Annotated in this window: 754 protein-coding genes, 5 tRNA genes and 32 pseudogenes (2 of these 791 only partly in view); 349 read left to right on the plus strand and 442 right to left on the minus strand. The window is 71.2% G+C overall.

Annotated features, from left to right (window positions below; all coding sequences use genetic code 11):
- Window positions 1-636, minus strand: partial view of a MurR/RpiR family transcriptional regulator gene (locus tag ACQEVC_RS41065; RefSeq protein WP_412102842.1) — the 5' portion only. Its footprint begins 288 nt before the window's first position; the window shows 636 of its 924 coding nt (coding positions 1-636); the start codon lies at window positions 634-636; the stop codon falls past the left edge of the window.
- A 100-nt stretch (window positions 637-736) separates the two neighbouring features.
- Here ACQEVC_RS41065 and ACQEVC_RS41070 point away from each other — a divergent pair, with 100 nt between their 5' ends.
- Entirely contained in the window at window positions 737-1,750 is a 1,014-nt protein-coding gene (locus ACQEVC_RS41070) for an N-acetylglucosamine kinase (RefSeq protein WP_432889202.1), read from the plus strand.
- Window positions 1,751-1,850: 100 nt separating this feature from the next.
- Here ACQEVC_RS41070 and ACQEVC_RS41075 read toward each other — a convergent pair whose 3' ends face one another.
- The 3 genes from ACQEVC_RS41075 to ACQEVC_RS41085 all read right to left on the minus strand — a co-directional run bounded on the left by ACQEVC_RS41075 (window position 1,851) and on the right by ACQEVC_RS41085 (window position 8,218).
- Window positions 1,851-5,180: a ThuA domain-containing protein gene (locus ACQEVC_RS41075; protein ID WP_432889204.1), complete on the minus strand. Its 3,330-nt coding sequence runs from the start codon at window positions 5,178-5,180 to the stop codon at window positions 1,851-1,853.
- A 73-nt stretch (window positions 5,181-5,253) separates the two neighbouring features.
- Complete coding sequence (locus ACQEVC_RS41080) at window positions 5,254-6,360, minus strand: sugar phosphate isomerase/epimerase family protein (RefSeq protein WP_432889206.1); 1,107 nt, start codon at window positions 6,358-6,360, stop codon at window positions 5,254-5,256.
- A gap of 616 nt (window positions 6,361-6,976) precedes the next feature.
- Window positions 6,977-8,218: an alanine racemase gene (locus tag ACQEVC_RS41085; RefSeq protein ID WP_432889208.1), complete on the minus strand. Its 1,242-nt coding sequence runs from the start codon at window positions 8,216-8,218 to the stop codon at window positions 6,977-6,979.
- Between the two features lie 155 nt (window positions 8,219-8,373).
- Here ACQEVC_RS41085 and ACQEVC_RS41090 point away from each other — a divergent pair, with 155 nt between their 5' ends.
- The 9 genes from ACQEVC_RS41090 (at window position 8,374) to ACQEVC_RS41130 (ending at window position 17,665) form a co-directional block, all read left to right on the plus strand.
- A complete protein-coding gene (locus ACQEVC_RS41090; protein WP_432889210.1) occupies window positions 8,374-9,702 on the plus strand; it encodes a MarR family transcriptional regulator in 1,329 nt (442 codons plus the stop codon).
- A complete protein-coding gene (locus tag ACQEVC_RS41095) occupies window positions 9,699-10,988 on the plus strand; it encodes an amidohydrolase/deacetylase family metallohydrolase (protein WP_432889212.1) in 1,290 nt (429 codons plus the stop codon). The genes ACQEVC_RS41090 and ACQEVC_RS41095 overlap by 4 nt, the downstream gene beginning before the upstream one ends.
- Before the next feature lie 258 nt (window positions 10,989-11,246).
- The gene (locus tag ACQEVC_RS41100; RefSeq protein ID WP_432889214.1) at window positions 11,247-12,533 is read left to right on the plus strand and encodes an extracellular solute-binding protein; all 1,287 of its coding nucleotides are present in this window, start codon (window positions 11,247-11,249) and stop codon (window positions 12,531-12,533) included.
- 5 nt (window positions 12,534-12,538) lie between these two features.
- Window positions 12,539-13,438 (plus strand): carbohydrate ABC transporter permease, encoded by a 900-nt coding sequence (locus ACQEVC_RS41105; RefSeq protein ID WP_432889216.1) that lies wholly within the window; start codon window positions 12,539-12,541, stop codon window positions 13,436-13,438.
- Entirely contained in the window at window positions 13,438-14,271 is an 834-nt protein-coding gene (locus tag ACQEVC_RS41110) for a carbohydrate ABC transporter permease (protein ID WP_432889218.1), read from the plus strand. The genes ACQEVC_RS41105 and ACQEVC_RS41110 overlap by 1 nt, the downstream gene beginning before the upstream one ends.
- A complete protein-coding gene (locus ACQEVC_RS41115; RefSeq protein ID WP_432889221.1) occupies window positions 14,271-15,998 on the plus strand; it encodes a beta-N-acetylhexosaminidase in 1,728 nt (575 codons plus the stop codon). The genes ACQEVC_RS41110 and ACQEVC_RS41115 overlap by 1 nt, the downstream gene beginning before the upstream one ends.
- 86 nt (window positions 15,999-16,084) lie before the next feature.
- Window positions 16,085-16,306, plus strand: coding sequence for a hypothetical protein (locus ACQEVC_RS41120; RefSeq protein ID WP_318397857.1), 222 nt, complete (start codon window positions 16,085-16,087; stop codon window positions 16,304-16,306).
- Window positions 16,307-16,513: 207 nt separating this feature from the next.
- Window positions 16,514-17,053 carry a permease-like cell division protein FtsX gene (locus ACQEVC_RS41125; protein WP_432889225.1) on the plus strand — a complete coding sequence of 180 codons (540 nt, stop codon included), beginning with the start codon at window positions 16,514-16,516 and terminating at the stop codon, window positions 17,051-17,053.
- Between the two features lie 78 nt (window positions 17,054-17,131).
- Window positions 17,132-17,665, plus strand: a complete 534-nt coding sequence (locus ACQEVC_RS41130) for a permease-like cell division protein FtsX (protein ID WP_432889227.1) — start codon at window positions 17,132-17,134, stop codon at window positions 17,663-17,665.
- 20 nt (window positions 17,666-17,685) lie between these two features.
- Here ACQEVC_RS41130 and ACQEVC_RS41135 read toward each other — a convergent pair whose 3' ends face one another.
- The 3 genes from ACQEVC_RS41135 to aceA are packed head-to-tail and all read right to left on the minus strand — an operon-like array spanning window position 17,686 to window position 21,837.
- Window positions 17,686-18,915, minus strand: a complete 1,230-nt coding sequence (locus ACQEVC_RS41135; protein WP_432889230.1) for a hypothetical protein — start codon at window positions 18,913-18,915, stop codon at window positions 17,686-17,688.
- A gap of 37 nt (window positions 18,916-18,952) precedes the next feature.
- A complete protein-coding gene (gene aceB / locus ACQEVC_RS41140) occupies window positions 18,953-20,554 on the minus strand; it encodes a malate synthase A (RefSeq protein WP_432889233.1) in 1,602 nt (533 codons plus the stop codon).
- Complete coding sequence (gene aceA / locus ACQEVC_RS41145) at window positions 20,554-21,837, minus strand: isocitrate lyase (protein WP_432889235.1); 1,284 nt, start codon at window positions 21,835-21,837, stop codon at window positions 20,554-20,556. The genes aceB and aceA overlap by 1 nt, the downstream gene beginning before the upstream one ends.
- 194 nt (window positions 21,838-22,031) lie before the next feature.
- Here aceA and ACQEVC_RS41150 point away from each other — a divergent pair, with 194 nt between their 5' ends.
- The 14 genes from ACQEVC_RS41150 to ACQEVC_RS41215 all read left to right on the plus strand — a co-directional run bounded on the left by ACQEVC_RS41150 (window position 22,032) and on the right by ACQEVC_RS41215 (window position 43,267).
- A complete protein-coding gene (locus tag ACQEVC_RS41150; RefSeq protein ID WP_432889238.1) occupies window positions 22,032-23,429 on the plus strand; it encodes a short-chain fatty acyl-CoA regulator family protein in 1,398 nt (465 codons plus the stop codon).
- Between the two features lie 328 nt (window positions 23,430-23,757).
- The gene (locus ACQEVC_RS41155) at window positions 23,758-25,455 is read left to right on the plus strand and encodes a peroxidase family protein (RefSeq protein ID WP_432889240.1); all 1,698 of its coding nucleotides are present in this window, start codon (window positions 23,758-23,760) and stop codon (window positions 25,453-25,455) included.
- A 135-nt stretch (window positions 25,456-25,590) separates the two neighbouring features.
- Window positions 25,591-25,839: an MMPL family transporter gene (locus ACQEVC_RS41160; RefSeq protein ID WP_432889242.1), complete on the plus strand. Its 249-nt coding sequence runs from the start codon at window positions 25,591-25,593 to the stop codon at window positions 25,837-25,839.
- A gap of 367 nt (window positions 25,840-26,206) precedes the next feature.
- A complete protein-coding gene (locus ACQEVC_RS41165; RefSeq protein ID WP_432889243.1) occupies window positions 26,207-26,860 on the plus strand; it encodes a LuxR C-terminal-related transcriptional regulator in 654 nt (217 codons plus the stop codon).
- A gap of 282 nt (window positions 26,861-27,142) precedes the next feature.
- Window positions 27,143-28,906 (plus strand): BTAD domain-containing putative transcriptional regulator, encoded by a 1,764-nt coding sequence (locus ACQEVC_RS41170; protein ID WP_432889245.1) that lies wholly within the window; start codon window positions 27,143-27,145, stop codon window positions 28,904-28,906.
- Complete coding sequence (locus tag ACQEVC_RS41175) at window positions 28,906-31,008, plus strand: TOMM precursor leader peptide-binding protein (protein ID WP_432889248.1); 2,103 nt, start codon at window positions 28,906-28,908, stop codon at window positions 31,006-31,008. The genes ACQEVC_RS41170 and ACQEVC_RS41175 overlap by 1 nt, the downstream gene beginning before the upstream one ends.
- A 122-nt stretch (window positions 31,009-31,130) precedes the next feature.
- The gene (locus ACQEVC_RS41180) at window positions 31,131-33,026 is read left to right on the plus strand and encodes a TOMM precursor leader peptide-binding protein (RefSeq protein ID WP_432892007.1); all 1,896 of its coding nucleotides are present in this window, start codon (window positions 31,131-31,133) and stop codon (window positions 33,024-33,026) included.
- Window positions 33,027-33,035: 9 nt separating this feature from the next.
- On the plus strand, window positions 33,036-34,676 hold the full coding sequence (locus ACQEVC_RS41185; protein WP_432889250.1) for a nitroreductase family protein: 1,641 nt from the start codon (window positions 33,036-33,038) through the stop codon (window positions 34,674-34,676).
- A gap of 8 nt (window positions 34,677-34,684) precedes the next feature.
- Entirely contained in the window at window positions 34,685-37,402 is a 2,718-nt protein-coding gene (locus ACQEVC_RS41190) for a lantibiotic dehydratase (protein ID WP_432892010.1), read from the plus strand.
- A complete protein-coding gene (locus ACQEVC_RS41195) occupies window positions 37,395-38,462 on the plus strand; it encodes a lantibiotic dehydratase C-terminal domain-containing protein (RefSeq protein ID WP_432889253.1) in 1,068 nt (355 codons plus the stop codon). The genes ACQEVC_RS41190 and ACQEVC_RS41195 overlap by 8 nt, the downstream gene beginning before the upstream one ends.
- The gene (locus ACQEVC_RS41200; protein ID WP_432889256.1) at window positions 38,459-39,676 is read left to right on the plus strand and encodes a peptidase M50; all 1,218 of its coding nucleotides are present in this window, start codon (window positions 38,459-38,461) and stop codon (window positions 39,674-39,676) included. Before ACQEVC_RS41195 ends, ACQEVC_RS41200 begins: the two co-directional genes overlap by 4 nt.
- Window positions 39,673-40,596, plus strand: coding sequence for an ABC transporter ATP-binding protein (locus tag ACQEVC_RS41205; RefSeq protein ID WP_432889258.1), 924 nt, complete (start codon window positions 39,673-39,675; stop codon window positions 40,594-40,596). Before ACQEVC_RS41200 ends, ACQEVC_RS41205 begins: the two co-directional genes overlap by 4 nt.
- Window positions 40,593-41,348: an ABC transporter permease gene (locus ACQEVC_RS41210; protein ID WP_432889261.1), complete on the plus strand. Its 756-nt coding sequence runs from the start codon at window positions 40,593-40,595 to the stop codon at window positions 41,346-41,348. Before ACQEVC_RS41205 ends, ACQEVC_RS41210 begins: the two co-directional genes overlap by 4 nt.
- Window positions 41,345-43,267, plus strand: coding sequence for a TOMM precursor leader peptide-binding protein (locus ACQEVC_RS41215; protein ID WP_432889264.1), 1,923 nt, complete (start codon window positions 41,345-41,347; stop codon window positions 43,265-43,267). Before ACQEVC_RS41210 ends, ACQEVC_RS41215 begins: the two co-directional genes overlap by 4 nt.
- 77 nt (window positions 43,268-43,344) lie before the next feature.
- Here ACQEVC_RS41215 and ACQEVC_RS41220 read toward each other — a convergent pair whose 3' ends face one another.
- From ACQEVC_RS41220 to ACQEVC_RS41235, 4 genes are all read right to left on the minus strand, one after another.
- On the minus strand, window positions 43,345-43,524 hold the full coding sequence (locus ACQEVC_RS41220) for a thiazolylpeptide-type bacteriocin (protein ID WP_432889266.1): 180 nt from the start codon (window positions 43,522-43,524) through the stop codon (window positions 43,345-43,347).
- Between the two features lie 83 nt (window positions 43,525-43,607).
- Window positions 43,608-43,802 carry a thiazolylpeptide-type bacteriocin gene (locus ACQEVC_RS41225; protein ID WP_432889269.1) on the minus strand — a complete coding sequence of 65 codons (195 nt, stop codon included), beginning with the start codon at window positions 43,800-43,802 and terminating at the stop codon, window positions 43,608-43,610.
- A gap of 45 nt (window positions 43,803-43,847) precedes the next feature.
- Window positions 43,848-44,024 (minus strand): thiazolylpeptide-type bacteriocin, encoded by a 177-nt coding sequence (locus ACQEVC_RS41230; protein WP_432889272.1) that lies wholly within the window; start codon window positions 44,022-44,024, stop codon window positions 43,848-43,850.
- Window positions 44,025-44,046: 22 nt separating this feature from the next.
- Window positions 44,047-44,241, minus strand: coding sequence for a thiazolylpeptide-type bacteriocin (locus tag ACQEVC_RS41235; protein ID WP_432889275.1), 195 nt, complete (start codon window positions 44,239-44,241; stop codon window positions 44,047-44,049).
- A gap of 161 nt (window positions 44,242-44,402) precedes the next feature.
- Here ACQEVC_RS41235 and ACQEVC_RS41240 point away from each other — a divergent pair, with 161 nt between their 5' ends.
- Window positions 44,403-45,695, plus strand: coding sequence for an amidohydrolase (locus ACQEVC_RS41240; RefSeq protein ID WP_432889277.1), 1,293 nt, complete (start codon window positions 44,403-44,405; stop codon window positions 45,693-45,695).
- A gap of 78 nt (window positions 45,696-45,773) precedes the next feature.
- On the opposite strand, the gene ACQEVC_RS41245 is transcribed toward ACQEVC_RS41240, so the two are convergent.
- From ACQEVC_RS41245 to ACQEVC_RS41350, 22 genes are all read right to left on the minus strand, one after another.
- Window positions 45,774-47,357, minus strand: coding sequence for a phospholipase D family protein (locus ACQEVC_RS41245; protein WP_432889280.1), 1,584 nt, complete (start codon window positions 47,355-47,357; stop codon window positions 45,774-45,776).
- 71 nt (window positions 47,358-47,428) lie between these two features.
- The gene (locus ACQEVC_RS41250; RefSeq protein WP_432889282.1) at window positions 47,429-47,959 is read right to left on the minus strand and encodes a DUF6879 family protein; all 531 of its coding nucleotides are present in this window, start codon (window positions 47,957-47,959) and stop codon (window positions 47,429-47,431) included.
- A gap of 65 nt (window positions 47,960-48,024) precedes the next feature.
- Window positions 48,025-48,486 carry an NUDIX hydrolase gene (locus ACQEVC_RS41255; protein WP_432889284.1) on the minus strand — a complete coding sequence of 154 codons (462 nt, stop codon included), beginning with the start codon at window positions 48,484-48,486 and terminating at the stop codon, window positions 48,025-48,027.
- A 366-nt stretch (window positions 48,487-48,852) separates the two neighbouring features.
- Complete coding sequence (locus ACQEVC_RS41260; protein ID WP_432889287.1) at window positions 48,853-48,987, minus strand: hypothetical protein; 135 nt, start codon at window positions 48,985-48,987, stop codon at window positions 48,853-48,855.
- Entirely contained in the window at window positions 48,984-49,367 is a 384-nt protein-coding gene (locus ACQEVC_RS41265; RefSeq protein WP_432889290.1) for a hypothetical protein, read from the minus strand. The genes ACQEVC_RS41260 and ACQEVC_RS41265 overlap by 4 nt, the downstream gene beginning before the upstream one ends.
- Before the next feature lie 295 nt (window positions 49,368-49,662).
- Window positions 49,663-50,874: a helix-turn-helix transcriptional regulator gene (locus ACQEVC_RS41270; RefSeq protein WP_432889292.1), complete on the minus strand. Its 1,212-nt coding sequence runs from the start codon at window positions 50,872-50,874 to the stop codon at window positions 49,663-49,665.
- 173 nt (window positions 50,875-51,047) lie between these two features.
- The gene (locus ACQEVC_RS41275) at window positions 51,048-52,748 is read right to left on the minus strand and encodes a CocE/NonD family hydrolase (protein ID WP_432889295.1); all 1,701 of its coding nucleotides are present in this window, start codon (window positions 52,746-52,748) and stop codon (window positions 51,048-51,050) included.
- Between the two features lie 197 nt (window positions 52,749-52,945).
- Window positions 52,946-53,686 carry an anti-sigma factor gene (locus ACQEVC_RS41280; protein ID WP_432889298.1) on the minus strand — a complete coding sequence of 247 codons (741 nt, stop codon included), beginning with the start codon at window positions 53,684-53,686 and terminating at the stop codon, window positions 52,946-52,948.
- Window positions 53,683-54,324: an ECF RNA polymerase sigma factor SigK gene (gene sigK / locus ACQEVC_RS41285; RefSeq protein ID WP_432889300.1), complete on the minus strand. Its 642-nt coding sequence runs from the start codon at window positions 54,322-54,324 to the stop codon at window positions 53,683-53,685. Before sigK ends, ACQEVC_RS41280 begins: the two co-directional genes overlap by 4 nt.
- A gap of 104 nt (window positions 54,325-54,428) precedes the next feature.
- The gene (locus ACQEVC_RS41290) at window positions 54,429-56,177 is read right to left on the minus strand and encodes a hypothetical protein (RefSeq protein WP_432889303.1); all 1,749 of its coding nucleotides are present in this window, start codon (window positions 56,175-56,177) and stop codon (window positions 54,429-54,431) included.
- Window positions 56,174-57,487: a tetratricopeptide repeat protein gene (locus ACQEVC_RS41295; protein WP_432889305.1), complete on the minus strand. Its 1,314-nt coding sequence runs from the start codon at window positions 57,485-57,487 to the stop codon at window positions 56,174-56,176. The genes ACQEVC_RS41290 and ACQEVC_RS41295 overlap by 4 nt, the downstream gene beginning before the upstream one ends.
- An 89-nt stretch (window positions 57,488-57,576) precedes the next feature.
- On the minus strand, window positions 57,577-59,307 hold the full coding sequence (locus ACQEVC_RS41300) for a DUF4331 domain-containing protein (protein WP_432889308.1): 1,731 nt from the start codon (window positions 59,305-59,307) through the stop codon (window positions 57,577-57,579).
- 176 nt (window positions 59,308-59,483) lie between these two features.
- Window positions 59,484-60,368: an FAD-dependent monooxygenase gene (locus ACQEVC_RS41305; RefSeq protein WP_432889311.1), complete on the minus strand. Its 885-nt coding sequence runs from the start codon at window positions 60,366-60,368 to the stop codon at window positions 59,484-59,486.
- A 133-nt stretch (window positions 60,369-60,501) separates the two neighbouring features.
- Window positions 60,502-62,904: a WD40/YVTN/BNR-like repeat-containing protein gene (locus tag ACQEVC_RS41310; protein ID WP_432889314.1), complete on the minus strand. Its 2,403-nt coding sequence runs from the start codon at window positions 62,902-62,904 to the stop codon at window positions 60,502-60,504.
- 132 nt (window positions 62,905-63,036) lie between these two features.
- Complete coding sequence (locus tag ACQEVC_RS41315; protein ID WP_432889317.1) at window positions 63,037-63,519, minus strand: hypothetical protein; 483 nt, start codon at window positions 63,517-63,519, stop codon at window positions 63,037-63,039.
- 18 nt (window positions 63,520-63,537) lie between these two features.
- The gene (locus ACQEVC_RS41320; RefSeq protein ID WP_432889320.1) at window positions 63,538-64,416 is read right to left on the minus strand and encodes a carbohydrate ABC transporter permease; all 879 of its coding nucleotides are present in this window, start codon (window positions 64,414-64,416) and stop codon (window positions 63,538-63,540) included.
- The gene (locus ACQEVC_RS41325) at window positions 64,413-65,516 is read right to left on the minus strand and encodes an ABC transporter ATP-binding protein (RefSeq protein ID WP_432889323.1); all 1,104 of its coding nucleotides are present in this window, start codon (window positions 65,514-65,516) and stop codon (window positions 64,413-64,415) included. The genes ACQEVC_RS41320 and ACQEVC_RS41325 overlap by 4 nt, the downstream gene beginning before the upstream one ends.
- Window positions 65,513-66,790, minus strand: coding sequence for an ABC transporter substrate-binding protein (locus ACQEVC_RS41330; protein ID WP_432889325.1), 1,278 nt, complete (start codon window positions 66,788-66,790; stop codon window positions 65,513-65,515). Before ACQEVC_RS41330 ends, ACQEVC_RS41325 begins: the two co-directional genes overlap by 4 nt.
- The gene (locus tag ACQEVC_RS41335) at window positions 66,787-67,677 is read right to left on the minus strand and encodes a carbohydrate ABC transporter permease (RefSeq protein ID WP_432889328.1); all 891 of its coding nucleotides are present in this window, start codon (window positions 67,675-67,677) and stop codon (window positions 66,787-66,789) included. The genes ACQEVC_RS41330 and ACQEVC_RS41335 overlap by 4 nt, the downstream gene beginning before the upstream one ends.
- A gap of 91 nt (window positions 67,678-67,768) precedes the next feature.
- Window positions 67,769-68,809, minus strand: a complete 1,041-nt coding sequence (locus ACQEVC_RS41340; RefSeq protein ID WP_432889331.1) for a PASTA domain-containing protein — start codon at window positions 68,807-68,809, stop codon at window positions 67,769-67,771.
- A complete protein-coding gene (locus tag ACQEVC_RS41345) occupies window positions 68,806-70,137 on the minus strand; it encodes a hypothetical protein (RefSeq protein ID WP_432889333.1) in 1,332 nt (443 codons plus the stop codon). Before ACQEVC_RS41345 ends, ACQEVC_RS41340 begins: the two co-directional genes overlap by 4 nt.
- Window positions 70,138-70,315: 178 nt before the next feature.
- Window positions 70,316-70,879 (minus strand): MarR family winged helix-turn-helix transcriptional regulator, encoded by a 564-nt coding sequence (locus ACQEVC_RS41350; RefSeq protein ID WP_432889335.1) that lies wholly within the window; start codon window positions 70,877-70,879, stop codon window positions 70,316-70,318.
- A 155-nt stretch (window positions 70,880-71,034) separates the two neighbouring features.
- On the opposite strand from ACQEVC_RS41350, the gene ACQEVC_RS41355 reads away from it, so the two are divergent.
- Both ACQEVC_RS41355 and yaaA read left to right on the plus strand, forming a co-directional pair.
- Window positions 71,035-71,694, plus strand: coding sequence for an FMN-dependent NADH-azoreductase (locus ACQEVC_RS41355; RefSeq protein WP_432889337.1), 660 nt, complete (start codon window positions 71,035-71,037; stop codon window positions 71,692-71,694).
- Window positions 71,695-71,781: 87 nt separating this feature from the next.
- The gene (gene yaaA, locus ACQEVC_RS41360; RefSeq protein WP_432889340.1) at window positions 71,782-72,579 is read left to right on the plus strand and encodes a peroxide stress protein YaaA; all 798 of its coding nucleotides are present in this window, start codon (window positions 71,782-71,784) and stop codon (window positions 72,577-72,579) included.
- Here yaaA and ACQEVC_RS41365 read toward each other — a convergent pair.
- The 4 genes from ACQEVC_RS41365 to ACQEVC_RS41380 form a co-directional block, all read right to left on the minus strand.
- Window positions 72,566-73,879 carry an adenylosuccinate synthetase gene (locus ACQEVC_RS41365; RefSeq protein WP_432889342.1) on the minus strand — a complete coding sequence of 438 codons (1,314 nt, stop codon included), beginning with the start codon at window positions 73,877-73,879 and terminating at the stop codon, window positions 72,566-72,568. The two genes, yaaA and ACQEVC_RS41365, sit on opposite strands and share 14 nt — an antisense overlap.
- A complete protein-coding gene (locus ACQEVC_RS41370; protein WP_432889344.1) occupies window positions 73,876-74,838 on the minus strand; it encodes a hypothetical protein in 963 nt (320 codons plus the stop codon). Before ACQEVC_RS41370 ends, ACQEVC_RS41365 begins: the two co-directional genes overlap by 4 nt.
- Before the next feature lie 29 nt (window positions 74,839-74,867).
- Window positions 74,868-75,845: a molecular chaperone DnaJ gene (locus ACQEVC_RS41375; protein ID WP_432889346.1), complete on the minus strand. Its 978-nt coding sequence runs from the start codon at window positions 75,843-75,845 to the stop codon at window positions 74,868-74,870.
- Window positions 75,846-75,976: 131 nt separating this feature from the next.
- On the minus strand, window positions 75,977-76,729 hold the full coding sequence (locus ACQEVC_RS41380) for an NUDIX hydrolase (protein ID WP_432889348.1): 753 nt from the start codon (window positions 76,727-76,729) through the stop codon (window positions 75,977-75,979).
- Window positions 76,730-76,983: 254 nt separating this feature from the next.
- Here ACQEVC_RS41380 and ACQEVC_RS41385 point away from each other — a divergent pair, with 254 nt between their 5' ends.
- From ACQEVC_RS41385 to ACQEVC_RS41395, 3 genes are all read left to right on the plus strand, one after another.
- The gene (locus ACQEVC_RS41385) at window positions 76,984-77,781 is read left to right on the plus strand and encodes an SAM-dependent methyltransferase (protein ID WP_432889350.1); all 798 of its coding nucleotides are present in this window, start codon (window positions 76,984-76,986) and stop codon (window positions 77,779-77,781) included.
- Between the two features lie 211 nt (window positions 77,782-77,992).
- Window positions 77,993-79,153 carry a histidine kinase gene (locus tag ACQEVC_RS41390; protein WP_432889352.1) on the plus strand — a complete coding sequence of 387 codons (1,161 nt, stop codon included), beginning with the start codon at window positions 77,993-77,995 and terminating at the stop codon, window positions 79,151-79,153.
- Window positions 79,150-79,806, plus strand: coding sequence for a response regulator (locus ACQEVC_RS41395; RefSeq protein WP_432889354.1), 657 nt, complete (start codon window positions 79,150-79,152; stop codon window positions 79,804-79,806). The genes ACQEVC_RS41390 and ACQEVC_RS41395 overlap by 4 nt, the downstream gene beginning before the upstream one ends.
- On the opposite strand, the gene ACQEVC_RS41400 is transcribed toward ACQEVC_RS41395, so the two are convergent.
- Window positions 79,803-80,414, minus strand: a complete 612-nt coding sequence (locus ACQEVC_RS41400) for a hypothetical protein (RefSeq protein ID WP_432889357.1) — start codon at window positions 80,412-80,414, stop codon at window positions 79,803-79,805. The genes ACQEVC_RS41395 and ACQEVC_RS41400 overlap by 4 nt on opposite strands.
- 100 nt (window positions 80,415-80,514) lie before the next feature.
- Between ACQEVC_RS41400 and ACQEVC_RS41405 the strand changes: the two genes are divergently transcribed.
- Complete coding sequence (locus tag ACQEVC_RS41405) at window positions 80,515-81,174, plus strand: MBL fold metallo-hydrolase (protein WP_432889359.1); 660 nt, start codon at window positions 80,515-80,517, stop codon at window positions 81,172-81,174.
- 21 nt (window positions 81,175-81,195) lie between these two features.
- Here ACQEVC_RS41405 and ACQEVC_RS41410 read toward each other — a convergent pair whose 3' ends face one another.
- Window positions 81,196-81,471: a hypothetical protein gene (locus ACQEVC_RS41410; RefSeq protein ID WP_432889361.1), complete on the minus strand. Its 276-nt coding sequence runs from the start codon at window positions 81,469-81,471 to the stop codon at window positions 81,196-81,198.
- A gap of 412 nt (window positions 81,472-81,883) precedes the next feature.
- Here ACQEVC_RS41410 and ACQEVC_RS41415 point away from each other — a divergent pair, with 412 nt between their 5' ends.
- Both ACQEVC_RS41415 and ACQEVC_RS41420 read left to right on the plus strand, forming a co-directional pair.
- Window positions 81,884-84,091 carry a choice-of-anchor P family protein gene (locus tag ACQEVC_RS41415; RefSeq protein ID WP_432889363.1) on the plus strand — a complete coding sequence of 736 codons (2,208 nt, stop codon included), beginning with the start codon at window positions 81,884-81,886 and terminating at the stop codon, window positions 84,089-84,091.
- 238 nt (window positions 84,092-84,329) lie between these two features.
- Entirely contained in the window at window positions 84,330-87,119 is a 2,790-nt protein-coding gene (locus ACQEVC_RS41420; protein ID WP_432889365.1) for a BTAD domain-containing putative transcriptional regulator, read from the plus strand.
- 211 nt (window positions 87,120-87,330) lie between these two features.
- On the opposite strand, the gene ACQEVC_RS41425 is transcribed toward ACQEVC_RS41420, so the two are convergent.
- The 7 genes from ACQEVC_RS41425 to ACQEVC_RS41455 form a co-directional block, all read right to left on the minus strand.
- Window positions 87,331-87,867, minus strand: a complete 537-nt coding sequence (locus tag ACQEVC_RS41425; protein ID WP_432889367.1) for an amphi-Trp domain-containing protein — start codon at window positions 87,865-87,867, stop codon at window positions 87,331-87,333.
- Between the two features lie 59 nt (window positions 87,868-87,926).
- Complete coding sequence (locus ACQEVC_RS41430) at window positions 87,927-89,825, minus strand: GH39 family glycosyl hydrolase (protein WP_432889369.1); 1,899 nt, start codon at window positions 89,823-89,825, stop codon at window positions 87,927-87,929.
- A gap of 103 nt (window positions 89,826-89,928) precedes the next feature.
- Window positions 89,929-91,518 carry a glucoamylase family protein gene (locus ACQEVC_RS41435; RefSeq protein ID WP_432889371.1) on the minus strand — a complete coding sequence of 530 codons (1,590 nt, stop codon included), beginning with the start codon at window positions 91,516-91,518 and terminating at the stop codon, window positions 89,929-89,931.
- Between the two features lie 22 nt (window positions 91,519-91,540).
- The gene (locus ACQEVC_RS41440) at window positions 91,541-92,446 is read right to left on the minus strand and encodes a carbohydrate ABC transporter permease (protein WP_432889373.1); all 906 of its coding nucleotides are present in this window, start codon (window positions 92,444-92,446) and stop codon (window positions 91,541-91,543) included.
- Window positions 92,443-93,378, minus strand: coding sequence for a carbohydrate ABC transporter permease (locus tag ACQEVC_RS41445; protein ID WP_432889375.1), 936 nt, complete (start codon window positions 93,376-93,378; stop codon window positions 92,443-92,445). Before ACQEVC_RS41445 ends, ACQEVC_RS41440 begins: the two co-directional genes overlap by 4 nt.
- 1 nt (window position 93,379) lies before the next feature.
- Window positions 93,380-94,642 carry a sugar ABC transporter substrate-binding protein gene (locus tag ACQEVC_RS41450; RefSeq protein WP_432889377.1) on the minus strand — a complete coding sequence of 421 codons (1,263 nt, stop codon included), beginning with the start codon at window positions 94,640-94,642 and terminating at the stop codon, window positions 93,380-93,382.
- 1 nt (window position 94,643) lies between these two features.
- Window positions 94,644-95,663, minus strand: coding sequence for a LacI family DNA-binding transcriptional regulator (locus ACQEVC_RS41455; protein WP_432889378.1), 1,020 nt, complete (start codon window positions 95,661-95,663; stop codon window positions 94,644-94,646).
- Between the two features lie 256 nt (window positions 95,664-95,919).
- On the opposite strand from ACQEVC_RS41455, the gene ACQEVC_RS41460 reads away from it, so the two are divergent.
- Window positions 95,920-96,936, plus strand: a complete 1,017-nt coding sequence (locus ACQEVC_RS41460; RefSeq protein WP_432889380.1) for an NAD(+)/NADH kinase — start codon at window positions 95,920-95,922, stop codon at window positions 96,934-96,936.
- 150 nt (window positions 96,937-97,086) lie between these two features.
- On the opposite strand, the gene ACQEVC_RS41465 is transcribed toward ACQEVC_RS41460, so the two are convergent.
- The 3 genes from ACQEVC_RS41465 to ACQEVC_RS41475 form a co-directional block, all read right to left on the minus strand.
- Window positions 97,087-97,845: a hypothetical protein gene (locus ACQEVC_RS41465; protein ID WP_432889382.1), complete on the minus strand. Its 759-nt coding sequence runs from the start codon at window positions 97,843-97,845 to the stop codon at window positions 97,087-97,089.
- A 161-nt stretch (window positions 97,846-98,006) separates the two neighbouring features.
- Window positions 98,007-99,446: a hypothetical protein gene (locus tag ACQEVC_RS41470; RefSeq protein ID WP_432889384.1), complete on the minus strand. Its 1,440-nt coding sequence runs from the start codon at window positions 99,444-99,446 to the stop codon at window positions 98,007-98,009.
- 213 nt (window positions 99,447-99,659) lie between these two features.
- Window positions 99,660-101,552, minus strand: a complete 1,893-nt coding sequence (locus tag ACQEVC_RS41475; protein ID WP_432889386.1) for a CocE/NonD family hydrolase — start codon at window positions 101,550-101,552, stop codon at window positions 99,660-99,662.
- Window positions 101,553-101,811: 259 nt separating this feature from the next.
- On the opposite strand from ACQEVC_RS41475, the gene ACQEVC_RS41480 reads away from it, so the two are divergent.
- The gene (locus tag ACQEVC_RS41480) at window positions 101,812-102,615 is read left to right on the plus strand and encodes an N-formylglutamate amidohydrolase (protein WP_432889388.1); all 804 of its coding nucleotides are present in this window, start codon (window positions 101,812-101,814) and stop codon (window positions 102,613-102,615) included.
- A gap of 231 nt (window positions 102,616-102,846) precedes the next feature.
- A complete protein-coding gene (locus ACQEVC_RS41485) occupies window positions 102,847-103,962 on the plus strand; it encodes an NAD(P)-dependent alcohol dehydrogenase (RefSeq protein WP_432889390.1) in 1,116 nt (371 codons plus the stop codon).
- 168 nt (window positions 103,963-104,130) lie between these two features.
- Here the strand turns inward: ACQEVC_RS41485 and ACQEVC_RS41490 are convergent, their stop codons facing one another.
- Window positions 104,131-105,657 (minus strand): MFS transporter, encoded by a 1,527-nt coding sequence (locus ACQEVC_RS41490; RefSeq protein ID WP_432889392.1) that lies wholly within the window; start codon window positions 105,655-105,657, stop codon window positions 104,131-104,133.
- A 103-nt stretch (window positions 105,658-105,760) separates the two neighbouring features.
- Between ACQEVC_RS41490 and ACQEVC_RS41495 the strand changes: the two genes are divergently transcribed.
- The 3 genes from ACQEVC_RS41495 (at window position 105,761) to ACQEVC_RS41505 (ending at window position 108,672) form a co-directional block, all read left to right on the plus strand.
- Entirely contained in the window at window positions 105,761-106,501 is a 741-nt protein-coding gene (locus tag ACQEVC_RS41495; protein WP_432889394.1) for a TetR/AcrR family transcriptional regulator, read from the plus strand.
- 186 nt (window positions 106,502-106,687) lie between these two features.
- Window positions 106,688-107,731 (plus strand): sodium:calcium antiporter, encoded by a 1,044-nt coding sequence (locus ACQEVC_RS41500; RefSeq protein ID WP_432889396.1) that lies wholly within the window; start codon window positions 106,688-106,690, stop codon window positions 107,729-107,731.
- A 131-nt stretch (window positions 107,732-107,862) separates the two neighbouring features.
- Window positions 107,863-108,672: an SAM-dependent methyltransferase gene (locus ACQEVC_RS41505; RefSeq protein WP_432889398.1), complete on the plus strand. Its 810-nt coding sequence runs from the start codon at window positions 107,863-107,865 to the stop codon at window positions 108,670-108,672.
- 73 nt (window positions 108,673-108,745) lie between these two features.
- Here the strand turns inward: ACQEVC_RS41505 and ACQEVC_RS41510 are convergent, their stop codons facing one another.
- Entirely contained in the window at window positions 108,746-110,707 is a 1,962-nt protein-coding gene (locus ACQEVC_RS41510) for a sulfatase-like hydrolase/transferase (RefSeq protein ID WP_432889400.1), read from the minus strand.
- 235 nt (window positions 110,708-110,942) lie between these two features.
- On the opposite strand from ACQEVC_RS41510, the gene ACQEVC_RS41515 reads away from it, so the two are divergent.
- From ACQEVC_RS41515 to ACQEVC_RS41540, 6 genes are all read left to right on the plus strand, one after another.
- Window positions 110,943-111,980: a helix-turn-helix transcriptional regulator gene (locus ACQEVC_RS41515; protein ID WP_432889402.1), complete on the plus strand. Its 1,038-nt coding sequence runs from the start codon at window positions 110,943-110,945 to the stop codon at window positions 111,978-111,980.
- Window positions 111,981-112,069: 89 nt separating this feature from the next.
- A complete protein-coding gene (locus ACQEVC_RS41520; protein WP_432889404.1) occupies window positions 112,070-112,588 on the plus strand; it encodes a hypothetical protein in 519 nt (172 codons plus the stop codon).
- A gap of 146 nt (window positions 112,589-112,734) precedes the next feature.
- Complete coding sequence (locus ACQEVC_RS41525; RefSeq protein ID WP_432889406.1) at window positions 112,735-113,844, plus strand: phosphatase PAP2 family protein; 1,110 nt, start codon at window positions 112,735-112,737, stop codon at window positions 113,842-113,844.
- Between the two features lie 40 nt (window positions 113,845-113,884).
- Window positions 113,885-114,577, plus strand: coding sequence for a response regulator (locus ACQEVC_RS41530; RefSeq protein WP_432889408.1), 693 nt, complete (start codon window positions 113,885-113,887; stop codon window positions 114,575-114,577).
- Between the two features lie 103 nt (window positions 114,578-114,680).
- Window positions 114,681-116,174, plus strand: a complete 1,494-nt coding sequence (locus tag ACQEVC_RS41535) for an ATP-binding protein (protein WP_432889410.1) — start codon at window positions 114,681-114,683, stop codon at window positions 116,172-116,174.
- The gene (locus ACQEVC_RS41540; RefSeq protein ID WP_432889412.1) at window positions 116,171-116,797 is read left to right on the plus strand and encodes a hypothetical protein; all 627 of its coding nucleotides are present in this window, start codon (window positions 116,171-116,173) and stop codon (window positions 116,795-116,797) included. Before ACQEVC_RS41535 ends, ACQEVC_RS41540 begins: the two co-directional genes overlap by 4 nt.
- Window positions 116,798-117,149: 352 nt before the next feature.
- On the opposite strand, the gene ACQEVC_RS41545 is transcribed toward ACQEVC_RS41540, so the two are convergent.
- From ACQEVC_RS41545 to ACQEVC_RS41570, 6 genes are all read right to left on the minus strand, one after another.
- Window positions 117,150-118,400, minus strand: coding sequence for an acyltransferase family protein (locus ACQEVC_RS41545; protein ID WP_432889414.1), 1,251 nt, complete (start codon window positions 118,398-118,400; stop codon window positions 117,150-117,152).
- Between the two features lie 186 nt (window positions 118,401-118,586).
- A complete protein-coding gene (locus ACQEVC_RS41550; protein WP_432889417.1) occupies window positions 118,587-119,408 on the minus strand; it encodes an SAM-dependent methyltransferase in 822 nt (273 codons plus the stop codon).
- Between the two features lie 55 nt (window positions 119,409-119,463).
- A complete protein-coding gene (locus ACQEVC_RS41555) occupies window positions 119,464-120,318 on the minus strand; it encodes a helix-turn-helix domain-containing protein (protein WP_432892013.1) in 855 nt (284 codons plus the stop codon).
- A 288-nt stretch (window positions 120,319-120,606) separates the two neighbouring features.
- Window positions 120,607-121,572, minus strand: a complete 966-nt coding sequence (locus ACQEVC_RS41560; RefSeq protein WP_432889420.1) for an NAD(P)-dependent alcohol dehydrogenase — start codon at window positions 121,570-121,572, stop codon at window positions 120,607-120,609.
- A 116-nt stretch (window positions 121,573-121,688) separates the two neighbouring features.
- A complete protein-coding gene (locus ACQEVC_RS41565) occupies window positions 121,689-122,654 on the minus strand; it encodes a permease prefix domain 1-containing protein (protein WP_432889423.1) in 966 nt (321 codons plus the stop codon).
- Window positions 122,651-122,986 carry a PadR family transcriptional regulator gene (locus ACQEVC_RS41570; RefSeq protein ID WP_432889426.1) on the minus strand — a complete coding sequence of 112 codons (336 nt, stop codon included), beginning with the start codon at window positions 122,984-122,986 and terminating at the stop codon, window positions 122,651-122,653. Before ACQEVC_RS41570 ends, ACQEVC_RS41565 begins: the two co-directional genes overlap by 4 nt.
- 104 nt (window positions 122,987-123,090) lie before the next feature.
- On the opposite strand from ACQEVC_RS41570, the gene ACQEVC_RS41575 reads away from it, so the two are divergent.
- From ACQEVC_RS41575 to ACQEVC_RS41600, 6 genes are all read left to right on the plus strand, one after another.
- Window positions 123,091-123,462: an MmcQ/YjbR family DNA-binding protein gene (locus ACQEVC_RS41575; RefSeq protein ID WP_432889428.1), complete on the plus strand. Its 372-nt coding sequence runs from the start codon at window positions 123,091-123,093 to the stop codon at window positions 123,460-123,462.
- 193 nt (window positions 123,463-123,655) lie between these two features.
- Window positions 123,656-125,236 carry an alkaline phosphatase D family protein gene (locus ACQEVC_RS41580; RefSeq protein WP_432889431.1) on the plus strand — a complete coding sequence of 527 codons (1,581 nt, stop codon included), beginning with the start codon at window positions 123,656-123,658 and terminating at the stop codon, window positions 125,234-125,236.
- A gap of 242 nt (window positions 125,237-125,478) precedes the next feature.
- Complete coding sequence (locus ACQEVC_RS41585) at window positions 125,479-126,693, plus strand: helix-turn-helix domain-containing protein (RefSeq protein WP_432889434.1); 1,215 nt, start codon at window positions 125,479-125,481, stop codon at window positions 126,691-126,693.
- A gap of 244 nt (window positions 126,694-126,937) precedes the next feature.
- Window positions 126,938-127,126 carry a hypothetical protein gene (locus tag ACQEVC_RS41590; RefSeq protein WP_432889436.1) on the plus strand — a complete coding sequence of 63 codons (189 nt, stop codon included), beginning with the start codon at window positions 126,938-126,940 and terminating at the stop codon, window positions 127,124-127,126.
- Window positions 127,120-127,374: a hypothetical protein gene (locus ACQEVC_RS41595; RefSeq protein WP_432889439.1), complete on the plus strand. Its 255-nt coding sequence runs from the start codon at window positions 127,120-127,122 to the stop codon at window positions 127,372-127,374. The genes ACQEVC_RS41590 and ACQEVC_RS41595 overlap by 7 nt, the downstream gene beginning before the upstream one ends.
- Window positions 127,371-127,772 carry a hypothetical protein gene (locus ACQEVC_RS41600; protein WP_432889441.1) on the plus strand — a complete coding sequence of 134 codons (402 nt, stop codon included), beginning with the start codon at window positions 127,371-127,373 and terminating at the stop codon, window positions 127,770-127,772. The genes ACQEVC_RS41595 and ACQEVC_RS41600 overlap by 4 nt, the downstream gene beginning before the upstream one ends.
- 124 nt (window positions 127,773-127,896) lie before the next feature.
- On the opposite strand, the gene prfH is transcribed toward ACQEVC_RS41600, so the two are convergent.
- Both prfH and ACQEVC_RS41610 read right to left on the minus strand, forming a co-directional pair.
- Entirely contained in the window at window positions 127,897-128,541 is a 645-nt protein-coding gene (gene prfH / locus ACQEVC_RS41605) for a peptide chain release factor H (RefSeq protein ID WP_432889443.1), read from the minus strand.
- Window positions 128,538-129,737 carry an RNA ligase RtcB family protein gene (locus tag ACQEVC_RS41610; protein ID WP_432889445.1) on the minus strand — a complete coding sequence of 400 codons (1,200 nt, stop codon included), beginning with the start codon at window positions 129,735-129,737 and terminating at the stop codon, window positions 128,538-128,540. The genes prfH and ACQEVC_RS41610 overlap by 4 nt, the downstream gene beginning before the upstream one ends.
- 145 nt (window positions 129,738-129,882) lie before the next feature.
- Between ACQEVC_RS41610 and ACQEVC_RS41615 the strand changes: the two genes are divergently transcribed.
- Window positions 129,883-130,038 carry a hypothetical protein gene (locus tag ACQEVC_RS41615; RefSeq protein WP_432889447.1) on the plus strand — a complete coding sequence of 52 codons (156 nt, stop codon included), beginning with the start codon at window positions 129,883-129,885 and terminating at the stop codon, window positions 130,036-130,038.
- Window positions 130,039-130,373: 335 nt separating this feature from the next.
- Window positions 130,374-130,772, plus strand: coding sequence for a hypothetical protein (locus ACQEVC_RS41620; RefSeq protein ID WP_432889449.1), 399 nt, complete (start codon window positions 130,374-130,376; stop codon window positions 130,770-130,772).
- Window positions 130,773-130,849: 77 nt separating this feature from the next.
- Here ACQEVC_RS41620 and ACQEVC_RS41625 read toward each other — a convergent pair whose 3' ends face one another.
- Both ACQEVC_RS41625 and ACQEVC_RS41630 read right to left on the minus strand, forming a co-directional pair.
- Window positions 130,850-131,968 carry a Gfo/Idh/MocA family protein gene (locus tag ACQEVC_RS41625; RefSeq protein ID WP_432889451.1) on the minus strand — a complete coding sequence of 373 codons (1,119 nt, stop codon included), beginning with the start codon at window positions 131,966-131,968 and terminating at the stop codon, window positions 130,850-130,852.
- Entirely contained in the window at window positions 131,941-132,648 is a 708-nt protein-coding gene (locus tag ACQEVC_RS41630) for a ThuA domain-containing protein (protein ID WP_432889453.1), read from the minus strand. Before ACQEVC_RS41630 ends, ACQEVC_RS41625 begins: the two co-directional genes overlap by 28 nt.
- Before the next feature lie 849 nt (window positions 132,649-133,497).
- Here ACQEVC_RS41630 and ACQEVC_RS41635 point away from each other — a divergent pair.
- The 6 genes from ACQEVC_RS41635 to ACQEVC_RS41660 all read left to right on the plus strand — a co-directional run bounded on the left by ACQEVC_RS41635 (window position 133,498) and on the right by ACQEVC_RS41660 (window position 139,259).
- Window positions 133,498-134,481 (plus strand): cellulose binding domain-containing protein, encoded by a 984-nt coding sequence (locus ACQEVC_RS41635; RefSeq protein WP_432889455.1) that lies wholly within the window; start codon window positions 133,498-133,500, stop codon window positions 134,479-134,481.
- Between the two features lie 109 nt (window positions 134,482-134,590).
- Window positions 134,591-135,367, plus strand: coding sequence for an ArsR family transcriptional regulator (locus ACQEVC_RS41640; protein WP_432889457.1), 777 nt, complete (start codon window positions 134,591-134,593; stop codon window positions 135,365-135,367).
- Complete coding sequence (locus tag ACQEVC_RS41645) at window positions 135,364-135,744, plus strand: VOC family protein (RefSeq protein ID WP_432889459.1); 381 nt, start codon at window positions 135,364-135,366, stop codon at window positions 135,742-135,744. Before ACQEVC_RS41640 ends, ACQEVC_RS41645 begins: the two co-directional genes overlap by 4 nt.
- 174 nt (window positions 135,745-135,918) lie before the next feature.
- Complete coding sequence (locus ACQEVC_RS41650; RefSeq protein WP_432889461.1) at window positions 135,919-136,338, plus strand: sensor histidine kinase; 420 nt, start codon at window positions 135,919-135,921, stop codon at window positions 136,336-136,338.
- Entirely contained in the window at window positions 136,326-136,967 is a 642-nt protein-coding gene (locus ACQEVC_RS41655; protein ID WP_432889463.1) for a response regulator, read from the plus strand. Before ACQEVC_RS41650 ends, ACQEVC_RS41655 begins: the two co-directional genes overlap by 13 nt.
- 93 nt (window positions 136,968-137,060) lie before the next feature.
- Complete coding sequence (locus ACQEVC_RS41660) at window positions 137,061-139,259, plus strand: cellulase family glycosylhydrolase (protein ID WP_432889465.1); 2,199 nt, start codon at window positions 137,061-137,063, stop codon at window positions 139,257-139,259.
- A gap of 81 nt (window positions 139,260-139,340) precedes the next feature.
- Here ACQEVC_RS41660 and ACQEVC_RS41665 read toward each other — a convergent pair whose 3' ends face one another.
- The 11 genes from ACQEVC_RS41665 to araA form a co-directional block, all read right to left on the minus strand.
- Window positions 139,341-139,898, minus strand: a complete 558-nt coding sequence (locus ACQEVC_RS41665; RefSeq protein WP_432889467.1) for a hypothetical protein — start codon at window positions 139,896-139,898, stop codon at window positions 139,341-139,343.
- Window positions 139,899-140,006: 108 nt separating this feature from the next.
- Window positions 140,007-141,230 (minus strand): hypothetical protein, encoded by a 1,224-nt coding sequence (locus tag ACQEVC_RS41670; protein WP_432889469.1) that lies wholly within the window; start codon window positions 141,228-141,230, stop codon window positions 140,007-140,009.
- Window positions 141,231-141,557: 327 nt separating this feature from the next.
- Window positions 141,558-142,631 carry a hypothetical protein gene (locus tag ACQEVC_RS41675; RefSeq protein ID WP_432889471.1) on the minus strand — a complete coding sequence of 358 codons (1,074 nt, stop codon included), beginning with the start codon at window positions 142,629-142,631 and terminating at the stop codon, window positions 141,558-141,560.
- A 62-nt stretch (window positions 142,632-142,693) separates the two neighbouring features.
- The gene (locus ACQEVC_RS41680; RefSeq protein WP_432889473.1) at window positions 142,694-143,326 is read right to left on the minus strand and encodes a hypothetical protein; all 633 of its coding nucleotides are present in this window, start codon (window positions 143,324-143,326) and stop codon (window positions 142,694-142,696) included.
- A gap of 43 nt (window positions 143,327-143,369) precedes the next feature.
- Window positions 143,370-146,537, minus strand: coding sequence for a family 43 glycosylhydrolase (locus tag ACQEVC_RS41685; protein ID WP_432889475.1), 3,168 nt, complete (start codon window positions 146,535-146,537; stop codon window positions 143,370-143,372).
- Window positions 146,538-146,623: 86 nt separating this feature from the next.
- Window positions 146,624-151,363, minus strand: a complete 4,740-nt coding sequence (locus ACQEVC_RS41690; protein WP_432889477.1) for a discoidin domain-containing protein — start codon at window positions 151,361-151,363, stop codon at window positions 146,624-146,626.
- 30 nt (window positions 151,364-151,393) lie between these two features.
- A complete protein-coding gene (locus tag ACQEVC_RS41695; protein ID WP_432889479.1) occupies window positions 151,394-153,316 on the minus strand; it encodes a glycoside hydrolase family 127 protein in 1,923 nt (640 codons plus the stop codon).
- Between the two features lie 2 nt (window positions 153,317-153,318).
- Window positions 153,319-154,233, minus strand: a complete 915-nt coding sequence (locus tag ACQEVC_RS41700; RefSeq protein WP_432889481.1) for a carbohydrate ABC transporter permease — start codon at window positions 154,231-154,233, stop codon at window positions 153,319-153,321.
- 4 nt (window positions 154,234-154,237) lie between these two features.
- Window positions 154,238-155,155, minus strand: coding sequence for a carbohydrate ABC transporter permease (locus ACQEVC_RS41705; RefSeq protein ID WP_432889483.1), 918 nt, complete (start codon window positions 155,153-155,155; stop codon window positions 154,238-154,240).
- A 120-nt stretch (window positions 155,156-155,275) separates the two neighbouring features.
- Complete coding sequence (locus ACQEVC_RS41710; protein ID WP_432889485.1) at window positions 155,276-156,577, minus strand: ABC transporter substrate-binding protein; 1,302 nt, start codon at window positions 156,575-156,577, stop codon at window positions 155,276-155,278.
- 62 nt (window positions 156,578-156,639) lie between these two features.
- Window positions 156,640-158,142 carry an L-arabinose isomerase gene (gene araA, locus ACQEVC_RS41715; protein WP_432889487.1) on the minus strand — a complete coding sequence of 501 codons (1,503 nt, stop codon included), beginning with the start codon at window positions 158,140-158,142 and terminating at the stop codon, window positions 156,640-156,642.
- Window positions 158,143-158,890: 748 nt separating this feature from the next.
- On the opposite strand from araA, the gene ACQEVC_RS41720 reads away from it, so the two are divergent.
- The 3 genes from ACQEVC_RS41720 (at window position 158,891) to ACQEVC_RS41730 (ending at window position 162,914) form a co-directional block, all read left to right on the plus strand.
- On the plus strand, window positions 158,891-160,135 hold the full coding sequence (locus ACQEVC_RS41720; RefSeq protein ID WP_432881414.1) for an IS256 family transposase: 1,245 nt from the start codon (window positions 158,891-158,893) through the stop codon (window positions 160,133-160,135).
- A gap of 331 nt (window positions 160,136-160,466) precedes the next feature.
- On the plus strand, window positions 160,467-161,771 hold the full coding sequence (locus ACQEVC_RS41725) for a M20 metallopeptidase family protein (RefSeq protein WP_432889489.1): 1,305 nt from the start codon (window positions 160,467-160,469) through the stop codon (window positions 161,769-161,771).
- 198 nt (window positions 161,772-161,969) lie between these two features.
- Window positions 161,970-162,914: an acyltransferase domain-containing protein gene (locus tag ACQEVC_RS41730; RefSeq protein WP_432889490.1), complete on the plus strand. Its 945-nt coding sequence runs from the start codon at window positions 161,970-161,972 to the stop codon at window positions 162,912-162,914.
- Window positions 162,915-163,116: 202 nt separating this feature from the next.
- Here ACQEVC_RS41730 and ACQEVC_RS41735 read toward each other — a convergent pair whose 3' ends face one another.
- Together ACQEVC_RS41735 and ACQEVC_RS41740 are read right to left on the minus strand one after the other, a co-directional pair.
- On the minus strand, window positions 163,117-164,112 hold the full coding sequence (locus ACQEVC_RS41735) for an alpha/beta hydrolase (RefSeq protein WP_432889493.1): 996 nt from the start codon (window positions 164,110-164,112) through the stop codon (window positions 163,117-163,119).
- Window positions 164,113-164,231: 119 nt separating this feature from the next.
- Window positions 164,232-164,537, minus strand: coding sequence for a putative quinol monooxygenase (locus ACQEVC_RS41740; protein WP_432889497.1), 306 nt, complete (start codon window positions 164,535-164,537; stop codon window positions 164,232-164,234).
- 159 nt (window positions 164,538-164,696) lie between these two features.
- Between ACQEVC_RS41740 and ACQEVC_RS41745 the strand changes: the two genes are divergently transcribed.
- From ACQEVC_RS41745 to ACQEVC_RS41770, 6 genes are all read left to right on the plus strand, one after another.
- Entirely contained in the window at window positions 164,697-165,605 is a 909-nt protein-coding gene (locus tag ACQEVC_RS41745) for an AraC family transcriptional regulator (RefSeq protein ID WP_432889499.1), read from the plus strand.
- A 501-nt stretch (window positions 165,606-166,106) separates the two neighbouring features.
- On the plus strand, window positions 166,107-166,298 hold the full coding sequence (locus ACQEVC_RS41750) for a hypothetical protein (RefSeq protein WP_432889501.1): 192 nt from the start codon (window positions 166,107-166,109) through the stop codon (window positions 166,296-166,298).
- A complete protein-coding gene (locus ACQEVC_RS41755) occupies window positions 166,295-168,529 on the plus strand; it encodes a penicillin acylase family protein (protein ID WP_432889503.1) in 2,235 nt (744 codons plus the stop codon). The genes ACQEVC_RS41750 and ACQEVC_RS41755 overlap by 4 nt, the downstream gene beginning before the upstream one ends.
- The gene (locus ACQEVC_RS41760) at window positions 168,498-168,782 is read left to right on the plus strand and encodes a hypothetical protein (protein WP_432889505.1); all 285 of its coding nucleotides are present in this window, start codon (window positions 168,498-168,500) and stop codon (window positions 168,780-168,782) included. The genes ACQEVC_RS41755 and ACQEVC_RS41760 overlap by 32 nt, the downstream gene beginning before the upstream one ends.
- 345 nt (window positions 168,783-169,127) lie before the next feature.
- Window positions 169,128-170,699: a pectate lyase family protein gene (locus tag ACQEVC_RS41765; RefSeq protein ID WP_432889507.1), complete on the plus strand. Its 1,572-nt coding sequence runs from the start codon at window positions 169,128-169,130 to the stop codon at window positions 170,697-170,699.
- 430 nt (window positions 170,700-171,129) lie between these two features.
- Window positions 171,130-173,577 carry a M14 family zinc carboxypeptidase gene (locus tag ACQEVC_RS41770; protein WP_432889509.1) on the plus strand — a complete coding sequence of 816 codons (2,448 nt, stop codon included), beginning with the start codon at window positions 171,130-171,132 and terminating at the stop codon, window positions 173,575-173,577.
- A 129-nt stretch (window positions 173,578-173,706) separates the two neighbouring features.
- On the opposite strand, the gene ACQEVC_RS41775 is transcribed toward ACQEVC_RS41770, so the two are convergent.
- The gene (locus tag ACQEVC_RS41775; protein ID WP_432889511.1) at window positions 173,707-174,669 is read right to left on the minus strand and encodes a helix-turn-helix transcriptional regulator; all 963 of its coding nucleotides are present in this window, start codon (window positions 174,667-174,669) and stop codon (window positions 173,707-173,709) included.
- Window positions 174,670-174,882: 213 nt separating this feature from the next.
- Between ACQEVC_RS41775 and ACQEVC_RS41780 the strand changes: the two genes are divergently transcribed.
- The 7 genes from ACQEVC_RS41780 to ACQEVC_RS41810 all read left to right on the plus strand — a co-directional run bounded on the left by ACQEVC_RS41780 (window position 174,883) and on the right by ACQEVC_RS41810 (window position 189,351).
- Window positions 174,883-175,569 carry an alpha/beta fold hydrolase gene (locus tag ACQEVC_RS41780; RefSeq protein WP_432889513.1) on the plus strand — a complete coding sequence of 229 codons (687 nt, stop codon included), beginning with the start codon at window positions 174,883-174,885 and terminating at the stop codon, window positions 175,567-175,569.
- 927 nt (window positions 175,570-176,496) lie between these two features.
- Window positions 176,497-179,631, plus strand: coding sequence for an OmpL47-type beta-barrel domain-containing protein (locus tag ACQEVC_RS41785; protein ID WP_432889515.1), 3,135 nt, complete (start codon window positions 176,497-176,499; stop codon window positions 179,629-179,631).
- A gap of 49 nt (window positions 179,632-179,680) precedes the next feature.
- A complete protein-coding gene (locus ACQEVC_RS41790; RefSeq protein WP_432889517.1) occupies window positions 179,681-180,910 on the plus strand; it encodes a multicopper oxidase domain-containing protein in 1,230 nt (409 codons plus the stop codon).
- 220 nt (window positions 180,911-181,130) lie between these two features.
- On the plus strand, window positions 181,131-185,066 hold the full coding sequence (locus ACQEVC_RS41795) for a ThuA domain-containing protein (RefSeq protein WP_432889519.1): 3,936 nt from the start codon (window positions 181,131-181,133) through the stop codon (window positions 185,064-185,066).
- Window positions 185,067-185,291: 225 nt separating this feature from the next.
- The gene (locus tag ACQEVC_RS41800) at window positions 185,292-187,151 is read left to right on the plus strand and encodes a LamG-like jellyroll fold domain-containing protein (protein WP_432889521.1); all 1,860 of its coding nucleotides are present in this window, start codon (window positions 185,292-185,294) and stop codon (window positions 187,149-187,151) included.
- A 189-nt stretch (window positions 187,152-187,340) separates the two neighbouring features.
- Window positions 187,341-187,988: a PadR family transcriptional regulator gene (locus ACQEVC_RS41805; protein WP_432889523.1), complete on the plus strand. Its 648-nt coding sequence runs from the start codon at window positions 187,341-187,343 to the stop codon at window positions 187,986-187,988.
- A gap of 157 nt (window positions 187,989-188,145) precedes the next feature.
- Entirely contained in the window at window positions 188,146-189,351 is a 1,206-nt protein-coding gene (locus ACQEVC_RS41810) for an FAD-dependent oxidoreductase (protein ID WP_432889525.1), read from the plus strand.
- 190 nt (window positions 189,352-189,541) lie between these two features.
- On the opposite strand, the gene ACQEVC_RS41815 is transcribed toward ACQEVC_RS41810, so the two are convergent.
- Genes ACQEVC_RS41815 through ACQEVC_RS41825 form a run of 3 tightly spaced genes read right to left on the minus strand, consistent with a single transcriptional unit; the run spans window position 189,542 to window position 192,319 of the window.
- Window positions 189,542-190,393 (minus strand): hypothetical protein, encoded by an 852-nt coding sequence (locus ACQEVC_RS41815; protein WP_432889527.1) that lies wholly within the window; start codon window positions 190,391-190,393, stop codon window positions 189,542-189,544.
- Window positions 190,393-190,965 (minus strand): hypothetical protein, encoded by a 573-nt coding sequence (locus ACQEVC_RS41820; RefSeq protein ID WP_432889529.1) that lies wholly within the window; start codon window positions 190,963-190,965, stop codon window positions 190,393-190,395. The genes ACQEVC_RS41815 and ACQEVC_RS41820 overlap by 1 nt, the downstream gene beginning before the upstream one ends.
- A 1-nt stretch (window position 190,966) precedes the next feature.
- Entirely contained in the window at window positions 190,967-192,319 is a 1,353-nt protein-coding gene (locus ACQEVC_RS41825) for a hypothetical protein (protein ID WP_432889531.1), read from the minus strand.
- 383 nt (window positions 192,320-192,702) lie between these two features.
- On the opposite strand from ACQEVC_RS41825, the gene ACQEVC_RS41830 reads away from it, so the two are divergent.
- Window positions 192,703-195,591, plus strand: coding sequence for a BTAD domain-containing putative transcriptional regulator (locus ACQEVC_RS41830; protein WP_432889533.1), 2,889 nt, complete (start codon window positions 192,703-192,705; stop codon window positions 195,589-195,591).
- Here ACQEVC_RS41830 and ACQEVC_RS41835 read toward each other — a convergent pair.
- Entirely contained in the window at window positions 195,524-196,423 is a 900-nt protein-coding gene (locus ACQEVC_RS41835; protein ID WP_432889535.1) for an LLM class flavin-dependent oxidoreductase, read from the minus strand. The genes ACQEVC_RS41830 and ACQEVC_RS41835 overlap by 68 nt on opposite strands.
- Window positions 196,420-198,315, minus strand: a complete 1,896-nt coding sequence (locus tag ACQEVC_RS41840) for an FAD-binding protein (protein WP_432889537.1) — start codon at window positions 198,313-198,315, stop codon at window positions 196,420-196,422. The genes ACQEVC_RS41835 and ACQEVC_RS41840 overlap by 4 nt, the downstream gene beginning before the upstream one ends.
- A gap of 543 nt (window positions 198,316-198,858) precedes the next feature.
- Here ACQEVC_RS41840 and ACQEVC_RS41845 point away from each other — a divergent pair.
- Together ACQEVC_RS41845 and ACQEVC_RS41850 are read left to right on the plus strand one after the other, a co-directional pair.
- A complete protein-coding gene (locus ACQEVC_RS41845) occupies window positions 198,859-199,383 on the plus strand; it encodes a SigE family RNA polymerase sigma factor (protein ID WP_432889539.1) in 525 nt (174 codons plus the stop codon).
- Entirely contained in the window at window positions 199,380-200,258 is an 879-nt protein-coding gene (locus tag ACQEVC_RS41850) for a hypothetical protein (RefSeq protein WP_432889541.1), read from the plus strand. The genes ACQEVC_RS41845 and ACQEVC_RS41850 overlap by 4 nt, the downstream gene beginning before the upstream one ends.
- Window positions 200,259-200,561: 303 nt before the next feature.
- On the opposite strand, the gene ACQEVC_RS41855 is transcribed toward ACQEVC_RS41850, so the two are convergent.
- Window positions 200,562-201,464, minus strand: coding sequence for a LysR family transcriptional regulator (locus tag ACQEVC_RS41855; RefSeq protein ID WP_432889543.1), 903 nt, complete (start codon window positions 201,462-201,464; stop codon window positions 200,562-200,564).
- 129 nt (window positions 201,465-201,593) lie between these two features.
- Between ACQEVC_RS41855 and ACQEVC_RS41860 the strand changes: the two genes are divergently transcribed.
- Window positions 201,594-202,904, plus strand: a complete 1,311-nt coding sequence (locus ACQEVC_RS41860) for an aspartate aminotransferase family protein (RefSeq protein WP_432889545.1) — start codon at window positions 201,594-201,596, stop codon at window positions 202,902-202,904.
- Window positions 202,905-203,152: 248 nt separating this feature from the next.
- Here the strand turns inward: ACQEVC_RS41860 and ACQEVC_RS41865 are convergent, their stop codons facing one another.
- Genes ACQEVC_RS41865 through ACQEVC_RS41875 form a run of 3 tightly spaced genes read right to left on the minus strand, consistent with a single transcriptional unit; the run spans window position 203,153 to window position 205,581 of the window.
- Window positions 203,153-203,869, minus strand: coding sequence for a PIG-L deacetylase family protein (locus ACQEVC_RS41865; RefSeq protein WP_432889547.1), 717 nt, complete (start codon window positions 203,867-203,869; stop codon window positions 203,153-203,155).
- Window positions 203,866-204,801, minus strand: coding sequence for a DUF6282 family protein (locus ACQEVC_RS41870; protein WP_432889549.1), 936 nt, complete (start codon window positions 204,799-204,801; stop codon window positions 203,866-203,868). Before ACQEVC_RS41870 ends, ACQEVC_RS41865 begins: the two co-directional genes overlap by 4 nt.
- A 36-nt stretch (window positions 204,802-204,837) precedes the next feature.
- Entirely contained in the window at window positions 204,838-205,581 is a 744-nt protein-coding gene (locus ACQEVC_RS41875; RefSeq protein WP_432889551.1) for a GntR family transcriptional regulator, read from the minus strand.
- Between the two features lie 456 nt (window positions 205,582-206,037).
- On the opposite strand from ACQEVC_RS41875, the gene ACQEVC_RS41880 reads away from it, so the two are divergent.
- From ACQEVC_RS41880 to ACQEVC_RS41910, 7 genes are all read left to right on the plus strand, one after another.
- Window positions 206,038-207,048, plus strand: a complete 1,011-nt coding sequence (locus tag ACQEVC_RS41880; RefSeq protein WP_432889553.1) for an ABC transporter substrate-binding protein — start codon at window positions 206,038-206,040, stop codon at window positions 207,046-207,048.
- Between the two features lie 195 nt (window positions 207,049-207,243).
- On the plus strand, window positions 207,244-208,032 hold the full coding sequence (locus tag ACQEVC_RS41885) for an ABC transporter permease (protein ID WP_432889555.1): 789 nt from the start codon (window positions 207,244-207,246) through the stop codon (window positions 208,030-208,032).
- Window positions 208,033-208,060: 28 nt separating this feature from the next.
- Window positions 208,061-208,840, plus strand: a complete 780-nt coding sequence (locus tag ACQEVC_RS41890) for an ABC transporter ATP-binding protein (RefSeq protein WP_432889557.1) — start codon at window positions 208,061-208,063, stop codon at window positions 208,838-208,840.
- 399 nt (window positions 208,841-209,239) lie between these two features.
- Window positions 209,240-209,758, plus strand: a complete 519-nt coding sequence (locus ACQEVC_RS41895; protein WP_432889559.1) for a sigma-70 family RNA polymerase sigma factor — start codon at window positions 209,240-209,242, stop codon at window positions 209,756-209,758.
- Window positions 209,742-210,830 (plus strand): hypothetical protein, encoded by a 1,089-nt coding sequence (locus ACQEVC_RS41900; protein WP_432889561.1) that lies wholly within the window; start codon window positions 209,742-209,744, stop codon window positions 210,828-210,830. Before ACQEVC_RS41895 ends, ACQEVC_RS41900 begins: the two co-directional genes overlap by 17 nt.
- Window positions 210,827-211,825, plus strand: a complete 999-nt coding sequence (locus ACQEVC_RS41905; protein ID WP_432889563.1) for an ABC transporter ATP-binding protein — start codon at window positions 210,827-210,829, stop codon at window positions 211,823-211,825. Before ACQEVC_RS41900 ends, ACQEVC_RS41905 begins: the two co-directional genes overlap by 4 nt.
- A complete protein-coding gene (locus ACQEVC_RS41910; protein ID WP_432889565.1) occupies window positions 211,822-212,670 on the plus strand; it encodes an ABC transporter permease subunit in 849 nt (282 codons plus the stop codon). Before ACQEVC_RS41905 ends, ACQEVC_RS41910 begins: the two co-directional genes overlap by 4 nt.
- 19 nt (window positions 212,671-212,689) lie before the next feature.
- On the opposite strand, the gene ACQEVC_RS41915 is transcribed toward ACQEVC_RS41910, so the two are convergent.
- Window positions 212,690-213,697: a GlxA family transcriptional regulator gene (locus ACQEVC_RS41915; RefSeq protein ID WP_432889567.1), complete on the minus strand. Its 1,008-nt coding sequence runs from the start codon at window positions 213,695-213,697 to the stop codon at window positions 212,690-212,692.
- Window positions 213,698-213,780: 83 nt separating this feature from the next.
- On the opposite strand from ACQEVC_RS41915, the gene ACQEVC_RS41920 reads away from it, so the two are divergent.
- The gene (locus ACQEVC_RS41920; protein ID WP_432889569.1) at window positions 213,781-214,224 is read left to right on the plus strand and encodes a DUF6010 family protein; all 444 of its coding nucleotides are present in this window, start codon (window positions 213,781-213,783) and stop codon (window positions 214,222-214,224) included.
- Here the strand turns inward: ACQEVC_RS41920 and ACQEVC_RS41925 are convergent.
- The 12 genes and pseudogenes from ACQEVC_RS41925 to ACQEVC_RS41980 all read right to left on the minus strand — a co-directional run bounded on the left by ACQEVC_RS41925 (window position 214,221) and on the right by ACQEVC_RS41980 (window position 227,779).
- Window positions 214,221-214,364, minus strand: a complete 144-nt coding sequence (locus ACQEVC_RS41925; protein ID WP_432889571.1) for a hypothetical protein — start codon at window positions 214,362-214,364, stop codon at window positions 214,221-214,223. The two genes, ACQEVC_RS41920 and ACQEVC_RS41925, sit on opposite strands and share 4 nt — an antisense overlap.
- A gap of 63 nt (window positions 214,365-214,427) precedes the next feature.
- Window positions 214,428-215,344: pseudogene (locus ACQEVC_RS41930) on the minus strand (SDR family oxidoreductase).
- A gap of 130 nt (window positions 215,345-215,474) precedes the next feature.
- Window positions 215,475-216,134 (minus strand): response regulator, encoded by a 660-nt coding sequence (locus tag ACQEVC_RS41935; RefSeq protein ID WP_432889573.1) that lies wholly within the window; start codon window positions 216,132-216,134, stop codon window positions 215,475-215,477.
- On the minus strand, window positions 216,131-217,285 hold the full coding sequence (locus ACQEVC_RS41940; protein ID WP_432889575.1) for a histidine kinase: 1,155 nt from the start codon (window positions 217,283-217,285) through the stop codon (window positions 216,131-216,133). The genes ACQEVC_RS41935 and ACQEVC_RS41940 overlap by 4 nt, the downstream gene beginning before the upstream one ends.
- Entirely contained in the window at window positions 217,282-218,118 is an 837-nt protein-coding gene (locus ACQEVC_RS41945; RefSeq protein ID WP_432889577.1) for a lysostaphin resistance A-like protein, read from the minus strand. Before ACQEVC_RS41945 ends, ACQEVC_RS41940 begins: the two co-directional genes overlap by 4 nt.
- A gap of 161 nt (window positions 218,119-218,279) precedes the next feature.
- Window positions 218,280-218,963 carry a hypothetical protein gene (locus ACQEVC_RS41950; RefSeq protein ID WP_432889579.1) on the minus strand — a complete coding sequence of 228 codons (684 nt, stop codon included), beginning with the start codon at window positions 218,961-218,963 and terminating at the stop codon, window positions 218,280-218,282.
- A gap of 210 nt (window positions 218,964-219,173) precedes the next feature.
- Window positions 219,174-221,198, minus strand: coding sequence for a GTP-binding protein (locus ACQEVC_RS41955; RefSeq protein ID WP_432889581.1), 2,025 nt, complete (start codon window positions 221,196-221,198; stop codon window positions 219,174-219,176).
- 254 nt (window positions 221,199-221,452) lie between these two features.
- The gene (locus ACQEVC_RS41960) at window positions 221,453-222,766 is read right to left on the minus strand and encodes a toxic anion resistance protein (protein WP_432889583.1); all 1,314 of its coding nucleotides are present in this window, start codon (window positions 222,764-222,766) and stop codon (window positions 221,453-221,455) included.
- 17 nt (window positions 222,767-222,783) lie between these two features.
- Entirely contained in the window at window positions 222,784-223,923 is a 1,140-nt protein-coding gene (locus ACQEVC_RS41965) for a hypothetical protein (RefSeq protein WP_432889585.1), read from the minus strand.
- Window positions 223,924-223,933: 10 nt separating this feature from the next.
- Window positions 223,934-224,530 (minus strand): hypothetical protein, encoded by a 597-nt coding sequence (locus ACQEVC_RS41970; protein WP_432889587.1) that lies wholly within the window; start codon window positions 224,528-224,530, stop codon window positions 223,934-223,936.
- A 55-nt stretch (window positions 224,531-224,585) separates the two neighbouring features.
- On the minus strand, window positions 224,586-226,208 hold the full coding sequence (locus tag ACQEVC_RS41975; RefSeq protein ID WP_432889589.1) for a vWA domain-containing protein: 1,623 nt from the start codon (window positions 226,206-226,208) through the stop codon (window positions 224,586-224,588).
- 269 nt (window positions 226,209-226,477) lie between these two features.
- Window positions 226,478-227,779 (minus strand): TolB family protein, encoded by a 1,302-nt coding sequence (locus tag ACQEVC_RS41980; RefSeq protein ID WP_432889591.1) that lies wholly within the window; start codon window positions 227,777-227,779, stop codon window positions 226,478-226,480.
- 509 nt (window positions 227,780-228,288) lie between these two features.
- Between ACQEVC_RS41980 and ACQEVC_RS41985 the strand changes: the two genes are divergently transcribed.
- The 3 genes from ACQEVC_RS41985 to ACQEVC_RS41995 all read left to right on the plus strand — a co-directional run bounded on the left by ACQEVC_RS41985 (window position 228,289) and on the right by ACQEVC_RS41995 (window position 231,117).
- Window positions 228,289-228,870: a dihydrofolate reductase family protein gene (locus ACQEVC_RS41985; protein WP_432889593.1), complete on the plus strand. Its 582-nt coding sequence runs from the start codon at window positions 228,289-228,291 to the stop codon at window positions 228,868-228,870.
- Window positions 228,871-229,060: 190 nt separating this feature from the next.
- On the plus strand, window positions 229,061-230,887 hold the full coding sequence (locus ACQEVC_RS41990; RefSeq protein WP_432889595.1) for an alpha-galactosidase: 1,827 nt from the start codon (window positions 229,061-229,063) through the stop codon (window positions 230,885-230,887).
- A gap of 50 nt (window positions 230,888-230,937) precedes the next feature.
- A complete protein-coding gene (locus ACQEVC_RS41995) occupies window positions 230,938-231,117 on the plus strand; it encodes a hypothetical protein (RefSeq protein ID WP_432889597.1) in 180 nt (59 codons plus the stop codon).
- 18 nt (window positions 231,118-231,135) lie between these two features.
- On the opposite strand, the gene ACQEVC_RS42000 is transcribed toward ACQEVC_RS41995, so the two are convergent.
- Window positions 231,136-231,816, minus strand: coding sequence for an SDR family oxidoreductase (locus ACQEVC_RS42000; protein ID WP_432889599.1), 681 nt, complete (start codon window positions 231,814-231,816; stop codon window positions 231,136-231,138).
- Between the two features lie 59 nt (window positions 231,817-231,875).
- On the opposite strand from ACQEVC_RS42000, the gene ACQEVC_RS42005 reads away from it, so the two are divergent.
- Window positions 231,876-232,256 carry a MerR family transcriptional regulator gene (locus ACQEVC_RS42005; protein WP_432892016.1) on the plus strand — a complete coding sequence of 127 codons (381 nt, stop codon included), beginning with the start codon at window positions 231,876-231,878 and terminating at the stop codon, window positions 232,254-232,256.
- A 221-nt stretch (window positions 232,257-232,477) separates the two neighbouring features.
- On the opposite strand, the gene ACQEVC_RS42010 is transcribed toward ACQEVC_RS42005, so the two are convergent.
- The gene (locus ACQEVC_RS42010) at window positions 232,478-233,233 is read right to left on the minus strand and encodes an SDR family oxidoreductase (RefSeq protein ID WP_432889601.1); all 756 of its coding nucleotides are present in this window, start codon (window positions 233,231-233,233) and stop codon (window positions 232,478-232,480) included.
- A 106-nt stretch (window positions 233,234-233,339) separates the two neighbouring features.
- Here ACQEVC_RS42010 and ACQEVC_RS42015 point away from each other — a divergent pair, with 106 nt between their 5' ends.
- From ACQEVC_RS42015 to ACQEVC_RS42030, 4 genes are all read left to right on the plus strand, one after another.
- Entirely contained in the window at window positions 233,340-234,170 is an 831-nt protein-coding gene (locus ACQEVC_RS42015) for a helix-turn-helix transcriptional regulator (RefSeq protein WP_432889603.1), read from the plus strand.
- A 121-nt stretch (window positions 234,171-234,291) separates the two neighbouring features.
- Window positions 234,292-235,278: a zinc-dependent alcohol dehydrogenase gene (locus ACQEVC_RS42020; RefSeq protein ID WP_432889605.1), complete on the plus strand. Its 987-nt coding sequence runs from the start codon at window positions 234,292-234,294 to the stop codon at window positions 235,276-235,278.
- 79 nt (window positions 235,279-235,357) lie between these two features.
- Entirely contained in the window at window positions 235,358-236,212 is an 855-nt protein-coding gene (locus tag ACQEVC_RS42025; RefSeq protein WP_432889607.1) for an alpha/beta fold hydrolase, read from the plus strand.
- A gap of 276 nt (window positions 236,213-236,488) precedes the next feature.
- Window positions 236,489-237,283 carry a sulfite exporter TauE/SafE family protein gene (locus ACQEVC_RS42030; protein ID WP_432889609.1) on the plus strand — a complete coding sequence of 265 codons (795 nt, stop codon included), beginning with the start codon at window positions 236,489-236,491 and terminating at the stop codon, window positions 237,281-237,283.
- 88 nt (window positions 237,284-237,371) lie between these two features.
- Here the strand turns inward: ACQEVC_RS42030 and ACQEVC_RS42035 are convergent, their stop codons facing one another.
- From ACQEVC_RS42035 to ACQEVC_RS42060, 6 genes are all read right to left on the minus strand, one after another.
- Window positions 237,372-238,835, minus strand: a complete 1,464-nt coding sequence (locus tag ACQEVC_RS42035; protein WP_432889611.1) for a sensor histidine kinase — start codon at window positions 238,833-238,835, stop codon at window positions 237,372-237,374.
- Window positions 238,832-239,563, minus strand: a complete 732-nt coding sequence (locus ACQEVC_RS42040) for a response regulator transcription factor (protein WP_432889613.1) — start codon at window positions 239,561-239,563, stop codon at window positions 238,832-238,834. Before ACQEVC_RS42040 ends, ACQEVC_RS42035 begins: the two co-directional genes overlap by 4 nt.
- Before the next feature lie 142 nt (window positions 239,564-239,705).
- The gene (locus ACQEVC_RS42045; RefSeq protein WP_432889615.1) at window positions 239,706-240,506 is read right to left on the minus strand and encodes an ABC transporter permease; all 801 of its coding nucleotides are present in this window, start codon (window positions 240,504-240,506) and stop codon (window positions 239,706-239,708) included.
- Window positions 240,503-241,411 (minus strand): ABC transporter ATP-binding protein, encoded by a 909-nt coding sequence (locus ACQEVC_RS42050; RefSeq protein ID WP_432889617.1) that lies wholly within the window; start codon window positions 241,409-241,411, stop codon window positions 240,503-240,505. Before ACQEVC_RS42050 ends, ACQEVC_RS42045 begins: the two co-directional genes overlap by 4 nt.
- Before the next feature lie 255 nt (window positions 241,412-241,666).
- On the minus strand, window positions 241,667-242,377 hold the full coding sequence (locus ACQEVC_RS42055; RefSeq protein ID WP_432889619.1) for a DNA alkylation repair protein: 711 nt from the start codon (window positions 242,375-242,377) through the stop codon (window positions 241,667-241,669).
- Window positions 242,378-242,440: 63 nt separating this feature from the next.
- On the minus strand, window positions 242,441-243,094 hold the full coding sequence (locus tag ACQEVC_RS42060; RefSeq protein ID WP_432889621.1) for a hypothetical protein: 654 nt from the start codon (window positions 243,092-243,094) through the stop codon (window positions 242,441-242,443).
- Between the two features lie 313 nt (window positions 243,095-243,407).
- Here ACQEVC_RS42060 and ACQEVC_RS42065 point away from each other — a divergent pair, with 313 nt between their 5' ends.
- Window positions 243,408-244,682, plus strand: coding sequence for an APC family permease (locus tag ACQEVC_RS42065; protein WP_432889623.1), 1,275 nt, complete (start codon window positions 243,408-243,410; stop codon window positions 244,680-244,682).
- Window positions 244,683-244,699: 17 nt separating this feature from the next.
- On the opposite strand, the gene ACQEVC_RS42070 is transcribed toward ACQEVC_RS42065, so the two are convergent.
- Window positions 244,700-245,059, minus strand: a complete 360-nt coding sequence (locus ACQEVC_RS42070; protein ID WP_432889625.1) for a PadR family transcriptional regulator — start codon at window positions 245,057-245,059, stop codon at window positions 244,700-244,702.
- Between the two features lie 304 nt (window positions 245,060-245,363).
- On the opposite strand from ACQEVC_RS42070, the gene ACQEVC_RS42075 reads away from it, so the two are divergent.
- The 3 genes from ACQEVC_RS42075 (at window position 245,364) to ACQEVC_RS42085 (ending at window position 248,020) form a co-directional block, all read left to right on the plus strand.
- Window positions 245,364-246,176: an SAM-dependent methyltransferase gene (locus tag ACQEVC_RS42075; protein ID WP_432889627.1), complete on the plus strand. Its 813-nt coding sequence runs from the start codon at window positions 245,364-245,366 to the stop codon at window positions 246,174-246,176.
- A gap of 26 nt (window positions 246,177-246,202) precedes the next feature.
- Window positions 246,203-246,349 carry a hypothetical protein gene (locus ACQEVC_RS42080; protein WP_432889629.1) on the plus strand — a complete coding sequence of 49 codons (147 nt, stop codon included), beginning with the start codon at window positions 246,203-246,205 and terminating at the stop codon, window positions 246,347-246,349.
- 351 nt (window positions 246,350-246,700) lie between these two features.
- Entirely contained in the window at window positions 246,701-248,020 is a 1,320-nt protein-coding gene (locus ACQEVC_RS42085; RefSeq protein WP_432889631.1) for a cytochrome P450, read from the plus strand.
- A gap of 24 nt (window positions 248,021-248,044) precedes the next feature.
- On the opposite strand, the gene ACQEVC_RS42090 is transcribed toward ACQEVC_RS42085, so the two are convergent.
- The 10 genes from ACQEVC_RS42090 to ACQEVC_RS42135 all read right to left on the minus strand — a co-directional run bounded on the left by ACQEVC_RS42090 (window position 248,045) and on the right by ACQEVC_RS42135 (window position 259,448).
- Complete coding sequence (locus tag ACQEVC_RS42090; RefSeq protein WP_432889633.1) at window positions 248,045-249,268, minus strand: iron-containing alcohol dehydrogenase family protein; 1,224 nt, start codon at window positions 249,266-249,268, stop codon at window positions 248,045-248,047.
- Complete coding sequence (locus tag ACQEVC_RS42095; RefSeq protein WP_432889635.1) at window positions 249,268-250,107, minus strand: ABC transporter ATP-binding protein; 840 nt, start codon at window positions 250,105-250,107, stop codon at window positions 249,268-249,270. Before ACQEVC_RS42095 ends, ACQEVC_RS42090 begins: the two co-directional genes overlap by 1 nt.
- Window positions 250,107-250,886, minus strand: a complete 780-nt coding sequence (locus ACQEVC_RS42100; RefSeq protein ID WP_432889637.1) for an ABC transporter ATP-binding protein — start codon at window positions 250,884-250,886, stop codon at window positions 250,107-250,109. The genes ACQEVC_RS42095 and ACQEVC_RS42100 overlap by 1 nt, the downstream gene beginning before the upstream one ends.
- Window positions 250,883-251,857, minus strand: coding sequence for a branched-chain amino acid ABC transporter permease (locus ACQEVC_RS42105; protein WP_432889639.1), 975 nt, complete (start codon window positions 251,855-251,857; stop codon window positions 250,883-250,885). The genes ACQEVC_RS42100 and ACQEVC_RS42105 overlap by 4 nt, the downstream gene beginning before the upstream one ends.
- Complete coding sequence (locus ACQEVC_RS42110) at window positions 251,857-252,741, minus strand: branched-chain amino acid ABC transporter permease (RefSeq protein WP_432889641.1); 885 nt, start codon at window positions 252,739-252,741, stop codon at window positions 251,857-251,859. The genes ACQEVC_RS42105 and ACQEVC_RS42110 overlap by 1 nt, the downstream gene beginning before the upstream one ends.
- A 12-nt stretch (window positions 252,742-252,753) precedes the next feature.
- Window positions 252,754-253,923 (minus strand): ABC transporter substrate-binding protein, encoded by a 1,170-nt coding sequence (locus ACQEVC_RS42115; RefSeq protein WP_432889643.1) that lies wholly within the window; start codon window positions 253,921-253,923, stop codon window positions 252,754-252,756.
- A gap of 129 nt (window positions 253,924-254,052) precedes the next feature.
- Window positions 254,053-255,534, minus strand: coding sequence for an NAD-dependent succinate-semialdehyde dehydrogenase (locus ACQEVC_RS42120; RefSeq protein WP_432889645.1), 1,482 nt, complete (start codon window positions 255,532-255,534; stop codon window positions 254,053-254,055).
- A gap of 5 nt (window positions 255,535-255,539) precedes the next feature.
- Window positions 255,540-256,508 (minus strand): FAS1-like dehydratase domain-containing protein, encoded by a 969-nt coding sequence (locus tag ACQEVC_RS42125; protein WP_432889647.1) that lies wholly within the window; start codon window positions 256,506-256,508, stop codon window positions 255,540-255,542.
- Window positions 256,501-257,331, minus strand: coding sequence for a citryl-CoA lyase (locus ACQEVC_RS42130; protein ID WP_432889648.1), 831 nt, complete (start codon window positions 257,329-257,331; stop codon window positions 256,501-256,503). The genes ACQEVC_RS42125 and ACQEVC_RS42130 overlap by 8 nt, the downstream gene beginning before the upstream one ends.
- A complete protein-coding gene (locus ACQEVC_RS42135) occupies window positions 257,328-259,448 on the minus strand; it encodes an acetate--CoA ligase family protein (RefSeq protein ID WP_432889650.1) in 2,121 nt (706 codons plus the stop codon). The genes ACQEVC_RS42130 and ACQEVC_RS42135 overlap by 4 nt, the downstream gene beginning before the upstream one ends.
- A 151-nt stretch (window positions 259,449-259,599) precedes the next feature.
- Between ACQEVC_RS42135 and ACQEVC_RS42140 the strand changes: the two genes are divergently transcribed.
- Together ACQEVC_RS42140 and ACQEVC_RS42145 are read left to right on the plus strand one after the other, a co-directional pair.
- Window positions 259,600-260,256, plus strand: coding sequence for a MarR family winged helix-turn-helix transcriptional regulator (locus ACQEVC_RS42140; RefSeq protein ID WP_432889652.1), 657 nt, complete (start codon window positions 259,600-259,602; stop codon window positions 260,254-260,256).
- Between the two features lie 618 nt (window positions 260,257-260,874).
- Complete coding sequence (locus ACQEVC_RS42145; RefSeq protein WP_432889654.1) at window positions 260,875-261,768, plus strand: esterase/lipase family protein; 894 nt, start codon at window positions 260,875-260,877, stop codon at window positions 261,766-261,768.
- 137 nt (window positions 261,769-261,905) lie between these two features.
- Here ACQEVC_RS42145 and sodN read toward each other — a convergent pair whose 3' ends face one another.
- The 6 genes from sodN to ACQEVC_RS42175 all read right to left on the minus strand — a co-directional run bounded on the left by sodN (window position 261,906) and on the right by ACQEVC_RS42175 (window position 271,750).
- Window positions 261,906-262,310 (minus strand): superoxide dismutase, Ni, encoded by a 405-nt coding sequence (gene sodN, locus ACQEVC_RS42150; protein ID WP_432889656.1) that lies wholly within the window; start codon window positions 262,308-262,310, stop codon window positions 261,906-261,908.
- A gap of 479 nt (window positions 262,311-262,789) precedes the next feature.
- Entirely contained in the window at window positions 262,790-264,031 is a 1,242-nt protein-coding gene (locus ACQEVC_RS42155) for a serine hydrolase domain-containing protein (RefSeq protein WP_432889658.1), read from the minus strand.
- Window positions 264,032-264,170: 139 nt separating this feature from the next.
- Window positions 264,171-264,653 carry a hypothetical protein gene (locus tag ACQEVC_RS42160; RefSeq protein ID WP_432889660.1) on the minus strand — a complete coding sequence of 161 codons (483 nt, stop codon included), beginning with the start codon at window positions 264,651-264,653 and terminating at the stop codon, window positions 264,171-264,173.
- Between the two features lie 170 nt (window positions 264,654-264,823).
- Window positions 264,824-267,106, minus strand: coding sequence for an ATP-binding protein (locus ACQEVC_RS42165; RefSeq protein WP_432889662.1), 2,283 nt, complete (start codon window positions 267,104-267,106; stop codon window positions 264,824-264,826).
- Window positions 267,107-268,107: 1,001 nt separating this feature from the next.
- Complete coding sequence (locus ACQEVC_RS42170) at window positions 268,108-268,635, minus strand: macro domain-containing protein (protein WP_432889664.1); 528 nt, start codon at window positions 268,633-268,635, stop codon at window positions 268,108-268,110.
- A gap of 175 nt (window positions 268,636-268,810) precedes the next feature.
- Entirely contained in the window at window positions 268,811-271,750 is a 2,940-nt protein-coding gene (locus tag ACQEVC_RS42175) for a hypothetical protein (protein ID WP_432889666.1), read from the minus strand.
- 757 nt (window positions 271,751-272,507) lie between these two features.
- Here ACQEVC_RS42175 and ACQEVC_RS42180 point away from each other — a divergent pair.
- On the plus strand, window positions 272,508-273,353 hold the full coding sequence (locus ACQEVC_RS42180) for an SAM-dependent methyltransferase (protein ID WP_432889668.1): 846 nt from the start codon (window positions 272,508-272,510) through the stop codon (window positions 273,351-273,353).
- 209 nt (window positions 273,354-273,562) lie between these two features.
- On the opposite strand, the gene ACQEVC_RS42185 is transcribed toward ACQEVC_RS42180, so the two are convergent.
- Window positions 273,563-274,438, minus strand: a complete 876-nt coding sequence (locus ACQEVC_RS42185) for a helix-turn-helix transcriptional regulator (protein WP_432889670.1) — start codon at window positions 274,436-274,438, stop codon at window positions 273,563-273,565.
- Window positions 274,439-274,723: 285 nt separating this feature from the next.
- Between ACQEVC_RS42185 and ACQEVC_RS42190 the strand changes: the two genes are divergently transcribed.
- Entirely contained in the window at window positions 274,724-275,746 is a 1,023-nt protein-coding gene (locus ACQEVC_RS42190; RefSeq protein WP_432889672.1) for a zinc-dependent alcohol dehydrogenase family protein, read from the plus strand.
- An 83-nt stretch (window positions 275,747-275,829) separates the two neighbouring features.
- Window positions 275,830-276,147: a hypothetical protein gene (locus ACQEVC_RS42195; protein WP_432889674.1), complete on the plus strand. Its 318-nt coding sequence runs from the start codon at window positions 275,830-275,832 to the stop codon at window positions 276,145-276,147.
- Between the two features lie 81 nt (window positions 276,148-276,228).
- On the opposite strand, the gene ACQEVC_RS42200 is transcribed toward ACQEVC_RS42195, so the two are convergent.
- Both ACQEVC_RS42200 and ACQEVC_RS42205 read right to left on the minus strand, forming a co-directional pair.
- Window positions 276,229-278,388, minus strand: a complete 2,160-nt coding sequence (locus ACQEVC_RS42200) for a hypothetical protein (protein ID WP_432889676.1) — start codon at window positions 278,386-278,388, stop codon at window positions 276,229-276,231.
- 102 nt (window positions 278,389-278,490) lie between these two features.
- Window positions 278,491-278,618 (minus strand) — tRNA-OTHER (locus tag ACQEVC_RS42205).
- A gap of 247 nt (window positions 278,619-278,865) precedes the next feature.
- On the opposite strand from ACQEVC_RS42205, the gene ACQEVC_RS42210 reads away from it, so the two are divergent.
- On the plus strand, window positions 278,866-279,627 hold the full coding sequence (locus ACQEVC_RS42210) for a class I SAM-dependent methyltransferase (protein ID WP_432889678.1): 762 nt from the start codon (window positions 278,866-278,868) through the stop codon (window positions 279,625-279,627).
- A gap of 574 nt (window positions 279,628-280,201) precedes the next feature.
- Here the strand turns inward: ACQEVC_RS42210 and ACQEVC_RS42215 are convergent.
- The 7 genes from ACQEVC_RS42215 to ACQEVC_RS42245 form a co-directional block, all read right to left on the minus strand.
- On the minus strand, window positions 280,202-281,014 hold the full coding sequence (locus ACQEVC_RS42215; protein ID WP_318399600.1) for a hypothetical protein: 813 nt from the start codon (window positions 281,012-281,014) through the stop codon (window positions 280,202-280,204).
- Window positions 281,015-281,289: 275 nt separating this feature from the next.
- Window positions 281,290-281,919 (minus strand): hypothetical protein, encoded by a 630-nt coding sequence (locus ACQEVC_RS42220; RefSeq protein WP_432889680.1) that lies wholly within the window; start codon window positions 281,917-281,919, stop codon window positions 281,290-281,292.
- Between the two features lie 322 nt (window positions 281,920-282,241).
- Window positions 282,242-283,729 (minus strand): hypothetical protein, encoded by a 1,488-nt coding sequence (locus tag ACQEVC_RS42225; protein ID WP_432889682.1) that lies wholly within the window; start codon window positions 283,727-283,729, stop codon window positions 282,242-282,244.
- A gap of 325 nt (window positions 283,730-284,054) precedes the next feature.
- Window positions 284,055-284,654 carry a hypothetical protein gene (locus tag ACQEVC_RS42230; RefSeq protein WP_432889684.1) on the minus strand — a complete coding sequence of 200 codons (600 nt, stop codon included), beginning with the start codon at window positions 284,652-284,654 and terminating at the stop codon, window positions 284,055-284,057.
- A gap of 241 nt (window positions 284,655-284,895) precedes the next feature.
- Window positions 284,896-285,516, minus strand: coding sequence for a hypothetical protein (locus ACQEVC_RS42235; RefSeq protein ID WP_432889686.1), 621 nt, complete (start codon window positions 285,514-285,516; stop codon window positions 284,896-284,898).
- A 285-nt stretch (window positions 285,517-285,801) separates the two neighbouring features.
- The gene (locus tag ACQEVC_RS42240; protein WP_432889688.1) at window positions 285,802-288,801 is read right to left on the minus strand and encodes a BTAD domain-containing putative transcriptional regulator; all 3,000 of its coding nucleotides are present in this window, start codon (window positions 288,799-288,801) and stop codon (window positions 285,802-285,804) included.
- Window positions 288,802-288,976: 175 nt separating this feature from the next.
- On the minus strand, window positions 288,977-289,180 hold the full coding sequence (locus ACQEVC_RS42245) for a hypothetical protein (RefSeq protein WP_432889690.1): 204 nt from the start codon (window positions 289,178-289,180) through the stop codon (window positions 288,977-288,979).
- A gap of 139 nt (window positions 289,181-289,319) precedes the next feature.
- On the opposite strand from ACQEVC_RS42245, the gene ACQEVC_RS42250 reads away from it, so the two are divergent.
- From ACQEVC_RS42250 to ACQEVC_RS42270, 5 genes and pseudogenes are all read left to right on the plus strand, one after another.
- Complete coding sequence (locus ACQEVC_RS42250; RefSeq protein ID WP_432889692.1) at window positions 289,320-289,559, plus strand: hypothetical protein; 240 nt, start codon at window positions 289,320-289,322, stop codon at window positions 289,557-289,559.
- Between the two features lie 43 nt (window positions 289,560-289,602).
- A pseudogene (locus ACQEVC_RS42255) lies at window positions 289,603-289,740 on the plus strand (SDR family NAD(P)-dependent oxidoreductase); the annotation flags it as partial.
- A 13-nt stretch (window positions 289,741-289,753) separates the two neighbouring features.
- Window positions 289,754-290,176, plus strand: a complete 423-nt coding sequence (locus tag ACQEVC_RS42260) for a DUF1097 domain-containing protein (protein ID WP_432892019.1) — start codon at window positions 289,754-289,756, stop codon at window positions 290,174-290,176.
- A 126-nt stretch (window positions 290,177-290,302) separates the two neighbouring features.
- Window positions 290,303-291,442 carry a PQQ-dependent sugar dehydrogenase gene (locus ACQEVC_RS42265; protein WP_432889694.1) on the plus strand — a complete coding sequence of 380 codons (1,140 nt, stop codon included), beginning with the start codon at window positions 290,303-290,305 and terminating at the stop codon, window positions 291,440-291,442.
- Window positions 291,443-291,579: 137 nt separating this feature from the next.
- Window positions 291,580-292,269, plus strand: a complete 690-nt coding sequence (locus ACQEVC_RS42270) for a TetR/AcrR family transcriptional regulator (protein WP_432889696.1) — start codon at window positions 291,580-291,582, stop codon at window positions 292,267-292,269.
- 406 nt (window positions 292,270-292,675) lie between these two features.
- Here ACQEVC_RS42270 and ACQEVC_RS42275 read toward each other — a convergent pair whose 3' ends face one another.
- Genes ACQEVC_RS42275 through ACQEVC_RS42285 form a run of 3 tightly spaced genes read right to left on the minus strand, consistent with a single transcriptional unit; the run spans window position 292,676 to window position 295,691 of the window.
- Complete coding sequence (locus tag ACQEVC_RS42275; RefSeq protein WP_432889698.1) at window positions 292,676-293,500, minus strand: carbohydrate ABC transporter permease; 825 nt, start codon at window positions 293,498-293,500, stop codon at window positions 292,676-292,678.
- Window positions 293,497-294,468 carry a carbohydrate ABC transporter permease gene (locus ACQEVC_RS42280; RefSeq protein ID WP_432889700.1) on the minus strand — a complete coding sequence of 324 codons (972 nt, stop codon included), beginning with the start codon at window positions 294,466-294,468 and terminating at the stop codon, window positions 293,497-293,499. Before ACQEVC_RS42280 ends, ACQEVC_RS42275 begins: the two co-directional genes overlap by 4 nt.
- Complete coding sequence (locus tag ACQEVC_RS42285) at window positions 294,465-295,691, minus strand: ABC transporter substrate-binding protein (protein WP_432889702.1); 1,227 nt, start codon at window positions 295,689-295,691, stop codon at window positions 294,465-294,467. Before ACQEVC_RS42285 ends, ACQEVC_RS42280 begins: the two co-directional genes overlap by 4 nt.
- A 547-nt stretch (window positions 295,692-296,238) precedes the next feature.
- Here ACQEVC_RS42285 and ACQEVC_RS42290 point away from each other — a divergent pair.
- Together ACQEVC_RS42290 and ACQEVC_RS42295 are read left to right on the plus strand one after the other, a co-directional pair.
- Window positions 296,239-297,231: a LacI family DNA-binding transcriptional regulator gene (locus ACQEVC_RS42290; protein ID WP_432889704.1), complete on the plus strand. Its 993-nt coding sequence runs from the start codon at window positions 296,239-296,241 to the stop codon at window positions 297,229-297,231.
- Window positions 297,232-297,277: 46 nt separating this feature from the next.
- Window positions 297,278-298,237, plus strand: coding sequence for a family 43 glycosylhydrolase (locus tag ACQEVC_RS42295; protein WP_432889706.1), 960 nt, complete (start codon window positions 297,278-297,280; stop codon window positions 298,235-298,237).
- Here the strand turns inward: ACQEVC_RS42295 and ACQEVC_RS42300 are convergent.
- The 8 genes from ACQEVC_RS42300 to ACQEVC_RS42335 all read right to left on the minus strand — a co-directional run bounded on the left by ACQEVC_RS42300 (window position 298,228) and on the right by ACQEVC_RS42335 (window position 303,826).
- Window positions 298,228-299,556, minus strand: coding sequence for a hypothetical protein (locus tag ACQEVC_RS42300; RefSeq protein WP_432889708.1), 1,329 nt, complete (start codon window positions 299,554-299,556; stop codon window positions 298,228-298,230). The two genes, ACQEVC_RS42295 and ACQEVC_RS42300, sit on opposite strands and share 10 nt — an antisense overlap.
- Window positions 299,557-300,079: 523 nt before the next feature.
- Complete coding sequence (locus tag ACQEVC_RS42305; RefSeq protein ID WP_432889710.1) at window positions 300,080-300,424, minus strand: thioredoxin family protein; 345 nt, start codon at window positions 300,422-300,424, stop codon at window positions 300,080-300,082.
- Complete coding sequence (locus ACQEVC_RS42310) at window positions 300,421-300,741, minus strand: hypothetical protein (protein WP_432889712.1); 321 nt, start codon at window positions 300,739-300,741, stop codon at window positions 300,421-300,423. Before ACQEVC_RS42310 ends, ACQEVC_RS42305 begins: the two co-directional genes overlap by 4 nt.
- Window positions 300,731-301,489, minus strand: coding sequence for a hypothetical protein (locus tag ACQEVC_RS42315; RefSeq protein ID WP_432889714.1), 759 nt, complete (start codon window positions 301,487-301,489; stop codon window positions 300,731-300,733). Before ACQEVC_RS42315 ends, ACQEVC_RS42310 begins: the two co-directional genes overlap by 11 nt.
- Window positions 301,490-301,537: 48 nt before the next feature.
- The gene (locus tag ACQEVC_RS42320) at window positions 301,538-302,044 is read right to left on the minus strand and encodes a hypothetical protein (protein WP_432889716.1); all 507 of its coding nucleotides are present in this window, start codon (window positions 302,042-302,044) and stop codon (window positions 301,538-301,540) included.
- A gap of 305 nt (window positions 302,045-302,349) precedes the next feature.
- On the minus strand, window positions 302,350-303,054 hold the full coding sequence (locus ACQEVC_RS42325) for a WXG100 family type VII secretion target (protein ID WP_432889718.1): 705 nt from the start codon (window positions 303,052-303,054) through the stop codon (window positions 302,350-302,352).
- Between the two features lie 10 nt (window positions 303,055-303,064).
- Window positions 303,065-303,379: a type VII secretion target gene (locus ACQEVC_RS42330; RefSeq protein ID WP_432889720.1), complete on the minus strand. Its 315-nt coding sequence runs from the start codon at window positions 303,377-303,379 to the stop codon at window positions 303,065-303,067.
- Window positions 303,380-303,382: 3 nt separating this feature from the next.
- A complete protein-coding gene (locus tag ACQEVC_RS42335) occupies window positions 303,383-303,826 on the minus strand; it encodes a YbaB/EbfC family nucleoid-associated protein (protein WP_432889722.1) in 444 nt (147 codons plus the stop codon).
- Between the two features lie 451 nt (window positions 303,827-304,277).
- Here ACQEVC_RS42335 and ACQEVC_RS42340 point away from each other — a divergent pair, with 451 nt between their 5' ends.
- Genes ACQEVC_RS42340 through ACQEVC_RS42355 form a run of 4 tightly spaced genes read left to right on the plus strand, consistent with a single transcriptional unit; the run spans window position 304,278 to window position 306,880 of the window.
- On the plus strand, window positions 304,278-304,691 hold the full coding sequence (locus ACQEVC_RS42340) for a DUF6069 family protein (RefSeq protein WP_432889724.1): 414 nt from the start codon (window positions 304,278-304,280) through the stop codon (window positions 304,689-304,691).
- Between the two features lie 39 nt (window positions 304,692-304,730).
- Entirely contained in the window at window positions 304,731-305,084 is a 354-nt protein-coding gene (locus ACQEVC_RS42345) for a YciI family protein (protein ID WP_432889726.1), read from the plus strand.
- Between the two features lie 21 nt (window positions 305,085-305,105).
- Window positions 305,106-306,305 (plus strand): RNA polymerase sigma factor, encoded by a 1,200-nt coding sequence (locus ACQEVC_RS42350; RefSeq protein WP_432889728.1) that lies wholly within the window; start codon window positions 305,106-305,108, stop codon window positions 306,303-306,305.
- On the plus strand, window positions 306,302-306,880 hold the full coding sequence (locus ACQEVC_RS42355; protein WP_432889730.1) for a dihydrofolate reductase family protein: 579 nt from the start codon (window positions 306,302-306,304) through the stop codon (window positions 306,878-306,880). Before ACQEVC_RS42350 ends, ACQEVC_RS42355 begins: the two co-directional genes overlap by 4 nt.
- A 619-nt stretch (window positions 306,881-307,499) precedes the next feature.
- Here ACQEVC_RS42355 and ACQEVC_RS42360 read toward each other — a convergent pair.
- Entirely contained in the window at window positions 307,500-308,741 is a 1,242-nt protein-coding gene (locus ACQEVC_RS42360; RefSeq protein ID WP_432889732.1) for a sugar efflux transporter, read from the minus strand.
- Window positions 308,742-309,182: 441 nt separating this feature from the next.
- Between ACQEVC_RS42360 and ACQEVC_RS42365 the strand changes: the two genes are divergently transcribed.
- The 7 genes from ACQEVC_RS42365 to ACQEVC_RS42395 all read left to right on the plus strand — a co-directional run bounded on the left by ACQEVC_RS42365 (window position 309,183) and on the right by ACQEVC_RS42395 (window position 318,395).
- Window positions 309,183-310,052: a hypothetical protein gene (locus ACQEVC_RS42365; RefSeq protein WP_432889734.1), complete on the plus strand. Its 870-nt coding sequence runs from the start codon at window positions 309,183-309,185 to the stop codon at window positions 310,050-310,052.
- A gap of 48 nt (window positions 310,053-310,100) precedes the next feature.
- Window positions 310,101-311,258 carry a non-hydrolyzing UDP-N-acetylglucosamine 2-epimerase gene (wecB, locus tag ACQEVC_RS42370; RefSeq protein WP_432889736.1) on the plus strand — a complete coding sequence of 386 codons (1,158 nt, stop codon included), beginning with the start codon at window positions 310,101-310,103 and terminating at the stop codon, window positions 311,256-311,258.
- A 54-nt stretch (window positions 311,259-311,312) separates the two neighbouring features.
- Window positions 311,313-312,434, plus strand: a complete 1,122-nt coding sequence (locus tag ACQEVC_RS42375) for a hypothetical protein (RefSeq protein ID WP_432889738.1) — start codon at window positions 311,313-311,315, stop codon at window positions 312,432-312,434.
- Complete coding sequence (locus tag ACQEVC_RS42380) at window positions 312,424-313,800, plus strand: hypothetical protein (RefSeq protein ID WP_432889740.1); 1,377 nt, start codon at window positions 312,424-312,426, stop codon at window positions 313,798-313,800. The genes ACQEVC_RS42375 and ACQEVC_RS42380 overlap by 11 nt, the downstream gene beginning before the upstream one ends.
- A gap of 26 nt (window positions 313,801-313,826) precedes the next feature.
- Window positions 313,827-315,524 (plus strand): hypothetical protein, encoded by a 1,698-nt coding sequence (locus ACQEVC_RS42385; RefSeq protein WP_432889742.1) that lies wholly within the window; start codon window positions 313,827-313,829, stop codon window positions 315,522-315,524.
- 32 nt (window positions 315,525-315,556) lie between these two features.
- Entirely contained in the window at window positions 315,557-317,092 is a 1,536-nt protein-coding gene (locus ACQEVC_RS42390) for a glycosyltransferase (RefSeq protein WP_432889744.1), read from the plus strand.
- Between the two features lie 112 nt (window positions 317,093-317,204).
- The gene (locus ACQEVC_RS42395) at window positions 317,205-318,395 is read left to right on the plus strand and encodes a hypothetical protein (RefSeq protein WP_432889746.1); all 1,191 of its coding nucleotides are present in this window, start codon (window positions 317,205-317,207) and stop codon (window positions 318,393-318,395) included.
- A gap of 769 nt (window positions 318,396-319,164) precedes the next feature.
- Here ACQEVC_RS42395 and ACQEVC_RS42400 read toward each other — a convergent pair.
- The 4 genes from ACQEVC_RS42400 to ACQEVC_RS42415 form a co-directional block, all read right to left on the minus strand.
- A complete protein-coding gene (locus ACQEVC_RS42400) occupies window positions 319,165-320,253 on the minus strand; it encodes an FG-GAP repeat domain-containing protein (protein WP_432889748.1) in 1,089 nt (362 codons plus the stop codon).
- 1,325 nt (window positions 320,254-321,578) lie between these two features.
- The gene (locus tag ACQEVC_RS42405; protein ID WP_432889750.1) at window positions 321,579-321,782 is read right to left on the minus strand and encodes a cold-shock protein; all 204 of its coding nucleotides are present in this window, start codon (window positions 321,780-321,782) and stop codon (window positions 321,579-321,581) included.
- A gap of 218 nt (window positions 321,783-322,000) precedes the next feature.
- Window positions 322,001-322,225, minus strand: a complete 225-nt coding sequence (locus ACQEVC_RS42410) for a hypothetical protein (protein WP_318399550.1) — start codon at window positions 322,223-322,225, stop codon at window positions 322,001-322,003.
- Between the two features lie 773 nt (window positions 322,226-322,998).
- A complete protein-coding gene (locus ACQEVC_RS42415) occupies window positions 322,999-323,538 on the minus strand; it encodes a hypothetical protein (RefSeq protein ID WP_432889752.1) in 540 nt (179 codons plus the stop codon).
- 54 nt (window positions 323,539-323,592) lie between these two features.
- On the opposite strand from ACQEVC_RS42415, the gene ACQEVC_RS42420 reads away from it, so the two are divergent.
- Window positions 323,593-324,099 carry a hypothetical protein gene (locus tag ACQEVC_RS42420; protein ID WP_432889754.1) on the plus strand — a complete coding sequence of 169 codons (507 nt, stop codon included), beginning with the start codon at window positions 323,593-323,595 and terminating at the stop codon, window positions 324,097-324,099.
- Window positions 324,100-324,670: 571 nt separating this feature from the next.
- On the opposite strand, the gene ltrA (ACQEVC_RS42425) is transcribed toward ACQEVC_RS42420, so the two are convergent.
- Complete coding sequence (gene ltrA, locus ACQEVC_RS42425; protein ID WP_432889756.1) at window positions 324,671-326,137, minus strand: group II intron reverse transcriptase/maturase; 1,467 nt, start codon at window positions 326,135-326,137, stop codon at window positions 324,671-324,673.
- Window positions 326,138-327,016: 879 nt separating this feature from the next.
- On the opposite strand from ltrA (ACQEVC_RS42425), the gene ACQEVC_RS42430 reads away from it, so the two are divergent.
- Window positions 327,017-328,501 carry a DUF2079 domain-containing protein gene (locus ACQEVC_RS42430; protein ID WP_432889758.1) on the plus strand — a complete coding sequence of 495 codons (1,485 nt, stop codon included), beginning with the start codon at window positions 327,017-327,019 and terminating at the stop codon, window positions 328,499-328,501.
- A 313-nt stretch (window positions 328,502-328,814) separates the two neighbouring features.
- Here ACQEVC_RS42430 and ACQEVC_RS42435 read toward each other — a convergent pair whose 3' ends face one another.
- From ACQEVC_RS42435 to pyrE, 3 genes are all read right to left on the minus strand, one after another.
- Window positions 328,815-329,006 carry a hypothetical protein gene (locus tag ACQEVC_RS42435; protein WP_432889760.1) on the minus strand — a complete coding sequence of 64 codons (192 nt, stop codon included), beginning with the start codon at window positions 329,004-329,006 and terminating at the stop codon, window positions 328,815-328,817.
- Between the two features lie 302 nt (window positions 329,007-329,308).
- Window positions 329,309-331,348, minus strand: coding sequence for a hypothetical protein (locus ACQEVC_RS42440; RefSeq protein WP_432889762.1), 2,040 nt, complete (start codon window positions 331,346-331,348; stop codon window positions 329,309-329,311).
- Window positions 331,349-331,502: 154 nt separating this feature from the next.
- Entirely contained in the window at window positions 331,503-332,027 is a 525-nt protein-coding gene (pyrE, locus tag ACQEVC_RS42445) for an orotate phosphoribosyltransferase (RefSeq protein ID WP_432889764.1), read from the minus strand.
- A gap of 742 nt (window positions 332,028-332,769) precedes the next feature.
- Between pyrE and ACQEVC_RS42450 the strand changes: the two genes are divergently transcribed.
- A complete protein-coding gene (locus ACQEVC_RS42450) occupies window positions 332,770-333,273 on the plus strand; it encodes an AAA family ATPase (protein ID WP_432889766.1) in 504 nt (167 codons plus the stop codon).
- Between the two features lie 42 nt (window positions 333,274-333,315).
- Here the strand turns inward: ACQEVC_RS42450 and ACQEVC_RS42455 are convergent, their stop codons facing one another.
- The 4 genes from ACQEVC_RS42455 to ACQEVC_RS42470 form a co-directional block, all read right to left on the minus strand.
- On the minus strand, window positions 333,316-333,594 hold the full coding sequence (locus ACQEVC_RS42455) for a hypothetical protein (protein WP_432889768.1): 279 nt from the start codon (window positions 333,592-333,594) through the stop codon (window positions 333,316-333,318).
- A gap of 338 nt (window positions 333,595-333,932) precedes the next feature.
- Complete coding sequence (locus ACQEVC_RS42460; protein WP_432889770.1) at window positions 333,933-336,380, minus strand: FtsX-like permease family protein; 2,448 nt, start codon at window positions 336,378-336,380, stop codon at window positions 333,933-333,935.
- Window positions 336,377-337,057, minus strand: a complete 681-nt coding sequence (locus ACQEVC_RS42465) for an ABC transporter ATP-binding protein (protein ID WP_432889772.1) — start codon at window positions 337,055-337,057, stop codon at window positions 336,377-336,379. Before ACQEVC_RS42465 ends, ACQEVC_RS42460 begins: the two co-directional genes overlap by 4 nt.
- Window positions 337,054-337,575, minus strand: a complete 522-nt coding sequence (locus tag ACQEVC_RS42470; RefSeq protein WP_432889774.1) for a PadR family transcriptional regulator — start codon at window positions 337,573-337,575, stop codon at window positions 337,054-337,056. The genes ACQEVC_RS42465 and ACQEVC_RS42470 overlap by 4 nt, the downstream gene beginning before the upstream one ends.
- Window positions 337,576-338,149: 574 nt before the next feature.
- Here ACQEVC_RS42470 and ACQEVC_RS42475 point away from each other — a divergent pair.
- The 4 genes from ACQEVC_RS42475 (at window position 338,150) to ACQEVC_RS42490 (ending at window position 342,816) form a co-directional block, all read left to right on the plus strand.
- On the plus strand, window positions 338,150-339,046 hold the full coding sequence (locus tag ACQEVC_RS42475) for a hypothetical protein (RefSeq protein WP_432889776.1): 897 nt from the start codon (window positions 338,150-338,152) through the stop codon (window positions 339,044-339,046).
- Window positions 339,043-341,592, plus strand: a complete 2,550-nt coding sequence (locus ACQEVC_RS42480; RefSeq protein WP_432889778.1) for a DUF6493 family protein — start codon at window positions 339,043-339,045, stop codon at window positions 341,590-341,592. Before ACQEVC_RS42475 ends, ACQEVC_RS42480 begins: the two co-directional genes overlap by 4 nt.
- 235 nt (window positions 341,593-341,827) lie before the next feature.
- The gene (locus tag ACQEVC_RS42485) at window positions 341,828-342,547 is read left to right on the plus strand and encodes an HD domain-containing protein (protein WP_432889780.1); all 720 of its coding nucleotides are present in this window, start codon (window positions 341,828-341,830) and stop codon (window positions 342,545-342,547) included.
- 65 nt (window positions 342,548-342,612) lie between these two features.
- A complete protein-coding gene (locus tag ACQEVC_RS42490) occupies window positions 342,613-342,816 on the plus strand; it encodes a hypothetical protein (RefSeq protein ID WP_432889782.1) in 204 nt (67 codons plus the stop codon).
- Between the two features lie 85 nt (window positions 342,817-342,901).
- On the opposite strand, the gene ACQEVC_RS42495 is transcribed toward ACQEVC_RS42490, so the two are convergent.
- The gene (locus ACQEVC_RS42495; RefSeq protein ID WP_432889784.1) at window positions 342,902-343,366 is read right to left on the minus strand and encodes a transposase; all 465 of its coding nucleotides are present in this window, start codon (window positions 343,364-343,366) and stop codon (window positions 342,902-342,904) included.
- A gap of 100 nt (window positions 343,367-343,466) precedes the next feature.
- Here ACQEVC_RS42495 and ACQEVC_RS42500 point away from each other — a divergent pair, with 100 nt between their 5' ends.
- The gene (locus ACQEVC_RS42500; RefSeq protein ID WP_432889786.1) at window positions 343,467-344,039 is read left to right on the plus strand and encodes a hypothetical protein; all 573 of its coding nucleotides are present in this window, start codon (window positions 343,467-343,469) and stop codon (window positions 344,037-344,039) included.
- A gap of 209 nt (window positions 344,040-344,248) precedes the next feature.
- Window positions 344,249-344,809: a hypothetical protein gene (locus ACQEVC_RS42505; protein ID WP_432889788.1), complete on the plus strand. Its 561-nt coding sequence runs from the start codon at window positions 344,249-344,251 to the stop codon at window positions 344,807-344,809.
- Window positions 344,810-344,930: 121 nt separating this feature from the next.
- On the opposite strand, the pseudogene ACQEVC_RS42510 reads toward ACQEVC_RS42505, so the two are convergent.
- From ACQEVC_RS42510 to ACQEVC_RS42545, 8 genes and pseudogenes are all read right to left on the minus strand, one after another.
- Window positions 344,931-345,501: pseudogene (locus ACQEVC_RS42510) on the minus strand (transposase); the annotation flags it as partial.
- Between the two features lie 166 nt (window positions 345,502-345,667).
- On the minus strand, window positions 345,668-346,102 hold the full coding sequence (locus ACQEVC_RS42515) for a DUF1877 family protein (RefSeq protein WP_432889790.1): 435 nt from the start codon (window positions 346,100-346,102) through the stop codon (window positions 345,668-345,670).
- Window positions 346,103-346,222: 120 nt separating this feature from the next.
- The gene (locus ACQEVC_RS42520) at window positions 346,223-346,447 is read right to left on the minus strand and encodes a hypothetical protein (RefSeq protein ID WP_432889792.1); all 225 of its coding nucleotides are present in this window, start codon (window positions 346,445-346,447) and stop codon (window positions 346,223-346,225) included.
- On the minus strand, window positions 346,435-346,722 hold the full coding sequence (locus ACQEVC_RS42525) for a hypothetical protein (protein WP_432889794.1): 288 nt from the start codon (window positions 346,720-346,722) through the stop codon (window positions 346,435-346,437). Before ACQEVC_RS42525 ends, ACQEVC_RS42520 begins: the two co-directional genes overlap by 13 nt.
- A gap of 224 nt (window positions 346,723-346,946) precedes the next feature.
- On the minus strand, window positions 346,947-347,855 hold the full coding sequence (locus ACQEVC_RS42530) for a helix-turn-helix domain-containing protein (RefSeq protein ID WP_432889796.1): 909 nt from the start codon (window positions 347,853-347,855) through the stop codon (window positions 346,947-346,949).
- 878 nt (window positions 347,856-348,733) lie between these two features.
- Complete coding sequence (locus tag ACQEVC_RS42535; protein WP_432889798.1) at window positions 348,734-349,483, minus strand: hypothetical protein; 750 nt, start codon at window positions 349,481-349,483, stop codon at window positions 348,734-348,736.
- 52 nt (window positions 349,484-349,535) lie between these two features.
- On the minus strand, window positions 349,536-350,456 hold the full coding sequence (locus tag ACQEVC_RS42540) for a copper transporter (RefSeq protein ID WP_432889800.1): 921 nt from the start codon (window positions 350,454-350,456) through the stop codon (window positions 349,536-349,538).
- 364 nt (window positions 350,457-350,820) lie between these two features.
- The gene (locus tag ACQEVC_RS42545; protein WP_432889801.1) at window positions 350,821-351,699 is read right to left on the minus strand and encodes a DUF1963 domain-containing protein; all 879 of its coding nucleotides are present in this window, start codon (window positions 351,697-351,699) and stop codon (window positions 350,821-350,823) included.
- Window positions 351,700-352,552: 853 nt separating this feature from the next.
- Between ACQEVC_RS42545 and ACQEVC_RS42550 the strand changes: the two genes are divergently transcribed.
- On the plus strand, window positions 352,553-353,455 hold the full coding sequence (locus tag ACQEVC_RS42550) for a hypothetical protein (RefSeq protein ID WP_432889803.1): 903 nt from the start codon (window positions 352,553-352,555) through the stop codon (window positions 353,453-353,455).
- 257 nt (window positions 353,456-353,712) lie between these two features.
- Here ACQEVC_RS42550 and ACQEVC_RS42555 read toward each other — a convergent pair whose 3' ends face one another.
- The 4 genes from ACQEVC_RS42555 to ACQEVC_RS42570 form a co-directional block, all read right to left on the minus strand.
- Window positions 353,713-354,126 (minus strand): hypothetical protein, encoded by a 414-nt coding sequence (locus ACQEVC_RS42555; RefSeq protein WP_432889805.1) that lies wholly within the window; start codon window positions 354,124-354,126, stop codon window positions 353,713-353,715.
- 431 nt (window positions 354,127-354,557) lie between these two features.
- Complete coding sequence (locus ACQEVC_RS42560; protein WP_432889807.1) at window positions 354,558-356,078, minus strand: serine hydrolase domain-containing protein; 1,521 nt, start codon at window positions 356,076-356,078, stop codon at window positions 354,558-354,560.
- A 351-nt stretch (window positions 356,079-356,429) separates the two neighbouring features.
- Entirely contained in the window at window positions 356,430-357,206 is a 777-nt protein-coding gene (locus tag ACQEVC_RS42565; RefSeq protein WP_432889809.1) for a hypothetical protein, read from the minus strand.
- Between the two features lie 1,080 nt (window positions 357,207-358,286).
- Window positions 358,287-358,871: a hypothetical protein gene (locus ACQEVC_RS42570; RefSeq protein WP_432889811.1), complete on the minus strand. Its 585-nt coding sequence runs from the start codon at window positions 358,869-358,871 to the stop codon at window positions 358,287-358,289.
- A gap of 222 nt (window positions 358,872-359,093) precedes the next feature.
- Here ACQEVC_RS42570 and ACQEVC_RS42575 point away from each other — a divergent pair, with 222 nt between their 5' ends.
- Entirely contained in the window at window positions 359,094-360,023 is a 930-nt protein-coding gene (locus ACQEVC_RS42575; protein WP_432889813.1) for a hypothetical protein, read from the plus strand.
- A gap of 167 nt (window positions 360,024-360,190) precedes the next feature.
- Here the strand turns inward: ACQEVC_RS42575 and ACQEVC_RS42580 are convergent, their stop codons facing one another.
- Together ACQEVC_RS42580 and ACQEVC_RS42585 are read right to left on the minus strand one after the other, a co-directional pair.
- Window positions 360,191-361,240, minus strand: a complete 1,050-nt coding sequence (locus ACQEVC_RS42580) for a hypothetical protein (RefSeq protein WP_432889815.1) — start codon at window positions 361,238-361,240, stop codon at window positions 360,191-360,193.
- 112 nt (window positions 361,241-361,352) lie between these two features.
- A complete protein-coding gene (locus ACQEVC_RS42585; RefSeq protein ID WP_432889817.1) occupies window positions 361,353-362,024 on the minus strand; it encodes an NADPH-dependent F420 reductase in 672 nt (223 codons plus the stop codon).
- Between the two features lie 152 nt (window positions 362,025-362,176).
- Here ACQEVC_RS42585 and ACQEVC_RS42590 point away from each other — a divergent pair, with 152 nt between their 5' ends.
- Window positions 362,177-362,776 carry a TetR/AcrR family transcriptional regulator gene (locus ACQEVC_RS42590; protein WP_432889819.1) on the plus strand — a complete coding sequence of 200 codons (600 nt, stop codon included), beginning with the start codon at window positions 362,177-362,179 and terminating at the stop codon, window positions 362,774-362,776.
- Between the two features lie 194 nt (window positions 362,777-362,970).
- Here the strand turns inward: ACQEVC_RS42590 and ACQEVC_RS42595 are convergent, their stop codons facing one another.
- Window positions 362,971-363,645: an SMI1/KNR4 family protein gene (locus ACQEVC_RS42595; RefSeq protein WP_432889821.1), complete on the minus strand. Its 675-nt coding sequence runs from the start codon at window positions 363,643-363,645 to the stop codon at window positions 362,971-362,973.
- Window positions 363,646-363,790: 145 nt separating this feature from the next.
- Window positions 363,791-363,960 (minus strand): annotated as a pseudogene (locus ACQEVC_RS42600) (transposase); the annotation flags it as partial.
- Window positions 363,961-364,121: 161 nt separating this feature from the next.
- Between ACQEVC_RS42600 and ACQEVC_RS42605 the strand changes: the two are divergent.
- Window positions 364,122-365,051 (plus strand): AraC family transcriptional regulator, encoded by a 930-nt coding sequence (locus ACQEVC_RS42605; protein ID WP_432889823.1) that lies wholly within the window; start codon window positions 364,122-364,124, stop codon window positions 365,049-365,051.
- A gap of 272 nt (window positions 365,052-365,323) precedes the next feature.
- On the opposite strand, the gene ACQEVC_RS42610 is transcribed toward ACQEVC_RS42605, so the two are convergent.
- From ACQEVC_RS42610 to ACQEVC_RS42650, 9 genes are all read right to left on the minus strand, one after another.
- Window positions 365,324-366,085, minus strand: a complete 762-nt coding sequence (locus ACQEVC_RS42610) for a carbohydrate ABC transporter permease (RefSeq protein ID WP_432889825.1) — start codon at window positions 366,083-366,085, stop codon at window positions 365,324-365,326.
- A gap of 106 nt (window positions 366,086-366,191) precedes the next feature.
- Window positions 366,192-367,034 carry a carbohydrate ABC transporter permease gene (locus ACQEVC_RS42615; RefSeq protein WP_432889827.1) on the minus strand — a complete coding sequence of 281 codons (843 nt, stop codon included), beginning with the start codon at window positions 367,032-367,034 and terminating at the stop codon, window positions 366,192-366,194.
- Window positions 367,035-367,120: 86 nt separating this feature from the next.
- Window positions 367,121-368,230 carry an ABC transporter substrate-binding protein gene (locus tag ACQEVC_RS42620; protein ID WP_432889829.1) on the minus strand — a complete coding sequence of 370 codons (1,110 nt, stop codon included), beginning with the start codon at window positions 368,228-368,230 and terminating at the stop codon, window positions 367,121-367,123.
- A gap of 165 nt (window positions 368,231-368,395) precedes the next feature.
- Window positions 368,396-370,879, minus strand: coding sequence for a glycoside hydrolase family 97 catalytic domain-containing protein (locus ACQEVC_RS42625; protein WP_432889831.1), 2,484 nt, complete (start codon window positions 370,877-370,879; stop codon window positions 368,396-368,398).
- A gap of 511 nt (window positions 370,880-371,390) precedes the next feature.
- The gene (locus ACQEVC_RS42630) at window positions 371,391-372,251 is read right to left on the minus strand and encodes an SDR family NAD(P)-dependent oxidoreductase (RefSeq protein WP_432889833.1); all 861 of its coding nucleotides are present in this window, start codon (window positions 372,249-372,251) and stop codon (window positions 371,391-371,393) included.
- Between the two features lie 297 nt (window positions 372,252-372,548).
- Entirely contained in the window at window positions 372,549-372,932 is a 384-nt protein-coding gene (locus ACQEVC_RS42635) for a DoxX family protein (RefSeq protein ID WP_432889835.1), read from the minus strand.
- A 136-nt stretch (window positions 372,933-373,068) separates the two neighbouring features.
- Complete coding sequence (locus tag ACQEVC_RS42640) at window positions 373,069-373,551, minus strand: carboxymuconolactone decarboxylase family protein (RefSeq protein WP_432889837.1); 483 nt, start codon at window positions 373,549-373,551, stop codon at window positions 373,069-373,071.
- 336 nt (window positions 373,552-373,887) lie between these two features.
- A complete protein-coding gene (locus ACQEVC_RS42645; RefSeq protein ID WP_432889839.1) occupies window positions 373,888-375,093 on the minus strand; it encodes an RNA polymerase sigma factor in 1,206 nt (401 codons plus the stop codon).
- A complete protein-coding gene (locus tag ACQEVC_RS42650) occupies window positions 375,081-375,452 on the minus strand; it encodes a YciI family protein (RefSeq protein WP_432889841.1) in 372 nt (123 codons plus the stop codon). The genes ACQEVC_RS42645 and ACQEVC_RS42650 overlap by 13 nt, the downstream gene beginning before the upstream one ends.
- A gap of 88 nt (window positions 375,453-375,540) precedes the next feature.
- Here ACQEVC_RS42650 and ACQEVC_RS42655 point away from each other — a divergent pair, with 88 nt between their 5' ends.
- Window positions 375,541-375,969, plus strand: coding sequence for a YybH family protein (locus tag ACQEVC_RS42655; protein ID WP_432889843.1), 429 nt, complete (start codon window positions 375,541-375,543; stop codon window positions 375,967-375,969).
- Between the two features lie 177 nt (window positions 375,970-376,146).
- Here the strand turns inward: ACQEVC_RS42655 and ACQEVC_RS42660 are convergent.
- Window positions 376,147-376,437, minus strand: a pseudogene (locus tag ACQEVC_RS42660) (helix-turn-helix domain-containing protein); the annotation flags it as partial.
- A gap of 382 nt (window positions 376,438-376,819) precedes the next feature.
- On the opposite strand from ACQEVC_RS42660, the gene ACQEVC_RS42665 reads away from it, so the two are divergent.
- The gene (locus tag ACQEVC_RS42665; RefSeq protein WP_432889845.1) at window positions 376,820-377,716 is read left to right on the plus strand and encodes an RNA polymerase sigma-70 factor; all 897 of its coding nucleotides are present in this window, start codon (window positions 376,820-376,822) and stop codon (window positions 377,714-377,716) included.
- A gap of 191 nt (window positions 377,717-377,907) precedes the next feature.
- Here the strand turns inward: ACQEVC_RS42665 and ACQEVC_RS42670 are convergent.
- Window positions 377,908-378,366, minus strand: a pseudogene (locus tag ACQEVC_RS42670) (transposase); the annotation flags it as partial.
- A gap of 139 nt (window positions 378,367-378,505) precedes the next feature.
- Complete coding sequence (locus tag ACQEVC_RS42675; RefSeq protein WP_432889847.1) at window positions 378,506-379,468, minus strand: zinc-dependent alcohol dehydrogenase family protein; 963 nt, start codon at window positions 379,466-379,468, stop codon at window positions 378,506-378,508.
- 102 nt (window positions 379,469-379,570) lie between these two features.
- On the opposite strand from ACQEVC_RS42675, the gene ACQEVC_RS42680 reads away from it, so the two are divergent.
- Window positions 379,571-380,140: a TetR/AcrR family transcriptional regulator gene (locus tag ACQEVC_RS42680; protein WP_432889849.1), complete on the plus strand. Its 570-nt coding sequence runs from the start codon at window positions 379,571-379,573 to the stop codon at window positions 380,138-380,140.
- 138 nt (window positions 380,141-380,278) lie between these two features.
- Here ACQEVC_RS42680 and ACQEVC_RS42685 read toward each other — a convergent pair whose 3' ends face one another.
- Complete coding sequence (locus ACQEVC_RS42685; RefSeq protein ID WP_432889851.1) at window positions 380,279-380,719, minus strand: Imm32 family immunity protein; 441 nt, start codon at window positions 380,717-380,719, stop codon at window positions 380,279-380,281.
- 206 nt (window positions 380,720-380,925) lie between these two features.
- Between ACQEVC_RS42685 and ACQEVC_RS42690 the strand changes: the two genes are divergently transcribed.
- On the plus strand, window positions 380,926-384,201 hold the full coding sequence (locus ACQEVC_RS42690; RefSeq protein WP_432889853.1) for a hypothetical protein: 3,276 nt from the start codon (window positions 380,926-380,928) through the stop codon (window positions 384,199-384,201).
- Between the two features lie 79 nt (window positions 384,202-384,280).
- On the opposite strand, the gene ACQEVC_RS42695 is transcribed toward ACQEVC_RS42690, so the two are convergent.
- Together ACQEVC_RS42695 and ACQEVC_RS42700 are read right to left on the minus strand one after the other, a co-directional pair.
- Window positions 384,281-384,451 carry a transposase gene (locus tag ACQEVC_RS42695; RefSeq protein WP_432889855.1) on the minus strand — a complete coding sequence of 57 codons (171 nt, stop codon included), beginning with the start codon at window positions 384,449-384,451 and terminating at the stop codon, window positions 384,281-384,283.
- A 142-nt stretch (window positions 384,452-384,593) separates the two neighbouring features.
- Window positions 384,594-385,724: an FAD-dependent oxidoreductase gene (locus ACQEVC_RS42700; protein WP_432889857.1), complete on the minus strand. Its 1,131-nt coding sequence runs from the start codon at window positions 385,722-385,724 to the stop codon at window positions 384,594-384,596.
- A 24-nt stretch (window positions 385,725-385,748) separates the two neighbouring features.
- Between ACQEVC_RS42700 and ACQEVC_RS42705 the strand changes: the two genes are divergently transcribed.
- Together ACQEVC_RS42705 and ACQEVC_RS42710 are read left to right on the plus strand one after the other, a co-directional pair.
- Window positions 385,749-386,474 carry a TetR/AcrR family transcriptional regulator gene (locus tag ACQEVC_RS42705; protein ID WP_432889859.1) on the plus strand — a complete coding sequence of 242 codons (726 nt, stop codon included), beginning with the start codon at window positions 385,749-385,751 and terminating at the stop codon, window positions 386,472-386,474.
- Between the two features lie 234 nt (window positions 386,475-386,708).
- The gene (locus tag ACQEVC_RS42710; protein WP_432889861.1) at window positions 386,709-386,897 is read left to right on the plus strand and encodes a hypothetical protein; all 189 of its coding nucleotides are present in this window, start codon (window positions 386,709-386,711) and stop codon (window positions 386,895-386,897) included.
- A gap of 644 nt (window positions 386,898-387,541) precedes the next feature.
- Here the strand turns inward: ACQEVC_RS42710 and ACQEVC_RS42715 are convergent.
- The 4 genes from ACQEVC_RS42715 to ACQEVC_RS42730 all read right to left on the minus strand — a co-directional run bounded on the left by ACQEVC_RS42715 (window position 387,542) and on the right by ACQEVC_RS42730 (window position 390,365).
- The gene (locus ACQEVC_RS42715; RefSeq protein ID WP_432889863.1) at window positions 387,542-388,465 is read right to left on the minus strand and encodes an aldehyde dehydrogenase family protein; all 924 of its coding nucleotides are present in this window, start codon (window positions 388,463-388,465) and stop codon (window positions 387,542-387,544) included.
- 253 nt (window positions 388,466-388,718) lie between these two features.
- The gene (locus tag ACQEVC_RS42720) at window positions 388,719-389,168 is read right to left on the minus strand and encodes a nitroreductase family deazaflavin-dependent oxidoreductase (protein ID WP_432889865.1); all 450 of its coding nucleotides are present in this window, start codon (window positions 389,166-389,168) and stop codon (window positions 388,719-388,721) included.
- 8 nt (window positions 389,169-389,176) lie between these two features.
- Window positions 389,177-389,329, minus strand: coding sequence for a hypothetical protein (locus ACQEVC_RS42725; RefSeq protein ID WP_432889867.1), 153 nt, complete (start codon window positions 389,327-389,329; stop codon window positions 389,177-389,179).
- A 130-nt stretch (window positions 389,330-389,459) separates the two neighbouring features.
- Complete coding sequence (locus ACQEVC_RS42730; RefSeq protein ID WP_432889869.1) at window positions 389,460-390,365, minus strand: AraC family transcriptional regulator N-terminal domain-containing protein; 906 nt, start codon at window positions 390,363-390,365, stop codon at window positions 389,460-389,462.
- A 492-nt stretch (window positions 390,366-390,857) separates the two neighbouring features.
- Between ACQEVC_RS42730 and ACQEVC_RS42735 the strand changes: the two genes are divergently transcribed.
- Window positions 390,858-391,496, plus strand: a complete 639-nt coding sequence (locus ACQEVC_RS42735) for an SAM-dependent methyltransferase (protein WP_432889871.1) — start codon at window positions 390,858-390,860, stop codon at window positions 391,494-391,496.
- Window positions 391,497-391,616: 120 nt separating this feature from the next.
- Here ACQEVC_RS42735 and ACQEVC_RS42740 read toward each other — a convergent pair.
- From ACQEVC_RS42740 to ACQEVC_RS42755, 4 genes and pseudogenes are all read right to left on the minus strand, one after another.
- Window positions 391,617-391,813, minus strand: a pseudogene (locus ACQEVC_RS42740) (transposase); the annotation flags it as partial.
- Between the two features lie 59 nt (window positions 391,814-391,872).
- Entirely contained in the window at window positions 391,873-392,649 is a 777-nt protein-coding gene (locus ACQEVC_RS42745) for an SAM-dependent methyltransferase (RefSeq protein WP_432889873.1), read from the minus strand.
- A 293-nt stretch (window positions 392,650-392,942) separates the two neighbouring features.
- Complete coding sequence (locus tag ACQEVC_RS42750) at window positions 392,943-393,779, minus strand: ISAs1 family transposase (RefSeq protein ID WP_432889875.1); 837 nt, start codon at window positions 393,777-393,779, stop codon at window positions 392,943-392,945.
- A 215-nt stretch (window positions 393,780-393,994) separates the two neighbouring features.
- A complete protein-coding gene (locus ACQEVC_RS42755; RefSeq protein ID WP_432889877.1) occupies window positions 393,995-394,591 on the minus strand; it encodes a tetratricopeptide repeat protein in 597 nt (198 codons plus the stop codon).
- 261 nt (window positions 394,592-394,852) lie between these two features.
- Between ACQEVC_RS42755 and ACQEVC_RS42760 the strand changes: the two genes are divergently transcribed.
- From ACQEVC_RS42760 to ACQEVC_RS42780, 5 genes are all read left to right on the plus strand, one after another.
- Complete coding sequence (locus ACQEVC_RS42760; RefSeq protein ID WP_432892022.1) at window positions 394,853-395,350, plus strand: YfbM family protein; 498 nt, start codon at window positions 394,853-394,855, stop codon at window positions 395,348-395,350.
- Window positions 395,351-395,763: 413 nt separating this feature from the next.
- Entirely contained in the window at window positions 395,764-396,657 is an 894-nt protein-coding gene (locus ACQEVC_RS42765) for an alpha/beta fold hydrolase (protein WP_432889879.1), read from the plus strand.
- A gap of 23 nt (window positions 396,658-396,680) precedes the next feature.
- Window positions 396,681-397,514: a MerR family transcriptional regulator gene (locus tag ACQEVC_RS42770; protein ID WP_432889881.1), complete on the plus strand. Its 834-nt coding sequence runs from the start codon at window positions 396,681-396,683 to the stop codon at window positions 397,512-397,514.
- Between the two features lie 283 nt (window positions 397,515-397,797).
- A complete protein-coding gene (locus tag ACQEVC_RS42775) occupies window positions 397,798-398,346 on the plus strand; it encodes a hypothetical protein (RefSeq protein ID WP_432889883.1) in 549 nt (182 codons plus the stop codon).
- 201 nt (window positions 398,347-398,547) lie between these two features.
- Window positions 398,548-399,150 (plus strand): hypothetical protein, encoded by a 603-nt coding sequence (locus ACQEVC_RS42780; RefSeq protein ID WP_432889885.1) that lies wholly within the window; start codon window positions 398,548-398,550, stop codon window positions 399,148-399,150.
- A gap of 132 nt (window positions 399,151-399,282) precedes the next feature.
- Here the strand turns inward: ACQEVC_RS42780 and ACQEVC_RS42785 are convergent, their stop codons facing one another.
- A complete protein-coding gene (locus ACQEVC_RS42785; protein ID WP_432889887.1) occupies window positions 399,283-399,912 on the minus strand; it encodes a TetR/AcrR family transcriptional regulator in 630 nt (209 codons plus the stop codon).
- A 522-nt stretch (window positions 399,913-400,434) separates the two neighbouring features.
- On the opposite strand from ACQEVC_RS42785, the gene ACQEVC_RS42790 reads away from it, so the two are divergent.
- The 5 genes from ACQEVC_RS42790 (at window position 400,435) to ACQEVC_RS42810 (ending at window position 404,704) form a co-directional block, all read left to right on the plus strand.
- The gene (locus tag ACQEVC_RS42790) at window positions 400,435-400,896 is read left to right on the plus strand and encodes a nuclear transport factor 2 family protein (RefSeq protein WP_432889889.1); all 462 of its coding nucleotides are present in this window, start codon (window positions 400,435-400,437) and stop codon (window positions 400,894-400,896) included.
- Window positions 400,897-401,704: 808 nt separating this feature from the next.
- A complete protein-coding gene (locus ACQEVC_RS42795) occupies window positions 401,705-402,463 on the plus strand; it encodes an SDR family NAD(P)-dependent oxidoreductase (protein WP_432892024.1) in 759 nt (252 codons plus the stop codon).
- Between the two features lie 69 nt (window positions 402,464-402,532).
- Complete coding sequence (locus tag ACQEVC_RS42800; RefSeq protein ID WP_432889891.1) at window positions 402,533-402,781, plus strand: MFS transporter; 249 nt, start codon at window positions 402,533-402,535, stop codon at window positions 402,779-402,781.
- Window positions 402,782-402,839: 58 nt separating this feature from the next.
- Window positions 402,840-403,733, plus strand: a complete 894-nt coding sequence (locus ACQEVC_RS42805) for an MFS transporter (RefSeq protein ID WP_432889893.1) — start codon at window positions 402,840-402,842, stop codon at window positions 403,731-403,733.
- Between the two features lie 176 nt (window positions 403,734-403,909).
- The gene (locus tag ACQEVC_RS42810; RefSeq protein ID WP_432889895.1) at window positions 403,910-404,704 is read left to right on the plus strand and encodes an SDR family oxidoreductase; all 795 of its coding nucleotides are present in this window, start codon (window positions 403,910-403,912) and stop codon (window positions 404,702-404,704) included.
- Here the strand turns inward: ACQEVC_RS42810 and ACQEVC_RS42815 are convergent.
- The 3 genes and pseudogenes from ACQEVC_RS42815 to ACQEVC_RS42825 all read right to left on the minus strand — a co-directional run.
- Window positions 404,592-405,950: a hypothetical protein gene (locus ACQEVC_RS42815; protein WP_432889897.1), complete on the minus strand. Its 1,359-nt coding sequence runs from the start codon at window positions 405,948-405,950 to the stop codon at window positions 404,592-404,594. The genes ACQEVC_RS42810 and ACQEVC_RS42815 overlap by 113 nt on opposite strands.
- Window positions 405,951-406,245: 295 nt before the next feature.
- Window positions 406,246-406,402: pseudogene (locus ACQEVC_RS42820) on the minus strand (transposase); the annotation flags it as partial.
- A 38-nt stretch (window positions 406,403-406,440) separates the two neighbouring features.
- A pseudogene (locus ACQEVC_RS42825) lies at window positions 406,441-406,893 on the minus strand (IS6 family transposase); the annotation flags it as partial.
- 196 nt (window positions 406,894-407,089) lie between these two features.
- On the opposite strand from ACQEVC_RS42825, the gene ACQEVC_RS42830 reads away from it, so the two are divergent.
- A complete protein-coding gene (locus tag ACQEVC_RS42830; RefSeq protein ID WP_432889899.1) occupies window positions 407,090-410,800 on the plus strand; it encodes a helix-turn-helix domain-containing protein in 3,711 nt (1,236 codons plus the stop codon).
- Between the two features lie 549 nt (window positions 410,801-411,349).
- Here ACQEVC_RS42830 and ACQEVC_RS42835 read toward each other — a convergent pair.
- Window positions 411,350-411,898, minus strand: coding sequence for a hypothetical protein (locus ACQEVC_RS42835; RefSeq protein WP_432889901.1), 549 nt, complete (start codon window positions 411,896-411,898; stop codon window positions 411,350-411,352).
- Between the two features lie 379 nt (window positions 411,899-412,277).
- On the opposite strand from ACQEVC_RS42835, the gene ACQEVC_RS42840 reads away from it, so the two are divergent.
- On the plus strand, window positions 412,278-412,445 hold the full coding sequence (locus tag ACQEVC_RS42840) for a hypothetical protein (RefSeq protein WP_432889903.1): 168 nt from the start codon (window positions 412,278-412,280) through the stop codon (window positions 412,443-412,445).
- A 65-nt stretch (window positions 412,446-412,510) separates the two neighbouring features.
- Window positions 412,511-413,005 (plus strand): alpha/beta fold hydrolase, encoded by a 495-nt coding sequence (locus ACQEVC_RS42845; protein ID WP_432889905.1) that lies wholly within the window; start codon window positions 412,511-412,513, stop codon window positions 413,003-413,005.
- Window positions 413,006-413,126: 121 nt separating this feature from the next.
- On the opposite strand, the pseudogene ACQEVC_RS42850 reads toward ACQEVC_RS42845, so the two are convergent.
- A pseudogene (locus ACQEVC_RS42850) lies at window positions 413,127-413,971 on the minus strand (transposase); the annotation flags it as partial.
- 37 nt (window positions 413,972-414,008) lie between these two features.
- Window positions 414,009-415,013, minus strand: coding sequence for a LacI family DNA-binding transcriptional regulator (locus ACQEVC_RS42855; RefSeq protein ID WP_432889907.1), 1,005 nt, complete (start codon window positions 415,011-415,013; stop codon window positions 414,009-414,011).
- An 81-nt stretch (window positions 415,014-415,094) separates the two neighbouring features.
- Here ACQEVC_RS42855 and ACQEVC_RS42860 point away from each other — a divergent pair, with 81 nt between their 5' ends.
- The 6 genes from ACQEVC_RS42860 to ACQEVC_RS42885 all read left to right on the plus strand — a co-directional run bounded on the left by ACQEVC_RS42860 (window position 415,095) and on the right by ACQEVC_RS42885 (window position 424,848).
- Window positions 415,095-416,384 carry a polysaccharide pyruvyl transferase family protein gene (locus tag ACQEVC_RS42860; protein WP_432889909.1) on the plus strand — a complete coding sequence of 430 codons (1,290 nt, stop codon included), beginning with the start codon at window positions 415,095-415,097 and terminating at the stop codon, window positions 416,382-416,384.
- Window positions 416,377-417,288: an ABC transporter permease gene (locus ACQEVC_RS42865; protein WP_432889911.1), complete on the plus strand. Its 912-nt coding sequence runs from the start codon at window positions 416,377-416,379 to the stop codon at window positions 417,286-417,288. Before ACQEVC_RS42860 ends, ACQEVC_RS42865 begins: the two co-directional genes overlap by 8 nt.
- A gap of 11 nt (window positions 417,289-417,299) precedes the next feature.
- The gene (locus ACQEVC_RS42870) at window positions 417,300-418,256 is read left to right on the plus strand and encodes a carbohydrate ABC transporter permease (protein ID WP_432889913.1); all 957 of its coding nucleotides are present in this window, start codon (window positions 417,300-417,302) and stop codon (window positions 418,254-418,256) included.
- 32 nt (window positions 418,257-418,288) lie between these two features.
- Window positions 418,289-419,911, plus strand: coding sequence for an extracellular solute-binding protein (locus tag ACQEVC_RS42875; RefSeq protein WP_432889915.1), 1,623 nt, complete (start codon window positions 418,289-418,291; stop codon window positions 419,909-419,911).
- Window positions 419,912-420,072: 161 nt separating this feature from the next.
- Window positions 420,073-423,585 (plus strand): alginate lyase family protein, encoded by a 3,513-nt coding sequence (locus ACQEVC_RS42880; RefSeq protein ID WP_432889917.1) that lies wholly within the window; start codon window positions 420,073-420,075, stop codon window positions 423,583-423,585.
- A gap of 249 nt (window positions 423,586-423,834) precedes the next feature.
- Window positions 423,835-424,848, plus strand: a complete 1,014-nt coding sequence (locus ACQEVC_RS42885) for a hydroxyacid dehydrogenase (protein ID WP_432889919.1) — start codon at window positions 423,835-423,837, stop codon at window positions 424,846-424,848.
- Here the strand turns inward: ACQEVC_RS42885 and ACQEVC_RS42890 are convergent.
- The gene (locus ACQEVC_RS42890; RefSeq protein ID WP_432892027.1) at window positions 424,812-425,765 is read right to left on the minus strand and encodes an SGNH/GDSL hydrolase family protein; all 954 of its coding nucleotides are present in this window, start codon (window positions 425,763-425,765) and stop codon (window positions 424,812-424,814) included. The two genes, ACQEVC_RS42885 and ACQEVC_RS42890, sit on opposite strands and share 37 nt — an antisense overlap.
- Window positions 425,732-427,522, minus strand: a complete 1,791-nt coding sequence (locus ACQEVC_RS42895; protein WP_432889921.1) for a glycosyl hydrolase family 28-related protein — start codon at window positions 427,520-427,522, stop codon at window positions 425,732-425,734. Before ACQEVC_RS42895 ends, ACQEVC_RS42890 begins: the two co-directional genes overlap by 34 nt.
- Window positions 427,523-427,756: 234 nt before the next feature.
- Here ACQEVC_RS42895 and ACQEVC_RS42900 point away from each other — a divergent pair, with 234 nt between their 5' ends.
- Window positions 427,757-428,740 (plus strand): sialidase family protein, encoded by a 984-nt coding sequence (locus tag ACQEVC_RS42900; RefSeq protein WP_432889923.1) that lies wholly within the window; start codon window positions 427,757-427,759, stop codon window positions 428,738-428,740.
- Between the two features lie 477 nt (window positions 428,741-429,217).
- Here the strand turns inward: ACQEVC_RS42900 and ACQEVC_RS42905 are convergent.
- Both ACQEVC_RS42905 and ACQEVC_RS42910 read right to left on the minus strand, forming a co-directional pair.
- Window positions 429,218-429,334, minus strand: a pseudogene (locus tag ACQEVC_RS42905) (hypothetical protein); the annotation flags it as partial.
- Window positions 429,335-430,504: 1,170 nt separating this feature from the next.
- Window positions 430,505-430,909: a hypothetical protein gene (locus tag ACQEVC_RS42910; RefSeq protein WP_432889925.1), complete on the minus strand. Its 405-nt coding sequence runs from the start codon at window positions 430,907-430,909 to the stop codon at window positions 430,505-430,507.
- A gap of 316 nt (window positions 430,910-431,225) precedes the next feature.
- On the opposite strand from ACQEVC_RS42910, the gene ACQEVC_RS42915 reads away from it, so the two are divergent.
- On the plus strand, window positions 431,226-431,510 hold the full coding sequence (locus tag ACQEVC_RS42915; protein ID WP_432889927.1) for a hypothetical protein: 285 nt from the start codon (window positions 431,226-431,228) through the stop codon (window positions 431,508-431,510).
- 184 nt (window positions 431,511-431,694) lie between these two features.
- On the opposite strand, the gene ACQEVC_RS42920 is transcribed toward ACQEVC_RS42915, so the two are convergent.
- Genes ACQEVC_RS42920 through ACQEVC_RS42930 form a run of 3 tightly spaced genes read right to left on the minus strand, consistent with a single transcriptional unit; the run spans window position 431,695 to window position 434,375 of the window.
- Complete coding sequence (locus ACQEVC_RS42920) at window positions 431,695-432,714, minus strand: SDR family oxidoreductase (protein ID WP_432889929.1); 1,020 nt, start codon at window positions 432,712-432,714, stop codon at window positions 431,695-431,697.
- A 52-nt stretch (window positions 432,715-432,766) separates the two neighbouring features.
- Window positions 432,767-433,924: a trypsin-like peptidase domain-containing protein gene (locus tag ACQEVC_RS42925; RefSeq protein ID WP_432889931.1), complete on the minus strand. Its 1,158-nt coding sequence runs from the start codon at window positions 433,922-433,924 to the stop codon at window positions 432,767-432,769.
- A 4-nt stretch (window positions 433,925-433,928) separates the two neighbouring features.
- Window positions 433,929-434,375, minus strand: coding sequence for a DoxX family protein (locus ACQEVC_RS42930; protein WP_432889933.1), 447 nt, complete (start codon window positions 434,373-434,375; stop codon window positions 433,929-433,931).
- Window positions 434,376-434,503: 128 nt separating this feature from the next.
- Here ACQEVC_RS42930 and ACQEVC_RS42935 point away from each other — a divergent pair, with 128 nt between their 5' ends.
- Together ACQEVC_RS42935 and ACQEVC_RS42940 are read left to right on the plus strand one after the other, a co-directional pair.
- Window positions 434,504-435,442, plus strand: coding sequence for a LysR family transcriptional regulator (locus tag ACQEVC_RS42935; RefSeq protein WP_432889935.1), 939 nt, complete (start codon window positions 434,504-434,506; stop codon window positions 435,440-435,442).
- 263 nt (window positions 435,443-435,705) lie between these two features.
- A pseudogene (locus tag ACQEVC_RS42940) lies at window positions 435,706-435,884 on the plus strand (IS701 family transposase); the annotation flags it as partial.
- Here ACQEVC_RS42940 and ACQEVC_RS42945 read toward each other — a convergent pair.
- Window positions 435,861-435,989: pseudogene (locus ACQEVC_RS42945) on the minus strand (IS5/IS1182 family transposase); the annotation flags it as partial. The pseudogenes ACQEVC_RS42940 and ACQEVC_RS42945 sit on opposite strands and share 24 nt — an antisense overlap.
- Window positions 435,990-436,472: 483 nt before the next feature.
- On the opposite strand from ACQEVC_RS42945, the gene ACQEVC_RS42950 reads away from it, so the two are divergent.
- Window positions 436,473-436,973 (plus strand): winged helix-turn-helix domain-containing protein, encoded by a 501-nt coding sequence (locus ACQEVC_RS42950; protein ID WP_432889937.1) that lies wholly within the window; start codon window positions 436,473-436,475, stop codon window positions 436,971-436,973.
- A gap of 20 nt (window positions 436,974-436,993) precedes the next feature.
- Here ACQEVC_RS42950 and ACQEVC_RS42955 read toward each other — a convergent pair whose 3' ends face one another.
- Together ACQEVC_RS42955 and ACQEVC_RS42960 are read right to left on the minus strand one after the other, a co-directional pair.
- On the minus strand, window positions 436,994-437,617 hold the full coding sequence (locus ACQEVC_RS42955; RefSeq protein WP_432874580.1) for a transposase: 624 nt from the start codon (window positions 437,615-437,617) through the stop codon (window positions 436,994-436,996).
- Window positions 437,581-438,072 carry a winged helix-turn-helix domain-containing protein gene (locus ACQEVC_RS42960; RefSeq protein WP_432874577.1) on the minus strand — a complete coding sequence of 164 codons (492 nt, stop codon included), beginning with the start codon at window positions 438,070-438,072 and terminating at the stop codon, window positions 437,581-437,583. Before ACQEVC_RS42960 ends, ACQEVC_RS42955 begins: the two co-directional genes overlap by 37 nt.
- Window positions 438,073-438,113: 41 nt before the next feature.
- Here ACQEVC_RS42960 and ACQEVC_RS42965 point away from each other — a divergent pair, with 41 nt between their 5' ends.
- On the plus strand, window positions 438,114-439,370 hold the full coding sequence (locus ACQEVC_RS42965) for an IS110 family transposase (RefSeq protein ID WP_432889939.1): 1,257 nt from the start codon (window positions 438,114-438,116) through the stop codon (window positions 439,368-439,370).
- 1 nt (window position 439,371) lies between these two features.
- On the opposite strand, the pseudogene ACQEVC_RS42970 reads toward ACQEVC_RS42965, so the two are convergent.
- The 10 genes and pseudogenes from ACQEVC_RS42970 to ACQEVC_RS43015 all read right to left on the minus strand — a co-directional run.
- Window positions 439,372-439,936 (minus strand): annotated as a pseudogene (locus ACQEVC_RS42970) (IS256 family transposase); the annotation flags it as partial.
- A 75-nt stretch (window positions 439,937-440,011) separates the two neighbouring features.
- The gene (gene ltrA, locus ACQEVC_RS42975) at window positions 440,012-441,454 is read right to left on the minus strand and encodes a group II intron reverse transcriptase/maturase (protein WP_432889941.1); all 1,443 of its coding nucleotides are present in this window, start codon (window positions 441,452-441,454) and stop codon (window positions 440,012-440,014) included.
- 602 nt (window positions 441,455-442,056) lie between these two features.
- Window positions 442,057-442,554, minus strand: a pseudogene (locus ACQEVC_RS42980) (transposase); the annotation flags it as partial.
- 245 nt (window positions 442,555-442,799) lie between these two features.
- Window positions 442,800-443,312: a helix-turn-helix domain-containing protein gene (locus tag ACQEVC_RS42985; protein WP_432889943.1), complete on the minus strand. Its 513-nt coding sequence runs from the start codon at window positions 443,310-443,312 to the stop codon at window positions 442,800-442,802.
- Window positions 443,313-443,319: 7 nt separating this feature from the next.
- Complete coding sequence (locus ACQEVC_RS42990) at window positions 443,320-443,637, minus strand: helix-turn-helix domain-containing protein (protein ID WP_432892030.1); 318 nt, start codon at window positions 443,635-443,637, stop codon at window positions 443,320-443,322.
- Window positions 443,638-443,895, minus strand: a complete 258-nt coding sequence (locus ACQEVC_RS42995) for a hypothetical protein (protein ID WP_432889945.1) — start codon at window positions 443,893-443,895, stop codon at window positions 443,638-443,640. It abuts the gene before it with no gap.
- 329 nt (window positions 443,896-444,224) lie between these two features.
- Window positions 444,225-444,851 (minus strand): hypothetical protein, encoded by a 627-nt coding sequence (locus ACQEVC_RS43000; RefSeq protein WP_432889947.1) that lies wholly within the window; start codon window positions 444,849-444,851, stop codon window positions 444,225-444,227.
- Window positions 444,852-444,857: 6 nt separating this feature from the next.
- Window positions 444,858-445,271 carry an RNase A-like domain-containing protein gene (locus tag ACQEVC_RS43005; RefSeq protein ID WP_432889949.1) on the minus strand — a complete coding sequence of 138 codons (414 nt, stop codon included), beginning with the start codon at window positions 445,269-445,271 and terminating at the stop codon, window positions 444,858-444,860.
- An 850-nt stretch (window positions 445,272-446,121) separates the two neighbouring features.
- Window positions 446,122-446,388 carry a DUF6959 family protein gene (locus ACQEVC_RS43010; protein WP_318398057.1) on the minus strand — a complete coding sequence of 89 codons (267 nt, stop codon included), beginning with the start codon at window positions 446,386-446,388 and terminating at the stop codon, window positions 446,122-446,124.
- 531 nt (window positions 446,389-446,919) lie between these two features.
- Complete coding sequence (locus tag ACQEVC_RS43015) at window positions 446,920-448,113, minus strand: helix-turn-helix domain-containing protein (protein ID WP_432892033.1); 1,194 nt, start codon at window positions 448,111-448,113, stop codon at window positions 446,920-446,922.
- Between the two features lie 174 nt (window positions 448,114-448,287).
- On the opposite strand from ACQEVC_RS43015, the gene ACQEVC_RS43020 reads away from it, so the two are divergent.
- Entirely contained in the window at window positions 448,288-448,554 is a 267-nt protein-coding gene (locus ACQEVC_RS43020) for a flavin reductase (RefSeq protein ID WP_432889951.1), read from the plus strand.
- Window positions 448,555-448,580: 26 nt separating this feature from the next.
- Here ACQEVC_RS43020 and ACQEVC_RS43025 read toward each other — a convergent pair whose 3' ends face one another.
- The 5 genes and pseudogenes from ACQEVC_RS43025 to ACQEVC_RS43045 all read right to left on the minus strand — a co-directional run bounded on the left by ACQEVC_RS43025 (window position 448,581) and on the right by ACQEVC_RS43045 (window position 453,130).
- Window positions 448,581-449,858, minus strand: a complete 1,278-nt coding sequence (locus tag ACQEVC_RS43025; RefSeq protein ID WP_432889953.1) for a tyrosine-type recombinase/integrase — start codon at window positions 449,856-449,858, stop codon at window positions 448,581-448,583.
- Window positions 449,848-450,039, minus strand: a complete 192-nt coding sequence (locus ACQEVC_RS43030) for a helix-turn-helix domain-containing protein (RefSeq protein WP_432889955.1) — start codon at window positions 450,037-450,039, stop codon at window positions 449,848-449,850. Before ACQEVC_RS43030 ends, ACQEVC_RS43025 begins: the two co-directional genes overlap by 11 nt.
- A pseudogene (locus ACQEVC_RS43035) lies at window positions 450,036-451,347 on the minus strand (replication initiator). The gene ACQEVC_RS43030 and the pseudogene ACQEVC_RS43035 overlap by 4 nt, the downstream one beginning before the upstream one ends.
- Window positions 451,344-452,810 (minus strand): FtsK/SpoIIIE domain-containing protein, encoded by a 1,467-nt coding sequence (locus ACQEVC_RS43040; protein WP_432889957.1) that lies wholly within the window; start codon window positions 452,808-452,810, stop codon window positions 451,344-451,346. Before ACQEVC_RS43040 ends, ACQEVC_RS43035 begins: the two are co-directional and overlap by 4 nt.
- Window positions 452,807-453,130, minus strand: a complete 324-nt coding sequence (locus tag ACQEVC_RS43045) for a hypothetical protein (RefSeq protein ID WP_432889959.1) — start codon at window positions 453,128-453,130, stop codon at window positions 452,807-452,809. Before ACQEVC_RS43045 ends, ACQEVC_RS43040 begins: the two co-directional genes overlap by 4 nt.
- 155 nt (window positions 453,131-453,285) lie before the next feature.
- On the opposite strand from ACQEVC_RS43045, the gene ACQEVC_RS43050 reads away from it, so the two are divergent.
- Window positions 453,286-453,855 (plus strand): GntR family transcriptional regulator, encoded by a 570-nt coding sequence (locus ACQEVC_RS43050; RefSeq protein ID WP_432889961.1) that lies wholly within the window; start codon window positions 453,286-453,288, stop codon window positions 453,853-453,855.
- A gap of 427 nt (window positions 453,856-454,282) precedes the next feature.
- On the opposite strand, the gene ACQEVC_RS43055 is transcribed toward ACQEVC_RS43050, so the two are convergent.
- From ACQEVC_RS43055 to ACQEVC_RS43080, 6 genes are all read right to left on the minus strand, one after another.
- The gene (locus ACQEVC_RS43055) at window positions 454,283-454,720 is read right to left on the minus strand and encodes a hypothetical protein (RefSeq protein WP_432889963.1); all 438 of its coding nucleotides are present in this window, start codon (window positions 454,718-454,720) and stop codon (window positions 454,283-454,285) included.
- A 72-nt stretch (window positions 454,721-454,792) separates the two neighbouring features.
- Window positions 454,793-461,593, minus strand: a complete 6,801-nt coding sequence (locus ACQEVC_RS43060; RefSeq protein WP_432889965.1) for a polymorphic toxin-type HINT domain-containing protein — start codon at window positions 461,591-461,593, stop codon at window positions 454,793-454,795.
- A 417-nt stretch (window positions 461,594-462,010) separates the two neighbouring features.
- Window positions 462,011-466,429 carry a LamG-like jellyroll fold domain-containing protein gene (locus ACQEVC_RS43065; protein ID WP_432889967.1) on the minus strand — a complete coding sequence of 1,473 codons (4,419 nt, stop codon included), beginning with the start codon at window positions 466,427-466,429 and terminating at the stop codon, window positions 462,011-462,013.
- A 1,190-nt stretch (window positions 466,430-467,619) separates the two neighbouring features.
- Window positions 467,620-468,207: a radical SAM protein gene (locus tag ACQEVC_RS43070; RefSeq protein ID WP_432889969.1), complete on the minus strand. Its 588-nt coding sequence runs from the start codon at window positions 468,205-468,207 to the stop codon at window positions 467,620-467,622.
- A gap of 87 nt (window positions 468,208-468,294) precedes the next feature.
- Entirely contained in the window at window positions 468,295-468,474 is a 180-nt protein-coding gene (locus ACQEVC_RS43075) for a hypothetical protein (protein WP_432889971.1), read from the minus strand.
- A gap of 316 nt (window positions 468,475-468,790) precedes the next feature.
- Complete coding sequence (locus ACQEVC_RS43080) at window positions 468,791-470,590, minus strand: CocE/NonD family hydrolase (RefSeq protein WP_432889973.1); 1,800 nt, start codon at window positions 470,588-470,590, stop codon at window positions 468,791-468,793.
- A gap of 285 nt (window positions 470,591-470,875) precedes the next feature.
- On the opposite strand from ACQEVC_RS43080, the gene ACQEVC_RS43085 reads away from it, so the two are divergent.
- Complete coding sequence (locus ACQEVC_RS43085; protein WP_432889975.1) at window positions 470,876-471,439, plus strand: RICIN domain-containing protein; 564 nt, start codon at window positions 470,876-470,878, stop codon at window positions 471,437-471,439.
- Between the two features lie 528 nt (window positions 471,440-471,967).
- Window positions 471,968-472,285, plus strand: a pseudogene (locus tag ACQEVC_RS43090) (transposase); the annotation flags it as partial.
- Window positions 472,286-472,466: 181 nt separating this feature from the next.
- Here ACQEVC_RS43090 and ACQEVC_RS43095 read toward each other — a convergent pair.
- The 3 genes and pseudogenes from ACQEVC_RS43095 to ACQEVC_RS43105 all read right to left on the minus strand — a co-directional run.
- Window positions 472,467-472,808 (minus strand): annotated as a pseudogene (locus tag ACQEVC_RS43095) (transposase family protein); the annotation flags it as partial.
- Between the two features lie 366 nt (window positions 472,809-473,174).
- Window positions 473,175-473,528 (minus strand): hypothetical protein, encoded by a 354-nt coding sequence (locus ACQEVC_RS43100; protein WP_432889977.1) that lies wholly within the window; start codon window positions 473,526-473,528, stop codon window positions 473,175-473,177.
- Between the two features lie 34 nt (window positions 473,529-473,562).
- Window positions 473,563-473,961, minus strand: coding sequence for a hypothetical protein (locus ACQEVC_RS43105; RefSeq protein WP_432889979.1), 399 nt, complete (start codon window positions 473,959-473,961; stop codon window positions 473,563-473,565).
- Window positions 473,962-474,119: 158 nt separating this feature from the next.
- On the opposite strand from ACQEVC_RS43105, the gene ACQEVC_RS43110 reads away from it, so the two are divergent.
- The 9 genes from ACQEVC_RS43110 to ACQEVC_RS43150 all read left to right on the plus strand — a co-directional run bounded on the left by ACQEVC_RS43110 (window position 474,120) and on the right by ACQEVC_RS43150 (window position 491,206).
- Entirely contained in the window at window positions 474,120-474,860 is a 741-nt protein-coding gene (locus tag ACQEVC_RS43110) for an ISAs1 family transposase (protein WP_432889981.1), read from the plus strand.
- Between the two features lie 83 nt (window positions 474,861-474,943).
- Window positions 474,944-475,423 carry a hypothetical protein gene (locus ACQEVC_RS43115; RefSeq protein ID WP_432889983.1) on the plus strand — a complete coding sequence of 160 codons (480 nt, stop codon included), beginning with the start codon at window positions 474,944-474,946 and terminating at the stop codon, window positions 475,421-475,423.
- 461 nt (window positions 475,424-475,884) lie between these two features.
- Window positions 475,885-476,325 (plus strand): hypothetical protein, encoded by a 441-nt coding sequence (locus ACQEVC_RS43120; protein WP_432889985.1) that lies wholly within the window; start codon window positions 475,885-475,887, stop codon window positions 476,323-476,325.
- Complete coding sequence (locus ACQEVC_RS43125; RefSeq protein ID WP_432889987.1) at window positions 476,250-476,966, plus strand: integrase core domain-containing protein; 717 nt, start codon at window positions 476,250-476,252, stop codon at window positions 476,964-476,966. The genes ACQEVC_RS43120 and ACQEVC_RS43125 overlap by 76 nt, the downstream gene beginning before the upstream one ends.
- Window positions 476,959-477,387: a hypothetical protein gene (locus tag ACQEVC_RS43130; RefSeq protein ID WP_432889989.1), complete on the plus strand. Its 429-nt coding sequence runs from the start codon at window positions 476,959-476,961 to the stop codon at window positions 477,385-477,387. The genes ACQEVC_RS43125 and ACQEVC_RS43130 overlap by 8 nt, the downstream gene beginning before the upstream one ends.
- A gap of 425 nt (window positions 477,388-477,812) precedes the next feature.
- Complete coding sequence (locus ACQEVC_RS43135; protein ID WP_432889991.1) at window positions 477,813-479,210, plus strand: helix-turn-helix domain-containing protein; 1,398 nt, start codon at window positions 477,813-477,815, stop codon at window positions 479,208-479,210.
- Window positions 479,211-479,296: 86 nt separating this feature from the next.
- Window positions 479,297-480,334, plus strand: a complete 1,038-nt coding sequence (locus ACQEVC_RS43140) for a helix-turn-helix domain-containing protein (RefSeq protein ID WP_432889993.1) — start codon at window positions 479,297-479,299, stop codon at window positions 480,332-480,334.
- A gap of 308 nt (window positions 480,335-480,642) precedes the next feature.
- Window positions 480,643-484,158, plus strand: a complete 3,516-nt coding sequence (locus tag ACQEVC_RS43145) for a LamG domain-containing protein (RefSeq protein WP_432889995.1) — start codon at window positions 480,643-480,645, stop codon at window positions 484,156-484,158.
- A 196-nt stretch (window positions 484,159-484,354) separates the two neighbouring features.
- Window positions 484,355-491,206, plus strand: coding sequence for a polymorphic toxin-type HINT domain-containing protein (locus ACQEVC_RS43150; RefSeq protein WP_432892036.1), 6,852 nt, complete (start codon window positions 484,355-484,357; stop codon window positions 491,204-491,206).
- Between the two features lie 124 nt (window positions 491,207-491,330).
- Here the strand turns inward: ACQEVC_RS43150 and ACQEVC_RS43155 are convergent, their stop codons facing one another.
- Window positions 491,331-491,705, minus strand: a complete 375-nt coding sequence (locus ACQEVC_RS43155; protein ID WP_432889997.1) for a helix-turn-helix domain-containing protein — start codon at window positions 491,703-491,705, stop codon at window positions 491,331-491,333.
- Window positions 491,706-492,121: 416 nt separating this feature from the next.
- On the opposite strand from ACQEVC_RS43155, the gene ACQEVC_RS43160 reads away from it, so the two are divergent.
- From ACQEVC_RS43160 to ACQEVC_RS43170, 3 genes are all read left to right on the plus strand, one after another.
- Window positions 492,122-493,066, plus strand: a complete 945-nt coding sequence (locus ACQEVC_RS43160) for a hypothetical protein (protein WP_432889999.1) — start codon at window positions 492,122-492,124, stop codon at window positions 493,064-493,066.
- Window positions 493,067-493,129: 63 nt separating this feature from the next.
- The gene (locus tag ACQEVC_RS43165) at window positions 493,130-493,690 is read left to right on the plus strand and encodes a hypothetical protein (protein WP_432890001.1); all 561 of its coding nucleotides are present in this window, start codon (window positions 493,130-493,132) and stop codon (window positions 493,688-493,690) included.
- A gap of 999 nt (window positions 493,691-494,689) precedes the next feature.
- Window positions 494,690-495,766, plus strand: coding sequence for an integrase core domain-containing protein (locus tag ACQEVC_RS43170; RefSeq protein WP_432890003.1), 1,077 nt, complete (start codon window positions 494,690-494,692; stop codon window positions 495,764-495,766).
- Window positions 495,767-495,957: 191 nt separating this feature from the next.
- Here ACQEVC_RS43170 and ACQEVC_RS43175 read toward each other — a convergent pair.
- The 5 genes from ACQEVC_RS43175 to ACQEVC_RS43195 form a co-directional block, all read right to left on the minus strand.
- Window positions 495,958-496,032 (minus strand) — tRNA-Val (locus ACQEVC_RS43175).
- A gap of 13 nt (window positions 496,033-496,045) precedes the next feature.
- Window positions 496,046-496,116, minus strand: a tRNA-Cys gene (locus ACQEVC_RS43180).
- Window positions 496,117-496,148: 32 nt separating this feature from the next.
- Window positions 496,149-496,221: transfer RNA gene (locus ACQEVC_RS43185), tRNA-Gly, on the minus strand.
- A 236-nt stretch (window positions 496,222-496,457) separates the two neighbouring features.
- The gene (locus ACQEVC_RS43190; protein WP_432890005.1) at window positions 496,458-497,477 is read right to left on the minus strand and encodes a TAXI family TRAP transporter solute-binding subunit; all 1,020 of its coding nucleotides are present in this window, start codon (window positions 497,475-497,477) and stop codon (window positions 496,458-496,460) included.
- On the minus strand, window positions 497,474-499,900 hold the full coding sequence (locus ACQEVC_RS43195) for a TRAP transporter permease (protein WP_432890008.1): 2,427 nt from the start codon (window positions 499,898-499,900) through the stop codon (window positions 497,474-497,476). The genes ACQEVC_RS43190 and ACQEVC_RS43195 overlap by 4 nt, the downstream gene beginning before the upstream one ends.
- Before the next feature lie 261 nt (window positions 499,901-500,161).
- Between ACQEVC_RS43195 and ACQEVC_RS43200 the strand changes: the two genes are divergently transcribed.
- The 3 genes from ACQEVC_RS43200 (at window position 500,162) to ACQEVC_RS43210 (ending at window position 503,044) form a co-directional block, all read left to right on the plus strand.
- Window positions 500,162-500,764, plus strand: coding sequence for a TetR/AcrR family transcriptional regulator (locus tag ACQEVC_RS43200; protein WP_432890010.1), 603 nt, complete (start codon window positions 500,162-500,164; stop codon window positions 500,762-500,764).
- 421 nt (window positions 500,765-501,185) lie between these two features.
- Window positions 501,186-502,151: a carbohydrate ABC transporter permease gene (locus ACQEVC_RS43205; RefSeq protein WP_432890012.1), complete on the plus strand. Its 966-nt coding sequence runs from the start codon at window positions 501,186-501,188 to the stop codon at window positions 502,149-502,151.
- Window positions 502,148-503,044 carry a carbohydrate ABC transporter permease gene (locus ACQEVC_RS43210; RefSeq protein WP_432890014.1) on the plus strand — a complete coding sequence of 299 codons (897 nt, stop codon included), beginning with the start codon at window positions 502,148-502,150 and terminating at the stop codon, window positions 503,042-503,044. The genes ACQEVC_RS43205 and ACQEVC_RS43210 overlap by 4 nt, the downstream gene beginning before the upstream one ends.
- Window positions 503,045-503,079: 35 nt before the next feature.
- Here the strand turns inward: ACQEVC_RS43210 and ACQEVC_RS43215 are convergent, their stop codons facing one another.
- Entirely contained in the window at window positions 503,080-504,048 is a 969-nt protein-coding gene (locus ACQEVC_RS43215; RefSeq protein ID WP_432890016.1) for a PmoA family protein, read from the minus strand.
- A 360-nt stretch (window positions 504,049-504,408) separates the two neighbouring features.
- Between ACQEVC_RS43215 and ACQEVC_RS43220 the strand changes: the two genes are divergently transcribed.
- From ACQEVC_RS43220 to ACQEVC_RS43245, 6 genes are all read left to right on the plus strand, one after another.
- Window positions 504,409-505,443 (plus strand): LacI family DNA-binding transcriptional regulator, encoded by a 1,035-nt coding sequence (locus ACQEVC_RS43220; RefSeq protein WP_432890018.1) that lies wholly within the window; start codon window positions 504,409-504,411, stop codon window positions 505,441-505,443.
- Between the two features lie 96 nt (window positions 505,444-505,539).
- The gene (locus ACQEVC_RS43225; RefSeq protein WP_432890020.1) at window positions 505,540-505,938 is read left to right on the plus strand and encodes an L-rhamnose mutarotase; all 399 of its coding nucleotides are present in this window, start codon (window positions 505,540-505,542) and stop codon (window positions 505,936-505,938) included.
- 1 nt (window position 505,939) lies between these two features.
- Window positions 505,940-507,103 (plus strand): L-rhamnose isomerase, encoded by a 1,164-nt coding sequence (gene rhaI, locus ACQEVC_RS43230; RefSeq protein ID WP_432890022.1) that lies wholly within the window; start codon window positions 505,940-505,942, stop codon window positions 507,101-507,103.
- 2 nt (window positions 507,104-507,105) lie between these two features.
- Window positions 507,106-509,169: a bifunctional aldolase/short-chain dehydrogenase gene (locus ACQEVC_RS43235; protein WP_432890024.1), complete on the plus strand. Its 2,064-nt coding sequence runs from the start codon at window positions 507,106-507,108 to the stop codon at window positions 509,167-509,169.
- The gene (locus ACQEVC_RS43240) at window positions 509,166-510,647 is read left to right on the plus strand and encodes a rhamnulokinase (protein ID WP_432890026.1); all 1,482 of its coding nucleotides are present in this window, start codon (window positions 509,166-509,168) and stop codon (window positions 510,645-510,647) included. Before ACQEVC_RS43235 ends, ACQEVC_RS43240 begins: the two co-directional genes overlap by 4 nt.
- 234 nt (window positions 510,648-510,881) lie before the next feature.
- The gene (locus tag ACQEVC_RS43245) at window positions 510,882-513,074 is read left to right on the plus strand and encodes an acyltransferase family protein (RefSeq protein ID WP_432890028.1); all 2,193 of its coding nucleotides are present in this window, start codon (window positions 510,882-510,884) and stop codon (window positions 513,072-513,074) included.
- Between the two features lie 20 nt (window positions 513,075-513,094).
- On the opposite strand, the gene ACQEVC_RS43250 is transcribed toward ACQEVC_RS43245, so the two are convergent.
- A complete protein-coding gene (locus ACQEVC_RS43250) occupies window positions 513,095-513,529 on the minus strand; it encodes a VOC family protein (protein ID WP_432890030.1) in 435 nt (144 codons plus the stop codon).
- Between the two features lie 5 nt (window positions 513,530-513,534).
- Window positions 513,535-514,092, minus strand: a complete 558-nt coding sequence (locus ACQEVC_RS43255) for a DinB family protein (RefSeq protein WP_432890032.1) — start codon at window positions 514,090-514,092, stop codon at window positions 513,535-513,537.
- 62 nt (window positions 514,093-514,154) lie between these two features.
- Here ACQEVC_RS43255 and ACQEVC_RS43260 point away from each other — a divergent pair, with 62 nt between their 5' ends.
- The 4 genes from ACQEVC_RS43260 to ACQEVC_RS43275 all read left to right on the plus strand — a co-directional run bounded on the left by ACQEVC_RS43260 (window position 514,155) and on the right by ACQEVC_RS43275 (window position 520,218).
- Window positions 514,155-515,126 (plus strand): helix-turn-helix transcriptional regulator, encoded by a 972-nt coding sequence (locus ACQEVC_RS43260; protein ID WP_432890034.1) that lies wholly within the window; start codon window positions 514,155-514,157, stop codon window positions 515,124-515,126.
- Between the two features lie 304 nt (window positions 515,127-515,430).
- The gene (locus tag ACQEVC_RS43265) at window positions 515,431-516,651 is read left to right on the plus strand and encodes an IniB N-terminal domain-containing protein (RefSeq protein ID WP_432890036.1); all 1,221 of its coding nucleotides are present in this window, start codon (window positions 515,431-515,433) and stop codon (window positions 516,649-516,651) included.
- Window positions 516,652-516,938: 287 nt separating this feature from the next.
- Window positions 516,939-518,861, plus strand: a complete 1,923-nt coding sequence (locus ACQEVC_RS43270; protein WP_432890038.1) for a polysaccharide lyase family protein — start codon at window positions 516,939-516,941, stop codon at window positions 518,859-518,861.
- Between the two features lies 1 nt (window position 518,862).
- A complete protein-coding gene (locus ACQEVC_RS43275; RefSeq protein ID WP_432890040.1) occupies window positions 518,863-520,218 on the plus strand; it encodes an alpha-L-fucosidase in 1,356 nt (451 codons plus the stop codon).
- A 237-nt stretch (window positions 520,219-520,455) separates the two neighbouring features.
- Here ACQEVC_RS43275 and ACQEVC_RS43280 read toward each other — a convergent pair whose 3' ends face one another.
- A complete protein-coding gene (locus ACQEVC_RS43280; RefSeq protein ID WP_432890042.1) occupies window positions 520,456-521,754 on the minus strand; it encodes an ABC transporter substrate-binding protein in 1,299 nt (432 codons plus the stop codon).
- Window positions 521,755-522,215: 461 nt separating this feature from the next.
- Here ACQEVC_RS43280 and ACQEVC_RS43285 point away from each other — a divergent pair, with 461 nt between their 5' ends.
- Entirely contained in the window at window positions 522,216-525,179 is a 2,964-nt protein-coding gene (locus ACQEVC_RS43285; RefSeq protein WP_432890044.1) for a M36 family metallopeptidase, read from the plus strand.
- A gap of 67 nt (window positions 525,180-525,246) precedes the next feature.
- Here ACQEVC_RS43285 and ACQEVC_RS43290 read toward each other — a convergent pair whose 3' ends face one another.
- Window positions 525,247-526,191 carry a hypothetical protein gene (locus ACQEVC_RS43290; RefSeq protein ID WP_432890046.1) on the minus strand — a complete coding sequence of 315 codons (945 nt, stop codon included), beginning with the start codon at window positions 526,189-526,191 and terminating at the stop codon, window positions 525,247-525,249.
- 227 nt (window positions 526,192-526,418) lie between these two features.
- Between ACQEVC_RS43290 and ACQEVC_RS43295 the strand changes: the two genes are divergently transcribed.
- From ACQEVC_RS43295 to ACQEVC_RS43310, 4 genes are all read left to right on the plus strand, one after another.
- Window positions 526,419-527,111 (plus strand): class I SAM-dependent methyltransferase, encoded by a 693-nt coding sequence (locus ACQEVC_RS43295; RefSeq protein ID WP_432890048.1) that lies wholly within the window; start codon window positions 526,419-526,421, stop codon window positions 527,109-527,111.
- 9 nt (window positions 527,112-527,120) lie between these two features.
- Window positions 527,121-528,284 carry a cytochrome P450 gene (locus ACQEVC_RS43300; RefSeq protein ID WP_432890050.1) on the plus strand — a complete coding sequence of 388 codons (1,164 nt, stop codon included), beginning with the start codon at window positions 527,121-527,123 and terminating at the stop codon, window positions 528,282-528,284.
- 144 nt (window positions 528,285-528,428) lie between these two features.
- The gene (locus tag ACQEVC_RS43305; RefSeq protein ID WP_432890052.1) at window positions 528,429-529,190 is read left to right on the plus strand and encodes a DeoR/GlpR family DNA-binding transcription regulator; all 762 of its coding nucleotides are present in this window, start codon (window positions 528,429-528,431) and stop codon (window positions 529,188-529,190) included.
- Complete coding sequence (locus ACQEVC_RS43310) at window positions 529,187-530,419, plus strand: MFS transporter (RefSeq protein WP_432890054.1); 1,233 nt, start codon at window positions 529,187-529,189, stop codon at window positions 530,417-530,419. The genes ACQEVC_RS43305 and ACQEVC_RS43310 overlap by 4 nt, the downstream gene beginning before the upstream one ends.
- Here ACQEVC_RS43310 and ACQEVC_RS43315 read toward each other — a convergent pair.
- Window positions 530,372-530,911 (minus strand): signal peptidase II, encoded by a 540-nt coding sequence (locus ACQEVC_RS43315; RefSeq protein WP_432890056.1) that lies wholly within the window; start codon window positions 530,909-530,911, stop codon window positions 530,372-530,374. The two genes, ACQEVC_RS43310 and ACQEVC_RS43315, sit on opposite strands and share 48 nt — an antisense overlap.
- A 233-nt stretch (window positions 530,912-531,144) precedes the next feature.
- Here ACQEVC_RS43315 and ACQEVC_RS43320 point away from each other — a divergent pair, with 233 nt between their 5' ends.
- Both ACQEVC_RS43320 and ACQEVC_RS43325 read left to right on the plus strand, forming a co-directional pair.
- Window positions 531,145-532,164 (plus strand): ABC transporter ATP-binding protein, encoded by a 1,020-nt coding sequence (locus tag ACQEVC_RS43320; protein WP_432890058.1) that lies wholly within the window; start codon window positions 531,145-531,147, stop codon window positions 532,162-532,164.
- Window positions 532,161-533,012, plus strand: a complete 852-nt coding sequence (locus tag ACQEVC_RS43325; RefSeq protein WP_432890060.1) for an ABC transporter permease — start codon at window positions 532,161-532,163, stop codon at window positions 533,010-533,012. The genes ACQEVC_RS43320 and ACQEVC_RS43325 overlap by 4 nt, the downstream gene beginning before the upstream one ends.
- A 50-nt stretch (window positions 533,013-533,062) precedes the next feature.
- Here ACQEVC_RS43325 and ACQEVC_RS43330 read toward each other — a convergent pair whose 3' ends face one another.
- From ACQEVC_RS43330 to ACQEVC_RS43345, 4 genes are all read right to left on the minus strand, one after another.
- Window positions 533,063-533,677 carry a response regulator gene (locus tag ACQEVC_RS43330; RefSeq protein ID WP_432892038.1) on the minus strand — a complete coding sequence of 205 codons (615 nt, stop codon included), beginning with the start codon at window positions 533,675-533,677 and terminating at the stop codon, window positions 533,063-533,065.
- Between the two features lie 104 nt (window positions 533,678-533,781).
- Complete coding sequence (locus tag ACQEVC_RS43335; protein WP_432890062.1) at window positions 533,782-535,410, minus strand: sensor histidine kinase; 1,629 nt, start codon at window positions 535,408-535,410, stop codon at window positions 533,782-533,784.
- 86 nt (window positions 535,411-535,496) lie between these two features.
- The gene (bioD, locus tag ACQEVC_RS43340; RefSeq protein WP_432890064.1) at window positions 535,497-536,231 is read right to left on the minus strand and encodes a dethiobiotin synthase; all 735 of its coding nucleotides are present in this window, start codon (window positions 536,229-536,231) and stop codon (window positions 535,497-535,499) included.
- 16 nt (window positions 536,232-536,247) lie between these two features.
- On the minus strand, window positions 536,248-537,384 hold the full coding sequence (locus ACQEVC_RS43345) for an 8-amino-7-oxononanoate synthase (RefSeq protein WP_432892041.1): 1,137 nt from the start codon (window positions 537,382-537,384) through the stop codon (window positions 536,248-536,250).
- 289 nt (window positions 537,385-537,673) lie between these two features.
- On the opposite strand from ACQEVC_RS43345, the gene bioB reads away from it, so the two are divergent.
- The 3 genes from bioB to ACQEVC_RS43360 all read left to right on the plus strand — a co-directional run bounded on the left by bioB (window position 537,674) and on the right by ACQEVC_RS43360 (window position 540,996).
- A complete protein-coding gene (gene bioB / locus ACQEVC_RS43350) occupies window positions 537,674-538,669 on the plus strand; it encodes a biotin synthase BioB (protein ID WP_432890066.1) in 996 nt (331 codons plus the stop codon).
- 2 nt (window positions 538,670-538,671) lie between these two features.
- Complete coding sequence (locus tag ACQEVC_RS43355) at window positions 538,672-538,872, plus strand: hypothetical protein (protein ID WP_432890068.1); 201 nt, start codon at window positions 538,672-538,674, stop codon at window positions 538,870-538,872.
- A 207-nt stretch (window positions 538,873-539,079) separates the two neighbouring features.
- The gene (locus ACQEVC_RS43360; RefSeq protein WP_432890070.1) at window positions 539,080-540,996 is read left to right on the plus strand and encodes a lectin; all 1,917 of its coding nucleotides are present in this window, start codon (window positions 539,080-539,082) and stop codon (window positions 540,994-540,996) included.
- Window positions 540,997-541,162: 166 nt separating this feature from the next.
- Here the strand turns inward: ACQEVC_RS43360 and ACQEVC_RS43365 are convergent, their stop codons facing one another.
- On the minus strand, window positions 541,163-542,062 hold the full coding sequence (locus ACQEVC_RS43365) for a LysR family transcriptional regulator (RefSeq protein WP_432890072.1): 900 nt from the start codon (window positions 542,060-542,062) through the stop codon (window positions 541,163-541,165).
- Between the two features lie 106 nt (window positions 542,063-542,168).
- Between ACQEVC_RS43365 and ACQEVC_RS43370 the strand changes: the two genes are divergently transcribed.
- Window positions 542,169-542,708, plus strand: a complete 540-nt coding sequence (locus ACQEVC_RS43370; protein WP_432890074.1) for a hypothetical protein — start codon at window positions 542,169-542,171, stop codon at window positions 542,706-542,708.
- Window positions 542,709-542,809: 101 nt separating this feature from the next.
- Complete coding sequence (locus ACQEVC_RS43375) at window positions 542,810-543,247, plus strand: VOC family protein (RefSeq protein ID WP_432890076.1); 438 nt, start codon at window positions 542,810-542,812, stop codon at window positions 543,245-543,247.
- Window positions 543,248-543,364: 117 nt separating this feature from the next.
- On the opposite strand, the gene ACQEVC_RS43380 is transcribed toward ACQEVC_RS43375, so the two are convergent.
- The 4 genes from ACQEVC_RS43380 to ACQEVC_RS43395 all read right to left on the minus strand — a co-directional run bounded on the left by ACQEVC_RS43380 (window position 543,365) and on the right by ACQEVC_RS43395 (window position 547,204).
- On the minus strand, window positions 543,365-543,508 hold the full coding sequence (locus ACQEVC_RS43380; protein WP_432890078.1) for a hypothetical protein: 144 nt from the start codon (window positions 543,506-543,508) through the stop codon (window positions 543,365-543,367).
- A 64-nt stretch (window positions 543,509-543,572) separates the two neighbouring features.
- Window positions 543,573-543,971, minus strand: coding sequence for an integrase (locus ACQEVC_RS43385; protein WP_432890080.1), 399 nt, complete (start codon window positions 543,969-543,971; stop codon window positions 543,573-543,575).
- A 265-nt stretch (window positions 543,972-544,236) separates the two neighbouring features.
- Window positions 544,237-546,693 (minus strand): M14 family zinc carboxypeptidase, encoded by a 2,457-nt coding sequence (locus tag ACQEVC_RS43390; protein ID WP_432890082.1) that lies wholly within the window; start codon window positions 546,691-546,693, stop codon window positions 544,237-544,239.
- Window positions 546,694-546,814: 121 nt separating this feature from the next.
- Window positions 546,815-547,204 carry a putative leader peptide gene (locus ACQEVC_RS43395; protein ID WP_432890084.1) on the minus strand — a complete coding sequence of 130 codons (390 nt, stop codon included), beginning with the start codon at window positions 547,202-547,204 and terminating at the stop codon, window positions 546,815-546,817.
- Here ACQEVC_RS43395 and ACQEVC_RS43400 point away from each other — a divergent pair.
- The 4 genes from ACQEVC_RS43400 to ACQEVC_RS43415 all read left to right on the plus strand — a co-directional run bounded on the left by ACQEVC_RS43400 (window position 547,203) and on the right by ACQEVC_RS43415 (window position 551,184).
- Entirely contained in the window at window positions 547,203-549,227 is a 2,025-nt protein-coding gene (locus ACQEVC_RS43400) for a glycoside hydrolase family 3 protein (protein WP_432890086.1), read from the plus strand. The two genes, ACQEVC_RS43395 and ACQEVC_RS43400, sit on opposite strands and share 2 nt — an antisense overlap.
- 134 nt (window positions 549,228-549,361) lie before the next feature.
- On the plus strand, window positions 549,362-550,105 hold the full coding sequence (locus tag ACQEVC_RS43405) for a tetratricopeptide repeat protein (protein ID WP_432890088.1): 744 nt from the start codon (window positions 549,362-549,364) through the stop codon (window positions 550,103-550,105).
- Between the two features lie 10 nt (window positions 550,106-550,115).
- Window positions 550,116-550,421 carry a ribosomal protein L7/L12 gene (locus ACQEVC_RS43410; RefSeq protein WP_432890090.1) on the plus strand — a complete coding sequence of 102 codons (306 nt, stop codon included), beginning with the start codon at window positions 550,116-550,118 and terminating at the stop codon, window positions 550,419-550,421.
- A gap of 85 nt (window positions 550,422-550,506) precedes the next feature.
- Window positions 550,507-551,184 (plus strand): SMI1/KNR4 family protein, encoded by a 678-nt coding sequence (locus ACQEVC_RS43415; protein WP_432890092.1) that lies wholly within the window; start codon window positions 550,507-550,509, stop codon window positions 551,182-551,184.
- A gap of 81 nt (window positions 551,185-551,265) precedes the next feature.
- Here the strand turns inward: ACQEVC_RS43415 and ACQEVC_RS43420 are convergent, their stop codons facing one another.
- The gene (locus tag ACQEVC_RS43420) at window positions 551,266-553,809 is read right to left on the minus strand and encodes a glycoside hydrolase family 9 protein (RefSeq protein WP_432892044.1); all 2,544 of its coding nucleotides are present in this window, start codon (window positions 553,807-553,809) and stop codon (window positions 551,266-551,268) included.
- A gap of 771 nt (window positions 553,810-554,580) precedes the next feature.
- Between ACQEVC_RS43420 and ACQEVC_RS43425 the strand changes: the two genes are divergently transcribed.
- Window positions 554,581-556,158, plus strand: coding sequence for an aldehyde dehydrogenase family protein (locus tag ACQEVC_RS43425; RefSeq protein ID WP_432890094.1), 1,578 nt, complete (start codon window positions 554,581-554,583; stop codon window positions 556,156-556,158).
- 188 nt (window positions 556,159-556,346) lie between these two features.
- Here the strand turns inward: ACQEVC_RS43425 and ACQEVC_RS43430 are convergent, their stop codons facing one another.
- Together ACQEVC_RS43430 and ACQEVC_RS43435 are read right to left on the minus strand one after the other, a co-directional pair.
- Window positions 556,347-557,429: a GNAT family N-acetyltransferase gene (locus tag ACQEVC_RS43430; protein WP_432890096.1), complete on the minus strand. Its 1,083-nt coding sequence runs from the start codon at window positions 557,427-557,429 to the stop codon at window positions 556,347-556,349.
- A 319-nt stretch (window positions 557,430-557,748) separates the two neighbouring features.
- A pseudogene (locus ACQEVC_RS43435) lies at window positions 557,749-558,465 on the minus strand (amino acid-binding protein); the annotation flags it as partial.
- 340 nt (window positions 558,466-558,805) lie between these two features.
- On the opposite strand from ACQEVC_RS43435, the gene ACQEVC_RS43440 reads away from it, so the two are divergent.
- Window positions 558,806-559,915 (plus strand): phosphotransferase family protein, encoded by a 1,110-nt coding sequence (locus ACQEVC_RS43440; RefSeq protein WP_432890098.1) that lies wholly within the window; start codon window positions 558,806-558,808, stop codon window positions 559,913-559,915.
- A 137-nt stretch (window positions 559,916-560,052) separates the two neighbouring features.
- Window positions 560,053-561,288, plus strand: coding sequence for an acyl-CoA dehydrogenase family protein (locus tag ACQEVC_RS43445; protein ID WP_432890100.1), 1,236 nt, complete (start codon window positions 560,053-560,055; stop codon window positions 561,286-561,288).
- 85 nt (window positions 561,289-561,373) lie between these two features.
- Here the strand turns inward: ACQEVC_RS43445 and ACQEVC_RS43450 are convergent, their stop codons facing one another.
- From ACQEVC_RS43450 to ACQEVC_RS43475, 6 genes are all read right to left on the minus strand, one after another.
- A complete protein-coding gene (locus tag ACQEVC_RS43450) occupies window positions 561,374-562,417 on the minus strand; it encodes a LacI family DNA-binding transcriptional regulator (RefSeq protein WP_318398105.1) in 1,044 nt (347 codons plus the stop codon).
- 172 nt (window positions 562,418-562,589) lie between these two features.
- Entirely contained in the window at window positions 562,590-564,023 is a 1,434-nt protein-coding gene (locus ACQEVC_RS43455) for a GH1 family beta-glucosidase (protein WP_432890103.1), read from the minus strand.
- Complete coding sequence (locus ACQEVC_RS43460) at window positions 564,020-564,898, minus strand: carbohydrate ABC transporter permease (protein WP_346259621.1); 879 nt, start codon at window positions 564,896-564,898, stop codon at window positions 564,020-564,022. The genes ACQEVC_RS43455 and ACQEVC_RS43460 overlap by 4 nt, the downstream gene beginning before the upstream one ends.
- A gap of 26 nt (window positions 564,899-564,924) precedes the next feature.
- Window positions 564,925-565,908 (minus strand): carbohydrate ABC transporter permease, encoded by a 984-nt coding sequence (locus ACQEVC_RS43465; protein ID WP_346259547.1) that lies wholly within the window; start codon window positions 565,906-565,908, stop codon window positions 564,925-564,927.
- A gap of 130 nt (window positions 565,909-566,038) precedes the next feature.
- Complete coding sequence (locus tag ACQEVC_RS43470; protein WP_432890105.1) at window positions 566,039-567,349, minus strand: extracellular solute-binding protein; 1,311 nt, start codon at window positions 567,347-567,349, stop codon at window positions 566,039-566,041.
- A gap of 578 nt (window positions 567,350-567,927) precedes the next feature.
- On the minus strand, window positions 567,928-568,473 hold the full coding sequence (locus tag ACQEVC_RS43475) for a plasmid pRiA4b ORF-3 family protein (RefSeq protein WP_432890107.1): 546 nt from the start codon (window positions 568,471-568,473) through the stop codon (window positions 567,928-567,930).
- A gap of 148 nt (window positions 568,474-568,621) precedes the next feature.
- On the opposite strand from ACQEVC_RS43475, the gene ACQEVC_RS43480 reads away from it, so the two are divergent.
- Complete coding sequence (locus tag ACQEVC_RS43480) at window positions 568,622-569,365, plus strand: pyrimidine reductase family protein (protein ID WP_432890109.1); 744 nt, start codon at window positions 568,622-568,624, stop codon at window positions 569,363-569,365.
- A gap of 46 nt (window positions 569,366-569,411) precedes the next feature.
- Here the strand turns inward: ACQEVC_RS43480 and ACQEVC_RS43485 are convergent, their stop codons facing one another.
- On the minus strand, window positions 569,412-570,893 hold the full coding sequence (locus ACQEVC_RS43485; RefSeq protein ID WP_432890111.1) for a glycerophosphodiester phosphodiesterase: 1,482 nt from the start codon (window positions 570,891-570,893) through the stop codon (window positions 569,412-569,414).
- A 233-nt stretch (window positions 570,894-571,126) separates the two neighbouring features.
- Between ACQEVC_RS43485 and ACQEVC_RS43490 the strand changes: the two genes are divergently transcribed.
- The 9 genes from ACQEVC_RS43490 (at window position 571,127) to ACQEVC_RS43530 (ending at window position 582,801) form a co-directional block, all read left to right on the plus strand.
- Window positions 571,127-572,884 carry an ATP-binding protein gene (locus tag ACQEVC_RS43490; RefSeq protein ID WP_432890114.1) on the plus strand — a complete coding sequence of 586 codons (1,758 nt, stop codon included), beginning with the start codon at window positions 571,127-571,129 and terminating at the stop codon, window positions 572,882-572,884.
- A gap of 197 nt (window positions 572,885-573,081) precedes the next feature.
- Window positions 573,082-574,227, plus strand: a complete 1,146-nt coding sequence (locus tag ACQEVC_RS43495) for an exonuclease SbcCD subunit D (RefSeq protein ID WP_432890117.1) — start codon at window positions 573,082-573,084, stop codon at window positions 574,225-574,227.
- Window positions 574,227-576,710 carry an AAA family ATPase gene (locus ACQEVC_RS43500; RefSeq protein ID WP_432890121.1) on the plus strand — a complete coding sequence of 828 codons (2,484 nt, stop codon included), beginning with the start codon at window positions 574,227-574,229 and terminating at the stop codon, window positions 576,708-576,710. The genes ACQEVC_RS43495 and ACQEVC_RS43500 overlap by 1 nt, the downstream gene beginning before the upstream one ends.
- Window positions 576,707-577,678 carry a hypothetical protein gene (locus ACQEVC_RS43505; RefSeq protein ID WP_432890124.1) on the plus strand — a complete coding sequence of 324 codons (972 nt, stop codon included), beginning with the start codon at window positions 576,707-576,709 and terminating at the stop codon, window positions 577,676-577,678. Before ACQEVC_RS43500 ends, ACQEVC_RS43505 begins: the two co-directional genes overlap by 4 nt.
- Before the next feature lie 74 nt (window positions 577,679-577,752).
- Window positions 577,753-578,610, plus strand: a complete 858-nt coding sequence (locus ACQEVC_RS43510) for a spermidine synthase (RefSeq protein ID WP_432890127.1) — start codon at window positions 577,753-577,755, stop codon at window positions 578,608-578,610.
- A 165-nt stretch (window positions 578,611-578,775) separates the two neighbouring features.
- Window positions 578,776-579,468: a sigma-70 family RNA polymerase sigma factor gene (locus ACQEVC_RS43515; RefSeq protein WP_432890129.1), complete on the plus strand. Its 693-nt coding sequence runs from the start codon at window positions 578,776-578,778 to the stop codon at window positions 579,466-579,468.
- The gene (locus ACQEVC_RS43520) at window positions 579,465-580,217 is read left to right on the plus strand and encodes a zf-HC2 domain-containing protein (RefSeq protein WP_432890132.1); all 753 of its coding nucleotides are present in this window, start codon (window positions 579,465-579,467) and stop codon (window positions 580,215-580,217) included. The genes ACQEVC_RS43515 and ACQEVC_RS43520 overlap by 4 nt, the downstream gene beginning before the upstream one ends.
- A 309-nt stretch (window positions 580,218-580,526) precedes the next feature.
- On the plus strand, window positions 580,527-581,165 hold the full coding sequence (locus tag ACQEVC_RS43525; RefSeq protein WP_432890134.1) for a COG4315 family predicted lipoprotein: 639 nt from the start codon (window positions 580,527-580,529) through the stop codon (window positions 581,163-581,165).
- Window positions 581,166-581,805: 640 nt separating this feature from the next.
- On the plus strand, window positions 581,806-582,801 hold the full coding sequence (locus ACQEVC_RS43530; RefSeq protein ID WP_432890137.1) for a Pecanex-like protein 1: 996 nt from the start codon (window positions 581,806-581,808) through the stop codon (window positions 582,799-582,801).
- Between the two features lie 328 nt (window positions 582,802-583,129).
- On the opposite strand, the pseudogene ACQEVC_RS43535 reads toward ACQEVC_RS43530, so the two are convergent.
- The 3 genes and pseudogenes from ACQEVC_RS43535 to ACQEVC_RS43545 form a co-directional block, all read right to left on the minus strand.
- Window positions 583,130-583,327: pseudogene (locus ACQEVC_RS43535) on the minus strand (hypothetical protein); the annotation flags it as partial.
- Window positions 583,267-583,932 (minus strand): annotated as a pseudogene (locus ACQEVC_RS43540) (RNA-guided endonuclease InsQ/TnpB family protein); the annotation flags it as partial. The pseudogenes ACQEVC_RS43540 and ACQEVC_RS43535, both read right to left, overlap by 61 nt.
- A complete protein-coding gene (locus ACQEVC_RS43545; RefSeq protein ID WP_432890140.1) occupies window positions 583,862-584,131 on the minus strand; it encodes a helix-turn-helix domain-containing protein in 270 nt (89 codons plus the stop codon). The gene ACQEVC_RS43545 and the pseudogene ACQEVC_RS43540, both read right to left, overlap by 71 nt.
- Window positions 584,132-584,285: 154 nt before the next feature.
- Between ACQEVC_RS43545 and ACQEVC_RS43550 the strand changes: the two genes are divergently transcribed.
- Window positions 584,286-585,206, plus strand: a complete 921-nt coding sequence (locus ACQEVC_RS43550) for a DNA-3-methyladenine glycosylase family protein (RefSeq protein ID WP_432890143.1) — start codon at window positions 584,286-584,288, stop codon at window positions 585,204-585,206.
- Between the two features lie 158 nt (window positions 585,207-585,364).
- Here ACQEVC_RS43550 and ACQEVC_RS43555 read toward each other — a convergent pair whose 3' ends face one another.
- The 3 genes from ACQEVC_RS43555 to ACQEVC_RS43565 form a co-directional block, all read right to left on the minus strand.
- The gene (locus ACQEVC_RS43555; RefSeq protein ID WP_432890146.1) at window positions 585,365-585,865 is read right to left on the minus strand and encodes a DUF1990 family protein; all 501 of its coding nucleotides are present in this window, start codon (window positions 585,863-585,865) and stop codon (window positions 585,365-585,367) included.
- A 227-nt stretch (window positions 585,866-586,092) separates the two neighbouring features.
- A complete protein-coding gene (locus tag ACQEVC_RS43560) occupies window positions 586,093-586,506 on the minus strand; it encodes a hypothetical protein (protein ID WP_432890149.1) in 414 nt (137 codons plus the stop codon).
- 138 nt (window positions 586,507-586,644) lie between these two features.
- Window positions 586,645-587,199 carry a hypothetical protein gene (locus ACQEVC_RS43565; RefSeq protein WP_432890152.1) on the minus strand — a complete coding sequence of 185 codons (555 nt, stop codon included), beginning with the start codon at window positions 587,197-587,199 and terminating at the stop codon, window positions 586,645-586,647.
- A 520-nt stretch (window positions 587,200-587,719) separates the two neighbouring features.
- On the opposite strand from ACQEVC_RS43565, the gene ACQEVC_RS43570 reads away from it, so the two are divergent.
- Both ACQEVC_RS43570 and ACQEVC_RS43575 read left to right on the plus strand, forming a co-directional pair.
- Complete coding sequence (locus ACQEVC_RS43570; protein ID WP_432890155.1) at window positions 587,720-587,992, plus strand: hypothetical protein; 273 nt, start codon at window positions 587,720-587,722, stop codon at window positions 587,990-587,992.
- A gap of 117 nt (window positions 587,993-588,109) precedes the next feature.
- The gene (locus ACQEVC_RS43575) at window positions 588,110-588,451 is read left to right on the plus strand and encodes a cupin domain-containing protein (protein ID WP_432890158.1); all 342 of its coding nucleotides are present in this window, start codon (window positions 588,110-588,112) and stop codon (window positions 588,449-588,451) included.
- Window positions 588,452-588,583: 132 nt separating this feature from the next.
- Here ACQEVC_RS43575 and ACQEVC_RS43580 read toward each other — a convergent pair whose 3' ends face one another.
- Entirely contained in the window at window positions 588,584-589,606 is a 1,023-nt protein-coding gene (locus tag ACQEVC_RS43580; RefSeq protein ID WP_432890161.1) for a DUF5937 family protein, read from the minus strand.
- Window positions 589,607-589,710: 104 nt separating this feature from the next.
- Between ACQEVC_RS43580 and ACQEVC_RS43585 the strand changes: the two genes are divergently transcribed.
- From ACQEVC_RS43585 to ACQEVC_RS43620, 8 genes are all read left to right on the plus strand, one after another.
- Entirely contained in the window at window positions 589,711-590,529 is an 819-nt protein-coding gene (locus ACQEVC_RS43585; protein WP_432890164.1) for an isocitrate lyase/PEP mutase family protein, read from the plus strand.
- A 100-nt stretch (window positions 590,530-590,629) separates the two neighbouring features.
- Complete coding sequence (locus ACQEVC_RS43590; RefSeq protein WP_432890167.1) at window positions 590,630-591,676, plus strand: glutathione S-transferase family protein; 1,047 nt, start codon at window positions 590,630-590,632, stop codon at window positions 591,674-591,676.
- Between the two features lie 213 nt (window positions 591,677-591,889).
- Window positions 591,890-592,180 (plus strand): hypothetical protein, encoded by a 291-nt coding sequence (locus ACQEVC_RS43595; protein ID WP_432890170.1) that lies wholly within the window; start codon window positions 591,890-591,892, stop codon window positions 592,178-592,180.
- Window positions 592,181-592,242: 62 nt separating this feature from the next.
- Complete coding sequence (fdh, locus tag ACQEVC_RS43600) at window positions 592,243-595,530, plus strand: formate dehydrogenase (RefSeq protein WP_432890173.1); 3,288 nt, start codon at window positions 592,243-592,245, stop codon at window positions 595,528-595,530.
- A gap of 4 nt (window positions 595,531-595,534) precedes the next feature.
- Entirely contained in the window at window positions 595,535-596,506 is a 972-nt protein-coding gene (locus ACQEVC_RS43605; RefSeq protein ID WP_432890176.1) for a 4Fe-4S dicluster domain-containing protein, read from the plus strand.
- The gene (nrfD, locus tag ACQEVC_RS43610) at window positions 596,503-597,531 is read left to right on the plus strand and encodes an NrfD/PsrC family molybdoenzyme membrane anchor subunit (protein WP_432890179.1); all 1,029 of its coding nucleotides are present in this window, start codon (window positions 596,503-596,505) and stop codon (window positions 597,529-597,531) included. The genes ACQEVC_RS43605 and nrfD overlap by 4 nt, the downstream gene beginning before the upstream one ends.
- 184 nt (window positions 597,532-597,715) lie before the next feature.
- Window positions 597,716-597,880, plus strand: a complete 165-nt coding sequence (locus ACQEVC_RS43615; protein ID WP_432890182.1) for a hypothetical protein — start codon at window positions 597,716-597,718, stop codon at window positions 597,878-597,880.
- Window positions 597,881-598,071: 191 nt separating this feature from the next.
- Window positions 598,072-598,275, plus strand: coding sequence for a hypothetical protein (locus ACQEVC_RS43620; protein WP_101370542.1), 204 nt, complete (start codon window positions 598,072-598,074; stop codon window positions 598,273-598,275).
- A gap of 34 nt (window positions 598,276-598,309) precedes the next feature.
- Here ACQEVC_RS43620 and ACQEVC_RS43625 read toward each other — a convergent pair whose 3' ends face one another.
- Window positions 598,310-598,534, minus strand: coding sequence for a hypothetical protein (locus tag ACQEVC_RS43625; protein ID WP_432890185.1), 225 nt, complete (start codon window positions 598,532-598,534; stop codon window positions 598,310-598,312).
- Between the two features lie 141 nt (window positions 598,535-598,675).
- On the opposite strand from ACQEVC_RS43625, the gene ACQEVC_RS43630 reads away from it, so the two are divergent.
- Together ACQEVC_RS43630 and ACQEVC_RS43635 are read left to right on the plus strand one after the other, a co-directional pair.
- Window positions 598,676-599,770, plus strand: coding sequence for an ATP-dependent DNA ligase (locus ACQEVC_RS43630; RefSeq protein WP_432890187.1), 1,095 nt, complete (start codon window positions 598,676-598,678; stop codon window positions 599,768-599,770).
- A gap of 33 nt (window positions 599,771-599,803) precedes the next feature.
- Complete coding sequence (locus tag ACQEVC_RS43635) at window positions 599,804-601,378, plus strand: alpha/beta hydrolase (RefSeq protein WP_432890190.1); 1,575 nt, start codon at window positions 599,804-599,806, stop codon at window positions 601,376-601,378.
- 460 nt (window positions 601,379-601,838) lie between these two features.
- Here the strand turns inward: ACQEVC_RS43635 and ACQEVC_RS43640 are convergent, their stop codons facing one another.
- Complete coding sequence (locus ACQEVC_RS43640) at window positions 601,839-602,966, minus strand: hypothetical protein (RefSeq protein WP_432890193.1); 1,128 nt, start codon at window positions 602,964-602,966, stop codon at window positions 601,839-601,841.
- Between the two features lie 122 nt (window positions 602,967-603,088).
- On the opposite strand from ACQEVC_RS43640, the gene ACQEVC_RS43645 reads away from it, so the two are divergent.
- A complete protein-coding gene (locus ACQEVC_RS43645; RefSeq protein ID WP_432890196.1) occupies window positions 603,089-603,556 on the plus strand; it encodes an N-acetyltransferase family protein in 468 nt (155 codons plus the stop codon).
- A 94-nt stretch (window positions 603,557-603,650) separates the two neighbouring features.
- On the opposite strand, the gene ACQEVC_RS43650 is transcribed toward ACQEVC_RS43645, so the two are convergent.
- The gene (locus tag ACQEVC_RS43650) at window positions 603,651-605,354 is read right to left on the minus strand and encodes an alpha/beta hydrolase (protein WP_432890200.1); all 1,704 of its coding nucleotides are present in this window, start codon (window positions 605,352-605,354) and stop codon (window positions 603,651-603,653) included.
- Window positions 605,355-605,715: 361 nt separating this feature from the next.
- Here ACQEVC_RS43650 and ACQEVC_RS43655 point away from each other — a divergent pair, with 361 nt between their 5' ends.
- The gene (locus ACQEVC_RS43655) at window positions 605,716-606,501 is read left to right on the plus strand and encodes a helix-turn-helix domain-containing protein (protein ID WP_432890203.1); all 786 of its coding nucleotides are present in this window, start codon (window positions 605,716-605,718) and stop codon (window positions 606,499-606,501) included.
- Window positions 606,492-606,680 carry a DUF397 domain-containing protein gene (locus ACQEVC_RS43660; protein WP_432890206.1) on the plus strand — a complete coding sequence of 63 codons (189 nt, stop codon included), beginning with the start codon at window positions 606,492-606,494 and terminating at the stop codon, window positions 606,678-606,680. Before ACQEVC_RS43655 ends, ACQEVC_RS43660 begins: the two co-directional genes overlap by 10 nt.
- Before the next feature lie 112 nt (window positions 606,681-606,792).
- Here ACQEVC_RS43660 and ACQEVC_RS43665 read toward each other — a convergent pair whose 3' ends face one another.
- The 5 genes from ACQEVC_RS43665 to ACQEVC_RS43685 form a co-directional block, all read right to left on the minus strand.
- Window positions 606,793-607,425, minus strand: coding sequence for a hypothetical protein (locus tag ACQEVC_RS43665; RefSeq protein WP_432890209.1), 633 nt, complete (start codon window positions 607,423-607,425; stop codon window positions 606,793-606,795).
- Complete coding sequence (locus ACQEVC_RS43670) at window positions 607,422-608,321, minus strand: ABC transporter ATP-binding protein (RefSeq protein ID WP_432890211.1); 900 nt, start codon at window positions 608,319-608,321, stop codon at window positions 607,422-607,424. Before ACQEVC_RS43670 ends, ACQEVC_RS43665 begins: the two co-directional genes overlap by 4 nt.
- Window positions 608,318-608,728 (minus strand): GntR family transcriptional regulator, encoded by a 411-nt coding sequence (locus ACQEVC_RS43675; protein WP_432890213.1) that lies wholly within the window; start codon window positions 608,726-608,728, stop codon window positions 608,318-608,320. The genes ACQEVC_RS43670 and ACQEVC_RS43675 overlap by 4 nt, the downstream gene beginning before the upstream one ends.
- 431 nt (window positions 608,729-609,159) lie before the next feature.
- On the minus strand, window positions 609,160-610,191 hold the full coding sequence (ligD, locus tag ACQEVC_RS43680) for a non-homologous end-joining DNA ligase (RefSeq protein WP_432890215.1): 1,032 nt from the start codon (window positions 610,189-610,191) through the stop codon (window positions 609,160-609,162).
- A gap of 87 nt (window positions 610,192-610,278) precedes the next feature.
- A complete protein-coding gene (locus ACQEVC_RS43685) occupies window positions 610,279-610,812 on the minus strand; it encodes a hypothetical protein (protein WP_318395119.1) in 534 nt (177 codons plus the stop codon).
- 133 nt (window positions 610,813-610,945) lie between these two features.
- On the opposite strand from ACQEVC_RS43685, the gene msrB reads away from it, so the two are divergent.
- The 4 genes from msrB to ACQEVC_RS43705 all read left to right on the plus strand — a co-directional run bounded on the left by msrB (window position 610,946) and on the right by ACQEVC_RS43705 (window position 613,973).
- Entirely contained in the window at window positions 610,946-611,374 is a 429-nt protein-coding gene (gene msrB, locus ACQEVC_RS43690) for a peptide-methionine (R)-S-oxide reductase MsrB (RefSeq protein WP_432890219.1), read from the plus strand.
- Window positions 611,375-611,410: 36 nt separating this feature from the next.
- Window positions 611,411-611,671, plus strand: coding sequence for a Prokaryotic metallothionein (locus tag ACQEVC_RS43695; RefSeq protein WP_318395121.1), 261 nt, complete (start codon window positions 611,411-611,413; stop codon window positions 611,669-611,671).
- Window positions 611,672-611,768: 97 nt separating this feature from the next.
- Window positions 611,769-612,272: a GNAT family N-acetyltransferase gene (locus tag ACQEVC_RS43700; protein ID WP_432890222.1), complete on the plus strand. Its 504-nt coding sequence runs from the start codon at window positions 611,769-611,771 to the stop codon at window positions 612,270-612,272.
- A 177-nt stretch (window positions 612,273-612,449) separates the two neighbouring features.
- Window positions 612,450-613,973, plus strand: a complete 1,524-nt coding sequence (locus ACQEVC_RS43705; protein ID WP_432890225.1) for a hypothetical protein — start codon at window positions 612,450-612,452, stop codon at window positions 613,971-613,973.
- A 140-nt stretch (window positions 613,974-614,113) separates the two neighbouring features.
- Here ACQEVC_RS43705 and hemQ read toward each other — a convergent pair whose 3' ends face one another.
- Genes hemQ through hemE form a run of 3 tightly spaced genes read right to left on the minus strand, consistent with a single transcriptional unit; the run spans window position 614,114 to window position 617,437 of the window.
- Window positions 614,114-614,860, minus strand: coding sequence for a hydrogen peroxide-dependent heme synthase (gene hemQ, locus ACQEVC_RS43710; RefSeq protein WP_432890228.1), 747 nt, complete (start codon window positions 614,858-614,860; stop codon window positions 614,114-614,116).
- Window positions 614,857-616,335, minus strand: coding sequence for a protoporphyrinogen oxidase (gene hemG, locus ACQEVC_RS43715; RefSeq protein ID WP_432890231.1), 1,479 nt, complete (start codon window positions 616,333-616,335; stop codon window positions 614,857-614,859). The genes hemQ and hemG overlap by 4 nt, the downstream gene beginning before the upstream one ends.
- Before the next feature lie 19 nt (window positions 616,336-616,354).
- Entirely contained in the window at window positions 616,355-617,437 is a 1,083-nt protein-coding gene (gene hemE / locus ACQEVC_RS43720; protein WP_432890233.1) for a uroporphyrinogen decarboxylase, read from the minus strand.
- 157 nt (window positions 617,438-617,594) lie between these two features.
- On the opposite strand from hemE, the gene ACQEVC_RS43725 reads away from it, so the two are divergent.
- Complete coding sequence (locus tag ACQEVC_RS43725; protein WP_432890235.1) at window positions 617,595-618,167, plus strand: DUF3000 domain-containing protein; 573 nt, start codon at window positions 617,595-617,597, stop codon at window positions 618,165-618,167.
- A gap of 124 nt (window positions 618,168-618,291) precedes the next feature.
- Complete coding sequence (locus tag ACQEVC_RS43730; protein ID WP_432890237.1) at window positions 618,292-619,611, plus strand: ribonuclease D; 1,320 nt, start codon at window positions 618,292-618,294, stop codon at window positions 619,609-619,611.
- 60 nt (window positions 619,612-619,671) lie between these two features.
- Here ACQEVC_RS43730 and galE read toward each other — a convergent pair whose 3' ends face one another.
- The gene (galE, locus tag ACQEVC_RS43735) at window positions 619,672-620,697 is read right to left on the minus strand and encodes a UDP-glucose 4-epimerase GalE (protein WP_432890240.1); all 1,026 of its coding nucleotides are present in this window, start codon (window positions 620,695-620,697) and stop codon (window positions 619,672-619,674) included.
- Window positions 620,698-620,886: 189 nt separating this feature from the next.
- Here galE and ACQEVC_RS43740 point away from each other — a divergent pair, with 189 nt between their 5' ends.
- From ACQEVC_RS43740 to ACQEVC_RS43755, 4 genes are all read left to right on the plus strand, one after another.
- Window positions 620,887-622,086: a thiolase family protein gene (locus tag ACQEVC_RS43740; protein ID WP_432890242.1), complete on the plus strand. Its 1,200-nt coding sequence runs from the start codon at window positions 620,887-620,889 to the stop codon at window positions 622,084-622,086.
- Entirely contained in the window at window positions 622,083-624,182 is a 2,100-nt protein-coding gene (locus tag ACQEVC_RS43745) for a 3-hydroxyacyl-CoA dehydrogenase NAD-binding domain-containing protein (RefSeq protein WP_432890245.1), read from the plus strand. The genes ACQEVC_RS43740 and ACQEVC_RS43745 overlap by 4 nt, the downstream gene beginning before the upstream one ends.
- Window positions 624,183-624,617: 435 nt before the next feature.
- Window positions 624,618-625,949, plus strand: coding sequence for a B12-binding domain-containing radical SAM protein (locus tag ACQEVC_RS43750; protein ID WP_432890247.1), 1,332 nt, complete (start codon window positions 624,618-624,620; stop codon window positions 625,947-625,949).
- A complete protein-coding gene (locus ACQEVC_RS43755; protein WP_432890250.1) occupies window positions 625,942-626,694 on the plus strand; it encodes a class I SAM-dependent methyltransferase in 753 nt (250 codons plus the stop codon). The genes ACQEVC_RS43750 and ACQEVC_RS43755 overlap by 8 nt, the downstream gene beginning before the upstream one ends.
- A 75-nt stretch (window positions 626,695-626,769) precedes the next feature.
- Here the strand turns inward: ACQEVC_RS43755 and ACQEVC_RS43760 are convergent, their stop codons facing one another.
- Complete coding sequence (locus ACQEVC_RS43760) at window positions 626,770-627,153, minus strand: VOC family protein (RefSeq protein WP_432890253.1); 384 nt, start codon at window positions 627,151-627,153, stop codon at window positions 626,770-626,772.
- Window positions 627,154-627,558: 405 nt separating this feature from the next.
- Here ACQEVC_RS43760 and ACQEVC_RS43765 point away from each other — a divergent pair, with 405 nt between their 5' ends.
- The gene (locus tag ACQEVC_RS43765; RefSeq protein WP_432890255.1) at window positions 627,559-628,536 is read left to right on the plus strand and encodes a DUF2637 domain-containing protein; all 978 of its coding nucleotides are present in this window, start codon (window positions 627,559-627,561) and stop codon (window positions 628,534-628,536) included.
- 242 nt (window positions 628,537-628,778) lie between these two features.
- Here ACQEVC_RS43765 and ACQEVC_RS43770 read toward each other — a convergent pair.
- The 3 genes and pseudogenes from ACQEVC_RS43770 to ACQEVC_RS43780 all read right to left on the minus strand — a co-directional run.
- Window positions 628,779-629,924 (minus strand): annotated as a pseudogene (locus ACQEVC_RS43770) (sensor histidine kinase); the annotation flags it as partial.
- Between the two features lie 8 nt (window positions 629,925-629,932).
- Window positions 629,933-630,619, minus strand: coding sequence for a response regulator transcription factor (locus ACQEVC_RS43775; protein ID WP_432890257.1), 687 nt, complete (start codon window positions 630,617-630,619; stop codon window positions 629,933-629,935).
- Between the two features lie 79 nt (window positions 630,620-630,698).
- Window positions 630,699-632,048 carry a PQQ-binding-like beta-propeller repeat protein gene (locus ACQEVC_RS43780; protein ID WP_432890260.1) on the minus strand — a complete coding sequence of 450 codons (1,350 nt, stop codon included), beginning with the start codon at window positions 632,046-632,048 and terminating at the stop codon, window positions 630,699-630,701.
- Window positions 632,049-632,208: 160 nt separating this feature from the next.
- On the opposite strand from ACQEVC_RS43780, the gene ACQEVC_RS43785 reads away from it, so the two are divergent.
- Entirely contained in the window at window positions 632,209-634,176 is a 1,968-nt protein-coding gene (locus ACQEVC_RS43785; RefSeq protein ID WP_432892048.1) for a hypothetical protein, read from the plus strand.
- A 67-nt stretch (window positions 634,177-634,243) separates the two neighbouring features.
- On the opposite strand, the gene ACQEVC_RS43790 is transcribed toward ACQEVC_RS43785, so the two are convergent.
- Together ACQEVC_RS43790 and ACQEVC_RS43795 are read right to left on the minus strand one after the other, a co-directional pair.
- Window positions 634,244-636,163: a hypothetical protein gene (locus ACQEVC_RS43790; RefSeq protein WP_432890263.1), complete on the minus strand. Its 1,920-nt coding sequence runs from the start codon at window positions 636,161-636,163 to the stop codon at window positions 634,244-634,246.
- The gene (locus tag ACQEVC_RS43795; protein WP_432890265.1) at window positions 636,160-638,151 is read right to left on the minus strand and encodes a hypothetical protein; all 1,992 of its coding nucleotides are present in this window, start codon (window positions 638,149-638,151) and stop codon (window positions 636,160-636,162) included. The genes ACQEVC_RS43790 and ACQEVC_RS43795 overlap by 4 nt, the downstream gene beginning before the upstream one ends.
- A 190-nt stretch (window positions 638,152-638,341) precedes the next feature.
- Between ACQEVC_RS43795 and ACQEVC_RS43800 the strand changes: the two genes are divergently transcribed.
- Window positions 638,342-639,532 carry a hypothetical protein gene (locus tag ACQEVC_RS43800; RefSeq protein ID WP_432890268.1) on the plus strand — a complete coding sequence of 397 codons (1,191 nt, stop codon included), beginning with the start codon at window positions 638,342-638,344 and terminating at the stop codon, window positions 639,530-639,532.
- Between the two features lie 231 nt (window positions 639,533-639,763).
- Here ACQEVC_RS43800 and dxs read toward each other — a convergent pair whose 3' ends face one another.
- Window positions 639,764-641,758, minus strand: a complete 1,995-nt coding sequence (dxs, locus tag ACQEVC_RS43805) for a 1-deoxy-D-xylulose-5-phosphate synthase (protein ID WP_432890270.1) — start codon at window positions 641,756-641,758, stop codon at window positions 639,764-639,766.
- Window positions 641,759-642,178: 420 nt separating this feature from the next.
- Between dxs and ACQEVC_RS43810 the strand changes: the two genes are divergently transcribed.
- Window positions 642,179-642,430, plus strand: a complete 252-nt coding sequence (locus ACQEVC_RS43810; RefSeq protein ID WP_432890272.1) for a hypothetical protein — start codon at window positions 642,179-642,181, stop codon at window positions 642,428-642,430.
- 179 nt (window positions 642,431-642,609) lie between these two features.
- Entirely contained in the window at window positions 642,610-643,392 is a 783-nt protein-coding gene (locus ACQEVC_RS43815; protein WP_432890274.1) for an RNA ligase family protein, read from the plus strand.
- A 56-nt stretch (window positions 643,393-643,448) separates the two neighbouring features.
- On the opposite strand, the gene ACQEVC_RS43820 is transcribed toward ACQEVC_RS43815, so the two are convergent.
- Window positions 643,449-644,723 carry a class I SAM-dependent RNA methyltransferase gene (locus ACQEVC_RS43820; RefSeq protein ID WP_432890276.1) on the minus strand — a complete coding sequence of 425 codons (1,275 nt, stop codon included), beginning with the start codon at window positions 644,721-644,723 and terminating at the stop codon, window positions 643,449-643,451.
- Window positions 644,720-646,840 carry an APC family permease gene (locus ACQEVC_RS43825; protein ID WP_432890278.1) on the minus strand — a complete coding sequence of 707 codons (2,121 nt, stop codon included), beginning with the start codon at window positions 646,838-646,840 and terminating at the stop codon, window positions 644,720-644,722. Before ACQEVC_RS43825 ends, ACQEVC_RS43820 begins: the two co-directional genes overlap by 4 nt.
- A gap of 358 nt (window positions 646,841-647,198) precedes the next feature.
- Between ACQEVC_RS43825 and ACQEVC_RS43830 the strand changes: the two genes are divergently transcribed.
- Window positions 647,199-647,864 (plus strand): potassium channel family protein, encoded by a 666-nt coding sequence (locus tag ACQEVC_RS43830; protein WP_107258644.1) that lies wholly within the window; start codon window positions 647,199-647,201, stop codon window positions 647,862-647,864.
- A 1-nt stretch (window position 647,865) separates the two neighbouring features.
- On the plus strand, window positions 647,866-648,561 hold the full coding sequence (locus ACQEVC_RS43835; RefSeq protein ID WP_318395147.1) for a potassium channel family protein: 696 nt from the start codon (window positions 647,866-647,868) through the stop codon (window positions 648,559-648,561).
- A gap of 38 nt (window positions 648,562-648,599) precedes the next feature.
- Here ACQEVC_RS43835 and ACQEVC_RS43840 read toward each other — a convergent pair whose 3' ends face one another.
- The 4 genes from ACQEVC_RS43840 to dut form a co-directional block, all read right to left on the minus strand.
- Window positions 648,600-649,298: a DUF3159 domain-containing protein gene (locus tag ACQEVC_RS43840; RefSeq protein WP_432890282.1), complete on the minus strand. Its 699-nt coding sequence runs from the start codon at window positions 649,296-649,298 to the stop codon at window positions 648,600-648,602.
- 43 nt (window positions 649,299-649,341) lie between these two features.
- Window positions 649,342-649,722 carry an OB-fold nucleic acid binding domain-containing protein gene (locus ACQEVC_RS43845; RefSeq protein WP_318395149.1) on the minus strand — a complete coding sequence of 127 codons (381 nt, stop codon included), beginning with the start codon at window positions 649,720-649,722 and terminating at the stop codon, window positions 649,342-649,344.
- Between the two features lie 297 nt (window positions 649,723-650,019).
- The gene (locus ACQEVC_RS43850) at window positions 650,020-650,760 is read right to left on the minus strand and encodes a DUF3710 domain-containing protein (RefSeq protein WP_432890286.1); all 741 of its coding nucleotides are present in this window, start codon (window positions 650,758-650,760) and stop codon (window positions 650,020-650,022) included.
- Between the two features lie 203 nt (window positions 650,761-650,963).
- On the minus strand, window positions 650,964-651,515 hold the full coding sequence (gene dut, locus ACQEVC_RS43855; RefSeq protein ID WP_432890288.1) for a dUTP diphosphatase: 552 nt from the start codon (window positions 651,513-651,515) through the stop codon (window positions 650,964-650,966).
- A 42-nt stretch (window positions 651,516-651,557) separates the two neighbouring features.
- Between dut and ACQEVC_RS43860 the strand changes: the two genes are divergently transcribed.
- Window positions 651,558-652,049, plus strand: a complete 492-nt coding sequence (locus ACQEVC_RS43860) for a DUF3093 domain-containing protein (RefSeq protein ID WP_432890291.1) — start codon at window positions 651,558-651,560, stop codon at window positions 652,047-652,049.
- 88 nt (window positions 652,050-652,137) lie between these two features.
- Here the strand turns inward: ACQEVC_RS43860 and ACQEVC_RS43865 are convergent, their stop codons facing one another.
- Both ACQEVC_RS43865 and ACQEVC_RS43870 read right to left on the minus strand, forming a co-directional pair.
- Window positions 652,138-653,031, minus strand: coding sequence for a hypothetical protein (locus ACQEVC_RS43865; protein WP_432890293.1), 894 nt, complete (start codon window positions 653,029-653,031; stop codon window positions 652,138-652,140).
- Window positions 653,032-653,229: 198 nt separating this feature from the next.
- Window positions 653,230-653,526, minus strand: coding sequence for a DUF4193 domain-containing protein (locus ACQEVC_RS43870; RefSeq protein WP_203861001.1), 297 nt, complete (start codon window positions 653,524-653,526; stop codon window positions 653,230-653,232).
- A 422-nt stretch (window positions 653,527-653,948) separates the two neighbouring features.
- Between ACQEVC_RS43870 and ACQEVC_RS43875 the strand changes: the two genes are divergently transcribed.
- Window positions 653,949-654,494, plus strand: a complete 546-nt coding sequence (locus tag ACQEVC_RS43875; RefSeq protein ID WP_432890295.1) for a LytR C-terminal domain-containing protein — start codon at window positions 653,949-653,951, stop codon at window positions 654,492-654,494.
- Window positions 654,495-654,497: 3 nt separating this feature from the next.
- On the opposite strand, the gene ACQEVC_RS43880 is transcribed toward ACQEVC_RS43875, so the two are convergent.
- Window positions 654,498-655,322, minus strand: coding sequence for an inositol monophosphatase family protein (locus ACQEVC_RS43880; RefSeq protein WP_432890297.1), 825 nt, complete (start codon window positions 655,320-655,322; stop codon window positions 654,498-654,500).
- A 289-nt stretch (window positions 655,323-655,611) separates the two neighbouring features.
- Between ACQEVC_RS43880 and ACQEVC_RS43885 the strand changes: the two genes are divergently transcribed.
- Together ACQEVC_RS43885 and ACQEVC_RS43890 are read left to right on the plus strand one after the other, a co-directional pair.
- Window positions 655,612-657,246, plus strand: coding sequence for an RNA polymerase sigma factor (locus tag ACQEVC_RS43885; RefSeq protein WP_432890299.1), 1,635 nt, complete (start codon window positions 655,612-655,614; stop codon window positions 657,244-657,246).
- Window positions 657,247-657,490: 244 nt separating this feature from the next.
- Complete coding sequence (locus ACQEVC_RS43890) at window positions 657,491-657,724, plus strand: DUF7455 domain-containing protein (RefSeq protein WP_203860997.1); 234 nt, start codon at window positions 657,491-657,493, stop codon at window positions 657,722-657,724.
- A gap of 183 nt (window positions 657,725-657,907) precedes the next feature.
- Here ACQEVC_RS43890 and ACQEVC_RS43895 read toward each other — a convergent pair whose 3' ends face one another.
- The 3 genes and pseudogenes from ACQEVC_RS43895 to ACQEVC_RS43905 all read right to left on the minus strand — a co-directional run bounded on the left by ACQEVC_RS43895 (window position 657,908) and on the right by ACQEVC_RS43905 (window position 660,888).
- A complete protein-coding gene (locus ACQEVC_RS43895; protein WP_432890302.1) occupies window positions 657,908-659,629 on the minus strand; it encodes a DEAD/DEAH box helicase in 1,722 nt (573 codons plus the stop codon).
- 371 nt (window positions 659,630-660,000) lie between these two features.
- Window positions 660,001-660,630, minus strand: a pseudogene (locus ACQEVC_RS43900) (trimeric intracellular cation channel family protein); the annotation flags it as partial.
- 39 nt (window positions 660,631-660,669) lie between these two features.
- Complete coding sequence (locus tag ACQEVC_RS43905) at window positions 660,670-660,888, minus strand: DUF3039 domain-containing protein (RefSeq protein ID WP_432890304.1); 219 nt, start codon at window positions 660,886-660,888, stop codon at window positions 660,670-660,672.
- A gap of 107 nt (window positions 660,889-660,995) precedes the next feature.
- On the opposite strand from ACQEVC_RS43905, the gene ACQEVC_RS43910 reads away from it, so the two are divergent.
- Together ACQEVC_RS43910 and ACQEVC_RS43915 are read left to right on the plus strand one after the other, a co-directional pair.
- Window positions 660,996-661,913, plus strand: a complete 918-nt coding sequence (locus ACQEVC_RS43910; protein WP_432890307.1) for a pseudouridine-5'-phosphate glycosidase — start codon at window positions 660,996-660,998, stop codon at window positions 661,911-661,913.
- Window positions 661,913-662,851, plus strand: a complete 939-nt coding sequence (locus tag ACQEVC_RS43915) for a carbohydrate kinase family protein (protein WP_432890309.1) — start codon at window positions 661,913-661,915, stop codon at window positions 662,849-662,851. The genes ACQEVC_RS43910 and ACQEVC_RS43915 overlap by 1 nt, the downstream gene beginning before the upstream one ends.
- A 105-nt stretch (window positions 662,852-662,956) precedes the next feature.
- Here ACQEVC_RS43915 and ACQEVC_RS43920 read toward each other — a convergent pair whose 3' ends face one another.
- On the minus strand, window positions 662,957-663,334 hold the full coding sequence (locus ACQEVC_RS43920; protein WP_432890312.1) for a DUF4259 domain-containing protein: 378 nt from the start codon (window positions 663,332-663,334) through the stop codon (window positions 662,957-662,959).
- Window positions 663,335-663,433: 99 nt separating this feature from the next.
- A complete protein-coding gene (locus ACQEVC_RS43925; RefSeq protein ID WP_346263469.1) occupies window positions 663,434-663,790 on the minus strand; it encodes a DUF3099 domain-containing protein in 357 nt (118 codons plus the stop codon).
- Between the two features lie 163 nt (window positions 663,791-663,953).
- On the opposite strand from ACQEVC_RS43925, the gene ACQEVC_RS43930 reads away from it, so the two are divergent.
- Complete coding sequence (locus ACQEVC_RS43930; RefSeq protein ID WP_318395162.1) at window positions 663,954-664,241, plus strand: hypothetical protein; 288 nt, start codon at window positions 663,954-663,956, stop codon at window positions 664,239-664,241.
- 91 nt (window positions 664,242-664,332) lie between these two features.
- A complete protein-coding gene (locus ACQEVC_RS43935; protein WP_318395275.1) occupies window positions 664,333-664,644 on the plus strand; it encodes a hypothetical protein in 312 nt (103 codons plus the stop codon).
- A gap of 32 nt (window positions 664,645-664,676) precedes the next feature.
- Here ACQEVC_RS43935 and ACQEVC_RS43940 read toward each other — a convergent pair whose 3' ends face one another.
- Window positions 664,677-665,894, minus strand: a complete 1,218-nt coding sequence (locus tag ACQEVC_RS43940) for a low temperature requirement protein A (RefSeq protein ID WP_432890316.1) — start codon at window positions 665,892-665,894, stop codon at window positions 664,677-664,679.
- 182 nt (window positions 665,895-666,076) lie between these two features.
- Window positions 666,077-666,655 carry an HhH-GPD-type base excision DNA repair protein gene (locus ACQEVC_RS43945; protein ID WP_432890319.1) on the minus strand — a complete coding sequence of 193 codons (579 nt, stop codon included), beginning with the start codon at window positions 666,653-666,655 and terminating at the stop codon, window positions 666,077-666,079.
- A gap of 270 nt (window positions 666,656-666,925) precedes the next feature.
- On the opposite strand from ACQEVC_RS43945, the gene ACQEVC_RS43950 reads away from it, so the two are divergent.
- Window positions 666,926-667,354, plus strand: coding sequence for a hypothetical protein (locus tag ACQEVC_RS43950; protein WP_432890322.1), 429 nt, complete (start codon window positions 666,926-666,928; stop codon window positions 667,352-667,354).
- Window positions 667,355-667,492: 138 nt separating this feature from the next.
- Here ACQEVC_RS43950 and ACQEVC_RS43955 read toward each other — a convergent pair whose 3' ends face one another.
- Both ACQEVC_RS43955 and ACQEVC_RS43960 read right to left on the minus strand, forming a co-directional pair.
- Window positions 667,493-667,711 (minus strand): hypothetical protein, encoded by a 219-nt coding sequence (locus tag ACQEVC_RS43955; protein WP_432890325.1) that lies wholly within the window; start codon window positions 667,709-667,711, stop codon window positions 667,493-667,495.
- Window positions 667,712-667,736: 25 nt separating this feature from the next.
- Window positions 667,737-667,871 carry a hypothetical protein gene (locus ACQEVC_RS43960; protein ID WP_432890328.1) on the minus strand — a complete coding sequence of 45 codons (135 nt, stop codon included), beginning with the start codon at window positions 667,869-667,871 and terminating at the stop codon, window positions 667,737-667,739.
- Between the two features lie 216 nt (window positions 667,872-668,087).
- On the opposite strand from ACQEVC_RS43960, the gene ACQEVC_RS43965 reads away from it, so the two are divergent.
- The 5 genes and pseudogenes from ACQEVC_RS43965 (at window position 668,088) to dtd (ending at window position 672,872) form a co-directional block, all read left to right on the plus strand.
- Window positions 668,088-668,675 carry a hypothetical protein gene (locus tag ACQEVC_RS43965; RefSeq protein WP_432890331.1) on the plus strand — a complete coding sequence of 196 codons (588 nt, stop codon included), beginning with the start codon at window positions 668,088-668,090 and terminating at the stop codon, window positions 668,673-668,675.
- Window positions 668,676-668,802: 127 nt separating this feature from the next.
- Window positions 668,803-669,243: a cupin domain-containing protein gene (locus ACQEVC_RS43970; RefSeq protein ID WP_432890334.1), complete on the plus strand. Its 441-nt coding sequence runs from the start codon at window positions 668,803-668,805 to the stop codon at window positions 669,241-669,243.
- 367 nt (window positions 669,244-669,610) lie between these two features.
- Window positions 669,611-670,234: pseudogene (locus ACQEVC_RS43975) on the plus strand (lytic polysaccharide monooxygenase auxiliary activity family 9 protein); the annotation flags it as partial.
- 725 nt (window positions 670,235-670,959) lie between these two features.
- Window positions 670,960-672,444, plus strand: a complete 1,485-nt coding sequence (locus ACQEVC_RS43980) for a DUF7059 domain-containing protein (protein ID WP_432890337.1) — start codon at window positions 670,960-670,962, stop codon at window positions 672,442-672,444.
- Between the two features lie 5 nt (window positions 672,445-672,449).
- Entirely contained in the window at window positions 672,450-672,872 is a 423-nt protein-coding gene (gene dtd, locus ACQEVC_RS43985) for a D-aminoacyl-tRNA deacylase (RefSeq protein WP_432890340.1), read from the plus strand.
- Window positions 672,873-672,921: 49 nt separating this feature from the next.
- Here the strand turns inward: dtd and ACQEVC_RS43990 are convergent, their stop codons facing one another.
- Entirely contained in the window at window positions 672,922-673,710 is a 789-nt protein-coding gene (locus ACQEVC_RS43990; protein ID WP_432892051.1) for a sporulation protein, read from the minus strand.
- Window positions 673,711-674,077: 367 nt separating this feature from the next.
- Between ACQEVC_RS43990 and sigB the strand changes: the two genes are divergently transcribed.
- On the plus strand, window positions 674,078-675,028 hold the full coding sequence (gene sigB / locus ACQEVC_RS43995) for an RNA polymerase sigma factor SigB (RefSeq protein ID WP_432892054.1): 951 nt from the start codon (window positions 674,078-674,080) through the stop codon (window positions 675,026-675,028).
- Between the two features lie 84 nt (window positions 675,029-675,112).
- Here sigB and ACQEVC_RS44000 read toward each other — a convergent pair whose 3' ends face one another.
- Both ACQEVC_RS44000 and ACQEVC_RS44005 read right to left on the minus strand, forming a co-directional pair.
- Window positions 675,113-676,741 (minus strand): ABC transporter permease, encoded by a 1,629-nt coding sequence (locus ACQEVC_RS44000; protein ID WP_432890342.1) that lies wholly within the window; start codon window positions 676,739-676,741, stop codon window positions 675,113-675,115.
- The gene (locus ACQEVC_RS44005; protein WP_432890345.1) at window positions 676,738-677,664 is read right to left on the minus strand and encodes an ABC transporter ATP-binding protein; all 927 of its coding nucleotides are present in this window, start codon (window positions 677,662-677,664) and stop codon (window positions 676,738-676,740) included. The genes ACQEVC_RS44000 and ACQEVC_RS44005 overlap by 4 nt, the downstream gene beginning before the upstream one ends.
- 157 nt (window positions 677,665-677,821) lie before the next feature.
- Between ACQEVC_RS44005 and ACQEVC_RS44010 the strand changes: the two genes are divergently transcribed.
- Window positions 677,822-678,799, plus strand: coding sequence for a TetR family transcriptional regulator (locus ACQEVC_RS44010; RefSeq protein ID WP_432890348.1), 978 nt, complete (start codon window positions 677,822-677,824; stop codon window positions 678,797-678,799).
- 54 nt (window positions 678,800-678,853) lie between these two features.
- Here ACQEVC_RS44010 and ACQEVC_RS44015 read toward each other — a convergent pair whose 3' ends face one another.
- From ACQEVC_RS44015 to ACQEVC_RS44025, 3 genes are all read right to left on the minus strand, one after another.
- Window positions 678,854-679,054, minus strand: coding sequence for a hypothetical protein (locus tag ACQEVC_RS44015; RefSeq protein ID WP_432890351.1), 201 nt, complete (start codon window positions 679,052-679,054; stop codon window positions 678,854-678,856).
- An 8-nt stretch (window positions 679,055-679,062) separates the two neighbouring features.
- The gene (locus ACQEVC_RS44020) at window positions 679,063-680,244 is read right to left on the minus strand and encodes an acetoin utilization protein AcuC (protein WP_432890354.1); all 1,182 of its coding nucleotides are present in this window, start codon (window positions 680,242-680,244) and stop codon (window positions 679,063-679,065) included.
- 84 nt (window positions 680,245-680,328) lie between these two features.
- Window positions 680,329-681,192: a sulfurtransferase gene (locus tag ACQEVC_RS44025; protein WP_432890357.1), complete on the minus strand. Its 864-nt coding sequence runs from the start codon at window positions 681,190-681,192 to the stop codon at window positions 680,329-680,331.
- 157 nt (window positions 681,193-681,349) lie between these two features.
- On the opposite strand from ACQEVC_RS44025, the gene ACQEVC_RS44030 reads away from it, so the two are divergent.
- Window positions 681,350-682,036, plus strand: a complete 687-nt coding sequence (locus ACQEVC_RS44030) for a metal-dependent transcriptional regulator (protein ID WP_432890360.1) — start codon at window positions 681,350-681,352, stop codon at window positions 682,034-682,036.
- A 120-nt stretch (window positions 682,037-682,156) separates the two neighbouring features.
- Here ACQEVC_RS44030 and ACQEVC_RS44035 read toward each other — a convergent pair whose 3' ends face one another.
- Together ACQEVC_RS44035 and ACQEVC_RS44040 are read right to left on the minus strand one after the other, a co-directional pair.
- On the minus strand, window positions 682,157-682,702 hold the full coding sequence (locus ACQEVC_RS44035; RefSeq protein ID WP_432890363.1) for a hypothetical protein: 546 nt from the start codon (window positions 682,700-682,702) through the stop codon (window positions 682,157-682,159).
- Window positions 682,703-683,040: 338 nt separating this feature from the next.
- Window positions 683,041-683,322, minus strand: coding sequence for a DUF5522 domain-containing protein (locus ACQEVC_RS44040; RefSeq protein WP_432890366.1), 282 nt, complete (start codon window positions 683,320-683,322; stop codon window positions 683,041-683,043).
- A 199-nt stretch (window positions 683,323-683,521) separates the two neighbouring features.
- Between ACQEVC_RS44040 and ACQEVC_RS44045 the strand changes: the two genes are divergently transcribed.
- The gene (locus ACQEVC_RS44045) at window positions 683,522-684,802 is read left to right on the plus strand and encodes an MFS transporter (RefSeq protein WP_432890368.1); all 1,281 of its coding nucleotides are present in this window, start codon (window positions 683,522-683,524) and stop codon (window positions 684,800-684,802) included.
- Between the two features lie 34 nt (window positions 684,803-684,836).
- Here ACQEVC_RS44045 and ACQEVC_RS44050 read toward each other — a convergent pair whose 3' ends face one another.
- A complete protein-coding gene (locus ACQEVC_RS44050) occupies window positions 684,837-685,772 on the minus strand; it encodes a DUF2332 domain-containing protein (protein WP_432890371.1) in 936 nt (311 codons plus the stop codon).
- 280 nt (window positions 685,773-686,052) lie between these two features.
- Between ACQEVC_RS44050 and ACQEVC_RS44055 the strand changes: the two genes are divergently transcribed.
- Window positions 686,053-686,931 (plus strand): hypothetical protein, encoded by an 879-nt coding sequence (locus ACQEVC_RS44055; RefSeq protein WP_432890374.1) that lies wholly within the window; start codon window positions 686,053-686,055, stop codon window positions 686,929-686,931.
- Window positions 686,932-687,314: 383 nt separating this feature from the next.
- On the opposite strand, the gene ACQEVC_RS44060 is transcribed toward ACQEVC_RS44055, so the two are convergent.
- From ACQEVC_RS44060 to ACQEVC_RS44070, 3 genes are all read right to left on the minus strand, one after another.
- Window positions 687,315-690,173: a vitamin B12-dependent ribonucleotide reductase gene (locus ACQEVC_RS44060; RefSeq protein ID WP_432890377.1), complete on the minus strand. Its 2,859-nt coding sequence runs from the start codon at window positions 690,171-690,173 to the stop codon at window positions 687,315-687,317.
- Window positions 690,174-690,243: 70 nt separating this feature from the next.
- Window positions 690,244-690,756, minus strand: a complete 513-nt coding sequence (gene nrdR / locus ACQEVC_RS44065; RefSeq protein WP_318395188.1) for a transcriptional regulator NrdR — start codon at window positions 690,754-690,756, stop codon at window positions 690,244-690,246.
- 370 nt (window positions 690,757-691,126) lie between these two features.
- Window positions 691,127-691,453: a LysM peptidoglycan-binding domain-containing protein gene (locus ACQEVC_RS44070; protein ID WP_432890379.1), complete on the minus strand. Its 327-nt coding sequence runs from the start codon at window positions 691,451-691,453 to the stop codon at window positions 691,127-691,129.
- A 248-nt stretch (window positions 691,454-691,701) separates the two neighbouring features.
- Here ACQEVC_RS44070 and lexA point away from each other — a divergent pair, with 248 nt between their 5' ends.
- Window positions 691,702-692,487: a transcriptional repressor LexA gene (gene lexA / locus ACQEVC_RS44075; RefSeq protein ID WP_318395190.1), complete on the plus strand. Its 786-nt coding sequence runs from the start codon at window positions 691,702-691,704 to the stop codon at window positions 692,485-692,487.
- Between the two features lie 259 nt (window positions 692,488-692,746).
- Here the strand turns inward: lexA and ACQEVC_RS44080 are convergent, their stop codons facing one another.
- Both ACQEVC_RS44080 and hflX read right to left on the minus strand, forming a co-directional pair.
- Window positions 692,747-694,549 (minus strand): hypothetical protein, encoded by a 1,803-nt coding sequence (locus ACQEVC_RS44080; protein ID WP_432890383.1) that lies wholly within the window; start codon window positions 694,547-694,549, stop codon window positions 692,747-692,749.
- An 81-nt stretch (window positions 694,550-694,630) separates the two neighbouring features.
- Window positions 694,631-696,082: a GTPase HflX gene (gene hflX, locus ACQEVC_RS44085; protein ID WP_432890386.1), complete on the minus strand. Its 1,452-nt coding sequence runs from the start codon at window positions 696,080-696,082 to the stop codon at window positions 694,631-694,633.
- A 736-nt stretch (window positions 696,083-696,818) separates the two neighbouring features.
- On the opposite strand from hflX, the gene ACQEVC_RS44090 reads away from it, so the two are divergent.
- Window positions 696,819-698,300, plus strand: coding sequence for an NAD-dependent malic enzyme (locus ACQEVC_RS44090; protein ID WP_432890389.1), 1,482 nt, complete (start codon window positions 696,819-696,821; stop codon window positions 698,298-698,300).
- 87 nt (window positions 698,301-698,387) lie between these two features.
- Here the strand turns inward: ACQEVC_RS44090 and dapF are convergent, their stop codons facing one another.
- The 3 genes from dapF to ACQEVC_RS44105 form a co-directional block, all read right to left on the minus strand.
- Window positions 698,388-699,233, minus strand: a complete 846-nt coding sequence (gene dapF, locus ACQEVC_RS44095; RefSeq protein ID WP_432890391.1) for a diaminopimelate epimerase — start codon at window positions 699,231-699,233, stop codon at window positions 698,388-698,390.
- 141 nt (window positions 699,234-699,374) lie between these two features.
- Window positions 699,375-700,421, minus strand: a complete 1,047-nt coding sequence (miaA, locus tag ACQEVC_RS44100) for a tRNA (adenosine(37)-N6)-dimethylallyltransferase MiaA (protein ID WP_432892057.1) — start codon at window positions 700,419-700,421, stop codon at window positions 699,375-699,377.
- On the minus strand, window positions 700,337-701,122 hold the full coding sequence (locus ACQEVC_RS44105) for a class III extradiol dioxygenase subunit B-like domain-containing protein (protein ID WP_432892059.1): 786 nt from the start codon (window positions 701,120-701,122) through the stop codon (window positions 700,337-700,339). The genes miaA and ACQEVC_RS44105 overlap by 85 nt, the downstream gene beginning before the upstream one ends.
- Before the next feature lie 248 nt (window positions 701,123-701,370).
- On the opposite strand from ACQEVC_RS44105, the gene ACQEVC_RS44110 reads away from it, so the two are divergent.
- Window positions 701,371-702,579, plus strand: a complete 1,209-nt coding sequence (locus ACQEVC_RS44110; RefSeq protein WP_432890394.1) for a DUF349 domain-containing protein — start codon at window positions 701,371-701,373, stop codon at window positions 702,577-702,579.
- 384 nt (window positions 702,580-702,963) lie between these two features.
- The gene (locus tag ACQEVC_RS44115; protein ID WP_432890397.1) at window positions 702,964-704,316 is read left to right on the plus strand and encodes a cellulose binding domain-containing protein; all 1,353 of its coding nucleotides are present in this window, start codon (window positions 702,964-702,966) and stop codon (window positions 704,314-704,316) included.
- A 49-nt stretch (window positions 704,317-704,365) separates the two neighbouring features.
- Here ACQEVC_RS44115 and miaB read toward each other — a convergent pair whose 3' ends face one another.
- Window positions 704,366-705,859 (minus strand): tRNA (N6-isopentenyl adenosine(37)-C2)-methylthiotransferase MiaB, encoded by a 1,494-nt coding sequence (miaB, locus tag ACQEVC_RS44120; RefSeq protein WP_432890400.1) that lies wholly within the window; start codon window positions 705,857-705,859, stop codon window positions 704,366-704,368.
- Between the two features lie 80 nt (window positions 705,860-705,939).
- Here miaB and ACQEVC_RS44125 point away from each other — a divergent pair, with 80 nt between their 5' ends.
- A complete protein-coding gene (locus ACQEVC_RS44125) occupies window positions 705,940-706,188 on the plus strand; it encodes a DUF2277 family protein (RefSeq protein ID WP_318395198.1) in 249 nt (82 codons plus the stop codon).
- A gap of 63 nt (window positions 706,189-706,251) precedes the next feature.
- Here ACQEVC_RS44125 and ACQEVC_RS44130 read toward each other — a convergent pair whose 3' ends face one another.
- Window positions 706,252-706,734, minus strand: coding sequence for a hypothetical protein (locus ACQEVC_RS44130; protein WP_432890403.1), 483 nt, complete (start codon window positions 706,732-706,734; stop codon window positions 706,252-706,254).
- A 309-nt stretch (window positions 706,735-707,043) separates the two neighbouring features.
- On the opposite strand from ACQEVC_RS44130, the gene ACQEVC_RS44135 reads away from it, so the two are divergent.
- The 6 genes from ACQEVC_RS44135 to ACQEVC_RS44160 all read left to right on the plus strand — a co-directional run bounded on the left by ACQEVC_RS44135 (window position 707,044) and on the right by ACQEVC_RS44160 (window position 711,027).
- Window positions 707,044-707,139: transfer RNA gene (locus ACQEVC_RS44135), tRNA-Sec, on the plus strand.
- Between the two features lie 245 nt (window positions 707,140-707,384).
- Entirely contained in the window at window positions 707,385-708,170 is a 786-nt protein-coding gene (locus tag ACQEVC_RS44140) for an amino acid ABC transporter ATP-binding protein (protein ID WP_318395200.1), read from the plus strand.
- Window positions 708,171-708,230: 60 nt separating this feature from the next.
- Window positions 708,231-709,121 carry a glutamate ABC transporter substrate-binding protein gene (locus ACQEVC_RS44145; protein WP_432890407.1) on the plus strand — a complete coding sequence of 297 codons (891 nt, stop codon included), beginning with the start codon at window positions 708,231-708,233 and terminating at the stop codon, window positions 709,119-709,121.
- Window positions 709,122-709,187: 66 nt separating this feature from the next.
- On the plus strand, window positions 709,188-709,898 hold the full coding sequence (locus ACQEVC_RS44150; RefSeq protein WP_432890410.1) for an amino acid ABC transporter permease: 711 nt from the start codon (window positions 709,188-709,190) through the stop codon (window positions 709,896-709,898).
- Window positions 709,895-710,032, plus strand: coding sequence for a hypothetical protein (locus ACQEVC_RS44155; RefSeq protein ID WP_432890412.1), 138 nt, complete (start codon window positions 709,895-709,897; stop codon window positions 710,030-710,032). Before ACQEVC_RS44150 ends, ACQEVC_RS44155 begins: the two co-directional genes overlap by 4 nt.
- Window positions 710,029-711,027, plus strand: coding sequence for an amino acid ABC transporter permease (locus ACQEVC_RS44160; RefSeq protein WP_432890415.1), 999 nt, complete (start codon window positions 710,029-710,031; stop codon window positions 711,025-711,027). Before ACQEVC_RS44155 ends, ACQEVC_RS44160 begins: the two co-directional genes overlap by 4 nt.
- Window positions 711,028-711,311: 284 nt before the next feature.
- Here the strand turns inward: ACQEVC_RS44160 and rny are convergent, their stop codons facing one another.
- The 10 genes and pseudogenes from rny to ACQEVC_RS44210 all read right to left on the minus strand — a co-directional run bounded on the left by rny (window position 711,312) and on the right by ACQEVC_RS44210 (window position 722,466).
- On the minus strand, window positions 711,312-713,087 hold the full coding sequence (gene rny, locus ACQEVC_RS44165; protein ID WP_432890418.1) for a ribonuclease Y: 1,776 nt from the start codon (window positions 713,085-713,087) through the stop codon (window positions 711,312-711,314).
- Between the two features lie 671 nt (window positions 713,088-713,758).
- Window positions 713,759-714,496, minus strand: a complete 738-nt coding sequence (locus tag ACQEVC_RS44170; protein ID WP_432890421.1) for a regulatory protein RecX — start codon at window positions 714,494-714,496, stop codon at window positions 713,759-713,761.
- A 24-nt stretch (window positions 714,497-714,520) separates the two neighbouring features.
- Entirely contained in the window at window positions 714,521-715,024 is a 504-nt protein-coding gene (locus tag ACQEVC_RS44175) for a hypothetical protein (protein ID WP_318395282.1), read from the minus strand.
- A gap of 171 nt (window positions 715,025-715,195) precedes the next feature.
- Window positions 715,196-715,750 (minus strand): annotated as a pseudogene (locus tag ACQEVC_RS44180) (LAGLIDADG endonuclease); the annotation flags it as partial.
- Between the two features lie 60 nt (window positions 715,751-715,810).
- A pseudogene (gene recA / locus ACQEVC_RS44185) lies at window positions 715,811-716,662 on the minus strand (recombinase RecA); the annotation flags it as partial.
- A gap of 217 nt (window positions 716,663-716,879) precedes the next feature.
- On the minus strand, window positions 716,880-717,080 hold the full coding sequence (locus ACQEVC_RS44190; RefSeq protein ID WP_318395207.1) for a DUF3046 domain-containing protein: 201 nt from the start codon (window positions 717,078-717,080) through the stop codon (window positions 716,880-716,882).
- A 40-nt stretch (window positions 717,081-717,120) separates the two neighbouring features.
- Window positions 717,121-718,455: an MFS transporter gene (locus ACQEVC_RS44195; RefSeq protein ID WP_432890424.1), complete on the minus strand. Its 1,335-nt coding sequence runs from the start codon at window positions 718,453-718,455 to the stop codon at window positions 717,121-717,123.
- Between the two features lie 165 nt (window positions 718,456-718,620).
- Complete coding sequence (locus ACQEVC_RS44200) at window positions 718,621-719,763, minus strand: acyl-CoA dehydrogenase family protein (RefSeq protein ID WP_432890427.1); 1,143 nt, start codon at window positions 719,761-719,763, stop codon at window positions 718,621-718,623.
- A 5-nt stretch (window positions 719,764-719,768) separates the two neighbouring features.
- On the minus strand, window positions 719,769-721,703 hold the full coding sequence (locus tag ACQEVC_RS44205) for a bifunctional sugar phosphate isomerase/epimerase/4-hydroxyphenylpyruvate dioxygenase family protein (RefSeq protein ID WP_432890430.1): 1,935 nt from the start codon (window positions 721,701-721,703) through the stop codon (window positions 719,769-719,771).
- 52 nt (window positions 721,704-721,755) lie between these two features.
- A complete protein-coding gene (locus ACQEVC_RS44210; RefSeq protein WP_432890433.1) occupies window positions 721,756-722,466 on the minus strand; it encodes a TetR/AcrR family transcriptional regulator in 711 nt (236 codons plus the stop codon).
- Window positions 722,467-722,608: 142 nt separating this feature from the next.
- Between ACQEVC_RS44210 and ACQEVC_RS44215 the strand changes: the two genes are divergently transcribed.
- Complete coding sequence (locus ACQEVC_RS44215; protein ID WP_432890436.1) at window positions 722,609-723,478, plus strand: shikimate dehydrogenase; 870 nt, start codon at window positions 722,609-722,611, stop codon at window positions 723,476-723,478.
- Window positions 723,479-723,584: 106 nt separating this feature from the next.
- Window positions 723,585-725,006, plus strand: a complete 1,422-nt coding sequence (locus tag ACQEVC_RS44220) for an Nramp family divalent metal transporter (protein ID WP_432890439.1) — start codon at window positions 723,585-723,587, stop codon at window positions 725,004-725,006.
- An 85-nt stretch (window positions 725,007-725,091) separates the two neighbouring features.
- On the opposite strand, the gene ACQEVC_RS44225 is transcribed toward ACQEVC_RS44220, so the two are convergent.
- Both ACQEVC_RS44225 and ACQEVC_RS44230 read right to left on the minus strand, forming a co-directional pair.
- Window positions 725,092-725,790, minus strand: coding sequence for a UdgX family uracil-DNA binding protein (locus ACQEVC_RS44225; protein ID WP_432890442.1), 699 nt, complete (start codon window positions 725,788-725,790; stop codon window positions 725,092-725,094).
- A 173-nt stretch (window positions 725,791-725,963) separates the two neighbouring features.
- Window positions 725,964-727,304 carry an aminotransferase class I/II-fold pyridoxal phosphate-dependent enzyme gene (locus tag ACQEVC_RS44230; RefSeq protein ID WP_432890445.1) on the minus strand — a complete coding sequence of 447 codons (1,341 nt, stop codon included), beginning with the start codon at window positions 727,302-727,304 and terminating at the stop codon, window positions 725,964-725,966.
- Window positions 727,305-727,343: 39 nt separating this feature from the next.
- Here ACQEVC_RS44230 and ACQEVC_RS44235 point away from each other — a divergent pair, with 39 nt between their 5' ends.
- The gene (locus ACQEVC_RS44235) at window positions 727,344-728,639 is read left to right on the plus strand and encodes a bifunctional pyridoxamine 5'-phosphate oxidase family protein/GNAT family N-acetyltransferase (protein ID WP_432890448.1); all 1,296 of its coding nucleotides are present in this window, start codon (window positions 727,344-727,346) and stop codon (window positions 728,637-728,639) included.
- Complete coding sequence (gene leuE, locus ACQEVC_RS44240; RefSeq protein ID WP_432890451.1) at window positions 728,636-729,304, plus strand: leucine efflux protein LeuE; 669 nt, start codon at window positions 728,636-728,638, stop codon at window positions 729,302-729,304. The genes ACQEVC_RS44235 and leuE overlap by 4 nt, the downstream gene beginning before the upstream one ends.
- A 32-nt stretch (window positions 729,305-729,336) precedes the next feature.
- Here the strand turns inward: leuE and ACQEVC_RS44245 are convergent, their stop codons facing one another.
- The 3 genes from ACQEVC_RS44245 to ACQEVC_RS44255 all read right to left on the minus strand — a co-directional run bounded on the left by ACQEVC_RS44245 (window position 729,337) and on the right by ACQEVC_RS44255 (window position 732,888).
- On the minus strand, window positions 729,337-730,365 hold the full coding sequence (locus tag ACQEVC_RS44245) for a sporulation protein (RefSeq protein WP_432890454.1): 1,029 nt from the start codon (window positions 730,363-730,365) through the stop codon (window positions 729,337-729,339).
- Window positions 730,366-730,462: 97 nt separating this feature from the next.
- Window positions 730,463-731,527 carry a hemolysin family protein gene (locus ACQEVC_RS44250; protein ID WP_432890457.1) on the minus strand — a complete coding sequence of 355 codons (1,065 nt, stop codon included), beginning with the start codon at window positions 731,525-731,527 and terminating at the stop codon, window positions 730,463-730,465.
- A complete protein-coding gene (locus ACQEVC_RS44255; RefSeq protein WP_432890460.1) occupies window positions 731,524-732,888 on the minus strand; it encodes a hemolysin family protein in 1,365 nt (454 codons plus the stop codon). Before ACQEVC_RS44255 ends, ACQEVC_RS44250 begins: the two co-directional genes overlap by 4 nt.
- A gap of 267 nt (window positions 732,889-733,155) precedes the next feature.
- Between ACQEVC_RS44255 and ACQEVC_RS44260 the strand changes: the two genes are divergently transcribed.
- Together ACQEVC_RS44260 and ACQEVC_RS44265 are read left to right on the plus strand one after the other, a co-directional pair.
- On the plus strand, window positions 733,156-734,346 hold the full coding sequence (locus ACQEVC_RS44260; protein ID WP_432890462.1) for a D-arabinono-1,4-lactone oxidase: 1,191 nt from the start codon (window positions 733,156-733,158) through the stop codon (window positions 734,344-734,346).
- The gene (locus tag ACQEVC_RS44265) at window positions 734,346-734,726 is read left to right on the plus strand and encodes a sensory rhodopsin transducer (RefSeq protein ID WP_432890464.1); all 381 of its coding nucleotides are present in this window, start codon (window positions 734,346-734,348) and stop codon (window positions 734,724-734,726) included. The genes ACQEVC_RS44260 and ACQEVC_RS44265 overlap by 1 nt, the downstream gene beginning before the upstream one ends.
- Window positions 734,727-734,888: 162 nt before the next feature.
- On the opposite strand, the gene ACQEVC_RS44270 is transcribed toward ACQEVC_RS44265, so the two are convergent.
- From ACQEVC_RS44270 to ACQEVC_RS44310, 9 genes and pseudogenes are all read right to left on the minus strand, one after another.
- Entirely contained in the window at window positions 734,889-735,740 is an 852-nt protein-coding gene (locus tag ACQEVC_RS44270) for an MOSC domain-containing protein (protein WP_432890466.1), read from the minus strand.
- 168 nt (window positions 735,741-735,908) lie between these two features.
- The gene (locus tag ACQEVC_RS44275; protein WP_432890469.1) at window positions 735,909-736,343 is read right to left on the minus strand and encodes a VOC family protein; all 435 of its coding nucleotides are present in this window, start codon (window positions 736,341-736,343) and stop codon (window positions 735,909-735,911) included.
- 112 nt (window positions 736,344-736,455) lie between these two features.
- The gene (gene mnhG / locus ACQEVC_RS44280) at window positions 736,456-736,815 is read right to left on the minus strand and encodes a monovalent cation/H(+) antiporter subunit G (protein ID WP_432890471.1); all 360 of its coding nucleotides are present in this window, start codon (window positions 736,813-736,815) and stop codon (window positions 736,456-736,458) included.
- Window positions 736,812-737,072, minus strand: coding sequence for a monovalent cation/H+ antiporter complex subunit F (locus ACQEVC_RS44285; RefSeq protein ID WP_432890474.1), 261 nt, complete (start codon window positions 737,070-737,072; stop codon window positions 736,812-736,814). The genes mnhG and ACQEVC_RS44285 overlap by 4 nt, the downstream gene beginning before the upstream one ends.
- Complete coding sequence (locus ACQEVC_RS44290; RefSeq protein ID WP_432890477.1) at window positions 737,069-737,773, minus strand: Na+/H+ antiporter subunit E; 705 nt, start codon at window positions 737,771-737,773, stop codon at window positions 737,069-737,071. The genes ACQEVC_RS44285 and ACQEVC_RS44290 overlap by 4 nt, the downstream gene beginning before the upstream one ends.
- The gene (locus tag ACQEVC_RS44295) at window positions 737,770-739,275 is read right to left on the minus strand and encodes a Na+/H+ antiporter subunit D (protein ID WP_432890480.1); all 1,506 of its coding nucleotides are present in this window, start codon (window positions 739,273-739,275) and stop codon (window positions 737,770-737,772) included. The genes ACQEVC_RS44290 and ACQEVC_RS44295 overlap by 4 nt, the downstream gene beginning before the upstream one ends.
- Entirely contained in the window at window positions 739,272-739,766 is a 495-nt protein-coding gene (locus ACQEVC_RS44300; RefSeq protein ID WP_432890482.1) for a Na(+)/H(+) antiporter subunit C, read from the minus strand. Before ACQEVC_RS44300 ends, ACQEVC_RS44295 begins: the two co-directional genes overlap by 4 nt.
- Complete coding sequence (locus ACQEVC_RS44305) at window positions 739,763-742,660, minus strand: Na+/H+ antiporter subunit A (protein WP_432890485.1); 2,898 nt, start codon at window positions 742,658-742,660, stop codon at window positions 739,763-739,765. Before ACQEVC_RS44305 ends, ACQEVC_RS44300 begins: the two co-directional genes overlap by 4 nt.
- A gap of 586 nt (window positions 742,661-743,246) precedes the next feature.
- Window positions 743,247-743,594, minus strand: a pseudogene (locus ACQEVC_RS44310) (hypothetical protein); the annotation flags it as partial.
- A 181-nt stretch (window positions 743,595-743,775) separates the two neighbouring features.
- On the opposite strand from ACQEVC_RS44310, the gene ACQEVC_RS44315 reads away from it, so the two are divergent.
- The 3 genes from ACQEVC_RS44315 (at window position 743,776) to ACQEVC_RS44325 (ending at window position 749,864) form a co-directional block, all read left to right on the plus strand.
- Window positions 743,776-748,599 (plus strand): Lhr family helicase, encoded by a 4,824-nt coding sequence (locus ACQEVC_RS44315; RefSeq protein WP_432892062.1) that lies wholly within the window; start codon window positions 743,776-743,778, stop codon window positions 748,597-748,599.
- A gap of 105 nt (window positions 748,600-748,704) precedes the next feature.
- The gene (locus tag ACQEVC_RS44320) at window positions 748,705-748,830 is read left to right on the plus strand and encodes a hypothetical protein (protein WP_432890488.1); all 126 of its coding nucleotides are present in this window, start codon (window positions 748,705-748,707) and stop codon (window positions 748,828-748,830) included.
- 62 nt (window positions 748,831-748,892) lie between these two features.
- Window positions 748,893-749,864: a siderophore-interacting protein gene (locus tag ACQEVC_RS44325; protein WP_432890491.1), complete on the plus strand. Its 972-nt coding sequence runs from the start codon at window positions 748,893-748,895 to the stop codon at window positions 749,862-749,864.
- Between the two features lie 97 nt (window positions 749,865-749,961).
- On the opposite strand, the gene ACQEVC_RS44330 is transcribed toward ACQEVC_RS44325, so the two are convergent.
- The 3 genes from ACQEVC_RS44330 to ACQEVC_RS44340 all read right to left on the minus strand — a co-directional run bounded on the left by ACQEVC_RS44330 (window position 749,962) and on the right by ACQEVC_RS44340 (window position 754,474).
- Window positions 749,962-750,900, minus strand: a complete 939-nt coding sequence (locus ACQEVC_RS44330; RefSeq protein ID WP_432890493.1) for an LLM class F420-dependent oxidoreductase — start codon at window positions 750,898-750,900, stop codon at window positions 749,962-749,964.
- Window positions 750,901-751,043: 143 nt separating this feature from the next.
- On the minus strand, window positions 751,044-753,284 hold the full coding sequence (locus ACQEVC_RS44335; RefSeq protein WP_432890496.1) for a PQQ-binding-like beta-propeller repeat protein: 2,241 nt from the start codon (window positions 753,282-753,284) through the stop codon (window positions 751,044-751,046).
- A 188-nt stretch (window positions 753,285-753,472) separates the two neighbouring features.
- Complete coding sequence (locus ACQEVC_RS44340; RefSeq protein WP_318395229.1) at window positions 753,473-754,474, minus strand: Lrp/AsnC family transcriptional regulator; 1,002 nt, start codon at window positions 754,472-754,474, stop codon at window positions 753,473-753,475.
- A 129-nt stretch (window positions 754,475-754,603) separates the two neighbouring features.
- On the opposite strand from ACQEVC_RS44340, the gene ACQEVC_RS44345 reads away from it, so the two are divergent.
- The 10 genes from ACQEVC_RS44345 to ACQEVC_RS44390 all read left to right on the plus strand — a co-directional run bounded on the left by ACQEVC_RS44345 (window position 754,604) and on the right by ACQEVC_RS44390 (window position 769,497).
- A complete protein-coding gene (locus ACQEVC_RS44345; RefSeq protein WP_432890499.1) occupies window positions 754,604-755,947 on the plus strand; it encodes an alkaline phosphatase family protein in 1,344 nt (447 codons plus the stop codon).
- A gap of 64 nt (window positions 755,948-756,011) precedes the next feature.
- Window positions 756,012-757,388, plus strand: coding sequence for an ABC transporter substrate-binding protein (locus ACQEVC_RS44350; RefSeq protein WP_432890502.1), 1,377 nt, complete (start codon window positions 756,012-756,014; stop codon window positions 757,386-757,388).
- On the plus strand, window positions 757,385-758,341 hold the full coding sequence (locus tag ACQEVC_RS44355) for a carbohydrate ABC transporter permease (RefSeq protein ID WP_432890505.1): 957 nt from the start codon (window positions 757,385-757,387) through the stop codon (window positions 758,339-758,341). Before ACQEVC_RS44350 ends, ACQEVC_RS44355 begins: the two co-directional genes overlap by 4 nt.
- A gap of 55 nt (window positions 758,342-758,396) precedes the next feature.
- On the plus strand, window positions 758,397-759,257 hold the full coding sequence (locus ACQEVC_RS44360; RefSeq protein ID WP_432890508.1) for a carbohydrate ABC transporter permease: 861 nt from the start codon (window positions 758,397-758,399) through the stop codon (window positions 759,255-759,257).
- Window positions 759,258-759,331: 74 nt separating this feature from the next.
- Window positions 759,332-760,675, plus strand: a complete 1,344-nt coding sequence (locus ACQEVC_RS44365) for a Gfo/Idh/MocA family protein (protein ID WP_432890511.1) — start codon at window positions 759,332-759,334, stop codon at window positions 760,673-760,675.
- A 3-nt stretch (window positions 760,676-760,678) separates the two neighbouring features.
- On the plus strand, window positions 760,679-762,928 hold the full coding sequence (locus ACQEVC_RS44370; RefSeq protein ID WP_432890513.1) for an alpha-N-acetylglucosaminidase TIM-barrel domain-containing protein: 2,250 nt from the start codon (window positions 760,679-760,681) through the stop codon (window positions 762,926-762,928).
- Window positions 762,929-763,061: 133 nt separating this feature from the next.
- Window positions 763,062-763,838 (plus strand): SAM hydrolase/SAM-dependent halogenase family protein, encoded by a 777-nt coding sequence (locus ACQEVC_RS44375; protein WP_432890516.1) that lies wholly within the window; start codon window positions 763,062-763,064, stop codon window positions 763,836-763,838.
- A 144-nt stretch (window positions 763,839-763,982) separates the two neighbouring features.
- A complete protein-coding gene (locus tag ACQEVC_RS44380) occupies window positions 763,983-764,228 on the plus strand; it encodes a CPCC family cysteine-rich protein (RefSeq protein ID WP_432890518.1) in 246 nt (81 codons plus the stop codon).
- A 292-nt stretch (window positions 764,229-764,520) separates the two neighbouring features.
- Window positions 764,521-765,411: a DNA-formamidopyrimidine glycosylase family protein gene (locus ACQEVC_RS44385; RefSeq protein ID WP_432890521.1), complete on the plus strand. Its 891-nt coding sequence runs from the start codon at window positions 764,521-764,523 to the stop codon at window positions 765,409-765,411.
- A 426-nt stretch (window positions 765,412-765,837) separates the two neighbouring features.
- On the plus strand, window positions 765,838-769,497 hold the full coding sequence (locus tag ACQEVC_RS44390; protein WP_432890522.1) for a multicopper oxidase domain-containing protein: 3,660 nt from the start codon (window positions 765,838-765,840) through the stop codon (window positions 769,495-769,497).
- Between the two features lie 39 nt (window positions 769,498-769,536).
- Here ACQEVC_RS44390 and pspM read toward each other — a convergent pair whose 3' ends face one another.
- The 12 genes and pseudogenes from pspM to ACQEVC_RS44450 all read right to left on the minus strand — a co-directional run.
- Window positions 769,537-770,316 (minus strand): phage shock envelope stress response protein PspM, encoded by a 780-nt coding sequence (gene pspM / locus ACQEVC_RS44395; protein ID WP_432890524.1) that lies wholly within the window; start codon window positions 770,314-770,316, stop codon window positions 769,537-769,539.
- A 105-nt stretch (window positions 770,317-770,421) separates the two neighbouring features.
- Window positions 770,422-771,285 (minus strand): PspA/IM30 family protein, encoded by an 864-nt coding sequence (locus ACQEVC_RS44400; RefSeq protein ID WP_432890527.1) that lies wholly within the window; start codon window positions 771,283-771,285, stop codon window positions 770,422-770,424.
- A 310-nt stretch (window positions 771,286-771,595) separates the two neighbouring features.
- A pseudogene (locus tag ACQEVC_RS44405) lies at window positions 771,596-771,859 on the minus strand (hypothetical protein); the annotation flags it as partial.
- Between the two features lie 123 nt (window positions 771,860-771,982).
- Window positions 771,983-772,312: pseudogene (locus tag ACQEVC_RS44410) on the minus strand (helix-turn-helix domain-containing protein); the annotation flags it as partial.
- 463 nt (window positions 772,313-772,775) lie between these two features.
- Entirely contained in the window at window positions 772,776-773,300 is a 525-nt protein-coding gene (locus ACQEVC_RS44415) for a CinA family protein (protein WP_432890530.1), read from the minus strand.
- 97 nt (window positions 773,301-773,397) lie between these two features.
- A complete protein-coding gene (gene pgsA / locus ACQEVC_RS44420; RefSeq protein ID WP_432892064.1) occupies window positions 773,398-773,940 on the minus strand; it encodes a CDP-diacylglycerol--glycerol-3-phosphate 3-phosphatidyltransferase in 543 nt (180 codons plus the stop codon).
- 217 nt (window positions 773,941-774,157) lie between these two features.
- Window positions 774,158-775,669, minus strand: a complete 1,512-nt coding sequence (rimO, locus tag ACQEVC_RS44425; RefSeq protein ID WP_432890533.1) for a 30S ribosomal protein S12 methylthiotransferase RimO — start codon at window positions 775,667-775,669, stop codon at window positions 774,158-774,160.
- A 59-nt stretch (window positions 775,670-775,728) separates the two neighbouring features.
- Window positions 775,729-776,688 carry an ornithine cyclodeaminase family protein gene (locus ACQEVC_RS44430; RefSeq protein ID WP_432890535.1) on the minus strand — a complete coding sequence of 320 codons (960 nt, stop codon included), beginning with the start codon at window positions 776,686-776,688 and terminating at the stop codon, window positions 775,729-775,731.
- Window positions 776,689-776,721: 33 nt separating this feature from the next.
- The gene (locus ACQEVC_RS44435; protein ID WP_432890537.1) at window positions 776,722-777,267 is read right to left on the minus strand and encodes a DUF3291 domain-containing protein; all 546 of its coding nucleotides are present in this window, start codon (window positions 777,265-777,267) and stop codon (window positions 776,722-776,724) included.
- 32 nt (window positions 777,268-777,299) lie between these two features.
- Entirely contained in the window at window positions 777,300-778,091 is a 792-nt protein-coding gene (locus tag ACQEVC_RS44440; RefSeq protein WP_432890539.1) for a helix-turn-helix transcriptional regulator, read from the minus strand.
- 29 nt (window positions 778,092-778,120) lie between these two features.
- Window positions 778,121-780,550, minus strand: coding sequence for an FtsK/SpoIIIE domain-containing protein (locus ACQEVC_RS44445; protein WP_432892066.1), 2,430 nt, complete (start codon window positions 780,548-780,550; stop codon window positions 778,121-778,123).
- Window positions 780,533-782,077 (minus strand): annotated as a pseudogene (locus ACQEVC_RS44450) (DNA translocase FtsK 4TM domain-containing protein); the annotation flags it as partial. The pseudogene ACQEVC_RS44450 and the gene ACQEVC_RS44445, both read right to left, overlap by 18 nt.
- A gap of 190 nt (window positions 782,078-782,267) precedes the next feature.
- Here ACQEVC_RS44450 and ACQEVC_RS44455 point away from each other — a divergent pair.
- On the plus strand, window positions 782,268-782,735 hold the full coding sequence (locus ACQEVC_RS44455) for a YbjN domain-containing protein (RefSeq protein ID WP_432890542.1): 468 nt from the start codon (window positions 782,268-782,270) through the stop codon (window positions 782,733-782,735).
- 95 nt (window positions 782,736-782,830) lie between these two features.
- The gene (locus tag ACQEVC_RS44460; RefSeq protein WP_432890544.1) at window positions 782,831-784,636 is read left to right on the plus strand and encodes a YbjN domain-containing protein; all 1,806 of its coding nucleotides are present in this window, start codon (window positions 782,831-782,833) and stop codon (window positions 784,634-784,636) included.
- Here ACQEVC_RS44460 and ACQEVC_RS44465 read toward each other — a convergent pair.
- The 5 genes from ACQEVC_RS44465 to thyX all read right to left on the minus strand — a co-directional run bounded on the left by ACQEVC_RS44465 (window position 784,578) and on the right by thyX (window position 790,748).
- Complete coding sequence (locus tag ACQEVC_RS44465; protein WP_432890547.1) at window positions 784,578-784,994, minus strand: DUF2784 domain-containing protein; 417 nt, start codon at window positions 784,992-784,994, stop codon at window positions 784,578-784,580. The two genes, ACQEVC_RS44460 and ACQEVC_RS44465, sit on opposite strands and share 59 nt — an antisense overlap.
- Window positions 784,995-785,210: 216 nt before the next feature.
- Entirely contained in the window at window positions 785,211-786,866 is a 1,656-nt protein-coding gene (locus ACQEVC_RS44470) for a S1 family peptidase (RefSeq protein ID WP_432890549.1), read from the minus strand.
- Between the two features lie 258 nt (window positions 786,867-787,124).
- Window positions 787,125-788,813, minus strand: a complete 1,689-nt coding sequence (locus ACQEVC_RS44475; protein WP_432890552.1) for a ribonuclease J — start codon at window positions 788,811-788,813, stop codon at window positions 787,125-787,127.
- 224 nt (window positions 788,814-789,037) lie between these two features.
- Window positions 789,038-789,958, minus strand: coding sequence for a 4-hydroxy-tetrahydrodipicolinate synthase (dapA, locus tag ACQEVC_RS44480; RefSeq protein ID WP_432890555.1), 921 nt, complete (start codon window positions 789,956-789,958; stop codon window positions 789,038-789,040).
- A gap of 46 nt (window positions 789,959-790,004) precedes the next feature.
- Window positions 790,005-790,748 (minus strand): FAD-dependent thymidylate synthase, encoded by a 744-nt coding sequence (thyX, locus tag ACQEVC_RS44485; protein ID WP_346256304.1) that lies wholly within the window; start codon window positions 790,746-790,748, stop codon window positions 790,005-790,007.
- Window positions 790,749-790,976: 228 nt separating this feature from the next.
- Between thyX and ACQEVC_RS44490 the strand changes: the two genes are divergently transcribed.
- Together ACQEVC_RS44490 and ACQEVC_RS44495 are read left to right on the plus strand one after the other, a co-directional pair.
- Window positions 790,977-791,477, plus strand: coding sequence for a toxin-antitoxin system HicB family antitoxin (locus tag ACQEVC_RS44490; RefSeq protein ID WP_432890558.1), 501 nt, complete (start codon window positions 790,977-790,979; stop codon window positions 791,475-791,477).
- 219 nt (window positions 791,478-791,696) lie between these two features.
- A complete protein-coding gene (locus ACQEVC_RS44495; RefSeq protein WP_432890561.1) occupies window positions 791,697-792,494 on the plus strand; it encodes a DUF4097 family beta strand repeat-containing protein in 798 nt (265 codons plus the stop codon).
- A gap of 38 nt (window positions 792,495-792,532) precedes the next feature.
- Here ACQEVC_RS44495 and ACQEVC_RS44500 read toward each other — a convergent pair whose 3' ends face one another.
- Window positions 792,533-794,107, minus strand: coding sequence for an MFS transporter (locus tag ACQEVC_RS44500; protein ID WP_432890564.1), 1,575 nt, complete (start codon window positions 794,105-794,107; stop codon window positions 792,533-792,535).
- Complete coding sequence (locus ACQEVC_RS44505; RefSeq protein ID WP_432890566.1) at window positions 794,104-794,850, minus strand: SDR family NAD(P)-dependent oxidoreductase; 747 nt, start codon at window positions 794,848-794,850, stop codon at window positions 794,104-794,106. Before ACQEVC_RS44505 ends, ACQEVC_RS44500 begins: the two co-directional genes overlap by 4 nt.
- 70 nt (window positions 794,851-794,920) lie before the next feature.
- On the opposite strand from ACQEVC_RS44505, the gene ACQEVC_RS44510 reads away from it, so the two are divergent.
- Together ACQEVC_RS44510 and ACQEVC_RS44515 are read left to right on the plus strand one after the other, a co-directional pair.
- Entirely contained in the window at window positions 794,921-795,820 is a 900-nt protein-coding gene (locus tag ACQEVC_RS44510; RefSeq protein WP_432890573.1) for a LysR family transcriptional regulator, read from the plus strand.
- Between the two features lie 148 nt (window positions 795,821-795,968).
- On the plus strand, window positions 795,969-799,370 hold the full coding sequence (locus ACQEVC_RS44515) for a S8 family serine peptidase (protein ID WP_432890575.1): 3,402 nt from the start codon (window positions 795,969-795,971) through the stop codon (window positions 799,368-799,370).
- Window positions 799,371-799,437: 67 nt separating this feature from the next.
- On the opposite strand, the gene ACQEVC_RS44520 is transcribed toward ACQEVC_RS44515, so the two are convergent.
- Together ACQEVC_RS44520 and ACQEVC_RS44525 are read right to left on the minus strand one after the other, a co-directional pair.
- Complete coding sequence (locus ACQEVC_RS44520) at window positions 799,438-800,034, minus strand: DUF2752 domain-containing protein (protein WP_432890578.1); 597 nt, start codon at window positions 800,032-800,034, stop codon at window positions 799,438-799,440.
- A gap of 103 nt (window positions 800,035-800,137) precedes the next feature.
- Window positions 800,138-801,367: a winged helix-turn-helix domain-containing protein gene (locus ACQEVC_RS44525; RefSeq protein ID WP_432890581.1), complete on the minus strand. Its 1,230-nt coding sequence runs from the start codon at window positions 801,365-801,367 to the stop codon at window positions 800,138-800,140.
- Between the two features lie 80 nt (window positions 801,368-801,447).
- Between ACQEVC_RS44525 and ACQEVC_RS44530 the strand changes: the two are divergent.
- Window positions 801,448-801,888: pseudogene (locus tag ACQEVC_RS44530) on the plus strand (N-acetyltransferase family protein); the annotation flags it as partial.
- 9 nt (window positions 801,889-801,897) lie between these two features.
- Here ACQEVC_RS44530 and ACQEVC_RS44535 read toward each other — a convergent pair.
- Window positions 801,898-803,202, minus strand: coding sequence for a glycosyltransferase 87 family protein (locus ACQEVC_RS44535; protein ID WP_432890584.1), 1,305 nt, complete (start codon window positions 803,200-803,202; stop codon window positions 801,898-801,900).
- A 35-nt stretch (window positions 803,203-803,237) separates the two neighbouring features.
- Here ACQEVC_RS44535 and ACQEVC_RS44540 point away from each other — a divergent pair, with 35 nt between their 5' ends.
- Entirely contained in the window at window positions 803,238-803,840 is a 603-nt protein-coding gene (locus ACQEVC_RS44540; protein WP_432890586.1) for an N-acetyltransferase family protein, read from the plus strand.
- Window positions 803,841-803,843: 3 nt separating this feature from the next.
- Here the strand turns inward: ACQEVC_RS44540 and ACQEVC_RS44545 are convergent, their stop codons facing one another.
- The 4 genes from ACQEVC_RS44545 to ACQEVC_RS44560 form a co-directional block, all read right to left on the minus strand.
- Window positions 803,844-804,764 carry a carbohydrate ABC transporter permease gene (locus ACQEVC_RS44545; protein WP_432890589.1) on the minus strand — a complete coding sequence of 307 codons (921 nt, stop codon included), beginning with the start codon at window positions 804,762-804,764 and terminating at the stop codon, window positions 803,844-803,846.
- Window positions 804,765-804,766: 2 nt separating this feature from the next.
- On the minus strand, window positions 804,767-805,942 hold the full coding sequence (locus ACQEVC_RS44550; RefSeq protein WP_432890592.1) for a carbohydrate ABC transporter permease: 1,176 nt from the start codon (window positions 805,940-805,942) through the stop codon (window positions 804,767-804,769).
- A gap of 91 nt (window positions 805,943-806,033) precedes the next feature.
- Window positions 806,034-807,278, minus strand: a complete 1,245-nt coding sequence (locus tag ACQEVC_RS44555; RefSeq protein WP_432890595.1) for a sugar ABC transporter substrate-binding protein — start codon at window positions 807,276-807,278, stop codon at window positions 806,034-806,036.
- Between the two features lie 109 nt (window positions 807,279-807,387).
- Window positions 807,388-808,473 (minus strand): substrate-binding domain-containing protein, encoded by a 1,086-nt coding sequence (locus tag ACQEVC_RS44560; protein WP_432890597.1) that lies wholly within the window; start codon window positions 808,471-808,473, stop codon window positions 807,388-807,390.
- A 156-nt stretch (window positions 808,474-808,629) separates the two neighbouring features.
- On the opposite strand from ACQEVC_RS44560, the gene ACQEVC_RS44565 reads away from it, so the two are divergent.
- Window positions 808,630-810,690, plus strand: a complete 2,061-nt coding sequence (locus tag ACQEVC_RS44565; protein WP_432890599.1) for an amylo-alpha-1,6-glucosidase — start codon at window positions 808,630-808,632, stop codon at window positions 810,688-810,690.
- A 360-nt stretch (window positions 810,691-811,050) separates the two neighbouring features.
- Here ACQEVC_RS44565 and dapB read toward each other — a convergent pair whose 3' ends face one another.
- The 7 genes from dapB to ACQEVC_RS44600 form a co-directional block, all read right to left on the minus strand.
- The gene (gene dapB / locus ACQEVC_RS44570; RefSeq protein WP_432892069.1) at window positions 811,051-811,848 is read right to left on the minus strand and encodes a 4-hydroxy-tetrahydrodipicolinate reductase; all 798 of its coding nucleotides are present in this window, start codon (window positions 811,846-811,848) and stop codon (window positions 811,051-811,053) included.
- 84 nt (window positions 811,849-811,932) lie between these two features.
- Window positions 811,933-813,282, minus strand: coding sequence for a M16 family metallopeptidase (locus ACQEVC_RS44575; RefSeq protein WP_432890601.1), 1,350 nt, complete (start codon window positions 813,280-813,282; stop codon window positions 811,933-811,935).
- Between the two features lie 179 nt (window positions 813,283-813,461).
- On the minus strand, window positions 813,462-815,849 hold the full coding sequence (locus tag ACQEVC_RS44580) for a polyribonucleotide nucleotidyltransferase (protein WP_432890604.1): 2,388 nt from the start codon (window positions 815,847-815,849) through the stop codon (window positions 813,462-813,464).
- A gap of 311 nt (window positions 815,850-816,160) precedes the next feature.
- On the minus strand, window positions 816,161-816,430 hold the full coding sequence (gene rpsO / locus ACQEVC_RS44585) for a 30S ribosomal protein S15 (RefSeq protein ID WP_101370399.1): 270 nt from the start codon (window positions 816,428-816,430) through the stop codon (window positions 816,161-816,163).
- A 252-nt stretch (window positions 816,431-816,682) separates the two neighbouring features.
- Complete coding sequence (locus ACQEVC_RS44590; RefSeq protein ID WP_432890608.1) at window positions 816,683-817,627, minus strand: bifunctional riboflavin kinase/FAD synthetase; 945 nt, start codon at window positions 817,625-817,627, stop codon at window positions 816,683-816,685.
- 99 nt (window positions 817,628-817,726) lie between these two features.
- On the minus strand, window positions 817,727-818,620 hold the full coding sequence (gene truB / locus ACQEVC_RS44595) for a tRNA pseudouridine(55) synthase TruB (RefSeq protein WP_432890611.1): 894 nt from the start codon (window positions 818,618-818,620) through the stop codon (window positions 817,727-817,729).
- A 134-nt stretch (window positions 818,621-818,754) separates the two neighbouring features.
- The gene (locus tag ACQEVC_RS44600; RefSeq protein WP_432890614.1) at window positions 818,755-820,125 is read right to left on the minus strand and encodes an MATE family efflux transporter; all 1,371 of its coding nucleotides are present in this window, start codon (window positions 820,123-820,125) and stop codon (window positions 818,755-818,757) included.
- 239 nt (window positions 820,126-820,364) lie between these two features.
- Between ACQEVC_RS44600 and ACQEVC_RS44605 the strand changes: the two genes are divergently transcribed.
- The 3 genes from ACQEVC_RS44605 to ACQEVC_RS44615 are packed head-to-tail and all read left to right on the plus strand — an operon-like array spanning window position 820,365 to window position 822,516.
- Window positions 820,365-820,916 carry a hypothetical protein gene (locus tag ACQEVC_RS44605; protein WP_432890617.1) on the plus strand — a complete coding sequence of 184 codons (552 nt, stop codon included), beginning with the start codon at window positions 820,365-820,367 and terminating at the stop codon, window positions 820,914-820,916.
- The gene (locus tag ACQEVC_RS44610; protein WP_432890620.1) at window positions 820,913-821,581 is read left to right on the plus strand and encodes a hypothetical protein; all 669 of its coding nucleotides are present in this window, start codon (window positions 820,913-820,915) and stop codon (window positions 821,579-821,581) included. The genes ACQEVC_RS44605 and ACQEVC_RS44610 overlap by 4 nt, the downstream gene beginning before the upstream one ends.
- Window positions 821,578-822,516, plus strand: a complete 939-nt coding sequence (locus ACQEVC_RS44615) for a hypothetical protein (RefSeq protein ID WP_432890623.1) — start codon at window positions 821,578-821,580, stop codon at window positions 822,514-822,516. Before ACQEVC_RS44610 ends, ACQEVC_RS44615 begins: the two co-directional genes overlap by 4 nt.
- Here the strand turns inward: ACQEVC_RS44615 and ACQEVC_RS44620 are convergent.
- Both ACQEVC_RS44620 and ACQEVC_RS44625 read right to left on the minus strand, forming a co-directional pair.
- On the minus strand, window positions 822,492-823,994 hold the full coding sequence (locus ACQEVC_RS44620) for a hypothetical protein (protein WP_432890626.1): 1,503 nt from the start codon (window positions 823,992-823,994) through the stop codon (window positions 822,492-822,494). The genes ACQEVC_RS44615 and ACQEVC_RS44620 overlap by 25 nt on opposite strands.
- A 53-nt stretch (window positions 823,995-824,047) precedes the next feature.
- Window positions 824,048-824,863, minus strand: a complete 816-nt coding sequence (locus tag ACQEVC_RS44625; protein WP_432890628.1) for a hypothetical protein — start codon at window positions 824,861-824,863, stop codon at window positions 824,048-824,050.
- A gap of 19 nt (window positions 824,864-824,882) precedes the next feature.
- Here ACQEVC_RS44625 and ACQEVC_RS44630 point away from each other — a divergent pair, with 19 nt between their 5' ends.
- On the plus strand, window positions 824,883-825,320 hold the full coding sequence (locus ACQEVC_RS44630; RefSeq protein ID WP_432890630.1) for a hypothetical protein: 438 nt from the start codon (window positions 824,883-824,885) through the stop codon (window positions 825,318-825,320).
- A 926-nt stretch (window positions 825,321-826,246) separates the two neighbouring features.
- Here the strand turns inward: ACQEVC_RS44630 and ACQEVC_RS44635 are convergent.
- Window positions 826,247-826,399, minus strand: coding sequence for a hypothetical protein (locus ACQEVC_RS44635; RefSeq protein ID WP_432890633.1), 153 nt, complete (start codon window positions 826,397-826,399; stop codon window positions 826,247-826,249).
- 432 nt (window positions 826,400-826,831) lie between these two features.
- Here ACQEVC_RS44635 and ACQEVC_RS44640 point away from each other — a divergent pair, with 432 nt between their 5' ends.
- From ACQEVC_RS44640 to ACQEVC_RS44655, 4 genes are all read left to right on the plus strand, one after another.
- On the plus strand, window positions 826,832-827,098 hold the full coding sequence (locus tag ACQEVC_RS44640) for a winged helix-turn-helix domain-containing protein (protein WP_432890636.1): 267 nt from the start codon (window positions 826,832-826,834) through the stop codon (window positions 827,096-827,098).
- A gap of 130 nt (window positions 827,099-827,228) precedes the next feature.
- A complete protein-coding gene (locus ACQEVC_RS44645) occupies window positions 827,229-827,447 on the plus strand; it encodes a winged helix-turn-helix domain-containing protein (protein WP_432890639.1) in 219 nt (72 codons plus the stop codon).
- Window positions 827,448-827,593: 146 nt separating this feature from the next.
- Window positions 827,594-827,857, plus strand: coding sequence for a hypothetical protein (locus ACQEVC_RS44650; protein ID WP_432890641.1), 264 nt, complete (start codon window positions 827,594-827,596; stop codon window positions 827,855-827,857).
- 505 nt (window positions 827,858-828,362) lie between these two features.
- Entirely contained in the window at window positions 828,363-828,737 is a 375-nt protein-coding gene (locus ACQEVC_RS44655; protein ID WP_432890644.1) for a hypothetical protein, read from the plus strand.
- A 72-nt stretch (window positions 828,738-828,809) separates the two neighbouring features.
- Here the strand turns inward: ACQEVC_RS44655 and ACQEVC_RS44660 are convergent, their stop codons facing one another.
- The 6 genes from ACQEVC_RS44660 to ACQEVC_RS44685 form a co-directional block, all read right to left on the minus strand.
- Window positions 828,810-830,198, minus strand: a complete 1,389-nt coding sequence (locus ACQEVC_RS44660) for an ABC transporter substrate-binding protein (protein ID WP_432890646.1) — start codon at window positions 830,196-830,198, stop codon at window positions 828,810-828,812.
- 8 nt (window positions 830,199-830,206) lie between these two features.
- The gene (locus ACQEVC_RS44665; RefSeq protein ID WP_432890648.1) at window positions 830,207-831,358 is read right to left on the minus strand and encodes a hypothetical protein; all 1,152 of its coding nucleotides are present in this window, start codon (window positions 831,356-831,358) and stop codon (window positions 830,207-830,209) included.
- Complete coding sequence (locus ACQEVC_RS44670) at window positions 831,358-832,863, minus strand: vWA domain-containing protein (RefSeq protein WP_432890651.1); 1,506 nt, start codon at window positions 832,861-832,863, stop codon at window positions 831,358-831,360. The genes ACQEVC_RS44665 and ACQEVC_RS44670 overlap by 1 nt, the downstream gene beginning before the upstream one ends.
- Window positions 832,864-832,915: 52 nt before the next feature.
- Window positions 832,916-835,135: a tetratricopeptide repeat protein gene (locus ACQEVC_RS44675; protein WP_432890653.1), complete on the minus strand. Its 2,220-nt coding sequence runs from the start codon at window positions 835,133-835,135 to the stop codon at window positions 832,916-832,918.
- Window positions 835,132-836,874: a trypsin-like peptidase domain-containing protein gene (locus tag ACQEVC_RS44680; RefSeq protein ID WP_432890655.1), complete on the minus strand. Its 1,743-nt coding sequence runs from the start codon at window positions 836,872-836,874 to the stop codon at window positions 835,132-835,134. The genes ACQEVC_RS44675 and ACQEVC_RS44680 overlap by 4 nt, the downstream gene beginning before the upstream one ends.
- Window positions 836,875-837,115: 241 nt before the next feature.
- Window positions 837,116-838,177: a helix-turn-helix domain-containing protein gene (locus ACQEVC_RS44685; protein WP_432890658.1), complete on the minus strand. Its 1,062-nt coding sequence runs from the start codon at window positions 838,175-838,177 to the stop codon at window positions 837,116-837,118.
- A gap of 246 nt (window positions 838,178-838,423) precedes the next feature.
- Here ACQEVC_RS44685 and ACQEVC_RS44690 point away from each other — a divergent pair, with 246 nt between their 5' ends.
- Window positions 838,424-838,780, plus strand: coding sequence for a peptidase inhibitor family I36 protein (locus tag ACQEVC_RS44690; protein ID WP_432890661.1), 357 nt, complete (start codon window positions 838,424-838,426; stop codon window positions 838,778-838,780).
- 95 nt (window positions 838,781-838,875) lie between these two features.
- Entirely contained in the window at window positions 838,876-839,802 is a 927-nt protein-coding gene (locus ACQEVC_RS44695; RefSeq protein ID WP_432890664.1) for a hypothetical protein, read from the plus strand.
- A 226-nt stretch (window positions 839,803-840,028) separates the two neighbouring features.
- On the opposite strand, the gene ACQEVC_RS44700 is transcribed toward ACQEVC_RS44695, so the two are convergent.
- The 12 genes from ACQEVC_RS44700 to rimP all read right to left on the minus strand — a co-directional run bounded on the left by ACQEVC_RS44700 (window position 840,029) and on the right by rimP (window position 851,300).
- Complete coding sequence (locus ACQEVC_RS44700; protein ID WP_432890667.1) at window positions 840,029-840,547, minus strand: hypothetical protein; 519 nt, start codon at window positions 840,545-840,547, stop codon at window positions 840,029-840,031.
- Entirely contained in the window at window positions 840,547-842,184 is a 1,638-nt protein-coding gene (locus tag ACQEVC_RS44705; RefSeq protein WP_432890670.1) for an alpha/beta hydrolase, read from the minus strand. The genes ACQEVC_RS44700 and ACQEVC_RS44705 overlap by 1 nt, the downstream gene beginning before the upstream one ends.
- 52 nt (window positions 842,185-842,236) lie before the next feature.
- Entirely contained in the window at window positions 842,237-842,548 is a 312-nt protein-coding gene (locus ACQEVC_RS44710) for a hypothetical protein (RefSeq protein WP_432890672.1), read from the minus strand.
- Between the two features lie 734 nt (window positions 842,549-843,282).
- The gene (locus ACQEVC_RS44715) at window positions 843,283-843,492 is read right to left on the minus strand and encodes a DUF6186 family protein (protein WP_203858331.1); all 210 of its coding nucleotides are present in this window, start codon (window positions 843,490-843,492) and stop codon (window positions 843,283-843,285) included.
- Entirely contained in the window at window positions 843,489-843,896 is a 408-nt protein-coding gene (locus ACQEVC_RS44720; protein WP_318395316.1) for a hypothetical protein, read from the minus strand. Before ACQEVC_RS44720 ends, ACQEVC_RS44715 begins: the two co-directional genes overlap by 4 nt.
- 52 nt (window positions 843,897-843,948) lie before the next feature.
- The gene (locus ACQEVC_RS44725; RefSeq protein WP_432890675.1) at window positions 843,949-845,034 is read right to left on the minus strand and encodes a DHH family phosphoesterase; all 1,086 of its coding nucleotides are present in this window, start codon (window positions 845,032-845,034) and stop codon (window positions 843,949-843,951) included.
- Window positions 845,031-845,531: a 30S ribosome-binding factor RbfA gene (gene rbfA / locus ACQEVC_RS44730; RefSeq protein ID WP_432890678.1), complete on the minus strand. Its 501-nt coding sequence runs from the start codon at window positions 845,529-845,531 to the stop codon at window positions 845,031-845,033. Before rbfA ends, ACQEVC_RS44725 begins: the two co-directional genes overlap by 4 nt.
- A 161-nt stretch (window positions 845,532-845,692) precedes the next feature.
- Complete coding sequence (locus ACQEVC_RS44735) at window positions 845,693-845,986, minus strand: DUF503 domain-containing protein (RefSeq protein ID WP_432890680.1); 294 nt, start codon at window positions 845,984-845,986, stop codon at window positions 845,693-845,695.
- A gap of 125 nt (window positions 845,987-846,111) precedes the next feature.
- Window positions 846,112-849,105, minus strand: a complete 2,994-nt coding sequence (gene infB / locus ACQEVC_RS44740) for a translation initiation factor IF-2 (protein WP_432890683.1) — start codon at window positions 849,103-849,105, stop codon at window positions 846,112-846,114.
- A 93-nt stretch (window positions 849,106-849,198) separates the two neighbouring features.
- Window positions 849,199-849,543: a YlxR family protein gene (locus ACQEVC_RS44745; protein WP_346255954.1), complete on the minus strand. Its 345-nt coding sequence runs from the start codon at window positions 849,541-849,543 to the stop codon at window positions 849,199-849,201.
- Between the two features lie 15 nt (window positions 849,544-849,558).
- On the minus strand, window positions 849,559-850,614 hold the full coding sequence (nusA, locus tag ACQEVC_RS44750) for a transcription termination factor NusA (RefSeq protein ID WP_346255953.1): 1,056 nt from the start codon (window positions 850,612-850,614) through the stop codon (window positions 849,559-849,561).
- Window positions 850,611-851,300, minus strand: a complete 690-nt coding sequence (gene rimP / locus ACQEVC_RS44755) for a ribosome maturation factor RimP (RefSeq protein ID WP_432890687.1) — start codon at window positions 851,298-851,300, stop codon at window positions 850,611-850,613. The genes nusA and rimP overlap by 4 nt, the downstream gene beginning before the upstream one ends.
- Window positions 851,301-851,487: 187 nt before the next feature.
- Between rimP and ACQEVC_RS44760 the strand changes: the two genes are divergently transcribed.
- The 3 genes from ACQEVC_RS44760 to ACQEVC_RS44770 all read left to right on the plus strand — a co-directional run bounded on the left by ACQEVC_RS44760 (window position 851,488) and on the right by ACQEVC_RS44770 (window position 853,041).
- On the plus strand, window positions 851,488-852,000 hold the full coding sequence (locus ACQEVC_RS44760; RefSeq protein ID WP_432890690.1) for a hypothetical protein: 513 nt from the start codon (window positions 851,488-851,490) through the stop codon (window positions 851,998-852,000).
- A 37-nt stretch (window positions 852,001-852,037) separates the two neighbouring features.
- Window positions 852,038-852,460 carry a ferritin-like domain-containing protein gene (locus tag ACQEVC_RS44765; RefSeq protein WP_432890692.1) on the plus strand — a complete coding sequence of 141 codons (423 nt, stop codon included), beginning with the start codon at window positions 852,038-852,040 and terminating at the stop codon, window positions 852,458-852,460.
- A gap of 77 nt (window positions 852,461-852,537) precedes the next feature.
- A complete protein-coding gene (locus tag ACQEVC_RS44770) occupies window positions 852,538-853,041 on the plus strand; it encodes a nitroreductase/quinone reductase family protein (protein ID WP_432890696.1) in 504 nt (167 codons plus the stop codon).
- Window positions 853,042-853,099: 58 nt separating this feature from the next.
- Here ACQEVC_RS44770 and ACQEVC_RS44775 read toward each other — a convergent pair whose 3' ends face one another.
- From ACQEVC_RS44775 to ACQEVC_RS44795, 5 genes are all read right to left on the minus strand, one after another.
- The gene (locus ACQEVC_RS44775; RefSeq protein ID WP_432890698.1) at window positions 853,100-853,810 is read right to left on the minus strand and encodes a VIT1/CCC1 transporter family protein; all 711 of its coding nucleotides are present in this window, start codon (window positions 853,808-853,810) and stop codon (window positions 853,100-853,102) included.
- Window positions 853,811-853,840: 30 nt separating this feature from the next.
- Window positions 853,841-854,698 carry a type I methionyl aminopeptidase gene (gene map, locus ACQEVC_RS44780; RefSeq protein WP_432890700.1) on the minus strand — a complete coding sequence of 286 codons (858 nt, stop codon included), beginning with the start codon at window positions 854,696-854,698 and terminating at the stop codon, window positions 853,841-853,843.
- Window positions 854,699-854,777: 79 nt separating this feature from the next.
- Window positions 854,778-855,548: a 3-oxoacyl-ACP reductase gene (locus ACQEVC_RS44785; protein ID WP_432890702.1), complete on the minus strand. Its 771-nt coding sequence runs from the start codon at window positions 855,546-855,548 to the stop codon at window positions 854,778-854,780.
- A 76-nt stretch (window positions 855,549-855,624) separates the two neighbouring features.
- Window positions 855,625-864,717, minus strand: coding sequence for an amino acid adenylation domain-containing protein (locus tag ACQEVC_RS44790; protein ID WP_432890705.1), 9,093 nt, complete (start codon window positions 864,715-864,717; stop codon window positions 855,625-855,627).
- 50 nt (window positions 864,718-864,767) lie between these two features.
- A complete protein-coding gene (locus ACQEVC_RS44795; RefSeq protein WP_432890708.1) occupies window positions 864,768-871,544 on the minus strand; it encodes an amino acid adenylation domain-containing protein in 6,777 nt (2,258 codons plus the stop codon).
- A gap of 183 nt (window positions 871,545-871,727) precedes the next feature.
- Between ACQEVC_RS44795 and ACQEVC_RS44800 the strand changes: the two genes are divergently transcribed.
- From ACQEVC_RS44800 to ACQEVC_RS44810, 3 genes and pseudogenes are all read left to right on the plus strand, one after another.
- Entirely contained in the window at window positions 871,728-872,009 is a 282-nt protein-coding gene (locus ACQEVC_RS44800) for a glutaredoxin domain-containing protein (protein ID WP_432890710.1), read from the plus strand.
- Between the two features lie 105 nt (window positions 872,010-872,114).
- Window positions 872,115-872,510, plus strand: a pseudogene (locus tag ACQEVC_RS44805) (Scr1 family TA system antitoxin-like transcriptional regulator); the annotation flags it as partial.
- Window positions 872,511-872,518: 8 nt separating this feature from the next.
- Window positions 872,519-872,707 carry a DUF397 domain-containing protein gene (locus tag ACQEVC_RS44810; RefSeq protein WP_432890712.1) on the plus strand — a complete coding sequence of 63 codons (189 nt, stop codon included), beginning with the start codon at window positions 872,519-872,521 and terminating at the stop codon, window positions 872,705-872,707.
- A 593-nt stretch (window positions 872,708-873,300) separates the two neighbouring features.
- On the opposite strand, the gene ACQEVC_RS44815 is transcribed toward ACQEVC_RS44810, so the two are convergent.
- Genes ACQEVC_RS44815 through ACQEVC_RS44825 form a run of 3 tightly spaced genes read right to left on the minus strand, consistent with a single transcriptional unit; the run spans window position 873,301 to window position 877,659 of the window.
- Window positions 873,301-874,659, minus strand: a complete 1,359-nt coding sequence (locus ACQEVC_RS44815) for an aldehyde dehydrogenase family protein (protein WP_432890715.1) — start codon at window positions 874,657-874,659, stop codon at window positions 873,301-873,303.
- A 28-nt stretch (window positions 874,660-874,687) separates the two neighbouring features.
- A complete protein-coding gene (locus ACQEVC_RS44820; protein ID WP_432890717.1) occupies window positions 874,688-876,058 on the minus strand; it encodes a glutamine synthetase family protein in 1,371 nt (456 codons plus the stop codon).
- On the minus strand, window positions 876,055-877,659 hold the full coding sequence (locus ACQEVC_RS44825) for an amino acid permease (RefSeq protein WP_432890719.1): 1,605 nt from the start codon (window positions 877,657-877,659) through the stop codon (window positions 876,055-876,057). The genes ACQEVC_RS44820 and ACQEVC_RS44825 overlap by 4 nt, the downstream gene beginning before the upstream one ends.
- A gap of 176 nt (window positions 877,660-877,835) precedes the next feature.
- On the opposite strand from ACQEVC_RS44825, the gene ACQEVC_RS44830 reads away from it, so the two are divergent.
- The 4 genes from ACQEVC_RS44830 (at window position 877,836) to ACQEVC_RS44845 (ending at window position 881,744) form a co-directional block, all read left to right on the plus strand.
- Window positions 877,836-878,168, plus strand: coding sequence for an ArsR/SmtB family transcription factor (locus ACQEVC_RS44830; protein WP_318395329.1), 333 nt, complete (start codon window positions 877,836-877,838; stop codon window positions 878,166-878,168).
- Window positions 878,165-879,820 (plus strand): SulP family inorganic anion transporter, encoded by a 1,656-nt coding sequence (locus ACQEVC_RS44835; RefSeq protein ID WP_432890722.1) that lies wholly within the window; start codon window positions 878,165-878,167, stop codon window positions 879,818-879,820. The genes ACQEVC_RS44830 and ACQEVC_RS44835 overlap by 4 nt, the downstream gene beginning before the upstream one ends.
- A gap of 110 nt (window positions 879,821-879,930) precedes the next feature.
- Window positions 879,931-880,635, plus strand: a complete 705-nt coding sequence (locus tag ACQEVC_RS44840; RefSeq protein ID WP_432890724.1) for a hypothetical protein — start codon at window positions 879,931-879,933, stop codon at window positions 880,633-880,635.
- On the plus strand, window positions 880,632-881,744 hold the full coding sequence (locus tag ACQEVC_RS44845) for an XRE family transcriptional regulator (protein WP_432890727.1): 1,113 nt from the start codon (window positions 880,632-880,634) through the stop codon (window positions 881,742-881,744). Before ACQEVC_RS44840 ends, ACQEVC_RS44845 begins: the two co-directional genes overlap by 4 nt.
- 418 nt (window positions 881,745-882,162) lie before the next feature.
- Here ACQEVC_RS44845 and ACQEVC_RS44850 read toward each other — a convergent pair whose 3' ends face one another.
- From ACQEVC_RS44850 to ACQEVC_RS44860, 3 genes are read right to left on the minus strand one after another with little or no spacing between them, the layout of a single operon-like run.
- On the minus strand, window positions 882,163-882,660 hold the full coding sequence (locus ACQEVC_RS44850) for a DUF456 domain-containing protein (protein ID WP_432892072.1): 498 nt from the start codon (window positions 882,658-882,660) through the stop codon (window positions 882,163-882,165).
- Window positions 882,661-882,717: 57 nt separating this feature from the next.
- Window positions 882,718-884,892: a putative bifunctional diguanylate cyclase/phosphodiesterase gene (locus ACQEVC_RS44855; RefSeq protein WP_432890730.1), complete on the minus strand. Its 2,175-nt coding sequence runs from the start codon at window positions 884,890-884,892 to the stop codon at window positions 882,718-882,720.
- A gap of 2 nt (window positions 884,893-884,894) precedes the next feature.
- Entirely contained in the window at window positions 884,895-885,713 is an 819-nt protein-coding gene (locus ACQEVC_RS44860; protein ID WP_432890732.1) for an SAM-dependent methyltransferase, read from the minus strand.
- A 280-nt stretch (window positions 885,714-885,993) separates the two neighbouring features.
- Between ACQEVC_RS44860 and ACQEVC_RS44865 the strand changes: the two genes are divergently transcribed.
- The 3 genes from ACQEVC_RS44865 to ACQEVC_RS44875 all read left to right on the plus strand — a co-directional run bounded on the left by ACQEVC_RS44865 (window position 885,994) and on the right by ACQEVC_RS44875 (window position 889,569).
- A complete protein-coding gene (locus ACQEVC_RS44865; RefSeq protein ID WP_432890735.1) occupies window positions 885,994-886,770 on the plus strand; it encodes a DUF998 domain-containing protein in 777 nt (258 codons plus the stop codon).
- A 252-nt stretch (window positions 886,771-887,022) separates the two neighbouring features.
- Complete coding sequence (locus ACQEVC_RS44870; protein ID WP_432892075.1) at window positions 887,023-888,324, plus strand: dicarboxylate/amino acid:cation symporter; 1,302 nt, start codon at window positions 887,023-887,025, stop codon at window positions 888,322-888,324.
- Window positions 888,325-888,501: 177 nt separating this feature from the next.
- Window positions 888,502-889,569 (plus strand): NADH:flavin oxidoreductase/NADH oxidase, encoded by a 1,068-nt coding sequence (locus tag ACQEVC_RS44875; RefSeq protein ID WP_432892077.1) that lies wholly within the window; start codon window positions 888,502-888,504, stop codon window positions 889,567-889,569.
- A gap of 27 nt (window positions 889,570-889,596) precedes the next feature.
- Here the strand turns inward: ACQEVC_RS44875 and ACQEVC_RS44880 are convergent, their stop codons facing one another.
- From ACQEVC_RS44880 to ACQEVC_RS44900, 5 genes are all read right to left on the minus strand, one after another.
- On the minus strand, window positions 889,597-890,436 hold the full coding sequence (locus ACQEVC_RS44880) for a GNAT family N-acetyltransferase (RefSeq protein ID WP_432890738.1): 840 nt from the start codon (window positions 890,434-890,436) through the stop codon (window positions 889,597-889,599).
- Window positions 890,437-890,518: 82 nt separating this feature from the next.
- The gene (locus ACQEVC_RS44885; RefSeq protein WP_432890741.1) at window positions 890,519-891,547 is read right to left on the minus strand and encodes a LacI family DNA-binding transcriptional regulator; all 1,029 of its coding nucleotides are present in this window, start codon (window positions 891,545-891,547) and stop codon (window positions 890,519-890,521) included.
- Window positions 891,548-891,641: 94 nt separating this feature from the next.
- Window positions 891,642-892,565: a carbohydrate ABC transporter permease gene (locus ACQEVC_RS44890; RefSeq protein WP_432890743.1), complete on the minus strand. Its 924-nt coding sequence runs from the start codon at window positions 892,563-892,565 to the stop codon at window positions 891,642-891,644.
- A gap of 3 nt (window positions 892,566-892,568) precedes the next feature.
- Window positions 892,569-893,498, minus strand: coding sequence for a carbohydrate ABC transporter permease (locus ACQEVC_RS44895; protein WP_432890746.1), 930 nt, complete (start codon window positions 893,496-893,498; stop codon window positions 892,569-892,571).
- A gap of 137 nt (window positions 893,499-893,635) precedes the next feature.
- The gene (locus ACQEVC_RS44900; RefSeq protein WP_432890748.1) at window positions 893,636-894,937 is read right to left on the minus strand and encodes an ABC transporter substrate-binding protein; all 1,302 of its coding nucleotides are present in this window, start codon (window positions 894,935-894,937) and stop codon (window positions 893,636-893,638) included.
- A gap of 182 nt (window positions 894,938-895,119) precedes the next feature.
- On the opposite strand from ACQEVC_RS44900, the gene ACQEVC_RS44905 reads away from it, so the two are divergent.
- From ACQEVC_RS44905 to ACQEVC_RS44935, 7 genes are all read left to right on the plus strand, one after another.
- Window positions 895,120-897,198, plus strand: coding sequence for a beta-galactosidase (locus ACQEVC_RS44905; RefSeq protein WP_432890751.1), 2,079 nt, complete (start codon window positions 895,120-895,122; stop codon window positions 897,196-897,198).
- Window positions 897,199-897,413: 215 nt separating this feature from the next.
- On the plus strand, window positions 897,414-897,608 hold the full coding sequence (locus ACQEVC_RS44910) for a glycosyl hydrolase 53 family protein (RefSeq protein WP_432890754.1): 195 nt from the start codon (window positions 897,414-897,416) through the stop codon (window positions 897,606-897,608).
- Window positions 897,609-897,716: 108 nt separating this feature from the next.
- Complete coding sequence (locus ACQEVC_RS44915) at window positions 897,717-899,306, plus strand: glycoside hydrolase family 53 protein (RefSeq protein WP_432890757.1); 1,590 nt, start codon at window positions 897,717-897,719, stop codon at window positions 899,304-899,306.
- Window positions 899,307-899,552: 246 nt separating this feature from the next.
- On the plus strand, window positions 899,553-900,155 hold the full coding sequence (locus tag ACQEVC_RS44920; RefSeq protein WP_432890760.1) for a DUF4956 domain-containing protein: 603 nt from the start codon (window positions 899,553-899,555) through the stop codon (window positions 900,153-900,155).
- Window positions 900,152-901,015 (plus strand): polyphosphate polymerase domain-containing protein, encoded by an 864-nt coding sequence (locus tag ACQEVC_RS44925; protein WP_432890763.1) that lies wholly within the window; start codon window positions 900,152-900,154, stop codon window positions 901,013-901,015. Before ACQEVC_RS44920 ends, ACQEVC_RS44925 begins: the two co-directional genes overlap by 4 nt.
- A gap of 2 nt (window positions 901,016-901,017) precedes the next feature.
- Window positions 901,018-903,102: a CotH kinase family protein gene (locus ACQEVC_RS44930; RefSeq protein WP_432890766.1), complete on the plus strand. Its 2,085-nt coding sequence runs from the start codon at window positions 901,018-901,020 to the stop codon at window positions 903,100-903,102.
- 165 nt (window positions 903,103-903,267) lie between these two features.
- A complete protein-coding gene (locus tag ACQEVC_RS44935; protein WP_432890769.1) occupies window positions 903,268-903,840 on the plus strand; it encodes a PadR family transcriptional regulator in 573 nt (190 codons plus the stop codon).
- A gap of 121 nt (window positions 903,841-903,961) precedes the next feature.
- Here the strand turns inward: ACQEVC_RS44935 and ispG are convergent, their stop codons facing one another.
- From ispG to ACQEVC_RS44980, 9 genes are all read right to left on the minus strand, one after another.
- Entirely contained in the window at window positions 903,962-905,134 is a 1,173-nt protein-coding gene (ispG, locus tag ACQEVC_RS44940; protein ID WP_432890772.1) for a flavodoxin-dependent (E)-4-hydroxy-3-methylbut-2-enyl-diphosphate synthase, read from the minus strand.
- A 7-nt stretch (window positions 905,135-905,141) separates the two neighbouring features.
- The gene (locus ACQEVC_RS44945; protein WP_432890775.1) at window positions 905,142-906,383 is read right to left on the minus strand and encodes a M50 family metallopeptidase; all 1,242 of its coding nucleotides are present in this window, start codon (window positions 906,381-906,383) and stop codon (window positions 905,142-905,144) included.
- Entirely contained in the window at window positions 906,383-907,594 is a 1,212-nt protein-coding gene (dxr, locus tag ACQEVC_RS44950; protein ID WP_432890778.1) for a 1-deoxy-D-xylulose-5-phosphate reductoisomerase, read from the minus strand. The genes ACQEVC_RS44945 and dxr overlap by 1 nt, the downstream gene beginning before the upstream one ends.
- 76 nt (window positions 907,595-907,670) lie before the next feature.
- A complete protein-coding gene (locus tag ACQEVC_RS44955; RefSeq protein ID WP_432890780.1) occupies window positions 907,671-908,276 on the minus strand; it encodes a hypothetical protein in 606 nt (201 codons plus the stop codon).
- Between the two features lie 48 nt (window positions 908,277-908,324).
- Window positions 908,325-908,867, minus strand: coding sequence for a GNAT family N-acetyltransferase (locus ACQEVC_RS44960; protein ID WP_432890783.1), 543 nt, complete (start codon window positions 908,865-908,867; stop codon window positions 908,325-908,327).
- A 114-nt stretch (window positions 908,868-908,981) separates the two neighbouring features.
- Window positions 908,982-911,189, minus strand: coding sequence for an MMPL family transporter (locus ACQEVC_RS44965; RefSeq protein ID WP_432890786.1), 2,208 nt, complete (start codon window positions 911,187-911,189; stop codon window positions 908,982-908,984).
- Between the two features lie 133 nt (window positions 911,190-911,322).
- Window positions 911,323-912,267 (minus strand): hypothetical protein, encoded by a 945-nt coding sequence (locus tag ACQEVC_RS44970; protein WP_432890789.1) that lies wholly within the window; start codon window positions 912,265-912,267, stop codon window positions 911,323-911,325.
- Window positions 912,264-912,755: a hypothetical protein gene (locus ACQEVC_RS44975; RefSeq protein WP_432890792.1), complete on the minus strand. Its 492-nt coding sequence runs from the start codon at window positions 912,753-912,755 to the stop codon at window positions 912,264-912,266. Before ACQEVC_RS44975 ends, ACQEVC_RS44970 begins: the two co-directional genes overlap by 4 nt.
- Window positions 912,756-912,758: 3 nt before the next feature.
- Window positions 912,759-913,982, minus strand: a complete 1,224-nt coding sequence (locus ACQEVC_RS44980) for a macrolide family glycosyltransferase (protein ID WP_432890795.1) — start codon at window positions 913,980-913,982, stop codon at window positions 912,759-912,761.
- 328 nt (window positions 913,983-914,310) lie between these two features.
- Here ACQEVC_RS44980 and ACQEVC_RS44985 point away from each other — a divergent pair, with 328 nt between their 5' ends.
- Window positions 914,311-915,924: a phytoene desaturase family protein gene (locus tag ACQEVC_RS44985; protein ID WP_432890798.1), complete on the plus strand. Its 1,614-nt coding sequence runs from the start codon at window positions 914,311-914,313 to the stop codon at window positions 915,922-915,924.
- A gap of 103 nt (window positions 915,925-916,027) precedes the next feature.
- Here the strand turns inward: ACQEVC_RS44985 and ACQEVC_RS44990 are convergent, their stop codons facing one another.
- A complete protein-coding gene (locus ACQEVC_RS44990; protein WP_432890801.1) occupies window positions 916,028-917,620 on the minus strand; it encodes a Rieske 2Fe-2S domain-containing protein in 1,593 nt (530 codons plus the stop codon).
- Between the two features lie 301 nt (window positions 917,621-917,921).
- Here ACQEVC_RS44990 and ACQEVC_RS44995 point away from each other — a divergent pair, with 301 nt between their 5' ends.
- The gene (locus tag ACQEVC_RS44995) at window positions 917,922-918,146 is read left to right on the plus strand and encodes a hypothetical protein (RefSeq protein WP_432890803.1); all 225 of its coding nucleotides are present in this window, start codon (window positions 917,922-917,924) and stop codon (window positions 918,144-918,146) included.
- Between the two features lie 189 nt (window positions 918,147-918,335).
- Here ACQEVC_RS44995 and ACQEVC_RS45000 read toward each other — a convergent pair whose 3' ends face one another.
- The 4 genes from ACQEVC_RS45000 to frr all read right to left on the minus strand — a co-directional run.
- Window positions 918,336-919,715 (minus strand): DivIVA domain-containing protein, encoded by a 1,380-nt coding sequence (locus ACQEVC_RS45000; protein ID WP_432890806.1) that lies wholly within the window; start codon window positions 919,713-919,715, stop codon window positions 918,336-918,338.
- Between the two features lie 102 nt (window positions 919,716-919,817).
- On the minus strand, window positions 919,818-920,951 hold the full coding sequence (gene rlmN, locus ACQEVC_RS45005) for a 23S rRNA (adenine(2503)-C(2))-methyltransferase RlmN (protein WP_432890808.1): 1,134 nt from the start codon (window positions 920,949-920,951) through the stop codon (window positions 919,818-919,820).
- Window positions 920,952-921,054: 103 nt separating this feature from the next.
- Entirely contained in the window at window positions 921,055-922,593 is a 1,539-nt protein-coding gene (locus ACQEVC_RS45010; RefSeq protein ID WP_432890812.1) for a phosphatidate cytidylyltransferase, read from the minus strand.
- Window positions 922,593-922,746: the 3' end of a ribosome recycling factor gene (gene frr, locus ACQEVC_RS45015; protein WP_432890815.1), read on the minus strand. It continues 404 nt past the right edge of the window; the window shows 154 of its 558 coding nt (coding positions 405-558); the start codon falls outside the window, past its right edge; its stop codon occupies window positions 922,593-922,595. Before frr ends, ACQEVC_RS45010 begins: the two co-directional genes overlap by 1 nt.

Raw genomic sequence — 922,746 nt, forward strand, 5'->3', positions numbered from 1 at the left:
GCCGTGGTCGGCCGCCTCGGCCAGCACCTCGATCACCTCCCGGGTACGCCCGCTGTGCGACAGCCCGATCGCCACGTCGCCCGGGCCGAGCAGCGCGGCGTTGGTCAGCGCGGTGTGCGGGTCGGCCCGGTGCCAGACCGGGATCCGGATCCGTTCCAGCCGGAACGCCATCTCCCGGGCCGCGTTGCCGGAGCTGCCGAGCCCGAACAGGTCGACCCGGTGGGCCTGCGCGACGGCCTCGGCGACCCGGTCGACGGCGGCCAGGTCGACCTGACCGGCGGTGTCCTGGATCGCCCGGGCGTCGGCGCTGGCCACCACCCCGAGCAGGTGGTCGAGCGGGTCGTCGGGGCCGATCTCCCGGTCGATGTCGGTGTCCCAGCGCGCCTGCGCGGCCCGGCCGATCTCGGTGGCCACCGCCACCCGGAGCTGGGCGTAGCCCCGGTAGCCGAAGACCCGGCAGAACCGGGTCACGGTCGCGGTGGAGGTGCCGGCCCGCTCGGCCAGATCGATGATCGTGGCCCGGGCGGTCTCCTCCGGCGCGATCAGGATCTGCTCGGCGACCCGCTGCAGGGCGACCGGCAGCGTGGCCAGCTCGGTACGCAACCGGCCCAGCAGCCCGCTCTCCTCCATCAACATTCCTTTCACGACGACCAGGTGATGAAAAAAGTTATGACCATCAGAGGCCACAAGTCAATAGGTTTGACATTTTCGATCGGTAGACCGCACCATCGGCGGCATGGTCGATGCGTTCGTGCTCGGCGCCGACTGCGGCGGCACGGCCACCCGGGTGGTACTGGCCACCGTGGACGGCCGGATCGTGGGGCGTGGCCGCGCCCGGGCCGGTAACCCGGTCGCCACCGATCCGGCCGGGGCCGCCGCCGCGCTCGGCGAGGCCGGCCGGGCCGCGCTGCACGGGTACGACCCGAGCCGGGTGGTCGGCGCAGTGGTCGGGCTGGCCGGGGTGGCCCGGCTGGCCGAGCCGGAGGTCTCCGCCCGGTACGCCGCGCAGTGGTCACGGCTCGGCCTGAGCTGCCCGCTGCATCCGGTCGGCGACGCGGTGGTGGCGTTCGCGGCCGGCACCCCGGCCGGGTGCGGCACGGTCCTGATCGCCGGCACCGGTGCGGTCGCCGCCGAGGTCCACAACGGCGCGGTCGGCCGGACCGCCGACGGCCTCGGCTGGCTGCTCGGCGACGAGGGCTCCGGATTCTGGCTCGGCCTGGCGGCGGCGAGGTCGACGGCCCGGGCGCTCTACCGGGGCCCACCGTCCGGACCGCTGGCCCGCGCCGTGGCCACCGAACTCGGCAGTACCGAGCCGGACGGTTTCGTCACCCGGGTCTACCAGGTCGGCCGCGACCGGCTGGCCGGGCTGGCCCCGCTGGTCGGCACGGCTGCCCGGGACGGTGACCCGGACGCGACGGCCATCCTGGAGACCGCCGCCGAACGACTCGCCGGCACACTCCTGTCGCTGCACCCGGCGCCAGGTCCGGTGGTGCTGGCCGGCGGGGTCCTCGCCGGGGTACCGGAGATCCGCACCGCCGTGCAGGACCGGCTCGTCGACCGGCTGGGCCGGCCAGGTGTGCCGGCGGGGGACGCGGCCGCCGGCGCCGCCTGGGTCGCCCTCCGCCGCTTCCTCGGGTACGCCGACCCGGCGCTGCACGCCCGGCTGCTGGCCGCCTCGTCCGGCGGCGCCGGTATGGGTCCGCCCGGCGGCGGCCCGGCCCGGCCTGACCGGCGGCGGCCGGAGGCCTGACCGGCGGCGGCCGGAGGTCTGACCGGCGGCGGGCCGGTCCACGGACGGACGGCTGCCGGGAAGTCACGGATGCGACTTCCCGGCAACCGTCTGGAAGGGACTACCTCGGGGTGAACTCCACCCAGTTCAGATTCACCAGGCCGGTGGTCGGGCCGCCGGTGACCGGCTGGAACACCAGGTAGAGCCGGTGCCCGCCGGCTGGCTGGTCGACCGCCAGGGTCTGGCTGGACCAGTCGTTGTTGCCGGTCGTGGCGTTCAGCGTGGCGGTGCCGACCAGCGGGCCGGTCGGCGAGTCGAGCCGCAGCTCGACGGTGGCCCGCGGCGTACCGGCGGTGGCCGCCGAGCCGCCGGAGACCCGGAAGGTGACCGCGCTGGCGTCACCCAGGTTGATCGGGTCGAACGCGATCGAGTCGCCCGCGTCGATCCCGTTGACGTGCTGGCCGCCACCGGCGTCGCTGGTGTTGCCGATCGTCACGTTCTGCTTGACCTGGGCGAACTCGGCCTGCTGGCGGGGCGTCTGGATCACGACCTGGTTGACCGTGGTCAGCGCCGGCTGGCCGCCACCGCCGAGGTCGGTGTAGGAGGCGCTGATCCCGCCGTAGAGGTAGCCGCCGGCGTGGTCGGCGCCGTCGGCCGGGGACTGCAACGTACCGGTACAGCCGGTGGTCGAGCCGTGCTCGTGGCCGTGCGTGTCGTGCCCGAGTACGAAGCTGACCGTCACCCGGGAACAGTCGATCGTCCCGTCCTCCGGGTCGGTGACCGTCACCGTGTACGGGACCGGGTCGCCCCAGTTGAAGAAGGACCCCGGGATCGGGCTGGTCACCGTCACCGTCGGAGCGGTGTTGCCGACCGTGATGGTCCGGGTCAGTACCCCTGTCTTGCCGCTGGAGTCGGTCACCGTCAACCGCGCCGTGTAGGTGCCGTTCGCGGTGTAGGTGTGCGAGGTGCTCGGGTCGGCCGAGTCGACCGTACCGTCGCTGGTGAAGTCCCAGGCGTACGAGATCGACTCACCCGGGTCCGGGTCGTGCGAGCCGACGGCGGAGAAGTTCACCGTCAGCGGGGCCTGCCCGGAGGTGGGGCTGGCGTTCAGCACCGCCACCGGCGACCGCTTGCCCTTGACGTAGCGGATCACCGAGAGCTGGGCATCCGGGTTGGCGGTGAAGAAGCCGTCGCCGTATTCCAGCAGGTAGAGGCTGCCGTCCGGGCCGAACTCCATCTCCATCGGGTTGTCGAAGACGAAGCCGGGCAGCAGTTGCTCGACGCCGGTCAGGTTGCCCCTGCCGTCGGTCCGCATCATGAAGATCTTGTCCCGGGTGAACTCGCCGAACGCCACCGCGTCGTCGTAGTACTCCGGGAACTTCGTCTCCGAGGTCGACTCCGGGTCGTAGGAGTAGATCGGTCCGCCGTGCGGGCCGACCCCGCCGGTCCCGATCACCGGCCACTTGAAGTCGCAGCTTATCGGCGGCGTCTCCAGGTACGTCCCCGGGCACGGGGTACGCGCCTCGTAGGTGTACCAGAACTGCGGCTCCTGCACCGGTGGCAGCACCGTCCGGCCGGTGTTCCGGGGCGAGTCGTTCACCGGGGCACCGCAGTTGAACGGCTCCCCGGAGGTACGGGTGGCGAAGTCGTAGTCGACGTAGGGCAGGGCCGGCGAGTAGCAGTACGGCCAGCCGTAGTTGCCGGCCTTGTTGGTCGAGAACCACCGGCCGGTCCCCTCCGGCCCCCGGGCCGGGTTCGAGGTCCGGCTGTCCGGCGAGTAGTCGCCGACGTAGACCCGCCCGGAGGCGTCCACGTCGAACCGGAACGGGTTGCGCAGTCCCATCAGGAAGATCTCCGGACGGGTCCTGTTGTCGTGGTCCTGCGCCTCCGGGAAGAGGTTCCCGGCCGGGATCGTGTACGTCCCGTTCGGCCGTACCCTGATCCGCAGCAGCTTGCCGCGCAGGTCGTTGGTGTTGCCGGAGGAGCGCTGGGCGTCGTAGCCCGGGCCCTGGGTCGGCGACTCGTTGATCGGGGCGAAACCGTCCGAGCCACCCGCGTTGGTGTCGTCACCGGTGATCAGATAAAGGTTGCCCTTGCCGTCGAACTTCACCTTGCCGGCGACGTGGCAGCAGATGCCCCGGTCCACGTCCACCCGCAGGATCTGCTGCTCGGTACTCATGTCCAGGTGCGGGGTCGGGCCGTCGACGAACTTGACCCGGGAGAGCTGGTTGTAGCCCTTGAACTTGTCCCAGACCGTCGGGTCGGCGCTGGTGGCCGGCGCGTCACCCTCGTTGACCCCCGGGGTCGCCGGGTTGTCGACGGGCGTGTTCAGCGGCGGCGAGTAGTAGAGGTAGACCCACTTGTTGGTGGCGAAGTCGGGGTCGAGCGAGACGGTCTGCAACCCGTCCTCGTCGTGGCTGTAGACCGGGATCGTGTTGATCACCGGGCTTGCCCCGCTGGTCGGGTCGTAGAGCCGCACCTGGCCGCCGCGGGTGTTGTGCAGCACCCGGCCGTCCGGGAGCACGGCGAGCGACATCGGCTCGCCCGGCTCGTCGTTGAGGGTCACCTTCTCGTAGTTGCCGGTCACGGTCGCGCCGCAGTCACCCTCGACCACGCCGGCCGCCCACTGGATGCCGCCGAGCAGGTGCCGGGTGAACGGCTTAGAGCGATAGATTTCGATGGAGTGGCCGAGCCCGGTGTACCAGGAGCGACCGCCCTGGTAGTCCTTGCACCAGGCGACCGGGTGGTCGAAGCCCATCGCGCCACCGGCGAAGCTGCGCTCGTCGGCGGTGGCCAGCACGTGCGAGACGCCCCGGACGTTGGCGGAGAAGTTGTACCACTCCTCGGTCAGGGTCAGGGTGCGCGGCACGGTCTCGGTGGACGGGTGCGCCCGGTCGGCGACGTCGATGTTGCCCGGCTCGACCGGAGAGGCGCCGGTGGCCTTCGCGCCGAGCAGGCTCTGGTAGAAGGCCCAGTCCGGTTCGGTCTCGGCCGCCGCGTGCACCCCGGCGTAGCCCCCGCCAGCCCGGACGTACTTCTCGAACGCCGCCTCCTGGGTGGCGTTCAGGATGTCGCCGGTGGTGTTCAGGAAGACCACCGCGCGGTACTTTCCGAGGTTCTGCTCGGTGAACGCCGCCGCGTCCTGGGTGACGGTGACCCGGAAGCCGTGCTCCCTGCCGAGGTCCCGGATCGCCCGCACACCATCCGGAATGGATGCCCGCCGCGCCCCCGCCGTCTTGGTGAAGACCAGTACGCCGTAGTCGCGCGGCGCCCGGACGTCCGAGCGGAGCGCGGCCGGGCCGTTCTCCTCGGCCACCAGTTGCTCGGCGGGTACGCCGCCGGAACCCGCTCCCGGGTCCGGTACGGCTGCCGCCGGGGCCTGGACCGTCAGCGGGACGATCGTCGCGGTCGCCGCCAGCACGGTCAGCCAGCGGCGCATGGTTCTCTTCATCTCTCCTCCGTCTGCACGTCGGGGGTCACGGAAGGTGGGCGGGGCACGCGCCGCCGCGCCCCGCCCGGACGCCTCACCGGCGGTAGATGGTCAGCTCCGACATGTTGGTGTAGCTGAGCGCGGCGAAGTCGAGCGACTGGCCGGGATTGGTCGCGCCGCCGGGCGCGGTGTCCTGCTCCCAGTTGGCGTGCCGGAAGTCGGGGTCGCCGATGGTCTGGAAGAACTGCTGGAAGTTGATGTCGCCCTCGCCGAGCGGGGTCATCTCGTAGCCGTTGGCCTGGGCGCTGTTCCGGTTGCCGTCCTTGGCGTGGAAGAGCGGGAACCGCTTGCTCTGCGAGACCACGTTGAGGATCGGGTCGAACAGGTCGGTCTTCTCCCGGCCCCACCGGTCGACGTACTTCTGGTGCTTGAACCGGGCGACGTAGGCCCAGTAGATGTCCAGTTCGAAGAAGACGTACCTCGGGTCGGTCCTCCGGAAGAAGTACTCCAGCCGGCGGGTACCGGAGGAGCGGGTGGGCCGGCCGTTCGCGTCCAGCGGCCCCGCGTCGAGCAGGAAGGAGTACGCGGCGTCGTGGTTGTGCGTGTAGAGCCGGAGTCCGCGCCTGCGGGCCTGCCGGCCGAGTTCGTTCCAGACGTCCGCCGCCGCATCCCAGTCCGAGGTGTACGCCGAGTTCGTCGGGTCACTGCCGGTACCGATGTTCTTCATGCCGAGCGTCTCGGCGATGTCCATCTGCTGCTCGAAGGTGGCCGGGTTGATCGAGGTGTGCGTGCCGTTGGCGACCAGCCCGTTGTCGTCGAGGATCTTGCGGATCTCCTCCGGGGTGATCTGCCGGCCCAGGATCTGGGTGTTCTGGGTGTAGCCGGCGAACTCCACCTCCTGGTAGCCGAGTTCGGCGATCCGGGCGAGCACCCGCTCGAAGCCGTACGGCACACCGCTGTCGTCCGGGGCGGCGGAGATCCGGTCGCGGACGCTGTAGAGGATGATGCCCCGGTTGCGGCCCGGGATCAGCGGCTCGGCCCGCAGTTGCCCGTGCGCGACGGCGGGGGTCTCGGTCCGGACCACGTTGGCGCCGACCGCGCTGAGCGCGGCGGCCGCGCCCGCCGAGGCGGCCAGGATGCTGCGCCGGGTGAGCCGGCGGCGTTCCGCCGGATCCATCGGTTCGCGCTGCGTCTTCCCCATGTCCTGCACCTTCCCGGGCGACGACGCCTCCGCCGCCCATGCTTGGATCGATTCAAGAGGTCTTCGGTGAGCGGCTCGGATGCTCGGTGAGTGCCCGCGCGAAGAAAGTCGACGGGTACGGGCGCGCTCACGTGCCACTCGTGGCGCGCGGGGACGTGCGTCGCGGCCGTGGCCGGGCCGGACGCTTCCTGGCTCCCGCCCCAGGTGGCCACCCGGGCGGGATATGACGATCAGCGGTCGTCTCTGTTACGAATGAACACACGCTAGAGGCTGCGCAGCCAGAAGAAAAGAGCAGAGCACGGCAACTTCGGTCGTGGTTTACAAAAGTTCGTCGTACCTAGCGGAAAGTTTCCGTCGATTGTGGTCGAACGGGACCCGGCCCCGTGTCCGGGGGCCGGTCTTGCGCCGATCAGAGGGCGTCCGGTACGTGGAGTCGACGTCACCGGGCCGAGCCGGGCATCCCAGTTACGGAGACTGTCGAGCTGGGTGCACAGGCGGGGCGCGACAATCCCGACATCGCGCCGCCTGTCCCGACGGGAGCACAAGCGAGGCAGCTCGACAGTCTCCGTCCGTCCGGGACACCGCCTCGACGCCGCGTCTCGGATCGACAGGCCGCTCAGAAGTAGGTCCGCAGCACGTCCACGATGGTGTGGTCGTCGTCGACCACCGGCAGCGCCCGCCACTTGTCGAAGGCGGTGCACGGGTGCGAGATGCCGAAGCAGACCAGGTCACCCGGGTCCAGCTCGACGCCGGGCGGGACCGAGAGATAGCCGTGGTGGTCGTTGAGCCGGCCGACGGTCATCCCGGTGCCGGGACGCAGCTCGCCGGAACGGCGCCGGATCCGCAGCGGCACCGGCAGGCCCTCGTCGTACGGGGCGTCCCGCTTGCCCATGCCGACGATCGCCAGCCCCGGCTCCGGAGTGGAGGTGACCTGCGCCCAGAGCTCCAGGGCGGCGTCCAGAGCACCCTCGCCGGGGATTCGCCGGAACGGCGTGTGCTCGGCGTAGAAGCCGTGGTCGTGGGTGACGTAGGCACCGCTGCGCAGCACCACCCGCAGGTCGTGCCCGGTCAGCCAGGCACCGCCGAGTTCCTCGGCCACCAGGTCGAACCACGCGCTGCCACCGGCGCTGACCAGCACCTCCGGGCCGACCAGCCCTCGGCGGGCCAGCTCGGTCGCCGCCGTCCGGAGCCGCCGCAGGTACGCCGACACGGCCGCGCCGTCCGGCAGCCCGCCCTCGTAGCCGGCGACGCCGTCGAGGCGTACCCGGTGGGTCGCGGCGACCGCCTCGGCGACCTCGACCACCTGCTCGACGCTGCGGCAGCCGGCCCGCCCACCGGGGAAGCCGAGTTCGACCAGGACCCGTAACGGGGCACCGGCCGGCTGGTCGACGAGCGCCGCGTCGATCGCCTCGACCCCGGCGACCGAGTCCACGAAGAAGGGTGCCTCGAAACCCCGGTCGACCTCCCGGGCCAGCCAGCGCAGCGGCACCGGATCGAGCAGCTCGTTGGCGAGCAGCACCCGGGGTACCCCGAGGGCGCGGCAGGCGAGCACCTGGTTGGCGGTGGCCATGGTGATCGCCCAGGCACCGGCGGACAACTGGGCGTCGAGCAGCGACGGCGCCATGCTGGTCTTGCCGTGCGGGGCGAACGAGAAGCCGTACCGGGCGCAGAACCCGGCCATCGTGGCGACGTTGTGCGCGACGGCGGAGCGCCGGACGGCCAGTACCGGCCAGGTCACGGCGCCGCCGAACAGCGAGTGCCCGGCGGCGGCGAACGCCGCGTCCGGGACCGGCGTCTCGGGCTGCCAGAACCCCTTGGCGCGCCAGTCGAGCGCGGGCTCGTCGAGTTGGTGGCGCACCGGCTCTCCCCGGACAGGTTCGGATGTAGCTCGCTGTTGGCCGCCCAGCCTGCCGCATGCGCTCCTTCCTCGTCAACGACTTGACGAGGGTGGCCGGCGGAGCCCAGGCTAACGGCGCCGCCGTTAACGGACCACTTTCGAACCTGGAGAGCCGGATGGTGATCGGTCTCGTCATCCACGCCAGCCACCGCACCGTCTTCGAGGACGCGGCCCGCACGCTGGCCGGGGTGACGCTGGAGTGGGTCGTCTACCAGCACGAGGACGCGGTCCGAGGGCTCGTCGACGGCCTGCTCGCCCGGCAACGCGTCGACGGCCTGCTGCTCGGCCCGGTCCCGTACGCGAAGTGCCGTGACCTGCTCCCGGCGGACCTGCCGGTGGCGATCCTGCGCTCGGCCGGACTGGACCTGTCGCTGGCGCTGTTCAAGGCGCTGTCCCGGGGCTGGCGACCCACACCGGTGAGCATCGACACCTACGACACCCAGACCGTGGACGAGGTGGCCCGGGCCCTGGAGCTGGACCGCTCGCAGATCAGTTGCCTGCCCTACGACCCGGAGCAGAGCGTGGCCGAGATCGTCTCGTTCCACCGGGCGGCGCTGGCCCGGACCGGCGCCGACTACGTGATCAGCCTGCGCACGGCGGTCGCGGCACAGCTCCAGGGCGGCACGCCGGTGCTCGGCGGCCTGCCCGGGCCGGCCACCCTGCGGGCCCAACTGCACGAGCTGGCCCTCCAGGTGCAGTCCAAACAGGCCAGTGCGCTGCGCTTCGCCGCCGGCATCTTCCTGGTCGGCCGGGCCGGCCCGCAGCTCGACCTGGACCGGGCCCGGGTGGGGCTGATGAACCTGCTGCTCAACACGCCGGAGTTCGGCGACGCCTGGATCGAGAACCGGGGCCGGCGCGGGGTGGTGGTCTTCGCCCACCAGGCCCTCTTCGAGCAGGCGACCAACAGTTGGGTGTCGCTGCCCGCGCTCGGCCAGGCGCAGGAGACCCTCGGCATCCGGGTCGCCGCCGGGTTCGGGGTCGGTGTCTCGGCCCGGAGCTGCCTGCACCTGGCTGAGCGGGCGGTCGCCCGGGCCGAGCAGGAGGAGTCGCCGAGCGCGTACCTGGTCGAGGACGGTGGCGTCATCATCGGGCCGATGAGCCCGGCCGGAGCCGCGCTCGCCTTCACCTACCGGGAGCACGGCGCCGAACTCGAACGGCTGGCCGGCGAGGTGGGACTGAGCGCCGCGACGCTGTCCCGGCTCTCCGCCATCGAACGGGCCCTGGAGGGCCGGGCCATCTCCCCCAGCGACCTGGCCCAGCAGCTCGGCATCACCGATCCCAGCGGCCGCCGGCTGATCCGCAAGCTGAGCGAATCGGGCCTGGTCGAGGTGGAGGGGAGCACGCAGGTGCACCGCAAGGGGCGCCCGGCCCGGCTCTACCGGCTCCGCATCGGCGCCGCCGGCGGGGCCGGGCCGGCGCCCGCCCCGGTCGAGGCGGCGCCGTGACCGCGCCCGCTGCCGAGTCCGGTCGGGAGGGCTGGGACCTGCTGTTCACCGGTGGGGATCTGCTCGATCCGGGTACCGGCCGGACGGGGCGGCACGACGTCGCCGTCCGGGACGGCCGGATCGCGGCGGTCGCACCGGTGCTACCCCGGGAGCGGGCCGCCGAGCTGGTCGACCTGGCCGGCCGGCTGGTCACACCCGGCCTGGTCGACCTGCACACGCACGTACACGCCGGTGCGACGTACTGGGGAATCGACCCCGACCCGGTGGCCTGGCGGTCCGGCGTGACGACCTGGGTGGACGCGGGCTCGGCCGGGGCGTACGGGTTCGCCGCCTTCGCCGCCGCCTCGGCCCGGTACACCGTCCGGGTGCCCGCGCTGCTGAACATCTCCGCGGTGGGGCTGGTCGCCCCGGTCGGCGAGTCCCGGGAGCTGGCCAACTGCGACGTAGACCTGGCGGTGGCGACCGTACGGGCGCACCGGGACAGCATCGTCGGGATCAAGGTACGGATGGACCGGCACAACGTCGGTACGCACGGCCTGGCCCCGCTGCGCCGGGCGGTCGAGGCGGCGCAGGCGTGCGGGCTGCCGGTGATGGTGCACATCGGCGCGGCGCCGCCGACGGTGGCGCAGATGCTGCCGCTGCTGCGCCCGGGTGACCTGATCACGCACTGCGCCAGCGGCATCGCGGCCGGCCCGGACGGCTTCGACCCGGCGGCGAAGGAGGCGTACCAGGCGGGGGTGCGCTTCGACCTCGGGCACGGCTCCGGCGGCTTCGCCTTCGACGTGCTGGAGGCGCAGGTGGCGGCCGGCATGCCGCCGCACGCCGTCTCCACCGACCTGCACAGCCGGTCGCTGCACGGCCCGGTCTTCGACCTGCCGACCACGATGGCCAAGATGCTGGCGGTCGGGATGAGCCTGCCCCAGGTGGTGGCCGCGGCGACCGTCGGACCGGCCCGCGCGCTCGGCCTGCCGGGCGGGGTCGGCACGCTCGCGGTCGGCGCGCCGGCCGACATCGCGGTCTTCACGATCGAGCCCGGCCGGTACGAGCTGGTCGACGTGCACGGGCAGCGCCGGTACGCACCGCTGCGGCTGGTCAACGAGCTGACCTACCGGGCGGGCCGGCTGCTGCCACCCCGGCAGACCGAGCCGGTGCCGCCGTGGATCACGCTCACCGACCCGCAACGCGCCGCGCTGGCCGACCGGGACCGGGCGGTACGCCGACTTCTCACCCCACCCCTGGTGGGCCCGGACGGGCTCGCCGAACAGTTCCCCCGACACGGAGGTTGACCCATGCCCAAGCAGATCGTCGTGGCCGACCAGGCGGCACCGCCCGGAGGGCCGTACTCGCACGCGGTGCTCTACCTGGATCACTGAGCCGCTCCGGGAGTTGCCGTCCGGCCTGGCCGGACGGCGGCTCCGGCCTGTCCTGATAGGGCCTCTGAGCAGGGAAATTGTTACTTGACGGGCGACTGGCGGAACCCCAGCCTGGATGACATCCATATCGACCTAATTACGAACCTAGCTCGTTATTCGAGGAGGAAGCCCGTGCGGAAACTCCTGGCACTTCCCGCGCTGCTCGCGCTGGCGCTCGGCGCCGGTGCCTGCGCGCCCTCCACCGACGCACCCGCCGAGAGCACCGACAGCCGGACCGGCACCCTGCGGGTCTGGCTCTTCGACGAGGCCAACCGGGCCGCCAAGGAGGCGGTGGTCAACGAGGCGATCGCCGAGTTCACCGCCAAGAACGCCGACGTGCAGGTCGACGTCAGCTACCTGGCCACCGACACCCGGGCGGAGAAGTACAAGGGTGCGCTGAACGACCCGGCGAGCGCGCCGGACGTCACCGAGGTCGGCAACACCGACCTGGCCAACTTCGTCGCCTCGAACGGGATGGCCGACGTCACCGAGGAGAACCGGAAGTGGGCCGAGGCCGCCGACCTGCCGGCCGACCTGGTCCAGACGGTCACCGTGGCCGACAAGGCGTACGGGGTGCCGTGGTGGATCGGCGTCCGGGCGCTCTACTACCGCACCGACGTCTTCACCGAACTCGGGCTCACGCCCCCGACCTCGTACGCCGAACTGGTCGCCGCCGCCAAGAAGATCCGGGCCGAGCGCAAGGACATGCTCGGGATCGCGGTCGGCGGTCTCTACACCTTCGGCGCGCTGCCGTTCGTCTGGGACGCCGGTGGCGACATCGCGACCAACTCCGGTGGGACGTACACCGCGGCCATCGACTCGCCCGGGTCGAAGGCGGGGATCAAGGCGTACACCGACCTGTTCAGCCCGGAGATCTGCCCGGCCCAGCAGTGCGTCGACCTGACCGGCGGCGGCACCGTCGAGGCGTTCGCGGCCGGCCGGGCCGGGATGGGCATCCTGGGCAACTTCAACCGCTCGGCGGTGGAGGCGGGCGCGGTCAAGGGCAAGTACGGCGTGGTGCCGCTGCCCGGCGCCAAGCCCGGCTCGATCGCCCCCGCCTTCGCCGGCGGCAGCAGCCTCGGGGTGTTCCGCTCCACCACGCACCGCAGCCTGGCCGTCGAGTTCATGCAGTTGCTGGCGAGCAAGAAGTACACCCTGAAGCTCTACGACGCGATGGGCTTCGTGCCGGCGATGAAGTCCGGCCGGGCCGAGGTGATCGCCAAGGAGCCGTTCCTGAAGCCGTTCGTCGAGACGATGGAGGCGGGGACGAGGTTCGTCCCGGTCGACAAGGCGTGGACCACCATCGACGCCGAGAAGATCCTGCCGAACATGCTGCAGAAGGTGATCACCGGTAAGGCGACCGTCGACGCCGCGGCCGCCGAGGCGAACACCCAGATCACCGCGGCGTTCGGGAAGTAGCCGGCGTGCCGTCGTCCGCAACGATCCGCCGGCAGCAGCGGCTGATGCCCGGGTTGCTGCTGCTGCCGGCGCTCGCCGTGCTGGTGCCGATGTTCGGGTACCCGCTCTACCAGCTCGGCCTGCTCTCCCTCTTCGACTACGGGCAGCCGCAGGTCTCCGGCGGCGAGCCGGCCCGGTTCGTGGGGGCGGGCAACTTCGGTACCCTCTTCGCCGATCCGGCGTTCTGGACCGTGCTCGGCCAGACGGTGATCTTCGCCGCCGGGTGCGTGCTGGTGACCCTCGCCGTCGGTGCCACGCTGGCGGTGCTGATGACCCGGATCGGCAAGCTGGCCCGGACCCTGCTGTCGTACGCGGCGCTGACCGCCTGGGCGGCACCGGCGATGACCGGCTCGGTGGTCTGGATGTTCCTCTTCGACAGCAACCTCGGCCTGGTCAACGAGGTGCTGGGGCTGGACGGCCACAACTGGCTCTACGACCGGACCGTGGCCTTCGCCCTGGTCGGTGCGGTGGTGGTCTGGCACTCCTTCCCGTTCGTGATGATCACCCTGTACGCGGGCATCCAGGCCGTCCCGCCGTCCGTGCTGGAGGCGGCGGCGCTGGACGGTGCGGGCGCGGCCACCGCGTTCCGCCGGATCACGGTGCCGATGCTGCGACCGCTGATCGCGATCGTGGTGATCCAGTCGGTCATCTGGGACTTCAAGGTCTTCACCCAGATCTACGTGATGACCCGGGGTGGCGGCATCGCCGGCCAGAACATGGTGCTCAACGTGTACGCGTACCAGAAGGCGTTCGCCTCGTCGCAGTACGGGCTGGGCTCGGCGATCGGCATCGTGATGACGCTGATCCTGCTGGTGGTCACCCTGCTGTACCTGCGGGCACTGCGCCGCACCGGGGAGGTGCTCTAATGCGTCGCCGTGTCGCGGACACCGTCGCGATCCTGGTCGCGCTGGTCACGGTCTTCCCGATCTACTGGATGGTGCTGTCGGCGCTGAAGCCGACCGGCGAGATCCTCTCCGCCGACCCGCGCCCGTGGACGCTGCACCCGACCCTGGACCACTTCCGCTCCGCGCTCGGGGTGAGCGGCTTCGGCCGGTACTTTCTGAACAGCCTGGTCGTCGCGCTGGCCGTGGTCGCGCTGAGCGCGCTGGTCGCGTTCCTGGCCGCGGTGGCGCTGACCCGCTACCGGTTCCGGACCCGCAGCACCATCCTGGTGCTCTTCCTGATCGCCCAGATGGTGCCGGTCGAGGCGCTGAGCATCCCGCTCTTCTTCCAGATCCGCGACCTGGGCCGGACGGTGCCGGGCGTCGGGCTGAACACCCTCGGTTCGCTGGTGCTGGTGCAGTTGGCGTTCAGCCTGCCGTTCGCGATCTGGATGCTGCGCGGCTTCGTCGCGGCGGTGCCCCAGGAGGTGGAGGAGGCGGCCACCATGGACGGCGCCTCCCGGTTCACCATCCTGTGCCGGATCCTCTTTCCGCTGATCGCGCCCGGCCTCGCCGCGACCAGCGTCTTCTCCTTCATCACCGCCTGGAACGACTTCCTCTTCGCCAAGACCTTCATCATCAGCGCCACCGAGAACCAGACCCTGCCGGCCGCGCTGCTGGTCTTCTTCAAGCCGGACGAGAACGACTGGGGCGGCATCATGGCCGCCTCCACCCTGATGACCGTCCCGGTACTGGTCTTCTTCGTCTTCGTCCGGCGCCGGCTGGTCTCCGGGCTCGGTGGGGCGGTGAAGGACTGATGCCGCTGCCCCGTCCGGCCCACACCGTCGAGGGGTCGGGAGCGTTCGAGCTCGGTCCGGCGACGACCCTCGGCGCGGAGTCCGGCTGTGCCGGGGTGGCCCGGCTGCTCCGGGAGACCCTGTCCCGCTCCACCGGCCTGCCCCTGCCGGACCCCTCCCCCGGCGACGGCGCTCGCTTCGGGGGTGGCGCCGTCGCCGGGGGAGGCAGCATCGCGCTCGCCGTCGACCCGGCACTGGCCGCCGAGGGCTACCACCTGCGGGTACGCCCCGACGGCGTCACCATCACCGGCGGCGCCCCGGCCGGCGTCTTCTACGGCACGCAGACCCTGCTCCAGTTGCTGCCGCCGGCCGTGCACCGCCGGGCCCGGGTCTCGGCCGACCCGTGGAGGGTGCCGGCGGTGGAGATCTCCGACGCACCCCGGTTCGGCTGGCGCGGCTGCATGCTCGACGTGGCCCGGCACTTCATGCCGGTCGCCGGGGTACTGCGCCTCGTCGACCTGCTCGCCGCGCACAAGCTGAACGTGCTGCATCTGCACCTCACCGACGACCAGGGCTGGCGGGTGCAGATCCGGCGCTACCCCCGGCTGACCGAGGTGGGCGCCTGGCGGCCCGAGTCGATGGTCGGCTCCCGCCAGCACGAGCGCTTCGACGGCCGGCCGCACGGCGGCTACTACCGCCAGGAGGACCTCCGGGAGATCGTCGGGTACGCGGCGGAGCGCTTCGTCACCGTCGTACCCGAGATCGACCTGCCCGGGCACACCCAGGCGGCGATCGCCGCGTACCCGGAACTCGGCAACGACCCCGGCGAGCCGGTGGCGGTCTCGACCCGGTGGGGGATCTCCCGACGGGTACTGAACGTCTCCGACCAGACCCTCGACTTCGTCCGGCACGTGCTGGACGAGGTGATGGAGCTGTTTCCGAGCCGGCACATCGGGATCGGCGGCGACGAGTGCGACAAGTCCGAGTGGCGGGCCAGCCCGGCCGCCCAGCGACGCCGGACCGAGCTGGGGCTGCGCGACGAGGACGAGTTGCAGAGCTGGTTCGTCCGGCAGCTCCAGCGGCATCTGGCGGCGAACGGGCGGGTGCTGTTCGGCTGGGACGAGGTGTTGGAGGGCGGGCTGCCCGGCGAGGCGACGGTCGCGGCCTGGCGCGGGCCGGCGCTGGCGGTCGCGGCGGCCCGCGCCGGGCACGAGGTCGTCTCCTGCTGGGACACCTCCGCCTACCTGGACTACCGGCAGTCGGACCGGCCCGACGAGCCGATCCCGGTCGGCACCGTGCTCACCGTCGCGGACGTCCGGGCCTTCGAGCCGGTACCCGCCGAGTTGCCAGCGCAACTGCGGCACCGGATCGTCGGCGCACAGTGCAACCTCTGGACCGAGCACGCCGACAACCCGCGTACCGTCGACTACCTGGCTTTTCCCAGGCTCTCCGCGTTCGCCGAGGCCGTCTGGTCGCCGCCGGACTCGGCGGACGGCTTCGACGACCGGCTGCGGGAGCACCTGGGCCGGCTGGACGCGCTCGGCGTGGAATACCGGCCACCGGGCGGGCCGCTGCCCTGGCAGCGCCGGCCGGACGCGGCGGGCTGGCCGCGCCAGCGGGCCGACCGGGACGCCGAGCTGGCCCGACTCGCCGGCAACGTGCTGCGGCAGCGCACGGGTGGGCCCGGTTCCGGGCATGCGACGACTCCGCCCGGTCCCGGCCATCCGGCGGCCCCGTCGAGTTCATGATCCGGTCGAAACCGCGTCCGTCCTATCTGGAACAATGCTGGCCGGATCCGGCGCCGTGCCGGACCGATCATCCATTGGGAGCATTCGTGCCGGTTACCGCCAACCTCGCCAAGCTGGTCGACAAGGAGTACCAGGACAAGAGCGTGGCCGAACTCGTCGACGCCCCGGTCGCCGCGCTCGCCGGAGTCAGCGAGCGGGCCGCGACGCACCTCAAGGAGGCGCTGGGCATCAAGACCATCGGTGACCTCGGCCGCAGCCAGTACTTCCGTACCGCCAGCGCGCTGGTCGCGCTCGCCGACGACAAGTGAACCTTCTCAACCTCGCCGTGCGGTGCGGTGGACCGCAAGGTCAGACGCGGTGTGCGAGCGCCGCGCGGTTCAGGTTGAAAAGGTTCGGTAGTCGGCCGACACGCCGAGCCGCCGAGGCGTAGTCGAGTGTCGGGGTGCCGGCCTACCCGCCGGCGCCCCGACACGGCGGTACTGCGTATCGACCAGGGCTGGTGGACACTGGTAGCCATGTCCGACATGCCGCCCCAGCCGTCGGCGGATACGCCGTTGCCTACTGGTTCGTCGTCCACCGTGCCCGACCGGCCCGCCCCGGGGCGGCGTTGGATCGTGGTGGCGGCCGTCGCGCTGGCGGCGATGCTCGTCGGTGCGCTCGCCACCGCCGCGACGCTGTTTGCCATCCGGGACGACCAGCCGCAGCCGCGGCACCGGTACGAGGTGAGAGTGCGGCTGGACCTTGCCGCCACCGCCGAGCAGAAGGCGGTGGTGGAGTCGGCGCTGTCTACCCGGTACCCGGCCGATGCGATCCGGACGGAGAGCCGGGACGAGGCGTACGAGAGGTTCAAGGAACTGTTCAAGGACCAGCCGGATCTGCTGGACGCCGTCCGTCCCGATTCGCTCCCCGAATCGCTGCTGGTCGTGACGGTCGGCCGGCTGTTCGACTGTGCGGCTTTGGTGGCGGTAGAGGGGATGCCCGGGGTGGACGGGATCGTCGTTCGTCAGCTCGCCGCCGTGGGACGCCCTGACGCCGTCCTCCTGAACTGTCCATAGCCGCTGTCGGCGGAACGTCGTCGAGGGCCGCGTCGCCGGATACTGCATAGCGCCCCGGGGTGGTGGACACTGGTAGCCATGTCCGACATGCCGCCCCAGCCGTCGGCGGATACGCCGTTGCCTACTGGTTCGTCGTCCACCGTGTCCGGCCGGCCCGCCCCGGGGCCGGGTTGGATCGTGGTGGCGGCCGTCGCGCTGGCGGCGATGCTCGTCGGTGCGGTCGCCGCCGCCGGGTCGTTCCTGGTTCTCTCGTTGGTCGGGCAGCCGCAGGATCGCTACGTCGTGACGGTGTTCCTGAGCACCGACGTCACCGCCGGGCAGAAGGGTGCGGTGGAGTCTGCGCTGTCTGCCCGGTACCGGACCGAGAAGGTTCGGCTGGACAGCGCTGAGGAGACGTCGGAGAGGTACCGGGAGCAGTTCCAGGGCACCCTGGACACGACCGGCGGAACGCCCGAGGAGGTGTCCGAGTCGTTCCGGGTCGAGACCACCGGCGAGGTGTTCGACTGTGCGGTACTGGCTCCGGTGGAGCGGATGGCCGGGGTAGACCTGATTACCGTTGTCCAGCCTCCCGCTGGGGATCGTCGCTACGGGCTTCTCGTGGACTGCCCGTAACCGCGTCGGCCGGCGCCCGACTACCCCTGGCCGGCGTACGACCGCAGCGTGACGTACTTGTCCGGCAGGCCGTACCCGCCGACCAGCAACCGGAAGTTCCCGAAGTACGAGCCGTCGATCCGCCACACCTGCTCGTGCTCGGCGAGCTGCCGGACGAGCCGTCGCTGCCGCTCGTCGAGGGCGTCGAACGGGACGTCGCCGGTCAGCGGCCCAGCCGGGAAGGCGAGTTTCAGCGCCTCACCGACCACGTGCAGCGCCTCGACGCCGGAGACGGCCGGAATCCGGTGCAGCAGCGCGTCGAACGTCTCGACCGTCCGGCCGGCACCGAGCTGGGCGAGCGCCCGCCCGGCGTACCCGGCCAGGTCGCCGTCGAGGAACGGCACCCGGTCGTCGCTCGGGCTCTTGCCGCCGGCCCAGCCCAGCAGCTCGGCGGCGACCGCCCGATCCGCCCCTGGCCCGTGCGCCCGGGCCAGGCCGATCGCGGCCCCCCACCGGACCAGCGGACGCCGGTCGTCGAGCAGGGCGGGATCCGGCGCCCCGCCGAGCAGCCCGATCGCCACCAGCGCGGTCGCGGCGAGAACGGTGTGATCCGGGCCGTCCGCGGCCGTCGCCCCGGCCTCCAGCGCCTCGGTGACCGCGCCGGCCAGCACCGGCAGGCTGCCCTCGGCCTCCTCGGGAAACCAGGACAGCGTGTACGCGGCCATCACCCGCAACTCCAGGTCGTGCTCGCCGGCCAGCAGGGTACGCAGCAGCGGCACCCCGGCCCGGACCGCGTCGTACGCGGCGACCAGCACGTGGGCGTACAGCCGGTCCTGGTCGTCCTCGGAGAGTGACTCAAGGTACTCGGAGTCGCCCTCGTCCTCGTCGAAGTCGTCGTCGCCCGGATGCGGGGCGGCGGCGAGCAGTTCCGCCCCGCCGGCCGCCTGCTGCCGGTGCTCGGCGATCGGCAGCCCGTCGGGCAGCCACATCTCGTCGTAGCCGACGGCGATGGCGGCCAGCAGGCCGACCAGCTCCTCCCGTTCGGCGGTGGCCGGGTCGGCCAGCAGCTCCAGCAGGAACGGCACCGCGTACGCCGTCGCCTCGTACCGGCTGCCCTGGTGGAAGATGTTGCCGTAGAGCTGCCAGCGGGCCTTCTCCCGGATCGCGGCGTCCGGCGAGCGCAGCGCACGGATCTGCTCGGGCACGTCCTCGGCGGAGCCGTAGGCGTTCCCGAGCCGTTCCCAGTCAATGTCGTCGAGTCGTTCCAGCACCCGGCCATGATGTCAGCCGGACCGGCCGGCGGATGCCCTACCGGACGAGCGCCGTGGAAGTTACCAGGTGCCGGGCGTACGCCTCGGTGGTGAAGAAGGCCGGCAGTTCCTCGCCGAGCGCGGTCTGCACGAAGATCTCCGCCGCCCGGGTCAGCCGGTCCCGTTCGGTGACCGACCGTTCCGCGTTCAGCCTCGTCACCTCCTCGACCAGGATGGACCGGACCAGTTCCTCGGTGACCCGGCCGCCCTCGGCCAGCGGCGTCGCGTGGTGCAGCCACTGCCACACCTGGCAGCGGGCGATCTCGGCGGTGGCCGCGTCCTCCATCAGGTCGAAGATGGCCGCCGCGCCGGTGCCGCCCAGCCAGGCGTCGAAGTAGCGCAGCGCCACCGCCACGTTGCCGCGCAGCCCCGCGCCGGTGACCCGGCCCGGGGTACGGTCCACCGACAGCAGGTCGTCCGCGCCGACCGTGACCTCGGGGCGGCGCCGGTCGAGCTGGTGCGGGCGGTCGCCGAGGACGGCGTCGAAGGCGTCCCGGCAGACCGGGACCAGCCCGGGGTGGGCCACCCAGGAACCGTCGAACCCGTCCGCGGCCTCGCGCTCCTTGTCCGCCCGGACCTTGCCGAGGGCGGCCCTGTTGACCTCCGGATCGCGGCTCGGGATGAAGGCGGCCATCCCGCCGATCGCATGCGCACCGCGCCGGTGACAGGTCCGGACCAGCAGTTCCGTGTACGCCCGCATGAACGGCACCGTCATCGTCACGTCGCCCCGGTCGGGCAGCACGAAATCGTCCCGCCAGCCGAAGTTCTTGACGATGCTGAAGATGTAGTCCCAGCGTCCGGCGTTCAGCCCGGCGCAGTGCTCGCGGAGTTCGTAGAGGATCTCGTCCATCTCGAACGCGGCGGTGATGGTCTCGATCAGCACGGTGGCCCGGACGGTCCCCTGCGGGATGCCGAGATAGTTCTGCGCGAACCGGAAGACCTCGTTCCACAGCCGCGCCTCGCGGTGGCTCTCCAGCTTCGGCAGGTAGAAGTACGGGCCGCTGCCGGCGTCGAGCTGGCGCTGCGCGCAGTGGAAGAAGTAGAGCCCGAAGTCGACGAGGGTGGCCGAGATCGCCCGCCCGTCGACCACGACGTGCTTCTCCACCAGGTGCCAGCCGCGCGGCCGGACCACGATGGTGGCGAGGTCGTCGCCGAGGGCGTACCGCTTGCCGCCCGGCGCGGTGAAGTCGATCCGCCGGTCGATCGCGTCGACCAGGTTGAGCTGCCCGCCGATCACGTTGTCCCAGGTCGGCGCGAGCGCGTCCTCGAAGTCGGCCAGCCACACCTGCGCACCGGAGTTCAGCGCGTTGACCGTCATCTTCCGGTCGGTCGGGCCGGTGATCTCGACCCGCCGGTCGTGCAGGCCCGGTGCCGGCGGCGCCACCCGCCAGCTCGGGTCGGCTCGGATCGCCTCGGTCTCGGGCAGGAAGCCGGGGAGCTGGCCGTCGGCGTAGCGGGCCCGGCGGGCCCGCCGGGTGTCCAGCAGGGCCACCCGGCGGGCCGCGAACTCGCTGTCGAGCGCGACCAGGAAGTCCAGCGCCTTGGGGCTGAGGATCTCCTCGTAGCGCTCCCGCATCGGACCGTTCACCACTATCCGCATCAGAATTGCTCCTCTTCGGTCGAACCGCGCAGTGCGGTGGTCTCGGCGGCCGGGTTCAGCACCGTGCTGACCAGGTCGAAGTAGCCGGTGCCGACCTCACGTTGGTGCTTGACCGCCGTGTAGCCGTACGCCTCGGCGGCGAACTCCCGCTCCTGCAGCGACACGTACGCCGGCATGCCCTCGACGGCGTAGCCCCGGGCCAGGTCGAACATCGAGTAGTTCAGCGCGTGGAAGCCGGCCAGGGTGATGAACTGGAAGCGGTAGCCCAGGTGCCCCAGTTCGCGCTGGAACTTGGTGATGGTGGCGTCGTCGAGGTGCTTGCGCCAGTTGAACGACGGCGAGCAGTTGTACGCCAGCAGTTGGTCCGGGTACACCGCCTTGATCTCCTCGGCGAACCGGCGGGCCAGTTCCAGGTCCGGGGTGCTGGTCTCCATCCAGAGCAGGTCGGCGTAGGGGGCGTAGGCGAGTCCCCGGGCCACGCAGGCGTCGAACCCGTTGCGGACCCGGTAGAAGCCCTCGGCAGTCCGCTCGCCGGTGACGAACGGCCGGTCCCGCTCGTCGACGTCGGTGGTGAGCAGCGTCGCCGCCTGCGCGTCGGTACGCGCGACGATCACCGAGGGGACGCCGGCCACGTCGGCGGCGAGCCGGGCGGCGTTGAGGGTCCGGACGTGCTGCCCGGTCGGCACCAGCACCTTTCCGCCGAGGTGCCCGCACTTCTTCTCCGAGGCGAGCTGGTCCTCCCAGTGCACCCCGGCCGCGCCGGCCACGATCATCGCGGTCATCAGCTCGTACGCGTTCAGCGGCCCGCCGAACCCGGCCTCGGCGTCGGCGACGATCGGGGCGAGCCAGTCGATCCCGGCGTCGTCGGCCCCGCTGCGGCGGCCCTCCGCCGTCTCGATCTGGCCGGCGCGCAGCAGCGCGTTGTTGACCCGACGCACCACCGCCGGCACGGAGTTGGCCGGATAGAGGCTCTGGTCCGGATAGGTGTGTCCGGCGAGGTTGGCGTCGGCGGCGACCTGCCAGCCGGAGAGGTAGATCGACTTGAGCCCGGCCCGGACCATCTGCACGGCCTGGTTGCCGGTGAGCGCACCGAGCGCCGGGACGAAGTCCTCCTGGTGCAGCAGGTCCCACAGCCGCCGGGCGCCCCGGTCGGCGAGGGTGTGCTGCTCCTGCACCACGCCACGCAGCCGGACGACCTCCTCCGGCTGATAGACCCGCTCGACGCCCCGCCAACGCGGGTCGGTGGCCCATTCGGTACGCAACCGCTCTGCCGGCGTGCTCATGGAAGTCTCCTCCGAAGTTCGTCGACAACTCACGGTCCATCAGGACTTGTCGAAACTGTGGCACGGTCTCCGTCAACGGGTCGAGACACGGAAACAGCCAACTATTGAAAAGTCTCGACCGTATTTTGCGAAGTTGCGAATGTGCTGCTTTACAGATGTGTTAATGTGACTGGATCCGGGCGGAGGGAGGCGCCGTGGCCAAGACGTTCGCAGGTGCGCGGCTCCGCCGGCTGCGCGAGGAGCACGGCATCAACCAGATCGAGCTGGCCCGGCAGCTCGCCATCTCGCCCAGCTATCTCAACCAGATCGAGCACGACTCCCGCCCGCTGACCGTCCCGGTGCTGATCCGGATCACCGAGGTCTTCGGCGTCGACACCGCCTACTTCGCACCGCACGACACGCCCCGGCTGGTCGCCGAGCTACGCGAGGCGCTGCCGACCCGGGCCAGCCTGCCCGACCTCACGGAACTCGCCGGCAAGCTGCCCGAGGTGGCCGAGGCGGTGATCGACCTCTACCGGCGCTACCGGCAGGTCGACGACCAGCTCGCCGAGGTGGTCGGCGACCGGGGGCTGGTGCCGGGTCGCAGCCCGCACGACCAGGTCAGCGACTTCTTCTACCGTCGGCAGAACTACGTCCCGGAGCTGGACGAGGCGGCCGAGGCACTGGCCGCGCAGATCGGGATCCGCCGGGGCGAGACCCGGGCCGCGCTCAGCGACCGGCTCGCCGGCCGGCACGGCATCCGGATAGTCCGACAGGATCCCGACTCGCTCGCCGGCGACCTGCACCGCTACCGGCCGGAGACCCGCACCCTGCACCTGTCGACCTCGCTGCGCTCGGGCCAACGGGCGATTCGGATGGGCGCCCAGATCTCACTGCTCGAATTCGCCGACGTCATCGACGAAATCATCGAGGAGGAAAACCTCGACGATTTGCAGACCCAGATCCTGATGCGGGTCGGATTGGCGAACTATTTCGCCGCCGCACTGATTCTGCCGTACCGGGAATTCCTCACCGCGGCCGAGACGATGCGGTACGACATCGAACTGCTGACCGACCACTTCGCGATGGGCTGGGAGAGCGTCTGCCACCGGCTGAGCACCCTGCAGCGACCGAGGGCGCGCGGAGTGCCGTTCTCGTTCGTCCGGGTGGACCGGGCCGGCAACATGTCCAAGCGCCAGTCGGCGACCGGCTTCCCGTTCTCCCGCTCCGGCGGGACGTGTCCACTCTGGAACGTCTACGAGGCGTTCGGCGCTCCTGGCCGGGTGATGACCCAGGTGGCGGCGATGCCGGACGGCCAGCGCTACCTGTGGATCGCCCGCACCGTGACCCGGCACCACGGCGGGTACGGCCAGCCCGGCAAGACGTTCGCGATCGGGCTGGGCTGCGAGACCCGGCACGCCGGCCGGCTCGTCTACTCCGCCGGGATGGACCTGCACGCGACCGAGGCGGCCACCCCGATCGGGCCGGGTTGCAGGACCTGCGAGCGGATGACCTGCCCGCAGCGGGCCGCCCAGCCGATCGGCCGGCAACTCGACCTCGACGAGAACCGGAGCACCTTCATCCCGTACCCGCTGCGCGAACGGGACAGGTAGTCCACAGGGGACGCTCAGCGAACGCCGAGAAACTGCCTACAGTGACTGGCTAATTGCCTCAGCGTGACGGTCCGGCTCGGCTTCGGTCGCATGCTCGACACTAGGTGGACGACCCTGGCGGTGCTGCGGACTCTTGGCCCTAAGTCGACTGAGACCGGCATGGTGCACCGGGCCGGGTCGGCTGGTCCGCGCCGATCGCGGACGTTCACGGGGGTCAGGCAGCGCGGACGCACGTTGCGTCGCCGTGCGTACGCGCCTGTCGTGCACATCCCTCCCCCGTCAGTCGAACCGGGTCCGGGTGCTGGTCACCACGAGGGAGGAACGACGAATGAAACGGCACATGCGGGAGGACTATCTCGTCGAGGGCGAGGGCCTGCTCTGCTTCGACGACAAGCACGAACCGAGCACCCGCCGCCCTTCGACAACCGCCGAGCTGCGCAAGTTCCGGTTCTCCCGGCTCGGCCCGGAGGGTCGGGCCCTGTCCGAGCCGACCCGCACCGCCGTCGCCGAGGCGATGGTGGCCGGCGCGAACGCCGATTCGGCGGACCCGGCTGTTCCGGCCGGGTACACGTACCTCGGCCAGTTCGTGGACCACGACCTGACCATGGACAACACCGCCGCCGCGCTGGGCGAGGACGTCTCCGTCGACGAGTTGCTCCAGGGCCGCTCCCCGGCGCTCGACCTCGACTCGCTCTACGGCCGGGGGCCCGGGGACAAGCACGACCGGGTCTTCTACTCGGCTGACGGCGTACACCTGAAGACCGGCACCACCGCGGCGGTGGCCGGCACCGACCCCGTGGTCAACCAGGACCGGGACGGCTTCGACCTGCCCCGGTCCGGGCTGGGGTCGAGCAAGCGGGAGCGGCGGGCGGCGCTGATCCCGGACGCCCGCAACGACGAGAACCTGGTGGTCGCCCAGACCCACCTGGCGTTCATCCGGTTCCACAACCGGGTGGTCGACCAGTTGGCCGAGGGCGGGCTCTCCGGACCGGCGCTGTTCCGGGCGGCCCGCTCGGTGGTGGTGAAGCACTACCAGTGGCTACTGGTGACCGACTTCCTGCCCCGGATCGTCGCGCCGGAGGTGGTCGACGAGGTGTTCAGCCGGGGCCGCCGGTTCTTCGAGGTCTCCGCCGGCTACGGCCCGGGGCGGCGGGACCGGGCCGTGCAGCCGGGCGACCGGCCGACCATGCCGATCGAGTTCTCCGTCGCGGCCTACCGGTTGGGACACAGCATGATCCGTGCCGTGTACGACTGGAACCGCGTCTTCAACACCTCGGACCACCCGGACGTGCTGGCGGCCGGCACCCTGGAGCTGCTGTTCCAGTTCTCCGGCACCAGCGGGATCCTCTCGCCGGACGGCACCATCGCCGACCCCGAGTCGGGGTCGTTCGAGCGGCTGCCGACCAACTGGATCGCCGACTTCCGCCGCCTGTACGACTTCACCGAGGCCGGCCGGGACGACCTGGTCGCGGTCGTCAAGCGGGACGAGACCGATCCGGGGCAGCGGCAGCTCAACCTGACCCAGCGGATCGACACCCGGATGGTGGACCCGCTGCGCAACCTGCCGCTCGGATCGTTCGGCGGCCAGGAGGCGCCGCCGGCGATCGAGCTGAACCTGGCCTTCCGCAACCTCACCCGGGCCGTCATGGTGCGGTTGGCCAGCGGTCAGCAGATGGCCCAGCTCTTCGACCTGGTGCCGCTCAAGGCCGACGAGATCCTGGGCGGCCTGGACGGCGCCGTGCTGGACGGGCTGACCGACGAACAGAAGACCGAGCTGACCACCAACACGCCGCTGTGGTTCTACATCCTGCGCGAGGCGGAGTTCAACGGGGGCCGGCTCGACGGTGTCGGCGCGCGGATCGTCGCCGAGGTGTTCCACCGGGCCATCGAGGGGAGCCGGATCTCGATCCTGCGTGACCCGACCTGGCGGCCCACCCTCGGGCCGGACGACGAGACGTTCCGGATGGTCGACCTGCTGCTGTACGCCTTCGAGGGCAAGGCCGAACTACTCAACCCGGTCGGCTGAACCGAGCCGTACCGGTTTTCACCGGGCCTGCCCGGGCCCGGCAAGGATGTCGAGCGGCCGGTCGGTGGGGGGCGGACGCGCCCGCACCGGCTGGCCGGCTCGGCGTCCGCCCCTGCTGGCGGAGCCCCCGATTCGGTGGCCGGTGCCGCCGCCGAACTGATCCTCGCCGGCACCTTCGCCTCGCTGATGCTGGCCGGCAACAGCACCCTGACCCAGATGGGTTTCGCCATCTCCTGCGGCATCGCCATCGTCGCGTTCGTGATGTCGCTCTTCCTGACGCCGGCCATCACCGCGCTGCTCGGCCACGCCGCCTGGTGGCCGGGGCACGAGGACACCGCACCCGGTTTCGGCGGGCGACACCGACGGGACGGGCCCGCCGCGTGACGCCCGCCGGGGAAGCCCGATGGCGGACCGGCCAGGGCTGCCAGCACAGGTGACCGTCGGGGATGTCGTGGCCAGGACGCGTCAGGATCACCGGTCCCGCGGCCAGCCCTGCACCAGCCGCACCGTTCCCGGTGACGACCATCGCCGGGGTGCCGCACCTATCATTGCTTGATTCACAATGTGGACAGCTCGCACCCAAAGCACTGAGACCAGGATCATTGCGCCTGGTCGTCGACCTGGCAGCCCGCCTACCGGCGTTGTATATCGAATATACAAATCTTGTACGGGTAGCCGACAGCGCCTCATCTACATTGCATCGATCAACGAAGTGTGACGCGCTGGCCCGCTGTAGAGGAGCGCCGCCGCAATGAGCCTCAAGATCGCGATCATCGATGATCGATCTGTTACCTTCCGCGGGTTGATCGAGGTGCTCAAGGACGCGGCGAGTCTGGAATTGGCCGGCGTCTTCGCCGCCTTCGCGGATCCGCAGTTGCTCGCGTATCCGCGGGACGCCCTCATCGCGGTCGGAGATCCGTTTGCCCAGCCGGTCCGCCGGCCTCTCCAGCTACCGGGGAACCTCCCGGTAGTGGTCATGTCGAACTCGACGGACCCCGACGACGTGCGGGCGGCGCTGCGCGCCGGTGCCCGGGGCTACCTGTCCAAGGGAGCCAGCGTCACCAGCCTTGTCCGGGCCATCGGCGCCGTTGCCGCCGGCGACTTCTACCTCGGAAGCAACCTCGGCCCCGTCCTCGCGGCCGATCGCTCGCTCTCCGACCAGCCCGGCGACGGCCCGGACCGGACCGCCGGCGCCGTGTCGGTCAACGTCCTCACGCCGCGGGAGCGGGAGGTGCTCACGCTTGTCGCCCAAGGCCTCACCCACAAGCAGATCGGCCAGCAGCTCGGCCTCTCCAAGCCCACCGTGGACACCTACCTCCATCGGGTACGGCGAAAGGTGCGGGCGCACAACAAGGCCGGGCTGACCCGGGTCGCCATGGAACTGCGCCTCATTCCGGGAATCTGATCCGTCGCGGTCGACGGCTGCCCGCAGCACGGCGACCGTCGCTCACGAGACGACCGCTGGAATGTGACGTATCCGGGCCGACGGATGCGGGCTACCTTTTGCCGTGACCAAGCCTCGAAACATTTCGGTCATGCGTAACAGTCCCAGGTAACGGGACCGTCGCTGGCTGCCGGCTCGACGAGCGAACGGGAGGGTGCGATGCGACCGGCCGTGCGGACAGCGAACCCGGATACGGACGGTGATACGGCCGAGCGGCTCTCCGAGGCCGAGGTGACATTCCGGGTGCTTGGTCCGCTGGCACTCGCCAAGGGCACGGAGGCAGTCGTGCTGCAGCCGTCCCGGGTGACCAACCTGCTCGCAGCGCTGCTGCTGCGCCCCAACGAGGTGGTCTCGGTGGGCGCCCTGCAGGAGGCGATCTGGGGCGACGACCAGCCGGCGGCCGCGAAGGGGGCGCTGCAGACCTGCGCCATGCGGCTGCGCCAGCTGTTCGTCCGGCACGGGATCACCGCCACGGCCATCGAGACGGTACCTGGCGGATACCGGGTCCGCGCGTCCGCCGAGACGGTCGACCTGGTCCGGTTCCGCGAACTGGCCAAGGCTGCCGATTCGCGACCGCAAGACGATCAGCAGCTGGTGCTCCTCGAGGCGGCCCTGGCGCTGTGGAACGGTCCGGTGCTGGCCAACGTGCCGTCGGAAGCGTTGCACCGCGACGTCGTACCGAGGCTGAACGAGGAGCGGCTGCGGGTCCTGGAGCGGCTCTGCGACCTGAAGATCCAGCTAGGGTTCACCGCGACCGCCCTGGTCCAACTCTGGGAGGCCACCCGCGCCTACCCGGGGAACGAACGCTTCGCCGAGCAGCTCATCGAGGCGCTGTACCGGACTGGCCGGCAGACCGAGGCGGTGGCCGAGTACCGGAGGATCAAGGACTACCTCTCCGGCGAGCTGGGCGTCGACCCCAGGCCCCGCCTGCGGCGGCTCGAGTCGAGCATCCTGACCGGACAGCTGCTGGACGGGCGGGCTCAGATCACCACCTCCGCCCAGCCCGCCGAGCCGCACGACACGGCGGCGAGCCGGCCGTCCGTCCGGGCGCCGCGGGAGTTCGTCGGACGCGCCGCCGCTGTCCGGGTAGTGGCCGGACGGCTCGTCACCGCGACGGGCATCGTCGTGCTGACCGGCCCACCCGGCGTCGGTAAGAGCGCGCTGGCCCGGCACGTGGCGGCACGGATGAGAGAGGACTTTCCGGCCGGCCAACTCATGATCAAGATGCGGGCCCCGGGTGGCGAGCCACTGACCACCGACGAGCTGGCCGCCCGGGTGGCGGGCTGGACGCGCACCGGCGCACGGCGACGCGGCCTGCTCATCCTGGACGATGTGGTCGACGTGCAGCAGGCGCTCACGGTCGCACCGATGTGGACGCCCGGGGACGCCGTCCTACTCACCAGCCAGTTCAGTCTTGCCGGAGTCGTCGCGCGGTTCGGTGGTTGGATAGAACGGCTGGAGGGGCTCAGCCCCGCCGAGTCCGTCACGCTGCTGTCCACGCTCATCGGCGAGGAGCGGGTGGAGGCCGAGCCGGCCGCCGCGGCGGAGCTCGCCGAACTGTGCGGCCAACTGCCGCTGGCGTTGCGGATCGCCGCCGGCCGTCTGCTCACCCGGACCAGGGCGAGCCTGGCCGAGTCGGTTGCCTGGCTCCGCGAAGATCCGATCACTCGGCTGGCGCTTCCCGGCGACCCGGACATGTCGTTGCTCAGCCGGTTCGACACGGCGGTGAACCGGCTGCCCCCGGCAATTGTCGACGCGTTCCTGAGCCTCGGTACGCACGACCAGGACGCGCTCGCACTGCCGGCCGTGGCGGACCGGCTGCAGGTCACGCCCGACGTCGCCGAGGCGATAGTCGACCAGCTCGCCGACGCCAGCCTGTTCGACGAGCGTCCGGGGCACTACCGGATGCGCGAACTCCTTCGGCTCTACTCCCGTGCCGCCACCGACGGTCGGCGGCCGGACGTCGGCGCCGTTGTCACCCTCACCGCTTCAGGAACGGAGTTCTGATGTCAGCTATATATGAGTCCGTTGCTGCCACCCGGCCTCGGATCCGCCGAGATGTGCTTTTCACCGCCGCGTACGACGGCGTTCTCTTTCACAACCCGGCCGGCGGCTTCCGGATCACCTCACCCAGCGCCTATCGACTGGCCAGGCTGCTGGTCCCGCACCTCAACGGACGCCGGACGGTAGCCGAGCTCTGCGCCAAGCTGCCCGAGCCGCAACGCGCCATGGTCGGCGAACTTGTCAGCGCCCTCTTGACCCGCAAGCTCGCCCGCGACATCCCGCCCGACGAGGTGGATCCGGCGACGGTCGTCGGCGCGGCGGTGGCGAAGCGGTTCGCCAGCCAGATCGGCTACATCGACCACTACGTCGATGGCGCGCCGCAACGGTTCGCCGCCTTCCGCGACAGCACCGCGGCGGTCATCGGGAGCGGGCCGATCGCGCACGCCTGCGCCACCAGCCTGGTACGCAACGGGATGGCCCGGGTGGCGCTCGTCGGCAGGGGCGACGGGACCGCCGCCGCGGAAGCCGCGGAGCTGCGCTCCACCGGCGTACCGTGCACGGTGCTCGACTGGCCGTCCGGCGGAGACGAGCTGAGCTGGGCCGACCTGACCGAAGCCGACGTCGTACTGGTGGCCGGTGGCGACGGCGCCGCCCGGTTGGCGCACCGGCTGCTCGCCGCCGGCGTTCCCGAGGGCAAGACAATGATTCCCGCCTGGACGTTCGGCAGCCGGGCGATCGTCGGCCCGGCCTGCGGTGCCGGTCACCAGGGCTGCTGGTACTGCGCGATGCTGCGGCTGACGGTCAACGCCGGCGGTGTCGCCGCCGCCGACGTCTGGCGCCAGGTGGCGGTCGCCGCCGCGCCGTCGACCCTCCCCCGTCCGACCGGCCCGCTGGCTGCCATGATCGGCAACCTTCTGGGGTTCGAGGTGTTCCGACTCACCACCGGCGCCTTGACCGCGGAGACCGACGGCAAGTTGATCGTGCAGGACCTGGACTCGCTCGACGTGGTCAGCGAACCGCTGTTGCCGCACCCACTGTGTGTCTACTGCCGGCCGGAACCACCGCGGATCCCGCTGGCCGCCGTCGTCGTCGACGCGCCGTCGCCCGCCCAGGTCGCCGACGAGGACGAGGCGGCCGACGCCGCGGCCGAAGAGCTGGCCGCGCGGGACCTCCTGCTGCAGCCGCACGCCGGCGTGTTCCAGCGCTACGACGACGAGGACTGGGAGCAGACGCCGGTCAAGATCGGTACGGTACGGTTCACCGACCCGTCGGGGACACCCCGGCGGATCAGTGCCTTCGACGTACACCATGTGGTCGGGGCCCGGACGCGCGCGCTGGCGCTGGCCGCCGTCGCGTACGCCGATCAGCTCGGCGCGGGCGCGTACGACAAGGGACCGGTTACCGGCGACTGCCTGACGAGCGACGCGCGGGTCGAACTGCCGCGGGCGGTGGTCGAGCCGTTCGGCATCGCCAACGCGGACCGGGTCGTCGAGCCGAGCCGCGCCGGAGCCGGGGCTGGCTTCGACCCCGCCGCGGCGATTCGGGATGGGCTCGCCTCCGCCTTGGCGTTCGCCGCGCTGCGGGACGCGATAGCCGGTACGCCGGTGGCGCAGGTGCCGCTGGACGCTCTCGGGGACGACCCGGAGCTGCGGTTCCTCGCCAAGTCAGCGGCGAATCTGGACGTCACCGTCGAGCTACTCGACCTCACCGCGAGTGCGCCGGGTGGGGTACCCACGCTGCTCGGCCGGTGCGTCGAGCCGCACAGCGGCGGAAAGCTCTGGTCGATCGCCACCGACCCGTCGTGGCGGAAGGCCGCTGTGCGTACGCTGTGCGACCTGCTCGGGCGGGTCCAGCTTCGACAGCAGTCGGCTGACCCGGAGGCCACCGACGGGTGTGACCCCATGCTCGTCGACTTCGACGCCGACACCCTCGCGGTGGCCGGTACCGCTCCGGTCGGGCTCGACGCGGATGGCGGCTGGCAGGGTGTGCTGGACGATCTGGCGAAGGCCGGCACAGATGTCGTGGTGGTGCCGATCGGCGGCGCCGACCTGCCGGCCGGTGGACTGTCCGCGGTCCGCGTCGTGCTCCAGGAACGGTCCTGTTGATGAGCTCGTCCGCCGTGGATCCGGGACACCGGATCACCGCGGCGCTCAGCGCGCTGCTGAACGCCGCCGACCCGTCGTCGCCGGTCGTCGTGTATCCGCTCGGCGTGCGCGACGAACTCGGCGTGCGTGACGAACTCAGGGTGCGCGACGAACTCGGGGTGCCCGGTGAGCTCAGGGTGCCCGGTGAGCTCGGAGTGCCCGGTGAGCTCGGGGTGCGCGACGAACTCGGAGTGCCCGGTGAGCTCGGCGTGCGCGACGAACTCACCGCCGCAGTGCCAGCGGGTGGCGTCGCGACAGCGCATGCGCGGGTGCTGGTCTACGGCCGGCATGCCCTGCTCGCCCCGGAACCGGGCGGGGTTGGCTGTGCCCGTTGTCTCGCCCGCCGATGGCAGGCGATCCGGCCGGCGGAGCTGCGCGACGCCCTGGAGCTGGGTGGCGAGACAGCAGCCGCGGGGGACTGGCCCTACGCGACCCCGTTCGCCGCGGACGCCCTGCGCGCCCTGCACGCGGCGGCCGGCAGCGACGCCACAGCCACCGTGCACGTACTCGACCTGGAGACGCTGCGGGTGGGCCGGGTACCGCTGGTCCCGGACGGCGACTGTACGGAGTGCGGCCGCGCGGTGCCGGACGCGGCCACCGCACCGGAGTTGACGGCGAGCCCGAAACGCACGCCGGACTCCTTCCGCACCCGCGATGCCGCCGACTATCCACTTTCGACCAGCGCGTTGGTCAATCCGGTCTGCGGAGTACTCGGCACCGGCCTGTGGCCCGACGTCACGTCACGGTCGTCGTCGGCGGTGCACGGAGTCTTCCAGGTGCGCGGCGGCGAGTACCTGCGGGACATGCTCCACGGTGGCCATGCCGACAGCTACGCGCGCAGCGCACGGCTGAGCCTGCTCGAGGGGCTTGAGCGGGCCGCTGGGATGCGCCCGTCCAGCAAGCGCACCACGGTGGTCGCGGCGCTGGACGATCTCGGCTCCGACGCGCTCGACCCGCGCGAGTGCGGGGTGTACGCGGACGAGTTCTACCAGTCGAACCGCTACATCAAGCGGTTCGCACCGGACCGGCCGATCCCCTGGGTCTGGGGATGGTCGATGCGTGACGCCCGGCCGATTCTGGTACCCGAGGTGCTGGTCTACTACCACCACGCGAGGGTGGAGGATCGCTTCGTCCAGGAGTGCTCCAACGGCTGCGCCTCGGGTGGCAGCCTGGTGGAGGCGGTGTACCACGGCCTGCTGGAGGCGATCGAGCGAGACGCCTTCATGATCGCCTGGTACGGCAGGCGCTCCCTGGCGGAGATCGATCCCCAGACCAGCCGCCGCCCCGAGACCCGGCTCATGGTGGATCGGCTGGCGATGTACGGCTACCGGGCCCGGTTCTTCGACACCAGGTGCACGTTCGACATCCCCGTGGTCACCGCCGTGGCGGAGCGAATCGACGGAAGCTTCGGCACACTCGCCTTCGGCGGCGGGGCGAGTCTGGACCCGGAGACCGCGATCGCCGCGGCGCTGTGCGAGATCGCGGCCGACTCGATCGCGCTCAGGGTGCGCGCCGCTGGCGACGAGCCCAGGCTGCGCGAGATGGTCGACGCCTATGACAAGGTGCTGAACCTGCACGACCATCCACTGCTGTACGGGCTGCCGGAGATGCGCCGGCACGCGTCGTTCCTGCTGGACTCCGGCGCCGCGCCGCGCTCGATGACCGAGACATATGCCGGTGCCCGGCCGGCTCCCCCGCTCGCCGCCGACCTGCGCGACGACCTCGAACGATGTGTGTCGACGGTGACCGCGCAGGGCTTCGACGTGGTCGTGGTCGACCAGACCCGGCCGGAACAGCGGGACCTCGGCCTGCACACGGCCAGTGTGACGGTACCGGGGCTGTTGCCGATCGACTTCGGCTGGCAGCGGCAGCGGGCCCTGCACATGCCCCGGCTACGGACCGCCCAGCGCCTTGCCGGGCTGGCCGACCACGACCTGCGCGATGACGAGATCCACCGGGTCCCACACCCGTACCCCTGAGGCGAGGCGATGACAACAACCGACACTGCCGACAGCTACGCGCACGAGTACGCGACGGCAATCCTTATGCGCAACCGGGTCCCGATGCCACCGGTCGGCTTCAACCCCGACTGGTCGGACAAGCCCCGGCCGACGAAGCACTATCCCGGCGCCCTGTCGTTCCCGTTGCCCGACATGCCACCGCCGCAGTCCGCCACGGTCGGTGCGGGCATCGCTCCGGAGCCGGGCGACGAGGCGTTCAGCCTGCCGATGCTGGGCGCCATGCTCCGCGACTCCTACGGGCTGATCGGCCGCCGGCTCGGCCTCCAGGCCAACACCGACACACCCGGGTATCCGTCGTACGCACGGGCGACCTGGCACCGCGGCACCGCCTCCGGTGGTGGCCTCTACCCATGCAGCGTCTACTGGATCGCCGGGCCCGGGGCCGGAGTCTGCCCGGGGGTGTACCACTACTCCTGCCGGCACCACGCGATGCAGCGGTTGCTGGCCGGTGACGTGACGGCGAGGGTACGCGCGGCCGCCGACCTCCCGGTCGACTCCACCCAGTTCCTGGTGATCGGCGTCAAGTACTGGGCGAACTCCTTCAAGTACAACAACTTTTCGTATCACGCGGTGTCGATGGATGTGGGTACGCTGCTGCAGACTTGGCGGTTGTGGGCCGGTGGCCAGCGGCGGCGGATCGAGCCGAGCTTCTGGTTCGACCAGGAGGCGCTGCGCCACCTGCTCGGAGTGCCCCCGGACGAGGAGGGCCTGTTCGCCGTCGTACCGCTGAGGTGGACGGCGGCCGGGGCGACCCACGCGCCGTCCCGGGCGACCACGGCAACGGCAACGGCGACGGCGACGGCGACGGCGACGGCGACCGACGGTGCCTCGGTGCTGCGGCGCGACAGCGAGCGGTCCCGCGTCGTACTGACCTTTGACGCGTTGCGGCGCGTCCATCGGGAGACGGCGGAGTCGGCCATGCCTCGGCCGGAGTCGGGTGCCCTGGCCGCCGCCGCGGCCAGGGCGGTGCCCGATGGCGGTGACCGGGTGACGCTTCCACCGGCGCGCACGATGGACATGCCGATCCGCACCGCGCTGAGCCGTCGGCGCAGCAGCTTCGGCCGGTTCGACGGCAGCGTCGCGATGGACGGGGCCGACCTGGCCGCGCTGCTCACCGCCGCATCCTCCGCGCGCCTGCCGACCGAGATCACCAGTGACGACGGGGACCTGGCGAAGTTCTATCTCTTCGTCAACCACGTCCGCGGGGTGGCACCCGGCAGCTACGAGTACGACCCGGCGCGCCACGAGCTGCGCGCCATCCGGCCCGGCCCACCCGGCATGTTCCTACAGCGCAACTACTTCCTGCCCAACTACAACCTGGAGCAGGCCGCAGTGGTGATAGTGCCGACCATCCGGGTGCACGCGGTGCTGGACGCGGTCGGCCCTCGTGGCTACAACGTCGTGAACGCGACGATCGGCGCCGTGGCGCAGAACGTGTACACCGCCGCGGCGGCGCTCGAGGTCGGCTGCGGTGTCGCGCTCGGGTTCGACGGCGTCTCGTACGTCGAGGAGCTTGGCCTCGACGCGACCGGCGAGACGCCACTGTTGATCATGCTCGCCGGCCACGAGCGAGACCTGCCCGGCGACTACCGGCACGAGCTGCGGTGAGCCGGGCCATGATGACGTTCCGGACAGCCGAGGAAGTCGCGCCGCCACGGCGCCGTCTGGGTACCCACTTCGCGGTACGGGTCGGCGGCCTGCCGTACGACGCGGTGGCGGCGTTGCGCTGCCCGGAGGCGGCCAGGTACGCCGGCGAGCTCCTCGACCTCGAAGCCGAGCTGCGCACCGACGCGGACCGCGTCAGCGACGTGCTGCACGACCTGGTCGGAGCCAACGAAGACGGCGAGTCACGCCGGCGGCTGCTCGCGTTGCGCCGGCAGATCTTCAAGGGGGTGCTGCCCGCCGACCAGGAGGGCGCGCTCGCGGCGGTGGCTGCGGTCGACCCGACCGCGGTCGACCCGGTACGGGACTGGCTGGCCCTCGCGCAGCGGATGGCGTGGCTGCGGCAGGAGTTGGGCACCCGGCTCGACAAGGAGGTCAACGACTCCCGCGCCGAGCTGTGGCGCCTCTCCGGCGACCCGCGGCTGCGCGCCGGCATCCAGATCGCGTCACCGGCACTGGACGAGCAGCTTGTCGCCTTCGCGGGGCGTGACGGTGCGCCGCCGCCGGCGAAGAAGATGCGGCGGGTGGAACGGTCGGTCCTGTCGTACCTCTACCGCACCGCCTGCAAGACCAGCCCCTTCAGCTCGTTCACGGGCATCGGGGTGGGCGAGTTCGACGCGGGCGCGACCGAACCGGATCTTGCGGTGCCGGCGCGGTGGCACCGCTACGTCAGGCTCAACGTGGTGGTGGTGACCCGCATCGTTGATGCGATCAGCGCCGACCTCGGCCGCCGGGGCGACCTGCCGGTGGTGTTGAGCCCCGGCCTGCGCCAGGACGCCGAGCGGGTGCGGTACGTGCGGCGTTGGGTCACGCCCGGCGACGACAGCGCCTCGGTCAGCTTCGACTCGATCCAGGACGGGCTGTTCTACCTGCGTCGCAGCGGCCTGCTCGACCGGCTGACCGGTCTGCTCCAGGACGGTGCGTGGCGTTGCGCGGACCTCGCCGCCTGGCTGCGGCAGCAGACACAGGCGAGCCCGGAGCAATGCGAGGAGTATCTGTCCATCCTGCTCCGGCTGGGCATCCTGCAGGTCGACGGGTTCGCCGTCGAGGTGCACACGCCCGATCCGCTGCGCAAACTCCGGGACTTCCTCACCACCCTCGACCGGCCCTGGGCCGACGACCTGGCGGTACGCCTGGCCGAGCCGATCGAGCTCGTCGAGGCGTTCCGGGTCGGTGAACTCGCCGACCGGCGGTCCGCGCTGCGCCGGCTGCGGGAGGCACTGCGGGACATCCAGGTCTGGTTGGGAGCCGAGGCGGCGTCCCTGCCGCAGGCCCTGCTCTACGAGGACTGCCGCGTCGATGACGAGCTGTCCACCCCGGCCGATGAATGGCGACGGCTGGTCGGCGGTGATCTCGCCGCGGTGGAAGGGGTGCTGCCGGCCTTCGACATGACGCTGCCCCACCGGATCACGTTCCACGGCTTCTTCCTCGCCAGATACGGCAAGGGCGGTCGCTGCGACGACCTGCTGCGCCTCGTCGAGGACTTCCACGAGGATCTGTACGAGCAGTACGCCTCCTACACCGCCGACCTGCGACCGTTCGCCGAGGACGGTACCTACCGGCCCGAGGAGAACTGGCTCGGCCGGCCGGAGCTGCCGGCGCTCGACCGGGCCAGGCAGGACTTCGCCGACTACCTGGGCTCGGCCGCCGAGGCGGCTCCGGAGGCGCCCGAGATAGAGCTCGATCCCACGGTGCTGAACAAGCTCAGTCGAGGCGTGCGCGACCTGCTCGGCGGGTTCCGGCCGCAGGCTCACCTCGTCCAGGTCGCCCGGCGGCGGGAGGGTCCCCTGCTGGTGCTCAACCAGTCCCTCGGCGGGTTGTCGTTCCCCTTCAGCCGCTTCACGCACTGCTTCGAGGACACCGCGCTCTCCGCGCACCTGCGGGCGCAGGCGGCCGCCGTCGCGCCGCCGGGAGCCGTCTTCGCCGAGGTGACCGGCGGCGCGGCGACCACCAACCTGAACCTGCACGCGCAGCTCACCGACTACGTCATCGTCTGCCCCGGAGAGACAAGCCTGGTGCCGGAGGCCAACCAACTGCCCCTGGCCGACCTGTACGTGCAGCACGACGTCGACACCGACCAGGTGGTGCTGCGTTCCCACCGGCTGGGCAAGGAGGTAATCCCGGTATACCTGGGCTACCTGGTGCCGATGGCGCTGCCGCAGCTACACCGCACGCTCCTGCTGCTGTCGCCGACGTCGATGGCCCCGCTCGACCTGTGGCGGGGTGTGCCGAAGCCGCCGGCCGTGGACGGCGTCACCACGCGTCCACGGGTCCGCGTCGGTGACGTGGTGATCAGCCGGCGAAGCTGGTCGATGACGGCGGCCACGCTTCCGCGTCGCGGTGATGGCGACACCGACACCGGCTGGTTCCTCGGCTGGCAGCGGTGGCGACGGGCGAACGGGCTGCCCGCCCGGATGTTCGCGACCGTGCACGGTGCGAGCGGTGGCCGGGCGAAGCAGAAACCGAAGCCTCAGTACGTCGACTGTGACAGCTACCTGTCGCTGCTGGCCCTGGAGGCGTTGCTGGACGGCGACGAGGACCGCGTGGTGCTGCGCGAGATGCTGCCCGCCGGCGACGAGCTGGTTGCCAGCTCCACCCGCGGCGGCCACGTCGCCGAGTTCGCTATCGAGACCTTCCCGATTTCCCCGACGGACGGAGCCGGAGATGACTGAGACGGAGCCGGTGACGGCCGGACAGGCTCTCGCCGCCGAGCCCGGGCGATGGCTGGCCATCCACATCTTCTACGGCGGCAGCGCCCGACCGATGCTCACCGACTGCATCCGACCGCTGGTCGACGAGTTGCGCGGTCGAAACCTGCTGGCCCGCTATTTCTTCATCAACTACTGGCTGGAAGGCCCGCACGTTCGGCTGCGCCTCAAGCCCCGCACCGCCGCCGACGAGCCCGCCGTACGCGCCGCGGCCGATGCGGCCATCCAACGGTTCCTGACCGAACGACCGGCGCTGTACGAGCTGAACGCCGGCTACCGCGCGGAGCTCTACAACATCCTGTTCGACCTGGAGTTCCCCCAGGGCAAGCCAGCCGAGCTGGTCGGCCCGGACGGCAATGTGCGGATGCAGCCGAACAATTCCTTCAGCTACCGTCCCTACGAGCCGGAGTACGGCAAGTACGGCGGCCCGGCCGGTGTCGCCCTCGCCGAATGGCATTTCCAGTACTCCAGCGATGTGCTGATCGACGCGGTCCGAACCATGAACCTCCACCTGCGGCCGGTGACCCTGGGCACCGCGGCGCAGTTGATGCTGGTGATGGCCGGCACGTTCCTGCCCGACCGCGCCGACCTCGTCGAGTTCCTGGACACCTACTTCCAGTTCTGGCACCAGGCCTTCGAGGGCACCAACTTCGTCCAGGGCATCGACTACGCGACGATGTACGAGCGGATCGCGCCGGACCTGGACCGGCGGTTCCAGCCCATCCTCGCTGCGCTGGACCGCGGCGAGCAGCACCGGTTGCCGGTGTTCCTGCGCGGCTGGGCCGAGCACGCCGGGCAGTTGCGAGAGCGGGCGTGCCGGCTCGCCGAGTCGGGGCAGCTCGCGTTCGCCTACCCGGAGGGCACTCCCACCGTCACGGTCACCGACCCGCAGGTGGCTCTGGTGCGACTGCTGTCGCCGTACCTGCACATGACGAACAACCGGCTCTACATCACGCTCCGGGACGAGGCGTACCTGGCGTACCTGCTGGGCAGGGCGTTGCGGGAGTCGTTGGCGGCGAGATGACCGACAGCGTGATGAGCGGCGGAGCGACGCGTCTCGCCCACCGGCCGCAGGTGCGGTCAGATTTGTTGTTCTCCCGGGAGCTGGGCCGCGGGCCGGACCGGGTCTATCTGGTGAAGGTCCGTGGCGGCAAGGCGTTCGAGGTCGCGGCCAAGGAGCACTTCCTGCTGAGCCGGTTGGACGGGCAGCGGTCGCTGGCCGAGATCGGCGAGGAGTACGCGGCGCGGTTCGGCCGCCGGCTGGGCCCGGCACAGTGGTCGCAACTGCTGTGGCTGCTGCACCAACGTGATCTGCTGCGGCCGCCCGGTGTGCCTGGGGCGGCGGAGGCGGATGCCGGGGTGCCGGCGGGGAGCACGGTCGCGCCACCGCGCGTACTGGGCCGGCTCGCCGCCGCATTCGCGTGGGTCTTCTCGGTCCCGTCCGGCGTCGTGATCGGTCTCGGGTTGCTGGCGATGTACGGCTCGCTCGCGGCAGCGGCTCCGGCACTGTGGCAGGCCGCCGGGCCGGCGTTCAGCGACTGGCGGTATGTGGCCGGGATCGCCGCGATCAGCTACCTCAGTGCGATGCTGCACGAGTTGGCGCACGGCGTCGCGGCGGCGCATTTCGGCTGCCGAGTCATCCGGCTCAACCTGTTGGGCTTCAGCTGCCAGGTGGAGGACTACCAGTACCTGCCGGCACGCGCCCAACAGGTGACCATCGCGGCCGCGGGCGGCGTGTCGAACAGCCTCTTCATCGTCCCCTTCGCGCTCGCCTGGCAGGCGACACCGGCCGACTCGGCCGGGCACCGATTCGCGGCGGCGGTGGTTGTCGTCGGTGCGGTGCAGAGTCTTGTCAACTTCGTCCCGGTCGCGCCGCTGGACGGGTACAAGATGCTCAGTCACCAGGTCGGCATGGTCGCTCTCGCCGAGGAGAGCCGCCGGTACCTCTGGTCGCGGCCCCGCTACTGGCTGACCCGACGCGGTCCGCGCTACCCACGGCGGGCCCGGGTGGTACTCGGGCTGTACGGCATGGCGTGGCACGCCATGATCGCCGGGGCCGGCGCGGCCATCGCGTACGGCGCCGGCCACCTGTTGCGACCGTACCTCGGTCACGCCGGGTACGCCGCGTCGACGGCGGCCGTCGTCCTGACCATCACCGTGTGGCTCGCCAGCCGGCCGCGGCGTCCCGTGCGGGCCGCCCCAACCCAGCAAACCCCGCACCACCAACGAATCCAGTGAGAGGCAAGGCGATGGAAACAAGCGCAGAACCGGCCGTGGCGGTCACGCGGCTGACCAAGTCCTACGGTGAGGTGCGCGCCGTCGACGACGTGACCCTGAACGTGCCGCGCGGCGAGTTCATCGGGTTGCTCGGGCCGAACGGTGCGGGAAAGACCACCCTGATCGAAATCATCGAGGGACTGCGGGTGCCGGATGCCGGTACGGTCACGGTGCTCGGCCACCGCCCGGCGCCGCGCAACCTGGCACTGCTGCCGCTGATCGGGGTGCAGACGCAGCAGTCGGCGTTCTTCCCGCGACTGACCGCGCGCGAGCACCTGGAGACCGTCGCGGCGCTCTACGGCCTGGACCGGCAGGCCGCGCAGCGGGCGTTGGACCAGGTCGGGCTGACCGATTCGGCCGATGTACGGGTCACCAACGTCTCCGGCGGCCAGCGGCAACGGCTCGCCATCGCCTCTGCCCTGGTGCACCAGCCCGAGGTGATCTTTCTGGACGAGCCGACCGGCGCGCTGGACCCGCAGGCCCGTCGGGACCTGTGGGCCGTGCTGCGCCAGCTCAAAGGGGCCGGAAAGACCATCGTGTACACCACCCACCACCTCGACGAGGCGGAAGCGCTCTGCGACCGCGTCGCCATCCTGCACCGCGGTCGGATAGTCGCGCTGGACACGCCGCGTCAACTCATCGGCCGGGCCGCCGCGGGCAGCCAGCTCTTGCTGCCGGTCGGCCGGCTCGCGCCGGAGCAAGCCCTCAACGTCGACGGTGTCGACTCGGTGACGGTGGAGAGCGACACGCTCATCCTGCACACCCAGCAGCTCCCCCAGGTCCTTGCCGCGCTCGGCGCCACCACCGACCTGGCCGGGGTCCAGACCAAGTCGGCCACGTTGGAAGACGTCTACCTGGAACTGATCGGAGCACAGTCATGACCGCCTTCGTGGCACTGACCCGGGCCACTCTCAAGGCGAGCAGCCGGGACACGGCAACGGTCTTCTTCACCTTCGCCTTCCCGCTGCTCTTCCTCGTCATCTTCGGCCTGATCTTCCAAGGCCAGGAGGTCGAGGAGACTGGCAACCAATACATCGACTTCATCGCCCCGGGCGTGCTCTCCTGGGGGTTGGGCAACGCGGCGGTGTTCGGGATCGCCTTCATGCTCGTGCAGTGGCGCAGGGACGACCTGTTGCGGCTGATCCGGCTCACGCCCGCCCGGGCCTCCGGCGTGGTGCTCGCCCGGCTCGTCGTCGCCGTCGTCATCGCGGTGGCCCAGTGCCTGCTGTTCATCGCGGTCGCGATGCTTCCGCCGTTCAGCATGACGGTGGCCGGGCCGTGGCCGCTCGCGCTGCCCGCCATGCTGCTGACCGTCGCCGCCTTCCTGGCGCTCGGGCTGATCATCGGTTCGGCGGCGAAGACCCCCGAGGCGGTGGCAGCCGTCACCAACTGCGTCGTCATACCCATGGCGTTCCTGTCCGGTGCGTTCATCCCGCTCGAACTCATGCCGGGTTGGCTGCAGAACATCTCGTACGCGATGCCGTTGCGCTACGTCGACGATGCCCTGGTCTACTCGCTCGCGGGCGCCGGTGAGGCAAAGGCGTACTGGGTCGCCTGTCTGGCGCTGCTCGGGTTCGCCGCCGCCTTCGCCGCGGTCGGCCTGCGCCTGTTCAAGTGGGGCAACGAGGAATGACGGGTGCACTCCAGACCGCGCCGGAGGCCCCGCTTGCCGCCGCCGCGGTACAGCTCCAGCGCGATCTCGACGCCCGATGGTCGGCCCGTCGGATGCCCGGCGGCGAGCCGCCCGCGGTGGTCACGCTCGGGGCCGTCAACGTCACGCTCGCTCCCGACCCGGTGCGCCGCAGCGCCAACGTCCACCTGACCGGTGACGCGGTACTGCTCGGGCCGTGGGGCGGTGCTCCGGGGCACTCGACGGCATGTGGGCATTGCCTCGGTGTGCGGTGGCAGCGCCTGCGTGGTCGCACCGAACGCGACGCGCTGGAGGTCGGCCTCGGGCTCCTCAACAACACCGGCATCTGGCCGGAGCTGCCTGAGTACCTCGTGGACGCGGTGTGGAACGTGTTCTGCGCGCTCGTCGACTCGCCGCCCACGGAAGGCGCCTATCTCGACCCGGACAGTGCCGCGCTGCCCCGGATCACCTCGGTGGAGCTGGGCGGCCTGCGCTCGTACACGGTGCCGCTGCTGCGCGAGCCGCTCTGCCCGAGCTGTGCCAGTACCGAACCGGAGGGCGCGACGCCGTTCGAGGCGCCGCGATCGCGTCCGAAACCCCGGCCGGACCAGTATCGTGTGCGCGGCGTGCACGAGTACGGCCTGCCGGTCGGCGCGTTGGCGAACCCGGTGTCCGGCGCGATCGGGGCAGGCGCGCTGATGAACCCCGTACTGCCGACGACCTCCGCGGTGACCGGCGGCGTCTTCAACCGTGGCTACGCCGGCCTGCTCGACATCGCCTGGAGCGGGCACGCCAACAGCTTCGCCGACAGCCTGCGCCTGGCGTACCTCGAGGGGATGGAGCGCTATGCCGGCACCCACCGGCGCCGCCCGGGCCCACCGCTGGTCGCCGCCTACACCGAGGTCGCCGACCGGGCACTCGATCCGACCTCCTGCGGCGTGTACACCGACGAGACCTACGACACCGACCCCATGGTACGGCGGTTCGACCCCTCCCGACCGATTCCCTGGGTATGGGGACACCGGATGCGCAGCGGCGAACCGATCCTGGTGCCACGGCGGTTCTGCTTCTACCTGTCGGCGACGGACGGGGACAACTTCGTTCTCTCCTCGTCCAGCGGCTGTGCCACCGGCGGCTGCCTGGAGGAGGCGATCCTGTACGGGCTGCTGGAGCTCATCGAACGGGACGCCTTCGTGCTCGGTTGGTACGGCCGGGAGCGGTTGCGCCGCATCGACCTGGACTCCTGCGACAGCGCCGCGGTGCGCACGATGGTCGACCGCGCCAGGCTCGCGGGCTACGACGTACTCGCCTTCGACAACCGGATAGACCTGACCGTGCCGGTGGTCACCACGGTGGCGGCGCGCCGCGACGGTGGGCCGGGGCTGTTGTCGTTCGCCGCGGCGGCGCACCTGGCGCCGGAGCGAGCCGTCGCCGCCGCGCTGTCCGAAACGCTGACCTACATTCCGATCAAGCGGAGGACGACGCTGCGACGGTGGCGCCAGCTAGGCGCCATGGCCGAGGACTACTCACTGGTCGAGACCGTGCATGACCACGCCGACCTGTTCGGCCTACCGGAGATGCGCGAATACGCCGAGGACTATCTCGTCGATCGCCCGCTTGAGTCGATGGCAGGGCTGTACGGCACCCCCCGGCCGGCAGATCCCGACCTGCGCCAGGATCTGCAGGGGATACTGGACGAGTTGTACGGCAAGGGCTACGACGTGATCGTTGTCGACCAGACCACCCCGGAGCAGTTCGGGATGGGGCTACGCACCGTCTGCACGATCGTGCCCGGCCTGCTGCCGATAGATTTCGGCTGGCGTCGCCAACGGGCCCTCACGATGCCCCGGCTGGAGCGAAGGATGCGCGAGCGCGGTGGTGCGGCCGACGGGCCGCGCCTGGTCCCCCATCCGTTCCCATAGTTGCGCCGTCCGTCGCGGCGGCGGCCGGCAAGCCGGATGCGCCTGTCGGCCACCGCCGCGTCAACCGTTGTCTACGGTCACGCGCTCGTCGCGGCGCACGAGGTGGAGCTAGTGCAACTGCAGCTCGAAGTCGTGGCGCACGAGGTCGAGGCGAGAATCGCCTCGGTGACGTCGGTGTAGTCGGCGATCGCGAAGGTCTCCGTCTCCAGGGCGAGGATCTCCTCGGCCAGGAGGTCGAGTTCGTTCTGCGCGTTCATGGGTTCTCCCAGGTGTGGCGGTGGGTGGCCGCCGCGTTCGACCGCGACGGCCACCACGGGTCACTGTGCTGCTGGTCGGCGGGTCAGCCGCAGCAGGAGGTGGAGGAGTTGGAGCTGGTGGACGACGTGGTGCTGCTCGTGCACGAGGTGGTGCCGGAGCAGGAGGTCGAGGCGAGGACCGCCTCGGTGACATCGGCGTAGTCGGAGATCGCGAAGGTCTCCGTCTCCAGGGCGAGGATCTCCTCGGCCAGCAGGTCGAGTTCGTTCTGCGCGTTCATGGGTTCTCCTAGGGTTGGTCGGCGGGTCAGCCGCAGCAGGAAGGTTCAAGCACTGGAGCTGGTGGACGACGTGGTGGCGCTCGTGGTCGAGGTGGTGCTGGAGCAGGAGGTCGAGGCGAGGACCGCCTCGGTGACGTCGGTGTAGTCGGCGATCGCGAAGGTCTCCGTCTCCAGAGCGAGGATCTCCTCCGCGAGGAGGTCGAGTTCGTTCTGCGCGTTCACTGACTCTCCTAGGCTTGGTCGGTCAGCCGCAGCAGGAGGTGGAGGAGTTGGAGCTCGTGCACGACGTGGTGCTGCTCGTGCACGAGGTGGTGGCGGAGCTGGAGGTCGAGGCGAGGACCGCCTCGGTGACATCGGCGTAGTCGGAGATCGCGAAGGTCTCCGTCTCCAGAGCGAGAATCTCCTCTGCGAGAAGGTCCAGTTCGTTCTGTGCGTTCACAGCGGCTCCTTTGTGCTGAATCGGGCCACGCTCTCCGGGCGAGGGCCTGGCTTTGCCATCACAGTCCACCGGGTGACGCTCACCGATCGGCCACAGCGCGCTGGCAGGGCGCCGACCGACGATGACAGTGACCTGTGAGCGCGGTGACGAAGACTTGCCGCATGGCCATCCGGGCGCTGGTGCCGACCGGTGCAGTGCACGGCGACATCCTGCGTGAGGCGCTGGGCCTGTACCGGCACCTGCACGCCAACCCCGAACTGTCCGGAGCGGAGGCACAGACCGCCGAGGCCTTCGCGGCCAGGCTGCGCGGATCCGGCTTCGACGTCACCACCGGGGTGGGTGGGCACGGGGTGGTGGGCAGGCTCACCAACGGCGCCGGCCCGACCGTATTGTTACGCGCCGAACTGGACGCGTTACCCGTTGCCGAGGAAACCGGGCTGTCCTATGCCAGCGGCGTTGTCGCCCGGACCGCCGACGGTGCCGAGGTCCCGGTGATGCACGCCTGCGGGCACGACCTGCACCTGGCCTCGCTCGCCGGCGCCGCCGCCGTGCTCTCCGCCGACCGGGAGCGCTGGCGGGGTACGCTGCTGGCGGTCGGCCAACCCGCCGAAGAGACTCTGCTCGGCGCGGCGGCCATGATGGACGACGGGCTCTACCACCGCTGGGGCCGCCCCGACGTTGCGCTGGCGCAGCACTCCGCGCCACTGCCTGCCGGGATGGTGGCACACGGCGAGCTGATGACGGCAGGTTCGGTGACCCTGGAAATCACCATCGACGGCCAGGGCGGACACCCGGCGATGCCCCACCTCTGCGTCGACCCCGTGGTCACCGCCGCCTCCATCGTGACGCAGTTGCAGACGATCCGTTCCCAGCGGATCGCCCCGTCCGAACCGGCGGTGCTCACCGTCGGGCAGTTCTCGGCCGGCAGCCGCGCCAACGTGATAGCGGACAGCGCGACAATCGGCGTCACGATGCGCGCGTACTCGGCCGCGACGCTGAGCCAGATGCGGGACGCGGTCGAACGGATAGTCCGGGCTGCTTGCACCGCCGCCGGCACACCCGGCGACCCCCGCATCGCGGTGGTCGCACAGGCCCCGGTCAACCGGCCCGATCCCTCGGTCACCGCCCGGGTACGCGCGGCGCACGCGGACGCGTTCGGCGCCGTCCGGGTCGGCGGATGGCCGCCGTCGCTCGCCGCCGAGGACTTCCCCTTGTTCGGCGCGGACGGCGTGGCCACCGGGTACTGGATGCTGGGCACGATCAGCCCAGCTCAGTGGCGTGCCGCCGCCGGTGACGCGGCTGCCAAGCTGGTACATATCCCGGGCAACCACTCGCCGCGGTTCGCCCCGCACGCCGCACTCGCGCTGCCGACCGGCATCCAGGCGCTGGTGAGCGCCGCACTCTGCTGGCTCGGTACGGACCTGGACGATGAACGACTCCCTCTCCCCTGTTGAGACGGCCGCCGTGCCGGAAACCCGTGGGTCGCCGGCGCCCGCTCTGCTGCACCAGGTGCCCCGTCTCGCCGCTCCGGTCTACCAGGTGCCGGCGCGGCGGTCCCGCCAGGCTCGCCCGTCCGGGTCGTAGACCAGCCGGTACGCCGGGACCGCCCAGAGCCGCTGGTGCCACGGCAGCCGGCTCGTCTCGTGCGGGACCAGCCGTCCCGGCGGCCGGGGACCCCGCCGGCCGCCCGCGTGCCAGTCCCGCAGCGCGTTGGCGGCGGCATCGATGGCGTCGACCGCCGAATCCGGATCGAGGAGATCGGCGTCGTCACCGGAGGTGCGGTCCAGGTGCTCGCGGAGCAGGGCCAGTCGCAACTCACGGGCGAAGCGGCGGGCCCCGTCGCCGAGGCCGGCCGGGTCGCGGGGCTCCCGTTCGTCGTGGGTGTCGTCGAGGACGGCACAGGAGAGTTCGCTGTCGTGGGTCCAGGAGCGCCGGTTGAAGTTGTCACTGCCGACGCTGCACCAGACGTCGTCCACCACACAGACCTTGGCGTGCACGTAGACGGGGATGCCGGCGTGGTTCTCCACGTCGTACACGTGCACCCGGTCCGCGGCGGCCTCCCGGCAGAGCGTGATGGCCTGCTCGCGGCCGACCTGGTTGGGTGGCAGCGCGAGCCGGCCGTCCACGTCCGGATGCCGGGGCACGACGGCGACCAGGTGCAGGTCGGGATTGTCGCGGAGTGCGTCGGCAAAGAGTTTCGCCACCTCCCGGGACCAGAGATACTGGTCCTCCAGGTAGACCAGCCGGCGGGCCCGCCTGATCGCCTTGGTGTAGCCACGGGCGACGCTCTGCTCGCCGGACCTGGCGAAGCGGTAGGCCGGGCGCATCGCCGGATAGGTGCGGAGCAGCTGGATCCGGTGTGGTCCACAGGGCGGCGGGTCGGGCGGCTGCGGCGGCAGCCGATCGGCGTGCAGGTCCGCGCCGTCGAGCTTGTCGCGTACGGTGCTGATCGGCCCGTGCTGGTCCAGCGGCGCCGGGTCGGTCCAGCGCTCCCGGAAGGTGAGGTCGAGCGCGCCGACGACCGGGCCGCGCAGCGCGAGCTGCACGTCATGCCAGGGCGGGCGGTCGCCGTACGCCCTGGCCATCCGCACCGCCTGCGGGTCCCCGCCATGGTCGGCGTCGTCGCGCCGGCTGTGGCACAGGTCGATGCCGCCGGCGAACGCGACATCCCGCTCCGGCTCGGCCGGATGCCGGAGTACGACCAGCTTCTGGTGGTGCGAGCCGCCGCGCCGGACCCGCTGGTCGAGCAGTACCTCGCCACCGGCCGCCTCGACCGCCTCGCCGAGGTGCCGGTTCTCCTCCTCGCTGTAGGTGAATCGGTCGAGGTGGGAGCGCCAGATCAGGCCCTTGACGACGACGCCGCGCCGGGCGGCGGCGGAGAGCAGCCCGCCGATGGTGGGGCCGTCGTCGCGCAGCCGCTCGTCCGGGTCGCCCCGCCAGTCGGTGAAGAAGACGTGGTCGCCCTCTTCGAGGGCGTCGACCTCCATGACGAGCCGGTCGAAGTAGCTGACGCCGTGGATCAGCGGCTCGGCCAGGTTGCCCTCGGTCCAGGCGGGTAGGGCGGAGTCGGGGTTGTCCCGCTCCGCCTCGCTGAGAAACCAGTCCTGAACAGGCACGGGACACCTTCCGCTAGGCGATCACCTCACGGTAGGACGGGCGGGGCCGCTCTGCATCCCGTACGCCCCACTCAGCCGACCGACCCATCGGTGACGTAGGCGGCGTGCGGAATGGCCCGCTGCCACACCTGCCGGTGCACGGCGCAGCAGCGTTCCACGACGTACGGGTCGGTGGTCTCCGCGCCCCCGGCGAACTGGCCGCTGGGCTCGAAGATCGTGAAGACAACCCGGCTGTCGTCGAACAGCCAGAAATCATCGAGCGGTAGGTCGATGCCATCGGCCCGGTGGCGGGGCAGCCAGCGGATGTCCTCACCGGCGGCGATGTTCAGCTCCGCGACCGTCAGACCCCAGCGCACGTAATCGACGTGCGGCACCGTCACTACCCGGGCACGCGCGACTCTTCGGCCCGCAGCCGTGGTCTGGGCCACGAGATTCAGCCAGGGCTGATGCCAGGCGAAGTCGTCCGGCTTGCCTTCCAGGAACAGCCGGAGCGGTTCGCTTTCCTCCGAGGTGTGGTAGGTGTCCTGCACCTCTAGGTGGAAGGCGATGCGGTCGAAGGTACGGAACAGGTGGTCGAACGCCTCACCCCTCAAGAGCCGCATCCCCATCCCCTACCTGCCATCTGTGCTACCTGCCGACCTCGACGCATGTCTCGGGTATTGACTCACTAGTCGGCGAGGTGTATGTCGAAATAGTCCTGGACCGGACCGTAGAACGGATACGGTACGTACTCCACAAGCTCCCTCCGGTTACACCAGGCAACCTCGGCAAGCTCCTCCTCGTCCGCGACGTATGCCGTCCCCTTCAGCACCCGGCACACGACGTACACCATTTTGCGTCCCGTCGCGGGATGGATGCGCTCGCCGAGGCGCTGCACCGAGTGGACCGTTAGGCCGGTTTCTTCGCCGGTTTCCCGGACTGCGGCCTCCTCGGCGGACTCCTCCGGTTCCACCTCCCCCGCCGGAAACTGCCACGAGAGCTGGCCTTCGTTCACACGCCGCCTCACCAGCAGCACCCGGCCGTCGGCCACGATGACGGCAGCAGCGATCAACGCTCGGTCATATCGCTGGTTCACGATGACTCCCTCAACGCCTCCGATGCAGGAGCCTCCGGCCAGCACACCGGACACACACACCTCTTGACAGCAACCTCTGGGCCGTCGCCGACGACGACCGCTCCGGGACAGTCGTGCGGGGTGTCGCTCGACAGCGGCGGCCGGACGGCCAGCCAACAGGGCATACAGATCGTCGTGCCGGTCATCGGACACGCGCCAGGGCCGCCCGGAGGTCGTCAAGGGTCGCATCCTCGGGCAGCGTGCCCGAGCGCAGGAGCCGGACGGCTGCTTCTCGCCGCAGCACGTCGGCCGCCCAGAGCGGGACCGGGCAGCCCTCCGGCGTGCAGTTGAGGCACCTTCCGCCGCGGTCGTGCACGTCGCTCGCCAGTCGGGCGACGGAGTACTCGATCGCAGGGCTCCAGTCCCCAGCGATCCCGCCGCTCATCGGTCGGGTCCATCCACGCGGCGCCAGCGGCCCGCTTCGAGCCGGTAGTCCCGAACTCCGTGCAGCTCGTTGACGACCCACCGGAGTGCATCGAGCAGCAGATCGACCAGCCTCACCACGACGTACTTCATCTGGCGGCCATGGCGTCGAGGATGGCGCCGACCCGGGCCATCAGGGTGATGCACGGACCGTGGTCGGGGTACCTGCCGCACCAGGGCGAGTGTCCCCACACCCGCAGCCAGCCGACATCCCCCCGATACATGATCGGTTCATGGGTCGTGGAGACGACCACGTGGGGTCGGCGGTCGAGAGCCGGGGAGATCAGTTCCAGCCAGTCCGTGGGTTCGAGGCGAAGTACGAGGCCCGCCGGGATCCGCTGGACCAGGACCGCTTCGAGCACGCGTTTCTTGGCGCGGGCCGCTTCGGCGTCTTCCTCGGCCTGCGCTCGTTCACAGATCCGGTCGGCCCGGTACTCGTCGAGAGCGGACTTCCACCTTCCCAGCGTGCCCATCGGTCCCTCCCAGTCGAACCGGGGAGGCATGGCGGCCGGATCCCTCTGCTGAACCCGATCCGGCCGCCACGCCCCGCTTGGACGGGCGGCACCCAACGGGGGAAGGGTGTCGCCCGGCGGACGCGGCAGGCTTGCGGAGTCGCGTCCAGTGAGGGCGGTCACGGCGGGATGAACAGCTACGCGGCACCTGAGGGCGCCCGCCCGTCCGACATCCGCGCCGCGACCGTGCAGTCACCGTAGATACCGCGCAACTGGGTGAGGGGTACGTCACGTACCCGGATACACGGCGTACCCCTTACGGAGTGACTCCGGCTCGTTGAGCCAGCTCAACCGCCTCGGACCGGATCGACGCCGGGGCCTCGGCAGCCAGTCGGGCCAACATGTCCCGGGCCGCAGGGTTGTACCTGACCGTCTCCGGCGAAGTCGCGTCGGCCTTGTGAAGAAGATGAAGGGTCGCTTCCCGCGCGCCCTCGATGTCCGCGCTCCGGGCCAGTTCGACGTAGTGTCGCCCGCGTCGCTCCGTCGAAGGTATCGACGCCGGGTCGAGCGAGTGCGCCCGCCGCTGGGCTTCCTCCGGGTCGCCGAGGTCGACGGCGCACATCACCGCGTAGACGTCGACCAGTGGCCGGGAGACCCGGGTGCGCAGACCGACGAAGTTCTCCGGCAGTACTCGATGCACCACGTTCCGGGCGGTCTCCCAATCCGACCAGGCGCCCTGATCTCCGGTCCGTGCCCGGGTCAACGCCGAGCACAGGTGCAGGTCGGCCAGTATTTCGGCGTACTCGACCGGCCCGTCCGCAACGCGCGGCTCGATGAGCGCCTTCGCTTCGCCGAGCCGGGCAAGCGCCTCGTCGCCGCGGCCGACGGACCGGAGCAGGTGGGCGGCGTACCAGATGGCCTGCGCGACGGCGATCGGATCGTCGGCGTCGAGGGCGGCCGCCATACCCCGGTCGACAGTCAGCCAGCACAGTTCGCGGTCGCCGTGCCAAGCCAAGAACGCTTGGGCGAGGTGGTACGACTGGGCCAGCATGGCGAGCGACTGACGCCGCTCTGCTCCGGCGTGCAGCCGCACGGCGCGCTGGGTGGCGTCGAGCAGGCCGGGCAGGATCGCGCCCGCCTCAGACCGCTGATGACGGGAGGTGTGCCATGTCTGCCACGCCGAATCAACCGCGCCCCGCAGATACTCCGGCGAGGCGGGTACGCCGTCGATGTTGACGTGCCACGCGGTCAACGCTCGGCGGACATCCTCGACTCCGGGGTGGGTGGGTCGACCGTCGAGGGACAGGGTGACGGCCGGACCGAACAGGTCGCCGAGGTCCCGGACGCCCAAGTGGGGTGCGATCTGCTGCGCGGCGCGCAGGGTCAGGGACCGCTTGCCGTTCTCGATGAACTTGACGGTCGTCGGGGAGAGCCCGGCGAGCCCGGCGAGACGTTCCCGGGACAGTCCCGCCGCGCGGCGTAGACGCTCGACCCGCATGCCTGGTGTGGGTTCGGTCTGATCGGTCATGGCGCCACCTCACCGCATTGGGTACATCGTGTACCCGACGGTACGCGGACTCAGCCAGCAGCGCCAGGAACGTATCCGGTCCGCCGCCACTACTCCCGGCTGGAACATCATGTGCGACAAGGCGTAGATGATGTTCCAGCCGGGTCTGACGCGTCACTCCGCTGCCACAGCCGTCAGCTCGTCAGCGGCAGGGTGAGCCGGCTCGGCGAGAGCTGCACGGTGACCCCGGCGGCCGACATGTCGGTGGTCAGGTATTCACCGTGGTTGGCGACCAGCACCAACCCGATCCGGCTGCCGACCGGGAAGACGTAGTCCTTCGGCTCCAGCCGGATCGTCACCGTGTAGGCGGTACCAGGCGTCAGCGGGGTACCGGTCGTCAGCGAGCTGTGGTTCTTGGCGTCGATGGCGCCCCGGCTCACCACCCGGGTCGGCACCCCGTCGGTGTAGTGCACCAGCAGGGCGGTCAACGGCGTACTGGTCGAGGTGGCGCTGAACCGGACCTCGGCCGTGCCGGCCCCGGCCAGCCGACGGGCGGTGGTCAGCGCCGGGGCGAGGTAGACCAACCGATTCGGCTTGGCGGTCTCCGGCTGGCTGGTCATCGCGAACTCGAGCTGGCCCCGGCTGTCGGTGAACGACTGGTTGACCGCCGGGCCGGGCGCGGTCAGCAGGGTGCCGGCGGCGCCGGTGCCCGGCCCGCCGAGGTAGAAGTCGGTCGAGGTGACCGGCCCGGGCCAGCTCGGGTAGGTGTTCGTCACGCCGCCCGGCCGCTTGATGGTGGCCTGCGGCTCGTCCATGATCCCGTTGGCGATGTCGTAGAGCCAGTGGTCCATCCAGCGGCCGACGGTGTCCCGCCCGGTCAGGTCGCTGCCGAACGGGTCGGTGTGCGCCCCGTCGTGCAGCCACAGCTTGCGCGGCACGCCCTGGGCGGCGATGGCGTCCCAGTACCGGCCGAACTGGGTGGTCTTGGTGTTGCCGTCCTGCTGGCCGTGGACCAGGAAGACCGAGGCGTCCACCGAGGCCGCCCCGTCCCGGTAGTCACGCTGCTGCCAGAAGGCGTTCATGTCGGCGGTCGCGTCGTCGGCCGAGTCGCCGAGCGCGGTGTACCGGGCGGCGCACTCGGCGTCGTGCGCGGGCGAGGAGACGTACCGGGCCAGGGATTCGGGGTAGCGGCTGCCGAAGCCGCCGTACGCGATGCCCTGGGCGCGGGCGTAGTCGTACCAGGCGGAGATGCTGGCGATCGGGACGATCGTCTCCAGCCCGTCGATGCCGGTCTCGGCGACTCCGATCGGCAGGGTGCCGGCGTACGAGACACCGATCATGCCGACCGAACCGGTGCTCCAGTCGGCGACCGCGGGCGTACCGTCGGAGTAGGTGGCAGTGGCGCGCCCGTTGAGCCAGTCGATCGCGGCGCTCGCGCTGCGGACGTCCTCCGGGCCGCCGATGGTCGCGCAGCCGTCCGACCCGGCGGTGCCCTGCATGTCGACCTCGACCACGGCGTAGCCGCGCGGCACGAAGTAGTCGTCGTACCAGGCGGTGAAGTGTGCAGGGACGATCAGGTTGCCGCGCGGCGCGGTGCTGTCCCCGAAGTAGGGGCTGGCGTGCATCACCGTCGCCACCTGGAGCCCGGTCTCGGTCTCCTCCGGGCGGATCACCAGCACGGCGATCCGGTCGGTCGAGCCGTCGCCGTCACTGTCCATTCCGGAGTTGACGTAGACGGTCTCCTGGATCGCCGCATCCCTGTCGAAGACCGGCTGCGTGGCGCCGTTCTCGATCACCAGGCCGGGCGGCGCGGCGGTGGCCGGTGCCGTGCCGACCAGCACGCCTCCCACCGTCATCGCCCCGGCCACCAGGGCGGCGGCGAACGATCTGGACATGGCTGTGCCAACGCGATAGCGCATGGTCCCTCCCCCGTACCGGACACGTGGCGCCACGATATCGACCTGAAGCAATCTGACGGAAGTCGATGTGATGTTCGTGATGCGGACGGCATCCGTCCGTGCTGCCTTCGGCGCCCTGGGCCGTCGCGCGGTCCTGAACGGACAGTCCGGCGGCTCAGCCCAGCGGCACAGGCTCAGCCCAGCGGCACGCTGGTCAGCACCGACGTGGTGGGCTGGGCCGAGCCGGCGGCCGGTTCGACGGTCACCGCGACCCCGCTCATCCCCGACAGTCCGGCCAGCACGGCACTGTCGTCGCCGGCTCCGGCGGTCAGCACCCCGGCCGGTCGTGGCGTCGTCCCCTCCATCAGCCACAACTGGTACGCCCGGTCGGCCGGGACCGGGGGTGCACCGACCAGCAGCACCACCCCGGCGTCCCGGGCCGGGGAACTCAGGACGGTCAGCCGTCCCCCACCGGTCAGCCCGTTGCGCCGGACCACCAGGTCCGGCTGGTCGAGGACCTCCTGCATCCGGTCCAACTCGGTGCGGGCGGCGACGGTGGCCGCCCGCTCGTCGCGTACCCGCTGCTGCTGCACCAAGTAGCTGGTCACCCCGGCGGCCACCGCCAGTACGGCGGCGGCGACGGCAGCGGCGGTGACCGTACGCCACCGGGACAACGCAGTCCGGCCGTCCCGGCCCGGCCGGGGCCCCGGTCGCTCCTGACGGGTCCGGGACACCTGGGCCAGCACCTCGGCCCTCAGCCGGGGTGGCGGCACCGACCAGGCACCGTCGGCCAGCCGGGCGGCGGTCTCCAGCAGCTCGCCGACCTCGGCCGCGCAGGACGGACAGTCGGCCAGGTGCCGGTCGAAGGCGGCCCGTTCGAGGTCGTCGACGGCGTCCAGCACGTACGCGCCGACCAGCGTGTGGATGTCGCTCACCTCGTCACCTCCACCCCGAGTACGCCGAGACAGTCCCGCAACCGGATCAGCCCGTCCCGCATCCGGGTCTTCACCGTCGGCAGCGCCGCGCCGAGCAGCTCCGCGACCTCTCGGTAGGTGTGCCCGGCGTAGTAGGCGAGGGTGATCGCCTCGCGTTGCAGCTCGGTCAGGTCACCGAGGCAGCGGCGTACCTGCTGCTGCTCCAGGCGGCGGGCGGCCTGGTCCGGCACCTCGTCGTGCGGCGTCTCGGCCGGGCTCGCGGCGACCCTGACCTGACGGTCGGCACTGGCCTGCTCGGCCCGGACCCGGTCGACCGCCCGGCGGTGCGCGATGGTGCAGATCCAGCTCGTCGCCGAGCCGCGCGCCGGGTCGAACCGGGTCGCCGTGCGCCACACCTCGACCAGTACCTCCTGGGTGACCTCCTCGGCCTGCGCCGGGTCCCGCAGCACCCGGCGGACCAGCCCGTACACCCGGGGGGCCACCAGGTCGTAGAGCCGGCCGAACGCCGCCTCGTCGCCGAGGGCCACCGCCCGCAGCAGCCCGTCCGCCTCGGCCCGGCCCGCGTCCGGCGCGGGCCGGGCCGAGGGTACCGGGGTGAGGTGGTCGGGCCGGCGCCGCGCGCCGCTGGGATCCGTCATGGCACCAGCCTTCCTTCGGTGGTCCACCCGGACCACGAGTGGTATTCGACACGACGATCCGCCGGATCGGTATCCACGGATCTGCCGGTATCCGGGCGCCGTCGCTAGACGACGACGCTGCCCAGGGCACGGCCGGCGAGGACCAGTCCGACGACGAGCACCAGCCCGGCCGTGCCGAGCGGTGCGGCGGAGGCGAGCGCCGCGAGCCGACGCCACCGCCGGGTCAACCGGTCGCGCCGCCGCCGCTGGTCCCACCGCTCGCGCAGCCGGACCACCAGTAGGCCCGCGGCGGTCAGCGTGGCGGCCATGCCGACGCCGTAGCCGACCACGAGCAACACCCCGAATCCGGTACGCCCGAGACCGATCGCGCCGAGCAGGATCACCAGGGCGGACGGGCTGGGTACCAGTCCACCGGAGACGCCGAGCCCCAGGATGCCGAGCCGGCCGGGCCTGTGATGATGGTGGTGCCGCCCCGCCCCGTGACCGTGCGGGTGGTCATGCCCGTGGGCGTGGCCGTGCGTGTCGTCATGCCCGTGCGTGTCGTCGTGCCCGTGGGCGTGCGTGTCGTCGTGCCCGTGGGCGTGCGGGTGGTCATGCCTGTGGGCGTGGCCGTGCGGATGGTCGTGCCCGTGGGCGTGGCCGTGCGGGTGGGCATTGGCCCGATCCTGGGCGTGCGCGTGGGTGTGGTTTCGGTGGTGGTCGACGGCCGAGCGGGCGCGACGACGGCGGACGAGGTCGAGCAGCATGCTCGACCCGACCACCGCGATCAGGCCGCCGCTGACCACGCCGAGCCAGCCGAGCACCGTCTCGCCGACCAGTCCGGCGACCGTGGTCAGCAGCAGGCCGAGCACCAGCACCCCGCCGGTGTGCGTCAGCGTCACCGTCGCGCCGACCGCCACGGCGTCCCTCGGCCGCCCGGCCCGGCCGGCGAGGTAGGCGGCCATCACCGTCTTGCCGTGGCCGGGCAGTGCGGCGTGCGCCGCGCCGAGCACCAGGGCGAGCAGCACGGCCAGCGTCCCGACCAGCGGCGTCAACTGCCGGCTGCCGACCAGGTCACGCAACCGCCGCTCGGCATCCGCCGTCCAGCCGGCGACGGCCGACGACGACTCGCCCGAGGCGGACGCCGAGCCGCCGTCCACCGTCGCGGCACCCGGACCCGCAGCACCTCCTCCGCGAAGTACCGCGCCTCGGCGCGGGCCGCCTCCGCCCGGGACCCCGAGGTCAGCACCCGGCTCCACCCGCAGCCGCGCCGCGCGTACGTCCAGCGGGGAGCTGAGCAGGTCCTCCGGGTACGCCCGCAGCCCCTCGCTCACACTCGCCACCGGCAGCGGGGAGTCGACGATCCGCACCCCGGAGCCGACGGCGGTCAGCTCACGCCAGCCCACCCGGTCGACCCGGTACCGATTGACGATCTCGACCGTCGTCGGCGAGCCGAGTACGGCATCGGCGGTCAGCCGGCACCGAAGCCGGCTGGTGGGCAGCCCGGCGGTGCCGGAGGCGTACTCGAAGGCGGTGTCGCCGACCGTCCAGCCCAGCCGGCGGCCGGCGACGGTGACCTCGAAGTCCCGGGCGAGCCCGGCACAGCCGGCGGTGGCGTACGCGGCGCGTTCCGGCCCGCTCGCGCTGCCGTCGCCGTCCGAGTCGATCGTGCCGGACTCCTGCAACGTCGGCAGTTCGGCGAGGTCGACCTCGGCGGCCACCGCGACCCGGTCGGGGCGGAGTTCCACCGCCGCCGACTGGTTGACCGAGAAATTGCCCAGCGGGTGCGCGCCGGCCGGGCGCGGCGGGACGGCCAGTGCACCGGCCAGTCCCAGCGAGAGTCCGACGACGACCAGTAGCGCGATCCGTCTCATGCTGACCCCAGTCCGGCGAGGGCGCGGGCGGCGGCCGGCGCGTCCAGTGTGGAGAAGTACGGGTTGACGTCGAGCGCCCGCCCCAGGTCGCGCCGGGCGGCCACCCGGTCCCCGAGGGCGAGTTCGATCATTCCGAGGTGGTAGGCGTACCGGGCGTTGCGGGCGCCCAGCGACTCGGCGCGGCGGGCGTAGCCGAGCGCCTCGGCGTGCCGCCCGTTCGCGTGCAGCGCCCAGGCGAGTAGGTCGGCGACCTCGGCGAACTGCCGCCGCTGCCACTCCCGGCCGGCCAGGGTCAGCGCCTCGGCCGGACGGGACCGGGCCAGCGCGAGAGCCGCCCCGGTCAGGGCGTCGGTGCCGCCGTTGGCGGTGAAGAGCTGGTGCGCGGCATGCGCCAGCTCTCGCTGCGCGTCGGCCTCGGCGGGCCGGCCGGCGGCGTCGAGCAGGTCGGCGTATTCGAGGAGGTAGCCGGGGGTCGGTGACCGGGCGGTGAGGTCGGCGTAGCCGGCGACGGCCTGGTCGAGCCGGCCCCGGGCGGCGGCCACCTTCGCCCGGCCCTGGAGCAGCGGCAGATAGCCGGGATCGGCGGCGGTGCCGGCGGCGTACTCCCGCTCCGCGCCGGCCAGGTCGCCAACGTTCCAGGCCAGCTCGCCGAGGTGGTAGCGGCAGAAGGCCACATCGGCCGGATCGAGAGCGGTGTCGAGGGCCTGCCGCAGCAGGGCGGTCGCCTCGGAGATCCGGCCGCGCTGCTCCCGGTCGTAGGCGGCCCGGGTCAGCGCGGTCAGCCCGGGGCGCAGGTCGAGCAGGTGTTGCACCGCCTCGGTCGCCGCATCGGCCCGGCCCAACTGGGTCTCGGCGTCGGCGAGCACCGCGTACGCCTCCGCGCTGTACGGGTTCATCCGCAACGCCTGCCGGGCGTGCCGGGCAGCACCGGCGAAGTCGTGCCGGGCGTTCGCCAGGGCGCCGAGCCCGGCCAGCGCCGGGTCGTTGCCGTCCGGGCGTACCGCGAGGGACCGGCGCAGTACCCCCTCGGCCTTGCCGAACCAGCTCGGGTCCGCCGTGATCCGGGACTTCTCCAGGTACGCCAGGCCGAGCGCCGCCCAGCTCCGGTGGTCGCCGGGGACCCGGCGGAGCTGCTCCTGTGCCCGGTCGATCGTCACGGCGAGCCGGTCGACCCGGGGTACGACCTCGCCGGTGACCGCCGCCGGTGCCGGTGCACGGAGCCCGAGCACCCCGCCGACGCCGAGCAGCAGCACGGTGGCCAGTCCCAGCACCACCAGGGAACGGACCCGGATTCGCAGTAGCCGCCTCATCTCTCCGCTTCCTCTCCTCCGCGATTCCTTCGGTCTCCGGGCCGGGGGCATGGCCGGCACGCGACCCGCCATGCCCCGGCGGCCGGGTGCTACAGCGGTTGGGTGGGCCCGGAGTCGACCGGCGCGGGTCGGCGGCGCCAGCGCAGCCAGCCGACCAGCAGCAGCGTGCCGAGCGCGGCAGCTACCCCGGCGAGACCCCAGGCGACGGTGGTCGCGACCATCGTCGCGGGGGTGTCGCCGCCGTCCCGGCTGGCCAGTCCGGCGAGGCTGCCCGGGGTCACCGACGGGTCGGCGGGCTGCGGCGATCCGGCAGCCTGGTCGCCGCCGTCCCGAGCCGCCCCGGCGCCGGCCCCGGTGCCACCGCCCTTGTTGACCGCGCCGACGTTCGGCAGGGCCAGGTACGGGAAGGAGCCGCCGAACCCGTTGTCGTTCGCGTCCACCCGGTCTCCGGCGGCGAGCGCGTCGACCAGCTTGCCGGTCTGCGCCGCCCCCTCGACGGCCTGGATCGCGATGTCCACGGCGTCGTCGGTGAGCCGCCGTCCGTTCGGGAAGCCCTGGAGGTCACCGCCGAGTACGCCCAGCCGGTTCGGCGTCGCGGCGACCGGCGTCGACAGGTTGAGCCGGAGCATCTCGGCGGGCTGGAACCGGCCCGGCGACACGTCCTGGTTGTTGAGCTGCGAGTTGAGGTCGACCTTGATCGGACCGTCCGGTGTCCTCGTGGTGATCCCGGTCAGGAAGATCTCCACGAGGTCCTGCCGGGGCGTCGCCGGAGCCGGTACGCCGTAGCTGGTCTCGATCAACCGGGGCAGCTCGGGGTTGGTCACCCGGGCCACCACCTCGGGGATGGTGGCGTCCTTCTCCGGCGGCAGCGAGTTGAACGCGTCCTTCAGCTTCGCCGGCACCACCACCTCGTTGACCAGCGGGTTGCCCAGCCGGGAGACCTGCACCCGGTCGCCGCTGCGCGGCACGTCGCCGACCTTGCCGGAGATCCGCACCCGGGCCCGGTCGGTGGTCGCCCAGACGCCGATCACCGGGTTGCGCTTCGGGTCGCCGCGCAGCGCCACGTCCGAGAACGGCACCTGCAGGGCGATGCTGTTGACGTTGTAGCCGGCCAGGGTGTCCTGGCCGGTCTCGCTGAGGTCCCCGCCGTAGAGCAGGTCGAAGACCCGCAGGTCCAGGAAGAACGGGTCGTCGGCCTGGCCGGCGAAGACCTTCCAGCCACCGGGCAGCGTGGTGGTGGCGTCCCGGCGCAGCTTGGCGTAGTCCGGCATGGAGGCGTTGCCGACCCGGGACGGTGCGACCGGCCCGCCGGTGACCCGGGTCTTGAACGGCTCACCGTCGAACGACGACTCCAGCTTGTAGGTCTGCCGGAACAGCAGGTTCTCGTCGTCCAGCGAGGTGACCGGGCCGTTGTTGTAGAGGAACGTCGAGCCGCCCCGCCGGTCGACGTTCTGGAACGTCCACCGGAACGTCGCGTCCGGCCTGGCGTCGCCGTCGTTGTCGACCTTGATGTTGTACGCCGCGTCCGTCGCGAACGGATAGAAGTTCGGGCCCCCGTCCGGCTCCTCGAACGGTGTCCAGTTGGCGATGAACGTGAGATAGCCCGGGCGCTCGGGGCTGACGAAGGCGTACAGGTCGGTATTGTCGATCGCCGGATCCGTGGCGACCAGCGGTGCCTCGCGGTGGCTGGACGCCCCGGCGGTGGTCGGCCCGAGGCCGGCCACCGCTCCGGCGAGGGCGACGCAGGTCGCGGCGGCCAGCGCCGTGCTCACCCGCCGCGCGGGCCCCGGCCGTGCGACCGGCCCAGGTGTGGTGCTCATCTTCCCTCCAAGGGTGCGGACGGTCATGTCGTCTGCCGGCCATTCGGAGGGGAGCGCGTCTGTGACGGGCCGCTGTGAGATTGCCGTCAGCCAGCCATCCGACCGGCCGGTGGCTCCGAATGGGTTCCTCGGCCCGTCCGGATCCGGCACGGCGGGGCCGTCCGGTTCACCCCGGACTACAGGTCCACGACGGAGGCGTCCCGCCCGACCGACCAGCGCGGCAGCGGCGCGCGGTCGAACAGCGCCCAGACGTACGTCTCGTCGACCGCCGACAGGATGGCGCGGACCTGCGGATGCCAGTCCGCGTACGCGGCCAGCGCCTCGCCGAGGTCGCCGCGGTCCGTCCAGGACTCCCGTGTCCAGGCGTCCCGCTCCAGCACCGCGACGACGTTGACCAGCCGACGGCCGCTGACGAAGTAATGCACGAAGTGCCGCCCGGGTCCCATCCAGACCTGACCGGACACCTCCAGGTCCAGATGGCGCAGCCGGTGCGCCGGCACCAGTCCCCGGTACGCGACGCAGCCGGTGAACCGGGGCGCCTCGGCACCGAACAGCTCCCGGCGGACCGTCGAGTGGATGCCGTCGGCGCCGACCAGCACGTCGCACTCCGCCCGCGCACCGCCGGCGAACCGGGCCGTCACGGAGTTGCCGTGCTCGGTCAGACCGGTGAGCCGGTGTCCGAGATGCAGGCGGTCGGCCGGTACCGCCCGGGCCAGCGCGGCCAGCAGGTCGGCCCGGTGCAGGTGGTAGTAGGGGTAGCCGAACGCCGCCTCCATCGGCGCGCCCAGCGGTGCGCGCAGCAGGGTCCGGCCGTCCGCCCAGCGGCGCTGGTGCAGCGCCACCGGCCGTACGCCGGTCCGGGCCAGCTCGGCGGCGAGGCCGAGCCGGTGCAGGATCCGGGAGGCGTTCGGGCTGACCTGCACGCCCGCACCGACCTCGGAGAGCGTCGCCGCCTGCTCGTAGACCTGGACGTCGAAGCCGGCCCGGAGCAGCGACAGGGCGGCGCTGAGCCCGCCGATGCCGCCGCCGACGATACCGACCGAGATGCCGTCCGTCCCCATGAACCAGGTATAGACGACCGGTCCCTGCCCGAGCGTCGTCCCTGGATCGCCAGTGGCCGGAACACCGCGGGGCGGGGGCGTGGAACTCGTCCACACCCCCGCCCTGGGCAGTACCGCTAGGTTGCGCTCCTGCTCACCGGGCCCGGCAGGAGGCGAGTGCGCCGACGACCCCCACCCCGGGCTTGCGCAGCGGCAGCCGGGTCGACGCTCCCGGGCACCGGGGCACCTTGATGTCGTAGACGCCCCGGCCGAAGGTGGCGGCGGTCAGTTGCCGGGTCGGCTCGTGATACCGCAGGTACATCACGGCCGCCTGCGGCAGGTTGGTGCCGAGCGCCGCCCACTCCCCGCCGTTCCACGCCGAGAGGTAGACCCCGACATCGGTACCGACCACGAGCAGGCCGTCAGAGGTCGGGATGACCGAGTTCACCGGCGCGTCCGGCAGGCCCCGGCCGATGTCCGTCCAGGTACGACCGCCGTCCTGGGTCACCATGACGTGCGGGCGGTCGCTGCCGGACCGGAAGCCGGAAAAGGTGGCGTACGCGATGTTCTTGTCCTTCGGGTGCACCGCGACCCGGGTGACCCAGGTGCCGGGGAGTTCCGCCGGATCGACCTGGTGCCAGTTCTGCCCGGTGTCGTCGGTCCACCAGAGCCGGCCGTCGTCGGTGCCGACGTAGAGCTTGCTGCCGTCGGTCGGCGCCGCCGCAAGCGTGGTGACGGTGCCCCACGGGTAGCCGTTCGGGTCGTTCGGGCCGCCGCCGGTCAGGTCCGGGCTGATCGCCGTCCAGGTCCGGCCGTTGTCGGTGGACCGGTTGACGATGTTGCCGGCGTAGTACATGACGTCCGGGTCGCTCGGGTCGAACTGGAGCGGCGTCTGCCAGTTGCGCCGGTCCGAGACGGTCTGGTTGGTGCCGATGGTCTGCCGTGGGGTGCCGCCGCTGTTCTCCGAGCGGTAGCAGGAGCCGTACTGGCTGCACCCGAAGACGATGTTCGACGCCTCGGGGTGGATGACCACCTGGAGCCCGTCGCCGCAGCCGATCGCGTCCCAGGGGCCGCCCACCCCGTTGTAGCCCCGGTTACAGCCGTTGTCCTGCGCCCCGGCCACCTTCAGCGCCGGATCGGTCTCGGCGACGTCGACCGTGTAGAACTGGGTGTACGGCTCGTACGTCGCCTTGGTCCAGCCGCCGACCCCGTTCACGTCGGAGCGGTACATCCCGCCGTCGTTGCCGAGGTAGGCCCGGTCCGGCACCTTCGGGTCCCAGCGCATCACGTGCTGGTCGGCGTGCACCCCGCTGACCGAGGCGAAGGTCTGCGCGCCGTCGGTCGAGCGCACCAGGTTCACCCCGGCCAGGAAGACGTGCTCGGCGTCCAACGGGTCCACCCAGAGCTTGCCGAACCACCAGCTGAAGGTGGACTGCGACGCCTGGTTGGCGGTGACCGGGGTCTGGGTCCAGGTGTCGCCGCCGTCGTCGGAGCGGTAGAACGCCCGGAACGGGCCGAGCGCGGTGCCGACGTACGCGTAGAGCCGCTTCGGGTCGCTCGGCGCCAGCGCCAGGCCCCAGCGGCCCTGGTCGGCGTCGGTCGGCAGCCCGTTCGTCATCCGCTGCCAGTTCCGGCCGCCGTTGTCGGAGCGCCACAGGCTGGAGCCCGGCCCGCCGTACGTCCGCTGGTGCGGCTCGCGCAGGTGGTCCCAGAGGGCGGCGTAGACCCGGTTCGGGTTGGTCGGGTCGATCAGCACCTCGGTCGCCCCGGTGGTGCCGTTCGGCGGGGTGAGCACCCGGCGCCAACTGCTGCCGCCGTTCTCGGAGAGGTAGACGCCCCGCTCACCGCCCGGCTTGAAGAGGTTGCCGGCGGCGGCGGCGAAGATCCGGCGCTCGTTGCGGGGGTCGATGGCGAACCGGGCGATGGCGTGGCTCTCCGTCAGCCCCACCCGCTGCCACGTCCTGCCCCGGTTGTACGACCGGTAGACCCCGTCCCCGCCGAAGGTGATCGAGCCACCGCCCGGCTGCGCCTCACCGGTACCGGCGAAGAGCACTCCGCTGCGGGTCATCGCGACCGCGCCCATGCTCTGCACCCAGTTTCCCGGCCAGACGGACTCGTAGGTCATCCCCGCGTCGCGGGACTTCCAGATCCCGCCGGAGGCGGCGGCGACGAAGATCTGGTCGTCGACCGAAGGGTCGACGGCGATGTCGACGACCCGGCCGCCGATGTTGGTCGGGCCGAAGAAGTGCCACTTCTGCCGGGCCAGGTCGTGGTACGCGCCCCGGCTGCGCACGGCGATCCCGTCCGCCTCGCCCCGGGCCCTGACGTACTTGGCGGCGGAGAGTTCCCGGCTGCCGTCGCTGAGCCGCTGCGAGGTCATCCACTCGGCGGGCATCTCCATCGGGCCGGTCGGCATGCTGGTGGCCAGGGAGAGCTGATCGGTGGGTTGCGGGGCTCGGGAGGTCGACGACGAGGAGGCGAGGGCGCCAGCGGCGAGCAGTACCAGGGTCGCGGTGACTGCCGTGCCGCGGCGAGGTGGGCGGGGTGTGGCCTTCATGCGGGCTCTCCTGTCCACACCGGAGTGCGATCCGAGTCCGGTCGGTGTGCGGCCAGGCTAGATTGATCGCGGATCAAGGTCAATGAACCGCTGTCCCATTTCGACCTCCGGGCCAACCCCCCAGGCCGGGTGCTATCCGCCGCCGCTGCGGAACCCCGGCAGGCCCGCGTCGTCGGAGTCGGGGCCGACCACGGCGGTCAGCGCGGTGCCGTCGGCGCAGAGCGCGGTGGCCCGCAGGTACATCCGCCGGTCCTGGGCCCGGAGCAGCACCTCGGACTCGAAGACCTCGTCCTCGACGCTGAGCAGCTCGATGTCGGTCCGCTCCTGGTAGTGCGCCCGTACGTCCAGCGGGGTCAGCCGGACCGTCGCCTCCACCGTGGTCAGCGCCCCCTGCGCGGCCGTACTCGTCACCCGGGCGCCCTCCGGCAGCACCAGACCGGCGACCTCGGCGGTGACCTCGGTGCCCTCGTCCATCGGCACCCGGTCGCAGCTCGGCAGGTTCGCCAGCATGGCCTCGTTCCGGTCCGTGGTCGCCGACCCGCCCGTACCGCCGTCACCACCGCAGCCGGCGAGCCCCAGCACGGCGACGGCGAGCACGAGCACCCGGGATCTCATCGGTGCAGGATGCCACGGTCAGCGCAGCACCCGCCAGCGTCGTACCGCGAGCAACTGCACGGTGATGACGGCCGCGCTGATCACCATCAGGACGATCGTCAGCAGCGCCCCGTAGGCGAATCCGGAGAACTCGAAGGCGTGGTCGAAGATGTAGACCGGCAGGTACTGGGTCGCGTTCGCCGGGCGGCCGTCGGTGAGGACGTACGCCGGCACGAAGTTGACCTGGAGGGTGAGGATCGTGTCCCGGACCGCCAGCAGCACCAGCACCGGGGCGAGCAGCGGCAGGGTGAGCCGGCGCAGTTGCCCGAACGGGCCGCAGCCCTCCAGCGCCGCCGCCTCGTAGAGCCGCCCGTCGAGCAGGCGGCGGGCGGCGAGGACGACGAGAAAGCCCTCCCCGATCGGGAAGAGCAGCATCAGCACCACTCCGACCCGGGCGGTGGTCGGCTCGGCCAGCCAGGTGTAGCCGGGGTGCCCGACCAGCCCGAGGAGCTGGTTGAGCGGGCCGTAGAGCGGGTTGAGCACCCAGAGGAAGAGCACCGCCAGCGCCACGTCGGGGATCACCGTCGGCAGGTAGACGGCGACCCGGAACCACCTGCCGCCGGGCCTCGGCGCGGCGAGCAGCAGGCCGAGCCCGACCGCCGCGAGCAGCCGCAGCGGCACCGAGACCGCGACGTGGAACAGCGACGCCTCCAGGCTGTCCAGGAAGAACTCGTCGGCGAAGAGCCGGCGCAGGTTGGCCAGCCCGGTGAACCGGGGGTCGCGGGTCAGCCCGGTGTGGTCGGTGAAGGCGTACCCGACGTTGAGCAGCGCCGGCAGCGCGATCAGCAGCAGCACGGCGACGCCGTACGGGGCGAGGAACATCCACGGGGTGAGCGGACGCCGGGACCGACTGCTCATCGACGTCGGTCGGTCTCGGCGACGCTTGCTCGGCGCTGGCCGGTCTCGGCGACGCTTGCTCGGCGCTGGCCGGTCTCGGCGACACTTGCTCGGCGCTGTCCGGTCTCGGTGTCGAAGCGGTGCAGCCGGCGCGGGTCGGGGCGCAGCCGCAGCCCGGCACCGGCCCGCAGCCCGTGCCGGGGTCCGGTCCGGACCGCCAGCCGGGTGCCGTCCGGGCAGCGGGTGAGCAGGATCGCCTCGCTGCCCAGCGCCTCCACCGCCTCCACCGTCGCCTCGACCGGCCCGTCGGGGTCGACGGCGATGTCCTCCGGACGTACCCCGACGGTCAGCCCGGGGGCGTCGCCGAGCACGCCGCCGCCGGGCACCAGGTTCATCGGCGGGCTGCCGAGGAACCCGGCCACCACCAGGTCGGCCGGTTCGTCGTAGACCTGCTGCGGCGGGCCGACCTGGCGGATTCGGCCGGCGTCCAGCACCGCCAGCCGGTCGCCGAGGGTCATCGCCTCGGCCTGGTCGTGCGTGACGTGCACCATCGTGGTGCCGAGATCGCGGTGCACGGCGAGCAGGTCGGCCCGGGTGGCGAACCGGAGCTGGGCGTCCAGGCTGGCCAGCGGCTCGTCCAGCAGATAGACGGTGGGCTCCCGGACCAGGGCGCGGGCCAGCGCCACCCGCTGGCGCTGCCCGCCGGACATCTGGTCCGGATAGCGGTCCAGCAGGTCGGCGATGCCGAGCCGCTCGGCGGCGGCCCGGGCCCGCCGCTCCGCCTCGGCCCTCGGCACCCGGCGGACCCGCAACCCGAAGAGCAGATTCCCGCGTACGGTCAGGTGCGGGTAGAGGGCGTAGTCCTGGAAGACCATTGCGACGGCCCGCCGGTGCGGGGGTACCGGCGCGATGTCGGTGCCGTCGACGAGGATCCGGCCGGAGTCCGGCCGGTCCAGTCCGGCGACCAGTCGCAGGATCGTCGACTTGCCCGAGCCGGAGGGCCCGACCAGGGTCAGCAACTCGCCGGCCCGCACGTCGAGGTCGACCTCGCGCAGCGCGGTGACCGAGCCGTACGCCTTACCCAGCGCCTCCAGCCGGATCGCGCCCCGGTCGGTACTCACCGCGGCGGGTCCCGGAACAGCGGCCGTACCTTCTCCTCCAGTTGGCGCAGCCCCTCCTCGCGGCCGACCCGGCCGTAGAACACCTCCTCCAGCAGGGCGTCCGTCTCGCGTTCGACCCGGGACCAGGTGGCGGTGCGCGGGGTGGCCCGCAGGTGCGGCTCGGCGTCGAGATAGACCTGCGAGGAGCGTGGCGGCAGGCTCGGCTTCAGGAACTCGTCGGAGCGGGCGACGTCGAGCCGGGACGGCACCGTACGCCCCGACGCGGCGAGGATCCGCTGCCCCTCGGCACCCATCGCGAACTCGATGAACCGCCAGGCGTCGCGGTGGTCGGGCCGCCCGGCGCTCATGCAGTACGCGTCGCTGTGCAGGATCGACGCCGGTTTCCCGCCCGGCGCGACCGGCAGCGGTGCCCCGTCCCACTCGAAGTCCCTGACGGTACGCAGGGTGGGGACCGCGACCCGGCTGTTCAGGTACATGCCGAGCGTGCCGCGCAGGAACCGCGCCTCGCTCGACTCGCTCTGCTCCTCGGCGTCCGGCGGTACGACGTGGTGCACCAGTTGCAGGTCGAGGAACCAGTCGACCGCCTCGCGGGTGGCCGGCGCGCCGGTCAGGGTGAGCGTGCTGGGCCGGTCGGGGTCGTCGACGAGGTCACCGCCGTTGGACCAGACGAACGGCGCCAGCCGGGGCACGCTCGGCTCGACGCCCACCCCGTACCGGCCGTCCCGGGTGAGCGCCTTCGCGGTGCCGAGGAAGTCGTCCCAGGTCCAGCCGGCCTTCGGCGGGGTCACGCCGGAGGCGCGGAACAGGTCGGCGTTGTAGTAGACGACCAGTGACGAGAGGTTCTGCGGCAGGCAGGTCAGCGTCTTTCCGTCGAACCGGAAGGCGTCCAGGGCGGCCCTGCTGAAGTCGCCCTCGGCCAGCGCCCCGCTGGAGTCCAGATAGGACTGTGCGGGCTCGATCGCGTCCTGCGCGGCGAACTGGCCGTACCGGCGGTAGTTCAGCAGAAAGACGTCGGGTGGGGTGCCGCCGGCGAACGCCGTGGTCAGCCGGGCCATCAGCTCGTCCTGGGTGGCCACCGGGGAGAGCGTGACGTCCACGTCCGGGGTGGCCTTCTCGAACGCCTCGATCATCGTCCGGTAGCCGGCGATCTCCTCGGCGTCGCCGAAGAGCACGACGGTGATCCCGGCGCTCTCCCCGGGATCGTCCGCGCCGCAGCCGGCGAGCAGGCCGGCGACGAGCAGGCCGGCGGCCCAGCGCCGCCAGGATCGGGTCATCTGCGTCCTCCAGAACTCAGTGCCGCCAACGGATCGTCGTCGAGCAGGATCCGCTGGGCCAGCAGGAACACCAGTACGCAGGGCAGGGTCGCCACGACACAGCCGGCCATCAGCAGCGGCCAGTCGGTCGGGTTCAGCAGGCGCAGGAACTGCAACCCGAGCGCGTACGTGTAGCGGTCACCGCTGTGCAGGTAGAGCAGCGGGTCGATGAAGTTGGCCCAGTGGTAGGTGAAGGCGAGCACCGCCACCGCCAGGGTGGTCGGGCGTACCTGGGGCAGCGCCACCCGGCGCCAGACCGACAGCCACCGGGCGCCCTCCAGCCGGGCCGCCTCGAGCTGGCTCTCCGGCACGCCACCGAAGCTCCACGCGTAGAGCAGCACCAGGAACGGGCTCACCGCGAGCAGGGCCGGCGCCAGCAGCGGCAGGTACGTGTCGACCACCCCGACCAGCCGGAACAGCTCGAACCGGGTCGCCCATACGGCGGTGACCGGGACGAGCAGCACCACCAGCAGGCCGAGCACCACCCGGCGCCGGGCTGCCGGGCCGAGCAGCCGGATCCCGAACCCGGTCAACGAGGCGGCCAGCACCGTCAGCGGTACGGCGAGCGCGACGACCAGCGCCGAGTTCGCCAGGTAGCGGAACAGCGGGATCAGCTCGGGCAGCCGGGCGTACGCGGCCAGCGTCGGCTCGGGCGGCAGAACCTCCAGGGTACGCGGCGGCGGGAGGCCGGCGGGGCGGAGCGAGCCGACCACCATGAACCACAGTGGAGCGGCGAAGAGCGCCGCGACCAGGGTCGGCACCACGAACCGCCCGATCGTCCGGGCCGTCCGGCCGCTCGCCGGGCGGCGTCGCGGACCCGACGCCGCTGCGGGGAAGGTGCCCGGCACGCCGCGAACCGCCATACCGACCCGCGACCCGCCTCTCACCACGCTTCGATGACCGATCCCGCCGCTCGGCGCCATCCTACGCCGATGATCGTTACGGTCGTACAGCCTCGATCTCACTGGTGGCACGCGACCGCCGCTCCGGCGCCGCCGTGGAGCGCGCGGGTGACGGCGACACGAGCGCGGGTGACGGCGGCGCGGGCGCGGGTGACGGCGGCGCGGGCGGGCGCCCTTGCGGGCAGAGCGCGTACACCACCTCGGTCTGCTCCCGGACCCTGGTGCCCGCCGCCGGGGACTGTTCGACCACCCGGCCCGGCCGGCAGCCCCCGCCCCACCGCTCCGACCCGGGTACGGCGCGCAGCCGGGCGGTGTGCAGGTCCCGTACGGCGTCCGCCTCCGGCAGCCCCACGACGCCCGGCACCGGCACCTCGGGCGGCCGGGTGGCCAGCCAGAGGCCGGTCCCGCCGAGCACGAGCAGCAGCGCGCAGAGCCCGAGCAGCAGGGTCGGTGGGCGCGGCCGGCCGTTCCGGTCCCGGCCGGACGGCGGCAGCGCGTCGGGCCGCCAGGCCGCCACGGATGGTGCCTCCCGGCCCGGTGACATGGAACGGGGCTGCCCCGGTGGCGCCGAGCGGGCCTGCCCGCCGTCCCCGGCGCGACCGGCCGGTCGTCCGACAACCTCCGAGCGCAGCGGGTACGGCTCCGACACCGCCGTCCGGTACGCCGCCTCGTCGGCGTGGAACCGGCGGAAGGCGTCCAGCGCCACTTCGCGGGCGTACCGCAGGTCGGCTTCGTCGACCCGGGTCACCCGGCCGCCCCGGCACACGAAGCCGTACGCCAGGACCAGTGGCCGGCCGGCCCGGTCGAGCAACGGCGTGGACCGGCCGGGACCGGTGGCGCCGGTGTCGGCGGTGCTGGGCCGCAGGGTGCGGTAGACAACGCAGAGTGCCCCGCCCGGGCCGACGACCGCGACCACCGGTGGCGCGTCCGCCGGCACCTCGCCGGTCACCGCGGCGAGCAGCCCGTCCGAGTCGTTCCGGTCGGCCAGCGGAGCCGGGGTGAGCAGCATCCGGTAGCCGGCGTCCCGACCGCGACCGACCAGGAACGGCCAGCCGGACCGGGCCGGCGCGGCGCTCACCGGGCACCCCAGGTGGTGAGGTCGGAGGCGGGGAGCTGCCGGCGGAGTACGACCATGTTCTCCCGGAACTCCTCCAGCACGGCCTGCCTGGCGAGCCGGATCTGCTCGGCGGAGCGGTGCGCGTCGTCGATCGTCTGCGCCACCTCCCGGGCCTTCGCCTCGAACGGCTCCCCGACCCAGTCGAGGAAGGTGCTGACGATCTGCTCGCTGAACGCGTTCCGCCCGACGGCCAGGCCGACGGCGAGGCGTACGGCCTGTCCGGCGGGGCGGGCCAGGAACCGGCCGACCGCCGACACGGTCTCGGCGGCGGAGAGCCGGGAGAGTGCCCGGGACTCCTCGACGATCTTCCGCTCGACGGCCTCGTCGAGCTGCGCGCTGACCTGCCCGAAGAGGTCGGGCAGCACGGCGCAGAGCGGCAGTTCGACGTTGACCGGCCGGAGCCGGCCGTGCCGCAGTTTGACCATGTGCCCGTCGGCGGCCATCGTGGCGAACTGCCGTCCGATCGCGGAGACCGGGATCAACCGGACCATCTTGCGCGCCCGGCGTCGCTGCTCGACCAGGTTGCGGATCGGCGGGTACGACAGCAGTTCCTTGCGGGCCAGTTCGAGCCGGTCGTTCTCCTCGTCCTCTTCGGCGCCGACGGTGTCGAACAGATCCCACTTGGTGAGGACGAAGTGCACCGGACACTCGGCCCGACGCATCAGCACGATCATCGGGACGATGGTGTTCTCCAGGTAGAGCTGGCCCTCCCGGCCACCGCGCAGCGCGTCTACCATGCGTCGGCCGTCGATGATGCCGAAGATCGCGTGCGCGGCGCCCAGCCGCTGCTCCAGATCTTGCTGACTGGCCTGCCGCCCGTGCGCCGGTACGCTCGCCGCCCGCCCGCCGCCGACCAGTTCCCCGGCGTAGTCGAGGTAGTTGAACCGGAGTACGGCGTGATCCCGACCGCCGGCCGTGCCGACGCAGTCGAAGGTGAACGAACGAGTCTGTCCGATCATCGTCCCGGGCGGCCAGGTGTCCTCCGGGTCGCGCAGGGTCGCGTAGAGGTCGGTCAGGTCGGCCGCCTGTTCGAGCCCGGTGACGAGCCGGAAGCCACCCTCGCGCAGCTCGGTGCTGAGCCGGTGGAACATGCTGGCGAGCAGGACGGTCTTGCCGGTCTCCTGGGCACCGAGGGCGACGATGTTGAAGGTCGGCAGTTCGGCGCTCACGTCGATGGTGGACGGACCGCCGGCCGGAGTGGTCTCCGCACCGCGGCGGCGCCGCACGACGACCATGACGATGCCGGCCGCCGCGACGAGAAGCAGCAGCGATACCCAGGTTGACAGCATGGGTCACCGATTCCGGACGAGGTACAGCCGGGCCGGGCGGCCGCGGCTCACCAGTACAGAGGCGGCTACTCCCGGCCCAGATACATCCGTCGGCGGATTTGTCCGCGAGCGGTGGACCACCGGCGGCGCACGGCTGGCCCTCGGCGCGATCGGGATCGGTCCCGTCCGCGTGGCGCGGTCAGCGCCGGCGGCGGCTCCGGTTTTCCTGCTCGTTCAGCTCCTCGACCACCTGGCAGGCGTTGTGCATCGGGTCGAGCCGGTCCGCGTGTATCGCCACGCGTTGCAGGAGTTCCTTGAAGGCCGACTCGTCCCGGCCGAGTACCCGGAGGATCTCGGCCTCGGCGTTGGCCAGGGCGGCCTGCCGGTCCTGCCAGAGCGCCTTCCCGGCCTCGGTGGCGACCACCCGGCGACTGCGCCGGTCGGCCGGGTCGGGCTGCCGGGAGACCAGTCCGGCGGCCTCCAGGTCGTCGATCAGGTAGGTGAGGACGGTCCGGTCGATGCCGAGCTGGGCGGCCATCGCGCCCTGGTTGGTGGCCAGGTTCTGGCTCGCCGAGGCGACGACCTGGTAGCCCCGGGGCCCACCCGGCACGTCGTTGACGATCTCCTCCGCCGCGCGGAGGTAGCGCCGCATGATCACCCCGAGCGCCCAGCCGAAGTCGTCCTTGAGCAACTCCGCCGCGATCCGACCGCCGCCGTCCTCGGAACGGGCGGCGGATGGCGCGGGAGCTGCGGTGTCGGACACGTGACCAGCATACCCGTCTGGAAGATCATCGCCCGCTAGATGTTCTGTGAGACAGAAATATCTGACCGAAGATAATATAAATCACAGTTCTGCTGTTCAGCAGTCGGTCTGTGGCTAACTTGGTCGCGATTACAGAACTTCTTTCGGAGGTAAGAGTGAGCCTGTTCCGACTCGACGCCAGCATCCGCGGCGAGCAGTCCGTCAGCCGGGCCGTCGCCGACACCGCCGAGGCGGCGTGGACCCGTACCCACCCGTCCGGGCTGGTCATCCGGCGCGACCTGGCCGCCTCGCCGGTGCCGGCCGACGCCTGGCCGGCGGCGGTCAGCGCCGGATTCGTCCCGGCCGACCAGCGCACCGAGGCCCAGGCGCAGGCCGCCGCCCTCGCCGCCGGCTACGTCGACGAACTCGTCGCGGCCGACGCGTACCTGCTCGCCGTGCCGCTCTACAACTACGGCGTGTCCCAGCACGTCAAGTCCTGGATCGACCTGCTGCTCACCGAGCCCCGGCTGGCCCCGGGCCAGGAGTCGCCGCTGCGCGGCCGGCCGGCGGCGCTGATCGTCACCCGGGGCGGCGGCTACGGTCCGGGTACCCCCCGGGAGGGCTGGGACCACGCCACCCCGTACTACCGCCGGTTCTTCGGGGACGTTCTCGAACTGGACCTGCACGTCAGCGAGGTAGAGCTGACCCTGGCCGAGATCACCCCGGCGATGGAGCCGCTGCGGGACCTGGCCCGGCAGAACCTCGAAGCCGGGCACACCTCGGCCGGCAAGCACGGCGAACTGCTGGCCCAGCACGCCCTCGGCAAGGCGGCCTGACCGACCGCTCCGACCGGTACGCGTCCGGGGCGGCCGCCCGGCACGCCCCGTACGCGCCGGCCGGGCCGCTGCGTAGGCTTGCTGGTCGTGCTGATCCTGCTGCCTCCGTCGGAGGGGAAGACCGCGCCCCGCTCCGGCCGGCCGGTGAATCCGGACGCGCTGACCCAGCCCGCGCTCAACCCTGGACGGGAACGCGTCCTCGACGCGCTCGTCGCACTCTGCGCCGGGCCGGACCGGGACCGCGCCCGGAAGGTGCTCGGGCTCAGCCCGGGGCAGGACGAGGAGCTGGACCGCAACGCCCGGCTGCGCACCGCGCCGGCCCAGCCGGCGGCCAAGGTCTACACCGGGGTGCTCTACGACGCACTCGGCCTCGGCACCCTGCCCGGTCCGGCCCGGGCCCGGGCCCGGCGTTCCGTACTCGTCTTCTCCGGGCTCTGGGGGGCGATCCGGATGGACGACCGGATCCCGGCGTACCGCTGCGCGGTCGGGGTGAACCTGCCCGGGGTGGGCGGGCTGGCGGCGTACTGGCGCGCGCTGTTCGACCCGGTGCTCACCGAGACGGCCGGCGGCGGACCCGTGCTCGACCTGCGCTCCAGCGGGTACGCCGCGATGTGGCGGCCCACCGGCCGGCTGGCCGAGCACACCGTCACGGTCCGGGTGCTGCACGAGCAGATGGTCGCCGGGGAGGTCCGGCGGTCTGTGGTGAGCCACTTCAACAAGGCCAGCAAGGGTCGGCTGGTCCGCGACCTACTGCTGGCCGGCGCGGCACCCCGGTCCCCCGGCCGGCTGGTCGAGGCGCTGCGCGACCTGAAGTACACCGTCGAGGAGCAGCCGGTGGTCGCCGGCCGCCCCCGTCAGCTCGACCTGGTGGTCACCGAGCTTTGACGCCGGCCGGGGTCGCCCGGCCGGCGTGCCGGGCGCCCGGTCGAGACGGCGGCCGCGCGCCGCACCCGCTGCCGGGACGCTTGTCGGTGGCCCGGGGGCCGAACGACGTCATCAGCACCGGCAGGTCGAGTAGCGCACCGATCGTCGTCGGCCAGTCGTCCGGCCGGAACAGCACGGCCGGCCGGGCCCGGTGCAGCAACGCCGTCAGCTCCGCCTGGTGTGCGAGATCCCGCGCCGGGCCGGGAATCAGCCGGAACAGCGGCGCCCGGGCCACCTCGTAACCGGTGCAGATCCGCAGTGCCGGTTCCCGGTCCGGCGCGTCGGCGTGGGTGACGGCCAGCGCGTCGACCCCGCCGCAGACCTGCACGGCGTACCGGTGCGCGACCGCGTCGAAGTGACCGACCCGGAACGGGCCCTGCCAGCACCCCGTCCCGTTGTGCGGCTCCGGCAGGCGCAGCGCCGGATCCTCGGTGACGAACGGCCCCGCCCCGTGCCGGGTGGTGTAGGTGCGCACCACGCCGAGCCGCAGCGCCGACCGGTCCGCCTCGGCCAGCAGGGTCGCCGCGTTGTCGAAGGTCGTGGTCGACCAGGTGGTGTACGGGTGCCAGCCCCGCCACTCGTCCAGCAGCACCCCCTGGGCACCCTCGAAGACGCACGGCCCGGCGCGGAGCAGGCGCCGCCGCACGGCGGTCCCGTCCACCACCGCGACCGCCTCGCCGAACGCCCGGAACGCCGCCAGCACGTCGTCGAGCGGCGGTGCGTCGATCGGGCCGAGTTCGTCGGTGAGCCGGTCGCGGAGCCGGGTGAGCCGGCGACGCAGGCGTACCGGATCACGAACGTCGGCGACCCGCGGCGCGTCGGGGTGGCGCTGCGCGTACGCCATGGTCTCGCCGACCCCGACCCCGCACGAACCGTGCCGGTCGGCACCGCGCCGCAGCTCCCGGAGCTGGTTCGCGGCGCGGTGCCACGGGGTGGCGAGCAACGCGTCGCCGTCCACGGTCAGCAGCCCGAACGGGTCCGGCACCCCCGATCGGGCCAGCGCCGCCGCCTCGGCCGCCAGGGCCAGCGGGTCGACCACGACGAACCGCGACAGGTGGGTGGGCACCCCGCGCAGCGTGCCCGAGCCGAACTGGGCGAAGGTGTGGTGCCGCCCGTCCGGCGTCACCACGTTGTGTGCGGCCTGCGCACCCCCGTTGAACCGGATCACGGCGGTGACCGGCTCCCGCGCGCAGAGCCAGTCCACCGTGGTGCCCTTGCCCGCGTCCCCGTAGCCGAGGTCGACGACGACGGTGTGGTTCACAGCCGGAGGTTTCCGCCGGTGCCGTCGTCGAGCCCGGTCAGGGCCACCGAGCTGCCGGCCGGGCCGCGCCGGACCGTCGCCAGCGCCCGGCCGACGCTGGCGCCGACGGTCGAGCCGACGTCGTCGAGATCCCGCAGCCCGGCGTCGAGGTCGATGGCCTGCTCGCCGAGCCCGACGGTGAGCGCTATGGTCTCGCAGACCGCGTCGAGGTCGTCGAGCTCCAGGACGTTCTGGCCGAGCAGCTTCCGCCAGGCGTTCAGGATGCGCGGATCGCCGGCGTAGTTGGATCCACCCGGCAGGATGTAGTAGACCTCGAAGCTGCGCCGCAGCTCGCGGACGATCTCGGTGACCGCGATCGGCTCGGTGAGCTGGTCGCCGATCACCCGGCGGACCTCGGCCGGCTTGACCCGGTCGTACGGCAGCTCGTCGCCGATCAGGAAGAGATAGCCGGGCCGGCCGCGCTTGCGTACGCTGTCCAGCTCGGTGTGCCGGGCCATGAAGTACATCGCCAGCTCGTACGACTCGGTCTGCTGGCCGCCACCGCCCCCTTCCAGGACGATGTTGGCCAACTGGTCGTCCATCCGGTTGTCCGACTCGAACTGGCCGACCTGCAACGGCACCCGGTCACAGGTGGCGTCGCCGACCGCTCCGAACAGGATCTGCGGGTCCCGGGCGTAGCCCTTGCGCAGCAGCAGTCCCAGCAGTTGCGGCAACTTCGCCTGGAGCACCCGGGGCACGTCGCGCATCGAGCCGGTGACGTCGAAGAGTACGGCGATCGGGGTCGAGTGCGGGTGCTCGGTGCTGTCCCGGCTCTCCCGGGCGGTCACCTTGTAGGGACTGAGGTCGGGATGCGCGGTGCGGGCACCGCCGTCGCTGTAGGCGAACGGGCTCGCCCCGGTGGCCGCGCGGTAGCTCGCGGCGGCCGAGTACACGTCGGTGGACCAGCGTCCACTGCCCATGGTGCTTCCCTTCGGTCGGGCCTGAGGGATCAGGCCGGCATGGCGAACGGTCGAAATCGGCGGGGGCCGTAGAGGTCGTGCAGCAGGTCGTCGAGTTCGGCGAGCAGCCGCCAGGCGTCGTCGGGGCGCATCGTCGGCCGCTCCAGGCGGCAGCCGTCGGCGAACCGGCGCAGCGCGGCCGGCAGGCGCGGACCGATCAGCCGGGCCATCAACTCGGCGGCGGCATAGAGATCGGTGGCCGGGGTGGCAGGGCGGCGGCCGGGCACCTCCGGCGGATAGCTGTCGCGGTGCCGGGCGACGAGCGCGGGTATCCGCTGGCCGGGCGGGACCGAGTAGCACCAGTCGACCAGGGCGAGGCCGTGTTCGGCGGGGTGGATCAGCACGTGCTCGGGGAGTACCGCGCCGTGCACCAGGCCGGCCCGGTGCGCCCAGCCGAGCCCGACCAGCAGCCGGCGCCACATCCAGGCGGCGTCGCGCGGGTCGACCCCGTCGGGATGCCGACGGGCCACCTCGGCGAGGCTGACGAACCCGTCGAGCCGTTCCAGCACCGGTCCGGTGCGCCGGATCCCGGTCGCCGGGTCGTCGTGCGTGACGGTGTCCAGCAGGCGCGGCGCGTAGGCCCGGAACCGGTGTTCGCCACAGCGGGCGAGCCGGTCGAGGGCGTCGATCTCGGCCCGGGCCAGATCGCCGTCGACCGGGTCGCGGGGCAGTTTCAGCAGGCCGCGCAGGGGTCCGTCGGCGACCTCGCGCAGGGTACCGACGTCGCCGCTGGCGAATTCGGCGCCGACGGACCAGCGGTGCCGGCGGGTCCGGATGACCGCGCTGCTCGCGGTCCAGAGCGTGGCGAGCCGGGCCAGGGCCGCCGTCGCGGTCGCGGTGCGACCGGCCGGTGCGACGTCGGGGTGCAGGATCTTGACCAACCGGCGGTACGTCGTCGCGCCGTCGACGAATATCTCGGCCGGGGTACGCGCCCGCTCCACCAGGGCGACCGCCTCGTCGAAGGTCATCGTGCCCTCCCCTTCCGGTCGGCTTCCGGCGCTGCTCCGTCGGCCCGGACGGGTCGGCCGGTAGCGCCCGTTGCGGCACGACGGTCCCGCCCCGCCGGGCCCGTTCCTCGCCCCCGAACCGTCGGGCCGGTTCACCGGACCTGCTCCTCCCGGGTCGGCCGGAGCAGGGCCGGATGCAGCAGGGTGGCGTCGCCCGCCCGGTAGAGCCGGGCCCTCGGCCCACCCCGGTCACCGCCCCGGCTGGTCGTCCCGCCGGTGCTCTCCACGAAGCCGGGCACCGACAGCACCTTGCGGTGGAAGTTGCCGGGATGGAGCTGCTCGCCCCAGACGGCGGCGTAGACGGCGCGCAGTTCCCCGATGGTGAACTCCGGCCCGAGGAACGCCGTGCCCAGCGGGGTGTACTCCAGCTTGGCGCGGGCCCGTTCCAGGCCGTCGGCGAGCACGATGTCGTGGTCGAAGGCGAGGTCCCGGACGTCGTCCACGGGTAGCCACGCGGCGCTGGCGGCGTCGCCGCCGGCCCGGGGATCCGGCAGGCTCGGCGCGAATCCGAGGTATGCCACGGACATCACCCGCATCCGCGGGTCCCGCCCCGGGTCGCCGTAGGTGCGCAACTGTTCGAGGTGGACCCGGGCCAGGGCCGCCTCGCCCGGGCGCAGCCCGGTCTCCTCGGCCAACTCGCGGCGGGCCGCCTCGGCCAGCGTCTCGTCCCGGACGAAACCGCCCGGCAGGGCCAACCGCCCCCGGTAGGGGTGTTCGGCCCGTTCCACCAGCAGTACGTGCAGGGCACCGTCCCGGATGGTCAGCACCACGATGTCGACGGTGACCGCGACCGGTGGGAACGCCGTCGGGTCGTAACCGGCCAGAAACGTGGACTCCGGGCGCATCGGTGAGACCTCCGTTGTTCTCATCTTGAGTCTTACTCACCTGGAGGAAAACTTACCGCGCGACGGTCGCCCGCTCAACCCCTCGGGCCACTGTTTCCGGGCGCGAATCGCGTACCGCCACCGCACGGTGACCGTGCATGCAGAGCCGCCGGGAAGCCCCTTTCCTGCCGGCCCTCCGCACCGGCACCGGCCCGGTCGGCCGGCTAGGATCGGCTCGCCGTTCGCAGCCCTCGATCCCACTTCCGGGAGTGCTCGTGACCAACCAGGACTCCGTGCCGTCCGGTATCGACACCACGCAGATGAGTCACGCCCGCGCGTACGACTACGTACTCGGCGGCAAGGACAACTTCGCGGTGGACCGGGAGGCGGCCAAGCAGGTCATCGCGCTCGCCCCGGACCTGCCCGCCCTCGGAAAGGCCCAGCGGCGGTTCCTGCTCCGGGTCACCCAGATGTGCGCCGACGCCGGCATCACGCAGTTCCTCGACATCGGCGCCGGGATCCCCACCGCGCCGAACGTGCACGAGACCGCCCGGGCCATCACCCCGGACGCCCGGGTGGTCTACGTGGACAGCGACCCGATCGTCTTCATCCACAACCGGGCCCTGCTGGCCACCGACGAGAACGTGGCCTCGATCCAGGCGGACGTCCGCCGGCCGGACGAACTCCTCGAAGATCCGCAGGTACGGCGGCTGATCAACTTCGACGAACCGGTGCTGCTGCTCTTCATCGGCCTGTTCCACCTGGTCACCGATGCCGAGGATCCGGCGGCGCTGATCGCGCGGTTCCGCGAGCGGATGGCCCCGGGTAGCTACATCTGCATCTCCCAGTTCTGCATCGACGGCAGCGACCCGGCGGCCAGGGCCAAGCTGGAGGAGATCTCGATGAACTCCCCCGCGCCGATGACGTTCCGCCATCGGGACGACATCGAACGGTTCTTCGACGGCTTCGAACTGCTCTCGCCCGGCGTCGTCGACGTGCAGGAGTGGTGGCCGGACGAGAAGGCTCCGCCGACCATGCTCAAGGTCGCCGCCGGAGTCGCCCGGAAGCCGTAGCCCCGGCAACGGCCCGTGCCGACCCTCCGGGTCGGCTGAGGTCATGGGCAACCGGGTCGGCTGCGCCATCTCGATTTCCGTCGACCGATTCGTCGCCGGGCCCGGGCAGAACCGGGAGCAGCCTCGCTGACCCCGCCGGCGGCCACCGCCGGGCGCGCGACCCTACTTTCGGCCGGTTCGGCAGCCAGCCGGGTTCCGTAACCTGGCCAGCGTGAACGTTCCGAAGCGGCTGGCCGGCCGGGCCCGGGTCGCCGCCGAAGCCGGGCTCGGCATCCTGTTCGTCGCGGCCCTCGTCGACACGGCGGCCGCACTCGCCGCGAGCTGGGGTGGCCGCTACTGGCTGTTCGACTGCGCCGCCGGAGCGGTGGCCGGCGGCATCGCCCTGGCGCGTCGGCGCCACCGGCTCTGGGCGGCGGTCGCCGGCCTCACCCTCGCGGCCGTCGCCATCCTGGTCGCCCGGTCCGCCGGACTGCCCGCCGAGCCCGGCCCCGCGATGGCCCTCGCACTCTCCGTGCTGGTGGGTTCCGCGATCCGGACCCTGCCGGCACGGTCCGCCGCCGCGATCGCGATCGCCGGGCTGGCGATCGTGGTCGGTGCCCATCTCGCCTTCCCGCCCTCCTCCGGCATCGGTGTCGGCGCCGTCCCCGGGCTGAACGCCATGGGCTGGCTCGCCGCGCTGACGGGCGGGCTGTGCCTGCGGCTGCTGGCGGCCCGCCGCCGGGCCGTGGCCGAGCGGGTACGCCGGGACGAGCGCCTGGAACTGGCCAGGGAACTGCACGACGTCGTCGCCCACCACATCACCGGCATCGTGGTGCAGGCCCAGGCGGCGCAGATCGTCGCCCGCCGGCACCCCGAGCGGGCCGGTGCCGCCCTGGCCGGCATCGAGTCGGCCGGCTCCGACGCGCTGGCCGCGATGCGCCGGGTGGTGGGGCTGCTGCGCGACGCCGACGACGCGGCCCCGACCAGCGCCAACCCCGAACAACTCGGCGACCTGGTCAGGCGCTTCGAGGGCCACGGGCCGGCGGTACGGCTGCGGCTGCCGGACGGGGAGGACACCTCGACGTGGCCGCCCGAGGTGACCAGTACGGTCCACCGGGTGGTGCGGGAGTCGCTGACCAACGTCGCCCGGCACGCCCCGCACGCCCGGTCGGTCACGGTGACCGTCGCCCGGGACCGGTCAGCGGTCACGGTCGAGGTCGTCGACGACGCCCCACCGGGCGGGACACGCTATCCCCACCGTGCCGGCTACGGGCTGATCGGGATGCGGGAACGCCTCGAAGCGCTCGGCGGCACCCTCCGGGCCGGGCCGTGTCCCGACGCCGGCTGGGCGGTACGCGCCAGCGTGCCCGTACCGGCCGGGAGTCGCCGATGACGATCCGGGTGCTGCTCGCCGACGACCAGGCGATGGTGCGCAGCGGTCTGCGGCTCATCCTCGAGGACCAGCCGGACATCGACGTGGTCGCCGAGGCGTCCGACGGGGGCCAGGCGGTCGCGCTCGCCCAGCGGCTGCGCCCGGACGTCTGTCTGGTGGACATCCGGATGCCCCGGCTCGACGGCATCGAGGTGACCCGCGCGCTGGCCGGGCCCGACGTCCCGGACCCGCTCCGGGTGGTCGTGGTCACCACGTTCGACCTCGACGAGTACGTCTACGGCGCGCTGCGCGGCGGAGCGGTCGGCTTCGTACTCAAGGACGCCGGCCCGGCGCTGCTGGTCGAGGCGGTCCGGGCCGCGCACGCCGGAGACGCCCTGGTCTCGCCCTCGGTCACGGTCCGGCTGCTGCGCCACCTGCGGGCCGTGCGGGCACCCGGCACCGGGCGGCCCGCCCGGGCGCTCTCCGAACGGGAGATCCAGGTCGTCCGGGCCATCGCCCGGGGACGCACCAACCAGGAGATCGCCGCCGAGCTGTTCATCTCGCTGAGCACGGTCAAGAGCCATCTCTCGGGCATCCAGACCAAGCTGGGGCTGCGCAACCGGGTCGAGGTCGCGGCCTGGGCCTGGGAGAATCACGTCGTCGGGCTCGGTTAGGGACGGAGGGCCCGGACCAGCGGACCCGCCCGCCGCCGGCCGGCGAGCCGGTCGAGCAGCGGTGCCATCGGTACGAGCACCTCGACACCGTCGACCCGTTGCCGGTGGCGCACCGCATCGACGGCGATGTCGCGGACCGGGTCGACCGGGTCGTCGAGCCGCAGCAGCAGGTACGGCAGCACGAACCGTTCCTCGCTCGCGGCCAGCCGACGCAGCCCCGCCTCGCGCAGCCGACCCGACCGGTCCAGCGTCAGCAGCGCCGCGACTCCGGTCGGGTAGCTACCGGAGTCCTCGACAAACCGGCCGGCGCTGCTGTCAGTGCCGGCGCTGCTGTCAGTGCCGGCGCTGCTGTCAGTGCCGGCGCTGCTGTCAGTGCCGGCGCTGCTGTCAGTGCCGGTGCTGAGCAGCGGTTCGAGTGAGTGGTGCCGACGTCGATAGGTCTCCGCCAGGAACAGCACCGACTGCGGCGTGGCGGCCCGGAGCACCGCGTCGAGCTGGCCAGCGGCTCCAGCCGGATCCTCGGACCAGTGGCGCAGCAGCTCCGTCACCCGGCTGTCCAGACGCTCGGCGTTCCACCGCTGCGCCCAGTCACCGCGCCCCTGCCGCATCCGGCCAGCGTACCGGCCCTGGTAGGGACCCGCCCGATTCCGGGTTTGCCCCCGCGACGTCCGGGTAGCCGGTCGGGATACCTGGAGAAGGGTCGGCGGTGTGAGGATCGCGAAGTACCTGCACTCGTGCCTGCTCGTGGAGCAGGACGGGGTGCGGCTGCTGATCGATCCCGGCCGGTTCGGTTTCGTCGAGGGGCGGGTACGCCCGGAGGACTTCGGTCGGCTCGACGCCGTCGCCCTCACCCATCACCATCCGGACCACGCCGACCCGGAGGCGCTGGTCGAGATCGTGCACCGGACCGGGGCGCGACTGCTCGGCAATCGGGAGACCGCCGAGGCGCTGCGCGGACACGGGCTCGACGTGACCGTGGCGGAGACCGGAGAGCACCGGATCGGGCCGCTGCGCCTGGATGCCGTTCCCGCCGACCACGAGCCGATCCTCGACGACCACACCCCGCGCAACACCGGCTATCTGGTCGGCGGGCGGCTGCTGCACTGCGGCGACTCGCTGCACCCGGGACTGCTGGCGTACCGGGGTGTCGCGGTGGCGGCCGTACCCGTGATGGCGCCCTTCCTGACCGAGCGCGCGGTGGCCGGCTTCGTCGCCCAGCTTCAGCCCGGTGCGGTCCTGCCGGTGCACGACGGCTACGCCCGGGACTTCTTCCTCCGGCAGCGCTACGAGACCTACCGCCGGTACGTCGAGCCGCTCGGCATCACCTTCCACGCCCTGGCCGAGCCGGGGGCCAGCATCACGATCTGACCAGGCACGACGCCCCGCCGCTCAGGGTGTCACGGCAATGTTGGTCAGCCCGCCGGTCGCGTTCGTCACGGTGTTGCTGGCGTACACCGCGTTGAGATTGCCGGCGCACTGGGAGGTGAAGGTGACGTTGACCGCCCACCGGCCCACGCCGCCGAGGTCGGAGCTGCTGCGCCGCCACACGTCGCCGCAGCGCTGCGGCTCCGGCGAGCAGCACGACCAGGCCGGCGGCGACGGCGGTACGCGGCGCGGCAGCGGGTACGGGTACCGGGGCTCCTCCCCTCGACCTGACGACGACAACCGTCAATCGACTAGCCCCCTAACAGTTCTCTTCCCGGCACGCACCGGTACGACGACGAGTGGGGCGCCCGGGATGCGGACGGCTGTGGACGGCACACCCGGATAAAGATCCATTCAGGTCTGGCCGGGGATGTCGAAACCTGTGGCCGTCTCACCGGTCTGCCCACGACCCGGCATTTCGCCAGTCGTCAAGGGACGGTCCGCCCCCGTCGCAACACGAGCGGCCGGAACTACTCAGTCCGTTCATCCAACCATTGACTAATGCATATCAGATCGACAGAAACAGAGCTACCTGAATTCAGTCAACGGGCTGTCTGTTAACGCGCAAGAACTACATTCACCTCCCTCCATACTCCGTCTGCGTGAGCTCGGGTCGTACCCCCGTTTTCCACGCCCGACAAAGGAGGAATCAATGAAGCGTGCAAGGTCAGCCTGGACCGGCACCACGGTTGTCTCGGTAACGGCGCTGGCACTCGTTCTCGCGACCGGGATACCGGCGGGAGCCGTCGACGGCAACCTGCCGGGCGGCACCAGCATCTCGGTCACCATCGACACCCCGACCGACGGGGCGGTGCTGCCCCCGGGTCCGGTGACCGTGACCGGCACGGCGGCGGTCGGCACCGGACAACCGGTGGCCAACACCGCGGTCGTCTACGTGCTGGACGTCTCCGGCAGCACCGACGCGGGCGCCAACAGTTGCGGACGGATCATCGACTGTGAGATCGCCGCCGCCCGGAACCTCAACAACAAGATCGTGACCGATTCCGCCATCGCCGGCACCGTCGGCAGCGTCGGGGCGGTGGTCTTCGGGTCGACAGCGGTGGCCGCCGATGTCGTGCCGGGCGGCACTCCCGACGAACTCACCACCGGCCCGGACAGCGACCTCGGCGGTACCGGGCCGGACGCGGGCGATCGGGACATCGAGGAGGTGCTCGCCTCGGCCTTCTCCAACGCCGCGGGCAACGGCGGGGTCGACGACTTCACCCACCGCGAGGTCGAGGGCGCTACCGACTTCGCCGACGCGGTGACCCGGGCCCGGGCAGTGGCCGACGAGATGGACGAACAGCGCAAGATCGTGGTCTTCCTCTCCGACGGCGTTGCCACCGACGGTGCGGACGGCGGCGTGGCGGACGCGCTGGTGGGCACCCCGGAGGAGGTCGACATCTACACCTTCGCGGTCGGTTCCGGCTCCTCCTGCACGGACGACGGTGAGGGCCGCGGCAGCCTCCAACAGATCACCGCCGCGACAGTGCCGGGCGGGCAGTGCGTCGAGGTACCCACCGAGGCGCTGCCGGACTTCCTGCCCGGCATCATCACCTCCGAACTCAGCTCGCTGGCGCTGAGCACCACCGGACCCGGTGGCCCCTACACCCCGATCGGCAACGCCGACATCCAGCCCGACCTGCCACAGGCACCCGGGCCGAAGAACGTCACCTACAGCACCAGCACCCCGGCACTGGCCGCCGGTACGCACGAGATCTGCGTACGGGCCTTCGGCAGCGACGGCGGCGGCACCGGCTTCGTCACCGACTGCACTACGGTCGTGATCAACGCCCCGCCGGTGGTCGAGGCGGGCGGCCCGTACTCCGGGCAGGAGGGCACCCCGGTCGGCATCGCCGGCGACGTGACCGATCCGGACGGCCCACCGGCCACTCTGGACTGGGACGTCAGCGGTGGCGGCGAGCCGGGCGCGACCTGCGCGTTCGGTAACCAGGCCGCGCTGACCACGACGGTGACCTGCACCGACAACGGGATCTACACGCTCACCCTGACCGCCGACGACGGGGTCAACCCTCCGGTGGAGGCCACCGCCACGCTGACCCTGACCAACGTCGCACCGGCGGTCAGCATCTCCGCCCCGGCCGACGGCGCGCTCTTCACCCGGGGCACCCCGGTCAGCTTCACCGCGCCGTTCACCGACATCGGCACCAACGACACGCACACCTGCTCGGTCGACTTCGACGACGGCAGCCCGCTCGCCGCCGGCACGGTCAACGAGGCCGCCGGAGCCGGCACCTGCACGATCAGCCACGCGTTCACCGCGCTCGGCCCGCACAACGTGCTGGTGCGGGTGACCGACGACGACGGCGGTTCGGCCACCGCCGTGGTCCGGGTGGTCGTCTACCTGCCCGGCGGCGCCTTCGCGCTACAGGCGACCGGACTGCTGTTGACCATCCCCCGGACCCCCGACGTCACCTGCCCGCCCAATGACGCGCGGACCTCGGTGGCGGTCAACGCGCCGCCGCTGTTGACCACCGGGGTACTCAACGCCAGTTGCACGCTCGACCCCGACACCGGTACGACCACGGCCCGGGCGACCGTCGCCGGTGCCAACCTGCTCGGCGGTCTGGTCAACCTCTCCACCATCGAGAGCACCAGCGTGGCCGGACCGGCCGGCATCACCCGGACCTCCCGGGTGGTCGGCACGATCAACGGTGCCGCCGTCGGCACCAGTAGCCCGGTGACGATCGGCATCCCCGGGGTCGCCGTCGTCTACCTCAACGAGTCCACCACCAACCCCAACGGGCAGCTCGTGCAGACCGCCGTCCGGGTCCAGGTGCTCGGACTGCTCGGCCTGCCGAGTGAGGAGATCGTCCTCAGCCGGAGCTACCTGGGCTGACGACCGGCACGGCATCGGGGTACCGGGGCAGCCGCTCCGGTACCCCGACGCCGTCGCCCCCCGGCCGCGAATGGTCATTCCGTTGCGGAATTCCGCAATGGATCCGAGAATTGATCTCTATCTCGTGGGAAAACCGCTATCGTCTGTCTCCACGACCCTGTATGTGTACGTCAAGCTACGTATTCCGGATTGCCGGCCGATGTGTCAGCCTATCGGAGACGCGGGGGCGGAGAGGGCGATGACCAACGGGGTGGAATTCGGGCTGCTCGGGCCCATCGACGTACGGGTGGCCGGCCGGTCGGTACCGGTCCGATCGCCGAAGTGCCGGGCGCTGCTGGCGACGCTGCTACTGGAACCGGGCCGGCTCGTCTCGGTCGGACGGCTGACCGAGGCGATCTGGAGCAACCGGCAGCCGGACAACCCACGGCGGGCCGCACAGTTGTACGTCACCCGGCTGCGCGCCCTGCTCGACGAGGCGGGCTCGCCGCCGCTGATCGCCACCGGCTCCGACGGCTACCTGATCGAGGTCGGCACCGATCTGGTGGACCTCGGGCGGTTCCGGCACTGGCTGCTGGCGGCCGACCGGGCCGCCGGGCGGTCCGATCTGGATGGCGAGTCGACCGCGCTGCATGCCGCGCTGCGGCAGTGGCGCGGTGACCCGCTCTCCGACGTACCGTCCGACCTGCTGCACCGGGAGAGCGTTCCCGGTCTGCGTGAACAGCGACTCCGTACGCTGGAGCGACGGATCGACGTGGACCTGCGGCTCGGCCGGCACGCCGAACTCGTCGAGGAGTTGCGCGGGCTGACCGCCCAGGACCCGCTGCGCGAGCGGCTCTGGCTGCAACTGGTCACCGCACTGCACCGCAGCGGGCGCCGGGCGGAGGCCCTGGACGCCTACCACGAGGGCTGCCGGCACCTGGCCGAGGAACTCGGGCTCGACCCGGGCGAGGAGTTCCAGCGGCTGCACGCCCAGGTGCTCGGCGGCACCCTGACGGCATCCACCGAGGCGGTCGGGCTGCCGCCGGTACCCCGGCAACTGCCGCCGGAGGTCTCCGGCTTCGCCGGCCGGGACAGCGAGGTGGCCCGGCTGCGCACCCTGCTCGACACCCACGACCTCCGCCCCGGTGGCGCACCGGGTGTCGTGGTCCTGAACGGTACGGCCGGGGTCGGCAAGACCGCGCTGGCGCTGCACTGGTCCCGGCGGGTCGCGGAGCACTTCCCCGACGGCCAGCTCTGGGTGAACCTGCGCGGCTACGACGACCGCGCCAGGGTGACCCCGGAGCACGCGTTGACGCTGTTCCTCCGTGCGCTCGGGCTGCCCGCCGCAGAGATCCCCGCCGACCTCGACGGGCAGACCGGGCTGTACCGGTCGCTGATGGACGGTCGCCGGATGCTGGTCGTACTCGACAACGCGGGCGACGCCGAGCAGGTCCGGCCGCTGCTGCCCGGCGGGACCGGGTGTTTCGTGCTGGTCACCAGCCGCAGCGAGCTGTCCGCGCTGGTGGTGACCGAGGGAGCCCGGACGGTCCGGCTGGACCCGCTCACCGCGTACCAGGCCCGGCAGATGCTCGGCTCGCGGCTCGGGCGACGGCGGATCGACGCCGAACCCGGGGCGGTGCACCGGATCGTCGACGCGTGCGGCCGGCTGCCCCTGGCGCTGGCCATCGTCGCCGCCCGGGCCGCCGCCCGCCCCGCCTTCGCACTGGCGGAACTGGACCGGCAACTCGCCGACAGTGAGGGCGGGCTGGACAGGTTCGCCAGCCCGGACACGGCCGTCGACGTACGGGCGGTCTTCTCCTGGTCGTACCGGACCCTCAGCGCGCCGGCCGCCCGGCTCTTCCGGCGGCTCGGTCTGCATCCGACCCCGGAGCTGTCCGCCCCGGCCGCAGCGACCCTGGTCCGGGGCGACGCGGCGCGGATCCGGACCCTGATCGACGAACTCGCCGCCGCGCACCTGGTCAGCGAGCACACGCCTGGCCGGTTCGTGGTGCACGACCTGCTGCACACCTACGCCGCCGAACTCACCGCCGAACAGGACACGCCACGGTTGCGGGCCGCCAGCCAACGCCGGCTGGTCGACTGGTTGACCCGCAGCGCCCTGCAGGCCCGGCCGCTGCTCCAGCCGAGCGAGTCCGAGGTGAGGGTGCCGGGACCTCCCCGGGACGTCACGCCGATGACCTTCTCCGGCGAGCGGCAGGCCCGGCAGTGGTACGAGACCGAGCGGCACAACCTGATCGCCGCCGTGGAGCTGGCGCAGGCCCAGGGCTTCGACGACCTCTGCTGGCGCCTCGCCTACGCCGGCTGGGTCCACCTGCACCTGACCCGTGCCTGGGGTGACCTGATCCGCACCCACCGGGCCGGACTCGGCGCGGCCGAGCGCACCGGTGACCCGATCGGCCAGGCGCACATGCTCAGTGGGATCGGCACCGCCTACCGGTCGACCCGGCAGACCGCGCTGGCGGTGCAGACGCACCGGCGGGCCCTGGAGATCTTCCGGGAGATGGCCGACCCGGCGGGCATCGCGACGGTACTGAGCAACCTCGGCGCCGCGTACCGGGATGCCGGCGAGCACCACCGCTCGCTGCGGTGCAGCCGGCAGGCGTACGCGCTGGAACGGGCGCACGGCGAGACCGGAAACATGTCGATCTCGCTCTACCAGATCGCGCTGACCCTGACCGTCGCCGGCCGGCCGGCCGAGGCGGTACCGGTGATCACGGAATCGCTGGAGATCTTCCGGTCGCTCGGCCACCGTCGGGGTGAGGCCCGCGCGTTGCAGGCCGCCGCGACCGCGCACAGCCAACTGGGCCGGCACGACGCGGCGATCGACCACTACCGGCGGGCGGCCGAGATCTACCGGGACCTCGACGACCGCTGGTACCAGGCGGCCACCCTGCACCGGCTCGGCGACGCGCTGCGGACGGCCGGGCGCAGCGGGGACGGCCGGGCGGTCTGGCGGCAGGCCCTCGCCGTCTACGAGGAACTCGGCGCACCGGACGCCGGGGTCCTCCGCGCCAAGCTCCGGGAGTGACCGCACCGCCGAGCCCGGGGCCCGGACTTCCGAACACCGGCCGGAGGGGCTCCCGGAGGTCGACGGCCAACAGCCCGGCGCCGCCATGCCGGCCGCCCCAGGTAGCACTTCGGTCAGTTTCCGGCCGGAATCCCGGTGGGCCGGGGCGCAAGGGTGGGCCGGCCCCCGGAACCGCCGGCTGGCCCACCCGTCACCTGTCCTGACCGGACGGTCATGCCGCTCCGGCGGGCCGTCCCTCGCTGGTCGGCTCGTCGGTGCCGGACGGCTCCGCTCCGGTGGTGGTGGTCGGGCTGGCGGGCTGGCCGGTCTCCGCCACCGGCTCCGCAGACTTCACCGGCTCGGCGTCCGCCGCCTCCGCGGACTTCACCGGCTCCGCGGACTTCACCGGCTCGGCGTCCGCCGGTGCGCCGTCCGCCGCCGGCTCGTCGCCCGGCTCGGTGGCCGACGCCTCGGTCGACTCCTCTTCCTCGTCCTCTACCTCGTCCTCTTCTTCGTCCTCTTCCTCGTCGTCCTCGTCCTCGGCGCTGGCGGCGGCGGTGGGATCCGTCCAGGAGAACTCGATCTCGACGGAGATCTCCGCGCCGTCGCGCTCGATCTCCAGCTCACACTCGACCTGGTCGGTGACGGTGACCGCACCGGCCGCGCCGTAGAAGATCTTTCCCTCCGAATCGAGCTGGTGGGCCAACTGGCGCAGCCAGCCCGCCAGGTCCGCCCGCGACACCGAACGCTCGTCCTCGTAGATTTCCATGGCCGCCATGCTCGCACTCCACACAGGACCGGCCTCGGCTGGGTCCGGTGGGTGGACGGCTACGGTGCCGGTTCGAGACGGAGGAACGACACCCCGGGCATCGGCAGCGGAAAGTCGACGGTGCAGCCGCCGTCGACCACCGGCACCACCTGCTCCGGCCGGTACTCGTCCAGGGTGTCCCGGGCGCGCAGCAGCTCCCACTGCTCGCCGGTCGGCCAGTCGCCGCCGTCGAGGTCCTGCCAGACCCGGCGGATGTTGGAGTGTTCCCGGTCGACCCGCCAGTGGCGTACCCGGTAGCTGCCGGCGTCCAGCCCGCGCAGCTCGACCCGGACGTCGCGGTCCAACCGCCGGTCCCCACCGGCCTTGGACTGGTCGAGCGTGCCGTTCCAGACCAGTACCGTCACCGTGCCGTCGTCGCCCCGGGCCGCCCACGCCTCGACCAGACTCTCCGCCCCGTCTCCGGTCAGCGTGGCCGGCAACTCGTGCTCGCCGAGCCGGTCGGCCAGGGCCAGCGCCCAGAACCGGGGCTTGCGCAGGTTGCCGACGGTCAGCAGGCCGAAGCCGCCGTGGAAGAGCCGGGACGGGCGGCCCAGCTCCTCGAAGTGGTCGGAGGCGACCCAGTGGGCCAGCGCGTCCACCCGGTTGGCCGCCGAACGCATGCCGCGCAGCAGGAAGGTGGCGGCGAAGACCTCGTCGCCGACCGGGTTGAAGTGGGTCGGTGTCACCCCCCACTCGGTCCACAGGATGCCCAGGTCCGGCCGGCCGTACCGGGCGCAGAGCGGGCGGAAGTCCAGCGGCGGGCCGCCGTAGGTGTGCGTGGAGACGAAGTCGATCGGCGCACCGGAGGCGTCGACGTGGTCGAGCAACTCACCCACCCAGCCGGCGGCGGCCGAGGCCGGGCCGCCGACCGTGAGCCCCGGGTCGACCTCCCGGACCGCCCGGACGGTCACCTCGTAGAGCCGCAGGAACTCGGCCCGGGTACCGGACCAGAAGACCTCCAGGTTCGCCTCGTTCCACACCTCGAAAGGCCAGTGCCGCACCTCCTCCCGGCCGTACCGGTCGATCAGGTGGCTGACCAGGGCACGGATCAGCTCGGCCCAGCGCTGCCAGTCCCGGGGCGGGGACACGACCGCCCCGTACGCGAAAACGGTCTTCGACGGGTCGCTGGCGAGATCCCGTGGCATGAACGACAGCTCGACCACCGGACGCAGGTCGAGACTCAGCAGCTTGTCGTAGACCTCGTCCACCCCGCTGAAGTCGTGCACCGGCGCACCGTCGACCTCCCGGTACACGCCGAGATCGTCGCAGAGGATGGCGTGCGCCCGTACGCTGCCGACGCCCAGTTCGGTACGCATGATCCGCAGCGCCTCGGCAAGGTCCGCCCCGATCGGCTGCCCGCCGGTCGTCTCCGCGCTGAGCAGGTGGCTCAGGTGCTCGGAGCCGACCATCGGGCGCCATGGGCGGTGCACCGGCCGGGTCGGGCCGGACGCCTCGACCATCACCCGCACCAGCGGCTCCGCTCCGGTGACGGCCGGACCGTCCCCACCCGCGCCCGGAACGGTATCGGGCAGCGCCGCCACCCGGACCGGCTCCGACAGCACCCCGGGCAGGTCGACGTCGCGCAGTGCCGCCACGGCGTACTCGTAGGGGCGGCCGGGCTCGCCGGTGGTGTCCGCGTACGGCGGATGGGGCACCGCCAGCACGTCGCCGCCGTGATGGTCCAGCGGCGTCGGTGGCGCGTCCCCGGTCGACCGGTACACCTGGTAGCCGATCGCCTCCGGCACCGGTGTCCAGTCGAGGGTGACCTGTCCCCGGCCCGACCTCGCCATCAGGGCGGTCGGAGCGTCGAGGGTGAGTGGTCCGTCGTCGGCGCCACCGGTCCGGCGCCGCCCGATCCGCCCCTGCCAGTCCGCCCGGGCCCGCTCCGCGTTCTCGGTGCTGGTCGTCTCTTCGCTCATCAGGCTCCTTTGGTGGACACCCCGTCCTTCAGGCCGGGAAGGAAACGGAACCCCGCGCGCCACGGTGAGGCTCCCTCGTCTGGCTGTTCTGCGCGATCCAGGGTCACTGCCGGGCCGGTACGGAGAACTCCTCCAGCCGCATCACCGGCCGCAGCAGCCGCTCCGCCCCGCCCCGGGTGAACTGTCGGCGGAGCACGTCGTCGCCGAGCAGGTTGCCCAGCGCGCCCAGCACCATGCCCTGGTCGAGCGCGAGATACCGCTTGGCGACGGTGCCGCTGCGCACCGCCACCGAGTCGTAGTAGCCGCCGGGGCCGTAGATGTCGAAGTCCTGGCGCAGCTTCGCCAGTTCGGTCTGCGCCTCGGCCGGCGCGTACTGCAGGGCCAGGAAGACCGCGTGCGGGGTGACCACCCCGTCGCCGTACGCCGCCGGTTCCGGCTGGGCGGGACGGTCGGGACAGCCCTCGAACCCGTAGTCGACGCTGGTCCGCTCCTGGTCACTGGTGTAGCCGGGGGTGTCCAGCCCCATCGCGTCCACGCCGTACTCGCGGTATCCGCCGGCCGGGTCGGAGGCGGGCGAGAAGCCCCAGTGGCCGTACTTCGCGTCGTCGAGGCCGTGCGCGATCTGGCCGCGCACGTACACCGGGTGGTTGCGCGCCCAACTGTCCGGCCCCCACCGGGTCTCCGGCACGAAGATGTCCGGCATGAACGCCTCGAACATGTCCCCGCCCCAGGACGGTACGAACTGGAGGCCCCGGTAGCGGTAGGCCCCCTCGAAGACCCGCACCCCGGCGTACTCCCGGTATCCGCCGACCGGCTTCATCTCCTGCCAGGACCAGTCGCAGGTGTCGGGGAAGGTCCGCCACGGGCCGAAGTAGTGCGCCGGGGGCACCTGGCCACGGGCGATCGCGACGTAGCTGATCATGCGGGTCTCGCTGTTGAAGGCACCGTAGGTGTGGCAGGTGTAGTGCACGTCCGGTCCCCGGCCACGGTAGTTGCCCGGCAGCGAGCAGCCCGGCGGCGGCTCGACCCAGAAGCCGCCCCGCATCAGCCCGACCGGCACGTCGGCGCCGAGCGCCTGCCGGTCGTAGTAGAACCCGAAGTCCATCGCGTTCAGCAGCGGGTCGGCCTTGCGGCGCAGTTGCGGCAGCGCGTTGTGCACGACCACCAGCGCGGTCGCCAGCCAGGCGTTGTCCACGCTGGAGGCGAACGGGTGCACGGGCGTGCCGTCGACCGGCCAGGTGCGCAGCAGTTCCAGGGTCGCCGGGTCGTACCAGTTGAAGAACATGCCGGAGTCGGCGTGCCGGTCGAGCCGGGCCAGCGAGTCCAGGGCGGCCCCGACCCGGCGGACCAGCTCCCGCTCACCGATCAGCCTCAGCTCGCGCGCCACCAGCGCCGACCAGAGGTACGCGCCGATGTTGGTCGGCGAGGTGTACTTGGCCCGGCTGCCGATGGCGAGGTCGCCGTCGATGTTGTCGGCGGGCAGTCCGGTACCCGGGTCGGTCATCGCCACCATCGAGCGCCAGGTGTCGGCCGCCCAGCGGAATGCGGTGGCCCGGTCGACGGCTCCGGCCGGAGAGCCGGCCGGCACGGCCGACTCCGTCGGTGCGGCGGGCGCGGCAGTGGCGACGCCGGCCGGCAGGGTCAGGGCGAGGGTGAGGGTCGCCGTCAGGGCGACCCGGAGGGGACGGATCATGGGGGTTACCTCCGGAGGTACGTCACTTCAGTCCGGTGGTCGCGATGCCGCGCACGAAGTGCCGCTGCAACACGAGGAAGACGATCACCACGGGCAGCACCACCACGACCGAGCCGGCGAGCAGCAGCCCGAACTTGGTCTGGTTCTGCCCGACGCTGTAGAGCGCCAGCGCGACCGGCAGCGTGTACTTGTCCTCGGTGGTGGCCACCACCAGTGGCCAGATGAAGCTGTTCCAGTTGGCGAGGAAGGTGAGGATGCCGAGCGCGGCCAGCGCCGGCCGGCAGAGCGGCAGCACGATCCGGACGAAGATTCGCAGCTCGCTCGCGCCGTCGACCCGGGCGGACTCGACCAGTTCGTCGGGGATGGAGAACATGAACTGGCGCATCAGGAACGCGCCCAGCGCCCCGGCCAGGAACGGCAGCACCAGCGCGGCGTAGGTGTTGGTCAGCCCGAGGTTGGCGACCAGCACGAAGAGCGGCACGAAGGTCACCATGCTGGGCACCATCACCGAGCTGAGTACCAGCCCGAACAGTGCCCGGCGGCCCGGAAAGCGCAGCTTGGTCAGCGCGTAGCCGACGGCCGAGCAGAACACCAGGTTGCCGAGGGTGACCAGGGTGGCCACCAGGGCCGAGTTGAAGAAGTAGGTCGGGAAGTCGAGCCGGCCGAACAGCTCCCGGTAGTTCGCCAGGGTGAACTGCTCCGGCCACCAGGTCGGCGGGACGAGCCGGATCTCGGCCTCCGGCTTGAACGACGACAGCAGCATCCAGAGGAACGGGCCGACCATGGCGAGCAGGCCCGCCACCAGCACCACGTGCAGGACGGCCGAGGCCACCCGGTCGCGACGGCGACGTACCGGCCGGGCGGGACCGCCGGCCGGTACCGGCGGTACGGCCACCGCCGGGCGCGGACTCGTCACCGGGGCGGTCACCGCGGCACCTCCTCGGCAGAGCGGAGCAGCCGGAACCAGAGGATCGACAGCAGCACGATCGCCAGGAACAGCACGTAGCTCATCGCCGAGGCGTAGCCGTAGTTGCCGAAGCCGAACTGGTTGTAGATGTGGTACGAGACCGAGAGCGTCGAGTTGAGCGGACCGCCCCGGGTCATCACCAGCGGCTCCTCGAAGAACTGTAGGTAGCCGATGGTCCCGATCACCCCGACGAAGAGCAGCGTGGGGCGCAGCGACGGCAGTGTCACGTACCGGAACTGCTGCCATCCGGTGGCCCCGTCGATCCGGGCGGCCTCGTAGAGGTGCTGCGGGATCGCCTGCAACCCGGCCAGGAAGATCACCATCTGGTAGCCGAGGTTACGCCAGGCCGCCATCACGATCAGCGACGGCAGGGCCAGGTCGGTCCGGCCCAGCCAGTTCGGCCCGTCCAGCCCGGCCAGCCGGAGCAGGCTGTCGACCAGCCCGGAGTCCGGCTGGAGCAGAAATCGCCAGACCACGGCGACCGCCACGATGCTGGTCACCACCGGCAGGTAGTAGCCGACCCGGAAGACCGTACGGAACCGGGTCAGCCCCGAGTTGAGCCCGAGCGCCGCCGCCAGTCCAGCCACCATGGTCAGCGGTACGCCGAACAGTACGAAGATCGCGGTGTTCACCGCGGCCCGGACGAAGAGTTCGTCACCGAAGAGCCGGGTGTAGTTGCGCAGCCCGACGATGTTGACCGCGAACGGGTTCCGGACGTCGGCGCTGCGCAGGTCGGTGAAGCTCATCAGCAGCGAGGCGAGCACCGGACCGGCCAGGAAGACCACGAACAGCGCGGTGAACGGCAGGGCGAAGCCCCAGCCGACCGCCGCCCGGCGCAGCCGCGGACCGAGACGTCCGCGCCGGGTGCCCGCGTCGGGGGCGACGGCGGTCATCTCAGACCCCGGTGCCGATCGAGGTCGCCCGCTGCTGCATCGCCTTGGCCGCGTCCGCCGGCTCCGCGCCGGCCTTGGCCATCTTCTCCACCTCGCCGTCGATCGCCGCCGCGATCTGCTCCCAGGTGGCGATCGCCGGTGGCGACTTGGCGTCCTCCAACTGCTTGCCGAAGGTGGAGAGCAGCGGGTCGCCGCGCAGCGCCGGGTCGTCCCAGCCCTTCTTGACCGCCGGCAGGTCGCGGACCGTCTGGTACCACTTGGTCTGCACGTCCGGCCGGCTCAGATAGCCGACGAACTTCCACGCACCGTCGCGGTTCTTCGCGTCGGAGAAGACCGCCAGGTCACCGCCGCCGACGAAGGAGGTGGCCGACTGCCGGCCCGGCATCTGCCAGAGCTGGAACTTCCCCGCGCCGCCCTGCTCCTCGAGTACCCCGATGTGCCAGGGGCCGGAGGGGAAAGCCCCGATCTCACCGGCGAGGAAGGCCGGTTCGAGCGCGCCCTGCGCGAGGTCCTTCGGGGCGAGCCCCTCGTCGAAGAACGACTTGTAGAACCCGTACGCCTCGACGGCCTGGGGGCTGTCGAGGGTGAAACCGTCGCCGGTGGCCACGTCGCCGCCGTTGGACCAGACGAACGGCATGATGCTCTGCCAGGAACCGATGGCCGAACCCGGCGGTAACAGGTTGACGCCCCACTTCGCGCCGCCCCTCGACTTCAGCGCGGCGATCGCGGACTTGAACTCCTGCCAGGTCTTCGGCGGGGCGGTGATCCCGGCCCGGGCGGCGACGGCGGAGTTCACGTAGAAGAGCCGGGTCTCGACGTACCAGGGCACGCCGTAGGAGGTGCCGTCGACGACCGTGGTGTTCCAGGCCCCCTCGAAGAAGTCCTCTTTTTTGATCAGCTCACCCGGTGTCGGGTCCAGCCCGCCGGTCTTGGCGAACTCGCCCATCCAGGTGGTGCCGATCAGGCTGAGGTCCGGGGTCTGCTTTCCGGCGATGGCGGTGGCGAGCTTCTCGTGCGCGCCGTCCCACGGAATCGGCGTCACCGTCACCTTCGCGTCCGGGTTCTCCCGCATGAAGTCCGCGGCGAGGACGGAGAGCTTCTCCCCTTCGGTGCCCATCGCCCAGACCGTGATGTCGCCGCTCGCCTTGCCCTCCGCGACGGGCGCGGCCGCCTCCTCGCCGGCACCGGTGTCCCGGCCGCAGCCGGTCACCGCGACCATCGCCGCGAGCACCACGGCGGCACCCGCCCGTCTCCATGTCCTCATCTCAGACCTCCGTCTCGGCGCCATGTGGACCGCAGCTCGACCGCACGACGAGCCGGGTCGGGAGAACCTCTCGACGCACCGCTGTTTGGCTGCCGGCCATCCGGTCCTGCAGCCACCGGGCCGCGGTCGCGCCCAACTTCCGCATCGGCTGGTGCACGGTGGTGAGCCCGGCGTAGCGCGCGGCCATCACGTCGTCCCACCCGGTGATCGCGACGTCGCCGGGAACGGTCAGCCCCAGCTCCGCGGCCGCCGCCAGGGCTCCGAGCGCCACCTCGTCGTTCGCGCAGACCAGCGCCTCCGGACGGGACGGTCCCGCGAGTACCCGCCGGGCGGCCCGGTGCCCGGCGTCCACGTCGAAGGCACAGCGCACCGGCGCCTTCGGCGGGGTGTGCCCGGCGTCGGCGAGTGCCGCCCGGAACGCCGCGTACCGGTCGGTCACGTCCGGCGAGGAGTCCGGGTCGCCCAGGTAGCCGAAGCGCCGGTAGCCGTGTCCGAGCAGGTGCTCGACCAGCCGCCGGGCGCTGCTGTCGTTGTCGGCGGTGATGGTGTCCAGGGCGCCGACGGCCGCCCTGGCCAGCAGCACGGTCGGGACGCCGGTCTCCGCCACCTGCGCGACGATCCCGTCGGCAACCGTCCGGCCCATCACGACCATCCCGTCCACCCGGCGGGCCAGTTCGAGCACCTTGCGCGCAGGGTCGGGTCGACCGTGCGTAGCCAGGATGAGCACGCTGTTGCCCAGCTCGGCGGCGACCTCCTCGTAGCCGAGCACCACCTCGGAGTAGTACGGGCCGGACAGGTCGGGGAAGACGATGCCGTTCGCCGCGTGCCGCCCCTCGGCCAGGGACTGCCCGAGCCGGCTGGGCCGGAACTGCAACTCCTCCACCGCCGCCAGCACCCTGCGGCGGGTCTCCGGTGCGACGTAGTCGGTGCCGCGCAGCGCTCGGGAGACGGTGGCGATCGAGACGCCGACGTGCTGGGCGACCTCGTAGATGGTCGCCTGTCGTCGATCCTGCACCGCCATCGTCCACTCCCACTTCGGGCCAAATCAGTCCGGAAGCGCTTACAGAATCCGGAGCGGCGGACCGCTTCCGGAAGCGCTTACAGTGGCCCCAGCCTGACCCCGTGCGGCAGCACTGTCAAGCCGAGCGGGGCGACCGCGACACGGGGCGGTCCGGCCTGGACGACCACGTTCGTGATAGGCAGTGGCCGGGACCGCGACCGGATCGTTCACCGCCCGAGGGCCGGTGGCGTGGAGGCCAGGCAGGAGACGAGAGAGCATGACGGGTCAGCGGATCGGCTTGGTGGTGCACGAGGGCCGGGCGGCGGCGGTGGCGGCGGCCGGGGCGGTCCGGCGCTGGGCGGCCGACCACTCCATCGGGGTCAGCGACATCGACGTCTGGGAGCCGTCCTGGGGGCAGCGGCAACGTCGCAACGCGGGCGACGAGGCCGAGGCCGCCGGCCATCCGGCGCTGGTGGTGACGATCGGCGGGGACGGGACCTTTCTGCGGGGCGCTCGGATCGCCGCCAAGGACGGCGTACCCGTGCTCGGCATCAACGTCGGCCGGGTGGGCTTCCTGACCGAGATCGAACCCACCGAGATCGACATGGCGCTGGACGCGTTCTTCGCCGGCCGGGTACAGCTCGACGAGCGGCTGATGCTGACGCTCTGTGCCTCCCGGCCGCTGGAGATCCCGGGCGGGATGGAGGCGCTGCTCCGCTACGGGCGCGGGCCGCTGCTGCCGCCGCCCCCGCCACTGCCCCGCAGCGCCGAACCGGTCGGCCAGCCGGGCGTGGCGCTGGACGTCACCGCGCTGAACGACATCGTCCTGGAGAAGCTGGCCCGCGACCGGCAGGCCAGCCTCGGGGTGTACCTGGACGACACCCTCTTCGCGTCCTACTCGGCCGACGCCCTCGTGGTGGCCAGCCCGACCGGCTCCACCGCCTACAACTTCGCGGCCGGCGGCCCGATCCTCTCCCCCCGGCTCGGCGCGCTGGTCTTCACCCCGGTCGCCCCGCACATGGTCTTCAACCGCAGCCTGGTGATGGCCGCCGACGAGGCGGTGACGGTACGCGTCCTCGACCGGTCCGGCCAGGTGGCGGTCAGCGTGGACGGGCAGCTTCGTGGCGTACTCGATCCCGGGGACTGGGTGACGGTGCTGCCGGCGCGTGAACCGGCCCGCCTGGTCCGGCTGCGCCCGTCCCGGTTCTACTCCCGGTTGCGTGAACGGTTCTCCCTCGCCGACGCGCCCGCGGCGGTGGCCGACAGCCGACGGCCTGACCAGGCCGACGGCTGAACGCCCGCCCCGACCCGCCGACCAGGGCCTGCGTCGCCGACGAGTGGCACGGTGACGAGTACCGCTCGGCCGACCACAGTGGCGTCGTCGTCGCCGTCGAGTCTCGCGTTGGCGGAGGTACGCCCTGGAATCGATCCGCGAGGTCGTCTCTCACCGCCGTCGGAGCTGTGCGCGGAGGCCGACGGCGAGGTAGGAGAGGGACAAGGCGAGGCCGACAATGCAGACGAGAGCCGCGATCGCGAGGAGTGCGAGCTCGCTGTCGTGGAACCTTGGCACCTCCCGGTAGTAGCCCGGGCTGACCTCGACCATGACATAGTCGTCGTCGAACATGCGGAAGATCGTCACGACGATCCAGACGCAGCCGGCCGCCGCGAAGGGCAACACCCACCGCCAGAACCGCCAGCCGCGGATCACCTCGCCGGTGTCAAGGGCGTCCGGGCGGTGCTCGAGCAGCGTGGCCGCAACCACGTGTGCCTCGACGGTCAAGCCGTTGAATTGGATCGTCGAGCCGTCGTCGAACCTGACGGTGCAACGGAAGTCCCAGCCGTTGCGGGGAAACCGCCCGGGGTGGCTCAGACGATGGATGCGGGTGATTCGCTGCCAGGTCCAGGCGCGTCGCCCGCTCTTCGTAGCATGCGCGATGCCGTGTTCGTGGATCTCGAACGACTCGCTGGGTCCGCCACGCACCGCCGCGGTCGCTTGCACCGCGGCCGCGAGGAACCCAACCGTGACCCCGACCAGAAGCAGGCCGGCAAGCCGGCCCCCCGCGTTGCTCCAGACCGGATGCAGGACCAGCAGGACCAACAGCGCCGTGGAGACGAGCCCGACCATCGCGCCCTGCGTGGCGATGACCCAGCGCCGCCGGTTGCGGACCGGATGCCTACTCGCGAGAGCACCGAGGTCATCCACGCACGAAGTATATGAGGGCGTGCTGTTCCGACGGGCGGTTGTGTCTGCTCCGGACAGCGGCCCGGCCCGCCTGTTCAGGCCACCGTCGACTTCTTGTCGCCGTCGACGACAAGGTCGCTACGGCGGCGGTCAGGCCCTGGCACCGACTTCGACGCGCGCCCCTAGTAGCGGCTGGGGTCGCCGCCGTTCGGGGTGTACACGGGCGGCGAGTGCCCGTGTTGCGGCTGGTGCGGGGGCTGCTGCGGTTCGAACATGTTCACGGTGGGCTCGGGCTGCTCGACCGGCTCGAACATGTTCGCCGCCGGCTCCGGCTGCTCGACCGGTCCGAACATGTTCGCCGCCGGCTCCGGCTGCTCGACCGGTCCGAACATGTGCACCGCCGGCTCCGGCTGCTCGACCGGCTCGCGCCGCTCCGGCTGCTCGGGCTGCTCGACCGGTTCCGCGGCCACCTCGGCCGGACCCCGGTTGGCCTCCTGGCGCACCGCCACCATCTGGTATTCACCGGTCTCTCCGGTGATCGCGGCGGCCGCCATCACCGCGGCGGCAGCCCGGTCGGCCAGCCGCTTCGCCTCGCGCTGCGTCCGGGCCCGCACCTCGGCCGCCTGCCGCTCGGCCTGCTCCGCCGCCCGGCGAGCCTCGTCCAGCCGGTTGAGTTCGGCGGTCAGGTCCTGGCGGACCTCGCCGAGCCGCTGCTGGAGCTGGGCGAACTCCTGCTCCGCGGTGGCACCCTCCTGGCGGGACTGTGCCAGCCGCTGCTGCGCGGTCTCCTGCGCGGCCTGTAGCTGGCTGAGTGACTGCTGCCGCGTCTCGATCTCCTCCTGGAGCGCCGCGAGCTGCTGCTGGTGCGCGGTGGCCTGCTCGTCCGCCCGGCGCCGCAGTTCGGAGGCGTACTGCTGGGCCTCCGACCGCAGGTTCGCGTTCTCCTCCTCGACCTGCTTCTGCGCCCGGGTCAGCTCCGCCTCGGTGGTGTTGCGCAGCTCGGCCAGCTCCCGCTCCACGTTGGCCTGCCACTGGCCCAGCTCCTGCTGGGTACGCGCCCGGGCGGCCTCGATCTCCTGCTGGATCTGGTTGCGCGCCGCTTCCAGCATCGACTCGGCCTGGGCCTGGGCCCGCTCGGCCTGTTGGGCGCTCCGCTCGCTGACCCGCTGCGCCTCCTGCTCGGCGCGCTCCCGGCCGGCCTCACCCTCGGCCACCAGCTTCTCGGCCTGCTCGCGGGCGTCGGCGAGGACCCGCTCCGCCTCGTTCTGATGCTCGGTCGCCCGCTGGGCGGCGGCGTCGACGATCACTCCGGCCTGCTTCTCGGCCAGTGCCATGATCTGGTCGACCATCGGACCCAGGTCGCGGAACGACGCCCGGTCCACCTGCGGCGGCCGGTCCCGCAGCTCGGTCAACTCGGCCTGCACCTGCTGGAGATGGACGGTCAGCCCCTGGATGTGGCTGAACGCCTGCTCACGTTCGGAGACCAGTTTCGAGAGTTCGTGGGCCGTCTGCGCCACATACTGCTCCACCTGCCGCTTGTCGTAACCGCGCAGCGTGGTCTCGAAGCTGGGCCGCGAAGTCTTGTCCTCGTGCAGGTCGAACAGCTCCTGGCCTTGGGACATGCGCCATCCTCCATATGGTCGCGAGCCCGGTGCCGGCGTCCGGGGCACACGCCGCAGGGGTAGGGCTCAACCGGCGGATCATACACCTGACGGCGGCCCGGCGGGGTGGCCCGGCCGAGCCGTACCGGCGCCCCGGGCGGGGACGGCCGGCGAGCACCGTGGAACTGTCCCGGTGCCCCGCCGGCCGTCTCCGACAGCCGGCGGGGCGTACGGTCACAGCCCGGCCGCGTACCCGGCGCGGGTACCACCGACGATCGGCAGCACGATCCGGCTGTTCTTCAGCGCCAGGTCGATGGTGGCCCGGTTCGGGTCGGCCTGGCTGGAGTACTGCGGGTAGCTGCTGACGATGATCACACCGATCCGGTGACCCGGCTGGAAGACGTAGTCCTCCGGCAGCAGCGGGAAGTCGAAGTCGTAGAGCTTGCCGGGGACCAGCGGGGTCGCCGTGCGGATCGACTTCCGGTTCTGTGCGTCCAGGATGCCCTTGGTGACCAGTTCGAGGTCGGCGGTGGCCACCCGCTTCTGGGTCTGCTTGTAGCACCCGTCGTCGGTCGGGCTGGTCTCACCCCAGCAGTCCTGGGTCTCCAGGGTGATGATGCCCTCCCCGGAGGCCCGGTGCGCCACCCGCTCGGCGGTGCCGTAGTCGACCAGGATCGCCCCGAAGTTGGTGTCGGTCTTGTCGGCGGAGGCCCGCAGCTTCACCACCGGCGTACCGGAGATGTGCAGCGGGGCGCGCAGCGGCTCCGACAGGTACGCCAGCCGGCTCGGCTGGACGGTATCCGGGTTGTTGATCATCGCGTCCTGGCGCTGCGCCGGGTCGTCGGCGAAGGTCTGGGTGGTCGGCTTCCACACCGGCCTCAGTTTGAGGCCGCCCGCACCGCCGGTGCCGGGCTGGAGGAAGACCTCGGTCTCGCGGGTCCCCGGGATCGGCCAGTCGGCGTGCGTCTCCCAGACGTCGGCGGAGCGCTCCAGGTCGACCCGGGGCTCGTCCATGATCCCGTTCCGCACCCGGTGCAGCCAGAAGTCGAACCAGCGGTGCAGAGTGTCCACCCAGACCGCCCGGCGCGAGTCGAACGGGTCAACGTGCCCCTCCTGGGAGAGCCACAGCTTGCGCGGCACCCGGTGCTCGGCGAGTTCGTACCAGAACTTGCTGAAGTGGTCCGGCCGGACGTTGTCGTCGTTGAGCCCGTGGTAGAGCAGCACGCTGGCCTTGATCTTGTCGACGTTCCGGACATAGCTGCGCTCGGTCCAGAACGCCGAGTAGTCGCCGGTCTCGTCACCGTCGGCGGCGCCCAGCGCGTCCCGGACCGGCTTGCAGTAGTCCCGGCGGTCCGGGTTGGTCACCGTGTTGGCCAGCGACGACACATAGCTGTTGCCTCGGGTGATCACCCCGTTGCTGCGGGTGTAGTCGTAGTACTCGGCCGGGCCGCTGATCGGCACGATGGTGGTCAGGCCCTTCACCCCGGTCACCGCCGTCGCCATCGCCAGCGAGCCGTCGTACGACTTGCCGACCATGCCGGTACGGCCGTTGTGCCAGTCGGCCCTGACGACCTTCCCGGCCGCGTTCCGTGCGGTGGCCCGGCCGTTCAACCAGTCGATCGCCTGCTTGGCGCTCAGGTTGTCCGGGGTGCCGTTGGTGGTCGGGCAGCCGGTGGAGTTGTTGGTGCCGACCATGTCCAGCAGGATCACCGCGTAGCCGCGCGGGACGAAGTAGTTGTCGTAGAAGAGCGGCCACCGGTCGAGCAGGCCGTCACCGTCCAGGTCGGCCTTGCACTCGGACTCGTTGCCCCGGCAGACGGTCGAGTAGTACGGGCTGGCGTCCATCACGACCGGCACCTTGAGCCCGTCGGCCGTGGCCCTGGGTCGCATCACGTCGAACGCGATGATGTCGCGCTTGCCGTCGTTGTCGCTGTCGAACGTCGAGTCGACGAAGAGCCGTTCCCGGATCGCGTCGGCGTACCCGAACACCGGCTGGGTCACGCCGTCGCGTACCACGATCGACGGTCCCCGGTGGGCGAACGCCGGTGGCGCGGTGCCCAGCACGGCCACCGCCGCCATCGGAAGCACCGCGAGTCCGACCCGCCAGATCCTACTGATCCGACCCATGCACACTCCTTTTTCGCCGGTCAGGGGCGTGCGTAGGTTACGGGCGAGAGAGTCGATCGAACAACGCACATCTGTCGGAACCTGAACCATCCAGCTTCGACGGCACGCGGAAGCGGCCATCCCGCCGATCGTGCGGCGTCGCCACCGGTGAGCACCCGGAAGGAGCAGCGGTCACGCCGGCCGCCGCCGTGCTAACGTCCGCCGGCAGCGGATCGACGGGACGGCGGTAGTGGTGCGGCACAGCGGGGCGGAGCCGGCGGTGGGCTTCCGGGTCGTGCCGGGCGCCGCCGACAGCGACGTGATCCTGCACGTCCCGCACGCCGGTCGGCTGGTCCCGCCGGAGGTACGCGCCGGGCTGCTGCTCGACGACGCCGCCCTGGCGACCGAACTGGCCCGGATGACCGACGCGCACACCGACCTGATCGCGGCCCGGACCGCCACCTCCGCCCGGCGTACTCCGTGGACGTTCGTGAACCTGCTCTCCCGGCTGGTCGTCGACCCGGAGCGCTTCCCGGACGAGCGGGAGTCGATGCGCGCGGTCGGAATGGCCGCCGTCTACACCAGGACCAGCGACGGCTCCCCGCTGCGCGCCGACGACCCGGTCGCCGAGGAGCTGCTGCTCGACCGCTGGTACCGGCCCTACGCCCGGGCCATCACCGACCTGGTGGAGGCCCGGTTGGCCGTACGCGGCCGGGTGACCGTGCTGGACGTGCACTCCTATCCGAGCCGGCGGCTGCCGTACGAGATCGGCGGCACCGAACGTCCGGCGGTCTGCCTCGGCACCGATCCGACGCACACCCCGGACTGGTTGCTGGCGGCCGGCCGGGCCGCCTTCGCCGGCTGCGGCGGTACCGGAGTGGACACCCCGTTCGCGGGCTGCTACGTGCCGCTGCGGCATTACGGCCGGGACCGGCGGGTGACCGCGCTGATGGTGGAGATCCGGCGGGACGGCTACCTGGTCGAGCCCGGCGGACCGCCGACCGGCGGCCTGGCCACCGTGGCCGGGGCACTGGCCGCGCTGGTCGACGCGGTGGACGCCAACCCCGGTCGCCGCACCGGCTGAGCCGGCCCGGCCGGCACCGGAGCCCGGCGTCGGCGAACAGGACGTACCCGGAGCCGGCACGTCCGGGCGGCCGACCGGGCCGCCCGCTCCGACTCGGCCCGGCTCCCGCGAGCCGGTGCGCTCTGCGCGGGCGGGTTTGACGACCGGTGATCCGGAGGCTACAAACGAACAGTCAGGATCATCGATGGCTGACGGACCGATCCGGGTGGCAGGCCGACCGCAGGAGACCACATGTCGATCCCCACCACCGCGGCGGTCGTCCGCGGTGCCGGCAAGCCCTTCGTCGTCGAGCAGATCGTGCTGGACGGCCCGGCCGAGCACGAGGTCGTGGTCCGGATGGTCGCCGCCGGCATGTGCCACACCGACCTGACCGTGCAGGCCGGCTCCGCCCCGTTTCCACTGCCCGGCGTACTCGGCCACGAGGGTGCCGGCGTGGTGCAGGCGGTCGGCGCCGCCGTCACCTCCGTGGTACCGGGCGACCGGGTGCTGCTCTCCTTCTCCTCGTGCGGGAGCTGCCGGTCCTGCCACTCCGGCCAGCCCTCGCTCTGCCACACCTGGCTGCCCCGCAACCTGCTCGGCGGCGCCCGCCCGGACGGCAGCGCCCCGCTGACCGGCCCGGACGGCAGCGAGCTGCACGGCCACTTCTTCGGGCAGTCGTCCTTCTCGGCGCTCGCCCTCGCCGACGAGCGCAGCGTCGTACGGGTCGACCCGGAAGCGCCGCTCGAGGTGCTGGCACCGCTGGGCTGCGGCGTGGCGACCGGTGTCGGCACCGTCTTCAACGTGCTGCGGCCGCGTCCCGGGGCCAGCATCGCGATCCTCGGCACGGGCACCGTCGGGCTGAGTGCGGTGATGGCGGCCGCGCTGAGCCCCGCCGCGCAGATCATCGCGGTGGACCGGGTGCCGGACCGGCTCCGGCTGGCCCGCGAGCTCGGCGCCACCGACACCGTCGACACCGGCTCGGACGACCTTGCCGAGACCCTCGCCCGGCTGACCGACGGGCACGGCGTCGACCGGATCCTGGACGCCACCGGCGCGCCGCCGGTCATCTCCGCCGGCCTGGCCAGCCTGGCCGTCGGCGGGACCTTCGCGTTCGTCGGCGCGCCGCCGTTCGGCACCACCGTGCCGGTGGACGTCAACGCCATGCTGCCCGGCCGGTCGGCGGTCGGGGTGACCATCGGCGGCGCCGAGACCCAGTCGCTGATCCCGGCCCTGGTCCGGCTGCACCGGCAGGGCCGGCTACCGGTGGACCGGCTCGTCACCGGGTACGACTTCGGGCAGATCCAGCGCGCCGCCGACGACGTACACGCCGGCCGTACGATCAAGCCGGTGCTGCGGTTCACCGACTGACCGGCCGAGCCCGGCCGACGGTGCGCGACCGGCCAACCGTGCCCGGCAGCGCCTTCAACGCAACCAGGCCCGGGACGGATGGTGCGCCGAGCCAGGCAGCCCGCGGAAGGGATCGCCGTCCGACCCGCATCCTCCGGCGCGGCCGGTGCGGGTCGGATCGTGCTGGCGTCACCGGGTCGTGACCGCTCCGTCCGCCACGATCGGTTCCGGCTCCACGGCCGGCGGTGCCGGCGGAGTCGCCTTCGGCCGGATCACGAGCGCCGCGACGACGGCGGCGGCGATGCCACCGACCACCCCGACGATCGCGGTGCTGGACATCGCCTCGACGAAGGCGTCCCGGGCCAGTCGGGCCAGGGTGTCGTCGCCGGTGGCGGTGGCGATCCGCAGGGCGTCGCCGATGGACTCCCGGGCCGGCCCGGTGACCTCCGCCGGCACCGCGGCCCGGTAGGCGGCGGTCAGTACGCTGCCCAGCACCGCGACGCTGAGCGCCGCGCCGATCTGCTGCACGGTGTCGTTGACCGCCGAGCCGACGCCGGCCCGTTCCGGGGGCAGTGCGGCGAGCAGGGTGCCGACCGCCGCCGGTCCGGTGACGCCGCTGCCCGCCCCGATCAGCACCAGTGCGACGGCCAGCGTCGGATAGCCGTCGGCGGGTCCGATCGAGGCGAGTACGCCGAAGCCGACGGCCATCAGCGACAGCCCGGCGGCGACGGCGACCCGGGCACCGAACCGCTTGTCGACCAGTACCCCGAGGCCGTTGCAGACCATCACGGTGACCAGCATCGGGACGAACGCCAGGCCGGCCCGCATCGGCCCGTAGCCGAGGACGAACTGGAGGTACTGCGTCAGGGCGAGCAGCACGCCGCCGGCGGAGAGCGAGAGCAGCACGATGGAGAGGCTGGCCCCGCCGAAGTTGCGGTCCCGGAACAGTGCCATCGGCAGCATCGGCTCGGCGACCCGCCGCTCCCACAGCGCGAACGCGGTGAGCAGCACGGCCGCGCCGACCAGCCCGGCGACGGTCGGCGGGGACGACCAGCCGTCCTTGGCCGACGAGATGACGGCCCAGACCAGCGCCGTCATGCCGACCGTGGAGAGCAGCGCACCGAGCACGTCGGGCCGGCTGGCCGGACCGCGTGACTCGGGGATGATCACGAGCGCGGCGACGATGCCGAGGATGGCGATCGGGACGTTGAGCAGGAACACCGATCCCCACCAGAAGTGCTGCAACAGCAGGCCGCCGACGGTCGGGCCGCCCAGGGCACCGAGCACCAGCACGGAACTCCAGATCGCGATGGCCTTCTTCCGCTCGGACTCGGCGAAGACGGTGGTGAGGATCGAGAGCGTGCCGGGCATCAGGAAGGCGGCGCCCACCCCCATCAGGGCCCGGGCCGCGACGAGTTGGCCGGGGGTCTGGCAGAGCGTGGCCAGCACGGACGCGCCGCCGAACACGACCAGGCCGATCACCAGGCCACGTCGGCGGCCGTGCCGGTCGGAGAGGCTGCCGGCGGTCAGTAGCAGCCCGGCGAAGACCAGGATGTACGAGTCGAGGATCCACTGGATGTCCGAGGCGCTGGCCCCGAGGTCGCGGATCAGCGACGGGATGGCGATGTTGAGCACCATGTTGTCGATGACGACCACCAGCAGGCTCAGACAGAGCACGCCGAGGATCCACCAGCGACGCGGGTGGGGTGTGGGCACGGGACCTCCGCTCGTACAGCGTGCGAGAATTCTCGAACACCGTACCAGCAATCTCGAACAGCGTACGACGGTCGGTAGACTGGTCGGGTCGAAAGGACCGTGGATGCCGCCGAAATCGGACCCGTTCACCAACTCGGTGTGGCTGCGCCCGCCCCGGACCCGGGGCGAACAGCCCTCGCTGAGCCGTGAGCAGATCGTCCGGGCCGCGATCGAACTGCTGGACGCCGAGGGACTGGCCGGGCTGAGCATGCGCCGGCTCGGCACCCGGCTGGGTTCGGGCACCACCTCGGTGTACTGGTACGTGACGAACAAGGACGAACTGCTCGAACTCGCCGTCGACGAGGTGATGGGCGAGGTCTACGTCCCCGAGGTCGGCGACACGAGCTGGCGGATCGGCGCCTCGGTGCTGACCGCCGGCACCCGGGAGATGCTGCTCCGCCATCCGTGGGTGATCGGCATGCTCGGCGTACGCCCGAACTACGGCCCGAACGCGATGCGCATCGGCGACCGCACCGTGGCGCTGCTCTCCGCGGCCGGCTTCTCCGGGCTGGAACTCTCGCACGCGAGTGCGCTGCTGACCTCCTACGCGATCGGCTCGGCGACGACCATCTCGGCCATGGTCACCAGCATGCGGCAGTCCGGAATGTCGATGACCGAGATCGCGGCGAAGCTGGAACCCCAACTGGGGCGGATTGCCAGCGAGCATCCGCACTACGACAGGTGGCGGCAGGAGGTCGGCGGGGCGGCGTACGTCCCGGAGCGGATCTGGGACGAGAGCTTTACCTTCGGGCTGGATCGGTTGCTCGACGGGCTGGAGATGTGGCTGGACCGGCCGGACCGGTGACGGCTCCCGGCTGACCGTCCGCGCGTGACCGCCCCCGGCTGACCGTCCGGGCGTGACCGCTCCAGCCTGACCGTCAGGACGTGACCGCTCCAGGCCGACGGCCGGGGGCTGCCGGTCCCGCCGCCGCGGTGACGCAGCGCTCGAGGCGACATGCTTCGGAGCCGGCAACTCGGGAATAACCCTCCGATGCTGGGCTTTCTCCCCGCCACGCCCTGGCCACTCGGGCCGAGCGTCGGCGTCTTCGCCGTCGCGGGCCTGCTCACGATCCTCGGCAGCATCCGGCTCGTCGCCCTGGGCGACGCTCTGGCGGACCGGACCGGCTGGGGCGAGGCCGTCTTCGGGGTGGTCTTCTTCGGCGTCGCGACCGGGCTCTCCGGGATCGTGATGACCGCGGTCACCGCGGCGGGCAACCATCCGCAGCTCGGCTACAGCAACGCGGTAGGCGGGATCGCCGCCCAGACCACCGCGGTCGCGGTCGCGGACGCCTTCTACCGCCGGGTCAACCTCGAACACGCCGCCGCCGCGCCGTCGAACCTGCTCTTCGGCTGCCTGCTGATCGCCCTGCTCGCCCTCGCCCTGCTGGGCAGTTACAGCCCGAACGTCACCATCGGCGGCGTCCACCCGGTGTCCGTCGTGATCGTCGCCTGCTACCTCGGCGGGCTCCGACTCATCCGGACCGCCGGCACCCGACCGATGTGGCAGGCCGTCGGCACCAAGGAGACGCAACCCGACGTACCACAGGACCACGGTGCCCTCGACAAGCACGGCATGGGCACGCTGTGGGGGCGGTTCGTGCTGGTCGGCGTACTCGTCGCGGCGAGCGGCTGGGCGGTGTCGCTGGCCGCCGAGAGCGTCGTCGAGACCACCGGTCTCACCACCGGGTTCACCGGCGGGGTCCTGCTCGGCATCGTGAACGGGCTGCCGGAGACGGTCACCGCGATCGCCGCCGTGCGCCGGGGGGCGGTCACCCTCGCCGTGGCCGCCGTACTCGGCGGGAACATCCTCGACGTGATCACCCTGGTGGTCGGCGACATCGCGTACCGGCAGGGCTCCATCTACCACGCCGCCGGCAGCGAGGATCTGTTCATCACCACCAGCGGGCTGTTCATGACCGCGATCCTGCTCGGCGGGCTGCTCGTCCGGCAGACCTGCGGCTGGGGGCGACTCGGCTTCGAGGGCGTACTGCTGCTGGTCACGTACCTCGGGATGACCATCGTCCTGGCCGTCTGAGCCGTACCCGAACGGTGGCCGGCGCCCCCACCGGGCCGGCGCAGCGGACCGTCCACCGGAGGGTGCGTAGGACAGATCGACGATCTACGGTGGAGTGGTCGCGTTCACTACGGAAATCCTGGGGAAGCCAAGTGACGAAGGAAGCGCCGCCAGCACATCGCGGATGGCCGGACGGGCTCGACAGCGGCGTGCCGCACTCGGCCCGGATCTGGAACTACTGGATGGGCGGCAAGGACCACTTCGCCGCCGACCGAGAGGCCGGAGACGCCTACCAGCGGCAGTTTCCCGGCATCGTCCCACTGGCCAAGCAGTCCCGGCGCTTTCTGATCCGGGCCGTGCACCACCTGGCGGCCGAGGCGGGGATCCGCAACTTCCTCGACATCGGTACCGGCCTGCCGACCCTGGACAACACCCACCAGGTGGCCCAGCGGGCTGCCCCGGAGTCCCGGATCGTCTACGTCGACAACGACCCGCTCGTGCTGACCCACGCCCGCGCCCTGCTCAGCAACACCACTCCGGAGGGGGTGACCGGCTACGTCGACGCGGACCTCCACGACCCCGACCAGATCATCGCCGACGCCCGGAACATCCTGAACTTCACCCAGCCGATCGCGGTCATGTTCATGGGCGTGCTCGGGCACGTCGCCGACCACGAGGAGGCACGGTCCATTGTGGCCCGGGTGATGGCCTCCGTGCCCAGCGGCAGCTACCTGGTGCTCTGGGACAGCACCAACACCACCGAGGGATTCGACGAGGCGCAGCAGGGCTACGACGACACCGGCGCCGTCCCGTACGTGCTGCGCAGCCCGGAGCAGATCGAACGCTGCTTCGACGGCCTGACCCTGCTGGAGCCGGGCGTCGTCTCCATCTCGCGGTGGCGCCCGGAGAGCCCCGACGCGGACCCGGTCGACGGGTTCGGCGGCATCGGCCGCAAACCCTGACGCCCGGGCCGGACCAGGCACCGTTCGGGTGTTTGGTCCGGCCACCCGGATCGCGGGGCGTGCGAGGAGTCGGTCAGGAAGCGGGCGGTGGCCCGAAGGCGGTCAGGAAGCGGTCCCGGAAGGAGTCCATCCGCCAGACCGGCGCCCGCGGGCCCGGCTTCAGGCCGTCCTGCCAGCCCCACCGGGAGATCCGGTCCAGCACCGCCGGATCGTGCGCCACGACGGTGATCGGCACGTCCCGGCTGGCACCGGCGCCGGTCACCACCGGGGAGGGCTGGTGGTCACCGAGGAAGACGACCACCGTGTCGTCGTCGCCGTACTTCTCGACGTAGGAGATCAGGCTGTTCAGCGAGTACTCGACGGACTGCCGGTAGTCGGCACGCACCTTCGCCGGGTTGCCCCAGCGCGAGCGCTTCGGCTCACCCTCCTCCGCCATCGGCGCGAAGACGGATCCGTCACCGAGGTCGTCCCAGTCGACGAACCGGGGAGTGGGCGTCCAGGGCGCGTGGCTGGACACCAGGGTTATCCCCGCCATCAGCGGTGCCGCGTTCGGCGTACCGTGTTCGTACCGTTCGAAGGCGGCCAGGGCGTACTGGTCGGGCATGGTGGCCCAGCTGAACTTCGGACCGTGGTAGCCGAGCTGGCCCGAGTCGTAGATCTTCTCGTAGTCGTACAGCTCACCCTCGGGCCAGGCCCGGGTGACGCCCGGCATGATGCCGACGGTCCGCCAGTTCGCCCGCCGGAAGGCGCCGGTGAGGGTCAGCCGGTCGGTCGTGACGAGGTTGCGGTACCGCTGCTGGTTGTCGATCCAGAGACCGGACAGGAACGTGGAATGGGCCAGCCAACTGCCGCTGCTCGTCGTCGGTGAGGTGAGGAAGGCGCTGCGCGCGGCGAAGCCGGCGGCGGCCAGCCGCTGCGTGCCGGCGTCGAGTACCGCACCGACCTGCGGCGCGAACTCCGGGTCCTCGACCGCGTCCCGCCCGTAGCTCTCGACGAAGACGAGCAGGACGTCCTTGCCGCGCAGGCCGGTGAGCAGCCGGTCACCGGGAACGTCGCGGAAGGCGTCGACGGCGACCTGGCGGCTGAACTCCTGCTGGCTGCGCAGGCCGTCGCGGATCTGCTGTGCCCGTCCGTACGCCAGGCCGGCCGTGTTCCGGGCCGCCACCGGTACGCCGGGAACGATCTGTACGCCGAGCACCGCACAGGCGAGCCAGGCCGCGCCGAGCACCACGGCGGTACGCGTCGCGGCGACGCTGTGCCGGGCCACCAGGTCGGTCAGGCGGAGCACCGCCAGGGTGGTCAGCACGACCACCGCGACCGCGAGCAGCGCGGCCACGATCGCCGCACCGATCGCGGCGCCCCGGCCGAAGGAGTCGGTGAGGAACGAGATCCCGTCGTCCAGCAGGATCCAGTCGAGGACCGGGTCGAACTGCCGGGCGAGTACGGCGTGGAAGCCCATGTCCACGATCTTGAGCAGGGCGAGCAGGCCGAGACCGACGCCACCGAGTACGGCCGCCGCCCGTCGGGCCCCCGGCCGCAACGCGAGGACGAGGACGACGCCGAGGAGCGCCTCCACCGGAATCCGTGCCAGCGTGCCGAGGGTGAACTGGTCCGGCTTGTTGCCCGAGGTCAGGGCGAGCAGCACGAGCAGGGCCGCCAGTACCGTCGTCAACTGCGTCACGATCCGCCGAACGGGCGAGCGGTGCCGCTGTTCCGCCGCGTCGCCGCCCGTACCGTCGCCGCCCGTACCGTCGCCGCCCGGACCGTCGCCGCCACCTCCGGAACTGGCGCTCTCCCCGTCCCCGGCCGGCGAGGGGTCGACGGCGTCCCGACTGCTCGCCGCGGTGTCGATCCGACCGGGCGTGGCCGGGTCGGCGGCGGAGTCGGTGTGGTCGTCCCCGGCCGGGTCGGCGGCGGAGTCGGTGTCGTCGTCCCCGGCCGGGTCGTCCCCGGGGCGTCCGCCCGGCGGCGGGTCGTCCGTCGTGGACGTCCGTTCCTGGTCCGGCACCTGGCGGAAGCGTGTGAAGAGTGACAACCCGAGGATCCTCTCCTGGCGGTCGTACTGGCGAGGCGGGCCAGGCTCGCAACGGCCTCGCCGCCCGTGAGCTAGAACGGGATTTCCGGGCCTGCGGTTCAACGAGCCTCGCCGGCCGCCCTCGCGTTGCGTGATCACGCAACGAATCAACCTGGTGATCTTGCTGGCCCGAGACATCGGTGCCGTCCTGTGTTTGTATCGCGACGTACCGATTCCCAGGGGGAGGGAGTTGTTCATGACGGGCAGGAGCACGGGGGTGCTGGCCGTCGGGCGGGCGGTGCCGCTACTGGTCCGTTGGGGAGTCTCCGCCGATGCCGATCTGGTCTACCGCTGTCTGGTCACCTTCGGTTCCCGGAGCACCGGCGGCATCGCCGCCAGTCTCGGTCTCGCGGTGCGCCGGGTCCGCGCCGCACTGGACGAGTTGGCGGAGGCCGACCTGGTCGAGCCGGCCGGCCACGGCACCGAGGCGGTGACCTGGCGGGCGGCCGAGGTGGACGTGGCGGTGACCAACCTGCGACGGCGCGCCCTCCGGCGGGCCGCCCCGGCGACCGAGGTCGCGGCCGGCCTGTTGCGGCCGGGCATGGTCCGCCCGTTTCCGGCCCGGCGGCTGCCGGACCGCGAGGCGACCCGCCGGCGTATCGCCGAACTGGTGGCGGTGGAGCGGGTCGAGCACCTGGCGATGAACCCGGAGGAGGTCTTCAGCACCGACGCGCTGGCGATCGCCGCCCCGATGGACATCGCGCTGCTCCGGCGCCGGATCCGGCTGCGCTCGCTGGGTCGGGCACCGGCCGACGGTGACCGGTCGTCGCGGCACGCGAGCGAGTTCGCGCGGTTGGGCGGGGAGTACCGCGAGGCGCCTCGGCTGCCACACAAGCTGATGATCTTCGACCGCCGTGTCGCGCTGGTCGCCGTCGACCCGAACGGGCTGCACCGGGGCACGTGGGAGATCGTCGAACCCGCGGCGGTCGAGTCGTTCGTCTCGCTGTTCGCCCGCCACTGGACGGACGCGACGGATCCACGTCGGAACGGAGTACCCGAGGTCGTGCTCACACCACGAGAGAAGGCGGTCGTCGCACTGCTCGCCGAGGGGCATACCGACACCAGCGCCGCGAAGGAACTCGGCATGTCCACCCGCTCGGTCACCTACGCGCTGCGGTCGCTGATGGACCGGCTCGGCGTGGAGAATCGCTTCCAACTCGGTCTCGCCCTCGGCGCGATGCAGGCGGCGAGCCCACCGAGGAACACGCCGCCGGTCGAGGGAGACCACCAATGAACCTCTTTCCATCTCCCCCTGCGGTGCGTCGTGGCCCGAGGTGGAGGTCGGGGCGGATCCGCCGCGCTGTCCGGGTTGAAAGAGGTCCCATGAGAAGACGCCTGGTCGCGGCGCTGGCCGCCGCTGTGCTGACCTCGTTGACCGCCGGCCCGGCGATGGCCGCCGAGCCGGTCTGGGAGCGGATCGACTGCACCTCCGGCACCATCGAGGTGGCGACGGTGGACGGGACCAAGGAGGGTGACTTCCTCACCCTCGCGGGGCAGCTCGACTGCGTCGAGGAGAAGGCGGGCGCGGCGTTCGGGTACGGCATCTACGAGCCCGGATTCTCGGTCGGCCTCGTGTACGGGTCGCACCTGCGGCCGTACGCGCCGGCCGGGGTCAGCCCGTTCTCGGACCGGAAGAAGGTGCCGACCGGGCGGGTGGACTTCGCGATCTGCGTGGTCACCGACTACCTGGTCCGGGTCGAGTGCGTCCGGGTGGTGTGGGACCTGCTGGACCACCAACTCGACGTGCGGTCGCTGGACACCGCCGACCCGCTGGTCGACCGCATGATCCGACTCGTCTCGGCGGACTGGGGACCCCGGCCGGTCTGCGGGAGCTGCTGGTAGCGGCCCGGCGCCCCCGACCTGGGCGGGGAGGTGGCGACACGGCCCGCTGTCGTCGGGGGCGCCGCGGCAGCCGGACGCCGGCGGCCGTGACAGAACCATGACATGACCCGCACGGTTTCCGGACCCCGGCGCGCCATTCTTTGCTGGTGCATCCGGTATCGCCGTACCCGTCCACGACACCGCTCCGATCCCCGGGGCGGCCCGACCGCCGGCCGGTACCCGCCGACCGAGAACCGGCCCGCCGGCTGCGCCGCGCCGGGCTCGGATACCTGCTCGCGTTCGCGCTGACCGCCGTCGGATTCGTCGGCACCGGCGCGGGCCAGTCCCTCGACGGGAGGCTGCTGCCCCGGGCCGAGCGGGGCGGCGGGTACGAGCAGCCGACCGACCTGGTCGAGCCGGCCGGCAGCGTACTGGCCTGGTTCGGCGATCCGGCCGTGCTGGGTCTGCTGCTGGTGGTCGTACTGCTGCTCGGTGTGCTGGGGCGGCGGCCCTGGGCGGGGATGGTCGGCGTCGGCCTGGTCGGTGCCGCGGTGATCGCCGCGAGCGGCGCCAAGCAGGTGATCCTGCGGCCGGATCTCGGGGTGGTCACCTCGACGACGCACAACAGTTTTCCCAGCGGCCACGTCGCGGCGGCGATGGCGCTGCTGCTCGCCGTCCTGCTCGTGCTCCCCGCACCGGCCCGCCCGTGGTGCGCCGTTCCGGGTGCGGTGGGAGTCTGCACGGTCGCCGCGGCCACGATGATCGCTGGTTGGCACCGGTTCAGTGACGTCCTCGGCGGCGTACTGCTGGCGGCGGCGCTGTTCTGCCTGGCCGCCGCCGCGCTGGCCCGGACCGGCGGGGCTACCCGGGTCGGTCCGGCCGCCGTCGGGTTCGGGCCGCTCGGGCTGCTCGGGCCGCTCGGGCTGCTCGGCGGGGTGCCACTGCTGGGGCTGCTGGTGTTCGCCCCGTCGCTCACCCCGTACGCCGCGTCCGACGGCGTCGGCGGATTCTTCGTCGCGATCGCGGCCGGAAGCGGGTTCGTCGTCCTGGTCGTCGCCACCGTCCTGGTCCTGGTGCGTTCGGTGGATTTCGTCGGTCCCGCCCGAGCCGCCGGCCGGTCCGGATCGGCGGGCCCCGGGGACGGCGAGTTGCCCGGCCACGACACGATCCCGGGGCCCGCCGGTTGGACGCCGACCGGTACGACGCCGGGACGTTGGCCGGGTTCGGAAACCGGACGGCGCGGCAGCGAAGGTGTGATTCCATCCCACGCCTCATGATCGACAGAGCAACTTCGGCGGGAATGCGATAGTTGGTGACATGTCTCGGGTGCTGTTGATCGAGGACCACCAGACGGTGCGCGACGGCCTCCAACTGGCCCTGACCCGCCAGGGTCACACCGTGGACGCCGTGGCAACCGGCGAGCAGGGGCTGGCCCGGCTGCGTACGGACAGCGCCGACGTCGTCGTCCTCGACCTCATGCTGCCCGGGATGGACGGCTTCGAGGTGTGCCGCCGCATCCGGTCGGCCGGCGACCTGCCGATCATCATGCTCACCGCCCGGAACGACGACATCGACGTGGTGGCCGGACTGGAGGCCGGCGCCGACGACTACGTGGTCAAGCCGGTGCAGGCCCGGGTACTGGAGGCCCGGATCCGCGCGGTGCTGCGCCGGACCGGCGGCGAGTCCCGGCGGTCCGGTCCGGAGCCGGCGGTGGCGCGGTACGGCGCACTGACCATCGACCGGTCGGCGCTGGTGGTCAGCAAGGCCGGAGTGCCGATCGGTCTCGCCCCGACCGAGCTGCGCCTGCTGCTCGAACTCTCCGGCACGCCGGGTCGGGTGCTGAGCCGGCAGCAACTGCTGGAGGCGGTCTGGGAGCACGGCTATCTCGGCGACTCGCGGCTGGTCGACGCCTGCGTGCAGCGGTTGCGGGCGAAGATCGAGGACGACTCGGCCGCCCCGGTCTACGTGCAGACCGTCCGCGGCTTCGGCTACCGGTTCGGCCCGCTGTGAGCCGCGCCCGGCGGCACCGCCGTCAACCGTGCCGCCACCAGGCTCCCCGGCGCGTTCGGGATTCCCGGCGCAGCCGGGATTCCCGGCGCGCTCAGGGTTCGTGATGCGACCGGAACCGGTGGTGCGGCTCCGGTGGTCGGCGGGTTTGCGGGTCCGGCTCCTGCTCGCCTTCGCCTCGCTCGGCCTGACCACCACGGCGGTGGTGGCCGGGGCCAGCTACGTCCAGGCCCGGGACGTCATCCTGCAACAGGCCCAGGACGCGGCCGTCGTCACGCTGACGGAGCAGATCGCCCAGCTCGCCCCGATCCGAAGCCTGCCACCGAGCCAGGCCGACCTCGACGCGATCGCCGCCGAGCTGTCCGACCGCGACGACACCGCGATCGCCGCGTACCAGGGGCACAGCTCCCGGCACGACCAGGTCTCCGCCGTACTCTCGCCGGAGCTGCGCACGGCGGTGCGTGACGGCCGGGTCGTCTGGCAGCGGCAGGCCGCGCAGGGCTTCCCGTACCTGGTGATCGGGACCCAACTGATGGTCAGCCAGCCGGACGGTGCGTCGCGACCGTCCAATTTGGAGATCTACCGCCTGCACAGCCTCCAGGCCGAGCAGGGCAGCATCGACCGGCTCGCGATGTCGACATGGCTGACGGGTGGGCTGTCGCTGGCCCTCGCCGTGCTGCTGGCACTGCTCGCCGCCCGGGGTGTGCTGCGGCCGGTCCGGGACCTCGACCAGGCGGCCCGCCGGCTCGGTGAGGGTGACCTGAGCACCCGGCTGGCCGTACGCGGTTCCGACGAGCTCGCTCGCGTCGGGCGTACCTTCAACCACACCGCCGAGCGGCTGGAACGGCAGGTCGGCGAGTTGCGCCGGATGGAGGCCGACGCCCGGCGCTTCGTGGCCGACGTCTCGCACGAACTGCGTACGCCACTGGCCGCGATGACGGCGGTCACCGACGTACTGGACGAGGAGGCGCCCCATCTACCCGGCGACGCCGGACGGGCCGCCCGGCTGGTCAGTCAGGAGACGCAGAGCCTGACCCGGCTGGTCGACGACCTGATCGAGGTGAGCAGGTTCGACAGCGGCGCCGCGGCACTCGCCCTCGACGAGATCGACGTGGCCGCGGCGGTACGGGCGACGCTGCGTGCCCGGGGCTGGACCGAGCGGGTGGTGACCGACCTGCCGCCGGGCGTACTGGCCCGGCTCGACCCTCGCCGGTTGGACGTGATCCTGGCGAACCTGGTCGGCAACGCGCTCCGGCACGGCGCCCCGCCGGTGTCGCTACGGCTGGGCGCCGAGCCGGACTGGATCGTCCTGTCGGTCGGCGATCATGGCCCGGGCCTGGACCCGCTGGTGCTGCCGCACGTCTTCGACCGCTTCTACAAGGCGGACAGCGCCCGGACCCGCTCCGAGGGCAGCGGTCTCGGCCTCGCCATCGCCTGGGAGAACGCCCGGCTGCACCGGGCCGGCGCGGACCGGGGCAGTCTGGTGGCCGGAAACGATCCGGCCGGCGGCGCGGTGTTCACGCTCCGGCTGCCGCGCCGTTGCGTCGACCCGGCGCCGCCCGCCGAGGGCCGGCCCGGACCCGTTGGGGGAGATCGGTGACCGGGATCCGGCGGACGCGACGCGGAGGTCGGGGATGGTGCCGGGTACCGCTCGCCGCCGTCGCGCTGCTGACGGTGCTCGCCGCCGGCTGCGGCGTCCGGCCGACCGAGGTCATCACCGGCGGACCCGCCCCGCCGGGACCGGCCCAGGGGGTCGGCCTCTTCTTCGTGGCGGAGCACCGCGTCACGCTGGTGCTGCGTCCGTCCACCCCGCCGGGTTCGGTCGACGGCGCGCTGGCGCTGCTGCTGGCCGGCCCGGACCCGACGGAGCGGGAGCAGGGCTACACCACCGAGATCCCGTCGGACGCCGCGCCGGCCACGGTGACGGCGTCCGACCCGTCCGGTACGACGGTGAAGCTCGGTACCGACGTGACGACGCTGTCGGCGACCGCGGTCGACCAGATCGTCTGCACCGTCCGGTACGCCCTTCCGGACGGCAGGCCGACGGACCGCACCCTGGTCACCCTGACCGGTCCGGACGGGAGCCGGGGGTCGCGCGGCTGCGGCCCGTCGGAATGCCCGACCGCGTCCGACGGTGCGGGCCAGGACTCCCCCGGTCCCGTCTGGTGCCCGCCGCCCGGCCTCGACCGTGCCGTACCCCGGGCCACCACCTCCGGCCACTGAATCTCGGCCCGGCGCATCACCGCACCTGCCGCCACGGGATCGTCACTGCCGACATCCACCATCTCCGGCCGCTGACCCTCGGCCCGGCGCATCACCGCACCGTTGACCTCGTTCACCACCGGCTCCGCCGGATCGCCGTCCCGGCCGTTCGCCGCCGGTTGGCCGGGCAGGGGTGTACCGGCCGTAGCCGCCGCACAGACCCGGCCGGCAACGCGCGCGCCGCCGGTCAGGCGCGTTTCCGGGGCCGGGCTGAAGGACGACGACCGGGTCGCCGATCGCCACGGGCAGGTCGCCGGCATCGACGACGCACTGGTCGATGGCGATCCGCCCCGACGATCGGCCGCCAGCGCGCTCATCCGCGCCGCCCCGGCGGTACGACGTGCACCAGCCGCCCCGCCGGGTCCGACACCGCCGTGCCGTCGCCGGTGCCGCCGTCGTCCTCGGCGGCCCGACCGGCCGGCAGGCCGGCCGGAGCCGTGGTCCGACCCGCCGCCCCGGCGTTCCGCCACCGGGGCCAACGGCGCCGCCGACGGCCGACGTGGCGTCGCGCCGGCAGGTCGAACAGCCAGCGGGCACCCAGGGCCAGCAGTCCTCGGTGCAGCGCCAGGGTCAGGGCGAGCAGGGCCGCGGTGAGCAGGACGGGATAGCCCAGCGCCACCGCGAGCTGCCCGGACCGTCCCAGCCCGGAGAGCGGGCCGAGCAGTGCCCGGTCGGCGAGCGCGAGCAGTGGCAGGTGCAGGACGTACACCGGCAGGGTCCGCCGGCCGAGGGCGGCGAGCGGGTCGGCGACGCGGCGCCACCGGGCCAGCCTCGCGGCGGCGGTGAGGCCGAAGGCCACCGCCGCGGCCGAGACCAGCAGCCACACCCCGGGCCAGCTCTGCGCGCCGGCCCAGGCCATGCCGGCCAGCCCGGCCAGGTAGCCGGCGGCGGTGAGCAGCAGGCGGCGCCGGGTCGCGGCGGCGATCCAACCCGACAGGTACGCCCGCAGGTGCAGGCCGCCGAGGAAGAACACCAGGTTCTGGTAGACGCCGCCCCGGTTGCCCGGGGTGGCGAGCAGTCCCGCCGTGCTGGCTGCGGAGAGGCCGGCCGCGGCGGCGAGCAGCACCGGCGCGGGGAGCCGGCGGGCCAGCTTGGCGATCGCGAAATAGAGCGCGAGGGCGTAGAGATACCAGAGGTTGGACGGGGTGACGGTGAGTTCGGTCAGCAGGTCGGGGACCGAGCTGGCCCGATCGGTCGGGAAGTCCGGTGCGGCGGCGAGCAGCGCGGTGTGGATCAGCAACCACCCGGCGTACAGGTAGAGGAACCTGGCTGTCCGGGCCCGGGTGACCTGGCGCCACGGCCGGTGCACGGCGTTCGCCGCGAAGAGCCCGGAGATGGCGAAGAACAGCGGCATCCGCAACGGCAGCAACTGCTCGCCCAGCGTCCCCCACACCCCGGGCAGCGGTACGCCGAGATGCCACTCGATGCGCAGATAGTGCTTGACGATGACGTGCCAGAGCACCACGAGGACGATGCAGGCGCCCTTGGCGACGTCGGCCCAGCGCTCCCGGGACGCCGACGGGACGGCACCCGGCCGGGCTGGCCGGACAGGCTCGGAACTCACCCGAGCGAAGGTGCCAGCGCCATGTCCGGGGCCGGTCCGCGCATTGTCACGACCGGGTAATAGCGGTCCGGTTCGCGGGGATCAGCGTCGGACGCCGGCTCGGTCAGCGGGCCTTGTGGCCGATGACGAGGTGGCGGGGGCCGCGAGGTGTGGGCGCGGCACCGGGTGCCGCCACAATCCGGGCGGTCAGGGCTTGCGGCCGACGCCGACCAGATTGTCCAGCGGTCGCGGCGGGCCGGCGGGGCTCGGATCGGGCCGCCAACGGGTGACGTCCACCAGACCCGGCGCCACCAACTCCAGACCGTCGAAGTAGCTGGCGATCTCCTCCGGGGTACGCATCGCGTACGGCGGGTTGGCCGACTGGTTCCAGATCTTCATCACGTCGTTGAGTTCCGGATTGGTGTCGGCGCCGTCCACGGCCACCAGATAACTGCCGCTGGGCAGGGCGTCCATCAGCCGGCGTACGACCGCCCGCGCCTCCTCGACGGTGGGCAGGTGGGCCAGGATCCCGGAGAGGATGAGCGCGACCGGCCGGGTGAGGTCGAGGGTACGACCCGCCTCCCGCAGGATCGTCCCGGTGTCGCGGATGTCGGCGTCGATGTAGTCCGTGGCGCCCTCCGGCCCGCTGGTCAGCAGGGCCCGGGCGTGCACGAGTACGAGCGGGTCGTAGTCGACGTAGACGATGCGGGATCGCGGGGCCACCGCCTGGGCCACCTCGTGCGTGTTGTTGGCGGTGGGCAGCCCGGTGCCGACGTCCAGGAACTGCCGGACCCCCGCCTCGCCGGCGAGGTACCGCACCACCCGGTTGAGTACGGCGCGGTCGGCGCGGGCGATCTCGACGATGATCGGAAACGCCTCGGCGATCTCGTCGCCGAGGGCCCGGTCGACGGCGTAGTTGTCCTTGCCGCCGAGCCAGTAGTTCCACACCCGAGCCGTCTGCGGAACGTTGGCGTCGAGCTCCGGCTTGGCCGCCGGTTTCTCGCCGGACCTGGAAATCTCCTCGGTCACGAACACAACCCTCCGGTCGGCCGATCGATCGGGTGGCGGGCCGGGACAACTCCGGTCACCGGGGTGCCTCGTCGAGGTCGCGGATGATCCGGTCCAGGATCTGGAAGGTGTCCTTGAGCGGCGCGGCCTCGACGAACAGCCGGTTCACCGCCTCGAAGTAGCAGTCGACGTCCTCGCGCTTGTCGAGGTAGAGCGCGCTGGTCAACTGTTCGATGTAGACCAGGTCGGCCAGATCCTGCTGGGGGAAACGCAGGATGGTGAAGGCGCCGCCGGCCGCGGCGTGCCCACCGGCGGCGAGCGGGATTACCTGCAGCTTCACGTTCGGCATCTTCGTGACGATGCCGATCAGCGCCTCGATCTGGTCGCGCATCACCTGCCGGCCACCGACCGGGCGGCGCAGCGCGGCCTCGTCCACCACCGCCCACAGCATCGGCGGATCGGGACGGCTGAGCACCTGCTGCCGGTCCATCCGCAGCCGTACCCGGCGGGCGACCTCCTCCTCCCGGGCGGAGCCGTGGCCGAGCCGCACCACCGCCCGGGCGTACTGCTCGGTCTGGAGCAGCCCCGGGACGAACTGGACCTCGTAGGTCCGGATCAGTGTCGCCGTCGCCTCCAGTCCCAGGTACCGCTGGAACCAGTTCGGCGTGACGTCGGCGTACGGATGCCACCAGCTCGACGTGTTGGCCTCGCGGACCCGTGCCAGCAGCGTCGCCCGCTCCTGCTCGTCGTGCACACCGTAGAGCGACAGCAGGTCCAGTACGTCGCGCTCCTTGAAGCCGACCCGGCCCAGCTCCATCCGGCTGATCTTCGACTCCGAGGCGCGAATCGGCTCGCCCGCTTCCGCCCTGGTCAGTCCCCGTTCCTCGCGCAGTCGTCGTAGTTGGGCTCCGACAAGGATCCGTACGGCCATCGGGCCGTCGCCGGGTCCGTCCGGCTGTGCTGATCCGCTCACCCCACACCTCCGGGTTGCTTCCCGACGCCAAGCATGCCATTGGGTCTTGGCCAGAGCTACCGGCCGGCCACACTCGGCGATGACCTGACGCACGGGGCCGGGCCCGGGTCGGCCGGACCGTTCCGCGATCTTCGCAGGTCACACCCGTGCCGTCAGCGCCTGCCCGCCGCCGGTGACGGGGCGGCACGGCTGAGAAGTTTGTCGGCGACGGTGGCGCCACCCGTCCCGGTGCCACCACCGCACGGGTCACACGGTCAACACGATCTTGCCGCGGGCGTGCACGGTCTCGACGAGCGAGATCGCCTCGGCGGTCTCGTGCAGCGGGTACGTCCGCTCGATCATCGGCGTGATCTCCCCCGCCGCGACGAGCCGGGCGAGCTGGTCCAGGTCGTCCACCCTGGTCGTCGCGGTCAGTACGCGCAACCGCTGGCGTACGAACGGTGCGGTCGCCAGGACGGTGACGAGCAGTGGCAGCGGACCCAGCAGCGGGCCCCCGGAGCCGGTCGAGCAGACGTACGACCCGGTCGGGGTGAGCAGCCGGCGGATGGCGGAGAGGCGCTGGCCGCCCGCGAGGTCGATGACGGCGTCGAACCGGTCCGACCCCCGGGTGACGTCCTGCCGGGTGTAGTCGATCACCCGGTCGGCACCGAGCGAGCGGACCAGCTCGACGTTGCGGGTGCTACAGACGGCGGTCACCGTCGCCCCCCGCCGCTTCGCCAGTTGCACCGTGAAGGTGCCCACCCCACCGGAGGCGCCGTTGACCAGCACGGACTGACCCGCTCGCAGGCCGGCCCGGCGCATCGCCTGTAGCGCGGTGGTGGCCGCCACGGGCAGCGTCGCGGCCTGCTCGTCGGTCACCCCGGCGGGCCGCCGGGCCAGCCGATCCGCGGCGACCGCCGCGTACTCGGCGAACCCGCGCTGGTTCACCTCCCCGAAGACGGCGTCGCCGAGCGCGAGCCGGGTCACCCCCGGCCCGACCGCCTGGACGGTCCCGGAGATGGCCCGGCCCAGCACCGTCCGGTTCGGACGCCGCAGCCCGGTCGCGAGGCGGGCGGCGCGGGGAAGACCGCGCAACCAGACTCGGTCACCGTGGTTGACCGAGGCCGCGCGGACCCGGACCAGCACCTCGTGCTCGCCGACTTTCGGCATGTCGACGTCGCCGTAGCGCAGCACGCTGGGCGGGCCGTACTCGTCGTGGATGATCGCCTTCACGGTCTCTCCCCGGTCGTCTGAGGGGTCTGCGGGCAGGCTGCGGGTACCCGCGTCGACGGTGCTGACGACGGCGTACCGGGTCGGGCGGTGCGGTGGAGGGTGTGCGGTGCGGGCGGTCAGCGGCGGCGGGCCTGGCCGGCGGCCTCGCCGATGGTGTGCAGGATGGTGAGGACGGCCAGCACGACGAGGCCGGTGTTGATCCACCCGGATACGCCGGTCGACCAGCCGGCCGCGGCGACAAAGGCGGGACTGAGCACCCGGTCGGTACCGGCCAGCCAGATCAACATGGCCGGGGTGGCGAGGTTGACCAGGGATCCGGTGATGCCCAGGGCAAGGTTCCACCGCAGGTAGTACTTCGCGTACGCGAAGCCGAGGCTGAGGACCGCGACCGCGAGGAAGGCGTACACGACTCCGGTCTCCCACAGCCACGGCGAGAGGATTCCGACGGGCCGATCGGCGGCGTCCCGCTGGGTGCTCAGCACCGGTGACAGCAGGACGAGGCTGCTGAAGAGGACCAGCGCCGCGGTCTCGCTGATCAGCTCGGCGTACCGGCTGCGGCGGCTGGGTGGCTCCGGCAGCGCGGCGGGGGTCCACCGGCCGGCCCGCCAGCCGGCCGCGTGCCGCCGGTGGGCGACGCGCTCCACGACCGCGAAGGCCAGCGTGGTCCAGAAGGCGATGTGGACCGCGACGGTGGCCGCCGTCCCGGCGGCGGTGCCGAGCACGCCGGCGACGGTGTCGCCCTGGACCGTCCGGAGCAGCGCCACGCCCACCACGGAGGCCGGCAGCACGGTGGCGAGCAGGATCCGTAGCAGCCGGGTGTAGTCCCCGAACAGCCCGGGCCCGATCAGGTACGGCGGGCGGTCCGCGTACCCGGCGGCCAGCCGGGCCGGGTCGCCGAGTTCGGTGAGGACCGCGATCTCCGCCTCGGCCGGGTCGGCCCCGGACTCGCGCCGCTCGTCGATCGCGTCGGCGATCGAGGTACGCAGTTCCCGTTCGACGTCGGCGCGTTGCCGCCCGGGCAGTCGCCCGAGGGCCGCCGCCAGGTAGCGGTCGGTGAGGGTGCCGGGAGCGGTCGTGGTCATAGCTCATCTCTCAGGGTGCGGAAGGCGGCGTCCAGCGTTTCCCAGTCCTGGCTCAGCAGTTCGGCGATGTCGAGGCCCTCGCCGCTGGTGCGGTAGAACTTGCGCGGCCTGGACTCCTCGGTGTTCCAGTCGCTGGTCAGCAGCCCCTGCTTCTCCAGGCGGCGCAGCAGCGGATAGAGCGTGTTGGCGTCGACGGCGAACCCGCGCCGGCCGAGCAGTTCCAGCAGGGCGTAGCCGTAGTTGGGCTTCTTGAGGATCAGCAGGCAGGCAAGCACGACGGTGCCCCGTCGCAGCTCCTGCAGGTGCGTCGAGAGAAGCTCGTCGTCCGGCATGACCACCACGATACCGTGTGGCACACACTAATGTAAGAGCACATACCGTCGTGTGGACGACAGCGCTTCTCCGCCGCACCGACGGGTAGGCGAGAATGTTCGACGTGGCGGTAGCGGGTGCGCAGTTCCTGCGGATGGTGGACAGGCTCGCCGAGGCCGAGGGGGCCCAGGCGGGCGACTACACCTCGTTCAGCGTCCGGGGCAGGCGCTTCGGCTACCACTGGCCCCGTACCAGGACGGTAGGGCTGAAGCAGACGCTCTCCGAGCAGGCGGCGCTGGTCGCAGAGCGGCCGGACGTCTTCGAGGTGCAGTTCACCTCCGGCGGCTTCGGCTGGGTCGTGGTGCACCTGCCCCGGATCGACGCGGACGAACTCGCCGAACTGGTCTACGAGGCCTGGTGCCTCTCCGCACCCGAAGAACTCGTCGACGCACATCCGCTCACCGTCCGGGACGCCGCAGCCCCACCGCAGCCCTGACCGACCCGGTCGTCCGGGCCGACCCGTCGCGACACGCCGACCGGAACTGACCCGTCCGGCAGGTCACGCCGCACCGGGCCTCGGTGGACTGTTCGCGCTGTTCATCGTGAGTTCCGGCGGGTGTCACGTCGAAAAGTTGGGATGTTGCGAGATCAACGGCAACACCGACCGCTCCTGTGGAGGCACCCCACCCATGTCGCAGTCCCCGCTGACACTGCCCCGTCGTTCCTTCCTCGCCCTCGGCGGTGTCGCCGCCGGCGCGGCGGTGCTGGCCGCCGAGCCCGCCTCGGCGACGTCCGCCGACACGAACGACCGGCTCACCCTGCCGGGGTACGTCTTCACGCTCGGCGTCGCGTCCGGCGACCCGACGCCGGACGGCGTCGTGCTCTGGACCCGGCTGGCGCCGGACCCGCTCGCCCTCGACGGGCTCGGCGGGATGCCCGGCCGCACCGTGCAGGTGCGCTGGGAGGTGGCGGAGGACGAGGGGTTCCGCCGGGTGGTGCGTCGCGGAGTCGAACGGGCCGCCCCGGACTGGGCGCACTCGGTGCACGCCGAGGTGCACGGCCTGCGGCCGGACCGGGTGTACTGGTACCGGTTCCGGATCGCCGACCAGGTCAGCCCGGTGGGACGGACCCGTACCGCGCCCGCGCCCAGGACGGCGCTGCGCGCGATGAGCTTCGCGTTCGCGAGCTGCCAGGCGTACCCCGACGGCTACTTCACCGCGTTCGCGCACCTGGCCCGGGAGGAGCTGGACCTGGTCGTCCACCTCGGCGACTACATCTACGAGGGCGGCGGCGCCGGCTCGATCGGCCGCGCCCACCTGCCGGCCGCCGAGACGTTCTCGCTGACCGACTACCGGATCCGGTACGCCCAGTACAAGCTCGACCCGGCGTTGCAGGCGGCGCACGCGTCCGCGCCCTGGGTGGTGGCCCCGGACGACCACGACGTGGAGAACAACTGGGCCGGCGACCACTCGCAGCCGGACACCGAGCCGGACCAGGACCCGGCCGTGTTCCGGCTCCGCCGGGCCGCCGCCTACCAGGCGTACTACGAGAACCTGCCGCTGCGCAGGTCGTCGATGCCCCGTGGCCCGGAGATGCAGGTCTACCGGCGTCTGCGGTTCGGCGACCTGTTGCAGCTCGACGTGCTCGACACCCGGCGGTTCCGGGACCAGCAGCTCACCGACCCGTCGCTGCGGTGGGACCCGAACCGGCAGATGCTCGGCGCCAGGCAGGAGGCGTGGCTGCTGGCCGGACTGAACGCCTCCACCGCCCGGTGGAACGTGCTCGGCAACCAGATCTTCGCGATGGAGGCCGACCACGAGGCGGGCCCGGCCGAGAGGTTCGGCATGGACACCTGGGACGGGTACGCCGCCGCACGGCAGCGGCTCTTCGACGGTGTGGTGCGGCGGCGGGTCGACAACTTCCTGATCGTCACCGGCGACGCGCACCGCAGCGTGGCCGCCGATTTGAAGTTGAACTTCGCCGACCCGAACTCGCGCACGATCGGTACCGAGTTCCTCGGCACCTCGATCAGCTCCGGCGGCAACGGGACCGACATGGACGCGCTCGGCGTGACCTGGCTGGCCGAGAACCCGCACATGCGGTTCCACAACTCGCAGCGCGGATACCAGGTGTGCCACCTGGGCCGGCACGAGATGCGCACCGACTACCGGGTGGTGCCGTTCGTCAACGCCCCGGACGCCCCGGTCTCGACCCGGGCCAGCGTCTACGTGCAGAGCGGACGGCCGGGCGTGGCGCACGTATCGGCGTGACGGTCAGGCGCGCGGGCGGAGATCGACGACGGCGGTCTCTGCCCCGCCCAGCCGGTGCCCATCGCGCCGCCGGGATCGATTCGTTTACGCGCCGATCATCCACGCCCGGACGCCGCGCCGGCAGGCAGAACAACCAAGATGGGGCCGGCGTGCGGGCCGACCCCAGTGCGCGCCGGCGTAGCAGCGGTGACCACCAGCGCGTACGGTCGGAGTCGATGACCTCGTGCGGGAGGTGGCCCACCATGGAGCCTGTCATCGAGCCCGGTACGACCCCGGGCCAGCGGATCAAGCTCTACCGTAAGCGCGCCGGTCTCACCCAGGAAGTAGCCGCCCAGCTCAAGGGCTGCACCGTCAGCGCCTGGCGAAAGTGGGAGTCCGGCGAACGCTCCGTCAACAGCATCGGCGACTGGATCGACATCGCCCGGATCCTCAAGGTCCGCGACCTGTACCGGCTGACCGGCCTGCCCGTAGGGCAGCTACCGGACGAGCCGGGCGAGCACGAGAGCGTTGCGCCGATCCGGGCCGCGCTGCTCGCATACGCGCCGTCTCTCGACGGGGCGGAGCCGGATCTCGACGCGCTGAGCCGGTCGATCGCCTGGGGATGGGACACCTGGTACGGCTCGGGGGAACGGTACACCCGGACCGGGCCCCTGCTCGCCGAACTGATCCACACCACCCGGGCCACCGTGGCCGCGGTCGACGGCGAGCAGCGGCGCGACGCGCTACGGCTGGCGGCCGAGGTGTACCTGCTCGTGCGGGCGTACGGCAAGCGGCTCGGCGCCTTCGACATCTCGATCCTCGGTGCCGACCGGGCGGTGGCCGCCGCGCACGACGCGGACGATCCGCTGTACCGGGCCAGCGCGGCCTGGCACATGGCGAACGTGCTGAGTGCGACCGGCCACACCGAGGAGTCTGCCGCGCTGTGCCGGGACGCAATCGCGGACCTGAAGGACGTTTCCGGGGTGACCGAGGCTGATCGGCATGCGCTGCTCGGTGCCCTGCATCTGATGCTGGCGGTCCAGGACGCGCGGCTGCGTCACGACGGCGCAGCGGCGGATGCGCTGGACGTTGCCGAGCGGACGGCGGGGGTGACCGGCGAGACGACCACCCATCATCTGTTCTTCGGGCCGACGAACGTCGGGGTGCACCGGTCGGCGGTGGCGTTGGAGGTGTCCCGCGCCACGGAGGCCCTTCGGATCGCGGAGCGCGTCGACATCGAGCAGACGCCCAGTTTGGAACGGCGCCACGCGCACTACTTGCATCTTGCTCGGGCGTACGCGATTCGGCGGGAAGATCTGGCGGCCGGTCACATGCTGCTACGCGCCGACCAGGAGATCCCCGAAGAGTCCAAGCTGAACGTGATGATCCGGGCTGTGTTGCGGGAGTTGCTGGTACGTGAGACCCCGACGACCCGGCCGGTCGTGCGGCCCCTCGCCGAGCGCCTGGGCATCGGCTGATCAGCCCCGACAACTGCCACGCGGTGGGGTACTCCCCCGCAGCGTGACGGTGCTGCGTGCCCGAACCCGTACGGTCCGTTACGGGACGCATCGACACGACCTGTAGCCGTCCGGGCGGACAGGGTTGCGTCCCGGCCGGTCCGGGGCCCCGTCCCCCGGACGCCCCGGGCCGGTGCCGGATGAGGTGGAGAGTGGCGCTCCGTGACGTAGCGCTCCGGGGCGCCACGGACCGGGAAGGACGGGCGTGGACAGCATCGTGGACCAGCAGCAGACCGACGAGCAGATCGTGGCCGAGCATCTCGCCGGGCATCGGTGTACGGAGTGCGCGCCGCGGGGCGGTTGTATGCGGATGCTTCGGGTCATCCGCCGCCGCCAGGCGCGTGCCGACATCGCCGCCGCGCTCGCCCCCGGACCGGGGGTGACGGAATGGTGATCCGGATGGTGCGGCGCTGGCTGACCGTGGAGTGGCCGGTGCCGGTGGAATGCGCGTTCGCCCGCCTCGTGCTCGGCACGCACGCGCTGCGGGAGTGTGGCCGGTGCGGGCCGGACGGCTGCCCGCTCTGGTCGTGGGCGACCGAGGTCCACCGCCGGGAACACGCCGTGCGGGTGCTGCTCGGCGGCACCCTGCCGGCGGCGGTCACGGCCGGGGACGTCCGGGCGGCACTGGAGCGGGTCCGGTGAGCATGGTGCCGGAGAGCGCGCCCGGCCTGGCGGTCACCTGGGCGCACCAGATCATCACCGACCACGCCGAGGGTCGCGGCTGCGGCCAGTGCCGGGCCCGCTGGTGCCCGACCGCCGAGTGGGCACTCTGGGTCGTCGTCACCGAACACTCCCCGCCGCCCGGTGAGGGCGGGAAGAAGCTCGTGACCACTGTCGCCCGGCAGGTGCTCACGGCGCACTGGCCGTACGGCGTCGACGGCTGCCGTCCGTGCGGACTGCCGGACTGCACCCGGATGCAGGTCGCGGCGACCTGGCTGGACGTCGTCCGGGACGACTACCTGCCGCCAGCGGTCCAGGCCCTTCGGCCCACGGCGGTCCCGACCGATGACGACCTGCGCCGCATCACCGGCATGGACTGACCAGAGGAAGAGGACGTGGTGGTGCATTGAGTCAGGCCCGGCAACAGGCGAACGATGCGGAAAGACGACCCCGACCTCTTGGAAGGCCGGGGCCGCTCTGCGTAGCGGTGCGACGAACCCGCAGCTACCGCTGACCGGACGGCAGGTCCGGTCGTTCCACCCGTACCGGGTTGCCGCGTACGAGTTCGTCGTGGATGCGCCAGCGGGCGGCGGTGACGGCCCGGCCCGCCGCCTGGTCGCCGTCCGCGATGCGCTGCCGGATCAGCTCCAGGGCGAGGCGGCGGTTCTGGCTGAACTGCCGCTCGGTGTCGACCACCACGACGATCCCGGAGGGACGGTGGGTGGCCCGCACGGCGGTGCTGGCCTTGTTCCGGTGCTGCCCGCCCGGGCCACCGGTACGGCAGCCGACGATGTCGACGTCGGACTCCGCGAACGACGTCCGGGGAGCGTCGACCTGGCAGGGGCGGGCGACGACGTACCAGTTCTTCCGGCCGGTGCTCGCCCGGTAGGGGCTCGATGCCTGCCAGCAGAGGGTGCCGGTCCACGAGCCGGTGAACTCCTCGGCACCGGCTCCGGAGATCTCCACCAGTACCGATCGAAAGGTGCCGGGCCGGTCGCCCGGGACGGTCTCGACCCGGGACGTGCGCAGGCCCCGCCGGAGGGCCTCCGCCTCCAGCCGGTGGAGCAGCCGGGCGACCGCCCAGGCGCACTCCTGCGGGCCGCGCCCGGCCGAGATCAGCAGGTGGTGCCGGTTCCGCGCGGCGCTCACGAGCGCCCCCGGCCGCGGCGGTGGTCGCGGCGGTCCCGTCGGCCGGCCGGGCGGGCGTCGCCGCCCCGGTCGACCGTCTTGTACGTCACCAGCGGAACCGTCGTGGCCGCCGGGGTGGCGAGGCCGTGCTCGGCCAGGTCCGCGATCACCTGCTCGATCCGCTTGTACGCCGTCGGCGCCTCCTCGAACAGCAGTTGCCGGTCGCCGCAGACCACCAGCGACCCCACCGGGGTACGGCGGAGTTCCTCGACGGTGTGCTTGGCCCGGCCCCGGCGCAGCGCGTCGGCGCGGGACATCTTGCGGCCGGCGCCGTGTGCGACGGAGAAGTTGGCCTGCGGCCCGGCGTGGGCGGCCACCAGATAGGAGCAGGTGCCCCGGGTACCGGCGATCAGCACGTCCCGGCCGTCGCCCGGCGCGGCTCCCTTGCGGTGCAGGTACGCCCCGTCCCGGACCTCGACGAGGTTGTGGCACTGGTCGACGATCGGCTCGGTGACCCTGGCGCCCAGGGCGTGCAGCACCCGGGCGGCGAGAAGTCGACGGTTGACCGATCCCCAGCGTACGGCGGCATCGTGCAGTTCGAGGTAGCCGGCCGGATCGGCGGCGGGGCCCGCGCCGTGCCGCTCGGTGTGCGCCCGCAGGATCCGCTCGCCGAGCCCTCGGGATCCACTGTGCACGATCAGGACGAGGTCGTCGGCGGCGAGCCCGAGCCGGGCCGTGTGGCCGGGGTCGAGGACGGTCTGGATCCGCGCCAACTCCACGAAGTGGTTGCCTCGGCCCACGGTTCCCAGCCCGTCGAGGTGGCCGGCCGGGATCTCGCCGTCCACGACGGCCCAGGCCGGGTCGTCGGCGTCCCGGTCCGGGTGCAGGGGGATGTCGAGATCGGGGAAACGGCGGGCGACCTGCTCGGGTACGACCCGCTTCAGTCCGACGGGGAAGACCGCGATACCGCAGCCGATGTCGGAGCCGACCAGGAACGGGTACAGCACGGTCGACGTCATGGCGGCGCCGATCGGGGCACCCTTACCGGGGTGCAGGTCCGGCATGCCGGCGACGGAGCGCATGCCGTCGAGCGCGGCCACCTGGTGGCACTGGTCGACGGCGTCGGACTCGATCCAACTGCGGGCGGAGGCGAAGACGGTGACGGTGGCGGACCCGGCGGTCGGGGCGGACTCCGGCCGGGACTTCTGCTGCGACAAGGACGCTCTCTTCTGCGGACGGTAGGAAGGACGGACGGCGCTACGGCTCAGCCCGGCGCGCGACGGCGCGGCGTTGGGAACCTCGGCTCAACTGGGGTAGTGCCCGTCAGAACGTCATGACCCCACCCTGCTGGAATCCGGCAGGGTGCGGCAACCGGTTTTCGGCGCCCCGTCCCGGGGCCGGCGCTCAGGAGTCCGCGCGGTCCTGCGGATCAGCGGCGACTACATCGCGCATTCCAAGTACATGATGATCGAGGGGACCTACGCCGGTGTCCGGGACAGCAAGTGGGCGATGAGATGAGTGAACCTTTTCAACCTGAACCGCATGGCGCTCAACAGGAGAGCGCCTCCTCCACTGTGCTCGGCCGCGCATCCGACTTTGCGGTCCATCGGGCCACAGGGGAGGTCGAGACAGATTTATTGATTGACGATCGTCATTGTTATGATCGATGAACCGGTTCCGGAGCGGGTCAGGTGGCAGCCGAAGCGGCGCTTACCCGACGACCCGCCGACGACGCTGGCAGGTTAGCCGATCCCGTGGAGGACATCGTGGACCACCCGGAAACGACACAGCTCTCGACGACAGCCGTTCCAGCGGCGCCTCGGGCACGCCGGTGGGCCCGGCAACGCCGGTTGGTGGGCTTCCTTCGACTTCCCCTTGCGGTCTGCCGTGACCGCAGGTGGCAGTCGGGGCGCAGGCACGTCGCGGTTCAGATCGAAAAAGGTTCGGTCCGGATAGCCGTCGTCGGTGCGCTGGCCGGCGCGGTCATCGCGCTGACCGGCTCGCCGAGCCTCGCCGCCACCGGAACAGTCACGGTCAGCAGCCCCGACGGCCAGCAAATCATCCTGCGGAACCCGGCCGAGGGCTGCTACAGCGCGTCAAAGCAGCTTCCGGCCGGCACCAGGGTCCAGAACGGGACCAACGTGTATATCGTGCTCTATCCCGGAGTCGGTTGCACCGGTCTCATCTCCATCGCCGTGTCGCCGGGTAGCTCCGCATCGTTCGCGCTCGGGAGCCTCCGGGTGCTGCCGTAGTCGGCGCCGGGTTGCCCCCGCGGACGGCCCCTGAGCTTTGCGCCAGGGGCCGTCCTTGCCACCCGGCGGGCCCCGGCTCAGCTCGCGACCGCCGGCTGTCCCTTCCAGTCCTCGGCGCGGGTGTGCGGGATCGGTGCCGGCCGCTCCACCACCGTCGTCAGCTCGATTCGCCGGCCTTCGGCGGCCGACCGGAGCAGCGCGGTCATCGTCTCGAGCACGTGCAGCGCGAAGTCGCCGCCGGCCCGCGGCGGGCGCTGACCGTCGGCCCTGACCAGGTCAATCAGGCCCAGCCCCCGGGAGCCATCGGCATAGCCCGCCCGGGGTTCGAGCGTGCGCCACCCGGTGCCGCCGAGCGGGAAGAGCCGGACCTCGCCGTCGAAGCGGTTCGGATCGGGTACCGCGAGGCTGCCCGTCTCACCGTGCACCTCGATCGGTGCGGCCGTGGTCGCCACGCCGTCGAAGCTCGTCGTGATGGTGGAGAGGGCGCCGTCGGCGTGTTCGAGTACACCGGTCACATGACTGTCCACCTCGACCGGGATCCGCTGGCCGGCGCGCAGGCCGGAGCCGATGACGCGTTCGGCGCGCAGCCGGCTGGCGGCGCCGACCACCGCGCGTACCGGCCCGAGCAGGTGCACCAGGGCCGAGATGTAGTACGGACCCATGTCGAGCAGTGGACCACCACCCGGGGCGTAGTAGAAGTCGGGGTGGGGGTGCCAGCGCTCGTGCCCGGGCGTGACCATCACGGCCGACGCGGAACTCGGGCGCCCGATCAGGCCGCCGTCGATCGCCGCGCGGGCGGTCTGGGTACCCGTGCCGAGCACGGTGTCCGGGGCGCAGCCCAGCCGGACGCCGGCCGATCCGGCCCGCTCGACGATCGCGCGGCCCTCCGGGAACGTGACGGCGAGCGGCTTCTCGACGTAGACGTTCCTGCCCGCGTCGATCGCGGCGAGCGAGATGTCGGCGTGCGCGGCGGGGATCGTCAGGTTGAGCACCGTCCGCACGTCCGGATGGTCGAGCAGCCGCGCGACGCTCGTCGCCTCGGCACCGGGCAGCGCGGCGGCGACCGCCGCCGACCGGGCGGCATCGAGGTCGGCCACCGCGACGATGCTCAGCTCGGGGTGCTTGGCCAGCGTCCCCAGGTACGCCCCGGAGATGACCCCGAGACCTACTATGCCGACGCCGTGCGAGCCGCCCACAGCATCCCCCTCTCGATGACGGTACGCACGCTCGGGTGCTCCAGCACGTCGAGGCTGTGTCCCGGGGTCGTCACGACGATCCGCCCGGCACCCCAGCGACGGGTCCAGATCGCCGGCGAGGTGACCGGCCGGTGCCACGGCTGCCACTGCCGGGTCGGGTGTGTCGTGGTGGCCAGCACGTCGATCAGGTCGTCGTGCAGCACCCAGTACTGTTCGGTGACCAGGTCGAAGTCCTCGATCCCCGCGGTGATCGGATGCTCCCGGCCCAGCTCGGTGATGTTCACCGTGTGCGGCAGGAAGTTGTCCTCCTCCCCTCCGTGCCGCTCGCACGGCTCCTTGCCCGGATGGGTCGCGAACTGGCCACCCACCAGGTGCAGGTAGTCGGAGGAGGCCCGGAACGAGTCCGCGATGCCGCCGTGCCAGCCGGTGAAGCCCGTCCCGGCGACGACGGTGGCACTGAGCCCGCTCAACTGCTCCGGGGTGATCTGCGACATCGTCACGCACTGCACGACGAGGTCGGTGTCGGCCAGTTCGGCGGCGTCGGCGTAGATCTCCGTCGACCCCTCGACCCGTACGGCGTAGCCGTTGCGTTCGAGGAACGGGATGAACAGTTCCGTCGCCCTGACCGGCTGGTGCCCCTCCCACCCGCCGCGAACCACCAGTGCCCTGCGCTGTGCCACGCTCGCTCCCTCTCCCGCCCGTCGCCCCGGCAGGCTCGCGCCGCCCGGGCCGGCGTGCCGCCGACGCCCGCACTTGTCGATCACTGAAACCGTAGCCCGCCCGGCTCGCGGGGTCACGGTGATCTGAGCCCTTGCCGACATGCCGCTGGAACTGCCCGGGTCAGGCCCTGAGGGAGCGTCCGGACGCGGTCAGCGCCTCGCCGAGGATCCGGTCTTGCGGAGCTGCGCGAGGGTCGTCACGGGTCCACCTTGGTATGCCGACCGGAGGTCGGACTCCTTGGGCCGGAGAAGTATACGAGCGCGGCGGCGACGGGTGTGGGTGACCCGCGCAGCGGGAGGCGGCCGTCTCCCGAGGCGCTCACGCCGTCGACCGAGCGAGCCCGACGCCCGGCGACCGGGATGTCCGGTGACGAGACTGTCGAGCTGCCCCGCCTGTGCGCCCACCGGACGGAGCCCACGCCGAGGTGTCCCGCCGGTGCGCCCAGCGAGCGCCGCCCACGTCGAGGTGTCCCGTCCGTGCACCCAGCTCGACAGTCGCCCCGGTAGGTGTCTGGCCGACGGCCGCCCGGCAGGTGTCTGGTCGGCGGCGCTGCGGTGCGGACCCGCGAGGTACACCCGGCGCGGTGCGGCGGGGAGTGGTGTCAACTCCCGCCCGGATAGGCCGCCGGAACAATTCCGTATTACCGATCCGGCGAAGGATCGCGTAGGGCGCGTGGTAGCCGCCCACCGCCGCAACGCCGTGGTCGGGCCAGAGGAGCCGGTGGCAGCAAATACACCAAATTCCGCAGGTACGGTCGGAACGGCGCTCCGTGATTGCCATTCATATCGAGGACAATTAATGTGACGCTCATGGCGATCCTGACGCGTCGCGCGGCATGTGCGGTGGTCCTGGCGGCGGCACTGACCCTCGGCGTCGCGGCCGTGGTGTTGTTGCCGACCCGCGCCCAGGCGGCCACCTCGGCGTTCCAGAAAGAGCGCGAGTGGTCGACCGGTTATCTCGGCAAGATGACCGTCCGCAACGACACCGCGGCGACGATGACCGGATGGCGGGTGCAGTTCGAGTTGCCGGCCGGCACCAGCATCGGCCAGTACTGGAACGCGGAACTCACCCGGGTGGGGACGCGCCACGTCTTCACCAGCCTGCCCTGGAACGGCGCCCTCGCCGCCGGTGCGTCGACCAGCTTCGGCTGGATCGCGGCCGGCACCGGCTCACCCCAGGTCTGCCTCGTCAACGACGTGGCGTGCGCCGGTGACGACGACGACGGCGGGCCGGACGTAAGCCCGCCGGCCATCCCGGCGAACCCCCGCACCGCCTTCGCCGGCCCGACCCTCACGCTGCTCTGGGACGCCTCGTCCGACGACCGGGGCGTGACCGGATACGAGATCTTCTCCAACGGCAGCCGGTTCGCCACCACCACCGGCACCAGCCACACCATGCCGGTCCCGCCGCCGATGCTCTTCACCTTCGGGATCCGGGCGGTAGACGCCGCCGGCAACTCCTCCCCGTTCGCCATCATCAAGCTGGGCTCGCTGCCGGACAGCGATCCGCCGACCACCCCGGGCAACCTGCGGCTCACCGGCCCGCACGACGGCCACTACCGCATCACCTGGGACGCCTCCCGGGACAACGTCTTCGTCGCCGGATACCGGGTGCAGCAGACCGGCACCGTCTCCGGGATCACCCTGGTCGGCGACACCTTCGGCTACGGCGTCTCCCGTGGGTACGGCAGCTATCTGTTCGAGGTCCGGGCCTTCGACAGCTCGGGCAACTTCTCCGCTCCCGCGCACATCGGGATCGCGGTGGACCCGCCACCGCCGACCCCGACGCCCTGACCGGAGAGCCCGCGACCCGGGACCCGGGAACCGCCGGCATCGCCCGTCGGGCCGACAGGCGTACTCGATCCAGCTCATCCATCAAATCAGTTTGATGTATCGTGTGCGGATGCTCGTGTCGAGTCGATCCGCCCCGGCGTTCGTCCGGCTGGCCGGCCACCCGCTGCGCTGGCAACTGCTGACCGAGCTGGCCGGCAGCGACCTGCGGGTGCGCGAGCTGGTCGCCCTGGTCGGCCAGCCGCAGAACCTGGTCTCCTACCACCTGCGGCTGCTCCGCGAGGGCGGCCTGGTCAGCACCACCCGCAGCACCTTCGACGGCCGCGACAGCTACTACCACCTGGACCTGGACCGCTGTGCCGAAGCGCTGGCGGCGACCGGCACGGCCCTGCATCCGGCGCTGCGCCTGGCCCCGGCACCGGCGGCGGCCCCAGCGGTCACGGCGGTCACGGTGCTCTTCGTCTGCACCGGCAACAGCGCCCGCTCACCTCTGGCCGAAGCCCTGCTCCGGCACCGCACCGCCGGCCAGGTCGCCGCGGCCAGCGCAGGCACCCGTCCCGCGCCCCGCACGCATCCACACACCGCGCGGATCCTGCGCCAGGAGCACGGCATCGACCTGCCGCCCCGGCGTCCCCGGCATCTGCACACGCTCACCGGCCGGCGCTTCGACTACCTCATCACCCTCTGTGACAAGGCTCGCGAGGTCAGCCCCGAACTCGTCGACCACGATCGCCGGATCCACTGGAGCATTCCCGATCCCGCGCCGTCCGGCGACCCCGACCGACAGCCCTATCCGGCCCTCGCGCGTACGGCGGCCGACATCGACACCCGCATCCGACACCTGATACCCGTGCTCTCCACCATCGACCCTACGGAGGTCCAGCCGTGACCCCAGCCGACCGGTACGCCAGCGTCCGCTATCTCGTCGACGACGTCCGGGCGGCGCTCGACTTCTACACCGCCCACCTCGGCTTCCAAGTGAACAGCGATGCGGCTCCGGCCTTCGCCGACGTGGTCCGCGGCCCACTGCGACTGCTGCTGTCCGGACCCGCCAGCTCCGGCGCCCGCGCCACCCCCGCCGACGCCGCCGACCCGGGCCGCAACCGCATCCACCTCGTCGTCGACGACCTGGCCGCCGAGATCGACCGACTCCGCGACGCCGGAGTCTCCTTCCGCAGCGAGTTGGTCTCCGGGCCTGGCGGACGGCAGATCCTGCTCGCCGATCCCGCCGGCAACCTGGTCGAACTCTTCCAGCCCGCCAGGTAGCCCACTCGCGCGGCGACGCCCCTGGTCGCGGCCGCGCGCCGCCGGTTACGGCCTCACCGACGGGATGGTGGGCGGGGGCGGGTCGATGGCGATGTCGATCCGGGCCGTCGGCGAGTACCGCCGCATGGTGTCGACCGCCACGAGGCCGGCGCCCGGGCCGGCGCGCAGACCGCGATGAGCGAGCTGCGCGACCTGGTACGCGGCATCCACCCGCCGATGCTCGCCGACCGTGGCCTGGCCGGGGCGGCCGAATCGCTCGCCGCGGCCAGCCCCGTGCCGGTCGCCCTCGACCTGCGGCTCGGGCGGCGGCTCGGCGCGCCGGTCGAGTCGGCGGCCTATTTCGTGCTCGCCGAGGCGCTCGCCAACGCCATCAAGCACAGCGGTGCCACCCGGATCGAGATGTCCATCGTGGACGAGAAGGCCCAGCTCCGGCTGCGGGTCCACGACGGCGGCCGGGGCGGCGCCGATCCCGCGCTCGGTACCGGGCTGCGCGGCATCGAGCGGCGGCTCGGCGCGTTCGACGGCAGCGTCACGGTCACCAGCCCGTCCGGCGGCCCCACCCTGGTGGAGGCGGTGCTCCCGTGCGGGTCGTGATCGCCGAGGACCTGGTGCTGCTGCGGGACGGCATGGTGCGGATGCTCACCGCGTACGGCTTCGACGTGGTAGCCGCCGTCGCCGACGGTGCCGGGCTCGCGGAGACCCTCGTGTCACTGCGTCCCGACGTGGCGGTGGTGGACGTACGCCTGCCGCCGACCTTCACCGACGAGGGCCTGCGCGCCGCGATCGCCGCCCGCCGCGAGGTCCCGGGCCTGCCGGTGCTGATCCTCTCCCAGTACGTCGAGCAGGTCTATGCCCGCGAACTGCTCGGTGACCGGGCCGGCGGGGCCGGTTACCTGCTCAAGGACCGGGTCGGCGAGGTGCGGGAGTTCACCGACGCGATCCGCAGGGTGGCATCCGGCGGGACGGTACTGGACCCGGACGTGGTGTCCCAACTGCTCGGCAGCGGCCGGGCGGCGCAGTTGGCGACGCTGACGCCGCGCGAGCGGGAGGTGCTGGCGGTGATGGCCGAGGGGCGGTCCAAAGGCGCGATCGGCGCCCGGCTCGTGATCACCGAGAAGGCGGTCAGCAAGCACATCAACAGCATCCTGACCAAGCTCGACCTGCCGCCGTCCGACGACGACCACCGGCGGGTGCTGGCGGTGCTGGCGTACCTGGGCGCCTGACCGGCCGGGTGCGGGCGCGGCGGTCGCCGATGCGCGGTGCGGCGATCCACATATAGCCGGATGCCGATTGACAAAGTTTGGTCTCCAAACTTAATGTCGGCTCTCCGGGGGCACCGCGGCGCCCTCGCCTGCGGCGCGCCCCCGGCACCGTCCAGCCGCCGAATCCAGGCAAGGAGTCCCATTGTGAGTCTGCAGAGCACGGTGCCAAGAACCCGCTGGCGGGTCGGCCTGGTCGCGGCGAGCGCCGCCGTACTGCTGGTCTCGGGGGTGACGGTGGCGGTCAGCGCCCAGGCGGCCGCCGGCTGCCGGGTGGCGTACTCGACCTCGGCGCAGTGGTCGGGTGGCTTCACCGCCAACGTCGGCATCACCAACCTCGGTGACCCGGTCAACGGCTGGAGCCTGGCCTGGACGTTCCCGGCCGGGCAGCGGGTCACCCAGGCGTGGAACGCGAACGTCACCTCCTCGGGCAGCCAGGTGACCGCGACCAACGTCAGCCACAACGGCACGATCGCGACCAACGCCACCGTGTCGTTCGGCTTCAACGGCTCCTGGACCGGCACGAACACCGCCCCCACCTCGTTCACGCTCAACGGCGTCGCCTGCACCGGCGACGTCGGGGGGCCGACGGGCCAGCCGACCACCCGGCCGCCGACCAGCGCGCCGCCGACCACCCGGCCGCCGACCACGCCGCCCCCGGCCGGAAACGCGATGGCGGCGGTGGCCGCGATGCAACCGGGCTGGAACCTCGGCAACTCGTTCGACGCGGTCGGCGCCGACGAGACCGCCTGGGGCAACCCCCGGGTGACCGAGGCGCTGCTGGACAACGTCCGGGCGCAGGGCTTCAACAGCATCCGGATCCCGGTCACCTGGAGCAACCACCATGGCGCGGCGCCGAGCTACACCATCGACGCGGCCTGGCTCAACCGGGTACGCGAGGTGGTCAACTGGGCGCTCGCCGACGGCTTCTACGTGATGATCAACATTCACCACGACTCGTGGCAGTGGATCAACACGATGCCGACCGACCGCACCAACGTGCTGAACCGCTACAACGCGCTCTGGACGCAGATCGCCGCCGCCTTCCGGGACGCCTCGCCCCGGCTGACCTTCGAGAGCGTCAACGAGCCGCAGTTCACCGGCAGCTCCGGCGACGCCCAGAACGCGACACTGCTGCACGAACTCAACACGTCGTTCCACCGGATCGTCCGGCAGTCCGGTGGCGGCAACGCCACCCGGCTGCTGGTGCTGCCGACCCTGCACACCTCGGCCGACCAGCCCCGGGTGGACGAGTTGGTGAGCACCTTCAACACGTTGAACGACCCCAACCTGATCGCGACCGTCCACTTCTACGGGTACTGGCCGTTCAGCGTGAACGTCGCCGGCGGGACCCGCTTCGACGCCACCGTGCAGCAGGACCTGACCGGCGTCTTCGACCGCGTCTACAACGCGTTCGTCTCCCGCAACATCCCGGTGATCATCGGTGAGTACGGGCTGCTCGGCTTCGACCGGCACACCGGCACGGTCGAGCAGGGCGAGAAGCTGAAGTTCTTCGAGTACCTCGGCTACTACGCGCGCAACCGCAGGATCACCACCCAACTCTGGGACAACGGGCAGCACTTCGGCCGTACCTCGTTCCAGTGGAGCGATCCGGAGCTGTTCGCGCAGATCAGGTCGAGCTGGACCACCCGCTCCGGCACCGCGTCGAGCGACCAGGTGTACGTGCCGCGCACCGGCTCGGTCACCGCCAAGAGCCTGACGCTCAACCTGAACGGCACCACCTTCGCCGGCCTGCGCCAGGGCAACACCGACCTCGCCAACGGCGCCGACTACACCGTCTCCGGCAACACCCTCACGCTCACCGCCGCCGCCGTGACCCGGCTGGTCGGCAACCGGGCGTACGGCGTCAACGCCACCATCCAGGCGCGGTTCTCCCAGGGCGTGCCGTGGCGGATCAGCATCATCACGTACGACCCGCCGGTGCTCTCGAACGCGACCGGGCCGACCAGCTCGTTCGCGGTACCCACCCAGTTCCGGGGCGACCAACTCGCCACGATGGAGGCGAAGTACGCCGACGGCAGCAACGCCGGCCCGCACAACTGGACCTCGTTCAAGGAGTTCGACGTCGCCTTCGCCCCGAACTACAGCGCGAACTCCATCACGCTCAAGCCCGAGTTCTTCGCCGAGGTGAACGACGGGCAGCGGGTCACCCTCACCTTCCACTTCTGGAGCGGCACCACCGTCACCTACTACGTCACCGAGTCGGGTGGCAACGTCACCGGCAGCACGTCGTGACCGGCGCCGGGGTGTCGGGGCCGCGCCCCGACACCCCGGTCCCCCCTCGGGGAGGCACAGGCCCGGGGGTCTCGCGGGCGGTCACGCCCGTCGGCGCTTCCGGACGGCGAGTGCGATCGCCCCGCCGAGGGTGAGGCCCAGCCCGGCTACGCAGGCGCCGGCCGCGACCGTGCCGGCGAGCTTGCGGACCAGGTGCGGGTTGTCGGGCCGGTCACCGACCGCCAGCAGCGGCGCACCCGTGCCTGTACTCGCGACGCACGTGAGCTGCCCGCTCCCGCCGCGCTCGGCCCGGATCTCGTACCGGGCCGCCCAGGTCCGGCCACCGCTGAAGAACGTGAAGGTGTCCGGCGCCTCGGTGACGGTTATCGGCGAGCCGGCCACCTCGCCGGTGCACCGCCCGTCGAACGTGGCGGTGTCCGGGCTGACGTAGAGCACCGCCGGCTCGCCCGCCCGCAGTTCCAGCCGCGCCGACTCGCCGGCCCGGAAGTGCCGGCCCAGGGTCGGGAAGTCCCCGGTCCACGACCGGATTCCGACGACAAGCACGGCGACCGCGGCCAGCAGGGCGAGCACCGCGACCGCCCCGGCGACCGCGTACCCGTACCGGGCAGGTGGCGGCTGGTGTGCGTCGACCCGGCTCATGGTCCGACATCATGCCGGTCGAGGGCGGTCGCCACGATCCGGGGGCCCCGCCACGACCGGGCGCGCCGACGATTCGACGGCAGCGCCCGGCGTGACCTGGTGGCGCCGCTATCGCATGACCCGCACGCCGAGGGCCTCGTCGAAGAGGTCGGCGACGCTGAAGGCCGAGACCGTCGCGCCGTCCACCTGGGCGTTGCCGACATGGGTGCCGTACGCCACGGTGCCGACGAACCAGGGGCCGCCGCTGTCACCGACCTGCGTGATGTTGTCCCGCACCGCCACCTGCCGGTGCGAGGTGCCCCGCCGGTCGGTGATCGACACGTCCAGGTCGGCGATCAGGGAGCAGCGCCGCAGGCCGGTGCTCTGGCCGAAGACGCATGCCTGGTCACCGATCATCATGTCCGCGAGCGCCCGGACACCCGTCACGTCCCGGATCTCGGTGGAGCCGCCGACGAAGTCGTCGGTCACGGGTACCCCGGAGGTCGTCGACCATTCGACGTCCCCGAAGTCCCCGAGATGTTCGTCGAAGAGGTTGAGGGGATGGCGGGCACCGTTGTGCACCGCCTCGCTGTTGTTGCAGTGCGCGGCGGTCGTCACGCCGACGAATCCCCCGGGGCTCACCGAGAATCCGGTGGTGCAGAGCAGTCCGGCACCGGGCCGGGTGGTGGCGAGACCGCCGAAGAGGCTCGTGTGCCGGACGTTGGCCGGGCCCTCGACGACGTCGAGATCCAGCCCGGTCCGCAACGCCGCCGGCAGCGCCTCGGCGACCGTGGCGGCCCGGAAGGTGCTTCCCGGCTCGGCCGTGACGGTGGCCTGCACCTGCCCGGTCCGGAGGTGGGCGGCGGTGGTGACGGAGGTGTATCCCATCGCCTTGAGGTGTCCGTGCACCGTCCTGGACCGGTCGGCGAGTTCCCGGGCCGAGTACGGCTGGCCGTCGACGATCCTGATCGGGAGCCCGGAGGCGGCCACCATGGCGCGGACGGACTCCGGGGCCTTCCCCTTGACCAGGAACGTGGGCGCCTCCCCCGGTACGTCGGGCAGGACCCCGCCGACGTACGTGTCGGGCAGTCGGGTCGCCATCGCCCGGTGCAGCGGGCGTACCCGCTCCGCCAGCTCGTGCCGGGCGCGGGCCTGGGCCACCGTCCACCCCCGCTCCCGCGCCAGCGTCGCCAGGTCCGCCGCCAGAGCCTGGGCCTCGTCCTGCCGGACCGTCCCGACCGGATCGGGCTCCGCTCCGCCAGGCGCGGCGAAGACCGGCGCCGGTTGCCCGGACGTCGACACCAGACCGAGCACCACCGCGGCCACCACTGCCATCCCGGCTCTCGATTTCATCGGCACATCCTCCCTGGACCGGCGCGATACCCGCGCATGCCTCGATCTGGGGAAGGTAGCCGTGCGCGGCCGCGCCGAGAGGTTCGACCGGACAGCGCTGGACATGGTTGGACAGGCGTCCCGGGACGGCCAGCCGTCCCCGCGCCGGCACGCCGTGGCGGTCCCCCGGGGAGCCCGGGCGGGGACATCCCGGACGACGAATGAACCTTTTTCAACCTCCCCTTGCGGTCCGGCGGACCGCAAGGTCGGGCGCGGTGCGTGAGCGCCGCGCGGTTCAGGTTGAAAAGGTTCAATGTGTACCCGACAGCGGCAGTGCGCGGAGCACGTTCAGTCGGCCGCCGGTCTCCGGTTGCCGGACGCCTCGCCCGGACCGCCGACGAGCGCGGATTCCCGGCCCTCGGCCCGGCCCTCGTCCCGGGCGCGGGCGAGGAGTTCCGCCAGCCGCCGCCGGCGCCGCCGGAGAACGGTCCGGACGGCGAGGCCGACGGCGCCGAGGAGGGCGACGAGGACCAGTTGCGGCCAGGGCAGGGTCCACACCGTCACGGTGGCCGAGGCGGGCCGGACTTCGACGCCGGCCGGGCCGCCGCCGAGGACGGCCGGGGTGATCTCGACGCTCGTACGCAGCGGCCCCAGCGCCCACACCCCACCGACCCGTACCCCGACCTCCCGGTCGCCGCCCGGCAACATCTCCGCGGCGTCGGCCCGGGCACCGTGGTCGAGCAGGCCGAACAGCTCGGCGGTGGTGACCCGGCCGGTACCGGTCACCGCGACGTCGCCGTCGTTCGTGGTGGTGTACCTGACCCGGACGGAGCCGGCCGAGAAGGGATTCCACGAGTGCCGGTAGCTGGCGGTGAGGTCGTCGATCGCCAGGCTCGCCGCGACCGTGCCGCTGACCCGCATCATGACCCGGAACCCGACCCGGCTCTCCACCGCCACCGTCCCCCCGGTGCTGGTGACCGTCGCCGCGATGCCGGCCGGGTGGTCGCCGGGCGTGGCGTCCGGCGGCACGGTGACGGTGAACGGCACCACCTTCGTCGCCTTGGCCCCGACGGTGACCTGTCCCTGCACCCCGATCCAGGTGCCGCCGTCCACCGACGGGCGGTGGGAGGGGAGCATGTTGAAGCGTCCCTTGTCGGTGAGATAGCCGTCGGCCGCCTTCAGCGAGAAGACCACGGTCGCGTCGCTGAAGTTCCGCACCGCCAGGTGCTCGGTCACCACCTGGCCGGGGTCGAGGGTGTGCTCGATCCACCGGCGGCCGTCCGGACCGTGCCGGTCGGCCGGCTGCACCGCCCAGGTGAGCGCCGGCCCGGTCGGCTCCGCCCCGGCATCGGCGGGCGCGAACGGCACCGTGCCGAGCAGCACGGCCAGCACGGCGAGCAGCCGCGACAACGAACGGATCATGGCACAGTCCTTCGCGGCGGGATGTGGTGGGAGCCGCGTGGTTGCGGCCCCCACCGGTGCGGCTATTCGAACAGGGACAGGGTCAACGTCGAGGCGTACTCGCCGGCGGCGACGTCCACCGGGGTACGCAGGTACAGGTCGGCGTCGACGGAGTACGAGTCGCCGGTGACCGCGGCGGAGTCGAACGTCGACACCAGCAACTCCTGGTCGACCAGGCCGACGTTGTTGCCGGGCTGGGTCGGCTCGTCGAGTACGGTCACCACCTCCTCCCCCTCGCTGACCTGACCGGTGTCGCCACCGTCGAGCAGTCGCGGCTTCCAGCCGAAGTGCCCGGCACTGATCGGGGCCTGGCCGGCGCTGCCGACGAAGTCGGTGGCGCTGCCGAGTACGGCCCAGGCGGCGCCCTCGGGCACCTCCTCCGGGGTACGGGTGTCCGAGACCGTCACCGTCGGCAGGGTACCGACGAACTGCCGGACCAGCAGGGTCGAGCCGTCCTCGGCGAGCGCGACCGAGTCGGCGGCGATCGACAGGGCGAGTACGCCCGGTTCCTCGATCTCCTCGATCTCGACCGTCACCTCGACGTCGGCGCTGTCGCCGGGCTCGGCCACGGCCGGTGACGGCAACGCCATGGTCCCGGCCAGCACGACACTGGCCGCGCCGGCCGCGACCAGCCGGCTGCGATTCGATGTGCGCATAAGAGTCTCCGTTGTTCTTCGTGGTGGGTGGGGATGGCGGAGATCAGTCGGTGCAGGTGACGGCCGGGTGTTCGGCGGGGTGGACGGTGGTCACCTCCTCGCCGTCCACCGTCCCGGTGGCGCGCACGGTGACCGGGCCGGCCGCGACCGAGGCGGCCCGGGTGGCGAACGACTGGTAGGCGTTGGCCCCGGGCGCGACGTCCGGGACGGACCGCTCGCCGTAGGCGCTCTCCAGCACGACGGTCACCGGCGCGTCGTGGTCGTTGCGGGCCTGCACGGCGACGTACGCCCGGCCGGCCAGGCAGCGCGGCACGACGGTGACCGTGACCGGCACCCCGGGCCGTACGCCCGGGTCAGCGGCGAAGACGCGCCACTCGGTGATCGCGATCGCGGAATAGGTGCTGCCGTTGCCGTTGGCCCGGACCGTGGCCCGGACCCGGGGCGTGCTGACCGGGTCGAAGGTGACGGTGTTGAACGTGCTGGTGCTGGTGCCGTAGCCGGACGCGCCGGTGACGTCGCGCCAGGCCGAGCCGGCCTCGTCCCAGTACTGCAAGACCCAGCCGTCGGGCTCGGCGACGCCGTCACCGCTGCCCTGGTCGGCGTCCCGCCAGAACTTCAGCTCGGTACCGGTGATCCGCACCGGCCGGGCCCAGTCGTACTGGACCCACTGGGTCGCCGGGCGGGTGCCGGACCAGGTACCCCAGAGCTGTGCCTGGGTCGGGTTCTGCGGGTCGGCGTTGTCGTTGAGCGCGGTGACGCTGTTCCAGCCCGCGGTGTAGGAGGCGGTCGGGGTGCCGATCGGCCCGATGTTGCCGGTCAGCGGCCCGGACAGGTCGGCCGGGATGGTGAGGTTCTTCGCGGTCTCCAGGTTTCCGGCCGCGTCGAGCGCCCGGAACGAGACGGTGTGCTTGTTCGCGTCGGGTGCCGGGATCGCACCGGTGTAGGTGGTCCAGGATCCGGTGTCGACGGCGTACTCGACCCGGGCGACCCCGGAGGTGGCGTCGCTGGCGGTCACCGTGACCTTCCGGGTGGCCCCGTCCAGGGTGGCCGTGCTGACCGGTGCCGTCGCGTCGATGCGTACGGCGAGGTCCGCCCGGGTGGAGACGTTGCCGGCCCGGTCGGTCGCGGTGGCCGTGACGGTGTGCTGGCCGTCGCCGGAGACCGTGACGTCGACCTGGCGTACCTCGGTGGTGACGCTCGGCTCACCGCCGTCGACCCGGGACTCGATGGTCAGCCGGCCGCCACGGTCGTCGACCCCGGCGGCCCGCACCCGCACCGCGGACCGGTACCAGCCGGCGGTGCCGGCGCTGCCGCTCGGGGTGAGGGTCAGGGTCGGCGCGGTCTCGTCGCCCTCGGTGTCGTCCGGCGAGATGACGGTGACCTGCCCGGAGACCCGGCCGGCGGCGTAGCCGAGCACGCTGCCCTGGACGGTGAACGTGCCGGGCCGGGCGACCTGCTCCGGGGTGACCGGGTCCCAGAAGACCGGCACCCGCAGCGTCTCGGCGCCGAACGGCACCGGCAGGGTACCGGGCAGTTCGGCCTCGCCGGCCTCGACCGTCATCGGCGGCGCGGTGACCGACTCCGGCTGTGCGGCGAGCACCTTCCACTCCTCCACCGCCACCGCCGAATAGCTGCTGCCGTTGGTCGACGCGTCGAAGGTGGCCCGGAGCTGCGTGGTGGTCACCGGGTCGAAGCTGGTGTTCTGGAAGCCCTGCGTACCGGTCGGGTAGCCGCTCGGGTTCGGCACCTCGGCCCACTGCCCGGCCGCGAGGTCCCAGTACTGGATGCGCCAGCGGGCCGGCGCGGCCACGCCCACCCCGCTGCCCTGCGGCTGGTCGTTCCAGAACTCGATCTGCGAACCGGCGATCCGCATCGGCTGGTCCCAGGTGTACTGCACCCACTGCTGGGGCGGGTTGTTGCCGGTCCAGGTCCCCCACATGTCCGGTGGCAGCGGGTTCGACCGGACGATCTCGTCGTTGAGCGCCTTCACCCAGTACTGGGTGGGTACGGGTTCGTTGGAGACGGTGACCCTCGCCTCCTGCGCGATGTTCGGCCGGGGTGTCAGGTCGCGTCCCTTGACCGGTGTCGGCGTGACCGGCTTCATCCGGGGCGGGGTCTGGGGGTCGTCCCACTCCAGCGGGTCGATCGCCACCGACCGGCGGAAGTGGCCGCCGCCCACCGCGTCGGCGGTGTGGTACGCCAGATACCACCGGCCGTCGAACTCCAGGATGCCCGGGTGGCTCGTGGTCGAGGAGACCGGCCGGAGGATGGTGCCCCGGTAGGTCCACGGTCCCGTCGGCGACGACGCCGTCGCGTAGCCGATGCAGGCGTGGTAGTTCGCCGGGGTGCACGGCGAGGTCGGGCCGGCGTTGTTCCCGGCGTACGCGAAGTAGTAGGTGCTACCGCGCTGGAAGATCCAGGGCGCCTCGAAGAAGCCGGTCAGGCCGGTCACGGCACGCGGGGTGCCGACCGGGGTCTTCATGTCCTGCTGGAGTTCCAGCATCCGGAGTTGGCCGAACGAGCCCCAGTAGACGTACACCCGCTGGTCGGGGGCCTGGCCGTCGATCAGGATCGTCGGGTCGATGTTGTGGATGGTGTTGGCCGTGGGGACCCGCTGGGAGATGATCGGCCCGCCTGCGTGGTCGGTCCACGGGCCGGTCGGGCCGGTCGAGACGGCGACGCCGATGGCGAACTTGTCCGCCGCCGGGCTGTCCCGCTCGTGGATCGGGACGTACCAGTAGTAGCGGCCGTCGACGCCCCGGACCACCTGGCCGGCGTACGCCCGGCCGGGTGTCGCCCAGTCGAAGACCTGCTCCGGCCGCATCAGCGACGGGTAGTGGGTCCACTGCCCCGCCTCGACGTCGGTGGTCCGGAACGCGCCCCACTCGTTCATGACGAAGTCGTTGGTGGACGGCCCGGCCTCGTCGTGACCGGTGTAGATGTACAGCTCGTCCCGGCCGCTGGAGTTGCCGGGTGCACCGGCCGGCACCACCAGCGGGGCCGGGTCGGCCGAGTAGTAGCTGCCGTCGCCGAGGATCGGGTTGCCGGTGTTGGTAAAGGTGTTCGGCTCGGCGGCGTGGGCCGGCGCGCCGACCCCGACCAGGCCGCCGGCGAGGAGCCCGGCGACCAGCACGGCAGCGGCCCTGCTGCGGAACCGGCGCGCCGGCCGGTGGTGCGCCGGAGCGGCGCCGCGCCCCACGGTGCTGTTCACGGTGTCGATCTCCTCATCTGCGACGGGGCTGCTTTCGGGGGCGGGCGGGGTGGCGGTGCCGCTGTGGCGCCGCCACCCCGGCGGGGCTAGCCGCAGTTGAGTGCGCCGTAGGGCGCGGTGAGCTGCGCCGTCACCGGCTGGCCGTCGACGGTTCCGGTCGCCTTCACCGTCGCGGTCCCGGCCTGCACCGCCGCCACCCGGGTGTTGAACGCCTGGTAGGCGGCCTTCCCGGGAGCCACCTCGGCGACCGTGCGCGACCCGTACGGCGTGACCAGCTCGATCGTCAGCGGCACCGCCTCGGCGTTGACCGCGTTGACCGAGACGTAGACGCTGCGGCCGATGCACTGGGTGCGGGTCTGCACCCGGACGTCCCACGCCGGCTCCTCCGGCGGGTCGCCCACGGTGAGGGTCAAGGTCGTCCGGGTGGTGCCGGCCTCGCTGACGTAGTCGGGCAGGACCAGGTTGCCGATCACGGTGTACCGGCCGGGGGTGTCGACGATGCTCTCGTCGAAGTCCCAGTCGACGCCGATGGCCTGGTTGTCCCGGGACCCGTCGTTGTAGGAGACCTCCACCCGCTCCGGCAGGTAGGGCAGTTCGCCCACATCGACGCTCTGCTGGAACGTCTCGGCACCCTGGATCGAGATGCCGTCCGGTGCCGTCTCCGGCCGCACGTAGATGCGGGCCTCGGCGATCAGCCCGTACGCGTCGTTCGTGCCGTAGACCACGAACGGCTCGACGTTGGTCTCGGCGACCATCTCCGGAGTGATCTGCTGCCAACCGAACCCGACCTTGCCCCGGGCACCGCTGGCGTAGATCCCGTCGAGTTCGCTCGGCAGGGTCGGCACCTGGCCCACGGTGGTCCGGATCAACACCGGCGACCGCACCGACTCGACCGTCTCGCCGTTGGCGCGCCAGCGCAGCACCCCGGTGCCGGCCCCGCTGCCCTGCACGCCCCAGATGCGGATCCGCAACTGGCTGGTGGTGATCGGCGCGAAGTCGAGGTGGTTGTAGGTGTTGGTGGCCAGCGCGTCGGCGTACGTGGACCCGTTGGCGAGGGTCACCGGGGTCCAGGTGGTGCCGTCGGTGGAGGACTCGACCGCGTACGTGGTGGCGGTGGGCCGGCGGGTGCCGCCGTTGTCGTCGTACCAGTAGATGTCGGTCGACGACAGCCGCACCGGCGAGGTCCACCGGTACTGGATCCACGCCTCCCGCTCCGGGCTGGTGCCGTTCTGCGGCAGGTTCCAGTTGCCCCAGCCGTTCCCGGCACCCGGGTTCGAGTTCGCCGGGGTGGTGGCCTCGTTCACCCGCTGGTGGTTCTCCCATGCGGTGGTACCGCTGGTGGTGATCGCCGCCGAGGAGCCGAACTCCGCGGTGACCTCCCGCTCGGCGAGGGTCACCGCCACGGTCGCCTCCGACCGCTTCTCGCCGTCGTCGGCGAAGAACCGGAACACGTAGTCACCCGCCACCGTGCCGGTCACCCGGGTCGCCAGCGCCGACGCGTCGGCGAAGATCACACCCGCGCCCGGCGGCGCCGAGACGGTCTCCCAGCCGAAGCGCAGCTCCTCGTCGTACGGGATGCCGTCGTCGGAGGCCGTGCCGACCAGCCGGGTGGCGAGGTTCCCGTCCGCCGAGCCGTCCCGGCTGGCGGTGACCGCCGGCGCCTGGTTGGTCACGTCCGGCACGTCCCGGCCGGAGTCGAAGACCTGGATCTCCGAGATCGCGGTGAAGAAGGTCGGGTTGTTGGTGAAGGCGATGCGCAGCCTGTCCGAGGTCACGGTCTCGAAGAGCGCCTCGTTGAACTTCGCCGAGGGTACCGTCGGGTTCTTGAACTGGCCCGGCACCTCCCGCCAGCCGCCGTTGCCGTCCGGCACCTGGATCCACCAGCGCGCCGGCTCGCGGTAGCCGCCGGCCTGCCGGTCGCTGACGAAGAACACCTTCACGTTGTCGAAGGACTTCGCCGACCCCAGGTCGAGTTCGACGTAGCCGTTCTTCTCGGTGCTGCCGTAGTTGCCCCAGTACGGCTCGTTGGCGGTGACGCCGTCGGTGACGGCGGCCAGCGACACCGGCCGTTCGGTCTCCTTTATCGCCCCCGGCGTGTGGTTCATCGAGGTGGCACTCCAGCCGGGCGTGTGGAACTGCCGCCACGGGGTCGGCCGGACACCCTGCTGGGTGTACGAGGAACGCAGTTCGGCGCCGGACGCCAGGTTCGGGGCGTCCTCGGTGAGGTCGATGCCGGCCGTCTTGAGGTACCCGACGACGCGGTCGTCCTGCACCGGAGTCTCCACCGCGCTCGGGAAGTCGGTCCCGGTGCTGGCGGTGAAGGTGACAGTCAGGCCCTCCTCGGCCTGCACCTGGTTGGTGGCCGGGTCGTAGCTCAGCTTGCCGATCCTGTCGGTGCTGACCTTCTTCTCGCCGTTCAGGAAGAGGCTGTAGCCGGCGCCCAGGCCGTACTTCGTGCCGTCCGGGTCCCAGACGATGGTCACGTCCTGCCCGTGGTAACGCAGATTGTTGACCATGAAGTGGTCGTAGCCGAACCGGATCGGCCACAGCTCGATCCTGTCGTCGGAGCGCGGCTGGAGCCCCGCCATGTCCTCGACGAAGATGTAGCTCATGTTGCCGAGCATCACGTGGTTCGGGTTGTTCCGGTTGTAGGTCTTCGTCGTCGGGTTCCAGTTGGAGTAGTACTCGGCCTGGTTCGGCGCGCGTACGTCCGCGTTCGGGTAGATGCTCCAGGCCATCCAGTCCAGCAGCCGCTTGGCGTACTCCGGGGTGATGTACTTCTGCTCCGGGTCGTAGTGCCGCAACGCCGAGCGGACCCCGCGATACTGCACGGTGAAGTTGATGTTCGAGAAGTTGTTGGAGCCGCCGATCCCGTAGGCCGCCCGGTCGTACTGGTTCGCCGTGTAGAACGGGAAGATCGGGAAGTTGTCGCCGTAGGTGAGGAAGCGGTACCCGTCGACGTACTTCTGCCACTGGTCGAACGGGATGAGGTTCTCGGCGTAGACGTCGTAGAGGTTCGACTCCTTCGCCGGGATCAGCGTGCGGGCCGACTCGGGCAGCGGGTTCGGCCTGCCGTTGGAGCTGGCCGCGCTGGTGGCACCGTGCGACGTGCCGGCCAGGAACATCCGCATGTCCGGGCTCCAGAGCCGGGCAAGGATCGCGTCGCGGATCGCGTTCGCGCTGGTGGCCATCTGGTCGACCCTGGCCTGGTCGCTGCCGGCGATCTGGTGGAGCTGCCGGGCCGCGTCGAAGGCGCCCCAGACGTACGCCGACTCGGGGCGTTCGATCGTGCGCGCTCCGGGTGCCCCGGCGTTGGCCTTCGGGAAGCCGAAGGAGATCGCGTCGGCGTCGTTGCCCGGCATGTAGTTGGTGTCGTAGGCGATCAGCTTGTCGTCGTTGCCGTCGTAGTGTTCGAGCTGCCCGACGCCGTCGCCCGCGAAGTAGTCGGCGAACTTCCGGGCGATCTCCCGGCCGCCGCCGTGCACGTTGTACGCCTCCAGCCCGGCGGTCCCGAGGTACTGCGAGTAGTGGTTGTTCCAGCTCGTGTGACCGGGGCTGTCCAGGAACGCCGAGGAGCCGGAGAGTTCGCCGATGTTGAGGATCTGGCCGTACGGCAGGTAGGGGGTACGCAGCCACTTGGTGTCCTGCAGGTGCATCGGCTGGGTCAGCGCCACCGAGTTCTGGTAGAGGTGCACCCCCTCGATCGTCGTCGGGTACTGGTAGACGTGCCCGGGGGCGTTGGCGTCCAGGCTGTTGTAGCGCTCGCCCCACCACCGGTAGACGATCGCCTTCTCCAGGGCCGGATCGGGGACGTCGACGTACGGGACGTCCTGCGCCCAGCGCCGGTTGAAGTCGGTGATCCCGGTCCGGACCGCCTCGCCCGCGGGCATCGCGGCGTACCGCCGGTAGCTCTCGACGGTCTCCGGCAGGGTGGCCGAGGAGACCGCGCCGACGACGGAGAGCGAGACCCGGCCGCCGGCCGGCACGGTGACCTCCCGGTCCAGGTTGCTGCCGCTGCGGGTGAAGCCGGCGCCGGTGAGGTCGACCCGGACGGTGTTCCAGGCGGTGTCGACGAGGCCGTTGTTGGCGCCGCTGGTGATGGTGCGGGTGCCGGTGAGTTCGGCGCTCCCCTCGCCGGCCTGGGTCGCCAGCGGCGAGGCAGCGCGGACGGTGAAGGTCGCCGCCTCCGCACCCGGGTTACGCAGGTCGATCGCGGTGACCGCGACGTTGTCGTAGCTGATGAACTTCGTCAGGTCGGCGGTGACCCCGGTGCTGCCGATCGTGTAGCGGCCCTTGGCGTGGCTCGGTGCGTTGAACCGGTCGGCGCCGACCTCGGTGACCGTCTGCCCGGGCACGGTGACGGTGTAGAGGTTGCCCAGGTTGTTCGGGCCGCCGACGAAGGTGTTGCCGGCGAAGCCCATCACGGTGAAGTTGTTGTTGCTGGCACCGCGCAGGTAGAGCGAGCGGCCCCGGGTCATCAGCACCGCCGAGCCGAGCGTGCCGCGCACCCCCAGCACCCGGTCGAGGTAGTAGTCCGTGCCGCCGGCCGCGAGATCCTTGTCGAAGATCGACTGGTACATGCTCGACGCGGTGAACGGCACGCCCGGCTTGAGCTGCTCGGCCACCTCGGCGACGTTGGTATAGACCGGGTCCCCGATCTCCATGACGTGGTGCTGCCCGTCGGTGTAGACGCCCACGTCGCCCTCGTTGCCCGGCAGGACCGGGGGCGCGGCGTGCGCGGGTGAGGGCAGCCCGACCACCCCGCCCGCCACGAGCGCGGCGAGAGCCGCCCAGGTGGGCACCCTCCTGGTGCGTCTATTGCTCATCCGATCCTCCTGGTGGTGGGGGTGGGAAAGTCAGCTCGTCGGGATCCAGACCCGCATGGTGGAGGGCCCGCGGTTGGCCCAGGCGTGGTACGCGACCAGCGGCACCTCGACCGGCTCCCCCTGCGTCGCGCCCGTCGGCCCGACCCCGTCCCCGTGGTAGGGCCAGTCCCGGTCCGGCGGGTCGAGGCGGTGGCAGTGCACCACGACCCGGCCGCCGGCCAGCACGGGTGGCCGGCCGAGGTCGACCCGGAGTTCGTCGACGCTCCCGCCCCCCGGCAGGTCCATCGACTCGACCGCGTACACCAGCGGGCCGCGCTGCACGGCGACGCAGCCGCGGACCGCGTCGATGCGCGGATCCGGGTAGGTGAACCGGGGCGCCATGGGCAGGCTCAGCACCACCTCGTCGCCGGCCCGCCACACCCGGCGCTCCGTGGCGTAGCCGGGGCGCACCGGCCGGGTGTCCGCGGCCACGGTCAGCGTGCCGCCCTGCTCCGCCCAGCCCGGCACCCGCAGCGACAGCGTCCAGGGGCGGTCGTCGTCGCCGTCGATCCGCACCCGGATCTCACCGTCGGCGGGGTAGCCGGTGCTGACGGTGATCCGCCGCTCCGGTCCGTCCGCCGGGCGCTGCACGATCGTCCCGGGCAGGTACTGGTGGATCTGCAGGCCCTCGTCGTCGGTGGTGGCCACGTACCCGGCGAGGCTGGCCAGGGTACGTGCCACGTTGGTCGGGCAGCACGACACCTCGTACCAGGGCGCCCGCTGCGCGGCGGCGGCCCGGATGCTGGGCCGCTCGGCGTCCGGGACGGTGCCGGGCTCCCGGCGGTGCAGGGTGTTGGTGTAGAAGAAGCTCCGGCCGTCGGCCGCCGGTGACGTCGACACCACGTTGAAGAGCGTCCGCTCGATGAGGTCGGCGTACCCGGAGTCGCCGCAGGCGAGCAGCAGCCGCCAGGCCAGCATCACCGAACCGACCCCGGCGCAGGTCTCCGAGTAGGCGCGGTCGGGCGGCAACACCCAGTCCTCGCCGAACGCCTCGTCCTGGTGCCGGGAGCCCTGCCCACCGGTGACGTACGTGCGCCGCGCCACCGTGGTCCGCCACTGGTCGCGTACCGCCTTGAGCAGGCCGGGGTCGTCCGTCTCGGTGGCGACGTCGACGGCCCCGGCCGCGAGGTAGTTCGCCCGTACCGCGTGCCCGCGCAGCACCGTCGCCTGGCGTACCGGAATCTCGTCCTGGAAGTACTCCCGGCGCCACTCCACGTCGCCCAGCCGGCCGTGGCCGCGCCGTTCGACGAAGAGCGCCGCCTGGTCCAGGTAGCGGTCGTCGCCGGTGACCCGGGCGAACTCCACCAGCGCTGGCTCGATCTCCGGGTGTCCGCAGAGGCCGTCGATGCCGTCCGGCCCGAAGGTCTCGCAGACGTTGTCGGCGGCCCGCCGGGCGACCGCCACCAGCCCGTCGTCCGCGTCCGGCTGGGTACGGGCCCGCGCCACGGCGGCCTGGAGAAGGTGGCCGACGCAGTAGAGTTCGTGGCCCCATTGCAGGTCGGACCAGCGCGGTGGCTGGCCGGCGTGGCCGAACCTGGTGTTGAGGTAGCCGTCGGCGTCCTGTGCCCGGGCCACCCGGTGCACGACGGCCCGGAACCTCGCCTCCACCTCCGGGTCGCCGGTCCGGCCGATCTCCCAGGCCATCGCCTCCAGGAACTTGTAGACCTCCGAGTCGGAGAACTCGCGCCCCCGCCGCTGCCCGGCCGGGTCGTCGCCGGTGGCCACCAGGTCGAAGTTGCGGATCCAGCCCTCCCGTTCGAGCCAGTGCGCGATGTGTTCGAGACTGGCCGCCGCGTTGACGGATTGACGTTCGGCCCAGAAGCCGCCGGTGATGCGGACCTCGTCCAGTCCGAGCGGCCGGAGCCGCCCGCGGCTCGGCAGGACAGGGGCCGCCGTGGAGGCGCTGGATGCCATGGTCATCCCTTCAGTGCGCCGGACATGAAGCCGCGCACGTAGTGTCGTTGGAGCAGCAGGAACAGCACGACGCACGGCAGCGCGAGTACGACCACGCCGGCTTCCGTCGCCCCGTAGTCGACGACGCCCTGCACCTGGCCGCGAAGGTTGGAGACCGCGAGCGGCAGCGTCATCCGCTCGGAGTCGTTGATCAGGATCAGCGGCGCCATGAAGTCGTTCCAGGCGGCGAGGAACGCGAAGAGTCCGACGGTGATCAGGCCCGGCTTGACCGCCGGGACGAGCACCCGCCACAGCGCGCTGAACGAGGAGCAGCCGTCGACCTTCGCCGCCTCGTCGAGTTCGCGCGGCACCGCCTCGAAGGAGATCCGCATCAGGAAGGTGGAGAACGGCAACTGGAACATGGTGAGCACCAGCGCGACACCGACCAGCGAGTTCTGTAGCCCGACCTCGTTGAGCAGGACGTAGAGCGGGATGAGCAGGGTCGCGTACGGGACCATCAGGATGGCCAGGGTGAGCAGGAAGAGGATGTTCCGGCCGGGGAAGCGGAACCGCGCGAAGGCGTACCCGCCGAGCAGTGAGATCAGCAGCGTGAGGGCGACCGTCAGCAGCGACACGAACGCCGAGTTGGCGAGGTAGCGCCAGATCCCGGCCTGGTAGTCGGCGAGGGTCGTGTAGTTGCCGAAGCCCCATCCGGTCACCTGGTTGGTGCCCGGCTGCGGGGAGACCGAGGCGACGGCGGTCCACACCAGCGGGAAGAGGAAGATCACCGCCACGGCTCCGGTGAAGACCCAGTAGGGCGTCCGGAAGGCGACACCGGCGATGGTGAGGCCCTGCGGCCTCGGTCTGGTCGGCGCCTTCTCCGGTGGTCGGGGCGGTCCGGCGACGGCGGCCCGGGTGGGGCTGGAGTCCACGGTCATGGCGTCAGTTCTCCTCGGACCGGAAGGCGCGCAGTTGCAGCGCGTTGATGAGAACCAGGGCCGCCAGCACGATGACCGAGAGCGCCGCCGCGACGCCGAGGTCGTTCTGTCCCTGGAACGCGATCATGTAGATGAGCTGGACCACCGTGATGGTGCTGTTGTCCGGGCCGCCCTTGGTGAGGATGTAGAACTGCTCGAAGGCGAGCAGGGAGCCGGTCACGCAGAGCACGGTCGTCAGCGCCAGCGTCGGGCGGAGCAGCGGCAGGGTGACGCTCCGGAAGGTCTGCCAGCGGGTGGCCCCGTCCGACCGCGCTGCCTCGAAGACGTCCGCCGGGATGCTCTGCAGCCCGACCAGCATGAGCACCATGTAGAAGCCGGCGTAGCGCCAGACGATGAGGAACACCGTGGAGAAGAGCGCCGCGTTCGGCGAGCCGAGGAAGGTGATGCCGAGGCGCTCCACCACCGGCGCCAGCGGGCTCGCGTACGGCGAGTAGAGGACGTAGAACAGCAGTGACGCCGAGGCGAGCCCGAGTGCGCTGGGCACCAGGAAGGACGCCCGGAGCAGGTTGTTCCACCGGCTGGACTCCTGCACCAGCAGGGCCATTCCCAGGCCGAGGACCAGCAGCAGCACGGTCGCGATCACCGTGTACTTGAGGGTGAAGACCACCGAGTCGGTGAAGAAGCGGTGGTCGACCGCCTTGCTGAAGTTGTCCGGCGCGTTGAGCCCCTGGTCGCCGCTGAGCAGCGGCCATCGCGACACCGACATCTTGACCACGAGCAGCAGCGGCACCACGAACAGCGCCGCGACGAATGCCGCGGTCGGCGTGGCGTAGATCCAGCCGAGTAGGGCCTGCCGCCGGCTGGGGCGGACCCGGCCCCGCGGCGCCGCGCCGGGTGGGCGGGCCGGTGCGCTGACGTTCATGACAACTCCTCGTTCGATCGGCGACGGGCCGGACCGGCGACGCGTTGCGGTGCCGCGCGGCGGGCGTATGCCGGGGCCGCACAGCGGCGGCTGGCCGGCATACGCCTGCGGCGACGCCGGCTATTGCTGGAGTACCCCGGTGATTTCCTTGTTGTCCTTCTGGAGGTCGCCACTGCCGTTGAGCACCTGGTTGCGCACGAGGGTCAGCCAGGGGCTGCCCGGCGCGTTGAACGCCTGCTGGAAGTTGAGCGCGACCGGGGTGTCGCCCTTGCCGGCGACCTGGTTGATGGTGACCAGGCGGGGGTCCTGGGCGGCGTACTTGTTGTTGGCCAGGTCGGAGCGGGACACCACGTCCTTGTTCTTGGCCAGCACCTCCACCTGGGCTTCCTCGGACATCATCCAGCTCAGGAAGTTCCAGGCCTGCGCGGCCTTCTCGGAGTCCTTCGAGACGCCGATGCCGTCGCCGCCGACGAAGGTCGAGGCGCCGCCGCCCGGACCGGGGATGCCGGCGACACCGACGTCGAACGGCGTCGACGACAGCAGCGTCGCCGGGTAGAACATCAGCCCGACCTTGCCTTCGGTGAACGCCGCCGTCCAGGTCGGTCCGGTCTCGCCGGACGAGGCCGGCAGGACGGCGCCGGACTTCCACAGGTCGGCCCAGGTGCTGTACACCTTCTGCGCGGTCTCGTCGGCCAGCTTGGCCTCGGTGCCGTCCTCGCTGAGCACCTCGCCGCCGGCGGCCCAGACGGACGGGAACCAGGTGAAGACGAGGCACCCACCGCAGTTCAGCCCGGCCGCCGTGCCGTAGACGCCGGGCTTCTTCGCGGCCTGGACGGCCTTCGCGGCCGCGGCGTACTCCTCCAGGCTCGCCGGTGCCTTCTCCGGGTCCAGCCCGGCGTCCTTGAACAGCTGCTTGTTCCAGAACAGCATCGACAGGTCGAGTACGAAGGGCAGCACGTGCGCCTTGCCGTCCCGGGTACCGGCCGAGAGGTGGCCCTTGTTGATGGAGTCCTTGAAGCCGAGGCCGTCGATGTTGGCGCTGAGATCCTGGAACAGTCCCTGGTTGACCCAGTTCGGCACGTAGACGATGTCGGCGGCGAAGAGGTCCGGCAGGCCGCCGGAGCCGGCCGCCGCACCCACCTTCGCGACGTAGTCGTCGTTGGGGACGACGGTCAGCTTGACCTTGTTCTGGTGGCCGGCGTTGTACGCCTCGACCAGAAGTTTCGCCTGCTTCTCCAGCGGGGCCCGGGTCCAGAGCGTCAACTCGCTGCCGTCGTCGACTCCGGTGGGGCCCGCCTCGGCCACGCCGCCCTGGTCGCCCGGACCGTCGTCACCGCACGCCGCCGTGGTGAGGACCAGCGTCGCCGCCAGGACTCCGGCGAGCGACCGCAGGACGGTCCGCCCGCCCGATCTTCTCTTCATGATTCTCCTCGGGATCGTGTGAGATGTGCGCCGTTCTCCCTGTTGTTGCGGTAGCGGAGTGACTACAGTCGCTGCGCCAGTCGGTGGTAGCCGCTGTTCCAGCGCAGGTGGTTGGCGAACGACCGGTAGTCGGTCGCGGCGTCGATCATGAGCAGTTCGACACCGGACATGTCGGCGAAGTCGGCGAGGGCCTCCCCGCCGACCGCCGTACTGAGCACGGTGTGGTGCGGGCCGCCGGCGAGCAGCCAGCACTCGGCGGAGGTGGCGAGGTCAGGACGCGGAGTCCAGACCGCGCGGGCGACCGGCAGCCGTGGCAGCGGCTCGTCCGGCTCGACCACGTCGATCTCGTTGGCGGTCAGGCGCAGCCGCCCGCCCAGGTCGGCGAGGCCGACGACGAGCCCCGGACCGGGTGCGGCGGTGAAGACCAGCCGGACCGGGTCCTCCCGGTCGCCGATCGACAACGGGTGGACCTCGAGGCTCGGCCGGGTGGCGGCGATGCTGGGACAGACCTCGAGCATGTGCGCGCCGAGGATCTTCGGTTCACCGGGACCCCAGTGGTAGGTGTAGTCCTCCATGAAGGAGGTCCCACCCGGCCGGTCACCGGCGACTACCTTCAGGATGCGCAGCAACGCGGCCGTCTTCCAGTCGCCCTCGCCGCCGAACCCGTAGCCGTCGGCCATCAGGTTCTGCACGGCGAGGCCGGGAAGCTGTCGCAGGCCGCCGAGGTCCTCGAAGTTGGTGGTGAACGCGTCGAAGCCACCGGCCTCGAGGAACTGCCGCAGCCCCAGCTCGATCCGGGCGCCGTAGCGCAGCGACTCGTGGCGCTCGCCGCCGCGCCGCAGCTCCGGTACGACGTCGTAGCGCTCCTCGTAGTCGGCGACGAGCCGGGTGACGTCCGGGTCCGCGACCTCGTCGACCGCCGCGACGAGCGCGTTGACCCCGTAGGCGTTGACGGAGACACCCAACGTCGCCTGGGCACCCACCTTGTCACCGTCGGTCACGGCGACGTCCCGCATGTTGTCGCCGAAGCGGGCCATCCGCAGCGACCGCGCCGCGCGAGCGCCGGTCGCCGCGCGGGCCCAGTCGCTGACCCGCTCGTGCACCGACGGATCACCGGCGAAGCCGGCGACCGTCTTGCGGGCCACCCCCAACCGCGACTGGACGTACCCGAACTCGCGGTCACCGTGTGCCGCCTGGTTGAGGTTCATGAAGTCCATGTCGAGCTCGGCCCACGGCAGCGACCGGTTGGCCTGGGTGTGCAGGTGCAGCAGCGGCTTGCCGAGTGCGGAGAGGCCGGCGATCCACATCTTCGCCGGCGAGAACGTGTGCATCCAGGCGACCACACCGACCACCCGATCGTCGGCGGTGGCGTCCAGACACGTCCGGCGGATCGCGTCGGCGGTGGTCAGCACCGGTTTCCAGACGAGGCGAGGGTGCGCCCGCAGCCCGCCGGCGAGCCGCTGGCACACCTCGCGGGACTGTGTCGCGACCTGTTCGAGCACCTCTTCGCCGTACAGCGACTGGCTTCCCGTCAGGAACCAGATCTCCGCCGGTTCGTTCGCCATGCCCACCTGCGTCACTCCGTTCCACCCGACCGGCCGGATCCGCTCCGGTGGCGCGGATCGGGCCGGTCAAGGTCGCTGGCGGCCAGGGGCAGCCGCGGGCCAACCGGACGCGGTACTCCGCGCCGGGGCGCACCGGGGCGCCGAGTCGTCGTCACGGTCACCGGCCCCCTCTCGCACCGAAAACCTTTTCGGAGGATTCTGGTGGCCAGGTTACGGTCGTGTCAACAGTGGATTTCGGGCCTGGCTACGGATCATCGACCAGGATCATCCGGGCCGTGCCCGGCCGTCGGCACCCGCCGAAATGCTTTCGGGGCGCCGGCCACCCGACAGCAGGTGTTCGACCGCGAGCCGCCCGCGGTTCGCGGCGACGAACTGCCACGGAAGCGCCCGGACACCGCCCCTTACTCACAGCACGACCTGAAAGCCTTTTCGGCCGCGTTTCAGCGCCGCCGCGACCGGCAGGATCCACACTCGGCTCCTCCCCCGCGCCGGGGAGTACCCGGAACGATCGCCCCGCCGGGCGGCCCAGACGGGACCGGGTGACGCCGCCACGAAACCGCGACCGAAAAGATCAACAGCGTGACCGGCGGGGCAGGAGGGCAGAACACGCATCCCGACCCGCCCCACTCGGTTGCGTCCATGGGAGTGGTGTACGACATGCCTGGTAGCGGGCGTGTCGTGGAGTAGAAGACGGCCATCGTGAAGATCCTTTGAGACGGCTAAGTCAAGATCAAAGGAGAGCACCACGATGGCCGTACCCGAGCCTACCGACCCTGCCGGCTTCCTTCGTGAGCACCTCGCGTCGGCGTCACCGGACCTGCTACGAGACATGGTGAAGACGTTCGCGGAGGCGTTGATGTCCGCCGAGGCGGACGCGATCTGCGGCGCACCGTACGGACAACGCAGCGACGAACGCGTCAACTCCCGCAACGGCTACCGGAGCCGGGAGTGGGACACCCGGGCCGGAACGATGGAGCTGGCGATCCCGAAGCTACGCCAGGGTTCGTACTTCCCGGACTGGCTGCTGCACCACCGCCGCCGGGCCGAACAGGCACTCGTCTCGGTCGTGGCCACCTCCTACCTACTCGGCGTCTCGACCCGCCGGGTCGAGAAGCTGGTCGAGCAACTCGGGGTCAAGCAGCTGTCGAAGTCGCAGGTGTCGCAGATGGCGGCGCACCTGGACGCTCAGGTGGAGGCGTTTCGTAACCGGCCCCTCGACAGCGGCCACTACACCTTCGTCTGGGCCGACGCCCTCACGGTGAAGGTCCGCGAGGCCGGACGGACGGTGAACGTACACGCCCTGATCGCGGTCGGCGTCAACGCCGACGGCGGCCGGGAGGTCCTCGGCCTGGACATCGCATCCGACGAGGACGGCGCCGGCTGGCTCGCCTTCCTGCGCTCGCTGACCGCTCGGGGCCTGTCCGGGGTCAAACTCGTCATCTCCGATGCCCACCGCGGCCTCGTCGCCGCGATCGGCGCCGCCCTCCCAGGCGCCGGATGGCAACGCTGCCGCACCCACTACCTACGCAACCTGCTGACCAAGGTCCCCAAGACAGCACAGCCATGGGTGGCGACCCTGGTCCGCACCATCTTCGACCAGCCCGATGCCGACTCGGTCCGCGACCAGTACACCCGAGTGGTCGAAACGATCGAACAGCGATTCCCCACCGCCGCCGACCACCTCGACACCGCCCGCGACGACCTCCTCGCGTTCACCGCCTACCCACGAGAAATCTGGCGGCAAATCTGGTCGAACAACCCACAGGAACGATTGAACAAGGAGATCCGCCGCCGCACCGACGTCGTCGGCATCTTCCCCAACCGGGCCGCGATCATCCGCCTCGTCGGCGCCGTCCTGGCCGAGCAAACCGACGAGTGGACCGAAACCCGCCGCTACATGGGCCTGGAACTACTCAACCGCGCACGCCTGACCAGCATCGACACCGACGGAACCGACGACACCAACAACCCACCCATGCCCATCGCCGCATAAGATCAACACCGGATCTCCTGATGGTCGTCTTCTACACCACGACCATGGACGTGACCCGCCACTCCCGCGCGCCTCGGTGCGGACCCCGCCGCCCGGGCACCGCTGTCGGCGGTAAGGACCGGATGCTGCCACCGGTTCAGCCGCCGACCGCCGCCGGGCGTACGCCGGCCGCGCCGGCACGGTCACCTGTCCCCGCTGCTCAGAGGTGTGCGGTAGGGGTAGCCCTCGGGCAAAAGGAGAGGCCAGCTTCAGTGCGTACGGACGGTCGCGCGGCACAGACTTTGTCGACCGACTTCTGCCGGGTGGCAGTCGCGCTCTTCTGGGAGGGACCATGTCGAACTCGGAGAGGCTCCGCGTCAGTCGACGCGCGGTGCTCGGTGGCGCCGCCGCTCTGCTGGGTGGTGGGCTGGCGCCACCACCGGCCGCCTGGGCCGGCGGCCCGGGACCCCGCCGCGACGGTTCGACACGTCGGCCGGTGGACCGGAAGTCGGTGGACGCCGTGGCGTCCCGACTGGACCGCGATCTCGTCGAGCTGCGCCGTGACATCCACCGGCACCCCGAAACGGCGGGTACGGAGCGGCGGACCGCTGCCGTGGTGGCACGGCGGCTTCGCGCGGCCGGCCTCGACGTCAGGACCGGTGTCGGCGGGCACGGCGTCGTGGCCGTCCTCACCGGTGCCCGTCCCGGCCGGACGGTCGCCTACCGGGCGGACATGGACGCGGTACCGCCGGGCGATCAGTTCGGCGGCGGCCCGCTGCCGGCCCACCTGTGTGGACACGACGTGCACACCACGGTGGGTGTGGGCGTCGCGGAGGTTCTGGCACTGCTACGCGACCGACTCACCGGCTCGGTGGTGTTCGTCTTCCAACCCGCCGAGGAGGCGCTCGCCGGTGCCGCCGCGATGCTCGACGACGACGTGTTCGCCGGGGTCCGGCCGGCGGAGATCCATGCCCTGCACTGCGGTCCCTTCCCGGTCGGCCAGTTCGTCGTCACTCCCGGGTGCGGACTCCCCGGTCAGGATCGCGGCGTCGTGACGTTGACGGGTCCGGACGCGACGGCCCGGGCGCAGCGGCTCGCTGCCGAGATCAACGTCCTCGGCACGGTCACTCCGCCCGCCACGCCTGCGGACATCGAACGGCTCGTGGCGGACATCCTCACCCCGAACGGGCCGTTGGCCGAATTCGTCTTCATCCGGGCGGAGGCGCCCGACGCCGAGGGCCCGGCCGAGGTCCGGATCTCCTACCGCTGCTGGCCCGAGCACCGGTACCCCGAGATCCGTGCACAGGTCCGCCGGCTCGCGAGGTCGTACGGCGGGGCGGTGAGTTTCCCGAACGACCCGTTCCCGGCCATGCTCTGTCCGGAGCAGGAGGGCCTGGCACTGCGGAGCTACCTGCGCCAGAGCGTCGGCCACGCCCGGGTGCGGACACTGCAAGCCCCGGTTCCGTTCAACGGTGAGGACTTCGCGTTGTTTCTCGACCGGCTTCCCGGCACCTACACCTTCCTCGGCGTCCAGGCGCCCGGTGCCGGCGTCGAGACCAGCGCTCCGCACTTCGGCACCTTCGACCCGGACGAACGGGCCATCGGGTACGGCGTCCGCGCGATGGCCGGTTGGCTGGCCGGGCGCACCCGCACCTAGTACCGCGACGGCGTCGTCATGTCGTCCGTAGTGACAGAGGCGGGCCCGGTACTGGTGTCGTCGGCGCGCCATCGGAACCAGGCCCACCCCTGTTGGTGGACGGTGGTGTCGCACGGCCAGTGCGGTAGGTAGCCTTCGGAGACCGCGGCGAACCGGCAGCGGAAGGGCGGCCACACCCCCGTCGGTAGGATCGTCCGGGTGGATCTGGACGACATCGCCGCCCGGCTCGGGGTACCCGTCGAGGACGTCGACCGCGTGCACCGGCTCGCCGGCGACCGGCCATCGGCTCCGCTGCCCGCCAAGGCCGACGCGCCCGCGATCCTCGACCGGCTCGCGGTGCGACCGGACGACGCCGCCGAGATCCTGGCGGGCTGGCCCGATCCCCACTCTCCGCTGTGGACCACGGAGCTGCGCTGGCTGCTCGACCGCTCGATCGCCCTGGTCCGCGCCGATCTCGGCGGCCACGGCTGGCTGTCGCCCGGTCCGGAGCTGCCGCGCGACCGGGGCCCCGCCTGGCGACATCTCTACGTGTACGCGTACCTGGCCCTGGTCGACGTCGTCACCGGGTACCACCGCGACCACGGCATCGCCGATGCCGTGTCGTGGGCGACCCTCGCCGACCTGGGCCGCAACCTCGCGGTCGACCGGCGGATGCACCGCGAGGGCTGGCCGGTCATGCAGAGCTGGCTGACCCTGCACGCGCGCGGCGGCATCTACGAGCTGGGCCGGCTGCAGCACCAGCGCGGCGGCACCGCCATCGACCTGCACATCCCCGAGTCGGGGCCGATGACCCCGGAGGCGGTCACGGCGTCGCTCGACGAGGCTCGCGCGTTCTTCCCGCGCCACTTCCCCGACGAGCGCTACACGGCGTTCTCCTGCGGCTCCTGGCTACTCGACCCGCAGCTACTGGAGTACCTGCCCGGGGACTCCAACATCGTCCGGTTCCAGCAGAGGTTCGAGCTGGAGGCCTACGAGGAGCCGGAAGGGCTGGACGCCGACGTCGAGGTGCTGCGGTTCGTGTTCCGTACCCTGACCACGCCGCTCGACGAGCTGCCGCGCCGCACCGTGCTCCAGCGCGCGATCGTCGACCACCTGAAGGCCGGCCGCCACTGGCAGATCCGCCGCGGCCACCTCCCGATCTAGCCACACCCCCGGTGCCGCAACGGCAGCGTCAGGGGTAGCCGTGTCGTCGGTGGTGGCAGCGGCGGGCCTGGTACTGCCGCCATCGGAACCAGGCACCGACCTGTTGCGGCGCCCGCAGCCGGGTTTCCACCAGCTGGGCCCGACGCCGCGCCGACGCCGACGGCGGTCGCGGTAACCCGGAGTGGATAGCCAGTTCCGACAGCTACGAGCGCCGGTACTGGGTCGGCGCGGGTGCGTCGGAGGCCCGGCCGAGCACCCGGGCAAGCCACTCGGTACGGGTCCAGCGCGCGGCGGCCGAGATCCCCGCCCTCGGGAACAGGGCGTCGAATCCGTGGAAGCCGCCCGCCCAGACGTGCAGTTCCGCCTGGCCACCGGCCGCCCAGATCCGGCTGGCGTACTCGACGTCCTCGTCGCGGAAGACCTCGGCCGTGCCGGCGTCGACGTAGCTGGTCGGCAGGCCCGAGAGGTCCTCGGCCACCGCCGGTGAGACGTAACCGGGCACGTCCCCGTCGGTGAGGTCGCCGAGTACCGACCGCCATCCGAACTGGTTCATCTCCCGGGTCCAGGGTCCGGGCACACCGGCGTACTGCTGGCTGGAGGTGCTGTCGTTGCGATGGTCGAGCATGGGGCAGATCAGCACCTGGGCGGCGATCGCCGGAGTACCTCGGTCGCGTGCCATCAGGGTGACCCCGGCGGCGAGGCCACCTCCGGCGCTGATGCCCGCGACCACGACACGGGCAGGGTCGATGCCCAGTTCGTCGGCGTGCTCGGCAACCCAGAGCAGGCCGTGGTAGCAGTCGTCGACCAGGGTCGTGCCGGTGGCCTCCGGCGCCAATCGGTGGTCCACCGAGACCACCACGGCGCCGAACCGGTCGAGCCAGTCCAGCGGGATGTCGATCTGCGAGAACCGGTCGCCCATGACCATTCCCCCGCCGTGGATCCAGTAGACGCAGGGTGCCGGTCCGGCACGGTCGGCGCCGGCGGGAGTCAAGATGGACAGCGGGATCTGCGCACCGTCCGGGCTCGGGACGGTGACCTCGCGCCGGTCGACCGCATGCCCTTCCAGGAGGCTCTCGACCGGCGGCGTCGGGAACTGGCGCAGTTGCGCGAGCACCTCGGGACTGAGCTCGGACATCAGCGGCATGTCGGCGAGCAACGCGCGCAGTTCGGGATCGGTGTCGGGTCGGGTACGCGTCATGGTGGGTTCCTTCCAGTGGATTTCGGTCAGATGACCGGGAAGCTGGTGGAATTCGGTCAGATGACCGGGAAGACAGTCGAGCAAGGAATGGTCCGCCGGCCCCGTGGCTAGTCGGCGGCTCAGAAGGCCGCCTTGCCGCCCACCGGCACCTCGTCGGTGTAGTCGGACCCGGCGGCGAGCAGCGGCTGGAGCTTCGCGACCAGCGCCTGCGCCTCCCCGGTCGCGAAGAACTCGCCGTGGGCCTCTTCGCTGGTCCAGCCCTCGGTGACGGAGACGACGTCCCGGTTGCCGGCCGAGCGGCTGACCAGGAAGACGACGCAGTCCTCGTGCGACAGCGAGGGCGCGGCGAGCAGAAGCGCCACCACTTCGTCGCCCTTCCCGGGCCGGGCGGTCATGGTGGCGTGGAAACCGTGTGTGACGCGCATGGGCGGCCAAACCTCTCATTCGCGGAGCCGTCGCACGCTCCTGGGATAGCGACCAACCCATGAAAACATCGCGAGCAGGAGAAATGTTAGAACGATGCTCTTCGAGGCTTGCCTGATCCTACTATCGCAGCGAGGATCGAATCGTGATTGAATCAGCTCGTGAGCCTTGACGAGCTAGCCGCGCTGATCGCCCGGCACGCCCGACCCGATCAAGGCACCCCGATCGAGGGTGTCCTGGTTTCGAAGGTCGAGCGGCCCTATCCGCCGTCACCGTCGATGTCCGGCACAGTGCTGGCACTCATCGTCCAGGGCGCGAAACGGATCGCGCTGGGTGACCGCGTCTACGAGTACCGCGACGGGCAGTACCTCATCGCCTCGGTCGACCTGCCGATCACCGGCCACTTCACCGAGGCCAGCCTCGAACGGCCCGCACTGGGCTTCGGCCTGACCCTGCACCCGGCCACCGTCGCCGAACTGCTGTTGCAGGCGGCCCCTGGAGACCTGCCGCCCGCCGGCGGCGGCACGCCGTCCGGCATGGCAGTCAGCTCCGCACCCGACGAACTCCTCGACGCGGTGATCCGGCTGCTACGCCTGCTCGACCGGCCACGCGACCTGACGGTGCTCGCCCCGCTGATCAAGCGGGAGATCCTGTGGCGGGTCATCACCGGCGAGCAGGGTGCGGTCGTCCGCCAGCTCGGCCTCGCCGACAGCAGCCTCAGCCACATCGCCCGGGCGGTCAGGTGGATCCGCGACCACTACACGCAGTCGTTCCGGGTCGACGACGTGGCGCAGCTCGCGGGGATGAGCCCGTCCGCCTTCTACCGCAACTTCCAGGCCGTCACCGCGATGAGCCCGATCCAGTTCCAGAAACAGATCCGGCTCCAGCAGGCCCGGCTCCTGCTCGCCACCCATCCCAACGACGTCACCGGGGTGGGCCACCGGGTCGGCTACGACAGCGCGTCACAGTTCAGCCGCGAGTACCGCCGCCAGTTCGGCACGGCCCCCAGCCAGGACGCGGCCCGGCTGCGCGACACCACGCTGAACACCACGCCCGCCGCCCTGGTCTGACAACTCCGCACCGACCACCGGGCGCCGCGAAGCGGTCCGTCGCCACCTGCCGAAAAATGGTGTGGCCCTCCGCCCGACGGCTCCCTACGTTGCAGCCATGCAGGGGCAGCCTTACGACCGCAGCAAAGATCTCGACCACACGAATCCACCCGGCGCCGCGGTACCCACGCACCCAGGGCTTCACCCGCGAGTCACGCAACGGACCGGGGAGTCTTCTCCTCCGGCCCCGGCCCGCTGATGGCCGGCGCAGGACTCTGGACACTGGCCTGGCAGTCCCGCGCCGCACTCTGGACACTCGAACACCGCGACCTGCTGACCCGGGCAGCCCTGCGATGACCGGCAATTCCCACCGATAGGCCCTCAGCTATCCAGGCATAGGTAGCGATCGAAATCATTGCCGCCGAGGCAGTTCCGGAACGGGCTGGTTTGCCCTATGGTGATGATCATGATGTCCTGCTGTTCGCCCCGGCTGAACGGGCCGGACAGCCCCGGCGCCGACCAATGACCACCGTCGACGCCACAGCCGGCACCGCCGACGCCACAGCCGGCACCGCCGACGCCACAGCCGGCACCGCCGACGCCACAGCCGGCACCGCCGACGCCACAGCCGGCACCGACGCGTTCGCCGGCACGCGGAGCCCGCTCGCCGAAACCGGTGATCCTCGGACTCGAGAAGGGTGGACCAACTCATGAACCAGGGGCTGAGCAGGCGCCGCGTCCTCGGCGAAGCGGTCGGACTGGCCGCGGGAGCCGCAGCCGTCGCGACGGGACTACCCTCCGGTGGCGCGTCCGCCGCTCCGGTGCAGGCCGGCTCCGAGCTGGCCCGCTGGCGCAGGCAGGCGACGCAGGTGACGATCACCCGCGACGACTGGGGCGTTCCACACGTACGGGGAAAGACCGACGCCGATGCGGTGTTCGGGATGATGTATGCCCAGGCCGAGGACGACTTCAACCGGATCGAACGCAACTATCTGGTCAGCCTCGGCCGTCTCGCCGAGGCCGAGGGCGACAGTGCGATCTGGCAGGACCTGCGGCAGCGGCTGTTCGTCGATCCCGAACTGCTGAAGCGGGAGTACGCGAAGACCCCGTCCTGGCTGCGCAAGCTGATGCGGGCCTGGGCGGACGGGCTCAACTACTACCTTGCGACGCACCCCGAAGTGCGTCCGCGCGTGCTCCGGCGGTTCGAGCCGTGGATGACGCTGAGCTTCTCCGAGGGCAGCATCGGCGGCGACATCGAGCGGGTGCCACTCACCCAGCTCGAAGCCTTCTACGCCGGACGCACGGTGCCGATGACCGACGAGGAGCGCGGGCTGCTGTTCCGCGAGCCGAGCGGCTCGAACGGCATGGCGATCGCGCCGGGCCACACCCGGGACGGCCACGCGCTGCTGCTGATCAACCCGCACACCAGCTTCTTCTTCCGCTCCGAGCAGCATGTGACGAGCGGCGAGGGGCTGAACGCCTACGGCGCGGCCACCTGGGGCCAGTTCTTCATCTACCAGGGCTTCAACGCGGACACGGGTTGGATGCACACCTCCAGCGGCGTCGACAACGTCGACGAGTTCGCCGAGACGATCGTGACCAGGGCGGACGGCAGCCGCTCCTACCGCTACGGCAACACGCTGCGGCGGGTGACGACCAAGACGATCACACTGTCCTACCGAACCCCGGACGGTGGGCAGGCGGAGCGCAGCTTCACCACCTTCGGCACGCACCACGGGCCGATCGTGCGCGAGGTCGACGGCAAGTGGATCGCGTTCGCGCTGATGAACCGGCCGGTCGAGGCGCTGCAGCAGAGCTTCCTGCGTACCAAGACGCGGGATTACACGGACTTCATCCGGGTGGCGGGCCTCAAGGCCAACAGCTCGAACAACACGCTGTTCGCAGACTCGAAGGGCGAGATCGCCTTCCTGATGCCGCAGTTCATGCCGATCCGCAACGACCGCTTCGACTATCGCAGGCCCGTCGACGGCAGCGATCCGGCGACGGACTGGCGCGGGTTGCACAGCCTCCGGAGCCTCCCACAGGCGGTGAATCCGAAGAACGGCTGGGCGTTCAACACGAACAACTGGCCCTGGACCGCGGCCGGCCCGGACAGCCCCGATGCCGCCGACTATCCGCGCTACTTCGACCAGGCCGGGGAGAACCCGCGCGGGCCGCAGGCGATCCGGGTACTGACCGCGCGGAGCAGGTTCACCCCGCAGACCCTGATCCAGGCCGCCTTCGATCGCCATCTCACCGCCTTCGCCCGACTGGTGCCGGGACTCGTGGCGGCCTGGGACAAGCTGCCCGACGACGACCAGCGCAAGGCAGGGCTCGTCGGCCCGATCGAACTGCTGCGTGGCTGGGACTATCACTGGGGTGCCGGATCGACCGCGACGTCCCTGGCGGTGTTCTGGGGCGAGGCGCTCTGGGCCCCCCTGGCACAGGCGGCGCGGGACGCGGGCATGTCGATGTGGGACTACCTGGCCGAGCGCGCCACCGACCCGCAACGGATCGAGGCGCTGGATGCGGCGGTGGCGCGGCTGACCCAGGACTTCGGCGACTGGCAGGTGCCCTGGGGCGAGATCAACCGCTTCCAGCGCAACGACGGTGCGATCGTCCAGACCTTCGACGATGCCAGGCCGAGCATCCCGGTACCCTTCACCTCCGCGCAGTGGGGTTCCCTCGCCTCGTTCGGCGCGCGGCGCTGGCCGGGGACGAAGCGCTACTACGGCACCAGCGGAAACAGCTTCGTGGCGGTCGTGGAGTTCGGGCCGAGGCTGCGCGCCTGGGCGGTGACGGCGGGCGGCGCCAGCGGGAATCCCGACTCACCGCACTTCAACGACCAGGCCGAACGCTACGCGAGCGGCGACCTCCGGCCCGTCTATTTCCATCCCGAGGACCTCAGGGGCCATGTCGAGCGGAGCTACCGGCCAGGCACCTGACCACTCGGGCCCGGCGTACTCGGTCACGCCGGTCCGCTCCACGCCGACCGGCTCGGACCGGGCCGGTGGATACCTCGTGGACGCCGCGTGCACCCGGTGGAACCGGCCGAACGATGGCGCTGACCCGGGCCAGCGCGACCGCCACCGCGCCTGCGCCGCCCCGCTGCTCGCCCGCCCGGAGGTCGGTCCGGCGTTCGCGGAGGTCGGTCCGGCGTTCGCGGAGGTGAAACCGCTGGTACGCGCCGGGGCGTAGACCACGGCCGCGGCGAAGAGGTTTCCGTGCCGGTGTCCCGGCAAACTTCCCCGCAATCCGGGCACGATCTTGCCTTATTGATAGACACCTCCCTATCCTCGCTGTGGAAAGCGCTTTCCATCCGCTTCGACGCTGGCGCCCTGTCCACCGGTACCAGCGACCTCGCGGCCGGCGCCGACCGCCACGAAGGTCCGGGCCGCGGCGGAACCGCGCCCAGATCCGCGTACCGAAGGGCACCCGTCCATCCCGGGCGGCGGGCGACGGGTCGACGGCCGGTACGGGCCGGTGACATGACCACGGCAGGTACCGGCAACACCAGCAGTTGCAAACGAAGGTGAGGCGGAGATGAGACGACGAACAGTCGCATTGCGACTCCAGGCGGCGCTGGCCACCGGGGCCGTCACGGTCGCGGTCGGTGTCGCACTGCCGATGCACCAGGCATCGGCGGCGTCCGGCAGCGCCACCGGCTACGCGACCCAGAACGGCGGGACCACCGGCGGCGCGGGCGGGCAGACGGTGCGGGCCAGCACGGGGACCGCGATCCATGCGGCCCTGTGCGGCCGGGCCAGTAGCAGTACCCCGATCGTCATCGAGGTCTCGGGGACCATCAACCACGGCAACACCAGCAAGGTGTCGGGCGACAGCTGCAACACCGCCGCCGACAAGATCGAGCTCAAGGAGATCAGCAACGTCACGATCATCGGGGTCGGTGGCGGGGCCGTCTTCGACCAGCTCGGCATCCACATCCGCGACTCCAGCAACATCATCATCCAGAACGTCACCGTGCGGAACGTCAAGAAGTCGGGCTCGCCCACGTCCAACGGCGGTGACGCCATCGGCATGGAGAGCACCGTCCGCAACGTGTGGGTCGATCACGTCACCCTGGAGGCGTCGGGTGGGGAGTCGGAGGGCTTCGACGGCCTCTTCGACATGAAGGACAACACCCAGTACGTCACGCTGTCCTACAGCATCCTGCGCAACTCAGGGCGTGGCGGCCTCGTCGGGTCCAGCGAGAGCGACCGCTCGAACGGCTTCATCACGTACCACCACAACCTGTACGAGAACATCGACTCCCGTACGCCGCTGCTCCGTGGCGGCACAGCGCACATCTACAACAACCACTACGTGAGCCTGCACGAGTCCGGCATCAACTCCCGGGCCGGGGCTCGCGCCAAGGTGGAGAACAACTACTTCAGGAACTCCAAGGACGTCCTGGGCACCTTCTACACCTCCGAGGCCGGCTACTGGCAGGTCAGCGGCAACATCTTCGACAACGTGACCTGGTCCAGCCCGGGCAGCGAGAACAACCCCGCCGGCCCCAACCCGCAGTCCAACACCACCGTCAGCATCCCGTACTCCTTCAGCCTGGACGGTGCCGACTGCGTGCCGGACGTCGTCCGCCAGACGGCGGGCGCCAACACGGGCCTGCGGGTGTCGGACGGCAGTTGCTCGCCGCAGGGACCGTCGCCGACGCCGACGAGGCCCACACCGACGCCGACGACGCCCACACCCACACCGACCGCCCCCACACCGACGCCGACCCAGCCCAGCGGGACCAACCTCAGCATCGGGGCCGGCTCCGACGGCTCCAGCAAGGCCGACGGGACGGGCTACGGCAACGTGCGGGACGGCAACATGAGTACCCACTGGTCACCGGCCGGTTCGACCGGCTCCATCTCGATCAAGTGGGGTTCCCCCACCACCGTGTCCAGGATCAACATCCGGGAGGCGTCCGGCTCCGCGGGCAACATCGGGTCCTGGCGAGTGGTCAACCACGACACCGGCGCCGTCCTGACCTCCGGCAGCGGAGCGGGCGTCATCACCTTCCCCGCGACCTCGCTTCGCAAGATCACCTTTGAGATCACCAGTTCGACCGGCACGCCGAGCGTCGCCGAGTTCGAGACCTACGCCGGGTAGCAGCGCCGTTCCGCCGTACTCCGGGTCCGGCACTGCCCGGACGCGCCGAACATCAGAACCCACCCGGCATGGATGTCAGGCGGGGCCGTCAGCCACGATGGCCCCGCCGCGGCCGATCCGGCCAGGGAACGGACCGACCCAGGTGGGTGGTGGCGTTGGCCGGATCACGCCCTGGCGGCCGCGTCGAGGCACCGTGGTCACGGCCCCACGTCCCGGCGACGACGGCACCGCGTGACGATGCGTGGTCATTCCTCTGTGCCCGGTGATTGACAGATCGATCATGGCGGCTCGAAGATTTACCCAGCCTGGGCAGTGGGCGACGATCGCCGCCGGTCGGGCGGTATTTGCATCCTGCGTGTCATCCAGCGGTTCGCCGTGTCCCGGCGGCCGATCCCGAGAGGGAGAACTGCGCAGAAAGGAATGCAACATCATGTCAGATCTTCCTGGCCCCGGGTGGCGGCGCCGCGTCTTCCTCGCGGCATCGGTCGCCCTCGCCGGCGTGCTACTGGTCACTCCGGCCTCGGCGGTCACGCCGGACCCAAGCTCGTCGGGTTCCGCTTCCGCCGGGGACATCGATCTCGGACGGCTCGCGGGCGAGGAGACGAGTGTCGTAGAGGTTCTGCTCGCCGACAGTAGCGAGTTGGACAAGCTGGTCGCTACCGGCGTCGATCTCGACCACCACGTGAGTCGCACCCCGAGCGGCATCGTGGTGCACGCCGTCGTCACCCCGAACGAGGTCGCCACGCTGCGGGCCCGCGGCTACCGGCTGGGCGACGTGCTCTTCACCCCCGACGACTCGGCGCAGCGGATCGCGGAGCGCGAGGCGACCATCGCCGCCCACGTCGCGGAGAACGAGGCGCTCACCGAGAACCGGGCGCGGGGCACCCAGGCGACCTCCGACGTCAAGATCATCCGAGCCGACTACTACACCTCCGGTACCGATCAGGTCCTCTCCGTCGAGGCGAAGTGGGCGCAGGGGCAGACCGCCACCGACGCCCTCACCGTCACCCGGGACAGCGGTCCCGGCACGCCGATGGGCTCCGGCGGCACCCAGACCATCTCGCGCTTCGTGGACGCCGGGGTGTACCTCTACCACCGTGGCGCGTCCACGGTGACGGCCCGCCCGAACTACGTCCAGATCACGAGCCCCGGTGGCGGGGTCGCGGTGGCCAAGGTGAACCACTGGCTGCCCACCCCGAGGGAGAACCCGGAGGGGCCCGGCTACCAGAAGGACTTCGTCGCCAGCTACCTGACCCCGACCGAACTCTACGACCGGATCCACCAGCTCGCCGCGCAGTACCCGAAGCTGGCCGAGATCGTCGAGTTGCCGTACAAGACGAACGGCTATCGGCGTAAGGCGCAGGCGGTACTCGGCAGCGCCAACGCGAGCCGGGTGGCGGTCGACTCCAGGGCCTGGGGGCACGAGGGCGGCAACGACGTCTCCGTCGAGTTCGCCGACCCCGGCGCCGCCGGCCAGCCGCTGTCGGTCGGCGTGACCGGCAGCGCGATCCGGGTCAGCCTGGCCACCGACGCCACCGGCGCGCTGACCAGCACCGCTGCCGAGGTCGTCGCGGCGCTGAACGGCACCGCCGGATCGCTCGTCGCCGCGTACACCTACCGGGGCGACGCCGGTGCCGGTACCGTCGCGCCGGCCGCGCCGACAGCGCTGACCGACGGCCTGAGCGCCCCGGCCAGCGTGTCGCGTGATCCGCATCCGGTGTACGCGATCCGGATCGGCAAGCACCGCAACAGCTCCAAGCTGGGTGTCCTCGCGTACGCCCAGGAACACGCGCGCGAATGGGTGCCGCCACTGGTCACGATCGAGACCGCCGAGCGGCTGCTGCGCAACTACGGCCACGACCGCCGGACCAGGGACCTCCTGGACAACCTCGACATCTGGATCGCTCCGTCGATCAACCCCGACGGCGGCCACTACTCGTTCTACGACTTCAACTCGCAGCGCAAGAACATGACGAACCACTGCCCGCAGACCGGGTCGGCGGACGCTCTCGGCCGCAACTCGTGGGGCGTGGACAACAACCGCAACTACACCGAGTACAGCCTCTTCGACGGTTACTCGGGGGCGTCGCCGAGCTGCACCAGCGGCACCTACGCCGGCCCGAGCGAGCTGTCGGAGCCGGAGAACAGGAACCTCGACTGGCTCGCCTCCCGGCCGAACATCAAGTTCTCGATGAACCTGCACTCCTCCGGCAACTACTTCATGTGGTCGCCGGGCGCGTACGCGACGCCGGGCCGGGTCTCGGCACCCCGGCCGACCCTCGGCGAGGAGTCGTTCTTCTGGGGCGCCTCGTCGCGGATCCTGACCTCGATCAAGCGGCACCGGAACATGGCGGTCACCCCGGCGCGTACCGGTCCGATCTCCGACGTGCTCTACTCGGCGGCGGGGAACTCCGGCGACATGCTCTGGTACAAGTACGGCATCTACGCCTGGAACTTCGAGGTCGGCACGTCGTTCCAGCCGGAGTGGGCCGAGGCGCACGACGAGACGATGGAGTTCGCCAACGGCCTCGTCGAGCTGATGCGGGTGGCGCGGGACTTCGACACCGACCGCAGGCGGCCGGAGAGCGACCTGTCGGTGACCCGCAGCGCCACGCCCGGCATGGTGGACGTCACGTTCGAGGTGAGCGAACCGGCGGCGGTCTTCTACACGCTGGACGGCCGCAAGCCGACGTACTCGTCCACGCTCTACGGCTCGGCCGGCATCCGCGAGGGCGGTGAGACCCTGACCGTCCCGTACGGGACCAGGATCAACTGGTTCTCGGTGGACGCGGCCGGCAACGTCGAGAACAACTACCGTCCGGACGGCCGGGGCAAGAACTACCGCAAGGGCGTCGCCATCCCACCCAGGCGGCGATGACCGCGCCGTTACCCCGACGCCCAGCGGCCGCGGCACCTCCGGGTGCCGCGGCCGCGCCGGGAGCCGGCTGCTCGGGGTACCCGGACATCCGGGCGACGGCCACCCCGCGCGCGGCACCCCGTCACCGCCTCAGGGGTTGCTGGCGGCGGTGAGCCGCGCCGCGAGGGCGGCGACCGCGGCCCGGAGTCCGGGGCCACCCTCGACGCGGAAGGCGAACGGCACCGTCGGCAACCACTCCTGGGCGTACATCGAGGGATTACCCGTGCTGCCCACGAGCACGCACCCGTCGCCCGACGGTTCGAGCCGGCCCATCGGGGGCCGGATCCACGGGGCCACCTCGGCCACCGGAGCGTCGAAGACGACCCGGGTGGGGAACTCCCACCCGCTTCCCAGGTTCTCCTCCAGCACCGCCACCGGGTCGAGGCCATCGGGCGGCTCGAACGTGTGCCCGGTCTCCCGGACGGCCCGGACCCGGTCGAGCCGGTAGGTGCGGACCGCGTCCGCGTGGTGCGCGTGGCACAGCAGGTACCAGCGGCCGTAGCGGACCACCACCGCCCACGGATCCACCTCGGCGTCCCATTCGTTGCCGGACTCGGTCCGGTAGGTGATCAGCACCCGGCGTCGGGCCGCGACCGCAGCGACGAGTGCGCTGGTGGTGGTGGGGTCCGGCCGGGACGAATACCGGTCGGGCGCGGCCGAGGCGTACCTGCGCAGCGCGGCCGCCTGCCGGCCGACGTTCTCCGGGAGTACCTGGATGACCTTGCCCAGGGCCGAACCGACGAGATCGTCGGCGGCGGTGTCGGCGGCGGTCGGCTGACCGTCGAGCACCGCCATGACCAGGCCGAGTGCCTCTGTCTCCGTGAAGACGACCGGAGGCAGCCTCGTCCCCCGCCGGAGCCGGTAACCGCCGTAGGGACCCCGGACCGATTCGACCGGGATACCGGCCTCGCGGAGGATCCCGACGTACCGCCGCGCGGCCCGCTCGGTGACGCCCAGCCGCCCGGCGAGTTCGCCGGCCGTCGTGCCGGGGCGGGCCTGGAGGATCTCGAGCGTACGCAGGGCCCGTGCGGTGGGGCTCAGTTCGGTCGGCACTCCAGCAGATTAGGTGCCGGAAGCTGAACCGGCAGTAGATCGTCCGGAACTGGGCCTAGCGTCATACCCACGACCAGGTTCCACGGGCAGAACCTCTCAGCGGAGGGCGGGAGAGCTTCCCGGCAATGAGGTCTACACAGCGTCCTGGGCGGAATGGGAGTACCGGCGCCATGCCGAACGGGACCTGACTCCGTCGAAGAAAGGACACTAATCATGGACATACTGCTCGTCGCCGGCCTCTGGCTCGACGGATCCGCCTGGGACGAGGTCGTGCCCGCGCTCGAGGCACTCGGCCACCGCCCCGTGCCGCTCACCCTGCCCGGCCAGGGTGACGGATCCGCCTCCGCCACCCTCGAAGACCAGCGGGCGGCGGTGCTCGCCGCCGTCGACTCGGCGTCCGGAAAGCCCGTGGTGGTGGGACACTCCGCCGCCTGCACCCTGGCCTGGCTGGCCGCCGACGCGCGGCCGGAGAAGGTGGGCAAGGTCGTCCTCATCGGCGGCTTCCCCACTCCCGACGGGAACTCCTACGCCGAGTTCTTCGAGCTGAAGGACGGCGTGATGCCATTTCCCGGCTGGGGGCCGTTCGAGGGGCCGGACGCCGCCGACCTCGACGAGGAGGCCCGGCGAGCCTTCGCGTCCGCCGCGATCCCCGTCCCCGAGGGGGTGGCCAAGGGCGTGGTACGACTGGCGGACGAGCGACGGTTCGACGTCCCGGTCGTACTCGTGTGCCCCGAGTTCACGCCGGCCCAGGCGCAGGAGTGGATCGCCGCCGGGGAGGTGCCCGAACTCGCCGGGGTCAAGCGCCTGGAGCTGGTCGACATCGCATCGGGCCACTGGCCGATGGTCAGCGAACCGACCGAGCTGGCCCGGCTGCTCGCCTCGGCTGCCGTCGAATCCTGACGGCATGCCCGTAACACGTGCCGGTCGCCGCCGCCGCGGCATCCCTGGGCGGGACGACCGCGCACATCCCTAGGTCACGGCCCTGGGCGGCCCCACCGGGTACGCCCGGTCTCGCCTGGTCACCGCCACAGTGCCCGGAGGCCCCCGTGCTGATGATCCGTCCTGGTCGACGGAGCGTCGTGCGGGGGCCTCGTCGCGGTGATAGACCGACGAATCCGCGGGTGCGGACAGACCATCGTGGACCGGCCGTGAAATGCGATCCACTGCGACGGCCACCTGACGCCGACCCGCCCACCACCAGGCTCGGTCCCGGCGACCAACTGCCGTCCACGGCGGCTCGGCGGTGAGCCGGCGAACAAGTACGGATGAATCCGGGCGTAGCCCTGCACACTGCTCGCTGGCGCCAGTCGGGCCGACTTTCTTCGCCGTCAAAGTCTTTTGTCACCACGGACAAAAGTGCGGATGATCCTGCCGAAAGATCTGGACACATCGACGGCAAGACAGTTAGTGTCGAACAATATCAACATGTTTCAACGAGGTAACCGGCGGCGCGGTTAGCTCGTCGTCTGAGAGTCACGGCTTGGCCGGGAGAGCCCACTCTGCAGGCCGCCGTGCCCGCAGACTCCGGCGCGGCCCGCCCGCGCCGTACCCGCAACGACGTCGGCGCTCCGCCGGCTCGGCAACGCGGTCGGCGTCACCCCCGTCGCCGACCCGACCTCGCCCATAGTCCACCGTGCCCATAGTCCCCCGTCCTGATCGAGACACGTCGGTCCACACACCAGCCGCGACAGGCCGGTAGCCGCAGCACCGGACCCACCGTCGCGGATCACGCCGGTGTGCGGTCCACCGCCATGTCACCCGTCGATCCACACGAAACCCCCACGGGTCGTCGACGTTCACCCAAGACTCGCGAAAGGTGTGTTCGGCATGCCAGCTTTCCCTGTGCGCTGTGGTCCGCCAAGGCGGTCCCGGCTGCTTCCCCGGCTCGGCGCCGGCCTGCCCAACCGGCCGATGAGGATGCTCGCGGCGATCGCCGCCCTGGTCGTCGGCTCCGCGCTCGTCGCCGTTCCCGCCGGTGCCCGCCCGGTGGACACCGAGTCGAGCAAGGCCAGCGACCCCACGTCGGCCGGGCAACTACAGGCCCAGGTGCTCACCTGGACGGCCGGGGACAGCACCCAGGCGTACGTCTCCGCGCCCACCACCGCGATCGCCGGGCCGGCCACCCTCGTCTTCGAGAACAGCACCGCGACCGGCAACACCACCGGGATGCAGCACACCCTCACCTTCGACACCGGAAACCCCGAGTACAACCGCGACGTGGACGTGAACATCCTGGCCGACCCGTTCGACGCCAACCAGGGCCGGTGGACCGTCGACGTGGTACTCACGGCCGGCACCTACCGCTACTTCTGCGCGATACCGGGGCACGGCACGATGGCCGGGCTGCTCGTCGTCACCGGCGGGAGCGAGGACACCACCCCGCCGACGGTGACCGCCGCGGTCACCGGTGAGCAGGACGAGGACGGCGCGTACGTCGGCGCCGCCACGGTGACCCTCTCCGCCACCGACGCCGGATCGGGCGTCGGCCGGATCGAGTACGCGTTGGACGGCGGTGCGTACGGCAGCTACTCCGCCCCGGTCACGGTGAACGCCCCCGGACAGCACACGGTCACCTACCGGGCCACCGACGTCGCCGGAAACACCTCCGCCGTACAGTCGACCGCCTTCCAGGTCGCCCCACCGACCGACCCCGACACCACCGCACCCACCGTCACCGCCGCCGTCACCGGCGAACAGAACGACGACGGCGCCTACATCGGCATGGCCACCGTCACCCTCACCGCCACCGACACCGAATCCGGCGTCGAACGCACCGAGTACTCCCTCGACGGCGGCGCGTACGCCACCTACACCGCCCCGGTCACGGTGAACGCCCCCGGACAGCACACCGTCACCTACCGGGCCACCGACGTCGCCGGAAACACCTCCGCCGTACAGTCGACCGCCTTCCAGGTCGCCCCACCGACCGACCCCGACACCACCGCACCCACCGTCACCGCCGCCGTCACCGGCGAACAGAACGACGACGGCGCCTACATCGGCATGGCCACCGTCACCCTCACCGCCACCGACACCGAATCCGGCGTCGAACGCACCGAGTACTCCCTCGACGGCGGCGCGTACGCCACCTACACCGCCCCGGTGATGGTGCACCAGCCGGGTCAGCACACCGTCAGCTACCGGGCCACCGACGAGGCGGGCAACACCTCCGCCCCGCAGTCCATCGCGTTCGAGGTCGCCGACACGTCCACTCCGGACACCACGCCGCCGACCGTGACCGGCGGGGTCACCGGCGACCGCGACGAGAACGGCGGCTACCTCGGGGCCGCCACGGTGACCATCTCGGCCACCGACACCGAGTCCGGTGTGGACCGGATCGAATACGCCGTCGACGGGCAGGCGTACGCGGCCTACACCGCTCCGGTGACCGTCAACACGCCCGGCGAGCACACCGTCAGCTACCGGGCCACCGACAAGGCGGGCAACACCTCGGCGGCGCAGTCCGTCACGTTCCAGGTGGTCGAGCTGCCGGATGACACCACCGCGCCGACCGCGACCGCCACCGTCGCCGGCAACCGGGACGGCACCGGGGCGTACGTCGGTGCCGCCACCGTGACGGTTTCCGCCACCGACGCCGGGTCGGGTGTCGACCTCGTCGAGTTCTCCCTCGACGGGCAGCCGTACGCGGAGTACACCGCTCCGGTGACGGTCAACCAGCCCGGTCAGCACACCGTCTCGTACCGGGCCACCGACGTCGCCGGCAACACCTCCACACCCGGGTCGGTCTCGTTCAGCGTGGTCGCCCCGCCCAACCCCGACAACACCGCCCCCAGCGTGAACGCCGCGATCATCGGCCAGCAGGACGGCAGTTGGGCGTACGTGGGCAGCGCCACCGTCGTGCTCGCCGCCACCGACACCGGTTCCGGCGTCTACCGCGTCGAGTACGCCCTCGACGGCCGGGGATACGTCGTCTACTCCGGCCCGCTGACGGTGAACACCCCCGGTGCGCACACGGTCAGCTACCGGGCCACCGACCGGGCCGGCAACGTCTCGGGGACCGCGTCGGCCACCTTCACGGTGGTGCCGAGCGGACCGCCTGCACCGAGCTGCCGGGTGACCGACACCCGGCCGACGGTCTGGATCGGCACGCTGAACAGCGCCGTGCCCAACCGGGTGGTCGAGGGCCGCTGCTCGATCAACGACCTGATCGACGACGAACGGGCCTGGCCCAGCCACGCCGAGTTCGTGGAGCACGTCCGGGCGGTCGCCGAACACCTGCACCACCGGGGCAAGATCCTGCTGAAGGAGCAGAACGCCCTGGTACGCACGGCCCGCGAGTCCGGCGTCGGCAGGTCCGAGGCGAAGCAGGGCTACGTGCCGCTGCTCGACCGCACCGCCGCCTCGTTCAAGCTGTGGGAGCAGGTCGGCGCCGGTGGCTTCCGGCGCAACGCCGACGGCTCGATCACCAGTAGGGCCGTCGACGGCCTCGGCATGCTCTGGTTCCCGGTCCGCAGCTACGGCGACTTCTCGCTGAAGCTCCAGTGGCGGGACGACGCCCCGGGTGACGGGCGCGCCAACAGCGGAGTCTTCGTCCGCTTCCCGCAGGTGCACCAGCACCCGCAGGAGTCCCGCCCCGAGTGGGTGGCCATCAAGTACGGCCACGAGCTCCAGATATTCGACCGGACCGACGGCGACCAGTACAAGAGCGGGTCGGTGTACGGCTTCGACCGGGTCGACCTCGACGGCGCGGCGGTCACCCCCAAGGGCACCTGGAACGACTACGAGATCCGCGTGGTCGGCCAGCACTACTCGGTGTTCCGCAACGGCACGCTGATCAACGAGTACGTAAACGTTCCCGAGGCCGTCTTCAGCCCGCCCCGCGCGGACGATCCGGGCGGCGCCGGACGCCAGAACGCGACCGGCTACGTCGGCCTGCAGAACCACGGCGCCGGCGACATCGTGACCTTCCGCAACGTCCGGATCGCCCCGCTGACCCCGTGACGCCGCATGCCGTCTGATCCCCCGCCTAGCCGAGCGATTGGATAGAACGTTGAACCAGGAAACGAAGGACATCGGCGAGGTCGTACTCTCGCCACCCGACGGAGGGCCGGATCCGCACCCGGCGTCGCCGGCCCGGTTGCTCGGCACCAGCGCCGGCCGGGCCGTGATGGTGGCGGCCATCATGCTGGTGACGCTGGTCGGCGCGGGCGGGCTGGCCGTGGCCGGCGGCACCACCGCCCGACCGGCCGAGCGGGCGGTCGAGGCAGCGGCGCCGTCGGCGGAACGGCCGGCGGGCTGCGTCACGCCGGACCGGCGGCTGAACCTGTACGCGGTCGAGCTCCCCCGGGACCCGGTGGCCAACCAGGTCCGGCTCGGCTACGGCCTCACCCCGCAGACGGCCTCCTACCCGGGGCCGACGATGGAGATGATCGAAGGGGAATGCCTGGCGATCACCCTGCACAACCAGGTGCCGGCCGCCACCCTGGAACAGTTGCGCACCGATCCGGCGCATCCGGTCGGCGTCTCGCTGCACGTGCACGGGGTCAAGTACACCCAGCAGTCCGACGGCACGGTGCACAGCAACTCCTTCGTGCCGCCGGGCGGGTCGCGGACGTACATCTGGTTCGCCAAACCGCGCACCGCGACCTCGCAGGGCACCGCCGGCTACTGGTGGTACCACGACCACGTGGTCGGCGGGCCGCACGGCACCCAGGGCCTGCGCTCCGGGCTGTTCGGCGGTCTCGTGGTACGCCGGCAGGGAGACCCGAGGCCCGACCGGACCTATGTGACGGTCTTCGGTGACCGGCAGACCATCAACCTGCGGCGCAGCGCGGAGGCCGACACCTGTGACCCGGTGAACCCGCAACCGGGCCCGACCTGCCTGGTCGCCAAGCTCGGCGAACGGGTCGAGTTCATCGTGATCGGCATCGGGGACGACATGCACACGTTCCATGTGCACGGTCACTCCTGGGCGGACACCCGGACCGGCCTGGTCGAGGGCAGCAACAGAGCGCTCATCGACTCGATCCCGGTGATCGACAACAAGACCCTCGGCCCGGGTGACAGCTTCGGGGTGCAGATCGTCGCGGGTGACTCCGTGGGACCGGGGCACTGGATGCTGCACTGCCACATGCAGTTCCACTCCGACCTGGGCATGTCGACCACCCTGCACGTGCTCGACGAGAACGGGCAGATGCCGCCGCACGCCGGCGGCCATCCGCCGGCGGCGCCGGCACCGGGCGCGGCGGCACCTGCCGGCGCGCACTCGAACCACCGATGACCCGCGACACCCCGCACCGCCAACCGAGCACCCCTGCCAGCGCCTAAAGCACTTTCGTACCCCCTGTGGAGGAGGAGAAATGGCTCACCGACGCCATTTCCGGCTATCCCGATCGGTCGGGCGGCACCATCCCGACCCTGTTGACCTTCCGTCCCCCGCGCTCCACCCGGCCTCCCGGCCGTGGCGTCACGGCGCCGGACCGTTCCGCCGCGCGGTCGCCGTGGCCTCGGGCGCGCTACTCACGCTCGGTCTGCTGAGCGCACCGGTCGCCGCGGCCCCGGACCCGAGCGCCGGCGGAATCGCGCCGGCCTGGGGCGGCCAGGCGGTGAACGTGCTGGTCTTTCACGGCCCGGCGGCGTCCCAGGAGGACCCGGTCGCCAGGGCCGTCAGCACGATCCGGAAGCTGGGCAACGAGAACGGCTTCACCGTGCACTCCTCCGCCGACCCGGCGGTCTTCACCCCCGACAACCTGGACCGCTACCGCAGCGTGGTGTTCCTGTCGGCCAACGGGGTGACGCTGAACGACGCCCAGGAGGCGGCGTTCCAGGCGTACGTCAAGGGCGGTGGCGGGTTCGTCGGCATCCACGACGCCGCCCGCGCGCAGCCCGGCTCCGAGTGGTTCACCGGTCTGATCGGCACCCGCCCGGCGGCGAGCCTGCCGAACGCGGAGAAGATCGAGAGCGTCACGGCCAGCGGCAACAACCCGCCGAACGAGATCGTCGAGAACCTGATCGACGGGTCGACCGGGACCAAGTGGCTCACCCGTACCCCGACCGGCTGGGTCGTCGCCAAGCTCGCCGAGCCGAAGGCGATCGCGCACTACGCGCTGACCTCGGCGAACGACTTCACCGGCCGCGACCCGAGGGACTGGACCCTTCAGGGGTCGGCCGACGGCGAGACCTGGACGGACCTGGACCGCCGCACCGGGGAGACCTTCTCGGGGCGGTTCCAGACCAAGCAGTACACGTTCACCAACACCGAGGCGTACCAGCACTACCGGTTGAACATCACCGCGAACAGCGGTGAGCCGCTGATCCAACTCGCCGAGCTGTGGCTGATCGGCCCGAACGCGGGACCGGCGCCGGAGAGCAGGGTGCAGGAGGCCGTGGTCGACGTGGTCGACCGGCAGCACCCGGCGAACAAGGGCCTGCCGTTGAACTGGACCCGGTCCGACCAGTGGATCAACTGGGACCCGAGTCCGGTCGGCCGGGTGCACACGATCGCCCAGGTCAAGGAGACCAGCTACAACGCCGGGCTGGCCGGCAACGGTGCCTTCCACCCGATCTCCTGGTGCCGGGACTACGACGGCGGCCGGTCGTTCTACACCGGCATGGGGCGTACCGAAGCCAGCTACACCACCGACACGCGGTTCCGCAGCCACCTGCTCGGCGCACTCCAGTGGACGGCCGGCCTGGTCCGGGGCGACTGCCAGGCGACCATCGCGGCGAACTACCGGATCGAGCGGCTGACCACCACCAACCAGTCCGGGCAGCTCGACCAGATCGGTGAGCCGCACGGCCTGACCATCGCGCCCGACGGCAAGGTCTTCTACATCGGCAAGGCCGCCTGCCCGAGTGGCCCGGTCGCCGACTGGGCCGACCCGAACGTGGGCCTGGGCTGCGGCACCATCCACCAGTGGGACCCGAAGAGCAAGCAGGTCAAGCTGCTGACCACGCTCAAGGTGATGGGCAACCGGGGCAGCGGCAGCGAGCTGGTGAAGAACGAGGAGGGCCTGGTCGGCATCACCCTCGACCCGAAGTTCGCGGAGAACGGCTGGTTCTACGTCTACTGGATGCCGCACGAGTCGATCGACCGGGAGCGGCGGGTCGGCCAGCGTACGGTCTCCCGGTTCACCTACGACCACGCGCAGCAGTCGATCGACCAGGGCACCCGCAAGGACCTGCTGCACTGGGACACCCAGATCCACAGCTGCTGCCACGCCGGTGGCGGCATGACCTTCGACGAGGCCGGCAACCTCTACATCGGCAGCGGTGACAGCAACTCCTCCGGCGGGTCGAGCGGCTACTCCGGCAACAACTGGACCCAGGAGTACGCGGGCATCTCGTTCCAGGACGCCCGGCGTACCTCCGGCAACACGAACGACCTGAACGGCAAGATCATCCGCATCCACCCCGAGCCGGACGGGACCTACACGATCCCGGACGGCAACCTCTTCACCGGCCAGGAGCAGGGCGGCGGCAAGACCCGGCCGGAGATCTACGTGATGGGCGTCCGCAACATCGCCCGGATCGCCTGGGACCCGGTGAACGACTGGCTCACCGCCGCGTGGGTCGGCCCGGACGCCGGCGCCCCGGACCCGAACCTCGGTCCGGCGAAGTACGAGACGGCGACGGTCATCACCTCGGCCGGCAACCACGGCTGGCCGTACTGCATGGGCAACCGGCAGCCGTACCGGGACCGCAGCAACACCGACGCCACCGTGCTGACCGGCTGGTACGACTGCGACAATCCGCGCAACGAGTCGCCGCGCAACACCGGTCTGGTCAACCTCCCGCCGGTGCGGGACAACATGATCTGGTACTCCCCGCAGGGCGGCGGCCCGATCTTCCCGAAGCGGACCGACGGCAGCGGGCTGCCGACGTACAAGGCCGAGGACGCCACCTACACCCAGCCGTACCTGAGCGGTGGCGGCCAGGCCATCATGGACGGCCCGACCTACCAGCGGGAGAACGTCGACGTCGACAGCGGTGTCGCCTGGCCGGCGTACTGGGACAACAAGTGGTTCATCGGTGACCAGTCCAACGGCAACAACCGGATCGCCGTCACCGTCGACCCGAGCACCGTCGCCGAGGCCGGGGCGCCGGCCTTCGCCGAGGACCTGCGCGCCATCATCCAGAACGGCACCGGCACCAACCAGCTCGACTCCTGGATGGACGCGAAGTTCGGGCCGGACGGCGCGCTCTACATGCTCGACTACGGCAGGGGCTTCTTCAGCCTGCACCCGAACCAGAAGCTGATCCGCATCACCTACCAGGGTGGCCAGGCCACCCCGAACCCGAGCCTGGCCACGGCGCAGTCGGTCACGCCGAGCCAACCCCGGACCATCGGCTTCTCCGCCGCGAGGGTCGGCGGGGTGGCCTGGGAGTGGGACTTCGGCGACGGCAGCAAGCTGTCGCACCAGGCCCACCCGACGCACACCTACAAGCGGTACGGCACCTTCCAGGCGACGGTGAAGGTGACCTACGCCGACGGGGAGGTGGTCACCGGGAAGATCGACGTGAACGCCGGCTGCGGTGCCGCCGACGCCCGGCCGACGGTCTGGATGCTGGACACCGACACCGGGGTCGCCAACCGGCAGACCGGCGGCGGCTGCACGATCAACGACCTGATCGACGACGAGACCACCTGGCCGAACCGGGCCTCGTTCGTCACCCATCTCGACGCCGTGCTCGCCGAACTGACCGCGGCGCACGTCATCGACAACCGCGAGTCCAGGGCGCTGCGCCAGGCCGGGCGGCAGTCCCCGATCGGTGCCACCGACGGCTACCAGCCGATCTTCGACGGATCGGCGAAGTCGCTCGCCGGCTGGCGCCAGGCACCCGGCGGGTCGTTCGCACTGCGTCCCGACGGCTCGATCCGCAGCTCCGGCGGCCTCGGCATGCTGTGGTACGCGGACAAACAGCTCGCCGACTATTCGATCAGGGTGCAGTTCCGCGACATCTCCCCGGAGAACGTCCGGGCCAACAGCGGCATCTTCGTACGGTTCCCGGACCCGAGGACTCCGCTGGAGCAGCGTCCCGCCGGCAGTTGCGGCACGGTGGGTTCGGCCCGTACCTCCCCGGCCTGGGTCGCGATCTACTGCGGCCACGAGATCCAGATCTACGACGGCGAGACCGGCGAACCGCAGAAGACCGGCTCGGTCTACAACTTCGCGTCGAACACCCTGGACAAGGCCGGGGCGACTCCGAAGAACCAGTGGAACGACTACGAGGTCCGCGTGATCGGCCAGCACTACACGATCACCCGGAACGGTGTGGTGATCAGCGAGTTCGACAACACACCCGGCAAGCAGTCGTCCCGCCAGGGCGACCCGCCGACCGACCTGCGGCAGTTCCTCAGCGGCTTCGTCGGGTTGCAGAACCACGGCACCAACGACGTGATCGAGTTCCGCAACGTCAGGGTGCGCCAGCTCTGAGCGACCGGGTGCCGGGTACGGGCGTGACGCCCGTACCCGGCACCTTTGTGCGCCACCGATCGCGACAACCGGGGTGAGCAGGCCGCACCGGCGGCGTCGAGCGCTGGCGGTGCCGCGTTGAGGTTCACCCGGAGTTCGGTCCGCGTTGACGGCAGAAATGATCTCTGTTTGACGGCTTCCGTCGTACTGATCAGCGGTTTCTTCCGCGATCCGAGGAGCAAGATCATGCAGCAGACCCCGAACCGGCGCAGATTCCTGCAGGGGGCCGGGCTGGTGGGGGCTGGGCTGGTGGGCGCAGGTACCGGCGGGGCGCTCATCCCGGGCACCGCGCTGGCCGGCCAGCACACCGGCGACCGCCACGGCGACCGCCCCGACCTCGGGTCACCCCGGTTCACCCTGGCCGTCATCCCCGACACGCAGTACCTGTTCGACGCCGACCGGGGCGACCCGGCGCCGCTCACCGCGACGCTGCGCTGGATCCAGGATCACCGGGCGGAGCGGAACATCGTCTTCACCACCCACCTCGGCGACATCGTGGAGAACGCGGCCGCCGCCGAGTTGGCCCAGGCCGGCGAGGTCTTCGAGATCTTCGACCGGCGTCGGACGCCGTACAGCGTGCTGGCCGGCAACCACGACGTCGACCCGTCAACCACCGACCAGCGTGGACCGAGTCCGTACCTCGACGTGTTCGGGCCACGCCGATTCCGTACCTCGCCGACGTACCGGGGCGGCACGCCGGACGGCTACAACACGTACCACGTCTTCACCGCCGCCAACCGCGAGTGGCTGGTGTTCGCCCTCGACTGGCGGCCCTCCGACGGCACCCTCGGCTGGGCGAAGGCCGTGCTCGCGGCCCACCCGCGTACCCCCGTCATCCTGACCACCCACGACCTCGCGCACGCCGACGACACCGGCGTCGCGGAACTCTCCGGGCACGGCCAGCGGCTCTGGGACGGGCTTATCAAGGACAGCGACCAGATCTTCCTCACCCTCAACGGGCACTTCTGGCCGCCCGGACGGGCCGTGCTGCGCAACAGCGCCGGGCGGGACGTGCACGTACACATCACCAACTACCAGGACCGTTACTACGGCGGCGGCGCGATGATCCGGCTCTACCACTTCGACCTGGCGCGCAACACGATCGACGTGGAGACGGTCTCGCCGTGGATCCTCGGCCAGCAGCCGGAGCGACGCAACGCACTGGAGCAACGGGAGGTCGAGCTGACCGACCCGGCCAACCGGTTCAGCCTGGCCGTCGACTTCGCCGACCGGTTCGCCGGCTTCGCCCCGGTGCCGCCCCGCCCGCCCCGCGACCCGGCCACCGTACTGGTCGACGGCACCGTCGCGTACTGGCGGTTCGACCAGGGCCGGGCTGACGGCACGCCCGTGCCGGACGGCTTCCGGATCGCGGATCTCTCCGGCCGGGGCAACCACCTGACCCGGGTCACCCTCGCCGGCAGCGGCCCGGACGCGTTGCGCTGGTCCACCGAACACCACGGCGACCAGCCGGCGCACGCGAGCCTCTTCTTCGACGGCGGCAAGCGGCCCGCTCGCGGCGCCTACCTGCGTACCGTCGACGAGGCGCCGCTGAACGCGACGACCTTCGGCAACGGCTACACGATCGAGGCGTTCGTGAAGCTGCCGGCGGACGTCCGGGCCACCAACCACGCCTGGATGAGCATCCTGAGCCGGTTCGGCGCCGGCCGGGACGCCGGCAAGACCGGTGGTGACCCGGCGGAGCCAATCGCCACGCTCAGCATGTCGGACGGCATGGCGTTGCAGTGGGCGGTCTTCCCGGTCAACCAGGACGGCATCTCGACGAACTGGGGCCACGAGATGCGCGCCGACGAATGGTTCCACGTCGCGGTGGTGAACGACGGCCGGCGTACCACCCTCTTCGTCGACGGCGCCGAACTGCTCCGCAACCCGTCCACCCCGGCCCGAGGACTGGCCAGCTCACGCGAGCCGTGGTTCGTCGGTGCCTACCACTACGACCGGATCGTGGAACAGGGCTTCTACGGCTGGATCGGAGACCTGCGCATCGTCGACCGTCCGCTGCCGGTCAGCAGGTTCCTCCGGGCCTGACCGGCGCCCCGGCCGGCGTCTCGGCACTGACGACGGCACTCGGACGGAGTCGCGCGGCGCCGACGCCTTCGCCACCCGGCTCGGTGCACGCGCCCCCGTGCACCGAGCCGGCATCCGTTGCCAACTGATACTCGCGTACATATACTCGTCTGCGAGTAATCGCGCACGAGCATCGGCGAGGTGGGTAGCGTGGCGAAGCGGCGCAAGGTCAGCAACCTGCTGGCCCTGGCCGTGCTGTCGGCGCTGGCCCAGCGGGCCATGCACCCCTACGAGATCGCCACGGCACTGCGCGCCTGGGGCAAAGACCAGGACATGCAGATCAAATGGGGATCTCTTTACACGGTCATTCGCAACATGGATAAACACGGCATGATCACCGCCGTGCAGAGTGTCCGCGAAGGCCGTCGACCCGAACGCACCGTCTATCGCATCACCGACTCCGGCCGCGCGGAGCTGGTCGACTGGGCCCGCGAGCTGGTCTCGACCCCCATGCCCGAGCAACCGCGCTTCCGTGCCGGCCTGTCCGTGCTCGCCGTCCTTCACCCGGACGAGGCCACGCGTCTGCTGCGGCGGCGGCTGGACCTGCTGGAAGACAACCTCACGGCCGCCCGCGACGCGCTCGCGCAGCACACCCGGCACATCCCGCGACTGTTCCTGGTCGAGTCGGAATACGACCTGGCCATCCAGGAGGCGGAAGCGGCCTGGATCCGCTCTCTGCTCGCCGAACTGACCTCGGGCAGCTACCCGGGGCTGGACGTGTGGCGGGCCTTCCACGAAACCGGCGAGATGCCGGCGGAGCTGACCGAACTCGCGGAAAGGACCAGCTCGACGGAGTGACGGACGGCCCTGGCGCGGTGCGCCAACACCGCGCCAGGGCCCTTACCCCGAACCACACCTGGGAAGGCGCTCGGCGCGAGGCGGCAACCACGAGGATAGCCGGTTCCCTCCCAGGTCGGTTCGCCATGCACGAGAACCGATGACCAGGGAGAAGACCATGACTGAGGTACGGACAGCGATCGTCGTCGGCGGCGGCATCGCCGGCCCGGTGGCGGCACTGGCGCTGCGCAGGGCGGGCATCGCGGCCACCGTCTACGAGGCGTACCCGAGCACCGCCGACGGCATCGGGGGCACGCTCGCGCTCGCGCCGAACGGCGTCGCGGCCCTGCGGACCGTCGGCGCGGACGAGGCGGTGACCGCAATCGCCACGCCGATCACCCGGATGGCCATGGCCGTCGGCGGCAAGCATATGGAAATGCCCGGCCTGGCCGACGTGCCGCCGTTGCAACTGGTGCACCGCAGCGACCTATACCGGGTACTGCACGACCGGGCCGTCGCCGCCGGCGTGACCATCGAGTACGGCAAGCGCCTGCTGGACACGCAGGAGAGCGCGACGGGCATCACGGCAAGGTTCGCCGACGGCAGCGCCGCCAGCGCCGACATCCTCGTCGGGGCCGACGGCATCCGCTCGACCGTACGCCGGCTGATCGACCCCGAGGCACCCGGCCCGCAGTTCACCGGACTCCTCGGCTTCGAGGCGGTCGCGCGGCACGACGTGGACGCCGGCACCGGCACGATGACCTTCGCCTTCGGCAAGGGCGGCTACTACCTCTACTGGCCGGAGCCCGGCGGCGGCACCCGGTGGGGCGTCAACCTGCCGCAGGAGCGGCCGATCAGCCTCGCCGAAGCCCGCGCGGTGCCGTCGACCGACTGGATGCGGACACTGCGCGCCGCCTACGCCGACGACGATCCCGGCCGCGCCCTGATGTCGACCAGCAGCGCCGACGAACTACAGGTGGTCGGATCGTTGCAGATCATGCCACGTGTCCGACACTGGCATCGGGGCCGCATGGTGCTGGTCGGCGACTCGGCTCATGCGCCCTCCAACAGTTCCGGCCAGGGCGCGTCGCTGGCGATCGAAAGCGCGGTGCAACTGGCCCGCTGCCTGCGTGACATCACCGACGTCCCGGCGGCGTACGCCGCCTTCGAGCGCCTGCGGCGCGGCCGGGTGCAGAGGGTCGCCGCCCGCGCGGCGCGGATCAACCAGGCCAAGGCCCCGGGCGCGGTGGCCAGGGTGTTGATGCCGCTGTTGATGCCACTGCTGATGAAGACCGCCATGAACCCGGAGAAGACGATCGGCCCGGAGCAGCGTTACGTGATCGACTGGGACGCACCGGTGACCGCGGACCCGGCGCTGCGCTGAGCGGCGTCGGCGTCGGCGCCTGGAGCCGGCCGGTGGTCCACCCGACCGCATCGGCGACGGGTGGACCACGGTCGGCTGGCCGTACGCCGGGCACCCGAGGGCCGTGCACACGGTTCGGTGGTACGCGCGGTCCGCGAGCCCCGGTACCGCTGGCGGAACTGCTCCGTGAGGCACGGTCGATCCCGCACGCTCAGACACCCGGAGTGGCGGTCATGCCGTGCGGGTCGAGAGATGCCTCGAGCCGGATGCCCCCGATGGTCGTCACCCGCTCGCTGTCGGCGTTCTCCGTCGCCCACTTCTCCGCCTGTCTGCGCAGTTGGTCGCCCTGCGGCGAGAGCACCGCGTCGGCCAGGCTGGCGGCGAGCGTCGTGCACGGCTTGGACTTCAGGCCGGCACGGCAGCGACCGCTGACCAACTTGATCTTGTCGTCCGCGTCGTACTCGATGGTCACGTACATTTCCCGCTCGTCGTCATCCGGCGGGCGGCATTCCATCGTCTTCCTGGACCGTTCGGAGGTCTCCGGAGTGGTGGCGTCGGTGCAGACCCACGAGTTGGACTTCTTCATCCAGTCTTCGGCGACCACGGCGAGGGTCACCCCGGCCATGTACTGCCGCTGCGCGGTCGGGAACTCGGCGGCGAACTGCGGCGCGGAGTCGTTGCCCGGAGGTTCCGTGGTCACCATCCCGGCGATACCGCCGACGAGCCCGCCGAGTACCGCCGTCGCCACCAGCGTGCCGACCAGCGCCAGCAGGAAGCCGGCCTTGGACGGGCGCCGAGGGACCGCGCCCCGGGGCGACGGGAAGGCCGTACCCGGCAAGCCCGGACCTGGTAGGCCGGACGGGCCGGCGGCGCCGGGCGGACGGCCAGCGCCGGACGGGTTGGCGGCGGCCGGGGCGTGCCCGAACGGCGGCGGCGACCACGCCTGCCCGGGCTGCCCCGGCGCCGGGGCGGGTGGTGCGGCATCCACCGGGCGCCAGCCGGTGCCGTCCCACCAGAACCTGCCGTCCGGGGAGTAACGCTGTCCGGAAGGTTGGGCGGTCATCAGAAGTTACCCCTGATATTGAGTTCGACGGCATACGTCTCGGGATTGGTCAACCGGTACTCGTAGTCGCCGATGACGGCTCTGGTGTCCTTGTTGCCGTTGACCTGCTCAGCCACCCACTCCTCGATCCGGCCGGACGTCTCCTCGTCGCCCGCGTAGGGCAGGGTGGCGAACCAGTTCAGGTACGCCAGGCCGGTCCCGGCGACCGGGGTGGCCCGATAGATGTCCACGGTCATCGCGTGGATGAGCTCGTCGGAGACCTGGAGCGACGCCCGGAAGCGCACGAAGCCGATCCGCAGCTCGCAGTACTGGTGGTTGCTCTCCTTCGTGCAGGTGTGCCCCTGGCCCTGGAGCGCCTGGACCACCGTCACCGCCTCCAGCCGGGGAATGCAGCTGTAGCTCCCGCAGGACTGGGAGGCCCGGCTGCCCTGGTAGCTGCGCGCGCCGAGGAACGCGCCGACGCCGGCGAGCAGCAGCATGACCACACCGAACACGGGGAGCAGGAACCAGCGGGGCCGGTCACCCGCGCCGGGCCCGGGGCCCGCACCGCCACCCGGTGACGCCGCCGACATCTCAGCCTCCATTCCGGACGAAGCTCTTCCACCTGCTGAGGAACGAGCCGCTGGACATGTCGAGCACCTCTTCGGAGATGCCCTCGAAGATCGGGAGTTCCAGGATGGAGCGGTCGGCCGAGTCGATGCGCTGGACGAGGCGGGCGTACAACTCCGCCGCCGCGTCCCGCCCCTTCAGCCGTTCGGCGACGCTGAAGACCGTCGACCCGAGTGCGTAGTTGAAGCCGGCGTCCTTGTAGAAGGTCTTGCTGGGCGGCGTGGTGCCACGGAACTTGCCGGCCCGTACCCCGCCGGCGACCTCGTTGCGGATCGCGGCCGCGTGGGCCGGCTGGTCGATCGTCTCGCTGTACCGGGCGAAACCCTCGACCACCCACCTGGCCGGCCGCAGCAGGTCGCTGTAGCCGGACAGGGCGACCCGGGCGGTCACCGAGTGGGTCAACTCGTGCCGGATGGTGCTCCACGGCTGACTCTTCGCAGCCTCGATCGACCCGAGGTTGACCAGAATCCGGGAGGCCGCGTACTGGTCGGTGTAGGTCTGACCGTCCTTCCGCACCCCGTGCTGCGGAATCTGGTAGCCCAGCGCCTGCTCGGTGAAGCTGTCGGCGCCCGTGATACCGAACCACTTCTGGACGTTCTTCCTGTCCCGGGTGAAGAAGAGGACACTGCCGGGAAAGGCCTCCCGGTCACCCCAGAGCTTCTTGACCTTGGCCAGTTCCCGGTTCGTGACGGCGGCGTACCGGTCCAGGTCGGTGACGCTCTCGTCCCCGACCAGCCAGACCGTGTCACCCACCTTCAGCACCGTGAGCCTGTCGGTGTTCCACGGCGCGTCGGCGCGCGGCCCGGTGACCTGTTGCTCCTCCCGGTTCTCCATGGTGACCCGCACTATGTCGCCGACCAGGTAGCTGTCGCCCTTCTTCGTCAGCCAGTAGAGGAACGACTCGGCCGGTGCGATGTCGCCGGGACCGGCGTCGGCGGTGAGCTTGGCGATCCGGGTCACCGGCCGGAACCAGGAGCCACCCTTGTCGAGCTGTTCGCTCATGCCGTTCAGGACGTACCGGATCTCCGCGAATTCGAACTGGCGCAGGTTGGCGAAGACCAGCCGCTCCCGCTCGATCAGGTCCTTGTTGGCCGGATCGAGGTCGGCGAGGTACGCCTTCTCGTTCTTCTCCGTCAGCGCCTTGGCCCGGCGCTCGAGGATGGGTCTTATCCGGCTCAACTTCGAGGCCGAGCCGTCGTAGTCCGCACTCTGGATGACCGGCTTCTCCGGTCCACCGCATCCGGTCAGCAGCAGCCCACCGGCCAACAGAACCGACCGCCTCGACCACTGGACCCCACCGGTCACGTCGTTCGGCATCACATCCGGCACGTTGCCGTACCCCCCAAGTCCCCCGGAACGTGTTCGTCGGCCGGCTCGCCCGGCCCCAGCGCTGGTGAATTCCGTGACCACCGCCGGGCTTGTGGCCCCGACGTGCCTGTCACGGGACGTCGCGGCATGCCGCCCGATGCCGTGACGAAGCCGCGGCTCAGCACGGGTGGTGGGCCGGCGCGGGTAGAACCATCCGAAAGGGTGCGCCCAGATCCCGCACAGATCCCGCACAGGCGTCGTGGCGCGCTTGACGATTCGTCCCCTATATTGGCGGTGTTCTGTGCCGCGTATGGCTGGCCAACCCGTACGGACTTGTCGTTCCGACGTCGGGTCTCTCGACGTCGGGCGGGTCGACGTGGGTGAGGAGCAGGGTGGAGCTTCGGGTGCTGGGGCCGCTGGAGGTGCGGCACGCGGGGGCGAGCGTGCCGCTGGGCGGGCCTCGCCAGCGCGCCGTACTGGCGGCTCTGTTACTGCGCGCCAACGAGCTGGTGACCGCCCAGTACCTGACCGAGGTGGTGTGGGAGACACCGCCCGCCAGCCCGGAGTCCAACCTCCGGACGTACGTCGCGGGGCTGCGACAGCGGTTGCAGCAGGCCGGCGCGGACGCCTCCCGGCTCGTCACCGACGCCGGCGGCTACCTGTTCCGGGTGCTGCCCGGCGAGTTGGACCTGGAGACGTTCTCCGAGCTGGTCGGCCGGGCACGGCAGGCCCAGGACGAGGCCGCGTTCGGGCGAGCGGCGGAGCGCTACCAGGAGGCGCTGCGGCTGTGGCGCGGCACTCCGCTGGACGGGCTGCCACTCGGCCCACGCCTCTGGGCCGAACTGGCCCTGCTGGAGGAACGCCACCTCAGCGCCGTCGAGCAGCACGCCACGACGCGGTTGGCGCTGGGCGAGCACGACGGCGTGATCGGCGAGCTGCGTCGCCTGGTCCTCCAGTATCCGCTGCGGGAGAACCTGTGGACCCGGCTGATGCGCGCGCTGTGCGGCGCGGGACGTCCGGCGGAGGCGCTCAAGGCTTTCCAGGATGCCCGTCGGGTGCTCCGGGACGAACTCGGTACCGAGCCCGGCGGCGAACTACAGGATCTCCACCAGCGGATCCTCCGCCAGGAGGCGGTGACTTCGCCACCCGCACCACCCGCCGGGCCGGCCACCGTGCCGAGACAACTGCCGTCGGACGTACGGGGATTCGCCGCCCGAGCGGCCGAGCTGGCCCGGCTGGACGCTATCCTCGCCGGCACCGGCGGACACGCCGCCGCCGTGCCGGTCTGTGTGCTGTCGGGTACCGCCGGAGTCGGCAAGAGCGCCCTGGCGGTGCACTGGGCGCACCGCGTCGCCGATCGTTTTCCCGACGGACAGTTGTACGTGAACCTGCGCGGCTTCGACCCGACCGGGGCGACGGTGAGCCCGGCCGAGGCGGTACGCGGTTTCCTCGACGCCCTGGCCGTGCCCGCCGATCGGATACCCGCCGGTCTGGAGGCACAGATCGGCCTCTACCGCAGCCTGGCGGCCGGCCGGCGGATGTTGGTCCTGCTGGACAACGCGCGGGACATCGAGCAGGTCCGGCCGCTGCTGCCGGGCGCGCCCGGCAGCCTGGTCCTGGTGACCAGCCGGAACCACCTGACCGGCCTGGTCGCGGCCGAGGGTGCCCACCCGGTGACCCTGGACCTGTTGACCGTCGACGGCGCGCGCGAGATGTTGGCCAGTCGCCTCGGTGCCGCCCGGATCGACGGCGAGCCCGAGGCCGTGGACGAGATCATCGAGTCATGCGCGCGGCTGCCGCTCGCCCTCGCCGTGGCGGGTGCCCGCGCCGACACCCACCCCACGTTCCCGCTGGGCGCGTTGGCCCGCGAGTTGCGGGACGTCCGGGCCGGGCTGGACGTGTTCGCCATCGGCGACGCCGCCACCGACGTGCGGGCGGTACTCTCCTGGTCCTACCGCACCCTGAGCCCGGCCGCGGCCAGGCTCTTCCGGCTGTTGGGCCTGCATCCCGGCCCGGACACCGCCGCCCCGGCCGCGGCGAGCCTGGCCGGGCTGCCATCGCACCGGGTACGCCCGCTACTGGCCGAACTGGCCCGCGCCCACCTGGTCGTCGAGCATGCGCCCGGCAGGTACACCTTCCACGACCTGCTGCGGGCGTACGCCGCGGAGCTGGCGGCCGAGCTGGACCCCGAGCCGGACCGCCGGGCCGCCGTACGCCGGATCCTCGACCACTACCTGCACACCGCGCGGGACGCCTGTCGGCTGCTGGATCCGCACCGGGAGATGCTCGCCGTCGAGCCGGCCGCGTCCGGAGTGGACTGCGAACCGCTCGCCGATCGCGCCGGGGCCCGGCACTGGCTGGCCGCGGAGCACTCCGTACTGCTCGCCACGATCGCCAGGGCGGCCGGCGGCGGGTTCGACGCCTGCGCCTGGCGGCTGGCGTGGATCCTCGTGGACCACTTCGACTACGGCGGTCGCTACCACGACCTGGCGGTCACCCAGCTCACCGCTCTGGAGGCCGCCCGGCGACTCGGCGACCGGCGGGCTCAGGCCTATGCGCAGCGCGGGCTCGGCGGGGCGTACGCCCAACTGGGTCCGCTCGCCAGGGCCGAGGCCCACTACCGTCTGGCGCTCGGCCTCTTCGGCGAACTGGACGACACGGTCGGGCAGGCGTTCGTCCACCTCGGACTCGGCAGAGTGCTCGCCCGGCAGGCGCGGTACGCCGAGGCGCGTGACCAGGCCGAGCAGGCGTTCGAGCTGAACCGGGCCGCGCTCAACCGGACCGGGCAGGCGCGGGCGCTCAACGGAGTCGGCTGGTACGAGGCCCAGCTCGGGAACTACCGGAAGGCGCTGGTGCACTGCCAGGAGGCGCTGCTCCTCCAGCGGGCCCTCGCCGACCGGCGCGGTGAGGCCAACACCCTGCACAGCCTCGGCTACGCCCACCAGCACCTCGGCAGCCACCGCCAGGCAGTCGCCTGCTACCGGGAGGCCCGGGAGCTCTTCGCCGGGCTCGGCGACCGGTACAACGTGGCGGACACCCTGGGCTATCTCGGTGACGCCCATGACGCCGCCGGCGATGCCGGAGCGGCCGGCGACGCCTGGCGGCAGGCGCTCGACATCTTCGTCGAGATCGGGCATCCCGATGCCGAGCGGATCCGGGTCCGGCTCGGTCGCCTGCGCGCCAGGAAGGTCGGCTTCGGTGCGGGGCCGGCGTTCAGCCCCGCTCCCGCTCGACGAGTTCGCGTACGGCCGGTACCACTTCCGCGGCGAACCGTTCGGTGATGCCGTGGTCGTCGCCGCCGATGAGGAAGGCGGTGACGCCGTGCGTGAGGGTGAGATCGGCGAGCTGTTCCACCCACTGGGCGGGTGGGCCGGTCAGCAGGCCACGGCCGGTCGGGGAGAACTCGACGTTCATGACGTTCAACAGTCGGCGTACCTCGGCCGGGGAGCGACCGGCCCCGACCGCGGCCTCGTCGATCCGGGCGTTGTGCTCGGGCAACGAGTCGACGCCCCGGGGCAGGTACTCGACCGTGGGCAGCCAGCCGTCGCCGACAGCGCCGGTGAGCGCCAGCATCTTGGGCTTGTAGGCGCCGACCCAGATCCTGATGTCGTGCACCGGCCGTGGTCCCCGCTTCGCACCGGCCGCGGTGTAGTAGCGACCGTCGTGCCGCAGTACGCCGCGGGCCTCGGTGTCCCACAGGTCGCGGATGATCGCGATCGCCTCGCCGAGCGCGACGACGCCCTGCCCCGCGCTGAGGCGACGCCCGCCCATCGCGGCTATCCCGTCCCAGAAGGCGCCGGCACCGATCCCGAGTTCGAAGCGGCCGCCGCTGAGCACGTCGAGCGAGGCCGCGGCCCGGGCGAGTACGGCCGGCGGGCGCAGCGGGAGGCTGAGCACGTTGCCGCTCAGTCGTACCCGTTCGGTGCGCGCGGCGACGTAGGACAGCAGTGTCCAGGTGTCCAGGTACGCCGGCTGGTAGGGGTGGTCCTGGAACGTGACCAGGTCCAGCCCGGCCCGGTCGGCGGTGATCGCCAGGTCGACGACGTGCTGGGCGCTCCCCGCAGCGGGGGTCACGAAGGTGCCGAACAGCAGGTCGTGTCCGTAGTCGGTCATGCCGTAGCCTCCTCGTCCGCCCGCTCGGCGGCGGGCATCCCGGCCCGGGCGTCGAGGCGCGGGTCGATGTTGAAGTTGTCCCGGAACAGGTTGTCCGGGTCGTAGCGCCGTTTGAGGCCCCGCAGCTTGGCCAGCACCCGCGGTGGGAAGGCGTCGCGCAGCCGCTCCGGCCGCAGATCGGTGTCGAAGCTGAGGTAGAGGCCGTCGAAGTGGTGGGCGAGTCCGTCCCAGGCCGCGTCGAGCGCCGCCTGGTCCGCGCCCATCGCCGTGACCTGGAAAGCCGGGGTGCGGTGCGCGAACGCCGTCTCGTCAGCCGGGGTGTCGGCGATGGCCCCGCCCATGGCGCGCAGTTCGAAGAAGTAGACCAGGCCGCTGCGCAGCAGCCGGGCGGCGTCGCGGGCGAACTCGTCGGTGAGTACCGGCAGGAACGCCGACCGGGAGACCGGCTCGCCCATTCCGTGGTGGCCGTCGGGACCGACGTCGGCGGCCTGGGCCATCACGTCCTTGTACCTGGTGAGCACGACCTGCTGTTGCGCGAGCAGGCCGAGTTCCGTGAACGGGGTGAGCCGGTCGACGACGACCTCGGGGTCCTGCGCGTCGACTATCGAGAACAGTTGGACCGTCGACCGGCCCTGGCGCGGCCGCCCGGTGACGAGGAACGCCGTCGTGTCCCGGGGCGCCGTACTCGCCAGCTCGCCGAAGCGACGCAGCGTCTGCGCCATGTCGGTGCTGACCAGGACGAGATGGGCCCAACCGAGCTCGCGCAACTCGTTGACCTCGAACTCGAAGGCCGTGGCCACGCCGAAGTTCGCGCCCGCCCCGCGTACTGCCCAGAACAGGTCGGGGTTCTCGTCCTTGCTCGCGCGCACCGGTGTGCCGTCGGCGAGCACCAGTTCGACGGCGCGCAGGTGGTCGATGGTGAGCCCGTGCTCGCGGGAGAGGAATCCGATCCCGCCCGCGGTGGCCAGCCCACCGACCCCGACGCCGCCGTAGTCGCCGGAGCCGAGTGCCCAGCCGTACGGGTCAAGTGCGGCCGCGACCTGTTTCCAGGTCGCTCCCGGGCCGATCCGTACCAGGCGTCGGTCCCGGTCGAGTACCTCGATGCGGTTCAGCCCTCCGACGTCGATGACCAGACCGCCGTCGTTGGTCGAGCGACCGCTGATGCCGTGCCCGCCGCTGCGCACGCCGAGCGGAAGGTGCCGGTGGCGGCGCGCGAAGGCGAGAGCGTCGGACACCTCTGTCGGCGTGCGCGGCCGGAGTACCAGCCCGGGTGAGCCGCCCCGCAGGTAGGTCGACGCGGTCGCGCGGAACGCCGGGTCGCCGGGCTCGACGGCCGCGTCCGCGAGTGACTCCGGTATTCCGTCGTAGTCGATGCCTGCCCGGCGACGCGCCCGGGCGGCCGCCGGCCGCCGTGGCCGGCCGCCGCGGCCCTGCTCGCCGAGCAGTGCGGTCAGGCGATCCACGTCCGCTTCGGTACGTACGGGTACCACCACCGGCAGCCCGGCCTCGGCCAGGGTGCGGAGCTGGTCGGGCCCGGCACCCTCGGGCGCGGTCACCCAGGCCGACTCCGACGTGATCAGCCTGGTGCCGGCCAGCAGGTCGAGACTCTGCCGAGCCTTGTCGACCACGGCGGGGTACGGCGCCTGCGGGTCGGTCGGATCCGTGGCGGGTGCCGGGGAGGCGACGCCGAACTGGATGTGCTTGGTCCGGCCGGCGAGCCAGACCGCGGTGGTCCAGGGATCCAGCCCGTGAAGCTCCTCCGGAGCACCGTCGCCACGCACGACGACAAGGTCCAGACCGCCCGCCTCCGCCCGGCGGGCCAACACGGCGAGTGTTTCGGGATCGGAGCGCGCCCTGGAGAGGTCCAGCGCGATCCCCAACTCGATGGCCATCCGATCTCCCAGTAAGATCTTGATCTTAGATCGTATTGTGAACAGACGTTCGGTCTAACGGTAGATGCCGGCGGAGATATTCCGGAGTGACCAGGGTGACACCGCCGAGGCGGACAGGGCCGAGCGGACCGTCGACGCCGGGCTGCTCACCCCTCGGCGTCCGCGCCAGGCCACTCGGCCCGCCGGCCCGGACCGCCAGCGGCTGTCCGGGCCGGCGTACGCCGATCACGGCCGCTCACATCGAGCGGAGGTACCCGGCGACGCTGCCGGTATCCGCCGGGTCGGCAACCAGCCCGATGTGTCCGTCCGGGCGGACGAGGACCAGGGCGTCCCGCACCCTACGCGCGGGTCGCGTGCCCGCCGTCGTCCAGCAGACCGCCCGGCCCGACAGGGTGGGGCTTGACGATGTCGGTCTCGCCGAACGTGGCGGCGCAGCGTTCCTCCCCGGGGCCGACAAGGCGACCGACAGCCGCAGAAAGCTCGGTGCGGCGCTCAACCTTGCCCGTCGCGCTGTCGTCCTTGCTAGCGACGGAAGGAGAGCCGGTGCGCTGGAGGAAGAGCTTCGAGGGCTTGGACACCCTCGTTGCCGAACGGGGCGATTCCCTGCTCGCCACGGCGGTGCTGCTGACCGGCAGCCGTGCCGCCGCCGAGGACCTGGTGCAGGCGGGACTGGAGCGGCTGATGCGGCGCTGGAACCGGGTGCAGGGCGACAAGGAGGCCTACCTGCGCCGCACGATGTACCACCTCGCGGTCGACCAGTGGCGCAGCCGCAAGCGGCGGCCGGAGGTACTGGCCAGCGTCGAGCCGCCGGGCCGGTCCGACGGCACGGACGCACTGCATCTCCGCCAGGCGCTCATCCAGGCGCTGGCCACGCTGCCACCCCGGCAGCGGGCGGTACTGGTGCTGCGCTACTGGGAGCAGTACAGCGAGGCGGAAGCCGCGGAGACGCTCGGATGCTCGGTCGGCACCGTCAAGTCCACCGCCTCCCGGGGGCTCTCCCGCCTCCGCGAGGTCACGGCTGCCTGGGCGGTTGACGACGCCCCGACATGGAACGGAGCGGGAAGATGACCACTGACATCGAAGAACAACTGATCGCCGGCATGCGGCAGGAGGTGGCGGGAGTCGCGCTGACCTCCGACGTCGTCGGTGCGGCGAGGCGGCGCCACCAGCGCCGCAGGGCTGTGCTGGGTACGACGTACGCCATGGGTGTGCTGGGCCTGGCCGGAGTGACCGCCGTGGTGCTGACGGTCGGCGGGGCCGGGCAGCCGGGGCCGGCGGGAGAGCGCGCACCGGTCGCCAGCGCCACGACGCCGCGACTGGCCCTGGTGGCGGCGGTCGCGGCGAGCGAGAACATCAGCTACCGGATGCGGCTGACCGAGTCGGGGCCAGCAGGACTGACCTACGAGGGTGCGTTCGACCCGAAGACCGCGACCGGGTACGTCCGGGCGCCGCAGGACGACTCGGTCATGACCGAACTGCTGATCAACGGCACCCGGTACATCGGCGGAGAGCCGCCGCTGGGCCATCTCCCGCCCGACAAGTCGGGCCCGGGCGAAACGTACGGGCGCTACGGCCAGTATCCGGGCAAGCACGACCGACTGTCCCTGTACGGCACCTCGGACACGGTGCTGGGTGCCGCCTCCCCCGACCCGGCGGCGCTGTTCAAGGTGCTGAAGGAGACGAACGCCACCGTCACGGAGAACCCGGACGGCACGCTGCACTTCGAGTACGCCACGCAGCTCAAGGACGGCTCGACCAGCACGACCGGCGACATCGTCCGGGACGCCGACGGCCGGATCGCGCGGGTGCTGCTCACCTCCGCCTGGCAGACGACGGCGAAGGGCCGGCTCGACACCGGTACGTCCACCTCGACGCTCGAACTCTTCGACTACGGCGTGGAGGTGAAGGTGCAGCGCCCGGCCGACGTGGTCCCCGCCCGGTAGGAACCGCTCCGGGCGACCGCCGCGGCGGTGGTCGCCAGGGCACCGTTGGGCTGCCCGCGACCGGCCGAGTCGCGGGCAGTTCACTGAACATTTTCCACCTCCCCTTGCGGTCCGTTTCAGCGCGAGGTCGGACGCGGTGTGCAAGCTCCGCGCGGCTCAGGTCGAAAAGGTTCACCGTGCTGCACAGCCCGGCGTACGCATCGGTCCGCCGTCGTGGTCGCCCGGCGCACACCGCACGGCCGGCGACGCCCCCGGGTTGCCGACCCGGCGACGTCGGTACGGCGGCCGGTGCCGGCACGGCGGCTATCCCACGGGGTTGCCGGCGCTGACCCGGAGCTGCGCCACCGCGCGGGCGATAACGTCGCCGCGGCGTCGATCCTGCCGGGCGTGCACGACGATGCGCCGCGAGACGGTGGGGTTGACCAGTGGCCGGGATACCACTCCGCCGGGGAGTTCCGCGACGGCCAGGCGCGGTAGGACGGTGACTCCGATACCGCTCGCCACCAGGCGCAGCGCCGCTCGGTGATCGTCCAGACGGGCGGCATATCGCGGCGTGAATCCGACGGCCCCGCATGCGCTGGAGACGATCTGCCCGATCGGGCTGTCGTAGATGTCGTGGTCCACCCACGGTTCGTCGCCGAGATCCCGCAGGGCGATCTGGCGAGCGTTGACCAGCGGGTGCGCGACGGGAAGCACGGCGACGAGTTCCTCGACGGTGAGTTCGTGCCGTCGGTAGCCGTCGAGCTGCACTTCGACGCCGCTGGCGGGCTCGGTCCGGATGTCGAGGTCCGGCTGTCGGCGGCCACGCCCGTCGACGGGTTCGTTGAGGCTGATCTCGACGGTGAGGTTCGGTTGGTGTCGACGAACGGTTCGCACGACCTCCGGTATCCACTGTTCGGCAGCGGAGGCGAAGCAGGCGATCGCCAGGTGTTCCGCCTGACCGCCCCGAAGATCCGCCACGACCCGTTCGAGGCGGTCGAAGTCGGCGACCAGCGCCTGGGCCTGGTCCGCCAGCCGCCGGGCGGCGTCGGTGGCGACGATGCCACGTCCCTGCTTCTCGAACAGGACCAGTCCGGTCTCCCGTGCCAGCGCGGTCATGTGCTGGCTGATCGTCGCCGGTGAGTAGCTGAGGTTCCGTGCCGCCCTGTTGATCGATCCGGCTGCCAGTACCGCGTGCAGGACCACCAGACGTCGTGGGTTGAGCATGTGGCAGACCATACGGCGATGCCGAACGGTGAGCGACTTTTGTTTGCTTGTTGCGACTCCTGGTGCGGTCGAGGATGACTGTCGGGCCGGTCCACCGGCCCGGTCTCCGGCGCCGGTCAGAGAGGGACGATGATGGACACGACGTTCTGGGCGGAGGCCGACCGCCTCCTGATCCGCTACGGAGTGAGCTTCACCCCGCGGATCATCGAGCGGGCCTCCGGTGCGTACGTCTTCGACCGTCAGGGAGCGCCGATCCTCGACTTCACCTCGGGGCAGATGAGTGCGATCCTCGGCCACGCTCACCCGGACATCGTGTCGACGGTCTCCTCCGCGGTCGCGTCGCTGGACCACCTCTACAGCGGCATGCTGAGTACCCCGCTGTTGGAACTGGCCGACAGGCTCACCGCGACGCTGCCCGGCACGCTGGGCAAGATTCTGCTGCTCACCACGGGCGCCGAGGCGAACGAGGCCGCGATCAAGATGGCCAAGCTCTGCACCGGTCGCTACGAGATCGTCTCTTTTGACCGGTCGTGGCACGGCATGACCCAGGGAGCAGCCTCCGCGACCTTCGCGGCCGGGCGGCGCGGCTACGGCCCCCCGATACCGGGGAACCTCGCACTGCCGGCGCCGAATGCGTACCGGTCGCCGTTCCGATCCGCCGACGGGTCGCACGACTGGGAGGCCGAACTCGCCTACGGCTTCGCCCTGGTCGATCAGCAGTCCGCCGGGAGTCTCGCCGCCTGTCTGGTCGAGCCCGTCCTCTCCTCGGGTGGGATCATCGACCTGCCGCCCGGATACCTGCGCCGCCTCAAGCAGATGTGCGACGAGCGCGGGATGCTGCTCATCCTCGACGAGGCGCAGACCGGCCTCGGCCGCACCGGCACCATGTACGCGTTCGAGCGCGACGGAGTCGCCCCGGACATCCTGACGTTGTCGAAGACCCTCGGGGCCGGGCTGCCCGTGGCGGCCGTACTCACGTCTGCCGAGATCGAGCAGGTCTGCCACGACCGTGGGTTCCTCTTCTACACCACACACGTCTCCGATCCGTTGGCGGCAGCGGTCGCGTTGACAGTCCTCGACGTCATCGACCGGGAAAACCTCGTCGAGCGTGCGGCGAGGCTGGGCGACCAGCTCACCGCCCGGCTACTGGCGCTGCGCGACGGCTACGAGGTCGTCGGCGACGTTCGCGGCCGCGGCCTGCTCCAGGGTGTCGAGCTCGTGCGGGACAAGGAGAGCAGGGCGCCGGCCGATGCGTTGGGCGCGGCGGTCACCTCGGCCTGTCTCGAACGGGGCCTGCACATGAACATCGTCCAGCTACCCGGGATGGGCGGCATCTTCCGCATCGCCCCGCCGCTCACGATCAGCGACGACGAACTGCACACCGGAGTGGACATCCTCGAGGCGTCGCTCAAGGCCGTGCTCGGCGACACCGCCGGATGAGTGGGTCACCCGGATGACTGGGTCACCCGGAATCGAGACGCTCACCCGTCGCCTCGCCCGGCAGCGTCCGGGAGTCCCGACGGGCGGGTTGACGGATCGACCCCGGTCGGAGGTAACCGGCGGGGTCGGTCCGCCGTCCCGGATTCACCCTGCGGATTCCTCGGCCACCCGGATGCCGTACCCGTCGTGGCGCGGTCCGCCCGCCGCCGGCCGGGCCCGTGGACCGGTCTCCCCGGCCGACGGGCCGGTCACAGCGTACGGACCACGTTCGGGATGAGCCGCTGGAACGCCTCGGCCTCCCGGATCGCGGCGTTGCCGGTGACCCGCCGCGCGTGGTTGCCCCGCTGTTCGGCCCGCTGGGTGTAGTAGTCGCGCAGGTAACCCTGGGCGCCCATCGCGGCCATCGCCTCCTGCTTGGCCGGCATCACCTCGGTGATGTCGACGAAGACCGTCGGGGTGAACCCGCACAGCTCGGGCTGGTGCGGCTCGAAGACGAGGAACTCCGATGGCGGTGCGGTCTTGAAGCCGCTGGCCACCCCCGCCCCGGCGGTGAGCTGCCGGGCGGTCGCCACCGCGGCGTGCGCCACCGGGTGGTCCGGGTTGAACGGATCCCGGTCGGGGTGGGTGAGCACCACGTGCGGGGCGTACTCCCGCATCAGCCCGGCCAACCGGTCGATGTCCTCGTCCCGGATCCGTAGCGGGTAGTCCCCCAGGTCGAACGCCTCGAAGCTCGCCCCGACGGCCTCTGCGGCCCGCTGCGCCTCCTCGTGCCGGATCCGCTTGACGTTCTCGATCGTCTGTGCCGGGTCTTTCCACAGCTCACCGGACTCGCCGCGCTCGCCGTACGACAGGGCCAGCACCAGCGCCTCGCCCCCGGCGGCGGTGTGCGCGGCGACCGCACCGGCAGCCCGCCAGACGAAGTCCGCGCTGTGCGCGCCGACCACCAGCATCCGGCGACCGGTCATGCCGGTACCTCCGCACTCGCCGCCGCCATGTGCCTGGAGTTGACCACGGCCATGGTGTGCACCTCCTGCTCGGTGAAGCCGGCTTCGAGTAGCCGGTCGGCGAAGAGTGCGAGGCCGTCCTCGACCGGTGGGTTGAATGGTTGTCCGAGGTCGCTGGAGAGGACGGAGTGGGTGACGCCGACGGCTCGGATGTTGTCGAACAGGTGGTTCCAGGAGACTTTTCCGGTGTGTGCGGTGGTGTAGCAGCGTTCCAGCAGGGCGCCGGCTTCGGCGAGTTCCCGCTGTTGGGTGACGGGTAGTCGTTGTGAGGTGAATTCGGGGTGGGTGACGACGATCCGGCGTACCCCTTCCTGCTTGGCGGCGTGGACGACGGCCAGGATTTCCGGGCCGTCGAGGTGTCCGGTGGCGAGGACGAGGTCGTGTCGGGCGATGACCCGGAGGACTTGGCGGACTCGTTCGAGTACGTGTCCGTCGGGGTCGCGTACCTCGACGATGTCGGGGACGATGCCTTGGGCGTGCAGGTCGGCCTGGAGTGCTCCCCACATCGCGGGTGTGGCGCCGGGTAGGTCGGTGGCGGTGCTGCGGCGTTGGTTGCCGGAGTCGACGGTGGGCATCCAGATGATTCGGGCGCCCTGTCGGCCGGCGATCTCGACCGCGGCGGGGTTCATTCCGCCGATCGTGCCGTTCAGGGTGAGTGCGCCGAGGACGTCGACTCCTGGTACCGCCTTGCGTACCACGGCCGCGCGTTCGGCGGTCGGTACGTAGTGGGACTTGAGGACGAAGCCGGCGAGTCCGACCTCGGCGAACCGGCTGGCCAGGTCGAGGTCGTCGATCCGCCGCTCCATCACGTCGGGTGCGATGTGTACGTGGGTGTCGTACGCCCCCTGCACCAGGGCACGGGCACGGGCGGACGGGACGGGATGATCTGACATGACGCTCCTTGGAGGAGAGGGATACGCATGGCCGGTTCAGGCCGTACGGGTGCCGTCGGACGGGCCGGCCCCACGCCGGGCCGCCGAGGCGGTGTTGGCCAAAGTGGACTCGACGTGCCCGAGATGCCGCCGCATCGCGGCCTCGGCGGCGTCCGGGTCACGGTTGGCGATCGCCTCCACGACCGCGGTGTGCTCACCGAGCGACTGGGCCGGCCGGCTGGGCACCAGGATGGTGCGGTACTGGAAGCGGACGAGCTGGGCCCGCAGCCCGGCGATCATCCGGGCCGCGGTCTCGTGCCGGGCCGCCGCGATGATCGCGGCGTGCAGGTCGGCGTTCCCCTCCGAGTAGCCGAGCAGGTCGTCCTGCTCCAGCTTCTGGGTCATTCTGTCGAGTACCCGGCGAATGGCGGTGATCTCCCGGGCGGTGGCGTGCAGTGCCGCCTGCCGCGCGGTGAGCGCCTCCAGTACGGCCCGCGCCTGGAGGATCTCGACCGCCTCCTCCTCGGTGACCAGCCGGACGTGTGCGCCCCGGTTCGGGGTGCTCACCACCAGTCCGTCCTGCACGAGTCGGACCAGCACGGTCCGGACCACCGCCCGGCTGACCTGTAGCCGGGCCGCCAACTCGACCTCGATCAGCCGTTCGTTGGGCATCAGATCGCCGCGGTGGATCGCCTCGCGGAGTTCCTGGTACGCCTCGTCCGCCGAGCGGGCCGGCGGGCGGCGCGGGGTGCCGGCCGCTCGCCGTGCGGCGGTTGCCGGGGTTCGTGCGACGTCACTCACGACGTGGTCACCGTCGATGCCGGGCGGGCCACTCCGGCGGCCGTACGTCCTGACCGGACGGCTGCCGCGCGACCCACCGACCGGGCGTACCCGGAGACGGCAGGCCGGGAAATGTCCAGGGCGGAGTGTCCGCCGCCGCTCGCCGTCCCCCGGTACAGCCCGCCAGCCCGCAACATTGTCTCCTAGATTATCAACAATCGTGTTGACAGGATTGCTGCCAGAACTTCCCTTGTCAACAACGCCCTGAGCTGCGGAAATGTCTCGACGACAGCGGGGAGCCCTCGGTCAGAGCCCCCAAAAATAGCTCAATCTCGTCGGTGACAAGCCAGACATGAGTCATCTACGATTCTCGACCGGGCGAGGGTCGGCGCGGTTGGTGTCGCTCAGATCAAGGGCCACATCCTCGGCGCGGGTGCGTTGGGACCGCCCATCCACAAGCGAAAGCTGGAGGCATAGATGTTCAGACGCTCTCGCGTCCTGGCGGCAACGCTGCTCGCCACGGCGCTGGCCATGAGCGGTTGCAGCGGCGACGACGGCGACGGCGCGTCCGCCGAGGGGACCGACAAGGTCGCCTACATCACGGCGTTCGGGGCCGTGGGCCGGGACTCCTTCGCCTGGGTGGCGAAGGAGAAGGGCTACTTCGCCGAGGTCGGCATCGAGGTCGACATCAAGAAGGGCGCGGGTAACGCGCAGAACCTCACGGCGCTCAAGTCGGGGCAGGTCCAGTTCGCCTCGCTCGACTTCACCGGCGCGGTGATCCAGGCCGGCAAGGGCGAGTTCACCGACTGGCGGGCGGTCGCCGCCGTACATCAGCAGACGCTGATCTCGGTCATGACCACCAAGGACACCGACATCACCGGCCCGAACGACCTGGCCGGCAAGACCATGGCCACCGGCAAGGGCTCGGTCACCGAACTGCTCTTCCCGGCGTACGCCAAGCTGGCCGGCCTCGACCCGGCGACCGTCAAGATCGAGGGTGTGCAGGCCACAGCACTCAACGGTCTGATGGCGAGCCGTCAGGTGGACGCGCTCGGCACCTTCCTGCTCAGCCGGGACGCGCTGGCAGCGGCCTCCAAGAAGGAGGTCGTCGTCCTGCCGTACAGCGACTACCTGCGGGACCTGTTCGGCAACGCCATCATCACCACCCCCGGCCTGATCGAGAAGGACTCGGACCTGGTCCGCCGGTTCACCGGTGCCCTGCTGAAGGGCCTGCAGTACACCGTCGACCACCCGGAGGAGGCGGCGACGATCCTGAACAAGGCGGAGCCGACGTACCCGGTGGCCTCCGGGGTCGGCGAGATCAAGGCGATGACCCCGTACGTCGTGCCGGCCGGTGGCGCCCCGATCGGTTCGATGGACGAGGGGCGGGTGGCGCGGACCATCGCCATCCTGCAGGGCTCCGGCCTGATGCCGTCCGGACTCAGCCCGGCCAACGTGGTCGACCTCAACATCGTGCCGAAGACCTGACGACGCCTTCCTCGACAACGACCAGCACGATCTCGACCGCTGTCGAGAGGTCCTCGCCAGCGGTCGGGCGCACCTGACGGACAGGGGACGGTGGTCGGAGCGGCTGCCGTCCCTTCTTCGTCCCACCGCCGGGCGCTGCCCGGCACCTCGGACACCACGTTCATCGCCGCCCGAAAGGACCCCACGGGATTCACCATGACTGACAAGAGGACCGACGCCGGGCTGCGACGTCTCTGGGTCAACGCCGGGCTCCCCGCGCTGGGTACGCTGCTGGCGCTCGCGCTCTGGTGGTTGGTCACCATCGTCTTCAGCATCGAGCCGTTCTGGCTACCCGCACCCCCGGACGTGGTGAACGCGTTCCAGCGGCTCTCCGGTCACCTGGTCGAACAGGCCGGAGTGACGCTGATGGAGACGGTCGTCGGCTTCGCCATCGGCGCGATCGGCGGGGCGGCCGTCGCGGTCCTCTTCGCCGCCTCGCGCACGATCGAGCGGATGACCATGCCGCTGATCGCCGCGGTCAACGCCGTGCCGAAGGCCGCGCTCGCCCCCCTGCTCATCGTCTGGATCGGCTTGAACACCCAGGCCAAGGTCGTCATGGTCGTGCTGCTCTGCTTCTTCCCGGTCCTGGTCTCCACCATGGCCGGGCTGACCTCCGTCCCCAACGACCTGCGCGAACTCGCCCACTCGCTCTCCTCCTCGTGGTGGCAGACCTTCCTGAAGGTCCGGCTGACCTGGGCGCTGCCGCAGGTCTTCGTCGGTTTGAAGGTGGCCTCCTCGCTGGCCATCATCGGAGCGGTCATCGGTGAACTCACCAACCCCGACCGCGGGCTCGGCTCGGTCGTCGTCAGTTCCAGCCAGTCCGCGGACACGCCGCTCGCCTTCGCCGCGCTGACCCTGCTGGCCATCATGGGCGCCGGGCTGTTCTACCTGGTCGCGGCGCTGGAGCGGATCCTCGTGCCGTGGGCCCGGGCGATCTCGTCGTGACCGGAACACACCTCGCTAGGAGGGCACAATGATCAAGATTGCCGGACTGTCCCGGACCTTCCAGGGGAAATCCGGGACGGTGGAGGCGCTGCGCGACATCAACCTCGATGTCGGCAACGGCGAGTTCCTGGCGGTGATCGGCCGGTCCGGCTGCGGCAAGTCCACGCTGCTGCGGATCATCGCCGGGCTGATCCGGCCGAGCCAGGGCGAGGTACTGGTCGCCGGCGAGCCGGTCGGCCGGCCCCGCCGGGACGTCGCGATGGTGTTCCAGCGCCCGGCGCTGCTGCCGTGGCGCAGCGTACGGAACAACGTGCTGCTGCCGGTGGAGATCTTCCGCTGGCGGCGGGCCGAGCACCGCGAGCACGCCGAGCGGCTGCTGGAGATGACCGGCCTGAGTGGCTTCGCCGACCGCCTTCCGCATGAACTCTCCGGCGGCATGCAGCAACGGGTCTCGCTCTGCCGGGCCCTCATCCAGCGGCCCAAGGTGCTGCTGATGGACGAGCCGTTCTCCGCACTGGACGCGCTGACCCGCGAAGAGCTGGCCGTCGAGTTGCAGCGCATCCACATGGAACTGGGCACCACCGTGGTCTTCGTGACCCACTCCATCCAGGAGGCGGTGCTGCTCGCCGACCGGGTGGCGGTACTGAGTGCCCGGCCCGGCCGGCTGCGCAAGCTCGTCGAGATCGACATCCCGCGTCCGCGCTCGTTCGGGCACAACGCCCACCTGGAGGATGTCGCCGCCGCCTCCGCCGAGCTGCACCAACTGCTGCTCAGCGACCACCTGCCGGCGACCTCGGCCGCCGGCTGACCTCCACCCGGCCGGCCCGGCCCACCAGCCGCCGCCGGGTGCGGTGAGCACGCCAGCGGGCGGCACGAAAGATCCTTTCCCACCGGCCGGCCGGGCGGAGTTCTCGCCCGGCCGGCCGGCTCGTTGGAGTTCCTCCCCGATCCGCCGCCCGTGACCGAGAGTTACCGGATCGTCCCGTCCGACGAAGTCCTCTGCTCCGACGAACCGGCGGACGCGTTCCGCCGGGCATGTCGACGTCCGGTGTCACATCTCGGGTGCCGGCGGTGCTCTGAGGATGTGGAGGAAGATGTGGAGTTCGTCGGGCGCCGTGCGACCGTACTGGCCACGGCCGTCGCTGCGGTGCCGTCCGCCGGCGGTGGCAGGACGGCCGGACGAGCCGGACGGAGGGATGCCGTGGCCGTGTCGACTCCTCCGGGACGAAAAGCGGTCCGTTCCGATCTTGAGCAGGTCTTCCGCTCCGCCTATCCGCGGGTAGTCGCCGTCGCCGCGCGGGTGCTCGGCTCCGGGGACCAGGCCGAGGACGTGGCGCAGGAGGTGTTCCTGACGTTCGGACGCTCCCGCGTACCGGCGGGCGAGGCGGTGGGCTGGTTGTGCGTCGCCGCGGCGCACACCGCACTGAACCATCTCCGAACCGGTCGGCGTCGCGCCTCCCGGGAGAAGGCCGCCGGTGTCGGTGACGCCGTCAGCCCTGACGTCGCCGACCTGGTCGTGACCCTCGACGAGCGCCGTCGTGTGCGCGGGGCGCTGGCACGGCTGCCCCGCAAGCAGGCCGTGGCCCTGGTGCTTCGACACAGCGGCCTGAGCTACGCCGAGGTGGCGGCCGCTCTTGACCTGTCCCCCGGCAGCGTGGGCACCGTCGTGCGCCGCGCCGAGTCCGCCCTACGCAAGGAGTTGAACCGTCATGCGCCATCCGACTGACGGCATGTTGCGCCGGCTTGTGGACGAGCCCGTCGGCGTCGCTGACGCCGACCGCGAGCACGTCGCGGACTGCCCGAAGTGCCTGTCCGGACTGGCAGCCGCCCGCCGGGACGCCGCGTTCGCCGGTGCGGCGCTCGATGTCGAGGTCAGTACCGACGTCGAGGACGGCTGGCACCGCCTGTCCCGGGCGATCGCCGCGGACCGTCCCCGGCAGGTGGCTGTGGCCGCCCGCCCACCACGATGGCGTACGGCGCTGCGCAGCCCGCTCTTCGCCGGTGTCGCGGCGGTCGCGCTGCTGACCGGGGCCACCACTGCCGCCGCCGCGAACTGGCTGCCGATCTTCCGTACCGAGCGAATCGCGCCGATCACGGTCACCCAGGCCGATCTGCTCCGGCTGCCGGACCTCTCCGCGTACGGCGAGGCCAAGGTGACCAAGGTCGCCGACATCCGCCCGGTCGCCGATGCCACCGCGGCGGAGCAGGCCACCGGCCTCTCCGCGCCTCGGGTGCGCAAGCTGCCCCGTGGTGTGACCGGCGAACCGGCGTTCCACGTCGGCAACCAGGTGAGCGCCACGTTCACGTTCTCGGCGGAGAAGGCGGCGCAGACCGCGGCGGCCGCCGGCAGACCGCTGCCCCCACCGCCACCGGGCCTTGAGGGCAGCCCGTTCAGGATGACCGCCGGCCCGGGCCTCGCCGCGATCTGGTCGCAGTCCCAGGGGAGGCCCGCCATGATCGTCGGCCGGGTGGTCGCACCGGCCGTCTACTCCTCAGGCATCCCGTTCGAGACCGCCCGCGACTACCTGCTCTCACTACCCGGCCTGCCGGAGGACGTGGCGTCGCAGTTGCGCGGCTTCACCGACGACGGCACGACGCTGCCGCTGATCGTGAAGATCGGTAAGGAAACGAGCTTCTCCGCCGAGGTCGACGGCGCACCGGCCACCGTCCTCAGCACCAGGGGCGGCACCCTCGCGGCCGTCTTCTGGGTCAAGGACGGCGTCCTCAACGCGGTGGCCGGGTCGCTCGGCACCGACGAGGTGCTGTCGGTGGCTCGCGGATTGCGGTGGGGCCGATGACAACCGAGCCCACCACCCGGCAGGGCGACCTCCCCTCCCCCGACGCCGCGGCGCAACTCCTCGCCGACCTACCTCCGTCACCGGCGGTGTGGTGCTCGGGTCTGCGCAAGCGGTACCGGCGCCGGACCGCGGTCGACGACGTCTCCCTCACCGTCGGGCGCGGCGAGGTGGTCGGCCTGCTCGGGCCCAACGGAGCCGGCAAGACCTCCGTCATCAAGATGCTGCTCGGTCTCGTCCGGCCCGACGCCGGCGAGGTGCTGCTGCTCGGGCGACCGGCCCGGGACCCGCACTCCCGCACCCACGTCGGCTACCTACCGGAGCTTTTCCGGTATCAGCCGTGGCTGTCCGCCGCCGAGGTGCTGGCCCTGCACACCCGGCTCGCCGGCGCCACGGTGCCGGCTGCGGAGCGGCAGGAATGCCTGGCCATGGTGGGCCTCGCCGACCGTTCCGGCGACCGGGTGGGCGGCTTCTCCAAGGGCATGCAGCAGCGCCTCGGGCTGGCCGTGGCGCTGGTGGCCCGCCCCGAACTCGTCATCCTCGACGAGCCGACGAGCGCCCTCGATCCCGTCGGCCGGGCCGACGTGCGGGACCTGCTGCTCTCCCTCAGGGCTCGCGGGGTCGCCGTCCTGCTCAACTCGCACCTCATCGGCGAGGTGGAGCGGGTCTGCGACCGGGTCGTCATCCTCGACAAGGGCCGGGTCGCCGCATCCGGTACCCTGCCGGAGCTGCTCGGCCAGCGTGAGCTGCGACTTCGCCTCGGCGGGGTGAGCGCGCAGGCGGAGGCCCGGCTGGCCGCCGCCGGCCCGCTCACCCGTACCGGGGACGCGTTCACCGTCACCCTCCCCGCGGAGCAGGACGGCACCGACGTGCCCGACCTCGTGGCGGATCTGGTCAGCCTCGGGGTACGCGTACACGCCGTCGAGCCGGGGCGGATCAGCCTCGAACAGCGGCTGCTCGACATCCTGCGCACCAGCCCTACCGAGGAGCACGCATGACCGCCCGTACCGTCCTCACCGTCGCCACGCTCACCGTCAAGGAGGCCACCCGCCGACGGGTACTGCTCGCGCTCGTCGCGCTGACGGTCGTACTGCTCGCGGTCAGCGCCTTCGGGTTCTCCCGGATCGACGCCACGTTCGGCGGGTTGACCACCGGAGAGGCCCGGCTGGCGGCCGCGATGGTGCTGAACCTGGTGATGTTCGGCCTGAGCCTGACCGCCGCGCTCGGCACGGCGTTCCTCGCCGGTCCCACCCTGGCCGGTGAGACCGAAACCGGGATCGCGCTGGCCGTCCTGGCCCGACCGGTCCGCCGCTCGGCGGTGCTGCTGGGCAAGTGGCTGGGGCTCGTCACCTTCGGCAGCGGCTTCGTGGCCGTGGCCGGACTCGCCCAACTCCTCATCGTCCGAACCACCACGGGCTACTGGCCACCCCGGCCGGTGACCGGTCTGGCACTGCTCGCCGCGCAGGCCGCGGTCCTGCTCACCCTCGGCCTGCTGCTCTCCACCGCCGTCTCCCCGATGGCGTCGGGCATCGTGGCGGTCGGGCTCTTCGGCGCCACCTGGATCGGCGGCGTGGTCGGCGCGTTCGGCGAAGCGCTCGGCAACGAGAGCGTGGCCCGGATCGGCACCGTCTCCCGGATGCTGCTCCCGACCGACGGCCTGTGGCGCGGAGCCATGAACGCCTTCCAGGACCCGACCCTGCTGATCCAGTTCCAGGAGGCGTTCAAGGGGCACCCCTTCCTGAGCGAGGCGGCGCTCACTCCCACCTACCTCGCCTGGACCGGCCTCTGGATCGCCCTGGCCCTCGGACTCGCGGCGGTGTCCTTCCAGCGCCGGGACCTCTGAGCAGCCGGCCACCCGAGCTTCACCGCGACCTCGTGGCCGCGCCCGGGCGCCCCGGGGCAGGGCGGGCGCGCCGGGCAGGCGTGACGGCGGGCCGCGCGTCGGACGAGAACGCCAGGCGGTAGTGGCGCGGGCTCACTCCGACGATCTGCCGGAACCGCTCCCGGAACGCCGTCGCCGAGGTGAACCCGACCAGTTCGCCGACGTGTTCCACCGGCTGGTCGCTGGTCTCCAGCAGGAGTTGCGCGCGGCGGATGCGCTGCCGGTTGAGCCACTGCATGGGGGTGCTTCCGGTCTGGTCGCGGAAGTGCCGGCTCAGCGAACGGGTACTCATCGACGCTTCGCCGGCAATGGCGGCCAGGGTCAGTGGGGCGTGGAGATTGTCGGTCAGCCAGGTCAGCAGTGGTTGCAGGGAGATCCCGGCCGGGGTTGGTGGCTCGTGCGCGATGAACTGCGCCTGGCCACCGGCCCGCTCCAGCGGCATGACCGAGGTTCGCGCGGTCTGCGCGGCGACCGCGGCACCGTGGTCACGCCGTACGAGGTGCAGGCAGAGATCCAGTCCTGCGGCGGCACCCGCCGAGGTCAGTACCGACCCGTCGTCGACGAACAGCACCTCCGGGTCGACCTCGACGGCGGGGTGGCGACGAGCGAGCTGCGCGGCGGCCGCCCAGTGCGTGGTGGCCCGGCGACCGTCGAGCAGTCCGGCGGCGGCCAGCAGGAAGGCACCGGTACAGATGGAGACCAGCCGGCCGGTCGCGGCGGCGAGCGCCGCGACGACTCCGGGCGGGATCGGGGCGTCGATGTCGGCGACACCGGGGACGACGACCGTGTCGGCTTCGGCCAGCGCGGGCAACCCGTACGGGGTACGGATGGTGATCGGCCCGGCCCTGACCTCGTCGGCGGCCGCGCAGACCCGAAGCTGGTACGCGGGGCGGCCGTCGGCCAGCCGAGCGCGGCCGAAGACCTCGATCGGCACGGACAGGTCGAACGGGACCACGCCGTCGAAGGCGAGGATCACGACGCGATGCATACCCCCATTCTGGCTGGAATCCGTCGGTGGCTGTCTCGCCAGCCACTGCCGGACGGCGACGGCCACACCTACGTTTTGTGACCATGACCGTCCTCGTGCCGCTGTTCATCGGTGTGCTCTACGTCCTGGTGAACTCCCTGATCGCCGAGCCGCACCGCCGCCGTTTCAACGCGGTCATGCTCGGCGGGGCGGGAGCGGCCTATCTCAGCGGCGGCGGGTTGGGAATCGGGGAGTTCGCGTTCACCGCCGTGCTCACCTACCTGGCCTATCGCGGGCTGGAGTCGTGGACGTTCATCGGGGCGGGCTGGTTGCTGCACACCGCCTGGGACGTCGTGCACCACCTACGCGGTGAGCCGATCATCCCCTCGGCCCACGACTCCTCGTTCGGCTGCGCGATCTGCGACCCGGTGATCGCCATCTGGTGCCTCGCGGGCGGCCCCTCCGTCTGGCGCCACGCCCGGCCGTGGCGGCCGGTCAGGCTGCGCCTGGGTCAGCGACTCGGCCGGCGGTCCAAATCGTCGGCCTAGACGTACCGCACGGCTTCGCCTTCGGCGGAGCCGCGTGCCCGCTGGGCGAATCCGGGGTAGAAGAACGGGAGGTTGTCCGCCTCGTCCCCGGACAGCCGACCCGCCACCCGCTGCACCTCGTCGGCAGGATCGTTGCTCATCCGGGCAGAGGATGGCAGGCGGCTGCCCGCAGGGCACCGTGGTCCGGCGGACACGGTCCTGCCTCACCGGTAGCCGGTGGCGTCGGCGGGCCTCCCCGCATCCTGCACCTCCACGATGTATCGCCACGCGTCGGGTCGGCTGCCGTCCACGTCGGTGAACCCGTAGACCCGGGCGAGCTGACCGCTGGAGACGGAGGTACCCGACCAGCGCGCCCGGTCGGGATCGGCGGCGAGCGCGGCGACGCCCCGGCCGACGTAGGTCGGCGACTCGGAGATGACGAAGTGCGGCTCCTTGACCGCCGCCTCCCGCCAGTTCGCTTCGGTCACTCCGAACAGGTCGAGCATCAGCTCCGACCGCAGCCATCCCGGGGTCACCGCGACCGCCGCGCTCCCGTACGGCGCCAGCTCGTGGCTCTGCGCCAGCGTGAGCCGTTCCACCGCCCCTTGACCAGGTCGTAGTAGACGCCCGCCTGGTGACGGTACGCACGGTTGTACTCGAAGGTGCCGTCGGTCATCTCGACCACGAGCCCGCCCGGGTTCCGGATCAGCAGCGGGAGCGCGAAGTGGCTCGTCACGGCGTGGGTGTCGATCCCCACCCGCAGCATCCGCAGTCCCTTCGTCAGGTCGTGCTCCCAGATGGTCCTCCCGAACTCGGCGTGCACGTCTCCGCCGAAGATGTCGTTCACCAGGATGTCGAGACGGCCGTGCTCGGCGTCGATCCGCTCGACCAGCCCGCATACCTGGTCGGGCTCCAGGTGGTCGACCCGCAGCGCGACGCCCTCCCCGCCCGCCGCGGCGATGAACTCGCCGGTCTCCTCGATCGTCTCCGGGCGGTCGATCTCCGAACGCCCGGCCCGGCTGCTGCGCCCGGTCGCATAGACCATCGCCCCGGCTCGCGCCAGCTCCACCGCGATCGCGCGACCCGCCCCTCGGGTCGCGCCGGCGACCAGTGCCACCCTGCCAGTCAACGTCTCCGTCATGGCTCTGATCGTGGCATCGCTACCTGACAACCGATGTCTGATTTACCGATCCGCCCGGCCGGTGACCCCGGGCACACCTCTCGACGGGCGTACCGATCGAGCGGGTGACACGGGCCGGCCGGCGGAAGCCTCAGGTCACCAGGCCGCTGCGGTAGGCGTAGACCACCGCCTGTACGCGGTCGCGCAGGTCGAGCTTGGTGAGGATGCGCGACACGTACGTCTTGACGGTCTCCTGACTGATCACCAGGGTCGTGGCGATCTCGCTGTTGGACAGGCCGTTGGCGATGAGGCGCAGCACCTCCAGTTCGCGCGGGGTCAACCCGGCGCCGTCCGGCATGCCCTCGGCGGGACGGATCCGCGCCGCGTACCTGCCGACGAGTTGCCGGGTCACCTCGGGTGCCAGCAGTGCGGCACCGGTCGCGACGGTGCGGATGCCGTGCAGCAGTTGTGCCGGCGGGGCGTCCTTGAGCAGGAACCCGCTCGCCCCCGCGCGCAGCGCCTCGTACACGTACTCGTCCAGGTTGAACGTCGTCACCACGAGCACCTTGACGGGCTGCGCCACCCCGACCCCGGCCAGCAGGCGGGTCGCCCCGATGCCGTCGAGTACCGGCATCCGGACGTCCATCACCACCACGTCCGGGTGCAGCCGGCCGGCGAGGTCGACCGCGGCACGCCCGTCCCCGCACTCGCCCACCACCTCGAGGTCGGGCTGCGCGTCGATGATCGTCGCGAACCCGGTGCGGATCAGCGCCTGGTCGTCACAGACCAGTACCCGGACCGGTGTGGTCACGCCCGGCTCCCCGCGGGGATGCGGGCCCGTACGACGAAGCCGCCGCCCGGCTGCCGGTCCGCGCTGAACTCGCCGCCCAGCACGTCGACGCGTTCGCGGAGCCCGGCCAGGCCCCGCCCGCTTCCGCCGGGCGAGGCGGTCCGCGAGTCCGAACCGTCGGTGCTGACCTCCACGGTGATCTCCCTTGCGCCGTGCTGCACCTGGACCACGGTGCGGCTGCCGTGAGCGTATTTGAGGGCGTTCGTCAGGGCCTCCTGCACCACCCGGTAGGCCGCCAGCTCGGCGCTGCCGGTCGACTCCGCCGGCCTGCCCTGCTCGGTGAACTCCACCGGCTGCCCGGCCCGGCGCGTCTGCTCCACCAGCCCGGGAAGGTCGCCGACGGACGGCATCCTGGCGTCGGTCCCGTGGTCGGGGTTGAGCAGGTCGAGCAGGTGCCGCAGGTCGGTGATGGCCCGCCGGCCGGTGTCGGTGATGGCGCTGAGGGTCTCGTCGAGCCGGGCGGGGGCGGCGGTCAGATATCGTGCCGCCTCCGCCTGCACGACCATCGCCGTCACATGGTGGGTCACCACGTCGTGGAGTTCCCGGGCGATGCGGGTGCGTTCGGCGGTACGGCTGGCCTCGGCGACGCGGTGCCGACGCTCGGCCTCGGCGGCCCGGGTGGACCGCAGCCACGATCCGATTCCCCAGGCGAGGACCAGCGCCAGGTAGAACACCACGAATCCCTCCACCGGCTCGGTGGCGCCGAGCCGGTGCAGCGCGACCGCCAGCGGCACGTACGCCGCGGAGAGCAGCATCGCCGCGGCACGCCGGTGACGTTCCAGGTAGGCGCCCGCGCTCAGCAGGGCGATCGGCAGCGCGGTACCCGAGAACGCGTGGTAACCGAGGAGTTGGTCGCCGACGAAGCCGAGCGACACCAGGACCAGGCACACGGCCGGCCACCGCCGGCGTACCGTCAGCGGTAGGGCCTGCAGGGCGATCACCGCGACGGCCAGCGCGTCGAAGGGGCGGGTTGGCAGGTCGCCGACCTGGGTGCCCTGGCCGTGGAGCGCCGGCAGCAGCGACGCGACGGCGAGCAGCAGCGCGAACGGGAGATCCCGGACCGTGACGTCACACCGCCGCCACCGGTCCGGGACCCGCCGAAGGTCGATCACTGCGCGAGCGTAGCGGTCGGGTCGGTCCGGGCGGTGCGCCGGCGGCGGGGCACCAGGTGGCCACGCCGGCGGGCCAGCCACATGAACACGATGGTCAGCACCACGCCGGCCAGCACCGCGTACAGGCTCGCCTCCGGCCCGAACTCACCACCGCTGAGCAGGGTCGGCCCGGACAGTACGCCGTCCAGCAGACCCTCCGGCCCGGTCCTGCCGGAGGCGGTGGTGCCGAAGACGCCGGCCTGGGCGAAGTTCCAGCCGAAGTGCAGGCCGATCGGCAGCCACAGGGTACGGGTGGCGGCGTACGCGGCGGCGAGCATGCCGCCGGCCTCGACCGCGATGGCGATCGCGCCCCACAGGGTGGCGTGCGCGTTGAACAGGTGTGCCAGACCGAACAGCAGGCCGGTCAGCACCAGCGATCCCCAGGTGCCGATACGCTCCTCGACGATCCGGAACAGGATGCCGCGAAAGATCAGCTCCTCCGTCACGGCAGCCGCGGCCATGAAACCGAGCAGCGCCAGTGCGCCCGCCGCCGAGCCCATGCCGTCGATCCGATAGCCGCCGAGCAGCGCGATGTTCGCGATGACGGCCGCGAACATCCCGACACCGATCAGCAGTCCCCGGCCCACGGCAGCACCAGCGCCTTTCCCGGCCACCTCCACCGGCGCCCGACGCTCGGTGCGCCGCACCACCCACGCGTACGTGAGCAACGCGAGCACCGCGGTCGCGAGACCGAGACCCAGGGTGAGGAACGGGTTTCCCCGGACCGCACCGACGGCCAGGCTGCCGGCGAGGGCGACCGCCGCGACGGCCCCGAACTGCTTCAACAGTCGCATGACGACTCCTTCGCGAGAAGGCCACGGCCGAAGCGCCGTGGCTGTCCTGAACGCTATGGATTCGTCGGCCGGGAATCGTCACCGCACGGTGGACACTCCTGGGTAGCTCGCCCGGGGGACAAGCGTTGCCGCGGAAGAAGCGGACGGCGCTGCGGCAGGCGTCAGTACTGCATGACGCAGTAGACGACAGTCGGATGTGTGAACCGGTACCAGCGGTTCCACCTGTGGTCCCGCGTGCACCTGTCACCGTTGGATGCGCCTGGGATTATGTCGATGATGTGAACCGTGCCTTTCGCCTTGCACTTCGGCGCGTGGACGATCCAGCCGTCACCCTTCGGGAACCGGTAGCAGAAGAAGCGCACCAGGTGGCGCTCCAGACAGAGCCGATATCCATCTTCGGTGATGTAGGGAGCGTCGGGGTCGGCGCAGTTGCTCTGGTCGTAGTCGACCGACACCACCCGGTAGGTGCCGCTGCTGCCGTTGCAGTTGCCGACCCCGAGGAAGTTCCCGGCCAGGTCGACGCCGATGCACTGCCCGATGCTGGCCGGCGGCGGTGGCGGTGCCGGCCTGGTCGGCGGTGCCGGCTCGGTGGTGCGGACCGCCTCGGGTGGCGGGTAGGTGCTTCCGACGGTGGTCCGCGAACTGTCCGTCCGGTTGTTGATCGCCACGCCGACCGCCGCGACCCCGCAGACTCCGACCAGGCACAGGGCCAGGAACCCACCGACCAGGCCGATGATGAGCGGCCCGTTGGACTTCGGCGGGGCCGGTGCTGGCACGGTCATGCCGGTCTGCGGTGGGGGCACGCCCGGATAGCCGGGCGGGCCCGGCGGTGGAGGCCACGTCACGCGACGAGTGTCACACACGCCTCCGTCAGCCGGCCATCCGTCCATCCAGGACAGCGGCCGGCCTTCACGGCGTTCCGTCGCCTGCCTGCCGGTGATGACGCCGGTCGCCCGGACCTGCTCCGCCACCTGCCGGCCGCTCTCCAGCTTTCGCACCCGCCCTGGCACCGGTACCGACGGGCACCATTACCGGCCCAGCGGCGAGTGGTCACGTCAACCCCGGGCGCCCTGCCGGGTCAGGGAGGTCAGGTACCGATCGCGGTGCCGGGGATCGGCCGTGGTCCGCGCCCGGGTCGGTGGTTCGCCGCGGACCGGCCGGTAGCCGTCGAACGTGGACTCGATGACGCCCTCGCCCCCGGTCAGTCCCGGTAGCTGTCGTTGCAGGTGCGGCAGTCGCGCGGCTGGCACGACCGCCTCGATCGTGGTCAGGTCGCCCCGTACCGACTGCTGCCGCACTGCCGCGCCGAGGCGGCCCAGGGCCGTCAGCACGGCGCTGATCGCCCACACCGGGATTTCGAGGCTCACCCGGAGCACCGGCTCGCAGACCACGGTTCCGGCCTGGTCGAGCGCCCGCATCAGCACGATCGGCGTGAGGTTGCGGAAGTCCGCCGGGGTACTGAGCGGGCCCCGCCTCGACGGCGGGCCGTCGGCCAGGCTGTAGTTGCAGTCGATCATGGTGACGACGCAGTCGGTGACCTGCCAGCCGAACCTGCCCTCGCGCAGGGCCCGGCGCACGTACTGGCTCATGTGCTCGGCGAAAGTGCCGGCGTTGCGGTAGACGTACATCGGCACTGCCTGCGGCTCGACCCGCATCCGGAACTCGGTTCCCGAGTTGGCCGGACCGGGCTCGATCCGCAGGCCGATGGTGGCCTGGAACGGGTTCGACTCGGTGTTCAGGATCTCGACGGCCTCGCCGAGCCGGACCGGACGCTCGACACAGACGACGGTCGTCTCGCGGAACGTGACGTCGATGCCGAACTCGGTCGCCAGGGTCGCCTGGACGACCTCCTTCTGGACCTCACCGTAGAGCGAGACGGAGACCTCCCGGCCGGTGTCGTCCGCCCGAACGGCGATCAGCGGATCCTGCTCGGCCAGCCACGCCAGCGCGGCGCGCAACGCGCCGTCGTCGGCCGGGCGTACCGGGGCGACGACGGTCTCCATCGTCGGCGGGGCGAAATGGTGCTCGCCGCCGGTCGGGGGTGGCCGACCGATCGTGTCGCCGATCCGTACCCCGCTCAGGCCCCACAGCCGGCCGATCTCGCCGGCGGCGAGTTCCGGGCGTCGGACCCACCCGCCGTTCTCCGAGACGCTGATGGCCGTCGCCTTGGCCTCGGCCTCGGCGCCGCCGACGCCCGTGACGCAGCACCGCTGCCGGACGCGCAGCGTGCCGGCGAACATCCGGAGGTAGGCGATCTTCTCCCCCGCCGACCCACGGTCGATCTTGAAGATGCGGCCGGAGACAGCGGCTCCGGCATCGCCGGCCTCCGCGGGCAGCAGTTCGGCCAGGCCGGCCATCAGGGCGGCCACGCCCTCCCCGGTGATCGCCGACCCGAGGAAGACGGGATGGACCAACGACCGCCGCGTCTGCGCCGCCAGTTCCCCGCGCAGCCGCCGGTCCGTGACGGCGCGCTCATTCTCGACGTACGCGGCCAGCAGTGAGTCGTCCCGGTCGACGAGCGCCTCGGTCAGCGCCGCTCGGAACGCGGGATCGCCGAAACCGTACGGGACGAACCGTGCCGCGGGAGTACCGATCCCGCCGACCGTACCCATCGGGATGATCGCGGCCGTGAGCCGGTTCCTGACTGCCTCGAGCACCCGCCCGGCATCGGCACCGCCCCGGTCGATCTTGTTGACGAACAGCAGCGTCGGTACGCGCAACCGCCGTAGCGCGCGCATCAGGACGCGGGTCTGCGGCTGGACGCCCTCGACGGCCGAGATCACCAGAACGGCGCCGTCGAGCAGGCTGAGTACTCGCTCGACCTCGGCGATGAAGTCCGGGTGGCCGGGTGTGTCGATCAGGTTGACCGTCACGCCGGCGATCTCGAACGACACGACGGCGGACTTGATGGTGATGCCACGTTGGCGTTCCAGCGCCAGCGTGTCGGTGCGGGTCGTGCCGGCATCGACCTCGCCGACGGTGTCGATGACCCCGGCCGCGTACAGCAGCCGTTCGGTCAGAGTCGTCTTACCGGCGTCGACATGCGCCAGGATCCCCAGGTTCAGCGTTCTCCGCGCCAACCGCCACACCCCTCGAAGAAATCGAAGTTCCCTGTCCGATGGAGGTGGACGTGGCTCGCATATCATCTCCCTGGTCGTTGAACCTTTTTCACCTGAACCGCGCGGCGCGCGGCCCCGACCTCCTTGCGGCCACGACGGACCGCGAGGGAGGTGGAAAAAGGTTGTTCGTCGGTTGGACCTCGCCCGAGTCAACCACGGCTCGGAACCCCGCACGACCGAGTTAACCCATCCGGCCGGCGGAACGGTCGGTGGGATCAGCCGGACTGTCGGGTCAGGTCGACCGCCGACGCCTGCTCCAGCACCGAAGCGGGCAGCTGCGGCCCGGCCGGTAGCGCCAGCGGCTCCTTCGCCCGGCTGACCAGCTCGACCACGGTCTTGGAGAGCCGATTCGCCGACTGCGACATCGATTCGTTGGCGGTCACGATCGCGGTGACCACCTCGGCACGCTTCTGCTGGCCGTACCTGACGGCCTCCTCGATGCCCCGGGCCTGTGCGTCGATCGACTCCGCGACCTCCAGGAGCGTCTCCGGGCGGATCGTCGGAGTCTGGATCGTCCGGACGATCTGCGGCACGGCGGCCTTCGACGCCCGCGCGTACGCGGAGAGCACGTCGTTGGCGCCGTCGGCGACCGCCTGCTGCATGTCGGCGGCCTGGTTGGCCTGCAACAGCAGCGCCCACTGCGCGATGGTGAGCTTCATCGTCGGGATGGTCAGGTTCATCAGCAGCGCGAGGCGCTGGCCGAGCCCGTAGTTCAGGGTACGGATGTTGCGCACCTGCGGGGAGGTCGACCAGGCGACGAAGAGCCGCTGCTGGAACTCGTTGATGCGTACCTCAAGGGCCTGGATGAACTCGGTGACCAGCGAGAGACGCTCCTGCTGATCACGCTCGTCGACCGCACCCGGTGTCACCGTGATCGACCGGGCGTCGGCGAGCGCCACCTCCCGGACGAGTTCCATCACCGCGATCGCGCCGATGAGCTGGCCGATCGCCGCCTCGTTGGCCTTGTAGAGCTCGTCGCAGAGCACCACGTTGCGCTTGAGCTGCACCTGCTTCGAGCTGAGCTGCCCGGCTACCCGGTCCAACTGCTGCTCGACCGTCCTGGCCTCCTCGAACAGCATCTCCAGCAGGTCGCGGCCCTTCCGGAACAGCCCCTTGACGGCGTCGGAGAACCTGTTGAACGTCTCCCGGATCTTCGGGTCGCTCGGGTCGTACTTGCGCCGGAAGTTGCGCATCCGGTCGTTCAGCTCGTGCATGATGCCGGTGAGTTCCGGGATGTTGACCCGGCCGACCTCGTGGAAGATCCGGCTGACCTGGGCGTTGACCTGGTCGATCGCGCTGTTGCCGAACGAGGCGAGTTGGTCGGTGTTGGCCAGCATCGCCGGGTAGAGCTGCCCGGCCGCCGCCTCGGCCTGGGCCCGCTGCGCCGGGCTGAGCAGGTCCACGCAGACCAGCTCCCGGGGCTGGCCGGTGGTCAGGGTACTGGTGATGGCGGTGTCGGCGGCACCGGCCGGCGGGGCGGCCGTGCCACCCACGATGCTGCCGAAGTCGATCTGCAATCCGTCGGTCATGACAGGTCCGTTCTCTCTCACTGGCAGGTCTTGGCGTCCTTCATGCAGCTCAGCAGCGCGAGTGTCACGTCCGCCGCCGGCGCCGGGGTGGTGCGGACCTGCTCGGCGAGGTCGATGTCCGGGAAGTCCGCGACGTCGTTGACACCGACCTGGACCGCCGAGCGGAAGCCGTACGTCTGCCACGCGATGCGCTGGATCTCCGGATCCTTCATCGCCTCGATGAACCCGGCGGCGGTGGCGTTGAGCGCCAGGACCGGGTGGTCGCTGTAGATGGTCGGTTCCGGATAGAGCACCCGGACGTTCCTGAGCAGGTTGGCGCTGTTCGCGCCGCTCTGCACGACCTGCTGGATGAGCTGGTTCTCGTAACCGGCGTAGAGCGGGGACTTGAACTCCCCGCCCTGGGTCAGCCACTCCCGGAACCCCGAATCGGAGGTGCGGGCCTGCAGGCCCTGCGCGTCGTAGAGTGCCCGCATGGTCGGCAGGGCCCGGCGTGCCTGCGCGAGGTTCGGCGCCTGGAACACGTCGTCGGTGGCGAGGATGCTCAACTGGAGCTGGGCGAGCACGAAGCCGCTGTTGGACTTGGCCGGATCGGTGCTGGAGATCGTGATCGGACCCCGTAGTTCGGCCGCACCGATGCCGTCCCAGGTCTGCTTCTTCAGCACGTAGTCCAACAGCAGGGACTTCATGTTCACGATGTGGAAACGGCTGTCCCGCTGCTGGACGACGCCCATCTTGACCAGCGCGTCGGTGCCGCGCGGCCCGGCGTAGACCACCTCGGGCGACTGCAACAGGTTCTCCGCGCGGTACTCCGGGAAGGCCCCCTGGTGCTGCGCCTCGAAGACACTCTGCGCGCTCGCGCTCGACGGCCAGAGGCAGTCGACCCGGCGCGCGCTGAGCTCGTCGGTGCTCAGCTGCACCTGGTCGTACGAGCCGAGAGGCTGGAAGCTCACCTCCAGCCGGTACCTGTCCCGCAGCACCCGAGTGACCTCGGGGTCGGCCATCAGCTCGGACTTCTCCGAGCCGCCGACGCAGGTCAGTGTGGTCAGCGCGGCCGGCGTGGAGGTCCCGCCGGACCTCGACCACAGCAGGGCGGCGACGACGCAGACGACGATCACCGTAACCAGTCCGACCAGGAACCGAACGCTGGGCGATCTCACGATTACTCCTTCATCCCCACTCAGGAAGTTTCGGCGGCGCGACGGTGTCGAGGTTGGCCCGGTACTGCGCGATGTCGCCCTGGTTGACCAGCCGCACGCTGTCCAGGGCGAACGCGGCGAAGCGTTCGAACGCCAGCTCGCCACTGCGCTTGAGCGCCTCCGGGTCGGTGTAGAGCACCGGCTCGCGCTGGATGTCGAGGTACTGCCGCACCGCTCCGTCGAGGCTGCTCAGGTGGCCGGCGATCTGGCTGGCGGTGGAGTAGAGGCTGTTCGGCGACTTGGCCTGGACCCGGTCGAACAGCTCCGGCACGTACCGGCAGGCCGACTCCAGGGCGGCGCGGGCGGTCGGCGCCTGGACCTCGGGGTTGAGGCGTTCGATGCCGCGCAGGATCGAGAGCGCCTCCCCGACCTTGGCGCGCGCCTCGTCGAGGTAGTCGTCGCTCAGCGCCTGCGCGGGGCTACGGTCGTCGATCATCAGGTACACCCCGACCGACGCCGCGATCGCCAGCAGCGGCGCCCACAGGAAGCTGCTGGTGAGCACGAACATCCCGGCGAAGACCGCGACGGCCGTGCCGAGCGCGACCGGCGCCGCCAGTTTCCCTCTCACCGGGACCACCCCCGCCGATGTACGCCGGCCCGGCGGCCGCCACCCGAACCGGCCGTCACTTGTAGCCAGCCGCCTGGCGCAGTGCCGCCACCAGGTCGTCCTGCTGGACGAACGCGCCGCCGGTGGCCGACGCGACCTCCTTGAGCTGCCCCGGGTCCGCGTCCCGGCCGAACGCGATCGCGATCACCGGTACGCCCGACGCCTTCAGCCCGGACAGGGCCGACTCCCGGTGGCGGGTGTCGGACTGGCCGTCGGTCATCAGCACCACCAGCCGCCTGCGGTCGTTGGACTGCGATCTACCCAGTTCCTCCATGGCGCGTCGCAGGCAGGTGTACATGTTGGTGCCGCCGGTGGGCTCGTAGCTGTTGATCTTTTCGGTGAGCCCGTGCAACCCCGCACCGTCGTTGCCCTGCACCGTCCAGGGGCTCCCGGCGGTAACCCCGCTGTTGAAGATCCCGACCGTGGTCACGTCCTGCGGGTGGGTCAGCAGGAAGTTCAGCGCGGCCTGGTCCTGGTCGAAGACCTGGTGCGCAGCGGCCTTCACTCCGTCCCAGCCATCGTTCGAGGACATCGACCCGCTGCCGTCGAGGCAGTAGAAGGTGTTGACGGGGCGCCGGTAGCGGGTCTGGTACCGGTCCAGCGCGGCCTCGATGACCGGTGTCGCCGGATACTGGATGCCCTGCTCGTTCACGGTCGCCTGGATGCCCCACTCCGGGTTGAAGACCGACAGGTCGGGGTTGTCCAGCGTCAACCCGACGCCGCTGGCCGGACGCCGTCCCAACCTCAGTAGCTGGGCCTGCGCCCCGGCGTCCTTGAGCAGATGGTCCTGCAACTCGGTGAAGACCTTCCGCCTGCCGGCGTCGGCGTTGTCCGGATCCGGGAGGAAGCCGAGCGGCGCGTCACTGATCGCCAGCGACCCGCGTGGGTACGCCACCACGAGCGGCTCCTTGCCGGCCCTGACCAGCTCCTGGTTCTTCTCGATCACCAGGTCCTCGTAGGTGAACATCGTCCGGCAGGCGTCGGGGCGCGCGACGCACTCGGTCATCAGCGTGCCGGTCGACGGCGGTGTCTGGTCCATCGCGTTGATGAACCGGGTCACGCCCTGCTCCACGGCCGGGGAGTCCAACTGCTCCTGCGTCAACGGCCTACCCGGGCCGTTGCCGGCGAAGTAGTTCAGGAAGCCGAACAGCACGGTCGCGCCGGAGTTGGACTGCGTCGGGTTGGTGACCCAGACGTTCGTCTGCCCCGACTCCACGGCCCGCAGAATGTCGGCGATGGCGACGTCCGGCCGGCCGGCGAAGCCGAGCCGCCGCATCTCGCTGCGCCAACCGGCGAACACCACCGGGGTGAGGAACATCGGCTTCACGTCCCGCAGCACGTTGGCCTTGTCACCGAGCTGGGAAAAGACGCTGGAGGCGAACCAGTAGGCGTCGTAGTCCCGGCTGCCGGCGGCGAGCAGCCGGGCCTGGTCGACCGAACCTTTCAACGTCACGTCGCAGGTGTAGCCCTTGCTGGCACACCAGGGCTTGACGATCGTGTTGACGACGGTCTCCTGCTCGGACCCGGCGACGATTCTCAACGACGTGGAGCCGCCGCCCTCACCACCGCCGCCGCCTTCGGTGGGCTTTCCGCTGGTGCATCCGGCGGCCATCACCATCGTCGCGACGACGACCGCCATGAGCCCTCTTACCCGCACGTGCGCTCCCGTTCCAACGCTGCCGGCCGACTGTCTGTCTGGACCGTGCTCGTTGGTAGCACCGATGGGCTAACGGGACGTCGAAGGAATCATGAACAGTGGGTTCCGCCGGCCGTGGGTCGCACCGGTCCCGCCGGGCCGGATATCGACGGCTCGGCGGGACCACCTGGTGCGCTTGTCAGCGAGCGACCGGTCGACCGCCGGGTCCGGCGCCGCCGTGGCTGGTCACCTGGTCGCTGCCGCCAGGCCGGTCAGCCAACCGTGCCACGGCGGTCCCAGACGAACACGTCCTGCGTCTCGTTGCTGTCGGCGGCGACGAGGTTGGATGCGTACGACGAGAACACGACGTGCTGGCCATCGCCGCTGACCTGGCCCGGCAGGACGCTACCGTTGCCCTGGACGCCACCGGTGGAGACACTGACCCGGATCGTGCTGCCGGTCCGGCGATCGTGCAGGAACATGTCCAGATCCTCGTTGGTGTCCCCCGCGACCAGGTTCGTCGCCGCCGAACTGAACGCGACGTACCGGCCGTCGGCGCTGATCGACGGGCCCCGGCCGGCCGCGTCTGCCTGGGTACCGCCGGACGACACGCTGACGGGGCGGGTGGTGCCGGCCCGGCGGTCGCGGACGAACACGTCCGGGAAGTCGTTGGTGTCGCCGGGCATCAGGTTGAGGGCGAAGGAGGTGAACGCCACGTACCGGCCGTCCGCGCTGATCGCCGGGCTCCGGCTGCCGAGCTCCGCTGCCGGCCCGACCGCCTCGCCCTCGTCGTCGGTGACGCTCACCCGGCTCGTCACCCCGTTCCGCCGGTCGTGGACGAACACGTCCGGCGACTCGTTGGTGTCGCCGGGAACGAGGTTCGAGGCTTCCGACGAGAAGGCCACGAACCGGCCATCCGCCGAAATCGCCGGCTCCTGGCTCAGATGGTTGCCCTCCGCACCGAGGCTCGACACGCTCACCCTGCTCGTGACGCCTCTTCGAAGGTCGCGGACGAAGACGTCCGCGATACCGTTCGTGTCGCCGGGGACCAGGGTGGACGCCCACGAGTCGAAGGCCATGAACCGGCCGTCCGCACTGATCCGCGTACCGCTGATCCCGCTGTCGGCCTGGGCCCCCTCGGTGGACACGCTGGCGATTCGGGTGGTGCCGGTCAACCGGTCGTGGACGAACGCATCCGGTTCGTCGTTCGCGTCGCCGGGGACCAGGTTGGACGCCCGGGAGGTGAACGCCACGAAGCGACCGTCGGCGCTGAGCACCGGCTCCACGCTCCAGGCGTTGCCCTGGCTGCCGTCGCCGGCGACGCTCACCCGGGTGGTGGTGCCTGCCACGCGGTCACGAACGAACACGTCGGCCTCCTCGTTGGTGTCCCCCGAAACCAGATTCGAGGCGTACGACGAGAACGCCACGTAGCGCCCGTCCCGGCTTGTCGCGCCGTCAAACGCGAGGCTGTTTCCCTGCTCGCCGGTGCCGGAGACACTGACCCGGACCGTCGTACCGCGACCCGCCGTGGAGAAATCGAGGGTCCGGCCGGTACCCACGGGTGGAACGGCCAACGTCGCCGCCATAGCTAGAGACACCGCCGTACTGATCATCGGGGCTTCACCTCCGTCGAGTGCGTCCACGTTCCCGTAGGCTGATCGTCCAGACAAGACAGACTGACTGACCGCTCGGACATTCGGTTGACGCCAAATGAAGTCACGCCCCGAGTCGGGTGGTCAGCGTTCGTTGCCCGCACGCAACCAGGAGATGTAGTCGGCGGCGCGTTCGGTGTCGTAACCGGGTTGGTAGCCGGTGTCCTGCCGAACACGTGAGTACGATCGCCCGGCCGGTGTCCTTGACATAGCAGAGGCCGAGCGCGTCCTCGGCGTAGCAGAGCGCGAACGCGTTCTCGGCGTACGCGGGGGCCCGGAGTCCGGAGAGTCCGTCGCGCCATCCGGGCGCCCTGAACTGCCTGTCGATCAGGTGGCCGCCTTTGGATTAGGTTTGCGCCTAATCGTGGCCGAGCACGTCAGACCGGCGAAGACTGAGGACACCCACCCAGACCACGGATAGGACATCGAAGATGCGCACGCTGATCTACACCGCCTTCGTCTCGTTGGACGGCGTCGTCGACTCTCCCGGCGGCGGCACCCGATCCGAGGCCCACCGCAGCGGCGGCTGGACCTACCAGGACATCGAGTTCGTACCCGAGGCCTACGAACTCAAGGGCCGGGAGACCGAGGAGGCCACCGCGCTGATGTTCGGCCGGACCAGCTACGAGGCGTTCGCGCCGGTCTGGCCGGACATGGCGGACTTCGCCGCTCTCAAGGAACTGCCGAAGTACGTCGTCTCGACCACCCTCGGCCGGGACGCCCTGGTCGACAACTGGGGTGACATCACCATCCTGCGCTCCCTGGAGGACGTGGCGAGGGTCAAGGAGACCGAGGGCGGACCGATCGTCATCCACGGCAGCGCCACGCTGGCCCGCAACCTCTCCGACGCCGGCCTGATCGACCGCTACCACCTGCTGGTCTTCCCGGTGCTGCTCGGAGCCGGCAAGCGGATGTTCAGCGAGACCGACAAGGACAAGCAGATGCTGAAGGTGGTCGAGTCCGAGACGTACGGCAACGGCATCACCAAGCTGATCTACGACGTCGTCCACTGAGATGGCACCGCTGCTCCGCGGCCCGGCGACACCCGCGGAGCAGCGGGCGCGCGCACCTGACCGCGCACGGCCTGGTCGACGCCGAGCGCCTGCGGCGGGGCGCGACGACGAGTTGACTTCCGCCATGTGATCGCTAACATCGATCGAAATGACTGGCCCACCCCGGGGTGGCGTGCTCCTTGGAGGATCGATGAGCCGATTCCACGCGTGTTGCGTCGCGCCACGGTACGCCGTCCTCGTCCTGCTGGCACTCCTGTGCACGGTCGGCCTCGTGACAGGCCGGTCCGGGCGGGCCCAGGCATGGGACAACGGCACGGCGAACACGCCGCCACTGGGCTGGAACAGCTACGACGCGTTCAACTGGCGCGTCACCGAGGCCGACGTCAGGGCCAACGCCGACTACCTGCGCGACAACCTCCGCCAGCACGGCTGGCAGTACGTCGTCATCGACTGGGCCTGGTACTACCCGGGCGCCCACACCGGCAGCCCGAACCAGGACGGGAACCTCAACCCACGGCTGCGGATGGACGGCAACGGCCGGCTCCTGCCGGACACCACGCGGTTCCCGTCCGCGGTCGGGAACAACGGGTTCAAGCCGCTGGCCGATTACGTCCACGCCCAGGGGCTGAAGTTCGGCGTACACCTGATGCGCGGCATCCCCCGCCAGGCCGTCGCCGACAACGTGCCGATCCTGGGCACCGACTGCCGGGCCAACCAGATCAACAACAACACCACCGCGGCCTGGCTCAACCTGATGTGGGGCCTGAACATGTCCCACCCCTGCGCGCAGGCGTACCTGGACTCGGTGTTCGAGCTGCTGGCCGGCTGGGGCGTCGACTACGTGAAGGTGGACGACATCGCGGCACCGACGTACCGGCAGGAGGAGGTGGCCGGCTACCGGCTGGCGATCGAGCGCAGCGGCCGTCCGATGGTGCTGAGTCTCTCCCCCGGCGCGACCCCGCTGTCGGCCAGCTCGCACGTGCGGGCCAACGCCCACATGTGGCGGATCGTGAACGACCTGTGGGACGACTGGCCGGGCCTGGACCGGCTCTTCGACCAGCTTCGCGACTGGGCGCCGCACCGGGCGACCGGGGCATGGCCGGACCCGGACATGATCCCGATAGGCCGGCTCTCCAAGTTCGGGCCGGTCGGCTCGCCCCGTTACTCCAACCTGACTCCCGATGAGCAGCGCACCCTGATGACCCTGTGGGCGATCAACCGCGCACCGCTGATGTGGGGCGGCAACCTGGTCGAGAACCGCCCCTCCGACCTGGCCCTGATGACGAATACCCGGGTACTCGACGTCGACCAGAACAGCACCAACAACCGCCAGCTCGTCGGCGGCGCCCGCCAGGTGTGGGCCGCCGACGTACCCGGCAGCGGCGACCGGTACGTGGCACTGTTCAACCGCGACGCCGCCACCGGCGATGTCACGCTCGACCTGTCGACGTTGGGCATCGGCTCGGCCACCGTGACCGACCTCTGGTCCGGGGCCGGCCTCGGCACCGTCAGCGGCACGCTGGCCCGGTCGATCCCGGGGCACGGTGCCGGCCTCTACCGGCTCTCCCCGACCAGCACCGTCCCCACACCGGCCACGTACACCCTGACCGCCCGGCACAGCGGCAAGCTCGCCGACGTCTACAACGCCGCCACCGCCGACGGCGCCGACGTCGTGCAGTGGGCGGCCAACGGCCAGACCAACCAGCGCTGGCGCTTCGCCGACACCGGCGACGGCTACGTCACCGTCGCCAGCGTCAACAGCGGCAAGTGCCTCGACGTGTACGGCGGCGCCGGCACCACCGCCGACGGCGCGCGGGTCGTCCAGTGGACCTGCCACGGCGGCACCAACCAACAGTGGCGCGTCCAGGACACCGGCTCCGGCTATGTCCAGTTGGTGGCCCGGCACAGCGGCAAGTGCCTCGAGGTGCAGAACGCGGCCACCGGCGACGGTGCCCAGGTGGTGCAATGGAGCTGCGGCTCAGCCACCAACCAGCAGTGGCGGCGCACGCAGGTCTGAGCACGCCCGACCACCCCTCCTCGACTCACGCCGTCGCCACGGCCCGGCAGATGGTGCCGCCGAACCAGCCGACCGCGACGCGCTGGCCGGGCGTCCAGCCCTCGACGCCCGCGCACCGCGTCGATGCGGCCGGCGATCCCGTGACCGGCGACGAGCGGGAACGGCACCGGGAAGGCCGCGTTGACGAAGGCCGCGTCGGTACGATCGCGCTCGACCGGCGTCCGGGCTAACCGTGGAAGGCACTCGGGCTAACCGTAGAAGGCACTCGGGTCGCCGGCGAGGGAGGCCTTCACGTGGGCACTCCACTCGTCGGCGACCACCTCGATCCGGTCCTGCTCGAGCCCGTCCAGCGCGCTCCGTACGACCAGCGCCGGGTCGACCTTCGGCCCCTCGTAGTCACGGGACATGTCGGTGTCCGCCGCGCCCAGGTGCAGGGCGGTCACCAGCGTCTTGTGGGGTGCGAGCTCCAGGCGTACGCCGTTGGTCAGGTTCCACTCGGCCGCCTTCGCCGCCCCGTACGCGGTGTGCCCGTCGTGGTTGAACCACGACATCGCGGACAGCACGTTGAGGATCGCCCCGCCGCCGAGCCGTGGCGCGAACGCCCGGATCATGCCGAGCGTGCCCCAGAAGTGGGTGTCGATCTCGCGCCGAATCTCGGCGAGGTCGCCGGTGACGAGATTGGTGACGGTGTCCAGGCCGGCGTTGTTGACCAGCAGCGTGACGTCCGGCGCGGCATCCGCGGCGGCGGCGATCGAGGCTGGATCCGTGATGTCCAGGCGCAACACGTGTGCGCCCGGGAGGTCGACGAGTTCCGGGCGGCGGGCGGTGGCGTACACCTTGGCGCCGCGCTCCAGCAGTTGGCGTGCGAAGTGCCGGCCGAGGCCGCGGTTGGCCCCGGTGACCAGGGCAACTGCTCCAGAGATCTGCATGCGACGTACGCTAGAAGCTGACGTTGACGTCAGAGGCAAGTGTTGTGGCGGGGGTCACCATGCGGATCGGCGAGTTGGCTGCCAGGGCGGGTGTGAGCGTGCGCGCCCTGCGCTACTACGAGGAGCAGGGGCTGCTCGCCGCCGGCCGCAGTCCCCGGGGCCAGCGCCGCTACCCGGACGAGGCTGCGGACCGGGTACGGCTGATCCAGCAGTTGTACGCGGCCGGCCTGTCCAGCCGCACCATCGCCGAGCTGCTGCCGTGCGTGAACGCCAACGTCAGCACGCCGGAGTCGCAGGCCCGGTTGGCCGCCGAGCGGGACCGGATCGACGGCCAGATCGCCGAACTGACCGCGGCCCGCGACCGGCTGGACGCGGTTATCGCGTATTCCACCAGCGCGCAGAGCGGTTGCCGCGTCGAGGCCGGTCCCGCGACAGCCTGAGCGATCCGATCGGCGACCAGACCTGGCCTGCCCCCGCCATCGGCGGCGCCGCGTAGTGGACCATCACCGGCCGCCGGTCCAGGTCGTCGGCGAGCGCTGGCCTTGTCGTCCGGGTCGCCGGGGTGAGCTGCTCCACGGTCGGCAGTGACTCCTCGCTCCGACCCCACCCGACGACGGTCGGTCGCCCCCGTCCGCACCGCCGCCGGCGGCCTCGGTGAAGCTCAGCGTTGCCGGGCGGGCCGGACGACGATCTCGTTGACGTCGACCTCGGCCGGTTGGGCGAGGGCGTACGACACGGCGTCGGCGACGGCCTCCGGCTTGATCGCGTGCGCACGGTAGCTGCGCATGGCCTCGGCGGCGCCGGGTTCGGTGATCGACTCCGCGAGTTCGGAGGTGACCACACCCGGGGAGACGGTGGTGACCCGGACGGCGGGATCGGACTCCTGGCGCAGTCCCTCGGTGATCGCCCAGGCGGCGTACTTGGTGCCGGAGTAGACGGCGCTGGTGGGAACGACCTGGTGGGCGCCGATGCTCGCGATCGTGACGAAGTGCCCGGACCCCTGCGCGGTGAAGATGGGCAGGGCTGCGGCGATCCCGTGCAGCAGACCGCGCACGTTCACGTCGATCATCCGGTCCCACTCGTCCAGCAGCAGCGAGTCCAATCGCGACAACGGCATGACTCCGGCGTTGTTGACCAGTGCGTCGACCCGTCCGAAGCGATCCCTGGCGGCCCGGGCGAAGGCAGCGAAGTCGGTACGGTCGGTCACGTCGAGCCGTACCGGATGCAGGCCGCCGCCGGAGCGGACGGCTGCCTTCGCGGAGCCTTCGGCCAATTCTCGCAGGCGATCGGTCCGCCGCGCGCCCGCGACCACCTGGTGGCCCTCAGCCGCGAGCCGGGTGGCGATGGCCGCACCGATTCCGCTGCTTGCCCCGGTCACGAGGACGACCTTGCGGCCGCCGCCATCTGTCTGGTTCATCGACATGACTCGACACTGGCGGATCCGGGCGTCTCCCGGCAGGCCGGGTTCCTCCTGGGAGCATCACCCCCAGGAAGAACCGCGTACCGGGGCCTAGCATGGCGGTATGACGCGGTCTGATCTCGGCGCCTACCTCACCGCCCGGCGGGCCCAGGTCACACCGGCCGAGGCCAACCTCCGCAGCACGGGCCATCGCCGGGTTCCCGGCCTCAGGCGGGAAGAGGTGGCACTGCTGGCCGGGGTCAGCACCGACTACTACATCCGGCTCGAACAGGGTCGTGAACGGACGCCGTCAGCACACGTGGTGGACGCGCTGGCCGTCGCACTGCGGCTCGACGAGGACGGCCGCCAGCATCTGTTCCGGCTGGCCGGGCTCAGCCCGTCGACCAGGACCGCCGCCGGGACCGGCCGCGTCGACCCGAGCCTGCTGGAGCTGATGGACGCCTGGCCGCACAACCCGGCCATCATCTACAACCGCGCCTGCGACGTACTCGCCTCCAACACCATCGCCGACGCTCTCTTCCACGACTGGACACACTCGCGCAACCTCATGCACGTCGTCTTCACGGACCCGGCCGCGCGAACCTTCTACCAGGACTGGCATGACGTCGCGGTCAACTCGGTGGCCGGATTCCGGCTCGGCCACGGCCAGGCCCCCGCCGACCCCCGGATCCGGCAGGTACTCACCGAACTTCTGGAACGCAGCCCCGAGTTCACCGAACTGTGGGCCCGGCACGACGCCCGCGGCAAGGCACTCGAACGCAAGCGCTTCCGACACCCCGACGTGGGCCCGTTGACCCTGACGATGCAGACCTTCGACGTCCGCTCCAGCCCCGGCCAGGAACTCGTCGTGTACCACGCCGAACCGGCCTCGGCGAGCCGCGCCGCCCTCGCCCTCCTCGGCTCGCTGGCTGCCACCGGACGCCAACACGGCTGAGCGGCAGATGTGGCGCGCGTCCCCTCCCGAATCCGGACTGTGTGTGGCAGCGGCGTCATCGGACGGCGCGGCACGGATCACCGCGGCAATGAATTGACTCCTATCTTTAGTGAGGTACGCGATGCGTGCGGTCGTCAACAACGGTGGAATACGCACCGTCGACGTGCCGGAGCCCGAAGGTGACGGCGTACGCCTGTCGGTCGTCTCGGCAGGAATCTGCGGAACAGACGTGGGTTTCGCCGCGGCGGGAGTCTCTGGTTTCGTCTACGGACACGAGTTCGCGGGGATCGACGACGAGGGACGGGGCTGGTTCGTCGAGCCCACCATCTATGGCGGCGAATGTGCACAGTGCCGAGTCGGCAGTACGCAGCGTTGTACCGAGGAGGGTCACGGCAACCTCGGAGTGTTCAGCGACGGCGGGATGGCCGAGCGCGTGCGGGTGCCGGAGTACACCCTGCTGTCCCTGCCGGACGGCCTCGACGTCCGTGACGCATGTCTGATCGAGCCGGCCGCGGTCGCCTGGCACGCTGTCCGGCGCGCCCGGGCGCGTCCCGGTGAGCGTCTGCTCGTGCTCGGCGGCGGGTCCATCGGGCTACTGGCCGCCGCGGCGGCGCAGGCTGCGGGTCATGACGTCGATGTCGAAGCGAGGTATCCGCACCAGCGGTGCGCGGCCGAGGAGCTTGGGTGCGGAGAACCCGGCGGCGAGTACGACGTGGTGATCGACGCCGCGGGGAGCCGGTCCAGCCTCGGACGTGCCGCCGCAGCCGCCCGTCCCGGAGGCCGCGTCGTGTCCACCGGTGTCTACCCGGAGAACGAACCAGTTCCCGGAATAGTCAGCCTTACCAAGGAGCTGACCTTCGTGCACTCCATCGCTTACGGCCGACACGACGGGGTACGAGAGGTCGAGGAGGCCGCGCGGATGCTCGCGGAGAGACCCGAAGTTCCCGCCACGCTCATCACCCACCGCTTCCCGCTGGAGGCGGCCGCGGAGGCATTCCGGGTCGCCGCCGATCGCGCGTCGGGCGCCATCAAGGTCGTGATCGAGCCGGCCCGTCCACACTCCGGATCTCGCACTCGGCAACGCGTGACGCCCTCTGGTGAGCTGTAGACCGTCAAGCCCCACGAATGGTGATTGCCGCAGTACGGTCAGACGTCCTTTCGACCCCACTGCACCCCCACCTCAAGGAGTGGCCTTGTCCCCCACGTCCACCCCGATTCTGCTCCTGCACGGCTCCTGGCATGGTGCCTGGTGCTGGAACGAGGTCATCGCCCACCTCGGGCCGTACCACCGCCCGACCCTGGCGGTCGACATGGTCGGGCACGGGTTACGCGCCCGTCGGCCCGAGTGCCTGACCGTACGTCCGTTCGCCCCGGAGGCCCTGGCCACCGAGGTCTCGCCGGTGGCGGATGTGGATCTCGACCAGGCGACCGATCTGCTGATTTCCCAGATCGAACGGCTCGGCCGCGGCGGCCCGGTCACGGTGGTGGCGCACAGCATGGGCGGCCCCGTCCTGACCCGGGCGGCGCAGCAGGTTCCCGAACTGGTGGCTCACGCCGGCTACCTCGCTGCGATCATGCCTGCCTCCGGCAAGGCCGCCGACCAGTACTTCACGCTGCCGGAGAACGCCGACGCGCTGGTCCTGCCCGCCCTTCGGGGCGATCCCCGGGTAACAGGGGCGCTGCGGCTCGACCTCGCCTCGAACGACCCCGCCTATCGTCAACAGCTTCGCGACGCGTTCTACGGCGACGTCGACCCGGTCGTCGCCGACGCCGCCCTGGGCCTGCTCACCCCGGACGCCCCGCTCGGCATGATGCTCGGCACCACCCGGCTGACCCGCGACGGCTGGGGCTCCCTCCCGCGTACCTACATCACCTGCGCGCGCGACATGGCGATCCGCCCGGCCCTCCAGCGGGTACTCGTCGAGGAAGCCGACGCCGCCTTCCCGGACAATCCCACCTCCGTCGTGACGCTGGATTCCTCCCACTCGCCATTCCTGTCCATGCCAGGCGAGGTAGCGAAGATCATCGGAGGACTCGGCTGAGCGCGCCTCCCCCGGGGAGGCCCGAGGCCGCTCCCCCTGTGCCGACGCCAGTGAACCGCTACCTCAGCAGCCTCGCCCAACGGCTGGCCCACCCGCGCCGGTCGTCAATCCGGCTCGGCTGGCCACCAGACAGACGCCTTTGGCCCCCGCGGCCACACCGGCGGAAGCTCAGATCAGACGGGTAAGGAGTGGGGGCCAGACTTTGGAGGTTGTCTCCAACGGTGCTTGTAGGGCTCCGGCAGCCGTCGGGCACCGGTCGAATCGGCCAGCATCGTCATGACGGTGGTGGAAGCGGCCGTCATCCTCACCGCGGGGTTCTGGGCCGGCATGATCAACGTCATGGTTGGCTCCGGCACGCTCGTCACCTTTCCGACGCTGCTGCTGCTCGGCCACTCGCCGCTGGTCGCGAACGTGTCCAACAACATCGGCCTGGTCGGCGGCGGCATCACCGGGACGTTCGGCTACCGGCACCAGCTCACCGGACATGGCCATAGCCTGCGCCGCCTGCTGCCCGCCGCGGTGTTGGGCGGGATCACCGGCGCGGTTCTGCTGCTCATCCTGCCGGACGACGCATTTCGCATGATCGTGCCGGCCCTCGTGGCGCTCGGCATAAGCATGGTGGTGTGGGGTCCGGCACTGCAACGCCGCGCCGCCCGTGGCCGGGATCCCGGCACCCGATACGGGCGCCTGGCCACACTGACCCGGCTCCGGCTGACCGCCGTACTGGTCGGCGTCTACCTGCTCGGCGTCTACGGCGGCTACTTCGGCGCCGCGCAGGGCATCCTCCTCGTCGGCCTGATGAGCGTGCTGACCGCAGAGCACATCCAGTCCATCACCGGCCTCAAGAACCTGCTCACCACGGCCGTCAACGTCATCGCGGCCGTCACCTTTCTGCTCGTCTCCCCCGAATCAGTCGACTGGGTCGTCGTGGCGCTGATCGCGGCAGGTGCCACCCTCGGTGGCGTCGTCGGCGCCCGGGTCGGACGCCGGCTATCGCCGCTCCTGATCCGCACCCTGATCGTCGTGATCGGCCTCGCGGCAATCATCCGCCTGCTCGTCTTCGGCGAGTAGGGCGACCCGTTCGGGTCGACGAAAGCTGAGAATCTCCAGCTCGTCCGGCAGGACGGCGGCGCGGACGCTGTCTGATCGCATCGGCGTCTCAGCCCTGGTGCAGCAGCGGCAGCGCCAGCCGGAAGCAGGCGCCTTCGCCGAGGGCGGTCTCCAGCTCGACATCGCCGCCGTGGGCACGGGCGAGGGAGCGGACGATGGCGAGCCCGAGCCCTGCGTTCGCGCCGCCCGAGCGGCTTCGGGAGCGGTCGGTCCGGTAGAAGCGGTCGAAGACATGACCCGCCTGCTCGGCCGTCATCCCCGGACCCTCGTCCGCCACTTCGAGCACGGCGCGGCCGTCCGCCGTACCGACGCCGACCCGGACCGGGGTGCCCGGCGGGGTGTGGGCGACGGCGTTGCCCACGAGGTTGGCGACGACCTGTCGCAGCCGGGCCTCGTCGGCATGGACCGGGGCTGGGCCCGGTGGGCCGCTGCCGCCCGGCCCGGTGAGTTCGATCGGGCGGGACGGGTCGAGGGCGCGCAGATCGTGTCGGGCGTCGTTGCCGAGCGTACGCAGGTCCATCGGGGCCGGGTCGAGCTGTCCTTCGGGCGCGTCGTCGAGCTGGGCGAGTAGCAGCAGGTCCTCGGTGAGGGCGGTCAGCCGGGTGGCTTCCCGGTCGATGCGGTGCATCGCCTCGTCGACGTCGGCCCGCTGCCGCAGCGCGCCCATCCGGTAGAGGTCGGTCGAGCCCTTGATGACGAAGAGCGGGGTGCGCAACTCGTGACTGACGTCCGAGACGAAGACACGCATCCGGGACTCGGAGGCGGCCCGGTCGGCAAAGGCCCGTTCGAGCTGGCCGAGCATGGTGTTGAGGGAAATCGCGAGGTGCCCGATCTCCGTACTTGGCGGGGCGAGGTTGGGTACGCGTCGGGTCAGGTCGCCGCCGGCGATCGCGGCGGCCGTCTGCTCGATCCGGCGCAGCGGTCGCAGGCCACGACCGAGGGCGAACCAGCCGACCGCCGTGAGCAGGACGAGCAGCACCGCGCCGGTGATCAGGCTGCTGGCCCGGAGTCGGGCGATGGTGGCGTCGGCCTCGGTGAGCGGTGCGGCCGCGATCACCGTCCCGCCCCAGCCGACGGTCGGTCGGGCGACGGCCCGCCAGCGTCCCGAGCCGTCGGCGGCGGGCAGGTCGACGGCTGTCCCGTCGGTGCGGATCGTACGCAGCGCGCCGCCCGGCGGCAGGGTTGCGCTGTCCAGCCGAGAGGAGCGCATGCTCCTGGCCACCGCGCCGTCCGCGTCCAGGTACACCAGGTACGGACTGCCGATCAGGTCGAGGGCGGGGTCGAGGAGTTCGGGATGGTTGGCGGTGTCCTCGGCCTCGGGCGGCCCGGTCGCCGACACCCGGGAGATGATCGCGGTGAACGAGCGTAGCTGATTGTCGATCCGGTCGAGCTGATAGCGCTCCAGGTGGCCGGAGACGACCGCGCCGATGAGGCTCAGCCCGGCCAGCAGCAGGCTCGTGGTGAGCAGCAGCAGCCTGGCCCGCAGTGAGAACCGGCTCAGCCGGTGCCTCACTGCCGGGGCTCCCGGATCACGTAGCCCACGCCGTGCACGGTGTGGATGAGCTTGGGCTCTTCGGCGTCGACCTTCCGCCGCAGGTAGGAGATGTAGGTGTCGACGATGCTGGCGTCGCCGCCGAAGTCGTAGTGCCACACCCGGTCGAGGATCTGTGCCTTGGACACCACCCGCCCGGCGTTCTCCATCAGATGGCGCAGCAGCCGGAACTCGGTGGCGGAGACCCGGACGGGTCGCCCCGCCCGCGTCACCTGGTGCCCCTCGGCGTCGAGTGCGAGCGGGCCCACCGTCAGCACGTCGGCCTGTTGCCCCCCGGTTCGGCGGAGGATCGCCCGGATCCGGGCGATCAGCTCCTCCAGGTCGAAGGGCTTCGTCACGTAGTCGTCGGCGCCGAGCGAGAGCCCGGTGATCTTGTCGGCCTGACGGTCCCGAGCGGTGAGGAAGAGCACGGGCACCGGCCCGCTGCGACCCGGCAGGCGCTGTTCGCGCAGCCGCCGGACCACTTCGAAGCCGTCCATGTCCGGCAGCATGACGTCGAGCAGCACCAGATCGGGCGGCTCCTCGGTGGCCGCGGCGACCGCCTCGGTGGCGGTCGCCGCGGAGGTCACCCGGAATCCGGCGAAGCGCAGCGTCGCGGCGAGCAGCTCGCGGACGGTGGCCTCGTCGTCCACCACCAGCAACCGCTCGGTACCGCCCCGGGAGGTCATCGCCTGACCTGATCGTTCCATGCCGGCCAGGGTACGGAGGCTCGCCTCCGGAACACCTCACCGCTTGCCGTCCACCGCCACTTCGCGCGACGGCTCGCGTGGAGTGGGTGGCTCGACCGCCGGCAGCGGTGCGGTCGACCGGCAGAGCCCGCCAGGGTGCCCGTCATACGTCACGACGCCGGAAGACCACGAACGCGGCGGCCAGTACGGCGACGACCCCGAGGCACATCCCGGCCAGGTTCAGCCAGGGGTGCGGGTAGTCGGGGTCCGGGACCGTCGCCAGGACCGCTGCCGCGCCCAGGGTCGGCCAGAAGTCGAAGAGACCCTGGATCCACGAGGGGAAGAGGCCGGCGAGTGCGGGTACCAGGAAGACGATCCCCACCAGGGTGGCCAAGGCTCCCGCCGTGGCTCGCATGATCGTGCCGAGGCCGACCGCCAGCAGCGCCATTGCCGAGAGATAGAGTCCACCGCCCGCCACGGCGGAGAGGACACCAGGATCGCCGAGTCCCGCGTTCGGCACGTCCTGCGCGCCGAGGAGGATCTGTCCGAGGAAGAAGGCGCTGAACATCAGCCCCTGGCCCGCCACCATGGCGACGGCGGTGGCCAGCACCACCTTGGCCGCCAGCAGTCGGTGCCGGCGGGGCGTGGCGGTCAGCGACGTCTGCATCAGCCCGGTCGCGTACTCGGAGGTGACGACCAGGATGCCCAGCACGCCGATGATCAACTGAGCGACGATGTACGTCATCAGGCTGAGGCCGGTCGGATCCCAAGCCTGCCGTTCCGCGGCCGTCGCGCTCTCGTATTCCGCCCCGGCGGAGCTCAGGGCGAGGAACGTGATGCCGAGTCCGACCGCGAAGAGACAGGCCAGGGTGTACCAGGTGGAGCGCAGACTGCGGAGCTTGATCCACTCTGCCCGGAGGGTGTGTGCAAAACTCAGGTCGTTCGCGGTGCCGGACGACTTCATGCCGTGGCTCCCTGATACTCGGTGCTGGCCTTGGTCAGCTCCATGAAGGCGTCCTCCAGCGAGGCCCGCTGCGGGGTGAGTTCGCTGAGCACGACGCCGTGGTACGCGGCAAGCTTGCCGATCTCCCCGCTCGTCATGCCGGATACGACGAGCGAGGCCTCCAGACCGTCCCGCACGGTGGCCCCGGCGGCGACCAGTCGCTGCGCGAAGGCGCCCGGATCGGGTACCCGGACGAGCACGGTGCCCTCGCCGTTGGCGTGCATGAACTCGGTCATGCCGGTGTCGGCGATGAGCCGGCCCCGGCCGATCACGACCAGGTGGTCGGCGGTCTGCGCCATCTCGCTCATCAGGTGGCTGGAGACCAGCACCGCCCGGCCCTCGCCGGCCAGGCAGCGCATGAAGTCCCGGATCCAGCGGATCCCCTCGGGGTCGAGCCCGTTCACCGGCTCGTCGAAGATCAGCACCCGCGGGTCGCCGAGCAGCGTCGCCGCGATGCCGAGTCGCTGTCGCATGCCGAGCGAGAACCCTCCCACCCGCTTGCCTGCCACACCCTCGAGCCCGGTCCGGGCGAGCACCTCGTCGACCCGGCGCCGGGGCAGGCCGTTGCTCACCGCGAGCGCGAGCAGGTGGTCGTACGCCTTCCGGCTGCCGTGCACGGCGCTGGCGTCGAGTAGCGCGCCCACCTCGGTCAGCGGTACCGGAAGTTCGCGGTAGCGGCGACCGGCGATGGTGACGGAACCCCGGGTGGGGGCGGCCAGACCCATGATCATCTTCATCGTGGTGGACTTGCCGGCGCCGTTCGGGCCGAGAAAACCGGTCACCTGCCCGGGTTCGACGGTGAACGACAGGTCGTCCACCACCGTGTCGGACCCGTACCGCTTGGTCAGCCCCCGTACCTCAATCACTGAACCTCTTTCAACCTCCCCCTGCGGTCCGTCGGAGCGCGAGGTCGGACGCGGTGTGTGAGCGCCGGGCGGTTCAGGTTGAAAAAGGTTCACTGTCATGGGCGAGAGCCTGACCGGCCGGGCTGACCGGCTTCTGAGAGCTTCTGGGAGAATCCGGAGAATCCGGCGGCGCGGTCAGCGCCCCATCACCCGGCTGAGCGCCGCCACGACAGCTCATTCACAGGAAACCCTGAGAGCGCCCGGCATGTGGAGCGGCTACACCAGGCCGGAGAGGTACTCCCGGCGTCGCTGCGGTTCGAACTTCTCGATGGCGTACCGGAGCATGACCCGGGGCATTTCCCGGTACCGTGCGGCGAGGAACTCCTCCGCCGCCGCTCTGTCGCGATTCCCCACCTCGCGCAGCATCCAGCCCACCGCCTTGTGCACGAGGTCATGCGGGTCGCGCAGCAGCCGTTCTCCGATCCGGAAGGTCCACCGGAAGTCTCCGGCCTTGACGAAGGCGAAAGTTGCCATGATCGCGATCCGCCGATCCCACACCAGGCTCGACCCGGCCAACCGATCCAGTACGCTCCGGTCCTTGTCGACCAGCCAGGGCCCGACGATGTACGGCGCGGACGAGTCGACCAGGTCCCAGTTGTTGATGCTGCCGGTGTTGGCCAGGATGATGCTGAAGATCCGGCCCCGTTCCTCCTCGTCCCCCTTGGTGAACTTCCGCACCAGGATGAAGAGCGAGGTCAGCCTCTCCTCGTGCACGCCGCTCGTCAGCAGTTCCGCCGTTTCGGCCAGGGAGATGTCGCGCCAGTACCGGCCGGCCACCCTGCGCTGGTCCGGTACGGAGACGCCGATGGCCCGGTCGCCCTCGCCGTATCCGCCGGGAACCATCTGCAGGAACCGGCTCACTCCCTCCGCCCGGCTCGGGTCGGCGAGGCTGGCGAGGTCGTGACGGACGTCGGCGGTCGTGGCCATGACTGTGCAACCTACCGCCATCGCCGGCACCACCATCTGGGTCGCGTGTTCGCCACGCCACGGTCAACCACTGTGCGGGCGGGACCAGACGGTGACGGCGAGGGTTACCCGCTCCGGTTCCCGGTCAGCCCCGCTGCGTACGTCGGTGATCTGGAGTACGGCGACGTGTTTCTGGTCGGTGATGACGCAGAGCTTGACACCGGGACGCATCTGGTCGGCCCGTAGCGGGGTGCCGCCGTACTCGGCGGAGAGGGTGGCGCAGTCGCGGAAGTGCTCGCCGGTCCGGTCGGCGGGCAGCCGCGCCATGACCGCGTCGTGCACGCTGACCAGGGTCGGTACGGCGTCGGTGAACTCGAGATCGGTCGCGGTCGCGCCCGGCGCTTCTTCTGCGGCCCAGTCGGCGCGTCCGGTGTCGAGGTCGATGACGTCGTCGCGGGCGATGGTGACGCTGCCTTGGCGGCGAATGCTGTCCGCGCCGCTCCCGCCGGGACCGGGGCTCACGGTCGGGTGGAACGTCGACGAGGTGGAGACCTGTGCCGGCTGGTCGGAGTGGGCCACCGGTGGAGCCGAGGAATCGACGCTCGATCGGCCCGCCTGGTAGAAGAGGGCCACACCGCCCCAGACGGCGGTGAGCAGCGCGGCCGAGGCGCCCATGAAGGCCACGACGATTTGCCAGGTGGGTGTTCTGGGTGGCTGATCGGACGGTGCGGAGGTCACGGCCCCACCCTCTTCTCGGCGCGCCGGCGACGGCCTCGATCGAACCTTTCAACCTCCCCCTGCGCTCCGTCGTGGCCCCAGCCCGGAATCCGGGCGGACGCGTCGCGCCGTTCGGGTTGAAACAGGTTCACTCAAGAATGCCCGACCGGCGGGCAGATCCGCCAGCAGTCGGAGGGTGGGCCGCCGGCCGTCACCAGACAGCGGCGCGAACCAGCCTGCCGATGTTTCGAGGATCGCCTCGCCGCCAAGTGCATATCGCTTTCCGATATCGGATCCCGTAATGTCGGCGGTGATCCCGGGTGGAGGAGTGGGCATGGTTGAGTCAGCGGCCGGCGTGCCGCCAGCGGCACTGCGGCGGCGGCTGGGGATGTTCGACGCGGTGGTGATCGGGCTCGGCGCGATGATCGGCGCGGGCATCTTCTCCGCGCTCGCTCCGGCGGCACACGCGGCCGGTTCCGGTCTGCTGCCCGGCCTCGGGCTCGCGGCGGTGGTGGCGTACTGCAACGCCACGTCTTCGGCCCGGCTGGCCGCCCGGTACCCGGCCTCCGGTGGGACCTACGTCTACGGTCGGGAACGGCTCGGTGACTTCTGGGGCTACCTGGCGGGCTGGGGATTCGTGGTCGGCAAGATCGCTTCCTGCGCCGCGATCGCACTCACCGTCGGCCTCTACGCCTGGCCCGGCCAGGCCCACGCGGTGGCCGTGGCCGCCGTGGTGGCACTGACAGCGGTGAACTACCTCGGGATCGAGAAGTCCGCCCTGCTGACGCGGGTGATCGTCGCCGCCGTCCTCGCGGTGCTGGCCCTGGTGGTGGTCGCCACCCTCGGCTGGGGCGCGACCGACGCGACCCGGCTCGACGTCGGCACGGACACGACGGTCGGCGGAGTCCTGCAAGCGGCGGGTCTGCTGTTCTTCGCCTTCGCCGGGTACGCACGCATCGCCACCCTCGGGGAGGAGGTCCGGGACCCGGCCCGGACCATTCCCCGCGCCATCCCGCTCGCGCTCGGCATCGCCCTCGGCGTCTACGCGGCGGTGGCCGTCGCGGTGCTGCTGGTGCTCGGTCCGCAGCGACTGGCGGACGCCGCCGCACCGCTCTCCGACGCCGTGCACGCCGCCGGAATGCCGCAACTGGAGCCGGTCGTACGCGCCGGTGCCGCCGTCGCCGCGCTCGGCTCGCTGCTCGCGCTGATCCTCGGCGTCTCGCGCACCACCCTGGCCATGGCCCGCGACCGGCACCTGCCGCACGCCCTGGCGACCGTGCATCCACGATTCAAGGTGCCGCACCGGGCCGAGTTGGCCGTCGGAGCCGTTGTCGCCGTCCTGGCCGCAACCGCCGATCTCCGCTCGGCGATCGGCTTCTCCTCCTTCGGCGTCCTCGTCTACTACGCGATCGCGAACGCCTCGGCCTGGACCCTGTCCCCGGCGGAGAACCGGCCACCCCGGATCATCCCCGTCCTCGGGTTCGCCGGCTGCGTGACGCTCGCCGTCACCCTGCCGATCTCCTCGGTCGTCGCCGGCGCCGCGGTACTGGCTGCCGGCGTCGCCGCCTATGCCATCCGCCACGCCGTCACCGGGCGCCGACGGCGGTAGACATTCGATCCTCCGGGTCAGCCGGAGGCGTCGTCGCCGAGCACCTCGTCCGCCAACTCCCGCAGCGCCCTGCGGTCCTCGGCCAGCGCCTGCCGGCCGGCCTCGGTGGCCCGGTAGACCCGGCGGGTCCGCCCCTCGACCACCCGCTGCTCGGAGACCAGCAACCCGTCCGCCTCCAGCCGGTGCAGGGTCGGGTACAGGGTGCCGGGGCTGATGCCGTAGCCGTGCCGGGCCAGTTCCTCGGTCATCCACGCGCCATGGATCTCCTGCTCCGCGGCGTGATGCAGGATGTGCAGCCGCACCGCACCCCGCTGGAACTCCCGCACCCGCTCCACCTCCACACATCCGCCGAACAGTGACGGAACCGATATCGGCATCCGATCCTACGCATCGACGAGGAGATCAACACGGGATGCCGTGTCATCGCAACAGGTTCCCCAGGACGTAGCCGGCATCCCGGCCCACGCCCCGCGGCGTCGCCGAAGCGAAGCTGCGCCGGTGCTCCAGCCCGACGTACCCCAGCCCGGAGATGGACACTGGAGCGTGCCAGGTCTGCCCCCGCTGCCTCCGGGCGCCCCGGTCGGACACCCTCCCCGGCCACGCCGACCGTCCTGTGCGGACTCCGACTATGCTTGCCGCGATCCGACAGCGTCGTTTCCCGCTTGACCGAAGGATGCGCACGTGACAGAGAGTTCGGCCACCGCCGACGACCAGCAGGAGATCGTCAAGCTGGACACGGCCGTGCCGCAGACGGCTCGGATCTGGAACTACCTGTTGGGCGGCAAGGACAACTTCGCCGCCGACCGTGCGGTCGGCGACCAGATCATCCAGACCCTGCCGCAACTCGCCGAGAACGCGCGACTCTCCCGGGCCTATCTGACCCGAGCGGCGCGTTACCTCGCCGGCGAGGCCGGCGTCCGTCAGTTCCTCGACATCGGCACCGGCCTGCCCACCGCCAACAACACGCACCAGGTCGCCCAGTCGGTGGCACCGGACGCCCGCGTCGTCTACGTCGACAACGACGCCCTCGTGCTGGCGCACGCGCGGGCGCTGCTCACCAGCAGCCCCGAGGGTGCCACCGACTACATCGACGCCGATCTGCGGGACACCGACACCATCCTGCGCGAGGCGGCCAAGACGCTCGACCTGACCAAGCCGGTGGCGCTGTTCCTGATGGGCATCGTCGGTCACATCGAGAGCGACGACGAAGCAAAGTCGATCATCAAGAGAATCATGGACGCCCTGCCGTCCGGTAGCTACCTTGCGATGTACGACGGCAGCGACACCAGCGAGGCGGTCACCGAAGCCGCACGGATCTGGAACGCCTCGGCAAACCCGAAGTACCACCTGCGCAGCCCCGACCGGATCGCCGGGCTCTTCGACGGCCTGGACCTGGTCGAACCCGGCGTGGTGTCGGTCAACGAGTGGAAGCCCGACGCGTCCACCCCGCCCGACGTCATCGACCAGTACTGCGCTGTCGGCCGCAAGCCGTAGGCGGCTCCAAGGTTGTTCAACCGGGCGTGGCCCGCTGGGTGTCGCCTGCCGGTTGCCGCGTACTGGCGGTACTGGCCGCCGGCGTGATCGCGGGTGGTGTGCCGGGCGAGCAGGTTCAGGTGCTCCAGCACAGCTTCATCGCCGGGTTCGCCCGCCTGCTGGCCGCTCGGTGACCGGGCGGCGGGCCTGGCAGCCTCCGACCCCGTTCCGAACAGACCCGTACAGATCCGAACGGCGGATCAGGCCTACGGACATGCCTCGAATGACAGCGTGAACGCCGACGGCGACCCGACGAGGTAGTCCGGGAGGTGATTGCAATGGCGAAGCTCGCTCTGATGGGTCTTGCCCGCCTGGTGCGGCTCGACCGTGGCCGGATGGGCGGACGCTACCCGTGGGTCCCCTGACCCGAGGATGACGGTGGCGGCCGGTCCGGCGGCCACCGTCGCGGGCACCCCGTGCGGCGCACGCAGCACCGTCGCGGGTCCAGACGACTCATACCCGTCCAGGTGCGAGGGATCACGAAGATGTCCACAGGCGAGTACCCGGCGGGGCCGCGCGGGCGGCGCCTGGTCGGCAACCGGTACGACTACGAGCAGGACCGGATCGCGTTCCTCCGGCGGTGCCAGCACGACTACGGCGACGTGTTCGCGTTCAGCTCTCGGACGAGTGTGGTGGCCGACCCCGTACTCGTCCACGAGATCCTGGTACGCACGAACACCGACTTCGGTATCGAGGTCGCCCTGTTCGACGATGCCCCGCCCGAGGCGACCGCGCGGCAGACCCCGACGGCGATGGCCGGCCGCAGGAAGAGTTGGCCGGGGGTCAACCGGACGGCGGCGGACGCGCACAGCCACCGCCTGGTGGACATCTTCCACGCCCGCCTGGATCCCGTGCTCGGCCGTGAGGTCGACGTGGCGGCGGTGATGAAGTCCTTCGTCATCCACGCGACTACGGACTACTGCCTCGGCGGCAGCGCCGGGAAGGCCGCCGGCGACGAGACCGCCGCCCTCGATGAGGTTGCGGTGGCGGTCTCCGAGGCGGCGGAGCGCTCGACCGCCCTGATGTCGAGTTCGCTGTCCCTGCCGAACTGGATGCCGGTACGTGCGGTCCGCTCGGCGAAGGCGGCCAATCGGAGGCTCGCCGAACTGCTCCACCAACGCATCCGGCAGCGGCGTGCCGGACCCCGGGACACGGTCGGCGATCTGCTCGACACCATGCTCGGCGGCGACGCCGAGCCGCTCGACGACGAGGCCGTCTACCGGACGCTGTCGGTGATGCTGCGGGCCTCGCACGGCGTACCGGGCACGACACTCGGCTGGGCGGTGCTGGTCCTCGCGCGGGAACCCGGGATCGCCGCCCGGATCCGGGTGGAGGCGGAGGTGCTGGCACAGCGGGCGCACCGGACGGTCACGGTCGATGACCTGCCCTACACCGAGGCGGTGGTGAAGGAACTGCTGCGGGCGTACCTCCCGACCTGGCTCATGGGCCGCGAGGTGCGTACCCACACGACGCTGGGCCGGTGGACCTTCCGGCCCGGCCAACAGATCATGATGCCCGTCTACCTGATGCACCGCGACCCGAGGTGGTGGGACAGGCCGGAAGAGTTCCTGCCCGACCGCTGGCTCGGTACGCGGCAACCGCACGCCCGGTTCGCATATCTGCCGTTCGGGGCCGGACCGCGGATCTGCCTGGGCAACCAACTCGGTTTGCTGCAACTGGTGCTCGCCGTCGCCGCGCTGGTACGCGACTACGACGTCACGGTGGTCGACCCGGACACGGTTGTCATGCGGCCGGAGGCGCTCTTGGTCCCGGCCGGGCTGCGCGCCCGGTTCGTCCGCAGGTAGCAGCCCCGTCGGCCTGGTCGGCCGTCATTCGCGGCCCAGGGTCGCCGTCCCGGTCAACGCCGCCTCGAACGCCACGCCGAGATCGCCGGTACGCATCGACGGGACGAGCCGGCGCAGCGCGTCGACGGTCATCGGTGTCGGGTTGTTCGTGCGCGGGTACTCCGCGGCGCAGCGCTGTGCGATCCGGTCGTCCGCGTCCGCGCCGATGCCCAGTTCCGCGAGCGTGGTCGGTAGTTCCAGCCGATTGAGCAGTGCCTGCACCTCGCTCGCCGCATCGACGAGGTCGTCGCCGCGTCCCGAGGTGAGGGCCCGGGCGAGGGTCCGGGCGCACTCCGGCTCCAGCCCGCTCGCGTTGAACGCGATGCAGTACGGCAGCGCCAGCCCCGACGACACGCCGTGCGGTACGGACCGCTCGTGCGCGACGCAGTAGGCGAGCGAGTGCCCGAGCAGCACACCCGCGTTGAGCGCCTGGCCCGACAGGTGCGACGCCCAGAGGCAGGCGGCGCGGGCCTCGACGTCACCGTGGCAGGCCGCCTCCAGATTGTCGACCAGCAGGGCGATCGCCGCCCTGGCATGGTGCACGGTCATCGGCGAGCGGTCGGTGGACATCAGCGACTCGGCCGCGTGCGACAGCGCGTCCATCCCGGTGATCGCGACGATCCGTCCGGGCAGCCCGTCGAGCAGCGCCGGATCGAGCACCACCGCCGTGCCGACGTACCCGGCGGTGGCCGAGATGCGTTTCGAGCCGGCCACCGTCACCATCGCCGCCCGGGTCGCCTCGGAGCCCGTACCGCAGGTCGTGGGCACCATGACGAGCGGGGCGACACCGCCGGGCGGCGCGACCGGACCGAGCCAGTCGGCGGCGCCGCCGGCGTTCTCCAGCAACAGCGCGATCATCTTGGCGGCGTCCATCACGGACCCGCCCCCGGCCCCGACGACGACGTCCGCCCGGACCTCCCGGGCGCGCGCCGCCGCCCGGTCGATGCGGTCGTCGTCCGGTTCGGCGCCGAACCCGCCGACGACCGTCACCCGGTAGGTCGCACGCAGCGCGTCGAGCATCGGCCCGAGTAGTCCCGCGCCCGCGACGGCGTCGTCGACCGCGACGAACACCGAGGCGCCGTCGGGCAGGCGCAGCCGGGACGACAGCACCCGGGCGATCAGTCCGGTGCTGCCCCGGCCGCTGACGACCGTGGCCGGCGAGACGAACTCGGCGGTCGAGCCGCTCCCGGGTAGGAACGCCGTCTCCATCAGGTCTCCCCCAGTTCACCGGACCCGGCCGGTACGGCCTGGTCCGTTTCAGGCCGTACCCGGGCATTCCGCGTCGGATCCGGCGCGCCGGGACCCGGCGGCTGGTGCCGACGGGCTCCCGAGTACAGGTCGCCGATACTGTCCCGGTCGATGCCGGTGGTCGGGCCGTGCCAGATGACGCGCCCGCCGTTCAACACGTGGATGTACGAGCAGGTGCGCTCGACGACCGAGAAGTTCTGCTCGACGAGCAGGACGGTGATGCCACGCTCGTTCAGCGTGCGGATCGCGTCCACCAGCTCGGAGATCAGCTTCGGCGACAGGCCGGCCGTGGGCTCGTCGAGCAGCAGCACGTCACAGGTCGCCATGAGCCCGCGGGACACCGCGAGCATCTGGCGCTGGCCGCCGGAGAGGTTTCCCGCCGGATCGCCGAGCCGGCCCGCCAGTACCGGAAAGATCTCCAGCACCGACTCCCGCGCCTGCTCGTACGGGGTGGCCCGCCGGCCGGTGAGCCAGGACAGCCGCAGGTTCTCGGCGACCGACAGCTCCAGGACGGCGGCCCGCTCCTGCGGCACCATCGCCAGGCCGAGCCGGCGCCGCTTGGCCGGGGACAGCCGGTTGGCGGCCTGCCCACCGATCGACAGCCCACCCGTGGTCCGGACGAAACCGGCCGCGGCCAGCAACAGCGTGGACTTCCCCGCGCCGTTCGGGCCCAGCACACCCACCGCGCTGCCCCGCTCGACCCGGAGCGAGACGTCCGACGCCGCGGCCACCGCACCGTGGTAGGCGGAGAACCCGGTCAACTCCAGCGCCGCCGGCACCCGGGTCGAATCGTCACTCATCACGCCACCTCACCCAGGTACCGTTCGCGGACCTCGTGCGAGTCCAGGACCGTGGCCGCGTCCCCGCGGGCGAACTCCGCCCCCTGGTCCATCGCCACCACGGTGTCGGCCAGCGACCGGACCAGTTCGAGGTTGTGCTCCACCAGCAGCGCGGCGACCGAGGCCGACCTCAGCTTGTCGATCTCGGCTGCCAGCCGCTGCTGCTCGACCGGGGACAGCCCGGCGAACGGCTCGTCGAGCAGCAGCACCCGGGCGCCGGAGACCATCGACCGGGCGATCTCGACCAGGCGCTGCTCGCCGAGACTGAGTTCGCCCGGACTGTCCTCGGCGAGCCGGTCGAGCCCGAGCGCCGCGAGTGCCGTGACCGCGCGGTCGCGCCGGTCCCGCGCGCCCCGCGACAGCCCCGGCCCACCGAGCACCTCGAACCACCGGTGGCGTACGTCGCCGGCGATCGAGCCCATGGCGACGTTCTGCCACACCGTCAGTTCCGGGATCAGCCGCGGCGTCTGGAAGGTACGCACGATGCCGAGCCGGCTGCGCTGCGGGGGCGACAGCGGGCGGAGATCGATGACGTCGTCGCCGAACCGCACGGACATCGTCGCCACCGTGACCGGTACGAACCCGGAGAGTCCGTTGATCGCGGTGCTCTTGCCCGCGCCGTTCGGCCCGATCAGGGCCACGATCTCGCCGCCGGTGACGTCGAGGCTGAGCTGTGCGACCGCGACGACGCCGCCGAACTGCACGGTCATCTCGCGTACGGAAAGTCGAACGGTACTCATCCGGTGCCTCCTCTCGCCGCGTGGATCCGCCCGCCGACCCAGCTCACGATCTGGTTGAGCCCGCGTGGCATGAACAGCGCCACGAAGGCGAGCGCGACGCCGTAGAACACCAGCCGGTACTCCGCGAGTGGCCGGAGCAGCTCGGGCAGGGTCACCACGACCACCGCGCCGAGCACCGGCGCCCAGCGCCAACCCCGACCGCCGATGATGGCGATGGCGATCAGCCGGATGGAGGTCTCCAGCGACATCTGGTCCGGCCCGATGTAGTGCACGAGTTGGGCGAGGAACGCTCCCGCGATCGTGACCGGCACCGAGCTGATCATGAAGGCGAGCAGCCGTACCCAGGCCACCGACAGGCCGAGCGACTGGGACGCGGGGACGTCGAACCGGGTGGCGAGCATCGCGGCCCCGAGCGGTGACTCCCGCAGGCTGCTCTGCAGGTAGTACGCCACGGCGAGCACCAGGCCGGACATCACCAGCACCTGCCCCGGACCGGCGAATCCCGGGACGGCGATCTGCGGGATCCCGCTGATTCCGGCGTACCCGCCGGTGAGCGGGGTCGCGTTCTGTACCACGACGACCGACAGCAGGCCGATGGCCAGGGTCGTTATGCCGAAGTAGTAGCCGACGACCCGCAGCGTGACCAGCACGATGACCGCCGCCACCACCAGCGAGACGAGGATCGGGACCAGCACCGCCAGCGCGACCGAACTGGACTCGGCCAGCCTCGCCCAGCCGTACGCGCCGATGGCGAAGAAGACGACGTGGCCGAGCGAGACCAGTCCGGTGTACCCGACGAGGATGTTCAGCCCGACGCCGGCCAGCGCGAAGATCGCGGTCATCGCCGCGATCTGGGCCTCGTGCGGACCCAGCACCGCCGCGAGCGCGATCGCACCGGCGGCGATCGCCGCCGCCTCGCCGAGGTGCAGGCCCTGCCGGGTCGCTCGTGTCGCACCGCGTGCCGCCGCCATCAGACCACCCTCGCCTTGGCGCCGCGGCCGGCCAGGATGCCCTGCGGCAGCACCAGCAGTACGGCCATGATGATGAGCGGCGCGATCGCCTGCCGGGCGGCGGTGTTCAGGTACCCCGCCGCGTAGTTCTCGGCGAGACCGATGATCACGCCACCCAGGACGGCGCCGTACGGGTGCCGGAGCCCGCCGATCATCGCGGCGGCGAACCCGCTGATCGTCAACGCCACGCCCATGCTGGCGCTGACCAGCAGCACGGTGCCCAGCAGTACGCCCGCGAACACGCCGACGATGCCCGCGAAGACCCAGCCGACCACCGTCAGGCGGGCGATCTGCACCCCGGACAGCCGCGCGGCGTCCACGTCGGCGGACATCGCGCGCATCTGCAAACCGACGTCGGTCTTCCGGTAGAAGACGAAGAAGGCGGCCATCAGCAGCCCGGCGGCCAGCAGGATCGCGAAGTAGTCGAACGAGATGCTGAACGACTCCAGTTTGACCGCCTGGGAGGTGACCGGACTCGCCAGCCGGTACGTCTCGGAGCCCAGCACGTTGTTCGCGAGGTTCGCCAGCACCGTCGAGACGCCGATGGTGCCGACGATGATCAGGTCGATGTCCCGGCGCCGGGCGATCGCCGGCCGCACGAAGAGCAGTCCCAGCAGCACGCTGGCCACCAGGACGACCGCGACCGCCTCCAGGAACCCGCTGAGGTACCCGCCGCCCGCGGTGGTGCGGACGGCCACGAACAGCGCCGCCAGCATGACGATGTCACCCTGGGCGAAGTTGAGCACGCCGGTACCGTTGAACAGCGTCGAGATGCCGAGTGCCACCAGCGCGTAGCCGCAGCCGATGCAGAGCCCGATGATCGTGAAATAAAGTAGCTCAGTCATCTCCGGGTGCGGTCAGACAGCGACCGTCTCTCCTGTCTTCCAGAGCCGGAACGCCAGGTCGTCGGCCTTGATCGGTGCGCGCTCGGTCAGGTTCCACGGCGACCTGCCGCAGGCGAGACCCTCGATCGCGGTGGCCTTCGACAGCCACTCCTGCACGGCCTGCCGGCTGGTGCCGCCCTGCTTCAACGCCCGGATCAGCACCGTCATGGCGTCGTACGCGGTCGCGCCCTCGAAGGTCAGCGGGTCGTCCGGGTACGCCTTCGCCCAGGACTCGGCGAGGGCGCGGCTGGCCCCGGAGTCGTCGCCCAGGGGCGTCATGAAGTAGAGGCCGTCGGCGTCCTTGCCGGCGATCTCACCGACGGCGATGTCACCGGCGGCCACGTTGCCGACGATCGGCACGTTCCACCCGATCTCCGCCTTGCCCTTGACCACGGCCGCGTACGGGGTGCCGAAGCTGAACATCGCCACGAAGTCCGGGTTCTTGCGCCGCAGCGAGACGAGCTGCGGAGCGAGGTTCGAGGCGGTCGGCTCGAACGTCTCCGACCCGACGATCTCCAGGTCGGAGGCGCCGAGAATGGCGTCGAGCTGCTGCTTGGCCGACGTGCCGTACGCCCCGGTGTCGGTGAAGATGCCGACCCGGCGGAAGTTGTTACGGGCGGCGAAGTTGATGACGTTCTTGATCTGTTCCGAGTCCCGGGCGTTCACCTGGTACTGGAACGGGTTCTTGATCGAGTTGCTGGCACCGAACACGAACTCCGGCAGCCCGGCCGCCTGGACGGCGTTCGCCTGGGCGAGCGCGACCGGCGACGAGTGGGCACCGAACATGGCCACCGCGCCGGCCTGGGCGAAGCGGGTCACCAGCGGTACCGCCTCGCTGGGGTTGTTCGCGTCGTCCTGGTAGTCGACCTTGACGGAGATGTCGCCGAGTTCACCGGACTCCCCGGCCTGCTTCAGGCGCAGCTCGATGCCCTTGCGGTACAGGTTGCCGGTCCGCGACACCGCGCCGGAGAACGGCAGCGCGACGCCGACCAGGACCTCGCCGGACGCCGACTCCGCACCGGCGGCGGTGACGCTGCCGGAGTCGAGGGAGCAGGCTGAGAGCGCGGCGGTCGCGAGTACGAGAGCCAGGGTGGTACGGGTGGTCGCGGATATCCATCGTGAGGGTCGCCTGCTGTGGGACATCAGGTCTCCTATTCCGGCCAGCCGGTGGTGGCTGGTCTCTACGCCCGGACCGGGCGGGTGGTGGAACGTCGCAATTCCGTGCTTGCACCGCCAGCGGTGCCGGCGCTCATCCCCAGGAGCCGGACGCCGTCATCGCTTGATCGCGATGGCCTTCGTCTCGACGTAGTCCTCGATGCCCTCGGTGCCGCCCTCCCGGCCCTGACCGCTGTTCTTGAAGCCACCGAAGGGCAACTCGGGTCGGTTGGGCATCGCGTCGTTGACGCCGATGACGCCGAACTCGAGTCGCTCCATCGCGTCCCAGAGCCGGTTGAAGTCCGAGCCGAACACGTAGGCGGCGAGGCCGTACGTGGTGTCGTTGGCCCGGGCGATCACGTCGTCGCCGTCGTCGAACGGATAGACGGGGAGTACCGGCCCGAAGGTCTCCTCGTGGGCGATCTCCATCCCCTCGTGCACGTCGGTCAGCAGGGTCGGCTCGTGGAAGGCGCCCTTGAGCCGAGGGTCGTCCGGCGTCCAGCGCCGGCCGCCGACCAGCACGGTGGCACCCTTCGCGACCGCGTCCTCGACGTGCCGCTCGACCTTGGCGAGGCCGGCGAAGTCGATCAGCGGACCGGTCGTCACCCCGGCGGTGAGCCCGCGCCCGAGGCGCAGCGCGGCGATCCGCTCGGCCAGCCGGCCGGTCAGTTCGGCCACCACGGCCCGGTGCACGAAGAGCCGGTTGATCGAGATGCAGCTCTGACCCGCGTTGGGGAACTTCGCGAACATGATGTTGTCGACCGTGCTGCCCAGGTCGGCGTCGGGGAAGACGATGGCCGGCGAGTGGCCGCCCATCTCCAGCGAGACGCGCCGCAGCACGGCACCGGGCCGGCGGGCCAGGCTCAGCCCGACCTCGGTGGAGCCGGTGAAGCTCACCTTGCGGATCCGGGGATCGTCCATGACCGCGTTGACGACCTCGGCGGGCCGCGAGGTGGTGAGGACGTTCAGCACGCCCGGCGGAAGCTGCTCGTTGATCAGCCTGGTCACCGCGACCGCGATCAGCGGGGTCTGCTCGGCCGGCTTGGCGACCACCGGCGAGCCGGCCGCCAGCGACAGGCCGATCTTGCGCATCAGCATGCTCGCCGGAAAGTTCCACGGCGTGATCAGCAGCGCCGGACCGACCGGGGAGGTGAGGACGACACCGCGGCCGTTGGCCGAGGACGGGGTGACCCGGCCGTACGCCCGGCGGCCCTCCTCGACACCCCATTCGAGCATGGCGGCGCCCCGGAGGACCTCGCCGTGTGCCTCGGCGTACGGCTTGCCGTTCTCGACCGACAGCAGCCGGGCGAGGCCCTCGGCCTGGCCGCGGATGGCGTCCACGGCGGCCCGCAGCCGTGCGGCCCGCGCCTCGGCGGCCTCGGTACGCCAACCGTCGTACGCGGCCACCGCCGCGTCGACCGCGGCTCGTGCCTCCGGCTCCCCGGCGTCGGCGGCCCGCCCGACGACGTCGAGTGTCGCCGGGTCGAGTACGTCGAACGTCGTCTCGGCCGTCGTCCACTTCCCGGCGATGAGCAGGGTCCGACCGGGCTCGCCGGGCAGCAGACCGGCGTCGAATTCCGCGGTGGCGGGCTGAGCCACGACACTCACTCCTCTTCCTGTGTTTGGGATCGGGTCTGCGTACGCGTGCGGCCCAGGCCAGCCCGGACCGCGACGGATGCCGGTGCGGCCGGCGCCGGTTCGAGCACGGCCGTGCCGACCGTGGAGACCGCACCGCCCTGGGACTGCCCGTACAGCCGGAGTCTCGTCCCGCCGTCGCCACCTCCGGCCGGGTCGGGCTCGACCCACACCGTGAAGTCGGCTCCGACCAGGTCCATCCCGCGGTACGACGCCGACAGCTCCCGCAGCACGCTGCCGGTGCCGCCGTACTCCAGCGCACCGCGGGCCAGCCAGGCCATCTTCAACAGGCCGTGCACGATGGTCCCGGGCAGGCCACTCGCCCGCGCGTAGGCCTCGTCGTAGTGCGCCTCGTAGAGATCCTCGGTGGCGACCGCGTAGCGGACGACGTCCCGACTGGACACGCTGGCGGAGAAGACCCGGATCGCGCCCCCGGGCAGGTCCGCCCCGGTCGGCCGGCCACCTGCGGTCGGCCGCGATCCGGTCGCCGTCGACGGCGCGGTCGAGGCCGTCGGCGACTCCGGGAACCGCCGGATCGCGGTGTACCGCAGCCTCGCCACCTCGGCCCGGGAGTCGGCCCGGCGGTACACCGTCTCGATGGTGTACAGCTCCAGCCGGCCGGTCCGGCCGTTCTTCACCTCGGCGTCGATCACGGTGGAGTCGCGTTCGAGCGCGTCGCCGACCCGTACCTCCGCCAGCCAGCGGCACGCGTTCCCGCCGTTCAGCCGCGCCGACGCGTCGGGGATGCCCAGGGCGAAGGCGTCCACGTACTGCGCGCTCAGAAAGGACGGCGGGACCAGTTCGGCGTGGCCGTCCACCGGCAGGTAGGGGTGCTGGGCCAGCCCGGACACCTCCCGGACCCGCTCGGCGCGCCAGCGTTCGCAGACGAACGGCGCCCAGCCGGTGCTGTTGCCGACGATCGTCGACGGGTCATGCATCGGGGCCTCCCAGCGGGCCGCGCTCCTCGTCCAGCCAACTGGCCTCGCGCAACGCGTTGCGTACCTGCGGGGCGATCGGCTGGTCGAGTTCCTCGTTGATGTGCGCGAGCAGCCCGGCGGTGCGGCTGACGATCGCCACCCCTCGGTGCAGGTGCCAGGGAACGCCGACACCGAGCAGGATCGCCGCCGATGCGCCGGTGGCGTTCACCACGAGCCGGCGACCGGCCCGCTCCTCGATCGCGGCACCGACCGCGGCGAGCCAACCGGTCTCCTCGGCCGCGACGCCCAGCTCGGTCGCGACCTGTAGCAGCCGGATCGCCCGAGGATCACCCGTCCGGTGCAGCCCGTGCCCGAAGCCGGGTACCCGCCGGCCCTCGTCGAGGATCCGGGCGACCGCCTGCTCGGCCGCGCCCCGGGGTCCGGCGCCGGCGCGTACCCGCGCGCCGATGTCGGCCAACATCTTGCCGGCCTGCTCCATCGAGCCGAGCAGCGAGCTGCCCGCGCCCAACACGCCGGCGGCCAGTGCGCCCTGGAGCGCGTCCGGCGCCGCCGAGTAGGTCAGGCGGGCGGCCAGGGCGCTCGGCTGCATCCCGTGGTCGACCAGGCTGACCAGCACGGCGTCGACCGCGCGGACCTGCGCGCCCGAGGGCCGCCGGCCGGTCACGGCCAGCAGCAGGGTCTCGGTGTACGAGGTGTGCCCGATCAGCTCGTCGACCAGGTCGTACCGGCGCAGCTCGATCCGCTGGGCGTTCGCGTGCCCGACGTCGGTGGAGATCCCGAGGTCCGGTCGGCGCACCGCCGGCTCGGATGCCGCCCCGCTCATCGGCCGGCCCCGTCGGTGGTGAAGGCCAGCGCGTCGAGTACCACGGTCCCGCCGCCGACCACCCTGATCGGGTTGCACTCGATCTCCCCGATCCCGGCCGCGCCGTCCTGCACGACGGCGTCGAGCCGGGCCAGCACGGCAGCCACCTCGCTGGCCAGCCCCGACGCGTCGACCGGCGCCTGCGTCTCGAACTGTGCCGAGAGCTTGAGCCGCCGCAACTCGTGCGCGACGTACGCCGGGTCGTACGGAGGTACCAGGGTCCGTACGTCGCCGATCTCGTTCGCCCAGATCCCGCCGCTGCCGAGCACGGCGCGGCTGCCGAACGTCGCGTCGTGCAGCACCCCGACGATCAGCTCCGGTCCGGCCGGGACCTGCTCGACGACCAACGCCTTCGTCATCCCGAACTGCCTGGTCATCCGCTCGTACGCCGCCGAGAGCCGGTCCGGTCCGTCGAGCCCGACCTCGACCGCTCCCTGCCGGGCACGGTGCGCCAGGAAGGGCTCGACGAGCTTGAGCACGCACGGGTAGCCGACCTCCTCGGCCGCCGCCACCGCCTCCGACGCGGTGGTGACGCCGACCCGGCGCGGTGTGCGTACGCCCAGCCGGTCCAGCAATTCCATCGTCCGCGCCTCGTCGAGGCCGTGCCGCTGACCGGTCCCGAGCCACGGCAGATCGCCGCGCAGCGCCCCGCCGAGGTCGACCGCCGTTGCCGCACCGGACCGGCCCGGCGCCTGCCGCTGGCCGCGTCGACCGGCGCGGACGAGTCCCATCCCGCGCAGTGCCCGGGCCGGGTCGGCGCCGACCACCAGCCCGGCCTGGGCGGCCGCCAGGCGGATCCGGTCACTCACGCCGAGCCAGGACAGCACGAGCGGACTGCGCAGCTCGGCACGCGTCCGGACGAGGATGTCGATCAGCTTCTCCCCGAGGTACTCCATGCTGCCGAGGAAGACCAGCAGCGTGTCGACCGAGGGGTCGCGGTCGAGGATCCGCAGGGTGTTCGCCATCAGGTCGACGTCGTTGATCACCTGGGCGGTGAAGTCGATCGGGTTCGTCAGCCCGGCGAACGCCGGCAGCGCCGCCCGCAGTTCCCGCATCGTGTCGTCGGCGAGGTCCGTCAGCGGTACGCCGAACCGGTCGCACGCGTCCGACAGGTACGCCGCGGCGCCGCCGGAGTTGGTCGCCACCGCCAGCCCGTCGACCGGCGTCTCGATGGTCAGGGCGCGGGCGACGTCGACCGCGTCGTCCATGCCTTGCAGCCGGACCGCACCGAACCGGTCGAAAACGGCGTCGAAGGCACTGTCCACACCGGAGAACTGCGCGGTGTGCGAGGCCACCGACCTGCTTCCCCGCTCGGACGCTCCGGACTTCAGCAGGAAGACCGGCTTGCCCGCGGACTGCAACTCGCCGAGGGCGACCGCCAACTGCTCACCGCTCGCGACGCCCTCGACGTACCCGATCACGGCCGAGGTTGCCGGATCGGTGGCGAGGTAGCGGAGGTAGTCGGGGAACGTCACACCCGCCTCGTTGCCGGTGGCGATGACGTGCGAGAAGCGCCCGCCCGCCCAGTACGCCTCGGTCAGCAGGTTGAAGGCGGTACCGCCGCTCTGCGAGACGAGAGCCACCCCGCCCGCCTCGATCGCCGGCATGGTTTCGAGGGTCGTCGCGAACGTCGCGAAAGAGCGGTGGGCAAACGACGCGAGTCCCAGGCTGTTCGGACCGGCGAGCGCGATTCCGGCCGATTCGGCGATGCGGGACAGCCGATCCTGGAGCGCCTTTCCGTCGGCGCCGGCCTCGGCGAATCCGCCGCCGAACACCACGGCCGCCCGCGCCCCACGCTCGGCCGCCTGTTCCAGCGCGGCAACCGCCGCCTCCGCGGGAATGCAGATGACGAACAGCTCGACATCAGCCGGCAGCGACGCGATGTCCGGATAGCAGCGGATGCCCTGCACCGACTCGTACTTGGGGTTGACCGGGTAGATCGACCCGCTGTAGCCGCGGTCGGCGAGTATCCGCAGGGGGCGGCCCCCGATCCGGTCGGGACGGTCGGACGCGCCGACGACGGCGATGCTCGACGGCCGCAACAGGTAGCGGATCGACTCGTACCGCGGAGTCTGCATGGGTTCTCCGTTCCAGAGGCCGACCGCCCGCAGCCAGGACGAACGGGGCCAGGGCCGGTGTTGATGATCGCAGAGTATGTGCACCGGGTGTTGTGATTGTCAACAGTCTCGTGACACGTCGACCACCGGCGCGACGGCCCGAGCCAACGGCGTGAACCACACCCGATCCCCGGACATCGACATGGCTGCGCGCGACGACGCCGCGGAGATCGACCGGGGGGCCCGGCCGCAGCGGGCGCCGCGGCACGGCCGGGCCGGAGCGGTCCGGATCCGGCGTGGCAAACTTGCGCGCATGGTGGAAGCGACCGCAGGCAGGGAGACACTGGCGGCGGATCTGGTGATAACCGAACTGCTCTCATTTCGGCTGCACCGGGTGGTCAACGCGTTCGAGCGCAGCGCGGCCCTGCTCTTTCGTCGGGAATTCGATGTCAGCCTGGGCGAATGGCGAGCGCTGGCGCTGCTCGGAGGCGGAGTGGCGAGCACCACGAATCGCATTGCCCGACTCGCCGGCATCGATCCCGCTCAAATGAGCCGCATCGTCACGAAGCTCGCCGACCGCGGTTTTGTCGTCCGCTCCAGCGGCCCTGGCAACAGTTCGCCCATCTCCCTGACGCCGGCCGGCCTGCGCACGTACAAGGGTCTGATCGCCGCGGCGCGGGCCCGGAACACCGCCTTCCTCTCCGCCCTGACCGAGGACGAGATCGCCCATCTCAACAGCGCACTGGAAAAGCTGGCGACCCTCGCGATCGGCATGGAACGTGCCGGACCGAACGACGAGGGCGGCACGGCCGCGGACCTCGACCAGTGATCCTTTTTCAACCTGAATCGCGCGGCGCCCACGCACCGCGTCCGACCTTGCGGTCCGTCGGACCGCAAGGGAGGTTGAAAAAGGTTCAGTGATCTCGTCTTCGAGTGGCGCTTCCCGTCGAGGACGACGGCTGGCGTCGCCACCACCTGCGCGGAGTGCGAAGAAAAGCGGTTCGAGGCATCGGTACCGCCCCGCGCGCGGAGGCTCCGGCGGAGGCGGTAAGCGGGGAGCCGGTGGCCGCGGGAGCTGCCAGACGCGGGCTTGACGGCGGAGGACAAGGATGCCGGCGCCCAGCAGCAGGGCATCGGCCCCGATGACGAACGTCCAGAACCATTGGCTCCGGAGAATGTCGGGCTGACCCCAGGCGCCGTCGGCATAGCGCGACAGCATCGCGACGATGACCACCTGGGCTAGCCGGTCGTTGCGCCCGACGCCGGCAACTCCGCGACCCGCCACTGCCCGTTCCGGCCGCTCATGGCCCTCGTCGACTGGGCCGACGGTCCAGGCCGACAAAGTTCGCGGATTCGTTGGGTCACAGCGAACCCGCGAAACGCGACGATCAGCGTACTTCAGCAAACGGAGCTGGATATCAGCGGTTTGTCCGAGAGGACGCAGTAGATGCGACGAGTCCTGACCCTGCTGACCTCGCTGGCGGTTACCGCCGGCCTGACGGTGGTCGTGGCAGCTCCCGCCCAGGCAGCCCCCGGCCGTGGCGACACCAAGGACAATCCGATAATTTTCGTGCACGGTTTCGCGGCCTCCGGCGGCCACGACTGCAACAGCACCTGGTTGAATGCGCGCACGCATCTCCGGAACGAGGGCTGGACCGGGCCGCTGTCGACATTCGGCTACTACGGTGGCAGCACGAACTGCACCTTCCAGCACGACGGCAACCGCGACACGTCGATCCACACCGTCGCACACAGGCTCGCTGACGTCATCTACGACGAGTACTCCAGCAACGGCGTCAAGGTCGACGTGGTGGCGCACTCCATGGGTGGCCTGGTGATCCGCTCGGCGCTGCTGAACGTGCAGCGCAACACTCCGGGCTGGCCGCCCTACCTCTACGTCGAGGACGTGATCACTCTCGCCACCCCACACGAGGGGGCCCAGGACGCCAATTTCTGCGCCTTCTGGCTGCAGTGCCGGCAGATGATACCGGGCAGCGTCTTCTTCGATGAACTCGAGGTTCTTGGTACCGGGACCGGCGGACGCCCGAAATTGCCCGTGTCGGCCATGGGCACAGACTGGACGGTGATGTCGTCGTTCGAGGACGACATCACCCTGGAAAGTTCGGGCGTCAACGTGGATGCGAGCCACCGGCTGCAGTACAACGCCGCGCAGTGCACGGGCGACGAGCCAGGCGTCGAACACGGGGACTTCCCGAGAAGGGTTGCGGGATCCTTCTGCGTCCGGATCTACACCCGCGTCGAGGGTTGGACTGGCTGGATTCTGCAAACATCCCCGGTGGATCGGGCATACCGGGGCGCCTACTACAACTCCAGCATGTAACGCGGGACGCCCTTGGCCTACGCGGCTGCCGGCCCGGTGCGTTACGGCCCGGCCGGCAGCCCGCTCCGCAGGTACCGCGCCAGGGACGGCCGTCGCATCTGCGGAACCGGGTGCAGGGTCGCACCCGGTTCCCTGGATCAGCTCTGCTTGGTCTCCCAAAAGATCTTCGAGATCTCCCCGATCTTCGTGAGGAGTTGCTCCGCTACGGCCGGGTCCGCGGAGCCCTTCGCACCGCCGGCGCCGGCCAGCTTGGTGGCCTCGTTGAAGAGCGTGTGCAGCTCCGGGTACTTCTCGAAGTGCGGCGCCTTGAAGTAGTCGGTCCAGAGCACCCAGAGGTGGTGCTTGACCAGTTCGGACCGCTGTTCCTTGATAATCAGCGAGCGGGTCCGGAACTCCGGATCGTCGCTGGCCTGATACTTCTCGCAGATGGCCTTGATCGACTCAGCCTCGATGCGGGCCTGGGCCGGGTCGTAGACGCCGCAGGGGAGGTCGCAGTGAGCGCTCGCGACGAGGCGGGGACGGAGAAGGCGGGGCAGTGGCATCAGATTCCTTCCGGCAACGGTGCTGAGGTGACGAACGTCCTGTTGTGATCGATCAGCCGCCCGTCGACCCGTGAAAGACCTTGAGCACGGCAGCGACGACGGGCGTCGGGTCGCCGCCCGCTTCGGGTTGTCTCGGCCTGACACAAGGCACAGCGAGGACGCCGGGCCTTGACCTACGCCGAGACCCTAAAACCTCAACCGCGCTTCATGTCAAACGTCGGCCGACTGCAGGTACGCCGTCGATGGCTGCCCCCCATGCTGCGACTCTGCGGCGATCGTAGGTCCCTGAGGCACGGTTCCGGTTCGCGGTGGCGGGGCCCCTCTGGTCCCCGGCCCGGCTACTCGATGCCGTAGTCCTGGTAGTCGAAGGCGTCCCGCGGCTCGGCGCGGTCCGCTGCCTGCCTTGGTCACCGACACGTCCGGTGCCAGTGTCCAGCGGCAGACGGGCCGCGCCGAGCTCGGCGGGTTCAGTGTGCCCCTCAGCCGTCGATTGCCTGGTAGAGCGTGGTCCAGAAGTCGTGGATGAGCCGCGCCGGATTCGGGACCGACAACCCGACCTGGGTGAGCAGGATTCCGGTGAGCCGGTTGTCCGGGTCGGCGTAGGTCGAGGTACCACTTCCGCCGTCCCAGCCGAACTGGCCGATGGACGCGTAGTCGCCACGGTAGGCGCGCACCGCCATCCCGAAGCCCCAGCCGCCGTGCTGCCCTTGGCCGAACGACACATGGACGTTGTTGCGGGCCATGGCGTCCCGGGCGACCTGTTGGTCGGGCGTGAGGCGGTTGGTGGTCATCAACTCGACGGCGGGCCGGGACAGGATCCGTTCGCTCCCGTGCATCCCGCCGTTGAGCAGCATCCGGAAGTAGGCGTGGTAGTCGTCGGCGGTGGAGACCAGCCCACCACCGCCGCCCTCGAACGCCGGAGGCTTGCTCCAGCGTCCCCCTTCGGCTTCGTCCCACACGGTGAACTCCCCGGTCTGCGGGTCGGGGGCGTAGAGGGTCGGCAGCCGGTCGAGCTTGTCGGCGGGCACGTGGAAACCGGTGTCCTTCATGCCCAGGGGGTCGAAGATGCGTTCGCGCAGAAACGTCTCGAACGACCGGCCCGTGACTCTGGCGACGAGCACGCCGAGTACATCGCTGCTGATGTGGTACTGCCAGCGCTCTCCGGGCTGGTGCATCAGCGGAAGCGTGCCAAGGCGCCGCATCCACTCGTCCGGCTCGGGCATCGGTTCCGGCAGATCGGGCGTGAGCCCCTGCTCGAAGATGGCGCCCATGATCGGAGTGCCCAGCGACGTCATGTCCATGCCGAGCCCGAACGTGGAGGTCAGCAGGTCCCGTACGGTGATCGGCCGCCGCGCCGGCACGGTGTCGTCCAACGGGCCGTCGATCCGCCTCAGCACCCGCCGGTCGGCGAGTTCGGGCAGCCACTGCTCTACCAGGTCGTCCAGCCGCAGCCTGCACTCGTCGAGCAGGACCATCGCCGCCGCCATCGCGACCGGCTTCGACGTCGAGGCCATCCGGAAGATCGTGTCCCGGCTCATCGGCGCGCCACCGTCATGGCGCATCGTCCCGATCGCTTCGGCGTGCGTCTCACCGCCCCGGCTGACCAGGGCGACCAGCCCCGGAATGTTCCCGGAATCGACATGTCGTGCCAGCACGTCGCGCAGTCTGCGCAGTCCCGCTTCGGAGAAGCCGTTGTGCTGGTCGCTGAGGGTGGTGGACATGGTTGTGTGCTCCTTCGATTGAACGGACGGACGGTGGAATGCGGTCGGGTTCGCACCCGGGTTATCCGGACTGCTCAGGTCGGTTCGCCCGAGGGGTTCGCCCGCCCGGACGACCCGACCCGGATGGGAGAGCGGATTGTCAGCAGCCGAGCCGATCGGCGATCACACCCAGCACCTGCCGCAGATCGCGTGACATGCGGGCACGCAGGCCGATCTCGGCGATCCCGGCCGCGAACCCCGGGTGGTCGGGGTGGACGCGGTGGACCCGATGGGTCACCCGGGTACCTGCGGGGCAGGCGGTGGCGGCGTGCACCCCGGCGTACCAGCTCTGCACCGCCACCCTGGACCGGGCCCGGTCCACCTGGATCTCCACCGGCTCCACCAGCCCGGCGAGTACGGCGCGGTAGACGTCGGCGCCGGCCCCGGCCACGACGGTCATCGCCCCCTGTCGTGCCGCCGAAGCCCTGGCCAGCACCAGCAGGTTGTCGTCGCCAACCCGCCCCTCCGCGACGGTGAGCAGGACCGCGGCGACCGCGGCGACGGGTACGGCGAGCGTCCCCTGCACTTCCCACCGGGCGGGCAGCGCGTCCAGTTCGGCGAGCAGCGAAGGCGTCATGTGCATGGCGAAGAGCGTCGGCGCGGCGGCCTGTCCGGGACAACGCACGCCGCGCCCTGCGGGACGCGGGACACCCCGCCGATACCCGGCTGACCTGCGCATTCACTCCAGCGGACGATTGTTGTGCAGGTGTCCCGGGACGGGACGGGACACCCGCGCCACCCCTGGGACAGGGCTCAGGACAGCCGGGCCAGTCCCGCACGCGCCGCGGGCACCACGTAGTCGAGGCCGTGCGCGGTGGCGATCTCCAGCACCGCCTGGAAGTGCCGTGCCGCGGCGTCCCGATCGCCCGTGGCCAGGCATGCCTCCGCATACGGGAGGAGGCTGCGCACCACCCGGTGCGGCTCGCCGGCCCGCTCGAGAATCCGCACTGCCTCGGCGTGCCTGGCCACTGCCTCCTCGGCGCGGCCGAGGTGGCGCAGGGCGATGGCGGTGTCCGTGAGGCTGGCCGCCTCGAAGATCGGGTGGCGCGTCGCCCGGTTGAGCGCGACGGACTGCTCCGCGAGATCGAGAGCGGTCCGGGCGTCGCCCAGGCCGAGTGCCGCCCGGCCGAGCACTTCCAGGCACATGCGCTCCGTTTGCCGGTCCAGCCCGCGCGCGATCTCGATCACCTCCGAGACGGCCTCGCGGGCCTCGCCGTACTTCCCCAGCTGCACCAGAGCCTGGCCGAGACCGGTGCACACCCGCACCCGGACGGCCGCCTCGCCGGGCGGCACCAGTACGGTCGCCTGGCGCAGGAGTTCGACGGCGCCTTCGGCGTCGCCGGCGTACACCCGGATCTCCGCCAGTTGCAGGAGGGTGATGGCCTCGCTGACGACGTCGCCCTCGGCGGCCATCAGCACGCGGGCCGCTTCGAGCTCCGGCACCGCCTCCTCGATCCGGCCGACGCGCATCAGCGCGGCGCCCAGCAGGTACCGGTGCGAGGCGAGCACGCGGCGCTCGCCGAGCCTTTCGGCGGCGGGCATGCTGACCTCAAGCCCGCGGCGCAGCTGCGCCATGCCGCCGCGTCGCGCGTGAGCGATCAAAGCGAGCTGTCCGAGCCCGACCGCCGGCCCGTCGATGCGCAGCTCCACGGCGAGCGAGAACGTCGCGGTGAGGTTGGCCCACTCGGTGTCCATCCAGGTGACGGCCGTGTCGTAGCCGGAGAGATCGGGAAGCGCCGGCGGTGGCTGGGACACGGTGACCGGTAGCGGGATGACGATCTCGACCAGCTCTTTCACGGCCAGCATGCCGCTCAGGTAGTAGTCGCCGAGCCGGGCGATCGCCGGTACGGGGGCGGCCGCGGCGTCGTCGGCCCGGGCGGCCTGCCGCAGCAGGTCGTGCATCCGGAAGCGACCCGCCGCCGGCTCCTGGACCAGGTGGACGTCGACCAGGTCCTCCAGCAGGGAACGGGCGTTGGCCAGCGGAATCCCGGCCAGGGCGGCCGCGCCGTACGCGTCGATGTCCTCGCCCGGCACCAGCCCCAGCAGCCCGAACATCCGCCGCTGGGCGGGGTCGAGCTGCCGCAGCGACATCTCGAACACGTCCGACACGGCCAGCTCGCCCTCGCGCAGCCGGTCCACCAGGGTGTCCAGCGTCCACGCGGGCCGGTGCCGCAGCCGCGCGGCGGCCACCCGGATGGCCAGCGGCAGGTTCCCGCATCGCCGCAGCACCTCGCCGACGTCACCGGGCCGAGCCCCACCCGCGGATTCGACGAACAGCTCCGCCGCCTCCTGGGTCGGCAGGACGTCCAGCGAGATCGGCTGGACACCGTCCAGCTCCACCATCCGCCGGCGGCTGGTGATCACGACGAAGCTCTGACCGGCGCCGGGCAGCAGATCGCGCACGTGCTCGGCATCGGCGGCGTTGTCCAGCAGCACGATAGCGCGCCGCGTCGCCAGTTCCGACCGCCACAGTGCGGCCCGCTCGGTGACCGCGTCGGGAATCCTGCCGGGTGGCAACCCGAGCGCGGCCAGCAGCACACGCAGCGCCTCCGAGGGCTCGACCCGCTCCCGGCCCGGAGTGAACCCGTGCAGGTCCAGGTAGAGCTGGCCACCGGGGAAGTCGGCGGTCAGCAGATGCGCGGCGTGTACGGCCAACGCGGACTTGCCCACCCCGCCCATGCCGTCGATCGCCACCACCGACGTGGTCCGCGCGGCGCCGAGGAGGGCGTCCAACTCCACCCGGCGCCCCGTGAAGGCGGTGATGTCGTGTGGCAGGTCATTGCGCACCGACGGAGTGGCGGCCGTGCTCGTCTGGGGCCCGTCCTTGGCCCGCTCCCACACCTCACGCAGTGGCCTGGGGTCGCGACCGGCTGCCTTGCAGAGCGCCACCACCGTCGGCCAGGGTGGAACGGCCTGGCCGGAAAAGTACCGCGACAGTGAGGAGCTGCTGACGTGGACGTCGCGGGCGAGTTCGCGCAGGCTCCGTCCGGTCAGGTCACGCAGCTGCCGTAGCCACCCCGCCAACTCCTCGTGCACTCTTGCCAGCCCTCCTCCGGCTTCACGCGCTGATCCTAGGAGTGGAGTGGGCTGCGGCTGGTACCGGGCCATCCCCGCGTAGATCGCGGACACGGACTTCCCCCCGCCGGTCATCCGCGAGGCGACCGCCGGCCGCATGGACACCGACCTCGACTACCCGACCTGGGCGAGCGGCACCGCGCCGCCCCGCCGGCTGCGGCGTTCGCCGAGGCGGGTGGAAAGCAGCTCCGCGAGCTGATCGCCGCAGCCTCGGCGCGGAACGGCTGGCGATCAACCGGCACTTCAGGCTTGTTACGGCAGGCCGGAATATCGGGAGGGCGGGATGGTCGGCGGAAACCACGCCACGTATGCACCTGATGCGAACCCGATGGTGAGCAATGCCATGACGACGACCGGCATCCATGAGTCCGGCTCGCTTGCTTCGCGGACGTTGATACAGGGATATCCGCTCGGATGGTGGATCTGGATCTGGTCACCCACGGCAAGTGCTGACCTGTCGTGGACGGGCGAAAATGCGACTCGCATCGGCTGCCGTCACTCGCCGTGAAGCGGACCGTCAGGAGAGTCTTGGTGCCGTGATGCTCGACCTTCACGATTTCACCGAGTACGTCGAATCCCCTCATATCGCGCAAGGTCGACGATACGAATCCTGCGGTAACGCCGAGACCCACCAGCAGCCCGAGGGTGAATACAATCCGCATGCGCGTTAGCGAAGGTCGGGGACGTGACACGCCGGAGATCGTAGGATCCGCTGTCAATGCCCCTACTCCGCGACGCTTGCCGGGCAAAGGCCCGACCGGCTGCGCCCTTCGCCGCTCCCTGGCCGGCCGGCTCTCTGCTTGCCGGCCGGCGCTTCGTCCAGCCAACCGAACAGCGGATTGTGCCGTGCCGCAAGTCGGTGAGCCGCAGCAGCGAGAGGCCGTCCACCCCGGCAGGTGGGACTCCAGATCCGGCTCACTCCCTCGCCGCGCTGGGCGGGAGCCAGGCGGCGTGTCGACCGGTCAATCGTGGTCGTAGACGGTGGTGGCGATGTCGTGGTCACACAGGGTGGCGATGACGAGCGGCTCGATGCGCTCCCACCGGCCACCGGCCAAGCCGCAACCGATGCGCGGCATATGCACGGTAGCGGACAGCCGCGCAGCGTGCTCGGCGACCACAGTCAGGCAACGCTCGACGGCGCCGTATCGGATCGGCGGCCCGCCGCTGCCGGTACGGATCCCGCGCTGGGCAACCATGTTGGCCACCCAGGTGTCGGGCCGGACCTGAATCAACTGGGTAGCGCCAAGGCCGAAGTCGTTGTCGGAGCGTTCACGGTGCCACTGCCGGTAGGCGCGCTCGGGTTCCGGCCACCGGTGGGAGACCGCCAGCACGAAGCCCTTGCCCCACCCACCGAGATCGTTGCAAATGTGGGCAATGATCTTCGGTCCCTTGGCCTGAGGACTCGTTGCATCGCCCCTGATGATCCGCAGTGGTACCACCCGGTGATGCTCCCACCGGCGCAATCTGTCGTCGAGCCCGTTTCCGTTCACCCCCTCGCCCCAAGCCTCGGGGTCGCGGCCGAGGGACCGCGCGGGCCGATGGGCGCCGGTACGGGCCGGTCGAACGCGAGAAGGGCGTCAATCCGACCTGGCCACGTGACCTGGTTGGGCGCGACCGCCTGCTGCCCGTGCACCTGTGGACCGGCACGCCACGCCCGGCCGATCGTCACTCCTCGTCGCCGTCCGGAGCGCCGGCCGCGGACCGCATCAGGCTGGTGACGAGGGTGGTGAACTCCTCGTCCGGCGTTTCTCCCCGGCGTTCGAGCTCTCCGTACCATTCGAGGGCTTCCATGATGGCCTCGGCAGCCACCAGCCGGTCCCGATCGGCGGCGATACGCACGACGCCGTACCGGCACAGCGCCAGGCCGAGTCCCGAGTCGTGCTCCCTACCTCCGCGTGGCAGCAGCTCCCGGTAGAGCTCGACGCTGCGGGCGGTGTGGGTCAGCGCCAGGTCATGCTGACCGAGCACGGAGGCGAGCAACCCGTGCTGGCCCTCCGCGCCCGCCAGCACGGGCAGCGCGTCCGACTCCCGGTCGGCACAGCGCCGCAGAACCGCCACGGCCCGTTCCGAATAGCTGAACGCGTCCTCGCGCCGGCCGGCGGCGAGGAACCGTTCGGTGACATCGATGAGCAGGGTCGCCAGCTGTGGCTCGTACGTCGTCGGGTCCAGGTCCGCGGCCGCCTGGTAGCCGTCGACCGCCTCGGCGCCATACGTGCAGGCGTCCTCGGCCCTGCCCAGCACCGCCGCAAGCCGCATGGTGCCGTCCAGCGTCTGCGACAGCGACATCAGATGCTCGCCGGGAGCGGCGCGGGCCACCAGTCGGAAGAACTCCACCGCCCCTCGGCAGGCCACCCACGCGGTTTCTACCTGGCCAACCGCCGCCCACAGCCTGTGCTCGGCGTACAACGCGGCGCCGATCTCGGTCAGGAAGTCAACCGGAGCGCTGCGCGCCGCCCGGCGCCCCGCTTGTTCGACGCTCTCGCCCTGGCGCGGGAACAGCGCTGCGATGGTCTGCTCGTAGTCGACGATGTCCTGGGCGGTGCTCCGGCAGAGCGCGGCGAAGCCGTCAGCCGCCGCACCGGCGCCGTGCGCCCCCACGTCCCGAGTGGCCGCGGGTGCGAGCAGCTCGGCCAACTTCGCCGACCGGCGCCCGGCAAAGGCCTCGACGACACCGGCACAGAAACGGTCCAGTTCGGCCAACGTCCGCCACGCCGACGCGGCGGGGCCGTCCTCGATCAGCAGCAGGGCAAGCTGGTAGCAGGACAGGGCGTACGAGGGCAGGAAGACGGACGGCTGCCGCTCCGCCATCCGGCGTCGGGCCTCCGCCGCGGACCGGGCGGCAGCCAGCGCCTCGGCGAGCTGACCTGCCGAGCGGCGGCTGGCGGCGAGGTTACTGTGCGCGGCAGCGAGGTTCCACGAGTGGCTGAGTGGGTCGACCTCGGCCCACGGCTCGACGAGGTCGGTCAGGACGTCGAAGTCTCCCGCCGCCGCAACGTCTCGGCCCGCCTGCCAGCTCCGTTCGCCGCGCTTGGCCACCAGGGCGGCGCGCCGGGCAGGATCATCCGTCTCCGGCAGTCGGTGGGTGACGATCCGGTCCGTGATGGCGGCCGCCGCCGACTCGTATCCAAGCTGCCTCCGCGCTGGCAGAACCTGGTCGACCGCCTCCAGGACGTCGATGGTCACCTCACCGAGCTCGGCGACCACGCGAACCGTAGCCGGACCGGCGCGCACGGCGAGGCCCGGCCGGCGCTCGAGTACGGCGTTGAGGCACGCGCCGGGCAGGTGTGTCCACCGCTCGGCGGCCGCGACCAGGAAGGTGACCGCGCGGGTGGCGGCGCGAACCTCGTCGGCTTCCGCGCCCAGGTCGGCCAGCCGGCTCACCATGCGGGTCGCCCAGGACTGGGCGGGGTAGTCCGCGTCGTGACCGGGGATCGTGAGGGCGAGGAAGTCCTCGGTCAGCCGGTCGGGGTACAACGGCTCCAGCACCGTGCCGGCAGCCGGCGGGTAGCAGGCGGCGTGGTCCGCGAGCGCGGCGGCGGTGTCGACCGACAGGTCTGGGCAGAGTGCGTCGACCAACCGGCGCCCGAACACGGTCGAGACCGGCCCGGCGAGTCCGGCCGCGAAGACGACCTGGTGCATTTCGGACGCTGGCGTCAGGTAGCCGCGCCGCCGGCCCCCGGTGAGTTCGTGCCCAGGGTGGCCGTACCGGTTGACCCAGTTCCAGTGCTCGCGGTCGAGCAGATAGCCGGTGAGCCCGCTCCGGTCCGGTGAGGGCCGGCGCCCGCTCTGGTGTGCGTCGACCGCCACCAACGCTGCCATGTGAATGTCGAGGACCGAGTCCATGCCTGGCTCGGACAGTAGCGCGGGCACTTTGATCCGCTCCGGTTCAGGCAGCTCGTACAGTGCGGCGAAGCGGTTCCGGGCCACGGTGAACAGCTCCACCCGCCGGGCTTCGACCGTCACCGGCTCCAGCGACTGGCTGGAGGTGGAGAACTGTTCGTTCCCCAATGCGCCCCGAAGCTCCCGCCACCCGTCGAGGCCGCGGGCGACCATCAGGATGCGCACCGGTACTGGGCTGTCGTGCAGCAGCGAGTTGGAAAGCAGGCAGGCCAGGTGATCGGGTGCCCAGCGGTCGGCGTAATCGACCAGCAGCAGCAGCCCGGCCGATCCCGCCAACCGAAGATCCTGACTGCCAGGCGGTGGGACGACCGTGCCGGGTCCGTGGGTCGCCACGAGAACTTTCCACCCCGCGGCTCGGGCCTGGGCGGCGAACCGGTCCGCCAAGCGGGTCTTGCCGGACCCACCCGGCGCGTACAGCCACCGCACCGCCCGGCCCGGTTGACTCTGCCGCCAGTGGTGTAGCCGGGCCACCTCGTCGTCCCGGCCGACGAAGTCGACCACGGCAAAACGGGCGTTGAGCATCCGGCTGGGCAGCTCACGAAGCCATCCCGGTTCGGCCGCTGGCGGCAGCCGCCAGTTCGACAGAAGGTAGACGGGCACTCCGCTGCCGAAGACGTGCAGGTCCGCGCCGATGACACCGAAGGCGAACCCGCCGTGCACCGTGAACTGTTGCACCGCCAGCGGGGTGTCGGACCCGTCCGTCACCGCGAGTCGCTCCCGCGCTTGGGACTGCGGCGCCGTCGCGGGCGGCTCGTGGCCGGATCGTCATCAGGACGGATCGGGTGGAGGTGAAGGTCCCCGTCCATGACCCCATACGCCTGCGAGCCCGAACCCGACGCCACGATCGACTGGTGCTTCCTCAGCGGCGAGGCGGGCGCCGTACCAGGCGCGGCAGCGACCTCCGGTGCGTCCGCACCGCTCCGGCCATGGTCGTCCTGGTCCGCTCCGCTCGAAGCGCGCCCGGTTCGCCGTAGTTGGGCGACCGCCACGAGAAGGCTCATGATTGCGACGAGCAGCGCCGCCGAGCCGGCCACCATGCTGAGTTCAGCGGTCCGATCCGCCCGCTGCGCCGGTGTCTTGGCCAGGTACGAGACCGCCGCAGACACCAACCAGGGCGCGATGGCGCCCACCGCGACGAATCCGGCCGCGCCAAGCGCGAGCCACCAACCGCGGCGTCCTCGCCGGATAGACGGGGTCATAACGCGACTCCAGGATGACAAGCGATCACCGGCGAGCTCGGGGTGGACCGATCACAGTAACCGGCCCAAGACCAAGGGTAGCGACACTGTCGACTGTCCGCGTGGACGGGCAGGGCAGTACCTGCGTGGGCTGGTTTCGGCCAGGCCCTGGCGCGTGAGGGTGATCGACGCCGGCCGCGACGAGGTTCTGCCCCAGCGCCCGCTCCCCCACCCGTGCGGACGCGTACGATGGGCGCGGCTTCGATGTAGGTCTGGAGGTGTCGGTGCCCGACCCGAGTTCCCCGTCACCGTCGGTCGAGGGTGTCGCCACCCGGATCGACACCACGGTGCCGCACCCGGCCCGCCGTTACGACTACCTGCTCGGCGGCAAGGACAACTTCGCCGCCGACCGCAAGTCGGCCGAGGCGATGCTGAAGGTCTACCCGAGCGCCCGAATGGCCGTGCAGGAGAACCGCCGGTTCCTCCGCCGGGCGGTGAGTTACCTGGCCCGGGAGGCCGGGGTGCGGCAGTTCCTCGACATCGGCACCGGCATCCCCTCGGTGGACAACACCCACGAGGTGGCACAGTCGATCGCTCCCGAGTCGCGGATCGTCTACGTGGACAACGACCCGATCGTGCTGGCGCACGCGCGGGCGCTGTTGACCAGCACCGCGCAGGGGCGTACCGCCTATCTGGACGCCGACCTGCGGCGGCCGCGGGAGATCCTCCACCACCCGGGCCTGCTCGGCACGCTCGACCTGGAGCGGCCGGTGGCGGTGCTGCTGGTGGCGATCATGCACTTCATCGTCGACGAGGACGACCCGTACGGCCTGGTCGAGGAGCTGCTCGCGCCGCTGCCCTCCGGTAGCGCGCTGGTGATGACGCACTTCACCAACGACTTCCTGCCGCCGGAGCAGGCCGCCAAGATCGAGGCGGCCTGGCGAGAGAACCCGGCGAACGGGCAGGGCCGGGCCCGCAACTCCGACGAGATCCGCCGGTTCTACACCGACCTGGATCTGGTGTCGCCAGGGATCGTGCCGCTCGCCGAGTGGCGGGCCGAGTCGGAACCGCAACCCCGGCCCAGCGCACGCGACGTCACCGCCTACGGCGTCGTCGGCCGCAAACCCTGACGCCGCCGGTCGACCCCGGCCAGCCCGAGCCCACCGCGCCCCGCCGGGCGGCAGCAGCCGCGGCAGCAGTGTGGCCCGCTCCCGTCACTGCTGCTGGTCGGAGACGATCATCGTCGACCAGGAGCGGATGGGCGCCGAATCCGATGCGCGTGCGTCATGCCGTAGTGGGCGGGTCAGCACCGGAGCGTGGGGTTCGGGCCGGGTGGTTGTCAGGGTTTGCCGGAGGTAGTGCGGGTATCGGCGGTGGTCGCCGCCCAGCTGGCCAGCAGGCGGAGGGCTTCGTGCGCCGGGGTGTCGGGTGGGGCGCTGTAGGCGACCATGGTGAGGCCGGGGTCGGCGGGTAGCGGCATGGCTTCGAAGGTGAGGTCGAGCCGGCCGACGGCCGGGTGGTGGAACTGTTTGGCGCCGGTGTGGTGCAGGCGGACGTTGTGCGCGGCCCAGCGGGTGCGGAACTCGTCGCTGCGGGTGGCGAGTTCGCCGACCAGGTCGGTGAGGGCTTTGTCGAAGGGGTCGCGGCCGGCTTCGGTGCGCAGCACTGCGACCGTGATGTTGGCGGCGTCCTCCCAGTCGGCGTAGAGCTCTTCGGCCCGGGGGTCGAGGAAGCAGAACCTGGCCAGGTTGACCGGCCGGTCCGGGGTGTCGAAGGCCGGTGCGAACAGGGCCTGGCCGAGCTGGTTGGCGGCGAGGATGTCCAGGCAACGGTTGCGGACGAACGCGGCGGCCTGGGTCATGGCGTCGAGCAGGTTCTGCACGCTGGGCCGGATCTGCTGTTTGGCCGGGCGTCGCCGGGTACGCAGGGTGGTGTTGGCCGCGCGGGCGAGGTCGCGCAGGTGGGAGCGTTCGGCGTCGTCGAGCTGCAGGGCGCGGGCGATGGCGTCCAGGACGCTGTCGGAGACGCCGGACAGGTTGCCGCGTTCCAGGCGGGTGTAGTAGTCGGGGCTCACGCCAGCCAGCAACGCGACCTCGGCGCGGCGTAGCCCGGCAACGCGGCGGGTGCCCCCGAAGGAGGGCAGGCCGGCCTGCTCTGGGGTGATCCTGGCACGCCGGGAGGCCAGGAACTCGCGAACCTCGTCCCGGGTGTCCATGACAACCACGCTACGACCCCTTGCCCCGTCGAGAGGGGTTCTGTCATTACCTGTCTCGGCAAGCCCTCCCGCCGGATGCTGTCAGCAGGTTTCCTGGAATGCGTCAAGCGTGACCCGCGGTCGTCACCGCTGGCCAGACCCACCTGGCCTGCTACGCCGGCTGACCGAAGGTGACGAGCGCGATGACCGTCACCAAGCAGGTCTTCGCGGCGACCGAACCCCTCCACCACCCGGACGCTCCGGATCCCGGCGCGTTCACCCCACTGTCGGAAGGAATCAGCTCTCATGCGAGGAGCAGTGCTCTACGCCCCCGGCGACGTACGCGTCGAGGACCGTCCGGACCCGACCATCGAGCAGCCCACCGACGCCGTCATCCGGTTGGCTGCAACCTGCGTGTGCGGCTCTGACCTGTGGCCGTACCGGGGCATCCAGCAGATAACCGAGCCACGGCCGATGGGCCACGAGTACGTCGGCATCGTCGAGGAGGTCGGCAGCGCGGTCCGCACCGTGCGGCCCGGGCAGTTCGTGATCGGCTCGTTCTTCGCCTCGGACAACACCTGCGAAATCTGCCGGGCCGGCTACCACACTCACTGCGTACACCGGCAGCTCGCCAGCCCCACCGGTGCGCAGGCCGAGTACGCGCGGATCGCGCTGGCCGACGGCACCCTGATCGCCACTCCGGACATGCCTGCCGAGGACCTGATCCCCAGCCTGCTCGCCGCCTCCGATGTGCTGGGCACCGGCTGGTTCGGCGCCGCCGCCGCCCAGGTCGGCCCCGGAAAGACCGTCGCCGTCGTCGGCGACGGCGCCGTCGGCCTGCTCGGCGTGCTGGCCGCCAGGCAGTCGGGCGCGCAGCGGATCATCGCGATGAGCCGGCACGAGTCCCGGCAGAAGCTGGCGCTGGAGTTCGGCGCGACCGACATCGTCACCGAACGCGGCGACGAGGGCGTGGCCCGGATCAAGGAACTCACCAACGGGCTCGGCGCGCACTCGGTCATCGAGGCCGTCGGCACCCAGGAATCCATGATGCAGGCGATCCGATCCGCCCGTGCCGGCGGGCACGTCGGATACGTCGGCATCGCGCACGGTGTCGAACTGCCCGGCGACGAGCTGTTCTTCTCCGGCGTGCACCTGCACGGCGGACCCGCCCCGGTGCGCCGCTTCCTGCCCGAGCTGATCGAACTGATCTACAACCGGAGCATCGACCCCGGCAAGGTCTTCGACCTCACCCTGCCGCTGGAACAGGCCGCCGACGGCTATCGGGCGATGAACGAACGCCGCGCGATCAAGACGCTGCTGCGCCCCTGACCGACCCGACTCACCGAGCAGACGTGTCGGACGGTGGTCCGCCCGCACCAGCACGGTTGACGGTGGCGGAGGTACGACGCCGGGTGCGCGCCGACCCGGAACCGATGACGACGTCCCGGCCGGTCGATATCGGGTACGACGATGACGCGGTCCTCCTCGAACAGCGCGGCGAGGCGGTCGTCATCGTCGGGTACAGCGTCGGCGGCGACGAGGGAGACCCCATCGACACGCCGGCTTCATCCGAAGTCGGCGTGTCGATGGTCGAGTATCTGCTACTCGCCGGCACCGGCGGGGATCGGGAGTGCTGTGTCTCTGAAGGATTTCTCTCGGTCAGTCCGGAGGGTGGCCTGAAGCACTCCCGTGGCCCGCCGGCCACAGTCCGAGGAGAGCGCGGGCGCTGAATACCCGATCCTCCGCTTGCGCGGAGGTACCGAATCGAACGGAATAGCAGGAAGCGCCCGCATAGCCTCGGCTGTCGCCGCTCACAGAGGGATCAGCTCAGCGAGCCGGTCCAGTGTATATGCCTCCGATCCGTCCGGCAGGTCCTCGGGCGCCTCGATGCCGATGAACGTGACCGGCTCGTCCGGCAACCGGCCGTTCCACGTCATCACCTCGGTCCGGTCACGCCAGCGGTCGACAAGGTAGGACACGGTGAGGTATCGCCGCTCCATCAGTGCCCGTACCCGGTCGGCGGTGGTGAACGTGTTCTCCTCCACACGGTTGAACGACGGCGCACCCCGCAGGTACAGGTGCAGCCACACGGCCTGCCAGCCACGCTCGCGCCTGGCGAACACCATCGGCAGCGCGACTCGGCCCTGGCCGCGCAGGTGCGAACGCGCCCGCACGGTGCGGGCGTCGAACGGGAGGCCGCGCTGGTCCGTGGTGCGGGTCTGGTACCCGAACATCGACTCGGCGACGTCATCGAACGACTCGCCCGCATAGATGTAGACCTGCGGAACCACATAGTGCCCGTCGACTGTCAGGGGCACGTCGATGAACTCGGTCGCACCGTTCGTCGCGTCGGTGATGTCGCCGGAATGCACCACGCCGGCGTGGCGGTAGTTCGTCCAGGACACCTGGCCCACGGTGTGGAACTCGTCATCGAGCAGCAGCACCGACAGGTCGTAGTCGGTGCGACGATTGGTCTGGCGCCAGTACGTGAAGAAGCGAAGTAGCTCACCGGATACCGAGGCCCGCGAGCCCCTCGGCAGCACCGCGAACCCGCCTTCGGCCGCCTTGCTGGACAGCGGCAGTGCGACGTCGAGCACCTCCGGGTCCACCACCAGCGGTCGGTCCGATTCCGGCAGCCGGGCGCCGATCTCCGCGTCGAGCAGTGCCGACAACTCGGCCACCACCTCGGCTGGCAGCGGTGGTCGCTCGTCCGGCCCGACCCACGCGCGCCGCGAGCGGCCCACGTACATCCGGGCGGACGCGGGCGTCAGCCGGTTGCCGACATGCTCCCGCAGCGAACAGAGCAGCCGGCCCGACGCCGAGCCGAGCGCACCCGTGACTGCTTCGACCACGACGGTTCGCTCCGACGCCGACGCCTGCCGCAGCAACCGGTCCGCGGATCGCAGCAGCAGGCCCGGCGCAGCCGACAGCACCGACGCGGCCGGGCCGATGGCTCCGGCGCGGATCGCCGCCTCCGCCCGGCCGGCGAGGTTGGGTACCCGCCGCTCGCCACGGGCGACCGCGAACACCTCCCGGGCGTGCGGCAACTCGGCGTACTCGTGCGGGTGCAGCCGCTCCCCGAGCCGCTTCCACCGCTCCGCGTAGCGCACGACGTCGCCGAGCTTCTCCGGGCTCGCACCGACGACCTCGTTCAGCGCGGCCAGCAGGATCCGCCGCTCCCGGCGCCGGAAGGCACGAAACCGGGTGGGTGTCACGAGCGAGGCGTCCCCGCCGGAGACCTGGCAGGCAAGGCGCAGCACATCGGTCGTAGTGTCCACGGCAACCAGCGGCCGCCCCAGGACGAGCCGGATCCCGTTGAGTACGGCACGGTTCTCCCGCACCGGGATCTCGGCCGGCTGCGTGCCGTCCACGCAGGCGACCGCGAGCTCGCCGAGGATCGCGAGGTCCGCCTCGCCGTGTGGCGTCGAGCTACCGGCCAGGGCCAGATAGAGCCGCGCTGCCTCCACCTCGGCGGTGTCGCCGAGACGCAGCAAGGTCACCCGGTCACCGGCCCCGGTGATCAGCGCGTCGTGCGCGGCCAACAGCTCGGCGTAGCTGTGCTGGTAGGCGCCGTAGCCCGGCAGGTCGAGCAGGTTCACCCCACCCGAGACGACCGCGTCCCGCAGCTGCGCGTCGGTCGCCGTGCCGCCGCCGGTGAGCACGGCCGCCCGCAGCCGCTCCATCCAGAACTCGACGGTGTCCGGCACACCGTCCGGGAAGCCGATGAAATAGGCGTTGTGCTGGACATGGTCGCCGACCAGTTCGCGCACCGCAGACACGACCGTGGCGGCGAGATCCAGCGCCGGCCCGGGGGCCAGGGCACCGACGTGTTCCAGCAAAGCCCGCGACGCCGAGAACCCGACGTCGAGCAGCGCCGCATCCAGTTGCCGGGCCACCGCCGTGCCGTCGCCAACCGCGCCGGTGCTCGCCGGCACGCGCAGTGTCTTCTGGATAATCAGCTTCTCAAGCACGCGGTCCTCCATTCCGCTGGTTGCGACCCCGACAAAACAGCAGACCGGACGCCGACCCGGGAGTCGACTCCGGCAGTTGCCGGCTTGCAGCCGCGGCACAAGTGGGTCGCCGGGGACTCGAACCCCGAACCCTTCGAGCCAACTAGGAGAAGGAAGCCCGCCCATAACCGCACAGGCGGAAAGCGGACGCGCTACTCAGTCGAATGCTCTGCCAGTTGAGCTAGCGACCCAGATGCCGATCATCGCACGGACCGAGTCGGCAAGACTATCGGGTTTCGCCTTCCACCGGTCCCCGGCGACCCGTCCCGCCCGCGGGCCCGGTCCGGTCGTCCGGCCCGCTCTCGGCGGGCGGTTGTCCTAGCCCTACCGCTCCGGCATCGACTCGCCTAGATTTTCTCCTGGCAGAATCGATCGTCCTCCTCGGACGGTCGCCCGCACGGGGCCCGGCACGGGGTCGAGACGGACCGAGGAGGACGCGTGGCCGAGTACGACACGTTCGCCGACCAGTACGACCAGGCGTTCACGCTCTTCCCGTTCCGTACCCACATCGAGGCGTACTCCCTGCTCAAGCGGGTCGGTGAGGTACGGGGCCAGGCATGGCTCGACGTTGCCTGCGGCAGCGGCCCCTATGCCCGGGCCCTGCGCCGACGGGGCGCCACCCGGGTGGTCGGCGTCGACATCTCCGCGGAGATGCTCCGCGTCGCCCGGGCCGCCGAGGAGGCCGACCCGCTGGGCATCGAGTACGTCCAGCACGATGTCGGCGACATGCCGGTGCTCGGCAGCTTCGACGGTGCCATCGGCTCCTACCTGCTGCACTACGGCAGGACCGAGGAGCACCTGCGGGCCATGTGCCGCAACATCGCAGCCAGCCTGCGTCCGGGCGGCCGCCTCGTCACGTACCAGCTCAACCCGGCCTTCTCCCGCCGGCCCGACTACTACCTGCCGTACGGCTCGGAGATCTTCCTCGACCCGGACGCGCCGCTGACGGACGGGGACACCGTCCCGTTCCGCATCACCGTCCCCGGTTTCCGCAGCCCCGAGGTGACCGCCTACTACTGGACCCGGGCGACCCTCGACGACGCGCTGCGGGCGGCCGGCTTCACGGTGATCCGCTGGGTCATGCCGGAACTCTCACCCGAGGCGGCCCAGGGAGCAGATCCGGAGCAGTGGCACGACTACCTCGCCGAACCGCTCTGCGTCGTCATCGAGTGCGTCAAGGGTCCGGCGACGCCGGCCTGACCACCCGACGCCGCGATCGCACGTCGGCCTGCTCCGGTCGGTCCGGGCCGACGCACTCCGGACATCCCCCGACCGGGCTCCAGCCGCACGGCGACATGCTGGCGCACCTCCCCTACCTCGGCCCACCCAACGCCAGGTCGTGACCAGCCGGATCCGTGCGCCCCGGCGACGGCCGGTGGTAGCGCTGGCGCCTGGAGCCGCTCCGCTGTCCGGCACGCCGCCGCCAACACCACCAGCTCCGTCAGCCGCTGGCGTCCCAGCCGCCGAGGCTCATGTTCACCACGGGGGCGCGGCTCGCGGCCCATTCCATCGCCGCGATCACCCACCCTCAGGGATGGACCGGACGAACGCGCCGCGGCCGACCAGGCCGACAGCGACCGGAGAAAATCGGCGCCCGTCGCCTTCGAACGGCGCGGCATTAGGACGGCTGTTGGCCTTCGCCCGGGTAGGCGATGATCTTCAGGTGTCGATCCGGTGGTCCGCAGTTCGTGCGGTATCTCCGCGAGGGCCGGTGCGGGGCGGGTCCCGACCGCAACAGATGCGCTCCGAAGAGCGCATCTGTCCACAACGGCGGTCAGACCGGCAGGGTGCGCAACCGTGGCAGGGCCGCGATGGCCACGCCGCGGCTGGTCAGGGCGTCGGTGTTGGCGATCGCCCGCTCGTAGGGGACGCGCGGCTCGGGCCGGCCGGGCAGGTAGCCGATCAGCCGCATGTCGGTGCCGACCTTGCCGGGGTAGGCCTCGCAGGTGATGTAGACGGGGTAGATGTGGCGCGGGTTGTCGTCGAACTCCCAGCGATGCGAACACGACGGGACCAGCTTGACGACCAGCGTCTCGTAGCTGCGGATCTGGTCGCGCACCAGCAGATCGATGCCGTTGACCAGATTGGCCCGGGCCCGGGCGCCGATCGCGATCGCGTAGATCTCGGCGATCGCGAGACCGATCGCGTCGGCGGCCGGCCGGCTCTGCACCGCCTCCAGGTACGCAGTGGCCAAGGCGGCGCAACTGGTGGCGTTCTGCGCCCACAGCTGCCGCACCGTGGGGCTCATGTTGTCGATGTCGCTGAACTCGATGGTGTGGGTACGGGCGCACGCCTTGACCTCGGCGCTGGCGAGCCCGTCGATGTGGTTGAGGATCTCCTGTTCGGACGCCTCGACCGCGGCGATGATCTGCCGGACCGCCGCGTCCAGGTCGCCGGAACCGCCCCCGCTGTTCAGCGCCGCCCCGGCCACCGCGATGATCGCGCCGACCCAGTCGAAGGCCATGATGCTCACGTCGCCGCCGGTCGTCCGCGGGGTCTCCGCGGCCGCCGGCCGGGCCGCCCCGGCGACGCCGACGGCGACCGCAACGGCGCCCGCCACGACTGCCCGCACCAGCTTCGCACGCATGGCGACACCTCCTTTCCAATGCCCGGCGGACGGAGGTCGCCCGCCGCGCAAAGGTTGCCAGGCATGGACGTAGCTGTCTTCGTCATCGGTGACAAGTCCCACCCGTCCCGGCACCGCCGCGACTGTCACATCTGACAACGACCCGACCTACCGCAGCATCACGTGGGACGGGGTCGACGTACCGTCGGCCGTCGCGCCGCCGTCCGCTGATTGCTCGTCCGAACCCACCCGAGGGCGTGTCGCCGGAGGACCGGCGGCACGCCCTCGTCTGTGAATCAGGAGTACGTCGGTGGAATGTAGCTAGTGGTCGCGTTTACGAAGCACATCGCCTCGGTGGGATACTCCTGGGAAGGTCCGGACATGATGCAGTCGCTCCACGGCGGCCCAGTCCAGTACCACGGTGTGGGAAGCAGCATGGTCACCGTTTCCCTGCTGTAGTAGGTCCCCGAGCAGACCTGGCCGGGTTGGACGCAGTAGGCTCGTTTGCCGGACGGACCTGGATAGTTGCAGTTGTCGCACTCCGCCAACTCGGCTCGGTCGTGCACCCGGCCGGTGATGTAAAGCTCACCGAGGACGGACAGATGCGCCATCGCCTCCCCTGGTTGGAGAGGTGTGCAATAGACCTCGGAGTTGTGGTCCGTGACCGAATCCGTGAGGATGTTTTCCACGTAGTAGGCGGTTATGTGGTAAACAGTGTCGCCGGCACAGCCGCCTCCGGGCGGATCGGCCGCGACCTGTTGGGTTGCCGCGCCTCGCCGGACGCCGATCTTGCTTGCGACGTCGTCGACCTTGAATGTTTTCTTGAACGTCCAGGTCTTCGTTTGGACCTGGCCGCTGGTCTGACTTCCGGTCTGGTTGGCGGAGGCAAGCGAAGGAGTTGCCACCACGGCCAGGATGGCGGCCATGACAACGCCCAAACTTGCCCATCCGCGACTCTTACGAAGATGCATGTTCGCTCCGCGCTGACGAGTGGTAAGGCAGTGGTCCCCGGGGTTCGATCCTTGGCGGGCTCCGCAGGACAACTAGACCACAGTGCTACTTACAGATCCCTTTCAATCGCCTCACACCGCCGCCGACAGCGAATCACTCGCAAATCGGCTGGCTCAAGCACCGGCTGTCCGACATCGTCCACAAGGAGATGCTCAAAGACGCGGAAAAGGTGGGGACGGCTCTTCGGAACAGTCACTCGCGGACGAGCGCGGAGCCGGTGTCCATCGGCCGGCGGATTCAACCCCAGCGGGCCAGCAGGGCGGCGCAGTAGGCGTTGACGTCCTGCGGGGCGACCGGGGTACGAAGGCGTTCCACCTCGGCCACCGCGTCAGCCACCGGGTCGGCCCACTGCCGGAGGAAGATCCAGCCCCCGGCATGCGACTGGTGCCGGACGTCGCCGGTCGGGCCAATGCCGCTGACATCGCGGCGCAACTCCGGGCGGCCCCAGCGCCGCCGGTAGACGTTCCGGACGAAGGTGCCGGCCAGCAGCCGCATGTCGTCGTCGGTGAAGACCCGGGGCAGCGCCGGGGTCGCGTGGTAGAGGCGGGCGAAGTCGATGTCGATGAGCGCGTGGGTGACGTCCTCCGGCCGGGGCACCGCCCGGTACCCGGGCCGGTAGCGCGACACGTCGGTCTCCGGATCACCAGTCGGCTGCCAGCCCCGGTGGACGTGCCCGAACGACGGCCAGTACGGCCAACTGAACGCGCCGCCCTCGGCCCGCAGTTGCCGGCGCAGAGTCCGGGCCACGGCGGCGGCCCGGTCGACGTACCCCCGGTCCCCGGTCACGGCCGCGAGCTGGATCAGCGCCCGGCCGACCGCGAGGAACTCATTGGTGGGCAGTTCGGCACCGGCGAACGACACGGGCTCGTCCGGCAGCCAGGTGTAGTAGCCCTCGCCCTCGGCGGAGAGCCGCCACTGCTCGTCGTGCACGTCGAGCGCCTCGTGCACGCCGGCCAGGTAATCGTCGACCCGGGCGGCGACCCCGGCCGGAACGAGGTCCGGCCGTTCGCGGGCGAGCCGGGCGAGCCCGGCTATCGGAAAGGTGATCATCCCGGTCTGCGCCGCCAGCCCCACCCGGGCCGGCTGGACCCGATAGCTGCCGGGGCGGAGCCGGCGGGCGGGGTCGGCGGCACCGGCCGGCTCCGGTCCGGGCAGCAGCCGCACCGTCGTGCCGTCCTGCCAGGTGTACTGCTGGTAGGCGATCCGGTCGGCCCGTCGCGCACCGGCGGGATCCAGGTCGAGCCCGGTCAGTACGGTCTCCGGGCGGCCCGGCTCGGCCCGGCGTACGGTGAGGGTGAAGGTGCTCTCGACGTCGGGCGTGACGGTGACGGTGGCCCGGAACGCGTGCGGCGGGCAGACCCGCACCTCCAGCGCGGGAGCGCCCCGCAGATCCGGCACGGTGGCGGTGGCCACGGTGAACCTGCCCGACGACCCCCAGACCGGCAGGACACGCCCACGGAAGTCCGGGACACCCCGAACCGAGTCCCGGACGCCCAGCACGAGGTCGACGGTCCGGGCGAGCCGGTGGACGTACTCGGGATCGCCGGTGGTCTCGGCCATCACCAGGTAGCTCTGCATCCGCCAGGAGCTGCCCCAGCCGACGGCACCGGCCTCGTTGTGCTCCGGGCTCGGCCGTCCGGCCAGTTCGGCGTCGATTTCCTCGAACCGGGCCCGGCGCTGACTCGCGGTCGGTGGAGTGCCGCGGCGCCGGGCTGTCCAGAGCATCGACGGATGCTATCAGGAACCGGCGCGCCGGAAGGTTACTCCTGGCGACCGGCCGGCCGGTACCGGAGCTGCGCGAGCGGTTGCTGGCACGTGATCCGCTGTTCGTGGCGAGCCACTGGGTGCTGGCCGGTGCCGCCGTGGTCGGCGTCATCGTTGCGCTGGCCGCCGTCCGCCCCTCGAGCACGGCCCTGCCTCGTCGGCCGGAACCGTAGGTCGGCCTGCCGATGAACGGGTACCGCGGCACCGAGTGGACGCGGTGCCGCCGGTGTCTTGGGCCGCGCGTCAGCCACGGTCAGTTGCCCGCTGACAGCTGCCCGCATGCGGGTTACTTGTTGATCCTCAGGTGTTCGTCGAGGGCCGCGACGAGCCTGTTGGTCAGGCTGGGCGCGGTGTTGGTGGTCCACTGCTGTACGAGCGTGAGGAAGCTGCTGAGCTGCTGTTGGGCCGAGATGAGCAGGCTCGGCAGTTCATTGAGAGGGATCTCGATGAACTGGGAATCGTCCTGGTCGCTCTGCCGGAGGCAGATGGCCTGATCATGGTGTTCGAGCTGGGGCGTCGGGTCGTGACCGAGCCAGAGGTCTTGTCCACGGGCCACGTCCCACCAGTCGCGCCAGTTCTCCAGGCCGAAACAGCAACCGGGTGCGACCTGGACGTGGGTGGTGGTGTCGCGGAAACATAGTCCGCCCGGAGCGATCAGGGCTTCGGCTTCGGCCAGGTGCTCGTCCAAGAGATCCGCTGTCAGGTCGCGGACAGAGTCGACCGAGATCCGGTTGTAGCTGAAGATGACTGCTATCGCCGTTCCGACTTCGGCCGGCGACATCTGGCCGGAGAGCACCAGGCGGCGGTCGCTGGAGGGCTCGGCGATCGGCCAAGCGGTGAACTCCAGCACGTCGTAGGTTTCCAGGACGACATCGACAACCAGCACGTCCGCAAGTATCCCGCTATCCCAGGGTCGCCGGGCGACCCACTGGCCGAGGACCGGATCCGCGAGGTCGTGGCGGAGTTCGGCGCCATCGTGTATGTCGTCCGGTGGTGCGGTCTCCGCGACAGGAACCTGCGTCTCCGATGCGGCGGGTTCACGGCGACACCGCGCCGGTCGCTGTCCGACCAGTCGAGCAGCGCCGACGCAGGTGCCGCCCCAAGCCCGGCGACGTGCCCTGGTCGCTTCAGTTGGTCCAGATGACCGGGCCGTCGCGGTACTCGTCGCCTTCGTCGAACTTCGCGGCCGTGACAGGCGTGCCGTTCGTGGCGCTGAGCGAGCAGGTCTCGTACGACGCACCCTTGGTGGTGAAGTCCTTGGGCGCGCTCTCCCGGTCGCACTTGCCCGGGATCTCACCGATCAGCACGACGCCAGTGCCGGCGCCACCGTCCAGCACACCGTCCAGCTTCAGCGACGTGTACGACAGGTCGGTGCCGCCGACGTTCTCCACCTTCATCTTGATGAAGTAGGGCGTCATACCCTTTGCCTTCGCGCCGAAGGCGGCCATGTCGGCCGTGGCGCCCTTCTCGATCGCCGTGACGGTCACGGCGATGGTGCCCTTCTTCTTGCTCGTGTACTCGAACGGCAGGACTGCCCTGCCGCCGACCTTGAGTTTTGTGCCCGGCGCGGTGACGTCACCCTCGACGGGAACGGCACTGTCGTCACCGCCGCCGGCGGCCGCGCTCGGGCTGCTCGACCCGGACGGGACTGGGGCCGCCGCCGGCGAGTCCTGCACCGCTGGCCCCTCCCCGTCGCTACCACAGGCCGAGAGCCCGAGCCCGATGGTGGCCAGAACAGCCGCGATCACGGTACGTCCCTTGTGCACTTCTACCTCACCGGTAACCAGAGCTGTCCGCTACGACAGCCTTGAACGTTCGATTGACTCAAGAAATGACCGGCAACACAGCCAGACACCTCAGTGGCGGCTTGGCCCCACGCGCGTCGCCGAGAGAGCCGACGTGGAGGTCCAACCCGACGCGGCAGCAACAAAACGGGTGCTACAAGCCGCTCTGGTCCCAGAATGACGCATGCCGGTATATAACTGGCACACGCCGAGAATACGAGGCTAATGGGGGACTTTCGGCGGCATGGATCAGCGGATCCTGGCGCCCACGGTGACCGCCTCGCGGGCCAGACGATCGGCGGCGGCGTCATCGCCTGCGGCGGCGTGCAGCCGGGCGAGTTTGTCCAGCACACTGGCCAGCAGGTACGGATAGTTGATACTGCGGGCCACCTCGACGGCGTGTTCTCCCTGACTGATCGCGGCGGGAAGGTCCTCGTCGTGCAGGGCGGGTTCGAGCAGGTCGACGAGAACGCGGGTCTCGAACATGGGGTCATGGAGCGCTCGGGCGATCTCCACGCCTTCGAGGAGCCGCTGGCGCGCATCGACATGCTTGCCTCCGGCCAGGTGGAGGCAGCCCCAGGCATGGGCCACATAGAACCCGCCGGAGGGCCCGATGTCGCCGGCACAGGCGGACAGCTCGGTGAAGGCCTCCTCCGCCTCGGCGTGGCGGCCGAGTGCGAGCTGCGCCTGACCGAGCCAGTACGTGTCCCGCGCGATCAAGTTCCGGATTCTCTGTTCCCTCGCTCCGGCAAGGATCTCTGCGAAGACCTCCACCGCGACGCCGGGCCTCCCCGCCTGAAGGTGAGCGAGGCCGACCTGCGAGTACGCGTGCAGTGCCGCCGCTGCCTGCCCGCTGGCGTTGAGCCGAACGTGCGCCTCGCCGCCGGCCGCGATCGCCTCCGTCAGACGTCCATTCTGCACGAGGAAGAACGGGGCGTTGCTCAGCGCCGCCAGGTAGCCCCGCTGGTCGCCGATCCGCTCGAACAGGCGCATGGCCTCGGTATTGGACTCCTCCGCCGGGCCGTACCGGCGCCGGGTGTAACGCAGTCCGGCCATCGAAATCAGTAGCCGGGCCTGGCCCCGCAGGTTTCCCACAGCCTTGGCCAGCGCCATCGCCGTTTCGTAGCACTCCTGCCAGTCGTCGAAGTACCGCTCCGTCTCGAACAGCGCGTGCGCGCCCACGGCCAGTTCCCAGCAGAGTTCGTCCCTGCCGAGCGCCGCAGCCTGCCGCACGCCGGCTACCAGCGCGATCCGCTCCGAGTCCAGCGACGACATCGGCGGGACGGAAGGCGGCAGGCTTGCCGCCACCCGCTCCGGCCGCCAGCGCGGAGCGTCCCGCTGGAACATGTTCTGGCCCATGTGGTCGCGGTCGGCGATGTCCGTGAGGGCAACGAGGGCGCTGAGGGCGCGCTCGATGGCCGCGTGCCGGGTCGCCGTCGACTCCTCTTCCTCCGCGCGCTCCCTGGCGTACGCGCGGATCAGGTCGTGGAAGCCGTAGCGCGCCTGGTCATTCGGTGTTCTGGTGACGTCGAGCAGGTGGACGTCGACCAGTTCGTCGAGAAGTTCCTGGGCGGTACGCAGTTCGGTGTCGAGTGCGGCCGCCGCCGCCCAGAGTGGGAAGTCGGGTGCCTCCAGGAGCCCGAGGAGCCGGAACAGCCGTCGCGCCTCGGGCCGGAGCCCTTCGTAGCTCAGCCCGAAGCTGGCCCGTACTTCGAGATCGCGGTAGCGGAGCGCGTCCAGCCGATGCTGTTCGTCGGCCAACCGCGACACGAGGTCCGGGAGGCGCCAATGCGGTCGCGACGCCAGGAGCGAGCCGACGATCCGCAGGGCGAGCGGCAGCCGTGCGCAGAGCCGTACCAGGGCGGAAAGCTCCGGTTGGCCCGCCGAGGCCAGTCGGTCGTCCGTGCTGTTACGCAGCAGGGCCAGGCTGTCGGCCTCGGACATCTCGCCGAGCTCGACCCGGCGCGCACCACCGAGACCGCCGAACCGTACCCGGCCGGTGACGATCACCCCACACGTCCCGCTCGCCGGTATCAAGGGCGCCAACTGCGCCTCGTCGAGCGCGTCGTCGAGTACCACCAGGATCCGGCGTTCCGAGAGCAGACTCCGGTAGTGCTCCGCACGCTCCTCCGGATCATCCGGCACCGCGGTAGCGGGGACACCCAGCGCGCGCAGGAAGCGGCCGAGCACGATGGCCGGGTCGACCGGCTCGGCACGCGTGCCGGCCAGCATCGCGAAGAGCTGCCCGTCGGCATAGACGGACCTGAGGCGATGCGCGGCCTTCACCGCGAGCGCGGTCTTGCCGGTCCCACCCGGGCCCGAAATCGTCACCACCGCGGCCGGCTCGTCGCAGGCGCGATCCTCGCGGAGCACCGCATCGATCTCCGCCAGCTCGACCCGCTGCCCGGTGAAGTCGCCGAGCGCCGGAGGCAGCATCCGGGGTCTGGCAGCTTCGGCGCCGTTGACTCTCTGACCTTCCCGCGCGCCGGCCCCGGCCACGGCCGGCGGATCGAGTGCGGGGTCCTCGCCGAGGATGGCCTGGTACAGGTTCCGCAACTGCTGCCCAGGGTCCAACCCGGTCTCCTCGACCAGGACGTCACGGGCCTGGAGATAGACCCCCAGCGCGTCCGCTCGCCGGCCACAGCGATACAGCGCGAGCATGAGCTGGGCCCACATCCGCTCGCGGAACGGGTGTTCCTTCGTCAGCGCGGTCAGCTCGCCCAGCAGTTCGCCGTGCCGGGCGAGCCGAAGGTCGACCTCGATCCGCTCTTCAAGTACGCAGAGCCGTAGTTCGTCCAGGCGTGCAGCCTCCGCGACCAGCGCGGAGATGTCGGCGATCCCGGCGAACGCGGGCCCCCGCCAGAACCGCAAGGCCTCGTCGAAGAGGCGGCGCGACTGCTCAAGGTCCCCGGCCGCCAGCGCCGTACGGGCCATGACCGTCAGATCCTCGAAACGCGCCGCGTCCAGTTCGTGCCGGCCCGCACGCAACAGATAGCCGGAGCCCTCCCGGGTGATACGCCCCGGATCCCCTAGGCACTGCCGGAGCCGGTGAACATACGTCTGCACGTTCTTGGCGGCGCTCTTCGGCTGCTCCTCGCCCCAGATCGCTTCCGCGAGCGCGGCGGCGGAGACCGGCCGGCCCGACCGACACAGCAACACCGCCAGGAGTACCTGCGCTTTCGGCGTGCCCAGATCCAGCGGTACGCCCGCCCGCCACACCGCCAGCGGGCCCAGTACCCCGAAGTCCACAGCCGCGCCCTCCCGCCCTCGGCACTAACTGTAATGGCCGGCGGTTCGTCACCGGCCCGGCCGGCGCTGTGCCGGCCGCGGAGTGAAGGGCCGTAGCGAGTCCTCGTTCGGTCGCCAGAAACTCGGTGTACCGGTGGAGCCACTTCGCGGTGTGTTCCTGGCTCGTGCGCGGCGGTCAGTGTCGGGGGTCCGCGTCGGCGCAGACATCGACCTCGCGCGGAAACACGGCCTTGACCAGGTCCGAGCGCTGCCGGACGTGCCGGTACCGCGTCCCGACTCCGACGCCGGCCAGATCAGCGATCTCCTTGGTGGGCGCGTCCACGCCCGACGTGCCGGAGACGGCCTTCGCCGCGCTCACCGGCGGCACGTCGTCCGCCATCGATGAGTCCGGTCCGGCCGTCCCTGGCAGCGACTCGCGCGATAGCGCAAGTAACACGGTTTTGATAGCACCTTGACGACATCACCTTTACGCAATAGTATGGTATCAATGCTACCACGATATGAGGGAGCACTATCCGATGTCTGTCGTCCTCATCACCGGAGCCGCCACCGGGATCGGCAACCTGGCCGCCCGCGCCGGCGTCGCTGCGGAAATCGTCCGCGTCCTGGACCTGCCCTTCGGCGACAAGCCGTTTCGGACCGTGATCGACGACGCCCACGCCGGCGTGGAACACGTCAACGACGTCGCGTACCAGACCCGCGCCGACTTCGTTCGGCGGTTGGGTCGCCCCGAGCTGCTCGCCCCGGCCCGTTCCTGATCTACCGAAACCAGAGAAGGAGAACACTGTGCCCTCCAACCAGAGCCGGGTCGCCGTCGTGACCGGAGGATCCCGCGGGATCGGCCGGGCCGTCGCGCTGAGGCTCGCCGTCGACGGTCAGGACGTGGTCGTCGGCTACGCCGGTAACGAGACTGAGGCGAAATCCACGGTCGCGGCGATCTATCGCAGCCGTCATCGCTGAGGCCGCGGCGTTCCTCAGCGAGGCAGTCGGGCTACCCGCCTGGGCGATGTTCGTCGGCTGGGTGGCCCGGTTCACCCGCCCGGTCTCGGCCCTGCACAGCGTGCACGCCGTCATCAGTCTGTGGGCGGGAATTCTGCTGGCCGTGGCCGGGCACCTCATCGTCGCCTTCCTGTCCCCGTCGATCGGGGTGGCGGCGCTGCCCGTCGCGGTGTTCGTGCTCGCCTGCGTCGCCGTCGGCATGCGTACCACACCCGTGCTCGACAACATGCTCGCCTGGTTCGTCGGCCTCGTCGCGTTCTTCGCTCTGCATCCCGAGAACATGCTGACCGGGCTGTTCACGTTGATCGCGGCCAGCACCGTCGGCGCGGGCGCCGGCTACGCCTGCCAGCGCCTGCAGCAGCGGTTCGCCGCCTGAGTGGCGTGGAAGAGCCGGCACCGCAGTTCGACAGGCCGGTGGCAACCCGGCTCGGTGCCGCGGTGCCGGCTCGATCCCCACCACAACAGCTACGACCGACAAGACCCTTTCCAAGGAGGCAAAGTCATGTCCCATCGACCGTTTCGACGCGCCGCGACGGGCCTGAGCCTGATCGCCGCGCTCGCCCTGACAGCCTGCTCGCCCGATCGTCAGCCGATGGCCAACCCCGGCAACGGGCAGCCGGGCGCCACCCGCAGTGACGGCCCGGTCGCGACGCTCGGCGAACCCACCGAGATCGCCAACGGCCTCGACGCGCCGTGGGGGTTGACCTTCCTTCCCGACGGATCCGCGCTGGTGTCGCAGCGGATCAGCGGTGACATCGTCCGAGTCCCGGCCGGTGGCGGCACGCCGCAGACAGTCGGTGCGGTACCCGGTGTGGTGGCCAGTTCCGAGGGCGGCCTGCTCGGCATCGCCGCCTCACGCGACTTCGCCACCGATCGCACGGTCTACGCCTCGGTCTCCGGTGCGCAGGAGAACACCATCGTCGCCCTGCGCGTCGCCGACGACTTCCGATCGCTGCGGCAGGACCGAGTACTTCTCGACGGCATCCAGACCGCCGACCGCCACCACGGCGGGCGCATCGTGATCGGCCCGGACGGCAACCTCTGGATCGGCACCGGCGACGCGTTCGAGCCGGAGAACGCCGCCGACGACGCCGCGCTCAACGGCAAGGTCCTGCGGATCCGCCCGGACGGCTCCATCCCGCGAGACAACCCCTCGCCCGACTCTCCGATCTACTCCTCAGGGCACCGCAACGTCCAGGGGATCGCCTTCGGGCCCGACGGCACGGCATACGGTTCCGAACTGGGCCACCGCACCTGGGACGAGGTCAACGTGCTCCGGCCGGGTCAGGACTACGGTTGGCCGGAGACCGAGGGTGTGCAGGGCAGCACCGGAGTGTCACCGATCTTCACCGTGCACCCCGATGACGCCTCGCCCTCGGGTGTCGCCTACGCCGCCGGATCACTCTGGATCGGCGCGCTCGGCGGCCAACGTCTGTGGCAACTACCCGTCGCCGGCAACGCCGCGACCGGGGACGCCGTCGAGCACTTCGAGGGCGACCACGGACGGATCCGTACCGTCGAGGTCGCCCCCGACGGGGCGCTTTGGCTGGTCACGTCCAACACCGACCGCGCCACCTGGGGCGGAACCGATCCGCGTCCGGATGACGACCGCATCCTGCGCGTCGAGGTGCAACCACGCTGAGCGCGCGTACCCAGCCCGCAGGACCAGCGGTGTCGGTCGGTGACGAACCAGTGGCCACCTGCGTGGTACACCACGATCCCGGCGACGCTCCGCAGCTCATCGACATGAGGAGGTAACGGCCGATGTACATTACGGCCATGCCCGCCAAGGCCCCCCGCGAACGCATCATCGAGGCCACGGCGACCCTACTTTCCGAAGGTGGCCGCGACGCCGTCTCCACCCGCACCGTCTGCGCGGCGGCCCGAGTGCAAGCGCCAGCCATCTACCGGCTGTTCGGCGACATGCAGGGCCTGCTCGACGCCGCCGGCAGCTTCGGTCTCGCCACCTACCTGGCCCAGAAGACCGCGATCGAGGACAGCGACGATCCCGTCGAGGATCTGCGCACCGGGTGGGATCTCCACGTCGAATTCGGCCTCGCTCAGCCGGCGTTCTACACCCTCATCTTCGGCGACGTGCGTCCCGGCCACGAATCCCCGGCCGCGGGACAAGCCGCCGCCATCCTCGCCCACCGGGTCAACCGCATCGCCCAGGCCGGCCGGCTTCGCGTCACCGAGGAACGCGCCGCCCAGCTCGTGCACTCCACCGGCAAAGGCGTGACGCTCACGCTCATCGCCACGCCACCGGAGAAACGCGACCTGGCTCTTTCCACGATCGCCCGCGAGTCGATCCTGGCCGCCATCACCACCGACACCGTCACCGCGGCCGCCTCCACTGGTCTGCTCAACGCCGCCGTCTCGCTGCAGGCCCACCTCGACGAGGCCACCGTCCTCACCGACGGAGAACGCATACTGCTCGGCGAGTGGTTACACCGCATAGGCAAGCACTGAACCTTTTTCAACCTGAACCGCGTGGCGCTCACACACCGCGTCCGACCTCGCGCTCCGACGGACCGCAAGGGGAGGTTGAAAAAGGTTCACTGAGTCACCGTCGACCAACGTCTGTTCGGGGTACGACGATGCCGTCCGAGCACGGCTCACGTCACACCCGGGCTGATTGTGATCGGCCCGGAGGAACGCTGGCGTCAGCACGCCCCGACGCATCCGTCGTACCGCTGCCGCGCCTTCCGATCGCCTGCCCCATCTGAGCATCCTCGTCGGTAGTCGCTTCTCGCGGCCTCATGCGGATCTCGTGGCCTTGTCCGGACGCCGGCAACTGAGGGCTCCTTCGCACCTCCAACCGAGCGCATTGGCCGAGTGCACCCGGTACCACCAGCCTCTGCTACGTCTCGTCCGGTTATCCCTTCAAAGAGCCTTGGAGCAGGGCCTTGATGAATTGGCGCTGGAAGATGAGGAAGACGATGAGTGTCGGGGTGAGGATCAGCAGCGAGCCGGCGCAGAGCAGCACCTGGTCGGTGCCCCACTGACCTTGGAAGGCGCCGAGCGCGCCGGCCATGGTGCGTCTGGTGGGGTCGTCGACGAGCACGATGGCGAGTAGGAACTGGTTCCAGGTCCACAGGAACAGCAGGATCGTGAGCGAGGCGATCGCGGGCCGGGCGAGTGGCACCTGGACGCGCCAGAAGAGTTGCCAGGTGGTGCTGCCGTCGACGCGGGCGGCTTCGGCGAGTTCCTGGGGCACGTTGACGAAGTGGGCGCGCATCCAGAAGACGGCGAAGGGCATGTAGAGGCCGGTCAGCGGCAGGATGATCGCCCACCGGGTGTTGAGCAGCCCCAGTTCCTCGACCTGGTAGTAGATGGGTGTGATCACGGCCTCGAACGGGAGGGTGAGGCCGAGCAGGAAGAGCAGGAAGACGAACCGGCCGCCCGGTACGCGCAGGTGGCCGAGGCCGAAGCCGGCCATCGTGGCGATGAGCACGGAGACGGGTACCACGCCAGCGACGATGAGCAGGCTGGAGCGCAGCAGGGCGGACATGTTCGCGACGTTGAAGGCGTCGACGAAGTTGCCCCACTGCGGGTCGCTCGGCCAGGCAAGCCCGGTGGGCACGGTCCCGCGGGGTTGCAGCGCGGCCGACAGCATGCTGACGAACGGCAGCAGCGTCACCACCACCAGGCCGATCAAGAAGAGCCGGCCGGTAAGCAGTTCACGACGGCTCAGGTTCATCCCTTGTCCTCCCGGGTGAGCCGCTGGATCGGCAGCACGCAGGCGAGTACCAGCACCATGAGCACCACGCCAAGGGCGGAGGCGAGACCGACCTGGCGCTGAGCGAAGGCCAGCCGGTAGATCTCCAGGCCGGGCACCGTGGTCTGCAGGCCGGGGCCGCCACCGGTGGAGATGTAGACGATGTCGAAGCTGGCCAGCGCGGCGATGACGGTGACTGTCAGGCAGACGCCGATCTCCTGGCGCAGGCCGGGCAGCGTGACCGCCAGGAACTCCCGGACCGGACCGGCGCCGTCGATGCGGGCCGCCTCGTACAGCGAGGGATCGATCTTGCTCATGCCGGTGACCAGCAGGATCGTGCAGAGGCCGAGCAGCACCCAGGCGCCGATCACGCCGACCGCCGGAAGGGCGGTGTCGAACTCGCCGAGCCAGGCCCGCGCCAGCCCGCCGAGGCCCACCGCGCGAAGTACCTGGTTGGCCAGGCCGGTCGAGGAGAGCAGCCAGCTAAAGGCGATACCCGCCGCGACCAGCGGGATCACCTGCGGCAGGAACAGCACCGTGCGTACGACCGTGCCGAACGGGCCGCCGGTGATCCGCCGTACCAGTGTGGCCACCAGCAGGCCGACGCCGACCGGGATGAAGCTGAAGAAGATGATCAGCACGAACGCGTTCCCGATGATCTTCAGCAGGTCACGGTCGGTGAAGACCGTGGCGTAGTTGTCGAGCCCCGCCCAGCGGGCCACGCCGATGCCGTTCCAGTGGTAGAGGGAGTACTGGAAGGTCAGCACCAGCGGGCGCAGCACAAACACGGCGTACATGAGGAAGGCGGGCAGCACGTAGAGCCAGCCGCTCCACCGGGCCGTGCGGGCCCACCGGCGCCGCCGCGCTCGCCCGAGCGTCGGGGAACCCTCGCGGGCCGGCCGGGAGAGGCCGGCCCGCTGGGCGGTCGCGCTGCCGGGGGCAGACGTCACTGGGACAGTTCCTTCTCGTACTCGGTCTGCACGGCTTTCACATAGCCTTCGGGGGTCTGCTGCCCGGCGACGAGCTTTTGCATCTCGGGTGTGATGGCGGAGGCGAAGATCGCGCCGGTGGCGTTGGCGGTGAAGTCGACCGCGCCGTTTTCCGCGCCGAGTTGCTGCGACGCCTTGAGCGTCTGGGCCAGCACGGTACCGTCGGCGGCGGGCGGCACGGTCAGATCGGGCGGCCCGCCGGGGCTGGAGCCGCCGACCTTCACCGTGATCTCGCGGGCCTTGTCGTTGGTGTGCAGCCAGTTGAGAAAGAACGCCGCCGCGTCCGGGTGCTTGGCCTTGGCGCTGACGCCGAAGGTGTTGGGCGCGGACATCGCGACGTGTTTGGCGCCGGCGGTCTCGCCGGGGAAGAGGAAGAAGCCGACGTTGCCGGGCATGCTCTTGTCCAGGTTGGCCGACTCCCAGTCGCCGTTGAACATGAACAGGCCGCCGCCCTTCTGGAACTGGCCCATCATCGCGGTGTAGTCGATGGCGTTGGCGTCCTTGGGGAAGTAGCCGGCCTGCGCCCACTTCTGGATCGTCTGGGTGGCCTTGAGCGCGGCCGGAGTGTCGAACGTCGCGCCCGGCTTCTGGAAAATCCAGTCCGCGATCTGAGCCGGGTCGCCGAACTGGTTCTGCAACGCCTGGTGCGGGAAGTTGATCCCCGCGGTGTTCTTGTTGAACTGCATGATGGGCGGCACGTTGGCCGCTTTCGCCTTGGCCAGCAACGCCTCGAACTCCGCGACGGTCGCCGGCGGCTGTGTCATGCCCACCTTCTGCGCCAGTTGCTTGTCGTAGAACACGCCGGTGACGCTGTAGCCCAAGCCCATGGCGTACAACGAGCCGCTGCCGCGCGGCCGGCCGCCCTCGGCCACCCGCAGCTGCACGAGTTGCGAGGCCGGGAACTTGTCCCACCCGTACGCGGTGAAGTAGGGGTCGAGGTTTTTCAGCAGGCCGTCCTTGACCAGGTCGACCATCGTGGGCAGCCGGATGATGTCCGGCGCGTTGTCCGAGGCCATCACCCGCGGCGCGTTCTCCACGATGACCGTGAACTGGTCCTCCCGCACGTTGAACTTCACCTGCGGGTACTGCTTGCTGAACTCGTCAGCCAGCGCCCTGGCCAGCGGAAAGCCGGTCTCGGCATACATCTCCAACGTGATCGGCTCACTGCCCAGCTCGGTGCTCACCGCGGCACTGGTCTGCCCCGCCGTGGGCTCTTCGGCGCCGGGCGCGCCGCAGGCCGCGACCATCGCCAGGGCGACCAGCGGCGTGGCCAGCGCCAGGCGCCGCCGCGACGACCGCCTTGCTCTATATCCGGGCATCTATGGCTCCTTGCTCGTACCGCACCCCGCCGACTCACTCCACGGCGCGGTGACTCCCAATGCCGATTTCCGCGCGCGACAGCGTCGACGTCGTCGCACGGTCCATCTGCCGGACCGGAATTGCCAGCGTCCGGTCGCGGTGCCGCCCAACGAGCGGGTTTCAAGTCGCTAAACTGATTTAGCACGAGCATGGCCGCGGCGCCCAACGGTGTCAAGGACCATTTCGGCAACGACCTGGAAACGGCCGGTTCATACCGCGTCGGGCCGGCGCCACGGGGGCAACGGCCGCACACGGTGCCGTCGCGGCTTCCACCGCGCGCCGGCAGCGCATCATGATGGGGACGGACGGCGCGTGGTGGCTGTCGCCTGATACGGAGGATCGATGGGGCACAACAGGGTGACGCTTGCGGATGTGGCACGCCGGGCTGGGCTGTCCAAGACCGCCGTCTCGCTGGTGTTGAACGGACGAGAAGGCACCCGGCTCTCGACCGAAGCGCACCAGCGAGTCTTCGCCGCCGCCGAGGAGCTCGGCTACCGGCCCAACGTGGCCGCTCGAAGCCTGCGCACCCGCAAGACCGCCACCATCGCCTTCGTCTCCGACATCGTCGCCACCACCCGCTTCGCCGGCGGCATGATCCGCGGCGCCCTCGACGCCGCCCGCGAACACGACCACGTTCTCCTGATCGCCGAGACACAGGGCGACGCCGCCTTCGAAAAGCACGCGATCGACGCCATGCTCGACCGCCAGGTCGACGGCGTCATCTACGCCGCGATGGCCACCCGCCGGCTGACCGTCCCGCCCGCCCTGCTGGGCGGCCCGGTGGTGCTGCTCAACGCGACGAGCCCGGACGACGTCCCCTGCGTGCTGCCCGACGACGAACGAGCCGGAAGGACCGCGGCGACCGCCCTGCTGTCCCAGGGGCACCGCGACCGCATCGCGGTCATCGGCCGCAACCAACTCAAGGAGACCGATCCCGAGGTCTCGCTCGCCGCCGACGCCCGGCTACACGGCATCCGCGCCGCGCTCGCCGAGGTAGGCACCAAGATCCTGCGCGAGGCGTCCTGCCCCGACTGGCTACCCGAGCACGGCCACGCGGCCATGCGCACCCTCCTGCGCCGGTCCGAGCGACCCACCGCGGTGATCTGCATGAACGACCGCCTCGCCTTCGGCGCCTACCAGGCACTCGCCGAGGCCGGGCTCAACGTGCCGCAGGACGTCTCGATCGTCTCGTTCGACGACGACCCGATCGCCGCCTGGCTCCGCCCCAGCCTGTCAACCGTCGCACTCCCCCACGAAGCGATGGGCCGCCGCGCCGTCGATCTCCTCCTGGGCGGCCACGGCGCCGGGACCACACTCGTCCCGATGGCATTGCGACGCCGCAAGTCCATCGCGCCGCCGGCCTGAGCGGACGACGTCGCGCTAAATCGATTCACCTGGTAGCTTCCCGCGTATGCTTCGACTGCCGGACCACTGGGTGTGGGACAGCTGGTACGCACGGGACGACGACGGCGCCTGGCACGCGTTCTTTCTGCGCGCATCGCGGGCCTTGCTCGACCCGAACCGCCGCCACCATCGCGCGACGATCGGCCACGCGGTCTCCACCGACCTGCGCTCCTGGCGGCTGCTGCCGGATGCACTGGTGGCCGCCGACTCGGCTAGCTGGGACGACCTGGCGGTCTGGACCGGCTGCACCGTGCGCAACCCCGACGGCCGGTGGTACATGTTCTACACCGGGGTCAGCCGCGCCGAGCGGGGCCTGGTGCAGCGCATCGGGCTGGCCACCTCTGACGACCTCGTCACGTGGCACCGGCACGGCACCCAGCCACTGGTCGAGGCGGACCCGACCTGGTACGAGTTGCTCGACCCGACCGCCTGGTACGAACAGGCCTGGCGCGACCCGTGGGTGTTCCCTGACCCGGCCGGCGACGGCTGGCACATGGTCCTCACCGCCCGGGCCGACCTCGGCCCGGCCGCCGGCCGCGGCGTCATCGGCCACGCCACCTCCCGCGACCTGCTCCACTGGACCGTCCAGCCGCCGGTCTCCGCCCCGGCCGGCTTCGGCCACCTGGAAGTGCCCCAGGTCGCGGTCGTCGACGGCCGACCGATCCTGCTCTTCTGCACCAACGCCGGACCGTCAGAGCACCGCATCTGGGCCGCGCCCGGGCCGGACGTCACCGGACCGTGGGAGGTCGGCGCCGCACGCCCCTACGCCCACCCACACCTGTACGCGCCCCGCCTGGTGACCGACGTCGACGGGGCCTGGTCCGTCATCGGCTTCCTCGACCACGTCGACGGCGCGTTCGTCGGCGAGCTCAGCGACCCGCTCCCGGTGCGTTACCACCCGGCGGCGGGACTCGTCGCCCGCACGCCGGGTGGGCTCGCACTGTCCATGTCAGACCGTCAGGCCTGAGGCTTGGCCTGGCTCAGCAGCCACCGCAGGACGGAGCTGTCCTCATAGGTCGGTCCGGCGGCCAGGTGGTAGTCCGGCAGTGAGAACGTTGCGTCCTCGTACTCGGTGTAGTGCAGCAGCGTCCCGATCTGCTCCGGCGTCTTGCCACGCGCGGTGTACGCGTTCGTCAGCAGCGTGCGGGTGTTGCGGGCCAGGCTGACGTTCAGCAGGTGGTCGTGCACGCCGTGCGTCACCCACAGCGGGATCTCCGCCGCGGCGATCGCCGCCGCCTGCTCGGCGTTGACCGCGAAGCCACCGGTCACCAGCCCGCCGGCGAACAGGTCCGGCCGCTTGGCGAAGGCGTTCCACAGCAACTGCGAGCCGTACGAGACGGTGGTGGCGTAGACCCGCCGCTTGTCGACGGCGAATTCCTTGACGAACTGGTCGAGCATCTTGACCAACAGGTCCGCCTCGGCCGGGCCACCTACCCGCTGATTCTGTGGTGCGACGACGATGACATCTTCCGTGCTGCCAGTCCACTTCGGCTGCAGCCACGCGGTCGCGGGAATGTCCGCGGCCACCTGGACGAGCAGGTTGTCGCCGTCCCAGCCCATGCCGTGCCCGGGCAGCACGACCATCAACGGGTACCTCTTGGCCGGGTCATAGTTCTTCGGCAGGTGGTAGTGGTAGGGCAGCACCATCCCGCCGGACAGGTACGAGCCGTACCGGAACTCGTCGACAAGCTGGTTGACCGCCTTCTCGGTCACCTTGCGGGACGTCTGCGGTGTCGCCTTCGCCAGCACCGGGCCCTTGCCGGCGCCGAAGCGCGGCTGGCCGTACACGTTCTTGCGCTGCACCACCCTGGTCGGTAGGTCCGGGTTCACCTTGACCGTGCACAGGAAGGTCGGACACTTGGAGACGATGACCGTCCAGCCAGCGTTCTGCTCCGGGTCCAGCTCGACGATGACGTACCGACCCGGCACGGAGCGGCGGTCCGCCCGGGTGGCGGCTGCGCTGTTGACGTACGTCCGGGTGACCGTGCGGTCGGTCAGCTTGGGCAGGTCCTCGATGGGGTTGAAGCGGAAATTGTAAAGCGTGTCCTGCACGGCGAACGTGGAGTTGTCCAGCTCCCGCGGGTTGACCGCGTCGCCGTACTCGACCGCGACCGCGGACACCTTCTGGCCATAGGTGTAGACCGTCGTGATCGGAGTGACGCTCCGGATCCCCTGGTCCGAACCACCACCACCTCCGCCGCCGCCACCATGACTGTCATAGGCGAGACCCGACGTCGCCAGCGCCAGCGTCGAGGCGACCGCGACGACCCGTACACCAAGTCGCATGAGTTTTCCCTTCTCGGTCGCTAAACTGATTTAGCAGCAGCATGGGCGCGCCGTTCGAGCGTGTCAAGTACAAGCTTCGCCGCCGCACCGCAGTGTCGGGCACGGCGATAAGCGGGTGTGGAGGCGGTGGCGACCTGCCTCCACACCGGCTGAGTGGATCGGCCGGGCCTACCGCCGCCGACGCAGCCAGTGCAAGATCGACCGAGTCTCGTATGTCGGGCCGACCTATGGTTGGAAGCCGGGGGAATTCTGGCTCGGACCGCACGAGAGCGTGGCAGTCCGGCAGGCCGTACGCCTCGTTCGGAAACTCCGTGCAACGGTGTCGGGCCGTCGGCGACGCGGGCGCGGCAGGTCGCGTCGGTGACCGGAACGACACCGACCTCCTCGGCGTCGACACCGACGGCTGCTCAGGTCGCCACCGTCCGCGCCGAACACACCACCACCGGCCGGCCCGCCCGGCCGCCGGCCGGGACACCGTTACCTGACAGGCCTCAGCAGCCGGCAGATGGCGCTGGCTTCCGCGTTACGGCATGGCGATGTTCGGTCCGACGGCCTGCTCGATCTCCTCGATGAGCCGGTCGACGGGGCGTACTCCGAGTAGCACGCGCTGCATGATGCCGCGGTGGAGCAGCACCGAGGTCGGGGTCTGGGTGACGCCCCACCCCTTCGTGGTGACCGGGTTGGTGGCCACCTCGACCGTGGCAACGACCAGGCCGTCGCCCAGTCGCTGCGCCACCTCGGCGAGTACGGGCGCGAAAGCCCGCCGAACGTCCCCGCCGTCGGGCATGAACACCAGCAGGACCGGTGTCGGGCTGTCGGCGACGCGGGCGCGGTAGGTCGCGTCGGTGACCGGAACGACGTAGCTCATTGGTCCTCTTCCGGTTGACGCTTCCATTCGAAGGCGGTGCGCCATCGGTTGTCGTCGTACAGGTAGCTGAGGAACGCGTCGGTGACCGCGTCCTTGGGCTGGGGGAACGGCGAGGCGTAGGCGCGGTCGGGCCCGCCCTCGCGGTAGTCCACGTCCAGCCGGCCGTCGTCGAGGGCGTAGGTCTGGATGTAGTAGTGCGGCCGGATCCTGAGGACGGCGAACCGCGGGCCGCGGCTGTTCAGGCGCGCTATTCCGGCGCGGATGTCCGCCTCCGTCGCGTCGTGGATCAGGTCCTGGTCCTCGATGTCAAGATTCATCGTCGACGCCCTCGGTGAGGAAGTTGTGTGCGTACAGCAGCAGGTCGGTCATCTCGATCTCCCGACCCTGGCCGCCTTCGGCGGCCAGCCGTAGGCCGTCCTCCCAGTACGCTCGGCGCAGCTTGTTCTGGAAGTTCTGGAAGTCGATCCACGCGCCCTCGGCCTGATCGAGCTTGCGTAACTCGCTGTACAACAGGTCGGCTCTGGCGAGGCCGAGTTCGGTGCCGATGCTGCCGCCACCGGTCTTCGGGTTGTCGAAGCGCATTTTGAGAAATGGTCTCGGCAGGCGGTGGATGTCGGCGGATTCCAGGAACTTGCTGAACCGGTCCGCCGCCTCGATCTGCGACTCGCGGCCGGAAAACTCGCACCGCCACGCCGGAAACACCTGATAGGTGACCTCGGCGAGTTCGGGAATCTTTTTGTGCAGACGGTAGACGGCAGGGATCACACCGCCCACCGTGTCGAACTCGTAATCGGAGCCTTCCGGTGGCGTGTAACCTTCGAGAACCGCGAACGGCACGGCGGCCAGCACCTCGGTGCTGCGCTCCCGGGCAAAGGACAGGACACTGGCCATGAGTTCCTCGTCCCCTTCGCCGCGCACGTTCATCTGCACCGCGTGCGCCCCATCGGGGGTGAGAGCCAGTCCGTAAGTGAACATGGTGCTCAGCGACCAGGTCCACGCGTCCTGGATCCCCGGTAGGGGCCGGACGCCGGCGAAACCCTGGACGATATTGGCGATATCGGTCACGATACTCCAGTTCGGTTACCGGCAGCTACGCGTCCTCGGGGTCGGACATCAGTCGACAGTATACCCCTCACCGGTTTCCTGTTCGTATCTCAACCCCAATGTCGCGCCGCCCCGGGAATTCTCCGACCGGAGCATGGGCTGAAGATTGTCGACGTTGTTGTACCAGTCATTTCGATACTGCCTGGATTCGAACCGGCCATTGTCGTTCCAGTCCTGAACGACTGGCTTGTTATGTTCGTAGGTGATCGTGTCGCCGTCTGGGACGTCGATGACCTCACCGTTATCGTCGAGCCAGGTCAGGTCTTCCCTGGGCATCCGCTGGCCACCGGGCAGGCGCGGCCATTCTCCGGCGAGGGCACCCTCCACCGTGTATCTGCGGGCCATCTCGTCATGTGTGGACTCGCGGTAGCCGCCGGGATATTCGCTGTCGCGGTTGTGCGCGCCGGGTGGCGCCGTCGGATCCTTGGCGTATCCGCCGTCCGGCCCGTGCAGGCGCCCGTTGTCGTCGTACTTGTAGCCGGGCGGCAGCGGATCGCCGGTGATCGTGCTGTTCACCGGCGACCGGGTGGTGGAGCCGGCCGTGCTCGCGTTACCTACCCGACCGGCCTCGAACGCCGCCTGTACGGCTGTGTGGCCCCCGTCCACACTCCCGGCGTTCCCGCCGGAAGTTCTCTGCCTCGGCGTCGACGCGGTGTCGCCGTCACTTCCGGTGCGGGTGGTCGAAGGAGTGTCAGTGCCGGCGTGGGATCCCCCGCTGCCTCTGGCCATCGGCGCCCTACCCACCCTCGGCGGCGGGGCGGATGACCGGCGCGGTCATGGCGCCCCCACCAGTCGTACGGAAAGTCCGCTCAAGCCCATGATCAGCTGCCCATCAGCGTCTTCAGGTTGGTAAGGCTGGTGATCAGCGCGCTGGTGTAGCTCGCGATCCGGCCGGCCCATTTCAGCACCGCCGACACGATCTGCGCCGCGACCAGCGGGATCGTGACGACCAGCAGCGCCTCCGCCGCCCAGACGATCACCCGGGCGACCAGATCGCAGATCAGATCCCGGACGATGTCACGGGTGAACTGCACCAGGTTCCCCGCCGCCTGGGTCGCCGAGGCCATGGTCGCCGCCAGCACGGACAGCCCGCCGAGCCCGTCGACGTTGTTGGCCATCTTGGCCTGGTACGCCTCGGCCGCGCTGCCGCCCCAGTCGGGCAGGTCCGACGCGAGGCTGGAGTACAGGTCGTCGGCCATGGTCTGCAGTGCACCGGCCATGTTCTTCCACGTCTCGGCGTGCGCGACGACCATGTCCGGGATCCCGGCCAGCTTGTCCAGCACCTCACGCAACGGCTCGAAGTGCTCCATCGCCCAGCCGAGCCCGTTGGCCAGCAGGGCACTGAATGGATCGAGCACCGTAGCCGCGGCCTCCATCGCGAACGCCCCGCCGGCCAGTAGCCCGTCGACCCAGGAGCCGCTGTTCACCGACTGGTGTAGGCCCTGGAATCCCTCGGCCAGCGACGACCCCGTCCACGCCGTGCGCGACGACGTCGGGGCGGCGACCAGCGCGTTGTCGGCGACCATGACGGCGACCTCACCCCACCCCGCCAGACCGGCGGACTCGATCCGAGGACGAACTGTCAGCGGATTCGTACGCCCGGGCAGCGGTGGTCAGCGCCTCCGACGCCAGCGACAGGTTCTCCTCCACGTACGCGTACAGCGCGTCCTGCCGCTGGTGCCGGGCCTCGAGAATCCCGGCAATCCACCCGCACAACAACCCGTAGGCCGCGTCGTTCTGGCTGATCGCACGGCTGGCGCCCTTGATCGCCGCCATCTGGTCCCGCACCGCCAGCACCCTCGCCGCATGCCGGTGCAACTGCGCGGGGTCGACATTGAACGCGTCAGCCATCGCCTACCCCCTCCCCGGACCCGGAGCAGGAGGCCCAGGCACGCCGTCGGTGGAGTCCGGCCGCTCAAGCAACTGCTGCATCCGATCACCGATCGTGCGCGCTGACACCGAGTCAGGCCCCATCGTCTCGATCGCGATCTCCCGCGACCGGTCAGCCGCCGTCACCCGTGCCTGACGCAGTGCCGACATCACCGCCCGCGCGACCACCTCCGGATCGAACCGGTGGATCCGCTCCGTCAGCTTCAAGTCGACCAACACGCCCGTGGAGTCGACCGTCACCTCAGCCAGCCCGTTACCGTCCTTCGCGCTGGCCCGCAACTGTCCGATCTGGTCACTCATGGCCTGCGTCTTCGCCGCCATCGCCTCGACGCGCTGCTTCCACGACCGCAAGTAGTCACGCGCGCTGTCCGGATCCAGAAACGCCTCACCGTCCGGGATCCCCGCCATGGCCGCCACCCCCGCTCACCACTCGACGACCTGCCGAAGTCTAACAACGACACGCCCAGTTGATCAGATGGCTCTGCCGCCCGCCTCAGGCCGTCAGGCGACGAGGTGGGTGGGAGCAGATTGAAGGCCGACCCCGAGCGGGAAGGCGAGAGCTACGGCCGGGGCCTGGTCACCGGGGCGCCGCTGGAGCCGACCGACTGCCGGCCGGCGGCCAGGACCCCAACGAACGCCTCCAGCCACCGTGCCGGCCAACACCGGCCGGCTCGGTAAGCCGGCCCGGGTGGGCGTACCGTCGGCTTCGTCCGCTATGCCCGGGAACTGCATTGAGGTACACCGGAGTCGAACGTCTTCGAAAAAATCTGGGCGTGCTTGTCGATTGGGGCTGATCGTTTTCGTAGCCCTGGTGAGAGCCCGGCACCGAGCCGGTCCATACCCCCCGCTGGAGGGCACGATGACCACCACCGTGAACACGGCCCGCGCCACCACTTCGACCATCGGTGCGCTGATCCGGACCGGTGTGATCGCCGCGGTTGCCGCGAGCGCCGCCACCATGGCTGTCGCCGCCGCCGGCCGCGCGGCAGGGATCAGCCTCGATGTGGCCGGCGCCCCGATCCCGGTCGCGGGCTTCGGCATGCTGACCGCTGTCTTCTCGCTGATCGGCGTGGTCATCGCCGCGCTGCTGTCCCGCTTCGCCCGGCGTCCGCGGCGCACGTTCGTCCGCACGACGGTGGCGCTGACCGTCCTGTCGCTGGTGCCGGACGTGATCGCCGACGCCGGGACGGCCACCAAGGCGCTCCTGATGCTCACCCACCTGGTCGCGGCCGCGATCGTGATCCCCGCTGTCGCGCGCCGCCTGGCCGCCTGACCTGTCGCCATCCCAACGTCGAACTACCGGAGGACCGTCATGAGGCAGTACCTGCTTTCCGTGCACTTCGTCGAGGGCGCGCCGGCGCCGTCTGACGAGGAGATGCAGACCATGTTCAGGGAGACCGATCGGATAAACGACGAGATGCAGGCCGCGGGTGCCTGGGTCTTCGGCGGCGGACTCCTGTCGCCGGACAGCGCCACCGTCGTCCGGAACGAGAACGGCAGCACCACCATGAGCGACGGGCCGTTCGCCGAGACGAAGGAGCACATCGCCGGATTCTGGGTCATCAAGTGCGCGGACCTGGACCAGGCGCTGGCCTGGGCCGAGAAGTGCGCGGCGGCCTGCGGCCCGGTCGAGGTGCGCCCCTTCGACGACCTGTCCCAGGCCTGAACTCCGAGCCGGTCACCCGACATGGACCTGGCGAGCATCTACCGCGCGGAGTACGGCCGCTGCGTCGCCACCCTGGCCCGCCTCCTCGGTGACATCAACCTCGCCGAGGAGGCGGTCCAAGACGCCTTCACCACAGCGTTGCAGAAGTGGCAGACCCCGCCGCCGAACCCGGGCGCCTGGATCGTGACCACCGCACGCAACCGGGCCGTCGACCGGCTCCGCCGGGACTCGACCCGCGAGGCCCGGCACGCCCAGGCCCTACTGCTGCACCAACAGGACCAGCCCCAGGAGGTGGGACCGGTGAAAGACGACCAGCTACGACTCATCTTCACCTGCTGCCACCCGGCGCTCGCTCCCGACGCGCGGACCGCCCTCACGCTCCGCCTGCTCGGCGGCCTCGAAGTACCGGAGATCGCCCGCGCCTACCTGGTCCAGGAGGCGACCGTCGCGCAACGAATCGTGCGCGCCAAGAAGAAGATCCGCGACGCCGGCATCCCTTACCGGGTACCCGCCGAACATGAGCTGCCGGACCGGCTACCGCCGGTGCTCACCGTGCTCTACCTGATGTTCAACGAGGGCTACACGTCCACCGCCGGACCGTTGATCAGAACGGACCTGTCCACCGAGGCGATCCGGCTCGGCCGTGAACTCGCCGCGTTGATGCCCGACGAGCCCGAGGTGCTCGGCCTGCTCGCCCTGCTGCTGCTGACCGAGGCGCGCCGCCCGGCCCGGCTCGACCCGACCGGCAAACTGGTACTGCTCGCCGACCAGGACCGGTCGTTGTGGAACCGGACACTGATCGCCGAGGGCCACGACCTGGTCCGCCGTTGCCTGCGGCGCAACCGGCCCGGCCCGTACCAGATCCAGGCCGCGATCAGCGCGGTGCACACCGACGGCGCCGCCACCGACTGGCCGCAGGTCCTGGCACTCTACGACCAACTTCTCGCACTCGCGCCGACCCCGATCGTCACGCTCAACCGTGCGGTCGCCGTCGCCGAGGTGCACGGACCGGCGGTGGCCCTCGCCGCGTTGGAGGACGTCGATCTCCCGGGCTACCACCGGCTGCCGGCCACCCGGGCCGAACTGCTGGCCCGGCTCGGGCGCGACGCCGAGGCCCGAGCCGCCTACGACCAGGCCATCGCACTGGCCACCAACGAGACCGAGCGTGCCTTCCTGCAGACCCGCCGTACCGAACTCACCCGCACAAGGAGAGCATCATGACCGTTACCTACACCTTCGACGTCTTCTCCAGCCTCGACGGCTACGGCACCAACAGCGGCAACTGGGGCGGCTACTGGGGCAAGCAGGGCCCCGAGCTGCTCGACCACCGCCTCGCCGTGTACAGCGAGGCGCAGCGGATGGTCTTCGGCGCCAACACGTACCGGGTGTTCGCCCGGATGCTGGCCGCGAGCACCGAGGAGTCCGAAGTGCGTGACCCATGGGTCACCCGGATGAGGGATCTGCCGGCAACGGTGGTGTCGAGCACCCTGGAAGGATCCCTCGACTGGCCGGACGCGACCGTCGTGCGCGGCAACGCCGTCGACGTCGTCGCCCGGCTCAAGGAGGAGTCCGAGGTGCCGTTGCGCTCGCACGGCAGCCTGTCGTTGAACCGGGCGCTGATGGCCGCCGGTCTGGTCGACCGCGTCCAGGTGACGATCTTCCCTGTGATCACCGGTCAGACCGGGACGGAGCCGATCTTCCAGCAGGCAGCCGACTTCGACCTTGAGCTGATCGAGAGCCGGACGCTCGACGGCCGCGCCCAGGAACTCATCTACCGGCCCACCCTGCATGCCTGAGATCGCCCGTCTCCCCCTACCCCGCCACGCGGTGGAACCTGACCCGCAGTTTCCACCATCGCCACCCCGGCGGCAGGGGAGCGGGATTCGTCGGAGACACGCTGTCGCCGCCGCCAGTGCCGCAACCGACGCCTGCGCTGTCCGATACTCCGACACAAACCAACATGAGTGTCGTCAGTAGTTCGACTCCATTATCTGCATGAACGTTGGCCGCTCGCGGAGGGAAGGAGAATCTGGAGCCTGCGGCCCCCGCAATTCGCCGACGAATTCATCGACGGAAACCGTCGCGTTGACGCGGACGGTCAGTAGTGACAGCACCGCCCTCTACGTGGATCCGCCGACCATGAACGGCTACTGACCGTCACGCAAACGCGACGGCCCGAGCAGGTAGAATTGCATCACCTTGCACCCCGTAAATGCACCCCGTAAACATTTCCGGCCATGGACTCTCGGTCACAGCCTGGGTTTCCCAGGATCCCTCCGGCCATTGCAGGATCATTCGAGAGTCATCGACAACTATAGCAGAGCGGGATGCGCATGTTGACCAGGTGAACAGAGTGTTGCCGCCCCACACGATTCCCGCCCTGGTCATGCGGCAGCAGCCACGCGACAGCGGTGTTCAACCGCTCAATCTGGGCGGTTGCGCCTCCCCGGCCGGCGGCTCTCCCGACGGCCTCGCCCAGAGCAGGAAGAGCAGGCCAAGCAGGCAGAGGACCGTCCCGGAGGCGTATGCGAACCGGTAGCCGAACTGTTGGGAGACCCCGAGCAGCGGCCCGGAGAGAACGGCACCGACCGTGTACGAGTTGGCGAACAGCGTGGTGGCCTGTCCAGGATGCCGGGGCAGCATCTCCTGCATGTAGGAGATGCCCACACTCGCCACCGCTGCGATGAAGGCCGCGTTGAGGCACTGCGCGAGGGCCAGCACCCAGACGGTCGACGCCACGGTGACCACCGCGTAGTACCCGACGCCGCACGCCGCACCGACCAGCACCAGGGCGCGTACGGGCACTCGCGTCGTCAGGAATCCCAGACCGAGCATCAGCGGTATCTCCAGTGCGGCGCAGAGCCCGAGGATGAACCCGGCGTCGCTGGCGTCGCCGTCAAGCTCAGCGTCGATGAACAACGACAAGGCCTGTAGACCCAGCGTGAGCGGGCACTGCAGCATCGTGAACGCTGCCGTGGTCAGCACCAGCGTCCACCGCGCAGCTACCCGCCCGGAGACGACAGAACCGACCGAGTCGGCGGACGTCGGCACCGCGGGCGCGCGAACGTCCGCCAGACCGGCGCTCGCCACCACCACCGCCGCCAGCCCGAACAGCACCGCCGCGGCACCGTAGACGTACGGAAAACCGCCCGCGTCCAGCAGGAGCGCCCCGAACGGCGGTCCAGCGACCCAGGCCAGCGCAAAGATCGTCCGCAGCGTGCTGGTGCCCATGGCGGCCCGGCCGGGATCGTCGCGGGTCAGCGCCTCGCGGGCGTAGGCGAACAACTGGGGAAACAACGCTCCGGCCAGCGCCGACAGGGTTGCCGCCAGCGCGAGCAGGATCCAGTAGTCCCGCACGAACGCGGTCAGGCACATGCTGGCCCCGCCGGCGGCCGCCGTGACGATCACCAGCGCCTTGCGCATCGGCCGTCGATCGGAGAGCCATCCGACCAGTGTCGACACCAGCACACCGGCCAGCGGCGAGACGATCAGGAACAGGGAGACCCTGGCTGGGTCGGCTTGGACCTCGGTGCCCAGGAACAGAGCGAGGAACGGCACGGTGACGGCCGACGACACACCGACGGCGAGGGCCGCCACTCCCAGCGGCAACAGCGTGCGAGTGAATCCCCGCCGCCGCACCACAGCGCTCATTGACATTTGCCGATGCTATCGGCCCACCTCACGGCCCCGCATAGCGGCGGCCTCCGGAGCGGCACATCGACTCGATTGACAGTCAGACGAAGCCCACGCTAGTTTGCCGTCGTCCCCGGGGTACCCACGCGCTCTTTGACAAATAGGCGCCGTCCCAGTCGATTCCATTTCTCATCACAAACCGTCCGTGTGCCACGTGGCACATCGTCCAGGAAAGGTGACGAAATGGCTGATATGAATTCTGCGACCGCAGCAAGCCGGACGATGGACAGCGCACGTTACGGGCTATTGCTGCGGGCGTGGCTCGCACGGTCGGCTCCCCGCGCGGCGGCGGGAGCATATTGCGGCTGGCGGGACGCCGCGACAGGGGCTCATTCATTTCCCTACCCGGAAATCACCGGGTACATGCTCACTTTTGCGAGCTATTGCCGGTGGCCGCCGACGGAGGTGAGCGAGCCCGAACGCGCGTCCAGGTGGCTGACATCGATACTCGCCGACGGCCGGATCGACTGCCGGCCGGACAAACCCACTTCCACCGTGTACCTGTTCGACCTCGGGATGATCGCTCAGGGCCTGCTACGGTACGGCACGTACCGCGAGGACGCGGAGCTCATCGAGAGTGGCCTCAAGCTGGTGCGGACGATCCGGCAGGCACTCCCGCACGGCGGAGAGCCGCTCGCCCCCATCATCGGCGCGCACCGGCTGCCTCCCACCTGGTCCACGGCCGGCACCGCGCACCTGTTGAAGCTGCTGCTGCCTCTGCTGACGGCGGCGCGGCTCGGCGACGAGGCGTCGCTGCCGGCGGCTCACCGGCTCATCACCGCCGCGGGGACGCCCTTCGCGCCGGATCGGACCCCCGAGGTGATCACGTGTCCCGGCGCCGACGTCGTGAGCCTGCACGCCGCCTGCTACGCGGCCGAGGGTCTGTGGGCATTCGGCGCCGGGGCGGAGGACACCGAGAGCGCCGTACTCGCCCGTCGGATAACTCGATGGGTCTGGGGTCATCAGCTTGCCGGCGGCGGCTTCCCCGGCTTCGTCAGCCGTGATGGGCGCCCGGCAGGCGGTCCGCAGTCCGACGTGCTCGCCCAGGCCATCCGGCTCGCGCACCTCACCCAGGCACAGGTCGATGGCCTCGACAGAGCGGTCGACGCACTGACTGCAAGCGCCGCCGCCGTGGATGGCGAGGGCATCGCCATCGTCTACTCGCCCGGCTCGGCGGCGCGGCATCTCAACACCTGGGCCAGCATGTTCGCCGCGCAGGCGCTCGACCTCCACGAAATTGCCGGTCACCGGATCGACTGGCCCGATTTCGTCTAATCCGACCCGCATCGTCCAGCCGCCAGGGACAGAGAACAGGAGTAGATCGTGCCGCCACCGTTGAAGGTCATGGTGCTCTACGGCACTCGCCCCGAGGCCATCAAGCTCGCGCCCCTCACCCGCGCGCTGCAGGACGATCCCGGGTGCGAGCCCGTCATCGTCTCCACCGGCCAGCACCAGTCACTGTTGCGGTCGACCAACGTCTCGATGACACCGCCCCCGTCGGTCGAGTTCTCGATCTGCCGGCCGGTCCAGTCGGTCACGAGCCTCACCCAGACCGCCCTACGGGTGGCGGCCGAAGCCGTCGAGCTGATCAGGCCGGATGTCGTCGCCGTGCACGGCGACACGACAACGGCCATGGCCGGGGCGCTCGCCGCCTACTTCCAGCAGCGGCCGGTCGTGCACGTCGAGGCGGGCCTTCGCACCGCGGACCGGTACTCGCCGTTCCCCGAGGAGATGAACCGACGACTGATCTCGCGGATCGCCGAACTCCACCTGGCGCCGACCGCGAGCGCCATGGCCAACCTTCTGGCCGAAGGCATTCCGCCGGGCGACATCGCCGTCACCGGCAATCTGGTCGTCGATGCGCTCTTCGAGGTACTCGGCCGGGAACCTCACTTCACCGATCCACGCATCGCACACGCGTTCGAGAGTTCGACGCCGATCGTCCTCTTCACGATGCACCGGCGGGAGTCCTGGGGCGATCGGATGGCGCAGCTCGCGGCCTCGGTCCGAGAATTCTGCCTGAGCCGGCCGGACGCCACGCTCGTGGTCCCCGTGCACCCGAGCCCGGCCGTACGGTCGGCGATGGACGCCGGGCTGCGGGACCTGCCGACCGCCATCGTCTGCGAGCCGCTCCCGTACACCGAGTTCGTCCACGTGTTGAAGCAAGCGGCCCTCGTGGTGACCGACAGCGGCGGCATCCAGGAGGAGGCCACCACGCTGGGCAAGACGGTGCTCGTGCTCCGCGACAACACCGAGCGTCCCGAGGGCGCGGACGAGGGCTTCCTGCACGTGGTGGGACGGGATCCTCAGCGACTCGCACAGGCGCTGCACGAAGCCTTCGGCGCGGCCGTGGCGGCCTCGAAGCACGACCGGACGTCGCTGGTCTACGGCGACGGCAAGGCCGCGAACCGTTGCCTGTCCGCGATCCTGGCACGCTGGCGCAGCGGCGCCCGGATCGCCGACTTCACGAACGCCGCCTGAGGCCGCGGGCGAGACGGCATGCATCAGCGACTATCCCCTGCACGGGACGACACGGTGAATCCTGCGGAGCAGAGCCACCGCAGGTGGCGGCAGGTACGCCGCCACCTCAACGGCCACCGGGGCGACTTGACCCGCCTGGCGGCGACGCTGTACCCCGGCCTGCCGACCGTCGGCACCTCCGGTCTGCTGACCCGGCCTGGGTGGGTGCCCGAGGCGCCGATCCCGCTCGACCGCGTCGCGCTGCGCTGGCGCGACGCGCCGGCGCCCGGTACCCGTGCCGGCGCCCTGGAGGAGGCGTCCCGCGGAGTTCGTGCGCTTCAGACCGCGCAGGAGCGGTTCGGGTCGTACACGATGACGATGCAGGCACTGGATCCGCCCCGGTTGTTCGACGACCGCCCGAGCTATCGACTGCTCGCCGTGCTGCCGGCGGATGGCGCGATGACCCTTGAGTTCACGGCCGGCAGCTACTTCGCGGCGGTCGACATCGGCGAGGCATGCGCGCACGAGCTGGCCGACGCGAACCTCCACGGCGGCGATTCGCTGTCGCTGCGGACGCACGTCGGTGACCCGACGCTGGTGGCACAGCGCCCGGCGCTGCTCGGCGTCAGCGTTCTGACCATTCGCCTGGACACGGTGACCGGAGAGGCGACCTTCCTGCTGCACCTGCGCGACGCCGAACACGTCACCACCGGAGGCGGACAGCACCACGTCATCCCGGTCGGCCTCTTCCAGCCACCGGCCGGACGCCCCGCCGTGGCCGATCACGACTTCGATCTGTGGCAACTGATCACCCGGGAGTACGCCGAGGAGCTGCTGGGACACCCGGAGCAGACAGCTCCCGACAACCGTACGGCGGCCTTCCGGGACGCCATGGATGCCGCGCGGGACGGCGGCCGGGCCCGGGCCTACTGCCTCGGATTGGGAGTGGACCCGCTCATGCTCGCGACCGACCTGCTGGCCGTCGTCGTGTTCGAGAGCCGGACGTTCGACGAGCTCTTCGGCGGCCTCACCGAGACCAACGGCGAGGGAACCCTGGCGAGACACGGCTCGGGCGTGTGGTTCCCGCTGAACGCGACCGAGGTCGGCCGGCGGGCCGGCGAATCGAAGACACAGCCGGCCGGTGCCGCGGCACTCGCACTCGCCTGGCAGGGACGGGAGACCATCGGTGTCGGATGAGAATCCTGGTGGCCGCCGGGCCGACCGTACCGCGGGGCCCGACTCGGTCGGCTACGGGTTGGCCGTCTGCGGCGCGGGCCCGGCGGGCACCGGGCCCTTCGTCGCGGCGGCGCGCGACGGCCGGCTCGACGAGTTGCTCGATCTCGGCGTCGTCATGATCGAGCGCCGTACGCCCGGCTCGGGCGGAATCGGTCGCTACCGAATCCACGCGAACTCGCTCGGCAACGCATTCCTCGAGGGGGTCGACGGCATTGCCGGCGGCCCACTGGGCTGGCTGGCGGAGTGCCCCGAGGCACGACAGCTTCGCGCCTATGCGCACCGGCATCCACCCCTGTCGCTGGTCGGACCGTTCCTGGATCGCGTCGGCGAGGCCGTAGCCGGCGTACTCCGCGCGCATCCCCGGTGCACGGTCCTCACCGGAACGGCCGTCGAGGAGATCGACTGCCTGCCCGGAGGCGGCGTCGCGATTCGGGCGGTCCCCGAAGCCTCCGGACCGGTGCAGACCGTGACCGCGGCGCGGGCGCTGATCGCGATGGGCGCCGACCCGGACGACGAGCTCAGGCACCTGGACCAGCCCCTCGACACCCTGCTCGGCCCGATCCGCGATCGGACGGTGCACGCCGACCACCTCATCGATCGCACACGGAGGCCGCTCACGTGGCTGCTCCGGCGCATCGAGCAGACCGGCCGTCTGGTGATCGTCGGTTCGTCGCACAGCGCATGGTCGGTGGCACACATGCTGCACCGGAACGAACTCGGCGGCGACACCCGGGGCACCGACATCTGCATGCTCGCCCGAAGCGACATCCGCCTCCTCTACGGTTCGGCCAGCGAGGCGCGAAGCGAGGCATACCCCTTCTCGGACTCGGACATCTGCCCGCTCAGCGGTCGGGTCAACCGGTACGGAGGACTGCGCGGGCCGGCCCGCGACCTCGCCCGCGCCACCCTCGGCCTCACCGAGGAACCGTCGCCGGTGCGGATCGTGCCGCTGCGGCACACCCCGGCGGACACCCTCCGGGAGGAGTTCCATCGGGCCGGCGCTGTGGTGCTGGCCACCGGTCACCGTGCCCGGCTTCCGAGGCTCCGCAACCCGCACGCTCAGGACATCGTGCCGCTGCACGCGAACGGAGGAACCGTCGTCAACGACCTGGGACATCTGGTCGCCATCGACGGTACGACATATCCGCAGTTCACCTTGTACGGGCTCGGCGCCGGCCTGCGGCCCAGCGCGGCGATCGGTGGCGAGCCGAGCTTCCACCGGAGAGCAACAGGCGTGTGGCTCTACCAGAACCACTTCGGCTCGGTCCTGACCCGCGACCTGCTGTCCACCGGCGGCCGACGCGCCGTCTGCGAACTGCCCGCCTGACAACGGCGGACGGAAGGGATCACCTGTTGCCACCCGACAAGACCGCAACGACAGCGGTACGGCGTCATCCGGCACCCGACCGGACCGGCGACCCCGCGACCGAGACCTTGTCCTCGCCAGTCCCGGACGAGGGCCGAGAACACCGCGACAGGTTCGCCATCGGCGTCGTACTGACCACCGCGGTGCTCTCGGTGGCGTCGGTCGTCCAGGTGTTCCGAGCGGGTGAGGTGTTGTCATACGACGATGCCGTCGTCACCATGCTGGTCGCGGAGCGACTCGCCGACGGACTCTCGCACCTGGGCGCCGTCCTCATGCCGTTCCCCCTGCTGGTCATGATGCCGCTGGCCACCTTCGATCCACTGGCCGACAGCGGCATCGCCGGGGCCGTGGTGTCGATGGCCTGTTACGTGATCTGCAACGTGCTGGTGTACCGCATCGTCCGCGGACTGCTGCGGGCGGAGACCGCGGCGGTGTCCACCATCGGCGCGGTGTCCGGTACGGCGGTGTTCGCCCTCAACCCGAACATCCTCTACCTGCAGAGCACGCCGATGGCCGATATGGCGGTCTGCGCCGTGCTGCTGGGCGCGGCGCACAGTCTTCAGCTGTGGGCACAGGCACCGCACCGTTACGGCCACCTGGTCCGGGCCGGCCTATGCCTGGCGCTGGGCACGCTGACCGGATACGCGTTCTGGGTGCTGCTGCCCATCGCTGCCCTTCTCGTCGTCCTGAGGGTTGCGCACCGGGAGAGGAGGAAGCCGCTCTCGGTGCGTCGGCGTCGTATCGAGGACAACATTCTGGTGTTCGGGCTCGTCGCCGTCATGGGCGTCGTGGCCTGGCTGAGCTGGAACTGGCTCCTGTCCGGCGGCCCGCTGACCTTCTGGTCCGGCGCGAACGGCGAACCCGACCGGCTGTTGCCCGCGGTCGAGCCGGTGACCTGGAACGCCGAGGGCGGGCCGGTGTCCCTCGGCCTCGCGGTCATGGCGTCGGTGCCGATCGCCCTGGCCGTGGCGGCGGTGCCCGGCGCGGTGGCGCTCGCGGCGTCCGTCCGGCGCACCCGCCGGCTACTGGAGGTGACGGTGGTGTTCGCCATCATCGCCGCCGGAGCGTTGTGCGTCTATGCCATAGACGACGAACCTCGACTGGTCCACACCGGGCCGGTACCGGCGTCCGTGCACAGCGCGCGAGCCGCGGTGATGGCGGTGCCGCTCGTCGCGATCCTGGTCGCTTACCTTGCGGCGCGGCTGGCCGCATTCGTACCGCGGCTCCGGACCGGCGCGGGAACCGTCCTGCTGGTGGCTGCGGTTGCCGGTGCCGTGACCTGGGCTCCGGATCCGGCTGCCGTACGCCGGGAGACGTCGGACTCCGCGGCCGATCAGCAACGGCTGTCGAAAATCTTCGTCTCGCTCTACGACGACGGCGATGTTCTGATGGCGACCTCCGGCAACGAGCGCCTCGCCCTGTTGGCCGTGCCGCGACGGTCACTGATCGACGAGAACCTCGCCGACAACACCCGGTGGCTGCGGGCGCTGTCCGACCCGGCCGCAGCCCGGGTGCGATGGATCGTGATGCGGTGCGGCGACGGACCGGATTATGCGGAGGGCCCCCGTCGATCGGACAACGTGTGCACCGCCTTCGCCGAGCGGCCTCAGGCGCTGGACGGCTACCGGTTGGTGTACCGGATGGACGACGAATCGAGCTACCAGATCTACCGGATTCGGAGTTGAGCGATATGTCCGGCAATGCGAAGCAACGGCGGATGAGCGCCGCCGTGCTGCTCTCTCGCGGTCAGCTTGCGGTGCTGGCCGCGACCGGGGTCCTCGCCGCGGTCGTGCTCACCGTAGCCGGCGTCTACGGCTTGCTGCGGACGCTGATGACACTGATGATCGCCGCCTACGTCTCCTTCACGGTGTTCAAGCTGATCGTCTGGTTCGCCGGGGCCCGGCGGGCGATACCCGACCGGCCGCTGCCGTCACTCGACGATCCCGCGCTGCCCACCTACACCGTCCTGGTGCCGCTCTACCAGGAGGCGGCGGTCCTGCCCGGGCTCATCACCGCGATCACCCGGATCCGCTATCCGACCGAACGGATGCAGGTCCTGCTGCTCCTGGAGACCGGCGATGACGAGACGATCGAGACCGTGCGCCGCACCGCGCTCCCCTCCTACGTCACCGCCGTCATCGTCCCCGACGCGGGTCCTCGCACGAAGCCGAAGGCCTGCAACTACGCGATGACGGTGGCGACGGGTGAGTTCACCGTCATCTTCGACGCCGAGGACCGGCCGGAGCCCGACCACCTGCTCAAGGCCGTCGCCGCGATGTGGGCGGAGCGCCGATCCGATCCCCGGGTGATCTGCGTGCAGGGGATCCTCAGCTTCTGGAACCCGCGCAGTGGCATACCCAGCGTCTTCTACTGGGCGGAGTATGTGGCGCACTTCCACTGGATGCTCGTGGGGCTGTGCCGCCTCGGCCTGATCCCGCCGCTGTGCGGCAGCAGCAACCACTTCCGCACCGAAGCCCTTCGCCACGTGGCCGAGGAGTACGGCACACTGACGTTCGGCAGCGGAGACCGGGCCGTCACCGTGCCGAGCGTCTGGGACTCCTACAACGTCACCGAGGACGCCGACCTGGCCGCCCGGCTGGCGCGCCTGGACTACCGGGTGGCGATGTGCCCGGCAAGGACCTATGAGGAGGCGCCGCACCGGCTGTCGGTCGCGCTGCGCCAGCGCACCCGGTGGTTGCAGGGCTACCTCGTCACAGGTCTCGTGCAGTCGCGGCGGCCGCTGCGGTCTATCAGAAGTATGGGCGCGATGCGCTACCTCGTCTTCATCATGATGATGCTCTGGACCCCGATATCCGCGCTGCTCAATCCGATCATCTGGGCCCTATCGGCAACGTACGTGCTGGCGCGGATCAGTGGCTGGCCGGTCGTCGCGACGTTCATCGACGACATGTTTCCCACGCCGGTGCACTATGTGGGGCTGATCGCCATGGTCGCCGGAAACGTGGCGTTGGGTATCCAGTCCATCGTGACGACGCTCTACGCGACCAGCGATCGGGACGCCGGGCTGGCGAAGTATCTGTCGTTGACCTTCCTCTGGTGGGCATTCACCAGCCTGCCTGCATACCGGGCGGCCTGGCGGCTGCTGACCGCACGATCGACCTGGGAGAAGACGCCGCATGGGCATGATCAGAGTCAGGAGCAGTCCGTCATCCGCCCAACCGCGCCGACCGTTGAGCCGGTGGCAGAAACCAGCCGCCCGAGAGACGAGTCCGGGCTGGTGCACAGTGGGTAGCGCGGTGTGGTCCCGGATGAGGCACGGGCTTTCCGTCCTGCTCACATCCGTCGCGATCATGACTGCCGGTGCGGCGTGCACCTCCGCACCGGAATCCGCACCGGGTTCCGTGGTGAAGGGCTTCGTCGGCCGGTGCGGCACCCAGTTCTGCGTCGACGGTAAGACGTTCTACTTCGCCGGATCCAACACGTATGACATGTTCACGTTCGGAACCTGGTCCGATGACATCGACGCGCGTTCCATCGACACGGAGCGGATCGACGGGCACTTCGCGCGCCTTCAGCGGGACGGCGTATCGGTGCTGCGGCTGTGGATGTTCAGCCACGAGGCGTGGCACGGCTTCGAGCCGGCCAAGGGGGTCTTCAACGAGTCCCAGTTCGTCCTTTTCGACTACATCATCGCGTCCGCCGGACGGCACGGGATACGGCTGCTTCCGGTGCTGGAGAACTACTGGACGGCGTACGGCGGCATCGACGCCCGCCTGCGTTGGGAGGGCCTGCCCGACGGTGACGAGCACCGCGGCGCATTCTTCGACGCGGCCCGGTGCTCCGGATGCTCCGCGCAGTACAAGGCGTACGTGCAGCACGCGCTCACCCGGGTCAACACCTATACCGGGGTTGCCTACCGCGATGACCCCGTCATCCTCGGCTGGGACCTGATGAACGAACCGCGCTACGAGGACGAGAAGCCGGGCGAGTCCGGAGCCGTGATCCGTTCCTGGGTCGACGAGATGGGCGCCTTCGTCAAGTCCATCGATCAGAATCACATGGTGACCATCGGGCTGGAGGGCAACGACCCGCGATACGGGTTCGGCTGTGGGCACGGCAATCCCTTCATCGAGATCTACCGGTCGCCGTACATCGACTTCACCTCGACGCACGTCTATCCGATGGGTGACGCGACGAAGATGACGCTGACCCAGATGAAAGCCCTGATGCGCGGGATGGTCCACGACTCCCACAACGTGCTCGGGAAGCCGTTCTACCTGGCAGAGTTCAATGTGGATCCGCCCGGTCGCGCCCACTGGTGGACCGAGGTGTTCGCGGAGCTGGAGCGCTCCGGCGGAAATGGCATCGGATTCTGGTGGTACCAGGACCGTGACGTCGACGCCGAGACCGGAGTGGCCGAGGGCGCCCCGGAGCTGGCGGCCTTCCGGGCGCTGTCCGAGCGGCAGGCCGCGAAGAGCGGCGGGACGCCCACCTCCCCCCAGGTGTCCGCCCCGGCGACGCCGGCCGCGGCCGTGGTGCAACGACCGCCGACAAACTGTCCCGAGCAGGCCAATGCCGCCGACGAATCCCAATGAGTCCGTTCGACGTAGCTTTCCTGCCGAGCGGCGAGGTACGCCGGCAAGTGACACACCATGACCAGGGATCCGACCTTCGGTGAACCTTTTCGACCTCTCCTTGCGGTCCGGCGGGCCACAGGGTCGGACGCGGTACGTGCGCGCCGTGCGGTTCAGGTTGAAAAAGGTTCAGTGAGGGGCAGAGGATTGCGGATCTGGCCGGCTGCGCCGTGTACGGCGGTTGTCCAAGTGCACGAAATTCCGATGCAGCCAACGGTCGTGCCCGGCGTACCGTGGCGTGAAGGCGACCCGACCGGGCACGACAAGCCTGTTGTCCAGGAGGACCATATCGCCGCCGGAGTCCGTCCGAGCGGCGGCATGGCCTCGCCGTGCCGGCCCGGTCTGCCGCCGCTAACGACCGGTGGTGGCGGCTCCGGCGGGGCGGCTCCGGCGGCGGCAACGGCGGGGGTACGCCACGGGTGGCGGCACACCACCCGACGGAGGCACACCACCCGGTGGCGGAGGTAACCCCGGCGGGGGAAACGTCGGGGCGGGCGGGCCGCCACCCGGGGGAGGCGAGCCCGGTGACGGTGACCCGGGCGGCGGTGCCCCAGGGTGACGGCGGGTACGGCGACATCGTCCGGGTCACACGCCCTTCGCTCCCGTGCCCGCCGCCGAAGTCGGTGCCGGCACCCTTCGGCCACAGCCACCGGACCAGCCGTCGCCGGAGCGCAGCAGGATCCGGTCGCCGGGTGGGGACGGCGTGGCGTACGCCGTCCCCGCCCGGCGTTCAGTCCTTCATCCTGACGGTGACGGTCGCGGTGTCGCCGAGACCGTCCTGGGTGAGCCGGTAGACGAAGGTGTCCGGCAGTTGGTGCGTCGCAGTGCGTTGGTAGACCACCTCGTAACGCGGGTCGTGGCGGGTCAGGAACCCGTACCTGGGCGGGACGACGATGGACAGCGCGGCGGCGCTACTCGCCACGTCGTTGTCTCTGACCTTGATCACCTTCTGTGCGCCCCGGTACGCGTACGCCACGTCGTCGTTGGCGATCGGACCGGTACCGAAGGTACGGTCACCCCGGTTGAGCCAAGTGATCACCTCGCCCGGCGCCTCGGTCCGCACGTCAGGCCGCCCGTCCGCGTTGACGTCGACTACCTCCACGTCCCAGCCGGTGTCCTCCCCCTGCCGCAGCCACACCTTCGTCCCGTCGTCGAAGGCTACGACCACGCCGTTGCCCGGCGTACCCGGTGCGGTGTGGAAGGCGATCACGGCGTCCGTCGCCCCGTTGCCATCGAAGTCCGCCAACTGATAGTCGTTGATCTCACCCTCATCCTGTTCGACCGGCCCGGGTACGAGTTGCCCGGCGGCGGTGTTGAGGAAGGTACCGAAGCCCTCGCCCTGGTTGCTCCACCAGAAGACGTCGGTCAGCCCGTCGCCGTTGAAGTCCGCCGTGCCGATCTCGTTGAGCTGGATGTCGGCAGTGGTCAGCACCTCGGGGACGAAGTTCCGGAGGACCAGCATCGAACCGTCGGCGCCGTTCGGCTCGCCGTAGAACGATCCGAGAACCAGTTCGACACTTCCGTCGCCACCCAGGTCGACGGCGGTCCCCATGCCCAGGCAGTGGGTGACCGGCAAGGTCGCGCCCGGTGGAACGTACAGGTGTTCCTCGGCTGTGCCGGTACCGCTCCACTGGACATGGACCGCGCACCGGTCGAAGTTGCTGGACATGCCCAGGGTGACCCGGTCGAGCCGCCGGTCTCCGTTCAGGTCACCCCAGATCGGATCCCCCTCGATGCCGGCCCGGGCCGGCGATGCGGCCATACCCAGGGAGCCGATTAACACTCCGCCGACCAGCACCGCCAGACGCCTCTTCCACATCGGAACCCCAATCCTGTGCGTTGGCAAACCGTTACGCACCGGAGCCTAGGAGCGACGCAACCTTACCCGGATGTGACTGCTCGCAACACGACAGTGACTCTCTGCTATCGGCTGGTTGTCCTCGCAAACCGTCGGACAACGTCGGCCAACGGCCGATCGGCAACAGCCGCTTGGCGGACGCCGCAGGCCGGGCCGACACCGCCCCCGCCCAACCGGTGTCCAACTCGCGCCAGTCGGCATGACAAAGGCAGCAGGTCACCACCGGTCCGGGCACGTCGAGCAGGCTTAGCGCGTCGGCGACCACCTCGCTGGGCGTGACCTTCGGCGTTGCCGTCGCCCGGTGGCAGAACCGGCGCGCGGCGGCATCCCGGCGTGCCGAGACGAGTACGTCGATGACGCGGCCGTGCTGGTCGCCCCGCGCGGTGCATGTATCGCCAGACACCGTTGCCCTTGACGTACGTCTCGTCGATATCCCCACCGGTCGCCGGATGAGTGCCGGTGGAACCGGGTGGGGGCGGCCAGCCGCGGGGTGAACCGCTGCACCCACCGGTAGCCGGTGACGTGATCGACCTCGATCCCACGGTCGACCAGCAGTTCCTGGACGTCGCGGCACGAGAGGTTGAAACGCAGGTACCAGCCGACCGCGAGGACGATCGCCTCGGGAAGGAACCCGCAACCCGGCGAACGCCGACGACGGCGGAGGCCAAGACCGGGAAGGAGCTGGCGACCTCACGGGCTCAGCTGAGCACACCGGCGAAGACCGGCAGTCGACCACGCCTCCGCCCGAATGCAACAGAGCCACCTACCTGATGGGACCACCCGTGGTGGCAGGTAGGCAACCAAGTGCGGGCATAGCCAGCTGGTTGTTTTATAGACTCACGCTATCTGGGCGGCCATCTGCACTGTCGTTCGGTGTGGCGTCGTGTCGGCTGCAACGGTGAACGGGTGGCGCAATCGACGCATCGCCACCTCACCGCAGTCGGATACCCGAGGCGCGGGCTTCTCTTCTTCCGCGGTGTACGGAGCAAGGAACTGTGCCATGCAACCGCAGGCCGCAGCATGGGTCAGGCTCCGGAAACGCGGAGCGCCGGCAACCGGGTGCCGGTCGCGGCTGAACCCGCCAGGGACCGCCACCGGGTGGGTGTCGGATGTGCGCGGTGACGTGGTAATCATGGTCATGGATGCCTTCCTCGAACGGCACGTCGCAAGGAAGGCACGGGCCGCAGGCCACGGGACATCACAAGAACGAACCTGAACAAACGATGTAGCTGAAACGCCGAACGGCGGCCCGCTGAACCAGTCAGGCCGCCGCGGCAAAGCGTGGATCAGAGCGAGCGGATATTCGCCGCCTGCGGGCCCTTCGGGCCCTGGGTGATGTCGAACTCCACCCGCTGGTTCTCCTCGAGACTGCGGAAGCCGCTCGCCGAGATCGCCGAGAAATGGGCGAAAACGTCGGCGCCGCCGTCGTCCTGGCTGATGAAGCCGAAGCCCTTGTCGCCGTTGAACCACTTCACGGTGCCTGTAGCCATGTCTGCTCCTTCGCAAGGGTGTTGGAGACCGCACTCTGCGGACTCACACGCCGCCGCGTTGATCACCCGCGCCGGAACCGACACGAAACGAAAAAGGCGCCTCGGTGGGTTTTGGATAACCCATCAGGCGCCGAAACGTCCACGGAAATCAAAACTGCAACTGGGCAACCATAGCACAGGATCCGTCGCGCGCCGCCAGTTCCATGCGCGCGGCTCCGTCACAGCACCGCACCGCGAGGCGCGACTTCGATCGCTGCGACGCCTCGGCCGTACAGTACGACGAGCCGGTCACCATGTTTGGTGCGCAGCACCCCCGAATCCTGCGCCAGTGTCGAGATCACGTGTTCCACAAGCTCATGCTCGTCGGAGACGTCCGGTTTGTCGTATGTGATGTCCATGCGGTCGCCGCCGATGAGCCGGACGCGCAGCACCGTGGTTGCCATGTCGTAGAGGCTAGTCGAGGGGGGTGCCGGGTGCAGCGGTGCTGTCGCGGGCTCCTCGGCCGACTCGCACCGCCGCATGTACCGACGTGCAACCGCTACCGCAGGTCGCCCAACACGGGCGTGGCTCGGACGATGGACCGCACCGGGCGGACGTGACGGCGACGGACACCAGACGAGGTCGTGTCGATCCTCCCCGAGAGGGAGCCACCTTCATCGCTGGGGGTCAGCTCGCTGAGCTGGCGGCGGCACCGCTGCGGGTAGTGCGCGTAGAGTGGGTGGTGGATCAGTTCGTCAACATCGTTGGCGGGCCAGCGCCTACCGGGCGTGCTGCCCAGGTCTCGGCAGTGTCGACAGGACAACTTCCAGGTTTGAGGGCCGACGTTGCCAGACCAACCGATCGCCATCGACATTTCAGTGTGCTGACGGGCGGCGCCGCGTCCGTTACCGGCAACGACCAGCGACGCCGTGAGGCAAACCGTCATGATCGGAGGCCTGGCTGGCGCCCGGTGGTTGGTCATCCCCTTCAGGCGGCCCTTTGGGAGACGTCTGCCCCAGGCACAACGACTCATTGCCGTCCCGTCAACGACCTCGTCCGGGTCATCAGCCGCCACTTCCCCAGCAGCAATCAGCGAATCGCGCCCCGCGCGGTACGAGGAGGCCGTTGCGGCACGGCTGCGGCAGGTGGGCGCCAGTCTGACCGGCCTGACCGAGCAACACCCACACCACAGGAGAAGGACATGACTTTTGTGTTAGCCCCGCCCACGGTCTCCCCGTCACCATCGCACCAGCCCACCAAGACCCTCCGCGAAAGAGGGGCGGACAGTTTTCACGCCGTGCTCGCCGCGGTCTTGGCCGCCGGGCTGGAGGATGCTCTTGAAGCGGGTGACCACCCGAGAGCGATCAGCTTCATCAACCGCGGCTTCGCAGAAGGAAGTCCGCAGTTGGGCTGCGACCTTCTCTGCCGGGCCATGACGGTCGTCGGGACAGCCCGGACGTGGACCGTGCAGCTCGCGCCCCTGCGATCGCCGTAGCTCTCCGGATGATGCGGCCCGCCACGCTGCGAGTCGCTGCTGCGCGAGTACTGCCCGGCCTTCCGCGACGCCTTCACCGACCGTACGGGCCGCCTGACCGGGCGGATGCCCGCAAGTTGCTGGTGATTCACGTACCAACAACGTCATTCGATACTCCAGCCGTACCTGCGGTTCTTGGCGTTTGGGAAGGTCGGCGGCTGATTGACGCCCGATCAGTGCCGATGCGATAGCTGTCAGCATCAATGAATCTTTTTCAACCTGAACCGCGCGGCGCTCACGCACCGCGTCCGACCTTGGCGGTCCGCCGGACCGCAAGGGGAGGTTGAAAAAGGTTCAATGTCGGACGCCCGGCTGGCTCGGCGATCGCACTTCGTGTCTGAATGCGTCTGTTGCCAGGCGGGGCAGGCTCTCGCGCTTGTGTTGGTTGATGAGGTCGTCGGTTGGCGGGCCGGTCTGGATGGCCTGCTGGCGCGGTTCGCGCACCGGTTCGGGCGTACGCAGCCGCGCCGGCAGGCCCTCAGTTACCTGGTCGACTGTTGTCGCCGTTGGCGGCGAGGAACGGCTGGACTTCTGGCCGAGGCTGCCGGCAACGCGATGCCGGACCGGATGCAGGGGCTGCTCAGGGACTGGCTGGTCGAGCATCAGGTCACTCCGGTCGGCAAGGAGTCGACCTCGGACTACTGGAAGCCGGTCTTCTACCTGCTGGAGTCGGTGGTGGCATGCTGGCCGCTCAACGCACGGCACATGCGGGCGGTGCCGGGCCACAAGACCGTATTGGTGGCCCACGCCTACCTCGCCGTCACCGCCGCACAGGCTCGAAGGGGAGCACGATCCCGATCATGAACGCCTCATCCCCCTCACCCTCTGCGAGGTCCGCCGTCTCCTGGCACACCTGACCACCACCATCCGACCGTTCGACCACGTCCATCGACGGTCATGGTGGCGCGGCCGACACCAGTACCGCGCAAACAAGCCACTACCAGCGGAGACACCGAATTCACCAGGTACGGCTGGAGTACTAGTCCAAGGGGTGTCCGGCGTCACCGACGCCCGCCCACCAGGGGACCGGGTGGCCGCTCGCCAGGGGCCGGGTCGGTCGCTCGCCAGGGGCCGGGTCGGCTGCGGGTGGGGTTGACCTGCTGACCGGGACCGGTCCCGGCGATCCTGCCGTAGCCTCCCCGCATCGGTCAGCTAGGCGATCCTCTTGCAGGCCCATAGCCTCCCGTAGGAGCGCATCGGCGCTTCTTCGCATCGGTCCTCGCTCTGCCCACGCCGGCGCCGGTCCAGTCTTTCCCGAGCTGGTTGAGTCGGCCTGGGGCGCGGTGTCGGGATTGCTCTCGGTCCGTTTCCCCAGGCCGCTCGCCGAACCCGCCGTGCCGGTCTCCCGGCAGCGGGCTCTCCGCGGTTCCTGCCGTCAGGCGTGGTTGGGTGCCCATGGGTTGGGGATCTTGCTGCCGCGGTACCGGTACCGAGTGACCGGAACCGATGCGATGTTGAACAGTTCGATCCCGTCCGCCGTTGGTCGTGTCCATCGGCCGTTGCGGCCGATGAGACGACGGCGGACGTCTATCCACCTCCAGCGGCGTAGTCGCATCCACCATCGGATCACCCGGTGCCACACGAAGTTTTCCAGGGCGTCGAGGGTGTGCTTGCAGACTGCGTGCCGGAAGTAGTTAGCCCAGCCGCGCATGATCTGGTTGAGCCGGATCAGCACGTCCCCGGGTGGCTGCTGCGACAACCTGTTCGTCAGGGCACGGACCTTGTCCTTCAACGACCGGATGGGCCGGTCGGCGATGAACGTGTAGACGTACCACTTGCTCGTGCCTCGCTTGCGGCGCCACTGGATGCGGAACCCCAGGAAGTCGAGCGATTCGCTCATGTGCACGATCCGGGTCTTGGCTGGCGACAGCCGCAGACCAAGCGGAGCGAGCACAGTGGCGATGTCGTCGTGCAAGGTTTCGACGTCGGCGCGGGTGCCGTGCACGAGGATGACGAAATCGTCTGCGTAACGGACGATCCGCCAGTTCGGCAGGCCCTTGCCTCGGCGTCGGGCGCGTCGGCTGGGAGTGCTCATCATCCCACTTTCCAACCACGGCCCGTGCACGTGCTCATCGAGCGCGCTCAGGGCGATGTTGGCCAGCAGCGGGGACAGGATCCCTCCCTGCGGCGTGCCGGTGAAGCTGTCCTCGTGCCGGCGGGTCTCGGTGAGAACCCCGGCCTTGAGAAACGCCTTCACCAGCGTCAGCACGCGCTTGTCCTTGACTCTGACTCGTACCCGGTCCATCAGGGCCGTGTGCGAGATCGAGTCGAAGCACGCCTCGATGTCAGCGTCGAGCACCCACTGGTATCCCTTGGTGCCGTAACGCTGGATCTCGGCGACCGCGTCGTGCGCCCGCCGCATCGGCCGGAACCCGTAGGAGACGGGTATGAAGTCCGCCTCGAAGAGGGGTTCCAGCACGAGCTTCAGCGCTGCCTGGACGACCCGGTCGGCGATGGTGGGTATACCAAGCTTCCGCACCTTCCCCGACCCACCCGGTTTCGGGATCTTGCGTTCCCGCACCGGAAGCGGCCGGAATGCACCGGCCTTGAGTTGGCCACGTATGTCGTCCAGGAACCCGGGCACGCCCACCACGGCCTCGACCTCAGCGGCCGTCAGGCCATCGACGCCGGGAGTGTTGGCGCCTCGGTTACCCGCGACCCGGTCGAACGCCACGATCAGCGTCGCCGGGTCGTACACGAAGTTGAACAAGTCGTCGAACCTGCGGCCGGGATCGGCCGCCGCCCAATGGTGAAGCTTGGCCTGCATCTCCGCTACCCGCGACCACGGCCCAACGGGCGTCTGGTCGGGTGCGCTGCCATTCGACGGCGCGTCTTGCGGCATTGCAGCCTCCTTCCCTTCTCGAAACCGCTGCCGCCCTTCCCCATGCGCACGGGCTTTCCCCGGCTCGGAGTACTACGGCGGCTCCGTCCCACCCCGGACCGGTCGACGGTCGACGCGCCCAGCCCAACCGGCCGCACCGGACGCGCGGCCGTGGGCAGGACCGGGGTGGTTCCCGTGTTCACTGTGATTCGCTTGACGAAGGAGGAGCCCGACTCGGTCCCTGCGGCATCACCACGGCTACCCCGCAGCACTTCACCGTGGTCTCCCGGCCAGTCGCCGAAGCCCAGCCCAGGAGTTCCCCACCCGAACAGTCCGGACGGGTGCGCACCGCTCCCGGCCCATATCCACCAGGTTCGAGCCGGTACACGCTTGAGAGACGTAAACGCCGGTTCCTCGCGTACTCCTTTCCGTCCCGCTCGCCAGGCCCGCACCATCTGGCAGTACTGGCACGACCTGGCTTTGTCAGGGCCGCTTGCCACCCTCCCCGGCGTCACCCGGATCGGGCTGCCCTCAGCTCCACCCCCCTGCTGCGACAGGGCGGGCGGTGAAGGTCTCTCACCTCCACTCGAATCACAGCGCCTCACGGCGCACTCGGCTCCGCCTGAAAACTGACCACGTGGTTCCGCTTGGGTTCGAGGACCACGGTGGTCACTATTGAGGCGGCGTTGACACGAGCGTCACGACTCAAGCGGTTCTCTGTGCCGCCCCGGTCCGGCGGATGCGGCGGCGCGACCACCGCGCTGATGAGCTCGACGGGTATGTGGGGCTGTTTCCTCGTCGCGGCCTCCAACCACAAAGCGGCTGGACGTCAGCCGGATCAATCGAGCGAACGTGGCGTGGCGCAGCGCCAGGCGTACCGCCGCTAGTCAACATATATCGATGCGGCGTGAAGAGCTGGATTCACACAGGAGCACACCGACCCGGCGCGGACCCGGTACGCCGGAAAAGCTCGGTCCCGCCACACCACCGGAACCGCCCAGCTCTGGCAGGGTACGGCCGGCGGGGCGGTGCGCACTGCCGTACCTGCTGGCGGGAATCGCGTTCGTCCTCTACGAACTGCTGTCGGTCGTACGCCATCTCACCGGCCGTACGACCGGGTTCGATCTCGGGATCTTCGAACAGGTGGTCCGAAACTATGCACACTTCGACATCCCGATCAGCGAGCTCAAAGGGCCGGGCGTCAACATCCTGGGCGACCACTTCAGCCCGATACTGGCGGTCCTCGGCCCGGTCTATCTCCTCTTCCCCGGCCCCATCACGCTGCTCACGGTCCAAGCCGCGGCGTTCGCCCTCTCGGTCGTGCCGATCACCCGGCTGGCCATCGACACCTGCGGACCCCGTCTCGGCGGCGTCCTCGGCGCGGCGTATGCGTTGTCCTGGGGGATACAGAGCGCGGTAGCCTTCGATTTTCACGAGACCTGCCTGGCGGTGGTCTTCGTGGCGTTCTGTGTGGAGCGGCTGTATCGGCAGGAGTGGTGGGCGGCCTTCGCCTACGCCCTTCCTCTGCTCCTGGTCAAGGAAGACCTCGGACTCACGGTGGCCGCGATCGGCCTGTACATCGTGCTGCGCGGGCCGAGAAGAACGGGCATACTGCTTGCGGTTGTGGGAGTCGCCGCCTGCTGCCTGACAGTGCTGGTCCTGATCCCACACTTCAACGTGTACGGCCAGAACACCTACCTGGGCCAGGCCTCCGGCACGGTCGGGAACCCTCTGGTTCGGCTCGTCATGCCCCTCCAGAAACTCGAGACCGTCCTGATGCTGCTCGCGCCGACGGCCTTCCTGGCCCTGCGCTCCCCGATTCTGGTCATCGCGCTCCCCACGATCGCCTGGCGGTTCTGGGCGACCAATCCCGCTTACTGGGGGACAGACCTGCACTACAGCGCGGTGCTCATGCCGGTCGTCTTCGCCGCCGCAGCAGCGGCCGTGCCGCAGGTCCATGCCGTCGTCGGGGCGGCGCTGCCGCGATACGCCAGGCGGTTCCGACAGCTGGTCGGTGCGTGGTGCGTCGTGTTCGTCGTCCTGCTGTTCGTGCACTCTCCTGTCGGTCAGCTCCTCCAGGGCGCGGCCTGGCGGCCCGTAATATCGTCGGCGGAACGGGAGGCGCTGGCGATCGTCCCGGACCAGGCGACCGTCGCCGCCGAGAACTCCCTGGCGCCGCAGCTCACCAACCGTACGACGGTCTACCTCTTCCCCGGCTTTCCCAACCGGCAGCTCCGCCCGGACTGGGTGGCGGTCATCGATCCCCCGATGCCAGGACTCGCGCCGGTCGACCAGCAACTGGCCGCGATACGACAGTTGCCGGTGCTCGGCTACGAACTAGCGGACCGGAGAGAGCAGGTGAGCCTCTACCGGCTGACGCGGTAGGCCCAGCTTGCCGACGGCACCGTCCGCACCTCAGACGGCCTTTTGCCACCGATGTAGGCCGGCCGGCCTGGCGAGGGCTACCAAGGCCCCCGCCGCAAGACCCGATGCGTCGCCGAGTGACGCACTACTTTCTGAACGACGGCTCCAGCGCACCGTCGAGCACGATCTGACGAGCACCGCTGCCGGTGGCCAACAGCCGGCGGCCATATCGGCGTCGGTCGCCATGCGCGCTCCACATCGCCAACAAGCCACCGTCTGGCCCGACCCCGACCCTGCTACCACAGGGATGATGTCGGCGCTGGTGGCCGGGTTGCTACCACAGGCCAGCGCGGTCACGTGGTCTGACGGTCTTCGAGACGGGTTTGGTGTCGACGCCGTTGTAGACGACCTGTTCCCGGACCATGCCGGCGAACTGGCCCTCGTCCTGCACGATCTCGTTGCCCAGGCCGGCGGGAACGATCACCTCGCGGGTGCCGCCGGACGGGGTTACCCGGTCGCCGTGCATGCCGCGCCACCGGGGTCAGCGGCGTCGGCACAGGGCCTGCCCTACGGCTGCGCCAGGGCCGCCGGCAGGTTACCGAAAGGATACCGGCAGAGCCCTGGGGCAACACTCGCTAACCGGCTTCTCAACTCCGCACAGTAGTGAACCCTTCAACCTGAACCGCGCGGCGTTCACAGACCGCGTCCGACCTCGCGCTGCAACGGACCGCACGGGGAGGTTGAAAAAGGTTCAGTGTTTCGGGATATGTTGCCAATTCCGCAGAGGGCATTGATTTGCTGCGGCTGAATCTTGTTGGGCCGCTGGCATCAATCGATGAGCAGTACCTCGGCGAGATCCCGCAGCATCTCCTGGTCGTTGTCGACACCTCCGAACCGGCCGCTCCGCCCGGGGCGGGCGAGCTCAGCGCGGACATGCGGCAATGCCGGTGCAGCGGCCGAGCCCATCCGTTTCAGGCAGGCCGCGACATGGTTGCCCGTCGCTGGGTTCTGCCGCCATGCCTGTAGCAGGGTGCTCAGCACGACTGCGGTTTCCGGCTCGCCATTGATGTCCCAGATCGCTGCGGCGGCGTGCACGCGGTTCCATTCGTACCTGTCCGCCAACAGTTCGCGCAGGCGGGGAAGCGCAGCCGCGGCAGGCGGACCGATCTGGCCGAGCACCTCGGCCGCCTCCCGAAGCGCGAAGGTGTCGAGCAGCGCAAGAGAGAGCGGCAGGACCTCGTCGCGGTCGCCGCCGACCGCCCAGAGCGTGCTGACAGCCTCGGACCTGGTCCACGTATCGTCGACGGCGATCAACGACCTGATCGTAGCGAGCGCGGGTGCCGCCGCCGGACCGAATGCCCGCAGCGCCGTCAGAGCGGCTTTCACCACGTCCCAGTTCTGCCGCCCGGCGGCGGCGGCGAGCTGCTCGGTGATTGTCGGCAGTGCGCTGGGATCGCCGAGCTTGGCTAGAGCGGACAGGATGCCACGTGGGTTGGACGGCCACTCCTTGGACAGGTCGGCGCTGCTCAGCCGGTCACGCAGGCGGGGTACCAACTGATCCGCGGCCTGCGGCAGCGCTCCCGCCACTTGGACGGCGAGCCAGGCGTCGACGTCGCTGTCCAGCGCCATCAGCAGGCTGGGGAGTGCCCGTACGTCCCCGAGCCGAGCCAAAGCCACGGCCGTCTTCTGGTGCACCCGGCGCAAATGCCGTCGCGGAGTGGCCCACCCGTCCGGCCCATGGCCGGTGAGTAGGGCGGCCATGGTTTCCCGGGCTGGTTCTGCGATTGCGTAGTGCTTCTCCAGCAGCGTTGCCGCTTCGGCAGCGACTTCCAGGTTGCTTCCGCCGAGTTGGGCGGCGACCAGCCGGATCAGGGCGCTGTGGTCACCACGCCAGGCTCCGACGAGATCGCTTGCCATCCGGATCGCGTCCAGCCGGACGCCGGGACAAGGACTGGCCAGTTGCTCGACCAGCAGGTCGGTGCGCTGCGGAACCTGTGCGTTCAGCAGTGCGTGCAGCGTTCGCAACAGATCTGTGGTCAGTGCGTGCCGTCGGTTGATGCGGTCCAGATCCTCGAACGCGGCGGCGACGAACGGCGGCACATCCTCGGCTGGCGGCGTGACGGGCGGCGGCTCCGGCCACGGCTGCTCCGGCGGTGCGGCGTCGGCGATCTCGCGCAACAGCCCGATTACAGCCGGTACGAGATCGTCGCTGATCGCATCCGGAGCGCACCGGGCCTGGTGAATCAACGCGGCGAGCCGGAACTCTGGTTCACGGGCCGGGTCCGCAGCCAGGCCGGTGAGCCACGCTCTCGCGGCCGGAATGATCACCGGAAGCCGTTGGGCCAGCGTGACCGTCGTCTGCGTCACCAGAAGGCGTTCGAGCAAGCAGAATTCCATCGCCGACCGGTCTTGAAGCAGGTCGAAGGCCCGGCTGGCATCGTCGAGGAACAGGCCAAGACCGGGAATGGCGGCCTGACGCACCCGGCAGGTGGCATCCCCTGCAAGGTCAACGAACGCCTCCCCGTGTGCCCGCAGGAACGCCGCAGCGCCTGCAAAGTCCGCGTCGACGTAGTCGATCTCGCATCGCTCGACCGCCTCCTCGCCGATGCTGACCAGCAGCGCGACGATCCTGTCACGGTCTGGTGTGGCCGGATCACCGGCAAGCTCAAGCAGGAACGGCAGGCTCGCCGTGGTGCTGGCGTAGACGTCACCTTGGTGATGAACCTTGCCGTAGAAGTCGCTGAGCGCCTGGCCCCGTTCCTTGGCATCCGGAGAGCGCAGTGCTTCCAGAAGCGCCGGCACCTCTTCGGCTGAACCGTAGGCATGACGCATCGACGCCCAGTCGACATCGCGAATCCCGTTGAACATGCGCGGTACTATGCCCGGCCCCACCGACATTTACGGCGAGTCGGCCAACGCCGGAGCTGCCCAGCGACGATCTCTCATAGCCGCCATCCCGGCCGCGCTGACACAAAATCACGTACACGGATAAGTAGCCGCTGGTCGAGCGGCGCCAGAGCTGTCACGCCATCAGGGAAGCTTCCAGGTCGCGGCGGGTAAGAGCGGCGCGGAGTTGTAGCGCCTCCGCCGCCAGATTCTCACGACCGCCCTGCTCGCGGTCGATGGCGCAGACCACCGTCTCCACCCGGGCGCCCATGGACCGTAGCTGCCTGCACGACGTCAGTAGGGCACCTCCGGTCGTCACGACGTCCTCGACCACCACGACCCGCCGACCGTCCACGGGGCCGCCCTCGGCGGCCTTGTTGGTGCCGTACTCCTTGGCTTGCTTACGAACGAAGACTGTGCGTAGCCCCGTCAGCTGTGACATCACCGTGGCAAGCGGGATACCGCCCATCTCCATCCCGGCCAGCACGTCGCACTCCGGCAGCAAGGCCACCATCGCTTCGGCGACCTCGCGCAACAGATCCGGCTGTCCCTCGAACAGGTACTTGTCGAAGTACTCCTCGCTGACCTGCCCGGATCGGAGACGGAACCGTCCGGTCAGATGGCAGGTGTCGTAAACGCGGCGCGCGAGCGGGTAAGTCACATGCTCAGCCTCGCATCTCGCCTGGATCGAGCAGGTATCCCCCCTCGCCGACACTCCTCAGGATCGTCCTTCAAGGACGACTTCGTGAGCTCTTCGGCATCCGAATCTGCCGCAACCCGCGCGCGAAGACTCTCTTCAGGGCGCAGTGACGCAGGCCAAGGAGTCAACGGTGCGCTGGCAGATCGATCCGCGGTGTCACGGCCTCGCCGCCCGGTATCAACCAACTGGGATGCGCCGCAGCAAGCCGTGTCTGTCCATATCTGGTGTAGACACCCGGGCGCCTGCTGATCTGGATGGAGCTGCGATGAGCCGTACTCTCCGCAGCGCCGGCATCCGCCACCGACGCCGACCCGTGTCGTCGCAGCAGGTGTGGCTACGACGACTTTCCTATTCGACCCTTGTTTCTGCGCCGGGGCCTCATCGCCGATGCTGTTGACGGATCGACGATCGACCGATGCCAGGCCGGGGTCGGAGGAGGCGGTGCAGTCGTTGACTTCGAGGAGGATCCGGGCTGCGGTCCTGACGTCGAGCCGGGCATCGGCGTCAGGACCGCAAGCGGGTGCGCCCCAAGTACCTTTTCGGCCTCGGCGGCAACGGTGGCGCGTCGACGTCGGGCGGCGAGTCGACCAGTCGGGGCAGGACCCGTCGAGGCTAGTACTCCAGTCCGGTTCGTTATGTAAATGCCACTCGGCTGCCGACCTGGTGGAGTTGGGGCGTGGTCGGGCCGGTAGCGTTGTCTTCGATGTCGAAGATCTTGGTAACCGGCATGTCGGGAACCGGCAAGTCGTCGGCGCTCGGCGAGCTTGGCCGACGCGGTTATCGCGTCGTAGACACCGACGATCCGGGCTGGCGCGAGTATCGCGAGTATGTTGAGTTCGTCGACGAGGTGCACCGCGGGGAGTGGCTCTGGGTCGAGGAAAGGATCACCGGGCTGCTGGACTCCGATGATGATTGCTCACTCTTCGTTCAAGGGTGCGTGAGGAACCAGTCGAAGTTCTACGATCGTTTCAACGCGGTCGTCCTGCTCAGCGCCCCCGCTGACGTGATCCTTGACCGGGTCGCGCGCAGAACGACGAACAAGTACGGGAAGACTCCGGTGGAGCGGGCGATGATCTTGGATGACCTCGCCAAAGTCGAGCCGATGCTCAGAGCGAGCTGCACACATGAGCTGGATGCCAGCCGACCGCTCGATGAAGTCGTCGCCGACTTGATCGCGATCGCGTCGCACCCGATGACGACGTCTTAGCACTCAGGCCCGGTTCGTGATCTAGGCATGATTGAACCTTTTTCAACCTGAACCGCGCGGCGCGCACGCACCGCGTCCAACCTTGCGGTCCTCCCCACCGCAAGGGGAGGTTGAAAAAGGTTCATTGTCGATGGTCTGGCGGCGTCGGTAGTGGCTGAGCTTGGCGCGTGCTTGGTGGCGGCGGCGCCAATCTGACCAGGTCAGCCAGTAGCCGGCGGCCCGGATGGGTGTGAGGACGAGTTTGGCGAAGAGGCGGCGGATTTCGTTGACGGTCAGCGGGATCAGGTCGTCGGCCGGGTTGTGGGTGGTGCGGGCGGCCACGACGATCGCGGTCAGGATGGGGCGGCGGCGCCCTACGGACACGAGGTGATGGATTCCTGTCTCGGATGCCCCTCACTCCGTCGGAATCTGCCCTGATCCTGCGGGGTGCGGTGGGGTCGCCGTGGTCGACTTCCAGGTTCCGCTCGTTACGGGGTTTCGAGCGGTTGGTCGCCCGAGTGTCGCCGGAAGAGTCCTGTAATCCGCGCGAGGCCGGATGGTCGGTCATCGGATGTTGGCCGGGCGCTTCATTGAACCTTTTTCAACCTGAACCGCGCGGCGCCCACGCACCGCGTCCGACCTTGCGGTCCGGCGGACCGCAAGGGGAGGTTGAAAAAGGATCATTCGATGCGTAGGGCCTCGGGTCGGGTCACGGCTCGGACGAATGGCAGCGTGGCGGCGGTGGCGAGTAGGCAGGCGACCAGCGTGGTGGCGCCGATGGCGGCGTATCCGTCCCACGGTAACGGCGGCGGGGCGACCCCGGTCGATGCGCTGAGTCCGACGAGCAGCCAGGAACTGGCGGCGGTGACGAGCACGGCGAAGCCGATGGTGAGCGCCAGGGGAAGCGCCGTGTACAGCAGGGCACTGTGCCGTAGCACCCGGGCGGGAGTTCCCATCGCGGTCAGTGCCGAGTGCGCCCGGTGCCGCTCGCGGATGCCGTCGGCGGTGGTGACGGCGAGCGAGAGGCCGCCAGCCAGTACGACGGCGATGGTCATGAGGAGCGCCGCGCGGGTGTAGCCGTCTGAGGTCGACCGGGCCAGCACGACGGCTTCCTCAGCGGTCAGCGGTGGGAAGGGGGTCTGCTGTGCGCCGAGGCGCGCCCGGACCGCCTCTAACGTCTCGGCTCGGCCATCGGTGGCGACCAGGAGGTTAGGGAACCATTCGTCGGGCAGGTCGGCGGGAAGCAGCGTGGGTGGGACGAGCAGGTCACCTGCGAGCAGCAGCCCGTCGGTACGGTTGGTGAACGCGTCGGGCAGGGTGACGGCAGGAAGCTCCGCCGGCACGTCGAGGATCGGGCCGGCCGGTGGACGGTCTGGCTCGATCACCGGTTGAAGCCGACCCGCCGCCGTGATGGTCGACGAGGGGAAGTAGCTGCCAGTGAGGTAGTGCACGGTGTTCGGACGGCAGCCGGGCAGGGGCGCTCGCAGGATCCGTCCCAGGTCGTCGCAGTCGGCGATCACAGCTCGTACGTTCTGCTCGCCGATCCGTGCGGTTCCGTCGCTGCAACAGTCTGTTGGTCGTACGCCGGGCGGCAGTAGGCCCAGGTGGCGGACCGCGGCGACCTGGGCAACACCGTCCACCGCGCGCAGTGTCTCAACGACCGGCTCCACCCGGGCGTCGGCGGCGAGGGTCACCACGACGGTGTGCGGGCGCAGGGCACCGGCCAGGCCGTCGTCGCCGTCGGCGGCGATCTGGTCGAGGACGGGCAGCAGCGCCACCACCCAGCCGAGCAGGACGACCACCAGAGCGGTCCCGGTGACCGCCCGGGCGGCGCCGGCCGGATCGGCGATCAGTCGACGCCCGGCGAGTTGGCTGGCCAGACCAGGTCCCCAACGCGCCACCGCCAGGCCAGTCACTCGGGCCAGCGCGGCGGCGCCGACCGCCAGGCCGACCAGACACAGCACCGCCCCGCCCAGCAGCAGTGCACGACCGTGCCAGGCACCCGCGAGCACGGCCCGGCGGTCGGCGTAGGCGCCGACCAGCATGGCGAGACCGAGGCCGAGCGGGAGCAGCCGGAAAGCGCCGGCGCGGGCCGGTTTGGCCTGCCGCCGTACGCCGAGCGGGGACGCCACCGCGCGGCGGAGCGCGAGAGTACCGGTCAGGGCGGCCAGCGCCGGCACTCCGACCAGTACGGCCATCGCCACCGCTGGTGGCGGTGCCACGTCCTGTGGATAGAGGCCGTCCGGAATCGGCAGTAACGCCGCCACCGGGGCGCGGAGCAGGAAGAACAGTGCGATACCCGCCAGTACGCCGAGCACTCCAACGACCGCAGCCTCCACCGCGCCGAGCATCCGCAGTTGGCCTGCGGTGGCGCCGACCAGACGCATGGCGGAGGCCCGCCGTTCCCGGCTGGCCTGGGAGAGCCGGACCGAGGTGCCGATCAGGACCAGCAGCGGCACCACCAGGCCCACACCCGCCAGGGCGACCACCACCAGCAGGGTGCCCGTGGCGTTCGCCTCCTGACCCATCCCGGTCCCGTCGACGTGCACGCCCTGGGATGCGAACAGCGACTGTTGTGCGGGGCGCTCGAACGCCCTTGACAGGCCGGATTCGATGCCCGGCGGGCCGACGAGGCCACCGGGCGGTGGGCCCGCGACGGCGTACATCTCCTCCGGGCCGACCAGACCCGCCGGGGTCACCGTGCCCACCGTCCGTTCGGGCAGGCGTGGCGCGAGTTCCGCACCGTGTGTGCCGGCCATCGCCGTCGCCAGTGCGGGCGACACGAACATCTCCCCGGCCCGCGGAGTCCTCGGTACGCCCAGCGGTGGGGCGACCGCCGGGCCGACGATCTCGACCCGGAGCACCCGGATCTCACGCCCGCGCCAGAACCCGACCGACAGCGCCGCCCGTACTCCCTCGGTGCGGGTCCCGGCGTCGGCGGTGGGCACGACCGCCCGGGCCGCGTTCTTGCCGATCCGCTCCACCACGGCGGGCAGCACACCCCCGACCGCGAGCAGCAGGACGACTCCCGCCGCCACCCCACCGACCATCGTGAGCAGTCGGATCCATCCCTCGCGCCCGCCGGTGAAGGTGAGCCGGAGTCCAAGCGCCAGTTCCCACCCGGTCACGCCGACACCTCCGTTGGCGCCGTCGCGCCGTCCCGCAACACGACTTCCCGATCCGCGTACGCCGCGACCCGGGGGTCATGCGTCACCAGCACCACCGCCGCGCCCTGCTCCCGGGCCGTGCCCACCAACTCGTCCATGACGAGTTCACCGTTGAAGCTGTCGAGCGCACCGGTCGGCTCGTCCGCGAACACCACCCGTGGCCCGGTGACCAGCGCCCGGGCCACCGCCACCCGCTGACCTTGGCCGCCGGACATCGCGCCGGGCTGTTTGCCGGCCACGTCAGCAACGCCGAGCCGGTGCAGCCACTCCCGGGCCCGTGCCTCGGCCACCCGCCGCCGTACCCCGGCCAGCCGTAGCGGGAAGGCGATGTTCTCCAACGCCGTCAGGTCCGGCACCAGCGACCCGAACTGGAAAACGAAACCGAAGTCGGTGCGCCGCAGCCGGCTACGCCGGTCGTCGGACTGGTCGTCGAGGCGTACGCCGTCGTACCACACCGTGCCGCTGTCCGGCCGGAGGATGCCGGCGAGGCAGTGCAGCAGGGTGGACTTGCCCGAACCCGAGGGGCCGACCAGCGCGACCAGCTCACCGGGGCCGATCTCCACGGAGACTCCGGCCAGTGCCTGGGTAGCCCCGAAGGCGAGTCGGAGGTCGACGGTCCGCAGCAGGGAGCCGGTCATCGCACCTCCCGAGCCAGGTGGTCCAGCCGGGCTGCGGTGTGGTCGATCCACCGCAGGTCAGCGTCGAGGTGGAAGAGAGTGAAGTCGCAGGCGACGGCTACGGCGGTGCTGCCACCCCGTTTGCGTGCCGTCACCTCCCGCATCGTCTGGCGGTGTGCCGCGCGCTGCGCGTCGAGCACCTGCCGGGCCGGCCGCCCGGACCGCAGCGCGATCATCACCTTGACGTAGACCACCGACTGCAGGTAGGCCGAGATCCCCTCCGGCTCGGCCAACCACCGCTCCAGGTGGGTCACCCCGTCCGGGGTCAGCGCGTAAGTCGTCCGGTCCGGACCACCTACCCGCTCGACGGCCACCGCCTCGATCTCGCCGTCCCGGGACAGACGGGCGAGGGTGGCGTACACCTGGGGTGGTTTCACCGGCCGATTCCAACCGAACTGCGCGTCGTACTCGCGCCGGAGGTCGTAGCCGTGTCGGGGCACGGGCTCCAACAGCCCGAGCAAGGTTTCCGGAAGCGCCATGCATGGCACTAGACACTGCGTTACTAGTTTTTGTCAAGGACCGGACCGGGACGCCGCGCCGGACAACGGCGGGAGAGTTCCGAAGTATCCAGTCGCCGGGGCCGCCGGTGACGATCATGTGCTCCCCATTTACTCCTCCCCCGTAATGAGCAACTACAAAACGGCCCATTACCGAATCTTCGATAACAAGCCACTTGAACTGCTTATATAGTTGGTGGGCGATACTGGGTTTGGACCAGTGACTCCTCCTGGTCAAGGAACGACTTCACAACGCTCTGACGAGTGCAAATACCAAAGCCTGTGGTACGCACTGGGGCAATCGGAGCAGCTCGGAGGGGTTGAACACCGTCAAGCGCCGTTGGGAACGGCCGGCTGCTCCCCCATCTGCCCCCACGCGCACGCCATGTACGCACCTCCAGCCGGAGATTGTAAGGAAAACCGAAGTGTGGATCTGAACGACAGCTCGCCGCCTGAGCACCAGGATCTCGTCCAGCACCGGGCAGGTAACGGCGGTGGTGGCGGTAACGCCGGGACCGTGCGCGCGTGTCGGTCGTGGCGGATAACATCCCGCGTCGTGACCGCCGTTGTCCCGTACCGGTATCTCCGGCCTGCCGTCATGCGTCCCGACGGGCTCGCCCTGCAAACCCGTGGCGGTCCGCTGGCTTACCCGCGGTTCTTCGCCGGTTTCCCCAGCAAGCCCCGGGCCGCCGCTGGTGACCTGCTCGCGGTCGCCGAGGTCGCCCGCGCCCGATACCACCGGCCCGTCGACCCGGCCGGCCTGGGCCCGGTGGTGACCGGCAGCCGTGACCGGTTGCGTTTCGAGTCCTTCTCCGGATGCTGCGGCGTCTCTGCCCGTCGCGACGTGCTGCCGACCGGGATCGACGGCGAGATCGGCGCGCACGACACCACCAACGTCGTCGTCAACCCGACGCTGCGGAGGGCCCTGGCCCGGGTCGGCGGCGTCGACCCGCTGCGCGTATCGGTTGGCCCCGACGACCTCACCGTCTCCACGATGGACGGTAGCGTGGTGGAGAAAGAGGTTCCGCCGCCGCCCCGCTGGCTGGGCGGCTTCGCCGAGGTGCATGTGCTCGCCGCCGACCTCGCACCGCGGGCCGAGATCACCACTGCTGACGCCGCCGTCTTCCTGCGTCGGCTTCCGGCCGGCCGTGACCGGTCGGTGCCGGCCGGGCGTACGCTCCGGCTGCCCACCTGGCCGACACCCGGCGCGGCCTGTCTCGCCGGCGCCGGTCGGCTCACCGCGCTGCGCGGGATGCGCCGCTTCGCGAAGGCCCTCCGGGTGTACGGCGCGCCCGTCGCCGGTTCGCTGTCGACGCCCAGCCCCCGGAAGCTGGACACCGACCAGCACATCTGCTCCCGCCCCTGGGGGACCGGACGCCGCGGGCAGCGCGGTCCCAGCAAACACGCCCTCGCGGTCACGATGCTCGTCGGCCGGGCGGAGGTCCCCGCGTGACCACGGACCTGTTCGACCTCATCCACGAAGGCGCGGTCGACGAGATCACGGTGGCGCTCACCGGCCTCGACGAGTCGCGGCGCCGCCAGATCGGCACCGAACTGGCGGCGTACGTCCGCAAGCTCCGGGACAACCGGTGGGCCGGCCGGAAGGCGACTGCGCTGGCCGTCGCCGCGGTCGGCGCTCTGCCGAGCGCGGCGAAGGTGGCCGAGTTGCTCGGCCGCCGATCGGTCTCGCTCGACGAGGAGGACGGGCCGCCGGTGGTCCGGATGGCGCGGCACCGGGGCGTCGACTGGCTGCCCGAACTCGCTCACCGGCTGGCGGACCGGCTGCCCCGGACGGATCCGTGGTTCGCCACGCGTTTCATCGCCTACCTGCTCGTGGCGGACCGGGCCGCGCCCCCTACCGACGAGCGGTTCGTCACGGGCTGGGTCGGCATGTTGTCGTGGCCGCCGCGACGGGAGCGCGATGTCCCGCTGCTCGACCGGCTCCGCACCGACCCGTTCCTCGACACGCTGCTGCCCCGGCTGTTCGAGGTGGACGGCCTCGGCACCCGGCTGGCGTTCGACGACTTCAAGGCCGGGGAGAACCTTGCTCTGCCGTCCGCGCTCGCCCGGCTCGTCGCCGAGGGCCGGCTGGACCGGACGGTGCTGCTGCGGAGCTGCTTCGACCGGCTGGTCCGGGGCGACCGGGCCGCCGCGTTGCGCCCATTCGTCGCCCTGCACGACCTGCTCGCGCCGACCCCTGCCGAGTGCGCCGAACACGTCGCCGACTACCTCCGCCTGCTCGCCGACGGCCCGGGTCCGGTGGCGTCGATGGCGCAGCGGGCGTTGCGCGGACTGCCAGAGGTCGAGATGGAGGCCCTGCTCGACGCGTCCCGGGCGGTGCTGGCCCGGCCGGACAAAGGGCTGGTCCGTGCCCAACTCAACTGGCTCGACCAGCTCGCCCGGCAACGGCCGGACCGCGCCGCGGAGATCGCCGCCGTACTCCGGGAGGGCGCCGGGCATCCCGCGTCCGACCTACGGGACCGGGCCGCCACGCTGGCGACCAAGCACGGGGCGGCACCGGCCCCGGCACCGACGGCGGTCGAACACCGGGGCGACGAGTTGCCGGCACCGCCGGTCCTGGCCGCCGCCCCTTCCCCGATCACCGACCCGGACGAGTTGGTCGAGGAGGCCGCCGTCCTGCTCGGCGGCGAGTTGGCCATACTGCCGTTGGAGCGGGTGCTCGACGGCCTGGCCCGGCTGGTCGGTGCTGACCAGCCCCGACTCACCCGGAGCCTGAGAGCGGTGGTGGACCGGCTCCCGAACCGGAGCTTGGAGCACCCCTGGGCTCCATGCTGTCTGCACGGTCAGCTGGCCGGGTTGCTGCGGGCAGCGGTCGACGCCCCCGACGCCGCCGCGCTGCGGGCCCGCTGGGCCGGCCTGCTCGCCGCACTCCGCCAGGCGGGACCCCCGGATCCGCGCGTGACGCCGCCGCACTGGCTGCTCCGGCTGCGCCTCGCCGAACTCGGCACACAGCTCGGCCGGGCGCCGGCGGGTGTCGGCCTGCTCGCCGTGCCGACCGCCGCCAACGGCTCTCTCGACCCCGGCGTGCTGCATGAGCGGGTCGTCGCGCTCGGTGACCGGGAGCCGGGGCAATGGGACCTGACCCAGGCCCTGCTGCGGCTACCGCCCGTTGTCGACGAGGCGTCGGCCGCGCGGGCGGCGGCGCTGGGTACCCCGGCCGGCGATCGGCTCGCCGCCTGGCTGCGTACCCCCGGCGTTCCGGAACCCCTCGCCCGGCCGGTCACCGTGTTCTTCAACTCCCGGGCGGTGTCCTTCTTCAGCATCCCCGGTGGGTCGACACGGCGCATGGTGGTCGAGATCCAACCGCCGGAGAGCCCGGAGGGTGAACGGTTCGAGGATCCATTGCGGCTGCTCTCCGGCTGGCAGGCACGGTTCGACAGTCCCTGCGCCATCTGGTCGATACTCTGGCCGGCGTTGCTCCCGGGCTACCGGGGCCTGGTCGCCACCTACGCCCTCCCCGACATCGCCAGCGCCGCCGACCAGGAGACCCGGGGCGCGGCGGCGGTGCTGCCGCTGCTCGCCGAGAGCGCCGGCCGCGGCGGCGTGGCGCTGGACCTCGCCCTGGCGTACGGGCTGGGGGCCCGGCACCGGTCCGACCAGGCCGCCGCGCTCGACGCCCTGCTGATCCTCGCCGCTGCCGGGGACCTCGACGCCGAAGCGGTCGGTCGGCAGCTCGGTACGCTCGGCGCGGCCGAGATGGTCGTCCTGACCCGGGCCGTTGAACCGTTGCGGGACGCGGCGGCGGCCGGTGCCCCATTTACCACCTGGCGACTGCTCGCCGCCACGCTGCCCGCGCTGTTGACCGCGCCGACGCCACCCCGGGGCACCCCGGACCTGCTCACCCTGGCTGCCGAAACGGCGACCGTGACCGGAGCCCGGATCGAGGTTCCGGGCCTGGCCGAGGTGGCCGCGCGCCGTGGCTCGAGCAGGCTGGTCACCGAGGCGCGGCGGCTCGCCACCGCGTTCGACCCCGGTTGAGTTCGGCCGGACAGCGGCGTGACCGGAAGGATGCGGTGTCCCACGGTCTCCGGTCGCAGCGCGTGCTCAGCGCGCCTTCCTGGCATTCCGGAAGTGCGATGATGGATCCGCGGCAGCAGCTCCACAATAAACTGACGGACAGGCGCCCGCCCATCCCCACGACCAGAACCTCATGATCGAGCCGCCACGCCGACGAGAATCTGGGTCCTGCCCAACCGGACCGCCTGCTCCGAGAGTGGGCGAAACCGTGGTGCCGGTCGAGCGCCGCACCGACGTCGACGTCGACATGCCAGGGACGTGCCCGTGGGCGCGACAACCTACAGTTGCCGTCATGGGCGCACACACTCTGCAGACTTTCGGGCCGGTACAGGCATGGGCGTCGCTTCGGACCGAGCTGTCGAACCGGCTGGACGGTGACACCCTGGCCGCCCTGGACGACGCGGTGGCCTTCGCGACCGAACGTCACGGCGACCAGACCAGGCCGGCCGGCGAACCCTACCTTGAGCACCTACTGGAGACGGTCGCGGTGCTAACCAACGGGGCAGCGATGACCGACACCGACCTGTTGGTCGCCGCCGTCCTGCACGACGTAGTCGAAGACACCGACACCGAGCTCGACGAGGTACGCGAGCGATTCGGAACCCGCGTCACCACACTCGTCGCCTGGGTAACCAAGCCGAACCCCGAACCCGGCCACGACCCAGCCACCGCGCGGGCCCGCTACCTCGCCCGACTCTCCGAAGCGCCCGACGACGCGATATATCTGAAGCTGGCCGACCGACTGAGCAACGTCCAGCGCCTCGACACCCACCCCCGACCAGCCAAACGCGCCTCGTACTACCGGGAAACGGTCACCAGGATCCTACCGCTGGCCGACCGCCACCCATGGTTCGCGGCCTGGTACGCCAACTGGCGCCAAACCTTTGCACACCTCAACGACGCAGCCCGCTCCTGACCAGCGCACGACCGACGTTCGTACCACGCACACCTGCAACCTGATCAGTGGAACTGTCCGATTAAGTGCGTAAGGTCCTGGTCTACCTGGCTAGCGCGGAGGCTCTGTTCCGGCAGGCGGCCGACCGGGGCTACACCACCGCGCTGCGGGACGTGGCCAGGATGCGGGAGCAGGCCGGTGATCTTTCCGGCGCGAGCTGTCTGCGCCGGTTCGGTCTTACTGACGATGGCTGCTCACCAGCCACCTCGCCGTATGAGCTTTCAAGCTGATCTTGCAGCTCAGGGCGGGTGTGGGGGCCGGGGGTTCGATGAGGGCGAGACTCCCGGTTGGACAGCAGCCTGTGAATGTGGTTTGTCAAGTGGTTGTGGTCGTGGTGGTCCGGAAGAGTTGGCGGGCGGTGTAGCGCTTGAGACGGCGCAGGATCTCCTTCGGGGTGAGTCCCTCGGCGGTGCGGCGGGCTATGCAGGCGCTGGTTGCAGGGTGTTTCATGCGTCGTCTGGTGGTGGCGATCGCGTGGAGAACGGCGGCGTTGAGGGTGCGGGCACCACCGCGGTTGACGCGGTGGCGTTGGTAACGGCCTGAGCTGGCGGGTAGCGGTGCGGCGCCGGCGAGGGCGGCGCCGGCTGCTTCGTCGCGAAGCCTGGTGTGGTGGGACCAGGCGGTCAGTGCGATGGCGGCGCTGTGAGGTCCGACGCCGGGCAGGTCGAGCAGGGCAGTGCAGAGCTGTTGGTCGAGCTGCTGCAGCTCGTGCTGCTCCGCGCTGACCGCCTGAGTCAGGCCGTCGCCGGAGTGTCGGTGCCAATGTGGACGCCGGATCAAGACAGTGTGGACGTCAGGCAAAGGATTTTCGGCAGGTGCTCCGTATGTTTGTGGTGTTGGCCGAGAAATTCGGATGACACTATACCCTTAAGGAGCATGAATGGTGGCCAGAATCGGCACCGAAACCCCAGGCAAGTCAGGTCGGATCCGTCGGTGGCTTTTGGGTTCCCTGGTTGCCGTGGCGGGAGTTGTCCTCGCGCTGGTCGGAACGGTTTCTCCGGCCGGCGCGGGTCAGGCCCCCGATCGGCGAGAGGCCGGCTTCTGCGTGCAACAGGTGGACGGCGCCACCAACTGCTACGCGGACAGGGCCGCCGCCATCGAGGCCCAGGGCGTCGGCGACCGACAGGCTCAGGCCGTTTCGCCGATGTCCTTGAGTGACTGCCTCAACGGCCGCTTCTGCTTCTGGGCCGCGGAGGACTACAACTCCAACTACCCGTGGCATTGGCGCATCGGTTCGGGCACGTTGAACCTGGCGGCGTCATTCCCGGATGTCAACAATTCGATCACGAGCGTGGCCAATCGCCGGGATGGCAACGTCTGGTTGATAGACAGCAGTTGCTCGGGCTATGTGTTCAACGTTCCGCCGGGAGTCGGAGTCCCGAATCTCTCTCAGTGGGACTTCCCCTGCGGCGGGACCTGGAACAACAAGGTCGACGTCATCGAACTCTTCTAGCCCTGCCGAGTGAGCGGAGTTCTGCCGAATTCCCCGGCAGGGCTCCGCTCCCTGAGCCAGTATGGTGTCGAGCCTCGCGCGAGACGAGGCGCGTCAGCTGTGGCTGCCCCTGCCCCGCCCGGATTCTCGACCAGATCGGCCATCCACCGGCAGCACGAGCAGGACGAGGGCTGTGCCGTCCCCTGGACTCGGTCCTCCCGTTCCAGACCATGAAGGCGCTCGCGCTGCCCCGCCTGAGCAGTGGTCCGATCTTGCTGGATAAGGTGGCCCCCGGAATCACTGGCAATCAGGAGAGGTTCATGAGGCTCAGGCGTGTGGGCCGGCTCGGCACTACCGGCGCGATGGTCGCCGCGGCGCTTGGCGCGTCGATCGTCTTCACCCCGTCGCCGGCCTCCGCGGCAAGCGATGATTGGAAGTGCTACGGCACCCAGGTCAAGCGCTGCGTCACCGTCCGGTGGGACCAGACCGTCGACACCTTCGAGGGGCTGGCGAAGATCACCGACGTCGCCGGTGGCGTCAGCTACGAAGTCAAGGTCATCGACGTGAAGCTTCTGCGCACCAGCAACGCCGACTGGTTGACGGTGCGTTCCAGGGACGATCACGACGGCTGGCACGACACCGAGGATGTGGCCGGCACCGCCACCATCGACCCGTGTACCTTTCCACGGTCGAGTTTCAGCGTGGCGGCGACTTTCAGTTGGAGGAATGCGTCCTCCTCCGGCGAGACGACCTGGCGTCCCAACCACTCATGGGGCTTTCTCTGCGACTGACCCGCCGAACGCGTCCGTCCCCCGCCGACCGGTGCGGGGCGGACGCGTTTCTTTCGGCGTCTTTCCCGACCGCACCGCGTTGATCGGACTCGTCGACGCGGCTCTGGCCGAGCAGAACGACGAGTGGACCGAGGTGATCGGCGGCGGTTTTGGCTCCGGCGTTGCCCGGCAGTCGGCTCGTCGAGGACGTATACGCCGCCGCAGCGTGACAGCAAGCAGCTCCCCGGTGTTGTCGCAGTTCACCAGGACCGGATGCAACCCAAAGGTGTGCTTGTAGGTCGGTGTGGCGCCCTCCTTGTCGCTGTGCGCGATCACGATGGTGGAGTCCACGTCCCGCACCACCACACCGGCGCAATGTCCCGGCCGGCCGCCTTCGCGGTCGCTGGCCCACCGAACAGCTTCCACATCCGGGGCGCGGACCCTCGCCCTGGCCTTGGCGATCCGCCGCAGCTGCGGCACGCCGATCTCGTGCAGGCCGCGCCACACGGTGGTGTCGGAGGCCACCGGTCGAACACCTCATATTGGTGGCGCAGCACGTCGATGTCGCAGATCGACTCGCACCCGTCGGCCATCATCACCGCTAGGTCGACCAGTACCCGATCCCGATCATGGACCGGCGCCCAGCCCCTGCGGGCCAGCCCGGCCCGATCGGCGAGCATCCGCAGCAGCGCCGGACCGACGTGCGACACCACCCCGTACCGTCCGCGGTTGTCCTGTCTCCCCGGGCATGAGGCATGACCACGCCGAGCTGCAGCGCCTCAGATACGCGGGACACGCAGCGGGACCGACGCCTCATTGATCTTGGGTGTTCGCGGAGAAGACGCTCACTGCGCTCATCCCGAGGGATGTGCAGTGACGTTAAGTCGTGATCATGAAAGCGCCTGCGCGAGCCTCCGCCGCTGCGACGAAGAAGCCGACCAGGTCCTCGTAGTATTCCTTCAGGTAGTCGAGTTCGTCCGGGTCGTCAACAAGGTCCGGGTCGTCAACGAAGGTGGCCAGCCGGTCGAACGGCACGTCGCGGAGTTGTTCGGCGGTGTCAGCGACGTCGTCAACGCTCCAGACCATGACGAAGTCCGTGTCGTTGCCGTAGGGAAAGATCATCTCGCCGCCCAGTTCTAGGTCGACCTTGATGTCCGCTGCGACGAGGAGTTCCTGGATGTCTGGCAACGCCTTGTCGAGGTCCGCCATCTCCTCCGGGGGACGGACTGACGTCCCTTCGAAGCTCGTCGGATCGGCGATTGCGCGCGTCAGTTCCTCTTCGGTGGCCCGAACGAATATGTGGACTATGCCCATCGCTGTCCCCTCGGCTCGACCTAACTACTGATGTCGATCATAGGACCTCCCCTCGGACGCGCTGATCTCGGCTTGAGCGGACGTGCCGGGTGGGCAATGCCCACAGTTGTCGTCTTTCGATCATCTCCGGAGCGTGGTGGGCCGGGCGCGTCGCATGAGGGCGATGGCGAGCACCGTCAGCGTCAGGAGCGGGGCAGCGGTGAGATACCAGCCGATGCCAAGGCGGCTGATCGCCTCCGGCTCGACGACGTTCCCGGCGCTGTCCACGCCGATGGCGCGTACGGTCTCGCCGGTGATCTGGATGCCGTACCAACTGATACAGCTCAGCGCGGTCAGGCCGCCCACGATCGCCGCCCTCGCGAACATTGAACCTTTTCAACCTCCCCTTGCGGTCCGTCGGAGGGCGAGGTCGGACGCGGTGTGTGAGCGCCGCGCGGTTCAGGTTGAAAAAGGTTCATTCTCCGGCGGTACACCATGGCGGCCACGACGGCGGCGAGCACCACCATCAGCGCGCCGAGCAGGATTAGGGTGACCGGCGCCGGGGCGCGGTCGCCGAACATCACGGTCAGGCCGCTGCGCTCGCCCACGAACGGGTTGCGTGCCCACGGCAGTCCCACCACGGCAGCAGCCATCATTACCGACGCACAGCAGCAACCATGATCTCCATCGCATGGTGTTGTGACGGGGTGCGGGTCCGCTGGGTTCCGGTGACCACTACTTGTCGGATCGGGCGATCGCGGCATCGGATCTCGGTCGACTGCTGTCTTACCTGGAGCCTCGTACTCATCGATCTTCGGAGGCGCCCGTACCCAGTGACCAGCATGATCACGATGAGAAGGGCTCACTAGTGAATCCTTGCCTGCGCGTGCCGGCTACGGAAGTCTCGCGGCGGCATGCCGTACGCGGAACGAAAGGTGCGACTGAAGACCGCGGCATCGGTGAAGCCCCACCGACCGGCGATCTCGTGGATCGGAGTGTCCAGCAGAGCGGGATCGGCAAGGTCGCGGCGGGTCCGCTCCAGGCGCTTCCGGCGAATCCACGCGGCAACGGTGACCTCCTCCGTCTCGAACAGCCGGTGCAGGTAGCTGACGGAGATGTGGTGCGCGGCGGCGATGCCGCCAGGGGTCAGGTCCGGGTCCTGGAGGTGTTGCTGGATGAACGCCCGGATCCGCAGCATCAGGGCCCGGCGGTGCGTGTCCGGGGGTAGTGCCCGTTCGGCGTCGAGCGTGTGGGCGAACAGCGCCGACACCAGGTCGACCAGGACCGCACCCAGGCGAGGCCCGTCGGCGGGGCGGTAGGTGTCGGCCTCGGCGCTCAGCCGGGTGGCGAGCCCCATCACCAGCGCACCGAGCCCGTGCTCGCCCGGCAACCGTCGGGCCAGGAGCTTTTCCACCTCACCCTCGGGCAGCGGCAGCAGGGACTTGGGGATCTCGATCCCGATCGCGTCGATGGGTCGGTCGCCGATCAGGTGACAGTCGAAGGACCGGGACATGTCGACGACGTACAGGTCGTGCCGGCGGTGTATGGCATGCTCGCCGGCCTGGGTGACGTCGATCGCCCCGTCGAGGACGAGCGAGAGGTGGTACAGCTCGGGGGCGGACTGCCGGACCAGCCTCGGGGTGCGCCGGAACTGCATCGGCTGGATCGTCGTGGGCCACACCTGCGCGGCGCCGAGTGGCAGGATGCGCGCCTGCGCCTGGAAGTCGGCCGCGTGGTCGCTGGTCATCTTCATCGGCGCCATCAGGTGAGTCATTCGTTCACACCAGAGCCCGAACCGTTCGGCCCTGGGAACATCCTCGGTCCGGAACACGGTTGTCTCGACCACCATCAGCCCCCGTCGCTGATCCCTACGCTGTTCCTTGCCTATCACAACATTGACGACTGTCCACACAGAATTTGGCCCGGCGGCGAGACGCATTGCCGACTCTTCCCAGGTGGCGAGAAATGTGGCCGCAAGTCTCCTCTCGCTTCGACCGGGCTGGCGCTCACCGCACGTCCAGGTGACAGCCGGGGGGCGGATCCCGACTTCCGTACCGAGTTGTAGATCGCCGCCGAGCCGGTCCGAAGGCACATACGACCGGGGTGGTGTGCCGGGCGGTGGTGGCCGACTGCTTCTACGGCGATCACGACGACCTGCCCCTGAACCACGCCAGGGCGGGGATTCGCCATGGCACTCAAACCCGCGCGGCACCTGGCAGAGGCGTACACCCCGAAGGACGCCACCCGGGCGGTCCCGTGGAACGGCCCGAACGACCCCGGCGGCTGGAGCCCGATGCGGCGCCGGTTCCGCGACGGGTACGCCGAAACCCGGTGGGCCACCGTCGCTTTCCGATCAAGACAGTTTGGCGTCCCGATTGACGCCCGGATGGGAGTTGCCTACACCAGATGCCTACGGAGGGTGACGGAAGCCTGTGCCACCGGCGGGCACGGTCGGCGGATGCCGAGGCTGGTCGCGTGTCCCGGCCCGAGGTCCGGCTCAAGACCGCCCCCGGGGCTCGGAAGGCGCTTGGCCTGGTTGTTCGCCGCGCTGACGACGCGGTGTTCTGGTCGGCACGCAGTCCTGCGAGGCGGGGTGCCGGGCTCGGCTCTGTCGGGTCCTCGGCTGGACGACGCCGCCGGTTCTGTGCTGCTTCAGCGTAGTTCGAGTTGGACGCCGTCCTGGGTGAGGTAGTGGACCAGGTCGTGAAGGTGACGGCGGGCAGCCAACTCTTGCGGTCGTAGTCGGGGACGAGGTGGGTGCGGGCGACCTCGCAGTGGTGCCAGATCAGGCGGAAGCCGGGGGTCGCGCCGCCGTTGCCCCCAGCCCGTCTTGTGGACCGTGCCGTCGACGCGCCCGTGGGCCAGGTCGGCCTCGAACGATCCGGTGAGCCCGGGGCGGCAGCCCAGCAGGGTCAGCGGCGGACCCGGCGGCCAGGTGTCCGGCCGTTCGTGGAACAGGCCGGCGATGTCACGGCACTCGCTGGCCGGCGTCTCCTCGACGGACCCGTCCGCCGGCGCGTACGTGATCAGCCGATACCCGAAGACGGCGGGCGGGACGGTGCCGCCACGATTGTTGTCGCCCTCGCGGCGATGGCCTTCGATGTCGATGTCGAGCAGGCCGGCCTCTTCCGCGGCGGGCCGGTAACCGACGACCCGGACGTCGAACAGTTCCTCCACGGTGTCGTAGCACCCTCGGCACTGATCCACGCAGCTCTGGCTCACCCGCCGGCCGGGGACGTGGGCTCCCTCGACGATGAGGTTGCCGAACCAGGCCGGCCCCGTTCCGTCGACCGCGGCGAGCAGCGGTCCGGACGGCGTGCAGCTCAACAGGGTGTACCGCTCGTACAACGGCTGGGGCGGGAACACCCGGTCGACGAAGAGTCCGACCGAACTACCTTCCATGGTCGGGTACCCGCCCGCCTCAACCGACCACCTCCGTGTCGTGCCGGACGGGTCACCGCTGTCTTGGGGTGAGGGCGTCGGCGCCGTCGGCGGTGCCGTAGCTGCCCACCCGGTCGGCGGCGATCCGCTCGGCCAGTGCGAGCGCCGTGACGACGTGGCCCTGCGCGCCGGCTACCCCGTCGACCGTCGAGATGCGCCCGGTGAGCGCCTCGTCGCCGCGTACCGCCTCGATGGCGCTGCCGTCACCGGCAGCCGTGCCGGCTAGGACGATCCGCCCGGCCGTGCCGAACTGTACGGCCATGGTCACGATCGCGCGGTTCCGGTCGGCCGAGTCCTGTTCCACATAGGCTGCCCCGGTCACCAGGACGGCCGCGTCCGCGGGACCGTCGATTCGCTTCGGCGCGGTGAGGTATCCAGCGTCGGCGTATGCGGACAACACCATCGAGCGGCTGGCGACGAGCGGTGCTCCGGGCGGGTCGGGCGCGAGCAGAACCTTGGCCAGGAGCGCGCTGGCGGTCTCGACTCCGTCGCTGTTGGCCGGCAGCGTGCTGGACGGCGCGCTACGGCGTGTCAGGGCGAGCAGGTCCAGCTTGTCCTTCGGGTTGAAAAATGCCTCCTGCATGTCAATGGGGCCCGTGACGGCGGCGCCGGCCAGTTCAAGTTTCTCGATTACGCCGTCGGCGTGATCGCGTCCGGATGGCGTCGTCACCACTACGACCCGGCGGCCGACCAGCGTGCTGCGGAGCACAGCCGGCGCTGTCTCGTTGATGTAGTCGTCCTTGTGGCTCGCCTCCGCCTGGAGATCGTCGGCCGTCTGACGGAGTTGCTTGTTGGCCTTGTGCGCCGCGCTGAGCGAGTCGCTCAGTACGTCGGAGGCCAGTCCGTTCGCCGCCGCGGTGCCGAATACCGCACCGACTGCCAGGGCGAGAAACACCGCGGCGAGAGAGACCATGTGATAGCGGAAATTGATCATCGGCGTATCCTACGACCCTGCTGGGCGAGTCCGTGGAAGCCAGGGTTCGGCTGTTGTTGCCGGTCCGGTGGCGATTGTGGCGACACCGGCCGACAAGCAGCCGAATCGGGGGACGAGGCTCGTCCGTCACCGCACCTGACCTTTGAATTCACTGCAGATGGGGTTCCTTCCCCGAGGACCACGGTCTCGTGCACCGATCTCGGCGTGATCGGACGCCGCGCGCCAGCCGTGCGCCGCCACGCTCTGTGACCCGTGCACAGCCGGCCGCCGCGCGTGCTCTGCGGCTATGAGCGGCGGCCCAGCACCTGACGTCGACGACAGCGGGCAACGCAGATCCGCAGCCGCATTCGGCGCCGCCGGTGTTCTACTCGCTGAACTCGGTCACGGAATACGCCTTGTCCAGCCGACCGGTGACCAGGTCGTCGTGGCGGATCACAAAACTCCCGTAGTAGAACTCGTCGGCCACGGAAAAGCGGGCGAGCGATACCCACTCGCTCGTCAGCCGGTGCTTCTCCTTCTCCACATGGGAATACCACTTCGCCACCGGGATGGCGATCTCGCCGGCCTTTTCGCGCCCCGCGAGGGTCTGCTCCGCAATACTCGTGATCACCTCATCGTCGGCATACCCGCCGATATAGGCGCTGGCAAGCCCTTCGTCAGGCGGCCAGAGGTCGTAGGCCAGAGCACAGAGTTCGTCCAGGTGCGGCAGTTCACGCTCCAGGTCACGGGCCAACTGCTGCTGGAAGGGCGACGGGTCGTCCTCGTCCTCATCCTCGTCCGTGCCGAACCAATTGGGCAGCTGCGCGAGGAGCATGGCGCCGACGTCGTACTGCTTGCCGACGACCTCGTAGTTGGTGGGTTCTTCCGCCACCTCGGTATCGGAGCCAGCCGGTACATACACGACTCGCGCGTGCCTCCGCTCCCCGGTGGCTCTGTCCAGGTGGTCCTCCTCGTGGTCCAGGAAGAAGAGCAGTGAGCCGTCTACCGGCAGGCCGAAGCCGTCGACTCTCGGCAGCGCCGCACAGTCGACGGAGAAGATGAACGGCAACGGACTGGCCCCGGCGAACGGCCAGTCCATGCCCACCGGCAGCCGGGGCAACCCACCGAACTGCCCGACCGGAACACCTCCGGAACCCCCGCTCAACCCGATCGACAAACGGAGGTGCCTGGTGAACCCGCTGATCTCGTCGTCCGGGACACCCAACTCGAGCGCCGCACGACGAAACTGCCCCTGATGATCCATGGCCCAGCATGATGCCACGAAGACAACGACGAGAGGGCGAGCCGGCGACCGGGTGGCCCACGACCCGCAGACGCCATTGTCGGCACCGCCGGGGTGACCGGGTACGCCCACACCTGACCGTGGCCGACGAGTACGTTGACCACTTCAACAACCACCGACCACACCAAGGACGACACCAGCGGCCACCCGACCACGACCGAGCCGTCATCACATCGACAAGCCCGTACGACGCCGACGACGAATCGGCGGTGTGATCAACGAGTACCACCGGGCAGCCTGAGCCGATCTTCAGAACACCAGGCCACCGCCGTTTAAACGAGTTTGGCACCGTACAGGCCTGCACGAATCGTGGTCGTCCCGGACGGGCTGCGGGGTGCCCGCACGGCCCGCAGGTGGCGCAGCAGAATCCCAGCTTGGTCAGGATTTTCAGGTCTTGGGGTGGCGACGGCTCGTTCGCCGCGGGCGCGGACACGGGCGTGGGCCTGCTCCACGACCAGCCAGACCCACCGTGACCTGAACCCTTCCCAGGACGGCCCAACTGCCCGGCACCGCAACCACATCGACCTGACTGGCCCCACTTCCTCGCACCAGGGGCGAGGATCGCACGGTTGCTGCGTCCGCCGGACTGTACCTGCCGGTGGCCCTGATTCCCACCGCCGCCGCGACTCCACGTTCGCCCGACGGTGTCGGCCGAATACCGCCGGTTTCCTGGAGCTTGCGTGACACGAATTCCTTCGACCGGGCGACTGTCGTATCCCTGTACGGGCGGTGATGTGTCCGGAGATTTTGCCTTCGCCCACTACAGTGAAACTTGCACCGATAGCGTCGACGGTGTGGTCCGACTGTCAAGGACTTGGGCGAGGTGCCGGTGGGCGAGGCGTGTGAGTCGGTAGATTGGAATCCGCTTGGCTCGGCCGGGGCACACTCCCAGCTGGCCGGCGTGGTCGCTGGTCTCGTCTTCGCTGGCATAGTCATGCTGATCGATAGGGAAACGCCGAGACGTCCATCGGCCAAGGCGTTGACCATGTTCATCGCCGGCCTGGTCACGTTCGCTCTGGACAGCTTCTTCTTTGGCGTCATCGCCGGTGAACAGACCTGCCCCCGGGCCTGGACGCAGACGACGGTGGCGGCTGGGATGCTTGGGGTTGGCTCGCTCACCCTGTTCACCGGCTTAGCGTGGCTGATCGCCGGGCGCAGCGAGTTCGAGTCCCCGCTCCGGTTGATCCGGGTGACCGCGTACGGTCTGTCCTTGGTGATAATCGGACAGTTGGCGGTGACCGCGCACGACTATCTGAGGGATGTCCGGCCCGAGGGGATGTATCCCTGGCTCGACTGGCTGGTCCGGGCCTGGTCGGCGCTGGTCGCGCTGGTCGTCGTCGGGCACGCGTTTGCTCCCCGACTTCGTTACGGGGCGCATCGGGCGGTGACCCACGCGGCCTACCTCGGGATTGCCTACGTCCTCAGCTGTGCCGTCATCTTCGGTCTGTTGACCACTGTCGACCGGAGCTACTGGGCGGACGGGGTCTCGCCAGGCGTATTCATCGCCGCCGCTCTCCTGTCGGTCATGCTGCCTGGCATCGTGGTCGTTGTCCAGCTGATGGCCTTCCCGTCGGGCACGGTGGCGGTTCGACCGCCGGTCGCTCCGGCGCTGCCCGCTTCCCGTGAGCCGTCGCCTCCGGGTGCCAAGCCGCCGGCCGTGGAAGCCTCGGTTGGCTCCGAGTCATCGTCTGCCGACCCGCGGGACAACACCAAGTGATCCGCTCCCCCGGCGGCAGCAGCAGCCAGATCGGGATGAACAGCATGCCGATGAGGCCGGTCCGGCGCAGCAGCCACCATACATACACCGCGCTCCACACCCCGACCAGCGCGACGACCGCGACGGTCAGTGCCACGTGCTCACGCCGGCTCAACCTCGCCCTCCAGCCATGATCCCGAACGGCGGCTGCCGTACTAGCCGAAGACAGTTCGTCGAAGTGTTGGTGTCCCGTGCCAGGCACGGTCGGCTGGCTGCCCTCACAGTGTGCGCGGGCCACCCTCTAGGCCGAAGAACCAATGCCGGTCAGTCACGGGCACCGGCGGCAGTTGGTCCTGGATCAAGCATTCGATCGCCTCGGCGAGGTCGGCGACCACCTCGCCGTTGATCTGCTCATGTCCACGCAGGAAGAGGGGCTCACCCTCGATCACGTAGCGATGAGCAGCCTGCGCCGACGTGACGACTCCGTACCCGCGCAGCCGGCGTCCCGCTTCCGAGATGATCGAGCGGACGTAGTCACGTTGCTCGTCGTCCCAGTTGCTGGCGTCGAGTAGGAAGGCGAAGCTGGCGCCGACCTGCACGTGAGTTCGCAGGTCGTCCAACACGGCATCGGTCCGTGGCGACCGCTGCCCGGGTGGCGTCTCCCTGGCCACCTGAATGGCTTCCAGGAGCAAGACTCCGAGGCTGACGTCGTAGGCCCAGAACCAGCGCCCACCAAACCCGATCGGTACTGTCTTACTCACTCCACAACCCACCCGTCAGTAGCCGAATCTCCCGCGAGACGGCACCAGGCGAACATCGGCTGGCTTCTACCGTGATCCGAGTATGACTGGCATCCGGATCCTGCCGCAGTGCGCGCGTTGTCCGCCTGCCCCGCCATCACCGCATGTTGCCGACTCCACGCGGGCGTACTGTTCGGTCATACCGATGAACAGATGACCAGCAACCTCACTCGAAGCTAGCCTGCCGACCTGCCGATGGCAGGGCATTCGATCATGTCGGGAAAGGAAGCGGTCAGCACCGCGTAAGTCATCCAGTCTCACCGTGACACCCTCTCCAACAGGCACGACGACCCTTCGTTGGCGGTGCGTACGAAGTAGCCCAGCTAGGACAGGAGCGACCGCGGGTTGTAGTTGGTGGCCCGCCGTCCGCCACGGGCGGTGTAAGGCGCGCCGCGGCGGAAGAGGCGGCCGCCGAAACGGAACCACTGGACCGTCCCGTCCGGGCCGCGGACGAAGTTGGCGCGGAGGCCTTCCTCGGTGCCGCCGTTCAGCGGCAGGTCAACCACGTAGTCCTTGCGGTAGAACGCGAACCCGTCCACCGCCTGGCCGCCGAACATCAGCACCAGCCGGCCGTTGTCGGCGACGAATTCGAACTCCTGCGTGTAAACGGTGCCGTCGATGTCGATCTGCTGACCGGAGTAGTGGCCCAAATACGGCGCGAGTTCGGCGTCGGTGAGCGTGAGCGGGGGCGCGGGGATGTTGCTGACCCCGGCGAAACGGCGCAGCGCCCAATCGTCGACGAACAGGTCGTCGAGCAACGCGGTCCCGGCGTCAGAGTTGGTGAGCACCGTGATAGCGAAGTCGCGGGCGGGCACCATCAGGAAGCCGCTGTGCTGCCCAGACCAGTCGCCCCCGTGCTGCACCACCGTGGGTCCCTCGGCGGTCGGCCGCAGCATCCAGGTGACGCCGGCGCCGTCCAGCTCGACGAACAGGGTACCGCCGGGGCCGGGACGGGACCGCATCGCGCGGATCGAGCGGCCGCTCAGCACGCGACCGCCGTTGCCCAGGTGGAATCGGGCCCACCGGATCTGGTCACGTGCGCTGGAGATGAGCGCGCCGGCCGGGTGGAGCGAGCGCGGAATCCGCCAGGACTCCGGCGAGACCACGATGCCGCCGGTGGCCGGGTCGTAGACGTGCGGCTGTGCGACCCGGGCGCCGGGGATCTCGTCCAGGAAGAACCCCGATCGGCTCAGGCGGAGCGGATCGAGCAGGCCTCGCCGCACCTCTTCCTCGTACGAGCGGCGCGTCACGACCTCGATCAACCGCCCGGCCAGGGTCAGCGCGGCGTTGTTGTAGGCGAACACCCGGCCGGGCGGGGTGAGCTGCGGGAGACGGTCCATCGCGGCGACGTAGCGGGCGAGCGCCCCGGCGTCGTCGCCGGTGTCCAGGAAGAAGTCGCCGAGCCAGCCAGCCGTGTGGTTGAGCGTCTGCCGGACAGTCACCCGTGATGATGCCGCAGCGTCGGTGGTCCGGAAGCCGGGTAGGTAGCTCCGGACCGTATGATCAAGATCGATCCTGCCCTGCTCCACGAGGCGCATGACGGCCGCGCCGGTAAAGGTCTTGGTGGTCGAGCCGACGCGGAAGACCGTATCCCCGTCGACGTCCTCGGGAGCGTCGGTGCGGGTGACGCCGAAGCCGCGGACATATTCGTTTCCGCGATACCAGAGGCCGAGGCCGACGCCGGCGATGCCGTACCTCTCCATCCCGGCCTGGATCTTCTCTTCGAGCTCCCGGACGGCGGACGGGACCCGAGTGAGTCGTTGCGGCGCGGGGACGGCCGTGACGAATCCACCGGCCGCCGTGGCGCGTAGGAGGTTACGACGGGACAACTGCTGTGGTGGCATGAGAACCCCTGCGGTTGAGGCCGAGCCTCCAATATAGATGGGTGACGCTATACACGGCTCAGTCGATAGCGCGGCCGCCGCTGATGTCGTAGGTGGCGCCGGTCGAGAAACTTGGCGATTCTCGGATTCCAGCGGGGATCAACCGCATAATTCTGCCGCCGACCGTGCGCCGCAGCGGTCGGGGTGCATCACGCACCGCCGGGTGCCGGCTCACCGCACTACCCGACGTCCAACTGTCGAAATCAGCCTGTTGATCGAACGGGAGTCGACGCGGACATCGGCCTTTCCTCCCGGCTGCTGACACCCGAGGCCGTCACGGCGATGCGCGCCGACCGGCAGCGGCGGGCCAGGTCACGCCTCGACAAGGTCCTCGAAGAGCCCCCGTGGGGCGTCGTCGACCTCCCCGGGCTGCGGCGCTTGGACGGTCACCGGCTCTCCCCAACTGTGGTAACTGAACCTGACGACGGCCAGCTCCGGCACGACGCTCGGCACGTCGATCTCGATCCAGCTCCATCGGCCCTGAGGTTCGGTGAAGACCTCGAACGGAACCGCGGTCAACCGCTCGGTGAACTCGTCGAGCGCCCGCCCGCCGGCACGTCCCGACCTGGTCAGGTCGATGGTGCCGAGAAAGGTGTGCCCGCCGTCCCGCTTCGCGTTAACGATGCTCTTCACCAGGGTGACGGCACCGCTCGGGTCGTCCTCCGGCATGAAATCCAGCGCACCACCCTTCGCGACGCCCCCAGCCGGGATCCGCAGCCACTTCCGCGGCAGTCCCGGCAAGCCGGACAACCTCATGTAGTGGTCCTGTTCCGCCCGGATCAGCTCGACCACCAGGGTCTTGCCGTCGCTCTGGTCCAGCTCCATCCGCATGGTGCCCTTCCGTCCGACCGGATCCAGCCTGGCCTCCGAAGTCATTCCCGGCGCACGCATCGAGACCCCGATGGTCGTAGCGTTCATCCGCGCCGCCGACTCCGCCAGCTTCTCCACTGCGGTGAGCTGCCTCGAGGTGGTCTCGACGGGCATGGGTCGCCCGTCGGCCCTGCCCGAGAGCCCGCAGCCGTTGAGGGCTAGGGCGAGTGAGACGACGACCGCCGTCAGCGCCATAGAGGCATGCCGGCGAGCTGCCATCGAGGTACTCCTTCCGCTATCGCGCCCTCGGCGCCGGGACCAGGCGGCCCGGATCCTAATCCGTCCTTTGGGGCTGGTCGTCGACGGGCCGGGACTTGTCCTTCTTGCCGTCTTCCTGGATGTGGTCGTCCTACCGTCTTCCTGGATGTGGTCGTCCTACCCTCTTCCTGGATGTGGTCGTCCCTGGGCGCCGGCACCGGTGGTGGGCACGCGGTGGTCCTGGTTCTGGCTGCTCTGCGCCACGCCGTCCGGTCTCGGGCTGCGGTACCGGTTGGCTCGGGACCGTCCGTGGTCACGGCCGGCAGCGCGGGACGGCGTGCCGCGCGGCCCGGAGTGGCGTGACCGCGGCATCCTCGGTTTCGGTATCGGCGTCCTGACGATCCTGGTCAGCGTCTTGGTGCCGGTCCTGCGGGGTGCCCTCGGTAATCGGTGGATCCCGCTGCCTGATGTCTGGGCAGCCTGCGAACACACGGGGTCGCACCTGTAGCTCGGCTGGCGGGTGTCTGCACGGATATGCGGCGGAAGCTGGCGCCCCTGTCGGGTGGTATCCGGTCCGCTGCGGTCGGGTCCGCGCGGGACGATGTATGGATGGCAGGATTGCGCGATGAGGCGCTGCAGGACAGGGTCGACTGGTTCTCTGTTCGATGCATCTTCCGGGTGGGAGCCAACCCGGCGAGCCAGTTGTACGAGGAGCGGCTGACACTGTGGCGAGCCCAGGGTTTCGATCACGCGATTGCCTTGGCCGAGGACGAAGCGCTCGGGTACGTGGCCGAGCAAGCCGGCATGGACTTTGTGGGACTTGCCCAGGCGTATCGGTTGTTCGATGATCCGGGGCATGGGGCAGAGGTCTTCTCACTGGCTCGGGGCGAGCGAGCTGGAGCCGCCGGCCTACCTGACGAGGTTCTTCGATACCGGCGAGGAGAGACAGAGCGACATCGTTCCCGATGCGTGACGGGGCGGCGCACCGGCCTGAGCACGATTGCGCCGCTCTCGTGCCCGGTCGGCGGCAAATCCGTATACCTGATCTTGGATCGAGCGGGATCCGGCCGGTGCCGGACCGGGTCGTGGCCCGCAAGCAAATCAGCCGGCGCCCACGACGTCAGGGACGCGGCGGACGAGGCGGATCCTCAGGCGTAACGCGTGGTCGTGCAGAAGAAGGTCCGGTCGATCGAGCGCCCACGCCTTCGCCGCCGGCCCGATCCGGTACCGCCGCAAGGGCCTGCCCTCGACGGTGTCGACGTGCGGCGACGTGACCGCCTGCAATGCCTTCCAGGCCGCGTCGACCAGGACGACGAAGTCCCGCTGCACACAGTCGGCTTCACCCTCAGGGAACCACTTGAACGCCAGCCGGCCCGGCGACATCGCTTCAGGCCGTTCAGCCGTCGCCCGGTACCGACCGCCGGTAGCGGCGAGCACAGCCTCGTCCGTGGTCACCACCGAGGTGTGCAGGTACTGGATGAGAGGTCCCGTGGTGCCGCCGTCACGGCCGAGCAGCCGCAGGAACGCCTGTGTGCGGTCGTGGCGCAGCGCAGCCGGCAACGAGTCGTGCAGCTTGATGGTCCGGGCTCGCTGGTCGTGGGTCTCCCATTGCCCGAGGTCGGCGATGGCGGGCGCCAGCGCATCGTCGAACGCTGCCTCGTCCGCGGGCAGCATGAAGGTGCTCACCTGCCTAGACCGCGACCCCGGTTCGAACATTCGGCCATGATGGCAGACGCCCGATCCTCTTGGCAGCCACGGTCCGCAGATCATCTGCGGGCGCCCGACACCGGCGTAACAGCAGAAGCATGTCCAGCCGCGAGGAGCCCGCTCATCGTGGCAGGGCCGGAGGTCTGAAGGGATTGATGACGTATCCGCCTCTCGGCACTCGCGGTCATCGACCGGCACGGTGTGCCGGCCACCAGGCATGACGGTCCCAGCCGGGGCGGCGCGCACGGAGAGTGGCAGAAGCGGATGCCGGATCATGAACCGTGGTCGGAGGGCGGCTCACGGCGCTGCGTGCGCCAAGGGATGACGGATGTGGTGTTAGATCGTTCGGTGCTCGGTTGGCGCTCGACGCGGGATGTGCGGGGCGCCTCTGGTGTCAGCGTTGGCATGCTGCTCGGCCGGCTCGCACAACAGCCCGATGCCGCGGTGTGGGACGAACTCGAAGACCGACTTGTGGTGGAGGGAGAGTGTTGCTGTTCGGCGGGGTTCGCCGCGCTGCCCGAACTCGGCCGGCTCGCGGAGTTCGGCACCGACGAGCATCGGGACCGGGCGCTGGACCTCGCGGCGACGATCGTACGAACTCTGCACCGGTACGACGAGCACGACGACCTGGTGCGGGCTAACCCTGAGGCCCTCGCGGTGCTGCATCGTCTCGCCCAAGCCCGCCTGCGGGGATGTGCCGGTCCCGAGTTGGTCAGGCAGTTGCAGGACACGCTCGCCTTCGCCGGGTACACGCTCTGGGCCTCGATCAGCCTGGACTTCACCGACGAGCACTACCACCTGGACTGCCCACACTGCACTACCCGGCTGGCGATCGTGATCGGCGACTACGGCCGCTACTCGGCGATCCGCGACCACAACGACGGCGACATCCACCGGGTTCCGCTCTCTCCCGCTGAGCCCGAGGACCTGACGGGGATCGGTAGGTGGGTACACGGCATCGCCACCATGGGCGGCGATACGACTCTCGCGGACGGTCTCACATGCCTGTTCGGCCGGGCCACGTGCAGCATGTGTGGCAGCAGGTTCAACCTCGCCGACTGGCTCGAGGCCGAGTACAGTCCCGGCCAGCCCATCGACCCGATCGTGCCCCGAACCGACCGCTCAGCCTGACACGGCGACGTCTCGGAGGATCGGCCGCCGGCCTGGATGTCCTGCTGTCCGTGGCGCTGTACGTGACGCCGGCCGCGCACGATCGGCGACGGATGCGTGTACCTGATCTTGGTGATCAGGTACAGCTGAAACGAGCAGGTAGTCGGACGCGGTGGAGGGACGTGCGGTCAGTTCCATCCTGTGGCGTTGCAGCACACCGTGTGGCAGTCCTCGCAGATGAAGAGGCTGCGCCAGCCGTCGCCGTACTCGCGGATCCGGTTCTCGACCGAGACGACGTGGAACATCAACCGTCCGCAGGAGGGGCAGGACGGATTCGCGTAGAGACCCATCGGTGGACCGCCGGCAGTGCCGACGACGCCCGGCGTGAGCTGGATGTGGCCGTTGCAGTAGACGAGGTCCGCGTCGTAGGGCCGCAGTTCCACCGAGGCCAGCCCAGAGCCGGGGACCTCCAGCGAGCGATAGGTCTCCTCTTCCTCGGCGGCGGGCGGCTGGTCGAATGTGACGGTCTCGTTGCGGTAGCGGCCGTAGTCGTCGATGCCTGCGTGGAGAGTCCACATGCATGTAGCGCGTGTTCCGACGAGGTGGACACGGTTAACCGGCCAGGGCGGCAGGCCCGGCACGTCTGCGTGGCGCAATGACAGGTAGTGCCAGGAGATCGGGGTGGCCCAGGGGTTCTGCGCTACCTGTTCGACCGGCAGCCCTACCGGATGATCCACGGCAGCGAGTTCTCCCGGTTCGTTGATCGGCCGCGGCCGCACCACACGCCGATGCGGCGAAAACCGGTACTGTGCTGGCCCCGTGGAGGGCACCCATATTCCAAAAAGCTCATACTCCTCGCGATCGCTGCCGTTGCGCACATCCTCTGCGACCGCGGTCAGGGCGGCAGCGGTGCCGATCGCGGCGAGTGCCCGTGCGGCACCGAACGACCGGTCACTACGCAGCCTCTGCGCCAGGTGCTCCACGCACTGATCAGGTGCTCCGCCCAACAGCAGGCACTGGTCGGCGAAGCTGACGTCGAACCGATCCAGCATGCCGGTGACGACTGCCTCTTGGTACGGCCGGAACAGCTCCGGTCGCGTGCCCGCGAGGAAGGCGAGATGGTCACCGAGCCCTCTGGTGTCCGAGTCGGGCCGTTGGAGGAGTTCCACAAGCGCCGCGACATCCTCCGGACTGTCGAGCGGCATCGGTGTCATACCCGTCACGGGCTTGATCGGCATCGGGGGACGGTAGCACCCCGAGGCTCCTGATGATCTTGCCCGCACTCGCAGCCGAGCAGCGGCGCCGGCGGCCCGGTGCGCGCTCCGGCGGCCGGCGGCGGACTTTCCCGCATCATCGGACCTCCTCGAGAAGCGTGACCAGGTCGGCCGCGGTGACCGGGCGGCCCGGGACGGTGAACATGCCGACCGGGTCGAGATGGGCCAGTTGGGCGGGCGTGCCCGGCGCGAATCGGCGGCTCTCGGCGAGCGACCCCACGTCGTACGTGTCGTAGCCGAGCGAGTCGATCAGGGCGGCGACGCTCCGCTTGGCGGCGGCATCGTTGCCGGCGATCGGCAGACAGCTGCGGTCGGGGGCGCCTGCGGGGCGGCCGAGGGTGGCCAGGTGTTTGAAGAACACGGTGCTGAACGCTTTGACGACGCACGACTCCGGCAGGTGGGTCTGCAGCAGCTCGTGGGGCGGGGTGTTGCCGGCCTCGATCTCGGGAACACTGCCCTGGCGGGCGGGGTCGTAGTTGAGCGTGTCGATGATGATCTTGCCGCGGAGCGGCTGGGCGGGTACCTGCCGGTAGGCCCGGATCGGGATGGCCACCAGGATGATGTCGCCGTCAGCCGCAGCCTGGTCCGTGGTCGCGGCGCGGGCGTGCGGCCCCAACCCCGCGACCAGATCTTGGAGACTTTGTGGGTTACGGCTGTTGCTCAGTACGACGTCGTGGCCCGCGTTGACCGCGAGGCGCGCGAGCGTGCCTCCGATCTTTCCGCTGCCGATGAAGCCGATGGTGGTCATGTCCGGGGTCCTTTGCGGTGATGGCCAGGTGCAGCCGTCTGACACCTGGCACGGTAAAGTGAAGGCGGCCCTGCGCCTTACCGCAGGCTCCCCTTGACTTTAGCGAAGAGGGGCCTGCGTTTGTCAAGGTCGGTGTCCGCGAGAGGGAGACGATGGACGCGAATGAACCCGTGGCCCAGGCCGAGTCGCGCTACCAGGTGCGCCGTCCGCAGCGCGCCGACGCCCGGCGCAACTTCGACGCCTTGCTCGATGCCGCCCGGCATGCGTTCGCCAACGACGGCGCCAACGCCTCACTGGAGGGCATCGCCCGGGAAGCCGGAGTCAACATCGCCACGCTGTACCGCAACTTCCCCACCCGAGGGCACCTGTTCGAGGCGGTCTACCTCGACGAGGTCGAGGCACTGGCGAAGATGGCCGCCGAACTCGGCGACCGCCACCCGTGGGACGCCCTGGTGACCTGGCTGACCCAGTTCGTCAGTTACGCCACCACGAAGAAGGCCGTCTACGACGCGATCGCCCACAACGAGGCCATGTTCGTCACCTGCCGCGACATCATCCACACCGCAGGCCGGCCCCTGCTCGAACGCGCCCAGGCAGCCGGCCTCGCCCGCACCGACGTGAGCTTCGACGACGTTCTCTTCCTGGTCAACGGCATCAGTGGAACGAACTTCGTGGTGGAGGCCCAACGTGAGCGCGTGCTCACCATGGCACTGGACGGGATCAGAACCCCGCACAGCACTCCCACCGACTGACTACCGCACGAAGTCACCGCCATGATCGAGCGCACGACTTCGGCATGCTCGGGAGCCGCACCGAACGTACGTTGCCACGCTCTGTGACCCGTGCGCAGCCCGCCGCCGCGCGTGCTCTGCGGCTACAGATCAACACTCTTGATCTACGCGTTGAATGCCGGCCTGACCTGGCCGGAGGTATTCGAAGCTCATGGTCAACCTCCCGGCGTGGCGCCGATCAGCGTGGCTAAGGCGTCTCGTCGAGCGGTGGACGGTGCCGCGATCGCGCTCCACAAAGCCGTACTCCCCCTGACGGCGACGGCGACCTTTGCGGGGCCGCTGAATCGGTACACCGCGTCGCAACCCCGGTTCATGGCCCATCCGTGGGTGGTCGGGAGTACGGTGAGCCGGAGCCTGAGCCTGTCGAGGGCATCGGGCGGAAGGGGATGGTCGAAGTCGGCCGACAGCTCCCCCTTCCAGAGCGTCGCGTCCCAGGATGCCGTGAAGGCGTAGTCGGAGAACGTATCGGCGTAGCGGCTTCGCGTCGTGCAGGTGTCGTCGTCTGGGTCGATCAGATACACCGGTGGGTCGCCGTGAGCTGCCGAGACCGCCACGACCCATCGGCAGCAGTGCTGGCTGTCGGTCTCCAGTAGGAGATATCCGTTGTCGAGGAAGCGACTGACCGTCCGGCTCGTGAAGTCCCGCGTCTGGGTGACCAGGTTCGAGCTGATCGGGGCCAGACGTCGATCACCGCCGAGCAGGTACCACTCGCGGACGGACTCCGGGAGTGCTCCTCCGATCCATCCTTCAAGTACGGCAAGCTCGTCACGTGCTTCCGCTGACTCGTCGGAACCGCCGAGAATCTCGTACGCCGCCTCGTTCCACCCCACGAAGCGATAACACCATACGAGCCCACCACGCCCTCAAACGGTGACCGCCCATCGGCGAATCCGGACGTCGATGAACATGGGGAGCAGTCACGAAGCGTGACGACGCGGTCCGCTGGTGGCGCGCACGTAGGGCGGCATATCCGGGAAACACGTCCTTGACGCCTCGGTTGCCCAGGTCCCTCGACACACCCATCCAGAACTTCGCACCCTCACCACCGGAGCCGGCCGGCCTACAGGCCGAGGATGTCCTGCTCCCCGTCGAGACTCACCCCCGATCGCGGCACAGCACGGCCGGTTCGCAGCCCATCCGGACCGGTCAACGACCGCCCTTGCTCGTTGGCCGCCCGGACCAGTTCCAGAGCGGCCTTCGCCTCCGTCGACAGGCCGGAAACACCCTTAACTCAGCGACACGCCCACCTGACAAGCACTCCTGGCCGTCCGGGAACCTCGTCGTGGCGGGTTGAGTGGCGCACCACATGGACAATCCGCTGGTTGCCGTGCACGATAGATCGGTGCCGCTCCAGGAGGGATTTCGGGGGCAGCGGTTGGCCTCGGTCCCCCGTCCACTCGTCGCCGAGGCGCTGCGGCGCCCGATCACCGGGCGGCTCCTCGTCACCGACGCCGGATACTACCCGCATGCCGCCGATCACCGGATGCAACGCTCTCGGGGCACACCCGAGGTGGTCCTGATCGTCTGTGCCTCGGGCCTGGGCTGGGCGCGCGTCGGGTCGGGCATGCATCGGATCGGGGCTTGGCAGGCACTGGTCATCCCCCGCGGCGTCCCGCACGAGTACGGTGCCGACGAGCGCGATCCCTGGACGATCTGGTGGGCGCATCTGATGGGGTCGGACGTGTCGAAGCTCGCGGACTGCATGGGGGCCACGACCGAGCGGCCCGTGGTGCCGGTGCGGGCTATCGGTCGGGCAGTGGCGCTGCTGGACGAGATCGTCACCTGCGTCGAGCGCGACCAGTCGCCGATCCGCCTGGTGGGCGCGGCGGGGACCGCGTGGAAGCTGCTGACGCAGATCGCCGTCGATCGACTGCTTCCCGAACCGGGAGACCCGCTACAACGCGCCATGAGCTACCTGGCCGAACGGCTCGACGGGAAGGTGAAGGTGCCCGAGCTGGCGCGGCTGGTGGGGGTGTCGCCGTCCCATCTGAGCACCCTGTTTCGCAGGGCGACCGGAGGCGGGGTGTTGGCTCACCACACCGCGCTGCGGATGGCGAGGGCGCGGCAGCTGCTTGACACGACGGGTGCGACGGTCACCGAGATCGCGTCCGAGATCGGCTTCGACGACGCCTTCTACTTCTCGCGGGTCTTCCGGAAGCACCACGGGATGAGCCCGAGCAGTTTCCGCCGCCGCCATGCCGGCTACGAGCTCGCCGATGCTGCCTTCGAGGTGTGACCGCACGTGCTCGCTGAGTTTGAGGGCGAGGGCGTGGACACTCTTCGCCGTGCTGCTGGATCCTCGTCCCCTGGCTGATCGCCGGACGCCCGCGCGGCCACCTCGCACGAGCCTGAGCCGGCCCGGCCGCATCGATCCTGAGCTGCCGGGGTCCGGGCCATGCACGGGGTCCGAGGCGGTGTTGGGGGTTCGTCCGGATACCGGAGTGGTGTCCGGACGAACTGACACGGCCGCGGGATTTTCGCCTGGGTCCGGCGCGGCCCGACAATCGTTCAGCCTTTCAAGCCGCTGCTGGCGATACCGGAGAAGAACTGCCGCTGCAGCACCAGGAAGATCAGGATGAGCGGCAGCGACGCGACGAGGGCGCCGGCCATGAGGGTCGGATAATCGGTCCCGAACTGCCCCTGAAGGCCCGCCAAGCCCACGGTGAGCGGACGCTTGTCACCGCGCGGGGTCACGATGAGCGGCCAGAGCAGGTCGTTCCAGGAGTAGAGCGAGGTGAGGACGGCCAGCGCCGCCATCGTCGGGCGGGCCATGGGGAGCATGACGTACCAGAACGTCCGCAGGGGGCCGGCGCCGTCGAGGCGGGCGGCCTCTTCGAACCCGGCGGGGACCGACATGAACGCCTGCCGCATCAGAAAGATCCCGAACGCCGAGAACATGCCCGGGATCGCCAGTGCGGGAATGCTGTCGAGCATCCCGAAGTCCCGGATGATCCCGAACTGCCCGATGAGAAACAGCTGGCTCGGCACCATCAGCATGGCGATGAACAGCCCGAACAGGAGCCTGCGTCCGGGGAACCGGAGCCGGGCGAACGCGTAGCCCGCGAGCGCCGAGACGGTGAGCTGCCCGATCACGCGGAGCACGAGCGCGGACACCGAGACGGTGAGCTGCGCCCAGAACGGCACCGAGCCGAAGAACGTGTCGAAGGCGCCGGTAGTCGGGTCCTCGGGCAGGAGCGTCGGCGGCACCTGCGAGGCCTCGCGGTTGGACTTGAAGATGGTGAGCAGTTGCCAGACGAACGGCGCGACCATCACCACCGCCGCGGCGGCGAGGACGAGGTGGATGACCCACTCACCGTGCCGAGAGGCCTTCGAACCGGTCGCCGCGCGGTCGATCCGCCTACTTCGCAGAGTCTGATCAGTCATAGAACACCCACCGACGTTGCAGGCGGAACTGGACGAGGGTCGCGGCCATGATCACCATGAGCAGCACGATCGCGATCGCGGCGCCGTAGCCCTGGTCGAACTCCACGAAGGCCTTCTCGTAGAAGAGGTAGACGATGGTCTTCGAGTCGGCGAGTGCGGTGTTGTTGACGCTGCGGAGCATTACGAAGATCAGGTCGAACATCTGCAGCGCGGAGATCACGGTCAGCACGGTCACGAGGAACACGCTCGGCGACAGCAGCGGCAGGGTGATCCGGAAGAACTGGCGGACCCGCCCCGCCCCGTCGAGCGAGGAGGCCTCGTAGAGGTCCTGCGGGATCGCCTGGAGTCCGGCGCCGAGGATGATGAGGTTGATGCCGAGGCTCATCCAGATGCCGACGGCGCCGACCGCGTAGATCGTGAAGGTCGCGTCGGCGACCCAGTACTGTCCGGGGACGCCGACCAGGGAGAGGACGTGGTTCAGCAGGCCGAAGTCGCCGTTGTAGATGAAGCGCCAGACCATGCTGACCGCGACCGGCAGGGTCACGACCGGCAGGAAGAACAGGACCCGGTAGAAGGCGCGGCCGCGGCCGACCTGCTCGATGAGCGCGGCGAGAACGATCGCTACGGGTACGCCGAGCAGCAGGATCGCGGTGTACAGCGCGGAGTTGCGCAGGGCCTGCCAGAAGCGTCCGTCGCCGAGCAGTTCGGTGTAGTTGTCTACTCCGGTGAACGTCCCGGGTCCGAAGGCCGGTACGTCCATGAAGCTCTTGCCGAAGGTGGTGAGGAACGGCCAGAGGTAGAACGCGACGAGGCCGACGAACGCCGGAGCGATCATCAGATAGCCCCATCCGGGTGAGGGCAGCAGCCCTCCCCCGCGGCGGCGGGTGCGTGACCGCGTGGGAGGGCCGACGACGTCGGTGGTCACTGCGCGAGGACCTCGTTGATCGCTGTGTTGTAGGCCCGGGCGGCATCGGCGGCGGTCTGCTTGCCTTCCCACGCCGGACCCAGGTACTGGGTCTCGAGGCCGGTCCATTTCGCGGCGTCACCCGCGATCGGCAGCGGCACCGCATAGTCGACGGCGTCGACGAAGACCTTGAGGTTGAATTCGGGCATCGCGTCGAGCCAGCCCCGCTGGGTGTCCTGGTACGCGGGCAGCACGGCGCCGCTCTTGGCCTGGATGACAGCCGCGTCCTTACCGCTGGCGAAGATGAGGAACTCGGCGAGTTCCTCGGGGTGTTCGGTGCCGGCGTACCCGGCGTTGAGGATGCCGCTGATCATCGTGGCCCGCTGCTTCGCCTTCGGCAGCGGTGCGACGCCGACGTGGGGGCGCAGCGCCTGGTCGCCGTACAGGCGCTGGGCCCAGAAGGAGCCGGAGAAGTACATGGCCACCTTCTGGTCCATGAACATCTGCACCGCTTCGGTGTCCGAAAGCTGCTTGAGCGTCGGCGAGAGACCGTCGGCGTGCATCTGGGTCCAGAACTGCAGGCCGGAGATGGCTTCCGGGCTGTCGATGGCGGCCTTGCCGTCGTCGCCGATCACCTTGCCGCCGGCCTGGTAGATGCTGTTGTAGTAGCCGCCCTGGCGGTCGATCGGGGCGGCGATGCCCCACACACCGGCGGCGGGGTTCGTGAGCTTGCGGGCGGCCTCGCGCGCGTTCTCCCAGGTCCAGCTCTCGTCCGGGTAGGCCACGCCGGCCTTGTCGAACAGGGCCTTGTTGAACCAGATCGCATTGGTGTCGAAGTCCTTCGGCAGGCCGTACAGCTTGCCGTCGACGTCGTACAGGTCAAGCACGGCCTTGGGGTAGGCGGCCAGGTCGACGCCGGCGGCCTTGACCGCGTCGGTGATGTCGAGCAACTGCTTGCCCTTGGCGTAGGCGGGGAACTGGTCGGCGAGCATCCAGAACGCGTCCGGTGCGGTACGTCCCGCCGCGCCGACCTGAAGCGTGGACCAGTACTCCGGCCACGGCAGGACCTGCACCTGCACATCGATGTTGGGGTGCTTGTCCTCGAACGCCCCGGCGATCGCCTCCATCGCCGGCTTCTGGTCGTCGCTCCAGGTCGCGTAGGTCAAGGTGACCTTGCCGTCTCCCCCGCCGCCACCGCTGCATCCGGTGGCGGCGAGGGTGGCCAGCACGGCCGCGGCGGCGATCCATCTCTTGCCGTGTCTCATGGTTACTCCTTGATGGGTGGCCGAGCTTCAGCGCTCGGCCGTGGCGGTGGCGTGGTGGGTGTGGAGGCGACCCGATGCCCAGTCGACGTGGGCCGGCACCGGGTGGTTGGGCAGGGTATCCGCGTGCAGGCGCAGCGTGGCGGCGCCTCGAATCTCGACGTCGAGGTCGAGCGGAGATTCGCCCGAGCGGACGTCGGCGCTGAACAGCTGCACCCCGTCGGCGTGCACGCTCATCCGGGCGGCGGTGCCGGGGGTCTCGTCGTCGATGCCGATGCGGGCGGTGAAGCGGTCGGCCGAGCCGCCCAGGTAGAGCTCGATCCGTGACGGCGTGGACGCGCCGAGCCCGTCGTCGAACTCCGTCCCGGCGATGCGCATCCGGCGGCCGTCGCCCGGGTTGCCGCCACCGTTGCTCTGGTCACGCTCGATCGGGCCGCTCTCGTTCTCGAAGGCGACCATCGTCAGCGTCGACAGGCGGTGGGATCCGGGCGTCAGGGGTCGGAACAGGCGGGCGTGCGCCACGATCGGGACGCCCTCCTCGCCCGGCATCTCGACCGTGACCACGCCGGCCCGACCGGGCGCCAGGGCGGCAGGCGCACTGACCGTCCAGCGGTCACCGCCGAGGTGTTCCGCCGACCAGCCGGGTGGTAGCCGCAGGCGTCCGTCGGTCCGCAGGACGGCCGTGCCGTGCGGGTCGAGCAGTTGGACAGGCGGGTCCACCCGCGGAGCGGCCTGCTCGGGCCGCGCGACGGCCCGGTGCAGCCGGGCGCCGCGGGCGGCGAGGACGGCGACGAAGCCACCGTTGTCCGCCACCTCGACAACCAGGTTGTCGTCGACGGATCGCCGGGCAGACGTCAGGCCGCCGTCAGTGCGGTCGCCGACGATCCAGGCGTCGGCCGGCCCGAGTGCCAGCCGGTCGAGCGGGACGGTGAGACGGCGCGCCGGCCCGGTGGCGATACCGCCGATGAACCAGCGATCGCGGTGCCGGCGGGCGATGACGGCCTCGTGGTCCGGGTCACCGGCGAGCAGCACCGTCTCGTCCCACGCGGGCGCCAGTTCCGCGAGGAACCGCGCGGCATCCGGCCGGGCGAGATAGGCGTCGACGTCGTCGGCGAAGTGGGTGATGCCGCATTCGAACGCGACGCTGAGCGCGAGTTCGTGGCCGTCGCTCGTGGTCCGTCCCGGCGCCCCGAACGCGACCGGCGTGTAGTCCATCGCCCCGACCACGTTGCGGGTGAACGGCTGGATCACGTTGTGCGCGGCGGTCAGGGGCGTGTCCTGGTAGAAGACGTAGTACTCGCTGCCGCGGATGGCTTCGTAGCCGATGACCTGCGGCCAGGTTCGTGCCCATCCCCGCGGGATGACCGAGCCGTGGAAGTTCACGTGTAGGCCGAGCCGGGCGGTCTCGTCGAGGATCGTGTCGTACCAGCGGTAGCGATCCTTCGACTCGGACTCCATGAAGTCGACCTTGATGCCGGCGACGCCCCAGGACCGCCACAGCGCGAGCTTCGCCAGGTTCTCCAGCCCGTCGAGGTCATGCCAGACCGCCCACAGGTGTACCTGGATGCCGCGGCGACTTGCGTAGGCGACGATCTCGGGCACCCACGTCTCGTCCCAACCGCAGTCGACGAGGAGATGTTCCCAGCCGAGGCGGGCGGCGACGTCGACGAAGTGCCGCTGCCGGTGCAGCTGGGCACCGGAGTAGAAGTCCGACCACCACGACCAGGCGGCACGCCCCGGCCGTACCCACCGCGCGTCGGCCGACGGGTCGGGCGCGGGCGCCAACTCGTCGACGAAGCGGCTCTCGACGATCGCGGCGAGGTCGCCGATCATGAACACCCGCCAGGGAGTCACGGGACCGCGGGTGATCTCGACCGACTCGTCGGCCAGTGCGAACCGCGCCTCGCCCCCGCCGTCGATCTCGGCGTGGGCGCCGCTGAAGCGGCCGTCGATCGCCGCCTCGGTGAGCAGGACATACACGCCCGCCCGGGGCGAGCGGACGAGAAGCGGGAACCCGTAGGCGCCGGGAGGCAGTTCGGCGACGTCGGTGCCGAAGCGCGGCGTCTCGTACCAGGTCTGGTAGTCGAGCGCCCACACGCGGGCGTCGGGTTCGAACGTGAGCCGGGTGCGGTCGGCGTCGAGGCGGCCGTGGCCCTCCAGCCGGGCAAGCACGTAGCGGACGGCCACGCCGTCCACGCTCGCCCGGACGTGGATCTGCCACTCGACGCCGCTGTGGTGGCGCAGCTCGTAGCGCGTCTCGCGGTGCGCGTACCGGTGGGATCCCGTCGCCTTGCCGGACCGGGCAACCCACTCGTCGGTGATCTCGCGGTCGCGGGAGCGCAGGAGGACCGAACCGACGTCCAGGTCGACGCCGCCGACGCGGATGCCCAGCCGGACCCTGTCGAGGACAGTGCGTCCGTCGCGCCGCACACGCAGGACGACGCCGTCCGCTCGCGTCGCTACCTCGGGCTCGACACGCTCGGGCAGAGCCGTCGGACCGATCTCGTTGACCACATCGTCTCCGTGCCGTGCGGGGGCCGAGCGGGCGGATTCCCTGCGCGGCGGGTTCCGACGCTAGGTTCGCGGCCGCCCGCCGGGAATGTTCATTCGAACTCGAAGCCTGGACGATCCGCTTCTATCTGGGAGGGCCTTGTGGCAGCAAGACGATATCCGTGGCCCCTCCACAGGGACGATCAGCGCACGGTGGTGACCCGGTTGACGCGCAGGTTGGTGGAGATTCGCGCGTGCTCGGCGCAGGACCGGGACAGCCTGGGCGGCTTCACAACCGGGCCGATCGGCGCCGACGTCGTCGAGTACGGCGGTGACGTAGTCGACGCGGCGCTGCAGGGCGTACGCCTCGACGTCGTGCGGGGTGTCGCTGGCACCCAGTCCGAGCGGGTCGATGGCGATCACGGTGTGGGCGGTGGCCAGGGTCGGGGCATAGCCGCTCTGGGTCCAGTGCCGATCACCGTGAAGCACCCAGGTGACCCTGCGGTGTCTGCCTTCGGTGTTTGCCCACCCGCTCCTACGAGTCCTGCGGGTTCGGGGAGTACGTGTTGGCAAAGGCGGCGATCCGGTCGTCGCTGGTTGTTTGATCCTCGGCATCTCGCCGGAGTTCGATGCCGCCGGCCAGCCAGCCGCCATCGATGGTGAACACGCTGCCGGTGATGAACGACGCGCTCTCACTGGCCAGGAACGCGACCAGGTTGGCGACCTCCTCGCTGCGCCCCGGTCGACCCAACGGAAATTGGCTAGCGACGTCGAGTTCCTCGCCCATCTTCCGCATAAGGTCGTTACTGGCGATGTAGCCCGGGCAGATGGCGTTGACCCGGATACCCACCGGCCCCAGATCGAGGGCAGCCGACTTGACCAAGCCGAGCACACCGTGCTTCGACGCCGAGTACGCCGGTGACATTCGAACACCGGTGAGCCCGGCCGCCGACGAGGTGACCACGATTGAGCCACCGCCCACGTCGCGCATCGCCCGACCCGCCGCCTGCAGACCGAGCAGCACACCACGCAGGTTCACCGCCATCGTGCGGTCCCATTCCTGCAGCGGGTACTCCAGAACACTGGCCCAGTGTCCCGTTGCAGCGTTGAGATGTGCGATATGCACGGCGCCGTAACGGGCAATAGTTTCGCGGACCATCGCATCGTTGTCCTCTGGCGATGCCACGTCGACCCGTAGCCCGAACGCCTCGCCACCAGCAGCCGTGATCTTCTCGGCTGTCCGTTCAACGTTGTCGATGTTACGGCCGGCGCAGCAGACCCGCGCTCCCCGGGCCGCCAGCGTCGCCGCGGTCGCCGCGCCGATACCGGACCCAGCTCCGGTCACGACCGCAGCCCTCCCGGCCAGCGAACCCATTCCGTGCTCTGTCATAGTCATCGATTGCTTCCTCCCCTGATCCGAGATCGGGTCCTTTGCTCGAACACGAGGCGTCAGCGACTCGATCCTTCGTGACATCGCAGCTATGTGCCGTGCGGCGCGTGAAGACGACAGCCGGCGGCTCGTCCCTCCTGGCCGGGGACACGGGCGCCCACGGCGTCGCGCGGTGGCGCCGCCGCCACCGGCAGGTGACGAGCGAGAGGGCCTTCGGACCTTGCCGGTGGCAACTGGCACGAGGCCTTCCAACGCACCCCGACGAGGCGAGCGCCTCGGATGTAGCCAGAGGGCCGTATCCGATCAGCCGGTGAAGGACTCGGGGCCGAATCGGCCCCATGCCACGAAGGCGGCCAGGGCGAGATAGACCAGGTTTCCCACGGCTGACCTGGACTCGTGACGCCGGAGGTGCGTGATCATCGCGCCAACCATCAGCAACACGGTACCGACGGCAGCCACCGGCACCAGAACCGGCGCGATGTCGAGCGCGGCGGGCAGTACCAGGCCCACCGCGCCCAGAAGCTCGATGGCCCCGAGGACCCTGACGAAGCCGACGCTGGCATCTCCGGTCCATCCCCCGGCGGGGTGGGCGGCCAACTTCTCCTTGGACACGATCAGCTTGGTGGCGCCGCCGACCAGCAAGACAACGGCCAGCAGTCCCGCACTGATCCACAGAGCGAGGTTCAAGAGATTTCTCCTTGCAGAGTTGCAGGGGACTCTGATCTTGAAACGCCGGAGCGGCGACCGGGTCCCGGGTCAGGGGCAGGGTCAGGGCTGCCGATGCGAGACGGCACCAGTGGCCTCGGCCAGCAGGCACTCCTCGTTACCCGAACTGGGCGTGCTGGCCGGGCTGGTAGTCGCCGACGGGCTGCTGGACGATGACGTTCAGGCGGTTGACGGTGTTCATGACGGCGATGAGCAACACCAGGACGGCGAGCTGGTCCTCGTCATAGTGTCTGGCGGCGTTCGCCCAGACCTCGTCTGGTACACCACCGGCCGCGTCGGCGATGCGGGTGCCCTGCTCCGCCAGTTGCAGGGCAGCGCGCTCGGCGTCGGTGAACACCGTGGCCTCCCGCCAGGCCGCGACCAGGTTGAGGCGTACTGAGGTCTCCCCGGCGTGCGCGGCTTCCTTGGTGTGCATGTCGACGCAGACACCGCAGCCATTGATCTGACTGACGCGGAGCGTCACCAGTTGCTGCGTCGCGGCTGGCAGCGTTGACTCCGAGAACACCTTGCCCGCCGACAGGATGTACTTCAGGGACTTGGCTGCGACCGGGTTGCCGAGAAGGTTCAAGCGAGCATCCATCGTGCACTCCTTGCTGTGGTAGCTGGTCGAGCATGAGATGCCAACGACTCGATCCTTGTGACAGTGCGCCTACGTGACGTGCGTCATGCACAGGCGAGCAGCATCAGCCCCATTCCTCTTGGCTGGGTGACGAGGACGGCCCGCCGCGCCGAGCGCAATGTCGCAGCTCGCGAACGTCGCCCCGCATCGTCCGAATCCTTGAACCTTTTGAACCTCCCCTGGCGGTCCGTCGGCGCGCGAGGTCGGACGCGGGACCTTTTTCAACGTGGCCAGGGCGGCAAACCCGGCGCCGGCCAGTGGCCCGGATGCGCGGCCCGATGTCAGGTTGAAGAAGATTCACAGGAGCTGCGCGGCCCGCGACTCCAGATAGCGCTGCTCGGGCCGGCTGAGCGTGAGCCGCGCCGCCAGCCGGTAATGCTCCTGCGCCCCGGCCCGGTCGCCGGCCAGCTCCAGCAGATGGGCCCGCACCGCCGCGGTCCGGTGGTGCCGGGCCAGCACCGGATCCTCGGCGATCTGGTCCAGAGCGGCGAGCCCGGCTTCCGGGCCGTCGACCATGGCACGCGCCACGATCCTGTTCAGCGTGACCATCGGGCTCGGGGCGAGTGCGTGCAGCATCCCGTACAGGGCGAGGATCTGCGGCCAATCGGTGTCCTCGGCGCGCGCTGCCTCGTCGTGCACCGCCGCGATCGCGGCCTGCAGCTGGAACGGGCCGATTGGGGCCCGCGCCAGCGTGTGGGTGATGATCGCGACGCCTTCGGCGATCGCGGCCGCGGCCCAGCGGCGCCGGTCCTGCTCGGCGAGTGGGACCAGGGTGCCGTCCGGCCGGGTACGCGAGGGCCGGCGCGCGTCGGTGAGCAGCATCAACGCGAGCAGCCCGGCCACCTCGCCGTCGTCCGGCAGGCGCCGGTGCAGCTGCCGGGTCAGCCGGATCGCCTCCCGGGTCAGCTCCACCCGGTTCAAGGCGTCGCCGGAGCTGGCCGTGTAGCCCTCGTTGAAGATCAGGTAGAGCACGTGGCAGACCGCGGTGAGACGCTCGCCGAGCTCGCCCGGCGCGGGCATCTCGAACCGGGTGCCGGTGTCGCGGATCCGCTGCTTGGCCCGGTTGATCCGTTGGCTCACGGTGGCCTCTGGCAGCAGCAGCGCCCGGGCGATCTCCGCGGTGGTGAGCCCGCCGACCGCCCGCAGGGTGAGCGTGACCTGCGCCGGCACGCTCAGTGCGGGATGGCAGCAGAGCAGCAGCAACGCCAGCTCGTCGTCGCCACGGACCTGCGGCGCGGGCTCGTGCCGGACCGCCTCCTCGCGGCGCCGGCGGGCCGTCTCGTTGCGCAGCAGGTCCACCCGCCGACGGCTCGCCACGGTGATCAGCCAGTTCCGCGGCTGCTCCGGGACACCGGTCCCCGGCCACTGCTCGGCAGCCGCGATCAGCGCCTCCTGCACCGCGTCCTCGCAGGCCTCGAAGTCGCCATAGCGGCGCACCACGGCGGCCAGGACCTGCGGCGCGCACTCGCGCAGCAGGTCCGGCAGCCCGGTCACAGATCCCATGTGCTCATATCGAGGATCGGGCGCACCTCGACCCGGGTGTACGCGGCGTCCGGCGCCTTCGCGGCCCAGGCGACCGCCTCGTCGAGATCCGCGACGTCGATCAGGTAGAAGCCGGCCAGGTGCTCCTTGACCTCGGCGTACGGGCCGTCGGAGGTGATCGTCCTACCGTCGCGCACCGAGACCTGGGTGGCCAGGGCCGGGTCGCCCAACCCTTCGCTGACCACCAGCACGCCGGCCTCGCGCATCTCCTCGGTCAGCCGCAGGTGACCGAGGCCGAAGTCGGTCCGCTGCTGATCGGTCAGCGTCTCCCAGACGGCCAGCGACTGCGGGTTCGACTGGATCAGGATCAGGTATTTCATGGCTTCTCTCCTTCTCTCTTGCCCGGGATGTCGAAACCGGCCGGCCCGGCTTCGACATCCCGGGCAAGAGAGAAAGGTAGGACCTGTCATGGACGAGATCCGGGAAGCCATCGAGGGCAAGGCCGCGCTGCTGCAGAAAGGTGACGCCAAGGCCATCCTGTCGTACTACGCGCCCAGCTTTGTCGAGTACACCCTCGCACCGCCGCTGCGCCAGCCCGGCGACGGCCGGAACCCGGCCGCGCTGGAGGCCTGGATAGCCACCTTCGAGGCGCCGCCGCGCCGCGAGGTCACCCAGTTGGAGATCACCACGGACGGCGACGTGGCGTTCGCGACCAGCCTCGACTGCCTGACCGCCGTGCCTCGCGGCTCGACCGAGAGCTTCAGCCTGTGGTTCCGAGTGACGCTAGGGTTGCGCCGCATCGACGGGCGCTGGCTGGTGACGCACGAGCACGAGTCGGTGCCGTTCGAGATGGACGGCTCGTTCCGCGCCTCGACCGGGCTGACCCCCACCGACTGAGGCGATCAGGGGCGCTGGGCCGCCGCCGACGCCCTCGGCAGCGGCCCTCAGCCGGAGGAAGGCTTCCGGCCCTTTCATCCTGCGTAGCGGTTGGCTTCGACATGGTGCAGGACGAGGATGGCTTGCACGATCGCGGTCGCGCGGTGCGGGCAACAGCGCAGCTTGGCCAGGATCTTCCAGCATGCGGATGCGTCGCATCGCGGTGTCCAGGTCGTCGGCGGCCGCGCTGAGCAGGGTTATCGCTTCTTGGACGTAGCGCCAGGCGGTGGCGACGCCGACCTCGAAGCCGGCCGCGAGGCGGGTGTAGGTGTCGCCATTGCGCAGATGGGCCAGGGCGAGCAGGGCCTGTCGGCCGGGGTCGAGGCGCCGCCACCGGGATCGACACTGCTTGCGGTGACCGCGGATGCGTTCGGCGAGGTGGTTCAGGGTTCGGCTGGACAACGGGATCGTGGCGAGGTAGGACAGCATGTCCAGGCTCCCGGTCGGGGCTTCGGGTCCTGGTCGACAGCTGTCCTATCTGGAGCCTCGCACCTATCGATCACCGGGGGTGCCACACCGACCTCCACGTACGGAAGAGCGTCAGCTGTCTCTCGTGGGAGGCCGGCACGTGGTGTGGATCATGTTTCGACTCCTTTCTTGCGTCGGTGTCACAAAACGGTGCGGCCCGGTGTCTTGTGGGTGGCACAGTCGAGAGCGGAGAGACAGGAGCCATCCATGGCCAGGACGTTCCGGACCCCGACGGGCCCTTCATCATGCGCTCGTGGTTGAGGTACGCGGCGGCCGGGCTGCACGGCCGGGGCGGCGACGTGTGCGAGTCACCACTCACGCGGCGGAAGACCGCGCCGGGGAGATGAGGGAGGACGGCCGCCTGGACCCCGCCACAGCCGCGTTCCTGGCCCACCGCAGCCTGCTCTTCACCGTCGCCTACGAGATGCTCGGGTCGGCCGCCGACGCGGAGGACGTCCTCCAGGAGACCTGGCTGCGGTGGGCGGACGTCGATCTCGACACGGTGCGGGACCAGCGCGCGTATCTGGTCCGGATCACCACCCGCCAGGCGCTCATCCGGCTACGTACGCTGCGCCGGCGCAAGGAGACGTACATCGGGCCCTGGCTGCCCGAACCGCTACTCACCGCCCCCGACGTGGCCGAGGACGTCGAACTCGCCGACAGCCTCTCGATGGCGATGCTACTGGTGCTGGAGACCCTCACCCCGACCGAGCGGGCCGTGTTCGTGCTGCGCGAGGTGTTCGACCTCGGCTACGACGAGATCGCGGAAGCCGTCGACAAGACCTCGACCGCTGTCCGCCAGGTCGCCCACCGGGCGCGGGCACACGTCGCAGCGCGCCGACCGCGCGACGTCGTCTCCCCAGCCGAGACCCGAGCCGCGCTCGAGGCCTTCCAACGGGCGGTCGAAACGGGCGACCTGCAGAGCCTGCTCGACATCCTCGCGCCGGATGTCGTCGCCTTGAGTGACGGTGGCGGAGTCAAGCAGGCCATGCCACGACCCATCGTGGGAGCCGACAAGGTGGTCCGCGTGTTCGCCGTCGGCTTGGCCATGGTCGGCACCGAGATGTCGCTCGAGCCGGCACACGTCAACGGCTACCCGGCATTGATCATGCGGCTCAACGGGGAGATCGACGGCGTCGTCGCGGTACGGGTCGAAGACAGCCTCGTCACCGGGCTCTACTACGTGCGCAATCCCGAGAAGCTGTCGCGTGTCGAGCGGGAGACTGCCGTGAGCCGCTGAACCCGGGGCCCCGATGGCCGCCGATTGCCGGACGGTCGCCTGCGTTACCGGGCCGCAGCATGACCACCAGCAACTCGCCGGTGTTTCCCGGGCGACCAGACTCGGGTCGTGCCCGTAGGTGCGGCCTCAGCTTCGACCGTGAGGGCTCCGCGTGCCGGACCGCGTCTGTCGAGTGATTCGTCTCGTGCATGTCACAACGACCTGGCCGCGCGCAGCCAGATCGACGGGATGCGCAGGCGTCGGCGGCGTCGGCCGTGGATCAGGCGTGCGGCGGTGTGGAGCACGCGGTAGCGCAGGGTCTTCGGTTCGCAGCGGGTCAGGTCGCCGCCGAGGGCGAGTGGTTGCAGCCAGGCGATGAGGTCGGCGGCGATCGCGGTGGGGGCGCACCATGCCTGGTCGATGGCGAACTCGCGTGCGGGGAGTCGGCGCAACGCGGTGTGCTTGGCGCAGCGGATCCGGTCTTCGACTCGGGCGTGGGCGCGGTGGCGGGCTTCCAGCCATTGCAGTGCCCCGACCTGTGTGTTGGTGACGAACGCGGGGTAGCGCCAGCCGTCGCGCTCCTCGAACAGCGACAGTTGCGCGCCCGGGTGCGGGCGCTCACGGCGCCGGATGACCCGTATGTCGGGCGGCCAGCCGGTCGGGGTGAGCAGCCTATGTCCGCATGCCAAGCCACAGGTGCAGACCGTCGCGCTGCTAGCGATCGGATTGCGGCAACCTGTGTGTGCTTGGCTGACAAGCCCGGGGGCGTCGTGCCGCGCGAGCCAGTCGTCGTCTGTGACGATCATGCGATTACGGAGTCAGCACAATTCTTCCGAAGACCTCACCAGCCTCCATCTTCTGGTGCGCCAGCACGGCGTGCTCCAGCGGCAGCACGTCGTGCACCACCGTCTGGAGCTGGCTGCGACCTGCGGCAGCGAACTGCTTCATCCTCACCGCACGTCGAGCGGGCTCGGCTACCGTCGCGGCGCTGAAGGTGGCGAAGGACATCGACTTCTGGAAGGCGGCCATCAACCTCGTACCGAAGTCTGCCGGCGGCTGGCCCCCGACGGCGCCGACAACCACAAGTCGACCCTCAGGTTCAAGCCTGTCAAAGAACGAAGGCATGCCCTTACCCGCTACCACGTCGATGATGACGTCGTAGCCCGTGGGATCGTCCGGCCCTCCTTCGCCGAGGCGGTCCAGCACGTGGGTCGCACCGAGGTCGCGCAATCGACGACCACGCTCAGGGGAGGAGGTGGTGACTGCCACAGCGCTGGCACCGCCGAGAGCCGCGAGTTGGACCGTCATGATCCCGATGCTGCCGGCCGCGCCGCGCACCAGCACGGCCTCGCCCGACGAGAAGTGAGCGTGGGAGAGACCGAAGTGAGCTACGACTCCGGCGCTTCCGAGTGTCACGGCGTCGACGGCAGAGAGGCCCGCCGGGAGGGGCACGACTTCTCCGATCGGCGCGATCGCCTGCTCGACATAGCCGCCGCCCGTGCCGGTGAACGCCCACACGCGCTGCCCGACCCATGCGGGGTCGACGCCCTCGCCCACCGCAGTCACCGTCCCCGCCACCTCGCCGCCCGGAATATGACCCTTTCGGTAGCCGTAGGCAGCGAGAGCACCGCTTCGGATCATGACGTCGACGCCTCCGACGCCAATCGCCTCACTGGCGATAAGTACCTGTCCCTGAGCGGGAACCGGGCCGGGGATGTCGATGACTGCGAGCCCTTCGGGACCGCCGAACTCGCTGATCGCGACTGCCTTCACTTTTATTCCTCTTCGTGAGCTAAGTCAAAGCCGCCGTAAAGCGACCCCTGGCTGCTTGGGAAGCTAACCGGACGCCGGCATCCGGTTAGCTAAAATGAGAGAGTGCTCGACCGTTTGCCTCAGAACCTGCGCTCGGACGCGCTAGACAATCGTGGGCGGATCCTCGCCGCGGCTCGGGCGGTGTTCGCCGCTGAAGGCCTGGACGTGCCGATGCGCGAGATAGCCCGGCGCGCCGGGGTCGGCCCCGCGACCCTCTACCGCCACTTCCCCACCAAGCAGGCGCTGGCCACTGAGGCCCTCGCAGAGCAGATGTACGCATGCCACGCCGTCGTCGAGGAAGGGCTCGCCGACCCGGATCCGTGGCACGGCTTGTGCCTCGTGATCGAGAGACTCTTCGAGCTGCACGCCCGAAGCCGGGGGTTGACCACCGCGTTCGCCTCGGCCTTCCCGCACGCACTGGATCTCGCCGCGATACGCGCACAGGCGCTCACCTCGCTCGCCGAGCTCACGCGCCGCGCCAAGGACACCGGCCACCTGCGGCCCGATTTCGTCCTGGACGACCTCATCCTCATGCTGATGGCCAACGGCGGCTTGTACGGCACATCGACGAACGCCAGAGTCGCTGCCTCCGGCCGCTTCGCCGCGTTCGCGATTCGCGCGTTCCGTGCTTGATCGGTACTCACCGCGATGCCCTGTGGTTCGATCGGCTTCTGCCCCACGCTCAGGAAGGCGATCTAGAGGTCCATATGGTCCCCGCGTCGTGGCCGTCAGCAATTTGATCGACAGAAGCGGATGGGCGGGTCGCCGAGATCAGTACGTTAGCTGCTGCGGCGCGTCCGGCCAGTCGGCCACGATGACCAATGGGACTGAATCCGGCGACCGGTAGTGGTCCCCAGGAAGGTACTCGATGTGCTGATGCCGGTTGACTGTCCGGTCATCGGCGGTCTCGGCTTGCTCAGCCACGCCGTCGAGCGCATCCCAAACGATGTCGAGATACTCGCGACCACCGGAGAAGCGCAGCGTGGTCCCGTCTTGCATACGGACGAGCAGCGGGCCGGCAGTCGCCTCTTGCCTGACAGCCCCGCCGGTGATCGCCACCTCGAAGGGCTCAGAATGTTGGCGTAGCAGCCGACCGAGGCCGCGGAGGGCAGCTGGCGGCCCGGCAAGCTCCAACTCGCCGTCGTCAACAGAAAGACGGCAGCGCTGGTGATCGTCCATCGGCGCATTGTCCCGCACCTTGCGGCCCCTCACGTCGCCGGCACCGTTTCCGATCTGCCGCCGAGCGGGCGCGGTGACAGGTCGCCTACAAGTCACCAGGCCTGACGGCTCTGGCTGGCGTGTGGCGCACGGTCATGCCGATGACCCGGATGCCGGGCGGTGTCCGTTGCCTTGAAGATCGGCCGGCTGGCCCATCGTCGGGTGATATTGGCTCTCGTGGTCGAGTCTGGGCAGGCAGAATGTGCGCCGTGCTCGCATCCACCCGGGAACTGCTGACGTCGTTGGATTCGTTGCCCTATCGGCAGCGGCTACGCCACGTGGCCGGGTGGGCGCGCGTCTCCGCCGATCGCGTCGAGGTGTGTGCCGACCTGCGGGGTCTGGGCGCGTATGAGCGTCATCTGGCCCTGGTCGCTTCGATGGTGGTGCGCGACGCTCAGGGTGTCGAGGCCGCGTTACAGGATCCGCAGCCGTCGATCAAGGCCGTGGCGCTCGGCGCGGCCGCGCGTGCTGGCCTGCTCGGTGGGGCGGAAGTGGACCTGTCGGCGGTTGAGCGGCGGCGTATCTATCGCCTGCTGCGCCGGCTGAAGGCGTCGGCGACCGCGGACGCCCTGGTCGCCGGGGTCCGGGCTGAGTACGGCGATGACGAGGCGGCGGCCGTGCTGCCCGCGTGCAGCGCGCCGGTGGTGCGGTCGCTGCTGCCTGAGCTGGAGCACGCGGCCGGCATCGGGGCGCTCATGCGCCGGCACCCCGGCCTGGTTCTGGAGCGGGTGGAGGCACGACTGGCCGCGGCCACGCCCGAAGTCCGCGACCGGATCTGGAACGAGGTGGGCCATGCGCTGCTCGCCGGCGACCCGGCCACGGTCCTCGGCCTCTTGGAGCGGTACGCGCCGCCGACTCGCCTGCCCGGCGGCCTGACTGCGTACGGCCTGCTCGCCGCGCATGACCCGGGCCGCGTCGTGGCCCTGCTCACCGCGCCGGACCGGGCCGCCTGGGTCCGGCGTGCCGGACTGCCGCCTGCGGTGCTGCGCCGTTTGGCCGTGCTACCCACCGACCGGCTCGTCCCACTGGCCTGCCTGGTCCGGGACAACGCCACAACGTTCGCGGCGCTGCTCGACGAACTCCCGCCGGCGCGGCGCGGCGAACTGTACGACGGCGCGCTGGCCGAGGTGAACACCGCCACCCGGGTACCGGCGACGGAGGTCATGGAGGTGCTGCCCGCGGCGGTCCGGATCCGGGAGGCGACCCGCTTGCTGGGGCTGCCGGAGATCCGCGAGCGGGAAGACATGGTGCGCTACTGGAGCTCGTTCCTGGCCTGGCCGGATGCGTCGGCCGCGCTTGCGGACGCGTTGCGCTCCGGCGACGCCGGCGAGCGGGCCCAGGCGTACGGAATGCTGGTGCACGCCGCCCGGCGCTCACGCGACCCGCAGGTCGTCGCCGAGCTGGTGGACCGGCTCGGCCGGCTCCACAATGAGCAGGACCCGGTCCGCTCTGCCGCGCTGAGCGCGCTCTCCTCGGTCGCCCGCCTGCTCACCCCCGCCGCGGCGGCCGGGCTGACCCGGCTGACCACCGACGCTGTCGAGGCGCGGGACGGGTCGGCCGTGACGACGTCCGCGCTGAGCGCCCTCGCCGCGGACACTCTGCAACATCACGTCGAGGTGCCCGAACTGCGCGAGTGGGCGCTGCTGACCATCGACCTGGTCGGCTCCACCGCGCAGGTACCGGTGCTGCGCCGGTTCGACCTGGTGCTGCGCCGTGGGCAGGAGACCATGGTCGCCGATCGGTTGTCCGGCTGGGTCACGGCCGCTATGGAGCGTGGCCGCTACGGGCCGCTGTTCGCGCTCACCGGAGCGCTCGGCAAGCGCGCCTGGCGGGTGCCCGAGCTGCAGGAGCTGCTGCACCGGGCGACCGGCCGGCACAGCCCGGAGTCGGTGGCCGCCCGAGCCGTCGAGCTGTGGCTGGACAACCCCCGAGGGCGCAGCGACCGCGTTGAGCAGGTCCTTACCGCCGACCCAACCACGGTGACGCTCCCGGTCGTGTGGCGGGCGATCTGCACAACCCGCACCGACCTGCTGGACCGGGTGCTCGACCATCCGCCGCGGGGCCGGTTCGTCTCCGATCACCTCCGCTGGGTGCCGGGCTGGCCGGTCCACCCCGAGCGGTGGCTGCCCCGCCAGCACGCTACGTACGTAGGGTTGCAGGAGCGCGTCATGGCCGACACGGCGGCCGGCGTACGGCAACGGGCCGCGGCTATCAGGGCCGCCGCCCCGATCCCCGCGCTGGGGCGGGAGCCGGTGCTGCGCTACATCGACTCGCCCACGGTGGTGCTCGCCGAGGCGGCGCTCGGCGCGCTGGTGTGGACCGACCGGCCCGCCGATGCGCTGCCCCTGCTGCTCCAACACGCCGGAGACGACCGGGCCCGGGTGGCGCTCTACGCGGCCGGGCGCGCGGTGCGATTCGTGGCGCCGTCGCGGCTGCCCGCCGCACTGCATCCGGTGCTGCTCAACCCCGGCACCAAGGTGACCAGCCGGAAGGAGGCCGCGCGCCTGCTGGCCCGGTACGGCCCGCCGCAGGTGATGGGAACGCTGCTCGACACGTATACGAACCCGCAGACGCACCGCGACGTCCGCGCGGCGATCGTCTCCGCCGCTCGTCAGCGGCTCGACACCGAGGCGAGCTGGACGATCCTCGACACGGCCCTGCGCGGCAGCAGGGAGGAATGCCGCGCCGTGCTTGCGGCCTCCGCGAGCGATGTCGCCGACCGGCACCGGGCACGCTACGCGGCACTCATCACCGAGGCATGCCGCGCCATTGACCGCGAAGTCCGAAGGGCCGCGTTCCAGCAGCTGCCGTACTGGTCCCACTGGGCCGGCGACATCACCGAGCTGGTCGTGGAAAGACTCACCGACCTCGGCGAGCACCGCGCCACGATCGACATCGCCCAACTGCTGCGCACGTTGCATGGTGCCGGCCTCGACGTCGCCTTCGACCGCCTCACGCGACGCGACGCCGCGGACTCCCAGCCGGCCGGGCCCGGGGCCGACCGGCCGGCCCGCCGACGCATCGAAACCCTGGCGCAGGCAGCGGTGACCTGGGCGCGCATCACACCCCTGGATACCAACCGGTTGGCGATGGTCACAGCGGCCCGGCAGCTCGCCGCACAACCCGCCTTCACCGGGACGGCGACAGCGATGCTGGTCGGTCTCGGACGCCTCGACAACCTCGACCAGATCGCCGACCTATGCGCCGGTCGGCCCGCGCTGGCCGTCCGCACAGCCGCACGGGTGGCTGCCCGCCTGCGGGAACTGCCGAACTCCACGGACGCCACCGTCCTCCGGCCGTCCATCCTCCGGCTGGCCGGCCGAGGCGACCTCGCCGGTGGACTCTTCGCCATCGAACTCACCCGGCCCGGCGCCACGTTCGGATGGTCCACAGCCTGGCGGGACCTCCTGCTCCAGCTACGCCACCATCCCGATCCCGACGTGCGCGAGGAGGCGTACACCGTCGACATGACGTAGGGCTGCTGTGCACGAGGCGCCAAGATCGAGTGCACTGATCTGGTTCCCCGGTAGGTCAAGGGATCATGGCGCTTCTGTTTTAGGCTTCGTGGTGGCGCCAGGTGTCACGGCGTAGCTGAACGACCGCCATGATGTGTAGGACCCTGTTGATCCGTCGGTTGCCGACGCGGGAGAGCCGATGACGGCGTTGGTCGCCGGAGGAGGCTTCGAGCGGGGCGTGTGGTGCACGGTCATGTCGATGAGCGGACATCCGACCTTCCAGGGCAGGAGCGTCTATTGGGGCGAGGCCGGCTGCGTTGTCAATGAACCTTTTTCAACCTGAACCGCGCAGCGCTCACACACCGCGTCCGACCTCGCGCTCCAACGGACCGCAAGGGGAGGTTGAAAAAGGTTCAATCTGCCGGTACCGGCTCGGTGGGCTGCGGCGTGAAGAAGCGGATGATGTCGTCGGCTGCGGTGGGGGACAGCATCATTGCCTGGACTCGTGCGGACATTTCGGCGATCGGGTGGATCCTGGTGAACATCGCCTCCTCGTACGTCTGGATCGCCGAGTCGGGGTCGGCGGGGTTGGTGGCGAGTTCGGCGGCGAGTTCGGCGGCGTCGAGCATGGCTTGGTTGGCGCCCTCGCCGACCGGCGGCATGAGGTGCGCGGCGTCGCCGATGAGGGTGATGCCCGGTTGGTGGGCCCAGCGCGTACCGGTGGGCATCGCCTCGATCCTGCGTGGGGTCGGCGGGCTGTCGCCGGCTTCGATGAGTGCGGTGAGGCTGGGGTCCCAGTCATCGAACATGTCCAGCAGAGCGCGCTTGCTGCGGTAGGTGTCCAGGTGGCGATCGTCCGCGGGTAGCGAGATCCCGACTCGGATGCTGCCGTCGCCGAGGCGTTGCGCTGCCAGGATCTGGTGCACGCCGATGCACCAGAGGTTTCCGGGGCCGACCAGCTCGGCTAGATCCGGGTGGCGCCGGTCGGCGCCGCTGATGCTCAGCTCTACCAAGGTGGCCACGGAGGACAGTGTCGCGTTGGTCAGCAGCGACCGGACGACCGAGCGTGCGCCGTCCGCGCCGATGAGGATGTCGCAGTCGGCGCTGTGGCCGCCATCGAACGTCAGCCCGAAGCCTCCGTCGGGTCGTGGCGTCGCCGCGACGAGCCGGTGCCGCCACGCCACCGCGTCACCGGGGAGCGAATGGAGCAGAAGATCACGCAGTGCGCTGCGGTCGATCTCGGGGCGTCCGGCGAATGAGCCGAGTTGTGGCTTGTGGTGCACGAGGGTGCGTCCGGCCGGGTCGAGGATGCGATGTTCCTCGCCCTCCGGCCGTGCCTCGGACCGGAATCGGCCGGCGAGGCCCGCATCGGCCAGGGCCCGTTGCCCGGACTCCGGGTGCAGGTCGAGCGATCCGCCCTGTGATCGCGCGGATCGGCTTGCCTCGCGTTCGTACACCATCGCGTCGATGCCGTGCCGGTGCAGGATTCGCGCCAGCGTCAGGCCGCCGAGGCCACCACCGGCGATCGCAATTCGCATCATCATCTCCGTTACCGTACGCTGTACCTCATGGATACGCCGTACGGTAGCGCACCACTGCCCGTCTGGGAACGGCCCGAGCCTCAGCCGCGGGCGGCGCCGGTGCCGCTGAGCCGCGCGAAGATCGCCGCCACGGCGATCCGGATCGCCGACACACACGGCCTCGACGGGCTATCGGTACGCAAGATCGCCAAAGAGCTCGGCGTCGGGCCGATGCGGCTCTACGACTACGTGATCAACAGATCCGAACTACTCGATCTGATGGTCGACGCCGTATATGCCCAGATCGCCGAGGCCGTCCAGCACTCCGAGTGGCGCGCCACGGTACTGGCCATCGTTCACCGGACCCGCGATGCCGCTCTTGATCATGAGTGGTTCGCCGACCTGCTCGGCGCAAGGCCACACTTAGGACCTCACGCGCTCGCCGTGGGCGAATCGATCGCGGCGGCACTCAGCCAGGCCCCTGGCATGCGCGGTATCGACGATCTCGAGCGGGCCTTGGGCGCCCTCAACGCATTCATCGTCGGAGCGCTCCGCAGGGAGATCACCGAGCGACGCGCCGCCCGTTCCACCGGCACCGACGTGTCCGCTTGGCAGGCCGCCCTCGGGCCCTACCTGACACGCATGCTCGAAACAGGCCGCTACCCCACCGTCGCCCGGCTCGTCATCGACGGCGCCCACCTCAACGCCGAGGAAACCTTCCACCACAACCTGATCACCATCCTGGACGGCATCACCAGCCGTCCCCACACGTGACCTACTGCTCGCAGGCCAGTACCGGCTGAACACCGATTTCACCTCGATCAGACATCCGGAGCTGCCGCCGGTCATGGACGCCGATGCTGGCGCGTCCGTCACCTTCGGTAGCCGCCGACCTCAGCGTGGACAGCTGCGAGGACGTCCGGACGTGCCGAAGAGGGTGTCAGCGACGACCCATGGTGGTTTGCGCCGCAGGTGTTCCGGTCGATACGGTCTGATCCGATGACATCTATGACTCGACAACGCGTTCTTGCGGTCGTCCTGTTTCTGATCGCGTTCCTGGCCCTGGTTGCCTCGCGCACATTCCCCTTCCTGGATGACCTCTCCGGTGCGGCAGAGGCGGCGATTGCGGTCGTGGGCGCGGCATGCGCCCTGACGGGCGTGTCGCTGTGGTTGCGCAAGACCCCGGACCGGCCGTAGGCGTACGCGAACGCCCCGTCTCGCCGTTGACCCGGCATCCGCACATGCCACCGACCGGGCGTGCCGGTGCTGGCACGTCCGTCACCTTCGGTAGCCGTCGATCTCAGCCTGCCCAGCCACAAGGACGTCCGGACGTGCCGAGGGCCGGGCGCCGTCAGGTAGCCCGCTCTACCCAGTACGTCTGCTTGTGGCCACGCCACTCCATAGCTTCCGCCGGCGCGTCAGCGTCCAGGCGTACCGTTCGGCGAGCAACCTCGAATCGGTTCCCGTTATCTTGCCGCGACCCGCATCCGGTCACGTCCGAGCCCGCTCACGCCGCCTCGACCTTCGCCAGAGCGCGGATGTGCCCGTCGCGCAGGTCGTAGTAGACGTAGGTGAGCAGTTCGCGAACCACCGCGACGGTGGCGATGTTGCGGCCTCGCCGTCCGGCGATCCGGGTACGGGTCAGGGCCGCGCAGTACTCCGGCTACCGCGCTGATCTCGAATTCGACAGCGTCGATCAGCCGGAGCAGCGAGTTGACGCGCAGCCGATACGCCGCGGCCAGTCCGGCGGTGGTGAGCCACGGCCGTGACCCCGTGCTGGAGATGCGCCACGAGCTGCGAATACGCTCACGCGTACAAGCTGCGGGGCCCGGCCGTACCTGTCACAGCATTACGGACCGGGGCTCCAGGAAGCCTTCAAGACCGAAGCTGCCGTATTCCCGTCCGAGGCCCGACTGCTTGAACCCTCCGAACGGGGACTGTTGTTCGAAGCCGCCGTTGACGGACACCCGGCCCGCCTCCAGCCGGGACGCGATGCGGCGTGCTCGCGCGGGGTCGCTGGAGAACACGTAGGCGTGCGTCAGGCTCTTCAACGTGTCGGACGCCTCGCGCATGATGATCTTGCCGACTTCGGTAGAGCCGGTGAAGGAGATTTTGGCGATGTCGGGGTGGCGGTTGATGGTGGTCCCGACGACGTCGCCGCGGCCGGTCACGATGTTGAAGACCCCCTTTGGCAGTCCGGCCGCGTGTAGTGCCTCGGTCAGGACCTGAGTCTGGGTCGCGCTCATCTCGCTCGGCTTGATGACGGCGGTGCAGCCGGCAGCCAGTGCGGTCGCGAGCTTGTCGGAGATGAAGAAGGTGTCACCGTTCCACGGCATGATCAGGCCGGTTACGCCGATCGGCGTCATCTCCACGACGGCGTTGCCGACCTGTCGGGTGAACTCGAAGTTCTCCAATGTCTTGATCATGTCGGTGAACTGGCCGACGATGGAATCGACCAGGTACGAGTTGCGCACGGGCCCGCCGTACTCCACCACAACGGCTTCCCGGATGTCCTCCAGTCGCGCGGCGACCGCGTCGTGAAGTCGGCGCAGCGCGTCGATCCGCTCTTCTCGGGAGGTCGCGGACCACGCCGGCAACGCACGCTTCGCCGCTGCGATAGCCGCCTCGGCGTCCACCTCGTCGGCGAGCTGGACCTGTCCGATCACCTGTCCGGTGGCGGGGTTGTGCAGGTCGAAGAGTTCCGTGCCGTGCGGGGTGACGAACTCACCGTCAATGTAGATCTTATTGATCACGTTTTGTTGCATAGTAATTGATCTCCTTGGTTATTGTTTCCCGCCGAACCCATCTGGTTGGGCCGGCGTTAACGCGATCGGCGGGCCCCAATGCCCACTGAACCTTTTTCAACCTCCCCTTGCGGTCCGCCGGACCGCAAGGTCGGACGCGGTGCGTGGGCGCCGCGCGGTTCAGGTTGAAAAAGGTTCACTGGGGGGGCGTCAAGACTTCCAGCCGACGCAGACGGGAAGCTACGCACGGCGCGACCGATTACTGAGATTCGAGCTATTCGAACCGCGCCGAGGACGCTGCCCGCAACTGCTCGTCGTCGAACACAATCTCGACCAGCGGGCTGCGCGCGAACCACACGTCGAAGCTCTGGCGCTGACCGACCCGCGCCGCGACATCGGCCCGGTTCTGCAGGTCGAGTACCGCACTGATTACCCGCCGCCGTGTCTGCTCGTCGACCGGCACCGCAGTAGCGGGCAGGTCGGCCGTGACCCGGTACTTCAGATGAACCATGAACCGCGGATTGGCGCGCAGGTTCGCGTACCAACTACGGGGAACAGGCATGCCGGTCAGGTACCAGCGGCCGTCGACGCGGTGCAACCAAATCTCATTGCGGCGGGGAATACCGCTGCGTCGGCCCAATGTCGTGATTTCGATCGTGCGCTCGTCCCGGGAGGAGTCCGGCCCAACAGCGAGGGCGCGGATGACGGCGTCGTCCACGGCCATAGTCGGCTCTACCCCTCGTCGTCGAGAGGCAGGTGGCCGCCCTTAACTCCAGGCCGCCGCAGCTTGCGGTACTTCATATTCTCCCCCTTGAGGCGGTCGGCGAGCGGTCGGCGAGCGGTCAGCCGCTCGTGCACGTCGTGCAGCAACTCAGCGACCGTCATTACCCGCCTCCATCCGTGGTACCCCGGAATCCGCGGTGCGTTCCGGTATCCCCAATACAAGCAACGCCGCGACAACGGGGCTAGCGCGATTGCCTCGCGTGGTTACACAATCCTCTTCGCCCAACGACCGTCAGGGCAGCGCCGCAGGGGCGGGGGCGGCTCCACCCCGCATACGCGCCGCGTCAACGCTGGGCGGAGCACCGAACTGGCGCCGGTACTCCCGGCTGAACTGGGACGGATTGTCGTATCCGACACGTTGGCCGACACCGGTGACGTCATGCGGACGGCTCGCCAGCAGCAACCTCGCCGCCTGCAGCCGGAGGTTCTTCTGAAACTGGATAGGAGACATCGCCGTCACCGCCTGAAAGTTCTTGTGGAAGGCGGGTACGCTCATCCCCGAAAGTTGTGCTACCTCCTCGACCCGAAACGGCCGGTTGTAGTTTTCTCGGATCCACTGCACGGCACGTCTGATATGCGCCAGGCTGCTGTCGGCCAGGCCGAGCTGACGGACGACGTCACCTTGCTCCCCGGTCATCAACCGCCAGAGGATCTCGCGTTTGACCATCGGGACCAGTATTCTCCGGTCCCCTGGCCGTTCGAGCAGACGCAGTAGCCGCACGATCGCGTCGAGCAATTCGTCCGGGGCGTCGGTGACCGCGACTCCCGGCCGTACGCCGCCAGGAGACCTCGGTAAATCCCCCGGCCCGGCCTGCAACAGCAGCTCCGCGATGGCGGCGGGTTCCAGAGTCATCCCGAAACCGAGTGCAGGGCGACCCGGCATGGCATCGACGAACTGTCCTGTCACTGGAAGGTCGACCGAGGCGACGAGATACTGGCCAGCGCCGTACTCGTAGACGTGGTCTCCCACTGCCAGCCGCTTCAGGCCCCGAGCGACGACCGCCAGCACCGTACCGGACATCGAGGAACCCGGCGAAACGGTATGGTCGGCCGCGCAGATCCGGACACCCTCGATGGCAGTGGTCAAATCAGGACGCGCATGCCGTTGTAGCAGTTCAACAAGCTCGTCTGCGGACATGTCACCAGTGCAGCACGGAAGCCACGCAGGCTGCCCGGCCGCGAAAGGATCGTGCAAGGATCAGAGAGTTACGTGCAACGTGTGGGGCGGGCGGACGATCGCAGAGCCAGCCCCACCGTGATCAGTGAACCTTTTTCAACCTGAACCGCGCGGCGCTCACGCACCGCGTCCGACCTTGCGGTCCGCCGGACCGCAAGGGGATGTCGAAAAAGGTGAAGTGGGGCGTAGACCGAGAGGGCCCAGAGAAGTGGGCGGCGGCCAGCGGCGCCACGGATAGGGCGAGGATCCGCATCCAGGGCGGGAGGGTAGCCCTGAAGGCCAGGAGAGCGGCCACCGTGGCGTAGCCGCCCCCCAGTAACGCGGTCGGGAAACATGGCCAATGGCTCGGGCCCGCAGTCCGACCGGTCCTGCTGGAACGCTTCCTGCAAGGCGTCCCGACGATCGGCATGCCCGCGCCTACCACTGCCGGGTGCCGCTGGCAGGCTCAGTTCCGTGGACGACGGCAAGGACTGGTACGACTGGCACCACCCCTACACCAATCCAGGTTCGCCGCTGGCACGTCGGCTGCGGCTGGTCCAGCAGCACATCGCCGCCTGGCTCGACGAGCGACCGGATCAGCCCCTGTCCGTGCTCAGCATGTGTGCCGGCCAGGGACACGACCTTCTGGGCGTGCTGGCGTCGCGGCCTGACGCCGGGCGGGTCCACGCCACGCTGATCGAGTACGACTCGCGGAATGTCGCTGCGGCCCGAGCCAGAGCGGCCGCTGGGCACCTCGAAGCGGTGACCGTCGTACAGGCCGACGCCGGCGACCTGACCGCTTACCGGGGCGCCGTACCCGCCGACCTCGTCCTCATGGCGGGAGTCCTTGGCAACATCAGCGAGGCCGACGTCCACACCACAGTCCGTGCGCTACCGCAGCTCTGCGCGGCCCGCGCCACGGTGATCTGGACCAGGACACGACGGGCACCCGACCTGACCCCGGCTGTCCGAACCTGGATGTCCGCCGCCGGGTTCACCGAGCAGGCATTCACCGCTCCTGATGGAGTGCTCTTCTCCGTCGGGGTTCACCGCTTCACCGGCACCCCACAGCCACTGACCACCGCCGGCAGAATCTTCCAGTTCCTTCCATGACCAGAGGCGAAGCCTTGACGTCTCTGGAGATCGGAGGTCTCGCGCGTTGTCGCTCCGGACCTGCACCTGGTGGTGTGCCGCGCCGGCATCGAGCGCGGCCCGGATCCGGGTCCGCAGGCTGGGCAGAGCGCGGCGGACCGCTTCGTCATAGGCGCCGGGGCTGTCCCGACACACCACCTCGACGCCTGGGTGCCCGCGCAGCCACGCTTCCAGGGTGTCGGCCTTGCGGTCGGGCAGCACATCGATGCGCTCACGCGTGACCGATCGATCAGGACACTGGCGTATCGCTGGCGTCGCTCGTCAACCCCGAGAACACGGTCTTCGTGAGATCACCGGCCTACGTCACTAACCATCACCCAAATACCGGAAGCTCCTTCTAGGGCTTGCGGCCCACCGCGCAGTACACGTCGAGGGCGGCCGGTTCTGTTCCCGGCTCTGGCCGCCACAGCGAGGTCGACACCACGCCGGGGTCAAGCAGTTCCAGGCCCTCGAAATAGCCGCCGATCTCCTCCGGCGTACGCAGGTTGTACGGGTGACCGCTCTGGTTGGCGATCCGCTGGCTCTGCACGCTCTGCACGCTGGTGCTCGTTCCGTCGCTCACCGCCAGGTAGCTGCCCGACGGCATGGCGGCGAGCAGCCGCTGGACGATCGAGCGGGCCTCGGCGTAGTCGGCGACGTTGCCCAGGATGCCGATCATGGTCAGGGCCACGGGCTTGCTGAAGTCGAGCGTCCAGGCGGCCTCGCTCAGGATCCGCTCCGGATCCTCCACGTTGGAGTCGACATATGCGGTCTCCCCCTCGGGTGAACTGGTCAGCAGTGCGCGGGCGTGCACCAGCACGAGCGGATCGTTGTCTACATATACGACCCGTGACTCGGGCGCCACTCGCTGGGCGACCTCGTGAGTGTTGTCGGCCGTCGGGAGACCGGTACCGATGTCGAGGAACTGCCGGATGCCCACCTCACCAGCGAGCAGCGTGACCGCCTGGATGAGGAACCTCCGCTGCGCCTGGGCGACCGCCACGATCCCCGGGTGCGCCGAGCGGAGCGCCTCGCCCAACTCCCGGTCGACGGCGAAGTTGTCCTTGCCCTCCAGGAGGTAGTTCCACACCCGCGCACTACTCGGCCGGGTTGCGTCGATTTTGGGATCGGTCATCAAGAATCCCCTTCGATGAGGCGGCCGTTAGGGAGCGAGTCTAGGCAATGCCCCAGCCAGCGTGAATGACACCGGGTCAACGAGACGCGGCGGGCCACCGTTGAGGCGGCGGACCCGGCCGCGACAACCGCGGCCACGCCGAGCGCGGCGCCCGGCCCGCACGTCGCGGTGAAGATTCCCACACCCCACGAGCCTGCGGCGACGAAACAGGCTCTTCAGGGCGGCTTGCTCACTCCGGAAGTGTCCACGAGCTCGGACGGCACGCCGGTAGCGGCAGGGCCTCGGCAAAGTCGTTAGGCGAGGTCGATGAGCTGGAGTGTTCTGGTGCTGTCGCGTGCGTTTGCGCGGTTGGCTGCGGCGATGTTGGTGGCGCCGGCCGAGCGTAGGAGTCCGATCGCGGTGTTGCGCAGGGCTGCCATGACCTGGGGTCCGGTGCCGGTACGGATCTGGGATCGGTCCTCGTCGTAGGTGACGTCGCGGACCCGGTGGACGCGGTCTTCGATGCTCCACTGTCCGCAGACGAGTGTGGCGAGGTAGGCGGGGCGGGCCTGGTGCACGCGTAGGTCGGTAATGGCGTAGATGATGTCGGTGGTGAAGCGTTTCGGCTGGTCGAGCCTGCGTCGGCGGTGTCGGACCTGGATGGCCTGTGCCGCGTGTGGGAACTCGACGCCGGTCGAGACGGTCAGGGCTTTCAGGCTGCGGATTTCCCGCCGGCCGTGGCCCCGGTTGGCGTCGCGGTGCATCTCGGGTACGGCCTTCCAGGGCAGGCCGGTCCGCTGGGTGTGCAGGGCGGGCTGGTTGCCCTTGACGGTGAGGATCCAGTGCGAGCCACGTTCGGCCCGGTAGGTGACATGCTCACGTTGACAGTGCAGGGCGTCTGCGGTGATCACCACATCGCGGAGATCGCCGATCTGGTCAAGCAGTGGGGCGAAGCGGGTGATCTCATTTGTCTTGCCGTCCACGTCCGTGCTGGCCAGCACGATCCCGGTGACCTGGTCGCAAGCGGCGAGGACATGCCGGGCGGTCGTGTTGGTCGTGTTGGTCGTGTTGGTCGTGTTGGTCGTGTTGGTCGTGTTGGTCGTGTTGGTCGTGTTGGTCGTGCGGGATCCGCGCAGTGTCTTGCCGTCCACCGCGATCGCGCGCGGCGGTGCCGCCTGTGCGGCAAGCCAGGCGCCCGTGACCGCGGCCAGGCCCAGCGTCGAGGGCCTGCAACAGCCGGCGGATCATCGACTCTGACGGCCGGCAACGGGCGAGCACACGCTGGAGATCTAGACCGATGCACGCTGACCGTGGACGTTCTCGGCACGCGTCGCGACAGTGACTGCTGCGGCTATGCCCGCTAGGTTCAGCGGTCCAGCTCCATCACAGTGAGTTCGCCGCCGCATCGTAGGCACGGCAGGTTGAACGCCGAGTCGGCGTCGCCGAGCAGGCAGGGAACGCAGAACACCTCGTCGCAGGCCCCGCACTGCACGCCAACCTTGGGCGAGATCACGTTGACGTCGAAGGTCCCCGGCTTCGTCCGGTACACGGGCCGGTGGCACTCGCGGCAGTAGTCGATACCCCGCCGCCGCATGGTGGTCGCCGCCTGCGGGTGGCCGAGACGCGCGGCGTGCACGATGTGCTGGTCGGCCTCCGCGAAGCGGCCGAGCTTGCCGAGGGCCATGCCGAGCGCGTTGTGCGCCTCGGAGTACTCCGGTCGCAGATCGAGGCACGCGCGCAGCGGCTCGAGTGCCTCCTCCCACCAACCGGCGTTGGTTAGCGAGACCCCGAGGAACAGTCGGCAGCTCGACGAACTCGGATCGGTGCCGGCTGCCTCGGAGAATCCGTCGGCTGCCTCCGACCAGCGCTTCTGGTCGAACAACACCAGAGCGCGCTGGTACGTCGCCCGCGACTGCTCGACGTCGGAGCGGTTGTCTCTGCTCTTGCGGGAGAACAGGCCCACCGGGACCTCCTTCGACGACCGACTCATCGTAGGCGTGGCGCCTGCGACGCTGGTTGATCTCCGGAGCCCCAGAGCTGAGCCAGTTCCTCTTCGGAGAACCGTTCTGAACGCCACGAACCCACCGATCGAGCATCGACCGTCACCCTACGGACGGCGCGCTACGTGTAGGGGCTGGACGGAGAGGCAGTCGGGGCTACCGTGTCAGCTGGTGGTCGCCCCGCCAGCACGCTGATGTTGCCGTGGAAGGATTCACATGTGGGTATGGAGCTGATTGGTCGTCGGCTGTCGGGCGACGAGTTGCGAGCGGTGTGGAACGATCCGGGGACTGCCGGAGCCCTGCTCTTTGGGGATCTGGACGATGACGATGCGGAGATGCCCGATCCCGAGCTGGATCTGGGTAAGTCCTGGCATGCCATCCACTACCTGCTCACTGGTTCTGCTTGGGGCCTCGGTGACGGTGCGGCCGGTGCGGCGATCCTCGGTGGTACCGAGATCGGCGAAGACGGTGGTTATGGTCCGGCCCGGCTGCTCGGCCGAGACGCTGTGCGGGCCGTCGCCACCGAACTGGACGCGCTGGATGTCGAGACACTTCGCACCCGGTATGACCCGGATGCGATGGCGACCGCCGAGATCTACCCGATTGGCTGGGCCAATGACGGCGCCGAGTTCGACAACCTCGTCGTGCACTTCGTCGAGCTGCGCCAGTTCTATCGGACCGCAGCCGACAACGGCCAGGCGGTGCTCCTCGCCATCACGTGACGCATTACGAACGGGTTCCCCGAAGCTTGTAGACCAGCATCCGTCGGCCATGGCAACCCAGGTCAAGTTGCCCACCGCCCAGGCCCGAACGCCCTCAGCTCGGCTTCGACCGACAACGGTACGTCCGGTCATGAAGCGTGACGGCTCAGCCCAGGGAGGGCGCGATCGGTCGGCGGCATGAGCGGATGCATTTCAGGCCCCAGAGTCGGCCCTCGGCCTGGCCGATCCCGTCCGTGGCCGATTATTCGGTAACGGTGGCTTGGCACGGGTGGCCTGTTTGAACGGGTATTCGGCGCGCTCGTGCGACAGCCGGCCGCAGCCGGTGTGGGGCACGGGCTGGCGGCCGTGGGTGTGCGAGGTCATGTCGCCGGCGGTTTGGCCCTGACGCAGGGTCAACCTTTCAGCATGGTGGCATGAACCCGGAAACCAGTGGTGTGGAGGTAGCCGGACCGCGCGAGTCGCGCGGCGATCACGGCGAAGATGGAGAGCGGGCCGAGAGAGGCGACCGGGCGGTGCGGCATTTCACGATCCACCACGACGGCGTCACGATCCCGGTGTCTCGCGGCGGCCGGGGACGACCGCTGGTCCTGTGTCCCGGGTTGAACTCGACACAGGCAGATCTGCGCGAGCTGACCGAGGTGCTGCGGCACGGCCACGATGTGGTGACCTTCGACCTGCGCGGCCATGGCCGTGCCTCCGCCGCCGACCGGTACTCCTTCGAGGCTTTCCTCAGCGATCTCGTTGCCGTGATGGCGGAGCTGGAACGCCTCGACCTGCCCTCGGCGCCCGTGCTTGTCGGCTATTCGCTGGGTGCGGACCTGGCCGTGCACTATGCCTCCGAGCATCCTGGCACCGTCGCCGGGCTCGTTCTCATCGACGGGGCGAACCCGGTGCCCGAACCCTTCATCACCGAGGCTAACGCGGCGGCGTTTCTAACAATGTGGGAGGAGCTGGCAGGGCAGCAGGGATCCTTGCGGGGCACCGCCCGCCAGGTGTTGCTCACCGCCCAGGAGATTTTTCACCTGAATATCGAGATCGAGGTGGTTCGGTCCGGAATCCTTCATCGATACAGGCAGATCGACCGACCCATCAGCATGATCATGTCAACCTCGATGGCCGGCGACAGCGGTGAAGAACCGACGCCGCGCCTCAATCAGAACTGGCGTGCTGGCGTCGAGCGGCTTGTCCGCGAGCAGCCGCACATCGCCACGTTCTGGCTCGACGCCGACCACCGGCTGGCCTTCACCCACGCTCCGGAGATCGCCCAGATCATCCGCAAGACGCAGCCGGCCAGGCCGACTCCTTGAGCGCGCCGTAGGAGACTGAGGCGATGTTGACCATCGGCGAGTTGGCGTCATATACCGGAGTGACGGTGCGTGCGGTGAGGCATTACCACGCCAAGGGCCTGATGCCGGAGCCGGAGCGGGATCACTCCGGCTACCGGAGATACGACGCCACCGCCGTGGTCGAGCTCATCAAGATCCGGACCCTCGTCGAGGCCGGGGTCCCACTCGCGCGGGTACGGAAGCTGCTGCAGGCCGACGAGGAGGAGTTCGCCGCGGCGGTCGCAGACATCGACAAGCGGCTACGGGCGGAGATCCGGCAGCGGCAGCGGCACCGGGAGCGGATCGCCCGCCTGGTCTCCGGGGACAATCTGGTGCTGCCCCCGGTGGTGGTCGAGCATCTCGACCGGCTGCGGGCGCTCGGGGTCGACGAGCGGATCGTTCAGGTTGAGCGCGACGGCTGGATCCCGCTGGCCGCGCGCTCACCAGAGCGAGTCCCGGAGTGGATGGCACGCAAGCGTGAGCAGCTCGCCGACCCGCAGCTCATCGGCTTCTATCTCACCCTCGGCCAGGCCCTCGACCACGCCGACGACGACCCACGGCTGGTCGAGCTGGCCGACGAACTGGCCGCCTACATCACGCGGATGGCCGACGAACGGGGCGAGAACTACGTCGACGACACAGACATCGAGCCACCGCTGGTCAAGCTGATGGACACGCTGGCGTTCGAGGCCGTGCCGCCGGCCCGTCGGCTGATCGAGTTGCTCAAGAAGCGAGGCTGGACCGGCTGGACCGAACTCAAACGGGTGGACCCCGCACCGGCGGCGGCCGGAACATGGCAGGAAGACAGCGCAGCGTCGCATTCCGGGCGCGATCGGTGACGGCGGGCAAAGTCCTGCCGGGCGAGGCCACCAGCAACGGCTTCGGCACTGATGTTGACCGGGACGGCCCAGACTCCCCGAAAACTACGGCAAGCCGCAAGGGCAGGGGTCCTGACGGGATGCACCATCCGAGGCTGATCACGCTGTATAAACGCTCGGAATTCGACAGTTCCGGATGTGTACGGTCAACGACGCGGGCCACGAGGCGTAACCGCTCCGGCTGAGGGTGGCGTGCACGGTGGGCAGAAGCGGATGTCTGCCGATCGGTTCTAGGATCACGACCGTGTTGGGTATCGCCGGTTACGAACCCGTAGTCACCGACACCGTCGATGAAGCCCACAGGGTGCACGGCCCGGCCCTCAACGCGCTCGTCGGGCGACGGCTGGGGGCAGTGAGAGGCTTGTGCTTCGTCATCGACGGCGAGTGGTGCGTCACCGCTCCGCTCATCCTCGACTTCGACGGGCCGTGCATGGAGCTTCACTTCGACGGCTTCGACCAGATGTACCTAAGCTGGAACTCGATCGACGTCGACGCCCCGATCGACACACCTGACCAGGAGGATCCAGACATGGCGCTGGCCTGGGCTGACCCGCACAGTGCCGAGCTGAGTCATGTTATTGGTTCGACCGTGCGCCAGGTGTGGCTACTCGAACACGACTTTCGGCTCGACCGCCCCGACGGGCAATGCCTGCAGGCGTGGATCCTTGCCGGGATCGAGCTGGCCTTCGACGAAGGGTGGCTCCTGCAGCTGTACAACGTCTTCAGCGAGCTCAGGGTCGCCACGCATCCGGCGGGCTCGGACATCTGGCGGCGGCGGGCCGTCCAGGGCTGACGTCACAGCTCCTCAGCGACGTCTGGAGAGCAGCAGGGAGCCAGGATCAGAGGTGCTGTCATCAGCAAAGCGCGCCTCTTCCGACCTTGACCGCCGGCTACGTCAGCGACGATCTGGACAGCGCTGGCACGCACGGGTTGCGGCATGTGAGTGTGCCGTTCCGCCGGCTGCCAGGAGTCGTCGATGGCTAATGTGTCCAGCATGACGGACCTTGATGACGTCGTCAGAGCCCTCTTCCAGCCATCTGATTCGGAGCCCGCGCCTCGCGTCCGTTCTGTCGAGCGAATCAGCGACGGGGCCCTCCACGTCGACTACCACGACCCTGGTCACGTCTACCTCGTGACCGTCCGCCGGGTCCCGCGAATCCGGCTGCCGCTTGAGCGCCCAGTGCCCGTGGGCGTGGTCGGCGGAGTACAGGCAGAACTGGTTCAGGTAAGCGTGGCCAACCACATCGAGGTGACACTCGACGCCGAGCCCGGCCCAGCCCGGGAGACATCGCTGAGGGACTATCTGTCCTCGTACGGACAGTGGGAGGAGCGGACAGCGCACGCTACGCCGCCACCGCAGTGGCCCGCCGAACAATTCAGGCGGATCGCCGTCGAGGTCTCCGATGACGTGGACACGCCCTACCGGCTCGTCTCCGGCCAGCTTGGAGGCACAGGGAGCGAATCGACGGTGCAATGGGGTTTCCGGCCCCCGCCGCCCGCAGCGGCGCGTCGCCTGACGCTCACCTTCACCTCTCCCGACGGCCCGCTGGCAAAGATCGACCTTCCGCTGCCTCTCTACGAATCGGAGCATCCATAGCGGATCGTGGTATCGGCTACCCAGGTGCGTGGCCCACCCTCGAAGATCGATCTGTCATGCAGTCCCAGAGGCTGGGCGCGGTGCTGCTCGGCCAGCCACGGCATCAGACAACCTCACGCGGCGTAGGGTTCGTCATCGCGCCCGATGGACCTGCGGTGTGGGCCCTTCGAGAGGGGTTCGCCCCGGGGCGCGCATCCCGTCGAGCAGGATCGTGACGATTCGACGCCACCCGTTGGGGCCCGCGTCCACGCCGAAGCAGTGGTCGACGTCCAGCGCCGCGCGTGAGCAGATCAGGATGTCCTGCCAGGTCACGTCCGCACGCAGTGCGCCGGCCGCGTGCGCCCGCTCGGTGAGCTGGATGACCGCGTCCTGCAGCGCTATGGTCCGCTGCGTGCGCTCGGGCACCGGCGGCTTTTCGCACGCTGCGGTGACCTCGGCCAGCCCGCGGCTGTCCCGGTGCGCGCCCGCCAGTTCCATCACGAACTCCGCCAGCCCGTCCCACGGGTCCGCGCGTTCCAGACAGGCTCGCGCGGTGTCCAACAACTCGTCGTAGTGGCCGAGCACCACGTAGTCGAGCAGCGCTTCCTTTGTGCCGAAGCGCCGGTACAACGTGCCCACTCCCACGCCCGCCGCGGTCGCGATGTCCAGGGCGGAGACGTCGAGTCCCCGGGAGGCGATCGCCTCCCGCGTCGCGATGATCAGTTGGCGTCGGTTGCGCCGGGCGTCCGCGCGGACGCCCGGGGTGGGGTCCAGGTCAGGCATCCCCAAAGCCTAGCACAATCGGACGACATTCGTCCGATTGTGGTGCGCATGACCGATAAGGCGCGGCGTACGCCGGGCGTCCGTCGAGTGGAGCAGACGGCGACTCATCGGGGACGGTCACCAGTAGCGCTCTCCGACGCTGAGGTTGGCGCGTGCTTTGGTGTGCCGCTGAGCCAGGACGATCAGGGCAAATTCTCGCCTTTAGGTTATACGCGCCTCGTAGATCCCCCTCTCCCCCAACAGGTGCGCGATCTTGTTGGCGGCGGTTGTTCCGTCTGGCGTTCGCGTTCGAATCCCCAGTAACGGCCGGCATGACCTTCCTGGTCGGCACTCAGCGCGAGGTACGAACGCTGTGGGCCGGCTTTCAGCTTTTGTTCCCTGCGAGGGATGGTCAGGATCACTCCGTCGACCGCCGGGAGAGATGGACGACAGCCGTCCGCTTGGACTACCTTCACTGAAGCGGACGACAGTCGTCCGACTGCGGGTGCCCGGATGGGCCCTGGAAAGCAAGTGGGAGAGGCCATGACTGATCTCGCCGAGATCGTCCGTCGACTGGACGACCTGGAAGCGATCGAGAGCATCAAGCAGATGAGGCACCGCTACTGGCGCTTCGTGGACGAGAAGAACTACGACGGGCTTGCCGCGCTGTTCGCTCCCGGCGCCAAGATCGTGATTCACGGCGACACCTGGAATACGCCGCAGGACCTGGTGAACGTGATGGGCGAGTACACCGGCGACGCGCCGACGGTTCACCACGGTCACATGGCGGAGATCGAGATCACGGGGCCAGACACGGCGTCCGGGATCTGGGCACTTGAGGACATCGTGCCCTTCCAGGCCGGGGAGAACGCCCCACCCGGACACCGCGGCTATGGCAAGTACCGGGAGACCTACCGGAAGATCGACGGAAAATGGCTGATCGACTCGCTGGAGTTGACCCGCTACCGGGTGGACCGGATCGAGAACTGGACGCCGGACGCCTGATCTGAATCCCGCCGCCTGGCGCCCACGCGAACGCCCGGCACTACCGACGCCAGCTGACCGTCACGACCCGGCGACGTGACGGCAGAGACCATGCAAAGCCGGATACGTGCAGACACGCACGTCCGGTTCGCCGAGGGGGCCGGGGAAACGGACCGGGATCAGTCCCGACACCGCGCCCCGGGCTTACCTTGCAATAGCTGAGGATGCCGTTCGGACGAGCGGGATTCGGTGTGGCGGTGGCAGCCTTCCGCGCAACAGCGGCAAGCGTCGGAGTCGCAGCGAGCCGGGGAAGCCTCGTTCAGGCCAGTTGTCTCTTGGGCCAGGGTCGACCCTGGGTCGGCCCGGCTGCGGAGACACGTGGCGGCAGATTGAACCTTTTTCAACCTGAACCGCGCGGCGCTCACACACCGCGTCCGACCTCGCGCTCCGACGGACCGCAAGGAGAGGTTGAAAAAGGTTCATTGATCAAGGCGGCCCGACGCGCCGGGCTGATGGTGATCGCTGACGCCGCTCCGGCTCATGAACCTCTGGTCCGGGAGTCGGGCGCTGCCGCCCTGCAGTGCCCATGGTTCTGATGTAGCTGGACCAATCCGGGTCCGCCATCCCGATGGCATGGATGCCATCGCGGACGTGGCGCTGTTCGGGCCCTGCGACTGTTCGACACCGTCGCGAAGACCTGCCGCCGCCCATCCGCCCGACGCGTACCGCTGATTCGTGTCCGGTGCCGTCGTGGCCGGCTCGTGCTCACCTTCTGAACCACTCGCTGAAATACCCAGCCTAGGAATAGAGAGAAGGATCAATCATGTCCATGCGTTTCGCGGATAAGGTCATTCTGGTCACCGGTGCCACGTCCGGCATGGGGCGGGCCGTCGTAGAGCGGGTCTCCGCCGAGGGCGCGAAGGTCGTCCTGGCGGCGCGGGGCAAGGAAGCGGGTGACGCCTTCGTCGCCGAGCTGCGCTCCGTCGGACGAGATGCGATCTTCCTGCCGAGCGATGTGACAGTCGGGGCCGAGGTGGAGGAGCTGGTCGCCCGGGCGGTCCGGCACTACGGCCGGCTCGACGGCGCGTTCAACAACGTGGGTGCGGCCACTGCGTACGGTCCGGTCACGGAGATCGACGACGACGCCTGGGCTGCGGAAATGTCCCTCAACCTCAACAGTGTCTTCTTCGGTTTGAAGTACCAGATCCCCGCGCTGCAGGCATCCGGCGGCGGATCGATCGTGAACAACGCCTCCGTCACGGGTGTCACCGGCGCGGCTGGCATGGCCCCCTACAGCGCCGCCAAGCACGGCGTCGTCGGGCTCACCCGGTCGGCGGCACTCGACGTGGCCGCGGCGGGTGTGCGGATCAACGCGCTTGTCACCGGCGGCGTCGACACTCCGCTGCTGCGCGGCAACATGGGCCCGAACCCGGAGGAGGCCATCCGTGTCGCGAACGAGATGCACCCGGTGGGACGGATCGGGCACCCCGACGAGATCGCCGCGCTCGCGGCCTTCCTGCTGAGCGACGAAGCTCTGTTCATCACCGGCGCCGCGCTCGCGATCGACGGCGGCCTGACCGCCGCGTAGGGGCTGCACCCGTCTCCGTCCGGCAAGCACGACATACACCAGCAAATTTCCACCCCTGAAGGAACAACGATGTCTAGTCGTCAGACCGCACCGGAATCCCAGCGGTGGAAAGCCTTGCTGTTCATCTCCATCGCCCAGCTGATGGTCATTGTCGACGGTGCCGTGATGAACGTCGCCCTTCCGTCGGCGCAACACGCACTGCACTTCACTGACACAAGCCGTCAGTGGGTGGTCACCGCGTACGGTCTGGCCTTCGGGGTCTGCTGCTGTTCGGTGGCCGGATCGGTGACATGGTGGGGCGCAAACGCGTCTTCCTGATCGCCCTGGCCGGCTTCGCGGTCGCCTCGGCGATCGGCGGCTTGGCCGTCAACGCCGGATGCTGCTGATCGCTCGGGCGCTGCAGGGTGTCTTCGCCGCCCTGCTCGCCCCGGCCGCGCTCTCGTTGATCTCCCTGTCGTTCACCCGGGCGGAAGAGCGGGCGAAGGCGTTCGGCGTGTTCGCTGCGCTCTCGATCGCCGGTGGCGCCGTCGGCCTGATCGCCGGCGGCCTGCTCACCCAGTACCTGAACTGGCGGTGGGCGATGTTCATCCTGGTACCCATCGCGGTCATCGGAATCCTGGGAGCCATCGCCGACGTGCACGACAGCGGGGAGCGGCACTCCTCCCGGCTCGACATCCCGGGTGTGCTGCTGGCCAGCCTCGGACTCGTCAGCGTGGTCTACGGATTCAGCGCCGCTGAGAGCCGCGGCTGGTCGGCCGGCCTGACCATCGGGTCCTTCGTTGTCGGCGTGCTGCTACTGGCAGCCTTCATCGTGGTCCAGTCGCGGGTTACCGCCCCACTGTTGCCACTACGGGTTCTGACCGAACGCAACCGGGCGGCCGCGTACCTGTCTGTCGCTCTCGCCGTGGTGAGCATGTTCGGCATGTTCCTCCTGCTGAGCTACTACTTCCAGCAGGTCAAGGGATGGTCGCCGGTCATGGCCGGCCTGGCGTTCATGCCGATGGCGGTGCTGCAGGCGATCGGAGCCACGCAGGTCGGCGCGCGGCTCGCGCACCGGATCGCCCCACGGCGGATCATTGTCAGCGGCTACCTCGTCAGCGCGGCCGAACTTCAAGCCGCCAGGCCGCCCGTCGACGACATCACGGCCCAGCGTTGCCCGGGTCCTCGGCACCGGCCCGCAGTGCGACATCGCACTGGCGCACGCCGCTGGTCTCATCCAGGAGGCCCGGTCCGACAGCAGCTCCGCGAGGACTTCCGCCGGCCGACCTGACCGCACTGTTCCTGGCCGTCTCCGGCACCCTGCGCTCGGACGCACCCGTCGCCGCCGACACATGCGGTACCTAATCTCGGCCCTCCTGCACGGCCTACGAACCCGTCCCGCCGAGAACGCAATTTCCGCACCACGCTGATGCACCCACGCCAACACCTCTCATCTGGAGGTCACGTATGCCCACGATCGCCATCGTCGGAGCCGGCCCAGGACTCGGCCGCTCGATCCCCAGGGTCTTCGGCCGCCACGGCTTCGATGTCGCCCTGATCTCCCGCCGTAAGGACAACCTCGACGCCCTAGTGGCGCAACTGGCCAAGTCCGGTGTCAACGCGGCCGGCTTCCCCGCCGACGTCCCAGATCGGCCATCGATGGCCGCCACGATGGAGAAGGTCATCGAGCACTTCGGCACCGTCGATGTCCTCGGGTACTCGCCCTCCAGCGCACCCGGCCCGGACAGCCCGGCCGAGGTGACCGTGGACGACATACAGATCCACCTCGATCCGATCCCCTACGGTGCGCTCACCGCCGCTCAGGCGGTGCTGCCCGCCATGCTGAAGACCGGCAGCGGGACCTGCTGTTCAGCAACGGCGGCGGCGCCGTCAAGCCGTACCCGACACTGGCCGGCATCAACATCGTCCATGCCGAGCAGTTCCGGCTTCTGCCGATCTCGCATCCGGACGACTGGGCGGCAGCCTCGCCCGAGTTTCGATCAGGTCCGCTTCGCCCTGACCATCAGAACTCCACTGGCGAGGAAGGATGAGGTCTACGGCGGCGGAGGCTCCAGCCGGGCAGGGGCGGCATCCAGCCGGCATAGGCACAGTCGCGACAAGGTCGGACGGCGATATCCTGACGTGTCGGTTAGTTCTGCGAGGATGGCGGCGCCGGAGCGGGTAGTTGCCTGTTGTCCTGAGAAAGTTCGGGAAAGACTCGCTGCAACGGTTTGCGGACGATGGCGCGAATTCGTCGCCTAGCCGCAGATCGAATCGTCGGTGAGCGTCTCACCTCGGGCAACGGGCGAAACACGAATATCGGCTCCCCGAATGGCGACTCTTGCGATAGTTGGATCGTCTTGTTCCGTACGGCGGAGTACAACAGCCGCCTGGCATTGTCCTGTTGCAGGGATCCCGCATTGTTCACCACGACCCAGACCACGAGCGCGAACACGAGTAGCGCCCACAGTATCTGCGTGGGGTCGTGCGCGTTGAACAGAAGGTGCCACTTGTAGGCGGCAATTGCAATCAGTGCAGCCAAGGGGAATGAGATTCCTGACCTGAACTCACCTTCTGCGCGCATCCGGTCATAGTCGAGGTAGAGTTCCGGCTTCGCAGACCTCAGTTCATGGTCCGCTTGCTCAAGACGCCGCCGCAACCAGTCCCGGTACGCCGAGAGTTCCAGGACCTGCGTGAGCGCCACGCGGGCATCCCGTTCCCTGTTGAGCTTCTTGAGCAGTGCCAGTCGAACGCCGCTATCGTTCCTATCCGGATCTGCGAGGTGTTGACGTAAGTCGGCTAGAGACTTCAAGCTAGACGGCAACGGTTCGTCCTGTGGAACCTCCGCATATACCTCCTCAAGGGTGAGACCGACAGCTAGTGCGGCGTGATGAAGTGACGAATGCGTCAGCTCTCGCACCTTCTCCTCTAGGAACGTCGGATTCGCGTCGTAATACTCTTCGAGCGACTCAAGGGTAAGCTCCTCGAAGACCGCCTGGTGGTTCTCTCTGGACGTGCGGTACCCACGCCAGGCTCGCTCCGCATGAATGGAAATCCGCCGCGCGGATTCCACAGCCGTGTCCTCCAGCACTGCCCAGAACCCGCTAGATTTGAGCCGGCGGCGCCGAAGTAATGAGGCAAAGATCAGAGTCACGGTAGCGATCGCAGCTAGCGTAACGATCGCTTCGGCGAGAACCTGGACTATCGCCAGAAGCACCAGCAATCCACAGACCACAAAAAACGCAGGCATAGCGAAGCGCGTGACTGCCTCACCAATCGACTGCATCACAACACCGACGAGGTAGACGATAAACGCAACGGCGCCAATCAGCACCTCGACGGGCAGCTTACCCACCTGACTAGCTACCGTCGCAAAAAATTCTTTCTCCCACACCTCTGCCGGGGCGAAGGAACAGGCAAGCCAAGCAATGATGGCCCACAGAGCACCAATAGCTGACGGGGTCCGCGCGTCGCGGATCCCCGGAATAATCTGACTCAAGATGCTCACGCGCAGAGGCTAGAGGGCATCCCTCCGCAAAGTGGACCGTCTGTCGATTAGATGACATGGAATATTTGATCGTCAACCCTGTTGGCTCGCGTGGCAGCGCCCATGCAACTCGGGCGAGGTAGGCGCCACACGAGGCCGGATGTCAGGCGTGGATTGCCTGGTAGCGCCTGCCCTTGCCATCGTTGGCGTACTTGTCGTCCAGGCTCACAGATGACGTAGCCGGGTCGGGCAGGCTAGGCGGTGTAGCACAGCCAGCATGAGTCGGCGTCGGATCGGCTCACCGTGCCCTGATTCTCCATCTGGACAGGTCGGTGCCTTTCGGGAAGTACTGCCGCAGCAGCCCGTTGGTGTTCTCGTTGCTGCCGCGTTGCCAGGGGCCGTGCGGGTCGGCGAAGAACACCGGGACTCCCGGTCTCGACCGTAAACCGTGCATGCGCGGACACCTCCTTGCCGCAGTGGGGTTCGTTACGGCCCTTCCACTTCGGGCCCTGTGAGCTGCCTCGATCGGATTGTTGGCGTGCCGTTCGACGTGGTGCCAGGCCGAGGGAACGAGGTCGTCGAGCACCGCGGGGTAGGCCGGGGCGGCGTCGGTGACGAGGTCACCTTCAGCACCCGTAGCGCACGTTGGAAGGACCGCCGGGCCGCGGTGGCATCACGGCGCGCGGAGACCAGCACGTCGATCACCTGCCCGTGCTGGTCAACTGCCCGGTAGACGTACCGCCACACCCCGTTGACTCTGACGTAGGTCTCGTCGACAAACCACCGATCACCAGGTGAGTGGCGGGAGAACCGGGCGGCGTCGGCCAGCAGCGGGGTGAACCAATTGCACCCACCGGAACACGGTCACGTGGTCGACCTCGACCCCACGTTCGACCAGCAGCTCTTCTACGTCCCGATAGGACAGGGCGTAACGGAGGTACCAGCGGACCGCGACGACGATCATCCCGGCCGGGAACCGAAACCCAGTAAAGGCCGACTTCGGCGGCGACCACGGACGACGAGAACTCGACAGCTTCACCGGTCAAGCCTGCCCAGAGTCCACGACCACCGGCAACGCAACAGCGCCCAGACGAAGGACGCTAGACAGCTAATAGACAATGGGCGATGCAGGTCGGGGGCGGCGTGGGGAGGCCCAGAAGATGCCGAGACCGGAACGACCGTTGGACGGCCTGGACGGCCCGGTGGCGCGACTGGCGGCTGAGCTGCGGCAGTTGCGGGAGAAGGCGGGCAAGCCGGGCTACCGGCAGATGGCCGCACGGGTGAACTACTCGGTGGCGACACTGTCCGCGGCGGCGTCGGGGCGGCGGCTGCCCACGTTGGAGGTGACTCTCGCCTACGTCGCCGCCTGCAATGGTGATCTTGGACATTGGGAGCGGCGCTGGCGGGAGGCGGAACGCCTTTGCGTGGCACCGGCCGGCGAGCCGGTCGAGGCGAACGGGCAGGGGCGATCGCCGTACCCGGGGCTGGCGACGTTCCAGCCGGAGGACGCGGAGCTGTTCTTCGGCCGTACCGCGCTGGTTGATCAATTGACTCGCCGCCTGCGGGAAAAGCGCTTCCTCGCGGTCTTCGGCCCCTCCGGGGCAGGCAAATCATCGGTGGTACGAGCGGGCCTGGTCCCCGCCGCCGACGGGCCAGTGGTGGTGCTGACCCCGGGCGAGCATCCGATGACCGAACTGGCGGTGCACCTGGCTCGGCATGCCGGGGTGCCGGCCGGCGGGCTGCTGGACGAGTTGCACGAGGACCCGACAAGGGCACATTTGCTGGTACGGCAGGGGCTGCCCGCCGACGGTGACCTGCTCGTGGTGGTGGACCAGTTCGAAGAGGTCTTCGCCTCGTGCCCGGCTCCGGTGGAGCGGGCGGATTTCGTCGCCGCGTTGCTGGCGATGTGCCGGGAACCGGACGGACGGGCCCGGGTCGTGCTGGCCGTCCGCGCCGACCACTACGCCCGGTTCACCGAACACCCCGCACTGCTGGCCAAGTTGGCCGATGCGCAGGTTCTGATCGGCGGGATGAGCCCGGTCGAACTGCGCGAAGCCGTGACCAGACCGGCCGAGCTGCGCGGCGCCCGCGTCGAAGGCGCCCTGGTCGCCACGATCGTCGCCGAGGTCGCCGACTCACCCGGCGCGTTGCCCCTGGCCGCGCACGCGCTGCGCGAGGCGTGGCACCGCCGGCACGGCGCGATCGTCACGCTCGCCGGTTACCAGGCGGCTGGCGGTGTGGCCGGTGCGGTGGCCAACACCGCGGAACAGACCTACGAGCGGATGTCCGGAAAGGAACAGGACGCCACCCGGCGCGTCCTGCTGCGGATGGTTGACGCCGGACAGGACGGGCTGATCAGTCGACGGCGGCTGAGCCGGGCCGAACTGGACACCATGGAACTGGCCCCGGCCGTCATCGACGCGTTCACGGCCGCCCGGCTGTTCAGCACCGACCGCGACACCGTCGAGATCGCACACGAGGCGCTGATTCAGGCCTGGCCGCGGCTGCGTGGCTGGGTCGAGGAAAGCCGTGCCGGGCTGCGGCTGCACCGGCAGCTCACCGAGGCCGTCGCTGCCTGGGAGTCACTCGGTCGCGACGACGGCGCGTTATACCGGGGGCTGCGGCTGTCGGCGGCGCTGGAGGCGAACCTCATCGACCTGACCGGTGCGGAACGGGAGTTCCTCGAGGCCAGCCGGGACCGGGAAGCCCGCGAGACTCGCTCGCGGCAGCGGCGTACCCGGCTGGCTTTGATCAGTCTGGCCGCCGGGCTGACGGTGATGAGCGTGATCGCGGCGTTCGCGTTCCGGGAGGCCAACCGCGCCAACGACGAGCGCGAACGGGCACTGTCGCATCAGCTGGTGGCCAACGCGCGCGACCAGTTGCAGGTCGATCACGAGTTGGCCGTGTTGCTGGCCAGGGCGGCGTACGACACCAAACCGACCGCCGAGGCCGCCGCCGTGCTGCGCCAGGCCGTCCTCGACTCCCGGATGCGGGCGAAACTCGTCACCGGACAGCAGCAGGTCCTCGGCGTCGACTACAGCCCGGACGGCCGACGGGTGGCTGCCAGCGGCGCCGACGGCACGGTCCGCGTGTGGACGATGAACGGCCTCGACCAGTTCGCCGGGGAACCCCGGGTGCTGCGGGACCATCCGAGCTACGTCCGCATCCCGAAATTCAGCGCGGACGGCCGCTATCTCGTGGCCAGCGGAGTCAGCGGTCTAGTGACCGTGTGGGACCTGGCCACCGGCGTACCGCCGCTGGCATTGCGCGGTCATGGCGGTGAGGTGTCCGCTGTCGCGTTCAGCCCTGACTCACGCCTGGTCGCCGGGGCCGGAGACGACGGCACCGTCCGGATCTGGGACCGCCGCAGCGGGAACCCACAACCCGTCCGTGCCCTCCCGCTGGACGCCGGACCCGCGCGGGCGGTGGCTTTCAGCCCGGACGGCCGTCATCTCGCCGCAGGCAGCGGTGACGGACCGGTCAAGATCTGGAACCTGGCCTCCACGACCGCGCCACCCGAGGTGCTGAGCGGCCACGAAGGCACCGTATGGAACCTCGCCTACAGCCCTGACGGGCGTCTTCTGGCCAGTGCCAGTGCTGACCAGACCGTCCGGATCTGGTCCCGGACCGACGACACGCCCCCGCTGGTATTGCGCGCCGGTGACGGCACCGTGGAGACCGTGGCCTTCAGCCCGGACGGCCGGAGGATCGCCAGTGGTCACAGTGGCAGTGACACCGTCCGGGTGTGGAATACGGCGGCCGGTGACGGGGAGGACCCGCTGCTGCTGCACGGTCATCTCGGACCGGTGTGGAGCGTGGCGTTCAGTCCCGACGGGCGGCGGCTGCTCAGCGGCAGTGGTGACGGCACGCTGCGGATCTGGGATCCGAGCTATCCCGGCAATCCTCAGGTGCTCGACGGTCACACCGGCGCCGCGTGGGCTGTGGCGGTCAGCGCCGACGGGAACACCATCGCCAGCGGCGGCGCCGACAAGACGGTCCGGGTCTGGCGGGGCGGGAGCCGGCTGGTGCTCACCGGCCATGCGGAGGAGGTTCTTGCGGTGTCGTTGTCAGCGGACGGCCGCCGGGTGGCGAGCGCTTCGCGGGATCGGACGGTACGGGTGTGGGAAACCGCCAGTGGTGATTCCGTTGCCGTTCTCCGAGGTCATACCAAGACTGTCTGGGGTGTGGCGCTCAGCCCCGACGGCCGGCGTGTGGCCAGCGGAGGCCATGATGAGGCCGTACGGATCTGGGACGTCGACCGGCCGGGCGATCCTCCCCTGGTGCTCGAAGGACATGAAGCGTCCATCCGGGGCATCGCGTTCAGTCCCGACGGCCGCCAGGTTGCCAGCACAAGCCAGGACACGACCGTACGACTCTGGAACGCCGACGGCCACGGAACGCCACTCGTCCTGGCCGGAAGTCCGGGCCTGGTCTGGACGGCCACCTACTCCCCGGACGGGCGAACCCTGGCCACTGGCGGCGACGACGGAAACATCCGGATCTGGAACACCGACGGCCAGAGCCCACCCCGAATCCTCCGAGGCCACCGAGGCCCGGTCTGGACCGTGGCGTTCCGCCCCGACGGCCGCCAGATCGTCAGCGCCGGCCACGACAGGAGCGAACGAATCTGGGACACCACCAGCGGCGAGGAACTCGTCGCCTTCCGTGGCCACGGCACCTTCGTCGAACAGGCCCAGTTCGCCCCCGGCGACACCCTGGTCACCGCCCACGGCGACGGCACCATCCGCTTGACCCGCTGCGAGGCCTGCGGCCCCACCGACCACATCCGTGCCGTCGCCGACTCCCGGGTCACCCGCCCCCTGAGCCCCGACGAACGCCGAACTTACCTACACGAGATAGAACCCCGGTGAGCCGGCCAGCCGGCGTCGGTGCCGGGCCCAGTGTTTGCGGGCGGCAGAGCCGCTAGTTGGAGCAGAAGTTGGTGTCTGTGAGGTTAGGAGCCACTAGGTGTCGGCGTACGGCTCCAAGGCCCGGAGTCGGTACGCCAAATGTGCACAGGTTGACAAACGCGAGGACCTCCGGCCGTCTGCGGCGGTCAGCTCGGCGACTCACGTCCAAATCTCACGGTGAGTATTCGCTGATCGTGGCCAGGCGCCCGGCTCGCGGCTAGCTCGGGTGTCCGCTGCGCTGAGGTCGGTGAACACGGTGCCGAAATGCTGACCGGACTCGCTCCGGGCACGGTCCGGCGGCGCGCGGCCTGGGTGATGGCCCTATGCAATAGGGCAGTGCCCGGCGCGGACGTGTGACGGTCCGCGCCGGGCATCAGGGGCAGATCAGCAGGAACTGACGTGATCAACGTTCCGCCAGTTCGGGCCGGTCGACTGCTCGGAGTGCGCGCCCTGCGCCTTCCACCGGGGAGTGGTCAGGGCGGTCGCATGACGGCGCCCTCCGAACGCCGGTCAGCAGGGATCGACGGAGCCGACCCGGTACCAACCCATGTTGCTCGACTGCTGGGAGTACGCGCCCGGCACGTACCAGTGAGTGCCGTCGGTGTAGTTCACTCGCGCCCGGCGGCCCGGGGTCTGATTGTTGATCCACGACCCGTTGTAGGTGTACCACGGGATCCCGTACGTGATGGCGCAGTCCTCCGCGTTGACCTGGTAGCCGGTGAAGCCCGCCTCGCTGTAGGCGCAGAAGTTGTAGTACGGGCAGGGGGCGGGCCGCTGCTCCTGGCCCGGCACCGGGAGAATCAGCTCCGCGCCCGGCATCTTGATCTTGTTCGGCGCCACTTGAGTGGCGCCCGACCCGAGTTTCTCCAGGAGCCTGTCGGCATCAGCCTGCAGGGTGGCTGCCTTGTCGGCACTGAGGCCGGCTGCCCTGGACTGGGCGACGAACTTCGCGCCGCTCTCGTCTGCCTGTGCCGCGCCGCCGGGTAGCAGCGTGGCGAGCACCGCGGCCACAGTCAGCAGGCCGAACCATCCCGTGACCCGGCGTTTGTTCTTCAGCATGTGATTCCTCTCCGTCGTTCGACTGATCGGCATGGATGTTGTGCCGGAGTCGGTCGTCGCCGACGTCTCGGCTTCCTGGTTGAGGCCTTTGTCTAGCGCCGCGCGGGTTGTCTGGCCCCTGTTCGGGGCGGTCAGACAAACAACTCTGGACAACTCAGTGACAATTGACGATGGATGTCGCGGTGCGACAGGGGGTTGGGATGCCGAGGCCGGAGCGACCCTTGGACCACCGCGGCGGCCCGGTTGCGCAACTGGGGGCCGAGCTGCGGCAGTTGCGGGAAGAGGCGGGTAGGCCGGGTTACCGGCAGGTGGCCGCGCGGGTGAACCATTCGGTGACACTGTCCGCGGCCGCGCCGGGCCGGCGGCTACGACGCTGGAGGTGACGCTGGCGTACGTCACCGCGTGCGGCGGTGATCTGGGAGAGTGGGAGCGGCGCTGGCGGGAGGTGGAGCGCCTCAGCGTTCCGTCCGCGGAGGACGCGGCCATGGCGAACGGGCGCTCCCCGTACCCCGGGCTGGCGACGTTCCAGCCCGAGGACGCGCAGTAATCCGGTGCGCTGCCGTGTCTGCCCCGGCGCCGTACGATGCAGACGGTCTGGACTGGTACGCGGCCATGTCACCGGGCAACATCGAGGAGTTCACGGCGGCGAGCCGGGGCGAAGTGGCCTACCGGCCGCTGCTCGAACGCCTGGCGAGAGAGGCGATCGACGCGGCGGAGCGGGGCGAGCCGGCCATTGCGTCGGGCTACGAGTTGAGCGAGGTCGACCTTGCCAGGCTCACTGGGCGCAGCGACGACCCGGGACACGTGCTGCGGATCCGCGCGGCGTACGGCAGCGTCGATGGCTGGGTGGACGATGGTCTCGCCCTCATCCGGCCCTGGGGGTTCGAGCTGTCCAGCATCGCCGTGCCAACCAGCGTGTGGTGCGGGCTGAGCGACGTGCTGCGCCCACCTGGGCATGCCGAATGGCTGATCAGCCACATCCCGGCCGCGCAACGGCGCGAGTTGCCCGGCGGGCACTACCTCACCGGGGAGGACATCGGTCGGGTCCTGCGGTGGCTGACGGATCCGGCACAACCCGGCCTCAGCACCGAGCCCGGGACTGCCTAGGCCGCCGTGTTTGACCTGGGCGTAGTCCCGTCGGGCAGGGCCCTCCCTGTCCGGAAAGACATCCGCGGCGGACAAAGTCCCACGTCAGCGCCCGTGGCCGAGTTTCCGAACGGCACACGACCAGCGCGAGTTCCAGCCATGCTTGGTTGATGGCGAAGACGCGGGAGGGGAAGCGACCGAAGCCGGTGTCTGTGCCGCAGCGGATGCCGTCTTCCACGCGGGCGTGAGCACGGTGGCGGGCTTCCAGGTACTGGATCGACCGCCGCCGGGTGGGGTGTCGGTGGCTATCACCTGGTGACGCATGCCCGCGATGGTGTCGAACAACGACAGCTGAGCACCGGGGTGTGGGCGCTCGCGGCGCAGGATGAATCGGGTTCCGGTCGGGTAGCCGGTATCCGGGACAAGCCCGGTGAGCTCGGCGACCTGCGCGCCGGCGCGCGGTTCGCCGTCCGCATCGAGCGCCGGAACCCACTGATCCGCTTGGAGGATCGCCTGCCGGATGTCTTCGGTGATGGCCACGCCGACGGAGAATCTCGCGTCGATGCCCTGCGCGCGAAGGCTGCGGACGTGCGCGAGCAGGCCCTGGGTGCAGCCGGCCGAATCGCAACGCACGAGGATAGGGGCGCCGTGCCGGTGGGCGTCCGGAACCTGGGCCAAGGCCGCATCCAGCACGGTGATGTGGTCGGCTGTGGTGTTCGACCCGGCGTTGCCGGCGCGCGGCAGCCCGGCCAATGCTTCGCCGGTGGCGTCAAGGAAGCAGAGCAACGGGTGGTAGCCGAAGGTGTGTTTCCAGGTCGTCGCGGCCTGCTCCTTCTCCGAGTGACAGATCACGATGGTCGCGTCCATGTCCAGCACCAGCCCAGGGATGGGCTGCCCGGCTGCGGTCGATGTCGGCAGCGCCCCACGGGTCTCCACCGTCTGCGCCCAGACCAGTTCCCTGGCTCGTGCGCGGGCCTGCCGCACCTGACCGCTGCGATGTGATGCGCACCAACGGCAGCGAGGTTCAGGTGCCCGGCGGGTTCAGAGCGGTCGCTGAGTCTCGGATTATCAGTTCGGGTTCGGGGTCGGTGATGAGACCGCCCGTGCCCGGCCGTCCTGCGATCAGGTCGTACAGCGCCTCGACGCCGGCCCAGCCGAGTTGGTACATGGGCATCCGGACCGCCGTCACGGCCGGGCGCAGATGTTGCATCAGGTCGACGTCGTGGATGCCGATCACCGACAGTTGGTCGGGGATGGCGATGCCGAGGTCGTGTGCGGCGGCCAGGACCCCGACCGCGCTCATGATGTTGTTGACGACGATGGCGGTGGGTGCGGTTGCCGCCTGCATGGCCTGCCGGAGCCCGTCGACGCCGGCCTGCTCGCCGAACCCGGTGGCCAGGTGTGGGGCCGGGGCCAGGCCGGCGGAGTCCATCGCCTGCTGGTAGCCCAGGTAGCGCTGCTGGGAGATGTATCCCGATCCCCCGATGAAGACGATGTGGCGGTGGCGAAGGTTGACCAGGAACCGGGTCGCGATCTCACCTGCGCGGCGATCGTCGATGTCGATCCAGGGATGGTCCGGTGCGTGTTCCAGGATGAGGATCGGCTTGGGGTGGGAGTGGAGTTCGGCCATTACGTCGTCGTCCAGCAGCCCTTCGCCGCGGATCAGGATGCCGTCGACCGTGCCCTGGCTGAGTAGTCGGGTCAGGAACTGGCTGCCGGAGCGCATCGTCTCGGCATCGCCCAGCAGGACCGTCGCGCCGTGTTCCGCCGCCGCCTCGTAGACGCCTTGCCGCAGGGGTCCGTAGACCGGGTTGTCGAGCTTGTTGAGGATCATCGCGATCATGCCGGTGTGGTTGAGTCGAAGCGAGCGCGCCGCATGGTTCGGCTGGTAGCCCAGTTGCTGCATCGCCCGGAGCACCCGGGTGCGGGTGGATTCCCTCATCCGGGTGTGGCTCGTGCCGTTGACCACCGCTGACACCACCGCGAGCGACACCCCAGCAGCTCGTGCGACGTCACGTTGCGTTGCCACGTTGCAAGCCTCCTCGGATCTTGACGTAACGTCTAACCAAGCCCTACGTTGAATTAACGATACGTCACCGAAGGAGCATGCATGACATCGACCCGTCACACCGTCCTCCTGCGGTCGTCCTGGGCGACGGTGAACATCGGCGACGTGGCTCACTCCCCTGGTGTCGTGCGGGCGTTCCAGCGGTTCGCCCCCGAGGTCGAGGTCATCCTCTGGCCGGTGCGGCTGGAGGAGCGCGAGCGATCCATGCTGCGACACGCGTTGCCCGATCTGCGCGTCGTTGACGGCACTCTCGGCGGCGACGGGCCGAGCACCCCGGAGTTGGCCGCCGCCATCGACGGCGCGGACGTCCTGATGCACGGATCGGGTGCCGACGCCTTCCAGAGCACCGAGATCGACTGGTGGCGCCGGCACGTGGGCCGCCCGTACGGGTACTTCGGGGTCACCGTGGATCCGCTGTGCCCACCGACCGTGGCGACGTTGCCGGAGCTGGCCCAGATGGTCGATCTGCTCCCACCGTCCTACCTTGACGACGACGTCAAGGACCGCCTCGACGGCGCCGACTTCGTCTACTGCCGCGAAACGTTGACCCTCGCGACCCTGCGCAGCCAGAAGATAACCAGGCCCGACCTCGCCTTCGGGCCGGATGGCACGTTCGCGTTCGACCATACTGACGCCGTCGCGGCCGCCCGCCTGCTGGAGGGTCTCGGCCTGCAGCCTGGTCGGTTCGCCTGCTTTGTTCCGCGGCTCCGTTACAGCCCCTACGCGAAGATCTACGGCACGGATCCGACCCGCGAGCAGATGCGGCGCGACGCGGTCAACCGGGCGACCGTGACGCACGACCTGGCAGTGCTGGCGGCGGCGATCGAGACCTGGGTACGCGTCAGCGGCCTGCCGGCCATCGTGGTGCCCGAGATGAGCTACGCCGTCGAGCTGGCGCACGAGCACCTTCCCAGCCTGGTCAGTCCAGAGACGCTCGGGCAGGTCCGGCTCCTGGACCGGTACTGGCCGCTGGAGGAGGCGACCGGCGTCTACGCCGTCTCGTCGCTGGTGGTCAGCATGGAGTGCCATTCGCCGATCCTGGCCGCACGGCACGCGATCCCGACCATCTACCTTCGACAGCCGACCGAGACGACCAAGTCCCAGATGTTCGCCGACCTCGGCGCCCCGGACCTGGTGATCGAGCTCGACCATCGCGCCGCGGCGACGGTGGTCGCGGCGGTCACCGACATCGCCACCGATCCGGCGCCCGCGGTTGCCCGGAGCAGGAGGGTCGCGGCGAACGCCGACGACGCGCTGCGGGCGGCGGTGCAGGCCTGCGTCGCGGGCCAACCCATCGGCTTGGGTACCCCGGTGGGGAGCGACGATGCATAGCGTGCGCAACCGTTGGCGGCGCGACCGGGTCCTGCTGCTGCTCGCGATTCCCGGGGTCACGGCGCTGCTGCTGTTCCACTATCTGCCGCTTGGCGGGAACATCATCGCGTTCCAGGACTTCCAGCCGTTCCTGGGAATCTGGCACAGCCCGTACGTCGGGCTGGACAACTTCGAGCCCGTGCTTACCGGCGACCCGGTGTTCCTCAACGCGCTCGTCAACACGCTGATCATCACGCTGATCCAGGTCGTCTTCGTGTTCCCGCTGCCGATCTGCCTCGCGTTGATCCTGAACGCGACGATCAGCGAACGACTCAAACGCCTCACCCAGTCGATCCTCTACATGCCGCACTTCCTGTCCTGGGTGATCGTGGTCGCCCTGTTCCAGCAGATGTTCGGCAACGGCGGGATGCTCAACGGCTGGCTCCGCTCGGCCGACCTGTCGACATTCCACATCGTCGGCGTGCCCGAGTTGTTCAAGCTCATGATCACATCACAGGTGATCTGGAAGGACACCGGTTGGTCGACGATCATCTTCCTCGCCGCACTGGCCAGAGTGGATCCGACGCAGATGGAGGCCGCAGTGGTGGACGGCGCCTCGGCGGTTCGCCGCCTGTGGCACGTGACCCTGCCGTCCATCCGCCCGGTGATCGTCCTGCTGCTGATCCTGCGGCTCGGTGACTCGCTGTCCGTCGGGTTCGAGCAGATCATCCTGCAGCAGGCCCAGGTCGGTGCCGGTGCCAGCGAGGTGCTCGACACATACGTTTACAACCACGGGATCGTCGGCGGGGACTGGGGCACCGCGGCCGCCGTGGGGCTGATCAAAGGCATTGTCGGTGTCGCGCTCGTGCTCGGCGCGAACCGGGCGGCCCACGCGCTGGGCGAGCAGGGGGTGTACACCAAGTGACGAGTGGACCTGTGTCGCCTGCGGTGTCCGTGGCGCGCCCCGCCGGCGGCGCGCGGCCGCGGCGGCCACGCTCGGGCCGTGGCCAGCGCCCGGCCTGGATGGGCGAGCCCAGCAGGCTGGGGATCGGTGCGCGGGGACTCGTGCTCGGCCTTGGCTGCCTGGCGGTGGTGGTCCCGTTCTGGGCCGTGCTGATGACCAGCATCGCCTCCCCGGAGGAGATCAGCAGGGCGGGCGGCTTCGTGCTGTGGACGCGCGAACCGACGCTGGACGCCTACCGGGCCGTCCTGTCCGGCGGAATCGTCACCCGTGCCCTGATGGTGAGCGCCGGCATCACCGCGGTCGGCACGGCACTCAGCCTCGTCGCCACGATCGCTCTGGCGTACGCGCTGTCGCGGCCAGGTTCGTTGCTGCACAAGCCGATCCTGCTGATGACGGTGTTCACTCTGCTGTTCAACCCGGGCATCATCCCGATGTACCTCACGGTCAAGCAGCTGGGCCTACTGGACAACTACCTGGCACTGATCCTGCCGGTGCTGGTGAACGCGTTCAACGTCATCGTCATGCGCGCGTTCTTCCTGGAAATCCCCGGTGAGCTGCTGGAAAGCGCCTTTATGGACGGTGCCGGGGAGATGCGCATCCTACTGCGGATCGTGCTGCCGCTGTCGAAGGCGGTCGTCTCCGTGATCGGGCTGTTCTACGCGGTGGCGTACTGGAACGCGTTCTTCTCCGCGATGTTGTACCTGCAGTCGCCCGAAAAGTGGCCGCTGCAACTGGTGCTGCGCACCTACGTCGTCAACGACACCCCGATCGGGTCCGACCAGCTCAGCTCCAACCTGGAGAACCTGCCACCGCAAATCTCCGTCCAGATGGCGATTCTCGTCATCTCCATCCTACCCATCCTGCTCATCTACCCCTTCATCCAAAAGCACTTCGCCAAGGGACTCATGGTCGGCGCCGTCAAGGGCTGACCGGTCGTCCACACAATGTGGAAGGAGACGTCATGGCACCTACCCTCAGCCGCCGTCGCGTCCTGGCACTCGGCGCGGCAGCGGGGCTAGGCCCGCTGCTCGGGGCGTGCGGCGACGGCGGGTCGAGCTCGTCGAACGGCTCGACCGGGCCGGTCAAGCTGCCCACCTACAAGCCCGTCACCGCGGCCACGCCCGACCTGGCCGCCGAGCCGGCCGGGGTGTCGCCGGGATACTTCACATACCCGACCGCCTCCAGCGCCGCGTCGCAGCCGGTGCAGGGCGAAGCCGTCACGGCGCTGACGTACACGTACGACCCGATCGCCCCCGCGCTCGGCTCGAACCCCTACTGGCAGAACCTCAACGACAAACTCGGCACCGAACTGAAGATCACGTACGTCGCGTCGGCGGACTACAAGAGCAAGGTCGCCACCACCATCGCCGGTGGCGATCTGCCGGACATGGTCGCTATCCAGGGCGTCGTCCAACAGATGCCGGCCATGCTGAAGGCGACATTCACCGACCTGACCGAGTACCTGTCCGGGGACGCGGTCCTTGCCTACCCGAACCTCGCCGGCCTGCCCACCGATGCCTGGCGCAGCACCGTCTACGACCAACGGATCTGGGGCATCCCGGTGCCGCGGGCACGGATCGGCACCGTGCTGTACACCAGGGCCGACCTGCTGGCCAAGGCCGGACTCAGCCTCCAACCCAGGTCGTGGGACGAGTTCAAGCAGATGGCGGCCGCGTTGACCGACGAGCGGGCCGGCCGCTGGGCGTTCGGGCAGATCCCGTTCAACACGATCCTGGAGATGAACGGGATCACCGGCAACTGGCCCGGCGGCGCCGGCGCCTGGCAGGCCAAGGACGGCGTCTTCACCCACACCGGGACCACACCGCAGTTCACGCAGGCCCTCCAGGACACCGTCGAGCTGGTGAAGTCCGGGGTGATACATCCCGACCAGGCGGGCGCGCCCAACACCAAGCGCAACCAGTGGATGCTGGCCGGCACGACCGCGTTCACCATCGGCCTGTACGCCGGGTGGGGCAAGTTCTACGGCCAGGCCAAAGACGTGCCCGGCTTCCGCCTGACCGGCATGCTCTCGCCCACCCGGGACGGCAGGGGGACGCAGGTACGCACGCCCGGTCCGACGCTGTCCAGCTTCACCGCCATCGCCAAGACCGACGACGCCGACCGGATCAAGCAGATCCTCAAGGTCCTCAACTGGTTGTGCTCACCCTTCGGCAGCAGCGAGTACATGGCCCTGCGGTACGGCGTCGAGGGCCAGACGTTCAACCGCAACGGCTCCGACCCGACCCTCACCGAGGCCGGGCGCAGCCAGACATTCCTGCCCGTGCGGTACCTCGCCGAGGCATCGCCGGTCATCTACGAGCCCGGTAACCGCCAGGCCGTGCAGGACCAGTACGACCACCAGGTCGCCGGCGTCCCGCTTGCCGTCCCGGACCCGACCCTCGGGCTGTACTCGGAGACCGCCGCCAGCAAGGCAGCCAGCGAGCAGCAGGAACTGGACTCGGTCCTGCTGGAGATCCAGCTGGGCAACAAACCCGTCTCGGCGTGGCAGCCGGCCATCAAGCAGTTCATGGACCGGGTGGGCAACAAGATCAAGGCGGAGTACGAGGAGCAGGCGGGTCGCTGACGAGCCGGACACGGCGGCCGGTCCGGCGTACCCGTTCGGTTCGGCCGCCGAGCCGTGAAGTGCACCCACCCGGGTTGAGCAACACCAGCCGGGCCGCGAACTCCGCGGACTGTTTCGGCGCTCCCGGGCGCGGTCGAAGGACTCAGCTAACACTCTCACGGGTGAGGGAGAAGACCATGGTGAGACGAAGCTATTTTCCCTGGTACACGAGTCGCCGGGCCCGTGCGGGTGCCGCTGCGGCGCTCGTGCTGGCTCTGGTGGCGACGGTCCTGTCGCCGGGCAGGGCCGCCGCGGCCGACATGTCGGATCTCGGCGAACTGCTCGACCTGACGCGTCCGGAGCTCGCCGCGGTGGCGGCAAAGCTCGCCGCCGGTGATGAAGCGGGCGCCGCGGGCGAGCTCAAAGTGTTCTACGCGGGCCGCACCGACGTTCAGTACCTGGCTCCGAGCGCGGACGCGGGCGGCGGCGACGCGAGCGCCGATGAGCTCGCGGCGGGGATCTTCCGGTTCGGCGCCGAGACCCGCGACTTCTACAACGACGCCGAGCAGCGGATCGACGTCGACTGGCGGGACGCCTGGGGTGGGACGCAGACCACCCCGGGCGGCGCGCAGGTTTTGATGAGTGACCTCGCGTTCATGCCCAGACTGATCAGCGCTTACGCGTTCGAGAGTGACCCGGTAAAGCGTGCAACGTACGCGGCGGCGTGGAAGGACATCTCGCTCGACTTCTTCGCCGACAACCAGAGCTGGCCACAGAACCGCAACCTGTCGGCCGCCAAGCGGCTTTCACAGCTGGTCAGTGCGTTTTCAGTGTTCCGGACCGACCCGGGCATCGACGCGAATGACCTCGTGGCGTACCTGTCCGGCGTGCACGCCACGGCGAAGTTCCTCACTGGCGTGATGCAGATACATGTCGGGAACAACTGGTACGTGTCCATGGCCCGCGCGGTCTACGCGGCAGCCGTATTTCTGCCCGAGTTCTCGGCATCGCCCGGCTGGGAGTGGTTCGCGGTGCGCTCGTTGGAGCGGTTCCTGCGCGCGCACGTGAAAGGCGACGGTGTGTACCGCGAGCCGGCGTTCAACTATCAGGCATACGTGGCGGATCTGCTCAACACCGTCATCAGACTAGCGGATGCCAACGGGCGGACCCTTCCTGAATCGATCGTCCAGACGGCGGACTGGATCGCGGATTCGCTGTTCGCGACCCGCCAGCCGAACCTTGAGGTCGCGATGGTGGGCGACTCGCCGAACGCCGATGCTGGTACGGCCGCCATCGGCAGAACCGGTGCACGCAACTCCTGGCCCGATTTCACCTGGGTCGCCTCCGGTCGAACGGAGGGGACCGCCCCGACGCTGCCGTCCACGGTGTTTCCGATCAGCTTCGCGGTACAGCGTTCCGGGTGGGACCCCGATGCCCGGTACATGCTGATCAACAACCAGAATTCCAGCTACACTGCCTCGCATCGGCATCCGGACGACCTCAGCCTGGTGATGGCGGCGTACGGGCGTCCGCTGATCGTCGACTCCGGAGTGGGGGACTACAGCGCGACTCCGACGAACGACTGGATGCGCCGCACCACCGAGGCGCACAACACCATCGAGGTCGACGGACGCGCGCAGACCGCCGGCGTCCCCCGCACGACGTCGCTGTGGCGCTCGAACGCGGGCCTCGACATCTACCGCGGTACGACGATGGGCTACCGGCCGGTTGTGCACGATCGCGCCGTCTACTTCGTCAAGCCCGGCTTCTGGGTCGTCTCCGACGACCTCACCGGTGACACCGCCGCGCACGATTACCGGCAGCTCTGGCACTTCCCTGGTGATCCGGTCACCGTCAACCCGAATACGAAGGTCGCCACGGTCGGCTTCGACACCGTGCCCGGAGCCGCACCGGTTGCCGGCGTGCGGCTCGTCCCGGTGGCCCCGGCCGGCACCGCGCTCACCCCCACTGTCCACGAGGACGGCGCCGTGCGCGTCGGCGATCAGGTACTCACGGACGTCGACTACCTGTCGTACGACTGGCGCGCCACCGGGTCGACGGGACTGGACACGGTGGTGGTTCCCGGCAAGGCCGGCGCGGCGCCCGCGGTGACGGCGAAGCGCATCGCACTGCCCGGGGTGGGTCACTCCGTGGCGACCGCGATGGAAATCGGCCTGCCGGACGCGACCGGACGCTTCTACCTTTCGCGCGAGGCGACTCCCTCGGCGAGGGCGTTCGGGGCCGCCACGACCAACGCCGAGACCGCTTACCTCGAGCGTGCTTCGGGCGGCGGGCTTACCCGGTACGCGTTGACCCGCGGGTCGTCCCTGGTCGACCACGGTGCCACCGTTATCGCCGCATCCGCGCCGGTGTCCGACGTCAGTGTGGAACTGCGAGGCGCGACCGCCCAGATCTCGCTTGGAGACCCGTTCACCGGCACGCTCTCCATCAACGCGCCCAACGTCAACGCGGTGACGGTGAACGGCACCCCGACCGCGTTCACCCGCACGGGCGACCTCATCACCTTGTCGGTCCAGGCGTCGTTTTCCCCGACACCCGTGCTCGACGACGAGTTCGCCGATGCCAGCCTGGACCGTACCGTCTACGACTTCAACGGATCCCTTGACGGCTGGACGCCGGTGCAGGGCACCTGGGCGCTAACCGGCGCCGGTCCGGACACGCAGTTGGCACAGACCTCGACCGCGGACATTGTGTCGTTCGCGGCGCTGCGAGATGTACCGGATGACGTGGTTATGGCCGCGGACATCGTTCCTGGGGTACCCGGCCAGACGACGGCCCGTACCGGTCTCGCGTTCCGCTACCACGATTCCCGAAACTACTATCGAGCCAATGTACTCAACTCCTCGTCGGGGGCGACGCTGCAGCTCGTGAAGATATACAACGCGACGACCACGATTCTCGCGGAGACCGCACTGCCCGTCAGCGCCAACACCCCGCACAAGCTGATCGTTTCCGCGATCGGGAAGCATCTGACCGCCAAAGTCGGCGACACGTCGATCTCCGCGGACGACTCACAGCTGCCGACGGGTGGTGCCGCCGCCTTCACGCATCGGCGGGCCGCGACCTTCGACAACATCGTGATCAGGGAAGGGATCGATCAGGCCAATTGGCGAGCAATAGCAGGGGCTGTGTCCGTCGCCTCGGGTCAGTTGCGCCTCACGCCTCCTGCCGGTGGCAGGGCGCACGTCCTGGCCGACTCGACACTGCCGTCGCGCTTCTCCGAGGCGTGCGACTATGTCGCGGAGACCACGGTCACGATCAACGGATCCGTCGGTAACGCGGGAATCTCGCTGCGAGACACCACGGACTCGTACGGGTACCGGATCCACATCGGCAAGACGAGCCAAGGAACGCAGTACGCGAATATCATCCGCGAGGCTCACGCGTCGGGTCCGGTCGCGGTGGGCACGGCATCAATCAGCAACCCGTTGACAGGCCCCGTTCGACTGGGTGCCGTGATTCACGGCGACCGCATCACCGTGACGTTGAACGGCGTTCAGGTCCTGAAGGCTCGCGACACCGTTGTCCGCAGCGGCGGCGTCGGGCTCTACGCATCCACGCAGAGCACCTTCGAGAGCATCACTGTCGCTCAGTCCTGCCAGCGGGAACGCCTCCGGCCGAGCGCGCCCGGCGCCAGCAACCGCCCGGACCGCAACGACGGAGCTGGCGGGTAGCGGCGTCGCCGGCAGCGCGACCGCTGCGGATGGGTGAGCCGCTGCCCCGTCGCGCTCGACTCGATCGCCGGCTGTTTCTGCGCAAAGCACGAGGGTTGGTGCGCCGCTCACACATACGGCGGCGCACCAAACCGTGGTGCCGGCACGCCGGCGATGACTCGCGTCGGTACTTCCGGGTCCTTCCCCACTCAGCCTGGCCGATCACGAAGGAGCTGTGCGTTGTCCCCATCACCCCGAGCCTCGTCACCGGTGCTCGCCGACGCGGCGCACCGTCCGTCGGCCCTGCTGGTCATGCCGCGCGACCTGGTCGACGACGTATACGGACCGGAGGAACGTGCCCACCTGGACCGCCTGGTCCGCTGGGCCGGCCCGGACGCGACGGTTGAGCAGGTCAGCACGCGACCGGCGCTACTGGCCGACGTCGAGCTGCTCGTCACCGGTTGGGGCGGCCCCCGCCTGGACCGCACTCTGCTCTCCCACGCGACCAGGCTCCGTGCGGTCTTCTACGGCGGTGGATCGGTGCGGCCGATCGTCACCGACGAGTTCTGGGCCGCCGGCATCCAGATCGTGTCGGCCGCCGCCGCCAACGCCGTGCCAGTCGCCGAGTTCACATTCGCGCAGGTGACGCTGGCGCTCAAGCACGCCCACCGCTTCGAACGCGCGGTACGCCGGCTCGGCCGGTTCCCATCCCAGCCGGCGGCGCCCGGCACGTTCGGCTCGACGGTCGGCATACTGTCACTCGGCCTGATCGGCCGCCTGGTGGCCCAACGGCTGTCCGCACTCGACGTGCACGTGCTTGCCGCCGACCCGTACGTAGACGCCGCGAGTGCGGCCGTTCTCGGCGTCGAACTCGTGGGAATCGACGAGCTGTTTCACCGCGCCGACGTGATCACTGTGCACACGCCGTCTCTGCCACAGACCTCGGGACTGATCACCGAGGAACTGCTCGCCTCGATGCCCGAGGGTGCCACAATCATCAACACCGCACGCGGTGCGGTGCTGGATGAACCCGCGCTGATCCGGGTCCTGCACCGGCGTCAGGACGTTTTCGCACTCCTCGACGTGACCCATCCCGAGCCACCCGAACCGGGCTCGCCGCTCTATACGCTGCCCAACGTAGTGCTCACCCCACACATCGCCGGCAGTATCGGACTCGAGCGGCGCCGCGTCGGTCGGCTGGTAGTAGACGAAGTCGGTCGCTTCGTCGCGGGCCAGCCGCTGCTACATCAGGTCCACGCTGCCGACACGGCGCTACGCGCATGACCGTTCGCCTCGGCGTACTCAGCCGATGGGACTGTCCGACAACTTGACAGACCCACGACCACTGACCCTTGGAATAGATCGTCTAGCGTCATGCCCGTTGCGTTGGGTCGCCGTTCCCGGTGCGGCGAGGCGATCGGCGACATGACGGCGATCGGCACTCCCGGGTGGGCGTCGCGGATCGCCTGGATGAAGCCGGAAACCCGTCCGGCAAGGGTTCTGCGGCCGAAGCTGGCGAGGCCGTAGATGTTGATCCCGAGGCACAGCGACACCAGATCCGCCGGTGTCCGCGCGATTGCTTGCGCCGCAACGGGATCCAGGTGACACTCCCCGGCGAACCCGAGGCAGGTCAGGTCCCAGCCGAGGCGCCGGGCGACGAGGGCGGGCCAGGTCTCGCTCGAGCCTGCGGCCGTCCGGCACTGTGTGATCGAGCTTCCATAGGTGATCCAGCGCAAGCCGTCCCCCGCGACAGCGGCAGCACCGGTCGCACGGTGCAGGACAAGGGGTCCGATCCGGAGCTCGCCGAACTCGGGCAGCCAGACCTCCACCACCTTGGTGCCGGGCAGCAGGTCGACGTGGCTCGTCGACGCTCCCGCCGCCAGCGGCACCCGCCGCCACAGGTCACCGTCCACGACGACGTCCAGCGATGTCACGTCCTCGTCGGCAGCGAACGTCTCAAGTTCGAGCGCGGCAGCGTCGGTGCGCCCGACCGCACGGACACCGGCGGCCATGCGCGCCCGCCCGCCGAGCCCGAGGGCGTGGGCGGTGGCGAGCCGGGCCGGTGGCAACCGCCACGGCTGCCACCGGTCGTCCGTCACCGTCCATGCCAGCGCTCCCCGCCAGACCGGTTGCGGGTCGTCGGGAGTGAGCCGGATCGTCGTCGTGGTCAGAGTTTGTCGCCCAGGGGGACCGCGTGCCAGGCCTCGCCGTCGGAGAGTGCCAGGGTGCGCTTGCCGGTCTTCGGGTCCTTGATGAGAACGAGACCGCCGACGTTGTCGGTGGCCTTCGGCAGCTCGGTCGGGGCTTGCTCGGCCAGCGCCAGCTGGTGGGTGTACACCGCCCGCATCCGCTTGTCGGCGGCGCCCAGGTCCCGCAGGTTGTCGGCGGGTGGGATCAGGCCGGTGGCGTTCGCGGTGATGGCGACCACTTCGTTGCTGGTGTTGGTCGCGCACAACAACTCGGTGGCGGCGGATCCGACGCCGTTGACCGCGACCACCCGGATGCCGCCCTTGTTCCCGGCGGTGCCGGGGTGACCCGCCGCCAGGAACGAGCCGTACTTTCCGCCCGCAGCGATCGTGCCCATGCTGTTGATGACCCGGATCCTGCCGTCGGCGCCCGCGTGGGTGACCTCGAGCTGGTTGAACTTGCCGGGCGTGGTCTGGATCTGCGAGTCGTTCACCGTGGTGACCGCGACCAGGTTCGGCTGCGCGTACGTGTTGCCGATGACGTGTGACCTGGTCAGCGTGTCGACGCGGATCGGCGCCCGGTTGGTGGCGTCGGGCGAGAAGACGTTGCCGATGACGGTGGCATCGGTGGCGGTGCCGACCACTCGGATCGCCGCGCCGAGAGCGTCGATGCCCATGTGCCAGTTGTCGAACGTGTTGTTGGCGATGGTGACCCGGCTGGCGCCGGCGAGGAACCGGACCGCCGTCTGTTGCGTCCAGTTGAAGCTGTTTCCGCTGATGGTGACGTTGCGCGGGGTGAAGCCGCTGGCGAACGTGATGGCGCCGGCGCTGCGGGTGACGGGCGGCTCGAAACCGCCGAGGACGTTGTCGGCGATGGTGAGGTTGTGGCCGCCGCTGGTGATGGTGATGATCGCGGCGTCGCCCTCGGCATGTTCCACGACGTTACCGCTGATGGTGGAGTTGGTCAGGCTGCCCCGGAACAGCCGGCGACCGATGTCGAGCAGGTTGCCCTGGATGATCGCGCTGCGGTACTCCCCGTTGCTGGTGGGGGTGGTGACGATGGCGTCCTGGACGGTGTGGAAGTGGTTGTCGGTGATGAGCCACTTCCGCAGCCCGTACGGCGGGTGGTGGACAGCGCCGTCGCCGCCGGTGTTGCCGGTGGGCCAGGAGAGGCTGATGCCGGTGGCGCACTGCGCGACGAGGTTGCGGGAGAAGTACAGGCCGCGGCCGACGAGCTGGATCGCGGTGTCGAACTGGATGAACGTGCAGTCCAGGATCGCGCCGTCCATGTCGTCAGTGTTCGCGACGCCGGAGAACCGCAGCCCGACCTGGTCGAGGTCGACGGTCGCCTCGAAGCACAGGCCGTGGATGGCGGCCAGCGAGCTCTGGATGTGCATACCCACGCCGGCGTGGGCCTGCTTGATGGTGGACGCGCGGTTGCCCATCGTGCCGTAGCCGCGGAGCTGGATCCGGTTGTACGGCTCGTTGGTGAGGTCGGGGACGACGATGGTGCGGGTGATCTTGTATGTGCCCGGCGGGAACAACACGAACGGATGGCCGGGCGTGTCCCGCTGGGAGTCGATGGCCTGCTGGATGGCGGCGGTGTCGTCGTGGACCCCGTCAGCCAGGGCACCGAACTGCTGCGGGGTGACGACGCCGTCGGGCACGTCGGCAGCGGCGGGGGTCGCCTGCCACGGTGCGACGGCTGCAGCCGCTCCCAGCGCCGCGCCACCTGCCAGTAACAACGCGCGACGGTTGGTGCGCTCGGACATGGTCCTGCCCTTCCGGAACGTTGGCTTCGCTCGAGGTGATACGTATAGACACGGCATCGTATTGACGCGCCGCCACCTCGACAAGAGCCCCTGAACCACCGTTTCCGAAACCTCGGCGCCCGGCTTTCCGTCATGTGCCGGCAACAGGACCCCTTGTTGCGGCCATGATCAGGCCCCTACAGTGACGCTACTTGTTACGTATCAGTCCGCGATCGAGCCGCTCGGAGGCACGCGATGATCAGCAGACGCACGTTCGCCAAGGGACTCGTCGCCGGTGCCGCGGCCGTGACGGCACCGCACGCGCTGACCGGCGCGGCGTTCGCGGGGCAGTCGACACAGGCGTGGTACGCCGAGACCACACTCTGGGACTCGGAGGTGGACCCGCACGTCAACTACCACGTCCACGGCCTGGCAGTGCTTCCCGACGACACCGTCGTCGTGGCCACCGAGGGCCGCCACGAGGTGTGCGACGCGGGCCCGCGGGACCTGCTGGTCCGCCGCAGCACCGACGGCGGCGCGACCTGGACCCCGACGCAGACGGTCGTGGCCTCGGTCGACGGCGCCTCGTGGGGCAACCCGGCGTTCGTCGTCGACCGTACGACCGGCGAGCTGTTCCTGTTCTACAACCTGGGCGAGCGGCTGCCGGACAACACCGGGTGCTCGGCCGACAGCGCCGAGATGTTCGTCGTCTCCAGCACGGACGCCGGCGTCACCTGGGGCCCGCCGCGCGGCCTGTCGCACCTGTTCACGCACTTCGACTACGGCTGGACGCTGGACAGCCCCGGCCCCGGCCACGGCATCCAGTTCGACAGCGGCCGGCTGCTGCTCAACGTCGCACACCGCAGGGTCATCGGCTCTGCACTGCAGCGAGTACGCCGACACCAGGTATATGAAGGGGCGGTTGTCGTAGCGGGTGGCCACGGCGCGGAACTGTTTGAGCTTGCTGACCGCGCGTTCGGCGATGTTGCGTTGTTTGAACCGCTCCGGGTCGAACGCTGGTGGGCGGGCCGCCGGCGGTCAGCGGAGAAGGCACGGAAGGCGCCGGTCTCATTCCTGCAGCCGTCGGTCGGCAGGCGGCGTGGGTTCGGGTTGAAGCAGCGCCTGGGCGTTGGCGGCATACCGCACGGCAGCGCGCTCGCTGATCGCGAAGACCTTGACCAGATGCAGCGGATCGCCGCCGGTCGCGAGGGCCTCCTCCAGCTGGCGGTCGATACGTAGCCGCTCGAGCGTGGCCGGAAGTCGCCGCAGGTTCAGGATCCAGGTATGGCCGACCGGTCCGAGCCGCAGCGCGGTGATCTTGTTGATCAGCAGGTGCGGGTTCGCGGTCCGGGGCCAGGTGCGGCGTCGGTGTTCGAGCCATTCCAGCAGTACCCGGTAGGTCAGGTCATCGAGCGGACGGGTGTTGCCGCCGATGGTCAGCGACCGTCCCGCCAGGTCGAGGTCGACCAGCTGCATCGCCCGGATCTGAATGGGGCGGGCCGCGTGGATAGCGGTCAGGGCGACGAACACGCGGGCCTGCACGGTGTCGGCGGCGTCGATGGCGGCGTCGATCTCGACTCCCGTCAGCGGCTGCCAGATCGGATGTTCCCGGCGTGGCCCTTGGATGCGCATGGTCGGGTTCCGGAAGATCGTGCCCGTGCGTCTGGCCCAGCCGAACAGCGACCGTAGCGCGCTCAGGGCCGTCCGCCGTGCCTCGCCGTGCAGGGTGCACAGGTAGGCCACGACGTCCTCGCGGACGACTTCCCGCAAATGGGCGTACCGGGCCGACCAGGCCGCGACGGCCAGCAATGCGGCGGAGACGTAGGTCCGCACGGTGGCGAGGCTGCGCGCCCGCGTTCTGGCCGTTCCGTCGCGCAGTACAACGGACCAGGCGTTGCAGATCGCGTCGCCACACCTCCGGTAACCCGTCGAGTTTCCTGGTCAGCCAGCCCTCCAGAGCGGCCGGACGGTCATCGTCCACGACGTCCATGAGGGTGAGGATCTCGACCACGTAGTCGACGTCGGTGCCGCGCCGGGTGGCAATCCGCTGGAAGTCGCTGACCCGGATCCGTTCTCCGCCTTGGTGTCCGGCGAGCAGCATCACCAGCACGCGTTGCATCGAGCGGCGAACCGTTCCCGGCCAGCCTCGCGCCTCGGCGATGGTATGCGCCAGGTGCAGCCCCCAGGCGAGCCACGGGTTGTCCGGCGGCGGCTGGGTCCTCAGATCGATGCTGCTGTAGCGGTAGGTGCGGGACCCGGCATCGAACAAGGCGGGCCGCACCCAGCGGGTCACCGGCGTCCCGGCGACCGGTGGTGGCGCCTTGAGCGGGCGGCCCTTGGCCCCAGGTCGCCCAAGCCAAGCGGTTGGGTCACCGCCTACCCGGCGTCCGGGGGATCTACAGCCACGTCAGCGCCATCGTCGAGCAACGTCTCGTGGACGGACTACAGGCCCGGTGGGAGCAACATGCTCCCCGAACCCGACCCGGCGGCGCGTGACAACATTTCTGACTAGGAAGTGCGCAGCCGTGGAGCGGACAATCGGTTAACGGAAGTGGTCACCGCCGGGGAGCGGGCGTGCTCCCCGGATGCTCCCCGAGTAAGGGCCAGGATCCGAAACGGCCCGTTACCGAAGATCCGATAACGAGCCGTTTGACCTGCTTATATAGCTGGCTGTCGATACTTGGTTTGAACCAGTGACCTCTTCCGTGTCAAGGAACGCCCGGCAACGCGCTGACCAGCAACGACGAAAGGGGCGCAGGTCGGGCGGTAAACGATAATCGCAGGTCAGAACCGTTAAGCGAGATTCAGCGCCATTGGGAGCACAGCAATGCTCCCAATCTGCTCCCCCGCCAACCACACTCGCGCCCACCGATTATCGGCCTCAGAACGGCCGCCGGAGCTGCCACTGTGCCTGCAGACCACCGACCGGGGCAGGCCGTTCTTGCTCGATGGGCTGCGAGCCCGCGTTAGTAGTTGACCGCCCTTGCGGCTGGTCCGGCTGCGCTACGCCACCCACTCACCGATCACGCTCGTGGTGGTGCCCAGCAGGTAGACTCGCCGGGTCACGATCTCCATCAGGAACAGCACATAGACGCGGCTCAGACTGATGGTGTCCACACGCATGACATCGTAGGACCGGATGCCTTTGACCTGCACGGTGAAGAACTCGGTCCAGGTCGGTCCCCCACCCGTCGCGGCGCCGCCCCACCCCCACCCCTGATCACGATCGACCAGACCGTGCTGGCCGCGAACCGGTAGCCCAGGCCAGCCAACTTCCCCTGTACGCGCCGACACCCCAGGCCGGCTTGTCCCGAGCCAGCCCAGCACCAACTCGCGGACCTCGGCCGTGAGGCGGACGACCCCGCCGCCCGAGCACGTCCACCGCCGCGCGGCAGCTTGCGATGCCAACGCCCCAACATGACCGGGTGGCGAAGGACGTCGACCAACCGCGTCCGCGGCAACAGCCTCGGCAGCCAGGCCTGCACCGCCCGGTCAGCCGGCTCCAGATCGGCCGACGCACCCGCCGACGCAGCACCGCGACCTGGTGCCGCAGCACAACAACCCTCGACCCCGTTGGCGTGCCCACCGCAGGCCACCAGGATGATCAACTGGAGTACCTAACAAAGAATCAGCTAGCCGAGCGACAGGAGCACGACGCCATTCAACGATCCCACGGAGGACAGAGCCACACGTCAGTACCTGCGACTGGGTCTTCGAACGGTTCATGGCCGAGCCGCAGTGCCCGGTGTGGTGCGAGGGGAACTGCCGCACCGAAGACGGCGTCCGCCTGCACGGCCGGCGCGTGGCCGCCGTGTACGGCCACCACATCGACGATGCCAACGACATCAAGACGGCAACGGTCAACATCGAGGCGTTCAACCTCCCCGACGGGTACGGCGACGAGCCGCCATCGGTGACGCTGGCCATCGACAACCCGGAACAGCCCACCGCCGACATGAGCAAGCTCAACGGGATGAACCACAACGCGGTCCGACACCTGGCCGCATGATTGCTGTCGGGCTGCTGGGACCGCACCACGATCCGGCTCACCCCTCAGCAGGCGGCGAACCTCGGCGCGACGCTGATCACCGCATCCCGCGCCGCCTACAACAACACGGCAGTCAAGTCCTGACCACGGCAGAGATATGGAGCGGCCCGGACCACCCGCAGGCAACGAGGTCCGGGCCGCTCGTTCACGGGGCGGTGGTCAGATCGCCGAAGCCGGAGGCTGCCATGATGCCCGCTTGGACGCGGGTGGCCGCCTCGTGCAGTTCGCCGATGAAGTCGTGCACGCCGGGTCCGAGTACGCGGGCCGGGCGCTGGCCGCGCGGGGTCCGCACGACGGTCGCGATGGTGTCCGCGATCTCCTGCGGATCGGCGGTGGAGTCCTCGATCAGGTGCGACTCGGCCCGCTGCGCCAGTTCGCCGTACTCGGCGCGACGGCGGGTGTTGTCCGGGCTGAGGTGCCGAAGGTACTGCCGGTAGTACCCGACGCCGTTGGGGTCTACGAAGTCGGTCGAGTAGGCGCCCGGCTCGACGATGATCACGTCGACACCGAGTTGGGAGACCTCGTACCGGGTGATCTCGGTCATGGCCTCCAGCGCCCACTTGGCGCCGCAATAGGCGCCGAGGAACGGGAACACGAATCGTCCCAGCGCGGTAGTGACCTGGATGACGAGGCCGTCCCGCTGAGCCCGCATCGTGGGCAGGACGGCGCGGTTCATCCGCAGGTGGCCGTAGAGGTTGGTGTCGAAGATGTTCCGCACGTCGGCGATCGTCTGAGTCTCCAGCACCGCTGGGTGGAACATGCCGGCGTTGTTGACCAGCACGTCGATGCGGCCGGCGCGCTGGCGTACCCGGCGGACACCCTCCTCGACCGACCGGTCGTCGCGCACGTCGATATCGACTACCTCGAGTGCGAGCCGCTCGCGGCGCGCGACGTCGCGCAGCGCGCGGGCGGGTGCCGCGTTCGCGCTGGCGGTGCCGCGCATGGACGCGTATACCCGATACCCGGCCCTGGCGAGGGTTAGCGCGGTCAGGTTGCCGAATCCGCTGCTGGTGCCGGTGATCAGGACGACTTTGCCGGTGCCGGACGCGACCGATGGTGCCGAGGCTGCCGCCGGCACGCCGGGGACAGCGGCGAGGCCGGCGGTGGCGCCGAGGGCAGCGGTGGCGCCCAGCACTGAACGCCGCTGGATCTTCTCTTGGCTCACGGACGATCTTCCTTCCATTTCGTTATCGAGGCATGTTCCGGGGCGAGGACAGCTATGAGCGTCCAGCCAGGCGCAGCGCCTCCTGGCGGGTCAGGCCGACCGGCAGCGCAGAGGAGGCGCTGGTGATCATCCCGAGCACCTGACCGTCTCGGTCCACCAGCGGTGCGCCGATCGCCTCCGGGGACAGCGTGGCGGCGATCCGTACGGCGCGCGCCTCCAGTGCGGTGACGACCGTCCACTCTGGTGGGCTGCGGGCCGGCAGTACGCGGTTGCCGACCCCGGCGTCGGCGAGCCCGGATCCGGAGTAGAGCGCGGGCAGGCCGACGTCGTCGACCTGGAGGGCCGCTACGTCGTACTCGGAGGAGCGGCCGAGGACGCGTGCGGAACGCTCGGTGCCGTCTCGGAGCACGACGCGCATCGTGTCGTTGCTGGCTATGACGGAGGCTGCGGTGACGATGAGGCCGGGCACGGCGACGCGGAATCCGGTGCCGGTCCGCCCATTGGCGGCATGGATGAGTACGACGGAATCGAGGACGCGGTCCGCCGTCGTCTGCTCGCCCGAAGCGCTCGCCGTCGCCGCCAGCGAAGGCCACTGCCGGGGCAGCACCCTGCCGAGCAGCCGGACCTGGTCGCCGGTTACGGAGTACACGGCGGCCTCGCCCTCGGCAAGGGTGACCGGCGGGGACAGCACACTGGGGTAGACGCCGTGGGCGGCGAGGACCAGGTTCGGTTGTCCGGCGGCTGGTGCGTGCTGGCGGATCAGGTCGCCGGTACGCCGGTCGGCCGCCTGGTCCCGCCCGGGGTAGAGGCGTTCCAGGCCGGGTAACATCTCACCGCGCCCGAACGCGAGCTGCGCGGTGTCCCGCGCCCGGCAATACGGGCTGGTCCACACCGTGCCGACCGGGATGCCGAGATCCTGGAAGGCAGCGCCGATCGCTCGCGCGTCGGCCCGGCCGGCGTCGGAGAGGTTGCGCTGGGTCGCGCAGTCGGCGAGGTCGACCGGCCCCCGGTCCGGTCGGGACTGGTCGGTGGCGGCATGCCGGAAGACGATGACCAACCCGCCGGCGCGTAGCGCGTCCAGCGGAGGCGCGGACGAGCCGGTCGCCGCCGGCTGGGAGGCGCCGCCCGTCGGCGCGGCACCCGGATCGCCGCCGGTGCAGCCGACGACGGCGAGGACCAGCGCGGTCACCGCGGCGGCGCGCGCCCGCATCCGGTCAGGCACGGCTGGCCCGCACAGACCGCGCAACGCCGGCCGAGCGGTCCCGCCAGCGCACCAGCAGCGCGTCCAGGCTGAACCGGCCGGGCCCGAGCAGCAGCAGCGTGAGCGAGGCTACGCCCATCATGAACGCGTACCCCGAACCGCTGCCGTCCTGGCCCATGACCAGCCCTTCGCCGCGGTGCACGAACAACAGCGCGCCGGCCATGACCACGATGAAGCCCGCCGCCAGCGGGCGGACGAGGGCGCCGACGACGAACAGCATCCCGCCGAACAGCTGGATGTAGGCGGCAAACGGTGCGGCCAGCTCCGGCACGGGAATGCCCGCGTCGGCGTAGTTGCGCACGTTGTTGGAGACGCCCGCGTCGAAGACGTCACCGGCGCCGTGGGCGATGAACACCGCGGCGACGGCGAGCCGTAGCGCGAGCAGACCGGTGTCGGTCACGGCCGGCCGTGCGTCGGTGAGTAGGCGTGCCATCATGCTTCTCCCTCGCAGTCGGTGGTCCTTCGATTTAGCCGGGCCGAGGTCGCGGGAAGAAAGATCAATCAGGTAGCTCGTTATACTCAGCGGGTATGAGCGACGTCGAGATCCGCGAGCTTCGCTACTTCATGGCCGTCGCTGAGGAGCTCAACTTCTCCCGTGCCGCGCAACGGCTCGGCATCGCCCAGCCGCCACTGTCCCGAGCCATCGCCGGGCTGGAGCGCAAGCTCGGCGTGCGGCTGTTCACCCGCGACACCCACCGGGTCGAGCCCACCCCGGCCGCGGAGGCGCTGCGGGAGGAGGCGACGGCCGTCCTCACCGCCGTGACCGCCCTGACCGCACGCACCCGCCGAGCCGGACAGCCGGAGCCGACACTGGTCGCTACCGCTAAACCCGGCCTCGCCACCGGGCTGCTCCAACAGATCGCGGCCGCCTATTCCCGGCAGCCGGGCCTGCCGCCGTTGGACATCCTGATCAGCGGCTACCGGGAGCAGGCCGATATGGTCCGCGACGGCCGGGCCGACGTAGCGCTGCTCAGCTCACCCTGCGCCGAGCACGGCCTCGAACTGGAACCGCTCACCACGGAACCACGCGTCGCCGCCCTCCCGGCCGGTCACGAGCTGGCCGGCCGCGCCGGGCTGCGCTGCGCCGACCTATGGCCGTGGCCGGTGCCGCAGTGGCCCGAAGCCAGCGACCGGGAGCGGGCCTACTGGGCCGGCCTCGACCAGATCCCCGGCGCCGCCGTCCGCTGCCGCCCAGACGCCCCGGTGGTCGCCGACCCTGCGCAGCTGCTCGAAGTTGTCGCGCTCGGCAAGGCGGTCGCGCTGATCCCCCGATCCCTGGCCACCGCCAACGACCGCGACGACATCACCTACCGGCCGGTCGCCGACGCCAGCCCGTACACCGTGATGGTGGCGTGGCGCGCCGCAACGCGATCCCGCATGGTCGCGGCATTCGTCCGCACCGCGCTCGAGGTAGCCGCCGCCGAGACTGCCCGCACGACCATCAGGCCGGCTGGGATCAGCGCCTGACCAAAGGCGTGTCTCATTTGGAGGGCTGTCGGGCTCGGGCATGATCTGCTTCCGTGCACGAGGTCATGATTCGTACGTGGGCGCCGGATGATCTGTGGGAAATCGCGGAGCCGTTGATCCCGCCCGCACCGTGTCGTCGGCAGGGTGGCGGCCGTCGCTCACACGCTCAACAGCCGCCCCCGCAAGACACTCGGATGGCAAACTCCCGCAGAAGCCCTCAACGACCACCTACTCCGCTGCGCGTCTATTGGGACGTGGCGATGCCGCACGCAATGCAGCGGCTGTTGAGCGAGGCGGTGTGGGACGCCGAGGCGGTGCGCGGATACGTGGTCGACACGCTGGGCGACCCGGACGCTGTGTTGATCCTGGACGACACGGGTGATCTTAAAAGGGTGATCTCACGGTCGGCACGCAACGGCAGGGCCTGCCGTCCCGGGTCGAGGCGCCGCCACCGGGATTGTTGCTGCTTACGGTGGCTGCGGATGCGGTCGGCGAGGTGGTTCAGGGTGCGGCTGGACAACGAGATCGTGGACGGGTAAGACAGCACAGGCGAGGCTCCCGGTAGGGGCATCGGGTTTTGGTCGACTGTTGTCCTACCTGGAGCCTCGTCTTCATCGCTCTCCGGTCCGCCTGCACCTACCTTGAGCTGCAAGATCAGCTTGGAAAAGGCTCATAGATGGTGATATAGCCCGCACTACTGTTCACGCCGATAACGGATGATAGGTGTAGCGCCGACGTCTCGGCCAACTACGCCCAGCGTGCGTACCTGCATCTGGTACGGGACGCCTATTAACCGACGCTCTGATGAAGCCGGCGCGATCCCGCAACGATAGAAGCAGCCCGGACATGGGACCGGAGCGTCTGGCGCATGGAGCGGTACGCCCATGGGTGGATCGACGGCGCTGATGCCGCTGGATGGGAGGATGCGGTGGCGACCGCTACAGCGGTTGAATGGCTGGGGTCTGGTCCGGTCGATCGCCTGTGATCAACCACTATGGACGTCCGGTCGGTGTCGATCTATACCTGGGGTGTGAGGTACGCCGATAGTGGTGGCCTGTCCGCTGCGGGACGGGCCAAGCGGGAGCAGGTACGGATGCAGGCCGCGCGGTTGTTCGCCGTCGATGTGCCAGTGACGCAGGTCGCGGCCCGGTTGCGGGTGTCGACGAAGTCGGTCTACCAGTGGCGGCGTCGTTGGCGTGCGGGTGGGATGACCGCCCTGGCCTCGACCGGGCCGGGTGGAAACGTCTCCCGACTCTCGCCGGATCAGGTTCTGCGGCTACGCGCCGAGTTGGACCTCGACCCGGCCGCGCACGGCTGGACCGAGGACCAGCGGTGGACCCTGGCCCGGGTCGCCACCCTGATCGGCCGGCTGTTCCACGTCTCCTACACCCTGCGCGGCGTGTCCTACCTGCTGCACCGCATGGGCTACACCCCGCAGGTACCCACACACCGGGCCGTGCAGCGGAATGAGGACGCGATCGCCGAATGGCGGGCCACCACCTGGGCCAAGGTACGAGGCTACAGCGGTTGAAAGTCTGGGGTCTGTTTCGGTCATAGCGGTTCCGGTTCGAGGTTGAGTCCGGTCTGGGTGAGGAAGCCGGGGATCAGGTCGGGTCGGTACTGAACGCGCTTGAGCCGGTTGCGGATGATCGCGGCGAGGTGATCCACGCCGTCGACGGTGAGGTTGCCCAGGCTGGCCTTTATCGTTGACCACAGGCCCTCGACGGGGTTGGGGTCGGGTGCGTACGCGGGTAGCTGGACCACGGTCAGCCACCGGTGGCGGGTGGCGGTGAGTTGGCGCATCGCCGTGCTGGTGTGGGTGTTGACTCCGTCCCAGATCAGGATGATCGGGGCGTGGAGCCGGTGGTGCGCGGCGGTGATCAGGGTGGCGTAGTCGTCCTCGGACAGGCTGCGGCGCTCGCCCCTACGGTTGCGGTGAACACGCAGGCGGTAGAAGACGTGGCCGCGCTGGCCGGGCTTGTAGGCGATCAGTCCGGCGATCGAGACCCGGCCCGAGCCCTTGCCCGACACCCGCGCGATGGGAGTGTGTCCACGACGGGCCCAGGTACGGGCCCTGGGCGGGCGCAGGGTCTGTCCGGCCTCGTCCTCGAAGACGATCCACGCTCCGGTCGCCGCCGCTAGCCTCGTACCTTGGCCCAGGTGGTGGCCCGCCATTCGGCGATCGCGTCCTCATCCCGCTGGACGGCCCGGTGTGTGGGTACCTGCGGGGTGTAGCCCATGCGGTGCAGCAGGTAGGACACGCCGCGCAGGGTGTAGGAGACGTGGAACAGCCGGCCGATCAGGGTGGCGACCCGGGCCAGGGTCCAGCGTTGGTCCTCGGTCCAGCCGTGCGCGGCCGGGTCGAGGTCCAACTCGGCGCGTAGCCGCAGAACCTGATCCGGCGAGAGTCGGGAGACGTTTCCACCCGGCCCGGTCGAGGCCAGGGCGGTCATCCCACCCGCACGCCAACGACGCCGCCACTGGTAGACCGACTTCGTCGACACCCGCAACCGGGCCGCGACCTGCGTCACTGGCACATCGACGGCGAACAACCGCGCGGCCTGCATCCGTACCTGTTCCCGCTTGGCCCGTCCCGCAGCGGACAGGCCACCACTATCGGCGTACCTCACACCCCAGGTATAGATCGACACCGACCGGACGTCCATAGTGGTTGATCACATCCGATCGACCGGACCAGACCCCAGCCATTCAACCGCTGTATATCGGCATGGACGTGCACCGCGAGTTCGCGCAGCTGGCGGTCGTCGAGGACGGCCTCGTGCGTGACGAGGGCCGCATCGGCGTGACGCCGGAGGCGCTGCGGCAGTGGGCCGCCGGCCTGCGCGATGATGATCAGGTCGCTTTGGAGGCGACTGGTAACAGCGACGCGATCGCGACTCTGTTGACGCCCCTTGTCGGCAGGGTGGTGGTGTCGAACCCGTCGAAGACCCGGGCGATCGCGGAGGCGAAGGTCAAGACCGACAAGGTCGACGCCCGGATTCTGGCGCAGCTGCTGGCGGCGGATTTCCTGCCGCCGGTGTGGCTGCCCGACGAGCGGATCCGTAGCCTGCGCCGGCAGGTGACCCGCCGCGCTCACCTGGTGCGCCAGCGCACCAGGATCAAGAACCAGGTCCACGCGATCCTGGCCCGCAACCTCGCACCGACACCACCGGTGTCCGACCTGTTCGGCAAGACCGGACGGCACTGGTTGTCCCGACAGCCGCTACCAGCCGACGAGTCTTCCAGCGTGTGTGCGTTGCTGCGACAGTTGGACTTCCACGGCGAGGAACTCGCCGTGGTCGACAAAGAACTCGCAATCGAGGCGTTCGCCGACCCGGTCGTCGCTCGGCTGATGACCATTCCCGGCATCGACGCGATCGCGGCGATCTCCATCGTCGCAGCAGTGGGCGACTTCACCCGTTTCGACGACGCGGACAAGCTCGTCGCCTATGTCGGGCTCAACCCGAAGGTGCGCCAGTCCGGCAACTCGGCGCCGGTGCACGGCCGGATCAGCAAGGCCGGACGGGCGCACGTGCGTGGCGTCCTGGTCGAAGCCGCCTGGTCCGCCTCCCGCGCTCCCGGCCCGTTGCGCGCCTTCTTCCAGCGCATCAAAGCCCGACGCGGGTTCCCGACCGCTGTGGTCGCCACGGCCCGGAAGATGACCGCCCTGGCCTGGCACCTGGTGACCAAGGACCAGGACTACGCCTTCGCCCGCCCCGGCCTGGTCGCGCACAAGCGACGCAAGCTCGAACTGGCCACTGGAGCACCGTCACGGCGCGGCAACCACCGCACACCCGGCGCGGCCTACAACGACAAGCAACGACGCGCCGCGGAGACAGCCGCCGCCGAACAGGCCGAGCACGCCTACGAGATCCTCGTCGCGCACTGGCAACCACACAATCCTGCGAAAGCCCGGGCGAAGACTTGACGATTTCATCCGTGCTGCAGATGACCTTGCGGATCTCGATGTCGAAGGCGAGGAAGGGCACGAACTCGGCCCAGGCATCGGACCACAGCTTGACGATCGCCGGATACCTGCGCCCCCAGGCGTCGGCGAACTCCATGAACCGTTCGGTCGCGGCGTCCTCCGTGGGTGCGGTGTAGACCGGCTTGAGCGCTCGTGCGATCTTGTCCCAGTCCTGCCGGGCCGCGTGCCGGAACGAGTTGCGCAGCAGGTGCACCACACACGTCTGCACGATGGCGCGAGGCCAGACCGTCTCCACGGCCTCGGGCAGGCCCTTGAGGCCGTCGCAGACGAGCATGAGCACATCCGACACGCCTCGGTTCTTCAGCTCGGTCAGCACATGCAACCAGTGCTTGGCGCCCTCACCGCCGTCACCGGTCCCAGATGCCCAGGATGTCGCGGTGGCCGTCGACGGTGACCGCCATCGCGAGGTAGATCGGCCGGTTCGCGACCTGACCATCCCTGATCTTGACGTTGTGAGGTCGGGCCGCAGCGCGGTGCCGGTCTTTCGGCCGGTCCGTTTCTGCGGCCCGCCTCCCGAACCGGACGTGCGGCTCTCACCGCATCCGGCTCTCCACAGGTCCCGGCGGGCTGGGACGCGATCCTTATGCTGCGGTTGGCCATGGGCTCGGAATTCTGGTTCCCCGGTATGGGTAGCGGGTAGTGCCCGCATCCGTTGGGTTCCAGAGCGTCACCTCGCCGTCTCTGGGCCACCAGCCGCCGTCGCAGTAACGGCGGCGGAGTTCCTTCCATCTGATCTTCTTCCGGTGTTTGCGCCGGAGTCTGATCATGACCTGACGCCAGGCGAACGCCCGCAGGTAGCCGAACGTCTGAAACGACACGCCAGGCCGGAAGTAGGCGGTCCAGCCGCGCAGCACCCGATTGAGCTGGTGCAGCACCTTGGCCAGGTCCAGGTTCAAGTCCTGATGGCAGATCGCCTTGATCTTCCCGGTGATGGAGGCCAACGCCTTCTTCGACGGGTAGTTGTAGACGAATTGCCGGGTGTCTCCCTTGCGACGGTGACGCTGGATGCGCCAGCCGAGGAAGTCGAAACCATCGTCGATGTGCGTGATCAGCGTCTTGGCCTCCGACAGGCGCAGCCCCATCGGAGTAAGCAGCGTCGCCGTCTGTTCCCGCAAGGTCTCCGCGTGCTGACGTTCGCCGCGGACGAGGATCAGGAAGTCGTCCGCGTAGCGGACAAACCTCCAGGTCCCGAGCCCTTTGCGGCGTCGTTGTTCGCGGTCCCATTGGGTCCAGCTGTTCCACTGCCCTGTGAAGTGCTCGTCGAGGATCGACAGGGCAATGTTCGACAGCAACGGCGACAAGATCCCGCCCTGCGGGGTACCGGTGCTCGACTCGCGTAAGCCTTCATCCTTGTTGAGGATGCCTGCTTTGAGGAACGCCTTCACCAGGGCGAGGATCCGCTTGTCTCCGACGCGTCGGCGCACCCGGTCCATCAGGGCCGTGTGATTGATCTCGTCGAAGCAGGCAGTGATGTCGCCTTCCACGATCCACTCGTAGTTTCGTGGGTGGGAGGTGAGGTGACGGGTCTCCGCGACCGCGTCATGCGCCCGCCGGTTCGGGCGGAAGCCGTAGGAACACGGCTCGAAGTCCGCCTCGAAGATCGGCTCCAACACCAGCTTCAGGGAGGCCTGCACGACCCGGTCGGTCACAGTCGGGATCCCCAGGCGCCGCTTCGTGCGGCTGCCCGGTTTCGGGATCATCCGTTCCTTGACCGGCAACGGCCGGAACGTGCGCGAGCGCAACTGCTCCCGCACGTCACGCAGGAACGCCTCGGTGCCGCGTTCCTTCTCCACCGAGTAGGCGGTCTGGCCATCCACCCCGGCGGATCGGGCTCCCTTGTTGCCCCGCACCCGGGCCCACGCCTCCATCAGGAAGGCCGGGTCGGTGACGAGGTTGAACAGGTCGTCGAACCGGCGATGAGGATCGCTCACCGCCCACTGGTGCAGTTTGGTTTGGATCTTCAGTACCCGAAGCTCGGCCGACCCAGGTAAGGGCCAGACCGACACCGGTGCGCCGGTGTTCACCGGCGGCTCTCCTGACATTCCACTCTCCTCGCTGCTGACTTGCTGGTCCCCTTCGCCATGCGGTCGGCTTTCCCGACCTCGGACTACTACGAGACCTCCGCCCCACCCCACGGCCATCAACCGGCGACGAGCCTGCCCGTCACCGCCCCGGACGGGCGGTAAGAGGGCGACCGAGGATGGTTCCCACGTTCACTGCTGACCGATCGACAAGGGAGGTGCCCAGCTGTTATCCCGGCAGCATCGCCATGGTTACGCCGCAGACCTTCACCATGGCCTCCGGACCCGGCGCTATCAGTCGACCCCGGAGTCGACCACCCTGCACCACGAGCGGTCGCGCACTGCAACCCGGCCCATATCCACCAGATTCGAGCCGGCACATCGCTTACGGAACGTCAACACTGGTTCCTGTCAGTACACCTTCTCGTCTCGCTAGCCGGACCCGTACCGTCTGGCAGTACCGGCACGTCCCGTCGTTGTCGGGGCTGCTCCCCACCCTCCCCGGCGTCCCCCGGATCAGGCTGCCCCCAGCTTCACGCGACCGCTGCGACGGCCACGCGGTGAAGGTCTCCCCCCTCCACTCGGTTCAGCAGCGCCTCGCGGCGCACGATGGCATCGATGAACACCACCGGTAGAAACCGCCCGGGGTCGAGGGGGCGGTTCTGCCACTCGGCCATCCCGTCCATGACCTTGTCGGTGATGGTGGAGATGGTCTGCTTGGACACGTCGGCGCCGTAGACCTCGGCCAAATGGGCGGCGATCTCTCCGTGCGTGAGCCCCTTGGCCGACAACGACAGCACCATGTCATCGACCCCGGTCAAGCGTCGCTGGCGTTTCCGCACGATCTGCGGCTCGAAGGTGCCCGCCGCGTCCCGCGGCACCCGGACCTCGACCGGTCCGACGTCGGTGAGCACGGTCTTGGTCCGACCGCCGTTGCGACTGTTGCCGGTGCCCCGCCCCGCCGGGTCGTGCTTGTCGTAGCCGACGTGGTCGGTGATCTCACCGTCCAGGGCCGACTCCAGGACCTGCTTGGTCAACTGCTGCAACAGCCCACCCTCACCGGTCAGCTTCAGCCCGTCACCACGAGCCCGATCGACCAGCATCGCGATCAACTGCTCATCCGTGACCGCATCCACCGGCCCGGCGGCCGGCTCCTGCCCCGAGGTGATCTCGGTCGTCATCTGGCGTCTCTCCCTTGAGTGGTCGATCAACCATTATTTGTACAGTCCCGGTTCGTGGTGACCCCGAGGATGTGGACCCGGCGAGTGGCCACCTCCATCACCACCAACACGTACAGGCGCCGCAACGCGATGGTGTCCACGTGGAAGAAGTCCGCCGCCAGCAGCCCTCACGCCTGCGTCCGCAGGAACTGCCGCCAACTGTTGTCGCTACGGCGAGGTGCCGGACCCAGCCGGGCCCGGGACAAGATGCGCCGGATCGTGCCGGCACCGACCCGATACCCCAGCCCGAGCAACTCACCCTGGATACGCCGATGGCCCCAGCCCGGGTTCTCCCGGGCCAGCCGCACGACCAATTCTTTGATCTCGTCGCTAACCGGTGGGCGGCCGGGCTGGTTCGGGTACGTCCAACGCCGCTTGACCAACCGACGGTGCCATGCCAGCAGGGTGGCCGGGGTTACCAGACGATGCTCACGCACCCAGCCGGGCAGTAGATTGGCCAGCGCGGACAACACCGCTCGGTCCGGCCAGGACAGGTTCGGCTTACCAACCTGACGACGCAGGACCGCAACCTCGTGGCGCAGAACGAGCAGCTCCGCCGTCTTCGCCGCGTCTGACCGCACCAGCCACGCCAACCATCCAAACACCTGGATCATCGCCAGGTACAGCATCCGCACCACCATGACCAGATCATGGCCCGCCTCGATAAAACATCAGCTCACAGACCGTGCGACGAGTTTTGGCACGGCACAGGGCCTGAGTGGTGAGAAATTGCGTCCAGGTCGACCCCGACCGTCTGGGAGCGGGGTCGATGCCGGCCGTGTGCAGGACCTTCCACACGGTGCTGGGCGCGATGTGGTGGCCCAGCCGGACGATTTCGCCCTGGATACGGCGGTGGCCCCAGGTTGGGTTCTCGCGGGCCAAGCGCAGGATCAGCACGCGCAGGCGCGGGTCGACTGGTGGGCGTCCAGCCCGAGCGTGCGGGTAGGTCCAGTACCGGGCCAGCAGTTAGCGATGCCAGCGCAGCAGCGTGGCGGGGGTGACGAAGAACGCCGACCAGCGCTCGCGGGGCAGGAGTCGGGACAGGGCCGCGAGCACGAACCGGTCCTGCTGACGCAGCTCGGGGCGGTAGATCTGGCGACGCAGGACCGCGACCTGATGGCGCAGCACGAGTAGCTCGACGTCCTTGGCGCCGTCGCCACGGGCGAGCTGGATCAGCATCTGCAGGATCTGGCGGAGCAGGAGATAGACCAACGACGCGCTCATGGTCTCAGATCATCGCTGTCACCGCTGGCTTGGCGACGCACAAAGCCGCACGTCACGGCACCTAAGCCGACTTTACGAGCGCCACACATGCGACGAGTTTTGGCACGGCACACGCCGAGCAGCCACATCTGCTGTCAACCATCGACCCCACCCAAGCGCATGTCACCAACGAATGGCATCCATCGCCGGGCGTCGATGCGACCGCCTCACTGACGGCAACGGTGACGGCAACCCGCGCAAACAATCCCGGACATGCACAGACATCGTCACGCTCAGCGATCACACCCGATCACGTAGCACAGTTTGCCACCTTACGAGCTAGTAATCGCCTAACCGTTCGCGTCACTTACCAGGTACTCCAAAGACGAGACAACGAACTCACCACAATTCAGGCTTCGCCCGAGTAGCGCCAACTCGTGATACAGCTGCGAACTAATCTCCATTCTCCTCGCGTCGACAATCCGAAGAAGGAGTCGAAACGCAAGATCGGGCGACAGTGTTTCTGCGAATCTCTTGAGCGCAGCAAGAACGCGGATTAACCTGCCATCTACGTCGCGCCACCCTATCAAGGAACCAATCTGCGCTCCCACTGCTTCGGCGGGAGCACGCTCGAGAACCGGAAATCCAGCCGGAAGCGTTGAGACCCCCCTTGCAACGAGCCACATGCGGCAGTGCTCTTGAATGGCGGATAACCATTCGTCGCCGGAGTCAGCGTCTCGACCAAAGATGAAGTTGTTATCGGTCGACGCCGTCCATACATCCTCAATCTCTGCACGCGGCAAGCGACCGAAAGCCGCAACGTCTTCGTATAGCGCCAAGACGGCAGGAGGCGCCTGCTCCTCCCACAGGAAGATCTCCAGGATCGCCGTCCAGTCACCGGAGCTTCGCCAATCTTGGTGATACATGGACGACAGCAAACTTAGACCGTAGTCCAACTCTGTAAACCGATCACGCATGACGACCTACTCCGGATATGCCGTATGAACATAATAACCACCGGAGTGGCCTTTTGCGCGCTGCAGAAGAATGAAGTAGCCATTCCCGGCAGGCGAGCTTGACCCATCCGCGCGATAAACTGTTCCGATCGAGTTTGAGGCCCCAAATCTGCCCCGCAGAGGAAGTTGCTGATCCGATCCACGCAACCAATTTTGGATCTTCTTCTGGTTCCCAGCCAACCCATAGTCTACGACCTGCTGCGCCGTTTGTCCGTCAATGAATACACTGTTACGCCCGCCTTTGGCCGCAGCTAGATTGACCGCTTGCTGCGGAGTGACATTGACGTGCTCGTCGAGAACGTGCGACCCAGGGAACTTCGCAGCGTCACCAACGAGGTCACCGCAGTTGTGCACCAGCACGGGAGTGGTGCCGGCGAGCACATAGTACGTGTGGGATTTTCAGCCCGTCACGCAGCGTGACCTACGTATTCGTGGCCCTTCACCTGGCCTTTCGTGTGTGGCACCAACTCGCCCCATCGAAATCTATCGGTGTTGACGGCGACGGTGACGGCAACCCGGGGAGACGGCCGCGCCCCTGAGCGACCAAGGCATCGATGGGTGGCGCAAGCCGAGGTAGGAGGTGTCGCGACCTTCGGCGTGGCGGTGGGGCGGAGGCGGACAGTGTCGTGGATGGGAGTGCTGCACGCGCGGTTCCTCGCCTGGCCACGCTCAGCAGCACTGCGCAACGAGTAGCAACGCCCCCGCCAGGATCATCGGTCCGGTCGGGGGCGTAGCTGGTGGGGACCCAAGGGCCTGGACCAAGATCCGACTGGCTCAAAACTGCTCTACAGGATCAAGAGCGGCCCGGCCGAAGCCGGGCCGCGCGCACGCGCTACAGGCCTACGGCCCCGCGCGCACGCCGCCATCGGCGATAGTCATTTATGAACACAGATGCGACTCCCGGTCTGACGGCAACCGTGACGGCAACCCGGACAGGCACCGGCATCCGTGAGCGCCTGCCCGCCACGGAACGTGACCATGACGGGCAAGCAACATGGGCAGACAGCCAACGACGTGTGGATGGTTGGCGGTGGTGTCCCGCTGGCCGGCTGGCCGTCGAGCGGGTCTGGTGCGGCTACCCAGGTGCGGCATGACGCGGTGCTCGGCGCGTGGCGGAGCAGGGGCCAGGAACTTCTCACATCACCGATGTCAGAGAACCCGGAGTACACTACGGGTCCGGGTTCTCTGATTCGGTGTACGTATAAATGCAGCCGCGTTGGCTATGTTGCTATTAGTACGGCAGCGGAAGCTGAGCCGCCGTCATCATCCTCTCATATTCATCGACCCAGAAAGTAATAGTTTCCTTCAGCTCACTTATCGTGTCCTGCACCTCTTCCGAGTCCAGGCTGGAGACTGCGTTGCTCAGATCTCGCACAATATCGCTCACAATCTTGATGGAATCGCCTTGGACAAGGAGCCCAGGAAACTTCCTTCCGGCCACTCGCGCCAATGCGAGATTACCAGCCACCTCGACGAGCTCCACTTGAAGGTGCGACATCTAACCTATCCCCTGGGGTAGAAAGTTATGTGCGGCAACTCTGTATTGAGCGGACCCGTGAATATATCTAGCCTCCCCTGCGGCCCCAGGGTAATATCCCCGAGCGGGAGCGAATTCTTGACTGAACTCTTCTTCCTACTATTGGCACCCGTGATCACGTAATCCCAATCAGATAGTGGATGCGCGGTTCCGCTGGCTCTGCTGCCCACCAAGCTAATAGGCATCCCAATCTTGTCGGCAGCATTTTGGATTCGCGTCGCTTCGCTTACGGTAATATTCTCGAGGCTTGCCCCCGCACCGACCGTTGGGCCGCACCCGGTGTTGTGCACCAGCACGGGCGTGTTGCCGGCGAGCACATAGTACGTGTGGCGTTGCTACGGCGGCTGCGGCGATGTCATGGCGTCGATCTTGGCAGGGAGCTGGGCTTTCGCTCAGCCACCCGCCCGGCAGCCCATCGATTGTCGGCGATTTGACAGCAGTCGTGACAGCAACGTGGGCGCACGTCGGGCTGAGCCGGGGTCGGTTGGCCGCCTACTCGGTCGGTCGTCTGGTGCTGTTGGCGGGTTTCTTCTGTACGCGGCGGTCGATGAGGCGATCGACGGCGGCGATGCGGCGGTGGAGGCGGGCGGAGCCGGCGTCGATAGCGGTGGTGTCGATGCGGCGCAGGACGGCGCGAGCGGCGTCGAGGTCGCCTGCACGGGCGTGGCCTTCGGCGAGCCAGGTTTGGTAGAGGGCGACCTCGCGGGCGTGGTCGTGGTTGTAGCCGGCGAGTGCTCGGGTGAGGAGGGGTTCGGCGGTGGCGGGTTGGCCGAGTTCGATGAGGCAGCGGGCGGCCATGACGTCGATCTCGGCCCGGTTGAGCCAGTAGACCCATTCGGGCTCGGCGATTCCGTCGGAGCGCTGGTCGTAGGCGTCGTTGACGGCGTCGAGGGCGCGGCGGGTGGTGTCGGTGTCGCGGAGCCGGGCGGCGGTCCAGGCGAGACGTTCCAGTAGCAGCGCCCGCACAAGCGGACTGGCCTCGGGGGCACCGGTGACGGCGGAGCGGGCGATGAGCAGCGCGTCTTCACGTTTTCCGACGTTGGCGATCTGGTAGGCGAGGCTGGACAGCAGTTGCGCGCCCAGCGCCCGGTCACCTGCCGATTCGGCGGCGGCGACGCCGGACAGGTAGAGGCGTTGGGCGTCGGAGTAGCGGCCGGCGTCGCTGGCAACCCAGCCGGCGAGCTGGGCCAGTTCACCGATCACGGTGTACAGCCGCTTGCCGGAGGCGTCGGTGTAGGAGGCGGTGCGGGCGAGGTGTTCGGCCTGGTCGAGTTCGGCGCGGATGACGGGGAGCAGGGTGCGGCTGCCGACGGTGTCGTCCAGGTGGCGTAGTTCGATCACCCGGGCTTCCAGGGTGCGGATTTGGCCGACGCCGATGCGGCGCCCGGAACGTAGCTGCCGGGGGACGGGTGGGTTGCCGATGAGCCATTCGTGGGTGAGGCGGACCGGATCTGGTGGGGTGCCGATGGGGTGGCCAAGGGCGTGTTCGTAGCGTTCGACGACGTCGGGGGTGGCGGGGCGGCGGCCGGTTTCGACGAGACCGAGGTAGGGCTTGCTGAAGTGGGTGAGCGCGGCCATGCCGGCGAGGCTGTGCCCGGCGGCTTCCCGGGCTGCTCGCAGTTTCGGGCCGAGGTCTGCGGTGTCGGGTGTAGACGGGGGAAGACCCTGCGATGGTTCCATGGTCATCTCTTTCCGCTGATCCTGGTGGCAGGCCCAGCGGGGACGTGCATCGAGTCCGGACCTGGCTGGTGCTGTTCCGGGAGGGCCGGGACAGGCACGAAGATCGGCATTCTTCATACCCGGGTGCGTGCCCGGCCCTCCCACCGTAGACCACGTACGTACCCGGAGGGTTGAGCGGCGATGTCGATGCACGTGCCGGTTCGCCCGGCGTGGACCTGTGCGGGGTGTGGGCAGGCGTGGCCGTGCCCGTCCCGCAAGCGCCAACTGTTGGCCGAGTTCGCCGGGGCGCGGGTGTCGCTGATGCTCTACCTGTCACGGTTCTTCGTCGAGGCGTGCGTGGACATGCCGGCCACCACGTCGGGGACGCTGTACCGCCGGTTCTTCACCTGGCCGTACGAGCCGTCCGACGGCCGCCAAGGTAACGAGAGCGCCCCGCCGGGGCGGTGATCCCGGCGGGGCGCGGTTGGTCGGGTTCAGTCGTCGTAGGTGGTGTCGTGGTCGTCGTCGAGCTGGTCGGGTTGCAACGCTTGGTCCATGGACTCGATGGCGTGGCGTTGCAGGCGGAGCCTGACGTGGGAGTAGATGTCGGCGGTGGTGTGGACCTGCGCGTGGCCGAGCAGGTCCTTGATCGTCACCAGTTCCACGCCCTGTTCGAGTAGCAGCGTGGCGCAGGTGTGCCGGAGGTCGTGGAAGCGGATGTAGCGGACGTCGGCGAGTTCGCAGATGGCCTGGTGGTGGCGGTGCACCGCGGCCGGGTCCATCGGCCCGCCGGTGCTGGTGGTGAACACGAGCCCGGCTTCGGTCCAGTCGTCGCCGGCCTCGCGCCGGTCGATGTCCTGCCGGGTGCGGTAGCGCTTGAGCGCGGTGACGCAGTCGCGGGGTAGGACGATGCGCCGTGCGGAGCGGTGGGTCTTGACCGGCTGGAAGGTGGGGCCGCCTCGGGTGCGGGCAAGGGTGCGCCGCACATGCAGGTGGCCGGCGTCGAGGTCGATGTCGTCCCAGCGCAGGCCGAGCAGTTCGCCGCGCCGGAGCCCGGTGCGTAGTGCCAGTTCGAACAGCGGCCCGTGGCGGTGGTAGGCGGCGGCGAGGAGGTAGCGGCGGGCCTCGCCGGCGGTGAACGGTTGGAAGTCGCTGCGCGGGGTGGGTAGCCGTACCGAGCTGGCGACGTTGCGGCCAATGAGGTCTTCGCGGACGCCGTCGGCGAGGGCGGCCGAGAGGACTGCCCTGATGTAGCGGACCGTGGCTGGGCGGATGTGCTTACGGCAGCAGTTGCCGATCGCGCAGCAGCGCGGCCGGCGGTCTTTCACCGTATGGTTCGGGTTCCGCTTGGCGTCCCAGCCCTGCACGCAGCACTGGCAGACGATGGGGAGCCGGTCGAGGAAGGTCCGCACGTCCCGGACCGTCAGGGTGCCGAGTTTCCGCGCGCCGAGTCCGGGGATCAGGAACCGGCGGACCAGGGATTCGTACGTGACGTACGTGGTCGCCCGGAGCCGGTGCCGGGCCACGCCGGTCAACCACGCGGTCAGGTACTCCCCGACGGTCAGGTTCGGGTCGGCGGCCACGACCAGTCCCCGGTTCGAGTCGGCCAGCTTCTCGGCGAGCTTGTCGGCCGCCTGGCGGCGGGTGGCGCCGTAGACGTAGATGCGCTTGCGAGTGCCGTCGGTGGCGAGGACGTATCCGGCGCCGCACCAGCGGCCGTCGGCCCGCTGGAAGATCGTGCCTTCGCCGTTGGCCTTCCTTCTACCGGCCATGATCGGCCTCCTTGGTCAGTGAGTCGAGGTAGCCGGCCAGGGACCGGGTGGGAATGCGGCGGCAGCGGCCGATACGGACGGAGTGCAGCCGGCGGGAGCGGATGAGGTCGTAGACGGTGTGCCGGCCGACTTGCAGCCGGGCCATCACGTCGGTGACGGTCAACAGGTCGGGGCTGCTCATTGGTCCTCCCCGCGTTGGCCGGTGTGGCGCCAGTCCCCCACGGTGAGCAGGTCGGTGATCGGGTCGACACCGATGGCCTCGGCGTGTCGGGTCAGCCGCCACCGGCGCCGTTCACCGCGCAGCGCGGCGAAGGTGGTCGAGTAGGTCAGTGACTTGCTGGTGAGGTGGCCTCGGTAGCCGAGCTGGTGCGCCCAGCGGCGCAGCCGCAGCCCTCGCAGTTCGGGCAGTCCGCCGAGCCGCCAGCAGGTCTCCACCAGCATGCGGCCGTGGGCGGGGAACTGGTCGAGGCTGACGCCAGGACGTCGGCCGGTGCCCGAACATGCCCGACACCAGCGCCGCGCCTCGTCACCAGGGCGCAGGCCATCGCCTCGGCACGCGCGGCAGAACAGCGGTGGCACGTCAACGCCGACGGCCTCGGTGGTTTTCGTGGCGTACTTCGCCACGTACCGGGCCACCACCACGTCGCCGGTGGGAAGGGACTGGATGTCGACCTGCCGACCCCACCGCAACACGCGCCCGCCGACGACCGCTGGTGTAGTGACGGTGACGACGGGGACCGCTCGGCGGATCGCGCTTTCCAGCAGGTGGCTGGTTGCCCAGGTCGGCGGCGGGGTGGGCAGGCCGTCCGGGCCGTCGAGCCTGACGATCGCGTGGAAGTGGACCACGCCCCGGGCCTGGAACTCGGCGACCTTGGCGAAGGCCATCCGCACCTGCCGGGCAGCCTCGCGCCGGGACAGACCCGCCAGGGCGGCGAGCCTCCGGCGTGCCTCGGTGGTGAACCGCGCCCACAGCATCCCGGCGTGGGCGTTGAACAGCACCTGCCCCGGATAGTCATAGCCATCCGGTACCAGCGGAGTACCGATCAGCGGATCGCCCGGCAGGTGCCACCGGCCGCACCCAGACCCGTCGGGATGGCAGGCACGCAGGACGCCGTGCCGGGCAGGGCCGAGGTGCACCGGCCCGAACGACGGCGCGGTCATCGTCACGAACACCCGCGGCCGAGGTACGCCACCTGTCGCCTCGACGGACTCGTCGCGGAGCCCGGCGGCGAGGAGATGGAAGGCGTCGAGCTTGTACAACGTCGAACAGGCCGGACACCGCGCGGCACGCCGGTCACGGCACCGCACCGTGATCGTCTGCCGGTCGCCGGTGTCCGCGAGGACACGGCCGGTGCCGGCCTCGACCAGCAGACCACGCCCGGTCAACCGGATCGGATGCCGGCACACCAACCCGTCCCTCGACCTGCTCGGCGGCAGCGATGCGGACCAGAGCGTCGAGGTCGACGCCGTGAGGGGTGGATGGCATCATCGGCGCAGCTCCTCTCCACTCGCGGGAGGGCTGCTTGCGGGGAGAGCGGCGGGGTGTTCTTGGCGGAATGAGCCGCCGCCCTCCCTGTCCTGGCTGCCGGGACGGTCCGCCCTGGCGGCGTCGGTGAGCAGCCACAGCGGGTCGCGCACCAGATGCGCTGTGTCCGCCGCGATCCGGTCAGCGGTGGCGTCACTGACGTACGGGGTGCGGACCAGCGTGAACCCGGGCCGGCCTTCGGCGACCATCGAGGCGACTCCGATGTAGGCGGGGTCCTGCAACCGGCGCGGATGCTCATCCGGGAAGCCGGTGATGTCCGAGCCGAGCACGGCCGTGGCAGCCTCGCTGGTGCGCTGCGCGAAGCTGACCGCGACCTGGCAGTTGTCCCGGATCTTCGTGGGGATCGCATCCCCGGTGGCCTTCTGCGTCGCCAGGATCACCTGGATACCGACGTTGCGGCCCTTGCGCACCAACTCCTCCACCAGCCGGGCCGTCTGCCGTGCCAGCGCATCGCGCTTCTTCGACTCGGCGTCGGTGCCCTTGGACTCGTTGAAGAAGGTGTGCGCCTCGTCGATCACCACCACGACCAGAGGCCAGGAGGCGGACGGGCCGACGTGCCACATGTTCTTCACCCCGAATACCGCCCGGATACGCCGCTGACGGCCCGTCATCAGCTCATGCACCCGCGCCAGATGATCACGGACCTGCTCCGGGTCGTCCTTCGCAGCGAGCCATGCCCTGGCGAACAGGTCGTCGTAGTCCGGGCCGCCCTTGCCGTCGATCAACACGAACTGCACCGCCGGACTCGGCGCGAGTTGACAGAACCGGGCGTTCAGCAGCGAGGTCTTGCCGAAGCCGGCCAGCCCCGCGACCACCACCCCGGACACGCCCGAGGAGCGGATGGTGACCGGCTGCCCATCAGCGTCGACACCCGCCGACCACGTCTCTGTCTCCACGTGGTCACCGGTCGTGGCCTGCCCGTCCCAGACCGTCGGTCGGGTCAGCGGGTCGACCAGCAACGCCCGCAGCCGGACCAGGCCGGGACGGACCTGCGCCACACGTACCTGCGGCACCCGCCACGCGTCGGCGAGATGCCCAGCGGCGTTCTGGAACTCGGCCAGGCCGAGCCGGCCGACCGTGGCGGCGTCCACCTCGATACCCCACCGCCGCGCCCGCACCCGGACTGCCGGAACCAACTCCCGCCGCACCACCACCGCCTGTGGCCGAGACGACCACAACGGCGGACGGACGTGTTCGGTCTGGACCAGGCCCACCCGGACGGCGGTACGCCGCCACGTCCACCGAATTCGCCAGCCAGCACGCATCGCCGGCCGGACCTCCGCGTCAGCCAGCAGATACCGCGCCAGATGGGCGGCCAGCCAGACCACCACCACGACAGCCGTCACGCCCAGCAGCACGGCCGGAACCACGGTGAGCAACCTCAGATGAGTCGAATCGATCGTCATCCAGGCTTCACCGCCGTCAACGCCGACGCGCGGAAGATCTGCCACGGCCGGCCGTTCTTCTCCCCCGCCACCAACGTCAGCCCCGTCGCCTTGACCCACTGGCCGACCGCGAGGTCCTTCGGCACCGACGGCTGCGGCACCGACACCCGCAACACCTGCGGGGTCCCACCCTCCACCGTCAACGCCAGGGGCACCTCCACCAACGGCGCGCCCGTAGCGCGGTCCGTGGCGGCAACCCCGTTCTCCTTGTCCTTGAACTGCGGTGTCGCCGCAGCGAGCACCAGCAGTCCCCTACCACCGTCAATCGGCAGTACCAACACGAGCGTTCTCCTTCGTTCGCCCACCACACCCCAACGGCATGGTTGCTAGGCTTCCTAAGCTTCACGTGACAATCGCGATCTAGTCAAGGGGTTTGGCCCAGGAATCTTGGGTAGCCCGTGTAGCTCAATCAGGACAGGACGACTACGATCAGCTCATGCCGCACGACGCCGACGACCGACGCGCCCTGTTCCAACGGGTCGTCGACGACATCGTCGACCAGATCCGCACCGGCAAACTCGCCCCCGGCGACGTGCTCCCCACCGCCCGCCGCTTGGCAGACACCTACGGCGTCGCCTCCATGACCGCCCAACGGGCGCTACGCGAGTTGCAACACCGCGGCCTCACCTACGCCGTCGTCGGCAAAGGCACCTTCGTCCACCCCCAGGCACCCGAACGCATCGGCGTCGACGCCGACGGCCGCCCCATCGCCGCCACGACCCAGACGCCGGTCATCAGCGACAACCCGACACTGAACCGGCGCCTCGCCCTCTACCTCCTAGAGCGGCAGCGCATCAGCGGCAAGATCGTCGACGCGTTCATGAACAAGGACACCGCCGCCGCCTGGCAAGCCACCGAAGAACTCGCCACCCTCCAACACGCACACACCGACCTCGCCGACGACCTCGCCGCCTACGAAGCCGACCTCGGACGAGCCGCCGGCACCGGCAGCACCGAGCCCGCCAGCCGGCCAGCACCGAAACGAGGCCGCACCCCAAAGGCGTAGCCCAGCAGCCCGCCAAGCCGACGGAGCCACTGGGCTAAGAATTGCTTCACCAGATCAAGAGCGCCCGGCTACGCCGGACGCACGCGCACGCGCTACAGCCGTTCCGGCCCCGCGCGCACGCACCCACGCAACAGCGCCCAGTCTGGGCCAGACGACAGCCAGCACAGCTCGCGAGTACGCCTATCGAGGTCGTCAGGCCGTGACGATCGCTTCACACGGCAAGCACCGCGACACTTCCGGCGATCGACGCCGCGACGCTACGCGCCGCGCCACCGAAAACCTCGCCACCATCGTGATCGGACACCTTTCATCCATTAATTTACATACATACCGAGTGTCTGACAGCAACCGTGACAGCAACCCAGGCGAACGACCACGCCCACCTGCACACAGCGGAGTAGCAACAATACGGTCGGCATTTAAGTGGTCAGGCTGATCGAATCGAAATCGTGGGCCCGTAATCCTCTGATGCATCGGCCACAGAGACAACGAATTCTCGCGTAGGGAATGCAGATTTGAGCGCCGCGCGCCACATGGCCGCAATGCGCGAGGCCAGCTCAGATAACACAGTGTATTCAGCTTCTGATTTCGGTGCGAACGCGTCCCACAAATGAACGTGGTTAACAACGCCCTCAACTGCGCTCTTGTCTCCCTTTAGTTCATCGAACCAGGCATCGACTCCCCGCTGCTCGAAGAGAAAACTCAAGAAAACGCCACGGCGATATTCGGTGAAGTCGGGCCAGAAGAGCGTCGACATGGCGGCAGCCTCGCCCACGGTCGCGGTGGACAGCAGAAAGGTTCTTGGATCGAACTCCTCGCCAGCCCTGATCCAGCCCTCTAGCTGGGGAAGCTTGCTAAGATCCACGGTTGCCTGCCTTTCTCTGCTCTTCTGGCCTTAGTATCGTCCCACTTGTGTCTATCAGCACCCGACTGTCTATCAGCACCCGACGCGCGGAAGATCCCCCGGGCCAGCCGGTGTTGCAACCTTGCTTTGCTGCGGGAAGACCCGCCCGTCGGGAGTCACGTTCCGGCCGAACTCCTGGACGTGGGGTGTCGGCACTCCGCCATGTGCGGCGCCCACCAAATCAACTCTCCGCAAGATGACGCCATCCGCATCGTATACGGCGTAGTTGCTAACTACCCCATTCTGAGTGCGGTAAAGAATTCCGTTCGCCGGTCCGCCGGCATCGAGTGCGCCACCTACCGGGAATCGACCCCCCTGCCAAGGCGTCGCATTGCTGAGGTCAATGCCGCCATTGTCGTTGTGGACCAGGACCGGCGTTTCACCTGCGAGCACATAGTACGTGTGGATGTCAGCGACAGTGAGGTTGTAGGCCGTTCCACGTGAGGCTGTCGCGGCTAGCATGCCGTTGACCGGCACCTGCGCCCGGTCGACACCGATCAGGAGGTCACCACGGTCCAGCTCTTGGGCCTGTTGCCACTGTCGATCACTCTGGTTCCAGAAGGGATGGTCTTCGGTGGTGGAAATTTTTGTTCCGTCGGCAAGTCGCAGGTCAACGAGTTGGTCCTCGTGTACCCACAGGTGCGTAACGGTACGTGGGCCCTGCTCGCCAGTCTCTGGGTCAGTTGCGAGGACCTGGTCTCCGATCCGAATTTCTTCGATGGGCTTGCTGGAGCCGTCTGCCATGAGGACGGAGGTGTCACCGTCAAAGCTCCGGAGTCCGCATCCGCTCGGGCGTGAGCCCTTGCCTCCGAGCATGCCCTTGGGACCGGTATATGCGCTGCCCGCTTCGGCTTCTATTGCCGCTTGCTGCGCGGCCCGGTCCGTTACGGAGGAAGTTGCGGACACTGCCGCGATGAATTCTGGACTGCACTGGATCTTGGGTCCAGCGAAGAGAGTCGGGCGACATAGGTCGTAGATGATTCCCGCGATGTGGATTGGTTCGATATCGGGTCTCATCCGTGGGTGGGCATCGACGAGGCGGGCGAGCTCGGCGAGGTCTGGTCCCCCCTTGGGCACGGTGTATCCGCGGATGGTCGGTGGGGGTGGTGGCGGGTTGTAGGTGGGTACATCTTCGGGGTCGAGTCGTCCGCCGCCGGGCGCGCCTCCGCCGTACTCGGGTGTGCCTGGGTTGGTGGGGTATTTGTTGCTGCCGTCGTGGTTGCAGTCGGCGAAGTCGCAGTCTCTAAGGCCGCTGGGGTCGCTGAAGTTGATCGGGTTGTTGTGGCCGTAGGCGTAGCCGTGCCACTGCTGCGGGTCGGTGAGGTCCTGGATGGGGTCAACGGAGATGAACCGGCCCAGCGCGGGGTCGTATTCACGGGCGCCGAGGTGGGTGAGTCCGCTGGGGTCGATGTCGCCGCCAACGAATCCCTTTTGGTTCGGCCAGATCGGCACCGTGCCGCGGGGTGCGCCGTAGGGGGTCTGTCGACGGGTGGTGATCGCTTCGCTGGCGGCGTTGATGGTCGTGTGTTGAGTGCCGTGATGGTCGGTGTAGGTCCAGTTCAGTTCGGTGGAGGTGCGGGAGGCGATGAGTTTGCCGGCGAAGGTGTAGTAGCGGGTGGCGGTGGTGGCGTTGCCTTCCTGGCGGACTTCCTGGTTGGGGAGGTAGAGGGTGGTGCCGGTGGCGTCGCGGCGGAGGAGTCGGTTGCCGTCGGCGTCGTAGATGTTGCTGCCGGCCGTCGGTGCGTCGCCGGAGATGGTGGTGAGCCGGTTTTCGGCGTCCCAGGCGAGGTGTTGGGAGTTGGTGCCGGGTGGGCAGGTGTTGGCTGCGTCGCTGATGGGTCGGCAGGTGGTGTTGCCGGCGGCGTCGTAGCCGTAGTTGGTGACGACGGGGGGTTGGCCGGGTGCTTGGGTGGTGACGGCGGTGACGGCGTGAGGGCGGGTGACGTTCTTGCCGCCGGTGGGGACGGTGTAGGTGCGGGTGGTGTCCCCGTTGGTGGTGTGGCTGGTTTCGGTGAGGCGGTTGCCGACTTTGTCGAAGGTCCAGTCGTGCCAGTAGGGTGCCGGGCCGCCGAGGTTGGGCACTGTGGGGTCGGTCCCGCAGTCCACGCCGGTCTTTGGGGTCCACGCGGAGGTGAGGCGTCGGAGGGTGTCGCGGCGGAAGCATTGGGTGTCGACCGGGCCGCCGTACGGGCTTTCGGTGATGAATTCGACGTTGCCGGCGGGGTCGTGCTTGTACCTGCGGTCGGAGAGAAAGCGGCCCTCGGCGGCGTCCCCGAATTTGACGTCGATACGGACGATCCTTCGGGTTGCCTCGTCGTAGGTGGTGGTGTCTTCGACCGGATCGGCGATGGTGCCCGCGCGCGTGGTGCGGTACGGCTCGCCGAAGGGGGTGTACTGCTGGTTGGTGATGTAGCCGCCGACTCCGATGGCGTCGGAGGTCAGTCTGGTTGGCAGTCCGGTGGTCTCGTGGTAGACCGTGGTGACGGATTCGGAACCAAGTCCTCCCGCACCAGGGTAGGAGATCGCTGTCGGGGAGCCGTCGTACGGGGAGTAGCTCGGCAGGAAGGTCCAGGTGCCCTGCAGTCCTGCAGCTTCTGCCGCCGGGATGATGTAGTTGATGCTGGTGGGCTGGTAGCGGACGTTCATTGCCCGGATCTGCATCTTGTACGCGTTGGCGGAGCCGGGTGGTTCGTAGCGGATCGTCTCGGTGAGCTGGCCGCGGAGGGTGGGTCCGGTGGACAGTTTGTCGTACTTCCACTCGGTCCGCTTGGTGGCTGGGGTGACGGCGTCGTCGTAGACGCCGGTCTTGCGGCCGAGTTGGTCGTAGCTGTAGGCGAGGACCTCTCCGCGGGCATCGGTGGTTTTGGTCAGGTCGTCGTGGTCGTTGTACTCGGATGTGACGAGGCCGTTGTCCGGGTCCTTGGCTTGGACCTGGCGGCCCTTGACGTCATAGGTGTAGGTCCACTCGTTGCCGTCGGGGTCGGCGACGGTGACGAGTTGTCCCTTGCCGTTGTAGGTGTAGCGGGTGGCCTGGTACGGGCCGTCGACGCCTTGGGCGGTGGTGTGCTCGCGTAGCTCGACGGTGCGGCCTTGAGCGTCGGTTACGGTGGTGGTCGGGGTGCCACCGTCCGGGGGCGTGACGCGGGTGGTGTCGCCGGTGTGGACGGTGGTGGTGCGCCACTTCTCGAACAGGCTGGTGTCGTCGCTGCCGGAGGTGAGGAGGATGGCGGCGACGGGTCGGGAGGCGTCGTCGTAGACGGTTTTGGTTACGGCGGGTACATGCCACTCGGCCTTGCCCCAGAGGCCGCCTTCGGCCGTGCCGAGTTCGTGGTGGGGGGCGTAGGTCATCTCCGGACGGCCGGCCTTGTCGTAGCGGGTGTCGGAGACGACCCGGCCACCGCCGACCGCTTCGGTCTGGGTCTGTCGGGGTCGGAGTAGGCCGTCGAAGATCTCGTACAGGGTGTGGTAGTTCCCGCCGGCGTGCAGGGTCCTTGTGACGGTGTACGGGTAGCCGTCCCGCCCGGGCGCGTAGTGGTAGGTAAACCTAACGGACGGGCTGTCCTCACGGTTTGCCCGGTTCCAGCCGTTCTTCCAGACTTTGGCGATGCGGCCGAGTGGGTCGTACGTCAGTTCGTTGACTCGACCGTTGGGGTCGGTGGTCTTGATCGGCGATCCCCAGTACGGGCGGGTGTCGACGCTGCTTGTCCAGGCCGGGCCGCCGTTCGGGTCGGGGCTGGTGGTGGTGATCTTGGTGACTGGCCCGCCGGAGGTGGGGGTGTAGTTGGTCGTGGTGGTGTTACCGCGGACGTCGGCGGCGGTCAGGGTGCGACCGAAGGGGTCGTAGGTGCTTGTGGCGGTCGTCTGCCAGACGGTTCCTGTGGAAGTTGTCCAGTCTTTGAGTGTTTCGATCTTGGTGATCGCGCCGGTGGTGGGTGGGCTGTCGGTGCTGGTGGCGCCGTCGTAGTAGTTGCGGGTATCGCTGATGATGTCGGCGTTGGTGGCCGGGTTGCTACCACAGGCCAGCGTGGTGACGATGGTCTGCTTCACCGTGCCGGTGAAGTTCTTGGCGGTGTTGCGGTTGTAGTGGTGGGTGGTGCATTTCTCGTCACCGGTTTTGGCGGTGTCGCCGTCGTCGCGTAGGGATTCGAGGGTGCCGTAGGTGTTGTGGAAGGTGGCTTGGGTGCGGGTGGTGCGCCAGCCGGCTTGACCGTCGGTGCCGAGGGCGGTCGCGGTGTGGGTGGTGGTCGTGTTGGTGAAGCGGGCGGTGACGGTGTCGCCGTTGATGGTCCGTGATGCCAGGGCTGGTGAGCGCCAGGGAACGTTGACGGTCTTCGACACTGGTTTGGTGTCGACGCCGTTGTAGGCGACCTGTTCCCGGACCATGCCGGCGAACTGGTCCTCGTCTTGCACGGTCTCGTTGCCCAGGCTGGCGGGAACGATCACATCGCGGGTGCCGCCGGACGGGGTTTCCCGGTCGCCGTGCATGCCGCGTAGGTAGGTCGTCACTGTCAGGGTCTGACTGGGTGCCTCACCGACGCGTGTCTCGACGGTCTGGTAGCCGCGGAACTGGTTCCACGTCTTTCGCTTCGGCTTGACCAGGCCGTCGTCGTCCGCGTAATGCCAGGCCGGTTCCCCCAGGTAGGTGTAGTGGGTGTGCTTGACCGGAGCGCTGTGGTCGGTCCCGTCGATCATCATCCGCACGTCGGACTCGGACACCTTTTCCACGACGTACTTGTGCCACCACTCCCGGATTTCCGGGCCGGTCGGGTTGGTCGGGTCCGGGCCGATGACGGGGTAGCACAGTTTCGTGTTCGTGTGCGGCTCGGAAGTGTTCCCGTCCGTGCATTCGGGCCGTTTGTAGGTGATCTGGATCTTCGCGCCGGTCTCGGTGATGATGTTCCCGATCCGGTTGCGGTTGTTACTGGTGTTGTGCGCAGTCAGGACCCGGTTACGCATCGAGGTCGGCTCAAACGTCACCGGCGGCAGCGCCACCGGGGTCAGCGGCGTCGGTCCGGTGGAGTCGCTGTTGACGACGAGACCGGTATGTACGATCGAGTTGAGCCACATCCCGGCATATTCGCTGCCGTCTCCGACGGGCGGGTAGGTGTGGTCGAGGGTCCAGGAGTCGACGTCCTGCCAGGCCGGGCTGGTCTTGGTGGTGTCCCAGACCTGGGTGGTGACCTTTGCCAGCCGTCTGGTGGACCAGAACGTCGGCGAGTTGTTGTCGTCGCAGTCAGCGGTGGCGCTGGCGCATTCCTGGTCCCATGGCACGTCTTTCCATCGGGTGGCGTCGTGGGTACCGCAGTCGGACTCGCATCGGTTCCCGGACTCGAATAGCACCCGGGCGGTGGGGATGATTGAGCGGCTCGACGTGCCGTCGGGCAGGATGCGATCCCAGGTGCCGTAGTCGATCCGCTTCAGGGTTCCGCCTCGGTGGTAGGAGACGTTGTCGCCCTCGCCCAGGTTCTTCGCGTAGAAGTTCGTCTCGGTGTCGTACCAGTAGGACGTGGTGTTTCCGCGCGGGTCGATGACGTAGTCGAGGTTCCACCGCCACGCCTGGGTGCAGAACGAGTCGTCGAATCCGCCGCTGCTGCTGTGGCACGGCTCGTTGTTGTGGTTTCCTGCAACCGGTACCGTCCAGGTCGAGTTCGTCGTCGACGCCTGGCCGGCGAGGTTGTTGAGGCCGAAGTAGTACTGGACGCCGTCCGTGGTCGTGACCCTCCAGTGCTCGCCGCCACGGGCGCCATTGCTCGCACCGGACAGCTTTTCGATTTTCGCGCCGTTCTCGGTGCGGGCGTGCCAGCCCTTTCCGTCCTCGAAGATCAGCTCGCCGCCGCTGCCGTTGAGTGACATGGTGGCGTTGTCCGATCGCCAGCACAGGTCGCCGGTTTTCTCGCTGTTGTTCCCGTCGGTCATGTCGTCGATGCAGGGCACGTAGCTGCGCTCGATGAAGCCTGGGGCGTATTCGAAGCCCTCGCCTACCCAGGAGGGTTGGTTGTTGTCCGCGCTGGACCGGCCGTCGGTCCTCGACGACGAGTAGGACAGCGCGAGGTTAGGTGTCGGTCCGCCCAACGACGGCGGCACCCGCATTGGGTACGACCAGGTGAAGTCTCCGGTGGATCCGCCGGACGACCAGGTTGCCGACGGCGCCAGCGGGGTGGCGGTGAAGTCGCCCTCCGGCCCGGACGGGGCGGCTGCCAACGCCAGCAGCGTGCCGGCCGGGGCCGCCGCGACGTCGGCGGTGACCGTGCCGTCGGCGGCGTTGTTCACCGACGCCAACGGCGTTGGCCGGCAACCGTCGGATCCTGGTGTCTGCTCCGCGCAGGCGGGTGGTAGCTGCCACAGCCGCAGCCGCGACGCCCAGTTGCCGCCGTAGGCATACCGGAAACTCCCGTAGTCGACCGACACGTTCATCGGCACTGCCGTCGCGGGCGCGAGTGGCTTTACCCGGACCAGTAGCCCGTCACGCCACGCCGCAGTCGCGCGGTCGAGAATTTCCACGCTTACCTCGGACAGCGAGCCGCTATCCGCCGTGGCGGCCACCCGCACCGGCAGCCCCGGCACCGGCACGCCACCGGTCGCAGCTGCCCGCTGGCCGCTTCCGGTGGGAAGCGTTACTCGGGCGGTGCCGGGCTTGGGCCATACCGGTGCGGGCAGCGCGGCGCTGACGGCCCGTTTCGACGGCCACGCCGTGCCCTTCGCTGGCGGGGCGGGGGACCGCTTGTCCAGTTGAAGGGCCGGCCGCACAGACGTGTCAGGCCGTGCTGCCGCCGCTGGCGGCACGTGCAGGAAACTAGCCACCGTGACGGCGGTGACCGTGCTGGCGACCAGCACCCGCGCGCGCCCGGGCGCCGGTCGTAGCGCCCGTGCCACGTCGGACCACCGGCTCAACCCACCGCTCACGATTGCCTCCGATCCTGACCGCCCAATCCGAGCACGGAGCCTGGCACTTGCCCTCCACCGCACGTCGACACCCGCCGTGTCGGCGCCAACCGCCGCCAACCCTGGTACCGCACCCCTGCGGCGGCGGGCAGCAGGATCACGGTCCCTGCGTTCCGCGACGTGGCCGTTTGTCACCGCGCCGGCAGGCACGGCGGGCTGAGCCATTCCCTCACCGGTCTGCCTCGTGAGCCGCTGCGAGGTCTGAGACTGCTTGAACACGGGATCCTCCGCGATCGGGCAACAATGTCGTTGACGCTGTCCGGTAGGGCAGCGGGCCGGGACGATATCCGCAAGGGTTACGAGACGCGATCAGCTTGGCGGCATATCGACGGCGTGCTCGTCGTGGAGAGTCTCCACTTGGGCGTCGGTCATCGCGCCCTGATACACCCGCAGGTCCTCTATACCGCCGAGCCAGTACTCGGGTTGAACGGGATTCGACAGCGCGCGCCCCACCTGCAACGGCCCAGTTGAAGCCATCGGCGTCCACGGCAGCAACGTCATCCCCACCGGCTGCCCGTGCACATACAGCCGGAGCTGGCTCCGAGCAGCGTCGAAGACGCCAACGAGATGAACCCAGGCATCGTCTTCTGCCGGAATCTGAGACTCCACGGACGCCTGAAGGCTTGCCGAGTTGTCCTCGTCGTTGACGATGAACTGCCACTCGCCGCCATCGTCTGGCGTGTACTTGAGCGAGAACGCCGACATGCTGTTTCCACGCTGCGACAGCACCGTCTGCTCGCCGACGTCACTATCACGGTAGGCCCAGACAGAGACGGTGTAGGAGTCGTCGGTACGAAGCGGCGTCCCGTCCTGCCACACCGGAGCCTGCAGCGACCCGCTATTGCTCTGCGTCCAGCCGTACTCAGTGGTACCCATGCCAAATCGCGGGTCATACGGGTCCAGATCCCACGTGCCGTCGAGCAGCAACCCGAGATCCCGCGGACCCTGACCGACATTCACTCCCTGTGAAAGAGCGAGTCGACGTCGGAACGGACCACTGTCGAGTGCCTGGCACACGTCGGGTTCGACAAGCGGCTCATAGCAGGGAAAGGCGTCCTCGAAGGTCCAATCCGCGACCTTGGTGGGGATCAGGACGCCGGGGTGGCTGACGCCGCTGGAGGCCGGGTCGTCCGCTAGCTGGCCGGTGAAGTCATGTTCGACCAGTGTCCGGTCGAACACCTGGACGTCGGCGATGTCGCCCTTCCACCAGGTCGTCTTCGATCGTCCCACCCACACCGGGTGTGCGGTGTCGTTGAACGTCGCCACCCCGTCGAGGCGTTCTTCGACCATGCCGTTGCCGTAGAGGATGAGGGTGTCGGCGGTGCTGTCGTAGGCGACGGCGAGGTGGGTCCACACTCCGGTGGCGGGCACGGTCGTGGACCGGATCTCCGACCAGGTGACGGTGCCCGTCGCGGCGGACGGCAGCCGGGCCAGCCACCGGTCGCTGCTCTGCTGGTACATCAGCCGCAACGATTCGTTGCCGTTGGCGTCCTTGGCCAGCACCGTACGGTCGGCCGACTTGTCAGCCAGGTTCACCCACGCCGCGACCGAGAAGCTCTCCGACGTGTCCAACGCCTGCGCCTCGGCCTGCAGGTACGACGAGGTGCCATTGAAGGAAACCGTCTGCCCGCCGACCAGACGCGCGTCGGCCCGCCACGTCACGTTCGACGCCGTCAAATCGGTGCGCCCGTCGTCATCGGCGGCGGGTCGGTTGTCGGCCAGCGCCTGCGCCTGACTGCGGCCCGGATAGGTCTCCAAACCCCACGACGCCGTCGGCAACGACGGCCCGACCAGGCCAAGGGTGTTGGACGCGAGGTGCCCGAGGTTGCCGGTGGAGTCGATGCCCCGAACCCACAACGTGTTCTGCCCGTAGCCGGGCACCATCACCGTGACCTCTGCGGTCTTCTCCGTAGTCCCCACGGCGGGAACTTCGCCGAAGTTGGCGGTCGGCAGGACCGCGAGCACATCCCGCTTCCCGTCCCCGGTGAAGTCCCCCGGGGTGACGAGCCCGGACACATCCGCCCAGCCGGTGGCGACCACCTCCGACTTCCCGGTGACCCATCCCCCGGCGCTGTTGCCACGTGTCATCCTCAGCGCGTTGTCACTCTTGTGCCGGTACAGCAGGTCCGGCTTCCCGTCACCGGTGAAGTCCCCCCGACCGGCCAACAGCTCACACGAACCCCAGTTGCTGCCGATCTGCTCCGACCTTCCCGTAACCCAACCACCCGTACCGTTGCCCCGCACCAGGTACAGGGCCGCGTTCGCCGAGCTGCGGTACAGCACGTCCGGCTTACCGTCACCCGTGAAGTCCCCCGGGGAAAAGATCCAGTTCGCGGCGGACCAGGCCACGCCGACCTGCACCGCGGCACTCTCCAGACCACCACCAGCGGCACCACGCCGCATGTACAGGTTCAGGTCGCTGGGATTGCGGTAGAGCAGGTCCGGCCGCCCGTCACCGGAGAAGTCACCCGGGGAGAACAGGTACTGGGCGGTCGACCAGTTCCCGGAATCGAGCGTCTGCGGCGGGCCGGTGAACCCTCCCCCGCCGTCGCCGGCCACCACCTGCAGGCTGTGGTCGGTGGCGCGGCGGAACACCACGTCGGGCTTGCCGTCACCGGTCATGTCACCGGGACTGAACACGGTACTTCCGTCGACCTGCCAGCCGACCGCCGGCTCCGACCAGGTGCCCGCCAACCCACCGGTACCGGTACCCGGATGCGCCCGGACCCGGGCCGTCGCCGCCGGATCACCGGTCCACGAGTACCGGAACTTCGTCACATCAGCCGCACCGCCACCACCGACCCTGAGCTGGAACGTGACCGGGGTACCCGGACCGCCCACCTCGCCCGGGGGTGTGATCACCGGTGCCGGCGGGCCCTCGTTGTCGACCGTGAACTGGCACCACACCGACCAGCCGCTCCACTGCAAATACGGATCCACCGCGGTCACCCGAAACGCGTACGTCTTCGCCGCCGTCAACCCGGTCACCGACACCGTCGTGGCCCGCCCACCCGCCGGCGCCGACGCCGTCGGCGGCCGCGGCAACCGCGACGGGAACGCATCCGTAACAAGGCCGATACCACCGGCCGGGACCTCGACCCACTCATACGTGCCGGTCAGCGACTGCGTGGTGTCCGCATCCGGGTAGACAGCCGAGAACGTCGGCGTCAACGTGCCGATCCCGACCGCACCCGACGCCGAACACGCCACCCCCGCCACCTGCAAACCCGTCGGCTTACCCGGCCTCGAGTCGTAGTCGACGATCAGCTTCGCGTCCGCCGGCACGAACTTCTTCCACCGCTCCAACGTCCCCTCATTGGCACCATTGCTGTCCCGAGCAGAGAAACCCACCGTCCACGTGGTCGCCCGCCGATCCGCCACATCCTGGACCTTGTCGATCACCAGCGACGAATCGAAGTTCATGGGCATATCCGGTTGGAGGACGCCGCACCCGCCCGCCTCGTTCGCATGCCCAGGAGCACCATCCAGCAGCGTGCCGAGCGTCATCTTCGACCAGGTCGCCTTCATCGCATGATCGATCACCGGCGTCTGATACATGTACGCCCACGTGTCATCACACGAGTACGAGTGCGTCAGGTTCATCTGCACATAGGCGTCCTCGATGTGCTTACCCGCCAGCGACACACCGTTGCCGGTCGTCGGGAACTGGAAGAACGACCGGAACACACTCCCCACACACGGCCCCTCCGGGCTGTAACCCATCCGCGCCACCGTGTAGTCAGCGTTCGAACATCCGTCGTCGGTCGCGTACGCCCACCGGTTCTGCCGCACCGACCACGCCGGATCGATGAACACCGGAAACTCCTCTGGAGCACCAGCCAGCATCCCGGCATCCGGCGTCAACACCAGGTCACCCTCGTCCGTCACCGCCGCCCGCACCGGCGCCATCTCCGCCCCACCAACCGGACCATCAGCGGTCGACTCCCCCAAAGCACCCGCCGATCCCCGACTCGCCGGAGCCGTCGGGCTGGCCGAGTTCCACATCACCGCCGGCTCCGCCGACGCCACCACCCGCGCATCAACCTGAGCACGTAGCGACCCGTCCGGCAGACCCGCCGCCCTGGCATCACCACCGAGGTCGAAGTGGATCTGCCGCACCGCCGGGTTCGCCGCCGCCTGCGGCGTCTTGACCACCAACAGATGCGAGAACCCGGTCCGGGTCGCCTGCACCGTCAGATCCACCCCCGGCAACACCTCGGCATAGGTGGCGGTGTCACCCGACACCGACGGCACCGGCAGACCCGCCGGCCACCCGACCGTGAACGTGCGCCCCTCTCTGGTCAGCGACACCAGAGGGCTGGTACCACCGTTGGAGAACGTCACGTCAGCGACCGACACCGCCGGCCGCAACCGACCATCCCCACCCCGCGACAACCGCAGGTCCACATCCGCCCAACTACCGTCCGCCCGCCGCGCCCACAACGGCACCACCCCGGACTCGAACCTCAGCCCACCATCCGGCTGCGCCACCACCCGCGCGAACTCCGAGCGCGACGACCCCACCACCACCGGCCCGTCACACACCTGCGCCGCCGCCACCGCCAACGCCTCCGACGCAGCCTCCGCCACGCAACCCGGCTGGGCCGACACCGGCCGCTCGCCAGCGGCGACAGGCACCAGCGCCGCACCCACGACCACGGCCACTACTGCGGCGAACCGGCGTCGCCACCTATCGCGCGCCCACCAAAGACGCAGCAAGGTCGACACACGACCAGAAACCACCACAACCCCCCGTGATCATGACGTGACAGCGCGCAGACTCTATAAGCTTCGAAGATCATCTGTAAAGAGGCGTTACAACTGGTAACCACAAACCGGGCAACGCAACACCAGCCACCCCCGCCCCGGCACCCACCGCAGTCCACAAACCAACCCGCACCCTCACCAGACACACCTCGGCCCGACTCACGAGCGGATCGACGACCACCGGCGAGTTACCGGTGGCGCGCTGTGCGGGTGGACCAGGACGCCCGCGAGGCGGACAGACGCGGTGGTCACGAGCGTGGTGTCATTGTCGACCCAAGTCGGATCGCATCCATGATCTGCGTCCACGAGTGTGTCCGGACTCCAGCGCCGCGAACGAGTACGGCCGGTCGGGAATCATTTGGGCCTGCCCCTTCGCCCGGCTGTAGGGCGGCAGAACAACCGAGCCTCCGAGGTCGACGCGTCCGGGCGTAGCCAGTTTCTGACATCGACCGCCAGGACGATCCGGCCATCCGTGGTCCTTGGAAGCGCAAGCCGGGTCAGAGCGTGTCAACGCCGGCTGGACTTTTCATGCGGAGCCGACAGAGCGGCCCGCAACCGTGCCAGATCGATCCGGCCGGCGTTCAACCCGTTACGCAAGGCCTGGCAAACCCCGTCGATACCGAGCCGTCGCGGGGCCGCCGTAAATGATCATGTGCTCCCAGTTTGCTCCCACCGTAAGGAGCAACTACGAAATGGCTCGTTACCGAATCTTCGGTAACGAGCCATTTGACCTGCTTATATAGCTGGTGGGCGATACTGGGTTTGAACCAGTGACCTCTTCCGTGTCAACACGGTCCATCAGACGCCGTGACCTGCCCGGACGCCGTTCAGGCAGGTCACGGCGTCTCCCTTGAACGCCGCTGGCATCCGTTCGACGCCGTTCACGCCCGGCCGCCGCACCCCGTGATCCAACGGGCCAGGCGGGTGGGCGGGGAGCACCGCACCGGCAACCACCCAACCACGCCGACGAACATCGCGGGATGCTCCCCCCACCCCATTTCCGCACCTGAGCAGCGCAAGTAGTGTTCAGGTCAACAGTTATGTCTCCACCCGCGGCATCGCCGTGGTTACCTCGCTCCCCGCACGGGCCCTTCCGGCTATCGCTCGTCGAGATCGGAGAGTAGGTCGGGGAGGTTCGAGGTTGCTGAGGCTCAGATTGTCGGTGATTCGTGTCCGCATGCTGCCGCCTCTAACGCGCCCGCTTGGCGAGGCGAGGGAGTCGGCTGGGAAAGAATCCTCAGCATTAAGGGAATCTTCGATCTGTTCGTCTCACAGGAAGAATCTATCCACCGGCGGTGCCCGTTGCCCCGACGGTTGCCGTCCAGGCTGATGCCCACCCTGACTTCGAGGTCCCGCATCCGGTCCAGCATCTTGTCGGTCAGCAGTGTGCCGTTCGTCTGCATCCGGAACGTCAGGTCGACCTCGGTGGGAACGGCGCGCCTGACGGCGTCCACGGCGTGCGCGATGCCGTCGAGGCCGGCCAGCAGCGGCTCGCCGCCGTGCAGGACGACGTTCACGGCGGGCAGGTCGTGCGTGCCGACGTGCTCGCCGATGCGGCGGGCCGTCTGTTCGACGGTCGCCGCGGGCATGCCGCGCGGGCGGTCCCGCCACAACCGGTCCGCCATCTCGTAGACGTAGCAGTAGTCGCACGAGAGGTTGCACCAGCCGTGCACCTTGAGGATGAACTGCTGGAAAGGGTACGGCTGCCAGCCGCGGCCATCCACGAGCCGGTGGGCCACTCCGCCAACACCGTCATCTGCCCTCCTCGGCGAGGTGGTGGGCCGTTCGCTTCGACGGCCCACCAGCGTCGCGCTCGCGCGCCGGAATCAGGTGTTCTGGAAGCCGACGATGCGGAGAGTCGCGAGCCGGCCCATGTCCCTGGCGGCCTGGACCGCGACGGCGAGTACGGAGTCCTCGGAGACCATGACCTCGGCAAGGTCCATCTTGTCGATGGAGGGCAGTACCGATGCGAACGCCGCCGCCTTGGTGGCGGCCTCGACGGGCATGCTCTCACCCGCGAGGCCGACCCCCGACGGCTGCCGCGGTGGCGGCCAGTGCGGCGCCGCCGATAGCCACGGGCTTCTCGATGTTCGACTTCATGCTGGGCGACCTCCTCGCGATCCTGTTGGCACTTTTCCGACGCCATACGGAGGCTCGACCCCATCGCCACTTGATCGGCATCGGATGGTGCCGGCAACGCCCTGGCCAGCGCCGGCGCCCCGCCAGTCCGCGGCCCGACCGGCCGCGACCGGCAGAGTCGCGGGAGCCGCACACGGTGGAGGCCGCACCGGCGAGATGCGCGGTGCGGCCTCCGGGGGTTGGTCAGTGGTGCTTCGAGACGCGCAGCGGGAAGGTCGGGGCGCCGACGGTGTCGAGCGTCGTGGTGTTCGCCGCCAGGTAGCTGTCCAGATACGGCGACCGGTCGCCCTGGGTGGGCGAGTCGAACCGCGGATCCTGGACCGCCAGGCCGAGCCGGGCGTCGGTGACCGTGACGGTCTGGCCCGAGGGGGCCGGGCGCCAGCCTCGCGAGGTGATGGTGCCGATCTGGACCCCGAGCCGGTGCCCGCGCTCGAAGGTCCAGTCGTTCGCCTTCAGCGGGAACCGCGTGGACCCGTCGCCGTCCAGCGCTGCCACCATCTCGTTGAACATCGTCGCCCGGCCGTCCGGGGCGACGTCCCACAGCCGCACCCAGACGTTGCCCGCCCCCTGCGTCTTCAGGGTGATCTCCGGGGTGCCCGTGACCCGCACCCGCTTCGTTGCGGCCGTGGAGAAGGTCCAGTAGCTGTTGCCCGGGGCGTCGGCGGCCAGCGCACCCGCTCGCGAACCGGCCTCCGGCGCGTGCTCGATGTCCCAGCCCGCGGTCATCGGCTCGGCGGTCCGCTGCGCCGCCTGGCCGCCGTCGTCGACGTACCGACCGGGCGACAACCGCGCCGTGTACGAGTCGTGCGTCACCGGCCACGTCGACTGGGCGCGCCAGTTGCCGAGACTGTCCGCGACGGCGAACGCCGGGTCCTTCACCGACGGTGCGATGCCCCGCAGGTGCAGGTCGTAGAAGCGCATCACCTCGTCGAACCAGCCGATCCGGCCCATCTTGAGCCGGCCCTCGTCGTCGGTCTCGTTGCCGCGGACGTGTTCCCAATGACCGAGCCAGCCGCGCTCCGGGCCCTTGTGGTTGGCCAGGTACTGCTGCATGTCCTCGGGCTTGGTGTTGGGCTCGATGAAGCCCGACGTGACGAACAAGGGCGTGCGGGTGCCGGCGGCGCGGGAGGCGAAGTCACGGGAACGCCAGTACGCCGAGTTCGGGTCGCGGTTCTGGGTGTCGGTGTTGTTGGCGATTTCGCACTCGGGGTGGCTCTTCTCCCACTCCGCGTTGGCCTTGTAGCGGTCGCTGTCGTCGGGCAGCGGCGCCATCGTCGCGATCGAGTAGTAGCCGCGCGGGCTGCTGGTCGCGTTGGAGCGCGGCACTCCGTTGCTGAACAGGTAGTTGTACCTGTCCCAGGTCGGTTGCTGGGCCACGATCGCCCGCAGCGGCTTGAGCTTGAGGACGTTGGCCGCCAGTCCGGTGTTGGCGTCGTACGACTTGCCGTACATGCCGACCTTTCCCGTCGACCACGGCTGGCGCGCGGCCCACTCGACGGCCGCCTTGACGTCGGCTTGCTCGCCCGGGCCGAGGAAGTCCAGGCAGCCCGTGCTGCCGCCGAAGCCGCGCAGGTCGACCATCACGAAGGTGTAGCCACGCTCCATGAGCCGCGCGCCGTCGATCAGGTCCTGGAAGCGCCCCGACGGACCGACCTGGTCGAAGCCGCCGGGAGAGGTCTCCCCGGCGTGCGCGAAGTACGGACCCACCGACAGGATCACCGGCGTCTTCGCGTGCGCCGGCAGGTGTGCCGGACGCAGCACGTCGGCGTGCAGCTCGACGCCGCTGCCGTCCGACGACGGGAAGTACGCCTCCGTCCACGCCGCCCCTTCGGGGACCCGTGGGTTTTCCTCGTGGGTGATCAGCGCGCCATCGGACGTCGATGCGGCCTGTGCCACCGAGGGTAGGCCCGTGGTGAGGCTCGCGATGATGGCCAGCGCCCCCGCCGCCGCGACGGGCCGGACCATCCTCCTCCGAACGGTCACTCAACCTCCACCTAACTCCAGACGAGGCCGCCTGGTTGGCCATTGATGCTAGCGATCATTGGCGGCCACGTATCCCACAGTTACCTCGCCGTGACCTCAGGACCACCGCCGGCACAACCCCGAACCCGCCGCGATGCTGCCGGTGCCGGGCTGGTCGGGCCGGCGTTCGCGGGCGAACGCGCCGGCCAGCGCGTCGCCCGCCGCCGCCGGCGCCGATCAAGCGTTGCTGGGGACGCTCCGCCGTACGGTGCCCGAAAGTGCCCCTCTAGCAAGAAGGAGTGCATCGTGGGCACCACCAGAGCACTGCGCTGGGTGGCGGCGGTCGTCTTGGCGGCGGCCACGAGTGTGGTCGGGCTCGCCCAGCCCGCGTCGGCCGCACCGGTGATCGACTACATCGGACCGTTCTACAATCAGCACACCATGGACGTGGGTCTGGTCAAGGCGATGGCGGTGCTGAACGCGTCGACCGGGAACACCGCGCCGATGATCCAGGCCCCTTACACATCCGCGGCGCCGCACAACGACCGGATCATCTTGGCACGGGAGTCGATCGCTAACGTGTACCGGCTCAAGCCGCAGCACACGTACAGCAACGACGGCAACGTGCACAACGACAAGTGCCTCGCGGTGAAGAACGCCGGCTTCGGCAACAACGTCCCGATCGTGAACGCCACCTGCACCTACGACGGCATCAACAACGACGTCTGGCACGCGGTGGTCAGTTGGACGACCGAAGGTGACTACCTCCAGAACCAGATGACCGGGAAGTGCATCACCACGCAGAACGCGGCCACGAACAACGCTCCCCTGAGCACCTTCGACTGCAACGGCGGCCACAACGGCATCTAGATCTGGCCGTAGGCGGGTCGTCCGCTCGCGACAACCGGCGCGGTCGCGCTTGCCCGGGTCCCCGGCACGGGGACCCGGGCGGGTCGGGTCTCCTACGGTCGGACCGTCACACGGTCGCAGCCGTAGAACGCGACCATCGCGTCCGCGACCCGCAGGCGTCCGTGGACGCAGCCGATGGTGTCACCGACCACGAGCCCGTCGGCCTTCGGGGCGAAGTGCAGCTCGCATCGGTGTCCTGGTCACGGGTGCGCTCGTCCAGCTCCTCGACGTTCTCCGGTGGACGCGGCCGTGCCGCTCGCCCGCACCCCCGCCGGCCAGGACGCGTGCCGGCGAGCCCAGCCACAGCGTCGACTAGATACTCCAGCCGTACCTGCGTCTATCGGTATTTCCGCAGTTCGAAGGCATGATCGGTGCCGTGTCAGTGGCGATGCGCCAACTGTCGGCATCGATGTTATGCACCGGGCTGGCCGGGTGGTCGCACTTCGTGTCTGATGCCTCTGGTGGCGAGCCGGGCAAGCTATCGCGCTTGTGTTGGTCGATCAAATCGTCGGTTGGCGGGCGGCTCTGGATGATCTGCTGGCGCGGTTCGCGCACCGGTTCGGGCGTGCGCAGCCGCGCAAGCAGGCGTTGAGCTACCTGGTCGGGTTGTTGTCGCCGTTGGCGGCGAAGAACGGCTGGACCCTTGCCGAGGCCGCCGGCGACGCGACGCCGGACCGGATGCAACGGCTGCTCAACCGGTCGTTGTGGGATCCCGACGCGGTCCGTGACGACCTGTTCGCCTACGTCCGTGAGCATCTCGGCCACAACGACGGCGTCCTCATCGTCGACGAGACCGGCTTCCTCGAGAATCCCCGTGGCCGACGCGGCCGTCCTGGAGCGGGGAAAATGGGTGTGGCGGCCGGTCATCGACGTCGTCGCCGTTTGGCGCTACGAGCCCGTTGAAGAATCGGACGCGGAGCTGTGGGCAGGTGCCCTGGACTGTCGCTGCGAGCACGTGAGTCAAACTCTTTAGCTGAATCGGCTCCCACCGGCCGGCCAGTTCCCGCACTACCGCACCAACCTGCACGCCGAGCCGGGGCGTGCGTCGCTGATAGCGTTCAAGGACTCCGGGCAGCTGCTCGCGGAAGGTCTGGCGGCAGCCTCTGGTCGGGCAGACCAGACGACGCACCCGTACCCGGATAGCCACCCGGCGGGCGTCGACCGGCACGTCAGCGAGGGTCCGCTGGTGATAGCCGTGCACCCGACCCGTCTCGGCGCCGCAGCCGACGCAGGACACCATCCGCGCTGGAGTCCGAGCCCTTACCAGGATCCACTCGCCCTGGTCCACCACATCCTCGATCACCAGCGGCGACAACCCTGAGAACACCATCGCCACAACATCATTGGCCTCTCGCACGTGAGATCAACGACCCCAGTCACGCTTCGTCACCACCGAATGTGAGACAGAGCCGTTCCTGGCACAGTCCCAACCTGGCGGTGGACAGCCGCGAGCGAGCGATCCCACCGGTCACCTCGACCAAGCCTGGCCGGGCTGCGGTCGTACTTCAATGAACAAGTAGCCGCAGAGTGGGCGGCGGCCGGCTGCGCACGGGTCGCAGAGCGTGGCGGCGTGGGGCTGGCGCGCAGCGTCCGATCATGCAGAAGGGCGGATGCGGCAAGTTCAGTCGAAGTCTGCGGGGTAAACCTACGCGGGCGGTCAGGATCCCGTGACGCAATGGAACGCGGGGGAAACCCGTCACAGCTCAAACGGGTCCCAGTGAGTGGCGTATCGGAGCAGGGACAGCGCCAGGTCGGGGTGCGCGGCCGCCCAGCGCGTGTCGAAGAGGAACAGTTGCTCGTAGCCGAAGAAGTCGTCGATGTAGCGGGCGGCTTGGGCGAGATGCTCGTCCACCGCGACGCGGGCCGCCGGCGGTGGCTCCGGCAGCTTCCATTGCAGGATCTGCTCGTGCCTGGGTGCGGTCCACTCCCCGAAGATTGACAGGTCGTAGGGTTCGAGGGCGACGTAACGGTCCATGGCGGGGCCGATGCTGTGGTCGCCGGGTCCAACTAGAGAGCGCAGCAGGTCGGCGTCGAAGCGTTCTCGGGACACGGGGTCGTCGATACCGCGTATGTGGTCGGCGAGTTCAGGCAGAGTGACGCCGGGAAAGACGGTCACTCCCCCGCTGGTCCAGGTTCGTGCCGTTGTCTGCGGTGTGCTGCCAGCTAATGCGGACCGCGTAGACGGAGTCCGAACCAGGGCCAGGCGGGCCGACAACGCGGAGCACCAGGTCAGGGGTGAAGGTCGCGCCGGACGCGGCGGCACCGGACGGCAGCGGCCAGGTGCCGTTCACGAGGTACGCGAGCCGGTCGGGGTGGGCGTCGACCGCCTCGTCCTCGAGGAAGAAGTAGGCCAGATCTACCTCGTCGTCGTTGGTACGCACCCGTAACCCTCGCTCATCGAGGCGGATCGGGTCGTCAGACTCGACCCAGAGGTGCTCGTCCAGGAGTTCGCGCAACTCGTCGAGGGTCTGGCGGGTGGTCACCGGCGCTGACTCGGAGACGTTCGACGCTGCGGTCGGCGCGTGGCTGACCCGGGGCCTGTCCGCGGTGACGGAGGCCACCGACGCCGCCGGCGGTGACGACGGGCCGGTGCCACTGCCGCAGGTCCGGCTGGACGGCAAGACCGCCCGCGGCGCTGTCGATGCCCGGGGCAACCAGCTACACCTGCTGGCCGCCTTGGTCGGCCGACCGGGGCAGACCACGGTGGTCGCGGCCCAGACCGAGGTGGGCGCCAAAACCAACAAGTGCCAAAGCCGTCGACGTACTCCACCGTGTGGAGCTGGCCAACACCGTGTTTACCGCGGACGCATTACACACGGTCAAGGCCACCGCCGACTACGTCCACCGCCGCGGCGGGTTCTTCCTGCTCCCGGTGAAGCAAAACCGCGCCGCGCTGTACGCCGCCTGCGACACGCTGCCCTGGGCGGACACTCCAATCGCCCACCAGCACACCGACATCGGCCACGGACGGATCACCCGCCGCACCATCCGGGTCTTGCCCGCCCCCCCGACACGCTGCCATTTCCCACGTGCAGCAGGTGTACCTGATCGAACGCTACGTCACCGACACCGCCGGGCGATCCCCATCGGCGGCTGCCGCGCTCGGCCACCAACCTGCCCCGACCAGGCCAGCCCCACCCAGCTGACCGGCTACGTCAAAGACCACTGGGGCGTGGAGTCCCTGCACTGGCTACGCGACACCTGCTACCGCGAAGACGCCAGCCGGGCATACACCCGATCCGGCCCCAGAATCCTTGCGTCCCTACGTAACCTCGCCATCGGCGCGTTGCGCCTGGCCGGCCGCCGCGACATCACCGAAGCCACCCGATGGGCAAACCGCTACATGAACAGGCCATTCACCATCCTCGGCCTCACACTATGATCTTGAAGCAGCCATGACCAGATCACAGACGCCGTGAAACCAGCACTCGCAGTATGCTCGTACCTCTGCACGGCGGAGGTGAGATGCGCGGCGCAGTCGGCGATTACCCGAGCAAGCGGCTGGGTCATCAGGTACGCGTGGAGCGTCTGGGCAACAAGACGATTCACACCTACGTTACCTTTCCCATTCCGGCCCGCAGGCCGGCTCATGGCACCAGCGTGTCAGAGCTGAGCTGCGGCGAATGCGGTACGCGCTTGCGCGTTCGGGTCCGCAATGCCGCAGGTACGAGATGGGCGCGCAGGGTATGGCTGACCGCGGCGGTGCCCAGCATCCTCCTCACCGCCGCCGCCATCTTCGTGTTTGTCCAGTTCGACCGTCCGCCTCCGGACAACAGGCCCTACGTCACGCCGCTGTGGGTCGAGCTGTCCTTCATACCGGCCGGTCTCGGGATTGCCGCGTTCCTGCTCTGCGTCCTCATGTGGTGGCACACAGACGGAGTCAGGTTGATATCCAATCGGGGCTGGGAACACCAGCTGGTCTATGCCAAGCGCAGGAAGGGCTGAGCTGGTGGATCAGCTCACCCCGGACCGGTCGGCCAACACCGGTGGGCCGGGTTCGATCTGGGTGATGCCTGGGCTCATCTGCGCACCGTGGTGCCCTCAGCCCATAGATCCGGTCGAGCAACTGGGTGTCGTCCCCGCGCGGGGCGGACATGACAGACTGAGGCACGCGAAGCTCCGGGGACTGTGGTAGGACCCCTTGTCATACCGGGGCTTCGCCTTACTCCACATGCGACACGCTGCCGCCGTGCCCTTGATGCTGAACGTCACTACCGGCCGCTCACCCTATAGATCATCGATCTTGAAACAGCCGTGCGCGAAGCCCTTGCGGGTGCCGAAAACCTCGTCCGTCCTGGTCACGACCTTCTTGACCACTGAGATCAGAGCTCGCCTGCAGCCTTGATCCCGCCCGGCCCGGGCGCGGCGGGTGGTCGACGTTAAACGGCGCGCGAGGATGGCCTGTTGTGCTGTTTCGACTGGCCTACCTCGGCGTGACCAACACCCTCGCGCTCCTGCGGCTACTGCCGATGAACGACCGGGACAAGGACGCCGAAATCCTCGCGCTGCGCGACCAGCTCACCGTCCTGCAGCGGCAGCTGCACGGCGAGAAGGCCCGGTTCACAGGGGCCGACCGAGCGTGGCTGGCCGCTCTTCTCCACCGGCTACCCCGCGACGTCTTGCGCAACCTGCGGCTGCTGGTTCGCCCGGAGACTGTGTTGCGCTGGCACCGTGACCTGATCGCCCACCGGCATGCCAGAATCTCCCGACCCCGGCAGGCCGGACAGCGCAGGCCGGACAGCCACGAACCGTACGATCAATCCGCCGGCTGGTGCTGCGCCTGGCCCACGAGAACACCACCTGGGGCTACCGCCGCATCCACGGCGAACTGCTCGTCCTGGGTGTAAAGACCGCCGCTTCCACCGTCTGGGAGATCCTCCAGCAGGCCGGGATCGACCCGGCACCCCAACGCACCGCCACCACCTGGGCAACATTCCTTCGCTCCCAGGCGCAGGCCATCATCGCCGCCGACTTCTTCGAAACCACCACCCTAACCGGCGCCCGCCTCTACATCCTGGCCGTCATCGAACACGCCACCCGCCGAGTCCGCATCCTCGGCGCCACCGCCCACCCGACCGCAGGCTGGGTCACCCAGACCGCCCGGAACCTCATGATGGACCTCGAAGACACCGGATGCCAGGTGAGATACCTGATCCGGGATCGAGACGGCAAGTACCCCGCCCTGTTCGACGCCATCCTCGCCGACGCCGGAATCACGGTCGTGCGCAGCGGGGTACGGATGCCACGCATGAACTCGATCATGGAACGCTGGATCCAAGCCTGCCGCCACGAACTGCTCGACCGGACACTGATCTGGAACCACGCCCACCTGATACACGCACTCCGCGAGTACGAACACCACCACAATCAACATCGGCCACACCGCGGCATCACCAACGCCCGACCGATGCGCCCCCTTCCCGAACCGCTCACCGACTCGGCGGACTTCTACCTGAATACGAGCATGCCGCCTGACCAGCGTGGATGAGCTTTTCGGCACCCGCACCGTCAGAACATCGTCGGACACCGCGGCCGGGCTGCCCGCCCAGACCAGCGACTTCAGCCACGTAGGCCGGACCAGCGTGAACCTCGACCTCGACATGTTGCGCGGCATCCTCAGCCTGCATCAGAACGGATTCAACTTCCGGGTGACCGCGATCGCCGGAGGCAGGCACGGCGCGACGTCCCGGCGCTACCTCGGGAATGCCTTCGACGTCGACACCATCAACGGCGCCCGGGTGAACACGAGCAACCCGTTCAACCAGGCGTTCAAGGACGCCTGCCGAGCGTACGAGGCGACGGAGGTGCTGGGGCCGGGCGGACGCCGACCATGCCACGCACATCCACTGCGCGTGGCCTCGGTAGTGGCCCGGACCTCCGGACGGAGGCGGGCCGCAGCCCACGGGTGAGCGCCGCGACGGCGTATTCCCCAACAGCGGCGACGGCGGTGCGAGCGTCCGGCCCGGATGCTCGCATCGCCCGCTGGCTTCGGTACGAGCCTGGAGGAACTGGTCGAGGTGTCGCCATTCCACGAGGATGTATTCACTCCACGCCGCGATGGCTCGCTCGTACATGGGGTGCCATACTCCGGGGCCTGCCGCACTCGATATGACACTGCAGAGAGGAAGCGGCGCTTATCAGGTGAACGCGGCCCGTTGGGTGTACCCGGCGCTCTTACGCTGAACACCCGCGAGTGGCGGGCGGCTGCCACTCTTGTCGTGGAGCGAACGGTCGCACGCGGTGTGCCCGTAGCGGCACGACAGGCCATTGATCGACTAATCCAAGTCCTGATCTTCCAAGCGTCGAACTGGGTGATCACTTCGCGGAGGCAACAATGCAGGTCAGACAGACGTTGGTGAATACCCGGGACTACCCGCCGGGCGAGCGGCTCGAGTTCTTTCGCGAGGTGGTAGGCACCTCCATTGTCCCGACGGAGATCCGCAGCGAGCATCGGTCGGACTTCGACGCCACCATCCGGATGCTCGACCTCGGTGCCGTTGGGCTGTCGATCTTTCGGTTCCCGTCGCTGGAATCCTGTCGCACGGCGAGGATGATCAGGCGGTCCGATCCGGACATCTACAGTCTCAACCTGACACTGCGTGGTCAGGGCTCGGTCGATCAGGACCGTCAGACCTGCGTCGTCCGCCAACGTCAGTTCAGCTTCTTCGACATGTCAAGCCCGCACACGATTCGCTACGTCGAAGATCGCGGCGACGCCGACCCCGGCAGCACGGCCATCACCGTCCAGATCCCCCACGCCCTACTACCGATACCCGCGAACAAGGCTAGGCGGCTCAACGGGGTGGGCGTGATGTCGGGCCGTGCCGGTATCGGCGGCCTGCTGGCACATCACCTGTGCGAGCTGCCGAGGCACGCGGGCGAGTTGCGCTCGGCCGACGTCGCCCGGGTCGGCACGATCACCCTTGACCTCGCGGCGGCCATGCTCGTCCACCACCTCAACCTTGGGGCGACCGCTCTCCCGCTCGAGACCCGGCAGCAGGTCACCTACACCCGCATCCACGCCTTCATCGAGCGCCATCTCTCCGATCCGGCGCTGACCCCGCCGGCGGTCGCCGCCGCCCACCACATCTCCCTGCGTACCTTGCACCGCCTGTTCCAGACGCAGGGCACCACCGTCGCCGAATGGATCCGTCAGCGCCGGCTCGACCGCTGCCGACGCGACCTCGCTGATCTGGCTTTTCGAGCGCATTCCATTCAGGCCATCGCCGCCCGCTGGGGATTCGTAGACGCCGCGCACTTCAGCCGAGTCTTCAGTACGACCTACGGCATGAGCCCGCGAGCCTATCGGCACCACCACAAGACCACGCCGACACCGGAGTACGGGCCGCCCCCGCCGATCAGCGACGAGGTGTCCGACAGCAACGACGGCACGCCGCCTCAACAGGTCGGCGCACATCCCTACGACGCTCACCGGCGTGCGGCAGATCGCGGCGGTGACCAGCATGCCCAGGGGCGGACCGGTGTCGTCACCGACGACCTGGAACCCGCCGCCGGCTCCGCCCCGGTCGGCCGAAATCGAACCAGTCAGGTTACTCCGGTTTCCGCCCGTACGACTGATCGAGCCGAGCGCCTCCGGAACCCGGCCGCGGGTCGCCGAGCGAGTGCAGGTAGTACACCGCCCGCAGCCGCACCATCGCCAACTGCTGCTCCGCGCCGGAGCCCAGCACCTCGTAGAGCGGGCGCGCCAGCGGGGCCTGACCAGACCCTGTGATCTCGGCCGGGTGACGGCCGTCGGTCCGGTGCGACAAAGGAAATGTGCCAATCATCCGACGGGGGGCGACGATGCGGACCGTCCACATGACGGCGAGGGATCATCCGCCAGGCCAGCGACTCGACTACTTCCAGGAGTTGATCGCCAGGTCGGTCGCGCCGATGAAGATCCTCAGCACGCACTCCGCCGACTTCGACGCCTCCATCCGCATCGTCGATCTCGGTGCCGTCCAACTGGCGACATACCGGTTTCCGTCACTGGAGGTCCATCGCACGGCGAAGATGATCAGGCAGTCCGATCCGGAGGTCTACAAGCTCAACCTGATCGTCCGCGGCCGGTGCGCGACCGAACAGGACCGCCGCACCCGCGTCTTCGGGAAGACGGACTTCAGCATCTACGACATCTCGACCCCGCACCGCATCGTCTACTACGGCGACGGTGGGACGGACCGGGACGGCAGCACGGCCATCAGCGTGCAGGTTCCCCGCGCCCTGCTGCCAATCCCCGCGAACAAGGTGAAGCAGTTGCGCGCCACCGTGATGTCGGGACAGGCCGGCATCGGCGCGTTGCTGTACCACCATCTCCTGCAGCTGCCCCGCCACGCCGGTGACTGTCGTCCGACAGACCTGCCCCGGCTGGGTACGGCCACCCTCGACCTCGTGTCGGCCATGCTCGCCCATCACCTCGACATCGACACCACACTCCCGCCCGAAACGCGGCAGGAAACGACCTACGCCCAGATCCACGCATTCATCGACCGCCACCTCCCCGACCCGGCACTGACACCAACGGCGATCGCCGCCGCCCACCACATCTCGCTGCGCACCCTGCACCGGCTGTTCCAGGCCAACGGTCTCAGCGTCGCGGAGTGGGTGCGTCACCGCCGGATGGACCGCTGCCGGCGCGACCTGACCGACCCGGCGTTGGCCACGCACTCCATCGGGGCGATCGCCGCGCGATGGGGATTCCCCGACAACGCGCACTTCAGCCGGGCCTTCACCGCAGCCCACGGCCTGTCTCCGCAGGCCTACCGTCGCCTGCGTCCCACCTCACCGACGGTGCCGGTGGCCATGCCACCGGCGGCCGCCCGCAGCGGCGAGACCCGTGGCACGAATCGTCAATAGCTTGACGCGCATACCCAACGACATCCGCCACCGTGCCGCCGATGCTGCTGTTGTCGGCACCGCCGGTGCCGACGCCGGCTTGGGCGGCCGCCGTGTCGCGACAGCGACCAGCGAGGAATGTGCGATCCGTGAACGGGGGGTTCGGAGTGGTTGGTTCACTGCGAGGGCTGCGACGGGACAGGGCCGGCACGTCGCGGGGGGCGCGGGTCCGGGTACCGGTCAGGCGTGGGTTCGCGTGTCTGCTGTCGCTGGTTATTGTCGCGGCGGCGATGGCGGTGCCCTCGGCCTCGGGCGCGCAGCCGCGGCCTGTGGTCCCTGGGCCGCGGTGCGCGTCCGAGGCGTTCGACGAGGAGTCGGCGGCGAGGGTCGCGGTCGCCTGTGCCGTCCGGGTGGAGGTGACCTCGGCACGCACCCACTACACGGCGGTGTTCGCCGAGCCGGACGGCCGGCTGGTCTTCGAGTCCGCGGTGGTACCGCAGCGTACTCGGTTGGCCGATGGCTCCTGGGTGCCGATCGACCTGAACCTGGTGCCTGGTGCGGACGGGCTGTGGCGTCCCGGGGCGTCGCTGGCCGACGTGGCGTTCTCTGGCGGCGGGACGGGGCCGCTGGTGACCCTGCGACGCAGCGGGCGGATCTTCTCGCTCTCCTGGCCGACGAGGCTGCCGACTCCTACGGTGTCGGAGGACTCCGTCACCTACCCGGGGGTGCTGGGCAGTGATGTCGACCTGGTGGTCCGGGCGACCCGGACCGGCTTCGCCCACGTGCTGGTGGTGCGAAGCGCGCAGGCGGCGGCCAGTCCGGCGTTGCGTACGGTGCGGTTCGGGGTCGGTGGTGACGCTCGGGTGGAGAAGCTGCCGGACGGTTCGGTGCGGGCGAGTGTCGGGGCCGAGGTGGTCGCCGACGCCGCCCCGGCGGCCATGTGGGACTCGACCGGCTCGGGCGTCGCCGGGCTCTCCGGCCGGTCGGTCGGCGCCGAGCTGCCGTCGACCGCGTCCTCGGCGGTGGCGGCGGGGGACGGCGCGCGCAGCGCTGCGGTGGCGGTGACTGTCGATCCCGGCGGGGACCTGCTGCTGACCCCGGACGCGGATCTGCTCACCGGGGCCGGCACCACCTATCCGGTGTACGTCGACCCGAACTGGGATGTGGCCAGGAACAAGTGGGCGTACGCCACGAACACCGGCTGTACCAACACTGATCACACGGTCGCCCGGGTGGGACTGTCCCCGGAGGGGCCGTGTGACGGTGACCTGTTCCGGTCGTTCTTCGAATTCCCCACGACGAGCCGTGGAGTGTCGTTGAAGGGCAAGTACATCCACGAGGCACGGGTGCAGATGGAGCTGGTGCATTCGTACTCGTGCGACGCCACCCCGGTGAACCTCTACGCGAGCAGCCTGATCAACAAGGCGCCGAAGGCGTCCTGGTCGTCGACCAGGCTGGGGACGTGGCTGGACCGGCGCAGCGCGAACGCCTACAAGGGCAGCAACTGCTCCGGCGGTTCGCAGCCCGACGCCACCGTGAACTTCATCGGCGGCGGGGTGCTGGAGCGGGTACGTACCGCGGCGGCCGGCAACTGGAGCACGATCGCGGTCGGGTTCAGCGCCCGGGACTCCGACGGCACGGACGAGTCGAGCAAGTATCGGTGGAAGAAGTTCTCGCCGACCAAAGCCAAGCTCGTGGTGGAGTACGACTCGAAGCCGGGCAAGCCGAACGGGTTGCAGATCGCCGGGGTGGCCTGCCCGGCGGCCGGTGTCGGCATCGGCACGTTGCGCCCGACCTTCTCGGCGGTGTATCCGGACGCGGACTCGGGACAGACTCTGACCGGCACGTACGAGTGGATCGAGGTTCCGGCCGCGGGCATGGGAGCGGTGACCGACACCTCTCCGGCTCGCCGGACCGCGCCGCCCGCCGCGCCGGCCACCGCCGGGGGGCGGGGGGTGACGGCGGCGGTCTCGGGCGCGGTGTCGGGCCGGGCGTACGCGTTCCGGGTCCGGACCCGGGATCCGGCTCCCTACCAGCAGAGCAGTGTCTGGTCGGACTGGTGCAGGTTCTGGCCGGACACCACGGTGCCGCTGGCGCCGACGATCAGCTCAACCGCGATCCCGGCCCCGGGCAAGCCGATCACCTTCACCTTCTCCACTACCGCCAGCGACGTGGTCAGGTTCCGGTACGGCTGGTCCAGCCCACCGGCCACGGAGATCGCCGCGACGGGTACGGGCACCAGGACCGCGCAGGTGACGCTGACCCTGCCCCGTTACGGCCAGAACATTCTGTGGGTACGGGCGATCGACGCGGTGGGCAACCTCGGCAACATCGGATCGGCGGAGATCGTCGCCGCCCGACCGTCCCCGGCGGTGGCGCGCTGGAGCCTGGAGACCTATCCGGGCCAGACGGCGTCGCAGGCGGTCGAGGACAAGCAGGCGGCGCTGGGCGGCAACACCCCGCTGACTCCCTCGAACGTGTCGTGGTCGCCGGACCTGCGGCTGGTCGGCGGCAGCACCGCCAGCTTCGACGGCAGCACGGCCCACCTCGCGACCTCCGGGCCGGTGCTGGACACCACCCGCAGCTTCTCGGTGGCGGCCTGGGCCCGCCTGCAGGCGACGGGCAAGGATCAGGCGATCGTCGCGCAGTTGGGCGCCACCCGGTCCCGCTTCCTGCTCTTCTATTCGGACACCTACCGCGCCTGGCGCTTCATCATGTACGACGCGGACGGCACCAGCACCGCCGGCGCCGGCGTCAACGGCAGCGCGCCGACGATCGGCCAGTGGACCCACCTCGCCGGCGTCTACGACGCGACGGCGAAACAGGTCAGCCTCTATGTCAATGGGGTGTTGGCCGGTAGCGCGCCGCACAGTGCGGTGTGGGGCGCGACCGGTCCGGTCAACGTCGGCCGTACCGTCACCAGCGGCTCCGCGACCGCCCGGTTCATCGGAGGGATCGCCGACGTTCAGGTCTTCGACCGGGCGCTGGTCGGGCACGACTTCGCCGGGCAGCTCGCCGACGATCCCGAGTCGGGCGGGTTCGACGAGGTGGGGATCCTCGCCCCAATCCAGGTCGGTGGCTGGGACATGGAGGGCGCGCGGCCCTGCTACCAGCAGGACCTGGAGAACACCTGCGAGGTGCCCGACGGCACCGGCTTCGACCGGTGGGTGGCGCTGTCCCGGGGTGCCGAGGTCGGGGCCGGCTACGGCAGTGGGCTCGGGCTCCAGCTCGACGGCCACTACTTCGCCGAGGAGTTCCCCGACCCGTTGCGGCCGGCTGTGGAGTGGGGACGTACCGCCGTCAAGACCGGTGTGGACACCTCGGGGCCGGAGCCATTGACGCAGTGGGCCGATCGGCCGGTCCTGCGTACCGACGACTCGTTCACGATTTCGGCCTGGGCCTACGTCAGCGACGTGTCGGACAACCGGACCATCGTCTCGCAACGCGGGCTCCACGAGTCGGCGTTCTGGATCAAGTACGCCCCGAACAGCGGGAACTGGTCGTTCCACGTCACCGACGCCGACAACGCCACGGCGGCGCAGCGTACCGTCTCGCCGATCGCCGGCGAGGTCGGTGTCTGGACCCACCTGGTCGGGGTGTACGACGCGGGCCGGAGCCAGATCCGGCTCTACGTCAACGGCGAACTCGCCGGGACGACCGGACTGCCGTGGCGGCCGATGGCGTCGACCGGACCCCTGCAACTCGGCCGGACGCTCTGGCACGACACCGCCACCGACCACTGGCACGGCGGCATCGACCAGGTGCACGCCTATCAGGGCGCGATGACCGACGCGCAGGTCAAGGCACTCCACGAACAGCAGTCCGTGGTCGACCCGCAGGCCTAGCCGCCGGTGCCGGCGGAGCCCTCCTCCACGTCCGCCGGCACCGGCCCGACACGCGAAACGCACGTCCAATTCTCCTCTCCTCTCGTCTTCTTCCCTTTCCCATCGTCACGAGTCTCCGGAGGCTCTCGTGCCCAGCCGTTCTAGCCAGATCACCCCGAAACCGCGGCGATCCGACTACCACCGACCGGCACCACGGATGCTGGCCGCCCTGGCGGCGATGGCGATCGTCGCATCGTCACTGGCGGTACCGGGTGCGGCCACGGCCGCGCCGGGGCCGGCCGGCGCTGCCGGTCTCGGCTCCGGCCAGACCGGGCGCCTCGACGCAGACGGCCGGGAGGTGCGGACCCGGGCATGGCGCGTGCCGGCCCGGCCACACGTTCCGGCACCCGAGCCGGCCTGGCCGGCTCCGGGCGTGGCGCAGGTGTCGCTGGGCGACGTCGAGCGGCGACGCGGTGCCGGAGCGGCCCGAGCCGGCTCGTTGCCGGTCTACCTCGAACCGCTCGACGGGCCGGCCGCCAACCGGTCGTCCCGGCTGGAGGTGCGGTTGCTGGACCGGAAGGCGGTGCCGGCGGCCTGGTCTGCCGGGCTGGTGGTGCGGCTTGCCGCTCCGGACCCCGGTACGACCGGCGTCTCGGTCGACTACTCCGGTTTCCGCTGGGCGTACGGGGCGGAGTGGGCGTCCCGGCTCCGGCTGTGGGAGTTGCCGGAGTGCGCGCTGAGTGCCGGTGCCCTGGCCGAGCCGGGATGCGCGGCCCGGCCGCTGCCGTCGGTCAACGACCCCGGCTCCGGTCGGGTCTCCGCAGAGGTCACCCTCGATCCCGTCGGCGGACCGGTGACGGACGCCGAGCGGGCCGGGGCGGCGACAGCCGCCGGTAGCGGCGCGCTGCTGGCTCTGGCGGCCGGGCCGTCCGGAAGCGGCGGGGACTTCACCGCGACATCCCTGTCGCCGTCGGCGACCTGGTCGACCGGCGGCTCCAGCGGCGACTTCTCCTGGTCCTACCCGATCCGGATGCCACCCGGCATCGCCGGACCCACACCGGGATTCTCCATCGGCTACTCCAGCTCCAGCGTGGACGGCCGGTCGGAGGTGACAAACAACCAGCCGTCCTGGCTGGGCGAGGGCTTCGACTACTGGCCGGGATACATCGAACGCCGTTACGTGCCCTGCGCCGAGGACATGTCCGGCGGGGCGAACAACTCCACCAAAACCGAGGACCAGTGCTGGCGGTCGGACAACGCGACGATGAACCTGAACGGCAGCGGCAGCGAACTGGTCTACGAACAGGGCAAGGGCTGGCACACCCGTACCGAGGACGGGTCGAAGATCGAGAAGCTGACCGGCGGCGGGAACGGCGACGACGATGGCGAGTACTGGAAGATCACCACCACCGACGGCACGCAGTACTTCTTCGGCCGGCACAACCTCACCGGACACTCCGCCACGACGAACTCGGCATGGACGGTGCCGGTGGCCGGCAACCACTCCGGCGAACCGTGCCACGCCACGGCCTTCACCGGCTCGTTCTGCACCCAGGTATGGCGGTGGAACCTGGACCACGTCATCGACGTACGCGGCAACACCATCTCCTACTGGTACGAACAGGAGTCGAACAAGTACGCCCGCAACGGCACCGACGGCGATGCCGTCTCCTACGTCCGGGGCGGCACCCTGACCCGGATCGACTACGGCACCTGGGACCGGGGCGCCTCCGACCGCTGGGTCAAGCCGACCGCCCAGGTCGTCTTCACCCCGGCGAACCGCTGCGTCACCTCCTCCTGCGGCACCCACAACGCGACGAACTGGCCGGACACGCCCTGGGACCAGGAATGCACTGGCTCCTCCTGCCCCGGCAAGTACGCCCCGACGTTCTGGGCCACCAAACGCCTGGCGAAGATCACCACCCGGGTCTGGGACACCACCAAACCGACAGCGGCCTGGCAGGACGTCGACTCCTGGACCCTCACCCACTCCTTCCCACCGCCGGGCGACGGCAGCGACCACGCCGGGCTCTGGCTGGACCGGATCGTGCACACCGGCCACGTCGGCGGCACCGTGACCGTGCCACCGGTGACATTCCACCCGGTGTCGATGGCCAACCGGGTGCTCACCACGACCAACACCACCAACAACTGGCAGCGCCTCGACTACATCATCACCGAGGCCGGCGCGAAGATCGACCTCACCTACAGCCAGCGGGACTGCTCGGCGGGGAACGTGCCCGCCGACCCGCACACCAACACCAGGCTGTGCTATCCGGTCGTCGTCGACGGCAAAGACAAACCCGACTGGTGGCACAAGTACGTACTCACCGGGGTTTCCGAATCCGACCTGCCGACCGACTCCACCGGTCACCAGGCGCCACCCACGTTCACCTCCTACCGGTACGTCGGTGCCCCGGCGTGGCGTTACGCCGACGACGACGGGCTGACCAAGCCGAGCCGGCGGACGTGGGACCAGTTCCGCGGCTACGCCGAGGTCGAGACCCGGCGCGGGGACGTGCCCGGTGCCCAGACCCTGACCGTGACGACATACCTGCGAGGCATGCACGGAGACCGGCCCGGCCCCGGCGGCGGCAGCCGCACCGTGACGGTCCCGGCGTCGATCGGCACCGAGACGGTCTACGACGAGGACCAGTTCGCCGGCATGGTCCGGGAACAGACCGTCTACAACGGTGTGGACACCAAACCGGTGTCCAGGACCGTCAACGTGCCCTGGCGCTCACCGGCCACCGCCACCCGGACCATCAACGGGTCGACCGTCACCGCCCGGTTCGTCGACACCCGGATCAGCTACGCCGCCACCGCCCTCGGCATCGACGGCGCCCGCGGCTGGCGGACCACCCGCACGGAGTCCGCCTTCGACAACACGTACGGCACGGTGGAGTGGACCCGGGACGACGGCGACACCGGCCGCTCCGGCGACGAGAAATGCGCCACATACTCCTACAACCGCAACACCGCCAAGCACCTGGTCGAACCGGTCAAACGGGTCACCACCACCGCACTGCCCTGCGACACCGCGCCGACCGGCCCCGACCACGTCATCTCCGACGAGCGGAACTACTACGACGGCGCCGCCAGCCCCGACACCGCACCGGTCTACGGAGCGGTGACCCGGGTCGAAAAGCTCAAGGACTGGAGCGCGGGCGGCGGCACGGTGTGGCAGACGACCGGCCAGGCCACCGTCGACGCCTTCGGCCGGCAGAAGACCAGCACCGACATCCGGGGCAACACCGTCACCACCACCTACACCCCGGCCAGCGGCGGACCGGTGACGAAAACGACCGCCACCACGAACGCGCCGTTCAACTGGATCACCACCACGGAGGTCAACCCGTACTGGGGGACGGCCGTCCGGACCACCGACCCGAACAACCAGGTCACCGACATCGCCTACGACGCGCTCGGCCGGGTGTGGCGGGCCTGGGACACCGGCTGGACCAGGACCGAGCATCCGAGCAGCCCCTCGGCCGAATTCACCTACACCTTCGCCGCGGGCCGGGACGCCTACCCGTACGTGACGTCGAAGACGCTGCACGCCGGCGGCGGCTACCGGACGACGTACCAGATCCTGGACTCGCTGCTGCGGCCCCGGCAGACCCAGACGGCGGCGGTCAGCGGCGGCGGCCGGGTGGTCTCCGACACCCTGCACGACAAGCTCGGCCGGGCCGTCGCCGGCTACGCACCGCACCACGAGCCGGGCACCGCGTCCGGCCGGCTCTACTGGGTGCCGGAGTGGTCGGTCCCGGCGGTCAGCAAGACGGTGTACGACAACGCGGACCGCACCAGGGCGACCATCTTCCTCGCCGGTGACGGGGTGAGCAACCTGGTCGAGAAATGGCGCACCACCACCGTCCCGGAAGGGGACCTGACCAAGACCACCCCGCCGGAAGGCGGCACCGCCACCAGCACCGTTACCGACGTGCGCGGCAACACCGTCGAGCTACGCCAGCACACCACCGCCGCCGGGGTCGACGGGGCCTACCAGACGACCCGGTACAGCTACACCCTCAAGGACCAGCTCACCCGGGTCACCGACCCGGCCGGCAACGAATGGCGCTACCGGTACGACATCCGGGGCCGACAGATCGAGGCCGCCGACCCGGACAAGGGCACCACAACCAGCACCTACAACGACTTCGACGACCTGGTCACCGCCAGAGACGCCCGCGGCGAGGTGCTGTGGCGCGGATACGACGCACTGGGCCGGCCCACCGAACTCCGCGACGACTCGGCCACTGGACCGCTGCGGGCAGCGTGGAAGCACGACCACCTCTACACCGGTGGGCTGGTGCGCGGCCAGTTGACCGAAACCCACCGCTACGATCCGCCCGGATCGGCCAACGTCTACAAATGGCAGGTCAGCGAGTTCACCGACCGCTACCAGCCCACCTCGACCAACCACATCATCCCGGAGGCCGAGGGCGCCGGGCTGTCCGGAACCCACGTCTACACCTACGGCTACTCGGCGTACGACGGCTCGCCGACCAGCCTGCGCTACCCGGCCGGCGGTGGGCTGCCGGCCGAGACGGTGACCACCGGATACGACGGGACGACCGGGCTACCGGTCGGGCTGGACACCAACGCCGTCAACCTGGCCAGCTACATCACCGGCCAGGAGTACACACCGTTCGGCGAACCGACCCGTACCACCGCGAAGATCGCCGGCGGAAGCTACGTGCAGAGCAACGTCGACTATGACGAGTCCACTCGCCGGATCACCCGGACCACGGTCCGGCCGGAGAACGCCGCTGGCCCTGTTTCTGACCGGAACTACGACTACGACGAAAGCGGCAACATCACGGCGATCACCGACACCCCGGCGGTCGGCAGCACCGACAACCAGTGCTTCCGGCAGGACCCGCTGGGCCGGCTCACCAGCGCGTGGACCCCGAAGACCGGAATCGACTGCAAGACCGACCCCAGCATCACCAACCTCGGCGGGCCGGCCCCCTACTGGCTGGACTGGCAACTCGACGCGATAGGCAACCGCACCAAGGAAACCTCGCACACCGCCGCAGGCGACACCGTCCGCAGCTACACCGTATCGGCCAGCGGCGCAGGCGTACCCCGACCGCACGCGGTGACCCAGGTCAACACCACCGCACCCGGCAAGTCCCCGGTGCTCACCCGATACGGCTACGACGCAACCGGAAACACCGTCTGCCGACCCGTCGCCAGCACCACCAACACCTGCCCACCCGGGACGAACTCCCAGCACCTCTCCTGGGACGCCGAAGGGCGACTGGCCACCATCTCCGGAGACGCACCGACAGCCGGCAGCAACATCTACGACGCAGACGGAAACCGACTGATCCGCCGCGACGCCACCGGCACCACGCTATACCTGCCCGGACAGGAAATCCGGCGCGAAGGCACCGCCACGACCGCAACCCGCTACTACAGCTTCGCCGGCAGGCTCGCCGCATCGCGGACACCCAGCGGACTGACCTGGCTATACACCGACCACCAGGGCACCCAGCACACCGCCGTCGCAGAGAACGGCCAGCGGGTCACCGTCCGCCGGCAGACGCCCTACGGCACGCCCCGGGGCACGCAGAGCCCGTGGGCCAACCCGAAGGGCTTCGTCGGCGGCGACGTGGATCCGACCGGACTCATCCACCTCGGCGCCCGCGAATACGACCCCAGCCTCGGCCGCTTCATCAGCATCGACCCGGTCATGGACCTGACCGACCCCCAACAGATGCACGGCTACAGCTACGCCAACAACAACCCCACCACCCTCAGCGACCCCGATGGACGCAGACCCCTCGCAACCAGCGGCGGCCGCTACGAGGAAGACCACTACTGGAGCATCGGCGGTGGCAAAGGGACCAAACTCGCCAAGAATCCCAAAAACAACAAATGGGGCGTCGTAAAAAAGAAGCCAGCCGCGCCGAAGCCGCCGCCCCAAAAGAGGCCGGCGATTGAAATCGGAGGCCATGAAATCGCGGCGCCCGACCGCGAAAGCCTAGAGGACGCCGTCAATAACTACTCCAATCAAAGCGCAGGAGTGGAAGCGGGAGTCAAGAACGCCTTCATAGGCCAGAGTATATGTAGGGAGTACCCTGAATGGTGCTCGCATTGGGCGCTCCAGTATGCTGAGTGGGTTGGGCAGATTGACGGTTTGGGCTACGATGGAGGAGAGGCTGAGGCCCATGGCTGGCACGATGTTATCGGTGATGTGCTTGCTCTCCGTGGCCTCCGTGGCCTCGGCGGCCGTGTAAAAGGAGGTTGTCTTCGCAGCTTCGCGGGAGACACCCAGGTCCTCATGGCCGACGGTAGCCCTAAACCCATCAAAGATGTCAAGGTCGGTGACCTGGTCTACGCAACCGATCCCGAGACAGGGGAGCACGGCCGGCGCGAAGCAACCCACATCTGGGTACACGGGGATCAACTCGTATACCTCAAGCTGGCCAACGGCACGAAGATCACAACCACCAAAGACCACCCCTTCTGGAACCACACCGACCAGCAGTGGCAAGACGCCCAACACCTCGACCCAGGCGACCTGCTCCTGACCGCCACAAGAGGAAGCGTGCCGGTCGTCGGCCTGCTGGACACAACCAAGACCTGGGCAGCCGCCTACAACCTCACGATCGACGACATCCACACGTACTATGTGATCGCCGGCAACACGCCGGTCCTCGTACACAACTGCGGCGACGGTCTCCTGCATCCTGGTCGAAATGGCGCGGATGATAGTCCTCAAGACTGGATTCCCATGAGTTCATGGACGAGGAACGGTGCGAATCTGGCGGAGGGAAACCATCATTTCGTGGTTATGCCAGATAAGTCAGTTCGGACTTTCCACGAGAGTATCTGGGAGACCGCGCCGGGCGCTGGTCACACCAGCCTCTCGCGGGGTAAGGGTGTACTAGCCGCTGGTACGTTCGACGTGGGACCGGGTGGAGTGATCAATCGATTCGACAACTTCTCAGGCCACTATCAACCACGTGCTTCCACCCAAGGCATAATACGTGATGCCTTGGGTCGCAATGGGTTCGACCTAAGAAATGCGCAATGGGATCCATTCGAATTCAGCTAGCCGCTAGCATGATTATTCCTGGCTAGATGCCTGCGGGATCACCGACGCATCCAGACCGATGCGTCGGTGATCCCGCAGGCTATGGTGCCGGTGTCCTACGGCAAAGGCGGCAGATTGCCACACCTTAAGGGGTGCCGCCGCGATGTTCTTGGGTTTCGCCCCTGAGAGCTTTGGCGGATTGGACTAATAGCGTGACCTCTGGGGGAGTCAAGAAGCTGGCGACAGCAACGAGTTGGCCTATCTCTACAGTTGCAGGGTATGGCTCGCGCGCGACATTTTCGGAATCCACGGAAAGGTCTGCAATGACAAATAGGTCGGCTGTGTCTAATTGCAGTACGGGCGCGATATCCCGAAGGATATCGTGCGTTGGTTGAAGCTTACCCGTAAGTAGTTGATTGACGGTCGACTCGGCCCGACCAGAAGCTCGGCTGACGGCTCTGGCCGATAGTCGACGGTTCTGCATAAGGCCATGAAGAACCCTAGCGAAATCGGCGCTCATTATTGAATTCTACACAGGTTCGACGTCCATCTGTTCCAGCCTGGAGCGCGGTCGTGTCGCGGAGTTGTGCGCTGACGGGCCTGGCGGTGCGCGTCGGTTGCTGTCACGGCTGATGTCAACGAATCAAGCACATGCAAGATCGTCAATCTTTGACGATGTAGGTGATGGCCGGTCTTGGTGGGCGTGCGCGCGGGGCCGTAGGCCTGTAGCGCGTGCGCGCGGCCCGGCTCTGCCGGGCCGTCTTGATCTGGTGAAGCAATTCTTAGCCCAGTGGCGCCGTCTGCTGTGTCCGGCGGTCTACGCCTTGGGTCTGCGACGCTTCGGCGCTGGCGGTTCGGCGGGATCAGCGTCGGTGGTGTTGGCGAGTCGTCCGAGGTTGGCTTCGTAGGCGGCGAGGTCGTCGGCGAGGTCGGAGTGTGCCTGCTGGAACGCGACGAGTCCGCGCCCGAGCCGACAACATCTCCTACCGGAACCTGGAACGGTGGGGCCGCGAACACCACACCCCACTGCCGCGCAGCACCCTGCTCGACGTTCTGGCCGGCCGCCGCCTGCCACGCAAACCGTTGCTGCGTACCTTCCTCGCCGCCTGCGGAGTCAACACCGCCGCCGACGGCCGGTGGGAATCGGCGTGGAACCGGCTGGCCGAGCAGCAGCCAGCAACCGTTCACCCGACGCGCCCCAGGGCAGGCGACACCGCACCGGACGCGCTGGTGGCCGCAGCCCGAGCCCAAGCCGAGCAGATCATCGCCGACGCCCTCGCCGTACGCGCCGCCGCTCAGCGTGAGATCGAGCAACTGCGTGCCACGGTCGATCGGGAAGGACGCCGACGTGAGCACCTCCACGAGCAACTGGCCACCGACACCGTCGCCGCAGGACTGCTGCGAATCGGCGCGAACTACCTCAACGAGTTGGAGTGGGATGCCCTGTTCGCTGATGTGCGGGAGCTGGACATCTTCGTGGCCTACGGCCAGACCTGGCGCAACCTGCACGCCCGCCGACTGCACCAGCTCGCCCAACGAGCCGGCGCCCGCATCCGGGTGTTCCTGCCCGACCCGGCCGACGCGGCAACGGTGGCTGTCCTCGCCGATCGGTTCTCCATCACCCCTGCGGAGCTGACCCGGCGCATCGAGGCCACCCGCGACGAGTACCTGGCCATCCGCCATCCCGATGGCGCCGCCATCGAAATCTACTACCGCAGCGGAGATCGGGTCTTCTCGTTCTACCGACTCGACCGCATCGCGGTCGTCGGATTCTACAGCCACCGCCGCAACAGACTGTCCGCCATTCCCGTGTTCGTCTGTGCCGCACCCGGCAGCCTGTACGAGTTCGTCATCGACGAACTGCAGGAAATCGCGCTGTAGCGCAAGAGGACGGTATCGGCCTGACACCGGCGCAGGTACAAGGAGCGGATCAGGACCGAAGCCGTGCCGAATACGGTACTGCTGCGACTGCGGGTCACCGACAGCGATCCGTCCCGTTCCACGCGGATCGCCAGGGCCCTGTCCAGTAGGTTCGTCGCCGCTGTGCAGGAGTTGGAGACGCCACCGGACCGGAACACGTCGCCGGTGAAGGTGGAGGCGGTCGCTGAGACGACGCCGGAGCAGGTATCCCCGAGGCCGGTGCGAAACCTCCTGCTGGCCGGGCTGCTCGGCCTGCTTCTCGGGGTGGCGGCGGCAATGCTGCGGGAGATGTTGGACGTCACGGTGAAGTCGGTCGAGGCGCTCGAACGGGTCAGCGGCGCACCCGTCCTGGCGGTCGTACCGTTCGAGGTGGGTGTAAAGCGCGCGCCGTTGGCAGCTGTCAGCGCGGCAGACGCGGCGACGCAGGTGAGCAGGGCCTTTTCTGCCTCGGGTGAGGCGTTCCGGTACCTGCGCACGAACCTGCAGTTCGTGGACGTCGACCATCCCGCCGAGGTGATCGTGATCACCAGTGCGGTGCTGGAGGAGGGGAAGTCGACAACGGCGGTGAACCTGGCGGTCGCGTAGGCGACGTGGTCGCGTTGGCAGTGCAGCGCGTCGACAGTGATGACCGTGTCGCGTAGGTCGCCGATCTGGTCGAGCAGTGGCTGGAACCGAGTGATCTCGTTCGTCTTGCCGTCCACATCGGTGCTGGCCAGGACGACACCGGTGGCCTGGTCGCAGGCTGCGAGGACATGCTGGGCGGCGGTGTCGATGGTTCGGGAGCCGCGCAGTGTCTTGCCGTCACATTTCCACGCCGTTCCAGCCACAGTGGATGCTGCTGCTTGAGATTCAAAGCTCCTGGGACGTCTTCAAGATCTGCAACTACTCCAAGATTGTTAGTTACGCTGGTCAGGACGCTGGCGTCTACGGTCGATACGGCGTCGATCGCTCCGGATGAGCAGCACGAACACTGTAGCACTTGCGATCGATATCGCCGCCAGGGAAAGTCCGACCAAGCGATCCTCCGCGGGCCCCACGAGTGTGACTATCGCAGTGAAGCCAAAGATGACCGAAATTATTATCGACATTACGCGGTGTGCTCTTCGATGATGTCGACGTTCACTTTCAACCGCCACCGCACGCTCATCCGCGCTTCGATATGTCCCCGGCAATAGCGATGGGTACCCCAGTAGGACGAGAATCCCAAGCACCGCGACTATAACGAAGGCTACCAGTACCCCTTCTAGCACTGAACCGAATTTCATCGTCATCCAACCAACTGACTGTAGAGGCTTGTGGCTGGATCGTGGTTGGTGCCTATCGCCCAACCCGCCACCACCACGGTCGCTTTTTTCGGATCAGTGCGGTAGATGTGGTATGGCCCGCCCCTTAGATTTATCTTTGATGCGCCAGTCAACTTCGCTGGTACCCTCCCGAGGGGAATGCTCAGATATTTACCCATTCTGAACACTCCTTGTATGGGGACCCTCGCTGTCGGAATCGCCACCAGGGCGGCATCTGTGCCCTGTACCGTGCCAGAACTCGTCGCACATGCTGTGAGCTGGCATTTCTCGGCTTAGCTTGATGATCGTCGGTATGGTCGTACGGTTGCTGTACCTGGGAATGATCCACCTGTTCACCGGGTTGGGGCTACTGATCCGGGGCGACAGAGCGCTGCTGGTCGAGGTCCTCGCGCTACGACAGGAGGTGGCGGTACTGCGCCGCCAGGTTCCGGTCCGATCGCGGCTGTCCTGGCCGGACCGGGCGATCCTGTCCGCCCTGGCCCGCCTGCTGCCCCGCCGGATGCGGGCACACCGGATCGTCACTCCAGCCACGTTGCTGAACTGGCACCGACGTCTGATCGCCAAACGCTGGACCTACCCGAACAAGCCCGGCCGACCATCCGTCGGCGACGAGATCCGGCACCTGGTGCTGCGACTGGCCCGCGACAATCCGCGCTGGGGCCACCGCCGAATCCAGGGCGAGCTACAGCGGCTGGGTCACCGCATCGGGGCCGGCACGATCCGACGAATCCTGGCCCGTCGGCGGGTCGGTCCACCGCCCCGCCAACCGGACACCAGCTGGCGGACCTTCCTACGCAACCAAACCGCTGGCTTGATAGCGATCGACTTCTTCCACCTCGACACGATCCTGCTGCGGCGCCTGTACGCGCTGGTGGTCATGGAGGTGAACACCCGGCGGGTCCACCTCCTGGGCATCACCGCCCACCCCACCGGACAATGGGTGGTCCAGCAGGCGCGAAACCTCCTCATGGACCTCGGCGGGCGCGCCAACCAGTTCCGATTTCTGATCCGCGACCGCGACGCCAAGTACACCACCGCCTTCGATCACGTCTTCACCAGCGAAGGCATCACCGTGGTCAAGACCCCGCCCCGCGCCCCGAGGGCAAACTGCTTCATCGAACGCTGGGGCCGCAGCCTCCGCCAGGAGTGCACTGACCACATGCTGCTCTACAACGAGCGGCACGCACTGACCGTGGTCGACGAGTACGTGGACCACTTCAACAACCACCGAGCACACCAAGGACGACAACAGCGCCCACCCAACCACGACCCGACCGTCATCATTCCCGTGTACAAGCCCGTGCGGCGTCGACGACGACTCGGCGGAGTGATCAACGAGTACCACCGAGCAGCCTGAACCGATCTTCACAAAAGACCAGGTCAAGGCCGTCGTACTAGTTTTGGCACGCTACAGGACAATCGGTTAACGGAAGTGGTCAACACCGGGGAGCGGGCGCGCTCCCCGAATGCTCCCCGCGTAAGGGCCAGGACCCGAAACGGCTCGTTACCGAAGATCCGATAACGAGCCGTTTGACCTGCTTATATAGCTGGTGGGCGATACTGGGTTTGAACCAGTGACCTCTTCCGTGTCAAGGAAGCGCGCTCCCACTGCGCCAATCGCCCTCGCTTGTAGCCGAGGTGGAGACGGGATTTGAACCCGTGTACACGGCTTTGCAGGCCGTTGCCTCGCCTCTCGGCCACTCCACCGAGGTAGCCCCCGACATGTGGCGGCATCTCCGAGCGGACGACGGGACTCGAACCCGCGACCCTCACCTTGGCAAGGTGATGCGCTACCAACTGCGCTACGTCCGCTTGTCATCCGGTGTTTCCTGGTGACGGATGAGAACTTTAGCCGAGGCCGCGAACAGATGCCAACTCGGGGGCCGGTCGGCGGGTCAGCGGGTCCCGGACGCCCACCCCCACCCTCGAGGTCGGCAACTTCAGCCTGGTCGACGCCTTGATCATCCGTACTCGGCCCGCACCACCACCCCTGAACCATCCTAGGAACCTGGAATGAAGGGGCGGGGCGGTGGTGCGGGGTCGGTCGGTTACTTCGCGGCGTTGAGGTCGTCGAGGGCCTGGATGGCGCCGCGGTGCAGGGGCACCGGGTCGGTCTTACGGGCGGTATCCAGGCTGATCTCCTTGGCCGCCGCGTTGGCCTGCTCCAGTTGCGGCTTCCGGTCGAAGAGCGCCTTGGTCAGTATGCAGACCAGGTTCGCGTCCAGGTCGTCCTTCACCAGCAGGAAGTTTGGCACCACGATGGTCTTGACGTCGGCCGGAGTGCCGTAGGTCGCGGCCGGAATCGGACCCTCCTCGTACACCGGGTTGATTTTCTTCATCTCGGCCAGCAGCGGGGTGATGTCCAGGAAACTGACCTGGCCCTTGGCCGTGGTGAGCAGGTCGGTGATGCCCGGCGTGGGCAGGCCGCCCGACCAGAACAGCGCGTCGATCGAGCCGTCCTTCACCCCGTCGACGGTCTTGGCCAGGTCCAGCCGCTGCGCCTGGATGTCCTTGGCCGGGTCGAGCCCGGCCGCCTGGAGGAGCCGGTTCGCGATCACCTCGGTCCCGGACTTCGGCGAACCGGTGGAGACCCGCTTGCCCCGCATGTCGGCCACGGAGTTGATCCCGGCACCGTTGCGGACGATCACCTGGGTGAAGTTCGTGTGGATCCGGGCCAGCGCCTGCACCGGCTGCCGTTGCCCCTCGAAACTGCCGGTGCCCTGCACCGCGTCGGCGGCGGTGTCGGCCAGTGAGAATGCCACCGCGTACGTGCCGGCGACGAGCTGCTGGATGTTCTGCACCGAGGCGCCCGTCTCAGCCGCGGTGGCCTTGACCTTGCTGCCCGGCGCGTTGGAGACCTGCTCGGCGTACGCGTTGCCGAGCGCGAAGTAGACCCCGGTCGCGTTGCCGGTGGCGATCCCGATCCGGGTCTCCGTACCCACCTCACAGGTGACGTCGCCACCCGCGTCGGTGGTGGCGGTGTCCTGCCGACCACCACAGCCGACCAGGCCGGTCAGCCCCAGGCCGGCGGCGGCGACCGCCGCCACGATCCTCGTCGTACGCCTCATTTCGCATCCTCTCCCACGCTCGAACCGATTCCCCGGCCCCTCGGCCCGGTGTCGTCGTCCACCCGGGAACCGTCGTCCCCCCGGGCGCCCGGATCGGCCGGCACCGGCGCGCTCTCCGGCCCCGACCGCTGCGCGTCCGCGCCGTCCGGTCCGGCCTCGACGTGCCGGTCATCGCCGCCCCGGGCGCTTGGCACCACCGGGTCGACCTCCTGGGCCACCACCGACCGGGTGCCGGCGGTACGGCGCCGACGCGCCAGTGCGGCCAGCACGGCGACGACGACCAGGGTGCCGCCGATCGCGATCGACACCGGGTGCAGATAGAGCAGCAGCAGGCCGGCGACGGCGCTGAGCGAACGTTCGACCGCCCCGGCCGGCCCGACGCCGAGCACCCAGCCACCGGTGGCCACGGCGAGCGCCGCCACGCCGAGACAGCCGGCCAGCCCCGCCCAGAGCACCTCGACCGGTGAGCCCCGGCCGAGCAGGTACTCCCCCGGCCCGGTGAGCACGAAGGCGATCGGGGCGAGGAACGCCGGCAGGGCGTACTTGAGCGCCTGCCACATGGTCGGCACGGTCCGGCCGCCGGTGATCGCCGCCGCGCCCACCGCCGCCAGCGCGGTCGGCGGGGTGACCTCGGAGAGCACGGAGTAGTAGAAGACGAACATCGCCGCCGCCGGGGCCGGTACGCCGAGTGCGAGCAGCGCCGGACCGATGATCACCCAGCCGATGATGAACGAGGCGGTGACCGGTACGGCCAGCCCGAGCAGCGAGAGCGCCACCGCGGCGAAGACCACGGTCAACGCCAGCACCACGGTCGGGTTGTCGGTCAGCGCCTCGGCACCCCGGACCAGCAGCGAGGCGAACTGCGCGCCGAGTCCGGTCTTGGTGGTGGTGGCGGTGATGATGCCGGCCGCGCCGCAGACCGCGGCGACCGGGAACACCCCGCGGACCCCGGCGGAGAGGGCGGTGAAGATCCGTCGTGGGGTCAGCCAGCTCCGCCGGTCGAGGAAGCTGAGCAGCACCGCGAGCCCGGTGGCGTAGACGACCGCCCGGGTGGCGCTCACCCCGACGGCGAGCAGCACGACGATAACGATCAGCGAGGAGAAGTGGTAGCCGAACCGGCCCAGCAGCCGCCACGCCGAGCCGGCGGCCACCTCCACCGGGCGTACCTTGAACCGGCGGGCGTCGATCTCGACGGCGAGCAGGATGCCGAGGTAGTAGAGCAGGGTCGGGATCACCGCCCAGCCGAGCACGGTCAGGTAGGAGACCTCCAGGTATTCGGCGACGATGAACGCCGCCGCGCCGAGGGTCGGGGGCGAGAGAATCGCGCCGACCCCGGCCGCCGCCAGCATGCCGCCGGCGTGTTCGGCGGGGTATCCGGCGCGGCGCAGGATCGGCCAGGTGACCGCGCCGACGCTGACCGCGGTGGCGGTGCCGGAGCCGGAGACGGTGCCGAGCAGGAACCCGGAGGCCACGGCGGTGCGGCCGGCGGCGCTGCGGGACCGCCGGAACGCCGCCACCGACAGGTCGACGAAGAACCGTCCGGCGCCGGAGAGGTCGAGCACCGCACCGTAGATCGTGAACAGCACGATGTAGGTGGCGGCGACGTCCAACGGGGTGCCGTAGAAGCCGCTGCCGGAGTTGTAGAGCGCGTCGACGATCTGTCCGAAGTCGAGCCCGGCGTGCGCGATCGCCCAGCTCTGCGGCAGCAGCCCGCCGTAGTAGCCGTAGCCGAGGAAGAGCAGGCAGACCACCGGCAGGATCCAGCCGGTGGTGCGCCGGCAGGCCTCGATCAGGAGTACCAGCAGCAGCGCGCCCATCAACACGTCGACCGGTACGAGCAGCCCCTGCCGGTCGAGGAAGGCGTCGTAGCCGCCGCCGGCGTCGCCGATCGCGACCGGCAGCACCGGGTAGAGGCAGACGACCAGGGCCAGCCCGGCCAGCAGCCAGTCCGGCACCGTCGGCAGGTCCCGGCGCGCCGCGGCCGGAGCATCCGGATCGGGTACCCGGCGCGGCCCGACCGCCGGCAGCCGGCTCGCCAGCCGGTCCGGCAACCGCAGCCCCGACCGGTACGCGAGGAAGACAAGTGGCAGTACGCCGGTCAGGAAGACGATCAGATAGAACTGGCTGCCCTGGGACAGTGGCCGGAACACCTGCCAGAGCACCAACAGCGCGACGGCGAAGGCGACCACCGCCACCCCGGCCTCGACCGGGCCGCTGAGGTGCCGGGCCGGCCGCTCCTCGTCGTCGTAGGTCACGGCGGTGGCGACGTCCGGGGTGGCCAGGGCGAGGGGTTCGTCCCGCCCCGAATGACGGGCGGGCGTTTCCGCCGACCGCCCCGAATGACGGGCGGGCGTTTCCGCCGACCGGTCCGGCCCGGGTTCGGGGCCTGTCGCCGGAGGAATTTCGGCCACACCGTCTGGCATGAGCGGACACTACTACGGGGTACCGATGGTTGCCGATCTTCTCCGTCCGGTGGTTGGCCCGCCGGGCCGGGCGGTTGACTGGCTGCGCCGGCCGCCCGCCCGCCAGGGGCTGCACCTCTGCTGGGGCGGGCTCACCGGGCTCGGCTACCGGCCGCCGGGACGTGCGGCTTCTGAGGCGCTAGTGGACAGTCTGACCCGCTAGTAACTTATCCGACGTGTTGATAGCTTATTGTGCCGGCCGGAATGGGCTAACGTAGCCGCGTGACGAGACGTGCGGCAGAGGTGCGCCTGGATGCGCTACTACGCACCGCCTGCGACGTGATCGCGACGCGGGGCCTGGCCAACACGCGTACCGCCGACGTGGCCCAGGCCGCCGGGGTGAGTCAGGCGCTGGTCTTCTACCACTTTGCCACGAAGGAGCGACTGGTCGCCCAGGCGTTCGCGTACGCGGCAGAGCAGGATCTGGCCCGCCTCGAGGCGGTACTCCGGTCCCCCGCCACCCCACTGGTCAAGCTGAAGAAGCTGCTCCGCCTCTACACCCCGCCGGGCCGGTCCCGATCGTGGGCGATGTGGATCGACGGGTGGTCGGAGTCGCTGCGTACGCCGGAACTGGAGAAGGTGTCGCGGCGGTTGGACCTGCGCCGGCGGGAGGGGCTCGGCGAAGTGATCGCGGCCGGGGTCGCGGACGGGGTGTTCAGCTGCGACGACCCGGCCGGGGCCGCCTGGCGGATCAACGGCCTGATCGACGGGCTCGCCGTGCAGATGGCGGTGCACGACCGGGTCGTCCCACGCCGTCAACTCACCGAGTGGGTGCGGCTCTCGGTCGCCCGCGAACTCGGATTGGCCGCCGATCAACTGGACTAAACCGGAAACCCACCGCGTCGGGCCGACCAGAGACCCACCGCGTCGGACTGACCGGAAACCCACCGCGTCGGGCCGACCGGAAACCCACCGCGTCGGGCCGACCGGAGACCCCCGCTCGGCCCGAGGCACTTCCCGGCGGGTGGGGGTGCCCCGGGCAGAACCGCTGATCGTCGTGTTCGACCGGGATCCTGGCTGGGGTCCCGGATCCTGATCGTCGATCTGAATCGATTCATCCACGACCGGACATTCCTCCGACCAGCTCGGGCTCCACTCCGGTCGGCAGAGCCTCCATTGACAGGCCCCGCCCGCCGGCGGTACCTTCGTGCGGTTTGTTGAATGGTTTCATCACCGCCTCACCACCGGGGCGCGTGCACACACCCGGTGAGGGTGTGGCCGCCAGGAGCCGATGGGAAAGTCGACCATGACAACTGGGACCCTGCGCAGGCCGCCGCCCCGGCCCGCCGCACCGGGCGGCACCGCCGCCGGAGCGCGGCCCCGATACCGACGCAACCGGCCCGGGATCGCGTACCTCTTCCTCTCCCCCTGGGTCGTCGGGGCGCTGCTGCTGACCGTCGGCCCGATGCTCGCCTCGCTCTACCTGTCGTTCACCGACTACGACCTCTTCACCTCTCCCGAGTGGGTCGGCCTGGAGAACTACCAGCGGCTCTTCGCCGACGACGCGCGGTTCCTCGCCTCGGCCAAGGTCACCGCGATGTACGTGCTGATCTCCGTACCGCTGAAGTTGGCCGCCGCCCTCGCGGTGGCCCTGCTGCTCAACCGCAAGCGGCGCGGGCAGGGCTTCTACCGGTCGGCCTTCTACGCGCCCTCGCTGCTCGGCACCGGCGTGGCGATCGCGCTGGTCTGGCGGGCGATGTTCACCGACGCCGGGGTGGTCGACTCGGTCACCGGCAACTTCGGCTGGGACACCGGCGGCTGGATCAACGAGCCGGACTACGCGCTCTACGTGCTGATCATCCTGGCCGTCTGGCAGTTCGGCGCGCCGATGGTGATCTTTCTGGCCGGTCTCAAGCAGATCCCGACCGAGCTGTACGACGCCGCCGCGGTCGACGGCTCCGGCACCTGGCGCACCTTCCGGTCGGTGACGCTGCCGATGCTCTCCCCGATCATCCTGTTCAACCTGGTGCTGGAGACGATCCACGCGTTCCAGGCGTTCACCCCGGCGTTCATCGTCAGCGGTGGCCGGGGCGGGCCGAGCAACTCGACCCTGTTCTACACGCTCTACCTCTACGAACGCGGATTCTCGCAGTTCCGGATGGGCTACGCCTCGGCGATGGCCTGGCTGCTGCTGCTGGTCATCGCGATCATCACGGCACTGTTCTTCGGCACCTCGCGCCGCTGGGTGTTCTACTCGGGGGAGGACCGGTGAGCACGCTCTCCGACGGCCTGTCGACCCGCACTCCGGCGGGCCGGCGGCCCGGCGCGACCGGTGCCCGGCTGCGTACGGTCGGCTGGCACACGCTGATCATCGCCGTACTGGCCCTGCTGCTGTATCCGGTGGTGTGGCTGCTGGCCACCTCGATCAAGCCGACCGACGAGATCCTGTCCAGCCTGAGCCTGCTGCCGACCCGGTTGGCGCCACAGAACTACTCCGCCGCGCTGGACGGGATCGCCGGCATCGGCGTCTGGCAGTTCTTCACCAACTCGCTCATCGTGGCGGTCGGCGCGGTGATCGGCAACCTGGTCTCCTGCGCGCTGGCCGCGTACGCCTTCGCCCGGTTGCGGTTCCGGCTGCGCGGGCCACTCTTCGCGTTCACCCTGCTGACCATCATGTTGCCGTACCACGTGGTGCTGATCCCGCAGTACACGATCTTCCAGCAACTGGACCTGGTCGGCACCTTCGTACCGCTGATCCTGCCCAAGCTGCTCGCCACGGACGCGTTCTTCGTCTTCCTGATGGTGCAGTTCATCCGGGGCCTGCCCCGGGAGCTGGACGACGCCGCCGAGATCGACGGCTGCGGCCCGGTGCTCACCTTCCGGTACGTGATCCTGCCGCTGCTCAAGCCGGCCCTGGTCACCACCGCGATCTTCACCTTCATCTGGACCTGGAACGACTTCTTCAGCCAGCTCGTCTACCTCAACGACCCGGAGTCGTACACTCTGCCGCTGGCGCTGCGCCTCTTCATCGACCAGACGAGCGAGTCGGCGTACGGGCCGATGTTCGCGATGTCGGTGCTGAGCATCGTCCCGGTGATGCTCTTCTTCCTGGCCTTCCAGCGCTATCTGGTCGAGGGGATCGCCACCTCCGGCCTGAAGGGCTGAGGGCCGGTTCCGGTTCCGGTTCGGGGCGGGGCCGGTCAGGCTGTCAGGACCGGCCGCAACGCCTCGACCTCGTCGCGGGTCAGCTCGCCGTCCGCGACCACGATCCGGTGCCGGCGCCGCACCGAGGTGCCGGCCGGGACCGGCAGGGTCCGGTCGAAGGCGAGCGCGACGCAGACCCCGGGATAGATCCCGGTCCGCACGAACCAGTGGTCGCCGTCGGCCAGGCCGGCGAAGACCAGCGTGTACGGCCGGCCGCCGCCCGCCGCGCCGACCATCGCCAGCCACGGCTCGGTGCTGCCGTTGACCCGCTCCTCCCCCTCGGCGCTCGCCGTGAAGGCCCGGTTGGGCCCCGGGGCGACCCGCCAGAAGAAGCCGCCGTAGCCGGCGCCGTCCGGCCGACCGTTGGTGGCCGGGCTGCCGAGCAGGATGTCCCGGTCGGCCGGTGCGGTCAGGACGTACCCGAAGTCGAGCAGCCAGGCGTCGGCCCGGCCCGCCAACCCGGCGACGCCGACCCGCCGTTCCTCGGTCAGCAGGGTCGCGTCGTCCGGGTCAAGCCAGCGCAGCCGCTCGGCGAACCCGCGGTCACCGGGACCGCCGCCCGAGCCGCTCCCGGCCGCCGCACCGCCGTCGCCGGGATCTGCGGCATCGGCGTCGGCGTCCGGCACCGGTCCGTTTGGGAGCCAGCCGTCGTGTCCGTCCGGCAGCCAGCCGTCGTGCACGATCCGACCGTGGTCGTCGAGCCAGGTGTAGCCGGCGTCCCGGACGTAGGTCCGGCCTCCCCAGAGGTTGCTGCCCGAGACGTCCTGCATCGCGACCGAGACTCCGAGGTGCCAGCGGTGGTCCTCGGGCAGCGTGTCGGTCACCACGACCCCGGCGAGGGTACGTACCGGATGCAGGTACGGCCGGCGCCCCCAACGCGGGTCGACGTGCGGGTCGTCGAGGACGTACTCCGCGACGGTCTCGCCACGCACCCGCAGCCGTACCCCGGTCAGGTCCTCGCCCATGCTCGCCGCCCTCTGTGCGTCGTTCCACGGTGTCCCGGTCGGCGACACCGACAGGAAAGCGCTTCCCCTGATCCGACAGGGTACCGACGGCGCCACCGCTCGAAAACCACGCACCGCGCGCCGTCCGGACCTGCGGTCCCGAACGGCATCGTCGCCGGCCCGAGAGACCGCGACCATCGGGGCAGCACGGCACCGGACCGGCGAGGTGCACCCGGCGCGGTGCACCGGGGAGTTACTGTCGGTCGCACGCGGTGGAGGCCGCCGGCGCGGGGACTGCGATCAGCCGCACCGTCGCGCGGAACCGCCGGATAACCTTGACACGTTTCAGCCCGACGGTCGGGGCTGCGGGAGGAGACGGTGGTGCCGGGACCAGCGGTGAGCATCCGCGACGTGGCCAGCCAGGCGGGGGTGTCGGTGGGCACCGTCTCCAACGTGCTCAACCGGCCCGACATCGTCGCGGCGTCGACCCGCAACCGGGTACTCGCCGCGATCAACGAGCTGGGTTTCGTGCCCAACGACGCCGCCCGGCAGTTGCGCCGGGGGCGGGGGCGCACCCTCGGCCTGGTGGTGCTGGACGTGGCCAACCCGTTCTTCACGGACGTCGCCAAGGGGGTCGAGGACGCCACCGGTGCGGCCGGGATGGCGGTGATCTTCTGTAACAGCGACGGCGACTCGGCCAAGGAGAGCAGATATCTGGACCTGCTGGAGGAGCAGCGGGTCCAGGGGGTACTGATCACCCCGGTCGACGACGCCAACGAGCGGCTGGTCCGGCTCCGCGAGCGCGGCGTACTCGTGGTCCTGCTGGACCGGCGCTCCACCCGGCCGGACGTCTGCTCGGTAGCGGTCGACGACCGGCTCGGCGGCGAACTGGCGATGCGGCACCTGGTGGAGGCCGGGCACCGGCGGATCGCCTTCGTCGGCGGCCCGTGGCGGCTGGAACAGGTGCGGGACCGCTACCACGGCGCCGTGCACGCGCTGCGCGAGGCCGGGCTCGCCGAGGAGACCCTGCGCCGGTTCGAGACGCCGAGCCCGACCGTGGCGGCCGGCCGGGACGCCGCCTCCCGGATCCTCGGGCTGCCCCGGTCCGCCCGGGCTACCGCGGTCTTCTGCGCCAACGACCTGCTGGCGCTCGGCGTACTCCAGGAGCTGACCCGGCAGCAGGTCCGGGTGCCGGAGGACATCGCGCTGGTCGGCTACGACGACATCGACTTCGCCGCCGCGGCTGCGGTGCCGCTCTCCTCGGTACGCCAGCCACGGCAGCGGCTCGGCCAGACGGCGGCACAGTTGATGCTGGACGAGGCGAACGACCCGGAGAACCACCAGCACAAACAGGTGATCTTCGAGCCGGAGCTGGTGGTCCGGGAGTCCAGCCAGTACGCCCGCACCCCGGGCTGACCTCCGGCCCAGGCCCGGTTTCTTGACAGTTCAGTGACGGCGCTCGTATGTTGAGTGCGGCTTGTTGAAACGGTTCATTTGTTGGGAGGCCCGCCAATGCGGCGAGTGTGCTTCGTCCTGCGGGTCCGGCCCGACCGGCTGGCCGAATACCGGGAACGACACGCGGCGGTCTGGCCCGAGATGCTCCGGGCGCTGCACGCGGCCGGCTGGCACGACTACTCCCTCTTCCTGCACGACGACGGGCTGCTGGTCGGGCACTTCCGCACCGAGGACCTGGCCGCGTCCCTCGCCGCGATGGAGGCCACCGACGCCAACGCCCGGTGGCAGGCCGAGATGGCCCCCTTCTTCGTCGGCCTGGACGGCCGCCGCCCCGACGAGGGGTTCGTCGTCCTCGACGAGATCTTCAACCTGGACGCGCAACTCGCCGCGCTGGGCGACACCGCGCCGGGCAACACCGCGCTGGACAACACCACGCTCGACACCACGGAGGCCTGACATGACCGAGACCGACGTCCGGGCGGCGCTGCGCGCGCAACGGATCGAGGTGCCCTCCTGGGCGTACGGCAACTCGGGCACCCGGTTCAAGGTGTTCAGCCAGCCCGGGGTGCCGCGCAATCCCGAGGAGAAGATCGCCGACGCCGCACAGGTGCACGCGTTCACCGGAGTCGCCCCGGTGGTCTCGCTGCACATCCCCTGGGACCGGGTCGACGACTTCGGCAAGCTCGCGTCCTACGCGGCCGAGCGGGGAGTGCGGATCGGCACCATCAACAGCAACGTGTTCCAGGACGACGACTACAAGCTGGGCAGCGTCACCAACCCCGACCCGCGGATCCGGCGCAAGGCCCTGGGCCACCTGCTGGAGTGCGTCGACATCATGGACGCCACCGGATCGCGCGACCTGAAGCTGTGGTTCTCCGACGGGACCAACTATCCCGGCCAGGACGACATCCGGGCCCGGCAGGACCGGCTCGCCGAGGCACTGGCCGCCACCTACGAGCGACTCGGGCCGGAGCAGCGGATGCTGCTGGAGTACAAGCTCTTCGAGCCGGCGTTCTATCTGACCGACGTACCGGACTGGGGCACCGCGTACGCGCACTGCCTCAAGCTGGGTGACCGGGCCCAGGTGGTGATCGACACCGGCCACCACGCCCCCGGCACCAACATCGAGTTCATCGTCGCCTTCCTGCTCCGGGAGGAGAGGCTCGGCGCCTTCGACTTCAACTCCCGGTTCTACGCCGACGACGACCTGATGGTCGGCGCGGCCGACCCGTTCCAACTCTTCCGGATCATGCACGAGATCGTCCGGGCCGACGCGCTGCGGGCCGACTCCGGCGTCAACTTCATGCTCGACCAGTGCCACAACATCGAGCCGAAGATCCCGGCGCAGATCCGCTCGGTGATGAACGTCCAGGAGGCGACCGCCAAGGCGCTGCTGGTCGACACCGACGCGCTGGCCGCCGCACAGGCCGCCGGGGACGTGCTCGGCGCCAACGGAGTGCTGATGGACGCGTACAACACCGACGTACGGCCGCTGCTGGCGGAGGTCCGCCAGGAGATGGGCCTCGACCCGGATCCGATGGCCGCGTACGCCCGCTCCGGCTACGCCGAGCGGATCGCCGCCGAGCGGGTCGGCGGGCAGCAGGCCGGCTGGGGGGCATGATCGTGAGCACCGGACCGACCAATCCGCAGGTCGCCGCGCTGCTGGCCCGGGGCCACCGGCTCGGCGCCGACCGGCGCAACACCAACTACGGCGGCGGCAACACCTCGGCCAAGGCGACCGGCACCGACCCGGTCACCGGAGGGCCCGCCGAACTGCTCTGGGTCAAGGGTTCCGGCGGGGACATCGGCACGCTGACCGAGGCGGGGCTGGCGGTGCTCCGGCTGGACCGGCTGCGTTCCCTGGTCGACGTCTATCCCGGGGTGGACCGCGAGGACGAGATGGTCGCCGCCTTCGACTACTGCCTGCACGGCCGGGGCGGGGCGGCGCCGTCGATCGACACCGCGATGCACGGCCTGGTCGACGCCGCGCACGTCGACCACCTGCACCCGGACGCCGGGATCGCGCTGGCCACCGCCGCCGACGGCCCCGAGCTGACCCGCCGCTGCTTCGGCGACCGGGTGCTCTGGGTACCGTGGCGCCGGCCCGGCTTCCAACTCGGCCTGGACATCGCCGCGATCGCCCGGGACAACCCGCAGGCGATCGGCGTGGTCCTCGGCGGCCACGGGATCACCGCCTGGGGCGCCACCAGCGAGGAGTGCGAGGCCCGCTCGCTGGAGATCATCGAAACCGCCACCCGGTTCCTGGCCGAGCACGGCCGGCCGGAGCCGTTCGGCGCGGTGCTTCCCGGGTACGCGGCGCTGCCGGCGGAACAGCGGCAGGAGCGGGCCGCCGCGCTGGCCCCGACGCTGCGCGGGCTGGCCAGCACCGACAGCCGGCAGCAGGGGCAGTTCCAGGTCGGACACTTCACCGACGACGAGGCGGTGCTGGACTTCCTGTCCCGGGCCGAGCACCCGCGGCTGGCCGCGCTCGGTACCTCCTGCCCGGACCACTTCCTGCGGACCAAGGTCCGGCCGCTGGTGCTCGACCTGCCGCCGGACGCGCCGCTGCCCGAGGTGGTGACCCGGCTGCGCGAGCTGCACGAGGAGTACCGCAAGGACTACCGCGCCTACTACGAGCGCTACGCCGAGCCGGACTCGCCGCCGATCCGGGGTGCCGACCCGGCGATCGTGCTGGTGCCCGGGGTCGGGATGTTCAGCTTCGGCCGGGACAAGCAGACCGCCCGGGTGGCCGCCGAGTACTACCTCAACGCGATCAACGTGATGCGCGGGGCGGAGGCGGTCTCGACGTACGCCCCGATCGACGAGGCGGAGAAGTTCCGGATCGAGTACTGGCAGCTCGAAGAGGCGAAACTGCGCCGGATGCCAAAGCCGAAGGCGCTGGCCGGCCGGGTCGCGCTGGTCACCGGTGGCGGTTCCGGGATCGGCGCGGCGATCGCCCGGCGGCTGGCCGCCGAGGGCGCCTGTGTCGTGGTGGCCGACCGCAACGTCGAGGGCGCCGCGTCGGTGGCCGGGGAGATCGGCGGCACCGACCGGGCGATCGCGGTGGCGGTGGACGTCACCGAGGCGGTCGGGATCGAGGGCGCCTTCGCCAAGGCGGCGCTCGCGTTCGGCGGGGTCGACCTGGTGGTCAACAACGCCGGGCTGTCGATCTCGAAGTCGCTGCTGGAGACCACCGAGGCGGACTGGGACATCCAGCACGGTGTGATGGCCAAGGGCTCCTTCCTGGTCTCCCGGGCCGCCGCCCGGCTGATGCTGGACCAGGGCCTCGGCGGGGACCTCGTCTACATCTCCAGCAAGAACTCGGTCTTCGCCGGGCCGAACAACATCGCCTACAGCGCGGCAAAGGCCGACCAGGCGCATCAGGTACGCCTGCTCGCCGCCGAACTGGGCGAGCACGGCATCCGGGTCAACGGGGTCAACCCGGACGGCGTGGTACGCGGCTCCGGGATCTTCGCCAGCGGCTGGGGCGCCCAGCGCGCCGCGGTGTACGGGGTGCCGGAGGAGGAGCTGGGCGCCTACTACGCCCGGCGTACGCTGCTGAAGCGGGAGGTGCTGCCGGAGCACGTCGCGGGCGCGGTGTTCGCGCTGACCGGCGGCGAGCTGTCGCAGACCACCGGACTGCACGTACCCGTCGACTCCGGCGTGGCCGCGGCGTTCCTTCGATGACCGGTTCGACCGCCGTCGCGGCCGTCGACCTCGGCGCGGCCAGCGGCCGGGTGATGCTCGCCGAGGTCGCCCCGGACGGGGTGACGCTGACCGAGGTGCACCGGTTCGACAACGGACCGGTCCGGCTGCTCGACACCCTGCACTGGGACGTCCCCCGGCTCCACGCCGAGACGCTGACCGGGCTGCGGGCCGCGCTGCACCGCCGGCCCGACCTGGCCAGCGTCGGCATCGACTCGTGGGCGGTGGACTACGGGCTGCTGGACGCCACCGGCGCGCTGGTCGGCAACCCGGTGCACTACCGGGACCGGCGTACCGACGGGGTGCCGGAGTCGGTGGTCGCGGCGCTCGGCGCCGACTATCTCTACCGGACGACCGGGCTGCAACTGCTGCCGTTCAACACGCTGTTCCAGCTCACCGCCGAACTCGGCACCCCGGCCCTGGACCGGGCGCAGACGATGCTGCTCATCCCGGACCTGCTCGGCTACTGGCTGACCGGGGTCGCCGGGAGCGAGGTGACCAACGCCTCCACCACGCAACTGCTGGACGTGCGTACCCGGGAATGGTCCACCGACCTGATCGCCCGGGCCGGGCTGCCGGCCCGGCTGTTCGGGCCGCTGCGCCGGCCCGGCGACCCGGTCGGCGAGCTGCGGCCGGAGGTCCGGGAGGCGGTCGGGACCGACCGGCCGGTCCCGGTGACCGCGGTCGGTTCGCACGACACCGCGTCGGCGGTCGCGGCGGTACCCGCCGCGCACGACCGGTTCGGCTACATCTCCTGCGGCACCTGGTCGCTGGTCGGCGTCGAGTTGCCCGCGCCGGTGCTCTCCGAGGCGAGCCGGGCGGCCAACTTCACCAACGAGGCCGGGGTGGACGGTACGGTCCGCTACCTGCGCAACGTGATGGGGCTCTGGCTGCTCCAGGAGTCGCTGCGGGTGTGGCGGTCGCAGGGGCTGGCCGACGACCTGACCGCGCTGCTCGCCGCCGCCGCCCGGGCGCCCTCGCTGGCCGCCGTGGTCGACCCGGACGACCCGGTCTTCCTGCCTCCGGGCGACATGCCGGCCCGGATCGCGAAGGCGTGCACCCGGCGCGGCGAGCCGGTACCCGAGGGGCCGGCGGCGCTGACCCGGTGCATCCTGGACAGTCTGGCCCTGGCCCACCGGGTCGCGGTACGCCAGGCACAGCGGCTGTCCGGTCGGGACGTGGACGTGCTGCACGTGGTCGGCGGCGGTGCCCGCAACGAGCTGCTCTGCCAGCTCACCGCCGACGCGTGTGGACTGCCGGTGGTGGCCGGGCCGGTGGAGGCGACCGCGCTGGGCAACGCGCTGGTGCAGGCCCGGGCGCTCGGCGTACTGGACGGCGGGCTGACGGAGCTGCGGGCGCTGCTGCGGCGTACCGGATCGACCCGGACCTACCGGCCGCGGGCCGGCGGCGAGGCCGCCTGGCGGGCGGCGGCGCGGCGCGCCGGCCTGGCCGACGGATAGCCGCGGACCGTCCACCCCGGCGTCACCGGCCCCGGGTCCGAGGTGAACGCCGTTTGAAAACGTCAAAAGACATCTATCAGGGCGTTTATCTGTTAAGAAGGGACTAACTGGACAGAAGCCTGGGCCGGAGGTTGAACAATGAACCTTTTTCAACCTGAACCGCGCGACGCTCGTGCCCCGCGTTCGACCTCGCGGTCCACCGGACCGCAAGGGGAGGTTGAAAAAGGTTCAATGGTGACGCGGTCGCGACCACGGTCCCGAACGGACGCCGCCGGCCCGACCCGGCAACGCGCTGACCTCACCGGCCTGCGCGCCCTGGCCGTCGGGTCACTGCTGCTGGGCGCCGCCGGAGTCGGCGTCGTCCCCGGCGGCTTCGTCGGCGTCGACGTCTTCCTGGTGGTCTCCGGCTTCCTGGTCACCGGCGCCCTGCTCGGTGCGTGGCAGCGCACCGGACGGATCGACCTGACCGGATTCTTCGCCCGACGGGCCCGGTGGGCACTGCCGGCCGGCACCCTGGTGCTCGCCGCGTCACTGCCGCTGGCGCTGGCCTGCCTGCCCCGGGGCCGCTGGTCGGCGGCCGGCTGGGACGTGCTGGCCGGTGCCGGGCACGTGCTGAACTGGCGGCTCGCCGCGCAGCACGCCCAGGCGGTGGTCCCGGACGCCGGCGCCAGCCTGCTGGCCCAGTTCTGGGCGGTCGGGGTCGCCGCACAGTTCGTCCTGGTCTGGCCGCCGCTGGCGGCCGGCGTCGCGGCCTGGACGGTACGCCGCCGGGGACAGCCGGGCAGCGGCCCGGTGCGGCTCGCCGGCCCGCTGCTGCTCACCGCCGGCCTGCTCGCGCTCGGCTCGTTCGCCTGGTCCGTCTGGCACACCGCCGCCGAACCGGGTCGCGCCTTCCTCGTCACCACCACCCGGTTCTGGGAGCCGGCCCTCGGCGCCGTGCTCGCCCTGCTCGGGGCGCGACTGGCCGGACTGCCCCGGCGCCTCGGCACCCTGCTCGGCTGGGCCGGCGTGGCCGCCGTCGCGGTCGCGGTACTCACCCTGCGGCCCGGCCCGGAGTTTCCCGGACCGCTGGCCCTGCTGCCCGCACTGGGCGCGGCCGCGATCATCGCCGGCGGCACGATCGGCATGCCGGCCGGCGCCACAGGTACGGCGGCGGTGCCGGCGAGGCCGGGTGCGGTGTACCGGGTGCTGGGCGCGAGGCCGCTGCGGGCGGCGGGTGCGGTCAGCTATCCGCTCTACCTCTGGCACTGGCCGCTGCTGGTCGCCGCGCACGCCCGGTTCGGCGACCTACCGCCGGCAGTCGATCTCGGCGTGCTCGGCGGGGCCGTACTGCTCGCCGTCCTCACCCACCGGTACGTCGAGATCCCGGCCCGAACCGGTGCGTGGGACGGCTGGTCACCCGGGCAGGTACTCCGGGTCGGCGCGCTGCTCCCGGCCGCCGGAATACTCGCCGGGCTGCTCTTCCAGCTCACCGTCTGGCCCCCCGAGCGGCCGGTCCCGCCGCCCGCCGCCGCACCGGTGTCGGCGCTGCCCAGCCCGGCGCCGTCGGCGGCACCGGGCGCTGCCGCGCTGGGCCGGTCGCCCCAGAAGAGCCGGGCCGGCGTCCCGGTCGACCGGGTCGGGTCGATCACCCCGGACCCGGCCGACGCCGCGGCCGACCTGCCCGACGTCTACCGGCACAACTGCTTCCCCGCGGTCATCAGCGGCACCGCCCAGGCGTGCGTGTACGGCGACCGGGACGCCCCGTTCACCGTCGCGCTGGCCGGCGACAGCCACGCCGCGAACTGGGTACCGGCGCTCCAGGCGGTCGCGCTGGCGAAACGCTGGCGGCTGGTGACGTACCTCAAGCCGAACTGCCCGTTCCTCCGGCTCGAGGTACTGACCGGAGACCAGCGGCAGCGGGACGCCTGCGCCGAGTGGTACCGCAACGTCCGCGCCGCGCTCACCGGCCCGGAGCGGCCCGAACTGCTGCTGACCACCAGTTCCCGTTACCGGCCGATGGCCGACGGCCGGGGCCTGGACGGCGAGCGGGCACACGACGCGCTGGTGAACGGCATGCGCCGCACCTGGTCGGACCTGGTTTCGGCCGGGGTGCCCACGGTGGTGCTCCGGGGCACCCCGATCCTCACAGCCGACAGCGCGAAATGCGTGTCGGCGAACCCGCGCCGGCTGACCCGGTGCGCACCCGACCGGCAGGACGCCTTGGCGACCGGCGCCGGAGCCGCGCAGCTCGCGGCACTGGAGGACCTCCCCCGGATCAGCCTGATCGACCTCACCGGGGCAATCTGTCCCAGGCAGCGCTGCGCCCCGGTCATCGGCGGAGTGCTGGTCTACCGGGACAACCAGCATCTCACCGCCACCTACGCCGGTACGCTCGCACCACGGCTGCGCAGCGCGCTCGAACGGATTCTCGCTGCCGCCCCCTGAGCCGGCCACCGGCGGACCGGCTAGCGGGAGACGCAGAACTCGTTGCCCTCCGGGTCGGCGAGGGTGACCCAGGTGTACGGACCCTGGCGTCCGTTGTGCAGGAACTTCGCGCCGCGCGCCACCAGCGCCTCGACCACCGGCGTGAGGTCCTCGGCACCGGTACGGACGTCGAGGTGCATCCGGTTCTTGACCGTCTTGGCCTCCGGAACGAGTTGGAACAGCACCCGTGGCGCCCGCTGTGTCCCCTCGGGGTGCCGGATCGCCGCCCCCTCCTTCCAGACCAGCACCCCGTGGTGAGTCCGGGTGTCGTCCTCGGTGGCGTGCCCCTCGGCGACCATGCGGCGGATGAACGCCTCGTCGGAGGGCTCCACCTGCCAGCCGAGCGTCTCCGCCCACCAGTCGGCGAGCACGTGCGGGTCGGCACAGTCCTGTGTCACCTGGAACTCGTACGCCATCCGGATCACCTCCGGGCCCGGTAGAGGTCACGGAGCAGACTGATCTCGGCGCCGTGGTGGATGGTTTCGCGGTTGATGTGCAGCACCAGTGTGGCCATCGGGAACTCGGCGTACGGGCCCTCGGCCGGGCCGCACGGCCGGGCCAGCGCGTCCGGGCCGAGCCCGCGTACGCCGTCCCGCCAGGTGGCGTACACCGTGTCGAGCTGGTGCAGTGCCTCGGCGGCGGTGCCGGCGTAGTCGAAGCTGTCGTAGTCGACCGGCGGCCCGCCGAAGTGCGCCGCGCTGCGCTGCCCGAACACTCCGACGATGAGGTGCCCCAGCCGCCAGGCGATCGTGGTGACCGGCGGCGGCGCCGGCTCGGGCCGCGCGTACTCGATGACGTACCTGCCGGCGCCGTGCGCCGTCGCGGCGTCCACCCCGTCGCGCGGGCGTACGCCCCAGCCGCCGTCGGCCGGCTCCCAGTGGTACTCCTCGTCGGTGAGCCCGTCGAGCCGGGGCCGCAGCTGGTGCTGCCAGTGCCAGTCCACCTGGTCGACCAGTCGTCCGGTCCAGTCGATGTCCATGTTTGGCAGGCTAGTCCCAATTGAGGACAGGATCGTTCCTGGTTTGCTGGCAGACTCGGAAAATGCTCGACACCTCGGCACGGCTGCTGCGCCTGCTCGCCATCCTGCAGACCCGGACCGAGTGGACCGGCCCGGAACTGGCGCAGCGGCTGGAGGTGACGGTGCGTACCCTGCGCCGGGACATGGCCCGGCTGCGCGACCTCGGCTATCCGGTCCTGGCCACGCCCGGCGTCGCCGGTGGCTACCGGCTCGGCGCGGGGTCGGCGCTGCCGCCGCTGCTGCTCGACGACGACGAGGCGGTGGCGGTCGTACTGAGCCTGCGTACCGCGGCCAGCCAGAGCGTGACCGGCATCGCCGAAACCTCGCTGCGCGCGTTGGCCAAGCTGGACCGGATCCTGCCGGCCAGGCTGCGGCAGCGCACCGCCGCGCTGCGGCTGACCACCGTCCCGCTGGCCGGCACGGCACCCACCGTCGACCCGGATCTGCTGACCGCGATCGCCGAGGCGTGCCAGAACCTGCACCGGCTCAGCTACGACTACCGCAGCCGCGACGGCACGACCAGCATCCGCCGGGTGGAGCCACACCGGCTGGTGCACACCGGCCGGCGCTGGTATCTGGTGGCCCGGGACACCGACCGGGACGGCTGGCGTACGTTCCGGGTGGACCGGATCGACGGGCTCCGCCCGACCGGGCAGCGGTTCACGCCGCACGACCCGCCCGACCCGGCGACCTTCGTCGCGGACTCGGTCGGGGCGGCACCGTACCGGTACCGCGCCCGGGTGCTGGTGCACGCGCCCGCCGAGGAGGTCGCCGAACGGGTCCCGCCGACGGCCGGACTGGTGGAGGCGGTGGACCGGCGCAGTTGTCTGCTCAGCGCCGGAGCGGACACGCTCGGCTTCCTGGCGCTGCACCTCGCCCTGCTCGGCCCCGAGTTCACCGTGCTCGAACCCGCCGAGCTGGCCGACGAACTCGGCGTCCTGGCCGGGCGACTGGACCGGGCCCGGAGCCGGTCCGGGTCACCGCGAGCGGAGTAGCCCGAGCCCGCCGAGGGGTGCCCGGGCCGGCGCCTCGAGCCCGCAGGGGCAGCCGGGGTGAACTGGGCCGATCCGCCGGTCGGGTGCATCGCGCCGGGACGGCGGCGGGGCGGCGACCGGGGTGACCCGCCGACCGCAGCCCCTATGCCCCTAACCCGGGGCGGGGCCTCGCACCTAGCCGGTTAGGGCGAGAACCGGGGATCGTCCCCGATGTCCGGTACGTCGGCAACGCCGTACGGTCGGCGCCAGGTCTGGAACGACATGCCCAGATCATCCCGCCCAAACCTCTGAGGAGATCGTCACCGTGGAATCGGCACCGACCGTGGAGACCCCCGCCCCGGCTCCGGCCCCGGCCCCTGCCCCCGCCCCGGCCCCCGAGGCGACTCCCGCCGTGGAATCCACCCAGACCCTGCAGGAGTTCGTGGTCAACCTGCTCACCGACGTGGACCTGCGCACGGCGTACGAACTCGACCCGACCGGCACGCTGGAGAGCGTCGGGCTCGGCGACGTGGTCCCGGCCGACGTGGCGGACGTCCTCCCGCTGGTGGTCGACTCCGTACCGCTGCAGGGCCTGACCGACCTCGGCGCGGTGGAGAGCCTGGGCCTCGGCTCGGTCAGCCTCAGCCCGACCAGCGTCGTCGGCCAGGTGCAGACCGTCGCCAACCAGTTCACCGCCGGCGTCTACGGCACCGGTGTCGACGTCAACGTGGCCGGCGTGGGCGCCGTCAGCGTGGACCCCAACGGCCTGGAGGTCGGCGTCAGCTCCGCCCTGCCGGTGCTGGGCCTGGACAGCGGCCTGAGCGTGGACCTGTCCGGCGTGCACGACGTGGCCGGCACCCTCGACTCGACGGTGCTGGGCACCGCGGGCGGGGTCGACACCGTCGACGGCGTGCTCGGCACCGCCGACTTCGCCGCCAGCACCGTGACCTCCACGGTGGCCGGCACGACCAGCCTGGTCGGTGCCGGCGACCTGAGCAGCGTGACGGACCTGAGCAACATCACCGACCTGACCAACGTTGCCGACCTGGGTGGCGTGGCGGACCTCGACGGCACCCTGGACAGCGTCACCGGCACCGTCGGCGGCGTCACCGGCACTGTCGACGGGACGCTCGGCGGCGTCGGCCTGGGCGGCGTCACCGACACCGTCGGCGGCGTCACCGACCTGGACGGCACCCTCGGCGGAGTCACCGACACCGTCGGCGGCGTCACCGACCTCGGCGGCACCCTGGGCGGCGTCACCGACACCGTCGGCGGCGTCACCGACCTGGACGGCACCCTCGGCGGAGTCACCGACCTCGGTGGCGTCACCGACACCGTCGGCGGAGTCACCGACCTCGGCGGCACCCTCGGCGGCGTCACCGACACCGTCGGCGGAGTCACCGACCTCGGCGGCACCCTCGGCGGCGTCACCGACACCGTCGGCGGCGTCACCGACCTCGGCGGCACCGTGGGCAGCGTGACCGGGCTGGTCGGCGGCGCCGACCTGGGCGGCACCACCGACCTGCTCACCGACGGCGTGCTCTGAGCCGTATCCGCACCAAGACGGCGGTGCCCGGACCAGAAAGCGGCTGGTCCGGGCACCGCCGTTCGGCTTTACCCGAAGAGCGAGCCCCGATCCCGCCCTGACATCCGATGTCTGGTGGCGGTGCCTTGACAGGTGTCCTCGTAGCGCAATAGCGTCGTAATCCGATTGATTCGTTTCAACCGCGAGTCAGCGGCGGTCGCGCCGGGACGATTCCGCCCACGGTGGCCGGACGCTGTGGCCGGCCACCGTGGGCAGACATCCGATGCTCCTGATCGGGAGGACACGACGTGATCGCACGCAGGGACTTTCATCGGATCAGCGCGGCGACCGCCCTCGGTGCCGGGATCGGTGCCGCAACCGGCGGCGCGGCCGCCGGTGCGGCATTCGACGAGGCGCAGACGAGCGAGGGGCGGACGAGCTGCGAGGTCACCGAGACCGACACCGAGATCGTCGTCGACAACGGACCGGTCCGGATCACCGTCAGCAAGACCAGCGCCAGTCGGCTGACCTCGCTGCGGCTGCACGGTCAGGAGTTGCTCGGAGCGGGCGGTCGCGGCAACTTCGACATGAACAATTCGATGGAGGGCGATCCGCTGCCGTTGCCGCCGGCACAGAACTCGTACGAGATCCGGCGCGGGGACGACTTCGTCGACATCGCCTTCCGGTACAGCCCGACCAACGGCGGGCCGTTCTGGCTGGAGCGGCACCACATCGTCCGGGCCGGCGAGCCCGGCATCCACCTGGCCACCGTCTTCCAGCACCCGCCGGAGCTGCACGGCTTCCGCTCCGACCAGCACCGGTACGTCTGCTACCTGGACCCCGAGCTGTTCACGCACGTCTCGGTCGAGGACGATCCGATCGGTGCACCGTGGCGGGCCGGTGCCGCCCGGATGCCCACCCCGGCCGAACTGGCCGCCGCTCCCGTGGTGATGGACGCGACGCACGACCTGGCCGGCCTCGGCTCGGCCTACCCCCGGCGCTACTACACCAAGTACGACTGGGCCACCTACCTCAAGGACCACGTGGTGCACGGCCTCTACGGCAACGGGTACGGGATCTGGGCCGTCCAGCCGAACCGGGAGGCGTTCTGCGGCGGCCCGGTCCGGCAGGACCTGACCCTGCACCAGACCACCAGCCGACCGGTGCTGCTGGTCGAGCCGCAGGCGACGCACTACGGCTCACCACCGGTACGGGTGGCCGCCGGCCAGGCGTGGGAGAAGACGTACGGGCCGTACTTCGTCTACCTGAGCCGGGGCGACGACCCGGCCCGGATGCGTGCCGAGGCGCTGCGCTACGCCCGCCTCGACGTGCACCGGAACTTCTACGACCGGGTGGCGCTGCCGGGCTGGACGCCCGGTACACAGCGGTGCACCGTGCACGGCCGGATCCGGCTCGCCGGCCAGCCGCACCTGGGCGGCGCGGTGGCGGTGCTCTCGGACAACCGGCTGGACTTCCAGCGGACCGCACTCGGGTACGCGTACTGGACGGATGTGAGCCCGGGCGGCGTGTTCCGGCTACCCGACGTGCGGCCCGGGACGTACCGGCTCACCGTCTACCGGCCCGGCACCTGGGGCGAGTACGTCCGCGACGACGTGACGGTGCCGGCCGGCGGCCGGGTCGACCTGGGTGAGCTGCACTGGGAGCCGCCCCGCAACGGCCGGACGGTCTTCCAGCTCGGTACCCCCGACCGCACCTCGGCGGAGTTCCGCCGCGGCGACGAGTTCCGGCAGTGGGGCACCGCGCGGTTCTTCCACGCCGACTTCCCGGACGGGGTGGTCTACACGGTCGGGCGCAGCGGTGACGACGACTGGAACTACCTCCAGTTCCAGCGGGTCGACGGGGAACCGGTGCCGCCCTGGCGGATCCGGTTCGACCTCGACCGGCCGGTGCGGCCCGGCGCGACCGCCACGCTGACCGTCGCGCTCGCCGCCTGGGCGATGGACACCGCCCGGGACGTACCGCCGCTGCCGAGCAACCTGACCATCGGCGTCAACGACCTGCGGCTGGTCTGGACGTTCGCGCCGGACGACGCCCGGGGCGCCACCTACCGCAGCGCCTGCGGCGGCCGGCACTACCGGCGGGAGTTCCGGTTCGACGCGGGCGCACTGCGCCGGACCGGCAACGAGATCACCCTGGCGATCAACGAGGAGACCCCGCCGGAGCTGGGCAACGAGGCGGCGTACGACGCGATCCGGCTGGAACTCGACTGACGTGCGCGGGGAGCGGGAGACCCCGGCCTGGTACCGGGACGCCAAGTTCGGCATCATGATCCACTGGGGCCTCTACTCCGTCCCGGCCTGGGCGCCGCTGGACGACGAGGTGGTACGGCTGCTCGGCGCCGGCCGGACCGGCCCGGACGAGTCCACCCCGGACGGCACCGCCGGCGCGGCGGAGCACTCGGACCCGCTGGCCCGGCACTCGTACGCGGAGTGGTACCAGAACACCTACCTGCTGGACGGGCCGACCCGGGCGTACCACCGGCGGGCGCACGGCGACCGCCCGTACGCCGACTTCCGCACCGAGTTGGTCGCGGCGGTCCGGGACTGGGATCCGGCGCCCTGGGCCGACCTCTGCGCGGCGGCCGGCGCCCGGTACGTCGTGCCGACCAGCAAGCACCACGACGGTTACCTGCTCTGGCCCTCCGCCCACCCCAACCCGCACCTGCCGCAGTGGCAGACCGGGCGGGACGTGGTCGGCGAGCTCGGCGCGGCGGTGCGGGACCGGGGGCTGCGCTACGGCCTCTACTACTCCGGCGGCCTGGACTGGACCTTCGGCAACCTGCCGATCCGCCGGATGGCCGACGTGGCGGCGAGCGTCCCCGACGCGCCGGGATACGCCCGGTACGTGGACGCGCACTGGCGTGAGCTGATCGACCGGTACCGGCCGAGCGTGCTCTGGAACGACATCGGATATCCGCCGGCCGGTGACCCCGACCGGCTGGTCGCGGAGTACTACGCGGCGGTACCGGACGGGGTGGTCAACGACCGCTTCTCCCGGGACGGTGCCGACGTGCGCACCCCGGAGTACGGGACCCGGTCGGAGATCGATCCGGCACCGTGGGAGACGGTCCGGGCCCTCGGGCTCTCGTTCGGCTGGAACCGGCAGGAGACGGCGGAGCACCTGCTCTCCGCGACCGAGGTGGTACGGCTGCTCGCCGACGTGGTGAGCAAGAACGGCAACCTGCTGCTCGGGATCACCCCGGACGACCGGGGCGTCGTGCCGGCCGCACAGCGGGCGGTGCTGCACGAGGTGGGCCGCTGGCTGGCCGACCACGGCGAGGCGATCTACGGCACCCGCCCGTGCGAGGTGCCGGCGGCGGTCACCAGTGCCGGGGTACCGGTCCGGTTCACCCGGCGCGACGACGTCCGCTACCTCATCGTGCTCGGCGACCCGGGCCCCGAATTCGGGGTACCCGGGCTGTCGTTGCCGCCCGGGGCCCGGCTCCGGGTGGTCGGCCCGGCGGCGGCGCAGCCCCGGGTTCGCCCCGGCCCGGACGGCCCGGTGCTGACGGTCGGCCCGCTGCCGCCGGCCCCGGCGCACGTGTTCGCGGTCTCGCCCGGCCGCTGAGCAGCGCGGCGGACGACTCGCGGTGTGCGGCGTGATGCCGGAGACGCCCGGGCGGCCGGCCGGATGGCCGGGTCGGCCGCCCGGGTAACCGGGACTCGGCCGCCGCGCGGGGCCGGCCCGGCGGAACCCGCCCCACGACCCTGGAACCGACGGACCGAAACGGCATCGTACGGTGCACCGGCAACGAAGGAGCCCCCGTCCGTACGGACAGGGGCTCCCCGGCGTCGCGCCGGTGACTCAGCCGAGTTGGCTCTTGGCCTCGTCGATGACCCGCTTGGCACCCTCGGCGACCGGGATCCGGCCGAAGATGACCTCGTCGTAGATCCGCTGGAACTCGGCCTTGACCGCGCCGCCGCCCTTGGGCTGCGGCGGCGGGGTGGGCAGCAGCTTGTCGACGACGGACCGCTCGAACTCGTAGACCAGCTTGTCGTTCGGGGCCAGGGTCGGGGCGATCGCGTCCCGCACCTTGGCGTTCGCCGGCATGCCCCGGGAGACCGCCAGCACCTTGCCCGCCTCGACGTCGTTGACCAGGAAGTCGACCAGCATGGTCGCCTCCTTCGGGTGCTCGCTGCGCTGCGCGACGCTGTAGGCCATCGACATCGCCGCGATCATCCCCCGCTTCGGGGTGTCGCTCGGCATCGGCGCGATGGCCAGCGGCGCGCCGTACGCGCTGACCATGCCGGTGAAGCCGGAGTCGTAGTTGACCTCGGCGGTGACGCCCTTCTTGATCAGCGAGGAGTTGGTGATCGAGCCGTCGAGCTGGGTGGTCAGCGCCGGGGGCGCCAGCGCGCCGACCGCGCGCATCTGGCCGGTCATGGTCCAGAACTCGGTCAGCTCCGCCTCGGTGAAGCCGAGCTTGCCGTCGTCGGTGTAGATGGCCTTGTCCCGCTGGCGCAGCCAGATGTCGAACCAGTCGATGGCGAAGCCGAAGTCGCCGAAGCCGGCCACCTTGCCGCCGCTGGACTGGCTCAGCTTCTGCCCGGCGGCCTGCATGTCGGCCCAGCTCCACTCGGGGGTCGGCGCGGCCACGCCGGCCTTCTGCCAGAGCGCCGGGTCGTAGACGACGCCCTGGGTGTTCTGCGCGATCGGCACCGCGTACGTCGCGTCGCCGACCTTGCCGGCCGGAAGCAGCGTCTGGGTGATGTCCCCGACCTTCAGGGTGCCGTCCTCGATGTACTCGGTGAGGTCGCGCAGCGCGTTGCGGTCGGCGTACTCCCGCAGGTAGGCGCGGTCCATCTGCACCACGTCCGGCGCGTCGCCACCGGCGATCTGGGTGGAGAGCTTCTGGAAGTACGCGTCGAAGGCGCCGAACGAGGTGTTCACCTTGATGTTCGGGTACTTCTTCTCGAACAGGTCGATGGCCTGCTCGGTCACCTTGGCCCGGTCTTCGTTGCCCCACCAGGTGAAGTCGAGGGTGACCGGGCCGTCCGAGGCGTCGTCACCACCGCCACAGGCGGCCAGCGGCAGGACGAGCAGGGCCGCCGCGGCGAGGGTTGCGGCCCTCACGGCTCGGCGGGCCCGTCGGGTGTGCACCATGGACATTCTCCTTCCCGAGGGCGACGACGGCCGGTGGGTGCGGACGTCGGGGCAGGAAACCGCTTGCCTGAGCGGGCGCAGGGATGCCTGGGCGGGCAGCGGCGGGATCCTCCCTCGACGTCGGGCCGGGTCGCGGGGGCGGTAATTGACGGTGGCAGGTCGTGCGGTACGGCAATGAAACGATCCAACAGAACCGGACGCTAGGTGTGACGCGGGCCGCTTGTCAAGAGACGCGGTCGCGACGAAGACCGGCCGGACCTGCGAGAACGCCGGAAAACCGATCGGCCCGGTCGAACCGTTATACGAACGGGACCTATCCCCGTGGCCGGTACCCGACCGATCCTTGCTTCCCCCGGCACCGGCTGATATCCACGTATCTACACGCGCTCATGATCCAACTCCCCCACCCGTAAGCCGACCTGACCGGTCGGCTTCGTCGTATCTCGTCCAAGGAGGACGCCTTGCCACATACCCGGTGGAGATCAACGATCTGGACCGGTCGGCGCGGGCTGCCCGCGCTGATGGCGGCCGTGCTGGCCGCCGCCCTGCTGCCCGGCGCCACCAGCGCCAACGCGGCACCCGCCGGCGACCCCGGCGCTGCGGTCCAGCCGGGGGAGCACCCGGAGTCGTACGGGGGCAGCCACGCCCACCGGGACGTGGACAACCGGGCCGGCTCGGCCGCCCCGAACGCCCGGCAGCGCGGCCTGGCCCACCAGGTCGCCGGTGAGGTCCGGTGGAACGCGCTCGGCACCCCGCACGCGCTGACCGCCACCGACGGCCCGCTCGCCACCGGGCTGGACGCCGACCCGGAGACCGCCGCGCGGCAGTACCTGGCCCGCAACAGCGAGCTGTTCGGCCTGGACGCCGCGGCCGTGGCCAGCCTGGAGAGGCTGCTGGTCCGGCAGATCGGCGCCGGTGCCGTGGTGACCCTGCGGCAGCGCTTCGGCGACCTGCCGGCCGGCTACGACGGACTGGTCAGCATCGCCGTCACCGGCGGCACAGTGATCAACGTCAGCTCCTCGCTCTCCCGGAACACCGGAACTCCCCAGCCGGTCACCGTCACCGCCGACCAGGCGTACGCGGTGGCGCTGGCCGACGCCGGGCTGACCGCCGACGAGGTGGCCAGCCGGGACATCCGGCAGGTCGCCGTGCCGGTGCCGGACGCCGCGCCCCGGGCCGCCTGGGAGGTCACCCTGATCTCCGACCGGACCGACCACCCGACCGCGTTCACCACCTTCGTCGACGGTGAGCGCAGCACCGTGCTGGTCCGCGAGGACCTGGTCGACTTCGACTCGGAGAACCCGAAGTGGGCCGTCTTCCCGGCCACCCCGCCGAGCCGGACCAAGCCGGGCCGGGACTCCCGGGTGCTCTGGTGCCTGACCGTCACGCGCGGCTGCGAGCGCCCGGTCCGGGACCCGAACAGCGGGCAGGCCTGGGACGTCGACCTGGCCACCGGGCAGCCGACCCTCACCTCACGGGGCAACTCGGCCAACACCGTCGTCTCCTGGGGCGGCGGCACCCCCGCCGTACCGGCGACCGAGAGCCCGGCCCGGAACTACGTCTACCCGTTCACCGACCCGTGGAAGACCTCCCGGTGCAACCCGGCGGTCTTCGCCGCCGAGCACGACAACGACGCGAACGCGGCGATCGCGAACCTCTTCGCCATGCACAACCGGATGCACGACTGGACCTACCGGCTCGGCTTCGACGAGGCGGCCTGGAACCTCCAGGCGGTCAACCTCACCGCCGACGGCCTCGGCGGCGACGCCGAGCAGGGCCGGGCCCAGCAGGGTGCGCTCAGCGGCAACCGGAACAACGCCAACCAGAGCACCCCGCGCGACGGCCTCCCGCCGAGCACCAACATGTACCTGTGGCAGCCCGCCGCCGGTGGCCCGTACCCGCCCTGCGGGGACGGCGACTACGACATGACGGTGATCGGGCACGAGTACATGCACGCGGTCACCAACCGGATGATCGGCGGGCCGAACAGCGGCATCAGCGGCCACCAGGGCGGCGCCATGGGCGAGTCCTGGAGCGACCTGATGGCCGCCGAGTACCTCTTCCAGCACAACCTGCGGGCCCCGGGCGAGACGCCGTTCATCATCGGCGGCTACGTCACCGGCAACACCGTCAGCGGCATCCGGAACTACGACCTCAGCCGCAGCCCGCTGAACTACTCCGACGTCGGCTACAACACCGCCGGTCCGGCCGTGCACGCCGACGGCGAGATCTGGGGCGCGACCAACTACCGGGTCCGGTCCGCGCTGGTCCGGCGGTACGGCCAGGGCACGCCGTCGAAGCAGCTCGACTGCGCCCTCGGCCGGGTCGCGGTGCAGAAGTGCCCGGGCAACCGGCGCTGGAGCCAGCTCGTCTTCGACTCGTACCTGCTCCAGGCGGCCAGCTCGGTCAGCATGCTGGACATGCGGGACAACATGCTCGCCGCGGACCAGCTCCGGTTCGGCGGGGCCAACCAGGACATCATCTGGGACGCCTTCGCCGTCTCCGGGATGGGCCGGGACGCCGCCACCAACGGCGCCGCCGACACCGACCCGACGCCGAGCTTCGCCTCGCCGCACGCCCGCAACGTCACCGTGCGGCTCAAGGCCGACGGCGAGAGCCGGGACGCGCCGATCCGGCTCTACCTCGGCGCGTACGAGGCCCGGGCCGTCCCGGTCGCCGACACCGACCCGGCCACCCCGCTGCCGGACACCTTCGAGGTGATCGCGGACACGAAATTCTCGTTCGTGGCGGTCGCCCCGGGCTTCGGGCACACCCGGTTCAGCCGGGAGTTCGAGCCCGGCCGGGGCCGGCACGGCGACAAGCCGGTCACCCTGGAGCTGGAGCTGAACCGCAACCTCGCCTCGGCCGCCTCCGGCGCGACCGTGGCCGGGGACGGGGTCAACACCGACAAGCTCGTCGACGACACCGAGGCGACCAACTGGGCCTCCCTGGACGGGGTGGCCGGCAAGCAGGTCACCGTCGACCTCGCCGGTGACCGGCCGCAGACCGTACGCCGGGTGAACGTCAGTGCCTACCTGCGGCCGACGAACGCCGCCGACCCGGCCGACCCGCGCAGCCAGAACGCCCTCTCGGCGCTGCGCTCCTTCGCCGTACTGGCCTGCGACGCCACCCGGGTCGACTGCACGGTGGACGCCAACTACCGGAAGGTGTACACCAGCCGGTCGGACGCGTTCCCGGGCGGGAAGTACCGGGCGTACTCGCGGGACGTCAACCTGCGCTCGTTCGACATCCCGCGCACGGTCGCCACGCACCTGCGGATCCAGGTGCTGCACAGCCAGTGCACCGGTGGTCCGGAGTATGCCGGTGAGCAGGACGACGACCCGGCGGCCAGCACCGACTGCACGACCGCCAGCCCGGCCCGCAGTCACGTCCGGATCGCCGAGTTCCAGGCGTTCGGCAGGTAACTGACCGAAGCGGCCCCGTCCGATCGCGGTCAGGATCGGGCGGGGCCGCTGCGCGTGCGGGTGCGGATCACCAGTCGGGATAGTGCCGGGCGGCACCGCCGCGCCGGCGTACCGCCCCCGGGCGGCCGTGTCGGGCGGCGGGCTGGTGGGCCCGGCGCGCCGGGGCGGGCGCCGCCTCCGCGAACCGGCTGCGGAAGCGCAGCCGGAGCAGCAGGCCGGCGCCGAGGAAGAGCAGCAGGGCACCGACCGCGAAGCCGACCCCGGTCAGCCCGGTACCGCCCCGACCGGCGGTGGCACTGGCCTCGCCGCCGCCCGAGCCGCCCTCGTCCGACCCGGCGGCCCCGTCCGGCCCCTCGGCGAGTACCGGTGAGTCGCCCTCCACCGACTCGGTCGGCTCCGGTTCGACCGGCTCGGTCGGACTCGGCGCCGCCTCGGTCGGGGTGGCCCGGGCCCGCTCCGGTGTGTTCGGTGCCGGCGCACGCCGCGGCGGCGCTCCGCTCCGCTCGCTGATCACCTCGCGGGTGGCGCTGCGCCGGTCGAGCAGCCGGGACTGGGCGTCGAACGCCTCCACCGTCAGCTCGATCCGGCCGTCCGTCACCGCGTCGTCGACGGCCAGCCGGTACTGGGCGGTGACCGTCCGGTCCCGGCACAGCGTGCCGGGGTCCAGGTCCCGGTCGGTGAGCCTGGCCGCGCCACCCTCGCCCCGGACGTCCATCGGGACCACCCCGGTCTCCTCGATCCGGTCGATCCCGATCTGGTCGAGCCGCAGGCCGTCCGCCCTCAGCACCAGTGACCAGCGGACCTTGCGGCACTCGCCGTCCAGGGTGGTGGAGATCACCGCGGTGATCGTCTCGGCCCCGGCACCGGCGACGAACCGGCCCGGTAGCCGGGTCAGCGCGGTGTCGAAGCCGGGAGCCGCCCCGGCCGGAGCGGACGGCAGCATCGCCCAGCCCGTCGCCGCGCACACCAGCGTGGACCCGAGCCGGGTCGCGAGCCGCCACACCGTCACCACCACCCATCCGCGCCGATTGCGTACTCAATGGACGCTATGGGCATTGCTGGATGCGCGGAAGACTGGGGTATCAGCACCATTCAGCAATGAAGAGGGCGATTTTGACGCGGAGTACTGAACCGGTTACCACTGTGCGGCGACACGCCCGGGTGCGGGAACCGGGCCGGACGGCGGGATGCCGGGGGCGGACGGTGTCGCCGGCGGGCTGACCGGCACAATCGGCGGTTGTGTCCGAGAACCCGGCCGAGTTCGTCCGAAGGTACGCCCAGCTGACCCCGGTGTCGGCGGTACCGGAGATCCGGCTGCACCAGGCGGCCGAGCCGATCGGCCTCTGGGAGCTGACCGAGGGCGAGTTCCGCAGCGAGCAGCCGCCGCCGTTCTGGGCCTTCGCCTGGGCCGGCGGCCAGGCGCTGGCCCGCTTCCTGCTCGACCATCCGGAGACGGTCGCCGGCCAACGGGTGCTGGACCTGGCGTCCGGCTCCGGACTGGTGGCGATCGCCGCCGCCCGGGCCGGCGCCGCGCAGGTCCGGGCCGTCGACATCGACCGGATGGCGGTGGCCGCCGTCGAGGCCAACGCCGAGGCCAACGGAGTGGCGGTGGCCGGTGAACTCGGCGACATCCTGGACGCCGACGCGGACGGCGCCCAGGTGGTGCTGGCCGGCGACGTCTTCTACAGCCAGGCGATGGCGAACCGGGTGCTCCGGTTCCTGATCCGGGCGGCCCGGGCCGGCGCCCGGGTGCTGGTCGGCGATCCGGAGCGGGCGTACCTGCCGAGGGGGCGGTTCCAGCCGCTGGCCGGCTACGACATCCCGGTCACGGTCGCCCTGGAGAGCGTCCGGGTCAAGCACAGCCGGGTCTGGGAACTGACGAAGGTCACCCCGGCGACCGGCGGCCCCGGCCACCGAGCCGGTACTGGTTAGCGTGATCAGGTGCTGTTCCGTAGTTGGCAGGAGCCGGCCGAGCGGTCGTGGCCGGACGTGGTCGCCGTGCCGGACCATGTCGGGGTCGAACACCTGGTGGTGACCAGACACGCGCTGGTCCGCCAGGTGCTCGCCGATCCCGGGACGTTCCGTCCGGACAACGCCCTGGACGCGATGACCCCGATCCCGGTCGGTGCGCTCCGGATCCTCGCCCGGCACGGCTTCCGGCTGCCCGCCACCCTGGCCAACAACGGCGGGCCGAGCCATCCACAGATCCGGGGCATCGTGGCCGAGGCGCTGCATCCGCACCGGGTCGCCGCTCAGCGGCCGTGGCTGACCGCCGTCGTGCGGGAGCGGGTCGGCCGGCTCGGCGCCGCGCTCGACGCCGGTGAACCCGTCGACCTGTACGCGGACCTCGCCGCCGACCTGCCGCTGCTGGTACTGGCCCGGCTGGTCGACCTGCCGGAGGCGCCGGCCGAGGTGGTCAAGGAGTTCACCCGGGCCGCCCTGGAACTGTTCTGGGCCCCGGTCGACCTGCCGCGACAGCGGGTACTGGCCGACGTGGTGGGCCGGTTCCACGCCGTACTGCGGGAGTTCGCCGCCACCGGCGCCGGCCTGGCCGCCGAACTGCGTGCCGCCGGGCATCCGCCGGATGCCGTCATCGGGGCACTGTTCTTCCTGCTGGTCGCCGGTCAGGAGACCACCTCGCAGTTCCTTACCCTGCTGCTGCACCGGCTCACCGGCACCCCGGAGGTGGTCGCCGGAGTGCGTGCCGGCACGGTGGACGTCGAGGACGTGGTCGAGGAGGCGCTGCGGCTGGAGCCGCCGATCGTCACCTGGCGCCGGGTCGCCGCCCGGGACACCGAGCTGGCCGGCACCCCCGTACCCGAGGGGGCCAGCCTGGTGCTCTGGCTGGCCCGCGCCGGCCGCGATCCGGCGGTGGTCGCCGCTCCGGAGGCGTTCGTGCCCGGGCAGCGCGGCTCGCGGCGGCACCTGGCGTTCGGGGCCGGGGCGCACCGCTGCGTCGGCGCCCAGCTCTCCCGCCTGGAGGCGGCGGTGGTGGTCGCCGAGACCGCCCCGCTGCTGGCCGGCGTGACCGTACTCCGGGCGCCGTGGTGTCCGGACAACCTCTCGTTCCGGATGCCGGACGCGCTGGTCGTCGCGCGCTCCTGACCCGCTGACGGGTCCCCCGACGTCGACCCGACCCGACCCGACCCGACCATCATCGCGCCTGCTGGGAGACGGTCGGGCTGAGACTCGCCTCACTCGAACAAAAAATTTTGCGATTCAAACAGATTTGCTGTTTTACTCGAACACATGTCTGCGCAGGAACGGCACCAGGCGATCGTCGAGACGCTGCTGACCTCCGGCCGGGTGACGGTCGCCGAGCTGAGCGCCCGGACCGGCGTCTCGGAGATGACCATCCGCCGCGACCTGGAACTGCTCGAACGGGAGGGACTGCTCCAGCGGGTGCACGGCGGCGCGGTCAGCACCGTCTCGGGCAGCTACGAGCCGCCGTTCGCGGTACGGGTCCGGCAGCACGCCGACGCCAAGGCCCGGATCGGTGCCGCCGCCGCCGAGCTGATCGGCGGCAACGAGACCGTGGTGGTCGACGCCGGCACGACCGCGCTGGCCACCGCCCGGGCACTGCGCGGGCGCCGGCAACTCACCGTGTGCGCGCTGAGCGTCCCGGCCAGCACCGAACTCGCCGACGAGCCCGGGATCCGGCTGATCGCCGCCGGTGGCGACGTCCGGGCCGGGGAACACTGCTTCGTCGGGCCGCTCGCCGAGCGGATTTTCGAGGAGCTGCGGTTCGACACCTTCGTGCTCTCCGTCGGTGGTGCCGACCCGGAAACCGGACTGACCGACTTCAACCTGGACGACGTACGCGTCAAACGCGCCGCCATCGGCGCCTCCCGCCGCCGGGTGGTGGTGGCCGACTCGACCAAGCTCGGCCGGGCCACCTTCGCCCGGATCGGGCCGGTGCAGCTCGCCGACGTCCTCGTCACCGACGAGCGCGCCGACCCGGAACAGGTGGCGGCGCTGCGCGACGCCGGCCTCACGGTGGTGCTGGCATGAGCACGCCGACCCGACGCCCCGGGCCACCCCGGCTACGCCGGCTGGCGGTGCTCGGCGCGGTCACCGCCTTCGCGATGATCGGTCTGCAACAGGCGCTGTACGGTCCGGCCATCCCGCAGTTACGCCAGGCGCACGGGATCACCGCCGCCGGGGCGGCGGCCGCGCTCAGCGTGCATTTCGCAGGTGCGATCATCGGCGTACTGGCGATGCCCCTGGCCCGCCGGTTCGGGGTACCGGACGGGCGCTTCCTGGCCTGGTCGCTGCTCGGGGTCGCGGCGGGCGCCCTGGCGTTCCCACTCGCCCCGGACTGGCCCTCCGCGCTGGTCGCCGCCTTCGTCGCGGGCGTCGGTTTCGGCGGGCTGGACGGCGGCGTCAACCAGGTCTTCACCGAGGTGTACGCCGAGCGGGGCCACGGCATGCTCAACCTGCTGCACGGCTGTTTCGGTGCCGGCGCGGTCGCCGGGCCGATCGCCGTCGGGCTGCTGCCCGGATACGGCTGGTCGTTCGCCGGCTGCGCCCTGCTCGCCCTCCTCGCCCTGCCGGCCCTGCGTACCCTGTCCGGCCCCGCCCGGCCCGCCGACCAGACCCGCCGCGCCGCCGGCCCGGTCACCCCCACCGCCCGGGGTGGCCCACGACGGCGGGCGTTCCCGGTCGGCACCGCGCTGTCGCTGGGGTTCCTGCTCTTCTTCGTGCTGCACGTCGGGCTGGAGACCGGCGCGGCGGGTTGGGAAACCACCCACCTGATCGCGACCGGCTGGCCGGCGGCAGCGGCGGCGACCGCCACCTCGGGGTTCTGGCTGGCCTTCACCGCCGCACGCTTCGCGGTGGTACCGCTCTGCCGCCGCTACTCGGCCCGGGCCATCGTCTTCGCCTGCACCGGCCTGACCGTGCTGGCCGCGACGGCCACCCTGGTCGACCCGCTCGCGCCGCTCGGCTACGGACTGCTCGGGGCCGCGGTCGGACCGCTCTTCCCCACCGGACTGGCCTGGCTGGCCGAGCACCGCCCCGGGCTGACCCCGACCGTGGTCGCGGTGTCGATGGCCGGCGGCATCGCCCTGCCCCCGGCGATCGGGCTGGCGGTCAACGCGTTCGGTCCGGCGGTGATCGCCTGGGCGATGGTGCTGCTGGCCGGTGCCGGGCTCGGCACCGTGCTCGGCCTGGCCCGGCTCCGCCCGGCCGGGTCACGCCCGGTCGCGCCGGCCGTCGATGTCGATCCCGCGCAGGTATAGCAGGACGATCAGCGCGCCGCCGAGCACCAGGCAGATGTCGGCGACGTTCCCGACGAAGAAGCCGGCGTAGTCGATGAAGTCGACGACGTGGCCCCGAGCGAACCCGGGCGCGCGGAAGAGCCGGTCCAGCAGGTGGGTCGTGGCGCCGCCCAGCACCAGGCCGAGGGCGAGCGCCCAGGCCCGGTTGCGGACCTTCCAGGCGGCCCGGGTGATCGCGACCACCGCGACGGCGGCGATGATGGTGAAGATCCAGGTGACGCCGGTGCCGATCGAGAACGCCGCGCCCGGGTTGTAGAGCAGCCGCAGGCTGAGCAGGTCGCCGAGGACCGGTACGACGCCGCCGTCGGAGAGCGCCGCCACGGCCAGGTATTTCGTGATCTGGTCCACCAGCACGATCACGACGGCCAGGGTGAGCACCCGGGGGTACCACCGGACGGAGCCGGCCACCCGGTCCGCTCCGGGCATCGAGGAATCCGCCTCGACCTGCTGCATGACTGAGGACCTCCAGCACCGACGGCTGCCCGGACGGCACCCAGCCTACGTCGCCGCCCTCGATGCACCCGTCCGAGGCAGACTCCAGGGCGCCCCGACCGGTGGCCCGGCGCGGAGCACCGGCCGGCATTCCTGACGAAAGTCGGCCCCGCCGACCCTCGATCGTCCGCTGTGTGACCGCCGTCCGGATTCCTACCGTCGCTGTCTGGCCGCTACGAGCACCGGAAGGATCCATGATCACGTTAACCGAACTGACCAAGCGCTTCGGCGCCACCACGGCGGTCGACCGGCTCTCCCTGTCGATCACGCCGGGCCGGGTCACCGGCTTCCTCGGGCCGAACGGCGCCGGGAAGTCCAGCACGATCCGGATGATCCTCGGCCTGGACCGGCCCGACTCGGGTACCGCGCTGGTCGGCGGCCGGCCGTACCGGAGTTTCCGGCATCCGCTCCGGGAGGTCGGCGCGCTGCTCGACGCCCGGGCGGTGCATCCCGGCCGGACCGCCCGGGCCCACCTGACCGCGATGGCCCGGAGCAACGGCATTCCGGTACGCCGGGTGGACGAGGTACTCGGCACCGTCGGCCTGACCGAGGTGGCCGGGAAGCGGGCCGGCACCCTCTCGCTCGGCATGGGCCAGCGGCTGGGCATCGCCGGCGCGCTGCTCGGCGACCCGGGTGTGCTGATCTTCGACGAACCGGTGAACGGGCTGGACCCGGACGGGGTGCGGTGGATCCGCGAGCTGATGCGGTCGCTCGCCGCGCAGGGACGTACGGTCTTCGTCTCCAGCCACCTGATGAGCGAGGTGCAGCTCACCGCCGACCAGCTCGTGGTGATCGGCCGGGGCCGGCTGCTCGCCGACGCGCCCATCGCCGAGGTGATCGCCGGCAGCTCGCCGGCCGCCGTCCGGGTGGTCAGCCCCGAACCGGCCGCACTGGCCCGGCTCCGGGACGGGCTGGTCGGCCGGCACGCCACCGTCGAACGGATCGGTGACGACGAACTGCTGGTCACCGGGAGCACCGTCGGCCAGGTCGGTGACCTGGCCCACGATCTCGGGGTACGGCTGCACGGGCTGAACACCCGGGAGGCCTCCCTCGAACAGGCCTATCTCGAACTCACCGACGGCAACCTGGAGTTCGCCGCCCCGCCACCGGCCACCACCCTCGACGCCCGGATCGGCTCCCCCGGCGACCGGGTCGGCGGCTCCCACGGCTCCGGCGGCCGGTCCCGGGCATCCGAGCGGAAAGAGGCACGATGAGCAGCACCCTCCCGCACCCGAACGGCACTCTCCCGCACACCGCCCGCCGGGCCGCCGGCCGGTCCGCCGACCGCCCGCCGTCCGGCGGTGGACTTCCGGGCGCGATCGCCAGCGAGTGGACGAAACTCTGGTCGGTGCGCTCGGTCTGGTGGTGTCTGCTCTCCAGCGTGCTGCTGATGGCCGCCACCGCCGGGCAACTCGCGATCTACGTCGCGAACGGCAACACCGACGACGAGCCGGCGAACGACCGGGGCGTGCTGGCGGTCGGGCGGATCGCGGTCGACGCCGTCGAGCTGACCCAGTTCGCGGTGATCGCACTCGCCCTGCTCGTCATCACCAGCGAGTACAGCAGCGGGACGATCCGTACCACCCTGCAGTGGATCCCGTCCCGGGCCCGGCTGCTGCTGGCCAAGAGCGCCGTGGTCGCCGCGGTCACCTTCGGCACCGGCCTGCTGCTCGGCGGGCTCGGTGCCGCCGTCGCCGCCCCGGTGCTCGGCGAGTGGGGCCGGTTCGAGCTGGGCGAGACCGTCGGGTACGCGCTCGGGCTGGCCGGGTACCTGGCGCTGATCGGGCTGTTCACCCTCGGTCTCGGCGCCGCACTGCGCAGCGCGGTCGGCACCCTGGTCACGGTCTTCCTGCTGCTGGCGATCGTGCCGGCCACGCTGCGGCTGCCCGACCTCGGGCCGCTCAACGCGATCGCCGACGCGCTGCCCGGCAGCGCCGGCCTGCACTTCCTGCGCGGGGAGAGCGACCCCTACCCGGCGGCGGCCGGCCTGTTGATCGTCGCCGGTTGGGCGGTCGCGGCCCTGCTGGCCGGGCTCGCCGTACTGCGCCGGCGGGACGCCTGAGCCCGGGGCGGGGCGCTCCCTGGCCGGGGAGGGCCCCGCCCCGTACGGGCTCAGGCCGTCAGGCCCGCCTCGTACGCGATGATCGCCGCCTGCACCCGGTTGCGTACCCCGAGCCGGGTGAAGATGCTGCTCAGATAGCTCTTCACCGTCCCCTCGACCAGGAAGAGCCGCTGGCCGATCTCGGCGTTGGAGAGCCCGGCACCGACCAGCGCCAGTACCTCCCGTTCCCGCTCGGTCAGCCCCTCGATCCGCTCCCGGGCGGCCGGTGCCCGGGCCAGCAGCCCGCCGCCGAGTTCGATGACCCGCCGCGCCACCTCCGGCGACAGGTACGCCGCACCGTCGGCCACCGCCCGTACCCCGGCGATCAGCTCCCGAGGGTCGCCGGACTTGAGCAGGAATCCGCTCATCCCCTCGCCGAGCGCCCGGGCGATGTAGTCGTCCTCGCCGAACGTGGTCAGCATGACCACCGCGGTCTCCGGTACCAGCCGGCGGATCTCCGCTCCGGCGGCCAACCCGTCGAGCCGGGGCATCCGGATATCCAGCAGCGCCACCCGGGGCCGATGGGCCCGGACCAGCTCGATCGCGTCGCGCCCGTCGGCGGCCTCGGCCACCACCTCGATCTCCGGGTCGGCGGCGAGGATCGCCCGGACACCGGCTCTGATCATCGCCTCGTCGTCGGCCAGCAGGACGGGGATCACGTGTACTCCTCAACTCGGTGACGGCCGGCGGGGCGGTGGGGCACGGCGCCGGCGGGACGCGGGTTGGCGGGTCAACCGCCGAGGCGGTCCTTGACCACCAGCCGCCCGTGCAGGAAGCAGACCTGGTAGACCGCCTGCCCGAACGGGAAGGCGCCGTCGGAGTAGAACTCGCAGGTGGCACCGCTGGGTACCGCCCGGTCGGCGGCGCCGGACGGCGCGACGACCTGCCGGTCCGGCAGCAGGTCGCGCAGCTCGGCCCGGTCCTGCCCCATCCGGAGCTGCTCGTAGCGGTCGGAGTCCAGCACCGCGCCGAAGGTGGCGATCGGGTAGTAGGCGACGACCAGCAGGGCGCCGATCGCGACCGGGACGGTGACCGCGGCCAGCAGGCTGCGCCGGACCCGCTGCCGGGCCGAACGCAGCCGGTGCGCGGTGGCCGCCCCGACCGGTGGCGCGGCGACGTCCGGCACCGGGTATCCCGGCTCGGCCGGTTCGGTGTGTCCGGTCTCCGCTCGCGGTGCGGCCGGCAGGTCGGCGTACACCTCGAAGCCGCCGCCGTCCGGGCCGGCCCGCAGGGTGCCGCCGGCCAGGCGTACCCGCTCGCGGAGCCCGACCAGGCCGGACCCGGCGCCCCGGACCCCGGGCAGCGGTCCGGCCGGTGGCCGCTCGTTGCCGACCCGCACCGAGATCCGGTCGGCGTCGCGGCGCACCGCCACCGTCACGGCGGCCCCGGGCGCGTGCCGGGTCGCGTTGGTCAGCGCCTCCTGCACCACCGAGCAGACCGCCCGCTCCACCATCGGCGGCCCGGCGGCACCCGGGGAATCCCCCTCGACCAGCAGCCGTACCGCCATCCCGGCGGCCCGGGCCCGCGCGACGAGGTCGTCGACCCGCTCCCCCGGCGGCCGGGTCGGCGCCGGCTCGGCGTCGTCCCGCAGCACCCCGATGACCTGGCGGAGCCGGTCGGTGGCCAGCGCCACGCTGGCCCGCAGCTCACCGGCGGCCCGCCGGTGATGCTCGTCCAGGTCCGCCGCCACCTCCAGGGCGCCCGCGCGCAGCGCGATCAGGCTCAGGTCGTGGCCGAGCGAGTCGTGCATGTCCTGGGCGATCCGGGCCCGCTCCCGCATCCGGATCCGCTCGGCGGCGCCGCGCTGCTCCCGCTCCAGCAGGTCGGCCTGCTCCCAGCCGGCCAGCACCAGGGCCCGGTGCTGCCGGTGGTAGCGGCCGACCAGCCACGGGAAGACCCCGCCGACCAGCAGCGTGCTGGCGAGCAGGAACCAGACCTCGGCGTCGGTGCCGAGCACGCCGAGGTTGAGGACCGTGCCGCCGAGCCCGATCCCGGCGAAGACCAGCGCGGCCGGGCCGGAGCGACACTCGCGCAGCCCGACGAGATAGCTCAGCACCGGGATCCCGAACATGAAGTTGCCGTCCCCGGCGGTCGGCAGCACCACCAGCAGCAGCCCGAGCAGCGGCGCCCGCCGGCTGGCCAGCACCGCCAGCCCGGTCACCAGCAGGGAACCGGCCAGCCGGCCGGGAAACCAGGACGAGTAGGGCGGGGTGAGCAGCGCCGTCGCGATCGGCGCCGAGATCACGACCCAGAGCGCCAGGTCGAGGAGGCGGTCGCGCGGGCCCGGCGGCCCGACCGGCGCGGCCCGGCTGCCGGCCGGCAGGCGCCACCACCGTACGTCGCGGAGCCTGGCGATCACCCGGCCAGGCTACAAGCCACGCCACCGGCCGGTTACTGCCGAAAGTCAGGAATCGCCGGATCGGCGGCGGGGCAGCCGTGGCCCGGTCAACTGACCTCTTCGGCCCAGGCCCGCCAGTCGTCGAGTACGCCGTACAGCGCCGGGGTGAGCCAGCCCGGCGCGGAGCGGCGGAACACCCCCGGCTCGAGCGTGCCGGCCCCGTCCGGCAGCGCGCCGACCATGTTCGGGACCAGTTCCCGCAGGTTGGCCCAGTGCACCAGCTCGGGCTCGGCCGGCCAGGCGCCGAGCACCACGCCGCAGGGCACCGCCCGCCGGTCCAGCGCCTCCAGGGTGAGCGCGGTGTGGTTCAGCGTGCCGAGCCCGGCCCGGGTGACCACCACCGCCGGGGCACCGATCGACACCGCCAGGTCGGCGAGCGTCCACGGCTCGCCGGACGGGCGCAACCCCATCGGGACCAGCAGCCCGCCCGCCCCCTCGACCAGCACCAGGTCGTGCTTGTCCGCGTCGGCCCTGATCTCGTCCGCCACGGCGTACAGCTCCAGCGGCTCGGCCTGGGCGACCCGGGCCGCCGCGAGCGGTGCCAGCGGGTCGGGATAGCTGACCAGGGTGCGCGCGGTCATCGGCGCGGCCAGCCGGTTCACCGTGTCGACGTCCGGTTCCGCCCCGGTCGCCGTACCGGTCTGGCCGGGCTTGATGACCGCGACCCGCAGGCCGGCGGCCTGGGCCGCGGCGGTGACGGCCGCGGTGACCACCGTCTTGCCCACGTCGGTGTCGGTGCCGGTGACCAGGATCGGCCCCCGCCACGCCACGCCGCTCACCATCCACCTCCGGTCGCGGTCACGGGGCACACTCCACGATCACCTCGATGGCACGGTCGAAGTCGGCACGGTCGATGCCGACGTTGATGGTCAGCCGCAGCCGGGAGCGGGTGTCCGGGGTCGACGGCGGCCGGAAGCAGCCGACCGCGACGCCCCGGTCCCGGCAGTCGGCCGCCCAGGCCACCGCGGTCTCCGGGCCGGGCGCGGTCACCGAGACCACCGCGGCGGCCGGTGCGGAAACCTCCAGCCCGGCCGCACCGAGCCGGCGGGTCACCGCGACGGCTCGGTCGGCCAGCTCGGTCCGAAGCGCGTCGCCGGCCCGGGCCAGCCCGGCCGCGGCGAGCACCCCGGCGACCACGGCCGGCGGCGGCGCGGTGTCGTAGATGAAGGTGCGACCGGTGTCGATCAGGTGCCGGACCAGTTCGGCCGGCCCGGCCACCACCCCGCCGGCTCCGCCGAGCGACTTGGAGAGGGTCGCCGTCACCACCACGTCGGGCTCGCCGGCCAGTCCGGCGCCGGCCACCGCACCCGCCCCGGCCGGACCGAGTACGCCGAGCGCGTGCGCGTCGTCGACCAGCAGCAGCGCGCCGTACCGGCGGGCCACCGTGTGCAGCTCGGCGAGGGGCGCGAGGTCGCCGTCGACCGAGAAGACCGACTCGGTGACCACCACCGCCGGCCGGCCCGGTGCTCCGGCCAGGGCGGCCTCGACGGCGCCGAGGTCCAGGTGCGGGGTGACCCGGGTCTCCGCACCGGAGAGCCGGCAGCCGTCGATCAGCGAGGCGTGGTTGTGCGCGTCGGAGACCAACAGGGTGCGGGGCTGGACCAGGGCCCGGACCGCGCCGAGGTTGGCGAGGTAGCCGGAGGAGTAGACCAGGGCCCGGCCGGCGCCGAGCCAGTCGGCGAGGTAGGACTCGAGCGTCTGGTGTGCCTCGGTGGAGCCGCGTACCAGTCGGGAGCCGGTGGCGCCCAGGCCGTACCCGGTGAGCGCCTCGGCCGCGGCGGCGACCACCGCCGGATGCCGGGACAGTCCGAGGTAGTCGTTGCCGGCGAGGTCGACCACGTCCTCGGCGGCGCTCCTCGGCCGCAGCCGCCGGGTGAGCCCGGCCTTGGCGCGCAGCCGCGCCCGCCGGTCCAGAGTCTCCAGCCAGCTCGGCACCGCCACCCCCACACTGGTCCGCGTCCGCCCCCGGGCGCTGTCGGAAACCCGATCGCCGCATGTTGCGCGGCTCCGGCCCGCCCGGGGCGGCTCGCACCGGGCCGGGCTCGGCGGGCCCGCGGCGCCGGCTGGCGCGACGGCCCCGACCGGCGAAAATACCATCCGTCGCGGGTCCGCGGCGGCCCGCCGGGCCGGCCGATCCACCACCGGCGGGTCGGCGGCGGGGCGTCCGGGCAGGTCGGCCGGGTGGGACCACATCGACGGACGGCCCGCTTGTAGGGTACGACCCATGCCAGAAATCCTCGACCGGGCGCGTACCCAGGTGCTCGACGGTGGTGTCGGCCTCGACGAGGCAGGTGTGCTCGCCGTGCTGCGGCTGCCCGACGAGCACCTCTCGGCCGCGCTCCAGCTCGCGCACGAGGTACGGATGCGCTGGTGCGGTCCGGAGGTCGAGGTCGAGGGGATCGTCTCGCTGAAGACCGGCGGCTGCCCGGAGGACTGCCACTTCTGCTCGCAGTCCGGACTGTTCGCCTCGCCGGTCCGGTCGGTCTGGCTGGACATCCCGTCCCTGGTCGAGGCGGCGAGGCAGACCGCCGCCACCGGGGCCACCGAGTTCTGCATCGTCGCGGCCGTCCGCGGCCCGGACGAGCGGCTGATGAAGCAGATGCGCGAGGGCGTCGCCGCGATCCGGGCCGAGGTGGACATCCAGGTCGCCGCCTCGCTCGGGATGCTGACCCAGGCCCAGGTCGACGAACTCGTCGAGATGGGTGTGCACCGCTACAACCACAACCTGGAGACCTGCCGCTCCTTCTTCCCCAACGTGGTGAGCACGCACTCCTGGGAGGAGCGCTGGGAGACGCTGCGGATGGTCCGGGCCTCCGGCATGGAGGTCTGCTGCGGCGGCATCCTGGGGCTGGGCGAAACCGTCGAGCAGCGTGCCGAGTTCGCGGCGCAACTCGCCGAGCTGGACCCGCACGAGGTACCGCTGAACTTCCTCAACCCCCGCCCGGGCACCCCGCTGGGCGACCAGCCGGTGGTGGCGCCGCGTGACGCGCTGCGGGCCATCGCCGCGTTCCGGCTGGCGATGCCGCGGACCATCCTCCGGTACGCGGGTGGTCGCGAGATCACCCTCGGCGACCTCGGCACCCGGGACGGACTGCTCGGCGGGATCAACGCGGTGATCGTCGGCAACTACCTGACCACGCTGGGCCGACCGGCCGGCGAGGACCTGGCGCTGCTGGACGAGCTGAAGATGCCGGTCAAGGCGCTGTCGGCGACGCTGTGACGATGTCGACGGAGACGGCCAACTGGTGCGACCGGTGCGGCGAGGCCGCCGCCACCGGCGACCACGACGCCTGCCGGGCCGCCCGCGCGCTGGAGCCGCCGCGCTACTGCGCCTCCTGCCGGCGCCGGATGAAGGTCCAGGTGCTGCCGTCGGGCTGGTCGGCGGTCTGCGTCGAGCACGGTACCCACACCGCCAGCCGCTGACGCACGCCGTCGTCGTCGTCGTCGTCGAGGCATCCTGCCGGCCGCTGACGCACGCCGTCGCCCGTTGACACGGTGGCACTCCCCTGCCGGAATCCCTCCCGGCCGGCGCGGCCCGCATTGACACTCTTTATTAAAGAGTGTTACCTATTTAATGCCGGCCGGCCGCTGACACCCCTGGATACCCGTCCACGGAGGGGAGACCCCCGCATGTCCTCCGCAGGTACGGCGGCCACCAGCCGCCGCACGCCCCCACCCCGCCGTCCCGCTGCCGCGCTGCTGGCGCTCTGCCTCGCCGCCGTCGGCACGGTCGCCGGACCGGCCCCGGCGTACGCGGCCAACGAGCCGGTGAACATCTGGCTGACCACCACCTCCGACTCCGGCGGCCGGACCGTCACCCGTGGCCTGCAACCGCAGACGCCGATCACCTTCGCCGCCACCAGTCCCGGCGCCACGCACACCGTCACCGTCGACGAGAACACCCGTTACCAGCAGTTCGAAGGTGGCGGCGCCTCCATCACCGACACCACCGCGTACCTGTTCCGGGGCGGGCCGATCAGCGCGGCGACCCGGGACGCGGTGATGCGCCGGCTGTTCCACCCCACCGACGGGATCGGGCTCTCCTTCGTCCGCAACCCGATCGGCGCCTCCGACCTGTCCCGGCCCGGCCACGTCTCGCTGGACGACACCTGCTGCGACCTGTCCGACTTCGGCGCCAACGGCTACGACACCAACGTCCGGCTGCTGACCGCGCAGGCGAAGCAGCTCAACACGGCGCTGCGGGTCAAGGGCGTGCCGTGGAGCGCGCCCGGCTGGATGAAGGACAACGGCCGGATGGACCAGATGGGCTGGCTGAAGTGGGAGTACTACCCGCTCTACGCCCAGTACTTCGTGAAGTACGTCCAGTCGTACCAGGCCGCCGGGATCGGCGTGGACTACGTCTCGGTGCAGAACGAGCCGAACTGCTGCCAGGCGGCCAACCCGCCCGCGATGAACTACCCGGGGATGAGCTGGAACTCCGCCGGCCTGCTGGAGTTCACCAAGAACCACCTGCTGCCGGCCTTCCGGGCCGCCGGCATCACCACCAAGGTGATGATCCACGACTGGAACTACGGCGACTGGGGCCAGATCGGCAGCGGGATCGTCTCCGACGCCGCGCTGCGCAACGACCCGCTCTTCGCCGGCATCGCCTGGCACGGCTACGCCGGCAGCCCGAGCGTCGGCTCCCAGGTGCACGCCCAGTACCCGTCGGTGCGCCAGTTCAGCACCGAGCACTCCGGCGGTACCTGGATCGGCAACCAGCACAACGAGGACCTGGCCGACATCGTCAACTACACCCGGAACTGGAGCGGCAGCGTGGTCAAGTGGAGCCTCGCGCTGAACCAGAGCATGGGCCCGCACAACGGCGGCTGTGACGTCTGCACCGGGCTGGTCACCGTGCAGGAGGGCGGCCCGCGCGCCGGCCAGGTGGACAACACCATCGAGTACTACACCACCGGGCACCTGACCAAGTTCGTCAAGCCGGGGGCGTACCGGATCGACTCGACCGCGAACGGCACCGTGCCGAACGTCGCCTGGCTCAACCCGGACGGCTCCAAGGCGCTGATCGCGCACAACGGCGGCACCGGCAGCCAGTCGCTCCGGGTGGTCTGGGGCGGACAGTCCTTCACCTACACCCTGCCGGCCCGGACCACCGCGACCTTCACCTGGTCCGGCACCCAGTCCGGCGGCGGTGGCGGCGGCCGGACCGGCCAGATCGTCGGGCTCGCCGGCAAGTGCCTGGACGTGGCCGGCGCGAACAGCGCGGACGGCACCGCCGTGCAGCTCTACGACTGCAACGGCAGCGCCGCCCAGCAGTGGACGCTGGGCACCGACGGCACGGTGCGGGCGCTCGGCAAGTGCCTCGACGTCCGGGACAACTCGACCGCGAACGGTGCCCGGGCGCAGATCTGGGCCTGCACCGGCGCGGCGAACCAGCGCTGGACCGCCACCGCCGGCCGGGACCTGACCAGCGCCAGCGCCAACAAGTGCCTGGACGTCCTGGACAACAGTTCCGCGAACGGTACGCCGACCCAGCTCTGGACCTGCACCGGCGCCGCCAACCAGAAGTGGACCGTACCGGCCTGACCGGCCGAGGAACGCCATCGATCCGCCCGACGAGGCCCGGTAGGAGTTCTCCTGCCGGGCCTCCTGAGCTGGGATTCGACCGTTTCGGTCTGGGTGCTCGGTCGGCGGATGTCGGGACCTGGTTGGCGGATTCGGTGGATCTTGCGTTCTTCTTTGATGATCGTTGTTAGGACCCCTCGTCGGGTGGTGCTGGCTCCCCGGGGCGGGTCTGCTGGACGGCGTGGTGCAGCGCGGTGATGAAGGCTGTGGTGGCGGGGGGATCCGGTGGGTCGCCGTAGGTGGCGAGGTAGACGCGTCGGCGGAAGTCGGGCAGCGGGGTGGCTTTGATTCCGGGTGCCCGGTGGGTGCGTAAGGCCAGGCCGGGCATGGTGGTTACGCCCATGCCGGCGGCGACGAGGGCCTGTTCGACGATCACGTCGTCGCTGGTGTAGACGACGTGCGGGGTGAAGCCGGCCCGCTCGCATGCGTCGACGAATTCGCGGCGGCAGTATTCGCAGCCGGCGATCCAGGCCGAGTCTCGGTGGTCCGGCAGTGTCTGGCCGGGTTCGAGGCTGAGCAGGTACATCGGGTCGTCGAACAGGTGCGTGACGCGGATGTCGTCCGGTGTGGTGTCGTCGTAGCGGAAGATGACGGCGGCGTCGACCTGCCCGTCACGCAGCAGGTTCAGTGCCACCTGCGGATGGGCGTCGGCCAGGTGCAGTTCGATGCCGGGGTGGTCGCGGCGCAGGGTGGCGGCGGCGTGCGGTACCAGGGCGGCGAGTGCCGATTGGAAGCCGGCGACCCGGACCCGGCCGGTCCGCAGGCCCACCATCGCGGACAGTTCCGCGGCAGCGGTGTCGACCCGTCCGACGATCTCCGCGGCGCGGCGGGCCAGGTGCTCACCCTCCGGCGTGAGTCGGATGCCTCGCCCGACTCGCTGGACGAGCTGGGCGCCGGTCTCGGCTTCCAGCCGGGCCAGATGGTGGCTGACCGCTGGCTGGGAGTACTTCAGGTGCTTGGCGGCCTTGGTGACCGAGCCGTGTGCGGCGACAGCCGCGAGGATGCGTAGCCGCACGATGTCCAGCATTCATCCATGGTAGTTATGGGTAGCCGCAGAAGTTGGCATTGGACGAATGAGTCTTGCTTGGTAGACGCTGAACGGGACGACCCCGCTGGCGAACGAGGAGGACGACATGGCGGGCACGGTTCTCCAGCACGTGATCACGCCCCCGGCCGGCCTCATCGCCGGCCCCACCGACGATCTCATCGCCGCGGTGCGCCACGTGATCGGCATGCGGGCCGACTGGGCGCGGACCGCGGAACTGGTCGCCGATCAGCTCCGCGCGTACCTGCCCGGTCCCGACATCCTGACTCCCGAGCAGCAGCACGGTGCCCCCGACCGACCGGCCGGTCACGTGCTGCACGCCGAGCCGGACGGCACGTTCTCCATCCTCGGCCTGGTCTGGCGACCTGGTCAGAGCACCAGGATTCACGACCACATCACCTGGTGCGTCGTGGGTGTCCTGCAGGGCGCCGAGCACGAAGACCGCTATGACGACGAACTCAACCTCATCGGCACCAGGGAGAACCACGTGGGCGAAGTCAGCGGCTTCGCCCCGCCGGGTGACATCCACCGGATCCGCAACACCGGCACCCGCACCGCCATCAGCCTGCACATCTACGGCACCGACATCACCCGGACCGGGTCCAGCGCCCGCCGCTACTACAACTAACCCGCAACCCGCCAGCAGGTCCTGGAACTCAGCACGTCCGCGGGTGTCGTACGGGACACCAGCGGCCATGACCTGCCGCGTGACGAAGAAGGAGAACCACCATGATCAAGCGGATGGACAACGTCCTCATCGTTGTCGACGACCTTGCGGCGGCGATTGCGTTCTTCGTCGAACTCGGTATGGAGCTGGAGGGCGAGGCAACAGTCGAGGGTGAATCGGTGGACCAGCTCGTCGGGCTGGACGGCGTCCGAGCGGACATCGCCGTCGTGCGGACCCCGGACGGCCACGGCCGGGTCGAGCTGACGAAGTTCCACAGCCCGACGGCGATCAGCGCCGAGCCGAAGGACGCACCGGCGAACACGCTGGGCATCCGGCGCATCATGTTCGCCGTCGACGACATCGAGGACGTCGTTGCCCGCCTGCGCACCCACGGCGCCGAACTCGTCGGCGAGCTGGTCCAGTACGAGGACAGCTACCGGCTCTGTAACGTCCGTGGCCCGGAGGGCATCATCGTCGCCCTGGCCGAGCAGCTCAGCTAACGATCCGTCCGGACGACAGGCGACAGGAGGCAAGACCGCGCAACCGCACGAGATCGCCGAGGTGCTGAACCGACCGATCAGCCAGGAACTGTTGGCCCGCGACGTGACCCGCCTGGCCTACGTCGCCAGGGACGGCACGCCCCGCAACGTGCCGATCATATTCACCTGGAACGGCTCGGAGATCGTCATGTGCACTCCGACGAACGCCCCGAAGCTCCCGGCCCTGCGCAACAACCCGGCGGTTGCCCTGACGATCGACACCGAGGTGCACCCGTCCAAGTTCCGGCTGCGGGCGCTGCCGCTGACCCCTCTTCCCGGGTCCGGACTACTCCGACCCGCCGGGCGCGGGGCGCTCGGCGAGCAGCAGCAGGTCGGTGACGACGAACCCGGGCAGCGGCAGCGCCTCGGCGTGCCCCGCGCCGGTCAGCACGAAGGTGCCGCCGGTCTCGTCCGGCTGCCAGCCGTGCCGGAGGGCGTGCTCGATCACCGCCCGGACGTGCTTCGGCTCCGGGTACGCGCCGTCGGTCACCGCGGGATCGCCCCAGGTCGAACGCGGCGCCGTGGAGAGCAGGTCCACCTGGAGGGCGCGGCTGTTCTTGCCGGCACCCCAGACGCGTACCCGGATGCACCGGCGCAGTCCCTGCCCGGTCCGGACGTGGTCGATCCGGGCCGTCCAGGTGAACTGCCGGTCGTGGGCGTAGAGCCGGCGCAGTCTGGACCTCACGGAGGCGTGCATCCTTCCCGATTTTGTGCCATCGCGGCGCGGCTACCGCCCCGGCGGTGTCCCGGTCCGCTTCACTTGCCGAGAGTACGGCGGCGAAGGCCCCCGGACAGGTCCGCGCCGGCGCCGGTCGGGACCGGCGGGTCTGCGAAGCTGCGGGGCAGACCCGCCGGTGCCGAGCGGCCCGGCCCGTTCCGGTCACCGGACACACCCGGGGCCCGGGTGCCTGACACCCGGGCCCCGGTCTCACCCGGTCATCGGGATCGGGTCAGCGCTGTGCCGCCCAGAGCAGGGCCCGGCCCAACTGCGAGTGCAGGCCCTTGGGGTGCAGCCGGAACGTCGGGTCCGTGCCGAACAGCACCACGCCGTTGCCGCCCGGGCTGACCGTACGCACGATGCTGGCCTGCCCGGCCGCCGCGGCCTGGCCGGTGGTGCCGGCCTCGTTCGCCGCCCACCAGCCGGCGAGCAGCGGGTCGGCGGCGTACGACTGCTCGACCGTGACCCCGGTGCCGAGGTCGGTGAACCAGACCGGCTCGTTGATGAACGCGTGCGGGATGGCACCGGCGGTCACCGGGCCGCCCCGGTTGACGATGTTGGCCACCCCGCTGGCCAGGCTGGCGCCGGCGGTGGCGGTGACGCTGAGCAGTCCGGCGGCGTTGCCGAAGCCCGCCCCGGCGGTGCCGAGCCCGACCACCCCGCCGCCCCGGGCCAGGAACGCGTCCAGCGCGACGCGGTTCTCCGGGGTCAGGTTCGCCAGGTTGACGGTGCTCGCCACCAGCAGGACGTCGACGTCGGCGGTGAGGGTGGCGGCCAGGGTGGTCGCGGTGAGCGTGCGGGCCTCGAAGCCGGTGTCGAGCAGGGTGTCCCGGTCCTCGACCGTGCCCAGGTAGCCGACGACCACCTCGTCCAGCAGGGTGCCGCGCCAGCGGGCCGGGGCACGGGTGAAGGTCACGTCGTGCTCGCGGGCCTCGGTCCAGGCCAGTCGGCGGTTGACCGGGGTACCGGGGACGACGACCGAGCCGTCGGCCAGCCGGTGGACCTTGACGCCCTTGTCCAGCAGGGAGTTGACCGCGAGCAGGTCGGCGCCGTCCTGGATGTCCAGCCGCAGGTCGACGTTGCCGGCGGGCAGGTCACCCTCGGCCGTGCCGTCGTAGGTCCGCTCCAGGCGTACGTCGGGGAGCCGGTTCCACAGGGTGTCGACGGTGGCACCCCAGGTCAGCCCCTGGCTCCAGGCGGCCGGGCCGGCGTAGAGGTCGTCCACCCGCCCGGTCAGGTCGATGCCGGGTTCGAGCAGGGAGTTGACCAGGCCGCGCTTGGGCTGGTGCAGGTCGATGACGTACGAGCCGGCCCGGTAGGACCTCCCGTCCGCCCGGAAGTCCTGCTTCGCCTTCCAGACCCGACCGCCGCTGCCGACCAGCAGGTCGACCAGGCGGGCCGCGGCGGTCTCGGAGTGCTGGCCGGGGCCGGTCGGGATCACGTACGCCCGGGGAAAGGTGGTGTGGTAGTTGTCCTCCGGGCCCCAGCCCGGCACGTACCCGTCCGGGATGTCGCGCAACGGTTCACCGGCCCAGCCGCGCCGGTAGACCTCGGCCTGGTCGAAGATCACCTGGTTGCGGTGCTCCTGGATGTACCGCAACGAGGTCTTGACCGCCACCTCGTGCACGTCGGTGTTGATGCCGGAGCGGCGTACCCTCTCCTCCGGGCTGAGGTTGCCGCGCGGGTTCAGCGGCGCCTCGATGGTGTACGGGATGCTGCTCTGCAACATCGCGAACGACGGTACGTAGATCGGCGGGAAGTCGTCCCAGACACCCGGCTCGTCGTCCCGGAACGGGATCCGGGCCCGCTGGGTCTCCGGATAGCCGAGGGCGCGCAGCCCCTCCTCGATCGCCAGCGCGTTCGGCAGGCCGTGCTTGATGTAGAGGTCGTACTCGTTGTTGACGTTGTGCGGCGGGGTACTCGGGTGCAGCAGCGTCGGGTTGACGTAGCCGTGCAGGTCGAGCGTGATGATCGGCTTGGTGTCGACGATCAGCTCGCGGATCAGGTTGGTCTCCGGCTGCGACACGATGGTCAGGTCGCGGTTGAGGTCGTAGCCGGCCGCGTTCTGCCGGGTGCCGGCGACCCGGCCGTCCGGGTTCGAGGTGATGTTGAAGACCAGCCGGTTCCGCTTGAGCAGCGTGACGACCGCCGGGTCGGTGCTGGTGGCGTACTCCTCGATGACCCGCAGCGCGGCGTCGGTGCCCTCCCACTCGTTGCCGTGGATGTTGGCGTTGACGAAGAGCGGGGTCTTGTAGTCGCGGAGCAGCCGGCGGTCGTTGCGGGCCCTGACCGGCTCCTCCTCGATCAGGCGCTTCCACTGCTCCTGCTGGCGTGCCTCGGCGCGGCTCTCCGGCGCGGTGACCGTGACCGCGTAGAGGTCGTGGCCGCCGGAGGACTTTCCGGCCACCCGGGCGGAGACCCGGTCGCTGGCCTTCTGCAACGCGTTCAGCTTCGGCGCGATCTCGTCGTACGGCGTGACCCCGATCGGGATCGACGCGTCGTTCGGGTTGTCCGGCCAGACCGGCAGCACGTTCTGCCGGGGGTAGCCCCGGACGTCGGAAAGGTCGACGGGAAGCGCCGGTACGGCCGGCAGCGCCGACGCCACCGCCGGCCCGGTCCAGGCCAGCGTACCGAGCAGCGCGGCGGCGACCAGCGCGGGGGCGAGCCGGGGATAGGGACGTCTGAGCATGAAGGACAGTACTCCTATCAGGAGAGGGGGAATTGCCGTGCGGACGGACGCCACCGCGGGGCCGGAGACCCACGGATCGGGAAACGCCGCCGGCAGGGCGGAACGGAATTGGAGCCCGGCGTCAGAGGGACGGTCGACAGGCGGCGCTGGCGACGCGCAGGAGGTCGATGTGACCCCGCTTGGTCAGAAAGGCGCTTCGCACAAAGTAGATCTTGATAGGACGCCGACGCGCTGTCAACCGTCGATCCACTCCGTGCGACGAACACCTCCGTACGCCGGATCCGGCTCGCGCCCCGGATGTGCCGCTCGATCCCGCCGACGTGCCGTCGCCGCCGACGACGGCCGGTCTTCCCCGGATCGGAGACTGCGAATGCCCATGAAGGCGGACGAAACCCCATGGATAGAGCGCTCTCAGGAAGGAACCTTTACCGTCCGATATTGACGCCGTCTTATGGTCACCGGAAGGATCGGGCCTGGCGCGCACCCCGACTTCGTTCTGGAGGCACGACATGCGTCCACACTCGCGATCCCGAACACCACTGATAACCCTGCTCACCGGCCTGCTGGTCGTCTCGCTGCTCCCCACCGGCGCGGCGTCCGCGGCGCCGGAGGCCACCGACCCCGCCGCCACCGCCGCCACCGCCGCCGGCTCCGGCGGCCACGGCGGCAAGCCCGACTACCGCAATCCGAGGCTGCCGATCGACCGGCGGGTCAACGACCTGCTCGGCCGGATGACCCTGGCGGAGAAGGTCGGCCAGATGGCCCAGGCCGAGCGGCTGGCGGTGGACGCCGACCCGACGCTGGTCGCCCAGTGGGGCCTCGGTTCGCTGCTCTCCGGCGGCGGCTCCATCCCCACCCCGAACACCCCGGAAGCCTGGGTGTCGATGATCAACAACTTCCAGCGGCAGGCGCTGAGCACCCGGCTGGGCATCCCGATCATCTACGGCGTCGACGCGGTGCACGGGCACGCCAACGTCTACGGCGCCACCGTCTTCCCGCACAACATCGGCCTCGGCGCGACCCGGAACCCGGAACTCGTCCGGCAGATCGGCAAGGCCACCGGCGAGGAGGTGAAGGCGACCGGCATACCGTGGAACTTCGCCCCCTGCCTCTGCGTCTCCCGCGACGAGCGCTGGGGCCGGGCCTACGAGGCGTTCAGCGAGGAACCGGGGCTGGTCGGCGAGATGAGCAGCTACGTCGACGGGCTGCGCGACGCCGGGGTGCTCGCCACCATCAAGCACTACGCCGGGGACGGCGACACCGAGTACGACCAGGCCGCCGCCGACGCCAACGAGAGCCTGCCGTCCGGCTCCCAGCGGTACGTCATCGACCAGGGCGTCACCGTCACCACCCGGGCCGACTTCGCCCGGACCAACCTCGCGCCGTTCTGGACCGCACTGCGCCGGCACGACGTGGACAGCGTGATGCCGTCGTTCTCCAGTGTGGACTGGATCGAGGACGGCGTCGGCAACCCGGTCAAGATGCACGCGCACAAGGAACTGCTCACCGACGTACTCAAGGGGGCGCAGCGGTTCAAGGGCTTCGTCATCTCGGACTGGGAGGGCATCCACCAGATCCCCGACCCGGACGAGCCGACCGTGGCCGGGCTGACCGCGTACAAGGTGCGGACCTCGGTCAACGCCGGGGTCGACATGTTCATGGTGCCGAACAACGCCAAGCAGTTCATCGACCTGCTCCTCGCCGAGGTGCGGGCCGGCCGGGTCAGCCAGGCCAGGATCGACGACGCGGTACGCCGGATCCTGCGGGCCAAGTTCGAGATCGGCCTCTTCGAGCGCCCGTACGCCTCCGCCGACGACGTCGACGAGGTCGGCAGCCGCGAGCACCGGGCGCTGGCCCGACGGGCGGTCGCCGAGTCGCAGGTGCTGCTGAAGAACAGCGACCGGGCACTGCCGCTGCGCAAGGACGCCAAGATCTACGTCGCCGGCCGGAACGCCGACGACATCGGCAACCAGGCCGGCGGCTGGACCATCACCTGGCAGGGCGCCTCCGGCGACATCATCCCGGGTACCACCATCCTGGAGGGCATCCGCGAGGTGGCGCCGCGCGCCCAGGTCACCTACAGCGCGGACGGCTCCGCCCCGACCGCCGGCTCGGACGTCGCCGTCGTGGTGGTCGGCGAGACGCCGTACACCGAGGGCTTCGGTGACGTCGGCGGGCCGGAGTGCGGCTGGTGCACGACGCCGCAGCAGGAGGAGAAGTCGCTCTCCCTGCAGCCCGGCGACAAGGCGGTCGTCGACAAGGTCTGCGGCGCGATCGACACCTGCGTGGTGCTCGTCGTCTCGGGCCGGCCGCAGGTGCTCACCGACCAGCTCGGTCAGATGGACGCGCTGGTCGCCTCCTGGCTGCCCGGCAGCGAGGGTGCCGGGGTGGCCGACGTCCTCTTCGGCCGGCGCCCGTTCACCGGCAGGCTCTCGGTGAGCTGGCCGCGCAGCGAGGCGCAGGTGCCGATCAACGTCGGCGACCGGAACTACCGCCCGCTCTTCCCGTACGGATACGGGCTGCGGACCCGCTGAGGGCAGCTTCGACGAGTCGCCGCCGCCGGCCCCGTGACCCGGGCGCCGGCGGCGGCGTCCACATCGGACGCGTCGCCGCCCCGGCAGCCGCAAGCGCGTAGAGTGATCCGCGCCGATTTCCCCGGAGGCCGGAGGTGACCGTGGCGGGGTTGCGGGACTGGACGACCATGCTCCGGGTGCACCGGCGCGGCCGGCGGGCCGGTGCTCTGGTCGCCCGGGGGCAGCTCACCGCCGCCGCCGAGGCGCTGACCGAAGCGGTCTCGCTGGCCCGGCGGCAGTGGGGCGACGCCAAGCCGCAGTCGATCGCGCTGCTGAGCAACCTGGTCGACGTACGGCGGGCGCTCGGCGAACTGGCGGAGGCACGCGAGCTGGGCGAACGCGTGGTGGAACTCTCCGGCCGGGTGCTCGGCGACGACCACCCGGTGACCTGGTACGCGGTCAACAACCTGGCCCTGGTGCTCCAGGCGTCCGGCGACCTGCCCCGGGCCCGCGAGCTGCACGAGCGGGAGCTGGCCGCCGCCCGCCGGCTGCGCGGCACGGCCCATCCCGAGACGCTCACCTCGATGGACAACCTCGCCCAGTGCCTGTTCCGGTTGGGCGAGGTCGACGCGGCGTACGAGCTGGCCGCCGAGGCGGTCCGGCTGTCCCGGGAGGTACGGGGCACGGGTGACCCCGACACGCTGATCGTGATCGACAACCTGGGCGTGTTCGCCGGCGCCCGCGGTGACCTCGCGCTGGCCCGGCAACTGCACGAGGAGGCGGCCGAGGGGCTTCGGCACGCCCTGGGCGAGGAGCACCCGCACACGGTCACCGCGCTGGCCAACCTCGCCGAAAGCCAACGGAGCCGACCGGAGACACCGCCGACGTCACCTGCTTGAATACCGTGCCATGGATTCGTGGTTGGTTCCCGTCGTCGCTCTCCCCCTGCTCGTGCTGGTGATGACCGAGATGTCGTCGGCCGCCCGGCGCCAGCGGGAAACCGCCGCCCGGCTCCGCCGGGTCGAACGCAAACTCGACCTGGTCCTGGACCATTTCGGCCTCACCGTGCCCGAGCCGGCGCTGCCGGAGGTGGTGGCGCAGCTGGAGCGGGGGCAGAAGATCGCGGCCGTCAAGGCGTACCGGGAGGCCACCGGCGAGGGGCTGCGGGAGGCGAAGGAGGCGGTGGACCGGCTCGCCGCCCAGCGCGGACTCTGACCGGCTCGGGGCCGCGACGGGCGGGTCCCGGGGCGCCGGCGAAGGGGCTGCCGATCCGTCGGACCGCCCCGATAGGGTCCGGCCCGTGACGAACATCGACTGGTCCGGGGTACGCGACCGGGTGGCCGCGCTCTCCACCACGCCCGATGCCAAGGTCTTCGGCGCCAACGGCCACGGGTGGCTGCTCGATCCACCGCTCCGCCCGGCCGAGCTGGCGGAGTTGGAGGAGCAGCTCGGCGTGCGGCTGCCGGAGGACTACCGCGGCTTCCTGCTGGAGGTGGGCCGGGGCGGGGCGGGCCCGTTCTACGGCCTCTTCCCGCTGCGCCGGGTGGACGGTCGCTGGCGCTGGGAGGGTGACGGCGCCGACCTCACCGAGATCAGGACTCTCGCCGAGCCGTTTCCGCACACCGGCCCGTTCAACCCGGCGGCCGAGCTGCCGGAGCCGCCGGACGAGGAGGACTTCGGCACGGTCGAGGAGTTCAACGCGGCCGAGGACGCCTACTGGGAGCTGCACGACCGGGTGGCGTACGACCCGTTGCACACCGTCGGCGCCGTCTACCTGTGCCACCTCGGCTGCGCGTACCGGCACCTGCTGGTGGTCAGCGGCCCGGAGCGCGGTGCGATGTGGGCCGACGACACCGCAGACGACGGCGGCTTCACTCCGCTGGCCGGTCCACACGGCGAGCGGATCGGCTTCGCCCGGTGGTATCTCGACTGGCTCGACGAGGCGACCGCCAAGGCCCGGGAACCGCTGCACGGATAGCCCCGATCCACCGGACCGGGGCCGTCGGGCAGCCTGCTGGTACCGCCCGACGGCCCCGGCGGGGACCGGCCAAGGGACGGATCAGCCGGTCGCGCAGGCCGCGCCGTTGAGCGTGAACGACGTCGGCCGGGGGTTGCTGCCGGTGGAGGTGCCGTTGAATCCGAAGCTGGTCGAGGCGCCCGGGGCAAGCGCGCCGTTGTAGCCGAGGTCGGTGGCGGTGACCGCCGTACCGGACTGGGTGACGGTCGCCGACCAGGCCTGGGTGATCCGCTCTCCGGCGGTGAGGGCGAACTCCAGCGTCCAGCCCTGCACCGTGCTCGTCCCGGTGTTGGTGATGGTGATCGTGCCGCTGAACCCGGTGCTCCACCCGTTGCCGGTCCAGCCGATCCGGCAGCCGCCGGCCGGACCGCTCGGGGTGGTCACCGAGACCGGCGCGGACGCCGTCGAGCGGTTGCCGGCGGCGTCCCTGGCCACCACGTAGAACTGGTACGCCGTCCCGGCCGCCAGCCCGGTCACCGCGAACGTCGGCGTGGCCGCCGAGCCGAGCAGGACGTCGCCGGCGCCGTTCTCCCGGTACACGTCGTAGCCGGTGACCCCGACGTCGTCGGTGGCGGCGGTCCAGCTCAGGATGGCTCCGCCAGCGGTCACGGCGGCGGCGGTGGGGGTGCCCGGCGCGCTCGGCACGGTGCTGTCCGGAGCCGACGGCGCCGGTTCGGCGCCCCAGATCAGCGCGCCGCCCTCGTAGAGCGCCAGCTTCGGGTTCGGCCCGGCGGCGGCCTGGTACGACGGGTCGTTGCTCGGATCCCAGGTGCCCCCCTCGGGCACCCCGATCTTGAACTGCACCTCCATCCGGTGCGCCGACTGTCCGGCCGGGGCGATGGTGTAGCCGGAGCAGTCGACCTCGACGTACCAGATGTCGCCGGAGAGTTGCCGGGCGCTGGTCGGTGCCGGGCAGCCCTGGGTGTAGCCGCTGGTCACCTGGATCGCGCTGGTCCCCTCGGGCCGGAAGTAGTACCGGAACGAGGAGTCGGTCAGCGCCCGGGCCGGGAAGGCGGACTTGTTGTAGACGATCGCCTTGATCCCGGTCGCCCTCGGCTCGGCCTGCATCACCGTGGTCTCCACGGTGATCTCGTCGATGTCCGGCGTCTCGGCCGGCGGGAAGTTCGCCAGCGGCGTGCCGCCGTACTCGGAGATCAGCCGGGCCAGCGCGGAGGTGAGCCCGGCGTTGTAGTCGGTGGCGACCTCGTTCATCACGTAGTCCGACCGGCTGTCGGTGTACGCGTCGTTGGGCGAGGACGGCCCGCCGACCAGCGCGCCGTAGAGGGTGTGCCGGGTCGCCTCCGGCACCTGCATGCTGTCCCACCAGGAGCCGTGCGCGGTGCGGTGGTGCGGGTTGCGCGGTGGGTTGGCGCCGAAGCCGATCATGTAACTGGAGTTGCGCGGGTTGTCGCCGAGGGCGTAGTCGATCTGTCGGACCGCGAAGTCGTGGTAGCGGGTCTTCCGGGTCGCGTCGGTGGTCCTGTCGCTGTAGACCAGTGCCGCGAACGCGGTGTTGGCGGCGTACCGCAGCGCGCCCCAGGTGTCCAGCACCGCCATCCCGCCCGGAGAGGTACGCACCTTCTCCCCGTTCACCCCGACGGTCCAGTAGTCGAGCCAGCGGTTGGCGTCGTCGACGTATTTCTGCTTCCCGGTCAGGTTGGCCAGCAGCACGTACGCGCCGAACTGCTTGTTGTCCCAGGCCACCGTCCACTTGTAGAGCCGGGTGCTCTGCTGTGGCTCGGTGCCGAGCCGGTCGTACTCGGTCTCCGCCTTGGTCAGGTAGCTGGCGTCCCCGGTGGCCCGGTAGAGCCAGATCGCGCCCCAGACCAGTTCGTCCTGGTAGCCGCTCCAGGACCGGTAGAAGTTCGTCACGTCGGTGATGCACTCGTGGTAGGCCCGGCGCACGCTGTCGGCGAAGCTGTAGAGCTGGCGGGCGTGCGCGACCAGCCGGTCCGCGTAGGCCGGATCGGTGGGCCGGAACACCATCGAGGAGGCGGCCATCGCCGCCGCCGTCTCGCCGGCCAGGTCCGAGCCGCCGCAGCTCGCGTCGATCTTGTACGCCGGCCGCGCCATCGGCAGCACCTCGGCCGGTCCCCACCACTTGTGGTCGTCGTCGCCCTTGCCGACCTGTCCGTAGAGGACGTTGGCCTCAGGGTGCGCCCTGATGAAGTAGTCGTTGACGAAGCGCAGGTTGTTGAGCAGGTGCGGGAGCTGGCCGGAGGACTGGTAGCCGCTGCGGTACTCGACGGCGCCCCAGGCCAGCATGGTGGCGCTGAACGCCATCGGGAAGCCGAACTTGACGTGGTCACCGGCGTCGTACCAGCCGCCGGTGAGGTCCAGCCGGACATCGGAGCCGTCGGTCAGCGCCGAGTCGCCGCGCCAGGAGACCCGGTTCCAGTCGGGCAGCGCGCCGGACTGCTGCGCCTCGTAGAAGTAGAGCGACTTCTGGAGCGCTTCGCCGTAGTTGAAGGCCGGCGCGGCGGCCCCGGTCGTCGCGTCGGCCGGCGGCGGCAGTACGGCGGCGGCCGGGGCGACCCCGGTCAGCACCGCCGCCGCGGCGGCCAGTGCGGTGGCGCCGGCGGCCACCGCGCGGAGGTACCAGCGGCCCGGCCGCTGGCCGCGGTCGGGCCGCTGCCGGCCGTCTGGTCGCTGCCGACCGTCGAGGCGTTGCCGGGCGCCTGGCTTGGGCCGGGGACCAGGCCGGGGACGTTGCCCGTTCGGCCGGGCCGGGGCGATACGGTCGCGCACTAGAATTGCTCCTGTCCGTGGAGCCGCGCGCGGCGACGCGTAGCGGAGGACACGAGGGGCGGATGTGGGCGCATCCGCCCCTCTCCCTGCGCGGTGCACGACGCGGGTGCTGGGGCCTGGGAAAACTGTGCTGCGGTGGTGCCGGGCGAGGGTTTGGATCTCGGTCCACCGGAGCCCGGGAGCGCTCCCATGGATAGCAGACAATGTAACCGCGCCATTGCCGGTTTGTGAAGGACCCAAACCGGCGACACCTCCCCGCCGTCGGGCAGCGGAGCGTCCCCCGGGATGCCTAGAGGAAAGCCCTTTCCTACTCGTTGACGATCCTCACACCATCCAACCCCCTCGATGAGGAGGCGCCGTTTCCCCAGCTCAGCAGGCTGAGCGACGACTCAGCTAGAGGGAAGCCCGGGCCAACCGGCGGGACTCCCGTCCTGGGATACGGGCGTACGGTTGCCGCCGCCGCGGGCCCCGGGAGACAGTACGGCCAGATCAGGGAGACAAAACCCCAGATCAGCGGTGCCATCGACGCCGCCGCACGCTGATCGTTCCCGGCTCGGCGAGCCCTGCACACCGACGACTCAGCCGGCCGACGACCCTGAGGAGACAGCGATGGCACTGCGCCTTGCCGACGGCACCGCCTGGCCGGAGACCCTGGCCCGGGCGGTGCGGACGACCCCCGAAGCGTTCGACCTCGACGCCGGCCCACCCGATGGCACCGTCACGCTGCGCAACCTGATCGAGGGCACCTGGCAGTCGGTCGGTACGCCCAGCCCGGTGCGTACCCCGGTGGACAACACCGTACTGGTCAACCTGTCCCGGCTGGACGCGGAGTCGGCCCGGGCCGCCGTCGCGTTCGCCTCGGCCGAGCACCGCGCCTGGGCCGAGGTTCCGCTGGCCGACCGCAAGGCCCGGGTGGTCGAGGCGCTCGACGAGCTGACCGTGCACCGGGACCTGCTGGCCCTGCTGCTGGTCTGGGAGATCGGCAAGCCGTGGCGGCTGGCCTGCGCGGACGTGGACCGGGCCCTCGACGGCGTGCGGTGGTACGTCGAGGAGATCGACCGGATGCTGGCCGACGGCCGGGAACCGCTGGCCGGCCCGGTCAGCAACATCGCGAGCTGGAACTACCCGATGAGCGTACTGGTGCACGCCGAGCTGGTGCAGTTGCTCGCCGGCAACGCGGTGATCGCCAAGACGCCGTCCCAGGGCGGGGCGGTCTGCCTCACCGTGGCGCACGCGCTGATGCGCCGGGCCGGGCTGCCCGCCACCCTGCTCAGCGGGGGCGGTGCGGAGCTTTCCGAGGTGCTGGTCCGGGCGCCCGAGATCGGCGCGGTGGCCTTCGTCGGCGGCCGGTCCAACGGCGGCAAGGTCGCCGCCGCGCTGCTCGACACCGACAAGCGGCACATGATCGAGCAGGAGGGGTTGAACGCCTGGGGCATCTGGGAGTTCTCCGGCTGGGACAGCCTCGCCACGCACCTGAAGAAGGGCTTCGAGTACGGCAAGCAGCGCTGCACGGCGTACCCGCGCTTCGTGGTGCAGCGGGAGCTGGTCGACCAGTTCCTCGACATGTACCTGCCGGTGGTCCGCTCGGTCCGGTTCGGCCACCCGCTGGCCGTGGACGAAGGCTGGGCCGAGGGCGACCCGCTGCCGGACCTCGACTTCGGGCCGCTGATCAGCGCCGCCAAGGCCGACGAACTGCACCGCAAGGTGGACGAGGCAATCCGGGGCGGCGCGGTGCCGCTCTACCGGGGCAGGCTGGCCGGGGCGCCGTTCCTGGCCGGCCAGGACACCTCGGCGTACGTGGCCCCGTCGGTGCTGCTGGCCCCGCCCGGCCGGTCCCGGCTGATGCACGCGGAGCCGTTCGGCCCGGTCGACACCATCGTGGTGGTGGACACCCCCGACGAGCTGCTGGCCGCGATGAACGCCAGCAACGGCGCCCTGGTGGCCAGCCTCGCCTGCGACGACGAGGAGAAGGCGGCGAAGCTCGCGGTCGACCTCCAGGCGTTCAAGGTGGGCATCAACAAGCCCCGGTCCCGGGGTGACCGGGACGAGCCGTTCGGTGGCCGGGGCGCCTCCTGGAAGGGCGCCTTCGTCGGCGGCGACCTGCTGGTGCAGGCGGTCACCGTCAGCCCCTCGGCCCAGCGCCTGTACGGCAACTTCCCGGACTACAACAGCTACCCGGCCACCTGACAGCCCTGCCACCCGACAGCCCGGCCACCCGAGGGCCCGGCCACCCGAGGGCCGGGGTATCCAGCTACGCGCGGAAGGGGCCCCTCCGGCCGTCCTACCGGAGGGACCCCTTCCATCTCGCCCCAGTCAGGCGGTTCCGCCGGCCCGGCCCCGAACCAGGACCGGACCGCCGGGTCTGTGCCGCGCCGCTACACCTCGGCGGCGGCGGAAGTCTCGGCGGCGGAGGACGCTCCGGCCCGCCGCTCGTGCAGCGGCACCGTGACGGTCAGCAGCTCGCCGTCCCGGTCGACCGTGCCAGGCTGGTAGAGCCGGTCCAGGATGCGCAGCACCGCCACGTTGTCGGCCGGGGTGTGCGCCAGCAGCGCGGCGTAGCCGGCCCGGGCGCCGTACCCGACCAGGCGGCGCAGCAGCGCGGCACCGAGGCCGCGGCGCTGCCAGCCGTCCTCGACCAGTAGGCCGAGTTCGGCGAGCACCCCCTCGGGCGCCAGGTTCGCCATCGCCACCACCCGCTCGGGCTGGCCGTCCCCGCCACCGGTCAACGCCAGCAGTGTTACCCCGTGTGCCGGGGAGAGCAGCCGACGCAGCCGCTCCGGCGGCGCCGCGCCCCGCCCCGGATAGCGCCGGAGCAGGCTCCGCGCCGTGCAGCGGTGCTGCATCGACAGCACCGCCGGCAGGTCGTCGGGGACGGCGGGACGTACGGTGAGCTCGGCGCCGTCCGGCAGCACCAGCGTCACCCGGTCGGCGGCCTGCCGGGCCACCGCGCCGGCCAGGTCCACCAGCGCCTGGGCGCGGGCGTACTCGGCCGGGGTGAAGCTCGGGGCCGTCCGGAGCACCTCGAACGAGCCGCCGTACGGGTCGGGCAGCCGCATCGTCCCGGCGCCGTGTCCCGGGCCCGCCGGACCGGAGACCACCGGCCGCCAGGTGACCGAGTCGGCGTTGAGCAGGCTGCGCAGCGACTCGCCGAGCCCGTCCGGATCGCGCACCAGTCGGCTGGCCAGGCCGAGCGCCCGGGTCGGCTGGTCGGCCAGGCCCTGCGCCTCGCTGCGGGCCACCCAGCAGTTCCGCCCGCGCCCGCGCTCCACCGCCGCCACCAGGTCGTCGGCGGTCAACTCGGCCGGCGCGTCCACCAGGAAGTCGTCGACCGCCCCCGCCTCGGTGGTGTGCACCTGGACGGTGAGGATGTTCACCCCGCGCAGCGCCAGGCTGGCGGTGAGTACGGAGAGGAAACCCGGCCGGTCGGCCACCGTCGCCCTGATCCGCCACAGTGTCATCGAAACTCCTTCCCGGTGCCAGCCTGCCCGCCTGCTGTTACCCGCCGGTTGCTCAGCCGTGACGGGTCATGATCGCCGGCAGTCGCCCGCTCGCCGGGGCGAACGCGGCCGGACCTACCGGCGCCACGGCGGAGCCGGAGGCCAGCGCGGCGGCCATCTCCGGTCCACCGGCCGGACCGGGCTTCGCCGGCGCCACCGGCCCGGCCAGCGTCTGCGGGCCGGGAAGGGCCCGCGGCGCCGCTGCCGCAGCCGGTACCGCCACCGGCGGCATCGCCAGCGCGGGAGCCGATCCGTCCACCGCCAGCGGCTGGGCCGGCTCGGTCGCCGCCGCCGGCGCGCTGACCAGGTCGAGCCGGTCGCCGAGGATCGTCGCGGCGGCCCGCACCAGTTGGGCGATCCGGTCGACCTCGGTGACGTGGAAACCGGCCGCCGCCAGCCCCTCGCCGTCCACCCGGGCCAGCATCAGCACCAGCCCCGCCCGGCCGAACGGGGCGACCGCGTAGTGGGTGCCCGCCGGCCCGTTCACCGAGCGGGCCCGCAACGGGGTCACCTCGGGCAACTGGAGTGGGCTCGGTGCCCGCCAGCTCGCGTACGCCACCGCGGGAGCGCCGCTGCCCCGGACCGTCCCGGCACCCGTCCCGGTCCGCGCCGCCCAGTCCGCCGGCACCACCGCCGCGGCGGCCCAGTCGGCGGCCAGCAGGCCGGGTACCGCGTCGACCAGGGTGGCCAGCCCGTCGGCCGGGTTCGCGGCGATCTGGGCGAGCAGCTCGGCGTCCTGACCGCCGCCGTTCGGTGCGCCGATCGCCCGCCACATGCCGTTGACCCGTACCCCCGGGATCGCGCCGAGCCCGGCACAGAGCCGGTCGACCCGGGCGGCACCGGGCCAGACCACCGTGAAGTCGTCCACGGCCCGGCCGCCCAGCCGCTCCAACACCACCACCGCAACGATGTCGGCACCGGCGACGCCCAGCGTACGGGCGACCTGACCGAGCGTTCCGGGTCGATCCGGCAGGGTCACCCGAACCCTCAGCAACATGTCCGTCCCCTCCGTCGGCGGACCGGCGCGCGTTCCGCCGGTGAGCTGTCAACCAGGCTGCCCGATGACCATTTCGCCCCTGTTGCAGCGGCATGTCCCGGCAGCAACAACCCGTGTTCACCTCGAAGACGTACGGTGCTGCCCCGGTCGCTGTCCCCGCGACAGCGGCTTCGACATCTGCTCGGCGGTCAGTTCGACATCTGCTCGGCGGTCAGTTGGTGGCCGACGCTGCGGTAGAGCCCGATAGCGACGGCCCTGATCCTCCGTCCGGCCCGGACCGGCGGTAGCCCCCTGGCGACCCGGGCTTGACTGGACGGCCCAGATGCCATCAACTGTGCGGATGACCGATCCGCCGGCCACCGCCGTCCGGCCGGAGCCACCCGCCGGGTCACCGTCCGGGCTCGACCTCGACCGGCTGGCCGGGCATCTCGCGGCGCACCGCCCCGACCTGCTGACCGGCCCGCTCCGGGCGGAACTCATCGCCGGCGGCCGGTCCAACCTCACCTACCTGGTCCGCTCCGGTGACCAGGAGTTCGTGCTCCGCCGGCCGCCGCTCGGGCACGTGCTGGCCACCGCGCACGACATGGCCCGGGAGTTCCGGGTGATCTCGGCGCTCGCCCCGACCGGGGTACCGGTACCGGCCGCCCTGCTGCACTGCGCCGACGAGACGGTGCTCGGTGCGCCGTTCTACCTGATGGCACGGGTCCCCGGGGTGGTCTACCGGAGCCGGAGCCAGACCGACCCGCTGACGCCGGCCCAGCGCCGGGCGCTCGCACTGGTCATGATGGACGTGCTGGCGACGCTGCACACCGTCGACCCGGCCGCCGTCGGACTGGCCGATTTCGGCCGGCCGGACGGCTTCCTGGCCCGGCAGGTACGCCGCTGGGGCGGGCAGCTCGACCGGTCCCGCAGCCGGCCGCTGCCCGGCATCGACGAGCTGCGCCGACGGCTGGCCGCCACCGCCCCGGACGGCTGCAACGCCGGGCGGATCGTGCACGGCGACTACCGCCTGGACAACCTGGTCGCCGAATGCGGGCCCGCTCCGGACGACACGTCGGAGAGTCGGGCGGTGACGATCCGGGCGGTACTCGACTGGGAGATGGCCACCCTCGGCGACCCGCTCGCCGACCTCGGCCTGCTGCTGACCTACTGGGAGGTGCTCGGCGACTCGGACGCGGCCGACGGCAACCCGGTCGCCGACGGGCTCGGCCCGCGCGCCGGCTTCCCCTCCGGGGCCGAGCTGATCGACCGGTACGCGGCCCGCAGCGACGTCGACGTCGGCCCGCTGGACTGGCACGTCGCGCTGGGCTGCTTCAAGCTCGCCGTGATCTGCGAGGGCATCCACTACCGGCACACCCTGGGGCAGACCGTCGGCGAGGGGTTCGACCGGATCGGCGCCCTGGTCCACCCGCTGATCGCGTACGGCCTGGCCGCGTTCCGCCGGAACTGACCCGGCCCGCTGCCGAGAGTCGCGGCCGGACCCCGGGAACCGCCGGGGCCATCCGGGACCACCGCACCGGCGCCCGCACCGCCACCGGAAAGGCACACACCGGAAAGCCCGCCGAGCTGAACTGCCGAGGAGCACCGATGGACTTCGGGTTCGACGCGCGCACCGCCGATTTGCACGAGGCGCTGCACGACTTCCTGACCGACCGGATCCTGCCGGCCGAGCCGGTCCACGCCGAGCAGGTCGCCGCCGCGGCCGACCCGACGACCGGGGCCGGACAGTGGAGCCGGCCACCGATCATGGCCGAACTCAAGGCCGAGGCCCGGCGTCGGGGGCTGTGGAACCTCTTCCTGCCGCATCCCGAGTACGGCGCCGGGCTCAGCAACCTCCAGTACGCCCCGCTCGCCGAACTGACCGGCCGCAGCCCGCACCTGGCCCCGGAGGCGCTCAACTGCGCCGCCCCGGACACCGGCAACATGGAGCTGCTGGCCGACTTCGGCAGCCCGGCGCAGCAGGAGCGTTGGCTGCGCCCGCTGCTCGACGGCGAACTGCGCTCGGCGTTCTGCATGACTGAGCCGGAGGTGGCCTCGTCGGACGCGACCAACATCGCCACCCGGATCGAACGGGACGGCGACGAGTACGTGGTCACCGGGCGGAAGTGGTGGTCGACCGGGGCGATGGACCCACGCTGCGGGATCTTCATCGTGATGGGCAAGACCGATCCGGAGGCGCCCCGGCACCGGCAGCAGAGCATGGTGCTGGTGCCCCGGGACGCCCCGGGCGTGACGGTGCGGCGCGGCCTGACCGTCTTCGGCTACTCCGACGGCGCGCACGGCGGGCACGCCGAGGTGAGCTTCGACGGCGTACGCGTGCCGGCGGACCATCTGATCGGCGGGCCCGGTGACGGCTTCGCGATCGCACAGGCGCGGCTCGGTCCGGGCCGGGTCCACCACTGCATGCGCCTGGTCGGGATGGCCGAACGCGCCCTGGAACTGCTCTGCCGGCGGGCCGCCGGGCGGGTGGCGTTCGGCCGGCCCCTGGCCGAGCAGGGCGTGGTGCAGGAGTGGATCGCCGAGTCGCGGGTGCGGATCGAACAGGCCCGGCTGCTGGTGCTGAAGACCGCCTGGCTGATGGACACGGTCGGCAACAAGGGCGCGCACACCGAGATCCAGGCGATCAAGATCGTGACTCCGGCGATGGCGGAGTGGGTGATCGACAAGGCGATCCAGGCGCACGGCGGGGCCGGGGTCAGCCAGGACACCCCGCTGGCCGCGCTCTGGGCCGGTGCCCGTACCCTCCGGCTCGCCGACGGCCCGGACGAGGTGCACCGGGCCGCGCTGGCCCGCCGCGAACTGAGGCGCTGGACGGGCGACTGAGACGTCCGGCTGCGGCGCGCGGCGCGGCCGGGCCCGCAGCCCGGCCGTCCGGCCGGTCAGGCGGACTGCCCGGCCGTGCAGCCGGTCAGGCGGAGGTGCGGTGCACCAGGTGGGTGTCGAGCAGCACGTACGGCACCTCGCGCTCCTCCCGCCGGATCCGCGAGACGAGCAGCCGGGCCATCTGCCGCCCCATCTCCTCCATCGGCTGGAAGACGGTGGTCAGCGGCGGCTCGGTCTGCCGGGCGATCGGGGCGTCCTCGAAGCCCACCACCGCCACGTCCTCGGGGACCCGCCGGCCGGACTCGCGCAGCGCCCGCAGTGCACCGCAGGCCATCAGGTCGGAGGCGACGAAGACCGCGTCGAGGTCGGGGCAACTGTCCAGCAGCCGGCGCATCGCCGCCGCACCGCTGGTCTCGCTGAAGTCGCCGTACGCGATCATGGCTTCGCTGACCAGCCCGCCGCTTTCCCGTACCGCCTCCTGGTAGCCGGCCAGCCGGGCCACGCCGACCCCCATGTCCTGCGGGCCGGCGATGGTCGCCACCCGCTTGCGGCCCTGCCCGACCAGGTATTCGACCGCCTGTCGGGCGCCACCGGCGTTGTCCACGTCGACGAAGTACGCCCCGGACGGGTCGCCGAGCATCCTGGCCGGCCGGCCGCCGAGCACGGTCGGCAGCCCGCGCTGCTCCAGCAGGGTGGGCAGCGGGTCGGCATCGTGCAGCGAGAGCAGGAGTACGCCGTCCACGTGCTGGTTGGTCAGGTGGTGCTCGACCCGCTCCCGCTCGGCCGGTGACTGCGCCATCGCCAGCCAGAGCTGCATCGGGGTCTCCAGCAGTGCGGAGCTGATCCCCCGCACGATGCCGGCGAAGAACGGCTCGCCGAAGACCCGCTCCTCCGACTCGGAGACCACCAGGGCCACCGAGTCGGTCCGCTGGGTGACCAGGGCCCGGGCCGCCCGGTTGGGCACGTAGCCCAGCTCGGCGATGGCCCGCTGCACCGCCGCCCGGGCCTCCGGGCTCACCTGGGGTGAACCGTTGACGACGCGGGACACGGTGCCCCGCCCCACTCCGGCGCGGGCGGCGACCGCATCCAGGGTGGGCCGCCCGAGCGAGCGGGTGCGCTGGGTTGTCATCGTCTGTCCCTCCGACGTCGGATGTCCGGCACCGAACCCGTGCGGGCCGGTGCCGGGCACCCCCAATACTGGCTGACCACGCCTATTGAACCTTCTTCGACCTGGGCAGCGCCTCGTCCGCGTCCCGACCCTCAGTCGGGGGCACGACGAACCGCGCCCAGAGGTCGAAGGTTCATTGTGCGGCCAAACCGTTACGTCGGATGACGTCGGCGTACCACCTGGCACTCGACTTGGGAATCCGGCGCTGACTGTCGTAGTCGACGTAGACCATGCCGAAGCGCTTGGTGTAGCCCCACGCCCACTCGTAGTTGTCAAGCAGTGACCAGGCGAAGTAGCCCCGCAGCGGCACTCCGGCGGCGATCGCCGCGTGGCAGGCCCGCAGGTGCGCGTCGAAGTAGCCGAGCCGGTCGGTGTCGTCGATCCGGCCGTCCACCACCTCGTCGACGAAGGCGGAGCCGTTCTCGGTGATGTAGATCGGCAGTTCCGGATATTCCCGGTGCACCCGCTCCAGGGTCTCGACCAGCCCCGGGGCGTCGATCTCCCAGTTCATGTCGGTCACCGGCATGCCGCGGGTGACGAACCGGACCTGCTCGCTGCCGGGCCAGCTCGACTGGGCCCGCCAGTACGGCTCCGGCTCGACCCCCTCGACCGGGGCCGCGACCACGTGCCGGCTGTAGTAGTTGATGCCGAGGAACGACATCGGGGTGGAGATGGTCTCCAGGTCACCGTCCTGGACGTGGCCGAAGTCGGTCACCGGGGTCAGGTCGGCGACGACGTCCGCCGGGTAGCTGCCGCGCAGCACCGGGTCCAGGAAGATCCGGTTGGCCAGCCCGTCGATCCGGCGGGCCGCGTCGGCGTCGGCCTCCGAGGAGGTCTGCGGGGAGACCGCGTACAGGTTGAGGGTGATCCCGACCTCGGCGTCCGGCCGGGCCGCCCGGATCGCCCGGGTGGCCAGGCCGTGCCCGAGCATCAGGTGGTGCGCCGCCCGCACCGCCTCGCCCGGATTGGTACGCCCCGGCGCGTGTGCCCCGGAGCCGTAGCCGAGGAAGGCCGAGCACCACGGCTCGTTGAAGGTGATCCAGTGCCGGACCCGGTCACCGAGGGCCGCGACGGTCAGCTCGGCGTACTCGGCGAACCGGGCGGCGCTGTCCCGGTTCGGCCAGCCGCCGGCATCCTCGATCGCCTGCGGCAGGTCCCAGTGGTAGAGCGTGACCCACGGCTCGATGCCGTGCTCCAGCAACTCGTCGGTCAGGCGCCGGTAGAAGTCCAACCCGGCCTGGTTGCCCGGGCCGTGCCCGTCCGGCTGGATCCGGGGCCAGGCCACCGAGAGCCGGTACGCCTTCAGTCCCAGCTCGGCCATCAACTTCACGTCGTCCCGGTACCGGTGGTAGTGGTCGCAGGCGACGTCCCCGGTGTGCCCCTGCACCACCCGCCCCGGGGTGTGGCTGAACGTGTCCCAGATCGATGCGCTTCGACCGCCCTCGTGCACCGCACCCTCGATCTGGTACGCCGCGGTGGCCGCGCCCCAGACGAAGTCGGGGGGGAAGGTGGCGCCCTCACCCTCCTCGAGCAGTTGCGTGGACAGTGGGCTCGCGGAGTTGCTCACGACTTGACGGCGCCTTCCATGATGCCGCCGATGATCTGGCGGCCGAAGATGATGAACACGATCAGCAGCGGCAGGGTCGCCAGCGCGGTACCGGCGAACAGAGCTACATAATCCGTCTGGTAGAGGCCGGACGAAAGGATCTTCAACGAGTACTGCACCGTCGGCGTGTCGGGGGTGAGCACGACGAACGGCCAGAGGAACTCGTTCCAGGTCTGCATGAAGGTCAGCAGACCGAGTACGGCCGCCGCCGGACGCAGTGCCGGCAGCACCACGTTCCAGTAGACCCGCCAGGTGGAGCAGCCGTCGAGCCGGGCGGCCTCGATCAGTTCGTCGCTGATCGCCGACATCGCGTACTGCCGCATCATGAAGACCCCGAAGCCCTGGACCAGGAACGGCACGATGACCGCCTGGAGGGTGCCGGTCCAGCCCAGCTCCACCATCATCAGGTAGAGCGGGATGATGCCGAGCTGGGTCGGGACCATCATGGTCAGGATGATCACCAGCAGCAGCGCGTTGCTGCCCCGGAACTTGAGCTTGGCGAAGGCGAAACCGGCCAGGGTGGAGAAGAAGATCACCGAGATGGTCACCACGGAGGAGACCACGGCCGAGTTGACCAGGCCGTAGAGGAACGCGGCGTCCTCGTTGGCCAGCATCCGGTCGATGTTGCTGAACAGCTTGCCGCCGGGGGTCGGCGGCATCTCGTAGACCGCGCTGTTGTCCCGGGAGGCGATGATGAACGACCAGACGATCGGGAAGACCGAGAGCACCGAGCCGATCACCAGCGCGAGGTAGGTCAGCGGGCTGGCCTGCCAGAGCCGGGCTCCGGGTGCGCCCCGGCCGCGGCGTCGGCGGGACGGCTGCGGCGTCGGGCTCACCGCGCGGGGCAGGGTCTGGATGGTGGTCACTTCTGCTCCCCCTTGACCGAGCGGCGGACCATCGCAAAGTTGATCAACGCGAAGATGACGATCATCAGGAAGAGCAGCCAGGACATCGCGGCGCCGGACCCGTACTCGAAGTTGCCGGTGAAGGTCCGCTCGTAGATGTACATCGCCAGGGTCTGGAACTCGTTCGAGGCGCCGCCGCGGATCAGCCCGAAGCCGTACATCAGGGGCTCGGTGAAGATCTGCAGGCCGCCGATGGTGGAGATGATGATCGTGAAGAGGATGGTCGGCCGGATCAGCGGCACGGTGATCTTCCAGAACTGCCGCCAGGTGGAGGCGCCGTCCAGGGACGCCGACTCGTACAGATCCTTGGGGATGGCCTGCATCGCACCCAGGTAGATCAGCGCGTTGTAGCCGGTCCACCGCCAGTCGACCATGAAGGCGATCGCGAACCAGGAGGCGTAGCGGTTGTCCCGCCAGGCGACCGGGTCGATGCCGACGGTGCCGAGCAGCCAGTTCACCAGGCCGTACCGGTCGGCGAAGATCAGCGCGAAGATGATGCCGACCGCGGCCACCGAGGTGATGTTGGGGATCAGGATCCCCATCCGGAACAGGGTGCGGCCCCGCATCTGCCGGTTCAGCAGGTTGGCGATCATCAGCGCCACCACGAGCTGCGGCACGGTGCTGAGCACGAACATGCCGAACGTGTTGTAGGCGGCGTTCCAGAACTGCGCGTCGTCCAGCAGGACCCGGTAGTTCTCCAGCCCGACGAACTCCTTGGTGCCGCTGAGCAGGTCGTACTCGAAGAGCGAGACGTAGACCGTGTAGAGGACCGGGAAGAGGCCGAAGACCCCGAAGAGGATGAAGAACGGGGCGACGTAGAGGTACGGCGAGTACTTGATGTCCCAGCGCCCGAGGCGGTACGACCGCCGGCGGTGCGTCGGTTCCGGGGTGGGTGGCGTGGCAGCGTGCCGTGGTGGTGCCGCGCCGACGACAGAGCTCATTGCGGGGTCCTTCCGGGGAGGTGGACCGGCCGGTGACCTCGCGGCGGTGCCCACACCCTTCCCGGGTGTGGGCACCGCCGCCGGCCCACGGGCACTCCTCACCCGTGGGCGCGGCAGGTCACCGGTCGACCTAGCTGGTCAGCTTCTTGGCCTCGGCCATCGCCTTCTTCCAGGCGGCGTCCGAGCTGAGCTGGCCGCGCTCGGCCGCCTGCATCTGCGGCTCGACCACCGTCTCCCAGATCTGCTGGTGCTTGGCGCCGAGGAAGACCGGCTTCATGTTCTTGACGCTCTCGCCGAAGATCTCGCCGGTCGGGGCGCCGCTGAAGTACTCGCTCTTCTTGTCCTTGAACGCCGGGTCCTCGATGCCGGCGATGTCGGACGGCATCGCACCGGCCTCCTTGAACGCCGCCAGGTGGCCTTCCTTGCTGGTCAGGTACTTGGCCAGCAGGTACGCCTCCTTCGGGTGCTTGGTCTGCGCCGGCACCGCGAGGTAGGAGCCACCCCAGTTGCCGCCACCGCCGGGGATCTTGGCGATGTCCCACTTGCCGGCGTTCGCCGGGCCGGACTTCGGGACGATGACGCCCTCGGTCATCCACGCCGGGCACGGGATGGTGGCGAAGGCCGAGTTCTTGAAGGCGGCGTCCCAGTCGGCGCTCCAGCGCTGCGCCTTGGCGGTCAGCCCGTCGGCGGCCATCTGGAGGCCCATGTCCCAGGTCTGCTTGATGACCGGGTTGGTGTCACCGATGAACTTGTTGTCCTTGTCGAAGAAGAACGTCTCGGAGTTCTGCATGACGTGCGGCTGCATCAGGCTGGTCGCGCTGTCCAGCCAGGCGGCCTTGGCCTTGCCGCTGGCCTTGAACTCCTTGCCCAGCGCGATGTAGTCCTGCCAGGTGCTGATCCGCTTGGACACCTCTTCGCGCTCGGTCGGCAGGCCGGCCTGCTGGAAGAGGTCCTTGCGGTAGCACATGGCCAGTCCGCCCACGTCGGTGCCGAGCCCGATCAGCTTCTTGCCGTCCGGGGTCATGGCGTTGTTCCACTTCCACTCCGGGAAGTTGGCCTTCAGCTCGTCTGCCCCGAGTTCCAGCAGGTTGGCGAACTTGTCGTGGTTCTGCACGTACCCCAGCAGCACACCCTCTTCGAGCCCGACCACGTCGCCGGCACCGCTGCCCGCGGCGAGCCACTGCACCAGCTTCGGCTGGAAGTCCCGCAGCTCGCCCATCTTCTGGTGCTCGACCTTGATGTTGGGGTTGGCGGCCTCGAAGTCCTTGATCGCCTGGTCGTAACCGAAGTTCTGGAAGGTCTGCAGGACCAGCTTGACCTGTCCCCCTTCGCCGGTGGACCCCTCGTTGTCGCTCTTGCTGCACGCCGTGCTGCCGAGAGCCACGCCCGCGGCGAGCGCGGCGACCGCGACGGTGCGGAGCCGGCGCCTGATGACGCTCATCCCTGACCCCTCTCAGGTGGGTAAATCGAGTTGTGGTGGTGGCGGAGATTCGTGTGTGTCCAGCGGTGCTGCTGGTGCTGGCTTGTTCCGGTGGCGCTTAGGTGCGTGTGTCCGCCCGCCGACGGCGCCGGGCGCAGTGCCCGGCGCCGTGCGATGGGGATCGGTTTGACGCCGCGTCAGCGATCGTGTGGCCTCGGCCACAAACCGCCGGGAGCGCTCCCATGAGATTGCCGGGGCGTTTCGGGGGTGTCAATGGACATCTGGGAGCGTTCCCATTTCGTTACCGTCGGCGCTGGGTCACTCACCCGCAAAGCGGGGCGTTATCCCCGAGGTAACGGGCGGGCCGACAGTCCGGGCCAACCGGCGGGTAGCCAGATCCGTCCCGGCAAGCGATCTCGACACCGGAGGGGTCCGCACGGGGCGCGCGGCGGCCGGCGGCGCCGGCAGCGGAGGTGACGGCACGACGCGGCCGGCGGCGGATCAAGCGGTACCCGGCCCCACCCGGCACCGCTCCACAGTGGCCGGCGGCCGGCTCGGTACGCCCCGGCGTTCCCGGCCACGCCCGGGCGTACCCGAGGTTAGCTGAGCCAGCGGGCCAGGGTGCTCGCCCGGTCCGGGTCGAAAGTCGACGGATCGAAGGGCCGGCCGAGCCAGTCGCGCAGCGAATCGTGCTCCGGATGGGCCGGGTCGGCCATCGCGGCGAGGAACTGCCGGTAGCCGAACGGGCCGCCGACGTCCTCCGGCGGGCAGGCCCCCGCACCGGCGGAGCAGACCGGATAACGCTCGTCGGGATCGGCGCCGAAGACGTCCTCGACGATCACGTCGTGCTCCCACCAGTCGCCGAAGTCGTAGGTGTAGAGGAAGCGACCGCCCTTGGTCGCCACCGCGTCCAGCCGGGTGTCCAGCTCGTCGCGGAGCGTCAACTCCCCCTCGGCATCCGGCACCCCGTACTGCACCCCGTCGATGTCGAACGAGTGCAGGTGGCAGTTCTGCCAGCCCAGTACGGACTGGAACACCCGGTGCACCCGGTCCAGGGTGTAGCCGCCCGGCACCAGCACCCGCCGCCAGACCGGCGGTGTGACGTCGGCGAGCGACACCTTGAGCTGGAAGATCTGACGGCGCATCGTCTCCCACCCTCTCGGCATAGGCTACCGGCATGATCTGCCGAGCCTGCCGGGACAACAGGCACGACGACTGCCGGGGCCGCAACTGGTGCGACTGCCAGCACCGTACCCCCGCACCCGTCCCTCCGGTCACCGGTCCGGCCAGCGAATGACCGGGAATGTCGGAATAACCCGGCTGTGGCCTGAGCCGGCGGCCACGGCCCTGGACGACCCGGCGCTGATCGCGCTCTATCCGCGCCTCGACCGCCCCCACCTGCGGATGAACTTCGTCGCCAGCATCGACGGGGCGGTGGAGCTGGACGGCCACTCCGCCGGGCTGTCCAGCGCGCCGGACAAGCGGGTCTTCGGCCTGCTGCGGATGGTCTGCGACGCGCTGGTGGTCGGCGCCGGCACGCTGCGGCACGAGGCGTACCGGGCGCTCCGGCTCGACGAGCGGCGCCGGGCCTGGCGCCGGGAGCACGGGCTGGCCGAGTACCCGAGGATGGTCGTGGTCTCCCGGGCACTGAACCTCGACCCGGAGTCGGCGGCCTTCGCGGACGCCCCGGTCCGGCCGGTGGTGCTCACCTCCGAACGGGCCGAGGCGCCGGCCGGGCTGGCCGACGCCGCCGAGCTGCTGCGCCACGGCGAGGAGCAGGTCGACCTGGCCGCCGGCCTGGCCGAACTGCATCGCCGTGGGCACGGGCAACTGCTCAGCGAGGGCGGGCCGCACCTGTTCGGCTCGCTGACCGCCGCCGGCCTGGTCGACGAGGTCTGCCTGACGGTGGCGCCGATGCTGACCGGTCCGGGCGCCGGGCGGATCACCGCCGGGCCCACCGGCACGCCGCACGGGATGTCGCTGCGGCACGTCCTCGCCGCCGGGGACGAGCTGCTACTCCGGTACGTCCGCGGCTGAGCCCGCCGGCGGTGCCCCGGCTCCCGGGGCACCGCAACGCGGCCGGCTAGCCCTGGGCGGCGTTCCAGCCGACCAGTTCGGCCGGGCGGTTGGTGATGATCCCGTCCACGCCCAGATCGTCGAGCTGGCGCCAGCCGGCGGGGGTGTCCACCGTCCAGACCATCAGCGCGATCCCGGCCCGGTGCAGGTCGCCCACGATCCCCGGCCGGGTGAGCAGCGCCGCCGAGGAGGGGTTGTAGGTGGCCAGGCCGAGTTCGGCGGAGATCGCCACCGGGTCGGCGTCCAGGGTGCTGCGGAGCAGCCCGAGCGGCAACTCCGGAGCCAGCTCGCGGGTGTACCGCAGCACGTCGACCTCGAAGCTCTGCACGAGTACCCGGTCGGTCATCTGCTGCTCGCGGACCACCGCGACGATCCGGGCGACCTCGGCCCGGCTGTGCGCACCCTTGATCTCCAGCACCAGCCGGCCGCCCCGGGTACGCAGGTCCGCCAACTGCTCGGCCAGGGTCGGCATCCGCACCCCGGCATAGTGCGGGGCGAACCAGGAGCCCGCGTCCAGCGCCTTGAGCCGGGTACTGGTCAGCGAGCGGATCGCGCCGGTGCCGTCGGTGGTGCGGTCCACGGTCGCGTCGTGCAGCACGAACGGCACGCCGTCGCTGCTCGGCTGCACGTCGTTCTCGATCCAGTCCGCGCCGCCGCGCCGGGCGATCTCCTGGGCGACCAGGGTGTTCTCCGGAGCGGCCGCCGAGGCGCCCCGGTGGGCGATCACCGCGACCGGACTGCCCGGCGGCCGGAGCAGGGCGCTCGGGGCCAGCTCGGTGATCCGGACGTCGTCGAAGGAGACGGTGGCGCCGTTGACGAAGAGCGCCTGGCCGGCCGTACCGGAACGGCGCAGGCTGCCGGTGCGCAGCATCTCCCGGCCGTCGAAGGACCACCGGGCCTGGCCGCCGTGCACCTCGACGGCGACCCGGACGTCCCGGCCGGTACCGGCGGCGGTCGGCGCGGCGGCGGTGTCGGTGACGTTCCAGGCGTTGGCGGTGGTGCGTTCGGCGAACTCCAGCCCGTTGGCCGCGGTGGTGCCGCTGCGCATGGTGGCGATCCACCACGGGGTCGCCCCGGTCGCCGGTACGTCCAGGCCGAGCGCGGCCCATCGGGTGCTCGCGGTCACGGACTCGAAGCGTACGGTCGCCTCGAACCGGAAGTGCGTCAGGTACGCCCCGAAGGTGACCTTGTTGTTCTGGCTGGAGCTGGCCGAGGTGCCGTAGAGTCGGCCGTTCTGCACCCGCCAGGTGCCGTCGACCGCGCGCCAGCCGGCCGGCAGCGCGCCGCCGTCGAAGTTCTCCGACACGTGCACCCGGCCCGGCTCGGCGGCGGCCGGCGCGGGGTCGGCGGTGGCGGCGGCTCCGGCCCCGACGGCGGCGGCCAGCAGCAGGGCGGCCACGAGCACCGGGGTACGCCGGGGCCGGCGGCTGTCGTGTCCCGCCGGTGCCGGCGTGTTGCCCCGGTCCGACGGCGGATTGAGGGTCATCATGGCGCAGGAGGCTAGTCGGGCACCGGGAGCGGACCGCCAAGATCTGGTTAATGTGCCGCAAAGCAGCCGTGTACGGCCGAGTGCAGGACGAACCCGGCGGCCGCCCGGGTTACCGCCGCGCCGCGTGGCACGGTGTCGTACTAGTGAGGCAGGATGCGACTCGTGTGTCTTGACCAGATTCTCACCTTGACCGGCGCGGCACCGACCGGGGCGGCACCGACCGGAGTGGCGCGGTGACCGACAGCCCACCGGAGGATCCGGGCGCGGCGGTCGGTCGGGTGCTGGGCACCGCCGACGCCACCCCGTTGCAGTTCTGGACGGCGGTCACCCCGGGCAGTTACCTCCAGCTCGACGACGTGGTGGTGACCCGGCGCGAGTTGCCCGACCGGGAGCCGGTCACCATCGCCGGCGTGGTCACCCAGGTCCGGGCCCGGCACGAGGGAGCGCAGTTCGACTCCGACGTCTTCGCCATCGCCGACGGCACCCTGCCGGCGATGGTGCAGGAGGCGGCCGAGATCACCACCACCCGGGTGGACCCGGAGTTCTACGTGCCGCCCTCCCCCGGCGCCGTGGTCTACCGGGCCGAGGGCGAGGCCCGGTCGGCCGCGCTGCACTTCGACCGGATGGAGCGCCGGGTGCCGATGGGGATCGGCCGGGACGGCGTGCCGGTCTTCCTGAACGCCGACTTCCTGGACGGCAGCCGGGGCGCGCACGTCTCGATCTCCGGCATCTCCGGGGTGGCCACCAAGACCAGCTTCGCCACCTTCCTGCTCTACTCGGTGTTCCGCTCCGGGGTGCTCGGCGGCGACGCGGTGAACGCGAAGGCACTGATCTTCAACGTCAAGGGCGAGGACCTGCTCTTCCTCGACCACCCGAACAGCCGGCTCGACGCGGCGACCACCGAGACGTACGCCAAGCTGGGGCTTTCCGCCGGGGCGTTCCCGGACGTCCGGGTCTACGCCCCGCCGCGGGCCGGCGACTCCTCCGGCACCCCGGACGTGAGCAGCCGGCTCTCCGGGGTGGACAGCTTCTACTGGACGCTGACCGAGTTCTGCGCCGACCGCCTGCTGCCGTACGTCTTCGCCGACGCCGACGACGAGCGCCAGCAATACACCATGGTGGTGCACTCGGTCGCCGCCCATCTGGCCCGGTACGCCCAGCCCGCCGACGGCGGGGTCAGCGTCGACGGAGTGCGGATCAACTCCTACCCCGACCTGGTCGACCACATCGTCGAGCAGCTCACCGACGACGAGACCCGCTCGGAGTGGGCCGGCAGCGCGGTCAACATGGGCACCGTCAACGCCTTCGCCCGGCGGCTGATCGGCAGCAAGAAGGACCTGGCGAGGCTGATCCGAGGTGACCTGGCCACCCGCCGGCCGCACAGCGTGAACACCGCCGAGAGCGCCCAGGTGACCGTGGTCGACCTGCACAACCTGCCGGACCGGGCGCAGCGGTTCGTGGTCGGGGTGACCCTGAAGACCGAGTTCGAGCGCAAGGAGAAGTCCGGCACCGCCAAGCCGCTGCTCTTCGTCGTCCTCGACGAGCTGAACAAGTACGCCCCCCGGGAGGGCTCCTCGCCGATCAAGGAGGTGCTGCTGGACATCGCCGAGCGGGGCCGCTCGCTCGGGGTGATCCTGATCGGGGCGCAGCAGACCGCCAGCGAGGTGGAGCGGCGGATCGTCACCAACTCGGCGATCCGGGTGGTCGGCCGGCTCGACCCGGCCGAGGCGTCCCGCCCGGAGTACGGCTTCCTCCCCGCCGCGCAGCGGCAGCGGGCGCTGCTGGCCAAGCCGGGCACGATGTTCGTCAACCAGCCGGACATCCCGGTGCCGCTCTGCCTGGACTTCCCCTTCCCGGCCTGGGCGACCCGGGTCTCCGAGGCCGGCGCCGCACCGGCCGGGACGCTCCGCTCGATCACCCAGGCCGCCGACCCGTTCGCGGTGGTCGGCACCCGGTCGGGCGTGCTCTCCGACGACGACATCCCCTTCTAGGTACCCGTGAGCGCGAGGAGTGAGCCGGTCTTGCGAGCCCCGCAGTCGCGAACGAACGGAAACGCCGTGAGCGCGAGGAGTGAGCCGGTCTTGCGAGCCCCGCAGTCGCGAACGAACGGAAACGCCGTGAGCGCGAGGAGTGAGCCGGTCTTGCGAGCCCCGCAGTCGCGAACGAACGGAAACGGAGTCCGGCGGCCGTGAAGATCCTGCACACCTCCGACTGGCACGTCGGCAAGGTCCTCAAGGGACAGTCCCGGATCGGCGAGCACCGGGACGCCCTCGCCCAGGTGGTCGAGGTCGCCCAGGCCGAGTCCCCCGACCTGGTGATCGTCGCCGGTGACCTCTACGACACCGCCGCGCCGACCCCGGAGGCGACCCGGCTGGTCACCCGGGCACTCTCCGCGCTGCGCCGCACCGGCGCCCAGGTCGTGGCGATCGGCGGCAACCACGACAACGGGCCGGCCCTGGACGCGCTGCGCCCGTGGGCCGAGGCCGCCGGGGTGGCGCTGCGGGGCAGCGTCCGGGACAACCCGGCCGAGCACGTCATCGACGGCAGCACCGCCGACGGCGAGGCGTGGCGGCTGGTCGCGCTGCCGTTCCTCTCCCAGCGGTACGCGGTCCGCGCCGTCGAGATGTACGAGCTGACCGCCGCCGAGGCGGTGCAGACGTACGCGGACCACGTCGGGCGGGTGCTCGGCCGGCTGACCGAGAGCTTCGACTCCCCCGACCGGGTGCACCTGGTCACCGGGCACCTGACCGTGGTGGGCGCCCGAACCGGCGGCGGTGAGCGGGAGGCACACACCGTGCTCAACTACGCCGTACCGGCCTCGGTCTTTCCGGGTGGGGCGCACTACGTGGCGCTGGGGCACCTGCACCGGGCGCAGCAGGTGCTCGGGCCGTGCCACATCCGTTACAGCGGCAGCCCGCTCGCGGTCGACTTCGGCGAGGAGGAGAACCGCCCCTCGGTCAGCATCGTCGAGGTGGGCACCCGGACGGCCGCCCGGGTCCGGGAGGTGCCGATCACGGCGGCGGCGCCGCTGCGCACCGTACGCGGCACCCTGGCCGAACTCGCGAAGGTCGACGACCGCACGGCCTGGCTGCGGGTCTACGTCCGGGAGGCGCCCCGGGCCGGGCTGCGCGAGGAGGTGCAGGATCTGCTGCCCCGGGCCCTGGAGGTGCGGATCGACCCGGAGATGCTGCCGGCCGCCGGTGCGGGCCGGGCCGCGCAGCGGGCCGGGCGCTCCCCCCGGGAGCTGTTCGGCGACTACCTGACCAGCCGGGGCCAGGCCGACGACGGAGTACGCGAACTGTTCGACGAACTCTACGAGGAGGCGACCAAATAGTGCGTCCGCTCCGGCTCGACCTGGCCGGCTTCACCGCCTTCCGGGACGCGACCACCGTTGACTTCACCGACGCGGACTTCTTCGCCCTGGTCGGGCCGACCGGTTCGGGCAAGTCCAGCGTGCTCGACGCGATCTGCTTCGCCCTCTACGGCACCGTACCGCGTTGGGGCGGCGCCCGGGGCATCGCCAACGCGCTGGCGCCGTCGGCCGCCGAGGCACGGGTCCGGCTGGTCTTCGAGTCTGCCGGCGCACGCTACGTGGCGACCCGGGTGGTCCGGCGGGACAGCCGGGGCAACGTCAAGACCGGCAACGCGGGGCTGCAACTCATGCCGCCCGGCTTCGACGTGACGAAGCTGGACACCGGGCTGAGCCCGGAGGACCTCGGCGAGGTGGTCGCCGGCACCCCGGCCGAGATGGACGAGGCGGTGCTGGAGGCGGTCGGGCTGCCGTACGAGCAGTTCACGAGCTGCGTGCTGCTGCCACAGGGACAGTTCGCCGACTTCCTGCACGCCAAGCCGGCGACCCGGCAGCAGATCCTGGTCAACCTGCTCGGCCTCGGCGTCTACGAGGAGGTGCAGAAGCGGGCGACCGCCCGGGCCGCCCGGGCCGACGCCGCGCTGGAGGCCGTCGACCGGGTACTCGACGGGCTCACCGGGATCGACGACGAGGCGCTGGCGGCCGCCGCCGCCCGGGTCGACGCGATGCGCGAGCTGGCCGACGGGGTCGACGCCGCCGTACCCGAGCTGCGGGCCGCCCGTACCGCCGCGACCGAGGCGGAACGCGCCCTGGCCGCGCTCGACGCCGAACTCGCCGAGCTGGCCCGGGTCCGGCCGCCCCGGGACCTGGCGGTGGTCGCCGAGGCCGTCGAGACCGCCCGGGAAGCGGCGGCCGAGGCGTCGGTGGCGGTGACCGTGGCCGAGGAACGCGAGGAGAAGCTCCGGGGCGAGCTGGCCGGCGCCGGCGACCCGGCGGCGCTGCGGCTGCTGCAACAGGCGCACACCGAACGCAGGCAGGTGGCCGGCGAGGCGGCGACGCTGGCCGGCGCGCTGGACTCGGCCGGTGCCGACCACGACGCGGCGGTGGCCGCGCTGGAGGCGGCCCGCGCCGTTGCGGAGCGGGCCGGTGCGGAGCTGGAGGCGGCCCGGGCCGCCTACCAGGAGGCGCAGACCGCCGACCGGGCGGCGGCACTCCGGGCCCACCTGCACGCCGGGGCGCCCTGCCCGGTCTGCACCCAGCCGGTGACCGAGGTGCCGCCGCTGCCGGCGGGCTCGGCGGTGGCCGCCGCGAAGCAGGCCGGCGAGGCCGCCCGGGCCGCCGCCGACACCGCCAACCGGCTGGTCGCCGAACGGGACCGGGCCGCCCGGGACCTGGAACGCACCCTCGACCAGGCCCGGGCCCGGCACGAGCAGCTCACCGCCCGGCTGGCCGACCTGGACGCCCGGCTGGCCGACTCCCCCGGCCCGGCCGCGCTGCGCGAACAGCTCGAACTGCTCGCCGGGCTCCGGCGCGACCTGGAGGCGGGCGGCGGCGCGGTACGGGCGGCCCGGGAGGCCGCCCGGCGGGCCCGGGCCGGTGTGGAGGCGGCCGAGGAGCGGCTGCGCGGCGCCTGGCACGCCTTCGACACCGTCCGGGACGGGGTGGCCCGGCTCGGCCCGCCGGCCGCCGACCGGGCCGACGTGACCGCCGCCTGGGCCGGGCTCGCCGGCTGGGCGGCCCGGGCCACCGAGGAGCGGCACGCGCGGCGGGCCGGCGCCGCCTCGGCGGTGACCGAGGCGCACGGCGGCGTCGAGGCGGTGGCCGAACGGATCGCCGCGCTCTTCACCGCCGTCGGGCTGGACCGGCCGGCCGCCGACGCCGACCCGGTCCGGCTGGCGGTGGTCGCCGTCGAGCGGGCCGAGGCCGAGCAGCGCCGGCTGGTCGAGCGGCGGGAGCAGGCCCGGGAGCTGACCGAACAGCGGGCCGGGCACGAGCGGGAGTCCCGGGTCGCCAAGGCGCTCGCCGGGCACCTGCGGGCCAACAACTTCGAGCGCTGGCTGCTGGCCGAGGCGCTGGACATGCTGGTCGACGGCGCCTCCCGGATCCTGCGCGAACTCACCGACGGGCAATACGACCTGGCGCACGACAAGGGCGAGTTCTTCGTGCTCGACCACCACGACGCCGGGCTGCGCCGGGCGGTCCGGACGCTGTCGGGCGGCGAGACCTTCCAGGCCTCGCTGGCGCTGGCGCTGGCGCTCTCCGAACAGCTCGCCGGGCTGTCGACCACCACCGCCAGCCTGGAGTCGATCGTGCTCGACGAGGGCTTCGGCACGCTGGACGCGGCCACCCTGGACACCGTCGCCGCCACCCTGGAAAATCTCGCCGCCCGGGGGGACCGGATGGTCGGGGTGGTCACCCACGTACCGGCGCTGGCCGAACGGATTCCGGTCCGCTTCGAGGTACGCAAGGACGCCCGGAGTTCCCGGGTGGAACGGACCGGCCGGTGAGCACCCGGCTCTTCGTCGACGCCTGGGACCCGGCCTACGGTGCCTCGTTCGAGGCGGCCGGCGGCCCGGCGGCGCCGAGCAGCGCCCAGGTGCAGACCGACGTCGAACTGCCCGCCGACGAGTGGCGCCCGCTCACCGCACCGGACTCCGTCGAGCCGCCGGACGTGGTGCTGCTGGTCGACGGGGTACGGCGGATCGACGCCAGCGTCTGGACCGAGGAGCCGGACGGCAGCTCGTTTCCCGGCCTGGCCGCCTCGTACGCCGCCGGGGTGGTCCGGTGCGACCTGCGCCGGGGTGCCGCCGAGTTGGCCGGTGCCGAGGTCGAGCGGGGACTCTTCACCGCCAGCCCGTCCGCGCAGGACGTGGTCGCCGGGCAGATCCGGTACGCCGTACACCGGCTCAGCGGGACCGGTGAGCTGAGCAAGCTGCCGGCGGCGGTCCAGGGGCCGCTGACCGCGCTGGAGGTGAAGGTCTCCGGCGCGGTCCGGGACGACGGCGACCTGCTGGTGGTGGACGGCCCGCTGCGCAGCCGGCGGCAACTGCCGCGCACCCTCGGCTACATCAAGACCCAGCACAGCCAATACCTGGACGCCCGGCACACCGCGCTGGTCACCGGGCTGGCAGCTCGGGAACGCTCCCCGGTCTTCCGGCTCGGTACGGCCTGGGGCGGCTACTCGTGGTACCTGCGGTTACCCGGCTCCGGGCGCGGCCCGTGGGCCGGGATCGTCCGGGTGGAGTGCTCGGCCGAACTGGCCGAGCAGCAGGCGATCGAGCTGGCGGACCTCTCCCTGGTCACGCTGCCGAGGTTCGCCTCCACGCCCTACAAGGACCCCCGGGCCCCGCAGAACCTGATCCCGATCGCCGGGCTGGAGCGCCGGCTGCGGGCCCGGCTCGGCGACGGCCGGCTGCTGCACCGCGCCCTGACCCTGGCCACCACCCGGGCCGCCCCGGCGGCCTACACCCGCTGACCGGGCGGTGTGTGGAAGGACCCCTTCCGCCGACCCCGGCCCGGACCGGCGGACCCGGCGGCCATACTTCACCGGTGGGACGGAAACGGCGGGCCGACGCGTTGGCGGTGAAGGTGGCGAGCGGTCTGGCGGAGCTGCGCCCGGATCCGGACCGGCCGGGCTCGTACACCCTGCTGGTCGACGGGGCGCCGCAGTCGCACGTCGACCTCGCCGACCCGACCCACCTGGAATTCGAGTACGTCCGCCGGATCGCCATCGTGCTCGACCTCGTCGCGCCGGCCGGCGAGCCGCTCCGGGTACTGCACCTGGGCGGCGGGGCGTTGACGCTGCCCCGCTACCTCTCGGCCACCCGGCCCGGCTCGACGCAGCGGGTCGTCGAGATCGACGCGGCTCTGGTCGACCTGGTCCGCGAGAAACTGCCCTGGCCGGCCGACCCCCGGCTGCGGGTCCGGGTCGGCGACGCCCGGGAGGTGCTCGGCACGATCCGGGAGGGCGACTACGACGTGGTGGTGGCCGACGTCTTCGCCGGTGCCCGCACCCCGGCGCATCTCTCCTCAGTGGAGTTCGCGGCCGAGGCGGCCCGGGTGCTGCGCCCCGGCGGCGTGCACCTGGTCAACGTCGCGGACGGCCCGCCGCTGCGGTACGCCCGCGCCCAGGTCGCCACCGTCCGGGCGGTACTCCCCGAGGTCTGCCTGATCGCCGACTCGGCGGTGCTGCGCGGCCGCCGGTACGGCAACCTGGTGCTGGCCGGCAGCCGGGCCGAACTGCCGGTGCCGGAACTGGTCCGGCGCACCGCCGGAGACTGGTTTCCCGGCCGGGTGCTGGCCGGCGCCGACCTGGACCGCTTCGCCGACGGTGCCCGGGTGGTCACCGACACCGCCGCGCGGCCCTCCGCGCCACCCCCGCCGGGCAGCTTCAACATCGCCATCTAGGTGGACACATCGGATGAACGGTCGCCGGAGCGCAGGTCCCGGCACAACTTCTCCGAGCTGCGTTGATCCGGCCCGGGCCGGAATCCGTACTTCTCGGCGGCGGGATCGACCGGGCCCCAGGCGGGGGGCCGGCTCACGCGCCTTCGACGCGGAGGTATGGGTGGGATGCAGGCGGTAGCCGGCGGATGGTACGGCGACACGGTCATGCCGGGGCGAATGTGCGCCACCTCGCAACGCCGGGCAATTCGGTACCGGAAAAGTCTCGACGCGCGGCCAAACGGACGGAATGATGGGCCGGTGACATCGCGACCGGCTGCCGGCCGCCACAATTCGACCCCCGCCGAGACGCGGCACTCCGACGAGCTCGTTCGCGTGCTCTACGAGGAACATGCCAAACCTCTGCTGATGTTCGTCCTGCGGCTGACCGGCGGCGACCGCCAGCGCGCCGAGGACGTCGTGCAGGAGACGCTGTTGCGCGCCTGGCGCAACGCGCACCGGCTCGGCACCCACGGCCAGTCGTCGCTGCGCCCCTGGCTGGTCACCGTCGCCCGGCGGATCGTGATCGACGACCACCGCAGCGAGCAGGCCCGCCCCGCCGAGACGTACGACCGCGATCTCGAGGCGTTCTCCGAGTCGGACGACACGGACCGGGTGCTGCGGATGATGACCATCACGGACGCGCTGCGCACGCTGAGCCAGCCGCACCGGGAGGTGCTGGTGGCGACGTACTTCCGGGGACGCACCGTGCCGGAGGCGGCCGAGGAGTTGGGGCTGCCGCTCGGCACCGCGAAGTCCCGGGTCTACTACGCGCTCCGGGCACTCCGCGCGGCCCTGGTGGAGCGGGGGGTGACCGAGTGAGCGCCGAGATCCACTGGGACGTCGCGTCGTACGCGCTCGGCGTCCTGGACGAACGGGACACCCTCCGCTTCGAGGAGCACCTGGCGAGCTGCCCGCAGTGCGGGCTGGAGCTGGAGTCGCTGCTGCCGGTGGTGGACCTGCTGGGCGAGGTCGACGGCCACGAGCTGATGGTGGCCGAGCGCGTCGAAACCGACGGCCGGCTCTTCGAGCGGGTGGTGGCGGCGGTCGGCGCGGACCGGCGGCGGGCCCACAGCCGCCGGCTCTACAGCCTCGCGGCCGGAGTGGTCCTGGTGGCGATGCTGAGCGGCCTGGCGCTGTTCACCGGGACCCGGATCGCCGATCCCGGTACGACCGCGCAGCCGCCCGGCCCCGGCACGGTCACCACCAGTCCGGGAGCCACCGGCCGGCCCGCGCCGGCCGGCGAGCGGTTCACCGCCACCGACCCGGACACCGGGGCACGCATGGAGGTGGTCCTGGGCTCGACGCCCTGGGGCACCCGGATCTCGTACGCACTGAGTGGCGTTTCCGGCCCGAAGAAGTGCCGGCTGGTGCTGATCCACAAGAACGGGGAGACCGAGGCCATCTCCAGTTGGAAGGTGCCGCCCGGCGGCTACGGCACGGCGGCCCAGCCCAACCCGCTGATGCTGGAGACCGCCACCTCCACCGACTCGGACGACATCGGTCAACTCCAGGTGCAGGTGATCGACGACGACGGCTCGGTGGACCCCCTGGTCACCGTACGGGCCTGACCGAGCCGGCCGCGCCCCTGGCACCGCAGGTGGGCGGCCCGGAGTTCCCCGCCCCGATCCGGCGGCGCCGGACACGCATGGTCCCGGCGTCACCACGCCTCGGATAATTGCGCGCCCGAATAGGGTCACGGATCGATCAGGGGTTTGCCGAGCGGCTGGAAAGCACGTGGCCGCGATGGCTCTTGATTTGTACGTACCGCACCGGGCAAGAGTTCAACGTATCGCTGTGAAATTGTCCACTGCAAATAGCTCATCCGGGCGGCCGAGACGGCCGTACTTTCCGGCAACCTGTCCAGCAGAGGAGGGGACGTGGCACCGACGAAGCGTACCGGCGTCGTTCTGGCCGGCGCGGCGCTGGCCGCGTTGACGGCCTGCGCACCAGCGGGAACCACCCCGGAGACCAATACCGCCGGCAATGCGAAGCCGGCGGCGAACGCGGCCGCCGAGCCGACCGCCGAACCCACCGCCGAGCCGACCGCCCGGCCGGTCAAGGTGGCCGATGTGGACATCACCGCCGGCCTCGTCGGCAAGCGGGTCCCCCGGATGGGGCAGGTGGTGACCGACGACAAGGGCTGGGTGCTCTACCGCTTCGACCGGGACTCGGCGAAGCCGCCGACGACGACCTGTGCCGGCGAGTGCGCCCGGGTGTGGCCGCCCGCGCTCACCAACAGCAAGCCGAGCCTCAAGGGGGTCGCCGCCGACAAGGTCGGCACGGTCACCCGGCCCGACGGCACCAGGCAGATCACCATCGGCGGCTGGCCGGTGTACCGCTACATCGGTGACAAGTCGCCCGGACAGTGGAAGGGCCAGGGTGTCGGCGGTACCTGGTTCGTGGTGACCCCGACCGGCACCAAGAACCTGAGCTGCCTGCCGACCGGTACGCCGAAACCGGTCGCCCCGCCGCCGGCCGACGCCGAGGAAGAGGAACAGGGCCCGCTGAGCTACTGACCGTCCAGCACCCGGTGCTGCCCCACAGACCCGGCGGCCGGCCGTTGCCAGGGTAGGCGCGGTCGGTCGTCGCCGTGATCCCGGACGCGGCGCGCGGCAACGGTCGCTGTCCGGCTGTGACGCCGGCCCTGCTCCGGGGTCGGCGTCGCGGCCTGCGCGGGCCCGGCCCGACCGGCCACTGCGGACGCTGCGCGGAGCTGACCGACACCCCTCCGGCGACCGACCCGACGGCCCTGCCGATGGTTCGCTCCCCGAAACATAATTTCCTTTTAAGTGGACCTCAAGAGATCCCTATCTTCTCTACCACGGTTTGACTCTCAGCCAATGCATTCCGTACGGTTTTTTTCGCACCGTTACCGGCTGAATATTCGGAAAGGCGGGAAGATGGAGACGATATACGGGTTGCCACGCGGCGACCACGATCGTCCTTCGCTTCGCCGATCTCCGTGGCCAGCGCCGCGCCCGGTGACCCCCGCCGGGTCGACAGCGCGCCGATCGCCGGACTTCCGGGCCCGCGCAGTCGATGGCCCGCTCAGCATCCCGCCCCGCCCGACGACCTCCTGGCCGTCGGCACCACCAGCCTGGTCCCGCTGAAATCCGACCTCGCTGACCGAACCCTCTAAGGAAGAGGTGGCACCACGTGAAGAACACCCCCGTCCGCTCCTCACGGCGGCGCTCGAACCGACCACCACGCAACAAGCGCCTGATCGCCGTACTGGCCACGCTGGGCGTGTTCGGCGCGATCATCACGGTGACCCAGGTCTCGAACGCCGGCACGTGGGGCCGGGGTCGGCCGCCGGCCGCCAAGCCCTGCCCGACCGCTCCGGCCCCGGCGACCTCCGCGCCGTCGACGAGCGCCCCGACCGGCGCCCCGGGCACGGCGAACCCGTCCTCCTCGGCGGCCGCGACGGGCCCGGGCACGGCGGCGAAGCCGCAGACCCGGTCGTACCACGACCACGGTGCCATCCAGCACCCCGGTGACGGGCAGGAGCCGGGCACCCTGGCCCAGCGCGGCCGCCCCGGCAGCGGCGGCACCAACTGCACCCCCAGCCCGGGTACCAGCGGCACCCCCGCGCCGGGCAACCCGGCCGCGCTCGAGCCGCTCGGCGCGGACTGCTCGGACAGCGACCTCACGGCGCACGACGGCTTCCAGAACGGCCCCCGCTGCGTCGGCACCGCGTTCGGTGAGGTCGGCGCCCCGGAGCAGAACCCGAGCCTGCTGATCACCCAGTCGCCGAACTCGGTCCGGGTCAACCAGCAGTTCACGCTCCAGGTCAGCACCCGCAACCTGGTCCGGGACCGGTTCCTGCCGGCCGGGCAGGGCGGCTACTACAAGGAGAGCTCCTTCCTCACCGAGGAGGGCCTGGTCCGCGGCCACTTCCACTCCGCCTGCCGGATGTTGGGCAGCAGCCGTACCGCACCGGACCCGGCGCCGGTCCCGGCGTTCTTCGTGGCGACCGAGGACGGCCGGGGCGGTGCCCAGCCGGACACCGTCACGGTGACCGTGCCGGGGCTGACCCAGCGGGGTACCGCGCAGTGCGCGGTGTGGGCCGGCGACGGCTCGCACCGGATCCCGATGATGACCCGCGCCAACCAGGTGCCGGCCTTCGACGTAGTGCGGATCACCGTCCGGTGATCCCGGCCGGCTCCGGCCGACCGGCGGCCGCAGCGGTGTAAACGCTCCCGCCACACAACCCGCACCACCCGGCGGTGACTGGTCCCCAACCCCCGCCGCCCACCAGGTGAGTCCGGCTGGAGAGCCCGAGAGGAGGAGACCGGGTCGGACCGCACCTGACACCGCTACAGGCCGGACGGCACCGGAACGCGCACGGGCGTTCCGGTGCCGTTCTCCGTATCCCGGGCTCGGGCGTGCCCACCCCCGGCGCCCGGCCAGCCCGGCGCCCGGACAGCCGTTCCGGGCTCTGCGGTCCCCCCGCGCATGCGTGGCAGGGTGTCCGGTTGACTTACTCCCCGCCCTGAAGCTGAGGGACGGGGATTCCCTGGGTCGCCCCAGAGGTTTCCTGTTTCCCAGCCGACCGCAGAAGGGAGGACCCTTGCTGTCTCACATCAGCTCCGCAGGCATCGCCGAGATCGCTCTCAGCTACGACTCGACCAGCCGCAATGATGTTCTCGGCGGCGTTGATGTCCCGGTCGTGCCGGGTGCCGCAGTCGGGACACGCCCAGTGGCGCGTCCCGAGGGAGAGCGTGGTGAGTCGGCGCGGGCGTTACGCACCTTGCGGTGGGCGGCGGCGACTTTCGCTCTGGCCTTGCGCCGGTTCGCCGACCCGCGTTGACAGCGGGCCATGCGCCGCTGGTAACGGGCCAGGTTCCGCGCCTTGCGCTCCAGGTGTCGAGGGTTGGCGATCCGCTCGCCGGTCGACAGGACGGCGAAGTCCTTCACGCCCGGGTCGACGCCGATCTCGGCACCGGCTGGACCCGCCGGGGCGGGCTGGTCGACGTCGACGGCAAGGGTGGCGTACCAGCGCCCGTCGGTGTCGCGGGAGATCACGACCATCGTCGGGTTCAGGGTGGCCAGGTCGATGTTCGGCCACGACCACACCAGGGCGAGCGGCCCGTCGGTCTCCGCGATGTGCAACGCGCCGGCCCTGATCCGAAACGCGGACCGGGTGTAGTGCGCCGGCTGGCGGCCGTGCCGGGACTTGAAGCGGGGGTAGCGGGCGCGGCCGGCGAAGAAGTTAACGTAGGCGGTGTGCTGGTGGCGCAGCGTTTGCTGCAACGGCACGGAGGACACCTCGGACAGGAAGGCGAGTTCGGTCGTCGGGTTTCCAGCCGGTCAACGCGGCGTCGGTCTGTCGGTACGAGGTGCGCTCGCCGCGCTGGTGGTAGGCGACGTGCCGGGTGGCGAGGGTGCGGTTCCAGATTAGGCGTACGCAGCCGAAGGTGCGGTTGAACACCGCCGCCTGTTCGGGGGTCGGGTAGACCCGACACTTGTACGCTGTACGCATGTTCGAATGCTTACCCGAGGAGAGGTTTGAGTAACGCGACACGCCGCAGGCCAGCGGGCTTCGCCCTCGGACCGTCCCGGCTCCGCCGGGCCACTCCTGGCGGAGTCCGGATTTCTCCCCGCCTTGCAAGACGGGGCATCCTCCGGAGGATCCGGTGACCGAAACCGGGCCGACCGCGAGCCGGCTGTTGCGCCCACCGGAGCGCTACCACCTCGACGGCTCGGTCCGGTCGCTGGCGATGGGGGCACACGACCCCTGCGCCCGGTTCGTCGACGGCACGTTCTGGTGGGCCACCCGCACTCCGGACGGGCCGGGGACGCTGGCGCTGCGCCGGGTCGGGGGCGACCTGGTCGCCGACGGCTACGGGCCGGGCGGCGGCTGGGTGGTGGACCGGGCCGACGCCGTGGCGGGACTGCGCGACGACCTGACCGGCTTCGACCGGCTCGCCGCCGGTCACCCGCTGGTGGCCCGGCTGGCCAGCACCCACCGGGGGCTCCGGCTACCGGCCGCCGGGCAGATCTTCCCCCGGCTGCTCCGGGCGATCCTGGAGCAGAAGGTCACCGGCAAGGAGGCGTTCCGGGCGTACTCGGCGACGGTGCGCCGGTTCGGCGTACCCGCCCCCGGCCCGCTGCCCCGGCTCTGGGCCCCGCCCGAACCGTCGGTGATCGCCGGCCAGCCGTACTGGGTGTTCCACCCGTTCGGGGTGGAGCAGCGGCGGGCGGAGACGCTGCGCCGGGCGGCTGCCGAAGCGGACCGGCTGGAGCGCTGCGCCGACCCGGTCGAGGCGACCCGCCGGCTCACCGCCATCGCCGGGATCGGCCCGTGGACCGCCGCCGAGGTGGTCCGGATCGCCTTCGGAGACCCGGACGCGGTGAGCGTCGGCGACTACCACATCCCGAACACGGTCGCCTGGGCCCTGGCCGGCGAGGTACGCGGCGACGACGCCCGGATGCTGGCCCTGCTGGAGCCGTTCCGGGGCCACCGTGGCCGGGTCTGCGTGCTGCTGGAGGCCGGCGGTCACCACGCGCCCCGGTTCGGCCCACGGATGCCGCTCCGCTCCTTCGCCCGGTTCTGATCCGCCGACGGTCCTGGCGTCCGCACCGCCGACGGTCCTCGCTGGTCCGCACCGCCAACGGTCCTCGCTGGTCCGCACCGCAGACGCTTCCCCGGGTCGGTCCGCACCGCAGACGCTTCCCGAGGGCGACCTCCGCCCCGCGTCGTCCGCCCCGGCGCTCAGCCGGCGGCCAGCCGGCGGAGCACCGACGCGCAGCGCCAGGCGTACCCGCGCTGGAAGAGCGGCAGCAGCGGGCCGGCGGCCCGGGTCAGCGGGCTGGCCGGTCGGCTGAACGCGGTGACGGTGAACCAGGCCCCACCGTCGTCGGCGCGCTCGACCAGGAACGCCTCCTCGCCCCGTACCGGGTGTCCGGGGAGGGTGCCGTAGCCGAAGCCGGCCCGCCGGTCGTCGCGTACCGTCCAGACCACCTCGCAGGGTGCGGCCAGCCGGAGCCGGCCCAGCCCGAGCCCGGTGGTGACCGTGCAGCCCGGCTCGGCCCGGGGCGCGCTGGCCTCGATCCGCACCCCCATGGCCCGGTGCATCCGCCAGCAGAGCACCGCCTCGCCGGCCACCTCGAACGCGCCCGGGGGCAGGGCGGCGCGGTAGCGCAGGTGCCGGTAGCCGGCCGGCAGCCGGCCGGTGCGGGTGGCACCGACCTCCGGATAGGTCAGTCCGGGCATTGCCTGCCGCCTCCTCGCAGCGGTACCCGCCGGTGGGTCACGGGTACGGCGTCGGTTCCGTCGGGCAGCCTAGCGCTCCAGCCGTACCCGCGTGCATTGGTATTTCCGCGGATGAACGGCATGATCGGTGCTGTGTCGGCGCCGATAAGCCAGCTATTGGCGGCGATGTTGTGCACCGGGCTGAGTGCCCGTTTCGGACAGGACGCTGCCGGCGACGTCGGTTGCCGTCAGGTACCGCCAGTCAACCGGACGTACCCGCCCCGGGCCTCATCAGGGGTGAGGAACGCCTCCGGGCCGAACAGCACGCCGTACTCTCCCGTGAACAGGTCCGGGGTTGTCCCGATCAGCGACACCACCTCGCCCGCGTCACGGAACACGAGAAGGTTGGGCGACGACAGGTAGCGATTGCCCTTCAGGCCACTCTCGCCGACCACGTTCTCGATCTCCGGCTTTGTTGCACCCTCGCTGAAGAGCGCGACCTCGTCCCACTCCACGCTCGTGAGGTCGCGGACCAGGACCGGCTCGCCGTTCTTCGCCACCCCGGCAATCGCCGTGTCTATCGCCTCGCCGAACTGAAGTGCCGGCATGTCCTGCAATCCCGCCGAACCGCAGCCCGCAAGCAGCAGGACCGCGACGGCCATCGTCGACACGGTCCTCCGCCTGTCACCTGCGCCCATCGCCCCTCAGCTCTCGTCTTTCCACTCCGGGTCCTTCCTGGCAACTGGTTCGCCCTTCCGGAACGCGCGGAGCGGCTCATCCGCTCGTGCTGGATCGGCGCGCTATATCACCAGGGTGTCGAACCGGCCTTCCCGACGGCGGACGTGCCCACGCCATCCCGCGAGCAGTGCGATGAAAGTCCAGCCGATGCCACCGAGGACCAGCGACCCCAGGGTGGCACTGGAGTCGACCCGATCGGCCTCCTCGAGCGCGATCACCCCGTCCGGGTCGGTGAGCACGGTTAGGGTTTCGCCGATGTGGTAGCCGGGGTTGCTGCCCTGATAGATCAGTGGCTCGTCGAGCGGACCATCGTCGCCCCGGAGCGTGAAGGTGTGCCGCTTACCGGCGACCTCGGCGTCGACGATGGTCACCTCCTGGCGGACGCCGCGCTTCTCCAGCGCCAGGTCGGGGGCGAGCCCCACCGATCCCACGAGTACGAACAGGGCGGGAAGGAACGAGAGCAAGGAGAGCCACATCGCCCGGTGTAGGACACGTACGACGATCATGAAGACCAGGCAGAAGGCGAGTCCCGTCACGATCGAAATGACCCTCGACCCGACGGTGGCGTACGCGATGGCGGTGTTCAGCCCGATGGAAGCCAGGCCGAGCAGCACCACCAGCGCCGTCCTTCTAGCCGACTTGCCCGCCGTCCAGGCTCCCGCCCAGGGGGCGGAACCGGTCGGTGGCGCCCCGGCCGGGCCGAATCGGTGCGGACCGAACGCGGCGGAAGTCCTTCCGGTGAATCGCTGGTCGGCTGGCCGTCCGTGGGCGGGCTGGATCCGGCCCGGTGGTGCGGGATCGGGATGCACGGCCAAGATCGTAACAAGGGCCACCAACCACCCTGACGTGCGGAGGCGCGTCGTTGAGTCCCTTGATCGGCGGGGCAGACGCGATCGGGTGGTGAACGCCACGAGGCGACGTCGACACTAGTGCCGCGCCAAACAAGCCCCCTACCAGCGAAGACCCCGAACCAACCAGCTACGGCCGGAGTACTGCAACGGCATTGAGCGTGTCGAGCATGGTCGGGTCCAAGGACCCCTCTTCGGGTTGCCGCCAGCCCTTGACCTCAATGATAGTTGAGGTTCTATGGTTCTGAACGACTGGCGGGAAGTCGTCCACGGCGCTTAGGAGCAGGTAGTGATCGTCACCATCGCCAGGATCACCGACCCCGATCGGTTCCTGGAGGTCTTTGAGACAGTCGGCGCGGAGAAACGGCGGGAGCACGGCTGCCGGGGCGCCCGGGTCTATTTCGATCCCGACGACGCGCACCGGGTGTGGTCCGTCTTCGACTGGGACGCGGAGGACTACGACGAGTTCCTCGCGGACCCTGAGATACCGGCCATCGCACGGGAGCTCGGGATCCAGGCGCCGCCCGTACACGCCGTCGCGGCGACCGAACTCGACGCCTGACCACTGAACCCTTTTCAACCTCCCCTTGCGGTCCGGCGGACCGCCAAGGTCGGACGCGGTACGTGAGCGCCGCGCGGTTCAGGTTGAAAAAGGTTCACTACCAGGAGAGGTTTCGGCATGGCTGGCACGCCCTCGCAGGCCCGCAGGTTCAGCTCGGCGATCGGCGACGACGCCGTCCGCTTCGGTGACCGGATCCTCATTGCACCCGCCCTCGGCAAAGAGGACAGCGGGTCGATGAGCGCCTATACATCGTTCCTCTACGCGGGGGCGCGTGCCGACCTGCCGGCCTCCTACGCGGAGGTCTGGGTGGTGCTCAGCGGAGCGCTACGAGTCGGCACCGAGAGCGACGCCGTGACGGTGCGCGCAGGAGACTTCGTGCACGTTCCGGAGCAGGCGCCCGGGGTCGTCGAGGCCCTTGAGGACACCACGATGGTCTGCGTGTCGGTGCCCGCTCACTGACGAGGGAGGCGGTGCCTTGAGCGGTCCCGCAAGGCCCGCCCGATGGAGGTGGTACGTCCCGTGCCGCCCGTGCCCGGGTGGTTAGCCCAGGCACCGGGGGCCGGCCGGACGTGGCGCCGGGAACAGCCGCGATCAGCCGGCCACCGAGAGCAGCGCCTCGGCGACCGTGGTACGGCTGTTCAGCACCGTCCGGCCGGTCCGGTGCGTGGCCACCAGCCCGGCGGCCCGGAGCACGGCGAGGTGCTGCGACACGCCCCCGGCCGAGAGCCCGGTACGCCGGGCCAGCTCGGTGGTGGAGACCGGTGACCGCATCTCGGCGAGTACCCGGGCCCGGCCCCGGCCGAGCACCGCGGCCAGGCTGTCGGACGCCTGCCGGGGTGTCTCCCAGAGCGTGGCGATGCCCCGGGCCGGGTACGCGAGCTGCGGCGCCGGACCGGCCGCGACGCTGAGCACCGACGGCCAGACGAAGACCGACGGGATCAGCACCAAGCCGTCCCCGTCCGGCACGTCGGCGGCGGTGCAGTGCTGCTGGGCGATCGCCAGCGTCTCCCCCTCCCACCGGACCTGCCGGTGCAGGTCGTTGAGGAGTCCGGCGGCACCGTCGGCGGCCAGTCGTCGGGCCCGGTGATGCACCTCGGCGTCGAGCAGCAGCCGGATCCGCGCCCAGTCCGGCGCAAGCGCGATCCGCCAGTACCGGACGATCTCGTCGGCGAGCCGGCGCAGCCCCTCGGCCGGGTCGGCGTGCAGGTGCCGCACTGCCGGGGCGTCCCGGCCGGCGTAGCCGTCGAGGTCCGCCCGGACCACCTCGGCCGGGGTGGCCCGGAGCGTCGCGAGTTCGGTGTCCAGCTCCGGGTTCAGCCCCTCTGGTGCCGGGGTGAGGAAGTCGGGCAGGTAGTGCGGCCCGGCCGGGATCAACTGCCAGAGCAGTCCGCCCCCGGCCGCCCCGGCACCGTCGACCGGGCCGGGGGAAGCACCGCCGGCGGGGACGAGGCCGGCGTCGACCAATCGGGGGCGTACCCGGGTCGCCCAGGGCAGGTGCACGGCGTGGTCGCCGGCGTCGCGCAGCACCCGGACGCTGGTCGCGACCTCCCAGAGGCAGGAGACCGCGAACCGGATCCGGGCGACGGCACCGCCCGGCAGACCGATGGAGACCACGCCGACCCTTCGTTCCAGCCAGGCCCCTTCGTTCGACAGGCCCGTCGTTTTAGCCAGAGCTGAAAGAATACGGCGCCCGGCGCGGGCGGCGGAGACTACCGGGCATGAGTGATCAACGCAGCCGCGCCGAGCTGTTCCGTTCCCTGCACGTCCCGTCCGACCCGATCGTCCTGGTCAACGTGTGGGACGCGGCGAGCGCCCGGATAGTGGAGGCCGCCGGCGCCCGGGCCGTCGCGACCACCAGCGCCGGGGTGGCGTGGAGCCTGGGCGCCCCGGACGGCGACGTCCTCGGCCGGGAACTGGCCACCGAACTCGTCGGGCGGGTCGCCGGCGCGGTCTCGGTGCCGGTCACCGCCGACGTCGAGTCCGGTTTCGGGACCACCCCCGAGCGGGTCGCCGAGACCGTCCGCGCGGTGCTGGCCGCCGGTGCGGTCGGGGTCAACCTGGAGGACGCGGCGCCGGGCGGCGGCCCGGGGTTGCGCGAGGTCGCCGACCAGTCCGCCCGGCTGGCCGCCGCCCGGGCCGTCGCGGACCAGGTCGGGGTGCCGCTGTACGTCAACGCCCGGGTCGACACCTTCCTGCGCGGTGCCGGCGGGCTGCCGGAGACTCTCGACCGGGCAGCCGCCTACCTGCGGGCCGGTGCCGACGGGATCTTCGTGCCCGGAGTGGTCGATCCGGAGACGGTGGCGGCACTGGTCGCCGGTATCCCGGCACCGGTCAACATCCTCGCCGGGCCCGGTGCGCCGACCGTGCCCGATCTCGCAGAGCTCGGGGTGGCCCGGGTCAGCCTCGGCTCGGCGGTCGCCGAGGCCGCGTACGCGGTGGTCCGGCGGGCCGCCGAGGAGGCGTACGGGTCGGGCGGTTACGACGCCCTCGCCGGCGCCCTGGACTACGGGGCGGTCAACGAGCTGATGCGCCGCTGACTCCGGCTCGGACACCTGCCGGAGCGCATCCGGCTGACGATCGCGGGGTTCGGGGCGTTCCGGCGGTGGATCCGAGGCAGGTTTGGGGAACGATAGCAGAATGTCGAACACCGCAGAGGGCAGCAGCACCACCGAGGGCAGCTACGTCAACCGGGGTGGGGAGTTCACCCGGGACCAGCGCTACATCGCCACCCGGATCACCGCTGACGGGCAGGACGGCTATCCGGTGGAACCCGGCCGGTACCGGCTCGTGGTGAGCCGGGCCTGCCCGTGGGCCAACCGGGTGGTCATCGTCCGCCGGCTGCTCGGGCTGGAGGACGTGCTGTCGATGGGCATCGCCGGGCCGACCCACGACGCCCGGAGCTGGACCTTCGACCTCGACCCCGGCGGCCGGGACCCGGTGCTCGGCATCGAGCGGCTCCAGGAGGCGTTCTTCGCCCGGTTCCCCGGGTACGAGCGCGGGATCACCGTGCCGGCGATCGTGGACGTACCGACCGGGCAGGTGGTGACGAACGACTTCGCCCAGATCACCCTCGACCTGTCGACACAGTGGCGGGCGTACCACCGGACCGGTGCGCCGGACCTCTATCCGGACGCGCTGCGGGAGGAGATCGACGAGGTGAACGCGGTCGTCTTCGCCGACGTCAACAACGGGGTGTACCGGTGCGGTTTCGCCGGCAGCCAGCAGGCGTACGAGAAGGCGTACCGGCGGCTCTTCGACCGGCTGGACTGGCTGTCGGCCCGGCTGGAGGGGCAGCGCTATCTGGTCGGGGACAGCATCACCGAGGCGGACATCCGGCTGTTCACCACCCTGGTCCGGTTCGACGCCGTCTACCACGGGCACTTCAAGTGCAACCGGCAGAAGCTGACCGAGCAGCCGGTGCTGTGGGCGTACGCCCGGGATCTGTTCAGCACGCCCGGGTTCGGCGACACCATCGACTTCGACCACATCAAGCGGCACTACTACGAGGTGCACCGGGACATCAACCCGACCGGGATCGTGCCGCTCGGGCCGGACCTGCGCAACTGGCTGGACCCGCACGGCCGGGAGGCGCTCGGCGGCCGCCCGTTCGGGGACGGCACCCCGCCGCCACCTCCGCGCGCCGACGAGACCGTGCCGGCCGGGCACACCCCGCTGGCAAACTGACCCCGGGCACGCAGGGCCGACCCGGCACGCAAGGCCGACCGAGCACCGCAGGGCCGCTTCCCGTCCGACGGTGACGGGGAGCGGCCCTGCGTCATGTCGGCCACCACCCGTCGCGGTGCGGAGAGCGCAAACCGGCTCCGGCGACCTGGGCGAAATGAGAGGCTTGTCGGTGGTTGGCGGTCGGTACCGGTCGGCGCGGTGAGCGGGGGCGGCGTGGCGAGCAAGGAAAGCGTGCTGCACCTGGTCGGCCTGGGCCGGAGCTACCAGGAGATCGGCGCCGAGTTGGGCATCCCGGCCGGGCAGGCGTACCTGGTCGGCACCGGGATCCCGGCCGACGGCGGCGGCACCGTGACCCGGGCGCAACGGCAGCGCCCCGGCGTCCTGCCGTCCCGCACCCAGGTCCTGGTGAATCCGCGCGAGGTCAACCCGATGTCGTCGCGGCAGGTGCACGACTGGATGCGGGACCGGGCCCGGGCCGACGGGCTGGGTCGACCGGACCGGTGACGAACCGGCCGCCGCCCGCGGGAAGTGCCGGTGGTGGCGGCCCTCGACGACAGGAGGCGCAGGTGCGCGGTCTACCGATCGGCTCGTGGCCGGTCTGGCGCCAGCTCACCGGTCCGGACCGGGCCGGCCGGGCGGCGTCGGTGAAGTCGCGGCACAGCGCCGACCTGCGCGCCCGTACCGCCGACGCCGACCGGGTGGTCAAGTCGGTCTGCCCGTACTGCGCGGTCGGCTGTGCGCAGAACGTCTACGTCTCCGACGACCGGGTGGTACAGATCGAGGGGGACCCCGACTCGCCGGTGAGCCGGGGGCGGCTCTGCCCGAAGGGCGCCGCCTCGCTGCAACTGACCACCGACTCGGGCCGGCTGGACAAGGTGCGCTACCGGCCGCCGTACGCCACCGAGTGGCAGGACCTCGACCTCGACACCGCGATGGAGATGATCGCCGAGCGGGTGATCCGGACCCGGCGGGAGACCTGGCAGGAGGAGCACGAGGGCGTCAGGGTGGCCCGGACGATGGGCATCGCCAGCCTCGGCGGCGCCACCCTGGACAACGAGGAGAACTACCTGATCAAAAAGCTACTCACCGCGCTCGGGGTGATCCAGGTGGAGAACCAGGCCCGGGTCTGCCACAGCTCCACGGTGATCGGCCTCGGTACGTCGTTCGGGCGCGGCGGTGCGACCACCTTCATGCAGGATCTCCAGCACGCCGACTGCATCGTGATCGAGGGCTCCAACTTCGCCGAGGCGCACCCGGTGGGCTTCCAGTGGGTGCTGGCGGCGAAGGCCCGGGGCGCCACGGTGATCCACGTCGACCCCCGGTTCACCCGGACCAGCGCGCTGGCCGACCTGTACGTGCCGATCCGGGCCGGCACCGACGTGGCGTTCCTCGGCGGGATCATCAACCACGTCCTGACCGAGGGGAAGGACTTCCGGGAGTACGTGCTGGCGTACACGAACGCCTCGACCATCGTCGACGAGCGGTTCCGGGACACCGAGGACCTGGACGGGCTCTTCTCCGGCTTCGACCCGGACAGCCACACCTACCGGGAGGAGAGCTGGCAGTACGAGGGCGTGCAACTGGTCTCGGCGACCGGCGAGCGGGACAGCCAGTTCGAGGCGCGGGTGGCGGCCGGGCGCAGCCTCCAGGACGACCCGAGGCGGTCGGCGGAGCACGACGGGCACGGCGCCGGCCGGGGCGAGAAGTTCGGCTCCGGCAGCGCCGCCCTGGACGGCCAGCCCCGCCAGGACCCGACCCTGTCCGACCCGCACTGCGTCTACCAGATCCTCAAGCGGCACTTCGCCCGCTACACCCCGGAGATGGTGGAACGGATCTGCGGCATCCCGCCGGAGGTCTTCACGCAGGTGTGCCGGCACCTGGTCGACAACTCCGGCCCCGAGCGGACCAGCGAGTTCGTCTACGCGGTCGGCTGGACCCAGCACAGCGACGGCTCCCAGTTCATCCGCTCGGCCAGCATCCTGCAACTGCTGCTCGGCAACATCGGCCGGCCCGGCGGCGGTATCCAGGCGCTGCGCGGGCACGCCAGCATCCAGGGCTCGACCGACGTGCCGACGCTGTTCAACCTGCTGCCCGGCTACATCCCGATGCCGCACGCGCACAAGACCCAGACCCTGGCCGACTTCATCATCGCCGACGCCGCCCGCAAGGGGTTCTGGGCGAACATGCGGGCCTACACGGTCAGCCTGCTCAAGGCGTGGTGGGGAGCGGCGGCCCGGCCGGAGAACGACTTCTGCTTCGACTACCTGCCCCGGCTGACCGGCAGCCACTCGCACTACGACACCGTGCTGGAGCAGCTCGGCGGCGCCTGCAAGGGCTACTTCCTGCTCGGCGAGAACCCGGCGGTCGGCTCGGCCAACTCCCGGATGCAGCGGCTCGGCATGGCCAAGCTGGACTGGCTGGTCGTCCGGGACCTCACCATGATCGAGAGCGCCACCTGGTGGAAGGACGGGCCGGAGATCGCCTCCGGCGAGCTCGTCACCGAACAGATCGGCACCGAGGTCTTCGTGCTGCCGGCGGCGGCGCACACCGAGAAGGACGGCAGCTTCACCAACACCAACCGGCTGCTCCAGTGGCACCACCAGGCGGTCGAGCCGGCCGGCGACCGGCGCAGCGACCTGTGGTTCATGTACCACCTGGGCCGGATCATCCGGCAGAAGCTGGCCGGCTCGACCGATCCGAAAGACCGACCGATCCTCGACCTGACCTGGGACTACCCGACACTCGGCCGGACCGCGGAACCGGACGCCGAGGCGGTGCTCGCCGAGATCAACGGCTGGGACGCCGACGGACGGCCACTGTCGACGTACACCGAACTCGCCGACGACGGGTCGACGGTCTGCGGCTGCTGGATCTACTGCGGGGTGTACTCCGACGGGCTCAACCAGGCCGCCCGGCGCAAGCCGGCCGAGGAGCAGCACTGGGTATCCCCGGAGTGGGCCTGGGCCTGGCCGGCGAACCGTCGGCTGCTCTACAACCGGGCCTCGGCCCGGCCGGACGGGCGGCCGTGGAGCGAGCGCAAGAAGTACGTCTGGTGGGACGCCGACGCCGGCCGGTGGACCGGCTACGACGTACCGGACTTCGAGCCGACCAAGCCGCCGGACTACGTACCGCCGGAGGGCGCCCGGGGCGTCGCCGCGCTGCGCGGCACGGACGCCTTCATCATGCAGGCCGACGGGCTCGGCTGGCTCTTCGCGCCGACCGGGGTCTCCGACGGCCCGCTGCCGACCCACTACGAGCCGCAGGACTCCCCTGTGGACAATCCGCTCTACGGCCAGCAGCGCAACCCGGCCCGGCTGCTCCGGCCGCACGAGCAGAACAGGTACCACCCGAACGGGTCGCAGCGCGGCGCGCAGACCTTCCCGTACGTGGTCACCACCTACCGGCTCACCGAGCACTTCACCGCGGGCGGGATGAGCCGGCACACCCCGTACCTGGCGGAGTTGCAGCCGGAGTTCTTCTGCGAGGTATCCCCCGAACTGGCCGCCGAACGCGGGCTGGTGCACTGCGGTTGGGCCACCATCGTCACCGCCCGCAACGCCATCGAGGCCCGGGTGCTGGTGACCGAGCGGGTCGCTCCGCTACGCGTCGACGGGCGGGTGGTGCACCAGATCGGCCTGCCGTTCCACTGGGGACCGAACGGCTACAGCCGGGGCGACGCGGCCAACGAACTCACCTCGATCTCGCTCGACCCGAACTCGCACATCCAGGAGAGCAAGGCGTTCTCCGCCGACATCCGCCCCGGGCGGCGGCCGCGCGGGCCGGAGCGGGTGGCGTTGGTCCGGGACTACCAGCGGCGGGCCGGGATCACCGTCGCGACCGGAACGGAAGTGTGAGCGAATGGCTCCCGACCTGCGCGAGGCGACCGGGGACCGGCGCGATCCGGCCACCGCCGGCGGCTACGCCGAACCGCCGGACCGGGTCGGCTTCTTCACCGACACCAGCGTCTGCATCGGCTGCAAGGCGTGTGAGGTGGCCTGCAAGGAGTGGAACGCCATTCCCGAGGACGGGCTGGCCTTCACCGGCATGTCGTACGACAACACCGGCCAGCTCGACGCGAACAGCTGGCGGCACGTCGCCTTCGTCGAGCAGCCGCGCCGGCTCGGCCGGCAGGAGACTCACCTGGCCCCGACCGGAGTTCCCGCCGAACTGCGCCGCGCGGCCGGCGGTCGGACCGCGGTCTCGCTCGGGATGCCCGGCTCGGCACCGCCGGACGGGCACGTCGACGCCGTACCCGGGATGGACTTCCGCTGGCTGATGTCCTCCGACGTGTGCAAGCACTGCACGCACGCCGCCTGCCTGGACGTCTGCCCGACCGGCTCGCTGTTCCGCACCGAGTTCGGCACCGTGGTGGTGCAGCAGGACATCTGCAACGGCTGCGGCTACTGCGTACCGGCCTGCCCGTTCGGCGTGCTCGACGTACGCGAGGGAGACGGGCGGGTCTGGAAGTGCACCCTCTGCTACGACCGGCTCTCGGTCGGCCAGGAACCGGCCTGCGCCAAGAGCTGCCCGACCGACTCGATCCAGTTCGGCGAGCTCTCCGAGCTACGGGCCCGGGCCGCCGCCCGGGTGTCGGACCTGCACGACGCCGGGGTGGACAGCGCCCAGCTCTACGGCGCCGACCCGTACGACGGGGTCGGCGGGGCCGCCGCGTTCTTCCTGCTGCTCGACGAGCCCGAGGTGTACGGGCTACCGCCCGACCCGGTGGTCACCACCCGGGACCTGCCGGCGATGTGGCGCCGGACCGCACTGGTCGCCGCCGGGCTGCTGGCCGCCCTGGTCGCCGTGTCAGTTCCGGGAGCCCGCCGATGACCCACACCGACGTACGGCTCGACGCCGCACCCGACCTGCCGGTGGAACGGGACGCGCTGATCGGCTCCGCCGGCCGCCCGGGGCGGCGGCAGCGCGGCGAGCGGCTGATGGTGCCGAGGGCCGAGTTCCGGTCGTACTACGGCCGGCCGGTGCTGAAGCCGCCGACCTGGGAGGCGTCGGACATCGGCGGCTACCTCTTCCTCGGCGGGCTGGCCGGTGCCTCGTCCACCCTGGCCGCCACCGCCGACCTCACCGGCCGGCCGGGACTGGCCCGCGGGCTCAAGGCCGGTGCTGCGGTCGCGCTGGCCGGCTCGCTCTACTCCCTGGTGCACGACCTCGGCCGCCCGGAGCGGTTCCTGCACATGCTGCGGGTGGTCAAGGTGACCTCGCCGATGAGCATCGGCTCCTGGCTGCTCGCCGGGTACGGCCCGTTGGCGCTGCTCGCGGCCGGCAGCGCGGTCACCGGTCGATTGCCCCGGCTCGGCCGGCTCGGCACGCTCGGCGCCGCCGCGCTCGGCCCGGCCGTCGCCTCGTACACCGCGACGCTCTTCGCGGACACCGCCGTGCCGGTCTGGCACGACGGGTACCGGGAACTCCCGGTGCTCTTCGCGGGGTCGTCGGCGGCCTCGGCCGGTGCGCTGGGGCTGCTGGCCGCCCCCGGTCCGGAGGGCGGGCCGGCCCGCCGTGCCGCGGTGCTCGGCGCCGCCACCGAACTGGCGGCGGCGTACCGGATGGAGCGCCGGCTCGGCATGGTGGCCGAGCCGATGCGGCAGGGCCTGGCCGGCGGGTTGCTGCGGGCCGGCAAGCTGCTCTGCGGGGCGGGTGCGCTGGCGGTGGCGGCCGGCGCCGGGCGTGGCCGGGCGGTGACGGCGACCGGCGCGGCGGTGCTACTGGCCGGCTCGATCTGCCTCCGGTTCGGGATCTTCCAGGCCGGGGTGGCCTCGGCCCGGGATCCGAAGTACACCGTGGAGCCGCAGCGGGAACGGTTGGCGGCCCGCACCGGCAGGCGGGAGCGCCGATCGTGAGAGCCGTGGCCAGATTCCTGCCGTTCGCCGGCATCGTGCTCGGCACCTGCGCGGCGGCCATCCTCGCCGGGAGGCGGACACCTTCGACGGGTCGGCGCCGTCGCCGTCGCTGACCGGACCCTGCCGGCCGCCGCGACCGGCGGTCCGGGCCCGCTTCGGGTCGTGGCACGCGCCGATCCCCCAGTTGCTGGACGCGACCAGCCCGCAGCGGGTGCTCGGCCAGCAGTTGCGCAACCCGCTGGCGGTCGGACTACGGAACGTGATGATGCGCCTGACCCCACCCCGGGTCGCGCTGCGCTCGGTGGCCCGGTACGCGGACTGGCGACCCCCGTCCGAAACCCGCGCTTGAGCTGCGATGTCGCGGGGCTGATACCAGAAAAAGCCCCGTATCCGGGCGCGAGATGAATCGGCCATTCACCTACATTCACGCCAGTACGTCGCTGCGGTCCGTGCCCGAACGTCCCGATTAGCCGCATAATGCAACACAGACCGCTGGGGCATCCGGCCCAAAGCGGCATAAAAGGAGCGAGAGGCCCGATCGTGAAGCTCACTTTCATTCGTAAGACCGCGCAGTCCCAGGTCAACAACTGCCCGTCGCTGTACCGCACCGACCGTGACACCTTCATCGTGCAGGGCTGGCGCGTCTCCGACCCGGAGGCACTGGCCCAGCTCGACATTCCGGCGCACGAAACCGCGGTCGAGGTCCCGGCCGACGTACTGGCCGAGATCGCGAAGGCGCTCTAGTACCGCGACGACCCCGATATAGACGCAGATCGGTTCACGAGGCCCGGCCGGCCGGACGTTCGCGGAGGTCGGCCAGGGTCACCGGGGTACGGGCCGACAGCAGCCGCTCCAGCGCCGCGATCGTGCCCACCTCGCCGAGTACGTCCACCCCGCCGACGTCCGGGCGATAGCGGTACGCCAGCCGGTAGAGGTATCTCCCGGCGATCCGCTCGACACTCACCTGCCACCGGCCGCAGCAGACGCACACCCAGCCCCGCATCCGGCGAAGATAGCTCTGAGCTGCGAAAACACCTCACTCGCGGTGGTCGACACGGGACTGCTGAGCCGATTGTGACCACTGGGACCGCCGGTACGGGCACGGGGCACCCTGGCCCGGCGCCCATCTGGTTGACTTGGCCGGGTGGAGCTGCCGATCAACCCGCCGGTCGAGCCGATGCTGGCGAAGAGCGTGCCGAAGATCCCCACCGGGCCGGGGATGAGCTACGAGCCGAAGTGGGACGGCTTCCGCTGCATCGTCTTCCGGGACGGTGACGAGGTCGAGCTGGCCAGCCGGGGCGGCAAGACGATGACCCGCTACTTCCCCGAGGTGGTGGCGCAGGCCCGGGCGCAGTTGCCGACCCGCTGCGCGGTCGACGGCGAGCTGATCGTCATCCGCCGGGACGGCCCGGACGGCGAGCCCAAGCTCGACTTCGAGCTGCTCAGCCAGCGCATCCACCCGGCCGCGTCCCGGGTCAACATGCTGGCCGAGACGACCCCGGCCGACCTGGTCGCCTTCGACCTGCTCGCCATCGGCGACGAGTTGCTGGTCGACCAGCCCTACGAGCGGCGCCGGGCCCGGCTCGTCGAGGAGCTGCGCGGCGTCGTACCCCCGGTGCACGTCACCCAGACCACCACCGACCCGGAGACGGCGGCCCGGTGGTTCGAGATCTTCGAGGGGGCCGGGCTGGACGGGCTGGTCGCCAAGCCGGCCGACATCCCGTACGAGCCGGGCAAGCGGCTCATGTTCAAGGTCAAGCACACCCGCACCGCCGACGTGGTGGTCGCCGGCTTCCGCTGGCACAAGTCCGGCCCGGTGGTCGGCTCGCTGCTGCTCGGCCTCTACGACGAGGCGGGGACACTGCACCACGTCGGCGTGTCGGCGTCGTTCAGCGCCGCCCGCCGGGCCGAGCTGCTGGACGAGTTGGCGCCGTACCGCGAGGGCGTCAAGGAGCACCCGTGGGTGCACGGCGACCACACCAGCGGGCAGCGCATCCCGGGCGGGCCGAGCCGGTGGTCCGGCACCAAGAGCCTGGAGTGGGAGCCGCTCCGGCCGGAGCTGGTGGCAGAGGTCGGCTACGACGCGATGGAGGGGGACAGGTTCCGGCACACCGCCCAGTTCGTCCGCTGGCGGCCCGACCGGGAGCCGGCCTCCTGCGGGTACGACCAACTCGACCGCCCGATCCGGTTCGACGTCGACCAGGTGCTCCGCGGCGACCCGCTCGCCCCCGGCGCGTAGCCTGACGGTCGATACGATCACGGAGGATTTCTCTTGGCCCGCTCGCATCTTCGCCGGCTGCCCCTGGCCGGTCTCCTGGCCGTCGTGATGCTCGTCGCCGGCTGCACCATCCCGATCTTCCGGCCCGACGACGAGGGCGAGCGCGGTGGCCCGGCAGCCGCGCCGAACGGTGCCGGCGCCGCGGACTGGAAACCCTGTCCGGAGGTGCCGCGCAAGCTCGTCGGCCGGGGCGCGCCCAACATGCGGTACGACTGCGCCACCATCGGTGTACCCGCGGACTGGAGCACCGCCGGCGGTGCCGGCGCGGGCGGCGACAAGCTGGAGATCTCGCTGCTGCGGATCCGTTCCACCAAGCAGCAGGACCGGATCGGTTCGCTGCTGATCAACCCGGGCGGGCCGGGCGGTTCCGGCGTCGACTCGGCGGTCTACCTGTCGTTCGGGGCCGGCTTCGGCGGGCTCCCCGACGAGGTGACCCGGCGGTTCGACATCATCGGCTTCGACCCCCGGGGCGTCTCCCGCTCCTCCCCCGTCAAGTGCGTCTCCGACGCCGACCTGGACAGCACCTTCGGCTTCGAGCCGGATCCGGAGAGCCAGGCGGAGTTCGACGAGCTGGTGGCGCTGAACCGGAAGATCGGTGACACCTGCGGCAGCAAGTACGGCGAGCGGCTACGGCTCTACTCCACCGAGCAGGCCGCACACGACATGGACGCCATCCGGGCCGCCGTCGGCGACGAGAAGCTGAGCTACCTCGGGTACTCCTACGGCACCCTGCTCGGCGCGACGTACGCCCAGCTCTTTCCGCGTAACGTCCGGGCGCTGGTGCTCGACGGCGCGATCGACCCGGAGCAGGACATCGTGGCCGGCTCGGAGAGCCAGGCCAAGGGCTTCGAGCGCGCCTTCACCAACTTCACCACCTGGTGCCGGGAGGCACCGGGCCGCTGCCCGATCGCCCCGGACGCCCGAGGCGCGGTGACGGACGCGTTGGAGAAGGCCCGGGTCTCCCCGGTACGCGGCGAGGGTGGCCGGGAGGCGACCGCCGGCTGGATTTTCTACGCGGTGATCTCCTCGCTCTACACCGAGGCCGGCTGGCAGAAGCTGGCCGCCGCGATCGACTCGCTCGCCGACGGGGACCCGAAGGAGGTCTTCGAACTGGCCGACTCGTACGCCGAGCGGGCCGAGGACGGCAGCTACACGAACCTCTTCGACGCCAACCTCTCGGTGAACTGCGCCGACGAGGAGAAGAAGGTCGGCCTCGACCGGATCCGCTCGTTGCAGTCGGAGTGGCGCACGAAGTATCCGCTGTTCGGCGCCCCACTCGCGGTGGGCATGCTGAGCTGCGAGTTCTGGCCAGGCCAGCGGGACCCGTACCCGACCGGCCCGGCGACCGGCGCCCCGCCGATCGTGGTCGTCGGCACCACCGGCGACCCGGCCACGCCCTACGAGCAGACGCCGAAGCTGGCCGAGATGCTCGACGTCGGCGTGGTGCTGACCTGGCAGGGCGAGGGGCACACCGCCTATCCGCAGACCCGCTGCATCAGCGACGCGGTCGACGACTACCTGATCGACCTCAAGCCACCGAGCGCCGGCACCACCTGCCCGGCCCGGTGAAGGCCACCGGGTGACGTCCGGCGCTGCCCGCACCGGGCGCTTGCCGGCGCTTGCCGGCGCTTGCCGACGCTTGGCGAGCGGTCGGCGAGCGGTCGGCGGACTCCGGCTCGCCTGGCGCCCGGTCGGCGGCGCCGGCCGGGCATAACCTCCGTCGCCGACTGTCGAGCTGGGTGCACAGCCGGGGCAGACGTCCGGAAGGGCCGGGAACGATGTTCGGCGACGAACGCCGAGGGCCGCCGCCCGGGTGGTACCCGGGCTCGGGCGCCTCGCGGCCCGGCATCCGCGCCGAGTCACGGCTCGGGCTCCGCACCCAGTCGCCTACCCGATGGGTGCACGGGCGGGGCAGCTCTACAGTCTGCTGGACGAACGTCCCTGGCTCGGCGGTCTCGCGCGGCATCCCAGGCCGCCACGCAGTACGGCGTCCTGCGCCGCCACGCAGTACGGCGTCCCGCCAGCCGCCTCAGCCTGCGGTCCCGAAACCGGCGAATGCGCGCAGCCGCAGCTTGCGCCCGACCGTCTCGGCCAGCCACCTGTGATAGCCGTTCTGCGGATCCAGGCTGGCCCGAACCACCTCGCACCACTCCTCGCGGTCGACGACCGCGAGGATCCGGCCCGCGAGTTCCTCCCGTTGCCCCGCGGAGCAGCTCACCCACTCGTTCGTCGTCCGGTCCGTCAGGTACCCGGCGATGGTCACGGCCGCGATGTACCGGCTCAGGATCGGCCGCTGCCGACCGAGATGCCTGGCGTACCCGTCGAGCGCCAGCCTGGCCGACGGATACCGGTCGAGGGTGAGTCCCTGGCCCCGGCACTGGGTCATGGTCCCCAGCAACTGGCCGCTCTGGTCGATCAACTCGTCGTCCGCGTCCTCCGCGCCGATCGCCTCGTGCAGGTGGGCCGCCTCGGCGGCCTCGCCCGCGTAGTAGCCCTGCAGGACGTCGTCGCCATCGCAGGTCCGGCGGAGCAGCCAGCCTCGTACCGCGGTTCTGTGGGCCAGCGGACAGAGCGCCTCGACCACGTAGACCCTGCCCCACCCGGCCACCCGGTCGGCGAGCCAGAGCAGTGCCTCGTCGCCACCGTCGCGGGTACGTCGCCGTAGTGCGTCGGCAGCCAACGGGCCAAACGTGTCGGACAGCAGTGCGATGGTCCGGATCAGCGGGATGTCGTCAGGTGCCTGGTCGCTCGCCAGCAGGGCCAGCCCGACGAGAGCGCCACGTCGATCGGCGGCATGCCGTACCAGCCAACGGCCGGTACGCCGCACGCGTTCCCGCTCGGCTCGCAGGGCCGCGGCGGCGATGTGGTCGTTGCGGTGGATGGGAACGTCGACCTCGCGGAACGCTCCGGCGAGTTCGCTCGGCGGGGCACCGTCCCTGACGAAGTGTGCGTCCAGGACGGCGGCGGCCGCCATGCCCGCATGACGCCGATCGTCCGGCGGATCCGGCTCAGGACGCTGACGCTCCAGATCCTCGTCCGGATAGGGACGCCCGTCCTGCGGCAGGGGCGAGTCCGGGTGCTGACGATGCAGCCGCCGGGCGTGGTCGAAGAGGGTGACCCGGGGTCCGAACGGTCCAGGCTCGGGCGTCTCGCTCACCGGCGGACGGAGGACTCGATTCTTTCGATCATGACTGGGATGGTGCCAGCACGCTGCGCCGCCAGGCAAGCCGGCTGCCGAGTCGACCGGGGTGACAATGGCCGATGTGCCAGGCTGAGGGCATGAGTGAGCTGATCTTCCGGACCGCCCGCCGGGACGACGTACCGGCGATCGTCGCGATGCTGCTCGACGACGAGGTGACCGCGAGCCGGGAACCGGCGGAGCCGACCGGCGAGGAGGTCGACGCCGCCTACTGGGCCGGGTTCGAGGCGGTCGACGCCGACCCGCGCAACGAGCTGATCGTCGCCGAACTCGACGGCGAGCCGGTCGGCACGATGCAGCTCACCTTCATCCCCGGAGTGAGCCGGCGCGGCGCCGAACGGATGCAGATCGAGGCGGTCCGGGTCCGCTCCGATCTGCGCGGCGGTGGGATCGGCCGGCGGATGATGAACTGGGCGGTGGACCAGGCCCGGGAACGCAACTGCCGGCTGGTCCAGTTGACCACCGACAAGCGGCGTACGGAGGCGCACCGGTTCTATGCCTCGCTGGGATTCGCAGCCAGCCACGAGGGCATGAAGCTGGCACTCTGACGCCGACCGACCGTCGGTACGAGTCGCCGACGGCGGCATGCGGCGCCGGTCGCCCCGTGGCCACCGGATCGGACCACGGGGCGACCGTGCGAGGTCAGCGGACGGGTCGGTCCGAGTTGACCAGGGCGATCCGCTCCCGCACCTGCTCGCGCAGCTCCGGCAGGCTCTCGGCCGACAGCCGCGCCAGCGAGTCCAGCTTCCGGTTGTCCTGCTTCACCGGGCCGGCGACCGGATACACCTCGGTCTCACCCGGCAGCGGCACTCCCGGGCAGGTCGCATCGGACGGGCGTGAGTTGCGCAGCAGGAAGACGTTGACCATCCCGTCGACACACGGGTTGCCGTCCAGCGCGTACTGCCCGTGGAAGGTGGCGTCGTCGATCGAGACCATGCTGACGCCGGGGGCTGCCCGGACCGCCGCCCGCGCCTGCTCGTAACCGGTCTGCGGATCGAACTCGGCCTGCACCACCAGGACCTTCGAAGCGACCGACGCGGGAAGGTTCGGCAGGGTCTGCCGGGGCGCGTCGGACCAGAAGGCGCACGGCTCGGAGAGCCCGTACGCCCAACCGAACAACGGGTAGCGGGGGCCCTGCCGGTCGCTGAGCTTCCGGTACCAGGTGGCGGAGTTGGTCGGCTGGTCGCCGCAGGCGACGGAGACCCGGGTGCCGGGGAACGTCACGTAGTCGTCGGGGACCTCGGCCGCGATCCTCCGCACCGTCAGGTCCGCGAGCGGCACGCCGTACTCCGCCCGGGCCAGGGCGTCCAGCTCGGTGTGCAGGGCGTCCGGCAGCCCGGTCTCGGGGGTCTCGCCGTTCATCTCCTGCGCCGCCAGCGTGAAGACCAGGGTGGCGAGGAGCCATTGCAACTGGCCGCCCATGCCGACGAAAAGGGCGTCGTAGTTGTCACCGGCGATGCCGAGGGTCTTGGCGTACTCCCGGGCCTCCTCCCAGGTCCGTGCCGCCTCGACCGGGGTGTCACCGACGATCTCGGGGAACTGCCGCGCCGTCCAGGGCAGGTAGACGTCGTCAAGCTGCCGCTGCCCGATCATCGGGAACGCCTCGAAGGCGGCCTGGAGCCGGCCCTGCCAGTTGACGCTGGAGTCGAGCACCATCTTGCCGGCGCTGTCCGGGAAGAGCGAGGCGTACTTCGCACCGAGCCAGGTGCCGTAGGAGTAGCCGAGGTAGTTGAGGGTGGAGTCGCCGAGCAGTTGCCGGATGAGTTCCATGTCGTGCGCGGTCTGCCAGGTGGTGATGAACGGGGTCAGCGCCTTACTCTGGCAGGCTTCGGCGATGGCCCGAGGTGCCTTCTGGTGCTCGGCGATGCTCTCCGGGGACCGGTCCCGGGCGTCCAGGTCGGTCCGGGTCGAGAGTCGGCCGGTCGGGATCTCGCAGACCAGTCCGAGCTGGTCCGGGGCGGTCCCGCCCTCATGGCCGGTACCGCGCGGGTCCATGCCGACGAAGTCGTACCGCTCGTTCACGGTCGGTTGGAGCGCGGCCAGGGCGCCGGCCAGGGAGCTGCCCTGGCCTCCCGGGCCGCCCGGGTTGGTGAGGATGGCGCCGAGGCGTTCGCCGGTGGCCTTCGCCCGGCTGATCGAAACCTGTAGGTCGACTCCCGCGTCGGGCGCCGCCCAGTCGCGGGGAACGGTAACCAGGGCGCACTCCGACGGGCGAGCCTGCTCCGGCGGCGTGAACAGGCAGGCGCCCCAACTGAGTTCCTGGTCGAGGTAGCGGTCGAACGGGCTGGCGGCCCGGGCCACTACCGGGGTCGCGACCAGCGCCAGGACCAGGGTCGCCGGTGTCACGACACTTCTGACGATGCGGCGCACGGTACTCCTTCCAGTAGGAATCGGATGAAGGCAGCGTAGCCGGTGTTTTCCGGGCCGCTGACCATCATTGGGGTGAACTCGCGTCCGTCGGCCTCATCCCTCAGGCTTAATCCTCTCGTCGCTAGCGGATCGCGACGACGAACGCAAGACCGTCGCCTTGCTCGATCATGGACCTCCGTTGCTCACTCGCTTCTCATCGCATCAGCTCCCGGCGATTCGGCGTTTACAGCTCAATCACCACCTCATAGGGTCGGCAGTCCAACAAGGACGGTCTCGCGTGCCGGCAGATCGGAACTGCGCCGATATCCCCAATCGAGAGTGAGCGATCGTGGGCAGCATGTCTGAGTTCCTGATCACTGAACTGCGGATCTTACGGACGTCACGTGGCCTCAGCCAGGAGGACTTCGGAAAGGCGATCAAGTATTCCGGCAGTCACGTCTCGTCGGTCGAGACCGGGCAACGCCCGCCGACCGAGGAATACCTGGAAGCCGTCGACCGGGTATTCGAAACCGGCGGCCTCTTCAGCCGGATGCTGGCAAAGATCCATGTACTGGAAAGTGTGCACGTCTGGTTCCGGCCATGGATCGAGGTAGAGCGGGATGCTCTCGTCCTGAGGACCTACAACCCGCTGGTTGTGCCGGGTCTGCTCCAGACCGAGGCGTACGCGCGAGCACTGCTCGCCGCCGGAAGCCTGACGCCCGCGCAGCTCGACCAGCAGGTGCAGGCTCGGATCGACCGCCAGCAGGTGCTCGACGCGGAAAAGCCGCCGACGCTCATCGCGGTGCTCGACGCGACCGTGCTCCACCGAAGCATCGGCGGACCCCAGGTGATGCGGGAACAGCTCGACCACCTGGTGGCGATGGCCGAGCGACCAAACGTATACATCCACGTCGTGGCGAACACTGCCGGGGCGTACCTTGGACTGGCCGGCCCGTTCACGATCGCGACGTTGACGGACAGTCGGGAACTGACCTACCTGGACAACCAACTCCAGGGAGTCGTCGCCGAACGACCGGGCGACATCCTGATCATCCGGGACGCGTGGGAAAACGTGCGCGGGGTGGCGCTACCCCTCCAGCAGTCCATCGAGATGATCAGGAAAGTGGCGGAGACATGGACGTGACGGACGCCCGCTGGCACAAGTCGACCCGCTCGGGCCCCAACGGCGGTGACTGTGTCGAGGTGGCCGACAACCTGCCGGGTCGGGTGATGGTCCGGGACAGCAAGGACCGGTCCGGGCCGGTGCTGACCTTCGAGCCCGACGCCTGGCGCTCCTTCGTGGCCGAGGTGACCCGGGACTGATCGAGTCGGAGCGGCACCACAGTTGCCGTCGGGCGGGTGGAATTTCCCCCGCCCGACATCCCGCCGGCCTCTTCGGCCGCGATCACTCGGAGGGGCACGAGTCGCGCTTCGGTTAGGGGCGGCGTTGCACCGCCAGGAAGGTGACGGTCGTGAGCGCGGCCGCGACGATCAGGTATATGGCCGCCTCGGTGAGCTGCAACTGCCAGTAGGTCATGGTGGTGCTCTCGCGCAGTGCGCGGGCTCCGCCCAGTTGCACGATGCCCAGTACCGGGACGCTGACGGCCATGGCGATGTGGGTGTTGCGGGTCAGCGCACCGAGTGTCGCGCCCAGGGCGAGGGCGAACAGGACCCGGGTGAACGGGACCAGGTCGTGGGATTCGTAGTAGAACCAGCTCATCGGATCCGCGGCGGTCGTGGGTAGTGCCCAGCTGACGATGGCGGTGACCGCTGTCGCTGCGGCCAGCGCTCCGGCTGCGGCGACCGTTAGCCTGGCCGCGAGCCACCGGGTACGGGGTTGGCTCTGGGTCCAGGCCAGGCGATGGGTGCCGTGTTCGATGTCGCGCGCCACCAGTGGTACGCCCCAGAACATGCAGACTCCGATGGTCAGGTAGCCGGCGAACAGTTGCGTGATCGTGGTGAACTCGGCGTCGAAGTGGGCTGCGGTGGCCAAGGCGCCGTAGATCGCGGTCAGGACAGCGGCGGCGGTGAAGGGGAAACGCTGCTGGCGCCAGGCGAGCCAGATCATGCGGCCTCCTTCTCGGTGCTGGCGAGGGTGGGTGCTGGCAACCATGAGGCGTCCGGGTTGCGCAGGTACGCCAGGACGAGTTCTTCCAGGGTGGGCGCCTGTTCGCTGCCGCGAGTGTCGACGGGATCTCGGCGGACGAGTGCGGTGGTCTGCCGGGCGGTGGCGCTCAGGTGCACGGGCGGGACGGGGGCATCGCGCAGTTGCGCGGCGAGTTCGGCGGGCCCGGTGACGATTCGGTGGCCTTCGGTGAGATCGTCGAAGCTGCCGGCCAGTTGCAGCCGGCCGCTGTTGAGCAGCAGCAGGTAGTCGCAGGTGTCGGCAAGGTCGGTCAGGATGTGTGACGACAGCACGACGGTGGCCCCGGTCTCGGCGACGGCGGCCATCATCGCGCCCATCACCTCTTTGCGGGCCAGCGGGTCGAGGTCGGCCAGCGGCTCGTCGAGGATGAGCAATTCGGCGCGCTTGCCCAGGGCGAGTGTCAGCGCGACCAGGGTACGTTGCCCGCCGGAGAGGTGGCCGACCTTCCGGTCCAGGGGAATTCGGTAGGCGTCGAGCCGGGCGCGAGCCGAGGCGGTGTCGAAGCCGGGATTGGTTGCCCGTCCGAAGTGGAGGATCTCTTCGACGGTGAAGGTGGCGAACAGCGGCTTGTCCTGCGCCACGAACGCAACCCGGGCCAGGTCCTGGCCCTGCTGACTGAGCCTGCGGCCGGCGACGCGTACCTCGCCCGCGCTGGGCGCGAGTAGGCCCACCGCCAGGTGCAGCAACGTGCTCTTGCCCGCGCCGTTAGGTCCTACCAGCGCGGTCACCGTCCCCGATGGCACCGCCAGCGTGCAGTCACGCAGCGCCCACGTCCGGCCGTATCGCTTGCCCAGGCCGGTGGTCTCCAACGCGTTCATGAACGCTGCTCCGCCTGCCGTGGCGCCGCGGGTTCGCCCTCGGCCAGTGCCGCCTCGAAAACCGCGCGCATGTCGTCGTCGTCCAGGCCCGCGTCACGCGCTGCGGTAACCCACGAATCTAGCTGGTGGCGGATCGCCGGGTCCTGCGCCGCACGCCGCGCGGACAGCGACGCGAGGACGAAGGTGCCCACACCTGGCCGGGAGAGCACAACACCGTCGCGTTCCAGCTCTCGATACGCCTTGTGCACCGTGTTCTGGTTGATGCCCAATGCGGCCACCACCTCCCTCGCCGTGGGGAGCTGATCGCCTTCTTGCAGCCAGCCCAGCCGCACCGCCTGCCGCACCTGCTGAACCAGTTGTAGGTACGGGGTGACGCCGGACCGGCGGTCCAGTCGGAATGTGATCACACCAACTCCCATTCTGCTACACTGCTAGCAGAATAACAGTATGGCTGGTCGCAGCAGAGAGAGGCCCCTCCCATGACCCAGACCGGACGTCAGATCCGCCGCCGCTTCGGCAGCCGAGGCGTGCTTACCGCTGTCGCGGTGCTCGCCGCCGCCGTCATCACAGGTGTCATCGCGCTCATCGCCTGACACTCGTGCACCGGCGCGCCTCAGCGGGACGCCGAGCAGTTGAGCGGCCCGCCTGACGCTGATCTCCGCACCCAGATCGTTGCCCGCTTCGCGTCGCGGCAGAGTTCGCCGAACGTCTGCTCCATGCTCTGGGAGAAGCGCTCACGGTACGGCCCGGGACAGCAGCCGAGCACCTTGCGATACCACCGGCTTGATCTTCGAGGGCGTGGGGTCCTAGCCGGAAGAGGGCTGCGCCCGGCGCCCGCTCACTCCTTGCGGTCGCGGTCCCGGGACGGCTGGACCCGCTTCGGCTCCCCCGGCATCTTCGGATGGTCCGGCGGATAGGGCAGGTCGCCCGAGCCGTCCCGGTCGTCCCGGTCGGCCCACTCCAGCAGCGGGGTGATGTCCCACGGGGCGTCGTCGATACCGGCGTGCGGATCGCCGATCTTCGCCACCCGCTCCGGCACCGTCTTCAGGTCGAAGTCGTCCGGCTCCACGTCCGGCAGCTCGTCCCAGCTGACCGGGGTGGAGACGGTGGCCCGGGCGTTGGCCCGCAGCGAGTAGGCGCAGGCGATCGTCCGGTCCCGGGCCATCTGGTTGTAGTCGATGAAGACCTTCTCGCCGCGCTGCTCCTTCCACCACGAGGTGGTGACCAGGTCGGGGCGGCGCCGCTCGACCTCCCGAGCGAACGCGATCACCGCCCGGCGCACCTCGGTGAAGGTCCAGCGGGGCGCGATCCGCAGATAGACGTGCACGCCCCGGCCGCCGGAGGTCTTCGGCCAGCCGGTCGCGCCCAGCTCGTCCAGCAGCCCGCGCACCTCGCCGGCCGCCTCCACCGCGTCGGCGAAGTCGGTGCCGGGCTGCGGGTCGAGGTCGATCCGCAGTTCGTCGGGGCGGTCGACGTCGGTGCCCCGGACCGGCCAGGGATGGAAGACCACCGTACCCATCTGGGCCGCCCAGGCGACGTGCGCCAGGTCGGCCGGGCACAGCTCGTCAGCGCTCCGGCCGCTCGGAAACTGGATCTTCGCAGTCTGGATCCAGGGCGGCACGCCCCGCGCCGGCACCCGCTTCTGGTAGAACATCTCCCCCTCGATGCCCTCCGGGAAGCGCTGCAACGCCGTCGGCCGGTTGCCCAGGGCGCGCATGATCCCGTCGCCGACCGCGAGGTAGTAGTCGAACATGTCCTTCTTGGTGAACCCGCGACGAGGGAAGTAGACCCGGTCCGGGCTGCTCAGCCGTACCGTGTGCCCGGCCACCTCGACCTCGACGGGCTTCGCCTTCGCGCTGCCACCAGCCATGGGCCGACCCTATGCCACCGCTCCGACACAGGTGACCCGACACGGAGACGCCGCCCGCCGCCACGGCCGGACAGCCGCCACGGCCGCTCAGGCCAGGGGTCGCGCCTCCCGCTCCCGGCTGCCGTGCCGGTGCGCCTCCCAGACCTGGCAGATCAGCACGAGCTTCTGCTCGAACCGGGGATCCCGGTCCAGCGGGCCGCCGTCGTACGGGGCATGCAGCCGCAGCGGCCCGGCGTCGCCGAGGTAGACGGCGACGACGGTACGACCCCGGCGGCGCTCCGCCCGGACGTCGACCACCCGCTGCCAGGCCACGAAGGCGTACCCCCCGTACGCCCGGCCCCGCAGCCCCGCCTCGTCCAGCCGGACCCGGGCCCGGAGCCGGTCGGCAGCGCCGCAGAGCACCCCGAGCGGTAACGGGGCCAGCACGGCGACCCAGACCAGTTCGGAGAGTTCCCGATGCCCGGGCAGCGCGCTGGCGATCACGATCACGGCGCCGCTGCCCAGACCACCCCAGCGCAGCCCCCGGACCACCGCCTGCCGCCAGGTCAGCCGGAACTCGGCCAGCACCGGCCGGTGCTCGCGTCGCCGTCGCTCTCCGCCCGGCCCGGTGGCCGCCCGCATGTCCTGTCAACGACTCGGTCGCCGGGCGGTGATTAATCAGTTGTTTCTCGCTGTTTTCCGATGATTCTGCGGTGCTCGGCCGCCCCGACGAGGCGCTTAGCCGCCCGACGATCTCCGCCGTACCGTTGGGGGTATGGCTGACAACAGCGTCCGGGACGACCAGGCAGGCAAGCTGCCCACCACCGAGGAGGAGTGGCGGGTCCGGCTCACTCCGGAGGAGTTCAGGGTGCTCCGCCAGGCGGGCACGGAACGCGCGTGGACCGGCGAGTACGTGGACACCAAGACCGCCGGCACCTACCACTGTCGGGCCTGCGGGGCGGAACTCTTCTCCAGCGACACCAAGTTCGACTCGCACTGCGGCTGGCCGAGCTTCGACCAGGCACTGCCCGGCGCGATCCGCTACCTGGAGGACCGCTCGCTCGGCATGGTCCGGATCGAGGTGCGCTGCGCCAACTGCGACTCCCATCTCGGGCACCGCTTCGACGGCGAGGGCTTCACCCCGACCAACGCGCGGTACTGCATCAACTCGATCTCGATGCGCCTCGACCCGTCGAGCACGTAGTATCACCGCAGATGCGGTGAAACGGGGGAATTCGACATGGCGACCTGCGAGGTCTGCGGCAACGACTACTGGATGGCGTTCGAGGTCCGCACCACCAGCGGGGACGTGCACACCTTCGACTCGTTCGAGTGCGCGGCGCACAAGCTCGCCCCGGTCTGCGAGCACTGCGGCATCCGGATCATGGGGCACGGTGTCGAGGTCTCCGGCCGGTTCTTCTGCTGCGGGCACTGCGCCCGGGTCGTCGAGGGCGAGCGCGGGGCGGAGATCCGGGACGCCGTCGGCGCCCGCCCGGCCTGATCCCGCACCCCAATCACGGCCTGACGCCGCACCGGGTCCCGACGCCGTCGGATCGCCCCGGCGGCAGCCCGCGCCGCCGCGCGCCTACCATCGCGGGATGCAGCAGTCGCAGACGCCACCGCGCCAGGCGGACCCCGCGGAGCGGGTCGAGCTCCGGGTCGCCTCGTTCGCCGACCTCGACACCCGGACCCTGCACGACCTGCTGAAGCTGCGGGTCGACATCTTCGTGGTCGAGCAGGACTGCGCCTATCCCGAACTCGACGGCCGGGACGTCGAGCCGGGCACCCGGCACCTGTGGCTGGCCCGGGGCGGCGTGCCGATCGCGTACCTGCGACTGCTCGCCGACCCGGGCGGGGTGGAGCGGATCGGCCGGGTGGTGGTGGCCCGGCAGGCCCGGGGCGGCGGGTACGCCGGACGACTGATGACCGAGGCGCTGGCCGTGGTCGGCTCCCGGCCCTGCGTACTCGACGCCCAGGCGCACCTGGTGAACTTCTACGGCCGGTACGGCTTCACGGTCAGCGGCCCGGAGTACGTCGAGGACGGCATCCCGCACGTGCCGATGCACCGCGACCCGGTGGACCGGGCCGAGGCGACGAACTAGTCTGCCTGGCCAGCCCAGACCGGCGGTTCGGACGGAACTGCCCGCCTATCGCGATCATTTGCCGGGGTTTGTGCCGGGCGGGGTTGCTGGCCCGACCGGGCCACCTCTAGCCTCCCGATCACCGCCGTGGAGATCTTGCCCCGGCGCCTTTCTACGTAACCCCCATGGAAGGTGTACATGCGCCCCCTCCTGCCCTTCGCCCGGATCGGCGTGGCCGTCGCCCTGGTCGCACTGACCACGGTCGCCGCCGCCACGCCGGCCAGCGCCGAGGAGCCCGACTCACCGTACGCCGCCGCGTGGCCGTCACTGCCGTTCGTGGTCAACGTCGCTCAGGACGCGACCAAGCCCAAGCCGGCCAAGCTCACCATCAACAACTACTCGCAGGTCGCGGCCCGCAACGTCTCCGTCAAGATCGACGTCTCCGGGCTGCCCGCCGCCATCACCGCCACGCTGCCCGGTAAGGACCAGGGCTGCGTCATCTCCGGCGCGGTGGCCACCTGCACGCTCGCGGAACTCGCGGCCGACACGGTGCACACCTACACCATCGGGCTCGCCCCCGGAAACCTCGACGAGACTCCGTGGAGCGGCACCATCACCGCCACCTCCCGCGGGGAGAACACCCAGGGCGAGGGCAGCACGGAGAGCATCGTCCAGGTCAGCGCCCCCGGCATCGACCTGGCAATCGGTCAGCTCGCCGACGTCGAACTGAAGGCCGGCGCCTCGACCAATGTGCCGATCTCGGCCCGCAACGAGGGCACCGTCGCCGCCGACGCGGTCGCCGTGGTGATCAGCACCACCCACCACCTGGAACTGCCCAACCCGTACGAGAACTGCCTTTACAGCCAGGACGACCTGGCGCTGACCTGCATTGTGGACGGAGCGGTCGGCCCGGACGAGACCTTCGAGATCGATCCCGCGACGCCGCTGCGGCTCAAGGTGGCCGACAAGGCTGCCGGCCCGGACACCTACGGTGCGTGGGCTGCCGTGCTGCCGCTGACCGACGAGGAGGCCGAGCAGCGGCTCAGCAAGGCGGAGAAGAGGTCGAGCGGCAAGCGGCTTCGGCTGGTCCCGACCAGCAGGGCGCTGCGTGCCCCGGCGGATGATCTGAACTACGACGACAACGAGACCAGCTTCACCGTGAAGGTGCCGCTGCACGAGGCGGACAGCGTCGCGATCGGGGCGACCGTCAGCGGCGCGGTCGACGAGACCCGGTCGATCCGGGTCGGCATCCGCAACGACGGCCCGGCGAACACCCTCACCCCGGGCGAGGAGTGGTCGTCGTCGGCCGAGGTGGTCCTGCCGGCCGGCCTGTCGGTGCTCAAGGTCGATGAGAACTGCGAGCCGAACACCGACAACCCGAACGGTGAGGACCGGCGGGGAGTGGCGGACGGTCTGTCGTACCACTGCTGGCCGCCGGAGCAGCTCCAGTCGGGTAAGACCTGGCTCTTCGACTTCACGGTCAAGATTGCCGGCGAGCCCGGTGCGGCCGGCTCGATCGTCGTCGACGGCGGTGTGCAGGACAAGAACACCGGCAACAACACCGCGCCGATCACCCTGGAGACCGGTGGTGCCGGCGGTGGCCTGCCGGTGACCGGTGCCCGGGCCGGACTGGTCGCGCTCGGCGGTGTGCTGCTGCTCGCCGCCGGTGTGGTCGGCGTCGTCGTGGCCCGGCGCCGCCGGATCGTCACGGTCGTCGACTGACGCTCTCAGGAACGGAAGGAGTAGGGGGCAGCGGCGCGACGCCGTTGCCCCCTACTCCTCTCCGACCAGGTGCTGCCCGGCTGCGGTCGGGTCCGGAGCCGACGACGCGGCACCACCGACGGCAGGGCGGCGCGTTCGCGTCACGGCAGCGCGTTGACCAGTTCGCCGATGCTCCGGCGCCGACCGGTGAAGAACGGCACCTCCTCGCGGACGTGCCGGCGGGCCCGGGAGGCGCGCAGGTCGCGCATCAGGTCGACGATCCGGTGCAGTTCGTCGGCCTCGAAGGCGAGCAGCCACTCGTAGTCGCCCAGCGCGAACGAGGCGACCGTGTTGGCCCGGACGTCCGGGTAGCCGCGGGCCATCATGCCGTGCTCGGCCAGCATCTCCCGGCGTTCGGCGTCGGGCAGCAGATACCACTCGTAGGAGCGGACGAACGGGTAGACGCAGATGTAACCCCGGGCCGGCTCGCCGGCCAGGAACGCCGGTACGTGGCTCTTGTTGAACTCCGCCGGTCGGTGCAGCGCCATCTGCGACCAGACCGGCGCCAACTGCCGGCCGAGCGCGGTACGCCGCAGCCGCCCGTACGCGTCCTGGAGCGCGTCGCTGGACGACGAGTGCCACCAGATCAGCAGGTCCGCGTCGGCGCGCAGCCCGGAGACGTCGTAGCTGCCCCGCACCACCACGTCCTTGCCGGCCAGCTCCTCGAAGAGCGACCCGACCTCGGCCGCGATGCCGTCCCGCGCCTCGGGCAGCGGACCGGTCGCCCGGAACACCGACCACATGGTGTAGCGAATGCTCTCGTTCAGCTCGCGCAGCCGCGCCGCGTTGCTCTGCTCCGAGCCAGCAGTGTTGGTCTGCTCCGAGCCACCGGTCTGTTCCGCAGTCATGCCCCTGATACTCCCAGCACCTTGATGATCTCCTCGGCCGCGGTCTCGCCGGAGCGTACGCAGACCGGTATCCCCACCCCGTCGTAGCCGGCGCCGGCCAGCGCCAGGGTCGGGTGTGCGGTCCGCAGCGCGGCCCGGGCCGCGGCCACCCGGTCCAGGTGGCCGGGGGCGTACTGGGGCAGCGCGCCGCCCCACCGGTGCACGTGGCTGTCGACCGGTGCGGGCAGTTCCGTGCCGAGCAGCTCGGACAGCTCCCGGTGCACCGCCGAGACCAGCTCGTCGTCGGCGCGTTGCAGCAGGTGCTCCTCGCCGTGCCGGCCGACCGAGGCGCGCAGCAGCAGCGTGCCGTCCGGGCGGCGCAGGTGCGCCCACTTGCTGGTGAAGAAGGTGGCCGCCTTGACCAGGGTCTGCTCGGTCGCCGGCACCAGGAACCCGGACAGGTCCGTCGGCACCGCGCCGCCGGTCGCGGAGAGCACGCCGCGGTCGCTCGCCGCCGCGCTGTCGGGCGGGCCGGGCAGGGCGAGGCTGACCAGCGCCACGCTGGCGTAGTCCAGCCGGCCGACCAGCGCGCCGACCGCCACGTCGACCCCGCCGAGCAGCCGGGCGGCGGGCCGGGCCGGCAGGGCCAGCACCACCGCGTCGACCTCGACCAGTTCCGGGTCGCGGGTCGGGCCGATCACCAGCCGCCAGCCGCCCGGGACGGGCAGCAGCTCCCGGACCGCCGCGTTCAGCCTGATCTCGGCCCGGGCCGCCTCGGCTGCGGCGGCCACCAGCCGGCTCACCCCGCCGTCGACCGTGGCGAAGACCGGGCTGCCGGCCGGTCGGGGCGCGGCGGCCATCGCCGCCCGGACCGCCCCGGTCAGGGTCGGCTCGGTGCGTGCCGCCCGGGCCAGCCCGGGCATCGTGGCGGCCAGCGACAGTTCGTCGGCGCGGCCGGCGTACACCCCGCCGAGCATCGGGTCGACGAGCCGGTCCACCACCTCGTCGCCGAGCCGCCGCCGGACCAGCTCGCCGACCGTCGGGTCCTCGTCCGGGCCGAGCAGCGGGCGGCCTCCGTCGGTGTCCCGCTCCGCCGCCGGCCGGGCCACCGCAGCCACCGCGGCCAGGTCACCGGGTACCCCGACCAGGGTGCCCGGGGGCATCGGCCGCAGCTCGCCACCGATCGCCAGCGCGGCCCGGCCGATCGCCGGGTGCACCAGCGCGTCGGCCAGCCCCACCCGGCGGGCCAGGGCGACCGCCGCCGAGTCCCCGCCGGCCGGATCCCGGGTCAGGAACGCCTCGGCGCCGAACTCGACCGTCGCACCGGCCAGCGACCCGGTACGCAGCTTGCCGCCGAGCACGCCGGACTGCTCGTACACGGTGATCTCGGTGTCGGCGGGGAGCCGGTCCCGCAGCCGGAGCGCGGCGGCCAGCCCGGTGATCCCGCCGCCGACCACGGCGATCCGCGGCCCGCCGGACCGTGTCGTGTCGTTCACCCCGGTGCCCGCCTCTCGGTCAGCTCGCGGACGCCTCGTGGACCAGGGCGACGACCCGAGTCAGTACGTCGGGATCGGTCTCCGGCAGCACGCCGTGCCCGAGGTTGAAGACGTGCCCGGGGGTGGCCGCGCCCTCGCCGAGCACCCGACGCACCTCGGCCTCGACCACCGGCCAGGGCGCGAAGAGCACGGCCGGGTCCAGGTTGCCCTGCACCGCCCTGTCCGGCCCGATCCGCACCGTCGCCGCGTCCAGCGGGGTACGCCAGTCCACCCCGACCACGTCCGCGCCGGCCTCGCCCATCGCGCCGAGCAGTTCGGCGGTGCCGACCCCGAAGTGGATCCGGGGCACGCCCGCGTCGGCGAGCCCGCGCAGCACCGCCGTCGAGTGCGGCAGCACGAACCGGCGGTAGTCGGCCTCGGAGAGCGCCCCGGCCCAGGAGTCGAAGAGCTGCACCGCCGCCACGCCCGCGCCGATCTGCACCTTCAGGAAGGCGAGAGTGATCTCGGCCAGCCGGCCCAGCAGCGCGTGCCAGACGTCCGGTGCGCCGTGCATCAGCGCCTTGGTGCGTACGTGGTTGCGCGACGGCCCGCCCTCGACGAGGTAGCTGGCCAGGGTGAACGGCGCTCCGGCGAAGCCGATCAGCGGGGTGTCGCCGAGTTCGGCGACGAGCAGCCGGACCGCCTCGTCCACAAAGGACACATCGGAGGGGTCGATCGGGCGGATCCGGTCGACGTCGGCGAGGGTGCGTACCGGTTCGGCCACCACCGGGCCGGTGCCGGGCACGATGTCCAGGTCCACCCCGGCCGCCGCCACCGGTACGACGATGTCGCTGAACAGGATCGCCGCGTCGACGCCGTGCCGGCGTACCGGCTGGAGGGTGATCTCGGCGACCAGCTCCGGCCGGCGGCACGACTCCAGCATCGGGATCCCGGCCCGCACCTCGCGGTACTCCGGCAGCGAGCGCCCGGCCTGCCGCATGAACCAGACCGGGGTGTGCGGCACCGGCCGGCGCCGGCAGGCGCGGACGAACGGCGAATCGGCCGGGCCGCCCTGGGCCGGCTGGTCGTCTCGGGCCACGTTGCCCGCAGTCGTGGTGGTCATCGGCGCCATCGTGCCACGCGCCCCGATCCCGGCGACGCGCACCGCCGGGTTTTGTGGCGTGCCAGACGTACCCGATGTGCGGTGCGCCGGGCCGACCGGCCGCTCCGACCGGCGCGGCGCCCCACCACCGCGCCGACGATCGGCTTAGGCTGCGGATATGGCCTCCCCGATCGTCCAGCCCGAGACCTTCGCCCGTGCGGTGGCCGGGTTGCGGTCGGCGGCGCCGCGCGCGGAGATCGTGCTGGAGGAGGTGGGCGCCCCGCAACGGCTGGCCCCGTACGCCTTCGCGCTGGCCGCCACCGTGCGGCGCGACGGCGAGGAGGTGGCCACCGGACGGCTCATCCTGCTGCACGACCCGGCCGGACACGAGGGTTGGAAGGGGACGCTGCGCCTGGTCACCTACGTCACCGCCGAGCTGGAGATCGACCTCGCCGCCGACCCGCTGCTCCCCGCCGTCGGCTGGACCTGGCTGACCGACGCTCTCCAGGCGCGGGACGCGGCCCATCGGGCGCTCGGCGGCACGGTGACCCAGACCATGTCGACCCGGTTCGGCGAGCTGGCCGGCCCGCCGGCTGCCGGTGACATCGAGATCCGCGCCTCCTGGACCCCGGTCGACGACGACCTGCGGGCACATCTGCTGGCCTGGTGCACGCTGCTCGCCTCCACCGCCGGGCTGCCGCCGCCCGGTGTCACCGCGCTGCCGCACTCCCGGCCGGCCGGCGCCGCCTGACCAGCCGCAACTTCCGCCGAACCTCGTACGCCCCAACCGCTTCGGCGGCCCCAGCCGCCCCACCGGACCCGACTCGCCGGACCGGCTGCGCGACCCGAATCCTGGCGAAGACTAGGGTTGTCAGGTGACCGACGAACCACCCCTGCGCCGTCGGGCCGCGCAACGCCGAGCAGGGGACGAGCCGCACAGCCTTCCGGTGTCCGCGCCGGATCCCGAGACAGTGGGGCCCGACCCAACGCCCGGCGGGCCCGTACCGCTTCTCACCCCTCGCGACGGCACTCCAGCCCCCGTCGAGACACCCGCCGGCCTGGCCGACGTGGTGTCCCGGTTCGGGGCCGGCACCGGCCCGGTCGCCGTCGACGCCGAACGCGCCTCCGGCTACCGCTACAGCCAGCGGGCCTACCTGGTCCAGCTCCGGCGGGCCGGGGCCGGCACCGTGCTGATCGACCCGCTGCCACTCGGCGACCTCCGCACCCTCGACGAGGCGATCGCGGATGCCGAATGGGTGCTGCACGCCGCCAGCCAGGATCTCGCCTGCCTCGCCGACCTCGGGCTGCGGCCGAGACGCCTCTTCGACACCGAGCTGGCCGCCCGGCTCGCCGGCTTCGAACGGGTCGGCCTGGCCGCGCTGACCGAACAACTGCTCGGCTTCACCCTGGAGAAGCACCACTCGGCGGCGGACTGGTCCAGCCGGCCGCTGCCGGAGTCCTGGCTGACCTACGCCGCGCTGGACGTGGAGATGCTCACGGAACTGCGGGACAAGCTCGCGGCCGAGCTGGAGCGGCAGGGCAAGGCGAAGTGGGCGGCCGAGGAGTTCGCCGCGCTGGTGGCCTGGGGCGCCCAGCCGGCCCGGCAGCGGCCGGACCCGTGGCGGCGGACCTCCGGCATCCACCGGGTGCGCGGTGCCCGGGCGCAGGCCCGGGTGCGGTCGCTCTGGTACGCCCGGGACGAGATCGCCGCCCGCCGTGACTCGGCGCCCGGCCGGGTGCTCCCGGACGCCGCGATCATCGCCGCCGCCGAGATGGACCCGAAGGACGAGCGGACCCTGCTGATGCTGCCCGGCTTCGGCGGCCGCTCGGTACGCCGGCTCGTCCGGACCTGGCTGGACGCCCTCGCCGACGCTCGGCAACTGCCGGACGACGCGCTGCCGGTGAGCCCCACGATCGACGGGCCGCCCCCGCCGCACCGCTGGGCCGAACGGGACCCGGTGGCGGCCGCCCGGCTGGCCCGGTGCCGCGAGGTGGTGACCCGGATCGCCGCGGCGCACACCCTGCCGCCGGAAAACCTGATCACTCCCGACTCGGTACGCCGGCTGGCCTGGATCCCGCCGGAGGAGATCACTCCGGAGACGGTTGCCGAGACCCTGCGCGGGTACGGCGCCCGGAGCTGGCAGGTCGGCCTGATCGCCGAGGAACTCGCGGTGGCGCTGGTCGGGCCGACCTGACCCGCCCACTCCTGGCCCGCCGGCAGCACGTTCTCCGGCGGGCCGGAGCGGCGGCACAGGTCAGTGGTGCAGGTGCAGGGCGGGCCGGCGGATGCCGAGCAGCTCGTCGCGGATCCTGCACCACTGCACGGCGTGCCGGATGCCGTCGGCAACGGAGTACTCGGGTTTCCAGTCGAGCAGCAGTCGGGACCGGGTGCTCCGGGTGAACGAGCCGGCCGCGTCGCCGGGGCGGCGCGGCGCCTCGCGGGTGCGTACCGGCCCGACCGCCTCGGCGAAGGCGGCGACGAGTTCCCGGACGGTGGTCCCGTCGCCGGTGCCGAGGTTGACCGCCTCCACCGACCGGTCGCCGCCGGGCGGCAGGATCTCGTCGAACCGGCGCAGCGCACAGACGTGTGCCCTGGCCAGGTCCCAGACATGGATGTAGTCGCGGATTCCCGAGCCGTCCCGGGTGGGCCAGTCGGTACCGGTGATCAGGAACTCCCCGCCGTCGGTCCAGGCGTCGATCAGCTTGCCCAGTGCGTGCGTCGGCCGGGGCACCTGGAGACCGGTACGCAGCAGCGGGTCGGCGCCGATCGGGTTGAAGTAGCGCAGCGAGAGCGCCCGCAGCGGGGTGGCCCCGGCGGTGTCCGCGAGCACCGTTTCCATCATCGCCTTGGTCCGGGCGTACGGGCTGGCCGGCTCCAGCGGTGAACTCTCGTCGACCGAGAGGTCGGCACCGGTACGGTAGATCGCCGCCGAGGAGCTGAAGACGTAGCGGGTGACCCCGTTGCGGAGGATGTGGTCGAGGAAGTCGAGCGACTTGGCGACGTTCTCCCGGTAGTAGCGCAGTGGCTCGCTGACCGACTCCGGCACCACGATGAGCGCCGCCGCGTGCACCACCGCGGCGATCTCCGGGTGCTCGATGAAGATCCGGTCGAGCAGCGCGCCGTCGGAGATGTCGCCCCGGTAGAAGGTCCGTCCCCGGGTGAACTCGACCCGCCCGGTGCAGAGGCTGTCCAGGATCACCGGCTCGATGCCCTCGTCCAGGCAGGCCGACGCAATGGTGCTGCCGATGAAGCCGGCACCACCGGCGACCAGCACCTTCACCCGGACTCCTGGCTGATTGGAGGCTTTTTCACAATTGCTCGGTGTTTAGCCGGCAATAGCGGGATTACCGAAGCACCCAGCCGGACAATATGTGGTCCGAGCCACACGGGGGGCGCAAACGACACTAGTTACTGACTAGTAGCATCCGAGGTACCCGCCCACCCGGGCCCCTGCGGCAAGGAGGCTCCAGTGCCCCGTGAAGTCCGGGACGTCGTCTTCGTTGACGGCGTCCGCACCCCGTTCGGCAAGGCGGGTGGGATGTACGCCCACACCCGCGCCGACGACCTGGTGATCCGCTGCATCCGCGAACTGCTGCGGCGCAACCCGCAACTGCCGCCGGAGCGGGTCGACGAGGTGGCGATCGCCGCCACCACCCAGATCGGCGACCAGGGCCTCACCATCGGCCGTACCGCCGCGCTGCTCGCCGGGCTACCCAAGACGGTGCCCGGGTACGCCATCGACCGGATGTGTGCCGGGGCGATGACCGCTGTCACCACGGTGGCCGGCGGGATCGCGATGGGCGCCTACGACGTGGCGATCGCCGGTGGCGTCGAGCACATGGGCCGGCACCCGATGGGCGAGGGGGTGGACCCCAACCCGCGGATCCTGGCGGAGAAGCTGGTCGATCCCTCCGCCCTGGTGATGGGCTCCACCGCGGAGAACCTGCACGACCGGCTCCCGCACATCAGCAAGGAGCGCGCCGACGCGTTCGCGCTCGCCTCGCAGGTCAAGACCGCCAAGGCGTACGCCAACGGCAAGCTCCAACCCGACCTGGTGCCGGTGGCGACCCGCGACCCGGAGACCGGCTGGGGACTCGCCACCGCCGACGAGGCACCCCGGGAGACCTCACTGGAGAAGCTGGCCACCCTGAAGACACCGTTCCGCCCGCACGGCAAAGTCACCGCCGGCAACGCGGCCGGGCTCAACGACGGGGCCACCGCCAGCCTGCTCGCCGCCGAGGACGTCGCCCGGGAACTCGGGCTGCCGGTGTCGATGCGACTGGTGTCGTACGGCTTCGTCGGGGTGGAGCCGGAGGTGATGGGCTACGGCCCGATCCCGTCGACCGAGAAGGCGCTGAGGATCGCCGGGCTCTCCATCGACGACATCGGCCTCTTCGAGCTGAACGAGGCGTTCGCCGTGCAGGTGCTGGCCTTCCTCGACCACTTCGGCATCGCCGACGACGACCCCCGGGTCAACCAGTGGGGCGGGGCGATCGCCATCGGCCACCCGCTCGCCTCCTCCGGGGTACGACTGATGACCCAGCTCGCCCGGCAGTTCGCCGAGCACCCCGAGGTGCGGTACGGCCTCACCGCGATGTGCATCGGGATCGGCATGGGCGGCACGGTCATCTGGGAGAACCCCAACTGGGAAGGCGGCGACGACAAGTGACGGTTCCGCGCAACCCCAACGAGGTGGTCACCCGATCGCTGCTCCGGCTGGTGGACCTGCCGGGGCTGGACCGCCCGGCCGCGCTGATCACCCTGGACAACGGCCTGGACCACACCAAGCCGAACACCTTCGGCCCGGCCGGTCTGTCCAGCTTGGACAAGGCGATCACCGAGGCGCTCGCCGCCGAGCCGGCGTTCGTGGCGGTGACCGGCAAGCCGTACATCTTCTGCGTCGGCGCGGACGTGACCGGCATGCCGCTACTCGCGGACCGGGACCAGGCCCGCGAGATCGGCCGGCTCGGGCACCGGGTCTTCGGCCGGCTGCGCACCAGCGCCGTGCCGACCTTCGCCTTCGTCAACGGCGCGGCGATGGGCGGCGGGCTGGAGCTGGCACTGCACTGCCACTACCGGACACTCTCCGGTGGCGCCGCCGCGCTGGCCCTGCCCGAGGTCTCCCTCGGCCTGGTGCCCGGCTGGGGCGGCACCCAACTGCTGCCCAACCTGATCGGCATCGCCGGTGCGGCCCAGGTGATCATCCAGAACCCGCTCATGCAGAACCGGATGCTCAAGCCGAAGCAGGCCGCCGAGCTGGGCATCGCGGACGTACTCTTCGCGCCGGCCGACTTCCTGGAGCGCTCGCTGGAGTGGGCCGCGCAGGTGGTGCGCGGCGAGGTCCAGGTGACCCGGCCGGAGGTCGACCGGGAGATGTGGGACGGCGTGCTCTACTTCGCCCGACAGACCCTCGACGAGCGGCTGCACGGCGCGGTCCCGGCCGCCTACCAGGCGCTGGAGCTGCTGGAGCTGGCCCGCGAGGCGCCGGACGCGCCCGCCGAGGGCGACCCGGACGGGCTGCCGGCGGGGATGGCCGCCGAGGTGGAGGCACTGGCCGAGCTGGTCTTCAGCGAGGAGCTGCGCAGCGGCCTCTACTCCTTCGACCTGGTGCAGCGCCGGGCCAAGCGGCCGGCCGGTGCCCCGGACAAGGGCCTGGCCCGGCCGGTGACCAAGGTCGGCATCGTCGGCGCCGGCCTGATGGCCTCGCAGCTCGCCCTGCTCTTCGCCCGCCGGCTCCAGGTGCCGGTGGTGCTCACCGACCTCGACCAGTCCAGGGTGGACAAAGGCGTCGGCTATGTGCACGCCGAGATCGACAAGCTGGTCGGCAAGGGCCGGCTTCCCGAGGGTACGGCCGCCAAGCTGCGCGGCCTGGTCAGCGGCTCGGTCGACAAGGGCGTCTTCGCCGACGCCGACTTCGTGATCGAGGCGGTCTTCGAGGACCTGGCGGTGAAGAAGCAGGTCTGGGCGGAGCTGGAGAAGATCGTCTCGCCGGAGGCGGTACTCGCCACCAACACCTCCTCGCTCTCGGTCAGCGCGATGGCCGCCGACCTGGAGCACCCGGAGCGGGTGGTCGGGTTCCACTTCTTCAACCCGGTCGCGGTGCTGCCGCTGCTGGAGATCGTCCGGGGCGAGCGGACCGACGACACCACCCTGGCCACCGCCTTCGCAGTCGGCAAGGAGCTACGCAAGTCCTGCGTCCTGGTCGCCGACGCGCCGGCCTTCGTGGTCAACCGGTTGCTGACCCGGTTCCTCGGCGAGATCTTCGCGGCCGTGGACGCCGGCACCCCGCCCGAGGTGGCGGACGCCGCACTCGACCCGCTCGGCCTGCCGATGCGCCCGCTGGCGCTGCTCCAGCTCGTCGGGCCGGCGGTGGCGTACCACGTCGGCGGGACGCTGCACGCCGCCTTCCCGGACCGGTTCGGGGTCAGTGAGAACCTGAGGCGGATCGCCGAGTCCGGCAAGCCGCTGGTGGTCGACGGCGACGTCAACCCCGAGGTGGCCGGGCTGCTGGAGGTCGGTTCCGCGCCGCTGCACGCCGAAGAGGTACGCCGGCGGGCGCTGGACGCGCTCGCCCAGGAGATCCGGCTGATGCTGGACCAGGGTGTGGTCGCCGAGCCGCAGGACATCGACCTCTGCATGATCCTCGGTGCCGGCTGGCCGTTCCACCTCGGCGGCGTCACGCCGTACCTGGATCGGACCGGCACCTCCGAGCGGGTCACCGGCCGCCGCTTCCTGCCCCGGGGCGCGGCCAGCCTGCCCGCCTGACCGACACCCACCCATCCCCCCACGATCGCGGTGATCAGGGACCTGTCCCGGCGGGTCGAACGGCGCGCTGTGCGACCCGGTCCCTGATCACCGCGATCTGCCCGGACGCCCGCGGCGTGCGGCGATTTGCCCGCCCGACCGGGCGGGGGCGCCGGCCGGGCAGGCATCGAGATTCGCGTACCGGACTGAACTGCCACTGGACGTCGACTGGATTCGTCCCGCCGGGAGGACCCGGAAGGCCTCCTTCACCGAGTCTCCACGACGGGCACACACCCGCCCCGCACCGGCTGCCTAGCGTCGGTGACATGCGTGTCAAGCTGATCCTGCCGGCCCTGACCGAGGCGACCAGCCCGTTCTTCCGACCGATCAAGTACTCGCTGTTCCCGCCGCTGGGCCTGGCCACCCTCGCCGGTTATCTGCCCGAGGACACCCGGGGTGAGCCTGCACGACGAACACGTCGAGCGGCTGGACCTGACCGACGAGCCGGTCCCCGACCTGGTGGTGATCCAGGTCTACATCACCTCGGCCCGCCGCTCGTACGAGATCGCCGACCACTACCGGGCCCGGGGCGCGTACGTCGTCCTCGGCGGCCTGCACGTCACCGCGCTGCCGGACGAGGCGGCGGCACACGCCGACACCATCTTCCTCGGCCCGGGCGAGGACACCTGGCCGCAGTTCCTCGCCGACCTGCGCCGGCAAGCGCCCAAGACCCGGTACGTCTCCACCAACCGGACGCTCGCCGGACTGCCCCCGGTACGCCGGGACCTGATCGCCCGGCACCGCTACCTGGTGCCGAACTCGATCGTGGTTTCCCGGGGCTGCCCGCACCACTGCGACTTCTGCTACAAGGACGCCTTCTTCGCCGGTGGGAAGTCGTTCTACACGCAGGCGGTCGACGACGCGCTGGCCGAGATCGACCGGCTCCCCGGCCGGCACCTCTACTTCCTCGACGACCACCTGTTCGGCAACCGGCGGTTCGCCCGAGCCCTCTTCGACGGGATGGCCGGGATGGGCCGGCTCTGGCAGGCCGCCGGCACCGTCGACGCGGTACTCGCGCCGGACCTGCTCGAACGTGCCGTCGACGCCGGGCTGCGCAGCCTCTTCGTCGGCTTCGAGACGGTCAACGACGGCAACCTGGCGGCCACCCGCAAGCGGCAGAACGTCGGCCGGGACTACTCGGCGGTGGTGCGGCGGCTGCACGAGCACGGCGTGATGGTCAACGGCAGCTTCGTCTTCGGGCTGGACGACGACGAGCCGGACGTCTTCGACCGTACGGTCGGCTGGGCGGTCGAGCAGGGGGTGGAAACGGCCACCTTCCACATCCTCACCCCGTACCCGGGGACCGCGCTGTACGACCGGATGGCCGCACAGGACCGGATCCTGCACCGGGACTGGGACCGGTACGACACCCGCCAGGTCGTCTACCGGCCGAAGCGGCTCACCCCGACCCAGCTCACCGACGGCTACCGGCGGGCCTACCGGGACTTCTACCGCTGGCCGGCGATCTGGCGCGGAGCGGCCACCAAGGAGAGCCTGCGCGGCCGGCTGCGGCACCTGGCGTACGCGGGCGGCTGGAAGAAGTTCGAGCCGGCCTGGGACACGGTGATCCGGGCCGGCCGGGTGCTGCACGCCCTACCGCTGCTGGAGGCGGTGCTCGGCGGCTTCGGCGAGCGGACCGCGGGCAGCGGTGGTGGCCGGGCCGGCGAGGGCGGGGCGAATCCGGTTGCGCCGTCGCTCGCGCCCGTCGACATTCAACGGCATGGATGAGGAAACGAGGCGGAACCGGATCGCCTGGGAGACCGCCTCCGCCAAGCACGTCCGGGAATACCAGGAGCTGCTACGGCAGGCCCGGGACACCTCGTCGCTCTTCCCGGCCGAGGTCGCGCTGCTCCGGCCGCTGCTGCGGTCGTCGCCGACGGTCGTACACCTGCAGAGCGGGCACGGTCTCGACGACGTCGCGCTGGTCCGGGCCGGGGCACGCGCCGTACTCGGAGTCGACTTCAGCTCGGTGGCGGCCACCGCCGCCGCCCGCCGGGCGGCCGACCTGGCGGTCCCGTGCCGGTACGTCGTCGCCCGGCTGCCCGGTGCCCCGTTGCGGGACGGCTGCGCCGACCTCGTCTACACCGGCAAGGGTGCACTGATCTGGATGCCCGATCTGGCGGCCTGGGCCCGGGACGCGGCCCGGCTGCTCCGGCCCGGCGGTCACCTCTTCGTCTACGAGGGCCATCCGGCCGTACCGCTCTGGAGCTGGGACTCCGACGAGCCCCGGATCCGCCCGGACCGCAGCTACTTCGGGCGGTCGCACGTCAACGACACCTTCCCGGGGCACGGTGCCGTGGAGTGGCAGTGGACGCTGGGCGAGATCGTCGGCGCGGTGCTCGCGACCGGCCTGGAACTGCGCCACCTCGCCGAGTTCCCCGAACCGTTCTGGCGCCCGGACGGGGTCTCGGCGGCGGCCTGGCGGGGCCGGCTGCCGAACGCGTACGCCCTGCTCGCCCGGCTGCCGGACTAGCCCGGGCCCCGCCACACCGCTGCGGTGCGGTGCGGAGGGGCCCGGTACTACCGTTTCGCGCCGGTACGCCGCAGCTCAGTCGGCGCGCTCGGCGGCGCTCCGCTCGACGCAGAACTCGTTGCCCTCCGGGTCGGCGAGCACCGCCCAGCCGGTGCCGTCCGGCCGCCGGTGGTCCACGACCAGGGTGGCGCCCAGCCCGAACAGCCGGTCGACCTCCTCGTCCCGGGTCCGGTCGGTCGGTTGCAGGCAGACGTGCAGCCGGTTCTTACCCGACTTGCCCTCCGGCACCCGCTGGAAGAAGACCTGCGGCCCGACGCCGTCCGGCGCCAGCAGCGTGATCTCGTCGTCGCCGGGCTGGTCCTCCGGACGCAGGGACCGGTCCAGCACCTTCGCCCAGAAGCTCGACAGCTTGTAGGTGTCGGCACAGTCGAAGCTGATGTTGTGGATGATGGAACTCACGAATCCTCCATGCTGGAGTGTGCGCCTCGCGGAGGAACGCGGATCGGTCAGCGGTGGCCGAGGCGAGGCGCGGGACAGGACAGCGCAACCATCTACCGCACCTCCCTCCGATGATCCGGGCTGACGGCGGCAAGCCTGGCACGACAGGACGGGATCGGCAACCGGGTTTTCCACCGTCGCCGGGCCGGACCCGGGCGGCCGGCCCGACGAGCGCACAGCCGGGTCCGGACGAACGATCGGGAAGGGGCGGCAACGCCAAGCACATGGATGGCCACCAGGCGGTGAGCGACACGCCGGAAATTCCGCCGGTACACCGGCTGGACCGCTTCGGCCGTAAGGATGAGCGGTCAGGCCGGCTGGTCCGCTGGGCCGAGAGGAAGCACGACGACAGGCAAGGAGCGACCGGTGCCCCTCCCACAGCTTCGCCGGGTCCGCTGGGCCGTACGCGCCACCCTGGCCCTCGGGGTCGCCGCCTCGGTGGTCGCCAACATCCTGCACGCCCGGGACAACCCGATCAGCCAGGCCATCGCCGCCTGGCCGCCGCTGGCCCTGCTGCTCACCGTCGAGTTGATCTCACGGGTACCGGTGCACCGCCGCTCGTTGGCGTTCGCCCGGATGGCCGCCACCGCCACCATCGCCGGGATCGCCGCCTGGGTGTCGTACTGGCACATGGTCGGGGTGGCCGCCCGGTACGGCGAGACGGGCGCGTCGCCGTACCTGCTGCCACTGTCGGTCGACGGCCTGATCGTGGTGGCCAGCATCTGCCTGGTGGAGCTGGGCGGCCGGATCTCCGCCACCCAGGCCGCGACCTCCGCCACCCAGGCCGCGACCTCCGCCGAGGCGACCCGGCCCGGTCCGGCGGCAGAGTCCGCCGAAGCCGGCGCCTTCACCCGGACCGGGGAGTTCGACCGGGTCCTGGGAACCGAGCGGGCCGCCGGACCGGGCGGGGACGTCGGGACCCGTCGGCGTCCGGCGGCATCGAGCGGCGGACCGCTCGGCGCGGTCGAGCCACTCGGCCGGGGTATCGGCGAAATCCTCGCCATCCCGTCCGGCGACACCGAAACCGGCGTCTCCGGCGGGACGCAGGCAGGCGCGCCCGGCACGACCGGCGCGGCGGCGCCACCGGACGCCGGAACCGCCGCCAGGACCAGGAGGGCGCCGACAGGAGCGGCCCGGAAGCGGGGCTCGACCGGCCGTGCGGCCAAGCCGGGCACCGCAGCACGGCCACGCCGGCCGATCACCGAGACCGCCGCTCTGGCCGCGGCGATCCAGGCGGAGCGGCCCGAGGCCAGTGACGCCGACGTGGCGCAGGAACTCGGCATCACGACCGCCCGGCTACGGGCGATCCGCCGCGAGGTACGCGAACTCGACCTCGTCGCCTGAACGCAGAGCCGTCAGCCGGATGCGGGGTCGGCACCGGGGCCGGCCTCCGCCAGGTCGCTCGGGGTGCCGGGCTCGGCCGGCGTACCCGGGACCGGCGCGCCGGCCGGGGCAGCCCGGCTGGCCGCCGAGCCCAGTGGGACGGTGCTGGCGGTACTGGCCACGCTGTTCGCGGGTACCGGCCGGACCGGCACGGCGACCGGACTGCCGCCGACCGCCGCCGACGCGGCCACCACCGGGGTCGTCTCGGCCGCCGGCAGGGTCACCGTCACCTCCAGCCCGCCGCCGTCCTGGGCGATCGCGCTGACCGTGCCGCCGTGGGCGTCGCAGACCGCCCGGACGATCGACAATCCCAGCCCGGAGCCACGGGCACCGGTACGTTCCCGGCCGCCCCGCCGGAACGCCTCGAACAGCCCTGGTACGTCCGCCTGCTCCACCTCGAAACCGGTGTTGCCGACCACCAGCCAGGCGTGCTCGGGACCCGAGCCGGTACGCACCCACATCCGGCCGTGCAGGTGGTTGTACCGCACCGCGTTCTCGATCAGGTTGCCGGCCAGCCGCTCCAGCAGGCCCGGATCGCCGACCACCGGTGCCGGGGCCAACGCCGTCTCGACCTGGAGCTTGAGCCGGTTGGTCTCGTTCCGGACCGCCGAGAGTGCCGCACTGGCCCCGGCGGCGAGATCGGTCGGCGCCTTCCGGGCCAGCCGGCGGCCCGACTGGGCCTCGCTGCGCGCCAGCACCAGGAGCGCGTCGACCAGGTTGTTGGCCCGCTCCGACGCGTCCCGGACCACCGTGGCCATCCGCCGGTACTCGGCCACGTCCGCCTCGTCGTCGGCCATCGTGACGTCGATCTCGGTACGCATCACCGCCAGCGGGGTACGCAGCTCGTGCGAGGCGTTGGCGACGAAGCGTTTCTGCGCCTCGAAGGCGTCCCCGATCCGGTCCAGCATGGCGTCGAAGGTGCCGGCCAGCTCGGCCACCTCGTCGTCCGCGCCGGAGTAGCGGATCCGCTGGTCGAGGGTGGCCTCGCCGAGCCGTCGAGCCGTCGAGGTGACCTGGTGCAGCGGGCGGAGCGCCCGGCCGGCCACCGCGTACGCCCCGGCGACCCCGACGATGCTGATCACCAGCAGCGCCAGCAGCCCCTTGACCAGCAGTTCCCGGGTGGCCGTCTGTGCCATCTCCTGCTGCCACTGGCGCGCCCCGACCGTCCGGCCGTCCGAGAGTTCGAGCATCGGGTTCGACCTGAGCTGGATGTCCGGGGTCAGCGCGTCCCCGACCAGCAGCCAGGCGAGCAGCACCAGGATCGCCCCGGCGCCGATCAGCAGCACGCCGTTGAGCAGGGTCAGCCGGAGCCGGAGGGTGGGCCGCACCCGGGGCCGGCGGCGGGTCAGGTAGACGGTCACGCGCTCACCTGCCCCGGCACGTACGGGTCCGGCACCCGGTAGCCGGCCCCGACCACCGTCTCGATCAGTGGAGGATCACCGAGCTTCTTCCGCAACGTCATCACGGTCACCCGGACGGTGGTGGTGAACGGGTCGGTGTTGGCGTCCCAGACCCGTTCCAGGAGTTCCTCGCTGGACACCACCGCCCCGCGCGCCTTGACCAGTTCCTCCAGCACGCCGAACTCCTTCCGGGTCAGGTCCACCGCCGCCCCGGCCCGGGTCGCGGCCCGTCGCGCCGGGTCGACCACCAGGTCGGCAACGGTCAGCACCGGCGGGGTGACCGGGGTGGCCCGGCGACCGAGAGCCTGCACCCGGGCGACCAGCTCGTCGAAGGCGAACGGCTTCGGCAGGTAGTCGTCGGCGCCGAGCTGGAGACCCTCCACCCGGTCGGCGACCGTACCGCTGGCGGTCAGCATCAGCACCCGGGTCAGCGCACCCGAGGTGACCAGGTCGGCACAGATCTGGTCGCCGTGCACGCCCGGCAGGTCCCGGTCGAGCACCACCACGTCGTAGCGGGTGACGAAGGCCATCTCGTGTCCGGCCGAGCCGTCGTAGGCGACGTCGACCGCCATGCCCTGCCGGCGCAGCCCACGGACGATCGCGTCGGCAAGGTTGCGCTCGTCCTCCACCACCAGTACCCGCACCACGACCTCCCCGGCTGCCTGTAGGGGACAACCTATCCGTGCCCGACAAGTGACAGCTCGCAGGCGCCGGCCCGGCCGGCTATCCGGGCAGCCGCCACACCCCGATCGAGGCGTCCAGCCGCCGGCAGTGCAGCGCGGTCGCGGTCAGCCCGCAGTCGCCGGAGACCCCGGACAGCACCGTCACGAGCCGGCTCCGCCAGGTCGCCGGATCGAACTCCACCACCCAGGCCCGGCGGTCCGCGCCGTACCGGACGCCGATGAACCGCGATCCGTGCGGGGTGAACAGTCCCCAGGCGCCGAGGTCGGCGAGTACCCGTCCGCTGGCCGGATCGAGCACGGAGAGCGCCTCGGTCTCGCCGGCCCCGGCCCCCTCGACGGCGACCAGGGCTTCACCGACCGTCCAGATGCCGGTCCAGCGCTCGTCCGACCAGCGGGTACGGCCGGTCTGCGCGTCCCAGACCCGTACGCCGCGCTGGGAGCGCAGGCTGCACAGGTCGGCCCCGCAGGCGAACGGCCCCCGCTCCACGCCGGGCTGGGCCGGCACCGACCAGCGCCGGTCCAGCCCCGGCAGCCCGTACGCGGTCACCGCGCTCTCCTCGTACACCACGAAGAGGCCGGCGGCGACCGCGGCCCGCCAGTTGGTCCGCAGCCCGGCGCCCGGCGGCGGCATCTGGACGGCCCGCACGACCGCACCGGTGCCGAGATCGCGCACCTCGACCCGGCCGGACGGCAGCGCGAGGACCACCGTCGAGGCCCGGACGGGTGCCCTCGGGTCGGCCGCCGACACGTCGAACGACGGCAGGGCGCCGGCCGGCACCGGCAGCGACCAGCGCACGGCACCGGAGGCCGGGTCCACCGCCTCCAGCGTGCCGGGCCGGTTCTCCGCGCCCGGCCGCCAATCCTCGGCTGCCGCCCAGAGCACCAGGTCACCGCCGCTGCTGACCACCATCAGGCTCGCTTCGCGCTCCCAGGCCACAACGCCGGCCGACACGTCCAGCACGGTCAGCCGGGAGACCCTGTCCAGCAACGGTTCCGGATAGCGCGCCAGCAGCAGGTGCTCGCCGACCACCTGGAGGCTCCCGATGTCGCCGGCCGACAGCGTCACCCGCCAGCCCAGCTCCGCCGCCGGCAGCCGGTACCCGGCCAGCTCCGGACCATCCCCACGGGGCCGTTCGGGGTCGACGACGAACATCCAGTCCCGGTCGGCGTGGACGATGGAGCCGAGCCAGGCCGGTACGGCCGCCTCCGGCCAGGGTCGGGGGAACGGGCTGCCAGCGGCCACCATGCCGAGCACCCCGACCAGCACGGCCGCGAGCAACCCCGGCCGGACCGACCGGCGCCGGCCGGACCGGCGCGGCGCGGCCCGGTCCGACCCGACCGGCCCGGGACGGGACCCCGCGGCCAACTCACCCAGCTCGATGGTGGGCATCTCCCTCCCTCCCCGACTCCGCCGACCAGCCCGGCGCGTTCCGTCCGGATGGTCCGGTGCGAGCCGGCACGGTGATCGGGCACACTCCGGATATCCCGGAGCGGGTAGCGGCAATTCGGACGCGAAGCCACCTGTACGATGGCGCCTCGTGGCAGTTCCGGTGGTGGACAATTCTTCGGACGCCGAAGCCGGTTCGACCGAACTCGGTCGATCTCGACGGTGGCGGATCTTCCGAACTCCCGCGCGGGTCGACGTACTGGCCATCGGAGCGTACGTCCTACTCGGCATCTTCGTGTGCGCCAACTACTGGGTCGACGTCAACCACCGGGTGTCGTCGCACCTGCCGACCGACCACAGCTGGTTCGAGTGGCTCTTCGCGCACGGCGCGTACTCGGTGCAGCACCTGGAGAACCCGCTCTTCTCGGCCCGGCAGAACGCGCCGGACGGGGTCAACATGATGGCCAACACCTCGCTGTTGGGCGTCACCCTGCCACTGGCCCCGCTCACCTGGCTGTTCGGTCCGCAGGTGACGTACGCGCTGTACCTGGGCGGTGCGCTCGCGGCGACGGCCGCCACCTCGTACTGGGCGCTCTCCCGGCACCTGGTCTCCTCGCGGGGCGCGGCGTTCGTCGGCGGGGCGTTCCTCGGCTTCGCGCCCGGCATCATCCACCACGCCAACGGGCAGCCCAACTTCGTCTCCAACTTCCTGCTGCCGCTGATCGTGGTCCGGGTGTTCCGGCTCGCCGAGCCGGGCCGCTGGCTGCGCAACGGGCTGCTGCTGGGAGTGCTGGTCGCGTACCAGATCTTCATCAACGAGGAGATGCTGCTGCTCACCGCGCTGGCCTGCGCGGTGGCCGTGCCGCTCTACGTCGCCTTCCGCTGGTCGCTGATGCGCCACCGGATCTGGACCTTCCTGCGCGGCCTCGGCGTCGGCGGCGCCGTGGCGCTGCTGCTGGCCGGCTACCCGATCTGGTACCAGTTCAACGGCCCGCAGTCCTACCGCGGCCTGCAGGGCGGCGTCTTCCACAACTGGGGCGAGGACCTGCGGGCCTTCGTCACCTATTCCCGGGACACCATCGCCGGCTCGCCGGAGGTGGAGAAGACCATCGGGGTCACCGAGCAGAACACCTGGCTGGGTTGGCCGCTCGTCGGGCTGGTCGTACTGGTCGCCGTGCTGCTCTGGCGGACCTCGGTCGCCGCCCGGATCGCCGCGCTGCTCGGTGCCGGGTTCGCGCTCGCCTCGCTGGGCCGGCAGATCCGTTACGACGGCCGGCTCACCGAGCACGAGGGGCCGTGGCACCTGCTGCCGGAGGACCTGCCGCTGATCGAGATGATGATGCCGACCCGGCTGAGTCTGGTCACGGTCGCCACCGTCGGGCTCCTGGTCGCGCTCGCCTGGAACGACGTCGCGAAGGGCCGCCCGCGACCGGCCGCCTCGAACGGCGGCGCTCCGGCCGGCGGCTCCGGCAACGGCGCCGCGGCCACCTCCGGCACCCCGCACCAGATCACATCCGGCACGCCGGACGGCAGCGCGACGACCAACGGCGGCCCGGCGCCGGGCAGTGCCCCGCTCGACGTCGCCGGCCGGGTCGAGCCGGCCCGGCCCCGGCTGCGGATCCTGGCGTACGCCGCGATCGCGCTCGCGCTGCTGCCGCTCGTCCCGCGCCCGCTGCCGGCCATGCACATCGACCCGCCGCCGCGGTTCATCACCTCCGGGGCCTGGCGACCCTACGTGCCGGCGGGCCGGACCCTGGTGCCGGTGCCCATCCCGAGCAACGTGCACGGCCTCTCCACGCTGCGCTGGAGCGCGCTGACCGGGCAGGCGTTCCCGATCCCGGCCGGCTACTTCATCGGCCCGGACGCGCAGGGCTACGGGGTGTTCGGCGCCCCGTCCCGGCCGACCAGCCTGCTGATCTACGGGACGATGGACCGGGGCGCCGCACCGGTGGTCACCGAGGAGAACCGTCGTCAGGCCATCGAGGACCTGCGGTTCTGGAAGGCCTCGGTGGTGGTGCTCGGCGACCACCCGGCTGCCCCCGCCCTGCACGTCCTGCTGGCCGGACTGTTCGGCCCGGGGCAGCGGGTGGACGACGTCTGGCTCTGGGACGTCCGACCGCTCGTCGGCTGACCGCCGTTACGTCTCCCCTGGGGCCGTACGCCGGCAAGGAACCCGGCCGGGCGGCGGCGCCGACGGCTCAGCCGACGAGGGCGCGGACGTCCCACACCCAGGCGCCGGAGATGTCCCGGCCCGGCCCGAGCAACTGGTCGAGGGTCTCCTTGACCGGCACGCCCCGGTGCAGGCCACCCTGCACCACGATCGCGGCCCGCCAGTGCCGCAGGTCCTCGATCGCCTGCCGCCGTTCGACCTCACCGATCGGCGGCACCTCACCGGTGGCGGCGACCCGGTCGAGCAGCACTGCCGTCGGGCGGTCCGGTGCACCCCAGCGGGCCTGCGGATCGTCCGGCCCGGTGGGCCCGATGAAGTAGCCGCCCGGGGCGGTGAAGGCCAGCCCGGTCCGGGCCGACCAGAACATCCCGGCGATCGCCTCGGAGCCCCTGGTCGGTGGCACCGCCACGAGGGTACGCCCGGGCGGCACGTACGACCGCCACTCGCCGCTGGCGACGAAGTCCGGTACCGGCCAGACCGGCCTGGTGTGCAGCGGCGTCGGCGCCACCGGCAGCAGTACGGCGAGCACCGCCCCGGTCCAGAGCAGCCGGACCGGCACCCGCCCGCCGGCCACCCCTGCCCCGGCTTCCGGCACCGCACCGCTGTCCGCCGCACCGCCGCCGGCCGTACGCCGGAACACCCCGTCGAAGGAGAGCGCCAGCAGGATCGCCAGGGCCGGTACGCAGATCAGCGGAAACCGGGCCGGCACCGCCAGGTCGATCAGTGGCAGCGCCGAGACCAGCCGGTACGGGCCGGGCAGGTCCAGCACCTCCCCGCCCAGCCGCAGGTCCTCGCCGAGCGACAGCGCGGCGAAGACGAGTACGCAGAGCACCAGCGCCCGGACGAGCGGCCGCCGCCACTGCCAGATCGCCACCACCGCGCAGAGCACGATCAGCGCCAGCCCGAAGAAGGAGTTCTCCTCGGTCAGGTTCGGCGAGAGCAGGCCCGGCACCGAGTCGTGACCGGTGATCGACTGCCGGGACGCGGCGGTGAACGACGCGAGGTCCAGCGGGTACGCCTTCGGGTCGAACGGCAGCCCGCGATAGTGCCCCGGCCCGAAGAACTGGAACCACAGCGGGTACGCCAGCAGCACCACCCCGACCAGCGTGCCGACGCCGAGCCGGCCGAGAAACGCCGGAGCCAGCCGCCGGGCGGTGCGCGGGGCCGAGACCGCGTAGCCGACGGTGAAGAGCCCGCAGGCCAGCACCAGGAAGGCCAGCACCTCCTCGCCGAGGAAGACCTGATAGCCGACCAGCACTCCGAGCAGTACGCCACGCCGGACCACCCGGTCGGTGCGCGGGTCGAAGACCACCGCGAGGATCGCCGGCACCAGGAACTGCGCGATCATGTGCAGGTGCCCGGTGGCCTGGGAGATCATCCCGGGCGCGAACCCGCAGAACAGGCCGGCGACGGCCGCGCCGAGGCGGGAGTCGACGATCCGCCGGGACAGGAAGAGATACCAGGCGGTGGCCGTACCGGCCAGCGAGAGCACGACCGCGAGCAGATAGCTGGTCTGCGAGCCGAAGAGCAGGGTCACCGGGGTCAGCGGCACGCCCAGGCCGAGCACCGAGGTGTTCGCCATCAGGTTGATCCCGTCCGGCGCGTTCAACGCGGTGCTGTAGAACGGGTTCTCCAGGTGGGTCACCGCCCGGGCGGCCCGGGCCAGCATCCACTCGAAGAGCATCATGTCGTTGCTGGCGTACGTCATCCGGTCCCGGTGCAGCCAGAGTCCGGAGGTGACGTAACCGGCGGCGGCCAGACAGAGCAGCACCGCCGCCGCGTCGACCAGCGGACCCCGCCGCCGCGTCGACCAGGCACGCAGTGCGCCGAGCCGGTCGGCGGCGATGCGCCGCACCACCTCCCGGCGGCCGGCGATGCTGGTCGCCGGCACGGCCGCCGGGACCGCGACGTCCGGCGCGGTCTCGGCGGGTCGACCCGGCCCGCTCACCCAGGCGTGCGGTTGGTCAGTGCGCGGACGTCCCAGAGCCACACGTCGGCGGTACGCCGGGCCGGGCCGGCGAGCTGGTCGACGGTGCTGCGCAGCGCCTCGACGTTGTCCTGCCGCACCGGCAGCACCAGGATGGCGGCCCGCCAGTGCCGCAGCTCGTCCAGGGCCCGCCGGCGCTGCCGGTCGGTCAGCGTCGCCGGCTGGCCGCTGGTGGCGACCCGGTCGAGTACCGCGCTGAGCCCGCTGGGCCGCCCACCGAACCGGCCGGGGTCGCCGGTGTTGCCGTTGCGGGGAGCGAGGAAGTAGCCGCCCGGGATCTTGAAGTCGAGGTTGGTGGCGGCCGCCCAGCGCATCCCGTTGGTGTGCCCCATCGCCGGGATCGGTACCGGCACCAGCGTCTGGTCCGGGCCGACGTACGGCCGCCACTGTCCCGAGGTGATGAAGTGCGGCACCGCTGGCCGGCTCACCTCGCGCAACGGCAGCGGCAGGATCGGCACCAGCGCGATCGCCAGCGCCGTCACCACCACGGCACGCAGCGCCCGCCGATCGGCGATCTCCAGCTTCCAGGCCCGGTCGGTGGCGAGCGCGAGGATCAGCCCGATCACCACGGTGGTGATCAGGCCGAACCGGGTCGGCACCACCGCGTCGAGCAGCGGGGCCTTCACCAGGATGTCCCACGGTCCCCAGAAGGCGCCCCGGTTCCACCAGGAGATCCGCTCGCCCAGCGAGAGGATCGCGAAGAGCAGGCCGGTCACCGCGAGCGCCCGGATCAGCACCTCGCGGCGGAGCCAGACCACGATCGCCACGGTCAGCAGCGCCAGGCTCCAGCCGAAGAAGGCGTTCTCCTCGGAGTAGTTCGGGGCGAGGTCGAGATTGGCCCGCTGGTTGCCGCCGAGCGTGGTGGAGCCGGGTACGAAGAACGCCGCAAGGTCGTTGCCGTAGTCCCGCACCGCGTCGCTGAGCCCGTGGTACGCCTGCCGGCCCGCGAACTGCACGATCAGCGGGTACGCCAGCAGCGCCCCGGCGAGCACGGCGCAGACCGCCAGGCCGGCGCCGAGCGGGCGCCAGGCCGCCTTCCAGCGGGCCGGCTCCTGGGCCAGCACGGCGAGCAGGAAGACCCCGCAGGCCATCGCGGTGAAGAGCAGGATCTCCTCGTTGATGAACGCCTGGTAGGTGACGAGCAGCGCGAGGATCACGCCGTCGGTGACCGGCCGGGTGGAGCGGGTCAGCACCAGTACCCGCCAGACGATGAACGGCAGCAGGAACTGGGAGATGATGTTCGGGTGCCAGTTGGCGTGCGAGAGCAACGCCGGGGAGAAGCCGCAGAACCAGCCGCCGACGATCGCCGCGATCGGGGCGCTGACCAGGTGCCGGGAGATCACGTAGTACCACGCGGAGGCGGTGCCGGCCAGGCCGATCGTCACCAGCACCACGAAGGACACCGCCGGACCGAACAGCAGCGTCACGGGCACCATCGGGATGCCCAGCCCCAGGATCGCCGTGTTGGCCATCAGGTTGACGCCGTCAGGATAGTTCAACCGGTCGGTGAAGAACGGGAACTCGCCGTGCAGCACCACCCGGACGGAGTGGGCGAGGAAGTACTGCACCTGTGCGGGGTCGCTGCTGTAGAGCGAGGCGACCCGGCCGGCCGGGTCGAGCCAGATCTGGCTGGTCACCCAGAGACCGGCGACCAGGAAGGCGGCGTAGACGGCGAGGTCGCGCCGCCAGGTGGGCCAGCGGGCCGGCCGGGTGGCCGGCTGGCCGGTGTTCCGGTCCGGGGTACCCGCGTCCTCGCCCGCGTCGCCGGGACGCCGCGTCTGCTCCTCGTCGGCGGCGGCCGCCGACGCGGTACCCGAGCCGGTCTCGGAACCGGCGCCCGAACCCGCCGACTCCGCCGCGCCCCCGTCGGTTCCGGTCGCCGTTCGGCTTCCTGACTCGGGGCCCTCCGGGTCCGGCGTGGTGTGCAGACGTGGCTCGGCAAGCGTCACAGTCGGCGGAGTCTACAGGAGTACCCCATTGGTCCCAGTTGCCTGGGCGGCGGGTTTCCGCAGGGCGAGTCGTGTCGCCGGGACCCTGGTCCCCGATCGGTCGGGCTTTCCCGGGTCGCGCCCGAGCCGCGTCCGAGATCTCGTAGGATGTGGCTTCTGTTGACGACTGAGGCGGATCGGGAGCACAGCGGTGGGTTCACTCCCTCGTAGCGGGATCGTCGGCGCGGCCTTCACGCTGGCTCTGCTCACCGGCGGCTGCGGCACCGTCCCGAAGGAACCTCCGGTCGCGCTCCGGGTCGGCTACGACACGCTGGACGGCACCCTCCAGGTGTGGCCCTCGCGGGGCGCCCTGGCCGGTGATCCACAAGCGACCGCGGCGGTGGCCCGAGCCGTCGACAAGTGGCGCTCCCCGGTCGAAGACCGGGTGCACCTGCCCTCCTCCGGCATCCTCTGGCTCGGCGAGGTCGACGGCGGCCGGCTCGCGCTGGTCGCCGCCGACGTGCCCGGCGAGGCGGGGTCCTGGCTGTTGCAGTTGACCGGCGACGGAGCGGACTTCACGGTCGACCGGGCGGTCGAATACACCGATCCGGGCTACCTGGTCTACTCCGACGTGCTGCCGGTGCAGTTGCCCACCGGCCGGCGCTATCTCGTCTCCGCCCGGGTCGACCGGCTCCTCGGGCCGGACCGCCGGCCACTGGCCGTCACCGACGGCCTGACCGGCCCGGTCGCGCTGCCGGCCTGCGCCGCCCGCACCGTCACCGCCCGGCTGCGTCCCAGCGAGTCGCTGCCGAGCGGCAAGGCCGCCGACCGGCTCATCGACCTCGGCACGGGCATCGAGGGGCCGCGCTATCCGCTGGTCGGCGACGACACCGGCTCCGGCACGAAGGTGCTGGACGGCCTCGACACCTGCGCTCTCGGCACCAAGACCGGGCCGTTCGGCAGCATCCCGCACCGGGTGCACGGCGAGGCCCACCCCGGATCGGTGCCGGTCTCCTGGCCGATCGACCGCCTGTCGACGAAGGAGTTGGCCGAGGTCGAGCTGGTGGGTGCCGGGGAGGAGCCGGCCAAGCTCGAACAGCTCAGCTGGCGCACCGACGAGGGCATGATGACGGCGGCCCTGTTCCGGCCCGCCGGAGGTCCGCCGCTGGTCTCGGCCGCCGACCGGCTCGAGCCGCTCCAGGCGTACGTCCTGCCGTTGTCCAGCCCCGTCGTGGTGCTGGTCTGGCAGCCGAGCCCGGAGACCAGCCTCGCACTGCCGGCGAACACGACCCGACTGGTCGACCGCCCCGGCCTGGTCGTGGTGCCGAAGCCGGCCACCCGGGAGACGTTCAGCCTGATCGCCTCGGACAAGACCACCGACCGCTCTGCCGGCGGCAACTGACAACCACTCGACCAGCGGCTCCCGGCCGTCGTCGCACCATCCCTGCCGCAGGGCGGGACCTGGTCGGCGGTAGGGCGGACACGTGCCGCCGGGACCGGACGTACACCTGCCCGGGAGGGTGGACACGTGCCGCCGGGACCCGGACGTACACCTGCCGGTAGGGCGGACATGGATCGGCGCCGACGAGTCCGGTCGGGTGGACCGGGGCGTCGGCGCCGACACGTCCGGCGGTCAACCCCGGCCGTTGCGTCCCTTCGCCGCCCGGTCGCCGTTGGGGGCGGTCACCCGCACCGGCGCGATCGGCTCGTCGTCGAGCTGGGAGACCCAGCCGGTGACGTCCCGGGCCACGTCCTGCGCGGTCAGCCCCAGGTCGGCGAGGATCTGCGCCCGGGTGCCGTGCGGCTGCCAGACCGGCGGCACGCCGAGGTCGCGTACCGGCACCCGCAGGTCGGCGTCGCGCAGCGCCTTGGCCAGCGCGTCACCGACCCCACCGGCGCGTACACCGTCCTCGACGGTGACCACCAGCCGGTGGCTGCCGGCCAGCGTGACCAGCTCCGGCGGGACCGGCCGGACCCAGCGCGGGTCGACCACCGTCACGCCGTAGCCCTGCTCGGCGACCCGGGCGGCCACCTCGACGCCGAGCTGCCCGAAGGCGCCCACCGCGACCAGCAGGACGTCGGTCCGGGCGGACTCGGCGAGCACGTCCACCCCGCCGGAGACCGAGCCGGTGGCGGTGACCCGGCGCACCGCCGGCAGGTCGGCGACGACGGTACCGGTCGGGAAGCGCAGGATCGTCGGCCCGTCCTCGACGGCGACCGCCTCGCGCAGCTCCGCCCGTAGGGTCGCGGCGTCCCGGGGCGCGGCGATCCGCAGCCCGGGCACCACCCCGAAGACGGACATGTCCCAGATGCCGTAGTGACTCGGCCCGTCCGGGCCGGTGATCCCGGCCCGGTCCAGCACGAACGTCACCGGCAGCCTGTGCATCGCGACGTCGAGCAGCACCTGGTCGAAGGCGCGGTTCAGGAAGGTCGCGTAGACCGCCACCACCGGGTGCAGGCCGCCCATGGCGAGGCCGGCGGCGGAAGTGGCCGCGTGCTGCTCGGCGATGCCGACGTCGTAGACCCGGTTCGGGTACTTGCGGGCCAGCGCGGCGATGCCGGTCGGCTCGGCCATCGCGGCGGTGATGCCGACCACGTCCGGCCGCTCGTCGGCGATCGCGACCAACTCGTCGGCGAAGACGTGCGTCCACTTCACCGACGGGGTGGCGAGCAGCTTGCCGGTCTGCACGTCGAACGTGCCCGGGCTGTGCAGGCAGTCGGCGTCGTCCTCCTCGGCCGGACGGTAGCCCAGACCCTTGCGGGTCACCGCGTGCACTATCACCGGCCCGCCGAAGCCCTTGGCCCGGCGCAGCGCCGACTCCATCGCGGCCACGTCGTGCCCGTCGACCGGGCCCAGGTACTTGATGCCGAGGTCCTCGAACATCGCCTGCGGCGCGACCGCGTCCTTGATGCCCTTCTTGACCGCGTGCAGCACCTCGTACATCGGCTTGCCGACCAGCGGGGTGGAGCCGAGTGCCTCCTTGACGACGTCCAGCACCTTCTCGTAGCCGGGGTTGAGCCGCAGCGTGGCCAGGTGGTCGGCCAGGCCGCCGATCGTCGGCGCGTACGACCGGCCGTTGTCGTTCACCACGATGACCAGTGGGTTGCGGGCGGCGGCGATGTTGTTCAACGCCTCCCAGCACATGCCGCCGGTCAGCGCCCCGTCGCCGACCACCGCCACGACGTTGCGCGACTCGCCGCGCAGCGCGTACGCCTTGGCCAGCCCGTCCGCATAGGAGAGCGCGGTCGAGGCGTGCGAGTTCTCGATCAGGTCGTGCTCGCTCTCCGCCTGGCTCGGATAGCCGGAGAGGCCACCGCGCTGGCGGAGCTGGTCGAAGCCCTCCTGCCGCCCGGTGAGCATCTTGTGCACGTACGCCTGGTGACCGGTGTCGAACAGGAAGCGGTCCCGGGGCGAGTCGAAGACCCGGTGCATGGCCAGGGTCAGCTCGACCACCCCGAGGTTCGGGCCGAGGTGCCCGCCGGTCCGGGACACCTTCGCGACCAGGAAGTCCCGGATCTCGGCGGCGAGCGACGCCAGATCCTCGGCGGACATCCGCTTGACGTCCTGCGGTCCACGGACCGCGCCCAACAACCGTCCGGCGGACGTCTCCGACTCCTCCACCGTCATGCCGTCACCTCGCCGCGCTCGGCAGGGGTATCGGGCCGCACGGCGCTGGGCTGGCTGATTCGCTCCCTACACAGGCTCATAGCCGCAGAGTCTATCGGGGCCGGACCGGCCCGCAGCCGGGCCGCCGAAGCAGTGCCACGGAGGGCCCACGCCGTCCAGGTGACAGAGGTTCGGTGCGCATCCCGGCGCGCAGGGTAGCCGATCGGAAGCGGCCCGGCGGGCGAACCGCTTCGCCGGCCGGTTCCGGACGGCTGGCGATCAGCAGAGTCCCGTTGACCGGACGGCGCAGCCGTTGCGGACAGTCGACGATCCCACACCGCGAGTGGCGGGTCCGGGATCCGCCGAACGACCGAAAAATCGGGCAGATGCTGCCAAGGGCCGTAGCATGGCCGGTAACCCACCCTCCCCTAAGGTCTCGACATGTCGCCTGCTGGCTCTCGCCCCGAGTGGTCCCCCGGCCGGACCCGAACCACCCCGGCCTCCGGCCGGTACGCCGTCGGCCAGGTCATCGCGGTCGGTATCGTGCTGCTGGTCGCGCTGCCGCTGCTGCCGCTGATTCTGCTGATCATCGCCTGGATCCGGCTTCGCGACCGGGCCGCCGCCCGGGCCGCCCGCCGGGATACGGAGGCGGTCCCCACGGCGCCCCGGTCCGCCCTGCACGCCATTCCCTGAGCCCCGCCCCGGCAGCCACCGCCCGCGCCGACCGCCACTGCCCCGCATCCTCCGCCGCTGGATCCGGCTGTGTGCCCGCGTACCCGTGCCGAATCTGCGTTGCCTGCCCGGTCGGCGATCCCGCAGAGTTGCCGGAACCACCGGCAGGTGGACGGCAGCGCAGATCACGGGGAGGCAGCATGTCCGACTTCAACGTCCGTACGGCGAACCTGGCCGCCGTCAACTCGTTGACGAAGTACCCGTCCATCCCGACCTACCACTCGCTCGACCCGCGCAACGGCGGACTGCTCGACGAGACCGTCGCCTTCTCCGGCCGGGTCGAGCTGACCGAGAAGGTCGACGGAGTCAACGGTCGGATCGTCTCGCTGCCGGACGGCAGTTACCTGATCGGCAGCCGCGAGGAGCTGCTCTACGCCCGGGGTGACCTGATCGGCAACCCGGCGCTCGGCATCGTCGAGGCGCTCCGGCCGATCGCCGACCGGTTGCCGCCGGCCGACCGGGACGCCATCGTGGTGCACTACCTGGAGGTCTACGGCGGCAAGGTGACCGCCGCGTCGAAGCACTACACCGACGCCCGGACGGTGGGCGCCCGGCTCTTCGACGTGGTCGTGCTGGACGACTACGCCGAGCTGCTGGACTGGCCGGCCGAGCGGATCTCGTCCTGGCGGGAGTCGGCGGGTCAGCCGTTCCTCGCCGAGCCGGAGCTGCTGGCCCGGGCCGACGCCGCCGGGCTGCCGACGGTACCCCGGCTGGCCACGGTCGACGCCGCCGAGCTGCCGACCGACCTGGAGAAGACCCACCGGTTCCTCGGCGAACTCCTGCCGGCCACGACGGTGGCCCTGGACGGTACGCCGGGCCGCGCCGAGGGCGTCGTACTGCGTTCGGAGACCCGCTCGACGATCGCCAAGGCACGGTTCCAGGACTACGAGCGGACCCTGAAGCGCCGCCGTACCGGCCGCTGAGCCGGCGGCGGAGGTCGTTCCCCGGTCCGGGTGTCGACCTCCGCCGCCGGCCGGGTTCAGCCCTCGCCCGGCAGCAGCAGCGCCACCAGCTCCACGTGTTGGGTCATCGGGAAAAGGTCGTAGCCGCGCAGCGCGGCCAGCCGCCAGCCCGCCTCCCGGAACGTCCGGGCGTCCCGGGAGAAGGCGGCCGGGTCGCAGGCCACGTAGGCCACCGCCCGGGTGGTGGCCGCGGCGACCGCCCGGACGACATCGGCGCCGGCACCGGCGCGCGGCGGGTCCAGCACCACCAGGTCGACCGGCCCGACGATCCGGCGCCGCCGCAGCGCCGGCCCGACCGACGCCCGGACCACCTCGATCTGCGGCAGGTCGCGCAGGTTGTCCCGGGCGGCCTCGACAGCCGGCTCCGCCGACTCCACCAGGGTGATCCGGCCGGCCGGGCCGACCCGGCCGGCCAGCGCCGCCGCGAACAGCCCGGCGCCGCCGTAGAGGTCCCAGGCGGACTCGCCGGCCCGCGGCGCCAGCAGGTCGAGTACGGCCGTCGCCAGCGTCTCCGCCGCCGCCGGATGCACCTGCCAGAACGCCTCCGGCGGCAGCCGCCACGTCCGGCCGACCGCCACCTCCCGGACCCGCTCCGCCGCCCCGTCCCCGACCGCCGCCCCGTCCCCGACCGGCGCCCCGTCCCCCGTCCCGCGTACGGTCACGTCGCCGGCCGAGGAGGCGACCACCTCCACCAGGTCGGCGTCGGGCCAGAGCCGGCCGCTGGGCGCCAGCACCGGCAGCTCCTGGATCGCCGGGCGGGCGATCCGGCACCGGTCGATCGGGACCACCTCGTGCGAGCGGTGCTTGAGCAGCCCTGCCCGGCCGGCGGCGTCGACGGCGTACCGGACCCGGGAGCGCCAGCCGAGCGGACCGCCGGGCAGTTCGTCGACCCGGACGTCCAGTTCGGTGACCTCCTCCGGGGACAGTCGGGCCAGCCGGCGTAGCTGCTCGCGTACCACCTCGGCCTTCCAGTGCCGCTGCGCCGCCGGTGCGACGTGCTGGAGGTCGCAGCCGCCGCACCGGTCCGGCCCCGCCCACGGGCACGGCGGGACGACCCGGTCCGGCGAGGCGTCGAGTACGGTCACCGCGTCCGCCCGCAGGAAGTCCCGGCGTACCTCGGTGATCTCGGCGATCACCCGCTCCCCCGGCAGCGCGTGCCGGACGAAGACCACCTGCCCGTCCAGCCTGGCCACGCAGTGCCCACCGTGCGCCACCGGCCCGACGGTCAGCTCGACCCGCTCCGCTTCACCGGGGCCCACCGAGGACACCCGGGACCGTTCCCCGGTGCTCATCGGGGACCTGCCGTGTCCCGCCCGGGGGCGGGCGGAGGCTCGTCGAGGTCGGTACCGGCCAGCGGGGGCGGCGGCGCCGGCGCGGCGGCGGTGTTCGACGGCGGAGGCGGCCCGAGCAGGCCACCGACGGCACTGCCGCGCGGGCCCCGGGCCGGTCCGCGGCTGAGGGTGGCGTCGAACCGGTCCAGGTTCTTCCGGGCGGTGGAGGCGAGCTGCCACGGCACGCTGGTCACCATCACCCCGGGCTCGAAGAGCAGCCGGCCCTTGATCCGCAGCGCGCTCTGGTTGTGCAGCAGGTTCTCCCACCAGTGCCCGACGACGTACTCCGGGATGAAGACGGTGACCACGTCGCGCGGCGACTCCCGGCGCGCCGACGCGACGAAGTCGAGGATCGGCCGGGTGATCTCCCGGTACGGCGAGTCGATCACGGTCAGCGGCACGGCCACCCCGTGCCGTTCCCACTCGGCCTGCACCGCCCGGGTGTCCGCCTCGTCGACGTTCACGGTCAGCGCGGTCAGGGTGTCCGGCCGGGTCGCCTGGGCGTAGGCGACCGCCCGCAGGGTCGGCTGGTGCACCTTGCTGACCAGCACGATCGCGTGGTTGCGGGCCGGCAGCACCGGGCGGCCCTCGGCCGGGGTCAGCTCGGCGGCGATCCGGTCGTAGTGCCGGCGGATGCCCAGCATCATGGCGTAGATCACGGCCATCGCGGCGATGGCGATCCAGGCGCCGAGCAGGAACTTGGTGATCAGGACGACCACCAGTACGGCCCCGGTGAGGCCCATCCCGAAGGCGTTGATGGCCCGGGACCGGACCATCCTCCGCCGGACGACCGGATCCCGCTCGGTACGCAGCATCCGGTTCCAGTGCCGGATCATCCCCGCCTGGGAGAGCGTGAACGAGACGAAGACGCCGACGATGTAGAGCTGGATCAGCCGGGTCACCTCGGCCTGGAAGGCGACGATCAGCAGGATCGCGGTCAACGCGAGGAAGACGATGCCGTTGGAGAACGCCAGCCGATCGCCCCGGGTGTGCAACTGCCGGGGCAGGTAGCGGTCCTGCGCCAGGATCGAGCCGAGCACCGGGAAGCCGTTGAACGCGGTGTTGGCGGCCAGGAACAGGATCAGCGCGGTCGCGCCGGCCACCACGAAGAGCAGGACCCCGCTGCCGAAGATGGCCTCGCCGAGCTGGACGGTCACGGTCTTCTGCACGTAGTCGACCGGGCCGTGCTCGAGCTGCCGGGCCGGGTTCTCCATGAACTGCAGGCTGGTCAGCCGGGACAGCCAGATGATGCCCATGATCATGACGATCGCCACCGAGCCGAGCAGCAGCAGCGTGGTGGCGGCGTTGCGGCTCTTCGGCGGCTTGAACGCGGGTACGCCGTTGGAGATCGCCTCCACCCCGGTCAGCGCGGCGCAGCCCGAGGAGAAGGCTCGGAGCAGCAGGAAGGCCATCGCGAAGGCGGTCAGGTTGGCGTGCTCGGCGCTGACCACCAGGTCGGCGCTGGGCGCCCGGAGGTCGTGGCCGAGGACGAAGATCCGGACCAGCCCGGTGAGGATCATCCCGATGATCACGATCATGAAGCCGTAGGTCGGGATCGCGAACGCGGTGCCGGACTCGCGCAGCCCGCGCAGGTTGATCGCGCTCAGCACGACCACCGCGGTCACCGCGACCCCGACCCGGTGCTCGGAGACGAACGGCAGCACCGACCCGAGGTTGGCCACCCCGGAGGAGACCGACACCGCGACGGTCAGCACGTAGTCGACCAGCAGCGCACTGGCCACCCCGACGCCGAACTTCGGCCCGAGGTTGACGGTGGCCACCTCGTAGTCGCCACCCCCGGAGGGGTACGCGTGCACGTTCTGCCGGTAGCTCGCCACCACGGTGAGCATCACCACCACGACGGCCAGGGCGACCCACGGCGAGAAGAGGTACGCCGAGGTGCCGGCGATCGACAGCGTCAGCAGGATCTCGTCCGGGGCGTACGCCACGCTGGAGAGCGCGTCGGAGGCGAATACCGGCAACGCGATGCGCTTCGGGAGCAGGGTGTGCTGCAACTTGTCCGACCGGAAGGGTCGGCCCAGCAGCAGGCGCTTGACTAGCGAGGTGGGACTGGCCACAACCGCTAAGGGTACGGCTGCCGGATTCGCCCGATCGGGCGGTGCGGCCGATCTTCCCGGTGAACCGGCCGACCCGGCACCCGGCACGGCCCGGTCGCCCGGCACCGGGAGGGCAGCCCGGTCGCCCGGCACCGGGAGGGCAAGCCCGGTCGCCCGGCACCGGGTCGCGGCTGGCAACCGGACCGCGCCGGGCCGCGTCGTGACGGGCCGTGGCGCGCCCCCTCCGGAGTTCGGGACGCGCCGGGAGATCCGGCGGCGCGGAGGTCGGGCGGCACGGGCGGGGGACCGGATGACTACGCTCAGGGTGACATCACCCCACCGGACGGGTCGGTCCCACGGTGACCCGGGAGGACTTACCTTGCACGTCGTGATCATGGGCTGTGGCCGGGTCGGCTCGACCCTCGCGCACAACCTGGAGTCGCGCGGCCACTCGGTGGCCGTCATCGACCAGGACGCGGACGCGTTCCGCCGGCTCGGCCCCGACTTCGGCGGGATCACCGTCACCGGCGCCGGGTTCGACGCGGAGGTGCTCCGCCAGGCCGGCATCGAGCGGGCCGACGGCTTCGCCGCCGTCTCCAGCGGCGACAACTCCAACATCATCTCGGCCCGGCTGGCCCGCGAGACGTACGGCGTCTCCCGGGTGGTGGCCCGGATCTACGACTCCAAGCGCGCCCAGGTCTACGAGCGGCTCGGCATCCCGACCGTGGCCACGGTCCGGTGGACCGCCGACCGGATCGTCCGGCATCTGGTGCCGGAGGGGCACGTGGAGATCTTCCGCGACCCGACCAGCACCGTGTCGATCATCGAGGTGCCGGTGCACGACGACTGGATCGGCCGGCCGGTACGCGGGCTGGAAGAGGCCACCGGCGCCCGGGTCGGATACCTGACCCGGTTCGGCATCGCCGCCCTGCCGACCGCGTCCAGTGTGCTCCAGGAGGGCGACCAGGTCTCCATGCTGGTCACCGACGACATCGCCGACCAGGTGACGACGGTGGCGGGTTCGCCGCCGGAAGGAGGGCGCTGACATGCGGGTCGCCATCGCCGGCGCCGGCAACGTGGGCCGCTCGATCGCCCAGGAGCTGATCGAGAACGGGCACCAGGTGATGCTGATCGAGCGGAAGCCGAAGATGCTCCGCCCGGAGCGGGTACCGGCCGCCGAGTGGGTACTCGCCGACGCCTGCGAGCTGGCCAGCCTTGAGGAGGCCGACCTGGCGAGCTGCGACGTGGTGGTGGCCGCCACCGGCGACGACAAGGTCAACCTGGTGGTCTCGCTGCTGGCCAAGACGGAGTTCGCGGTCCCCCGGGTGGTCGCCCGGATCAACCGGGCCGAGAACGAGTGGCTCTTCACCGACCAGTGGGGTGTCGACGTGGCGGTCAGCAAGCCACGGGTGATGGCGGCCCTGGTCGAGGAGGCGGTGACCGTCGGCGACCTGGTCCGGCTGATGACGTTCCGGCAGGGCGAGGCGAACCTGGTCGAGATCACGCTGCCGCCGACCGCCCCGTACGTCGGGCACCCGGTCCACTCCGTGCCGCTGCCCCGGGACTCGGCGCTCACCGCCATCCTGCGCGGCAAGCGGGTGCTGGTGCCGAGCCCGGACGACCCGCTGGAGGCCGGCGACGAACTGATCTTCGTCTGCACCGCCGAGGTCGAGGACGAGGTCCGCAAGGTGATCCTCGGTCCGGACAGCGTCGAACGGACCCGCGGCAGCAGCAGCGGCTGAGCCGTCAGGGGCGATCGGGCGGGGCCTGCCGGCGGCGGTCAGCCGCCGAGCGGGGCCGGTACGGCCGGCACCCGGTTCACCCGGCGCACCGCCCAGATGGTGATCACCAGCAGCAGCGCGTACGGCGGATAGCCGAGCAGCAGCCGGGCGATCCCGAGCGCGGTGTCCATGTCGGCCAGGTAGAGCCCGGCCTGCACACCCACCTTGGCCAGCCACACCACGCCCCACAGCACGGTGAGTCGGGTGAAGGTGCGGACCAGCCGGGGATCCTGCCGCCACTCGGACCGGCCACCGGCGGCGATGATGGACCAGATCCAGCCGACCAGTGGCTGGCGGATCACCGCCGAACCGAGCAGCACCAGCCCGTAGACGATGCCGTAGAGGATGCCGGGCAGGTAGAAGTCCCGCTCGTCACCGGTACGCCAGGCGATCATGGCGCCGATGCCGATCCCGACCAGGCCGTTGACGGCGTGCCGGACCGGCCGCCGCTGGAAGAGCCGGACGACCGCGATCAGCACCGCGACCGCCACCGAGGCGATCACCGCGGGACGCAGCTCGGTGATGATGTTGACCGCGACGAAGACGACCACGGGGACGCTGGACTCGACCATCCCCCGCCAGCCGCCGAGCTGCTCGGCCATCTGCTCGGTCAGGCTGGGAAGCGGTTCCTCCTCCTCCGTCCGGCCTGCCGTCGGGTCACTGCCCGTGCTGTCGGTGCGGGGCTGTCCAGCGGTCATCTGTGTGTCTTCCGGTCGCGGCCGGAGTCGACGCCGTCCGTGCTCACCGCGGCGACTCCAGCTCGTAGTACGGGTTGTAGATGACTTTACGGTCATCCCGTACCGCCATGCGACCGCGCGCGGTCAATTGCCGGCCCGGCTCGATCCCGGAGATGTGCCGGCGGCCCAGCCAGACCAGGGTCACGATGTCGCTGCCGTCGTAGAGGTCCGCCTCCAGGGTCGGCAGGTTCGTCCGAGGGGTGTAGACCACGGTGCGGAGCCGGCCCGAGACCGACACCACCTGGCCCCGGCGGCACTGCCCGGCCGGGGTGCTGCCGCACTCGGCGCTCTCCCGGAGCAACTCCTCGGCCTCGATCTCGGCCTCGCTCGCGGTGAGCCGTTGCAGGAAGCCCCGCCACGAGACTCGGCCCTGGTCGGTCGCCATGACCCGGTGTCACCCTCCTCGACGCGCCCGCCGGGCGCGTCCTCGGCACGACTGGCGTGAAGCCGTCCCGCAAGCGTACGCCGGTGCGGCACGGGCGCACCTGCCGCCCGGTGGCGGGTTGCCGACCCGCCCGCCACCGGCGCCCGGATCGGCGCCCCCTGACCTCCGGAATCCCCCGGACGGGTCCCGCCGACGGCGGGCGCGTCCGGATACCCCCGGGCGCCTGCCGGCGGCCGCACCAAAGCGCCGCCACGACCGTTCCGGCACCCACCCGCAGGAATACCCGGCGGGCAGGGGTCAGGCGCCGTCGCGGCGGGGTCGCGGTTCGGACCGGTGCGGGTGCTGGTGGCCGGAGACCACCCCGTTGACCGGCGGCCCGGATCCGTCGCCGTCCGGCTGCGGCTCGGCCCCGGCGGCCGCCTCGCGGGGCAGCCGCAGCGGCAGCGGCTCGCGGACCGGCTTGGCCTCCTGGCCCCGGTCGACCACCAGCCCGTTCAGGCACTCGGCGAGCGACCCGGCCGCGGCCGGGTCGCTGGCGGCACGCCCCTGGAAGACACCCTGGATCATCCAGCGCGGCCCGTCCACGCCGACGAACCGCAGGTCGGCGACGCCCCCGTCCGGGGTACGGACCCGGGCTCGCAGCTCGGTGCCGTACTCGCCGTCCACCTCCTCGGCCACCACCCCGTCGGCCGCCAGGGAGGTGCGGATCTCCTCCCGCCACTCCGGCCAGATGTCCTCGGTACGCGGCGCCGCGAAGACCCCCAACTGGAGGGCGCTCTCGCCGTGCACCAGGACGACCTGCTGGATCACCCCGTCCGGGTTGGCCTGGACGCGTACCTCCACGTCCTGTACGGCCGGGATGCGCAGGCTGCCCAGGTCGAGCCGCTGCACGTCCGGCGGCGCGTCGCCGATGTCGTACGGCCCGCGCCTGGGCCCCTCGGGCTCGGCCGCGGCGGCGAGGTCCTGGGTGTCGGCCGACTGCCGACCGGAGCGCTCGTCGCGGGAGTGGCGCCCGCCGCGTCCTCGGGAGAAGATCATCGTGCTTACCTGCTACCTTCCGTTTCCGGATGCCGGATGGGCGGATCTCACTCGCATTGTCGGCCACGGCGTACGGCGACGTCCGACCCGGGGCACTGAACCTTTCTGACCCTCCCCTTGCGGTCCGCCGTGGCCGCAGGTGGAAGTCGGGACGTACGCACCGCGCCGTCCAGGTTGAAAAGGGTCCACCCTTTCCGGCGGGTTCACCGGCTTGCCGTCCCCTCGACCCGCTCGCCCCGGTGGTCGGCGGCGACCAGCCCGGCGTGCCCGCCGGTCGAGCCGTGCCCGCCGGCACCCCGGACCGAGTCGGGCAATTCGTCGACGGGCAGGAACTCGACCCGCTCCACCCGCTGCACCACGAGCTGCGCGATCCGGTCCCCCCGGGAGATCTTCGCCGGGGAGACCCGGTCGTGGTTGATCAGGTTCACCAGGATCTCGCCCCGGTAACCGGCGTCGACCGTACCGGGTGCGTTGAGCACGGTCACACCGAGCCTGGCCGCCAGCCCCGACCGCGGATGGACCAGCCCGACGTACCCGGCGGGCAGGGCCAGCGCGACACCGGTCCGGACCAGCCGCCACTGGCCGGGCGGGATCTCGGTCTCCTCGGCGGCGACCAGGTCGGCTCCGGCGTCACCCGGATGGGCGTACGCCGGCAGCGGCAGGTCGGGGTCGAGTCGCCGGACGGGTACGGGCAGCACGTGCGTCACGCTCTCACTCTCCTGGCAGGTTCGCGGATCCACCGGTGCTGCCCCCATCCTGCCGGGTCGACCGGGCGCGTCGGGCCGTACCCTTCCAGCGTGGCCCCGACAAGTTCCGAGCCCGCCGTCGTCCCGGCCGTTGCCCGGTACGCCGAGCGGCTGACCCTGCCCTGGTGGCTCTGGCTGGCGGGGATCGCCGCCGCCGGGCTGCTGGCCACCGAACTCTGGCTCGGTTCCACCGGCGTACGCGCCTGGCTGCCGTTCGTGGTGCTGTTGCCGCTGGCCGCCGTCGGTCTCGGCTGGCTCGGCCGGATCCGGATCGCCGTACGCGACGGCGAACTGCTGGTCGACGACGCCCGGCTGCCGGTGCGGTTCGTCGCCGACGCGATCCCGCTGGACGCCGAGGGCCGGCGCGAGGTGCTCGGAGTCGGTGCCGATCCGCTGGCGTTCGTGGTGCAGCGTCCGTGGGTGCCGGGAGCGGTGCAGGTGGTCCTCGACGACCCGGCCGACCCGACGCCCTACTGGGTAATCAGCTCCCGCCATCCGGTACGCCTGGCCGAGGCGATCCTCGCGGTCCGCGACCCGGACTGACCCCCGCCCGATCCGCACTCGGTCCACCGTCCGGCTGGACCCGCACCCGGGCAAGGCATCGGAGCCGACCGATCGCCGAGTCGGTCGGTCATCCGCCGAGCGCCTTGGGCCCCTGGCGGAGGTCCTCCCGGACCCGCTCGCCGAGTCCCCGGGTGGCCCGGCCGTTGAGGAAACCGGCCACCGCCGCGCCGGTCAGGAACGGCCCCAGGGTGGTCAGGTTGCGGCCGAACCGCCGCAGCAGCCGGTCCCGCAGCTCCTTGCGGGCCGCCGTGCCGAGTACCGCGCCGACGCCGACCCCGGGCAGCAGCGGATTGACTCCGCGCTGGCCCGCCCAGGAACGGATCAGGGTGACGGCGCGCTGGCCACCGCCGCCCGGCAGCCGCACGCCGTACGCCTCGTGCAGTTCGCCGATCAGCTTGAGTTCGATGGCGACCACCGCGACGGTCTCGGCGGCCAGCAGCACCGGTGCCGAGAGCAGGGTCGGGGTGACCGCCCACTCCACCGCCGCGATGCCGCCACCGGCCGCGCCCACCCCGGCGGTCGCCCTGACGGCGTTGCGGATCAGCCGCTCGGCCAGCGCGTCCCCGTCGAGACCGTCGAAGTGCCGGAGCAGGGTCTCCCGGTCGCGCACCGGGATGTGCGGCGCGATCTCCGTCACCGTGTCGGTGAGCCAGCGGACCGCCGCCTTGGGCTTGAACAGGTTTCCGGGTCGCCCGGTACGCACCTGGCCGACCAGCCGGCCGAGCAGCCGTCGCCGGCGGGACTGGTTCAGCTCGTCGGCGGTGAGCGCGGCGACGGTCGAACTCAGCTCGTCGTCGCGGGACGCCAGTTCGGCACCTGGCGTCGCGCCCCGGCCGGCGGGCGTGGCCGGGGTCGTCCCGTCGACCGGCAGGGCGGGCCCGTCCCGGTCGGTCGGTCCCGGCGCGGCGGCATCGGTCGGTCCCGGCGAGGAAGCGTCGGACGCCCGGTCGGAGCGGCTCATCATGACCTCCAGCGCGTGTCGTCGGTGGGGCGCGCCACCACGCGCATCGAGTCAAGCAGTTACCCGCCAGCCCCGCATGTCGAATCACGCGCGGCGACCCCCAGCCGTGGAGGTCGCCGCTCCCCCCGTACCGGAAGACTCACCCCGTACCCGCCGGACGGGCTCCCCTGCCCGGGAAGACCGCTCCGGCCGCAGTGGTCAGGCGCACTCGCGGCAGATCAGCTCACCGTTGCGCTCCACCGCGAGCTGGCTGCGGTGGTGCACCAGGAAGCAGCGCGCGCAGCGGAACTCGTCCGACTGCATCGGCAGCACCTTCACGGTGAGCTCCTCGTCGGCCAGGTCGGCACCGGGCAGCTCGAAGCTCTCGGCGACCTCGGCCTCGTCGACGTCCACGGCGGCCGACTGTGAGTCGACCCGCCGAGCCTTGAGCTCTTCCAGGCTGTCCTCGCCGAGGTCGACCTCGTCGCGACGCGGGGCGTCGTAGTCGGTGGCCATCGGTCTCACTCTCCCATATCGATATAGTCGCTTCCGGTTGTAACGCCGGAGGACGCTGTTTCGGTTCCCGCTGGCCGGCCTTCACTTCCGGTCGCCCGACCCGGCGCACGTTCCGGGTCGTGGCCGCCGGGCGGAACTCCCCCGGCGAGCGGGGTACCTTACCCCCCTTCGGGCGAGGCATGTATACCGTCCCTGCGGCAGACATGTACGTCCGAGCGCGCGGAGTTGTTCCCAATGTGACTCAGGCGACACGAAGATAGGGGTAGTGGTCGGCCGATCGGCGTCGGCGCGCCGACAAATCTGGCGGATTCAGCACCCGGTCGGACAACGGCTGGCGTCACCGGCATACTCGATAGCCACGGTGGCCCGTCCGGTCGGCCGCCCGGTGTCTGTTCCACACCAGCTTCGCAGGAGCCAAGCAGATGACTTTCGCGCGCGTCCGAGCCCTCCTCGTCGTCGGCGTGCTCGCGGTGATCGCCATAGTGTTCGTCGCTGTCACCCTCGTCCGCGACACCCAGGCCGGCAAGGAGGTCGCCAGCGACTGCCAGGAAGGCGACAAGCTCGCCGACACGCGGTTGCGGCACGCCAAAGACATCAAGATCAATGTCTACAACGCGACCGAGACCGCCGGCCTGGCCAACACGGTGAAGACCGACTTCCAGAACCGGCAGTTCAAGGTCCTCAAGGCCGGCAACGAGCCGGCCAAGAAGGGCATCGACGACGAGGTCGCGGTGCTGCGGTTCGGACCGAAGGGTGTCGGCTCCTACCAGGTGCTCAGGGCGTACTTCCTGAACAAGGCGGAGCCGGAGTTCCAACTCGACCGCAAGGACGACGTGGTCGACGTCGTCATCGGCGGCGAGTTCAAGCAACTGGCAACCATCACCGAGGTCAACCAGGCGCTGACCCAGCGGGACAGCGACAGCACGCAACTGCCGCCCCGGACCTGCGCCGACCCCAACCTGAACTGACCGTCAGGGGCCGCCGGCCGCGTCGAGCCGGGCCAGGTGGTCGTGCAGCCGGCCGAACAGCGCCGGCGGGGCCGCGATCACCAGGTCCGGCCCGGGTGCGGCACCGGACAACCCGTCGACCCGGAGCCCGGCCTCGGTGGCGACCAGCCCGCCGGCCGCGTGGTCCCAGAGGTTCAGTCCCTTCTCGTAGTAGCCGTCGACCAGCCCCTCGGCGGCCAGACAGAGGTCGATCGAGGCGACGCCGAACCGGCGGATGTCCCGGACGTACGGGATGAGCCGGTGCAGCACCCCGGCCTGGTGCGCCCGGCGCGCGGGGTCGTACCCGAACCCGGTGGCGATCAGCGCCTGTCCGAGATCGGTCTCCACCGAGCCCGCCAGCCGCCGGCCGGCCCGGTAGGCGCCCCGGCCCCGGACGGCCGTCCACTCGTCCCCGGTGGCCGCGTTCCGGACCACTCCGGCGACCACCTCGCCGTCGACCTCGGCGGCCAGCGAGACGGCGTAGTGCGGCAGCCCGTAGAGATAGTTCACGGTGCCGTCGATCGGGTCGAGAATCCACCGTACGCCGCCGCCACCGGCCGGGCCGGCGCCCTCGGCGTCGCCGTACTCCTCGCCCAGCACGGCGTCGCCGGGCCGGGCCGCCCGCAGGGTCGCGACCGCCTGCCGCTCCACCGCCCGGTCGGCCGCGGTGACCACGTCGGTCACGGTGCTCTTGGTGGCCACCCCGGAGACGCCGTCGGCGCGCATCCGGTACGCGGTCTCCGCCGCCTCCCGGGCCACCTCGACCGCGATCTTCAACAGCTCCTCCGGAGCCGGTGTCGTGCCGTCCATGACGTCCCCTTCCCGCACGCCTGTGACGTCCCGCCCCCGGCGCGAGTATCATCCTTACAAAGTCAACACGCGCATCGGGTCGGTGGCCCCGGACCACGTCTCCGGCGTGCGGCGCGGGATGATCGCCGCAGACGGCGCTACAATTCACGCCTGCCCACGCGCCACGGACCGCCGAGCACCGGCCGGCCCGGGACACGGGGGTCCCTCAACCACATCGGCCCGACACAACGCATAGCGCTGCGCCGGCCGATCCCGGCCGTGCTCGCTCATCGCCTCCGGAAGGTCATTCGTGACAGAACCCCGCCACATCGGCGCCGACGTACGCTCGCTCACCGACACCCTGATCGCCCACGCGCAGAACGCCGGCGGCCAGCTCACGTCGGCCGAGTTGGCGCGTACGGTCGAGTCTGCTGAGGTGACTCCGGCCCAGGCCAAGAAGATCCTGCGTGCGCTCTCGGACGCGGGGGTGACCGTCGTGGTCGACGGCTCGGCGAGTACCCGTCGCCGGGTCGCCGCCGCCCGGTCCGCCACTCCCGCCTCGCGGGCGACCACCGCCAAGGCGACCAAGAAGTCGGCGCCGCCGGCCCCGAAGCAGGCGCCCGCCGCCGACGAGTCGGCCGGCGCGCCGCGCAAGCCGGCGGCCCGCAAGCCGACGCTCGCGGCCGACGGCGCATCGCCGGCTGGTGCCGCCAAGGCCGCTGAGACGGCCGCCAAGGCTCCGGCGAAGCCCGGCCGGGCAGCCGGCAAGGCCGCCGGCACCGGACCGGCCAAGGCCGCCAAGGCCGGCGCGCCGACCAAGGGTGGCGACCCGGACGGTCCCGGCGAGGACATCGATCCGGAGGAGCTTGCCGCCGAGATCGAGGACGTGGTGGTCGAGGAGCCGGCCGAGCTGGCCAAGGCCGCCGAGGCGGACGCCGCCGACGCCGCGACCGACAACGACTTCGAGTGGGACGACGAGGAGTCCGAGGCGCTCAAGCAGGCGCGCCGGGACGCCGAGCTGACCGCCTCGGCGGACTCGGTCCGGGCCTACCTCAAGCAGATCGGCAAGGTCCCGCTGCTCAACGCCGAGCAGGAGGTCGAGCTGGCCAAGCGGATCGAGGCCGGACTCTACGCCGCCGAGCGGCTGCGCGCCGCCGAGGAGGGCGAGGAGAAGCTCGTCCGGGAGATGCAGCGCGACCTGATGTGGATCTCCCGGGACGGCGAGCGGGCCAAGAACCACCTGCTCGAGGCGAACCTGCGGCTGGTGGTCTCGCTGGCCAAGCGCTACACGGGGCGGGGCATGGCGTTCCTGGACCTGATCCAGGAGGGCAACCTCGGCCTGATCCGCGCCGTCGAGAAGTTCGACTACACCAAGGGCTACAAGTTCTCCACCTACGCCACCTGGTGGATCCGACAGGCCATCACCCGGGCCATGGCCGACCAGGCCCGCACCATCCGCATCCCGGTACACATGGTCGAAGTGATCAACAAGCTGGGCCGGATCCAGCGCGAGCTACTCCAGGACCTGGGCCGCGAGCCCACTCCGGAGGAGCTGGCGAAGGAGATGGACATCACACCCGAGAAGGTGCTGGAGATCCAGCAGTACGCCCGGGAGCCGATCTCGCTCGACCAGACCATCGGCGACGAGGGAGACAGCCAGCTCGGGGACTTCATCGAGGACTCCGAGGCGGTCGTCGCGGTCGACGCGGTCTCCTTCTCGCTGTTGCAGGACCAGCTCCAGCAGGTGCTCCAGACGCTCTCCGAGCGGGAGGCCGGCGTGGTGCGGCTGCGGTTCGGGCTGACCGACGGGCAGCCGCGCACCCTGGACGAGATCGGCCAGGTGTACGGCGTGACCCGCGAGCGGATCCGGCAGATCGAGTCCAAGACGATGTCGAAGCTGCGCCATCCGTCCCGTTCGCAGGTGCTACGCGATTATCTTGACTGACCCCAAAAGTCAACCAGTCGTGTCCATCTGATCACCACACGTACATCGGGCGCATGATGATCGGCGGTTCCCCACTTGTGATCGTTGACGTGGCACCCTGGTGGCACGGCACACTGTCTCTACCACGTGTGACATCGGTCCCCCGGGGGCACACTGGGAAGGCCACACCCCACAAGGGTGTTGCACGATAGGTGAGCAATGACCGACGAGAGTGTTCATCGGTGACGACCGCAGGAGGAAGGCGATGACCCCGACCCTCACGCCGCCGCCCGAGACGGTGGCTCCCCCAGCCGCCGATGAACGGTGCGACCGCTGTAACGCCGCCGGCAAGCTTCGAATCACCCTCGCGGGTGGGAGCGAGCTGGTGTTCTGTGGGCATCACGCGAACAAGTACGCCGAGGATCTCGTGAAGATCACGGTTCGGTACGCGGTTGACCCCGAGTTCAGCTGGCGAGGCGCCGAGTTGATGGCGAACTAACCCAACCAGGACATAGCTGACCGGAGGTGCCCCGAGCGGGCGCCTCCGGTCGTCTATTCCCCGACAGTGCCGATTGCCGACACGGCCGGCGATCGGCCGCAGCACGGCACGGACCGCTGGCACCGTGCTGACATCGGCCCGTCCCCCGGACCGCCGTGCGTCCGCCCCGGCGCCGTGACGCGGTCACAGCGTCTGGACGGTGGCGATCCGCTCCTCGAGCTGTTCGATGGTGGCCTGCGCGCTGGGCGGCCCGCCGCAGCGGCGGCGCAGCTCGGCGTGGATCTTGCCATGTGGCAGCCCGGTCCGGTGGTGATGCGCCGCGACCAGTGCGTTGAGCTGGCGGCGCAGGCTGACCCGCCGTTCCGCCGCGCTGAGCGGGCGGCTCTCCGGCCGGGGCGCCGGTACCGGCTCGGCGGTCTTCCGGCGCCGCTGCGCGGCCAACTGCTCGGCCTGGCGCTTGTTCAGCAGCACCGCGACCTGGTCGGCGGTGAGTAGGCCGGGCAGGCCGAGGTACTCCTCCTCCTCCGGTGTACCCGCCTGGGCGGCGGTGCCGAAGGAGGCGCCGTCGAAGATCACCTGGTCCAGTTCGGCGGTGGCGGAGAGCGCCTCGAACCGCTTCTCCAGCTCCCCACTGGCCTGCTCGGTGCGCTGCGCCCGCTCCAGCAGGTCGTCGTCGAGCCCGTCGCCGCGCTTCGGCGCGCCCAGCACGTGGTCCCGCTCGACCTCCATCTCACTGGCCAGCCCGAGCAGATGCGGCACGCTGGGCAGGAAGACCGAGGCGGTCTCGCCGGGCCGGCGGGCCCGGACGAACCGCCCGATCGCCTGGGCGAAGAAGAGCGGCGTGGAGGCGCTGGTCGCGTAGACGCCGACGGCCAGCCGGGGAATGTCGACCCCCTCGGAGACCATCCGGACCGCGACCATCCAGCGCTGGTCCGAGGCGGCGAAGGCGGCGATCCGGGCCGAGGCCCCCTGGTCGTCGGAGAGCACCACCACCGCCCGCTCCCCGGTGATCCGTTCGATCAGCCGGGCGTACGACCGGGCCGCCTGCTGGTCGGTGGCGATCACCAGACCGGCGGCATCGGAGACTCCACCGGCCCGGAGCACCTGCAACCGCGCGTCGGCGGCCCGCAGCACCTGCGGCATCCAGTCGCCGGCCGGGTCCAGCGCGGTACGCCACGCCTGGGCGATCAGGTCCTGGGTCATCGGCTCGCCCAGCCGGGCGGCCAACTCGTCCCCGGCACTGGTCCGCCACCGGGTCTCCCCGGAGTAGGCGAGAAAGATCACCGGACGGACGACGCCGTCGGCGAGCGCGTCGGAGTAGCCGTACACGGAGTCGGCGCGGGAGCGTTGCAGGCCGTCGCCGCCCCGCTCGTAGTTGACGAAGGGGATCGGGTTCTCGTCCGACCGGAACGGCGTACCGGTCAGCATCAGCCGGCGTACGGCGGGTTCGAAGGCCGCCTTGACCCCGTCGCCCCAGGACCGGGAGTCGCCGGCATGGTGGATCTCGTCGAGGATCACCAGGGTCCGTCGGGTCATCGTCCGGCGGCGGTGCACCTGCGGGGCGATGCCGACCTGGGCGTAGGTGACGACCGCACCGTGGAAGTCCGCCGAGGAGTGCAGGTCGGCGTTGCGGAAGGCGGCGTCGAGCTGGATGCCGACCCGGGCCGCCGCCACGGCCCACTGGGTCTTCAGGTGCTCGGTCGGTGCGACCACGGTGACCGCCTCGACCGTGCCGTCGGCGAGCAGCTCGGCGGCGATCCGCAGCGCGAAGGTGGTCTTACCGGCACCGGGCGTGGCGACGGCCAGGAAGTCCTCGGAACGGCGTCGCAGGTATTCCACCAACGCCTTACGCTGCCACGCGCGCAGCGCCGGGAACGACTCGAGAACCGGCAGTCGGGCTCCCACGCGAATCTCTCCCCTCCGACGGCCAGGTATCCGACCACACGAAAACGCCTCCGCGACCGGACCGAGCGCGAAGGCCGTACCAGCATAACCAGCCGGCCCCATCCGACCCAGGCGACACCGACGCCACAGCGGGCACAGTTGGCGCCGCCGGCCCGGGCCCTCGACGGTGCCCGGACGCCCCCGGGCACGGCCGGTCAGCGGCCCTGGTCAGCACCGCGTCCGTCGTCGGCCTGGTGCACGCCGCCGCCGTGATCGGCCTGCCGATCCACCGGGCCGGTACCGTCGCTCGCCCGCCGGTCAACACCCCGCCCGTCGCCCGCCCGCCGGTCCGCCCGGCGTCCGCCGACGGCTCGCCGGGCCGTCGGAACAGCGCCGTCGCCGGCCGGCGGGTCGACCGGAACCGGAGCCGACCAGCGTCGGCGCAGGGCCACCAGCCGGACCGCGAAGACGAAGAGCGCCGCCGCCATCAACGGCCCCGGGCCGGCCAGGCCGGCCCGGTCCAGGCCGACGACCGCGACCGCGCCGGCCAGCGCCGCCACCGCGTAGATCTCCCGGCGCAGCACCACCGGGATCTCCCCGGTGAGCAGGTCCCGGCCCAGCCCGCCGCCGATGCCGGCCATCATGCCGATCATGCCGGCGCCGAGCGGTGGCAGGCCGGCGTCCAGCGCGGTGAGCGTACCGGTGACGGTGAAGAGGCCGAGCCCGGCCGCGTCGAGGACCAGCACGGTGGTACGCAGCCGCGCCAACTGGGGATGTAGCCAGAAGACCGCCGCGGCGGTGACCATCGCGGTGACCGCGTATCGCCAGTCGGCGAAGGCCAGCGGTGGCCCGTCGCCGATCACCAGGTCACGGAAGATGCCGCCGCCGAGCGCGGCGACGAAGCCGACGAAGACCACCCCGAACAGGTCGAGCCGCTTGACCACCGCGGCTGACGCCCCGGAGGCGGCGAAGATCGCCACACCGGTGAGGTCGGCGAGGAGCAGGGCGGCTGCGGCGGTCACCGCAGGATGTTACGCGCGCAGGGCTGGCCCCGGCCCGCGTCAGTCCCGCATGGAGTCGTAGATCTCCTTGCACTTCGGGCAGACCGGCGAGCCCGGCTTGGCGGCCTTGGTGACCGGGAACGTCTCACCGCAGAGCGCGATCACGAAGGTCCCCATGACCGCGCTCTCGGCGATCTTTTCTTTCCGGACGTAGTGGAACATTTCCGGCCCGGTATCCGCGTCCTTCAGCTCCGGACGCTCGAGAACCTGAGTGCTCACGGCAGTGATTCCTCCCTAAGTGACCCCGCCAACGCTCAAGTCTGGCAGGTCACTGCCGAGCGGTCCACCGGAACACCCGCCGGCCCCGGCCCGTACGGTGGTCAGCCGTGACCGATTTTCAGATCCGGTACGGCGCCGAGGTGGCCGAGGCACTGCGCGCCGGACGTCCCGTCGTCGCCCTGGAGAGCACCATCGTCTCGCACGGCCTGCCCCGCCCGGACAACCTGCGGGTGGCCCGCGAGATCGAAGCGGCCGTACGGGCCGAAGGTGCGGTGCCGGCCACCATCGGCATGGTCGGAGGCGTTCTCGTGGTGGGCCTCGACGACGCCCAGTTGACCCGGCTGGCCTCCTCGGACGGGGTCGCCAAGCTCTCGGTACGCGACCTGGCGTTGGCCGCCGCCACCGGGGCGGACGGGGCGACCACGGTGGCCGCCACCAGTGCGGTCGCCGCGGCGGCCGGAATCCGGGTCTTCGCCACCGGCGGGCTGGGCGGTGTGCACCGGGAGGCGGTGCAGACCTTCGACGAGTCGGCCGACCTGACCACGCTCTCCCGGACCCCGATCGCGGTGGTCTGCGCCGGGGTGAAGTCGATCCTCGACGTCGGCGCGACGCTGGAACGGCTGGAGACGCTGGGCGTGGCGGTGGCCGGTTACCGCAGCCGCCGTTTTCCCGGCTTCTTCATCACCGACGGCGGCTTCGACCTGGACTGGTCGCTGGACTCGCCGGAGCAGGTCGCGGCGGTACTGGCGGCCCGGGCGGCCCACGGAGTCCAGCCGGGTGCGCTGATCGTGGCCAACCCGCTCCCCACCGACGAGCAGCTCGATCCAGCCCTGCACGACCGCACCCTGGCCGACGGGCTGGCCCGGCTCGCTGCCGACGCGGTGACCGGCAAGGCGGTCACCCCGTTCCTGCTGGCCCACTTCCACTCGGCCACCGAGGGCGCCAGCCTGGCGGTGAACGTCCGGATCATCCTGCGCAACGCCGCCCTCGCGGCCCAGATCGCCGTCGCCGCCGCCACCCGGTGATGACCACCGCGGAACCCGTGGCCACGGCCCGGATCGTGGTGGTCGGTGACATCGTCACCGATGTGCTGGCGGTGCTGGCCGGGCCGGTGGCGCCCGGCTCCGACACCTCGGCCGACATCCGGGTCACCGGAGGCGGCCAGGCCGCCAACACCGCCGCCTGGCTGGCCTGGCGGGGCCGCCCGGTGACCCTGGTCGGCGCGGTCGGCGCCGACGAGGCCGGCGCCTCCCGGCTCGCCGAGCTGGCCGGGCTGGGGGTGCGGTGCGCGGTGCGGCGGTATCCGGACGTACCGACCGGCACCGTCATCGTGCTGGCCGGGGACGGGGAGCGGACCATGGTCACCCAGCGCGGTGCGAACCTGCGGCTGGCCCCGGGGCACGTGGACGCCGCCCTGCACGCCAGCGCGGACGCGACCCATCTGCACCTGTCCGCGTACACCCTGTTGGACGCCGGATCGCGGGAGGCCGGGCGGCGCGCACTGACCGCCGCGCGCGAACGCGGGTTGACCACCAGCGTGGACGCGGCCTCCGCCGAACCGCTGCGCCGGGTCGGCGCGGCGGCGTTCCTGAGCTGGGTACGCGATGCCGACCTGCTGCTCGCCAACGCGGACGAGGCGGCGGTGCTGGCCGGCCCGGGCTCACCGGCCGCCCAGGCGCGTGCCCTGACCGAGGTGACCCGGCACGTGGTGGTGAAGGACGGGGCCGCCGGTGCCGTCTGGGCCGAGCGCGGCGGCGAGGTGGTCTCCGCGCCGGCCCGCCGGGTGCCGGTGCGGGACGTGACCGGAGCCGGGGACGCGTTCGCGGCCGGTCTGCTGGCGGCCTGGGTCACCGGGGCGCCTGCGGCCGAGGCACTGGACCGGGCGGCCGAACTGGGCGCGGCGGCGGTCGGCGCCCTCGGTGCCCGGCCGGCGGCCGACGGGTCGGCCGGGGTGGTCGGCTGACCGGTCAGCAGGCCGGGGCGCCGAATCGCCGACCGCTCAGCCAGCTCCGTCCGTCCCGGCTCGGTCCGTGGCCGCTCGGTCCGTGGCCGCTCGGTCCGGCACCGCTCAGTCCGCGGCCTCGTGCCGGGCTGCCGCGAGGAACCGGTCGAAGGTCTCCACCAGTACGGCCCGGCGGCTCTCCCGGGCCTCCGCCGACTCCACGAGTTCCCCGATGGTCTCGTCCCAGACGGCCAGGTAACGCCGCTTCCAGTCGGCGGCGACGTCCGGTTCGGGCAGGCAGACGCCGACGTAGGGCAGCTCGGCGAGCCGGTAGAGCAGTTCGAGGTTGCACGGCACCGCCACGCCCCAGTACTCGTCCGGCTCGAGTTCGACCGGATCGCCGGCCATCGCCTCGGTGACCTCGTCGAGCAGTCGTTTGGTGATGATCGACAGGTGGTCCGCCGCCGTGTCGTTGTCGAAGTTGCCGAAGCCCCAGCTACCCACCGCTGCTCCTCCTGACCGTCCGCGTCCCGCACCGCCGGCCGGCACGCGAAGTCGATCACCGGCCCGGGTGAGACTACCGACCGGGGCGGACGCTTCGGATCACGGCTCGGCGTCGATCACCCGGTGCGGCCGTTCCTCGGCGGGCAGCGCGCGGGGCGGGGTCTCGTCGAGGTGCGTACGACGCCACCTGGCGCCGATCCGGTGCTGCTCCTTCGGTGGGCGGTCGTTCGCGAGCAGTACCGCCAGCCAGGGGATCAGCACCATGCCGACGGCGCAGAGCGGCAGCCAGAGCCAGAGCAGCGGTGCCTTGGCACCGACCAGGATCGCACCGACGATGACGCAGAGTGCCCGGATGGACATCATCACGATGTACCGGCGCTCGCGGGTACGCAGTTGGTCGTCCTGGCTGCGCGAGGCGTCGGTGATCAGGATCGGCTGGTACGCCTGACGCTTCACCACGGCCTCCGGAGGGATGCGGTCGGTCCTCCCCGGAACTCTCCCGTCCCGGGATGCCACCCCCATCCTCGCACCTTCGCCTGAGCAGCGGCGCCGGGCCGCCGCCCCGGCCTCCCGCGCCCGCCCCTCCCCGGCGTGTTACGCGCGTGGTACGCTCCCCCGCGTGGGCAGCAGGTTCAGCTTCACCGACGAGGCGCTGGGAAACCTGAAGGTCCACGACGTCACCCCCGGCGAGGTGTGGGAGGCGCTGCACAGCGCCCGACGGGTAATCCGGCACCTCGGCGACGACGTGATGGTCGTCTACGCCACGGCACGGCGCGGGCGACGACTGGCCATCCTGCTGGCCGAGGCCGATCAAGTTGACAACGACTGGGACATCCTCTCCGCGCGTGACCTGACCGACATCGAGTCCAAGCGCTACGAGGAGGCGATCCAGGGGCGACGGCGATGAGTCCGTCCCACCGGGCGGGCCCGAGATCGCGCACCAGGAGACCGGGATCGATCACGAGATCGAGCACCGAGACGAGGAGGAGGCGGTGACGATGCACCGAGACGATGCCATCAAGCGGTTCCACGCCGGCGACGAACAGCTCGCCGACCTGGTCGACGACGCGCAGCCGGTCGAGCTGCCCACCCCGGACACCGACGTGCCGATGGTCAGCCGCTCCGTACGCCTGCCGTTGGACACCTACGAACGGGTCCGCTCGGCCGCCGAGGCGCGGGGCATCGGGGTGACCACCCTGATGCGGCAGTGGATCGAGGCCGGGCTGGCCGACCTGGACGACTCGGCGACGGTGTCGCTGGCCGACGTACGCCGGGCCCTGGCCGCGCTCGCCCACCCGACCGCAGCCTGAGACCGACGGCCGCGCAGGGCGGCGACCACCGGTCAGACCCGCGGCATCGGCTGCTCGGGCGCCTGGCCCCACGAGCGGCGCAGGTCGAGGAGTGCCACCCCGAGCAGTACCCCGGCGGTGGTGCCGGCGACCGCCAGCAGCGGCAAGTGCTCCATCGCCGGTACCACCGCTCCCAACAGGAGCAGGCCGGCCACCCGGGGTCGGGAGATCCGCCCGAACACCTGGAACTCGAAACCGGCCCGCCCGGCCAGGAACAGCGCGGGACCGCCCAGGATGGCGATCAGCCAGCCGGGCGCGATGCGCCCGAGCGGGTGGGTGATGGTCAGCTCGTAACCGACCCCGGTGAGCACGATTCCGGCAATCATGATCAAGTGCGTGTACCAGGCGGAGAGGCCGAGCCGGGTCGAGTTCCGGGCCCTGACGATCGCGGCCGGTAGCACGTGCCCGGCACGGTAGAAGTAGATCCGCCAGAGCAGCACGGTGGTCAGCAACGCCAGCCCCAACGCGCTGGTCCGCGCGGGGGAGAAGATACCGTTACCGCCGCTGAAGGCGATCCCGGTGACGAGGATCACCTCGCCGAGCGCGATCAACAGGAACTGCTGAAGCCGTTCGGCCAGGTGCTCCCCGCCGAAGGGCTGAGTGCCGTACCGGGTGCGACCGGACCAGGGGGTCGGCCAGCCCAGCGTGAACCCGAGATAGTCCATGGCGATTGCGCCGCTCCACAACACCCCGCGGAGGACACTCTCCTCGATCATTGCTCCGGTGAACCACGGCACGGCGGACAATCCGGCCCAGAAGAGCACCCGTCGCGGCGCCGCCGGGTCGTTCGGAACGAGCCGGCCACGCGTGGCGACCATGAGGAAGCCGATCCGGCCGAACTGGACCGCGAGATAGGCGGCGGCGAAGATGAGAGCCCGATCGCCGAACCCCTCCGGCAACGCCACCGCCACCACCATGCTGCCGACCACGGTCAGCACCACAGCACCCTGCACGGCGAACGCCTCCGGCTCCAGTGCGCTGGTGACCCAGGCTGTCGAGGCCCAGATCAGCCAGAGCGCCAGGAACAGCGCCAGGGTCTGGCCGGCCTCGGAGAACAGGACGCGCTTCTCCGTGGTGAAATCCTCGACCAGCCGCGCGGAGACCCGGGTGAGCGCGAAGACGAAGACCAGATCCAGGAACAACTCCAGGAAAGTGGCCCGCTGCGAACTGGACTCGGCACGCAGCAGCGGGTCCACAGGCGTGTCAGCCATCCGGCCTCAGCCCGGCGGGTCCGGCCGGCGCTCCGGGACCTACCCGGATAGGAGCCGTGGAAACCATTGGTCGCTCCCTGAGCGTCGATAATCTCCACACTCAACGAGTCAGCATTCACCGGGGCGCTGCCGCCGGCCGGATCCGCCCCGCCGACCGGTCGTCGCGCGGGGCCCGGGCGGGATCAGCCCGCCGCTGCGGCTTTGGCGGCGGCCTTCATCTGCTGCTTGTGCTGGCGTACCTTGGCCAGCGACGTCTCGTCCACCACGTCGGCGACCGAGTAGTGGGCGCCGTCGATGCCGTAGTCGCCCGCCGCCTCGCGCCAGCCGGGCGGCTGAACGCCGAAGCGCTTGCCGAGCAGGGCGAGGAAGATCTGCCCCTTCTGCTTGCCGAACCCGGGCAGTCCGGTGATCCGCTTCAGCAGCTCGCGGCCGTCCTCGGCCTCCGACCAGAGGCGGCTCGGGTCACCGTCGTACTGCTCGACGAGGGTCCGGCACACCTCCTGGACCCGGGCCGCCATCGCCTTGGGGAACCGGTGCAGGGCGGGGCGCTCGGCGAAGATCGCGGTCAGCGCGTCCGGGTCGAAGCCGGCCAGCTCTGCCACGTCCGGCGGGTGGCCGAGCCGCTTCACCAACTCGTACGGGCCGGCGAAGGCCTTCTCCATGCTGACCTGCTGGTCCAGGACCATGCCGATCAGCAGCGCCAGCGGGTCGCGCCGGAGCAGTTCGTTCGCTTCGGCGTCGATGGGCAGCGAGAGCGTCATGCGGCTATCTTGCCTGCTCAGTCCGGCGCCGAGGTAGCGCCCCCGGGCGGGCCGGGCCGGCGGGCGGGGTACCGGAGCCGCGGGATCGTCGGCCCGGGTTGACCGACACCCTTACCCGGCGGGGCCCGGAGGCAGCGGCGGCGAGACGGCGGCTCGCCGTCCCAGGATCGACGGTAATCTAACCGGGCGGCCTCATCCGCCTCGGACGCGCCCGGTGCCCGCGTGGAGTGGCCGTCAATTCGGATCTTCCCGGCTGCCGCGGAGGGGGCCATGGCTCTGATCCTGATGACAACGCTGGGTGCGCTCGCCGCCGTACTGGCGGTCGGCGTACTGGTGCTGCTCGGCCGAGGGGGCGACGGGCAGCGCCTGGTCCGCTGGTCGGGTCTGGTGATCACCGCACTGGTGGCGGCCATCCTCGCGCCACTGACCGTCGAGGACTCCGGGGCGGCGGCGTTCGTCCTGCTCGGCGTACCGGTGATCGCCGCAGCCCTGCCACCGCTGGCCCAGCGGCTCGTCCCGCGCGTCGCCGGGTACCTCGACCTCGTCGCGGCGGTCGTGATCGGCGGCTGGGGTCTGCTGCTGGCCCTCGGCGGCCTCGGCGTCGCGTTCCTGCCCTCGGCGCTGCTGCTGCTGGCCGGCGCGGCGCGGAGCCTGGTCCCCGGTCACCGGCCGCCGCCCGGTCCGGCGGCCAGCCGCTGACGGCGGACGTCCTGCCGGAAACCGTCCGGTCCGAGCCGGGGCGACTCGGACCAGACCCGTCAACCGGCTACCGCCGCCGGGACCCTGGACCAGGCTCGGCACAGACGTGGCCGGCGGCGTCAGCCGGGGCACCTGCTGTCAGCCGGGGACCATGTCCAGGAAGCCGTAGACCGCCCGGATCCGCCCGTCGGCGGCGAGCCCGGCGACGTCGAAGCCGACCGCGACCGGTCGGGGAAGGCCTTCCTGGACGAGATGCAGGTGGCGCCGGCGACAGGAACCGGGTACGTGTCGCCGACGCCGTCGAACCTGCCACCGGGCCGGGAGGGTGTCGATTACCTCCGAGGTCAGGCAACGCATCCGCCGGCTGCCTCGACGGCCGGGTCTAGCAGTACCGGTACACGTGGGTGGTCAGGTTCCGGTACGGCGCGACGTCGCCGAAGGCCGCGGCCGGACCGGGCGGGCCGTTGAGGGTCGTCGATGTTGCCGGGGTGGGGTAGGGCGTGCTGGAATGGCTCATATCGCCGCAGTGCGGGGGCAACCGCGCTGGGAACGGCCAGCACGGGAGCACGCAGTGCCGGCAGCGCGCCGCCTCGACGCCGGATTCGCGCTGCACCAGATCCGCGCTGCATTCGCCGGGCCAGTTCCGACAACCACGGACCGCTACCCACCACGGGTCGGCGGGTCCGACGAGTTCTGCCAACGCACCAACCCGGCGACGAGATGAGACACGATCATGATTACCCGGAACAGTTTCGCGGGGTGGTACCGCAACCGCTTCGTGTGGGTGGCGGTCATCCTGCTGGCGGTGTCGGCCGGCACGGTCGTACTGGTCAACACGGCCGGCTCGGAGGCCGGGCCGCCGGATCTGCGCGGGCAGATCATGACCCGGCTGCGCACCACACTGGAATCGGCCGACCCCGGGCAGCACCAGCACACGGGCCACAACGTCGAGCAGGCGACCGCCGAGAAGGACGGAAAGAAGCCGCCCGTCATCTGCGGGGTACACGTCTACGGCTTCGAGCCGAGCGGGGTCACCACGCTCGCCGAGGTGAAGACGGTCTACGGATTCCACCTCTGCGGGGTCGCCGAGCAGAAGCGGCCCTGGGACTGGGCGGTCAAGCTGGCCGGTCCGGTGATCGTGGACATGTCCACCGAGCCGCCGGGGATCCAGGTGGTCGAGGCGACCAACGACGTCCGGTTCATCGACCGGCTCAAGGAGATGTTCCCGGACAAGTACGAGGAACTGGCGCAGAAGGAGGCGCTGGGCGCCTCGGAGATGGCCGACCTGCGCCGCCGGTACGACGAGGCGGCCGGGCTCTGACCCACCCTGCGCGGCCGGGCCGACGCCGTACCCGGTCCCGACCGGCCGCCGGGGCGTACCCCGCTCGGTAGACTTCCGGTTCGTCGGGTGCCGGGCCGGCCCGGCGTACCCGAGTGGAGGTCGACCCGTGACGACACCGCACCGACCCCCGCTGGCCGAGCGGCTCGACCTGGCCCCGCACCCGGAAGGCGGCTGGTTCCGCGAGACCTGGCGCTCGGCGCACGCCTTCACCCCCGACGGGTACGCCGGACCGCGTGCCGCCGCGACCGCGATCTACTTCCTGCTGCAACCCGGGGAGCGGTCCCGCTGGCATGTCGTCCGCTCGGACGAGCTGTGGCTGTGGCATTCGGGCGGCCCGCTGCGACTGCGGCTCGGTGGCGCGGCCGAGGTACCGGCGGAGGAACCGGTCGAGGTGCGGCTCGGCCCGGACGTGCCCGCCGGCGAGCGGCCGCAGGTGGTGATCCCCGGCGGTGTCTGGCAGTCGGCCGAGCCGGCGGGTAACCAACCCGTGCTGGTGAGCTGCGTGGTGGCACCCGGCTTCGACTTCGCCGACTTCCAACTGGCCTGAGCCGGCCGCACCGCCCGAGCCGACGCCCACGGCGCGCCGGCACCGACCGCCCCGGCCCCGGTCCCGACTGGACATGCGGGACCATTCAGCCCGTCAGGTATCGATGGACACCTATTGATTGAGCCGGCCATCCGTGCTGCAATGGTTCATATCGCCGCAGTACGGGGGCAACCGTGCTGCGCGTGTGGGATCCGGGCCTGATGCCAGCAGCCGGTGACCGGGCACGGCGGACGCCACCACCACGCCCGCACGCCCCGCCGGAGTCCGCCCGACCGCGCCCGACGACACCCTCCGGCGGCGGTCGAACAGAAGGGATCAACTCGTGAAACTCCTGCGCAGACTGACGGTTGTCGGCGTCTCCGCCGTACTGACCGCCGGCCTCCTGACGGTGATCTCGCCGAACCCGGCCAACGCGCACGGCGCGCTGATGGTTCCGGCGAGCCGGACGTACGCGTGTTACCGGGACGGCCTGACCCCGCAGGGCAACATCGTGAACCAGAACCCCGGCTGCGTCGCCGCGGCCAACGTGAGCGGCGTCTCCCCGCTCTACAACTGGTTCAGCGTGCTCCGCTCGGACGGCGCCGGCCGGACCCAGGGCTTCATCCCGGACGGCCAGCTGTGCAGCGGCGGCAACTCCACCTTCCGGGGCTGGGACCTGGCCCGGAACGACTTCCCGAAGGCCCAGGTCAGCTCGGGCGCGAGCGTCGAGTTCCGGTACAGCAACTGGGCCGCGCACCCCGGCCGGTTCGACCTGTACGTCACCCGGAACAGCTGGAGCCCGACCCGGCCGCTGGCCTGGAGCGACCTGGAGTCGACGCCGTTCTCCTCGGTCACCAACCCGCCGCAGCGGGGCAACGTGGGCAGCAACGACGGCCACTACTACTGGACCGGTCGACTGCCGTCCGGTAAGAGCGGCCACCACATCATCTACTCGGTGTGGACCCGGTCCGACAGCACGGAGACCTTCTACGGCTGCTCGGACGTGACGTTCTGACGCTCTGACCCGCGGCCCGTCCGACCATGAGCACGTCGCCCGGCCCGCCCCCGCGCGGCGAACCGTGACGCTCTCGACGGGATGCCACCGGCCCGATCCGGCGGCGGCATCCCGTCGAGAACGGCCGTCTCCGGCCCGCCGACAGTCACTACTCCGGCCGGCGGGATCGTGGCCGGGCCAGGCCCAGGTCGTACGCGAGGGTCGTCGCCTGTACCCGGTCCCGCACGCCGAGCTTGGCCAGCAGGGCGTTGACGCCCCTGGGAGATGTTCGTGGTCAGCCTGCTGGTGCACGCCGGCTACGCCGTCGTGGTGCTCTGGCTGGCCCGCCGTCACCGGCTGCCGACCGTCTCGCCCGAGCGTCCGGCCTCCGCACCCGCACACCCGACGACCACCCCCGGACATCCGTTCCCGGTGCCCGCACACCCGACCGCCGTTCCCGGACAACCGCTCCCCGGAACCGCACACCCGACCACGAATCCCGGACAACCGCTCCCCGGAACCGCACACCGACCACGAATCCCGGACAGCCGCTCCCCGGAGCCGGATATCCGGCTCCGGTCGCGCCGGAGCCGGCGCAGCGGCCGAGAGCTGGGGAAACGCCGATCGGACCGGTCGGCTGACGCGGGAGGTCGCCGCCGGTTACACCCGACGGGGTGGTTCCCGGCCGCCAACTGCGGGGGTTGCGGGTCGGTCCGGCCCGACCGGCGGGCAGGATGGACGCCGTGGACGGGAACGAGATGCTGCTGTCCCCGGCTGGGGTGGACCAGCTCCGGACGGCACTGACCAGCGCGGGCTACACCTCGAGCGGCATCGCCGACCGGCTCGGCCCGGCGGCGACCGGCGGACTGGCCCGCAACGACTATCGGGCGGCGCTGCGGGTCACCGAGGACCGGGACCCGCTCGCCACCCTGATCCGGCTCTTCGTCTGCGCCCAGACCGAGCCGGAGGCGGCGGTACGGGCCGCTTTCGCTCCGCTGCCGCTCGCCGAGGCGCTCGCCGGAGGGCTGCTCGAACGGGTCGGCGACGGGCTGCGCCAGGGCGTCGACCTGGAGCCGTACGGGGACTCCTGGTGGGTGCTCTCGGACGTGGCGGCCACTGCCCGGCCCGGCCAGCCGCTCGCCGCCGACCATGTGCTCGGGATCGGCGGGGCGACCACCACGCTGGTCGGGGCGACCGTCCGGCGCCCGGTCGGCAGTGCCCTGGACCTCGGCACGGGCAGCGGGGTGCAGGCCCTGCACCTTGCCGAGCACGCCCGCTCGGTGACCGCCACCGACATCTCCGACCGGTCGCTGCGGTTCGCCGCGACCACCGCCGCGCTGAACGGACACCACTGGGAACTGCGCAAGGGCGACCTGATCGGCCCGGTGGCCGGCCGCCGCTTCGACCTGGTGGTGAGCAACCCGCCGTTCGTGGTCGGCCCGGGCACCACCACGCACAGCTACCGCGACTCGGGCCGGGCCGGCGACGGGATCGCCGCCGAACTCGCCGCCGCCGCGCCGGGACTGCTCACCGAGGGCGGCACCATGCAGTACCTGGCGAACTGGCTGCACGTGGCCGGGGAGGACTGGGGCGAGCGGGTGGCGGGTTGGTTCGCCGGTACCGGCCTGGACGCCTGGGTGATCCAGCGTGAGGTCGCCGACCCGATGGCGTACGTCGACCTGTGGCTGGCCGACGCCAGCGAGGCGGCCGACCCGCACCGGGTGGCCGCCTGGCTGGACTGGTTCGACGCGCAGAAGGTGGAGGCGATCGGCTTCGGCGTGGTGAACCTGCGCCGGGGCGGCCACACCGATCCGGTGGTGCGGGTGGAGGACCTGCGGCAGGCCGTACAGCCGCCGATGGGCGAGCAGATCGCGGCCTGGTTCGACCGGCAGGACTGGCTGCGCGGTCGGGACGACGAGGCGCTGCTGGCCACCCGGTTCCGGGCGGTGGACGGGCTGAAACTGCGCCAGGAGGCGTCGATGGGCGACGACGGCTGGGCGGTGGACCGCCAGGTCCTGGTCCAGTCGCACGGACTGCGCTGGACCGAGGAGGTGGACCCGCTGGTGCTGGCCCTGGTCGGCGGGGCCAACGGCCAGGTGCCGCTGCGCGAGCAGCTCGCGCTGCTGGCGCTGGCGCACGACGTACCCGCGGAGGACCTTGCCGAGGCGGCCGGGCCGATCATCGCGCACCTGGTGGAACGCGGCGTCCTGGCACCCGTGGCAGACTGACCGCCGTGCGGGCGGTGGTGCAGACGGTCAGCCGGGCCAGTGTGACGGTGGACGACGAGGTGGTCGGGGCGGTCTCGGACGGGCTGCTGGTGCTGCTCGGGGTGACCCACTCCGACACCCGGGCCACCGCGCAGACGTTGGCCCGGAAGGTGCACGAGCTGCGCATCCTGGACGACGAGCGGTCCGCCGCCGACGCCGGGGCGCCGCTGCTGGTGGTCAGCCAGTTCACCCTCTACGGTGACGCCCGCAAGGGCCGCCGGCCCAGTTGGGGCGCGGCGGCCCCGGCCGAGCTTGCCGAACCGCTGGTGACCGCGTTCGTCGAGGCGCTGCGGCTGCGGGGCGCCAAGGTCTCCACCGGTCGGTTCCGGGCGCACATGCTGGTCGAGAGCGTGAACGTCGGCCCGCGCACGGTGCTGCTGGAGCTGTAGGAGCCCGACCCTCGCCGGTCCTTCGGCGGGCGGACCGCCGTGGGACGGCTCAGAAGAACAGGCCGCGCTTCTGCATGGACTGGCGCAGCCAGCCGTCGAGCTGCCGGACCCAGTCGGTCCGGTCCACCGACGCGTAGTCGACGGTGAACCGGCCGAACGCGTCGCGGCCCTCGGTGAAGAGCCCACCCCGCTTGTCGATCTCCAGCACGATCTGCAACTGCTGCGGCGTGGCCACGAAGGTCAGCTCAAGCTGGTTGATCGCGCGGGCGTACTGCGGCCCGGGGTAGAACTCGATCTCCTGGTAGAACGGCAGGCTCTGCTGCACCCCGTAGATGCGGCCCCGTTCCACGTCCGCCCGGCTGAACCGGAAGCCGAGCTGCACCAGGGCGTCGATGACGCGCTCCTGCGCCGGCAGCGGATAGACCGCCACCGGGTCGAGGTCGCCCTTGTCCACCGCCCGGGCCACCTCCAGCTCGGTACGCAGCCCCATGGTCATCCCGTGCAGGTGCCGGCCGCCGATCTCGGTCAGCGGCGTCTCCCACGGCACCTCGAAGCGGAACGGGAGGTCGTGGCGCTGCCCGCTCTCCAACCGGAACGGGCCGGTCACCCGCTGCCGCTGGAACTCCTGGGTGGTGTTGTACTCGTTGTCACCGCTCTCCACCTCGACCCGGGTCACCAGGCCGAGCGAGACGTACTCGACGTCCACCGGATGGTCGCCGCCGGCGACGTGGACCTGGCCCTCCAGATAACCGCCTGGCCGGCAGTTCGGGTTGGTCAGCACCGTCTCGACCGACGGACCGCCCACGCCCATCGCCTGCATCAACCGCTTGAAGACCACCACGTCCTCCATCCGTCGTTGATCTCGATCCCGTCTCGCACGGTAACCGTCACCGGCAAGTACCGCCGGGCGCGTACCAGGTCGGCTTCCGACGGGCCGGCAGTGATCAATCGGATCAAGATCGGGAAACCGGGGCGAATCCCCCCGACGACCTCCCGGTTTCATGCCAACCCGACGCTCGCCTCACCTCGGCTTCACGCCCTACCGGCCAAGCTATGTGTCACCAGCGCGGTTGTCCGCTGGGACGCGCCACATTGTCGAAGCGGGGAGGCGACAGATGATGGTCCTGCAGCACAGCGAGAGCCACACTCACCCGGCCAGCGCGGCCGGTGTCGACAACGAGCCGGCCGGGGACGGCGGGCCGGTCATGGTCGACCTCGACGCCACCGACGAGCGCGGCGCCTCGGCCGACCTCGTCCGGGCCTACCTCAACGGCATCGGCCGGACCAAGCTGCTCACCGCCGTCCAGGAGGTGGAGCTGGCCAGGCGGATCGAGGCGGGGCTCTACGCCGAGGAGAAGCTGAGCACCGACACCCGGGGCGCGCTGCCGGTGGAGCTGCGGGCGGACCTGGAACTCGTCGCCGCCCAGGGGCGGGCCGCGAAGAACCACCTGCTGGAGGCGAACCTGCGGCTGGTGGTCAGCATCGCGAAGCGGTACACGGGGCGGGGCATGGCGTTCCTGGACCTGATCCAGGAGGGCAACCTCGGCCTGATCCGCGCCGTCGAGAAGTTCGACTACACCAAGGGCTACAAGTTCTCCACCTACGCCACCTGGTGGATCCGACAGGCCATCACCCGGGCCATGGCCGACCAGGCCCGCACCATCCGCATCCCGGTACACATGGTCGAGCAGGTCAACCGGATGGTCCGGACCCGCCGCGACCTGGCCACCCACCTCGGCCGGGAGCCGAGCGTGGCCGAGGTGGCCGCCGCGCTGGGCGTACCGGAGTTCCAGGTCATCGAACTCATCTCGTACGACCGGGAGCCGGTCAGCCTCGACCAGGCCGTCGGCGAGGACGGCGAGAGCGCGCTCGGTGACTTCGTCGCCGCCGTCGACCCCCGCGAGGAGCCCGGTGACGCGGTCTCGCAGGGCATGCTGCGCAACGAGGTGGAGATCGTGCTCGCCACCCTCTCGCACCGTGAGCAGGCCGTGATCCGGCTGCGCTTCGGCCTGGACGACGGCCGGCAGCGCACCCTGGACGAGGTGGGCCGGGAGTTCGGCCTCTCCCGGGAGCGGATCCGCCAGATCGAGAAGGTGACCCTGCTGAAGCTGCGCCACCCGTCCCGGGCCGACCGGCTGGAGGCGTACGCGAGCTGAGCCGTACGACGCGGGAGCCCCCGCCACCTGTCCGGTGGCGGGGGCTCCGCGTGTGCCCCTGGTTCGCGGTGGCACCCGTCCGGCTCAGCCGATCGCCAGGTCCCGGCGGCGGAACGTGGCCAGGCCGAGCCCGGTCAGCGCGACCGCGACGGCGAGCAGCACCACCAGTGGGGTGGCGCTCGGGTCGGCGGCCGGCACCGCCGGCAGGTGGGTGAACGGCGACAGGTTCAGCACCGGCTGCGGCAGCTCCAGCAGCACGCCGAGCTGGCCCAGCAGGACGCAGAGCAGGAAGCCCGACCAGGACAGCGCCACCGACAGTCGGGGCAGCAGCCCGAAGAGCACCACCACCAGGCCGGCGAGGACCAGCGCCGCCGGCGCCTGGACCAGTCCGGCCACGGTGAGCCGGGCCACCTCGCCGGGCACGTCGCCGCTGACCAGGCCGTAGCCCAGCCCGGTGCTGGCGCCGGCCAGCGCCAGCAGGACGACCGCGCCGAGCGCGGCCCAGAGCAGGTGGCTGAGCAGCCAGCGGGGCCGGCTGACCGCCGTGGCGAGCACTCCCTCCAGGGTTCCGGCCGCCTCCTCGGTCCGCAGCCGCAGCACCGCCTGCACCGCGAAGCCGGCCACCGCGAGCGCGAACATCGCCATCATGGTGCCCAGGAACGCGTCGACCAGCTCCTCGGTGCCGCCGAGCTGGGCGATCAGCTCGCTGGCGGCCTCGTTCTCGCCGACGAAGCTGTCCAGTTGGTCACCGACCGAACCCATCGACAGCCCCATCACCACGACGCCGATCGCCCAGCCGAGCACCACGCCACGCTGCAACCGCCAGGCCAGGCCGCCCGGGCTGAGCAGTCCGCTGGCCGCCGCTGCCGGCCCACGGCGGACCGCCAGTACCCCGCTGCCCAGGTCGCGGTGGGCGGTCAGCACGAACGCCGTACCGACGGCGAGCAGCGCGAAACCGACCGTCAGGGCCAGCACCGGCCAGCGGTTGCCGCCGAACGGCTGGACCTGGTTGGCCCAGCCGAGCGGGGAGAGCCAGGACGGCCAGGCGCTGACCACCCCCATCCCGTCGGCCGTGACGGTCCCCCAGGCGTCTCCGGCGGCCCGGAGCAGGAAGGCGAGCCCGACGGCGGCCGCCGCCATGCCGTTCGCGCCGCGCGCCGTACCGGAGATCTGGGCGGTCACCGCGGCGACCGCCGCGAACGAGACCCCGATCCCGGCGATCGCCGCGCCGAGGGCGAGCGAGCCGGCCGCCGGAAGGTCACCGGCGACCAGCACCAGGGCGAGCAGCAGCCCGCTGACCAGGTTGGCGGCCACCGTGGTGAACAGGGCCGCGGTGAGCGGGGCGTGCCGGCCGACCACCGCCGAGCCGAGCAGCTCGGCCCGGCCGGTCTCCTCGTTCTGCCGGGTGTGCCGGACCACCGCGAAGGTGCTGAGCAACGCGGCGAGCAGGGCCAGCATCGTGTACGCCTCGGCGGTGACCACCGACCCGAGACTCGGTCCGGAGACCGGGCCGTTGAACGCCCGCGCGACCACGCTCGCGGCGCTGGTGGTGGCGTAGCCGATCCGGTCGGACTCGGTGCCGTAGATGCCGGAGACGCTCTGCGCGACCGCGGCGCCGACCGCCGGCAGGGCCAGCGCCCAGACCAGGAGCCTCACCCGGTCCCGGCGCAGCGCGAGCCGGGTCAGCCGGGCGGTGCCGGTGAACGCGCTCATCGGGCACCGGCCGGCACCGGACGCCGGGCGGGGGCGGTACCGGATCCGTCGCCGTAATGCCGCATGAACAGCTCCTCCAGCGTCGGCGGCGTACTGGTCAGCGCCCGTACGCCGAACCGGGCGAGGTGGGCCAGCACCGGGTCGAGGGTGCCGGACTCGACCTCGAACCGGGTGGTCGAGCCGGAGACGGCCACCGCGTGCACCCCGGCCAGGTCGGCGAGCCCGTCCACCGGACGTTCCGTCTCGACCGTCATCGGGGTCCGGGTCAGGTGGCGCAGTTCGGCCAGGGTCCCGGACTCGACCGTACGGCCGGCCCGGATGATGCTGACCCGGTCGCAGAGCGCCTCCACCTCGGACATCACGTGGCTGGAGAGCAGGACGGTCTTGCCCGCGTCGCGCATCGCGGCGACGTACTCCCGGAAGACCGCCTCCATCAACGGGTCCAGCCCGGAGGTCGGCTCGTCGAGCACCAGCAGTTCGACGTCGGAGGCGAACGCGGCGACGATCGCCACCTTCTGCCGGTTGCCCTTGGAGTAGGTGCGGCACTTCTTGGTCGGATCGAGGTCGAAGCGCTGCAACAGCTCGTCCCGGCGGGCCCGGTCCAGGCCGCCGCGCAGCGCGCCGAAGAGGTCGATCGCCTCCCCGCCGGAGAGGTTGGGCCAGAGGTTCACGTCGCCGGGCACGTACGCCAGCCGGCGGTGCAGCGACACGGCGTCCCGCCAGGGATCACCACCCAGTACGCCGACCTCGCCCGCGTCCTTGCGGAGCAGGCCGAGCAGGATCCGGATGGTGGTGGACTTGCCCGCCCCGTTCGGCCCGAGGAACCCGTGCACCTCACCGGACCGGACGGTCAGGTCCAGTTCGTCCAGCGCGCGGGTGGCCCCGAAGGTCTTCACCAGGCCGGCCACCGAGATCGCGGTCATGACGCTCCCTTGTTAGTTGCCGATTCCACGTCGTCCCCAGCCTGGACGGCGCGTCGAGCCAGATCGTGACGGTGCCTCGGTCCCCAGTGTACTGACCGATGGTAGGACGACCGTCACAGATTCCTGATCGACGGTCAGTGGCCGGTACGCTGGGCGGATGGACCGCCCGCCCGCCCCCGACACCCGGAGCCGGATCCTGCGTACCGCCCTCGACCTGTTCGGGGCGCAGGGTTACCAGCGCACCTCGCTGCGGCAGATCGCCGACCGGCTGGGACTGACCAAGGCGGGCATCCTCTACCACTACCCCAGCAAGGAGCACCTGCTGGTGGCGCTGGCCGAGCCGCTCGTCTCCGACCTGGAGGCGGCGCTGGACCGGGCGGCCCGGCTGCCCTGGCCGGCGGCCCGCTGGGCGGCGCTGGAGGGCTGGCTCGACACCCTGCTGCGGCACCGCCGTCCACTGGGGACGCTCTATCACGACATGACGCTGCTGGCCCGGGGCAGCACGTACGCCCGGATCATGCGGCTCGCCACCCAGGCGCACGACCTGGTCGCCGGGCCGGACGCGACCCGACTGGGACGGATCCGCGCCATCCAGGCGACCGGGATGCTCGGCGACCCGATCGTCTTCTTCGCCGACATGCCGGACGACGAACTACGGGCGGCGCTGCTCGACGGGGCCGTCCGGCTCCTCCGCGACCCGGCACCGCCATCCGGTGGGCCGGCACCGCCCGGGGCGGCTCCGCCCGCCCGACCGGCCGAGCCGGAGCCGGCCGCGCCACCCCTTGCACCAGCCAGGACGTCCGAGGTGGTGCCGGTCGGCGACGCGCGGCACGGCGGCACCGGCCCGGTGCCGGTAGCACGTACCGGCCGGGCCGACGAGCTGTCCGGAGGCCGGCACCCCGGCCCGGAGGGCGAGGCAGGAGGCCGGCACCCGGGTCCGGAGCGGGTCCGGCCCGGCCGTCGGCGCCGGGCGGGACGACCGCCCGGGCTCAGCGCCGAACAGGTGCGGACGGCCCGCGCGCTGCACGGCGCCGGCCTGCACACCGTGGACCAGATCGCCGCCAGTCTGGGCGTCTCCCGGGCCACCCTCTACCGGCACCTGCGGGTCACCGATCCGACCCACCCCGAGCCATAACGAGACGGTTTCCAATACTAATTCGAGACGGTTTTGCGACAACCGGAGCAGGGGTCACCCTACTCCGGGCGCGGTGACCAGGGTGCCGGCCTCGGCGTCCAGGGTGGCCTGCACCCCGAGCGGCGAGCGTGCCGCAGGTCCGGGCCGGTCGCCGGGGCCGAATCCGGGAGCCCAGGTGTCGCCGGGCCGGACCCGGCCACACTGTCGTCGGCCAACTCCGGGGCTCGCGTCAGCCAGGTCCGAAGCTCTGGCCACAGTCGGTATCAGAGCGCCGGATCCTGCGGGTCGAGGCCGTGCAGCGGAAAGACCGCCTTGCGGGTCGCCATGATCGCCCGGTCCACCGCGTCCGGCTCGCCGGTCGGCTGCCACGGCTCGTACGAGCCGTCCGCATCGTCGGTCATCCGCAGCGGTACCTCACGCTCCGGACGGCGGGCCTTGGCCAGCGCCCGCCAGGCCGGCGGAGTCAGCGCGGCCGGGTCGACCGGCTCACCGGTGGCCACCGCGAGCAGGTGCGTCCAGGCCCGGGGTACCACCTCGACCAGCGCGTAGCCGCCACCGCCGGTGGCCACCCAGCGCCCCTCGCAGAGTTCGTCGGCCAGCGCCCGCAGTGCCAGATAGCTCGCCCGCTGCCCGTCCACGCTCAGCCGCAGATCGGCCAGCGGATCGAGCCGGTGACTGTCCGCACCGCACTGGGTGACCAGGATCTGCGGCCGGAACGCGCGCAGCAGCGCCGGAACGGTGGCGTGGAAGCCACGCAACCAACCCGCGTCACCGGTGCCGGGCGGCAGCGGCAGGTTGACCGCGCTCCCCTCGGCCCCCGGGCCGCCGGTCTCGTCGGAGAACCCGGTGCCGGGAAAGAGCGCCAACGGCGTCTCGTGCAGGCTGATCGTCAACACCCGGGGGTCGGGGTAGAAGACCTCCTGCACGCCGTCACCGTGGTGCACGTCGACGTCCACGTAGGCCACCCGCTCGGCGCCGAGGTCGAGCAGTCGGGCGATGGCCACCGCCGGGTCGTTGTAGACGCAGAACCCGGCCGCCCGGCTGGGCATCGCGTGGTGCAGCCCACCGGCCACGTTGACCGCCCGCCGGGCCTCACCCCGCCAGACCGCCTCGGCCGCCGCCAGGCTCGCCCCGGCCACCAGGGCGCTGGACTCGTGCATCCCGTCGAAGATCGGGTTGTCCGGCGTACCGAGGCCGTATCCGGAGAAGAGTGGGTCGCTCGGCGCCGCCCGGACCGCGTCGAGGTAGTCCGGCCGGTGCACCCGGGCCAGGGCCGTGTCGTCGGCCGGGGTGGGCGCCACCACGCGTACGCCGGGGCGGTCCAGAATGCCGAGTTCCCGGGCCAGGGCCAGGGTCAGTTCCACCCGTACCGGGTCGAGTGGGTGGTCACCCAGGTCGTACGTCAGCAGACTCTCGTCCCAGACCACCACCGTGTCGTCCGACATGGCGTTCATCGTCGCACGGCCACCGACGACCACCCGCGACCACGTACCCGGAGCGCCGCGCGCCGCTACCGCGACCCGACGGGCTCAGGAGCCGGCCGGCGCCGGGTCGGTGCCGAGCGCCACCGGCCGCTCCGGATCGGTGATCCAGTGGCTCCACGACCCGACGTAGAGGGCCGCCTCGGGATATCCGGCCCGGTGCAGGGCGAGCACCGCCTGCGCGGCGGTCACCCCGGAGCCGCAGTAGGCGCCGACCCGCACCCCGGGCCGGACGCCCGCCTCGGCGAACCGGGCCCGCAGCGCCTCGGCGGCCGGCAACCTGCCGTCCACCCCGACGTACTCGGTCGCCGGCACGTTCACCGCACCGGGAATGTGCCCGGCTACCGAATCGACGGGCTCGGTCTCACCCCGGTAGCGCGCCGCCGTCCGGACGTCGACCAGCACCCCGCCCGCCGCCATCTCGGCGGCCGAGCCGGCATCCAGCACCGGCATGCCACCCGGGCGTACGGTCACGTTCCCCGGCGTCAGTGCCGGCGGCTCGGTAGTGACCGGCAGCCCGGCCCCGGCCCACGCCGGGAAGCCGCCGTCGAGCACCCGGACCTCGGCATGCCCGGCCCAGCGCAGCGTCCACCAGGCCCGGGCCGCCGCCATCCCGTCGCCGCCGTCGTAGACCACCACCGGCCAGCCGGCCCGGACACCGGCCGCGCGGAGCACCCGCTGCAACGCCGCCGGGTCGGGCAGCGGATGCCGGCCACCCTCGCCGGGCGGCCCGGACAGCTCGGTGTCCAGGTCGACGAAGACCGCGCCGGGGAGGTGCCCGGCCAGGTAGTCCGTGCGGCCGGGCGGTCCGACGAGCCGCCAGCGGACATCCAGTACGACCGGCGGCTCGGCGGACGCCAGTTCGGCGGCGAGCCCGGTCACGTCGACGAGGAGGTCACCCGGTACGGACACGGCGTCCAGTCAACACCATCCGGCACGGAAGCGCCCGGCTCGGCGACACTGAATATCGGTGCCCCGAGGTACCATCGTGATCGGGAGGACCACTGACGTGAACGACCTAGTCGACACCACCGATTGCACAGTTACCAGCGGAGATAGGTGGTAACTGATGAATGATCTCGTTGACACCACCGAGATGTACCTGCGCACCATCCTCGAGCTGGAAGAGGAGGGGGTGCCGCCGCTGCGTGCCCGGATCGCCGAGCGGCTGCGCCAGAGTGGTCCGACCGTCAGCCAGACCGTGGCCCGGATGGAGCGCGACGGCCTGCTGACCGTCGAGGACGACCGGCACCTCCAGCTCACCGCGCTCGGCCGGACGCAGGCGATCTCGGTGATGCGCAAGCACCGGCTGGCCGAGCTCCTGCTCGTCAACGTGATCGGGATGCCCTACGAGGAGGCCCACGAGGAGGCCTGCCGCTGGGAGCACGTGATGAGCGACTCGGTGGAGAAAAAGGTCTACGAGCTGCTCGACCGGCCCACCCGGTCGCCGTACGGCAACCCGATCCCGGGGCTGGAGGCGCTGAGCCCCAACCCGGACGTCACGGTCGAAACAGTCACCGAGGGTGAACGCAATCTCGCCTTCCCCGGCCTGAGCGGTCCGGTGGTGGTCCGCCGGATCTGCGAGAGCGTCCAGAAGGACGGCGACGTGTTGCGGCAGTTGCACGCTGCCGGAGTCGACCCGGGCGCGATGGTGACGGTGGCCCAGGAGCGTGACGGGGTCACCATCGACCGCTCCGGCGACAAGGTACGGCTGCCCCGGGAGGTCGCCTCCCGGGTCTTCGTCGCCGCGCACTGACGCCCAGCCGCACCGCCTGCACACCAGCGCGGCTGCCCGACCTCCCCGGCGGGGCGGTACACCGCACCCGCCGACCCACCGGCCGGTTCCGGCTCACCCGCCGGCTCCGGCCCGCGATGGTCAGAGGCTGCTGGTGTCGATCTTCTTCGCCAGGTTGATCAGCTTGGGCGCGAGAGCGTCGGCCTGGGCCTCGTCCTCCCCGGCCGCGAAGGTGAAGCGGAGGCTGACCAACCGGCCGTTGCCGGCGAGCCAGCCCACCTCGACCGCACTTCCGACGCTCTTCGCCGGGGCCGTCGTGGCACGGTAGGCGGCCTTGCCGAGCCCCTTGACGGTCTTGCCGCCGCTCGGAACGACCTCGTCGGCGAAGATCGACGCGTCGGCCGTGGTCGGGGTCACCGACAGCGTGAGTTCGGGTCGGGCCTCGGCCTCGCCGCGCAGCACGCAGGTGTCCGTCTTGCCGTGCCGGCTCGCCGCCGCCACCTCGAACCTGGTGCCGATGGCCTGCTCGATCGCCGGGTACTCCAGTAGCTGGCAGGCGCCGCCGGCAGCCGACGCCGGCAGCCGGACCACCTTCGGCGCCGGGCCGACCGACTGCGGCGTGGCCTCCTCGGCACACCCGGCGAGCAGCAGCAAACCGGCACCAATCAGGCAGAGTCGTCCGCGCACCTCGCACCTCCCACCCGCCCGGCCCGAGCGCCGGGGAATCCGTCGGACACCGTACGGGTTCGGCGCGCCCGGCGAAACCCCGCATCCCACCGTCGCCCGCGCGACTCCGGTGAACGGCTCGCCCGCGCCGCTCCCGCCCGCCCGCGCCGCTCCCGCTCGCCCGCGCGGCTCCCGCCCACCGCCCGCCCGCACGGCTCCCGCCCGTCGCCCGCCCGCACGGCTGCGCTCCGCCGCTCGTTCCGGCCGAGCGCGACCACCCGGAACCGGTCCGGGTTGCGGAGGCTCCTCGATCGTCTTGACGAACGCGGTGGCAGCGCGGCCGCACGGGGTGGCCCGGCTCAGCCGACCGGTGGCACCGGGTCGTCCAGGTACGGGCAGTGCCGGCAACCACGCCCGCAGCAGGTGCCACGCCGGGCCAGAAACCCCGCGGTGAGCACGAAGAGCCCGGTGCCCGGGTCGGGATAGCCAGCCTCGCCGGCCGCGAGCGCGGCGGCGTGGGCGGCGAGGATCCGCTCCCGGTCCGGGTGCGTCAGCGGGAGCCGGGACGGGTGCGGCTGGTCGAGCGGTCGGGGTGCCAACGGCAGGCGCCGTCCCCTCGCCTGCTCCCCCGGACCGTCCATCGCGCCGACCCTACGACATCCCGCCGTCCGCCCCGGCCAGCGGCTGGTTCCCCGGCCCGGCCGAGGCCAAATTCGGTATCCGAACACCAAGATCAACGGTAGCGTTGCCAACCGTCTCCCGGCGCGGTCGACCGAAGACGGCGGCCGTGTTGCAGGCCGAGGCCAGCGGAGGCCACGAGCCGTACCGACGGGTGGATCGGTGACCCAGCAACTGGCACGACCCTCGACGCCCGGGACGGCGGAGCAGCCCTCGCTGTGGCGCAACCGGAACTTCATGCTGCTGTGGAGTGGTCAGACCGTCAGCGAGCTGGGGACCAGAATCTCCGGGATCGCCGTACCGCTGCTCGCCGCCAACGACCTGCGGGCCAGCGTGTTCCAGATCTCCCTGCTCACGACGATCGCCTGGTTGCCGTACCTCTTCTTCTCGCTGCCGGCCGGGGTCCTCGCGGACCAGGTCGACCAGCGGCGGGTGATGATCGTCTGCGATCTGGCCCGGATGGCGCTGATGCTGTCGTTGCCGGTGGTCGCCCTGCTCGGAGGGCTGACCCTGGGCTACCTGTACGCGGTCGTCGGGCTCTCCGGCGCACTCACCGTGCTGTTCACGGTGGCCTACCGGAGCAGCCTGCCGGGGCTCGTACCCGCCGGCCAGCTCGTCGAAGCGAACGGCAAACTCGGGATGAGCCAGGAGTTCGCCGAACTCGTCGGGGTGAGCCTCGGCGGCGCGCTGATCGCCCTCGGCGGCGCCGCCAGGACCTTCGTCGGCAACGCGCTCGCCTTCCTGGTGAGCGCGGTGACGCTCGCCCTTCTCCGGCCCGGGCCGGCCGGCCGGCGAGGTGCCGGATGGACCGAGGACCGGGTGCCGCTGCGGGTCGCGCTCACCGGTGGGCTCGGCTTCATCCGGCGGCAACGGATCCTGCTCGGCATCCTGGCCTGCACCACTACCTCGAACTTCTTCGTGATGGCGTCGGGTTCGATCGAGATCACCTTCATGGTCCGGGAGCTGCACGCCACGCCGGTACTGGTCGGTTTGGTCTACGCGGGAAGCGCCCTCGGCGGCCTGGCGGCCGGCGCCGCCGCGCGGCGGCTGTCCAGGCGGATCGGGTCCGCCCGGATCATCTGGGTCGCCATGGCCGCGCCCGGACCGCTCTACCTGCTGCTGCCGCTGGCCCGGCCGGGTTGGGGGCTGCTGCTCTACGGAACCGGCCTGGCCGCCTTCTCCGCAAACACGGTGCTGTTCAACGCTGCCGCGATGTCGTACCGGCAGCGGGTCACCCCGGCCGGGCTGCTCGGCCGGGTCAACGCGGCGTTCCTCTGGATCTGCTACGGCGTCATCCCGCTCGGCGCCCTGTTCGGCGGCGTACTCGGCAGCCAGCTCGGACTGCGCCCGGCACTCTGGGTCTGTGTGCTCGGCACCTGGAGCGCCGCGCTCTTTGTCGTCTGCTCACCGCTGCGCGGGATGCGGGACATGCCGGTGACGTGACGCCCTGCTGGCGACCGGGCATCGAGGGTCGGGGCTATCCGAACCAGACCATCGCCTGTCCGTGCCCCCGGGTCCAGGCGACCGGCCTGCCGTCCAGTGCGAGCACGTTGTAGAACGCGTCGCTCGGCGGCTCCGGCAACCCGTCGTAGGGCAGCACCTCCGGAGCCTCGTTCGCGATCCAGTGGCCGGGCAGCCCGCGTACCAGCTCGGCGAAGGCCTGCCGGCGTGGCGCCGGCACCTGGTAGAGCACCGCGGTGTGGAAGACGACCAGGGTCGCGCCGGGCGGCGCCTGCGCGGCCAGCGCCGGTAGGTCGTCCACCAGGTCGCCCCGGACCAGCAGCGGCGGCTCGGCCGCGGCGACCGCCGCCGCGGCCGACAGCCGGGCCCGCCGGTGCGCGTGCTCCGGCCAGATGGTGGCCTCCAGCCAGGCGACGTCGGCGGGATCGGTCACGTCCAGCGGGTTCAGGTCCAGGCCGGCCCGCCACACCACCTCGGGCAGCCGGGTCGGCGGCGCCATTGACGTGGCCGCGCAGTCGAGCAGCGGCTCGCCGTTGCCGACGAGGTGCTCGCCGTAGCGGTAGGCGTAACGGTCCGGGTAGAGGCAGAGCCCGGCGGAGGCGCCGACCTCCAGCAGCGCGAGCGGCTGCGGCAGGGAGTTGAGTACCGGCAGCAGCAGCGCACACCGGCCGGCCTCGTTGGTCTGGGTGGCCCGGGTACGCACCTGCGCCGCGATCGCCGGCCAGTTCGCCACCGCGTACTCGTGGAACGCGGCCGGGTCCTCGACCGGACCGCCGAGCAGCCGTACGACTCCGAACAGCAGGTTCGGTTGCTGCTTGGCGGGCGGCAGCGTACCGATCAGGTCGAGCAGCTCGTCGTCGCGGGAGACCGCGAGGGAGAGCCGCTCGTACGCGGGCGACACCCCCCGCGCCTCACGGGTGCCGAACTCGACGTAGCGGGCGGCGATCGTCATGTCCCGATGATCGCATCCGGCCCGGCGCCGTCCGTCCTGATGGCTGACCGGCGGGACGAGCAGACCGCTTGTCGACCGGCTCCCGCGATGGGACACGTCGTCCGCCACAGCGGGAAGACCATCCCGCACACGTATCCGAATCGGTCGTTGCCAGAGCCTGGACGCCCTGCGGGCCGGCCTGCCTCGTAACCAACGCTGAAGCGCCTCGTTGCAGAGATGGGTTTACCTATTTCTCCCGGTCTAAGCATGGTTGGGGGGATCTGAAGGGGAATGAGGAAACATGCGTCATTTCTGGCGAACATCATCGGCAATTTTCCTCGGCGTCGCCGTCGCGGGTGCGGTCAGCCTGGGGCCGGCAGTTCCGGCCCTGGCCGCGCCCGGTGACGCGCGGGCCCGCGGAGTCGTAGTAGATCTCTCCGCTTCGGTGGCCGGTGTCCAGGTTGTCAGCGCCAACGCGACCATCGGTACCGCGACCGCCCCGGCTGCCGGTGGCACCGACACGTCGACGGCGCTGGCGATTGCGCTTCCCGGTGCGGTGGGAGTCACCGCCACCGGCACGGTCGTGCAGGTCAGCGCTACCCGCGGTCCGAACGCGTCGTCGGCGAACGCCAGCATCGCCGACCTGGCACTTGGAATCCTCGGCACGCCGGTCCTCGCCGCGGAGGCGATCACCGCCACGGTGAACTGCCCACGGGTGGGTGCGCAGAGCGCTGAGACGACCCTGGTGGGACTGGAGTTGTTCGGCGCGCCCGTCGCGGTGGCTCCGAACACGCCGGCGGTCGACGCCAGCACCGCGGTCGTCGTGGCCGGGCTCGTCGGCGCCACGCTGAACGCTTCGGTGACCCGGGTCGAGACGACCACCGCGACCGGGGCGACCGCGATTGCCGTACAGGCCAGCTTCACCTTGACCGGAACCGTCGCGGGTGTGCCGGTGACCATTCCGGTCGGAACCGTCATCCTTGCGGAAGCGACATGTCAGCGTCCGGCTGCGGTCCCTCCGCCGGGCCCACCGCAACCACCGGCGCCGGGTCCGGGCCTGCCGGTCACCGGCTCCTCGATCGGTGTCCTGCTGAGCCTCGGAGCGGCCCTGGTCGCCGCAGGGGCAATGATGCTCCTGATTCACCGCCGCCGTTCTCGGCCGACGTCCTTCGTCGCCTGACGAGCGCATGACGGTCGTGCCCCGGGCAGACTGCCCGGGGCACGACCATATTCATTCGCCTCGCGCTCATCCATCCCGGTCAGCGCGTACCCGATTTCGCCTTGCAGGACAAGACAGTGACCGGGTGCCTGGCCCGCTGGCCGGGTCGCCGACAGTCCAGATTCCACCCCCCGGTGCACACGGCCGCCGATCAGGTCCGCCCAGGTCCCCGTCGCGGCGACCGCCCGACCCCTTACGGGATCGGGCGGTCGCTTCCTCTTCAGCCGTGGACCGGCTCTTCAGCCGTTGGCCGGCGCCGCAATCCACACGTCGCGGATCACCAGCCCCCCAGCCGTCGTCGTCATCGAGCAGTTCGGCGTTGCCACAGGTGCGATTCGGCCCGGTCAGCTACAACCGGAGGTCGAACCGCAGCCCTCGCAGACGTAGCAACTGCCGGCGGGGCGCATCTTGGTGCCGCAGGTGAAGCAGAGCGGGGCGTCCGCAGCCGTACCGAGCACCGCCTCCAGCAGTTCGGTGGAGGAGCCGACGTTCGGCGCAGGCCGTTCCGCCACCACCTCGACCTGCTGCTCCGCCGCCGGCTCCGGCTTGGCCGTCTCCACCGGCGCCGATGCGGCCATCGCGGCGAGGTCCACCGCACTCTCCGCCTCGGCCTCGGCCCGCAGTTGCGCGGCCCGCTCCTTGGCGGTGAAGATGCCCAGCTCGGCCCGGCGCTCGTAGGGCAGGAAGTCCAGCGCCAGCCGGCGGAAGATGTAGTCCATCACCGAGGCGGCCATCCGGATGTCCGGGTCGTCGGTCATCCCGGCCGGCTCGAACCGCATGTTGGTGAACTTGCTGACGTACGTCTCCAGCGGCACGCCGTACTGCAGGCCGATCGAGATGGCCACCGAGAAGGCGTCCATCACCCCGGCCAGCGTCGAGCCCTGCTTCGACATCTTCAGGAAGACCTCGCCGAGGCCGTCGTCCGGGTACGACGAGGCGGTGAGGTAGCCCTCGGCCCCGCCGACCGAGAACGAGACCGTCTCGGAGGGACGCTTCTTCGGCAGCCGCTTGCGCACCGGCCGGTACTCGACGACCTTCTCGACCGCCTTCTCCACCGGAGCCGGCTCGACCGCCTTCTCCTTCTCGTTCTTGGCGGCGGAGAGCGGCTGGCCGACCTTGCAGTTGTCCCGGTAGATCGCCAGGGCCTTGAGGCCGAGCTTCCAACCCTCGAAGTAGATCTCCTCGACCTCCTCGACGGTCGCCGACTCCGGCATGTTGACCGTCTTGGAGATGGCGCCGGAGATGAACGGCTGCACCGCGGCCATCATCCGGACGTGTCCCATCGGGGCGATCGAGCGCTGACCCATCGCGCAGTCGAAGACGGCGTAGTGCTCCGGCTTCAACCCGGGCGCGTCGACCACGTGGCCGTGTTCGGAGATGTGCTCGACGATCGCCTCGACCTGCTCCTCGGGGTAGCCGAGGCTGCGCAGGGCGCGCGGCACCGTCTGGTTGACGATCTGCATCGAGCCGCCGCCGACCAGCTTCTTGAACTTCACCAGCGCCAGGTCCGGCTCGACCCCGGTGGTGTCGCAGTCCATCATCAGCCCGATGGTGCCGGTCGGGGCCAGCACCGACGCCTGGGCGTTGCGCCAGCCGGACTTGTCACCGATCTTGTTGCCGTGGGTCCACTGCTTGGTGGCCTCGCGGACGATCTCGGTGGCGACCGTGCCGGTCGGCTTGATCGCGTCGTTCGCGGCGGCGTGCTTGCGCATCACCCGCTTGTGCGGCTCGGCGTTGCGGGCGTAGCCGTCGTAGGCGCCGACCACCCCGGCCAGTTCGGCCGAGCGGCGGTAGGCGGTGCCGGTCATCAGCGAGGTGATCGCGGCGGCCACGGACCGTCCGCTTTCCGAGTCGTACGGGTGGCCGGTCGCCATCAGCAGCGCACCGAGGTTGGCGTACCCGATGCCGAGCTGCCGGTAGGCCCGGGTGGTCTCGCCGATCTTCTCGGTCGGGAAGTCGGCGAAGCAGATCGAGATGTCCATCGCGGTGATGACCAGCTCGACCGACCTGACGAACTTCCGGACCTCGAAGCCGCCGTCGGCGCGGAGGAACTTCATCAGGTTCAACGAGGCCAGGTTGCACGAGGAGTTGTCCAGGTGCAGGTACTCCGAGCACGGGTTGGAGGCGGTGATCCGCCCGGTCTCCGGGCAGGTGTGCCAGTCGTTGATCGTGTCGTCGTACTGCAGGCCCGGGTCGGCGCACTCCCAGGCGGCCTGGGAGATGGTCCGGAACAGCCCCTTGGCGTCGATGGTCTCGATCACCGCGCCGTCCAGCCGGCCGCGCAGGTCGAACTTGCCGCCGTCCTGCACCGCCCGCATGAACTCGTCGGAGACCCGGACCGAGTTGTTGGCGTTCTGGTACTGCACGCTGACGATGTCGGAGCCGCCGAGGTCCATGTCGAAGCCGGCGTCCCGCAGCGCGCGGATCTTGTGCTCCTCACGCGCCTTGGTGAGGACGAACTCCTCGACGTCCGGGTGGTCGACGTCCAGGATGACCATCTTGGCCGCCCGCCGGGTCGCCCCGCCGGACTTGATGGTCCCGGCGCTGGCGTCCGCACCCCGCATGAAGCTGACCGGGCCGGAGGCGGTGCCACCGCTGGAGAGCAGTTCCTTGGAGGAACGGATCCGGGACAGGTTGACCCCGGAGCCGGAACCGCCTTTGAAGATCAGCCCCTCCTCCTTGTACCAGTCGAGGATCGAGTCCATCGAGTCGTCGACGGCGAGGATGAAGCACGCGCTCACCTGCTGCGGCGAGGCGGTGCCGACGTTGAACCAGACCGGCGAGTTGAAGCTGAACACCTGGTGCAGCAGCATCCAGGTCAGCTCGTGCTCGAAGACCTCGGCGTCGGCCGGGCCGGCGAAGTAGCCGTGCTGCTCCCCCGCCGCCCGGTACGTCTTCACCACCCGGTCGATGAGTTGCTTGAGTGACCACTCCCGCTCCGGGGTGCCGACCGCGCCCCGGAAGTACTTGGTGGTGACGATGTTGGCCGCGTTGACGCTCCACGAATCCGGGAACTCGACGCCCCGCTGCTCGAAGTTGATCGAGCCGTCCCGCCAGTTCGTCATGACGACGTCCCGGCGCTCCCAGGTCACCTCGTCGTACGGGTGCACCCCCTCGGTGGTCCAGACGCGCTCCACCTTCAGACCGGCCGTCGCCGCCGACCGGGTACGTGACCTACTTGCTGTCACACCTTCCCCCGACATCTCATCCGCCCCCTTACGCACGCACGACGCTTCCCGTCGTACGGCCTCGCTGATCTGTTACCCGAAAGAACTAACTGGCTGGTTCGCCCGCCGGCTGGACAGCCCCGACGCCGTCCACCGCCGACCGACTCCGAGCCACCGCCGCCGCCCGCAGCGCGTCGATCTCCCGCTCGAAGTCGTCCAGCGACTCGAACGACCGATACACGCTGGCGAAGCGGAGGTAGGCCACCTCGTCCAGCTCCCGCAGCGGGCCAAGGATGGCGAGCCCCACGTCGTGGCTGGGAAGCTCGGCCGCGCCCTTGGCCCGGACCGTCTCCTCCACCCGCTGGGCCAGCAGGGCGATCGCGTCGTCGTCCACCGGGCGGCCCTGGCACGCCTTCCGCACCCCGCCGATGATCTTCGTCCGGCTGAACGGCTCGGTGACCCCGCTGCGCTTGACGACCGCGAGCACCGGCTCCTCGACCGTGGTGAACCGCTTGCCGCATTCCGGGCAGGCCCGCCGGCGCCGGATCAACTGGCCGTCGTCGGCCTCCCGCGAGTCGACCACCCGGGAGTCGGCGTGCCGGCAGTACGGACACCGCATCGCCAACCTCCTTCACACCGCCGGGACCACCGCGCCTGTCGGCCCGCCGGAGCGGCGGACCCGCCCACAGGCAGCCGACACCAGCGGATCAGCCACCTTCGGTGGCTCCCGCGGTGTTGGGCGGACCTGAGTGCTGCGGGTAGTGGAACCCCAACTTCTAGGTGACTTACACCCTTGTCGCTACTACATCTAGGGGTCGACCGTATGTCGCCGAACAGCCGAGGTCAAGTTGAACAGGGCGTGGCGCGGCCCGCAAATCTTCCAACCGCCCCGCCGACAACGGGGTTACCGCTTCGCCGACACGGACCGCAGTTACCGCTTCGTCAGCAGCGACCGCAGTTACCGCTTCGCCGGCACGGAGCGACCGCAGTTACCGCTTCGCCGGCAGGATCAGCCGCTGACCGGCGTGCACCGTGTAGTCGTCGAGCCCGTTGAGCAGGCGGATCTCGTCGATCACCGCGAACGGCCGCTGGCTGGGCCGGTGCCGCTCGGCCACCGACCAGAGGGTGTCACCGGGCCGGACCACCGCGGTCTCCGCCGACCGGGGCGGGTCGGCGGCCCGGGACGCGGGCGAGAGGATCGCCGCCAGTCCCGCCACGAGGAGCAGCAGGAGCACGGTCACGACCAGCCGGCCCCGCCGGGTGAGCCGCAGCCGCGCACCGCCCCGGGTAGTCCTCGGATATCCCGTCGCACCCATCGCGACCTCCAAGATCGAACAGGAGTTCGAACGAACGGACGTACGATGGTTTATCAGAACAGGCGTTCGATGTCGAGCCGACGGAGGCGACACGCCGCGCCGAATGTCGTACAGATGTTTGAAACTGTGTGATCTCACCTATACGGTTTTGAACATCGACGCCGGGACCGTGGAATACACGGGACCGGCGCCGAGCCACGACGCACCACGAGCCGCCAAGGCACCCCCACCGCCACCAGGAGGACGACGTGTCGACCGACGACCGGACGAGCCGGCAGAAGCCCCAGAAGAGCGGCGTACCAGGCACCCGGGCCAGCCGACGCACGGCCGGACCGCGGAGCCGGGAGGGTGCCCCCGCGCTGCGCGCGGTCACTCCGGTGGTGAGCGCCTTCCCCGACCTGGTCTCCGCGGACCTCACCGCCCGGCAGCGCCGCATCCTCGAATTCATTCGGGACTGGGTGGAGCGCTACGGCTACCCGCCCAGCGTCCGGGAGATCGGCGAGGCGGTCGGCCTGGTCTCCCCGTCGAGCGTGGCCTACCAGCTCAAGGAACTGGAGCGTAAGGGCTTCCTCCGGCGCGACCCCAACCGCCCGCGCGCCGTGGACGTGCGCCCGCCGAGCGAGATGATCGACGACGAGACCGCCCGGGCCCAGCGTCCCACCCCGGCCTACGTGCCCCTGCTCGGTCAGATCGCCGCCGGTGGCCCGATCCTCGCCGAACAGGCCGTCGAGGACATCTTCCCGCTCCCACGCGAGCTGGTCGGCGAGGGCGAGGTCTTCATGCTCCAGGTCAAGGGTGACTCGATGCTCGACGCGGCGATCTGCGACGGCGACTGGGTGGTCGTCCGCCAGCAGCCGACCGCGAACTCGGGAGAGATCGTCGCGGCGATGCTGGACGGTGAGGCGACGGTCAAGACCTACCGCCGCCGGGACGGGCACGTCTGGCTGATGCCGGCCAACTCCGCCTTCGACCCGATCGCCGGTGACAGCGCCACCATCATGGGCCGGGTGGTGGCGGTCCTCCGCCGGATCTGACGACCACCCACCGGGGCATCCCCATGCCCGCACCGGCGGAGGTCCGGCGCGGTGCTGGTCCGGGCCCGGCGGCGTGGGGGTCCGCTGCCGGGCTGAACCTCGTCCACTCAGCCCGGCCCGGCATGACATGGCCCGGCCCGGCATGCCATGGCCCGGCCGGAGGCAGACCGCCGCCCGACCGGGAGCGGGTAAAGCCCTGCCGTGCGGTGGGTCGGCGGTCGTCGCCGGGGTCACCCCGCGAGGGTCGGGCCCGACCGGGTCAGCGGTGGTCGTAGTCGTCGGGATGCCCGCCGGACCGCTGCCGGGGCTGGCCGTACTGGCCACCCCGTGGTCCGCCAGCACGGGGCCCGGCACTCTGGCCGCTCCGCGGCGGCCCGCCCCACTGGTCGTCCGGCCCGGGGCGGCCAGCCCGACCGTTGCCGTTGCCGCCGGAGGGCTGGCCGCCGTAGACGCCACCGCCACCGCCACCAGCCCGGGGGCGGCCGGCCGGAGCGCCACCGCCGGCGGGAGCCCCGCCGTAGACGCCACCGCCAGCGGGTGGGCGACCGCCGCCACCGCCCTGAGGTCGACCGCCACCGCCCTGGGGGCGACCGCTACCGCCTTGAGGTCGACCGCCACCCCCCTGGGGGCGACCGCCACCACCACCGCCCGGAGGACGGCCGCCGCCGTACACGCCACTGCCACCGGCCGGCTTCGCGCCGTAGACAGCCCCGCCGTCGGCCGGCTTCCCGCCGTACACGCCGCTCCCCGGCCTGCCCCGGCCGGCCGGCTCGTAGTCGTCGGCCGGGCGGTCGGAACGGTAGCCGTTGTCGTATCCCCCGGAGCGTGCCGGACCCCAGTTCGAACCGTCGTCGTAGTCGGGGCGCCGGCCGCCGGGGCGGTCCCGGTCGCCGCCCGGCATCTCCTCCCGGCCGGCCCTCGGATCGATGTCGTCACCGTCCGGCCCGACGGCGCCCAGGCCGTCCTCCCTGGGCCGGCGGCGGGCCCGCACGATCCCGAAGATGCCCAGCCCGACCAGCAGGGCGCCGAGCACCCCCACAGCCGCGATGAGATAGGTGATGTCGTCCAGGGTCAGCGAATCGGTCCAGGACGTCGCGGACTCCGTCGAGTCGGCCCCGGACCCGCCGGCCGAGGCCGCCGCCACCTCCTTCGCCGGGGTGTAGCTCAGCACCGTCACGTCCAGTTCCTCGTCGAGCGAGGCGACGTCGGAAACGGTGAGGAAGCTCTTGCCGTCGGGGGTGTACGCGACCGCCTCGCCGAACGGGTCGGCCAGGGCCGTCATCCGAGGCTTCCCGGTGGTCAGGGTCTTGACCAGGTCGTCGTCCTGCACGTCCCACTCGAAGGCGTCCGCGTAGGTACGCAGGGCGACCCGGCTGCCGTCCGGCGACCGGGCCCCGCCGGTGATCGTCACCCGGCCAGCCCCGCCGAACGGGTTGGCGGTGGAGGACTTCGGCAGGCTGATCTCGCCGGCCTTCGCCAGCGGCACGCCCTCGTCGTTGTTCTTCTTCAGGGCCGCGCTCGGGCGGTAGATCTCGGCCTTGCCGGTGGCCTTGGTAATGATCAACGGCACGTTGTCGGAGCCGATCAACAGCGCCTCGGCGTCGTGCCGCTTGTTGCCGGGAAAGGTCAGCCGGTGCAGCACCGGCTTGGTGGCACCGCTGAGCGGCATGCTCCAGAGCACGACGCTGGTCCGCCGCTCGGCGTCGTTGTCACCGGTGTCGGCGATCCAGAGGGTCTTGCCGTCGGGGGAGAGAGCGAGGTCCTCCGGGTCGCGCGGGTTGCTCGCGTACTGGACGGCCTTCTTCAGCTTGCACTTGGTGTCCAGCAGGAAGACCCGCTCCCGGTCCGGATCCTCGCTGCCGTCGTTGATCATCACGTAACCACTCGACGTGGCGATCATGCCGGAGAGTTCCGTCATCCGCTCGTCGGTGACGGTGCAGACCTTCTTGCCGGCAGCGGCGGAGGCCGCGACAGCTCCGAAACCGAGGCTGACCCCGACCAGGCCAAGGGTCAATCCGAGCACGCCGGAGGCAACCAGCACCATGGAGAGGACTCGCCGCATCCGCCCAGTGTCGCATGCTGATGCCGCTAACCGGGGAAGCGGCGTGATCAACCCTCCGTCACCGGTCAACGGGGCGGCCGGTCATGCCACTACCTCCCGGTACGGCGCCAACTCCGCGGCGAGGGCCTCGTCCACCCGTACGTGCAGCTTCGTCCCCTCCGGCAGGTGCGCCGTGCCGAGCACCTCGCCCCGGCGGTGCACCCGGGCGACCAGGTCGCCGCGGTCGTACGGGAGTACCGCACGAACCTCCACCGCCGGGCGGGGCAGCCGGGCCTCGATCGCCGCCCGGACGTCCTCGACGCCACCACCCGTACGCGCGGAGACGAAAACCGCCTCCGGCCACTCCCGCTTCAACCGGAGCAGGGTCTCCTCGTCCGCCGCGTCGGTCTTGTTGACCACCAGCAGCTCGGGGAGCTTGTCCGCACCGACCTCGGCCAGTACCTCGCGTACCGCCCGGACCTGCTCCTCCGGGTCGGCGTGTGCCCCGTCCACCACGTGCACGACCAGGTCGGCGTCGGCGACCTCCTCCAGCGTGGAGCGGAACGCCTCGACGATCTGGTGCGGCAGGTGCCGGACGAACCCGACGGTGTCGGCCAGGGTGTAGACCCGCCCGTCGGCCGCGTACGCCCGGCGGGTCGTCGGGTCCAGCGTGGCGAAGAGAGCGTCCTCGACCAGTACCCCGGCGTTGGTCAACCGGTTGAGCAGGCTGGACTTGCCCGCGTTGGTGTAGCCGGCGATAGCCACGGCCGGTACGCCGTTGCGGGCCCGGCGGGCCCGCTTGGTGATCCGGGCGGTCCGCATGTTCTTGATCTCGCGGCGGAGCCGGGAGATCCGGATCCGGATCCTGCGCCGGTCGGTCTCCAGCTTGGTCTCACCGGGACCACGGAGCCCGACGCCACCGCCGGCACCGCCGCCTCGGCCGCTACCACCGGCCTGCCGGGACAGGCTCTCACCCCAGCCGCGCAGCCGGGGCAGCAGGTATTCGAGCTGGGCCAGCTCGACCTGCGCCTTACCCTCCCGGCTCTTGGCGTGCTGGGCGAAGATGTCCAGGATCAACGCGGTCCGGTCGACCACCTTGACCTTGGTGCGCTGCTCCAGGTTACGTAGCTGGGACGGGGACAGCTCACCGTCGCAGATCACCGTGTCGGCGCCGGAGGCCATGACCACCGAGCCGAGGTCGTCGACCTTGCCCCGACCGATGTAGGTGGCCGGGTCCGGCCGGCTGCGTCGCTGGATCAGGCCCTCGAGCACCTGCGAACCGGCCGTCTCGGCCAGCGCGGCGAGCTCCGCGAGCGAGTTCTCCGCGTCGGTCACCGTGCCGTCCGTCCAGACGCCGACCAGGACCACCCGCTCCAGCCGGAGCTGCCGGTATTCGACCTCGGTGACGTCGGCCAGCTCGGTGGAGAGGCCCGCGACCCGGCGGAGCGCCTGGCGGTCCTCCAGTTCCAGCTCGCCGGTGGTGACGTCGCCATCGATGACGATGGCGTCAAGGTCCTCGTCCGCCAGCCGAACGAAGCTTTCCTGGTCTCGCAAGCCGTTCCTCCTGATCAGGTGTTCGTCGTCTATCGCCTACCCCACCGGTCCGGACTCCGCGTGCCGGCCGGTAGGGGTTTCTGATGCCTGTCGCGCCATCTGCGCGCTCTGCGGCTTGTCGTCGCATTGTTACCCTGGGCGCGCGGGTGGCAATCAATCGTGACACGCGCGCCCGCCGGACGCACCCGCTATATATCGACCCAGCCGTCCCGTCGACCGCGCGGCGCGAGGCCGTCCGGCCAGAACCCCCGCACCGGCGGGCCGAGCCGACCCAGCCCGGGTAAGGGTCCGACCCCGACGGCGTTCCCCGCTTCGCCGGGACCATCCGTCCGCCAGCGGTCTCTGCTTCGCCCGGGACTACCAGGGTCTCTGCTTCGCCCGGGACTACCAGGATGGTCAACGGCCGGCACCGGCCGGAAATTCCCCGGGCCCGGCCTGAGCCATCGACGGCATGGCCCGGAACCGGGGTGGCAGAGGTCAACCGCCGGCATGGCCTGGCGTCCTTCGGGCGGACGTGAGTGGAGGTGCCGCAGGCGGCGGGCCGGAGTCTCCGGCGAAAGGCGAGCCGGTGGCGTCAACCGGCCGGGCCGGCGTCGGCGGCGTTGTCGCCCCGGCCTAGGGTGGTGCGGGTCGTCGGATGGCGACGGAGGCCGGGCCCGGCCGACGGCGGGTCCGGGCCGGCAGGCGAGAATGCTGACGGCGGCAACGAAGCCGCGGGAAGACGACGGAGGACCACGTGGCGATCACCCGACTGCCGAGTGCCGGATTCTCGATCACCATCCGGATCGGCGTAACGGCGGACGCCTCGGCCATCGGCCGGCTGACCACCTGCGTCGGTGAGGCCGGCGCCATCGTGACCGCGCTCGACGTGGTCGACTCCGACCCCACCACGGTGGTCGTCGACCTGACCTGCGACACCGCCGACGCGACCCACGCCGACCAGGTGGTGAAGGCGCTGACCGCGCTGGACGGGGTGGACGTGCGCAAGGTCTCCGACCGGACCTTCCTGCTGCACCTCGGCGGCAAGATCGAGGTCTCCCCGAAGGTGGCGCTGCGCAACCGGGACGAGCTCTCCCGGGCGTACACCCCGGGGGTGGCCCGGGTCTGCCTGGCCATCGCGGAGAATCCCGCCGACGCGCGGCGGCTCACCATCAAGCGGAACACCGTCGCGGTGGTGACGGACGGCTCTGCCGTACTCGGACTGGGCAACATCGGTCCGGCGGCGGCGCTGCCGGTGATGGAGGGCAAGGCCGCGCTCTTCAAGCGGTTCGGCGGGGTGGACGCCTGGCCGGTGGTGCTGGACACCCAGGACCCGGACGAGATCGTCTCGATCGTCCGGGCGATCGCTCCGCAGTACGGCGGGATCAACCTGGAGGACATCGCCGCGCCACGGTGCTTCGAGATCGAGAACCGGCTGCGCGAACTGCTCGACATCCCGGTCTTCCACGACGACCAGCACGGCACCGCGATCGTGGTGCTGGCCGCGCTCACGAACGCACTGCGGGTGGTCGGCAAGAAACTCGCCGACGTCCGGGTGGTCGTCTCCGGTGCCGGTGCCGCCGGTACGGCGATCATGAAGCTGCTGCTCCGGCAGGGCGTCGGCGACATCATCGCGTACGACCGCCAGGGCCCGCTGCACCGCAACCTGGAGGGGCTGAACTCGGCCTGGCAGTGGCTCGCCGAGCACACGAACCGGGACGCCTTCTCCGGTGACCTCAAGGCGGCCCTGCGCGGCGCGGACGTCTTCATCGGGGTGAGCGCCCCCAACCTGCTCACCGGCGACGACATCGCCACGATGGCGCCCGACGCGATCGTCTTCGCGCTGGCCAACCCGGACCCGGAGGTGGACCCCCGGGAGGCGCGCAAGTACGCCTCGGTGGTCGCCACCGGCCGGTCCGACCAGCCCAACCAGATCAACAACGTGCTCGCCTTCCCGGGCGTCTTCCGCGGCATGCTCGACGCACACGCCGAGGAGTTCACCGAGGAGATGGCGATCGCGGCCGCCCGGGCCATCGCCGACGTGGTGGGCGCAGAGAAGATCAACCCGACGGTCATCGTGCCGAGCGTCTTCGACCCCCGGGTGGCACCGGCGGTGGCCGCCGCGGTCCGGGCCGCCGCGCAACACCCCACTCCCCCGCCGGCCGCGGATCCCGGGCCGGCCGACCTGCCCGAGATCGCCGCCGAGGCCGCCGCCCCGGCCAGCCCGCTGTCGAGCTGACCGCGCGACCGGCCGGACCGAAGGTCCCGTAGCGGGACCGCGACCCGGGCCACCTGGGCCGGGGGCACGGCCGGGGGAAGAAGAAGCTCAGCCGGTGATCGCGGCCAGGTCGATCTCGCCGTGTGCGACCAGCGTCGCCGGGCCGGCGAGCCAGCAGCTCTCGTCGTCCAGGGTCACCGTGAGCCGGCCGCCGGGCACGTCCACCGCGACCGCCCCGCTGGTACGCCCGGCGTCGCGCAACGCCACCGCCGCCACCGCGCAGGCGCCGGAGCCGCAGGAGAGGGTCTCCGCCGAGCCGCGCTCGTAGACCCGCATCCGCACGTGCAGGTCGGTGCCGTCGACCGGCTCAGCGGGGGCGACGAACTCGACGTTCACGCCGGCCGGAAAAGCCGCGGGGTCGAAACCGGGTGAGCGGGTGAGGTCGAGCCCGGTCAGCTCGATGCTGGCCGGCAGTACGCAGACCAGGTGCGGGTTGCCGCAGTCCACCGCGGAACCAGCCAGGGTCAGCCCGCCCAGCGTGGCCACGGCTCCCCCGGTGATCCGGGGCCGCCCGAGGTCCACCGCGATCTCCCCGGCCGTCACCTCGGCCCGGACCAGTCCGGCCCGGGTGGCGATCGGCAGGCCGCCGTCGACCGGCTCGGCCAGTCCGCTGGAGATCAGATATCTGGTGAAGACCCGTACCCCGTTGCCGCACATCTCCGCGATGGAGCCGTCGGCGTTCCAGTAGTCCATGAACCACTCGGCGCTGCCGGCGTAGCCGACCGCGTCCGGGTGCTTGGCCGCCCGGACGACCCGCAGCACCCCGTCCGCGCCGATGCCGCGCCGACGGTCGCAGAGCGCCGCCACGATCGACGGGGTCAGGTCGAGCTGGCCGTCTGGGTCGGGCAGGAGCACGAAGTCGTTACCGGTGCCGTGGCCCTTGGTGAACCGCACCCCTCCATCATCCCCGAGCGCCCGCCGGCCCTGCCGGGCACCCTCCCCCGGGCCCGGAATCACTCGCACCGCATGCCTCTCCGACCCCACCGGGCCCTGCCGTTGGGTAAGGCCTGCCGGCGGTCAGCCGGGGCACCCGGGTCAGCCCGGGTGGTGTAGGGCCGAATCGGCCCAGGCGGCGTGGGTCGCGCCGGCCGACGGGTCGCGGACCAGTGCGAGGGCCGCCTCGACCAGGTCGTCCCGGGCCCCGTCCAACCAGTGGATCCGGGGATCGCGACGGAACCAGGAGCGCTGCCGCCGGACGAACCGCCGGGTCGCCTGGATCGTGTCGGCCCGCGCCTCGGGCTCGGACATCTCGCCGTCGAGCAGCCGGAGTACCTGCTGGTAGCCGAGCGCCCGGCTGGCGGTACGGCCCTCCCGCAGGCCCTGCCCCGCCAGCGCCCGGGTCTCGGCGACCAGGCCGTCCGCCCACATCTTGTCCACCCGTACGGCGATCCGCTCGTCCAGCGCCGCCGTTTCCCGGTCCACCCCGAGCTGTACGGCGGCGTAGTACGGCGTCGGCCGGGGCAGCGAGGCGGTGAACGGCGCACCGGTCAGCTCGATCACCTCCAGCGCCCGTACGATCCGCCGCCCGTTGCTGGGCAGGATGTTCTCCGCCGCCGCTGGATCGGCGGCCCGCAGCCGGGCGTACAGCGGCGCCGGCCCCGACTCGGCGAGTTCCGCCTCCAGCCGTGCCCGGACCAGCGGATCCGTGCCGGGGAACTCGAACTCGTCGAGCACCGCCCGGACGTAGAGCCCCGAGCCGCCGACCAGCAGCGGTACCCGTCCCCGGGCCAGGATGTCGTCGACGGCCGCCCGGGCCAGCGCCTGGTACGCCGCCACGCTCGCCGGTTCGGTCACCGCCCAGACGTCCAGCAGGTGGTGCGGTACCCCGGCCCGCTCCGCCGGGGTCAGCTTGGCGGTTCCGACGTCCATCCCCCGATAGAGCTGCATCGAGTCGGCGTTGACCACCTCGCCGCCGAGGGCCTCGGCCAGTTCGATGCTCAGCCCGGACTTCCCGGTGGCGGTGGGGCCGACGACCGCGACGATCCGGCCGCGCCCGCTCACGCCGGCTCTCCGCCCGGCTCGCCGGACCTCGGCAGCCGCTCCCGCTCGCCCGACCTCGGCAGCCGCTCCCGCTCGCCGGATCCGGGCGACCCGTCCGGCCGCGGCGGGGTCCAGGTGGCGACGAAGTAGCTGACCCCGTAGGGCGCCGCGTAGTAGGTAAGGTCGCCGCGCCAGGGCGCCCCGCTGCGGGCCGCCGCCTCGGCGAGCACCTGCCAGGGCGCCCGGCCGGCGACCAGCAGCCGGGTGGACAGCTCCGGCTCCAGCCCGAGCAGGGCGGAACGGTCGGCGTCCCGGAGCGCCGCGGCGACCCGGTCGTCGTAGGGCCGGGCGCGCGGATCGTCGTACCCGGGGGACCGCTCGCCCCGGCAGGCCGACCCGTCCCCCATCACCAGCAGCCCGACCCGCTCGGCCGGATCCTCGACCAGTTCGGCACCGATCCGCCGGCACTCGTCCACCGGGGTGTCGGTGCCGACGCTCTGCCCCCGGTGTGGTCCGGCCGCACCGGCCCGGCCCAGCAGCCAGGCACCGACCAGCAGGCTGAGCGGCAGTTCCGCCCGGCCGGTGCGGGTGCCGTCCGGCCCCAGCCGCAGCACCCGGTCCAGCCCGTACGGCCGGAGGCTGCCGCGGTCGTCCGGCCCGTGCCGGAGGGTTCGTTCCCCCGCCCCCACCACGACTACGACGTCCGGCCCGGTCGCCAGTAGCCGACCGACCGCATCGACGCAGGCGGAACGGAGATCATCCAGCTCACCGGCCGCGGACGCGGCAAGTTCCGGAACAATCATCGGGGGATGCGGGCAGACGGCGGCGGCGACCAGTGGCACGCCACCACCGTAGCGGGCAGCGAACCTTACACCCGAAGGCCAGACGATTCGGGTGCGGTCAAGGACACCGTATGGTCACGGTCGACGATAGGCGCTCGACGCGGACCGGGTTGGACCTGTGACAATGCCGGGAGATACTTCGCTGCGCCGTGGCGGCGACCGCCGGGGACCCCCATCCCCGGCAGCGCCGGGAGAACGAGGATGGGCTCATGAGTGACTGGACTGCCTTTGGACGGGTGGATGCGGACGGGAACGTCTACGTCAAGACGGCCGAGGGTGAGCGTGTGGTCGGTTCCTGGCAGGCCGGTGCGCCGGAGGAAGGTCTGGCCCACTTCGCCCGCCGCTTCGCCGACCTGGTCACCGAAGTCGACCTGACCGAGGCCCGACTCAATTCGGGGGCGGCGGACCCGTCGGGTTCGCTCGCCACCGTCCGGCGGTTGCGGGCATCGCTCGCCGAGGCGCACGTGGTCGGCGACCTCGACGCGCTCGCCGCCCGGCTGGACCGGCTGGCCACGCTCGCCGAAGGCAAGGCCGGCGAGGCCCGGGCCGCCCGGGAGACCGCCCGGGCCGAGGCGGTGGCCCGGAAGACGGCCCTGGTCGAGGAGGCCGAGAAGCTGGCTGCGGAGTCCACCGGGTGGAAGACCGCGGGCGACCGGCTCAAGGAGATCCTCGACGAGTGGAAGACCATCCGCGGCGTCGACAAGAAGACCGACGGCGAGCTGTGGAAGCGGTTCGCCGCCGCCCGGGACGGCTTCACCCGGCGCCGCGGGGCGCACTTCGCCACCCTGGACGCCCAGCGCAAGCAGGCCCAGGCGGCCAAGGAGGAACTGGTCGTCGAGGCCGAGTCGCTGGCCGACTCGACGGACTGGGCCGCCACCGCCAACCGGCTGCGGGAGCTGATGGCACAGTGGAAGGCCGCGCCACGCGCCTCGAAGGAGGCCGAGGAGCGGCTCTGGGAACGGTTCCGGGGCGCCCAGGACGGCTTCTTCTCCCGGCGCAGCGAGGTCTTCTCGGCCCGGGACGCGGAGCAGCGCGGCAACCTGGAGCGCAAGCAGGCCCTGCTCGCCGAGGCCGAGGCGCTCGACGTCGACGGCGACCCGCGAGGCGCGCAGGCGAAGCTGCGGGAGATCCAGGGGCAGTGGCACGAGGCGGGCCGGGTGCCCCGGGACGCGGCGGCCAACCTGGACCGCCGGCTGCGCGCGGTGGACGAGAAGGTACGCCAGGCGATGGACTCGGCGTGGCGGCGCACCGAGCCGTCGTCCAACCCGCTGCTCGCGCAGATGCGCGACCAGGTCGCCGAGGCCGAGCAGCGGCTGGCCCGGGCCAGGACAGCCGGCGACGCGAAGCGGATCCGCGAGGCCGAGCAGGCCCTCGCCGCCAAGCGACGGTTCCTGGAGCTGGCCGAACAGGCGAGCTGAGCCGATCCCCGGGCGGGCCAGGCCCGCCCGGGGACTCCGGCCGCCGTCGACTCTCGACACGTACCGGCCGATCGCCGGCGGTTCCACCCCCGCGACGACACCGCCGCCCGGGCATCCCGGGCGGCGTTACTCGTTCAGGCGCAGCGGGCGGTGCCGGGGGCGAACCAGCGTGCACCGGGGACGAACCGGTCGTTTACAAGGATCGAAAAGCGTGGTTCCATCGGAGGAAAGCGCTTGCCTTCGGCGGGCGTGAGTGTGGGAGCCATCGTCTCGAAACACGGCTTGGATCCGCGGCGCGGGTCGGCCGGTCGCCGGGAGCCGCCGGGCACGGCACCCGAGCTGACCGGCGTACGCGCGGTGCGTCCGAACTCGAAGGAGAGCACGATGCTCGCACGACGGCGCCGGACGGCGCTGATTCTCACCGCTGCCGCCACCACCGCCGCGCTCGCCGGAGCCGGTGTGCTCACCGCGGTCTCCGCACACGCCGCGGTCGGCTGTCAGGTCAGCTACTCGGTCGCCTCGCAGTGGCCGGGCGGCTTCGGCGGCAACGTCACCATCACCAACCTCGGCGATCCGCTCAACGGCTGGACGCTGCGCTGGACCTACTCCGCCGGGCAGACGGTGACCCAGGCGTGGAACGCGAACGTGTCGCAGAGCGGCAGTCAGGTCACCGCGACCAACGTCGGCTACAACGGCAGCGTCGCCACCAACGCCAGCGTCTCGTTCGGGTTCAACGGCACCTTCACCGGGTCGAGCAACCCGGCGCCGACCAGCTTCAGCGTCAACGACGTGACCTGCACCGGCGGCACCAACCCGGGCACACCGGGGCCGACCACCCCGACGACCCCGCCGACGACCGGACCGACGCTGCCGCCGCAGACCGGGCTGGTCGGCTGGGCCACCCAGAACGGTGGTACCACGGGTGGCGGCAACGCCGCCGCCACCACGGTCACCAGCGCCTCCGCCCTGACCAGCGCGGTCGGTTCCAGCAGCGCCGCCGTGATCCGGGTCTCCGGCACCATCTCCTGCTCCGGCATGCTCCGGGTCCGCTCCAACAAGACCATCGTCGGGGTCGGTGCCAACGCCACCATCTCCGGGTGCGGACTCAATATCAACGGAGACCGCAACGTCATCATTCGCAACATCAACTTCCGTGGCTGGGACGACGACGCCATCAACGTCCAGGAGTCGGCCACCAACATCTGGATCGATCACAACAGCTTCACCGACGGGTACGACGGTGCCGTCGACGTGAAGCGGGCCTCGGACTTCGTCACCATCTCCTGGAACCGCGTCTACGGCCACGACAAGTCCATGCTGCTCGGCCACAGCGACGACAACGCCAGCCAGGACCAGGGCCACCTGCGGGTCACCTACCACCACAACTGGTTCGACGGCTCGGAGCAGCGGCACCCCCGGGTCCGGTTCGGCAACCCGGTGCACGTCTTCAACAACTACTACAACAACATCGGCGGCTACGGCGTCGCGTCCACCGAGGGAGCGGGCGTACTCGTCGAGGGCAACTACTTCGAGAACACCGACGACCCGTACCACCTCGGTGAGGGCGACTCGGGTCCGGGCAGCCTGGTCGCCCGGAACAACCACTTCGTCAACTCCGGCAGCGGGCAGACCGGCGGCAGCGTCGCCGGCATCCCGTACTCGTACCAGCTCGACAGCGCCAGCGGCGTGAAGTCGATCGTGACCAGCGGTGCCGGCACCGGCCGGATCGGCCTCTGAGCGGACCGGGTGGCAGGACGGGCCGGTCTTCCCGGCCCGTCCGCACGCCTCAGCGGTCGCAGGCCGCCGCGGGCGCGGGCAGCGGCGGCGGCACGCCGACGGTGGGCAGCCCGAGCGACACCCCACCGGTACGCGGCGCGCGCCCCGCCTCGGCCGCGTCACCGGCCCGGGTACGCCGGTGGGCCAGTGGCTCCCCGTCGGCGTTCAGGTGGTGCGGGGCGGCGTAGCTGACCGTGGTGTGCACGATGTCGCCGGGCCGGATCCTCCCCGCGTACGAGCCGGCGGCGAAGTGCACCAGCCGGCCGTCCCGGGCCCGGCCGGAGAGCCGTCCGGTGCGCTCGTCCTTGCGCCCCTCGCCGACCGCCACCAGCACCTCGACCGGGGTACCGACGAGCTTGCGGTTCTCCGCCCAGGTGATCTCCTCGACCGCTGCGATCAGCCGGTCGTAGCGCTCCTGGACCACCTGCTTGGGCAGTTGGTCCGGCATGGTGGCGGCCGGGGTGCCGGGGCGTTTCGAGTACTGGAAGGTGAACGCCGAGGAGAACCGCGCCTCCCGGACCACCTGCAGGGTGCGGGCGAAGTCGGCCTCGGTCTCGCCGGGGAAGCCGACGATGATGTCGGTGGTGATCGCCGCGTCCGGCATCGCCGCCCGGACCTTTTCGATGATCCCGAGATAGCGCTCGGCCCGGTACGACCGGCGCATCGCCCGGAGCACGTCGTCGGAGCCGGACTGCAACGGCATGTGCAGCGAGTGGCACACGTTCGGGGTCTCGGCCATCGCCGCGATCACGTCGTCGGTGAAGTCCTTCGGGTGCGGGCTGGTGAACCGGACCCGCTCCAGCCCGTCGATCTCGCCGGTGGCCCGGAGCAGCTTCCCGAACGCGAGCCGGTCACCGAACTCGACGCCGTACGAGTTGACGTTCTGGCCGAGCAGGGTGACCTCGAGCACACCCTCGGCGACCAGGGCGCGTACCTCGGCCAGGATGTCGCCGGGGCGGCGGTCCTTCTCCCGGCCGCGCAGCGCCGGCACGATGCAGAAGGTGCAGGTGTTGTTGCAGCCGACCGAGATCGACACCCAGCCGGCGTAGGTCGACTCGCGCCGGGTCGGCAGCGTGGAGGGGAAGACCTCCAGCGACTCCAGGATCTCCACCTCGGCGGCGGCGTTGTGCCGGGCCCGCTCCAGCAGCACCGGCAACGCGCCGATGTTGTGGGTGCCGAAGACCACGTCCACCCAGGGCGCCCGGCGGACGATCTCGCCCCGGTCCTTCTGGGCCAGGCAGCCGCCGACCGCGATCTGCATCTCCGGGCGCTTGTCCTTGGCCGGCCGGAGGTGCCCGAGGTTGCCGTAGAGCCGGTTGTCGGCGTTCTCGCGTACCGCACAGGTGTTGAAGACCACGACGTCCGGATCGTCGGAGTCGGCCGCGCGAACGTAACCGGCCTGCTCCAGCAGTCCGGAGATCCGCTCGGAGTCGTGCACGTTCATCTGGCAGCCGTAGGTGCGCACCTGATAGGTACGCGGGCTGCCGAGGGCTGCGGTAGTCATGACAGTGACAGAGTATCCGCAGGACCCGGGAAGCCCGTTCCCCCGGGACGTCCACTCCCCCTCGACCGGAAGGTAGCGCCATGTGCCGGAGCATCAAGACCCTTCGCCAGCCGTACGCCGAGGTCGTCACCGAGACGGACATCGAGGCGGCGGCGTTGCAGTACGTCCGCAAGATCTCCGGGTTCCGCGCCCCGGCCGCGCACAACGCGGCGGCCTTCGACGCCGCGGTGGCCGCCGTGGCCGAGGCAACCCGGACCCTGCTCGACCAGCTCGTGGTGAAGGGCTCCGGCACCGGCCAGCCGGCAAAGGGCGGGCAGGCGGCAGGCTAGCGGGCAAGCGCGGGCTAGCGGCCAGGCGCGGGCTAGCGGGCTAGCGGCCAGGCGGTCAGGCGGTCAGGCGGCGGCGAGCGCCGGGATCACCGAGTCCGGGACCCAGCGCGACCGCTGACAGGGCGACCAGCCCCGGCAGCGCGGACTGAGCACGGTGCAGAGCCGCTGCTCGGAGAGGATCTCGCCGTCCTCAGTGTCCCGCACGTCGTGGTGCACCGGCCGGATGGTGCCGTCCGCCGCGACCAGCAGGTGCCGCCCGGCGTCCAGGGTGTCGTCCGGCAGCAGGCAGGCCCGGCCCAGCCGGCGGGCGAACGCCGCGACGGCGCCCACCTCCGGCAGCCCGGCCGGCACGCCGTAGCAGTCGACGGAGGTCGGGAAGTCACCGGGGCGGTGCCAGACGTCGGCCAACAGCGCGCCGGCCGGTACCCGGACCGGGTCGACCCCGCCGAGCGGCAGCACCGGTACGTCGAGCGCGTCGGCAAGCGCGAGGCGGATCTCCGAGGCGGCGACGCGCCCCTCCGTCCTCCAGTTCCACAGCTCGATCATTGCCGCCTCCTCGCCGTAATCGTTCGTGGCTGGATGCCGGTCTCGCCTCGGGCATCCCCCGTCGGGCCGGGAACCCCGTGTCTGGGTGTAACGGCCTCACCCACGATGGTGCCGGGCACACCGGATCGAGAGCGGCTAAGTTACCGGTCTGTGACCATATCCGCCGAAATAGACGACCCTTGACTACCTATTGTAGTCGGAGTGGAAGCCCGTTCCGGCGCAGCTCGCCGGACACGCTCACCCAGCGTGGTCTCTTCGGTTCAGCGGGGTCGGGCACCGGACACTTCGGGCGCGGATATAGTCCGACCTGGAGGCGGGCAGGTGCCTGGTGGTCCTCACGGTCTTCAAAACCGATGCGACCGAGTAGCTCGGTCGGGCGGGTTCGATTCCCGTACGCCTCCGCCAGCTTTTTCCCGGCGACGGACCGGTCGCCCGGTTCCGGACGGCACCCCACCTCGGGAAGCGCGACGGCGACCAGCACGCCACTACTCAGAGTTGACAGACCCTAGCGGACAGTCATGATCTTTGTCGTCGCTGTTATCGCCCCGTGATGAACTCGATTACATTCCAGCACGTCAGGTCCCCTAGAGTTGCGTAACCGATTCAGCCTGAATCTGGTGCGACAGATCATGGACGAGACAGGTGGGGGCATGACCGAGCGGAGCGACGCGGGCGAAGTGGCCGGTGCGACGACGACTGACCGACCGCTCATCAGGCTTGACGGGGTCAACAAGTGGTTCGGCCCGCTGCACGTGTTGCAGGACGTCGACCTGTCGGTGGCCCGTGGCGAGGTCGTCGTGGTGATCGGCCCCTCCGGCTCCGGCAAGTCGACGCTCTGCCGGGCGATCAACCGGCTCGAGCCGATCAACTCCGGCACCATCATCTTCGACGGCCAGCCGCTGCCGGCCGAGGGCAAGGCCCTGGCCCGGCTGCGCAGCGAGGTCGGCATGGTCTTCCAGTCGTTCAACCTCTTCGCGCACAAGACGATCCTCGAGAACGTCACCCTCGGCCCGACCAAGGTCCGCAAGGAGAAGGCGGCCTCCGCCCGGGACCGGGCGATGCAGCTACTGGAGCGGGTCGGCATCGCGAACCAGGCCGAGAAATATCCGGCACAGCTCTCCGGTGGACAGCAACAGCGGGCGGCGATCGCCCGCGCGCTGGCCATGCAGCCCAAGGCGATGCTCTTCGACGAACCCACCAGCGCCCTCGACCCGGAGATGGTCGGCGAGGTGCTGGACGTGATGACCTCGCTGGCCCGGGACGGCATGACGATGGTGGTGGTGACCCACGAGATGGGCTTCGCCCGGCACGCCGCCAACCGGGTCATCTTCATGGCCGACGGCCAGCTCGTCGAGGACGCCGCACCGGACGAGTTCTTCGCCAATCCCCGTAGCGAGCGGGCCAAGGACTTCCTGTCCAAAATCCTCACCCACTAGGTATCCACAGTGGAGCGACCGCCCCCGGGTCTGGCCGCTCCGTCGAAGAAGGAGAGAGCAATGCGCATCACGCGAGTGGCGGCGGTGGCCGCGGTCGCGGCACTGGCCTTCACCGTGGCCGCCTGCGGCGGTGACGATGGAGACGGTGCGGGCACCGGTGCCGGGAGCAAGACCTTCGAGGCCGGCACCACGATGGAGCGGCTGAACAAGGCCCAGAAGATCATTATCGGCACCAAGTTCGACCAGCCGGGCTTCGGCCTCAAGGGCCTCGACAACAAGCCGGCCGGCTTCGACGTCGAGATCGGCAAGATCATCGCCGGTGAGCTGGGTATCGCCGAGGACAAGGTCGAATTCATCGAGAGCCCGTCCGCGGTCCGGGAAGAGGTCCTGGAGCAGGGCAAGGCCGACATCGTGGTGGCGACCTACACCATCAACGACAAGCGCAAGGAGCGGATCGACTTCGCCGGTCCGTACTACGTCGCCGGGCAGCACATCATGGTCCGCTCCGACGACAGCTCCATCACCGGCCCGGACTCGTTCAAGGCCGGCGACAAGAAGGTCTGCTCGGTGCAGGGTTCGACCCCGGCCGACAACATCAAGAAGTACCTGGCCAACCCGGCCAGCCCCGGCGCCCAGCTGGTGCTCTTCGACGGCTACCAGAAGTGCGTCGACGCGCTGACCAACAAGCAGGTCGACGCCGTCACCACCGACAACGTCATCCTGCTCGGCTACGTGGCCAAGAGCGAGGGCAAGTTCAAGCTCGCCGGTGAGAAGTTCACCGAGGAGCCGTACGGGATCGGTGTCAAGAAGGGCGACACCGCGTTCCGCGAGTTCATCAACGCCACCCTCGAGAAGATCTACACCGACGGCCGGTACGCGAAGGCCTGGCAGGACACCGCGGGCAAGTTCGACCCGACCGTCCCGCAGGGTCCGGCGGTCAACCGGTACTGAGTAGCGCCAGCATCGACAGACGCAGTTAGGTAGGAGCTGGAAGGTGACCATGAGAGAGGCGTGCCCGTGAGTGTGCTCGTCGACCACTTCGACGTCTTCGTTGGAGGGTTCTGGCTCACCTTCCAGCTCTGTATCCTGTCCGCGATCGGGGCGCTGGTGCTCGGCACCCTGGTCGCGGTCATGCGGATCTCCCCGGTGCCGCCACTGCGCTGGATCGGCACGGCGTACGTGACGGTGTTCCGGAACAGTCCGCTGACCATCGTGATGTTCTTCGCGGCCTTCGGGTTGCCGGCGCTCGGCTCGAACGCCGACTTCCTGCGCGTCCCCGGGCTGTCCAGCATCTTCTCCCGGCTCGGCATCGACCTGCCGTACTTCCGGTTCGCCGTCATCGCGCTCTCGATCTACACCGCCGCCTTCGTCTGCGAGGCGATCCGCAGCGGCATCAACGCCGTACCGCCGGGGCAGGCCGAGGCGGCCCGGGCGATCGGGCTCACCTTCGGGCAGAACCTGCGGTATGTCGTGCTGCCGCAGGCCTGGAAGTCCGCGGTCGTACCGCTCGGCTCGGTGATCATCGCCATGATCAAGAATTCCGCGCTCGCCGGTTTCTTCGGAGTCGTCGGCGACCTCTCCAACTCGGCACAGAATCTGACCAGCGCGCTCGGCGAGCCGATCATCCCGGTCTTCGTCGGAGTCTCCATCGGCTTCCTGGTGATGACCGTGCCGCTGGGCATCCTCCTCGACCGGATCGAGCGGCGCCGGGCGGTGTCGGCCCGGTGAACGCACTGGACAGTCGGGTGGCGGGTAACCCGCACGAGGAAGGTGCCGGCATGAGCGAGCACAGCGAGCGGATCGTCGGACTCAGCACCGATGTGCCTCAGGGCGGCACGGAACGAAGCGGAGTGCAGGCATGAGCAACCAGCAGACGGTGCTCTACGACGCCCCCGGGCCACGGGCCCGCCGGGTCACCCTGATCGTGAGCCTGTTCGCGGTCGTCGGCATCGCCGTCCTCGGATACTTCCTCATCTACCGGCCGCTGGACGAGAACGGCCAGTTCACGATGGAGAAGTGGGGTCCGCTGATCGACCCCAACAACGAGGTGTTCCCGCTGGTCTGGGCGCGACTGCGGGACGGCTTCATCGCCACCCTGACCGCCGCCGGACTGGCGATCGTCAGCTCGCTCGTCTTCGGCACGGCGCTCGCCGTCCTCCGGGTGCAGCTCAAGACGCTGAAGCAGCGGCGGTTCGTGGGGCTGCCCGGCCCGGCCGCCTGGACGCTGCGCGGGCTCGGCTGGGTGCTCAACGCGGTCACCCGGTTCTGCGTGGAGATCTTCCGCGGCCTGCCGGTCGTGATCACCATCTTCTTCGTCGCCAGCGCCCTGCCCGACCTGGGCGTCGACCTCGGCGACATCCTCTGGTACCTGGTCATCGGCCTCACCATCTACAACGGCGTGGTCATCGCCGAGATCCTCCGCTCCGGTATGGAGGGCCTGCCCGGCGGCCAGCGGGAGGCGGCGCACGCGATCGGGTTCAGCTCCTTCCAGACCACCCGGATGATCCTGCTGCCCCAGGCGTTCCGGATCATGCTGCCGGCCCTGATCAGCCAGCTCATCGTGGTCCTCAAGGACACCTCGCTCGGCTTCATCATCAGCTACGAGGAAGTGCTCCGGGTCAGCCGGTTCATCATCGACAACCTGGAGAACCCGATCCAGGTGTACACCGTGGTCGGCGCCATCTACATCCTGATCAACTACCTGCTGTCGAAGCTCGCCGAGTACGCGCAGCGCCGGATGGCTCGGGCCCGCAAGACCCGTGGGCTGCCGACCCAGGCCGCGCCGCCGTCGATCATGCCGCAGGCCGGTCCCGGCGGAGCCACCGTGGGTGTCGGGGCGGACACGAGCAGCGCCTAGCTACTACCCGCCGGGTCCGCCTCCGCATCGAGGGTGGACCGACACGAGAACGCCGGCCGCGACCGAGAGGTGGTGGCCGGCGTTTCCGTCTGTCCATGCCACCCACCGATGCCAGGAGCCCGCCCGGGCCTGCCAGCGACGGCAGGTCTTGTCGGTCGGTGCACAGGCGGGGCAGCTCGACAGTCTCACTGTCCGTGCCTGCTACCGACGCCAGGGACCCGCAGAGTGCGCGCCCCGAGGTGTGCCGGCGGGCCGGACGTCGAACAACGGGCTCGGCGCGGGCGTCAGCGGGCGATCTCGGTGACCCTGGACTCGCGCACGACGGTCACCCGGATCTGACCCGGATAGGTCAGCTCCTCCTCGATCTGCTTCGCCACGTCCCGGGCCAGCACCGCCGCGCCGATCTCGTCGACGTCGTCCGGCTTGACCATCACCCGGATCTCCCGACCCGCCTGCATCGCGAAGACCTTCTCCACGCCCGACTTGCCGGCGGCGATCTCCTCGATCCGCTCCAGCCGCTTGACGTACGCCTCCAGGCTCTCCCGGCGCGCCCCCGGCCGACCGCCGGAGCAGGCGTCGGACGCCTGGGTCAGCACCGCCTCGATGGTCTGCGGCGGCACCTCGTTGTGGTGCGCCTCGATCGCGTGCACCACCTCCTCGGACTCGCCGTACTTGCGGGCCAGGTCGGCGCCGATCAGTGCGTGGCTGCCCTCCACCTCGTGGGTGAGCGCCTTGCCGATGTCGTGCAGAAACGCGGACCGCTTGATCAGCGGCACGTCCAACCGCAGTTCGGCGGCCATGATCCCGGCGATGTGCGCCGTCTCCACCAGGTGCTTGAGCACGTTCTGCCCGTACGACGTCCGGTAGCGCAGCCGACCCAGCAGGCTGACCATCTCCGGGTGTATCTCGGTGATGCCCACCTCGACCAGGGCGTCCTCGGCGGCCCGCTGGCAGAGCCGCTCCACCTCGTGCTTGGCGGTCTCGAAGACCTCCTCGATGCGGTGCGGGTGGATCCGGCCGTCGAGTACCAGCTTCTCCAGGGTCAACCGGCCGATCTCCCGGCGTACCGGGTCGAAGCAGGAGAGCAGCACCGCCTCCGGCGTGTCGTCGATGATCAGGTTGACCCCGGTGACCGACTCGAAGGCCCGGATGTTGCGCCCCTCGCGGCCGATGATCCGGCCCTTCATCTCGTCTCCGGGCAGGTGCAGCACGCTGACCACGCTCTCCGCGGTCTGCTCGCTGGCCACCCGCTGGATGGCGTCGACCACGATGTGCCGGGCCCGCTGCTCGGCGGTGTTCCGGGCGTCGGCCTCGATGTCCCGGACCAGGATCGCCGCCTCCCGCTTCGCCTGGCCCTCGATCGCCTCCACCAGCTCGGCCCGGGCCGCGTCGGCGGTCAGCCCGGCGATCCGCTCCAGCTCCCGCTTCCGCAGCTCCTCCGCCTCGACCAGCGCCGTCTCCCGGGCGACCAGCGCTGCCTTCCGGGCCGCCAGCTCGGCGGCCGTGGCGGTCAGCCGGCGCTCCCGTTCGGCGAGCCGCTCCACCTCCTCGGTGTGCAGCCGCTCCCGCTCGTCCATCCGCTGGGCTCGCCGTTCCACCTCGGCCGCCTGTTCCCGGGTGGTGGAGGCGAGCAGCGAGATCTCCCGCTCGCCGCTGCGCCGGGCCGCCGCGCGTACCTGCTCGGCGTCCGCCTCGGCCTGCCGGTGCGCCCGGTCCAGTACGGTGTCGGCCTCGGCCCGGGCGGCGTCCAGTACCCGCTGTGCCTCGGCCCGGGCGGCGCTCGCCTCGGCCTTCGCGGCGGCGGCGTCAGCCCGGGCCGCCGCAGCGGCCGACTTGGCGGTGTCGACGCTCGACGACGCCTCGTCGGCGGCGGTGCGCAGCGCCGCCAGCGACTGCTCCTGCCGGTCCTTCTCGGCGACGAAGGCGGGATCGTCCGGCGGCGGCGTGGCGGCCGCGGTCCCGATCCGACGCAGCGCCCGGGCGCCCAGGCTGATCGCGACGAGCACCAGCGCGGCCAGCCCGACGATGGCGGCCAGCAGGACCCATTCGAGGCCGCTCATGCCGGCGCTCCGCGTCGCTGCGTGCCGGCACGAGGCACATCCGCACTGGACTGGCTGATTCGCTCGGGTCGCTCGCTCATGCCGGAGCCCCGGCGTGACTGAACCCGCTACCGATCCTGGCCCGCTCGGTCATGGCCGCCTCCCCTGTGCCGTCAAGCGCCGGAGGTGCCACGCCCGTGGGTGAGGCGTGCCCTGCGGCTGTCACGACGCCCGACCGAGGCGGCTGGCCGAGGGTACGGCCACCGGGCAGTGCCCCCCGGGGACACCGCCGACGACCGGGTGCTGCTGGTGCTGCGGTTACCGGACCGGCCCGTCCGGTAACCGAATATCTGGCCGATGAACTGGCCTGAAGTGATGCCGTACTGTTACGCGATCTATGTTGTGCGCTTAGCCTGCGATGGTCGGGAAAACTCGTCTAAGGCGAGGCTAGGTCGCGATGGGGCATTCGGTCAAGAAACTCATGATCCGGCCAGGTGTCTGACGTAGGGCGACGGCACGCTCACGGCAAGCTGATACGAGGGTGGGCATAAGGGGGCGAGTCCGGAATCCGACTTGCACCTCAGGGCCCGGCGAGACCGGCCCAGCGACCGGAACGGAAGCGCTCCCAGGTCGGCATCGCGGGGCGTCCTCACCCCAGAGACGGTCCCGCCTGGCCCGCAGCGCCGAGCGCGCTAGAGAGCGTCGCGGTCGGGTTCCGTGCCGGCTTCGGCGAGCGCGTCCGCGTCGATCTGGTCGGCGAACTCGGCTGCCTCGGCGTCCCGCTCGGCCAGTGCGTCCTTGACCGCCCGGATCGCCACCCCGGGCGGATAACCCTTCCGGGCCAGCATCCCGACCAGCCGCCGGAAGACCGCCTCCGGCGAGCCGGTGGCGGTACGGAGTTTCCGGTCGACCAGTTGCCGGGCCGTCTCGGCCTCGGTCGTCTCGTCCAGCTCGCCGAGCGCCTCGGTCGCGATATCGGCGTCCACGCCGCGCTGGCGCAGCTCGTTGGCGAGCGCCCGGCGGGCCAGCCCCCGACCCTGGTGACGGCTGCTCACCCAGGCGCGGGCGAAGGCGGCGTCGTCGATGATGCCGACCTCGTCGTAGCGATCGAGGACTTCGGCGGCCACCTCTTCGGAGATGCCTCGCCGGGCCAGTGCGGTGGCCAACTCGGCCCGGGTGCGTGGGCGTACGGCGAGCTGGCGCAGGCAGATCTCCCGGGCCTGCTCCGCCTCGTCACGCGGAGCGCTCGGCGCCGATGACTCGTCCGCCGCCGCGTCGCCCGGTCCCGCCTCCGCCGGCCACCGCCCGGACGGGGTGGCCGAGCCACCTGACCGACCCCGGCGCGAACGGCCGGTGCCACTGCCGCCCGTACGGGCCGACGGGGCGGCATCCCACCCCCGGCCCGTACGGGCGCCACGTCGTCCTGCCACGTCGATGTGGACTCAGTCGAGGCGTCAGAAGTCCACCGGCGGCAACTCCGGCCCGCCGGCCGCGTCCGTGCCGGCCGCCACCCCGACACCGAGCTTTTCGAGGATCTTCTTCTCGATCTCGGCCGCCACGTCCGGGTTCTCCCGGAGGAACTCCCGGGCCTTCTCCTTGCCCTGGCCGAGCTGGTCACCGTCGTAGGTGTACCAGGCGCCGGACTTACGGATGATCGACTGCTCCACGCCGACGTCGATCAGCGAGCCCTCCCGGGAGATGCCCTTGCCGTACATGATGTCGAACTCGGCCTGCTTGAACGGCGCCGCGACCTTGTTCTTCACCACCTTGACCCTGGTGCGGTTGCCGACCACGTCGGTGCCGTCCTTGAGGCTCTCGATGCGTCGCACGTCGAGCCGGACCGAGGCGTAGAACTTCAGCGCCCGACCACCGGTGGTGGTCTCAGGGCTGTTGTGCACCATCACGCCATCGACGAAGTAGTTGTGGTTGCCCTCGACCTCGATGTCGAACCGGTTCATCGACCGGGTCTTCGGCTTGACCCGCACGTCGATGATCCGCGCCGGCACCGGCGTCAGCTCCGCCGGCACGAACGCAGGCTGGACGACGCACCGGCCACGGAAACGCGGAAGCAGCTTGGACTCCATCACCACCGGCACGTACGGTGCGACGATCTCCTGGAACCTAGCCGAGGCCGCGGTGGTGAACTGGATGAACGCCATCTGTCGCGCACCCCGGCTCACCAACTTCACGTCCAGCTCGTACGCGTCCCGCAGGTGCTCGACCAGGCGTTCCCGGGTGCCCTCGGCCATCGCCTCGACACAGATCTCGATCCGCCCCGAGCCATCCTCGGTACGCTGCTGGAGCCCCTTGGAGCGCAGCGTGAAGCCGCCGTCGTCCATGTACCACACCGCGAGCGCCAACGGCGTCAGTGCCTTGAGGTAGTCCCAGCTCAGGTGCTTCTTCCCGTCGCCGAGGTAGACCGCCCGACGCAACTCGTCCAGTTCGGGCAACGGAGTGAAGTCCGCAAAGACGGCCCCTCTGGCGTCGGTCCGGCGCGAGTTCGGGATGTTGCCGAGCAGCGAGACCTTCCAGTCGAGATAACCGGCCTGCTCGGCTCCGTGACCGAGCCGGAACCGCACTCCGGACCGGTCCCGCCGGTTGGGCGAGAGGTTGCCGTCACCCATCAACGAGCCGAGCACCACCTGCCACTGCTGTTCGCTGAGCCGGCGTTGCTCGGCCAGCATCACCCGGTCCCCGGTGATCAGTTCGCCGGCCTCGCGCCAACCGCCCGGGGTCCGGACGAGATGGTTGGCAGTGGCGGCGAACTGCGCCCGCCCGTTACCGCCGGATTTGGCGACCGTGAACTGGAGAAACTCCTCGGCCGGGCCGTTGTTGAACCAGTTGACGATCTTCTTGGGCTCGACCCGGTCGGTCTCCGGGTCGTACGAGAGCACCTCGACGTCCATACGCTGGTTTACGATCTTGCCGATCTTCTCCTGCGTGCCGTCCGCGAGGGTGACCCTCGTCGAGTACGACATGCAGCCGAACATGACTCCGATCTTTTCCCGGAGCTGGTTGATGAAGATCGCGGTGGTGCCGGTGTTGCTGAGCACACCGGTGATCTTCCGCAGCGCCTGGCTCATCAGCCGGGCCTGGAGGCCGACGTGGCTGTCGCCCATCTCGCCCTCGATCTCGGCACGCGGCACCAGCGCGGCGACCGAGTCGATCACGATGATGTCGAGCGCACCGGACCGGATCAGCATGTCGGCGATTTCCAGCGCCTGCTCACCGGTGTCGGGCTGGGAGACCAGCATCGCGTCGGTGTCCACGCCCAGCGCCTTCGCGTATTCCGGGTCGAGGGCGTGCTCGGCGTCGATGAACGCGGCGATGCCGCCGGCCTTCTGCGCGTTGGCCACCGCGTGCAGCGCGACGGTCGTCTTACCGCTGCTCTCCGGGCCGTAGATCTCGACGACCCGGCCGCGCGGCAGACCGCCCACGCCGAGTGCCACGTCGAGCGCGATGGAACTGGTCGGGATCACGGCGGTCTGGATGACCGGCCGCTCCCCCAGCCGCATCACCGAGCCCTTGCCGAACTGCTTGTCGATCTGAGCGAGAGCAAGGTCGAGTGCCTTCTCCCGGTCAGGTCCTGCCGCCATGGTTGCCACCCCTGCCTTCGCCGGCATCTTCGCTGAGCTTTTCGTCACGCGCACACGCTAGGCGCTCGGTCCGACAGAAAACAGCCGGCTGGCCGCGACCTGTGGACGGGCACCCCGCTGTGGACAATAGCCGAACAGGTGTACGACTCGGCACACGACACGCCAAACTACCGTAAGTGCCTAATCGATCACTTTGAGATGTACGTCGATCGACGGGTCAGCGTAGCCGAGCCGGCACCCGGTCGGGGTACGCCGCACAGACCGCCCGCCACACCACCACGGTCTCCTCGCCGGCCTCCAGGGCCTGCCGGATGGTCCGGCCCCCCAACTGCGGCAACACCTGGTCGGCGGCGAGGCTGCCGGCGTACGCCGGGCCGAACGTCTGCTCCAACCGCGCCCAGAAGTCTGTCAACCGCACCGAACCAGTCCCCTTCCGCTCCGGGCACCCCCGCCCGGTCTCAGACCCCGGCCCGCATCCGCGGCGGCGCCGCCCGCAACGCTAGCGCCAGCAGCGGTACCACGGCGACCGCCGCCAGCAGGTTGAGCACGGGATAGCCGGCAACCTGGATGACAAACCCGCTCAGCGCCCCGGCGAGCGCCCCGGCCAGCCCCATGGTCAGGTCGGAGAGCCCCTGCACCGCAGGGCGTACCTCGACCGGCACCGACTCCGACAGCAGGGTCGAGCCGGCCACCATGGTGCCGGACCAGCCGAGGCCGAGCAGGGTGAGCCCGATCGAGATCCGTACGGTGTCGTGCCCGGCGGTCCCGGCGACCGCGCAGGCGGCGAGGAGCAGGCCGAGCCCGCCGAGGATCACGGCCCGCCGACCGAGCCGGTCGGTGAGCCAGCCGACCACCGGGGCGAGCGCGAACATCCCGGCGATGTGCAGGCTGAGCACCAGGCCGACCACCCGAAGCAGGTGGGCGTCGGAGTGCCACTCGCCGAGGCGTACCGGGGTCATCACCATCACCCCGACCATCACCAGGTGTCCCATCGCGACGGCGGAGATGCCGAGCCGGGCGGCCGGCAGGTCGCGGACCACCCGGAAGGCGGCGCGCAGCCCGTCGTCCCGCCGGGCCGGAGCGCCGGTGCCGGACGCGTCGGTGGCCGGTGCGCCGTCGGCACCGGCGGTCGCGAGCCGGCGCGCGGTCAGCAGCGGGTCGGGCCGGAGGAACACCAGGAGTACCCCGGCGGCCAGCACGAAGGCGAGCACGCTGAAGACGAACGGTCCGGCCAGCGGGGGTACCCCGGTCCAGGCCAGCGCCCGGTCGGCCGGCGCCGCGAGGTTCGGGGCCGTCACCGCACCGATGGTGGTGGCCCAGACGGCGATCGACAGGTGCCGGCCCCGGCGGGCCGGCTCGGCCAGGTCCACGGCGGCGTACCGGGCCTGGAGCCCGGCGGTCGTCCCGCCGCCGAAGAGGAGCGCGCCGAGGAAGAGCAGCGGTACCCAGTCGGCGAGCGCCGCCAGCACGATCAGGGCCCCGCCCACCGCGCCGACCAGGTACGCGACGGCCAGCCCCGGCCGCCGACCACCGGTCCGCATGATCCGGCTCACCGGTACGGCGAGCAGCGCGCCGCCGACCACCGAGGCGCTCTGCACCAGACCGGAGATCGCGGTCCCACCGAGCCGGGCGCCGAGCAGTACGCCGACGGACATCCCGATGGTCATCCCGGTGCCGCCGATGATCTGGGTGAGGCAGAGCAGCAGCAACGTACGCCGCTGGACCCGGGCGACGTCGAGTGGCGCCGCCCCGACGGGTCGGCCGTCGACTCCGGTGGTCAGTTCCGCCGTCATGCCAGCCGCTCCCGTCCCCGTTCGGACCCGCCGCCGGGGCGGGAGGCGCAGATCGCCCGCCGCAAGGAGCGGTAGGCGAGGGCCATCCTTACCTGCGGATCGAAGCACGGCCGCCGGGCACGTTCAACCCCGATTCGCCGACGGCGTAGTGCGGACCCAGGCCCGTCACAGCCCCAGGTCGCGCCCGATGATCTCCTTCATGATCTCGGTGGTACCGCCGTAGATGGTCTGCACCCGGCCATCCAGCCAGGCCCGGGCGACCGGGTACTCCAGCATGTAGCCGTAGCCGCCGTGCAACTGTACGCAGCGGTCGGCGACCCGGTTCTGCAACTCGGTGGTCCACCACTTGACCTTCGCGGCGTCCACTGCGGAGAGCCGGCCGGCGTTGAACTCGGCGACGCAGTGGTTCAGGAAGGTACGGGCGATGGTGACCTCGGTGTCCAGCTCGGCGAGGAGGAAGCGGTTGTGTTGGAACGCCCCGATCGGCTGGCCGAACGCCTCCCGGGACCGGGCGTGCCCGAGGGTGACCGCGAGCAGCCGCTCGGCGGCGGCGACCGCGGCGACCGCGATGCCGAGCCGCTCCCGGGGGAGGTTCGCCATCAGGTGGTAGAAGCCCCTGTTCTCCGTACCGAGCAGGTTGGTCGCCGGCACCCGGCACTCGTCGAAGAAGAGTTCGGCGGTGTCGTTGGCCTTCAGCCCGACCTTGGCCAGCCGGCGTCCCCGGCTGAACCCGGGTGTGCCGCGCTCGACCACCAGCAGGCTCACCCCGTGCGCGCCCCGCTCCGGCGCGGTCTTCGCCACCACCACGACCAGGTCGGCCAGCTCGCCGTTGGTGATGAAGGTCTTCTGTCCGGTCAGGACGTAGTCGTCGCCGTCCCGGGTGGCGGTGGTGCGGATCCCGGCCAGGTCGGAGCCGGCGCCCGGCTCGCTCATCGCGATCGCGGTGACGATGTCGCCGGAGCAGAAGCCGGGCAGCCAGCGCGCCCGCTGGTCGCCGGTGGCCAGTTCGCTCAGGTACGGCGCGACCACGTCGTTGTGCAGCCCGAACCCGAGCCCGGAACAGCCGCTGGTGACGACCTCCTCGACGAGTACGGCGTTGAACCGGAAGTCGCGCTGGCCACCGCCGCCGTACTCCTCGGGGATGTCCATGCCGAGCAGTCCGGCGGCACCGGCCCGGCGCCACACCTCCCGGTCCACGATGCCGTCGGCCTCCCACCGGTCGTGGTACGGCACCGCCTCGCGGGCCAGGAACGCCCGGCACAGCTCGCGGAACTCGTCGTGCACGGGCTCGTAGAGGTGCTGATCCATGCCGGTCAGTCTGCCCCGGCGACCGGCGCGGGTACATCTCCGACCGGCGCTGCGACCTCGGCGAGTCGCTGGTGCCGGTGCGCCGCCATCCGTACCGGCGCGTTGGCGTCGCCGAAGCCGTCGTAGCCGGACCGGCGTTGCAGCACCTCGAAGAAGATCCGGCCGCCGTAGACCGGGGTGTAGAGGTGCAGCAGCTCGCCGCCGTGCGGGTCGCGGTCGTAGAGGATGCCGTACCGGCGGAGCCGCCGCACCGTACCCTCGGCGAGGCCGAACCGGGCGCCCAGGTCGGCGTAGTAGTTGTCGGAGATCCGCAGCGTGGCGGCGCCGAGCCGGTCGAGGGCGGCGGCGGTGCCGAAGATGTCGTCGGTGCCGAAGGCGACGTGCTGCGGATCGGCCACCGACGGCGCCCAGTCACCGCGCCGGAGCACGGCGACGGTGAGGGCGAGCCGGACCCCGCGCCCCGGGTCGGTGAAGCCACGGGACCGCATCAGCCCGAACGGTGCGGCGTACTCCTCGGTGCCGAGCTGGCGCAGCCCGAGCACCGAGCGGTAGAAGAGGCCCGCCTCGTCGAAGTGGTCGAAGGGCTGGGTCAGCCCGAGGTGGTCGGTGGCGACGAGCCCGACGCCCTCGGCGACCTCGTTGCCGGTCGGCAGGAAGTCGGCCCGCCAACCGTCGTCGGGTTCGGCGAGGAAGACCGAGGTGCCGTCCGGGGCGGCGACCGCCGCCAGCTCCGCCTCGGCCGGGCCACGGCGTCGGGGCAGTACCGGCGCGTGCAGCGCCGCGGCCCGGTCGACGCCGCGGCGCGGGTCCGCGGTGGTCAGCGCGAATGCGCTGATCGCGGCGGTGCCGGACGCCTGTGGGCGGGTCACCGCGCTGTTCAGCACCACCCGGCATCCGCCCTGTTCCCAGAGCTGGACCGGCTTCGAGCGGTGCTGCCCGGTGTGCGTGAAGCCGAGCCCCCGGAGCACGTCCTGAAGGAGCGGGCCGGACCGGCCGTCGACGGCGAACTCGGTGAAGGCGTGCCCGGTCAGCCCGGGCGCGGTCGGTAGCCGCCGAGGCTGCCGGTCCGACCGCCCGATCGGGTGCAGCCCGTCCTCCAGGTAGACCAGGGAGCGCATCGCGTCGACGGCGGTACGGGCCGGATCGGACTGCCGGAAGACGTCGTTGAAGACCTCCAGGGAGAGCGGTCCGGCGTACCCGGCGGAGAGCACGAGCCGGACGAAGCCCGCCAGGTCGAAGGCGCCCTGTCCGGGGAAGAGCCGGTGGTGCCGGCTCCATTGCAGGACGTCCATCCGCAGGTGCGGTGCGTCGGCGAGTTGTAGGAAGAAGATCTTCCCGGGGGTGATCCCGCCGATGCCGGCCGGGTCGACCTCCCGGGACAGCACGTGGAACGAGTCCAGGCAGATCCCGAGCGCCGGATGGTCGGCCCGGTCGACGATCCGCCAGGCGTGGTCCCAGGTGGAGACGTGTCGTCCCCAGGCCAGTGCCTCGTAGGCGATCCGGATCCCCCTGGCGGCGGCCCGGTCGGCCAGCAGCCCGAGCTGCTCGGCGGCGAGCGCGTCGTCGTCGACCGCCGCCGGCGCCACCGACGAGCAGACCAGCAGGGTGTCGGCGCCGAGGTCGGCCATCACGTCGAACTTGCGCTCAGCCCGGGTCAGATTGGCGCGCAGCAGGTCGGCCGGCACCGCCTCGAAGTCCCGGAACGGCTGGTAAAGCTCGATGGTGAGCCCCAGGTCGGCACAGCGGGCGCGTACCTCTGCCGGTGACCACGCAGAGACCACCAGGTCGTTCTCGAAGAGTTCGATGCCGTCGAACCCGGCCGCCGCGGCTGCGGCGATCTTGTCTTCGAGGGGGCCGGAGAGGCAGACGGTCGCCACGGCCCGGCGCAGGGTACGGCCGGTGTCGCGCGGGGTCGGGGCGGAACGGTGGCGGCTGGTCATGGCGCACCTCCCGGGGTCCGGATCGGCGGCGACTCTCTCCGGGACAGCGCGGTCAACGCCGGCGGAGGTAGCCGGTGACCATCTCGGCGAGCATGGTCCGGTAGTGCTGGCGGCTGGTGGGGGCGAGGAGGTCCCGGTCGAAGAGCGCGGCGAAGGTGTGCCGGTTGGCGACCCGGAAGAAACAGAAGGCGCTGATCATCATGTGCACGTCGAGGGCGTCCACGTCGGAGCGGAACATCCCGGCTCGCTGCCCGCGCTCCAGTACGCCTCGCAGCAGGTCCACGGCGGAGCTGTTCAGGTCGACCAGCCGGGCGACGTGCGTCATGTGCTCGGCCTGCTGGGCGTTCTCCACCCCGACCAGCTTGATGAACGCCGGATGTGCCTCGTGGTGGTCGAAGGTGACCTCGGCGAGACGCCGGATCGCCGCCACCGGCTCCAGGTGGTCGACATCGACGGTCCGTTCGGCGGCCCGGATCTCGCCGTACGCGCGCTCCAGGACGGCGAGGTAGAGCTGCTCCTTGCCGCCGAAGTAGTAGTAGATCATTCGTTTGGTGGTGCGGGTCCGGGCTGCGATCTCGTCGACCCGGGCGCCGCTGTAGCCACGGTTGGCGAACTCGTCGGTGGCGACGTCGATGATGTCGGCCCGGGTGCGTTCCGCGTCCCGCCGCCGCTCGGCGGCCGGGGCCGCGCCTCCGTCCGGCCGCACCCCGGCGTCCGGTGCCGCCCGCAGGGTCATCGCCTCGTCCTTCCGGATGTCCGCCATCGGACCAGTGTGCCGTGCCCCCGGTGCGCCCTTGACAGGCCGGACACCGAGGCGGATAACTAACGTACCAGTTCGTACATTAGCTGACGACGGTCCCCGGTCGACGGGCACACCCGCCGCTCCGGACGAGGACGGGAGCACCATGCGGACCTGCCGCTACGGGTTGATAGGAGCGGGCATCGGCGCGTCACTGTCGCCGGCACTGCACGAGGCCGAGGGCCGGCACCACGGCCTCGACCTGTCGTACTCGCTGCTCGACGTCGACCGGCCGGAGACCCCGGCCGACTTGCGCAGGCTGCTGGCCGACGCCGAGGCGGCCGGGTTCGCCGGGCTGAACATCACCCATCCGTTCAAGCAACAGGTGATCGAGCTGCTCGACCGGCTCGCCCCACCGGCCGACGACATCGGCGCGGTCAACACGGTCGTCTTCCGGGCCGGACGACGGATCGGCTACAACACCGACGCCTACGGATTCACCGAGTCGTTCCGGCACGGGCTGCCGGGTGCCGCCACCGGGCGGGTCGTGCAGCTCGGGGCCGGCGGTGCCGGCGCCGCCTGCGCGTACGCCCAACTCGAGGCCGGCGTCGGGCACCTCACCGTGGTCGACCCCGACCCGGACCGGCGCGGCCTGCTCGCCGAGACCCTGAGCCTGCGGTTCGACACCGAGCGGATCGCGGTGGCCGGCCCGGCGGAGCTGCCGGCCGCCGTCGGCGCCGCCGACGGTCTCGTCAACACCAGTCCGGTCGGCATGCGGGCGCATCCGGGCGTACCGCTGCCGGTCGAGCTGCTGCACGGCGGACTGTGGGTGCTGGACGTCATCTACATGCCGGTGGAGACCGAACTGCTCACCGCCGCCCGGGCGGCCGGCCTGCGGGCGGTGGGCGGCACCGGCATGTGCGTCTTCCAAGCCGCCGCCGCGTTCGAGCTGTTCACCGGCCGGACCCCGGACACCGGCCGGATGCTGCGACACCTCGACCTGCTGCTCGCCGGGCGAGCCCGGCACGCCGCCTGAACCGGCGCCGCACGGCCACCCCCGCGCGGCGCCTGGCGCACCACCGGCCGTCCGACCGGGACGGTCCACACCCCCACACACCCCCACACCACCCCCGGAGTATCCGATGAGCCGACAGGCGACCACCCCCGACAGCGCCGTACCCCCTGACGACCCGGTCACCCGAGAGCTGCCCGAACCGATGCCCCTGCGCCGGATGGTCGGTCCCGGCGTGGTGGCGGTCGGGATCGGAATGGCCGCCGGGGAACTCATCCTCTGGCCGTACCTCACCGCGCTCGGCGGGCTCGGCCTGCTCTGGCTGGCGATCGCCACCCTCGCCGTCCAGTTCGTCATCAACATGGAAATCGAGCGGTACACCCTGGCCAGTGGCCAGACCGTCGTCGCCGGGTTCTCCCGCTGGTGGAAGGGCTGGGGCATCCTCATCTGCCTCGCCGGAGCCTTCCAGTACGTCTGGCCCGGCTGGGCCACCAGCGGCTCCGCCGTCTTCACCTATCTGGTCGGCGGCGGGGACGCGGTCTGGATCACGGTGGGTGTGCTCGTCGCCATCGGCGTACTGCTCTCGGTCTCCAAGGTGATCTACCGGACCGTCGAGCGGGTCGAGGTGGTCAAGGTCGCGCTCACGCTCTTCTTCCTGGCCGTGGTGGTGGTCTTCGTGATCTCGCTGGACACCTGGGGCGAGGGGGCGAAGGAGAGCGTCGTCGGGTTCGGACAGATCCCGGCCGGGATCACCTTCACGATGCTGCTCAGCGCGATCGGCGCCGCCGGGGCCGGCGGGGTGCACAACCTGGTGCTGAGCAACTGGATCCGCGACAAGCGGTACGGGATGGGCGCGCACGTACCCCGGCTCATCTCGCCGATCACCGGCCGGGAGGAGGCCGCCGGCTCGGACCGGTACTCCTTCCCGCAGGACGAGGGGAGCCTGGCCCGCTGGGCGACCTGGTGGAAGCGGGCCAACATCGAGCACTTCTTCACCTTCGCGCTGGTCTGCTTGGTGACCATCACGATCATGTGCCTGCTCGCCTACCAGACCCTCTTCGGCCGGGAGGACCTCACCAACGACCCGTCGTTCCTGCGGATCGAGGGCGAGGTACTGGCGGCCGAGGTCGGCACCTGGCTCAAACTGCTGTTCTTCGCGATCGCCGTGGTCTCGCTCTGGGCCGCCGCGATGGGGCTGCTGGACGTGATCGGCCGGGTGGCCAGCGACTTCCTCCGGCGCAACTACCTCACCACCTCCACCCGGTGGACCGAGGCCCGGCTCTATCTCGCGGTGGTGTGGGCCGAGATCGTGCTCGGCTCGATCATCCTGCTCGCCGGCTTCAGCCAACCGCTCGGCCTGCTGATCATCTCCACCTGCGCGGCCTCGGTGGTCACCCTGCTCTACTCGATCCTGCTGGTCCGCCTCAACATCCGTGACCTGCCGGCGGCCATCCGGCTGCGCGGCTGGCGGCTCGGCGGCATGCTGGCGGCGATCGGCTTCTACGGCTTCTTCGCCGTCGCGATGGTGGTCACCCAGCTCCAGCGGCTCTGAGCCGGCCCGGTGGTGCCGGCCCTCGCCGGGTCGGCACCACCGGTCAGATGCGCGACGTCGAGGTGCTGGACCCGGCCGCCGGGGCTCAGCCGAGCGCCCCGGCCACCACCGACAGGTCGGCGACCAGGCCGGCGTACGCGGCGTCCCGGTCGTCGGCACGGAGCACCGCGGAGGGGTGGATGGTGGCGACCAGCCGGGTCGGGGCGACCGACTCGCGTTCCCCGGTCGGCCCGACCGGCACCTTGGCGAAGTCCTGCGGCCGCTGCGCCGACTCCGGCCAGGGCAGCAGTACGCCCCGGGACTGGGTGACCCGGAACGAGGGGCCGAGCAGCGCCTTGGCCGCCGTCGCGCCGAGTACCACCACGACCTCGGGGTGCAGCCGGGCGAACTCGGCGACCAGCCAGGGTCGGCAGGCGACGATGTGCACCCGGTCCGGGGTCTTGTGCAGCCGGCGCTTGCCGCGCATCTCGAACCGGAAGTGCTTGACCGCGTTGGTGATGTAGAGCTGCGCCGGGTCGATGCCGGCCTCGTCCACGGCACGCCGCAGCAGGTGCCCGGCCGGGCCGACGAACGGCAGCCCCTTCTGGTCCTCCATGTCGCCGGGCTGCTCCCCGACGAAGACGACCCGGGCGTGCTCGTCGCCCCGGCCGAAGACGGTCTGGGTGGCGTCCCGGTACAGCTCGCAGCCCCGGCAGCCGCCGGCCGCGTCGCGCAGTTCGGCCAGGCTGTCGGCGCCGGGTGGGATGAACTCCTGCGCTCCGGGGGCGGTCTCCGTCTCAGGCATAGCGCATGTTCTACCCCGTATCCCCGGGGTCACGCACACAGGGTGCCCGGCGTGGCGAGCCACCAAGATTCTCGGCGACATATCGTCGGCCGCTGACCACAGATCGCCCAAGGATCTCGGCATCCCGACGACGGCGAAGCGCGACGCGGGCGGTGGTCCCGGGTACGCCGGGATCAGGCGCTCAGGGTGAGCGGCGTGGCGGACGCGGCGGCCCGGGCCACCGCGTCGGCCAGCGGCGCGATGTCGGCCTCGGCGAGCGGACTGACCGTGATCCGGATCCCCGGCCCGCTGGCCAACCGGAACAGCGAGCCGGGCGCCACCACGTAGCCGGCGTCCCGGAGCACCGCGACCGCCCGGGTCTCGTCGGGCACCGGCAACCAGACGTTGATCCCGGTACGGCCGTGCCCGGCCAGCCCGCGCTCGGCGAGTGCGGCGCGCAACGCGGCGACCCGCTCGGCGTAGCTCGCCCGGGCCAGTGCGATCCGTTCGGCGACCGCCGGGTCCCGCCACAGCGCGAGGGTGAGCCGTTGCAGCAGGGTGGAGACCCAACCGGAGCAGACCCGCAACCGGCCGGCCACCCGGGCCACGGTCACCTCGTCCCCGGCGAGCACGGCCAGCCGCAGGTCCGGCCCGTACGGCTTGCTGGCCGAACGGACGAAGGCCCAGCTCCGGGTGGCGCCGGCCAGGCTGTGCAGCGGCTCGACGGAGAGTTCGGCGGCGTGGTCGTCCTCGATCAGCAGGACGTCGGGACGGTCGGCCAGCACCGCCCGCAGCGCCACCGCCCGGTCGGCGGTCACCACCGCCCCGGTCGGGTTCTGTGCCCGGCTGGTCACCAGCACCGCCCGGGCTCCGGCGGCCAGCGCGGCGCGCAGCCCGGCCGGGGTGGGCCCGGCGTCGTCGACCGGCATCGGCACCGCGCGCAGCCCGAGCGTGGCGACCAGGTCGATGGTGTTGGCCCAGCCGGGATCCTCGATCGCGACCGCGTCGCCCGGGCTCAGGTTGCTGACCAGCAGCCGTTCGATGCCGTCCGAGGCGCCACCGGTCACCGTCACCGCTTCGGCCGGCACCCCGTCGGCGGTCAGCCGCTCCCGGGCCGCGTCGACGAGTTCCGGGAGGACGCCGCCGCCCCGGTAGTTGACCGAGGCACCGGCGGTCTCGGCCAGCGCGGCCAGGTGCGGGCCGATCGGCGGGAGCAGCCCGGGGTCGGGCTCGCCGACCGAGAGGTCGAGCGCACCGGGCGGCGCGGGCAGCCGCAGTGCGGCGCGGCGGCCGGTGACCGGTGGCTTCGGGCGGACCCGGGTGCCGTTGCGGCCGGCGGTCTCCACCACCCCGCGCTGCCGCAGGCCCTGGTACGCCTTGGCGACCGTCGCCGGGCTGACCCCGAGCCGCTGCGCCAGGGCCCGGACGGCGGGCAGCGCGGCACCGGCCGGCAACTCCCCGGTCCGGACGCCCGCCTCCACGCTGGCCGATATCTCGGCTGCCGTCGTACCGGCGACCTGATAATGTGCTGTCACAGTTTGAGGATTGTACTATCATAAAAGGGCGGACGCGAGATGGCCGAGCAGACCCCGACGCAGACGCATCCGGACAGTGCACCGGAGACCTACCCGCAGACCCGGCGGAGCACCGCCACCCGCGACCGGTCGAAGATGACCTACCAGCGCTCCGCCGCGCACGACCTGCTCGACGAGGCGTACCACTGCCACCTCGGATTCACCGTGGACGGTGAGCCCCGGATCCTGCCCACCCTGCACGTCCGGCTCGGCGACACGCTCTATCTGCACGGCTCGACCGGCAGCAGGCCGCTGCTGGCCGCCCGCTCCGGCGCCGGGCTGCCGGTCTGCGTCGCGGTGACCCAGTTGGACGGGCTGGTCTACGCCCGGTCCCAGTTCCATCACAGCGCCAACTACCGCTCGCTGGTCGCGCACGGCACCGCCCACCTGGTCACCGACGAGACGGAGAAGCGGAGGGTGCTGACCGCGCTGGTCGAGAAGGTCGGCCGGGGCCGCAGCGCCGACAGCCGGCCACCGAACCGCCGGGAACTGGCCGAGACCGCCCTGCTGGCCCTGCCGTTGCACGAGGTCTCGGTCCGCACCCGCACCGGGGGCGTACGCGAGGAGCCCGCCGACCACGACCTGCCGCACTGGGCCGGCGTGCTGCCGCTGCGTACCGTCGCCGGGCGGCCCGAGCCGGACGTCGGGGTGACCGCCCCGCTGCCGGCGTACCTGCGGGCCGACCGCTCCCCCTGGCACACCCCGGCACCGATGGCCGGCGCGCACGTCCGGCTCGCCCCGCTGGCCGAGTCGCACGTCGACGCCCTCTACGCGGCGACCCGCGACCCGGAGGTCTGGCCCCATCTGGGCGTCGCCCAGCCGCACGACCCGGCCGGGATGGCCGAGATCGTCCGGACCGCGCTCGACGCGCACGCTCGGGGCGAGCGGGTGCCGTGGGTGCAGCTCGACGCGGTCACCGGCGAGGTGGTCGGGACCACCTCCTACTACGAGATCGACCCGGTGCACCGCCGCGTCGCGATCGGACACACCTGGCTGGGCCGGCGCTGGTGGCGTACCGGGGTGAACACCGAGGCGAAGCTGCTGCTGTTGACGAGGGCCTTCGAGGAGTTGGGCGCGGAGCGGGTGGTCTGGCACACCGACATCCGCAACGAGCGGTCGCAGCGCGCCATCGAGCGGCTCGGCGCCACCCGGGAGGCGGTGCTCCGCCGGCACCGGATCCGGCCGGACGGCTCGTGGCGGGACACCGTGCAGTACGCGATGCTCGCCGACGAGTGGCCGAAAGCACAGGTCAGGCTCCGGGAAATGCTTCGCCCGGGGGTCCCGGCGGGGCGATGATGACCGGCGTGCTGGGGATCACCGACATCTGGACGTACGTGCTCGGCACGGTAGCCATCATCCTGCTGCCCGGGCCGAACTCGCTCTACGTACTCACCACCGCCGCGAAGACCGGGGTACGCGCCGGCTACCGGGCCGCCGCCGGGGTCTTCCTCGGCGACGCGGTGCTGATGGTGCTCTCCGCCGCCGGGGTGGCCTCGGTGCTCAAGGCGTACCCGCCGATCTTCATGGTGATCAAGTACGCCGGCGCGGCCTACCTCGGCTATGTCGGGCTGATGATGCTGCGCGGGGCGTGGCGGCGCTGGCGTACCCGGAACGACCCGGCGGTGGCGCCGCTGGTCGACACCCGGCCGGCGGCGGCCGACCGGCCGTTCCGGCGGGCGGCGGTGATCAGCCTGCTGAACCCGAAGGCGATCCTCTTCTTCATCTCCTTCTTCATCCAGTTCGTCGACCCGGCCTATCCCTACCCGGCGCTGTCGTTCCTGCTGCTCGGCGCGATCGCCCAGGTCACCAGCGCGCTCTACCTGACCGTGCTGATCTTCACCGGCACCTTCCTGGCCGTGCAGTTCCGCCGCCGCCGACGGCTGGCCGCCGGGGTGACCACCGGGATCGGCGCGCTCTTCCTCGGCTTCGGCATCAAGCTCGCCACCGCCAGCGCCGGCTGACTCCCCCGGTCCACCGGAGCCATCCGAAACCCTCAGGTCCCGCCGCCACCGCCACCGCCGCCACCGCCGCCGCCCGCGCCGCCGCCGATCCCGCCCTCACCGCCGCCGATCGGGCGCAGCCCCCGGTCCGGGTCGTGGCCGGCGGCCGGTGCGGCCCCACTGGGCTCCCGGCCCGGCGGCTCGCTGTCCCGGGTGTCGGTGCCGGACGGGCCGGGGTGCGACTGGTCGGGGTCGGTCGGTCGGGGCGGCGGCGACGGACGGCGTTCCGTGCGGACCTGGTAGCCGGCGGCGGTGGCCGAGTGCCGCTGTACGGCGTACCGGAGCCAACTGTCCACCACGGTGATCCAGTCGAGTTCCGCCGCGCCCCGGTGGTCCACCCGGAACCGGCTGAAGCTGACGTGTCCGGCACCGGCCAGTGCCACCCGGCGGTCCAGCGCGAAGAGCACCTCCACCCGGTACGGGTCGGTGAAGAACGAGACCTCCAGCTCGCTGAACGGGCCGCCGTACAGCGGTGCCGCCCAGTACGCGATCTTCTGATGGAACGGCAGCCTCTGCTCGATGCCCGGCAACCGTTCCGCGAGCAGTCCGACCTGGCGCAGCTCGAAGCCCAGCTCGTCCAGTGCGGCGAGCACGCCGGCCTGGGCGGGGAGCGGGTGCACGTACACCGGGCGCAGATCGCCCCGGTCGAGCAGCGCGCTGACCGCGACCTCGGTCCGCAGCCCCATCCGCAGGTTGAGCAGGCAGTGGCCGTTGACCACCGTCACCGGCGTCTCCCACGGCACCGGCACACCGAAGTCGAGGATCCGGCGCTCCTGCGGAGCCAGCACGAACGCCCCGGCGGCGGCTACCCGGTGGAACTCCACCGGCTGGTACTCCAGCTCGCCGCCGGCCGGCTCGACCCGGGTGACCAGGCCGAGAGTCACCCGATCGACCGTCACCGGCGACCGGCCGGCGGTGACGGTGACCCGGCCGGGCAGCGACAGCCCCGGCCGGGTACTCGGATTGGTCAGCACGGTCCGCACGGTCAGACCCGAACCCGGCAGGAGTCCCCCGAAGCCCACCGTCGCCCCCTCCCGTGTCCGCCCGGCCGGGCCCCCACCCGGCCGCTCCGCCGCACCCGCCCTGGAAACTCGGCTGCCAGGCGGGCGCGGCGGACGCTCAGCGCAGCCGGCGGCCCCGTGGGATCGGGTCGGTCTCGTCGTCGAACTCCCCGATGACCTCTTCCAGCAGGTCCTCCAGGGCGACGAAGCCGATCGGCCGACTGGCACCGGCACCGTTGCTGACCAGCGCCAACTGCACCTGTTCGGCCCGCATCGCGGCCACCGCCTCGGTGACCGTCGCGGTCGCGTCCAGGGTGAACGGCACGGTCATCAACTCCCGCGCCGTCGCCGGTCGTCCGGCGGTGGTGGCCCGGACCGCCTCCCGGACGTGCACCAGCCCGGCCACCTCACCCGGCGCCTCGAAGACGGCCAGCCGGGACCGGCCGCTGGACCGGCACACCTCCTCGATCCGCTCCGCGGTGTCGTCGGGGCGTACCGAGACGATCGTCTCGACCGGCTCCATCACCTGGGCGACGGTGGTGCCCTGGAGTTCGAGCATGCTGGTCAGCATCTCGTGCTGGTCGGCGGCGAGCAGGCCGTGCTCGCGCGACTGCTGGAGCAGCATCCGCAGCTCCTCCGGCCCGTGCGCCACCGCCAACTGCTCCTCGGGGCGTACCCGGGCCAGCCGCAGTGTCACGTTGGCGAGCCCGTTCAGCGCGGAGAGCACCGGCCGGGCCACCCGGGCGAACGCCCGGAACGGCAGCGCGAGCAGCACGGCGGAGCGCTCCGGGTCGGTGATCGCCCACGACTTCGGAGCCATCTCGCCGACCACCAGGTGCAGGAAGGTGACCAGGGCGAGCGCGAAGACCAGCGCGACCGCGTGGCTCGCCGTGTCGGGCAGGCCGACCGCGTGCAGCATGGGGCTGAACAGGTGCTCGATCGCCGGTTCGGCGAGGGCACCCAGCCCCAGCGTGCAGACGGTGATGCCGAGCTGGGCACCGGCCAGCATCAGGGTCAGCTCGCGTACCCCGTCCAGTGCCGCCCGGGCGGCCCGGCCACCGGAGGCGGCGGCCTGCTCCAGCCGGTAGCGCTTCGAGGCCAGCAGGGCGAACTCGGCGGCCACGAAGAAGCCGTTCAGCGCGAGCAGCAACAGGGAGATCAGCAACGCCCACGTGGTGCTCACGGGGTGCGCTCCGTCTCGCCCTGCGGCACCAGCACCCGGAGCCGGACCGAGTCGGCGACGTGCCGGTCGACCGCCAGCACCTCGACGTGGGCCCGGGGCAGCGTCGCCTCCTGGTCCGGCTCGCCGTCGGCGGAGAGCCTGATCTCCAACCGGTCGCCGACCTCCGGTATCCGGCCCAGCTCCCGCATCACCAGACCGGAGAGGGTGTCGTATTCGGGTGCCTCGGGCAGGGTGATCCCGGTGCTGTCGGCGACCTCGTCGATCCGCCAGCGGGCCGGCACCACCCAGGATCCGTCGGCCTGCCGGACCGGGGCCCGCTCGGGCGGGTCGTCCTCGTCCCGGATCGGGCCGACCAGTTCCTCGGCGATGTCCTCCAGCGTGATCACCCCGGCGAAGCCGCCGTACTCGTCCACCACGCAGGCGAGCTGGCGGTGCCCGGCCCGGAGCCGGTCCAGCACCGTCGGCAGCGGCAGCGTCGCCGGCACCAGCAACGGGGGTACGGCAACCGCCTCGACCGGGGTGCTCGCGCGCCGTGCCGGCGGCACCCCGAGTACGTCGGCGATGCCGACCACCCCGACGACGTCGTCCACCCCCTCGGCACCGCGGACCGGGAAGCGCGAGTGCCCGGTGTCGAGCAGCTCCACCAGCCGGCTGAGCGGCTCGTCGGCCCGTACGGTGTGCACGTCGACCCGGGGCACCATCGCCTCGGCGGCGGTGAGCTGCCGGAAGTCGAGGCCCCGGTCGAGCAGGGTGGACATCTCGGCGTCGAGGTGCCCCTCCTCGCGCGACTCGGCGATGATCTGTTCCAGGTCCTCCGGCGTCGCCCCGCTGGGCAACTCCTCCACCGGTTCGATGCCGATCCGGCGCAGCAGCCGGGTGGCGGCGGCGTCGAAGAGCCGGATCAGCGGCCCGGCCACGGCCAGGTAGATCAGTGTGGAGCGGCTCAGGGCCCGGGCCAGCGACTCTGCCCGGACGATCGCGAGGTTCTTCGGGGCGAGCTCACCGAAGACCATCTGCACGACGGTGGCGATCACCAGGGCCAGCACGACCGCGACCGGCGTGCTGACCGCGGCCGAGACGCCCGCCACGCCGAGCAGGTCGGCCAGGCCGTCGCCGAGGTACGGCTCGGCGACGTAACCGACGAGCAGGGCGGTGACGGTGATCCCGAGTTGGGCTCCGGAGAGCATGAAGGAGAGCCGTCCGGTGACCGTGAGGGCGCGTTGCGCCGCGACGTCGCCGTCCTCGGCGAGTTGGCGCAGTTTGCCCCGGTCTACGGCGACGTAACCGAATTCCTGGGCGACGAAGTATCCGGTCGCCACGGTGAGCAGGATGATCAGGACCAGACCGAGCGCAATCAACACGGGGTGCTCAGCGCTCCCCGTCGTCGCGGCTGGTGCGGGAGATGCCGGGTCCGACCCGGCTGGCTACAGCTGCCCTCCTGGACAGTTGAGTCGATCACCAGGCCATCCTACCGACCCCCGGAGAACACCGCCCGGACAACCACCAGCGGTCCCGATCAGCCGTTTCCGGGACTGCCGACCGGGTAGAAACGCGTGTCCCGATCCGTCCCGCCCGGTCTGGGACCCACCGTGCGGTTGCCCGCCGGGCAGCCGGGAAGGGAGGCCGCATTGGGACGGGAGTGGCGCAACTGGTCGGGGAGCCTCCGGTTCACCCCGAGGGAGTACGCCACGCCGGAGAGCGAGGACGCCGTCCGGGCACTCGTCGAACGGGCCCGGCTGACCTCGACCAAGCTCCGGCCGGTCGGCTCCGGCCACTCGTCCAGTCCACTGGTCCGGACCGACGACGTACTCGTCAGCCTGGCCGGGCTGCCCCGGACCGTGCGCCGGCACGACGGCGCGCTGCTGGCGACGGTCGGCGCCGGGGTGCCGCTCGGCGAACTGGGTGAAGCGCTCTACGAGGCCGGGCTCGCCATGGACAACCTCGGTGACGTCGACGTGCAGTCCATCGCCGGTGCCACCGCCACCGGCACGCACGGCACCGGGCTGAGTTTCGGCAACCTCTCCACCCAGGTGGCCGGGGTCCGGCTGGTGACCGGCACCGGCGAGCTGCTGGAGATCTCCGGCCAGCAGAACAGCGACCTGCTGCCGGCGGCCCGACTCTCGCTCGGCGCGCTCGGCGTGGTGACCACGATGACGCTGAAACTCACCCCTACCTACCACCTGCGGCGGCGCAGTTGGTGCTCGTCGATCGCCTGGACCCTCGACCATCTGCACCAGTTGCAGCGGCAGAACCGGAACATGGACTTCTACTGGTATCCGCGTACCGACACCACCCAGATCCGCACCCTCAACCGGCGCGGCGAGGAACCGGAACTCGTTCCGGTCGGCGAGCCCCGGACCACCGAGTCCGGCCCGAGCCACCGGACCATCCCCCGGCACCGCGAGCTGCGCTTCGACGAGATCGAGTACGCCATACCGTCGGAGGCCTTCCACACCTGCTTCACCGAGATCCGGCGCCGGATCCTGGACCGGCACCGCATCGGGGTGGCCTGGCGGGTCCTGGTACGCACCTGCGCCGAGGACGACGTCTGGCTCAGTCCCGCGTACGGCCGGGCCACCACGACGATCGCCTGCCTGCAGAACAACTCCCTGCCGCACGACGAGTACTTCGCCGACGTCGAGGCGGTGTTCCGGCAGCACGACGGCCGACCGCACTGGGGCAAGAAGCACTCGCTGACCGCCCGGGAGCTGCGCGGCGTCTATCCACAGTGGGACAGGTTCCAGGACCTCCGCCGCCGGCTCGACCCGGACGAGGTGTTCCTGACCCCCGACCTCGCCCGGCTGCTGAGGGACGGCTGATGGCCGGGCTCGGCGGGCGGGTCTGGGTGGTCCCCGGCGGCCGGATCCCCTTCCCCAGCAGTGGTGAGGAGCCGGAGTTCACCAGCTTCGACCAGCTGTCCGTGCTGAACACCGGTGACGAGCCGGCCGAACTGGAGATCACCGTCTACTACGAGGACCGGGAACCGGTCGGCCCGTACCCGGTCAGGGTGGACGCCCGCCGGATCCGGCACGTACGCCTCAACGACCTGATCGACCCCGAGGCGATCGTGCTGAGCCGGCGGTTCGGCTGCGTCGTCCGCTCGCCGGTCCCGGTCGTGGTGCAGTTCCTGCGCCAGGACACCCGGCTGCCCGGCACGGTCGCGTTGACCGGCACGATGGCCTTCCCCGCCGACCCCTGACCACCTGGCGGTCAACCTCCTGATCAGTCCGGCGTCTCCCGCCGGGCCGGGCCGGCAGTAGCGGCCGGACAGGTCCGGGCGACGACACGAAGCCAGTCGGACCAGGGTCACACCACCACTGCCGGCTGTCGGCGCAGCACTGCTGAACCGACCCCGCCATGCTCACCGTCGGTCCAGCACCTCCACGGTGTCACCGACGCTGACCGTACGACCTTCGTGGGCAGGCCCACCCGGTTCGGCCCGCACCGTCATCTGGAGACCGAAGAGGAGCTTCTTGCCGATGTTCCGCCGTGCGGCGAGCATCCAAAGCGGCTCCCGCCCCCGCTGTCCGGTCTCCTGGTCGATCGTCGCGATCAGACAGCGGCCACACTCGGCGGCGCCGTGAAACATGGCCCCGCCGATCCTGATCCGCCGGCCGACCCACTCGTCCTCGGCCCACGGCGCGGCACCGCTGATCACCAGGTTGGGGCGGAACTGGATCATCGGCAGCGGCCCCTCGGTGCTGCCCGACTCCCGCAGCCATTCGTTGAACGCGTCCAGCGACGCGGTGTTGGCCAGCAGCAGCGGAGTGCCGTCGGCGAAGCTCAGCTCGGCGCCGGAGCCGGCCGGGACCGTCCAGGGAACGAGGTTGCCGGTGGGATCGCCGAGCCAGACCAGCCGGGCGGGGCGCCCCAACAGCCGGTTGAGCCAGTCGTCCGCCTCGGGGCCGGCGGCGCGTACGGGTGCGGGCGGCCGCCCCCGGTACACCCGGACCTGGATCGCCTCGCCGTCGGTCGGTTCGGCCAGATCGAGCGGGTCCAGCCCCGGCGCGTCCAGAGTCAGCCCACCCGGCCGGGACACCGCCCGCATCGTCACCAGTTCCCGGTGCTGGCGCTGGGTCAGGCCGAGCCCGTGTTCGTCCACGATCAGCCAGCGCCGGTCGCCGTCCAGGCCCCACGGCTCGACCCGCGCCGTGTCGCGGTCCATCCGGCGGCACCCCTTCACCGGGTACGTGTGAATCGAGACGACTCGCATCCGGTCAGGATGACACGACGCGGCGTGACGGGGGTAACCTCGCGTCGGCGGCTGCGTGCTCGTGGACACCGAGGGGTAATTCCGGAGCAGGACTGTCGGCGCGGCACGGAACGGCGACCCTCGTGATGGCGAACAGTCGACTCGCGAAGCTGCCACCTTCGCGGCCACTCAGTCGAGACAGAACTCGTTGCCCTCGATGTCCTGCATCACGAGACACGACTCGTTGTCGCCGTCGGCAGGCAGTAGTCGCACGCGTACCGCACCGAGCGCGACCAGTCGTGCGCATTCGGCCTCAAGTGCGGCCAGGCGCTCTTCACCCACGAGCCCGGTGCCGACCCGCACGTCAAGATGCAGCCGATTCTTGACGACCTTGCCTTCGGGGACACGCTGGAAGAACAGTCGCGGGCCGACACCTGAGGGATCATTGCATGCGAACGCCGCACCCCGACGCTCAGGCGGCAGCGTGCGATCGACATCGTCCCAGGTAGCGAACCCCTCCGGCGGCGGCGGTACGACGTACCCCAACACCTCGCACCAGAATCGAGCGACCCGCTCAGGTTCTGCGCAGTCGAAGGTGACCTGGATCTGCCTGACCGACGTCATCGGCCCAGCATAGAGGTGGGGTCTTTCGGTCGTCTCCCGGGCCGAGCAGTTGCACGCCAGGCAGGTCGGACACCGACCGGACGTACGATGGCAGCTCGGTCGCCAGGATCGCTCAGTCGGCAGGACCCGAACCGGCGGCGTCCCGGTCGGCCAGCTCGTCGACGTCCAGCGACTCCCGGTGCACCCGCCCGGTGCGGTACGCGGCCCGGCCGATCATCTGGGCCGCGAGCGGGGCGGTGGTGAGCTGGAACCCGCCGATCAGCACCAGCGTGGCCAGGTCGGCGCCGTTGCGCAGGCTCACCGCCAGCGCCAGCAGGATCAGCAGTACGCCGAGCACCTGCGGTTTGGTCGCCGCGTGCATCCGGCTGAGCACGTCCGGGAAGCGGGCCAACCCGATCCCGGCGGCCAGGCTCAGCAGCCCGCCGGCGACCAGGAAGACCCCGACCAGCACGTCGAGCACCTCGCCGGTCACGCCTCCTCCCCGGCGGCGAAGCGCACCAGGGCCACCGAGCCGACGAAGCCCAGTGTGCTGAGCACGATCAGAATCGGCAGCGTGGTGGCGTGCCGGGTGACGGCCGCCTCGACGCCGAGCGCACCGATCATGATCGAGATCAGCACCTCGGCGGCGACCACCCGGTCCAGCAGCGCCGGGCCGCGTACGACGCGGACCAGGGCCAGCGCCGCTGCGGTCGAGAGCAGGACGGCGACGACAACGACGACAACGGTCACGGTGGTCCTCCCGGTTCGGTGTCTCCAGTGGACGGCGAGAGCAGCCGCAGTTCCGTTTCGGAGCCGATGGCGCGGACGAGGCGGGCCTCCAGGGCCAGGATGCGTTCCCGGCTCCGGGCCAGGTCCTCGGCGCCGCGTACGTCCAGTACGTGCACGTAGAGCGTTCCGCTCTCCCGGTCCGCCTCCACGATCAGCGTGCCGGGGACCAGCGACAGCACCTCGGCGGTCAGTGCCAGGTTGAGGTCGGTACGCACCCGCAGCCGGACCGCCACGATAGCGTTCCGGGGCTGCCCGGGGCGCAGTGCGACCCAGCCGACGTGCACGCTGGCGACCACGAGTTCGGCGACGAACCGCCCGACGAACTCGGCCAGTGCCAGCGGCCGGAGCCGGCCGCCGAAGGTGACCCGGGGCAGCGGCAGGAAGACCAGGATCACCACGGCCACCAGCACGCCGCCGACCAGGTTGCCGACGGTGAACTCACCCCAGAGCAGACTCCAGACCGCGACCAGCCAGCCGACCGTGATCAGGTGGTCCCGCCAGCGCCGCCGGTCCGGAAGCCGGTGCCACAGCGCCCGCCAGCGCCGCCGGCCGGGCAGGCGGCGGCGCACCGCGGGCCAGCCCGGCACGGACCGGCCCGCCAGCCATCCAGGCAGGGTGCGGCGGGACGGGTCCGGTGCGGCTGCCCGGGCGCCCCGGGTCACGGCGGGCCGCCGGGAAAGACCGCCCGCACGTACGGGACGCGTTGCCGCAGGTCGTCGGCGGCCTCGGCGCTGACCCCGAAGAGCGGGCCGGCCGCCACCGTCAGCCCCACCCCGAGCAGCACCAGTACGGTGGTGGCGCCGACCATCAGCCGGGGCAACCGGGCCGACGCCTCGGTCTCGACCAGCCGGGGCGGGCGCCAGAACGCCAGGCTCCACACCTTCGTCGTCGCGTAGAGGGTGAGCAGGCTGGTCAGGGTGCTGGCGACCACCAGCAGCCAGGGCAGCACCCCGCCGGCCGACACCCCGGCCTGGATCAGCCCCAGCTTGCCGAGGAACCCGGAGAACGGCGGGATGCCGGAGAGGCTCAGCGCCGGCACCAGGAACAGCACCCCGAGCAGCGGGGCCATCCGGGCCAGCCCGCCGATCCGGTCCAGGTTGGTGCTGCCGGCCCGCCGCTCGACCAGACCGGCCGCGAGGAACAGGGTGGTCTGCACGGTGATGTGGTGCACCACGTAGAAGATCGCGGCGGCCAGCCCGGGCCCCGAGGTCAGCGCCACCCCGAAGAGCAGATATCCGATGTGGCTGACCAGGGTGAACGACAGCAACCGCTTGATGTCGGACTGCGCGACCGCGCCCAGGATGCCGACCAGCATGGTGAGCAGAGCCAGCACCAGCAGCAGGTTGGCGGCCCGGCCGTCGGGGAAGAGCAACGTCTCGGTCCGGATGATCGCATATATGCCGATCTTGGTCAGCAGGCCGGCGAAGACCGCGGTGACCGGGGCCGGGGCGGTCGGATAGCTGTCCGGGAGCCAGGCCGCCAGCGGGAAGACCGCCGCCTTGATGGCGAAGACGAGCAGCAGTACGCCGTGCAGCGCCAGCCGCAGGTCGGCCGGGAGGGCGTCGAGCCGACCCACCAACTGGGCGAGGTTCAGCGTGCCGGTGGCGGCGTACACCAGGCCGACCGCGGCGAGGAAGATCAGCGACGACACCAGGCCGACCACGACGTACGTGGTGCCGGCCCGGATTCGCTCCTCGGTGCCGCCGAGGGTGAGCAGCACGTAGCTGGCGGACAGCAGGACCTCGAAGCCGACGAAGAGGTTGAACAGGTCACCGGCGAGGAAGGCGTTGGTCACCCCGGCCGTCATCACCAGATAGGTGGGGTGGTAGATCACCACCGGGGCGTGCACGCCGGGATCGGCCCGGTCCTCGCCGATCGAGTAGAGCAGCACGCAGAGCGTCACCGCCGCCGAGACCACCAGCATCAGCGCGGCCAACTGGTCGGCGACCAGGACGATGCCGAGCGGGGCGGGCCAGCCGCCGACGTGCACCACCAGCGGGCCGTGCCAGTGCGCGCGCCAGAGCAGCATGCCCGCGACGACCAGGGTGATCACCAGGGCGGTGACGCTGATCGCCCGCTGGGCGATCGGCCGGCGGGCCAGCACCAGGGTCAGCGCCGCGCCGAACAACGGTACGACCACCGGCAGCGGTACCAGGTAGTTCATGTCCGGCCCGTCCCGTCGTCGAGCCGGCGGGGCGGCGGCTCCGGGTCGACCTGTTCCGGGTCGGTGCCCATCAACCCACCGGCCGGTGGCCACGGCTCCTCACCGGCGTTGTCGTCCGGACCGGCGAGCTCGTGCCGCTTCGCACGGCGCACGATCCGGCGGTCCTCCGGGTCGTCGCGTACCTCGTCGTGCCCGGTCAGCTGCCAGCTCCGGTACGCCATCGCCAGCAGGAACGCGGTCAGGCCCAGGGTGATCACGATGGCGGTCAGCACCATGGCCTGGGCCAGCGGGTCGCTCATCTCCGCGTCCGGCGTGACCCCGAGGATGGGCGCCCCACCGGACCGGCCGCCGAGCAGGAGCAGCAGGTTGGTGCCGTTGGTCAGCAGGATGACGCCGATCAGCACCCGGCTGAGGCTGCGCTCCAGCAGCAGCACGACGCCGCTGCCGAACAGCACCCCGACGACCAGCGCCAGCACCAGGTTCGGGGTCATCGACTGCCGTCCGTACCGGCCGACCCGGAGTCCGTACCGCCCGGAGCCTCCGGCGACCCGGCACCCGCCGCCTGCCGCGCCGGCCGGTCGGTACGCAGCCCGGTACCCGGCTCGTCCTCCACCTCGATCTGCCGGTCCACCTCGGCGCCGAGGCTGCGCAGGATGTCCAGCACCAGGCCGACCACCACCAGGTAGACGCCGATGTCGAAGAAGATCGAGGTGACCAGGTGCAGGTCGCCGACGATCGGCACCTCCGGCTCCAGCAGCGTGCTGCGCAGCGGCTCCCCACCTGTCGACATGGCCAGCAGACCGGTGCTGACCGCCACGAGGAGACCGACCCCGAGCAGCATTCCGGCGTCGACCGGGGCTGCCTGGTCGAGTTCGTGCCGGCCACCGGCGAGATAGCGGACCGCCAGCGCGAGCCCGGCCACCAGGCCGCCGACGAAGCCGCCGCCGGGGGCGTTGTGACCGGAGAAGAGCAGGAAGATGGAGAAGAGCACGACGGTGTGGAAGATCAGCCGGACGACCACCTCGAAGACGATCGAGCGACGCCGGGTCCGCAGCGTCGGTCCGGCCCGCAGCCAGACCCGCTCGGCTCCGGGCGGCGGCAGGTCGTCCCGGCGGGGCCGGTCCGGACCGCGTCGACGCTGGAAGATCAGGCTGGCGACTCCGGTCGCCGCCACCACCAGCACGGCGATCTCGCCCATGGTGTCCCAGGCCCGGATGTCCACCAGGGTGACGTTGACGACGTTGCGGCCGTACCCGAAGGAGAGCGCCGGCCCGGGGAACCCGGCCGAGACCGGCGGCGCCCGCCGTGCCCCGGTCGCGGTCACCGCCATCGCGGTGACCACGGCCCCGACCGCCACGCCGACGGCGAGCCGGGTCCACCGGCTGCGCCGCAGCGGCCGCACCGAGAACCGGGCCGGCAACCGGCGCAGCACCAACACGAAGATCACGATGGTGACGGTCTCCGCCAGGAACTGGGCCAACGCCAGGTCGGGCGCCCCGTGCAGCACGAACAGCATGGCGGTGCAGTAGCCGGTGACGCCGGCCAGGATCACCGCGGTGAGTCGGCGCCGGGCCCGGACGGTGAGCACCGCGGCGCCCCCGAGCACCACCCCGACGACGGCCTGCAACGGATGGTCCGGGGAGCCGACCTGGTCCGGCCACGGGCCGCGCAGCAGCGCGCCGCCCAGCACGAGCACCAGGGCCAGCAGGATGATGCCGAGGTACTGCGGCAGCGAACCCCGCTGCGTCGCACCGGTGACCGCCACGGCCACCCGGTCGAACCCCCGGCTCAGCACCTGGTAGGCGGTGTCCCCGTCGAACGGTGCCCGCACCCGGGCCTGCACCGCGCCGACCGCGCTGCGCGACGCGTTGACCAACAGGCCGCCGGCCAGGGCCAGCAGCGACATGCCCAGGACCGGCCCCGGCGCCGGCACGAACGTGAGCTGGTGCGCGATCGCCCCGAACGAGCGGGGATAGCCGGCGAGCGCATCGCCGACGGGCCCGGCCAGTACCCCCAGCACCAGCCCGGCGACGGCGAGCAGAGCCGCCGGGGCGAGCAGGACGGTCTCGACCGGACGGGTCGGAGTCGCCTCCCCGGACGGTGGGCGGCCGGCGAACGCCCCCCAGACGAACCGGGCGCTGTACGCGGTGGTCAGCACGGCGCCGATCAGCAGCGCGGCGAGCAGCGGCGGGTCGCCGACGAACGCCCCGAGGACCGCCTCCTTGGCGACGAACCCGATCAGCGGCGGTACCCCGGCCATCGAGGCCGCGGCGAGTACGGCGGTCGCGCAGACCAGCGGCATCCGCCGGTACAGCCCGGAGAGCACGGTCAGGTCCCGGGTACCGGCCCGCCGGTCGACGATCCCGACCACCAGGAACAGGGCCGCCTTGAACAGGGCGTGCCCGAGCAGCATCGCCACGCCGGCGAGCGCGGCGTCCGGGGTGCCGGCGCCGACGAGTACCACCAGCAGCCCGAGCTGGCTGACCGTGCCGTACGCCAGCAGCAGCTTCAGGTCGACCTGGCGCAGCGCGGCCCAGCCGCCGGCCAGCATGGTGACGATCCCGGTCACGTAGATCACCGGGCGCCACGGACCGACCTGCGCGTACGCGGGGGCGAGCAGCGCGACCAGGTAGACGCCGGCCTTCACCATCGCGGCGGCGTGCAGGTAGGCGCTGACCGGGGTGGGTGCGGCCATCGCCGCCGGCAGCCAGAAGCTGGTCGGGAAGATCGCCGACTTGCTGAGCGCGCCCACCAGGATCAGCACCACCGCGATCCCGAGGTACCCGCCGGGCGGCGGTGGCCGGGCCGCGATCTCCGACCACCGGTACGTGCCGGCGTGCTGACCGAGCATGACGAAGCCGACCAGCATGACCAGGCCGCCCAGGGTGGTCACCAGCAGCGCCTGGTTCGCCGACCGCCGGCTGGCCTGCTGCTCCGGGTGGTGCGCGATCAGCAGGTAGGAGAAGACGCTGGTCAGTTCCCAGCAGACGTAGAGCAGCAGCAGGTCGTCGGCGACCACCACCCCGAGCATGGCTCCGGCGAAGCCGACGAAGACGGCGGCGAACCGGCCGAGCCCGGGCTCGTCGGCGTCGAAGTAACGGACGCAGTAGACCAGCACCAGGGCGCCGATCCCGCCGACCAGCAGCACCAGCAGCCAGGACAGGGTGGTGACCCGCAGCGCCAGTTCGAGACCCAGGTCCGGCACCCACGGGTACGCCTCGACGACCGCCCCGCCGTCCCGGACGGTGCCGGCGTACCCGAGCGCCCAGCCGAACGCGCTGGCCGGGGCGGCCGCCAACGGCAGGAAGGCCCGGCGACCCCACCGGTGCACCAACGCGGGTGCCAGCGCCGCAGCCACCAGGTGCAGCGCCAGCAGCATCAGCATGCGTACTCCAGGTAGGTGTCGGCACGGCCCGGCCCGAGGACGTGGACTCAGACAGATCACACGCCAGAGTCCGGCCCGACACGCGGAATTGCCCGAAACCACCCGAGTGGGGCCGGAGATGGGCAATCATGCGGCCGGCCGGTCCGCGGCGGCGGTCCCGGGTCGGCGGTTGCCGCCCCGCCGCCGTCGGTGGCGCGAGGGACCGCCCGCCGGTTCGAGCCGCTGTGCGGCGCGGCCGGCGGTCCGAAGAACCACCCGGCAGTCCCTAAGAGCCACCCGGCAGTCCCGAAGAGCCACCCGGCGATCCGGGCCGGCGGTGTGCGGGGTTACCGGGCGGGCCGGGCCGGCGGGGCTGCCCGGGGCCGGGCCGGCGGGGCTGCCCGGGGCCGGGCCGGCGGGGCTGCCCGGGGCCGGGCCGGCGGGGCTGCCCGGGGCCGGGCCGGCGGTGTGCGGGGTTACCGGGCGGGCCGGAGGGCGTGGGTCGGGGGTGTTACCTGACAGCGCACGGCGAGTCGAGGTCGTGCGCCGGAGCCTGGTCGCGGAGGACCGGTGCCGGGCCGCCGTCCAGGAGGGCGCCGGCGGCCGGGCCGTCCGGGGCGTCGGATGTGGACGGCACCGCCAGGTCGGCCCGGCCGAGTTGCCGGACGACCTGGTTGATCACCTGCTGGGCGGCGGCGAGGGAGCGCCGGGGCAGCACCCGGCCGTGCGCCTCGCGGCGTAGCACCAGGGCGTGCACCGCCGCCCGGACCCGGGCCCGGTCCGCCGCGCTGGCGGTGGCGGTGGCCGCCACCAACTGGCGCAGACAGTCGACGAGCCGCTCGGCGAGTTCGAGGTCGGCGCCGCGCAGACCGGCCCGCGCCACGGTCAGGTAGGTCTCGACCCGACGGGTCAGCACGTCCGTGGCGGCGGGGACGTCGCGCGGAACGCCGGTCATCCGTACCCCCTTGGCGCCGAGCTTGGGTTTCGGAGAAGTTACTGTATGTCGCACTTCATTCGCAAGCAGTTAAGTGAGACTTAGCCCTCATCTCAGGCGAAAACAACGATCAACCGGGCATGCGGACAACCGTTCCGGTGAACCTGTCGGACCGACCGGGCACGATGGGTCGGTGAGTGATGTGCTGGCGACGTTCGGCGCGGCGACCCGGGAGTGGTTCGGCGCCGCGTTCGCCGCGCCCACCGACGCCCAGTCCGGGGCGTGGCGTGCGGTCGGCGCCGGCCGCAACGCCCTGGTGGTCGCACCGACCGGCTCCGGCAAGACCCTTGCCGCGTTCCTCTGGTCGCTGGACCGGCTGGCCCGCGAACCGGCCCCGGCCGACCCCCGGCACCGCTGCCGGGTGGTCTACGTCAGCCCGTTGAAGGCGCTCGCCGTCGACGTCGAGCGCAACCTGCGCGCCCCGCTCACCGGCATGCGGCAGGCGGCGGCCCGGCTGGGCATCCCGCCGCCCGAGATCACCGTCGGGATGCGGACCGGGGACACCCCGGCCGACGAGCGGCGGGCCTTCGCGCGTACCCCGCCGGACATCCTGATCACCACGCCGGAATCGCTCTTCCTGCTGCTCACCTCCGCCGCCCGGGATTCGCTGCGCGGCGTGCAGACCGTGATCGTCGACGAGGTGCACGCGGTCGCCGGCACCAAGCGCGGCGCCCACCTGGCCCTCTCCCTGGAGCGGCTGGACGCCCTGCTGCCCGCCCCCGCGCAGCGGATCGGGCTCTCCGCCACGGTGCGCCCGATCGACGCCACCGCACGGTTCCTCGGCGGCGCCCGGCCGGTCACCGTGGTGCAGCCCGAGACCGCGAAGACCATCGAGGTCAGTGTCCAGGTGCCGGTCGAGGACATGACCCGGCTGGACGAGCAGGAGGCGCCGGAGGACGAGTTCGGCACCCCGCGCCGCGCGTCGATCTGGCCCGCGGTCGAGGAACGGGTCTACGCCCTGGTCCGGTCGCACCGGTCGACCATCGTCTTCACCAACTCCCGGCGCAGCGCCGAGCGGCTCTGCGCCCGGCTCAACGAGCTGGCCGCCGACGAGTCCGAGTTGGCCCCCGACCCGACAGACAGGGCCGCGGACGGCCGCCCGCCCTCTCCGGGCCGGACAGGGGACGACCGGCCGCCCTCCACCGGCCGGACAGGGGACGACCGGCCGCCCTCCACCGGCCGGACAGGGGACGACCGGCCGCCCTCCACCGGCCGGACAGGGGACGACCGGCCGCCCTCCACCGGCCGGACAGGGGACGACCGGCCGCCCTCCACCGGCCGGGCCGGGGGCGACCGGCCCGGGCCGATCCGGCCGGCGGCACCGCCCCGGCTGCCGGCGGAGATCATGGCGCAGTCGGGCGCGGCGACCGGGGCGGCGCCGGTGATCGCCCGGGCGCACCACGGCAGCGTCTCCCGGGAGGAGCGCCGGCACATCGAGGAGGCGCTCAAGTCCGGCCAGTTGCCGGCGGTGGTCGCCACCTCCAGCCTGGAGCTCGGCATCGACATGGGCGCCGTCGACCTGGTGGTGCAGATCGAAGCCCCGCCGAGTGTCGCGGCCGGCCTGCAACGGGTCGGCCGGGCCGGGCACCAGGTCGGCGCGGTCTCCCGGGGCGTGGTCTTCCCCAAGCACCGGGGCGACCTGCTCTCCTGCGCGGTGGTGGCGGAGCGGATGGCCGACGGCGCCATCGAGGAGCTGCACTATCCGCGCAACCCGCTGGACGTGCTCGCCCAGCAGATCGTCGCGATGGTCGCCCTGGACGAGTGGCGGGTCGCCGACCTCACCGCGCTGATCCGTCGCGCCGCACCCTTCGCCGAACTGCCCGACTCGGCCCTGCACGCGGTGCTCGACATGCTCTCCGGGCGCTACCCGTCCACCGCCTTCGCCGAGCTGCGCCCCCGGCTGGTCTGGGACCGGGTCGCCGACCTGCTCACCGGCCGACCCGGCGCGCAACGGCTGGCGGTGACCAGCGGCGGCACCATCCCCGACCGGGGGCTGTTCGGGGTTTTCCTGGCCGACGCCGAACGCGCGGCCAGGGTGGGTGAGCTGGACGAGGAGATGGTCTACGAGTCCCGGGTCGGCGACATCTTCCTGCTCGGCTCGTCGTCCTGGCGGATCGAGGACATCACCCCGGACCGGGTGCTGGTCTCGCCCGCACCGGGCCAGGCGGCCCGGATGCCGTTCTGGAAGGGCGACCAGCTCGGCCGCCCGGTCGAGCTGGGCCGGGCGCTCGGCAACCGGCTGCGTGGACTGGTCCGGGCCGACGACGACGCCGCTCGCGCCGCGCTGCGCTCCGGCGGATTGGACGACTGGGCCGCCGGCAACCTGGTGGCGTACCTGCGCGAGCAGCAGGCCGCCACCCGGTCGGTGCCGGACGACCGGACGGTGCTCGTCGAGCGCTTCCGCGACGAGTTGGGCGACTGGCGGCTGGCCGTGCACTGCGTGCTCGGCGCCCGGGTCAACGGGCCGTGGGCGCTGGCCATCGCCCGCCGGCTCGCCGAGCGGTACGGCGTCGACGCCCAGGTGGTCCCCTCCGACGACGGCATCGTCGTGCGGCTGCCCGACACCGCCGACGATCCGCCCGGCGCCGAACTGGTCGCCTTCGACCCCGACGAGATCGCCACCCTGGTGGAGGAGTCGGTGGGCGGGTCCGCCCTGTTCGCCGCGCGGTTCCGGGAGTGTGCCGCCCGCGCCCTGCTGCTGCCCCGCCGCGACCCGCGCCGCCGCCAGCCGCTCTGGCAGCAGCGTCAACGCGCCGCCCAGCTACTCGACGTCGCCCGGGAGTACGCCGACTTCCCGATCACCCTGGAGGCGGCCCGGGAGTGCCTTCAGGACGTCTTCGACCTGCCCGGCCTGGTGTCGCTGATGCGGGAGGTGGCCGCCCGCAAGGTCCGGCTGGTCGAGGTGGAGACGTCCCGGCCGTCGCCGTTCGCCCGCTCGCTGCTCTTCGGCTACGTCGGCGCGTTCCTCTACGAGGGCGACGCCCCGCTGGCCGAACGGCGGGCCGCCGCGCTGGCGCTCGACTCGGCGCTGCTCGGCGAACTGCTCGGCCGGGTCGACCTGCGGGAGCTGCTCGACCCGACGGTGGTGACCGAGACCGAGCGGCAGTTGCGCTGGCTGACCGAGCAGCGCCGGCCCCGGGACGCCGAGGACGCGGTCGAGCTGCTCCGGCTGCTCGGCGACCTCTCCGACGCCGAGCTGGCCGAGCGCGGGGTCGCACCGGACTGGCTGACCGAGCTGGCGGCGGCCCGGCGGATCCTCCGGATCCGGGTCGCCGGTCAGGAGCGCTGGATCGGTGTCGAGGACGCCGGCCGCTACCGGGACGCGCTCGGCGTGGCCCTGCCGGTGGGAGTGGCGCAGGCGTACCTCGAACCGGTGGCCGACCCGCTCGGCGATCTCGTCGCCCGGTACGCCCGCACGCACGGCCCCTTCGCCGCGGGCACCTGCGCGGCCCGGTTCGGGCTCGGCGTCTTCGTGGTGGAGCAGACGCTGCGCCGGCTCGGCGCCGACGGGCGGGTGGTCTCCGGCGAGTTCTCGCCGACCGGCGCCGGTCCGGAGTGGTGCGACGCCGAGGTGCTCCGCCTGCTGCGCCGCCGTTCCCTGGCCGCGCTGCGCCGGGAGATCGAGCCCGTGCCGGCCCAGGCGCTGGCCACCTTCCTGCCCCGGTGGCAGCAGGTCGGTGCGGCCGCCCGGGGCGTCGAGGCGGTCGCCGCCGTGGTGGAGCAGTTGCAGGGGGCCGCGGTGCCGGCGTCCGCGCTGGAGAGCCTGGTCCTGCCCGCCCGGGTCGCCGACTACTCCCCGGCCTACCTCGACGAGCTCTGCGCCAGCGGCGAGGTGGTGTGGGCGGGCTCCGGCGCGATCGGTCGGGGCGACGGCTGGGTCACTCTGGCCTACGCCGACAGCGCCGCCCTGCTGCTGCCGCCGCCGGACGAGGCGCTGGCGCTGACCCCGCTGCACGAGGCGGTGTTGGCGGCGCTCGGCGACGGGCAGGCGCTGTTCTTCCGGTCGCTGGCCGAACGGGTCAGCACCGACCAGCGGGCCGCCGACTCCGGTGCCGGCCCAATCGAGGACGCGACGCTGGTCGGGGTGGTGTGGGAGCTGGTCTGGGCCGGCTGGCTGACCAACGACACCCTGGCGCCGCTGCGCGCCGTACTCGGTGGCGGGGGTGCGCACCGGCCGCGTACCGGCGCGCCCCGGACCCGCTACCGGCGGCCGGGCCGCCCCACACTGCCGGCCCGGGGCGGGCCACCGACGGTCGCCGGGCGCTGGTCCCGGCTCCCGGGGCGGGACACCGACCCGACCCGACGGGCCGCCGCGCTCGCCGACCTGCTGCTCGAACGGCACGGGGTGGTGACCCGGGGAGCGGTGGTCGCCGAGGGAGTGTCCGGCGGCTTCGCCGCGGTCTATCCGGTGCTCTCCGCGCTGGAGGAGCGCGGGGCGGCCCGCCGTGGCTACTTCGTCGAGGGTCTCGGTGCGGCACAGTTCGCGGTACCCGGGGCGGTGGACCGGCTGCGGGCGCTCGCCGAGCCGGAGGAGTCGCGCCGGCGGGCCGGCGGGGCCCGGGTGCTGGCCGCCACCGACCCGGCCAACCCGTACGGCGCCGCGCTGCCCTGGCCGACCCGGGTGGTCGACTCCGGGGACGGCACGGTCGAACCCGACGGCGGTTCCGCCGGTACGGCGACCGGGCACCGGGCCGGGCGTAAAGCGGGTGCCCTGGTGGTGCTGGTCGGCGGCGCACTCGTGCTCTACGTGGAGCGCGGCGGCCGGACGCTGCTCTCGTTCACCGACGACGGCGAGGCGCTGACCGCCGCAGCCCAAGCGCTCGGCGCCGCGGTCGGCTCCGGCGCGCTCGGTGCCCTGGCGGTGGAACGCGCCGACGGTGGTTCGGTGCACGCCTCGCCGCTGCGTGACGCACTCACCGCCGCCGGCTTCCGGACCACGCCGCGCGGGCTGCGCCTGCGCGGCTGAGCCGGAGGGTCCGCCGGCCGGACCGACGGGGTGACCCTCGCCGATATGCCGGTGCCGGAGCAGGTGGGCCGGGTCCGCGGTACTGGTGCCGGCCAGACTGACCGGGTGGGAGACATCCTGACCCTGGGCTGGAGTGCCGGGCTGGAGGAGGCCCCCGGGGTGTGGCGGGTCGTCAACAAGCTGGTCCGGGCACAGCGTCCAACTCCCCCGCTGACTACGCAGCCAGGTTAGGCTAACCTAACGACACGCCGCATTCCCGAGTCTGGCGGCGGCGCGTACCGAGAGGTTGCCCGATGACCGAGCTTTCCACCGCCCCGTCGCTCGTCGCCCCGTGGCGGCTCTTCCCGGCCGAGGTCGTCCGGCTGCACCGGCTGAGCCCGTCCTTCCTCCGGGTCACCTTCACCGGCGACGACTTCGACACCTTCGCCGACCCCGGCTACGACCAGCGGATCAAACTCGTCTTCCCGATCCCGGTGCACGGCTTCCGCCACCTGCCGGCCGGCACCGACTGGTACCCGCGCTGGCGGGCCCTCCCCACCGAGCTGCGCAACCCGTTCCGCACCTACACCACCAGGGCGGTACGCCGGGCGGCCCGCGAAGTCGACGTCGACATCGTGCTGCACCCCGACGGCGGCCCGTACGGCGCACACGGACCGGCGGCCCGCTGGGCACTGGCCGCCGCACCGGGTGACCGGATCGTCATCATGGGGCCGGACCACGGCTACCTCGGCGACCACGGCGGTCGGGAGTTTCAACCTTCGCTGGCCAACCGCACCCTGCTGATGGCCGGGGACGAGACGGCGGTGCCGGCGATCGCCGCGACCCTGGAACGGCTGCCGGCCGGCAGTCGGGGCGAGGCGCTGCTCGAGGTGCCGCTCCCGGGCGACGTGCTGGACCTGGCGGCTCCGCCGGGAATCACGGTGACCTGGCTGCCCCGCTCCGGCGCCCGGCACGGCGACCTGCTGATCCCGGCGGTCCGGGCGGCGGCCGAACGGCTGCTCCCGGCCCGGCCCGGCACCGGGACCGCCGCGCTGGCCCCCGAGGCCGAGGCGGCATGGCAGGCCGAGGCGGCCGGCAATCCGGACGAGGAACTCTGGGAGGTGCCGGTCGGGCTCTCCAGCGAGGGCCACTACGCCTGGCTGGCCGGCGAGTCCGCAGTGATCCGGGCGCTGCGCCGGCACCTGGTCACCGAACGCGGCCTGGACCGCGAGGCGGTCGCCTTCATGGGCTACTGGCGACTCGGCCGCGCCGACGACGCCGCCTGAACCGCGCCCGGCGACGAGGCCCCCCGAGAAGGGTCCTCTCGTCGCAACCGTCGTAGCAGGGCCCCGTCCCACGGCCACCGGGCGGCCCCGTCCGGGGTCAGAGTCGCGGTGCCACCTCGGCGGCGATCAGGTCGAGGTGGTCCAGGTCGGCGATGTCGAGCACCTGAAGGAAGATCCGGCTGGCGCCGTGCTCGGCGTACGCCTGGATCTGCTCGACGACCTGCTCCGGCGTACCGGCGACGCCGTATCCGGTCCGCATCTCCTCCGGATCGCGACCGATCGCCTCGGCCCGGCGCCGCACCTCGGCGTCGTTCCGGCCGCAGAGCACGGCCAGCGCGGCGGAGAGCACCAGTGGGGCGCGGCCGGCGGCGGCCCGACCACTCCGCTCGCCGGCCTCGGCCACCGCCGCGTAGCTGCGGGCCACCTCGGCGGCGGAGCTGAACGGCACGTTGAACTCGTCGGCGAACCGGGCGGCCAGCATCGGGGTACGCCGTAGCCCCTTGCCGCCGACGATCACCGGCAGGCTCGGCGTCTGCACCGGCTTCGGCAGCGCCGGTGAGCCGGCGAGCCGGTAGTACGTCCCCGAGTAGTCGAACGTGCCGCCGACCGGCGTACCCCACAGCCCGGTGACCACCTCCAGTTGCTCGGTGAGCCGGTCGAACCGCTCACGGGGCGGCGGGAACGGGATGCCGTACGCCTCGTGCTCGGCCTCGAACCAACCGGTGCCGAGACCCAGCTCGACCCGGCCGCCGCTCATCTCGTCGACCTGGGCGGCGCTGATCGCCAGTGGTCCCGGCAGCCGGAAGGTCGCCGAGGTGACCAGCGTGCCGAGCCGGATCCGGGAGGTCTGCACCGCCAGGGCGGCCAGGGTCAGCCAGGCGTCGGTCGGGCCGGGCAGCCCGGTGCCGCCCATCGTGAGGTAGTGGTCGGAGCGGAAGAAGCCGTCGAACCCGCACTCCTCGGTGTGCCGGGCGATCCGCAGCAGGTCCTGATAGCTGGCACCCTGCTGGGGTTCGGTGAAGATAACCAGGCGCATGTGGTCACCTTGCCAGGTGGCGGGCGGCAGAGCAGCACCCGGTGCGACTTCGGACCCGGGCGCCGGGCCGGCGGAACCGGTCCGGGCTCCGGTCATGCGGAAACCGGTCCGGCCACCTCCCGCCGCCGCAGCACCGCCAGCCGTCAGCTCACGTCGATGCCGTGCAGCAGCCCGTCCTGGTCGCCGACCAGGAGCAGGTCACCCACGACGACCGGCGGGCTGTAGCAGTACCCGGTGGTGGTCAGTTGCAGGCGGGTCCGGACCGACCCGGTGCCCAGGTCGAGCGCGACCAGCAGGCCGGTGGTGGTCGGGGTCCACGCGACGGAGCGGTGGATCGCCGCGCCGGTGCTGACCGGACGCGCACCGAGTCCGGTGGTCCACCGGGCCTCTCCGGTGTCCGGGTCGACCCGGGCCGCGGTACGCCCTCCGTCGTCGAACATCAGCACGTCGCCGTCGTCGAGCAGCCGTTTGGGGGCGTAGATGTAGGAGCCGGTCACCGACCAGCGCTGCTGCCCGGTGGCGGGATCCAGCGCGAACGCGTTGGCCACGGTGGAGACCAGGACCAGGCCGTTCGGGAGTACCTCCAGGTTGTCGGCCCACGGGCCGTAGATGAGCCGGCTGTAGGCGGTGGTGCGGGCGTTGGTGGAGAACGACCACCGGACGGCACCGGTGTCGGCGTCGTGGGCGTAGACGTTGCCGTCCCCGGCACCGGCGTAGACCCGGATGCCGTCGCTGGCCGCGCGCCCGGCGAACATCCCCGACCCGGGCACGCTCCACACCCGGGCGCCGGTGCGCGCGTCGATCGCCTGCCGGGTCTCGCCGGCGGCGAAGACGACCAGGGTACGGCCGGCCACCGTGGTCACCAGCGGGCTGCCCAGCACCGGGGCGCCGGCCCGGTAGGCGAACCTGCGCCGGCCGGTGGCCGGGTCGAGGGCGTAGAGGTGCTGGTCGTCCGACGGCACGTAGACGGTCCGGCCGTCGGGGGCGAACGCCGGCCGGCCGTGCACCGGGCCGAGCCTGGTCCGCCAGCTCTGGCGCAGTCCGTCGCGGGTGGGCCGGGCGCCGAGGACGGTGCCGTCGGTGGTGGTGGCGACCAGCAGGCCGTCCCGGGCCGCCAGGCCGGCCTGCACCGGTGCACCGAGCTGTTCGCGCCAGCGCAGCCGCCGCCGGGGGTCGGGGAGGGCGAACGTACGGGTCTGCTCGTACCAGGCGCCGCCGGGGTCGGTGACCCGTACGGTCATCCGGTGCTCGCCGGGCGGCAGCGCGGCGATGTCCAGGCCGGTGCTGAAGCGGCGACCGGAGGCGTCGGCGGCGAGGTCCCGCCACTGACCGGCGTCCTTGAGGCCGTACGTGTGCTGCGGGTAGAGCTGAGCCTGCACGCTGGCCGCCTCGGCGCGCGGGGAGAGCCGCACCGAGACCGCCAGGGTGGAGCTGGCCGGGGTGAGCGAGAGCGCCTGGGGCCGCTGCGCGAGGGCGGTCCGTGGTCCGTCGAGCGGGATCTCCAGCACCGGCCGGGTCTCGGCGCTGCCGTCGGCGGCCCGCTGCACGGCGGTGATCCGCAGCATCGAACCGCCCCGTCCGGACGTACGCTCCACCCAGTAGTAGATCGGCGTCCCGCGGGTGTCGTCGACCGCGAACTGGGTCAGCCCGTTGAACCGCTGGACCTGTTCGGCGTGCACGTGCCCGGCGAACACGGCCCGTACGTTGTAGCGGTCCAGGAGCCCCAGCAGCCGTTCCTGGTCGTTGACGTAGTAGTTGTCACCGCCGAACGGGAAGTGGCAGAGCAGCACGATCGGCGTGCCGGGTCGGACCCGTTTCAGGTCCCGGGTCAGCCAGTCGATGCCGGGCTCGCCGAAGCCGCCCGGCTCCTGGAGCAGGTGGCTGGGGTCCAGCGCGACGAAGTGCAGGCCGGCGTGGTCGAAGGAGTACCGGCTCGGCCCGAACAGCGCGCCGTAGCGCGCCCCGGCGGTGCTGTCCCACCGCCAGTCGTGGTTGCCGGGAACGTGCCGGATCCGGGGTCGCAACCGCGCCGGGATGGTGCGCAGGTAGGTGTCGTACTCGGCCACCGAGCCGTGCTCGACGATATCGCCGACGTGGCAGACGATCGGCGGGTTCGCCGCGGCGATGTGCTGGTACACCCAGCTCACGATCTCGGTCCGCTCGGGGATGTCCACGTCGATCTGGGTGTCACCGAGCAGCGCGAACCCGGACGGGGCGGGGCCGCCCGGCCAGGGCCGGCCGGCGGCGGTCGGCCCGCCGAGGGCGGGCGAGCCGCCGGCCGCCGCGCCGGCGGCCACCGCGGCGGCCGTACCGGCGCCCAGCCGGAGGATCCGGCGGCGGTCCAGCCGGAGGTGGTCATGGTCCCGGGCAGGCATCGATGACATGGTCCGTTCCTTCCGGCCGACTTCGTCTGAAGTGCCGGTGAGCCTGGCACGGGCCCAAGTTTTCGATCAAGGTCTTCCGGGTGAATCGGCGATGATCTCGCAGGAAACCGTCAAACATGGCCGGCGCGGTGTCGGGTCCTTGCATCCGCGCCGGTCACCGGCCCGGCAGACCTGGGGCGCAGCCGTGCTCAGGTCCCGGCCTGGCCCTGCTCGGGTCCCGGCGCCGGCAGCACCATCCCGGCCCGTTTGACGGAACGGAGCGCGACCGCGACATCGGCGTGCTGGAGGCCGGGTAGCTGGCCGATCGTCTCGGAGAGGAAGTCGTAGAGGGCGCTGTCGCTGGCCAGCGCGATCTCACCGCAGAGGTTCCGGTCTCCGGTGGTCGCGGCGATCATGAGTACGGCGGGGTGCGCGGCGAGGACTTCGCCCACCTGCCCGAGCTGGGTGGGATTGACGTTGAGCGAGACGAAGGCGTTCACCGGGAGACCGACCACGCCGGGCTCGACGAGTGTCCGCATCCGCAGAAAGCCGGCGGTCATCATCGCCTCGGCGCGCCGCCGTACCGTGACCGGGCTCGCGCCGCACCGCTCGGCCAACTGCTGCCAGCCCTGACGGCCGTCCCGGGTCAGCGCGGCGACGATCGTCTCGTCGAGTGGGCTCAGCCGTGGCGGGGGTACGGTCGGCACCTGCTCGTTCCACTGGTCCATCCGCTGGTCGCGCAGCCGGTCGACCACGTCGGGAGGGAGCAGGCTCGGGCTCCAGCCGTGCGGCGTGGAGAACCTGCGGATCACCTGGTTGCTCCAGACCGCGAGGATCCCGTCCAGGCCGGGCAGTTGGTCGAACATGAGCTGGCGCAGGTGCTCGTTCGAGGTGTAGGAGACCTCGGCCACGCATTCGACGCTGCCGGTGACCAGCTTGACCGATCCGCTCTCCGACCATTGGGCCAGGTGCTCGGCCGACCGGCTGGCGGTGCCCGGCCGGCAGCGCAGCCGGACGAAGAGTGATCGCGCCCGACGGGTCGTCTCGCTGTCTATCACCCCGATCACCCGGACGGCCCCGCTGCGCATGAGTCGCGGCAGCCGACGGGAGACGGTCGCCTCCGAGGTGAAGACCGCCTCGCCGATCTGCGCGTGGGTGGCCCGCGGATGCGCGAGCAGGGCGCCGATGATCCGACGATCGAGTGCGTCCAACAAAGCCCCATACCCATCACTTTGACGCGATGACATGCTGAAGTCTTGCATTCACCGTTCAAAAGTTGACACTCTACCTCGCGGCTCCGCAGACTCGCGCTCACCTTCTTCCGGGTGAGGAGACAGCGAATGGCGCTTCCTGGCAAGCGACGGTACGCGATCCGGGCCATCGCGGCGGCCACGGTCGCGCTGCTCGCGGCCGTCACGGTGCCGGCCGGCCCGACACCGGCATCTCCGGCCCTGTCCTCGTCGACGCCCCTGGCGCGACCCGCGCAGCAGGTAATTTTGTTTGACTTCGATGGATTCGACCCACGTTTCGTCTACGGCCAGTACGCCGGTGTGGCGGATCTGCCGAACCTTCGGGCGCTGATCGAGGAAGGCTCGTACGGCGTCGCCGACGGCTCCTTCTCGTCGTACTCGAACTCGTCGCGGGCGACGACGGCGACCGGCACGTACCCGATCACCCATCGCAACACCGGCTACTACTACAGCCGGGAGACCGGTCGGGGCGTCTCGCAGGAGCGCCACATCGAGCCCGGCGTCGAGACGATCGCCCAGTCGCTGCGGCGCCAGGACCGCACCGCCGCCTACCTCCAGTGGTACGTCGTGCAGGGCTACGGCGCCGTCTTCGGCGACCCCGCCGCCCTCTACACCCAGCCGGGCGGAAACTGCCAGACCCGCGCCGACCAGGCGATCGCGCTGCTGCGCGGGGAGCCGGTCGACTCCGGGGGCACGATGGTCGACCCGGCGCGGATCCCGGACCTGATCACCGTCTACTGCGACGACGTCGACGCGGTGCTGCACGGCGACGGGTTCTCCGCCGCCGGCCTGCCGGCCGCGCTGGCCCGGGTGGACGCCCAGATCGGGCGGGTCCGGGACGCGGCCCGGGAGGCGGGCATCCTGGACGAGACGGCCTTCGTCGTCACCGCCGACCACGGCGCCCGGGACTGGACCATCCCGCTGCTGCCCGAGGTGGTCGACCAGCTCGCCGGGACGGGCCTGACGGTCGAGGTCATCTCCTCCTCCGGCGGCGTACCGGACCCGGCGAGCGAGATCGTCGTCGTGGCGGCGCCGCGTACCGCCGACATCACCCTCCGGGGCCGGGCGGACACGCCGGCGCAGGCCCGGAACATCGCCAGGATCATCCGTTCCGTCCCTGGGATCGCAGCCGTCTACGACGAAGGCGACCTGCGCCGGATGAAGGCCAGCGACAAGCTCGGTGACCTCGTCGTCGAGCCGATCGAGCCGTACCACCTCTCCACACTCACCGACGGCGAGCCCCGCGGCTCGCACGGCGGCCTCGCCGAGGCGTACGTGCCACTCGTACTCTCCGGTGCCGGGATCCGGGCCGGGGTCCCGCTGCACGACGTCGGCCTGGTCGACGTGGCCGCCACCATCAGCGCCCTGCTCGGCGTCCGGCCCCCGACGAGCTCCCAGGGGCACGTCATCCGCCGGGCCGTCGAGCGGTCCTGACCGGGCCGTGCTCTGCCGCCGACCCGGCTCCGATCCCCCCCAACGCAGATCGAGGAGATGACATATGACCCAGCGGATCAGGCGCGGGTACGCGGCGGCGGTCGCCGCCGCGGCCGCGCTCACGTTACTCGCCGGCTGCGGCGACTCCGACGAGTCGGATGCGGGCGACCGCAACGACATCACCGTCTGGACGCCACAGACGACCCCGGAACGAGTCGCGGCACAGCAGAAGGTGGCGGCCCGGTTCACCGAGAAGACCGGCATCGCCGTACAGGTCGTACCGCTGGCCGAAGCCGACCAGCGGCAGTCCCTGGTGACCGGCGCCGCCTCCGGCGACGTACCCGACGTGATCCTGCACAGCGCCGCCTCGACGTCCGCCTGGCGCTCCCAGGGGCTGCTGGACACGAAGGCGGCGCAGCAGGTCGTCGACGACCTCGGTGCCGGCACCTTCAACCAGAACGCCCTGACCGCCTTCGGTCTCGACGGCGAGGTCGGTGCCGTGCCGAGCGACGGCTGGGTGCACCTGCTCGTCTACCGCAAGGACCTCTTCCAGGCCGCCGGGGTCCAGGTGCCCAGCAACCTGGCGGAGGTGGCGCAGGCCGCCACCACGATGAAGGCGACCGGGGTGACCGGCATCGCCCTCGGCACCCAGACCGGCACCGCCTCGGGCACCGAGGCGATCTACTCGATGTTCCAGAGTGCCGGCTGCGAGCTCGTCCGCGACGGCACGGTCACGATCGACTCGGCCGAGTGCACCCGGGCGGCCGAACTCTTCAAGACGCTGCGGAACTCCAGCGTGCAGGGGGACTTCGACGTGACCAGCGCGCGGGCGGCGTACCTCGCCGGGCGCGCCTCGATGCTGCTCTTCTCGACCCACATCCTCGACGAGCTGGCCGGCCTGGACCCGGCGAACCCGGCGACCTGCCCGCAGTGCAAGGACGACCCGGCGTTCCTCGCGAAGAACTCCGGCTTCATCACGGTGCTCGACCGCAACCACCCGGCCCAGTACGGTGCGACCCTCGGCTACGGCATCCCGGAGGGCGCCCACACGGCGGAGGCGCAGCAGTACGTCAAGTTCGTGCTGGAGGAGGGGTACGCCGACACGCTCGGCTCGGCGACCGAGGGGCGGATCCCGCTGCGTAACGGGACCGCCGCCGACCCGAACGCCTACCTCGACGCCTGGGGCAAGCTCGGGATCGGCCCGCAGCGGACGAAGTCCGTGGCCGAGCTGTACGGCCCGGAGATGGTCACCGCGATCCGGGACGGTGTGAACGCCATCCGGCTGTGGGGCATGGGAACCAAGGACTCACCCTTGGCCGGCGCGGTCACCGCGGAGGGCACTCTCGCGCAGTTCCTGGAGCGGCTCTACGGCGGAACGCCGCCGGCCGAGGTGACCAAGGCGATGGCCGAGGAGGTCAAGAAGGTTCAAGCCGAGCTGTGAAGACGACGACAGCTCGGACCGCCCGTTGGGAGCGGCTCAGCCGCTCCCAACGGGAGAACCTCAACGGCCAGTTCCTCACCGCCCCGTCGCTGCTGCTGGTCACCCTGGTCGTCCTGCTCCCGTTCGTCCTGGTCGTGGTCTTCGCCCTCTCGGACACGCGGCTGGTCGACATCCCGAGGTTGTCGCCGTCCACCATCGAGTGGAGTCTCGACAACTTCAGGGACGCGGCGCGGTCGGAGGCATTCTGGGACGCGCTCTGGACCACGATCGCCTACGCCACTCTGACCACTGTCGGATCCATCGGGGTCGGCCTGGCCCTCGCCCTGGCCCTGCGGCGCCCGTTCCGGGGGCGCGGGCTGATCCGGGCGCTGCTGCTGATCCCGTACGTGCTGCCGGTCATCGCGGCGGCGATGATCTGGCGCACCATGCTCAACCCGCAGTACGGCATCGTCAACGCGGTGGGCCAGGAGTACCTCGGCTGGCAGAGCCCGATCGGCTTCCTCAGCACCACGTCGGCGGAGCTGGCCGGGGTACCGGTACCGGTGTCGCTGCTCGTCGTCATCTGTTTCGAGATCTGGAAGTCCTTCCCGCTCGCCTTCCTGTTCATCACCGCCCGGTTGCAGAGCGTGCCGGGCGAGATCGAGGAGGCCGGGGCGCTGGACGGGGCCTCCGGCGGGCAGAGCCTGCGCCACCTCGTCCTTCCCCAACTGCGCGGGGTCATCCTGCTCCTGCTGCTGCTGCGCTTCATCTGGTCGTTCCAGAACTTCAACGACGTCTACCTGTTGACCGAGGGTGCCGGCGGCACCCAGGTCATGGCGATCAAGGTCTACACGGAGCTGATCACCAGGGCCGACATCGGCAGCGCCGCGGCGTACGGGCTGCTGATGTCGCTGATCCTGAGCGTGCTGCTCGCCGGCTACGTGCTGCTGTCCCGACGCAGGGAGCCGGTGTGAACGCCAGCGACGCGACGCGGGCCTGCACCACGGCCACGAACCGAGGAGGTTCCCGGTGAGTTCAGCGATGCGGCCGTCACGTCCGGCCACCGTCCTGCGTTGGACCTTCATCGTGGTCGCCCTCGCCTGCAGCGTCGGACCGGTGCTCTACGGGGTACTGCTGTCGCTGCGCCCGTACTCCGCCGCCCTGCTGGATCCGCTCGACATCGTTCCCGGGCTGAGCGAGATCGACCTGTCCAGTTACGTCACGGCGATGAAGGACGAGTCCGCCGGAGGATTCGGGCTGGGCCGGTTCGTGCTCAACTCCCTGCTGGTCGCCCTCGGCACCGTCGTGGTGTCGATCGTCGCGTGCGTCTTCGGGGCGTACGCCGTCGCCCGGCTCCGCTACCGGGGCCGCCGCGTCACCAGCGCGATCATCCTCGGCGTCTACCTCTTCCCGGGCATCGTGCTCGCGGTCCCGAAGTTCGTGATCCTGAGCCGGCTGGGGTTGACCAGGTCGCTGGTCGGGCTGCTCGTCGTCTACGTCGCCGCCACCGTCCCGGTCGCGCTGTACATGATGCGCAACTACTTCCTCGCCCTGCCGGAGAGCGTCGAGGAGGCGGCCCTGCTCGACGGGTGCTCGCTGCCGACGATGCTGCGGAAGGTGGTGTTGCCGATCGCCCTGCCCGGCGTCGTGGCAACGGCCATCTACGTCTTCATGATCGCGTGGAACGAGTACTTCTACGCGCTGCTCTTCCTCGTCCAGGACCGTTCGCTGTGGACCGCGCCCCTCGGCCTCTCCCAGCTCACCGACTTCCAGGTGCCGGTGACCGTGCTCCTGGCCGGCTCCATCGCGGTGACCGTGCCGGTGATCGCCATCTTCTTCCTCGCCCAGCGCTACATCGTCACCGGTCTCACCTCGGGAGCGGACCGGTGAGCCCGGAACGGATGCCGGTGAGCCCGGAAAGAACACCGGTGAGCCCGGAAAGGATACCGGTGACCTCGGAAAGGATGATCGACGTGACAGGCCGGGTGCCGTCGGGAACGCGTCCGTTACGACTGCTCGTACTCGGTGCGGGAGGGCGGGGCGCGCACGCGTACGCCCGGTGGTGCCTGGAGCACCCCACCGAGGCCCAGGTCGTCGCGGTCGCCGACCCCGACCTGGAGCGACGCGACCGGCTGGGCGAGACGCACGCCGTGCCGCACTCCCGACGGTTCACCGGCTGGCGGCAGGCTCTCTCGGCGCCCGGACCGTGGGACGGCGTCATCGTCGCGACACCGGACCGCGACCACGTGGAACCCACACTCCGCGCCCTTGAGCTGGGACGGCACGTCCTGCTGGAGAAGCCGATCGCACCGACGCCGGAGGAGGTACAGCGGATCACGGCCGCGGCCCGGCGCAGCAGCGGCACGGTCACCGTCGCCCACGTGCTCCGCTACACCCCGTTCTTCCGTACTCTTCGCCGCCTGCTCGACGAGGGGCGCATCGGCCAGCTACAGGGCATCTCCCACATCGAGAACGTCGCCTACTGGCACTTCGCACACAGCTACGTACGCGGCAACTGGCACCGCGCCGACCGGTCCAGCCCGATGCTGCTGGCGAAGGCGTGCCACGACATCGACATCCTCCGGTGGCTGGTCGGCGCGCCGTGCGTAGCGGTCGCGTCGTTCGGTGAACGCCGCCACTTCCGGGCCGAGCACGCGCCGAAGGGATCGACGGAACGCTGCACCGACGGCTGTGCCGCAGCCGACACCTGCCCGTACAACGCGGAACGGCTCTACGTCGACCAGCTCGCCACCGTCAACGGGCCACCGGTCACGGTCATCACGAACGACACCAGCGTCGCCGGCCGACGCCACGCCCTGCGGACGACCGACTACGGGCGGTGCGTCTACCGAATGGACAACGACGTCGTCGACCACCAGACGTCGACGCTGCTGTTCGGCAACGGCGTCACGGTCTCGCTGGTGGTCTCCGCGTTCACCGCCCAGAACACCCGCACCCTGGTGCTGATGGGCAGCCACGGGCAGATCACCGCCGACATGGGCTCCGGGCGGATCGAAGTCGCTCCGTTCCTGGAGACGCCGCCCCAGGTGGACGGGCGACGGGCCAACCCGACGTTGGAGGTCGGCGTCGGCGCCCAAGGGGTCACCGAGGAGGTCACCGAAGCCTTCACCGGGCATGGTGGCGGAGACTCCGGACTGATGAGCGACTTCGTGCAGCGGGTCCGGCGCCGGCTGCACGGCGACGAGGTCGGGGACGCCCCGAGCTCGCTGGCGGAGAGCCTGGAGAGTCACCTCGTCGCCTTCGCCGCCGAACGGTCGCGGCGCAACCGCACGGTGGAGGAGCTGTAGGCGATGCAGGATCTTCTCCGCGACCTGGTGGTACGGGTGGCCGGCAGCGCCGACGGCGTACGGGTGGAACGGGTACCGGCCGCCGCCGACGGCACGACGGTCGCCGGGTACGAGTGCCGGGACGGCGTACTCACCCTGCGCGGTTCGGACCCGGTCGCCGCGGCCTCCGCCTTCGGGCAGTACCTGAAGGCGTACGCCGGCCGCCAGGTGACCTGGGACAGCCCGCGCCTCGACCCGCCGCCGACCCCCTGGCCGGCGGCCCCCTCGACCCGGCTGAGCACCCCGTTCCCGATCCGCTACCACCTCAACGCCGTGACCTACGGATATTCGACGGCGTTCTGGGACTGGGACCGCTGGGAGCGGGAGATCGACTGGATGGCGCTGCACGGCGTCACCCACCCGCTCATGCAGGTCGGGCACGAGGCGGTGCTGGCGGAGTTGTACCGGCGGGCCGGACTCGATCCGGCCCGGATCGAGGCGTGGATCGGTAGCGCGGCGCACTTCCCGTGGACCTGGATGGGGAACACCAACTCGTTCGGCGGACCGCTGCCGGCCACCTGGATCGACCGGCACGTCGAGCTGGCGCGCCGGATCCTCGACCGGGAGCGGGCGCTGGGGATGACGCCGGTGCTGCCGATGTTCGGCGGGCACGTGCCGCCGGAACTCGCCGACGCCTCGGCCGGTGAACTCGAATGGCAGGGCTGGCGTACCCCGATCCTCGGGCCGGACAGCTCGCTGTTCGAGCGGCTCGCCGCCGAGTTCCTGGGCATCCAACGCGAGCTCTTCGGCACCGACCACCACTACGCCGTCGACCCGTTCGTCGAGTCCGTGCCGCCGAGCGGGGAGCTCGGCTATCTGGCGTCGGTGGGTCGGGCGGTCCACCGGACGATGGCGGAGCGTGATCCCGAGGCGGTCTGGGTGCTGGCCGGCTGGCCGTTCCACTACCAGCGCGAGTTCTGGACGCCGGACCGGGTACGCGCGTTCCTCTCCGAGGTACCGGCCGAGCGGCTGCTCCTGCTCGACCTCTGGGGCGAGTACGCGCCGATGTGGCGCCGTGACGGCATGTTCGGGCGACGCTGGGTCTGGTGCGCGATCCACAACTTCGGCGGCCGTTTCGCGCTCTTCGGCGACCTGCGCGGGCTGACCCGGGACGTCGACGAGCTGCGGCAACTCCGGCCGTCCGGGCTGGTCGGCATCGGGCTGGCCCCGGAGGCGATCGAGAACAACACCGTCTTCTACGAGTTGGCCACCGACCTTGTCTGGGGCGTACCACCGGTTTCCGGGTGGCTCGACTCGTTCGCCCGGCAGCGGTACGCGACCGCGGACGACGACGTCGTACGGGCGTGGCGGATCCTGGCCGACACGCTGTACGGGCCGGGACGTACCCGCTCCATCCCGTCTCCGGTGATCGCCCGCCCCTGGTCGGCCGGCACGCCTTTCGCGGCGCAGCGCCTCGCCGGCGAGTTCGTCCCGCAGGACGCCGCGCCACGACAACCGTCGACGAACATCGACACCGAGCCACGACAGGATTCGGCGAACATCGACGCCGAGCCGCTGCGGCCGGCGAACATCGACGCGGAGGCGCTGCGGCCGTCGGCGAACATCGACGCGGAGAACGACCCGATGGTGCTCGGCGCCCTGCCACGGATCGCCCGTGCCGCGCGCCTGCTGCTGCGGCGGGCGACCGAGGTGACCGTCCGGGATCCGCTGGAACGCGACGTCGCCGAGCTGGTCGGCCACGTGCTGGCGCAGGGCGCCCGGGTGCACATCCGCGGCATCGTGGCGGCCTTCGCCGAGCGGGATCCGGCGACGGTCCTGGCGCATCTCGCCCGGTTCCGGAACGATCTGCTCGACCTCGACGAACTCGCCGGTACCCGGGTGGAGTCCCGGGTCGGGCACTGGATCGCCGCCGCCCGCGCCTGGGGCGGGTCGCCGGCCGAGGCCGACGTGATGGAGCGGGACGCCCGCAGCCTCGTCTCGGTCTGGGGACACCAGTCGAGCGGGCTGCACGACTACTCCGGACGCCACTGGTCCGGCCTCGTCCGGGACTACTACCTGCCCCGCTGGGAGTTGTGGGGCACCTGGCTGGCCGAGGCGGCACGAACCGGACGGGAGCCGGACGTCGGCGTCCTGCGGGCTCGCATCGTCGCGCACGAGGAATCCTGGCGGAACTCCCTGGGCGGCTACTCCGCCGAGCCTGCCGGAAACACCCGCGACGTCGCGGCACGGATCCTCGACCGGCTCGGTCACTGACCTCCGTGACCGGGGACCCGACGTACGGGTCACGACGAACTGCGGCTGGAACTCCGGCTCCCCCCGACCGAGCCGGGCCCGCCGTCCTGAGGTACGGGAGCGCGCGCCTCCGGCCCGGACTACCCTTCCGGCTGTGCCCGGTTACGCATGGCTCAGCCTGACCACCGACTACGGCCTCTCCGACGGGTTCGTGGCCGCCTGTCACGGGGTGGTCGGCCGGATCGCCCCGGCCGTCCGGGTGATCGACGTCAGCCATCTGGTCCCGCCCGGGGACGTCGCCCGCGGCGCCACCGTACTGGCCCAGACCGTGGGACACCTGCCGCCGGCGGTACACGTGGCGGTGGTCGATCCGGGTGTGGGGACCGCGCGGCGCGGCGTCGCGTTGCGTACCCCCGGCGGCCTGCTGGTCGGGCCGGACAACGGGCTGCTCCCCCGGGCCGGGGGCGTACTCGGCGGCATCGTCGAGGCGGTGGAGCTGACCAGCGCGGAATGGTTTCCCGACCCGTCCCGCACCTTCCACGGCCGGGACGTCTTCGCCCCGGCCGCCGCCCGGTTCGCGCTCGGCGCACCCCTGACCGACGCCGGCCCGGCCGTCGACCCCGCAACCCTGGTACGGCTCCCCGAGCCGGTGCTGGTGGAGGGCGACGGCTGGCTGGAGGCCGAGGTGCTGACCGTCGACCATTTCGGCAACGTCCAGCTCTCCGCCCCCGGCTCGGCACTGCGGCACCTCGGTCCGGTGGTCCGGATCGGTGCGCGCCGCGCGGTCCGGGGCGGCACCTTCGGGGATGCCCCGACCGGTGGACTCGTCGTCTATCCGGACTCGGCCGACCACCTGGCGGTGGCGGTGAACGGGGGCCGCGCCGACGAACTCCTCGGGGTCACCCCGGGCGACGTGCTGCGGCTGGAGTGAGGGCCACGCCGACCGGCGCCGACCCGGCCCACGCATCGCCCGCGTCGAGCCCCCGGACAGCACCGGGAATCGGCCGGTGGAGCCGAAAAGGATGACAAAACTGTCTACTGTGCCCGCGCCGGGCTGCTGTGAAATGCTTACCGCGTGGGGAAACAAACGATCGATGTCGCCGCCTGCCCATGCTGCGCGCACCGGACCGGCGGCGGCACCTGTCCGGTCTGCTTCTGGACCGACGACGGTTCCACCGACCAGAATGCCGGCACCGCCCGGGGCGGCCCCAACGGTGAGCTGAGCCTGTCAGACGCCCGGCTCAACTACGCCATCTACGGCGCGAGCCACCCGCGTTACCAGGACGCGGTCCGCCAGCCCCGTCCCGAGGAGTTGCCCTGACCCTGGGTGGGCGGCGGTAGGACGCGGCTCCGCCTCCACGCCGCCGTCCCCCGAGGGGCACGCCTCGGCGACCGGCCACCCACAGCCCACCCCTTCGGGAACACCTTCGTCTCCCCTCACGGCTCCGAACGACCGCGCGGCGACTCCGAACGGCCGCGTAGCGCACTCCGGATGCCGCGCGGCGCTCCGGACGTCCGGCGGCGGCGTGAGCGCGACCGTCCAGCTCACGACCTGCGGGCGGGGATCGGCGCGTGCGCCGTCGGCGGGCGTACGGCGGGAGGAGGATGGACGGGTGCCCGAAGGCGACACCGTGTGGAACACCGCCCGTGCACTGCACCGTGCCCTGGCCGGTGACCGGCTGACCGCCACCGACTTCCGGGTACCGCGACTCGCCACCGTCGACCTGACCGGCGCGACCGTGCTGGAGTCGGCCGCCCGGGGCAAGCACCTGCTGCTCCGGCTACGTGTCCCGGGCAGCGCACGGCAGCCGACCGGCAGCCCAGACGGCGCAGCGCAACCGAGCGGCGGTCCGGACGGCGAGCGGCAGCTCACCCTGCACTCCCACCTGCGGATGGACGGAGCCTGGCGGGCGTACGCCCCGGGGGAGCGCTGGGCGGCCCGCCCCGCGCACACCATCCGGGTGGTGCTGCGTACCGCCGACGCGGTGGCGGTCGGCTACCACCTGCACGATCTTGCCCTGGTCCCGACCGCCGAGGAACCGTCGCTGATCGGGCACCTCGGGCCCGACCTCCTCGGGGAGGACTGGGACCCGGCCGAGGCGGTACGCCGGCTCGCCGCCCAGCCGGCCCGGAGCATCGCCGAGGCACTGCTCGACCAGACCAATCTCGCCGGGATCGGCAACCTCTACAAGTCCGAGCTGCTGTTCCTGCGCGGTGTTTCGCCGTGGACGCCGGTCCGGGAGGTGCCGGACCTGCCGGGCCTGGTGGCGCTGGCGCACCGGCTGCTGATGGCGAACCGGGGGCGGTGGACGCAGAGCACCACCGGGTCGCTGCACCGGGGCCGGACCAGCTACGTCTACGGCCGCCGGGCCGAGCCGTGCCGCCGATGCGGCTCGACGATCCGGAAGCGGGAGCAGGACGAGCGGGTCACCTACTGGTGCCCGGTCTGCCAGCCCGAGCCCGGCCGGCGCCTCCCCGCCGGCCCCGGTCACCCCACGCACTGAACCCTTTTCGGCCTGAACCGCGCGGCGCTCGCGCCGCGCGTTCGACCTCGCGGTCCACCGGACCGCAAGGGGAGGTGGAAAGGTTCATCGATCAGCCGCACCCCACCCCAGGACCGTTGGCGGTGCGGACCCGGACGCCGCCGCCGTGTGCCGACCGGCGCCTGCCCGGCCCGACCATCCCGGGCAGACGGTGAACCCCCGATCGACGGTGCGCGGCGATGGCCGGACGACGCCGTCGTGTGCCAATCCGAAGTCGAGGCACTCTCACCAGGCTGGCGACCGTATCCAACACTGGCCGTAAGCGGTTGACTGCTTACGGATCGTCAGCAGCTCTCTCGGCAGGTCGGGTCGGACCGGTCGCGGATCTCGGCGCTGGCGGACGGAGCGATCCGGTCGAGCTGATCTTCCCGGGGAAGGGGTGCGGTCATGTTCAGGAGGTTCGCGGCAAGCCGGGCGGCCCGGGCGGAGCAGGCCAGGCGGCAGGGCGGGAACAGCGGGGAGACCGGCACCGGCCGGGCCGGTACGGTGGTGCCGGCCGCCCGGACCAGCGCCGATCCGCTGCCGGCGGCCGCCCTCGACCCGGCCGCCCCACCGGACTACTTCGGCTTCGTGCCGAACTTCGCGTACAGTCCGCTGCCGGTCTGCGGCGCCGACGGGCGGGTGGCGCCGGGCACCGGGATCCGGAAGTTCGTCACCTCGCTGCCCCGGCCCGGCGACACCCCCAACGAGTCGGGCAACCGGATCCCGGTCGCGGTGCCGGACACCATTACCTATCCGGGCTGCGACTACTACGAGATCGGCGTGCAGGAGTACCACCAGCGACTGCACCCCGACCTGCCGCCGACCCGGCTGCGCGGTTACCGGCAGCTCAACAACGGGACCGACGACACCGGGCACAACACCGTGGCCCCGCCGGCCCGGCCGTACCATCTCGGGCCGCTGATCCTGGCGCAGCGGGACCGTCCGGTCCGGGTCAAGTACGTCAACCGGCTGCCGGTCGGCGAGGCCGGCGCACTCTTCCTGCCGGTGGATCCGACCCTGCCGGGCGCCGGTACGGGTCCGCTCGGCGACACCGAGCGCTATCCGCAGAACCGGTCCGCGGTGCACCTGCACGGCGGGCGTACCCCGTGGATCAGCAACGGCGGCCCGGCGCAGTGGACGACCCCGGCCGGCGAGTCGACCTCGTACCCGCGCGGCGCCGGCTACGCCAGCGTGCCGGACATGCCCGACCCCGGCGCCGGGGCCACCACCGCCTACTACCCCAACCAGCAGAGCGGTCGGCTGCTCTGGTTCCACGACCAGGCGGAGGGGATCGCCCGACTCACCGTCTATTCCGGACAGGTCGGCCTCTACCGGCTGGACGATCCGGTGCAGCGGCAACTCGTCGACGACGGCGTGCTGCCGGCCGAGGAGATCGTGCTGGTGCTCCAGGACAAGACCTTCGTACCGGACGGGACCCAGCTCGCCGCCGAGGACCCGACCTGGGACGTGGCCCGCTGGGGCGGCCCGGGCAGCCTCTGGTTCCCGCACGTCTACATGCCGAGCCAGAATCCCTACAACGAGTCGGGGACGAACCCGATGGGCCGGTGGGACTACGGGCCCTGGTTCTGGCCGCCGTTCACCGGGATCACCCACGGGGCGGCGCCGAACCCGTACTACGACCCGGCCAACCGGCCGTGGGAGCCGCCGGTCCAGCCCGGCACCCCCGCCCCGTCGGCGGTGCCGGACGCGTTCCTGGACACCCCGCTGGTCAACGGTGCCGCCTATCCCTACCTGCGGTTGCGGCCGGCGGCGTACCGGTTCCGAATCCTCAACGCCTGCAACGACCGCAGCCTGAACCTCCAGCTCTACTACGCGGCCTCGAACGCGCCGATGTGGCATCCGGACGGTACCCTGCGCGACGGCGGCGCCGGCGAGGTGCCGATGGTCGCGGCCCGGCCGAACCCGGACTTCCCGCCGGCCTGGCCGACCGACGGCCGGTGCGGCGGGGTCCCCGACCCGAACGCGGCCGGACCGGACTGGATCCAGATCGGCTCCGAGGGCGGACTGCTGCCTGCGGTGGCGGTGCTGCCCAGCCAGCCGATCAACTACCAGTACAACCGGCGCGACGTGACGGTGCTCAACGTGACCGAGCACGCCCTGCTGCTCGCCCCCGGCGAACGCGCCGACGTGGTCGTCGACTTCTCGTCCGTGCCACCGGGGTCGAACCTGATCCTCTACAACGACTGTCCGGCCCCGATGCCGGGCTTCGACCCGCGCAACGACCACTACACCGGCGCCCCGGACCGGACCTCGTCGGGCGGGCCGCCGACCACCCGCCCCGGTTACGGCCCGAACACCCGAACCCTGATGCAGATCCAGGTGGTCGGCACGCCGGCCCCGCCGTTCGACACCGACCGGCTCCGGGACGCGCTTCCCCGGGCGTACGGGCAGAGCCAGCCCCCGCCGATCGTGCCGCAGAAGGCGTACGACGAGGCGTTCGGCACCGCCACGCCCCGGAACACGTACGTCCCGATCGACGACACCTCGATCACCTTCACCCCGTACGGCGGGGGGACGCCGGTGACCCTGCCGCTGCGGCCCAAGGCGATCGTGGCCGACTTCGACCCCGAGTACGGCCGGATGAACTTCCTGCTCGGCACCGAGCTGCCGAAGACCAGCTCGCTGATCCAGACCACCATCCCGCTGACCCGGATCGACCCGCCGACCGAGGTGCTGCTCCCCTCCGACCCGGCCGCCCCGGTCGGCTCCCCCGGCGACAACACCCAGCTCTGGAAGATCACCCACAACGGGATGGACACCCAGTCCATCCACTTCCACCACGTCAACGTCCAGCTCGTCAACCGGGTCGGCCGGGACGGGGCGATCAAGCCACCGGAGCCGAACGAGGTCGGCTGGAAGGACACCGTCCGGATGAACCCGTTCGAGGCGACGGTGGTGGCGATCCGGCCGACGTTGCCCGAGCCGCTGCCGTTCACCGTCCCGGACAGCACCCGGCTGCACGACCCCACCCGACCGGCCGGGACGTCGGACGGGTACACCCAGGTCAACCCGGAGACCGGCGAGCCGGCCGCGGTGACCAACCGGGTGCACAACTTCGGTTGGGAGTACGTCTGGCACTGCCAGCTACTCGGCCACGCCGATGCCCAGATGGCCCGGCCGATGGTGCTGCGGTTCTCGCCGGCCGCGCCGACCGGGCTCGCCGCCAGGCCGGAACCCGGCTCCGCGACCGTGCTCCCGGCGATCGTGCTGGCCTGGACGGACAACTCCCGGCCGCCGGCCGGCACCGGTACGGCAGCGCCGCCGGCCACCGGCAGCCTGGTGCAGCGGGCCACCGACGCCGATTTCACCCGGGACTCGCGCACCTTCGCCGTCCCGGCCGGCGACAACCGGTACGTCGACTCGACCGTCGTCCCCGGGCGCACCTACTACTACCGGGTCCGGGCGGAGAACAGCGTCGCCCACTCGGCGTACTCGAACCCGGCCAGCACGATGGTGCAGCTACGGCCGCCGACCGGGCTGGTCGCCACGGTGGCGAGCGGGCCGCCGCTGCGGGTCAACCGGGGCTGGGTGAACCGGTCCTTCGCCACCACGGTGGACCTGCAACGGGCCACCAACCCGACCTTCAGCAGCGGGCTGGTCACCAGCACCGTCCCGGTCACCGGAAGCTGCCCGGACCCACGGGTCGCCCCGGACACCACCTACTACTACCGGGTCCGCACCTGCTATCTCGGCGCCACGTCACCGTGGTCGAACGTCTCCACCGTGGTCACCCCGCCGGTGCCGGCGGTCCCGACCGACCTCGCGGTGACGCTCGACGGTGTGGCCGGCGGTCAGCACGGGGTCAGCGTGGTGCTGAGCTGGGCCGTACCGCTGACCTGCGTGGTCGGCGGATTCAGACTGCACCGGGCCACCGACTCCGGCTTCACCACCGGGGTGGCGACGTTGCCGGTGCCGGGCGCGGCCCGCTCGTTCACCGACACCGGGCTGGCCCGCGACACCGTCTACCACTACCGCATCCAGGCCGGCAACGCCGCCGGCACCTCCGTGGTCAGCCGCTCGGTCTCGATCCGTACGCCGGCCTGACGCCTCACCGGCCCGGCCCGGTGGCAGGACCCGGCACCTTCAGGACATCGCCTGGGTCGGGCCGGTACGGGAGCGCAGCTCCGCCAGGCCACCGGCCACGCCCCGGAGCAGGTCGGTCGCCTCGGTGAGCCGGGTCACCGAGGAGTTGTCGTCGTACTCGCGACCGTCCTCGGCCACGAAACGCGCCGCCGCCGCCACCAGCCGCTCGTACGCCGACACACCGCTGTCGAGCTGTGCGGTCAGGTGCCGGTGCGCGGCATCCAGCTCGGCCCGGGTCTCGGCCGGAGCCACCCGTACCGCCCGGTCCACACTGGCCACCCGTTCGGCGAGGTCCCGAAGCGACTGCTCCGCCACGGTCGCCTCCAGCACGGCCGGGCCGGCGGGACCGGTCAGCCGGCCGGCGAGACCGGCCATCGTCGTGGCGGACCGATCCAGCCGGGTCCATGGCTCGGCCGCGGACGAGCCGCGCAGGGCGACCCGGGCGCGCTGCCGGCGTACCTCGGCGAGGGCCTGACGCCCGGCGGGCAGCCGCTCGACCGCGGCAACCAGCCGGGCGCGGACCTGTTCCGGGCTCACCGGCTCGGGTGCCGGGGGCACCGGCTGCGCGGCCAGCGCGCGGAGGTCCGCCCAGCGCCAGACGGCCAGCATCACCGAACCACCGGCCGCCGCCGCCCAGGCCGCGTCCGGCAGTCCCAGCCCCTGGTAGGGGGTGAGGATCGCCGCCGCCCCACCGAGGCCGCCCGCGAGCACGCTCCACCGCCGCACCGACCGGCGCAGGCTCCGCAGCCGGCGCAGGTGGCGGGTTCGCAGATCCGCCATCTCGACCTCACTCCCCGACGGCCGCCGGTCCGGCCGGCGGCTCCGCTCCCCCTATGGTCGCCGGCCGGAGCCGACGGCATCCCGCGTTCGCCGGATCGCGCCGGCTCAGCCGGCGGCGCTGCCGCCGCCGGCCTGCTTGTCCCGGCCCATGCTGGCCCGGATCTCGTCCAGCCGGGCCACCCCGGCCGGGTCGGCTGCCGGAGCCGCCGGCTCGACCGCCGGGGTGGTGGTCCCGCCGGCCAGCTTCTCGCCGGCCATGCTCGACCGGATCTGCTCCAGCCGAGACGCGCCGGCCAGGTCGAGGGTGGACTTCTGGATCTCCAGCATCCGGCCCTCGACGGAGTTGCCGGCCAGCTCGGCCCGGCCCATCGCGTTGGCATAGCGCCGTTCGATCCGGTCCCGCACCTCGTCGAGCGAGGGGGTGTTGCCCGGCGCGGCGAGCGCCGACATCGACTCCAGCGACTTGGCCACGCTCTCCTGCATCTTGGCCTGCTCAAGCTGGCTGAGCAGCTTGGCCCGCTCGGCCAGCTTCTGCTGGAGGATCATCGAGTTGTTCTCGACCGCCCGGCGCGCCTGGGCGGCGGCACCGATCGCCTGGTCGTGCAGGCTCTTGAGATCCTCGGTCGACTGCTCGGCGGCGACGAGCTGGGTGGCGACGGTCTGCGCACTCTGCTCGTACTTCGTCGCCTCGGTCTCGTCACCGGCGGCCCGGGCCCGGTCGGCGAGCACCAGCGCCTGGCGGGCCATCCCCTGCAACCGCTCGACCTCGGACATCTGCCGGGACAGCCGCATCTCCAACTGGCGCTGGTTGCCGATCACCGCCGCGGCCTGCTGGACCAGCGCCTGGTGCTGGCGCTGCGCCTCCTCGATGGCCTGCTGGATCTGCACCTTGGGATCGGCGTACTCATCGATCTTGGTGCCGAACAGCGCCATCATGTAGCGCCAGCCCTTGACGAACGGGTTCGCCATCTCCCGGTATCCCCTCAGTGTCATCAGTCCGGTGGCCGTGTCTGCCGGCCCAGGAAAGGCGCCCGCGCGACAGGATCTCCATCGTCCCAGGATCGCGCCACCCCGGCATACGACCTCAGGGGGATATCCACCGGATATGCCGCTAGGGGCCCACCGTAACGCGGTAGGCCCCCGGCGAGCCACACCTTCGACGGCGCCGTACGCCCTGACGCGCCGGTCAGTCGATGCCCCGGCCGGTCAGCCGACGCCCCGGCCGGTCAGCCGACGCGGCAGAAGGCCCGGGCGGGGCCGGGCGCTCGGTCGGGTGGAATCAGCCGACGCACACGACGTCCCGCTCGGTGCTGGTGGTCGGGCGGATCCGGCGGGTGGTCCGCAGCGTCGCCTTGAGGGGCGATTCCTGCCGTACCGTCACCGAAACGGTGCCATCGGACGCGATCTGCCGTACCGGCTCGGCGCCGAGCTGGTGCACGCCGCCCTCGGCGAGGGTACGCAGTGCCCGGTCGGCCAGCGCCGGCCCGCCCAGGGACGCGTCGACCCGCGCCGACTGTGCGGCGGGCTCGGTGCGGGCCGGCTCGGCCGCCGCGACCTGCCGGGCCGGCTCGGCGGCGCCGGGCTGGTGTACGGACTCGGCGGCGGCCGGCTGGCGGGCCGGCTCGGCCGTGCCGGACTGCCGGACCGGCTCCGGGTAGGTCGACGCGGCCCGCCCGGCCGGTCCGCCGGACTCCGGGCGCCTCGCCCCGTCCCGGCCGGAGACCGGGCTCTCCTGGACCGGCACCAGCACCCCCGGCAGCCCCTCGGCCACCTCGACGGTGTCACTGACGTCGCGGAGCAGTTCGGAGAGCCGGGCACCCAGCGCGTCGCAGATGGCGGCCAGCAGTTCGCTCGACGCTTCCTTCTGGCCCCGCTCGATCTCGGAGAGGTAGCCCAGGCTGACGTTGGCGGCGGAGGAGACCTCGCGCAGGGTCCGGTGCTGCCCCTGCCGACGCGCCCGTAGCGCGTCACCGATCACCCGGCGTAGCAGGACCATCGCACCTCCCGTGTCGCGGGCTCAGACCCTCCCGGACGTCGGACCGGCGCCGTCACCTCGACCCCACCGCGATGCGGCGGAATCGACCTCGCCGCAACATGGCGGCGTCGATCCGACCGCGCTGCGGCACCTTCGATCCGGCCACACTGCGGCCGATTGATCTGGCCGCGTTGCGGCGGCTTGATCTGGCCGCGTTACGGCAGGTTCAATCCGACCGCGTTGCGGCGGTGACCGCGACGTCGACTGCCCGAGCCTTCCCGCAACCGTACCCGGTGCGGCCGCCGACGACATCCCGCCCCGCCAGTCCGCTCCGCCCGGCCGCCCACCCGCCGGCACGCCCGCACCGGCGCCGGCCGGCCCGGTAAGAGGGATCGGTGCTGGTGGCGACGGGTCGGCGCCCGTACCGGTCGGGTGCCGACCCGGGCCATCCGCCCGGGCCACCCCGCCAGCGGACGAGTGGAAATCAGCGCCCGCCGTCGACCGGGCTCTCCTCGGCCTCGGCGTGCAGCCGCTCGGCGAGCAGGTGCAGGGCACCGCTCACCGCGCCGATCCGGATCCGCAGCCGGTTGCCGTCGAGGTCGAGTCGGCGTACCACGGTGCCGGAGGGCCCGGCCGCCGCCACGAAGACGAGCCCGACCGGCTTGCCGTCCTGCGGCTCCGGGCCGGCAACCCCGGTGGTGGCGAGGCACCAGTCAGCGCCGCAGCGCGCCCGGCCCCCCTCGGCCAGCGCCACCGCCACGTCCGGGTCGACCGCGCCCCGCTCGGCAAGCAGCTCGGCCGGTACGCCCGCCAGCGACGACTTCAACTCGGTCGCGTACGCCACCAGGCCGCCTCGGAACACGCTGCTGACCCCGGCGATGTCGACGATCGTGGCGGCCAGCAGGCCACCGGTGAGCGACTCCACCACCGCCAGGGTGGCGCCCCGGTCGACGAGCGCGTGTACGACCGCCGCGGCTCCGTTGTCGGCCGCCCGTGCCGGGTCGTCCATCCGATCCTCCTCCGGTCAGGCGCTGTCTGTTGCGGGTCGATCTGCGGTCCGTCGATCTGTTCGTGGCCGGTCGAGCGGACGGGTGTCCGGCACGCCGTCAGGGCGCGGCGCGGCGCAGCCGCAGCGCCCGGACCACGTAGTCGAGCCCGGTCACCACGGTCACCACCACGGCGACGCCGAGGATCCAGGGCCCGACCCAGGTCACGCTCTCCGGCACCGGCCAGAGATACCAGACGATGGCCAGGATCTGGACGGCGGTCTTCGCCTTGCCGCCCCGGCTGGCCGCGATCACGCCGTACCTGATCACCCAGAACCGCATCAGCGTGATGCCGAACTCGCGGACCAGGATGAGTACGGTGATCCACCAGGGGATACGGTCATACCAGGACAATAAGACCAGAGCGGTGCCGGTCAGCGCCTTGTCGGCGATCGGGTCGGCCACCTTGCCGAACGAGGTGACCAGCGCCCAGCGCCGGGCGATCCAGCCGTCGACCAGATCCGTCGCCGAGGCGACGACGAAGGTCAGGCAGGCGGCCACCCGCCAGCCGGCGTGCACCATCCCGGAACTGATCACCAGCCCGACGAAGACCGGTACCAGCGCCAGCCGGAGCGCGGTGAGCCCATTGGCGGCGTTGACCACCGGGACCGGACCGACCCGACCGGAGGGTGCCGGATCGACGGCCGCCGCCGCCCGGCCCGGCTCGGCACCCCCGCCACCCCGGCCCGCCCCGGATCCGACCGTGCCGGCCGGCACCGGCGGGCCCGGTACCGGATCCGCCGCCTCGGTCACGACGGCGTCCCGCCGCCGACGCCGGTGCACGGGCGGTACGCCCACGGGTCCGTCGCTGCCACCCCGGTCACCCCGCCCCACGCGACGCCGCCGACACCATCTCCTCCGGTACGGCCACCAGGTCCACGCCCTCGGTGCCGGTGACCCTGGCCCGGACCAGGTCGCCCGGGCGTAACGCGGCCAGGTCGACCCCGCCGCCGACCGGGGCGACCAGGGTGGTCGAGCCGTCCACCTCCGGCGCCTGGTGGGCCGCCCGGCCCTCCACCACACCGCCGTCCACCGAGTCGACCAGCACCTCGACGGCCGCGCCGAGCCGCTCCTCGGCGCGCTGCGAGCAGAGCTCGTCGGCGAGCGCGGAGAGCCGGTCGTAGCGGCGCTTGACCGTGGCCGGCGACACCTTCCCGGGCAGGCCGGCGGCCTCGGTGCCGTCCTCGTCGCTGTAGTCGAAGACGCCGATCGCGTCCAGCCGGGCGGCGGTGAGGAAGCGCTCCAGCTCCTTCACGTCCGCCCGGGTCTCGCCGGGGAAGCCGACGATCACGTTGCTCCGGGCCCCGGCGTCGGGGGCGAACTCCCGCACCGACCCGAGCAGTTCGAGGAACCGGTCGGTCGAGCCGAACCGGCGCATCCGGCGCAACACCGCCTCGCTGGAGTGCTGGAACGAGAGGTCGAAGTAGGGCGCGACGCCCGGTGTGGTGGCGATCACCTCGACCAGTCCCGGTCGGGTCTCCGCCGGTTGCAGGTAACTGGCCCGGACCCGGACGATGCCGTCGACCGCGGCGAGCTGCGGCAGCAGCTTCTCCAGCAGCCGGGGGTCGCCGAGGTCCTTGCCGTACGAGGTGGAGTTCTCGCTGACCAGCACCAGCTCCCGGACGCCCGAGCGGGCCAGCCACTCCGCCTCGGCGAGCAGCTCGTCCGGGGTACGCGAGACGAAGGCGCCGCGGAACGTCGGGATGGCGCAGAACGCACAACGCCGGTCGCAGCCACTGGCCAGCTTCAGCGAGGCGACCGGGCCGGAGTCGAGCCGGTGCCGCAGCACCGGGCGCAGGTGCGCCGGGGTGTGCTCGTCGGCCACCAGCGTGCCGCCGGCCGGCCGGGTGGCCGTCCCGCCGTGCCCCGGCACCACGACCGCGCCGCCGTGCCGGGCCACCGGGGTCAGCGGCAGCAGCTCGCGCCGGTCCCGGGGGGTGTGCGCGGGGAGCTGCTTGCCGGCCAGCACGTCGTCGAGCCGGGCCGAGATGTCGGGATAGTCGTCGAAGCTGAGCACCGCGCCGGCCTCGGGCATGCCGTCGGCGAGCTCCCGGCCGTACCGCTCGGCCATGCAGCCCGCCGCCACGACCTTGGCCCCGGTGTCGGCGGCGGCGAGCAGCGTCTGGATCGAGTCCTGCTTGGCCTTCTCCACGAAGCCGCAGGTGTTGACGAGCACCACGTCGGCGCCCTCGCCGTCGGTGGTCACCTGCCAGCCGTCGGCGTGCAGCCGGGCGGCCAACTCCTCCGAGTCGACCTCGTTACGGGCACAGCCGAGGGTGAGCAGCGCGACCCGGCGGCCGGCGGTCGAGGAGGGGGAAGTGGCAGACACCATCCGAGCCTACCGGGACGGCTGGACGGCCCGGCCACGGCGGCTGCCCCGCGCCGGGCGCGTCACCCCGGCCCGGCACCCCGAGCCGGCGGCGCCGCGCCGGCCGGCGCGGCCTCCGGCCGGGCCAGCCGGTCGAGCAGGAACGCCTCACTGCCGGCCAGGCCGACCGAGCAGAAGACGGTCACCTGGTCCGCCGTGGTCCGGCCGGGGACCGCGCCGGCCAGCACCGCACCCAGCGCCCGCAACCGCCCGGCGTACGCCCCGACGGTGCCGAGCATCGGCGGGTCGTACGCGCCGGCCTGGGCCAGCGAGTCGGTGACCAGCAGATCCGCCCGGTCCAGCAGGTCGGGGCCAAACTCCGCCCGGCCCACCTGCTTGTGGCCGATGGTGGTCAGGTGACTGCCGGGGCTCAGGTCGGCGGCCGAGATCACCGGTGTGGGGCTGGTGGTGGCGAGCACCACCACGTCGCGGTCGCGTACCGCCTCCGGGGCGGTGCGGACCGCCCGGGCCGGGATACCCAGTTCGGCCCGGACCCGGGCGGCGAACTTCTCCCGCCCGGCCGGGGTACGGCAAAAGACGGTGACCTCGCGCAGCCGGCGTACCGCCGCGATCGCCCAGACCTGCGCCCACGCCTGGCCACCGGCACCGACCACTCCGAGCGTGGCCGCGTCCGACCGGGCGAGCGCGTCCACCGCCACCCCGCCGAGCGCCCCGGTACGCCGGGACCCGATCTCCTCGCCGACCGCGATCGCCCGGACCCGCCCGGTACCGGCATCGTGCAGCGCCACCACCTGTTCGCCCTCGGCATGCCCGAAGGTGTCGTACGAGCGGAAGCCGTACCACTCGCCGGTGAGCTGCCCGGCGGTGAAGACCAGCCGGCCGGCGGCCAGCGGCGCGGCCACCCGGGGCGGGGCGACGAGCCGGCCCCGGTGCGCCGCCAGCAGCGCGTCCCGGATCGCCCGTACCGCCGTTGCCGGGTCCAGCCGGGCCGCCACCTCGGCGTCGGTGATGAACTGGGTCATCAGCGGATTCTGATACTTCAACCGTGGTTCAGGTCAACCGCCGGTGCGCAGCGCCGGCCCCGGCGGCGTCGCCGGTTCGGGGAATACCGGCTCCGGACGTGACCCCGGCTCCGAACGTGACCCCGGCTCCGGCGGCGGGAAGGTGTGCCGGAGGGTGAACGCCGCCGGGGTCGGGCCGGTCCGGGCGAGCCGGTCCAGCCGGACCCAGGCGTCGGCCAGGGTCGGCAGCTCGCCGGCCGGCAGCCACCAGAGCACCAGGTGCGGATCGGCGCCGGACGGATGGAACCACTCGCGGCGGCGGCGCAGCGACTCCAGGTGCGGGCTGCGGTAGACGTAGTCGCGCAGCGCCGGCACGGACTCCCAGACCGTGAGGTTGACCAGCACGTCCGGCCCGAACGGGCGCAGTGCGGTGGCGTCGTCGCCGCCACCCTCCTCGTCGCGCAGCCGCCAGACGAATCCCGGGGAGGTGTCGGCGAGCCCGTTCAGCGTCGGCAGGTCGGCGACGAAGTCGGCCATCAGCGGGTCGTCCAGCGGCGCCCGCAGCCGGGCGATGTTGAGTTGGGCAAGGTGAAAGGCCATGTCCGCAGCGAACCAGCCGGCGAATCTCTTTGTCAATCCTTATTGTCTTTAGAAGGCGGCGGAGCGTCGCCGACCAGCTCCGGCGCGGCTCCGGACAGCGGACGGTTGTCCCCGGGCGACCCGTCTCCGGACCGCACCGGGTCGTCCCCGGACGGCTGCCGGGTGTCCTCGGTGCGCTCCAGCAGCACGCAGCAGAGCCCGGGCCGAGGGTCGAGCCGGGCCCGCCAACCCGGCCGGTCCGCCCCGGTCAACAGCCCGGTCAGCAGGGCCAGGTTCATCCCGCAGACGGCCGGCGGATAGTCCCCGGCGAGCTGGTGGAACGGGCAGTTGCGCAGCCGGATGTCGGCGCCGTCCGGCACCGGCTCGTACCCCTGGGCGTGCAGCACGTCGAGCAACTCCGCGCCCGGCCCGACCGCCCGGCCGGTCTGCCGGCCCCGTTCGGCGGCCACCTCGAAGAGGGCCTGCTCCCCGCCGAGCCGCACCACGGTCTCGGCGAGCAGCTCCGCACCCAACCGGTAGGCCCGGGGCGGCACGCTGACCACGTGCTCCCCCGCCGCCCGCCGGTACAGCTTTGCCGGGCGGCCGGCACCCGGACCCGAACGGCCGGACCGGCGCGCCAGGGACACGGTCAGCAGCCCGGCGTCGACCAACTTGTCGAGGTGGAAGGCGGCGAGGGTACGCCCGATGCCGACCTCGGCCGCCACCTCGTCCCGGCCGACCGGCCCCGCCCCGGCGGCCACCACCCGGTACGCCGCCCGCCGCACCGGATCGACCAGTACGGAGACGGCGTCGAGGCCCGGTTCCAGATCGTCCAGACTCGCCACCCTTCCCAGGGTAGGGCGAGCCGCCCCGGTCAGTCGTCCGGGCGGAGCGCCGCCAGCGCCTCCTCCAACTCGTCCGGCTTGACCAGCACGTCCCGGGCCTTCGAGCCCTCGGACGGCCCGACGATGCCCCGGGTCTCCATCAGGTCCATCAGCCGGCCCGCCTTGGCGAAGCCGACCCGCAACTTGCGCTGGAGCATCGAGGTCGAGCCGAACTGCGAGGTGACCACCAGCTCGATCGCCTGCACCAGCAGGTCGAGGTCGTCGCCGATGTCCTCGTCGACCTTCTTCTTGGTGTCCTGGGCCGGAGCGAGCACGTCGGGCCGGAACTCCGGCTCCCGCTGCTCCTTGCAGAACTTGACGATGTCGTTGATCTCACCCTCGGTGACCCAGGCGCCCTGGATGCGTACCGGCTTGGAGGCGCCCATCGGCAGGAACAGGCCGTCGCCCCGGCCGATCAGCTTCTCCGCGCCCGGCTGGTCGAGGATGACCCGGGAGTCGGCCAGCGACGAGGTGGCGAAGGCGAGCCGGGACGGCACGTTCGCCTTGATCAGACCGGTCACCACGTCGACCGACGGGCGCTGGGTGGCCAGCACCAGGTGGATGCCGGCGGCCCGGGCGAGCTGGGTGATCCGGACGACCGAGTCCTCCACGTCGCGCGGCGCCACCATCATCAGGTCGGCCAGCTCGTCCACGATCACCAGCAGGTACGGGTACGGCCGGATCTCCCGCTCGCTGCCCGGTGGCGGCTTGATCTGACCGGCCCGGACCTTGCGGTTGTAGTCGTCGATGTGGCGTACCCCGGCGGCGGCCAGGTCGTCGTAGCGCATGTCCATCTCGCGGACCACCCAGTCCAGCGAGTCCGCCGCCTTCTTCGGGTTGGTCACGATCGGGGTGACCAGGTGCGGGATCCCCTCGTAGTTGGTCATCTCGACCCGCTTCGGGTCGATCAGCAGCAGCCGCACCTCGTCCGGGGTCGCGCGGGTCAAAATGGACACAAGCAAAGTGTTCAGACAGCTTGAGTTGTGCGTGGGGATGCATGCTCTACTCGCCAGGTAGAGATGACTCGGACTATCAACCTCGATACACCGGACGGGAACCGAGGCAACCGGTCGGACGTCCACGATGTAGCGCTGGGTTGTGGTCACCCGAGTACTGGTCACCTGGCGAGCGGCCTTGCGCGTCAGCCGGAACAGTTTGTCAGCCGATGTGAAATGGATGCGATAGCAGGTTGAACTGTCGTCGCTCCTACCCTTCACCGGCTTCGTCCGCATCGTCGCCTGGTAGCCGAGGCCAATGATCAGCTCGAACGCGTCACGCGCCAGCCGCTCGTTCGTGAGCGCCAACTCAATGCCACCCCGGCGGGAAACCGTGCCATCAGTGTCCAGGAGGCCGGCGAGTAACGCCCGCCGCTGCTCCACTGACGCACGTTTGTAGTTCTCGGGAATGTGCTTGGCACCGATCTCCCGAAACAATGCACGCATGGTCCGGTAGCGGTGGCGGGACGGGGTGGCCGGCTCGACCTGTCCACCTCTGACAGCCCGCGCCATGCCTGCGGCCGCCCGGCAGACGGCGGAGAGTTCCACCCCGAGATGCTCCGCCGCCCAAGCCCGACTGACGCCTCGATCGATCAGCTCTACCGCTTGGGCTATCCGCTCCTGCCGGTCGGCCCTGTTCGAGATCGTGTAATGGATCCGCCCGTGTGGGTGCTTCGTGACGTCGTATCCATCGAGTCGGATGTTGTCCAGGATCTCCTCGTCGGCACAGGTGAACCCGGCCGATCCCGTGGTTCCGTCGCCCAGCCAACAGCCCAACGTGTACGGGGCGATCGGCAGATCCTGCTCTGCGTATTCGAGTGGCCCGCAGACGGCGATGGCGTGATTGACCCACGACATGCCGGGCCCGGTCACCCGGAGCGACGCCGCTATCTCCGCCGTCGTGACAGGACGTTCGTCGTGGGTGCGCCGCCGAGCGGACCGTCCGGGAGCGGTAACCAGGTCACGCAAGGCGGCGTAGACGCGATGGCGGGAGTAGGTCGGAACCCAGCGTGTCACGCCCCTGCCGCCACGCCGGTAGCTCATCCGACCGAGCGTCGTGCACTCGGGCAAGTCACGGACAATCCGATAGAGGATGTTTCGGAACTGGCCGCCCAGATCCTTGACAACCGCGTCGGTCGACACCGGTCCGTCCGGCTCGCTCAGCACCTGACCCGCACGCCTCGTCACCCTGTCGACGTCATCGCACTGCCAGTACGAACCGTTCCGCCACCGATGCTTTCGCTGGGTACGACCCGCCCTCGTCGTCGTCTTCCATTGATGCTGAGCGTCGGCGACGATCACCGTACCGTCGGAGAACTCCACCTCGTAGCAGGGACGGCCGTACATGACCTCGGTGGCGGCGACGATGTTGCACGGTCGGCCGTTCTCGTCGAAGACCTGTCCACCGACTCGGAGCTCCCCCATCGTCGACCAGCCGTCCGGCGTCGGAATCGGCGTGTCCAGGGCAAGAGCCTTGCCTGCGCCAGTGGCGCCCGCGATGAGGATGTGCGGCATCTTGGCGAGGTTGGCCACCACGAAGCCGCCCTCGATGTCCTTGCCGAGCGCCACCAGCATCGGGTGGTGGTCACTCGCCGCCGCCCGGGACCGGAGCACGTCGCCGAGCGCCACGTCCTCCCGGTCGCTGTTCGGGATCTCCACCCCGACCGCGCTCTTGCCGGGAATCGGGCTGAGGATCCGCACGTCCGGGGACTTGACCGCGTACGCGATGTTGCGGGAGAGCTGGGTGATCCGCTCGACCTTCACGCCGTGCCCGAGCTCGACCTCGTACCGGGTGACGGTCGGGCCCCGGGTGAAGCCGGTCACCGCCGCGTCCACGTCGAACTGGTCGAAGACCCCGGTCAGCGCGGCGATCACCTCGTCGTTGGCCCGGCTGCGGGTCTTCGGCGCACCGCCGGGACGCAGCAGGTTGGCCGGCGGCAGCGTGTAGTCGCCGGCCAGTCCGGTGATCGCCAACTGCTCCGCCCGGGTCGGTGCCGGGGAGTGCTCCGGCGGCTCCGGTGCCTTCCGGGCGGCCGGTACCCTGCCCTTCGACTTGCGCGGCAGCGGCACGTGCTCGTCCGCCGGGGTGTCGATCTCGTAGCCGGGCTCGTCCTCGTCGGCCGGGCCCGGCAGCGGCGACGGTCGGCGGCGCGGCCGTCGGCCCTCGGCGCGCGCCGACTCGGGCTCGGAGTCCTCCTCGGACTCCGGCCGGCCGAGCACCGCACCGGCGAGCAGCCCGAGCCGCTCCGGCACCTTGTTGATCGGGGTCGCGGTCACCACCAGCAGCCCGAAGAGCAGCAGCAACACCAGCAGCGGTACGGCGACCCAGGCGCTGACCGCGTTCTCCAGCGGCCCGCCGACGCCGGCCCCGATCAGGCCACCGGCGTAGTCCCGCTCGGTGTTGTCGGCCGGATGCTGTCCGATGTGCAGCAGCGCCGCCGTGCCGACGATCAGCGCCGTCCAGCCGACCAGTCCCCGGCCCCGGTGCTCCGGCTCGGCGGGCGCGCGCATCAGCCTGACCGACCCGATCAGCAGCAGGATCGGCAGCACGATCGAGATCGCGCCGAAGAACAGCCGGATGGTGTCGGCGAGTCGACCGCCGAGCGGTCCGGCCGAGGAGAACCAGACCGCCACGGCACTGAGGATCGCCAGGCCGAGCAGGAGCAGACCAGCGCCGTCCCGGCGATGCTCCGGGTCGAGGTCGCGGGCGGTCGCCGCCTGCCGGCCGGCCGCCCGCATCGCCCAGCCGACGCCGTGCGCCAGCCCCATCCAGGTCGCCCCGAGCGCCCGGCCGACGTACGCCGCCGGACTGGTCCGGGTCGACCGGCGTGCGGCCGCGGCCCGGCCTCGGCCCGGCTGCCGCGCCCGGGTGTTGCCCGCCCGAGTACCGCCGGTACGGGTCGCGGACCCGCTCCGGCGCCGGTTCGCCTGAGAGGAGGCACGGCCCGCCATAAGTTCACACGTTAGCGGCGCGCGCTAAGGATTCCCCGCTTTTGCGCGCCGTGTCTGACCAGCTACCTTGCGGATCACACCCGATCCGCACCGCCCGCACCCCGGCGACCCCGGCCCGGCCTGTCCCGGTACCGGCGGCCGTGGTCCTACCATCACGGGCGGAGCCGGAGCCGTCCAGGAGGGACCCCGCATGCCCGTACCGGACTTCGTGGCCCCCTCGGACCGGCCCGGTGGCGGCCGACCGGAACGACTCCGACCGCTGACCGACGAACTCCTCGGCACCGTGCTCGGCGGCCGCGGCCACACCTGCTACACCGACCCGGACGGTGACCTGGTCGGTAGCTGGGACGGCAACCTGGTCTACTTCCTCCGGGTCGGCGAGGCCGGCGAGGTGCTCCAGGTCCGCACGATGGCGGCGAGCCGGTTCTCGGTCGACGACGTGCCCGTCCTGTACGCGTTCTGCAACGCCTGGAACCGCGACCGGCTCTGGCCGAAGGCGTTCGTGCAGGTCAACGACGACGGCAGTGCCCGGGTCTGCGGCGAGGTGGTCGCCGACCTGGAGCGTGGGGTCACGGTGCGGCAGCTCGACCAGCTGCTCGACTGCGGCATCTCGACCGGCCGGCAGATGTGCGCTGCCGTGGCGGAGCTGCGACGCTGAGTAAACTCACCGGCGGCCCGTCTCCACCCCGTGAAACCGGCGCGACCCCGTGAAAGCGAGACCCCGTCCATGACCCGACCCCACACGGCCGCCGCGTGACCCGCGACGAGTTGTTCGCCGCGCTGGCGGACGCCCGGGACCGGCCGGACGACGCGGCCAAGGTCGCCGAACTGGACCGGATCGTCGCGCACGCCGACGCCGGCGGGGACGTCGGGCTCGGCTTCGCGGCCCGGCTGGCCCTGGTCGAGGTGCACCGGCAGGTCGAACCGTGGCGGATGCTCCCGCCGGTGCGATGGTGCCTGGACGTCGTCGATCAGGCGCCGGGGACGCTCGACGCCGTCGACTCCGCCCGGCTGCACGGCTACCACCGGGAGGCGGTGGCCGCGCTCTGCGGCACCTCACGGATCGGGCTGACCCGCGCCGGGGCCGCTCTCGACGACCTGGAGCGGCGGCTCGGGGCGGCCGGGCGGAGCTGCGGACCGGCGTACGCCCTGCGCTGCCGGATCGCCGACCACGTCGGCGCCGAGTCGACCGCCCGACGGTGGCTGGTGCGCTGGCGGGCCGCGCCCCGTGACGAGTGGAGTGGCTGCGGCGCCTGCGAGCCGGCCGAGCAGGCGAGGCTGCTGACCGGCTGGGGCCGGTGGACCGAGGCGGTCGAGCTGGTCGAGCCGGTGCTCGCCGGCACGCTGCGCTGCCCCGACCAGCCGGAGCGGGCGCTCGGCACGATCCAGTTGGCGTACCTGCGCCTCGGCCGGTACGACGAGGCCGCCGCCGCACACGTACGCGCCTACCGGCGGCACCGGCGGGAGCGGGCAGGGTTTCCGTTCCTCGCCGACCACCTGCGGTTCTGCGCACTCACCGGTCACTACGATCGCGGACTGGAGATCCTCGCCCGGCACCTGCCCGAGCTGGACCGCCCCTACGACGAGGCGTCCGCGCTGGAGTTCGCCGCCGCCGGGGCCCTGCTCTGCCGACTGGCCGGCCCGGCCGGCTTCGCGCGACACCTGATCCACCGCCCCGGATACGCCGGGCGGCACGCCGCCGAGCTGACCGTCACCGCGCTCGGCACCGAACTCACCGCCACCGCCGAAGACCTGGCGGGCCGGTTCGACGCCCGCAACGGGACGAGCCACCAGTCCGGCCGGATCGCCTCCTGGCTGGCCGAACGCCCGCTGCCCGGCCCGGTACGCCTGCCACCGGAGCCGGTGGCCGAGCCCGAACGCGCGATCGAACCGGAGCCGCCCGCCACCGAGTCGGCCACGACAGCCGAGCCGGAGTCCGCCAACCAGCCGGAACCGACAGCCAAGCCGGAGCCGGCGACCGAGTCGGCCACGGCAGCGGAGTCGACAACGGCGAGCAGGTCGGAGCCGGCGGCGGAGCCGAGGACGAAACCGGAGCCACCAACCGGGCCGACAACGGCAGCCAGGCCGACAACGGCGGGCAGGTGGGAACCGGTGCCGGTGGGGTGCCGGGACCGGGGCGACGGGCCCGCGGTGGTCGCGCCGCTGACCGTGGCGGCGATCGTGGAGGTGCTGCGGGACCGGGCGGACCAGCACGTACTCGGTCCGGCGGGCACGGTCGGCGGCCGGTGGGGCAACGCGCTGATCGAGTTCCAGCGGTTGGGTGAGCGGGGAGAGATCCTGCACGCCCGGGTGACCGCCGAGCGCCGGCTGCCGGCGGAACGGCTCGGGCAGGCGTACGAGTTCTGCAACGCCTGGAACCAGGACCAGTTGCTGCCCAAGGCGTACGTCCTGGATCTCGGGGCGGGGGAACTGGTGCTGGCCGGCGATGTCAGTACCGACCTGGAGTACGGCGTCGCCGCCGGTCAGCTCGCCGTACTGGTCAACGCGACCCTCGCCAGCGGAGCCGCCTTCGCGGCCGCGGTGGCCGCGCTGCCCTGAGCCCCCGGAACAGACCGAGCCGCTGGAACAGGCCGACCCAGGAGACCAGGATCAGCACCGCGACCAGCGCCTGGGCGAGCGCGGCGTACCGCTCGGGATAGATCACGCCCTCGACGTAGCGGTCGATGAAGCCCCGCCCGACGCCGGTTTCGCCAGCTCGGCGCCGCGCCCAGTGTTCGAGATAGGTCAGCGGACAGACCAGTTGGGCGGCGGTCACCAGTACGCCCCAGGCGGCGGCACCGAGATGCAGCCAGACCGTCCTTGGCCAGCGCCAGGCGAGGAACCCGCCCAGCACCAGATAGGCCAGGAAGCCGAAGTGCAGCACCAGGACCAGCATGATCAACAACCGGTAACCCATCGCCGCCTCCCGGGCAAAGGCTACCCAGCCGGGCGGCCGGCGGACCGGGTACGAATACTCAGCCCACCGGCCGGCGCTCTCGGATCGTCTCGGCGCCCGGCTGCCTCAGTGAACCTTTTTCAACCTGGACCGCGCGGCGCTCACGCACCGCGTCCGAGCTTGCGGTCGGCCGGACCGCACGGGAAGGTTGAAAAGGTCCAGTGCAGATCGGCCGGCTCAGCGCAGCGAGGAGCCGAGGGTGTAGGTGCCGGAGCCGCGCCGGGACTCCACCCGGTAGCGGTAGAAGCCGGCGCTGCCGCTGTAGGAGATCTGCTCGTCCGCGGTCGGCCCGGCGGAGACGGCGACGGTACGCCAGGCGCCCCGGCTCCACCTCTGGAGTACCAGGTCGAAGTTGGCCCCGGACGGCCCGTCCAGACAGCCGACCTGCCGACCGTGTCCGGCCCGGAAGTAGCGACCGGCGGGCTGCACCTGACGGCGCCCGGCCGCGAGGGTGGCGGCCTTCAGCGCCTTGTGCTCGGCGCACTCGGAACCCGGCGGCGGGCTCGGCGGCTCGGTCGCGCCCGGCGGCTCGGTCGCAGCCGGCGGCTCGGTCGCGGCGGGCGGTTCCGTCGCGGCCGGCGGGTCGGTGGTCGCCGGTGGGTCGGCCGGGGGCGCCGTCGGCCCGTTCGCAGTGGTGACCAGGGTGAGCTGGTTGACCTCGAGGATCTCGGTCAGCGGCTGGAAGAAGGTGATGCCACCCACCGTGCAGTCGCCGGAGCCGCCCGAGGTGACCCCCTGGGCCTGGTCGCCGGACATCCAGGAGCCGCCGGAGTCGCCCGGCTCGGCGCAGACGTTCGTCCGGGTGAGCCCGGTGACCGTGCCCTCCGGGTAGACCACGGTGGCGTTCAGCGCCTCGACGACACCGCACCGGGCGCCGGTGGTGGCGCCGAAGCGGCAGATCGAGCTGCCGACCGGTGCCTCCTGCCCACCGGCGACGGCGATCGTGCCGCCGTCGAAGTCGTTGACCACCGGCTGCGGAACCCAGTCGTCGTTGGTCTCCACCACGCCCCAGTCGTCGCCGGGGAACGAGGAGGCCGAGACGACACCCTGGGCGACCCCGTCCGGGCTGCTGGTGGTAGCCCCCGGCGCTCCACAGTGGCCGGCGGTGACGAATCCGCCGACGACGGAGAACCCGATCGAGCACCGGGCGCGGTCGTCGATCACGTACGGGTCACCGCCGCGTACGTCGATCAGCGGCACCGGCGCCTCGGCCGAGGCGACCACCTCGACCGCCTTCGCCGGGGCGCCACTGGCCTGCACGAACCGCCGCACGGCGGCCTCGGTACCGGGCTGGGCGCGTACCACGACGCGGTTGTTCGACACGTCGACGTACCAGCCGGCGACGTCCGGGGTCGCGTCGTCGGCGATCCGGTCCAGGCTCGCCTTAACCATGTCGAGCTGTCGGGCGTTCCGGGTGACCAGCTTCGGTTCGGCTCCGGCGGCGCGTACCCGGGCGGCAGCCGCCTGGTCGGTCACCGCCACCATGAGCTGGTTGCCGTCGGCAGCGAGCCAGGTGCCGCCGTATCCCGCCCCGAGTTCGGTACGCAGCCGCTGGGTGGTCCCGCGGGCCCACTGCTCCCGGTCCAGCCGGGCGCGTGCCTGGGCCTCGGTCAGCGACAGGTCCCGGCGCAGCGCGTCGACGAGCTGCCGGGCCGGGCCGGCGGGTGTCGGCTCCGATCGCGGCGGGTCCTCCCCGGCCAACGCCGGCCAGGTCACCGCCGCCAGACCGGCGACGGTCGCCACCGTCACCCCGATCGCGATTCCCCGTCGCTGTGCCGTACTCCGCCGACTGACCGTGCCTCGCCGGCTCCGCGTCGCGCGTGCGCGATCCATCGATCGCCTCCTTCACCATCGGGCAGCCCGCGGGAAGGTACGGCCGGCAGGCGGCCGCCGATGAACGGATCGGTGATGGGCAATCTCACAGCCGATCGGCTGAACCGGAAGCGGCTCCCGTGCGTATCACCTGGAACGGCGGCGACTGGGCGCGACGGCCCTTCCGGCCCTTCCGCACGCTGGCCCTTCCGCACGCTGGCCGCACGGAAGGGCCCGGCCCGACAACTCGAAGACGCTGGTCGGCGCCGTGGACCGGGGTCAGACCTCGACCACGGTCGGGACGATCATCGGACGGCGCCGGTACGCGTCGTTCACCCAGCGGCCGACCGTACGGCGGACGATCTGCTGCAACTGGTGCGGATCGGTGATGCCCTCGGTGGCCGCCCGGCCCAGCGCCTCGGTGATCAGCGGGATCACTGGGTTGAACGCGTCGGGGTCGTCCGAGAAGCCCTTGGCGGAGACGGTGGGACCGCCGACCACCTTGCCGGTGACCGAGTCGACCACCACGGTCGCCGAGATGAACCCGCCGTCGCCGAGGATCCGCCGCTCGGTGAGGAGCGATTCGCCGACGTCGCCGACGGCGAGGCCGTCGACGTAGACGTACCGGCTCTTGATGTGACCGACCACCCGGGCGTGCCCCTCGACCAGGTCCACGACGTCGCCGTCCTCGCAGAGCACCACCCGGTCGGCGGCGACACCGGACTCGATGCCGAGCCGGGCGTGCGCCCGCAGGTGCCGCCACTCGCCGTGCACCGGCATCAGGTTGCTCGGCCGGACGACGTTGAGCAGGTAGAGCAGTTCACCGGCCGGGGCGTGCCCGGAGACGTGCACCTTTGCCACGTCCTTGTGGATCACGGTCGCGCCGGCCCGGCAGAGCTGGTTGATCACCCGGTAGACCGAGGTCTCGTTGCCCGGCACCAGCGAGCTGGCCAGCACCACCGTGTCGCCGGGGGCGACCGTGATGTGCCGGTGGTCGCCGGTGGCCATCCGGCCCAGCGCGCTCATCGGCTCGCCCTGCGAACCGGTCGACATCAGCACGATCTGGTCCGGCGGCAGCGCCGTCGCCTCGTCCAGCCCGACGACCAGGCCGGGCTCGATGCGCAGCAGCCCGAGGTCGCGGGCGATGCCCATGTTGCGGACCATCGACCGGCCGATGAAGGTGACCTTCCGGCCGTGCTCGGCGGCGGAGTCCAGCACCTGCTGCACCCGGTGCACATGCGAGGCGAACGAGGCCACGATGATCCGGCCGCGCGCCTTGGCGAAGATCGAGTCGAGTACCGGCCCGATCTCCCGCTCCGAGCTGACGAAACCGGGGATCTCGGCGTTGGTCGAGTCGGAGAGGAGCAGGTCGACGCCTTCCGCGCCGAGCCGGGCGAAGCCGGCCAGGTCGGTGATCCGGCCGTCCAGCGGGAGTTGGTCCATCTTGAAGTCGCCGGTGTGCAGCACCAGCCCGGCCGGGGTCCGGATGGCCACCGCGAGGGCGTCCGGGATCGAGTGGTTGACCGCGAAGAACTCGCACTCGAACGGGCCGAGCCGCTCCCGGCCGCCCTCCCGCACCGTCAGCGTGTACGGCTCGATCCGGCGCTCGGCCAGCTTCGCCTCGACCAGGGCGAGGGTGAACTGCGAGCCGACCAGCGGGATGTCCGGTTTGTGGGCCAGTAGGTAAGGCACCGCCCCGATGTGGTCCTCGTGCCCGTGCGTGAGCACGATCGCCTGTACGTCGGCGAGCCGGTCCAGGATCGGCGTGAAGTCCGGCAGGATCAGGTCGACGCCCGGCTGCTCGACGTCGGGGAAGAGCACCCCGCAGTCGACGATCAGCAGCTTGCCGTCGTACTCGAAGACGGTCATGTTCCGCCCGATGGCGCCGAGCCCGCCCAGCGGCACGATTCGCAGCCCGCCCTCGGGCAGCGGCGGCGGCAGTTCCAGCTCAATTCCCGGCTGGCTCATGCCGGCACTCCGCTTCGCTCCGTACCGTCATGAGGCACATCGGCACCGAGCTGGCTGATTCGCTCACTACGCTCGCTCATGCCGGCACTCCGCTTCGCTCCGTACCGTCATGAGGCACATCGGCACCGAGCTGGCTGATTCGCTCACTACGCTCGCTCATGCTGTCGCCTCGCAACGCTGTCCGCTGCTGTCCCTGCGCTGTCCGCTGCTGTCCCTGCCCCCGCTCACGGCAACTCCAGCCCGGCTTCGGCGCAGTCCGCCCGCAACTGGGCCATCTCGTCGGAGGTGGCTTCCACCAGCGGTGGGCGTACCGGCCCGGCGGGCAGACCCCACGCGGCAAGTGCCGCCTTGACCAGGATGGTGCCCTGGGTGCGGAAGATCCCGGTGAACAGCGGCAGCAGCCGCCGGTGCAGGGCCAGCGCCTCGGCGGTGGCGCCCCGGTCGTACGCCTCGATCATCTGCTTGGTGAGCGCCCCGGTCAGGTGGGTCGAGGTGCCGACCAGGCCGACCCCGCCGATCGCCAGGGCGGGCAGCGTCAACGCGTCCTCGCCGGAGTAATAGGCCAGGTCGGTCCGGCCGGTCACCACCGAACTGGCGATCAGGTCGCCCTTGGCGTCCTTCACCGCGACGATCCGCTCGTGCTCGGCGAGCCGCAGCAGGGTCTCGGTGGCGATCGGCACGCCGGTGCGGTGCGGGATGTCGTAGAGCATCACCGGCAGCGCGCTGGCGTCGGCCACCGCGGTGAAGTGCCGGACCAGCCCGGCCTGCGGCGGCTTGTTGTAGTACGGCGTGACCACCAGCAACCCGTGCGCCCCGGCCTTCTCGGCGGCACCGGCCAGCTCGATGGTGTGCCGGGTGTCGTTGGTGCCGACCCCGGCGACCACCTGGGCCCGGTCGCCCACCGCCTCGACCACCGTACGGATCAGCCGCTCCTTCTCCGCGTCGGTGGTGGTCGGCGACTCGCCGGTGGTCCCGTTCACGACCAGCGCGTCGTTGCCCTGCTCGTCCACCAGGTAGGCCGCGAGCCGGGCCGCGCCGTCGAGATCCAGCGAGCCGTCCGGGGTGAACGGGGTCACCATCGCGGTGAGCAGGCGCCCGAACGGGCGGGGTGCCGCCCGACCGGCGTTGTCAGGGTGGTGGGTCATGCGAACAACCTATCGGACTGCCGCCGCCCGACCGGCGGGGAAGGGTTCAGGACAACTGGGCGTACGGGCTGGTGGCGATCTCGGTGCCGTCCGGCAGCGCGCTGATGGTGAAGTCGGCGAAGACGTTCGGTGCGACCCGCTGGAGCTGCCGCAGGCACTCGACGGCCAGCTCACGAATCTCGACGTCGGCGCCCTCGGTGGCCCGCATCGCCACGAAGTGCCGCCAGGCGCGGTAGTTGCCGGTGACGACGATGCGGGTCTCGGTGGCGTTCGGCAGCACCGCCCGGGCGGCCTGCCGGGCCTGCTTGCGGCGCAATGTCGGGTTCTCGACGTCGGCGAAGCGCCGCTCCAGCCCCTCCAGCAGGTCGTTGTAGGCCCGCAGGCTCGCCTCGCTCGCCTCCACGAACCGCTTGTGCAGCTCGGCGTCCTCGGCGATCACCGAGGGCTCCACCATGGCGGCCTCGCGCTCCGGCACGTACCGCTGGGAGAGCTGGGAGTAGGAGAAGTGCCGGTGGCGTACCAGTTCGTGGGTGAACGAGCGGGACACACCGGTGAAGTAGAACGTCACGGTGCCGTGTTCCAGCACCGAGAGGTGCTGGCTCTCCAGGATGTGCGCGAGGTAACCCGCGTTGGTCGCGGTGGCCGGGTTGGGCTTGCGCCACGACTGGTAGCAGGCCCGCCCGGCGAACTCGGCCAGCGCCTGGCCGCCGTCCGCGTCGGTCGACCAGGGTACGTCCTCCGGCGGCTCGAAGTGCGTCCACGCGATGACTTTGACCTGGGGGGCAACCATCTCCGGCATTCCTCGGACTCTAGTCGCCTCCGGCGTCATCCCGACGACCCCCTGCCGGCGTCGATGCCCGAGCGCCGCCACCCCGGCAGCGCCACCCGAGACGGGTCTGGCGGGGTGCCGAGGAGAAGCCGGGACCGGCGGTTCGAACGACCAACGACAGCATCAGTCGTCAAGATGCCGTCACACTGACGCTTGCATGTGGCGTCACTGCGATGTCATAGTGACGTCATGGACCTGGCTCCCTATCTGGCCGCGCTGCGCCGCGACCTCGCCGCCGCCGCCGCACCGGGCGGCCCGGAGATCAGCCGGGCGGCAGAACTGCTCGCCGGCTCGCTCGACATCTCTGCCCGGCTCTGCCTGCTGGAGGTGCTCGCCGACGCGACCGCCGAGATCACCGCCAAGCTCGACGGGCCGACGGTCGAGGTGCGACTGCGCGCCCGGGAGGCGGACCTGGTGGTGCACCGGGAGACACCGGAGCAGCCCGCGACGGCGGCTCCCGGCCCGCCGCCCCCGCCGACCGAGCCGCCGGGCGACGTCGCCCGGATCACGCTTCGGCTGCCGGACACCCTGAAGGACGCCGTGGAGCGGGCCGCCGCCGCCGAGGGCATCTCGGTGAACGCCTGGCTGGTGCGGGCGGTCGCCGCCGCCGTGCCGGGCGCCGCCCCGCCACCGACCGGCCGGACCGGCCGGGGGTCCAGCCGCCGGATCACCGGCTGGGCCCAGGCCTGACCACCCCGACCACCACCCCGGGCACGCCGGCCTGCCCGCGGGTCACCTCGACCGCCCCGAGCCACGCCGGCCCTGGGGTCACCCGGACCGCCGCCCCGAGCCACGCCGGCCCTGGGGTCACCCGGACCGCCGCCCCGGCGGCGCCGACCAGCCCGGCGATGCCCGTCCGCCGGGCAGCCGGCCCGCATCCGCTACCCGAGACTTCCGCTTGGAGGAGCCATGTACGAGTTTCCCCGTACCGCACCGGTCACCGTCGCCGCCGACCTGCTGGCCGGCGTGTTCGAGATGGTCGCCGAGGACCGCGACTCGGCCGTCGTCGACGTACGCCCGTACGACGGCAGCGCCGGGTCCCGGGAGCAGGCCGCGCGTACCCAGGTCGGGCTGGACGGGGACGTGCTGTCGGTGGTCGTGCCCGACCGGGCCGGAGGGCTGTTCCGGCTCCGCTTCGGCGGGGTACGCGTGCTGGTCCGCGTCCCGCTGGACAGTTCCGGGCGGGTCAAGGTCGCCTCCGCCGACGTCCGCTGCCGGGGTCGCTACGCCGGACTGACCGTCGGCTCGGCGTCCGGTGACGTCGAGATCGAGCATGTCACCGGCGACGCCGACGTCGACACGGCGAGCGGCGACATCGAGGTGTCCCGGGTCGACGGCCGGCTGGAGGTCAAGGGTGCCTCCGGCGCCCTCGTCGCCCGGCAGGTCGGCGGACCGCTCCGGGCCAGGCTCTCCTCCGGAGACGTCGACATCTCCGACGCCGGCGACGCCGTCGAGATCAAGACCGCCTCCGGTGCCGTACGCGTCGGGGCGACCCGGCGCGGCCAGGTGCGGATCGGGACCGCCTCCGGCGACGTGGGCATCGGGGTACGCCCCGGCACCGGAGTCTGGCTCGACCTCGACACCATCTCCGGCACCACCCGCAACGGGCTGGACGTGGCCACCGCACCCGTCGTCGCCGGCAACCCCGACCTGAGCCTCGAAATACGTACGGTGAGCGGCGACATCGAGGTACGCCGGGCGGCCTGACCGGCCCGCCCGCACCGGCACTGGCACTGGCAGCCGGTTCAGCGGCGGCCGGAACCACCGTCAGCCGGGACCGCGGTGGGAGGGCGCCCACTGCCGGACGCGGCTGACCGGGGCCGGCTGCCGGCGAACGCCGCCACGGCACCCACGATCGCGACGAACGCGCCGAGCAGCAGACCACGGCGGTAACCCGCCACCAGCGCCGGGGCGCTCCCCGGTGCCGGCCGGCCGGCGGTCACCGCGACGGAGACGGCGACCAGCGCGGCCACCCCGACCGCGAGCCCCACCTGCTGTGCGGTGTTGACCAACCCGGCGACGAGCCCCCGGTCGCCCGCCGGCACACCGGTGGTGGCCAGCACCGTCGCCGCGACGAACGCGCAGCCCAGCCCCAGTCCGAAGAGGACCAGGCCGGGAAACAGGTGCCGGAGGTAGGAGCCGTCGACCGGGATCCGGGACAGCGACACCTGCCCGACCGCCACCAGCCCGAGCCCACCGGCCACCAGTACCCGGGCCGGCCACCGCTCGGCCAGCCGGGCCGCCCGGGAGCTGCCGACCAGCGCCGCCACGGCTGCTGGAGCCATCGCCAGCCCGGTCCGGACCGGATCGTGCTCGAGTATCCGTTGCAGATAGAGCACCAGGAAGAACCCCTGGCTGCCGACCACCGCCATCAGGCAGAGGATCGCCACGTTCGCGGCGCCGACCGGACCGGCCGCGAGGAACCGCAGTGGCACCAGCGGCGCGGCGGCCCGGCGTTCGAGCAGCGGAAAAGCGCTGAGCAGCGCCATCGCGCCGGCCAGGGTACCCAGCGTGCCGGGTGTGTCGAAGCCGGTGCGCTGACCGAGCGTCACGCCGTGGATCAGCAGTCCCAGCCCGGCGGTCGCCGCGACGGCTCCGGGCAGGTCGAGCCCGGCCGGCTGGCCCCCGCCGGTCCCCCGCCGTCCCTGCGACGAACGGGCAGTTCCCGGATCCGGGTGACGGTGCGAACTCGGGCGGTCGTCGGGCAACAGCCGGCCGGTGAGCAGTGGCGCCAGGACGCAGAACGGGACGTTGACCAGGAAGACCAGTTGCCAACCGGCGAGTTCGGTCAGTACGCCGCCGAGGACCAGCCCGACGGCGGCGCCGGACGCGCCGAGGGCGCTCCAGACCCCGAGCGCCCGGTTCCGGGCAGGGCCGTCCGGAAACAGCCCTAGCAGCAGCGCGAACCCGGTCGCGGAGACCAGTGCCGCCCCGACGCCCTGCACCGCCCGCGCCCCCAGCAGCAGCGCCGCCGAGCCGGCCAGGCCGCAGGCCAGCGAGGCCAGTCCGAACAGGCCGGTGCCGGCGACGAAGACCCGCCGCCGGCCGAGCAGGTCACCGGTACGACCGGCGAGGACGAGCAGCCCGCCGAAGGTGACCGCGTAGAGCGAGACGACGTACTGGAGGGTGCTCTCCGGCAGCGCCAGGTCGAGCCGGATCGAGTCGAGTGCGACCGTGGTGACGGTGCTGTCCAGAACGACCATGAACTGCACCCCGCAGAGCAGTGCGAGCGCGCCCCCGTGCCGCGCCGAACCGCCTGCCGGCACACCGCCCCCTGCCGGCACACCGCCCCCTGCCGGCACACCGCTGCCGGTGGTCATGCCGTCAGTCCGCCGTCGAGCGCGATGGTCACCCCGTTGAGATAGTCGGCGCCCGGGCCGGCCAGGAACAGCGTCGCCGCCGCCACGTCGGCCGCGGTGCCGAGCCGCCGGGCCGGGATCGTCGGCAGGATGTGCGCCTCGACGTCCACCGCCGCCTGCACCGGGAACGACATCGGCCCGTCCCGCACGATGCCGGGGTTGACGCCGTTGACCCGGAGACCCTGCGGGCCGTACTCGATCGCCCAGGTGCGGGTGAGGTTGTCCAGGGCCGCCTTCGAGGAGTTGTAGATCGAGGAGCCGGCCCAGCTCTTCGTCGTACCGATGGAACTGATGTTGACGATCCGGCCGCCGCCGGAACGCAGCAGGTGCGGCAACGCGGCCTGGGTCAGGAAGTACGTCGCCTTGTAGTTGAGCCCGACGACCCGGTCGAACTCCTCCTCGGTGCTCTCGTGGGTCGGCCCCGCCGTGAACGCGGCGGCGTTGTTCACCAGGATGTCCAGCCCGCCGAACCGGTCGACGGTGGCCCGGAGCACCTCGTCGTGGCTCTGCCGCCGGCTCAGGTCGGCCGGTACGAAGAGCCCGCCGTCCAGTTCCGCCGCCACCGCCGCACCCAGGTCGGTGCGGCGGCCTACCACCGTCACCGCCGCACCCGCTCCGCCGAGTACCCGGGCGATGGCCGCGCCGATCCCGCCGGTGCCGCCGGTCACCAGCGCCACCTTGCCGCTCAGTTCGCGATCACTCATGCCTCGACGCTAGGAGCGGCACTTCATCGCGGTCAAAGACTCAGTCCGCATGAGTTGATAACCTCAGTGCATGAACTTCGAGCTGCGCCAGTTGGAGGCGTTCGTCGCGGTGGCCGAGGAGCTGCACTTCGGCCGGGCCGCCGCGCGGCTGCACGTCGCGCAGCCCGCGCTCTCCCAGCAGATTCTCCGGCTGGAGGCCGCGCTCGGAGCGGACCTGCTGGTCCGGCAGCGCCGCCGGACGGCGCTGAGTGAGGCCGGGCGGCTCTTCCTGATCGAGGCCCGCCGGACGCTGCACCAGGCCCGGGTGGCGCAGACGGTGGCCGAACGCGCCCAGCGCGGCGAGTTGGGCCGGCTGAGGATCGGCTACACCCCCGCCGCCTCGTCCCAGCGTTTCCTGGAGATCCTCGGCGGGTTCCAGCGGGACGCGCCCGAGGTCGACCTGAGCCTCGCGGAGCTGCCGATCGGCGCGATCGCCGAGCCGCTGCGCGACGACTCCGTCGATGTCGCCTTCGTGGTCACCCTCGGCGAGTTCGACCGCACCTGGCTGGGCGACGACATCGCGCTGCGGCAGCTCTCCCAGGAGGCGTTCCTGGCGGCAGTTCCGGCCGACCACCGGCTGGCCGGCAAGCCGGAGATCGACCTGGCCGACCTGGCCCCGGAGTCCTTTGCCCTGCTGGCTCGCGATCTCTGTCCACACTGGTACGACCTGGTGCTGGAGGTCTGCCGGCAGGCCGGCTTCACGCCCGGAGTCGTGCACGAGGCGGGTAGCGTCGGCACCCAGTTGACCCTGGTGGCCGCCGGCGTCGGCGTCACCCTGGTGCAGGAGTCCGCCCGACTGCTGCGTGGCGACGGGATCGCCTATCTGCCGGTCCGCCAGCCGGTGCCGCGGGTCAGCTCCGGGGTCGCCTGGCGGGCCGACGACCCGTCCCCGGTACTGCGCCGGTTCCGCGCGGCACTCGGCGCCGACTGACCGCCCGCCTCACCTGCCCGACCGACCGCTCGAGGGCATCCGGTCCACTCTGGACGGCGTTTTCCGGCCGGCGATCATCCCAATCTATGGACGTCTATGTTGCCGCCTCTCCGGCGATGTGTTTCGGTCAATGCGCAGGAGTGCCGGTATGACCGGTATCCAGGGGAGGCACACCATGAATCCAGTTAGAAGGCTTACGTGGGGAGTAACGGGTCTCGCCCTGCTGCTCGCGTTCGCGGTACCGGGACCGCCGGCAGGCACGGCCGCGATGGCGGGACCGCCGGGCCTCGCCGGATACGCGGTACCGGCCGAATCGTCGACTCCGCCCGGCACACCCGGGCCCGACCCGACGGCGGGTACCGGTGCCCGGACCGTCAGCCTGGTCACCGGTGACCGGGTCACCGTCACCAGCGAGCTCAAGGCGAGCGTCGAGCCGGGACCCGGCCGGACCGACATCGAGTTCCTGACCCGGAGAGTCGCCGACCGGCTGCACGTCATCCCGACCGACGCCCTCGCCCTGGTCCGCAGCGGGCGGCTGGACGAGCGGCTCTTCGACGTCACCGCCCTGCTGGAGTTCGGCTACGACCGCCGGGGAGACCTGCCGCTGCTGGTGACGTACGCCGGTGCCGACGCCCGGGTGCAGGGACAGCGTGCGCTGGTCGGTGCCGGTGCGCGACTGGTCCGCGACCTGCCCCCGGTCGCCGGGCAGGCCGTCGCGGTGGACCGGGCCGGGCTGCCCCGCTTCTGGACCGACCTGACCGGGCCGGAGCCGACCCGGCGCACCATGGCCGCGACCGTCCGCACCGTCTGGCTCGACGGCCTGCGCCGGCCCGCACTGGCAGAGAGTGTCCCGCAGGTCGGCGCGCCGGCCGCCTGGGCCGCCGGCTTCGACGGCACCGGAGTGACCGTCGGGGTGCTGGACACCGGCATCGACGAAACCCACCCGGACCTCGCCGGACAGGTGACCGGGCAGCGCAACTTCACCGACGGCGCCGAGGGCGACCGGGACACCGCCGGACACGGCACACACGTCGCCTCCACCGTGGCCGGTACCGGTGCGGCCCGGTTCACCGGCGTCGCCCCCGGCACCCGACTGCTGGACGGCAAGGTCTGCGCGGCCGGCGGCTGCGCCGAGTCGGCGATCATCGCCGGCATGCAGTGGGCGGCCGAGTCGGGCGCCCAGGTGGTCAACATGAGCCTGACCGGCCTGGACAGCCCGGTGGTGGACCCGATCGAGCAGGCCCTCGGGGAGTTGACCGAGGCGCACGACACCCTCTTCGTGGTCGCGGCCGGCAACATTCCGGGTACCAGTACCATCGGCTCGCCGGCCACCGCCGACGCCGCGCTGGCGGTCGGCGCGGTCAGCAAGTCCGACGGGCTGGCCGGCTTCTCCAGCCAGGGCCCGCGGCTCGGCGACGGCGCCATCAAGCCCGATCTGACCGCACCCGGCCTGGACATCGTCGCCGCCCGGAGCATCGACACCGGGCCGGACGTGCCCGAGGGCGGCGGGATCAGCATGTCCGGCACCTCGATGGCCGCCCCGCACGTCGCCGGGGCCGCCGCCATCCTGGCGCAGCGCCAGCCGGACCTGCCGGCGGGCAACCTGAAGGCCGCGCTGATGGCCGCCGCCCGGCCCAACCCCGAACTCAGCGTCTTCGCCCAGGGGGCCGGCCGGCTGGACGTCGCCCGGGCGCTCGACCAGCGGGTCACCGCCGACCCGCCGAGCCTGAGCTTCGGCCGGCAGGCATGGCCGCACGACGACGACACCCCGGTTCGGCGTACGGTCAGCTACCACAACGCGGGCACCGCGGCGGTCACGCTGCAACTCGGGGTACGGGCGGTCGCGCCGGACGGCACCGCCGTGCCGACCGGGATGTTCGCGGTCACGCCGAGCAGCGTCACCGTGCCGGCCGGCGGCACCGCCGAGGCGACCGTCACCGCCGACACGGCCGGCAGCGGCGGCCCGCTGGGGCAGCTCACCGGCCACCTCACCGCGACCGTGAGCGGTGGCGGGAGTGTGCCCACCCCGCTGGCGGTCGACCGCGAGGTGGAGAGCTACGACGTCAAGGTCTCGCACCTCGGCCAGGCCGGCGAGCCGACCAACGGTTATCTGACCATGCTGGCCGGGCTGGACAGCGCCGGATCGATCTCGATGCCGGTCACCGAGGACGGCACGGCGACCCTCCGGGTGCCGAAGGGGCGCTACGCGGCACTCACCGCGATAACCAGCCCGCTGGACGGCATCTATCTGACCAGCATCCTCGCCCAGCCCGAGCTGGAGGTCAGCGGCGACCGGAGCGTCGTCCTCGACGCCCGGCTCGGTCGACCGCTGGAGGTGACCGTGCCGAACAGCGGCGCCCGGCAGGTCTTCGCCGAACTGGCCACCAGCGTGCTGGCCGCCGGACGCACCGCCGAGGTCGGCACCCTCGGCGGAACCTTCGAGCGGCTGCGTACCGGTCGGGTCGGCCCGGACCAGGCGGCCGCCGGGTTCGTCTCCCGGACCACCGCCACGTTCGCCCCGGCCGACGCGGCGGACAACTCGTACGCGTACCTGCTGTGCTGGCTCGACGAGGGGCGGATGGGCAACGGCTTCACCCGACAGGTGACGGCCGCCGACCTGGCCACGGTCCGGGCCGACCACGGTCACGAGTCCTCCGGCAGCAGCGGCCGGAAACTGGCCTGGGCGGTGCTGCCGGAGTCGGTGATGGGCGGGTTCGCGCACGCGATGACCTTCCCGCTGCCGTCGACCCGGATCGAGTACTACAACACCGACGGCCGGGCGCAGTGGTTCCGTTCGGTCGACGAGACGACCGGCTCCGGTGCGGAGCAGGCGTACCTGACCAGCCTGGTGGCGCCGCCGACGACCTACCGGGCCGGGCAGTCGTACCAGGAGCAGTGGAGTCGCGGGGTGTTCGGGCCGACGGTGGCGGCACCGCCGTACGAGCACCAGTGGGTGACCCGGCTCGGCGACACCCTCACCGTCCAGGCCCCGCTCTACGGTGACGGCGTCGGCCGGGCCGGCTTCTCCTCGATCGCCACCGGCCGGATCACCCTGGAGCGCGACGGCAAGGTACTGGCCGAACTCGACGGTCTGAACGGGACGATCGAACTGCCACCCGAGACCGGGGACTACCGGCTGACGATGACGGCGGAGCGGGGCGGGCCGGCGACGCTCTCCACCCGGGTCAGCGTGACCTGGACCTTCCGCTCCGGGCACGTCGACGGGGAGTCGCCGGTCCGGCTGCCGATCTCCACGGTGCGCTTCTCGCCCCGGGTGGACAACGACAACAGCACCCCGGCCGGGCAGACCGGAACCATCCCGGTGACCGTGACGGCGCAGCCCGAGTCGGGAGCCGGCGCCAACGAGAACCTGACCGTCGAGGTGTCGTACGACGACGGGGTGAACTGGGCTCCGGCGGAGGTGACGGCCGGGCAGGCGGTGCTGCGGCATCCGGCCGAGCCGGGGTACGTCTCGCTGCGGGCCAGCGCCACCGACACCGCCGGGAACACGGTCACCCAGACGGTGATCCGGGCGTACAAGATCGGCTAATGGGCGTACGGCTGCGGTGACCGGATCCTGCCGGTCACCGCAGCCGTCGACTAGACGTAGAAGGCGACTAGACGTAGAAGGCGTCGAAGGGCGCCCAGGGCAGGTTGCGCAGCACCGAGAAGACCCCCCAGGCGGCGAGGAAGATCCCGATCGTCTTCGGAGTGATCTCCAACTGCGGCAGCTTCCAGCCGAAGATCTGCCGACCGGCCCAGGCGACGTAGAGGTAGAGCAGGAACGGCAGGGCGAAGACGAAGAGCAGGTGGTGCCGGGCCGCCGCCGGCAGGTCTCCGTGCAGGACGTACCAGAACGCACGGGTCCCGCCGCAGCCCGGGCAGTCCAGCCCGGTGGTGAGTTTGAGGATGCAGGACGGCGCCGCATCGGGTGCGCTGCGGGTCGGATCGGCGAAGAGGGTGTAGCCGACCGCGCCGGCCATGCAGCCGAGCGCCGCCACCGGGGCGAGCCAGCGGGGCGCCCGCGCCTGGATCCGGTTGACGATCCGGGTGAGCCGGTCGGGCTCGGGAGCCTGGTAGGGGGGCACCGGATAGCCCGGGTAGACCGCCGGGCCCGCAGCCGGATAGGTCCCCACGTCCCCGCCCGGCGGAGTCGGGTCGCCGGCCGGCGACGTCCCGGCTTCGCCGGACCGGGTCTCGTCAACGCTCGTCATACCGTCCTACCCGTCGCCGATCGCGTCCGCCACGGCGTCGGCATCGCTCGCCACCGCTCACGACGCGCCGCCCGCCGGCCCGGCGGACGCCGGCCGGCTCGTCTCACCGTACCGCGAGCATGCTGGCGAGGGCGGCGGCGAGCGGCCCGGCGAGGTCTCCGCCGACCGGGGCCGCCACCGCGCCCAGGCCGAGCCAGCCGGCCAGCCGGTGCAGCTCGGCGGCGAGGGCCCGGGCGGTCTCGACCGGATCGGTGCCGGGCTCGGCCCAGGCCGCCGGCACCAGCAGCGTCCCCGCCTTGCGGTCGGCCTTCAGGTCGACCCGGGCGACGAACCGGTCGCCGAGCAGGAACGGCAGGACGTAGTAGCCGTACACCCGCTGGGGTGCCGGTACGTAGATCTCGATCCGGTAGCTGAACCCGAAGAGGCGCTCGGTGCGGGACCGTTCCCAGATCAGCGGGTCGAAGGGGCTGACCAGGGTGCTGGCCCGGATCCACCGGGGCAGGCGGGCGTCCCGGTGCAGATAGCCGGGCAGTCGCCAGCCCTGCACCGTGACCGGCCGCAGCACGCCCGCCTCGACCAGTTCGGCGACGGCGGTGCGGGCGGCGGCGACCGGCAGCCGGAAGTAGTCCCGCAGTTCCGGCTCGGCCGCCACCCCGAGCGCCCGGGCGGCGATCTCGACCAGCTCGCGGTACGCCTCGGCCGGCTCCGGGGTTGGCGCGGCCAGCACCTCCGGCGGCAGCACCCGTTCCGGTACGTCGTAGACCCGGGCGAAGGAGCTGTTCCGGGCGGCGGCGGTCAGCTCGCCGGCCCAGAAGAGGAATTCACAGGCGCGCTTCACCGCCGACCAGTTCCAGCCCCAGTTGCCGGTCTGCCGGGGCGCGTCGTGCTCGATCTCGGCGGCGGTCATCGGGCCGCTGGCGCGTACCTCGTCGAGGACCCGGGCGACCAGTTCCGGCTGCTCGACGGCGATCCGGCGCATCCCGCCCCAGGCGTCGGTGTGCGCGGCGGCCATCCGCCAGCGCAGCGCCGGTTGCAGGTCGACCCGGACCAGCGACGCCTCGTGCCCCCAGTATTCGAAGACGTCCCGGGGACGCCGGTAGGCGGCCCGGTCGAGCAGCTCGGCCGGATAGGGCCCGAGCCGGCTGTAGAGCGGCAGGTAGTGCGCCCGTTGCAGGACGTTGACCGAGTCCATCTGGAGCAGGCCGAGCCGGTCGAGCACCCGGCGCAGGTGGCGACGGGTCGGCACGGCTCCGGGTGCGGGATCGGCGAAGCCCTGGGCGGCCAGCGCGATCCGCCGGGCCTGCGGCAGCGACAACGATTCAGGTACGGCCATCGCCCCGGACCCTAGTCGACGGGTCCGACACGACACGGCGGACCTGGACCTGACCTGCAAAACGGGATAAAACCGTCCTGATGTTAGCTGTCAGCCCCGAGGCCCCCGACGACGCCCTGGCCATCGCCGAGGTGCACGTCCGGAGTTGGCAGACGGGGTACGCCGAAATCATGCCGGCCGAGGTGCTGGCCCGGCTGAACGTCGCCGCCTGGGCGCAGCGCCGCCGCGATCTCGGCACCGCCGAGCCCGACCACCCGTTCCGAACCCTGGTGGCCCGCAATGACGACGAGGCGGTCCTCGGCTTCTGCACCGTCGGGCCGTACCGGATCGACCAGGACCCGGACCGCCTCGACCACCGGTACGCCGAGATCCTCGGCCTGCACGTCCGGCCCGGGCACTGGGGCGCCGGGGTGGGCCGGCGACTGCTGGCCGCCTCGGTCGCCGAGCTGACCGCACTCGGCTGGACCGAGCTGCGGCTCTGGGTACTCGCCGACAACCGGCGGGCCCGCCGGTTCTACGAACGGGCCGGATTAGTCGCGGATGGTGAGCGGTCGACCTACGAACTGCAACGGTCGGGGGGACGGCCGCCGCTTGGGCTGGTCGAACTCCGCTACGCCGCCCGTCTCGGCGAGCTGGCTGGGCCCCCGCACCGGTAGCACGAACAGCAGCGCGACGCTGATCCAGACATAGGCGTTGCTGCCCAGGAAACCGAGCAGGCCGTCGAAGCGGCGTTCCCAGATCCAGACCAGCCGACTGATCAGCACCAGGTACCCGAAGACCGCGAACCGCAGCAGCCAGCGCCGCCGCCCGCTGCCGGCCGGGGCGGCGTACGCGTTGTCGACCAGCAGGATCAACGCGGGGATCAGCCAGACCAGGTGGTGCACCCAGGTGACCGGGCTGACCAGGCTCTGCACCACACCGGTCAGCGCCAGCCCGGTCGCCTCGTCGCCGACCCCCGCCGCAGCCCGGGCCCGCCAGATCCAGACCCCCACCGTCGCCGCCACCAGCACCAGCCAGAGCAGCGTGTTCGGATGGTCCGGGTCGAGCCGGGCGACCACGCCCTGCCACGACTGGTTCGAGATGAACGACAGCGACCCGACCCGGTCGGTGTCCCACAGCGCGCTGGTCCAGAACTCCCGGGACGCGTCCGGGGCCACCCCGGCGGCGAGCAGGGTGACCGCAGCCGCGGTGCCGCTGGCCACCAGCGCCGCCCGCCAGCGCCCGGTGACCAGCAGATAGACGATGAAGATGCCGGGGGTCAGCTTGATCGCCGTGGCCAGCCCGACACCCACCCCGGCGAAGCGGCGGTAGCGCTGCGGCAGCCGGCGCCCGAACGGGGTCACCGGGGCGACCAGCCAGAGCAGGTCGGCACCGACCAGGAACAGCAGCAGCATGTTGACCTGGCCGAAGTTGACCGTCTCGCGCATCGGCTCGAAAGCCGCCGCCAGGCAGAGCGCGACGGCCAGGGTGAACCACCGGGTCCAGCCCGTCCGGCGGGCGATCGGGTCGACCAGCCACCAGATCAGCAGCGCGCTGGCCAGTACGGTCAGGGTGACGCTGATCACCATGGCCGCCGGCCAGCTCAGGTACGCCAGCGGCAGCATCACCAGTGCCGCGAACGGCGGATAGGTGAAGCCGTACTTGCTGTCCGGCTTGAGCCAGTCGTAGATCTCGCCGTCGGCGCGTACCCAGTGGTGCAGCGCCCCGTAGTAGACCCGGAGGTCGAAGAAGCCGTGCCGGGCCGCCGCCACCGAGAGGAACCCGGCGACCAGCACCGCCAACGCGATCACGAATAGCACCTGGTACCGGGTACGCCAACCGGCACCCTGCGCCATTACCGCCCCCCTTGCCCTGCGTAGGCTTCCCACTCATGGCTCTCGGGTACGTCCGCCCGGCGCGTCCGTCAGACGCCGGCGAGATCGCACGCATCCAGCTCGCGACCTGGCGGGTCGCCTATCGGAGGATGCTGCCCAAGCACGTGCTCGACAACCTGGACGAGGAATGGCTCGGTCGCCGGTGGAGTGCGGCGGTCGAGGCGCCCCCCTCCGAACGGCACCGCGTCCTGGTCGCCGTCGAGCAGGCCGAACAATCGTATCTGGTGGGATTTGCCGCATCCGGGCCCCCCGACGAGCAGGCGCTGGCCCCGGAGGAACCGGCCGAGGCGCTCGGCCCGGGCGTCGTCGCCGTGACGGACCTGCTGGTCGAGCCGAGGTGGGGCCGGCGCGGGCACGGCAGCCGGCTACTTGCCGCCAGCGTCGACCTGTGGCGTACCGACGGCTTCGACACGGCGGTGGCCTGGGCCTTCGAGGGTGACGCCGCGACCCGGAAGTTCCTCGGCGGCGCTGGCTGGGAGCCGGACGGGGCGGCCCGGGCGCTGGACGTCGACGACCTGCTGGTGCCGCAGCTCCGGCTGCACGTCTCGCTCGCCGCCGAACCCGAGCCGGGCGCCGCCGCCGAGCCCGCGCAGGGTTGAGCCTCAGCCCTTCTCGGCCCCCTCGTTGGCGCCGCGCACGAAGTAGCGCTGGAAGACCACGAAGATGATCGCCACCGGTACGGTGGCCAGCAGCGCCGCCCCGAGCTTGAGCGGGTACTGGTTGCCCTCGCCGAGCGAACCGCTGACCAGGTCGGCCAGTCCGCGCGGCAGGGTGAACAGGCCGGGATCCTGCACCGCGACCAGGGTGTGCGGCAGCTCGTTCCAGGAGCCCTGGAAGGACATGATCGTCACGGTGATCAGCGCCGGCCGGGCCATCGGCAGCACCACCGACCAGAACATCCGGAACGCCCCGACCCCGTCGATCCGGGCAGCCTCCTCGACGCTGACCGGGATCGACTCGAAGAACTGTTTCATCACGAAGACCCCGGTCGCGTCGACCAGCAGCGGCACGATCAGCGCCGAGTAGCTGTTGTAGAGGCCGAGCTGGTTGAGCACCAGGAACTTCGGGATCAGCAGCACCACCGGAGGTACCGCCATCATCGCCACCACCACGGCGAAGACGGCGCGCCGGCCGGTGAACCGCAGCCGGGCCAGGGCGTAACCGGCCAGCGAGGCGAAGAAGACCCGGCCGAGCGTGACGACGACGGTGACCAGGGTGGAGTTGCCGAGCCAGAGCGGGAAGTCGGTCCCCTCGAAGATCCGCTGCACGCTGCTCAGGTCCAGCACCGACGGCACCGGGGAGAGCGGGTTCGCCGCCGCGTCCGGCTCGGTCTTGAAGGCGTTGCCGAGCTGGATGACGAACGGATAGAGGAAGACCAGCGCGAAGAAGACCAGGACGGCGTACCCGGCGAAGGCGGCCGCCGGGTGACCGCCCGGCCGGCGGCTCCGGTTCGCCGGGCGCGGGTCGCCGTCCCGGGGCGGGCGGATCGTCGGCCCCGAGCCGGGCTGGGTGAGTACGGCCATCGTCAGGACCTCCGTCCGGTCTCGGCGGTACCCGAACGTCCGGCCCCGGCCGCATCCCGGCGGACGCGGCGGCGGGATCGTCGGCCGGAGTCGCGTTCCCGCAGCAGCCAGCGCTGGCCGAGGGTGAGCAGGATGATGATCAGGAAGAGCAGGAACGAGATCGCCGCCCCGGAGCCGTACTCGAAGTCCCGGAACGCGGTCCGGTAGGAGAGGTACGCCGGGGTCAGCGTGGTCTTCGCCGGATCGCCCTGGCTCATCACGTAGATCTGGTCGAAGACCTGCCAGCTACCGATCACGCCCAGCGCCAGCACCAGGAACATGGTCGGCCGCAGCGACGGCAGGGTGATGAAACGCAGCCGCTGCCAGCGGGTCGCCCCGTCCAGCTTGCCGGCCTCCTCCAGCGTCTCCGGCACCTGCTGCAACGCGGTCAGGAACATCAGCATGAAGGTGCCGGAGGTGGTCCAGACGACCAGCAGGATGATCGAACACATCGCCACGCTCGGCCCGGCGAGCCACTCCCACCAGGGCAGCCCGAAGGGTCCGCCCGAGGTCAGCGCCGCCGGTGGCTCGTCCACGCCGACCGCGCCGAGCAGGAGGTGCAGCACGCCCCGGCTGTCCGCGAACCACTGCGGCCCGTCGATGCCGAAGAGCGCCAGCAGTCGGTTGACCGCTCCGGAGTTGGCGAAGATGAAGAGGAAGACCACGCTGATCGCCACCGAGCTGGTGACCGACGGGAAATAGAACGCGGCCCGGAAGAATCCCCGCCCGCGCAGCATCCGGTTGTTCACCACCAGCGCGAGGAAGAGCGCCAGCGCGGTCTGCGCCGGCACCACGATCCCGACGTAGTAGAGGTTGTTCCGGATCGAGGTCATGAAGTTCTGCCGGGCCAGCCCGTCCCGGGTGAACAGCTCGGTGTAGTTGTCCAGCCCGACCAGCGGCACCCGGGAGGTGAACGGGCTGCCCTGGCCGTTCCAGTCGGTCAGGCTCACCCAGAGCGCCATCAGGATCGGCAGCAGCATGAACAGCCCGAGGATCACCACCACCGGCGTGACGAAGAGCCAGCCGGCGGGCGCGTCGCCGCTGCGGATCCCGCCCCGCCGTCGGGTACGCCGGGGTGCCGGCGGGGCGGGCGCGGCCGGCCGCGTGTCATCCGGTCCGGCCAGTACGTCGGTCGCCATGGTCCTTCCTCGGGTTCGGTACGAACGGGGCGGCGGGGGGCTGGCCCCGGTCCGGTACGGGGGAGACCGGGGCCGGGGCCAGCGGTCCGGCTCAGCCGCCGAGCGCGGCCTGGGTGTTCTTCTGTACGCGCTCCAGCAGCGCCTTCGGGTCGCCCCGGTCCAGCCCCTGCAGGCCGGTGTCGAAGTCGGCCAGCACGCTGTCCATCTTCGGCGCGTTCACCGGGCCCTGTGCGTACCCGGCGCCGTCGATGAACGCCTTGTCGGCCGGGAACGCCTGGGTGTACTGGTCCCGGGCGGCCTGCCGGGACGGCATCACGCCGAACGCCTTGGCGAAGCTCACCTGCTGCTCCACCGTGATCATCGCCTCGACGAACGTGACCGCCTGCTCCTTGTACTTGCTCTTCGCCGCGATCCCCCAGCAGTTGGTGAAGGAGAGCGTGGCCTGGCCCTTCGGCCCGGCCGGCAGCGGGTGCACGGTGTACTTCACGTTCGGGAAGTCGTTCTGCAGCGCGCCCTTGATCCAGTTGCCCTCGATCGTCATCGCCGCCGAGCCCTTACCGAACGCCTCGCCGGCCCAGCCCGCGTCGAGCTGCTTCGGATAGCGGGCCAGGCCCTCGGTGAGCAGGCTCTTGACGTACTGGAGGGCTTGCAGGTTCTCCGGGGTGTCGGCAGTGGCCTGCTTGCCGTCCGGGCTGGTGATCCAGCCGCCGTTCTGCTTCAGGAAGGCGCCGATCCGGTCCCGGGTGTCGCCGACGACCAGCGGGGTGACGCCCTTCGCCTTGAGCTTGCGGGCGGTCGCGGTGAACTGGTCCCAGGTGGTCGGGATGTCCGCGTCGGTCAGTCCGGCCTTGGCCCACAGCTCGGTGTTGACCTGGAGGGCGAGCGTGGAGAAGTCCTTGGGGGCGCAGTAGAGCTTGCCGTCCCGGGTGAACGCGGTACGCAGGCTCGGATAGAAGTCCCCGGCGTCGGCGAGCTTGTCCCCGTACGGTTCGAGCGCGCCCACGCTGGCGTAGTCGGCGAACCGGCCGGCGTCGACGTAGAAGACGTCCGGTGGGGTGTCCCCGGCGAGTGCCTGGCCGAGCTGCTGGACGAGGTCCTGCGCCGGGGTGACCGTCGCGGTGTTTCCGGAGGCGCTGGCCCAGCTCGCGGCGGCCTGCTGCACCGCCGTGGTCTCGGCCTCGCCGGAGGAGCCGATCAGGATCTGCAACGCGGCCGGTCCGCTGCTCTGGCTGGTCTCGGCGCCGTCGTCGAAGCCGCTGCCGCAGGCGGCCGAGCTGAGCAGCGCCGTGGCGGCGATGCCCGCCACGGTCGCCCGGCGGAGGAATCGTCGTGCCATCTCACTCTCCTGGTGGGATTTCGGGGTGTCACGGTGGTCGGAAACTGCCTGGTCTCTGGTCTGTCCGGTGGCGGCCGTCCGGCCGCGGCTCCGGCCGGCGGCCGGCCGGTCAGCCGCTCTGCCGCACCACCAGCGAGGGGCGCAGCAGCACCTGCCCCGGTCCGCCGCCCGCCGGGTCCGACCGGCGGGTGCCGGCCGCGCCGGCCCGCAGCCCTCCGTCGAGTACGTCGGCGAGCAGGTCCACGCAGCAGGCCGCGGCCTGGGCCAGCGGCTGGCTGACACTGGTCAGCCCGATGGCCCGGGCCACCGGCGTGTCGTCGAAGCCGGTGACGGCGACCCGCGGTCGCTGGTCCGACCCGGCCGCCCAGTCGCCCGGTCCCCGGACGGCCTGGAGCGCGCCGAGGGCCAGTGAGTCGCTGGCGCAGACGATCGCGGTCGGTGGCTCGGCCCCGGCAAGCAGATCCCGGGCCGCCGCCTCACCCTGGGCGAACCCGTCCGGGGCGGCCCGGTCCAGGCCGGTCGGGTCGAGCCCGGCCGACCGCAGGGTGTCGAACCAGCCGGACCGCCGGTCGTCACCGACCTCGGAGCCGTCGGGCCAGCCGACGAAGCCGATCCGCCGGTGGCCGGTGTCGAGCAGTCGCCGGGTCGCCTGCGCGACCCCGTCGGCCCCGTCGACGTCGACCCACGGGTGCGGGGACGGCATCGCCGTACGCGCGCCCGACCGCGCCTTCGCCGGGTCGTCCCAGGGCCGGCCGAAGGTCACGAACGGTACGTCCCGCTCGGTCAGCCACGCGGTACGGGCGTCGTCGTGCTCGGTGCCGGTGAGTACGAAGGCGTCCAGGTCGTACGCGCCGAGCAGGCTGTCGTACGCGTCGATCTCGCCCCGGGAGTCGGACGCGGTGTAGAGCATCACCCGGTACCCGGCGGCCTCGGCGGCCTCGGTCAGCCCGTGCAGGAAACGGTCGAGCACCGAGCCGTTGACCCCGTCCCGGGTCGGCTCGATCCGGACCGCGATCAGCCGGGACCGGCCGGTACGCATCTGCCGGGCAGCCTGGTTGGCCCGGTACCCGAGCGCGCTGATCGCCTCCCGCACCCGTTCCCGGGTCTCCTCCCGGACCATGTGCGGGGCGTTCAACACGTTGGAGACGGTCTGCCGACTGACCCGCGCCCGGCGGGCCACTGTCGCGATCGTCACTTTTTCCGCCATAGAATCCCTCGTCGCCCCTCTTGAACGATCCAAAAGCAGTAGGGCACTATTGGATCGTTCAAGTTGCTGGAATGTTTCGCACTTTGCACCCCGCACGACGATCTGTCAAGGCACCGCGTACCACCCCCGGATCAGGAGTTCCTCGTGGCCGACCGGCACCTCCAACCGCTGTTACACGACCTCGTCGGCGTCGTGCTGGCCCCGACCAGCATGTTGACCGAGGCGGACGGACAGCTCAGACCCGTCGGCGTGCAGGGGGTCTTCCACGCCGACGCCCGGGTGCTGCGGCAGGCCGAGTTCCGGCTCGACGGCCGCGACCTGGAGGCGATCGGCAACGGCCCGGACGGTCCGCACGGGGCACGCTTCGTCTCGCTGGCCCGCTGGCTCGGCGACGACGGCCCCGACCCGACGGTACGGATCGACCGGATCCGCCGGGTCGTCCCCCGGGGCCTCACCGAGGAGATCCACATCGTCTCCACCGCCGCCGACCCGGTGCACGCCACCGCCACCCTCGACCTCGGTTGCGACCTGGCCCCGGTCGAGACGGTCAAGTCGGGGCTGCCGACCAGCCCGTTGGAGGCCAAGTCCGGCCAGCCCGGCCAACTCGGCTGGACCGCCGAGGGGATCACCGTCACGGCCACCGGCGAGGGTGCCGACGCCGAGCCCGAGACCGGCCGGCTCTGCTGGTCGATCGCGCTGCCGCCGCGCGGCCGGGTCGTGCTGCGCTGGCGACTGGCGGTGGACGACCCCCGCGCGGTCGTGGTCACCCCGCCCCGCGAGCCCGCCTGGTCCCGGCCGGAGGTGTCGGCGGACGATCCCCGGCTCACCCGGCTGCTCGACCGCTCCCTGGACGACCTGCGGGCGCTCCGGCTGGCCGAGGCCGAGACGCCGCACGAGGTCTTCCTCGGCGCCGGGGTGCCGTGGTTCCTCACCCTTTTCGGCCGGGACAGCATGTGGGCGGCGCGGATGCTGCTGCCGCTCGGCACCGAGCTGGCCGCCAGCACCCTGCGGGTACTCGCCCGCCGGCAGGGCACCCAGGTCGACGAACGGTCCGGCGAGGCGCCCGGCAAGATCATGCATGAGCTGCGCCGGCACGAGTTCGTCGCGGTCGGCAACGGCCTGCGGCTGCCCGCCGCCTACTACGGCACCATCGACGCCACCCTGCTCTGGGTGAGCCTGCTGCATGACGCCTGGCGCTGGGGCCTGCCCGACGAGGAGGTCGTACCGCTGCTGCCGCACCTGGAGGCGGCGCTGCGCTGGCTGGCGGAACACGCCGACCCGGACGGCGACGGCTTCGTGGAATACCTCGACCTCAGCGGGCAGGGGCTGGCCAACCAGGGCTGGAAAGACTCGCACGACTCGATCCGATTCCGCGACGGCAGCCTCGCCCAGCCCCCCATCGCACTGGCCGAGGTGCAGGGCTACGCCCACCGGGCCGCCCTGGACGGCGCGGCGCTGCTCGACGCCTTCGACCGCCCGGGCGGCGAGCGCTGGCGGGCGTACGCGACCGGGCTCGCCGACCGGTTCCGGGCCAGGTTCTGGGTGGACGGGCCACTCGGCGCCCATCCCGCACTGGCGCTGGACCGGGACAAGCGGCCCGTCGACTCGCTGACCAGCAACCTCGGGCACCTGCTCGGCACCGGCCTGCTCGACGCCGCCGAGTCTGCCCGGGTCGCCGAACTACTCGCCGACGACACCCTGGCCGGCGGCTACGGACTGCGCACCATGTCGACCAAGGACGCCGGGTTCAGCCCACTCTCCTACCACTGCGGATCGATCTGGGCCCACGACACCGCCATCGCGATCGGCGGGCTGGCCGCGAGCGGCAACGCCTCGGCTGCGGCCCGGCTCGCCGACGGCCTGCTCGGCGCGGCGGAGGCGTTCGACTACCGGCTCCCCGAGCTGTTCAGCGGCGACGACCGGGCGGCACTGGCCCGACCGCTGCCGTACCCGGCCGCCTGCCGTCCCCAGGCCTGGAGCGCGGCGGCCGCCGTGGTCCTGCTCCAGGCGGCGGTCGGGCTCTACCCCGACGTGCCCGCCGGCCAGGTCCAGCTCCGGCCCCTCGCCGGTACGCCGTTCGGCGCGATCACGGCCCGCCGGCTCCGGATCGCCGGCACCCCGGTCGACGTCACCGTCGACCGCACCGGTCACGGCACCCTCTCCGGCCTGCCTACCGCGCTGGTCCCCACACCCCGGCAGCGCTAGGGACTGTCTCGCCACGGGTGGTGCGCCTGGCCGGATGACGGTACCGACGGAACTGTCGACCTGCCCCGTCCACGCGCCCACCCGGCCGGCGATGCCGGCGTTCCCACCGCCTGCGCCCACACACCGCCCGGACGGCACCTCCGACACCTGCACAATGCCTCACACGAGCACTGTCGAGCTGCCCCGCCTGTGCTCCCGCCCCGCCTGTGCTCCCGCCCCGCCGCGCGCCGCAGGCCGAGTCGCTGCCCGGGTTCACCGGACGTGCCCCGCTTGTGCACCCAGCTCGACAGTGTGCGCGGCAGACCCCTCCCGCTCGGGCGCCTCGGCGCCAGCCGTCGGCGGCCGGTCGCCGGTCGTGCCTCAGTCCAGCAGCGCGTCGATGCCGACGGTGAGCCCGGGGCGCCGCGGCACCGAGCGCACGGCCAGCAGCACGCCGGGCATGAACGACGCCCGGTCGTACGAGTCGTGCCGGATGGTCAACGTCTCACCGGTGGTACCGAACAGCACCTCCTGGTGCGCGACCAGGCCGGCGGCCCGGACCGCGTGCACGCGTACCCCATCGATGTCAGCGCCGCGTGCACCCGGCACCTCGTCCTTGGTGGCGTCCGGCACGGGGCCCAGGCCGGCGTCGGCCCGGGCCTGCGCGATCAACCGTGCGGTGTGCGCGGCGGTGCCGCTCGGCGCGTCCAGCTTCTTCGGATGGTGCTGCTCGATGATCTCCACCGACTCGAAGTAGCGGGCTGCCCGGGCCGCGAACTGCATCATCAGCACCGCCCCGATGCCGAAGTTCGGTGCGATCAGCACGCCCACCCCGGGCTTGTGGGACAGCCAGGTACGCACCTGGTCGAGCCGCTGCTCGGTGAAGCCGCTGGTGCCGACGACCACGTGGATGCCCTGCTCGATGCACCAGTGCAGGTTGTCCATCACCACGTCCGGGTTGGTGAAGTCGACCACCACCTCGGCGCCCGCGCCGGAGGCACCGCCCAGCGAGTCGCCTTCGTCGACCGTCGCCACCAGTTCGAGGTCGTCGGCGGCGTCCACCGCCCGGCACACCTCGACGCCCATCCGGCCGCGGGCACCCAGCACACCGACCCGCAGCAGCTCTCCCGCCGGCCGGGCCGTCGGCTCGGCGGACGATCCGGCCTGGGGTTCACGCACGTCGCTCACGCGGCACAACTTATCCCACCCGCGCGGACACGTCCGCCGGGTGCCCCCGCCGGCGAAGCGGCCGGAGCGAACGATTCAGCCTGCGGCGGCCGGGAAGTCGTCCGGGCCGAACGGGCCCACCACGGCCAGCGACATCGGCCGGGCCAGCAGGTCGGCCGCGAGAGCGTTCACCTCGTCCGCGCTGACCGCGTCGACCCGGGCCAGCAGCTCGTCGACCGGCAGCAGGTCACCGAAGAGCAGCTCGCCCTTTGCCAGCCGACTCATCCGGGAACCGGTGTCCTCCAGGTTGAGCACGTAGGAGCCCTTCGCCATGCCCTTGCCCCGGGCCAGCTCGGCGTCGGTGACGCCGTGCGCGGCGACCTGGGCCAGTTCGGTCCGGACCAGCTCCAGCACCTCGTCGACCTTGCCGGGGGCGCAGCCGGCGTAGACCGCGAAGAGGCCGGTGTCGGCGTACTGACTGGAGTAGGAGTAGACCGAGTAGGCCAGGCCGCGCCGTTCGCGGATCTCCTGGAAGAGCCGGCTGGACATGCCGCCGCCGAGCACGTTGTTGAGTACCCCGAGCGCGAACCGCCGGTCGTCGAGTCGGCCGATGCCGGGACAGCCGAGTACGACGTGCGCCTGCTCGGTCTCCTTGTGCTCGACCACGCTGCCGGGCCGGCTGGTCCGTACCCGGGTGTCGGCCGGGCGCAGCGGGGCCGGTGCGGCCGGCTCGCCGTCCAGTACGCTGCCGTGCAGCGCCTGCCGGACCAGCTTGACCACCTCGGTGTGTTCGAGGTTGCCGGCGGCGGCGATCACGATCGACGGTGCGGTGTAGCGACGCCGGTAGAAGCTCTGGATCTGCCGCCGGGACATCGGGGAGATGGTCTCCTCGGTACCGGAGATCAGCCGGCCCAGCGGGTGGTCCCCGTAGACCGCCTTGGCCAGCAGGTCGTGTACCTCGTCGCCGGGCTCGTCGTCGTGCATGGCGATCTCTTCGAGGATCACCCCGCGCTCGGTCTCCACGTCGGCGGCGGCCAGCACCGAGTCGGCGACCAGGTCGCACATCACGTCGATGGCCAGCGGCAGGTCCTGGTCGAGCACCCGCGCGTAGTAGCAGGTGTATTCCTTGGTGGTGAAGGCGTTCGTCTCACCGCCCACCGCCTCGATCGCCGCCGAGATGTCCAGCGCGCTGCGCTTGCGGGTGCCCTTGAAGAGCAGGTGCTCCAGGAAGTGCGAGACGCCGGCCTGCGGCCCGGTCTCGTCCCGGGACCCGACCGCCACCCAGATGCCGAACGAGACGCTCCGCATCGTCGGGATCGCCTCGGTGAGTACCCGCAGCCCGCTGGGGAGCACGGTACGGCGTACGGTCCCGCCGAGCGGGTCGCTGTCCACCACCCGGGTCACCGCCCGGCCCGCCGGACCGGAGGCACCGCGAACGCCACCCACGCCCGACACTCGTTTCGCCCGACTCAAGGGACCTGGCTCCTACCTGTACGCCGACGGCGCGGCGGACGCCGCATCCGGAACAGTGCGGCACCCGTACCCGATTCCGGTGCGGTGGTGCCGCGCGCCGCGCCGGCCGTGCCGCACGATCAGGTGCGGCATGGCCAGCGCGGCGCGATCGATCAGCTGTGCCGGTTGCGCCGGCGGCGCGGCTCGCCGCCACCGCCCTCGCCGCCACCTTCGCCACCCTCGCGGTCGCCCCGGCTCGGGCCACGGTCGCCCCGGTCCCGGTCGCTGCGGTCACGCGGGCCACGGTCGCCCCGGTCCCGGCCGGCCGGACGCTCGCCGCCGGCCGGCTGGTCCGGTGCCTCCTCGCCCTCGGGCCGCACCTTGTCCAGGTAGATCTTGCCGCGGGCGTCGATGTCGGCGATCTGCACCTCGACCTTGTCGCCGACGTTGAGGAAGTCCTCGACCCGCTCGACCCGCTTGCCGTCGCCCACCTTCGAGATGTGCAGCAGGCCGTCCCGGCCGGGCAGCAACGAGATGAACGCCCCGAACGCGGCGGTCTTGACCACCGTACCGAGGAACTTGTCCCCGACCTTCGGCAGCGTCGGGTTCGCGATCGCGTTGATCCGCTCGACCGCGGCCTCGGCCGACGGGCCGTTGGTCGCGCCGACGTAGATGGTGCCGTCGTCCTCGATCGAGATCTCGGCACCGGTCTCGTCCTGGATGGCGTTGATGGTCTGGCCCTTCGGCCCGATCACCATGCCGATCTTGTCGACCGGGATCTTCACCGTGGTCACCCGCGGCGCGTAGTCCGACATCGTGGCCGGGCCCTCGATCGCGTTCTGCATCACGCCGAGAATGACCTGCCGTGCCTCGTACGCCTGCTGCAGCGCCGCCGCCAGCACGTCGGACGGGATGCCGTCGAGCTTGGTGTCGAGCTGGAGCGCGGTGACGAAGTCCCTGGTGCCGGCGACCTTGAAGTCCATGTCGCCGAAGGCGTCCTCGGCGCCGAGGATGTCGGTCAGCGTGACGTACTGCGTCTTGCCGTCGACCTCGTCGGAGATCAGGCCCATCGCGATCCCGGCCACCGGCGCCTTCAGCGGCACACCGGCGCTCAGCAGCGCCAGGGTGGAGGCGCAGACCGACCCCATCGAGGTCGAACCGTTCGAGCCGAGCGCCTCGGAGACCTGGCGGATCGCGTACGGGAACTCCTCGCGGCTGGGCAGCACCGGGATCAGCGCCCGCTCGGCCAGCGCGCCGTGCCCGATCTCGCGCCGCTTCGGCGCACCGACCCGGCCGGTCTCACCGGTCGAGTACGGCGGGAAGTTGTAGTTGTGCATGTAGCGCTTGGTCTTCTCCGGAGAGAGGGTGTCCAGCGCCTGCTCCATCCGGAGCATGTTCAGCGTGGTGACGCCGAGGATCTGCGTCTCGCCGCGCTCGAAGAGCGCCGAGCCGTGCACCCGGGGCAGCACCGCGATCTCGGCGGTCAGCGGCCGGATGTCGCGCACACCGCGGCCGTCCATCCGGACCTGGTCGCGGAGCACCCTGGCCCGTACCTCGGACTTGTTCAGCGAACGGAAGGCCGCGCTGAGCTCCTTTTCCCGACCCTCGTAGCTCGGGGCGAGCTGCTCGACGACCCGGTCCTTGATCCGCTCCAGCGCCTCTTCGCGCTCCGCCTTGCCGGCGATCTTCAGCGCCTCGGCGACCTCGCCGCGCGCCACCCCGGCGACCGCCTCGTAGACGTCGTCGGTGTAGTCGAGGAAGACCGGGAAGTCGGCGACCGGCTTGGCCGCGACCTCGGCCAGCTCGCTCTGCGCCCGGCACAGCTCCCGGATGGCCGGCTTGGCGGCCTCCAGACCGCTCGCCACGACCTCCTCGGTCGGCGCCGGGGCACCACCGGCGACCAGCGCCACGGTGTGCTCGGTGGCCTCCGCCTCGACCATCATGATCGCGACGTCGCCGTCCGGCAGGGCGCGGCCGGCGACCACCATGTCGAAGGTGGCCCGGGCCAGCTCCTCGATGGTCGGGAAGGCGACCCACTGGCCGTCGACGTGCGCCATCCGGGTCGCCCCGATCGGGCCGGAGAACGGCAGGCCGGAGAGCTTGGTGGAGAGCGACGCGGCGTTGATCGCCACGACGTCGTACGGGTGCTGCGGGTCGAGCGCCAGCACGGTCTCGACGACCTGGACCTCGTTACGCAGTCCCTTGACGAAGGACGGGCGCAGCGGCCGGTCGATCAGCCGGCAGGTGAGGATGGCGTCCTCGCTGGGCCGCCCCTCGCGGCGGAAGAACGAGCCGGGGATCCGGCCCGCCGCGTACATCCGCTCCTCGACGTCGACGGTGAGCGGGAAGAAGTCGAACTGCTCCTTCGGGTGCTTGCTCGCGGTGGTCGCGGAGAGGACCACGGTCTCGCCGAGCTGGGCGAGGACGGAGCCGGCGGCCTGTCGGGCCAGCCTTCCGGCGGAGAAGGTGATCTCGCGGGTGCCGAAGGACCCGTTGTCGATCACGGCGGTGCGGTGCTGGGTGCCCAGCGTGCTGCTGTTGGGGTTGGTCGTTTCGGTCATGGTGCGGTAGCACTCCTTCGATCGGGGGCCCGCGACTGCCCTCCGCGCCGGTATCCACCGGTGCGAGACCGTGGCCAGAGGAGCTGCCCAGACAACCGGTCTTCGATCGAAGCGCCCGGGGCGCCGGGAGTGCCGGCCGGCCCGGGGGCCACTACCGAGGACCGGTGCGTCGACCGGCTCCCCATCGGGTGGTCGCGCTGGCCCCTGGTTACGGGTGTGGCGAGGTGGGCGGGTGGAGCGGCTGCCCGTCGGTGCCGTCGGCGACGTCGTCTCGCCGGGACGGCACCGGGACGGCCGCTCCCCCGCTCAGCTCACCGCCGCAGACCGAGTCGCTCGATGAGCGACCGGTAGCGGCTGATGTCCTTCTTCTGCATGTAGTTGAGCAGCCGTCGACGGCGACCCACCAGCAGCAGCAGACCACGACGGCTGTGGTGGTCGTGCTTGTGCACCTTGAGGTGCTCGGTGAGGTCGGCGATCCGCTTGGTCAGCACCGCCACCTGCACCTCGGGCGAACCGGTGTCACCCTCGGCGGTCGCGTACTCCTGGCGGATCTTGGCCTTGCTTTCCTGGTCGAGCGCCATGTCTCCCTGTTCCTGGATTGTCGTCTCCGCCCGGGCCGGTCGGTGGACCGGGCCGGGGCGACCCCGCACCCGCGGCGTCGTGCAGGCACGCGAGGCCACGTCGGTAACCCGACGTCCTCGTCAGGTTACCAGCCTGCTCCGGTCCGGCCGAGTCAAGGGCACGCCCGACCTGGGCGAGCCGCCCGACCGGGGGAGTCTGCCCTGGTCAGAGCGGTCGGCCTTCCGGACGGGGAGTGCCGGCTCCCCGGCCCGTCAGCCGAGTACCTGGCGGGTCTGCTCGACGTCGGCCCGGATCTGCGCCACCAGCGGCTCGATGCCGTCGTAGCTGCGCATCTCCCGCAGGTACGCCACGAAGTCCAGGGCGAGGCGTTCCCCGTACAGATCGCCCGAGAAGTCCAGCACGTACGCCTCGACCCGGCGCTCCCGCCCAGAGAATGTCGGATTTGTGCCAATCGACACGGCGGCGGGGAGCCGCTCGGCGCCCTGTCCCGCCCGGCCGCCCCGCCGGATCAGCCAGGCCGCGTAGATGCCGTCCGCCGGCACCGCCGCGTACCGGTGGCAGAGCAGGTTGGCGGTCGGGAACCCGATCTCCCGCCCCCGCTGGTCGCCCCGGACCACCACACCCTCCACCCGGTGCGGCCGGCCCAGCGCCGCCGCCGCGGCGGTCACGTCACCGGCGGCGACGCAGGCCCGGATGTAGGTGGACGAGAAGACCGTGTCCGCGTCGGCGACCAGCGGCGCTCCCTCCACGCCGAAGCCGAAGGTGCGGCCAAGCCGCTCCAGCAGCGCCACGTCGCCGGCCGCCCGGTGGCCGAACCGGAAGTTCTCCCCCACCACCACCAGCGCGGCGTGCAACTGCTCGACCAGTACGTCGTGCACGAACGCCTCCGGCGACAGCCGGGAGAAGTCCGGGGTGAACGGCACCACGCAGAGTACGTCCACCCCGAGTGCCTCGATCAGCTCCGCCTTGCGGGCTGGTTCGGTCAGAACCGCCGGGTGTGAACCGGCCCGGACCACCTCGGCCGGGTGCGGGTCGAAGGTGACCACCACCGACTGCACGCCCATGTCCCGGGCGCGCTTCACGGCGTGCCCGATGATCGCCTGGTGTCCCTGGTGTATCCCGTCGAAGACCCCGATCGTGACCACCGACCGGCCCCAGCCGACCGGCGCCCCGTGGTACCCCCGCCACCGCTGCATGCTGGTCCCCTTTTCCCTTCCTTACCTGCCCTGCCCTGCGCCTTGCCTGTCCTGCCTCCGCTGCCCCTTCGCCGCCTCCGCCGCCCCTTCGCCGCGCCGTCAGGCCGGGGCGAGCACGATCTCCGCCCGGGCCCGGCCGTCCCGGTCGCTGACGATAGCGATCAGCCCGCCCGCCGGATCGAAGACCGCGTACGGCCCGGTGATGCCGGCCGGGTCGAGCGGGCCGCCGTGCGAGAGCACCTTCGCCTCGTCGGCGCTGGCCTGGCGCTGCGGGAAGAACCGCCGGGCCGCCGCCTCGACGGTCAGGTTGACCACCTCCGGGGCGCGTTCCTCCAGCTCCGGCAGGGTCGCCGCCTCGGAGAGGGTGAACCCGCCCACGGCGGTACGCCGCAGCGCGGTCAGGTGCCCGCCGACCCCGAGCGCGGTGCCGAGGTCCCGGGCCAGCGCCCGGATGTACGTCCCGGACGAGCAGTCCACCGCCACGTCCACGTCCAGCACGGCCGCCCCGTCGACGGTGTCCCGACGAAAGTCGCGCACGTCGAAGCGGGAGACGGTGACCCGACGCGCGGCCAACTCGACCGCCTCGCCGTCGCGTACTCGCTTATAGGCCCGCTGTCCGTCGATCTTGATCGCGCTGACCGCGCTCGGCACCTGGTCGATCTCGCCGGTCAGCGGCAGCACCGCGGCGCGTACCGCCTCCTCGGTGACCCCGGCGGCGTCGGCGGTGCCGACCACCTCGCCCTCCGCGTCATCGGTCACCGTCGACTGGCCGAGCCGGATCGTCGCGGTGTAGCTCTTGCCGGCCCCGATCACGTACGTCAGCAACCGGGTCGCCCTGCCGACCCCGATCACCAACACCCCGGTGGCCATCGGATCCAGCGTGCCGCCGTGCCCGACCCGGCGGGTCCGGGCCAGCCGGCGGATCCGGGCCACCACGTCGTGCGACGTCATGCCGCCGGGCTTGTCGACCACGATCAGACCGTCACTGCTCACGGGATACCAGCGTGCCAGAGGCCGGCGGCGAACCGTCGGCGGGCATCGGCGCGTGGCGCCGGGCACGGCGCCAGCGGGACCCGCCGAATATCACGTACCGGGCCAGCGGGACCCGCCGAATATCACGTACCGCGTCAGCGGGACGCGCCGAGTACCGCCCAGCGGCCGGAGCGCATCCGGAGCAGCAGTCCGACCAGCCGGGCCACGATGAAGAGGGTGAGCCCGGCCCAGATGCCGCCGAGGCCGAGATCGAGGGCGAAGGTGACCCAGATCGCCGGCAGGAAGACCCCGAACCCGCTGACCACGGTCAGGTTGCGCAGGAACCGGACGTCACCGGCGCCGATCAGCACCCCGTCGAGCGCGAAGACGACACCGGCCAGCGGCTGCATCCCGACGAACCACGGCCAGGCGACCATTGCCTGCTCGCGTACCTGCGGATCGTCGCTGAACCAGCTCGGCACGATCCCGGCACCGGCGCCGATGATGATCGCGAAGGCGACGCCGCTGATGCCGCCGTAGATCGCGATCCGCCGGCCCAGCAGCCGGGCGCTGGCCCCGTCGCCGGCCCCGAGCGCCGCCCCGACCAGCGCCTGGGCGGCGATGGCCAGCGCGTCGAGCAGCAGCGCGGTGAAGAACCAGAGTTGCAGGGCGATCTGGTGTGCCCCGACGGCGGCCACCCCGAACCGGGCCGCCACGGTGGTCGCGGAGAGGAAACTGGCCTGGAAGGCGGCGCCCCGGATCAGCAGGTCCCGGCTGAGCACGAGTTGCCGGCCGATCACCCGGGGCCGGGGCGCCAGCGGCACCCGCTCGGCGACCAGCGCGGCCACGAAGAGCACCCCGGAGAGGGTCTGCGCGACCGCGTTCGCGATCGCCGAGCCGGCCAGGCCGAGCCCGGCCGGATAGACCAGCAGCGGGCAGAGCAGCGCGGAGAGCAGGTTCGGCCCGAGCACGAACCAGAGCGGCCGGCGGGTGTCCTGCACGCCGCGCATCCAACCGTTGCCGGCCGCCGCGAGCAGCAGCCCGGGGGCGCCGATCGCCGCGATCCGCAGCCAAAGTGCCGCGCCGTCGGCCACCTCGGGGACGCCACCACCCGCGACGGTACGCGCCAGCGGGCCGGCCGCGAACTGCATGGCGACCGCCAGCAGCAGGCCGGCGGCGAGGGCGAGCCAGGACGACTGGACGCCCTCGGCGACGGCGGCGGCCCGGTCGCCGTACCCGAACCGGCGGGCCGCCCGCCCGGTGGTGCCGTACGCGGTGACGGTGCCGATCCAGACGACCAGGGTCATCACCGGGCCGCCGACGGCGAGCGCGGCGAGCGGCACCGACCCGAGGTGCCCGAGCACGGCGGTGTCGACCAGCACGTAGAGCGGCTCGGCGGCCAGCACCACCAGCGCGGGCAGGGCAAGTCCGAGGATCCGCCGCGCGGACGCGTCGACCGCTCTCGACGTCGGGACGGCCTCCGGCGGCGGGGCGGCCTGCGAGGTGGGGACGGTGGGCTGGCTCATCGCGAACGATCCTGGCACGACAGTTGTAAGGAACGCAAGGCTACCCGACGCTTACCATTCCTGGCCGGGGGACCTTCCGGGCCGCGTTGTCGAGCTGCCCCGTCCGTGCGCCCATCCCCTGGGACCGACCGCGCCGCACTGGCCCGATCAGCGACCAGTGCCTATGCTCCGGAACCGTGTCGAACCACGGTGGGGGGCCGGGAGCGGGCCGATCGGGACTGGCTGCCCGACTGTTGGCGGTGCCACTGCGCTGGTTGGGGCTCGGCACCGGGGTGGCCGGGCTCGCCGCCTCGGGCCTGTTCGGCGGCTTGGAGACGGTGGCCAAGCCCGACGTACCGACGGTCGCGGTCGGCAAGGCGGTCGACGGCGGGCCGTGGAGCGTCACGGTGACCGGCGGCCGGCTGGTCGGCAAGCTGCCGACGCTCTACCTCCGCGACGGCAAGCGCTGGTTCACGGTATTGGCGACGATCGAGAACACCGCCGACGAGAGCCGTGCCGACTTCGACGACGCGATCCGGCTGAGCGGTGTGGCCGGGATCGCCGAGGAGCGGCCGAGCCAGGTCCGGCTGGTACGCGACGGGAGCAAGCCGACCTACCTCAATCCCGGCCTGCCCGAACGGCTCGCGTTCCTCTGGGAGCAGGACGACAGCACCCCCGCGCCGAAGAGCGTGAAGGTGCAGGTCTGGGGGACGACGCGCCGCCTCGACACCATCGGTGACACCTGGGAGTGGCTCGACCCCGAGCGCCGGGCCGAGGTCGAGGTGCCGGTGCAGGACCGGAGGGCCGGATGACCGTACCGGCCCAGCACCCGGATCCGGACTCCGTCGGCAGTCACCGGGCGCCGCCCGGCCGCGTGCAGCGGATGAGCCTCCGGGCCGGTGCCGGCACCCTGATCCTGGCGGCGCTGGCCGTGGGCGGGGCCATCGCCAACTGGCGGCCGATCAACGGCGGCGGTGCCGAGGCCCGTGAGCGGCCGTTCGTCCAGGCGGGCAGGTTCGGCGAGACGGTGTCGACCCGGGTCTTCGACGCGACCGTGCTGGACGCCCGCGGCGCCGCGAAGGTGTCCAACGGCGGCCAGTCGTACGACACGGCGGGAGTCTGGATCGTCCTGCGGGTCCGCCTGGCGACCCGGGACAAGGCGACGAGCATCGGGTACGCGGCCCTGCGCGACCAGCGGGACCGGGAGTTCCGGGCCACGACCCGGTTCACCCAGTCGCTGGTCGGTGCCGCCCGGGTCCTCCAGCCGGGGATACCCGTCGAGGGTGACCTCGCCTTCGAGGTACCCCGGGACGCGGCGACCCGGCTTTCCGCGTACTTCGCCCAGCAGCAGATCGACATCCGGATGGACGACCTGGCCGAGGTGCCGCTGCCCACGGTGGACCGGTCGCGGGTCGACGAGTGGGCCGATGCTCCGGCACCGGTACCGCTGGCAAGCGCGCGGGCGGTGGCGCCGTGACCCAGCCACCGCCGGTCCCGTCCGGTCAGGGCCTCGACGCACTCGCCCCGGCACCGCCCGTACCGCCCCGGCGGGACCCACTCGCCCCACCCCCGCCGTGGACCGGCCCGCCGACGGTGATCCTGCGGTACGCCGAGGTCGAGACGGCGGTACTGCCCGTGGTCGAGCCCGGTCCGCCACCGGCCGCCGCCCCCACCACGGAACCGCCCCGCCCACCCGCCGCTCCGTCGCCCAGCCCCACCGCATCACCGGCCGCCACCACGCCGCCGCCCAGCCCCGCCGCGCCGCCGAATGCTGCGGCCGTCCCTCCGCCAGCCCCCGCTGACGCCGCCCCGGGGGCCGCGAGCCCGTTCTCGGAGCCCGTGACCACCGCACCGGCTGCTCCCGGCGACTCGGGCACCGGACAGGTCGGCTGGTGGCGGCGTAACCGATGGGGTCTGCTGGCCCTGTTGCCAGCCCTCGTCCTGGCCCTCGGACCGGGCGTCAAGGACGGCTACGAGCGCTATTCCCGGGCGGAGTACCTCGAACCGGTCGGTGTCGGAGCCGACGGGTGGGTGGAGTTCTCCGGTGCCCGGATCCGCCTGGTCGAGCTGGTCGAGGCGCCCTCGGTACCGGCGCGCGGCAGCCGGCCGGTCGCCCTGCCGGAGGGCGTACGCGTCTGGCGGGCGACGCTGGTGTTCGAGCTTTCCACCCCGGAGGCGCTGATCGGCTGCCTGCCCTATCTCGAGGACGGCGACGGGCGGCTGTTCAGCGCGAACCCGCCGGAGTTGAGCGGTGCGCGGCTGCCGGTCACCCGATGTGTCGCGGACGACCCGGCACAGCGGTCGGTGCAGGCGGAGGCGTACTTCCTGCTGCCCCGCCCGGCCGCCCCGGTCGCACTGCGCATCGTCAAGGCGACCCAGCGGCCGCGCTACGCCCGGCTGCCGGTCGGCTGATCCCCGGCGGGCTGATCTCCTGCCGACGTCTCGGCGGTCGACGTCCCGGTGGTGGATGCCGAGGGCGGCGGCTGGATCCGCAGCACCCGGTCGACGGCGGCGCCGAGCAGGCAGGCCAGCAGCACGGTGCCGACCGCGTCGTTGAGCAGTGTCAGCTGCCCGGAGAGCGGCATCCAGATCGACTCGAGGTCCTGCCCGCCGATGATCATCCGCTCCGCCTCCCACAGCCACTCCCGGGCGGTCTGGGCCAGCAGGAAGGCCAGGCAGAAGAAGAGCATCGGGGCCAGGCCGGCCCGCGCCATCAGCCGCAGGCTGTGCACCATCGGCCCGAACCGCTCGCGGAGGTCGGCGCCGAGGTTCGCACCGACCGCGCGTACCGGTCGGGGCAGGGCCCGCCAACGCCGGGCGGCCCGTTCCACCAGGTCGGCCTCGGACGGCGGAGGTGGGGTGAGCCGGTGGCCGTAGACGACCGCGCCGACCGCCAGCCAGGCCAGCGGTACGACGATGGCCACCTGCACCGATCCGGCCGCACCGACCAGGAACGCCCCGGCGGCCCGGACCGGACCGGACAGCGGCCCGAGTTGGTCGACCAGCGCGTTCCAGGCGTCCAGCAGCCAGACCACGATCCGGCGCTCCTGCAGCCATTGCAGCAGCGGGTCCTGTGCCTGCGCGACCGTGGTGGCGACGACGGAGATCCAGATGACCTCGACGTAGGCGCCGGGGATGCCGAGCCAGCCCATCCGGGAGCGCTCCTGCCACTTGCCGAGCAGCCAGCGCAGCACCACCGCGACGGCCACCACCGCCAGGACCGTGCCGGTGAGGTCGAGCGGCATGCGACGGTCCGCGTTCTCGGCGACCTGGCCGGGATCGGTGAAGATGGCGGCGTCGGCGAGGTAGGTGTCGACGAAGACCTTGTAGAGGTAGTCGGTGAGATCCTCCTGGAGGTATCCCCAGGAGGCGTATACGGCGAGGAACGGCACGAGCGCACTGCCCAGGTGGTCGAGGAGTGTCTTGCGGCGCGGCGGGCGACCGCCGGTGTCACCCGCCGGCCAGATCCCCACCTCCCCTGCCTCTGCCACTCCCGCCGCCTCGGTCGTTCCGATGTCCGGCGCCTCGGTCGAGTCGATGTCCGCCGTCTCGGTCGTCGCGGCCGAGAGCCACGGCAGGGACGGGCGCAGGGCGCGCAGCATCAACACCAGCGCGGTCAGGGTGGCGATCGGTCCCAGGACGACGACCAGCATCCCCAGCACACCGTTGATCTTGCTGACCTGCACCGCGCCGAGTACGACGAACTCCCGGGCCGCCGCGCCGGCGAAGTAGAGCGCGAACAGCACCGGCCAGTGCCGGACCAGCAACCGCAGCGAGGTGCCGACTACGGCGACGGCCTCCAGCAGCGCCGCGCCGAGCGTACGACGTCGGCGCGGCGCACGGGTCCACATTGGTGGAACCGGCACCGTCCCGTCCGAGCCCCCGATCACGGGCCACAGGGTACCGCCGGAGGAGGCGGCGCGAGGGGACGGTACGAGCGGGCTCAACCCGAGTGCAGGCCGAGTTCGGTGAGTGCGGCGGGCAGGGTCGACGCAGTGGTCAGGTGCCGGACGCCGTCCCGCTCGCGCAGGTGGAGCTGGCAGGTGACGCCGTCGAAGTGCACGGCGACCGGCTGTCCCGGGTGGTGCCGGGCGAGTTGCCGGACCAGCGGTACCGAATCGTCCACTGTGATTGGTCGTGGCGCCTGCGGTACCCGGATCGGCAAGGTCGGATCGTCGGGCACGCTGCGCAGGACCATCAGGTCGAGGTATTCGAGGCAGAACGCGATCGCGGCCTCCGGGGTGTTCCGGGTGGGTGGCGCGGCGGGGTCGACCGGCAACCCCGGCAGGCCGACGGTGACCTCCCAACTGTCGCCCTGGACGAGGCGCGGGTCTCCGGCGTTGCGGCTGTGATCGGTGGCCGTGACGGTGAGCGCCAGCCCCAGACCGACGGCGAGCCGGACGAGTTCGGCCAGGGTCGGCACCTCGGGCCGGGTGGCGCCGACGAGCAGGCGGGCACCGGGCTGCCCTCCGACGGCCCGATGCAGATAGCAGGTGAGCGGGTCCGCCCCGACGTCGGGCAGCGTGACGACGCCGTCCCGGAGATTCTGGTCGAGGCTGGCAGCACCGTCGAGTTCGGTCAGGTCCTCCGGGCGTACCCCGAAGTTGCCGGCCCAGCTGCCCAGCCGGTAGGTGTCGGGGAGTTGGTGCACCGGCCGGCCGCCGGGTTGGCTGGCGACCAGCGGCGCCGGCACCGGTTGGCCGGGCCGCCAGGTCAGGTGTACGACCCGACCGTCCAGGTCGGTGACGGTGACGTTCACCCCATGGTGAATCCGGCGGGTGCCCTGGCAGGTCCGGCAGGGCATCGGCGACGGGCTGCGGCCGGAACCGGCGCAGGCCCGGCAGTCGGGGTCGGCGGGCCGACCGGCCAGTGTGCAGGAACAGGCGCGGAGTCGACTGTGCGGGTCGCAGTCGCGGCACTCGACGTACCCGATGGCCAGGCCCTGCCAGGACGGTGCCGGCGGCTGCCACCCACGCCGCAGCCTGACCGCCTGGTGGCACGTGATCTGGCCGGTGCTCCGCTCGACGAACGTCTCGGTGGTGCCGGCGATCCACAGGCTGGTGTGCCACCAGCGGCCGTCCCGCCAGATCGCCTGCGCGCCGGCCGTCGGCGTGCCGGTGGCCAGGTCGGTGCAGTCGGCGACGATCCGGCGTTCGATCTGGTCGAGGTCGACACGCGGCGTTTCCGGAGGCGGCCGGTCGCGCCCGGTCAGGTAGTGCGCGGGGGCGGCTCGACCGCGCTCCCGCAGGACGTGCCTCGACCACCAGGTCGAGATAGAGCAGGTCGGCCAGTCGGCACCAGCGGCCCAGGTCGGCGGCGAGATCCCGGGGCGGGTCGGCGGCGGTGCTGCCGAGCAGGACGTGCCACGGCTGGTGGCTCTGGGTCGCGATCGCCTCCGCCTCCAGGGCGCGGCGGGTCGGCTCCGGCAGGCTCGGCCGCCACTGTCGGGGCAGGAACACCACCGGCCCGTCCGGCCTCCCGTCCGGCGTCCGCACGTCCCGCCACGAGCCGGCACCGACCGTCGCCGTTAGCTCCCTGACCAGCGGTGCCAGCGGCAGGTGCCACCCTCCACCGCCGGGCCACGGCACCGGCTCCACTACCCCGGGTACGACGTTCGCCGACGCCACCGCCCCGGTGTCCACGTTCGCCACGCTGATCACGAGCTGGGCACGACGCCGGCCGGTCTGCCCGCACCCGTGGCAGGGCCGGGCCACCGTGCCGACGCCCTGACAGAGCGCACAGTTCCGGTACGGCTCGCCGGCCGAGGTCCGGTCGTCCTCGATCAGGAGCCGGTTTCCACCCCGGACACAGGAGCACTGGTCGAGGGTGAAGGTCACGCCGCCGCAGCTCCGACAGACCACGACCGGGACCCCGCTCACCGGCCCGACTCCACCACCGCGCAGGGGCACCTCGTGATCGGCCCGCAGCACGCACCGGCGACCACCAGCGAGGAGCCGGTCGCAGAACAGTCGGGACTGCACCCCCTGGTCGTCCTCTGCCGACACCGTCGCCTCGGCCGCGTCCACCTCCGGCAGCCGGCCGACGGCACGGGCGAGCATCCGGGCGTACTGCCGGGCCTCGGTCTGGTCGGGTGCGGCGAACGGCACGTGTACGACGTACCGGTTCGGGCTCGGCTCGGCCATCAGCGGCTCGCCATCTCGGGCGATGAGGGCACCTGTCGGGACTGCCGGCGGCGCAACGCGTCCTTGATCTGGGCGTTCTGATCCCGGGTACCCACCAGCTCGGCATATGCCCAGACCAGGTCACCGGCCATCCGGTCCAGGACCGTCGCCACCTCGGCAGGATCGACTCCACACCGACCGAACCGGACCGGGGTGAACCGGCGAGCCCGCACCTGCGACGGCCACATCGGCCGGTACGGCGCCGACCGGTAACCGGCGCCCGGCGACCTCGGTGTTCGGCAACCACCTCTCGACAGCCGGCGCGGCGAAAGACGCACGACCTCACCAACCTCTCGTCAACTCAACAGGACGTGGACGGCCCATCGCCTCGGCCACAGCGGTGGACACGAGAGCAGGACCGATCCCGAGGTCGGGACGGACAACCCGTACGCGCTGGCCGCCCCGACCGGGAGGCGAACGCCCCGCGTGCCATGCAAGGAGCGTTCGCGACCAAACTCAGGCGCAGTAGGCGCCTATGTCAACGAATGCTTGTCGGGATCTCGCTCTTCGTGATCAAATCGGGGTGCCATGCAAGGAGCGCCCACATGCCTACACAGCCGGACTACGTTCGGATTTCAAACGCCTATGCGACCGCCATCGTCGAAGGGCGGCTGAAGCCCGGAGACAAGCTGCCCACGATCGCCGAGATGACGGAGCGGTATTCCGTCGGAGCAACGACGATCAAGATGGTGCTTGTACGCCTCGAAGCTCGGCGTCTCGTACGTCGCCACCAAGGCAAGGGGACGTTCGTCGAACCCAGCGACAAGTGGCTGCTTCCCGAGGACGATGACGACCCAAGCGTGGAAATCTAGGAAAGCTGACAGCTGGCCCGTGCCGCCCGCTCCGTTCGGGGTCTGCAACCAGAACATCTCATCAGGCCGCCGCCGTAGTGGTTGCAGTGCCGGGCAGTACGTAATCGGACGGGTTACCACAGGGAGATGCGTGGTCAGGCCGAACTATCAGCGTGTCGCCGACAACCTGCGCGAACAGATCAAGTCTGGAGTGCTGGGTCCCGGCGACCAACTGCCGTCCACAGCCCAACTGCAAGCCAAGTACGCCGTCGGCAACAACGCGGTACACATGGCGATCGTCCTCCTCAAGTCCGAGGGTCTGGTCTACGGCCATCAGGGCAAGGGAGTCTTCGTAACCAAGTCGGAGTAGCTAACCCGACAACCTGTCGGACGGCGACCCGTCGGGGCTGCGCCATCCACCCCTCTCGGATAGTGTTCGGTCGACCACGCAACTGTGACGGCGAACGAGGCCCACCTGTGCTGGTGGAGCGGCGCCGGTAACCGGGGAGGATCGCGATGGCCAGCATTGAGGAAGTCAAAGCCGCACTTGCTCAGGCTGCTGACCAGGGCAACAGCACCCTCAATCAGATCCGCTCCGCCATCGAGAACACCGAACAGGTCCTCGCCCGGCTCCGATCCGTTGCCGCCGGCACCGGCCACCCGAAGATCGCCGAGGCCATCAACCGTGCCGAGCAGACCAGGCGGCGTCTCACGGAGGCCGCGACCATGATCCAGGGCAGCGCCGCCGCAGCCCGCGAATACGCCACCGTCCTCGGCTGATTCCATCGGCTCGGCAAGCGACTCGGGACAAGCCAGATGGACATCACTCGGGTCAAGGCAACCATCGGACAAGGCGAACGGGCAGCCAAAGATTGCAGTGCCTTGATGCAGGGGGTCCAGGGTCGGGCCGAAGAAGCACGCTCCTTAGCCGCCGGGACCGCCCACGACACTGAACCTTTTTCAACCTCCCCTTGCGGTCCGTCGGAGCGCGAGGTCGGACGCGGTGTGTGAGCGCCGCGCGGTTCAGGTTGAAAAAGGTTCAGTGCACACGGGGAGATCGAGGCGGGCATGGCGAGGCTCAAAGAGGCGTTGCGAGAATCGTCGCGGGTAACCGAACTACTGCGATCTGGCGCGGAATCCGCGCACAACTACACGTCGAGGCTCTGATGGCCGACACCTCCGTCGGTGATGTCGTGGCGGGGTTCCGCACCGTCATTGGGATGATCGACGAGGTCGCGGCCACTGCCAAGCGCGCAGAGGAGGAAGCCAGGCAGGCTCCGGGAAGTTGCTCGGCCGGACCGCAGCTGTCCGCCCGGCCGCGATCATCGGATTCGCCTTCAATCTCGCCGTACAGCGCCGGTTCGGGCAGAACAAGGACCTGGACGACATCATCAGATTCGTCGCGGAGACCCGGACCTTCCTCTCCGAGGGCCGTGACCTCCCGGCGAAGGAGGCCGAGGCGCTGATCTGCGCCACGCTCGACATGGATTCACCCGGAGTGGCGGAGACTGTCGACCGTCTTGACGTCGGCACCATCACCGAGATCGAGGGGCAACTACTGTTCAAGCTCGTCTCCGACGAGAATCTGTCTCGACAGGAACTGGACGACTTCTTGCTTCAGGCCGAAGCGCTCGCCGCGCAGTGGCAGAACCAGGCGTAACGGCCGGTACCACACTCCTGGTTGCCTTGTTCAAGAGCCCGGAACGGCTCACACCTGAGCGCGGTTCTCTCACTACTCCGGGCCGCTGCACGCGCCCGGCAGCCACTCGTCCGGCCCGATGGAGGCGCGGAGCCGTTCGAGATCGGCCAACAGGGAGCCGAGCCGGTCCGGATCGTGCAGAAACTCCAGTACGGCGTGCTGGAACGCGTTCGCCAGCGCGCTCGGCATCACGTCCGAGGCGTCCAGGCACAGCGGACGCTGGCTCGCCGTCAGCGTCTCCGCGACCCTTTCGCTCACCTCGGGCCGTCGGTCCGGCCGGTTGGCGAACGCCGGCTCGTCCGGGGCGCTCGGCCGCACCTCCCGGTTGACCGAGAAGAAGCTGCCGGCGCTGCTGTCCTGCCAGATCCGCTGGGCCTGGTCCGTGGCCAGGAACTCGACCAGGCGCCGGGCCACCGGCTTGTCGCTGAACAGGCCGGCGAAGTCGGCCGACACCACCGAGCCGTCCCGGCCTTCCGCGCCGGGGTCCGCCCCGCCAAAGGTCGGGAAGGGAAAGTAGTCCGCGCCTCGGACATCCGCCGCCTGGATGACACCGCCCGGCTCGTCGTCGGGGTAGCCCGCCCGCATGCCGATCACGAACGATGCCTGGTGTTCGAGGAGACAACCGGGCTGCCTGGTGAACATCGGCTTGCCTGCGTCGGTGAACTCGGTCAACAGGGCTGCGGCGCTACCGCCCCGGACCATCCCCGGATGGTCGACCAGCCGCCCCCACTCCATCCAGGCCGCCCGTACCTCCGGTGAGTTCCAGCCGAGCCGACCGGCCGACCAGGCGTCGTAGGTGGCCGCACCGGAGCGGTGCAGCAGGATGTCCTCTATCCAGTCCGTCCCCGGCCACCCGGAGCCCGGGGTGGCACTCATACCCAGACACCACGGCGTCCTCCCCGCCGCCGCCAGTGACCGGCTGGTCTCGACCAGCACCTCCCAGCTCCGCGGCGGTCCCACCGGGCCGAACGGCGCCCGTTCCGGCAGGTACCAGACGAGGCTTTTCAGGTCGGCCTTGATCGGCACCACGTCCAGCCCGCCGCCCGCGTTCAGTTGGGCCAGCCTGCGCCACTGCGGACTCATCGACGACGCGGGGTCGCCGTCGAGCGGTCGGAGCACTCCCCGTCGGAGGTACGCCGCCATCTCGCTCAGGGTCGGCAGCACCGCGACGTCCGGCGCGGTGCCCTTCTGCACCTCGGCGAGAAGAATCTGGCGTACGGCCCGGGTGCCCCGGTAGTCGACCTCGACGCCGTACCGGTCGGTGAACGCGTCCAGCACGGCCCGGAAGCTCTCCTCCTCGGCGCCGGTCCAGGAGGCGAGCACCGTCACCGACTCCTCGTCGCGCTGTCCCAGGCAGCCGCCCAGGCCCAACCCGACGACCAACACCGGCAACAGGGCCAGCACGGCAAGCTTGCGTCGCATGGAGAGTCTCATCTCGACCGGTACCGGTATTCCTCGATGCGTGGCCGCAGCCCCCACCAGACGAAGAGCGCGATCGGCGACGCCAGCAGCAGTACGACGAACGCGCCGGAGGTCGCGCCGGTGGCCAACGCCGCCTGGTCGTCGACCTCCTCAGCGCGGCGCAGCACGTCGCGGTCTGCCATCGGCCTCGCGGACACGGCCGGAGACGGCGGCGCGGCCGGAGACCGGGCTCCGGGGCCGCGGAACACGTCGCTGCTCACCTCGCATCCGTCCGCCCGCGAGCAGAAGCCCGCGAGGAGTCCGTCGAGCGCAGTGATGCCCTCGTGATTGGCTCCGGCGGCCTGCTCCGCCGACAGCCGGCGGACCTCCGACAGCTCCGCGTGGGCGTCGGCGAGCTGCTCCTTCGAAACCAGCGCGAACGACGTACCGACGGCGAGCGCGACGAGCAGCACCGTGGCGGCGACGAGGCCCCAGTTGACCGCCCGGCGGAACCGTCGGCGGAGGAAGAGCTGCGCACGGACGAGCAGGTACAGCAGGAGCAGCGCCGGCAGCACCCAGACCAGCGTCGTACCGGGGGCCAGCCACCCGGACGAGAGCCGCGCCTCCAGCGTCTCGGTCTCCGCCGCCAGCAGTGTGTCGAGCTGGGCGAGGATTCCGCCGTCGGAGTGCAGCAGCCGGGAGGCGTACCAGGCGTAGGCGGTGGCCAGGCCACTCGGCCCGCTCTGCCGGTAGTGCGCGTCCGCCCGCCCCATCAGGCCGATGTACGTGACCAGCAGCCCTTCCACGACCTGGATCTGCCGGCTGCTGGTGTCGCCGGAGCCGATGTCCTCGGCGGCCTGCGCCAGGCTCTGGCTGGCGGCGGCGATCTGGTTCTGGTATTCCTCGCCCGGCCCGACGAGTCCGGCCTGCCGGGTCTGGAAGCTGGTGATCGCCGCGGTGTCGGCCCGGACCAGGGCGGTACGCACCGCGGCCAGCTCCATCACCGCGGGCAGGCTCCGGGTGCGTACCGTCTCTGCCGTGCGGTGGGTGCCCCAGACCACGGCGAGCGAGCTGGTCAGCACCAGCACGGTCGCGCCGAGCAGGCAGCCGAGCAGCCGCAGCAGCGTACGCCGGGTCGTGCTCGGCCGCACCGGACTGCTCGTCGCCAGCTCCGCCGTCATCAGGTCCCCTCGCCACCGGCCGCCGGCTCGCGGAACGGGCGGCGGCACGCGTCGCACACCATGGCCTCCGGCGGCGAGATCCGCCCGCAGGGACAGACCTGGTCGGCGGCACCGGTCCCCGGCGCCGGCTCGGGTGCCAGCGGAGACTGCGGCGAGGGCCGGGGCCGGCGGGCGGCCCACGGTGGCTCCACGCCCCCGACCATCACCGAGCTGACCGCGACCCGCAGCAGTGCACTCCTGGTCCAGTCCGCCTTCAGCCGTACCGGCCGGTCGGAGTCGCCGGTGATCTCCACCAGACCGGCCAGCCGGTGCAGTACCTCGGTGTTGCCGAGCCGCTCCGCCAGCCCGACGGCGAGCCCGAGCTGCGCCTCGGCGGTCTGCCGGTCCCCGGCCTCCAGGGCGTCGCAGCCGGCGGCCACGGCGTCGCCCAGTTCCTCCTGCCCCAGGTGCCGCGCGACCAGCGGCTCGATCCGGGTCGGCGCCACCGGGTCGTCCGTCCAGCGCAGCACGATCGGCCATGGGTCGGCGCACCGCTCGCCCGCCATCAGCAGGTCCACCCGGGCCGCCCGGACCTCCTCCTCCAGCGGCGGACGGTCACCGTTCGACCCGTAGCCGATCGCCAGGTCCACCAGGAAGTCGCGGCTCTCGTCGCCGGTCCAGGAGCCGGTGTAGAACTCGGTGGTCCGGTCGTCCAGCACGGTCGCGTGCTCGGTGAGGTCGGCCAGCGTCGGGGTCTCCTGGCGTACCGACCGGACCCGTACGCCGGGGGCGGTGGTGAGCCGGATCCGCAGGTCGGCCACCTGCTTGCCCATCGCTCTGTCCATGATGGACCGGAAGTCGGCGACCAGCTCGTCGACCTGCCCGATCGCCTCGGCCGTGCCGCGCAGCACCGAGGCGATCCGCAGCAACTGCCGGTGGTCCCAGTCCTCGCCGATGCCCCGGGCGTCGCAGACGAAGTTGCCCGCGCAGCCGGTCAGCACCTCTTCGAGCTGTTCCGGAGTCTCGTGCTCGTTGCGGCCGTCGGTCAGCAGGATGACGTGCCGCACCAGATCCGGGTACGGCGCCAGCAGTTGGTCCGCCAGCCGCAGCCAGCCCCCCATCGCGGTACCGCCGCCGGCGTAGAGGTGCCCGGTGGCCCGCTTCGCCGCCGCCCTGGTGCTGTCGCTGGCGACCGCCGTCGTCGCTCGTTCGGGGTAGACCATCCGGGCGGTGTCGGTGCCGGCGACGATGGCGAAGCTGCTGCCGTCCCGGATGGTGTCGATCGCCGCCCGGGTGGCCTGCTTCGCCGCCGTCATCTTGGCCTGCGGATAGCCCATCGAACTGGAGCAGTCGACCAGCACCACCACCCCGGCCGAACTCGGCGCCGGCGCCGCCTCGGCCGGGGACCGCGCCGTCACCCTGAGCACGACCGCCATCCCGGTGTCCGAGGTCGACCGGTACGGGTTCTGCACGACCTCCAGCCCGAAGGCGTGTGGCGGGCCGCCCCCGCCGGGTCCTGGCGTCACACCGGCACCTCCCATCGGATCGTCAGCACAGTCGGATCCACCACGCTCGGCTTCACCACGGGGTCCTCGGCCGTACCGCGTTGGCGAGGTCCACCAGCGCGCCGTGGTCCTCGATCGTCCGGGCCTGCGTGGCGAGCACCCGCATCGACCGCTCCAGCCGCCGCCGGAGGTCGTGCTCGGTCGGCTTCGACCCGAGCACCTCGCCGCCGTTGCCGAGGCCGTCCCCGGCACCGCCCTCCAACAGGCCGAGCGCCGCCGTCTGGACCAGCGCCGTCAACCTGTCCCGGGCCTCCCCGGTCGCGTTGCCGCCGTCGAGGTGCAGTGCGGGCAGCCGGCGTACCGCCTCGGCGACGTCGCCCGGGGTCGGCCGACCGGACGGCAGCCGGCCGCAGAGGATGCGGATCGCCGCCACCCGGGCCCGCTCGTAGTGCAGGGTCTCCCTCGGCACCTCGTCCAGGATGTCCACCGCCCCGGCCCGGTCGCCCTCGCGCAGCCGCAGCCGGGCCAGCCCGAAGGCGGCACTGCCCTCACTCCGGTCCCGCTGCCAGATCGCCCGGTAGCAGCGGGTCGCCCGGGCGTATTCGGCCAGGTGTTCGGCGCAGAAGCCGAGGGCGAGCTTCGGGGCGATCTCGCCGGGGCAGTCGGAGTAGACGGCGTCGAACTCGGTCTCGGCGGTCGACACGTCCGCGCGGGCCAGCCCGAGCAGGCCCCGGTGCCAGCGGATCCGCCAGTCGTGGTCGGCCCGGGCGCCGAGGCCGGAGACCGCCGCGTCCAGGGAGCCGGCCGCGCTGTCCGGATCACCGGCTTCCAGGTACGCCCGGCAGAGCGCGAGCCGGACCTCGACCGAGCGCAGACCGGAGTTGGCGAGCTTCTCGATCAGCCCGCGCGGGTCCGCCGCCCCGGCGGTCGCCAGCAGTTCCACCGCCTCGTCGTCCGGGTCCACGATCGGCAGCGGCAGCCCGCCGGCCGCCCAGGACGGCGACGGCGGCGCGACGTCGAGCAGCCCGCTCGTGCCCCGGATCCAGACGTCCAGCCCCGGTACGGCGCCGAGCCCGCCGTCCAGCAGCACCGGGGTCGGGGCGAAGACCGCCGACCGTACCGGGTGGGCCCGGCCGGTACGCAGCGACAGCACCTCCCGGAGTACCCCCTTGAGCTGCTGGGACATCTCCGCCGCGGTGGCGAACCGGCGATCGTGTCCGGCGACGGCCCGGTTGACCAGCCGGACGAACGACTCCACGCCGAACGCGATCCCGTCGGGGTCGGCCGGGGCCGCCCGGCGCCCCTCCGTGCTGACCTCGAAGAGCACCCGGAGCGTCCGGCCGACGGTGTGGATGTCCGACCGGACGGTCAGGCCGTGCCGCCGGATCTCGTCCGGTGGGGCCTGGAAGAAGTCCGTGCCCACCACCGGGCTGGTGCGGTCGTCGACCCGGCGTACGCCGCCGACGTCGATCACCTTGATCCGGTCCGGGCAGCGGATCACGTTCGCCGGCTTCATGTCGCAGTAGAGCAGGCCCTTGCCGTGCAGGTATTCCAGCGCGGCGAGGATCTCGTGCCCGTACGCGAGCACGTGCTCGATCGGCAGCGGCGCGGTACCCCGGGCGGCGGCCTCCTGCACGTCCTGCAACGACTGCCCGTTGAGGTATTCCATCACGATGTAGCCGGCCCGCTCGCCGGTACGCGGATCGTGGTGGGTGACCGAGTTGAAGATCCGGACGATGTTCGGATGCTCGATGGTGGTCAGGAAGCGGCGTTCGGCGACCGCCAGCCGGAGCGCCGCCTCGTCGTTGGTGATCAGTCCCTTGAGGACGACCGGGTTGTCGTCCAGGTGGGTGTCCCGGGCCAGGTAGACCCAGCCGAGGCCGCCCCGGGCCAGGCAGCCGTCGACCTCGTACTGGTCGGCCACCAGGTCACCCCGGCGCAGCTTCGGCACGAAGGAGAACGGTGCGCGGCACCGGCCGCAGTATCCCTCCAGCAGCCCGGGCTGGCCGGCGTATCCCCGGCCGACCTCGGCCTGGCAGTGGCCGCAGAACCGGCTCGACTCGGGTACCTCGGTGTCGCCGCGCAGCCGGCTGACCGGGTCGGCGGGCTCCAACTCCGGAATCGGCACCAGGCCGCCGACCAGCCAGGACGAGCCGCCGGAGGCCGTGGAGCCGGTGAGGGCGGGCGGCGGGCCGGCGGCCGGGGTCGGCAGCGGACGCCGGTCGCAGGTGTCGCAGAAGCCGGTCTCGTCCACCGTCCCGGTGCAGCCCGGGCGGTTGCACCTTTCCGTCACCGCACCGCACCCGGCCGCTCGTCCCGACCGTCGCGCGGTCCTGGATCATCCACCTCGGCGGGACGACGATCAGCGGGGAGACGGTCCCCCGCCTCGGCGACCCGCCGCCGGATCATCGCGGCGTACCGGTCGACCAGTACCGCGCAGGCCACCAGGTCGGCCGGCCCGTGCCAGAGCGCCTCGTGTGCCTCTCGGTAGAGCCCGGTCAGCTCCCGGTCCTCCCGCAGCGGCGCCGGTACGCCGGCCCGGTAACCGTCGAGCCGGTCCCGCAACCGGTCGCGGTCGTCGAGCAGCGCCTCCAGTTGTCGGCGGGCCTGCCTGGCGGCGTCGAGTGCCCGGTCGGCCTTCCGCCGGCACGACTCGATGCCGGGCAGCAGCGGGGTGTCGCCGGGCCGGGCGGCGGCGGCCCGCAGTGCGGTCAGTCGCAGCCGCAGCCCCGGCTCGTGCGAGGACGGCGCCGGTACCGGCCTGACCCGCCCGGCGACGTACGCGTACCGTTCCCGGGCAACCTGTTCCGCGGCCCGTACGTCGGCGACCCGGGCGGCCAGCAGTTCGAGCGCGGCGTACCCGAGGCTCGGCGCGTGGTCGTCGTGGAAGACCAGCAGCAGCCGGAGGTCGCGTCCGGCCACCCGGTCGGCGATGGGTCGCACCACCTCGGCCACCAGCGCCGCCGGGTCGGCCGCCCGGTCCACGCCGTCGAGCACCAGGTTCATCGGCGGCGGCTCGCCGGCCATGCTGTCGGCCAGCGACTTCTCCGGGTCGGCACCGACGCTCATCCAGTTGACGATCCGGCCGCTCACCTCGTCCACCGTCCGGCCCGAGACGTCGAGCGCCAGGTCGATCCGGCCCGCCGGGGACTCCCCGGCGGCTGGTGCCGGCGCCGGCCCGCCCCGGTCGGTGGGCCGGAACTCCCGGCTGCTCCGCAGCACGACGTCGCGCAGTGCGGCGTGTGCCGCCGAACCCGGCGCGGTGACGATGATCCGGGAGTCCGGCGGGGCGCCGGGAGCGAGGAAGTCGGTGAGCTGCCGGACAACCGTCTCGTCGGTGACCACCGGGCCGACCGGCGCGGCGAAACTCGCGTCGACCGCCGAGTCGCCGCTGACCCACTCCCGCACCCGGGGCAGATATCTGATGATCGTCTCGACCGGGATCATCCAGGACAGTGCCGAGCCCCGGCCGGCGAGGTAACTGACCACGATCCCCAGCACATGGTCGGTCTCCTCGTCGAAGACCGCCGTGCCGCTGAACCCGGGCTCCACGGCGGGACCGGTCGGCTCCGAATCGAGTTGGATCCACTCACCACCGGGCCCACCGTCCCCGGCGAGCCGGGCCCGGGCCCAGACCCCGGTCGGGACCGTCGCGGGAAAACCGAACATCCGTACCGCGCGACGCGCACCGGACGGCAGCCGGCGCAGTACCGGACCGCTGCCGGACGGCAGCGGCTCGGCGAGCCCGAGCAGGGCCAGGTCGGCCCGCTGGTCGTCCTGCGGCGGTTTCCAGCAGCCGTCGACCACCCCGGCCCGGATTGCCGGTACGCCGGGACGGTGCCCGACGAGTTCCACCTCGAAGTCCCGGGACGGACTGCCGTGGGCGCCACCCGGCTCGTCGTGGGTCGACGGAAGGAGAATGTGTGCACAGGTCAGCACGTGCCGGTCGCCGAGGACGATGCCGGCACCGCGGATTCCGGCCCGGTCGTCCCGGATGCATGCCCGCCACGCTGCGCGGCCCGAATGCGACACACGGCAACGTTATTCGCATGTGTCGGATCGATGCCACCCGTAACAAGGTCGGAAATCAGTCTGCCGACCGGCCGGCACCGCGCCGCAGCCTACCGCTGGACCCGCATCCACCACTGCGGCGTGTCTACCGGCCGACCAGCATCTGCCACGGTCCGGCTCAAGCTGGCCGTACCCGTCGATCTCGACATCGACCTCACCGAGATCGACCGGCTCTGACGGTCGCACTGCCAGACACGATCGCCTACCTCGCCGACCTTGCCGAGGCCGTGCCCTGGCTCAACAGCTCCCGGTGATCTGAAGACGAGCGTCCACCCTGGGTATGTCGCCGACGGTAGTCCTTGGGAGATATGCCGTAGACCGAGCGGAAGGTCCGGCTGAACGTCGCGGGGTCGGCGAAGCCCCAACGGTTGGCTACCTCGTGGATCGGGGTGGTGGCCAGCGCCGGATCGGCGAGGTCCCGGCGAACCCGTCCAAGGCGCTGCTCACGGATCCACGCCGCGACGGTGACGCCCTCCGTCTCGAACAGCCGGTGCAGGTAACTGACGGAGATGTGGTGCTCGGCGGCGATGGTGCTGACCGTGAGCCCCGGATCGTGGAGGTGCCGCTGGATGAACGCCCGAATCCGCAGCGCCCGGGTCCGGCGATGGGTTTCCGATGGAAGTACGTTCTCGGCGTCGAGCGTGTGGGCCAACAACGCCGACAAGAGATCGATCAGGACCCCGCCCAGTCGTGGACCGTCCGCCGGTCGGTAGCCGTCGGTCTCCCCACAGAGCCGGGTAATGACCCCGACCAGCAGGGCCCCGATGCCGCCCTTCCCCGGCAATCGTCGTGCCAGGAGCCTCTCGACCCTCTGCTCGGGCAGCGGCAACAGCACCTTGGGGATCTCGACTCCGATCATGGCCAGGTGCCCGCCGCCGATCAGACGACAGTCGAAGGGTCGGGACAGATCAACGACAGAGAGGTCGTGTCGGCCGTGTACGGCGTGCCTGCCGTCCTGGCGTACGTCGAGCGCTCCGCTGAGGACCAGCGAGATGTGGTACCGCTCGGACGCGGACTCCCGGAGCAGCCGTACCGTTCGCCGGAACCGCATCGGCTGAAGTGCCATGGGCCACACCTGTAGGGCGCCGAGTTGCAGTACCCGCGCCCGCGCCTGGAAGTCAGGGGCATGCTCGCTTGCCATTTCCATCGGCCCCATCAGTTGGGTCATTCGTTCGCACCAGATCGCAAACCGATCGGCCGCAGGAAAGTCTTCAGTCTGGAATGTGACAGTCTCCATCATCAACGTCCCCCCGTCAACGATCAATAGAGCGGTCGCCTCATCACCATATCTCGACGCGCTGGGCAGAAGATTTGTGACATCAGAGCCCCGGCCGCACCCTGCCGATGGCTGCGCCCGCCGTGGGTGACACATCGAAGATCGGGCCACGCGGGTGGACACATCGTCAAGACAATGTGTACCGCGCGTCAACGACCATTCCGAGCACCCGTGGCACGCTTGGCACATCGATCGATCCGCAACGAGCCTCAGCTCAGAATGGAGACGTATCACGTGAAGCACAAGATCGTGGCGGTGTTCGCGACTGCGGCCATGTCCGTCCTCTCCGTCGGTGTCGCCGCGGGTCCCGCCTTCGCCGACTGCCCCGCCAACACGTTCTGCCTCTACGAAACCAACGGCTATCAGGACCGGGAGTTCCGGTTCGCGCCCACCACTACCTGCCGCAACCTGCCGAGCGGCATCGACAACGACGCGAATGCGATGCGCAACTACCGGAGCCACGCCGTCAGGATGTGGGACCTTCCGGGGTGCGGGGGCTCCAGCACCTACTACGCGCAGGCCAATTCCTATGACTCGAACTTCGGGAACAACGACTTCTCGAACAAGGCCAGCTCCCTCAAGCGAGTCTGAGGTAGCGACCGACCGAGTGCCTTGGTGATCCGCGTACACAGGTGCTGGCACACGGGAGAACCGGTGTGCCAGCACCTGGCGACATTGGAGCGAAAATGATTCTGCGATCGGCACGAATTCTTGTCGTTGCCCTCCTGGTAGCCGGCTGTGCCGCACCTGGGTCACCGCGGTCCTCGGGGGACGTCGAACCCTTCCCGCCGACCGCTGAGGTCGAGAACCTGCGCCTACCGTTCGACGCCTACACGCTCTCGCTGGCCGGGCTGTACATCATGGCGAACGCCCAGGATGTGCTCACCCGGGAATGCATGGCGGCGAGGGGGCACGACTGGGAGATCATTGAGCGGCCCACGGACCTGAAGGACCTGAGGAACCGCCGACGGTACGGCGTCATCGAGATGAGCATCGCCGAGCGGTTCGGCTTCCACGTCCCGGCTGGACTGCTCACGCCGTTGGATGTCGAACAGCGGTACGACCGGCGCGACAACGCCCTCAGTGAGAGCCAGCAGGCCGCGGTTTCCGGTGCGGACGGGTGCGGACGCGAGGCGGCCACCCGGCTCCGGCCGGAGAAGAGCGCGGACCTGGATCTGCTGCGGAAGCTGGACCGCGCGTCGCTGGACGATTCCCAGCGTGAACAGCGCGTCGTGGTGGCGATGGACGCCTGGCGGGACTGCGTCCGCAGCCTGGGTTTCGACTATCAGGACCCCTTTGCGGCCATGTCCGATCCACGATGGTGGGCGGCTGACGCCGCTGCGGCGTCGAACGAGGAGGCCGCCGCGTCGAGCGAGGAGGCCACCGCGTCGAGCGGAGAGAGCACCGCGTCGAGCGAAGAGAGAGCGGTGGCTGTCGCCGTTGTTCGCTGCGAGGAGCAGACAGACCTGGTCGCGGTGTGGCACGCCGCCGAGGTGAAGATCCAGGAGGAGGAGATCCGGCGACACCCGGACTACTTCCGGGACCTCCGTGCCGCAACGGAAGCGGAACTCGCCGCCGCTGAGGCGGTGCTGGCGAACTCGAAGCTCCGCTGACCGCCCTGGCGGCCAAACTCAGGTGACGCCGTCGTAGTGCACGGCGACGGGCTGGCCGGCGTGGTGCCGGGCCAGCGGCGCCGCCTCGGTCAGCAGCACCCGACCCGTCAGCCGCCGCCAGCGCCTCCCCGATCGCCGGCACGGCGTCGTGGCGTACGGATTGAACCTTCTCCTGAGAGGCGGGCACGGACCGATCTCGCCGGCCAGGGGTGGGCCGACCGCCACCTCACTGCGGATCGGGCGTGCCGTGCTCCCAGACACAGGGTGAGCTGCCGATCAGATAGATGTCGACCGACCCCGGCGCGCGGTTGTAGACGGTGACGCTGATCCGGTAGCCGTCGGCCGGGTCCTCGACGCTCAGCCGGGGATCGCTGCGCTCCCGCAGGTCGTTGACCACCTTGTAGTCGCGCTGCTGCCAGTAGTCGGCCAGCTTCGGCAGCGCCTGGTCGGCCGGCCAGTTCGCCGGGAAGACCACCTCGTACTGCTGCTCCACGAAGACCCGGCCGGCCGGGCCACCGTCGGTCGGGTCGTCGCACGGCAGCGTGCCGCTGTCCCCGAACGGCTTCAGCTCGGCGCCGGGCGGGAGCTGCGCATGGGCCTCCCGCAGGATCTGCTCGACCCGCTGGGCCGCCTGTACGGCGGTGACGGTGGGCTGCACGTCCTCGTCTCCTCCACATGCCGATGTCGCCAGGCCGGCCATCAGGGCCGCCGCCAGTACGCCGGTGCGCCAGCGCCGCGCGGCCATCAGGTGACCTTGCCGTTCTGCCCGGTCACGATGTACGCGATGTTCTCCCGGGCCAGGTTCCCGTCGTCCCAGTACGCCGAGTGGGTCGCCCCCTCGTTGTCCGGGTCGCCGGGGTTGCTGCTGAACACCCGGCCGCCGAAGTCCTCCCGGGTCGGGTCGTTGCCGTGCGCGAGGTCCCAGTCGGGTACCCGCTTGATGGCGTCGTGTTCGGCCCTGGTGGCCCACACCTCCTGCGGGGGTACGCCCTTCAGCTCGGTCGCCGAGTTGGTGTCCACCCCGGGGGAGCCGACGAAGACCACCGCGTCGGCGTTGATCCCGGCGCCGGTGGCGGCGTGCCCGATCACCGTCGAACCGTAGCTGTGCCCGAGGACGACGTTGCGGGAGGGCTCTCCGTCGTGGGTCGCCCGCAGGCCGTTCTGGAACTGGTTGAGTTCCGGCGCACCGCCCTCGGCCGAGCCGTCGAAGGGTGCGTTCCAGGCAATCGAGTCCGGCGCGTCGTAGCCGAGCCAGAGCAGCGAGGCGGTCTCCTGGCTCGGGTCGACCCGCTTGGCGTCCAGGGCCATCCGGTCGGCCCGGTCGATGTCGCCGCCCACTTTGGACAGCTCGGCGCCGGTGCCGGGGATGTACGTCAGCACGTTGTCGGCGGCGTCCGGGTTGCCGACCGAGACGATCGCCCGGCCGTCGTCCGCGGTGGAGAGCCCGATCAGGTACGCCCGTGGCTTGCCCGGATCCTCCAGCCGGTCGTCGATCCGGTTCAGCCCGCGCAGATTGCCGTCGATCCGCTCCCGCTCTTCCTTGATCTTTTCCAGTTCCGCCAGCGCCGCCCCGGCCGGGTTGCCGGCGTCCGGATAGAGTTCCGCGCCCCGCCCCTGCTCGACCATGGCCCGGATGTGTGCCTCCCGGGCGTCCAGGTCGGCCCGGCGCTGGGTCAGCCCGTCCAGTTCGCGGTCCAGCACGATCCGGTTGGCGATGTCCCGGCTCGCCACCGGTACCCCGTCGAGCGAGCCGATCAGCTCCGGGTACTCCGACATGACGTACCGGCGCTGTGCCGGGGAGAGCGAGTCCCACCACTTCTTCACGTCGGCCGGATCGGTGCCCTTGGCCGGCACGCTGGATCTGTCCACCTTGGCCGATGGCGTACCGGAGGAGGTCGCGGTGTTCTCCGCGATCGCCTTCGCGGTCCGGGCGTCCAGCTCGGCGGCCTCCTTGAGCAGCGCGTCGCGTTGCCACACCAGGCTGGACATCGACCGCGCGGTCCACTCGTTGGCGTGTGCGGGGTCCATCGTCATCGACCCGTCCGGGTTGATGGTGACGTGTGCGGCCCGGCCCTGCTCCACCAACTCCTCGGCCCGGGCGGACAGTTCCGCGACGTCGGTGCCGTGCTGGGCGAGTGCCTGGGCGATCAGCAGCACTGGCGGAAAGGCGGAGTCGAGTTCCTTGCGCAGACCGTCGCAGTGCGCACCGGCCGCCTGCGACGCCGAGCCGGACTCCCAGACATCCGGCAGCCGCCGGGTCGACAGCGCCAGCGCGTCCGCCCGCTCGTCGGTCGACCTGCCGAGCCGGTCCCAGCCGGCCGCCGCCTTCCGCCACGCCTCCGGGTCGGCGTTCAGCACCATCTCGAAGGTCACGCCGCTCATCGGGGCGCCCCGCCGTCGGACGCCGAACGACCAGGTCGGCCTATCCGCGCGCTCACTGGACCCGCATCCCGCCGTGCCGCTGGTCGGCGCGCTGGTCCGAGCCCTGGTAGTTGTCGGCGGAGTCGATCAGGGACTGTCCGGCCGCCTCGATCCGGCCGCCGAGCCCGTTGAGATATGCCTCCCAGCCGTCGGAGGCCCTGGTCGCCGCGTCGAGGGTGGCCCAGCCGTTCACCCCGGGCCCACCCGGGGGCACCAGTTGACCCTCGACCGCCGTGACATTGCGCTTCAGTTCGGTGCCGTGGCCGACGATCTCGCCGCCCACCGTCCGCAACCCTGGCACGTTGACCCGCACCGGCTGCGTCATCACGCCTCCCCGTCAGACCTCGGGGCGGTCACCCGGCCGACCGGGCCCCGTTGGGGAAGCAATATATCAACATCGACCTGCCGGCCAGGGCCGGTCAACTGTCCTCACCCGACACACGGCCGCACCGGCTGTCCGGGACGGTCCGAGGCCGTCCGGCAGGCCGGTGCGGGCGGAGTCGTCCGGCTCGTCGGCTGCCGGCACGAAGGACGATCGGAAACGGTACGCACGGGTCCGGCCGCGGCCGGGATCTGGCCCCTCACGCCGCTCCGAACTCGGTCACTGCCGGGTGTCCATCGACATCTGGAGTGCGCGACGGGCCTGCTCGCGGGCCTCGTCGGTGTTCTCCGGCTTGGGTTTGGTCGGCTTGGCGGCCATGACGTGGCTCCTTCCAGGGCGGGTGGCACCGCACGACGCGGTCCACCGCGACAGGGGGTCCTGCTGATCGGCCGGTACGGCGGGTCCGGGATCTCCGGACGAGACGGCCGGGACGGCGTGAGCCCCGGGTCGGTTGACCCTGGGAGGCAGGCGATCTGCGACGGGTTGCCACACCCGATCACGGGTGGGATGGGTGCGACGACAACCCTAGGTATCGTTCAGTTCCCTTACCCAAGTTATCGTTCAGGTCCACATCCTGTGCTGCATTCCCGCCATACGGGACAGTACGAACCGGCAGATCCTTGCGGCACGGCTGGTCAGCGCGGCCCGGACCGGACCGGGGGGGCTCCCGGGAACGTTCAGCGGGCGAAGAAGTGCCAGCCCATCCACCACCAGAAACCGAACAGCGCGATCCGGCCGACCGGCACCGGGCCGACCTCGTACCGCATGACGTAGGCGCAGACGTCGCCGAAGGTGGGGATCCGGGAATCCTCCCGGCGGGCGGCCCACTCCACCACCACGAAGAGCAGCAGCGCCACGGTGAACCCGGCGATCGCGACGTATCTCATCGACGCACCAGTCCCCAGAACGCGGCGAGCCACGCGAAGTAGCCGACCGAACGGACCAGCGAGTCGTCCAGCAGCGGGTCGGCGATCTTGGAGAAGGTCGGGAAGTCGTCCCGGGAGCCGAGCATGAAGGTGCTGGCCTCGAAGACCCCGAAGACGAGCACCGGCAGCAGCCACCAGACGGCGCCGGACCGCAGCCGGTGCGGTACCGGCCGCCGGGGCACCCGGTTGGAGAGCCCCAGCCACACCAGCGCGCCGCCGGTGCCGATGGCGTAGATGTTCGCCTGCGTGGAGAACGACGGGAACTGCCCGCCGATCAGGGACAGAACGGTGAGGGTCGGAACCGTGACGACCGGTCGGTCCCAGGCCCGGGGCACATCCGCAGAGAGCTCCGGCTGCTGTTCCATGAACCGATTGTCCCCGGGCCGCCGCCCGGCGGAAAGCTAGATGCCCTCCGCGTCACTGCTGATCTTGCTGGTCACCCCGGAGCGGTCCGCTCGCCGTGGCGTCCCGGGCCAACTCGGCCCGGATCGCGTCGACGACCTCGGGCGCCGCCCCGTACCCGGTGAACCCGGCCGCCAGCCGATGTCCACCACCGCCGAGGGCCACCGCCACCCGGCTCACGTCGGTGGCGCCCTTGCTGCGCATGGAGACCGCCCACTCCCCCTCGGCGACCTGCTTGAGCACGCAGCTCACGTCCGCCTCGGCGGTGCAGCGTACCGAGTCGATCAGCGGCTCCAGGGTGTACGGGCGCTGCCCGTGCCGGGCCAGGTCGTCCAGGGTCGCGTACGTCCAGACCAGCCCCTGCCCACCGGCCGCCAACGGCTCCAGCTGGGTACGCCCCAGCACGTCGCCGTAGAGCCGGACCGCGCCGAACGGCCGGGTGTCGAAGATCCGCCGGGAGATCTCCCCGGGGCGGATGCCGGTGGCCAGCAACCGGGCGGCCATCTCGTGCACCGCCGGGGTGGTCATGTCGAACCGGAACGAGCCGGTGTCGGTCGCCAGCGCGATGTAGAGGCACTCGGCGATGCCCAGGTCGAGCGGCACGCCGAGTCGGACCAGCAGCTTCTCCACCACCACCGAGGTCGCGGCGGCGTCCGGGTCGACCAGGTGGATCCCGCCGAACCGGGTGTTCGAGGCGTGGTGGTCCAGCACGATGGCGGTGTCAGCCCGGTCCAGCCGGTCGGCCAGGTCACCGAGCCGGGAAACGGCGGCGACGTCGAAGCAGATCACCAGGTCCGGGTCCGGGTCGGCGGCGGTCGCCGGGACCAGCAGGTCGGAGCCGGGCATCGCCTGGAGCGGCTCCGGCACCTCCGGGCGCCCGGGGAAGGTGGCCTGGAGCTGCCGTACGCCGAGCCGGCGCAGCCCGAGCCCGAAGCCGAGCATGCTGCCCAGCGCGTCCCCGTCCGGGTTGACGTGACAGATCAGGAGTATCCGGCCGTCGGCGGGGAGCCGGGTGATGGCGGAGACCGCCGCCGCCCACTCCGCCTCGGTCGGCTGTTCGGCGGCCGGCTGGGACACGTCGGCGAGCAGTGCGTTGCTCACCGCCGGCCTCCGCCGTCCCCGGCCGGCGGCCGGTCCTCGTCCCGACCGTCGTCGGTGTCGTCCTCGTCCTCGTCGTCGTCCTCGTCGAGCTTGTACGGCTGCGGCTCGCCCGCGTACTCGGCCTGGGCGGCCAGCCGCTGCACCTCCGCGTCGGCGGTACGGGCCGCCGCCAGCAGTTCGTCGATCTGCTTGACCTGGTCCTGCACGTCGTCGAGGACGAAGGTCAGGCTGGGTGAGTGACGCAGCCCGAGCGCCTTGCCGACGGTGCTCCGCAGCAGTCCCTTGGCGCTCTCCAGCGCGGCGGCGGTGGCCGCCTGGTCGGAGGCGTCGCCGAGCACCGTGTAGAAGACGGTGGCGTCGCGCAGGTCGGGGGTGATGCGGGCGTCGGTAATGGTGATCATGCCGAGCCGGGGGTCCTTGATCTGGGTACGCACCACCGACGCCACCAGTTCCCGCACGCGCTCCGCATGCCGACGCACCTTGGCCTGGTCCGTCATCTCCGCACCTCCACGCCCATCTGCTTCCGGGCCGGACCGGCGGCGCTGGGCGCCGCGGCCGGACCGGCCGACCTGGGAAACACTACCCGCGCATCCTGCGGCCTCGCCGCCGCCGTCGCCATTGGCCGTACCGGCCGATTACCCCCTGGCCAGCAGCCGATTCAGTCATCCGCACCGTGCAACCGGCGCCGTACGGAGAGCAACTCGACCTCCGGTCGGCCGGCGATCAGACGCTCGCAGGCGTCCAGCACCGTACCGACGTGCTCGGGTTCGGAGGCGACCAGGGCGACCGCGATCTGGGCGCGGCCGTGCAGGTCCAGCGCGCCCACCTCGGCGGCCGAGACCTCGAACTTGCGCAATGCGGCGACGATGGGACGGACATAGGACCGCTTGGCCTTCAGGGAGCGCGAGTCCCCGGGCAACAGCAGGTCGAACAGGGCGGTTCCGGTATACACGGCGGGAAGGGTACGCCATCGCGCCCCCGCCGCTCACCGTCTTTCCCCAGCGGCCGCCGCAGTCGACCGACGGACAGGCCGGTGGCCGGAACCCCACGGGCTCCGGCCACCGGTATCGAACTCGCTCAGGCGCGCGGCTTCTCGCGCATCTCGAACGTCTCGATGATGTCCCCGACCTGGACGTTGTTGAAGTTACTCAACGTCAGACCGCACTCGAAGCCCTCGCGGACCTCGGTGGCGTCGTCCTTGAACCGCTTGAGCGAGCTGATCGTGACGTTGTCGGCCACGACCGTCCCGTCACGCAGCAGCCGCGCCTTGGCGTTGCGGCGGATGACACCGGACCGGACGATACAACCGGCGATGTTGCCGATCTTGGACGAGCGGAAGACGTCGCGGATCTCCGCGCTGCCCAGCTCGACCTCCTCGAACTCCGGCTTGAGCAGGCCCTTGAGCGCGGCGTCGATCTCCTCGATGGCCTGGTAGATGACCGTGTAGTACCGGATCTCCACACCCTCGCGGTCGGCGATCTCCCGGACCTTGTTGGAGGCCCGGACGTTGAAGCCGATGATCGTGACCGCCTCGGACGAGGCGCTGGCCAGCATGACGTCGCTCTCCGTGATAGCACCGACGCCCCGGTGGATGATCCGCAGTTGGACCTCCGCCGGAATGTCGAGCTTGAAGAGCGCGTCCTCCAGCGCTTCCACCGAGCCGGAGCCGTCGCCCTTGAGCACCAGGTTGAGCGAGGTCTTCTCGCCCTCCTTGAGCTGCTCCATGATCGTCTCAAGACTCGGCCGCCGCTGCGAGTTGGCGAAGCTCGCCGCCCGCCGCCGCGCCTGCCGCTGCTCGGCGATCTGCCGGACCGTACGGTCGTCCTCGGCCGCCAGGAAGGTGTCACCCGCTCCCGGTACCGCGGTCAGACCGAGCACCATGACCGGACGCGCGGGGCCGGCCTCGGTGACCGGCTTGCCGTTCTCGTCCAGCATGGCCCGGACCCGGCCGTGCGCCCCACCGGCGACGATCGAGTCGCCGGCCCGCAGGGTGCCCTTCTGCACCAGCACCGTGGCCACCGCACCGCGCCCCTTGTCCAGGTGCGCCTCGATGGCCACACCCTGGGCCGGCCCGTCGATCGGAGCGGTCAGCTCCAGCGACGCGTCGGCGGTGAGCAGGACCGCCTCGAGCAGTTCCTCGATGCCGATGCCCGGCTTGGCCGCCACGTTGACGAACATGGTGTCGCCGCCGTACTCCTCGGCGACCAGCCCGTATTCGGTCAGCTGCTGCCGGACCTTGTCCGGGTTGGCCTCCGGCTTGTCGATCTTGTTGACCGCCACCACGATCGGCACGTCCGCCGCCTTGGCGTGGTTGAGCGCCTCGATCGTCTGCGGCATGACGCCGTCGTCTGCGGCGACCACCAGCACCACGATGTCGGTGACCTGGGCACCACGGGCACGCATGGCGGTGAACGCCTCGTGACCCGGGGTGTCGATGACGGTCAGCGCCCGGTCCTCACCCTCGTGCGGCACGTGCACCTGGTACGCGCCGATGTGCTGGGTGATGCCACCGGCCTCGCCCTCGACCACGTTCGCCTTGCGGATCGCGTCGAGCAGCTTGGTCTTACCGTGGTCGACGTGACCCATGACGGTCACCACCGGCGGACGGCTGACCAGCCGGTCCGTGGCGACCTCGGCGTCCAGGTCGATGTTGAACTGGGCGAGCAGCTCGCGGTCCTCGTCCTCCGGGCTGACGATCGAGATCTCGAAGCCGAGATGCTCGCCGAGCAGCTGGAGCGTGTCGTCGGAGACGGACTGGGTCGCGGTGACCATCTCGCCCAGGTTGAACATCTCCTGGACCAGCGAACCGGGGTTCGCGTTGATCTTGTCCGCGAAGTCCGACAGCGACGCACCGCGAGGAAGCCGGATGACCTGGCCCTGGCCGCGCGGGGCGCCCGAGCTCATGGTCGGTGCGGACAGGTTGTCGAACTCCTGTCTGCGCTGCTTCTTCGACTTGCGGCCACGGGTCGGCTTGCCACCCGGACGCCCGAAGGCACCTGCGGCACCGCCACCACGGCCACGCCCGCCACCACCGGGGCGACCGGCGCCACCGGCCGGCGCGCCGCCACCGGGGCCACCGCGGTAGCCGCCACCGGCACCGCCGCCACCACCGGGACCACCGCGGTAGCCGCCACCGGCACCGCCGCCACCACCGGGACCACCACGGAAGCCGCCGCCACCGCCACCGCCACCGGGGCCGCCGCGGAAGCCGCCGCCACCGCCACCGGGACGACCGGCACCGCCACCGCCACCGCCACCGGGACGGCCGGGGCCGCCACCGGGACGACCGGGCCGCTGCGTCGGCATGGACGCCGGGCTCGGCCGGGGCGGCATCGAGGCCGGGCTCGGCCTCGGCGGCATGTTCGCCGGGTTGGGCCGGGGCCCACCCGAGGCAGCCGGACGCTGCCCGCCCGGCGTGATGCCGAACGGGTTGTTACCGCCGCTGCGCGCCGGCGGACGGCCACCGGGCCGGCCGGGGCCGGGCGTCGGGGCACCGGGCGGCGCGGGACGGGCACCCGACGGGGTACCCGGACGGGGCGGAACGGCGTTCGGACCCGGCTTCGGCCGGTTCGTGGGGCCGCCGTCGGCCGGCGGTTCGCGCCGGACCGTGTCGTTGCGCTGCTGCCGAGCCGCCTGGGCGGCCTTGACGGTCGCCTCCTGCTCGGCCTTGAGCGCGGCCGCGCGCGCCTCGGCGGCGGCCAACTCGATGTCGTGCGCGCTCGCCGGCTTGGCGACCGGAGTCACCGTCTGCGGCGGACCGGGCACCGGCCCCTTGGGCTTCGCCGGCGGGGTCGGCCGACGAGGCGGTCCGGGCTTCGCGGCGACCCTTGGTTCTCCCGGACCCGGCGCCGGAGCCGCCTTGGGTGCCGGCGGTGGCGTCGGGGCGGCGGCGGGTGCCGCCGGCTCCGGGGACGCGACGAAGGCGCCACGCAGCCGCCGGGCCACCGGGGCCTCGACAGTGCTCGACGCTGATTTGACGAACTCGCCCATTTCCTTCAACTTGGCGAGAACGGTCTTGCTTTCGACCCCGAGCTCCTTAGCCAGCTCGTGTACGCGGGCCTTGCCTGCCACTGCACTCCTCACTCCGAGGTCGTGCGGGCAGCACCCGCAGCGACCTCACTCGTGCACTTGAAGCCTGGTCATTTCTGGGACTTCATCGTGTGCTCATGTCGGTCGTCCTACCTTGCTCGGGTTCCGTTGCGTCGATCCCGCCCGGCCGGATGGCCGGTCGTGGTCGTCGACGCCTTGGAGGTGCTCGGCCAACTCACTCGCGTCGGGTACGCCAGCGATACGCAGCGCCCGCCCGAAGGCCCGACGCCGCACTGCCAATGTGAAGCAGGCCGGGTCGGGATGCAGGTGTGCTCCCCGCCCCGGCAGCTTACGGGTCGGATCGGGTCGGAGGCTGTGACCAGTCTCATCGCCGACCGCGACGATCCGCAGCAGCTGGCCGGCCGGCGCCCGTCGCCGACAGCCCACACAGGTGCGCTCCGGCTCCGCGCGTCGTACCACTGAGAAAGTCTACCCCTACCCGGCCGAGATCGCTCCGTCCGCCTCGGCTGCGTGATCAGGACCGCCCTGCCGACCGGCCGGCGCCTGGCTCGGCATCTGCTCGGTATCGGGTCGGATGTCGATCCGCCAACCGGTCAATCGGGCGGCAAGCCGGGCATTCTGCCCCTCCCGCCCGATGGCCAGCGACAGTTGGAAGTCCGGCACGGTCACCCGGGCCGTACGCGTCGCCGCGTCGACCACCTCGACCCGGAGCGCCTTGGCCGGCGAGAGGGCGTTGCCGACGAACTGGGCCGGATCCTCCGACCAGTCGATGATGTCGATCTTCTCGCCGTGCAGTTCGCTCATCACCGCCCGGACCCGCTGGCCCATCGGGCCGATGCAGGCGCCCTTGGCGTTCACGCCCGGCACGGTGGAACGGACCGCGATCTTGGTCCGGTGGCCGGCCTCGCGGGCGATCGCGGCGATCTCCACGGTGCCGTCGGCGATCTCCGGCACCTCCAGGGCGAAGAGCTTCTTCACCAGGTTCGGGTGCGACCGGGAGAGGGTGATCTGCGGGCCGCGGAAGCCCTTGACGACGTGTACGACGACGCAGCGGATCCGCTGGCCGTGCTCGTACAGCTCGCCGGGGACCTGCTCGGCCTGGGGCAGCACCGCCTCGACCTTGCCGAGGTCGACCGAGACGATGCCCTTCTCGCTGCGCGCCTCGTGCGCCTGCACCACCCCGGTGACCAGGTCGCCGTCCCGGCCCACGTACTCGCCGAAGTGCACCTCGTCGGTGGCCTCGCGGAGCCGTTGCAGGATGACCTGTTTGGCGGTCATCGCGGCGATCCGGCCGAAGTCGTGCGGAGTGTCGTCGAATTCCCGGATCACCGCACCCTCGGCGTCCTGCTCCTGGGCGTACACCAGGGCGGCGCCGGTCTTACGGTCGATCTCGACCCGGGCGTGCGCCTGGGCCCCTTCGGTGTGCCGGTACGCCGTCAGCAACGCGGTCTCGATCGCCGCGAGAATCGTGTCGAACGGGATCTCCCGCTCGCGCTCCAGGGCGCGCAACGCCGCGAGGTCGATGTTCACCGCTCCTCGCCCTCCACATCTTCGTCGTCGCCGTTGCCGACGTCGTCATAGTCATCATCGCCGGCACCGGTCGGATCGTCGTCGGCGATCTCGTCCAGCCGGCTGAACTCCACCTGGACCCGGCCCGGCCCGAGGTCGGGGTACGCCCAGCCGACCGGTCCGGCGTCGGTCTCCAACACCACCCGCTCGTCGTCGGCGGCGACCACCCGGGCGGTCACCTGGCGGTCCGCGGGTGCCGGCGGCCGCTCGTCGGCACCGTCCTGCTCCGGGCGCTGGCCCGGGCCGCGCACGGTCACCTTCACCAGCCGGCCGACGTTGCGCCGCCAGTGCCGGGGCTGGGTCAGCGGCCGGTCCACGCCGGGCGAACTCACCTCGAGCTGGTATTCCCCGGCGACCAGGTCGCCGCCGGTCTCCTCCGCCTGGTCGAGCGCCTTGGACAGCAGTCGGGAGACGTCCGCCACGGCGTCGAGGCTGACCCCGCCGTCGCCGTCCACCACCACCCGGACGACGTACCGCCGGCCGGCCCGGGACACCGAGAGATCCTCCAGGTCGTAGCCGGCAGCGGTCACCACCGGTTCGATCACGGCACGGAGCCGGAGCCGACGCGCGGACTGGTCCTCGCGGGGACGGTCCGGAGTCCGGTGGCCCGTCCTGGGCCGACCGGCGTTCCGGCCACGCTGCGTCATCTCCGCCCCTCTCTCGTGATCGCCGGCTCCGCCCGACAGCCATACCAGCGTGCCACCGGACTGATGTGCCCGGCGGCTGCGCAGAGCGTAACGCGCTGGCCGCCGGAGAGCCCGATCGGCGCACCGACGACCGGCCGCGGTGAGCGTGCCGACCCCGCCGGCGGCACCGATGGTGTTGACTTGCCGGGTGCGGACCGGCAACACGAACCAGACGATCGGCGCGGCGGGGCGGTCCCGGCGCGAAGTGGTGCGGGCGGTCGGCCTGGCGGCACTGGTCGGTGCCACCGGCCCCCTCGCCGGCTGTGGCCTCTTCGGCGGCGAGCCCGACCCGCCGCCTCCGCCGGACCCGCTGGCACCGTTGATCACCGGCGCTCTCGACCTCGCCGCCCGGTACGAGGCCGCGGTCACCGCGTTCCCCGAGCTGGCCGACCGGCTCCGCCCGGTCGCCGAGGCACACCGCGCGCACGCCGCCGAACTGTCCCGGGTGACCGGCACCGCCCTGCCGAGCGCCACCGCCACCGCCCCGGCCCCCGGCACCGGAGCCGGCGGGGTGTCCGAGACCCTGGCGCAGTTGCGGGAGGCCGAGCAGCAGGGCCGGGACGCCGCCGCGAAGGCCGGCGCCGCGGCGCCGGCCGCCCGCGCCGCGCTGGTCGGGTCGATCGCCGCGGCCCGGGCGACGCACCTGGAGGTGCTCCGGTGACCGGGCGCGGCGGCCGAGCCCGGGGAGAGGCGGCCTGATGTCCGAGGCACTGGCGGCGGCCCTGGCCGCCGAGCACGCCGCGATCTACGCGTACGGGCTGATCGGGGTACGGCTGAAGGGGGGCACCGCCGAGCAGGCCCGCTCCGCCGAGGCGGCACACCGCGGCCGGCGGGACGGGCTCGTGCTGCTGCTCACCGAACGGGGCGGTCCGGTGCCGGCGGCCGAGCCGGCGTACGTGCCGCCGTTCGCGGTCACCGACGAGGCGAGCGCACTGCGGCTGGCGGTCGAGGTCGAGGAGCGCACCGCGGCGGTCTGGCGGGCCGCGCTGCCGGCGACCGAGGGCGCCGAGCGCACCCGGGCGCTGGACGGGCTCACCGACGCGGCGGTCCGGGCCACCCGGTGGCGCAGGGCGGCCGGGATCAGCCCGGCCACCGTGCCGTTCCCGGGCCGCCCGACCTGACGACCTCCACGCCCCGGGTCCGAGACGGCTGGCGGTGCGGCCGGACCGGGGCGACGGTCAGCCGGCACACTGTATCGATGTCCGCTCTGGGAAGACCGGTCTCCGCGATCGGCCGGGCCGTACGCCGGCTCGGCCACTCACGCTGGTTCGCCGCCTGCACGCCGGTACTCGTCCCGGCCGACCGCCTGGTCGCCAGGCTGACCCGGGGCCGGGTGGTGGCACTCGGCCTGGTGCCGTCACTGCTGATCACCACCACCGGACGCCGGTCCGGACAGCCGCGCAGCAACCCGCTGCTCTACGTGCCGGACGGCGACGCCTTCGTGGTGACCGGCTCGAACTGGGGTCGCCCCGAGCAGCCGGCCTGGGCCCTCAACCTGCTCGCCGACCCGAGCGCCACGGTCACCGTCGACGGCACCCGGATACCGGTCCGGGCCCGGCTGGCCGAGGGTGCCGAGCGGGAGCGGCTGTGGAACCTGCTGGTGGCCGAGTGGCCGGCGTACCGGACCTATGTCCGCCGGGCCGGTGGTCGGGACATCCGCGTCTTCCGGCTCGAACGGACGCCCTCGCCGGGGCGGGATTAGCCGCAGCCCGGTGGACCCGGCACCGGCGGGCCGGGTCCAGCGCGAGCGGCGGGCGCGGTCAGGTCACGCCGACGCCGATGAGCCGGCCGACCAGGTACGTGGCGGCGGTGGCCGCCGCGCCGAGCAGCAGTTGCCGGCCGCCGCTGACCCACCACTTCCGGTTGGTGAACCGGGCGACGATCGCACCCGCGACGAACAGGCCGACACCGCCCACCCCGAGCGCCAGCCACAGGCTGGAGAAGCCCAGCAGGTACGTGATCAACGGCACCACGGCACCGACCGAGAAGCAGAGGAACGACGAGAAGGCGGCGGTCCACGGGCTGGGCCGCTCGTCGGCGTCGACGCCCAACTCCTCCTGGACGTGTACCCGCAGCGCCTCCTCCGGGTTGTGCCGCAGCGTCTCCGCGACCTGCTCGGCGAGGTCCCGGGGCAGCCCCCGCTCCACCCAGGCGTCGGCGAGTTCCCGGGCCTCCCCGGCCGGGTTCCGCTCCAGCTCGCGGCGTTCCTTGGCGACCTCGGCAGCCACCTGCTCGTTCTGCGACTGCACGCTGGTGTATTCGCCGAGCCCCATCGAGATCGCCCCGGCGACCAGCCCGGCGAAACCGGTCAGCACGATGCTGCGCGGCGCGACCCCACCGCCGCCGACGCCCGCGATCAACGCGATGTTGGTGACCAGGCCGTCCATCGCGCCGAACACGGCGGGGCGCAGCCAGCCACCGGAGACGTCCGCATGGTGGTGCTCGCTGACCGGGGTGGACGCGTCCGTCACGAGTGTCCGTCCGTCACGAGGGCGGGTCCGTCACGGCAGGGTGAGGATCTCGTGGCCGTCCTCGGTGACCACGATGGTGTGCTCGAACTGGGCCGTCCAGCGCCGGTCCTTGGTGACCACCGTCCAGCCGTCGTCCCACATGTCGTACTCGTGGGTGCCGAGGGTGATCATCGGCTCGATCGTGAAGGTCATCCCCGGCTCCATCACGTCGGTCGGCCGGGGGCTGTCGTAGTGCGGCACGTAGAGCCCGCTGTGGAACGCCTCGCCGATGCCGTGCCCGGTGAAGTCCCGGACCACCCCGTAGCCGAACCGCTTGGCGTACGACTCGATGACCCGGCCGATCACGTTGATCTGCCGGCCCGGGGCGACCGCCCGGATGCCCCGCATCATCGCCTCGTGGGTCCGCTCCACCAGCAGCCGGGCCGGCTCGGACACCTCGCCCACGCAGAAGGTGGCGTCGGTGTCCCCGTGCACCCCGTCGAGGTACGCCGTCACGTCGACGTTGATGATGTCGCCGTCCATCAGCACCGTCGAGTCCGGGATGCCGTGGCAGATCACCTCGTTGAGGCTGGTGCAGCACGACTTGGGGAAGCCCTTGTAGCCGAGGGTGGAGGGGTAGGCGTCGTGGTCGATCAGGAACTCGTGCACCACCCGGTCGATCTCGTCGGTGGTGACACCGGGCTTGCAGTGCTCACCGGCGAGCTGGGTGGCCTGGGCGGCGATCCGGCCGGCGACCCGCATCTTCTCGATCGTCTCGGCGGACTGCACGTGCGAGCCGCGCCACTCCTTCGGCCGCTTCTTGCCGACGTACTCGGGGCGGACGATATGGGGCGGTACCTGGCGCCACGGGGAGAGCGTGCCAGGGGTCAACGGCGCACGGACGGTCATGACTTCCAGCCTAACGTCGCGGCCCGAGAGCGCTCACGCTTCGGTGACCCGGACGACACCCGGACGTCACCGGAGACCCTCACAGCGGGGTGACGTAGGCACCGGTGATGCCACCGTCGACCACGAACTGGGCGGCGGTCATGAACGAGGCGTCGTCGCTGGCCAGAAAGGCGACGGCGGCGGCGATCTCCTCGGGCTCGCCGAACCGCCCCATCGGCACGTGCACCAGCCGCCGGGCCGCCCGCTCCGGGTCCTTGGCGAAGAGCTCCCGCAGCAGCGGGGTGCCGATCGGCCCCGGGCAGAGCGCGTTGACCCGGATCCCCTGCCGGGCGAACTGCACCCCGAGTTCCCGGGTCAGCGCCAGCACCCCGCCCTTGCTCGCGGTGTAGGCGATCTGCGAGGTGGCCGCACCCATCAGCGCCACGAAGGAGGCGGTGTTGACGATCGAGCCCCGGCCCTGGCGCAGCATGTGCGGGATGACGTACTTGCAGCAGAGGTAGACGCTGGTGGTGTTGACCCGGATCACCCGCTCCCAGGCGTCCAGGCCGGTGGTCAGGATCGAGTCGTCGTCCGGCGGGGAGATGCCGGCGTTGTTGAACGCGATGTCGATCCGGCCGCGCCTGGCCGCGACCTGGTCGTACAGGTCGCGTACCTGCGCCTCGTCGCTCACGTCGCAGGCCACGAACTCCCCGTCCACCTCGTCGGCGGCGGCCCGCCCGGCGTCGGCCGCGATGTCGACGCAGACCGGGTACGCGCCCTCGGCGGCGAGCCGGCGTACGGTGGCCAGCCCGATCCCGCTGCCGGCCCCGGTCACCACCGCCACCCGCCCGGCCAGTCGATCACTGATCATCGCCGTACTCCTCCCGGGGATCGCCGTCCCCGGCATCCTCGCCGACGCTGTGGCCGGTGGTCGAGGGGCGCGACCGTCAACGTGGCCGTGGCTCGCCAGCGGGTGGGGTCAGCAGGTTGCCGCGTACCCGGGGCAGGCAGCGCGGCAGCGCGGCGGTCCGCCCGGCGACCAGACTCAGCCCGGTGGGGCGCAGCCGCAGCTCGACAGCGCGCAGCCGGTCCGGTACGGGCAGCGCCACCAGCCGGGCCCGCACGGTCGGGTCCTCGAACAGCTCCTCGGGCCGTACCGTGAGCGACGTCGCGGCGTCCACTCCGGAGAGGTCGAGCAGCCGGCCGGCGTCGGCCACGTTCAGCCCGAACGCGGCCACCCAGTCGACGTCGACGCCCTCGAACATCGCCGGCACCTCGGCGAAGGTGGCGAGCCGGACCACCGGGTGCAGGAACGCGTCCACGTCGTACGCCGCCCGGGTCGCGGCGCCGGCCCCGCCGGCCGTCGCGGTGGCGCCGTAGCGGGCCGGCGCGAGGGAGAGGCCGAGCGCCCGCACCACCGCGAGGTCCGGCTCGCCGCCGCCGGTGCTGGCGAGCAGCCGGGCCAGTTCCCGGTCCAGCAGCCGGTCGTGTTCGCCGAAGGCGTGGTAGAGCCAGCAGAAGAGCAGGCCGTCCGGGGCTAGCCGGTCGACGAGCCAGCCCAGCCCGGCGACCGGGTCGGTCAGGTGGTGCAGCACACCGGAGCAGACCACCAGGTCGAAGCCGCCGGGGAGCCGCGACTCGGGAATGCCGCCGAGTTCGAAGCGTACGTTGGTGACGCCGTGCCGGGCGGCGAGCGCCCGGGCCACCGCCAGGGAGCCGGGCGACGGGTCGACGCCGACGAACCACGCCTCCGGATGGCGCAGGGCGAGCGCCACCAGCCGGTGTCCGGTGCCACAACCCGCGTCGAGCACCCGCCAGCCGGCCAGGCCGTCCTCCTCGACCAGGTACGCCACCGCGTTGGCCACGTCGTGCAGCAGGCCGCCGGCGTCGTCCGGGGACGGGTACGGGTACCGGTCGTAGAGCCGGACCACCTCGTCCAGCCCGGTAGCGTCGGCGGGCGGCCGGCTCAGGTGAGCGTCCGGCGGCTGGCCCGGGGCGTCGGCGGGTGACCGGCTCGGACCACTGTCCGGCGGGCGGCGGTGGTCGGCGGGCAGCCGGCGGGCGAGGTCGGCGACGGTGGGTGACTCGTACAGGTCGTGCACGTCCAGGTCGGCGCCGAACTGGGTGCGCAGCCGCCCGAGCAGGCGGGTGGCCAGCAGTGAGTGGCCGCCGAGGTCGAAGAAGCCGTCCTCGGCACCGACCTCGGGCAGCTCCAGCAGCTCGGCGAAGATCCGGCCCAGCGCCTCCTCCCGTCCCGGCGACGGCGGGCGGGGCGAGGGCGCCGCCGACCCGGCCAGCGCCACCCGGTCGAGCTTGCCGTGCGGGGTACGCGGCAGCGCGGCCACGACCTCCACCGTGGCCGGTACCGCCGCGCCGACCAGCCGCTCGGCGAGATGACGGCGCAACTCGGCGGCGGTCACCGCGCCCGGCACGGCCGGTACGACGTAGCCGACCAGCCGGACGCCAGCGTCCCGGCCCGGACCGGCCAGCACCGCCGCCTCGACCACGCCCGGGTGCTCGGCGAGGGTCGCGGCGACCTCGGCCGGCTCGACCCGGACACCCCTGATCTTCACCTGGTCGTCCACCCGGCCGACGAACTCGAATCCGCCGTCGGCACCGCGCCGCGCCAGGTCGCCGGTGTGGTACATCCGGGAGCCGGCCGGACCGTACGGGTCGGGGCGGAACACCTCGGCGGTCGGCCCGGGGCAACCGTGGTAGCCCCGGGCCAGCCCGGCACCGGCCAGGTACAGCTCCCCGGTGCGGCCGTCCGGCACCGGCCGCAGATCGGCGTCCAGCAGGTACGCCCGGACCCCGGATCTCGGCCGGCCGATCGGCGGGCGCCCGGGAGTCGTACCGTCGTCGTCCCAGGTGGTGGCGTAGACGGTCGCCTCGGTCGGCCCGTACGCGTTCACCACCCGCGTGGCGTGCAGCCCGGCACGGGCGGCCCGGACGGTCGCCGCGCCCAGCGCCTCGCCGGCCAGTACGACGGTCGGCACCCGGACCTCGGGCGACGGGCCGAGCCGGAGCAGGGCGTCGAGCCGGGATCCGACGGCGGCGACCAGGGTCGGCGGCCGGTCGGCGAGCCCGGACAGGGCCGACAGGTCGGCCACCAGCTCGACGCTGCCGCCGCAGCACAGTGGTGCGAAGAGTTCGAAGACGGAGACGTCGAAGTGCAGCGGCGTCGACGCGAGTACCCGGGCCAGCCGGTCCGGGCCGAACTCGGCGGCCGCCCAGCGGGCCAGCTCCGCCACCGCCCGGTGCGGCACCAGCACCCCCTTGGGCCGACCGGTGGTGCCCGAGGTGTGCAGCAGGTACGCCGGGTGCTCCGGATCCAGCGGCGGGCACGGGTCGGTGTCCGGCCGGTCCGCCACGTCCGGCGGTGCGGCGTCGGTCAGCACGACGACCGGGTCCGCCTCGGCGAGGACCGCCTCGACCCGGGCGGCCGGGCCGGGCTCGACGGGCAGATAGGCGGCGCCGGACTTGAGCACGGCGAGTACCGCCACCACCAGTTCGGCGGAGCGGCTCATCCGCAGTGCCACGATCCGCTCCGGTCCGGCCCCCTGTGCGACGAGGTGGTGGGCGAGCCGGTTGGCCCGGGCGTCCAGTTCGGCGTAGGAGTAGCTGACTCCGGCACAGCGCAGCGCCACCGCGTCCGGGGTCCGGGCGACCTGCTCCGCGAGCATCCGGGTCAGCGTGGCCGGTGCCGGGCCGGCCTCCGGTCGGAGGGCCGGAGTACCAGCGACGGACCGACGGAGGGGCCGGCGCGACTCCTCGGCGGACCGGCGAAGGGACTGGTCGAGATCCTCGGCAGACCGGGGACCTCCGCGCGCCGACTGTCGAGCTGGGTGCACAGACGGGGCAGCGACCGGCAGGTCGGAATTCCCGGCGAGCCGGAACGCCGGTTGGTCGGGACTCTCGACGAGCCGGCCCGCCGGCTGGTGCGGGTCCGCGGCGATCGCGGTCAGCAGCTCGGTCAGCGCGCGGCCGAACCCGGCCACCGTGTCGGCGGTGAACTGGGCGGGCTGGTAGCGCAGCACCAGCCGCAGCGCCGGTCCGGGATAGGCGAAGAGGCCGAGCGGATAGTGCAGCGAGTGGTGGATCTCGGCGTCCGGTACCGCCGCGGCGGCCACGGCGTCGACCGGGTAGTTCTCGAAGACGGTGAGGGTGTCGAAGAGCGCGGGCAGGCCGACGGCCCGCTGGATGTCGGAGAGCCCGAGGTGGTGGTACGGGGTCAGCCGGGACTGCTGGTCCTGCACCCGGCGCAGCAGGTCGACCAGCCGCTCGCCGGGCCGCGGGGCCAGCCGTACCGGCACGGTGTTGAGGAAGAAGCCGAGCATCCGTTCGATGCCGGGCACCTCGGGCGGCCGGCCCGAGACGGTACTGCCGAAGACCACGTCCGAGCGGCCGACGAGCCGGCCGAGCAGCAGTCCCCAGGCGCCCTGCACGACGGTGTTCAGCGTGACGCCGCCGGCCCGGGCGACCTGGGTGAGCCGGTCGGTGAGGTCGGCGGTGAGTTGCACGCCCACCTGCCGGGCCCACTCGGGGCGGATCCGCCGGCCGGGCGGCGCCACCAGCGTCGGTTCGGCGAACCCGTCCAGCACCTCCCGCCAGGCGGCTGTCGCGGCGGCCCGGTCCTGCCGGACCAGCCAGGCCAGGTAGTCCCGGTAGCTGCCCTCCGGCACCGTGGGGGCGCCGGTCACGGCGGCGGCCAGTTCGGCGGCGAGCAGCGGCAGCGACCAGCCGTCCAGCAGGACGTGATGACAGGTCAACGCCGCCCGGTAGCGCTCCGGGCCGAGCCGGAACACGGTCAGCCGCAGCAGCGGCGCCACGGTGACGTCGAACCGGCGTACCCGTTCGGACTCGACCAGCCGGGTCAGCGTCGCCGCCCGCTCCGGTTCGGGTACGCCGCTCAGCTCCACCTCCTGGTACGGCAGCTCTACCTCGGCCGGTACCACCCGGACCGGCTGCCCCGACTCCTGGAACCAGAACGCGGCCCGCAGGTGTGGGTGCCGGGCGAGCAGCGTGGCCAGGCCGGCGCGGAGCGCGTCCGGCCGCCAGGTCGCCGGCAGCCCGAACACCGTCTGCACGGTGTAGACCTCCGGCGCGTGGGCGTCGTAGACGGAGTGGTAGAGCAGGCCCTCCTGGAGCGGGGTCGCCGGCCAGACGTCGACCAGGTTCGGGCAGGTCGCCTCCAGCCGGGCCACGTCCGGGTGGCGGAGCGACACCAGCGGCAGGTCTCCGGGGGTACGGCCGCCGATTCCGGGCCGGCCGGCGTGCCCGGCGAGTGCCGCCAGCACCCGCGTCCAGAGTTCGGCGAGCCGACGCAGGTCCGGTTCGGCGAATACGGCCGCCGGCCAGGAGAACGTGCTGACCAGGTGCGGTCCGTCGGCACCGTCCTCGGTGTAGGCGTTCACCTCCAGCGGGTGCGCCAGCGGGGCCCGGCCGTCCGCGCCGCCGCGTACCTCCCGGCCCTCGGCGGCCGGCGTCCAGTCGGCGGCCTCCGGTGCGCCGCCGGTGAGCCGGCCGAGGTAGTTGAAGCAGACCTCCGGCTCGGGCAGCTCCGCCAGCCGGGCGGCGGTCTCCGGGTTGAGGTACCGGAGCAGGCCGAAGCCGAGTCCCTGCCCCGGTACGTCGCGCAGCCGGTCCTTGACGGACCCGAGCAGCCGGCCCAGCTCCGGGCCGCCGGCCCAGACGTCCGGCCAGTCCACTCCGGACAGTTCGAGCCGGACCGGGTGCACGCTGGTGAACCAGCCGATGGTCTGCGCCAGGTCGACGTCGTCGGTGAACGGCTCCCGACCGTGCCGCTCCAGGTCGACCAGGAGCGTCCCGTCAGCCTCCGGTCGCCAGGCGGCCACCGCCAGGCCGAGCGCGCCGAGCAGTACGTCCTCGACACCCGCGTGGTACGCCGCCGGCAGCACGGTGAGCAGCGCGGAGGTCTGCTCGCGCGGAGTGCGTACCGTGATCTTCCGTTGGGTGGCGACGGTGTCGCGGGCCGGGTCGAGCCGGCGCCCGGCGAGCCGCGCCGGCGGCCGGTCGAGGGTGGCGGTCCACCGGGGCAGTTCGGCGTGCAGCGCCGGGTCCACGGACCGGGCGGCGAGCAGTTCGGCCCAGCGGCGGAACGACGTGCCGGCCGGCGGTGGCGCGGGTGGCCCGCCGTCCCCGGCGGCCCGCCAGGCATCGGCGAGCTGGGGCAGCAGGATCCGCCAGGAGACCCCGTCCACCACAAGGTGGTGCAGGACCAGCAGCAGCCGTCCGGAGCGGTCCGGGCCGAGGTCGAACCAGACCGCCTGGAGGGTCACCCCGGCCTCCGGCGCCAGCCGGCGCGGGGCGGCCTCCGCCTCGGCCCGGATCAGCTCGGGCAGCGGCACCGCGCCGGTCGCGTCGACCCGGCGGAGTTGGTCGGCCACCCGGACGGTGCCGGCGGCGGCCACCTCCAGACCCGGCCCGGCGGTGAGCCGCAGCCGCAGCGCGTCGTGCTGGTCGACCAGCGTCCGGAGGGCCGTGGCCAGCCGGTCCAACCCGAGTTCGGGCGGTACGGCCACCACCACCGCCTGGTGGTGGGCGGCGATCGGGCCGCCCCGGTCCAGGGTGGCCCGGACGATCGGGGTGAGTGGCACCCGTCCGCTCCCGGGCTCCGGCCCGGTCCCGGACTCCGGCCCCGGACCGGTCGGCGCCACCCGGCCGGCGAGCCGGGCCACCGTACGGTGCTCGAACACGTCGCGGGCGCTCAGCGTCAGTCCGGCGGCCCGGGCCCGGCCGACGAGCTGGATCGCCACGATGCTGTCCCCGCCCAGCACGAAGAAGTCGTCGTCGACCCCGACCGCCGGCAGCCCGAGCAGCCCGGCGATCGCGGCGCAGAGCAGCCGCTCCGGCTCGGTCCCCGGCGGACGGCCGGCCGCCCGTACCTCCGGTCGGGGCAGCGCGGCCCGGTCGAGTTTGCCGTTGGTGGTCAGCGGCAGCCGGTCGAGACAGACGATCGCCGACGGCACCATGTAGTCCGGGAGTACGGCACCGAGCCTGGTCGCCAGTTCCGCCGGATCGACCCCACCGGCCGCCGGTACGACGTAACCGACCAGGCGCCGGCCGCCGGACTCCTCGTCCCGGGCCACCACCGTGGCCCGGGTCACCCTGGGCTGGGCCAGCAGGGCCGCCTCGATCTCGCCCAGCTCGATCCGGTAGCCCCGGATCTTCACCTGCTGGTCCGCGCGGCCGAGGAACTCCAGCCGGCCGTCGGCGCCCCGCCGGGCCAGGTCGCCGCTGCGGTAGAGCCGGGTGCCGGGTGGCCCCCACGGGTCGGGTACGAAGCGCGCGGCGGTCAGCGCCGGATGTCCCAGGTAGCCCCGGGACAGTCCGGCACCACCGACGTGGATCTCCCCGACCGCGCCGGTCGGCACCGGCTCGCCGTCCCGGTCGAGCAGGCGTACCACGAGGTCGGCCAGGGGGCGGCCGATCGGGCTGGCTCCGCTGTCGAGGTCGGTACCGGTGAGCCGGTGGGTGGTGACGTGCACGGTGGTCTCGGTGATGCCGTACATGTTGACCAGGGCCGGCCGGTCCAGGCCGAGCTGCCGTACCCAGCCGGCCAGGGCAGCCGGCTCCAGGCGCTCACCGCCGAAGACCACCGCCCGCAGTGCCAGCCGGTCGCGCCACGGGCCGCCCTCGTCGAGCGCCGCGACCAGGCCGGTGAACGCCGCCGGGGTCTGGCTGAGCACCGTCACCCGGTGCGCCGCGAGCAGTTCGGCGAGCTCGGCCGGTACCCGGGCCACGTCCGGCGGCACCACCACGAGCCGGCCGCCGTGCAGCAGCGGGCCCCAGATCTCCCAGACCGAGAAGTCGAAGGCGTACGAGTGGACCATCGTCCAGGTGTCGGTCGGCCCGCAGGTCAGGTCGGCGGCGACGGCGGTGAACAGCCGGGCCACGTTGGCATGCGTCACCGCGACGCCCTTGGGCCGTCCCGTCGACCCGGAGGTGTAGATCACGTAGGCGACGTTGCCGGGTCCGGCCACGGCCGGCAGGTTGGTCGCCGGCAGGGTGCCGAGGGTCGGATCGTCGTCGAGCACCACCACCGGGCCGGGGTGGATGGTCGGGGCCGCGGCCCGGTGCCGCCGCTCGGTCAGCAGGATGGCCGCCCCGGCGTCCGCCGCCAGGAATCGCAGCCGGTCGACCGGGTTGGCCGGATCCAGCGGCAGGTATCCGGCGCCGGACTTCAGCACCCCGAGCAGCGCCGCGATCAGCTCCGGACCCCGGTCCAGGCAGACTCCGACCAGGGTCTCCGGGCCGGCGCCGAGGTCGCGCAGCCGCCGGGCGACCCGGTTGGCCCGCTCGTTCAGCCCGCGGTACGTCCAGGTTGTCCGGTCGTACGCCAGCGCGACCGCGTCCGGGTCCTGCCGTACCCGTGCCTCGAACACCTCCGGCAGGCAGCGTCCCGCCTCGACGGGCGGCTGCGGCACGGCGGCCAGCTCGACCCGCTCGTCGGCAGCCAGCATCCCGAGCCGGGAGATCGGGGTCTCCGGTGCCTCCGCCAGACTGCCGAGCAGCCGTACGTAGTGTGCCGCGAGCCGGTCGACGGTGGCCGGGGCGAAGAGCGCGGTCGCGTACTCGATCTCGCCCGTCACGGCACCGTCGGCGTGTTCGGTCAACTGGACGGCGAGTTCGAACTTCGCCACCTGGCCGTCGACCGGTTCCCTGGTCAGCACGACGTCCGCCAGCCGGCTCGCCGGCAGCTCGTCGCGGAGCGCGAAGGCCACCTGGAACAGTGCCGGCCGGGACGCGTCCCGCTGCGGCGCCAGCTCCCGGACGAGTTGCTCGACCGGCACCTCCTGGTGGGCCAGCGCGGCCAGGGTGGTTTCCCGGACCGACCGGAGCAGTGCGGTGAAGCTCGGATCCCCGCTCCACCGGGTACGCAGCACCAGCGTGTTGACGACGAAGCCGACCAGTCCGGCGAGTTCCGGATCGGTACGCCCGGCGATCGGTGCCCCGACCGCCACGTCCCGGCTGCCGGTGTAGCGCCCCAGCAGCACCCCGAAGGCGGCGAGCGTCACCATGAACAGGCTCGCCCGATTGGCCCGGCCCAGGTCCCGGAGCCGCTCCGCCACCGGCGCCGGTACGCCGAACCGCGCGGTGGCGCCCGCCCAGCTCCGGGTGGTGGCCCGGGGCCGGTCGGTCGGCAGCTCCAGCGGGGCGAGGTCGGCGAGCTGGTGCCGCCAGTAGTCCAGTTCGGTGTCGACCAGCCCACTCGCGTGCCGGGCCCGTTGCCAGCCGGCGTAGTCGGCGTACTGCGGGGTGACCGGGGGCAGTGCCGGGGGCCGTCCCTCGACGTGGCCACGGTAGAGGGCGCCCAGCTCGGCCAGGAGCGGCGACAGCGACCAGCCGTCGAGGGCGATGTGGTGCCAGACGGTCAGCAGCACGTGCTCGTCGTCGGCGGTCTTCAACAGCCAGCTTCGGGTCGGCCACTCCCGGTCCAGCGCGAACGGTCGCCGGGACTCCGCCCGGGTCAGCTCCCCGACCCGGCGCTCCGGATCCGGCTCACCGGTGAGGTCGACGACCGGCAGCTCGACCGGGCCGGGCGGATCGACCACCTGCGCGGGTTCGTCGCCGCCGCGCACGTACCGGGTCCGCAGGATCTCGTGCCGGGCCACCACCTCGGTCCAGGCCCGCCGCCAGGCCGGCACGTCGAGCTTGCCGCGCAGCCGGAAGGAGCCGGTCATCAGGTACGCCGGGCTGCCCGGTTCGAGCTGGTCGAGCAGCCAGAGCTGGCGCTGCCCGGCCGAGAGCGGTATCGGGCGGCTCCGGTCGACCGGCCCGATCCGGCGCGTCCGGCCGGCGCTCGCCGCTCGACCGGCCAGCCGTCGCCGCAGCAGCTCGGCCCGCCGGGCCACGGCGTCGTCGGCCGTCGCGCCGGCCGTCGCGCCGGACCACTCGCCCTGTGCCGGCACGCCGGACCACTCACCCGCTGCCGTCATGCTGGACCGCTCGCCCGCTGCCGGCACGCCGGACCGCTCTCCCGGTGCCGTCACGATCGCCTGCTCTCCCGGTGCCGTCACGCCCGTCTGCTCTCCCGGTGCCGTCACGCCCGTCTGCTCTCCGTCGACCGTCACACCGGCTCTCGTTCCGTCGCCAACGGCGGGGTGCCGGTGGCCGACAGCGCGTCGGCAACCTCGGCATCCGTCAGGTCCGCCACCTCGGCGCTGATCGCCCGGACCAGCTCGGCAGCGAGTTCGGCGACGGTCGGCCCGGCGAAGAACGCGGCGGCCGGCAGTTGCACCTCGAACTCCCGTTGCACCCCGGCCAGCATCCGCATCGCGAGCAGCGAGTTGCCGCCCAGCCGGAAGAAGTCGTCGTGCACACCCACCCGGCCGCCGAACAGCTCCGCCCAGAGGTCCACCAGCCGTTCCTCGACGGCGTCGCGCGGGCCCACCGTGTCGGCCGGCTCGGCCACCGGGGCCGGCAGCGCGGCTCGGTCGACCTTGCCGTTCGGCGTCAGCGGTACGGCGGCCAGCCGCACCCAGTACGCCGGCACCATGTGCTCCGGCAGCCGCCGCCGGCAGTACGCGACCAGTTCGGCCCCGTCCGGACCACCGTCCCCGGCCGGCACCAGGTAGCCGACCAGCCGGTCGCCGTCGACTCCGACCACGGCGTCCCGCACCCCCGGATGCCCCAGCAGTACGCCCCGGATCTCACCCGGCTCCACCCGGTGCCCCCGGATCTTCACCTGCTGGTCGGTGCGCCCGTGGAAGGCGAGGTCGCCGTGCACCGTCATCCGGGCCAGGTCACCGGTCCGGTACATCCGCGCCCCCGGCGGCCCGTACGGGTCGGGCAGGAAGCGCTCGGCGGTCAGCGCGGGCCGGCCGAGGTAGCCCCGGGCCACCCCGGCACCGCCGAGGAAGAGTTCGCCGACGGCGCCCCGGGGCAGTGGCCGCAGCGCACCGTCGAGCAGGTATGCCCGCACTCCCGGACGAGGCCGGCCGATCGGGACCACGCCGGCCTCCGGGGTGGCGCCGACCAGGTGGACGGTCGCGTTCACCGTCGCCTCCGTCGGCCCGTACGAGTTGACCAGCCGGCCGGGACCGAGCAGCCGGAGCCAACGCCGCGCCAGCGGTGCCGGCAGCGCGTCGCCGGCCACCACCAGCACCTCGGCGATCCGGGCGGCCGTGGCGTCGTCGAGCTGGTATCCGAGCAGTTCGAGGTGACCGGGGGTCAACTTGACGAAGCTGAACGGCCCTGCCTCGGCGAGGGCCCGACCGAGCTCGGTGACCGGCAGTGCCGGCGGCAGCAGGTGCAGTGTCTGGCCGGCCAGCAGCGGCGCATAGAGGGTGGTGACCACCAGGTCGTAGCCGACCGAGGAGAAGAGCGGCGCCCCACCGGTGCCCCGGGCGGCCAGGCTGCGGACCGCCCAGTCCAGGTGGTGGGCGAGCGAGCGGTGGCTGACCTGCACCCCTTTCGGGCGTCCGGTGGAGCCGGAGGTGTAGACGACGTAGGCGAGCTGGTCGGGGTCGACGGGTCGGGCCGGCGCTGGGTCGGCCGGCGGTCCCGTCTCCCGGTCGACCAGCACGCACGGCAGCAGCCGGTCTCCGTCGATCCGGTCCCGCTGCGCCGAGCTGGTGAGCAGGGCCACCGCCCTGGCGTCGTCGAGGAGTTCGCCGACCCGCTCGACGGGGGTGCCGGGATCGAGCGGCAGGTACGCCGCACCCGCCCGCCAGACCGCGAGCAGGCTCGCCACCAGGTCGGGTTCGCGGTCGAGCAGTACCCCGACCACCGTCTCGGGCCCGACGCCCCGCTGCCGTAGCGCCCCGGCCAGCCGTTCGGCCCGGGCGTCGAGTTCGGCGAAGCTGACCGTGCGGCGGCCGGCGACCACGGCGGTGGCGTGCGGCGCCCGACGGGCCTGTGCCGTCAGCGCGTCGGGCACCAGCGGCGGACCGCCGTTCGCCGCTACGCCGACAACGGCAACGTCGAGAACCGGTGGGTCGGTGGCCGGTGGGTCGGTGGCCGGTGGGTCGGTGGCCGGTGGGTCGGTGGCCGGTGGGTCGGTGGCCGGTGGGTCGGTGGGTGCCAGGTCGGCCACCGCCTGGTCGGGCCGGTCCGCGACGCCGACCAGCAGGTGACGCAGGTACGCCGCCATCCGGTGCACGGTGTCGGGGGCGAAGAGCGCGGTGGCGTACTCGAGACCGCCGAGCAGGCTGCCGTCGCCGAGTCGACGGATCCGCAGCGTCAGGTCGGTCTTGGCGATCCGCCACGCCCGGCCCAGCGTCTCCGCGTCGGAGCCGGCGAGTCCGGTACTGGTCACGCCCTCCTCGTCCAGGTCGAAGCCGACCTGGACCAGCGGCGTCCGGGACGGGTCCCGCCGAACGCCCAGCTCGTCCACCAGCCGCTCGAACGGCACGTCCTGATGGGCGAAGGCGACCTGGCAGACCTGGCGGGTCCGGTCCAGCAGGTCCCGGAACGTCGGCTCGCCGCCGAGGTCGCAGCGGAGCACCACCGAGTTGACGAAGAAACCCACGACGTCCCGCACCTGCGGTCCGGGCCGGCCGGCCAGCGGGGTACCGATCGCCAGGTCGGACTGCCCGGTGTACCGGGACAGCATCGCGGCGAAGCCGGCCAGCAGGGTCATGAACGGGGTCGCGCCGTGCGCCCGGCCGAGCCGCAGCAGCCGTTGCGCCGGTCCCGCCGGCACCGTGAACGTCGCCAGTGCTCCGGCCGGGTCCCGTTGGGCCGGCCGGGGTTGGTCGGTCGGCAACTCCAGCACCGGAACGCTGGCCAGGGTCCGCCGCCAGAAGGCAAGTTGGTCGTCGAGGGCGGCCCCGGTCAGGACCCGCCGCTGCCAGGCCGCGAAGTCCGCGTACCGGATCGGCGGTACGGGCAGCGCGGTGCCCGTACCGCCGGACGGGCCGTCCGGGCCGGCGGCCTGGCGGTAGAGGTGCTGGAAGTCCCGCTCCAGCAGCACCGTCGACCAGCCGTCGCAGGCGATGTGGTGCACGCTGAGCACCAGTCGGGACGGCCCGTCCGGCACCCGGATCAGCAGTGCGCGCCAGACCGGGCCGGTCGCCAGGTCGAATCCCCGCCGCAGCAGTTCGGCGCAGGCGTCCGGGACGTCGTCCTCGGCGCGGTGTGCAACCGCCACCTCCACCTCGCCGGCCGCCGGCTCCACCACCTGCCGCGGCTCGCCCGCCACCACCGGATAGCGGGTACGCAGCACGTCGTGCCGGTCGGCGAGCCCGCGCAACGCGGTCCGGACCTGACGCAGCTCGACGGCGGCGTCCACCTGGCGGGGCAGGGTCAACAGGATCGGCACCACCCACTCGGGACTGCCCGGGTCCATCCGGTCCAGCAGCCAGAGCCGGTACTGCCCGACCGAGAGTTCGGCCGGCCCGGCACCGATCGGGCCGATCAGGCCGATCGGCACCGGCAGCTCCGACCGGCCCTCGGGTGGTGCCGGCGAGTCCACCTGGGACGGTGCGTCGTTCGCGGTGGGCCGCCCGCCGTCCGACGGCACCGTGACCAGTCGGGCCTGGTCGGCGACGGTCGAGGCGTCGAAGAGCCGGCGGAACGGCACCGGGCGGCCGGTCTCCACCCGGAGCGCCTCCGCCAGTTGGGTGACGAGCAGTGAGGTGCCGCCGAGCTGGAAGAAGTCGTCGTGCACACCGACCCGGTCCAGGTCGAGCAGCCGGCTCCAGACCCGTACGACGAGCCGCTCCTGCGGGGTACGCGGTGCCACGTACGGCGGACCACCGGCGGCGGTGCCCCGCAACGCCGCCCGGTCCACCTTTCCGCTGCTGGTCAGCGGAAACTTGTCGACGACCGTGCAGGAGGACGGCACCATCGGCCGGGGCAGCCGCTCGGCCAGCCACGCCCGCAGCACCGGCCCGGTCAGCTCGCCCCGGGCGGTCACGTACGCCGCCAGCCGCCGGGTACCGCTCCCGTCCCTCGACCCGCTCCGGTCATGCCCGCCGCCGAGGTCGCTTCCGCCGCCGCTGAGATCGCTTCCGCCGCCGCCGAGGTCGCTTCCGCCGCCGCTGAGATCGCTTCCGCCGCCGCCGATGTCGCTTCCGCCGCCGCTGTCGTCCGGGCGCTGTCTGCTCCTCCCGTCCTCCACGACCAACACCACCGCGCCGGAGACGGCCGGATGTTCGGCCAGCACCGCCTCGATCTCGCCCGGCTCGACGCGTACCCCGTTGACCTTCACCTGGTCGTCGCGCCGGCCCAGGTATTCCACGAGCCCGTCGGCACGTCGGCGTACCAGGTCACCGGTGCGGTAGAGCCGGGCACCCGCCGGCCCGTACGGGTCCGGCACGAAACGCTCGGCGGTCAGCCCGGGATTGCCGAGATAGCCCCGGGCCAGGCCGACGCCACCGGCGTACAGCTCACCGGCCACGCCCGGTGGCACCAGTTCGCCGGACTCGCCGAGCACCAGCACCCGGGTCCCGTCGATCGGCAGGCCGATGGGCACCGGTCCGGTCCGCTGCGCCGTCGCGAACGGGTACGCGGTGACGTCGATCGCGCACTCGGTCGGACCGTACATGTTCCACAGTTCCGCCCCGTTGGGCGCCACCAGCCGGTGCGCGAGCCCGGCGTGCAGCGGCTCACCGGCCGAGAAGAGCAGTCGCAGCGAGCGGCAGTCCGCCCAGCCGGGGATGTCGACCAGCATCCGGAGCACCGACGGCACCCCTTGCACGACGGTGATGTCGTGTGCCGAGACCGCCGCGACGAGCGCCCTGGGATCGTGCTCGGCGCCGGGCGGGGCGAGCACCACCACCGCCCCGCTGACCAGCGGGGCGAAGAGTTCCCAGAGCACGGCGTCGAAGCTGAGCGCGGTCTTCGCCAGGATCCGGTCCGCCGGTCCGAGTCGGTGCCGGCGTACGGTCCAGCGGATCCGGTTGGCGATCGCACCGTGGCTCACCAGTACGCCCTTCGGCGCGCCGGTCGATCCCGAGGTGTACATCGCGTACGCCGCCCGCGCCGGGTCGACGACCGCCCGGCCCGTCTCGCCCGGCTGCTCCGTACCGGCACCCGGTTCGGGCGTCGTGGCCAGGACCTCCGCCGGCAGCAGCACCGGCAGGTCCGTTCCGACCGGTCGCCGGTCCGCAAGCAGCAGCACCGCGCCGCTCTGCCGCAGGATCAGTCGCAGCCGGGCGGCCGGCACCTGGGCGTCCACCGGTACGAAGAAGCCGCCCGCCCGCCAGACCGCGAGCAGCGACACCAGCAGCTCCACCGAGCGCTCCATCGCGACCACGACCGGCGACTCGGGTCGTACGCCCTGCTCGACCAGCACCCGGGCCAGCCGCCGGACCCGGGTCTCCAGTTCCGCGTGGTCGACCTCCCGGTCGCCGGCCAGCACCGCGACGGCGTGCGGAGTACGCGCGGCCTGCGCCGCGATCCCCTCCGGCAGCGTGGCCCAGCCGTTCCCGGCACCATCCGCCGCGACGGTGCCGCCGACGGGAGCGGCGCGGTCTTCGGCGGGACTGGCCAGACTCGCGCTGGAGGTGACCAGACTCGCGGTGGAGGTGACCAGGCCCGCAGTGGAGGTGGTGAGACTCGCGGTGGAGGTGGCGAGCAGGGTACGGCGGTCGTCGGCGGTGAGTACGTCGACCGCGCCGATCGGCAGCTCGGGGTCGGCGAGCCAGCTCGTCAGCACACCGAGGATTCCGGTGCGGTGCCGGGCGAGGTCCGGCCGGTCGTAGACCTCCGGATGACCCTCCAGACAGAGCAGCGGGTTCCGGCCGTCCGGATCGCTGAGGTAGCCGACGTAGAGGTCGTCGGTCGGCCCGTTCGCCAGCACGTGCAGTGTCACCCGGTGGTCCCCGGCCCGCAGCCGGGCGCCGAAGGGCAGGACGTTGACGGAGATGTCGCAGAGGCCACCGTCGAGCTGGAGGTCGCGCAGCAGCTCGTCGTACGGGTACCGCTGGTGGCGCCGGGCGGCGACCATCTCGGCGTACGCCGCGCGGGCCAGCTCCGCCAGGCTGCTCTCCGGTCGGGTGGCGAGCCGCAGCGGTACGACGTTGGCGGTCATCCCCGGAGTGGTCAGAGCCGCCCGGGTCGACCGGCCGAGGACCGGAAATCCGACCACCAGGTCGCGGCGACCGGTGGCCCGGTGCAGGTAGCCGGCGCACCCGGCGACGACCAGCGCGGGCCAGCCGATGCCGAGCCGCTCGGCGTACGACCGGAGCCGGTCGGGGAAGCCGCCATCCACCCGGTACTCGTCCCGGAGGGTGCGGCCAGGCGCCCGGCCCCGCCGTCCGGCGAGTCCCGGCGTGCCGGTACGGCCGGCGAGGCGGTCGCGCCAGTACCGCCGGTCCGCGTCGAGGTCGTCGGAGTCGCGGTAGGCCGCCTCCTCCTCGAACAGCAGGCGCGACGATCCCCACCGGCTCCGCTCCGGCGCGGCACCGGTCAGGCCGGCGGCATAGAGCCGGACCACCCGGCGGGCCAGCAGGTTGATGCTGTAGCCGTCCATGACCAGGTGATCCGCCCGGACGAAGAGCCAGACCCGGGACGGCGACAGCCTCAGCAGCGCGATACCGAACAGCCGGCCCGCCGGCTCCGAGGGCCGGTCCAGCGCCGCCCGCATCCAGCTCTGGGCCGCCGTCTCCGGCGACGCCGCTCCGGCGAGGTTCACCTGCTCGACCGGCCACCCGGAGTCCTCGGTCGGCACCTGTCGGGGCACGCCGTCGACCAGGACGACGCGGAGCCGCAGGGTCTCGGTCTCCGCCACGGCCCGGCGCACCGCAGCCTCCAGCAGATCCGGCCGGGCCGGGCCGTCCACCGCGAGGTAGACCCCGATCTGGTACCCGGGACTGCCCGGGTGGAGCTGCTGCGCGTGCCAGATCCCGGACTGGACGCCGGAGAGCGGCCAACCACCGTTCCCGGAGAGCATCGACATGGCCGGATCGTCGAGCGGTCGACTATAGAAAAGCTGTAGGCGCTCTATATATGAACACGAATACATACACAGATCGGAGGTGGTGGTGGACGTCCGGCGGGCCCCGGATGCGACCCTCCCGGTTCACGCCGACCCGTTCGACGTTCTACCCTTTGATCAGGGACGACGAGGGTGGGTGAGGCCATGACGACCGAGGGTCGGGACGGCGTCGTCCTCTACTGGCGACCGCGGTGCCCGTACTGCATGAAGCTGATGTTCCAGTTGCTCTTCACCCGGCTGCCGTACACGAAGGTGAACATCTGGCGGGACCCGGACGCGGCGGCTTTCGTCCGCTCGGTGGCCGACGGCAACGAGACCGTCCCGACAGTGACCGTCGCCGGGCATCCGATGGTCAACCCGTCCCGGCGCCAACTCCTCGCGGCGGTACGCGAGCACGCCCCGCACCTGCTGGACCGGCCGACCTGACGTTCTGCCGGTTCCACCTCCACTTCTGCCGGTGACACTCGGCTCCCATGGCACTACTCTCGGCACGGTCATTTCCGCTGGTACCGGGAGCACTGTGGAGGAAGCATGTCGAAAAAGCTCATCCTCACCGCAGACCTCATCCGGGCCCAGTTGCGACTGATGCGCGGCAACGCCGGACTGAGCCAGGACGAGTACGGCAAGCTCACGCACTTCTCCGCCTCGATGGTCTCGGCGGTCGAACTCGGCCAGCGCCCGCTGGACGCCGACTACCTGGCCCGAGCGGACAAGATATTCAACACCGGAAACCTGTTCGTGTCGCTGTTGCTGCTGGCCGAGCGGGACGGCGAGCCGATCTGGTTCCGCTCCTGGCTCGACGCGGAACGGGTGGCGAAACAACTGCGCTGCTTCGAGCCCAACCTGATCCCCGGCCTCCTCCAGACCCCCGCCTACGCCCGGGCGATCCTGCGGGGCGCCGACGACACCCGCACGGAGGATGAGATCCTGCGGCCATGGATATGAGCGGCGCCACGTGGCGCAAATCCACTCGCAGCGGCGGCAGCGGCGGCAATTGCGTCGAGGTGGCCGACAACCTGCCTGGAGTCGTACTCGTCCGGGACAGCAAGGACCGGGACGGCGGCACGCTCACCTTCGACGCCGACGCATGGCGCACGTTCGTCGGCCTGGCGAAGGTTCGGTGACCGCAGCGACGCCGTCGGCATACTCGAGTCGATCCCGCATCCGGACGGTCACGGTGGCGGTGTCGCCGCGGCCGTGCTGGCTCAGCCGATAGCCGAAGGTGTCCGGCAGCACGTGGGTGGCGGTGCGCTGGTACACGATCTCGGAGGGTCCGGTGGTCGCCAGCCGTCCTGGCGTCGGTGAAGTGGGGGCAGCGTATCCAGGCTTTCCGACCTGGCTCATTCAGCGCGTGTCGTGGGTCGGGTCAAGCACGGCGGGTACGGAAACTCCTCGCACCTGACCGGGCTCTGTGCCGCTGCCGGATGCAACCGCGTCCATCGGACGCCCACAATGTGGAACCAGTCTCAAGATTCTTGGAGACTTAGGGCTCGCAGTGAACCACAGGTCTCCAAGAATCTTGAAACTTGCCGCGCTTGTCGGCACCCCCGCGGCCCGGAGTGCGAAAACCGCACCGCCCGCACCCCGGAAGCCGTCCCCGCCGTCCGCGGCTACGCCACGCCGACACCATTGAAACCGGCGAGCCGGTCCAGTACGCGCCTCCCGACACAACATCCCAAGCCAAACCCTGCACACCCCCGAATCAGTAAACCGTAAGCTATGTCGGATCGGTGGCGACGAAGACGTTCTTGACGTCGGTGAACGCCTGCAGGGCGTCCGGGCCCAACTCCCGGCCCAGGCCGGAGCGTTTCATGCCGCCGAACGGCGTCCAGTAGCGCACCGACGAGTGCGAGTTGACGCTGAGGTTTCCGGACTCGACGCCACGGGCCACCCGGATCGCCCGGCCCACGTCCCGGGTCCAGATCGAGCCGGAGAGGCCGTACTCGGTGTCGTTGGCCAGCGCCACCGCCTCGGCCTCGTCGTCGAAGGGCAGTACCGAGACGACCGGCCCGAAGATCTCCTCCCGCCAGTGCCGCTCGGCCGGCGACCGGGCCAGCAGCACCGTGGGGGCGTACCAGAAGCCGGGGCCCTCGGGGCAGGTGCCGGTGAAGGCGACCTCGGCGCCGTCGAGATAGGACGCCACCGATCTCCGGTGCCCGGCCGAGATCAGCGGACCCATCTCCGCCGTCTCCAGCGCCGGATCCTCGACCCGGAACGCCTTGACCGCCGGTTCCAGCAGTTCCAGGAAGCGGTCGTACACCGAACTCTGCACCAGGATCCGGGACCGTGCGCAGCAGTCCTGACCGGCGTTGTCGAAGACCGCGTACGGCGCGGTCGCCGCCGCCCGGGCCAGGTCCGCGTCGGCGAAGACCAGGTTGGCGCTCTTGCCGCCGAGTTCCAGGGTCAGCCGTTTCACCTGCGCCGCGCAGCCGGCCATGATCCGGGTACCCACCTCGGTCGAGCCGGTGAAGCAGATCTTGCGGACCGCCGGGTGCCGGACGAACGCCTCCCCCACCACACTCCCCCGGCCCGGCAGCACGGTGAGGACACCCGGCGGCAGCCCGGCGCCGAGCGCCAGCTCGCCGAGGCGGAGCGCGGTCAGCGGGGTCAGCTCGGCCGGCTTGAGCACCACCGTGTTGCCGGCGGCGAGCGCCGGGGCGAATCCCCAGCCGGCGATCGGCATCGGGAAGTTCCACGGCACGATCACCCCGACCACCCCGAGCGGCTCGTGGAAGGTGACGTCCAGCCCGCCCGGTACCGGGATCTGCCGGCCGGTCAGCCGCTCCGGCGCCCCGGCGTAGTAGTCGAGCACGTCCCGGACGTTGCCGGCCTCCCACCGGGCGTTGCCGATGGTGTGCCCGGAGTTGCGCACCTCCAGCTCGGCCAGTTCCTCGGCGTGCGCGTCGACGACGGCGGCGAACCGGCGCAGCAGCCGGGCCCGGTCGCCCGGCGCCACCTGCCGCCACGATTCGTACGCCCGCGCGGCCCGGTCGATCGCCGCGTCCGCCTCGGCGGCACCCGTCCGCGGCACCGTGGCCACCACCACCCCGGTCGCCGGGTTGACCACCTCGGTCACCGGGGCCGCCGCCGGCCCGGGAGAGGCATCAGAGGCGTTCGAAACCACGTCGCAGCTCCCAGTCCGTCACCGCCGCGTCGAAGGCGGCCAACTCCACCCGCGCCTGGTTGGCGTAGTGCGCCACCACCCCGGCCCCGAACGCGTGGGCGACCAGTGGCGAACCCGTCCAGCGGTCGAGGGCGTCCCGCAGCGTGCGCGGCACCCGGGGCGCGGACTCGTCGGCGTACGCGTTGCCGGCGAACTCCGGCTCCAGTTCCAGCTCCGCCTCGATCCCGTGTACCGCCCCGGCCACCAGCGCGGCGATCGCCAGGTACGGGTTGACGTCCGCCCCGGGCAGCCGGTTCTCCACCCGCATCCCCTGGCCGTGCCCGACCAGCCGCAGCGCGCAGGTGCGGTTGTCGACGCCCCAGCGCAGCGCGGTCGGGGCGAACGAACCGGGCTGGTAGCGCTTGTACGAGTTCACGTTCGGGGCCAGGAAGAGGCTGACGTCCGGGATCGTCGCCAGCAGCCCGGCCAGTACCCGGGTGCCGGTCGGGGACAGCCGGGCCGGGCCGTCGCCGAGCATCGCCGACCGCCCGTCGGCACCCCGCAGCGAGAAGTGGATGTGGCAGGAGTTGCCCTCCCGCTCGTTCGGCTTGGCCATGAACGTGAGCGACATGCCCTCCTGGGCGGCGATCTCCTTCGCCCCGTTCTTGTAGACGACGTGGTTGTCCGCGCAGGTCAGCGCGTCGGCGTACCGGAAGGCGATCTCGTGCTGGCCGAGGTTGCACTCCCCCTTGGCGCTCTCCGGGGTCAGCCCGGCGCCGGCCATCTCGGTGCGGATCCGCCGCAGCAGCGGCTCGACCCGGGCGGTACCGAGCAGCGAGTAGTCCACGTTGTAGAGGTTCGCCGGGGTCAGCTCGCGGTAGCCCCGGCGCCAGGCGTCCTCGTACGAGTCGCGGTAGAGCACGAACTCCAGCTCGGTCCCGGCGTACGCGGTCAGCCCGTGCCCGGCGAGCCGGTCGAGCTGGCGGCGCAGGATCTGCCGGGGCGAGGCGAGCACCTCCCCGCTGCCGTCGGGCCAGCGCAGGTCGGCGAGCAGCATCGCGGTGCCGGGCTGCCAGGGGACCCGGCGCAGCGTACTCAGGTCCGGGACCATGGCGAAGTCGCCGTAGCCGCGTTCCCAGCTCGACATCGCGTACCCGTCGACGGTGTTCATCTCGACGTCGACGGCGAGCAGGTAGTTGCAGCCCTCGCTGCCGTGCCGGAGCACCTCGGCGAGGAAGTACGGCGCGTGGAACCGCTTGCCCTGCAACCGCCCCTGCATGTCGACCAGGGCGAGGACCACGGTGTCGATGTCGCCGCTGTCCACCGCCACCCGGAGCGCCTCCAGGCTCAGCGCCGGGACCCGGGCCCTCATCCGCCGTCCCCGTCCGCCACGACAGCCCGGTCCGGAGCCGGGGCGCCGACAACCGGGTCGGGCACGTCCGGGTCGGGCTGCGGGACGGTCGGCACCACGTTCTGCCGGGGACCGGTGAACCAGTGCCGGGCGCCGAGCAGCCACCAGAGCCCGGCCGCGCCGAGCACCACCGCGACCGCCACGATCGTGTAGTTGAAGGTCGACGCGGTGATCGGCGCGGTGGTGGGGAGCACGAAGAGTACGCAGATCACCGCGACCCAGCCGATCGCCAGCCAGCCGACCAGCGCGCTCCACCGGCCCAGGTGCCACGGGCCGGGCCGGAAGTCCGGGCTGCGGCGGCGCAGGAAGACCGGCCCGACGTACGCGATGTAGAGGCCGATCACCGCGATCGAGGTGGCCGCCAGGTAGGCGGTGGTGTTCCACAGCGACGGCAGCACCAGCAGGGTCGAGCAGGCGACGCAGAGCCAGATGGAGTTGGTCGGGGTACCGGTGCGGGGGTTGACCCGGCGCCAGATCGCCGAACCGGGCAGTGCGCCGTCCCGACTGAACGCGTACGCCATCCGGGAGTTGGCGGTGACCGACGCCATCCCGCAGAAGAACTGCGCCACCACGCAGATGAAGAGCAGGAAGGTGCCCGTGGTGTCGCCGGTGGCGTCGATGAAGATCTGGGCCGGCGGGAGGCCGAGTTCGGTCTGCCGCTGGGCGTCGTAGTCCCGGATCGACCAGGTGATCGCGACCAGCAGGAAGAAGCCGGCGACCACCGAGACCACCACCGACATCACGATGCCCCGGGGAGCCGCCCGGGCCGCGTCGTGGGTCTCCTCGGCGACGTGCGCGCTCGCGTCGTAGCCGGTGTACGTGTACTGCGCCATCAACAGGCCGATCAGTACGGCGTAGACCGCCGCGCCGGAGAAGTCGAAGCCGGTGGCGTTGCGTACCTCGAAGAAGACCTCGGAGATCGGCTTGTGCTGGTCGGGCACGATCGCCAGTACCCCGACGATGATCGCCACCCCGGCCAGGTGCCACCAGGCGCTGACGTCGGAGAGCACCCGGACCAGGTTGACCCCGAAGGTGTTCAGCAGGCCGTGCGCGACGATGATCACCAGGAAGACCACGAAGGTGCGTTCCGGGGTCACCTCCAGGTCGAAGGCGAGGCTGAGGAACGCCGAGGTGGTGATCGCCGCGCCGAAGTCGATGGCGGCGGTGACCGCCACCTCGCCGAGGAAGTTGAACCAGCCGATGAACCAGGCCCAGGCCGCCTTGTTCCGGCTGGCCAGCGCCGCCGCCCACCAGTAGAGCGCCCCGGCGGTCGGGTAGACCGAGCAGATCTCCGCCATCGCGAGCGCGACCAGGGTCACCATGCCGCCGACGAAGAGCCAGCCGAAGGTGATCGCCAGCGGGCCGCCGGAGTTCATCGCGATGCCGTAGGAGGTGATCGCGCCGGCCAGGATCGAGATGATCGAGAACGAGACCGCGAAGTTGGAGAAACCGGAGAGCTTGCGGCGTAGTTCCTGCTGGTAGCCGAGTTCGGCCAGCCGTTGCTCGTCGAGGTCGACCCCGGCGGCCGTCGGGGTACGGGGCGGCGGGACAGGTGCGCTCATCGGCGTCTCCTTCGTCCGGATCCGGGTGGGACGCAGCGTGTGACCGGCGTCACGCCTCTGTCCGAGATCGTGCGCCTAAGGAAGATCCACGTCAACCGATCCGGATCGAGTGACCGAGATCACGGCTCTGCCCCCGCCGTCGATCCGTGCAGTTGAAGAAGTCTTCAATTGCTGACATGCAGGTTCCGCTTTACCAGGCGAAGGCCGAGTTCTTCCGGATGCTCGGGCATCCGACCCGGATCCGCGTACTCGAACTCCTCGGCGACGGTCCCCGACCGGTGCGAGAACTGCTGGCCGAGACCCAGGTGGAGGCGTCCAACCTGTCCCAGCAGCTCGCGGTGCTGCGCCGGGCCGGGATCGTGGTGTCGACCCGGGAGGGCGCCACCGTGGTCTACGCGCTCGCCGGACCGGACGTGGCCGACCTGATGCGGGCCGCCCGGCGCATCCTCACCGAGATGTTGCAGGGCCAGGCCGAACTGCTGGCGTCGCTGACGGTGGAGCCCGAGTGAGCACTGACGGCGGAGACCGGGGGAGCACTGACGGCGGCGGCCGGGCGGATGCCGACGGTGGCGGCCGGGTGAGCCTCGCCGGCCTGCTGCCCGGCCGGGCCGACCTGGCCGCCGTACGCCGCAACCCCCGGGCGGACCTGCTGGCCGGACTCACCGTCGCGGTGGTCGCGCTGCCGCTGGCGCTCGGTTTCGGCGTCGCCTCCGGGCTCGGTGCCGCCGCCGGCCTGGTGACCGCCATCGTGGCCGGCGCGCTGGCAGCCGTCTTCGGTGGCTCCAACCTGCAGGTCTCCGGGCCGACCGGGGCGATGACCGTCGTACTGGTCCCGATCGTCGCGCAGTACGGACCCGGCGGGGTGCTCACCGTCGGGCTGCTCGCCGGCCTGATCCTCGTCGGGCTCGCGGTCGCCCGGGCCGGACGCTACGCACGGTTCGTACCCGCCCCGGTGGTGGAGGGCTTCACCGCGGGCATCGCGATCGTCATCCTGCTCCAGCAGGTGCCGTCCGCCCTGGGTGTGCCGACCCACGGCGAGCGGGTCCTGCCGGTCGCCGTACGTGCGGTGGCGGTGTTCACCGCGGACCCGCACTGGCCGTCGGTGGGCTTCTCGATCGGCGTCGCGGCCGTGCTGCTGGTCGTGCTGAGGTGGCGGCCACAGGTCCCCGCCGCCCTGCTGGCGGTCGGCGCGGCGACCGTCTGCGCCGAGGTGTGGGGCGTCGACGTCGCCCGGATCGGCGCGCTGCCGGCGACCCTGCCCCAGCCGTCGCTGGGGTTCCTCCGGCTGGACGCCGTGGGGACGCTGCTCACCTCGGCGGTCGCCGTCGCGGCGCTGGCGGCCCTGGAGTCGCTGCTCTCGGCCACCGTGGCCGACGGGATGCGGCGCGGCGAGCGGCACCATCCCGACCGCGAACTGTTCGGGCAGGGCATCGCCAACATCGTCACGCCACTCTTCGGCGGGGTACCCGCGACCGCCGCCATCGCCCGGACCGCCGTCAACGTACGCGCCGGAGCGGTGTCCCGGCTCGCCGCGCTGTCGCACGCGCTGGTACTCGCCGTGGTGATGCTCGCCGCGGCCCCGCTGGTGGCCGGCATCCCCATCGCGGCGCTGGCCGGGGTGTTGCTGGCCACCGCCCTCCGGATGGTGCACCTCGGCACGCTGCGCGCGTTGGCCCGGGCCAGCCGCTCCGACGCGCTCGTCCTGGTGCTCACCGCCGGTGCCACGGTGCTGCTGGACCTGGTGGTCGCGGTACTGCTCGGCCTGATCGTCGCCGGGGGCCTGGCGCTGCGCAAGGTCGCCGGCTCCATGCGGGTCGACCACGTGCCGCACGGCGAACACCTGCCGCACTTCGCCGTGTACCGGCCGACCGGGCCGCTCTTCTTCGCCGCCGCGCACCACCTGCGGCAGGCGCTCGCCCACATCGACGGGGTCGACGTGGTGCTGTTGCGACTGTCCCGGGTCACCGCCATCGACGCCTCCGGCGCGCTGGCCCTCCGGGAGGCGGTCGAGGACCTGCACGACCGGAACATCACCGTGCACGTATCCGGGATCCGGCCCGAGCACCGCCGGGCGCTGGCCGCGCTGGGTGTGCTGGCCCTGCTCCGGGAACGGGTGCACAGCGACGCGCAGACCGCGATCGCCGCCGTGAAGTCGGGATAGCGCCGGGCCGGGTGGCGTCGGGACAGGGGCCGGCGCCCGGCATCGCCGTCCTGGCGTGTCGGCACTTGATTTCGGCAATATCATCCGGGGCTTCGGCTAGGTTTTCCCGCATGACGTTGTTGGACGACGCGGTGGCGGTGCTGGACGAGCGGGGCGTGCTGGACCGGCTGGGTCGGCTGATCCAGCAGGTCTACCGGCGCGCGGCGGACCGGCACGAGCCGGAGCTCGGCGACGACGCCATGAGCTTCGGCACCACCGTGTGGCGCAACCTGACCAACCTGGGCAAGGCCGAGTTCGACGGCCTGGACGGCATCCGGGTCCGGCTGGAGGACAACTCGCTGGAGATCGTCTGCGCCGGCTACGTCGTCCGGCTCTACTCGCTGCAGGGCGGGATCGAGTCGATCCGCTGGGAGGGCAGCGAGGCCCGGCTCGGCGGCGCGGTGGAAAACAGCCGCGACGGGCAGCTCGCCTTCGACGACGAGGGGCAGTTTCCCGAGGTCTTCGCTGCGGTGGTGCCGCCGAAGCGGCACATCCGGATCGCACACACCGGAGACATCGTCACCGGCGAGGCGGTCGCCTACATCGGGCTGCCCCGGGACAACCGGGACAGCGGCTCACCCTGGTTCGAGGTACGCCTCTGGTTCGGCGAGCCGGCCACCACCGGAGCACCGCTGCCGGTGGTCGTCGGTGCGGTGCCGCAGCCCCGCACCGACGAGCTGCCGATCCCCGAGCTGGACCTGCTGGCCATCCAGCCCGACGACCGGAGCGGCCGGTTCGGCGCGGCATTCGGCCGTCCGGCCGAGCGGTCCGCGTGACGGGCCGGCTCCGACCTCCGGTACCCGCCGCCGCAGCCGCCGCCGCGTTCGCGCCACACGCTCTCGCCCTGGCCCGCCGGTGGCGGCGGATGCGCAAGAACGAGCTGGCCCGACAGATCGGGGTCACGGCCGCGGCGGTCAGCCAGTACGAGCTGGGCCAGGCCCGCCCGTCGGCGGCGACGCTGGCCCGGTTGGCCCTGGCGCTCTCGATGCCGGTCGAGTTCTTCGCCGCCGGTTTTCCCGTCCCGGTCACCTCCGGGCAGGCGCACTTCCGCAGCCTGCGGACGACCAGCCAGGCCGAACGGGATCAGGCGGAGGCGTTCGGCGAACTCGCCTGGCGGGTGGTGGAGGTGGTCGAACGGCAGCTCCGGCTGCCCCGGCTGCGGCTGCCGCACCTGGAGCTGGCCGAGCCGACCGGCCCCGACGACGTACGCGCCGCCGCCGTCACCGCCCGGGACGCGTTCGGCCTCGGTGCCGCCCCGGTACCGCACATGGTGCGGCTGCTGGAGTCGGCCGGGGTGATCGTGCTCGCCCTGCCGGACGTCTCCGAGCGGGTCGACGCGTTCTCGCACTGGTACGGCCAGCGTCCGTTCGTCTTCCTCAACCCGGGCAAGGACGACAAGGCCCGGTCCCGGATGGACGCCGCGCACGAGTTAGGCCACCTGCTGATGCACCACGACGCCGAGCCGGGCAGCCAGTTGCTGGAGCGGCAGGCCACCGCGTTCGCCTCCGAGTTCCTGGCCCCGAGCGCGGCGCTGCGCGACGAACTGCCGTCCCGGCTCGATTTCGACCGGCTGCACGACCTCAAGCGCCGCTGGGGGATCAGCCTGAAGGCGCTGGTCTACCGCGGGCACGACCTCGGCGTCTACCGGGAGCACACCTACCGGCGCGGGATGGCGCTGCTCGCCCAGTGGGGGTTCCCGGAGCCGGGCGACCTCGGCCCCCGCGAACAGCCGTCGCTGCTCGGCAAGGCCGTCGAACTCCTCGGCCGGCAGCAGGTCACCGTCGACCGGCTGGCCGCCCGGGCCGGACTGCCACCCGGGCTCACCCGGGCCGTGCTGGCCGCCGCCACCGAGCACGTCCCCGAGCTGGACATCGCCGTCACCTGAGGCGCCCCGGGCGACCTCGCGACCGGGCGTCGACGCCGGTAATTGCGTTGCCGACCTGCCGTTTTGGCAGCATGATCTGAGGCATGACATGGCAGGCATCGCACACCGCTCGCCGCCGACGCCGGCGTGCCGGGTCGCTGGCCTGACCGGACGGCATCGCGCGCGATCTCGGCGCGCCGGTCCGGCACCGCCGGCCCGTTGGGCCCCGCCCGGGGCCTGACGCCGGGTTCTCGGACAACCCGGCTTCCCGCGGCGGCGCGGGGCGCGGTCACCTCTCTCATCGGGTACGACGCAGGTCGTGCCAGCGCCCGCCCCGCGCCGCCGCACCGCCCCGCCCCGCCCCGCACCCGCACCGCACCGCCCCCGCCCCCGCACCGCCCCGACCGGCGGCGGCGATCCCGAGCCGTCCCGCCACGCCTCAGGTGAGGACGAGACCGACCAGCCAGACGGCAGTGATGCCGAGCGCGGCGGCCAACTCGACCAGCAGGGCGAGCCCGACCGCCGACAGCGCGTGCCGGGTGGACGGCCAGGCCTGCTTCGCGTCACCGAGCCGGGCCAGTTCGGCGAGCCAGAGCCCGAGTACGAAGCCGAGCACCAGCCCGACCACCGGCACCACGAAGAACCCGACCAGCCCGAGTACGCCCCCGGCGAGCAGGGACATCGTCGGCACCCCGCTGCGCTTCAGGTTCCGCCCCGGCCACAGGTACTTGATGGTGGTGCCGAGCAGCGTGATCGCGGTGGCCAGGCCGAGTACCACCCAGCGGCCGAACCCCTCGCCGTCGCCGAAGAACGACCAGACCACCACGCCCAGCCAGCACAGGATCAGCCCGGGGATGATCGGCACGATCACCCCGCAGACGCCGATCAGGATCGTCACGCCACACAGCAGGGTCACCACAGACTCGGTGTCGGTCATGTCCACGCCTCCAGGGTGCCCTACCGGCACCGGTCCCGCCGCACCCGCCACCCGGCGTCAGGCGACACCGTGCCGTCGTCGCTGCGCGCGGGCGGACAGCCACTTGGTGATCTCGCCCTCCGGTGCCGGCGCCGCGAAGTAGCGCCCCTGGGCGGCGTCACAGCCCAGCGCCCGGAGCTGGTCCGCCTGGCCGAGCGTCTCCACCGCCTCGGCGGTGACGGTCAACCCGAGGGCGTGGGCCAGCCGCACCAGCGCGTCGACGATCCGCCCGTCCACCAGGCCCTGCCGGTCGCTGGACCGGATCCCCTCGACGAACGGGCCGGCGAGCTTGAGGTTGTGGATCGGCAGCCGGCGCAGGTACGCCAGGTTGGAGTAGCCGGTGCCGAAGTCGTCGATCGCCAGCCGTACCCCGAGGGCGGCCAGTCGGCGCAGCGCGGGCAGCGGCTCGCCCGCGGTGGCCATCACCGCGCTCTCGGTCAGTTCGAGTTGCAGCAGGTCGGCCGGGAGTTCCGTCTGGCGCAGCACCTCGGAGACCGTGCCGACGATGCCCGGGTCGCGGGCCTGCCGAGCGGCCAGGTTCACGCTGATCACCAGCCGGGCGTCGGGGAACTCCCGGTGCCACCGGCTGGCCGCCTCGCAGGCCCGGGCCAGCACCCAGCGACCGAGTTCGACGATCAGCCCGGTCTCCTCGGCCAGCCCGATGAACTCGTCCGGGCCGAGCAGCCCCAGCTCCGGATGCCGCCACCGGACCAGCGCCTCCACCGCGCAGATCGCCTCGTCGGCCAGGGTCACGATCGGCTGGTAGTCGACCATGAACTCGCCCCGGTGCAGCGCCGCCGACATGCCGGCGATCAGGGCCGACCGGGTCTGCTCCCGGGTCCGCCGCGCCGGGTCGTAGCTCACCCACCGGCTCCGGCCCTCGGCCTTGGCCCAGTAGAGGGTGACGTCGGCGGCCTTCATCAGCTCGGCCACCGAGGTGGTGGCGAGCGGCCCGGAGACCACGCCGATGCTGGCCGAGACCGACAGCTTGTGCTCGCCGACCTGCACCGGCTCGGCGACCGCCGCCAGCGCCAGGTCGGCCACCGCCTTGACCGCCCGGCAGCCGGCGTTGCGGTCGATCAGGATCACGAACTCGTCGCCGCCCATCCGGGCGACCAGGTGCCCCTGCTCGGCCACGCAGTCGGCGAGCCGCCGGGCCACGGTGACCAGCAGGTTGTCGCCGAGGTCGTGCCCGAGGCTGTCGTTGACCGCCTTGAAGCCGTCGAGGTCGAGGAAGCAGATCCCGACCCGGTCGTCCGGCCCGCCGGTGGCGAAGACCTCGCCGAGCCGGTCGAAGAAGAGGGTACGGTTCGGCAGCCCGGTCAGCGGGTCGTGCGACGCCTGGTAGCGCAACCGCTGTTGCAGCTCGTGCCGTTCGGTGATGTCCTCCACCATCGCCACGGTGAACCGAGGCCGCCCGTCGTCGTGCCGGATCAGCGAGACCGCGAGATCGGTCCAGACCGCGCTGCCGTCCTTGCGGTAGTAGCGCTTCTCCACCCGTACGGCGTCCTGCTTGCCCTCGATCAGTTCCTGGTACAGCTCCCACATCCCGGCCGCGTCGTCGGGGTGGAACAGCGCGGCCACGTTGATCTCACGCAGCTCGGCGACGGAATAGCCGAGCAGCTCGGCGAAGGCCCGGTTGACGTCGATGATCTGCCCGTTGACGTCGGCGATGCCGATCCCGATCGCGGCGTCGACGAAGACGGCCCGGAACCGCGCCTCGCTGTCCCGCAGCGCCTGCTCGACCCGGTCCCGGGCCTCCCAGGCGGCCTGGGCGATCCGCTCCTGCTGGCTGAGTGTCCGCTGGCGCAGCGCACCGGCGAATCCCGCCGACAGGGCGCCCTGGAGGGCGGCGACCCGGGGTGCCGCCGCCGGCTCGGGCAGGGTGGGCAGGACGAGGGCACGGAACCGCTCGCCGAGGGCGCGTACCGACCAGTCCAGCACGCCCGGCTCGGTCAGGTGGGCGTCGACCAGGGCCCGGCCGACGTCGTACCCGGGCCGCGGGGTGAAGGGTTCGGCCAGCAGCGCCTCGGCGAGTCGTACGGTGTGCGCGAGCAGCAACCGCTGGTTCTCGGCCGTACTCGTCGCCACGAAGCCGCACCGGGCCACTTCCCGCGCCCAACTTTCCGCGTACCGGTGCGCGCCGGACCGGTCGAACTCGGAGTCGGAGACCGGCGGCTCGGAGGTCGACACCGCTAGCCCGCGCCGCGGTCGTGCCGGCCCACACCGCCGAACGCGCCGAGCCGCTCCGGATGCTCCCCCGGGTCGGTGGGCTCGTCGGGTCGCCACAGCGGCATGTGCACCACGCCCGGCTCGACCAGGGTGAAGTCGCCGAAGAACGCGGTGATCTCGGCCCGGGAGCGGAGCGTGATCTCGGTCGACGTCCGGGCGGAGAGGCGCTGCGCGTCCAGCATCTCCGGGGGCTGGTCCTCGTAGGTCGAGTGCGAGAGCAGCAGATAGCTGCCGGGCACCGTGGCGGCGCGCAGGGTGGCCAGGATCTGCTGCGGGTCGTCCGAGTCGGGGACGAAGTGCACCACCCCGGCCAGCAGTACGGCGACCGGACGGCTGAAGTCGATCACGCCCAGCTTCTCGGCCTCGGCCAGGATCCGTTCCGGCTCCCGCAGGTCGGCGTGGATCACCCCGGTGTACTCGTTGCCGGCCAGGATCGATCGGCTGTGCGCCACCGCCACCGGGTCGATGTCGACGTACGCGATCCGGGCGGTCGGGTCGAGCGCCTGGGCCACCTCGTGCACGTTGCCGACCGTGGGTATCCCGGAGCCGATGTCGAGGAACTGGTCGATGCCCTCGCCGACCAGCATCCGTACGCCCCGGCGCAGGAATGCCCGGCCGGCCCGCATCGTCTCGGCAAGGTTGGGTGTCATGCCCGCGATCTGCTCGGCGAGTTGCCGGTCGATCTCGAAGTTGTGCGCGCCGCCGAGGAAGTAGTCGTAGACCCGGGCGGCGCTGGGCCTGGTGAGATCGATGTCCGAGGGTAGCCCGTCCGGAAGTCGCATGTCCGCCTCAGCTCGTCACCCCGCCCGTGCAGGGGCTGGTCGGCCACGACCTGCACCCGGCAGGCAGCGCCGACGAACCCGGCGGGGTCGTGGTGATCGACCCACACTTTAGGGCCTGTCCAGCGGATCTTCTACCGGCCGTACGGCGGCGGGATAGGTTTGGCCGCATGGCGCAGGCACCGCTCCTCCGGGAGACCGACGTCGATGGCCCGGACGTCCGACCGGCCGGGCGGTCCCGCCGCCGGACCGGCCACCCGCCCCACCCCCGTCGCACCCGGAGGTGACCCGCCCGGAGGTGGCGGCCGCGTACCGGCCCGCCGTGGCGCTCGCCGCCGCGGTCTGCACCCTGCTCGGCACCGCTGCGGTGGCGCTCGCCGTCTTCGCCGGACCGGCCCCGGAACTCAGCTCGTACGTCAGCGAGGCCGGCACGTCGGACAGTACGACCGTCTGGGCGTACCGGATCGGCCTGCTGGCCACCGCCGCCGGCCAGGTGTTGCTCGGCGCGGCCCTGCCCGCCGTGTTGCGGCTGGCCACCGGGCTGCTGGCGGCGAGCGCGGTCGCCACGGTGGTCTCGGCCGGGGTGAGCTGCCGGGCCGCCTGCCCGCTGCCGCCCTTCGACCGGGTGACCCTGGCCGACCTGGTGCACGGCGGCGCCAGCATCGCGGCGGTGGCCGGCACGGTCTTCGCGATGCTGGCGGTGGCCGGGACGACCGGGGTGGCCCGGCCACTGCGCCGGATCTCGGTGACCGCCGCCACGGTCGCGCTGCCGCTGTCGGCGGTCGCCGGGCTCACCCTGCTGCTGGTCGGCCGGAGCGTCCTGATGGGCGCGGTGGAGCGGCTGCTCCTGCTCGACCTGGCCGCCTGGGGAGTCGTCACCGCGCTGACCCTCGGGCTGGCCCCGGCACCCGCCGCGCTGAACCTTTGTCAACCCGAACCGCGCGGCGCCCACGCACCGCGTCCGACCTTGCGGTCCGACAGACCGCACGGGGAGGTTGACAGAGGTTCACTGGTCGGCCGGGAGCGAGACGCGCCGCCGACGGGACGCCTCGGGCGATAGCTGTAAGGCGCCTCACGAAGATCCGTCCTTTCATTACCGGCTCCGGCGTCGTATCGTCTCTTGACGATGACCAATGTCTGGTTCCTGACCGTGCGCCTGTATGTCGACCTCCGACTACAGGCCAGCGGCTGCTGTCGCGGCTGACGCGTCTCCACCGACCGCAGTCCGCCACTCCGGCGTACCCCCGGCCACCACGCCGCCGCGCCGGATCCAGACGTAGGGATTCCGTCTATGACTTCCGCGATCTCCGCCATTCGCAAGATTCCATTTTCCGTACAGATCCTCGCCGGTCTGGTTCTCGGCATCGCGCTCGGCTATCTGGCCCGGGCCGCCGACATCTCCTGGCTCGGCACCACCCTCGACGAGATCGGCAGCATCTTCGTCCAACTGCTCCGGCTCGCCGTGCCCCCGCTGGTCTTCACCGCCCTGGTGGTCAGCGTGGTCAGCCTGCGCGGTGTGGCGAATGCCGCCCGGCTGGCGCTGAAGACCCTGCTCTGGTTCGGCATCACCGCGCTGATCGCGGTCGCCGTCGGCATCGGGCTGGGCCTGCTGACCAACCCGGGCCGGGGCGTCACCCTGGACGTCGCCGGGGCCAAGGCACCCGAGCGGACCGGCTCGTGGACCGACTTCCTCACCGGGATCATCCCGGAGAACCCGGTCGGGGCGTTCGTCGAGAACAACGTGCTCCAGATCGTCTTCCTGGCCGTGGTCGCCGGAATCGCGTCGCTGCTGGTCGGGGCGGCGGCCGAGCCGTTCGTCAACTTCAACAAGGCACTGCTGGCAATCACCCAGAAGGCGCTCTGGTGGCTGATCCGGCTCGCCCCGATCGGCACCCTCGGCCTGATCGGCCACGCCGTCGAGGCGTACGGGTGGGACCTGCTGGCGCCGCTGGCCAAGTTCACCACCGCGGTCTACGTCGGCTGCGCGATCGTGCTGCTGGTGGTCTACCCGCTGGTGCTGATCATCGCCGGCAAGCTCAACCCGCTGCGCTTCTACGCCGGTACCTGGCCCGCGATCGAGCTGGCCTTCGTCTCCCGCTCCTCGGTCGGCACCATGCCGGTGACCCAGCGGTCGGTGGAGCGGATCGGCGTGCCGCGCGAGTACGCCTCGTTCGCCGTGCCGTTCGGCGCGACCACCAAGATGGACGGCTGCGCGGCGGTCTACCCGGCGCTCGCCGCGATCTTCGTCGCCCAGGTCTTCGGGGTCAGCCTGAGCCCGCTCGACTACCTGCTGATCGCCTTCGTCTCGGTGGTCGGCTCGGCCGCCACCGCCGGGCTGACCGGGGCGCTGGTGATGCTCACCCTGACCCTGAGCACGCTGGGCCTGCCGCTGGCCGGGGCGGGTCTGCTGCTCGCCATCGACCCGATCCTGGACATGATCCGCACCGCCACCAACGTCGCCGGACAGGCGCTGGTGCCGACCGTGGTCGCCGCCCGGGAGGGCATACTGGACCGGGCCGCGTACGACGCCGCCGGCCGGCGCGAACTGCTGGACGAGGAGTCCCCGGCCGAACCGCCGGCCCGAGACCTCAACCCGACCCCGCAACCGGCCTGACGCTAGGTTGATCGTGGTCTTCCGCCACCCCGGATGGGGCGGCGGGAGACCACGATCCGTTCCGGCGCCCGCCGGGGCGCCGACCTGTTCGGTGCCCGCCGGGGCGCGATCGGTTCTGGCGCCCGCCGGGGCGCGGTCAGTTTCGGCGCCCACCGGGGCGCGGGGAGGGTGGCGAGGATGAGTGTGCTGTTCAGCCCGTTGACGCTGCGTGGTCTGACCCTGCCGAACCGGATCGTGATGTCGCCGATGTGCCAGTACTCGGCGGGGCCGGACGGGCTGCCCACCGACTGGCACCGGATCCACCTCGGATCCCGGGCGGTGGGCGGGGTCGGGCTGGTGATCAGCGAGGCCACCGCCGTCGTACCGGAGGGCCGGATCAGTCCCCGGGACACCGGGCTCTGGTCGGACGCCCACGTCGACGCCTGGCGGCCGATCACCGCGATCGTCGCCGGAGCCGGCGCGGTGCCGGCCGTGCAGCTCGCGCACGCCGGCCGCAAGGCTTCCACCTACTGGCCCTGGTCCCCGACCAAGGGCGGAGTGCCGGACGACGAGGGCGGCTGGACCCCGGTCGGTCCGGGCACCGACCCGTTCCTGCCGGCGTACCGGACGCCGACGGCACTGGACCGGGCCGGCATCGCGCGGGTGGTCGAGGCGTTCGGGCGGGCCGCCGCGAGGGCGCTGGACGCCGGGTTCCGGGCGGTCGAGATCCACGCCGCGCACGGCTACCTGCTGCACGAGTTCCTCTCCCCGCTGGTCAACTTCCGCACCGACTCCTACGGCGGCGACCTGGCCGCCCGGAGCCGGTTCGCCCTGGAGGTGACCCGGGCGGTCCGGGCCGCGGTCGGCGACGACGTACCGGTGCTGGTCCGGATCTCGGCCACCGACTGGGTACCGGGCGGCTGGACCCCGGCCGACAGCGTGCTGCTGGCCAAGCTGCTCGCCGAGGCCGGCGCCGACCTGGTGGACTGCTCGTCCGGCGGCGGCGTGCCGGAGGCCGAGATCCCGCTCGGTCCCGGCTACCAGGTGCCGCTGGCCGCCCAGGTGCGCCGGGATGCCGGGGTGCCGACCGGCGCGGTCGGGCTGATCAGCGAGCCGGAGCACGCCGAGGCGATCGTCGCGACCGGCGACGCCGACCTGGTGCTGCTCGGCCGGGAACTGCTGCGCGAGCCGTACTGGCCGCGCCGCGCGGCGGACCGGCTCGGCGCCGCCGTGCACACCCCGGAGCAGTACCTCCGGGCCTGGTGAGCGCTTCGGGGAGTCAGAACAGCCGAGTCAGAACAGCACGGTGGCGAAGGTACCGACCGAACGGAATCCGCAGCGCTCGTAGACCCGGCGGGCCGGGGCGTTGTAGTCGTTGACGTAGAGACTCACCGTCGGGGCGACCCGGGCCAGCGCGTCCCGGACCACCGCCGCCATCGCGGCGACGCCGATCCCCCGCCCCCGCCAGGCCGGATCGACCCAGACCCCCTGGATCTGCGCGGTGCGCCGGGTGACGACCGCCAGTTCGGCCTTGAAGATCACTTGGCCGTCGACGATCCGGGCGTACGCCCTGCGGGCCCGGACCAGCTCGGCCACCCGCTGCCGGTACGCCCGCCCGCCGTCCTCGGCCAGCGGCGACACCCCGACCTCCTCGGTGTACATCGCCACCGCGGCAGGAAAGAGCGCGTCGATCTCACCCGGCCGCACCGGATGCACGTCCGGGTCCGCCGCCACCTGTGGCGCCGCCCCGGTCGCCAGCAGCGGCTGGTTCGGGCGTACGTCCCGGGCCGGTCCCCACCGCCCGGAGAGCCGCTCCCAGAGCCCGAGCACCCCGTCGGCCCGCCCGACGATCGACGAGCAGGTGCGTTCCTCGGCACCGAGCGCCTCGGCGAAGGCGGCGATAGCGGGTCGACCGGCGCAGACCGGGGTGACCTGGCCGCCCAGCCAGCAGACCGATTCGAGCTTGTCCCGGCTGCCGTAGCCGAGCACCCGGCCGTCCGCCCGCCACCAGGACAGGCCGTTCGCGGCGACCCGCTCGGCCACCTGCGCGGCGGCGAAGGGGTCGAGGTCGAGGATCCGCTCCACCGCGCCGCGTTCGGCCTCTCCGAGCTGGCGTACCGGCACCATCAGCACGCCTACCAGCGTGCCAGATCATCGGCCGGGGAACGGGCCGGATCACCGCGCCCGCCCCGGGCGGGTCCGGACACACCGGCTGTTACGCGGACTCCCGGACCACCAGCTCGGTGGGGAGGATGACCGCGGCGTGCGAGTCGCCGGCCAGGTGCCCGAGGAGCAGCCGGACCATCTCGGCGCTGATCCGGGCCCACGGCTGCCGGATCGTGGTGAGCCGCGGTACGGAGGTGGTGGCGACCTTGGAGTCGTCGAAGCCGCCGACCGCGACGTCGTCGGGTACCCGCTTGCCGGCCCGGCGCAGCGCGGCGATCGCGCCGGTGGCCATCAGGTCCGAGCTGACGAAGACGGCGTCCAGCTCGGGCGCCTGGCGCAGCAGCCGCTCCATCGCCGCCTCGCCGCTGTCGTGGGTGTAGTCGCCGGTCACCACCAGCCGGGGATCGGTCTCGCCGAGCACGTCGTGGTAGCCGGCGAGCCGGTCCACCCCGCCGGAGGTGTCCAGCGGGCCGGTGATGGTGGCGATGGTCCGGTGTCCCCTGGACCGCAGGTAGCTGACCATCTGCCGGGCCCCGCCCCGGTCGTCGGCGGCGACGTAGCTGACGTCGGAGTCGTGGCCGAGCGGGCGGCCGACGGCGACGAAGGGCAGGCCGCGTTCGTCCAGCTCGTCCAGCAGCGGGCTGCCGGCGTGGTTGGAGATCACCAGTGCGCCGTCCACGTGGCCGGCGGTGACGTACCGGCCGACCCGCTTACGGTCCTCGGAGGTGCCGGCGATCGTCAGCAGCAGCGTGATGTCGTGCTCGGCCAGCTCCTGGGTGCAGCAGCGGAGCAGGATGTTGAAGTTCGGGTCCTCGAAGAGCCGGTCCTGCGGCTCGGAGAGGATGAACGCGACCGAGTCCGAGCGCTGGGTGACCAGGCTGCGGGCGTGCTGGTTGAGCACGTACCCGGTCTTGCGGATCGCCCGCCGGACCGCGTCCAGGGCCGGGCCACTGACGTTGTGCCCGCCGTTGAGCACCCGGGAGACGGTGCCCCGGGAGACGCCGGCCACCGCCGCCACGTCGTCCATGGTCGGGCGGGGCCTCGTCCGGCGGGTACGGCTGCGGTCAGGCGCGGTCACCCTGTCATTGTCCCCGCGCCGGCACCCGGCGGCGGCACCGGAGCTTGTGACGCAGCTCGCCCCGGCTCCGCCGCTGCCCTCGCCAGCTCCGCCGCTACGCCTTGGTCGCCCCGGAGAGCAGGTCGATCCGCCAGTAGCGTTGCAGCGACAGGAAGAGCACCACCAGCGGGATGATCGACAGCAGTGAACCGGCGATCACCAGCCGGTAGAGCGCCGGCTGGGTGTTTCCCTGGTTGAGCAGTGTGTAGAGGCCCAGCGTGACCGGGAATCGCTCGTCGTTCGCCAGCATGATGAACGGCAGCAGGAAGTTGTTCCAGATCGCCACGAACTGGAGCAGGAAGACGGTGATCAGACCGGGCACCATCATCGGCAGCGCCACCCGGCGGAAGATGCCGAACTCGCTCGCCCCGTCCACCCGGGCCGCCTCGACCACCGAGTCCGGCACCGCCGCCGCCGCGTAGATCCGGGCCAGGTAGATGCCGTACGGGCTGACGATGCTGGGCAGCAGCACCGACCAGTACGTGTCGGTCAGCCCCACCTTGGCCAGCAGCAGGTACTGCGGTACGGCCAGCGTGATCTGCGGCACCAGCACCCCGGCCAGCAGTACGTTGAACACCACCGACCGGCCGGGGAACCGGAACTTCGCCAGGGTGTAGCCGCTCAGCCCGGAAACCGCGGCGGAGAGTGCCGCCCCGACCCCGGCGTAGAGCAGGGTGTTCAGCATCCACCGCCAGAACAGCCCGTTCCGGTACGTCGACAGGTCGGTCAGGTTGCCGACCAGCGCGTCGCCGGGGGCGAAGGTGGAGCTGGTGAAGAGCGTGGCCGCGTCCTTGCTGGCGGCGACCAGCACCCAGGCCACCGGCAGTAGGCAGTAGAACGCCCCGATCAGCAGGATCGCGGTCGGCACCAGCCGGGCGATCCGGCCCTCGCGAGGGCCGCCCGTGCCGGCCCGCGCCGGTGGTGTCGTCCGCCCGGCGGCGGTGGCCCGGGCGGCGGTGACGGTGTCGGTCCCGGCCATCTCTCACTGCTCCTGTCCGAAGGCCCGCCGCTGCACCAGGCGCAGGAAGCCCAGCGAGAGGAGCAGGGTGATCGCGGCGATCAGCACCGAGGTGGCCGCGGCGCCGTACCGGTCGTCGGTGGCGAACGCGTCGCGGTAGATCTTCATCAGCGGCGTCCAGGTCGACGAGATCGAGTTGGTCATCGGGGCGAGCGTCATCGGCTCGCTGAACACCTGCAAGGTGGCGATCACGGTGAACAGCGTGGTCATCACCAGGGCCGGGGTGAGCAGCGGAATCTTGATCCGGAGCGCGACCTGGATCTCGGAGCAGCCGTCGAGCCGGGCCGACTCGTACAGCTCCGGCGGGATCGCCCGGAGCGCCGTGTAGAGCACGATCATGTTGAAGCCGACGCCGCCCCAGAGCGCGATGTTGACCACCGCGTAGAAGACCGCATCGGTGCCGAGCAGGTCCGGCTCGGGCAGGCCGAACCGGGCCAGCAGGTCGTTGAGCGGGCTGGTCGCCGGCAGGTAGAGGAAGCCCCAGAGCAGGCTGGCGATCACCGCCGGCACCGCGTACGGCAGGAAGATCGCGGTACGGCTGAACTGTGCGAGCCGGGCCCCGGGCCGGTCCAGCAGCAGGGCGAAGAGCAGCGCCAGCCCCAGCATGGTCGGCACCAGCAGTGCGCCGTAGCCGAGCACCCGCAGCGCTCCGGACCAGAGTTCGGAGTCGGTGACCGCGTTGCGGTAGTTCTCCAGCCCGGCGAAGACCTCGGTCCGGGAGCCCCGGCCGAGCCCCAACCCGGAGATCCGGACCTTGCGCAGGCTCAGGTATCCGGCGTACCCGATCGGGGCGAGGAAGAAGGCGAGGAACAGGATCACCGCCGGGGCGAGGAAGACGTACGGGATGCCCGTACGCCCTCCCCGGCGGCGCACCCCGGGGGTGGCCGTTGGCATCGACTCTCCGTTCGGTCGGCCGGTCGCTGACGCCGGCCCGGTGAACCTTTTTCAACCTGGACCGCACGGCGTGTGCGCCCCGACTTCCGCCTGCGGCCACGACGGACCGCGAGGGGAGGTTGAAAAAGGTTCAGTGGTCAGCCGGCGATGGTGAAGCCGTTCTTGCGCATGTCGTCCACGGTCGCGGTCTGCATCGCGTCCACCGCCGCGCTGAACGGCGTCTTGGCGGTGATCGCCTTGCCGAACGCGTCCTGGTAGCTCTCGTAGGTGACGTTGACGTTCGGTCCCCAGGTGACCCCGGCGGCGGTGTCGGCGATCTGCTTGGCCAGCGGGTAGAAGTCGGTCTGGCTGGCGAAGAAGTCCGGCGGCGAGGCCAGCGCCGGCCCGGACTGGGCGTCCCGGGCCGCCGGATAGACCGCGCACTCCCGGACCAGCATGGTGGTGGCGGCCGGGTCGGTGTTCAGCCAGGTGGCGAAGCGGACCGCCGCCGTCTTGTGCTTCGAGGCCGCGGTGACCCCGGTGGAGGAGCCACCCCAGTTGCCGGTCCGGTTCTCCCCGGCGCTCCACTGTGGCAGCGGGGCCATCGCCCACTTGCCCTTGGTGGCCGGCGCGTTGCCGACCAGTACGCCGGGGGCCCAGACCGCGCTCGGCCAGGCCAGCAGGGTGCCGTCGTTGAGGGACTTGTTCCACTCCGGGGTGTACATCGGCTTGCCGTCGACCACGCCCTCGCCGACCAGCCCGCCCCAGTAGTCGGCGACCTTCCTGGTGCCGGCGTCGTTGACGCTGACCCGCCAGGACTCGCCGTCGATCCCCCACCAGTTCGCACCGGCCTGCTGGGCCAGCCCGGCGAACCAGCCCGGGTCGTTCGCCGAGAAGGTGGTGAGGAAGTGCTTCTTGCTCTTGCCGCGCAGCGTACGGGCGGTCTGCGCGAACTCCTCCCAGGTCTTCGGCACGGTCAGCCCGAACTGTCCGAACAGGTCGGCGCGGTAGTAGAGCATCATCGGCGCGGCATCCTGCGGGACCGCGTAGACCGCGTCGGTGCCGAGGGTCACCTGCCGCCAGGTGCCCTCGGAGAACTTCTCCTCCAGCGGCGTGGCCTGCTCGGCGATGTCGGCCAGCACGTCGTTGCTGACCAGGGTGGGCAACGACTGGTACTCGACCTGGGCAAGGTCCGGTGGGTTGCCCGCCTTGGCCGCGGTGAGCAGCTTGGTGACGATGTCCGCACCGCCGGCCTGCTTGCTGAGCGTCACCTTGGTCTCCGGGTTGTCGGCGTTCCACCGGTCGACCAGCTTCTCGATGTTGGGCGCCCAGGACCAGAAGGTCAGCTCGACCGGGCCGGTCGGCTCCGCCGGGTCGTCGTCCGACGTGGAGGTGCAGGCAGCGACCAGGCTGGCGCCGAGAGCCACCGCCAGGATCTTCGCGCCGAGCGTACGGGTCATCTCAACCTCTCAGTTTCCGTGGTGTCATCGGCTGGTGATCGACCAGAAACAACTGGGAGCGCTCACAGTCTTGGACCCTCGATCGATCATGTCAAGACACGTTTCCGCACTTGTTCACCTTGTAGATCCGTGTGCAATCATGCGCACTACGGTTGGGAGCGCGCACAGTTCGGAGATCTCGCATGAGTCAGACCCCGGAACTCCTGGTCGCCGCCGAGGACTCTGCCGGTCGGGCCGGGCCGCTGCCCCGGCTGGCCCGCCTGGCGTACGGCGGCGACTACAACCCCGAGCAGTGGCCGGAATCCGTCTGGGCCGAGGACGTCGAGTTGATGCGGGTCGCCGGGGTGAACCTGGTCAGCGTCGGAATCTTCGCCTGGGCCCTGCTGGAACCGGCCGAGGGGCAGTTCGAGTTCGGCTGGTTCGACCGGCTGCTCGACCTGCTGCACGACGGCGGGATCGGCGTCGACCTGGCCACCCCGACGGCCGTACCGCCGGCCTGGTTCCGCCGGCGGTATCCGGAGGCCCGGCTCGTCGACCGGCACGGCGTACCACTGGGCGGGGGTGCGCGGCAGTCGTTCTGCCCCAGCTCACCCGCGTACGCCGAAACCAGCGCGCGGATCACCGAGCAGCTCGCCCGGCGCTACGCCGACCACCCGGCGCTGGTGCTCTGGCACTCGCACAACGAGTACGGCGGCGCCAACGCGCTCTGCTACTGCGCCACCTCGGCAGAGGCGTTCCGGGACTGGCTGCGCGACCGGTACGGCGACGACCTGGGCCGGCTCAACGCGGCCTGGGGCACCACCTTCTGGGGGCAGCGGTACGCCGACTGGGCCGAGATCGAGCCGCCGTCGCGCGCCCCGACCTCGGTCAACCCGACCCAGCAGCTCGACTTCCTGCGCTTCTCCTCGGACGCGCACCTGGGGAACTTCCGGCGGGAGCGGGACATCCTGCACCGACTCTCCCCCGGCGTGCCGGTGACCACCAACTTCATGATCGCCAACTGCAAGACGATCGACTACTGGCGCTGGGCCGCCGAGGTGGACGTGGTCTCCAACGACCACTACCTGCGGGCCGAGGAGCCGGACAACCACATCGAGCTGGCGATGTGCGCCGACCTGACCCGGGCGGTCGCCGGTGGCCGCCCCTGGCTGTTGATGGAACACGCCACCTCGGCGGTGAACTGGCAGCCCCGCAACATCGCCAAGCGCCCCGGTGAACTGCGCCGGAACAGCCTGTCCCACCTGGCCCGGGGCGCCGAGTCGGCGCTCTTCTTCCAGTGGCGGGCGTCCCGGTTCGGCGCCGAGAAGTTCCACAGCGCGATGCTGCCGCACGGCGGCACCGACACCCGGATCTGGCGCGAGGTGGTGGCGCTCGGCGCCGACCTGCCCAGCCTCGAACCGCTGCGCGGCACCCGGGTGGTCGCCGACGTCGCGATGCTGTGGGACTGGGAGTCCTGGTGGGCCGTGGAACTGGACTGGCGGCCCTCGGTCGACCTGGACTACCGGGAGCGGATGGCGGCCTACTACGAACGGCTCTGGCGGGACCGGCTCAGCGTGGACTTCGCCCACCCGGAGCGGGCGCTCGACGGCTACCGGCTGGTGGTCGTACCGAGCCTCTATCTGACGACGCCGGCCGCGGCCGAAAACCTGCGCCGGTACGTCGCCGGCGGCGGGACGCTGCTGGTCTCGTACTTCTCCGGGATCGTGGACGCGGACGACGCCATCCATCCCGGTGGGCACCCGGGGGCGCTGCGTGACCTGCTCGGGCTGACCGTGGAGGAGTTCCTGCCGCTGCGCTCGGGTGAGACGGTCCGGCTGGCGGCGGTCGAGTCCGAGCCGGCCGGGGCGGGCGCGGGCGCGGAGACCACCGGGGATGTCTGGGCGGAGGTGGTGGTACCGCAGGGCGCCACGCCGGTACTGAGCTATCTGGACGGGCCGGCGGCCGGCGGGCCGGCGGTCACCCGGCACGCCCTCGGTGCCGGCCACGCCTGGTACGTCTCCACCCGGCTCACCGCCGCCGGCCTCGCCCCGGTACTCCGGGCGGCGTACCGGGACGCCGGCCTGGTCCCGCCGGACGGGGTGCCCGAGGGCGTCGAACTGGTCCGCCGGGCCGGTGCCGACGGCAGCCGGTTCCTGATCGCGATCAACCACACCGACCGGGAGGTGGAGTTGGCGGCCACCGGCACCGACCTGCTCGACGGCAGCTTCCAGCAGGGCGTGTGCCGGATACCGGCCGGCGGGGTACGCGCGCTGCGCGCCTGACCGGGTGCAGAGACCGCCCGGCGGCCTCTTGACATCCATCGACGGTGATGGTTCCGTGAGCGCTCACAACAACCTCTCTCAAATCCGAGACGAGATCGCTTGTTCTTCCAGTTCAGCAAGGGCAGATTGTGGCTGTGAGCGCTCCCAGTCCGAAGCCTGGGCAACCGATGTCGCCTCGGCGTTTGTCAAGGAGGAACGTCCACTGAGTCCGCGACATGGTCAGCACCGTTGCCGCCGTACCCGGTGCGCTCGGCGTCTTCTACTGGGAACCGACCTGGACCGCGGTCGCCGGAGCCGGCTGGGATCCGGCCGACCCGACCTCCGGGGACGGCTGGGAGAACCAGGCGCTCTTCGACTACTCCGGTCGGGCCCTGCCCGGACTGCGGGTACTCGGCGGCGCCGCCCGATGAACTCCAGGTAGGCCGGCGTACCGCCAGGCGGAACGGCGACCGACCTGGCTGGCCGGCGTACCAGCGCGGGTACGCCGGCCACCCATCCCCTCGACGGAAGGAATCCCCATGAGCGGTCCGTCCCATCCGCTCCGTACGGCAGCCGCCGCTCTCGGCGCCGTACTGCTCGCCGCCGGTCTGGTCGCCGGCCCCGCCCCGAGCCCCGTCTTCGCCGCCGCCACCATCACCAACCCGGGCTTCGAGTCGTCCGGCGCCGGCCAGAGCCCGGCGGGCTGGTCCGAGTCGTCCAGCTCCGGGCAGCAGAGCGCCAGCTTCACCGAGGCCGGCGGGCGGTCCGGCAACTACCAGTTGGCGCACTGGGCCTCCGGCGCCTACCGGGTCGAGACCTACCAGCAGCTCACCGGGCTCGGCGCCGGGTCGTACACGTTGCGGGCCTGGGTCCGCTCCGGCGGCGGCCAGGTCGCGGCGTACCTGGCGCTGCGCAACTGCGGCGGCGCCGAGCAGCGGGTCACCATCCCGACCGCGTCGAACTGGACCCAGATCTCGGTGACCGCCCAGGTCAGCAGCGGGCAGTGCACCGCCGTGGTGGTCTCCGACGCCCGGGCCGGAAACTGGATCAACGTGGACGACGTCGAGTTCACCGGCGGTGGCACCGGCAATCCGGGTGGCAGCATCTCGATCCGCGGTGTCGACATCTCCACCCTGCTCAAGAGCCAGGACCGGGGCGGCGTCTACCGGGACGCCGCCGGCACCCAGCGGGAACCGCTGCAACTGCTCACCAGCAACGGGGTCAACTACGCCCGGCTGAAGGTCTGGGTCAACCCGGCCGACGGCTACAACAACCGGGCCCGGGTGCTGACCATGGCCAGCCGGATCAAGGCGCAGGGGATGCGGCTGCTGGTCGACTTCCACTACTCGGACAGCTGGGCCGACCCGGGCAAGCAGAACAAGCCCGCCGCCTGGAGCGGCTACAGCTTCACCCAGCTCCGGGACGCGGTCTACAACCACACGTACGACGTGCTGAACGCACTGAAGGCGCAGGGTACGACGGCCGACATGGTGCAGGTCGGCAACGAGATCAACGACGGCATGCTCTGGCCGGACGGGCGCAGTAACAACTGGACCAACCTGGCCGCCCTGCTCACCGCCGGCAGCAACGCGGTGAAGGCGGTGAACAGCTCGACCCAGGTGATGCTGCACCTGGCCGAGGGCGGCAACAACTCGCAGCACCGTTGGTGGTTCGACCAGGCCACTTCGCGGGGAGTGCCGTTCGACGTGATCGGGGTGTCGCACTACCTCTACTGGCACGGCTCGCTGGCCAGTCTCCAGGCCAACCTGAACGACCTGGCCTCCCGGTACGGCCGGCCGGTGGTGGTCGCCGAGACCGCGTACGGCTTCACCCTGAACGCCGACGACAGCGAGCCGAACATCTTCAACTCCTCGTTGCAGTCCGCCGGCGGCTATCCGGCCACTCCGCAGGGCCAGGCCGACGCGCTGCGGGCGGTGTTCGACGTGGTCCGCTCGGTGCCGAACGGGCGGGGCCTCGGCGTCTTCTACTGGGAGCCCACCTGGACGGCGGTGCCCGGCAACGGCTGGGATCCGACCAACCCGTCCTCGGGCAACGGCTGGGAGAACCAGGCGCTCTTCGACTACGGCGACCGCGCGCTGCCGGGGCTGGCGGTCTTCGGCTCGGTGTGACGCGAGGCACACCGGCCCGGCCGGGCCGGTGTGCACACCTGTGGCGGCTCCCGCCCGGATCACCGGGCGGGAGCCGCCGTCGTCGGTGGCGCACACCGCCGCACATAAGATAGACAGCCGTAAATAAAACCTGTTACAAGCTGTTAGCGATGGCGAGCGCTAGGGATCGATGTCTTTCGATGTAACCTGGTAGTCGGCGTCCGTTTACCCACCGGCCACCGGATGATATCCAGGAGGACAGGACCCATGCCCCAACTCGCCCTCTTTGCGGCGGACATCGTCGCAGTGATCCTGCTCGTGTTCGGGCTCTACTTCCCACGCCACCGACGCCGAGACCTGGTCGCCGCGTACCTCGGCGTCAACATCGGGGTAATGGCGGTGGCGAGTTCGCTCAGCACCAGCAGCGCCGGTACCGGTCTGGGTCTCGGTCTGGCGCTCTTCGGGGTGCTCTCCATCATCCGGCTCCGCTCCACCGAGCTCGACCAGCACGAGGTGGCGTACTACTTCTCGGCGCTGGCGCTCGGCATCCTCTCCGCCCTCGGCGGCGGTCCGGCGTGGCAGGTCCCGACCATGATGGCCCTGATCCTCGTGGTGATGTTCGTCGGCGACCACCCCCGGCTGTTCCGCAACTACCGGCGGCAGAGCATGTTCCTCGACTCGGCCATCACCGACCACGTCGCGCTGGTCGCCTATCTCGAACAGAAGCTCGGCGCCCGGGTGCACTCGGCCAGCGTCCAGCGCCTCGACCTGGTCAACGACACCACCCTGGTGGACGTACGGTACTCGCACCCCTCGGTGCGGCAAGCGGTCCGGAACGTCCCGGTGGCCACCGGTGGGGTGCCGCGATGACCATCGCCGTCGACTGCGCCCCGCCCGCACACCTGAAACCGATCGGACTGGACGAACTCACCGAACGCGCGGCGTTGCAGACCCGGGTGGACCGCAAGTACGTGCTGCCGGTCACCGAGGCACGGGCCGTCGTCGCCCAGCTCGACCTGGACACCCTGGCCCTGGAGATCGACGGACGCCGCTGCTTCAACTACCGCTCGGTCTACTTCGACACCCCGGAACTGACCAGCTATCTGCTCACCGCCCAGCGCCGGCGCCGCCGGTTCAAGGTACGCACCCGGACCTATCTCGACTCGGCGGAGTGCTGGCTCGAGGTGAAGACGCGCGGCCGCAGGGGCAACACCGTGAAGGACCGGCTGCCGTACCGGCCGGACCACGAGCGGAACCTCACCCTCGGGCGGGAGTTCGTCGACGACGTACTCGCGAGGGAGTCGATCGAGGTCGGCGGCCGGGTCTTCGCCCCGGTCCTCGTCACGCGATACCGGCGCAGCACACTCTTCCTCGCCGCCACGGTGAGCCGGGTGACCATCGACACCGAGCTGACCTGGGAGGGCGACACCGGCCCGCTCCAGCTACCGGGGCTGGCGGTGGTCGAGACCAAGACCGGTTCGACCGCGTCCTGCGTGGACCGCCTGCTCTGGGCGCGGGGCCACCGGCCGGTCAGGATCTCCAAGTACGCCACCGGGCTGGCCGCGCTCCGGCCGGACCTGCCGTCGGCGCCCTGGCGCCGCACCCTGCGCCGGCACTTCGCCTTCACCGGGGCCACCGACGGCCACCGGTCCCATTTCGACGTCGACCGATCCGGTCTCAGCCTCGTGGCGAGCGCGGTCCGTCCCCCGAACAGCTCTGGAACGGAGTAGGAATGCGCGCACTCGGCTACTACCTGGCGGGCGTCCTGGTCGCCGCGGCGATGGGTCCGGCGGCCGGCCCCGCCCCGGGGCGGGACGACGGGCCCGACCGTCCGGTCTCGGTCGCCCAGGGCACGGCGGCCCAGAACGGCGGCGGGGCGGCCGCCGGACCGGTGCACGGCTCCACCGACGCGGCGGCGGAGGCCCAGGCGGACCCGACCGGTGACATCACCTTCTCGGTGCCGAGCGGCACCTTCCAGGGCGAGGTCTCGGTCGCGCTGGGCAGCACGGTGAGCGGGGCGGAGGTCCGATACTCCACCGACGGCCAGCCACCCGGCGCCAGCTCGCCGGTGTACTCCGGCACACCGCTGAGGTTCACCCGCACCACGCAGCTCCGGGCCCAGGCGTACCTGAACGGCGCTCCCACCGGCGCACCCGGCACCGCCATGTACGTCGCCCGGGCGGTGAACACCAGCCACGACCTGCCGGTCCTGCTGCTGGACGCGTACGGTGCCGGCGCTCCGGGGCGCGAGTACGTCGACACCGCCGTCATGCAGTTCTCGCCGGTGAACGGGGCGACCTCGCTGTCCGCCGCACCGAGCCTGGTCACCCGGGGCGGCTTCCACCTGCGCGGGAACTCCAGTGCGATGTTCCCGAAGACGCCGTACCGGCTGGAGCTGCGGGACAACGCCGACGACGACGCCGACCTGCCGCTGCTGGGCATGCCGGCCGACTCCGACTGGGTGCTGCGCGGGCCGTACTCCGACAAGGCGCTGATCCGGGACGCCTTCATGCACGGCCTCGGCCAGGACATGGGCCTGCACGCCCCGCGCTTCGCCTTCGCCGAGGTGTACGTGAACACCGACGCGCAGCCGGTGGCGGCGACCGACTACCTCGGGGTCTATCTGATCATGGAGACCATCAAGAACTCGAAGAACCGGCTCGACCTGAAGCAGCTCGACGAGGAGGACGTCACGCTGCCCAAGCTGACCGGCGGATACATCTTCAAGTTCGAGTGGATGGCGGCCGAGGAGCCGACCCTGCCCTGCCAGGGCGCCGACGCGACCTGCTGGCACTACCTGGAGGTGGTCGACCCCGACCCGCTGCAACCGGCGCAGGCCGACTGGCTGCGCCAGCACATCCAGCAGTTCCACGACCTGTTGCGCAGTCCCGGCTTCGCCGATCCGGTGACCGGTTACCCGTCCTTCATCGACGTCGACTCCTTCGTCGACCAGCTCATCATCAACGAGCTGGGCCGCGGCATGGACGCGTATCTGCGGAGCGCGTACTTCCACAAGGACCGGGACGGCAAGATCGTCGCGGGCCCGCTCTGGGACTTCGACCTGACCTTCGGGGTGGGCGGTTTCTTCCAGAACGACCAGATCGCCGGCTGGCAGCACCAGCAGACTCGCAGCCCGAGCGCGAACGACTGGTTCCAACGGCTGCTCCAGGACCCGGCCTTCGTCGACCGGGTCCGGGCCCGCTGGCAGCAGCTCCGCCAGGAGGTGCTCTCCAACGCCCAGCTCCAGGCCCGGATCGACCGGCTGACCGCCCCGCTGACCGCCGCCGCGCAACGCAACTTCCAGCGCTGGCCGAACCTCAGCACCCGGATGCTCGGCCCGTTCGTCACCCCGACCTCGCCCACCTGGCAGGGACAGGTGCAGTTCATGCGGGACTGGATGTTCCAGCGGGCGGCGTGGCTGGACACCACCGGCGGCTGGGGCTCCGGCGGGCCGACCAACCCGCCGGCCACCACCAGGCCGCCGACCCCGCCGGCCACCACCCCACCGGCATCGGGCCGGACGTGTACGGCTGCCTACAGCGTCGTCGGCCAGTGGACCGGCGGATTCCAGGCCAGCGTACGGGTCACCGCCGGGGCGGCCCCGATCACCGGCTGGCGGGTCGACTGGACGTACGCCAACGGCCAGACGGTCAACCAGTCCTGGGAGGCGACCGTCACCAGCAGCGGTACGGCGGTGACGGCGACCAACGCCCCGCACAACGGGACGCTCGGCGCCGGGGCCAGTACGACCTTCGGGTTCCTCGGTACCTGGAACGGCACCAACAGCCTGCCCACCCCCACCTGTACGGCGTCCTGACCGCCCGCCACCCCTGGTGCGCACTCCTGCCGGCGCCGGCCTCTGGTCGGCGCCGGCAGCGTGATCTGGATCACGCGCAGGAATCGACAACCAGGCCGATGCGTTGTCGCCGATAGTTTTCCGATATATCGTTGAGCTATCAGCGACAGTCAGAAGGAGGCCCAGATGGGTTTTCACCGAGGGTTCTACGCGATGCAGGAAGCCCGGATGCGGGGCTTCGGCTTCCCGCCGCCGGGTCACGGACATGGCCACGGACATGGCCGAGGTGGCGGCCGGGGACGCGGTGGTGGCCGCGGACGCCGACCGAACGTCCGCGCCGCGGTCTTGGCGCTGCTGACCGAGCGGCCGATGCACGGCTACGAGATGATCCAGGAGCTGGACTCGCGCACCGGCGGTGCCTGGCGGCCGAGCCCGGGTTCGATCTACCCGACCCTGCAACTCCTGGAGGACGAGGGCCTGATCGCCGGCAGCACCGAGTCGGGCGGCGGGCGGCGCCGCTTCGGGCTCACCGAGGCCGGGCAGGAGGAGGCCGCACAGGCGGCCGCACAGCCGCCGTGGGCCGAGTTCGCCCAGGACACCATCAACAGCTGGCACGACATCCGGGAGGCCGGCTTCCAGGCGATGAACGCACTGCGCCAGGTCATGATGACCGGTACCGACGACCAGCGTGAGCGGGCCGCCCAGGTGCTCGACGAGACCCGGCGCAAGCTGTACGCCATCCTCGCCGAGTCGGAGTAGCCGGAGTAGGCCGCCGTGCGCCGGTGACCGGACCGGGTCGGTCGGTCGTGCGCCGCGCCCGGCGCGTCTCATCCCCTGCCGCAGGCGACCCGGACCACCGGGCCGGTCCCCGGGGCGGCGGTCAGTGCACCGTGACGGTGGGCTTGACGACCAGGTCGCGCAGCTCCTCGGGCAGCTCGGCACCCATTTCGTCGGCGAGCCGGACTGCCTCCTCGATCAGGGTCTCCACGATCTGACCCTCGGGCACAGTCTTGATCACCTGGCCCTTGACGAAGATCTGCCCCTTACCGTTGCCGGAGGCCACCCCGAGATCCGCCTCCCGCGCCTCACCGGGACCGTTGACCACGCAGCCCATTACCGCCACCCGCAGCGGCACCGGCAGCCCTTCCAGACCCGCGGTGACCTCCTCGGCCAGCTTGTAGACGTCGACCTGGGCCCGGCCGCAGGACGGGCAGGAGACGATCTCCAGGCCGCGCTCGCGCAGCCCCAGCGACTCCAGGATGGCGGCGCCCACCTTGATCTCCTCGACCGGGGGCGCGGAGAGCGAGACCCGGATGGTGTCGCCGATCCCCTCCGCGAGCAGCGCGCCGAAGGCCACCGCCGACTTGATGGTGCCCTGGAACGCCGGCCCCGCCTCGGTCACCCCGAGGTGCAACGGATAGTCGCACTGCTCGGCGAGCTGCCGGTACGCCCGGATCATCACCACCGGGTCGTTGTGCTTCACCGAGATCTTGATGTCCCGGAAGCCGTGCTCCTCGAAGAGCGAGCACTCCCAGAGCGCCGACTCGACCAGTGCCTCGGCGGTGGCCTTGCCGTACTTCGCCAGCAGGCGCTTGTCCAGCGAGCCCGCGTTGACCCCGATCCGGATCGGTACCCCGGCCGCCGAGGCCGCCGCCGCGATCTCCTTGACCTTGTCGTCGAACTGCCGGATGTTGCCCGGGTTCACCCGTACCGCCGCGCAGCCGGCGTCGATCGCCGCGAAGACGTACTTCGGCTGGAAGTGGATGTCGGCGATCACCGGGATCTGCGACTTCTTCGCGATCGCCGGCAGCGCCTCCACGTCGTCCTGGGACGGCACCGCCACCCGGACGATCTGGCAACCGGAGGCGGTCAGTTCGGCGATCTGCTGGAGCGTCGAGTTGATGTCGGCGGTCAACGTGGTGGTCATCGACTGCACCGACACCGGCGCGCCGCCCCCGACCAGTACCGAACCGACCTTGATCTGTCGGCTGACCCGCCGGGTCGCCAGCGGTGGCGGCGGTACGGCGGGCATGCCGAGGCTGACGGCGGTCACTCTTTCTTCACCTCTGGATCAGGGTTATCGGATTGACCACGTCGGCGGTGATGGTGAGCAGCGTAAACGCGCCGCCGATCAGGATCAAAGCGTACGTTACGGGCATCAGCTTGAAGTAGTCGACCCGCCCGGGGTCGGGCTTGCCGAGCCGGGCGAAGAGCCAGGACCGGACCCGTTCGAACCAGGCGATGGCGATGTGCCCGCCGTCCATCGGCAGCAGCGGAAGCAGGTTGAAGACGCCGATGAAGAAGTTCAGCGAGATGAAGAGGAGGACGAAGACCTCCCAGAGGCCGTGCTGGACCGCCTCGCCGCCGAGCCGGCTCGCCCCGACCACACTGATCGGGGTGTCGATGTCGCGCTCCTCGCCGGTGATCGCCGCCCAGAGGGCCGGGATCTTCTGCGGGATCCGCTGGATCGCCTTGGCGGTGTTGACCGCCATCTCGCCGGTGAAGTCGGCGGTGGCGCCGAAGGCGCCGATCGGGCTGTAGGTGACGGTCGGCGGAGTGCCGAGCCCGACGCCGAGGGCCGAGACCGGGCCGGCCGGACCGTCCGCCTGGTCCTGCGGCGGACGCTGCACCTCGGCCAGGTTGACCTGTGCGGTCTGGGTCGTGCCGTCCCGCAGGAACGTCACGTCCACCGGTCCCGGCTTGGTCGCCCGCACGGCGTCCAGCATCTGGCCCCAGTTGGCCACCGGGGTGGCGCCGATCGCGGTGATCACGTCGCCGCTGCGCAGGTTGGCCTGGGCCGCCGGGCTCGCCGGGTCGCCGGGCTGACAGGCCCGGGCCGCGTTCTCCCGGACCACACAGGGCGCCAGCTCGATCCGGGCCGGCTCGTTGCGGATCTCGGCGGTGTTGGTCGGGTAGTCGGGGTTGGGCAGCCCCATGAAGATCGCGGCGAACCAGAGGGTCACGATGGCGAGGGTGAAGTGCGCCACCGAGCCGGCGGCCATCACCGCGGTCCGCTTCCAGAGCGGGTACCGCCACATCACCCGGGGCTCGTCCGCCGGGTCGACGTCGTCGTCCTGCGGCGTCATGCCGACGATCTTGCAGAAGCCGCCCAGCGGGATCGCCTTGAGGCCGTACTCGGTCTCACCCCGCCGGAACGACCAGATGGTGGGGCCGAAGCCGACGAAGTAGCGGGTGACCTTCATCCCGAACCGCTTGGCCACGAGCATGTGCCCGGCCTCGTGCAGGCTCACCGAGATCAGGATCCCCAGGGCGAACGCCACCACCCCGAGCAGATACAGCATCAGGCTCCTTCCACCGCTTCCGCGATGATCTCCTGGGCGCGCGCCCGCGCCCAGGACTCGGCGGCGAGCACCTCCTCGACGTTACCCGGTTCGGCAAAATCCGGGGCCGCCTCCAACACCCGCTCCAACGTGTCGACAATGCCGAGGAACGGCAGCCGGCCGGCCAGGAAGGCGGCGACGCACTCCTCGTTGGCCGCGTTGTAGATCGCCGGGCGGCAGCGGCCTGCCGCACCGGCCTGCTTGGCCAGGCGTACGGCCGGGAACGCCGCCTCGTCCAACGGTTCGAAGCCCCAGCTCTGCGCCGCCGTCCAGTCGACCGCGGGCGTGGCCCCGGCGACCCGGTCCGGCCAGCCGAGGGCGAGCGCGATCGGCAGCCGCATGTCCGGCGGGCTGGCCTGGGCCAGCGTCGAGCCGTCGACGAACTCGACCATCGAGTGGATGACCGACTGCGGGTGCACCACCACGTCGATCTGGTCGTACGGCACGCCGAACAGCTCGTGGGTCTCGATCACCTCCAGCGCCTTGTTCACCAGGTTGGCGCAGTTGATCGTGACCACCGGCCCCATGTTCCAGGTGGGATGGGCCAGCGCCTGCTCCGGCGTCACCCGGGTCAGCTCGTCCCGCCGCCGGCCCCGGAACGGTCCGCCGCTGGCGGTGAGGATCAGCCGGCGCACCTCGGCGCGGCTACCGCCGCGCAGGCACTGGGCCAGCGCCGAGTGCTCGGAGTCGACCGGCACGATCTGGTCCGGTCGTTGGAGGGCGGCGCGGACCACCGGCCCGCCGGCCACCAGCGACTCCTTGTTGGCCAGCGCGAGGGTACGCCCGGCGCGCAGCGCCGCCAGGGTGGGCGCCAGCCCGAGTGAACCGACGACACCGTTGAGCACGATGTCGCACGGCCACTGCGCCAGCTCGGCCATGGCGGAGGGACCCGCGACGATCTTGGGAATCCGGAAGCCGCCGGAGGGATAGCCCTGCCGGGCCGCCTCCGCGTAGAAGGCGAGTTGCAGGTCCTGCGCGGCGGATGCCTTGGCGACCCCGACCGCCTCCACCCCGAGTTCCAGCGCCTGGGCTGCGAGCTGGGCCACGTTGCCGCCGCCGGCGCCGAGCGCGACCACCCGGAACCGGTCCGGGTTGCGTCGGACTATGTCGATCGCCTGGGTACCGATCGAGCCGGTCGAGCCGAGCAGGACGACCTCACGCGGAGAAGTCACCCGGCCATTCTCCCTGACCGGTCCTGGACGTCCGCTGGGAGTGCCCGGCCGGCCGGAGCCCAGCCGGTCGGCGTACTCACGGAACCGGCCGCCGGACGGTGCCGGCCGGCGCGGCGACCGGGTCCGGATCGGCGACCGGGTCCGGATCGGCGGCCGGCGCGGAGCTGTCCGGGCCGGCCGGACCGGAACCGGCCGTCCCGCCCGACAGCAGGCCGCGCCGGGCCAGGAAGCCGGTCAGCTCCGCCTCCTGCGCCGGGGTCAGCCCGTCGCGCGGGATGTCCCAGTTCGCCAACCCGCCGGCCTGCCAGACGACGAAACCGAACGGATAGCTCCGGGCCCTGGCGATCAGCTCCCAGCGCAGCGCCCCGCGGGACGAGCCCGAGTCCCAGGCCAGTTCCTCGTCGGTGAGCAGCACAGTCCGGGCGCCGAACCAGGACGGGGGCAGCCGGGCCACCACCTGGCGGGTCAGGATGACGGACTTGATCATCCAACAGAGTCCCAGGCCGAGCAGGACCGAGCCGCCGATCGTGGCCGAGAACTGGTCCAACCGGTAGGTCGACACCCCGGCCGCAGACATCACGGCACCGAGCAGACCGGTGGCGATCCGGTTACGCCGCAGGGTGGCGGCGAAGAGACTCCGGGCGTACGCCGCGTCCCGCACCATGGTGTATTCGATGTGCACGGCGGGACACTACCGCCTCCGACGACCGGCTACGGGCCGCCCGGACGGCTACGGCCGGGCCAGCCGGAAGGTCTCCAACTCCTCGCCGCCGTACCAGTCGGTGCGCCGGCCGACGGAGGTCATGCCGATCCGCCGGGCGACCGCCATCGACGCCTCGTTGCCGGGGGCCACCACGGCGTAGATCTCCGGAACCCCGGCCGCGAAGCCGCGCTCGACCGCGCCCCGGGCCGCCTCGGTGGCGTAGCCGTGCCCCCACGAGTCGGGGTGCAGGTGCCAGCCGACCTCGATGTCGTCGGTGAGTTTCCGCTCGTCCCGTCCGGGCAGCGGCTTCAGCATCACCGTGCCGACCACCCGGCCGTCGTCCCGGCGCTGCATCGCCCAGATGCCGTACCCGGCGCCGAACTCGGCGTTGCGGACGTGCCACCGGCGTACCGTCTCGGCGGCGCCGGCCGGCTCACGGAGCGGGAGGGTGGGCGCGTTGAGGAACCGCACCACCTCGGGCCGGGAGTACGTGTCGAAGACCCGGGCCAGGTCGTCGGGCTCCAGCGTCCAGTCGCGGACCACCAGCCGCTCGGTCTCGTAGATCGCCACGCGGCCGGATGTTAGTCACCCCGTGCCCGGCCGGCCAGCCATTTGCGCCGCACCCCGGCACCGGCCTTGACCTCGCCGAGATCGTCCGGCCCGACATCGAGGCCCGGCCCGTGCTCAGCGCCGGCCGGTCTCGACCGCTGCCCAGGCCCCGGGCTCGGCGGCGGGGTCGGCCGGTGACTCGCGGATGCCGTACCGGCGGTAGACCCGGGCCAGTGGACCCGGCGCCCACCAGTTCCACCGGCCCAGCAGCCGCATCGTGGCCGGTACCAGCAGCGCCCGCACCAGCGTCGCGTCGACCACGATCGCCACGATCATCCCGACCCCGATCAGCTTGACGAAGACCACCCCACCGGTGGCGAACCCGGCCACCACGACGATCAGCAGCAGCGCGGCGGCGGTGATGATCCGGCCGGTGTACTGGAGCCCGGCGGTCACCGAGGCGGTGTTGTCGCCGGTCCGGTCCCACTCCTCGCGTACCCGGGAGAGCAGGAAGACCTCGTAGTCGGTGGCGAGCCCGAAGAGCACCGCCAGCATCAGGATCGGGTTGCTCGGTTCGATGAAGCCGGTCGGGGTGAAGTCGAGCCAGTCGGCGAGGTGCCCGTCCTGGAAGATCCAGACCACCACGCCGAACGACGCGCCGATCGAGACCAGGTTCATCAGCACCGCCTTGATCGGCAGCAGCACCGACCCGAAGGCGAGGAAGAGCAGCACCAGGGTTGCCGACGCCATGATCAGGGCCATCCATGGCAGCCGCGAGGTGAGGCTGTCCAGCAGGTCCACGTCGAAGGCGGGCCGCCCGCCGACCAGCACCTCCGCGCCGGCCGGTGCCGGGATGTCCCGGACCAGCCGTACCACCCGCTCCGCCACCGGGCCGGTCGGCTCGCCGGGATAGGTCACCGACAGCAGCGTGGAATCGCCCCGGTTCGCGGTCACCTGCACCCCGGTCACCCCGGTGACCCGGGTCAGCTCGGCGGCGAACCGCTGCGTCTCGGCGGCGGAGGCGCCGGAGACGAGTACCTCGACCGGGCCGACGCTGCCGCCCGGGAAGTCCGACTCGATCCGCTCGGCCACCATCCGAGGCACCGCGTCGGCCGGCAGTACCCGCTCGTCGAAGCCGCCGGCCTCCATCCGGACCGAGGGGGCGGCGAGGACCGCCAGCACCGCGACCACACCCAGCAGGTAGAGCACCGGTCGGCGCATCACGCTGCGGGCCAGCCGGGCCCAGGCACCGGAGCCGCCGACGCCCGCCGTACCGACGGTACCGACCGCGCCGGCCGTGTCCGGGCGACGCCGCCACGGCAGGCGTACGGCGAGTGCGTTGACCCGCGTTCCGAGCACCGCGAGCAGGGCCGGCAGCACGGTCAGCGAGGCGAGCATCGCGACCAGGACCGCGGCGATTCCGCCCAGCCCCATCGAGCGGAGGAACGACTGCGGAAAGATCAGCAGGCTGGCCAGCGCGGTCGCGATGGTGAGCCCGGAGACCATCACGGTCCGGCCGGCGGTGCTCATGGTGCGCCGGAGCGCCGCGGTGCTCGGATGGCCGGCGGCGAGTTCCTCCCGGAACCGGCTGACGATGAAGAGGGCGTAGTCGACGGCCATGCCGAGGCCGATCAACGTGATGATGTTGATGGCGAAGACGGAGACGTCGGTGACCATGCCGAGCAGCCGGACGGCGACGAACGCGCCGAGGATGGCCAGCCCGCCGACCAGCAACGGCGTCGCGGCGGCGACCAGCCCACGAAAGATCAGGACCAGCAGCACCAGCAGCACCGGCAGGGAGAGCGTCTCCGCCCGGGCGATGTCCTCGGTGGTCTGTTCGTTCGCCTCGGCCAGGAAGGCGACCGTACCGCCGACCTCGGTGGTGATCCCGGGGGCGTCCAGGGTCGGCCGCAGTTCCCGGTACGCCTCGGACTGCTCGTCCGGGTCGGTCGCCCGCAACTGCACCGCCGCGTACGTGGCGTGCCGGTCCGTCGAGAGCAGCGCCGGGGCCTGGCTGTCGTACCAGCTCGTCACCCTGGCGACCTCGGGATGTTGACGCAGTCGGTCGAGCGTGCCGGTGACCGGGTCCCGGAACGCCGGCTGGTCGGCGGTGCTGCTCGGGCTGGAGTAGAGGACGAGCAGGTCCGCGCCCTGGTTGCCGAGTTCGGCGCTGATCCGCTGGTCGGTGCGGACCGACTCGCTGTCCGGGTCCTCGAAGCCCCCGCCGGTCAGCGAGCCGAACACCCCGGTCCCCCAGGTCGCCCCGACCGCGACCAGCAGCAGACCGGCGCCGAGCACCGCCCACCGGAGCCGGACCACCGCCCTACCCCACCACGCGAACATCGTCTCGTCTCCCCCCGTCAGCCGTTAGACCCTGGTGCATAAGGGTTTCAGATAGCCGGTGGGCCCTGGTGGAGATCGACGATCGTGGCCATGTCCGACGACTGGTTCGTGCCACGCGCAATGGTCAAGCCGTTCATGGCAGTGGACCGTCGGTTTCCGCAGTCACGCTGAGGCGACCCCGGATCAGCGCGATCACGGTGTCGGCGGTCCGGTCGAGGTGACTGCGACCATCGGGGAGCCGGGCCTGCGGGCTGATGTAGCTGCGCGGACCGACGTGGGTGGCCGGGTCGAGCCGGTGCACCGTGATCTTCCCATCGCGGTGAGCCCGGTTCCATCCGCTCCAGCGGAACAGCCGCCACCGCTGCGGGAACATCCAGGTGCCGACTCGCTCGATCCGGTCGCCAGTACTCGTGAGCCGGTCGAGGTGCTGGGCGCGGCTGATGTCGTTGGCGCCGTTGTGGAACCCGCCGAGAGTGATCAGCCATAGCGGGGGGCGCAGTTGGGACCACAGTTCCGCCACCGCGCCGGTGGCGACCTGGGCACCGCCGCTGTAACTGAGCATAACCACGGGGATACCACTGTCAGGCCGATAACCGGCGAACCGGAGCTGAGTGGCGATCTGCGAGCCGACGGCGCGGTTGTACAGGGGTCGGTACCGGCGGTCGGCGGCGACGAAGGTCTGCATCACGTTGTGCAGGAACAGCACCAGACCGATGTGGCGGCGCAGCCAGTTCCACACCGGCCGGTCGGCGAGCGGAAGGGCCAGCGGGGAGTACGGCTGCACCTGGCCCAGCACCCTGAGCTCCGGCGCTCCGTCGATCAGGGACTTGACCAGTCGGCCGCCGTCGCGGGTGTCGTGGAAGCGGCGTTTCCCGATACCGTCCAGATAGACCAGGTAGGCGTCCGGGGGGCGGTCCGCATCCGCGCCTCGGGCGGGGGGCATGCCCTTGGGGCGTACGTTGGTGGGGGTCCGCCAGCCTGCGGCATAGACCAGCACCTCGTAGCGGGCGAGCAGAGCTTCGGCGAGCAGGACCGGTCCGACCCCACCGAGCAGCAGCAGAAGCGCAAACTCCATCATGTGAGCGGCTCCGGTGCTCTTGTCGTGTTGAGCCTCACGACCAGGCGGCGAATACCCTCGACGGCGACGCCGAGCCCGATTCCCGCGACGGCTACGCAGCCGGCGGCGTCCCACCAGCCGAGCCCGGCCACCGAGGCGAGCGCGGTGGCGAGGCCGGCCCCCACGCCCACCATGAGGACCAGGTGAAGTAGCGGCCCGAGCAGCGGGAACGCGAGGACTGCGGCAAGCAACAGCGGGGCGGCCAGGCCTGGTGTCCAGACCAGCGCAGCCTCGTCGGCCGGTGAGGTAGACAGCACGAGTTCGGCAAGGGTCCAAGCGGACAGTGGCCAGAGCGCGAATACCGCGCCGTCGACCACGGCGCCGCCCAGCACCATCCCGACCACCCTGGTGTGCGACACGCCAGACAGGCGTGCCACCACGGGCAGGAGACGCCCGACGGCCTCGGACAGCCCGGCGAACAGCAGCAGGATGGCAACGACAGGGGACATCGGTCAGCCCCGCGGTGGCAGATCCGCAGAGTCCGGCTCAGTCAACGGGCCGGTCTGCCGCAGATAGCGCTCGAGTTCGTCGGCGGCGCGCGAATAGCCGCCTGCCTGACGCTGGGCGACCTGAAGGGTGCTCGCGGCGGCCCGGAACCGGGGCTCGTCGAGCAGACGTTGGGCGAGGGCGCGCACGACCTCCACGTTGACGTCCTCGGTGCGGATCGCGAGGCCGGCACCGAGTTCGACGACGCGGGAGGCCACCAGCGACTGGTCAGCGCCCTGCGGGACCACCAGCATCGGGACGCCCGCGTACAGGGCCTCGTTGACGCTGTTCACCCCGCCGTGGGTGATGAACAGCGCTGCGCGGGACAGCACCTCCGGCTGCGGTACGGAGCGGTCGGCGATCACGTTGGCCGGCAGCGGGCCGAGCGCGGCGGGATCGGTGGGTCCGGTGGAGACGATCACGGTGCCACCCAGCGGGGCGAGCGCGTCGGCGAAGCTGCGCAGCAGCCGCGTGTCGGCACCGAACACCGTACCGAGCGAGGCGTAGAGCACCGGGGCCAGCAGCCGCTCGACCGGAAACGATGAGTCAACTGGGCGGGCACCGATGCTCGGTCCGACGAACCGGTAGGAGTAGTCGAAACTGTCGACCTCGGGGTGGAACGCTCGCGAGGTGTAGACCAGGTTGAGCGGCTGACGGATGTTCGCCAGGTCGACCAGGGGCACCTCACGCGTGTCGTACCGGCGGCGCAGCTCCCAGCGGGACTTCAGGTACCCCCCGGCCTGGCGGGGCAGGGCCGCCGCCGCGGCGAGCAGCTCCCAGGAGCCGTGGGTGGGGCTGGGCACGTGCCGGTTGAACGCGAAGGTGGTAAACGACGACGCTGCCGGCACGTCGAGTTCCCGGGCTGCCACCGGCCCCCACAAGCAGAGGGAGTCGTGCACGATCAGGTCGGGCCGGGCGCCGCGCAGATCGGTGAGGACGGCGGGCAGCACGCGTACGGCGGTGCGGGCAAGCTGCTCCATCACCGTGACCGGCGTCGGCGGGCCGGAGAGGGGTTGGTCATCCCCGGAGTAGAGGAGCACTCGCGCGCCGGTAGCCGCGATCTCCTCGGCGTAGGCAGGCGTCGTGTGGTAGGTGACGGAGTGGCCGCGACGAACAAGCTCGGCCACGACCGGCAGCGTCGGGTTGATGTGCCCATGCATGGCGATGTTGAGGAATGCGACTGTGCTCATCGCCCGACCCCGGACAGGAATGGGGTCAGCGCCCGGCAACCTGTAACGATCACGATCCGCCTTTCTCGGTCACAGCGTAGACGCTGCCGGATGGCATAGTGCCGTGGACAAGGTACTCGCCGGGTTCTGGGGGCCAGGTTCGAGCGGGTCGAGCCGCGTCGCACCGCGACCGGGTTCGTGTCCGGCCTGCTCGCCGATCGTGAGGTCAAGACGTATGCCAGCTCGCCGAACAGGCCGGGCATGCCCGTCCGACACGACGCCGGTAGCCGCGCACCGGCAACGGCCAAGCCCGCACCGGGGCGGCCCAACCGAACTAGGCTTCCCGAGCATGACCGCCGAGCTACCCTCCCGCGCCGACGTCGTGATCGTCGGCGCCGGCCACAACGGCCTGGTTTCCGCGATCCTGCTGGCCCGGGCCGGCCTCGACGTGGTGGTGCTGGAGGCCGCCGACACGCTCGGCGGAGCCGCCCGCACCGAGAACCCGTTCCCCAAGGTGCCGCAGCTGCGGCACTCCACCGGCTCGTACCTGCTCGGCCTGATGCCGCCGGAGCTGATCCGGCTGCTCGACGTGAAGCTGCCGGTGCTGCGCCGGGACCCGCACTACTTCCTGCCCACCCCGGGCGGGCCCGGCTCGCCGTACCTGCTCTTCGGCGCGGACCGGGAGGCGACCCGGCAGCAGATGGAACGGTTCTTCTCCCGGGCCGACGTGGCGGCCGACGACGCGATGCAGGCCGAACTCGCCGCGCTCCGCGACGACCTGGCGCCGGCCTGGCTGGCCGAGCCGCTGCCCGTGCCGGAGACCGCCGACCGCTACATCCGGCCCGCACTGCGCCAGGTCTTCGTCGACCTGGTACGCGGCTCGGTCGCCGACTACCTCGCCCGGTTCGACTTCCGCTCCGAACTGCTGGTCTCGATGTACGCGGTCACCGACGGCCTCTCCGGGCTGAACGCCGGGCCGGACGACCCGGGTACCGGCTACAACTTCCTGGCCCACAACATGTGCCGGCTGCCCGGGGCGGGCGGCACCTGGATGATCGTGGCCGGTGGGATGGGTACGGTCAGCCGCACCTTCGCCGACGCCGCCCGGTCCGCCGGGGCGAGGCTGTTCAGCGGTACCCCGGTCGCCGCGATCACCGTGGACGGCGGCGCCGCCAGCGGAGTCGTACTCGACGACGGGCGGAGCGTCGCCGCCGGGGTGGTGCTCGGCGCCGGTGACCCGTACCGGCTGATGGAGCTGGTGCCCGACGGCGCGCTGCCGGCCGCGCTCACCGAACGGATGGCGGCGGTCCGGCGCACCGGCACCACCCTCAAGGTCAACCTGGCGCTCGCCGGGCTGCCGGACTTCTCCTGCCTGCCCGAGGGGGCGCCGAGCCCGTTCGGCGCCACCATCCACCTGCTGCCCGGCTCCGCGGCGCTGCCGCCCGGCTCGGCCGGCGACTCGCCGATGGCGGCGCTGCGCGGCATGTGGGCGGACGTGCGGGCCGGGCGGCTGCCGGACGAGCCGACCATCGAGTGGTACCTGCACACCACCGTCGACCCGTCGCTGAAGGACCCGGCCGGACACCACTCGTCGGCGCTCTTCGTGCAGTCCGTCCCGTACGCCCCGACCGGCGGCTCCTGGGACGAGTTGCTGCCCGGATACGTGGCCCGGCTGCTGGAGATCTGCGACCGGTACGCCCCCGGCACCACCGGGCTGGTCGCCGACGCCGTGCCGCTGACCCCACCCGGCATCGAGGCGCACTTCGGGATCACCGGCGGGCACATCCACCACGTCGACAACACCGTCTCGTTCACCGACCGGATGCCGTACGCCACCGGGATCGACGGGCTCTACGCCGGCAGTGCCGGGTGCCACCCCGCCGGCAGTGTGATCGGCGCGGCCGGGCACAACGCGGCTCGCCGCATCCTCACCGACCTCGGTCGACTCGGCCCGGCCGCCTGAGTTCCGGCGGACTCCACCGTCCCGGACCCGCCTCCGGGCGGCAGACTCCACCGTCCCGGACCCGTCTCGGGCCCGCGGACTCCGGCCCGGGTGGAGGTCGGGTTCAGCCTGCGGTCTCGGACTCGGCGGCGGTCGCGGTCGCCGGGGTCTCGCCGACCCGGTGCGCCCGGATCGAGTGCCCGACGCTGGTCAGGCAGCGCCCGCTGGCCAGGTCGAACCGCCAGCCGTGCAACTGGCAGGTGAGCTGGTTGTCCTCGACGATGCCGAACCGGGTCAGGTCCGCCTTCAGGTGCGGGCAGCGCCGCTGCACCACCCAGTCGCCGAGGGTGATGTCCTCGGCGTCGGTGGCCCGCTCGTGCTCGTCGTACCAGCCCTCGGCGTACTGGAGGCGCTCCTCGGAGAGGCACTTGAAGAAGGCGTAGACGAACTCGTTGTACTGACCGATCCGCGCCGCCGAGAACCGGCAGGAGAGGAAGAGCGAGTTGACCCAGTCCACCTCTTCGATGTGCAGCAGGTGCTCGACCAGCGCCCGCTCGGTACGGAACCGGTAGCGGACCTTCTCGTCCGCGTACGGCCGGACCTCCTTGCCCGGGAAGTCCACCAGGATGGATTCGACCGACTCGCCGTCGTAGCCGACCAGGTCGAACCGGACCGGCCCGCCGACCCCCTTGGCGAGATAGATCGACTCGTCCAGCAGTGGCTCGATCCGGCGCTTCATCTCGGCCAGTACGTCGATCTCCGGATGCCGCCAGGAGGCCTTCGCCGCCTCGATCACCGGCCGGGAGCGCTCCTGGTACTCCCGCAGGTGCTCCTCCTTGCGCGCGAAGAACTCCCGCACGTCCGGCACCGGGTGGGTGGTGTGCACGGTGTCCGTGCTGATCTCGGAGACGCTGCCGGGAAGCAGGATCACCCCGTTGTCGTAGCCGAGCCCGGTGTAGTGGTCGAGGAAGACCTGCTGGTCGGGGAAGATGTTCCCCTCGTCGCCGTGGATGTCGTTGAACTGCCACAGCTCGTCGTCGAGGAAGCACGGCGGGCCAGCGATCGGGAACACCCAGGACGCCTTGAGGTCGTCGATGTAGCGGATGGTCCGGTCCATCTGCCGGTCCCGTTTCTGCTTGCCGAACGCGGTCTTCGCGGCGCTGGGCAGCTCGTAGACCATCGGATACCAGATCGCGCCGGAGAACTGGAGCAGGTGCGCGTGCACGTGCCCCAACTCGGCGAAGACGCCGAGATCGGTCGGGCGGGCGTCGTTCTGGTTCAGCAGCCGTACCCCGTCGTACTCCACCCAGAGCGAGGAGTCGCCGATCGGGCCGTCGGTGGGGCTGGTCAGCGCCTGGATCATCACCTTGAGGCCGCCGTCCAGCTCGACGACCTCCTCGCTCTTCGTCTTCAGGAAGCTGGTGAAGCCGAGTTCCCGCAGCTCGTCCTCCAGCTCGGAGGTGGGGTACTCCGGCAGCAGGACGGTCGCCTTCTTCGAGACGAAGCGCGTGAGGTGCGCCGCGTCGAAGTGGTCCCGGTGCAGGTGCGAGACGTAGAGGTAGTCGACGTCGCCGAGGCTCTCCCAGTCGAGCTGTGAATTGTCCGGGAAAGGGAACCATGAGGCGAAGTAGGCCGGGTTGACCCACGGGTCGCACAGGATGCTGCCCGCACCGGTGTCGATCCGCATGCTCGCGTGTCCCGTACCGGTCAACCGCACCGCACGGTCCCCCTATCTCGTCCCTCGCCACAGGCGATCACAGGTGTACGCCCAAACGCTACCGGAGGCCCCGTACCGGCCGACCCGCGACGCCGGGTTGCGCCACCCGATCGCGCCGAAGCCCTGCCCAGCACGGAGCTTCGAGCGGGGGCGTCAGGCCGCTCCGGAGCGTGGCGTCGGGCAGCGCCGGGACGCTGTACCGGGCAGAGCCGGCTGCGGCGGAAGGCCCGGCCCGTGCGCCGTACGCCGGGCGGCACATGCCAGACTTACCAGGATCCGATCGTGAGGAAAGGACCGGAAAGTGGCTGGAAGCGAGCCTGTGACGTCACCCGACCAACACAAGCCGGGGCACCGCAGGGCGGGCCAGATCGGCGCGATCCTCTCCGCGGCGGCGCTGGTGCTGATGATGTTCAACAACAACGAGGTCAGCGGCATCGCGAAGATCTGGCTCGGTTCGATCGCCGCCGCCCTGGTCCTCGCCGTCGTCGGCGACGCGATCCTGCGCCGCAACGGCCTGCGTTCCTGACCCTCGACCGTCGGCGTTCCTGACCCTCGACGCGACGCCGGGGCGGGCTGCCCGGAAGGCTCGGAAGACCCGGCCTCGACCTGGGCCGGGTGGCGGCCGGCGCTGATCGATGCCGGCCGCGGTTTCATCCGGCCCCGGGGCGGGGCCGGATGCGCGACCGGGCCGGGGTGTGTGACGGCGCTGCTCGTGTCACTGGCCGAGCAGCAGGTCCTTGACCTCCTTGAGCGCGGCGTCGACCTCGGCCTCGAAGTAGCCGCCAGGGACCAGTCCGAACCGGGTGGTGTCGAGGTCGGCAGGGTTGACCGGCATCGGGCCCCGCCCTGCCATGCTGCCGAGGATCCCCTCGAACAACCGGTCGACCTGGTCCGGGTCGTAGCCACTGCCGAACCGGCGTACCTGGAAGGAGCGCCGGATGTGGTCGATCCGGGCCATCTCGCTACCGGGTGGACCCATCGGCGGCGGACCGCCTACCGGTGGGCCTCCCATCGGTGGCCCACCGGCCGACCCGGGCATCGGCGGCAGGGCGTCGCCCATGCCACGCCCGGGACCACGAAGGTCCCGGTCCGGCATCCGTATCTCGGCCGTCATGTCCGCCCGGCTCGGCCGCCCCGCGTCGAACCCGTCGAAGCGCTCGTTCGCCCCGAACCCGCCGGGCGGCGCCCCCGGAGCGCCCGGGCCGCCCGGCGTACGCGGCGGAAGCGGTGCCCCCGGGCCGCGCTGCGGGTCGAACCCGCCCCGCTGCGGCTCGAAGCCGCCCCGCTGCGGATCGGGCGGACCACCGCGCTGCGGATCGAAACCGCCACCGCGTTGGGGTGGCTCCATCCCACCCCGCGGTGGATCGAACCCACCCCGCTGGGGCTCGAAACCGCCACCGCGCGGCGGTGGCTCCATCCCACCCCGCGGCGGATCGAACCCACCCCGCTGGGGCTCGAAACCGCCGCGCTGGGGCTCGAAGCCGCCGCGCTGCTGCGGATCGAAACCACTCCGCTGCGGCTCCATCCCGCCGCGCTGCGGATCGAAGCCGCCCCGCTGGCCGCCGAAGGTGCCGGTCGGCTCGTCGTACTGGCCGTAGGGGTCGTTGGGCGGACCGGCCTGGGCCGGCATCGGCCGCGGCGGAAGCTGGCCGGGTGGTAGACCCCGGTCGTCGCGCATCGGGGGCCCCATCCGCTCCGGCGGACCCATCCGGTCCGGAGGTCCCATCCGGTCGGGCGGACCCATCCGGTCGGGCGGACCCATCCGGTCCGGAGGTCCCATCCGGTCAGGCGGACCCATCCGGTCCGGGGCCCCCCGGTCGGCGAGCCGCGGATCCCCGCCCCGACCGCCGCCACGCTCCTCCAGCTCGGCGATCTGCCGCTCCACCCGGTCGAGGTGCAGGTCCACCTGCCACTCGTCGTACCCACCGAAGCGCACCCGGAAGACGACGTCGTGCACCTCCTGGGAGGCGACGGGCGCGCCCAGCGGCTCACCGGCGAGCGTGGCCTCGACACGATCCAGGAACGTGTCCACCTCATCGACCTTGTAGCCCCGCCGGAGCGCCTTGCGCCGGAAACGCTGACCCTGACTCGCCACTATGTCTCCTGGTTCGCTCGCTCGCTTCGCTCGCTCACGCCGCCGCCCCGCCACGCGCGTCGGCGCCGCAAGCGGCACTACTAAGCCTGTTGACCCTGTCGCTCACTGCGTCACCGCCGCGGCGGCCAGCTGGCCGCACGCCCCGTCGATCTCGCGCCCCCGGGTGTCCCGAACAGTCGTCGAGACACCGGCCGCGCGGAGCCGCCGGACGAACTCCCGCTCTACCGGCTTCGGGCTCGCGTCCCAGCGGCTCCCCGGAGTCGGGTTGAGCGGGATGAGGTTCACGTGGGTCAGTCGACCCGCCAGCAACCGACCGAGGATGTCGGCACGCCACGGCTGGTCGTTCACATCTCTGATCATCGCGTATTCAATGGACACGCGACGCCCCGTACGCTCCGCGTAGTGCCATGCGGCGTCCAGCACCTCGGCAACCTTCCACCGCTGGTTGACCGGAACCAGTTCGTCGCGCAGCTCATCATCGGGCGCATGCAGCGACAACGCAAGAGTCACCGACAGTCCCTCGTCGGCCAGCCGGCGCATCGCGGGGACCAGACCGACGGTGGAGACGGTGATGTGCCGCTGCGAGAGGCCGAGCCCCTCCGGGGCGGGCGCGGTCAACCGCCGGACGGCGGCCACCACCCGGGCGTAGTTGGCCAGCGGCTCGCCCATGCCCATGAAGACCACGTGGGACAGCCGGGACGGGGAACCGGCGATCGCGCCGGACGCGGCCACCCCGGCGAGGTACACGGCCTGGTCCACGATCTCGGCGGTGGAGAGGTTACGGGTCAGCCCGGCCTGACCGGTGGCGCAGAACGGGCAGGCCATGCCGCAGCCGGCCTGGCTGGAGATGCAGACGGTGACCCGGTCCGGGTAACCCATCAGCACGCTCTCCACCAGCGATCCGTCGTGTAGCCGCCACAACGCCTTGCGGGTCGCGCCGTCGTCGGTGGCGACCTCGCGTACCGGGGTGAGCAGGTTCGGCAGCAACTCGGCCGCGATCCGGTCCCGGGCGCCGGCGGGCAGGTCGGTCATCCGCGCCGGGTCACGGACCAGCCGGCCGAAGTAGTGCGTGGAGATCTGCCGGGCCCGGAAAGCGGGCTCCCCCAGCTCGGTGACGGCCGCCTTCCGTCCGGGAAGGTCGAGGTCGGCGAGGTGTCGGGGCGGCATCGCCGCGCGACGCGACGTAGACCCGGTCGGGTCGTCCGGCGCGATCTGGATCAAGGGCAGGCTCGTCATGGCCCGTCCAGTCTCCCACGTCGGCGCGACAACGCACCTGGCCGGAGGTGCCGACCCCGTGACCAGGCCCGCAGCTCGCGGATGTGCAGGCTCATCTCACCTCTCAGCCGGCCGGGACGAAGATCGCCAGCAGCAGGTAGGCGGTCGGCACCGCGAAGAGGATCGAGTCCAGCCGGTCCATCAGCCCACCGTGCCCCGGCAGCAGGTTGCTCATGTCCTTGACCTTGAGGTCCCTCTTGATCATGGATTCGGCGAGGTCGCCGAGGACGGCCGCGACCGAGACCGCGACCCCGAAGAGGGCGCCCCACCACAACTCCACGTCGAGCAGGTACGCCAGCAGCAGGGAGCTGCCCACGGCGGCCGCCAGCACCGAGCCGGCAAAGCCCTCCCAGGACTTCTTCGGGCTCACCGAGGGGGCCATCGGGTGCTTGCCGAAGGCCACTCCAGCCGCGTACCCGCCGGTGTCGGAGAGGACCACCGCGACCAGGGTGACCAGTACCCGCAGGTCGCCGTCGGCCGGCTCGGCGGCGAGCAGCGCCGCGAACCCGCCGAGGAACGGCACGTAGACCGCGATCAGGGTGGCCGCGGTCATGTCCCGTTGGTAGCCCGCCGGCCCGTCCCCGAGCCGCCAGACCATGGTGGCCAGCACGGTCACCAGCAGCCCCAGACTGAGCGCGTCCGGACCGGCCCACCAGGCCAGCCCGACCATCAGCAGCCCGCCCGCGACCAGCGGCACGAGCGGCGGTCGCATCCCGGCGGGGCGTACCGCCCGGGTCATCTCCCAGATGCCGACGCTGACCGCGAGCGCCACCACGACCAGGAACGCCGGTCGGAACAGGAAGAGCGGCACGACGATCGCCGCGCCGAGCACGAGTCCGACGCCTATCGCGGCCGGCAGGTTCCGGCCGGCCCGGGACTGCCCGGCCGGCTTGCCCGACCGGGTCGCCCGACGCCGGCCGCGGCCGGGCCGGGTCGGCGACGCCGGATCGGGGTCCGATTGCGGGTCCGGGTCGACCAGCGGCCAGCCGACCGGGTTGGTCGGGGCGTCCACCGCCGGCTCGGCACCGGCCAGGGCACCGCCGCCGAGGTGGTCGGCCCGATCGCGGTACCCCGCCACGCCGCCCTCGGGACGTGCCGGCCCACCGGCCGGCTCGGGAGAACGCCACTCCGCCGTCGGATCCGGTACCCCCTCGGCGAGCTGACCGTTGCGGTGCCCGGTTGCCCCGCCCGGCCGCCGGCCGGCGTCGGAGCCGTCGGCCGCACCCGGATGACCCTGGGGTGCGGCGGGATACCTCTCCGCCACACCCGGGTAGCCGTCCGGCGCGGCCGGATACGTCTGCGCCGCACCCGGAAAGCCGTCCGGCGCGCCTCGGTACCCGTCCGCCGGGCTCGGGTACGCCTCCGGAGCCGCCGGACGGGGCTCCGAGCTGACCGGGTACGCGTCTGTCGGGGCCGAATAGGCGTCGGGCGCGGCAACGCCGTGCCGCGCCCGAGCCCACGCGTCGTCGTCGGCCGGCCACTGTCGGCCCGCCGGCCCGTCCTGGTGCCCCGGGCCACGGGACCACTCCGGGCCGCGTGGTTGCTCCGGCCGCTGCCAGCCACGCGGCTCCGTGGTACCGCCGTAGGGGTCGACGTGGGACATCAGACCTCGAGCAACTCGGTTTCCTTGTGTTTCACCAACTCGTCGACGTGGGAGACGTACTTGTGGGTGAGGTCGTCCAGTTCCTTCTCGGCACGCCGACCGTCGTCCTCGCCCGCCTCGCCGTCCTTGACGATGCGGTCGAGCTCCTCCTTG

Origin of the sequence: Plantactinospora sp. CA-294935 (genome assembly GCF_050936445.1) — a bacterium.
In the GTDB taxonomy this organism is placed as follows: Bacteria; Actinomycetota; Actinomycetes; order Mycobacteriales; family Micromonosporaceae; genus Plantactinospora.

Bases quoted from the DNA above. Each gene is read 5' to 3' on its own strand.
- ACQEVC_RS43545 (WP_432890140.1), bottom strand. From the start codon at position 584,131: ATGCGTACAGCGTACAAGTGTCGGGTCTACCCGACCCCCGAACAGGCG.
- ACQEVC_RS43840 (WP_432890282.1), bottom strand. From the start codon at position 649,298: ATGACCGCTGGACAGCCCCGCACCGACAGCACGGGCAGTGACCCGACG.
- ACQEVC_RS41855 (WP_432889543.1), bottom strand. From the start codon at position 201,464: ATGCTCAACCCACGACGTCTGGTGGTCCTGCACGCGGTACTGGCAGCC.
- ACQEVC_RS42935 (WP_432889935.1), top strand. From the start codon at position 434,504: ATGAGCGACGTCGAGATCCGCGAGCTTCGCTACTTCATGGCCGTCGCT.
- ACQEVC_RS44800 (WP_432890710.1), top strand. From the start codon at position 871,728: ATGACGACCGAGGGTCGGGACGGCGTCGTCCTCTACTGGCGACCGCGG.
- ACQEVC_RS44550 (WP_432890592.1), bottom strand. From the start codon at position 805,942: ATGGCGACCGACGTACTGGCCGGACCGGATGACACGCGGCCGGCCGCG.
- ACQEVC_RS42245 (WP_432889690.1), bottom strand. From the start codon at position 289,180: ATGGCGGACGACGTGCCGCCGGTGAGCGCGGCGAAGGCCGTCTCCGGC.
- ACQEVC_RS41920 (WP_432889569.1), top strand. From the start codon at position 213,781: ATGACCGTCCTCGTGCCGCTGTTCATCGGTGTGCTCTACGTCCTGGTG.
- leuE (WP_432890451.1), top strand. From the start codon at position 728,636: ATGATGACCGGCGTGCTGGGGATCACCGACATCTGGACGTACGTGCTC.
- ACQEVC_RS43705 (WP_432890225.1), top strand. From the start codon at position 612,450: ATGCGCCCCCTCCTGCCCTTCGCCCGGATCGGCGTGGCCGTCGCCCTG.
- ACQEVC_RS41275 (WP_432889295.1), bottom strand. From the start codon at position 52,748: ATGTCCAGATCGTTCGCCGCCGCCCTGGTGGCCGGGGCGATGACGGTG.
- ACQEVC_RS41865 (WP_432889547.1), bottom strand. From the start codon at position 203,869: ATGACCGGTCGCCGGATGCTGGTGGTCGGCGCGCACAGCGCGGACTTC.
- ACQEVC_RS41690 (WP_432889477.1), bottom strand. From the start codon at position 151,363: ATGAGCAATAGACGCACCAGGAGGGTGCCCACCTGGGCGGCTCTCGCC.
- ACQEVC_RS41450 (WP_432889377.1), bottom strand. From the start codon at position 94,642: ATGAGGACATGGAGACGGGCGGGTGCCGCCGTGGTGCTCGCGGCGATG.
- ACQEVC_RS43450 (WP_318398105.1), bottom strand. From the start codon at position 562,417: ATGACAACCCAGCGCACCCGCTCGCTCGGGCGGCCCACCCTGGATGCG.
- rhaI (WP_432890022.1), top strand. From the start codon at position 505,940: ATGACCGAGACCGACGTCCGGGCGGCGCTGCGCGCGCAACGGATCGAG.
- ACQEVC_RS41885 (WP_432889555.1), top strand. From the start codon at position 207,244: ATGACTGACAAGAGGACCGACGCCGGGCTGCGACGTCTCTGGGTCAAC.
- ACQEVC_RS41240 (WP_432889277.1), top strand. From the start codon at position 44,403: ATGGCCATCCGGGCGCTGGTGCCGACCGGTGCAGTGCACGGCGACATC.
- ACQEVC_RS43430 (WP_432890096.1), bottom strand. From the start codon at position 557,429: ATGACACTGTGGCGGATCAGGGCGACGGTGGCCGACCGGCCGGGTTTC.
- ACQEVC_RS42805 (WP_432889893.1), top strand. From the start codon at position 402,840: ATGCTGCTGATCGCTCGGGCGCTGCAGGGTGTCTTCGCCGCCCTGCTC.
- ACQEVC_RS41570 (WP_432889426.1), bottom strand. From the start codon at position 122,986: ATGCCGGACGACGAGCTTCTCTCGACGCACCTGCAGGAGCTGCGACGG.
- ACQEVC_RS43625 (WP_432890185.1), bottom strand. From the start codon at position 598,534: ATGCGGGGCTGGGTGTGCGTCTGCTGCGGCCGGTGGCAGGTGAGTGTC.
- ACQEVC_RS41305 (WP_432889311.1), bottom strand. From the start codon at position 60,368: ATGGGGACGGACGGCATCTCGGTCGGTATCGTCGGCGGCGGCATCGGC.
- ACQEVC_RS41475 (WP_432889386.1), bottom strand. From the start codon at position 101,552: ATGGGTCGGATCAGTAGGATCTGGCGGGTCGGACTCGCGGTGCTTCCG.
- ACQEVC_RS44810 (WP_432890712.1), top strand. From the start codon at position 872,519: ATGGATATGAGCGGCGCCACGTGGCGCAAATCCACTCGCAGCGGCGGC.
- ACQEVC_RS44925 (WP_432890763.1), top strand. From the start codon at position 900,152: ATGACCATCGCCGTCGACTGCGCCCCGCCCGCACACCTGAAACCGATC.
- ACQEVC_RS44580 (WP_432890604.1), bottom strand. From the start codon at position 815,849: ATGACCGAAACGACCAACCCCAACAGCAGCACGCTGGGCACCCAGCAC.
- ACQEVC_RS42305 (WP_432889710.1), bottom strand. From the start codon at position 300,424: ATGAGCTACGTCGTTCCGGTCACCGACGCGACCTACCGCGCCCGCGTC.
- ACQEVC_RS41155 (WP_432889240.1), top strand. From the start codon at position 23,758: ATGAAACGGCACATGCGGGAGGACTATCTCGTCGAGGGCGAGGGCCTG.
- ACQEVC_RS41890 (WP_432889557.1), top strand. From the start codon at position 208,061: ATGATCAAGATTGCCGGACTGTCCCGGACCTTCCAGGGGAAATCCGGG.
- ACQEVC_RS44050 (WP_432890371.1), bottom strand. From the start codon at position 685,772: ATGACGATCGCCGCCCGCTACGTCGAGTTCGGCACCCGTGAGGCGCGG.
- thyX (WP_346256304.1), bottom strand. From the start codon at position 790,748: ATGGTTGCCCCCCAGGTCAAAGTCATCGCGTGGACGCACTTCGAGCCG.
- ACQEVC_RS43020 (WP_432889951.1), top strand. From the start codon at position 448,288: ATGTCGATGCACGTGCCGGTTCGCCCGGCGTGGACCTGTGCGGGGTGT.
- ACQEVC_RS41520 (WP_432889404.1), top strand. From the start codon at position 112,070: ATGAGAAGACGCCTGGTCGCGGCGCTGGCCGCCGCTGTGCTGACCTCG.
- ACQEVC_RS42830 (WP_432889899.1), top strand. From the start codon at position 407,090: ATGCCGAGACCGGAACGACCGTTGGACGGCCTGGACGGCCCGGTGGCG.
- msrB (WP_432890219.1), top strand. From the start codon at position 610,946: ATGGCTGACAACAGCGTCCGGGACGACCAGGCAGGCAAGCTGCCCACC.
- ACQEVC_RS41840 (WP_432889537.1), bottom strand. From the start codon at position 198,315: ATGGCCATCGAGTTGGGGATCGCGCTGGACCTCTCCAGGGCGCGCTCC.
- ACQEVC_RS44435 (WP_432890537.1), bottom strand. From the start codon at position 777,267: ATGGCCTTTCACCTTGCCCAACTCAACATCGCCCGGCTGCGGGCGCCG.
- ACQEVC_RS42105 (WP_432889639.1), bottom strand. From the start codon at position 251,857: ATGGCGGCGGCACGCGGTGCGACACGAGCGACCCGGCAGGGCCTGCAC.
- ACQEVC_RS44895 (WP_432890746.1), bottom strand. From the start codon at position 893,498: ATGCCAACGGCCACCCCCGGGGTGCGCCGCCGGGGAGGGCGTACGGGC.
- ACQEVC_RS41075 (WP_432889204.1), bottom strand. From the start codon at position 5,180: ATGAAGAGAACCATGCGCCGCTGGCTGACCGTGCTGGCGGCGACCGCG.
- ACQEVC_RS42440 (WP_432889762.1), bottom strand. From the start codon at position 331,348: ATGTTCAACGGGATTCGCGATGTCGACTGGGCGTCGATGCGTCATGCC.
- ACQEVC_RS42450 (WP_432889766.1), top strand. From the start codon at position 332,770: ATGTCGAAGATCTTGGTAACCGGCATGTCGGGAACCGGCAAGTCGTCG.
- ACQEVC_RS43315 (WP_432890056.1), bottom strand. From the start codon at position 530,911: ATGCAGCAGGTCGAGGCGGATTCCTCGATGCCCGGAGCGGACCGGGTG.
- ACQEVC_RS41270 (WP_432889292.1), bottom strand. From the start codon at position 50,874: ATGACCGATCAGACCGAACCCACACCAGGCATGCGGGTCGAGCGTCTA.
- ACQEVC_RS44125 (WP_318395198.1), top strand. From the start codon at position 705,940: ATGTGCCGGAGCATCAAGACCCTTCGCCAGCCGTACGCCGAGGTCGTC.
- ACQEVC_RS42715 (WP_432889863.1), bottom strand. From the start codon at position 388,465: ATGCAACAAAACGTGATCAATAAGATCTACATTGACGGTGAGTTCGTC.
- ACQEVC_RS44505 (WP_432890566.1), bottom strand. From the start codon at position 794,850: ATGAGTGATCGCGAACTGAGCGGCAAGGTGGCGCTGGTGACCGGCGGC.
- ACQEVC_RS42360 (WP_432889732.1), bottom strand. From the start codon at position 308,741: ATGTCAATGAGCGCTGTGGTGCGGCGGCGGGGATTCACTCGCACGCTG.
- ACQEVC_RS44510 (WP_432890573.1), top strand. From the start codon at position 794,921: ATGAACTTCGAGCTGCGCCAGTTGGAGGCGTTCGTCGCGGTGGCCGAG.
- ACQEVC_RS44000 (WP_432890342.1), bottom strand. From the start codon at position 676,741: ATGAGCGCGTTCACCGGCACCGCCCGGCTGACCCGGCTCGCGCTGCGC.
- rbfA (WP_432890678.1), bottom strand. From the start codon at position 845,531: ATGACGGACCAGGCCAAGGTGCGTCGGCATGCGGAGCGCGTGCGGGAA.
- ACQEVC_RS41755 (WP_432889503.1), top strand. From the start codon at position 166,295: ATGAACCAGGGGCTGAGCAGGCGCCGCGTCCTCGGCGAAGCGGTCGGA.
- ACQEVC_RS43935 (WP_318395275.1), top strand. From the start codon at position 664,333: ATGCACCGAGACGATGCCATCAAGCGGTTCCACGCCGGCGACGAACAG.
- ACQEVC_RS44390 (WP_432890522.1), top strand. From the start codon at position 765,838: ATGTTCAGGAGGTTCGCGGCAAGCCGGGCGGCCCGGGCGGAGCAGGCC.
- ACQEVC_RS43030 (WP_432889955.1), bottom strand. From the start codon at position 450,039: ATGAGCAGCCCCGACCTGTTGACCGTCACCGACGTGATGGCCCGGCTG.
- ACQEVC_RS42560 (WP_432889807.1), bottom strand. From the start codon at position 356,078: ATGCCACCACAGCAGTTGTCCCGTCGTAACCTCCTACGCGCCACGGCG.
- ACQEVC_RS41815 (WP_432889527.1), bottom strand. From the start codon at position 190,393: ATGACCGCCCAACCTTCCGGACAGCGTTACTCCCCGGACGGCAGGTTC.
- ACQEVC_RS41185 (WP_432889250.1), top strand. From the start codon at position 33,036: ATGACAACAACCGACACTGCCGACAGCTACGCGCACGAGTACGCGACG.
- ACQEVC_RS42505 (WP_432889788.1), top strand. From the start codon at position 344,249: ATGAAGGCGCTCGCGCTGCCCCGCCTGAGCAGTGGTCCGATCTTGCTG.
- ACQEVC_RS41125 (WP_432889225.1), top strand. From the start codon at position 16,514: ATGTCCGACATGCCGCCCCAGCCGTCGGCGGATACGCCGTTGCCTACT.
- ACQEVC_RS43400 (WP_432890086.1), top strand. From the start codon at position 547,203: ATGCGTCCACACTCGCGATCCCGAACACCACTGATAACCCTGCTCACC.
- ACQEVC_RS44980 (WP_432890795.1), bottom strand. From the start codon at position 913,982: ATGAGCACAGTCGCATTCCTCAACATCGCCATGCATGGGCACATCAAC.
- ACQEVC_RS44540 (WP_432890586.1), top strand. From the start codon at position 803,238: ATGGCTCTCGGGTACGTCCGCCCGGCGCGTCCGTCAGACGCCGGCGAG.
- ACQEVC_RS43355 (WP_432890068.1), top strand. From the start codon at position 538,672: ATGTCGACGGAGACGGCCAACTGGTGCGACCGGTGCGGCGAGGCCGCC.
- ACQEVC_RS44600 (WP_432890614.1), bottom strand. From the start codon at position 820,125: ATGAGCCAGCCCACCGTCCCCACCTCGCAGGCCGCCCCGCCGCCGGAG.
- ACQEVC_RS42610 (WP_432889825.1), bottom strand. From the start codon at position 366,085: ATGGTCGCGCCGTTCGTCTGGCAACTGCTCACCATCTTCAAGTCCAAC.
- ACQEVC_RS42530 (WP_432889796.1), bottom strand. From the start codon at position 347,855: ATGACTCACCTGATGGCGCCGATGAAGATGACCAGCGACCACGCGGCC.
- ACQEVC_RS43370 (WP_432890074.1), top strand. From the start codon at position 542,169: ATGGCGGGCACGGTTCTCCAGCACGTGATCACGCCCCCGGCCGGCCTC.
- ACQEVC_RS41460 (WP_432889380.1), top strand. From the start codon at position 95,920: ATGACGGGTCAGCGGATCGGCTTGGTGGTGCACGAGGGCCGGGCGGCG.
- ACQEVC_RS44055 (WP_432890374.1), top strand. From the start codon at position 686,053: ATGCGTCATTTCTGGCGAACATCATCGGCAATTTTCCTCGGCGTCGCC.
- ACQEVC_RS43845 (WP_318395149.1), bottom strand. From the start codon at position 649,722: ATGGCGACCGACCAGGGCCGAGTCTCGTGGCGGGGCTTCCTGCAACGG.
- ACQEVC_RS43485 (WP_432890111.1), bottom strand. From the start codon at position 570,893: ATGATGACCCTCAATCCGCCGTCGGACCGGGGCAACACGCCGGCACCG.
- ACQEVC_RS41870 (WP_432889549.1), bottom strand. From the start codon at position 204,801: ATGTCAGATCATCCCGTCCCGTCCGCCCGTGCCCGTGCCCTGGTGCAG.
- aceA (WP_432889235.1), bottom strand. From the start codon at position 21,837: ATGAGCACGCCGGCAGAGCGGTTGCGTACCGAATGGGCCACCGACCCG.
- ACQEVC_RS41725 (WP_432889489.1), top strand. From the start codon at position 160,467: ATGTCGAACTCGGAGAGGCTCCGCGTCAGTCGACGCGCGGTGCTCGGT.
- ACQEVC_RS41995 (WP_432889597.1), top strand. From the start codon at position 230,938: ATGGTGCCGCCGAACCAGCCGACCGCGACGCGCTGGCCGGGCGTCCAG.
- ACQEVC_RS41110 (WP_432889218.1), top strand. From the start codon at position 13,438: ATGCGTCGCCGTGTCGCGGACACCGTCGCGATCCTGGTCGCGCTGGTC.
- ACQEVC_RS41650 (WP_432889461.1), top strand. From the start codon at position 135,919: ATGAGCGAGCTGCGCGACCTGGTACGCGGCATCCACCCGCCGATGCTC.
- ACQEVC_RS43000 (WP_432889947.1), bottom strand. From the start codon at position 444,851: ATGCGTGATCGGTTTACAGAGTTGGACTACGGTCTAAGTTTGCTGTCG.
- ACQEVC_RS44330 (WP_432890493.1), bottom strand. From the start codon at position 750,900: ATGCGCCTGGTTATCTTCACCGAACCCCAGCAGGGTGCCAGCTATCAG.
- ACQEVC_RS42190 (WP_432889672.1), top strand. From the start codon at position 274,724: ATGCGAGGAGCAGTGCTCTACGCCCCCGGCGACGTACGCGTCGAGGAC.
- ACQEVC_RS42115 (WP_432889643.1), bottom strand. From the start codon at position 253,923: ATGTCCCACAGCAGGCGACCCTCACGATGGATATCCGCGACCACCCGT.
- ACQEVC_RS44535 (WP_432890584.1), bottom strand. From the start codon at position 803,202: ATGGCGCAGGGTGCCGGTTGGCGTACCCGGTACCAGGTGCTATTCGTG.
- ACQEVC_RS42220 (WP_432889680.1), bottom strand. From the start codon at position 281,919: ATGGCCGCCATCCTGGCCGTGGTGGCAACTCCTTCGCTTGCCTCCGCC.
- ACQEVC_RS41580 (WP_432889431.1), top strand. From the start codon at position 123,656: ATGTCGCAGTCCCCGCTGACACTGCCCCGTCGTTCCTTCCTCGCCCTC.
- ACQEVC_RS41080 (WP_432889206.1), bottom strand. From the start codon at position 6,360: ATGGGGAAGACGCAGCGCGAACCGATGGATCCGGCGGAACGCCGCCGG.
- ACQEVC_RS41070 (WP_432889202.1), top strand. From the start codon at position 737: ATGGTCGATGCGTTCGTGCTCGGCGCCGACTGCGGCGGCACGGCCACC.
- ACQEVC_RS41785 (WP_432889515.1), top strand. From the start codon at position 176,497: ATGCCAGCTTTCCCTGTGCGCTGTGGTCCGCCAAGGCGGTCCCGGCTG.
- ACQEVC_RS44555 (WP_432890595.1), bottom strand. From the start codon at position 807,278: ATGGCACGACGATTCCTCCGCCGGGCGACCGTGGCGGGCATCGCCGCC.
- ACQEVC_RS41250 (WP_432889282.1), bottom strand. From the start codon at position 47,959: ATGCGGCTCTTGAGGGGTGAGGCGTTCGACCACCTGTTCCGTACCTTC.
- ACQEVC_RS44430 (WP_432890535.1), bottom strand. From the start codon at position 776,688: ATGACCCAGTTCATCACCGACGCCGAGGTGGCGGCCCGGCTGGACCCG.
- ACQEVC_RS44490 (WP_432890558.1), top strand. From the start codon at position 790,977: ATGGACCTGGCTCCCTATCTGGCCGCGCTGCGCCGCGACCTCGCCGCC.
- ACQEVC_RS43135 (WP_432889991.1), top strand. From the start codon at position 477,813: ATGCAGGTCAGACAGACGTTGGTGAATACCCGGGACTACCCGCCGGGC.
- ACQEVC_RS41660 (WP_432889465.1), top strand. From the start codon at position 137,061: ATGTCGGCTCTCCGGGGGCACCGCGGCGCCCTCGCCTGCGGCGCGCCC.
- ACQEVC_RS44445 (WP_432892066.1), bottom strand. From the start codon at position 780,550: ATGGGGGAGCTCCGAGTCGGTGGACAGGTCTTCGACGAGAACGGCCGA.
- ACQEVC_RS43870 (WP_203861001.1), bottom strand. From the start codon at position 653,526: ATGGCCACCGACTACGACGCCCCGCGTCGCGACGAGGTCGACCTCGGC.
- ACQEVC_RS41290 (WP_432889303.1), bottom strand. From the start codon at position 56,177: ATGAGACGGATCGCGCTACTGGTCGTCGTCGGACTCTCGCTGGGACTG.
- ACQEVC_RS44930 (WP_432890766.1), top strand. From the start codon at position 901,018: ATGCGCGCACTCGGCTACTACCTGGCGGGCGTCCTGGTCGCCGCGGCG.
- ACQEVC_RS42845 (WP_432889905.1), top strand. From the start codon at position 412,511: ATGTCACCGGGCAACATCGAGGAGTTCACGGCGGCGAGCCGGGGCGAA.
- ACQEVC_RS42580 (WP_432889815.1), bottom strand. From the start codon at position 361,240: ATGCCGATCAAGCCCGTGACGGGTATGACACCGATGCCGCTCGACAGT.
- ACQEVC_RS43605 (WP_432890176.1), top strand. From the start codon at position 595,535: ATGGCTCCCGACCTGCGCGAGGCGACCGGGGACCGGCGCGATCCGGCC.
- ACQEVC_RS42515 (WP_432889790.1), bottom strand. From the start codon at position 346,102: ATGGGCATAGTCCACATATTCGTTCGGGCCACCGAAGAGGAACTGACG.
- ACQEVC_RS42010 (WP_432889601.1), bottom strand. From the start codon at position 233,233: ATGAACCAGACAGATGGCGGCGGCCGCAAGGTCGTCCTCGTGACCGGG.
- ACQEVC_RS41500 (WP_432889396.1), top strand. From the start codon at position 106,688: ATGCTGGGCTTTCTCCCCGCCACGCCCTGGCCACTCGGGCCGAGCGTC.
- rpsO (WP_101370399.1), bottom strand. From the start codon at position 816,430: ATGGCGCTCGACCAGGAAAGCAAGGCCAAGATCCGCCAGGAGTACGCG.
- ACQEVC_RS41295 (WP_432889305.1), bottom strand. From the start codon at position 57,487: ATGAGGCGGCTACTGCGAATCCGGGTCCGTTCCCTGGTGGTGCTGGGA.
- ACQEVC_RS42215 (WP_318399600.1), bottom strand. From the start codon at position 281,014: ATGCGTGCGAAGCTGGTGCGGGCAGTCGTGGCGGGCGCCGTTGCGGTC.
- ACQEVC_RS41565 (WP_432889423.1), bottom strand. From the start codon at position 122,654: ATGACCACGACCGCTCCCGGCACCCTCACCGACCGCTACCTGGCGGCG.
- ACQEVC_RS43875 (WP_432890295.1), top strand. From the start codon at position 653,949: ATGACTTTCGCGCGCGTCCGAGCCCTCCTCGTCGTCGGCGTGCTCGCG.
- ACQEVC_RS43515 (WP_432890129.1), top strand. From the start codon at position 578,776: ATGCAGGCGGTAGCCGGCGGATGGTACGGCGACACGGTCATGCCGGGG.
- ACQEVC_RS42760 (WP_432892022.1), top strand. From the start codon at position 394,853: ATGGAGCTGATTGGTCGTCGGCTGTCGGGCGACGAGTTGCGAGCGGTG.
- ACQEVC_RS42705 (WP_432889859.1), top strand. From the start codon at position 385,749: ATGGATACGCCGTACGGTAGCGCACCACTGCCCGTCTGGGAACGGCCC.
- ACQEVC_RS42350 (WP_432889728.1), top strand. From the start codon at position 305,106: ATGGACCTGGCGAGCATCTACCGCGCGGAGTACGGCCGCTGCGTCGCC.
- ACQEVC_RS43940 (WP_432890316.1), bottom strand. From the start codon at position 665,894: ATGGCTGACACGCCTGTGGACCCGCTGCTGCGTGCCGAGTCCAGTTCG.
- ACQEVC_RS42355 (WP_432889730.1), top strand. From the start codon at position 306,302: ATGACCGTTACCTACACCTTCGACGTCTTCTCCAGCCTCGACGGCTAC.
- ACQEVC_RS43010 (WP_318398057.1), bottom strand. From the start codon at position 446,388: ATGTCGCACCTTCAAGTGGAGCTCGTCGAGGTGGCTGGTAATCTCGCA.
- ACQEVC_RS44465 (WP_432890547.1), bottom strand. From the start codon at position 784,994: ATGGGTTACCGGTTGTTGATCATGCTGGTCCTGGTGCTGCACTTCGGC.
- ACQEVC_RS43445 (WP_432890100.1), top strand. From the start codon at position 560,053: ATGGACTTCGGGTTCGACGCGCGCACCGCCGATTTGCACGAGGCGCTG.
- ACQEVC_RS41990 (WP_432889595.1), top strand. From the start codon at position 229,061: ATGAGCCGATTCCACGCGTGTTGCGTCGCGCCACGGTACGCCGTCCTC.
- ACQEVC_RS43850 (WP_432890286.1), bottom strand. From the start codon at position 650,760: ATGATCTTCTCCCGAGGACGCGGCGGGCGCCACTCCCGCGACGAGCGC.
- ACQEVC_RS42585 (WP_432889817.1), bottom strand. From the start codon at position 362,024: ATGACCACCATCGGCTTCATCGGCAGCGGAAAGATCGGAGGCACGCTC.
- ACQEVC_RS43280 (WP_432890042.1), bottom strand. From the start codon at position 521,754: ATGGTGCACACCCGACGGGCCCGCCGAGCCGTGAGGGCCGCAACCCTC.
- ACQEVC_RS42020 (WP_432889605.1), top strand. From the start codon at position 234,292: ATGCGTGCGGTCGTCAACAACGGTGGAATACGCACCGTCGACGTGCCG.
- ACQEVC_RS41705 (WP_432889483.1), bottom strand. From the start codon at position 155,155: ATGAACGTCAGCGCACCGGCCCGCCCACCCGGCGCGGCGCCGCGGGGC.
- aceB (WP_432889233.1), bottom strand. From the start codon at position 20,554: ATGCGGATAGTGGTGAACGGTCCGATGCGGGAGCGCTACGAGGAGATC.
- ACQEVC_RS42955 (WP_432874580.1), bottom strand. From the start codon at position 437,617: ATGGCGGGCCACCACCTGGGCCAAGGTACGAGGCTAGCGGCGGCGACC.
- rny (WP_432890418.1), bottom strand. From the start codon at position 713,087: ATGAGCGGCCTCGAATGGGTCCTGCTGGCCGCCATCGTCGGGCTGGCC.
- ACQEVC_RS43255 (WP_432890032.1), bottom strand. From the start codon at position 514,092: ATGGACATCGACTGGACCGGACGACTGGTCGACCAGGTGGACTGGCAC.
- ACQEVC_RS42500 (WP_432889786.1), top strand. From the start codon at position 343,467: ATGGTGGCCAGAATCGGCACCGAAACCCCAGGCAAGTCAGGTCGGATC.
- ACQEVC_RS44005 (WP_432890345.1), bottom strand. From the start codon at position 677,664: ATGACCGCGATCTCGGTGGCCGGCCTGGTGAAGACCTTCGGGGCCACC.
- ACQEVC_RS42155 (WP_432889658.1), bottom strand. From the start codon at position 264,031: ATGTCCACCACCCTCAGCGACCAGCACAACGGCTTCTCCGAAGCGGGA.
- ACQEVC_RS44910 (WP_432890754.1), top strand. From the start codon at position 897,414: ATGGTCAGCACCGTTGCCGCCGTACCCGGTGCGCTCGGCGTCTTCTAC.
- ACQEVC_RS44705 (WP_432890670.1), bottom strand. From the start codon at position 842,184: ATGAGCGGCGTGACCTTCGAGATGGTGCTGAACGCCGACCCGGAGGCG.
- ACQEVC_RS42265 (WP_432889694.1), top strand. From the start codon at position 290,303: ATGTCCCATCGACCGTTTCGACGCGCCGCGACGGGCCTGAGCCTGATC.
- rlmN (WP_432890808.1), bottom strand. From the start codon at position 920,951: ATGACGAGCCTGCCCTTGATCCAGATCGCGCCGGACGACCCGACCGGG.
- ACQEVC_RS42925 (WP_432889931.1), bottom strand. From the start codon at position 433,924: ATGCGGGCGCGCGCCGCCGCGGTGACCGCGCTGGTCCTCGCCGTCGTC.
- ACQEVC_RS41910 (WP_432889565.1), top strand. From the start codon at position 211,822: ATGACCGCCCGTACCGTCCTCACCGTCGCCACGCTCACCGTCAAGGAG.
- rimP (WP_432890687.1), bottom strand. From the start codon at position 851,300: ATGACGCAGCGTGGCCGGAACGCCGGTCGGCCCAGGACGGGCCACCGG.
- ACQEVC_RS41820 (WP_432889529.1), bottom strand. From the start codon at position 190,965: ATGTCGGCGGCGTCACCGGGTGGCGGTGCGGGCCCCGGGCCCGGCGCG.
- ACQEVC_RS44825 (WP_432890719.1), bottom strand. From the start codon at position 877,659: ATGAGCGCACCTGTCCCGCCGCCCCGTACCCCGACGGCCGCCGGGGTC.
- ACQEVC_RS44335 (WP_432890496.1), bottom strand. From the start codon at position 753,284: ATGTCATCGATGCCTGCCCGGGACCATGACCACCTCCGGCTGGACCGC.
- ACQEVC_RS41960 (WP_432889583.1), bottom strand. From the start codon at position 222,766: ATGACCGACGGATTGCAGATCGACTTCGGCAGCATCGTGGGTGGCACG.
- ACQEVC_RS41710 (WP_432889485.1), bottom strand. From the start codon at position 156,577: ATGAAGAGAAGATCGGGCGGGCGGACCGTCCTGCGGTCGCTCGCCGGA.
- ACQEVC_RS41315 (WP_432889317.1), bottom strand. From the start codon at position 63,519: ATGAGATCCCGGGTGCTCGTGCTCGCCGTCGCCGTGCTGGGGCTCGCC.
- ACQEVC_RS42645 (WP_432889839.1), bottom strand. From the start codon at position 375,093: ATGGGATCTGTGACCGGGCTGCCGGACCTGCTGCGCGAGTGCGCGCCG.
- ACQEVC_RS41320 (WP_432889320.1), bottom strand. From the start codon at position 64,416: ATGAGCAGTCGGTCCCGGCGTCCGCTCACCCCGTGGATGTTCCTCGCC.
- ACQEVC_RS41210 (WP_432889261.1), top strand. From the start codon at position 40,593: ATGACCGCCTTCGTGGCACTGACCCGGGCCACTCTCAAGGCGAGCAGC.
- ACQEVC_RS42310 (WP_432889712.1), bottom strand. From the start codon at position 300,741: ATGAATCTTGACATCGAGGACCAGGACCTGATCCACGACGCGACGGAG.
- ACQEVC_RS43325 (WP_432890060.1), top strand. From the start codon at position 532,161: ATGAGCAGCACCCTCCCGCACCCGAACGGCACTCTCCCGCACACCGCC.
- ACQEVC_RS44765 (WP_432890692.1), top strand. From the start codon at position 852,038: ATGTCCGAGGCACTGGCGGCGGCCCTGGCCGCCGAGCACGCCGCGATC.
- ACQEVC_RS43835 (WP_318395147.1), top strand. From the start codon at position 647,866: ATGCGGGTCGCCATCGCCGGCGCCGGCAACGTGGGCCGCTCGATCGCC.
- ACQEVC_RS41165 (WP_432889243.1), top strand. From the start codon at position 26,207: ATGAGCCTCAAGATCGCGATCATCGATGATCGATCTGTTACCTTCCGC.
- ACQEVC_RS43955 (WP_432890325.1), bottom strand. From the start codon at position 667,711: ATGCGTTGCCTGACCTCGGAGGTAATCGACACCCTCCCGGCCCGGTGG.
- ACQEVC_RS41825 (WP_432889531.1), bottom strand. From the start codon at position 192,319: ATGCCGAACGACGTGACCGGTGGGGTCCAGTGGTCGAGGCGGTCGGTT.
- ACQEVC_RS44650 (WP_432890641.1), top strand. From the start codon at position 827,594: ATGGCCAGCATTGAGGAAGTCAAAGCCGCACTTGCTCAGGCTGCTGAC.
- rimO (WP_432890533.1), bottom strand. From the start codon at position 775,669: ATGGTGTCTGCCACTTCCCCCTCCTCGACCGCCGGCCGCCGGGTCGCG.
- ACQEVC_RS45010 (WP_432890812.1), bottom strand. From the start codon at position 922,593: ATGTCCCACGTCGACCCCTACGGCGGTACCACGGAGCCGCGTGGCTGG.
- ACQEVC_RS42045 (WP_432889615.1), bottom strand. From the start codon at position 240,506: ATGAAGTCGTCCGGCACCGCGAACGACCTGAGTTTTGCACACACCCTC.
- ACQEVC_RS44195 (WP_432890424.1), bottom strand. From the start codon at position 718,455: ATGACGGCGGAACTGACCACCGGAGTCGACGGCCGACCCGTCGGGGCG.
- ACQEVC_RS44720 (WP_318395316.1), bottom strand. From the start codon at position 843,896: ATGGAACAGCAGCCGGAGCTCTCTGCGGATGTGCCCCGGGCCTGGGAC.
- ACQEVC_RS44105 (WP_432892059.1), bottom strand. From the start codon at position 701,122: ATGATTGTTCCGGAACTTGCCGCGTCCGCGGCCGGTGAGCTGGATGAT.
- ACQEVC_RS42410 (WP_318399550.1), bottom strand. From the start codon at position 322,225: ATGGCAACCACGGTGCTGCGCGTCCGGCTCATCGGCGGCGACCGCATG.
- ACQEVC_RS42225 (WP_432889682.1), bottom strand. From the start codon at position 283,729: ATGCTCTGGACAGCCCGGCGCCGCGGCACTCCACCGACCGCGAGTCAG.
- ACQEVC_RS44795 (WP_432890708.1), bottom strand. From the start codon at position 871,544: ATGTCGATGCTCTCCGGGAACGGTGGTTGGCCGCTCTCCGGCGTCCAG.
- ACQEVC_RS44220 (WP_432890439.1), top strand. From the start codon at position 723,585: ATGAGCCGACAGGCGACCACCCCCGACAGCGCCGTACCCCCTGACGAC.
- ACQEVC_RS42620 (WP_432889829.1), bottom strand. From the start codon at position 368,230: ATGGAGGCGATCGCCGGGGCGTTCGAGGACAAGCACCCCAACATCGAT.
- ACQEVC_RS44030 (WP_432890360.1), top strand. From the start codon at position 681,350: ATGAATGATCTCGTTGACACCACCGAGATGTACCTGCGCACCATCCTC.
- ACQEVC_RS44495 (WP_432890561.1), top strand. From the start codon at position 791,697: ATGTACGAGTTTCCCCGTACCGCACCGGTCACCGTCGCCGCCGACCTG.
- ACQEVC_RS42130 (WP_432889648.1), bottom strand. From the start codon at position 257,331: ATGAGCGGGGCGGCATCCGAGCCGGCGGTGCGCCGACCGGACCTCGGG.
- ACQEVC_RS44350 (WP_432890502.1), top strand. From the start codon at position 756,012: ATGACCCAGCGGATCAGGCGCGGGTACGCGGCGGCGGTCGCCGCCGCG.
- ACQEVC_RS41800 (WP_432889521.1), top strand. From the start codon at position 185,292: ATGCAGCAGACCCCGAACCGGCGCAGATTCCTGCAGGGGGCCGGGCTG.
- ACQEVC_RS44830 (WP_318395329.1), top strand. From the start codon at position 877,836: ATGCAGGTTCCGCTTTACCAGGCGAAGGCCGAGTTCTTCCGGATGCTC.
- ACQEVC_RS42765 (WP_432889879.1), top strand. From the start codon at position 395,764: ATGAACCCGGAAACCAGTGGTGTGGAGGTAGCCGGACCGCGCGAGTCG.
- ACQEVC_RS42390 (WP_432889744.1), top strand. From the start codon at position 315,557: ATGAGCGCCGCCGTGCTGCTCTCTCGCGGTCAGCTTGCGGTGCTGGCC.
- ACQEVC_RS44665 (WP_432890648.1), bottom strand. From the start codon at position 831,358: ATGACGGCGGAGCTGGCGACGAGCAGTCCGGTGCGGCCGAGCACGACC.
- ACQEVC_RS41925 (WP_432889571.1), bottom strand. From the start codon at position 214,364: ATGAGCAACGATCCTGCCGACGAGGTGCAGCGGGTGGCGGGTCGGCTG.
- ACQEVC_RS42330 (WP_432889720.1), bottom strand. From the start codon at position 303,379: ATGGCTGACGCGTTCAATGTCGACCCCGCGCAGTTGCACCGGCATGCG.
- ACQEVC_RS42915 (WP_432889927.1), top strand. From the start codon at position 431,226: ATGGCCGAGCCGCAGTGCCCGGTGTGGTGCGAGGGGAACTGCCGCACC.
- ACQEVC_RS44295 (WP_432890480.1), bottom strand. From the start codon at position 739,275: ATGAACTACCTGGTACCGCTGCCGGTGGTCGTACCGTTGTTCGGCGCG.
- ACQEVC_RS41680 (WP_432889473.1), bottom strand. From the start codon at position 143,326: ATGCGCACATCGAATCGCAGCCGGCTGGTCGCGGCCGGCGCGGCCAGT.
- ACQEVC_RS42135 (WP_432889650.1), bottom strand. From the start codon at position 259,448: ATGCAGACTCCGCGGTACGAGTCGATCCGCTACCTGTTGCGGCCGTCG.
- ligD (WP_432890215.1), bottom strand. From the start codon at position 610,191: ATGGCTGGTGGCAGCGCGAAGGCGAAGCCCGTCGAGGTCGAGGTGGCC.
- ACQEVC_RS43425 (WP_432890094.1), top strand. From the start codon at position 554,581: ATGGCACTGCGCCTTGCCGACGGCACCGCCTGGCCGGAGACCCTGGCC.
- bioB (WP_432890066.1), top strand. From the start codon at position 537,674: ATGCCAGAAATCCTCGACCGGGCGCGTACCCAGGTGCTCGACGGTGGT.
- ACQEVC_RS44785 (WP_432890702.1), bottom strand. From the start codon at position 855,548: ATGATCAGTGATCGACTGGCCGGGCGGGTGGCGGTGGTGACCGGGGCC.
- ACQEVC_RS43330 (WP_432892038.1), bottom strand. From the start codon at position 533,677: ATGATCAGAGCCGGTGTCCGGGCGATCCTCGCCGCCGACCCGGAGATC.
- ACQEVC_RS42405 (WP_432889750.1), bottom strand. From the start codon at position 321,782: ATGGCTACAGGCACCGTGAAGTGGTTCAACGGCGACAAGGGCTTCGGC.
- nrfD (WP_432890179.1), top strand. From the start codon at position 596,503: ATGACCCACACCGACGTACGGCTCGACGCCGCACCCGACCTGCCGGTG.
- ACQEVC_RS43470 (WP_432890105.1), bottom strand. From the start codon at position 567,349: ATGAGCGTCATCAGGCGCCGGCTCCGCACCGTCGCGGTCGCCGCGCTC.
- ACQEVC_RS44020 (WP_432890354.1), bottom strand. From the start codon at position 680,244: ATGTCGGACGACACGGTGGTGGTCTGGGACGAGAGTCTGCTGACGTAC.
- ACQEVC_RS44215 (WP_432890436.1), top strand. From the start codon at position 722,609: ATGCGGACCTGCCGCTACGGGTTGATAGGAGCGGGCATCGGCGCGTCA.
- ACQEVC_RS41675 (WP_432889471.1), bottom strand. From the start codon at position 142,631: ATGATCCGTTCGTTGTCGCGGCTGCTCGCCGTGCTGGCCGTGCTGCTC.
- ACQEVC_RS42710 (WP_432889861.1), top strand. From the start codon at position 386,709: ATGACTCGACAACGCGTTCTTGCGGTCGTCCTGTTTCTGATCGCGTTC.
- araA (WP_432889487.1), bottom strand. From the start codon at position 158,142: ATGGCGAACGAACCGGCGGAGATCTGGTTCCTGACGGGAAGCCAGTCG.
- dapA (WP_432890555.1), bottom strand. From the start codon at position 789,958: ATGACCCACCACCCTGACAACGCCGGTCGGGCGGCACCCCGCCCGTTC.
- bioD (WP_432890064.1), bottom strand. From the start codon at position 536,231: ATGGTGAGCGGCGTGGCGTGGCGGGGGCCGATCCTGGTCACCGGCACC.
- ACQEVC_RS41485 (WP_432889390.1), top strand. From the start codon at position 102,847: ATGTCGATCCCCACCACCGCGGCGGTCGTCCGCGGTGCCGGCAAGCCC.
- ACQEVC_RS43815 (WP_432890274.1), top strand. From the start codon at position 642,610: ATGTCCGACTTCAACGTCCGTACGGCGAACCTGGCCGCCGTCAACTCG.
- ACQEVC_RS41380 (WP_432889348.1), bottom strand. From the start codon at position 76,729: ATGCGCCCGGAGTCCACGTTTCTGGCCGGTTACGACCCGACGGCGTTC.
- ACQEVC_RS42090 (WP_432889633.1), bottom strand. From the start codon at position 249,268: ATGGAGACGGCGTTCCTACCCGGGAGCGGCTCGACCGCCGAGTTCGTC.
- ACQEVC_RS44365 (WP_432890511.1), top strand. From the start codon at position 759,332: ATGATCGACGTGACAGGCCGGGTGCCGTCGGGAACGCGTCCGTTACGA.
- ACQEVC_RS41220 (WP_432889266.1), bottom strand. From the start codon at position 43,524: ATGAACGCGCAGAACGAACTCGACCTCCTGGCCGAGGAGATCCTCGCC.
- ACQEVC_RS44270 (WP_432890466.1), bottom strand. From the start codon at position 735,740: ATGCGAGTCGTCTCGATTCACACGTACCCGGTGAAGGGGTGCCGCCGG.
- ACQEVC_RS42690 (WP_432889853.1), top strand. From the start codon at position 380,926: ATGTGCGCCGTGCTCGCATCCACCCGGGAACTGCTGACGTCGTTGGAT.
- ACQEVC_RS41880 (WP_432889553.1), top strand. From the start codon at position 206,038: ATGTTCAGACGCTCTCGCGTCCTGGCGGCAACGCTGCTCGCCACGGCG.
- ACQEVC_RS43195 (WP_432890008.1), bottom strand. From the start codon at position 499,900: ATGCCAGACGGTGTGGCCGAAATTCCTCCGGCGACAGGCCCCGAACCC.
- ACQEVC_RS44500 (WP_432890564.1), bottom strand. From the start codon at position 794,107: ATGACCACCGGCAGCGGTGTGCCGGCAGGGGGCGGTGTGCCGGCAGGG.
- ACQEVC_RS44160 (WP_432890415.1), top strand. From the start codon at position 710,029: ATGAGCAACCAGCAGACGGTGCTCTACGACGCCCCCGGGCCACGGGCC.
- ACQEVC_RS44515 (WP_432890575.1), top strand. From the start codon at position 795,969: ATGACCGGTATCCAGGGGAGGCACACCATGAATCCAGTTAGAAGGCTT.
- ACQEVC_RS42435 (WP_432889760.1), bottom strand. From the start codon at position 329,006: ATGCACGGCGACCGGGTAACCCCGTCCGGCGGCACCCGCGAGGTGATC.
- ACQEVC_RS42835 (WP_432889901.1), bottom strand. From the start codon at position 411,898: ATGCTGAAGAACAAACGCCGGGTCACGGGATGGTTCGGCCTGCTGACT.
- ACQEVC_RS41740 (WP_432889497.1), bottom strand. From the start codon at position 164,537: ATGCGCGTCACACACGGTTTCCACGCCACCATGACCGCCCGGCCCGGG.
- ACQEVC_RS41300 (WP_432889308.1), bottom strand. From the start codon at position 59,307: ATGAGCACCACACCTGGGCCGGTCGCACGGCCGGGGCCCGCGCGGCGG.
- ACQEVC_RS44400 (WP_432890527.1), bottom strand. From the start codon at position 771,285: ATGGCGAACCCGTTCGTCAAGGGCTGGCGCTACATGATGGCGCTGTTC.
- ACQEVC_RS42810 (WP_432889895.1), top strand. From the start codon at position 403,910: ATGCCCACGATCGCCATCGTCGGAGCCGGCCCAGGACTCGGCCGCTCG.
- ACQEVC_RS42470 (WP_432889774.1), bottom strand. From the start codon at position 337,575: ATGGCGCTTCCGGAAACCTTGCTCGGGCTGTTGGAGCCCGTGCCCCGA.
- ACQEVC_RS41765 (WP_432889507.1), top strand. From the start codon at position 169,128: ATGAGACGACGAACAGTCGCATTGCGACTCCAGGCGGCGCTGGCCACC.
- ACQEVC_RS42325 (WP_432889718.1), bottom strand. From the start codon at position 303,054: ATGGTCGCCGACAACGCGCTGGTCGCCGCCCCGACGTCGTCGCGCACG.
- ACQEVC_RS43395 (WP_432890084.1), bottom strand. From the start codon at position 547,204: ATGTCGTGCCTCCAGAACGAAGTCGGGGTGCGCGCCAGGCCCGATCCT.
- ACQEVC_RS44470 (WP_432890549.1), bottom strand. From the start codon at position 786,866: ATGGATCGCGCACGCGCGACGCGGAGCCGGCGAGGCACGGTCAGTCGG.
- dut (WP_432890288.1), bottom strand. From the start codon at position 651,515: ATGGGGGCAGCACCGGTGGATCCGCGAACCTGCCAGGAGAGTGAGAGC.
- ACQEVC_RS44080 (WP_432890383.1), bottom strand. From the start codon at position 694,549: ATGCGGCGAGTCCTCTCCATGGTGCTGGTTGCCTCCGGCGTGCTCGGA.
- sigB (WP_432892054.1), top strand. From the start codon at position 674,078: ATGGTCGACCTCGACGCCACCGACGAGCGCGGCGCCTCGGCCGACCTC.
- ACQEVC_RS44520 (WP_432890578.1), bottom strand. From the start codon at position 800,034: ATGACGAGCGTTGACGAGACCCGGTCCGGCGAAGCCGGGACGTCGCCG.
- ACQEVC_RS43050 (WP_432889961.1), top strand. From the start codon at position 453,286: ATGCCGCACGACGCCGACGACCGACGCGCCCTGTTCCAACGGGTCGTC.
- ACQEVC_RS41375 (WP_432889346.1), bottom strand. From the start codon at position 75,845: ATGACCTTCGACGAGGCGGTCGCCCTGGTGGAGCGGGCGCGTACCCCG.
- ACQEVC_RS43310 (WP_432890054.1), top strand. From the start codon at position 529,187: ATGAGCACGCCGACCCGACGCCCCGGGCCACCCCGGCTACGCCGGCTG.
- map (WP_432890700.1), bottom strand. From the start codon at position 854,698: ATGACCGTCCGTGCGCCGTTGACCCCTGGCACGCTCTCCCCGTGGCGC.
- ACQEVC_RS42655 (WP_432889843.1), top strand. From the start codon at position 375,541: ATGGACGAGATCCGGGAAGCCATCGAGGGCAAGGCCGCGCTGCTGCAG.
- ACQEVC_RS43155 (WP_432889997.1), bottom strand. From the start codon at position 491,705: ATGAGCGCCGATTTCGCTAGGGTTCTTCATGGCCTTATGCAGAACCGT.
- ACQEVC_RS41090 (WP_432889210.1), top strand. From the start codon at position 8,374: ATGGTGATCGGTCTCGTCATCCACGCCAGCCACCGCACCGTCTTCGAG.
- ACQEVC_RS43240 (WP_432890026.1), top strand. From the start codon at position 509,166: ATGACCGGTTCGACCGCCGTCGCGGCCGTCGACCTCGGCGCGGCCAGC.
- ACQEVC_RS41665 (WP_432889467.1), bottom strand. From the start codon at position 139,898: ATGAGCCGGGTCGACGCACACCAGCCGCCACCTGCCCGGTACGGGTAC.
- ACQEVC_RS44710 (WP_432890672.1), bottom strand. From the start codon at position 842,548: ATGACGCAGCCGGTGCGGGTCAACGTGCCAGGGTTGCGGACGGTGGGC.
- ACQEVC_RS41395 (WP_432889354.1), top strand. From the start codon at position 79,150: ATGACGATCCGGGTGCTGCTCGCCGACGACCAGGCGATGGTGCGCAGC.
- ACQEVC_RS41555 (WP_432892013.1), bottom strand. From the start codon at position 120,318: ATGGCCGTACGGATCCTTGTCGGAGCCCAACTACGACGACTGCGCGAG.
- ACQEVC_RS43190 (WP_432890005.1), bottom strand. From the start codon at position 497,477: ATGAGGCGTACGACGAGGATCGTGGCGGCGGTCGCCGCCGCCGGCCTG.
- ACQEVC_RS43140 (WP_432889993.1), top strand. From the start codon at position 479,297: ATGACGGCGAGGGATCATCCGCCAGGCCAGCGACTCGACTACTTCCAG.
- ACQEVC_RS44970 (WP_432890789.1), bottom strand. From the start codon at position 912,267: ATGATGGAGTTTGCGCTTCTGCTGCTGCTCGGTGGGGTCGGACCGGTC.
- ACQEVC_RS42985 (WP_432889943.1), bottom strand. From the start codon at position 443,312: ATGGTGGTGCGGATGCTGTACCTGGCGATGATCCAGGTGTTTGGATGG.
- ACQEVC_RS42875 (WP_432889915.1), top strand. From the start codon at position 418,289: ATGGCACCTACCCTCAGCCGCCGTCGCGTCCTGGCACTCGGCGCGGCA.
- ACQEVC_RS44915 (WP_432890757.1), top strand. From the start codon at position 897,717: ATGAGCGGTCCGTCCCATCCGCTCCGTACGGCAGCCGCCGCTCTCGGC.
- ACQEVC_RS44115 (WP_432890397.1), top strand. From the start codon at position 702,964: ATGCTCGCACGACGGCGCCGGACGGCGCTGATTCTCACCGCTGCCGCC.
- ACQEVC_RS42030 (WP_432889609.1), top strand. From the start codon at position 236,489: ATGACGGTGGTGGAAGCGGCCGTCATCCTCACCGCGGGGTTCTGGGCC.
- ACQEVC_RS44945 (WP_432890775.1), bottom strand. From the start codon at position 906,383: ATGCTGTATCTGCTCGGGGTGGTGGCGTTCGCCCTGGGGATCCTGATC.
- ACQEVC_RS43375 (WP_432890076.1), top strand. From the start codon at position 542,810: ATGATCAAGCGGATGGACAACGTCCTCATCGTTGTCGACGACCTTGCG.
- ACQEVC_RS44900 (WP_432890748.1), bottom strand. From the start codon at position 894,937: ATGACCCGTACGCTCGGCGCGAAGATCCTGGCGGTGGCTCTCGGCGCC.
- ACQEVC_RS41595 (WP_432889439.1), top strand. From the start codon at position 127,120: ATGGTGATCCGGATGGTGCGGCGCTGGCTGACCGTGGAGTGGCCGGTG.
- ACQEVC_RS44225 (WP_432890442.1), bottom strand. From the start codon at position 725,790: ATGCCTGAGACGGAGACCGCCCCCGGAGCGCAGGAGTTCATCCCACCC.
- ACQEVC_RS42400 (WP_432889748.1), bottom strand. From the start codon at position 320,253: ATGTGGAAGAGGCGTCTGGCGGTGCTGGTCGGCGGAGTGTTAATCGGC.
- ACQEVC_RS43305 (WP_432890052.1), top strand. From the start codon at position 528,429: ATGTCTGCGCAGGAACGGCACCAGGCGATCGTCGAGACGCTGCTGACC.
- ACQEVC_RS43115 (WP_432889983.1), top strand. From the start codon at position 474,944: ATGCGCGGCGCAGTCGGCGATTACCCGAGCAAGCGGCTGGGTCATCAG.
- ACQEVC_RS44525 (WP_432890581.1), bottom strand. From the start codon at position 801,367: ATGGCCGTACCTGAATCGTTGTCGCTGCCGCAGGCCCGGCGGATCGCG.
- ACQEVC_RS43950 (WP_432890322.1), top strand. From the start codon at position 666,926: ATGGCTCTGATCCTGATGACAACGCTGGGTGCGCTCGCCGCCGTACTG.
- ACQEVC_RS42055 (WP_432889619.1), bottom strand. From the start codon at position 242,377: ATGGCCACGACCGCCGACGTCCGTCACGACCTCGCCAGCCTCGCCGAC.
- ACQEVC_RS41190 (WP_432892010.1), top strand. From the start codon at position 34,685: ATGATGACGTTCCGGACAGCCGAGGAAGTCGCGCCGCCACGGCGCCGT.
- ACQEVC_RS41760 (WP_432889505.1), top strand. From the start codon at position 168,498: ATGTCGAGCGGAGCTACCGGCCAGGCACCTGACCACTCGGGCCCGGCG.
- ACQEVC_RS42345 (WP_432889726.1), top strand. From the start codon at position 304,731: ATGAGGCAGTACCTGCTTTCCGTGCACTTCGTCGAGGGCGCGCCGGCG.
- ACQEVC_RS41435 (WP_432889371.1), bottom strand. From the start codon at position 91,518: ATGATCCGTCCCCTCCGGGTCGCCCTGACGGCGACCCTCACCCTCGCC.
- ACQEVC_RS42800 (WP_432889891.1), top strand. From the start codon at position 402,533: ATGTCTAGTCGTCAGACCGCACCGGAATCCCAGCGGTGGAAAGCCTTG.
- ACQEVC_RS44715 (WP_203858331.1), bottom strand. From the start codon at position 843,492: ATGAGATACGTCGCGATCGCCGGGTTCACCGTGGCGCTGCTGCTCTTC.
- ACQEVC_RS42160 (WP_432889660.1), bottom strand. From the start codon at position 264,653: ATGCACATGACGCCTTCGCTGCTCGCCGAACTGGACGCGCTGCCCGCC.
- ACQEVC_RS42720 (WP_432889865.1), bottom strand. From the start codon at position 389,168: ATGGCCGTGGACGACGCCGTCATCCGCGCCCTCGCTGTTGGGCCGGAC.
- ACQEVC_RS44265 (WP_432890464.1), top strand. From the start codon at position 734,346: ATGGCCGGGCTCGGCGGGCGGGTCTGGGTGGTCCCCGGCGGCCGGATC.
- ACQEVC_RS44975 (WP_432890792.1), bottom strand. From the start codon at position 912,755: ATGTCCCCTGTCGTTGCCATCCTGCTGCTGTTCGCCGGGCTGTCCGAG.
- ACQEVC_RS42340 (WP_432889724.1), top strand. From the start codon at position 304,278: ATGACCACCACCGTGAACACGGCCCGCGCCACCACTTCGACCATCGGT.
- ACQEVC_RS42540 (WP_432889800.1), bottom strand. From the start codon at position 350,456: ATGATCAATTTCCGCTATCACATGGTCTCTCTCGCCGCGGTGTTTCTC.
- ACQEVC_RS42590 (WP_432889819.1), top strand. From the start codon at position 362,177: ATGGACGCGAATGAACCCGTGGCCCAGGCCGAGTCGCGCTACCAGGTG.
- ACQEVC_RS43585 (WP_432890164.1), top strand. From the start codon at position 589,711: ATGAGTGATCAACGCAGCCGCGCCGAGCTGTTCCGTTCCCTGCACGTC.
- ACQEVC_RS42275 (WP_432889698.1), bottom strand. From the start codon at position 293,500: ATGAACCTGAGCCGTCGTGAACTGCTTACCGGCCGGCTCTTCTTGATC.
- ACQEVC_RS41400 (WP_432889357.1), bottom strand. From the start codon at position 80,414: ATGCGGCAGGGGCGCGGTGACTGGGCGCAGCGGTGGAACGCCGAGCGT.
- ACQEVC_RS41770 (WP_432889509.1), top strand. From the start codon at position 171,130: ATGTCAGATCTTCCTGGCCCCGGGTGGCGGCGCCGCGTCTTCCTCGCG.
- ACQEVC_RS41470 (WP_432889384.1), bottom strand. From the start codon at position 99,446: ATGTCCCAAGGCCAGGAGCTGTTCGACCTGCACGAGGACAAGACTTCG.
- ACQEVC_RS42790 (WP_432889889.1), top strand. From the start codon at position 400,435: ATGACTGATCTCGCCGAGATCGTCCGTCGACTGGACGACCTGGAAGCG.
- ACQEVC_RS44110 (WP_432890394.1), top strand. From the start codon at position 701,371: ATGAGTGACTGGACTGCCTTTGGACGGGTGGATGCGGACGGGAACGTC.
- ACQEVC_RS42565 (WP_432889809.1), bottom strand. From the start codon at position 357,206: ATGGCAGCTCGCCGGCATGCCTCTATGGCGCTGACGGCGGTCGTCGTC.
- ACQEVC_RS44305 (WP_432890485.1), bottom strand. From the start codon at position 742,660: ATGCTGATGCTGCTGGCGCTGCACCTGGTGGCTGCGGCGCTGGCACCC.
- ACQEVC_RS42640 (WP_432889837.1), bottom strand. From the start codon at position 373,551: ATGGATGCTCGCTTGAACCTTCTCGGCAACCCGGTCGCAGCCAAGTCC.
- ACQEVC_RS42040 (WP_432889613.1), bottom strand. From the start codon at position 239,563: ATGGAACGATCAGGTCAGGCGATGACCTCCCGGGGCGGTACCGAGCGG.
- ACQEVC_RS43480 (WP_432890109.1), top strand. From the start codon at position 568,622: ATGACCGGGAATGTCGGAATAACCCGGCTGTGGCCTGAGCCGGCGGCC.
- ACQEVC_RS44860 (WP_432890732.1), bottom strand. From the start codon at position 885,713: ATGCGACTTCCGGACGGGCTACCCTCGGACATCGATCTCACCAGGCCC.
- ACQEVC_RS41975 (WP_432889589.1), bottom strand. From the start codon at position 226,208: ATGGCGGTCGTCGTCGCGACGATGGTGATGGCCGCCGGATGCACCAGC.
- ACQEVC_RS43390 (WP_432890082.1), bottom strand. From the start codon at position 546,693: ATGCTCAGACGTCCCTATCCCCGGCTCGCCCCCGCGCTGGTCGCCGCC.
- ACQEVC_RS41905 (WP_432889563.1), top strand. From the start codon at position 210,827: ATGACAACCGAGCCCACCACCCGGCAGGGCGACCTCCCCTCCCCCGAC.
- ACQEVC_RS43960 (WP_432890328.1), bottom strand. From the start codon at position 667,871: ATGAGCCATTCCAGCACGCCCTACCCCACCCCGGCAACATCGACGACC.
- ACQEVC_RS43810 (WP_432890272.1), top strand. From the start codon at position 642,179: ATGTCGCCTGCTGGCTCTCGCCCCGAGTGGTCCCCCGGCCGGACCCGA.
- ACQEVC_RS42295 (WP_432889706.1), top strand. From the start codon at position 297,278: ATGCTTCGACTGCCGGACCACTGGGTGTGGGACAGCTGGTACGCACGG.
- ACQEVC_RS42270 (WP_432889696.1), top strand. From the start codon at position 291,580: ATGCCCGCCAAGGCCCCCCGCGAACGCATCATCGAGGCCACGGCGACC.
- hemQ (WP_432890228.1), bottom strand. From the start codon at position 614,860: ATGACTGCGGAACAGACCGGTGGCTCGGAGCAGACCAACACTGCTGGC.
- ACQEVC_RS44175 (WP_318395282.1), bottom strand. From the start codon at position 715,024: ATGAACCGGTTCGACATCGAGGTCGAGGGCAACCACAACTACTTCGTC.
- ACQEVC_RS41860 (WP_432889545.1), top strand. From the start codon at position 201,594: ATGATGGACACGACGTTCTGGGCGGAGGCCGACCGCCTCCTGATCCGC.
- ACQEVC_RS44985 (WP_432890798.1), top strand. From the start codon at position 914,311: ATGACCGCCGAGCTACCCTCCCGCGCCGACGTCGTGATCGTCGGCGCC.
- ACQEVC_RS41735 (WP_432889493.1), bottom strand. From the start codon at position 164,112: ATGACGCGTACCCGACCCGACACCGATCCCGAACTGCGCGCGTTGCTC.
- ACQEVC_RS42465 (WP_432889772.1), bottom strand. From the start codon at position 337,057: ATGACCGGCTCCCTGCTGCGGACCGTCGACCTCCGACTCGCCTTCGGG.
- ACQEVC_RS42630 (WP_432889833.1), bottom strand. From the start codon at position 372,251: ATGACTATGACAGAGCACGGAATGGGTTCGCTGGCCGGGAGGGCTGCG.
- ACQEVC_RS41915 (WP_432889567.1), bottom strand. From the start codon at position 213,697: ATGCATCGCGTCGTGATCCTCGCCTTCGACGGCGTGGTCCCGTTCGAC.
- ACQEVC_RS41530 (WP_432889408.1), top strand. From the start codon at position 113,885: ATGTCTCGGGTGCTGTTGATCGAGGACCACCAGACGGTGCGCGACGGC.
- ACQEVC_RS44850 (WP_432892072.1), bottom strand. From the start codon at position 882,660: ATGACCGACACCGAGTCTGTGGTGACCCTGCTGTGTGGCGTGACGATC.
- ACQEVC_RS44060 (WP_432890377.1), bottom strand. From the start codon at position 690,173: ATGTCGGGGGAAGGTGTGACAGCAAGTAGGTCACGTACCCGGTCGGCG.
- ACQEVC_RS41945 (WP_432889577.1), bottom strand. From the start codon at position 218,118: ATGCGACTGTTGAAGCAGTTCGGGGCCGTCGCGGCGGTCGCCCTCGCC.
- ACQEVC_RS44300 (WP_432890482.1), bottom strand. From the start codon at position 739,766: ATGACCCCGAACCTGGTGCTGGCGCTGGTCGTCGGGGTGCTGTTCGGC.
- ACQEVC_RS41420 (WP_432889365.1), top strand. From the start codon at position 84,330: ATGACCAACGGGGTGGAATTCGGGCTGCTCGGGCCCATCGACGTACGG.
- ACQEVC_RS44590 (WP_432890608.1), bottom strand. From the start codon at position 817,627: ATGCAGCGGTGGCGGGGGTACCACGGGGCGCCGGTCGGCTGGGGCCGG.
- ACQEVC_RS42070 (WP_432889625.1), bottom strand. From the start codon at position 245,059: ATGCCGATATCGGTTCCGTCACTGTTCGGCGGATGTGTGGAGGTGGAG.
- ACQEVC_RS44965 (WP_432890786.1), bottom strand. From the start codon at position 911,189: ATGTTCGCGTGGTGGGGTAGGGCGGTGGTCCGGCTCCGGTGGGCGGTG.
- ACQEVC_RS41445 (WP_432889375.1), bottom strand. From the start codon at position 93,378: ATGACCGCCGTCGCCCCCGACGCGGGCACCCGGCGCGGACGTCTCGGT.
- ACQEVC_RS41670 (WP_432889469.1), bottom strand. From the start codon at position 141,230: ATGAAATCGAGAGCCGGGATGGCAGTGGTGGCCGCGGTGGTGCTCGGT.
- ACQEVC_RS43150 (WP_432892036.1), top strand. From the start codon at position 484,355: ATGCTGGCCGCCCTGGCGGCGATGGCGATCGTCGCATCGTCACTGGCG.
- ACQEVC_RS43250 (WP_432890030.1), bottom strand. From the start codon at position 513,529: ATGGCGTACGAGTTCCAGGTGACACAGGACTGTGCCGACCCGCACGTG.
- ACQEVC_RS42730 (WP_432889869.1), bottom strand. From the start codon at position 390,365: ATGTCCGCAGACGAGCTTGTTGAACTGCTACAACGGCATGCGCGTCCT.
- ACQEVC_RS44770 (WP_432890696.1), top strand. From the start codon at position 852,538: ATGTCCGCTCTGGGAAGACCGGTCTCCGCGATCGGCCGGGCCGTACGC.
- ACQEVC_RS41265 (WP_432889290.1), bottom strand. From the start codon at position 49,367: ATGGGCACGCTGGGAAGGTGGAAGTCCGCTCTCGACGAGTACCGGGCC.
- ACQEVC_RS43590 (WP_432890167.1), top strand. From the start codon at position 590,630: ATGTCGAACACCGCAGAGGGCAGCAGCACCACCGAGGGCAGCTACGTC.
- ACQEVC_RS41495 (WP_432889394.1), top strand. From the start codon at position 105,761: ATGCCGCCGAAATCGGACCCGTTCACCAACTCGGTGTGGCTGCGCCCG.
- miaB (WP_432890400.1), bottom strand. From the start codon at position 705,859: ATGACTACCGCAGCCCTCGGCAGCCCGCGTACCTATCAGGTGCGCACC.
- ACQEVC_RS42745 (WP_432889873.1), bottom strand. From the start codon at position 392,649: ATGACCGATCCCAAAATCGACGCAACCCGGCCGAGTAGTGCGCGGGTG.
- sigK (WP_432889300.1), bottom strand. From the start codon at position 54,324: ATGACGGATCCCAGCGGCGCGCGGCGCCGGCCCGACCACCTCACCCCG.
- ACQEVC_RS44010 (WP_432890348.1), top strand. From the start codon at position 677,822: ATGGACCGCCCGCCCGCCCCCGACACCCGGAGCCGGATCCTGCGTACC.
- ACQEVC_RS43865 (WP_432890293.1), bottom strand. From the start codon at position 653,031: ATGAGCCGCTCCGACCGGGCGTCCGACGCTTCCTCGCCGGGACCGACC.
- ACQEVC_RS43725 (WP_432890235.1), top strand. From the start codon at position 617,595: ATGGCCTCCCCGATCGTCCAGCCCGAGACCTTCGCCCGTGCGGTGGCC.
- ACQEVC_RS44140 (WP_318395200.1), top strand. From the start codon at position 707,385: ATGACCGAGCGGAGCGACGCGGGCGAAGTGGCCGGTGCGACGACGACT.
- ACQEVC_RS43685 (WP_318395119.1), bottom strand. From the start codon at position 610,812: ATGCGGGCGGCCACCGGGCCGGGCGGAGAGCGACGGCGACGCGAGCAC.
- ACQEVC_RS42335 (WP_432889722.1), bottom strand. From the start codon at position 303,826: ATGGCGGGGATCCCGGACGGTGAGGCGTTTCTGGATCCGGACAGCGCG.
- ACQEVC_RS43660 (WP_432890206.1), top strand. From the start codon at position 606,492: ATGGACGTGACGGACGCCCGCTGGCACAAGTCGACCCGCTCGGGCCCC.
- ACQEVC_RS42665 (WP_432889845.1), top strand. From the start codon at position 376,820: ATGAGGGAGGACGGCCGCCTGGACCCCGCCACAGCCGCGTTCCTGGCC.
- ACQEVC_RS43645 (WP_432890196.1), top strand. From the start codon at position 603,089: ATGAGTGAGCTGATCTTCCGGACCGCCCGCCGGGACGACGTACCGGCG.
- ACQEVC_RS42895 (WP_432889921.1), bottom strand. From the start codon at position 427,522: ATGTCCGAGCGCACCAACCGTCGCGCGTTGTTACTGGCAGGTGGCGCG.
- ACQEVC_RS43015 (WP_432892033.1), bottom strand. From the start codon at position 448,113: ATGACCATGGAACCATCGCAGGGTCTTCCCCCGTCTACACCCGACACC.
- ACQEVC_RS43360 (WP_432890070.1), top strand. From the start codon at position 539,080: ATGTCCTCCGCAGGTACGGCGGCCACCAGCCGCCGCACGCCCCCACCC.
- ACQEVC_RS42000 (WP_432889599.1), bottom strand. From the start codon at position 231,816: ATGCAGATCTCTGGAGCAGTTGCCCTGGTCACCGGGGCCAACCGCGGC.
- ACQEVC_RS41585 (WP_432889434.1), top strand. From the start codon at position 125,479: ATGGAGCCTGTCATCGAGCCCGGTACGACCCCGGGCCAGCGGATCAAG.
- ACQEVC_RS44455 (WP_432890542.1), top strand. From the start codon at position 782,268: ATGCCCGTACCGGACTTCGTGGCCCCCTCGGACCGGCCCGGTGGCGGC.
- ACQEVC_RS42695 (WP_432889855.1), bottom strand. From the start codon at position 384,451: ATGTCCGCTCATCGACATGACCGTGCACCACACGCCCCGCTCGAAGCC.
- ACQEVC_RS43700 (WP_432890222.1), top strand. From the start codon at position 611,769: ATGCAGCAGTCGCAGACGCCACCGCGCCAGGCGGACCCCGCGGAGCGG.
- ACQEVC_RS44695 (WP_432890664.1), top strand. From the start codon at position 838,876: ATGATTCTGCGATCGGCACGAATTCTTGTCGTTGCCCTCCTGGTAGCC.
- ACQEVC_RS42535 (WP_432889798.1), bottom strand. From the start codon at position 349,483: ATGGAAGGTAGTTCGGTCGGACTCTTCGTCGACCGGGTGTTCCCGCCC.
- ACQEVC_RS43440 (WP_432890098.1), top strand. From the start codon at position 558,806: ATGACCGATCCGCCGGCCACCGCCGTCCGGCCGGAGCCACCCGCCGGG.
- ACQEVC_RS41900 (WP_432889561.1), top strand. From the start codon at position 209,742: ATGCGCCATCCGACTGACGGCATGTTGCGCCGGCTTGTGGACGAGCCC.
- ACQEVC_RS43755 (WP_432890250.1), top strand. From the start codon at position 625,942: ATGGATGAGGAAACGAGGCGGAACCGGATCGCCTGGGAGACCGCCTCC.
- ACQEVC_RS43890 (WP_203860997.1), top strand. From the start codon at position 657,491: ATGACCCCGACCCTCACGCCGCCGCCCGAGACGGTGGCTCCCCCAGCC.
- ACQEVC_RS43670 (WP_432890211.1), bottom strand. From the start codon at position 608,321: ATGAACGCGTTGGAGACCACCGGCCTGGGCAAGCGATACGGCCGGACG.
- ACQEVC_RS41330 (WP_432889325.1), bottom strand. From the start codon at position 66,790: ATGACCCGATCCTGGCGGCGCTGGGCCGCCGGCCTGCTCGTCGCCGGC.
- ACQEVC_RS42125 (WP_432889647.1), bottom strand. From the start codon at position 256,508: ATGCATGACCCGTCGACGATCGTCGGCAACAGCACCGGCTGGGCGCCG.
- ACQEVC_RS43465 (WP_346259547.1), bottom strand. From the start codon at position 565,908: ATGAGCTCTGTCGTCGGCGCGGCACCACCACGGCACGCTGCCACGCCA.
- ACQEVC_RS41425 (WP_432889367.1), bottom strand. From the start codon at position 87,867: ATGGAAATCTACGAGGACGAGCGTTCGGTGTCGCGGGCGGACCTGGCG.
- ACQEVC_RS42795 (WP_432892024.1), top strand. From the start codon at position 401,705: ATGCGTTTCGCGGATAAGGTCATTCTGGTCACCGGTGCCACGTCCGGC.
- ACQEVC_RS42785 (WP_432889887.1), bottom strand. From the start codon at position 399,912: ATGCCTGACCTGGACCCCACCCCGGGCGTCCGCGCGGACGCCCGGCGC.
- ACQEVC_RS44820 (WP_432890717.1), bottom strand. From the start codon at position 876,058: ATGAGGGCCCGGGTCCCGGCGCTGAGCCTGGAGGCGCTCCGGGTGGCG.
- ACQEVC_RS41175 (WP_432889248.1), top strand. From the start codon at position 28,906: ATGTCAGCTATATATGAGTCCGTTGCTGCCACCCGGCCTCGGATCCGC.
- ACQEVC_RS43025 (WP_432889953.1), bottom strand. From the start codon at position 449,858: ATGGCCGGTAGAAGGAAGGCCAACGGCGAAGGCACGATCTTCCAGCGG.
- ACQEVC_RS41780 (WP_432889513.1), top strand. From the start codon at position 174,883: ATGGACATACTGCTCGTCGCCGGCCTCTGGCTCGACGGATCCGCCTGG.
- ACQEVC_RS44275 (WP_432890469.1), bottom strand. From the start codon at position 736,343: ATGACGTCGGTCAGGCAGATCCAGGTCACCTTCGACTGCGCAGAACCT.
- ACQEVC_RS42185 (WP_432889670.1), bottom strand. From the start codon at position 274,438: ATGGACACCCGGGACGAGGTTCGCGAGTTCCTGGCCTCCCGGCGTGCC.
- ACQEVC_RS41535 (WP_432889410.1), top strand. From the start codon at position 114,681: ATGCGACCGGAACCGGTGGTGCGGCTCCGGTGGTCGGCGGGTTTGCGG.
- ACQEVC_RS43780 (WP_432890260.1), bottom strand. From the start codon at position 632,048: ATGCCCACCATCGAGCTGGGTGAGTTGGCCGCGGGGTCCCGTCCCGGG.
- ACQEVC_RS41720 (WP_432881414.1), top strand. From the start codon at position 158,891: ATGGCCGTACCCGAGCCTACCGACCCTGCCGGCTTCCTTCGTGAGCAC.
- ACQEVC_RS43170 (WP_432890003.1), top strand. From the start codon at position 494,690: ATGATCGTCGGTATGGTCGTACGGTTGCTGTACCTGGGAATGATCCAC.
- ACQEVC_RS43225 (WP_432890020.1), top strand. From the start codon at position 505,540: ATGCGGCGAGTGTGCTTCGTCCTGCGGGTCCGGCCCGACCGGCTGGCC.
- ACQEVC_RS41225 (WP_432889269.1), bottom strand. From the start codon at position 43,802: ATGAACGCGCAGAACGAACTCGACCTGCTGGCCGAGGAGATCCTCGCC.
- sodN (WP_432889656.1), bottom strand. From the start codon at position 262,310: ATGCCACTGCCCCGCCTTCTCCGTCCCCGCCTCGTCGCGAGCGCTCAC.
- ACQEVC_RS43475 (WP_432890107.1), bottom strand. From the start codon at position 568,473: ATGCGCCGTCAGATCTTCCAGCTCAAGGTGTCGCTCGCCGACGTCACA.
- ACQEVC_RS43320 (WP_432890058.1), top strand. From the start codon at position 531,145: ATGATCACGTTAACCGAACTGACCAAGCGCTTCGGCGCCACCACGGCG.
- ACQEVC_RS41370 (WP_432889344.1), bottom strand. From the start codon at position 74,838: ATGGGCAGTGGACGCTGGTCCACCGACGTGTACTCGGCCGCCGCGAGC.
- ACQEVC_RS44130 (WP_432890403.1), bottom strand. From the start codon at position 706,734: ATGATCGAGCTGTGGAACTGGAGGACGGAGGGGCGCGTCGCCGCCTCG.
- ACQEVC_RS41810 (WP_432889525.1), top strand. From the start codon at position 188,146: ATGACTGAGGTACGGACAGCGATCGTCGTCGGCGGCGGCATCGCCGGC.
- ACQEVC_RS41515 (WP_432889402.1), top strand. From the start codon at position 110,943: ATGACGGGCAGGAGCACGGGGGTGCTGGCCGTCGGGCGGGCGGTGCCG.
- ACQEVC_RS43410 (WP_432890090.1), top strand. From the start codon at position 550,116: ATGGATTCGTGGTTGGTTCCCGTCGTCGCTCTCCCCCTGCTCGTGCTG.
- ACQEVC_RS42995 (WP_432889945.1), bottom strand. From the start codon at position 443,895: ATGAGCGCGTCGTTGGTCTATCTCCTGCTCCGCCAGATCCTGCAGATG.
- ACQEVC_RS43820 (WP_432890276.1), bottom strand. From the start codon at position 644,723: ATGAGCACCGGGGAACGGTCCCGGGTGTCCTCGGTGGGCCCCGGTGAA.
- nrdR (WP_318395188.1), bottom strand. From the start codon at position 690,756: ATGCGGTGTCCGTACTGCCGGCACGCCGACTCCCGGGTGGTCGACTCG.
- ACQEVC_RS43655 (WP_432890203.1), top strand. From the start codon at position 605,716: ATGTCTGAGTTCCTGATCACTGAACTGCGGATCTTACGGACGTCACGT.
- ACQEVC_RS44875 (WP_432892077.1), top strand. From the start codon at position 888,502: ATGAGTGTGCTGTTCAGCCCGTTGACGCTGCGTGGTCTGACCCTGCCG.
- ACQEVC_RS44700 (WP_432890667.1), bottom strand. From the start codon at position 840,547: ATGGCCGCGCGGCGCTGGCGCACCGGCGTACTGGCGGCGGCCCTGATG.
- ACQEVC_RS44210 (WP_432890433.1), bottom strand. From the start codon at position 722,466: ATGGCGGACATCCGGAAGGACGAGGCGATGACCCTGCGGGCGGCACCG.
- ACQEVC_RS44200 (WP_432890427.1), bottom strand. From the start codon at position 719,763: ATGGATCAGCACCTCTACGAGCCCGTGCACGACGAGTTCCGCGAGCTG.
- ACQEVC_RS44325 (WP_432890491.1), top strand. From the start codon at position 748,893: ATGACCGAGCTTTCCACCGCCCCGTCGCTCGTCGCCCCGTGGCGGCTC.
- ACQEVC_RS42250 (WP_432889692.1), top strand. From the start codon at position 289,320: ATGTCTGTCGTCCTCATCACCGGAGCCGCCACCGGGATCGGCAACCTG.
- ACQEVC_RS43695 (WP_318395121.1), top strand. From the start codon at position 611,411: ATGGCGACCTGCGAGGTCTGCGGCAACGACTACTGGATGGCGTTCGAG.
- ACQEVC_RS43365 (WP_432890072.1), bottom strand. From the start codon at position 542,062: ATGCTGGACATCGTGCGGCTACGCATCCTCGCGGCTGTCGCCGCACAC.
- ACQEVC_RS42085 (WP_432889631.1), top strand. From the start codon at position 246,701: ATGTCCACAGGCGAGTACCCGGCGGGGCCGCGCGGGCGGCGCCTGGTC.
- ACQEVC_RS44205 (WP_432890430.1), bottom strand. From the start codon at position 721,703: ATGACCAGCCGCCACCGTTCCGCCCCGACCCCGCGCGACACCGGCCGT.
- ACQEVC_RS43215 (WP_432890016.1), bottom strand. From the start codon at position 504,048: ATGGGCGAGGACCTGACCGGGGTACGGCTGCGGGTGCGTGGCGAGACC.
- ACQEVC_RS42860 (WP_432889909.1), top strand. From the start codon at position 415,095: ATGACATCGACCCGTCACACCGTCCTCCTGCGGTCGTCCTGGGCGACG.
- ACQEVC_RS42015 (WP_432889603.1), top strand. From the start codon at position 233,340: ATGACGCGGTCTGATCTCGGCGCCTACCTCACCGCCCGGCGGGCCCAG.
- ACQEVC_RS42095 (WP_432889635.1), bottom strand. From the start codon at position 250,107: ATGAGTGACGATTCGACCCGGGTGCCGGCGGCGCTGGAGTTGACCGGG.
- ACQEVC_RS44610 (WP_432890620.1), top strand. From the start codon at position 820,913: ATGACCGTACCGGCCCAGCACCCGGATCCGGACTCCGTCGGCAGTCAC.
- ACQEVC_RS44890 (WP_432890743.1), bottom strand. From the start codon at position 892,565: ATGGCCGGGACCGACACCGTCACCGCCGCCCGGGCCACCGCCGCCGGG.
- ACQEVC_RS42100 (WP_432889637.1), bottom strand. From the start codon at position 250,886: ATGAGTACCGTTCGACTTTCCGTACGCGAGATGACCGTGCAGTTCGGC.
- ACQEVC_RS44040 (WP_432890366.1), bottom strand. From the start codon at position 683,322: ATGGACGGTCCGGGGGAGCAGGCGAGGGGACGGCGCCTGCCGTTGGCA.
- ACQEVC_RS42650 (WP_432889841.1), bottom strand. From the start codon at position 375,452: ATGAAATACCTGATCCTGATCCAGTCGAACCCGCAGTCGCTGGCCGTC.
- ACQEVC_RS44920 (WP_432890760.1), top strand. From the start codon at position 899,553: ATGCCCCAACTCGCCCTCTTTGCGGCGGACATCGTCGCAGTGATCCTG.
- ACQEVC_RS43075 (WP_432889971.1), bottom strand. From the start codon at position 468,474: ATGCCCGTCGAGGCCGCCACCAAGGCGGCGGCGTTCGCATCGGTACTG.
- ltrA (WP_432889756.1), bottom strand. From the start codon at position 326,137: ATGCCGCAAGACGCGCCGTCGAATGGCAGCGCACCCGACCAGACGCCC.
- ACQEVC_RS43040 (WP_432889957.1), bottom strand. From the start codon at position 452,810: ATGACGATCGATTCGACTCATCTGAGGTTGCTCACCGTGGTTCCGGCC.
- ACQEVC_RS41635 (WP_432889455.1), top strand. From the start codon at position 133,498: ATGGCGATCCTGACGCGTCGCGCGGCATGTGCGGTGGTCCTGGCGGCG.
- ACQEVC_RS42725 (WP_432889867.1), bottom strand. From the start codon at position 389,329: ATGACGGTCGCTGAGTTGCTGCACGACGTGCACGAGCGGCTGACCGCT.
- ACQEVC_RS43965 (WP_432890331.1), top strand. From the start codon at position 668,088: ATGATTACCCGGAACAGTTTCGCGGGGTGGTACCGCAACCGCTTCGTG.
- ACQEVC_RS41195 (WP_432889253.1), top strand. From the start codon at position 37,395: ATGACTGAGACGGAGCCGGTGACGGCCGGACAGGCTCTCGCCGCCGAG.
- ACQEVC_RS41750 (WP_432889501.1), top strand. From the start codon at position 166,107: ATGACCACCGTCGACGCCACAGCCGGCACCGCCGACGCCACAGCCGGC.
- ACQEVC_RS41850 (WP_432889541.1), top strand. From the start codon at position 199,380: ATGACCACTGACATCGAAGAACAACTGATCGCCGGCATGCGGCAGGAG.
- ACQEVC_RS43560 (WP_432890149.1), bottom strand. From the start codon at position 586,506: ATGGCCGTCGCGGTCCTGCTGCTTGCGGGCTGCGGTTCGGCGGGATTG.
- ACQEVC_RS42605 (WP_432889823.1), top strand. From the start codon at position 364,122: ATGGACAATCCGCTGGTTGCCGTGCACGATAGATCGGTGCCGCTCCAG.
- ACQEVC_RS42700 (WP_432889857.1), bottom strand. From the start codon at position 385,724: ATGATGATGCGAATTGCGATCGCCGGTGGTGGCCTCGGCGGCCTGACG.
- ACQEVC_RS42300 (WP_432889708.1), bottom strand. From the start codon at position 299,556: ATGCGACTTGGTGTACGGGTCGTCGCGGTCGCCTCGACGCTGGCGCTG.
- ACQEVC_RS44640 (WP_432890636.1), top strand. From the start codon at position 826,832: ATGCCTACACAGCCGGACTACGTTCGGATTTCAAACGCCTATGCGACC.
- ACQEVC_RS42065 (WP_432889623.1), top strand. From the start codon at position 243,408: ATGGTTGAGTCAGCGGCCGGCGTGCCGCCAGCGGCACTGCGGCGGCGG.
- ACQEVC_RS43575 (WP_432890158.1), top strand. From the start codon at position 588,110: ATGGCTGGCACGCCCTCGCAGGCCCGCAGGTTCAGCTCGGCGATCGGC.
- ACQEVC_RS44370 (WP_432890513.1), top strand. From the start codon at position 760,679: ATGCAGGATCTTCTCCGCGACCTGGTGGTACGGGTGGCCGGCAGCGCC.
- ACQEVC_RS41200 (WP_432889256.1), top strand. From the start codon at position 38,459: ATGACCGACAGCGTGATGAGCGGCGGAGCGACGCGTCTCGCCCACCGG.
- ACQEVC_RS43915 (WP_432890309.1), top strand. From the start codon at position 661,913: ATGACCACCGCGGAACCCGTGGCCACGGCCCGGATCGTGGTGGTCGGT.
- ACQEVC_RS44415 (WP_432890530.1), bottom strand. From the start codon at position 773,300: ATGGACGACCCGGCACGGGCGGCCGACAACGGAGCCGCGGCGGTCGTA.
- ACQEVC_RS44235 (WP_432890448.1), top strand. From the start codon at position 727,344: ATGGCCGAGCAGACCCCGACGCAGACGCATCCGGACAGTGCACCGGAG.
- ACQEVC_RS42110 (WP_432889641.1), bottom strand. From the start codon at position 252,741: ATGACTGAGCTACTTTATTTCACGATCATCGGGCTCTGCATCGGCTGC.
- ACQEVC_RS41430 (WP_432889369.1), bottom strand. From the start codon at position 89,825: ATGAGCGAAGAGACGACCAGCACCGAGAACGCGGAGCGGGCCCGGGCG.
- ACQEVC_RS42005 (WP_432892016.1), top strand. From the start codon at position 231,876: ATGCGGATCGGCGAGTTGGCTGCCAGGGCGGGTGTGAGCGTGCGCGCC.
- ACQEVC_RS42545 (WP_432889801.1), bottom strand. From the start codon at position 351,699: ATGGATCATCAGGGGCAGTTTCGTCGTGCGGCGCTCGAGTTGGGTGTC.
- ACQEVC_RS41415 (WP_432889363.1), top strand. From the start codon at position 81,884: ATGAAGCGTGCAAGGTCAGCCTGGACCGGCACCACGGTTGTCTCGGTA.
- ACQEVC_RS42145 (WP_432889654.1), top strand. From the start codon at position 260,875: ATGCGACGAGTCCTGACCCTGCTGACCTCGCTGGCGGTTACCGCCGGC.
- ACQEVC_RS44660 (WP_432890646.1), bottom strand. From the start codon at position 830,198: ATGCGACGCAAGCTTGCCGTGCTGGCCCTGTTGCCGGTGTTGGTCGTC.
- ACQEVC_RS42900 (WP_432889923.1), top strand. From the start codon at position 427,757: ATGATCAGCAGACGCACGTTCGCCAAGGGACTCGTCGCCGGTGCCGCG.
- ACQEVC_RS42420 (WP_432889754.1), top strand. From the start codon at position 323,593: ATGTCGGACGCCCGGCTGGCTCGGCGATCGCACTTCGTGTCTGAATGC.
- ACQEVC_RS43665 (WP_432890209.1), bottom strand. From the start codon at position 607,425: ATGATCTGGCTCGCCTGGCGCCAGCAGCGTTTCCCCTTCACCGCCGCC.
- ACQEVC_RS44840 (WP_432890724.1), top strand. From the start codon at position 879,931: ATGACGTTGTTGGACGACGCGGTGGCGGTGCTGGACGAGCGGGGCGTG.
- ACQEVC_RS43260 (WP_432890034.1), top strand. From the start codon at position 514,155: ATGCTCGACACCTCGGCACGGCTGCTGCGCCTGCTCGCCATCCTGCAG.
- ACQEVC_RS41130 (WP_432889227.1), top strand. From the start codon at position 17,132: ATGTCCGACATGCCGCCCCAGCCGTCGGCGGATACGCCGTTGCCTACT.
- ACQEVC_RS41455 (WP_432889378.1), bottom strand. From the start codon at position 95,663: ATGGCGGTGCAGGATCGACGACAGGCGACCATCTACGAGGTCGCCCAG.
- ACQEVC_RS41215 (WP_432889264.1), top strand. From the start codon at position 41,345: ATGACGGGTGCACTCCAGACCGCGCCGGAGGCCCCGCTTGCCGCCGCC.
- ACQEVC_RS41115 (WP_432889221.1), top strand. From the start codon at position 14,271: ATGCCGCTGCCCCGTCCGGCCCACACCGTCGAGGGGTCGGGAGCGTTC.
- ACQEVC_RS44545 (WP_432890589.1), bottom strand. From the start codon at position 804,764: ATGGCCGTACTCACCCAGCCCGGCTCGGGGCCGACGATCCGCCCGCCC.
- ACQEVC_RS41985 (WP_432889593.1), top strand. From the start codon at position 228,289: ATGCGCACGCTGATCTACACCGCCTTCGTCTCGTTGGACGGCGTCGTC.
- ACQEVC_RS42615 (WP_432889827.1), bottom strand. From the start codon at position 367,034: ATGATCGCTCCGGCGTTCGTCGGCCTCGTCGCGTTCTACCTCTGGCCG.
- ACQEVC_RS41700 (WP_432889481.1), bottom strand. From the start codon at position 154,233: ATGACCGTGGACTCCAGCCCCACCCGGGCCGCCGTCGCCGGACCGCCC.
- ACQEVC_RS41835 (WP_432889535.1), bottom strand. From the start codon at position 196,423: ATGACCGACTACGGACACGACCTGCTGTTCGGCACCTTCGTGACCCCC.
- ACQEVC_RS42770 (WP_432889881.1), top strand. From the start codon at position 396,681: ATGTTGACCATCGGCGAGTTGGCGTCATATACCGGAGTGACGGTGCGT.
- ACQEVC_RS42430 (WP_432889758.1), top strand. From the start codon at position 327,017: ATGCGGCGTGAAGAGCTGGATTCACACAGGAGCACACCGACCCGGCGC.
- pspM (WP_432890524.1), bottom strand. From the start codon at position 770,316: ATGGCGGATCTGCGAACCCGCCACCTGCGCCGGCTGCGGAGCCTGCGC.
- ACQEVC_RS41695 (WP_432889479.1), bottom strand. From the start codon at position 153,316: ATGGCATCCAGCGCCTCCACGGCGGCCCCTGTCCTGCCGAGCCGCGGG.
- ACQEVC_RS41260 (WP_432889287.1), bottom strand. From the start codon at position 48,987: ATGAAGTACGTCGTGGTGAGGCTGGTCGATCTGCTGCTCGATGCACTC.
- hemE (WP_432890233.1), bottom strand. From the start codon at position 617,437: ATGACCACCACGACTGCGGGCAACGTGGCCCGAGACGACCAGCCGGCC.
- ACQEVC_RS44145 (WP_432890407.1), top strand. From the start codon at position 708,231: ATGCGCATCACGCGAGTGGCGGCGGTGGCCGCGGTCGCGGCACTGGCC.
- ACQEVC_RS43205 (WP_432890012.1), top strand. From the start codon at position 501,186: ATGACAACTGGGACCCTGCGCAGGCCGCCGCCCCGGCCCGCCGCACCG.
- ACQEVC_RS44070 (WP_432890379.1), bottom strand. From the start codon at position 691,453: ATGGGTGCGACGGGATATCCGAGGACTACCCGGGGCGGTGCGCGGCTG.
- ACQEVC_RS43110 (WP_432889981.1), top strand. From the start codon at position 474,120: ATGCCCGGGGCAACCAGCTACACCTGCTGGCCGCCTTGGTCGGCCGAC.
- ACQEVC_RS41345 (WP_432889333.1), bottom strand. From the start codon at position 70,137: ATGCTGTCAACCTGGGTATCGCTGCTGCTTCTCGTCGCGGCGGCCGGC.
- ACQEVC_RS41640 (WP_432889457.1), top strand. From the start codon at position 134,591: ATGCTCGTGTCGAGTCGATCCGCCCCGGCGTTCGTCCGGCTGGCCGGC.
- ACQEVC_RS42865 (WP_432889911.1), top strand. From the start codon at position 416,377: ATGCATAGCGTGCGCAACCGTTGGCGGCGCGACCGGGTCCTGCTGCTG.
- ACQEVC_RS42780 (WP_432889885.1), top strand. From the start codon at position 398,548: ATGACGGACCTTGATGACGTCGTCAGAGCCCTCTTCCAGCCATCTGAT.
- ACQEVC_RS43555 (WP_432890146.1), bottom strand. From the start codon at position 585,865: ATGCCCGGACTGACCTATCCGGAGGTCGGTGCCACCCGCACCGGCCGG.
- ACQEVC_RS43880 (WP_432890297.1), bottom strand. From the start codon at position 655,322: ATGGACGGCACGACACCGGCTCCGGAGGAGCTGTTGAAGATCGCGGTC.
- ACQEVC_RS44905 (WP_432890751.1), top strand. From the start codon at position 895,120: ATGAGTCAGACCCCGGAACTCCTGGTCGCCGCCGAGGACTCTGCCGGT.
- ACQEVC_RS41310 (WP_432889314.1), bottom strand. From the start codon at position 62,904: ATGAAGGCCACACCCCGCCCACCTCGCCGCGGCACGGCAGTCACCGCG.
- ACQEVC_RS43945 (WP_432890319.1), bottom strand. From the start codon at position 666,655: ATGACGCTCTCGCTGCCCATCGACGCCGAAGCGAACGAACTGCTCCGG.
- ACQEVC_RS44345 (WP_432890499.1), top strand. From the start codon at position 754,604: ATGGCGCTTCCTGGCAAGCGACGGTACGCGATCCGGGCCATCGCGGCG.
- dxs (WP_432890270.1), bottom strand. From the start codon at position 641,758: ATGACGGTGGAGGAGTCGGAGACGTCCGCCGGACGGTTGTTGGGCGCG.
- ACQEVC_RS44935 (WP_432890769.1), top strand. From the start codon at position 903,268: ATGGGTTTTCACCGAGGGTTCTACGCGATGCAGGAAGCCCGGATGCGG.
- ACQEVC_RS44475 (WP_432890552.1), bottom strand. From the start codon at position 788,813: ATGAGCCAGCCGGGAATTGAGCTGGAACTGCCGCCGCCGCTGCCCGAG.